Source organism: Bradyrhizobium sp. AZCC 2262 (assembly GCF_036924535.1).
Classification (GTDB): Bacteria; Pseudomonadota; Alphaproteobacteria; order Rhizobiales; family Xanthobacteraceae; genus Bradyrhizobium.
In genome coordinates this window covers 6,345,859-7,257,904 of sequence record NZ_JAZHRT010000001.1, presented here as the reverse complement: position 1 = coordinate 7,257,904, position 912,046 = coordinate 6,345,859, and the positions used below count along the sequence as shown (strand labels likewise).

The window sequence follows — 912,046 nt, the reverse complement described above, 5'->3', positions numbered from 1 at the left end:
TTCAACCCTTCCCGCGGGCCCGGGAGCGGCTTGCACCGCTGCGCCACAATATGGCCAGCGCAGGCAATGGTCAACGTGGCCGGGCAAGGCGCGCTCCAGCCGAAAAATCCCGGCCGCGCGGTACGCGGCCGGAATCTTTATTGCAGGGGTGTTCGATCAGTAGGCGCAGACGTTCACGGTGCGCAGGCGCATGCCGCGGCGGGTTTCGACCCAGCGCTGCTGCAGGCAGCCGTTGAAACTGGTGTCGACATAGACGCCGCCAATGCCGACGCCGATAGCGGGACCCCAGCCATAGCCCAAACCGTGGCCCCAGTGATGGCCGTGGTAAAATCCGCCGGCGGAAGCGGGCGCTGCAGCGGCAATGGTGAGCGCGGCGGCGATCAGTCCGAGGGTCATCTTGCGAAACATCTTGAATATTCTCCAATTTGATTGGCGCGTGGCCGTTGTTGCGTCCCTGCCCATCAGTCGGATCGAACACGCCTCGCGTTCATGCACGCCTGCGAGAATCGTGTTTCAGGAATGTTTCGTGGCGCGGGATCGGCGGAGATCCTTTTGATCCCGGTAACCATGCTGCGCCGTCCGGTAGCGTGCGGCCATGGCCTCGGTGAGTTCGGCCAGCCTGTCGCGCAACTCGGCCGGCGCCAGCACCTCCGCCTCCGCGCCGAGACGCAGCAGCTCGGCCGCCGCATGCCACACCGTCTTCCCGATCGGCACAACGGCGATCCGCCAGCCGGCGGCATCCGCGGTGTCCTCGATACGGGTGCGCGTTCTCACGTAAGGCTGGCTCAAGGCGTTGAGCAGTTTTATGCCGAACGGCGACAACCGCACGGTGGCGTAGGTCGGATGCATCTCGGCTTCGAGCCGGATCGTTGCGGCCTGCCAATAGGCGGCGAGATCGAAATCGGCGGGCCGGACGAAGCGCTCATCCAGAACATTGCAGTCGAGAACTCGCGCCACGCGATAGGTGCGCACGCTGCCATCGACGTGCCCTGCGAGATACCAGCTGCCGCCCTTCAGCACGAGGCCGAGCGGCGCGACGCGGCGGCGTTTCTCGGCCCGCCAGCTTTGGTAGCGGATTTCGATTCTGCTCTCGCGCAGCAGCGCGCCGGCAATGGCGCGCAGATGCTTCGGCTGCTCGGTTTCGCCGAACCAGCTCGGGGCATCGAGATGAAAGCGTTCCTGCATCCGCCCGGCGTTCGGGCGCAGACTGGCCGGCAGTGCCGCCATCAGCTTGGTCTGCGCGGCCAGCATCGCCGCATCGAGGCCAAGGGCTGCTGCAGGCCCCGGCAATCCGGTCATGAACAGCGCCTCGGCCTCCGGCTGCGACAGTCCGTTCAGCCGCACGCGATAGCCATCGAGCAGCCGATAGCCGCCTTCCGCGCCGCGCTCGGAATAGACGGGAATGCCGGCGGCGGAGAGCGCATCGATGTCGCGATAGATGGTGCGCACCGAGACTTCGCAGGCGTCGGCGAGTGCAGGCGCAGTGACCTGTCCCCGCGCCTGCAGAGTGGTGAGGATCGAAAGCAGCCGGCTCGCGCGCATGGTTCCTTAAACCATACCTGACACAGGATGTCAGGTATGGTCGGGCATACAGGGTCCGTTGCCCGCGGAGTTCGGGTTCAAAAGGAGACTGCCAATGACCAGCAAGGACCGCATCACGCTTTATTACTCGCCGCAGACCCGTGCGACGGGTGCGCGGATATTGCTGGAGGAACTGGGCGCGCCCTACGATCTCCATGTCCTGAACATGAAGGCGGCGGAACAGCGCCAGCCGGCCTATCTCGCCATCAACCCGTTGGGCAAGGTGCCGGCGATTCGTCACGGCGAGGCGCTGGTGACCGAGCAGGTGGCGATCTACATCTATCTCGCCGACCTGTTTCCGGGAGCCGGGCTGACACCCGCGCTCGACGATCCCGACCGAGGTCCGTATCTGCGCTGGATCACCTATTACGGTTCGTCCTTCGAACCTGCCTTGATCGATAAATTCATGAAGCGCGAACCGGCCCCTGTGACGCAGTCGCCATATTCCGATTACGACTCCATGCTCGGCGCATTGGAGGCGCAGCTTTCCAAAGGACCCTATCTGCTCGGAGAACGCATGACGGCAGCCGACATTCTCTGGGGCGTGGCGTTCAGTTGGACGATGATGTTTGGCCTTGTGCCGCGAAAGGACGTATTTGTGGCCTATGCCGAGCGCATGACGTCGCGTCCTGCCTTCCAGCGGATCACCGCCGCCGATGCCGAGATGGCGGCGCAGCACGCCGCGGCTTGCGGCGGGTGAGCGGTGTCACGAGAGTTCTGAATGGCAAAGACTGTTTACACCACCAATTGTTTCGACACCTTCATCCAGGTCGCGGAAGATTGTCCCGCGCGGGCCGGCGAGGAGCCGCCGGCCCGCGCGGGGAATCCGACGGTAGCGGGCCTGCAATACAGGATGATCGTGGAAGCGCCCTACAAGTACACGTCGGACGATGTCGTATTCGCGACCTCCGCCAGCGGCCGGCAGCTCGATGCCAAGGCGACGAAGAAGGAGCGAAGTCTTGCCCGTGATGAATTCTTCTCCAAGGGGCAGGCGTGTCTGAGGGCATCAGGGCTTGGCAAGCGCTTCGGCTGGGGCGTGCATGCCGATGCGGAGGGGCGCGTCGCGATCTATGCGGTCGACAGCAAGCGCTACCAGACGCTTGCGCGGGATCCCGATATCAAGCAGGTCCGGGCGATGAGGACCAGGCGAGCCTGAGTTTTTCCCGTTAGAACTTCGGCGCGCGCTTTTCCGCAAAGGCATTGATGCCTTCCTTGATCTCGGCGCTGCGCATGCTCTCGCGGTGGCGGAGGTCGGCGGCTTCTTCGTCGAGCTTGCCGCGGGCGAATTCATTGATGGCGCGCTTCATGCCGCGCATCGCCGAAGGCGCGTTGCCGGCCAGGATATTGGCGAGCCGGTCGACTTCCTCATCCAGCGCTTCCTCGGGCACCATGACGGTGAGGTAGCCGATCCGCAGCATTTCCGGCGCCGTGATCTTCTGCGCGGTGAGAAACAGCATTTTGGCGTTGTCGACGCCGAGCCGCGACACGTAGCGGGCGATGCCGCTCTTGTAATAGTGCAGGCCGAGCCGCGCCGCCGGCATGAACATTTCAGCCGTATCGACGCCGATGCGGAAATCGCAGGCCAGCGCCAGGTCGGTCGAACCGCCATAGACGCCGCCATTGAGCCGGCAGATCGTCGGTACGCCGAGATCTTCCAGGCGGTCGACCACCGCTTCGAACGCCGATCCCGCGCTCGGTTGCGCCGTCGCGCTGGTGGCGCGGTCCGCCACCGAATTGAGATCGTAACCGGCGCTGAAGGCGCGGCCGGTGCCGGTGAGCACCAGCACGCGGATCGCGGGATCAGCCTCGATCCGGTCGAACAGTTTGATGAGATCGCCGAGATCCTCGCTCTGCAGCCGGTTCAGGTGTTTCGGCCGGTTGAGGCGGATGGTGGCGCGCGCGCCGTTGATCTCGAGTATGGGCGCGCTTGCCGCCTCGGCTGCTTCACGCATGTCTTTCTCCATTGTTCTTGCTTGTTTGATCTATTTGTTTTCTTGCGCGCGCCGCTGGGCCTCGGCGTCGATGGTTTCGGCCAGATCGGGATGCCGCGCCATCAGCAGGCGAAAATCCACGAGGTCGAGCACCAAGAGCCGCGTCACCTTGGTGGTCGTGACATTGGCGCCGCGCACATTGTTGCCGAGCAGGGCCATCTCGCCGAAGAACGCGCCTTCGCCGAGCGCTACCTTCTTGCCGGGCAATTCGACCTCGGCCTCGCCGGCGGCGATGAAATACATGCAGTCGCCCTGCTGGCCCTTGCGGATGATCATGGTGCGCGCCGGCAGGTCCATCGTTCGCAGCATGTGCGTGACGTCGGCGATCGCGGCCGGGCCGAGGGTAGCGAAGAACGGCACCTTGCTGACGGTCTCCCACGTCTTCAGGAAATTGTCGCGGCGGGTCTCGGCGGCAAAGCCGGTCGCCAGAATGCCGGTCCAGAGCCCGAACACGCCGAGGCCGGAGATCATGACCATCGCCGCGACGATGCGGCCGAGCGGCGTGATCGGCACCACGTCGCCATAGCCGGTGGTGGTCAGCGTCACCACCGCCCACCACAGCGCCGCCGGCACGCTGCCGAACGTCGCCGGCTGCACGTCGCGCTCCAGGAAATATTCCGCGACCGACGCCAGGAATACCACCATCAGGAAGATCACGAGCACGCTGAGCAGCGGCCCTGATTCCAGCACCAGCACGCGCCGCAGCTGCCGCAGCCCAGGGATGCCCGGAACGACCTTGAGTACCCAGAGGATGCTGAACAGCCACGCCGTCCTGGGCTCAATGCCCGAGAGCAGCGCGACCGGCACGGCAAGGGCGCCGATCGCGTCGACGATCCCGCTGCTGGAAAGCGCGTAGAGCGATAGCCGCCCTTGCTGCCCCATATGGCGCAGCCGCACCAGCCATTCGAACACGAAATAGACGAGGCACGTCAACAGCACCGCTTCGACCCAATGGTGCGCCACCTCGTAGGCGGGGGGCACGGTGAGCACCACCATCGCCGCGACGCCGGCCGCGACGGCGACATAGGCCGCTTTGGTCATGTTGCGGCCGGCCGTCTTGGCGGTGAACTGGGCCAGTGCCGAGAGAACGAGCCGCTTGGACATCGGATAAGGAGGGGCCTGACGGGTGCAATAAAAGCCGGATCACGGTCAAGCCGCAGCGTGACCAATGCCTGCAAAGTGCCCGCCTGCGGCGAGGCCGTCAACGACGGCCTTCACACTGCGCGACGTGTCCCCGGGGCGGCCGGTCCGGCCCCGCGGCCGGCCACCGGCTTGAGGCCGAATTTACTCGGGAATGGTGAGAAACCCGACAAATCGTCGTTCTTTCCTCGTATATCAAAATGGCCTCGCGGACATTACGATAGCGGGCGCTGCAACAGAATCGTGAACGTTTAGATATTGGCTGGTTTCCGATGGATACGTCTCATCTGGTACAACACGCAGGAACCGCGGGCGCGCTGTTCGCATCGATCTTCGTGGTCGCCACCACCACGATGCGGACCATGATCCCGCTGCGGGTCTTCGGCATCCTCGCCAACGTCGTTCTGATCGTGACCGCGATCCCGACCCATAATTTCCTGGTGATGGGGGTGCAGCTGGTCATGCTGCTGGTCAATTCCTATCGCCTGCACCAGATGCTGCAGCTGGTGCGCGACGTGAAGAAATCGGTCAACAGCGACCTCTCGATGGAATGGCTGAAGCCGTTCATGACCGAGCGTCAATGCGCCGCCGGCGAGATCCTGTTCTACAAGGACGAAAAAGCCGAGGACATGCTCTATATCGTCAGCGGCAGGTTCAAGCTGGTCGAGTCCGGCATCGTGCTGCCGGTCGGCGCCATCGTCGGCGAACTCGGCATGCTGTCGCCTTCGAACACGCGAACCCAGACGCTGGAATGTGTCGAGGCCGGCCTCATCCTGAGCGTCAGCTACAGCAAGGTCGAGGAACTCTACGTGCAGAACCCCGCTTTTGGCTTCTACTTCCTTCGTCTTGCCAGCGCTCGTCTGTTCCAGAACCTGGACGCGGCGGAAAAGCGGCTGGCCCAGCACATGGCGTCCGCGGCTGAGCCGAAGCCCGCGTAGAGGCCGGAGCACGGAGAGTGGTAGATCGCGGTATCCTGTCGTCGCTGCGTTATCTGCTCGCCGATGTCATCGGCGACGATGATGAAACACCGCCGTTTTTGCCCGAGGGCTTGCCGGAGCCGGTGATGGCGGTGGCGAGCGACGGCATCCATCTTCTGATCGACTATCAGGGTCCGAGCTACGCCCACCTCTATGTCGACCGGTTGCGCCGGTTCATCGGCAAACGAGGCGTCGACGATGCGATGCTGACCGACATTGCGCGGCTGATGGCGGTACGTATGAGCTATGAGGACCCGATCCGGATCGCACAGCTCAAGCTCTTCGAACTTGACGGCCGGCCCGGCGCGTCCGCCGGATCCGTCGACGTGAAGAAATTCCGAATCGAGGAATTGATCGGCGCGCTTCCCGCTGTCCTCGCCGAGTATGTACTCGACGCACTCGAATGGGCAGGCTGGATGCACAAGCGGGTCTCCATCCGCTTCAGCACGGCCAGCCGGTTCGGTATCCGCCGCCTGAAAATAGAGGCGGGGCTGCGGCGATGGCGGCTGCTCTCGGTGCGCTATGCCAAGGAGCGGGTCTGGGTCGAACGCTGGTTGCACATGATCGACCGCAGCCTGACCAAGCAGCCCCGGGCCGCACCCGCGATCGTGCAGACCGCGACCATGATCGAGGGCTATGGCGACGTCTACCGTCAGGGCCTGGCGGACTGGAATGCGATCATCGACGGCCTGGTCAAGCCGACCTTCGATGGCGTGCTGGCGCTGCCTGATCTCGGGACCGCGGTGGTCGAAGCGCGCGCCGCCGCGATGCCGGACCCACGGCAGGCGGCGCTCAAGCGCAGAATCGCCGAGATCCGCGCGAGGGTTCCCGCCGGGTCCAATGCGGCAGTTCCGTCATCCTGAGGTGCGAGCAAAGCGAGCCTCGAAGGATGAGCGGCCCCGTCCGTGGCCGTCGCCCTTCGAGGGCCATGCTGCGCACGGCCACCTCAGAGAGTGTGATTTTTTTGACGTCGGGCAAGCCAGTCTAGCCGATAGCTAATGCAGTGTGATTCTCTGGCGATATGGATTCGCGGGAGGCGATGATGGCTGCCGATGAATTGTTTGGAGACCTGCCGGATCAGGCGAAGCCGCAAGCCGAAGCGGCGCCGCTCGGCGCGCCGCGGCTGCGTGAACCGCAACGCGACCAGATCGCGTTGCGCGCGGTGGATATCGAGAGCCTGATCGGGGAAGACCATCCGGTGCGCCTGATCTGGTCTTATGTCGAAGAGCTTGATCTGAGTGAACTGGAGAACCGGATCAAAGCCAGGGGCGACCGCCCCGGTCACCCCGCGACATCGCCGCGGCTTTTGCTGGCGCTGTGGCTCTATGCCACCAGCGAGGGCGTTGGCAGCGCACGCGCCTTGGAGCGGCTGTGCGAGAGCCACGATGCCTATCGTTGGCTGTGCGGTGGCGTGTCGGTGAACTATCACATGCTGGCGGACTTCCGGGTCGGTTGCGCCGATCTGCTGGACCGGCTGCTCAGCGAGCATCTGGCGGCGCTGGCGAAGGCTGGCCTCGTCAATCTGGAGACGCTGGCGCAGGATGGGGTGCGGGTCCGGGCCAGCGCGGGAGCCGCCTCGTTCCGGCGCGAGGCGACACTCGACCGGCACCTGGCACAGGCTGAGGCAGCGGTGGAAGATCTCAAGCGCGAGGTCGATACACGCTCGGACGCCAGCAATCAGCGCACCCGGGCGGCCAAGGAGCGAGCCGCGCGGGAGCGCCGCGCGCGCGTGAAAGCGGCGCAGACGGCGCTGGCCGAGATCAAGCAGCAGCGCAAGGAGCGCGAAGAAAAGCGCGGCAATGGCAAGAAGCCGAAGGAGCCGCGCGCATCCACGACGGACGCCGATGCACGGGTCATGAAGATGGCCGACGGCGGCTTCCGCCCAGCTTACAACGTGCAGGTAACGAGTGCGGCCGGCCAGCAGATCGTCGTTGACACCAGGATTTGCAACACCGGGTCCGACCGCGGCCTGATGCGTCCCATGCTGGAGCGGCAGCGCACGCGCCCTGGCGGTCTGCCCAAAGACCATCTCGTCGATGGCGGCTTTGGCAGCGCGGAGGACATCGAATGGGCGCATGCCGAGGGCGTCGAGGTCTTTTGTCCGCCCACTCAATCCAAGCACGGCACCGATCCGTACCTGCCGCGGCGCGGCGACGGCCCGGGGGTACTGGCCTGGCGCGCGCGAATGGCGAGCGAAGCGGGCAAGGCCCGGTACAAGCCCCGTTCGATTTGCGAGTGCATCCATGCCCGCTGGCGCAACTGGGACCTGCGGCAATTAACCGTGCGCGGCATCGAAAAGGTCCGCGCCGTCGTGCTCTGGTACGCCCTCACCAACAACATCCTGCAAGGCAACCGCCTCTGCAGTGCATAAACGAGAGCTCATCGACAAACTCAAACCCCAAAACCGCCATTTGCCCCGACGAGCAGCCGCCACCTCGCTCCAAAGCTCCGCAGCGGCCAAAAGCGTCACAAGCTCTCAGGGTGACGGATCACACCAGTCAATTCGAATGGCTTAAGTTTACGCGCTCTGCGCGGTTTTCACGGCGACCACCTTGTCGTCCTGGGACGGCGGGTGCCGCTTGATATGTTCGCGGCGCATGCCGATCTCGTCGCGCACGAATTCATAGCCGAGCTTGAAAGTGTCCAGCCCGTCGCTGGAGATGGTCCCGTCGCGCAAGCCTATCACCACGCCGCGCAGGATCGTCTCGAGTTCATCCTGGAGTTCATCGAGCGCGTCGAGGCTCGTGGCGTATTCCATGCGCTCGCCGATATCGAGAATGGCGGTTGCGAGCTGGCTGGCTTTCTCCGGCGCGATCCGGGTGACCTTGGTGTAGATGGCGGCAAAGATCGTGCCGATGATGCTGAGCGCCGCCAGGGCGACATACATCAAGTCGCTGTAGCGCTCGACAAAGGACTTGACCTCGTCATTGATGTATTCGGCGGCGCCGGGATGCGCCACGATGAAGGCGTCCTTGTCGGTCGCTGCCGGCTCGATCTTGGAGGCGAAGCCGTCGGCGAGCGCGAGCTCGGCCTTGTTCTCGTAAATGATCCGCGCCAGGTCGCCCACGGTCGTGTTCGATAGCCTGGATTGGGCGACCAGCAGCCATTCGAGCCCGATCGTGTCGACGTCTTCCGCAGGGACAGCGGGCGAGGCGGACAGCATTCCGGTCGCCACCGTTTCCTCTGATAGCGCCGGGTGCTTCCTGGCGATCGCTTTCGCCGAATCGATCGCGTTCAGGGTGAAGCCGCCGCGCCTGGTATATTGCTCGTAGCTCTTGTCCTTCACGATCTGCGAAGCGTGCGCGATCTTGATCACGGCGCCGAATCCTGCGGCGAACAGCTGGTCGAAGGTTGCGGCCGGCGGCGCCATCTGGACCCGTGCCGCCGCCTCCGGGGTATCGGAGAGTTCGAGGATATTGCGCACCAGCGCACCGCCGCTCTCGCTGTCGGCGATGACCGCGATCTTCTTTTTCTTCAGCTCGGCGATGGATTTGATTTTCTTGCCGTTCGGGCTGATCAGCAGAAGCACGTCGTGTTCGAGGATCGCCAGCGCGCGGGCGCGGGGCGGTATCCTGGCGTCGGTGCGCAATATCGCAAGATTGGCTTCCTTGCGGTCGAACTGCGACAGCGCTTTTGTATTGTCGCTGTTGGGCACGATCCTGAGTTGCAGCCGCGAGGAATTATTCTTCAGCACCGTCGCCAGCCGGGCGGCGAAGCGCGCTTCGGGACCGTTGGTATCACCGACCGCAAATACCAGCGTTTCCGAATTGCGCAGCCAAGTCCGGCCACCCCACACCACGGCGATGGTCAGGACCAGGGTCAGGAGGGAAAACAGCAGGATCTGGGTCCGGTTGCTCCTGACGGTCCGCGGACGGCGACGCGGCATTTCCGGATGCGGCGTTGGGGCTTCAGCACTCATGGCTCGTATCCGGAGGTCAGGACGTGTCGCAGCCGCACTGGCGCCGCAGGCCGTCCGAATGAATTCGTAAATGCCTAGAAAAGAACGATAATTTGACCGCCGGCCGATAATAGTCCGCTAGTATGGGATTGCAAACCGCGCCCGCCGGTAACGTTACCCCGCGTGGCACGTTCGCGGCGGTGCCGCAATATCGCAGTTCCGCCACACCGTGCGATTTTCAGACTACCCACAGGTGCATTCCGGCGCGGGAGGTGTCATAAATAAAGGCAACGTTCGAACAGTCCGGGTTTGACAACAACATTGCGCTGACAGCCTAGGTCCCGGTTTTTCGTCACCTCTCCAGTCCCAGCAAAGGGCGTCAGCTTTGTTGTTTCCTTCGATGTCGTCCGCGGTCCCGGTAGGTGCGCTGGTAGGATGGATGCTGCTTCTCACCGTGAAGCACGTCATCGCCGATTTCATGCTGCAGAACTCCTGGATGGCGATCGGCAAGGATCAAAAGACCGGCTGGGCCTTGCCGCTATTGGCGCATTGCCTCGTGCACCTCGCGGTATCATTGGCGCTGATCCTGATCGTCGCGCCGCGATTCTGGTTCGTCGCCTTCATCGACTTCGCCATTCACATCACCGTCGACCGCGTCAAGGGGATCATCGCTTCCCGGTTCGGCGTGACGCTGGAGAACGAGCATCCGTGGTTCTGGACGCTGATCGGCGTCGACCAGGCGCTGCACCATCTCACCGGTTTCGGCCTGTCGATCTTCATGGCGGCGAACTGATCCGCGGCCGATGGCATCGGCCCGCTTGTTTCAATCCTGCTCCGGCTTCGGAAGGCGCGCATCCGCTCCGGTGCGAATCATGTTCCGATTTCCGATTCGGATGTGGCTGACAAGTCATCCGGAACACTACTGATAGGCGTGGTTAACCTTTCATTAGAGTATTGCACTGCATCTTCCGCAAAGGGAGAACCCGCAATGTTTTCAAGCCGTGACGCATTCGAGAACGATTTTTGTCCGGTCCGCGACGAGTTGCTCGGCGAGATGTATCGGGCCAACGCCAATGGCCTGCCGCTTCTGGTGGAGAGCGTTTCGTCCGAGGTCCGCGCCATGCTGGCGCTATTCTGCTACCGCCGCAGCCATCTGCACGCGCTGGCCGTTGCCATCGCAGCAAGCTGTACCGAACGCGAACTGGTCCATTTCGGTGGCCGGGTCGGTTCCACGCTCTATGCGCTGTCGCGCGAACCGACCGCGCGTTCCGCCTCGTCGTCATCCCACGGCGGCCGCAAGCCGATCACGCTTTCGACCAAGCCGCTCTCGACCTTCAAGCCGATCGAGGATGAGATCGACGACGAAGATTTTGCCGAAGCGGTGACCGCGTAAACTCTCCATTGTCGTAGCCCGGGTGGAGCGCAGCGTAACCCGGGATTCTCTCGCAATCGGCTAGACTTGTCTCCGGATTGCGCTTCGCTTCATCCGGGCTACCGCTCACGCCAGCACCGGCAATCCGTGCCGTTTCCGCGCCATCGCGCATTCGACATCACCGGGCATGCAGGTGCGGCACACTTCGGGCCGCATCGTGTAGATCTGGCACGCCGTCGCCTTACCGACCTTGCCTGACAGCGCCGAACAGCGGTCGCCGTCGCAGCGCATTCCCGACAATCTTTCGTTGACGAATCTTTCCGGGATCAGGTCGAGCGCCGCATCGTCCTCGGTGGTGAAACGCGGCCAATTCTGCGAGTAGCTGCAGCAGGCGCCGCAGGTCTGGCAGGGGCTTTCATTCTCGGCGGCGATTCCTTGCATGCCCAGCGTTTAGCCCGGAATGACGGCCGCGGCCAGCCAGCGGCGTCAGCTATCTGTTTCAAGTGTCCGTTTTAAGTGTCTTTGGGTGCTTCCCAGACTAGGCTGCGCCGCCATTTCGCCCGCAGGATGTCGCGCCGCTCCGGATATTTTTCGTCGTGGTAGACCGCGTCGACGACGCGGTCGGTGCGGAAACTGCGGAAATCCTTCCGCAGTTCGCACCACGCCGCCAGTATCCGTACCGCCTCGTGATAGCCGACCGCGATCGGCCAGATCGTGCGCTGGCTGCCGCGGCCATGCTCGTCGCGATAGTTCAGCGTGATCTTTTTGCCCTCGTGGATTTGCGTCCGTGTCCGCACCATGTCGATACGGTCAGGCTCCCGGTTCCAGGCCGATCGGGCGCGGCTGGCCGGCTCCAGCACGAAGGGCCGCAGGCGCTCCGGCACGGTGTCGGCGACTTTCGCCATCAGATCCTGGGCTGCGCGTGCCAGCGCGGGATCGGCGTGGCCGACCACCCATTGCGCACCAAGCACGCAAGCCTCGATCTCATCAGGCGTGAGCATCAAGGGCGGCAGGTCGAATCCCTTTTCCAGGATGTAGCCCACGCCGGCTTCGCCGCGGATCGGCACCCGCTGTTCGATCAACGTCGTTATATCGCGATAGATGGTTCGCTTCGAAGTCTCCAGCTCGGCGGCGATGGCATCCGCCGTCAGCGGTTTGCGGGTACGCCGAAGCACCTGAATGATCTGGAACAGCCGGTCGGCCCGTCGCATGGCTCGTTCTCTTTTCCAAAAAGGCCCCGTCGGATGCTGACAGCATGTTGGCAGCAGGGGGTGGGTATATCGGGACAACACCTCAAGTGAAGGGAATTTGTCCATGACGATTTTCAGCGAATTCGGCTTCGGGGGAAGCCACGGACCTCTCGAAAATGCCCAGGGATTTGCACTGGAACAGCTGGTTTCCATCCAGTGCGTCACGTCAGACCTGCGCTGGGCGATGGTTGAACTGGCGTGGCGCTCATTCACAGCAATGTGCGCCTTTGCGCAAGAGCGGCTTGTCTCGTGGGCGCGCAGGGCCCGGACGCCGCGGGCCGACGAGGGCCGCGGCCGGCATTGTTGCTGCTGACACCATGGTGGCAGCAGGGGGGCGCTAGCTTCGGGCACGTTTTAAGAGATCGGGAGACCTGCATGATTACGCTTTATGGCTTCGGCGCCGGTTTCGGCCTGCCGGAGATCAGCCCCTTTGTGACCAAAACCGAGGTTCAGCTGAAGATGGCCGGTCTTGCCTATCGCAAGGAGAAGGCCAAGCCGCCGGCCTCGCCGAAGGGGCAGCTGCCCTACATCGTTGATGAGGCCGAGACGATCGCCGATTCCACCTTCATTCGCGCGCATCTGGAAGCCAAATACGGTTTCGATTTCGACGCGCCGCTCAGCCTGCAGGCGCGTGCGCAGGCCTGGGCGTTCGAGCGGATGATCGAGCACCATGTCTATTGGGCGCTGGTCGGCGCGCGCTGGGTCGATGGCGACAATTTTGCCAAGGGCCCTGCGCATTTCTTCGACAGCGCGCCGGTCCATCTGCGTGAGAAGATGCGCGAGGACGCGCAATTTCGCGTCGCCGAGAACTACCTGCTCAGCGGCCTCGGCCGCCACGCGCCCGAGGAAGATATCGATCTTGCCGTGCGCTCGCTGTTTGCGTTGTCGGTCCAGCTCGGCGACAAGCCCTTTCTGATGGGCGAGACCCCCTGCGGCATGGACGCTACCGCCTTCGGTGCGCTCGCCGGAATTTTGACGCCGTTCTTCGAGTCCGCGCTGCGGCACCGGACGGAGCAGTTCGCAAACCTCACCGCCTATGTCGACCGCATGATGCTGCTGTATTATCCGGAATTCGCCTGGGCGCCCGTGCAGCAAGCTGCGTGATTACGGCCTTGCTGACGCGGGCTGGCCCTGCAATGCGGCCAGCTCTGCTTCGAGTTCGGCGATTCGGGCATCGCGCACTGCGAGAGCTTGGGCAACATCCGCAGCGTCGAACTTCTGCGGGATATGTTGCGGGCAATTGGTGTCCCACGCCGAGATCTTGAACAGGATAACCTGTTCGGGCCGTGCCTTGTAGCCCTGCGGCATCAGCGATTTCGTCAGCGCGGGATCGTCTTCCACCACGCGCGCCTCGCCCCAGATCTTCACGCGGCGGCGATGCGCATAGTCCATCACGAAAATATGCGCCTTCGGATTCTCTGAGAGATTGCCTTGCGTGATGTATTGCCGGTTGCCGCTGTAGTCGGCGAACGCGATGGTGTTCTTGTCGAGTATTTTGACAAAGCCCTTCGGCCCGCCGCGGTGCTGGATATAAGGCTGGCCGTCCGCCGAGGCGGTCGCAAAGAAGAAGCTGTTGGTCTCCGCCAGGAAGCCCGCGAGGTTTTCGTCGATCTCCGTGCGCCACCCGCCGCGCTCTTCGACGCTCGCATAGGCATCGCGTGACCCCTTGCGGCTCTGGATCGCCTTCACCGCCGGAGTGAAGGCGACGTCGCTGGAATAGGTGTGAGTGTCTGACATCCGAGCCTCCGCCACGGGGCGCCAAAACGGTCGTCCCGGCCCTTCAACGTAGATATTTCTACAATGTAAACAATCTGGCGTGTTGACACTTCACTATTGCGGATTATGCAATAGTCCAATGGACCGGATCGATGCCATGCAGGCTTTTGTCGCCGTCGCCGACCTGCAGGGTTTTGCCGCCGCGGCCCGCAAGCTCCGCCTGTCGCCGTCTGCTGTCACGCGGCTGATCGCGGCGCTGGAGGAGCGGCTGGGCGTGCGGCTTTTGCAGCGGACCACGCGGCAGGTGACGCTGACCGATGCCGGCTCACGTTACCTGGAGCGCGCACGGCGGATTTTGGCCGATATCGGGGAGGCGGAGGGAGCCATCGAGGGCGAGCGCACCCGCCCCGAAGGGCAGCTCGTCATCTCGGCGCCGGTCGGATTTGGCCGGCTCCATGTCAGCGGGATCGTGACCGCCTATCTGAAGCGCTACGACGACGTTGGCGTCGACCTTCGTTTGTCCGACCGCATGATCAACCTCGTCGAGGACGGTGTCGATCTCGCGGTCCGGATCGGCCACCTGCCGGACTCGACGCTGGTGGCCCGCCATGTCGGCGAGATGCGGCGGGTCGTGGTGGCCTCGCCCGGATATCTCAAAGCACGCGGCGAGCCGAAGCGGCCGCGGGAGATTTCCGCGCATGACACCATCCAGTTCGGGGCCATGGCGGCGGCGCCCGACTGGCGATTCGTCGAGGATGGCCGCGAGATCCGCGTCGCCAGCACGCCGCGATTCGCCACCAACAGCTCCGATGCCGCGATCCAATATGCGGAAGCGGACGGTGGGCTGACGCGGGTGATGGCCTATCAGGCCGCCGAATCGCTCAAAACGGGGCGGCTCCGGATCGTATTGGCGCCGTTCGAACAGCCGGCGATGCCGATCCACATCGTCTATCCGACGTCACGGCTATTGTCGGCCAAGGTGCGCACCTTCATCGATCTCGTGACCGAGATGGCCGACTGGCATTTCGGTTAGACCGTCATTCCGGGGCGATGCGCAGCATCGAACTACGGTGCGCAATTGCGCACCTGAGAATCTCGAGATTCCGGGTCTGGTGCTGGCGCACCATCCCGGAATGACATCACTCCTTCTTCGGCACCACGCGGAACGTCGCATTCGCCCGTGCGATCACGACGTCGTCGGCCTTGACCAGGCTCTGCACAAAACAGATCGTTCTGCCGGTCTTGACGACGTCGCTCTCGACCGCGAGCCATTGCCCGACCTCGGCGTTGCCGACGAAATCGACCGCGAGCGAGATCGTCACCAGCGAGGACAGCCCGCCCATGACATGCGCGCAGCTATGGCCCATGGCGTTGTCGGCCAATGCTGCGATCAGCCCGCCATGGATCAGGCCGCGGCCGTTGGTGTGCGGTTTTGCAAGACGCAGCCCGATAATGACGGCCTTGTCGGTCGTCTTCGAATACAGCGGCTCCCAGGGGTCGGTGAGCGGGCTCCTGCGGGTGCGGCGTTCGAAACCTTCGGGAATGTCGGTAGTGGTCATGTGCAACTCGCGTCGTGACGATGTTTGTCGTCATTGAACGCACGGCGGCTGTCGAAGTCACCGCCTACAAAGTTTTAAACGGCGTTACGACGGGTGTTTGAAAATGCCCGCACTCTCACCTTTCGTCATTGCGAGCCAACGGGTCGCGCGAATGCGCGCCCGATGACAGGCTCCGCGAAGCAATCCATGCTTCCGAGCATGCGGGACGATGGATTGCTTCGTCGCTTCGCTCCCTTGCGCAAACGCTTCGCGTTTGTCGCAGGCAATGACGGTGTGGGCTCTCGCCTAAAACGGCAACCCCACATAATTCTCCGACAGCGAAGCCGAGGCTGCTTTCGAGTTGACGACATAGTCCAGCTCGGCGAGTTGAATGCGCGCGCCGAATTCACCTTCGTCGGGGAATTTGTGCAGCATCGAGGTCATCCACCAGGAGAAGCGCACCGCCTTCCAGACCCGCGCCAGCGCTCTTGCCGAATAGCCATCGATGGCGGCGGATGATTTCTCGTCGTAATATTCGCGGAACGCCTGCGAGAGATAATGCACGTCGCTGGCGGCCAAATTCAGCCCCTTGGCGCCGGTCGGCGGCACGATGTGCGAGGCGTCGCCGGCCAAAAACATCCGGCCGAATCGCATCGGCTCGGCGACGAAGCTGCGGAGCGGCGCGATGCTCTTTTCGATCGAGGGGCCGGTGACGAGTTCGTCGGCCGCCTTCTGGTCGATCCGGCGCTTCAGTTCATCCCAGAAGCGCTCATCGGGCCACTGCGCGATATCGTCGTCGAGCGGGCATTGCACGTAATAGCGACTGCGGTGGGTCGAGCGCATGGTGCAGAGCGCGAATCCGCGCTCGTGGTTGGAATAGATCAGCTCAGGGCTGACCGGCGGGGTTTCCGACAGGATGCCGAGCCAGCCGAATGGATAGACCCGCTCGTAGGTCTGGATCGCCGACGGCTTGACGCTGGCGCGGCTGACGCCATGAAAACCGTCGCAGCCGGCGATGAAGTCGCATTCGATCTCGTGGCTGACCCCGTCCTTGACGTAGGTGACGCGCGGGCGGTCGGTATCGAAATCGAGCGGCTTGACGTCGGCGGCCTGATAGACCGTGGTGAGCCCTGCTGCCTTGCGGGCGTTCATCAGGTCGAGCGTCACCTCGGTCTGGCCGTAGATCATGACCGTCTTGCCGGTGGCGGCGTGCATGTCGATGCGGTGCCGGGCGCCACCAAAGGCGAGCTCCACACCATGATGGACCAGCCCCTCGCGATGGGCGCGCGCGCCGGCGCCGATTTCGTCGAGCAGCGCCACCGTGCCTTCCTCAAGCAGGCCGGCGCGGATGCGGCCGAGCACATATTCCGGCGTCTGGCGCTCCAGAATGATGTTTTCGATCCCGTAAAGGTGTAATAGTTGCCCAAGCAACAATCCTGCCGGACCTGCGCCTGTGATTGCTACTTTTGTCCTCAATACCCGCTCTCCGATTGCTGTAGTCTGCTGGTCGCCGCCCGCGGACTTGCCGTGATAATTATATCATATAACAGTCTTAGCAAAGCACGTTGGCGCAAAAACCGTGAAGCGCCGTTCGCCGCACCGCAAAAACGGTGCGACCGGATGTCCGCCTTGAAAAAGCGGGCGAGTTAGATAACATGTTAATTAACGGGGCCGCGCATCAAAAAGGCCTGTCATGCCAAGGGAGAGATTGTCCATGAGGAAAGCGTTGTTGGCGCTGCTGTTGGCCGCCGCTGTGACGCCTGCGATGGCGCAGGAAAAAAACTTCGAACTGAAATTGTCGCACTGGGTGCCGGCTTCGCATCCGCTGCAAAAGGCGCTGGAAGAGTGGGGCGCCGCGGTGGAGAAGGAAACCGGCGGCACCGTCAAATCCAAGGTTTTCCCGGCCCAGCAGCTCGGCAAGGCGTTCGACCATTACGACATGGCGCGCGACGGCATCGCCGACGTCACCTACATCAATCCGGGCTATCAGCCCGGCCGCTTCCCGATCATCGGCGCCGGCGAACTCCCGTTCCTGATGTCGGATGCCAAGGGCGGCTCGATGGCGCTTGACGCCTGGTACCGCAAATATGCCGAGAAGGAGATGAAGGACGTCAAGTTCTGCCTCGCCTTTATCCATTCGCCGTCTTCGTTCCATGCGCGTCTGAAGAAGGTCGTGGTGCCTGAAGACGTCAAGGGCATGAAGGTGCGCCCCGCCCACGCCACCATGGCGACCTTCATCACCCAGCTCGGCGGCACCAATGTGCAATCCTCCGCACCCGAGGTTCGCGACATCATCGAACGCGGCGTCGCCGACGCCGTCACCTTCCCCTGGGGATCCCTGGTGCTGTTCGGCATCGACAAGGTGACGAAGTACCACATGGAGGCGCCGCTCTACGTGACGACGTTCGCCTTCGTCATGAACAAGGACAAGTACAACCAGATGTCCGATCGCCAGAAGAAGGCGATCGACAACAATTGCAACACGGAAGCCGCCGGCCGCGTCGGCGAGCCCTGGGGCAAGTTCGAGGACGCCGGCATCGAAAAGATCAGGGCGGAGGCCGGTCACGAAGTCTACAAGCTGACGCCGGAGCAGACGGCGCAGTGGAAGAAGGCGGCCGAGCCGCTGGTCAAGAACTGGGCCGATGGCGTCAAGAAGACCGGCGTCGATCCGGACACCGCAATGACCGAGCTGCGTGCCGCACTCACCAAGTACAACGCGCTGGCGCAATAGAACCCTGACACATGCGCGGCGGCAGCAATATCTGCCGCCGCGCTCTCCCTCACCATTGCCAGCCGTTCGGAGCGGACATGAATCGCGCGTCTATGGATCGTTTCATCGATACGATCGAATGGATTGCCGCCGCCTTTGTCGGCATCGTTGCCCTCAACATCTTCGTCGCGGTCATCCTGCGCAACACGCTGAACTATGCGATTCCGGATTCGTTCGATATCGGACGCATGCTGCTCGGCATCCTGATCTTCTGGGGCATCGCGGCCACCAGCTATCGCGGCGGCCACATCACCGTCGACCTGGTCTGGGCCAATGTCGGTCCGAGATACCAGCGCTGGATCGACGTGTTCGCAACCCTGGTGCTGCTGTTCGTGGTGGCGGTGCAGACCTGGACGTTGTTCGACAAGGTGCGCGGCACCTATTACGACAACGTTCTCACCTTTGAAATGCACATGCCGACCTGGCCATTCTTCGCCGTCGCCTGGGCCGGCGACGTTTCCGCCGTGCTCTTGATCGCGATCAGGACCTACCGGCTGATCTTCCACCCGGAAGATATCCATGATGCCAAAGTGAAGACGGTGGAGTAGGACGTATGAGCACCGATGTGGTCGCCGTCCTGGGATTTGTCGCGCTGTTTGCGCTGATGCTGCTGCGCGTTCCGGTCGGCATGGCAATGGGTCTCGTCGGCGTCTGTGGCTTCGGCTATCTCACGGGCTTCACGCCGGCGCTGAAGCTGGTCGGCCAGACCTCGATGCGCACGGTGACCGACTACACGTTCGGTGTGATTCCGATGTTCCTGTTGATGGGCACGCTGGTCAGCAATTCCGGCATGAGCCGCGAGCTGTTCCGCGCCGCCAACGGGTTTGTCGGCCATCTGCGCGGCGGACTCGGGATTGCCACTGTGGCTGCCTGCGGCGGCTTCGCGGCGATCTGCGGCTCGTCGGTGGCGACAGCGGCGACCTTCTCTGCAGTCGCCTATCCGGAAATGCGACGCTTCGGCTATCCGCAATCCTTTGCCACCGGCGTCATCGCCGCCGGCGGCACGCTCGGCGCCATGCTGCCGCCGTCGACCGTGCTCGCGGTCTACGGCATCATCACCGAGCAGGACATCGGAAAACTGTTCATTGCCGGCATCATTCCGGGCCTGCTGGCGATGACCATGTACATGATCACCATCGCACTGATCGGGTATTTCCGCCCCGGTTTTCTGCCAAAGGGAACCCACACCACATGGCGCGAGCGCTTTGCTGGCCTGAAGGATATCTGGGCGCCGGTGCTGCTGTTCATCTTCGTCATCGGCGGGCTCTATGGTTTGCCGTTCCTGCCGCGCTTTACGCCGACCGAAGCGGGCGGCGTCGGCGCCACCGGCGCGTTCCTGATCGGCGTGCTCACCGGGCGGCTCGACAAGGAAAAAATCCTGAACTCGCTCTTGCAGGCGACCCGCACCGCGGCCGCGGTATTCACGGTGCTGATCGGCGCGCTGATCTTCGGCTACTTCTTGACGGTGACGCAGACCCCGCAGAAGGTAACGGAGCTGCTCACCGGCCTCGGTCTCGGCCCCTACGGCATCCTCGCGCTGATCATGGTGATGTATCTGGTGCTGGGCTGCCTGATGGATGCGATGGCCATGATCATCCTGACGGTGCCGATCATCTTCCCTGTTATCATCCACCTTGGCTTCGATCCGATCTGGTTCGGCGTCATCATCGTGATGACGGTCGAACTCGGCCTGATCCATCCGCCTGTTGGCATGAACGTGTTCGTGATCAAGAGCGTGGTGAAGGACGTGTCGTTCTCGACCATCTTCCGCGGCGTGATCCCGTTCGTTGCGACCGACCTGATCCGGCTGGTGATCCTGATCGCATTTCCGATGCTGGCGCTGTGGCTGCCGCAACGGATGGCCGGATAGAATAGCCCGATGACCCCGCAGCTTTCGACCAAATATGTCTTCACCATCACCGCCCGGATCGGCGAGGTGACCTCGGCCGGGGAGATCGGCACCGGCGTGCGCCGGATCATTCCGATCATCGGCGGAGAAGTAAAAGGCGAGGGGATCAACGGCAAGGTCTGCCCCTTTGGCGCCGACTTCCAGATCATCCGCCCGAACGAACTGATCGAACTCGAGGCGAAATATGCCTTCGAGACCGATGACGGCGCGGTGGTCTATGTCGAGAACAAGGGCCTGCGCTTCGGCCCGGTCGACCTGTTGCAGAAGCTCAAGCGCGGCGAGCCGGTCGATCCCAAACTGATCTATTGCCGCACAGTGCCGCGGTTCGAGACCGGGGCTCCGAAATACCGCTGGCTGATGGAAAACCTCTTCATCGGCTCCGCCGCCCGCCACGCCGACCGCGTGGTGATCGACGTGCATCAGGTGCTGTGAAGCACGCGCTTCTCTCACCCTCTCCTGGAGGGGTCGAGACGAGCGAAGCTCGCTCTTGGGGTCGGCTCACATTGAGCGCAGCGAAATGTGAGATGGGGCGGGGTGATCTCTCCACTCGGGCACTGATCGTGAGGTGAGACCGTCACCCCGCCCCGCCGCTTCGCGTCGACCCAGGAGCGAGCTTCGCTCGTCTCGACCCTCCAGGGGAGGGTAAACTTCCCTCATTGACTCCTGCCAAAATCGTTATAAAATATAACGATTCTGCACAGGAAGTAACATACGCCCATGGGAAACGCCTCCACCGCCGCTGCGGGTCAATCCGGCCTGCTCAAGATCGAGCAGACGGGCGCGGTGCTGACCGTGGGCCTCAACCGCCCGGCCAAGCGCAATGCGCTGAACGACGGCATCATCCTGGCGATCCAGGATTGTTTCTCCAATCTTCCTGATGACGTCGGCGCGGTGGTGATCCATGGCATCGGTGACCATTTCTCCTCCGGCCTCGACCTGTCCGAACTGACCGAGCATGACGCGACCGAAGGCCTGCGGCACTCCCAGATGTGGCACCGGGTGTTCGACCGTATCCAGTATAGCCGCATCCCCGTGATCGCGGCGCTGAAGGGCGCGGTGATCGGCGGCGGCCTGGAACTGGCCTGCGCGGCGCATATCCGCGTCGCCGAACCGTCAGCCTATTTTGCGCTGCCTGAGGGCCAGCGCGGCATTTTCGTCGGCGGCGGCGGATCGGTGCGGCTGCCGCGGCTGATCGGGGTGGCGCGGATGATCGACATGATGCTGACGGGCCGGGTCTATTCGGCCACTGAAGGCTCGGCCTATGGCTTCTCGCAATACCTCACGGATGCCGGCGGCGCGCTGCCGAAGGCGCTGGAGCTGGCCGAACGCGTCGCTGCGAACGCGCCGCTGACCAATTTCGCGGTGCTGCAGGCGTTGCCGATGATCGCGGAAGCCAATCCGCAGACCGGCCTGTTGATGGAATCGCTGATGGCGACGGTGGCGCAGAGCGACAAAGAGGCAAAGCGCCGCATTCGCGCGTTTCTCGACCACAAGACCGCAAAGGTGAAGCCGACCTGACATGAGCGCCAAGCCCAGCATGTCCGCCTCGACCGAATCCGCCGCGCGCGCCGATCGTCCGCTGCGCCCGATCTCTTTCGGCACGCCCGCGGTGCATGTCGAGCGCCGCGACAACGGCACCATCTATCTGCGTCCGAAAACCCAGCTGCGCGACTATCCGGTGCGGCTCACCGACCGCTTGCATCATTGGGCCGCGGCCGCGCCCGATCGGGTCTTCATGGCGGAGCGCAACACCGCACGGGGCTGGCGGCAGATCACCTATGCGGAGCTGCTCGCCTCCTCGCGGCACATCGCCTCTGCGTTGCTGGCGCGCGGCCTTTCGGCCGAGAAGCCGGTCGTCATCCTGTCCGGCAATTCGATCGATCATGCATTGATGGCGTTTGGCGCGCTCTATGCCGGCATTCCCGTCTGTCCGGTATCGGCGGCCTATTCGCTGGTGTCGCGGGACTACGGCAAGCTCAGCTATCTGATGAAGCTGTTGACGCCGGGCCTCGTTTTCGCGGACGACGCCACGAAATTCGCCGATGCGCTGGTTGCCAATGTGTCCGCCGGTACTGAAATCGCGGCATCGCGTGGCGCCGTGCCCGGCCGCGACGTCACCACGCTGGCGGACCTGATGGCTGCGCCGTTGCACCCGCGTCTCGACGCGGTGCACGAGGCCATCGGCCCGGAGACGATCGCAAAATTCCTGCTGACGTCGGGCTCGACCGGCAACCCGAAGGCGGTCATCAATACCCAGCGCATGATCTGCGCCAACCAGGTGATGCTGCGCGAGACGCTGGCGTTCCTGAAGGACGAGCCGCCGGTTATCGTCGACTGGCTGCCGTGGAATCACACCTTTGGCGGCAATCACAATATCGGGCTCACGCTCTACAATGGCGGCTCGATGTATCTCGACGAGGGCAAGCCGATGCCCGGCGGCATCGAGGAGACCGTGCGCAATCTCCAGGAGATTTCGCCGACGGTCTATTTCAACGTGCCCAAGGGTTATGAATCGCTGCTGCCATACTTGCGCGATGACTCAGCCTTGCGCAAAAAATTCTTCGGCCGCCTCCATGCGATGTTCTTCTCGGGCGCGGCGCTGTCGGCCTTCGTCTGGAACAGTCTCGACGAACTTTCCGTGCAGGAAACCGGCTATCGTGTGCCGATGCTGACCGGTCTCGGCGCCACCGAGACCGCGCCGTTCTTCATGTCGGTCAATCCGCACACCAGCCGCTCCGGCCACGTCGGGCTGCCGGTGCTGGGCAATGATGCCAAGCTCGTGCCCAACAACGGCAAGCTCGAGGTTCGCGCCAAGGGGCCGAACGTCATGCCGGGCTATTGGCGTCAGCCTGATATGACCGCGAAGGCCTTCGACGAGGAAGGCTTCTACAAAATGGGCGATGCGCTGAAGCCGGTCGACCCCGATAATTTCGGCGCCGGGTTCGATTTCGACGGCCGCACCGGCGAAGACTTCAAGCTCGCCAGCGGGACCTGGGTCAGCGTTGGTCCGTTGCGCGCGCGCTTCGTTGCGGCCTGCGCGCCGCTGGTACGCGACGTTGTCATTGCCGGCATCAACCGCGACGAAATATCGGCGCTCGTCGTGCTCGATCTCGACGGCTGCCGCCTGATCAATCCGACGCTTCCATCAGACGATCTGGCCACTGCGGCGTCCGACCCGCTGATCGTTGCGGCCTTCCGCGAACGCTTTCAGGCGCTTGTCGCGGGCGCGACAGGCTCGTCGACCCGGATCGTGCGCGCGGTGCTGCTCGATACGCCGCTGTCGATCGATCGCGGCGAGGTCACCGACAAGGGCTCGATCAACCAGCGCGCGGTGTTGGAAAATCGCAACGCGCTGATCGAGGAGATTTATTCGCCCGCGCCGCCGGCGCAGGTGATTACGCTTTAGCAAAATTCGAACAAGAGCTCGTCAGGGAGAATATCATGCAGTTGAAGGACCAGGCCGCCATCGTCACCGGCGGCGCATCGGGATTGGGCGCGGCGACCGCGCGCCGGCTCGCGGCGCAGGGCGCCAAGGTCGCGGTCTGCGATCTCAACGCCAAGCTGGCGGAAACCGTTGCCGCTGAAATCGGCGGCACAGCCGTGATCTGCGACGTCTCCGACGCCGCCTCGGCGGAAGTCGCGATCGCCAAGGCTGCGGCGGCCCACGGCCCGGCGCGCGTTCTCGTAAACTGCGCCGGCATTGGCGTCGCCAAGCGCGTGATCGGCAAGGAAGGCCCGATGGCGCTCGGCGATTTCGACAAGGTGATCAAGGTCAACCTGATCGGCTCCTTCAACATGCTGCGGCTGGCGACGGCTGGCATGTCGAAGCTGGAGCCGCTTGCGACCGGCGAGCGCGGCGTCGTGATCTCCACCGCCTCGGTCGCGGCCTATGACGGACAGATCGGTCAATCAGCCTATTCGGCTTCCAAGGGCGGCATCGTCGCCATGACGTTGCCGATCGCGCGCGAACTGGCGCAGTTCGGCATTCGCGTGCTGACGATCGCACCCGGCCTGTTCCTCACGCCCTTGCTCGCCAATTTGCCGCAGGAGGCGCAGGATTCGCTCGCCGCCTCGATCCCGTTCCCGCGTAGGCTCGGCCAGGCCGACGAGTTCGCGTCGCTGGCGCTGCACATGATCGACAACCCGTATTTGAACGGCGAAGTGGTGCGGCTCGATGCCGCGCTTCGCATGGCGCCGCGCTAGAGCATGATCCGGAAAAGTGCGAAGCGGTTTTCCGTGTAGATCATGCTCCAACAAAGAAATTAGATATATCTCATGTTCGTCCATTCGCGCGACGTACAGATCCAGTGGGGCGACTGCGACCCCGCCAACATCGTCTACTACCCGCGTTACTTCGCGATGTTCGACGATTCGACCTCGATCATGTTCGAAGCCGCCGGTTTTTCGAAACAGGACATCATCCACAAATACGGCCTGGTCGGCATACCGATGGTGGACACGCGGGCGAAATTCCACATCCCCTCCACCCATGGCGACTGGATCAGAATCGAAAGCCGGATCGAGAGTTTCAAGCGATCCTCCTTCGAGGTGGTCCACAATGTGTTCAAGGGCGAGGCTCTGGCCATCGAAGCGTTCGAGACCCGCGTGCTGGTCGGCAAGCATCCGGATGACCCCGCACGGCTGAAATCGGCTCCGATGCCGCAGGAGATCATCGAGCGGTTCATGCAGGGCTCACTCAGTCCCCGGGGCTGACTCAGCCCCCTGCATGACCTAAAGAAGGGGCTGAACAGCTCACAGGATTTTGCTTAAACGATAAATAGATAATCAAGGGAGGAATGAATGAAGAAGGGTTTTCTGTCCGCTGCGTCTGTCGTAGCAGCCCTCGCACTGGCGGGCGCGCCTGCTGTCGCCCAGACCAACGAGATCACGATCGGCATTTCCGTCACCACGACGGGGCCTGCGGCAGCCCTTGGTATTCCCGAGCGCAACGCACTCGACTTCGTGCCGAAGGAAATCGGCGGCGTGCCGGTCAAGGTCATCGTGCTCGACGATGGTGGCGATCCCACGGCCGCGACCACCAATGCGCGGCGCTTCGTGACTGAATCCAAAGCCGATATCATTATGGGCTCTTCGACGACACCGCCGACGGTCGCGGTCTCCACCGTTGCAAATGAGGCGGGGATCCCGCATTTCGGCCTCGCGCCGTTCCCGATCAACGAAGCGCGCATGAAGTGGTCGGTAGCCATGCCGCAGCCAATCCCGATCATGGGCAAAGTGCTGTACGAGCACATGAAGGCGCATGGCATCAAGACCGTCGGCTATATCGGGTACTCCGATTCCTATGGCGACCTCTGGGTCAACGACTTCAAGGCTCAGGCCGTTCCGATGGGCCTGACCATGGCCACCGAAGAGCGCTTTGCCCGGCCGGATACCTCGGTCGCCGGACAGGTGCTGAAACTCGTCGCCGCCAATCCCGACGCGGTTCTCGTCGGCGCTTCCGGCACCGCGGCAGCGTTGCCGCAGAGCACGCTGCGCGAGCGCGGCTACAAGGGGCTCATCTATCAGACCCACGGGGCCGCCAGCATGGACTTCATCCGTATCGCGGGTCCTGCGGCGGAAGGCGTGATCATGGCGTCGGGTCCGGTGATGTCGCCGGAATCCCAGCCCGACAGCGCAATGACGAAGAAGCCGGGTCTCGCGCTCAACACCGCCTACGAGGCAAAATACGGCGCCAACAGCCGCAGCCAGTTCGCCGGACATTCCTACGACGCCTTCGAGGTGCTCAAGCGGATCGTGCCGGTGGCGTTGAAGACGGCGAAGCCGGGTACGCCGGAATTCCGCGAGGCGCTCCGCCAGGCCATGATGACCGAGAAGGACATCGCGGCAAGCCAGGGTGTCTACAACTTCACCGAAAAGGATCGCTACGGCCTCGACGACCGCTCGCGCATCATTTTGACCGTGAAGGACGGCAAGTACACCCCGGCGAAGTAAGGGGTCGGTCTGTAGGGTGGGCAAAGCGACTTGTCTCGCCGCAGCTCAACGAGCGAAGGCGGAAGCGTGCCTACCCTTCGGTCAACCGCCGGTGGAAGCGATCAGCAACGACGGCGTCGGTTGCGAACGGGCCTCCTCGATGCTCTTGCGCATCGCGCGGGCTTGCTCAGCGACATGGTCGAGCAGCCATCGCTCGAACGCTTCGGGCGACATCCCAGGCGCGCAGAGGTATCCCTGCACGACGTCGCAGCCGAGCCCGGCCAGCAGCTTGCGCTGGCCCTCGGTTTCGACGCCCTCGGCGACAACAGCCATTTTCAGGCTCTGGCCGACGCGGACGACGGCAGTGGCGATCGCGAGCGCGCTGGCGTCGCGCTCGATGTTGCGCATGAAGCTGCGATCGATCTTCAATTCGCGGATCGGCAAGTGCGCCAGCCGGCTCAGGCTTGAATAGCCGGTCCCGAAATCGTCCAGCGACAGGCCGACGCCGAGCCTGCGTATCGCATTCATGGTTTCGATCGCGGCCGAACGCTCGTTCACCAGCACGCCTTCGGTGATCTCGAGCATCAATGTCTCAGGCGGAAGGCCGTTCGCCGCGAGGGTCTCCGCCACCACGGCCGCGAGCTTCGCATTCTGGAAATTGAGCGGGGACAGGTTGACCGCCACGCAGGGGACGTCCAGCCCGGCATGGCGCCACGCGCCCATTTGCCGGCATGCCTCGCGGATCGACCACAGGCCGATCTGTTCGATCAGGCCGACTTCCTCGGCCAGCGGGATGAATTTCGAAGGCGGCACTTCGCCAAGATCGGGATCATGCCAGCGCGCCAGCGCTTCAACGCCGTAGAGGGCGCCGTCGACGGTTCGGGTCTGCGGTTGATAGACGAGCCTCAGCCTGTCATTGGCGATGGCCTGGCGGAGCGCCGCGCTGAAGACGAGCCGCTGCTCGGCGAGCCGGTTCATGTCGGCGCTGAAGAAGCGGTGGGTGGAGCGGCCCGCCTGCTTGGCCTTGTACATCGCGGCATCGGCCTGCTGTATCAGCGTATCGATATCGGTCGCGTTGTCGGGATAGATGCTGATGCCCATGCTGGCGGAAATCGGCACCTGCCTGTTGTCGATCCATAGCGGCGACGCCAGCGCGTCAGTGATGTTGGAGGCGACCAGCGAGGCGCGGGCGGGATCGCAGTTCGGCAACACGATGACGAATTCGTCGCCGCTCAGGCGTCCCAGCAGATCGGACGGCTGGATGCGGGTGCGGAGCCGTTTTGTAAACTCGATCAGCAGGGCGTCGCCCGCCGAATGTCCCAGCGTGTCGTTGACGTCCTTGAAATGGTCGAGGTCGAGAAATATCAGGGCGAGCTGTTTTTCCGCGGGACAGTCCGCAATGGCCTGGTCGATCAGCTCACGCAATTGCGCGCGGTTCGGCAGCCCGGTCAGCATGTCATGGTAGGCGAGGCGGGCGATCTGGGCTCGCGCTTCCTTGCGCTCGATCGCCAGCGCACCGAGGTGAACGCAGGCGTCGACGATCCGCTGGTGCCAGCGGCTCGGCGCGCGGGATTCCCTGAAATAGAACGCGAAGGTCCCGATCACGCGGCCGTCCTTGGCCTTGATCGGCGTCGACCAGCAGGCCTTCAGGCCGATCTCGAGCGGCCGCGTCTTGTACGGCTGCCAGCGCGGGTCGGTGTCGAGATCTTCGGCCAGCACCGGCTTGCCGAAATATGCCGCCGACCCGCACGAGCCGACGTCCGGACCAATGGCGACGCCTTCGAGCGCGCGGGAGTAGTCATCGGGCAGGCTGGGTCCGCCCAGCGGGTGCACCAGCCCGTCGGAATCGACGTGCAGCACTGAAGCTACGACATCGGGTGCGATGGTTTCGACGCGCCGGCACAGCTGGTCGGCGATCTCGGTGAGCGGGAGTTCGTCGGCGAGCGCCGCCATGATCAGCTGCTGCAACGACCTCAGCTGCTTGTTTTCGGAGATATCGGTCAACAGGGCGAAGATGTACTTGACCCGTCCGCGGGCGTTGCGGAACGGCTTGACCATGGCCGAGACCCAGATTTCATCGCCGTTCTTGTCGTAGCCCAGGATTTCCTCTTCAGCGCCGCTGTCATCGAAGATTTTGCGGGGCAGCTTCGCCAGCGTCGTGCGATCGGTGAATCGGCTGCCGATCAAGCGGTGCGCCTGTCGTCCTTGCGCTTCTTCAGGCGAGTATCCGAACAGTCGGGAGAACGCGGCGTTGGTGTAGACGACCTGCAGCCTCCGATCGGTGACGACGACCGCGCGGTTGGTCTTGTCGGCCACCAGATTGAGCAACGCGATCCTCTCGCGTCGCTCGACCTCCGCGGTGGTGTCACGAACGAAGACCATGTAGTTGGCTCGGCCCCCGATCTCGACACGCGATACCGATAGCTGAGCCCGGATCCGGCTGCCGTCGTTGCGGCGGATCGTGATCTCGTAATCAGCGCCATTTTGCAGGTCATCGAAGCCGAGGCCGCGTGCATCGCAGCCGAGAACCTCCGTGCGCGGTACGCCCCAGATCGATTCCGCCGCAGCGTTGAAATGGCTTATATGCAGGTCACCGTCGATGATGACGACGGCCTCGCTCGCCTGCTCAAGCGCCGCCAGCAGGAATTCTGTCGTGTCGACCGTAGGGCAATCGGAGGCGTGCATCGTCTGACCTTGTGACCGGCAGCGATCGTCGACGCCGCCCGGCGTTGGACGGAAAATGGTTGCTGCACCGCAAAGTTAGAAGGCCGTGCGTGATCAGGAAGTTGTGCAACTCACTGGGAACCGGCGGAATTCGGATCATGCTTAAGATTTCGTTAGTGAAAGGAGAGGGCTGTGGCGCACCAAGGCGCCACCGGCGCGCGGTGCAGATAGCGCCGAAGCAGCTAGGGTTTTTTGCGATCGTCTTCAGACAATCGGCATTGAGGAGAATACGCCCAAACCGGACATTTCCTCGCAGCAACTCGGCAAAAATTCTGGCGGTCAGATATCGCCAATAGACGCGCTCACTGGACGAGCCTCAATTGCTACCCACTTCTCCCTGCGGCGGTGGCCTTGTGTGCAGAAAGGCCCAGCAATGCTGCCGGGCCTTTCTTATCGTTGTGCGCTGAACGGTTGGAGTTAGAAGTCCATACCTCCCATGCCACCCATGCCGCCGCCCGGAGGCATGCCGCCAGCGCCGGCGTTCTTCTTCGGCACTTCGGCCACCATAGCTTCCGTGGTGATCAGGAGCGCCGCGACGGACGCTGCGTTCTGGATCGCCACACGAACCACCTTGGTCGGGTCGATGATGCCCTTGGAGATCAGGTTGACGTATTCGCCGGTCTGCGAGTCGAAGCCGTAGGAATATTGATCCTTCTCGAGGATCTTGCCGACGATCACCGAACCGTCTTCCCCAGCATTGATGGCGATTTGGCGGGCTGGATACGACAACGCCTTGCGGACGATTTCGACGCCGGTCTTCTGGTCGTCGTTCTTGGTGCGAAGTCCCTTGAGATGCTGGGAGGCGCGCAGCAGAGCGACGCCGCCGCCCGGCACGATGCCTTCCTCAACCGCCGCACGGGTCGCATGCATCGCGTCATCCACGCGATCCTTGCGCTCCTTCACCTCGACTTCGGTCGCGCCGCCGACGCGGATCACGGCGACGCCGCCCGCGAGCTTGGCCAGACGCTCCTGCAGCTTCTCACGGTCGTAGTCCGAGGTGGTTTCCTCGATCTGCGCCTTGATCTGCTGAACGCGCGCCTCGATGTCGGACCTCTTGCCGGCGCCGCTGACGATTGTTGTGTTTTCCTTGTCGATCATCACCTTCTTGGCGCGACCGAGCATGGAGAGCGTGACGTTCTCGAGCTTGATGCCGAGATCTTCCGAGATCGCTTGACCACCGGTCAGAACGGCGATGTCCTGCAGCATGGCCTTGCGGCGATCACCGAAGCCCGGAGCCTTGACGGCAGCGACCTTGAGGCCACCACGCAGACGGTTGACGACGAGGGTGGCAAGCGCTTCGCCTTCGACGTCTTCCGCTATAATCACAAGCGGCTTGCCGCTCTGCACCACGGCTTCGAGCAAGGGAAGCAATTCATTCAACTGAGATAGCTTCTTTTCGTTGATGAGGACGTAGGCATCTTCCATTTCAACGCGCATCTTGTCGGCGTTGGTGACGAAGTAGGGCGAGATGTAGCCGCGGTCGAACTGCATGCCCTCGACAACCTCGAGTTCGGTCTCGAGCGACTTGGCTTCTTCAACCGTGATGACGCCCTCGTTGCCGACCTTCTTCATGGCGTCGGAGAGGAACTTACCGATCTCGGCGTCGCCGTTGGAGGAGATGGTGCCGACCTGGGCGATTTCCTCGTTCGAGGTGACCTTCTTGGAGTTCTTGACGAGGTCGGCGACTACGGCTTCCACCGCCATGTCGATACCACGCTTCAGGTCCATCGGGTTCATGCCGGCGGCAACCGACTTGGCGCCTTCTCGGACGATCGCAGCCGCGAGAACGGTCGCGGTGGTGGTGCCGTCGCCGGCAGCGTCCGCCGACTTGGAGGCGACTTCGCGCACCATCTGCGCGCCCATGTTCTCGAACTTGTCGTCGAGTTCGATTTCCTTGGCGACGGTGACGCCGTCCTTGGTGATGCGGGGAGCGCCGAACGACTTGTCGAGGACGACGTTGCGGCCCTTGGGACCGAGCGTCACCTTGACCGCGTTGTTGAGAATTTCAACGCCGCGCAACATCCTGTCGCGGGCGTCGACGCCGAATTTGACTTCTTTGGCTGACATAATGATCTCCGTTTGAAACTGATCCTCATCCGGAGGAGCCCGGAGGGCGTCTCGAAGGATGAGATGAGTTGAGCTTGGAGCTCATCCTTCGAGATGCCGGCTGCGCCGGCTCCTCAGGATGAGGGAGCGGGTGCGGTTAGGCGGCCTTCTTCTTGGTAGCCGGAACGTCGGTTAGGACGCCCATGACGTCGCTTTCCTTCATGATCAACAGCTCCTGGCCGTCGATCTTGACTTCGGTGCCGGACCATTTGCCGAACAGCACGCGGTCGCCAACCTTGAGGTCGATCGGGATCAGTTTACCAGCTTCGTCGCGGCCACCCGGGCCCACGGCGACGATTTCGCCCTGCGAGGGCTTTTCCTTGGCACTGTCCGGAATGATGATGCCGCCTGCGGTTTTATCTTCGGCATCGATGCGTTTGACCACGACACGGTCGTGGAGCGGACGGAATTTCATGCGGTCCTCCTTGGCTTTTGCGATTTTCTGGATTGGCAGTCGCAATGAGCGAGTGCTAGCCGCTCTTCACATAAGCTTGTGACGCTGGGGCGCAAGGGCTTCGGCCCACGATGTTTGACTGCGACTTGAGTTTCTGGAGGATGGGCGACTGCTAGCAGGTGACGTAACATGCTGCTAGCGCGTTGATTGCTATGACCTATTGAACGTTTTCCTTTTTGGCGAATTGAGAATCACGCATTACTCTTCAGTCCGGCTGGAGGTTGGCATGGTCGAGAAAGATGCGGTTTCCAAGGATTTCAGGAAGCAGGTCTTAGGCTACGGGCTGACAACAGCGGAGATCGTTTATCGCCGTCCGGATCGGCGCTGGCTGCTGCAAACTTACGTCTGGCAGGACTACGACATGTTTCCGGATTTCCCGGCGTTGAAGGATTTCCTCGCGTTCTGGGAAGCAAAGCTCGAAGGCCCGCTGTTTGCGGTCACCGTGGTGCACTCCAAACTGATCAAGCCTGCCGAACTACGCGCCGTGGACGGAGTCTTCCGGCTGCATTAACGCCGGCGCTACGAAAATCGCAAAGGCATTGAATCGCACCCCCGGGTACGACAACAGCAGAAGCGCATATGCATATGTTGGACGCGTCGCTCAGCACGAGGGGGTAACTGAAGGCAAAGGTCGCGATAATTAGCAAGTGGTCTGCCACATTTGAATTGAACGGCTTTCTTTTTGATTTGTCGGAACGAACCTCCGTAGGCTCGGTTGTCATATGTTCCCGACCATTAAGGAGACGGGATGACCAACAGAATGATCCCAACAAGTATGGTCAGCAGAATCGACAGGGCGATTAGTCCGCCAAGTCCGGCCAGAACCCGAATCAGACGCCTGACCAACAGACGCAAAATCCAAACCAGAGCGGCCAGCAGAGCGGCGGCTAACAAAGAGATCCGCAACGCTAACGAAAACGAATTGCTCGCTTCGACGTGAATGGCATGAAAAGTCTCCTGTCCGTGCTCGACGTAAAGGCTGACCGTATTTACAACGCCGTAAGCGTCGGCAAGCCAGACGGCATCCCGGCTTGTGCCCGTCTTAATGATTACTTGCCGCCCAACTAACCGCTTGAGCGATGTCAGTGCCACGTTGGTGACGGCTTGCCCCAGCTTGTCGTCGTCTTCCTCGATCGCTCCGGCAGACAATACGTGCTCGACACTTCCCATCCACCATTCTTAAGCGCACGATGCGCTTCGGTCCATGCCCTCAGAGGAGGTAGCTATGGAACATCAATTTTTCATTCGCCAGCAAAACCTTAAGCTCTATCGCAGTCTCGTGGCTGCATCGGAAGCGGCGGCAGCGAAAGCTGACGCGCGGCAGGAGAACTTTTTAAAGCTACTGGCAGAGGAAGTAGCGAACGAACCGCCGCCCGGAAAGGACTAAGGCGCTTGATGCCGGCATGAGTGGCTTAACCTGTCAAAAACAGGAGCGGCTGCGGCGAAAGATCCATCTCTAGTGGCAAGTTTAGTTTGCCGTCGTTCCGGACTTCGGCAATTCCCTTCGCGGCATTGCCGAACATACAGGGTATTGTTGGCGCCGCGATCGCGGACATTGCGATATCAATCAGGGGGCGCTTTGCGCGGCGCTAGCCCTTCAAGTACAAAATCCGCCGGTTCACTCCGGGCGCGCCTTACCTGGGTGGGTGCAAATCGCCTTGAAGCCATCGTCCGAGGGACTTGGACTTCATCGGGTCTTCATACGCGGCAAGGGTCGTATGTACGTGGTTGCAGATGGCGCATTCAAAGGTATGCAAGTCGATGCCCGGGCGTGCGAGCTCGATACTGACGAGCATCATCGGGGCCTTGCACTTCGGACAAACGGGGCGCTCAATTGCAACGAATGGAATGACGGACGACAGCCGTTGAGACTGGGGCATGATGCTTCCCTCGAATAGGCGGGAGCGCAACACTCTCTGTCACCGGTAATGCCCAGGAGGCGGAGCGATGATTGTCCTAGTATGCGCCTCCAGGGATCTCAAAAGCGAGTTAATTCGCGGATATTTGGAAGGCACCAGCCCATACGCCGGACCTGCCGGCACACCCTGGCGGGTTTTGCTTGCCTTCCAAATCGGCATGAGGTTGTCTTGAGGTCCTATCGGATATGGGAGACGACCAAGGTGGCAACCGGAACGGTGAAGTGGTTCAACGCGACAAAGGGCTATGGATTCATTCAGCCCGATAACGGCAGCAAGGATGTGTTCGTGCACATCTCCGCGGTCGAGAAAGCTGGGCTCAGCACACTCAATGAGGGTGCAAAGGTCAGCTATGAGGAAGTGCCCAACAAAGGGAAGACTTCGGCGGAGAATTTGAGGGTCGGGTGACTTCGGAAGGGCATGGCGAAGCCCGCCGGCTCACGCCGGAGGGGGCGCGCGGTTCGCTGCGCCGGGTATCTGCAGTCCCAATTGCGCGTCGCATCGGCTTCTGTCAAACGCTTCTGTCACAAAGCTCAGCAGACTTTATGTGGCGAACTTTAGATTCACGCGCCCTAGATCCCGCTCGCGCCCTCGTGCTGGAAGCCGAGATAGCTCGCCGCGACGCGCTGGTTGTTAGCAATATCCTTTGCCGATCCGGACAGGATGAATTCGCCGAGTTCCATGACGTAGGCGCGGTCGGCGATTTGCAGGGCGGCTTGCGCGTTCTGCTCGACCAGCAGCACCGAGACGCCGGCGGCGCGCAGTTCGACGATGGTGCGGAAGATGTCGGCAACGATGATCGGCGCCAGCCCGAGGCTCGGTTCGTCCAGCATCAACAGTTTTGGCGCGCCCATCAACGCGCGGCCCATCGCCAGCATCTGCTGCTCGCCACCCGACAGCGTCCCGGCCAGCTGCTTGCGCCGCTCCTTCAGCCGCGGAAACAGCGTATAGACGCGCTCGAACGATTTTGCTGCGGTAGCCTTCGGAATCCGGAAGGCGCCGAGCTCCAGATTGTCTTCGACATTCATGGTGCCGAACAATTCGCGGTGTTCGGGCACCAGACACAAGCCCGCCGCGACGCGATCCTCGATGTCGAGCGGCGCCATGTCGGCGCCAGCGAAGGCGGTGGCGCCCTTGAGCGGCAGCACGCCCATGATGGCGTTCAGCAGCGTGGTCTTGCCGGCACCGTTGGCGCCGATGATAGTGACGATCTCGTTGTCGGCGACGTCGAGCGAAACCGAACGCACGGCCTCGACCTTGCCGTAGGAGACATGGGCGTCGGAGACCGATAACAGCGCGCTCATGCGGTGGCTCCGAGATAGGCCTTGATCACATCGGGGTTGGTCTTGATCGCGGCCGGCGTGCCCTCCGCGATCTTGGTGCCGAAATCGAGCACCACGACGCGGTCGGCCAGATCCATCACAAAACCCATATCGTGCTCGACCAGGAGCACCGACATGCCGCCGTCGCGCAATTGACGGAGCAGCGCAGCGAGCCGCTGCTTCTCCATGTGGCGCAATCCCGCGGCCGGTTCGTCGAGCAAGAGCAGCAACGGATCGACACACAGCGCGCGTGCGATCTCGACGATGCGCTGCTGGCCGAGCGACAGGCTTCCCGCCAACTGGTTGATCTGGTCGCCGAGGCCGACACGTTCGATCTGGCGCGCGGCTTCCGCCAGCAGCTTTGCCTCATCGGCCCGGTCGAGCCGGAACATGCTTGATATCGCGCCCGAAGACCCGCGCAGATGCGCGCCGATCGCGACGTTCTCCAGCACGGTCATGTCGGGCACCAGCTTGACGTGCTGGAAGGTGCGCGCGACGCCGAGTTTTACCACTTCCTGCGGAGGCGCATTGTCGACCTTGTGGCCGAGCACCGAGATGGTGCCGCCGGTGGTCGTCAGCACGCCCGTGATCAGGTTGAAGGTCGTGCTCTTGCCGGCACCATTGGGACCAATAAGCGCGACGATCTCGCGGGCCTGGACGTCGAAGGAGACGTCGTTGACGGCGATCACGCCGCCGAACTGTTTTCGTGCTTCCTCGATCTGCAGCAGCGCGGCAGCGGAAGCCGGCGCGCGCTCGCGCTTGGCGAGGGGGAGCGACGTGTCGGGCATCTTGCGGCCTGGCTTGAGCGGCAATCGCGCCATCAGCCACGGCCAGACGCCGGTCGGCGCCAGTTGCAGCAAAACGACCAGCAGGATGCCGAACACGATGGTCTCGAGCTGGCTCTGGCCGCCAAAGACATACGGCAGATAGCTCTGCAGGATCTCTTTCAGGATCACGACGATGCCGGCGCCGAGCACCGCGCCCCAGACATAGCCGGCGCCGCCGACCACGGCGATGAACAGATATTCGATGCCGGCCTGCGCGCCGAACGGCGTCGGATTGGCGGCGCGCTGGAAATGCGCATAGAGCCAGCCGGACAGGCCCGCGAGAACCGCCGCATAAATGAACACCAGAAGCTTGGCGCGCGGAGTCTGGACGCCGAACGCCTCGCCGGCGATGTGCCCGCGCCGCAGCGCGCGGATCGCGCGGCCGGTGCGGGAGTCCAGCAGGTTCATGGTCAGCAATGCCGAGACCAGCACCGCGATCCAGATCGCGAAATAGATCGTGCCGGGATCGAGCATTTTGAAATTGCCGATCGAGAGCGGCGGAATGCCCGAGATGCCGTCATTGCGGCCGAGGAATTCCAGCTTGCTGAACAGATAAAACAGCCCGATGCCCCAGGCGATGGTGCCGAGCGGCAAGTAATGGCCTGATAGCCGCACCGTGACGATGCCGAGCAGGACGGCGGCCACGCCACTGACCAGCAGCGAGAGCGGCAGCGTGAGCCACGGCGAAAACCCGTAGGCGGTCGTCAGCACCGCTGTGGTGTAAGCGCCGAAGCCGCAGAAGGCGGCCTGGCCGAATGACGTCAGGCCACCGACGCCGGTCAGGAGCACCAGCCCCATCGCCACCAGCGCGGCGAGGCCGATATTGTTGAGCAGCACGATCCAGAACGGCGGCACACCCGGAAGGAACGGGATCGCCGCCATCACGAGCGCGAAGATGAGGACGGGGGTTCGCTGCGTCATCGCCGTTAGTCCTTCTCTTCCTCGACGGCGGGCGCTGCGAGCGAACGCAGCACGAGCACGGGAAGGATCAGCGTGAAGACGATGACCTCCTTGTAATTGCTGGCGTAGAACGAGGAGAAGGCCTCGACGCTGCCGACGATCAGGGCCGCCACCGCGGTCAGCGGATAGCTCACGAGCCCGCCGATGATCGCGGCAATGAAACCTTTCAGGCCGATCAGGAAACCGGTGTCGTAATAGAGCGTCGTGATCGGCACGATCAGGATGCCGGAAATCGCGCCGATCAGGGACGCCAGCAGGAATGCGATCTGTCCCGACAGCGTGGTGCGGATGCCGACGAGGCGCGCCCCGAGCCGGTTGACCGCCGTGGCGCGCAGCGCCTTGCCCATCCGCGTGAAGCCGAAGAACAGCCAGAGTGCTATGATGAAGGCAATCGTTAGCCCATAGACCGCAAGGCTCTGGCCGGTGAAGCGCAGCGGGCCGATCGTCAATGCCGTGTTGGACAGCGCCGGTCCGCGCAGGCCCTCGGCGCCGAAGAACACCAGGCCCAGGCCCTGCAGCGCGAGATGGCAGCCGACGGAGGCAATCAGCAGCACCAGCACCGAGGTATGGGCGATCGGCTGGAATGCGATGCGGTAGAGGAATAGTCCGATCGCCGTGACGATCAAAAGCGAGAGCGCGATATTGACCGCGATCGGTGTCCTGGGCCCGGCTAGACCGTAGGTCAGGGCCAGGATGGCGGCGGGCAGGACGATGTTGAGGGCAAGGGAGCGCAATGTCCGCTTGAGCCGCAGCGACCGCCGCGCGTCAAACAAGTCGAGAGCAAAGGCGACCAAGCCCATCGCCATCGCCAGCCACGCGGTGCCCGGCACCTTGCCGGTCGCCAGCACGGCGTAGCTCAGTGCGCCGAACGTGACGAACTCGCCCTGCGGGATCAGGATGACGCGGGTGACGGCAAACACCAGCACCAGCGCCAGCCCGAGCAGCGCATAGATCGCGCCATTGGTGATGCCGTCCTGCAGCAGGAACAGCATGATCGTCGTGTTCAAGACTGGCGCTCCCCCTAAAAGCGTCGCCGGTCCTGACCTCGCGCGGTCCGCCGGCCGTTCCATATCTCGGCAGTTGAAAGCCGTCGATATTTGATATATTCAATAACAATTATCAAATATAACATCAAGGGCCCGGCCACCGGCCAGGCCCTTTTCGGGTGCGAGCCTCACGCCATGACAGTTTCCAAGGCAGCGACCGATGCCGTCAAGCCGCCGCGCAACAGCGGCAAGGAAATTGCGGGCGCTGCGGATGGCGCCGCTGACAATGCCGGGCTGCAACTGGGCGAACTGGCCGACCTGCTCGGCTACTCGCTCAAGCGCGCGCAGCTCAAGGTGTTCGAGGACTTCCTGCGCTGCGTCGCGCCGCTGCAACTGACGCCGGCGCAATTCTCGGTGCTGCTGCTGCTCGACCGGAACCCCGGACGCAACCAGACCGAAATCGCCAACACGCTCGGCATCCTCAGGCCGAATTTCGTATCGATGCTGGATGCGCTGGAGAGCCGCGGCCTCTGCGCCCGGATGCGCTCGACCCACGATCGCCGCTCGCACATCCTGGTTCTGACCGACAAGGGCAGGGCAGTGCTGGCGCGCGCCAAGAAGCTGGTCGCCAGCAAGCACGAGGCGCGTCTCAACGAATTGCTGGGCCCGGCCAACCGCGTAGCGCTGCTCGAAATGCTGTCGAAGATCGCGGCGGAGTTCTGAAGGCCCGTCATTCCGGGGCGTGCGGAGCACGAACCCGGAATCTCGAGATTCCGGGTTCGTCGCTACGCGCCGCCCCGGAATGACGGTGTAGATCAATCAGGCCGCGACGATACGGCCCTGAATATCTCGCTGGCCACGGCCCGACAGGAATTGCCGCTCGATCTCGGCGGCGGGAAGCGGCCGGCTGAACAGAAAACCCTGCATCTCCGTGCATCCTTCGGAAGCGATGCTGTGGAGCTGCTCCGCGGTTTCCACGCCCTCGGCGGTAGCCGTCATGCCCATTCCATTCGCGAGCGCGGCGACCGCACGCACGATGGTGAGCGAGCTCGAATCCTCGGTGATGTTCTTGACGAACGAGCGGTCGATCTTGATCTTGTCGAACGGAAAGCTCTGCAGGTAGGTCAGCGACGAATATCCGGTGCCGAAATCGTCCATGGCGATCCGGATCCCGAGCGCGCGCAACTGATGCAGCACGGCCAGCGTCGCCTCCTTGTTGTGGAGCAGGACGGACTCGGTGATCTCGATCTCCAGCCGCGTGGGCGCGAGACCGGAAGCCGCGAGCGCGCTGACGATTACCTGCATCAGGCCGGGGCTGCGAAACTGGATCGCCGAGATATTGACGGCGACGTGAAGGTTGTCGGGCCATTGCGCGGCGGTGGCGCAGGCCTGCCGGATCACCCACTCGCCCATCGGGACGATAAAGCCGATCTCTTCGGCCAATGGAATGAAGTCGGCCGGCGAGATCATCCCCTTGCCCGGATGATTCCAGCGTATCAGGGCCTCGAAGCCGCTGATTTCCTTGCTCGCGAGGTTGACGACCGGCTGGTAATGCAGCTCGAATTCTCCTGCCGGCAGCGCCTTGCGCAGGTCCTGTTCCATGATGCGGCGGGTCTGCATCTGCAGGTCCATCACGGGTTCAAAGAAGCGGAACGTGCCGCGTCCGTCGCTCTTGGCGCGGTAGAGTGCGAGGTCGGCGTTGCGCAATAATTTGTCGGGGTTCGATCCGTCACCGGGGCCGACCGAAATGCCGATGCTGACGCCGATCACGGCCTGCTGGCCGTCGATGTCATAGGGCTCGGTCAGCGCGTCGATGACGCGCTGCGCCAGCGAGGTGGCCTCGGCGGGGTCCGCGACCGTGGCCTGCACGATCACGAATTCATCGCCTCCCATCCGCGCGATCGTGTCGGCCTCGCCAACGAGCCCGCGCAGCCGATCGGCGACGATCCTGAGCAGCTTGTCGCCGCAGGGATGGCCAAAGGTATCGTTGACGGCCTTGAACTGATCGAGGTCGAGGTGGTGGACGGCCAGCATTTCGCCACGCTGAACCCTGCCCAGCGCGTATTCGAGCCGATCGTTCAACAGCACCCGGTTGGCCAGATCGGTCAGCGCATCGTGGTGCGCCATGTATTCGATCTTGACCTCGGACTGCCGCTGCTCGGTGATGTCTTCATGCGTGGCGACCCAACCACCGCCGGGCATCGGCCGGTGCCGGATCTTGAAGGTGCGTCCGTTCATCAATTCGACGATGCTGTCCTTTGCCTCGTTGGAAACCGCCACGTTGGTGCGCCACTGAAGATATTCGTCCCGCGTCATGGCGGGGAAGCTGCCGGCCTCGAAGCGCAGGTCGACGATCTCGATCAGCGACATGCCGGGGCTGACGCGCTCGGGCGCAATATCATACATCTCGACGAAGCGATCGTTGCAGACGATCAGGCAGTGGTCGGCATCGAAGAAGCAAAGCCCCTGCGACATGTTGTTGATCGCGGTGTCGAACTGGAAGTTTCTGACGCGTAGCGTCTCTTCCTGCTCCCTGCCGAGTTCGTATTGTTTCTTCAGCCGGGCATTGAGCTCTTCGCGCCCGGTGACGTCCTCGTGGGTCGCCATCCCGCCGCCGCCGGGCACCGGGTAGACGGTGTAGGCGATGATCCGGCCGTCGGCGAACTCCTGCACCGTGGTGTCGAGTGCGATGTCGCGGCCGACGCGTGCACGGATGTAATCATCGGGGGCGAGCGGCACCTTGAGGCCGAGATCCAGCCGATGCCGGATCAGTTCACTGGTCGGTGTGCCCGGCTTCACCTGCTCAGGCGACAGCCCGTACATTTCCCTGTAACGCTCGTTGCAGAAAACGACTTCGCGTTTCTCGTCGAAAATGACGATCCCGAGCGACAAATGGTTGATCGCCTCTTCGAGCCGCGCACTCAAGGGCGCTGACCGCGGGGCGGTAATCTGGCCGTGATCGCTCATATGGCGTTTCCCCAGCCGCCATCGGCGGCTCTCCTCCCTCCAGGAGAGCGGCCATTAGAAGCCCAAGCTGGTGAATTGCACCTTCGAGGCCGGCAAATGCGTGCCGTTTCTTCGCAACTTGCTCAACAAAGCGTTAACGACGTTTTGGCGCGTACAGGATGCCGGGCGGCGGTTCGGAAAACCTAGGCGGGGTCTACCAAAATCACCCTGACGTCATTGACGTTGGTGAGTGTCGGGCCCGTCAGCAACAGATCGCCGGTGGCCGAAAAGAACGCGGTGGCGTCATTGTTGGCGAGGTAGGCCGCAGGTGAGAGGCCGAGCGACTTCATCTTCGCAAACGTCGCCTGATCGATCACCGCGCCGGCCGGATCGGTTGCGCTGCCGGCGCCGCCGTCGGCGCCGTCGGTGTCCGCGGCCAGCGCCACAATGCCTGACGTGTCCTTCAGCAGATCCGCCAGCGCCAGCGCATATTCCTGATTGGGGCCACCACGACCATTGCCGCGTACGGTCACCGTGAGTTCGCCGCCCGAAAGGATCGCGATGCGTTTACCCTCGCTGCGTGCCTTCAGCGCCAGCCGCGCATGATCGGCCGCAACGTCGCGGGCTTCGCCTTCCAGATCGGCGCCGAGGCCGATGACCTCATAGCCGGCGTCCTTTGCGACCTTGATGGCCGCGTCGAGCGAAGCTTTCGGCTTGGCAATCATCTCGAATTGTGCGCGGGCAAACGCGGCATCGCCGGGCTTGCAGCTCTCATTCCTGGGATCTTCGAGCGCGCGCCTGACAGCATCGTCGACCGTGAGATTATACCGTGCCACCAGCGCGCGGGCGTCCGCCAGCGTACTCGGATCCGGCACCGTCGGTCCCGATGCGATCGCGGACGGATCGTCATGCGGCACGTCGGAGATCGCCAGCGTAACGATTTCGGCGGCGCGCTGTCCGGCGCGGGCCAGCCGTCCGCCCTTGATCCGCGACAGATGCTTGCGGACGATATTCATCTCGCCGATCGGCGCGCCCGACCGCAACAGCGCGCGGTTCACCTGCTGCTTCTGCGCGAACGAAACACCCTCGGCTGGCGCGATCCAGTTCGCGGAGCCGCCGCCAGACAACAGCACCAGCATCAGATCGTCAGCGGTTGCCTCAGCGGCGAGGCGCAGCGTTTCGTCGGCGGCTTTCAGCCCGGCTTCATCGGGCACGGGATGGCCGGCCTCGATCACTTTGATCCGCCGCGTCGGCACGCCGTGGCCGTGGCGCGTGGTGGCAATGCCGGTCAGTCGCGCGGGATCGAGCCCCAGCGCATCAAGATAGTGCCGTTCGGCCGCAGCCGCCATCGCTGCCGCGCCCTTGCCAGCGGCAAGGCAGATCACCCTACCCTTCGGCACCGGGCGCAGATGCGCCGACAGCACGACGTCGGGATGCGCGGCCGCAACGGCCGCATCGAAGATTGAACGCAGGAAGGGGCGTCGGTCGGTCATGGCAATCCTGTCCTAGAGCATGATCCGGAAAAGTGGATACCGGTTTTCCGAAAAGATCATGCTCAAATCAAAGAGATAGAGCGGGATGACGTTTCGAAGAAAAGTCATCACGCGCTAGTGGCCGAGTTCGCCGCTGATGACGTCGCCGAACAACTGCCAGCGCCCGTCCTTGAACTGCATCAATTGCAATTGCTCGATCGGCTGGAAGTCGTCCGGCCCGGTGGAGAGGGTGACGCCCGGCAGCAGCCCGCCTTGCGGAAACTGCTTCAGGCTCGCAGCCTGCTTCATCACGTTCTCGCGGGTCAGATTGTCGCCGCAACGCTTCAACACTTCGACCATGGTGGTCGCCATGTTGTAGCCGGTCATGGCCGAGGAATCGACGCGATTGACCTCCGGCAAATATTTGGTCAGCAGCGCGTCGAACGCCTTGATGCCGGCATCGCCCTCCCACTGTGGATCGCTGGCGTCCTTGGCGTAGGCGGCCGAGATCACGCCCTGCGAATTCTCCAGCCCCGCGGGCCGCATCACGGTCGCGGTGGATGCGCTGACATTGGAGATGATGGTGACCGGCTTCCAGCTCATCTCGCCGAGCTTCTTGATCGCCTGCGCGCCGAACTTCGGCGTGGTGAAGAACACCACGACATCCGGATTGGACGACTTGATCCGCACCACATGCGAGTCGATGGTCGGCTCCGACACCTCGTAGCTTTCCTCCGCAACGATGCGGGAGGTATCCTTGGCGAAGCCGTCCTTCAGGCCCTTCAGATAGTCCTTGCCCATGTCGTCGTTCTGGTAGAGCACGGCGATCTTGGTCGCCGGCTTCTCCTTCGTGAGATACTTCGCGTAGATGCGCGACTCGCTCTGGTAGCTCGGCAGCCAGCCCATGGTCCAGGGAAACGCCTTCGGGTCGTTCCACTTGGTGGCGCCAGTGGCGACGAACAGCTGCGGCACCTTCTTGCTGTTGACGTATTTCTGGATCGCGGTGTTGGAGGGGGTGCCGAGCGTGCCGAACAGCAGCAGAACCTCGTCGCTCTCGATCAGCTTGCGCGCCTGCTCGACGGCCTTCGGCGGTGAATAGGCGTCGTCATAGGAGATGAAATTGATCTTGCGGCCATTGATGCCGCCCTCGTCATTGACCTTCTTGAACACCGCGCCCATCGCCCTGCCGACCACACCATAGGCCGATGCCGGACCGCTATAGGGCACGATGTTGCCGATTTTGATCTCGGTGTCGCTGGCGCCGGTGTCGTACTTCTGCGCCAGTGCGGCGGTTGCGCTCATGGCCATCGCGAGGCCGAGCAGGGTGGTCGCGATACGGCGTCGGGTCAGCAGGGGCATTTCGCAAAGCTCCTTGTTCTTCCGCGCCCAAGGGGAATAGGCGCTGCGGCTTCTTGTGGGGAGTGCCGGGCCGATACCTAGCGCATGATCCGCCGAAGTGTAAGCGGTTTGGCGGGCCAATCGGCTTTTCCGATCGGGCGATAGCAGAAGGCTCACGAAAAGGCCCCCCGCAACGGTGTTGCAGGGGGCCTGATGCGGTTGTCGATTGTGGAGACGAGGCTAGCCGCCGGCGTCGCCGGAGAGAACTTCGCCGAAGCGCTCCCAGGTCTCGCCTTTGAATTTCACCAGTTGCATCTGCGAAATTGGTGCAAAATCGGTTGCTGACGTATTGATCTTGACGCCCGGCAACAGTCCCCCGAGTTCGAGGTCCTTCAAGCTTGCGGCCTGCTTCATCACGTTTTCCCTCGTCAGGTTGTCGCCGCTAGACTTCAGCACATGCTCCAGAGTTTGTGCCACCGTGTACCCGTACATGACGAATGAATCGGCGCGGTTGGCCTCGGGGTAATACTTGTCCAGGAATTCGTTCCAGGCCTTCATGCCAGCATCATTCTTCCACTCCGTATCAGCAGGATCCTTGAGGTATTGCGAAGAGATAATCTCTTGCGCGTTCTCAAAGCCGGCCGGCTTTATGACGCTGCCGATTGAGCCCGAGACGCTGTTGAGGAAGTGGAGGGGCTTCCAGCCGAGCTCGGCGTTCTTCTTGATCGCCTGCGCGGCGAATTTCGGCGTGGTGATGTTGACGAACACGTCGGCTCCGGTCGACTTCAGCTTGACGATGTGGGAGTCGATGGTCGGTTCGGAGACTTCATAGCTTTCCTCCAGGACGATCATCGATGCCCCCTTGGCGCCGAGTCCGTCCTTGAAGCCCTTCAGGTAATCCTTACCGTAATCGTCGTTCTGGTAGAGAATCCCGATCTTGGCGTCCGGCTTGTTCTTCAGGACATACTTCGCATAGATCTGCGTTTCGCTCTGGTAGTTGGGCTGCCAGCCCATGGTCCAGGGGAAGTTCTTCGGATCGTTCCATTTGGTGGCGCCGGTAGCGACGAACAGTTGCGGCACCTTCTTCGAGTTGAGGTATTTCTGGATAGCCGTGTTCGGCGGGGTACCCAGCGGATTGAAGACAACCAATGCCTCGTCGCTCTCGACCAGCTTGCGCGCCTGCTCCACAGTCTTCGGCGGGCTGTAGGCATCGTCGTAACTGATGAAATTGATCTTGCGTCCGTTGATACCACCCTCGGCGTTGACCTTCCGGAAATAGGCTTCTTCGGTCTTTGCGATCACGCCATAAGCGGATGCGGGGCCGCTGTAAGGCATGATGTTGCCGACCTTGATTTCGGTGTCGGTTGCGCCGGCATCGTATTTCTTCTGTGCGAGAACGCTGCTTGACGATGCAGCAAGCAATCCAAACGTGGCTGAAAGAACCGCCAGTTTTTTTAATGCGGACATTTTTGTCTCTCCCTTTTCATTTAACAAATGATAGTTGCCAGGCTCCTTCGATGAAGCTCTTTGACGTGCCGTGATTAGCATCTTGCCGGTAACCTCACAACAAAAAGCCCCTGCGACAAAGCCGCAGAGGCTGCTTCTTTGATGGGCGAACCCGGGTGCTAGCCGCCGACGTCATCCGAGAGAATTTCGCCGAAGCGTTCCCAGGTCTCGCCCTTTAGCCGCATCAGTTGCACCTGCGAGATGGGAGCAAAATCGGTGGCGGACGTGTTGACCTTGATGCCCGGCAGCAAGCCGCCGAGCTGGAGATCCTTGATGCTCGCGGCCTGCTTCATGACGTTGGCGCGTGTGAGATCGTCGCCGCTCGCCCTCAACACACGCTCGAGGCCTTGTGCCACGGTATATGCATACATCACGAAGATGTCGGCACGATTGGCTTCCGGGTAATACTTGTCCAGGAACTCGTTCCAGGCCTTCATGCCGGCATCGTTCTTCCACTCGATGTCCGTCGGATCCTTCAGGTAGTTTGAGGAGATGATGCCTTGCGAATTCTCAAAGCCCGCAGGCTTGATAACGCTGCCGATCGAGGAAGAGACGCCGTTGAGGAAGTGCAGCGGCTTCCAGCCGATCTCGGAGTTCTTCTTGATCGCCTGTGCTGCGAATTTCGGCGTGGTGATGTTGAAGAAGACGTCGGCGCCGGTCGCTTTCATCTTGACGATGTGAGAGTCGATGGTCGGTTCGGAAACCTCGTAGCTTTCCTCGATGGCGATCATCGAGGCGGCCTTGTCGCCGAGGCCATCCCTGAATCCCTTCAGATAGTCCTTGCCGTAGTCGTCGTTCTGGTAGAGCACCGCGATCTTCGCGTCCGGTTTGTTCTTCAGAATGTACTTCGCATAGATCCGGGATTCGCTCTGGTAATTCGGCTGCCATCCCATGGTCCAGGGGAAGTCCTTCGGATCGTTCCACTTGGTGGCGCCGGTGGCGACGAACAGTTGCGGCACCTTCTTCGTGTTGAGGTATTTCTGGATCGCGGTATTCGGCGGCGTGCCCAGCGGATTGAAGATGAGCAGGACTTCGTCGCTTTCTACCAGCTTGCGTGCCTGCTCCACCGTCTTCGGCGGGCTGTAGGCGTCGTCATAGCTGATGAAGTTGATCTTGCGGCCATTGATGCCGCCCTCGGCATTGATTTTCCTGAAATAGGCCTCTGACGTTTTTCCGATCACGCCGTAGGCCGAGGCCGGCCCGCTGTAAGGCATGATGTTGCCGATCTTGATTTCAGCGTCGCTCGCGCCGGTGTCGTATTTCTTTTGTGCCAATGCACCGCTGCTGGTCGCGGCGAGCAATGCGAGGGCAGCCGCAAAGGCTCCCAGTCGCAAGTTGATAACGGACATTTTTTGATCTCCCTGGGATCGATGACTGTGTCATTGTTTTTGATTGGAGCGCTTGGCGGCTCTTGGCAGCATTGAATACCTTTCGGTCGTGTCCAGCAACAAAAAGCCCCCCGCGACGAGGTCGCGGGGGGCGGTATTTAGTCGGATGCCGCGGGAAGCTGCCCGCGGGACGGAATATTAATTAATGCTCGACTTCGCCGCTGATGACCTCTCCGAACATCTCCCACTTCTCGCCCTTGAAGCGCATCATCTGAAGCTGCTCGATCGGCGCGAAGTCAGTGGCGGATGTGTTGATCTTGACGCCGGGCAACAGCGTGTCGGGCGTGAAGTCCTTCAGGTTCGCCGCCTGTTTCATGATGTTGGCGCGGGTCAGGTCGTCACCGCTCATCTCGAGGATCTTGGTGAGGGTCTGGGCTGCGCCATAACCATAGATCACCTGGCTGTTGGTGCGGTCGGCGTCCGGATAGTGCTTGTCCAGGAAGGCGAGAAACTTCTTCATCCCGGGATCGTCTTTCCACTGCGCATCGCCGGCGTCCTTGGCGTAATGCGCCGACAGCACGCCTTGTCCGTTCTCGAAGCCCGCCGGTTTCATGACAGCGCCGACCGAGGTCGAGACGTTGGCCACGATCTGGAGCGCCTTCCAGTCGACCTCGGCCATCTTCTTGATGGTCTGCGCTGCGAATTTCGGCGTGGTGATGCTGATCAGGACGTCCGCGCCGCTGGCTTTGAGCTTGACGATATGGTTGTCGATCGTCGGCTCCGAGACCTCGTAGCTTTCCTCGGCGATGATCGCCGATGCCTTACCGGCAAAGCCATCCTTCAGGCCCTTGAGGTAGTCCTTGCCGAAATCGTCGTTCTGGTAGAGCACGGCGACCTTGGCGTCGGGCTTTTCCTTCATCAGGAACTTGGCGTAGATGCGCGCTTCGCTCTGATAGCTCGGCTGCCATCCGATGGTCCACGGAAAGTGCGTCGGATCGTTCCACTTGGTCGCGCCGGTGGCGACGAACAGTTGCGGCACCTTCTTGGAGTTCAGATATTTCTGGATCGCGGTGTTGGACGGCGTGCCGAGGGCATTGAAGACCAGCAGCACCTCGTCGCTCTCGACGAGTTTGCGCACCTGTTCGACGGCCTTTGGCGGGCTGTAGGCGTCGTCATACGAGATGAACTTGATCTTCCGGCCCTTGATGCCGCCGTTCTCATTGATCATCTTGAAGTACGCTTCTTCGGTCTTGCCGATGATGCCATAGGCGGAGGCAGGGCCGCTGTAGGGCACGATGTGACCGATCTTGATTTCGGTATCGGTCGCACCGGTGTCGTACTTCTTTTGGGCGAGTGCACTGCCGTTTGCGGCAGCGAAAGTGATGAGCGCCGTCCAGAAGGCGGCGCTTCTTATTGTTGCCGAACGCATTTTTTCTCCTGAGCTGGTTTACTTCTTCAGTTTGCCGATCAGTTGCTGGGCAACGATCGCGACCTGCCTGGCGCCGTGCGGTACCAGGAAGATGACAAGGAACAGAAGCACGCCGAATACGGCACCGGAGAGGCCCTTGGAGATACCTTCGGCGATATTCGGCACGAAGATGATGAAGGCGCTTCCGACGATCGATCCCGGCAGCCAGCCGACGCCGCCGACCACCATGCCGAGGAACAGCGAGATCGACAGCACGATGGTGTAGCCGTCCGGGGCGACGAACTGTACCGCGATGGCGCCGAGGCCGCCGGCAATGCCGGTGATGCCGGCCGAGACACCGAACGCCAGCGTCTTGTACAGCGCGACGTCGACGCCCATCGCAGACGCCGCGATCTCGTTGTCACGGATCGCCATGAAGGCGCGGCCCGAACGCGACCGCAGCAGGTTGACCGAGGCGATGTAGATGCCGATCGTGATCACGAGCGTGAAGTAGTACAGCCACATGTCCTGCGACATCGGCAGGCCGAACGGCGCGTCGGGCTTGGTCACGACCAGGCCCTGGACGCCGCCGGTCCAGTGCTCGAAGAAGCCGAGCTTCAGCAACTGCGGCATCGCGGTGGCAAGCGCGAACGTCGCCAGCGCGAGGTAGACGCCGGAAAGCCGCAGCGCCGGCTGGCCGAACAGGAATCCGAAGCCGAAACAGATCAGCCCCGCGATCGGCAGCGTCAGCGCGTAGTTCATCCCGACATGTTCCATCAGGATCGCCGACGTGTAGGCGCCCACCGCGTAAAATGCGCTCTGGCCCAGCGAGAACTGGCCGCTTCCACCGGTCAGGATATTGAGCGCCAGAACCGCAAGGCCGTAGATCAGGAGCATCGTCATCTGGAAGATGATGAAGTTCTTGACGAACAGCGGTGCGAGCACCAGCGCGGCCAGCACTACCAGCGAGGTGCCCAAGCCGAGCGTCATGGCGCGCTTCGGAACGGCCTCTACGGCCGGTGCTTCTGTGACGACGTCTTCGACAGCGCTCATGATCAAACTCGCTTCACGATGGGCCGGCCCAACAGGCCAGCGGGTTTGAAGACCAGGACGGTGATGATCAGCGCAAGCGCGATCGGCAGTTTCAGCTCGTTACCGACGCCGGGAATGTAGGTCCCGGCGAGATTCTCAAAGATGCCGACCAGGAACCCGCCGACCACGGCGCCGAGCGGCGAAGTCAGGCCCCCGAGCACGGCCGCGGCGAAGCCGTAGAGCAGCACGCCCAGCATCATGTTCGGCTCGAGGAACACGACGGGAGCGATCAGGATGCCGGCGATCGCCCCGATCGCGGAAGCCATGCCCCAGCCCAACGCGATCATCCACGACGTGTTGATGCCGACCAGGCGAGCCGATTCAGGCAGCGCGGCAGCCGCCCGCATAGCAAGTCCGATCCGTGTGTACTGGAAGAACAGGAACAGCAGGATCAGCAGCAGCACGGTTACGCCGATCATGCCGGCCTGGTGGGTCGAGATCAGCTGGCTGCCGAGGAACGGCGATGATCCGAACGGCGTCGGATATTGCTTGATGGTAAAGTCCCAGATCAGGCCGGCGACCGAGTTGATGATCCCGTATAGCGCGATGAAGCCGGCGACGTTGGTCAGCACCGGGGCCTTGGCGAGCGGCTTGAACAGCAACCGTTCGATGAGGATACCGCCGGCAAAGGAGATGATCAGCGTGATCAGGAAGGCCCACCAATAGGGGATGCCCCACTGCATCAGCTGCCAGGAAATGAAGGTCGAGAACATCGCCATTTCGCCCTGGGCGAAATTCAGATGGTCGATCGCCTGGTAGATCATCACAACGGCGAGCGCCATGCAGGCATAGATCGCGCCCGTGGCGATCCCGGCCAGGACTTGGTTGGTAAACAGCTCCATTGTCCTGCTCCTCAGTAGCCGAGATAGGATTTGCGGACGTCTTCGTTGTTCGCGATGTCCTTGGCGTTGCCCGACATCACAATGCGTCCGGTTTCGATCACGTAGGCCTGGTCGGCCAGTTCCAGCGCCAGTTGCGCGTTCTGCTCGACCACCAGAATGGTGACCTTGTCCTCGCGGTTGATCTTGCCGAGAATATTGAACAGCTCGCGCACGATCAAAGGCGCCAGGCCGAACGACGGCTCATCCAGCAGCATCAGCCGCGGCCGCAGCATCAGCGCGCGCGCGACCGCGAGCATCTGCTGCTCGCCGCCTGACAGCGTGCCCGCCTGCTGGGTATGCCGTTCCTTCAGCACCGGGAAGTGCTCGTACATGCGCTCGATATCGGCGACGATGCTCTTCTTGTCGGTGCGGGTGATGGCGCCGAGCTGCAGGTTTTCCTCCACCGTCATGGTGGTGAAGGTCCCGCGGCCCTGCGGTACATGCGCGATGCCGAGACGAACGACGTTTTCGGTCGACTTGCCGGAGAGCGGCTTGCCCTCGAACTCGATCGCGCCGGTCGAACGCACCATGTTGCAGATCGCGCGCAAGGTGGTGGTCTTGCCGGCGCCGTTGGCGCCGAGCAGGGTGGTCAGCGAGCCCTCATTGAGGGCGAAGCTCAGGCCATGAAGCGCCTGGACCTGGCCGTAATAGGCGCGGAGATCCTTGATGTTGAGCATCGCGGTCATTGGTCCTTGCTCCCCAGATAGGCCTTGATGACATCCGGGTCGGCCTGGACCTGGGCCGGTGTTCCCTCGGCAAGCTTGCGGCCGAAGTTGAGGGCAACGACGTGGTCGGCGATCGACATCACGAGGCCCATGTGATGCTCGACCAGCAGCACGGTCATGTGACGCTCGTCGCGAATCCGGCGGATCAAATCGCCGAGCACATAGACTTCCTCGTGGTTGAGGCCGCCGGCGGGCTCGTCGAGCAGCAGGATTTTTGGATCGGCGGCGAGCGCGCGCGCCAGCTCGACGCGCTTCTGGGTGCCGAACGGCAGGCCCGACACCACGGTATGCGCGACGTCCTCGAGATCGAGATAGGCGAGGATCTCGTGGACCTTCTTGTTGACGTCGGCCTCGCTGCGGCGGATCCAGGCGAGCTTCAGCGAGTCCGAGATGATGTCGCTCGAGGTGCGAGCGTGGGTGCCGACCCGCACGTTGTCCATGACCGAGAGGTTGGGAAACAGCGCGACATTCTGGAAGGTGCGGCCGATGCCGATTTCGGCGATCCGGTGCGGCGGACGCGTCAGGATGCTCGCGCCTTCCATCAGGATGTCGCCGGAAGACGGCTGATAGAGTCTGGAGAGGCAGTTGAACAGCGTGGTCTTGCCGGCGCCGTTCGGTCCGATCAGGCCGAGGATCGCGCCCTTGTGCATGTCGAAGGATACGCCATTCAGCGCAATGATGCCGCCGAACACGACGCTGACGTCGCGAACCGCGAGCAGGGGAGCGTGTCCCTGCGCGAGCTGTGCCTGCGTCATCTCGTCTCGCCCGCCCTGATCACGGAGCGGGAATGACCTTGCGAATGTTTTCGCCGGTCATGGTGAAGGCTATCTGATCCCCTCGGCCAAACGTGCAACTTTCCCTCCTGCTTTCAGTTTCTTGCTGTCTGCTTTTTTGATTTGCGGTGCTGCGCCGCCCAGCGCTGCCTCGATTTTCCTTACCATCGAGACCAGGCGAGGTCCAATGTCGGTCATCAGGCGCTCTTCCGTGAAGCGGAATGCCGGCGCGCCGCAATTGAAGGCATACGGCCCAGTTCCGTCATTGAGCTTCAGCGCCACACCTACCGCGTGTACATCGTTCTGCCATTCGCCTGCAGAAATCGCGAAGCCGTACTTCGCCACCGTTTCGCCCGAGCGTTCGATGCCGTCGCGCATCCGCGCCCACCGGCTGCCGTAATGGTCGCGCAGCTCGCGCAATAAAGCGGCACGTTCGTCATCGGGCAGTGCCCAGATATACGCACGTCCCATCGCCGAAGTTGCAATCGGTACGCGCGAACCGACGTCGAGCTGCACGCCGAGTGTCAGCCCGTTACGGCTCTGCCCGAAATAGATCATGCTGTGACGGTCGCGTCCGCCGACGGCGACGGCGCCGCCGGTCTCGCGCATCACCTCTTCACGATAGGGTTCGGACAAATGCCGAACGCCGAGATTGGCAAGGGCGGCATACCCCAGCGCCATGGCTGATGGCGCGAGCTGATACTTCTCGAAACGCGGAACGGGTGTAAGATAACCCAGCTTGGTCAGGGTGTAGGTCAGCCGGGAAATGGTTGGCTTCGGCAAATTAGTGCGGGCGGCAAGTTCTTGATTGCCGAGAAGCCCGTCATTGGGATGAAATGCGCGCAACACATCAAGTCCGCGGGAAAGCGCGACGACGAAGCTGCGATCGGTCGCCACCTTTTTCCCTGGACGTTTCATTGCCCGCTACTGCTGATGAGCTCGTTGACAAGGGACGTGCTTCAAAATAACCCTCCCTGTCAAGATGTGGAATTAAATTTCGCAGTGCGAAATTGGCGAAATCGACCGTAGCTACTCAACGCAAGTTGCGTGGCATCCAAGAACAAACGATCCAGGGAGAGTCCCGTGAACGAAGTCGTAAAACTCGAACGCAATGACGCTATCGCCATCGTCACGGTCAACAGCCCCCCTGTAAACGCGCTGAGCGCCGCCGTGCGCGGCGGCATCTTCGAATGCATGAAGAGCGCGATCGCGGATGCGGAAGTTAAGGCAATCGTGCTGACCTGCGGCGGACGCACCTTCATCGCCGGCGCCGACATCACCGAATTCGGCAAGCCGCCGAAGCCCCCGGGTCTCGCCGAAGTGCTGGTCCTGATGGAGAACTCGCCGAAGCCGATCATTGCCGCGATTCACGGCACCGCGCTCGGCGGCGGTCTCGAAGTCGCTCTGGCATGCCACTATCGCGTGGCGACCAAGGAAGCCAAGCTCGGCCTGCCCGAAGTGAAGCTCGGACTGTTGCCGGGCGCCGGCGGTACCCAGCGGCTCCCGCGCGCCGTGGGCCCTGAACTCGCGGTCAAGATGATCGTCAGCGGCGATCCGATCAGCGCGGCGGAAGCGCTCAAGAATGGCCTGATCGAGGAAATCGTCGAAGGTCCGGCCTCGGGCGGCGAGGCCTTTGCCCGCAAGGTGCTGGCGGAGAAGCGCCCCTTGCGCAAGCTGCGCGACGACGACGCCAAGCTCGCGGCAGCCAAGGCCGACATTTCGATCTTCACCAATGCGGTCGCAGCTCTGACCAAGAAGGCGCGCGGGCTCGAAGCGCCGTTCGCCGCTGCGGATGCCGTCCGCGCCGCGATCGAGCTGCCGTTCGACGAAGGCCTGAAGAAGGAGCGCGAAGGTTTCCTCAAGCTGGTATCCAGCGACCAGTCGAAGGCGCAGCGCTATGCGTTCTTCTCCGAACGCGAAGCTGCCAAGATCGCCGGCGTGCCTGAGGGCACCAAGCCGCGGCCGGTCGAGCGCGTTGCCATCATCGGCGCCGGCACCATGGGTGGCGGTATCGCGATGTCTTTCGCCAATGCCGGTATCCCGGTGACGCTGATCGAGACCGGCGAAGAGCAGCTCAAGCGCGGCCTGGGCGTGATGCAGAAGAATTACGAGGCCACCGCGGCGCGCGGCGGTATCCCGGCGGATGCGCCGGCCAAGCGCATGGGCCTGATTAAGGGCGTGGTCGGCCTCGAGAACGTCAAAGACGCTGACCTTGTGATCGAAGCGGTGTTCGAAACCATGGCGGTCAAGAAGGAAGTGTTCGAGGCGCTCGACAAGCACGCCAAGCCGGGCGCGGTGCTCGCTTCCAACACCTCGTATCTCAACATCGACGAGATCGCGAAAGTCACAAAGCGCCCGCAGGACGTGCTCGGCATGCACTTCTTCTCGCCGGCCAACGTGATGAAGCTGTGCGAGATCGTCCGCGCCGACAAGACCGCGCCGGATGCGCTGACGACAGCCGTGTCGATTGCGCGCAAGATCGCAAAAGTGCCGGCCGTGGTCGGCGTCTGCGACGGCTTTGTCGGCAACCGCATGCTGGCGCAGCGCGGCAAGCAGTCGGAAAAGCTGTTGTTAGAAGGCGCATTGCCGCAGCAGGTCGACGCGGTCGTGACGAAGTTCGGCATGCCGATGGGTCCGTTCGCGATGAGCGATCTCGCCGGCCTCGATATCGGCTGGCGTTCGCGCAAAGACCGCGGCATCAAATCGGAAATCGCCGACGCGCTGTGCGAGGCCGGGCGCTTCGGCCAGAAGACCGGCAAGGGCTATTACAAGTACGAGGCAGGCTCGCGCGCGGCGCTGCCCGATCCGGATGTTGAGAAGCTGATCGACGAGACGTTGTTGCGCCTGGGGCGCAAGAAGCGCGTCGTCAGCGACGATGAAATCCTCGAGCGCATGATGTACCCGATGATCAACGAGGGTGCGCGCATTCTCGAAGAGGGCATCGCGGCGCGTCCGAGCGACATCGACGTGATCTGGCTCTATGGTTACGGCTGGCCGATCTATCGCGGCGGCCCGATGTTCTATGCCGACCAGGTCGGTCTCAAGCACATCGCCGACCGTCTTTCCTACTACGCCAAGGAAACCAACGATCCCTCGCTCGAACCGGCCCCGCTGCTCAAGCGTCTCGCCGCCGAAGGCAAGACGTTTGCGTCGTTGGCCGCGCAGTCGAAGGCGGCTTGATGGGGCGCTGCTCTCACCACACGTCATTCCGGGATGGTGCGTTAGCACCAGACCCGGAATCTCGAGATTCCAGGTTCGCTCGCTACGCGCGAGCGTCCCGGAATGACTGCTTGGCTTGCACGCTGCACTGAGCGCATCCATGACCCATCCCGGCGAACAGTTCTATCCGCAAGGCGTCCGCTGGGACGATGCGATCGCGCGCGGCACGCTGCCGGACCTTTTGTCGGAGGCTGCGGCCGAGTTCGGCTCGCGGCCGGCGCTCGAATTCCGCGACCGGCCGATCAGTTTTGCCGAACTCGAAGCGCTGATGGAGACGGCCGCCGGCGCCTTCCTTCGCGCCGGCTACGGCAAGAACAGTTCGGTCGCGCTGTTCCTCGGCAACTCGCCCGATCATCCCGTCAATTTCTTCGGCGCTCTGAAGGCGGGTGCGCGCGTCGTGCATCTTTCGCCGCTCGACGGCGAGATCGCGCTGTCGCACAAGCTCACGGACTCCGGCGCGCGCGTGCTGGTCACCAGCAATCTCTCGGCGCTGTTGCCGACCGCGCTGAAGTTTTTCGACAAGGGTTTGCTTGATCGTCTGATCGTTTGCGAGGATGATCACTGGGGCAAGGTCGGAACGCTGCAGACGGCGCTGCCGGATAATCCGAAGATCATCACTTACAAACAATTCACCGATGGCGCGGCGAAGCCTTCGGAGTGGCCCGCGATCTCGGCCGATGATGTCGCGCTGCTGCAATATACCGGCGGCACCACGGGCCTGCCGAAGGCGGCGATGCTCAGCCACGGCAATCTGACCTCGGCCGTGTCGGTCTACGACGTCTGGGGCAAGCCGGCGCGCGCCGAGCGCAACGACCCGATCGAGCGCGTAATCTGCGTGCTGCCGCTGTTTCACATCTACGCCCTGACGGTGGTGCTGCTCTCCGCCATCCGGCGGGGCCATCTGATCTCGCTGCACCAACGTTTTGACGTCGAGGCTGTCATGCGCGACATCGAGGTGAAGCGCGCGACCGCCTTCCCGGGCGTGCCGACGATGTGGATCGCGATCGCAGCACTTCCCGATCTCGACAAGCGCGACCTGTCGTCGCTGGTCAGCGTTGGCTCGGGTGGCGCACCACTGCCGGTCGAGGTGGCGCGGATCCTGGAACGCAGGGTCGGCATGAAGCTGAAGAGCGGCTGGGGAATGACCGAAACCTGCTCGCCGGGCACAGCACACCCAAAGGAGGGCCCCGACAAGCCCGGTTCGATCGGCCTGATGCTGCCCGGCATCGAGATGGACGTGGTGTCGCTGGAAGACCCGACCAAGTTGATGCCGGTGGGCGAGGCTGGCGAAATCCGCATCCGCGGCCCAAACGTCACCAAGGGTTACTGGAACAGGCCGAAGGAAACCGCCGAAGCTTTCGTCGGCGACCGCTTCCTTACCGGCGACATCGGCTACATGGACGCCGACGGCTATTTCTATCTGGTCGACCGCAAGAAGGACATGATCATCTCCGGCGGGTTCAACGTCTATCCGCAGATGATCGAGCAGGCGATCTACACCCATCCTTCGGTGCAGGAAGTGATCGTGATCGGCATTCCCGACGATTACCGCGGCGAGGCTGCCAAGGCCTTCATCAAGCTGCGAGCGGACGCAAAGCCGTTCACGCTGGATGAATTGCGCGCCTTCCTCACCGGCAAACTCGGCAAGCACGAGATTCCTGCAGCGGCCGATTTCGTCGACGAACTGCCGCGCACGCCGGTCGGAAAGTTGTCGCGCCACGAATTGCGCATGCAGCAATCGCCAGCCGCATTACCGAAACAACAAGCCGCATCAGGAGGTCGCTCCTAAAACTCCGCCGTCGTCCCTGCGAACGCAGGGACCCATACGCCGCGGCCTTCGTTTGGGGCACATGGGGAGACGGCTTTCGCATAGTTGGCGCCGGTGGTTATGGGTCCCTGCGTTCGCAGGGACGACGAGACAGAGAGTTCGCGTTACTACGGATGTAATTCATTCGCTCACAAGGAGGATCCGATGGATCTCGCTTTCAGCAAGGAAGAAATGGCGTTTCGTGAGGAGGTGAGGGCCTTCTTCCGGGACAACGTGCCGCCGGAGACGCGGCGCAAGATGGTCGAGGGCCGTCACCTCTCCAAGGACGAGATGGTCACCTGGTGGCGCATCCTCAACAAGAAGGGCTGGGGCTGCTCGCACTGGCCGAAGGAATATGGCGGCACTGGCTGGACCTCGGTGCAGCACTACATCTTCAACGAAGAGCTGCAGATGCACCCCGCGCCAGCGCCGCTCGCCTTCGGCGTCAGCATGGTCGGGCCTGTGATCTACACCTTCGGCAACGAGAAACAGAAGAAGCAGTATCTGCCGCGCATCGCCAATGTTGACGACTGGTGGTGCCAGGGCTTTTCGGAGCCCGGCTCGGGATCGGACCTCGCTTCGCTCAAGACCAAGGCCGAGCGCAAGGGCGACAAGTACATCATCAACGGCCAGAAGACCTGGACCACGCTCGCCCAGCACGCCGACATGATCTTCTGCCTGTGCCGCACCGATACCAATGCGAAGAAGCAGATGGGCATCTCTTTCATCGTGTTCGACATGAAGTCGAAGGGCGTCACCGTGCGCCCGATCGAGACCATCGACGGCGGCCATGAGGTCAACGAAGTGTTCTTCGACGACGTCGAGGTGCCCGTCGAGAATCTGATCGGCGAGGAGAACAAGGGCTGGGATTACGCAAAATTCCTGCTCGGCAACGAGCGCACCGGCATCGCCCGCGTCGGCGTCTCCAAGGAGCGGCTGCGCCGCATCAAGGACCTCGCCTCCAAGGTCGAGCAGAACGGCAAGCCCGTGATCGAGGACCAGGGTTTCCGCGAAAAGCTGGCGGCCTGCGAGATCGAGCTGAAGGCGCTCGAACTCACGCAGCTCCGCGTCGTCGCCGACGAAGGCAAGCACGGCAAGGGCAAGCCCAACCCGGCTTCGTCGGTCTTGAAGATCAAGGGTTCGGAAATCCAGCAGACCACCACGGAACTGTTGATGGAAGTGATTGGCCCGTTCGCAGCGCCCTACGACGTGCATGGCGATGACGGCTCCAACGAGACCATGGACTGGACCGCCCAGATCGCGCCGAGCTACTTCAACAACCGCAAGGTCTCGATCTACGGCGGCTCCAACGAGATCCAGCGCAACATCATCACCAAGGCGGTGCTGGGGCTGTAGCCCAGCACCAACAGTGTCGTCCCCCGCCCTAGTGCGCAATTGCGCACGGGGGGCGGGGGACCCAGTACGCCGCGGCGGTTTTGAGTACGGCAAGCGCCTGCGATTACTGGATCCCCGCCTCCGCGGGGATGACGACCGAAAGCTCAACAACGGCGTTGCCCGAATTTGAATTCTGGAGAAAGTAACGAACATGGATTTTGATTTGTCCGAGGAGCAGCGCCTTCTCAAGGAAAGCATCGACGGTCTCTTGACCGACTCCTACGATTTCGATGCGCGCAAGAAGTACCAGAAGGAGAAGGGGGGCTGGAGCAAGGCCGTCTGGGACAAGCTCGCCGAGCAGGGCTTGCTGGGTCTGCCCTTTGCGGAGGCCGATGGCGGCTTTGGCGCCGGCGCGGTCGAAACCATGATCGTGATGGAAGCGCTCGGCAAGGCGCTGGTGCTGGAGCCTTATCTCGCCACTGTCGTGATCGGCGGCGGCTTCCTGCGCCACGGGGCGTCAGCCGAGCAGAAGGCCGCGCACATCCCCGGCATCATCGACGGCAGCAAGACCTTTGCGTTCGCGCAGCTCGAGAAGAATTCGCGCTACGATCTCGGCGATGTCGCCACCACCGCCAAGAAGAAGGGTTCGGGATGGGTGATCGACGGCGAAAAATTCGTCGTGCTCAACGGCGAGAACGCCGACACCCTGATCGTGACCGCGCGCACCAAAGGTGCGCAGCGTGACAGAAGCGGCATCGGCGTGTTTCTCGTGCCGGCGAACGCCAAGGGCGTCACCCGCAAGGGCTATCCGACCCAGGACGGCCTGCACGCTGCCGACATCACGCTGACCGGCGTCGAGGTCGGCGCCGATGCCGCGATCGGCGATCCCGAGAACGGCCTGGCGCTGATCGAGCGCGTGGTGGATGAAGCCCGCACCGCGATGTGCGCGGAAGCGGTTGGCGCGATGGATGAGTCGCTGAAGAGCACGGTCGAATATCTCAAGACCCGAAAACAGTTCGGCGTGCCGATCGGCAGCTTCCAGACCCTGCAGCATCGCGCCGCCGACATGTTCGTGGCGCTCGAACAGGCCCGCAGCATGTCGATGTTCGCGACCATGGCGGCCGATTTCGACAGCGCCAAGGAGCGCGCGACCGCGGTCGCCGCCGCCAAGGTTCAGATCGGGAAGTCCGGAAAATTCATCGGCCAGCAGTCGATCCAGCTTCACGGCGGCATCGGCATGACCCAGGAAGCCAAGATCGGCCACTACTTCAAGCGGCTGACCATGATCGAAAACAGCTTTGGCGACACCGACTACCACCTCCGCCGCGTCACGGACGCGGGTGGGCTGGTCTAGAGAGCACTCTCCGTCATTCCGGGGCGATGCGCAGCATCGAACCCGGAATCTCGCCGACAACTTCTGGATTCCGGGTCTGCGCCTTGCGGCGCATCCCGGAATGACGTGCCAGCTTCAGGGAGGCAAACAACAATGAAAAACACCCCGTTCGATCTCACCGGCAAAGTTGCGGTCATCACCGGCTCCAGCCGCGGCATCGGCCGTTCCTCCGCGGAGCTGCTCGCAAAACTTGGCGCAAAGGTCGTGATCTCCAGCCGCAAGGCGGACGCCTGCCACGAAGTCGCCGAAAGCATCAAGAAGGCCGGCGGCGACGCTCATGTCATTCCCTGCAACATTTCGCGCCGGGAGGAAGTCGAGGCGCTGGTCGCGGGCACGACAAAACATTACGGCAAGGTCGACATCCTCGTCTGCAACGCCGCGGTGAATCCGTATTACGGCCCGCTGCTCGACATCAAGGACGAGGCCTTCGACAAGATCATGGGCTCCAACGTCAAGAGCAACATCTGGCTCTGCGCGCTCGCGATCCCGCAGATGGCGGCACGAGGCAACGGCTCGGTGGTGATCATCTCGTCGATCGGCGGCTTGCGCGGTTCCACCGTGATCGGCGCCTACGGCATTTCGAAAGCCGCTGATTTTGCGCTGTGCCGCAGCCTCGCCGGCGAATGGGGTCCGAAGGGCGTTCGCGTCAATTGCGTGGCGCCGGGCCTGGTGAAAACCGATTTCGCCCGCGCGCTGTGGGAAGACCCTGACAACCTCAAGCGCCGTACCGCCGGCACGCCCCTTCGCCGCATCGGCGAGCCCGACGAAATTGCGGGCGCCGTGGCGTATCTCGCCTCCGATGCGTCGACCTTCATGACCGGCCAGACTATTGTGGTCGACGGCGGCGTGACAACCGCGGCGACGTGACCTGTCGTCCCTGCGAACGCAGGGACCCATACCGCGCTGTGCCCTCGGCTCAAGCCGAGTTGGCAGACGCTTTCCGCAACAATGGATGCCGGTGGCTATGGGTCCCTGCTTTCGCAGGGACGACGGCGGAGTGATATTGACGAACGGAGCCCAATCCGCTCCCTTGGGCAGCAACCACAAACCTTTCGGGAAGCAACGTCATGTCCTTTGTGCTGGCCATCGATCAGGGCACCACGTCCTCACGCGCCATCGTGTTTCGCAGCGACATTTCCATCGCCGCCACGGCGCAGCAGGAATTCTCGCAGCATTTTCCGGCATCCGGCTGGGTCGAGCACGAGCCGGAGGACATCTGGACCTCGACGATGACGGTCTGCCGCGCCGCGCTGGACAAGGCCCGCTTGACCGCAAAGGACATCGCCGCGATCGGCATCACCAACCAGCGCGAGACCACGGTCGTGTGGGACCGCGCGACGGGGCAGGCCGTGCACCGCGCCATCGTCTGGCAGGACCGCCGCACATCAGACATCTGCGCCAAATTGAAAGCCGAAGGCCACGAGCCCGCGATTTCGGCCAAGACCGGCCTGATCATCGATCCCTATTTCTCCGGCACCAAAGTGGCATGGATCCTCGACCAGGTGCCGGGCGCGCGCGAGCGCGCCGGCCGTGGCGAGCTGATGTTCGGCACCGTCGATTGCTATTTGCTGTGGCGGCTGACCGCTGGCCGTGTGCACGCCACCGACGCCACCAACGCCTCGCGCACGCTGCTGTTCAACATCCACACCGGCGCGTGGGACGATGAGCTGTTAAAGCTGCTGCGGGTGCCGCGTTCGATGCTGCCGGAGGTAAAAGATTCTTCCACCAAATTCGGCGACAGCGACCCGGCTCTGTTCGGCGGCTCGATCGCGATTTCCGGCATCGCCGGCGACCAGCAGGCCGCCACCATCGGCCAGGCCTGCTTCACGCCCGGCATGATCAAGTCGACCTACGGTACCGGCTGTTTTGCCCTTCTCAACACCGGCACCACGCCGGTCGCCTCGAAGAACAAGCTGCTCACCACCATCGCCTATCAATTGAACGGTAAGCGCACCTACGCACTCGAAGGCTCGATCTTCGTCGCGGGCTCGGCGGTGCAATGGCTGCGCGATGGTCTCGGCATCATCAAGCAGGCGTCCGAGACCGGCCCGCTCGCCGACAAATCCGATTCGATGCAGAGCGTCTATCTGGTGCCGGCCTTCGTCGGCCTCGGCGCCCCCTACTGGAATCCCCGTGTCCGCGGCGCGCTGTTCGGCCTCACCCGCAACACCGGCCCCGCCGAACTCGCCCACGCCGCGCTCGAAAGCGTCTGCTACCAGACATCAGATCTCCGCGAGGCGATGCGCGCCGACTGGCCGGGAGAGAAGGCCGCCAACGTGCTGCGCGTCGACGGCGGCATGACGGCGTCGGACTGGACCATGCAACGTCTCGCCGATCTGCTCGATGCTCCCGTCGATCGCCCGATGATCCAGGAGACTACGGCGTTAGGGGCAGCCTATCTTGCGGGGCTACAGGCGGGCGTCTATCCCGAGCCCGCAAAATTCGCCGACAACTGGCGGCTGGAGCATCGCTTCAAGCCGAACATGAGCAACGCGACACGGGAGCGCAAGCTTGCGGGCTGGGCGCGGGCGGTGAAGGGCGTGCTGGCGAGTGACGAGGGGGAAGGGTAGCCTCATCCGTCATCGCCGGGCTTGACCCACGGGTGTCCGGTTCGATTTTTATGGACAGGGTGCATGACGTGGATTCTTCTGTGTTTTGAGCGCTTCGCACACGTTCGAGACACCGAAGGAGGTCCGCGCCATGCGGCATCAGAATAGCGTATTTCACAGTCTAACGAAGCACGTTCCTTGGTCTAAGTTCGAACATATCGTGGAGAAGTACGGAGCCGATCAGTTGGTGCGCAAGTTGACGACGAAGCGTCAGTTCATAGCTCTGCTGTACGGGCAATTCAGCGGCTCGACCAGCCTGCGGGAGGTCGTGACCGGGATGGCGAGCCACGAGACGCGACTTTATCACGTCGGGGCGGCGCCGGTGAAGCGTTCGACGATGTCGGATGCCAATTCGAAGCGTGCTTGGCAAGTGTTCAGCGAGTTGTTCGCGCAGATGCTGCCGCAAGCGCATCGCGGGCTGCGGCGGGCCACGGCAGACGCGGTCCGGCTCATTGATTCCACCAGTGTTCGGCTCTCCAGTCTGAGCGAGGACTGGGCGACATTTTCGGCCGATGTGTTCGGGGCCAAGGCGCATATCGTCTACGATCCTAATGCGGACCGGCCGGTTTACTTTGCGGTGACGCCGGCCAACGTCAATGACATCACAGCCGCCAAAGCTATGCCGATCGAGCCGGGCGCAACCTACGTCTACGACCTCGGTTATTACGATTATAGCTGGTGGGCGGGGCTTGATGAGGTCGGCTGCCGCTTCGTGACACGGCTGAAGAAGAATACTCCGTTCAGCGTGATAAAGGAGAACCGCACGCCCAAGAACGGCAATATTGTGAACGACCGCATCGGTCATCTGCCGGCCCGGCTCGCCAACAGCCGCAAGAATCCACTGCAAGTTCCGGTCAGGGAGATCACCGTAATCATCGACACCGGAAAGCTGTTGCGCATCGTGACCAATGATCTCGACGCACGGGCAGAAGAAATCGCAGACCTTTATAAACAGCGCTGGCAGATCGAATTGTTCTTCCGCTGGGTCAAGCAGACGCTTCGAATCAGGCACTTCATTGGGATCTCCGAGAATGCAGTCCGCATTCAGATCGCCATCGCCCTGATCGCCTTTCTCATCTTGCGCATGGCGCAGCTCGCTCAAAAAACGGTACACAGCCCCCTCGAATTTGCCCGGCTCGTCCGCGCCAATCTCATGCACAGACGCCCGATCAACGGTTTGCTCGAACCCCTGCAGCCAATCCCGATAAACTCAAATCAGCTGAAACTCGGACTATACTTCCCATGAACCGGAACAGCCGTGGGCTTGACCCGGCGATCCACCCCTTACTTATTTCCTCCAAGGATAAACGTGGATGGCCGGGACAAGCCCGGCCATGACGATAGAGAGAAAGCGTACGAGATGATCCTGTCCGATGGTTACTCCGACGTTCCCGCCGGCAAGATCGCCGCGGTGGTCACGCATCTGGAGATGACCGCGCGCCCCGCGCCACGTCCCGATCCCGCGGGCGCGTGGTCGCTCCGGCGGGTCGATGTTTCCAAGCCCGACTGGTATCGTGATCTCTATGGCCGCGTCGGCCAGCAATGGCTGTGGATTTCAAGGATACGGATACCTGACGCGGAATTGGCCGCGATCATTCAATCGCCGCTGATGGAGATCTACGCACTGGCGCATGAGGGGTGCGACGAAGGCTTGCTCGAGCTGGATTTTCGCGAGCCCGGGCAATGCGAAATCGTCTCTTTCGGGGTCACCGAAAAGCTCGTCGGAACCGGCGCCGGCCGCTGGCTGATGAATCGCGCGCTGGAGCTCGCATGGTCGCGGCCGGTCGATCGCGTCTGGCTGCACACTTGTACCTTCGATCATCCCTTCGCGCTCGGCTTCTACCAGCGCTCGGGCTTTCGTCCATTTCGGCGGCAGGTCGAAGTGGTCAACGATCCGCGGCTCGATGGCACAGTGCCGCGCGATGTCGCGAAGCATGTGCCGGTGATTGAGTGATGGGGACGGATCGTCCTCATTCTCGGCCGTCATCCCCGCGAAAGCGGGGATCCAGTATTCCAGCGCAGTTGCGATAGAACCGAGACGCCGCGGCGTACTGGATACTCCGCTTTCGCGGAGTATGACGAGGTGTGGTCGGGGCGTCGTCTTTTACATCAAAACACCTCCTGCTTCGCCCGCGCCAGCGAGAACCCGCGCCGGTCCGCGTTGAAGCAGGTGATGCCCGTCTGCTCCGATTTGCAGGTAAACCCGCCGCGCTGCCACACCTCGCCATAGCCCAGCACCGGCAGCGAATTGTCCATCACGGTGTCGCCATGGCAGATGCGGGCGGCGGGGCCCTTGGCGTTCATCTCGAAGGCGCCGCCGTAATCGAGGTCGCAATCGGCGGGTCGCCGCGGCTTTGTTTCCATGACGCTGATGTCGCAGCGCAGCGTGTTCTGCTTGTCGTAGTCGAAATACTGGCAGGTGATGTTTTTCGACGGCGACTGGAAGCCGGTCGGGCTGGATTGGGCGTAGGCTGCGGTTGTCATAAGTAACGTAATGAGAATCAGCAGAGCCGGCATCCGTTAGCCCTCCATCGTCATCACCCGCCTTGCGCGCAATTGCGCACTGGGGCGGTGATCCAGTATTCCAGAGCCAGCAGAGATAAACCGCAAGGCGGCAGAGTACTGGATACCCCGCTTTCGCGGGGTAGGACAGTCCGTTACACTGGCTAGTTCGTCCGCCTCGAAGAGTGGTGATCTAAAATGATCCTGATCGGCCAATTCGACTCTCCCTTTGTCCGCCGCGTCGCCATCGCGATGCGGTTCTATGGCATAGCTTTCGAGCACAAGCCGTGGTCGACCTTCGGCGATGCCGACAAGATCGCGCCGTATAATCCGCTGCGGCGGGTGCCGACGCTGGTGCTCGATGACGGCGAGGCGCTGATCGAGAGCGCCATGATCCTGGATTATCTCGACGACCTCGTCGGTCCCGACAAGGCGATGATCGCGCGGAGCGGCGAGACGCGGCGGCGGCACTTGCGGATCTGCGCGCTGGCGATGGGGCTCGGCGACAAGGGCGTCAGCCTGCTGTACGAACGCGTGCTGCGCAAAGAGAAGCAGCTCGATCTGTGGGTCGAGCGCTGCAAGTCGCAGATCGCGGGCGTGCTGGAGCTGCTGGAAAAGGAGCGCGCGGCAATCAAGACGCCGTATTGGTCCGGCGAAAACATCGGCCACGCCGATATCGCCGTCGCCTGCGTGCTGCGCTTCACCGGCGAAGCGCATCCCGCGCTGTTCGACGCGCGCTATTCCGCGCTGAAGGCGCATTCCGAGCGTTGCGAGGCGCTGCCGCCGTTCAAGGAAATCGTGCAGCCGCTGGCGCCGCCAAGCGGCGATTGAGCTCGGCGGGGTCGGGCCGGGCCACGACTGCGGAGCCTTTTCGTCTTGCTGCGACCGCTGCGCTCGCGCGGGCGTGAGCCGCAGGCCCAATCCTACTTTGCATGGGGTTGTTTTCGCGATTTTTTCAGGCCGGGTGCGGCGCGTCCGGGGAGTCGCGCCGCCGGGTGGTCAGCCTGGCTTTCCGGCCTTCACCCGCATCGCCTCCGGCGTGTCCGGCTGCGCCAGCGGATGCGCTTTGGCGAATTCCGGCAGCGCCATTGCCGTGTCAAAGATGCGCTTCACGGTGGGATAGATCTTCAAATCGATCTGCTGCATCACCGCGACGGTGACGTGTCCCACCATGCAGATATCGGCCAGCGTCGGCGTATCGCCATGGCAGAATTTTCCGGTGCCCTTGTTGTCGGCCAGATGCCCTTCCAGCGCGGCCAGCGTTTCGACGGTCCAGTGCCGCCGCCATGCCGCCTGCTGCGTGTCGCGCAGATTGAGTTCGTGGTCGAGATAGCGCCGCACCCGCGGCGTCAGCAGCGGATGGCCCTCGCAGGCCACCATCAGCGCCAGCGCGCGGACGCGGGCGCGGCCGTTGATGTCGGCGGGCAGCAGCGGCGGGGAGGGGTATTTCTCGTCGAGATATTCGAGGATGGCGAGCGACTGGAACAGCGTGGTCCCGTCATCCTCGACCAGCGCCGGCAGCACCATCTGCGGATTGATCTTGCGGTATTCGGGATCGCGATGCGCGTTGGCATCGAGGTCGACGAACACGACATCGGCCGCGACGTTTTTCAGATTGAGCGCGATGCGCACGCGAAAACTCGCCAGCGATCGCCAGAAAGAGAAGAATTTCATGGGAGGCTCCACGTTTCTTCCCCTCTCCCCTTGTGGGAGAGGGTGGATCAATCGTGCGAAGCACGATTGAGACGGGTGAGGGGTTCTTTCCGCGGATAGAGACCCCTCATCCGGCACGGACTTCGTCCGCGCCACCTTCTCCCACAAGGGGAGAAGGGAAGAAAGTAGCTATCAGGCCCCTACGGCCTTCTTGCGCCAGGCCAGATGCACGGCGCAGGTGCAACCGGGCGGATGCGAGGCGACGTCGTTGGCGGGGATGATCTCGGCCACCGTCGGTGCCTTCGCGGCCGCCTGCTCCTGCGAGGGAATATAGTTCAGCACCGGCGCCAGCCAGCGTTCGGTCTCGGCGACACTCATGCCCTTGCGCGCGGCATAATCCTCGACCTGGTCGCGCTCGATCTTGCTAACGCCGAAATAGAAGCTTTCGGGGTGGGAGAAATAGAGCCCCGACACCGACGAGCCCGGCCACATCGCAAAGCTTTCGGTCAGCTTCACGCCGGCGGTGTTTTCCGCATCGAGCAGGCGGAACAGCGTCGCCTTCTCGGTGTGATCGGGCTGCGCGGGATAGCCGGGTGCCGGGCGGATGCCGGCATATTGGTCCAGGATCAACTGATCGGACGCCAGCGCCTCGTCCGGCGCGTAACCCCAGAATTCCTTGCGCACGCGCTGGTGCATCCGCTCGGCAAAGGCTTCGGCGAGACGGTCGGCCAGCGCCTTGCACAGGATCGAGGAGTAGTCGTCATTGGCGTTCTTGAAGCGGTCGGCGACCGCGTCCTCGCCGATCCCGGCGGTGACGACGAAGGCGCCGATATAATCAGGCACGCCCGATGATGCGGGTGCGATGAAATCAGACAGCGCGGCGTTGAAGCGGCCTTCGCGCTTCTCCAGTTGCTGGCGCAAGGTGTGGAAGGTCGCGATTTTCTTCTTGCGGCTGTCGTCGGCATAGACGGCGATATCGTCGCCGTCGGCATTGGCCGGCCAGAAGCCGATGGTGGCGCGCGCCTTGAACCATCTTCCCTTGATGATGAGGTCGAGCATCTTGCGCGCGTCGTCGTAAAGCGAGCGTGCGACTTCGCCGATCTTGGGATCGTCGAGGATGGCCGGGAAACGTCCGGTCAATTCCCAGGTCTGGAAGAACGGCGTCCAGTCGATGTATTCGGCGAGCTCGGCCAGATCGTAGGCGTCAAAGCTCTTGATGCCGAGAAACGCCGGATTCTTCGGCGGCGTCTTGGCGAAGTCGGCCTTGACCGCGTTGGCGCGGGCGTCGGCCAGCTTCAGCCGCTTCTTGTCGGCCTGCGCGCGGAAATGCGCCGCGGAAATCTTGGCGTATTCGGCGCGGATGTCGGCGGCATAGGCCTCGCGCTTGTCGGGCGAGAGCAGCGAGGACGCCACGCCAACGGCGCGGCTGGCGTCGTTGACATGCACCACCGGTCCGCCCTTGTAGTTCGGGTCGATCTTGACGGCGGTATGGACGCGACTCGTGGTGGCGCCGCCGATCAGCAGCGGCATCTTCATGCCCTGCCGCTCCATTTCGCCGGCCAAAAAACTCATCTCGTCGAGCGAGGGCGTGATTAGGCCGGAGAGCCCGATGATATCTGCGCCCTCGGTCTTGGCGGTCTCGATGATCTTGGTCGCGGGTACCATGACGCCGAGGTCGATGACTTCAAAATTGTTACATTGCAGCACGATGCCGACGATGTTCTTGCCGATGTCGTGGACGTCGCCCTTGACGGTGGCGAGCACGATCTTGCCGGCGGCGTTGCGGCCGTCGCTGGTCACGCCATTGGCGAGATTGCGCGCCTTTTCCTCTTCCATGAACGGCATCAGATAGGCGACCGCCTGCTTCATCACGCGGGCGGACTTCACCACCTGCGGCAGGAACATTTTTCCGTCACCGAAGAGATCGCCGACGATGTTCATGCCGGCCATCAGCGGGCCTTCGATCACGTTCAGCGGCCGCTCGACCGTCAGCCGCACGGCTTCGGTGTCTTCCTCGATGAATTCGGTGATGCCGTGCACCAGCGCATGCGACAGCCGCTTTTCGACCGGCCATTCGCGCCAGGCGAGATCCTGCTCCCTGGTCTGCTTCTCCTTGCCGCGGAATTTTTCCGCCAGCGCCAAGAGCCGCTCGGAGGCGCCTAGGTCGCGGTTGAGGATGACGTCCTCGCACACCTGGCGCAGCTCGGGGTCGATGTCGTCATAGACGATCATCTGCCCGGCATTGACGATGCCCATGTCCATGCCGGCATGAATCGCGTGATACAGGAACACCGAGTGCATCGCCTCGCGCACCGGCTCGTTGCCGCGGAACGAGAACGAGAGATTGGAGACGCCGCCAGAGATATGCGCATGCGGCAGGTTCTGGCGGATCCAGCGCGTCGCCTCGATGAAGTCGACGCCGTAATTGTTGTGCTCTTCCAGGCCTGTCGCGATCGCAAAGATATTCGGATCGAAGATGATGTCCTCGGGCGGAAAGCCGACGTCGTTGACGAGGATGTCGTAGGCGCGCTTGCAGATCTCGGTCTTGCGCGCGAACGTGTCGGCCTGACCAACCTCGTCGAACGCCATCACCACGACGGCGGCGCCATGGCGGCGCGCGATCCGGGCCTCGTGGATGAATTTCTCCACGCCTTCCTTCATCGAGATCGAATTCACCACAGGTTTGCCCTGAACGCATTTCAGGCCGGCCTCGATCACGTTGAATTTCGAGGAGTCGACCATCACGGGCACGCGGGCGATATCAGGCTCGGCGGCGACGAGGTTGAGGAAGGTCACCATCGCGGCTTCGGAATCGAGCAGGCCCTCGTCCATGTTGACGTCGATGATCTGCGCGCCGTTCTCGACCTGGTCGCGCGCTACCTGCAGCGCAGCGGTGTAGTCGCCTGCCGTAACGAGCTTGCGGAATTTTGCCGATCCCGTGACGTTGGTGCGCTCGCCGACGTTGACGAAGGGGATCGCGGGCGTCAGTTCGAACGGCTCGAGGCCTGACAGCCGCAGCCGCGGCTCGATCGTCGGAACCGCGCGGGGCTTGTGCGGGGCCACCGCTGCGGCAATCGCCGCGATATGGTCCGGCGTGGTGCCGCAGCAGCCGCCGACGATGTTGACGAGGCCAGCTTCGGCAAATTCGCCAATCAGCCGCGCCATGTATTCCGGCGTCTCGTCATACTGGCCGAATTCGTTGGGCAGGCCGGCATTCGGATAGGCGCACACCAGCGTATCGGCGACGCGGCCGATATCGGCGATATGCGCGCGCAGATCCTCGGCGCCGAGCGCGCAGTTGAATCCGATGGTGATCGGCTTGGCGTGGCGCACTGAATTCCAGAACGCTTCCGGCAATTGCCCCGACAGCAGCCGGCCCGACTTGTCGGTAATGGTGCCGGAGATCATCACGGGCACGTCGATGCCGCGTTGTTCGGTGATTTCCGAAATCGCGTAGAGCGCCGCCTTGGCGTTCAGCGTGTCAAAAATGGTTTCGACCAGCAGCATATCCGCGCCGCCGTCGAGCAGGCCGTTGATCTGCTCGCCATAGGCCTTGCGCAGATCGTCGAAGGTGACGGCGCGATAGCCGGGATTGGAGACGTCGGGCGAGATCGAAGCCGTTCGGTTGGTCGGTCCCAGCGCGCCGGCAACGAAACGCGGCTTGCCGTCCTCGGCGCTGACGCGTTCCGCCGCGGCGCGCGCGAGTTTCGCGCCGTCGCGGTTCAGCTCATAGGCGAGGTCCGACATGTCGTAGTCGGCCTGCGCGATCGAGGTCGAGGAGAACGTGTTAGTGGCGACGATGTCGGCGCCCGCGCGCAGGTAAGCCGCGTGGATGTCCTCGATCGCCTGCGGCTGCGTCAGGATCAGCAGGTCGTTATTGCCTCTGATATCGCGATGGAAATCCGCAAAACGCGTGCCGCGAAACGCGGCCTCGTCATACTGCAGGCCCTGGATCATGGTCCCCATGGCGCCGTCGAGCACCAAAATGCGTTCGCGGGCGGCGGCGAGCAGGGCGGTTCGCTTAGGCGAAATCGAAGCGGTCATCGGATCAGGCGGCTTTCTGCGCGCCATTGGGGCGAATGCCCAGCAAATGGCTGATCGCGAACACGAGGTCCGCGCGGTTCATGGTGTAGAAGTGAAAGGTATCGACGCCGTGCTTGGCGAGCTTTTGCACCTGGCCGGCCGCGACGGTCGCGGCAACCAGCTTGCGCGTCTCGGCGTCGTCGTCGAGGCCTTCGAACTTGTCCGCCAGCCAAGTCGGCACCGTGGTGCCCGCGCGTGTCACGAAACTCCGCGCTTGCTTGAAATTGTGCATCGGCATGATGCCGGGCACGACCGGAATTTCGATGCCGCGGGCGCGGACGCGATCCAGGTAGCGGAAGTAGAGGTCGTTATCGAAGAACACCTGCGTGATCGCCCGCGCCGCGCCGGCGTCGACCTTGGCCTTCAGCGTGTCGATATCGGTATCGATGGTCGGGCTCTCCGGATGTTTTTCGGGATAGGCGGAAACCGAGATTTCGATATCGGGATAGCGCTTCTTGATGCCTTCGACCAGGTCGGGTGAACTCTGATAGCCGTCCGGGTGGGCATGATAGGCAGTGCCGATACCGGTGGTCGGATCGCCGCGCAGCGCCACGATGTGGCGGACGCCAATCTCGTGATAGCGCGCCACCACGTCGTCGATCTCGCCCTTCGGCGCGCCGACGCAGGTCAAATGCGCGGCGGGCGTCAGGCGGGTCTCTTTCAGGATGCGGGCGATGGTCGAATGGGTGCGTTCCCGGGTCGATCCCCCGGCGCCATAGGTCACGGACACGAAATTCGGCGTCAGCGGTGCCAGCCGGTTGATGGTCTCCCACAGGCTCCGCTCCATCTCTTCCGTCTTGGGCGGAAAGAACTCGAAGGAGATTTTTGGCGAATGCAGCGCGCGATGGCCGTCGAAAGCGGAGGGCGTAATCTCGGTCATGGCACTTCACAGGGCTCCAGAAGGATGGGCGGGCATCAGGCCTAGCGGCGAGCAGCTAAAATAGGCCAAATGGGACCAACCAAACAGCCCATCCATCATGGGAAATAGCCCAATAATATCAACAAATATACGAAATGAGGATATTGTAAGGGGTGCGGTGGGCAGAACCTCGATGCATATTTATATAGTAAAAACAATGGAATTAAGAAACGGCGCTGCTTATGTCCCCCATCAATGATCGTGGGTAATGGTGTATCTTATCGAATTTGTCACATTTCGTCCCACTCATGGTCTGCGGTGCGACACTTCCTTTCCACACAAGCGCGGGCCTGATCTGCGCCGGCCGGGCCTTTGTCGCCCTCGCTTGCCGCACTAGTTTAGCGCCATGATCCCGCTTTCCGTCCTCGACCTCTCCGTCGTTACCACAGGCACCCGCCCGGCCCACGCGCTGCAGAACAGCATCGATCTGGCGCGCCATGTCGATGGGCTCGGCTATATCAGGTACTGGCTCGCCGAGCACCACAACCTGGCCTCGGTGGCGAGCCCGGCGCCCGACCTGATGATCGGGCAGATCGCCGCGGTGACCAAGAATATCCGCGTCGGCTCCGGCGGCGTGATGCTGCCCAACCACGCGCCGCTGGTCGTGGCCGAGCGCTTCAAGATGCTGGAGGCGCTGTTTCCCGGCCGCATCGATCTCGGACTCGGCCGTGCGCCCGGCACCGACGGGGCGACGGCGCATGCGCTGCGCAGCCGGCTCGATCGCCGCGAGGGTGACGATTTTCTCGAACGGCTGAGTGAACTGGTGTTGTGGGAGACCCGCGATTTCCCGGCCGGCCACCCCTACAACAATGTGGTGGCAATGCCAGACGACACGCCGCTGCCGCCGATCTGGCTGCTCGGCTCGAGCGATTATAGTTCGGAGTTGGCGGCGCAAGTCGGCATGGGTTTTGCGTTCGCGCATCATTTTGCGTCCTATGACGCGGTCGCGGCGATGACGAACTACCGCAGCCACTTCAAGCCGTCCGGTTGGCGGGAAGGCCCGCACGGCATCCTCGCCGTCGCAGCGGTCGCCGCCGAAACCGATGCGGAAGCCGAAAATCTGGCGTCCTCGATGGACCTCAACCGCCTGCGCCGCGATCGCGGGCAATATCTGCCGTTGCCGAGTGTCGAGGAAGCACTGGCCTATAACTACAGCGACGCCGAGCGCGCTTCCGTCGCGCGCAACCGTTCGCGGCTGTTCGTCGGCAGCCCCGCGACGATCCTGTCGAAGCTGCAGCCGATGATTGCGGCGAGCCAGCCTGATGAGTTGATGATCATCACGGCGGTGTACGACCACGAGGCGCGGAAGAAATCGTACAGCCTGCTCGCGGATGCGTTTGGTCTGGGCAAGAAGGCGGCGGCATAAACAGTGTCGTCCCTGCGAACGCAGGGACCCATACCGCGTGATCTATCGATGAGGCAGTGTGGCTGACGCCTTTTAACCCAATTGCGTTCGGTGGCTATGGGTCCCTGCTTTCGCAGGGACGACAGAACCACCTCAATCCGCCTACTCGCTGAACGTCTCCCGGAACGGGTGGCCGGGATAGACGCCGACGATGCGGAATTCGCGCGAGAAGAACTTCAGTTCTTCCAGCGCGAAGGCGAGACCCTTGTCCTCGGGATGGCCGTCGACGTCGGCATAGAATTGCGTGGCGGAGAATTCGCCGTCGACCATGTAGCTTTCCAATTTCGTCATGTTGACGCCATTGGTGGCAAAGCCGCCGAGCGCCTTGTAGAGCGCGGCGGGCAAATTGCGCACCCGGAAAACAAAAGTGGTGACCAGCGGACCAGAGTTTTGCCTGGCCCAATTGGCCTCGCGCGCCAGCACGACAAAGCGCGTGGTGTTGTGGGCCTCGTCCTCGACGTCCTCAGCGAGGATATCGAGGCCGTAGATATCGGCCGCCAGCCGCGACGCGATCGCGGCAACGCTCTTGTCCTTGCGTTCGGAAACGTCCCGCGCGCTGCCGGCGGTATCGGCCGCGACGATCGGCTTGATGCCGAGCTTGCGGATGATGCGGCGGCACTGGCCGAGCGCGTGGACGTGGCTCTCCACCGTCTTGATGTCGGAGAGTTTTGCACCCTTCGGCGCCATCAACTGATGGCGGATCGGCAGAAACCATTCGCCGACGATGAACAGGCCGGACGCCGGCAGCAAATGGTGGATATCGGCGACCCGGCCAGCGACCGAATTCTCGATCGGGATCATGCCGAGATCGGCCTCGCCGGAGGAGATCGCGGCCAGCGCGTCCTCGAAGGTGTCGCAGGGAACCGGCTCGGCGTCCGGGTACGCCTCGACGATCGCGATATGGGAATTCGCGCCAGGCTCGCCCTGGAATGCGATTTTGAGCTTTTTGGTCATGCGGGGCCTTTTAGCAGCGGCTCAGGCTTTTGCCAGTATGCGGCGGGCGGTTTCAAGGTCGGCAGGGGTGTCGACGCCGCGCGGCACGCTGTCGACGAGGGTGATGTCGATCCGCATCCCGGCCTCCAGCGCGCGCAGTTGCTCGAGCCTCTCCTGCTGCTCCAGCGGAGACGGCGGCAGCGCCACGAACCGTTCCAGCGCGGCGCGGCGATAGGCGTAGAGGCCGATGTGATGGTAGCGGGGGCCGTCGCCATGGGGCGCCGTGGCGCGGGTGAAGTAGAGCGCACGAAGCCGGTTCGGGCCGATTGGCGAGCCGACCGCCTTCACCACGCTGGGGGCCTGGTCCTCTTCCTCGGTATGTATCTGCGAGGCCAGCGTCGCAATGTCGACGGCGGGGTCGTCGAGCGGGGGAAGCGCGGCGCGGATCGTGTCCGGCGCGATCGTGGGAAAGTCGCCCTGCAGGTTGACCACAATCTCGGCCCGGCCGTCGGGATCGATCGTCCGCATGGCCTCATGGATCCGGTCGGAGCCGGAGGGATGATCGGCACGGGTCATCACCACCTCGCCGCCGGCGGCCTTCACGGCGGCCGCGATCTCGGGCGTGTCGGTGGCGACCGCCACCCGGCCGATTTTGGCCTCCTCGGCCCGGCGCAGCACGTGGACGATCATCGGCAGGCCGCCGATATCGAGGAGCGGCTTGCCGGGCAGGCGGGTCGCCGCCATGCGGGCGGGAATCAGCACTAGAATTCGGGTTTCGGTCATCCGGAACGAGGTCAGCCGGCCAGCAAAAACAGGCCGGAAATAATGGGGGATCGGTGGAAAGTCGGGGCGTTTATACGGGTTGCCAGAGCCCGGGCAAACCGATATCTCAACCCTGCTGAGGGTGCGGCGCGAAAGGCTGATTCCTGACGCGCATTCGCGGCCGTTTTGCCGGCCTTCAGTCGACCTTCCCGGCCTGGAGCCTGACCCAACTATGGACTCCTTCGAACTCAACAAGATCATCGGTGCTCTCCTCGGCACCTGCATTCTCGTTCTGGTGACGAGCTTTGCCGCTCATGCGATTTTCACGCCCAAGCCGCTGGAGAAGCCCGGCTTCGAGATCGCCGTGAAGGAAGACACCTCTCACGGCGGCGCCAAGGAAGCCGCTGCTCCCTCCGAGCCGATCGAGAAACTTTTGCAGACCGCCTCCGTCGAGAAGGGCACAGCCGCCGCCAAGAAGTGCGCGGCCTGCCACACGTTCGAGAAGGGCGGCCCGAACCGCGTCGGTCCGAACCTCTATGGCATCGTCAACGAGAAGCGCGGCGAAGGCCGTGGCTTCAATTTCTCCGCTGCCATGAAGGGCAAGGGCGGCACCTGGACCTTTGACGATCTCAACAAGTTCATCGCCAACCCCAAGGGCTTCATTCCGGGTACGGCGATGGGATTCGCCGGCATTCAGAAGGACAGCGAGCGCGCCGACGTGATCGCCTATCTGAACTCGCTTTCGGAACATCCGGCTCCGCTGCCGACAGCGGCGAAGTAATATTTCGACAGTCCGGCATGGACTTCGACGCGAGCGGCCAGGCAATGCCTGGCCGTTTGCGCATGGTGATCGCGTTGTTGTTATCGGGACGTTTCGCCGCACCGGCGCGGTTCCCATGTTGATATCATGAGGAAAAAGCAACGTATTTTGTCGAACCCTTGCCTTATATTGGGTGCTGGCTGGCTCCCTTAAAGCAACAGGATTTCCGCACTTGGCAATCACCCGACGACATCTTCTGCAAGGCACTGCCGCAGCCGCCATGGCCCCCGCGCTCGGGCTCAACTTTGGCGTTTCCTCGCCCGCGCTGGCGCAGGCCGCGCCGGATGGACTGAAATGGCGGCACGGGATCTCCACCTTTGGCGACATCAAATACCCCGTCGACTTCAAGCGCTTCGACTACGTCAATCCGGATGCGCCCAAGGGCGGCGTCGCCCGTCTGTTCGAGCTTGGTACCTATGACAGCTTCAACATGGTGGTCGCCGGGTTGAAGGGATCAGTCCCCGCCGGCGTCGCAAGAATCTATCAATCGCTGATGGACCCGGCGCTCGATGAGCCGGACAGCTATTACGGTACGCTGGCCGAACTCGTCACCTATCCCGATGATTTCTCCTATGTAATCTATCGCCTGCGTCCGGCGGCGCGGTGGCATGACGGCAAGCCGGTGACCCCGGAAGACGTGGTTTTTTCGTTTGAAACGTCGAAGGCCAGCAGCCCGAGAGCCCGCTTCTATTACCAGCATATCGTCAAGGCCGAGAAGGTCGGTGACCACGACGTCAAATTCTTCTTCGACAGCCCCGGCAATCGTGAACTTCCGCTGATCACCGGCCAGCTCAACGTGTTGCCCAAGCATTGGTGGGAAGGCACCGACGCACAAGGGCGCAAGCGCGACGTGACGGCAACCACGCTGGAGCCGCCGCTGGGATCGGGACCCTATCGCATCAAGGATTTTGTCGCCGGCCGGTCGCTGGTGCTCGAACGGGTGAAGGACTACTGGGGCAAGGATCTGCCCAACAGCATTGGCCAGGACAATTTCGACGAACTCCGCTACGAATTCTTCCGCGACGACGTCGTCGGACGCCAGGCCTTCAAGGCCGACCAGTTCGACTGGTATTCCGAGCGCAGCGCCAAGGAATGGTCGGTCGCCTACGACTTCCCCGCGGTGCATGACGGGCGGGTGATCAAGGAAAAGTTTCCGGTCCTGAGTTCGGGGCGGATGCAGGGCTGGGCCTTCAATCTGCGCCGGCCGCTGTTCAAGGACGTGCGGCTGCGCCGCGCCTTCAACTATGCCTTTGACTTCGAGGAGATGAACCGGACCCTGTCGACCGGCGAGTACCATCGCGATAGCAGCTATTTCGACGGCATCCCCGACTTCATGGGGACCGGACTTCCCGAGGGCCTCGAACTGGAAATGCTGGAGCCCCTGCGGGACAAGGTGCCTGCGGAGGTTTTCACGACACCCTACAAGGATCCCGTCAACGGCACCCCCGAAGCCGTCCGCAACAATCTGCGCGAAGCCACGCGGCTGTTGAAGGAGGCCGGATTCGAAGTCCGCGACCGCAAGCTGGTCGATCCCTCGGGACAGCCTGTCAGCGTCGAGATCCTGTGTCCCGACGAGGGCAACGAGCGAATCTCCCTGTTCTACAAGCCCTCCCTGGAGCGGCTCGGCATCTCGGTGAACATACGCCGGGTCGATGACGTGCAGTATCAAAACCGCACGCGTGACTATGACTTCGACATGACGACCGTTGTCTGGGGGCAGTCGCTGTCGCCCGGCAACGAACAGCGCGAATGGTTCGGCTCGCAAGCGGCGGACAAGCCCGGCTCCCGCAATATGGGCGGGATCAAGAACCCCGCGGTGGATGCGCTGATCGAGCGCATCATCTTCGCCAAGAACCGCGCCGAACAGATCGCGGCCTGCAAGGCGATGGACCGCGTGCTGCTCTGGAACTTCTATTGCGTTACGCAATTCAACTACGGATTCCAGCGCTATGCGCGCTGGGATCGCTTCAGCCATCCAGACCCCTTGCCCAAATATGGCGTGTCGGGATTCCCGACGGTGTGGTGGTACGATGCCGACAAGGCAGCCAAGATCGGCAAGCGCAGTTGAAGGAATCGCGCATGGCGCTACTCACCCGTCGGCACGCGCTCGGTCTCGGCATCGGTGCGCTGAGCGCCAGCCGATTTCGCCCCGCCGCCGCCGACAATGGCGACAGCGAGATGCACGGCATGTCGGTGTTTGGCGACTTGAAATACCCGGCCGATTTTCATCATTTCGACTACGTGAATCTCGCCGCGCCGAAGGGCGGCTTGTTCTCGACCATTCCCACCTCGCGCCTCAATAACCAGTCCTTCTATACATTCAACTCGCTCAACGCCTTCATCCTGAAAGGCGAAGGCGCATGCGGCATGGAGTTGACCTTTGCGACGCTGATGGCGCGGGCGGGCGACGAACCCGATGCGGTGTACGGCCAGGTCGCGAAATCCGTGCAGATTTCGCCAGACAAGCTGACGTACCGGTTCACGCTGCGACCCGAAGCTCGCTTCCACGACGGCAGCAGGCTGACCGCGCATGACGCGGCCTTCTCGATCAGCATCCTGAAGGAGAAGGGCCATCCGCTGGTCGTCACGCAGCTGCGCGACATGGTGAAGGCCGAAGCGCGCGACGATGCAACGCTGGTGGTGACGTTTGCCGAAAAGCGCGCGCGCGACGTGCCGCTCTATGTCGCAACGCTGCCGATTTTCTCGAAGGCCTATTACGCGACCAGGGCGTTCGACGAAACGACGCTCGATACCCCGCTGGGATCGGGGCCGTACAGGGTCGGCAGGTTCGAAGCCAATCGCTACATCGAATTCGATCGCGTCAAGGACTGGTGGGGAGCGGATCTTCCCGTCAGCCGCGGTCTTTTCAATTTCGATACCGTGCGCCTCGAGTTCTACCGCGACCGCGACGTCGCCTTCGAGGGGTTTACCGGCAAGAACTATCTGTACCGCGAGGAATTCACCGCGCGGATATGGGCGACGCGCTACGACTTCCCCGCCATCAAGGATGGCCGCGTCAAGCGTGAGGTCGTGCCCGATCAGGCCCCGGCGGGCGCGCAAGGTTGGTTCATGAACACCCGCCGCAAGCAGTTCAAGGATCCGCGCGTACGTGAGGCGCTGATTTACGCATTCGATTTCGAATGGACCAACAAGACCGTGATGTACAGCGCCTATGCGCGCACCATCTCGCCGTTCCAGAACTCGGACATGGTGGCGTCGGGTCCGCCGTCGCCGGAAGAGCTCAAGCTGCTTGAACCGTTCCGGGGCAAGGTGCCGGACGAAGTATTCGGCGAACCTTTCGTGCCGCCGGTGTCGGATGGTTCGGGGCAGGATCGCGCGCTGCTGCGCAAGGCCTCGCAGCTGCTCACCGATGCCGGCCTTGTCGTCAAGGACCGCAAACGGCTGTTGCCCGATGGCGATGTTTTCACGATCGAGTTCCTGCTCGACGAGCCGTCGTTCCAGCCGCACCATGCGGCGTTCCTCAAGAATCTCGGCACGCTCGGCATCGAGGCCACGCTGCGGCTGGTCGATGCCGTGCAGTACCGCGCCCGCGTCGAGGATTTCGACTTCGACATGACCACGGAGCGCCTCCCGATCTCCGCGACGCCAGGGGATTCGATACGCCCGACCTTCTCCGCGCAGGCCGCCGCGACCAAGGGGTCCTACAATCTGGCCGGTATCGCGGACCCGGTTATCGATGCATTGCTTGAGAAGATTCTGGCCGTCGATACCCGCGCCGAATTGACGGTCGCCTGCCGCGCCTTCGACCGCGTGTTCCGCGCCGGGCGGTACTGGGTGCCGCACTGGTACCGCGCCACGCATCCGCTGGCGTATTGGGATGTGTTCGACCATCCCAAGACCTTGCCGCGCTACCAGATGGAAAGTTACTCATCCAGCGTCGGGGAGCGGATCCTATGGTGGTATGACGCCAACAAGGCCGCGAAGCTCGAGCAGGCAAAGTAATTCATGACCAGCTATATCGCCCGCCGAATTCTGCTGATGTTCCCGACGCTGCTCGGGATCCTGTTCGTCTCCTTCGTGGTCGTGCAGTTCGCGCCGGGCGGACCGGTCGAACGCGTGCTGGCGCAGCTCTCTGGCGCCGACACCGGCGGCACTTCGAGGATATCGGGCGGCGGCGGCGATTTCGGGCCGCGCGGCCAGGTCGGCGCGTCGGCTGACGCCGTCAGTTCGAAATACCGCGGCGCGCAGGGGCTGGATCCTGATTTCATCAAGAAGCTGGAAGTGCAGTTCGGCTTCGACAAGCCGGCGCCGGAGCGTTTTGCGCTGATGGTGTGGAATTTCTCGCGCTTCGATTTCGGCAAGAGTTATTTCCGCGACGTCAACGTGATCCAGCTGATCAAGGAGAAGCTGCCGGTGTCGATGTCGCTCGGCATCTGGATGACGCTTCTGACCTACCTGATCTCGATCCCGCTCGGCATCCGCAAGGCCGTCGCCGACGGATCGGAGTTCGACACCTGGACCTCGGCGGTGATCATCGTTGGCTTTGCGATCCCGGGATTCCTGTTCGCGATCCTGTTGATCATCCTGTTCGCCGGCGGCTCGTTCCTCAACGTCTTCCCGCTGCGCGGGCTGACTTCCGACGGCTGGTCGCAGTTCCCCTGGTACTGGAAGATCATCGACTATTTCTGGCACCTCACGCTGCCGATGGTCTCGATGGCGCTCGGCGCATTCGCCACCATGACGCTGCTGACCAAGAACTCGTTCCTCGACGAGATCCGCAAGCAGTATGTGATGACCGCGCGCGCCAAGGGCTGCAGTGAACGCCAGGTGCTGTACAACCACATCTTCCGCAACGCGATGCTGATCGTGATCGCGGGCTTTCCGAGCGCGTTCATTCACGCCTTCTTCTCCGGCTCGCTGTTGATCGAGACCATCTTCTCGCTCGATGGCCTCGGCCTGCTCGGATTCGAGAGCATCTTGAATCGCGATTATCCGGTGGTGTTCGGCACGCTGTTCATCTTTTCGCTGATCGGTCTGGTGGTCAACCTGATCTCCGATCTCGCTTACATGTGGATCGATCCACGGATCGATTTCGAGGCGCGTGAGGTCTGATGACGATCACCGCGCCCCAGCCGGTCGAGACCACGACGCAGTCGCCGCTCGGCGAAGTCGTTCCGGCCACCCGCCATGCCTTTGCGCCGTCGCCGCTCAATCGCCGCCGCTGGCAGAACTTCAAGGCCAACCGAAGGGGCTATTGGTCGTTCTGGATCTTCCTGGTGCTTTTCGTGGTCTCGCTGTTTGCCAATTTCATTGCCAACGACAAGCCGCTCCTCGTCAAATATGACGGCCGTCTCTATTGGCCGGTCATTTTCAACTATTCCGAGACCACCTTCGGCGGCGATTTCGAAACCACCGCCGACTATCGCGATCCCTATTTGCAGAAGCAGATCGCGGAGAAGGGCGGCACCATGATCTGGCCGCCGATCCGCTATTCCTACGACACCCACAATCTCGACCTGCCGACCCCGGCGCCGTCGAAGCCGACCTGGATGCTGACGGAAGAGCAGTGCAAGGAGGTGGTGAAGAAGAAGGGGCTCAACAGCTGCCGCGACCTCGAATACAACTGGCTCGGGACCGATGACCAGAGCCGGGACGTGGTCGCGCGCCTGATCTACGGTTTCCGCATTTCGGTGCTGTTCGGGCTGACGCTCACCATCCTGTCCTCGATCATCGGCATCGCCGCCGGCGGCGTGCAGGGCTATTTCGGCGGCTGGATCGACCTGACCTTCCAGCGGTTTATTGAGATATGGACCGCGATACCCTCGCTCTATCTGCTGCTGATCATATCGGCGGTTCTGCCGCCGGGCTTCTTCATCCTGCTCGGCATTCTCTTGCTGTTCTCCTGGGTTTCGCTTGTGGGGCTCGTGCGGGCGGAATTCCTGCGCGGGCGCAATTTCGAATATATCCAGGCGGCGCGGGCGCTCGGCGTCTCCAACGCCGTCATCATGTTCCGTCACTTGCTGCCGAATGCGATGGTGGCGACCATGACATTCCTGCCCTTCATCGTGTCGTCCTCGGTGATGACGCTGACGGCGCTGGATTTCCTCGGCTTCGGTCTGCCGCCGGGTTCGCCGTCGCTCGGCGAGTTGCTGTCGCAGGGCAAGGCCAATGTGCAGGCGCCGTGGCTCGGCTTCACCGGCTTCTTCTCGGTCGCGATCATGCTGTCGCTTTTGATCTTCATCGGCGAAGCCGCGCGCGACGCCTTCGATCCGCGCAAGACGTTCCGGTAGAGGGGCCCGCGCATGGACGCCATCAACCAGCCCCTGCTCGATGTTCGCGACCTCTCGGTGGCGTTCGGCAATACGCTCGCGGTCGATCGCGTCTCGTTCTCCGTCAAGCGCGGTGAATGCGTGGCCCTGGTCGGCGAGTCCGGCTCGGGAAAATCCGTCAGCGCGTTGTCGATCCTGAAGCTGCTGCCGTATCCGAGCGCCTCGCACCCTTCCGGCACCATCCGCTTCGGAGGCCGCGACCTGCTGACGGCGGCAGAAAACGACATGCGCGAGATTCGCGGCAACGACATCTCGATCATCTTCCAGGAGCCGATGACCTCGCTCAATCCGCTGCACACGATCGAGGCGCAGATCGGCGAGATTCTGTTGCTGCACAACGGCATCAGAGGGCAGGTGGCGCGGGCACGCACGCTGGAACTGCTGACGCAGGTCGGTATTCCCGATCCCGAAACCCGCCTGAAGAGCTATCCGCATCAACTGTCGGGCGGCCAGCGCCAGCGCGTCATGATCGCGATGGCGCTTGCCAACGAGCCGGATCTCTTAATCGCGGACGAGCCGACCACCGCACTCGACGTCACCGTCCAAGCGCAGATATTGGCGTTGCTGGCTGAAATCCGCACCCGGCTCGGCATGAGCATGCTGTTCATCACCCATGACCTCGGCATCGTCCGCCGCATCGCCGACGTCGTCTGCGTGATGAATTCAGGCAAGATCGTTGAGCAGGGGCCGGTCGAGGAGGTCTTCACCGCGCCGAAACATGCCTATACCCGCGCGCTGCTGGCGGCCGAACCAAAACCCGATCCGGCGCCGCCGCGGCCCGAAGCGCCGGTGGTAATGTCGGCCGACAATCTGAAGGTCTGGTTTCCAATCAAGCGCGGGTTGCTGCGCTCGACCGTCGGCCACATCAAGGCGGTGGATGGCGTCAGCCTTGCCGTACGCAAGGGCGAGACGCTCGGCGTCGTCGGCGAATCCGGCTCGGGCAAGACCACGTTGGGGCTGGCGCTGCTCCGGCTGATTTCCTCTGACGGACCGATCGTGTTCCTCGGCAGCAACATCCAGGGCCTGCGCTTCAAGGACATGCTGCCGTTCCGCCGCGATATGCAGATCGTGTTTCAGGATCCGTTCGGCGCGCTGAGCCCGCGCATGTCGGTCGGCGACATCGTCGCCGAGGGCCTTTCGGTGCATCAGAAGTCGCTGTCGTATGAAGAGCGCGAGACGCGCGTCGTCAAGGCGCTCCAAGACGTCGGCCTCGATCCGGAGACGCGATTCCGTTATCCGCATGAATTCTCCGGCGGCCAGCGCCAGCGCATCTCGATCGCCCGCGCGGTGGTGCTGGAGCCGAATTTCGTCGTGCTGGACGAGCCGACCAGCGCGCTCGACATGCTGTTCCAGGCCCAAATGGTCGATTTGTTGCGCGAGCTGCAGCGCAAGCGCGACCTCACCTATATGTTCATCTCGCACGATCTGCGCGTGGTGGCCTCGCTGGCCAGCCATCTGATCGTGATGCGTCACGGCAAGGTGGTGGAGGAGGGGCCGGCCGCGCAGCTGTTCAAGAATCCAAAGAGCGACTACACGCGCGCCCTGTTCGCCGCCGCGTTCCGGATCGAGGCAGTTCCTGATCTGTAACGCGGTCGTCGTACCCCGCGCATGCGGGGTATCCAGTACGCCGCGGCCTCTCGATTCACTCACATCCCGTCTCGGAGTACTGGATCACCCGCTTTCGCGGGTGATGACAGTGGAGGGGGTGACTACAGTCGCTTGATCGCAATCACCTCACTGCCCGCCGCCTTGATCCTCGCGATCGCTTCCTGCGTATTCTCCACCACCGTTGCCATGTGATGCGCGTTGGCATGCACGATGGTCTCAGTGTCGCGGACGATCGCGACATGTCCCTTCCAGAAGATCAGATCGCCGCGTTGCAATTTCTTCATCTCGGCAGGACTCAGCGTCCGCCCGAGGCCATCCTGTTGCATGTCGCTGTCGCGCGGGCAGCCGGTGCCGGCGGCGTTGAGCGAAACCTGGACGAGGCCGGAGCAATCGATGCCGAGCGAGCTCTTGCCGCCCCAGAGATAGGGCGTGCCGACGAGGCGTTCGGCGACCGCGACGAAATCCTTTTCCATCGCGTCGAGGCCGCCGACATGCCGTCGTGGCAGATACCAGCCTTCGCTTGTTACGGCGAACGCGCCGTCTTCACGGGCAACCGTCACGCGCGCGCCCATCGGCAGCGTCTCGACCGGTGGCAGCTTGATCGACGGTCCCGGAAACGCAAAGGTCCGCAACGCCGTGACCTTGTGCGTCGGAGCTGCAGCAGGCTTGGCCAGCGCGCCTTCCGGAATCCAGCCGACATAGCCATCGTCGTTCAATTGGCCCCAGGCAAAGCCTTCACTGTCACGATCGTAGATCGTGACGCGCTCGCCCTTCAGCGCCTGCGTCGACAGCATGGCGTCTGCGGCCGGCGCCTCGCGCACCGGCGCAATGGCCTCACATACGCAAAATTCCTCGCCGGTGACATAGCGCGCAGCCTTCACCTTGCCTTCGAGATATTTGGCGGCGAGGTCGGGTCGTGCCGGCGTCAGGCGCGGATCATCCATAGCGTTCGCTCAGCAGTTTGTAGATCGCCCGCGCGGCCTGGCATTCGCCGCCTTCGGGGCGCGCGGGTTTTGCCGAAGGCGTCCAGCCGTAGATATCGACATGCAGCCAGCTTTTTGCATCGGTGACGAAGCGCTGCAGGAACAGCGCGCAGGTGATCGAGCCGGCAAAGCCGCCCGACGGCGCATTGTTGATGTCGGCTGTCTTCGAATCCAGCCACGAATCATAGGGCGGCCACAGCGGCATTCGCCATAACGGATCGTTCTCCCGTTTCGCGTGGGCTGCGACGCTTTCGGCGAGCGTCTCATCATGGGTGTAAAAGGGCGGTAAATCCGGTCCAAGCGCCACCCGCGCCGCGCCCGTCAGGGTGCCGAGGTCGATCAGCAAGTCGGGCTTCTCTTCGTCCGCCAGCGCCAGCGCATCCGCCAGCACCAGCCGCCCTTCGGCGTCGGTGTTGCCGATCTCCACTGTCGGCCCCTTGCGCGACTTGAAGATGTCGAGCGGACGGAAGGCGTTGCCGGCCACCGCGTTCTCGACCGCGGGGATCAGCACCCGCAGCCGCACCTTCAGCTTCGCATCCATCACCATCTGCGCCAGCGCCAGCACATTGGCGGCGCCGCCCATGTCTTTTTTCATGATCAGCATGCCGCTGGACGGTTTTAAATCGAGACCGCCGGTGTCGAAGCAGACGCCCTTGCCGACCAGCGTCACTTTGGGGTGGGCGGGATCGCCCCAGCTCAGATCGATCAGGCGCGGGGCGCGCGTCGAGGCCATGCCGACGGCGTGGATCAGCGGAAAGTTCTGCTTCACGAGCGCATCACCGACGATGCAGTCGAACTGGGCGCCGAACCGCGCCGCCAACGCTTGCGCGGCCTGCGCCAGTTCTTCCGGGCCCATATCGTTCGACGGCGTATTGATCAGGTCGCGCGCAAGTGCTGCCGCCTCCGCCATCCGCGCGATATCGGCGACATCGACGCCGTCGGGCGGCACCAGCCGGACGGCGGGCGTTTCGTTCTTGCGGTAGCGGCCGAACCGATAGGTCCCAAGGGCAAAGGCCAGCGTCGCGAGCCGCACATCATACGACGCATTCGCAAAGCGATAGACGCCCGGCGGCAGCAGACCGGGCAGGGCGCCGGGCCTGAACAGGTCGCGGGATTTGCTGCTCTCGTCCTCGAGGCCGAAAACGACCTGCGCGATCTTTCCGTCGGGCGCGGGCAGCGTCAGGCATTTGCCGGGCTTGGCGGTAAAATCGTTGGCCGCCGCAAACTGCCGGGCCTGCTCGGGAAGGTCCCTGGCGATCCCGGCCCAATTCGTCTTGGTAGCGAAAATGATCGGAATGGCAGCGGCGTCGGGCACGGTCTCGAACGGGGATTGCATGCGGGTCTCACGGAAGGGGACGGGTGGGGTGGTGGGGCTGGCATAGCACGGCCAATTAACCGGCCGTTAGGGTTAACAGTCTATTGCTGGCGCATTCGGCTCCATTCGTCATCCATTTCCGTGAGTTGAAGTGCCATGCGTCGACAGTCCAGCCATGCCGGGTCTCTTGCTCTCGCCCGGTTCCTCTCCTCCGCGGCCGTGACGGCGGTTCTCGCCGCCGGCCTTGGCGGCTGCCAGACCATGTCCGACATCACGGGGTCGCTGACCTCATCGTCCCCAAAGGCGCAAGCCGTTGCCGAGGATCCGCAGCGCGCGGCCGAGGTCTACGGCGAGCGATATCGCGCCAATCCCAAGGATGCCGAGGCGGCATTGGCTTACGGCCAGGCGCTCCGCGCCACCGGCCAGCGGGCGCAGGCCGCCGCCGTGCTCGAACAGGCCACCATCGCCCATTCCGGCAACAAGGCGCTGCTTGCCGCTTACGGCCGCGCGCTCGCCGACAACGGCAATTCCCAGGCGGCCTTCGACGTGCTCAGCCGCGCTCATTCGCCCGCCAATCCCGACTGGCGCATTCTTTCGGTGCAGGGCACCACGCTCGACAAGATGGGCAAGCACGAGGAGGCCCGCCGCTACTACGAGTCCGCGCTGAAGATCATGCCGGAAGAACCCTCGGTGCTGTCCAATCTCGGTCTCTCCTACATGCTGACGCGGGAATTGCCGCAGGCCGAGGAAACGCTGCGCCGCGCCTATTCCAATCCCCGCGCCGACGCGAGGGTGCGGCAGAACCTGGCGCTCGTCGTCGGCCTGCAGGGCCGCTTCGCGGAAGCCGAGACCATCGCCAAAGGCGATCTGCCGGCCGACGAGGCGACTGCCAATGTGGCCTACCTGCGTGAAATGCTGAGCCGCAAGGACAAGGACAATTCGCGTCCTCCCGGCAACAAGGCGACCGTCCCGGTCGCAGCCCTCAACCGACCCGACTGAGCATCACAGCCGTCACCATCACGGCCTTCGTCATCCCCCGCTAACGGATCGCGCGGATGCGCTCCCGATGACAGGCTCCGGCGGGCGATCCAGGTATTTCAGAGCTATTCGCAAATCAGGCCGGGCGTCGCGTCGTACCGCCCCGCCTCGCTTCCCGCCGTGCAGGACTTCCACACCAGGATTTTGCCTGGGCCTGCCGGTGCTGGCGCGCTGAAGTTTTGGTGAGGCAGCAAGCCGCTCGCCGGCAACGGCCAAACGGCGCGGCGTCTGCCGCGCCGCCTTACTGCATCATCTGGAGCTTGATGTAGGTCGGTCCGAGAATGACGATGAACAGGCACGGCAGGAAGAACAGGATCATCGGCACGGTGAGCTTCGGCGGCAGCGCGGCCGCCTTCTTCTCGGCCTCGTTCATCCGCATGTCGCGGTTTTCCTGCGCCATCACGCGCAGGCTCTGGCCGAGCGGGGTGCCGTAGCGTTCCGACTGCATCAGCGCCAGGCAGACCGATTTCACGCCCTCGAGGCCGGTGCGCTTGGCGAGGTTCTCGTAAGCCACCTTGCGGTCCTGCAGGTAGGACAATTCGGCCGTGGTCAGCGAGAATTCCTCCGACAGCCCGATCGACTGCGATGCAATTTCGGTGGCGACCTTGCGGAAGGCGACTTCGACCGACATGCCGGACTCGATGCAGATCAGCAGCAGGTCGAGTGCGTCGGGAAAGGCGCGCTTGATCGAGAGCTGGCGCTTGCTGATGGCGTTCTTCAGGAACAGCATCGGGGCCTGCAGCCCGAGATAGGCAGCGGCGACGCAGATGCCGAGCTTGACCGTCAGCGATTTGTCCATATGCGTGATCACGAACACGTAGAGGACAGCGCCGATAAACAGCACGATCGGTGTCACCGCGCGGGCAAACAGGAACGTGACGTAGGGCGCGTGGCCGCGATAGCCGGCCATGATCAGCTTGTCGCGCGCGGCTTCCTGCGCCAGCCATTTGGTCAGGTTGAAATCTTCCACCACCTTGGAAACGAGCTGCTTCGGGGTTTGCCGCAGCGAGACCTTTTCCGATTTGGAGAGGCGGTCGCGCTCGCGCTGCCGGAGCCGCTCGCGCTCGCTGGCAACGGCCTTCATGCGCTTGGAGAGGCCTTCGCCGGCAAGCAGTGGCATGATCAGCGTATAGGCGGTCGCGCTTGCCGCGATGGCGGCAAGCAGCATCGTCATGAACCGCGCGTCGTGCATCTTGGTGATCAGAAAATCAATCATGGCTGCACCGTCAGAAGTCGAAATTGATCATTTTTTTCATCACCAGGACGCCAATCGTCATCCAGCCGACGCAGCACACCAGCATGAACTGACCGATTTGATGGGTCCAAAGCAGCGCGATGTAGTCGGGCGTCGACATCCAGACCAGCAGCATCACGATCGGCGGCAGCGAGCCGATGATGCCCGCGGAGGCCTTGGCTTCCGTCGACATCGCCTTGATCTTCTCTCCCATCTTCTTGCGGTCGCGCAGCACCTTGGAGAGGTTGCCGAGCGCTTCCGACAGGTTGCCGCCCGACTTCTGCTGGATCGCGACCACGATGCCGAAGAAGTTCGCCTCTGGTAACGGCATCCGCTCATACAGCCGCGCGCAGGCCTCGCCGAGCGGCATGCCGATGGTCTGGGTTTCGATGATGGCGTTGAATTCGCTCTTGAGCGGCTCGGGTGAATCGGCCGCCACCACCTTGATCGATTCGAACAGCGGCAGACCGGCCTTGATGCCTCGCACGATGACGTCGACGGCGTCGGGCAGCGCCTTCAGGAACGCCTTCTCGCGGCGCTTCTTGAGAAAGCCCAGGGCCCAGCGCGGCAGGCCGAGGCCGGTGCCGAAAGCCATCACGGCGGCGCCCAGCAGGCTGCCGCCGATCACAAAGGCGAGCGCGAATCCGACCGCGCCGGAAATGCCTGACACGATCCAGAACTTCTGGGGCGTCCAGGATCCCAGACCGGCCTGCGCAAGGCGGGTGGTGAGCGGGACGGACTTCTCCTTCTTGCGCCGGGCGTCGAGTTCCTTCAGCGATCCCTCGACCTGCTCGCGGCGCGAGCGCTGGGTTTTCTCGGCCTGACGCGCCGGAGCGTCGGAACGCGCGATCGAGGCGCGGCGGGATTCGGCCTTTCTCTCGCCCGACAACATTGGATAGATGAATACCCAGGCCAGGCCGCCAATGGCGGTAGCGGCGAGAAACGCCAGTGCGAGCGTCTGTATGCTCATTGACTCCTCACGTATTCTCGATGACTTCGGCGGCGTCGAGCGCGGCCGCAAGCCGTTTCTCTTCGCCGAAATATCGCGCGCGCTCCCAGAACCGCGGACGTCCGATCCCGGTCGAGCGGTGCCGCCCGATGATCTTGCCGTTCGCGTCTTCGCCGATCATGTCGTACAGGAATACGTCCTGGGTGATGATGGTGTCGCCTTCCATGCCCATCACCTCGGTAATGTGGGTGATGCGGCGCGAGCCGTCGCGCAGACGCGCGGCCTGCACGATGACGTCGATCGAAGCACAGATCATCTCGCGGATGGTGCGCGAGGGCAGCGAGAAGCCGCCCATCGTGATCATGGATTCGCAGCGTGACAGGGCTTCGCGCGGGTTGTTGGCGTGCAGCGTTCCCATCGAGCCGTCGTGGCCGGTGTTCATGGCCTGCAGCAGGTCGAACGCCTCGGGTCCGCGGACTTCGCCGACGATGATACGTTCGGGGCGCATACGCAGGCAGTTGCGGACCAGTTCGCGCATCGTCACCTGGCCTTCGCCTTCGATGTTGGGCGGACGGGTTTCCAGCCGCACCACGTGAGGCTGCTGCAATTGAAGTTCGGCGGCGTCTTCGCAGGTGATGACGCGCTCGTCATGCTCGATGAACTGGGTCAGGCAGTTCAGCAGCGTGGTCTTGCCGGAACCGGTACCGCCCGAGATCAGCACGTTGCAGCGGACGCGGCCGATGATCTGCAGGATCTGCGAGCCTTCCGGCGAGATCGCGCCGAACTTGACCAGCTGGTCGAGCGTCAGCTTGTCCTTCTTGAACTTACGAATGGTGAGTGCGGGCCCGTCGATCGCCAGCGGCGGAACGATAGCGTTGACACGGGAGCCGTCGGCCAAGCGGGCGTCGCAGATCGGCGAGGATTCGTCGACACGCCGGCCGACCTGGCTGACGATGCGCTGGCAGATGTTGAGCAGCTGCTGGTTGTCGCGGAAGCGGATGCCGGTTTTCTGGATCTTGCCCGCGACTTCGATGAACACCGTGCCGGCGCCGTTGACCATGATGTCGGCGATGTCGTCGCGCGACAATAGCGGCTCCAGAGGTCCGTAGCCGAGCACGTCGTTGCAGATGTCGTCGAGCAGTTCTTCCTGCTCGGCGATCGACATCACGATGTTCTTGATCGCGATGATCTCGTTGACGATGTCGCGGATTTCCTCGCGCGCCGACTCGCCGTCGAGCTTGGCGAGCTGGGCGAGGTCGATCGCCTCGATCAGGGCGCCGAAGATGGTCGCCTTGACCTGGTAGTAATTGTCGGATCGCCGTGCCTCCATGGCGGGGGCAGGGGGCGCCTTGGCGGGGGCGATCGGCGGCGAAGCCACGGTCGGCGCGGCGACCTCGCGCGGTGCTACCGCGGCGCTGGCGGCAACCGGCTCCGGGACGGCGGGCCTTGGCGCCCTTGTATCGCTTTCATTTCCACTACGCTTACCGAACACGATGGCACTCCATGCAGGCGACCTACTTCTTGGCCCGCAACTTCTCGATCAAGGGCGACAACAACGAACTCTTAGGCTTCTTGGTCTCGCCGCGGCCGGTGAGCCGCTGCGCGATCTGCAGGAACATCTCGGTGGTGCGATGCGTGGCGGAGATTTCCGCGATCATCTGGCCGTTATTGGCGGCCGAACCGAAGATTTGCGGCTCGAACGGAATCGTGGCGATCGGGTGGTTTTCGATCGCCTTGGCGAACTCGGCGGCGGGGATCTCCGGACGCTTCGGGATGCCGACCTGATTGAGGCAATAGAGCGGGGCGCGATCGTTCGGCCGCGATGTCTTCAGGAGGTCGAAGATGTTCTTGGTGTTGCGCAGATTGGCGAGATCGGGCGCCGCGACGATCAGGATGTCGTCGGCCGCGATCAAGGCGCGCTTGGTCCATCCCGACCATTGGTGGGGAACGTCGAGCACGATGCAGGGCATCGTGGTGCGCAGCGTATCGAAGATCGAATCGAACGCCTCCGCGCCGAAATCATAGACCCGGTCAAGCGTTGCCGGCGCCGCCAGCAGGCTGAGGTGGTCGGTGCATTTCGACAGCAGGCGGTCGAGGAAGGCGGTATCGACCCGGTCGGGTGAGAACACCGCATCCGCGATGCCCTGCGGCGGGTCCTGGTTGTAGTCGAGGCCGGCGGTGCCGAAAGCGAGGTCGAGATCGGCGACCACTGAATCCAGCGCCAGATCGCGCGCGATCGCCCAGGCGACGTTATGGGCGACGGTGGACGCACCGACGCCGCCCTTAGCGCCGACGATGGCAATGATGCGGCCGACGGCCTTGGCTTCCGGCGCCGAGAACAGGTTGCAGACCGAGCGCACGACGTCGATGGCGCTGACCGGGGCGATGACGTAGTCGCTGACGCCACGGCGCACCAGCTCGCGATAGAGCATGACGTCGTTGATGCGCCCGATCACGATCACGCGGGTTCCGGCGTCGCAGACGGTGGCGAGCTGGTCGAGGCCGAGGAGAATGTCGTTGCGGCCTTCGGTCTCCAGGATGATGACGTTCGGGGTCGGGGCCGAGCGGTAGGCCTCGACGGCAGCGGCCATGCCGCCCATCTGGATCTTGAGGTGAGCCTTGCCGAGGCGGCGGTCTTCGCCCGCCGACTGCACGGCGGCCGCGGTTTCCACCGTCTCGCAGAAAGCCTGCACCGACACCCGCGGCGCCGGCGCGATGTGATCCTCGGTCGACGGCGCCGCGATTTCCGGCGGCTGGTCTGTGTTCTGACGCGAGTAGGTGATCATTTGCCGGTATCGCTGAGTTTGGCCTTGTCGGCCTCGGGATAGGTTGTCGCGGTGGTGGTGCCCTTGCGGTATTTCTCGAACGCCACGGCACGGCGCGGTGCCCAGGCCGGGGTTTCGGGACGCGGCTGCACGAGATCCGACGGGTTGTCGACCATCGCTGCCATATTGCGCTGATAGGAGCAGCCGAAATTGTAATAAGGCTTGTTGTCGAAATAGCCCTTGTTGTGGATCGACGGTCCGATGTCCTCCGGCCACAGCCCGCATGGACCGGCCACCGCCGAAATCTTCGGATAGTTGAGGCGGATCGCAGCCATGTGCCTGGGATCTTCGGGGCGGTATTGGCGGACATTGGTTGCGCGCGGCGGCACGCCGGCGGCGGCAAGTGTCGCCTTGATCTCGCGCAATGAATCTTCGGCCGCCCGCGCGTTCGGCGTATTGACGGGCACGTCGATGCTGATGATGCCAGTGCCTTCCCGCATCCAGGTCTGGCCCAGATACATCACGTCGGCGCGCTGGGAGGCGGAAAGGCCGCCGCGTCCGCGGCCGACGAAGACGACGATCGAGCGGTCGGCTTCCTGGACCGCGATCGGGTGGCGCAGGCGATAATCGTCGGGCACGCCCGCCGTCGTCGCCACGTCGGTGGTGTGGTTGCAGGCACTAAGCGCCACGGAAAGACCGATCAGCGCTCCCGCCAGGCAGAGCGCGCGCCGGGGATCGGCGGGCTTGTTTGATTTCATTCTCGGTGTCATCGTCCCGCCTCAGTCCGTAATAAAGCCGTAGGTGCCGCGATAATTCCGAGCCTTTTCGACACGGCCCGGAACGCCGTAGATGCGATTGATGTTGCCGAGCAGGTCGGCCTGCGGGTCCGAGGCGGCGGCAAAGCCGTCGTCGGGCCGCGACAAATCCTTCTGCGCCACCGCGCGCACCACATAGGGCGTGACCAGAACCATCAGTTCGGTCTGGTTGTTGACGTAGTCGCGGCTGCGGAACAGCGTGCCGAGAACCGGCAATTGCGACAGACCGGGGAGGCCGTTGACGGCCTGCTTGGTCTGCTCCGCAATCAGGCCCGCCATCGCCATGGAGCCGCCGGAGGGGATCTCCAGGGTGGTTTCCGCGCGGCGGGTCTTGATCGAGGGAATGGTCAGCGAGTTCGCCGAATTGTTGCTGAAAGCCTGCGTCAGCGTGATCGAGTTGTCGTTCGACAGCTCCGACACTTCCGTCATGACGCGAAGGCTGATCCGTCCTTCGGTCATCACCACCGGCGTGAAGTTGAGCGAAATGCCGAATTTCTTGAATGATATCTGGGTGGTGCAGACGCGCGTGACCGGATCGCAGGAATAGCCTGCGGGAACGGGAAATTCGCCGCCGGCAATGAAGGTCGCGGCTTCGCCCGAGATCGCGGTCAGATTGGGCTCAGCCAGCGTGCGGATAACGCCGGCGCTCTCCATCGCGCGGAGCGTAGCCGTCACCGACGGAGCGGCACCGAATGCTGTCTGCACCCCGTTGGTCGCAACCAGGGGACGGCCGAGAGCGGTAAACGGATTGGAGTTGTCGAATCTCACGACCGCGGTGCCGTAGTTCATGTTGGCCGTGAGATCGATACCCAGCTGCTTGATGATGCTGCGGGCAACTTCGGCGACCGTAACCTTCAGCATCACCTGGTCGCGGCCGCGGACGGCGATCGAATTGACGACCTTTTCCTGGCCGCCCACGAGGCGGGCGGCGATATCGGCGGCCTGCTGCGCCTCGATCGGGCTCGCCGCGGTGCCGGTCAAAACCACGCCGTCACCGACGCCCTCGATCAGGATGTCCGAATTCGGCAGCGACTGCTTCAGCGCGGCGCGCACGCCGTTGAGGTCGCGCTTGACCGCGATGTCGTAGGCCGCGATCTGGGCGCCCGCTGAATCGAAGAAGACGATATTGGTCTGGCCGACCGCGGCGCCGATGATATAGGCGCGCTGGGTCGAGCGGATGACGGCGTTGGCGACCTTCGGATCGGCGACCAACACGTCCTTGACCTCCCGCGGCAGGTCGATCACGAACGATTTGCCGATCCCGAGCGAGACGAACCGCGCGTTCATCTGCCCGTCGGTGGCGACCGGAGCTGCGACGCGATAGTCGCTCGCCACCACCGGCGTCAGCGCCGGATTGAGCGTGAGAGCGGCTACGGCCGAAAACGACAGGGCGCGGACGATGAACGTTCGCATCATCGGCTGAATTTCCCTGCACTTCATATCGTGCGTCCTTTCGGTCACTTCTGTACCGTCTGCTGGCTGGCAATGCCGTAACGAATGACGTTGAGGTTTTCGCCGCGCCTGTTGAGTTGTTGATCGTCCGGCTTTTCGACCGCGTTGATGTCGGCAATGCTGCGCAGCGCCAGCGTCAGCGAACCGCTCTGGCGCGATCGCGCCAGTATTTCGGCCTGCTCGGGCTTCAGTTCGAGGGTGACCGTCTTGCCGACCAGCGCGCTGGCGCCTTCTTTTTCCTTCGGCGCCTGGTCGATCGCCAGAACACGAATGTTGCTGAGGATGACCTCCGAATTGGGGACGTCCGGGCCGGTCTTGTCCGGATTCTTGTCGCGTTTGGTGAGAAGCACGTCGACGCGGTCGTTCGGCAGGATGAAGCCGCCGGCGCCGGTTTCCGGGGAAATTTCGGTGGAAATGGCCCGGTAGCCTGCGGGCAGGATCGCCGCCATGAAGCCGGAGCCGTCGGCCTTCACCAGCTTCTGCTCGCGAATCGGTTCACCCGCGATGAACGGCGAGCGGGCGATCGAGCCGGTGATCTCCTTGATGGCGTCGGCCTTGCTCGCACGGCTGATGAAGCTGCTGCTGGCGGTCGCGGCCGGCCAGGTCTGCCATTGCAGATCGGTCGGCTTGACCGACTGGCCGAGGCCGATATCCGATTTGGCGACGAGAATATCGACGGTCTGCATCTGCGCGACCGGCTGGGCCGGCGCAGGCTTGTCGTCGGACCCGCTGGCGAGATACGCGGCAATGCCGCCGGCGCCGATGGCGACCGCCAGGACCATAATGCGTGCGGTATTCATTACGCTTCACTTTCCACATTACGCTGCGACGCTTCCGCCGCCGTGATGGGAGTTGACCAGCTATTCGTCAAAGCATGGTTAATGAGGCGTGTGTAAATTGCCTTAACGGAATGTTAGCGACGCTGGATCAGCGCATCGCGAGGTGAGCGAGGTCGATCACCTTGATCCATTCGGTCTGCGGATAGACGATCAGCGCGCCCGTGGCGAGTGCGATGCCGTAGGGAATCCCGCTCTGTTTGTCGTGCAGCCGGTTCAGCCAGGCTTGTCCTGCAAGAAGGGAAGGCAGCGGCCATTGCCGGAACTGAATCAGCAGGATCGTCAGCGCGCCGCCGAGCAGCGAGGCATAGAGCAGATAATCGAGCAGGTGGTCGAAACCGAACCAGAGCGCCACGCTGGCCGCGACCTTGGCGTCGCCGCCGCCGACCCATCCCATCGCGAAGCAGGCGAAGGCCACCACCAGAACGGCCGCGCCGGCGCCGAAATGCAGCAGGATGTCGTGCAGGCCCATGCCGCCCAGCACCGCGAGCGCCACAAAGCCGGCGATCAGTGCCAGCGACACCCGGTTCGAAATCGTCATCGTGAACAGGTCGCTCGCGGCTGCGAACGCCATCAGGGCCGGAAACAGCAGAAGGCGGGCGGTATCGAGGATCATGAGTTCACGCGAGGCTGCAGTTGACCCGGGGTCCAGGCCTTGGCCGAGCCTAGCCACGAGAAGTGAACAATCGGGAAACGCCGGAAAATCGCACGTTCGAACCACATCCGACGGCGGCTTGCTGGCTCCGGCGCGGGCGCTTTGCAAAAACGATAAAGGCCCCGGCAAGCCGGGGCCTTTGACGCGTGATCGCAACCGTCGCTTACTTGAGCGAGTTCGAGATCGTGTTGAAGTTGGTCGACAGCTTGGTGCCGAGACCGTTGACGGCGGTGATGATCGCGATCGCGATGCCGGCGGCAATCAGGCCGTATTCGATGGCGGTGGCGCCGGACTCATCCTTCACGAAACGCGAAACGAGATTCTTCATAGATGATAACTCCTGTGTACACGTGGCTGGTCGAACTTAAGTTTGGTCTCGCCGGCGTTCTCAGCACCGTGACCATGCCGTGACCCTAGGGTGCGACAATTTCGACGCAGTTAATTCGACCACGCAAAAATGCTTGGAACTTGCAGTTCTTGAGCACAGTAAACACTGAATTAAGGCGTTCGATCAAATGCAAGCGGAGCTGCGGAGGCCGTCCGTTATGCCTCGCGCCGTGCCGGTCGACTCCGTCGATTCACGGCTCTTTAAGCGCAACCAGATACCCCTGACGTCTCCGATTGAAAGAGGTCGTCATGTCCGGTTTGCCAATGGAAGTCATCGAGGTCGTAGGCCAGACGATGGCGAAGGTCGTGCCGGTCACGATCGCGCTCGGCCTTGTATTTACGGTGCTCTCGCATTTCTGGGCCTGCAATCCGGGAAAGCCCTGGTGGCGCAAGCGCGAACTCATCACCGACATCTGCTACTGGTTCTTCGTGCCGGTGTTTGCGCGCATCTTCCGCATCGGGCTGCTGGTGCTCGGCGCCGCCGTGCTCTTCAACATTCATGAACCCGACGAACTGATCGCATTCTACGACAATGGCCATGGGCCGTTGTCCGAGCTGCCGCTCTGGGTGCAGGCGATACTGTTCCTCGTTGCGTCCGACTTCATGCTGTACTGGCTGCACCGCATGTTTCACGGCGGCGGATTCTGGAAATACCATGCCATCCATCATTCATCGGAAGATCTGGAGTGGATCTCGGCGGCGCGGTTTCACCCCGTCAACCTGTTCATCGGAACGATCCTGGTCGACGTCATCCTGCTGATAGCGGGCATCTCGCCCAACATCATGCTGTGGGTCGGGCCGTTCACGACCTTCCACTCCGCGTTCGTTCACGCCAACCTGAACTGGACGCTCGGCCCGTTTAAATACGTGCTTGCCACGCCGGTCTTCCACCGCTGGCATCACACCTCGCTCGAAGAGGGCGGCAATACCAATTTCGCGGGCACCTTCCCGCTGTGGGACATCCTGTTCGGCACGTTCCGCATGCCGGAGAGCCGGCTGCCCGACAATTACGGTGTGGACGGTCAGGAGATTCCCACCGAGATCGGTGGGCAATTGGCCTATCCGTTCCGTCAATAGTCGGGCGGGCAGTTTCGCATGAGCACTGAAGCCGGAGCGATCCAGCGGGCGAAGGCCCTCAGCCTTGCCGACGTCCCGGCATGGCTCTGGCTCGGAATTGGCGTCTACGCGCTGGTGGCGATCGGCGGACGGGCGCTTCTGAACGATTCCGATACCTACTGGCAGATTGCCGTGGGCCAGTGGATCCTCGACCACAACGCATTGCCGCGTGTCGACATCTATTCGTTCACCAAGGCGGGAGAGCCGTGGACGTCGTCGTCCTGGCTGGCGCAGGTACTGTATGCGACGAGCTACAATCTGGCGGGCTGGACCGGGCCGGTAACCCTCGCCGCTGGATGCATCGCCGCAACCTTCGCGCTGTTCACTCACATTCTGGGCCGCCGCATCCCGGCGGCCTATGCGGTCGCTGTCACGATGGTGGTGCTGGCGCTTTCGATGGGGCATTTCCTGGCGCGCCCGCATGTGATGGTGCTGCCGATCATGCTGGCGTGGGCGAACGGGCTGATGTCGGCGAGCGAGCGCGGTCAGGCGCCTTCGCCATGGCTGCTGCCGTTGATCGCGCTGTGGGCGAATTTGCATGGCGGCTTCGTGTTTGGCCTGGTGCTATCAGGCGCGTTCGCGCTCGACGCGCTGTGGAATGCGGATCACGCACAGCGAAAGTCGGTGGCGCTGCGCTGGGCTGCGTTCGGCATCGGCGCGCTGGTGGCCTGCTGCGCCACGCCTTACGGGTGGGGCTCGATCCTCGCCGCACGCAAGATCCTCGACCTCGGAGAGCTCCTGCACCTGATCTATGAATGGATGCCGGCGGACTTCAGCAAATTCGGCACGTTCGAGATGGCGATCCTCATGCTGATCGCCGGCGCGCTCTACGGTGGCGTCAAGCTCACGCCGCCGCGGATCGCGCTGGTGCTGGGCCTGTTGCACATGGCGCTGTCGCACGTCAGGAACGTCGAGATATTCGCCCTGCTGCTGCCGATCGTGGTGCTCGCACCGGTGGCGTCGCAGTTCGCGCTGCGGCCGGCCTGGTTCGCCCGCGCCGCTGTCCCGATGCCTGTGATGGCGGCGGTGATGGTCCTGCTCGGCGGCTGGACATGGCTGCTCGCGGCCAACACCACTTTCGCACCACCCGAAAGCCAGTCGCCGTCGGCGGCTGTCGATGCGCTGAAGGCGCACAATCCAAAGCGGGTTCTCAACGATCTGCCGTTCGGCGGCTATCTGATCTGGCGGCAGATTCCCGTATTCGTCGATGGACGCGCCGAACTTTACGGCGAAGCGTTCGACATGGCCTTCTACCGCGCCATGCAGCTCAAGGACGTCAACCAGTTCCTCGACATTCTCGATAAATGGAACATCGATGCCGTGCTGCTGACGCCGTCGACGCCTGCGGTCGGCCTGCTCGATCATATCGGCGGCTGGCGGCGCGCCTACACCGATGGCAACGCCGTTTTGCATGTCCGCAACCCCGCCACGCCATGACACGGCGTAACCAATCGCTGGATCTTTTGCGCGGCGTGGCCATCCTGCTGGTCGTTCTGGTGCACTGCCAGGAAGAATCCACCGGCGGCGTTCCCGGCCTGACCTGGTTCGCCAAGGAGTTTGGCGGGCTCGGTGTCCAGCTCTTTTTCATCGTCAGCGGCTATACGATGATGCTGACGTTTGGCGACAGGGTCGATCTCGCCGCCGCCCGCTCGTTTTATCTCCGGCGCTTCTTTCGGATCGCACCGCTGTTCTGGGTCGCCATTGTTTTCTATCTGCTGGTGACGCGAGGCCGCGGCATCACGAACTTTGCGCCTGACGGCGTCGGCGCAAGCGACGTGCTGCTGACGTTCTTCTTCCTGCATTCGAGCAGCGTCACCGCCTACAATTCGGTCGTTCCGGGCGGCTGGAGCATTGCGGTGGAAATGCAGTTCTATCTGCTGTTTCCGCTTCTGATCTATCTGTTCCGCCGGCGCAACGGCGCCATGCTGTGCTACGCGTTGATCGCGCTCGTGAGCCTCATCGGGCAATTTATCGTCGAGCCCTACCTGATTCCGCGGCTGGCCGCGTCACTGCCCGCCAGCCAGGCGTATCTGGCTGAAGGAGTCTTCACGAGTTGGCTGCCGCGCCAGGCGATCTGCTTCGGCTTCGGCATCCTGCTGTATGATTATATCGAGTTGAAGAACAGGCCGGCATTCGGCGCGCTGTTTCTGCTCGGCGCCGCGCTGATGTCCCCGCCGCAGGGCGCCGAGGTCGCGCTGCTCGCTGCACTCGCGCTCGGTGTCCTGATCTCGAACGTCTCGTTGTCCTGGATGACGTTGTTGGGACGTCACTCCTACGCCATCTATCTGGTTCATTTCGCCGTGGTGTCGTTCATCGCCGCGCTCTTTCCGATCGGCCTGGTGCCGCTGTTCATGCTGGTCACCGCCGTGTCGCTGGCGTTCAGCTACTATCTGATCGAGCCCCGGATCGAGCGTCGCTTTAACCGGCTGGGCCACGCATTGGCGTCGGCCGGTGGCGCCCCGAAAGCCGTCATGACCGTCTCCTGACGTCCTTGGCGGACGCGCGAACTGGCGGCGCGGCAGCGATTCTGGTACGCCGGTCGAAATGAACCTGCCGACCGAAGTCGTCGAAATGCTCGGCCAGACCCTGGCCAAGGTGGTGCCGGTCACGATCGCTCTGGCGCTCGTGTTCTCGGTGCTGGCGCATTTCTGGGCCTGCAACCCCGGCAGGCCCTGGTGGCGCAAGCGCGAACTCGTCACCGATGTCTGCTACTGGTTCGTGGTGCCGCTGTTCGCGCGCGTGTTTCGCATCGGGCTATTGGTGCTGGGCGCCGCCTTGCTGTTTGGAATTCGCGACGCCGACGAATTGATCGCCTTCTACGACAACGGCCATGGCCCGCTGTCGCGCCTGCCATTGTGGCTGCAGGCGATCCTGTTCCTGGTCGCGGCCGATTTCATGATGTACTGGCTGCACCGCATGTTCCATGGCGGCGGGTTCTGGAAATATCATGCCATCCACCATTCGTCGGAAGATGTGGACTGGATCTCGGCGGCGCGCTTTCACCCCGTCAACCTGCTGTTAGGCACCATCGGGGTCGATGTCGTGCTGCTGATCGCCGGCATTTCGCCGGGCGTGGTGCTCTGGCTTGGGCCGTTCAACATCTTCCATTCCGCGTTCGTTCACGCCAACCTCAACTGGACGCTCGGCCCGTTCAAATACGTTTTGGCGACGCCGGTGTTTCACCGCTGGCATCACACCTCCCGCGAGGAGGGCGGCGACACCAATTTCGCGGGCACCTTTCCGCTCTGGGACATCCTGTTCGGGACCTTCCGGATGCCGAAAGGCACGCTGCCGGACCAATATGGCGTGGACGATCAGTCGTCGTTTCCCCGCGAAATCATCGGACAACTGGCCTATCCGTTCCGCAAATAGTGCATGATCTCCGCGCAAACGCGGAACGCGTTTGTCGCGAGGGAAAGGCGGTCGCCGGTTTCCAAACGCGGAAAAACGCGTTTGCGCGGAGATGATCTGTTAAACATGCTGGTCCGCGGATTTCTTGCCCCATTCCGGGGCCTATTTGCCCTTTGTTCATGAATTGTCGTCAGATTCACCGTGTCGGGCGCCGGTTCCGCTGCGTATCGCCATTGCCGGCTTGTTGATGCCCCGGGGTAAGCTATGTCGTTCAAGTCCCAGCGTATTGGATTGCGTTCCCTCGTCGCAGGAATCCTGCTGTGGCCGGCTGCCTGCCTGGCCGCGCCCGATCCCGACCGTATCGCCGTCTATGTCGACCAGGCAAAGCTCGTGAAGCTTCCTGCCAAGGTCTCCACCATCGTGGTCGGAAACCCGCTGATCGCGGACGTGACCCTGCAGAGCGGCGGCATCGTCGTCGTCACCGGCAAGGGCTACGGCGCGACCAATTTCATCGCGATGGACCGCAACGGCGAGGTGCTGGTCGACCGTCAGATTCAGGTCGAAGGCCCGACCGATCAACTCGTCACCGTCTATCGCGGCGTCGAGCGGGAATCCTATAGCTGCATGCCGATCTGCCAGCGCCGCGTCACCCTCGGCGACGGCGAGACCTACTTCAAGTCCGCAATCGACCAGGCCGGCTCTCTCAGCGGTCAAGCCAGCGGCGCTGGGGCCAAGGCAAATTGAACGTCAAACTGAACGTCAAACTGAACGCTTGTCGGTTCTGAATGAATCAGAACCGAAGCTCCAGTTTCTTCGTTTCGACGTGGTTTTTCCCGCGAACCGGCATCCACTTTGTGCGAAACACCCTGACCGCGCCGGACGGCCCGGCGAAAGCTCGTTGGCGCATCCAGCGCATCATCCTGCCCGCGAATCGATCTCGTCCGCATGAGGCGCGCCGAAGACAGTTAACGCCGGGTTAGCGGGCCGGGCCGCTCTGCTTCCGTTCGACGAAACACTTCCACAATCACTTTCAGGTAGTTCTTGCAGGCGGATAATCGCTGCCGTCTGGGGATTTTTCGATGTCGTCACCCGCTGTTGCAACAGTCTCTGCCAGAAATGCACTGAACCGATTTCGCCGCAACCGCCGGGGTTCGGCCGCCGTCGAGTTCGCGCTGGTTGCGCCGTTGTTCTTCTGCGTGCTGTTTGCGATTCTCGAGACGGCGATTGTGTTTTTCGCGGGCGCGCTTCTGGAGCAGGGGACGCAGGACAGCGCGCGGAAGATGCTCACGCACGAAGCGCAGGACACCGGCATGACCGAAACTGCATTCAAAACCGACCTCTGCAATCGCATTAAGGTGATGTTCAATTGCGACGGCAATCTTGGGAACATTACTGTGGATGTGAAGGTCTTTACCCCAGGCACCTCGATTGACATTACCGATCCGATCGTCAGTGGAAACCTGACCGGGCCTTTCGCATATTCTCTGCCGCCATCCGGCTCTCCCAATACCGTCGTGATTCGCGCCTTCTATGAATGGCCGCTTTTCGTGACCCAACTCGGCTACAACATTGGTAATCTCAACGGCAGCAAGCGGCTGCTTTCTGCGACCGCCGCCTTTCATGTAGAGCCGTGATGCGATGATGGTATCCCTGATGCAGAAGATGTCGCTTCGCGTGCGCGGTCTGTTGAATGACCGCAGCGGACTCGCAGCGGTCGAGTTTGCTTTTGTCTTTCCAATTATGGTGGTGATGTACTTCGGAGTGCTCGAGTTAGCGTCGGCTATTGCCGTGGATCGCAAGGCCACCCAGGTGGCGCGAACGCTTGCCGATCTGACGTCTCAGATGGCGAGTGTGGCGGATGCCGACATCATCGGTTTTGGTCAAGCGGCAAAGGCGATCATGACACCCTATCCGCGAGACCCGCTGATATCCTCGGTCACCGAGGTTTACGTCGATAAAACCTCGGGGGTCGCTCGGGTTCAGTGGAGTAAGGGTCTGACGATCAGCACAACAGGCGCCGTAACGATCGCGACGACGGCGCCTCATAATCCGGGTGATGTTGTGGTGTTGCCGCCAGGTCTCGTCGTGGCCAAGGGGACATTTGTGATCTGGAGCGAGGTCAGCTACAGGTATGTACCGACCATCGGCTATGTGATGGCGAAGACTGGCATCCCCTTTAGCGATACCGCCTACACGCGTCCGCGGCAGGTGCTCTGCGTCCTGTATCCGACGGCGGGCCTCACCGACTGTGCGGCGCCGAAGTGACGGCCTGTAGTCTCGGATAATCTTCGCAACTTGCACCGTTCACCGCGACCTACTCCTGGAGAGGGTCGGCGCCGTATTCGTCGGGCTGCATTTGTTCAGGCTTTCGGTCAGCGCGGGCTTGACCCGCTGCATTGGAAAGCAGCCCGTACAGCAGCATTACATCCGGGGTGGGGATGCGTGCAGACTCTCCACCAATGACACAAGGCACCTCTGCCCAAAGCCATCGTCGGACTTTGGCTGCCAGAGTATGATCCGGACCCGCAGGGCCGCGTTGTGCAAAGCGGCAACCGTTTTCGCTCGGGACAAACGCGAAGCGTTTGCCGGGAGATCATCCACAAAGACATCATAGATCCAATTCAATCCAATCGGATCATGATCCATTGCGCGCGAGCGACCCGGAATTCCCCAATTCATCGCCTGCTCGTGCCGGCTACGGAACGGACAACCGATCTCATCGTGGTCCTTCGGCACACCTGCCGCCTTATGACAGAACGCGAGGAAGAAAACGCCGGCTTCATGGGTCATCGGCAGCCCTGGCCGACTTTTCAGACGAGGTCCGCGGCCAAACGGTCCATTGGCGGCCTGATTGCCGGCCCAGCGTCTCCGTGGCCTTGCCGCTCCACGCCATTGAGCCGCACGCAATCACAGTATCACCCTGTGCGGCCAATCAATAAAAAGCCCCGGATCGCTCCGGGGCTTTTTGAGGCTCGGTGTTTACTTCAAGGCGGCGTCCGCGCCGCCTCAGCCAGGTCAGTTCGTAAGATGCGCGGTCTGCAGCGCGTGATTGAACATGGCGTTCAGCGACGCGGCGATTTCAGTGGGCGAGTTGGCAGTGTAGAAGAAGCCGGGCGACGCGCATTTCTGCAGGCTGGCCGGAATATACTGAATGTTGGTGTTGGCAGCGGTGTCTTCATCGCCGGCAAAGCTCGTAACCACGGGTGAGACCGGTTGATAGGGAATATAGAGCACGGAAACGATGACGCCGCGGCCCTTGAGGGTTTCGCATTGGGGGACGGTCGCCAGGGTGTTCTGTTTATCAATCGTGGTAGCGTGGTTGCTGCCGGACCAGCCGCCGTTGGGAACGCCCTTGATCTGGTTGTCTTGTGCGCCGTCGGTGACGAGGAAGACGTAAGGCTGCGGGGTGGTCGAAGTGCTGCCGTCGCCCACAGTGCCGGTGCCGCCGGAGATGAGGCTATTGACCGAAGTAAGCGCGGTATCGATATGCGTGCCGCCGGAGCCAAGGTTTGCATCGATATTGGTGTCAAGCAGCGTGGCAAGGTTTGCGGCGGCGTAGTTGATGGTCGAGGAATTGGTGGTAGAGCCGTTGATGCTGCTGGTCAGAGCAAAATAGGTATAGAGTTTCTGAATGAACGGGTAGAGGCCGATCCTGAACTGGTTGTTAACCTTCATGGAGGCGTTCGCGGTAACGAACAACTGGTTCACGGCGTAGCCGACCGCGTCGAGGCGCAACTGGATGCAGTCGTCGGTGCCATCGGTCGGGCAGGATGAGACCGCCGTCAGGCTGTCCGGCCGGCTTTTGGAGTTGCCCTTGATCAGCGAATTCGCCACGCCAGGAGTAACCGTATTATTCAGGTCCGGAAGCATCGTCGTCGGCAAGCCGGGCTTCTGCTTCAGTGCGCCCGCGACCGAGTTCGCAGTGATGAGGTTATTGAGCGCGGTCTGGTTTACGCGCGAATAGATATAGCCCATGCAATAACCATTCGTATTGTATTGCTGGGAATACGAAGCGGTAATAGAGGGATTGGCATTCGGATTGGTAGGGGAAGTGACGGGGGGATCGACGCACGCGCTGCCTTTCGGCGAAAAATGGCAGGCCAGGGTACAGCTGACGCCGGTGCTGTTGCGGTATTGGACCCAGTTATCCGGGTTGATCTTGCCCAAGCGCGTCTGCTCGGCGGGGGTCGACGGCAGGCCCATCGACCCCGAGACGTCCAGCGTCAGATAAAAATCGAGGTACGGCGGCAACGTGGCGGCCGAACTTGAAACGCCCGTTACCGTCAGTTGCTGATAGCCGATCACTTTCAGGAAGGATGTCGGCACGTCGGCCGTGAACGAGACGCTGGCAGCCAGCCTGATTCCGGTCTTCGTAACGGTGCTGGTGCGAACCAGATTTTGATAGCCGATGATCCCGTTCATGTTGGAGTCAAAAACATTGTTGGCATCGGTAACGCCGTTGGCGACCGAGCCGTTGCCTGTCATGAGCGAGGCCGCGAGAAAGCCGGGCGACTTTTGCGAAAGCGCGGCAATGCTGGCGGCGTCGGCCGCGGTTTGCAGCTTGGCCTTCATTCTGGTCGCCAGCGAGTAATCCACCCCACAACCGATGGCCGACATCAGGGGGATCGCTGCGATCGTAAAAATGATCGCGACGTTGCCGCGTCGATCGCGGCAGAAACGGGAAACATACTGCTGAAGACGAAATGGCACGGGCGCCCCCTGGCTATCCAAAAGCGCGCGATCGTAGCCCGGCCTCCCCTAAGTGCCCCTTAATTCGATCATCGAAAAACAGGCTGATTTCGGATGCGACCGATCTCAGGGCTCGGATTTCAGGACCCAAATTTTAGAGCCCGGATTTTAGGGCCCACGGGTTACGATCTGTTTACTACGAGGGGCTCAGTGAAGCCGCAACGTTTGCGAGTTCTTCGTCAGGAGCAAATCGCCCGCATCACGGCGTGAAAAAGGCCGCGCCATGGGCGCGGCCTTTTGGTTTATTTTGAGAGGCGATTACTCAGGACGCGGGCGCACGCGCCCTAAGAAATCGCTTATCCAGCGGCGCGCAGATTGTCGGCCGAAGATTTGCCAGAGCGGCGATCTGCCACGATTTCGTAGGAGATCTTCTGGCCCTCACGCAACGTTCCGAGGCCGGCACGCTCGACAGCGCTGATGTGCACGAACACGTCATTGCCGCCGTCATCCGGCTGGATGAAGCCATAGCCCTTGGTTGCGTTAAACCACTTCACGGTTCCCATGCTCACGGGGGTAGTCCCTTCTCAGATATACAAGTCGTAGTCCGCCTCTCGACGGGCTGGTGAGATCGAATTTTTGGAAGGGTCGTCAGCGTCTAAACCGGCTGTACCGGTGGATAGCTAATGTCGTCCGGCCGAAAATCGATGGACAATATTATTCGATAGTAGTGGTCAAAACAATCCTGACGTGCACGATTTTTTGATTCGGCCGGCCAGCCGGCCGCGACCGCGCACGATATGGGCGTATCGGGCGCGTTTTTGGCAGGTGTTAACGGCGCGTTTACCGGCGGCGGAACTGGCCGCCGCGCGGCGGCCCACTGCGCGGGGCTCCGGTACTGGGACGCTCGTCCTTGTGACGGAAGATCAGGCGGCCCTTTTCCAGATCGTAGGGCGACATTTCGATCGTGACCCGATCGCCTGCCAGCGTCTTGATCCGGTTCTTTTTCATCTTGCCGGCGGTGTAGGCAACAATCTCGTGTCCCGCGTCGAGCTGCACGCGGTAGCGCGCGTCGGGGAGGATTTCGGTCACCAGTCCTTCGAACTGGATCAGCTCTTCTTTAGCCATGGTGGTCTCCAGGTCGATCGAGGCTTAGCGCTGCGGTCGGTGGGTACGGTTGGGTTGAGTATTCGGACGGCTCTCGCGATGCAAGAAGGCGACGCCCTGAATGCCCTCACTTTTCCCGCCTTGGCTCTTGCCGGCCTGCTGCGCCGGACGCGGCTGTTCGTGCCGGTTCGGCTGCGGCGCGGCATTATTACCACCACCGCGGCGGGGACGGCGAGGGCCTTTTGAGCCCGGCGCCGATTCATGTCCCCGGGATTCGTGACCTCTGGATTCATGTCCCCTGGATTCATGTCCCCTTGAGTCGTGGGACCTGGCGGTGTGGGCGCGCGGGGCGGACCGTCCGCCACGGTGCTGTGCGGGGCGCTGCTGCGCGGGGGCCGGTGCGGCGTCGCGGCTGCCGGGCGTGCGACGGTCTTCCCGCGGCAGCGTGATACGGATCAGCCGCTCGATGTCGCGCAGATAACCCATCTCCTCGGCGCCCGCGATCAGCGAGATCGCAATGCCTTCGGCGCCGGCGCGCGCGGTGCGGCCGATGCGGTGGACATAGGTTTCCGGGATGTTGGGCAGATCGAAATTCACCACATGGCTGATGCCGTCGACGTCGATGCCGCGGGCGGCAATGTCGGTGGCGACCAGGGTGCGGATCTCGCCGGTGCGGAACGCCGCCAGCACGCGCTCGCGATGGTTCTGCGACTTGTTGCCGTGAATGGCGTTGGCTGAGATGCCGGCCTTCTCCAGCGTCTTCACGACCTTGTCGGCGCCGTGCTTGGTGCGGGTAAAGATCAGCGCACGGTCGACCGGTTCCTGCTTGAGGAGCTGCGCCAGCACGCCCGACTTGGCCGAGAAATCGACCTGGATGATGCGCTGGGTGATCCGCTCGACGGTCGAGGCCACCGGCGTCACCGCCACCCGGGCGGGGTCGCGCAGCATGGCTTCAGCGAGTTCCGCGATGTCCTTCGGCATGGTGGCCGAGAAGAACAGTGTCTGCCGCTTGATCGGCAGCTTGCCGACGATTTTGCGGATGTCGTTGATGAAGCCCATGTCCAGCATGCGGTCGGCTTCGTCGAGCACAAGGAACTCGACCTGGCCGAGCTTGAGCCCGTTGCTCTGGACGAGATCGAGCAGGCGGCCGGGGGTCGCCACCATGACTTCGACGCCCTGCATCACCGAGCGGACCTGGCGGCCCATCGGCACGCCGCCGATCGCCAGCGCCGAGCTCAGGCGGATGTGGCGGCCATAGGCGTTGAAGCTGTCGAGGATCTGGCCCGACAATTCGCGGGTCGGCGAGAGCACCAGCACGCGGCAGCTCTTGGGCTGTGGCCGGATGCGGTTCTCCAGAATGCGGTGCAGGATCGGCAGCGCGAAGGCTGCGGTCTTGCCGGTGCCGGTCTGGGCGATGCCGACGACGTCACGGCCGGTCATTGCGAGGGGGATGGTCTGGGCCTGGATGGGGGTGGGCGTGTGGTAATTTTCTTCCTTGAGTGCACGCGAAATGGGTTCGGCGAGGCCGAAATCCTGAAAGGAGGTCAAAAGAGGGTTCTTTCCATTAAAAAAGGCAGGCGCCCGGCTCCATGGCCAAGTGCGCGCGAGGGTGTCTGAGACACCCGCGTGTTTGGGGCGTCGGTTTTGCTAGCTGAAGGGGGCAAGCCAGAAACCGCAAAACGGGATCAGAACACGCGGCTCGCAAGGACCTGATGATTCTCTAGGTCGCACAGATCATATGGAGCACCTGCGCGGCGCTTTCAAGGCGAATTCCGCGCGTTTGGTCCGCGCGGTTAAGGAAACCGCTCAGCCAGACCATGCCGTGGCCGCCCATCAGCAACCCAAACGATCAAAATTCGTGCAAGAAATTTAGCCAAATTGCGACGTTTGCACAAAAAATAGATAGTTTGCCGCCAAAGCATACATTTTTGTGGTCTAAAAAATAAGCAGATTCGCCGCCGCTGGTTTCCGCATACTTGAGAATCCAAAGCGATTATATGGGCTTATCCCGTTTTCAGCCGATGGCATGGTTCTTGCGATTCCGTTAACGCAGGCGGCCGTGGGGCCGTTCGCAGCGTTTAACGCGTCTGCGTCAGGGAGATGACACCTCATGCTTACTCAATTGACTCACGATATAACGACGATGAGCCGCCGTCGCTGGCTGGCGGCGACCGCCGGCCTGGTTTTGGGCCTAGCCACATTTTCAAGCGCCAAGGCCGCTGACGACACCATCAAGGTCGGCGTCCTGCATTCGCTCTCCGGCACCATGGCCATCAGCGAAACCACGCTGAAGGATACCGTTCTCTTCCTGATCGACGAGCAGAACAAGAAGGGCGGCGTGCTCGGCAAGAAGCTCGAAGCCGTCGTCGTCGACCCCGCCTCGAACTGGCCGCTGTTTGCGGAAAAGGCGCGTGAGCTGATCACCAAGGACAAGGTCTCGGTCGTATTCGGCTGCTGGACCTCGGTGTCGCGCAAGTCCGTGCTCCCGGTGTTCAAGGAGCTGAACTCGATCCTGTTCTACCCCGTGCAGTACGAGGGTGAAGAATCCGAACGCAACGTGTTCTACACCGGTGCGGCGCCGAACCAGCAGGCGATCCCCGCGGTCGACTATCTGATGAAGGACGAGAAGGTGAAGCGCTGGGTGCTGGCCGGCACCGATTACGTCTATCCGCGCACCACCAACAAGATCCTCGAAGCCTACTTGAAGTCGAAGGGCGTCAAGCAGGAAGACATCATGATCAACTACACGCCGTTCGGTCATAGCGACTGGCAGACGATTGTCGCCGACATCAAGAAGTTCGGCTCGACCGGCAAGAAGACGGCCGTGGTCTCCACCATCAACGGCGACGCCAACGTTCCCTTCTACAAGGAGCTCGGCAACCAGGGCATCAAGGCGACCGACATTCCGGTCGTCGCGTTCTCGGTCGGTGAAGAAGAGCTCGCCGGCATCGACACCAAGCCGCTGCTCGGCCATCTCGCCGCCTGGAACTACTTCCAGTCGATCAAGGATCCGGGCAACGAGAAGTTCATCAAGGCCTGGCAGGCCTACACCAAGAATCCGAAGCGCGTGACCAACGATCCGATGGAAGCGCACGTCATCGGCTTCGAAATGTGGGTCAAGGCGGTCGAGAAGGTGAAGTCGACCGACGCCGACAAGGTGATCGACGCGCTGCCCGGCATCGAAGCCAAGAACCTGACCGGCGGCACCTCCAAGATGCTTCCGAACCATCACATCACCAAGCCGGTGTTCATTGGCGAAATCAAAGCCAACGGCCAGTTCGACGTGGTGTGGAAGACCCCGGGCCTTGTCGCTGGCGACGCCTGGTCGAAGGAGCTCGACGGCTCCAAGGACCTGATCGGCGACTGGGTCGGCAAGAAGTGCGGCAACTACAACACCAAGACCAACAAGTGCGGCGGTCAGGGCTCCTGATCTCGATCTGATCCGACAGGATCATGATCTAGCTAGCTTGCAAGAATAACTTCCAAGAGAAGCTACCAAGAGAAGCTACCAAGAGAACTACCAAGAGAGACCGGAGAAGGCGGCGCTGCCGCCGCCTTCTCCCCACACTCCTGCCGGGGTCGTATTGTGTCTGCCAATTTCCTCGATCGTTTTCGCGCGGTTCTGCTCGCAATCCTTCTGACCGCAGCTTTCGCCGTGCCGGCGCTGGCGGGTCCGTTCGAGGATGCCGTCGCCAAATTCGCCAATGACGATTTTTCCGACACCGACGAGGCGATCGGCGTGGTCGCTGTGTCGGGCAATCCGCTGGCCTTTCCCATCATCAGCGCGCTGCAGGACGGACGGCTGTCGGTCGATCCGGATACCAAGAAGGTTTTCGTAACGGGGGCCGACGGCAAGATCATCGACGCCGCAACCGGCGCCGCGGTGGACAAGCTGCCGGATAGCGCCGCTGCCGTCCGCCTCAACAACCGCCTGCGCCGCACCGTGGAGGCGGCCCTTGGCGGCCTGACGCTGCTGTCGCCCGATCCCGCCAAGCGCATCGCGGCCGCGCAGTCGGTCTTCAAGAGCCACGAGGAGAGCGCACTTGCCGTCATCGACGGCGCGCTCGCCAAGGAAACCAACAAGGGCGCCAAGGCGGCCTTCACCGAGGCCCGCGCCGCGATCCTGCTTTACAAGGGCGATGCGACCGAGGTCGAAAAACTCGAAGCCGTCGCCGTCGTCAAGGCGAAGGGCGACCAGGAAGCGATGGCGCTATTGACCGGCCTGGGCAGCGACGTGCCGCCCAATGTCGCGCGCGCCGCGGCGAGCGCGATCGCCTCGATCCAGAGCAACCTCGCGATGTGGTCGATGGTGCAGAACGCCTGGTATGGCCTGTCGCTCGGCTCGGTGCTGCTGCTCGCCGCGATCGGGCTGGCCATCACCTTCGGCGTCATGGGCGTCATCAACATGGCCCATGGCGAGATGGTGATGATCGGCGCCTACGTCACCTTCGTGGTGCAGGAGGTCATCCGCACCCGATATCCCGACCTGTTCGACTATTCGCTGCTGATCGCGGTACCGCTGGCTTTCCTCGTCGCCGGCGCCATCGGCGTCCTGATCGAGCGCGGCATCATCCGCTTCCTCTACGGCCGCCCGCTGGAAACGCTGCTGGCGACCTGGGGCCTGTCGCTGGTGCTGCAGCAGGCCGTGCGCACCATGTTCGGCCCGACCAACCGCGAAGTCGGCAATCCCTCCTGGATGAGCGGCGCGTTCGAACTCGGGCAGATCACTATCACCTATAACCGGCTCTGGATCCTGTGCTTCACGCTGGCGGTGTTCGCCATCCTGCTCGCCATGCTGCGCTACACGGCGCTCGGGCTCGAGATGCGTGCGGTCACTCAAAATCGTCGCATGGCGGCCTCGATGGGCATCGCCACCTCGCGCGTCGATGCGCTGACCTTCGGCCTCGGCTCCGGCATTGCCGGGATCGCCGGCGTTGCGCTGTCGCAGATCGACAATGTCAGCCCCAACCTTGGGCAGAGCTACATCATCGATTCCTTCATGGTCGTAGTGTTCGGCGGCGTCGGCAATCTCTGGGGCACGCTGGTCGGGGCCTTCACGCTCGGCATCGCCAACAAGTTCCTGGAGCCGGTGGCGGGCGCCGTGCTCGGCAAGATCGCCATTCTGGTGCTGATCATCCTGTTCATCCAGAAGCGGCCGCGCGGCCTGTTCGCGCTCAAGGGCCGGGCGGTGGAAGCATGACGCCGCACGTTCTGACGCGTTCGCTGGATCGCAGCGCTTCCATCTTCATCCTGGTGGTCGCTGGTCTCGGCGTGCTGATCCCGCTGTCGAACCTGCTGTTGCCGGCGGGCTCGATGCTGCAGGTGCCGACCTATCTGGTCGCGCTGTTCGGCAAATATGCCTGCTACGCCATTCTCGCGCTCTCGATCGATTTGATCTGGGGCTATTGCGGCATTCTCTCGCTCGGCCACGGCGCGTTCTTCGCGCTCGGCGGTTACGCGATGGGCATGTACCTGATGCGACAGATCGGCAGCCGCGGCGTCTACGGCAATCCGATCCTGCCCGATTTCATGGTGTTCCTGAACTATCCAAAGCTGCCCTGGTACTGGCACGGCTTTGATATGTTCTGGTTCGCGGCGCTGATGGTTCTGGTGGTGCCGGGCCTGCTCGCGTTCTGCTTCGGCTGGCTGGCCTTCCGCTCGCGCGTCACCGGCGTCTATCTCTCGATCATCACGCAAGCGATGACCTACGCATTGCTGCTGGCGTTCTTCCGCAACGATTTCGGTTTTGGCGGCAATAACGGCCTGACCGACTTCAAGGACATCTTGGGCTTCAACGTGCAGGCCGACGGCACCCGCGCCGCGCTGTTTGCACTGAGTTGCCTTGCGCTGATCCTGGCCTTCCTGATCTGCCGGGCGGTGGTGACCTCGAAGCTCGGCAAGGTCCTGATCGCGATCCGCGATGCTGAATCGCGTACGCGCTTCCTCGGCTATCGCGTCGAGTCCTACAAGCTGTTCGTATTCACGCTGTCGGCCTGCATGGCCGGCGTCGCCGGCGCGCTCTATGTGCCGCAGGTCGGCATCATCAATCCCGGCGAATTCGCCCCGGGCAATTCGATCGAGGCCGTGATCTGGGTCGCGGTGGGCGGCCGCGGCACGCTGGTCGGTGCGGCGCTCGGCGCCGCCGTCGTCAACTACGCGAAGACTGTCTTCACATCGGGTCCGCTGGCGCCGTACTGGCTGTTCATGCTGGGCGCGCTGTTCATCCTTGTGACGCTGCTGCTGCCGAAGGGGATCATCGGTACCTTCAACGCATGGTGGGAGGGACGGAAGGCAAAACAACTATCGGCCATTGCCGAAAGCGCCGCGCGCGAAGACGGCGTCGGCGAACCGAACCCGGCGGAGTGAGCGCATGAGTGTCATGGAGGGAAGGACCACTTCCGCGCTGCTCTATCTCGACGGCGTGCATGTCTCGTTCGACGGTTTTCACGCCATCAACAATCTGTCGCTGACGCTCGAGCCCGGCGAGATGCGCGCCATCATCGGCCCGAACGGCGCCGGCAAGACCACGATGATGGACATCATCACCGGCAAGACCAAGCCCGACGAGGGCACGGTGCTGTTCGACGGCATGACCGACCTGACGCGCCTCGACGAGACCCGCATCGCCGAACTCGGCATCGGCCGAAAATTCCAGAAGCCGACGGTGTTCGAGAGCCAGACCATCGAGGACAATTTGCTGCTGGCGCTCAATATCGATCACAGCGTCAAGGGCACGCTGTTCTGGCGCGGCAACAGGGACGAATCCGAACGGATCGACCGCGTGCTGGAAACCATCCGCCTGACCGATGCCCGCAACAGACTGGCCGGGAGCCTCTCGCACGGCCAGAAGCAGTGGCTGGAAATCGGCATGCTGCTTGCGCAGGACCCAAAACTGCTTTTGGTCGACGAGCCCGTCGCCGGGATGACCGACGTCGAGACGCATCAGACCGCGGAGCTGCTCAAGGAAATCAACAAGGAAAAGACGGTCATGGTCGTCGAGCACGATATGACCTTCGTGCGCGAACTCGGCGTCAAGGTGACCTGCCTGCATGAGGGCACGGTGCTGGCGGAGGGGACCATCGATCAGGTCTCGTCGAACGAGCGGGTGATCGAAGTGTATCTGGGAAGATAGGCGAATAGCGAGTGGCGAGTAGCGAATAGGGAAGTGCAGAACATCATGAGCGCGGCAATTCTTACCATTCGCCATTCGCTATTCGCCATTGGCGCCCTCGCGACCGGAGGTCGCCAATGCTGAAGGTCGACAATATCAGCCTTTATTACGGCGCGGCGCAGGCGCTGCGCGGCGTCTCGCTGTCCGCCGAGCCGGGCAAGGTCACTTGCGTGCTCGGCCGCAACGGCGTCGGCAAGACCTCGCTGCTGCGCGCGATGGTCGGGCAATACCCGATATCAGGCGGCTCGATCGCGCTGGAAGGCAATGACATCACCGGCCTCAAACCTTACGAGCGCGCACGGGCCGGCATCGGCTTCGTGCCGCAGGGCCGCGAGATCTTTCCGCTGCTGACGGTGGAGGAAAATCTCAAGACCGGTTTCGGGCCGCTCAAGCGCGACGACCGCTACGTCCCCGACGACGTGTTCTCGCTGTTTCCGGTGCTGAATACGATGCTGGGCCGGCGCGGCGGCGACCTCTCCGGCGGACAACAACAGCAATTGGCGATCGGTCGGGCGCTGGTGATGCGGCCAAAACTGTTGCTGCTCGACGAGCCGACCGAAGGCATCCAGCCCTCGATCATCAAGGACATCGGCCGCGCCATCACCTATCTGCGCAGCCTCGGCAACATGGCGATCGTGCTGGTCGAACAATATCTCGACTTTGCCTGTGAGCTCGGCGACAATTTCGCGGTCATGGACCGGGGCGCGGTGAAATATGCCTGCGATCGCGCCAGCCTCGATCCCGCCGAGATCAGCCGCCAGATGGCGCTGTAAGGCCGTATCGGGCGTTGCGTTTGGGGGGACGGATGCGGACCGACAGCACGCGCGCGAGTTCAGCGACGTTCGAGGCCAACCGCGCCCAGGGCGCGGTCAGGTTCGGCGTGCACCTTCAGGACGGCGTCACCCGCCGCGGGATCTTGCATGAATCCGGTTCGCTACGCGTGCGCTTTCCTTCGCCTGAAGCGGAAGGGCTGTCCGGCGTGTTCGTCAACACGGCCGGCGGCATCGCCGGCGGCGACCGCTTCGATATCGACATCACGGCTGGCGAGGGCGCACGGCTGACCTTGACGACGGCGGCGGCGGAAAAGGTCTACCGTGCGCCCGGACCTGCCGCGCAGCTCAATATCGCGCTGAGGGCAGCGGCCGGCGCGCATCTCGCGTGGCTGCCGCAGGAGACCATCCTGTTCGACCGCGCGCGAATAGTCAGGTGTATCGACATCGACCTGGCCGAGGACGCCTCGCTTCTGCTCTGCGAAATCGTGGTGTTCGGCCGCTCGGCGATGGGCGAAAAGATGCTGCATGGCGAGTTCGTCGACCGCTGGCGCCTGCGCCGTGGCGGAAAGCTCGTGTTTGCGGAAACCGTCCGGCTCGACGGCGACATCGGCGAAAAACTGGCGCGGCCGGCCATTGCGAACGGCGGCGTCGCCATCGGCACGGCGCTGATTGTGCCTGGCGATGAGGCAGTCGTAGAGCGGATTCGCGAGGCATCCGAAACGTTCGGCGGCGAGGTCGGCATCTCCTGCTGGAATGGATTTGCAATGGCGCGCTTCTGTGCCCAAGATGCAGCCCGGCTCCGCGCCGACATGATGGCTGTGCTCGGCCGCGCCAGCGGCGTGCCGCTCCCAAGGCTTTGGCTAAATTAGGGGCTTTGGCTCAACTAGGTCTTCAATCACCAGAGTGCTCGCATGAATCTCTCCCCCCGCGAAAAGGACAAGCTCTTGATCTCGATGGCGGCCATGGTGGCGCGCCGCAGGCTGGAGCGCGGCGTCAAGCTCAACCACCCCGAGGCGATCGCCATCATCTCCGACTTCATCGTCGAGGGCGCGCGCGACGGCCGCACCGTCGCCGAATTGATGCAATCCGGCGCGCAGGTCATCACCCGCGCGCAGTGCATGGACGGCATCCCTGAGATGATCCACGACATTCAGGTCGAGGCGACGTTTCCCGACGGCACCAAGCTTGTCACCGTGCATGAGCCGATACGCTAGTCATCGTCATTCCGGGGCGGCCGCAAAGCGGCCGAACTATGATGTGCAATTGCACATCTGAGAATCCAGAAGTTACTTATCTCGAACTTCCGGGTTCGATGCTGCGCATCGCCCCGGAATGACGGAGGAGAAAAGATGATCCCCGGCGAACTCTTCATCAAGGACGGCGAGATCGAACTCAATGCCGGCCGCAAGACGATGACACTCTCGGTCGCCAACAGCGGCGACCGCCCGATCCAGGTCGGCTCGCACTACCATTTCTTCGAAACCAACCCGGCGCTGAAGTTCGATCGCAAAAAAGCCCGCGGCATGCGCCTCGATATCGCCGCCGGCACCGCCGTCCGCTTCGAGCCCGGCCAGACCCGCGACGTGCAACTCGTGGCGTTGGCGGGCAAGCGCGTCGTCTACGGCTTTCGCGGCGACGTGCAGGGCAAGCTGTGATCTCTGGTGAGGTGAGCACACTGGTCGTACTCCCTTCCCCCTTGCGGGGAAGGGACGGAGGAGGCTGCCAGCCGCGATGGCTGCGATTGGCGCGAAAGTCGACGCACGGCGTTTTGATTGGGCTCATTCTTGGGGCACAGGGTGTATGCGCGCAGGAAGGCGAGGTTCGCTGGCGCGTGTCCGATCAAGACGATACGGCGCTCTTGGTGACCGCCGACAGCGATGCAACCGACAATTTTGGGTCGCCACTGTTTCACTGCAAGAAGGGCTCGGGGATTGTGGTCGCGGAAGGGGACACAAGTGATGATCTGCGAACTACCATCGCGGCGATGATCCTTCACGACAAGGATCCCGCAATTGTTATGGTACCGGACGACTCCAGCGCGATGGGGGTCGAGGCCTTCACCGGCATGACCGGATGGCGCTATCGCTTCCAACTATCAGCGACAGGTCCGGCCTTCGAGCAGCTCGAGCGCACCGGCATCTTCCAATTCAAATTGGACGACAGCTCGGTACGCAGTGAATTCAAGGTGGGCTTGGAAAACGTTCGCAAGTTCCAGGAGCTCTGTAGGCGTCCCGGCACATGAACGATTCCAGTCAAATTCAATCCCGGAGCGAGAGCACCAAATGTCCGTGAAAATCAAGCGTTCCGTCTATGCCGATATGTTCGGGCCCACCACCGGCGACAAGGTGCGGCTGGCCGACACCGATCTCATCATCGAGGTGGAGAAGGATTTCACCACCTACGGCGAGGAGGTGAAGTTCGGCGGCGGCAAGGTGATCCGTGATGGCATGGGGCAGTCCCAAGTCACCAACAAGCAGGGCGCGGCCGATACCGTCATCACCAACGCGCTGATCGTCGATCACTGGGGCATCGTGAAGGCCGACGTCGCGATCAAGGAGGGCATGATTGCGGCCATCGGCAAGGCCGGCAATCCCGATATCCAGCCGGGCGTCACCATCGTGATCGGCCCCGGCACCGACATCATTGCGGGCGAAGGCAAGATCCTCACCGCCGGCGGCTTCGACAGCCACATCCATTTCATCTGCCCGCAGCAGATCGAGCACGCGCTGATGAGTGGCGTCACCTCGATGCTGGGCGGCGGCACCGGGCCGTCGCACGGCACGTTTGCGACGACCTGCACGCCCGGGCCCTGGCACATGGGCCGGATGATCCAGTCGTTCGACGCGTTCCCGGTCAATCTGGGCATTTCCGGCAAGGGCAACGCCGCGCGCCCCGCTGCGCTGGTCGAGATGATCAAGGGTGGCGCCTGCGCGCTGAAACTGCACGAGGACTGGGGCACCACGCCGGCCGCGATCGACAATTGCCTCAGCGTCGCCGACGACTATGACGTCCAGGTGATGCTGCATTCGGATACACTGAACGAGTCAGGTTTTGTCGAGGACACGGTGAAGGCGTTCAAGGGTCGCACCATCCACGCCTTCCACACCGAGGGTGCCGGTGGCGGCCATGCGCCTGACATCATCAAGATTGCCGGGCTAAAGAACGTGCTGCCGTCCTCGACCAATCCGACGCGACCGTTCACCCGCAACACCATCGACGAACATCTGGACATGCTGATGGTGTGTCACCATCTCGATCCTTCGATCGCCGAAGATCTGGCGTTCGCCGAAAGCCGCATCCGCAAGGAGACGATAGCGGCGGAAGACATTTTGCACGATCTCGGCGCGCTCTCGATGATGTCGTCGGACTCGCAGGCGATGGGCCGGCTCGGTGAAGTCATCATCCGCACCTGGCAGACCGCCGACAAGATGAAAAAACAAAGAGGCTCGCTGCCCGAAGACAAGGGCAAAGACAACGACAATTTCCGGGTCAAGCGCTACATTTCGAAATACACCATCAACCCCTCGATTGCGCACGGCGTCTCAAAACTGATCGGATCGGTGGAGAAGGGCAAGCTGGCGGATTTGGTGCTGTGGTCGCCGGCCTTCTTCGGCGTGAAACCCGATTGTATCATCAAGGGCGGCTCGATCGTGGCGGCTCCGATGGGCGATCCCAACGCCTCCATTCCCACGCCGCAGCCCGTGCATTACCAGCCGATGTTCGCCGCCTACGGCAAATCCCTGACGGCGTCTTCGGTGGTGTTCACCTCGAAGGCTGCCATTACAGGCGGGCTGGCGCGCAAGCTCGGCATCGAAAAGAAACTCTATCCCGTGAAAAACACCCGCAGCGGCATCTCCAAGAAGAGCATGATCCATAACGGCGCTACCCCAAAGATCGAGGTCGATGCCGAGACCTATGAGGTGCGCGCAGACGGCGAACTTTTGACATGCGCGCCGGCCGAGGTTCTGCCCATGGCGCAGCGCTATTTCATGTACTAGGGTTTCTCCCGGGCGATCAAAGCCAGAACAAAAGTCCGGGAGGATTGAAGTGATTTACGTCGTTGCCACACTGATGATCAAGCCTGAAACGCACGCCGAGTTCATTGCGGCCGCCACCGCCTGCATCAAGGAAACCCGCAAAGAGCCGGGCAACATCGCCTATGATTTGCATGAAAGCGTCACCGATCACTCCAAGATGGTGTTCGTCGAGCAGTGGGAAAATGCCGAGGCGCTGGTGCCACACCGCACCGCCGAGCACATGAAGGCCTTCGGTCGCGTCGCCGTGAAGTGTCTCGCGTCGCCGCCGAAGATCGAAGTCATTACCCCTGAAAAGGTCGACGTCCGTTAATCAAGAAAAGACAAGGGAGAAACCATGATCTACGTTATCGCGACCACGCCGATGAAGCCGGAAAACAAGGACGACTTCATCAAGGGGCACAAGGCCTGTACCGCCGAGACGCTCAAAGAGAAGGGCTGCATCGCCTATGACGGGCATGTCAGCGTGAACAATCCCAATCTGTATGTGGTGGTGGAGCGCTGGGAGACCCGCGAGGACCTCAATGCGCATGGCCGCGCGCCGCACATGAAGGTGTGGCGCGAATATTCTTCGCAGATGAAGACGGCGCCGACGGTGATCGAGATCATCAGCGACGGCAAGGTGGAGAAGTTGTGACGTGACGTTGAGCAGACTGCCATGATCCGCGCGACACAGGTCCTGGGACAGCATCGCTGGACGCAATCGGCGGCCGATACCGTCGTGCTCGATTTCGACGATCGGCACCGGCGGCGGATGGCGATGACGGGGACGCGCGGACTCGAATTCCTGCTCGATCTCGAAAACGCGGTCGCGCTGCGCGGCGGCGATGCGCTGGTGCTGGAGGACGGGCGGCTGATCGAGGTGGTAGCGGCCGCCGAGCCCCTGGTCGAAATCCGCGGCGCCGATCCTCTCCATCTGGTTCGCGTCGCCTGGCATCTCGGCAACCGCCATCTGCCGACCCAGATCATGCCAAAAGGCCTGCGCATCCGCAGGGATCACGTCATCGAGGCGATGGTGAAGGGATTGGGTGCGCGCATCATCGAGATCGAGGCGCCGTTCGATCCCGAGGGCGGGGCGTATGCGCAGGCGGCTCACGATCATGCCGCGCATGATCACGGCGACCACGCCCATCATCACCATGATGATCATGCCGACCATCATCACGGCGATCACGATCACCACAGTGATCACGACCACCATCACCACGACGAGCATTGCGACCACGATCATCACCACCACGATCACTCCCATGCTCATGACCACAAGTGAGCCCGCGCCGGCCGACGCGGGCAGCGGGATGAATGCGGATGAGGCGGCGGCGCTGTACCGGCTGATGACCTGGCTGTCGCCGTCCTTTCCGGTCGGCGCGTTCTCCTATTCCAGCGGGATCGAATGGGCGGTGGAGGCGGGCGATATCGCTGATGCTGCCTCGTTGCGCGGCTGGCTGGCTGCGATGCTCGGCGACGGCCCGGGCTTCTGCGACGCGGTGTTTCTGGCGCAAGCGCATCGCGCGGCCTCGGCGCGGGACGAGCCTTCACTGCGCGAGATTGCCGAACTCGCGGCCGCATTCGTGCCCTCGCGCGAACGCCAGCTCGAGACCTCGACGCAGGGCCGCGCCTTCCTCGAGATCGCTCGCTCAGCCTGGGCCTGCGACGGGCTCGACAGCATGGTCGCCGCTTGCGGCGGTCCGATCGTTTATCCCGTAGCCGTCGGCCTCGTCAGCGCGGCGCACGCCGTACCGCTGGCGCCGGCGATGCACGCCTTCCTGCATGCCGTAGTGTCGAACTGGATTTCCGCCGGCGCGCGGCTGGTCCCGCTCGGACAAACCGACAGCCAGCGCATTCTGGCCAGCCTCGAAGCCGATGTCGCCGCCACCGCCGGCCGCGCGCTCACAGCCTCCCTCGACGATCTCGGCAGCGCCACCTTCCGCGCCGATCTCGCCAGCCTGCGCCACGAGACGCAATATACTCGGCTGTTCCGGTCATGAACTTGTCTATCAACACGTCGTCCCCGCGAACGCGGGGACCCATAGCCACCGGCCCCGGTTATTACAAACGGTGTCGGCTATTCTGCCTTATTGATAGATCACGCGGTATGGGTCCCTGCTTTCGCAGGGACGACGACAATAGAAAGAGCATCAGACATGTCTAAATCTCACGGTCCCCTCCGCATCGGCGTCGGCGGTCCCGTCGGCTCCGGCAAGACCGCGCTGATGGACCTGCTCTGCAAGTCGATGCGCGAGCGTTACGACATCGCCGCGATCACCAACGACATTTACACCAAATGGGATGCGGAGTTTCTGGTGCGCTCGGGCTCGCTGACGCCGGATCGCATCGCCGGTGTCGAGACCGGCGGCTGCCCGCATACCGCGATCCGCGAGGACGCCTCGATGAATCTAGCGGCGGTCGCCGACATGCGCGCGAAATTTCCCGATCTCGATCTGGTGCTGATCGAATCCGGCGGCGACAATCTCGCCGCGACGTTTTCGCCCGAACTCGCCGATCTCACGATCTATGTGATCGACGTCGCCGCCGGCGACAAGATCCCCTCCAAGGGCGGGCCTGGCATCACGCGCTCGGATCTCTTGGTGATCAACAAGATCGACCTCGCGCCGCATGTCGGTGCGTCCCTGGAGAAGATGGAGCTTGATGCGAAACGGATGCGGGGCGAGCGGCCGTTCGTGATGACCAACCTGAAGAAGAGCGAGGGGCTCGATCGCATCATCGGCTTCATCGAGACCAAGGGCGGCCTGCGCCCGGCCGCAAAGGCCAAGGCCGGGTAGGCCGCGCCAGGCGGCGGGCAAGCGGTCGGACACGCGATCAGGCCAGCGGCCGGGTCGACCGCGCGTTAACATTAATATCCGGTCCGCCGCCACGCCCTGCGGATTTGTCCGTCCGCGCCGGAACCAAATCAGCACTGTCAGATTATCAATCTCTGGCCCCGCCAATTCAGCGTCAACGGCGGCCGTGTTGTTTACCTCGCTGCCACCTGTCAGTTGCGTGCTGATGAACGCTCCGTCATATTCGCCGCGGTTGGCCTTCGCGCTATTGCCATGTGCCTCTGCCCCGGCAGACCCCGAGATGCTTCCGATACGTCTTTGCCAACACGTCATTCCCGAGTAAGCGAGTGGTTCGGCTGGGCTTCATTATCGGCTTTATCGCGCTGATCGGAGTGCTGCTCTCCGGTCTCGCGGCCTATCGCGTTCACGAACAGGAACTGGCGATCGACGGCATCGCGCTGTCCCGCGCCATCGACGTTCATGCCAGCCTGGTGCAGGACCGGCTGACCGAGCGTGAATTGCTCGCACGCGTTGCATCCGGATTGTTTCGCACACCTTCGGTGGTGAAAGCCAACATGCTGCAGCCGCTGCGCTCGGCGATCTATGCCTTCAAGACCGATTTTGTGATCGCGAACTGGATCGCGCGCCTCAAGCCGGCCGAGCTGCCGGCAGCGCAGGCCGAGCTGAAAAGCGCCGGCTTCACCAACCCGACGATCCGCGATTTCGACGATCGGCCGCTCGACATCAAGACGATCGACAAGCCGCTCGACGTCCTGATGGACCTCGAACCGCGCAGTGCGGATACGCTGGGCTTTCCGGGCCGCGCCTACGGCCGCCACTCGGTGATCGGGCCGATGCTGGCGAAGGCGGCGGAAACCGGCAAGCCAGTGGCGTCGGACCCGATCCCGCTGCTGAAGCAGAATGGGCCGATCGGCCTCGTGCTCGCGTCCGCCATTCTGAAGGAAGGCACCACGGAGCCCGCAGGCTTCGTGACATTTTCCTACGAGCTGGCGCCGTTGATGCTGACCAATGACGACCGCTCGCTTTTTTCGGTGGTGCTGAAGGACCCCGATGACGCCAGCGACGAATATGTCGCCAACGACCAGGGCATGATCTCGTTGCGGGCGGTCAAGCAGGGCGATCCGTTGCCGTCGGTGGTGCGGACGGTGACGTTCGGCGGCCGCGACTGGTCGCTCGGCTATTATGCCAAGAACAATGCCGCGCAGCGCGCGCAGCAGACGGCGATCATCGTGGCGGCCATCGGCTTCGCGCTCACCGGCATCGTCTGCGGCCTGTTCGGCTATGTCGCCTACAACAATCTGCGGCTCAGCCGCGAGATCCAGGTCCGCATCGGCTTCGAGCGGCGGCTGACCGCCGTCATCGATGAGCTCAACCACCGGGTCAAGAACATCCTCGCCGTGATCCAGTCGATCGTGACGCGCACGCTGCGCCACGGCTCCGACATGGACGTGTCGCGCGAGCTTCTGATCGGCCGCATCCATGCGATGTCGAACGTGGTGACGTTGCTCTCGGAAAGCCAGTGGCAGGGCGTCAAGCTCAGGGGCCTGTTCGAGTCGCGCGCGATCCCGCATGCCGATCGCATCGTGGTCAACGGCCCGGATATCGCCGTCAGCGCGCGCGCTGCGCAGTCGCTGTCGCTGCTGCTCTTCGAACTGGCCTCGCATTCCGACGAGGGCCTGTCGCTGGTCGGCAAGCACCCGCACATCGTTGCCAACTGGGAAGTCACCGGCGAGGAGCCGGACGAGATTTTTCATTTCCGCTGGGAAGAATTCAACACCAGTGCGGCGACACGGCGGGAAGACTCGGATTTCGGCCTTATCCTGCTCGACCGTGTCGCGCCGGAGGCGATGGGCGGCACCGCCAAGCGCTACTTCACCGACGTCAGCTACGTCTACGAACTCACCGCGCCGATGGTAACGGTGGTCGACATGACCGAGCGCGATCGCACGGAGCAGATTACCGCACCGGTGCGGCCGGTGCGGTAGGGCAGCGTCTGCTCCTCCACTGTCATCCCTGCGACGCAGAATCGTAGAGTGGGCAAAGCGAAGCGCGCCCACCACTTCACCCACCGCTCGTCGATACTGCGACATCAAAGATGTAATGCAGGAATCGCGCATGCGGCTTACCGGCGATTATCGAAGTCGTCGTCTTGAAGGTGGGCACGCTTCGCTTTGCCCACCCTACGGATTCGGAACAAGTCCATCCGCCGCGAATTGATTCGGCAAAACGATGGAGGAGTTCACATGGGACGTTATCTTTTGTTGTGGTTGCTCGGCGTGCCTATACCGATTCTGGTCTTGATCTACGCCTTCGGTGGCCTGCACTGATGTCGTAGCCCTGATGGGGCCAACGGGTCGCGCGAATGCGCGCCCGATGACAGGCTCCGCGAAATCCGGGGATCGGTGCTGCCGTTGAATCCCGGGTTGCGCTGCGCTTCACCCGGGCTACGCAAAACAAAAAAGGCGGCCCGCTCGGAGCCGCCTTTTTCCGTGTCATTTCGATAGCGTCATCATCCGCCGTTGCCGCCGATCACCGCGCGTACGGTCTCGTCGGGTCCAAAATCCTCGGCGCCATCGACATAGAGCAGCGCCGAGAGTTTCGAGCGCGCGCGGTTGACGCGGCTCTTGATGGTGCCGACCGCGCAGCCGCAGATCGCCGCGGCGTCCTCATAGGAGAAGCCGGAGGCGCCGACCAGGATCAACGCTTCGCGCTGGTCCTGCGGCAGCTTGTCGAGCGCTTGGCGAAACTCTTCGAACTCCAGATGCGCATTTTGCGCCGGCTGGGTCTTCAGGGTTTTCGCGTAATTGCCCTCGGCGTCCTCCACCTCGCGCCGCCGCTTCCGGTAGTCCGAGCGGAACAGGTTGCGCAAAATGGTGAACAGCCAAGCGGGCAGGTTCGAGCCCGGCTGGAACGAGTCGATGTTGGCAATGGCGCGCAGCAGCGTTTCCTGAACCAGGTCGTCCGCACGATCACCATTGCCTGAGAGCGAGATCGCGAACGCGCGCAGGCTGGGTACCGACGCCAAAATGTCGTCGCGAAGAGAGTCTGTGAGAGGCATTAGTCCCTCCCGTCATTTTTTGCTGGATCTTCTATTTGGGCCGCCGCCGCCTCCGGCCCATCGAGCTTCCGGATCAGCTCTGCAAAGCGGTCCGGCACACCCTGTCGGACCACGTCATCGTACATGGCGCGGAGCTGGTGCCCGATCCTGGATTGAATCTCGGCGTTAAGCCCGCCCTGCTTTTTTACTTCCTTCATGGTCTGATCCACGCTTCCCCGAGAGTTAAGTCTCTGTGGTTTCAAGAGGTTACCTCGAAATTGGGCCTAGCCGCCGCGTTATAGGTCAAAGGCTAATGCGAATATGTGCGGAAGGTTCCGAAATCTGGGAACTTTTTCTGGAACTTTTTTGTCTTACGCGAGTAGTCGGGGTGACAGGGGAACCGGGGTCCCCCCGCCGAAACTAAAATTGACGCCCGACGCGGCGCTTTACGGTTACGTCCGCCCGGCTGAGACCCTAAGTAATACGGCCAAGGATACGGCCAAAGATAAGGATGGAATGGGGATGTCGCGATCACAGCTTGTTGCTGAACATCTGCCGCTGTTGCGGCGCTATGCCCGTGCGCTGACCGGAAACCAGGCCTCGGGCGATGCTTATGTGGCCGCCATGCTGGAGGCCCTGTTGCAGGACGGCGCGCTGCTGGACGAACGGCATGGCCCGCGCGCCGGGCTGTTCAAGCTTTTCACCCAGATCTGGAATTCGGTCTCGCTCAACGACAACCCCGACGTCGCGACGCTGGCGCTGCCGCCGGAGCGCAGGCTGTCGAACATCACGCCGCTGCCGCGGCAGGCGTTCCTGCTGCTGTCGCTCGAAGGCTTCTCCGAGGAGGAGGTGTCGTTCATTCTCAACACCGACATCGCCGAGACTCGCCAGCTCACGGACACGGCCGGCCGCGAGATGGCGGCTGAAATCGCCACCGACGTCCTGATCATCGAGGACGAGACCTTCATCGCGATGGACCTCGAAAGCCTGGTGAAGAACCTCGGTCACAACGTGATCGGCGTCGCCCGCACCCATGCCGATGCGGTGGCGCTTGCCAAGAACAAGAAGCCCGGCCTGATCCTCGCCGACATCCAGCTCGCCGACGGCTCGTCGGGCCTGGATGCGGTCAACGAATTGCTGCGCGTGTTCGAGGTGCCGGTGGTGTTCATCACCGCCTACCCGGAACGCTTCCTGACCGGCGAACGCCCCGAGCCCGCGTTCCTGATCTCAAAACCGTTCCAGCCCGCGATGGTCTCCGCGGTCGCGAGCCAGGCGCTGTTCTTCCAGCGCAACTCGCGCAACCGCGCGCCGCGGGCGGCCACGGGCTAGGGCCCATATTCGTAGAGCAGGAATGATCCGGCGCGCCCCACTGCGCGCCGGATTTTTTTTGAGCGCACGTCATGTGAACCAGTTCACCTTCGCCAAGCCCGGTTAGCGGTATCATCATCTCACCTGATTCACCGCCGCCCCCGGGGATTTGATATCTCCGGGCTGCGATGGCCGGTGTTACCCGAGTTCGCGGCCAGGCACTCCCCCTGGCTCGGGCCACCAGCCTCTGAAAGCTGGTTGGACTTATCCGGCGCGCCCACCTGCGCGCCGGATTTTTTGCGCGCAAGGCGCGGCGTGACACTGATACTGCAGAAGGTGTGAGGCAGGAATGCTTGTTGAACTGCGTTCCCGGCCCGCATAGGCTCGCTGCAAGCTGAACCACAAGAAAAAACAAACGGGAACGTCCCTTTACCGATGCAGTCCGCCGAGCGGCCTTTCCCCTACCGCCGGGGCCTCATCATCGTCGCGACAATGGCTACCGCCTATGTCGCCAGTCATTTTTTCCGCGCTTCCAACGTCACCATCGGTCTCGACCTGATGCGCGATCTGGCCATCGGGCCGGAGGCGCTGGGCGCGCTGACCGGCGCGTTCTTCTTCGGTTTCGCCGCGATGCAGATTCCCTGCGGCTTCTTCTTCGATCGTTTCGGGCCGCGCCATACCGTGGTCGGCATGCTCATTGTCGCCAGTCTCGGCGGCGCCCTGTTCACGCTGGCGCCGAGCTGGCCGGTGCTGTTGAGCGGCCGTGCGCTGATGGGCGCCGGCTGCGGCGTGATGCTGATCGGCAGCATGGTGGTGATCTCGCGCTGGTTTCCGGCGGACCGCTTCTCGACGCTGACAGCCATCGTGTTGTCGATCGGCCTGCTCGGCAACCTCGCCGCCACCACGCCGCTCGCCTGGGCCTCGGAGATGGTTGGCTGGCGCCCGGTGTTCGGCGCCGTCGTCATCTTCACGGCGCTCGCCACGATCGCGATCTGGCTGGTGGTGCGCGACGCCCCGCCCGGTCATCCCTTCCTGAGCCGCAAGGCGGAACCATCAGGCGAGATGCTCAACGGCCTGATCGAGGTGCTGCGCAACCCGCGCCTGAAGCCGATCCTGGCGCTGAATTTCTGCAACTATGCCTGCACCTTCACCGTGCAGGGCCTGTGGGGCGGCGCGTTCCTGCGCGAGGTGCACGGCTTAAGCCCGATCGCCGCCGGCAACGTCCTGCTCAGCGCCGTGATCGCCTATCAGGCCGGCATGCTCGCCTTCGGCCCGCTCGACCGCCGGCTCGACACCCGCAAGGGGATCGCGATCGGCGGCACGCTGGTGATCATTTGTCTCCTCGCGATGCTCGCGCTGTTGTCCCACCCGCCGGTCTGGCTGCCGGTCGGCGCCATCATCGTCATGGGCTTCTTCTCAGCCTCCAGCACCATGGTGATGACGCACGGCCGCGGCATCTTCCCCGACCGCCTGATCGGGCGCGGCATCTCGACCATGAACACTGCGGTTATGCTAGGCGTCGCCTGCATGCAGACGCTGTCAGGCATCATTATCGGCGCGTTCGAGCCGCTGGCGAGCGGCGCGCGGACGGAGGACGCCTATCGCGCGCTGTTCGGCACGCTGACGCTGGTGCTGATCGTTGCGGTCGCGATCTACAGCCAGTCGCAGGATGTGAAGCCGAGCGATGAGATGCGGGCGGCAAAGCAGTAGTCAATCATCGGTTACGTTGCCCGCCGCACGGCTCGGCCCGAGCGCCAAACCGCTTTAATTCCCGGTTGCAGTGCACGATTGCCATTCCGCTCCAGTGGGAGGATGCTTCGGCGTCGGCACAAGGGAGATCGGCATGAGCAAGGCAGGTCCTGACAACCGCAAGCAGGATGGTGAAATCGGCCACAAGCACGGCGCCACCCCGATCGGCACGTTGCGCAAGATTTACGGGCAGGGTTTTGCCGCCGGTTATCCCCCGACCGACAAGCTGAGCGAGGCTTTGCCTTATCTGAACGAGACGTCGCTGAACCAGCTTCGCCGCGACTACAAGACCGGTCATCTCGACCACAAGATCACGAACGCCTTGCACTGAGAGCAATCCGTTCGCCGGGCTGAATGAGGTGGCTGGCATACCCGCGCAAGGCTAGCTTGATTGATGTCAGCCTGCTTGGGGGAATCCTGGGATCATGCCCGTCACCATCGACTACTACATGTCGCTCACCTCGCCGTGGACGTATCTCGGCAGCGCGGCGTTCGCCGAGATCGCCGGGCGCAATGGCGCGATCGTCAACATCAAGCCCTGCAAGTTCGGTCCGATCTTCGAGCAGACCGGCGGGCTGCCGCTGCCGAAGCGTTCGCCCGCCGCAGCGACGGGCCTATCGGATGATGGAGTTGAAGCGCTGGCGCGAGGTGCTGGGCATTCCGATCAATCTTGAGCCGAAGCATTTTCCCTGCGACGACGCCGCGGCGAGCCGGCTGGTAATCGCGGCCAAGCTGCAAGGCAAGAATGCCCACAGGCTGTCGCTGGAGCTGGGGCGCGCGGTATGGGAACGCGAGGAAACGCTCGCCGATCCCACCACGATTTCATTGGCTGCCCAGCGCGCCGGCCTTGATGCCGCGGAGCTGCGCGCGGGCGCTCCTTCGGATGCCGAGCTGGATGGGCTGCATGAGAAGTTCACGCAGGAAGCGTTGTCAGCGGGCGTCTTTGGTGCGCCGAGCTACGTGCTGCCTTCGGGCGAGATCTTCTGGGGCCAGGACCGGCTGGACCTGCTGGAACGCGCTTTGAAAAAGCTGGTGTCTTGAGAAGCTGACTCGCCCCCAAAAAAGCAGGGTGCGACCGGCATCACCACGGTCGCACCCTACGTCGCCGGTCAATGGGGCAGGGGGAATAACCGGCTGCCGGGATGACTCCGAACCCCCCGGAGTCGTTCCCGCGGCCCGCAAATATTTTCAAATATTTTTCGAACACGGTTAAGTGATCGGGTAGCGCCGGACCCCCTTTGGCTCGGCTCGGGTTGTGTTTGTGATCGCCATGGGGCGAGGGACACACCGCCATGTCACAGATATTCAAAGCAGTTTTAGCCGCTCTCGCCGTCTCGGCGACGTTCGGCGCCGTCCAGCTCGCGTCAGGCCATGACCTCATTGGCCGCCGGCAACTCGCCGCGGTCGAGCCTGCGGCGGACATCAACCGCATCGCCAAGGCCGACCGCGCGACGCAGAAGGCCGCGACAGGCCAGACCGAGACGATCACGATCCGCAGCGTCGGCCTCGAGGACACGTCCGTTGTTGTGCGTGTTCCCGTCGCCCAGGAGGTGGTACGGAACCGCCCGGCACCGCCGGCCGCCAAGCCCGGTCCGGCGAAGAAGATGACCGTGGCCTGCGAACCGCCGGTCAGCGTGCTGACCGAGGTTGCGAAACTGCTTCAGCCCGGCCGCTGCGTGACCTGATCGCGAAGTCAGATCCGTGGATCCGTAGGGTGGGCAAAGCGCAGCGTGCCCACCATTCAAGGATGATCTCTCGGATAGATGGTGGGCACGCTTTCGCTTTGCCCACCCTACAGTTCTGCGAACTGATTTGCTTCCCGCACAAGCGCAATCTCGGTGCATTGCTGCGGCAAATCAACACGACGGGCAAATCACTTCTGATTTTCAGAAATCGTGTCAAGCCCAAGAATCAGAAATATTTCGCTTAACGCGAGGGCCAAATCAGCCGCATAACTCCGCCTGTCTCACGGCGGATGAGGGGCGTTGGCCATCGTCACGAACGCGCGGTGAGATGCGATGGACGCGAATGGCGCGATAGACGTACGCGCCGGAAGCGTACGGCGAAGTCGTGTGGTTCGGGCGCCGCGGTGCTGGCGTTAAGTTGGCGGGATCTGTCTCGCTGGCGACGGAGGCAAAAGAGCCGTTCTCCGGGAAGAGCACGAAGTAAGCCGTAAAGCCATTGCGCAGGGAAGGCCGGAATGCTCCCGCTGCCCTGTATGCTCGTGTGCACTTTTGTTTGCGCAAATCGCACGCGAGACCGCGGGTGCAGCAAGCACCCGGTCTTCCCTGCGCCCTCCGAACAAGAGGGCGGGAAGTTACCAAGCAAACCTCGGGCGAAATGCGCCGCGAGAATGCAAAACTGCATCCACCGTCATTGCGAGCGCAGCAGCGAAGCAATCCATCGTGGCGGCAGAAAGAATGGATTGCTTCGCTGCGCTCGCAACGACGTGGATGGGTCGCAGCGTGCGGGATATCCCGCAACTCCCAGGTGACGCCACCCTTGCTACTCCGCCGGCGCCTCGCTCTCGCCGCTGTTGGCGCGGCTTGCGAGGAATCCCAACGCCAGCCCGCCGACCGCGAGGATCGGGATCAGCCTCTTGACGCCGATGGCGCGGATCACCTGGATGCCGGCGGCGACCAGCATCGGATCGGACAGCACGGTCTGCGCGGTGGATTTTGCCATCTTCGCTGCCTGCTCGGCGCGTGCCTCGATTTGCCGCTTGCGCACCATGTAGCAGCCGGCCGCAATCAAGGTGACGACGAAGAAGATGGCAGCGCCAGTGAGGCAGGCCTGCACGGGGCCGTATTTCTCCAGCACGAACACAAAAGCCGCCGCGCACAGAAACGCCGTCGTGACCAGCAGCGCCATCGCCGCCGCCGCCGCCAGCGAGGTCAGCCGCAGCGCGGTGCCGGTCGAGTCCTTGAAATCATCGATCAGTCGCTGAAACATGGCGCGCCTCGATCTGGAAACAGTGTCAACGAAACAAACCACAAGGCGCCACGCCGCCGCGGCGTCTGGCCAGCCGGCGCGCACCATCGAAAACTATCGGCGCCGCAATCAGCCGCGCCAAAACTACCTGCGCCAGAACTACCTGCGCCACGTCAAGCCGATCAGGAAGCCGATGCCGAGCGCGACGCCGACGGTTGCCAGAGGCCGCTCCGTAATAGCGTCTTCCAGCGTCTCCCCGATCGAGGACGCGGCGTCCTGGGCCGCATCCATCATCGCGCCGCCGCGCTCCGACATATCGTCGACCGCCTGCTCCGCATTGGCGCGCGCCTGCTTATATCCGCGGCGGGCCTGCTTGCTGGCGGTGCCGGCAAAGCTGTTGAGGGCGTCGGTGATCTGGTCGGTGAGGGCTGCGATATCGTTTTTCACGGCGGTTACATCCTTTGCCAGGCGGTCATAGGTGGCTTTATCCGTCAGATTGCTCGTTGCGGCGTCAGACATCGAAAGCTCCCGGTACTGAATTCATTTGCTGAACAAACGCCCCGTCGAATGGGAAGTTCCTGTTGCGAAACCGCTTTAGTCTTCCGGCAGCTGCGGCTGATCGGATGGCATCAAATGCTCCTTCACGATCAGCCCCACGATCAGCAAGGGAGACGACAGGAACGCGCCCATCGGGCCCCACAGCCAGGTCCAGAACGCAAGCATCACGAACACGGCAAGCGCATTCAAGGCCAGCCTTCGGCCAACGATGGTCGGCGTCAGGAAATGGCCTTCCATGAAAGTCATCACCGCAAACAGGGCTGGCGCGAGCAACCCGGTGCTGAAGGTCGGGAGCGCAACGATACCGACCACGACCAGGACGGCGAACATCGCCACCGGTCCGATGATCGGAATGAAGTTCAGGATCGCCGCCAGCGCGCCGAGGCCGGCGGGGTTCGGCATGCCCGTCACCGCGCAGATCAGGCCGGTCACGATACCGATGCCGATATTGATCATCGTAACAACAAGCAAATAGCTGCCGAGGTGCTCCTCGATCTCGTTGATCATCCGCAGCGTTCGCAGCCGTGCCGTTCGGTCGCCGAAGTTCATGATCAGGGCCCGGCGCAACTCCCGCCAGCTTGCGATGAACAGGATCAGTGTTGCGATGAACAGCAGGAGTTCGGTGAAGGTCGGCGACAGGAATTCCAGCGTCGGCTGTACCCAGTCGACCTTCGGCAGATGGAACGCCGACAGCGTATCGGGACCGCCGATCATGCTCTGCAACTCCTGCCAGCGCGCGAGCGGCCGGTCGAAAACGTGCAGCTTCTCCTTCAGGAGCACCCCCAGCTCCGGCAGTTTATTGCTCCATTCCATGACGGGCGAGGCGAGCAGGCCGACCATGAAGGCGGCGCCTGCGGCGGCTGCGGTGACGATCAGGACGGCAGCGACCGCGCGCGGGACACGATAGCGCTCGAGGAAGCTGGCGGCCGGCGACAGCATGGTGCCGACGATGAATGCCATCGTGATCGGCAGGAAGAATGCCTTTGCGAGATAGAGCCCGGTGATGACGCAGATGATCAGGATGCTGATGAGCGCGAAGGCCACCAGTTCGGTGCGCCGGATGACCGGCGGCAATTCGGTCTTCGCGTCGGGGACGGGCGTGCCTTCGTGGCCGTTGGGAAGCGGGCGGTCGCCAGGCGAAGGCTTTGCGGGCGGAGATTTGGAAGCCAAGGGCTTGGCGGACGAAGGCTTACCGGACGAAGGCTTGGTGGGAGTGACGCTCACAATGGTTTTCCCTCGCCCGAAGCGGCGATCATAGGCAGACGCGACCTCGCGATCCGGACTGGCATCACAACGTGGCGCAAACACGCGGGTTCCAATCCCCGAGGTGTGACCCTCGTCGATGGACAAGGTTGCGCCGCGGCCGAACGGAACTGCCGACCCCCGGGCGCGTTTGTTGGTGCAGAGCATCCAATGATGCATATCCAACGGGGCAGTCCCATGACACAGTCCTTTGATCGCCGGCCTTCGTCGCGCGTAACGGGCGCACTCGTTCTCAGCGCCGTCCTGCTAGCGCCCTTATTGTCCAGCGCTGCGAACGCGCAGACCTTTGGATACGCGGCCAGCCAGCCGAGTGCATACCCCACCGACGAGGTGATTGCCTCCGACGAGGGCGCGACGCCCGAGCGGCTGCGCCGTGCCGTCGTCGCCTTCGGTACGACGGAGGCGCCCGGCACCATCATCATTGATACCGGCAACACCACGCTCTACTACGTGCTGGGCCAGGGCCGCGCCGTCCGCTACGGCGTCGGCGTCGGCCGGGACGGCTTTACCTGGTCCGGGGTGCAGACCATCAGCCGCAAGGCGGAATGGCCGGACTGGCATCCGCCTGCAGAAATGATCGCGCGCCAGCCCTATCTGCCGCGCTTCATGGCCGGCGGTCCCGGCAATCCGCTCGGCGCGCGGGCGATGTATCTCGGCACCAGCCAGTACCGCATTCACGGCACCAACGATGCCTCGACGATCGGAAAATTCGTCTCGTCGGGCTGCATCCGCCTGACCAATGAGGACATCACCGATCTCTTCAGCCGCGTCGATGTCGGAACGAAAGTCGTGGTGCTGCCGAAGCACGCCCCGGTCATGGCGCGAGGCGGCGACGGCAGGACCGGCATCACGGCTCGTCCGGTTGCCACGTATCCGCGCCCGGCCGCGGCCGCGCCTTCGGGCCGCCAGGCGATGAACCTGACGGCGCCGCGGCTTAACTGAACGGACGCGTTGTGTTGGATGTGAGGAGAAGGTCGATGCAAAAATTGGCAGCATGGGGGGCAGCCGCATTGGTATGCGCTTCGGCGCTGGCGCCAGCCGCGCAGGCCCAGGATTTTTTCTCGCAACTGTTCGGCGGCTTCGCCCGCCCGCGCCAGCAGCCCTATATCCAGATGCCGTTCAGCGATGACGGCGGCGAGGTCTACGCGCCGCGTGGCGAGGGGCGCGTCCGCTATGGCGGCGGCGGTGGCCAGGCGTTTTGCGTGCGGACCTGCGATGGACGCTATTTCCCCGTCACCGCATCCGACAATGCAAGCCGCGCGGCCAACTGCAACAATCTCTGCCCGGCGAGCGAAACGAAGGTGTTCTCCGGCAGCAGTATCGACAACGCGACCACTGAAAACGGCAAGTCCTATTCGGACTTGCCGAACGCGTTCCGTTATCGCAATGAACTCGTCAGCGGCTGCACCTGCAACGGCAAGGATCAAGTCGGCTTGGCCCCGGTCAAGATCGAGGCCGATCCGACGCTGCGCAAGGGCGACATCGTCGCCGGCGAAAACGGCCTCCTGGTCGCAGGCCGCAGCGCCGACAGGCGCGGCGCCGAACTGAATTTCTCACCCGCCTCCGAAAAGGTCCGCGCCAAGTATGGCCGCGTACCGGTGGTGGCGAGGGAGTGATAGCTGACGAGGGAGTGATAGCCGATCCGTCATCCTGAGGTGCGAGCGGAGCGAGCCTCGAAGGATGGACGGCCCGGTCCGTGGCCGTCCATCCTTCGAGACGGCCGCGTAGCGGCCTCCTCAGGATGACGGATCAGCGGTGAGGAGGTCGCTCTGGTTATATTGCTAAGCCGCGCGGATCTTGCCGAGGAATTGCGTAACCTGATTGCCCAGCTGCTGGCTCTGCGTCTCCAGTGTCTGGGAAGCCTGCTTCACATCCTCGGCGGCGGCGGCTGCGGCGTCCGCATCGGCCTTCACGCCGGTGATGTTGTCGGACACGTTCTTGGTGCCCTGCGCGGCAAACTGCGTCGAGCGCGTGATCTCCTGGGTGGCGGCGCCTTGCTGCTGCACGGCGGCGGCAATCGCGGTGGCGACCTCGTTGACCTCGCCGATGATGCCGCCGATGTTCTTGATGGCGTCGATGGCTTCGCCGGCGACCTTCTGAATATCGGCGATCTGCTCGGAGATTTCCTCGGTCGCCTTCGCCGTCTGGCTCGCCAGCGACTTGACTTCGGAGGCGACCACCGCAAAACCGCGGCCAGCCTCGCCGGCGCGGGCGGCCTCGATGGTGGCGTTGAGCGCCAACAGGTTGGTCTGCGCGGCGATGGTGTTGATCAGGCCGACGACTTCGCCGATCCGGCCCGCCGATTGAGCGAGCCCCTGCACGGTGCCGTCGGTGTCACGCGCCTGGCCGACCGCGCGGCTGGCGATCCCGGCGGCGTGCGCCGCCTGCTGGCTGATGTCGTTGATCGAGGCGCTGAGCTCCTCGGAAGCCGCGGCGACCGTCTCGACGCTCATCGAGGCCTCGCCGGAAGCCTTCCCGGCGACCTGGACGCGCTCGTTGGTCTGGCGCGAAATCGTCGACAGGCCGGCCGAGGTGGTCCGCATCTGGCCGGAAGCGTCGCCGAGCTGGCTGAGCGTCTGGCGCACCATGCTCTCGAACTCGCCGACATAGCTCTCGATCGCCTGCTGCCGCGCCATGGCGCCGGCGTTGCGTTCGCGCTCCTGCGCCTCGATCCGGACCTTGTCGGCGGCCTGCTGCTTGAAGGTCTCCAGCGCGCCGGCCAGCGCGCCGATTTCGTCGTGGCGCGCGGCGTAGCCGGTATCGACGTGAAGGTCGCCGGCCGCGACCTTCAGCATGGCGTCGCGCATGGTGTGCAGGGGCTTGATGACGCGGCGGGTGACGATCGCCATGGCGCCGAACGCCAGCGCCAGCGCGCCGGTCAGCAATGCGAGTTGCATCGTCAGCGAGCGCTGGGCGGCGGAGCGCAGGTACGCGGCGTGATCCTTGGCGGCATCGAGTGCGGCTTCGGCAACAGTGACGGCGGCGGAGAGACGCCCGACCGTGACCGGGGTCCACTGGTTGGCGGTCAGTTCCGGCTTCTCGCCGGCCGCCACCTGCGTCAGCAGGCGGTCGCGAAGGCTGAGATATTGCGGTTCGAAATAGGCGGTCTTGGTCGCAGCCATTGCGCTCGAGATCGCCGGCGGCAACTGCATGCCCGACGCGGTCAGCTCCAGCGCGCTCCAGGCGGCGTCGATGCCGCCGGCATATTTCGTATAGGCGAGCCTCGTCTCCGGCGCGACCTTGCCGGCGTTGATCGCGTTCGAGACGATCAGCGAGGCCTCGCCGGCGGTGCTACGCAACAGCCAGGCGATCTGCTTGATCGCCAGCAACTGGTCAATCGTCGCGTCCTGGTGATTGACGGCGCCGGCAAGCGACGCGGCAAGCTTGTCGAGCGTTTCCAGCATCGCGGTCGCCGTGTCCATGTATTCCTTGGCGAGCGTCGGGCGGCGCGAGGCCTTCGGCTTGCCCATCGCGTCCCAGAATTCCTTCTGCATCGCGGTCATCGCCTTGAACAGACGATCGAACTCGGGCACCAGCGTCGCTTGCTGCGCGAATTCCATTCCGCCGAGCAGGCCGAGCGCGTTGGCCATCGCCGGCATTTCGGTGTCGCGAATGTTGCGCAGATATTTCTCGATGTCGGCTTCCATCGGCGCATCAGAATTCAGCAGCCGGTTGGTCGTGGAGCGGTCGGTGCGCAGATTGTGCATCGCCTTGAACATGTTCGCCGAGGCGTCGGCGATCACCGCAATGCGGCTCGCCGCTTGCAGGCGGCCCCAGGAGTCCCAGGCGTTGAGCGAAAATCCAACCACCACGCAGAAGGAGGTGACGAGGATGACGGTCTTCAGCAGCGCGGATACGGTCAGACGATTCAACATGATGCTCCCCCAGGACGCTCCGGCCATTTGGAGGAAGAACCGTAAAAACTTAACGAGGACGGCTTGGTAGAACTACGAGGGTTTCTGAAATGATTGCAGGTTTTTCGATCATTCAATGTTCCGCCGGATGGAACCGGCGATGCCCGTTCACGTTAACAAGTTACTAACAGCGTGCATTTGCAGTGAATGCCGAAGGGGGCCCTCATGCTTGTCAGCATACTCATCACGTTTCTCGTGGTCATACTTGTCCTCTATCTCATCAACATGCTTCCGCTCGATGCCCGCGCCAAGCAGATCGCGCGGGTCGTCGTGATCGTGCTGGGCGTGATCTCGCTGTTGAGATACATCACGGTCTAGGCGATGACCCAAACGAAAAGCCCCGGCCAGCGCCGGGGCATTTGATGTTCGGGAAGCGTGACCTTACTTCAAGGTCCCGAACCAGTCGTCCACGTCCTTGCGGATCTGGTCCTTGGCAAAGCCGTAGCGCTGCTGCAGCTTGCCTTCGAGCTGCTCGCGGCGGCCCTCGATGACGTTGAGATCGTCATCGGTGAGCTTGCCCCACTTCTCCTTGGCGGAACCCTTGAACTGCTTCCAGTTGCCTTCGACCCTGTTCCAATCCATCGCTGTCTCCTTCCGTGTTGGGATGTTCAACAACGGACGGAGAGTGCAGGCGTTCCTAGCAACCGATGCGGCATCGTGACGTAATTTATCCTGCCGCCTTCGCCTCGCGGCGGCGGGCGGTGAGGATGTATTCGGTGTAGCCGTTCGGCTGCTCGCGGCCCTTGAAGACGAGGTCGCAGGCGGCCTGGAAGGCCACGCCGTCGAACGAAGGCGCCATCGGCTTGTAGAGCGGGTCGCCGGCGTTCTGCTTGTCGACCACGACCGCCATCCGCTTCAGCGATTCCATCACCTGGTCCTTGCTGACGACGCCATGCGCCAGCCAGTTTGCCAGATGCTGGCTGGAAATGCGTAAAGTTGCGCGGTCTTCCATCAGGCCGACGTCGTGAATATCCGGCACCTTGGAACAGCCGACGCCCTGGTCGATCCAGCGCACGACATAGCCCAAAATGCCCTGGCAGTTGTTGTCGATCTCCTGCTTCACATCGTCGGGCGCCCAGTTCGACTGCGACATCGGAATGGTGAGGATGTCGGAAAGTTTCGCGCGCTGACCGCCCTTGGCGAGTTCCTGCTGGCGCGCGATCACGTTCACCTGGTGATAATGCAGCGCATGCAGCGTGGCTGCGGTCGGCGACGGCACCCAGGCGGTGGTGGCGCCAGCCTGCGGGTGGCCGAGCTTCTGGGTGAGCATGTCGGCCATCTTGTCGGGCGCCGCCCACATACCCTTGCCGATCTGGGCATGGCCGGGCAGGCCGTCGATCAGGCCCATGTCGACGTTCCAGTCCTCATAGGCCTTGATCCAGGGCTGCGCCTTCATGTCGTTCTTGCGGATCATCGGTCCCGCTTCCATCGAGGTATGGATCTCGTCGCCGGTGCGGTCGAGGAAGCCGGTGTTGATGAAGCAGATGCGTTTCGAGGCGTTCTGGATACAGGCCTTGAGGTTGACCGTGGTGCGGCGCTCCTCGTCCATGATGCCGACCTTCATGGTGTTCTCCGGCAGGCCGAGAAGCTTCTCGACTTCGCCAAACAGTTCGCAGGTCAGCGCGACTTCATCGGGGCCGTGCATCTTCGGCTTGACGATGTAGACCGAGCCGGTGCGGCTGTTTTTGGTTTTCGAAGAACCCTTGAGGTCGTGGATCGCGAGCAGGCCTGCCACTGCAGCGTCGAGCAGGCCTTCCGGAATTTCCTCGCCCTTCTCGTCGAGCACGGCATCAGTGAACATGTGATGGCCGACATTGCGCATCAAGAGCAGGCTGCGGCCATGCAGCGTCAGCTCCTTGCCGTCGGGCGTCTTGTAGGTGCGGTCGGGGTTGAGCGAACGCTTGAGCGTCTTGCCGCCCTTCTCGAAATCGGCCGAGAGCGTGCCGTCCATCAGGCCGAGTGTGTTGCGATAGACCAGCACCTTGTCCTCGGCATCGACGGCGGCGACCGAGTCTTCCATGTCAAGAATGGTGGAGACCGCCGATTCCAGGATCATGTCGGCGACGCCGGCCGGATCGTCCTTACCGATCACGTGGCTGCGGTCGATCTTTACTTCGATGTGCATGCCGTTGTTGACCAGCAGGATTGTGGTCGGTGCGGCGGCATCGCCCAGATAGCCTGCGAACTGCGAAGCCGACTTCAATGCGGTGGCGTTGCCGCTCTTGAGCTTCACGGCGAGCTGGCCGGCGATCACGCTGTACGACGTCACATCGGTGTGGCTGCCGGTCGCGAGCGGCACGGCAGCGTCGAGGAACGCCTTGGCCTTGGCAATCACCTTGTCGCCGCGCGCCTTGTTGTAGCCCTTACCGCTTTCGCTTGGATCATGCGGGATTGCATCGGTGCCGTAGAACGCATCGTATAAGCTGCCCCAGCGCGCATTAGCCGCATTCAGCGCGTAGCGGGCATTGGTCAGGGGGACGACGAGCTGCGGTCCGCAGATCTTGCCGATTTCCTCGTCGACATTGGCGGTCTCGACCTTCTGCGTCGCCGGCTCGGGGAGGAGATAGCCGATCTCCTTGAGGAAGGCCGTATACGCGTTCATGTCGAACGGCTTGCCCTTGTTGGCGCGGTGCCAGCCGTCGATCTTGGCCTGCAGCGCGTCGCGAAACGCGAGCAGCTCACGATTCTTCGGCCCCAGCTTTTTGATGATGGCGGCGACACCGGCCCAGAACGCGTCGGGCGAAATCCCGGTTTTGGGAGCCGCCTCCTTGGCGATGAAATCGAACAGGACAGGGGCGATCTTCAATCCGTGGGCATCGACACGATTCATGTTGGGCTTTCTCGGTAGAAATGGCGTTCAAAGGCTGCATTCTGACGAAAAGCAGCAAAAAACGCGCCAAAAAGGGCAGCGTTAGCCGCCCTTTTAGCCCTAAAGCCGGGTCGATGAGAAGTGCCTAAAAGGCCTAGATGTTCGCCGCCAGATCCACCAGTTCGTCGAACAGAATGCCGGTCTCCGCCAGCATCCGCTCGATCTCGTCGGTCGCGTCCGAAACCGTCTTGGCCGAGGTGTCGATGCGGAGCTCCGCCCGGTCCGGCGGCTGGTAATCATTGCCGATCCCGGTGAAGGCCTGCAGCCTGCCGGCGCGCGCCTTGGCGTAATGGCCCTTGGGATCGCGGCTCTCGCAGATCTCGGCCGGTGTCGCGACATAGATCTCGCGGAATGTCATGTCGGCGATGCGGCGGGCGGCGGCACGATCATCCGCTGACGGCGACACTGCGGCGACGACGGCGATGTGGCCGTTGCGCGCCAGATGGGTCGCGACTTCGGCGAGCCGCCGGATGTTTTCGGTGCGGTCCTGCGCGGAGAAACCGAGGTCGCCGTTGAGGCCCGCGCGCAGGGTGTCGCCGTCGAGCAGGATTGGTGAGCCGCCGCGCGAAAACAGTCGCCGCTCCAGCGCGCGCGCCAGTGTCGATTTTCCGGAGCCGGGCAGGCCGGTCAGCCAGATCACCGCGCCGTTATGGCGGTAGCGCGCCGAGCGTTCTTCCGGCCGTAGCGCGGATTCGACCGGCACGATGTCGATCGGGACCGCGCGCTGTCCGGCGTCGACCGACAGCACGAGACCGCCGCCGGCGATGCGGCCGTTGACCTCGATCACCAGCCGCCCGGTGCGCGGATTTTCCTGATAGGGGTCGGCCGCGATCGGCTGCGCCAGCGAAATATCGATTTCGCCAACATGATTGCGCGCGATCGCCTTGGTCTCCTCGTTGGAAAGCTCGCCGGGATCGACCGCCTTTTCGATGGCGACCACGCTGGCGCGCGATTCCCGCGTGCCGAGGCGGATCAGGATCTGATCGCCCTTCGACAACGGCTTGTCGTGCAGCCAGAAAATTCGCGCGCGAATCCGCCGCGTATCGCGTGGCGTCGCGCCGGCATGCGCGATGACGTCGCCGCGTTCGATGAACAATTCGCGATCGAGCGTGATGCCGACCGAGCGGCCGGCGCCGTGGCTGCCCTTGAGCGGCGTCACCGGCCAGCTTTCCACCGTTTTGATCTTGGCGATCTTGCCGGCGGGCATGATGACGATTTCGTCGCCGGCGCTCAGATGTCCTGACTCGATGCGGCCCGCGACGATGCGGCGATCGTCGAATTTGTAGATCGCCTGCACTGGCAGCCGCAGCGCAAGCTGCTCCAGCGGGCGCGCCGGTTCGAGCGCGTCGAGCGCCTCGACGACAGTCGGTCCCCGGTACCAGCCGATCCGCGGCGTGTGTTCGGCAACGCCGTCGCCGTCGCGCGCGGAAATCGGAATAACGGCTGTCGGCGTCACGCCGAGGCCGGTCAGGTGTGCCGAAATCTCGTCGCTGATCTCCTCGAAGCGATCGGCGCTGAAATCGACGCGGTCCATCTTGTTGACGACGATGGCGACCTGCTTGATGCCCAACAGATGCAGCAGATAGCCGTGACGCCGGGTCTGGTCGCGCACGCCTTCGAGCGCGTCGATGATCAGCACGGCGCCGTCGGCCTGCGAGGCGCCCGTGATCATGTTGCGCAGGAATTCGGCGTGACCGGGCGCGTCAATCAGCACGACGTCGCGCGAACGGGTGCGGAAGCGGATTTGGGTGGTGTCGATCGTGATGCCCTGGTCGCGCTCGGTCTGCAGCGCATCGAGCAGGAACGACCATTCGAACGGCATGCCGCGCCGCGCGCTGACCGCCTTCAGCATCTCCAGCTTGCCTTCGGGCAGGCTGCCGGTCTCGTGCAGCAGGCGTCCGACCAGAGTGGATTTGCCGTGGTCGACATGGCCGACGATGACGATGCGGACCTGCGGTCGCGTCGTGCCATTTGGCATCGACGTGGTGCCGTTCGGCGTGGCCGAGACGCTTGCGGGGAGGATCATGTTCATAGCAACGCTCACACCAAATATCCGTCAGAGATAGCCAGCGACACGCAGCCGCTCGAAAGCGTCTTCGGTCTCGTGATCGAGAGCGCGGCCGGCGCGCTCCGGCACCTTGGTGCCGTCGAGTTCGGTCAGGATTTCATCGATACTCGAGGCGGTGGAAGCCACCGGGTTGGTGATGTCCTGGTCGCCCAGCGAGCGATAGCGCTTGCCGTCCTTCGACAGATAGAGCGGGATGATCGGAATGTTTTCGCGCTTGGTGTAGGCCCAGATGTCGGCTTCGGTCCAATGCAGGATCGGATGGATGCGCAGATGCGCGCCGGGCGGCGGCGAAGCGTTGAACTGGTCCCAGAACTCCGGCGGCTGATCGCGCACATCCCAGCCGCCTTCGAGTCCGCGCGGCGAGAATACCCGCTCCTTGGCGCGCGTGGCTTCCTCATCGCGGCGAATGCCTGCGATCAAGCCGTCGAAACCATATTTGGTCAGCGCCCACTTCAGACCCTCGGTCTTGCGCGCGGCGGAGCGCGCGGCGGGCGGTAGGGTCGGGTCGACGGCGTCGATTGGCGGGCAGGGCTCGACCTTGAGGTCGAGATCCCACTCTTTTCCGAAGCGGTCGCGGAACGCATACATCTCGGGAAATTTCTTGCCGGTGTCGACGTGCAGCGCCGGAAACGGCACCCGGCCGAAGAAGGCCTTGCGCGCCAGCCAGATCATCACGTTGGAATCCTTGCCGAGCGACCACAGCAGCGCGAGCTTTTTCAGCCGTGCGAACGCCTCGCGCAGGATGTAGATGCTCTGCGCCTCGAGCTCGTCGAGATGGTCCATCGAGGGGGGCGGCAGCTGTCCGTTGGCCAAAATTTTGTGTCCGTTGGCCAAAATTTTGGGCACGGATGATGCTTCGCGCATGGTTGCGGACCGCAACCCCTGTCCACTGGATTCATTGTCTAGAAGATGCATCTCTGGGCCTTGGACTTGGGAGTGGAAAACTTCTAAAGTTGCGCCGCAATAGAGAAGAAATAATTTTCTCTTTACGGCTCTTGATCGAGACATAAATAGAAAATAATTTCAGTCAAGCCCCAAGTTGGGGAAAGCGAGTATCGGATGCGCTACCTGCCTGTGTTCCTGGATCTGCAAAGCGGCAAGGTGCTGCTCGTTGGAGCGGGCGAACTCGTGCGCGCGAAATTACGGCTGCTGGTTTCAGCGGGCGCACGGGTCCAATGGTTTGCGACCGACGGTGATCATGATCTGGCTGGTCTCGACCCCACGGACGCCGCGCGGATCGAGCCGGGCTCGGGCGATCCGCTCACTGCCGATCTGTCGGGCATCATCGCGATCCTATGCGCCGGCGCCGGCGATATCGGCGTTGCGATGTCGGTGTGTGCGAAGGCGGTCGGGCTGCCCGTCAACGTGATGGACGATCTCGCGCATTCCACTTTCATCTTTCCGGCGATCGTTGATCGTGGCGATGTCGTCGTTGCCGTCGGCACCGGCGGCGCGTCACCGGTGGTCGCGCGCCGCGTGCGTGAGCGCATCGAGGCGGTGCTGCCGGCGCGTATCGGCGATCTCGCCGCCTTCATCGGCGGCTTTCGCAAATCGATGCATGCGCGCATTCCCGAATTTTCGCTGCGCCGCCGGTTCTGGGAGCGTGTGATCGACGGTCCGATCGGCGCGCTGGTGCTTGCCGGCCGCAAGGACGAGGCCGAAAAAGCGCTGAACGAAATTGCCGATCCCTCCGCCTTCGCCGGCGCGAGCCAGGGCGGCAAGGCCGAGGGCAGGGTGACGCTGGTCGGCGCGGGTCCGGGCGATCCGGATCTGCTCACCATCAAGGCGCTGCGCGCATTGCAGGATGCCGACATCGTTTTCTACGACGAACTGGTCTCACCGGAAGTTCTCGATCGCGTGCGTCGCGATGCCTCGCGTGTTGCGGTCGGACGCCGGGTCGGCAAGCCCGGCATCGGGCAAGATGCGATCAACAAATTGCTGATTGATGCAGCGAAATCCGGACAGCGCGTAGTGCGGCTGAAAGGTGGCGATCCCTTCATCTTCGGCCGCGGCGGCGAGGAGATCGAAGTGTTGCGCGAAGCCGGCGTCGCCTATTCGGTGGTGCCGGGCATTACCGCAGGGCTCGGCGCCGCCGCGCAATTCGAGGCGCCGCTGACCTATCGTCATGAAGCGCTGCGCATCACCTTCCTGACCGCGCACAAGGCCAAGGACGCCGAGACGGTCGACTGGTCGGTGCTGACGGACAGGAAGATGACCATCGTGGTCTATATGGGCATGACCGCGGCGCCGTCGGTGCGGGCGGGCCTGCTTGCTGCGGGCCGGTTACCGCAAACGCCCGTCGGCGTGTTCGCGCGGGTGACGCGGCCGGATGCGCAGGCCGTGGTCGGTACGCTCGAAAACCTTCCCGCGCTGGTCGAAAAAATCGATGGCGGTCCCGCCATCCTCATCATCGGCGACGTCGTTGCGCATTCCGCGCCGTGGCGCCAGTCCGACCTCAATCAAGTCATCTCCAAACTGCTGGATGCTGCCGAATGACCTCTCCGCTCGAACAGAAGAAAATCAAGATTGCCGGTCCGTCGATGGTGACCGCCAACCGCACCTGGGACGGCGTGGTCATCTACCGCACCGATCAGCAGAGCTGGTCGGCGGACTTGTCGGATGCGGCAATCGTTCGTACCTCCGATGAAGCGAGGGCGCTGCTCACCGAAGCGATTGCCGATGACGTCGGCGCGATCGGCGCCTATATCGCGCCGGTCGAAGTCAAGGACAGCGGGGCGATCAAGCCCGGCAATCTCCGCGAACGCATCCGCTCGAATGGCCTCACCATCGATTTGCTTCCGGCCTAAACGACCTATCAAGGCTGATCCATCATGTACGCATATGACGAACTCGACCGCACGCTGATCAACGAACGCGTGTCCGAATTCCGGGACCAGGTGAAGCGCCGTCTCTCCGGCGAGCTCACCGAGGACGAATTCAAGATGCTGCGGCTGCAGAACGGCGTCTATCTGCAACTGCACGCCTACATGTTCCGCGTCGCGATTCCCTACGGCACGCTGTCGTCGAAGCAGCTGCGGCGGCTTGCGCATGTCGCGCGCCGCTACGATCGCGGCTACGGCCATTTCACCACCCGGCAGAACATCCAGTTCAACTGGATCAAGCTCGCCGAACTGCCAGACGCGCTGGCCGATCTGGCCGAAGTCGGCATCCACGCGATGCAGACTTCGGGCAACAACATGCGCAACGTCACCTCGGACCAGTGGGCGGGCGTCGCGCCGGGTGAGATCGAGGATCCCCGCATCTGGTCGGAAATCCTGCGCCAGCACACCACGCTGCATCCGGAATTCTCGTTCCTGCCACGCAAGTTCAAGATCGCGATCACAGCCTCCGACCACGATCGCGCCGCGATCAAGATCCACGACATCGGCTTGCGGCTATACAGGAATGCGGAAGGCGAGACCGGTTTCGAGGTGCTGGTCGGCGGCGGGCTCGGCCGCACGCCGTTCATCGCCAAAACCATCAAGCCGTTCGTGTCACGCCGCGATATCCTCAGCTATGTCGAGGCGATCCTGCGCGTCTACAACCAGTACGGCCGCCGCGACAACATCTACAAGGCCCGTATCAAGATCCTCGTGCACGAGCTCGGCATCGAGAAGTTCGCCAGGGAAGTCGAGGAGGAGTGGGAGCATATTCGCGACAGCGCGTTGACGCTGGAGGATTCCGTGATCGAGGAAATCCGCTCGCGCTTCTCCTATCCAGCCTATGACAAGCTGCCGCACATGCCGGACGAGCTAAAGAAGGCGGCGCATGATCCGCATTTCGAGGCCTGGCGCCGCAACTCGGTGTTTACGCATAAGGTGCAGGGCTATTCGATCGTGACGCTGTCGCTGAAGCCGGTCGGCGGCCCTCCGGGCGACGCGACCGCCGACCAGATGGACGCGGTTGCCGATCTCGCCGACAAATACTCCTTCGGCGAAATCCGCGTCGGTCACGAGCAGAACCTGGTGCTGCCGCACGTTGCCAAGCGCGATCTGCCCGCGCTGTGGAAGGCGCTCGACAGAATCGGCCTCGCGACGCCGAACATCAATCTGGTCTCCGACATCATTGCCTGTCCGGGGCTGGATTATTGCTCGCTCGCCAACGCGCGCTCGATCCCGATCGCGCAGGAATTGACGCGCCGCTTCGCCAATCACGACACGGCGAACATGATCGGCCGGCTGCATATCAACATTTCCGGCTGCATCAATGCCTGCGGACATCACCATGTCGGCCATATCGGCATTCTCGGCGTCGAGAAGAACGGCGAGGAATTTTACCAGATCACCATCGGCGGCCGCGCCGACGAGAATGCCCAGATGGGCACCTTGATCGGCCCCGCGGTGCCTTATGTCGACGTCGCCGACGTGATCGAGGACATTGTCGAAGCCTATCTTGCCCTGCGCGCGCGTCCCGACGAATTGTTCGTCGATACGGTGAAGCGGCTCGGCGTCGAACCATTCAGGGAGCGGGTCTATGCCACTCGTTAAAGACGGAAAAATTGCAGCCGACCTGTTCGTCCATGTGCCTGACGGCGCCGAACTTCCGGGCGATGGCGCGATCCTGGTTCCGGCGGCGCGGTTTCTCGAAGATCCGCAAGCCTTGCTGGCCCGCGCCGGCAAGCTCGGCGTGATCTGGCCGAACAACCGCGACATCGACGATTTGGTACCGTATCTCGACCGGCTGGCGGCAATCGCGCTGGTGTTTCCGTCGTTCCGCGACGGCCGCGCCTATAGCCAGGCGCGGCTGCTGCGCGAGCGATACGCCTTCGAAGGCGAGCTGCGCGCCACCGGCCAGGTGCTGCGCGATCAGTTCGTGTTCATGCTGCGCGCCGGCTTCGACGCCTTCGAGGTGAAAAAGGACAGCGACGCGGCGGCGTTTGCGGCGACCACCAAGCGCTATTCAGTGTTCTACCAGCCGACCGGCGATGGCCGTGTCACCGCGCTCAATCGGCGGATGCAGTTGCGTCATTCGGAGAGTGCCGGCCAGTGAGCATGATCATACAGCACGGCCTCGCGGCGGAGGCGGCGATCCTTCATTCGGCGCAGACGCTTGACCATACCTTGCGCGACGCCTCGCCGGCGCACGTCATTGAAACCGCGCTTAAGGTCGTCGGTCGCGAACAGCTTGCGCTGGTGTCGTCGTTCGGCACGGAATCGGCGGCGCTGCTCAAGGTGATGGCGGACGTCGATCCCGCCATTCCCGTAATCTTTCTCGATACCGGATGGCTGTTCGAGGAGACGCTCGCCTATCGCGACACGCTGATCGCGACACTTGGCCTTCGCGACGTTCGCTCGATCAAACCGCTGGAAGAGGCGCTCTCACGCCAGGATCCCGATCGCGAATTGTGGTTTTCCGATCCCGACGCCTGCTGCCGTATCCGTAAAGTGGAGCCGCTGGCGCGGGCGCTCAAGCCGTTCGCGGCCTGGATCAACGGGCGCAAGCGTTTTCAGGGCGGCGCGCGCGCCGAGATTCCCGTCGTCGAGGACGACGGCGCGAAGCTGAAATTCAATCCGTTCGCCAACGTGTCGCGCGAGGAGATCGAGGCGATCTACAAGCTCGCGAAACTTCCGCCGCATCCGCTCGTTGCCTCAGGCTACCTGTCGGTCGGATGCATGCCGTGCTCGAGCCGGGCGGCTGCCGGCGAGGACGCGCGCGACGGCCGCTGGCGCGGCAGAGCCAAGACGGAATGTGGCATCCACACGATGAAAACTTCCTAGAACCCGGATTTCATAGGACATTGAGGCTGCGGAACCGCAAACAATGAAATGCGGTTTCGTTGACGAAGCGGCCTTTCGTCGCGACTTATACGTTCGTGTTGGATGATATGCTTGATCAAGCCGAATGGAGATCAATGATGATCCGTCGCATTCTGCCGCTCGTCGCGGGACTGCTCTGGGCGAGTTCTGCCTTCGCTGCCGACTATACGCTGCTCAACGTGTCCTACGATCCGACGCGCGAACTCTACGCCGATTTCAACAAGGCGTTTGTCGCGGCCTATCAGAAAGAAACCGGCAAGAGCGTCGAGATCAAGCAGTCGCATGGCGGCTCGGGCTCGCAGGCGCGCGCGGTGATCGACGGCCTGCAGGCCGACATCGTCACACTGGCGCTGGCCTATGACATCGACGCCATCGCCGCCAAGGGGCTGGTGGCGCCCGACTGGCAGAAGAAGTTGTCGCTCAATGCGTCGCCCTATACGTCGACGATCGTGTTCCTGGTGCGCAAGGGCAATCCCAAGGCCATCAAGGACTGGGACGATCTGATCAAGCCCGGCGTGCAGGTGATCACGCCGAACCCGAAGACCTCGGGTGGCGCGCGCTGGAACTATCTGGCAGCGTGGGGCTTTGCGGAAAAGAAATTCGGCTCCGCCGACAGGGCGAAGCAATTCGTCGGTGATCTCTTCAAGAACGTGCCGGTGCTCGATACCGGCGCGCGCGGCTCGACGGTGACCTTCGTCGAGCGCGGCGTCGGCGACGTGCTGCTGGCGTGGGAGAACGAGGCGTTCCTGGCACAGCGCGAGTTCGGCAAGGACAAGTTCGAGATCGTGGCGCCGCCATTGTCGATTCTCGCCGAGCCGCCGGTCGCGGTCGTCGACAAGGTTGCCGATAAAAAAGGCACGCGCGCGGTCGCCGAGGCTTACCTGAAATATTGGTATACCAAGGAAGGTCAGGAAATCGCCGCACGCAATTCCTATCGTCCACGCGATTCGGAAATTGCGAAGGAGTACGAAAAATCCTTCGCCAAGGTCGAACTTTTCACAATCGACGACGTTTTTGGTGGTTGGACAAAGGCGCAGAAAGATCACTTCGGCGAAGGCGGCATTTTCGACCAGATTTACAAGAATTGATCTGGCCGACGGGCAGCCGTAGCGGAAGCAGGGGGATTTGTGAGCACAGCGGTCGCGCGGCGAAGCAGCTTGCCGGGGTTCGGTCTCACCATGGGACTGACCCTGACATGGCTCTCCGTTATCATCCTCATCCCGCTCGCCGGCCTGTTCCTCAAAACGCTCGAGCTTTCGCCCGGGCAGTTCTGGGACATCCTCACCAGCCGCCGCACCCTGAACGCGCTGAAGCTCTCGTTCGGCCTTTCCTTTGCCGCTGCCTGCGTCAATCTGGTGATGGGGACGATCATCGTGTGGGCGCTGGTGCGGTATCGCTTTCCGGGCCGGCGGCTGTTTGACGCCATCGTCGATATTCCCTTTGCGCTGCCGACAGCGGTTGCGGGCGTCGCGTTGACGCAATTGTTCGCGCAGAAGGGCTGGCTCGGCGCGCCGCTGGCCGAGCTCGGCATCAAGGTCGCATTCACGCCGATTGGCATTTTCATTGCGATGGTCTTCATCGGTATTCCGTTCGTGGTGCGGACGGTTCAGCCGGTGCTGATCGATCTCGATCCTGAAATCGAGGAGGCGGCCGCGAGCCTCGGCGCCAACCGCTGGCACACGGTGTTCCGGGTGATCCTGCCGAGCCTGATCCCGGCGCTATTGACCGGGTTTGCACTGGCGTTCGCGCGCGCCGTCGGTGAATACGGCTCGGTGATCTTCATCGCCGGCAATTTGCCGAATGTGTCGGAGATCGCGCCGCTCCTGATCGTGATCCGGTTGTCCGAATTTCGCTATGCCGATGCGACGGCAATCGCCGTCATCATGCTGCTGGCTTCGTTCCTGATCATCCTCGTCGTCAATCGCCTGCAACGCTGGGCGCAAACCCGCATTCCCGCGCATTGAGGGCCGATCGATGTCTACGGAAACGAGCTTTGTGACGCCGGCGAACCCGCTAAGGGCCTACGCGTCGACGGCAGACCTCGCGATCTCCCCGCCGTCGCAGCGCGAGGCGAACGACCGGGCACGCGCGGTTCCTTCGCCAAAGGACCTGCGGACCGAGCCCGGGCCCGTCCGCTTCGTCATCATCGCGCTTGCCGTCAGCTTCCTCACCGTCTTTGTCGTGCTGCCGCTGGTGGTCGTGTTCGCATCGGCCTTTTCAAAAGGCATCAGCGCTTATTTCGCCGCGCTGTCGGAGCCGGAGGCGCTTTCGGCGATCAGGCTAACGCTGCTCGTGGCGGCGATCTCGGTCACCCTTAACCTCGTGTTCGGCGTGATCGCGGCCTGGGCGATCGCGAAATTCGAATTCCGCGGCAAGACCTTTCTGATCACGCTGATCGACCTGCCGTTCTCGGTCAGCCCGGTCATCTCGGGCCTCGTCTTCGTGCTGCTGTTCGGCGCGCAGGGCTATTGGGGTACGTGGCTGCAGGCGCACGACATCCACATCCTGTTCGCGGTGCCCGGTATTGCGCTGGCGACCATCTTCGTGACGTTTCCTTTCGTCGCCCGTTCGCTCATTCCGTTGATGCAGGAGCAGGGCACGCAGGAGGAAGAGGCTGCGATCTCGCTGGGCGCGTCAGGCCTGCAGACCTTCTTCCGCGTCACTCTGCCCAATATCAAATGGGGCCTGTTGTATGGCGTACTGCTGTGCAACGCGCGCGCCATGGGAGAGTTCGGCGCAGTGTCGGTGGTGTCGGGCCATATCCGCGGCGAGACCAACACCATGCCGCTATTGGTCGAGATTCTCTACAATGAGTATCAATTCGTGGCGTCGTTTGCGATTGCTTCGCTTTTGGCGATGCTGGCCCTGATCACGCTGATCGTGAAGACCGTTCTCGAACAGCGCCTGGACGAAGTGCAAACCCCAAGAGACGATTCAAGGGACTATCCAAGTGACCATTGAAGTCAAAAACATCGTCAAGAAATTCGGCGCGTTTGCTGCGCTCGACAATGTCGATCTGAAGGTCGGCAAGGGCGAATTGCTGGCGCTGCTTGGTCCATCGGGTTCGGGCAAGACGACGCTGTTGCGGATTATCGCCGGCCTCGACTGGCCCGACGCCGGGGAAGTGCGGATCGACGGCGAGGATGCGCTGGGACACGGCGCAAGCGAGCGCCATGTCGGATTCGTGTTCCAGCACTACGCGCTGTTTCGCCACATGACGGTGTTCGAAAACGTCGCCTTTGGTCTCCGCGTGCAGCCGCGCCCCATCCGCAAGGACGAGGCCACGATCCGCGCCCGCGTCAAGGAGCTGCTGGATCTCGTGCAACTCGACTGGCTGGCCAACCGCTATCCCAGCCAGTTGTCCGGCGGCCAGCGGCAGCGCATCGCGCTGGCGCGTGCGCTCGCCATCGAACCGCGCATCCTGCTGCTCGACGAGCCTTTTGGCGCGCTCGATGCGAAGGTGCGGAAAGAGCTGCGGCAATGGCTGCGCTCGCTGCATTCCGAAATCCACGTCACCTCGATCTTCGTCACCCACGACCAGGAAGAGGCGCTCGAAGTCGCCAACCGCGTGGTTGTCATGGACAAGGGCCGTATCGAGCAGATCGGCACGCCGGGAGATGTCTATGACAATCCCGCGACCGCCTTCGTCCACGGCTTCATCGGTGAATCCATCGTGCTGCCGGTGGAGGTTACCGGCGGCTCGGTGCGGCTCGGCGGCCGGCCGCTCAATATTGCCGCCGATGGCGCGGCCTCCGGCGCCTCAAAGCTGTTCGTCCGCCGCCATGACATGCAGATCGGGCCGGCGGGAACCGGTTCGCTGGAGGGCGCAGTGCGCCATGTCCGCTCGTTCGGCCCGATCCAGCGGGCGGAGGTGGCCCTCTCGGGCGGCGAGGGCAAGACCGTGATCGAGATCGACGCCCCCCGGGATCGGGAACTCCAGGCCGGCGAGATCATCAGCCTGCAGCCTCGCCGCTACCGGATCTTTGCTGCGCAGGATTGATGTTCCGTCATTCCGGGGCGCGAAGCGAACCCGGAATCTCGAGATTCCGGGTTCGATGCTGCGCATCGCCCCGGAATGACGTGTCAACGCGGCCCCCCGTTCACCATTCAGCCACGGTTGGTATGCAACAACGGCCGTCCAGCCTTGGGGGATTCTTTCAGTGAAACGGGCGACTACCGCCATTATCGGGCTTTTGCTGCTTGCCGGCTGCTCGGCAGACGTCAAAATCCCGGATCAGCCGGCCATGTATCTCGACATGGCGCAACCCGGCGCCACGCTCGACACGGTCGCCGCCGCGATCATGATCTCGCAATACCGCCAGAACAACGGCCTCGGCACCGTGGTGGTCGATCCGGAGCTGACCAGGCTCGCCGAACAGCAGTCCCAGGCGATGGCGGCCCGTAACAAGATGGACCACAATGTGAAGGGCCCGCTGGACAAGCGGCTGGGGGCTTCCGGCTATCCGGCAACGGTTGCGGTCGAAAACATCTCGGCCGGCTATCACACTTTGGCGGAGGCCTTCTCCGGCTGGCGCGACTCGCCGCCGCACAAGGCCAATATGCTCAAGAACGGTGTCACAAAATTGGGCATCGCGGCGACTTATGCTCCAAATACCAAATACAAGGTGTTCTGGACGCTCATCCTTGCATCAACCTGAAGCAGGTCCGGAAACGGGCCTCGATGCCTCACAAGGCGATAAACCCGGCGTGATCCTTGCTTCGATCTCGCGGATTGACGCCGTCGCGAACTGCGGCCACGGTGCCCCGGTCATTGTCCACTAGTCGACGGTCACAATGGATCATTCCGACTCTGCTCCAGCGACCACGCCCGCCAAGGCGCAGCGCGTACTGGTCCTGCAGGGTGGCGGCGCGCTCGGCTCCTATCAGGCCGGCGCCTTTCAGGCGCTGTGTCGGGCCGGCTTCGAACCGGAATGGGTCGCGGGCATTTCAATCGGCGCCATCAATGCCGCGATCATTGCCGGCAACGGCCCGGAGGCGCGCGTCGATCGCCTCAAGGAATTCTGGGAGATGGTGTCGTCTCCGGTGTCGTGGAGCCCCGTCACGCCGGGCGACCGCGCGCGCTCGCTGTTCAACGAGACCAGCGCCGCGCTGATTGCCACCTTCGGTGTGCCCGGCTTCTTCACGCCGCGGCTTCCGCCGGCCCCGCTCTGGCCGCCGGGCAGCCCGCAATCGCAGAGCTATTACGACACCGCGCCCTTGAAGAAGACGCTTGAGCGGCTGGTCGACTTCGATCGCATCAATGATCTGAAGACGCGGCTCAGCGTCGGCGCGGTCGGCGTGACCTCGGGCAACCTGAAATATTTCGACAATTTCGAGTTCAGGCAGCTCGGCAGGAAGATCGGGCCGGAGCACATCATGGCCTCCGGCGCGTTGCCGCCGGGCTTTCCATCCATCGTCATCGAAGGCGAGCATTACTGGGATGGCGGCATCGCCTCGAACACGCCACTCGATTTCGTGCTGGAGGAGGAGTTCAGGCGCGACCTCCTGATCTTCCAGGTCGATCTGTTCAGTGCGCGCGGGGAACTGCCGGAGTCGCTGCTCGACGCTGCCGAGCGGGAAAAGGACATCCGTTATTCCAGCCGCACCCGCATGAGTACCGACAAGAACAGGCAGATCCACAACGCGCGCATGGCGGTGCGCGATCTGCTCGGCAAATTGCCGGATCATTTGCAGAACGATCCGTCGGTCGAATTCCTGCGCAAGGCCTCGAAGGAAAACACCGTCACGGTCGTGCACCTGATCTACAAGGGCAAGAATTACGAGACAAATTCCAAGGACTACGACTTTTCGCATGTCGCCATGGTCGAGCATTGGAACGCGGGCGTCCGCGACGTTCATCTGTCGATGCGTCACAAGGATGTGTTGGAGCGCCCGCAATCTGGCGAGAGCATGAAGGCTTACGATATGTCGGGGGATGTTCCCAAGTCTCCCGGAGGCAAGCAGGAGTGATCAAATGGGTACGTTAAAAGGCAAGACGGCTGTCGTGACCGGTTCGACCAGCGGTATCGGATTGGCATACGCACGCGCGTTTGCCGGCGCCGGCGCCAATATCGTTCTCAACGGCATGGGCGTGCCGGCTGACATCGAGCGCGAGCGTTCCGGCATTGAGACCGATTTCAAAGTCCGCGCCGTGCATTCGCCCGCCGACATGACCAAGGCCGCCGAAATCGCCGAAATGGTCGCACTCGGCGAGAAGACCTTCGGCTCGGTCGATGTCCTCGTCAACAATGCCGGCATCCAGTTCGTCGCCCCGATCGAGGAGTTTCCGATCGAGAAATGGGACGCGATCATTGCGATCAATCTGTCATCGGCATTTCATGCCATCCGTGCCGCCGTGCCCGGCATGAAGAAGCGCGGCTGGGGCCGCATCATCAACACCGCTTCCGCGCATTCGCTGGTGGCATCGCCATTCAAGTCGGCCTATGTCTCAGCCAAGCACGGCATCGCCGGACTGACAAAAACGGTGGCGCTGGAGCTTGCGACCTTCAAGATCACCTGCAACTGCATCAGCCCGGGCTATGTCTGGACGCCGCTGGTCGAGCACCAGATCCCGGAGACCATGAAGGCGCGCAACATGACCAAGGAGCAGGTCATCAAGGACGTGCTCCTCGACGCGCAGCCGACCAAGGAGTTCGTGACGTCGGAACAGGTCGCAGCCCTTGCGCTGTTTCTGTGCGGCGACGATGCCGCCCAGATCACCGGCGCCAATCTCTCGATCGACGGCGGCTGGACCGCGGAGTAGGAATAGCGAACAGTGCCGGAGCGCCCACCCTCAATCCTAGTGGGTGGCGCTCTTGGCAATCGCCGCGACGCTTTCCGTCGACAGGTGCAACTCATTGAAGCCAAGCTTGCCGGCGACCAGAATCAGAACGGCGGCCAGCAGCAATCTCAGCACCGTCTCCGGCACGCGAACCGCGCAGTAACTGCCGATCACGATGCCGGGCAGCGAGCCTATCAGCAACACACCCATCAGCGCCCAATCGACCGAACCCAGCGCCCAGTGGCCGATGCCGGCGACCAGCGTCAGCGGCACGGCGTGCGCAATGTCGGAGCCGACGATGCTCGCCATCGGCAGGCGCGGATAGAGCAGCAATAGCGCGGTGACGCCGACTGCACCGGCGCCGACCGACGAAACAGAGACCAGCACGCCGAGCGCCACGCCGACCATCACGGTCGCGCTGCCGGTCGTCGAAGTGCCGAGCCGTTCCATGCGCTGGCGATATCGATCCATGATCGCCCTGCGGAAGATCAACGACGTCGCCGTCAGGATGAGCGCAAAGCACAGCACCACATTGACCAGGCTGCGCGCAGCCTCCGCGTTGAGTTCGAGCTGCCACAGCACAAGCAACGTGACGAGGCTCGCCGGGATGCTGCCGCTGGCGAGACGCATCACCGCCGGCCAGTGAATGCTCTGCGACCACCCATGCACCAAGCTGCCACCGGTCTTGGTCGCCGCGGCGTATAGCAGGTCGGTGCCGACAGCGGTCGACGGGTGGACACCGAACAGCAGGATCAACAATGGCGTCATCAGTGAGCCGCCGCCGACGCCGGTCATCCCGACCAGCAGGCCGACGCCGAATCCCGATGCAACGTAGAGAGGATCAATCATTTTCCAGGGTCAGATCTTTGGTTCCAGCGAGTATATAGCAGTTCCGGCATGGGCGTCCGATCGAACGAGACAAGAATGCTTTACGTGCAGATCGGAATCGCCGGATATTTTCTCTCATAGGCCGATACGACGATGGTGGCCTTCTGAGGCCTCAAATACGGCGGTCGCGGGGCGCCGATGGCCCATTCCGCCGGCCCGGAAGAGGCCGGCGCGATGTGGCGCGCTTGCTGTCCTATCGGTTTGAGATCAGCGTTTGCCGAACGCCAGCACGTGCAATCCGAGCCGCCGGCGCACGATCCAGAACAGCAGCACCGTCTCGAACGCCAGTGAGATCGACGTCGCGGCCGCAGCACCATGGCCGCCGAAGCGCGGCACCAGCATCACGCACAGCACGACGTTCATGACGAAAGCGAGCGCATAGGCCAGCGCGCAGATGTGCTGGTGGCCGAGCATGTTGAGCAGCCGCTCGACCGGGCCGATGGCGGAACGCACCACGAGGCCGACAGCGGCAATGAACATGATGTCGTAGCCGACCACGAATTGCGGTCCGAACAGCCATAGCAGCGGCTTGCCCAGCGCCAGCAGCAAAATGGTTGCGGCCAGCGACGGCCAGAACGTCCACTGGATCGCATGCGCCACATAGGCCGACAGCCGCGGCTTGTCGCCCAGCGCGTGATACTCGGCAAAGCGATGTGCCGTCGTCGCCGCCATCGCATAGTGAATGAAGGAGACCAGCGCCAGCGTCTTCACCACGGCGAAATAGACACCGACCTCTTCGGAGGAGCGGAATTGCTGCAGCACCAGCACGTCGGTGTAGGACAGCAGCAGATAAAAGCTTTCCACCAGCAGGATCGGCAACGAGACCGCGAGCCAGCCACGGAAATCATAGGCCTTGGGGCCAGGCTCGATATGGCCGCCGAGCCTGCGGTTCAGCACGATCATCTGGCCGATCATCGCGATCCATACCGCCGCGGCGCTGGCCCACATGGCGGCGGCGGCACCGAGATTGAAGCCGAGCACGAAGGCGCCGGCGGTCAGGCCGATGATCAGCGACTGCCGCACGATGAATTGCGGCATCAGTCCGAGCCGCATCCAGTCATGCGAGCGGGCGATGCCGTCCTGCGTGTTGGCGACGACAAACGCCGGCAGCGTCAGACAGCCGATATAGAGCGGAATGATCGTGTTGGCGTCGATCCACGGCGATAATCCCTTCACCACGCCGGCCAGCAACAGCGAGACGATGGAGGAGACGACGAACGTGATCCAGCGGCTGCCGGAGAGGAAGCCGCGCAGTAGCGCATGCTCGCCGCGGGTGCGATATTCCGGAATGATCTTTTGCGCGGAGGCCGAGATGCCGAAATCCATCATGCTGCCCAGCAGCAGCACCCAGGTCCAGACATAGACATAGACACCGTAATCCGAGCCGCCCATCCAGCGCGCCAGCAGGATCTGCGAGAAATAGGCGAGGGCTGCGCTGAAGACGCGGATGATGAAGATGGTGCCGGCCAGCCGCCTGGTGACGGAGGCTTCGCTGGAGCCGCCAAGCAGCGCACGCAGGCGCGCGATCACGCCGGCAGGCGAGGTGGTTGCGGATTGCGTATCCATCACGGCCACAAGGATGCATCCCCGAAACGCGCCGCGAGGCGGCGGCGATGGGTGGGTGTATCAACCATTCGTTAAGATTCGGTTGGGTGGGAGGCCTTGCTCCCCTGTCGTCCCTGCGAACGCAGGGACCCATAACCACAGGGCGAGGTTGCTTGAAAAGGTATCTGGCGCCGGCGTCTCTTCACGATCGCCGCGGCGTATGGGTCCCTGCTTTCGCAGGGACGACGAGAAACCGTCAATTCAAACTGACATTGAACTCGTAGGCCCGGTCGCCCCCGACCAGCGTCAGTTTGAGCGCGGCGCCTTCCGGGCTGACGCCGGGCGGCAGGCCGTCGAGTTCGAAGGCAAACCGTTTGACGCCGGGCGGGCTTTGCTCGACCAGCTTGGGAACTGGCAGCGCCCAGTCAGGCGTCGGTCCCTCGACGAACAGGTTGACCTCCTTGGCTTCGGGCGCGGTCACGTCGACCAGCACGTTGTTCTTTCCCTCGCGCTTGACGTCGCGGATGGTCAGCGGATTGGGGTCGCCGATATTGGCGGGCTTCGGCACCGTATTGAGCGCATCGGACAAATTGCCGTCCTCGGTGCTCGCCACGCTGGCAAAAGCGAGCTCGGCATTGGCTTCGACGGGGATGCAGATCTTGTCGCAGACCGCGTAGCTGATGCTGGCCCGCAGCGTTACCGGCTTGTCGGCATTTTTGGCGACGATCCGCAACGGCAACACGACCTGCTGCTTGTATCCCAGCGCGGTGCCGCCGGCGCCGTCGTCAAACTTCTTCGGTGCCGGCCACAGCACCGTCACGGCCTCGACATTGTCCGATTTTGAGAAGTCGAAGCGGGGCGGCACGCCGGAATCGCCGGGCGTTCGCCAATAGGTCTTCCATCCCGGCTGCAACTGGATGGCGACGCCGCCAAGCAGCACCGTGCCGCTGCGTGATCCCGCCAGCAACCGGACCGCGGAATGCGCGTCACGCTGCCATGGCGACGCATCCTCGGCGCGAACCTCCGACGTCGCGCACGCGACACACAAGGCAGCGACGCCGAGCGCGGCGCGCAGGGGAACTATCACGATCATGAGACGTCTTTACAGGCAAGTTGCGGCGCAAACCATTGAATTGCGTGTGATCGGCCGCCGAATGATGTCGGAAGCTTGATTGACAGAAACCCAACCCGATATCAGGATATGCAACCAGCAAGAGAGGCCTTTGCGGATGAGCCCTGAAGGCAAGACACCGAAGCCCGTTCGCCGCAAAGCCGCCGGCTTTGGCGACAATTCGTCCGGCGACGGTTATCTGGACGGCCGGCTGCTGATCGCCATGCCGGTCATGGGCGATCCGCGCTTCGAGCGCTCCGTCATCTACATGTGCGCGCATTCGTCGGAAGGGGCGATGGGCATCATCGTCAACCGTCCGGCCGGCAGCATCGATTTTCCCGGGCTATTGGTGCAGCTCGACATCATTGACAGGGCCGACCAGATCAAGCTGCCGGAAAACGCCGAGACCATGCAGGTGCTGAAGGGCGGCCCGGTCGATACCGGCCGCGGCTTCGTGCTGCATTCGAGCGATTTCTTCATCAAGGACGCCACGCTCAATATCGACGACGGCATCTGCCTGACCGCGACGGTGGACATCCTCAAGGCGATCGCCAAGGGCACCGGACCGAAGCACGCGATCCTGGCGCTGGGCTATGCCGGCTGGGCGCCGGGCCAGCTCGAGAACGAGATCCAGCACAATGGCTGGCTGCATTGCGACGCCGACCCGGAGCTGATCTTCGGCGATGACGTCGACGAAAAATATCAGCGCGCGCTGCGCAAGATCGGCATCGATGTGGGCATGCTGTCGAACGAGGCCGGGCACGCCTGAGTTTGTTTCCGCTAGCGGTCGCCACAACCACGGTGTCGTCCCTGCGAACGCAGGGACCCATACGCCGCGGCCGGCGTGTGAGGCAGGAAGGGCGATGGCGTCGCTTCAGCAACTCACGGCGGTGAACTGGCGAGCGAACAGCGTCAGCCACCACGCCTCCTCGATGAATCACGCGGTATGGGTCCCTGCGTTCGCAGGGACGACGGGGAATATTACTCCGCCGCCTGCTGCTGCACCGTCGGCTCGGTGCCGGCAACGGTCGCACGCCGCATGTCGCGGGGCTGCGACTGGTCGTAGCGCCGCACGCGGTGCATGGTCTGGCGGTTGTCCCACATCACGAGGTCATGCAACGTCCATTTATGGACGTAGACGAATTCCGGCTGCGTGGCGTGCTCGGTGAGATCGCGCAGCAAAAGCCGCGCCTCGGGCATGCTCATGCCTTTGATGGCGCCGGCATGTGATGACAAATACAGCGACTTCCGGCGATGCACCGGATGCGTCCGCACCAGCCGCTGCAGCACCGGCTTGAACATCGCCTTCTCTTCATCGGAATAATCCAGGAAGCCGAGCGAGCCGCGCGAATACATCAGCGAATGCTCGCAGATCATGTCTTCGATCTCGGCCTTGGTGTCGTCGTCGAGCGCGTCATAGGCCGCGCGCATGTCGGCGAATTCGGTGTTGCCGCCCTTCGGGTTCACCACCCGCGCCGACAGCAGTGAAAATTTCGCCGGGATCGGGCGGAACGAGCTGTCGGAATGCCACAGGCAGTTGCCGAGATTGAACAGATGGGCCCGGCTGTCGCGCGCCAGCGGCTTGCCGTCCTTGCCGAGGTTGGAGACGTCGTTCAACCCCGTGGTCAGGCGGTAGTCTTCCTTCTTGGTGATGTTGCCGCCGCGTGCACTCTCGCGCTCGCCGAAATTCAGCGCAAAGGCCAGTTGCTGTTCGTCCGTGATATCCTGGTTGCGAAACAGCAGCACGGCGTATTTGTCCATGCCCGCTTCGATATCGGCCGCTTCCTGCGGGGTGAGGGGACTGCGCAAATCAACGCCCGAAACCTCGCCGAAAAAATGCGGATGAAGCTGCCGGATCGTGACCGTCATGGCGTCTCTCCTGAAAGCGGCGGGCGGTTTGTCCCGCTCCATTTGCAGAAAAAATTACTCCCTGTCGTGCCCAAGTCAACGCCGCGAACGCATGCCCGTTACGCGTTTCGCGCCATCAGCCCGCCGTCCACGGGGATCACCGCGCCGGTCAGGAATGAGGCCGCCGGCAAGCACAGGCTCAGCGTCATATGCGCCACTTCCTCAGGCTCGCCGTAGCGGCCGAGTGCGGTGCGGCGCTTGGCGTAGATCGCCTTGTGCTCGGCGGCGATCCGGGCGGTCATGCCGGTGAGGATCGGCCCCGGGCAGATGCAGTTCACCGTGATGCCGTCGCGGCCGAGTTCGACCGCCAGCGAACGCGTCAGGCCGACGACGCCGGCCTTGGCGGCGGAGTAGGGGCTGTGCAACGCGGTAGCGCCGAGCGCCTCGGTGGACGCGATATTGACGATCCGCGGCGATTTCGATTTGCGCAGGTAGGGCAGTGCAGCGCGGATGATGCGCTGGTGCGCCGTCAGCATCACGGCCAGGCCTTTTGCCCAGGCCTCGTCATAGCCCTCGTCATCGATCGCGACGCGCACCGAGATGCCGGCATTGTTGACGACGATATCGAGTCCGCCGAAATGCGCCGCGACCTCGTTGACGACGTCGGTGATGTTGTAGCGGTCGGTGACATCGAGCGTCCACGCTTTTGCCGCGCCGCCGCTTGCCGCGATCTCGCTGGCCACGGCCTGCGTAGCCTCGGCGCTGATGTCGGTGACGGCGACGTTGGCGCCGTCCGCGGCGAACACCCGCGCGGTGGCGCGGCCCATGCCGCTGGCGGCGCCGGTGACGAGAACGGTCAGGCCTTTGACCGAGCGGCTGAACTGCTTGAAATCTGACATGATGAAGGTCCGGACAGGGAATGTGAGGTGCGCGTTGCAGGATTGACAAGGCTGGCATCGATCCGCAGACAGGTCAAACCAAGCCAAAGATCAAACAAGCAAGAAAAGGATCGCGGGGATGAACGAACTGGATTTCAGCGGCAAACAGGTGCTGGTGGTCGGCGGCTCCAGCGGCATCGGCAACGGCATCGCACAGGCTTTTCGCGCCAAGGGCGCGCATGTCGCCGTCTGCGGCACCCGCGCGGGCGCCGCCGACTATTCGCCCGACGAAGGCTCGCATCTCGAAGGGCTCGACTATTTCAGGCTCGACGTCAGCGACCCGCAGGCGACCGCAGCCTTGAAGCCGCCATTTGCGAAACTCGACGTGCTGGTGCTGGCGCAAGGCGCGGTGATCTACCGCCGCGGCGAATTCGAGATGGACGGCTTTCGCAAGGTGCTGGAAGTCAATCTGATGAGCCTGATGGCTTGCGCGACCAAATTCCAGGCGATGCTGAGCGCCGGCAAAGGCTCGCTGATCATCGTCAGTTCGACCGCCGCCTATCACTCCACCATGGGCAACCCGGCCTACAACGCCTCGAAGACCGGCGCGGTGGGGTTGACGCGCACACTCGGCGAGGCATGGGCCGAGAATGGCATCCGCGTCAATGGTATCGCGCCAGGCCTGGTCGATACCAAGATGACCAAGGCGACGACGTCAAATCCGAAGCGGCTTGAAGGCGCGCTGGAGCGGATCCCGCTGAAACGGCTCGGCACGCCCGCCGACATGGCTGGCGCGGCGCTGTTCCTGGCCTCGCCGCTTGCGTCCTACATCATCGGCCAGACCATCGTGGTCGATGGCGGGCTGATCCTGTAGGCCCCCACTTTGCTGAGAGGCGTTTCGATCGCGGTAGGAACCCGGACAGGTCTCACCGGTTACATCCTTTAGAAAACAGGAGTGACCACGATGGACAAGGATCGGATTGCCGGCTCGGCGAAGGATTTTGCAGGGAAGGTCGAAAGCACTATCGGCGACATGGCTGGTGATGCGAAGACGCAAGCCGAGGGCCGCGCACGCGAAGCCGCCGGTACAGTGCAAAATCTGTACGGCCAGGCCAAGGACGCGGCCAGTGAGGCCACCGACGCCGCCGTCAACTATGCCAAGGATGCTTATGAGAACAGCGGCGACGCCGTTCGCAGCGGCCAGAAAGCGGTGGCGAAAACGGTGCAGGAAAATCCGCTCGGCGCGCTGTTGATCGCAGGTGGAATTGGATTTGCGCTGGCTCTGTTGATGACGCGCCCACCGCGCCGCCCGCCGCCGCGCTGGCGGTATTACGGCTAGAGCATGATCCGGAAAAGTGGGCACCGGTTTTCCGAAAAGATCATGCTCAAATCAAAGAGATAGAGCGGAATGACGATTCGAAGAAGAGTCATCCCGCTCTAGGCCGCAGCCGTCATTCCGGCGCGCGCGTCGGAATCCAGAAGTCTTGATGCGAGATATCGAGAAGCGCGGCGCGAGATTCTCCGATGTGCAATTGCACATCGGAGTTCGATGCTGCCGCATCGCCCCGGAATGACAGCGTCTACCACGAGAAGAAATTGCCCCGTGGCACTTCGGCCGATCGTCCGACACTGCCCGGCGGGCGTGGCGCGCCCGGGGCTGCGGGTCCACGCGGCGGTGCGGGCTGGCGCGGCGTCGCGCCGAAGCCGCCGAAGAAATCGCGCAGCGACGGTTCGTTGGTTTGCGCCGGCCGGATCTGCTTCTTCTGCTGTAGCGGAGCCTGCTGCTGCTGAGGCGGCGGTAGCAGAAGCTGCCTCTGTCCGGGCACTGCCGCCACCGATCCGCTCGGCGAGGCGGCTGCCACCGGCGTATCGCCCTTGGCCTGCTCGCGGCCGATTTCCCGGCGCGGCCAGGCGTAATCGTCGGCGCGGCCGGCCGGCGCCGCCAGCGCCTCACCCTTCACCAGCGTGCGCGCCGCAAGCGCATCGACCGCGGCCGGCCGCGTGCCGGGACCGCCGAGCAACTGATCGGTGCCGACGGAAGAGGCCACCAGCGGCATGACCGGTCCGGCCAGCGGACGCGGCGCCGGCTGGCCCGGCACGACATTGGCGTCAGGCGTTGCCGGCTCGATCGGCACGGCGATCGGCCCCGAGCGGGCAGCAAGCAGGCGCGTCACCTCGCGCTCGACGTAATGCGCGAGCTTGCGCGCGCCGGCCTTGGTGAAGAAGACGCCGTCGTCGGAACGCAGCTTGCGGGGCTGGCCCTCAAAGTCGGGACCCCTCTGCATGAAGCGGCCGCCTTCGTCGACAAAGCCATCCCAGATATCGACATAGGTGATGCCGGCCTTGCCGACCCCGTCGCGGTACAGGGCATCGAGGAACAGCAAGTCTGACGTACCCTTCTGACCGCGGATTGCCGGCAGGCCGACCCACAACACCGGAACGCCTTTGGATTTCAGCACGCCAATCAGCTCTTCGATCTTCTTGGCGTAGAGTTCGACCCAGCGCTCATCGCGGAACTCATAGAGCCCGCCGCTCGCGCGCGCGCTCTTTTCGGGGGCTGCGATTTGCGGCGCATCATCGTCCTCGGCATCGTCAGCCTTCGCGGTATCGGCCTTCGCGGCATCAGCCTTGGCGGTGTCTGCCTTTGTTCCATCAGCCTTGCCGGCATCGGCCTTGGCAGTATCAGTCGAGCTTTCGGGCTTGGGCTTTGCATCGCCCGGCTTGGCGCGCGCGTCTTTCTTGTCGCCCTTCTTCTCAGGCGCTGCTTCGCGGATCGCCACGCGATCGTTGAGGCCGAGCATGACGACGATGGCATCCGGCTTTTCGGTGGCGAGGATGCCCTTGGCGGCCGCGGCCCAATCGGCCGGCTCGCCGCGCGGCTGATATTTGATCAGGCCCGATACGGTCTTGTGCTTGCGGATCACGCCCATGTCGGGCTGCTCGGCATAGGCGTCTTCCAGGCCATAGCCGAGCCAGTCGGCCATGGCGTCGCCCAGCACCAGCACGTTACGTTCAGCCACCGTGTCGCGCTTGGCCGGCCCGGGCGCACGGGAGAAATCCTGGCGCGGCGCCTGCGGGGCCTGTTGCTGGAACGGCTGAAAGAAATCGCCGCCAAACCAGCCGCCGCCACGTTGTGGCGCCTGGCGCTGCGGCGGACCGCCAAAGCCGCCGAAATTGAAGAATTGCGCGGAGGCCGGTCCTACGATCCCGACCAGAAGCGCGATCACAACCGCCAGCACGGCCAGCGGGCCGGTGTCGGTGAACACGCGCAAGAAGGACTTTGGCTTTCGCATCCGGCTCGGTCGCAATGGGTTGTGATGTGTCAAATGTAATAGCGGAATCGGGCCGCAAGCGGGCAGATTTCCACCCATAAACCGGGCTTGGCGCTGCGCCGTCAAGGGCGCCCGCCCCAATTGTTGGTTTTGGGGTTAGCAGGGCTCCCAAAACGGCTCATTGGCTGACTTATCGCAGGAAATAGGCCAGTTCCTTGCCCTTTTCGCCGGAAATATAGGGATCCTGCCACTTGTCCGTGGTCTGCAGGAAACCCTTGCCGGTCGGCCGCTTTGGGGGCGGTTTGCCCCTCAGCATAATGTCGCGCGTCTGCTGTTCCAGGACGGCCCTGAATTTATAGTGGTCATAGATGTCGAGCACATGGGTCGTGTAGGCCAGCGCCAGTGGCCTGTTGCCGCGCAACACCAGCATGTTCTCGTCATTGGCATAGGAGGCCTTGAACCCCAGATTGTGGCTGCCGGTGATCACGACGCAGTCGGTCTCCGACATCGGATCGATGACGACGATCTTGTCATGGATGATGGCGTGGCCGGCGCTCAGCAATTCGCGCTGGAAATCGCCGATCAGATCCTTGATGACGGCGGCGCGGATCATCAGCACGTTCGGAACGCCCTCCGGGCTGAAGATGGCTGGAGGCGGAATCTTCGGCTCGTCCTTGGGCTGGTCCTTCGGCGGCGCGACGAAGCCGGGCAGCGCGGTAGGATCGCTGATCGCGCCGAACACGGTGAGATCAGGATCGAGCCGGCCGAAGTCGATGCCGGCGGATACCACGGTGTTGACGTCTTCGCCTTCGGGATCGGTCCGCCCGGGGTTGAACACCAGGAAGAAGATCGCATCCTTGGCCTGCTTCATCAGCGAGAATACGAACTGCAGATCCGGCGGCACGGTGCGGGTTTTCGGCGTGCCGGTCTTCGGCGTGTTGGGCGAATACCAGAGATCGATTTTGGTCTTTCCCTTGTCGAGTGTCGTCGAGTTCGGTGTCGCGTCAGCCGTGCGCAGCGCAGGGCCCTGGTCAGAGCTAAGCGGGGCGCTGAGTGGCTTGGGCACCGGCAGCTTGTCGGCATGCAGCCTTGTCCAATAGTCGAGATAGGCCTCCGCCACGGCATCGGATTCGATGATGATCGTGTTGTTCGACTGAGCACACAGGCCGGTCTTGGTCCAGTTGGTGCTGCCCGACCACACGACGATCGGCTTGCCGTTCCTGTCGAGCAGGACCGCGAACTTGTTGTGTCCGATATGGGCGGAGTTATTGAACATCCGGTTCTGAAGCCGGCTACCCATCAGGGCCGAGAGCTTGGCCCGCGCGGCGGCATTTGTGACGTCCCAGACCGTGACGTTTTTCGGCTTGGCGGCGCTGCTCTTTTTTGTCTTCTTGGCGGCTTTTTTCGCCGCGCCCGTTTTCTTCGCCGCACTTAGCTTCTTCGCTGACTTTTTGGCCATCGTTGCGATGGATTTCTTTTGCGTGGCTTTCTTGACCACCTTCGATCTCTTCACCATGGTTTTTGCCGCGGCGGCCACGCCGGCCGGCTTCGCCTTCGTCGTCTTGCTGCCGGCGGTCGAGAGAATGAGATTCAGCCGCGCCTGGTTCTGCACCAGCAGATCGACCAGTTCAGCATCCTCCAGTTCATACAACGCGAGGTGCAGCGTTCCGTCTTCCTGTTCCGCGCGTGCGAACATCGATTTGAGCGCCGGCAGCACGTCGCCGGCGAGGAATGTCCGGATCGGATCGCCGGGCTTTTTGATGTGGTCGTCGATCTGCGGCTTGGTCGGCGCTTTGCCGTCGGGCGTCTCGAGCTGCTTGCGCAGATTCTGCGTCGACAGGATTCCGTTGTTGAAGAAGGCTGACACGTCACCGAAATTGTCCGTCACGCTGAATTCATTGGTCTCGCCGGCCTCGCCGCAAACAAACATCGGAATCGGATTGCCCTTGTATTTGCCGGGTTGCGCGGTCGGTGAGGGCGGCACCGCCACCCGGCCCGGCGCTTCCGGGCCGACCGGAACAATCTCGTATTTGGCGCGGAAGGGCGCGCGCACTTGCAGCGTGTCGCGGCTGCGTCGCAAGGTAAGGTCGCGCCAGGAGAATTTCTGGATCGGCCAGACGCTGGTGTCCTGTGCTTCCCAATCCGGGTTGGACTGGGTGTCGAAGGCAACCCATGCCGGCAACAGCCGGCGTTCGCCGGTGTCGAGATTGATGCGGGTGATCATGAAGCCGAGGCAGTCCTTGATCTTGCCGTCGGTCTTCCACGCCAGATAGGCGACTTCATTGTTACAAAAAGCGCGGGCTTCAATGACTTTGGCCACGACGATCTCCCGACCGGTTTCCGCGGGGATGCGCTGCGCCTGCCGTCTCGGCAGATCGAACAGGAATTAGAGGGGCAACGCTCGCGGCAGAGTATCCATCTCAACCAGGATGTTTGTGAGCTAACTGATACAATCGTGTGACAGGCTGTGCCTTCGATCCGGCGCCGAGAAACGGACGACAGCGGGCGCTTGATCAGGCCCTAGCGGCCCCGCAGCCGCTCCAGCACGTCGGACGAGGCAAAGCCGTCCGCCGGCGCCCCGATCGAGGCCTGGAAGCTGCGCAACGCCTCCCGGGTCTGGCCGCCGAACTGGCCGTCCGGCGTGCCGCGGTAGAAGCCGCGCTGGGCGAGGAGCTGCTGCAGTTCCAGCCGTTCGGCGCGCGACAGCACCCGTTCCTGCCGCGGCCAGGGCTGCACGAACGGCGCGCCGCCGCGCAGGCGGTCGGCAAAATGGCCGATTGCCAGCGCGTAGGCCTCCGCCGGGTTGTATTTCATGATCACCCGGAAGTTCTGCAGCATCAGGAAGCCCGGCCCCTGCGCGCCGGCCGGCGCCAGCAGATAGGCCTTCTCGGCCGAATCGGGGAAGGGCTTGCCGTCGGCTCGCTTCATTCCCTGGCTCTGCCACTGCGCGATCGACATCGCCTTGGCTTTGTCGGCGAGCATGAAATCAAAACCCTCCGGCAGCACCACCTCGTAGCCCCAGCTACGCCCGGTCTGCCAGCCATCCTTCTTGAGGTTGTTGGCGGTCGACGCAATCAGGTCGGCGGCGTTGTCGACGACGTCGCGGCGGCCGTCGCCGTCGCCATCGACGGCGTAGCGCTTGAAGGCGGTCGGCATGAACTGCGTCGGCCCGAACGCGCCGGCCCAGGAGCCGCGCATCTGTTCGGGACGCAGATCGCCGCGGTTGAGGATTTCCAGCGCAGTGAGGAACTCGTCCTTGAAATAGGCCTGACGGCGGCCGACGCAGGCCAGCGTCGCCGTCGACTGCACCACGTTGCGGTCGCCCATCTGCGTCGAGTAGTTCGACTCGATGCCCCAGATCGAGGCGATCGCGTAGCGGTCGACGCCGTAGGCTTTCTCCGCCGCGTCGAACTGCGGCTTGTACTTGGCGAGGATCTCGCGGCCCTTGGCGAGGCGGTTGTCGTTCACGAGGATGTCGAGATAGTCCCAGATCGCCTTGGTGAATTCGGGCTGCGAATCCATCAGGTCCATGATGCGCAAATCAGGTTCGAGGCCCGCGGTGAAGCGCTCGAAATTTTGCTGGGTGATGTTGCGCCGTGCGGCATCAGGCCACATCGCGGCAACGCAATTTTGAAAGTTCGCCGCCGCCTGCCGGATCGCGTCCGCCGTCATCAAGGGATGGCCGGAGGCGCCGTCCTCGCCGCTCCAGGGCGGCGGAGCGCCGTCCGGTCCGGGCGTGGCCTGCGGCGCCGGGCCGGACCTGGGCCCTGAGAAGATATTGCCGAGAAAGTTCGAAATCCCGTCGCTGCCGGCGGATTGGGCATGGGACGGGCTGATAAAAGCGGCCTGGCAGGAACACAACTGCGCGACCGCGATTAGGATTGCGCCGGTTCGACTGCTTATCGCTCGTTCCATCAGACCCATGCCGTGCCCGTCCGTCGCAACCAATCCCGTGGCAGAAGGCCCTGTCACGGTTTCCAATAGTTTAACAGAGGGCATTTTGTCGTCGCGCCGGGTCTGCGCAAGGGGGCGGGAAGGTAACCATACATCCGCCTTTGTTCAGGGGTGCAAACCGGCTATCAACGTGCAATCTAAGCACTTTCCTCATTTCCAACGTTCTCAATATCAAGGCCCCCGACATCCCATGAAAATCCGCAAAGCCGTCTTCCCGGTCGCCGGTCTCGGCACCCGCGTCCTGCCCGCCACCAAGGCGATGCCGAAGGAAATGCTGACGATCGTCGACAAGCCGCTGATCCAGTACGTGGTCGACGAGGCCAAGGAAGCCGGCATCGAGCATTTCGTCTTTGTCACCGGGCGCAACAAGGGCGTGATCGAGGATCATTTCGACCGGATGTTCGAGCTCGACACCACGCTGGCCGCGCGCGGCAACAAGAAGGCCGAGCAGGACATTCTGGCGCGCGACCAGCCCGAAGCCGGCGCCACCAGTTTCACCCGCCAGCAGGCGCCACTCGGTCTCGGGCACGCGGTCTGGTGCGCGCGCGACATCGTGGGCGACGAGCCGTTCGCGGTGGTGCTGCCGGACGAACTGGTGCTGAACACGCCCGGCTGCCTGAAGCAGATGATCGAGGCAGCCGAAAAACTCGGCGGCAAGTCCAACCTGCTCGCGGTCGAGGCGGTGCCCAATGATCTCACCCATCAGTATGGCATCTGCGGCGTCGGCAAGCGGCTCGCCAAGAACATGTTCGAGGTCGACGGCATGGTGGAGAAGCCGCCGAAGGGCACCGCGCCGTCCAACCTTTCGATCACCGGGCGCTACATCCTGCAGCCGGAAATCTTCAAGATCCTCGAAACGCAAGAGCGCGGCGCGGGCAACGAGATCCAGCTCACCGATGCGATGAAGACCCTCGCCAGGACGCAAAGCTTCTTTGGCGTCGAGTTCGAGGGCGAGCGGCACGATTGCGGCTCGAAGTCGGGTTTCCTGCGCGCTAACATCGCCTACGGCATGGCGCGCGACGACCTGCGCGACAGCCTGCGCGCGGAGATGAAGAAGTATCTGGAGAAGTGAGGCGAGGGACTTGAACATACTACGGCATTGCCGTAGTATGTTGGTCAATGCAGACTGTTGTCGAGACGCCGTCCTATCTAGTCGACGCGGAACGTCTGTTTTCGTTGGACGAACGAAAGGCCATCGTGGATCGACTGGCTTCCGATCCCACCTGCGGCGTCGTCATTCCAGGTGGCGGTGGTATTCGGAAAGTCCGGTTCGGCTTTGGCGCGCGCGGTAAGAGCGGCGGCGCCCGAATTGTTTACCTATTCAGCGGAGCAAACTTGCCGGTATTTATTCTGGCGGCTTTTGCCAAGAACGAGAAGGCCAATCTCTCGGCAACTGAATGTAATACGCTAGGCAAGATGGTTGCCGTCATGATTGAAGACTATCGGAGGCGAAGGTGACAAAGGCAGCATTCGACAAGATCAAAGCCGGACTCGGCGACGCAAAAGCTTATCTCGACGGATCTGCAAATAAGCGGACGTTCGGGATTCATGTTCCTGCGCGCGTGAATGTGAAGAAGATACGTACGCAGCTTGGTATGTCGCAGGAGAGCTTTGCTCAAACTTATGGATTTGCACTGTCGGCCGTGCGGGATTGGGAACAGGGCCGCCGACAACCGGAACGCAGCGCTCGCATTTTGCTCAAGGTTGTGGAGAAAGAGCCCGAGGCCGTGACGCGAGCCTTGGCGAAAAGCGCTTAAGCCACCAGCGCAAGCTGCGGGATCGCGGCGACCACCGACTGATTGCGGCCATTGGCCTTGGCGGCGTAGAGTGCCTTGTCGGCGGCTTCGATCAGGTCGGGCCAACTCAACGGCGCGGTCGGCGTCATGCTCGCCACACCGATACTGACGGTCGTCACGCTCGGGTCTTCCGCCCACTGTTCGACCTTCAGGCGGATGGTCTCGGCGACGGTGAACGCTTCCACCGCCGACAGGCCCGGCAACAGCACTGCGAATTCCTCGCCGCCGTAGCGCGCCGGGCAGTCGCCTGACCGCCGCACCGCGTCTGAAATGCAGATCGCGATGCCGACCAGCACCTGGTCGCCGGCCTGGTGTCCGTAGGTGTCGTTGTAGGCCTTGAAGTGGTCCGCATCGATCATCAGCACCGCGACGGGGGTCTCGCTGCGCGCCGCCCGCCGCCATTCCAGATCGATTTCGGCATCGAATTTGCGCCGGTTCTTCAGGCCGGTGAGTGCGTCGGTCGTTGCCAGCTCCTCCAGCTTGTCCTCGGCCTCGGCGCGGCGGCCGATCTCGCGCGCGAGGAACAGCGTGGTGCCGACCACGAACAGGATCAGCACCAGCATGATCGCTCCGATCCGCAGCACTTCCCGGTGCCAAAGGTTCAGGATGCTCGCCAGCGGCTTTCCGACCACGACAAAGAACAAGTTCGTGCTGCCGCTGCGAACGTAAAGCCGCGGCGTCGGATCGACCGGCCCGACGCCGGCATAGGCCGTGCCTTCCTTCAGATTGTCCGCGCGCCAGTTTTGCCGCTCCGCCAGGTTCTTCCCGATGACCTCGAGGTCGAACGGCGTCCGCATGATGATCGTTCGGTCGCGGCGCAGCACCGTGATCGTATCGCCGGGGTTGAGGGTGAGCCGGCCGAACAGGTCATGGAAATAAGTGAAACGGATCGAGCCCACCACGACGCCGAGGAAGCGACCATCGGCGTCGCTGATGCGGCGGCTGAGCACGATCGAATAGGCGCTGCGGCGCAGCATCGGGCGGCTCATATACAGGCCCACATCGGGATTGGCGCGATGGACCTGGAAATACTCCTCTTCGCTGCGATCCTCGGGCGCCGGATCGAGGCTCGCCGCGTCGTGCGTCAGCTTGCCCTGTGCATCGAACACCTGGATCACGCCGAAATGCTTGGCGGTGGCGGCATGATCGAACAGGATCAGGTGCTGGATTTCCTTGCTGACGCCTTTGATCTCCGGCATCACCAGATTGCTGGCGACGTTGCGCAGCGACAGATCGTAGAGCTCGATATTGCGGCTGATATCGGAATCGATGCCGGCTGCGAGATTTTCCAGCGTCTGGCGTGCGAGCTCTTCCTCGCCGCGGCGCATGTCGAGCATGACGCTGGTGCAAATCGTGGAGAACCCGATCACGGTCGCGATCGACGACGCGATCAACAGCTTCGCCGACAATCGCCAGGGCCGGCGGCCGGAGTCCTTCCTGAACCAGCCAATTCTGGTCACGTCGCTTTGCCGTCCAAATGGCATAGACCGCTCCAATCCTTCCGGTATGCGACGGATAAATTGTTGCGGCCTTAAGCGGCGACGGCGATATGATAGAGAGTTAACGCCTGGTTGCCGGCGTCGACGGTTTTCAGCAAATCACCATTGAGGGCACGCGTGAACGTTTACGACCCGTTGCGGGACTATCTGAGGGCGCAGAAGCGTCCCGAATTCGTGCTGAGCTTCGAGCAGATCGAGGAGATCATCGACGCAGCCTTGCCGCGCGCCGCGCAGCGCGCATCATGGTGGGAGACGTTGCGCAGCCCGCAGGAGAAGATGCCGCAGCGCGAAGCCTGTCTCGAGGCCGGCTACATCGCAACGCGGCAGGCGGATGGAAACAGCGTGAAGTTCAAGAAGATGCCGGCGAGGAGGTAAGCGCGCGCCGCTCACCCGTCATCACCGGCGCATGCAGCGTCGCGTTTCCATGCGGGATATCGATTGGTATCGAATACGCCAGGCTAGTCTGAATCATTTTCCAGACACCGGCCCTACCGCCGCCTCAATTGGGGACGCAACTCAACGACAAGAAGAAAAATCGTGGGAGGATGGCGATGAGTCGGACGACATGGTCGTTTGGGCGTCGCGCGCCTGTAAATCTCTGATGGTCGCGGCGATAGCCGATGACCGCCACAGCGACATCGAGTCTTGACGGCGCTCTTGATCGGGCAAGGTGGGCTGCGCTGTCCGGCAGAGCCCGGTTTCTGGCGCTTGGACTGTTTGCCGGACTTGTTGCTGGCCTTGGGCTGACGCCCGGTTTCGCTGCTGCAGGCGACGCACTGCAGGTGACGAGCGCCCGGGTTCCCGCGTCCGACGAGATTGGTGTCGACCTCCCGCTGCTGATGACGATCAGGAATGATGCGACTGAGGCCGACGCGATACTGCGCGTCCGCTGTCCGTTCGCGAATTTCTCCGAAAAGCACACCGTCGATCGCGGCGAAGGGGCACCTGCGATGCGCGAGGTCAAGTCGATTCCGATTCCGCAGAACAAGACGATCGAGCTCAAGCGAGACGGATATCACGTGATGCTGCTGCAGACGCGGCAGAAGCTCGTCGACGGCGAGACGTTCACGTGCGCCGTCGTTTTCCAGAAAGCCGGAACCAAGGAAACGGAGGTGCAGATTTCACGAACGCCATGATCGCGACAGCGGACTGCTGAAGCCCGCTGAATGGGGCCATCAGCGAAACGCCCGGATATGCCGGACGTTCAATTCAACATGAACCGCCACAAGGACTTGCCAACAAGGGAGGGCATTACTCATGGAGCGATCTTCAGGTCATACTAAAATGTTGACGCGAGCCTGTCTGCTTGCCGCAGCAGGTGCTGCCGCAAGCGTGATGGGCGCACTGCCAGTCTCCGCTGCAGACCAGGTCAATCAGGAGCGGCTGCTCAACGTCGACAAGGAGCCGGGCAACTGGCTTCATCATCATCAGAATTACGCGGCTCACCGGTTCTCCAGTCTGAAGGAGGTCAACCGCGATAACGTGAAGAACCTGAAGGTCGCCTGGACCATGCACCTTGGCGGCATCGAAGGCGGCGGCATCTGGAGCCATGGCGGGCTGGAAGGCACGCCCATTGCCGAGAACGGCTTTCTCTACGTCACCGATGGATGGGGCTCGGTCTACAAGATCGATGCGCATGGCGGCCGCGGCGTGCTGGTCTGGAAGATGGATCCCAAGACGGACCGTGACTGGGCTGGTGCTGTGGCGTGCTGCGGCGTCGATAATCGCGGCGTCGCATTGTGGGGTGATCTCGTCATTTCCCACACGCTGGATGGCCGGCTGATCGCGACCAACAAGGAAACCGGCCAGGTCGCCTGGCAGCGTACTGTTGCCAATCCGGACAAGGGCGAGGTGATCACCGGCGCGCCGTTGATCGTCAAGAACATGGCGATCACCGGCGTGGCCGGCGCGGAGTACGGCATCCGTGGCTGGATCGCCGCCACTGATCTGGCGACCCAGAAGGAGGTCTGGCGCACCCATACGATCCCGGGCAAGGGCGAGCCCGGCAGCGAGACCTGGAAAGACAGCGACAACGCGGCCGCCGCCGGCGGCGGTTCGACCTGGGTGACCGGCACCTACGATCCCGCGACCGACACCATCATCTGGGGCGTCGGCAATCCGGGGCCGGACTGGGATAATGCCTATCGGCCGGGCGACAACCTTTACACCGACAGCTCGCTGGCGCTTGACGCCACCACCGGCAAGATCAAGTGGCACTATCAGCACACGCCAAACGACCCCTACGACTATGACAGCGTGGCGGAAAACGTGCTGGTCGATATCCCCGGGCCCAGTGGTCCGCGGAAGCTCGCGCTCGAGGCGGACCGCAACGGCTTCGCCTATGCGATCGATCGCACCACCGGCAAGTTCGTCTGGGGCCTCCCGTTCGTCAAGAAAGTCACATGGACCAAAGGGCTCGACGCGGAGAGCGGCAAGCCGATCGAGTATGACCCGAACAAGCCCGTGCAGACCTATGTGGCGTCGGTGACGCCAAGCCGCACCAATATGGAAACCGACATCTGCCCCGGCAACATGGGCGGCAAGAACTGGCCGCCGACGGCCTACAATCCGGATCTGAAGCTCTGGTACATCCCGGTGATCGAGAGCTGCAATCGCATCAAGGTCGAGGTCGCTACGCCGGACAAGCTGAAACCTCGCGAGTTCTGGACCGGCGGTGGTCCGAGCCAGCCAGTCAAGATTACCGGCAGCGTCACCGCGATCGACGTAACCACCGGCAAAGTCGCCGGCAAAATGGAAACCCCGTTCCCGAACCTGGGAGGGATACTTGCGACTCCCGACCTCGTCTTCTCCGGCCAACCGTCCGGCGAAGTGATGGCGCTTGATGCCAAGTCACTGCAGAAGCTTTGGGAGTTCAACACGGGCGGCGGCGTCAATGCACCGCCGATGACCTTTACGGTCGATGGCAAACAGTACGTCGCCATTCTGGTCGGCCTGGGCGGCGCCTGGGACAAGTGGTTCATCGATGCAACGCCCGAACTGAAGAAGATACAGCCGGGATCGATGCTCTACGTATTCTCGCTCTGACGTTCTCGCAAGTGGAGGCCCGTCAACCGCGGGCCTCCACTCCCTCGACAAGAGACGCAATGATGATCTTCAACAGATTCACCGCGCCGGCAGGCGTGCTGCTCGCGAGTGTCGTGGCCCTGAATTTTTCGATGCTAACCGCTGCCTGCGGTCAGTCGGTGCAGGCGCCGGCTTCGGATCCGACCAATGCGGGCAAGGCGGTGTTCAGTCGTGCAAACTGCGTCGGCTGCCACAAATGGCACGGCAATGGCGGCGGTGGCTATGGTGGTGATGCGCTGTCGCTGCGCAAGACCGAACTGACGCGCGATCAGATCATTGAAACCGTCGGCTGCGGGCGGCCGGGCACGGGGATGCCGTTCTTCACGCGCGGCGCCTACGATGAGGTGAAATGCCACGACATGAACCGCCAGGACGCGGGAGCACAGATGCCGCCCGAGGGCGGAACGTTTCTGCGGCCGAAGGATATCGAAGCCGTCGCCGATTACGTGATCGCCCACATCAAGGGAGCCGGCGAACCCACTTACGCGGAATGCCTCACCTTCTTCTCAAGCACGTCGCGGGTCTGCGACGTCTACAAGACCGAGCCGCGGAAGCCGGATCGTGCGACCGCCAGCACGGGGAAGGACCAGTGATGGACAGACTGACGCGATCGGGACTTCTTGCCGTAGGCCTGCTTGTCTTGCAGGCCGTCGCACTTGCACCCACTCCGGCACGGGCGGAAGAGTTCGGCGGCAACGATCTGCGCGACATTCGACTCGGAATGGCCGCGACCGAACTGGCTGAAACGGGCTACGTCGACTTCTATTGCGCGACGGATCCGAAGCGAACACTGGCGGGCTGGAAGGACTGGCGCGACTGTCCCGCCGGCGCGAGCGGAATACGAGCGATTCGATTTGGTTACGATCCATCGACCAGCCGCGACGGCACGATGGTGGCGGGCCATCCCGCGATCCTGACCTTGCTGATGGACGATTCCGGGCACGTTGCCGGCTTGCAGATCGAGACCGATCCGAAGGCGCGTCTCTATATCCGGAAGAAGGCGTTTCTGCTCGGGCTACAGGCCAGATCGCGCTACGGCCCGGAAGGCTGGACGTGCAGCGAAGGCCAGCCCGAAGCCGGGGACCAGCCGGTGGGTGGCGTCTATCTCAGGGAACGCTGCACCAAGACGGTCAGCGGCCGTTCACTCATTGTCGAACGTAATCTGTTCCGCCGGCCCGATCAGGACATCAAGAGTTTCGTCGACGAAACGCGGATCCGCATATCGCGCGCCAGGGATTAGGGCATTGCCGATCAGGAGCTTGGTGCAGTCTTGACCTGTGTCCGAGCCTGTCGGCTGACCCAATGTTCGCTTTAGGTGGCGGACGTCGTCTCTCTACATGCTGCAGGTCCAAAAAGCGCCAATTTCAGCCGCGAGCCTCCCTTCCTGCTTCGCGGGCTGTCATATATGAGAGAATTGCCAACGGAACGAGCCGATAGTCTTCAGGAGCGAATTGGCGGCGTGGATGGTAGCGGCGGTTAGTTAATCCAAAATCGCGATCTGATACTTTGCTGGATACAAGCGCGGACAGGCATTTCAACCGGGGCATGGCATGGTGAATCGATTTACGACGGCGCGATCCACCGTGGTGATGCAGCGTTGGGGTTCCCCCGCCATTGTGACGCTCGCGGTGATGGCCGCACTGACGGCGCTGACCGCCGACGCTGCGGCGAGACAGACGCGCCCCAAGCCCCCCACCGAGGCGACGGCGCCGCGCGATGCAGGCGAGCCGATCATGGCGATCGTGTCGATCAAGACCCAGCAGGTCACTTTCTACGACGCTGACGGCTGGATCCTGCGCGCGCCGGTGTCGACCGGCACCACGGGACGCGAGACGCCGGCCGGAATCTTCGCCGTCCTCGAAAAGGAGAAGGAACACCGCTCGACCCTCTATGACGACGCCGAGATGCCCAACATGCAGCGCATCACCTGGAACGGCATCGCGCTGCACGGCGGGCCGCTGCCAGGGTACGCCGCCTCGCACGGCTGCATTCGGATGCCCTTTGGCTTTGCCGAGAAGTTGTTCGACAGGACGTGGATCGGGATGCGGGTGATCATCTCGCCTGATGACGCCGAGCCGGTCGAGTTCTCCCATCCGGCGCTGTTGGTGCCGAAGGCGGAGGCCATCGCAGCCGCGCCGGCCAGGGCCGAGGCGCTCCCCCGCGAGGCGGCGGAAGCCGCCAAAACGGCCGACGAGGCGAAAAAAGCAGCCGCGACAGCGACGCGCGAGACGGCGTTGCTGTCGGCGTCGTTGCGCAAGCTGGAGGGGCTCAAGCGCCTCGGCGACGCCGAACTCGCCTACGCCGACAAGGCGCTCGCTGCCGCCAAGACGGACGAGGCCAAGGCGCGGGCCGAGGACCTCAAGCAAAAGGCCGCCGTCAAGGCCGCGGAACTGGGGAACCAGCTCGACACCGCCAGGGCCGACGCGAAATCCAAGCTCGACGCCGCCGCCCTCGCAAAGGAAGCCGCCAAGACGGCGCAGGCGCGGAAGGCCGACACCGCCAAAGCGGCAAGCGAGGCGAAGCTCGCGCTCGAGCCGGTCTCAATCTACATCAGCCGCGCGACGCAGAAGCTTTACGTGCGCCGTCCCACGCATAAGCCGGCACCTGACGGCGGCGGCATCGTGTTCGATGCGACAATCGAGGTTCCGGTCACGATCCGCAATCCCGAAAGACCGATCGGCACGCATGTGTTCACGGCGGTGGCGCGCAACGAGGCGGGCCTGCGCTGGACCGCGGTCACGATCGACAACGGCGACGACGCCAAGGCTGCGCTCGACCGTATCACGATCCCGCAGGGGGTGCTCGACCGCATCGCGCCGACCGCATCGCCGCGATCCTCGATCGTCATCTCGGACGAGCCGCTGAGCCGCGAGACCAACTATCGCACCGAGTTCGTCGCGGTGCTGAACAACCAGCCCCAGGGCGGCTTCATAACGCGCCGGCCGACAACCGATGTCCTCGTTGCGAGCGACAACGTCCAGGGCGAAGACGGCTTCGGCTTCGGCTTCTTCAATTTCCAGCGCAATCCCGTCCCCCAAACCGGCAATACGCGCCGGGGCGGCGGCCAGTACTATCGTCCGGTGCAACCACCGCAACCGAGCTGGTGGTAAGACGCGGCAGGCCGCGCGTAGGGAAGGCTGCGACCCCATATCCGGTAGTGTCTCAGTTTGAAATCCTTGGCGGGCTGCTCTGCTGGAAGTGCTTCACGGCACCATCAATTTGAACCCAGTCATGTTTCGACTGTTCGAAAACCGATATGACGGGGGCTGGGTATTTTGGTTCTGCCATCGCGCCGACTGCAACGGCGATCAGCGCGGGCAGATTGCTGAGTTTCCAGTAGACTGTTGAGCCGCACTGTGGACAAAAATAATTATGGATTTTCCCGCCGCTTGCGGCGGCGTGCGTGAACTCTTTTGAGGTTCCTGAGATGGTCACAACCTCAGCGGGGTAATAAGCGCCTACGCCGAACGGCGCGCCGGTTCGGCGTTGACAGTCAATGCAGTGACAAGCAACGACGAGCTTGGATGGTTCTTTTGGAAGCGAGAGCGTGACTGCACCGCAGCTGCATCTGGCGTTGCCCATCGGGAAAGTCTCCCACCGTCTTCTAACTGGCCCCGTCGTCCCACAGACAAGCCGCGGCTATGGGGCGCGGCCTTCCGGGGCCGCTTAGCTCGCCGCTTCTAGCCGCTCTTCCGTGAGCAGCCGCATCGCAGCATCCGCGTCCATCGGCTCGCCGAACGCAAAACCCTGTGCGTATTCGCAGCCCAATTGATAGAGCTCGACCGCATCCGAATCCGTCTCCGCGCCTTCCGCCACCACGTCCATGCCGAGGTCGTGGGCGAGCGCGATGATCGATTTCAGGATCACCGGCCGCGTGCCGCGGCTGGTGGTGCGCACGAAGGACTGGTCGATCTTGATGGTGTCAAAGGGAAAACGCTGCAGATAGGCCAGCGAGGAATGGCCGGTGCCGAAATCGTCCAGCGACAGTCCGGTGCCGAGCTCGCGGATGCGGGTCAGCATCTGTGCCGCGTGCTCCGGATTCTCCATCACCAGCGACTCAGTGAGTTCCAGTTTCAGCGTGCCGCGCGCGACCGAGGAGCGCGACAGCACGGTTCGGATATCGTGGATCAAATCGTGGCGCAGCAATTGCCGCGAGGAGACGTTGACGGAGGCAAAGATCGGCTCGCGCGAGCGCATTGCGCGCTGCCACACCGAAAGCTGCCGCGCGGTCTGGTCGAGCACGAACATGCCGAGATCGACGATCAGGCCAATTTCCTCGGCAATCGAGATGAATTCCGACGGAGACATCCGGCCGAGTTTTGGATGGTCCCAGCGCGCGAGCGCCTCGAAGCCGGCGATCGAGCGGTCTTCCAGCCGGACGATCGGTTGGTAGAGAATGGTGATCTCCTGCCGCTCGATGGCGCGGCGCAGTTCGCTTTCCAGCGTCAGGCGATCGGTTTTTCGCGCGCGCATGGCCGGTTTGTACACATCGATGCGGTCGCCGCCGATCCGCTTGGAGTGGTACATCGCAAGCTCGGCGTCCTTGATGATCTCCTCCGTCAATTGCATCTGCGGATCCGACAGCGCGAGCCCGATGGAGGCGGTCAGGAAGATCTCGCGGTCGTTGAAGGCGATCGGCGCGCGGATGGTCTTGCGAATGGTTTCGGCAAAGGCCGTGATGCGCGCCGGGTCCTGTTCCGATATCAGGATCAGGCCGAACTGATCGCCGGCGAGCCGCGCCAGCGTGTCCTGCGGTTTCAGGATGCGCGTCAGCCGCCGCGCCAGCGTCAGCAGGATGGAGTCGCCGACCGCGATGCCGACGGAATCATTGACCTGCTTGAAGCGGTCGAGGTCGATCACCATCAGCGTCGGCCGCAGGTTCGGCATCGCCTTGGTGAAATTGGCCACCGCGCCGAGGCGGTCCATGAACAATTTGCGGTTCGGAAGACCCGTGAGGTTGTCATGCACGGAGTCGTGCAGCATGCGCTCTTCGGCGTTCTTGATGTCGGTAACGTCAGTGAGCGTTCCGACCACGCGCGAGACCTCGCCGTCGGAGCCGACCACCGGGCGCGCCTTCAGCGCGAACCACATGAAATGGCCGTCGGGCGTGCGCAGGCGGAAATCCTGCACCAGCCGCCCGCGGCGCTGGTCGAGCACGCTGTCCAGCGCTGCGCGGAAGCGATCCTGATCGAGCGGGTGCAGCACCTCGAGCCATTTTGCGGCCGGGCCTTCCAGCGTGCCGCGTTTCAGCCCGAGCAGGCTTTCGGTCTCCGGGCTGGTGAACACCTTGTCGGCGGAGACGTCCCAGTCCCAGATCAGGTCGCCGGAGCCCGTCAGCGCCAGCGCGCGGCGCTCGACGTCGGAGACGATGCCGGTGGTCGCGCCGCCGCCGGCGAAGGCGTGCTGCATCACCGTAAATCCGATCAGCATCACGATCAGCACGAGGCCGCCGAGCAGCGCGGGACCGACGATGTCGTTGGTGACGCTGCCCCCTACCGTCATGCCGGCCGCGACCACCCAGACCACCAGCAGGAACCAGGTCGGGATCAGCAGCACCGCGCGGTCGAAGCCATGCGTCGAGAGATAGACGATCAGCGTGAAGCCTGCGAAGGCGATCAACACCAGCGAGATGCGCGCAATGCCGGAAGCGACCGCGGGATCGAACAGCGCCAGCGCCACCAGCGAGCCGAGGAAGGCCAGCCAGCCGACAGTAATGTGGGAGTAACGCACATGCCAGCGGCTGAGATTGAGATAGGCGAACAGGAACACGAGCAGCGTGGCCGCCAGGATCGCTTCGCCCGCCGCGCGCCAGACGCGCTCGGCGTTGTTCGACATGTCGAGCACCTTGCCCCAGAAGCCGAAATCGACGCCGATATAGACCAGCACCGCCCAGGCCAGTGCGGCCGCCGCCGGGAACATGATGCTGCCCTTCACCACGAACAGAATGGTGAGCACGAGGGCCAGAAGACCGGAGATGCCGATCACGATGCCCTGGTAGAGCGTGAACGAGTTGACCTTGTCCTTGTAGGCGTCGGGTTCCCACAGATAGAGCTGCGGCAGCTTGTCGGTGCGCAGTTCGGCCACGAATGTGACGACGGCGCCGGGATCGAGCGTGATGCGGAAGATGTCGGCGGTGGCGCTTTCCTGACGCTCGGGACGATCGCCGACCGACGGCGTGATGGTCGCGATGCGCGACAGGCCTAGATCGGGCCACAGCAGGCCCGACGAAACGATGCGGTAGTGAGGCGCAACGATCAGGCGGTCGAGCTGGTCGTCGGTATTATTGGCAAGCGCGAACACCACCCAGTTCTGCCCGCCCTCGCGGGCGCGGACCTCGATGCGGCGGACGATGCCGTCGGTTCCCGGCGCCGTCGAAACCTGGATGCGGTCGGTTTCGCTGCGCTGATGATCGAGCACCGCGGTCAGATCGATGGCAGGCGCGTCGCCGCGGACGCTGACAGCGTCAATGGCGTGCGCCGGAGGCGCCGCCGCAACAATCATGAGGCCCAGCGCAATCAGCGCCAGGCACCTGATCAGACGCAATGTCAGTACTCCGCGACCAACGATTCTCCCGGCCCAGCGAACGGGTCGGCGCAGCCGCGATAAATGACATGAAAGCAAAGCGAATCAAAGGGTTTCCGCCTTCACTCCGCGCGCGATCGGCTATACCGCCAACACAATTTTGCCAATATGTGCGCTGGTCTCCATCCGCCGATGCGCGTCGGCGGCTTTTTCCAGCGGGAATGAGCTGTCCATCAGCGGTTTTACGCGTCCTTCGCGCAATAGTGGCATGACCTTGGCCTCGATCGCCGCAACCATCGCCGCCTTATCCGCATTAGTACGGGGGCGCAGTGTGGAGCCGGTGTGGGTCAGCCGTTTCACCATCACCTTGGCAATGTTGACGGTGACCTTGGGTCCGTTGAGGGTTGCGATCTGCACGATGCGGCCATCGACCGCCGCGGCATCGTAGTTGCGATCGACGTACTCGCCCGCAACCATGTCGAGGATCAGGTTCGCGCCCACATTGTTGGTCTCGGCCTTGACCACGGCGACGAAGTCCTCGGTCTTGTAGTTGATGGCGCGGTCAGCGCCGAGTTTCAGGCAGGCATCGACCTTGTCCTGCGAGCCGACGGTCACGATCACTTTCGAGCCGAACGCTTTCGCAAGCTGGATCGCCATGGTGCCGATGCCGGAGGAGCCGCCGTGGATCAGCAAGGTTTCCCCCGGCTTCAGCGCACCGCGCTCGAACACATTGTGCCAGACCGTCATCAGCGTTTCCGGGATCGCGCCGGCTTCCTGGATCGAGAGCGAGGGCGGCACTGCCATCGCCTGCGCGTCTTGCGCAATGCAGTATTGGGCGTAGCCGCCGCCCGCCACCAGCGACATCACCTTGTCGCCGAGCTTGTGCTTGGCCGCGCCCGTGCCGAGTGCGACCACTTCGCCCGCGATTTCAAGGCCGGGCAGGTCGCTGGCGCCGGGCGGGGGCGGATAGGCGCCGGAGCGCTGCGCGACGTCCGGGCGGTTGACGCCGGCGGCCATCACCTTGACCAGGATTTCACCCGGACCGGGCACCGGCACGGCGCGGGTTTCTGGCAGCAGCACTTCCGGACCTCCGGGCTTGCTGATGCCGACGACGGTCATTTGCGCGGGCAGCTTTTCCATGATTTGTCCTTGCGAAATGCTGAGAATTTGAAGGCGGCCCCTGATTAGCCAGCCCGGCATCGGCTGGCAACCGCTCCGGGGACCGCCCAGCGCAAGGAGAAACGCATGGCGATCGAGGATGACGACAAGCCGCGGAAGAAGATCACCCACGAGATCGGCCAGGACCTGTCGCTGCTGTCAGTCGAGGAATTGACCGAGCGCATCGCGCTGATGAATTCAGAAATCGAACGGCTGCAAGAAGCGGTCACGAAAAAGCGCGCGTCAAAGGACGCCGCGAACAGTTTCTTCAAGTCGTAGAGATTTTAACTCGATCTCTCACTTCGTCGTCCCTGCGAAAGCAGGGACCCATACCCCGCGGCCCATCTTGTGGCAGGCCGCTGGCCGACTTCCCGCAATCATAACCGCCGGTGGCTATGGGTCCCTGCTTTCGCAGGGACGACCAGCGGTTGGAGTCAACATCAAACTCGGCCAGTGGCCGACATGGCAAATAATCCCTAAAGAAAATCGCTCGTTTACGAAGGATTAAGCTTTCTCCTTTATGACTGGCATCGTCCTCGTTTGGACACCGAGTGGCTCCTGTCCACTCTGTTTGACGCCTCCCTGTTATCAACTTCAAAAGCCGCCGGAAACGGCGGCTCTTTTTTGTGCGTAGTGCGGCTATTTTGTGCCCCCATACGCTGGAAACCATAAATCCGGTTGTCGCTGGACTCTCGACCTCGCCCGAGCAATGATTTGTTCATCATAAGCCGGTGGTTCACAGCCGGTGGGGCAAATAGTGGCGTGAGGGCGTTAACCATGGCGGACCGTTCGCAAAGCGAATCCGCGCTCGTCCAGTTCAGCGAGCGGCTTACCAATTCTGCGGCGTTCGGAACCCTGTTCCGGGAAGGCATGGACCTGGTCGAGGAGACCGCCGCCTATCTCGATGGCGACGGCCGCACCGAGGCCAAGGCGCTCGAACGTTCCGTCAGCCTGACTTACGCAACCGAAAGCATGCGCCTCACCACCCGCCTGATGCAGCTCGCGTCCTGGCTGCTGCTGCATCGCGCGGTCAAGGAAGGCGAGATGACGCTGACCCAGGCCAATCGGGAAAAGACCAAGGTCAAGCTCACGGCCGCCGATCCCTGTGCCGAGGACATGATCGAAAAGCTGCCACAGCAATTGCAGGATCTGATTGCGCGCTCGATGAGCCTGCAGGCGCGGGTCCGCCGGCTCGACCTCACGATCCACGCGCCATCAGCAGAACGTGCCCCGATCGGCAATCCGCTGGTGCCGCAGCTCAACCGCCTGAAGGCGGCGTTCGAACAGTAAGTCTTTCATCCGTCATTCCGGGGCGCGAAGCGAACCCGGAATCTCGAGATTCCTGGTTCGATGCTTCGCATCGCCCCGGAATGACGCCAACGAACAGTCAAACAAAAAAACGCCCCGGCAAACCGGGGCGTTTTTGCATGTCTGGGCGGAAGCAGGCGCGGCTCCGAAAACCCTCAGTCCTTCTTGAGGAAGCCCGAAAACTTCTTCTGGAAGCGCGACACGCGGCCGCCGCGGTCGAGGAGCTGCTGCGAGCCGCCGGTCCAGGCCGGATGCGACTTGGGGTCGATATCGAGGTTCAGCTTGTCGCCTTCCTTGCCCCAGGTGGAGCGGGTCTGGTACTCGGTCCCGTCGGTCATTACGACCGTAATCGTATGATAATTCGGGTGAATTTCGGCTTTCATGGCATATCCTTCGGCGCGCCGGCGCCCGTCTCAAATGGCAATGGGTACGGGATTTGGCCGGCTCTATAACTTAGTAAGGCCACCAAAACAAGCTACGTGTTGTCCCTGATTGGGAATCTCCCGGATTTGCCAGAGGGGGCCGTGGGGGCCTATCTGAGGGCTGAAAAACGGGTCGGATTTCATGAGCGCAGTTGAACAAATCGAAGCCCCCCGCGGCACGCCGCCGCGCGACACCCTGCTCGACGAAGAGGCCTTCATCGAGAGCCAGCTGACGCAGTCGCCGGCCGATACCGGCGCAAAACTTCGTCCGCTGCTGGCGCTGGCGCCCTATGTCGCGCGCTACCGCGGACGTGCGCTGCTCGCCTTCGTCTCGCTGACGGTCGCGGCGATCACCACGCTGGTGGTGCCGGTCGCGGTCAGGCGCATGATCGATTTCGGCTTCAGTCCCGAAGGCATCGCCCTGATCAACAGCTATTTCAGCGTCATGATCGCCATTGTCGCGGTGCTGGCTGCGGCAAGCGCGTCCCGCTACTACCTCGTCATGACGATCGGCGAGCGCATCGTCGCCGATCTCAGGCGCGACGTGTTCGCGCATCTGATCTCGCTGTCGCCGGCGTTCTTCGATTCCGCGCGCTCGGGCGAACTGGTGTCCCGGCTGACGGCCGATACCACCCAGATCAAATCCGCGGTCGGCGCGTCGGTATCGATCGCGCTGCGCAACATAATGCTGTTCATCGGCGCCGCCGCCATGATGGTGATCACGAGCCCGAAACTGTCGGGCTTCGTGCTGCTGGCGATCCCGCTGATCGTGATTCCACTGGTGGCGTTCGGGCGCTGGGTGCGGCGGCTGTCGCGCAACGCGCAGGATACGCTGGCGGACGCCAGCGCCTACGCCTCCGAACTGATCGGCGCGATCAGGACCGTGCAGGCCTATACCAGCGAGCGGATGGCGACCAGCCGCTTCGGCGGCGAGGTCGAACAGGCCTATGAGGCGGCGCGCAGCTCGACGCGGGCGCGCGCGGTGCTGACGCTGATCATCATCTTCATCGTGTTCTCCAGCGTCGTGGCGATCCTCTGGGTCGGCTCGCACGACGTGCTGACCGGGCAGATCACGCCCGGCCGGCTCGGCCAGTTCGTGCTGTATGCGGCATTCGCCGCCAGCGGTCTCGGGCAGCTCAGCGAGGTCTGGGGCGAGGTCTCGGCCGCGTCCGGCGCCGCCGAGCGGCTGTTCGAGATCCTGCGCGTAAAACCGCAGATCACGGCGCCGCCCAAGCCGGTGGCGTTGCCGGTGCCTGCGCGGGGCGATGTCGGTTTTGAAAATGTCAGTTTTGCCTATCCGACGCGGTCGAATGTGCTCGCGGTGGACAACGTTTCGCTCGCGGTCAAGGCCGGCGAAAAGGTCGCGATCGTCGGACCGTCGGGGGCGGGCAAGAGCACGCTGTTTCATCTGCTGCTGCGGTTCTACGATCCCGCACGCGGCACGATTTCGCTCGACGGCGTACCGGTCAAATCGGCCGATCCGGTGGATGTCCGCGCGCGCATCGCGCTGGTGCCGCAGGACTCGGTTGTGTTCGCGGCTTCCGCCCGCGAAAACATCCGCTTCGGCCGGCCGGATGCGAGCGATGCAGAAGTCGAGCGCGCCGCCGATCTCGCCCATGCCACCGAATTCCTGCGCCGGCTGCCCGGCGGCTTCGAGGCACAGCTCGGTGAACGCGGCGTGACGCTGTCGGGCGGCCAGCGCCAGCGCATCGCGATCGCGCGCGCGATCCTGCGCGACGCGCCACTATTGCTGCTCGACGAAGCCACGTCCGCGCTCGATGCCGAAAGCGAGACGCTGGTGCAGACCGCGCTGGAAGAATTGATGCGTCACCGCACCACCCTCGTCATCGCCCATCGCCTCGCCACCGTGCTGTCCTGCGACCGCATCCTGGTGATGGAGCAGGGCAGGATCGTCGAACAGGGCACGCATGCCGAACTGGTCGCGGCGAACGGGCTGTACGCGCGGCTGGCGCGGCTGCAGTTCGAGGGGATTTGAGGCGACAAGAGTTAGACTGTACGCGCGTGGGAGCCGAGTGACGGCGCCTACATAGCCGGGTCAGCGATCCCGACCGCATTTCGGCGAAAGCGCAGGCACGTTCGACCACGGCCAATTCTTCCAACCGCCGTCCTCGCCGACGCAAGCGGTCGTTGAGGCGGACGGGGCCTCGAGGGGCGCGTGCTTGGCAGCATATTGGCGATCCACATAGGTCGTCGACAGGAAGCCGGCGGTGATCACCACCAGGAACGTCGTCGAACCCTTGGCAAATTCGGCCCGCGTCATGTGATCGGCTCCGCAGTTGGGTTTGCAATTGCCGAATTAGCTAGAGGTTCCGGTCCAGCACGGCCGTGATGGATATCACGCCTGCCCCGCGATTTTCAGGACCGGCCTTCCCGAAGTCAGATTCACATCCTCGCCGGCATGTTCGAAGCCGTTGGGTTCGGACGGCCGTGCATGATCCTTGTTGATTTGCAGCAACACTGGCGCGGCTGCAGTTCGAGGGCGCAGATCGTCGGGAACCTAAAGCGTCGTCCTGCTGTTGCAACGCTGTGTTTCTTTGCCCGGTAGATTGAACAGGAGATGGTTATGCCCTTTCGCCGCAGTGGGTTTGTCCTGACGCCGCCGTCGGTCGTGATCTTCGTAATTTCGCTCATATTGGCGGTTCTCGCACTGCTCGTTCACTATGCCCACGTGTCGGTGCCGATCGTCAGTGCCTCGCGGGCATTCGATGTGCTGGCCATCGCCTATGTCGTGTTGACGGCAGGGGTGCTGATCCGCGGCGTATAGTCTCCCGTCCCGTCATTCCCACCGCATCTTCAGCACCGGCCGGCCCGACGTCGGATTGACGTCCTCGCCGGCCTGCGCAAAGCCGTTGCGTTCGTAGAAACGGATGGCGCGGGCGTTGTCCTTGTTGACCAGAAGCGTGACGCCATCGGGTGATCGGTGCTTGGCTTCGTTGACCAAAGCGGTGGCGAGTTTCGAGCCCCAGTTATCCGGGCTGACCACGAGCTGGTCGAGATAGCCGCTTCCGTCGATGGTCACGAAGCCGATCAGGGCATGCGCCTGTTCGGCGACGATGATCGCGGCGTTCGGCACCAGTTCATTGCACCAGCGCTCGCGCCACCACGCCACGCGTGCGGTGAAATCGATCGAAGGATAGGCCTGCTGCCACGTCCGCCGCCACAGCTCGATCGCCGCGTCTTCGTCCTCGGCGCGGTAGGGGCGGAGCGTGAAATCTGCGGTCACCGTTCCGTCAGCTTCAGTTCGATGCGGCGGTTGCGCTTGTAGGCGTCTTCGTTGGGAGCAGGATCGAGCGGCTGGAATTCGGCAAAGCCAGCGGCGACCAGCCGCTGCGCGGGAACGCCGAGGAAAACCAGGTATTGCACCACGGAGATGGCGCGTGCCGACGACAATTCCCAGTTCGACTTGAACAGCGGCGAGTTGATCGGCCGCATGTCGGTGTGGCCGTCGACCCGCAGCACCCAGGCGATCTCGCTCGGAATCTGCTTGTCCAGATCGATCAGCGCGGTGGCGAGCTTGTCGAGTTCGGCGCGGCCCTCGGGCAGCAACAGCGCCTGGCCGCTATCGAAGAAAACTTCCGACTGAAAGACAAAGCGGTCGCCGACGATGCGGATGTCGGGGCGATTGCCCAGAATGGCGCGCAGGCGGCCGAAGAATTCCGAACGGTAGCGCGACAATTCCTGCACGCGCTGCGCCAGCGCGACATTCAAGCGCTGGCCGAGGTCGGCAATCCTCCCTTGCGATTCCTTGTCGCGCTTCTCAGACGCTTCCAGTGCCTCCTCGAGTGCCGCGAGCTGGCGGCGGAGCGCGCTGATCTGCTGATTCAGCACCTCGATCTGGGCGAGCGCGCGCGAGCTCACCGTCTTTTCGGATTCGAGCGCCTTGTTGAGCTCATTGGTGCGGCCCTGGGCGTCGCTGCCGGCGTCGGCCAGCCCCTCGTAAAGCCCCTTGATGCGGTCGCGCTCGCCTTCGGCAGCGGCGAGGCCGGCGCGCAATTGTCCGACCTGGTCGTCGAGCGCGATCTTGCCGAGCTTTTCCAGCGACAGCAGGTCGTTGAGCTGCGCGATCTTGGCGTTGAGCTGCTCCAGTGCCTTGTCCTTGCCGGTGACCTCCTGAGACAGGAAGAACTGCACCACCAAAAACACCGACAGCAGGAACACGATCGACAGCACCAGCGTCGACAGTGCGTCGACGAACCCCGGCCAGTAGTTGAAACCGGATTCGCTGCGGCGTGCACGGGCGAGGGCCATTCGAATTCTCTATCTCTTGGGTTGACGCATTGGCGGCAGTCTATCCCTGTCGCGCGTGGCAGACTGCCTCGATATTGTGGCCGTCGGGATCGAGGACAAAGGCTCCATAGTAACTGGGATGGTAATTCGGGCGTATTCCAGGCGGTCCATTGTCCCTGCCGCCGGCCGCGATGGCTTCTGCATGAAACCGGTCCACGATTGCCCGGTCCTGCGTCGTGAAGGCGATATGGGCGCCCGTCTGTGGCACGCTTCGCCGACTGATCCAGAAGAACGCCCTGGGAGCAACGCCATAGCCCGAGGCGGTTTCGCCTTCCGCAAAGAGTCGCATGATCCCCAGCGGACGAAGCGCCAGATCATAAAAGTTTCTCGATCGTTCGATGTCGCTAACGCCGATGGTTACGTGATCGAGCATATCGAAACTCTCGACCGCTAGCTCTTCTCGGCCTGCCGCGAACTCTTCTCGGGCGGCCTGGCGATCCGTTCCAGCAGTTTCTTGATCTCGCGGTTTTGCTCGCCCTGACCGTCGGCCCATTCGCGGATCATCTGCTGCTCGGTGCGCATATGTGCAACCAGGCCCTGGATGGCCTCGGCGAGGTTGGCCATCGCCGCCGTGGTGCTGCGGCCGCCGCCGCCCTCTTCAACCGCCGCGCGCATGCGTTCCATCGCATGTTGCAATTCGCCGCCGAGCCCGGATGCGCCATCGCCATATTCGCGCACGGTGGAGGCGAGCCAGTCCTCGAGGTCGGTATAGAAGCGGTTCTGCGCCTGGCTCGACTGCAGGTCGAGGAAGCCAAGGATCAGCGAGCCGGCGAGGCCGAACAGCGAGGACGAGAACGAAATGCCCATGCCGCCGAGGGGCGCCGCCAACCCCTCTTTCAGGGTGTCGAACAGGGAGCCGGCATCGCCGCCAACCTTCAAGCCCTCGATCACCTTGCCGACGGAGCCCACGGTTTCGATCAGGCCCCAGAAGGTGCCGAGCAGGCCGAGAAACACCAGCAAGCCCGTCATGTAGCGGGAAATATCGCGCGCCTCGTCCAGCCGCGTCGCGATCGAATCCAGCAGATGCCGCATGGTCTGCTGCGAGATCGTCATCCGCCCCGAGCGCTCGCCGCCGAGGATTGCCGCCATCGGCGCCAGCAGCTTCGGGCGCCGCTCGAGCGCCAGCCCGGGATCGGCGATACGGAAATTGTTGACCCAGGCCACTTCCGGATAGAGCCGGATCACCTGCCGGAACGACAGGATGATGCCGATCAGGAGCACCCCGCCGATCAGCGCGTTGAGGCCGGGATTGGCAAAGAATGCGACGATGATCTGCTTGTAGAGCACGACCGTGACCAGCGCGCACAGCACCAGGAACACCAGCATCCGCACCAGGAAAATCCGGGGGGACGACAGTTTGCTCAGTTCGATCTCCATTTCGGAGCGGGAGGAATGGCCTGAGGGCATTTGCGGGTGTCATCCGTTACGAAAAGCCGAACTGGGGAACCAATATGGCACAGCGGGCTGGAGAAAAAAGCGGGGAAGCCGCGATTTCGGGTAGACGATGGTGGAACCTCTTTCCGAAAGCGGCTTTGACATCAGCGTATTTGGGAACGACTCGATGTCCAACCGGGATTTTTCATAACGGCCTTATATCTCGAGGCGCTGGCGGCCGCCCTGCAGGGCCGGCCGCCCCGTCCAGCGGCTATTCGAAGGAAGCTACTTATTGCCGGATAGACCAGCCGCAGCAGCCCGTTCTCTGCCGAAGGGAGTGGCCACATGAGCTTCGTTTCCACGATCATGGGCACCGCCGAGCGGGTGCCGCTGCCCGACACCATTATCCGGGCCGCAATCCGCCAGCTTTGCTCGCGCACCGCCACGCGGCTCGCCACCGGGAATGCGGAAAGCGATGCCTGGCTCGCCGATGAAATGGTGGCGCGCGCCCTCGCCGAATATAGCGACGAGCCCGATGTCAGGGGTCACGAGGTGCCGGCCGAGTTCTTTGCCCGCGTGCTCGGTCCGAACCGCAAATATTCCTCGTGCTTCTACAAGGAGCCGGCCTCGACACTGCAGGAGGCCGAGGAGGAAGCGCTGCGCCAGACGGTAGAGCATGCCGATCTGGCCGACGGGCAGTCGATTCTCGAACTCGGCTGCGGCTGGGGCTCGCTGTCGCTGTGGATGGCGAGGCAGTTCCCGCATTCGCAAGTTTCGGCGGTCACCAACTCGAACGCGCAACGCGAAAATATCGAGGGCGAGACCGCAAAGCGTGGCCTGGCCAATCTGCGCGTCATCACATCAGACGTGGACCTGTTCGCGCCGGAAGCGCGGTACGACCGCATCCTCTCCATTGAGATGTTCGAACACATGCTGAACTGGCGCGAATTGATGGTTCGACTGCGCGCATGGCTGAAGCCCGACGGCCGGTTCTTCCTGCACATCTTCACTCATCGCTCCGGCGCCTATCTGTTCGATCGCGCCGATGGTGAGGACTCGATCGCACAACGTTTCTTTACCGGCGGCGTGATGCCGAGCCATCATCTGATCCGGCAATATGCCGACCTGTTCGGGGTCGAAAAGGAATGGCGCTGGAGCGGCGTGCACTATCAGCGCACCGCGCAGGATTGGCTTGAAAACTTCGACTCGCATCGCGTCGAAATCGAGCGCGTGCTTCGCAAGGTCCATGGCGACGAGACCGTGTTGTGGATGCGGCGCTGGCGCTGGTTCCTTCTCGCCACCGCAGGCCTGTTCGGTTACGCCGACGGCAGCGAGTGGGGCGTCAGCCATTACCGGCTGAAGGCGGCGTAGCTGCTTGGTCCGTAGCCCGTGTGAAGCGCAGCGAAACCCGGGGCCGTCGACCGGGGTGCCGATTCCCCGGATTGCGCTTCGCTCCATCCGGGCTACGCGCGTAACTGACTGAAATGGGACAGCACACAATCGAGTGAGTCCGGAAAAACCGGCGTTAATTCAGCGTGATAGCGTTGTGTGACATTGGGCCGCCGCGCAACCGTATTGCGTCGCAGCAGGCTCTCCCTATCCTGTCTCCCATCAACCGTGAGTTCCAAGACCGCTTACGACGTCCTCTTGCGACAACGTCGCGAATGCTCAATTCGCGCGCTCAAACCTGAACTGGGGCAATGCTTTCAATGTCCGGACTACAAACGCGATCGGCCTGCATCGTTTTGATGTTGACTGCGATGGCGCCGCTATTGGCTGGCTGCAATGAACCGATCGCCGCCACTGCCGCGGTAAAATCAACCGAGCCTGAGGTGGGAACTTTCACCGTGCGGTCTCAGGCCCGCGCTATCATTCGTGAATTGCCCGGCCGGATCTCGCCCACGCGGGTTTCGGAAGTTCGCGCGCGGGTCTCGGGCATCATCGTCGAACGCCTGTTCCAGCAGGGTACCGAAGTGAAAGCCGGCGATCCGCTGTACCGGATCGATCCCAAGCCGTTCGAGGTGGAACTGCAGGCGAGCCAGGCAGCGCTGGACAAGGCGATGGCGGCGCTCGATCTGGCGAGCCAGCATGCGCGGCGCATTGCGACGCTCACCAGCCAGCGCGCGGCGCCCGAGGCGGAAAACGAAAAGGCGATCGGGGCCCAGCGCCAGGCGGAGGCCGAGGTCGGCAGCCGCAAGGCCGAAGTGGCGCGCGCGCGACTCAATCTCGATTACGCGACGATCCGTGCACCGATCAGCGGCGTCGTCGGCGCGGCGCTGGTGAGCGAAGGCGCGCTGGTGGTGCAGAACGATACGACCAGCCTGGCCACGATTCAGCAGCTCGACCCGATATATGCCGACTTCACCCAGTCGGTGGCCGAGATGAACAAGTTGCGCCGTGCGTTTGACACCGGCGATCTCGACCGGATTGCGCCCGATGCGGCGAAGGTCCGCCTCGTGCTCGACGACGGAACAGTCTATCCGATTTCAGGCAAGCTGCTGTTTTCGGAGGCCAAGGTGGACGCCCATACCGGGCAGGTGACGCTGCGCGGACAGTTCAGCAACCCGAGCCGCGAATTGCTGCCGGGCATGTATGTCCGCGTCCTGATCGAGCAGGGCATCGATACCGACTCCATCGCCGTGCCGCAGCAGGCGATCCAGCGCGACGCCGGCGGCGCAAGCGAAGTCTACGTGGTCAAGGAAGACGGCCTCGTCGCAATGCAGCCGGTCCGCACCGGCGCGGTGCAGGATGGCGTCTGGCTGGTGAGCGAAGGCCTGAAGGATGGCGACCGCGTCATTGTCGACGGCTTCCAGAAATTCGTGCCCGGCGACAAGGTCAGGCCGAAGGAGTGGATCGATGCGGATGCCTCGGTTGGTGCGTTACCCGGTGCACCGACGCAAGCATCCCGCTGAGATAGGACATGCCCAGCTTCTTCATCGACAGGCCGATCTTTGCCTGGGTCGTCGCGCTTTTCATCTGCCTGATCGGCGCGATCTCGATCCCGTTGCTGGCGGTCGCGCAATATCCGATCATCGCGCCGCCCTCGATCTCGATCTCGACCAGCTATCCCGGCGCGTCGCCTGAAAACCTCTACAACAGCGTCACGCGCCTGATCGAGGAGGAGCTCAACGGCGCCTCCGGCATCCTCAATTTCGAATCCACCTCTGACTCGCTGGGGCAGGTCGAAATCATCGCCAACTTCGTGCCGGGCACCGAGACGGGCGCGGCCTCGGTCGAAGTGCAGAACCGCCTCAAGCGCGTCGAGGCGCGGCTTCCGCGTGCCGTGATCCAGCAGGGCATTCTGGTCGAGGAAGCCTCCTCGGCCGTGCTGCAGATCATCACGCTGAACTCGACCGACGGCTCGCTCGACGAAATCGGCCTCGGCGATTTCATGATCCGCAACGTGCTCGGCGAGATCAGGCGCATACCCGGCGTCGGCCGCGCCACGCTTTATTCGACGGAACGTTCGCTGCGGATCTGGATCGATCCGGCCAAGCTGGTCGGCTACGGTCTCACCGCCGACGACGTCAACAAGGCGATAACAGCGCAGAACGCGCAGGTGGCCTCCGGCAGCATCGGCGCCGAGCCGAGCACGCCGGAACAGAAGATTTCCGCGCTGGTGCTGGTCAAGGGCCAGCTCTCCTCGCCGGACGAATTCGGCGCGATCACACTGCGCGCCAATCCGGACGGATCGACGGTGCGGCTGCGCGACGTCGCCCGCATCGAGATCGGCGGCCTGAGCTACCAGTTCAACACGCGGCTCAACGGCAAGCCGACGGCGGGCCTGTCCGTGCTGCTGTCGCCGACCGGGAACGCGCTCGCGACCGCCAGCGCCGTCGAAGCCAAGATGAAGGAATTGTCAAAATTCTTCCCGGCCAATATCGGCTACGAAATCCCCTACAACATCACGCCCGTCGTCAAGGCCTCGATCAACAAGGTGCTGATGACGCTGGTCGAGGCGGTGGTGCTGGTCTTCATCGTGATGTTCCTGTTCCTGCAGAACATCCGCTACACCATCATCCCGACCATCGTGGTGCCGGTGGCGCTGCTCGGCACCTGCGCGATGCTGATGGCGGCCGGCTATTCCATCAACATGCTGACCATGTTCGGCATGGTGCTGGCGGTCGGCATCCTCGTCGACGACGCCATCGTCGTGGTCGAGAACGTCGAGCGCATCATGGCCGCGGAAGGCCTGCCGCCGAAGGAAGCCACCCGCAAGGCGATGTCGCAGATCACCAGCGCCATCATCGGCATCACGCTGGTGCTGATGGCGGTGTTCGTGCCGATGGCGTTCTTTCCGGGATCGGTCGGCATCATCTACCGCCAGTTCTCGGTCACCATGGTTTCCGCGATCGCCTTCTCGGCGCTGCTGGCGCTGTCGCTCACGCCAGCCTTGTGCGCGACGCTCTTGAAGCCCGTCGAAGCCGGCCATGGTCACGCGCGCACGGGCGTGTTCGGCTGGTTCAACCGCGTGCTCGAGTCGAGCCGCGGTGGCTACACGCGCACTGTGAAGGGATCGCTGAAGCGCACCGGACGCTTGATGCTGATCTATGCCGCATTGTTGATTGGCCTGGGCTGGGCTTTCGTCCGGCTGCCCGGCGGCTTCCTGCCGGTCGACGACCAGGGTTTTATCACCACCGACGTGCAGACGCCGTCGGACTCTTCCTATGCCCGCACCGAGGCTGCGGTCGAGCAGGTCGAAAAATATCTGCGCGATCGCGCCGGTGTCGAGGACGTGACGTTCCTCACCGGATTCAGCTTTCTCGGCCAGGGCGTGAACACCGCGCAGGCCTTCATCACGCTGAAGGACTGGTCGGAGCGCGGGCCTAAGGATTCCGCCGCGGCGATTGTCGCGGACATCAACCGTGATCTCTCCTCGATCCGCGACGCCAAAATTTCGGCGCTGCAGCCGCCGCCGATCGACAATCTCGGCAACTCCTCGGGCTTTTCGTTCCGCCTGCAGGACCGCGGCCAGAAGGGCTATCCGGCGCTGGTCGCCGCCGCCGACCGGCTGATCGCGGAAGCCAATGCCAGCCCGGTGCTGCAAAAGGTCTATGTCGAGGGCCTGCCGCCGGCGCCGCAGGTCAATCTGACGATCGACCGCGAAAAGGCCGGCGCATTCGGCGTCACTTTCGAGGACATCAACCAGACGATTTCGACCAATCTCGGCTCGAACTACATCAACGACTTCCCGAACCGCGGGCGGATGCAGCGCGTGATCGTGCAGGCCGACCGCGCCAGCCGCATGAATGCCGACGACATCCTCAATTACAACGTCAAGAACAGCCGCGGGCAATTGGTGCCGTTCTCGGCCTTCGCCACGGTGCAGTGGTCGAAGGGACCGACCCAGATCGCGGGCTTCAACTACTATCCCGCCGTGCGCATCTCCGGCGAAGCCAAGCCCGGTTTCACCTCCGGTGACGCCATCGCCGAGATGGAGCGACTCGCAAACAGGCTGCCGCGCGGCTTCGGCTTCGAATGGACCGGGCAGTCACTGCAGGAAAAACTGTCGGGTTCGCAGGCGCCGTTCCTGCTCGGCCTTTCGGTGCTGGTGGTGTTCCTCTTGCTCGCAGCCCTCTATGAGAGCTGGACCATTCCACTCGCGGTGCTGCTGACGGTGCCGCTCGGCATCTGCGGCGCGGTGATCGCAGCCACCATGCGCGGCCTGCCGAACGACGTCTACTTCACCGTCGGCCTGATCACCATCATTGGACTGGCGGCAAAAGACGCCATCCTCATCATCGAATTCGCCAAGGATTTGCGCGCGCAGGGCAAGCCGCTGATCGAAGCCACGATCGAAGCGTGCAGCTTGCGCTTCCGCCCGATCCTGATGACAGGCCTCGCCTTCGTCTGCGGCGTGCTGCCAATGGCGATCGCCACCGGCGCCGGCGGCGCCAGCCAGCAGGCGCTGGGCACCAGCGTCATGGGCGGCATGATCGCGGTGGTGATCCTGGCGCTGCTGATGGTGCCGGTGTTCTTCGTCTCAGTGCAGCGCGTGCTGGCGGGGGATCGGGAGCCGAAGGCGGAGGAGGCGGCCGAGCCGCATGGGCTTCCAGCGCCGGCGCGGCACAGCCACCACTGAAATGTCATTGCCGGGCTTGACCCCGCAATCCATCCGGGGGAGCCCTCTAACGAAGATTGATGGATGCGCCGGTCAAGCCCGAATTGGCTGCGATTGGTGTTGTTGGGAAAAATTCGCGGTCCACGCTACCAGCGAATCCACGTCTGCGAGAATATCTTCTCCGATCGTGCTTTATGATCGACAGCTTTGTACAGCTCTCCGTGCACAATTTGGAGCCATTCGGTTTTCAGGCTTTGCTCTTCTAAGAACGTAAGAGGTGGCTGCAGGTTCTTTCTAGTCAAAGCTTTCTGCCGGAATTCGTTGAAAAGAATTTGAGTGATTGAAGCGAGTGATCGTGTGATGGGGGTGCCACCGGGACCCTTTTCAACGAAGCGAGCAACAATACTCTCTCCATCTACGTCTTTGTTCTTCGCTATGCCGTCGACCAGCTCGGCCCAATTTGGAAAGCCGAGTTCGCGGCTTGCGCCCGAGCCAAAAATTAGGCCGAGGCGGCCTCGAGGTAGTTGGCGGCGAAGATGAGCGACGGCCTTCGGGTCGCGAGCAAGAATATCTACCTTTGCCATAACAGCTCAGTCTTGATTTAGAAACAGACTAAGCTGATCCGATTCGGACTTTAATTGCGAGTACCAATTTGCTGGTGCAATCGAACGCTGTGGTTCTGATGTGTTGCCTAGAGTGATGTCTACATACTCGCCGAGTACGTCTAGGAAAGACAAATCTGGCTTTAAGAACAGGTGGTTAAGATTCCAAAGGCCGCTCGTTGCGATCCGCCAGTCGTCGCTGAATTTGCCGAGCCAGGGCCCGATAGTCTTGGGAGACAGAAGTCCAGTTCTAGACAGCAATCCAATTGCATTTCGCTCTATGTAGGCCCTGTCACTTGCGGGGCCAGCTGCGTCAGGGATGTTAAGCCATAACAAGTTCATCTCGCCAATGAGCGAACTCACTCGTTGCTCAAGTTCTAGCTCGTTAGCGCGAATTGAAATTGGAGCAGATTGCCCAGCAGCCCAACTATCTGGCCATTTCGTATCCGCCTCAGTCCTCATAATTGTTCGCCCAACATGCGATCGGAAGATAGACGAGCGGTGACTGCCGGTACCTGCCCCGGTGCCTCGATGCGTGCTGATTCTATCCCAGAGAGTTGTTCGAGAGCCTTTGCTAACTGCGTGAGTCCCAACGCGGATGATACGTGGCATGGAAGCAGAGCGCTCAAATTCTAGGGCTTTGCCGGTGATGAAGTAAACCCCGCGTTCGGGCCAGTTCATTTTTCCGTTCATTTCAACAAAGCGCCGGCCGCCTCTCTGCCCTTGCCAGAGGCGTCTGATAATTTTGTAGAACTTCTTTAGGTCTCTTTTGAGTTCATCCTCACTGTTCAACTTCGCCAGCGATCTTAAGCGAAAACCTAGCGATAAGTGGAATAATGGTTCGACGGTTCTACTGCCCTGCGAGCGAATTACTTCCCTTATCGGCCCGGCATATTCTTCCCCGCAATAAAGGCCAACAGTATCACCAGGTCTCAATAAAGAACGCATCTGATCTCCAGTGCGCTTGGCCCAATCAATTCTTTCCACTCGCGAAATCTTTTTTAAGGTTACGTCATAAGGGTCAATGATCTGTCCGAGGTCTAGCACGCCATGCTTCGCGGAAAGAATGTAAGTCTGTTTGCCGGCATCGAGCGCAGCCAGGAGTGATTTTCTAAACAATGACGATTCATACAATGCAGCAGCCGGTGCACTGTGAGAGGCTTTGGTTTTGGAGCATGAAACAAATGAAATGTGTGTCATCTCATTCAATGCCACCCCATGCGTGATCATGCAAAACGCACGCATCGCATCTGGTGCATGGCACGACGTTGCCATTGTCAATTTGGGGTTGATAACAACTCCAAGTGTCGGTCTTGCTGATGCCGAGCTTTCTTGCCTGCGTGGCAATCTCGCGTTTCGACAGCCTAAGAAGGGGCGCCTCTATCGAGGGGCCGGTCGGATTTGCGATCAGCGCCATTGATTTGTAGGCATTGAAGAACTCCTCCGTGCAATCAGGATAACCCGAAAATTCGACGCAGTTCAGGCCTATTAATACCTTTTCCGCGCCGACGCCCGCTGCATGTGCACAAGCTATGGATAGGAACAGAGTATTGCGACCGGGGAGAAAGGCGGGGGAGACGCTCTTTCGCATTCGCGCAATCTCCCTGTCTTCTGGGATTGATCGAATTGGCTTTTTCCAACTGATTGAAACGACTTCGCGAGGGATACCCTGAGCTGAGCACTGCTTCTCCGCAAAGAGCATTTCTACCTTCAGCCGCTGTCCATAGTCGATGCCAAGGCTTACAACGTCGTGTCCGTCGACCTTTGCCTGATAAAGGCAGGTCGTGGAGTCCATGCCTCCGCTGTGTAGTACCAACACTCGCATTTGGCGCCTCACATGGCCGGGTGAACGCTCAGATCTAGGCCATATCGAACTTGCTTTGCCACGGTCTCTCTTTAAGTAGCAGAAGAGGTGACTGCCCTTCGCGAGTATTTGCCGCAAGTGGCATTCCAAATCATACTCCGCCGAACATTGATCAGGAAGGGCAGCCCCCTTACTTCCCCAGCGCCCCAGTATCTTCACCAATTCCCCGTGCACGTACTCATTCCCGCACACCACGTGCCCGCTCTGCATCTCGCGCACAACTGCCAGGATACCCGGATTTGGCGGTGCGCTCATGTCCACATGCCAGCCCACCGGATGATGGAATTATCTCGCTGATTTGCCCGACGTGTCAAATGTCTGCTTCGACACGCGATGCGTGCCGGCTACTGTGCATGGGGTTGTTTTCGATATTTTGGTTGGAGCCGCCGGGATGACGGCGCGGGGCCAGGAACCGTAGGCCTATTTGCCGAGCGGCTTTAGAATCTTCACCAGCTCGCTATGCACGAACTCGTTGCCGGCAATCACATGCCCGGTCTTCAGCGGATCGTCATTGCCCTCGGTGCCCGAGATCGTCCCCCCAGCCTCTCGCACCATGATCTGTCCGGCCGCGATGTCCCAGGGCTGCAGGTTGCGTTCCCAGTAGCCGTCGAGGCGGCCGGCGGCGACGAAGGCGAGGTCGAGGGAGGCGGCGCCGAAGCGGCGGAAGCCGGCGACCTTGCTTTGCAGCGCGGCCATTTCCTTCAGCGCGATCTCATGGTCGCCGCGGCCGATATGCGGCAGGCCGCAGGCGACGACGCATTCGTCGAGCCGGCGGCGGCCGGCGACGCGCAGCCGCTGGTCGTTGAGGAACGCGCCCTTGCCGCGTTCGGCGATGTACAACTCGTCATTGGCGGGATTGTAGATCACGCCGGCAATGATGGTGTCTTCGCGCCGCAGACCGATCGAGATCGCAAATTGCGGGATGCCGTGCAGGAAGTTGGTGGTGCCGTCCAGGGGATCGACGATCCAGGTGTGGGTCTTGTCGGCGCCTTCGCGGCTGCCGCCTTCCTCGCCGATGAAGCCGTAGCCCGGCCGCGCCTTGGCGAGGTCCTCGTACAGCATTTCCTCGGCGCGCTTGTCGGCCTTGGTGACGAAGTTCGCCGGTCCCTTCAGCGACACCTGCAGGTGCTCGATCTCGCCGAGGTCGCGCTTGAGGCTGCGGCCGGCGCGGCGCGCGGCTTTCACCATGACGTTGATAAGGGCTGAATACAGCATGATGCGGGCTTACGGTGTGAGAAGGGACGGCCCAATGCCGTCAGGGGTTAGGGACTGGGTGCCCTGCAGACGTGCCGCCGTCAAGGCGTCATTTGCCGGTGGTGCCGGTCCATTTGCGCGCCGCCGCCTCGACCTTGGCGCGGTCCTCGGGGCTGAGCTCCGAGAGCCGCTCATCGAGCTCGGGATCGCCCTTGCCGGCTGTCTTGGCGACAAGGTGCCACTTCAGGCCTTCGATCTTGTCCACCGGCACTCCCAGTCCGCTCACCAGCACGCGGGCGAGGCGGTTCTGCGCGATCGGCGAATTCTGCCGCGCCGCCTTGCGCAGCAGCGCGATCGCCGCGGCCTGGTTCTTCGGCGTGCCGGTGCCGTTGAACAGCGCGATGGCATATTCGACCTCGGCGTCGACATTGTCGGCCAGCGAAGCCGCCTGCAACAGCCGCACCGCCCGCTCGAGGTCCTTCGGCACGCCGTTGCCTTCCTTGTAGAAGGTCGCGAGCGCGTACTGCGCCTCCGGGTTGCCGGCGTCGGCTGCGGTACGCAGCAGTTCGGCGGCGCGCTTGACGTCCTGCGGCAGCGTGTTGCCGTCGAGATAGAGCAGCGCCAGATTGTACGCCGCCTTGGGGTTGCCGAGCTTGGCCGAGGAGGCCAGCAGCTTGACCGCCTGATCGCGGTTGGTGGCGCCGCCGCGGCCGGACAGCCGCATCATGGCGAGCGCGAACATGCCTTCGCGGTCGCCGGCGTCCGCCGCGCGCTGGTACCAGTCGGCGGCCTTCGCATAGTCGCGCTTGATGCCGAGCCCGTTGGCATAGAGCTCGCCCAGCATCGTCATCGCCTTCGGATCGCGGGCAAATTGCGCGCGCGTGGTCGCGAGATCGAAGGTCGTCTTGTAGAGGCCGCGCTGATAGGCGCCATAGACGTTGTCGACGTTCGGATCATCGAAGGTCGGTGTCGGCGAGGGGGAGGGCGTTGGTGCTGCCACGGGTTTGGTCGTAACCGTGGGCTTGAGCGGCGCCGCCGGCGTTGGTGTCGCCGCGGGCTTTTTCGCAGCCGTCGGAGCCTTTGGTTTGGGCGCTTCCTTTTTCGCCGCCGCTGGCGGGCTCGCGGGCGGCTGCGCGGCGGGCGGCGTCAGCGAGACCTGCGCGGTGGCGCCGGCCATCGTCATCAAGAGGCCCGCAAGCAGCGATATGGGACGCAGTAGTTTCATATCCGGCGTTATCCGCGCCCGGCCTTGTCGGTGCCAGTGCCGGTCTTGGCCTTTCCGAACGCGGTTTCGTGCGCTTCTGCGATCGCCTGCCCGGCATCGGTCAGCGCCGCCTTGGCGCCGCGCGGGTCGGCCCAGATGAAATCGCCGACCAGCACAAAATCCGCACCGACGGCCGCAAATTCAAAAGCCTCCTCGCGCGAGGCGGCAAAGCCGATGCAAGGCGGCTCGAACAGTTCATCCCACCATTGCAGGCGCTCGGCGATCGCGTCCACCGACGGCCGCTGGCCGCTGGCGTCGGGTTCGCCGAACAGCACGTAGTCCGCGCCCGCTTCGCCCGCAGCCATCGAATCGTGTCGCGTGGCAAGCCCGCCGACGCCGGCAATGCGGTCCGGCTTCAGTGACGGCAAGGCCTCTTCCAGCGCGGCGATGCCATTCAGATGCGCGCCGTCGGCGCCCGCCCGCGCCACCAGTTCGACATGGCCGTCGAGCAGGAGTGCCGCGCCGGCGTTCTGGATCACGGGCGCCAGCGTCTTCACGCGCGAAATCATGGTGCGCTGGTCCGTCTGCTTGAGCCGCAGCAGCACCGCCGCGACGTCGGCCGCCGCCAACAGCTCCGGAAGCTGACTTGCGAACTGCGACGGATCGTCCACCTCTGATGTCGCGAGATAGAGGCGCGGCGCCGGGCGCAGCGGAACAGGTTTGTTAGCCAAGTCTAGGCGACCTTCTTTTCCAGGCCGGTTTCCCACTCGCCCCTGCTCGCCAGCGCATTCATCCGCGCGCGGTGCGTGAAGGCGCGCTGGCCGGCTGCGATATTCTCGGCCTTACCCGACCACGCCTTTTGCGGCGCCGCCTGCAGGGCACGGCCGTAGGAGAATGTCAGCCGCCAGGGTAGGCCGCCGATACGATTCATCGCGTCCAGATGCGCGGTCGCTTCCTCGTCGGACTGTCCGCCGGACAGAAAGGCGATGCCCGGCACCGCCGCGGGAACGCACGCCTTCAACAGCCGCACGGTCTTCTCGGCGACTTCCTCGACGGACGCCTGCTTCGCGCACTTCTTGCCTGAAATGGCCATGTTGGGCTTCAGCACCATGCCTTCGAGCTCGACGCGCTGGACCCGCAATTCCTGGAACGTCTTGTTCAGCACGCGCTGGGTCACGTCATAGCAGCGGTCGACATCGTGATCGCCATCCATCAGCACTTCCGGCTCCACGATCGGCACGATCTGCGCCGCCTGGCACAGCGCTGCATAGCGCGCCAGCGCGTGCGCGTTGACGCTGATCGCGGTCATGGTGGGGATGCCACCGCCGATGTCGATCACGGCGCGCCACTTCGCAAAGCGCGCGCCGCGCTCGTAATATTTCTTCAGGCGTTCGGCGAGCTTGTCGAGGCCGACAGTGACCAGTTCGCCCGGACATTGCGGCAATCCTTGTGTCCCCTCATCGACCTTGATGCCGGGGATCGCGCCGGATTGCTCGATCAGCTTGACCAGCGGCGTGCCGTCCTTTGCGTTCTGCCAGATCGTCTCGTCGTAGAGGATCACGCCCGAGACGTACTTGCTCATCGCTTCTGAGGAGCGGAACAGCATCTCGCGATAGTCGCGGCGGTTCTCCTCGGTCGATTCGACCTTGATGGCGTCAAAGCGCTTCTTGATCGTGCCCGAGGATTCGTCGGCGGCGAGAATGCCCTTGCCCGGGGTGACCATGGCGAGGGCAACCTTGTTGAGGTCAGCGAGATTCATCGAAGTTCTCCAGAAACATCATGCCCTTGCGCACCAAAATAGGCGGTTCTCGGGCAATTGCCTAGAAAACGTTCGTCGCACCGGGGGTGTTTACGAGGCGGCTCAGGCCAGCTTGTCAGGCGGTCTTGGGATCGAGCTCACCCTTGCTGTACCGCTTGGCCATTTCGGCCGTGGTCAGCACCTTCTTGATCTTGCTGGCCTGGCCTGCGGTATTGAATTCCTGCAGCCGCTGCTTGCACAGCTTGGCCATCGCTTCCATCGCCGGCTTGAGATATTTGCGCGGATCGAACTCTTCGGGATTGTCGTTCAGGACTTTGCGGATCTGGCCGGTCATCGCCATGCGGTTATCCGTGTCGATGTTGATCTTGCGCACGCCGTTCTTGATGCCGCGCTGAATTTCGGAAACCGGGACGCCCCAGGTCGGCTTCATCTTGCCGCCATTGGCGTTGATGATCTCCTGCAAATCCTGCGGCACCGAGGACGAGCCGTGCATCACCAGATGCGTGTTCGGCAGCTTGCGATGGATTTCCTCGATCACCTTCATGGCGAGGATGTCGCCGTCAGGCTTGCGGGTGAACTTGTAGGCGCCGTGCGAGGTGCCCATTGCGATCGCCAGCGCGTCGACTTTTGTCTCTTTCACGAACTTCACGGCTTCGTCGGGATTGGTCAGCAACTGGTCGTGCGAGAGCTTGCCTTCGGCGCCGTGGCCGTCTTCCTTGTCGCCCATGCCGGTCTCGAGCGAGCCGAGCACGCCGAGTTCGCCTTCCACCGAAATGCCGCCGAGATGGGCCATGTCGGTGACGGTCTTGGTCACGCCGACATTGTAGTTCCAGTCGCCGGGGGTCTTGCCGTCGGCCTTCAGCGAACCGTCCATCATGACCGAGGTGAAGCCGGCCTGGATCGCAGTCATGCAGGTCGCGGGTTCGTTGCCGTGGTCGAGATGCACGCAGACTGGAATCTGCGGATAGATTTCGGTGACGGCGTCCATCATGTGCTTGAGCATCACGTCGTTGGCGTAGGAGCGCGCGCCGCGCGAGGCCTGGATGATGACGGGCGCATCGAGGGTAGAGGCGGCCTCCATGATGGCCAGCGCCTGCTCCATGTTGTTGATGTTGAACGCCGGCACCCCGTACTCGTGCTCTGCCGCGTGATCGAGCAGTTGACGCAAGGTAATGCGAGCCATTCAAATTCTCCTGTATTTGCCGCGCCTTTGGCGCTCCATTAAAATCTCGGTCTAACGCAGTTTGAGAACTTCCACGCCGGGCAGCGGCTTGCCTTCCATCCATTCGAGAAACGCGCCGCCGGCCGTCGAAACATAGGAAAAATCGCCTGCCACGCCGGCCTGATTCAGCGCCGCGACGGTGTCGCCGCCACCGGCGACCGAAACCAGTTTCTTCGCCTTGGTGCGCTCCGCCGCGTGCTTGGCCGCAACGACCGTGCCGCGGTCGAACGGCGTCATCTCGAACGCGCCGAGCGGGCCGTTCCAGACCAGTGTCTTGGCATCGTCGATCGCGGCATGAATCCGCGCGGTCGATTGCGGGCCGACGTCGAGGATCATGCCGTCGGCCGGGATGGCGTCGAGCCCATAGGCATGTGAGGGCGAGTTGGCCGCAAAGTGATAGGCGACCACGGCATCGACGGGGAGGATGATGGCGCAGTTCGCAGCCTCGGCCTTTTCCATGATGCGCAGCGCGGTCGCCGCGAGATCCTTCTCCGCCAGCGACTTGCCGACGGCAACGCCCTGCGCGTGCAGGAAGGTGTTGGCCATGCCGCCGCCGATGACGAGCGCATCGACTTTTGTTACGAGGTTTTCCAAAAGGTCGATCTTGGTCGATACCTTGGCGCCGCCGATGATCGCGATCACGGGCTTGGTCGGCGCTTCCAGCGCCTTGCCCAGCGCATCGAGTTCAGCCTGCATGGTGCGGCCGGCATAGGCGGGTAGCTTGTGGCCAAGTCCCTCGGTCGAAGCATGCGCGCGGTGCGCAGCTGAGAATGCGTCGTTGACCCAGATGTCACCGAGCTTTGCCAACTCAGCCACGAACGCCGGATCGTTCTTCTCTTCCTCCTTGTGGAAGCGGGTGTTCTCCAGGCAGAGGATATCGCCGTCCTTCATCGCAGCCACGGCCTTGGCCGCGGCCTCGCCGATGCAGTCCTCGGCAAAGGCGACCGGCTTCGTGAGGACCTGTCCCAGCGCGGCGGCGACGGGCTTCAGCGAATCCTTGGCATCGCGTCCCTTCGGCCTGCCGAAATGGGCGAGCAGGATAACCTTGCCGCCCTTGTCCGAAATTTCGGCGATGGTCGGCGCGACGCGCTCAAGCCTGGTCGCGTCGGAGACGCGGCCGTTCTCCATGGGCACGTTGAGGTCGACGCGCAGCAGGACGCGCTTGGCCTTTACGTCGATGTCATCGAGGGTGCGGAATTTGTTCATGAGATATTTCCCGTCGTCATGGCCGGGCTTGTCCCGGCCATCCACGTCTTGCTCGCTGGGCGAAGGAAGACGTGGATGCCCGGCACAAGGCCGGGCATGACGAAAAATAACTTACAGGAGCTTCCCCATCGCGACGGCGGTGTCGGCCATGCGGTTGGAGAAACCCCATTCATTGTCGTACCAGGACATTACGCGCACCAGCGTGCCGTTCTGCACCTTGGTCTGGTCCTCATGGAACGTCGACGAGTGGGGGTCGTGGTTGAAGTCGATCGAGACGTTCGGCGCCGTGGTGTAGCCGAGGATGCCCTTGAGCTGCTGCTCGGAGGCGCGCTTCATCGCCGCGTTGATTTCCTTCACATCGGTGGCGCGCTTGGCGACGATCTTGAGATCGACCACCGAGACGTTCGGGGTCGGCACGCGGATCGCGACGCCGTCGAGCTTGCCCTTCAGTTCCGGCAGCACCAGGCCGATTGCCTTCGCAGCACCCGTCGAGGTCGGGATCATCGACATCGCTGCCGCGCGGCCGCGATAGAGATCCTTGTGCAGAGTGTCGAGGGTGGGCTGGTCGCCGGTATAGGCGTGGATCGTGGTCATGAAGCCGGTCTCGATGCCCACCGTGTCGTTAAGCACCTTGGCGACGGGCGCGAGGCAGTTGGTGGTGCAGGAACCGTTGGAGACGACCAGGTGATCCTTGGTCAGGGTATCATGGTTGACGCCGAAGACGATGGTTGCGTCGGCATTGTCGGCGGGCGCGGAGACCAGCACGCGCTTGGCGCCGGCGGTCAGGTGCGCGGAGGCCTTGTCCTTGGCGGTGAAGATGCCGGTGCATTCCAGCGCGATATCGACGCCGAGGGCCTTCCACGGCAGCTTCGACGGATCGCGCTCGGCGGAAACCTTGATCTTGCCATTGCCAAGGCTGAGCGAGTCGCCATCGACGGTCACGGTGCCGGGGAAGCGGCCATGCACGGAATCGAAGCGCAGCAGGTGGGCGTTGGTCTCGACCGGGCCGAGATCGTTGATGCCGACCACCTCGATATCGTTGCGGCCAGATTCCGCGATGGCTCGCAACACGTTGCGGCCGATGCGGCCAAATCCGTTGATCGCGACGCGGATTGCCATGCTGGTATCTCCTCTAATAGCCGGTGCCGGCCCCGCGGAGACGTTCCACGGAGGTGCTTACGGCGGAACGCCCGGTTCGGCCGGGCGGGAACGGTCAAGATGGGGGTTTAGGTAGCCCTTTTTCCCAGTAATCTCAACCGTCACCCCAAGCGCTTCAGGACAGCGTTAACCGCAGCCTCGGCGGTAATTCCGAAGTGCTTGAAAAGGTCCTTGGCGGGGGCGCTGGCGCCGAAACCGTGCATGCCGATGAATTCACCATCCTGGCCGATCACGGCATCCCAGCCCCAGCGTACCGCGGCCTCGATGGCGACCTTGACCGGCGCATTGCCGATGATGGCCTTCCGGCGCTCCTCCGGCTGCGCCAGCAGCAATTCGAGCGAGGGCACCGAGACCACCCGCGACGCGATGCCGCGTTCAGCCAGCTGCTTCTGGGCTGCCACTGCGATCTCGACTTCCGAGCCCGAGGCGAACAGCGACACCTTGGCGTCGCCCTGTGCCGCGACCAGCTCATAGGCGCCATGCGCGCAAGGGCTATCGTTCGGCGCCGAGGTGCGGAGTTGCGGCAGGTTCTGGCGGGTCAGGGCCAGCACCGTCGGGCCGTCCACACGGTTCAGCGCCAGTTCCCAGCATTCCGTTACCTCGACGGCGTCGCAGGGCCGGAACACGCGCATGTTGGGAATTGCGCGCAAGGCTGCGAGATGTTCCACCGGCTGATGCGTCGGACCGTCCTCGCCGAGCCCGATCGAATCGTGGGTCATCACATAGACGACACCGGTGCCCATCAGCGCGGCCAGTCGCATCGCCGGGCGCGCGTAGTCGGTGAATATCAGGAACGTTGCGCCGTTCGGCGCAAAGCCGCCATGCAGGAAGATGCCGTTCATGGCTGCCGCCATGCCGTGCTCGCGGACGCCGTAATGGATGAAGCGGCCCTTCGGCGTCTTGGCAGAAAAATCCACCGCCGATTTCGCCTTGTTGTTGTTGGAGCCGGTGAGATCGGCGGAGCCGGCGAGGAATTCCATCGGCATCGCGGCAGCGATTGCCTCGATGGCGGATTCGGATGATTTCCGCGTGGCGATATTCTGTGGCGATTCCAGCAGCGCCTTCTTGTGGGCGCGCAGCGCCTTGGAAAGCGCGGCCGGCCGCTCGTGCCGCAAACGCCGTTCGAACTCGGCGCGCTTGCGGGGGCCGAGCTCGGCGTAAAGGCTTTCCCATTCCTGGCGCGCGGCAGCGCCGCGGCTGCCGGCGTCACGCCACGCCTTCAAGACATCGTCCGGCACCGAAAAGGCTTCGAGCGAAATGCCGAGCTTTTCCTTGGCGCCCTTGAGTTCGTCGGCGCCGAGCGCCTCGCCATGGGCTTTCGCCGTGCCGGCCCGCGTCGGCGCGCCGTAGCCGATGGTGGTCTTGCAGGCGATCAGCGACGGCTTGTTGGATTTCTGTGCCCGTGTGATCGCGGCCGCAATCGCCTTCGGATCCTGGCCATCGATCAGCTCGGCCGCCCAGCCGGCGGACTTGAAGCGCTTCACCTGATCGACCGAATCGGCAAGCGAGGTCGGGCCGTCGATCGAGATGCCGTTGTCGTCATACAGCACGATCATCTTGTTCAGCTTCCAGTGTCCGGCCATCGCGATCGCTTCCTGCGACACGCCTTCCATCAGGTCGCCGTCGGAGGCGAGCACGTAGGTGTGATGTCCGACCACCTTCTTGCCGAACTCGGCGGCCAGCATCTTTTCCGCCAGCGCCATGCCGACCGCGGTGGCAATGCCCTGGCCGAGTGGGCCGGTGGTGGTCTCGATGCCCTTGGTGTGGAAATTCTCGGGGTGTCCCGGCGTCAGCGATCCCAGCTGGCGGAAGTGCTTGAGCTGGTCGAGCGTCATGTCCTTGTTGCCGGTCAGGTATAGCAACGCGTAGAGCAGCATCGAGCCATGTCCGGCCGAGAGCACGAAGCGGTCGCGATCCGGCCAGTTCGGATCAGCTGCGTCGAACTTGAGGAACTGCGTGAACAGCACGGTGGCGACGTCGGCGGCGCCCATCGGCAAGCCCGGGTGGCCGGATTTCGCCTTTTCGACGGCATCCATGGCAAGCCCGCGAATCGCATTGGCCATACGGGTATGATCGACCTGCGTCATGATGAAAATCCGCCTGAAATGAGGTGCTTGGTTGCGGGGTACGTACCGGGCGAGGGGCCGCAATACGGGCGTGGCCTAGGGAAAGTCCGGGCTGGATAGCACCTCAAACCCATGAGTCCAAGGCTAAGGAAACGCGCTTCCGGGGCGAAAAGTTGCTTAGCAGTGCATAGCTTCGCGTCGGCGTTGCACTCGGCTCGCTTGCCACGTAAATTTCGGGCTCTAACCGCTTGCCGAACCGCGGATTTTGCTGCCGCGCGGCGGGCCTACGCGAAGGTGCGCGCTGCCTCCCATGAGCGATCGTCACACCAACGGGGCCGGCAATGCCGAGCCGGTCTATGCCGACATCGACGCCGCCACGCGGCGCTTGTTGATGGCGCTCGATGCGCTCGAGGCCGCGGCCGAGCGGCGGCGCGACGCCGACCGCGACGAGAACGAACTGGCGAGCCGGATCCAGGCGCTCGGCGCCGATCGCTCGCGGCTCGCCGACGAACTCGACGGCTCGCTGGTGAAGACGCGGCGGCTGGAGCGCACCAACCGCGAGGTATCAGAAAAACTCGATGTCGCGATCGGCACCATCCGCGCGGTGCTCGATGCCGGAGAGGATGAATGAGCCACATCAACGTCACCATCAACGGCCGGCAGTATCGCATGGCTTGCGAGGAAGGGCAGGAAGTGCGGCTCCTCAAGCTCGCCGAGAACCTGGAAACGCGGGTCGGCGAGCTGCGCGGCAAGTTCGGCGAGATCGGCGACGCGCGGCTGACGGTGATGGCCGCGCTCACCGTGTGCGACGAACTGCTGGATGCCAACGCGCGCATCCGCGCGCTGGAGAGCGAACTCGAAACCCTGCGCAACGTGCGCGTCGCCGCCGCCGACCGCGCCAAGGCCACCCAGGTCGCGGTCGCCAACGCGCTCAACGCCGCCGCCGACCGCATCGAAAAGACCACGCAAGTCATCAACCGCACCATCGGAAACGGCGTCGCGATCGGGTGAGGGTGAGCGTTAACGCTGGCGGATTGGGTCTGTAACGCTTACATTGCCCCTGCGAAGCTGCGTCGTGCGTCAGGAGCCATATATCCCCGGGGCCTTATCGATCCTTTAGGGAACTGTCCCTGGCCGGGTCCGTGGATCCGGGCATATGGTGCCCACCTACTTTCGTAGGGAACTCCGGGATCGAGTGCTTCAACGGCGTTCGCGGCTTCGCACTTTTGTTTGTTGTTTGCGACTTTGTTCTACCCGCGCATGTCCCGTCATACCCCGTGAATGCGGGGTATCCAGTACGCCGCGGCGTCTCGGTTGAATCACTGAAGTCTCTGGAATACTGGATCGCCCGCGTTCGCGGGTGATGACAGCGGAAAGATACTGCATGACGGCAACCCAGTCGAAAGCCGACCTCCGTACCGCCGCGCTGGCGAAACGCGATGCGTTGAGCGACGAACAGCGTGCCGTCGCGGCGCAGGCGATGGCCAAGCGTGGCCTGCCGTTCACGATCGAGCCGGGCATGGTTGTGTCGGGCTATTCGCCGATCCGCAGCGAGATCGACCCGGCGCCCCTGATGCGCAAGCTCGCCGAACACGGCGCGAAGCTGGCGCTGCCAGCGGTGATGGCGCGCGGAAAATCGCTGGCGTTTCGCGCCTGGTCGCCCGACGACCGGCTGATGATGGGGCCGCTCGGCATCCTCGAGCCGTCGCCGGCCGCCGCCGAACTCATTCCCGATATCATGCTGGTGCCGCTGGCGGCGTTCGACCGCGAGGGTCACCGCATCGGCTATGGTGCCGGACATTACGACTATACGCTCGCCCATTTGCGCAAAGTGAAAGCCATTACGGCCGTCGGCGCCGCCTTCTCCTTACAGGAAATAAAAGCTGTTCCCGCGCTGCCGCACGACGTAGCGCTGGATTATGTGCTAACGGAAAAGAAAGTGTTCGATTTCCGGAGCTGAACTTTGCGTATTCTCTTCGTTGGCGACGTGGTCGGCCGGGCAGGCCGCACCGCGATCGCGGAATATCTGCCCGGTATGATCAGGGACTGGGCTCTCGACCTCGTCGTCGTCAATGGCGAGAATTCCGCCGGTGGTTTCGGCATCACCGAGGCGATCTATCAGGAATTCCTCGACGCCGGCGCCGATGCCGTCACGCTCGGCAATCACGCCTGGGACCAGCGCGAGGCGCTGGTGTTCATCGAGCGCGCACCGAAGCTGGTCCGGCCTGCGAACTTTCCAAAGGGCACGCCGGGCCGCGGCGCTGCGCTGGTCGATACCAAGAACGGCAAGCGCGCGCTGATCGTCAACGCCATCGGTCGCGTCTTCATGACGCCGTTCGACGATCCCTTCGCGGTGCTCAACCGCGAACTCGACGCCTGTCCGCTGCGCGAGGCGGCAGATGCAGTCGTGGTCGATTTCCACGGCGAGGCGTCGAGCGAAAAACAGGGCATCGGCTTCTTCTGCGACGGCCGCGCCAGCCTCGTCGTCGGCACCCACACCCACGTGCCGACCGCCGATCATCAGATCCTGGCCGGCGGCACCGCCTACATGACCGATGCCGGCATGACCGGCGATTATGATTCCATCATCGGCATGCAGAAGGAAGAGCCGCTGCGGCGCTTCACGACCGGCATTCCCTCAGGCCGCTTCGAACCGGCGGCGGGCGTTGCGACGCTCAGCGGCGTTGCGGTCGAGACCGATGATTCCACCGGCCTCGCGCTGCGCGTCGCACCGGTGCGGGCCGGCGGCAGGCTCGAGCCGGCAGTACCGGGGTTTTGGGTGAGCTAGCCTGCGCCCGGCTTGAGCGCTATTGCGCGGTCTGCTTGCGCAGTTCCGCCACGTCGTTCGCCGTCAGCTTCGATCCCTTGGTTCCGAACCGCGCGGTCACGTAGTTGGCGACGGCCGCGATCTCGTCGTCGGTATAGGCATTGCCGAAAGCCGGCATCGAGAGCGCGTCATCAGGCGTATGGCGTTTGGTGCCTGATATCACGATCTGCGCGACGTTGGTCGCGGCGGGATCGTTCACCGCCCAGGCGCCGGTCAGCGTCGCCATCGGCGAGATGCCGCTTTCGCCGCTCCAGCCATGGCAGCTCACGCAGGCGCCTTCGAACACCATTTTGCCGCGTGCATCGGCGGTGATGCCTTGCTTGTGCGAGGCGGGCGCAGGCGGCGCGGTGGTTGCGGGCAAGTCGAGCGAAGGCGTCGGCGGTACGCTGCGCAGATAGGCGACGATGGCGCGGATGTCTTCCGGGGTCATCTTGCTGAGGCTGTGATCGACGGCTTCGCCCATCGGTCCCGATGCCGCGCCGCGGCCAGGGGCATGTCCGCTCGAAAGATAGGCGGCGAGATCCTCATCCTTCCAGCCGCCGACGCCGGTGCTCTTGGCCGAAGAGATGTTGAAGGCGCGCCAGCCCGCCGTCACGGCGCCGGCGAATTTCTTGCGGTTGTCGAGCGCAAAGGCGAGGTTGCGCGGCGTATGGCATTCGCCGCAATGGGCTAGCGCCTCCACGAGATACGCGCCCCTGTTCCACTCCGGGCTCTTCGAGGTGTCGGGTGTGAAGCGCGTGTCCGGGTTGAACACCGTCGACCAGAACAACATCGCCCAGCGCTGGTTGAACGGGAACGACAGCGTGTTTTCGGGCGCCGCCGCGCGTACCGGCGGTAGGCTGAACAGATAGGCTTTGACCGCCAGCACGTCCTCGTCGCTCATGTAGGTGTAGGACGGATAGGGCATCGCCGGATAAAGCATCGCGCCGTCATGGCGCTTGCCGCGCTGGACCGCGTTGAGAAAATCCTGGTCGCTGTAATTGCCGATACCGGTTTCCTTGTCTGGGGTGATGTTGGTCGAATAGAGCGTACCGAACGGCAATTTGAACCCGAGCCCGCCGGTATATTCCTTGCCGCCCTGGCTGGTGTGGCAGACCATGCAGTCCGCCGCCCTGGCGAGATATTCGCCGCGTTCGATCAGGCCCGCTTTCTCAAGCGCCGCCGGCACGCCGGAAGGTTTTGTCCCGCGATAATCCGCGAGCGCGACCTTCGGGCCGCCGGAAAAGTCGAGCGGGCCGGGCCCGCGGATGATCCAGGTGCCGACCGCGATTGCCGCAATGACGACGACGGCGATGGCGGCGAGAATACGTATCCGTCTCATGCCCTCTTCCCCGCGGCGATCAGCGAACGGTCGATCGGCATGCGCCGCAGCGCCACGCCGGTTGCGGCATAGATCGCGTTGCGCAGCGCCGGTGGGCCGGCATTGGTGCCGGCCTCGCCGATGCCGCCGGGCGGCTCGCCGCTCTTGACGACATGAACCTCGATCTTCGGCGTCTCGTTGATGCGCAGCATCCGGTAGTCGTGGAAGTTCGACTGCTGAACGCGACCCTTGTCGATCGTGATCTCGCCATAGAGCGCGGCGGTCAGTCCGAAAATCAATCCGCCCTCGATCTGCGCCTTCACGGTATCGGGATTGACGGCGATGCCGGTGTCGACCACCGAAACAACGCGGCGGAGCGCCACTTCGCCCTGTGGGTCGACCTCGGCTTCCACGATGGTTGCGATGAACGTCTCGAACGACGGCTGCAGGCAGACGCCGCGGCCGACGCGCAATGGCAGCTTCTCGCCCCAATTGGCTTTTTCCGCCGCGAGATTCAACGCCGCCAGCGCCCGCGGCTTGCTTCCGAGCATGGCGCGGCGAAATTCGATCGGATCCTTGCCGGCCTTGCGCGCCAGTTCGTCCATGGCGCATTCGACCGCGAATACGTTGTTGTTCGGACCGACGCCGCGCCAGAAGCCGGTCGGTACCGCCGGCGGCTCGGCGCGGACATATTCGACATGGAAGTTCGCAATGTCGTAAGGCATGTCGACCGCGGCGTCGACGGCGTCGATGTCGATGCCCTTCTGGAACGCGGGCGGCAGCCAGCGCGCCAGCACGGCCGAGCCCGTGACCTTGTGTTTCCAGGCGCCGACCTTGCCGTCGACCAGCGTAGCAGTGATGTTGTTGCGATAGACCGGTCGGTAGACGTCGTGCTGGGTGTCTTCCTCCCGCGTCCACACCACCTTGACCGGATAGTCGACCTGCTTTGCCACGCGCACCGCGGCAACGACCATGTCCGGCTCGAGCTTGCGGCCGAAGCCGCCGCCGAGCAGGTGGTTGTTGACGATCACCTTCTCGACCGGAAGGCCCGCGGCCTTGGCGGCTTCCGACTGCACGCGGGTCATGATCTGCGTGCCGGTCCAGATCTCGCAAGCGTCCGGCCTGACGTGAACGGTGGCGTTCAGCGGCTCCATCGCCGCATGCGCCAGGAAGGGTAACTCGTAGGTCCCCTCGAACTTGTCGTTGGTCGAAAGTCCCTTGGCGATGTCGCCGACCGATTTGGCAACCGCGCCGTCCTTCTCGCTTGCCGAGCGCAGATCCCGCCAGACGTCCGTCGAACTGATCCTGGCGTTCGGCCCTTCGTCCCAATCGATCCTCAGCGCCTCCAGGCCCTTCTTCGCCGCCCACATGTGATCGCCGATCACGGCGACCATGTCGTCAAGCACCACGATTTTGCGCACGCCGGCAATCTTCCTAGCTGCGGCGTCATCGACCTTGCCGACCTTGCCGCCGAACACGGGACAGGCGGCAACCGTTGCAAATTTCATGTCCGGCAGGATCGTATCGATGCCGTAGACGGCCTTGCCGTTGGTCTTGTCGGGCGTATCGAGCCGCTTCAGCGGCTGGCCGATATAGACGAAATCCTTGGGGTCTTTCAGCGGGACGTCCTTCGGCGGCGTCTCGCTGCTCGCGGCGATCGCCAGCGCGCCGTAGGAGAGCTTTCGGGCGCTGTCGGTGTGCGTGACCTCGCTCTTCGACGCCGTGCAATTGGCCGCTTCGACCTGCCATTGCTTGGCTGCCGCCTGCACCAGCATGGCGCGCGCGCTGGCGCCGGCCGTGCGGAGCGGCTTCCACCAGGCGCGGATCGAGTTCGAATTGCCAGTCACCTGCAGGCCGAAGGTCGGATTGCCATAAAGCTTGTCGTTCGGCGGTGCGTGCAACACCGCGACCTTCGTCCAATCCGCATCGAGCTCCTCGGCAAGGACCATCGAAATCGAGGTGTAGGTGCCCTGGCCCATCTCGACTTGCGGCATCACCAGCGTGACCTTTCCGGCTTCGTCGATGCGGATGAAGGCGTTGGGCGCGAACTTGCCATCGGTCGCATCAGGCGGCTGCACCGGCTGGTTGACCGCGGCGCGCAGCGGCAGATGGAAGGCCAGCACGAAGCCGGTCGAGAGACCGCCGGTGAGAAGGGCGCGGCGTGAAAGCTCGTCATGGCGCTTGTTTGCGGAGATCATGGCGCGCCTCCTATGACGAGCGTCCGGACGCGGCCAGCTTGATGGCTTCGCGGATCCGCACATAGGTGCCGCAGCGGCAGATATTTCCGGACATCGCGGCGTTGATGTCGGAATCATCGGGGTTGGGCGTCGACGCCAATAGCGCTGCGGCCGACATGATCTGGCCGGATTGGCAATAGCCGCACTGGATCACCTCAAGATCCAGCCAGGCCTTTTGCACCTTGGCGCCGGCGGCGGAAGCGCCGACGCCTTCAATGGTGGTAACGCTGCGGCCATTCAATGCGCCAACCGGGAGGACGCAGGACCGCACCGCCTTGCCGTCGACATGCACGGTGCATGCGCCGCACTGCGCGATGCCGCAGCCGTATTTGGTGCCGGTCATCCCGATGATGTCGCGGAGCACCCAGAGCAGCGGCATCTCCGCCGGAGCGTCAAAGGATTTCGGTTCGCCATTGATGGTCAGCGTCGTTGCCATAAGCATCCCCGGTGTTTGCGTCCACGGGCAGCGAACGCGTGGCGAAGAGCCCAAAATATCGCGCCGCGGCGGGGCTGGAAGCGAGATTGTTTTTCGCAATGCTGGCCTGCATGGCCAACGCGGCAGATCACAAGATCGTGCAGCGCGACTGCATCAGTTTTAAGCGAACTGATATGATCATCGCCATTGCGTGCGCGCGCCTGGTTGAGGCATGTCAACTAAAGCGGCGGGGGATGGTCCGATGATGTCCAGCAGTGCAGACTTTTCGACGATATTGAACCGCATTCTTGATACCGCGGCCGACAATCTCAGGATCGCAAAGATTTTGGTACAGATAGGTCTTGATCCCAACAACATCACCTACGAGGCACTGTTCAACCGGCTGCTCGAAATTGGGTTGGCCAACATCACGCTTGCCAACATGTTCGCCCTGATCGGCGCTATCTTCTTTGTCGCTACCTTGCTGATGCAGACAATGGTGCCACTGCGCATCGCTAACATGGCCGGCTGTACATTCTTCGTTGCCTTTGGTGCGCTCTCCGGGAACGTCGCGACCTTTCTCCTTTATCTGCTTTTGCTGCCGATCAATGCCGTTCGCCTCCGTCAAATGCGCAATCTGATCAAGAAGGCACGTCTCGCGACGGAGAGCGACACCTCGATGGAATGGCTCAGGCCGTTCATGACCGAGCGCAGATATCGCCGGGGCGACACATTGTGCAAGAAGGATGATGCAGCCAACGAAATGTTCCTGACAATCACAGGAAGGTATTTGGTCACGGAAATCGGCGTCGAACTTCCGCCGGGACGCATCGTGGGCGAACTTGGCTTCCTTACGCCCAATAAGCAGCGAACCGCGACGGTCGAATGCATAGAGGACGGGCAGGTACTGACCATAACCTATGAAAAGCTGCTCGAGATCTACTTTCAAAATCCGCAATTTGGCTATTACTTTCTCGTCCTGACCAGCCAGCGCCTGCTGGAGAACATCTCACGACTGGAAGGAATCGTGGCACAAGAAAAAGCCGCGCGGCAGGGTGCAGGCGCGGCTGACATTTAGCAAGATCAGGCAATGTCGTCGCAACCCGGTATGACAATCTCGCGGCTTGCCACGTTTCCATTTCGGATCTGGCTGCGCGCTTGTGAGTGCGCGCCCTAGCTCTGCCGAAAACCCATCCGGAATGCGCCCCAGTGGCGGCCGCGGATGACGATCGGTGACGACAGATCCTTCATCAGCACGAAATTGCCGCCGCCCATGTCGCGCCGGTAGGTCTGCAGCAGGAATTGCTTTGTGTTCGCCGCCACCTTCTTCACGGCGCGATCGCTGAACAGGCGGCGGTTGCGACAATTGGCGTTGTTCCAGACCGGGTCGGCCCCCTGCGGCAGGCGGTAGTTCGGATTGTGGGTCGGAAGATATCCGCCTTTGGCCCAGGCGACGCAGAACACGATGCGCGGATCGCTTTTCTGGATCGGATCCTGAATGGAAGGCAGAACGCGGTCGGTGAAGGCGACATAGTCGGTCAGATATTGCTTCGGATCGGTGCCTGATATTTCGCGGTACTTCTCGTCCATCAACTGGTCGGCCGTGATCTCGCCGCGGTCGATCGCGGCCTCGAACTCGGCCGAGATGCGCTTCGCCGTGTCGACGACGACGCGGATCAGCGGTGCATCCGAGGTCTCGACGCCGCTGTCGGCGATCAGCGCGATCAGGTCTTCGGAGGTCTCGAGCAGCTTTGCCGCCCGGTCGTCCGCGTGCTTGAGATCGCGCGAGGAGAGGTCGACGCCCTTGGCGAGCTCGCTGAGCTCGGTGATAACAGTGTCGCAATGGCCGAGATTGGACGTCGCGGCCCTGGCGACGCCGTCGATCTCCTGGCCTACGGACGCGATGCCCTGGTGCACGCGCGCGATGATGCCGCTGATCTGCTGTGCGCCTTCACCGGCGCTCTTGGCGCGCAGTGAGGCGTCGCTGCTCTCGCCGATCAGGCTGCCGATCTGGCCGTCGAGATCGCGCATGGTGTCGGAAATCTGCTGCGTGGCCTGGCGAGTTCCCTCCGCCAGGCTCTTCACTTCGCTCGCGACCACGGCAAAGCCGCGGCCAGCGGTTCCGGCGCGCGCCGCCTCGATCGTGGCGTTGAGCGCCAGCAGGTTGGTCTGCTTCGCAATCGCCTCGATCGAGCCGGAAACTTTTGTTACCTGCGACAGGGCCGAGCCGACGGCGCTGAGCCGGGCTTCGATGCGGCCGACCGCTTCGACGAGTTCGGCGATGTGCTTGACGGCCGTATCCACCGCGCTGCGCGACTGAACGATCTCTACGACGGCTGCGGACGTGGTCGATTGCACCGCCTGCGATGCATTAGCGATGTCGCGGTTGGCCGAGACCATCGTCTGGGCCGTCTTCTGCAAGTGGTGGAACCGCTCCGACTGGTTCGCGACGCGGCTTGCGACCTCCTGAACGTTGCCGGCGATATCGGCAAGCTCCACGCCGAGCCCGCCGATGCGGTTGGCAAGCTGGTCAATGAGTCGTTCGGCCAGTGTCTGGTTGGATTGAGTGTCCAGGACCGCACGCTGCACAACGGACATGTTCGAGCTTTCTCCAGTCAGAGCCGGTCATCGGCTCACCGCGGCGATCGCATTCCAATTCCAAGTCTAGAACGCGATTCGCGCCTTCGCGTCTTGCCTGAGAGCGCACTACAGCATGATCCGGAAAAGTGGGTACCGGTTTTCCGAAAAGATCATGCTCAAACAAGAAGATAAAGCGGGATGACGGTTCGAAGAAACGTCATCCCGCTTTACAGCCGGTACGCCGTTCGGAAACCGCCCCAGTGGCGGCCCTTGACGCTGACTGGCACATCGATCTCGCGCATCATCACCATGTTACCGTTGCCCATGTCTCGGGCGTAACTCTGGATCAGATAGGCGCGCTGGTTGCGCCCGGCGGCAAGGCCGGCCGGATCGTTGAAGATGCGGCGATTGCGGCTGTTGGCGGTGTTCCAGGTGACGTCGCCCGGCCGCTGCGGGTGCGAGTAGATCTTGTTATGAACCGGCAAATAGCCATTGGTGTCGATCATGGCGCAGAACGCCATCCGCTTGTCCTTGGCGAGGAACGCTTCCTGGAACGGCGGCAGCGCGCGGTCGGCCCAGTCAAGAATCCTGGTGCGGTACTGCACCGGGTTGCTGCCTTGTATCTCGACGTAGTTGGTGTCGAACATGTCCTCGATCGAGATGGCGCCGCTGTCGATGCCGTTCTCAAAAATCTTCTTCAGCGCTGCGCCGGCTTCCATCGCGCGGGTGACGGCCTCGGTATTGTCGTCCTGGATCGACCACAGTCTGTCTTCGATCTTCTCGGTCAGCGCCGCATCCGGCCTTTCGAACTGCGCGTGCGTGCCGGCCTTCGACCGCTGGACGACGCGAATCCGGCAGGCGCCGACGTGCTCCAGCGTCGCGTCGAAGCTCTGGCCCTGCGCCAGCGCTTCCGCGTCTGCCCCGCTGACCAGAATGCCACCCATGGAAATTTCGTAGACCGGTGCCGATATCACCCCGCGCGGGCCGGCAATTTCGATCTTGAGGCTGCAGGGCAGCCTTTCGTCCTTGCGGCGCTCCTGGCGGTCGCCTTCTTTCTCCCCCCGCCGCAGCAGCACGGCGCAACGCGACTTGAGCTTCTGCGCAAAATTCGTGACGGCGCGTCCCGCCTCGGCGACGCTTTCGCCGTGCGCCTCGGCTTCCTTGGTCGCGCTGTCGATCTCGGTTGCGCTGCTGCCGACGGAAGCGATGAAGCTGGAGGCGGAGGCCGCGTTGTCAGCCATTTCGCCGGTCGTCGCGTTCTGTTCGGCGACCGCGCCGTTGACGTTCTCGAACACCGGGCGGATCGCTTCGATCGCCTGCGAGATTCGATGCACGGCGTCGACCGAGCCCGCGGCGTCGCGCTGCAGCGCCTCGATCTTCTTGGTGATCTCTTCCGTCGCGTTCTGGGTCTGCACCGCGAGCGCCTTCACCTCGGTGGCGACCACTGCAAAACCGCGCCCGGCCTCGCCGGCGCGTGCGGCCTCGATGGTGGAATTGAGCGCCAGGAGCGTGGTCTGCCGTGCGATCTGCGCGATCAGGTTGACGACGTTGCCGATCGCCGCCGAGGATTCCCGCAAGCGGTCGACATTGGCGCTGGCTTCGCGGGCGGCGTCGCTGGCCTGGTCGGCAAGCTTGCCGGCGTCGCGCACTTGGGAACCGATGCCTTGCGCCGACTGGGTGAACTTGTCGGCGGCGTGCGAAAAGGTGGTCGCGGTGCCCTGGGCTGCACTGGTACGGCTCGTGAGAGCGTCGGTGCGCTGGCGGATGGTCGACAGCGTCGCAGCCGTCGCCTCGGCGCCGCCGGCCACCGAATTGGCCGCGCGCTCGAGCTGGCGGATCATCGCGCCGAGTTCGAGTTCCAGCAGTTCAAGGATTGCCTTGGCCGAATCGCCCTCGGAAGTGACGGCCTCAGCCGTGGCTGGGACCTGTGGAGCCTTGGCTTCAGCGGCAGGCGCAGCCGGCTCCGGCACCTGCTTTTTGAACAAACCGAACGCCATGGGTCTCTTAAAAGTTGAGGGCTGGTGCAAAATCCTCTCATCCGAGCATGAAGTCATGGTTAACAACTGCCTGATATTCCGGCAGGCGGCAGTACTTGCATACCCTCGTGGTCCGCAAATCTTTGATTTCGGCCGATTGGCGGCCTATAAGGCCGCGCTTCACCCACATCCCTCCGGACGAATCCAAGAGACCCTGCATGGCCGGCCATTCCCAGTTCAAGAACATCATGCACCGCAAGGGCAAGCAGGATGCCCAGAAGTCGAAACTGTTCGGCAAGCTGGCGCGGGAAATCACCGTGGCGGCCAAGCTCGGAACCCCGGACCCGGCCATGAATCCGCGGCTGCGCGCGGCCGTGATCGCCGCGCGCCAGGAGAACATGCCGAAGGACAATATCGAGCGCGCCATCAAGAAGGCGACTGGCGGCGACAGCGAGAGCTACGACGAGATCCGCTACGAGGGCTACGGCCCCGGCGGCGTCGCCGTGATCGTCGAGGCGCTGACGGATAACCGCAACCGCGCTGCCTCCGACATCCGCTCCTTCTTCGCCAAGTCCGGCGGCAATCTCGGTGAAACCGGCTCGGTTGCCTTCATGTTCGACCGCACCGGCATCATCGAATATGACGCCAGCAAAGCCACCGATGACGCGATGCTGGATGCCGCGATCGAGGCCGGCGCCGACGACGTGGTATCCAGCGAAAGCGGCCACGAGATCTACGCCTCGCAGGAAACGTTTCGCGAGGTTGCGAAGGCGCTGGAGGCGAAATTCGGCGAAGCCCGCAAGGCGGCGCTGACCTGGAAGCCGCAGAACACGATCTCGGTTGACGACGAGACCGGCGAGAAGCTGTTGAAGCTGATGGACCTGTTGAACGAGCACGACGACGTTCAGAATGTCTACGCCAATTTCGAGATTTCCGACGCGCTGGTCGCCAAGATGGGCGGCTGAAGCCGGCCATTGCCCGCCATCCACAAAGCAGAGCGAGGACCGAGATGACCGAGCAGGCACGCGACACGCAGCAATCACAGCAAAAAACCAGCCTGATGTTCGTGAACCATGCGAGCCTCCTGATCAAGCAAGGCGACCGCTATTTGCTGACGGACCCGTGGCATCTGCGTGTCGGTTTCGGCAGCTGGCTGCCGACGTTCCAGCAATATGTCCACCCGACCTATCTCGCGGCCCTCGGCAACAAGCTCAGCATCCTGATCTCGCATGGCCACGACGATCACTGCGACGACCATATGCTGAGCATTTTCGACAAGGACATCGAGATCGTCACCGCGAGCTTCAACGCGCCGTCGGTCTTGAACCGGCTGAAGAAGCTGGGCTTTGGCAATCTCAAGACCGCCGACAGCGATCGGGGGACGGTGCTGGAGAATGGCTTTGCCGTGAAAAGCTACGTCGATCCGACGCGGTCGCTCGATGACGCCACCTATACCATCGACACTGGCAGCGGCTTCGTCATTCACTGCAACGACAACTGGTTCGAGTTCGCGCCCGAGGCGTTAGCCAGCATCGCCAACGACCGCGCGAAATATGCCAACCGGAACATTGCGTTCTTCAGCCAGACCAACAGCGCCTCCGGCCATCCGCTCAGCTACACCTGTTTCGACGACAAGCAGAAGCTCACGATCCTGCGGTCGAAAGTGAAGGGAATGGTGGTTCAGGGCATGAAGAATGCCGACGCCCTTGGGCTCGATTCCTTCTATTCCTATGCCGGCTTTGCGTCGATCTTCGTCAAGGAATTCCCGTCGTATCTCGACCTTGCGCTCGTCCCGACGTCCAAGTTCATCCGGGATGACCTGCTCGACGATGCCAAATCCCGGGAATTGTTGGGCAGAGTGAATGTGAGGGACTTCTATCCGGGCGATGTGCTCGATCTCTCGGATGGCGAGATCGCGAAGGCGTTCATTTCGCACTCGGATTACAGCGACAAGCAACTCAAGGACGCCACCGTGCGCTACTATGATGCGTATGGGATCATCAACCAGTGCGACACCTACAAGCCGCCGGCGCCGAAGGCCGCCTTCGACCGGGAAAAATTCATCTACTTCCTCGATAATCTGAACAAGTTCGTCGCTCGCAAGATTCAGGGCGATGCAAAATTCTTCGAGACCATTGTCGGGAAGTCGCTTGAGATCGTCGTGCCCGACGTCGACACGACCGGCACGGTCGTGTTCGGCGGCGACGTTCACATAGGCGCCCACAAGAACGGGCTGCCGAACAAGCGAATAACGGTCGATTCCTCGCTGATGTCGCGGGTCTTGAATGGCGACATTCTGTTCGAGAATCTCTACTCCGGCTATGAGGGACAATGGGAGCGGTTTCCGACCGATGTCTACAACCGGGACATCGTTATGTTCGTGGTGATGTACTCCTACGTCTACCAGAACCGCCTGGCGAAGACCGCGCCGCCATTGCGCGCGCCGGCATAGGCTGACGCACCGGGGTTGTCGCGACCGGTCTGCGCTCAACGGGCGGAGACGCGACTACTCGCCGTACACGGCCCAGGCGCAGTAGGGCTGGTGCGGAAAGTGCCTGAGGCGGAGATTGTTGATCTTCAGGACTTCATCCACGGCACGCGTTTCGCCGGGAAAATGCGGGCAGTTGAGTTCGTCGAATACCAGCAGCGAGCCCTTGGCCAATCGCGGAAGGATCGCTTCCAGCACATCCTTGGTCGGCTTGTAGACGTCCATATCGAAGATCGCCATGCCGATGATCGCCGAAGGATTGTCGGTGAGCCATTGCTTGACGGTGACAGAGGCGTCGCCCTTGATGAGCTGGAATTTCTTCTTGTGCGATACCGGGCAGAAGGCCTCGTGAATGTCGAGAAGTTTTTCAAGCACCGTTTCGTATCCAGTGCTGGTCGCGTAATCGCCCTTCTCACTGAACCCGCCGTCCTTCGCGTCGACGGATTCGAAGCCTGAAAAGGTGTCGAAGCCGTAGATCAGCCGGCTGATATTGTAGGGTTCGTAGATGCCCCGGAGATTGATCAGCTGCGCCAGCGAAGCTCCCCACTGGACGCCGAACTCGCAGATCACGCCGGGCTTCTCGAGGATTTGCCGGTAGAGCTGGTCCCAATAAAGCAACCGCGAGAGTGTCTGCCGTTTCAGCGTCACGGCCAGATGATTGTTCCATTCGCCGGTAAAACGATTCAGGCACTCACCGGTCAAGGCTTTCAGCTCTTCGCCAAGTTGGGTTTCGGTCGCGCTGCGATTGGTCAATTCTTTGTTCAAGGTGGTGCTCCCTTTGCTCGGTTCCGGCGAACCGGCTGGCTGGGGATGTTCTAGTTTAGAGCCTGCGGTTGCGCTATCGGTTTCGAGAGAGGCCGGCTGGCGTCGACCCGGCTGAAGGTTGTGCATTTCGGGCCGAAACCGCACCATTTTTGCACCCCGATGAACGCTGCGTTGCTCTGGTCGAGCGGCGGCTTCACGGTTGATGACGGCCCGGTTGCTATTTCGATTGCCTCCTTCTCGCGTTATCACTAGGCCATGACACCCCCACCGATTCGCCAACCCGTCCGGATCATCGGCATCGACCCCGGCCTGCGCCGCACCGGCTGGGGCGTGATCGAGACCGAGGGCAACCGGCTCGTCTTCATCGGCTGCGGTTCGGTGGAGCCGCCGGATGACCTGCCGCTGGCCAGCCGCCTCCTGGCGATCCATGAAGGGCTCGCCGCCGTGCTCGGCGATTTCAGGCCGGCGGAAGCCGCGGTCGAGCAGACGTTTGTCAACAAGGACGGCGTCGCCACGCTGAAACTCGGCCAGGCGAGGGGCGTTGCCATGCTCGGGCCCGCGATGTTCGGCATATCGGTCGCGGAATATGCGCCCAACCAGGTCAAGAAGACCGTGGTCGGCGCGGGACATGCCGACAAGAACCAGATCGCGGTGATGCTGAAGATCCTGCTGCCGAAGGCCGAGCCGAAATCCGCCGATGCCGCCGACGCGCTGGCGATCGCGATCACGCACGCGCATCACCGCCAGGGCGTGGCGCTGCGGCTGAAGGTGGCGAGCCTATGATCGGCAAGCTCAAAGGCCTGATCGATTCCTACGGCGAGGACTACGTGATCCTTGACGTCGGCGGCGTCGGCTATCAGGTGCATTGCTCCTCGCGCACGCTGCAGGCGCTGTCGTCGCCCGGCGAGGCCGCGGTGCTGTCGATCGAGACCTATGTCCGCGAGGACCAGATAAAGCTGTTCGGCTTCCGCACCGATACCGAGCGCGAATGGTTCCGCCTGCTGCAGACCGTGCAGGGCGTCGGCGCCAAGGTCGCGCTCGCCGTGCTGTCGACGCTGCCGCCGGCCGAACTCGCCAATGCCATCGCGCTGCGCGACAAGGCCGCGGTGTCGCGCACGCCCGGGGTCGGCCCGAAAGTCGCCGAGCGCATCGTCTCTGAATTGAAGGACAAGGCGCCGGCGTTTGCCAATGTCGATCCGGCCGTGGTGCATCTTGCCGGCGCGCTCGACGACCACCGCGCGCCGCGCCCGGTCACCGATGCGATCTCCGCGCTGGTCAATCTCGGCTATGGCCAGCCGCAGGCCGCCGCCGCGATTGCCGCGGCCTCGCGTAGTGCTGGTGAGAAGGCAGAGACGGCGCAGCTTATTCGGCTGGGCCTGAAGGAATTGTCGAAATAGACTGCCGTCGGCTGGGCCACCGACTGACCAAGGAATGCATTCTCCACCATGCTGAGCAAAAAGGACCAGGAACTGATCGCTGTCGCCACCGAAGCCATCAGCCAGCGCTATCGCGATGACTGGCAGGAGGTCGGCGCCGCCATGCGCACCCGCGACGGCCGTATCGTCACCGGCGTGAATATCGACGCCTATATCGGCCGGATCGCGGTGTGCGCCGAAGCGATTGCCATCGGCCGCGCCATCACCGAAAACGGCGACCACGGCATCGAAACCATCGTCGCCGTGCGTCACCCCAAACCCGGTGAGCCCGGCAAGATCGCGGTGGTCTCGCCCTGCGGCATCTGTCGCGAGCTGATCCACGACTACGACGCCAACGCGCGGGTCATCGTCCCCGACAACGGCCGTGCGCCGAAGGTCGTGAGCATCGGCGAACTCCTGCCCAACAAGTACAAGCGGGGCAGCGAGTGAACACGCCCTCCCGCATCGTCACGCCCGAGCGCCGTTCCGACGATGTCGGCGACACCGCGCTGCGGCCGCAACTACTGTCCGAATTCGTCGGTCAGGCGCAGGCGCGCAAGAATCTCTCGATCTTCATCGAGGCCGCGCGCAAACGTAACGAGGCGCTGGATCATGTGCTGTTTGTCGGTCCACCCGGACTCGGCAAGACCACGCTGGCGCAGATCGTGGCGCGCGAACTCGGCGTCGGCTTTCGCGCTACCTCAGGCCCGGTCATTGCAAAAGCCGGCGATCTCGCCGCGCTGCTGACCAATCTCGAAGAGCGCGACGTCCTGTTCATCGACGAAATCCATCGCCTCAGCCCGGCGGTCGAGGAAGTGCTCTATCCCGCGATGGAAGATTTCCAGCTCGACCTCATCATCGGCGAGGGGCCGGCCGCGCGATCGGTGAAGATCGATCTCGCAAAGTTTACGCTCGTCGGCGCCACCACGCGGGCAGGGCTGTTGACCAATCCGCTGCGCGACCGCTTTGGCATTCCGGTTCGCCTGAATTTCTATACCGAGGAAGAGCTGGAGAAGATCGTCACCCGCGGCGCGCGTGTGCTCAATATCGGCATGACGCCTGACGGCGCCAACGAGATCGCGCGCCGCGCCCGCGGCACGCCGCGCATTGCCGGCCGCCTGCTGCGCCGCGTGCGCGACTTTGCCTCCGCCGCGGACGCAAGCTCCGTCGACCGCGCCATCGCCGACCACGCGCTAAGCGCGCTGGAGGTCGATGCCGCCGGCCTCGACGCCATGGACCGGCGCTATCTCACGACCATCGCGCTGAACTACGGCGGCGGGCCGGTCGGCGTCGAGACCATGGCGGCGGCGCTGTCGGAGCCGCGCGACGCCATCGAGGACATCATCGAGCCGTTCCTGATCCAGTGCGGCTATCTGCAGCGCACCCCGCGCGGCAGGCTTCTGACCTCGCATGCCTTCCGCCATCTCGGCCTCGCGGAACCGGCGCGCGATCCCGCGCAATTCGGCCTGTTCGGCAACAGCGACAGCGACGATTGATCGCTTCGAACCCGATCCTTGCAGCGATGCACTAAGGGGCAAATGCCAGGCGCGCTTCCGCGCCGGCTGCTTGCCGTGGAGTGCACTATGGGTTCGACCGAAGCCGCCGACATGCTCGCCCTCATTGCGGCGGCACCGGAACTGGCGACACCCGACGATACCGAAAGCTTCCTCGACGCCATGCCGGTCGCCGAGCTCGCCTCGATGTGGGGCGCGCTGCAGCGCCTGAGCCGGCGCGACCAGACGGGCGCCGCCTGGTCGGCGATTCTCTATTTCGACCATCTGCCGCACAAGCGGCCGGACCGCGCGTTCGATCTCGCGCTCGAAGTGCTGCGTTCTGAGTCCGACAAGCCGACCGTGATGCAGCTCAACGACAAGTTCATGCTGTCGCTGCTCTATGCGCATGGCGCCGCCGTGGCCGGACGGATCGAAACCGAGGCGAAGCAAAATGCCGGGTTGCGCTGGCTGCTGGGCGGGATTCATTTCGGGCCCGATGAGCCGTTCAAGCGCCGCATCGAGGCGATTGCCGACAGCAGGGGCTGGCGCGCCGACGATCTCGCGCGCCGGACGCCGAAGCATCCGCTTGAATGCGAGGCCATGTCGGTGGCGCAACTGGCGCGCGCCTGGATCGATCAGCATTCGAAATCCGAACGCGACCGCGACGATAATTTCTTCGTGATGATGGATTACGAGCGTGACCTGCGCGAGGAGGATCCCGACAAGGCGATCGACTTGATCGTCGAGATCCTGAAGATCGAGACCAATCCGGTGATGCTGTCGCTGCTCGCCGCCGGTCCGCTCGAAGACGTCATCAGCATGGAGACCATCGACCGCATCGAGCGCGAAGCGTCGGTCAACAAGCGTTTCCATGATCTGCTCGGCGGCGTCTGGTATTACCGCGCGCCTGATGAATTGAGGGCGCGTCTGGATGCGCTGGCGGGGTGGAACCGCTGGTGAGAAGCTGCTGGAGCCCTGCTGACGATCTGCACAAACCCACCGCAATTCAGGCTCAATCCGCCACCATGGTCGCGATGCATCACGATTGGATCACATGTTAACACGCCGTCATTTTCTGAAAGCCATCGGTGGATTGGGCGCGCTGGGCGTTTCGACCACCGCCTACGGATTCAGCGCCCCGATCCTGCGGCTTCACGTCGCGCGGTACAACATCTCACCGCCGCAATGGCCGGCAGGGCTCGAGCTCAGGATCGCCGCGATCGCCGACCTCCATGCCTGCGATCCCTGGATGTCGCTCGATCATATCCACGCGATTGTCGAACGCACCAATGCGCTCAAGCCGGATATGGTCGTCATGCTCGGCGACTATGTGGCCGGACATCGCAAGGTGACGCGCTTCATTCCCGCCAGCGAGTGGGCGCGGGTGCTCGCCGGCCTGAAGGCGCCGCTTGGCGTGCACGCCGTGCTCGGCAATCACGATTGGTGGGAAGACAAGGAAGTGCAGCGCGAGGGGCAGGGACTGCCGATCGCCGGCCGCGCGTTGGAAGCCGTTGGTATTCCGGTTTACGAAAACGACGCGAAGAAACTCAGCAAGAATGGCCACTCGTTCTGGCTGGCCGGTCTCGGCGACCAGCTCGCCTATATGCCGGCGCGCCGCTTCAGGCCGCTCAGGCGCATCGGCGTCGACGATCTCGGCGCCACGCTGGCGAAGGTCACCGACGCCGCGCCGGTGGTTCTGATGGCGCATGAGCCCGACGTAGCGAGGCGCGTGCCCTCGCGCGTGGCGCTGCAGCTCTCCGGTCATACCCATGGTGGTCAGGTGCGCATGCTGGGCTGGTCGCCGATTTCGCCGTCCGGACAGCAGCTCGCCTATGGTCACATCCGCATGAACTGCGACGTCGTGGTCTCCGGCGGCCTCGGCTGCAGCATCATGCCGTTCCGCCTCGGCGTTCCCCCGGAAATCGTGCTGGTGACGCTGGGGGCGGCAAGGCCGGCGGTGGCGTAGCGGAACCTCGTTGCGCTTGCGTGCCGGGCTGATTTTGCGCAAAACCACTGCTCTCCAGCGCGATCAGGGACTGCAAGTGACATCACCCATTCTCGACGGCGAGATCCGCGACGGCCGCCATCACATGCAGGTCCGCGTCTATTACGAGGACACTGATTTTTCCGGCATCGTCTATCACGCCAATTATCTGCGTTTCATGGAGCGCGGGCGCACCAATCATCTGCGGCTGATGGGCGCCGAGCAGCACACGCTGTTCGAGCAGGCGCAGGAGGAGACGCCGGGTTTTGCTTTCGTGGTGCGCTCGATGCAACTCGACTTCCTGCGCCCCGCGCGGATGGACGACGTGCTCGACGTCGTGACATGGCCGATCGCCGTAAAGGGCGCCTCGATCACGCTGGCGCAGGAAGTACGGCGCGGCGACGACGTGCTTGTGAAGGCCGCGGTGCGCGTCGCCTTCATCTGCGAGGGCAGAGCGCAGCCAATCCCGAAATCGCTGCGGCAGTTGATGAAGGCCGATCTGGCTCCGGATTGATTCTGGCCGGTTGACTCTCTGTACCGATCGGTACAATGTCTCGGGATCGCAAACCCGGAGAAACGTCATGTCGCGTCCGCCGCTGCCGCCCTTCACCCGCGAAACCGCCGCCCAGAAGGCGCGCATGGCGGAAGACGCCTGGAATTCGCGCGATCCGGTCAAGGTGTCGCTGGCCTATACCGAGGACAGCCGCTGGCGTAACCGCTCCGAATTCTTTGAAGGCCGCGATGCGATCGTCGCATTCCTCACCCGCAAATGGGCGAAGGAGCATGACTATCGCCTGATCAAGGATCTCTGGGCGTTCGATCAGAACCGCATCGCGGTGCGCTTCCAGTATGAATGGCACGACGATGCCGGGCAGTGGCATCGCTCCTACGGCAACGAGCAATGGGAGTTCGACGAGCACGGCCTGATGCGGCGGCGCGAGGCCAGCATCAACGATATTGCCATCAAGGAAAGCGAGCGGCGCTTCCACTGGCCGGCCCCGGGGCCGCGTCCGGCCGACGTTGCGGGCTTAAGCGATACCGCGCTGTGACGCGATGCTGAAGAAGGGCGTCGAGCGCAGGGACGTGCTGCGCGCGCTCGGCGAGGTGTTTCGCGCGCATGGCTATGAGGGCGCCTCGCTGACGCTGATCACGGAAGCCACCGGGCTCGGCAAGGGCAGCCTGTATCATCTGTTTCCCGGCGGGAAAGAGCAGATGGCCGCCGAGGTGCTGGCCGACATCGACGGCTGGTTCGAGTTCAACATTTATGCGCCCTTGCGCGAGGCCTCCGATCCCGCGCGCGCGATCGCTGCGATGATCGCGGGCGTCGACCGGTATTTTGATTCCGGTGATCGCGTCTGTCTGGTCGGACTGGTGGCACTTGGCGCGGCGCGTGACACGTTTGCCGAAGCAGTCGATGGTTATTTTGCGCGCTGGCAGGTCGCGCTGGCGTCACTGCTGCGGCGATCAGGGTTGAGCAAGGGCCAGGCGCAGCGGCGTGCCGAGGATGCGCTGTTGACCATTCAGGGTGCGCTGGTGCTGGCACGGGCGCGCAACGACGCCGGGATATTTCGTCGGGCGTTGAACGATCTGACGGCGCGGTTGCTGGCGCCGCCAGTCTGACGTTCCGTCCATCCACTGTCGTCCCGGACAAGCGAAGCGCGATCCGGGACCCATAGCCACAGGCAGCAGTTTTGCGAAGAGCATCGCGCAGACTGCCCTAATGATCCATCCCGCGGTATGGGTCCCGGCGTTCGCCGGGACGACGTGTTGAGAGATATCGCCTACGCCGCCGCCTTGTGGCGCGCGAGTTCGGCCTTGTACATCTCGAACTCCTCGGCGATCGCCTTGGCGATGCTGGGGCGGGCGCGCAGCCGCTCGTAATAGGCCTTCACGACAGGCCATTTCGCCAGCTCGACCGGCGGCGTTGCCATCGTCCAGTTGATGATGGTGACGAGATAGGCATCGGCCACGCTGAAGTGATCGAGCAGGAATTCGCGGCCCTTCAGGTAGTTCTCGAGATAATCGAGCCGCGACAGATTCTTGGTCAATGCATAGGTCTTCGCTTCGGCCGGCGCCGTCTTGTCGAGCAGCGGCACGAACAGCGCCTTATGCAGTTCGGTGCCGATGAAGCAGAGCCACTGATGCAGGCGGCTGCGCTCCGTGTTTGATGCCGCCGAGATGCCGGCTTTCGGAAAGCGGTCGGCGACATATTGCAGGATCGCCGCGTTCTCCGTCAGCACCATCCCGTCGTCGGTGCGCAGCGTCGGCACCAGCCCGAGCGGGTTGACCGCGCGAAAATCCGAGCCGTCCTTCTGCACCACCTTGGTCTTGGGATCGACCTCGAGATAGTTGGCCTCAGCGCCGGCTTCGTACAGCGCAATCCGTGTCGCCAGCGAGCAGGCGAGCGGCGAGAAATAAAGATCCATGGGTTGCCTCCTTGGCGGTTGATCAATCGGGCCGGCGTTCAGGGCGGACGGGATTGATTTTTATACTGTTCCGCATAATATAGGCGCGGTCAAGGAATTTATTGCGAAATGGTACAAAAAAGTAAAAAGCCGCCCGCGGCAAGGATCGACGACCCCGTGCCGCCCAAGCGCCGCGGCCGGCCGCGCGCCTACCAGCCGGAGGTCGCGCTCGGCAAGGCGCTCGATCTGTTCCGCCGGGATGGTTTTGCCGCGACCTCGCTGGACGACCTCTCCGCCGCCACCGGCATGAACCGGCCTAGCCTTTACGGCGCGTTCGGCGACAAGCGTGAGCTGTTCATCAAGAGCTACCGCCGCTACCGCGAGGATGCGCGTACCGCCATGGGCGACATCTTCCGCAACGAGTTACCGATCCGCCGGCGACTGGAGCGGATCTATGCGGTAGCGCTCGATATCTATCTGTCCGGCGAATTCGGTCCGCGCGGCTGTTTCACGGTGATGACCGCAGCCTCCGAGGCGGTGCATGACCCCGATATCCGCGCCATGGTGCTGGAAGGTTTTGTCGAACTCGACAAGGCCTTTGCGGCCTGTTTCCGGCGGGGCAAGGAGAAAGGCGAATTGCCCGAAAGCGCCGATCCGGTCGTTTTGGCCCAGCTCGCCTCCGCCACCATCCACACCATCGCTATCCGCGCCCGCGCGCAGACGCCGCGCAAGGAATTGGAGGCCATCGTCAACGGCGCGCTCGATGTGATGGTCGGGGCGACGAAATAGTGTCCTAAGCCCATGCGACGCCATGAATGACGACATGTCTGTCCTCGTCGTCGGCAGCTCGCTTGGTCAATCGTCGCCGATTCCTGACACCGCCTTCGCGCCGGTGTCGGAAATCCAGCCGTTGCACCCCCTCCAGCAGGCCGCTTACCAATCGGGCGGCGCGCGCTGTTGCCTGCTTCATCATGAACGAGATTGTCTCGATACGGCTGAGAACGCCGAGCAGGAATAACATCGAGAAGATGTCGATGTAGGCCAGCAAATCGCCGACCAGCATCAATGCGGGGGAAACCGGGATTCTATGGGAGTAAGCCCAGATAAGAATAATGACGGGGATGAAGGCGATGACTTTTCGCAACGTCAGCCTGTCCAGGAACGCGGCCAGTTGCACAACAAAAACATCCCACAGCCAATCGCCAAGCGCGGCCGGCTTGTCGATGGTCCACTTCTGCCAAAGCGTTTTCCACATAGGTTGCCTGCATCTCGCCTACACGATACCTGCGATCATATCATGCGCAGACGCGTCAAGAAGTGCAGGGCTCAATACGCTCGCTCGCAATTGATCAGTGAGCTGCGCTCAACGATGGGCGCTGGTTGCGAAGCCACAAGACAGCACAGGCAGCGGCCAGCATCAGCAGCACCGAAAACCAGTTGAGCGGTTGCCAGCCCCACCGATCCTGCAGAAAGCCCGCCATGAAGCTCGACGTGGCGGTCGTACTGAAGACCAGCAAGTCGTTAAGCGCCTGGGATTTGCCGCGCTCGTTCGGGCGGTAACAAGTCGTCACCAGCGTGGTGGCGCCGACGAACAGGAAGTTCCAGCCAATGCCGTTGACGGTGAGGGCGATCCGGAAATTCCATTCGGTCAAGCCGGAGAGCGCCGCGACGACGCCGGCCAGCATCAGCACAACGCCCCAGGCCATCACCGTCGTGGCGCCGAACCGGTTGATCAGATTGCCGGTGAAGAAGGACGGCACGAACATGCCAAGCACATGCATGAAGATGACCCAGTGGGCCTCTGAATGCGGAAATCCACAGCCGACGATGGCCAGCGGCGACGCGCTCATGATGAAGGACATCGTGCCGAACGCCAGCATGCCGGCCATCGCCGATGCGATGAAACGCGGCTGGCTCGCAATTTCCCACAGCGGACGTGGCGGTGCGATGGCCTCGGCCTGACTTGCGGTCGGCGCAGAGGATGCGACCGACGGGAAGCTGATGAAAGACATGATCGTGAAAACGATGAGATGCAGGCCGAAAATGGCCGCATAGGTCGCAAGATAGAGCGGCATCGTCAGATCGTGCGTCACGCGCACCAGGCTGGGCCCGATCACGGCGGCCGCGACGCCGCCGGCGGTCACCCATGAAATCGCCTTGGCGCGGTAGTGAAGCGGCACCAGTTCCGCGGCGGCGAAGCGGTACATCTGCAGGCAAGCTACCGCATAGCCGAGGATGAGACCGCCGCCGCACATGATGAGGAAGTTGGCGGTGTACAACCCGATGCACATCACGGTTGCGCCCGCCATGCCGAACAGCGAGCCGACGCGGAAGCCGATGCTCCGGCCGATTCGCTGCATCAGCAGCGCAGCCGGAAACACCCAGATCATCACGCCGAGATGCTGCATCGTGACCGGCAGGTTGGCGAACTCAGGATGATGATAGAAGGTGATGACGGACAGTCCCGTGGCCGCAAACATCATGGTGTTGCAGGATTGGCCGACGGCCTGGCAGCAGGTGAGCAGCAGGAGATTGCGACGGGTGCGCCGGTTCAACTCCAGTTCCGGATCAGCTTCCGGCTTGAGTCCGGATTGGGGATTCAGCGCATCCATTATTTGTTCTTGCCCAACAGGTCTCGGGATGCCGCGGCGGTGCCGGGGCGCGCGCAGCGACGCCTGACGTTGTCGAGGAAAAACGGCTGCTGCTCAAGCCAAAAGGAGAATACTTTTGCTGTGTGGGCCTGCGTGGAGGGCATAACAGTCTCGCTGGCGTTGATGGGCTGATCAAATCGCGTAAGTTCACAATCGATGTTCAAGCCGGGGCGCCGGCCTGAATGCATGCAGGCGTGGGATGGGGGGACAGAGATGACCGATGATCTGAAATTCACGGTCCAGCGGCCGCCGGCCTATGGCGAATTGACGGATGTCCTGCCGGGGCTGTTCTGGGTACGGCTGCCGGTGCCGACGGCGCCCAATCACGTCAATTGCTGGCTGCTCGATAACGGTCCGGGGTGGACGCTGGTCGACTGCGGCCTGAACACCGACGACACGTTCGAGATCTGGGACAAGCTATGGCGCGGACTGCTGCGCAGTCGTCCCTTGCAGAACCTCACTTTCACGCATGCGCATCTCGATCATTTCGGCCTTGCTGCTTATTTTGTAAAGGAAACGAAATGCGCGGTGCGCCTGCCGTTGGCCGAATGGCTCAACGCGTGGAAGATGTGGCACGAGCGCGAGGAGGGGCCGGACGAACACTTCGCCGCCTTCGTGAAGCGCAACGGTGCCTCCGACGATGAAGCCGCCCAGATCATGGGAGCCCAGCGACGGTCGACATTTCTCGGCCTGCGGCCGCCGCGGGAATTCATTCGCATTCGGGACGGCGATCTGTTCGCCATGGGCCAGCGCGAGTGGCGGGTGATCACCGCAGGTGGCCATTCGGTTGAACATGCGCTGTTCTATTGCGAAAGCGACAAGATATTGATCTCGGGCGATCAGGTCCTGTCGCACATGACACCATCGGTGATTACGCCCTCGGCTCAGCCGGAGGCCAACCCGTTGAAGGAGTATCTTGATTCGCTGGCGCGGCTCGGGACGCTGCCGCCGGACACGCTGGTGCTGCCGTCCCACGGCCTTCCATTTCGCGGGCTTCATGACCGGCTCGCTCAGCTGCGCGAGCACCATCTGGCCCGGCTCGGCGACGTCGCCTCCGTCATCACAGGAAAAACCAGCGCATTTGCGCTGGCGCAGGAAGTGTTCCCGCGCGTGTTGTACGCCAATCCGCGCCAGGCGTTCGGCGAGTCGCTTGCGCATCTGAACATGCTGGCCTCGATCGGGCGGCTGACGCGCGATGTCGATGCCGACGGCGCGATTACCTTCGCACCGGTGTGAGATCGGCAGGTTTCAGCGTGCCTTCCGCTACCGAGCCCGATCCCCCCAATGTATCAACCGGCCTGTTCCGCTCGAAAGGGTGGCAGGTCGCCATGATCGGGCTGGGCACGGCCACCGCGCAGCTCGATACGTCGGTGAATATTGCCTTCCCCTCCATCACGCGGGGGTTCGATCTCACGATCGGCGACATCCAGTGGGTCGTCATTTGCTACGTATTGACCTACGCCAGTCTGTTGTTGGCGCTCGGGCGCGTCGGCGACACCGTCGGTCACGCGATCGTTTTCCGGATCGGCCTGGTCTGGAGCGCAGTGGCGCTGCTGCTCGTCAGTTGTTCGCCCAGCTACGGTGCGATGCTGTTTTTCCGCTGCTTGCAGGGCGTGGGCGCGGCACTGGTGCTGAGCTGCGGTACGGCGCTGGTGACATCGCTCTATGGCGAGGAACGGCGCAGCCGGGCGCTCGGCATCTACACGATGATGATGGCGTTCGGATTGATGCTGGGTCCTCTGCTCGGCGGTACCTTGACGACCATCTGGGATTGGCCGGCGGTGTTCTGGTTCCGAATTCCCATCGCTGTCGCGGCGTTGTTGCTGTTGCGCGGCCTGCCGGTATCGCCGCCGCACCGGGCAGGCGATCGCTTCGACGTCGTGGGTGGCATCGCGCTGGTTCTGGGCCTGGTGACGATGCTGTTGGCGCTTAACCGCCTTCGCGAATTCTCCGCTGTCTGGTTCGCCCTGCTGTCCGCCGCGGCTTTTGCTGCCTTTATTGCCCGCGAGTCACGCGCCGCGCGACCGATCATCGCCATCGAAGTTCTTAAGCTGCCGGGTTTTGCGTTGCTCAATCTCGTCAGCGTGCTGGCCAATCTCGCGGCCTTCTCGGTCTGGCTGTTGGTGCCCTACTTTCTGACGCGCGTTCCCGGCTATGCGCTGACCGAGAGCGGCGCCATCCTGGCTGCGGCTGCGGCAGGGGCGGTGCTGGCCGCGCCGATCGGCGGTCGCCTCATCGGGCGATACATTTCCGCCGAGCGGCTGGCGATTGCGGGCGCCGCAGCGATTGGCGCCGGTCTTCTGTTGCTCAGCGCGTGGACAGAGGAAACTCCGACGGCCCTGCGGGTCGCCGGGCTCGTCGTGCAGGGCATCGGCCTTGGCCTGTTCCAGCTTGCCTATTCGGATATCGTCACCGCCGCGCTGCCGCTCATGGATCGCGGCGTTGCCGGCAGTCTTGTGCTGCTGACGCGAACGCTGGGCACCGTGACCGCCGCTTCGATTGTCCTGATGGTGTTCGAAATCTTGCAACAAAACCACAGCTTCCTCGAAGCCTTCCACCAGACGTTTCAACTTGCCGCCTTGCTGGCGTTTGCCGCTGCCGGACTATTGGCATTTTCATCCCGCAGGATCGGCGCCTCCTAATATCCCCGGTTACGGTCCACCACATTCTCCAGCGCGCCGCCGGCCTCGAAGCGCGCGATCTGCTGTGCGACGTATTTGGATATCTCGTCGGGATCGGTGTCGGCGGCGTTGTGCGGGGTCAGCACCACTTTTGGGTGGGTCCAGAACGGGCTGTCCACGGGCAGCGGCTCGGTGGCGTAGACGTCGAGCGAGGCGCCACCGAGCGTGCCGTCGTCGAGGCATTGCAGGATGTCGGCTTCGTTTTGCAAGGCTCCGCGGCCGGCATTGATCAGCACCGGCGCGCCGAGTGGACTTTTGCGATTCAGCTTCTCAAACAGGGCGCGATTGAGAATGTGCCGCGTCTCCGGCGTCAACGGCAGCAAGCAGACCAGGATGTCGGTCCGCCGCAGGAATGCCTCGAACTGCGCTTCGCCGTGAAAGCAATCGACGCCGTCGATCGCCCTTGGGCTGCGGCTCCAGCCTGCGACGCGAAAGCCCAGGCGCTTGAGCGCGTCGGCCGCGTCAGCCCCAAGTGTGCCCAGTCCCATGATGCCGACCGAGATCGCGCCCGCCGCCCATTGCATTTTCGGCGCCCAGCGCTTGGCCCGTTGCGACTCCCGCAAATAGAGTTCCTGCCGGTGGTGCATCAGCACATGCAGCGCGACATATTCGGTCATCCGCGCGGTGAGGTCGGTGACGGCCACGCGCACCAGCGGCACGTCGGGCAAAGAGCGGTCCACCATCAGCGCATCGACACCGGCGCCGAGATTGAAGATGACTTTCAGGTTGGGGAAGGCGGCGAGGTCGCCGGGACGCGGCTTCCACACCGCGGCGTAGTGCACCTCGGCCGGATCGAACGAGGCATCCGGCAACATCAGTATGCGGCGGTCCGGGCAGACCTCGTCGAAGCGGGCTTTCCAGCGCTGCGACGACCAGTTTTCACTGCCGCCGTGCACCAGCAGGGCGAGCGCACCTTCGTTCATTGCCATTCCTTTCGCACGCCTGACCCGGTGTGACCCGCCTCACATCGTGGATCGAACCGTTTGTCTAGCCTCCTTTCATCCAACAAGGGAGACTTCAAGTGCGCAAATTGGTCATCATCGCTGCTTTCGCTCTCGCTTCCGTCTCGGCGCAGGCCGCTGAGCGCATCGATCGGGTGCCGGCCGAGAACGATGCGCCGGTGGCAGCCGCAGCACCTGCCCCGGCGACACCTGTCGCCACGCCATCTGCCGTCGTGGAGCCGCAAACCCCCAGGAAGCCAGCCTACAGCAACCAGACCTACAGCAGGCAGGCCGCCAGCACGCAGGCCTACCGCTCGAGGACGAGCCTGCGCGAGACCCACGAGCGGCAGGCGCGCCGGATCGCCGCCGCATATGGCATCTCCTGGTGATACAGGCTGTTATCATCGCGGTGGCGGTGGTCGCGCTGGGCTTTACCTGGCGGAACCGTCACCGCGTCGCCGGCCGCAGCTGGATCGAGACTTTCCGGACAAAGATGAAGATCATCTTCCTGGTTCTCGTCATGTGCAGCCTTTGTTCCAAGGTGGTCGTTCACACCTACCGGCACTTCAATCCGCCGCCGGCTCCGATCATCGGTCCCTGACTGGCAAGGGGCCGGTCCAAAATTTCTTCGACGCACCTGTCGGCTGAGGGCATAATCGTTCGTCATCAAGACAACGGAGATGCCAGCCCTCATGCTTTACGCTATCCTCTGCTATCACGACGAAGACACCGTCGGCTCCTGGACCAAGGAACAGGACGCCGAGGTCATGCAGAAGCTTGCCGTCGTGCAGGACAAGCTCGCCAGGCAGGGCCGGCTCGGTCCGGTGGCGCGGCTGCTGCCGACCACGGCGGCGACCACGCTGCGCAAGGACGATCCGCCGCTGGTGCTTGACGGCCCCTATGCCGAAACCAAGGAACAATTGCTCGGCTTTTATGTCGTCGACTGCAAAAATCTCGACGAAGCGGTCGACGTCGCGCGCGATCTCGGCGCGGCCAATCCCGGCGGGGCCTACGAGATCCGGCCCGTTGGCCTGCTCCGCCCGGGGAGTGTGCCGTCGTGACCGACTCCGCCTGGATCGATGCCGCGCTGGCTTCGGCTCGTCCCCAGGCGGTCGGCGCGCTGCTGCGCTATTTCCGCAACCTCGACACCGCCGAGGAGGCGTTTCAGAACGCCTGCCTGCGTGCGTTGAAGAGCTGGCCGCAGAACGGCCCGCCGCGCGATCCCGCGGCGTGGCTGATCATGGTCGGGCGCAATGTCGCGATCGACGATCTCAGGCGAAGCAAGAAGCAGGAGGCGCTGCCCGAGGACGAGGCGATCTCCGATCTCGATGACGCCGAGGAACGGATTGCCGAGCGTCTCGACGGCTCGCACTACCGCGACGACATTCTGCGCCTGTTGTTCATCTGCTGCCATCCGGACCTGCCGGCGACGCAGCAGATCGCGCTCGCGCTGCGCATCGTCTCAGGCCTGACCGTGAAGCAGATCGCGCGCGCCTTCCTGGTCTCGGAAGCCGCGATGGAGCAGCGCATCACGCGGGCGAAGGCTCGGGTCGCCGACGCCGATGTGCCGTTCGAAACGCCGGGCGCGGTGGAGCGCTCCGAACGCCTCACCTCCGTCGCCGCCATGATCTACCTGATCTTCAACGAGGGCTATTCGGCTTCAGGCGATACCGCCGAGATTCGCAGCCCGCTGTGCGAGGAGGCGATTCGCCTGGCGCGGCTGTTGCTGCGGCTGTTCCAGAGCGAGCCCGAGATCATGGGGCTGACCGCGTTGCTGCTGATCCAGCATGCACGCGCCGCGGCCCGCTTCGACGCCGATGGCGCGGTGATCCTGCTCGACGATCAGGATCGCTCGCTATGGAACAAGTCTCTCATCGCCGAGGGGCTGGCGCTGATCGACAAGGCGATGCGCCATCGCCGCAGCGGGCCGTATCAAGTGCAGGCCGCGATCGCGGCGCTGCACGCCCGCGCCGAAAAACCTGAAGATACCGACTGGACCCAGATCGACCTGCTCTACGGCGCGCTCGAGATCATGCAGCCGTCGCCGGTGGTGACGCTGAACCGCGCCGTTGCCGTCTCCAAGGTGAAGGGACCACAGGCTGCGCTCGACATGATCGAGCCACTGGCGGCGCGGCTGTCGAACTATTTTCATTTCTTCGGCGTGCGTGGCGCCTTCCTGATGCAGCTCGGCCGCAACGACGAGGCGCGCACCGCCTTCGACCGCGCCATCGCGCTGGCGAACACCTCGGCCGAAGCCGCCCACATCCGCATGCACCTCGACCGCCTGCAGCGCGACAGCCAGCCCCGCGGCAAGAAGGCTGGGAAGTAGCTTTCTTTTTTCTTCCTTCTTGCTTCCTTCCTTCTCCCCTTGTGGGAGAAGGTGGTGTGCGAAGCGCGCCGGATGAGGGGTGCTCTCCGCGGAGGCAGACCCCTCATCCGTCTCGCCGCCGCTTCGCGTCCATAGCCGGTGCAAAGCATCGGCGTCCTTTTCTAAGTAGGCGGCCGACGGCCGCCTATGCCACCTTCTCCCACAAGGGGAGAAGGGAAGAAGCGGGCACCATCGAAAATTTTCGCTCTCCCTGTCGGATTTCTCTCCCGTCCTTCGTCTTGAAACCGAGCAGCCATTCAAGACGACACGGAGAGCATCATGACAACGATCACCGAGACCCCGGCCTCCAGGCCGGCACGCTGGACCGGCCGCATCCTCTCTGGCCTCGTCATCGTGTTCCTGATGATCGACGGCGCCATCAAGCTGGTGCCGTGGCCGATCGTTACCGAAACCATGGGCCGAATGGGCTATGGTTCGAGTGAAACGATGGCGCGGAGCCTCGGCCTCATCACCATCGTCTGCACCGTGCTCTATTCCATTCCGCCGACCTCGATCCTCGGCGCGATTCTGCTCACCGGCTATCTCGGCGGCGCCATGGCCTCGCATGTGCGGATCGGCAGCCCCCTGTTCACGCACACGCTGTTCGGGCTTTATCTCGGCCTGATGGTGTGGGGCGGGCTGTGGCTGCGCGACAAGAACGTACGCAGCTTGATCCCGTTCCGCCGCTGATCTGCTTCAACGATCGTTCACGAATACGGAGCCAGTCATGTCTGAAGTCCTTGTCATTATCGCCGTCATATTGGCGGTTGCCATCGCCGCCGTCCTCATTCTCGCCGCGACCAAGCCGACGACGCTGCGCGTGCAGCGTTCGGTCGGCATCAATGCGCCGCCGGAGCGGATCTTTTCGCTGATCTCCGACTTTCACCAGTGGGTGACCTGGTCACCCTACGAGCAGAAGGATCCGGCGATGAAGCGCACCTATAGCGGTGCGGAGCGCGGCAGGGGCGCAGTCTATGCCTGGGACGGCGACAAGAATGTCGGTTCCGGCCGCATGGAGATTCTCGATGTCTCGGCGCCGTCGAAAATCGTCATCAATCTCGATTTCTTCAAGCCGTTCGAAGGCCACAACACCGCCGAGTTCACAATGCTGCCGCAGGGCGATGGCACCCATGTCACATGGCTGATGCATGGTCCGGCGAATTTCATGTCCAGGTTGATCCAGGTGTTTATGAATCTGGACAACATGATCGGAAAGGATTTCGAAGCCGGTCTCGCCAATCTGAAGACGATCACCGAGAAGTGAGCGTCACTACTTTATCGTGTGCCGGATGCGACGCAGAGCCGGGACCCGGATGGACCCCGGACCAGCACCGCTAGCGCGCTGCGCAGCATCCAGGAACGCGATCGATACCGATTGATAACCCAAGGAGACAGCGATGCAGGTCAATCCCTATCTGTTCTACAACGGCAATTGCGAGGAAGCGCTGAACTATTATCAAAAGGCGCTCGGCGCGCAGATCGAGGCGAAGATGCCATATGGCGACGGGCCCGCCGATATGCCGGTCCCGCCGGACTGGAAGACCAAGCTCATGCACGCCCGCATTACCATCGACGGCGAGGTGCTGATGGCGTCCGACGCCACGCCTGGCGATTACCATCAGCCGCAGGGCTTTTCGGTCGCACTCGCGGTCGAGGATCCCGCGGAGGCCGAACGCCGCTTCAACGCACTCGCCGAGGGTGGCACAGTGCGGATGCCGTTCGGCAAGACCTTCTTCTCCAACGGCTTCGGCATGTGCGTCGACAAGTTCGGCATTCCCTGGATGGTGAATTGCCCGAAGGAAGACATGTGACGGCGGCGCGTCGAGCCGCCGTAGGGTAGGCAAAGCGACTTGTCCGCCGTAGCTCAACGAGCGAAGGCGGAAGCGTGCCCACCATCCTTGTCGGCTCAAGGATTGGTGGGCGCGGCGCCAGGTGCCCCTTTGCCCACCCTGCGAACTCCTACCTGCACCGCGGATAGATCGCGGCGAGTTCGCGCCCGCGCAACAGTAATAGCCGCGACGTCAATCCGCCGCGGCGCCTGATCCAGTCGCGCACCGGCGCCGGATAGGCTTCCTGCACCGCCCGCGAGGCTTCCGGTTCGGCGTACGTCCGGCCGCGGCGGTCGATCGACCGCGCGGCATGAAATCCCAGCACCGCGCGGCGGGTCACGCAGATGCGCTCCTCCGGTATCGTCATCAGCACCAGCGTGCAGGCCGACAGGCATGGTCCGTCGATCACCACCCGCTCGCCGGATTGGCGCACCTGATCGAACAGCTCGATAAACGGTCCGACCTGGCCGCCCGGGCTCGCAAGAATGCGTACCTCGGCCCGCACGGGCACGATCGCCGCGCATAACGCGGCAGCAACTACGGCTACCTTGATGACCGCCATCGGCATGCGCGGCTCCCTCGTCAGGACTGCCCTGCCGGCCAGTTACGCTGAGATATGTGGCAAGGTTTCGTCAATCTTCCGCGCCGGAGACGCCGGCCTCCGCGAATGTCGCCATCCCGGCATGGCAGGCCAGCGCGGCGCGGGCCAACAGGATCGCGACGGCAGCGCCTGACGCCTCGCCGAGCCGCATGTCGAGGTCGAGCAGCGGAGGCAGCTTGAGCTCGTGCAAGAGATCGCGGTGGCCGGATTCGGCCGAGACGTGCCCGGCGCGGCAATGATCGAGCGCTCCTCGATCGAGCCGCGCCAGCGGTAGCACCGCTGATGTCGCCACGAAACCGTCGAGCAGCACGGGAACTTTATGCTGCCGCGCGGCGAGCACGGCGCCGGCGATCGCCGCAAGCTCGCGGCCGCCAAGGGCTGCCGCCACTGCCAGCGGGTCGCCCAAAATGCCGCGATGGAAATGCAGCGCGGTCTCGATCGCCGCGCGCTTGCGCGCCAGCCCGTCATCGTCGACGCCGGTGCCGCGGCCGGCCCAGCGCGCCGCGCCGCCGCCAAGCAGGGCCGCGCAGAGCGTTGCCGCCGTCGTCGTGTTCGCGATGCCCATCTCGCCGAGCGCCAGCAGATCGCAATCGTCGGGCACGGTGCGATATCCGGCATCGATCGCTTCGAGAAATTCGTCCGTGCTCATCGCCGCGGCCTCGGTGAAATCGCGCGTGGGACGTTCGAGTTCGATCGGCACCACGCGAAGCTCGGCGGCAGCGGTTTTTGCGATCTGATTGATGGCCGCGCCGCCTCCGGCAAAATTCGCCACCATCTGCGCGGTGACGGCCTGCGGGTAGGCCGAGACGCCGCGCGAAGCGACGCCGTGATTGCCGGCAAAGACGGCGATGGTGACGCGCTCAAGCTGCGGCATCTCGCGGCCCTGCCATTGCGCCAGCCATATCGCGAGTTCTTCGAGGCGGCCGAGGCTTCCCGGCGGTTTTGTCAGATTCTGTTGCCGCCGGGCGGCGATGTCAGCGAATCGCTGATCGCCGCCGGGCAGGTCGCGACAGAAGGCGCGGATGTCGTCTAGACTGTCGAACTGCATGCGATTCTCGTTGCTATACTCTCGTAGGGCGGGGGCGCACGCTAGAGCATGATCCGGAAAAGTGGAAACCGGTTTTCCCTCGAGACAAACGCGGAACGCTTTGCCCGGAGATCATGCTCAAAAAAAGAAGGATAGAGCGGGATGACGATTCGAAGAATAGTCATCCCGCTCCAGACCGATTCTCCGGACATCTCCATGAATGAATGGTTCAACGATTTCAAAACCGCCGTCGCGTTCCTGACGCGGCTGCCGATGCCGCATCCCGATGGCGCGATGCCGCAGAATTTCGTGCGCGCGCACCGGATGTTCCCGGTGGTCGGCGCGCTGATCGGCGCCGCGGTGGGATTGCTGTGTCTCGGCCTGCGATCGATCGGCGTGCCTGATCTTGCTGCGGCGGCGCTGGCGCTGGGCGGCAGCGCCATCATGACAGGCGCACTGCACGAAGACGGCCTTGCCGACGTCGCCGATGGATTCGGCGGCGGCCGCAATTTCGAATCGAAGCTTGAGATCATGCGCGACAGCCGGCTCGGCACCTACGGCGCCATGATCCTGCTGGTGAGCTTTGCCGCAAAACTGTCCGCGCTCGCGGCGATTCCGGACAGCCATGTCGTCCCGAGCCTGATCGCCGCGCACGCGCTGGCGCGCGGCGTGTTGCCTGCGATGTCGTTGAACCTGCCCTATGCGCGCAAGGATGGGTTGGCCCGCAATGCCGGCCAGCCCGATGCGGCGACAGCGGCCATCGCCGGCGGGCTGGCGCTGCTGATCGCGCTGTTGTCGCTGTCATGGAGCAACGCGTTCTACGCGGCGGTGCTGGCGGGCCTGAGCGGGTTCGCCGTCGCGTGGCTGGCGCTGCGGCAGATCGGCGGCCAGACCGGCGACGTGCTCGGCGGCGCCGAGCAGGTGGCCGAGACCGCGATCCTCGTCCTGCTCGCCGCGCGGCTGGCGCAGCCATGAATGTCCCGACAAATCTCTGGCTGATCCGCCACGCGCCGGTCGACGGACCGCGCGGGGTAATTCATGGCCCCGACGCGCCGGCCGATCTCGGCGATGCCACAGCCTTTGCCGCGCTGAAGGCACGATTGCCGGGAAGCGCATTTGCGGTGTGCAGCCCGGCGCGCCGCACGCGGGAGACCGCCGAGAGGCTGGGGCTCGTTGCGGTCGAACAGGCCGACTTTCGCGAACAGGATTTTGGCGCGTGGACCGGACGGCGCCACCACGAACTCGAGCGCGAACTTGGCCCGGCGGCCTATCTCGAATTCTGGAAAGCGCCCGCGAGCAACCGGCCGCCCGGCGGCGAAAGTTTTGTCGATCAGATCGCGCGCGCGAGCGCTGGGCTTGCGCTTCTCCCGGCGGGCGAGGCGATCCTCGTCGTGCATTCCGGCACCATCCGCGCCGTGCTCGCCATCGCGCTCGATCTTGCGCCCGAGCAGGCGCTACGCTTCGTGATTGATCCGCTGTCGTTGACGCGTGTCGATCGGCTTGCGGAAGGTTGGCGCGTGGGTGCGGTCAACCAGCGCTGGAAAGACCAATAGGGTTTTCAAGCGAAGTGGATTCGGGTTCGCGTCAAGAAAACGCGCCAAAGCAAAATCCAGGGCTTCGGTTCTGATTCAATCAGAACCGAAGTTCTAGTGGCGCAAATCCAGCGCGGCGACGCGGTTGATGTCGGCCAACCGCCGGTCGGCAGTTCCGTCGAAATCGAGGCCGGCCACCGCATCGAGCAGACGTTGGTAGGCGCGGTCCGCGACCGCGACGGGCAAAGGTTCCTCATCGAAGGTATCGATGTAGCTGCCGACGATACCCTTCAGCAGCCGGCACATGGCGCGTTGCCCGGGGGCACCGTTGCTCAGATCGTCGAGTTTTTGCTGAAAGGTGCGGAAGGTCCGCAGGCCGTGGTGCTGTTGCGAAAGCCACGTGTGTAGGTCGTTCATAAGAGCCTCTTCAAGTCATGAGAAGAAGCAACCGGTTTATACAGTCGCAGCCGCCGGCGGACAAATGCGATTCCTGCAGATGTCCGCTGCCAATTATGCAGGCGCGTAATCGCGGATCGTTCAGGCCGCCGCCCTGTTCTTGATGGCGCCGACGATCGCGGTGAGAACGGCACCGGCGACGCCGCCACCGGCGACTTGGCCGATGATGCTGCCGATATCAGGCGTCGAGGCGCTATTGGCCAGCAGCGGAATCAGCATGCCGAGCAACTGCCCACCGGCACCACCGCCGATGGCGCCCGCGATGGTATTCCCAAGCGTGCCAAGATCGATGTTCTTGGCTGCGCCGCCTGCGACATTGCCGCCGATGGCGCCACTGACGATCTGGATAATCAAGTTGATGAGCATTCCCGACATGACACGTCACTCCCGCGATCCGGTGTGAAGTTAGGCAGGGCGCCGGACCATCGCCGCGCTCGCACAACCTAAGCGTTGGCGACGTGAAGGTCACGCTGCGCCAGCGAACGGCGCCCTGGCGCTTTCGAGCGAATGGATTCGGGGTTGCGTGAAGAAAACACGTCAAATCAAGAGCCTGGAGCTCCGGGTCTGATTCGATCAGAACAGATTATGCACCGGCAATTTTGCTTGCCGCGTTTCCCTCGCCCCACTCGCGGGGAAGAGCGAGGAAGAACTAGCCGTTCCGCCGATGGCCGCGCAGCGTCGGCAGGCCGATGCCGGCGGCATCAAAACCGCCGTCGACGGCGAGGACCTGCCCAGTGATGTAGCTCGAACGATCGCTGCACAGGAAGAAGATCGCTTCCGCCAGTTCCTCCTCGAGGCCGTAACGATTGAGCGGAATGGCGTCGTGATAATCGGCGCGGATTTCCGGCGTATGCACCTGCTTCGCCATCGCGGTCTCGACCGGGCCGGGCGCCACCGCGTTGACGCGAATGCCCAGCGAAGCCAGTTCGACCGCGAGCTGTTTGGTCAGATGCGCGAGCCCGGCTTTGCTGGTGCCGTAGGCCGAGCGCAGCGTGGAGGCGCGCACCGCCGAGATCGAGGTGATGTTAACGATCGCGCCGCCGCCATGTTCGCGCATCAGGGGCGCCGCCGCCTTGGTGCAGATAAACGGCCCGGTGAGGTTGACCTGCAGGATGCGACTCCAGTCTTCATCCGAGGTGTCGAGCAAAGGCGCGAATACCGCGATGCCGGCATTGTTGACCAGCGCGTCGAGCCGGCCGAAGCGCGCGCTCACGGACGCCATCGCGATCGCCACCGCCTTGGCATCGGAGACGTCGCAATGCAGCGCCAGCGTATGATCGGGGTCGGCGAGGCCCGCGACCGCGCCGCGCAGCAGTTCGCCCTCGATGTCGAGAAGCGCCACTTGCCAGCCCTCGGCGAGAAAGCGTTTCGCCGTCGCAAGCCCGATGCCGCGCGCGGCGCCGGTGACGAGAGCAATCTTTTGCGGGGACGGGGGCATGGGCGGGTCCGTTGGCGGTTCGTTGTTTTGCTGGCACGGAGGCAAGGCGTCTGCTTTGCTGCCCCGTGGTGTCAGGCGGACGAAAGGGTGTGTTTGCGGGAAAGTCAACGATCCCAAGGAGAGACTGTTGGAGCTATGGCGACCGGGCGTCGAAACCCGCATGGCGGTTTCGGCGGCTAACGGCGCCGAGCAGCTCTGTATCTTCGAGCAATGGGTCGCGCCCGGCGCCGGCGCGCCGACCCATTCGCACCCCGCGTCGAGGAGGTGCTGACGGTGCGCGAGGGCGAGGCCGAAATGTGGCTGGACGGGCAGCGCGTGACCGTGATGGCCGGCCAGTTGCTGATCGTGCCAGCGCACCGCCAGCACTGCTTCCGCAATTGCGGCACCGCGACGCTGCACATCCATGCCGTCCTGGCGTCGCCGGTGTTCGAGGCGACGATGGAGGGCGCGGCGGAGATAGTAAGAAGATGGGGCTCGTATGTGGCTATTGCGCGTGAATCAGGTGAGCAAAGCGGACACTAAGTAGTCCCTTCGCTCGCAGCTATTTTTTCTGTAGTGTTTTAAGTACGTCTAATGAAATCCCCCAAGTAGATCCGGACGGCACCTGAAGATTTGCCCCGTCTTCTTGACCGGCCGTCGTTAGCGAGCGACTTAAGATGATGCCTTTGGCTCTCCCTTGACGAGATACAATTGGACCGCCGCTGGCGCCAGAATGAATCTGGTTATCAAGATAGAATGCCGTCACGTTCAATAAGTCCGCCCCGCTGAACCCAGCAGTCGCCAATACAACGTTGCCAACTGTCCCGTGTTTAATCATAGGTCCTGCCATGAGTCTCTTAATCCCATGGCCAAATTGACGGCGAAATGCGTCCATGCCCTCTACGGCACTGTCGATATTGCGATCGAATGCGAAGGGAAATTCCACCTCGTCCGAGTAACCTCCAAAGTACATCTCGTCACCGAGTAGAACCGGGTTCGTATCCGCCACAAGATGTTCGAATTTCGTCTGTGGTGATGATTCAGCCGGGACGATTATTGCGATATCTAGTTGGAGTGGCTTGATACTTAGGCTCTGAAATGAGATTTGGATAGGACAGACGGCCGGCTTGTAGATCATATCTATATTTTGCTCAAACAGGCGCACCACAATCCTTCTATTTGGACTATCTACCTCTCCATCCCGAACGGGAAACCCTCCTGCTATCGTGTGTGCGGCTGTTAGAACCTCGCCGGTTGGGAGAAAGCAAAATCCACTTCCCTCGCTGATCTTCTCGCCATCTTGCAAAACAAGAGTGTGAGCAGTCGCGCGTCGAATCTTCACATAGAGATCATTCAAATTCATCCAATTGCCTGCTTCCGCAATGGTGTCGGCTCAAGGCTGCACCCTCTTCATTACCACCTTCTCATAAGCCGCCTGCAGCCGCTCGCCGACCGACGGGCCCGTTCGCCTGCGCCGCTTCACGCCGAGATGGCTCTCGCGCAATTCGTCCATGAACTCCGCCCACATCTTCGCGCCGCCCTCGCTGAGCAGCCGCGCGCGAATGCCGAGTTCCTCGCTGACGGGAAGATATTTGTAACCCCAGGCCGCCATCTGCGCGAGAACCGGCAACAGCTCGATGCCCTGTTCCGTCAGCGAATAGATTCCCTTCTGCTTGTGCGTGGGATCGTCCTCGCGGGTGATGATCTTTTCGTCGAGCAGGGTTTTCAGCCGGTCGGCGAGAATGTTGGAGGAGATGCCTTCCTCGGACTTGGTCAGCAGCTCGCGAAAATGCCGCCGGTTGCCGAACATCATGTCGCGGATGATCAAGAGGCTCCATTTATCGCCGAGCACTTCCAGCGAGAGATTGATCGGGCAGCCGGAGCGGCTGGTGTCGGTCATGTTCGGTTCCAGACGGGGCGGTCAGGCGCCCTCAAAAAAACTGCTTGCAATATTGCACCGGTTGTCTCAGGATACAACCAGTTGCAAAACGCAATCAGTTTGAGGGAGGTGCCGCGATGGCGAAGTTGATCATGTGGAATCTGATGACGCTGGACGGTTTCGTCGAAGGTCCGAACCGCGACATTTCCTGGCATTTGGACGTCTGGGGCGAGGAGCTGGAGCAATTGTCGATCGAGCAGTTGAATGCTGCCGGCGGATTGCTGTTCGGCCGGGTCACTTACGAACTGATGGCAAATCACTGGCCGAGCGAGACCGGCGAAATCGCCGACTTCATGAATGCCGCGCCGAAATACGTCTTCTCCCGCACGGTGAAGAAATCCGATTGGAACAACACGCAGCTGTTCAGCGCCGACGTCCCCGAGACCGTCGCCCGGCTGAAGCGCGACTGCACCAAGGATATTTTCCTGTTCGGCAGCGCCGATCTCGCATCACACCTGATCCCGCACGGATTGATCGACGAGTTCCGCATCGCGGTGAACCCGGTCATTCTCGGCGGCGGAACGCCGTTGTTCAAGCCGGGCGAAAAGCTCAGGCTGAAGCTGATCGACAGCCGGCCATTGTCGACCGGCATCGTGATCCTGCGCTACGTGCCATCAGCGGCAAAATAATCTTTGGCTCAAATGTCGGCGCATGCGAATGCCGGCCGTCTTGTTACACCGGGAGTTTTTCCATGTCGCTCACCCTGTATTTCCACCCGCTGGCCTCGTACTGCTGGAAGGCGTTGATTGGGCTGTACGAGAACGACATTCCGTTCACGCCGAACCTGGTCAATCTCGGCAATCCCGCCGAGCGCGCCGCGCTGGTGAAGCTGTGGGGAATAGGCAAGTTTCCGGTGCTGCGCGACGAGGCGCGGAACGAGACCGTGCCGGAATCCAGCATCATCGTCGAATATCTCGACCGGAACTATCGCGGCCAGACGCGGTTCATCCCGGATGATCCCGCTCGCGCCTTGCAGACCCGGCTGCGCGACCGCTTCTACGATCTCTATGTGCATCTGCCGATGCAGAAGATCATGTTGGACCGGATGCGGCCGGTGGACAAAAAGGATCCGCTCGGCGTCGAGGAAGCCCGCGCGCAATTGCGGATATCCTACGCCATGATCGAGCAGCAGATGGCAAATGGTGGCTGGGCGATGGGCGAGGATTTCAGCCTCGCCGATTGCGCCGCCGCGCCGACGCTGTTCTACGGCAGCATGGTGGTGCCGTTCGAGGAAACGCAGAAGAACCTTGCGGCCTATTTCGAGCGGCTGAAGGCGCGTCCCTCGTTCGCGCGCGTGCGCAGCGAGGCGGAGCCGTATTTCCAGATGGTGCCGAAAGAGTCCTGAGGGAGGAGCGTTGAATGGCGTCCAGCACCAGGGCGGATATGATCCGCGCCATCTTTGCGGCCTATCTCGCCAGCGATCGCAAATTCGTCGAGGACGCGCTCAGCGACGATTTCCGCTTCACTAGCCCCTACGACGACAACATCGACAAGCCGGCCTATTTCGAACGGTGCTGGAAGAACAGCGACTGGATCGAACGGCACGAGCTGGAGCGGATTTTCGTCGAAGGCGATGAGGCCTTCGTCACCTACCGTTGCGTCGCCAAGGGCGGCCAGACGTTTCGCAATACCGAGTTCTTCGTCTTCGACGGCGACAAGGTGAAGCGCATCGACGTCTATTTCGGTGCGACTTACGACAATGGCGCGTTCGTCAAACAGTCGCCGCCGGCTTGATCGAGCCTGCCGGTGGCGCAACCGGTTCCACTGATCGACCGGCGGATGATGGAATCGCAGCAACCGCCGCGTGTGATGACCGATTCTCCGAACCTCGCTGTCAGGCGATCGGCGATTGACCGGCCGGCCGGCCAGATTACCTGCAAAATAATTTCATCTGACATGTCGGCGGCGTAAAAGCCCACTCGTCTTGTTGACGAAGGCCGACGTGACGGTCGCCGGCCCAAAGAGATCAAACCGGAGAATAACGATGCGATTCATGGTGATTGTGAAGGCCAGCAAGGATTCGGAAGCAGGCGTGATGCCGAGCACGGAACTGCTTACCGCGATGGGCAAGTTCAACGAGGAGCTGGTGAAGGCCGGCGTGATGGAGGCGGGCGAGGGCCTGCATCCGACCGCGAAGGGCGCACGGATCAAGTATGGCAGCGGGCAGGGCGGCGTCAGCCGCGGGCCGTTTCCTCTCTCCGGCGATATCGTCTGCGGCTTCTGGCTGATCAACACCAAATCGCTCGACGAAGCGATCGACTGGATGAAGCGCGCGCCGTTCGCCGGCGGCGACGAGATCGAAATCCGCCAGGTGTTTGCCGCGGAAGATTTCGGCGAAGCGCTCACCCCCGAACTGCGCGAGCAGGAAGAGCGGCTGCGGTCCCAGGCCGCGAAGAAGTGACTCTCCCCGTCATTCCGGGATGGTCCGAAGGACCAGACCCGGAATCTCGAGATTCTCCGGTGCGCAATCGCGCACCGTAGTTCGTGCTGACGCGCGCCCCGGAATGACGACAACCCAACAAGGACACCCCCACCATGCGATTCATGATGCTGATGATCCCCCTGGGCTATGAGACCGCGCCGCCGGACGTCCAGCTCGACCCCGAACGGGTCAAGGCGATGATGAAATACAACGAGGCGCTCAAAGAGGCCGGCGTGCTGATCGCGCTCGACGGACTGCATCCGCCCTCGATGGGCGCGCGGGTTTCCTTTGCCACCGGCAAGCCGGTCGTCACCGACGGCCCCTTCACCGAGGCCAAGGAAGTGCTCGGCGGCTACTGGATGATCAACGTGAAGTCGCGCGAGGAGGCAATCGCCTGGGCGAAAAAATGTCCGGCCACCGAGAACGAGGTCATTGAAATCCGTCAGGTGCAGGAGATGGCCGATTTCTCGGAAGAAGTGCGAGAGGCAGCCAAGGGCTTCGACGAGCTGCAGAAGGGAAATGCGCACAAGGCGCGGTGAGTCTTTCGCAACAGGGCTTCGCACGCCGTTAAGTCGAGAGCCTATCGCCGATCCGTCAACCGCAAAGAGAGGAGAAATCTCATGAGCAACAACGATACTTTCCTCGCCGTCTTCCTCGGCAGCAAGACCAGTGCGAACATGGCGGCCTGGAATGCGCTGCCTGAGGCTGAGCGGCGCGCCAGGGAACAGCGGGGAATGGCGGCGTGGAAGGCCTGGGTCGAAAAGCACCAGGCGGCGCTCGTCGCCATGGGCGGCCCGCTCGGCAAGACCAAGAAGGTCGATTCGAGCGGTATTGCCGACATCGCCAACGAAATGGGCGCCTTCACGGTGGTGCGCGCCGGCTCACATGAAGCCGCCGCGAAAATGTTCGAGGACCACCCGCATTTCACGATCTTTCCCGGCGAACGTATCGAGATCATGCCGGTCCTCCCGATCCCGGGCGGTTAGGACCCGGACGGTTGGAACCGTCTGGAATTGCGCCGCCCCCGCGCGCCGTTAATCTTGATGAACATCAGTTAACGGCCTCAAAATAAGTGACCTTTTCAGCCGGCTCATGTAAAGGTCTTTCACATGAGCTGGCGAAAGGACCAAGGCCGCAGCGAGCGCGGCTACCACCACGGCAATCTGAAAGAGGCGCTGCTGCAGGCAGCGCTTGGCCTGATCGCCGAAAAAGGCGCGGCCGGTTTCACCTTTGCCGACGCCGCGCGGATGGCCGGCGTCAGCCCCGCCGCGCCCTACCGGCATTTCCGCGACCGCGATGAACTGCTGTCCTCCATCGCCCAGCGTGGCTTCGAGCAGTTCGAGGCGCTGCTGACGCAGGCCTGGGACGATGGCCGCCCGGACACGGTCACGGCGTTCGAACGGGTCGGCAAGGCCTATCTCGCCTTCGCGCGCAACGAGCCAGCGTTCTATTCGGCGATGTTCGAATCCGGGCTTCCCGTCGATGCAAACCCGACCTTGATGGCGGCCAGCGAGCGCGCGTTCGCCATCATCCGCGCTGCGGCCGAACGGCTTGCGGCGCTGGCGCCGCCCGGCATGCCGCGGCCGCCGGCGATGATGATGGCGCTGCATATCTGGTCGATGTCGCACGGGGTCGCCTCGCTGTTCGGCCGCGGCGACGCCGCGCGGCGCAAATTGCCGATGTCGCCCGAGGAACTGCTGGAAGCGGAAGTGCTGATTTACCTGCGCGGCCTCGGCTTCCCGACCGACCGCCGGCCGTCGGACCAGAAGCCGTCAGGCCCGCCGCCGGTGCCGCCCGCGGGCGGTCCCTGGGGAACTCCAAAATAATTTTCGAGGGTGCGGCCAGCGGCCCGCTTGACAAAAATCTGGGATGGTTTAGGTATGTAAATGTTATTTACATTGACAACGGCGTGATCGCCGTCATGGAGAGGGAAATGGCCTACACCGCAGATGTCAATCGATGGCGCGGCCCCACGGAAGAGCACTATCGTCCGCATATGCTTGAGAGCCCCTGGCATCCCGGCTGGATCGCCGTGACCATTCTCGGCTTCATCATCTGGTGGCCGATCGGCCTTGCCCTTCTCTTTTTCACACTAGGGAGCAGAAAAATGGGTTGCTGGAGTCACGGAGATCGCTGGCAGAACAAGATGGAGCGGATGCAGTACAAGATGGACCGGATGCGCGGCCGCATGGAGCGTCGCGGTTTCGGCGGCTTCGGCTTCGGTCAGCCTTCGAGCGGCAACCGCGCCTTTGACGAGTACCGCATGGAAACCCTGCAGCGGCTCGAGGAAGAGCAGGTCGAGTTCAAGAATTTCCTCGACCGCCTGCGTCACGCCAAGGACAAGGAAGAGTTCGACCAGTTCATGGCGCAGCACAAGCAGCGTCCGACCCCGCCGAACGACCAGCCGCAGCAGGGCTGAGGTTCGACCTCGGGACAGGCATTCAGCCTCAGGCGTGATGCCCCCATGATGCCTGACGGCGATACGGCCGCCCATCTGCGAAAGCAGGTGGGCGGTTTGTTTTTGTGTACCGCCTGACGCGGGCGCCAGGTGTATTGGATTGCGTGTCCATCACTTGAGCTTCATGATAGCAGGGCTTGCACCGCGCTCGTGATACGCAATGCATCAACCTGGCTGCAGGATTCGGCGGATGGATGCTATGACGAAGGGGTGATCTCCGAGACAACGGAGGGCGTGGAATTTTCTGGAATCCGAATTGCGCTTGAGAAACGCAGCGCTGGGTGTCGAGATACGTTTGGACCGTAGCGCGCTGGTTTGCGCGCCCCTCGCTCGCCTTCCGGTCGCGTCGGCGACATACCGCACGGGCACAATCGAAATAGCCTTCGAGATCGAACGCTGTCAGCTCATGTCCGGAACGCATTCGAGCGGTCCGTTGTCGATTGTCTGGTGGTGCGTCGACTTGAATTACGCGCGCATCGGCAGGCGCAGTCTTTCGCAGACACCCGATCTGGATTGGCATCGAGTGCAGCGCGGTCTCGGCGAGGGCTTGCAGGAATTTGTGCTGCAAATGCCGCCCAATGGGGCGATGAATATGATCCATCTTGTCGGCGGCTTCGTTCATGGGATGTGGCGTGCTGACTGCTTCTGCAGCCTGGGTAGCTGGCGCTGGTATCCTTGCATGCGGCAACATAACTGGTCTTGGGTCGCGCCGACGGATGCGCCTCTCTCGCTCACTTCACCGGAATGGCGCTTCGAGGATCAAGATGGTCCTAAGATCATCCATGCCCCGAGTGGCGATGCTTTGATCCATGAAGACGGCGAACCGGACCTGACGCCAGCGAAATCCTACAGCAGGCATATCTTTCGGTATGAAGGCGCTCTCGGCACGCACAGGCTGCCGGTTCACTTTCGTCTGATCGATCCCATGGCCCGGCAGATGCCCAGGGTGTGGGGGGTCGAATACCACTCTCCCTCGAAGCGTCTGGGCTCGCCAGGAGATCGAACGCATCCTCCAACGGCCGGCGAAGCGCCGCTGCCGGAAGCGCAATGGCACGAGCTTGACCATTTCGTAAGCGCGGCATTGCTGCACTGGCCAGCCGATCCGGCGACCGGCGCCCCGCCCGCATGGATCGAGACGACTGGCGCCTATCACGGAGGCCTGTGGTCCGGCCTTCTCCCGAGAGTCGTTGGGTTGAACACCAGGACTACCGGACTCCCGGCCGACGCATAGAGCGCGTGGAGATTCGATAAGGCACAGCACGGCACAAGCAGCTTCCGAAAAATTGCTTGATTTCGAGCATTTCCGCTCCCGGGAAAGAGCGGACATCCTCCAGCTACGCCGCGAGGTTCGCTTTTGCCCCCGAAGTGGACAACCGCAGCATCTCATGTTGGAGACCGCGCATCGCCAAGAAACCAGGTGCGCGTAGGGCCGATGCCACGAATGTCAATGATGCCACGTTCCTCGAAACAGAACGCGTTCTGGACAACCGCGCGAAACGCTTCGGAGACTTGAATTCGTCCTGGCAGGCCGTGCGACTCCATGCGCGAGGCCATGTTTACCGCATCGCCCCAGACGTCGTAGGTAAATCGTGTGTCACCGATGATGCCTGCTGTGGCGCTGCCGGTATGCAACCCGATCCGTAACGCGAGGCGCTTGCCGCCCAGTGCAGGGAGATCGGCCTGGGATCGCAGGATCGCCAGGGCGAGCTTCGCAGTCGCGACGGCCTGACCGGGCGAGTCGCCGGTCAGGCCGCCGACCGCCATGTAGCGGTCGCCGATAGTCTTGATCTTCTCGACGCCATTTTCAGCGCAGAGGCGATCGAAGCAGCGTACCATGCCGTCGAGATACCCGATGATCTCCTCTGGTGGCAGATCGTGCGCAGCCTTCGTGAAGCCGACGAGATCGGCGAACAGAACCGTCAGCCCCTCGATCCGGTCGGCGATCCGATCCTCCCGGCCTGAAATCAGCCGGGAGACGATCAAGGGAGGAAACACCGTGTTCATCAATGTAGAAGAGCGCACATATTGGGCCTCTAGCCCAGTCTCCACCTTGCGCAAGGTGGCTACTGCAAAGAAGACCATGAATGCCATGACAGTCAGCGTATTGAGGAAAGCATGCGCCGCTATGAGTTCGCGCACCGCATGGTTCTCGGGAAGGAATAGTCCCTCCCTTGGCGCAAGTTTCATCGATACCAGCATGCAGGCGACGGCGACAGCGACCCAACCTGCATAAGTGCGCCAGTGCTCCACTCCAAAAATGAAGATCAAGACGCCGCCAGCCAAAGTATAATAGACGTAGACCTTGCTGTCGCTCCCGAAGCCCCAGTTCATCACGAAAATGCAGGAAAGATCGATCGCCACCAGCAAATGGGCGGCCAGATTGGGCCCATACCGGTGCAAACGATGGATAAAAAGCAATGCAATGGCTGTCGTGGCAAGAATGAAATGCAGAATGAGGAAAGCTGTGAACTCCTGAAGAGCACCGACGATCAACTGCGAACCGGCGCAAAACGCGGAGGCATACGAGAAGATATTCGTGAGCCGCTGCAGCCGTATCACCTGCGGATCCTTGGATGTGATGCCGAGGTCCGCCAAGCGTTCGACCCACGGGGGCAAGTAGATTTTCACGGATTCCTGGCCGCGAACGAGCTCCTGCAGGCGGTTCATTGTACCTCTCCCGGCTTTTGGCTTCAGGAGTATAAAGCAAGCCGGTGACGCAGATACGCTCGATTCCGCTTGTGTGGCTCCCATCGTCGTCGTGTCGGTGGGTGTCCGTTTCCGAGGACCAGCAGAGATCAAAAGGTCGCTGCTTGATGTCTGCTTTTTGACCGAAGCATTGGCATCACATTCGGCGGAAAGTCGCGCCAGCGGCTCCTAGCGTGGCCCAGTCACACGGTCAAAACCAGTAGTGGACGGGGTTATTGTGATTGCTTCCAGATCCATATTTCAGCAAAATTCTCATCGGCAAGAAAACCCACGGGATTGCAGATGCAGGGGACCTCATCAGTCAGTTTTAGTGGCGTATTTTCCTTGCGTGACGGCGTCAGTGAAAAAGAGTTTCTGCCGAGATTGCACGCATTCCTCCAGCATTTCATAGATGCGGGGTTTGCGACCCACTATCGCGTCATGCGCCGCGAGGCGCTGGACGGCTTTGGCGAGACACTACCGGCTTTCAAGTATCGGGGTGAACTCGTCTATCCAGACCTGGAGCGGGAGCACGCCGCGTACGCATATGTCAAACAACATGGCGAGCCGGTACACGCGCTGCATGTAGCGATGAACTCATTGGTCAAACCCGATGCAGACTTCTTTTTGGAGACCCAGATCGCATAGGGCACGAATGTCTGTCTCTGGCCCAACTGCGACATCCGCTCGATCTATAATTCGGCCAGGGCGGGTACAAAAAGCCCCGGACGATGCCCGGGGCTTAGGTTCGTTGGAGATTAGAGGAAATCAGTAACGGGCGACCACCGGACCACCACCCCAGTTGAAGCGGTAGTTGATGCGAGCGGTGATGAGGTCCACATCCTGGCGGATACTGTCGGTGCGGAATACGCCGCCGACCGGTATGATTGCGGCACCCAAAACACCTGTCGACGTGAAGCTGCGACTGTTGTTACCCATGAACAGGTGATCGTACTCGAAGGCAACCGACCAATTCGGTGCGAATCCGAATTCGATGCCGGTTCCGACGACACCACCCCAGCGTGTTTCACTTGCCGAATCGAACAGCGCGCCTGTGGCGGTCACCGTGCCTCGGAATTTATCGTCGGTCACGGCGGCGCCGCCCTTCACATACCAAAGGACGTTGTTCCAGGCATAGCCGACCTGGCCGGTGAACAAGCCGAACGCTTCGATCTTGGAATTGTTGGTCCAGGCGGGAATGAAAGCGCTGACATTGGATCCCTTCAAATCAGCCCAGTCGCCCTGCGCCTCCAGTCCAAACACCCAACCTGCGGTCTGCCAACGGTAGCCAATCTGACCGCCAACGACTCCGCCGGTCGCATCGTGACAACCTTCACGGAAAACGGGTACAACAGTTGCACCGGGGAAATTCGTGTTATCCCAGCACTTGTGACTCGATCCCCAGCCGCCGTTGGCGCCGACGTAGAAGCCGCTCCAATCGTAGACCGCAGCCACCATGGGTGGCGCCTTGGTGTAGGGACGCGCGGCCAGATCGGCAGCCGATGCAGGAGCGGCCATGCCTAATGCGACCAGACCAACCGTGGCCAGCAAAAACTTCTTCATGAGTTTCTCCATCTCCGACGCCTCTGGTGATCTATCTGAAAAGATAAATGCACCTCGCGACCGCCGATAAGTTTGTTGCAGACATTCGTTTGATTCCAATTCCCTTCACAACCTACGCGATTATGTCCTGAAATTGCGTGTCCCTAATGCAACAGCCCATTTTTCAAATGTGACTTGAAAGTGGCAAGCTGCACTGATGGCAGAAGGTCAGATCTGCTGACCTTCAGCAGCCGCCCGCCAGTTGAAACCCGCAAAAAGTTAATCGTGCGCGTTCTTGAGATGGTCGACTCATGATGCTGCTCGCGGCGCGGGCAAGCGAGTCCGGAAGTGGCCCTTGGCGGAGGACTCGCCGTGTTGTGCGGCCTGCCAGGGTCGCTGCGGCGACCGGCATTGCTCGCAGCTTCTGTGACCTCCTTCACAGCGGCACGGCATTCTCATGTGCTATAAGAAACGCTCATGTGCTATAAGGCACCCGACCAATAGGGCCGTCGTCCATGGCAAGCCAGGCGCGGTACGGGGATTCCCTTCATCCGATGCAGAATGGCATCGCGGGAGGCCCGCCGTGTTAAACGAATCCCGGTCCGTTCTTCACGATGGCGGCGAGCGCGCGACACTCGCAATCGGACCGTTCCAACTGGATGTCGATACCGCAACTCTCTATCGCGGCAACGATCCGCTGCCGGTCGGCCGCCGCGCCGTCGCATTGCTCAGCGCGCTGGCGAAACGTCAAGGCTCGGTGCTTTCCAAGGACGAATTGATCGAGGCCGCCTGGTCAGGTCTGGTCGTCGAAGAAAGCAATCTGTCGGTCCAGATTGCGGCGCTGCGCAAAGCACTTGCAGCCGAGCCGGGCGGGGAGCGTTGGATCGAAACCCTACCGCGCCGCGGATATCGGTTCATTGGCCCGACGAGTTCGCACCACAGCACTACCGATGAAGAGAAGACGCTGCCTGCCCAGGGAGTCAGGCTCGCTATCCCGTCCCCCGGTGCAGCCGGCGGCAGAAGTCAGCAGGGATCAGCCATCACCCGCAGGTGCCGCTGGCTCGTCGGACGAAGCGGTCCGCTGGCGACGCTGGACAAGGTCACGCAGCGAATGCTCGCCGGCGACAGACAAGTCGTCTTCATCACCGGCGAGGCTGGTATCGGCAAGACCTCGTTCATCGAGATGGCGATGGAGCGGCTTTCCCGATATCGCGTCGAGACCCTGTGCGGATTCTGCACCGAGCGTTTCAGCACCGACGAGGCATTTCTCCCGCTGATCGATTCGCTGACGACGCGTTGCCGAGGCCCGGGCGGTTCGGCTGTCCTGGAGGCCGTGCGCACCCATGCGCCGACCTGGCTGCTCCAGATGCCAGGTTTTCTCGATGTGGCGGACCAGGCCGCGTTCCGGAATGAGGTATTCGGGGCGACACGAGAGCGGATGTTGCGTGAGTTCTGCGATCTGCTCGAAGCGTTGAGTGTGGATCGCCCGTGGGTCCTCGTTATCGAGGATATGCATTGGAGCGACTTCCAGACGGTGGACGTCCTGTCACGCTTCTCACACGGAGGCCGCAAGGCTCAAGTGCTCGTTCTTGCCACCTATCGTGTTGGCGACAGCATCATAAGCGGACATCCGGTTCGCCGTCTGCATCAGGATTTGGAGATCCACGGGAGGTGCAGCGAGCTGCAACTCGATGGATTGTCCAAAACCGAAGTGGAGCACCACCTCGCCTTGCGTTTCCAGAACGAGAAGCTCGCTTCCGCGCTCTCCGGGCCGATGTTCGGGCGCACCCAGGGGCAGCCGTTGTTCATCGCCTCGCTTGTGGACTACCTGGTCAATCACGAGTCGATCGTGGAGATCGACGGCGCCTGGCGCCTCGGATCCGGAACCGCGCTATCCGAGGATGTCGTGCCTAAAGATCTGATCAATATGATCACACATCGGATCGATCGTCTGAGTGAGAACGAACAGCAGCTGCTCGAGGCGGTCAGCGTAGCGGGGAACGAATGTTCAGCAGCCCTCGTGGCCGCCGGACTGTCGCGTGACGCCGTGGAGACCGAGGAAGTCCTGGAGCATCTTGCACGCAAGGATCACATGCTGGTGTCGTCCGGCGTTTCTGAATGGCCCGACGGGACCTATTCCGGATCCTACGCATTCCACCACATTCTCTATCAGAACGTGCTCTATCGACGGCTCAGCCCGGCATGGCGCCTCCAGATCCATCACCGTATGGGCGAGCGCCTCGAGCAGGGATATGCGGGCCGGACGGAAAACATTGCGGCTGCGCTCGCGCTGCATTTCGAGCAGAGCCGTGATTTCCCGCGTGCGCTGCGCTACCTCAGCCAGGCCGCAGAAAATTCAGCGAAACGCCTCGGTCACGAGGAGGCAACCAATTATCTGTCTCGCGCGCTCGGCATTCTCGATCGTCTGGGAGCGACCGATCAGTATGGGCCGCGCACCAGCCTGTTGCGACAGCGGAGCTGGGCGCGGCGCTCGGCGGGGGATCTCGCCGGCTCGGTTCGCGATCTTGAGGAGATGATTGCTTGCGCGGCGGACGCGGGGCAGCTTCGCCATGAGGTCAACGGGCTCCTGGCGGTGAGCCGGTTCTGCCTTCATGCCGACCGCCGCATGTGCCTTCACGCTTCCAGCGAAGCGCTTGCCAAGAGTGAAGCGCTTGAGGATGACGCCTTCAAGGCTCTGGTGCAGGGTAGCAGCGCCAGCATCAATCTCTGGCTGAAAGGCTGGCAGGAACAGGATGCCGCACTTTGCGAGAAAGCGTTGCACGAAACGGCCGACGCGCGCGATCACGGCACGCTGATCCGGCGATACGGGATCGAGGGAATCCTCGAATGCTTACGGTCGCGCTACGAGGAATGCCGTCGTACGGGAACCGAAGGCAAGAAACTCGCGCAGGAGGTCGGTGACGTCTACATCTTTGTGCTGTTCAACGTGATGGAGTCGACCGCGCTGATCCATCTCGGCCAATGGCGGCGATTGCAGCGAGAGACGGTCGCCGCGCTGGCGCTGGCGGAAAGAAACGCTAACAGCCCGGCGATCGCCCTGTGCCGCCTCACGTTGGCGTGGCTCCACGTGGAGGCGATGGACTTTCATGGTGCCCGCGACCTCTGCGAGAGCGTCGACCAGGCGGTGCTTAAAGAAAACCCCTTCGCTTTCTTTTTTCAGCGAGCCGTTCTTGCGAAGGCCTTCGTCGGCCTCAACGAGCCGCAGCGTGCGCGCCAACAGTTTGATGACGTCATGCAACGGCTGAATTCCGACGGCATCATGATGGATTATACGATCTACGCGCAGCTCCATCATTGTCTCTGCGAATACAGTCTTCAGGTCGGCGATATCGCAGAGGCGCGGAGATCGGCGACAAGGCTGTACGAGTACGTCGCGCCGGCACCCGACCGCAATCATCTGGCGCAGGCGCACGGGCTGCTCTCCCGGGTTGCGCTCGCTGCGGGCGATTTGGAGGAGGCAAGGGCGGAGCTCTCGCGTGCCCTCTCAACTCTCGAAGGTGCCGACATGCCGCTTGCCGCTTGGCGGGTCTATCGGGCGGGGGTGGAGGTCTGCGAGAGCCTCGGCGAGCCGGCCGAGGCGGCCAGGTACAGAGCTCGCTTCGAAGACGTCATACGAACCCTTGCCGGGAATTTCGAGCCTGATGACCGATTGCGGTCGTCATTGCTTGCCGCTCTCGATGCGCCGGGGACGCGCTGAGCCAGCCGGCGCTGCTTCTGGCGGATAATGTTGTAAAAGTCGAAAAATCGAACGACGCCGAACATCTCGCAAAGGTTTGGCATTGGTCCATGGACGCAATATGTTACGAGCCGGCGCTAATCCGGAGCGGCTGTCATGATCCAGAGTGAAATTCCTGTCGATCAGCTTTGGCGGTCGATCCGGAGCGAAGCTGAAACGGCCGTGGTGCGCGATCCGGTATTCGGCGCGGCGCTGTCATCTGCGATTCTCGATCATCCCGACTTCGCTCACGGACTGGCGCACCAGATCGGAGAGCGGTTAGGCAAGAGTCCGGCGGATCGTGAGCGGTTCGCGCAGCTCGCCTGCGACGTGTTCGACAGCGCGCCCAATCTGATCGATGCGGCGAGCCGCGATCTGCAGAGCATCGCCGTTCACGATCCCGCGACGACGACGCTGCTGCCGCCGCTTCTGAACTTCAAGGGATACGTGGCGCTGCAGGTCTGGCGCGTCTCCAACTGGCTCTGGCGCCAGCGCCGCAACGATCTCGCGCTGCTGCTGCAAAGCCTGTCGTCCGATCAGCTTTCCGTCAGCATTCACCCCACAGCCTCGATCGGAACGTCGGTATTTCTCGATCACGCCACCGGCATCATCATCGGCGCCTTCGCCGTGATCAGCGACGAAGTGACGATTTTGCAGAACGTCACCATCGGGCGAAAACATTCGGAAGCCGACCGCGCCCCGAAAATCGGCAGGGGAGTTTATCTCAGCGCCGGATCGAGCATTATCGGCGGCGTCAGCATCGGCGATTTCGCCAAGATCGGCGCCGGCGCGGTCGTCGAGCATGACGTGCCGCCCGGCTGCACCGCGGTCGGCGTTCCCGCGCGGTTGACCAATTGCCCGGAGCAGGTTTCGGCCTGAGTGTGGCAGTCGTAGCCCGGGCGAGCGAAGCGACCCCGGGACCCATGTCGAAAGAATCCCGCATATCGCTTGCGCTCATGCGGGCTACAAATTTCAGCCTACCGCACCATGGCGCCGTAGACGATGTCCTGGACCTGCTCACGATAGTACTTCCGAAGTTCGCCGGGCGCCGCCGTTCCCACGACGACGACAAGGCGCTCCTTCGGGTCGCAGAAGAACTGCGTGCCGTAGGCGCCATTCCAGGTGAACTCGCCGGGATTGCCCGGAACCGAGGACAGACCCTCGTTCGTACGCACGGCGACTCCAAGGCCGAAGCCAAAGCCACCGCGATGCGGCTCCACATTGGCCACGTTGTTCGTGATGTCAGGCCCAAGGTGGTTGGAGACCATGTGATGCACGGTCTTGGGCCCGAGAATGCGCTGGCCGTCGAGCTCGCCGCCATTGAGCAGCATTTGTCCAAAGCGCACGTAGTCGCCCACGGTTGCAAACGCGCAGGCGCCGCCGCAGTCGAACTTCGTTGGCGTATCGAGAAGTTTGATCGCCTGAGGTTTGCCTGTCAGCGGGTCATTGGGAAATGGCCGGGCAAGACGGGCGCGTTGCGCCTCCGTGGGGTGGAACGTGGCGTCCTTCATGCCGAGCGGTTGCCAGACATTGCCGGCCAGGTAGTCGCCGAGGCGCTGCTCGCTCACCTTTTCGACCACCGCGCCGAGCACATCGATCGAGAAGCCGTATTCGAAAACCGTCGCCGGCTGGTGCGCCAGCGGCAGCTTCGTGATGCGATCGATGAACGCCTGCGTATCACCCTCGATCGCCGGCGCCGTGCCTTCCGGGTACTGGCGCGCTACCGGACTCGAACTGTCCGGGCGGCCCCCATACATCAGGCCGGATGTGTGTCGATAAAGGTCGTGGATGTAGATCGGTGAAACCTGCGCTTCGAGCTTCAGCGAACCGTCCGCCTGCGGGACGCCGACCTTCATCTCGGCGAACGCGGGATAATAGTCGGCAAGCTTTGCCTGAAGGGCCAGGCGGCCCTGTTCCATGAGTGTCAGGCCCGCGACCGCGGCCATCGGCTTGGTCATGGAGGCAAGCGCGAACACGGCATCCAGCGGCATCGCCGTGCCTTTGGCCGGATCAAGCTGGCCGTATGCCTTGTACTGGACGAGCTTTCCGTCGCGGGCGATCGCAACCACGGCGCCAGGCACACGTTTCGCGGCGATCTCGCGGGCGAAAAAATCGTCCAGGCGTGCCAGCCCTTGCTGCGAAAATCCAACGTCGTCCGGCTTTGCCTCTGGCAGCGGCGCGGCATTCGCCGCATTGGCAGCAATGCCGGCAACGACCGCCGCGGCCATCATGAATGCCTTCATTGTCCTCTCCCTCGAATGCGGATCAGGCCCGCACGATTATTATGGTTGGCGTCATGTTTAGATCACGCTCGTCCGAGCGACAAGGCAAGCGGGGAGCAGGCAGTCATGCGGCCGTCGCAAAACTTGTTCCGTTGACCGACGGGCAAAATTGCAGGCGCCGTCGCGCGTTCATTGGTTGCCAAAGACGCTGCGCGCAAAGGCGAATTCCACCAGCCATTTCAACGCGATTTGGGTCGTCCAGTTTGGCGCGCAAAAATATTCCGCTTAACTCGAAGGCCAAATCAGCGGCATAACTCGCGCGTCTCACGGCAGATGAGGGGCGTTGGCCATCGTCACGAACGCGCGGTGAGATGCGATGGACGCGAGAGCTGCAACTGACGAGCGAGGCTCAAGCGTACGGCGAAGTCGTGTGGTCCTGACGCCGCGGTGCTGGCGCTAAGTTCTTGGGAAGCAAGCTTCTCAGGAGCGACGGTGGCAAGAAAGCCGTTCACCGGGGAGAGCACGAAGTAAGCCGTAAAGCCATTGCGCAGGGAAGGCCGGAGTGTTTCCGCTGAACCTGTATGCTCGTGTGCGCGTTTTTATGCGCAAATTGCACACGGGACCGCGGGTGCAGCGTGCACCCGGTCTTCCCTGCGCCCTCTGAACAAGAGGGCGGGAGGTTATCCAGCAACCTCGGGCGAATTGCGCCGCGAGAAGGCGAAGGTATGTCCCGCCGTCATTGCGAGCCAACGGGTCGCGCGAATGCGCGCCCGATGACAGGCTCCGCGAAGCAATCCATGTCTCCGCATGCCGCGCTATGAATTGCTTCGCTGCGCTCGCAATGACGGAGAAGGAGGCCGCACTACGTATCCTATCTCCTTACCCTGAGGAGGCCGCCGAGCGGCCGTCTCGCAGGGCGAGGCCACCCGGCCGGACACCCCACCTCCGGGGGCATGGAACCCGGAACCCCGGCCCCATAACCGCCCGGCCTGCCTGGATTTACGGCAGCCGGATTCCCCTTTGGTAACCTAAAGTTAACCAAGCTTAGCGTCTGGTTAGGGACGGAATGACGCGCTGACAGCCCTCGTTTTGACATGTTGGCAGGGGAAGCAGGACCCGGCTTTCGGCGGGCCCCCCATGCGACACCAAGAGCGGCTTTCGCGCTGGCGCATATCGCCGCGCCCGACGCGCGGCTGTGGTACCGGCAGCCGTTTGCTCCCGGAGGAAATAGGGACACTTGCGTTGAGAGGATACCGCTCATGAATCCCGCCGACGTGGCGCCGGCAGCCCTGCCGTTGGTCTCCGCCGACGTATCGCTGATCGCCCTGTTCCTGCAGGCCCATTGGGTCGTGAAAACAGTGATGCTGGGGCTGTTGGCCTGCTCGGTCTGGGTCTGGGCGATCGCGATCGACAAGATTTTCCTCTATGGCCGCACCAAGCGCGCCATGGACCGCTTCGAGCAGGCGTTCTGGTCGGGCCAATCGATCGAGGAACTGTACCGCGCGCTGTCAGCCAAGCCGACGCAATCGATGGCGGCGTGTTTCGTCGCCGCCATGCGCGAGTGGAAGCGTTCGTTCGAGAGCCAGACCCGCTCCTTTGCCGGCCTGCAGATGCGGATCGAGAAGGTCATGAACGTCTCCATCGCCCGCGAAGTCGAGCGGCTGGAACGGCGGCTGCTGGTGCTGGCGACGGTTGGTTCTGCGGGACCGTTCGTGGGCCTGTTCGGAACCGTCTGGGGCATCATGTCGAGCTTCCAGTCGATCGCGGCTTCGAAAAACACTTCGCTTGCGGTGGTGGCGCCCGGCATCGCGGAAGCACTGTTTGCGACCGCTATCGGTCTTATCGCTGCCATCCCCGCGACGATTTTCTACAATAAGTTCACGTCCGAGGTGAATCGGCAGGCGCAGCGGCTGGAAGGTTTTGCCGACGAGTTTTCAGCCATCCTGTCCCGCCAGATCGACGAGCGGGCGTGAGGACGGCAAATGACGAGCGCATCGTGAGATCCAGATCATGGCGATGAACATGGCAGGTTCAGCGGGTGGCGGTGGTGGACGCCGCGGCCGGCGTCGCGCCGCCGTGATGGCGGAGATCAACGTCACGCCGATGGTCGACGTGATGCTCGTGCTGCTGATCATCTTCATGGTGGCGGCGCCGCTGATGACGTCGAGCATCGATATCGATCTGCCCATCGCCAGCGGCGGCAAGCAGATCCAGGCCAACGCCCCGCCGTTGACGCTGTCGGTCAAGCGCACCGGCGGTACCTGCAATTCCAACGTCGAACTCTATCTCGGGGACACGCTGATTCCGGCCAATGAGCTCCTGCCCAAGATAACGGCGATCAAGGAGACCAGATCGGAGGCCGAGAGGGTGGTATACCTGCGGGGCGACAAGGACGTCTGTTACACGGATATGATGAAATTATTGGGGTATATTAGGACGGCGGGATTCAAGGCGAATATCGTCATCGTGCCGGAGCAGGGTTCCTGAGCCATGTGGCGCGCGACGGCTGACGGGGGAGCGGGAAAGCTCGAGTGAAGGTCAAGGTCGACAAGACGGTGATGGCATCGGTTGCCCTGCATGTCTGCGTGCTGGGGTGGGTGATGCTGTCTTTCTCGACCAAGGCGCTCGAAATTCCGCCGGAAGACTCGGTGCCGGTTGACGTGATTGATTCCAGCCAACTCGCCAAGGTCATGGCCGGCACGAAGACCGGCAAGAAGGAAAACCCGAAGCCGCTGGCCGAGAAGGTCGCCGAAGCCAAGCCCGTGGACGATGCCGTCGGCAAGATCACCGAGAAGCCGCCGGTTGTGACTGAGACCGCTCCGCCGCCGCAGCCCAAGGTCGAGGAGAAGCCGGTCGAGAAGAAACCCGACCCGCCGAAGGTCGTCGAGAAGCCCAAGGAAGAGCCGAAGCAAGAGCCGAAGCCGGTCGAGAAAAAGCCGGAGCCGGTGAAGCCCGACCCGATCGCCGAGGCGATCAAGAAGGAAGAGAAGAAGCCGCCGCCGAAGCCGGTGCAGGCCGCCAAGCCGCCGGAGCCGCAGAAGCCGAGGATCGTCGAACGGCACTTCGATCAGAGCCAGATTGCCGCCCTTCTCGACAAGCGTGACCCGACGCGTCAGGCGGTCGCGAACGACACGCTGAACTCCAACGCCGCGCTCGGCCTTTCGAAAGGCACGGCGGCGGACAATTCCGCAACCTGGGGCTCGATGTTCCAGCGGCAGGTCGAGCGGTGCTGGAAGAAGCCCTATGGCGGAATCGAGTCGCAGAAACCTGAAGTCGCCTTCGCCATCCGCTTGAAGCGCGACGGCACGCTTGAAGGTAATCCTGTTCCGGAGGGAACGCCGGCAACGCCCTATCTGCGCGTCTACCAGGAGAGTGCCTTGCGCGCGATCATCGAGTGCCAGCCCTACAAGCTTCCGGCGGCCTTTTACGAGGAATGGAAGTATTTCGCGCCGGTGTTCAAGGAAAAAGTCTAACGGTTTGGTCATGTGGCGGACACCTGTTGGCAATGACAGATATGAGCAAAGTTTGAAGCGATGACTGACAAAGATGGATTGCCGAACATGCTGTATCGCCCGAGCCGCCGTCAGATCATGGCCGGAATGGCGGCGCTTGGCGCGGTCGCTGGTGGTCGCGATGCTTTTGCGCAAGCGCCCAAGCGGGTCGTCATTCCCGAAGGCGAATTCACGCCGCAGCCGATCGCGATCCCGAATTTCGTCGCGGGCACGCCCGGCGATGCCGAGGTCGGCGTTGGGGTGGCGCAGGTCATCACCAACAATCTCAAGCGCAGCGGATTGTTCGCGCCGATCGATCAGGCGGCCTTCATCGAGCGCATCACCAATATCGACACCGCGCCGCAATGGCAGAGCTGGAAGCAGATCAACGCAACGTATCTGGTCACCGGCCGCATGACACGTCAGGGTGACGGCCGGCTGAAAGCGGAATTCCGTCTCTGGGATGTCAATCAGCAGCAGCAGCTCACCGGGCAGCAATACTTCACCTCGCCGGAATATTGGCGGCGGATCGCCCACATCATCTCGGACCAGATCTACGAGCGCGCGACCGGCGAGAAGGGCTATTTCGACAGTCGCGTCGTGTTCGTCGACGAGACCGGATCGAAGGAGCGCCGCGTCAAGCGGTTGGCGCTGATGGATCAGGACGGCGCCAATGTCCGCTACCTCACCAGGGGCTCCGACCTGGTGCTGACGCCGCGGTTCTCGCCGTCGACCCAGGAAATCACGTATATGGAGTTCGGTCAGGGCGATCCGCGCGTCTATCTGTTCAACGTCGAGACCGGGCAGCGCGAGATCGTCGGCAATTTCCCCGGCATGTCGTTCTCGCCGCGGTTCTCGCCGGATGGCCAGCGCATCATCATGAGCCTGCAGCAGGGCGGCAACTCGAACCTGTTCGTGATGGATTTGCGTTCGAAATCGACGACGCGGCTGACCGACACGCCGGCGATCGACACCTCGCCGTCCTATTCGCCCGACGGCAGCCGGATCTGTTTCGAATCCGACCGCGGCGGCAAGCCGCAGATCTACGTGATGGCGGCCACCGGCGGCAGCGCTCAGCGCATCTCGTTCGGCGAGGGCAGTTATTCGACGCCGGTGTGGTCGCCGCGCGGCGACTACATCGCCTTCACCAAGCAGGGCGGCGGACAGTTCGCGATCGGCATCATGAAGACCGACGGTTCGGGCGAACGCATTCTCACTTCCGGCTACCACAATGAAGGGCCGACCTTCGCGCCGAACGGCCGCGTCGTGATGTTCTTCCGCGAGCCCGGCGGCAGCGGAGGGCCGTCATTGTTTACGGTGGATATCTCAGGTCGTAATGAATTGCGGGTACCAACGCCCGGTTTTGCCTCCGACCCGGCATGGTCACCGCTATTGTCATAATGGAACCCGATCGCGCGGGAGCACAATCGTTAATCGGCAAATGTTACCTAGCCCGCTGATTTTTCGGGCATATTTTGGCCGTGCGACGTAAAAAACAACGTCTCGGTAACGATATTCCCTCAGAAAGACTTCATCTGCGAAGGGTAGAACTACGTACCCTAACAGGATGCGTGCCCTGCCGATGCAGTTGGTCGACCCAAAAAAACGAGGTAGCCGCGACGAGCTGGAGCCGGTGCTCTATGCGGCGCTGGTCGATTCCATGTGCCAGAATTTCTTGCCAATGTTTGCGGGCTCGATCTGTATATTTGTCGCCGCCGTATTCACGGCGCTCAAGACCGGCAATGAGCTGCTGTGGCCGTTTGCGGTGCTCATCATCGCGATCGGCACGATCCGCGCCTTCGAGATGCGCAAATACGAACAGCGCACCAAGCCGTTGACGTTCGCGCAGGCCCGATACCTGGAGCCGCGCTATGCGGCCGGCGCCATCGTGTTCGCCGGCGTTCTGGGCGCCTGGAGCTTTCTGACCATCTACGCCAACGACGACGCGGTCGCGCACATGGTTTGCGTCGCGGTGACGATCGGTTACACCGCCGGAGGCGCGGCCCGCAACTACGGCCAACCCAAGCTGATCCAGTATCACATCCTGCTGGCATGCGGGCCGATGTCGCTGGCGCTGGCGCTGCACGGCGATTTCTATTACGTCGGCCTCGCCGTGCTGCTGGTGCTGTTCTTCTTTGGTCTCAAGGATATCAACCTCAACCTGCACTCCATCTTCGTCAAGGCGCTGACCTCAAGCTTCCGCGAAGCGGCGCTGGCCGGCCAGTTTGACACCGCGCTGAACAACATGCCGCACGGCCTCTGCATGTTTCGCGCCGACGGCCGCCTTGCGGTGATGAATTACCGCTTCCGCGAAATGATGAATCTCTCCGAGGATCTCATCCAGCGCGGCGCAAGCGCGCAAGACATTGTCTCGGCCTGCATCGCCTCGAATTCGATTTCGGCGGCGAGCGGCAAGATGGTCCTGTCGGAGATCGTCAATACCCGGACCCGCGAGATCATGACGACCGATCCCGACGTGACACGGGACCGATCGCTGTCGTGGACATTCCAGGCGATGGAGGGCGGGGGCACGGTCGTCCTGCTCGAAGACATCACGGAACGTCGCAATGCGGAAGCACGGATTAGCCACCTGGCGCGCTACGACGAACTCACCGAATTGCCCAACCGGCTCAATTTCCGCGACGAGATCGGACGTCTGCTGGCGGCCCAGCAGGGTCCCGAACAATTGTCGGCGCTGCTGTTCGTCGACCTCGACCAGTTCAAACAGGTCAACGACACGCTGGGCCATCCCTGCGGCGACCAGTTGCTGTGCGCGGTTTCGGAGCGCTTGCGCGAGATGCTGCGGCCCGAGGACTTCGTGGCGCGGTTCGGCGGCGACGAGTTCGTGGTGTTCCAGCAGAACATCCATTCCGCCGACGACGCCGCGGGCCTCGCCCGGCGCATCGTCGATCGCCTGAGCGAACGCTACAAGATCGACAATCATCTGGTCGAGATCGGCGCCAGCGTCGGCATCGCCACGACCTCGCGCGGCGTCAGCGCCGATACGCTATTGAAGAATGCCGACATGGCGCTATACCGCGCCAAGGCCGACGGCCGCGGCACCTTCTGCTTCTTCCGCGAGGAGATGGCGCAGGTCGTCGAAGCCCGCCGCATCCTCGAACTGGACCTGCGCAAGGCGCTGGCCAACGAGGAGTTCGAGCTGTTCTTCCAGCCGCTGGTCAATCTCAAATCGGGACGGATATCCACATGCGAAGCGCTGTTGCGCTGGAATCATCCGATTCGCGGCACGGTTTCGCCGACCGATATCATTCCGGTCGCCGAGGACATGGGCCTGATCGTCGATCTCGGCCGCTGGATTTTGCGCAAGGCCTGCATGGAATGCATGAAATGGCCAGAAGGCGTCAGCGTCGCGGTCAATTTCTCGCCGCAGCAATTCCATCAGCGCGACGTGCTGAGCGAAGTTCGCTACGCGCTCGAGGTCTCAGGCCTGCCGGCCAACCGGCTCGAAATCGAGATCACCGAATCCTCACTGCTGCGCAACACGCAACTGACGCACGATGTGCTGTCGCAATTGCATTCGCTCGGCGTGCGAATCTCGCTCGACGACTTCGGCACCGGTTATTCGAGCCTCAGCTACTTGCATAATTTCCCGTTGCAGAAGGTGAAGATCGACCGCTCCTTCCTGGAGGGGATCGACAGCGACCGGCCGCTGACGCTGCTGCGCGGCGTGGCGCGGCTGTCGGCCGATCTCGGAATGTCCGTGGTGGTGGAAGGCATCGAGACCAACGAGCAGCTCGAATTGATCAGTGCCGATGGCGCGGTAACCGAGGCGCAGGGCTATCTGTTCAGCCCGCCGGTGCCCGCGGTGCGGGTCCGCCAGTTGCTAAATGCCTCGCATGGCCGTCGTCCGCCGGACAGCGTGCTGGTCCCGGTCCCCTCACGGTCCATCGCCTGACCCCATATCCCCGTGAAAATACGGGGGAATCGGGCCCCTCGCAGTAACCTTAATCCCTCGAAAGCTTTGCAATCTCGTTAACAAGCTGTTAATCCTCTATCTGCTCGTAGAGGTTGCTTGGAAGCGTTAGGAGTTGCAGCATGAGGTCCCCGGCCGAAGTTAATACGGCCTTTGGACGGAGTTCGGACCTGTTGGATCAAGTCGACTATCGTCTAGCGCAAACACCGGAAGAAAAAGAAGAAATCTACAATCTTCGCTACCGTGCCTATCTTCGCGAAGGGGCTGTCAAGGAATCTCCCGCGCAGCGTGTCACCGATCAGTATGACGACCTGCCGAATTCCTGGACTTTTGGCGTCTACCTGTTCGGGGAACTCTACAGTTCCGTTCGCATCAGCGTGCTGACCTCGGAATGGCGGGAGTCCTGTTCGGCGGAGGCATTCGGCGAAATTTTGTATCCCCGGCTCGATCGGGGCGAGGTCATCATCGATCCTGCGCGTTTCGTCGCCGACCCTGACAAGATCAAACGGTTCCCGGAACTACCCTATCTGACGCTGCGGCTCGCCTATATGGCTTGCGAATATTTCAACGCCGATCTCGGGCTGGCGATCGTGCGTGCCGAGCACCAGGCGTTCTATCGCCGCGTGTTCCTGCACGAAACCATTGCCAAGCCCCGCATGTTCCCCGGCCTGCTCAAGCCGGTCGGGCTGATGGCGGCGGATTTTCCGGCGATGAAGGAAAAGGTCTTCGAGCGCTATCCGACGATGCGATCGACCGCATTCGAGCGGCGGATGTTGTTCGAGCGCGGCGGCCGGGCCGCACGGCCTGCCCGTGTCGCCGCGGCATACGAGCGGGCCTCGATCGCCCCGAATTCCTGAACCGGGCGGGCGGCGGGCAGAATCACTCCCTCCGGCCCGTGTCGGCTTTCCTCCGCGCCCGGCGAAGCTATGCTGCCTCGCAGGGCGGCGTATATAGCCCCGGTGCCCATGACAAAGCCCCAAATCTGGCAATTTGGGACCGGTGCGCGCTTGCCTTCACCATCGCGCCACATTTACGAACCATTAACTATCGCGGTCGCTTTTCACGGTTCGTCGGCATTTGATCGGGTCTGGCAAGGTTCCATCAAGGTTGACGGAACGTTCGCTTAACCATCGACCTGTAGACCGGATGACAGTCGAAAAACGTGAGCGTGGAGGCTCCGGAATGAAATATCAGATGCGTATCCTCCAGGGATGGAAGCTGGCGGCTGTGGTCGCGGTGGCGCTGTCGATGGGCGCCTGCGCCAAGAACAACCTCGGCGCCGATGGCGCGATGGCGAGTGCCGCAACCCCGGGGAGCCAGCAGGATTTCGTGGTCAATGTCGGCGACCGCGTGTTCTTCGAGAGCGACCAGACCGATCTGAGCCCGCAGGCGATCGCCACGCTGGAGAAGCAGGCGCAGTGGCTGCAGACCTACAACCGTTACTCCTTCACCATCGAAGGCCATGCCGACGAGCGCGGCACCCGCGAATACAACATCGCGCTCGGCGCACGCCGCGCCCAGTCGGTGCGCAGCTACCTCGCCTCGCGCGGCATCGATGCGAACCGCATGCGCACGATCTCCTACGGCAAGGAGCGTCCGGTGGCTGTCTGTAACGACATCTCCTGCTGGTCGCAGAACCGCCGCGCCGTCACGGTGCTGAACGCCGGCGCCTGAGCGTTCGGACTTTCGCAGAGCTTCAAAACCGGCGTCTTCAGACGCCGGTTTAACTGCATTTTAAGTATTTGAGCCAAGTGGATACTGGCGTGCCTTAAGAAGGCACGGCAAGAAGTTAATCTAGCGCCTCAGGAAGTCGCGGATCGCGGCCAGCGTGCGTTCGGGCGCGTCTTGAATGCAGGCGTGCCGGCAGTCAGCGAACCGTTCGAACCGCACCAGATGCGGCGGCAGCGCAGATGCGATGTCGGCCTGGCTCTCGATCGGGTGAATGGGATCGTCTTCGCCGCCGAGTACCAACGTCGGACACTGAATGCGATCCAGGTCGGGGAAGAAGTTGAAGCTGTGGCTCTCGCCGCCGGGCCTGGCGAACCATTGCAACACCTCCGGCCGGTTGACGGCGCGGCGTGCCATGTCCGGATCGCGCGGGACGCGCGTGTAGTGCGGTATGACCAGCCGCGCCCAGGCGTCAACCGAGGCCTGATCGGGATGACCCCGTTGTTCCAGAAGGCGCCGCCGTGCCAGCGCGCCGACTTCCGGGCCGCCGAAGCGTTCGAACAGTTCCACACGGCGCTCCAAATATTCGCCGCCGGCGGCTGCGGTACTGATGAGGATCAGCCGGGAAGGATGATCCGGATGGCGCGTGGCGTAGGCCAGTGCGACCATGCCGCCGAACGACGCGCCCAGCACGATCGGGTCGACGATGCCGAGCGCGTCGCAGAATGCGCGCACGTCATCACCCCATTGCGCCAGGTTCCAGCTCGCTTGCGGGCCGTCCTCACTGCGGCCGTTGCCGCGGTGGTCGAGATAGACGATCTGTGCGACGTCGGCCAAGGCCGAGTAGGCCGGTCGGTAGATCGAGTGGTCGGCGCCGGGGCCGCCATGAAGCATCAGCAGGACAGGCTTTTCCCGCATCACCGGCCCGTCGGGGACGAATTTCGCGCCCTCGACATCGAAGAACAGCCGCACTCCGTTCACAGATACGTGCATGAGCGGGCTTCCCTCGATTTGTGAATGGTGCGTCGGACGGGCGGCTTGTCTTGAAGGGGATGCTAAACCATACCCGAATTCCGCGAACCGAATCGGAAATGCCAGTCACAATTCTGGCGTACTCCCTCTCTCAATGTGTTCTGCTTTCGTTTGACACGCGATTTCGTCGTCAGGGCAAAATGTCATCCAGATTCCTCAATGCTGTCAGTGCCGCGGCCGTCATCGCGATGCTGGGCTTGTCTACGCAGTCCTCGCTCGCACAGATCACGTTTCCGTGGGAGCGTTCTCCGCAAGGTGCCCCGCAGGCTCCGGCCCAGTCCGACGACGCCGACCTGGAAATGCGGATCCAGCGGCTGGAAAACCAGCTTCGGCAACTGACCGGCCAGAACGAGGAACTACAGTACCGTAACCGCCAGCTCGAGGATCGACTGCGCCAGCTTGGCGCCGCACCGCCGGCGCCGGGTGGCCAGCCGCCGCAGCCCAGCGTGGCCGCGGCGCCGCCTCCCGTTCAGTCCGGCCCGCCGCAGGGGCAACAGGGCTATCCGCAACAAGGTTATCCGCAGCAGGGGCCTCGCCAGCAGCAGGGCTATCCGCAGGCCCAGCCCGGCTACGACCAGCAACCGCAGATCGCCTCGCCCGCGCCGATCGCACAGGACCCGGCAGCTTCGCAGGCGGGCGGCCGCCGCCGCGGCGACGCCTTCGACCCCGGCCAGAACCCCAACGCCCCCGGCGCGCCGCGCGCGCTCGGCGGCGGCCAGATGCCGGTCTCGAATGAAGCTTCCGTCGGCGCCCCGGGCGGCCGCGCGCCTGGCGAGCCGCTCAATCTCGGCGGGCCGCCGCCCGCTGCAGCCGCACCGCCACAGCGCGGCCCCGGGCCCGGCGCCAGCGCCGCGCTTACCACGTTGCCGCCCGGCGCCACGTCGAAGGACGAATTCGATCTCGGCATCGGCTACATGCAGCGCAAGGACTATGCGCTGGCCGAAGAGACCATGAAGAACTTTGCGCAGAAATATCCGAGCGATCCGCTGATCGCGGATTCGCAATACTGGCTCGGCGAAAGCTATTTTCAGCGCCAGCAATATCGCGACGCCGCCGAGGCGTTCCTCGGCGTGACCACCAAGTTCGACAAGTCGGGCAAGGCGCCCGACGCCCTGCTGCGGCTCGGCCAGTCGCTGGCGGCGCTGAAGGAAAAGGAAGCCGCCTGCGCCGCGCTCGGCGAGGTGACGCGGAAATATCCGCGCGCATCGGCCGGCGTCAAAGCCGCCGTCGATCGTGAGCAGAAGCGGGTTAAGTGCTAAAGCGAAAGCCGGTCGAGGCCTCTATCGGCCTCGAATAGACTGGCGATGCCATGCCTGACGACGACCACGCGCCGATCTCGGTACAGCAAGCGAAGGATCTGTTCGCACATTGGAAGGCCGCGCCCGCGCTCGTGTTGGCGGTGTCCGGTGGTCCCGACTCCCTTGCCCTGATGTGGCTTGCCGCCCGCTGGCGCCGTGCGCTTCCGCGCGGGCCGCGATTGATCGCCGTCACCGTCGACCATGGCTTGCGGCGTGAGGCCGCGCGCGAGGCGCGCGACGTCAAGCGTCTCGCACAAGCGCTCGATGTGCCCCATCGCACGTTGCGCTGGACCGGAGCCAAACCGAGCACAGGCTTGCCGGCCGCAGCCCGTGCCGCGCGCTATCGCCTGCTGGCGAAGGCCGCGCGGGCGAGCGGCGCCACGCACATCCTGACGGCGCATACCCGCGACGACCAGGCCGAGACGCTGTTGATGCGGATACTGCGCGGCAGCGGCATCGCCGGTCTCGCGGCGATGGCGCGCGAGACCGAGCGCGAGGGCGTGTGGCTGACGCGGCCGTTGCTCGACGTTCCGAAATCCAGGCTCGTTGCGACGCTGGGCAAGGCGAAGATCGCATTTGCCGACGATCCCACCAATCGCGACATGAGATTCACGCGGCCGCGGCTGCGCGCGTTGATACCGGCGCTGGTCGAGGAGGGCGGCGACAGCCGAAATTTGGCGCGGCTGGCAACAAGGCTCGCGCGGGCGAATGCCGCGATCGAAGTGCTGGCCGACGGCGCCGAGCGCTATCTCGCCTTGAGAGATCGCGATGATGCCTCGCGGTTCGGATTCGACGCTCGCGCATTTGCCGATCTGCCCGAGGAGATCCGCCTTCGGCTGCTCAAGCGCGCGATTGACCGGGCTGGACACGAAGGGCCTGCGGAACTCGGCAAGGTCGAGGCGCTGCTGGCGGTGCTGGACCGGGCCATTGCGAATGGCGAGAGGCAGACAAGGCTGAAACAGACGTTGGCCGGGGCGGCGATCAGCCTGTCGAAGGGGCGAATTCACGTCGATCCAGCACCGCCGCGGAGGGGTAATCGGGCATAAGAGGCGTCCACATACCGCAATATCCGCAATATCCGCTTATATCGGCACCAAGAGCCTTAACCACCTCGGAAAAACCCCGGCCTTTGCGTCATTTTTTGTCCGGGAATCTCGTTAAGATGCGTTAAATAGTCCCGTGTGGTTCCCTTGGCATTGACCCGGGCGCCACCTAGATTGGGGTGCAGTGGACCGGGGATTCTCGCCACACTACCCAAGGAATATTCTAGGGTTACTGCCAAGGACATAGGGCCGCGATCCGCGCGACCACGAAGGAAGATCAATGAACGCCAATCTGCGCAACTTCGCCCTCTGGGTCATCATTGTCCTGTTGCTGTTGGCATTGTTCACGCTCTTCCAGAATCCGGGTCAGCGCACGTCCTCGCAGGACATCTCGTTCTCGCAGCTGTTGAGCGAGGTTGACCAGAACCGCGTGCGCGACGTCGTGATCCAGGGACCGGATATCCACGGCACCTTCACCAACGGCTCCTCTTTCCAGACCTATGCGCCGAACGATCCGACGCTGGTGAAGCGTCTGTATGACGGCAAGGTCTCGATCACCGCGAAGCCGCCCGGCGACAACGTGCCGTGGTTCGTCTCGCTGCTCGTCTCCTGGCTGCCCTTCATTGCGCTGATCGGCGTGTGGATCTTCCTGTCGCGCCAGATGCAGGGCGGCGCCGGCAAGGCGATGGGCTTTGGCAAATCGCGCGCCAAGATGCTGACGGAGGCCCATGGCCGCGTCACCTTCGAGGACGTCGCCGGTGTCGACGAGGCCAAGCAGGACTTGCAGGAGATCGTCGAGTTCCTCCGCGATCCCGGCAAATTCCAGCGCCTCGGCGGACGCATTCCGCGCGGCGTGCTGCTGGTCGGTCCTCCCGGCACCGGTAAAACCCTGATCGCGCGTGCGGTCGCGGGCGAAGCCAACGTGCCGTTCTTCACCATCTCGGGTTCGGACTTCGTCGAAATGTTTGTCGGCGTCGGCGCCTCCCGCGTCCGCGACATGTTCGAGCAGGCCAAGAAGAACGCGCCCTGCATCATCTTCATCGACGAAATCGACGCGGTCGGCCGTCATCGCGGCGCCGGTCTCGGCGGTGGCAATGACGAGCGCGAACAGACGCTCAACCAGTTGCTGGTCGAGATGGATGGCTTCGAGGCCAATGAAGGCGTGATCCTGATCGCGGCGACCAACCGTCCTGACGTGCTCGATCCGGCGCTGCTGCGTCCCGGCCGCTTCGACCGTCAGGTCGTGGTGCCGAACCCTGATGTCGTCGGCCGCGAGCAGATCCTGAAAGTTCACGTTCGCAAGGTGCCGCTGGCGCCGGATATCAACCTCAAGACCATCGCGCGCGGCACCCCGGGCTTCTCCGGCGCCGACCTGATGAACCTCGTCAACGAGGCCGCGCTGACGGCTGCCCGCCGCAACAAGCGGATGGTGACGCAGGCCGAGTTCGAGGAAGCCAAAGACAAGGTGATGATGGGCGCCGAGCGCAAGTCGCTCGTCATGACCGAGGAAGAGAAGCTGCTGACGGCCTATCACGAGGGCGGCCATGCCATCGTCGGCCTCAATGTCGTCGCGACCGATCCGATCCACAAGGCGACAATCATTCCGCGCGGGCGTGCACTCGGCATGGTGATGCAGCTGCCCGAGCGGGACAAGCTGTCGATGTCGCTCGAGCAGATGACATCGCGGCTCGCGATCATGATGGGCGGCCGTGTCGCTGAAGAACTGGTCTTCGGCAAGGAGAAGGTTACGTCCGGCGCCTCTTCCGATATCGAGCAGGCAACGCGACTGGCGCGCATGATGGTGACGCGCTGGGGTCTGTCCGAAGCCCTTGGCACCGTGTCCTACGGCGAAAACCAGGACGAGGTGTTCCTGGGCATGTCGGTATCCCGTACCCAGAACGCGTCGGAAGCCACGGTTCAGAAGATTGACACCGAGATCCGGCGCTTTGTCGAAGAGGGCTATAACGAAGCCACGCGAATCCTTACCGAGAAGCGCCAAGACCTCGAAACCCTGGCGAAAGGCCTGCTCGAGTTCGAGACGCTGAGCGGTGACGAGATTCAGGACCTGCTCAACGGCAAAAAGCCCAACCGCGAGTCGGTGCTGGAGCCGAGCACGCCGCGCGCCTCCGCCGTGCCGCCGGCCGGCAAGCCGCGCCCGCGTCCCGATCCGGATCCCGGCCTGGAGCCGCAGCCGCAGGCGTGAGCCGGGTTGCTATCGGACTGAGTTAGAACGGGCGCATCATGCGCCCGTTCTGTTATGGACGTCCGCCTGACGGGGGACCGGCATGCACGTGGTCGAATGCGAACTTCCGCCAGTGAGCGCGCTGGGCAAGGACGAGATCAGCAAAGCCTATTTCCACGATTCATACCGCGTGCCGCTGACACGTCCGGGGCTGACAATCGTTGAAATCTTTTTTGCGTTGTTCGGCCATTCGCCGCGCTGGATGAAGGCGTTGTTGATCACCCGCAATGCCATTGCCAGATGCTTTGGACTGGAAGCACCGACCGTCGCCGAAATTCTCAAGCCTGCGATGCGCGCCAGCTACAGCGTTGGCGACAAGATCGGTCCGTGGCCGATTTTCTTCATTGGCGACAATGAGATTGTCGCGGGTCGCAACAACAGGCACCTCGACTTCAGGCTCTCGGTGCTTCGGTTGAGGGATAACGATGCGGAGAGCGTCGTCGTTTCGACGATTTGCTCGGTGCACAACCTCTCCGGCAAAATCTATCTGTTCTTTATCGTGCCGTTTCACCGGACCGGCGTCCAATCGCTGCTGGCCAATGCGGTGGCTGCGAAGCGGCTGTGAGTAGCGGCTGAAACTGCTGATCCCTTGCGTCTGAACCGGCATGATTAGGGTTGGCGTCGGTCGCGGCGTCATGGCATGTTTCCGCTCGCCGGAACGAAATACCGGCCGCTCCGCGCGCCCTTAAGCGCGGCTGACGACACAAGGGGGAGGGAAGCCGATGCGTTTCGTCACGGGGGTTGTCGCGCTAGGCGCCGTCGTTTGTCTGATGCTGCCTGTGGCTGCGATGTCGGCCGAAATGCGCGGCGTCACCGCGACCGAAATCAGGATCGGCCAGACCATGCCCTATAGCGGGCCAGTGTCGGCGTTCGGCGCGCTCGGCAAGGGCGAGGTCGGCTATTTCAAGATGGTCAACGAGCGCGGCGGCATCAATGGCCGCAAGGTCAATCTGATTTCGCTCGATGACAGTTACGCGCCGCCGAAGACCGTGGAGCAGACGCGCCGGCTGGTCGAGAGCGACGAGGTCGCGTTGATCTTCTCCTCGATCGGCACTGCGCATAACACCGCGATCGCGAAATACCTGCAGGGCAAGAACATCCCGCAATTGTTCCTGGCCTCCGGCGCTTCGAAATTCGCCGACATTGCGCAATTCCCGCAGGCCACCGTGGGTGTGCAGGCGCCGTTCCGCTACGAGGCACGGCTCTATGCGCGTTATGCGCTTTCGAAAAACCCGAACGCCAGATTCGCCGTTATTTCGCAGAACGACGATTACGGCCGCGATTATCTGGCAGGGCTGAAGGACGTGCTTGGCGACAAGTACGATTCCGTTGTCACCGGCGCGACCTATGAAATTTCCGATCCGACCATCGACTCCCAGATCGTGAAGCTGAAGGCCTCCGGCGCCGATGTGTTCGTGATCGCGGCAACGCCGAAATTCGCCGCGCAATCGATTCGCAAGGCGTTCGAGATCGGCTGGCGGCCGATGACGTTCCTCTCCAACGTCGCAGTGTGGATTTCGACCGTGATGGAGCCGGCGGGCGTCGAGGCCGGCACCGGCATTCTCTCCACCGCCTATGTCAAGGATCCCGACGATCCCGCCTGGAAGGACGACCCCGGCGTCAAGGCCTGGCGCGAGTTCATGATCAAATACGTTCCCGACGGCGACCTGCACGACACCAATTACGTCAACGCCTATAACAGCGCGATGGTGCTGGAGGCCGTGCTGAAGGCCTGCGGCAACGACCTGTCGACCGAGAATATTTTAAGGCAGGCCTATTCGATCAAAGACCTGGAACTGCCGATGCTGCTGCCTGGCATCAAGGTCAATACCGGGCCTGCCGACCATGTGCCGGTAGATCAGATGCAGTTCATGCGCTTCAACGGGAAAACGTGGGAGCGTTTTGGGGAATTGCAGACGGGGAATTAAGAGCCGTCACTGACGGTCGTCCCTGCGAACACAGGGGACCCATAACCACCGACGCTGATTGTTTGTAGCGTCTAACCGGTCGTCACATTAGACGGTATGGGTGCCTGCGTTCGCAGGCACGACGGGAAAAACCGCCGTTGCCGCGCTAAAACTTAAGATTTCCTCAATTCGGCCCGGTCTATTGCTTTGGGGGCGTGCGCCTTGGGACAGGCGCCCGGGCAAGGATCTCGCATGACCGCCTCTCTTTCCACTCTCAGGCCCGCACCGGAGCAAACCGCAATTCCCACGTGGCTCGTCAGGGTCTGCCTGGTGCTGGCGGTTGTGAACGTGACCCTTTGCGGGGTGGCGTATTCCTCGCACTGGTGGGTTTACGATCCGAACGGCCTCGGCATCCCGACTGATTTCATCAACGTCTGGGCGGCCGGCCGTCTGGTGCTCGATGGCCTCCCGGCGCAGGCCTATGACTGGGACATCCAGAAGCAGGTCGAGGTCGCAAAACTCGGCCAGGATTTTGTCGGCTACTTCGCCTGGCACTATCCGCCGCCATTCCTGTTCGTCGCATCCTTGCTGGCGCAGCTTCCCTATCAGCTCGCCTATATCGGCTGGGTCGTGGTCAGCTTTCTGCTCTTTCTTGTCGCGATGCGTGCGATCGTCGGCCACGCCTTCGGCTATCTGCTCGCGCTCGCCATTCCGATGGCGTTCATCAATGCACTGGTCGGGCAGAACGGATTCCTCACCGCGGCGCTGATCGGCGGTACGCTCTATCTGATCCCGATACGGCCGGTACTGGCAGGCATCTGCCTCGGGCTTTTGACCTACAAGCCGCAATACGGGCTGCTGTTTCCGATCATGCTGATCGCAGGGGGGCATTGGCGCGTGTTCATCAGCGCCGGCGTAACGGCAGTCGTGCTGGCCACCGCTTCCTGGCTCGCCTTCGGCATCGAGAGCTGGCTGGCGTTCTTCCACTGGATGCCGAAATTCTCGCAGGCGTTCCTGACCGAAGGCAAGGCCCCATGGTGGAAGCTGCAAAGCATCTTCTCGATGGTGCGTTACTTCGGCGGCAGCGAACCGCTCGGCTGGGCATTCCAGTGGGTTCTCACCGCCTCGGTGGCCGTGGTGCTGGCGCTGGTGTGGCGAAGCCGCGTGCCCTACACGCTGAAGGCCGCAGCGCTTGCCGCCGGCACGCTGCTGACCACGCCCTATCTCTTCATGTACGACATGATGGTGCTGGCGATCCCGATCGCCTTCCTGGTTCGCATCGGATTGAAGACCGGTTTTCGCGCCTACGAGCTTCCGGCGCTCGGCGCCGTCGCGGCTCTCATCGGCTGCTACATGTTCACCGGTATTCCGACCGGCCTTGGCGCCACGCTTGTCGTGTCCATGCTGATCCTGCGCCGCGCCGGATCGTGGTGGCGGCATGAGCCGGCGCCAAGACTTGTCGCGGCAGGGGCGTGAACGGCACGAGGCGATGCCGGCGCCATCGCGCCCGGCGCTTTAAATCACCGCTATTTGATGAACGCCGCCCACAGGGCTGCATTTGCAAGCGTACCGGCCTCGTTCATGTGGCAGCCGTCCGGACTGCGGCCTTCATTTCCGATCGTGTCGGTGTCGGGTCCCGGTCGGATGTTCAGCGCTTCATCGACCGCAGAGAGTTGACCGGCGCGTACCGCCGCAATGTTGTTCGGCCCGACATAGTCGCATTTTGCGCTACGCGACAGATAGAAGGGCGCATCGAGGCCGGCCGCGCGAAATCGCTTCACGAGCTGATGCAGCAGCGAAGCATACTCTTCGGCCGTCGTCGTCGATACCGCATCCGTTTCCCCCTGCTGAAACAGAATATGCGTCGGCGTCAGCCCCGCCGCCTTCAGCTTCGCGATGCCGTTGGTGATCAACTCGGCACCCTCGTTGTTCAGGAAGGCGAGCGATGCCCCACCCCTGGCGAGGGGGACGAGAATCACGCGATCGTAGCGTCCGGCCTGGATCAGGATGTCGCCGAGACGCGTTGCAAAGCTCCCGCCGATGCCGTCGGTGCCGAGCAGGGGATCGACTGCGGCGAAGCATTTGCCGGTCGCGGGATCGAAATTGTCGACGACCTCACGCGCTGAGTGTCGCGCGCTTCCGAAGTTCGCCGCGTTGCTCTGGCCGTGCACGACGATGATGGCCGTCTTGCCGGATATCGGGCCGCACGGCCGCTCGTTTCGCGCTGGCAGCGCCATTGCGGAAAAATCGGTGTGGGGAGTCGCGGGTGTCACGAGCTTGTAGCCGATCGTGCCGATCAGCACCCCACCCAGCAGGAACGCTACTTTACGCCGCAATGGAATGGTCTCCGGATAGAAGCTCGGTTCTCGTCGGAGCCGGACGGCATCCTGCGATGGCCGCATTCAGGCAGGGCGCACAATCGGAGGCTGCCCTTTCGGCAAGCTAGTGGATCGGCGTTGCGATCCTGTTAACGGTTCGGAAAGTCTTGAAACCGTCTTGTCATCAGGCGTGAATAGTTGTTCACTTCTTCAAAGCGATGAGTGCGCTTGTCGCTCAAGACGTTGAAGGTGTGCGCGTTCTGGCAGGCTCCACGGGGCTCGAGGGCGCGCCGGGGACGGAAGACGCGCCATGGTCTATCGGCGAACCCATCAGGTCGTAAAGCGGCTGGCGGCGCGGCGTAGCGCCATCTTGGCGGCGGCGCGGGACGCTGCGGCCGAGGGCGGCATGGCGGCGGTGCAAATCGCCCCGGTTGCGGTCCGCGCCAATGTCGCGGCTGGTACCGTCTACCGCTACTTCCCCTCCAAGGCCGAACTCATCTCCGAACTGATCGCCGAGGTATCGCGCGACGAACTGGCGGCGATCCGCCGCGCGGCCGATGCCGCTCCAGGGCCATCCTCGGCGCTCGCCGCCGCCGTCACCACCGTTGCCGTGCATGTGCTGTCGCAGCGCAAGCTCGCCTGGGGCATTCTGGCCGAACCTGTCGATGTCGACGTCTCGGTGTCGCGGCTTGCCAGCCGCCGCGAAATCTCCGGCGAGATTGCCGCCAGGATCGATGCCGCGGTGCGCGCCGGCCATCTGCCGGCGCAGGACACGGCGCTCGCCGCCACCGCGCTGCTCGGCGCGCTGCATGAATCGCTGGTCGGTCCGCTGGCGCCCGAGAACCTGGATGATTCCGCGAAGCTGCGCGACGCCGTGCAGACGGTCACGTTGTTGGCGCTGCGCGCCGTCGGTGTGATGGATGCCCGCGCCCGCGGCCTCGTGGTGCAGGCGGTGCTGCCGGCCAAGGCGCTGGTCGGTGCCTGAACTCACCGCTGCTCGACACGACTTTGTCGCAACCATTTGCCACGCTGCGGCTTATCGACGGTCCAACCGTGATCAGGAGCATGCGATGACGACAACATCAGGGTCCGCCAAATGGCAGGGCGGCATCAAGGACGGCAAGGGCGCGATCTCGACCAAGAGCGGCGCGCTCAACGATTATCCCTACGGCTTCGCCAGCCGCTTCGAAGGCAAGCCCGGCTCCAATCCGGAAGAGTTGATCGGCGCGGCGCACGCCGCCTGCTTCACCATGGCGCTGTCGCTGATTTTGGGCGAAGCCAAACTCACCGCCGAACACATGGAAACGAAGGCCGACGTCACGCTGGAAAAGCAGGGCGATGGGTTTGCGATCACGTCCGTGCATCTGACGCTGAACGCAAAGATCCCGGGCGCAGACAAGGGGACGTTTGAGGAACTGGCGGGCAAGGCCAAGGCCGGTTGCCCGGTGTCGAAGGTGCTGAATACGAAGATCACGCTGGACGCGACGCTGCAGTAGTAACTGCCGCGTCATTCCGGGGCGGCGCGAAGCGACGAACTACGATGTGCAATTGCACATCGGAGAATCTCGAGATTCCGGGTTCGCGCATGCGCGCCCCGGAATGACTCTCTCCCGTCACTTTTTCGCCCCGCCGTCCGGTTCGACATTGGCGATGCGCACCATGTTGGTGGTGCCGGGGATGCCGAGCGGCACGCCGGCGACGATGATCACGCGCTGGCCGGCGTTTGCAAAACCGTCGCGGAACGCAATCGAGCCGGCGCGATCGACCATGTCGTCCTGGTCGTGGGCGTCTTCGGCTACCACGCAATGCACACCCCAGACGACGGACAATTTGCGCCCGGTGACGAGGTTCGGCGTGATCGCCACCACCGGCGGCTTCGGCCGTTCACGCGCCACGCGGATCGCCGTCGAACCCGACGAGGTCCAGCAGATGATCGCCGACAGATCCAGCGTCTCGGCCATCTGCCGCGCGGCGTCGGCAATCGCGTCGCCGACCGTATTCTCCGGCTCGGGCCGCTGCGCCGTCAGCACCGAGCGATAGGTCGGGTCGCGCTCCACTTCCTCACCGATGCGATTCATGGTCGACACCGCTTCGACCGGGAATTTGCCGGCGGCCGATTCAGCCGACAGCATGATGGCATCGGCGCCTTCATAGACGGCGGTCGCGACGTCGGAGACTTCGGCGCGCGTCGGCACCGGCGCCTGGATCATCGACTCCAGCATTTGCGTCGCGATCACCACCGGCTTGCCGGCGCGGCGCGCCATCCGCGTCATTTGCTTCTGCAGGCTCGGCACCCGCTCCAGCGGCAGCTCAACGCCGAGATCGCCGCGCGCCACCATCAGCGCGTCGGAGGCGTCGATGATTTCAGCGAGGCGGTCGATCGCCTGCGGCTTTTCGATCTTGGCCATCACGGCGGCGCGGCCGCGGATCATCCGCTTGGCTTCGTTGACGTCCTCGGCGCGCTGCACGAAGGAAAGCGCGATCCAGTCGACCCCGGTTACAAGTGCCGCTTCCAGATCGGCGCGGTCTTTCGGCGTCATCGCCGACACCGGCAGGTCGGTGTCGGGCAGGCTGACGCCTTTGCGATCAGACATCTTGCCGCCGATCACCACGCGCGTCACCGCGCGTTCGGGCGAGGTCTCCTCGGCGATCAGCCGCACCTTGCCGTCGTCGAGCAGCAGCGCATGGCCCGGCCGAAGGGCGGCGAGGATTTCCGGATGCGGTAACTGCACGCGGTTGTTGTCGCCGGGCGTCTTGTCGGAATCGAGCACAAAGCTCTGGCCGTTCTTGAGCTGGGTCGAGCCTTCGGCGAAGGCGCCGAGCCGCAGCTTCGGCCCCTGCAGGTCGACCAGGATGCCGATCGGGCGGCCATAGCTGCTCTCGACATTGCGGATGGTCGCAACCAGCTCGCGCATCTTGTCGTGCGGCGTGTGGCTCATGTTGATGCGGAATACGTCCGCGCCGGCCTCGAACAGCTTCCGGATCATCGCGCTGTCTGACGATGCCGGGCCGAGGGTTGCGAGAATCTTGATGCGACGGAGCCGTCTCATTGCTTGGGCGCCGTGGCTGGCGGCAGACCCGGTCCGCTCGGCGGAGGAGACAGGCCCGGAACCCCGCCGGGGCCGCCCGGTCCCACTGTTCCCGGAATTCCCGGCACGCGCTGTGCGGGTTGCTCGTTGGCTTCGGTCAGTTGCACGGTCCACGCTCGCTGTTCGCCTGTGTCGACCTCGAAGAACCCAGTGCGGTCGTAGCCGCGCGCCAGGCAGTTCTCAGTACCCTTGATGGTGAATTCCTTGTCACGCGAACACATGAAGGCCTGTCCCGACCATTCGCCGCCGCGGTCATAGTCGAGCGCATAGATGTAATAGTAACGGGCGACAAGGGTTCCGCGCAGTAATGTCTCGCAGCTCCGCGATGACACGTTCCACCAGCCTTCGGTGGTCCAACCCTCGGCATCCTTGTAGCCCAGCGCAATGCCGACCCGGCTGGAAGTGTTGTTGCAGAGCCGGAAATCGGCCGCCGCCGGGCTGTTCCACAGGCCGGCCGCCGCCAACGCGAGCATCGGCATCAGGCCGGCGGTCATGCGTGTGAGGAGGGGGGGCAAGCGGCGAGAATCTTTTCCGGTCATGCAGCGAAGCTATATCAAATCATTGACGATTTCGCGTGACCCGGCGGGACCTGTCAACGGCCGGGCACGCCTTTCCCGCGCTGTGGGAAACCGGGACTCCACGTGCGATACGCAGTTTTGCGCGCAGATATGGCAAAATCTGTGACAATTCCCACCTGATATCAATATGCTCTGCTCCATCTGACGCAGGACCGAGATCAGGACCCAAGATCATGACGATCGACGACAAAACCAGAACGGAACTGGAAGCCGCCGTTTTCCGGCGCCTGGTCAGCCATCTGCGCGGCCGCGCCGACGTCCAGAACATCGATTTGATGAATCTGGCCGGTTTCTGCCGCAACTGCCTCTCCAACTGGATGAAGGAAGAGGCTGACGCCAAGGGCGTCGCCGTCAGCAAGGACGAGAGCCGCGAAGCGGTCTACGGCATGCCCTATGAGGAGTGGAAGGCCAAGCATCAGGGCCCGGCTACGCCGGAGCAACTGGCCGCGATGAAGAAGGTTCACCCCGGGCATTGAGCCCACCGCGCCGCCGAAGCGACGCGTAATAGGACTCGTCATTCCGGCATGGTGCGTAAGCACCAGACCCGGAATCGCGAGATTCCGGGTTCGATGCTTCGCATCGCCCCGGAACGACCGCTTCTCTATCTCCTGTGGGCGCGCTGTGGATGAGCACGATGTTGCCTTGACGCAAGGCGTCCCGATCTTGAGGGTCAATCCTGAAAAAAGCGCCGTGCGGTAACGCGTGCGGCGCTTGATCTTTCAGCACCACCTTCAGTTCCATTCAGGAGTAACCGATGGCCACCTCCGCCGCCGCCGCCGTCCAGGACGAGCCCGCGACAAAATTCGCCAAAGACCAGCTCAAGGCCATCATCGAGCGCATCGAGCGTCTGGAAGAAGAAAAGAAGACGATCTCCGACGACATCCGTGACGTCTATGCCGAAGCCAAGGGCAACGGTTTCGACGTCAAGGTGCTGCGCACCATCGTGCGCATGCGCAAACAGGATGCCAATGAGCGCGCCGAGCAGGAAACCATTTTGGAGACCTACATGCAGGCGCTGGGGATGCTGTGAGGCGTCGGCGCTTCAGGCCCAACTTCCCGTCGTCCCGGACAAGCGAAGCGCGATCTCAGATGTGCAATTGCACATCGGGGACCCATAATCACAAATGCTTGTGTTGAACAATGCTGGGGCCGCAACGGCCTCCAACAACGTGCATTCGTGGCTATGGGTCCTCGCTTTCGCGAGGACGACATTGAGTGTGCGGAGAGGATGTGAGCCTTAGCGCAGCGCGGCGGTGCGCATCACGAACGACTGCGTCGGCAGTTGCGCGGTCGCCGATCCCGTGAAGCGGTCGCAGGTCATGCCCATCATCGGATCTTCCGAGAAGGTCATGGCGATCGCGGCTTGCGGCTTGACGAAGTGGCTGCGCATCTGGGTCATCTCGGTATCACCGAGCACGGTCGTCGACATCGCGTTGCTCGCGCTCGGCGCAAGCATTACGACGCGCATCCAGATGCTGTTGCCCTGGGCCGCGGCGAGACGGGTCGAGGTCGCGACCACGCTGTCCTGACCCTGCGCGCCTTTGGCGACCACCGTGTTGATTTCGGTCGCCGCGGCACCGGCATTGCGCGTCGGGCGGGCGGGACGCGGCGGGATCGGCGCGGAGGCGGCGACGACGTTGGCGCGATCAACCGGCGAGGAGGCGGCAGGCGCATAAGCCATCGCCCTGTTGAACGATTCGGTGACGCTGGCGGTCGACTGCGGATCGGTGGCGGCGGCGAGCGCCTGGCGTGCGCGCAGCGCTGCGACCTGAGCCGGGGTGGCCTGGTTCGTCGCCTTCGGTATGTCGTCCCAGAAGCCACGGGAATTGATGATATCGGCCGGCGTCTGTGGCTTCGGCTCGGCGGAAGCCTGCGTCGCTTCAGGCTTGGACTCGGGCCTGGCTTTGGCCCCCGACACGATCTGGGCGTCGGCCGAGGCTAGCTGAATGGTCGAGCCTACCGGTTTGGCGCGCGGCGTCGGAACCGGATCGGCGGATTTCGCAGTCGTCGCGCTGGCCGGTGCGGGCTTCTCGTTCTTGTTCGGAGCGCTTGCGCCCTCGTCATCCTCTTCCGTCGACTTGCCGCCCCGGAACAGCGCCGCGAACAGGCTCGGCTTCTTGCCGACGGATGCCGCATCGTCGCCATTGCCGCGGCGTTCGATGTCGGCGCGGGCCAGCTCATAGCCCTTCATCGGACCGCCATTGGAGGGCAGGTGGACGGTACGTCCATCCGGGAACACCCTGGCGAGTTGATCCTGGGTCATGCGCGGCCAGTGACGGACGCTGCCAGTGTCGAGGTGGACGAAGGGCGATCCGGACGTCGGGTAGAAGCCGACGCCGCCACGCTGCAGGCGGAGCCCGGCGGCACGGATCTGCTCCAGCGGCACGTCCGGGATGTAGAAGTCCATCGCGTGGCCGAGCATGTGCTGGCTGAAGCGCGCCACGCCGGAAGAGCGGCGGCGGAGCATGGCGTTGGTGGCGGGGGAGCGGTAGGCGGAGATGATCTGGATCGGCTTCTTGCCGTCGACGTCGCGGTAGACTTCCCAGAGGATGTCGAACAGATGCCGATCCATCGTGGTCGAGTCCTGGCTGCGCCAGTCGCGGAGGAAGTGATTGATCTTCTTGAGCGCTTCTTCGTCGTAGCGGCCGTCGCGCTTGAAGGTGACGGTGAGGTCTTCGTCGGAATGGGTGTGGTGGAAGGAGAGGGTGCGGGTTTCGTTCAGCGCCGTCGCATCATGCACCGAGCCCGCTCCGCCCAGCAGCAATAGCGAAGTTAGCCCGATCCGGTATCCGGCTTTTGGCAAAGCAAGCGGATTGAATTGGCGCGCGAAACCAGCCAGCACGAATAAAGCCCACCCAGTCGACGAGCGTTCACGGTGTTCTTCTGCAGACCCCGGCAAAAGAGGGTGAACGCTTTCTTAACGCGGAATGGTTAACCGAAGTTTACCATCCCGCCCCCAACTTAGACTTAACTAACCCGTGGACTGTGGCAAAAAAGTGCCCGGTGCCAGATCCGGCATGGATAATGGTTAACGTAAACAACCTCTCGGGGAAGGAGAGGTTGTTGATTTCATTGATAAATTTTGTCCAAAGGCAGTAGTGCTCCGGATTACCTGGTGAACCGCTGTTGCGGCCGGCGGCCGACCGGGGCCGGCGGCGTCGCGGTCGACGGGCCACCAAACAGGCGCTCGAAGAACGACGGACCGGACGAGTAGGTGTTGTCGCTGGCGAAGTTGACGCCGGCCGGCAGGCTCGAGCCGGACGGACGCGTATAGCTTGGCTGCGCGTGGGCGACCATCGCCTCCAGGTCCTTGCTGCGGCCGTTCTTCAGCAGACCGATCATCACGGAGTCGCGGCCGTAGATGTCCTTGCGGATCTGCAGCTTGCCGGCGTCGTCCACGAACGCGGTCTGGTAGGTGATGTTGACCGGGATCGGCGTCGGGAATTTCAGGTCGATCTCGCTGCGGCCGTACATGCTGCGGATTTTTTCCGGCGTGTAGCGCTCGTTCGGCATCGTGATGTTGAGCAGGGTCGAGGCGTATTGGTCCGGATTCTGTACCCGCATGCAGCCATGGCTGAAGGCGCGCTCTTCCTTGGCGAACAGATGCTTGTCCGGGGTGTCGTGCTGATAGACCAGGAACTTGTTCGGGAAGTTGAAGCGGACGCGGCCGAGCGCATTGGCCTCGCCGGGCGGCTGCGAAATGTGGATGCTGCCGTCGCGGTTACGCTCGAGCTTCAGCCCCATCCGCTGCAGCACGGTCGGGTCCTGCTGCAGGGCCGGCAGATACTCGTTGTAGATAATCGACGGCGGCACGTTCCAGGTCGGGTTGACGGTGATGAACTTCATCGTTTCCGTCAGCATCGGCGTGGCGTGTTTTCCCGGCTTTCCGGTCACCACGCGGGTGTTCCAGACCTGGGCGCCGTTCTGCATCACCTTGAGCGTGAAGTCGGGGACATTGAGGATGACATAGGCGTTGCCAAGCGATGACGCACCGAGCTGGCGCGGCAGCCAACGCCAGCGCTCCATGTTGACGAGCACCGTGTCGATCTGCCGGTCGCGCTTCGGGCTGTTGATCGCCTTCACCGTGCGGTCGTCGAGCACGCCGGTCGGGTTGAGATCGACGCTCTCCTGGAATTTGCGTACGGCGGCGGCGACCTTGGCGTCGTACTGCGTGCCGTCGGGATGGTCGGTGACGCCGAGCTTGGCGCGCAGTTGCGGCACGCGCGGGTCTTCGGGCACGACCTCACCCTGCTTCTTGGTGGCAGCCTTGTACGCCAGCGCCGGACCCTCGGCGATATGGATCATCGGTCCGTCGCCCTGGCCGCGCAGCTCGGCAAGCTTGGCTCTCAATTCCTTGTAGAGCTTGTGCGGCGGGTTGTAGCCGTCGAGCGCTGCGGACGCGTCCTTGGCGGTGGAGATGTTGGCGAGCACTTCCGCCGGATCGGTCGGGTGCTCGGGATACTGGATGTCGGCGGAGACCTGCGACCAGTGCATCCGGCCGCTCTGCGCCTGTCGCGCATAGTCGAGCATGCTCGCGGTCAGTTTCAGTTCGGCCTCGGCGAGCTGGTCCGGCGAAGCGGCGGCGGCAAAATCCGGCACCGGATAGTCGACCGCGTTGAGGCCCTCGGAGGCGGCATCCTTCAAACGGGCGATCACCCCCTTGCCGCCATCGGTCAGTTTGCCGGCCTGCGTCCATTGCGGCGCATAGTCGCGCGCCGAGTAGAACTTCTCGACGGCAGCGCGCTCGCTCTTGCGGTCGAAATAGCGCAGCGACTTGGCGCCGAGCATGTCGCGCAGGCGGTCGGCGACCGGCTGGTCGGCCGGAGCGACGGTGCTTACCTTCACCGGCTCTTTGATGGGTTCGGAGGCTGGCGCAGTGGCGGTCGCGGCGGGAGGCGTGGCGGTTGCGGCGTCGCTAGCCGCAGGGGCGGGCGCAGTCACGACATCGGCCGGTTTGGGCTCGGCCGCCCTTGCGGCCGGACTGGGCTCGGCCGGTTTTTCGATTGCCTTGTCAGTAGCCTTGGCTGCGTCAGGCACCGTGGCGGTGGTGTCCATCTTGAAGTCGCCGATGGTCGGAGGCGGCACGTTGGCGGGTTCTGGGCGGGGGACTGCTGCGTCGATCGCGAGCTCGGCGGCGCTGGCGCGCGGCGTGGTCGATTGGCCCGCCAGAGCTGAGGTCGCAGAGACCGTGAGGAAGGTTGCCGCGACGGCCATCAGCACGCGGTCAAATCCTGCACGATTCGTCGAACAGTCACGCATCGTCACACCCCCTTGGGCGAAACTGCCCCGGCATGGAACAGTCGTTAGGTATCGTTCGTCACGGCTTGCGCGGGAAGCGCCGGCTCGATCCGTTTCTCAGTCGTACGCCTGCACGCCACGGTTCAAACGCAGACGATACATGTGCCCCTCTCATGCAGCCAGCGCCATGCGGGACACTCACGACAAACTGACCTCAAACTACCCGTTTGCATCGGGTCGCATGTTTTTGCCACGCGCCCCGCCTTTTGTCTGTCACCGCCAAGCCACGGTTCCAAAGCTTCCGAGCAGCGATGTCGTTGGTTTGCCACGATCTTTGCCACGCAGGCGCCATAATCGGCACCGGTCTGTCCGCTCAGTTCGCGTCCCCTTCGGCCGGGTCGTTGGCGGCAGCCTCATCGAGCTTGCGGTAGAGCGTGGAGCGGCCGATCTTGAGCCGGCGCGCGACTTCCGACATCTGACCGCGATAATGCGAGATCGCAAAACGGATGATCTCGTTTTCCATGTCGTCGAGCGGCCGCACCTCGCCGGTGGCGGTCAGCATCGAAAGGCTGCCGGCAGTGGCGAGCGGGGCAATCGGTATATCACTACCCGAAACCATGGCGGGCGCCGTCGAAGGCGCCATGATCAACGGTTCGCTGTGCGCCAGTTGGCCGTCCGATACGGCGTGGCCTGCGGTCTGCGGGAAATCCGACAAACCGAGCTGGTCGCTCTCGCTCATGACGACGGCGCGATACACCGTGTTCTCGAGCTGGCGGATATTGCCGGGCCAATCGAGCTGCGCGAGATGGGCCACGGCCTCGCCGCTGATGCCGGTGATGGTGCGGCTTTCCTCGGCGGCAAAGCGCGCCAGGAAATGCCGCAGCAGATGCGGGATGTCTTCGCGCCGCAGCCGCAGCGGCGGAATCGTCAGCGGCAGCACGTGCAGCCGGTAGAACAGGTCCTCGCGGAACGCACCGCTCTTCACGAGGTCGAGCAGTTTGCGGTTGGTCGCGGAAATGATGCGGACGTCGACCTTCACCGGCTTGCGGCCGCCGACCGCCTCGACAGTGCCTTCCTGCAGCGCGCGAAGCAATTTCACCTGCGCCGCCAGCGGCAGCTCGCCGACCTCATCGAGAAACAGCGTGCCGCCGGAAGCTTCGACGAACTTGCCCATGTGGCGTTCGGTGGCGCCGGTGAAGGCGCCCTTCTCGTGGCCGAACAGGATCGATTCCACGAGATTGTCGGGGATGGCGCCGCAATTGACTGCAACGAAAGGTTTCGACTTGCGTTCGCTGGAGCCGTGGATGGCGCGGGCTAACAATTCCTTGCCGACGCCGGACTCGCCCTCGATCAGCACCGGAATGCTGGAAGCCGCCGCCTTCTGCGCAGTCCGCAGCACGGCCGCCATGGTTTCGCTGCGGGTGATGATGTCGGCAAAGGTCAGCCGGCCTTCGCGGCTGTGGCGGATGCGCTGCAACTCGCCCTTGAGCGCTGAGGTGTTGAGCGCGTTGCGCAGCGACACCTGCAGCCGTTCGAAGCTCGCCGGCTTGACGACGAAATCCTGCGCGCCGGCGCGCATCGCCGAAACCACATTGTCGATACCGCCATGGGCGGTCTGCACGATGACGGGGATGCTCAGGCCTGCTTCACGCATTTTTGAAAGCACGCCGAGCCCGTCAAGGCCGGGCATCACGAGGTCGAGCACGACCGCGTCGATCGCCTGCGCATCCGGGGCGGTCAGCAAGGCGACGGCGGCATCGCCGCTATCGACGACCAGCGGCTCGTAGCCGCACTTCTGCACCATGTTTTCAACCAAACGGCGCTGAACGGCGTCGTCATCGGCAATCAAGATGGTGGCAGCCATGGTGGTTTTCCCCGCACGCTACTGAAATGTATCGAATCGGGGCACTTTCGCCGATGCCGATTAACGGACGCTTAATTGTTGGAAATGGCATCCTTAGGGCGCGGGGAATTAAGCGTTGAGATGTGGCCACACCTCCAGCACGCCGCGGTAGCACATGTCGAAGGCCACATAGAGGATGATCGCGAGGCCGACATAGGCGATCCAGCGGTGCTTTTCCAGGAGGCGTGCGATGAAGTTGGCGGCGAGCCCCATCAGTGCGATGGAAAGGGCCAGGCCGAATATCAGAATCATCGGATGCTCGCGCGCCGCGCCCGCGACGGCGAGCACGTTGTCGAGCGACATCGAGACGTCGGCGATCGTGATCTGCCATACGGCCTGGCTCAGCGTCTTTTGATGGCCCGCGGCGGCAGGCGCATCGATTGTGCTCGCGGCTGAAAGACTCTGCAATTTCGGCCGATGATGCGACATCTGCAACTCGCGCCACATCTTCCAGCATACCCAAAGCAGGAGAACGCCGCCGGCGAGCAGCAGCCCAATGATCTGCAGCAGCTGAACCGTGACGGACGCGAAGCCGATGCGCAGGATAGTGGCGGCCACTATGCCGATCAGGATAGCCTTCTTGCGCTGGCCCTCGGGAAGCCCGGCGGCCGCAAGCCCGATGACGATGGCATTGTCGCCGGCGAGCACCAGGTCAATCATGATGACCTGGAAAAGCGCTGTCAGGTGTTGTGAGGAGATTAATTCCAGCATGCGGGCCACTTCGTTGAAGGTCCAATCCGACATCGCAGTTCGCTTGAACTGCCAGAGGGGCCCGGGCTTGGACGTGCAGACAAAAACGACGCAGTCGGACTGCGGAAAAATGCGTTCCCGTTACTCAGGTTGATCCGAGAGGGTGAAAAGCCTGACCATCTGATCCGGCTCGATCAGAACTGAGATCACGACGCCGATGAACGTCAGGCTTCCGGCAAGGTCGAGCCACATGACGCGGAACCGGCCGGCCCGACAAAGCCACGCTACTCCGGCCGTCGCCGCGCCAGCCGCGAACAGCAGCGTGGCGATCACGGGCGCCAGCGCGTCCTCTGGCACCAGATTCCGGATGGCGAGGGTCGCGATCAGCGCCGTCAGCAGAATGCCGGCCAGCAACTCCTTGCCCGGTGCCGGGGGAGCCCGGTCGGCGGTTCGGACAATCTGGCTGCGGTCCAGGAAGGCCATCGGATTCTTATTCGCGAGCTGGAATTGTGGTAGGGAACATGACCTATCCATCAATTCGTTTTGACTAGTTTAGTAATCGTGAAACGAGCAAAACATCAAGATGTTTTCACTGAACGGCCGCCGGCCAGGGCTGCGCCGGATGCCAAGCAATTGCGCAAACTGGCTGGGGATTGGCTGAAGCTGCGAAGGGCGGATGCCGAATTGTCGCAGGCGGATCTCGCCGCACGCCTCGGCCTGGAATATTACACCTTCATTTCGCAGGTAGAGAACGGGTTCAGCCGTGTTCCAACCGGAATCATGGGAGCATGGGCCCGCGAGCTGGGCCTTGAACAGGCCGCCTTCGCTAGGCATCTGTTAATGTACTACGAGCCGGAAATGTACCGGTTGCTGTTCGGAGCGGAAAGCAAATGAGCGTGGTTGCGTTCGAGCGCAAACAAGACAGCGGCGAATGGAGCGAAAAGGAACTGAGCACTCTTGTCGCGGGGCTCGGCGCGGCGATTGCGCCAACAACCGGACGCGAATGGGAAACCGGCATGACGGAGAAGGGCGACGTCCAGTTCTATCTGCTGGGTCCGCTCCCGGATCAGGCCTGCGAGTTGTGCGTATCGCGGATCGACCGACGTTACATCCTGGAAGACGGAGCGGGCCGGCTGCTGTTCGAGCATCGGAACCTCGAACTCGTGGCGCTGCATGCCAAGGCCACGGTCCCGTCGACCTCTTGGCTGATGGTACGTGCGATCACATTGTGGTGTGCTGTTCGCAGCACGATCCACGAAAAGGCAGAGCCGTGGCTCGTCGAGGGCGAGGAGCTGTTCGTCCAGTTCGTACCGCAGCTTGCGGTTTTCGCCTGATCTTCCCGTCCATTTCCTGATCACCTCCCAATTTTGAAAGTGTCATGAGCGTGAAATCTGCGACCTCCCGAGCCGGCAAGACGTCCCGCAAATCAGCCACGGGCAGCAAGGCGGCCACCGCCAAATCCAGGACCGGCAAGCTGCCGGAATGGAACCTCGCCGATCTTTATTCCGGTATCGACGCGTCCGAAATCGCGCGCGATCTGCAAAAGATGAATGCAGACTGCACAGCGTTTGAAACGGACTATAAAGGCAAGCTCGGGGAAAACGTCGCCCGCGACGACGGCGGAAGCTGGCTTGCCGAGGCAGTCAGGCGTTATGAGGCGATCGACGATCTCGCGGGCCGGCTCGGCTCCTATGCCGGCCTCGTTCATGCCGGCGACAGCGTCGATCCGGCGATTTCCAAATTCTATGGCGACGTCTCCGAGCGGCTGACGGCGGCTTCTGTGCATTTGCTGTTCTTCGGGCTTGAGCTCAACCGTATCGACGATGCTGTGATCGAGCGCGCGATGCAGACAGCGGAACTTGCCCATTACCGGCCGTGGGTCGAGGATCTGCGCAAGGACAAGCCGTATCAGCTCGAAGATCGCGTCGAGCAGTTGTTTCATGAAAAATCCCAGAGCGGTTATGCCGCCTGGAACCGGCTGTTCGACCAGACCATCTCCGGCCTGCGCTTCAAGGTTGGCGGTAAGGAATTGGCGATCGAGCCGACGCTCAACCTGCTGCAGGACCGCGCGCCGGAAAAGCGCAAGGCGGCGGGGCAGGCGCTGGCCAAGACCTTCAAGGACAATGAGCGGACCTTTGCGCTCATCACCAACACGCTCGCCAAGGACAAGGAAATTTCCGATCGCTGGCGTGGTTTCCAGGATGTCGCGGATTCGCGCCACCTGAACAACCGCGTCGAGCGCGAGGTGGTCGATGCCCTGGTCGGCTCGGTTCGTGCGGCCTATCCGCGGCTCTCGCATCGCTATTACAGTCTGAAGGCCGGCTGGTTCAAAAAGAAGAAGCTCGCGCATTGGGACCGCAACGCGCCGCTGCCGTTTGCGGCGACCGGCACCATCGCCTGGCCCGAGGCGCAGAAGATGGTGCTGACGGCGTATCGCGGTTTCTCCGCCGAGATGGCCGCGATCGCGGAACGTTTCTTCACCGATCGCTGGATCGATGCGCCGGTGCGGCCGGGCAAGGCGCCGGGCGCGTTCTCGCATCCGACCACGCCGTCGGCGCATCCTTACGTGCTGATGAACTACCAGGGCAAGCCGCGCGACGTGATGACGCTGGCGCATGAACTCGGCCATGGCGTGCACCAGGTGCTGGCGGCCAAAAATGGAGCGCTGATGGCGCCGACGCCGCTGACGCTTGCCGAGACGGCCAGCGTGTTCGGCGAAATGCTGACCTTCAAGCGGCTATTGTCGCAGACCAAAAACGCCAAGCAGCGCCAGGCGCTGCTCGCCGGCAAGGTCGAGGACATGATCAACACCGTGGTGCGGCAGATCGCGTTCTATTCGTTCGAGCGCGCCATTCATACCGAGCGCAAGAACGGTGAATTGACGGCGGAGCGCATCGGCCAGATCTGGCTCAGCGTGCAGGGTGAAAGCCTCGGGCCGGCCATCGACATCCGCCCGGGATACGAAAATTTCTGGATGTACATTCCGCACTTCATCCATTCGCCGTTCTATGTCTACGCCTATGCGTTCGGCGACTGCCTGGTGAACTCGCTGTATGCGGTCTACGAGAACGCCTCCGAAGGCTTTGCCGAGCGTTATCTCGCCATGCTCGCAGCCGGCGGCACCAAGCATTATTCCGAACTGCTCAAGCCGTTCGGGCTCGATGCCAAGGATCCCAAATTCTGGGACGGCGGGCTGTCGGTGATTGCAGGCATGATCGACGAGTTGGAAGAGATGGGCTGACGGGCGCGTGCCCCGCGGCCACGAAACGGATTTGTGATGGGCGCGGACACAATTTCAGCCGCCGTCGCCCGCCATGATGGGGGTGACGACAGGAGGGGGAGTGCCCCATGATCGACACCCCGACGCGGCGCGTCGTACTTGGAGCAGGAGTTTTCGCGGCCGGATCAATGCTCGCGATCGATCGCGGCTTCGCTCAGGCTCCGCTTGCTCCCACGCCTGCATGCCACGACGGCGACGAAGTAACATTACCGCAGACCGAAGGGCCATACTTCAAGCCGTCGTCGCCTGAGCGAATCGAACTGCTTGAAGAAGGTATGGCAGGGCAGCCGATCGAACTTGTTGGCTTCGTGCTCACCCGCGCCTGCAAACCGCTCGCCGGCGCCTTGCTGGACTTCTGGCAGGCCGACGATAAAGGCCGCTACGACAATTCCGGCTTCCGCCTGCGCGGCCATCAGTTTACCGATGCGGAAGGGCGCTATCGATTGCGCAGCATCGTGCCCGGCGTTTATCCCGGCCGCACGCGCCATATCCATGTGAAGGTGCAGCCGCGCGATGGTTCCGTGTTGACGACCCAGCTCTATTTCCCCGGTGAGTCAAAAAACCGTTCCGACGGCCTGTTTCGCAAGGAACTGCTGGTGCGCACAGCCAAGAACGAGGGACGGATTGCCGGGCGGTTCGACTTCGTGGTCGGGTAGGGCATTTTCAGACCCACTAGGACGATATTCAGCCCCACCTCGAACGGGTCTCTCCCCTGTGAAATACGGCGGGCCAGCGGGCCCATGGCACGTAAAACATTTGTTAAACATGTCGAAAGACTATGTTATACATATTGTATAACGGAGCCTGTGCGATGACCAAAGTCCCTCGCGGCATGGAAGAGGCCTCTCGAGATTACAAGTTCGAGAACACCGCCCTTCAAATTCGGAAGATTGGCAATTCGGTTGGTGTGATCCTGCCGAAGGAGCTTCTTGCGCGGCTCAATCTCAAGGAGGGAGACAAGTTCTATCCGGTCGAGCAACCGGATGGCAGCTTGCGGCTTTCGCCATTTAACCCGAAGCACGCGCGGACTATGGAAATCGCCCGCCAGGTCATGCACGAATATCGCGATACGTTTGCGGCGCTTGCAAAATGAACGAGCCAATTTGGCTCGATGTCGATGAAGTCATCGACATGCATGCCGAGCAACTGGCGATATTCGGCGGACCGGAAGGCATTCGGGATCACGGCCTTCTCGAGTCCGCGGTTTTGCGGCCGGTCAACCAACGGAATTACGGACAGAGGGATATGGCTGCACTCGCCGCAGCCTATGCTTTCGGTCTCGCCCGTAACCATGCCTTCGTGGACGGCAACAAGCGTATCGCGTTCCACGCCATGATGGTCTTCTTGCGCAGCAACGACATACCCTTTGCGCCTGACCCGGCGCACGCTACCGCCATCATCCTCTCCCTCGCCGCAGGCGAGGTCAGCGAGGAAAGCCTGAGCCGCTGGATCCGGGATAATTGGCCTTCCGAATGACCTGATAGGCGAGGGGCCGTTGCCCTCCCAGGCGCTTTGCGGTAATTGCACGCGAGAAACGCGGATTTTGACTGGGGATACCGATGGCAGACCATAACGAAGTGGCCTACACGACCGCTGACGGCAACGACTATCCGGCCCATGAGCAGACCTATGAAGGGTTCATCATGCTGGTCAAATACGGCACGGCCGCCGTGGTGCTCATCGTCGCCCTGATGGGCTACTTCCTGACCTGACACATCGCTGCCCGCACTGCCACCCCGGCGGTAGCCAGAAAATTGCACGCATGCCGGTTGCGAAACCGGTATCCAACTAAGCGAAAAAGACGCTAGTTTGCTTGCGCGCGCGCATGTCGCGCCGGGAGGCTTCATGAAGATTGCCGTTGCCAAGGAAATCGATCCGTCCGAACCGCGGGTTGCCGCTTCCCCTGATACCGTGAAGAAATTCAAGGCGATCGGCGCCGAAGTCGCGATCGAGCCGGGTGCGGGCATCAAGTCGGGCCTGCCGGATTCCGAATTCACCGCCGTCGGCGCCACCGTCAGCGCGGACGCGCTGAAGGACGCCGACATCATCATCAAGGTGAAGCGGCCGGAGGCTTCCGAGCTTTCGCAATACAAGCGCGGCGCGCTCGTCATCGCCATCATGGATCCGTACGGCAATGAGGCGGCGCTGAAGACGATCGCGGATGCCGGCGTCGCGGCGTTTGCGATGGAGCTGATGCCGCGTATCACCCGCGCACAGGTGATGGACGTGCTCTCCAGCCAGGCGAACCTCGCCGGCTATCGCGCGGTGATCGAGGCCGCTGAATCGTTCGGCCGGGCGTTCCCGATGATGATGACCGCCGCCGGCACCGTTCCGGCGGCAAAGGTGTTCGTGATGGGCGTCGGCGTGGCCGGCCTGCAGGCGATCGCCACCGCGCGCCGGCTCGGCGCCGTCGTTACGGCGACCGACGTGCGCCCGGCGACGAAAGAGCAGGTCGAATCGCTCGGCGCAAAGTTCCTCGCAGTCGAGGACGAGGAATTCAAGAACGCGCAGACCGCCGGCGGATACGCCAAGGAAATGTCGAAAGAGTACCAGGCCAAGCAGGCCGCACTCACCGCTGAGCACGTCAAGAAGCAGGACATCGTCATCACGACGGCCCTGATTCCGGGCCGGCCGGCGCCAAAGCTCGTCAGCGCCGAGATGGTCAAATCGATGAAGCCGGGCTCGGTGCTGGTCGACCTCGCGGTCGAGCGCGGCGGCAATGTCGAGGGCGCCAAGGCCGGCGAAGTCGTCGATGTCGACGGCATCAAGATCGTCGGCTACACCAACGTCGCCGGCCGCGTCGCGCAGTCGGCCTCCAGCCTTTATGCCCGCAATTTATTCAACTTCATCGAGACGATGGTCGACAAGGCGAACAAGGCGCTCGCGGTCAACTGGGACGATGAATTGGTGAAGGCGACCGCTTTGACCAAGGACGGCGCCGTCGTCCACCCGAACTTCCAGCCGAAGGCATAAGGAGAGAAGCCATGGAGCACGTCGCGCAGGCCGTCGATCCCTTCGTATTCCGGCTGTCGATTTTCGTCCTCGCCGTTTTCGTCGGCTATTTCGTGGTGTGGTCAGTGACGCCTGCGCTGCACACGCCGCTGATGTCGGTGACGAATGCGATCTCCTCGGTGATCGTGGTCGGTGCGCTGCTGGCCGGCGGCGTCGCCAATGTCTCGAGCGGCAGCGGCTGGGCGCGCGGCTTCGGCTTCGTTGCGCTGGTCTTCGCCTGCGTGAATATCTTCGGCGGCTTCCTTGTCACCCAGCGCATGCTGGCGATGTACAAGAAGAAGGCCAAGTGAGCGGCAACCACCTCGGGGTGTCGAAGGCAAATGGGGACCTGAGATGAACGCCAATCTGTCTGCAATATTGTATCTCGTGGCGGGTGTGCTGTTCATCCTGTCACTGCGCGGGTTGTCCAGCCCTGCCTCGTCCCGCCAGGGCAATCTGTTCGGCATGATCGGCATGGCGATCGCGGTCGCCACCACACTGGCCAACCATCCGCCGGCGGACGGCCTCGCCTGGGTGCTGGTGATCCTCGGCATCGCCATCGGCGGCAGCATCGGTGCGGTCATCGCACGGCGGGTGCCGATGACCTCGATGCCGGAACTGGTCGCCGCCTTCCACTCGCTGGTCGGCATGGCTGCGGTGCTGGTCGCGGCCGGTGCGTTCTATGCGCCGGAAGCCTTCGACATCGGCACGCCCGGCAACATCCACGCGCAGAGCCTCGTCGAAATGTCGCTCGGCGTCGCCATCGGCGCGCTGACCTTCACCGGCTCGGTGATCGCGTTCCTGAAGCTGTCGGCCCGCATGAGCGGCGCGCCCATCATCCTGCCGTTCCGTCACGCCATCAATATCGTGCTCGCGCTCGCGCTGGTGTTCTTCATCGTCGGCCTAGTGATGTCCGGCAGCGCGCTCGACTTCTGGCTCATCACCATCATCGCGCTGGCGCTCGGCGTGCTCATGATCATCCCAATCGGCGGCGCCGACATGCCGGTCGTGATCTCGATGCTGAACTCCTACTCGGGGTGGGCCGCGGCCGGCATCGGCTTCACGCTCGGCAACTCCGCGCTGATCATCACCGGCGCGCTGGTCGGTTCGTCGGGCGCGATCCTGTCCTACATCATGTGCCACGCGATGAACCGTTCCTTCATCTCGGTCATCCTCGGCGGCTTCGGCGGCGAGACCGCGGCCGCGGGCGGCGGCAGCGGAGAACAGAAGCCGGCAAAACTCGGCTCGGCCGACGACGCCGCCTTCATCATGAAGAATGCGTCGAAGGTCATCATCGTGCCCGGCTACGGCATGGCGGTAGCACAGGCCCAGCATGCGCTGCGCGAAATGGGCGACCTCCTGAAGAAGGAAGGCGTCGAGGTGAAGTACGCGATTCACCCGGTCGCGGGGCGCATGCCCGGCCACATGAACGTGCTGCTGGCGGAAGCCAATGTGCCCTACGACGAGGTGTTCGAGCTCGAGGACATCAACTCCGAATTCGCGCAAGCCGATATCGCGTTCGTGATCGGCGCCAATGACGTCACCAACCCGGCTGCGGAAGAAGACAAGACCTCGCCGATCTACGGCATGCCGGTGCTGCAGGTCTGGAAGGCCGGCACCGTGATGTTCATCAAGCGCTCGCTGGCATCGGGTTATGCCGGAATCGACAACCCGCTGTTCTACCGCGACAACACCATGATGCTGCTCGGCGACGCCAAGAAGGTCACCGAGAACATCGTCAAGGGGATGTAACGCGGTCGCAGGAAATTCATGACCGCACTGAAATGGCTGCTGATCGTCGTTTCGGCTGGTTATGTCTGTGGTCTGCTCGTCCTGTTCTTCGCGCAGCGCGGCGTCCTGTTTCCGGTCCCGACGCGTGCGCGCACGGCGCCACAGGCGGCGGGCTTTCCGGAAGCGGAAGAGCATATCCTGACTACGGCTGACGGTGAGAAGGTTATCGTCTGGCACGTTCCGGCCAGGCCGGGCCGTCCGGTCGTGCTCTATTTCCACGGCAACGGCGATTATCTCGCCGGCTTCTTCGGCCGCTTTCGCAGCGTCATCGCCGACGGGACCGGGGTCATCGCATTGTCCTATCGCGGCTATGCCGGCTCGACCGGGCAACCGAGCGAGCACGGGTTGTTGCAGGATGCAGCGGCGGCCTATGCCTTTACGGTCGCACGCTATCGCGCGGACAACATCGTCGTCTGGGGCTTTTCGCTCGGCACCGGCGTTGCGGTGGCGCTTGCAGCGGAGCAACGGATCGGGAGGTTGATCCTGGAGGCTCCCTATACGTCGATCACCGATGTCGCCGCATCGGCGTTCTGGTTCGCACCCGTGCGTCTATTGATGTGGGATCAGTTCCGTTCCGACGCGCAGATCGCGAGGGTCAAGGTTCCGCTGCTCGTGATGCATGGCGCGCTGGATTCCACAATACCCGTCGCCTTTGGCGAGCGGCTGTTTGCGCTGGCGAACGAGCCGAAACGGTTTGTCCGTCTCGCCCGGGGCGGTCATAACGATCTGGATAATTTCGGCGCCATTGAAATCGCGCGAAATTTCATCAACCTTGCGAAGGGGTGATGGCTACTTTGGGTGCATCCAGCGTCCACAAACCGGTTGGGATTTGATCGCATGAGCGCACATGGACCGATGCCGCGATCGGCCTGGATTTTCCCCGCGCTGGCGATGCTGCTGTTTGCCGTCGTCACCGGCCTCGGGCTCGGCTTTACGCCGTCAGTTGGCGGGCTTTTGTTCGCGGTGGTGCTGCTGGCGATCCTGTTCGGCACCGTGTTCGCGGCCGTGCATCATGCCGAGGTGATCGCCGAGCGAATCGGCGAACCCTACGGCACGCTATTGTTGACGCTTGCGGTCACCATCATCGAGGTCGCGCTGATCGCCACCATCATGCTCGGCGACAAGCCGCAGCCAGCGCTGGCGCGCGACACCGTGTTTGCGGTGGTGATGATCGTGTGCAACGGCCTCGTCGGCCTCTGCATCTTCATTGGCGGTTTGCGCTACCGCGAGCAGGATTTTCAGGTCTCGGGCGCGAACCTTTATCTCAGCGTGCTGTTCGTGCTGGCCACGATTACACTGATCATGCCCAATTATACGCTAACGGCGCCGGGGCCGGTCTATTCGGCGGCGCAGCTTGGCTTTGTGGACCTGGTCACGCTCATGCTCTACGGCGTGTTCCTCTATACCCAGACGATCCGGCATAGCGACTACTTCATCAAGGGAGGCGCCGGTGGGGCCACGGAAACCTCATCCCTGTCGAACCGGATGCTGGCGCTCAGTATCGCGCTGCTGCTTGTCTCCTTGCTTGCCGTGGTGCTTCTGGCGAAGAAGTTTTCGCTCGTGGTCGACGTCGTGACCGCGATGATCGGCGCCCCACCAGCGTTTGCTGGCGTGCTGGTCGCGCTCCTGATTCTGCTCCCGGAAGGGGTCTCCGCCATTGCAGCTGCGCGCAACAACGATCTGCAGAAGAGCATCAATCTCGCGCTAGGGTCGTCGCTGGCGACCATCGGGCTGACCATTCCAGCGGTCGGCGTGGCCACCTATGTGCTCGACAAGGAACTCGTGCTCGGGCTCAACAGTCAGGGCATGGTGTTGCTGCTACTCACGTTCTTCGTGAGCATGCTCACATTCGGCACCGGCCGAACCAACATCCTGTTCGGGCTGGTGCATATGGTGGTGTTTGCCGTGTTCGTGTTCATGGTATTCGTGCCGTAATCGGAGAAGAATGAAATGCTTGCCGCCAAATCCGACGTTCAGGTCGACACCCCCGAAGTCCGCGTCACCGAGTGGCGCCTGGCGCCGGGCAGTGCGACCGGCCATCACACCCACGAGATGGATTACGTGATCGTGCCGGTGACCCCGGGCGAGATGACCATCGTCGCGCCGAACGGCGAACGCACCAAGGCGCAGCTCGGGGCCGGAAAATCCTATTTCCGCAAAGCCGGCGTCCAGCACGACGTGCTCAACGAGACCGCAAGCGAGATCGTGTTTCTGGAGGTCGAGCTGAAGCCCTGACCACCTGGCCCTCGGGTTCCCCAGGTTGCTTCCGGGCTCGTCCTACAGGCTTGGACTGGTTAGACAATTTTTAACCGACGCAAGCCGGCCTGCACGGGAACTGCTGAATTGCCACCGATCCGTCGCAGTTGATCCCTCAATGTGCCTCAAAGTTCCTGCAATTGAGGGACCGCGGGGAGTGGCCGGAATGCTGAATTACCTCAAGAAGTTCGCCGTAGACATCTTTCCCTCGGTGGCTGCCACCGTCATCGGGGCGTACATCGTCAACCACTACATCGTGACCAAGCCCAACGCGGACGCGCCTGCCGCGGCTGCGTCGACTGCCAATCCCAAGGGGGATGGCAAGGCGGAAGCCAAACCGGATGCCAAATCGGCCGAGACCACGGCCAGTATCAGCAATCTTCCGGCTGCCGGCGTCAAGGCGAGGGGAATCTCCGAGAAGGCCGTCATGGACAAGACGGCTGCCGAACGGCCGGCGGCGGTCGAAAAGGCTCAGGAGAAGACTGAAGCGAAGGCTGACGCAAAAACCGAAGCGAAGGCTGACACCAAACCCGATACTAAGCCTGCCGATACTAAGCCTGCCGATACCAAGTCCGCCGATGCCAAGTCCGCCGATGCCAAGTCCGCTGATGCCAAGTCCGATGTGAAATCAGCCGATACCCCGGTTGACGCCGATCAGCGCCGCCATGCCGCGGCGCCGCGCGAAAAGGAAAAGATCAGGGTCGTGCTGCCGTCGCCCATAGCCGTGAATCCCTCGGCGGCTCCGGTTGCGGCGGCTGCGCCGGCCGCCCCGGTCGAGACTGCAGTTGCGCCGGATGAACGGCGCGACGCCAACGATCTGGCGCGCGCGGCGATCGAGCGCCTGCGCGCCAACGGCGAAGCCTCTCCGCGCGCCGCCGAGACGGTCCGTGCTCCCGCTCCCGAGGCGTCTAAGGTTGTGAGTGCGCCTGCGGCGACGAATGCGCCCGTGGTCGCCAATGCGCCTGCCGTGAATGCGCCCGCGCTTCGTCCGCTGCCGCCGCCGATCATGATCTCGGGTCAGCCGGCAGGCGAACCCTATGGTCAGGCTTCGTCGCAGGCGCGGCCGCCTTATGCCGAGGCCAACCCGAACCGCCCAACCCCGCCCGCCGATATTCCGCTCTCGCGCCCGCTCGATCTGCGAGCCGAAGCGGCCGAGCCTTCCGTGCGCGAGCGCGCCACGGCGGCTGCCGAGGACGCGCTGTCGACGGCGAAGTCGATCTTCCACGCGGTGCTGCCGAAATAGTCGTCTTCGAGCGAACCAACGCCCTCGGGCTTGATCCGGGGGCCTTTCGTCTGGCACCAAGAACGCGCGTCAGGCAAAGCGCCAGCCAGACTCCGATTCCATCAAAGCCGGGAAGACCCTAGCCGCCAGTGCGGGCGAGGCCGCTTCGCGCAGCTTCGTCCCTGGGGCGGAGCGCGAGCGCACGGCCGTAGGAGGCGAATGCCTTGGCCTTGTCGCCCAGACGTTCATAGGTGACGCCGCGAGCCGACCAGGCTTGCGCGCTGCCGGGATCGGCCTGCACCGCTTCGTCGAGGTCGGAAGCGGCTTCCTTTGCCTTGTCGATGGCGAGGTAGCTGGTTGCACGCGCCAGCAGCGGCTCGACCCGTTGCGGCGTCAGGCCATTGGCTGCGGTGAAATCCGCGATCGCCCACTCATGATGCTTGTCGGCCTGATAGATCAGCCCGCGGCCGTACAGGGCCTGCACGTTGTAGGGATCGAGTGTGAGCGCGCGGTCGAACTCCGCCAGCGCTTCTTCGGTCTTGCCGGATTTGGCGAGCGCCTGGCCGCGCGCAGCGTAGCCTTGGGCGTCCCTGGCGCTTTGTCCGCTGATCGTGCCGGTCGGTTGCTGCTCGAGGGCCTGTAGCTTCTCCTTGTCCGATCCCCACGCTCCCAGGTCGAACGAACAGCCGCCGAGGGGCAGGGCGACAACGATCGCGAGCAGCGCAATGGATGTGGCCGTGAAGCGCATAGCGCAGGAAAAGGCATTGCAATCGGTAACGGCCATGCAGACTCGCGCGTTCGACATGGCATAGGTAACCCGATGGGCCGCAAAATGCATCGGTCAAAAGGGCCGTAGTAATGCTGGCGATAACGATGCGCATGATCAAGCGCGAGGGCCAGCGCCGGTGATCCGATCCTGTCGGACCAGCGACGCCAAAAAACAAAAACGCGGGCCCGAGGCCCGCGTTTTCAATTCAAATCTTTTAGAACACGCTCAGCGCGGTCCGCGCGGACCTGCGCCCGGGCCACCACGACCGCCAGCGCCACCACGGTCGCCACCGGGGCCGGCGCCGAACACCGGCTTCGGCTTCATCGGCAGCAGGCCTTCGCGCTGCAGCTTCTTGCGGGCCAGCTTGCGTGCGCGGCGCACGGCTTCGGCCTTTTCACGGGCCTTCTTTTCGGAGGGCTTTTCATAATGACCGCGAAGCTTCATCTCGCGGAAAATACCCTCGCGCTGCATCTTCTTCTTCAGCGCCTTGAGGGCTTGATCGACATTGTTATCGCGGACGAGAACCTGCACGCGGCATCCTCTTTCAATTGATCGGATAGGAATTCTGGTAAAGTGAAGGGCCGGCGAAACGCCTGGCTCTTAACCCTGAGCGCGGGCATGTAGCAGACAAAACCGCCAATGTCCACCTGAGAAGGCGGTTTGTGGCCCGGGAAAGCCACGAAAATCAGCGGGATTCGGTCGGTACGACGCCGGTTTCCTCAAATAACGAGCCCCTCACGGGGCTTCTCTAGCATCCAGTAACGCAAAACATGCGGGAGGCGACTAATGAATACCAAAAAATATGCCGCTGAAGCGATTGGCACGTTTTGGCTCACTTTTGCGGGATGCGGCAGCGCAGTCATCGCCGCCGGCTTTCCTCAGGTCGGTATCGGCCTGGTCGGCGTGTCGCTGGCGTTCGGCCTGAGCGTCGTAACCATGGCCTATGCGATCGGCCATATTTCCGGCTGCCATCTCAATCCCGCCGTCACGGTCGGCCTTGCCGCGGGTGGCCGCTTTCCGGCCGGTCAGATCCTGCCTTACGTCATCGCGCAGGTGATCGGCGCGGTGGCTGCCGCGGCGCTGCTTTATGTGATCGCAAGCGGCGCGCCCGGCTTCGATCTGGCCAAGGGCTTTGCATCCAACGGCTATGACGCGCATTCGCCCGGGCAGTACAACATGATGGTCTGCTTCATCACCGAGGTGGTGATGACCATGATGTTCCTGTTCATCATCATGGGCGCCACCCACGGCAAGGCGCCGGCGGGCTTTGCGCCGCTCGCCATCGGACTGGCGCTGGTGATGATCCATCTGGTCAGCATTCCCGTCACCAACACGTCGGTGAATCCCGCGCGCAGCACCGGGCCCGCGCTGTTCGTCGGCGGCTGGGCGCTGGCGCAGCTCTGGCTGTTCTGGGTTGCGCCGCTGATCGGTGGTGCGCTCGGCGGCGTGATCTATCGCTGGCTCAGCGAGGAACCGGCCGGCGTCGTGGAAGGCTTGAAGACGGCCTGATCTCAAAAAGCGCCCGGCGAGAGCACGGGGTAGAGCGTTTTCGAGCGAAGTGGACACCGGTTCGCGTCAAGAAAACGCGTCAAAACAAAGAATCGAGAGCCCGGTTCTGATCAATCAGAACCGGGCTCCAGCGCTATTTCTCGCTTGCCGGGCTCACTTCGGTGACATGGCCCATCTTGCGGCCCGGCCGCGGCGCGCCCTTGCCGTAGAGGTGAACCGTGGCGCCGGGCACCGTCAGCCATCGCTCGTAGTCGAGGATATCATCGCCGATCAGGTTGGTCATGGTGACCTGGCCGTGACGAACCGGCTTGCCGAGCGGCCAGCCGGCAATCGCCCTGATGTGCTGCTCGAACTGGGAGATCGAGGCGCCGTCTAGCGTCCAGTGCCCGGAATTATGCACCCGTGGCGCAATCTCGTTGACCAGCACATGCGGTCCGCCGTTTCCGGCGACCACGAACAATTCGACTGCGAGCACGCCGACATAGTCGAGTGCGTTCGCGATCTTCTCGGCGATGGCGCGCGCTTCCGCGGCCAACGCGTCCGATATCGCAGCGGGCACGCGCGAGAATTTCAGGATGTGATCGCGGTGCTCGTTTTCGGTGACGTCGTAACATTCGACCTCACCGTCCGCCGAGCGCGCGGCGATCACGGAAATCTCGCGCTCGAAGGGAACGAAGGCTTCGAGGATCGCGGATTTGGTGCCGAGGTCTTCCCAGACTTGCGCGGGATCGTCGCCCTCGCGAATGATCGCCTGGCCCTTGCCGTCATAGCCGAAGCGGCGGGTCTTGATCACGGCAGGAAGGCCGATGCGCGCAATGGCGCTCTGCAGGGTTTCAACCGACGACACGTCGACATAGTCGGCGGTGCCGATGCCGAGCCGCTTGACGAAGTCCTTTTCGATCAGCCGGTCCTGCGTGGTTTCGAGAATCTTCTGCGCCGGCAGCACGGGGCGCCGCGCGGCCAGCACCATGGCGGTGGCGGCGGGCACGTTCTCGAATTCATAGGTGATGACGTCGACATCGTTGGCGAACAACTCCAGCGCCTCGACGTCGGCATATTCGGCGCAGGTCGCGTTCAGCACCACGTCGAAGGCGGGCGAGTCCGGGTCCGGCGAAAACACCTGGCATCTGAGACCAAGGCGCGCCGCCGCCATCGCCAGCATCCGGCCCAATTGTCCGCCGCCGAGAATTCCGATGGTGTCGCCCGGCTTCAGCTTCATCTTGCCTGAAGCCGTCACGCCGATCCCTCCGGGCGCTCCTTGACCGCGTCAGTCTGCTGCTTGCGCCAGGCGGCCAATCGCTTTGCCAGCGCCGCGTCGTTCAGCGCCAGCACGCTTGCGGCGAGCAGGGCGGCGTTGATGGCGCCGGCCTTGCCGATCGCCAGCGTGCCGACGGGAACGCCGGCCGGCATCTGCACGATCGAATAGAGCGAATCAACGCCCGACAGCGCCTTGGATTCGATGGGAACGCCGAAGACCGGGAGTTCCGTCAGTGCCGCCGCCATGCCAGGCAGATGGGCGGCCCCGCCGGCGCCGGCAATGATGACCTTGAAGCCCTGGGCCTTGGCGCCCTTGGCGAAGGCGAACAGCCGGTCCGGGGTCCGATGGGCCGAGACGATGCGCTTTTCGCAGTCGATCCCGAGCGCCACGAGCGTCTCGGCGGCGTGGCGCATGGTCTCCCAGTCGGACTGGCTGCCCATGATGATGGCGATGGGTGCGGTCATCTCGTCAATTCTGTTCGGGAATCCAGAAACATAGGCCGATTATAGGGTCGGCCCGCGGCTCATCCAAGGCGTGGCAAGGAGTCAGGAATGGACTATCCTGTCTTGGTGAATCCCGGCAAGCCTTGATAAGCGAGCCTGCACAGGGAAGGCCATGAAGAAGAAAACCCGGGCGACTGCCTCCAGGGCCGGAAAACGCCCCAAAAGGGCGGCTTCTGGGCAAAAAGCTGCCCCGCGGCGGTCATCCGCGCCGGCGTCCCGGTCGCCGGCCGTGTCCAACGGCACCAAGGCGACGATTCGCCGGCTGAAGGTGCAACTGGCCCGGACGCAGGCGCAGATCGAGGAACTTCAGGCCTCCGCCGATACCGACTTCCTGCTGGGCATTCCGAACCGACGCGGCTTCGAGCGCGAGCTCAATCGCGCGATCGCCTACATCAAGCGCTATCGCGCCGGCGGTGCCCTGGTCGTGCTCGACGTCGATCGCTTGAAGCCGGTCAACGACGCCTTCGGACACGCCGCGGGCGACCAGGTGCTCAAGGCCATCGTCACGACGCTGCTCGCGCAGGTGCGCGCTTCCGACGTGGTCGGCCGGCTCGGCGGCGACGAATTCGCGCTGCTGTTGTGGAATCTCAGCGAGACCGATGCCAGGGCCAAGGCGGCCGCGCTGGAGGAAGCGATCGATCGGCTCACCTTCGACTTCGATGGCCGCACCATTACCGCGGGCGCCTCGGCGGGCGTCTGTGTTCTCGATACCCACTCTGAAGCGGGCCGCGCGCTGGAAGCGGCCGACAGCGCCATGTATGTGCGCAAGGCGCAGCGGCGGCACGAGGCGTCGTGAAGTCGCACGTCGTCATTGCAACGAGCGGTGGGCAAAGACGCGCGCTTCGCGCCGTGCCGACCATCGGCAAGCATGGAAAAGGATGGTGGGCACGCTTGCGCTTCGCGCACCCTGCGAATCCCGACGATTTTTAAAGCCCGCTGAGATCATCCGGCACATTGCCGAACTTGCGCAGCAATTTTGCATCGCCGAATTCGCCGATCATGGGATCGCCGCTGCGGCTGAAGGCGACGGCGCCGATACTGCCGGCCATCCGCGACATCGTCTCGGCGCGCCGTAACGCGGTCGTCGGGCTCTGGCATTCTTCGGCGGCTCCCGCCATCGGCGAGCCGCTATCGTCCTGCAGGAATGGCATTGCGACGTAATAAGTGACATCGGCCATTGGTTCGCTCCGGGTTTGATGGATCAGGCAGCGTCGCTCTCCGCATGGGAGATTCGCGCCGGCACACAGCCGGCGGCGATGGCCGCCTGCAATTCCTCCAGCTCGGTTTCCAGATACTCGTTCGCCATGATCAGCGCCTTGATGGTCGAGCGCAGATTGCCGTCGCACATCGCGATGGCCTGATCGCAGGCCTGCTCGTAACGGCTGTTGTCGGACAGGGACGGTGTGACGGACATGACGGGACTCCCGGGGCTGGCGGCAGGAAGCTATGTTCTCTTTTTGTTCTCGTAAAGTCAAGGCCGCATCCACCCACCGGAACCCATTTTTCTGGCAAGCTGCCCGGCAGGATCGTCGCGCGACAGGCTGTCTGTGGATGTCGGGGAAAAGGACCTGCGCGGAAGGCGAGGCCGTCGCAACGATCAGGCGATAATATCGGGCGTGATCTGGTCTTCGATGAAGGCGATGCGGTCACGCAATTGCAGTTTGCGTTTCTTCAGCCGCTGCAACCGCAGCAAATCCGGCGCCGGCGACTGATGCAGCGCGTCGATCGCCGCATCGAGATCGCGATGCTCCTGCTGCAACCGGGCGAGCTCGGTTTCAAGCTCACGCTCATTATCGTCGGTCATGGTGTACGTTATCGAAAGCGCGATGAGGTTGTGAACGGGATTATCCTAGAGCGCGATGACTTTTTCTCGAATAGTCATCCCGCTCTATCTCTTTGATTTGGGCATGATCTTTTCGGAAAACCGGTACCCGCTTTTTCCGGATCATGCTCTGGGCCGGCAGTAAATATCGTCCCTGCGAGGCCGGTCTGCAAGCTGACCGGGTTCCCATACTCACGTTTGGTTACAGATAAATCCGAAAATATGAGAGACGCGATTCTGGATAATCATCGACAGATTCGTCGACTGGTGTACACTCCCTCGTCCGGATCGAATCTGAGGTTCACCCACCGAGGAGGTTTCGTATGGCACTACAGGCGCATCTTGTTGAACTTGAACGTAAACACAAGAGCCTCGAGAATGAATTGCACGAAGCGCTCGTGCACCTTTCCACCGACGACCTGCAAATTGTCGAGTTGAAGCGCCGCAAGTTGATGGTCAAGGATGAGATCGAACGGTTGAAGCATACCGTCGGCGAAACTCTCCACTAACCAGTCCAGCAAAGTATCGAAAATCCCCAACACGGTCGGGTGTGTGCCGATGCGCTCATCCGTCCGCACTTTGCTTTTGTCACCGCACAGCTTTTGTCACAGCTCTGCCAGCGCGCCGACATGATCGGCGATCGCGAGTGACGACGTTAGTCCCGGCGATTCGATACCGAACAGATTGATCAGTCCGGCGACGCCGTGATCGGCTGGGCCCTGAATCAGAAAATCCTGGGTAGCGACGGCCGGCGGCACGATCTTCGGCCGGATTCCGGAATAGCTCGGCATCAGCGCGCCGTCCGGCAGCGTCGGCCAGTAGCGCCGGATCGCGGGATAGAATCGCTCGGCACGCACGGGATTCACCGCATAGTCGATACTCTCGACCCATTCCACGTCGGGGCCGAAACGCGCCTGTCCCGCCATGTCGAGCGTCAGGTGCACGCCCAACCCGCCGGGCTCCGGCACCGGATAGATCAGGCGTGAAAATGGGGCCCGCGCGCTGCAGCTGAAATAATTGCCCTTGGCCAGATAGGCGCAGGGGATCAGCCCGATCGGCATGCCTTCGATGCTGCGCGCCAACGCAGGCGCGCCCAGCCCCGCCGCGTTGATGAGCAGGTTGCACGCAAGCGTCATCGGCGCGTCGCCGCCGGCTTCGATTTCGATCCGGCCGGTGCCCGCCCGGGCGGACAACAGCGGTGTATGGAATGCGTAAGCCGCCCCGGCGTCTTCCGCGTCGCCCCGCAGCGCCAGCATGTAGGCGTGGCTGTCGATGATGCCGGTGGAGGGCGAGAGCAGGGCCGCGTCGCAGTTCAGCGCCGGCTCCAGCGCGCGTGCCGCCTCGCCCGTCAGCAACAGCAGATCGTCGACGCCGTTGGCTTCGGCATGCGCCCGGATCGACTGCAGTTTTTCGGTTTCGCTTGGTGTCGTCGCGACGATCAGCTTGCCGCAATTGCGATGGGGAATGCCGTGGTCGCTGCAATATTGGTAGAGCGCGCGTTTGCCGCTTACGCACAACTGCGCCATCAGGCTGCCGGCGCGATAATAGATGCCGGCGTGGATCACCTCGCTATTGCGGGAGGAGGTGATGGTGCCGATGCCCTCAGTGGCCTCGAGCACGATCACTTCGCGGCCCGCCTGGGCCAGCCGCCGTGCGATCGCAAGCCCGATCACCCCCGCTCCGACGACGACGCAATCGACCCTGTCCATGTCAGCTTCGGACCTGAGAATCTGGCGTGGAAATCGGCCCTTGCCACGCTCGGCAATCGTCGTTTCGCGCACCGGAGCAGGCAAACAACCCGTTGGTTTGCCACGAAATACGCCGCGAACGCCGTCTCGTTAGTGAAGCATTAATCATGTCAGGCCAATTGCCGTAATTTGGGTTACATTTTAGAATTGCAGGGGTAGTCATTTACCCGATCCAAACCCGTCAAGCCAGACACTCCGCCGGCAAACCTCGGGTGGGTAATGGCTGACAGGAACCGGCAGGCAGAACGGAAAAATTCGATTCCGGTGCAGGCCCTCGTCTGTCTGCTCGCCATCGCTGCGCCGTGCGGATTTGCCTGGGCTGCCGCGCCTTCCGCGGGCTTTGCCCCGGCGAGCTATATAGGTGAATTCGATCCCAATCTTGTGTGGGAGCTCCTGCTCGGGGGGATCGCCGCCGTTTCCTTCCTGGTAGCGATCGGAATCTGGATACTGACGGCGTTGCGCGGGGCCAAGAGCGCACAATTGCGGCGCAGCGCATTCATCAGCTCGGCGCTCAACACGCTCAACCAGGGCGTGATGATGACCAACGCGCAAAACCGCGTGGTCTTCTTCAACGACCGCTTTCTCGAAATGTACGGGCTCAGCCGCGCCGAGATTCCGAGTTCGATGACCGGCCGCGAACTGCTCGAACTGCGCCGCACACGGGGCCTGCTCAGTCTCACCGTCGAGGAGTTCAGCAAGCTTGCCCGCCGTCCGGAAGGCGTCGTCACCGAACTGCCGGACGGGCGATCGGTGCTTTCGAAGATCTTCCGCCTGCCCAATGGCGGGACGATCGGCACGCATGAGGATTGCACGGAGCAGCGCCAGCTGTCGCGAAAACTGGCATCGACCACCAAATTTCTGGAATCGGTGCTCGACAACGTTCCGGTCTGCGTCGCCGCCAAGAACATCGAGGACGGCCGCTATATCTTCGCCAACCGCGCGTTCGAACGCTTCTCGCGCTTCTCCCGCGATCACATCATCGGCAAGCGCGCCGACGAAATCTTCCGGCCCGAAACCGCGAAGAGCATCGAGGCGGCGGACCAGGCGGCTGTAACGGCGCCGGAAGGCTATCACCGCAGCGAATACGTCGTCGAACGGGGCGATGATACGCGCGTGCTCTCCTCCAATCGCGTGGTTGCGCGCAACGAGAACAACAAGCCTGAATTCCTGATCGCGCTGTTCGACGATGTCACCGATCGGCGATCGCTGTCGCGCGAGCTCGAAAACACCAAGAAGTTCCTGGAACTGGTGGTCGACAACATCCCGGTGTCGCTGATCGTGGAGCGCATCAGCGACGGGCGGTATCTGCTCGCCAACCGCAGTGCCGAGACCATTCTCAATCGCCGCCGCGAGGATGCCACCGGCCTGACCGCCGCCGACATCTTCAATCCGCGCGAAGCCAAGCTGATCATCGCGCGCGACGAGGCCGCCATCAAGAAGCGCGGCCTGCTCACCGAAGAGCACCCGATCTCCACCAAGGACGGGCTGCGGCTGTTCCTGACCCGCCGCATGACTGTTCTCGACGAGGCCGGCGAACCGCAATATCTGATCAAGACCCACGAGGACGTCACCGACCGCCGCCAGACCGAATCGCGGATGGCGCACATGGCCTATCATGACGGCCTGACCGATCTGCCGAACCGCGCCGCCTTCCTGCAGGCGCTGGCGCAGATGATCGAGGCCTGCGCCGGCACGGATGAGGAATTCGCGGTGCTGTGCGTCGACCTCGACGGCCTGAAGGAAATCAACGACGTGTTCGGCCATGCGATGGGCGACAAGCTCCTGATCGAGGTCGCGGGCCGCATCCAGGCCTGCGCCCGCGGCGGCGTGGTCGCCCGGCTGTCCGGCGACGAGTTCGGCCTGATCATCGACGGCAAGCAGCCGGAGGCGGGCAACGCGCTCGCCGAAAAACTCGCGCAAACGCTGTCGGACGAATTCGTGATCGACGGCAAGTCGGTGCGCACCGGCGTCACCACCGGCATCTCGGTATTTCCGCATCACGGCTCGGACGCGGCTTCGCTGCTCGCCAATTCCGGCGCGGCGCTGTTCCGCGCCAAGCAGAAGTCACGCGGCTCGATCAGCATTTTCGCGCCCGAGATGGACCAGCAGATCCGCGACCGCCGCGTGCTGCATCAGGACCTCTCGATGGCGATCAGGAACGGCGAATTGTCGTTGCACTATCAGCCGCAGGCCGCGTCGGGTGCAACGGTCGCTGCCAGCAAGATCATCGGCTTCGAAGCGCTGGCGCGCTGGATGCATCCGGTGCGCGGCTTCGTGTCGCCGGGCGAGTTCATCCCGCTGGCGGAAGAAAGCGGCCTGATCGTCGAAATGGGCGTCTGGATCCTGCGCGAAGCCTGCCGCGAGGCCGCCTCCTGGCCGGTGCCGATGCAGATCGCCGTCAACCTGTCGCCGGCGCAGTTCATGCACGGCGACGTGGTCAGCCTGGTCCACTCGATCCTGCTTGAAACCGGCCTGGCTCCCGGCCGGCTCGAGCTTGAAATCACCGAAGGCGTGCTGATCGAGGATTTCGATCGCGGTCTCGCTTTATTGAGAAGGCTGAAGGCGCTCGGTGTCCGCATCTCGATGGACGACTTCGGTTCCGGCTATTCCTCGCTGAGCTATCTGCAGGCGTTCCCGTTCGACAAGATCAAGATCGACCGCGCCTTCGTCATGAATCTCGGGCGCAACCCGCAATCGGCGGCGATCGTGCGCGCCGTCATCGACCTCGGCCACGGCCTCGAAATGTCGATTGTTGCCGAGGGCGTCGAGACCCAGGAACAGCTCAGCTTCCTGTCGGAAGAGGGCTGCGACGCGGTGCAGGGCTACTTCCTCGGCAAGCCCCAGCCGATCGGGCACTACGACGCGCTGGTCGGCCGCAGTGCCGCAAACGCCGTCGAGACAGGGCGCAAGCTCGCCAGCGCCTGATTTCGCGAAATCGCAAGCCTCGCTGCCATCGGACGCAAGGCCCGGAGATGCGATGGCATGCGTGACCTCGGGCTTTCGCGATTCGATTTCGACGAGACCCTGGCTTGCCTTCCCTTGAAGGCCCGGCTATTTTCGCAACGACACCTGATCGAGAAAGGAGGGCTGCGCAGTGACGACAATTTTCCGGCACTATCGCCAGCGTGGCCCCGTCAACGCCCTGCAAATGCGTTTGCAGGGCTGACCAGAGACTTTTCCGTAAATCTCTTCCTGGTCTGCCCCCGTGGCAATGCGGCGTCGAGCGTCTGATCGTTCGCGCCTGCATTTGTGTAGCTCGCCGCGCTCCCACACGAACATCCGACGATGGCTGCATGCCCCGGACGTCGTGTTTTGGCCGGTAAGACCTGGGAACGATCATGACCCTTATCAATATTCGTAATCTTGGCGTGACGCTGAACGCTCCGCTGTTTTCCCGACTGGACCTTTCCGTCAATGCTGGTGACCGCATCGGGCTCGTCGCCGCCAATGGACGCGGCAAATCCACGCTGCTGCGCTGTATTGCCGGCATAATGGAGCCAGGCGATGGCGAGATCACCAGGTCGCGCGGGCTGACCATCGGCTATGTCGAGCAGGATGTGCCGTCCGCGCTCATGGATACGCCGTTTTATTCGGCGGTGCTCGAAACGCTGCCCGCTGAACGACGGGCCAGCGAAAGCTGGAGGGTCGACGTTGCCCTGGAATCGCTTGATGTGCCCGAGGCGCTGCGGGAGAGGCCGCTGAAGCAACTGAGCGGCGGCTGGCAGCGCTTTGCCATGCTTGCCCGCATCGTGGTGGCCGAGGCCGATGTGTTGTTGCTCGACGAGCCGACCAACCATCTGGACCTCGCCAGGATTTGCCAGCTTGAAGCCTGGCTGAATGCGCTGCCACGGGAAATGCCGGTCGTGATATCGAGCCATGACCGTGCCTTTCTCGATGCAACCACGAACCGCACGGTATTCTTGCGGCCCGAGCGGTCGCAAATATTTTCGTTGCCCTATACGCGGGCCCGCGCCGCGCTCAGCGAGGCGGATGCATCGGATGAACGGCGCTATCGACGTGACCTGAAGGCTGCCGAGCAGCTTCGTCAGCACGCCGCAAAGCTCAACAACATCGGCGTCAATTCCGGCAGTGACCTTCTGTTGCAGAAGACCAAGCAACTGAAGCAGCGGGCCGAGAAGCTGGAAGATGCGGTAAAGCCCGCGCACCTGGAACGATCCGCAGGGGCGATCAAGCTCGCCAACCGCGGAACGCACGCCAAAGTTCTGATTGCGCTGGACGATGCCGCTGTTGCTGCCCCCGACGGCAGGTTGCTGTTCAAGACCGGAAAGCAGTTCATCTGCAAGGAAGACCGGATCGTGCTGCTGGGGCCGAACGGGGCGGGCAAGACCCGGTTCGTGGCGATGCTGCGTCAGGTGATCGAAACCCCGGAAGCCGCGCAAGCCGGCATCAAGGTCTCGCAGTCGCTTGCGCTCGGCTATTGTGAACAGAATCTCGCCGATCTTTCCGATGCCGACACGCCGATGCACGCGGTCGTCAGCCGTTTCGAGGTCGGCGATCAGCGTGCGCGCGCATTGCTCGCCGGCGCGGGCCTGCCGGTTGCGATGCAAAGCCGTCCGATCGGGCGGCTTTCCCGCGGACAGAAGGCGCGTCTCGGCATGCTTCTGCTGCGGCTCGCCCAGCCAAACTTCTATCTGCTCGATGAGCCCACCAATCATTTGGATATCGAGGGGCAGGAAGCACTGGAAGACGAATTGCTGCAGCATCAGGCAAGCTGCCCGCTGGTTTCACACGACCGCAACTTCGTACGAACGGTGGGAAGCCGGTTCTGGCTGATCGAAAAAAGGAGGCTGGTGGAACTGGAAGGACCGGAGGGCTTTTTCGCATCGATTGGCGCAACCGGCTAGAGCGTGGGCACGACTGGCGGGTTCTTGCTTGGACTTGATTCATTTACAGGAGCGACATCCACTTTTGGCCATCATGACCTAGTGTAGTGAAGTCAGCTTCTCTACAGTCACCTTGCGTGTATGGCGGACTACGATCTCGCGATCATTGGCGGCGGATTGAACGGCGTCAGCATCGCGCGCGACGCCGCTGGACGCGGCCTGCGCGTCATCCTGCTGGAGCAGGGCGATCTCGGCGCGGGCGCCTCCTCGGCCTCGCCGCGGCTGATCCACGGCGATCTGGCTGATCTGGAGCGCCGGCATTTTCTTCGCGTCCGTTCGGCGCTTGCCGAGCGCGACGTCTGGCTCAGGATCGCGCCGCATCTGGTGCGCCCGATGCGCTTTGCTATCCCAGCCCATTCCGACGAACGCCCGGCCTGGCAGTTGCGTTCATGGCTCCTGTTGTACGACCGGCTGTCCTCGCGCAACGGTCTGCCGGCCTCGGCGACCGTCGACGTCACCCATCACCCGGTCGGCAACGCGCTGAAACGGCCGTTCGGCACCGCCTTTGAGTACTCCGACTGTGTCGTCGATGATTCCCGGCTGGTGGTTCTCACCGCCGCCGATGCCGCCGCGCGCGGCGCGGTGATCCGCACTGGCGCGCGCTGCACCCGGGCCGAACGCGGCAGGGAATGGCGGCTGGTGACGATCGATCGCGGCTTTCGGCAGATCGTCACGGCACGGGCGGTCGCCAACGCCGCCGGCGCCTGGACGCCGTCCGTCGCCGAGACGGTGTTGCGCGTGCCGCCGCCGAAGGTGGCCGCCATGCAGATGGACCAGATCGTCGTCCGCCGCCTGTTCGACAGCGACAACGTCTATGTGTTCCAGAACAGCGACGGACGTCTGATTTTTGCAAGTCCCTATGAGCGCGATTTTACCCTGATCGGCACCGCCGGCCATGCCTTCAAGGGCGATCCTGCCATCGTCGCGATGGCGGCGAACGACGTCGCCTATCTCTGCGATGCGGCGAACCGTTATTTCCGCGAGCGGATCGAGACGGTCGATGTGGTGCGCACGCTTTCGGGCGCCAACATGGTGATGAACCCCGCAGGCAGGCTGTCGCCGCGTGACGGGGCGATGACACTCGACTACGGGCGCGGCAAGGCGCCGCTGATCACGGTTTGCGGCGGCGACGTCACCACGTCGCGGCTGGGCGCGGAGCGGGCGGTATCGAAGCTGACGCCGTTCTATCCGATGTCGGCGCGCTGGACCGCGAAGGCACCGCTGCCGGGTGGCGATTTTGCCTGGGACCGTTTTGATAGCGAGGTCGATGAGGTACGCGACCGCTGGCGGTTTCTCGGTGAAGAGCAAGCGAGGCGTCTGGTCGCCGCCTACGGGTCGAACGCCAAGGCGATCCTCGGGGATGCCAGGGAGCGCGGCGACCTCGGCCCGGCCTTTGGGCCGGAATTGACGGGCACCGAAGTGCGCTATCTCATGCAAAAGGAATGGGCGCGCTTTCCGGATGATATCCTGTGGCGGCGTACCAAGCTCGGACTGACCATGCAGCCCTCGGACCGCGCGGCGCTGGCGGCGTTCATGGTGGCGCCCGTGTGAAGATTGGATCGGACATGCGACGCGTGATCAGGCCAACTGTTTGCCTCGCGATTGTCGGCCTGCTCGGCGGAATAGCCTATCGCTATTTCATTGATGACCCGATCGAAGCGACGCTTCCGTACTATCTCCGGAGCAGCTTGCATGGGATGGGCGTAACGTTGGCCGCCTGGGGCGTTCATCTCTACTTCACGTCGCGACAAAGCGCGTGGGTCAGCAAATGGCCGCTGATGATGGATCTGGCGGTGCGCTCTGCGACCATGGCTATCGTCGTCGCGAACGCGATACTGGTCTTGCAGGTGACGCTGTACTGGCAATGGATCGAGAAGAAGTGGTTGATCGAACAGTTTCCCGGCATCGTTGCGATTAGCTTCTTCTTATCCCTGCTCGTCTTGTCAGTCTTCGAATTGACACGACTGGTCGGCAGCCGCGTGCTGTTCAATGTGGCGCTTGGCCGATATCGAACGCCGGTGCGGGAAGAACGCGTGCTGATGTTTCTCGATCTCGCGAGCTCCACCTCCCTTGCCGAGTCGATGGGCGAGCTTCGCGTGCAAGCTCTGCTCACCCGGTTCTTCTTCGACATCGACGACGCGATTGTCGCGCATGGTGGCGAAGTTCATGCCTATGTCGGCGATGAGGTGATCGTGACGTGGCCGCTCGATGGCAGGATGTCGGGGGGACGCTGCATCGACTGCTTCTTTGCCATTGCCGACAGCATCGCGGAGCAAGCGGCCTCATACAGGCAGGAGTTCGGCATGGTACCGGGTTTCCGGGCTGGCCTGCATGCCGGTCACGTGGCGATCAGCGAATGCGGCAGTTCACGCCGCCAGCTTGCCTATTTCGGCGACACCGTGAACGTGACGGCGCGGCTGCAGGAGCATTGCAAGGAAGTTGGCCGGAACTTGCTGGTGTCTTCCGACCTGTTGCGCCACATGAAGCTCAAGCCGGCTTTCGCGGTCGAACCGCTGGGGGAGGCACGCTTGCGTGGCCGCGCGGCGGCGATTGAGGTGTTTGCCGTCGAGCGCCGTAGCTGATCCCACGGACGACTTCAGTTTCGCTGCGCCTGCCGCGACCAGGCCTCGTCGCGCGCCGAAGGCCTGCAGTCGAGCCGCGCCGAGATGCGCCGGGCGGCCTTGTCGCCGTGACCGGCGCGCATACAGGCGACGATCAGCGTGTCTTCCCATAACTGGCGCTGGGCGTGGCTGCCGCCGATCCGCGTCAGTTCGGAAATCGCTGGCTCGAGCAGGCGGACCGCATCGTCATTGTCGCCTGCCGCAAACGCCCGGATACCGCGACAGAGGTCGATCGCGCAGCCACCCGGCGCCAACTTGCCGTCGGCCGCGCGCGCTTCGAGTTGCGCCAATCGCGTATCCAGCGCATCGCTGCCGGTCATCGCCGTAGCCAGCGCAAAATGAACGTCGGCAAAATGCGCGCCCGCTTGCGGAAAGTATTTCTCGCCATAGGCCGCAACGTCCCGCCAATGCGGCTCCAGCCCGGCCTTGCCGGCCAGCGACAATCGCCACAACAGCGAGGCGCCGTCAGTGAAGATGTTCAGCGGCGGATAGGGCCGGCCTGCCGGCTTGATATGTTGTTCGTAGATCGCAAGCGCACCATCAAGGTCGCCGTCGTCGAGGTGGGTCAGCGCGACGTGCCAGGCAAGATGCCCATGCAGAAAACTCTTGCGGTCATGCGAAGGCATCCATTGCGCGAGAAATGTTCGGCCCACCGCCATGTCGCCCTGCTCGAACATCGCGTGCGAGAGGCCATGCGCGGCGTTGGCGTTGGCCGAACGCAACGCCATCGCGCGTTCGGACAATGTCCGGCCGGTGGAGAGGTTTCCCGCCTCGGTGTGCGACCAGCCGAGGTAACTGACAAACCACCAGTCCTCGCCGTAGTGCCGGGCGTGGCGTTCGCAGATCGCGAGCTTGGCGTCGTCGTGGTCAGGACGGCCCGAGAACGCATAGAGGCCGAACGCGCCGAGCAGGATCGACAGCACCTGCGCGTCGCGCGGATACTCTTCGAGATGCGCCTCGGCGCCGGTCACGGCGACTTTCGGCCTGCTCTCGATCACGGCGGCCATGATCTCGACATGGCTTTTTTCGCGCTGGCTCGCGCCGGCGGCCAGTTCACGGGCCTGCGCTGCCATGGCGCGCGCCTTGCCGCCCTCCATGTTGAGTTGATGCAGCCGGGCGCGACCGATATGCGCCAGCGCAAAGCCCGGATCTTCTGCGATCGCCTTGTCGAAGGCGTCCTCGGCGCCGTGCCAGGCCGACAGCATGCAGTCCACGCCGTCGCGATAATGCGCCGCCGCGCGTTCCGAGGCGGTGGTCAGCGGAAGATCGTATCTGTCCCGGTTCATTGTTCTTGTTCCGTTGTACGAGGGCAGGTATCTGGTACGGCAGTCAGGCCGCTTTCGGTCCCAGCTTTTGCAAATGCCGATGATCATGCGCCGCTTCGGCCAGCAACCAATCCTGAAACAGCTTGATCTTGGGAAGGTCAGATGTCGCCTTCGGGCAGACGATCCAGTAAGTCCTGGAAAGCCGACTTGCATCCTTGAACGGCCGAACGAGGCGCCCGCAGATGAGGTCCCACGCTGCAAGCGTGGTGCGCGCGAGTGCTACTCCCTGGCCGTCGACCGCGGCGTCGATAACCATGCTGGCGCGGTTCAACACCGGCCCTTGTGAAGGCTCGGCGTCCGCAACGCCGGCAACTTCGAGCCACCTTGTCCACGCCTTGCGATCGTCGAGGTGGAGCAGGGGAAACTTCAGGACATCCGAAGGCCGGACCAGACGGTGACGCCCCGCAAGGAGCTTGGGACTACAGACAACGAATAATTGCTCGGGAGACAGTCGTATCACATCGTGCCCGGGCCAGTTGCCGTCGCCGTGCCGGACTGCAAGATCGACATCCTCTCGCGCGAAGTCGACATGGTGCATGGTCGCCGAAATTCGCAGATCGATTTCGGGATGGGATTCGGAAAAGCGACCGAGTCGGTGTACCAGCCACTTGGCGGCGAAATCCGGCGAAGTACTGACCGTCAGAACACCGGAACTCTGGCGTTGCATCAGGCGCTCCGTGCCGACGGCGATGCGGTCCAGTGCATCGCGCACGACCGTGAGGTAGTCGCGGCCGGCTCCGGTGATGACCAGGCGCTGGCGTTCGCGATTGAACAGTTTGATGCCGAGCTCCAGTTCCAGTGCCTTGACCTGATGGCTGACCGCGCCCTGTGTGACGCATAGTTCTTCGGCGGCGCGGGTGAAGCTCTCATGCCGCGCGGCGGCCTCGAAGGCCTTGAGCGCATTCAACGGCGGCAGGCGGCGAAGCATGACCTGACCTTCATGAGAAAAACTCGGTCAGGCTAGAGAAACGATGCTTTGCGCGCAAGCCTTGCCTGGCTCTATTTATCCGGCTTCCCGCCGGGACTCCGCAAATGTCCCGGCGCATTCTGGAGCCTTGTCATGTCAAATTATTCTCCGCAAGGACTGACCTTGCCGCGCGAACCCGCCGGCATGCGGGCCCTTCGTCAACAATCTGTCTCATCAAGTTCGGCTAGCAGTTGGTTGCGCACGCTGGAATTCTGGATCGACCGAAGCCGGCAGCGAAGGCAACTCGGCGAACTGGCCGAGCTAAACGATTATCTTCTCAAGGACATCGGCGTGTCCCGGGAGGAGGCAATGCGCGAAGCGGAAAAGCCGTTCTGGCGTTGAGGGAGCGTCCTGTGGGCAACGTCACTGTTTACGGCTTTCCGGTCAGTACCTTCGTGAACATCGTCCGGCTCGTGCTGACCGAGAAAGGCGTGTCGTTCACGTTCTGCGATCTGGAGCTGGAGATGGGCAGCCCACGTCATCTCGCGCTGCATCCGTTCAACCGCGTCCCGATTCTCGACCACGACGGGTTCGTGCTCTACGAAACCTCCGCAATCGCCACCTATGTCGATCAGGCGTTCGATGGCCCGCAGCTTCAGCCCGACGACCCGCGAGAGCGGGCGCGGATGAACCGGTGGATCAGCGCGTTGAACAATTATTATTATCCCTACATCGCCTACCATCTTAGCCATGAGCGTTTGATCTATCCGGTTCTCGGCATCGCGCCGGATGAAAAGGTCGTCGCCGCTGCGCTGCCGAAGATCACGCTCGGCCTCGACGTCATGGAAAATGACCTTGATCCCGGCCGGAAATTCCTGGTCAATGACCGGCCAACGCTCGCCGACTTCTTCATGTTACCGACGATGACGAGCCTCAGCCTCACGCCGGAAGGACAGCAGATGCTGCGCAGCAAGCCACGCATCGCTGCGTGCGGCCATGGAGGCGTTGCCGAGCGTCATTGCCGTGCGCGCGCGATGGTGATGCCTCACGTCGGAAGGCCCGTCGAACACGCGCGCCAATGGGTGGTCGATCATCGGCCAAGATACTAGTTCAGGGTTCCGTCGCCTGATTGTTACAGCGAGCGAGATTGACAAGGCAGGCCCCTGCTGGTGTCATCCTTGCCATGGGGAAGCGATCTCCCCACGAGGCGACATGCCGAAGAATCGCGTCCGGTTTTGAAAACCATCCAGGGACGCAGTGTGTCAGCCGCCAATCCGATCTCATTACACGCTTTTTCTCGCTCCGTCGTGACCACGATGCGCTCTGCGCATCGGAGCCGCGATGAAACGCTGCGACGAAACTGGGGGCAGGGCAAACCCGGAGAAAGAACATGGAACGTCGGGACTTCATCAAGAGCGCTGGGCTGGTGGCCGGGATCGCGGCGGCTTCGACGCTCGGTCAACGATCCGCGAATGCAGAGACCGCGCAGCAACCAGGAGCAAAGCGCATGGCCTATGAGATCAAGCCGTTCTCGCTCGATCCGAAATCGGTGAAGGGAATTTCCGAGAAAATTCTCATAAGCCACTATGAGAACAATTATGTCGGCGCGGTGAAGCGCTTGAACGCCATCGCTGCTCAACTGATGGAGCTAGACTTTGCCAAGGCGCCGAATTTTCTGATCAATGGCCTCAAGCGCGAAGAACTGGTCGCGATGAACTCAATGATTTTGCACGAGGCCTATTTCGACAGTCTCGGTGGCGGCGGTGCTGCGCGAGGCTCACTGGGAGACGCGATTGCGCGCGATTTCGGCAGCGTCGATCGCTGGCGCGCGGAATTCTCCGCGATGGGCAAGGCGGAAGGTGGCGGTTCCGGTTGGGTGCTGCTGTCTTATTCGCCTCACGACAAGCGACTGGTCAATCAATGGGCGGCCGATCACACGAATGCCGTCGCCGGTGGCCGGCCGGTGATTGCGCTCGACATGTACGAACACGCCTATCACATGGATTATGGTGCCAAGGCGGGAGCCTATGTCGATGCCTTCATGGAGGCCATCAATTGGGATAACGCGGCGAAGCTATACGACCGGGTCAGCCGCGAGGGGTGATCCGGCGGCAGTAAGGGTGAAGCTGTACATTACGTCTTCGATGCAAACGCGAGTCTAGAAATCGAGCTTGTCGCGTACGGCGTCGATGCCCGCCTTGGCGCAGGCTTCGTCCGCGTCGCCGCCGGGAGCCCCGGACACGCCGACGGCGCCCAGCAACGAGCCGCCGGCTTCGACCGTCAACCCGCCGCCGACGATGACGGCACCGGGCAGGCTGCGGATTCCGGCCTGCATCATCCCGGGCTGGCTGATGGCGTTGAGCTCGGTCGTACTGGTGCGAAAGCTGGCCGCGGTCCACGCTTTGCCCGAAGCGGTCGAAACCGTGTGGGGGCCGGCAAAGCGGTCACGCAGCAGGACCTGCATGACGCCGAAGCGGTCGACGACGGCGACCGTCACCTGAAAGCCGCGCTTCCGGCAATCCGCCAATGTTGCGCGTGCCAGATCCTGCGCCAGTTCGGGGCTCAGCGACTTGTAGGTCACGAGCGCTTCCTGGGCGGCGGCCGGGCCGGCGAGCAGGCAAGAGATCGCCGTGACGGCCGGCAGATTGCGAACGATCATCATGTTCCTCCGCGAACTTTCTTGCCGCGCGCAAAGGCGGGCTTTCTGGCGGCTTCGAACCTTACCAGAGCGGTGAGTGGCGGCATCCATAATATTGTGGCTCACGCGTTGCGAGGCGTTGAGCGGAAGCCGATCCGCCGCTAGCGTGCAGCCACGACGGGGCTGGCAGGTGGCATGACCGAGGAATCGCCGGAAATCGACGCACCGAAAACCGATATGCCTGCACCGCCGGCGAGGCCCGCACCGCCGACCGAGGCGGCTGCCGACGTGCCGCTGCTCCGCATCGAGGGGGTCTCCAAGAAATTCGGCACCTTCCGCGCGGTGGACCGGCTCTCGCTCGACATCGCCGCGGGCGAGTTCTTTGCGCTCCTGGGCCCGAGCGGCTGCGGCAAGACCACGCTGCTGCGGATGCTTGCCGGCTTCGAGACGCCGGACGAGGGCCGCATCCTGCTCGGCGGCCGCGACATCGCGCCGGTGCTGCCGCACGAGCGGCCGGTCAACATGATGTTCCAGAATTACGCGCTGTTTCCGCATCTCAACGTGCGGGACAATATCGCGTTCGGGCTGAAGCGCGCGGGGATGTCGCGCGCCGCCATCGATACCCGCGTCGCCGAGATGGTCGCGCTGGTCAAGCTTGATGGCATGGAGAAGCGCAAGCCCGATCAGCTTTCCGGCGGCCAGAAGCAGCGCGTGGCGCTGGCCCGCTCGTTGGCGCGGCGTCCCAAGGTTCTGTTGCTCGACGAGCCTTTGGCGGCGCTCGACAAGAAGCTGCGCGAAAGCACGCAACTGGAACTGATGGAGCTGCAACGCCGTCTCGGCATGACCTTCATCATCGTCACCCATGATCAGGAAGAGGCGATGACGATGGCGAACAGAATCGGCGTGATGGACGCCGGCCGGCTCGAACAGGTCGCAACCCCGCGCGACCTTTACGAGGCGCCCGCCTCGCGCTGGGTCGCCGAGTTCGTCGGCGACGTCAACCTGTTCGAGGGAGAAGTCACGTCGAACGGGCATCATCGGCTGACAGTTGCGACCCGGGATGGCGTCGCCATCGTGGTCGCGGAGCCGCGTCAACCGATCACTAAGCCTGTCGTCACGGTCGCGATCCGCCCCGAGAAGGTAAAACTGTCGCGCCGCGGCCCGGCGTCGGATGTGGTCAATTCGCAGGCGATCAACCGGCTCGATGGCGTCGTCAACGATGTCGGCTATCTCGGCGGCTCGACCGTCTACAAGATCAAGCTCGATTCCGGCGCCGTGGTGCGCTCGTCGATGGCCAATACGGCGCGGATCGACGGGGATACCTATGGCGCGGGCCAGCGCGTGGTGGCCTGGTTCACGCCCGACGACTGCATGGTGCTGGAACGATGAGCGCGCGCCGCATCTTCGCGCAGCCGGCGCGCTTTGCCGCGATCGCGCCCTATTTGTGGATGGTGCTGTTCTTCCTGGTACCGTTCGGCTTCGTGCTGAAGATCAGCCTGTCGCAGACCGCGATCGCGCAGCCGCCCTATCTGCCTCTGTTCGATTTCACCGAAGGGTGGGCGGCGATCAAGGCGGCGTTCGCGCAGCTCTCGCTGGATAATTTCAGGCTGCTGGTCTCGGACAATCTCTACATCAGTTCTTACCTGCGCAGCCTCGTCGTCGCGGTGGCCTCGACATTGATCCTGCTGTTGATCGGCTACCCGATCGCCTATGGCATGGCGCGGCTGCCGCAACGCTGGCAGGCGATTGCGATGATGCTGGTAATCGTACCGTTCTGGACTTCGTTCCTGATCCGCATCTATGCCTGGATTAATATTTTGCAGCATGACGGCCTGCTCAACAAGATTCTCCTCGCATTGCATCTGGTGTCGGCGCCGGTGGTATGGCTTTCGACCGACACCGCGATGTATATCGGCATCGTCTATTCCTATCTGCCGTTCATGATCCTGCCGCTCTATGCGACGCTGGCCAAAATGGATCCCTCGCTGCTGGAAGCCGCAAGCGATCTCGGCGCGTCGCCGGTGCGAGCGTTCTGGCTGGTGACGTTTCCGCTGTCCTTGCCGGGCGTCGGCGCCGGTGCGCTTTTGTGCTTCATCCCGATCGTCGGCGAGTTCGTGATTCCCGATCTGCTTGCCGGCTCCGGTTCGATGATGATCGGGCAGACGTTGTGGCTGGAATTCTTCACCAACAAGGATTGGCCGGTCGCTGCTGCCGCCGCGGTCGCGTTGCTGGTGTTGCTGGTGCCGCCGCTGCTGCTCTACGACCGCCTGCAGCGCCGTCAGCTCGGAGCTGCGGACTGATGGCGCGCAAGGTCAACAGCCTCTCGCCGTTCAACGTCACCGCGCTCGCGCTCGGGATGGCGTTTCTGTACCTGCCGATCGTGATCCTCGTCATCTATTCCTTCAATGCCTCGCGGCTGGTCACGGTGTGGGGCGGCTGGTCGCTGCGCTGGTACTACGAGTTCTTCAACGATCGCGCGATGCTGGATGCGGCCTGGATGAGCCTTCGCGTCGCCGCGGTTTCCGCCACCATCGCAACGCTGCTCGGGACGCTGGCGGCGGTCGGGCTGGTGCGCGGCGAGCGCTTCAGGGGGCGTTCGCTGTTGTCAGGCATGCTCTACGCGCCGCTGGTGATGCCGGAGGTGATCTCGGGGCTTTCGCTGCTGTTGCTGTTCGTGGCGCTGAACGCCGAACGCGGCTTCTGGACGGTGACGATCGCCCACACCACGCTGACCATCTGTTTCGTCACCGTGGTGGTGCAGTCGCGCCTCGCCTCGCTCGACCGCAGCCTCGAAGAGGCCGCGATGGATCTCGGCTGCGATCCGGTGCAGGCATTTCTTCGCGTAACACTGCCGCTGATCATTCCGGCGATCGCCGCCGGCTGGATGCTGGCCTTCACGCTCTCGCTCGACGACGTCGTGATCGCGAGCTTCACCACCGGGCCGGGCTCGGCAACGCTGCCGATCCGGATCTATTCCGAGGTGCGGCTGGGCGTGAAGCCCGAGATCAACGCGATCTGCACCATGGTGATCGCGCTGATCGCGGTGGTGATCGTCATCGCTTCGCTCGCCTCGAAACTGTCGAGCTCGCAAGGCGAGAGCGCCGCGCCGCTGTAGTGGCCCGTCATTCCGGGGCGATGCGAAGCATCGAACCCGGAATCTCGAGATTCCGGGTCTGGTCCTGCGGACCATCCCGGAATGACGAGGGGTTACGACTTGACCGCGCCCGCGGTCAATCCGCCCACCATGTAGCGCTTGAACGCGTAATAGATCGCGGCCGGCGGCAGCGCGTAGATGAAGCCGGTGGTCATCAGCAATTCCCATGGCGAATCGTCGGCGGCGAGGAAATTGCCCAGCGCCACGGGGAGCGTGATCTCGGTGTCCTTGGAGAGCAGCAGGAAGGCGTAGAGATATTCGTTCCAGGCCAGCAGGATCGCGTAGGTGCCGATCGCCACCAGCGACGGCATCATCAAGGGCACATAGACCAGGCGGAACAATTGCAGCGTGGTGGCGCCGTCCATGGTGGCGGCTTCATCCAGTTCGACCGGCAGCTTGTCGGAAGCCTGCTTCAACACCCAGATTGCGTAAGGGGAAGCGATCGTCACCATCGCGAGGATCAGCGACCAGTGATTGTTGAGCAGGCCGTAATTGCCCATGGTGCGGTACATCGGCACGGCGAGGAACGCCGCCGGGATGAAATAGGTGAACAGCGCCAGATTCATTACCCAACGGCCGCCGGGTACGCGCAGCCGCGAGATCGAGAAGGCGGCCGCGGTCGCGATCACCAGGGTCAGCGCGCCCGCCGAAAGCGCGATCACTACCGAATTGAAGAACTGGATCCAGAAATCGCGCAGGAAGTAATGCTGCTGGTGGAACACGATGCTGAAATTATTCAGCGTCGGATGCGTGGGCCAGAGTTTTCCCGAGAACGCATCCTCCTTCGGCGAGATCGCGAACAGGAACATGTGATAGATCGGCACCATGGTCCAGATGAACACGGGGATGCCGATCAGGAGCAGTTTTGTTTCGGTGCCGACTTCGCGGAGTGTTGGCAGCTTCATCGCGACAACCGTTTCATCATGAAATAGACCAGCGGCAGCACGAAGGGCAGCGCGCAGACGATCGAGGCCATCGCGAGCGAGAGCTGGTCGAGCCTGAGATAGCGGATGCCGAGGGTAGCCAGCACGTGGGTGAGGTCGGCAGGCCCGCCGCCGGTGAGCAGATAGACGCTGTTGAAATCGCCGAGCGTCCAGATCATCGAGAGCAGCGTGCAGGTGACGTAGAGCGTCTGCATCGACGGCCAGGTGATAAAGCGGAATTTCTGCGACCAGCTCGCGCCGTCGACCTCGGCGGCTTCATAGAGGTCGTGCGAGATGGCGAGCCGCCCGGTCATCAGGATCAGCGTCCAGAACGGCAGCGATTTCCAGATGTGCACGCCGATCGCCATGGTGAGCGCCACCGCCGGGTCGTTCAGCCAGTTCGGGCCGTCCTCGCCGGTGAACTTGAAGATCAGCTGGTTGATCACGCCCCATTCCGGATTGAACATGAACCGCACGGAGAGAATGGTCGGGATCGACGGCACCGCCCAGGGCAGGATGAACAGCACCGACAGCCATTTGATCCAGGTGCGCTGCTGCGCGAAGAAGCCGGACAAGAACAGCGCGATCAGCATTTTGACGTTGATGCCGATCAGGAGGAAGATCAGCGTGTTGACGGCGGCGCGCGCGAAGATCGGGTCGTGCCAGAGCGCGACATAGCTCGCCGGATGCCGCGCCAGCCACAGCCCATAGCCGACGGGATAGACCACGAAGGCGAGAAACACGAGGATATAGGGCGCGAGCAGCACGATGCCCCAGACCTGCGGGGTGGTGAGCCGCGCCGACAGCGGCGGGCCTGGTAGTGCGTGGTCGCCGGAAATCGTGATTGCCATACGTTTACTCTAGCAGCCTTGGAACGAGATGCCGGCCGCGGCTACCCTGTCGTCCCTGCGAACGCAGGGACCCATAACCACAGGGGGCCATTGTTGCACAATGCCGTCGACCAGCGTCCTTTAAAACGGCCGCCGCGGCGTATGGGTCCCTGCGTTCGCAGGGACGACGACGTAGCGGCGGCCGGCATCGGTTACCTCAACCCGCGACCTGCTTGATGCGGGCGATCAGTTCGTCGACGGCCTTGTCGACCGGCACCTTCTCGCTCACCACGCGGTTCATCGCCTTGGCCCAGACGTTCTCGTTATTGAGGATCGTGAACTTCCAGTTCTTGGTGAAGTCGAACGGCGTGGTGCCGCCGGTGAACTGGTTGTACACCGCCTTGCGATGCCGGTCAGCCTGCCAGAACGGGCTCTGCTGGCTTGCCGTCGTCACCGGGAACCAGCGGCCGAGCGCGCCTTCGATATAGGGTCGAAGGTTTTCCTCCTGCAGCAGGAACTTGATGAACTCCTTGCCCTCGGCCTTGTTCTTGGCGGAGGTGAACATCAGGCCGGTCTTGACGTCCGAACGGTACTTGATCGGGGTGCCGTCCGGTTTGTTCGGGAACGAGGCGGTGATGATGACCTCGTCGTAGTTCTTCTTGCCGAGCGCGCGCTGTTCCGGTGTCAGGGCGGCATTGTTGGAGTCGTCGAGCCATTTCGCCGCGATCGAGATCGTGAAATTGTGCGTCATCGCGATGGTCTTGTTGTGGAAGGCGACGTTGTTGTCCGGATCCTTCCAGGTGGTGGAGGAAGGCGGCGTGCAGCCGCGGATGTAGGTATCGGTGTAATCCTTCAGCGCCTTGGTCAGGTTTTCGCGTACCTTGGGATCGTCGACCAGAAGCTTGCCCTCGTCGTCGACCAGCTTGACGTCATAGGCGTCCATGAAGGTGTAGAACGACTGGAACGAGTCGGTGGATTCCACGCCCATCGGCTGACCGACGGCGTAGATGCGCTGGCCGGTGGCCTTGCGGCTGGCCGACTGCACCTTGTCGCACCAGAACGACCAGTAGTCTTCCCATTTGGTCGGGATGTCGCTTTGCTTGAAGCCGGCCTGCTCCAGCAGGTCCTGCCAGATCTGGACGTGCATGCTCTGCTGCTTCAGCGGGAAGCCGTAGTACGCCTTCTTCTTGGCCACATCATTGTAGAGCAGCGCGGTCTCGAGCGTGTTGGGCGCGAACGCCGATTTCATCGGCGTCAGGACGTCACCGAGGTCCTCGAGCTTGCCCTCATAGGCCCACTTGCCCTGCACCTGCACGTCATAGGTGTCCGCATAGGCGACGTCGGGCACGGTGCCCGAGTCCAGCGCCGCCACCGTCTTCGGGATCATGTCCTGGATGGCGTATTGCGACAGCTCGACCTTGATGCCGGTCTTGGCCTCGAATTTCTTGATCGCCTCCAGAAGCGCGTCGTCCTCGGATTTGTAAAAACCCTTGCCGAACCAGACGGTGATGGTCTTTTGCTGGGCGAGCGCGGGTGCAGTGGCGTAAAACAGCCCGACCGCAGCGACCGCGAGTGAAACTGATCTCCTGGATATCACGTTGTTCTCCCTGAAAACGCCGGCTTTTTAACCGGTTGGATAAAAGATAGCGCAACCATGCGGCGTTAGCCAGATGGGGCAAGGCAAACTTCTGTAGGGGGACATTCCGGGCGCAAATGCGGCGGGGCTCCGCCCGGGCATTTTGGTTCAATCATTTGGTTCAATCATTTGCGTCCTCGGATACCGGAAGCCGGGAGAACGTGCATTGGCATGAAGGCGCGATCTCGCGGCGCGATGCGCCCGAGGCTTCGCTGAGGCTCTCGCCCGATGGGCGCGGGGGCTGATTGAAGAGCGAGGCGGCGAGAAGCCGCCGCATCGCTTTTTGGAATGTGATGGCAGGCAGGATGACTTCAGTCCACGAGTGCCTGATAGACGAGCGACTTGAACATCCTGCGGTAATACGCGCGTATCGGGCTCGGCGCCTGTGTCATGTAGACACCGACGATCTCTTCCTTGGGATCTACCCAGAAGTACGTGCCGGCGTAACCAGCCCACATGAACTCGCCCGCGGAGCCGGGCACGCCAGCAATCCCGTCATTCTGGCGTACTGCAAAGCCAAGACCGAATGTATAGCCCGGCGTTCCCAGCAGAAGCTCACCCGGCTGCAATGGCGCTGCGACACGCGTGCCGAGATGGTCCGACGTCATCAGTTTGATGGTGGAGCGGCTCATCACGCGCACGCCGTCGAGTTCGCCACCATTCACTAGCATCTGTCCGAACCGCAAATAATCATTGGCGGTTGAAAGGCCTCCAGCGCCGCCGGAATCGTTCCCCGGCTCCGCAGACACATCGAGTACGCTTACTTTCTGGCCCGACGCCGGGTCGACCGGCAGGGGCTGAGCAAGGCGCGACATCTTTGACGCAGGAACCCAAAAACCCGTGTCGACCATCTTGAGCGGCGTGAACAGCCGCTCATCCATAAAGACGGCAAGCCGCTTGCCAGACGCAGCCTCGACGACACGGCCGAGAATATCGACAGCCATGCTGTATTCCCACATCGTACCAGGCTGATGAATCAAGGGCGCCTTGGCGATGCGCTCGACTTGCTCGGCTGGCGTCATGCCGCGAGAGTCGTACTCGTGGACGCCCGGCTGGGAGAACTTGGCCTCGACGTAGGCCGCCTTCACAGGCTCGTTCTTGGTAATCTCCGCATAGGCGAGACCTGCGCTATGCCGCAACAGGTCCTGCACGATGATCGGCCTCGCAGCCGGTACGTTCGTGTAGGTGGCCTTACCATCGGGCCCTGGGGCTGCCACGCTCACCTGCACGTCCTTGAAGGCTGGCAGGAATTTGGAGATGGGATCGGTGAGTTGGATGACGCCATCTTCGACCAGCAACATTGCTGCCACCGAAACAAGCGGCTTGGTCATTGAGTAGATGCGGAAAATCGAGTCGGGCTTCATCGGCGTATTTGCGCCCTTGTCCTGGAAGCCGATGGCGTCCGAATAGACGATCTTCCCCTTGCGGGCGACCATGACGACCGCCCCTGGCAACTTGCCGTCGGCAATCTCCTTCTTTAGCGTCGAGGTTATCCGCCCAAGGCGCTCGGCTGACATGCCCACCTGATCGGGCGTCGCTGTAGCAAGGGGCTGGAGTTCGCGTGCGCTGGCTGGTCCCGACACTGTCGTGGCGACCACCATCGCAGCCAATGCGGTCGTCGCTGCCAATACTTTCCACCTGGACATGACGTTCCTCCGTGACCGTTTTTGTGAGGACCGATTTCGCTCGATCCGGCAGCGATCTTATCCGACATGTTCTCTTTGGGACATGCTTCCGGACATCGGATAAGTGCCGCGACCCCGCCACGGACGCGGGCGTTTGATTGGCGGGGACACCGTTGCGCGACATGGCGGGGAAATACTGAAATTCATCGGCGACGGTCTGCTCGCCATTTTTCCGCTCAGCCAGCCGTCAGCCAGCGCTCCACGTGCCGACGCCCTGACTGCCTTTCCGTGGGACGCGTTGACTAGAGTCGCGCGGTCGGTGAGCGAGGCACTAGCGGGATACGAAAGATCTTGAATCCCGTGAATTCGGGAAACCCTGTTTCCGGATACAGCAAAGCCAGAACTGCAGCCGGCACTTCGCCACGGATCAACCGATTGATCACTCTCGTTTGTCCCGCGCTGAGTTGGACTTCGGCCGCCCCCGCTGCGGCGATTGCGGTGCGAACCTTGTCGCGGGATGCGGAATGCCTGTCATCCATCGCAATATCCTTACCGCTTAGATCGGATATCGCATTGATTTCCGGGCGCGCGATAAGGAGAACAACCAACTGGTCAGCGTTGCTCGGTGATCCGGATGCGGCCTTTTCGGCATCGCGCAACGTCATCACGTGCTCCGCGATCACCGTGGCGGCTATCACCTGCTGCTGTATCGTTCTGGCATTGGAGTCGGCCGCTGCGCTAGCCGTTGGCTCCAGTCCTGCCACGTCATATGGCGGCGCGGATGCGGCCTTGTTGGTATCACCAAGCCCAATCGTTTCCGAGCGATCGGATTGGGCGCCATTGTCAGCTTTCTGATCAGGTGCCGGGACCGCCGCGGCGGCGGTCACCTGCTCCCGTAGCGTTCGGATATTGAAATCGGTGGCGGCGTCAACCGCGGGAATGGTAGCCGGATCGTTGACGCTGCCAGGCGGCGCGGATGCGGCTTTCTCGACATCGCCGGGCGGCACGCTCTCCGAGCGGCTCGCAACAACGGCATCATCATTATTCGATTTCTGTTCTGGCGACGGAGCCGGCGGCGCGGCGGTCGCCTGCTGCGCAGGCGCCGCCGCTACGTGTTCTGGTACTACCTTGGTCGTGTTGAAATTGGCCTCGGCGTTACGCTTGTCCGGCGGTCCATCGGGCTTGTCAGCGGCGCTATCTGCGGGCTGCAACATCGCCACCCTGGCGGGCGGCAATGGCACGGCCTGCCTTGCCACCCGGACCTGCCTTCCTGCCGTCGTCGCGCGATGAGCCATGCCGCTCGCCGGGCGCTGCCGGAGCTGCGTGTGTGCCGGGTGTCCCGACGCGGACAACATTTGACGAGACCAGGCCATGTAGGACTGGCAAGCGCTGTTACATGGCATTCCGTCGATATAAACGATGTCACGCGAATCCAGCGGATGGGCCTGCGGAGTTTCGACCGAGCCGAGGGACAACACGCAGGTCAGAAAAATCCATTTTTTCGACATGAGTACTCCATTCAATACAAATGTTCGCGTCGGCGATCAGTGATCGTGGGCGCGACGGATTCAAAAGTTCTTGCCGCCGGGATATGCGCGTCAACCGATCGCGATGAGGCAAGAACGTCGCAACTGCCCGTCAGAAAAACCCGGGCTAAGATTCAAGCCGTACTTTGCAACACAGAAGCAGGCGCTTGGCGCAAAGCGAAATGTTTGTTGTCGGAATTTGCGCGAGTCCAGTCATCGAGAATAGCGCGCATGCAAACGTCTGAGAGGGCATTCATAGGCAACCTACAAATGTCAACATCAGAACGATCAATCGATCGTTGAAAGAAACTCCTGTGTAGCAGGCTTAACTTGAATTTCGATTGTGGCTAATACGAGATGACAAGGCGCGCGGCGCTTGCTGAATGTCTCGTGCAGGCATCGCGTGGTCGAAGCGATTGAATCGTCCGCCTCATAACTCGATGAGGGGTGGTGGCCGCGTCCCGTTGTTTTCGGTCCCAGCAAGTTCCCAAGCGCACTTTTGAACCAGCATTGAATGGCGCTCGTAGTGAGTTTTGCCGAGTAGCCCGCATGAGCCAACGGGGCGCGCGAACACGCCCGCGACGAGCGCAATTGCGCTCGCACAGCGATGACAGGCTCCGCGATATGCGGGACACGGAAACAAGACCCGGATATCGCTTCGCTCATCCGGGCTACGCTTGCCGCGTTTGCTAGCTCTTCTTCGGTGACCAGCCATAGGCCTTGGCGCAAGCGCAGCCCATCAGCATGGCCCGCTCGGTGTCGCTCAGGCGGTCCGTCTTCAGGAAGGGCTCGACGGCCTGCTCGTAGTTGACGACGGCAAACGCCCGCGTCCAGTCCGTGCCCCACAGGCAGCGATCAAAACCCCAGGCATCGAATACGCGGGCGAGCGGGTCCCAGATGTCGGGATACGGATACGGCTGCCGCGAAAGCGTGCAAGCGCCGCTGACCTTGATCACGGCGTTGGGGCGCCTGGCGAGTTCCAGCACCTTCGGGAGGTTGGCCCACGGCTCGGGCGGCGCAGGCGGCACGCGGGGCTGCAGGATGCCCAGATGGTCGACGATGAATCGTGTGTCGGGATGGCGATCGATGAACGCAATGCCCGCGTCCAGATTGTCCCAGCACAGGATGTTGAGTGGAAAGTCGTAACGAACGGCCGCGCGCGCGATCCGGTCGAGGCCGGGATCATCAGTCGCGCGCTTCTCCTCCTTCCGCAGCATGACGCGGATTCCGACCGCGCCCGGCGTTTTCTTCCAGTCGGCGACAACGTCGGCCACATCGGGATCATCAGGGTCGAGCGGCTTGACGATGGCGAGCCGGCCGGGATGGGCCCGCTGCACTTCCACGGCGTAACTGGCGTCGTAGCGGTACAAGGAAAAGGCGGAGATGAAGATCGCGCCGTCGACGCCGACCTTGTCCATCGCCGCCACCATCTCGTCACCCGTGACGTGATCGGGCCAGTTCGGCACGCTGTGCCAAGGCCGCTTCGGTGTGTTCGCCTCATAGGCGTGGACCTGGGAGTCGATAATCGTCATCGGATCCGTTTCCTTGCACAGCGATCAAATTGATCAGGCCACGACCTCAATCGCCTTGCCGTTGACGCGGGTCTCGCCCTTCAGATTGTCGACGGTGACATAGGTGTCGTACCAGGTGAGGCGAGGCCGGACCCCGAAGCGCCCGGTCAAGTCAGCGATGCGCGCTTCCGTAAACCAGGCTTCCGCCGATTCACGGCTGTCCCAGAGATAAACGCCGCCGGTGCCGCTTTCACCATTCAGGTAGTCCTTTCGGATCAGTCCTTTGCTGGCGAGGCCGCGATAGGTCGGTGCGGTCGAAGTGCCGCCTTTCACCGCCATCTCCTCTGAGCGCTTCGGCAGATCGAACTGAACGACGACGATGCAATTGGGCATGGATGGTTTCCTCCCGTCAGGTCGTCAATCATGCGCTGAATTCGGGCACGCGGTCAAAGGCTGACCGTGCGGTGGTGACCGCTTCTGGCGCAAGGCGGCCATTCCGCAAATTGCAGATGTTGGCTAAGTGCCACAAAGCGGTCGCCTCGCAAGCGAACCGGAAGCCGTTGCGCTGGGCTGTGCACCGAGATTTGAATCGCGTCCCAACAGCCGGCCGTCTATGGTGTGTTTATGTCGCGCCTCTTGTTTCTGTCGATTGCTATCGTCCTGTCGCTGCTTCCGGTCGTCGCGCCGGCCGCGCCGGTTCATAAACGGCCGGCGCCACGCTGGCACGGCTACGGCTTCCTGCCGGGCTATCAGCAGCCACCGAATAACAGCCTTCCAGCTTACAAGCAGAAAGCTGCGGTTTCGCGCATGGCGCGCCAGAACCGGCGCCCCTGGTATATCGATCCAGTCCCAAGTTATTACGGGTACGATGGCGACTGGCACTATTTCGGCCGGCCTGGCTTTTACGGTGGTCGCTACAATGGCGGCAGCTTCGGCCCTTGCTGGACGCGGACGCCGATCGGGCCGGTCTGGAATTGCGGCTGATCAAGCTGTTGATCAGGCCGAGCCTGTGCATCCATTTGCCGGCAACGGCGGCGCATGACGCAGAGCCGAGGTGCGTTGGTATTTGTGCTTTTGCATTGTTCGGCCTCATTATGCGTCCTTGATAGAGTTCAGGAACGACGCCCGCAGTGTATCCAGGGAGGATAGACATGACAGTTTCGACGGAACGCGCAGTCCTGGCCGGTGGCTGCTTCTGGGGTGTGCAGGATCTGCTACGCCGCTATCCCGGCGTGATTTCAACCAGGGTCGGCTATACCGGCGGCGAGGTGCCAAATGCGACCTATCGCAACCACGGCAATCACGCTGAAGGCATTGAAATCATCTTCGATCCGCAGACCATCAGCTATCGCAAGCTGCTGGAGTTCTTTTTCCAGATCCACGACCCCTCGACGCTGAACCGCCAGGGCAACGACCGCGGCGCGAGCTACCGATCGGCCATCTTCTACACCAGCGACGCGCAGAAGCGGATCGCCGAAGACACCATCGCCGATGTCGATGCTTCCGGGCTTTGGCCGGGCAAGGTTGTTACCGAGGTGGCCCCTGCCGGACCGTTCTGGGAAGCCGAGCCCGAGCATCAGGATTATCTGGAAAAATATCCTGACGGCTACACCTGTCACTTCATTCGGCCGGAATGGACGCTGCCGCATCGGGCGGAGAAAGCTTCAACAGGCGCGAGCGGAGCCTCAGTCGCGTGACAAAAGCCTCCGATCTGCTGGTGGCGGCCCTCGAGAACGAGGGCGTCGGGTACATCTTCGCCATTCCCGGCGAGGAGAATCTCGACGTGCTGGAGTCGCTGCGGCGCTCGAAGATCAAGCTGGTGCTGACCCGGCACGAACAGGCGGCCGGCTTCATGGCCGCCACCTACGGGCGTCTCACCGGGCGCGCGGGCGTCTGCCTGACGACGCTGGGTCCCGGTGCGCTCAATCTGACGACGGCCGCGGCCTACGCGCATCTGGGCGCGATGCCGATGGTCATGATCACGGGACAGAAGGCGATTCGGAGCAGCCGCCAGGCTCGCTTCCAGATCGTGGACATCGTCGCGACCATGCGGCCGCTCACCAAGATGGCGACGCAGATCGTCGCAGCACAGAGTATTCCGACCCTGGTTCGCGACGCCTTCCGGGTCGCGCAGCAGGAGCGGCCGGGGCCCGTGCATCTCGAACTGCCCGAGGATATCGCGGCCGACGAAGCCGCGGCCGAAATCATTCCCCCGCATGTCGTCGAGCTTCCGGTCGCGCCTGCCGCGGCCATCGAGCGCGCCGCAGCCATGATCATGGGTGCCAGCAAGCCGCTCGTCATGCTGGGCGCCGCGGCGAGCCGCCCGCGTCTCGCGGAGCCGCTCTCGGCGTTCGTGCGACGATGCGGGATTCCCTTCTTCAACACCCAGATGGGGAAGGGCGCGGTCAATGCCGGCTCCAATCTCTATATGGGCACGGCTGCGTTGTCGGAGCGGGATTGGGTTCACGAGGCGATCGACCAGGCCGATCTGATTATTTCGATCGGCCACGACACCGTTGAGAAGCCGCCTTTCCTGATGGGCCATGATGGACCGCAGGTGATCCATGTCGGCGCCACGCCGGCGACGGTGGAACAGGTTTACTTCCCGCAGGCTGAAATCGTCGGCGACGTCGGCGCGAGCCTCGCAAGCCTGGCCGATCGCCTCGAAGGCAAGCTCCCCAATGGTCAGGCTTTGCTGGGTTTGCGGGAAGGGATCCTTGCCCACCTCGCCGAGCGGTCGACGGAGGACCGGTTTCCTCTGACGCCGCAGCGCATCGTGCACGACGTCCGCCAAATCATCCCGCCGGACGGCATCGTTGCCCTCGACAACGGCATGTACAAGATCTGGTTCGCCCGCAACTATCGCACCAGCGTCGCCAACACGCTGCTGCTCGACAACGCGCTGGCGACCATGGGTGCGGGTCTTCCTTCGGCGATCGCCGCGGCGCTGATCCACCCCGAGCGGCGCGTGCTTGCCGTCTGCGGCGATGGCGGCTTCATGATGAATTCGCAGGAGCTTGAGACGGCCGTGCGGCTCAAGCTGAACCTCGTCGTGCTCGTGCTCGAGGACTGCGCCTACGGCATGATCCGCTGGAAACAGGAAGTCGATGCGTTTCCGGACTTCGGCCTCGAGTTTGGCAATCCTGATTTCGTCTCCTATGCCAAGTCATACGGCGCCAAGGGCTCGCGCGTCGGCAAGGCCTCGGAGCTCTCGACGATGCTGGAAGCTGCTTTCACGGAAGGCGGCGTGCATCTCGTCGTCGTACCCGTCGATTACAGCGAGAACATGCGCGTGCTCGTCAACGAGTTACATCAGGTCGTCCAGGCCAAATGAAAGCCCCGTTACTGTCTCCGGCCGCCCGCGACGACATCGCGATACAGGGCGGCGTAGCGGTTTGCCCGATTGCGCCATGATACATCCGTCGACATGCCATTGTGCTGCAACCTTCGCCATGCTTGCTGGTCTCGCCACAGGATATTGGCTCGGTGCAGGGCGCCAGCGAGAGCTTCGGCCGTGACTGGTCCAAACGTGAAGCCGGTTGCGGCGCCACCGGCTGTGTCGACCTCTTCCGCGTCAATGACAGTATCCGCAAGGCCGCCGACCTGCGATACGATCGGGATAGCGCCATATCGCAAGGCGCAAAGCTGGGTCAGGCCGCATGGTTCGAAGCGTGACGGCACGACGAGGGCGTCCGCGCCGGCCTGAATGAGATGGGCGAGAGCTTCGTCGTAGCCGATCAGAACCGCTATCCGGCCCGCGTTCGCTTTTGCGGCCGCCTGATAACGATCCTGGAGATCCGGATCGCCGCTCCCAAGCAAGGCCAACTGCATCCCTTCGCCGAGGATCGTCGGGACATTCTCGAGAAGGATATCCAGTCCCTTCTGCCAGGACAGTCGGCTCACCACGCCCAGCAGCGGGGCGTTTGGGGATGGATCAAGACCAAGCCGGCGCTGGAGGGCCAATTTATTCGCCGCACGGGATCCCAGCTCTGTTGCGCTGAAACGAGCGGCGATGTCGGGATCGGTCTCGGGGTTCCAGACGGAAGTATCAATGCCGTTGAGGATGCCACTCAAGACCTGTGATCGTTCGCGCAGCAATCCACCCAGCCCCATGCCTCCCTCATCGGTCTGAATCTCGCGCGCATAGGTCGGGGAAACCGTCGTGATGCGATCCGCGAATTGCAGGCCCGCTTTCAGGAAGCTGATCATTCCGTAATATTCGACCCCGTGAATCGAAAAGGATTCAGGCGGCAAGCCGAACGCGTCGAGCATTTGATGCGGAAACTTGCCCTGGTAGGCCAGATTGTGGACCGTCATCACGATGGCGGGCCGGGGCTGGTGGGCAAGGTGCAAATAGGCAGGCGTCAGTCCGGCCTGCCAATCGTGGGCGTGCACGACATCAGGCACGAATGACGGAATGGCGCCCTGGCCGATTTCGGCCGCCATCCGCGAAAGCGCGGTAAAGCGCACGCCGTTGTCCGGCCAATCCTTGCCGTCCGGGGTCACATAGGGGTTGCCGGGCCGCGCAAAGAGATGCGGCGCATCGAGCACCAGCAGGTCGAGGTTCCCATGCGAGCCGCAGAGCAGGCGGACTGGTCCGCCAAAAAAATGCGGCACATGGAGGAGCTCCTCCGCTTCTGGAAGCGCCTTGATGACATCGGGATATCCCGGCACCAGGGTCCGCGTTTCGATGTCGTACGCTCGCAACGCGGTCGGGAGCGCGCCGACGACGTCGGCCAGGCCCCCCGTCTTGACGATCGGATAGATTTCGGAGGCGACCGCAAGAACGCGAAGCGACGTCATGCATCGAGCCTGTCGATCATCGGCTGCGTAATGAGCGTGATGCCGTTCGGGGTGGTTCGAAACCGTTTCGCATCCAGTTCGGGATCTTCGCCAACCACGAGACCTTCCGGGATTTGAACGCCGCGATCGATCACGACATTATTCAACCGCGCACGCCGGCCCACATTCACGTAAGGCATGACGACGGCATTTTCCACGTTTGCATACGAATTGACGTGCACCCCGGTGAAAAGCAGGGAGCGGCGCAATGCGGCGCCAGAAATGATGCATCCTCCGGAGACAAGCGAAGTCACCGCCTGTCCGCGCCGATCATCCTCATCGTGAACAAATTTGGCGGGAGGCGTGATCTCGGCATGGGTCCAGATCGGCCATGCACGGTCGTAAAGATCGAGCTCGGGGAGGACGTCGGTGAGGTCAATGTTGGCGGCCCAGTAGGCATCCACGGTTCCCACGTCCCGCCAATAGGCTCGTGGATCGTCGTCGGACCTGACGCAGGAGGTGGAGAATTGGTGAGCCACCGCCCGGCCGTTCTTGACGAGGTAGGGGATCAGGTCCTTGCCGAAATCATGGCTCGAATTCGGGTCGTTCGCGTCTCGCCGCAACTCGTCGAACAGGAATTTCGAATCGAATACATAGATTCCCATGCTGGCCAATGACGTGTCGGGTTTGCCAGGCATCGGCGGCGGATCGGCCGGCTTCTCGAGAAAGGACAGGACGATGCCATTGTCGTCCACGTGCATGATTCCGAAGCCGCTCGACTCCGCGCGCGGCATCTCCAGGCAGCCGATCGTGACGTCGGCGCGTTGCTCGACATGCTGCTTCAGCATGCGTTCGTAGTCCATCTTGTAGATGTGATCTCCGGCGAGAAGCACGATGAATTTGGCATCGTGCGACTCGATGATGTCGATGTTCTGATAAACGGCGTCAGCCGTTCCAAGGTACCAGTTCGTCTCGGAGACGCGCTGGCTTGCCGGCAGGATATCGAAACTCTCGTTGCGCTCCGGACGAAAGAAGTTCCAACCCATTTGCAGATGCCTGATCAGGCTGTGAGCCTTGTATTGGGTTGCAACCGCGATCCGGCGAATTCCGGAGTTCACCGCGTTGGAGAGGGCGAAATCGATGATGCGCGATTTTCCGCCGAAGTACACCGCCGGCTTGGCGCGCCTGTCGGTAAGCTCCAGGAGCCGGCTTCCGCGACCGCCCGCAAGAACGAAGGCGAGGGCATGGCGTGAGAGCGGTTCGTTCATGATCGCGGCCATTTTGTCCTCCCTGGAACCACAACGCACGCCCCGAAACCTTCTCTTGTCCGGAAGGCAGGATCGGGCCATGCGCCGATAGTAGCGGGACAAAAGGCTGATCGGAAAGTGGTATGTAAGACGGCCGAAATGCTGGGGCTTGGTCGCTCTACGGAAGTCGGGGTTTGCCTGGTTCGCTGTTCCACCGGGTCGAACGGCCGCTTCTGGCCCCAAGGCGGACATTTGTCAAAAGAACTGATTTGAACGCGTGACCGAAGAAGCGCGTTTCAGCGAACGGAAACGGCGGTTCGCTCGTGGTTTGCCGGAACTCCAGCCACGTCGGAATTCGAATGTTGCGGCCTGATCGACAGCCTCGATTTTATTTCAAGCTCTTGCCGACTTCACGCCGCCGATTTACCGGCTTCCCTGACGCGGCGCCGCGCGATGACAACTTTGAACCCCGATCGGCCTTGGCCTGCACGCGCAGGCCATCGACGAAGACGTCGACCAACCGCATCACGCTTTTCTGCCAGCCAGGCTGGTCGTGCATGTAGCACATGCCGACGAGGGCACGCAGCAAGTCCTCCGGGCTGATGTCCGACCGTATCTCGCCGGCCGCTATCGCGCGATCGAGCAAGGCGCCAACGGCTTTGGCCAGGCGATCGAACGTAAACGCCGCGAGATCCGACGAGCCGTGAACGGCGAGCGCCAGCGCGGCGGACATGCCCTTCTTGGTGGCGACGAACTCGACATTGGATCGCAGCCAACGGCGCAGGGCATCGACGGGCGCGGGCGCATTCTGCAATTCTTCGGCCAGTTCGACGAGCTGTTGCACCTCGCGGCGATAGACTGCTTCGAACAGATCCTGACGCGTCGGGAAGTGGCGGTAGAGCGTACCGATGCCAACACCAGCCCGTTTCGCGACGGCCTCCAGGCTCGCTTCCGCACCACCCGCGCTGAACACGACTTTTGCGGCCGACAGCACGCGCTCTCGATTGCGAATCGCGTCCGCGCGCGGCCTCCGAACCGTGTCTGTCGACTGTTTCGCCATACCTGTTGTCTTAATCACGAACCGTTGACGTGGAGCCGTATTAACTCTCATCCCGTTGATTGAGAATGATTTTTTCGGAAGCCTCGGCCCCCGCATCGATCATTCTTCCGGCGGCCTCTTGAAAACGGAGGATGCCTCCGCATATGGCGGTGGATAGAAGACCTGGAAAGGGCGGCTGATCGATCCGCGCCGATCCGGTTCGGATCATAGCATTGATTGGAGCTTACATGAGTTTCTCCATCGGCCTCACCGTTAACGGTGCGCGGCGGGACGTCGAACTGGACGACCCCCGTGTGACGCTGCTCGATCTGCTGCGCGAGCGGCTCGACCTGACGGGTACCAAGAAAGGATGCGACCGCGGCCAGTGCGGCGCCTGCACGGTCCTGGTTGACGGACGGCGGGTCAATTCGTGCCTGGCCCTGGCGGTCAGCCATGACGGTGCCAACGTGCTCACCATCGAGGGTGTCTCACGCGGCGACCAGTTGCACCCGGTGCAGGCTGCGTTCATCGCGCATGACGGCTTCCAGTGCGGGTTCTGCACGCCGGGCCAGATCATGAGCGCGATCGGCCTGATCCAGGAAGCGCAAACCGGCGACGACCCCGAACGGATTCGTGAAGCCATGAGCGGAAATCTCTGCCGGTGCGGTGCCTATGCCGGCATCACTGAAGCCGTGCTGGAAGCCCGGCAAAGCCTCGCCGATTCCAACCAGAGGCGCTCCGCATGAATAATTTCGAATATATCAGGCCCGCGACCATTTCCGATGCCGTCACCGCCGCCAGCCGACCTGACGCTGCTTATCTCGCGTCCGGCACCAATTTGCTCGACTTGATGAAGGGCGGCATTGCGCACCCAAGCCGTCTGGTCGACATCACGCGCCTGCCCGGGCTCGATCGCGTCGAACGCCTGCCTGACGGCGGCCTCCGTATCGGTACGCTCGTCCGCAATGCCGATCTGGCGCATGATCCTGATTTCGCAAGATGCTATCCAGCCGTTACCGAAGCGCTGCTGTCAGGGGCTTCGGCGCAGCTTCGCAACGCTGCGACCGTCGGCGGCAATCTGCTGCAGCGGACGCGTTGCGGATATTTTTACGACGTCGCCAGCGCTTGCAATAAGCGCAGGCCCGGCTCGGGCTGCGACGCGGGCGACGGCGAGAATCGGCTGCATGCCGTTCTCGGCTGGAGCAAGGCCTGCATCGCGACCCACCCGTCGGATTTCTGCGTGCCGCTGGTTGCGCTCGATGCCGTCGTGGAGATCGAGGGCAGGAACGGCCGGCGCGAGGTCGCGCTGGAGAGCCTGCATCGCCTCCCCGGCGATACGCCTGAGCAGGAAAATGTGCTGGAGCCCGGCGATCTGATCGTGGCGCTGCGATTGCCCGCCGAGGCACGCGCTTTCGCGCCGCATGCACGCTACTTGAAGGTCCGCGAACGCACCTCATATGCTTTTGCCGTCGTGTCGGCCGCCGCCGCGCTGCGGATAGAACAAGGCAAGATCAAGGACGTTCGGCTTGCGCTCGGTGGGGTCGCCGCCAAACCATGGCGTGCCCGTGCGGCAGAAGAGGGACTGGCAGGCGCCGGACCAACTGCCGATGCCTTCCGTCGCGCGGCACAGGTAGCGCTCGCCGATGCCAAACCGTCCGGAGACAATCTTTTCAAGATCGAATTGGCGCAGCGGATTCTCGTTCGCACCCTGACGCTCGCCGCGGCGGGAACGCCGGATCGTATTCCCGCGCTGCCCGCTTCTGCCTTTTCCTCGGTTTCCGGAGCGCTTCATGTCGCTTGAAATCAGCTTGACGCAGACGCCGGCGAATGTCCGGCACGGCTCGAATATCGGCCAGCCGCTGACCCGCCGCGAGGGGTTGCTGAAGGTAAAGGGCCAAGCCCGCTATGCCGCGGACAACCATCCGCCCGGCATGCTGCATGCCGTGATGGCGGTCAGCAGCATCGCGCGCGGTCGCGTGGTCTTCCTTGACGTGCAGGCGGCGAAAAATCATCCCGATGTCGTCGAGGTGATGACATCAGCCAACCGGCCGCCGCTCGCGGAAGATCCAGACGCCAAGACCAACCCATTCATGTTCCGGCTCGATCTCCTGCAGAACGACAAGGTGCGCTACGCGAACCAGCCGATCGCGGTGGTGATTGCAAAAACGCTGGAGTCCGCGACGGAAGGCGCCGCGCTGCTGGCGCCTCGCTATGAAGCGCTGCCGGCCCGCGTTGGGCTCGATGCCGATGAAAGCTTCGTGCCGCCGGCCGTTGGCGTCGGTAATCCGTCCGAGATGCATCGGGGTGACGTGAAAGCGGGCTTGGCCGCGGCGTCGAAACGCATCGACGCAATCTATGAGACGCCCGCGCAGTATCACAACGCCATGGAACCGCACGCGATCGTGGTGGCATGGGATGGCGAGAGCCTGTCGATTGACACGCCGAGCCAGGGTCTCGCCATGGCGCAGGGACGGATCGCGGGGTTGTTCGGCATCGCGCCGAACAAGATCCATATCCGCAGCCCTTATCTCGGAGGTGGCTTCGGCTCCAAGGGACTGATCTCCGGACCGCAGATCCTCGGCATCCTGGCAGCGCGGCTGGTCGGCCAACCGGTCAAGCTCGTACTGCGTCGTGAACATATGTACGGTCCGGTCGGCCACCGCGCGCCGACCCGTCAGACGCTTCGCATCGGCATCGATGGCGATGGCCTGCTAACCGCGATCGCCCATCACGCCAGGACGGTATCGAGTACATTCGACGATTTCTTCGAACCGGCTGCCGATGCCTCGCATACGCTGTACGCCAGTCCTGCGATCTCGACCTCACACGAGGTCGTCCGGGTCGATACCGGTACGCCGCTGTTCATGCGTGCTCCCGGCGAGGCCACCGGTTCGATCGCGCTCGAAAGCGCCATCGATGAAGCGGCCTGGAGCGCAGGGATGGATCCGCTTGCCTTCCGTCTCAAGAACTATGCCGACGTCGAGCCGATTTCCGGCAAACCGTTCTCCTCGAAAGCCCTGCGCGAATGCTACACCCAGGGCGCCGCACGCTTTGGCTGGTCGAAGCGAAAGTTTGCGCCGCGACAAACGCGTGACGATACCGGTCTGCTGGTTGGCTGGGGCGTGGGTACCGCGACTTTTCCCGCGCTTATGTTCCAGGCCGAAGCGCGGGCGGCGATCCGCGGCGATGGATCGGGCGTGATGGAAATCGGCGCTCACGACATGGGTCAGGGCGCTTGGACCGCGCTCGCGCAAATCGCTGCCGACGGGCTCGGCCTTGAAGAGGTGGAGTTCAGATCGGGCACCTCGGATCTGCCGGATGCAGGCATCGCCGGCGGCTCAGCCCACACCGCGACCGCAGGCATGGCGATCCACAATGCAGGCGCCGCCGTCATTGCCAAACTCGCCGATCTTGCGACCGGTGACGAGCGCTCGCCACTGTTCGGTGCAGGCAATGCCGGCGTTACCGCCCGCAACGGCCGTCTCTTCCGCCGCGATGATGAAAACCGCAGCGAGAGCTACGCGGATATCCTCGGCCGCGCCGGGCTCAGCGAGATCGATGCCCGCGGCAAGGGCGCCGCCGACCCTGCCGCGCAGTCAGCCTATGCCATGCATGCGCACGGCGCCGTTTTCGCCGAGGTCAAGGTCGATCCTGATCTCGGTCAAATACGCGTCACCCGTCTTGTTGGCGCATTTGCGGCGGGCCGTGTGATCAATCCGCGTATGGTCCGCAGCCAAATCTACGGCGGGATGATCTGGGGCGTTTCGTTCGCGCTTCACGAGCAAGCCGTCAGCGATCGTCGTTCCGGCCGGATCATCAACGCGAACCTCGCCGAATACCACGTCCCTGTGAACGCCGACGTACCAAGCCTGGAAGCGCTCATGATCGAGGAACACGATCCGCACGTGAACGCACTTGGCATCAAGGGCGTCGGTGAAATCGGCGTCACGGGCTCGGCCGGCGCGGTCGCGAATGCAGTCTGGCACGCGACGGGCGTTCGCCTGCGGCGGTTTCCGATCCGAATCGACGATCTCGTTATACCTCCATCCTAACCAGGGCGGATTGCAGGGTGCCTAGTGCGAACACCGGTACTCTCCGTGCTACGAGATCGAGATGATCTCAAGCGCCTGACCGGATGTGCCGACGACATCCCCAACGGCTTTGCCCATCAGAAGCCGTGCCACTGGGGATACGAAGGAAATGGAGCCGGCCTTGGGGTCGGCTTCGTCCTCTCCCACGATATGATATTTCTGCACGCGCCCATCGTCGCGCCTGAAGGTCACCGTGCTCCCAAAGGCGACAGTGTCAGTCGACGTCGGATTGGGGATGACCTGAGCCGTCCGAACTCTCGCCGCAAAGTAGCGCGCGTCGCGCAAAGGGGTTGCTGCCTGCCGCCGCCGTTCATTCACGTCTTCGATCTTCTGCGCGGTCTCGTAGGCCTCGCGAGCCTGGTGGAGCTGAAATTCCAGCGCCTTCAATCCCGCTTCCGTCACAAGGTTCGGATGAGGTGAAATCGGGCGGTCGGGAAGCAAGGTCTCCGACGCGGTTTCGGCACTGTCTTCCTTGGTGAAGGCAACACTCAAGCCCAAAGCTCCTTTTAAGCGAGATAGCCCAAAGGCGGTCAGCGACGAGAGCGGATTATAGCGCAACGCGCGCTTGATGCGTGGTCGTTTTTGAGTGCGCGCTCTGCCGTCGCATCAAGGCGCCGAGCTGCTGCAGCCTTGCTCCGCCTGCTGTTCCTCGGCATTGGGGTCGCCCGGTGCCGTCGCCCAGGCCAGTTCGACCAGCGTCACGATCCGCCGGCCGGCGCCGTCAAGCTGGCAAACGATGAGGCCCTGCTCCTCGATGTAGGTCAAAAGACGCCGTGCACGGCGCAACGAGTGTGAGCCATAGGCGCGGGCAATCGCCGCATCGCCCGGGCACGGCCAACCTTCCTTCGCGGCGCGGGCGATCATCATGAAGACGCCCTGCATATCCTCCGGCAGGAGTGAGGCGCGGACCGAGACATCCTGCCACCCGTCATCCTCTGCCATATCGGAGCCGAGCCCGGCGCGGGCGCGCGTCAGCATGCGGCGGAAGTCAGCCAGGTCGGGCACGTCCGAACCAAGGCCCTCTATTCGGCAGCGGACCACGAACTCCTGATAGAGGACGCCGATGGCACGGAAGCCTGCGTCGGGTTCCGCCATGACGGCGCGCAGAATACGGTCCACGCGCTCATGCCGCTCCGCCAGTTCCTCGGCGCTGAGTGGCGGCTGCTCCGTCGCTTCGGGACGTATCTCCAGCGCCGCTGACTTCGCCGCCATGAGCTGGCCAAGGAGATCTGGCGGCGACCGGCGCTGGGGCCGATTATTCTCGGGCGGCGGCGCTGCCAGGATGATGGCGCGTGCGTCCGGTGTCGCTTCCGGCAGCGGCATCAGGCGCGGGGTCGCGTTGCGCGGCGTGGTGTCCGTCGGACCGATGCGCAGCCCCAGCGGACGGCGGGAGAGGGCGGGTCCCAGCGCCATGAATTGCCCGCGCTCCAGATCCCGGAACGCCTCTGCCTGTCGCCGCTCCATGCCCAGAAGGTCGGCGGCGCGCGCCATGTCGATATCCAGAAAGGTTCGGCCCATGAGGAAATTGGACGCCTCGGCGGCGACGTTCTTGGCGAGCTTCGCCAGTCGCTGGGTGGCGATGATCCCCGCAAGCCCGCGTTTGCGGCCGCGGCACATCAGGTTCGTCATGGCGCCGAGCGAGAGCTTGCGCGCCTCGTCCGAAACCTCGCCGGCGACGGCCGGCGCGAACAGCTGCGCCTCATCCACCACCACCAGCATCGGGTACCAGTGGTCGCGGGCGACGTCGAAAAGCCCGCCGAGGAAGGCAGCGGCGCGCCGCATCTGGTTCTCGGCGTCGAGCCCCTCGAGATTGAGCACCGTGGAAACGCGATGGATACGCGCGCGCTCGCCGGCGACCTGCAGGCCCCGCTCGGTATGATCCTCGGCATCGATCAGGAGGTGGCCGAAACGGTCGGCAAGCGCCACGAAGTCGCCTTCGGGGTCGATGATGGTCTGCTGCACCCAGGGAGCACTCTGTTCCAGCAGCCGGCGCAGCAGATGGGATTTGCCGGAGCCCGAATTGCCCTGCACCAGCAGGCGGGTCGCAAGCAGTTCCTCAAGGTCCAGAGTAGCCGGAGCACCTGCCGTCGTGTGTCCCATCTCGATCGCAACGGTCATGTCTCGACTCAAAGTCTCCTTGGCGGAGGCGGGCTTAACAACCTGATCGCAGCCCGTCGAGCGCCGATGGCCGGCTACTTCCGTGTTCTCCACGGCTGGTCGAAATTTGTCGGCGGGTGTGTGAGCGCGGCGAGATCGACATCGTTCGGTCTGCAAGCGCGTCCGCAAGACGAAAGCGTCAGTTCGGCTTCGTTGCCGTAGCCCGGCAAGTAGCCCGCATGAGCCACGAGATTTCTTGTTCCAGGACGAATACGTGTAGGCCGCCCCTCAGAAAGAGTTCGCCAGCTCGATCTCCGCCTTCAGCGCCGTAATCCGCCGCTCGGCTTCCCTCGCCGTCAGGTTCTTCTCGAACAGTTTTGGCTGGTACGCCTCGGCGCTGAGCGTGCGGAGCGTCGCCAGTTGGCGGGGCGTCATCGGGGCGTCCATCTGGTCGGGGAGGCGGGGCAAACGGGAACTCCTAAAAGAATCTTTGCTTCGCCGTGGACTCTTAACTTGAAATTTGTTCTTTATTTGTTCTTATAGGGTTCAACCGCAGCGAGGTGCCCCATGGACAACAAACTCAATGAAATTAGAAGGAAAATCAAATTCTTACGGGCGGAGATGCTGGGCGCGGAGGATAATATCCGCAAACAGGTCAACCGGGCCGAGGACTGCTCGGAGGCCGCGATGCATCTGATGGCGATGCGGGTCGCCATGCTCGGCCTCATTGGCGAGCGGAACCGGCTCGGCGGCGAGGAGCGGCTGCTCAATGTCGACGAGCGACTGAAGCTGGATGTGCGTGCCGCGAGCCGGAGGCCCTCGAACGCGGCGCCAGATCCGGGATGGAGACTGGCTCGCGTCTCCGTCGGAACGGAAAAGGCTCGGGGCCGCCGTGAGCGATGAGACGATCCAGGCCCTGCGCCGGCGGATTGGCGAGCTGGACCAGCTTGCGCGCCAACTCGATCAATCCGGCCTGAACAACGCGCGGGCGCAGCTTTTGCTCTCGCGCAAGCGGGCGGAGCTGGAAGACTTCATCAACAGGGGCCAGCGATGTCAGCACCGCTCAGATGGTACGACCATAACGCGGACAACCCGCCATATCCAACGAGCCAGCGGCAAGTAGCCCGCATGAGCGCAGCGATATGCGGGATCAAGCGAAGACCCGGATGTCGCTCTCGCTCATCCGGGCTACGCGGCCAGATCAGTTCGCCTTCGCTCCGTCCGCCGCCTCCGGCACCGCCGGCTTTTGCCCGCCGCCGGTAAACCGCTCGATCACCGAGCGCACCGCATCGCGCGTCTTGCGGTCCTTCACGGCATCGAGCAAGGGCGCCGCGCCGGGCGAGCGGCGGATCAGGCTTTCGGGATCGGGGAATACCAGCGGATCGTCCCACGGGCCCTGCACCACGAACGGCAGCTCAAATCCCTTGTCGCCGCCGTTGGCCGCGGGCGTCAGGCTGGCGACGCCCTTGAGGTCGTATTCGCGGGCTGGCACGGAAGCCGTGCCTGTCAGGGTCAGGCGCGTCGTCGGTCCGTCGACGCGGACGTCCTCGACGGTGGCGATGCCGTCGTTGAAGCGCACCGAGACCGTGAGATTGTCGTAGGGCGTCGAACCTGAGCGCAAATTGCCGCCACCGGACAAGGGCCGTCGCTCCAGCCGCTTCAAAAGTTGTTCGACATTGAAGCCCGCGATCGCGCCGTCATGGCCGATCATGGTCGCCGTGCCGTCAAGCGAGGAAGCGAGCCCGAACGGGCTCGAGCCGGAGGCCATCAGCGAAACCCCGAGATTGCCGCGGCCGGTCAGTTTTGTGATCCCGAACAATTCGCTGGCGCAGGCCTGCAGGTCGACATCAGTGAACTGGAATTGCGCCTTGACGTCGGCGATCGCGTCCGAACGCGCGATCCCGAACGAGCCCTTGGCGATGCCGCCATACATCTGCGCTTCGCCGATCGATAACGCCAGCGCGCCGCCGCGCAGGTTGGCGCCAAACGCGGTGCGGCCGAGTTTTGTGGGGCCGACCGTCACCCTCGCCGCCGACAGGCGCATGTCGAGATCGGTGGCGGACAGTGAGGTGAGGTCGAAGAGTTGCCGGTTCCAGTCGCGCGCGCCGCTGGCCAGCAGGCGGACGGTGGAGATGTACGGCGTGAAGTCGAGATTGCCTGCGGCAAGCGTCGCCTGCAGCGTCTGGCGGCCGTTATTAGCTACCGTCATCACGCCCTCGGCGACGTTACCGTCGAGTTCGACATTCACATTGGTCAGCGCGACCGAGGCGCCGACGACATTGGCGCGGGCCTTCAGCGCGAAGCGGCCGAACCCGCCGCTGCCGGGCACCTGCTGTCCCATCCAGCGCAGCGCGTTGCGCAGCGACAGGCTGTCGACGGTCACAGTGCCTTCCATCATCAGGCTGGTGCGGTTGGCGACCGAGCCGTCGAAGGCCAGTTTCAGCGGCGCGCTCACGAGGCGCGCCTTCAGGCCCGAGCGCTCGCCCGACAGCATCGCGACGAAGTCGCTCGCCGAGATCGAGCCGTCGACGCGCTCTCCGCGCCAGTCGAATTGCCCGGTCGCCGCGAACGAGCGCGAGATCGACGGCCAGGCCAGCGACAGATCGATATCGCCGAGCTGCTCGGTGACGTGGTTGGTGGCGTCTTCATATTTGAGCACGCCGTCCTGGATTCTGATTTCGGAAAACGACACCTGGTTTTCGGCGCCGGGCCTCATCGTGCGCGCGATCCGTTCGACGAACGGCGTCCAGTTGCTCTCGCCGCCGGCGTCCCTGATGACGCGGATATGCGGCCGCAGCATCATGACGTCGGCGATTTCAAAGCGGCGCAGCAGCAATGGCAGCAAGCGCAGGTTGGCGGTCAGCACATCGACCTGCAGCGCGGGGTCGGTGGTGCCGCCGCCCTTCAGCCCGACATTGTGAAAGGAGACGTAGCTGCCCGGAAACACCGAAACGTCGATCGCGCCTGACACCACCAGGTCGAGCCCGGTGACATCGCGGATCTGCGCCTCGACCGCCTCGCGCAGCGCGTCGCGGTTGAGGAACCAGGAGGTTCCAATCAGGGCGAACACGGCCACGCCGAACAGCGCCGCAATCGGCATCCCGAGGCGCTTCATTCTTTGGGCCATCGTCAATGACATATCCGGATCTGGTTAAACCGAACTCGAGTTGATGCTACGGGACTTTGTTGATTAAGGGTCTATGTTGTTCAGGGCAGGCGGCGCACTGGGTTAAGCCCATGCCAACCCACGCAACTTGAAGGGTTTTCTTGACGCTTTCAAGGCCGACATGGCGCCCGATGGGCGGTTCGGCGGCATAATCCCGCATCATTGACGCACCGCGGAAAATTCGCCTAATAATCCGGAGTTAATGTCGGCACTCGGCCGTTCCCTCCATCAGGTCCTATTTCCATGAACAAGGTTTACCCCGACGCCAAATCGGCACTCGATGGCGTTCTCAAGGACGGCATGATGATCATGTCGGGCGGTTTCGGTTTGTGCGGTATCGCCGAAACCCTGTCGGATGCGATCCGCGATTCCGGCGTCAAGGGTTTGACGGTCGTCTCCAATAATGCGGGCGTCGACGGCATCGGCCTCTCCAGGCTGCTGGAGACGCGGCAGATCAAAAAGATGATCTCGTCCTATGTCGGCGAGAACAAGCTGTTCGCGCAGCAATACCTCGCCGGCGAGCTGGAGCTCGAATTCAACCCGCAGGGCACGCTGGCCGAACGCATCCGCGCCGGCGGCGCCGGAATTCCGGCCTTCTACACCAAGACCGGTGTGGGCACGCTGATCGCCGAAGGCAAGGAAGTGAAGGAATTCGACGGCGAGAAATACATCATGGAACGCGGCCTGTTCGCTGATCTGGCCATCGTTCACGCCTGGAAGGGCGACACCGCCGGTAACCTGATCTACCGCAAGACCGCCCGTAACTTTAACCCGATGATGGCAACGGCTGCGAAGATCACCGTCGCCGAGGTCGAGCATCTGGTTCCGGCCGGCGAACTCAATCCCGACCACATCCACACGCCCGGCATCTTCGTGAAGCGCATCATCGAAGTCGGGACGGGCAAGAAGCGGATCGAGTTCCGCAACATCCGCCCGCGGCCCGCGGCTTAAGGCGCGCATGATCCGGAAAAGTGGGGGCACCGGTTTTCCGACAAGATCATGCGCAAACCAGAGATCACAGGAGAACTGACATGGCCTGGACCCGTGAACAGATGGCAGCGCGCGCCGCGAAAGAGTTGCGTGACGGCTATTACGTCAATCTCGGCATCGGCATTCCGACGCTGGTCTCGAACTACATCCCCGACGGTATCGACGTCAGCCTGCAGAGCGAGAACGGCATGCTCGGCATGGGACCTTTCCCCTATGAGGACGAGGTGGACGCCGACCTCATCAACGCCGGCAAGCAAACGGTCAGCGAACTGCCTGACACCAGCTATTTCTCCTCGGCCGATTCCTTCGGCATGGTGCGCGGCGGCCATATCGATCTGTCGATCCTGGGCGCAATGCAGGTGGCGCAGAACGGCGATCTCGCCAACTGGATGATCCCGGGCAAGATGGTGAAGGGCATGGGCGGCGCGATGGATCTCGTCGCTGGCGTCAAGCGCGTCGTCGTCGTCATGGAGCACTCCGCCAAGGATGGACCGAAACTCCTGAAGACGTGCAATCTGCCGCTGACCGGCGAGAAGGTCGTCGACATGGTGGTGACGGATCTGGCCGTCTTCACCATCGACAAGCACGGCAAGGACGGCATGGCGCTGATCGAGCTCGCCGACGGCGTCACGCTGGACGAGGTGAAGGCGAAGACCGAAGCCGAATTCCGCGTCGCGCTGAAGAACGCCTGATGGCGGCGGGGCGTTCGCTGCCTGCGATCCGTCCCGCGCGCGCCGAAGACGCCAGCTTCATTGCTCGCAATATCCTGGCCTCACAGCGCGGCCCGCTGCGGCGCGGCTGGTTCGACATCGCGCTCGGCTGGCCAGAGCCGCAATGCCTGGCGTTCGTCGAGCGCATTGCGACTGCGCAACAGCTCTCATGGTGGCACGTCTCGCAATTCATCATCGCCGAAGTCGAAGGAAAGCCGGCGGCCTCGCTGTGCGCCTTGCCCGCGTCCGGCACGCGCGCCGCCGTGCGGGCGGCGATCGAGGCCGCGGCTGATGAAGCCGGGCTCGACCCGTCGGAGCCGGCGGCGATCTTCCGGCGTGGCGCCTATGCGGCGAATTGCTGGGTTCAGGGCGGCGAGGACGACTGGCTGATCGAGCATGTCGCCACGCTGCCGGAATATCGCGGACGCGGGCTGGTGCAGGCCTTGATCGAACACGCGCTGGAGGCCGGCAGCGTTGCGGGCTTCAAGCGGGCGTCGATCTCGTTTCTGATCGGCAACGAAGCAGCCGAGCGATCTTATTCCAAGGCAGGCTTCGCCTTCGCCGAAGAGAAGCGCGACGCTTCATTCGAAGCGCTGACGGGTTCGCCGGGCTTCCGCCGCTTTACGCGCGCGATCCCGTAAGGACTGCTCGAAAATCTGCGTTTGTCTGCTCAGCGGTCGACCGGCTTACCCGGGCCCAGATGGTAGCGGCTGGAGAAGAACACCAGCGGGAGACTGTCGCAGTAATCGCACTCCGATACTTCGGCGATGAACAGGGTGTGGTCGCTGACGTCGATCGTCCGCGTCACCTCGCAGGCGAAAAACGCCACGCAGTTCGACAGCCGCGGCAGGCCTTCCACGATTTCGTAATCGGGACAGGTGTCGCGCAATCGATCCGCAAAATGTTTCGATAGCGCCTTGGCCTGTTCCGGCAGCACGTTGACGCCGTAGCGCCCGCTCGCCGACATCGCCTCATGCGTCCTGCCGGGCTTGACCGAGACCAGCACCGTCGGCGGCGAAAGGCTGATGGTGACAAAACTGTTGGCCGTCATGCCGCAGACCTCGCCGTGGGAATCGAGCGCGGTCAGCACCGCAACGCCGGTCGCAAAGCGCGATGCGGCCTGGCGGAAGGCGAGTGGGTCGGCGCGCTGCATCTCACGCCCCTCACGCCGTCGCCCGCACCGGCGCCGCGGGCGCGGTCTTGCGCTCGATCCAGGCATGGATGCGGTCAGCCGATGCAACGCGGTCCCATTGGTTATCTGGATAGTTGAAGTTCTCGGTGAACTCGTCGGCGAGCGCCTGGTTCTGGCTCATCGCGCCGATCAGCATGCCGAGCGCCTCCGAGGGCGGCTGCAGCATGATGTTGGTCCAGCGCGCGGCCGCCAGCACGCGGTCCTGTCGCTTCAGGTCCACCCTTTCGCAGAAACGCGCGTCGAGCACGTCGGCGTTGACGATCTCCTCGCCGAGCACGAACGCGGCGTAGGAGGCGACGTTGGCGCCCTGTCCCATCATCGGATCGACCACCGAATGGACGTCGCCGAGCGCGATGGCGCATTTGCCGCCGTTGAATTCCACGACCGTGTTGCGAACCGTCGGCACCACGCCGCCCTGCAGCAGATCGAGCGGCTGCGCCAGATCAAAGCGCGCGATGTCGATGCGATCATAGGTGGTCGGATGATGCTTCTCGAGCTTCTCCAGCACGATGCGCAGGAAATGCTTGCGGTCAGCCTCGTAGTTCAGCGTCGCAAGCTCTTCCATGTCGCCGCCCGGGACGTTCTCCATCAGCAGCGCACTGGCGATACCGCCGAAGGTGATGGTCGGAATCACGATCATCTCGCCGTGGCCCGGCGAACCCGAAAGCGTCACGTTCATCGGATCCGGCTCGCGAACGCCGGTATAGAGGCCGACGCAGAGCCGCCGCTGCGGCTGCGAATAGGGCGAGTGCTCCGGCCGGTAGGCGAAGAGCTGGCCGAGCGGGCCCTTGCCGCTGGAAACGACGAGCAGGTCGAACCGGCCGACCAGCGGCGCGATATCGCTTTCCTCGATGTGCCGGTACTCGATCCTGCCGCCGCGATCCGCAAAGTCCTTCATCAGCACCGGCAGATAGATCCGGTAGTCGACGGCGCGGCTCGGCCGCGAGAAGTAGCCGCGGAAGCTGATCGGCTCCGGGAAATTGAAGAAGTGATCATGGTAGTAATAGTGATGCTTCGGGTCGTTCCAGTGATTGACGCCGAGATAGTCTTCGCGCGCGATCGTCACGTGGTGGTGCGCGACCGTGTTCAACAGGCGGATGCCGCGATATTCGTCCGGCGCGCGGTCGGTGATCAGCGTCGCGTCGACGCCGTGCTTCTGAAGATACAGGGCCAGATGCAAGCCGGCGATGCCGGCCCCGACGATCCCGATGCGCCGTCTCATGTCCGCCTCCCCAGAGGTTTGTTCGGGAGCTGGCCTCCCGTTGTTGACCGCACCCTAGCGGCGAACTTGCCCGAGAAAAATGGAATGGATAGGATATGATCTATTCCTCATAGGAATGATCAAATGGACCGGATCGACTGCCTGCGCGCCTTTGTCCGCTCGCTCGAGGGCGGCAGTTTTTCGGTGGCCGCCAACGAGCTCGGCATCGGTCAGCCGGCCGTGAGCAAGCGGATCGCATTGCTCGAAAGCGAGTTCGGCACGCAATTGTTCTTTCGCACCACGCGCAAGCTCAAACCGACGCCCGAGGGCCACCGCATCTACGATCTGGCTCGCCAGATCCTTGGAAGCTTCGACATGGCGCGGGCCAACGTCGAGGAAAATTCGCTGCGGCCGAGCGGCACGCTGCGGGTCAGCCTGCCGTCGTCGTTCGGCCGCCGCTACCTGATGCCCGTCATTGCCGAATATGTCCGGACCTACCAGGGGGTTCGCCTGGACATCCGCTTCAGCGAGCGCTTCGTTAATCTCGTGGAGGAGGGGATCGAGCTGGCGCTGCGGATCGGGCAGCTCGAGTCGAGCACGCTGGTCGCCCGGCGGCTTGGCACGGTGCGGCGCTATCTGGTCGCGACGCCGACCTACCTTAAAGGCCGCTCGGTGCCGCGCGCGCCCGAAGACCTCAGCGCACACCAATGCATCGTCTATTCGCGTCTGCCAGCCGCCAATGACTGGATATTCGAATCCGAACATGGTCGCCATGTCGCTTCGATCGGCGGTCCGCTGCTGGTCGACGATGCCGACGCGATGGAGCAGGCGGTGATGCATCACCTCGGCGTCGCGATCCTGCCGGAGTGGAGCGCCGTCGCCGGCATTCGCAGTGGCCAGTTGCAGAACCTGCTGCCGGATTTTTCGATCGCCGCTCTGCCGCTGCACGCCGTCTATCCCGAGACGCACTGGATGTCGCTGCGGGCACGCAGCTTCCTGGACCTGTTGATCAAGCGTGCGGGGCAATTCTCTACGCCGTAAGCCTGCTACCGTCGTCCCTGCGAACGCAGGGACCCATACGCCGCGGCCTCTCGTTAAGATGACGGAGTAGAGACCTTCTTCAATCAACAGATGACCGGGATTATGGGTCCCTGCGTTCGCAGGGACGACGAACAGTTCTGTCGTTGCTCAACCTATGCCGGCCCGCTCGGTATGTCCGAAAACCGCGTCAGCCACGCCACCGGGCCGATGCTGGCGGCGACGATCAGTAGCGCTGCCAGCGCGCCTTCCTCAAAGCTGCCGCGGCTGGCGTACTGGTAGATCGAGGTCGCCAGTGTTTCGACATTGAGCGGCCGCAGCAACAGCGTCGCCGGCAACTCTTTGAGGCAATCCACGAACACCACGATGACCGCGCCGAGCATGGCAGGGCGCAGCAGCGGCAGATGGATCAGCCGCATCGTCGTGGTCTGGCCAGCGCCGACGGCACGCGCGCTGTCGTCGTAGTCGCGCGGAATCCGCTCGAACCCGGCCTTGATGAATCCGGTCGGCACCGCGAGAAAGCGGATCACATAGGCGATGACAACGGCGGCGCCGGAGCCGACCATGACCAGTCCCGGCAGCGATCGTCCGAGCGATGCGGCGAGCGCATTCAATGCGTTGTCGATGGCGAGCACCGGCGCGAGCAGCCCGAGCGCCAGCACCAGCCCGGGCAGCGTGTAACCCAATTGCGCGATGTTCATCGCCACGAAGCGCAGCCGGTTCGGTCGCCAGCGCCAGGCCAGAATGGTCGCAAAGCCGAGCAGCAGCGCGGCGAGCGTGGCCAGGCTCGCGAACGCGACCGAGTTGAAGGCGTCGCGCCACAACGCCATGTCGAAATTCGCAAACAGCCCGCGCTTGAAACTCTGATGCGCGAGATACAACAGCGGCACCAGGAATCCGAGGCAGACCGGCAGCAGGCAGGCGGCGAATGCCAAACCGCCCTTGATGCCGGCAAGCGTCGTCCGCTGCGTCAGCCGCGGGCTTTCGGCGGAAAACTCCGTCGTGACATTGCGCCGGCCGTAGCGCTCGATCGCGATAAGTCCGGCCACGATCGCCAGCATGAAGCAGGATAACTGCGCAGCTCCGGCAAGGCTGCCGCGGTTGAGCCAGGTCGTGAACACCGAGACCGTGAGCGTGCGGACGCCGAGATATTCGCTGGCGCCGATGTCGTTCAGCGTTTCCAGCGACACCAGTGCTATGCCGACCGCGAGCGCGGGACGTGCCATAGGCAGCGAGATGCGCCAGAAGGTGGTCCAGCGTCCGGCGCCGAGCGTCTTCGCGGCCTCGGTGAACTCCGCGCTCTGGAACTGGAACATGGTGCGCGCCGAAAGATAGACGTAAGGGTAGAGCACCAGCGCGATCACGAGGATGGCGCCGGGCAGCGAGCGCAAATTGGGAAGCACGCGCACCGCGTCCTGCAGCGGCAGCCACAGCGAAAGCGTGCGGTGGACCAGGCCGAGCGGCTCGAACAGATCGACATAGACGTAAGCCGCGAGGTAGGTCGGAATCGCGAGCGGCAGCGGCACCAGCCAGAGCAGCATTTGCCGGCCGCGGAATTCGTGCAGCGAGATCGCCCATGCCGTGCCGGTGCCGATCGCAAGCGACAGGGCAGCGACGCCGCCGAGCAGGAGCGCGGTGTCGAGAAGGCTCCGCGGCAGCACGTATTCGATGAGCGGCTGCCAGACGTCAGGCGCCGGCTGCATGGCGAGCGCAATGATGGAGATGACGGGAGCTGCGACAAGAACGGCGGTCGCAACCGCGATTGATGCGGCGATCCGCCCCGAACGCGTGGTCCGGGTCACGTCAGCTCACATCGGCAAGAAGTCGGAAGCCCATGCAGCATTATGCCCTCTCCCGGTGAGGGAGAGGGCATGTTGGCGAAAATGCTGTCGCGACTTGGTGCGATCAATTATCGAACCCGACCTTGTCCACCAGCGTCGAGGCTGCCTTGCGGTTGGCGGCGATCTTGGCGATCGGGAGCGGATCGGCGGTGAGCTTGCCGTAGCCGGCAATCGTCGGGTTGACCGCGACGCCGGCACGGACCGGATATTCGTAGTTGGAGTCAGCATAGATCTGCTGCGCCTTTTCACCCGCAAGCCACTCGATCAGCTTGACGCCGTTGGCCTTGTTGGGCGCGTGCTTGGCCAGCAGGACGCCGGAGAGATTGACGTGGGTGCCGCCGCCCTCGAAGGTCGGCAGGATCACCTTGGTGGCTTCCGCCCACGGCTTCTTCTCGGGATCGTTGTTCATCATCAGCGCCCAGTAATAGGTGTTGCCGATGCCGATGTCGCATTTGCCGGCCGCGACGTCACGCGCGGCTTCACGGTCGCCGCCGGAGGGTTTTTGCGCCAGATTGGCCTTCACACCCTTAAGCCATTCCTCGGCCTTGGCCTCGCCGTACTTGGCCGTGTAGGCCGCGAACAGGCCGTTATTGTAGATGTGCTGGCCGGAGCGGATGCAGATCTTGCCTTTCCATTTGGGATCGGCGAGTTCTTCGTAGGTGATCTTGTCCTGCTTGACGCGGTCCTTCGAGGCGTAGATCACGCGCGCGCGCATCGAGATGCCAGCCCAGTGGCCGTCCGGATCGCGATATTGCGCCGGCACGATCTCGTCGATCACCACCGACTTGATCGGCTGGGTGACGTCGGCCTGCACGGCCTCGTCGATGCGGCCGATATCGACCGTCAGCAGCACGTCGGCGGGGCTGTTGGCGCCTTCCGCCTTCATGCGCTGCTCGAGGCCCGAACTTGCCGAGACGACGTTGACCTTGACGCCGGTATCCTTGGTGAAGGCGTCGAACAGCGGCTGGATCAGCTTGGTTTCGCGATAGGTGTAGACGTTGACCTCGCCGTCGGCGGACGCCGGCGAGGCTCCGAATGCGGTGAAGCAAAGCAACGCTGCCGTTGCGGTGAACGCGCGAGAATTCAGCATGATAAGGGGACTCCGGCCGGGATGGTGACGTAGCCGGACTCAGTAGCGCAGCGGCTGGCGCGCGGGACGCGACGGTATGTCGCGAATGCGCTGATTTAGAGAGATTCCAGAACGTGAGTACCGTTCCGTCGGTCGGCGTCATTTCCGGGTCTGGTGCTGGTGCACCATCCCGGAAATGACGGCCATGCCGTCAGGTCGCCTGCTTCACCAACGCCGGTGCCGTCTCATCGCGTTTCAGTTCTTCCAGGCTACGGTGCCGTGGCTCGATGCCGAGCGCCCAGACCGTTACGATCTGCACCACCAACAGCCCGATCATCAGCGCCATCACACCGGCGACGCCGCGGGCCTCGAACAGCATCACGACCAGGAACGGCGTGACGATGGTGGCGCCGCGGCCGAGCGTGTTGACGATCCCGGAGGCGCGCAAGCGTACTTCGGTCGGGAACAGTTCGGGGATGTAAATTCCGAACAGCAGCGCCACCAGCACATAGATCGGTACCGTCAGCGCGAAGCCTACCGCCGGCAGCAGCATTGGATCTGATATCGTCGGGTAGATGATGCCAAGCGCGACCGAGATCAGTGATGCGCCGATAATGGTCGGCTTGCGGCCCCAACGGTCGGCGGTAAGCGCGCCGATGGCCGAGCCGATCGGTGCACCCAGCGCCATCACCAGCGAATATCCGAACGACGTTGCAATGGTCAGTCCCTGCTTGATGAAGAACACCGGCAGCCAGGTCACGAAGCCATAGAGCAGCGTATTGATCGTGATCAGGCAGACCGAGCCGACGATCATGCGTGACAGCAGCGGCGCCGTGAACAGCGTGGCGAGATCGGGCGATGCCGGAATGGTCGCTGCCGCGGCGGGGGCCGGTAGCGGCTGCCCCTGGGCGGCTTCCTTCTCGATCGACTGCATCAGCGTTTCCGCTTCTTCAGTGCGGCCGACCGCTTCCAGCCAACGCGGCGATTCCGGGAGCGACTTGCGCAGGTACCAGACGATGAGCGCGCCGACGCCGCCGAGGACGAACATCGCCCGCCAGCCAAACTCGGGAACCACCAGTGATGCCACCAGCAGCGACACCGGCAGGCCCGTGACGACGCAAACTGCCATCAGCCCGAGCCATTTGCCGCGCGTTTTTGCCGGCACGAATTCGGTCATGGTCGAATAGCCGACCACGTTTTCCGCTCCCAGTCCGAAGCCCATCACGAAACGGCAGGCGATCAGGATGGTCATGTTTGGCGCGAAGGCTGCGGCCAGTGACGCCAGGCCGAACACCAGCAAATTGAACTGATAGGTGAATCGCCGCCCGTAGCGGTCGCCGAGAAAGCCGGTCGCAAATGAGCCCAGCATCATTCCGACGAAGGTCGCCGAGATGAACATCGCGTTTTGCGGCAGTGTGGAAAAACCGGTCTTCAAGGTCACGCCGAGCACGGTGCCGGCAAGATAGATATCGAAGCCGTCGAAGAACATCCCGATGCCGATCAGGAACATGATGCGGCGGTGGAACGGCCCGATCGGCAGTCGATCCAGACGGCTGCCCGCGTTTACCGATGTCGACATGTATTCGCTCCCCTTTTTCCGTTTGTTCGTTGATGCGGCCTGCCGTCTTCTCTGAACGGTTCGCCGCTTGTTGCCTGCTAGTTCAGTCGTCGCTGGTTTGCCGTGTCGCGATACCAGTCGAACGGCTGGTCGTGCGTCGCGACCATCACGCTCTTGGTGTTGAAATGATCGTCGAAACTTTCGGTGCCGCACTCGCGCCCGATGCCGGAGTCGTCGACGCCGCCCCAGGGCGAGGCGGGATCGAGGCGGTGATGGTCGTTGATCCAGACGATGCCGGCCTTGACGGCTGCCGCCACGCGATGCGCGCGGCCGACGTCGCGAGTACGGATCGCAGCCGCCAGCCCGAACGGAGAATCATTGGCGAGCCGGAGCGCGTCCGCTTCGTCCTTGAACGGCGTCACCGAGGTGAAGGGGCCGAACACTTCTTCCTGGAAAATGCGCATGTCGGATTTCACGTCGGCGAATACGGTCGGTTCGACGAAATAGCCGTTGTCATGGCCGGGCACCTTGGCGGCGACACCGCCCGTCACGAGGCGTGCGCCGTCCTCATGGCCGAACCGCGAATAGGTCAGCACGCGATCGCGCTGCCGCGCCGAGATCACCGGTCCGAGCTGGGTGTTGGGATCGAAGGGATCGCCGATCCGAATGGTTTGCGTCTTTGCCATCAGTTTCTCGACGAACTCGTCATAGATCGACGCCTGCACGATATGGCGCGAGGCGCAGACGCAGGTCTGGCCGGCGCCGATGAACGCGCCGAACGCGGCATAGTTGACGGCGCGATCGACGTCGAAATCATCGAACACCATCACCGGCGTCTTGCCGCCGAGCTCCATGGTCTGGTGCGCGAACACTTTTGCGGCCGCGGCGCCGGCGATGCGGCCGGCCTCGGTGCCGCCGGTCAGCACCAGCTTGTTGATGTCGCCGTGCTCAGCCAGCATCTTGCCGGCGCTTTGCCCGAGGCCGAGGACGATGTTGAACACGCCGGGCGGCAGGCCCGCTTCGGTGAAGATCTGCGCCAGCTTCAGGGTCGTCAGTGGCGTGTATTCCGACGGCTTGACGACGGTGACGCAGCCGGTCGCGAGCACAGCCGCCAGCGACTTGCACAGGATCATCAGCGGATGATTGAACGGGGTGCAGTTGGCGACGATCCCGATCGGCGTGCGCAGGGTGTAGTTCAGGTAAGAACCTTCGACGGGGATGACGGAGTCACGGCGCGCCAGCGCCAGCCCCGCGAAGTAGCGAAAGAAGTCCGGCAGCCGAGAGAGCTGCGCGCGGGTCTCGTTGACGGGCCGGCCGTTGTTCAGCGTCTCCAGCCGGTACAGCGTATCCAGATTGGCCTCGAAGGCGTCGGCGAGGCGATTGACGAGCCGCGCCCGTGCGCGCGTGTCCATGCCGCCCCAGGCCTTGCCTTCAAAGGCCGCGCGCGCGCTTTTCATGGCGCGATCGATGTCATCGGCGGTCGAATTCGGAATCCGCGCGATCACGTCGCCGGTTGCGGGGTTGCGGACGTCGAGCATTTCGCCGGAGCCTGCCTCGACCTCTCGGCCGTCGACGAAATTGCCGTGGATCTCGACGTCGATGGCGCCGGGCTTTGAGGAAATGTTCATGGCTCTCTCCCATCGACGATCACGGCATTGCGCTTCAGCGCCGGCAGCACGCGTTTCTCGGTTTGCGCGATATGCGCCTTGATGAGACGGGCGGCCGTGCGCCCGTCGCGCCGCTGCATCGCCTCGATCAGCGCGACGTGTTCGGCGACGAGTTTTGCTGGATCGTGGCCCTTCAGATTGGCGACGCTGACGCGCACCAACCGGTCGGCCTGTCCAATCAGGTCGCACAGCGCTGCCGCCATGCGGCGGTTGCCGGAGGCATGCGCCAGCGCCGAGTGAAAGGCGCGGTTATAGGCGATGAAGGCTTCATGATTGCCCGAGAAGCGGCGGAATTCGTTCAGCGACTTCAGTACACCGTCGCTTGCGTGCTCGATCGCCTCTGCGACGCAGGCGGGCTCCAGCGCAAGGCGGAATCGCAGCAAGTCGCGCGCATCGGCCAGCGAGATCGGGTTGACCCGGTAGCCCTGGCGCGGCGTCACCGTGACGAGATGCTCGCGTTCGAGCCGCAACAGCGCCTCGCGCACCGGTTGGCGGCTCACAGCGTAGCGCTCGGCCAAGTCCTGTTCGCGCATATCATCGCCTGGCGCAAAGTGACATGTCAGGATATCAGAACGTAGGCTTTCGTAGACGTTATCGCGCAAAAGCATAGAAATTCCTTCAGATGCTTCCTTTAGATAGGCATCTGTGAAATATCACGTCAAGGCAAAAAGGCCTGAATGACACGGATTTTAATCTGGCAATCAGCGGCCTGGTGCGCCAAAAGGGCGCTTGAGGACAATCGAAAGAGAGACCGGGATGGATCGGTTATTTGCGGCAGGCACCGTCAACGCAGCGCAGTCGGGCGATGGGCCGCCGTTGTTTCTGTTCCATTCGCTGCTGTCGGATCGCGCGAGTTTCGACGCCATCGTTCCCGAATTATCGAAGTCGTTTCGCGTGATCGTTCCGGAATTGCCGGGGTTCGGCCGGTCGCAAGCCGTGACGGGCGGTCTGGCGGCGGTGGCTGACCGGATGGCCGAAGCGGTCCGGCATGCCGCCGATGGTGAGGATGCGATCGTGCTCGGCAACGGCTATGGCGGGTTCGTGGCGCTGCAGATGGCCATTCGGCACCCCGGCATCGCGACCAGGCTTGTTCTGGCCGATTGCGGCGCAGCGTTCTCGGAGCCGGGGCGTGAAGCCTTCCGCAGCATGGCGACGGCGTCCATGACCAAGGGGCTGTCGGCGATCACGGATGTTGCGATGCGCCGGCTGTTTGCGCCGGAATTTCAGGCCGCCCATCCGGACCTGATGCAGGATCGCCGCGAGGCTTTCCTGCGCACCGACCCGGAGGTGTTTCGGGCCGCCTGCGATGCGCTGGCGGCCCTCGATCTGCGGCCGGAGCTTGGCAAGGTGAGAGTGCCGGCCCTGGTGCTGGTCGGCGAACACGACGAGGCGACGCCGCCACCCATGTCGCACGAACTGGCCGCGGGCCTGCCGCAAGCCTATCTGGAAATCATCCCGGGCTGTGCCCATGTGCCGCAATTGCAGTCGCCCCGGCTGTTTCTGGATGTCATCGGTGACTTCCTCCCCGTGACCAACGCCGCAGCCGTCTGAGCGGCGCTTCGGTTGGCGAGTTGCCGGGCCGTGACAGAATTGTCATGCAACCAAAACTTGTAGATTCAAATCGTCCCCCTTAGCCTAGCGCAAGCGAACTTTGCACTGGGGGCAAGCCATGGACTTCTTCCGCGCGCATCAAGCTGTTGGGACAACGATCCCGACCTACTTCATCGAAAGCACGGCGCCATACAATGTCGATGACACGGTCGTGCCGCCGCCGGCGCTGCCGCCCGAACTGTCACCGATCGATTCCGAACTGGCGGTGAAGCAGATCGCAGCTGGCCTGCTGAACGGGGCCGACCCCAACCTGGTGGTGATGGTCCACGGCTTCAACAATCCGGAGCCCGCTGTGTTGAGGATGTACACGTCGGCTGCGATGGCCATCGAGCGCGACGAAAAAATTCGCACCCGGCAAGGGCTTGTTTGTGTTGGTTACCGCTGGCCGTCGGAGAAGATGGGAAGCCCCTGGCGCGGCACCTGGGATGCACTGCCGACGCTTCCAACGTGGCTGCTGTATTTTGGCATCATCGTCGTTTTCCTGACATTTCCGCTGTTCTATTTCGCATCGCAGACCAAACAGTGGTGGATCGACGTATTCCGCTACATCTGGAATCCCGAAGCGGTCCATGTCATCACGCTGCTCGGCTGGAGCGTGGCCGGCCTGGTATTGATGGCTACGCTGCTGCGAACCATCGTCTATTTCCGCGACAATTACCGCGCTTCGAACTACGGCGTACCCGATCTTATCCAGGTCATTCGCGCCATCGACGCTGAAGTCGTACGCCAGCATGACGAGAGCGGCACAACCGCCCCACGGCCACGGGTTCAACTTTCCTTCATCGGCCACAGCATGGGTGGTTTCGTCGTCACCAACGCCATCCGAACGCTGTCGGACGTTTTCGCTGCGCCGGTCGAAGCGTTGAACTCCTATGGTTTGGGGGCTTCGCCCGGTGCAAGGCCGGAATCGCCGTCGCACGCGATCGGCAAGGTCTTCGAACTCAAGCGCTTCGTGTTGGCCTCGCCGGACATTCCGGCCGAGACCCTGCTATCCAGCCGCGGAAATTTTCTGGCCTCGGCGTTGTCGCGCTTTGATGAAGCCTATCTGTTCAGCAACGAGGGCGACGAGGTCCTGCGTCAGATCTCGACGCTGGCGAATTATTTCGTGTTTCCGACCAAGAGCAGGAACCACGGCTTCCGGCTTGGCAACGTCGAAATCCTGTCGCGCAATTTCGGCATGATCGACGTCAAGGAAGACAACCTTCTTCGCGTGCTGCGGATCGGAAACCTGACGCTGCAGGAACTCTACGATTCGCTGGAGGATGCCAAGGCTGAACGCCAGCCGAACGCTTCGCCGGCACTGGCCCAGGCCCGGCTACCCAAGGTCTTCACCTATTTCGATTGTACTGACTATGTCGACCGCGACGATCCGGATAAGCCGGCGATTTCGGCGAATGAGCGGCCGCTGCTGACATTCGCAAAGTGGCGCAAGCGCCATGACGCGGAGGCAAAACTACGCTGGTATTCGCATCTCTATTTGCTCGTCATGTATGTGGTGAGGCACCAGAGGCCGAACGTGCATGGCGGCTATTTCGAAGGCCTGCTGTCGCAGGAGCTGATCTACCGGCTTGCCTGTCTTGGTTATGACGGGACGGTCGCCGCGTATGGGAGCGAAGTGGCGTTGGGGACGGCATGCGAGCAAAAGCAAATTCGTATGCTGGTTTCGCCCGACCTGTGGAGGCGCCGGACCGGTCCGGTCGCGCCGCCTCCGCCGACGGATGAAAAGTTGCGGACCGCGACGCGAGCAGCGGCACCCGGATCCGGTGAAGCTGCAACGACCGGTGCCGCGGTCCCGAACTTGGTCGGCATGTCAATTGTTGACGCACGCGCGGCCGTGGCGGCGGTCGGCAATATTCCGGGAAGGCGTGGTATGGAGCCGCAGTTCATGTTGCTCGAAATTACGCGGGAAGCGCCGAACCAGGCGACCGGAACGGTGGTGAGCCAGACCCCGCCACCAGGCGGTCGGGTCAAGGAGCCGGCGTCGATTGAGGTGATCGTGGCGAAGTGACGATGCGGCGCTATGGTCGAACGGCTGGCTCCGTGGTGCCGACAATTTGAGCAGCGCGCCGCGGCTTACCGTTCGACCTTGGCATCGTCAGTGCCTAGAGCGTTTTCAAGCGAAGTGGGGACCGGTTCGCGTCAAGAAAACGCGTCAAATCAAGAATCCAGAGCCCCGTTCCGATTACATCGGAACGGAAAAGGCTCTAGGCTTGGCTGATGCGGAGGTCATGCTGATGCGCGCGGTACTCGACTATTGCACCGGAGCAACCAGGCGAGAGGTGCCGGCAGGCACGCTCGTGCTCCATGAGGGCAGCAAGACCGGACATCTGTTCGTGCTGCTCGAGGGAAGGCTGGAGGTCATCAAGGGCGATAGCGTCGTCGCCGTTCTGACCGAGCCGGGGGCGATGCTGGGCGAAATGTCGGTCCTGCTCGATCAACCGCATACCGCGACGGTGCGCGCCACCGTCGATTCCGTCGTCTACCAGTTCGACGACGCCGCGGCGTTCCTGCGCGACCAGCCACAGGTCTCGCTGTTGATCGCGCGCCTGCTGGCGCAGCGCCTCAACGTCGCCAACACCTATCTGGCCGATTTGATGCATCAATATGCCGGGCAGGGTAACCATCTCTCGATGGTCGGCGAACTCCTGCAGAGCATGATCAACCTGCCGCCGACAGAGGTCTCGCCAGGCTCGGAGCGGCAATCCGACCCGCGCGTATGATTTCATCGATTATTTTTTGAAGATTTGTCGGCGTCAGGCGTCTTGGTCACGGCCCATGGATCATACTTTTCCCTGGAATCGGGAATGCGCTTGAGTGCTTCCTGATAGGCCTTGTCGTCGACCTTCGGCTTCTTGTCCGCGGCTCTTGTATCGTCGCTCTTATGCCCCCGCTTGCCGCCCCCCATCTGCGCCTGTGCGGGCACAGCCAACAGCGCCAGCACCGCCACGGCCATCGCCAAGGTCCTCATCGTGCTGCATCTCCTTAGCCATCGCCCGAGGCGAGGCTACTTCGCAATCCGTCGACGGCAAAGTTAAGAACGCAACCTCTCCGGAATTTAATGATTGCACAAAAATGCAAGAGACCGGCCGCGAGGGGCCGGAAGTCGCGGGGTCCGCTTTATCCTGATGAGTCGGCATGGCCCGGTGGCCCAATGATTTCTTTGATTTAGCGCGGTTCTTCGAAGCTTGCCGAAAGATGCGAAACGGCTTCGGCAATCCGACCCAAGGATATAAGCCACGGCGGCGGGTTCACGATTTCCGCCGCCGGCCGCTGCAAGGGTGCGTTGAGGTCGATACGTTGCGCTTCCCCGGCCGCGAGCCAGAACGCGGCGCCCTCGTCGAGGTCGAGCACGATACAGACCGGCGGGCGGCCGTGCTGCAGGCCGGTGTTGAAGACCCAAGTGTTGCCGAGCCGGTCGAACCACGAGCCGTCGGGGATGAAGGGTGACTGATGTACGTGGCCCGAGATCACCATCGACGGCTGGTACTGTGCGATCCACTGCACCAGCTCGACATCGCCGAAGAACCGCTTGCCGCCCCAGCTCGTCGGCGAATTCGCCGGTGGCGCATGATGCACCCAGATCCAGCGCTGCGGCCGCTTGGCTGCGGCATCGCGAAGCTGGGCTTCGATGCGGCTCTTGACCAGCGGTCCGTCCCACCACGGACACACGGTGAAGCGCGTGCTACCGATGGTGAGGTCGTCGCCGTCGCAGGCGATGCCGAGTTCACGGACCTCGCTGACCCAGCGCGCGATCTTTTCGCCCTCGGCACTGCGTTCGTCGAGGTCGTGATTGCCCGAGCACAGAATGACCCGCGTCATCCCTGACAGCAGCGACAGGTATTTCTTCACCACGAGGATTTGCGCGCGGAAATCGACGAACGATCCGACGTCGAGCGCGTCACCCGCAAAAATGACAACGTCGAACTGAGGCGCCGCCGCGAGCAGCCAGTCGAACTGCGGCAATGAATAATGCAAATCGGCAACGACGAGGCAGCGCATAAAAATCAAATCCAAAAATGCCCGGGAAACAGGCGATCCGCAGGCGGATGCATTCCGGGCAGACTGGAAAGGGCAAGAATTGTGCCGTTCGTGATCTTCAAGAGCCGTCCCCCGCTAGAAAGCCACTTTGGCTAGGCCCGAAATGGGTCGGATATGCTGCGAACGTCCTATCCATCCTTTGGCACGCTGGAGAACCGTTGGTTGTGCCGCCAACCTTCTACCGGAAGGCATTTGACATTTTAGAAGAGTTTCGTCCTCCACAAGTGGGCCTTAAGCACTGCATCCAGTCGAACGGAACATTGATTAGTGACGAATGGTGCGCTCTCTTCCGCGACCACCAAGTCGAGATAGGAATAAGCATTGACGGGCCGCAAGAGCTGCATGATCGGTACCGGGTCTCGCGCAATGGGCGAGGTACATTTCACAGGACGGTGGCAGGTATCAAGCGGCTGAGGTCCTTTGGAATTCCATTCCATGTGATTGCAGTGTTGACTCGAGAATCGCTTCGCGATCCGGAAGTCATCTTTAGCTTTTTTGAGGAGCTTCAACCCAATCGCGTTCACTTCAACATCGAGGAAATTGAGGGAATAAATCGAGAGAGCTCCTTGAATTTTATCGAAGTGCGGGAAGAGTTAGCGCGGTTCCGCCAAGCGCGGGATAGCGGACATCGATCAAGCCGTGTTCACGAATCTGGATTAATGACTACTGAGCCTAATCCTCGCTCGCCTTGAACCGGCCCAGTCCCTTCAGCACGAACGGCGCCAGCAACGCAAACAGCGCGATGCCGAGCAGCGTGGCCGACATCGGACTTTGCAGCAGCACCAGGGGATCGCCGAGGCTGATGGCGAGCGCGCGGCGCAACTGGCTTTCGGCTATGGGGCCCAGGATGAGACCGACGACGACCGGCGCGATCGGAAAATCGAACCGGCGCATCAGAAAGCCAAGCACGCCAAAACCCGCCAGCATCGACAGTTCGACGACCGACGGCTTTGCCGCGATGGTGCCCATGGTCGCGAACACGAGAATGCCGGCGTACAGCCACGGCTGCGGGATCGCGAGCAGCTTCACCCACAGGCCGACCAGCGGCAGGTTGAGAACCAGCAGCATCACGTTGGCGATGAAGAGGCTCGCGATCAGGCCCCACACCAGGTCGGGCCGCTCGGCGAACAGCAGCGGTCCCGGGTTGAGGCCGTATTGCTGAAAGCCCGCCAGCATCATCGCCGCCGTTGCCGAGGTCGGAAGGCCGAGCGTCAGCAATGGCACGAGCGTACCGGCGGCGGAGGCGTTGTTGGCGGCTTCCGGTCCCGCGACGCCTTCGATCGCGCCCTTGCCGAATTCCTCCGGATGTTTCGCCAGCCGCTTCTCGGTGGAGTAGGACAGGAATGTCGGAATTTCGGCGCCGCCGGCAGGCAGCGCACCGATCGGAAAGCCGAACATGGTCCCGCGCAGCCACGGCTTCCACGACCGCTTCCAGTCCTCTTTCGTCATCCACAGCGAGCCGCGCACCGGCTCGATCTTCTCCTCGCTGTGGTGGCGGCGCGATGCGACGTAAAGCGCTTCGCCGACGGCGAACAGGCCGACAGCAAGCGTCGTCACCTCGACGCCGTCGAGCAGTTCGGGAATGCCGAAAGCAAGCCGGGCCTGTCCGGTGAGTTTGTCGATGCCGATCAGGCCGAGCGTCAGTCCGACGAACAGGCTGGTCAGTCCGCGGATCGGCGAATCTCCGAAGGTGGCGGACACCGTGACAAAGGCCACGCACATCAGCGCGAAATAATCTTCAGGGCCGAAGCGCACCGCGAAATCGACCAGCCACGGCGCCAGAAAGGCGAGACCAATGGTGGCGATGGTGCCCGCGACGAACGAACCGATCGCAGACGTTGCCAGCGCGGGCCCGCCGCGGCCGGCCTTGGCCATCTTGTTGCCTTCGAGCGCGGTCGCCATCGATGCGCTCTCGCCGGGCGTGTTGATGAGGATCGCCGTGGTCGATCCGCCATACATGCCGCCGTAATAGATTCCGGCGAACATGATCAGCGAGCCGCCGGGGTCGAGCTTGTAGGTGACCGGCAGCAGCAACGCGACCGTGAGTGCCGGACCGATGCCGGGCAGCACGCCGACCGCGGTGCCGAGGAACACGCCGATCAGCGCGTAGAGCAGGTTCATCGGCTGCACGGCGACAGCCATGCCATGCGCGAGCGCGGCGAAAGTTTCCATTACAGCAGTCTTTCCAGAGGCCCGGTGGGGAGGCTCAACGTCAGCAGCCGATCGAAAGCGAGATAGATCAGCGTGCTCATCACGAGCGCGATGGCGGAGTCGGCGAGAATGGCGCGTCGTCCAAAGGCCGCCGACGTGGTGACGAACAGTGCCGACGTCGCAAGGATGAAGCCGCCGCCGAGGCCGATGATGGCGATCAGCAGCGCCAGCCCGCCGAGGATCAGCAGGACAGCCCTGGGATCGGCGCTCTCGCGCGGCGGCAGGTTGCCGCGCAGCGCGTCGATCAGATTGCCGATCGCAAGCAAACCAAGTCCGATGGCGATGACGACCGGCATCACCTCGGGCCCCATGCCATACATCGTGGTGGTTGGCAGTTGCCGCGAGTCCCATACCAGCATCACGGCAAGTGCGGCGAGCGCGAGCGCAATAACGACACCGGCGCGGTCGACGCGCCGCGACGCCGGCCCCTGCGGAAGGTCTGTCATGACTTGACGAGGCCGACCGACTTCAGCACGTCGGTGACGCGCGCATTTTCCTTCTTCAGGAAGTCGGCGAACGCGTCGCCGGAAAGATAGGCGTCATCCCAGCCCTTCTGCTTGAGGATGTCCTTCCAGGCATCCGACTTGACCATGCTCTCCACCGCGTCGCTCAGGGTCTTGCGCTGGGCCGGCGTGATGCCGGGAGGTGCGACCACCGAGCGCCAGTTGGCCAGCACGAGGTCGATACCCTGTTCCTTGAAGGTCGGAATGTCGCTGCCGGCGATGCGCTTCTCCGACGTTATGCCGAGCGCGCGCAGCTTGCCGGACTTGATCTGTCCTTCATACTCGCTCATTCCGGAAATGCCCGCGGTGACTTTGCCGCCGAGAATCGCCGCCAGCGACTCGCCGCCGCCGGAAAATGGAATGTAGTTGACCTTCTTGGCGTCGGCGCCGATCGCGCCTGCAAACAACGCCGCCATCACATGGTCGACGCCGCCGGCCGAGCCGCCGGCAAACGTGACCTTGGCGATGTCGGCCTTCACGGCGGCGGCCAGATCCTGCGCCGTCTTGATCGGCGAATTCGCCGGCACCACGATCACCTGGATCTCTTCGGTGAGACGCGCGATCGGCGTCACCTGATCGAGCGTCACCGGCGATTTGTTCATGGCGAGCGCGCCCACCATGACGAAGCCGTTCACCATCAGCTGGTTGCCGTCGCCCTTGGCGCCGTTGACGAACTGCGCGATGCCGACGCTGCCGCCGGCGCCGGCCACGTTGGTGACCTGGACGCTGCGGGCGATCTTGGCGGCGACCAGCGCCTGCTGCATCGAGCGTGCGGTCTGATCCCATCCACCGCCGGGTGCTGCGGGCGCCATGATCTTGAGCTCGAGCTGCTGCGAGAGGGCAGGGCTGCCTGCTGCAAGTGTCAGCGCCACAGCCGCGCCGAACAGGCGCGTATGAAACGGAATCATGGGATTTCCTCCAGGCTCACGGCGAGCCATTGTGTGTCAATTCGCCGCATATCAGCCGGAAAAGCCGCCGCTGTCCAGAAGGACTGTCGCCCGTCGCGACACGTTCCGCAGCCAGGCCCATTCTACTTTGCATGGGGTTGTTTTCGATATTTTGTGTCCAACCCCTGCAGTGGACCGTCACGCGGCCAGCGGCGTTAGGCGCGCGCCACCGCGTGCGGAAACAAGATCTCGATGAGCGTGCCCGAACGGCTGCCGGTCTTGATCTGGAATTTGGCGCGGTTGGCTTCGACAAGGGCTTTGGTCAGCGACAGGCTGACGGCCGAACTCTCGGCCCGATCCGACGGCGCAGGCGTCCGGAACGGCTGCAGCGCGGCGGCGACCTCATTGTCGTTGAGGCCGTGGCCGGTGTCGCGGACACGCAGCATCACCTCGCCGAAATCGGACAGCGCGGTCGAGACGATGACCTGGCCGCCGGCATTGGCGAGATGGATCGAATTGCCGATCAGGTTCAGCGTGATCTGGCGCAATGCCCGCGCATCCGCGACGACGGGCGGCAGCATGTGTGCGAGCGACGTGCGGATGATGATGCGCTCGCGATTGGCTTGCGGCTGCAGGACCGCAACGCAGCTCTCGACCAGTTCGTTGAGGTTCTGGTTGGTGAAGGCGAGATCGAGTTTTCCGGTTTCGATCCGCGACAGGTCGAGCAGGTCGTTGATGATGGCGATCACGCGTTCGCCGGAGGCGCGGATGTCCTTCATGTATTCGAGGTAGCGCTCGTTGCCGAGCGCGCCGAAACGCTCTGCGATCATCACTTCGGAAAAGCCGATGATGGCGTTGAGCGGCGTCCGCACCTCGTGGCTGATCCGGGCCAGCACGTCGGCCTTGGCATTGGCGGCGCGTTCGGCCAGCCGCCGCGCCTCGCGCAATTCGCTCTCGGTCTGCTTGGCTTGCGACAGATCGCGGAACACCGCGAAGAAATTCGGGCCATCGGGGCGGGTGCGGCCCATGGTCATCGACAGCGGGATGATGCCGCCCCTGCTTTCGCGGACCAGCACCTCGCGGCCGTGATCGAGCAGGCTTTCGACGCCGGAAGCCTTGATGCCGGCGAGATATTCGAAGACGCCGTGCTGGCTTTCGGGCGCGAACAGCTCCGCGAGATTGCGTCGCGCGAGTTCGTCGCCGTTATGGCCGAACAGCGCTTCGGCGCTGCGGTTGGCCGCGTGGATGTTGCCCTCGGCGTCGAACATCAGGATGCCTTCGGCCGTGGTGTCGAGGATGGCGGCGAGGTCTTCGGCATTGGCATGGCCGACATCCGCCGGTTCGGAGCCGCCAGGCTCCGATACCGAAGGTTCGGAGGCGTCAGGCTCCGATGCAGGCTCGGCTCGCGCGATGGCGGCCGCGATCGCAACGCTCTCATGTTGCGTGCCTGAGAAGATCAAGGCCAGTGCCGAATCGCCGTCCCATGAAATCGTGTAGAGGCGGGCGTCTGCCGCCGATGACGGCGTATCTGCGTCTTCGGGCAGGCTTGCGGAGATCGTCACCGGTCTGCCGGTGTCCGACGTCGAGGAGGCGTTGGAGGTGCCGGGTTCGACATAGAGCGCGTCGAGGCCGCCGACATCTTCCAGCGCGTGCAGGCTCGGATAGCCCATCTGCGTCAGGAAGGCGGGGTTGGCATATAGCAGCCGGTCGAGCCGGTAGATCAGGATGCCGACCGGCAGCAAATCGAGCAGCGCCTTGTCGCGCGCGGTTTCGCCACGCGCCGGCGGCTCGGGCGGCGCCAGCCATTCGGGCGGCGCGCTCGCTGCTTCGTGCACAGCCGGTGCGGCCAGCGGGTCGAAGTTGGTTTCGCGGGCCTCGTCCGCCCCGTTGCCGTTCTCGATGTCGAGCCGCGCCGACAATTGCCGCGCGAGTTCGTCGAAGGCGCTGTTTTCAACCGGCGACAGCGACAGCGACTTCGCTTCGCCCGGGACGCGGAACGGCAGGACGTTTGCGGCAGCGTCTGCCGGCAACTCCGTTGCGGTTTCAGTCAGCGCGTCCTCGACGCCTTCCTCAACGCCTTCCTTGGGAGTTTCCACGTGCGTTTCCAAATCTTTTTGATGTGAAGGCTCTGCAGCAGAGGTTTTGGCAGCAATCGGTTCAGGCAATTCGTCTGATGAAGGCGATGCAACGCTGGCCGGCTCGGCAGATGGCGCAGCGGGCACTTCTTGCGGCGTCACCATTTCGCCGGACAACTCCGCCAGCCGTAGGGCGGCGAGCCGCGCGATGGCATCGAAATCGCGGCAGACGCCGAAACCGCGATAGCCGATGAAATTTCTCGCCGCATCGAAGATCGGCAGGCCGGACAGTTCGACGGGCAATGTGCTGCCGCCGTCCACCGGCCAGTTCAGCGTGATGCCGCTCCAGGTCGCGCCCGTCGCAAAGGCCTGCATCATCCGGCCGGTGGGATCGAATCCAAAAGTCTCGGCGATCTCGCGCCATGGCCGGCCGAAGGCGGCCGTAGTGCGCGGGCCGATCAACCCAACGAATTCGTCGGTGCCGAGCGTGAAGCGGCCTTCCCGATCCATCTGCCAGGTGAAGCGCAGCGGCAGGCGGCGCGCCTGCTGGCCGGCAAGGGCTTCGAGGCCAAATACGTCGACCGCGGGTGGCGCGCGCGAAATGGTTTCGGCCGCGGGCGGCTCGTCGGCGGCGGCAGGCTCGGCAAACGCATCGAACAACGCAAACCCGGCGGGCGCTTCGCCCGATGGTGCCGGCTGCTGGTCATCGGCAACCGGTCGCGGGGCAATCGGTTGCTCGATGACGGGCATGACGGGTGCGCTCGGTTGCGGCGGTCGCGCCGATGAAGGTGGCGCTGACGATGTGGCGGCCGGCGGCATCTCGCTGGCGGACTCCGTCTGCGCCGGGCGCGGCGCGAGCAGCGCGATGTTGCCGGCGGCGATCAGAACGCCGTGGCTGCCATCGGGAAAGTCGAACCGCGAAGCGCCGCAGGTCGCAAGCCCGCCGGGCGCCGCGCCAAATCCTTGCAAGCGCTCCAGCCGGATGGCGCCGTTCGCGAGCAACCGGCCTGCGAGCCGGGCGATCTGCCGCCGGTGCCGGTCGGCCGGCCCGAAGGTCTTTTCGGCAAGGGCTGGGGCACTGTCGGCGCCGAACAGGCGGGCGCCGGCCGGATTGGCCCACAGGATCCGGCTGCCGTCGGCGGTCCACAGCCAGGCGGGCAGGCGGCTTGCCGCATAGGCCGCCAATCGCGGATCGCTCGAGGCCAGCCAGTGAAATTCCGCACCCTGCATCGCGACTACATGACCGCCCGGCATCAGGATCGGCAGCCAGAATGCCGACAGCGTTAAGGGAACATTACTATCGCAAGCCGGCGGCGGCAGGTCCACGGCCCGGCGGTCCCGGCGGTAACCTTAGCCAGGGATAACCTTAATCCGGCCGCCGGCGGGACCCTTTGGCCGCGGGCTGCGTTGGGTGATGGTGAACGGCCGTTAAGGGTTCAAAGGGGAACCTCCCCGGCGCCGCATCCGTCCAGGATGCGGCCCCCCTGACGGTATCCGGACGCAATCCCAGCCAAGACAAAGGAACGCACCATGAGTGACGAAGTGCGAGACCGATTCGAGATACCCAAGGAAATGCGGTCGATGGCGGAAGCGAGCGTCGAGCAGGCCCGCAAGGCTTTTGAGAAATTCGTTGGCGCTGCGCAGACCGCCGCCGACTCCATCGAGGAGCGCAACGCCACGGTTCGCGCCGGCGCCAGGGATGTCAGCGGCAAGGCCATCGCCTATGCCGAGAAGAACGTGCAGGCCTCGCTCGATCACGCGCAATCATTGCTGAAGGCCAAGGATCTGTCCGAGGTGATGCGGCTACACAGCGAATATGTGCAGGCGCAAATGCGTGCGCTGGCGGAGCAGGCCAGCGAAATAAGCCAGACCGTCGGCAAGGCCGCCATGGATGCGGCGAAGCCAAAGGCCTGACCTGCCGCCATTGGCGAGAAGCCACTACGGGTAGCCTGTTGGAACCCGCATGCCGCGTTAAATTTGTGGCGACGCACCAGAAATTGCAGTGCATTGCACAAATTTGACACGATATGGGTGCTTATTGGGCGAGCCCGCGAATGGGCACTCCCGTGAATGTGTGTGTACGTGATCCCTTCGGCGTCCGGCCGACTGCCCGCCCGGCGTCCGCAAGGAGGAACATCGTTTAACCCCGTTGTGAAGGATGCAAGCCGTGACCAGCTCCACCGATCCCTTCTCCGCCTCCATCATTCCCTTCGAAGTCCCCGAGCAGATGCGCGCGCTTGCCGAAAAGGGCGTCTCGCAGGCCCGCGACAGCTACGCCAAGTTCAAGGATGCCGCCGAAACCCATAATGGCACCATCGAGGCCGTGTTCACCTCGGCCAGCAAGGGCGCCAGCGAGTACAACGCCAAGCTGATCGAGTTCTTCAAGGCCAACACCTCGTCCTCGCTCGATTTCGCGCAGGAGCTGTTCGGCGTGAAGACGCCGGCGGCGGCCATGGAGCTGTGGACCTCGCATGCCCGCAAGCAGTACGAGACCTTCACCGCCCAGGCCAAGGAGCTCGCCGAGCTCGGCCAGAAGGTCGCTTCCGAGACCGTCGAGCCGATCAAGGTCTCGGCCTCGAAGCTTTACAAGCCGGCCGCCTGATCGTTTCCGGTATTGATCACGGAAAGCCCGGGCGATCGGCCCGGGCTTTTTGCTGCCCAAGGGGATGATAAGGGACGATTTGGCGGGGCCGGCGGGGGCCGGCCGGAGGCCCCCCCCCAAATGAACGCAAAATGCCTTCCGGACGACGACAATCAGGCGCTTCGCGGCCTTGCCAAAGCGAGGCGTTGCACCTAGTTTCCGGCCCATTCGCGACCCCCTTTTTGGGGCCTCGCGCGACGATGCAGTTGTAGCTCAGTTGGTTAGAGCGCCTGTCTGTGGAACAGGAGGTCGGTGGTTCGAGCCCACCCAACTGTACCAGCCAAATCAGACGCTTAGACAAAATCTCCAAAATCCAAAGAGTGCTGTAGCTACCGTGTAGCTACCATGGCGCGGCTGATCCCGCTGATGACTTAAGTCGTTGGCTGGGAAATCGTGGTGGAGGGTTTCGGGAGCATCAGACCATGTCGTTCAAAACGACTGGGGTCGAGCGAACATTCTGCAGCGAGACCCAGCGCTTTACACTTTGCGTTTAGGAGTGCCCGCGGGTCGGCGAACAAACATCGACAATGCAACCCGGTCGCCTCGGACCGAAAACCAAGGCGATGGCGTGCTGACGATTTACCCAAGCACGTTACATGGCGGTTCCGCCCGTTGTGGCGGAACGCGGATGCGATATGCCACTTCGTTGCTCGACCGGTACGTTAGTGACATGAGTCGAAGGCGGTGGCTCGTCGGCCAGCCCATTGCAGATGTTCCCGAAACGTTCTAGAAGCTGGGACCACACGATGACGAAGGCCACACCGAAGAAGAAAGCTCCCGTTCAGCTCACTGCCGGAACCGGCTTCCGCAATGAGAACTGCATTGCCGCGCGCTTTCTTCTCGATCTCTTGGCCGGGACCAACAGGCTCGGTGCGGATTTCGGTAAAATCGACCGCGTGCAGTGGCAAGGACGCGACCTGGGCTGGCTTGCAGACGATCTTGTGATCGAGTGCTCGGCTTCCACCGGCAAGCGCGCCGCCGGCATTTCGATCAAAAGCGATCGGCAAGTCACGGGCGCGGGCTTTCCCCGGGACTTCGTCGCCACCATCTGGGCGCAATGGTTCGGCGTCAAGACCGAGCGTGTCCTTCGCGGCAGCGACGATGCGGTTGTTCTGATGGTCGGCACCCTGTCGCAGGATGTCGAAGACGCCTGGTCGAACCTGGTCAGCGATGCCCTGATCACGACGCCCAACCGTATGCTCACCCGGCTCGCCGAGCCCGGAGCCGACGACGGCGCGCAATCGTCGGCGTTGCAGCGCGCGCTATTCGACAGCCTGCGGTGCCCCGATGCGCTTCGCAACGAAGGCGACGCCAGCGATACCGCGGCGATGCAACTCCTTTGCCAAGTGCGATTGATGCGGTTCGACTTCGAGGCCACGCCGTCGCGCGATCATGACCACGCGCTTCGCGATTGCCAGAATGTTTTGCGGTCTGGCGATGCCGAAGAGGCCAAGAGCCTCTGGTCCCGCCTCGTTGCCATTGCGGACGCCAAAAGGGCCGGCGGATCGCTCGACCTTGCGGGCGTGCTTGCTGAGCTGGGTGGCGAGTTCAATCTGCGCGACCATCCGGACTATCGGCACGATTGGGAAGCCCTCGACCGCTCGAGCCGCGAGCTTATGGCCGATATTCGCAGCCGGATTTCCGGCTTGCCTCCGCTGCCTCGCGATGACGCGCGCGCCAAAGTGCTCGACTGCCTCAATCGGGGCCGCGCGTGCTTTCTCATTGGCGAGTCCGGAAGCGGGAAGTCCGCGCTGGCGAAGCGGATTGGCGAGGGCGATTACCGCCGGTGCCTGTGGCTCGCCGAAACCACGATCGACTACGACACGGAAGCCGCGTTCGAACGCGATATCGGTATTGTTCATCCGCTTTGCGACATTCTGTCCGCCTCGCCCGAGCCGTGCCTGATCGTCTTCGACAGCTTCGAGCGCTACTCGCCGCATGCGCAACGCCTCGCACTCCGCTGGATGCAGGCTTTGCTCGCCGAAAACGGTCCGATGCACGTGCATCTTCTGGTGACAGGCCAGGTCGAGCCGGCGCCTAAGCTTATCCGTATCTTCATCGAGGCCGGCTTGCCTGCCACCCTGCACGGAACGACGCAACTCGATCTGCCATCGGTCGACGACATTCAAAGCCTTGTTGCTCCGATCTCGGAGTTGCAATGGGCATCGTTGCGGCCCGAGCTTCGGCCCTTGTTGACGAACCTGAAAATCCTTGACTGGCTGGTCGCGGCAGCGCGAACCGGAAAGGCAATCAATCCAGCCTCGATCATTGGCGTCAGCCACATGGTCGATGCGCTCTGGGAACGCTGGGTCGAAGGCGACACCGACCAGCTTGGCCGCTCGCATCTCCTCATGCGGCTTGGCACGCTCGAAGGCGACACGCTTCTCGCCAGTGTGCAGCGTACCCAGTTGGAACAAAGCGAGCAGGCCGCGCTGGGAAGCCTGACTGCCTCGGACCTTGTGCGCATCCGCGACCAGCGCGTACGATTTACCCACGACATGCTTGGCGACTGGGCTCGGCTGAATGTACTGATCGGCGAGCCGGGTCTTGGCGCGCCATCTGTCCGCGCCCGTGCGAAGCTGCCACGCTGGCATCGCGCGATGCGCCTCTTTGGACAGCGGCTTCTCGAACAGGCCGACGATGGCCCCGATCGCTGGCGGCAGGCCGTCGAGGGGCTGGAGGATGGTACCGAGGAAGGTGCGATTATCCGCGATCAACTCCTTGAAGCGCTGTTTCTTGCGACGAATGCAGTCGCGCTGCTCCAGCGCAGTTGGGAGGCTTTAACGGCAAATCGCGGCCGCCTTCTCGGGCTGATGCTCGGGCGTTTCATGTTTGTCGCGACGCTGCCAGATCCGCGGATTGGCGCGCTCTTGTCCGCGACAGAAAGCAAGAGCGAGTGGGATCACCTGTTCCGGCTGCCGTATTGGCCTTATTGGGGGCCGATGCTGACCGTGCTCAACGGGCATCGCGACGAGGTTGCGCGACTTGTCCCCCATGCGGCCGCCAAGCTTTGCGCGCTGTGGCTCAAGTCGGTCCCGGTCGAACTGGACGAGGGGCAACCGATGCCCTGGCGGAAAGAGGCCGCCGAACTGGCCTTGGCCATTGGCCGCGAAGTCCAGGCGCTCAACGCCGAGGGCAACTATTATTCCGACGGCCACGACAAGCTTGTCTACGAGGCGGTGTTATCCGCCGCGCCAGAACTGCCAGACGAAGTTGCGCAGCTCTGCCTTGAACTTGCGGAGCGGCGCGATCTTGACTCGGCAATAACCACGCGTGTCCAACAGGCGCATGAACGTCAGCGCGAACAACGGCGCCAATTTCTGGAAGCGAATCCGGAAAGACAACGTCGGCGACAGTTCATTCCGGCCTTTCCGCGCGGCGAATTGCGTGATGCTTGGCCAGATGGCCCGCGCAACGGCGTGCAGAATGCATTTCAAGAGGCCTGTCTCGACTCCGGAGCTTTTACAGCGCTCGCGCGCGCACGGCCCGACGCCGCTCTCGAGGTGTTGTTGGCGGTCTGCATCGAATCCCCTCAGCACGAGGATTTCGGTCGCAGCTCAATGCCGGAGACCGGCCTTGATCACTGGAACGGCGGCGATCCACCCCTGTACTGCCGCGGGCCTTTCCTTCAGTTTCTGAAGGAGGCGCCGGATCAAGGGCTGTCCTTTGCGCTGCGGCTCGTTAATTTCGCCAGCCGGCGGTTCTGTGAAGGTGACGGGCTCAATGTTCGCATCGGAAATGAAACCCGCCTTTGGTGCGGCAATTCGAACGTCTTTCGTTGGCATCACGATTGGCCGGTTACGTTCGGCTCGATGATTCACTGCGTGCTGATGGCGGTAGAGCGGTGGCTCTATGAGAGGATCGAACGCGGCGACGATGTCGATCCGTGGATCAACCGCATTCTGAGTGAAAGCGAGTCGCTTGCCTTCGCTGGCCTTCTGCTCGATGTCGGGAAGTACCGCCCGGCTCTGTTCGCCGGTGTGCTGACGCCGCTCCTCCAGAACTGGCTGCTTCTCGATTGGGATCGCCAAATTGTCACGCTGCGCAGATCGGGCGGTTCTGATCCCATAGGCCTTTGGGCATATCAGCCCGGTGCCATGATTGAGCTTGGCCGGGCCTGGTATCGAATGTCGCATCGACAGGACATGCTGCTCTATATCGGCGGCGGCATCGTCGAAACGTTGGTCGCCGATGAAGCAGAGCGGCCCTTTCTTGCCCAATTGCGGGCGGGATGGATTTCGGACCTCAACGGAGAGGAACAGCCCGAAGCTCTTCGTCTGCTGAGCGAACGCCTGGATCCCGGCAACTACATCTTCGAGGTGCGCGACGGGAAACGCGTGGCCGTCAGTTTCGATTGGTCGGAAGAGGTCAAGCAGAAAAATCAAGAAGACCTTCGGCGCATCGCCACGGATCAGACCATCACCAGCTTTCCCTTCCAGATGCGGCAACTGCTCGATTCAGACGAGCGATTTTCGCAAGACCAACTCCCCCAGTTTTGGGAATTTGTCCAGGGACTTGAGGACCTTTCGCCACGGCTCGCCAATGACGGTGATCCGCTGCATCACATCGAGGACTTGCTCTGCGGAGCTATCGCGGTGCTCGTCGTCAAGCATCGCGACTGGCTCGCGGCCGACTCGGAACGCTTGGCGTGGTGTCGCGGCAAGCTGGCATCCGTGGTTCGTCAGCCGCCTGCGCCGCTGCGCTTCGACTCCGCCGAGGCCAACGGCGACCGGCAGTGGGATTCCTTTGCCGGCGAAGCCGGCATCGCACTTCTTGCCGATGACCAGAACGACCTCCTCGCCCGCCGTCTCGTGGCGGCCTGCGTCCTCTCTTTCCATTACAGCACGACAAGCCGCACGCTGATCCGCGCTTCTCAACGCCGGGAACAGCTCGGCGAGGACTTCGATCGAATGCTTTGCTTGGCCGTCTGGTGGGCCGGCCAGCGTCCCGCCCTTGGCTTCGCGCAGAGATTCAGGACCGATACTGAGGCCGAGGACGATCAAGCTGGCAAAGAAGCGCTGATCGGGGAATTTGCCGAACGGCGGTTGTCGGCTGAGCTGCCCGATATTGTCGAATTGAGCGCGCAGGCCGAGCGCGAGATTGATGCCATTCGCGCCCGGCAATTCCCAGAATCAGAGCGCATTCGTCGCCGCGAGATCAGCACGTATCGCCCCGGCAGTGAGGTCGAAACCCTTCATCGCGGTCGGCTCAGCGTCGATACTCGCATTATTTCGGCGGCGTTCGCCTGGCTGGACCTCGCGTCGGCGCGGCCCGACGAGCGGGCCAAGTGGCTCGGTTTCGTTCGCGCGTTTCTTGATATCACGCTGGGGCTGGTTCCCGTAATCATCGACCCGCGGCGTCAGCGGTGCGAGGATCATCCGGACGAATTTGATACTTGGGTTTATGGCATCGTGGCTCGCACAATTCCCTGCATGACAACCGCCGAAGATCATCGGACGCTATGGCAACCGATCCTCGACCGTGGCCCGGCAGCGCATCAATGGATCGAACGGTTCTTCTGGGAGTGGTTCACCGACGGTGTGCGGGCTGCACAAACGCCCGAGCGCTTCACCGCAATCTGGAGCGCGATGATCGAGTACACGCTGCAAAGCCCGTCATGGGATCCCGCCACAGGTCGATCCTATGATCTCGATGATGCCGTTTTCGGGCTTCTCGGCTTTGGCACAAGGATCAACAAGATCGGCGAAAGGCCGGAGTTCGCGGCCGCGCTTTCCGGCATGGAAGGTCTCTTCGCGAGGGTTGCCGAGCGGTGGTTCAAGACGTCGAAACTGGTTTCCGGCTTTCTCTACTGGGTCACGCAGCCCGCAGCCGCCGGTCTCCTTGTTCCCGCAATCAGGTGGCTTGCGCCGGTTGTCCCGACTTTCGATTCCTATGATTGGCGGGATGGCCTTGAAGGAAATCTGATTGCGTTCCTGCGTGCCTGTTGGGAGCGCAAGGGTGAGCAGATTTCGGTCGATCTCGATCTGGAGCGGGATTTTCGAGCATTGCTGGCGACTGTCGTTTCCCGGGGAAGCCACGCCGCTATCGCTCTTCGGGATCATGTCGTCGGCTCCGCGGCCGCTTGAGCATCGCCATGCAGGCCTCCGATCCTGGACAAAAAATGCGCATGGATATCCTCCACAGAGACGCCGAACAGAAAATCTTTGAAAAACTCCGTACCCATAATTGGTCGGAGAAGATCGAACGCGAATTCCCGGACGGCCTCATCATTTCTGCCGAACGCGGCGGCCATCGTCACACCATCGCGCTGATTTACAGCTCCGCCACCGACAACAAGATTTACAAGTCTCTCGCTGCCGAGGTTGAACACATCTTCATCAATGGCCAGCCTTACCTCGTCGAACAGTTCACCCAAGGCGTTACCAAGCCCGTCGGTTCGGTCGATGATTTCCATGAAGTGCTCTTGGAATGGAATAGAGTGAGTGCCGATGGAAAGTTTGTGCCCGACGGCCAAGAGATGGCGCCAGTAGCCGACCCGACGATCCTCAGGCCGCGGTTGCTTCTTTCCGACGAGCCGATCGAGGCAATCTGGTTGCGGCTGCGCCAGCTTCAAAGCGTCACGCTCGCGCGTAAGATGATCGAGGCTCGCGCGGCAGCCGAACATGTAGCGCTGGGCGTCGATAAGATGCAGTCAAAGGCTCAGGGCGTAGCCTACGCGTTGCGCAACGCATCTGACTACTTTCAAGCCAGGGATGGGCAACCCTTCAGCCAGCGGGTGCTCAATCTCTACTACGGCAGTCTCTCTTTTGCTTTTGCGGAAATGCTTGCCGCGCCACGTGGCGCGAAGGCGCTTTCGGACATCGAGGACAGCACTAAGGCCGGTCACGGGCTCTATACCGTCGATGGAGTATCCGACGGATTGGAGCAAATCGTTGTCGGTGTCTTGCCTGCCGGATTTTTCCCGGCTTGGGCGAAAACGATGGGCACGCAGATCACGCAATTCCCCGACAGCAAGCCGCGCCGCTATAGTGAGCTCGTGTCGGCGCCAGAGCATAGTTGGCTCACGATCGAATCTCTGTTTGCTTCGATCCCAGAGCTGTCCGACCTGTTTTCCAATATATTTACGGCGAAGCCACGCTGGATCATGCCGGTCTACGATCAAACGGCAAATCGAGGCATGTCTTTGTTCGGCGATCAGAAACCTGTAACCCGCAGCTATGTCCTTCTGGTCGATGATACAGGGCGCGTGACCAAAGAGGACATTGCGTTGTTTCCTGGGCCGATCAGCGAAATCGGCGAGGTGCCCCCCGAAGGCGGCGGCCGTCATTTTCGGGTTGCCGTGGAACATCCGTCTGAAAAGCTTTGGTGGGACAGCCTTCATGTCCACCACAGTCCTTTTCAACAAAACGCTCTCATTCTCCCTATCTTTGGCGTGATTGGCGAATACCGGGCGATATCTGTCGTTCTTCTCTATGCGCTATCCATCATTGTGCGCTATCGCCCGAGTATCTGGCGGCGCGTGCAAGAGGGCGACCTCGACCATATGCGCGTGATTATCGACGCCTTTTTAGCCGTCGTCGAACGCATTTTGCCCGAGCAGTTCTTGGCCAAGGTCACAGGCCAGCAGATCGTGGCGAAACACTCCGGTTCATTCTTTTAAGACGAGCGACGATTTCGCGAGGACGAATTTTGCCATTCCCAATCCAACCACACGGTTCCGAACCTGAAAGCGATTTCCAGTTTCAGAACACGCTCGGCTTGCGCAAGGCGATTATATCATCAAACGGCGCGGCCGAAGGTCTCAGGACATCATTCTCGTTACCCCATGGGGACGTCAGCTTTCGGCGGTGCATGCGGCAACGGACTGGGGTGCGAAATGAACAATAGTGGGGGCCAAGTCGCAATACGCGGCTTCCTCTACCAGATCCTTTGCAGCCTCGGGCAGGTTGCCAGCCTGGCGCTGACGGACGACGGGCAGGAAGATGCGACGCTTACGCTGGAGCCGCCTGCCGGTGATCTTGCCGTTGCGGAACAGTCCATCTTCGTCGTCGAACAGTTCAAGAGCAGGCGGACTAGCCGCGCGTGGACAACAGGTGAACTCATCAAGCGGGTCTTGCCCGATCTTCTCGATGCCGCTCGCGCGGCGCCGGTCGGTACACCTTTGAGGCTCCGGTTTGTGACGGACGGTACCTGTCAGGTGGACGATCTGCAGCGCTTCCTCGCTTTGGTGCGTAGCTCGGATGCAGGCGGCGTTCTAAACATGCGGAGCCATAAGATTCCGTCCGAAGGCGCTATGGTCACGCCGGTTGAATATCTGTCGATGCTTGCGGAACGCCTGCAGTGCAGCTCCACTGACGACAAGGCCCTGCTGCGGCTTCTTTCCGCCCTCGAGATCGTCGACAAATTCGACGTCGCACAGGTCACCCGGTGCATTGATGCCGTCCTCGGCAGGCTGGTCGACGCGCGCGAGGATATCGAAGGTAAACGTAACGAACTTGTCGGCCGGCTTTTTGAAGTCGCTCAGCACGGTGGGACAATCGAAGTCAGACAGTTTCTCGGGCAGGCCGGCTTGAATGTCGCGCGGCTTGGCATCGTTGCACGCCTGCCGTCTGTTCTGGAGGCGGACCTCACCCATGCCTGCCGCATGTTGGGCTACGAGCCCAGCGCGGATGTCCGGCCGCTATCTGCCCCTTCAGAGACTACGGCCGTCTTTGTGATTGCGGGAGAGGGGGGACAGGGCAAGAGCTGGACTCTTGCCAGCCTCGCTTATGACCTGCAACGACGCGGAGATCTGGTGATCCTGTTGTCTGGCCAGGACGACCTGCAGGCTGTCGAACGGGCAATCGTGGGACGCATATGGCATTCGGTGGGATTTGACAGGCCGTCGCCCATCAACGTGATTGCAGAACGCCTGTCGCGTGAATTCCGGAACGATGAGCGCTTCTGGTTGACCGTATGTCTGGACGATGTCCAGAACGCCAGGCTGCTGCGCGACATCGCCCTCGAAAACTGGGCTCGGCTTGGGATACGTCTGATCGTCTCTGCATCCTCACGACTTGCAGAGCGTATCGCGGCACAATGCCCGGGCGCGCAAAGCATGGCAGTGACGGATTTTTCCCTGCAGGAGCTGCGCCGGTATCTCCGGTCGCGACAACTTGAATTCGATCAGTTGCCGGACGACGTCGCTGCCCTGCTGCGTCGGCCAATCCTGGCAAATCTTTATGGCCGCGTCGCAGAGCGTGGCTGGCTGCCGCAAAATGAATACGTCCTCATCGATCGCTTCTGGAAGAGAGCAACAGACCAATTTGGCGAGCAGTCGGACCATCCAAGCGACAAGCATCACCTTATACGTCTCGCTGCCACGGTTTTTGCGCCACGCGTTCAGTATCCGTGGCCGGATGCACAAATTCGGGATGCAGAGCTCAGCGACGAAGCGAGACTGAGGTTGATCGACGCCGGCCTGCTCCAGGCAGTGGAGGGCGGCGTGGCCATGGGCCACGACCGGCTCCTCAATTGGGCGGTCGCTGTCGGGCTTTGCGACGCAATCCGCGCCGGTCGGATGCCCATTGCAGAAGCCGGCGACATTCTCAGGCGCATTTTCCGCATCGATGGCGACTGGACCCAGGACTTTGCGAGCCGGAGACTCGGTTATGTCCCAATGGACCTGTTGTGGCTCCTCCTGAAGCACAACTCGATCGTGGCCGTGGCGCAACTCATCCGGAGGCTTTGCAGCACCCACGACCTGCGCGTCACCGAAGAGGATTTCTGCCGGCAGATGCTCCCCACGCTGGGCGTGGCACTCCTGCCAGCAGTGCCAGTCGTGCTGAAGCAGCCATTGAGTGGCGATCATCATCGGCTTGTTGCGCGTGAGATCGGCCAATGTCTTATCGTCCAGGCCCGCGATTACGGCGTCGATGTTTCCGGGACGGTGACGCAGCTCCTCGATCTAGACAACAGGGACGCCGACACCGCGGCGCTGACGGCTCTCTCAACCGTGCCGGTACCGGTTTTGCTTGACCGCGTCTGGGCGATACATTTGCACCGCGAAGCCGATTTCGCGTCGGAATCGCGCGAAACCCAAGCCCGAAAATATTTCGAGGTCGAGGAAAGCTTTGCTGCACTTGTTCCAAGCGCCCGCGAGGACCCGGAATGGATTGCGCGCACGGTCTGCGGCCACACCGACCGCAAGGACCAACTCGTCTACTTGCTGCTGCGCTTGCCGCACGATCAGGCCAAACCTTTGTGGGTTCGGTTGCGGCCAGCGCTGTTCGTTGACGTGTCCGAAAACCGAGGCTGCTTGGCGCAGGGGCTGCGCGCCTTCGGTTCGGATCAGGATATCGACTTCATCGAAAGATGGATTCTAGAAGGTGGCGACAAATTCGAGCAGGCCCTCCGCTTCGACACGCTCGTTCGGCTGGCGCCATGGCGTGCCTTGAACATCCTGCCTGTGATGCGGCAATCACTCCTGACGTCAACGACCAATTGGTGGTTGCCGGGGCTCTTTCTGGCGACGGGCGCCCACGCGAACGCAGCGCTGCTGGCAGTTTTCGACGGCAGTTTTGAAGGAATTCGCGATCTTGCGATCATCTACCAGCAATGGCAGGAGCAGCTTGATGCCACAACACTCCGCCGTATTCTTGACATGCTGGCAGACAAGCTCGCTGACATGGAGCCACAGACCGAGTGGAGGCCAGGCGGTGTGGGCCATCTGATGCGGCTGGGTGCCAGCCTCTATCGGCCGGATCTCCTCTTTGTTCTGGCAGAATATCGCGGAAGCCGGCTGGAGATGCTTCTGCTCGATCGCGCCGTTCGCCTGACGGGACGTAACAGTCTGAGCATCGACTGGGATTCCAGGTTATTTCGAGACCTCTTGTTCAAGCTCGGCGGACAGGCCTTCGGTCAGTTCGTGCTTGAGGAGCTGCACCGTGAGAGCGAATTCGCTCGCGTCGATGGCTTGCGCGATGCTCTCCTGGTCTCAACAAATGAAATATCCGCAAGGATTCGCGATATCGCCTCGAGAGCGCCGACCCGCGAAGAGCAATACAACCTCATCAATGTATTGGCAATCAGAGGCGAACGCGCATCGGTCCTCACGTTGCTGCGATCGGGGGCGGCCCTTGCTTTATCGGCACTACCTTACCTGGCACAGCTTGAGCCGCTTGGTGACGCCGACGCTGCTAAAGCGATAGCCGACCTTGCCGACCCCGATGAGGCGAGCCGCAAGGCTGCCTTGATGACGCTCGGGATTTCCAAGCGACGGGACGTTGGTGCGGCCATCATTAAACATCTCCAATCCATCTCAGCGGCAAGCGCGGAGGCCATCATCGCCGTGTTCGCCTTGCAGGAGCTGGGCGTTTATGACCTACGACTCAATCAGAAACTGACCGCCATGCTGGGTGATGAACGTCAGGCCGACAGGGTGGCGCAGTACCTTCTCGAGCAATCTGAGCCCGAAGCTCATGCGCCGCTCCTAGCGCATTTCGCGAACCATCCGTTGCACAGGATGCGAAGCGGTGAGCTAAGCTGGGCATTCGCACTCTTGCGCTTTCAGGACGGCGCCGAAACTGCACGCACGTTCCTGCGGCGGCTCGGTCAGAGCCCCGTGGCTTTCGGAATGGAGGGCTATATCCAACGGGAGTTGCTGAAGGCAGGCGATGAAGCCGCTCGCGAAGCCCTCTACGAGCTTGCGTGGGGGACGGCAAGGCGCGGCAACGGGTCGGCTGCCGAGGCCATATCCGCACTGGCGACATTTGATCCAGAAACCGCATTCGAAGCTGCCCAGCGGCAATTGTGGGAGGAGTTCGACGCGGCGATCGCGACGCGTCTATTTGCAATAGATGCTGTTCGGGCGACAGATGCCGTGCTGAAGGAGTTCTATTTCCATCAAAGCCGGAAAGACCGCCAGATGATAGCGCGGTTGCTGCGATGGATGGCTGATCCAACATTGCTGCGGGAAACGCTGTTGGGTTTTTGTCAGTCCGATGCTCCACAACGGCGCAGGGCAGCCTGCGAAATTCTCGGCTGGCAAAAAGATGCGACGCTGGCGGATTGCCTTCACGTCCTGACGCGTGACGTCGAAAAAGACGTCGAGGACGCAGCGCTTCAGGCACTGCAACGCCAACGGCACCAGGCGATCGCCGGCGAATTGCTTCACCAAGTCCCGACGGTACCGGCCGGCGAGCGCTTTTGCCTGCTCGCTGCGCTTACCGAGGTTGCCGACCCGTACTTGCTACAACACGCCGATGACCCGTTGTGCCTGGATTCCATAAAGGAGCAAATGCCTCCCGGATACGAGCTCGTGCTGCGCTCCTGGCTTTGCGAGGCCGTGAAGAAAGCGGACGACGTCAAAGCTGATTGAAGGTAAATGCGCCTACATTCCTCAATTCCTTTTCCAGAAGCTCCTGAAGTGTGTGCATGATTTTCTTTCCGCTCAGAACCAACCGGAGCTGCCTGCTGCCAGCATCAATTCTTCGCCGGGTCTGTGTTCGCCAAGCTATGGCTGGAGCGCCAAAGAACCCACGCCTTCTAGCCCGAGGGGTTGCCGCCAAGACTGTCGCGCGAGACCTCGTAGTAGCCTCGAATGGCGTTCGTCCCGGCGTCCCAGCGGGGTTTGCCGCGTCCGATCAGCACGGACCGCGACAGTAGTTCGTTGCGCGTCAAACAGGCGTTTTCGGGAATGAGGATACAGTCGGGACATGCACCCCCACGATGATTGCAGATGCTTTCCGAGCCGCAGCGCAGGCTGGTGGGATCGACCATCTTGTTCAAGACTTCATTTCCGAAGTTGCGGTCGCCCCGTTCCCTCCACATGGAGGAAAGGTTTCCGAGATCCATCGTCATGCCCCGGCGGTAGACGAGGAAGGCTAGATCGGGAGTGAAAATGTGTTCGCCGAAGGAGCCAAGGTCCAGTCCTGACATCGACGCTGATACTTCGATCAGGTGATGGGCCATCGTGTGCAGGAGCGTATATACGAACGGGTAAGCATGCCTGATGACGCTTCGTTCCCGACGATACTCGTCCAAAAAGCGGGAGAACCTGACGTCATCATTGTCCTGGATGAGAGCGAATTCTTCGATAAGACGTCCGCCCAGGCGTACTCCGTTGGGAGCCGGACCGAGAGGAATCTCATTCACGGACAACCAACGCAGCACGTTCGCTTCTTCCAGCCGAACGTAGAAGCCCTCGTTCGATTGCATCAGGCAGAGGACCGGATGTCGAGGCGCCTCACCGACCATCACCCGGTCGAACAGCCTTAGGCGGACCGGCATCTCTCCCTGTCCAGCCTTGTCGCGCCGCACGGTCGGCGTCGCCGACGTCCGCGTGTACCCGAAGGTGTATTCGCAGACCTGAACGTCTCGCACTAATCGCATCTCGGCAATTCCAAGAAGATCCAGCCGTCGGCGCGAGGCGGAACGGATCTGCTCCCTTTCTGCCTCTTCGGTTACTTCGTCCGGAAAGAGGAATTCGTCCAGGACCGTCACGTCGACGGAGATCTGTTTGCCGTCAGCAAGTTGGCCGCCGTGGAGCTTTTCCTCGGCGAGCGTCCTGTGTTCGACGGCCATCCGGATGGGATCGAAACGGCGCACGAATTCGTGCCGTGCCGCGCAGGCGTTCACGATTCCCGGCTCTGCCTGACGATGCTGCGCGAACACGGTCGCGTTCCAGTCGGCATCCATCCTCGCGATCGTTGCAAGCTGCGCGTCGATCATCGCTCGCGGCGTGGCTGGGTTTCCCAGCAGCATCTGTGCCACCAACCGGAGCTGGGCGTAGTTCGACCACTCGTTGCCCCGACCGGCGTCCCGCAGGAGCGATTCTTTCTCTTGATCCGTGAAGGTCGTGGCGGGGTATCCGAAGTTGCCAGCGAGAAATGTCGCGAGTTCGGCCTCGCGCGCCCCCGCGAGAAGCTGGAGGTAGCGGTCCTCGTTGAAGACAAGTAGTCGATCGCCGTGCGTATAATGCACAGCCGATGCCCGGTAGGAGATCGGCTCCATGTTGATTTCAGCGAACACGGCCCGATCCTGCGGCTCGGTCTGCGTCGTGAGCGGTCCGAGTATCCCCAGCGTCCAGCGGTCCCGCTGCAGCAGTTGACGGGGTGTGCGGCAAGCCACGCACTCGAAGTGCCAGCCCGAGAAGGGGCCGGGCGGGCGTCGCAGGTAGAAACGCTCGGAATCGCAGGACGCGCATCTACGGATGGTATGAATTTCGCCCGTGATCGACCAGTACCTGTACCGGGGAGATATCGGTTCGACTTCGCCGGACCAGTGCGCCATCACGACATCGAGCTGCTGCCAGTCGTCGGAGCATTGGTCTCTGCCTCCCGGACAGGACTCGCGGAAGCGCTCGGCTTCGGAGAGCAGAGATTCGACCCTGTCGCATTCGCGGTGAAGACCGCATCGGCCGCAGACAAATGCGAGCGGGAAGGGCACGTAGCCCACTCTGTCGGGGACCTGGAAGGCAAGGTCGCCGAGGGCCACGTCGACGACGTCATCCCTCAACACGCGGTTGTCGACGGCGAGCGAATTGGGAACTGGATGGAGCAGGCCGACGCCTCTGGTTGCACGCGACATCCAGGCGTCGAAATATTCCTGGATCTGCTCTCCGATCAGCCTGCGCGTCACGGTCCTCAGATCGTCGTCGGCCGCTCGATTTCCCGAGAACGAGATGGCCATGCAGGCGCCGGCACCACCCTCGAATGTGAACAGGCTGTTGGGGGCATAGGCCGATGCCAGTTGGGTTCTGGACCGTTGCATGGGAGGAGCGGTGGTCATAGGCCGGTCTCCACATCGAGTTCGCTGCCGGCAGCTCGACGCCCGCGCCGACGCGACACGCCGCGATTTCGGATCACGGCCATCGCATCGCCGACCTGTTCGGAGGTCAGTCGACGGTTCAACTGACTTCGCGGGGAGCCGACGATAGTACCATGGGCGTCGACATCCCTCAGGCTCGTCATCGGTCGTGGAAGTCCGGCGAGGGGGTTGTTCCAGAAGTCGTTCAGCGAGCCGGTGAAGTCGCCGCTTTCAGCCTCCCGCTCGATCCTTTCCGCCGCCGCGCGAACAAGTTCGGCGTAGTGGGGCAGGATTGTTCGGCATGGCGACTGAGGCATCCACACCGATCGCGGTTGCGACAAAGGCGATGCAGTCGGCGAACGCGGCCGGATCGTTGAATACCCGCGCGAATTGATCAATTCGCGTGGGCAGCAGAACGGCGCCCTTTCTCGCCTCCGAAGCACGCACGAAAGCTTCATTGTGACGCACGCCCGCGACCCACGTCTGCACCAAGGAGGGGACGGTACGGCCGATGGCCTTGTCCGCCCATCTCTCTACCGCCGGCGGCGAAATCATGCGTTCCAGAAGACGGTGGAAGGATTCGTGCACTTCGACGACGAACCGGTCGCGCCTCGTCTGCGGCGTCGGTATCAGCAGCGAGAACCCGACATGCGTGCGTCCGACGCGGGACGAGGCTTGGATGTACTCCGCGATATCGGAAGGCATGCCGGCGAAGGCCATCGCGTTGAACGACTCGACGTCGACGCCGTGCGAGATCGCCGACGTCGCGACTATCCCGCGAAGCGCGGTCGCGATCTCATCGGTTTTTGGATCGAACGGCTCCTCTGCCCGACGGATGACCGACTGAATTCCGCCGATATCGACACCGCCCGAAATCAACTCCATGGCGAATGATTCAACGGCGTAGTCATCTCCCATTGCCGCGTGAGCTTCTTGAAATTCGGATTCCAGTGCCGAAAGTATCTGATCGCCGCCCTTCTTGTTCGTAACGTAGGTCAGTTCGATCCGATGGAGATCCAGCAGGTCGTTCAGCCGGTCGTAACGGCGGTTTGCCGACGCCGCGGCTATGGCTCCGCGACGCCGGTCCGACCAGCGCGCGTCGGACACACATATCTCGATTTCAGCAGCGGCTCGGGCGTTGCGGACCGGATCTGCTGCGGAAAGATCTCGTTGCCAGCGCGTGATGGTCGTCGCGTGAGCGGCCAGTACCGAAAGCGTGGTAACGGTGTGCAGACGCCCGTTAGTCATAAGGCTTGCGTAGATTCGTCCCCAGGGAGCGGCCGCCTCTCGGCCGGCGGGGCTCGTTCCTGCGGAGGACCTAGCGCGTTCTGCTTCCCCTCCCGACGTGAAGGCTGCCATGCGTGTGTAGAAGCCGCCATGGAGGGAGGGGCCCGGATGGGGAAACTGTACGACGCGCTTCTGGTACAAGGCGCCCGTGTGTTTGGCGACGTCAGCCGCGGTGGCGGTTGCGCCTATGACGTGCGGCAGACGGGGAATGTTCTGATTGTTGGGAAAGCGTCGGACCCTGTTGCCCAGCAGCGGAGCTAGGCGACGGAGCCATGCGAACAACGTCGTCTCGAAGATGCCTCCAAAGGTGCCAAGGCTTTCCTCTAGGAGATGCATCTCGTCCTGGACAATGATACTGGGAAACGGATCGAAGAACGCCTCGACGCCATCGGAATAGGATGGCCTGACTCGCTCGAAGTCCTGGGGCGGTGCGGCAGAGGCGGCGGCGCCGTCGACCATGTGGAATAGTCCGTTGGGGCCGCCCTGCAGCAACCTTGCCATCCCAAACATTCCACCGATCTTGTCGATGGTACTCGTGTTCTGGCCGAGCAGCGCGAGTTTGTCGATCGTACCCAGCAGGATCGAAGGAGCCGCGCGATAGATATCTGTGTCGACGAGCAGGAAGGGCAACGGCTCCGGCGGCCGGTCCCGTCCGCGATGTTCGCGATTCCAGTCGCAACGTCCATTGTCGCATACGATGCCGAGTCGGTGCTCACGCTCTGGAAACAGACGGAGCGTCGTTCCGTCGATATGGTTGCAGAAGGGGCAGATCGGAAGCTTATTCCAAGATTGTTTGGCGACGGCGTAGGCGCGATCTTCGGCTTCGGCGCTCGAGAGCAACCTATCTTCCGATGCTGCGCGGGCGCTATTCCACGTCGGAATGCAGCGCAGCGGCTCAGCGACGGAGGTTCCCCTCTGCGTACTGTTCGGGGTATTGCTGCCCCCCACCCAGAAGCCGATTTCGAAAGGGGCACCATCTAGCGAAGACTGCCGGCGAACCATTTCCGCATGGGCCAACAATCTGGCGAGACGCTGGGCCTGCTGCACAGTCAAGAGCCGCAACGGATAGTGCATCATGGCGGTTACGCCGCGATGTTTTCCGCGTAGCCGGTCCAGAAAGAGCGCGAAAGTTAAGACGCCAAAGAACGCCTCCGTCTTGCCACCGCCGGTGGCCATGTAGAGCAAACTTGCGGATTCTTCGTCGAACTCTGCGTCGAAATCCGATGCGAACTCATCGACCCTGGATGCCAGCGTCGGAATGTGCGCGACAATGAAGGCTAGCTGAAACAGGCGCCAACCAGGCCTCAAGTCTGGACGCTCGGGATTTGCACGCGCGAACGTTCGATTGAGAAGAAGCCACGCTCGATAGGGGAGGGCTTCCGCAGCCGTCGGGACCGCCTGAAATGACCGGTAGGATCGTTCAAGCAGGTCAAGTCCCTTTCGAATCCTGTCCTTCTCCCTCCGCCAGCTTGCGAGGTCGGCTTCGAAACGCGTACGCTGAAAGGCCTCGTCGGCTTGAGTGCCTTCTTCGCCGGGTTGAACGATTTCTGTAAGAGCCGCCACTTGCGCAATCCAGGCGTCCATTGCGTCGGTCAGCGCGAAGAGGTCGGCGACGTTGGTCGTCTCAGCGGCGAGGATGGCATAGCTGTTGGGCACGGACGGAATTTCCGTCGCGGCGATGCGCGGCAGGACATAACGCGGCATCCATGTGGTTCTGAGCGCCCGGATACCAGCGGAAGCGCCAAGGTCCACGACACCACCGTTTACTCCGATCGCCGGCATCGTCATGAAGCCCGCGAGATGGTAGCTTCGTTTCACGCGCTCCAGCCGGAGGGGGCCCAGCGCGTGTTCAGGCAGTTCGAGCCGGATCGAAACGTTGAAAAGACCGCATTCCATCCGCTCGTTGTCTTCACGCAGGTTCTCGATTGCGATGCGTACGGAGTAGGAGCCTGCTTCCAGCGGATCCGGAACGGGTTGGACGAGAAGCTGGACGTCGAAAACCGGAACGACGTCGCCGTATACTGGCGCGTCGGCCCGCGCTGTGGCGAGAAAGCGCTCCCAACCTTCTCGGTCCCAGAAAGCTTCCGAAGTCGGTCGCATTCTTCGCCATGCGCTTTCGCCGCCTTCGGGCGAGGCCAACCACACCCGACAGGCGTCGTGGATACTTGTGCAGAGCGTGGCGGAATAAGTTGTGGCCACGCGTTCCCAGGTGGCCGGATCGCAGGGGAGGGGAAGCTCTAGGATCGGTGCCTCGACCGATACCCGTATCCACTTGAGCGGAGTTTCGTAGCGGCGGGAAAGACGGTCAGGGATACGCAGCCGTCCCGTCGTTGGAGGCGTGGAGTCGATTTCGCCTCCGGCGTCGTCCACAGTTCGGTCGTCGCCCGCCGGCAAGATCGCGCGTTCTGGCACAACAACACCCTGTGCGATGTGAACGGCGCGCGATATCTCCGCGCGAAGCTGCGCCTTTCGTGCCGTGGGCGTGTCCGCTGGAATCTCGGCCGTCGCGCGCTGGTTTATGGCGTTCTTTATCTGGTCCCGACCGGCGTCGCTGAAATCCGCACGAGGTATCAGCCATCCGTCACGCGCAAAAAGCTCGTCGGAGGTCGGAAGCCCGCGCAGATAGACGCTGAGGGCAGGAATGACACGCAAGACACCATGCGTGCCTGCGCGTACCCTGAAATCGAGCCCGTGCGACGGGATCCGGATGTCGCTCGACTCATCGTCGTTGTTCTGATTGTTCCTCGGCAGAATGAATCCGCTGGAGAGCTTGTAGGAAGGTTTCGCACCGACAATGACGGCCCCGTAGGCGCCATCCCCTGACACAACACGCCGGGTCCGTTCCAGAACGGCATCGCACACTGCTTCCTTCAGTTCCTGTCGTTCGTCGGAGGACATGCCCTCGAGAGAGATGGGATCAGCCATTTCGTCCCCCCTCATTCGATGTAACGACATCGACCACTGCGTCGACGCCCTCGAGGACCTCTTGCCAGACGTCGCGCATCGATGCCCAAGCGGTGGTCGCCTCGGGGTCGAGGATAAATTGCACGACGCGCTGATTGAACAGGTGGCCCTCCTGGGCACGATACGACCGGGAGGGCGTGATCGCCGCGTCCCAGTACGCCTTTGCGAGCGCATCCTGGATTCCGACGGCGTGCATAAACAGAAGGAAACGGGGCCAATCGCGGGCCGCGCCGGGTTGCCTTGCGCCGTCGATTTTCATCGGGGCGTCGTCGGCGCTCAGCCAGCGCGTGATGTTATGGAGTTCGGAATCCGGCACGGATCCGTTCATCGCTTGCATGCTCCGCAGAACATGCCGTGCCTTGTCCCTGACCGTTGTGCCCGGGGTCTCTCGGCGTATTCCGGCGATCGCCTGATGGTAAAGGCCGAGTTCTGCGAGACTTCGCCGTGATCCCGCTATCGCCCTTCGGATGAGCTCCCGGACGTCATTCTTCAACACGAGAATGCTATCCCCCGCTTCAATTTCGCGCGCAACTACGCGTTCGAAGGGGCGAGCTTCGCCTGGCGACAGCAGCAGCACGTCGCTCGTCGGCCGGTAGCGAAGTATCTGACCTCTCTGCGTACGGATTTCGACCACCGGGCCTCGGTACGCCTCGTTCGCCTGAGTGAGATCGATGCGTTCTTCCTGGTCCGTTACCACGATCCGGAATTCTGCCTCGGCGAGATCCAGTGCTTCATTGGTGCCGCCGCGCCTGAGGGCCTCGGTGATGGCCTTTGCTCGCGCCGCGATCGACGCGAAGGCAGCGATTCGGCCGAGCGGGGCGAGTTCTGCGGACAGTAGGGCGCTTCCCGCGGCGTCGCCGAGGAGTAGCACCGTCTCCGGCGCGAGTTCCATCGTCAGAAGCGCACGGATCGCCTGCGGTCCGGGACCGATGACGACTATTCGTCGGACCTGTGCTGCTTCGCTGAGGTCCGCGATGCCCTTATGATCGATGATCGTACAGTCGCATCGCACGGCGCGATCCGAAGCCAGGTAGGTTTCGGCGATCCTTCGGTCCGGAAACGCAATCACGGTACTCGCAGCGTTCCATGCCGATTGCTCAAGAAGGCTTGCCAGCTTAAGGGAGACAGGAGTTTCGGATTCCCACTCGCCGACCTTCGAGCCGATCCCCTCGACGAGCGACCTGATTTCGGACGAATATGCGGGCGCTATTTCAGCAACGGCGAGCAACGCTCCGAGCGCCATCTTCGGCCTGAACATCGCCCGGACGCTCGAATCCACCTCGTCGTCGGCGTCATACAGGATGTCGGTGATCTCCCGCGCCTCGGAAAGTCCGATCGGGAGCGATGCGGAGCGTCGCAGGAACGCCAGCGTTCTTGATACCACGGCGGCGCCGGCGTGCGCGTCCTCCCGTAGCGCCCGACCCAACACAATGAGTCGGTCGCGCAGCGGCGCGAGAGAGGCGTCCTTGATATCGGCTTGAAAGGCGATGGCCGGCATCTCGGAGGGCAGCTTCGCGACCGGTCCAAGAAGACCGCGATGATCCAAATAGGCACCGATCTCGTACACGCGCCCCCGCGGTCGGCGGACGGCCGCGGACGCCTTTATCACTCTGGTCGCGCGCCGGAAGGTGAAGGCATCTTCGGTCAGGACAAGCGCGGCGGGCCGCCTTCCGCTCGCGACGTCGAAAGATTTAAGGAGCGCTTCGAGCCTCGGCTCCCATTGGTCGGGCAGTTCGGATCGGCCCGGTCTCGTGAGGTCAACAATGACGACGTCCAATCCAAAAGTGCGGACACGCTCGCTTTGTACGAAGCGGGCGAGTTCTTCGGCACGCTTTGCTGGAGGTAGACCGAGAAGCGCGAATGGCGTTTTCATCGGATCGCCCACATGATCGAAACGGTCGCCCAGCCCCGCATTCCTCTCCCCGAGGAACGTATGTCGGCGGACCCGCCGCAGGATTTTGTCCGCCGACGGTCCGTAGGGCGGAGCGGGCTTGGACGTTACGGGTGCGAAAACCGCGGTCGTCTCAAGGACCGTCGGACTTCTCACGATGATGCTGGCGTCCGAAAGCGGGCGTCCGGGCGACGTCGCCATCTGCAAGTCTAGATCGCGCAACCTTATCTCGATCATTTCGAGCGAGTTGTGCGCGAGGTCGGTTCTTTTCCAGTCCTTGGAATGCGCGTCGTTGATTGCAGATCTCGCCGCCGCTGCGATGTCAGAAGGATTGACAAGGACCAGCCGTGCGGCCCAGGTCGCCCCATCGCGCCACGGCCAATATGCGAAGCTGGCGTGCGCGAGATGACCCATCCCACGGGCTTCGCGAAGCGCGACGCACGCCGCGACGAATGCGCCGCCCGGCGGCTCTGGCCACGTCATAACGACCCGGTCGCTTCCGTCCTTGATGCATTCAAAGATAGCATCGATCACCGCGCGGCCCGCGTCTGCGAACAGCCATTCCGACGGCTTCGCGCGGATGGCGAAACGCGTGCGAGTCGCCGTGGAAATTCCCGGCCGCTCCAGCGTGGACGTTTCCCGGGCTTTCTTGCTCGCGGCCGCGAGGAGGGTACGGGTTCGATCGGCATGAGCTCTCTGCTGGGCCTGCCTCTCGGCGGGATCCAAACTTCGAGTGCCCGGACCGGGGTTGTTGATACGATGGTTCTTCACGCTGCAGCCTTCGCTCGCATTGAGGAGGCGGCGGACAACGCGTATGCCAACTCGACGGCCTCCTCAAAGTCCGCGAGCCGGCTCATGGCGGTTTGGAGGCAGCGCGGATCCGGCAACGGCAGGTTCTTCAGCGAACCGACTGAGATGCTCGTCGAGCCGCCAATACGACGATAGCGTCGGTCGACGGCGGCACTGTTCAGGAGTTTGCACAGCAGCTTGAGCGCAGGACGTCCGCCGTTGGGTGTCAGAAGGATAGTATGGTTCTCTGTTACAAAGCCGCGATACTTCTTGACGATCTTCCTGGGAATGACGGCGGCAACCAGTCTTTTGGCCTGTTTGCTGTTGGTTGTTCGCTGAAGAATTATCGACGGCGTCCGGACAATGCCGGCGGTGGGTACTTCAAAAGTTACGAAATCGACGCCGCGATGGGTCTTGCTGGTGGGATGGCACTGCTTTCCGGGGCGTATGTTCTTCGCCCAGAAGAGCGGATAGGCGCCAGGCTTTCTGGCTCCGCGACTGAGACGGTGCTCCTCGCGGTTCCAGACGAAGTATCCGGCCCTCGGCGTTACGCCGTAGTCGCACAACCGCGACACGCATCTATCCATTGCGCCGCGGTCGTCTCCGGACTGATCCGGTATAATCCATGGAGAGGTCTGTGCGGTGCCCGGCGCGGAGATTATTCCACATTCGCTGAACCGCCATTCGCTGTCTATCCGACCGCATGACGGAGCAAAAAGCTTGGCCGCGCCAGGCGCCCTTGCCCGGAAGAGCGACACGCATGTATCCTGTTGGACATCGTGGAAGACGTCCTGTCTTTCGAGGATATCGACACGCAGCACCTCGGCCCGCGACCTGATGCTTTCCCGCAAACGCGTGAATAAGCCGCCGGAGAGGAAGCTCGATGGTGAGACGACCGCGACCAACCCTCCCGGCTTCACGAGACGGAATGCGAGGTCGATGAAAAGAGCGTAGCGATTTATGTGTCCGGGAGCAGAGACGGCGTCCCAGTCGGGTACGAATTCGGGGTTTGCATTCAGAATCCTGCCGTAGGGCGGGTTAACGAAAACCGCATCATATCGGATGGGATTTTGGCCCAACTGCAGCGAGTCTCCGACCCTCAATATGGCTTTTTGAGCTTTCCGGTCGAACGGTTCGCCGAGGCGGTCGCAGACGAGGGCGTCTCCCAGGAGCGCGAGATGCGGATCGATCTCGATTCCGGTCAGGCGCGTCCGTATGTCCCGAACGTGGCAGCCGAGCTCGACCATTCTCCCGGCAATGCTGGATACGAAGGCCGCTCCTCCCGCGGCCGGGTCGATTATTCGGGCCTTCGTGAGATCGAGGCCAGCCAGCTCAGACCTTTGAATAAGATGACGAACGATTGCCGGCGGGGTGAAATAGGTCGCCTTTTCTCGCCGCAAGGACGTGTGGATGAGCAGGGTGTAGAACGTGCTGATCCAGTAGTGCCTCTCGTCAATATCGAGAAGGGCGAGCACCTGCGAGAGATTTGCCGTCGCTTTCGCGAATTTCGTGCCGGTTTGCGAAGAGCCGTCCAGCAGCGACAAGGCGAGCGAAAGCCGCGTACGGGGTTGCAACTTCTCGATAGAATTGAAAGATGCCTCGATGCCAGCGATCGCCGACCTGAGCGCGGCTCGCACGTCATGTGCGGCGGCTACCGCCGTCTGGTTGTTTTTTGCCGCGCCCGTCACATCCCACCCCGATCCAACTCTAGCGCCTGCGCCGTAATAAGGACACAACAAAAATTGTGTTTTACCCGAAATGCAACTGGGTGCTTAACTCGCGAGATGCTCGTGCCAAGGATTGCTTCAGACGGCGTGGAAGGCGTCAATGAGCACCTTCGAAGAGCTATAGCTTTCAAAGGGCACGGAAATGGTTGGAATCTTACCGGCCTATTTCAGCAAGTCTTCAATGCTCACATCTTCAAACGGATTCGGAATAGCTCGGCGCGTCACAAAGATGCCGGAGATCTTGGTCGTTGGGAAGCGCGCCTGGAGCGTGTCCTTCATCGCCCTGAAATGGGCACCAGCCGTTAGCATGTCGTCCACGACGCCAATGTACTTTGGGTCGCCTGGCCCGCATAAGGATTCGTCGATCTGATAAATCGCTTTTAATTGGTCGGGCGTTAGCCGCTCACCTTCGTGAACAGCGTCGGTTGATTGGGTCTGAACAACAAGCTCGCGGACATCGACCTTTGCTGTTGATTTTATCGCGTTGCAAATACGCGTTATGCGATCGTCATATGCAGGATCGGTCTTTATCTTCGATGGCGGTGTTGGCACCAGCACTGCCTCTTCCATCCATTTCGGATTGAGTGCTGGCCCCATATCTACGGCGCAGCGCTCGATGGCGCCTGCCTTATATTGATAACCGCCGGCACCCCTTTTCTTTTTCAGATTGTAGATGAGTTGGTTGGCTTCGCCGTCATAGCCAGCGCCGGCGGTGTATTCATACAAAAAGAAGCAAACGTCGTCAGACGTCAGGTAGTAGTGGTCCCGTAGATTCGTATCATCAATCTTTCGAAAGCGGACCGTTGGCACCGAGGGCCTTCCAAATATCTGACGGTTCTTTAACGCGGATCGCGCCTTTGCTCTCGTAACTAGTAGGCCAGGAAATGTCATTCCTCGCAAAACAAGAATCGAGAATGAATAGCTTGCGTCCTTGCTGCAACGCAGCTCGCGCCTGCGTGAGTGTGCCGCTGGTGTCACTTGCTTCGACTATCACCGTCGCCTCCGTGAGAGCGCTCATGGTGACATTGCGCGCGGGAAAAAAGAGCTTGTTCTGAGGTACATGCTGATTTGCATACCGCAATACTGGAACTTGCGAGATCAGAAGATGGTTTGTCGCAATTCGACGTTGTAGATCTTCGTTCTCTCTTGGGTATGAAACGCCGATCGGAGTTCCGATCACTGCGATCGTGCGGCCGCCTGCTTCGATCGCCGCGGTATGCGCTGCGGTGTCAATCCCATTTGCGAGCCCAGAAACGACTGTGAACCCTTTGGCCACGAGTTCGCGTGCAATTCTGCCGGCGCGACGTTTCCCTTCTTCAGTTGCATCGCGACTGCCAACAACAGCAACAGAGCGGGTTTCGGTAAGCTCCCAAGTGCCTTGGAAATACAGCATCTCAATCGGGTATCGAGCATCACGCAGTTTCTGCGGATAATTGCCTGCATGATGTATTCGAACGCCGAAACGGGAAACGCCGGCCTTCGACAGACGCCGCACAACCTCCCGAGCACGTCCGTGAGCCACGGTCGGCGACACAAAGTCGGAGGGCACCGCCGTTGGATCGGCGGCGAACTTATCAGCTATAGATTTGAACGTCGCACCTTTTTGAAGCCAAAGCTCTTCGTACGCACCAAGCTCACACAGAGGCGAGATCGGCGCGACGGCAGGACCATCATCTGATTTTGCAAGAAGTGCGGCGTTCATCGGTTTCCTATAGTCATCTTCGTACAGCGATTCGGGAATAGCAAACCGTGCCTTTTGACGACTTTCCAGCGCGGCTTCTGTTCCATCAGCCAACCTAGCACAAATGCCTAACAGACTGTTTTCACTTTAATTTCTATGTCTGTAAGGGACTAAATTGATGGATTGGCGCAAAGGTCGCGCCAGCATTCGGTGTCGACTTCGCTCAGCTTCCTGGCTAACGACGGCGAGCCTCATCGCTCGACCTTCGCCAATGAGTCAGCGCCATGGCTAGTTGGGCCGTTGGTTGATCAACAGATTGCCGACCGTCTCCTTGACGAAGGCGCGGACCTTCCTTTCTCGCGCCGCGGCCATCGGCGCCAATGGCATGGTGCCTGCTATCTCCACCAGTTGTGCCCTCATATCCGAACGATAGCCGTCCGGATCGTCCGCCATCGTGGCAATGATCTCGAACATCGTTTTCAACATCAATTGCGTGGATACATTGCTGGCGATGTAGCGCGCCGTCGCTGTTTCTTCGTCTTCCGGCATGGTCTGCTCCTCTACAACGCACTCAGCTCGTCCGGCACGTCGCCGAACTTCTTGATCACCTTTGCATCGCCGAAATCGCCCGTCGCGGGATCTCCGGTCCGGCTGAAGGCCACAGCTCCTACATGGCCCGGCTTGCGCGACAAAGCTTCCGCGCGCATGACCACCGCGACGGGGTTCAGGCATTCGGTTGGTTCGCCGGCCGCAATGCCACCGTCGGCCGCGATAAAGGGCAGCGCCACGAAGTAGGTTACTTCGGTCACGATTCGCTCCTAGCCGGAATAGGTCTGAAACCGCCCTCGCACGTAGGCGTGTGAAACGGCCTTCTTCAATTCGCTCACCTCGGATTCCAAATATTCGTTCGCGACGATCAACGCCCGGATCGTGGACCGCATGTCGCCGCCACACGCCGCAATGGTTTGATCTACCGCAGCATCCAGCCCATCCGCGTCCTGGGCGTTCGGCTGTGAATCCGAGGACATGACGCTGTTCCAGGTTGACCGGCTGGTGCCTATGTTCCTATTTTGTTCTCATGGAGTCAACCCGTCGTTACAACCTCCTGGACCCTGATGCGGGAGAATTTCGAGTGCTACACCGTCCAGGACGCCAGCGGCGACACGATGGCCTGGCTCTTTGCCGCGATAACAAGCGACGTTACAGCGCCAGCGCCAGCAACCTCGGAGGAAGCGCGCCGGATCGGAAAGGCTATAATTCTCCCTAGTTGATTGGGCAGCGTCAGGGCTTTTAGTCGAGTGGGGGCGGGCCTCGCTGGCGGGCCGATCGCCGTATCACGTCGCCCTGGAGGACACCGACATTCGCGCGCAACGCGGCGGGAAGAGCGTGATCGTCTTCTCCCAAAGATCCTGTCGGGACAGATTGAACTCAACGATCGACCTGAAAAGGAAATGACATGACGCGATCACATCGGCAGTGCTAGCTGCGATTCCGCGTCGTCGACTTGCTGCAGCGCCGATAGCGAGACTCCCAGAAGCCGGACCGGCTTTGGGACCGGTATCTCGTCCTGCAGCAAAGCGACCGATAGGCGTTCGAGATCGCTGCGGCTCGAAACCGCGACGAGGACGGATTTGCTGCGCGTGATGATCTCGAAGTCGTTGAACTTCATTTTAAGCGTCACCGTGCGTCCCCGGTTTCCGGCGCCTTCGCAGTACCGCCAGACCTTGTCGATCAGCGGTTGCAGTTCGACGACCATGGCGTCGAAGTCGGTGAGGTCGGTGGAGAATGTGTTTTCGGCGCCGACGGATTTCCGGATCCGGTCGGCGCGGACCTCACGGTTGTCCACGCCCCGCGAGATCCAGTAGTAGTAGCTTCCGGCCTTCCCGAAGTTTGCCTGCATGAATTCGAGCGACTGGTTACGCATGTCGAGGCCGGTGTGGAGGCCGAGGGAGTTTCATCTTGGCGCTGGTTGCCGGCCCGATTCCATGAAACTTGCCGACCGGCAGGTTTTCTACGAATGCCGGGCCCATCTCCGGCGTGATCACGTATTGCCCGTTTGGCTTGCGGTAGTCAGAGGCGAGCTTTGCCAGAAACTTGTTGTAGGAGATGCCGGCCGAAGCGTTGAGGCCTGTTACCTCCTTGATCTTTGCACGGATCGCCAACGCGACGTCCCGCGCCAATGGAGTGCCTTGCAGATTTTCGGTCACATCGAGGTAAGCCTCGTCCAGCGACAGCGGCTCGATAATCGGGGTGTGCTCGGCGAATATCTCGCGTATCTGCTGGGAGACCGCCTTGTAGACCTCGAAGCGCGGCTTCACGAAGATCAGGTCTGGGCATTGCCGCTTCGCGGTAACCGATGGCATGGCCGACCTGACGCCGAACTTGCGCGCTTCGTAGCTGGCCGCCGCCACGACGCCCCTTTCGCGGGATCCACCGACGGCGACCGGCTTGCCGCGAAGATCCGGATTGTCCCGCTGCTCGACCGATGCGTAGAAGGCATCCATGTCGATGTGGATGATCTTGCGCTGGCGGTCCAGTGGCGCCGCCTGGTCGTCGGGTTCATCGGTCACGCCATTGGTCCGGCCTGGTCTTCCTTCATGCCACGGGCGACAATCCGGAGCGTGTTGTCTGGAAGCGGCCGCTGCAGCTTCAGGGCCTCGTCCAAGGGGGCCGTCATCCAGGCCTCCACTTCGTCCGGCGTCGTCAAGATCGCGGGCATCGCCTTGGGGTGGATGGCACCAACGTCAGCATTCGGCTCTGTCGTGAGGAACGCGTAGAGGTCGTTGGTCGTCTCGCCTTCCTTGACCTTCCGGACGGACGTCCAGTTGGTCCAGATACCGGCGAAGCAGGCGAGGGGGCGGGTCTCATCGAGCGCGAACCAGATGTCGCCGCCCTCAGCCTTGTTGAACTCGCTGAACGAGTTGAACGGCACCACGCAGCGGTTCTCGGCTCCCAGCCATCTCGTCCAGTGCTTGCTCTTCACGTTGCGGATGTTCGTCGTGCCGCCGTCCGGCTCCATCCTTAGCAGCTCCTTGAAATCGACGGTCTTGCCCTTGGCCTGCAGCTTCTCGGCTCGCTTCTTCGTGGCGTCCATCAGCGCTTTTGACGACGATGGCATTCCCCACCGCGCTGTCGCGAGTTCGCGGCCCTCGGCACCGTTACGCACGATTGGCGCCGTGTAGTCCGGAAAAACCCCCGGCATCGGCGCCAGATTACCGACGTACCGGTTCACGACGCGAAACAACGCGATGATAGCGGCCTGGTTGGTGGTGATCGAATAGAGATTACACATCGGTCAGGCTTCGGTTCGAGGGTGGCGCGGCTGCCAGGCTAATTGTAGCAGAGTCGCGGATGGACGCCGGCCCGCCTTGGCGCATTTGCGGCAGCGCAGCCGGCTGGCGAGATCGTGCACGAAGGTGGTCGGCGGATGCTTCATTGCCGCGAGGTCGACGTCACTCGGCGTCTTGCAGCGCGCGCACTTGATCTCCAGCCAGGGAAAACCTCCATTCACGGCTTGGTCGATGGTGGGCGACGGATCGATCGGCTCGCCGTCTGACCACATTCGCTCGTTCCAGCTTTCGCAAAGCAGCCTATCAGCTTGCTGGATCATCGCCTCGCCCTTGGCTCGCATCTCGGCCGATTGAGCGGCCAGGATGTTGGCCATCGCGCGTGCTTTGCCGAGCTCTTTCGCCAGAGCCTTGCGGTCGCCGCCCGACAGGGGCGTAGGGTGGTACTTCGGGGCCATCCGCACATCCACGCGCAAAGAGATCGGATCGGCGATCCGGAGCGGGCTACGGCGTCTCGAACGCCGGCCAGCACCCATCTTCTTCATGTCTGCCGGTGCGCTGCTGACAGGAATTGTCGAGCAACCGCTGCGCGACGTCCTTCCAGACCGCGTTGGCGCCATACAATCGGACTGCATCGGCAGTCTGGATTTCCACCGTCCGCTCGCAGCGACGGCACGAGATGCGCAGCACGTGGCGCTGTATCTCGGAAAGACGTCGCTGCCGCAGCTGGGCCCCGGTCGCGTCGGCGCGCGGGTCTTTGAGGACCGATTCCCAATATTCGGCCGGGAGCGGCGCATCTGGAGCCGCGGCGGGGGGAATCGGCCTTCGGGCCGCTTCAGCGGCCAGTTTCTCCATCAGCTTCGGGGTCGGCATGCGCCAGCTTGCGGGTCGGTCGGTCATTCTGAATTAGAACATAAAGAGAACAAAAGTCGAGTCCGCTCCGGCCCGTGCCGATAAAAAATCATCTTGGGGGAAGGGGGCGCGATGTCGGAACCAAGCTCGGTGGATCGTCTTGAATCCGGCATCAGTATCGGAGTTCCCCGCCATGGCCCCCCGCGCTAACTGGAAAGGCTTCCTGCGTCTTTCCCTCGTCACCTGTCCGGTAGCGCTCTATCCGGCCACGTCGGAATCCGAAAAGGTCTCGTTCAACCAGCTCAACCGGAAGACCGGCCACCGCATCAAGTACGCCAAGGTGGACGCAGATACCGGCGAAGAGGTCGACAACGAGGATATCGTCAAGGGCTACAAGGTCGATACCGACACATTCATCGAAGTGACGAAGGAGGAGCTCGAGAACGTCGCGCTGGAATCGACGCGAACCATCGAGATCGACGAGTTCGTCGACCGCAGCGAGATCGACCCGAGGTATCTGATCCGTCCCTACTACCTGGTGCCGGACGGCAAAGTCGGTCACGACGCCTTCGCGGTCGTCCGCGAAACGATCCGTGAGATGAACAAGGTCGCCATCGGACGGGTGGTGCTGACCAACCGTGAGCACATCATCGCCCTCGAGCCTATGGACAAGGGCCTGATGGGGACGCTGCTGCGCTATCCTTACGAGGTGCGTTCTGCGGACGAATATTTCGACGACATCCAGGATGTCAAAGTCACCAAGGACATGCTTGATCTCGCCAGGCACATCGTCAACCAGAAGGCGGGCCACTTCGAGCCGGACAAGTTCGAAGACCAGTACGAAACCGCCCTCATCGATCTCATCAACCAGAAACGCGCCGGCAAACCTATCACCGCGAAAGCGCGACCCCGCGGCGAGAACGTGGTCGACCTGATGGACGCGCTGCGCAAGAGCATCGGAGGAGGCGCGGCGGCAGCGACAGAGGCGCCGAAGAAACCAGCCAAGAAGGCGCGCAAGGCGGCGGCCGGGCAGAAGGAAATGCTGATGCCGATTGCTGGCAAGAAACCGGCGAAGGAGGCCGCGGCGAAGAAGCCGGCAGCCAAACCGCAGCGAAAGTCGGCCTAGCATATCGTGAAACACCCGGTGACGCCGGACGGCCGCTACTTCGTCGTCTGCGGCAGACTCTGGCGGATGGCAAATCCCGGTCTGGACAAGGTCGAGCGAGCCGCGCTCGTCGGTCGGCTGATGGAGGCCCGGCGGGCAGTGCGCGCCGCCAGGAAAGCGGCCAATCCGGACGCCGAAGCAACGGCGCATCGGGCGGTGGACGAGGTCAAGCAGGCGCTTGGCGAGCGCGGCCCCCGTGTGGTGGGGCGACGGGTCGCCAGATCTCAACCGGCACATGGCGAAGAACACACTTTATGCCGAGTGGTATGCAAAACTAGCTCGCTCCGACCAGGGAGGAATGTGAATTGCCAAAAGCCGCTATCTTCGATCTGGATGGCACGCTTTTGGACTCCGTGGATCTCCACGCGTTGGCCTGGCAGGAAGCCATGCTTAAGTTTGGCCACGATGTAGGTTTCGAACAGGTGAGAGGCCAAATCGGTAAGGGCGGAGACAAGCTCATTCCCGTCTTCCTGTCTCCTGACGAACAACGAGACCACGGCAAAGAACTGGAAGACTGGCGAGGCAATCGTTTCAAAACCGAATATCTGCCGCTGGTACGTCCGTTCTCGGCGGTCCCAGAACTGCTGCGGCGCGTGCGCGACGCTGGACTTCAGATTGCGATTGCTTCCTCGGCCAAGAAAGATGAGGTCGAGAAGTACCTCGACATCGCTCACATCGCCGACCTGGTGGATCGGAAAACGTCTTCGGACGATGTAGAAGAATCCAAACCCGCACCGGACATCTTCGAGATCGTCCTCAAGAAGCTCAAGATCGAAGGCGCCGACGCCGTCGCGATCGGTGACACGCCCTATGACGCTGAAGCGGCGGGGAAGGCTGGCATCGCGACCATCGGCGTGCTTTGCGGCGGGTTTGCCGAGAGTTCGCTGAGGCAAGCCGGATGCGTCGAGGTGTATCCGGGGCCTGCTGCGCTGCTAGCCCTTTTCGAACGTTCGTTGCTGCGCAAGTAGCCAGTCATCGTGCCTCAGATCCTGTGCCCTTGCTAAGCCCTCGATTTGCGTCTCAAAATAGAAGCGAAATGGCAGCGCTGACAAAGACTTCCAAGCGATCGACATTGAGCGCCGGCATTCTGGCCTACCGAAAAGGCGCTCGCGGGCTCGAGGTTCTGCTCGTTCACCCCGGCGGTCCGTTCTGGCGCAACAAGGACGACGGCACCTGGTCCATCCCGAAGGGTGAAATCGATGCCGCGGAAGATCCAGAGCAGGCCGCGCGACGTGAGTTTGCCGAGGAACTCGGCAGCAGCGCCTCCATTGGTCGGCTGCAGGCCTTAGGGGAGGTTCGGCAGCGAGGAGGGAAACGCGTCATCGCATTCACCGGCGAGGGCCATTTTGACCCCGCGGCACTGGCGAGCAATACGTTCGATATCGAATGGCCGCCCCGAAGCGGTCGGCGACAGAACTTTCCTGAAGTCGACCGCGCGGAATGGTTCGATATCGAGTTCGCACGAACGAAGATGCTCTCCGGGCAAATGGAGCTTCTCGATCGTCTTTTGGCGATGACTGGTGAGAGCGCCGGGAAATGACGTTCAAGATTGGAATCATTTCGGACACGCACGGCCTTTTGAGGCCCGAGGCGGAAGGACGCCTGACGGGCGTCGATCACATCATTCACGCCGGCGACATCGGACGCCCCGAGATCCTCGACGCGCTTCGCCGGATCGCGCCCGTCACCGCCATCCGCGGAAACGTGGACAGCGGCGAGTGGGCCCGCGAATATCCCGACACGAAACTCGTGCGCCTGGCGGGAAAGTCGATCTACGTCCTGCACGATCTGAAGACGCTGCAGGTCGATCCCGGCGCCGGCATCGACGTGATCGTCTCCGGGCATTCCCACGTACCGAAGATCGACACGGTCGGCGGCGTTCTCTACCTGAATCCCGGCAGCGCGGGACGGCGGCGCTTCAAACTGCCGATCACGTTTGCGACGCTCGAAGTCACGCCTGCGGGCATACGACCGGAAATCCACGACCTTGAAGGCGACTGAACGCACCGCCGCGGAGGGATCGCTATTTACGCGAACGTTCTCGTTCGTGCACGACATCCTTCGCGCGCTTGTCGGACCTGAGTCCGAGGTAGACGGGCTGGCGCAGTTCGCCCTTGCCCGTCCACTCCGCAAATTTGACCTCGGCCACCAACGACGGCCTGACCCAGGTCGTAGCGGCCTCGTCCTTCACTTTGGCAGGGAAGGGTGATTTAGAGGCCGTCAGCTTCATGAGCTTGGCATGGAGGTCTTCCAGGACCTTGTGGCTGAAGCCAGTGCCGACATGACCGATGTAGCGCCAAGCGTCATCTTCGCGCACGGCGAGGACCAGGGCGCCGAAGAACGGCCTGGTGCGCCTGGGCGCCGTGAAGCCGGCGATCACCACTTCCTGTCGCTTTGCCGTCTTGATCTTCAGCCAATCCGTGGTGCGGCTTCCGGACGTATACGCGCTGTCGGCGCGCTTCGCCATGACGCCTTCCAAACCCTTCCGCTCTGCCTCGGCGAAGAATTTGGTACCATCCCCTTTGCGGTGAGCGCTGAAGGCGACCAGCTTGTCGCGCGGTAGAATCGCCTTCAGTCGCTTCTTGCGCTCGAGCAGAGGCTGCTTGCGCAAGTCGACTACGTTCTCAAACATGAGATCGAAGGCGCAATACAGGAGTTTCGCTTCATGGCGCAGCGCATTTTGGAGTAGCTGGAAATGCGAGACGCCGTCCTTTCCGATCGCGACGAGTTCGCCATCGATCACAGCGTCGCCCTTCACGCCCTCCAGCGCTTTGGCGACTTCCATATAGCTTCGGCTGATGATCTTGCCATTGCGGCTATAGAGCGCAACCTTGCCCCGCCGGATTTCCGCGATCATTCGGAAGCCGTCGTACTTGTCCTCGAAAATCCAGCCGGGATCGTCGAACGCCGCGTCGGTGAGCGTAGCGAGCATCGGCTGCAGGCGCTTGGGCAGGGTCGACGTCCGGCTCATTCGAGGCAATCTTTTCAAGAGCGCGTTGTGAAATGCATGGAAGTCCTTCAAGGATGAGGGAACGCTTCGAGGCCGCGTCGTGTTCCGCAGTCGCCGTGGCGTGCGCGACATTGACTTCGATCGGGCAGGTGGATCAGGCCGATGGCCAGGAAATTAAAAACCTATCAGACTTCGCTGGGCTTCTTCGATCTGGCGATCGCGGCGCCGTCGATGAAAGCGGCTCTGGAAGCGTGGGGGGCGGACAGCAATCTCTTCCATCAGGGCGCGGCGAAGGAAAGTAACGATCCGGACATCATAGCCGCGGCCATGGCGAAACCGGGCGTTGTGCTCCGGCGCCCCGTTGGATCCGACGGATCCTTCGGCGAGCGTGCTGAGCTGCCAACCAATCTAGGCGGGTCTGGGCCAAGGAAGGCCACCCGCAAGTCGAAAGGCACTCAAGCGAAGCAGCCTTCCTCTCGCTCGGTCGACAAGGCGGCGGAACGAAAGGCCGCTCTCGCCTACGAACGGGAACAGAAACGGCGTGAGCGCGAACGAGCAAGCGAAGAGGCCGCCAAGCAGAAGGACCGTGAACGCCGTCAACAGGGGGTCGACAAGGCGCAGGCTGCATTCAACAAGGCCGAGCAGGAGCACGCGAAGCGGGCCGCGGCTATCCAGGCCGAGGTCGAGGCTCTTGAGAAGAGATCGCAAACCGAAGAAGCCCGCTGGGATAAGGAGAAGGAGCGATTGGAAGCCGCGCTGCGGCGCGCGCGAGGTTAGTTTCTGCGGCGGCACTGACAGGCGAAGGCCAACGGTCCCTTCAAACGTTCATCGTTCAGGATTTGGTACGCGTGCTGCGGCTTGGTTCACCGCGGCGCGGTCCCGTCGGTCCTCAGAAGCGAGCTCCATGACGGCCCGATGTAGCTCGGCCGGAATCGCCAGCGAGCTTTCCGGCGGCTTATTCAGAAGCGATCGAAAGCATCCATCACAGGTCCTCCCGCAGGCCCCGGAAGAACGGGTGCCGGACCTTTCCCTCGGCCGACATTGCGCGATACTCGATCTCGGCCAGAAGCTTGGGTTCAACCCAAATGCCCTGTGGCCGATGCGCTTCGCATAGGGCTGGGTCCTTCGGATGAGGGGTTTAAGCCGCTCTGCAGATCGGCGGCCGAAACCTGGTCGAAGCCGTGGTCGACTTTGCCGGCGTAGACCAGATCGTCGCCTTGCGCCAGCCGACGTAGGGCCAGTCCCACTTCGTACCATCGAGCCTGAAACCGGCAATGATCAGCCTCCCCTGAGCGGAGGTGGCGGCATCATCGGCACCTCACGCTTATGTGTCCAGCGACGCTGCACCCTCGCCAGAATTGCTATTGAATTACGATCGTAATTTTATATTATGATCGTAATGGCATTGAGCTGAGCCGCTGTTTGGCGGCAGCGGGATGCCGCCAAACAGCTCGTTGCGAGGATTTCATGGACGACACGACCGCCACTTCACGCCAGATTGCATCGCGAGACACCACAGATCTCACCTCGCTTGGGCTCGCAGCCGCTGCAGCAGCGGTTCGCAACGGCGACATCACGTCGGAAGCCTACACTACTGCGCTTCTGCAGCGCGCCCGAGCGCTTGCCGAGCTGAACGCCTTCATCACCATCGACGAGGCCGCTGTGCTCGAAGCCGCGAGGGACGCGGACAAGGCGCATGCGGCCGGCTCGGCGGCTCCGCTCCTGGGCGTGCCCCTCGGGGTGAAGGACAGCTATTTGACGAAAGGGCTGCCAACGAGCCTGGGTGTCGAAGGTCTCGCTCGTTTCGTGCCGCGCGAAGATGCCGACGCCGTCCGCGCCATTAAGAGTGCGGGCGCTTTGGTCTTCGGCAAGAACAATCTGGTGGAGATGTCCTACGGGCTTACTGGCCACAATGAGCGCTATGGCCAGGTGAAGAACCCGCACGCCCGCGATCGCGTAACAGGCGGCTCCTCAAGCGGCTCTGCCGCATCCGTGGCCGCCGGGATCGTACCGGCCTCTTTGGGTGGTGACACCGTCGGGTCGATCCGGGTGCCCGCATCGTTCTGTGGCGTCGTGGGATTCAAGCCGACCACCGGGCGTTGGCCGCGCAACGGCGTTGCGCCGATTTCCCATACGCTCGACACGACGGGCGCATTCGCCCGAAGCGTCGCGGACTGCATATTGGTCGATCAGGTCGTGACTGGTGAACAGGCTGCGGAGTTCTCCGACGGCGGCTACAACCTGAAGGGAGCCAGACTGGCCTTCGCGCCGCGCCAGTTCCTGGATCTCGTGGACTCGGAAGTCGAGACCCGCTTCCGCGAGGTGGTTCGGCGGCTGCAGGACGCCGGCGCTGAGGTCGTTGAGGTAGACCTTGGCGACGATTTCAATGCCCTCATCCAAACCGCGACATGGGGCATCTTCGCTCATGAGACGATGGGCGCAATTTCGGAATTCCTTCGGCGCCACGACATTCCGACCACATTCGAGGCGATCTACGAGAGCCTCAAGCCCCAGCTTCGCCAGGCGTGGGGGCACATCGTACTGCCAGGCGGTGCAGGCGCTACCTCGGTAGAGGCCTACCAGACGGCGCTCAACGTGAGCCGCCCGGAAATCCAGCGCCGCCTCAACACGGCGTTCGTCTCTCATGGAGCGCTGGTCATTCTGCAACCAACCACGCCCTGCACGGCGCCGTTGATCGCGGAGCAGGCGACGGTCCATATCGCGGGGCAGGAAGTCAGCTACCTCGCTTTGGCGAACCACACCGTGTCGGCAAGCAGCGTGGGGCTGCCGGGTATCAGCTTTCCTGTTGGCTTGTCTCGCGCTGGGCTGCCGATTGGCCTTGAGCTGGACGCCCCCTTAGGGAGCGACCGGGGACTTCTGCACCTTGCCCGCGGCATCGAAGGCATCTTGGACGAAAAGTCGCGTGCGATCTAACGCTGTGGTCCCTTCGCGTGGCGAAGCACAACCGATTAGAGGATCAACAGATGGCCATTGCACTGTACTCAACGCGTGTCATTCCGGTCGAGCACGTCACCATCAGCTCAACAAAGCCTTTCGAGGACGTTCGAGCCAAGCTCGCGACCTTGGCACCCCGCATCGATGACGGGATCTTCACTCTCCTGCGATATGGTGAAAGCACGCGGGCGTTTCGAGAGCTGGAGGCATGTCCGCCGCTCACCATTTTCGGTCAGCGTGACCACGGAGCGCTCCTGGCTATTGCTGGGCTGACGCGCCGATCCATCCAGTTCGATATCGGAAATCCGCTCACCGCATCCAAGATGACCCGCCACCAATTGTCCGCCGGGCTCTATGCGCCCATCCGCGTCCTATTGCGCGAGGATGACGATGGCGGTGTCGCGTTTGAATATGACCGACCAGCATCCGTTTTCGGCCAGTTTCGCAGCGATAATGTCGATGCAGTAGCCCAGCGTCTTGATCGCGAGCTCCAATTCTTGTTGGAAGCGGCTGCAGCGTAAGGGCTGCGGGATATTAGTGGAGTGGAGAGAAGATGCGTTTCGAGAAAGGTCATAAAGCAGCGACGCGGCGGCACATCGTCGATGTGGCGTCGAAGTGCGTGCGCCGAGACGGCATCTCCGCCGCCGGGATCGCCGGAATCATGGGCGAGGCTGGCCTGACCAAAGGGGCTTTCTCTCCGCACTTCGAGTCCAAGGAAGCGCTCGTTCGCGAGGCGCTGGCGAGCGCGCTCGGAGACCAGCAACATCGGCTCGATGAAGATCAGCAGAGGGGCCTGGCCCTCGAGGGGGCGATCCGGAGATACCTCAACCGCGCTCACCTCGAAGACCCGGCGGAAGGGTGCCCTTCGGCGGCGTTGCTCCCGGAAATCGCCCGCCAGCCCCTGTCCACTCGGCAGGACTACGAGAAAGCGCTGCGAAGCTACGTTTCGTCTCTGGCCGCACTACTTCCGGATGCCGATTCTGCAGCGAGCCGCCGCCGCGCGACCGCCATCTTCGGCCTCATGGTGGGCACCCTCCAGTTCGCGCGGGCCGTCCCCGACACTGTCCAGGCGGAGCAGATCCTGGAAGGCGGCGTTGAGGCCGCGTTGCACTTGGCGCGAGTTTGATCTTGCTAGTTCAGGAAGGGCGGAGAGGCTGAGCTTGCACATCCTGGTGAGCCCGGATCACCGAGGTTCAGCTACTGGACCATCGCGTCACTAAGCTGCGCTGCAAAATCTGGTCGCTATCGGTGCATAGTAGACTCTGGCCCGCCGTCCACCCCGGCATATTTATGGGTTCACGACTTAATCAGGAGGGCACTCTGGGCAGGTATCACCGATCGAGTTCAGCACGTCGCGAACCTCGGTCGCCGCTGCATCAGGGGAGACCCCTGCTGGCGGGTCTTCACGGGCGATATCGATCGCTCGCTCCCATGCATGTGGATCGGCGCGGTCCTGCATCCAACCGTGCTCCTCGCACTCGCGGATGGCGCCAGCGTTCTGGAGCACGTGGATCGCCCATCCGCGCAGTGTCCGTATCGCCGGCCTTCGTTCTTTTGTCATCAGCATGGAAATGGCTCCCTGATACGGCGAATCGATTTCTCCGTCATTCGTTCCGGCCGATAACACATGGCTGGGATTCGCGATGGCGGGAGCTCAAGGTTTGGAGTGCAGTGCGCACCCGCGAACTGCCCGCTTCAGGTTACGCGCTTGAAGTGAACGGCAAACTGAAGGCCGCGTTTGCGATCGGGGACGCGCCACGGTGAAAACGTTTCTCAACGCTTCAGGTTCGAATCTTTGACGCGCAGACCAAAGTTCGCGAGGGGTCCCAGTCCCTGAACTTGATCTTCCTGGCTTTTCGTTTGGGCGCGTGCGGCAAGTGCCGCACCGGGCTCTCGTGAACCGAGCCGCAAGGCGTCTCGGCCGTCCGGCTTCGATCCCTCGCGCGATCATGAGTCGCTCGCCGGAGGCACTCGCCCTCGGTCCCGCCGTCATTTCATTCCGGCGTCGCTATCACTGCCCTTCGTTCGGGTGCCTTTTTAACCGGTCTCGCGACTGCACTCGGTCCCGGGTCCCGCCGCTATCGCGTCGGCGCTATGCTGACCCTCCTGCGGGTGCCTCTTTCTCTTGCCTGCGCTTCGCTCCGGCGCTTTTCGCTACCTCTCTGCGAGGCCGCTTTTCATCGGAAATCGGGTGGAAGGCGGTGCGCCCGAACTTCTATCGTGCTCGGGAAACGGGAGCACGACATGCGCAAATTTCATTCTATAGCGGCCTTGTGCGGTGATGGCCTTAGGCCAGAGCTACGGGAATTGTTTGACCGGCTGGCGGTTGATCCCAATTCCGAGTTGTTCGCGAGACATGATGGTATGTTGCAATCCGGTCCTGACCCAAAATCTATCGAAGCCCCTCCGGTCGAGCGCGCAGTACCTAAGAGAGTGGCCTAGGGCACGATGAGTCGCGCCGCGAAATGGAGCGCGCATACGCAGTGGGCCTAACCGTCTTGGCGGCGCACCAGACGTAAAGAACAGTTGACCACGCCCGCAATTAGAGACCGCTCCTGCGGCTGCCTCTTTCACTGCGCTTCGCCCCGGCGCATTTCGTCGCTTCCCCGCGAGACCGCTTTGTCGGCTGCGCCGAAGCCCCGCGTCGCGGGTCGTTAGGGTGTCTATCCTGCCAAAAAAGACAGCCGCGCGAATGCGCAGTCCGTTATCCCCGTCACCGTAGCTGAGAGTGAGAGTGCGGGCCGGTCTGCCGCGACGGGTTGAAGATCGGAGGAGAGGCTTCCGGTGCCCGTCGCGGAGAACCGCGATGTCTGGACATACCGCCCGAGTTCGTGCCGGCAACGACCGCGCGAGCCTTTACACCGAAATCACCGACAAGATCATCGCCGAGCTGGAGGCCGGCCGTATCCCGTGGGTGCAGCCATGGGGGACGGCGGCGATCAAGGCGCCGCTCGCCATGCCGCGCAACGCTGTCACGCAGCGCGGATATTCCGGGATTAATGTACTGATACTATGGGGTTCCCTCTACGAGCACGGTTTTTCTGGACAGAGCTGGCTCACATTTCGCCAGGCGCTGGGGCTTGGCGGCCATGTCAGGAAGGGCGAACGGGGAACAACCGTCGTCTATGCCGATCGCTTCATCCCGGACGACGAACGTCGGCGCGCCGCGGAGGCCGGTGAAGAGCCGGGTGCCATCCCGTTTCTCAAGCGTTTTACCGTCTTCAACGCGGACCAGTGCGATGGCTTGCCCGAGGGGGTCGCTGCCTCGGTCGTCCCGCCGCCGCCAGATCTGATTGAGCCCCGAGCCGAGGCGTTGATCGCCGCCACTGGCGCGGATTTCCGCATCGGGGGTGCACGCGCCTACTACAACACGTCGAACGATTTCGTACAGGTGCCGCCACCGGCGGCCTATTTCGAGCCGATCAATTGGCACCGGACCGCTTTTCATGAACTCGGTCATTGGACCGGCCAGGCGTCCCGCCTCAACCGCGACCACTCGGGTTCGTTCGGCTCAAAATCATACGCGCGCGAAGAGCTGGTCGCCGAAATGGCGGGTGCCTTCGTTTGTGCCTCGCTTGGTATCGTGCCGACCGTGCGCCACGCCGACTACATCGGTTTTTGGCTGGAGGTTCTGCGCGAGGATAATCGCGCTGTGGTGCGCGCCGCGAGCGCGGCATCGAAGGCAGCCGATTTCCTGCTCGCCTTTCTGCCGCCCGCGATCGATTCCGTCGTTGAGGGCAACGAGGAGGCCGCGTGATGCATCCGCACGTCGTTTCAGTGTCCGCCTTCAGTTGGTGCTGCGCGTCAGAGAGTGAGAGGCGCGCCGGCTTGCCTGTGACGGGTAGGAGGTCGAGAGAGAGTCTTTCGGCCGCCCGTCGTGGAGCATCCGACATGGCAAGCGCCGTTCAGAAAATCAAACTCAGTCCCTCCCGCGATATTCCCTTCAACAAGCTGATCTTGAGCCAGTCCAACGTCCGCCGCGTAAAGGCCGGCGTCTCGATCGAGCAACTGGCGGAGAGCATCGCTCAGCGCACACTCCTGCAAAGCTTGAGCGTCCGTGCGGTCGTCGAGGCCGACGGCCAGGAGACCGGCATGTTCGAGGTGCCCGCCGGTGGCCGCCGCTACCGCGCGCTCGAACTGCTGGTCAAGCAGAAGCGTATGGCGAAGACGCAACCTGTCCCCTGCGTTATCAGGGATGGTGGTATCGCCGAGGACGATTCCCTTGCCGAGAACGACGAGCGGGTCGGCCTGCATCCGCTCGATCAGTTCCGCGCGTTCAAGCTGCTGCGTGACGGTGGCATGAGTGAAGAGGATATCGCCGCGCGGCACTTCGTCTCGCCGGCGATCGTCAAGCAGCGCCTCCGTCTGGCGTCCGTGTCGCCGAAGCTGCACGACGTCTATGCCGACGATTGCATTACGCTCGAACAGTTGATGGCCTTCTCGGTCACGGTCGACCAGGCGCGTCAGGAGCAGGCCTGGGACAATGTCAGCAGATCCGGCAACGACGAGCCATATCAGATCCGGCGGATGCTGACGGAGAACACCGTGCGCGCTTCCGACCGTCGCGCCCAGTTCGTCGGGCTAGATATCTACGAGCAGGCCGGCGGTACCGTCCTACGGGATTTGTTCGCACACGACGATGGCGGCTGGTTGCAGGATGTGCCGCTGCTCGATCGTCTCGCTACCGAGAAGCTGAAAGCCGAGGCCGAGACGATCGCGGCCGAAGGCTGGAAGTGGATCGCGGTGGCCGTCGATTTCCCCTACGGTCACACTAGCGGGTTGCGCGAGCTTGAGGGCGAACCGACTGATCTGACTGAGGAGGAGCGGGCGACGCTTGACGCCCTCAGCGCCGAGCACGCCAAGATCGAGCAGGATTACCAGGACGCCGACGAACTGCCCGACGAGATTGATCAGCGCCTCGGAGAAATCGAGGCGGCGCAGTCCGTCCTGGAATCTCGATCACTTATCTACGATCCGGCCGAGATCCCCCGCGCCGGCGTCTTCGTCAGCATCAATGCCGAGGGTTTGCTGGCGATCGCCCGTGGCTACGTGCGGCCGGAAGATGAGGCGCCCAGCGTCGTCGGTCCCGAAAGCGAAGTACACGGCGACGGAGAGACCAACGATGACCGGCATACGACCAATGGTGTGGTCCAACGCGCGGTCATCTCTGTCGGCGGTGCGCCAACCGAACCCGTCGAGGAGAACGACGACGACACGGTCAAGCCGCTGCCGGATCGGCTCATCATCGAGCTGACCGCACATCGCACACTGGCCTTGCGCAATGCGCTGGCCAACGATCCGGCCGTCGCCTTCCAGGCGGTACTGTACAATTTCGTATTGGCGACCTTCTACCGATTCTCACCGTCGAGCGGCTGCCTGGAGATCGCGATCCGGACCCCGACATTCCCTGCTCAAGCGCCCGGCCTGAAGGAGAGTGCATCAGCGGAAGCTATCGACGGGCGCAATGACGGATGGAAAGCCCGCCTGCCCAAGGACGAAGCTGATCTGTGGAACGTGCTCACGACGTTCGACGGGAAAGAGCAGGCCGCGTTGTTCGCGCATTGTGCGTCATCCGCGGTCAATGCACTCTACGAGCCCGCCAACCGCTACAATGAGGGCCGCGTCTCCGCGAACGGCATACGCCGAAGCCTCGATCATGCCAACGTTCTTGCCCGCGCCGTCGGTCTCGATATGGCAGCAGTGGGCTGGAAGCCGACCGTCGACAACTATCTCGGCCGGGTCACCAAACCTCGCATTCTCGAGGCCGTGCGCGAGGTAAAGGGTGAGCAATCGGTACAACTCATCGACCACCTCAAGAAAGGCGACATGGCGCGGGAGGCCGAGAGACTGCTCGAGGGGACCGGATGGTTACCTGAACCACTTCGTCTCGATGAGGTGGGCGCGGTAGGAGCGCCCGCTGCAGATCCCGAGGCGTTACCGGAGTTTCTCGCGGCCGGCGAGGACGAAGCCGACACTGACGACGAACGGCCACACATCATTGCAGCAGAATAATCTCCCAGGTGTGGGGGCTTCGGCCAACCCACACCTTCTTATCCTCGGTCCGTCCCAAGCCCGGCATTCCGTGCCGGGCTTTTCTTTCGAGGGACCTCCAAAATCGTCCCTAAGCCGGCTCGCACGAATCTCTCGCCATCGCTTCTCAGCGCTGTTGCGTGAATGGACTGGGTTCGAAATTCTCCGCGCTGTCATTGTCGTCCAATTCGACGAGATAGACCATCAACATTCCATCGGACGGTTGAGCATCTTTGGAAGCATCGTCGAATGTTGCGATCTCGTCGGCGTAGCCCATGCGTGCTCTAAGCGGAGCTTTGCCATCCCACAACGGTGCGCCATCGGAATGTGCTGACGCCAAATCTTCACCCAGCCACGGCGCGTTGCAGATCTCACTCGCTTCACGGAGGCTCTTTGCTTCGAACGTCACCGTTGGGATGCCGCCGATCTCGATCGTAAAGATCGAAGGAAAAAGCGTAGGCGTCATGTTCCTTTTGCCTTTTCGGCGGCTTCCCGCGCCAATCGCAACGTTTTCAAGCGTTCGCGATTTTCGTGAAACGCCTTTTGTGCCTTTTCATGCTCGCTTACGGCTTTCTCGGTCTTGACCTGCCCGAATACTCTCAGCGCCTCTCGTTCGGCTGGCGTGATGACGCGTCGTTTGAGCTTCTGGTCGTTCATCTCGTCACTTCGTTGCGATTCTCGATGGGCAGAAAGATAGCGCGCAGAGTCACGAGACGAAAGCGCTGTTTCCCTCCCTTCCTCCGTGCAGAGCAGCTCAGCCCCCATCTTCTTGGCGGTCAACCAGCGGGTCGGGAAGAGGGAGAGGCGGGCCGGGATGGGTTTGAGCCGGCGCGGTCGAGAGAGCGCCATGCGGCTCGATCCTTCCCCCGCTCTCTGAGGCTCCCCCCCATGAAGATCATTCCCGCTTCAGTGGCCGCCGTTGCGGCGCCGCTTCCCGTTACGCCCACTTCTCTGAACAAGGCCGGCGCGATCGCCAGCGCTGCGCGACAACTCCTTCTCCATCTAGAGCGCGGTCAGTGCGTCGATGCGCCGATCTTACGCACAGCGATGGAAAACGCCTTTGGCGCCTCCGACGCCGGTGGGGGATGGAACTGGAAGACGGCCTATGACGCCTGTGAGGCAGCCGCCGTCCTGTTCCTTCGCAAGTTTGGCCCGGCCATGCGCGCGCGTGCCGATTCACCTGCCGCGATGCTGCCCATGCTGGCAAAGATCGCCGGCCTTCTTCCTACCCACACCCGCCGTTCGGAAGAGAGCGAGGCGCTTCAGCAGTTTAGCACGCCCATCGCGCTTGGTTTCGCGGCGAGCATCGCGGCCGCGATCATGCCGGCGGATGTTGTGCTGGAGCCTTCGGCTGGCACGGGCTTGCTCGCCGTCCTGGCCGAGCTGTCTGGTGCTTCGCTCGTTCTCAACGAGTTCGCCGAAACCCGCGCTGGACTTCTTTCACTTCTCTTTCCCGGCATCGCCGTCACGCGCTTCGACGCCGCGCATATCGACGATCATCTCGACACCGCCATCACGCCGAGCGTCGTTCTGATGAACCCGCCATTCTCGGCCGTTGCCAACGTCGATCGCCGCATCGCCGACACTGCCTTGTGGCATATCGCGTCGGCCTTGGCGCGGCTCCCCGAAGGCGGCCGGCTGGTCGCAATCACCGGGGCGAGTTGTTCCCCGGACAATCCGGTTTGGCGCGATGCCTTCATCCGGTTGCAGGAACGCGGCCGCGTCGTCTTCAGCGCAGCCATTGCTGGTGGGGTCTTCGCTAAGCACGGCACCACCATTGAGACGCGACTGACCGTGATCGACCGGTCGCCGGCGGACGATGCGACGACATTCCTGTCGCTTCTTGGCGTGGCGCCGGACGTTGCCACGCTGCTGGGATGGGTCACGGAGTACGTTCCGGCACGACTGCCGATCGCGATGGCGGTCGCCGCTTCGTCAATCGCTCGTCCGGGCATTCCCAAAACCGTCCGCGCCTATACGATGCGACCGTCCAGCATCGCGGCTCCCACAGCGGATCCGGCAGGGGCTGAACTTGCCTACGAGACCGTTGCTTGGATACCGGCCGAAGGTGGTCGGATCACCGAGGCGCTCTACGAAGAATATGCACTTCAATCGATCCGTATTCCCGGCTCTCAGCCACATCCCACCAAGCTGGTCCAATCAGCCGCCATGGCGTCGGTGGCGCCGCCGGTCCCGTCCTATCGGCCGCACCTTCCGACTCATGTCATCATCAACGGTTTGCTGTCCGACGCGCAGCTTGAGTCCGTCATTTATGCGGGTGAGGCCCACTCTCAGTTCCGGGCGGGATCGTGGACGGTCGACGAGACTTATGACCTCGTCTGCGCGGCGCGCGACGATGCGGACAATGCCGTGCAATTCCGGCGTGGCTGGTTTTTGGGAGACGGTACCGGCGCGGGAAAGGGCCGCCAGGTCGCCGGCATCCTGCTCGACAACTGGCTGAAGGGCCGCCGCCGCGCGGTCTGGATCAGCAAGTCCGATAAGCTGATCGAGGACGCCCAGCGTGACTGGTCGGCGCTCGGCATGGAACGCCTGCTGGTCACGCCGTTGTCGCGCTTCCGCCAGGGCTCGCCGATCCGTCTGGAGCAGGGCGTCCTTTTCACCACCTACGCCACGCTGCGATCCGACACGCGCGACGAGAAGGTGTCGCGGGTCAAACAGATCGTGGAATGGTTGGGCGCCGACTTCGACGGTGTCATCATCTTCGACGAGTCTCACGCGATGCAGAATGCCGCAGGCGGCAAGGGTGAACGCGGCGACCAGGCCGCGTCGCAGCAAGGCCGTGCAGGGCTTCGGCTTCAGCATGCGCTGCCGAACGCGCGCATCGTGTATGTCTCGGCGACCGGCGCCACCACGGTTCATAACCTCGCTTATGCTCAGCGCCTCGGGCTGTGGGGCGGCGAGGACTTTCCATTCGCGACGCGTAGCGAGTTCGTCGAGGCCATCGAGGCGGGCGGCGTCGCGGCGATGGAGGTGCTGGCGCGCGACCTCAAGGCGCTCGGTCTCTATGCGGCGCGTTCGCTGTCCTACGAAGGCATCGAGTATGAGCTGATCGAGCACCAGCTAACTGGTGAGCAAATCCGCATCTATGACAGCTATGCCGGCGCTTTTACGATCATTCATAACAATCTCGCCGCAGCCATGCAGGCTGCGAACATCACCGGCGCGACCGGCACGCTGAACGCGCAGGCCAAGTCCGCCGCCAGATCAGCGTTCGAATCGGCGAAACAGCGCTTCTTCAATCATCTCATCACGGCGATGAAGACGCCGTCGCTGATCGCATCAGTCGAGCGAGACCTGAGCGACGGCCATGCCGCAGTGATCCAGATCGTCTCGACTGGCGAGGCATTGATGGAACGCCGGCTTGCCGAAATCCCGACCGAGGAATGGGGCGACGTCCAGGTCGACATTACCCCGCGCGAATATGTGCTGGATTATCTGGCGCACAGCTTTCCGACCCAACTCTACGAACCCTTTACCGATAGCGAGGGTAACCTGTCGTCGCGACCAGCCTTCCGAGATGGCCAGCCAGTGCAATGCCGGGACGCCGTCGCGCGTCGTGACCTCTTGATCGAGAAGTTGGCGTCATTAACGCCGGTTCATGGTGCGCTCGACCAAATCGTGCAGCGCTTCCGCACCGACACGGTGGCGGAAGTCACAGGGCGCTCGCGGCGCATCATTCGCATGACCGGATCTGATGGCGTCGACCGCCTCGTCGTCGAGAACCGCGCCGGCTCCGCCAACCTCGGCGAGACCCAGGCATTCATGGATGATGTCAAGCGCATCCTCGTCTTCTCCGACGCCGGCGGTACCGGGCGTTCCTATCACGCGGAGCTATCTGCGAAGAACCGGCGCTTGCGCACACATTATCTGTTGGAGGCCGGATGGAAGGCCGACGCCGCTATCCAGGGATTGGGCCGGACCAACCGCACCAACCAGGCGCAGCCGCCGCTGTTCCGCCCCATCGCCACGAATGTGAAGGCCGAGAAACGCTTCCTCTCGACCATCGCACGGCGTCTCGACACGTTGGGCGCCATCACCAAGGGACAGCGTCAGACCGGCGGGCAAGGCCTGTTCCGCCCCGAAGACAATCTCGAAAGTCACTACGCGCGCGACGCCCTGCGCCAGCTCTATCTGCTGCTCGTCACTGGCAAGGTCAGGGATTGTGCGCTTCAAACGTTCGAGGACGCGACCGGGTTGAAGCTCACCGATGACAACGGCATCAAGGACGAGTTGCCGCCAATCACTACCTTCCTCAACAGGCTGTTGGCGCTGACTATCGATCTCCAGAACATCCTGTTTACGGCGTTCGAGCAGTTGCTGACCGCGCGGATCGAGGGCGCAATCGCGTCCGGCACCTATGATGTCGGACTGGAGACGTTGACGGCCGAGAGCTTCGTCGTCGCAGGCCGGCGGACAATTTACACCCATCCCGGCACCTCTGCGGAGACGCGCCTGCTGACCATCACCCAGCGCGAACGTAACCGGCCGGTCACGCTCGATGAGGCGTTGAAGCGCCTCTCCGACCCCCGCGGGGTTCTTCTGATCAACAGCCAGTCGGGCCGCGCCGCCGTGCAAGTCCCGGCCCGCAGTCTGATGCTCGACGACGGCGAAGTCGAACGCCGGGTCCGCCTCATCCGCCCAATGGAACATCCCAATATACCGTTGGCTATGATGCCGCAGACGCACTGGCGGGAGGTCGACCGCGCCACTTTCGCCCGTGCCTGGGAGGCCGAAGTCGCTGAGGTTCCGGAGTTCACGGACAGCGAGATCCACATCGTCGCGGGTTTACTGTTGCCGATCTGGAAGCGTCTGCCCAACGAGTCGACCAGGGTCTATCGGCTGCAGACCGACGCTGGCGAGCGCATCATCGGCCGCAAGGTCTCACCCGCGTGGGTCGCCAGTGCGCTGGAAACCGGAACGTCGAATCTTTCCCCCGACGCCGCCTTCACTGCGTTGATCGATGGCAAGACCGTGCTCGATCTCGCCGAGGGTCTCCAGGTCAGGCGCGTCCGCGTGATGGGTGCGAACCGGATCGAATTAACCGGTTTCACCGACACGATGCGGGATCGGCTGCGGGCTTACGGCGTGTTCGGCGAGATCATTTCGTGGAAGCTCCGTTTCTTCGTCCCAGTCGACGCAACCGGTCCGGCGATCCTCGCCAAGGTTCTGGAACGCTATCCAATTGCGCGCATCGCCGACCGCGCGGTGGCTTGACATGCCGCGCGATGCAGCAGAGCTGGCAAATCGCCTCGCGCGGGAGGCCGAGGCGGTGTGCCGTCACTATCTCTCCAACGGCCGTCGCGTCGGCAATTACTGGCAGGTCGGCGATGTCAGGAACACGGCGGGTCGTTCGATGTTCGTCCGCCTGAAAGGCCGGGATATCGGTGGCCGCCCGGCGGGCAAATGGACAGATGCGGCAACCGGCGAACACGGCGACCTGCTCGACGTTATCAGGGAAAGTTGCGGTCTGGTCTGCTTCCGCGATGTCATTGAGGAGGCACGCCGTTTCCTCAGCCTGACGCGAACCGAACCCCGGTCGGACCATCGGCCGCTTATGTCACGAGCGCCGACCGGTTCGTCGGAATCGTCACGGCGGCTCTTTGCCATGTCAGACCGGATCGCCGGCACGGTCGTGGAAACCTATCTGCGTCAACGTGGCATCACCGAGTTGCAAGGCATTGGCAGTCTCCGGTTCCATCCACGCTGCTACTATCGTCCAGAGGCAGACGCTCCAACGGAAATCTGGCCGGCCATGATTGCGGCTGTCACCGATCTTCAGGGGCACATCACCGGCGCGCACCGCACCTGGCTCGACCCGTCCGGGCGCGACAAGGCGCCTGTCGATACGCCACGCCGCGCGATGGGTCATCTTCTCGGGCACGCGGTCCGTTTTAATCCGGCAAGCGATGTCATGGCTGCCGGCGAGGGCATCGAGACCATGCTGTCGCTCCGCTGCGTCATGCCCACCATGCCGATGGTCGCAGCACTATCGGCCGCGCATCTCGCAGCCATTCTGTTTCCGGCAACGCTGGGTCGACTCTACATCGTTCGTGACGACGATCGGGCGGGCGATGGCGCGGTGGCAGAACTATTCGACAGAGCGCAGTCGGCCGGAATCGAGGCGATGGTGCTGTCACCGCTGTGTGGCGACTTCAACGAGGATTTGCGGAGTTTCGACATTAACGCACTGCGTGCGGCATTGCGCATTCAACTTGCCCGTGAGGACGTGGCCCGATTCCTGATTGCCGAGGTTTCGACCGGAATAGGGTGCGAAGCTCTTACTCCGCTCTGACGGTACGCCGACGATTCCCAAGGCTTCTCCTGCTGTCGAAGAGGGCCGCGCTCACGGCCTTCTTGAGAGGGCGACCCTGCGGCAAGCGGTCCGGCCACGCAATGGCGTCCGCCCGGCTATTTTCCGTCGCGTCGCCAAGGCGACGCTTTACATCGCGAAGCAAAATAGCCGGCTCACGCCATCCTCCGCTGCGCTACGGCCGCCGTCGCTGCGCTTGGCGGTGCAGGTCCGGTCCGCCCGCCGCCTTTCGTCGCCACGAAGGCCGCGATGAGCGCGACCAATCCGACGAAGGAAAGCCGCCATGATGATCGAACACAACGAGACCGACATCGAAACGCCGTACGCTAAATCCCCGACCGATCACGTCCTCACCGAGCTTCAACTTCACGGCTACCGGCCCTTCCAGGGCGAACCTGACCCGAGGCCGCTACCCGAAGGCCGTGTCGTCGCTGCGGCCGTCGCCGACATCTTTGACGCTCTCATCGCGAGCTTGAGCGACACTCGCCTCGAACCCGACCTCGAGGACCTGCTCTGGTCGACCGTCAATCTCTTCCACCGCGCTAACGAGCGCATCGAGCGCGAGCTCGACGACAACGAACAGGCGCAGAAGCGCAGCCAACGCGACCAGGATGGCTCCGAAATCCGTTCGGTCGAGCTAGAGCGTCTCACTGCCGAGGGCATGACGCTGATCGAGCGGCGCAACAGCATGGAATATTTTCGCGACCAGGCAGCCGAACGCTTTGCACAGCACGTTGGATCGCACTGGCATCCACGCGGCGGTTCGATGGTGAACCACCGTACCTTGACCTCGGCTGTCATCGACAGTCGCGACTTCCTTGCCGCCAAGCGCCGGGCCGAAACTGAAGTGCTGCTGCCTGCCGGGCCGAAGATCGCCTTCACCGGCGGCCTGGACTGCAACGATCATCACCTGATCTGGGACAAGCTCGATCAGGTTCATGCCAAGCATCCGGACATGGTTCTCTTGCACGGCGGTTCACCGAAGGGCGCCGAGCGTATCGCGGCCTGCTGGGCCGACAGCCGCAAAGTTCCACAGATCGCCTTCAAACCCGATTGGACCAAACATGCCAAGGCAGCGCCGTTCAAGCGCAACGATCAGATGCTGGACGTACTGCCGATCGGCGTCATCGTCTTTCCCGGCACCGGCATTCAGGAGAACTTGGCCGACAAGGCACGGAAGCTTGGCATTCCCGTTTGGAAATTCGGCAAGGGTGGCGCGTAAGCGCCGCCTCTCGCCCTCTCGCTACGCGCTAAACTCGCTTGCGCAACTGTAAGGTTGTTTTCTCCGGTCGCTAAGAACTGTGGCTCCTGCCATCTTGCGAAGAGGTCGGAAATCGGGTGGCTGACTGAACATCTATGCTCCAGAGTTTCGCATCGATTGATCCGGTCGTCGGTTGAGGCGACGAAACAAAGAGGAGACAAGATGTCGAGGCAAGATGAAAACAAAGCCATCGTCGGCCGCTGGTTCACCAACTTCTGGGGTGAGACGTGCGATCTCGGAATCGTCGATGAACTCGCCGCGCCGGATATGCTGCTTCAGTATTCGCTGCATGAACCGCGTCGAGGACGCGAGGACATCAAGGCTTTCATGACGGATTTCCGTCGGGCCTTTCCCGATCTCAACTTCTGGGGCGCAGCCGATCTCATCGCGGAGGGCGATTATGTGGTCGGCCGTTGGGAAGGTGGCGGGACGCACACTGGTCCCGCATTCAGCGATTTCCTGGTCGGCTCCTTGCCTGCGAACACCGGTCGAAAAATGCGATTTACCGGTACGACTGTTCTGAAGCTCAAAGACGGCAAGATCACTGAGGAGATCGGGCTCGACGACGGCGTCACCGCGCTGCAGCAGCTAGGGTTGATCAAGCTTGCCGCTTAGCTAACCACGATCGAAAAGCCGGCCTTCCTGATTATCGTTTCGAAGGCCGGCCACGGCTATCCGTCAACGTGACAGTGCAATGTCGGTCTCCATCGCGACAGTGATCCGGGCTGCGTTCCTGCGTTTCATTTTCATGCCTGAAACTCCATCAGAAGGGATTCCATATACGGGCGGGATCAGTTATTACTTGGACGCGCCGTGGTGGTGGTGGTGGTGGAAGGCGCGACCCTTGTAACCTTTGTGGCGGGGACTACCACCATGCTCATCATAGGCGTTCTTCTCAACATCGTCGGGCTCGGTATTTTCTGCTGGGCACTGTTCGCGCTTGCAACCCACGCATTATCCTTCTTCGTCGGCGTGGCCGTGGGGACCTATTCATTTCATGCCGGAACAGGGCCGTTCGGTGCCATCGTTGTTGGCTTCGTTGCGGCCGGTTTCACGTTCGAGGTCGGGCGGTTCGCCTTCTCGATCGCACGCTCTCGGGTCGTCCGCCTAGTGATTGGCCTACTATTCGCGGTTCCGGCAGCACGCGCCGGCTATGGTGTGACACTTGCCTTTGCACACCTTGGCGTTCCCTCGGAATCGTTGCGAGAATCGTTCGCCATCCTTGGTGCCATCGCTGTCGGGGGCGCCGCATGGGCGAGTGTGTCGATGCGTAACGACCCTTGGCCGGGCACTGCACTCAGCCCAATTCAGCCACCGAATGAGCTGACGACGACCACGGGAATGTGACGGCGCGTGTTTTTCCTCTGTCGGTCAGCATAGATCGGAGCGATGAAGCGAGGATTATTTGGCTTAGCCGAGAGATAATCGCGGCCCTCACTGAAGCGCTTCGATTGAGCTGGGTGATCTTATCGGCAGACTGGATCCCGCGGTTTGCTGTCGGGCACGCTGGTTCTGTCTGTTCGAGGACACGGGCCGCCTTTCTGCACGCCTGGTTTCCTTTTCCTTCGCTGGGAATGCGGGGTTTCTTGTTTGTTCCGATCGTTCGCTGGCACGTCTCCAGGATGCTGTTCAGCGCACGCGATCACCTCGCCTCTCATTGGCTTGATCTGGCCGAAGGCCGGCTGCGCCTCGATCGCCTGAACCGCAATGGCGGCGGTGAGACTTTCTTCCCCTGGGCTCCGCCCATTCCTCGCGAGGCAAGAAAGTCTCACCGCCGCCATCCTCCGCTGCGCTTCGGCCCAACGGGTGCGGCGTCGATCGCCTTCGGCTTTCAGATCGCCATCGAGGCCGCGGTGGTCGCGGGCTCGGAAACAGCAAGGAGAAGTGACATGGCTAACATCGGTTCATTCAAGAAGTCCGGCCAGGAATTCCAAGGCGAGATCGTCACCCTGAGCCTCCAGACCAAGGGCGTCCGCATCGTCCCCGAGACTGACAGGACCAACGAGAACGCTCCGAGCCACCGGGTCTACGTCGGCCGCGCAGAGATCGGGGCCGCTTGGTCGAAGCGCTCCAACGAGGGCCGCGATTACCTCTCGGTCAAGCTCGACGATCCGAGCTTCAACGCCCCGATCTACGCCAACCTCTTCGACGACGAAGACGCCGAGACCTTCACCCTTATCTGGTCCCGCAGCCGCAAGCCCAACGGTGACTGACCCGAGCCGAGTGCAGCGCCCCGCTCATCGGAGCGGGGCGCCCACTGGCCAGCTCGAAGCAGTCTACGATTTGCTCCCCCGCCCAGTTCGCTTGAGCAAGTCTCCCGGCTCCGCGCCCAAAGCCTCGGCAATCTGTCCGAGCACTGTGACACTCGCCGAGACGTCGCCGCGCTCGATGGCGCCGACGTAACGCGTGCTTAAACCCGCGCGCTCAGCCAACTCCTCTTGCGTCATTTGTAGATCGTGGCGTTTCCGACGCAGATTCACGGCCATGATCTCCTTGAGATCCATAGCGACATGGGAACTGAACCGGAACGATCGTTCTAGGAACGATCGTTCCTATTCGCTGCAGAGCATGCTATTTTTCAAGGGATGCCGCCGGCGCCGTCGGCCGAGGCAATCGTCTGTATCGGAGCGAAATCAGATACAGAATTGCCAATCGGCTCACCGGGCTAGTTTGCGGCCAAACTATGGCGTAGACTTCCTTGCCTTCGCGAAACGGATACAATGCAAAAGCCACCACTAGACCCAGATGTCATTGATAGCGCTCCGGACGATACGGTGCTGACGCTCTATGACGAGCAGCATGTCGCGACGTACACACGCCTTTTGCAGGCCGAGAGCGAGGGGGCTGACTGGCAGGAAGTCGCGCGAATAGTTTTGCATGTTGATCCAGAGCGCGAGCCTGATCGCGCACGCAACGCATACTTGACTCATCTTCGACGCGCTAAATGGGTTACCGAGCAGGGACGTCTCGTGCGTGGTGCGCGTTCGAACTAGAAGAATTTGCGCACGGTATCACCGTTCAGACACAAATGTTTTCCGGCAGATTGGTGGTTACTCCGGGGCACCACGTGGTGCCGAACTGGGGCCTTCCCACAACCAAATCGTTCAGAATTATTGCTCCGCAATCCTCGTTAGCTATGCGAAAGGGATGGGAACAATGCCTGCATTCGATTGGCGGTCGCCGGAGTCTTACAAGAGCCTACAAGAAGCTGACATCACCGACATTGCCTGGGAATGTCTTCGTCGCAATGCTGACTATCAACGCGACTACCAGGCGATGATCGCCAGCAGTCCGGACGGACAAGTAACGCCGGAATTCAGGAGGAGGTGGGGTATCTGCTTTCGCTCATGACCCGCGCGGGTCGTCCGGCGAACAGACCATCTTCTGGGCACCGGAGGTTCTGCCGTCTGTCGTTCCAGTCGTGCCGACCCCGTCCTCTGCACACGGCTCTAAGGCGGTTCGACCGCTGCTGGATCTCGCTGCAGGTCAAGTGCGACGCGCGTCCGATGGGTGGCACGTCATCCTTCGTGTTGGAGGGGTGGAGCATCGCGTCTGGCTTACAGAACCACCCGCTATCGGTGCAACCTATGCAACGGAATTGCCGTTTGACGGCGATTTCGATGCGCGTGCGTACGCCGCCCGGCGGCTATGGCGCGCAGTGAATGGGCGCACGCCAGGGCCTGCCTTTCATGAGCTATCCAGACCGCGGCGCGAACGGCTAAGCGTCGCCATTCGCGCGCTCGATGCTCGGGCCACCGGCAGCACTTATCGCGCGATCGCCGAAGGGCTCTTCGGCAAGAAGCGCATTCCGGATCACGCCTGGAAAACGCACGATCTCCGCAATCGAACCATTCGCCTCGTGCAAAGCGGCCTCGCGTTGATGCGCGGCGGCTACCGGGAATTGCTGCGTCCGAAGCGTAAGGTCAAATAACACCCTCATTTGGGGGTATCGAAAAAATGTCCCCCGATCATCGGCATCCCTCTTCGCGGGCCCTCTCCGCGATGGTGACCGTCGTCGCGCCGCCGCTCGCGCTGGCGCTCCAGATGGTCACGGAGCCTTTCGAATGTCCGATCCGAACACCGGCCTTCCGCCGCGATACCTGCGCACGCCGGAAGCTGCGCGATTTCTCGGCCTTTCCGGCCGGACGCTGGAAAAGCATCGTACCTACGGCACCGGGCCGACTTACCGGAAGATCGGTGGGCGCGTCGTCTACGCGCCGGACGATCTGAAAGCTTGGGCTGATCTCGGCGCCAAGACATCGACGTCGGATCCCGGCAAGGGGACCGTACTGCCGGCCAAGAAGCATCCGAACCTGCGCCCCTATGCAGGCCAAGAACGCCGCTGATCGCTAGATAAGGAAGTAGCGATGCGGCGAAAATTTCGGTCCGAACGCGATCAACTCGAACTGTTCCGGGCGCTGCCCGGCGATCTCGCGCCTCGCGATGCGCAGGATCTGATGGCGTATCCGTTCTTTTCGCTCGCAAAGACGAAGCGAGTCGTTCCGATCGACTTCCGCGCTGGTGTGATCTCCATTCGTGTCGAGGCCGTGCCGGAACACGGAATGGCGACCATCTGGGATGCAGATGTCCTGATCTGGGCCGCGTCGCAGATCGTCGAAGCGCGGGACGCGGGCCTGAAAACGTCGCGCTTGATGGCTGCAACGCCGTACGAAATTCTGACGTTCGTCGGCCGCGGCACCAGCGCACGCGACTACGATCGGCTCAAGGCGGGTCTTGACAGGTTGCAGTCAACGACGGTGCTGACTTCAATCCGTCAGCCTGCAGAACGGCGGCGGCGCCGGTTCTCCTGGATCAACGAATGGAAGGAGACCGCTGACGCAAGCGGACGCCCGTTCGGTATCGAACTGATCTTGCCCGATTGGTTCTATGCCGGTGTGATCGATGACGCGCTCGTGCTCACCATTGATCGCGCGTATTTCGATCTCACGGGTGGTCTCGAGCGCTGGCTTTACCGGCTCGTGCGCAAGCACGGCGGCCGCCAGGAGGGCGGCTGGAGCTTTGACCTTGTTCACCTCCACGCCAAGTCCGGCAGCCTCTCGCCACTCAAGCATTTTGCGTATGACGTGCGCCAGATCGTCCAGCGGCAGACATTGCCCGGCTACCAGCTGGTGCTCACGCGTGACACAAATGGCGCCGAGCGCCTGAACTTCGTACAGGCGCCCGTTGATCCGTTCACCGCGAGACTTCGGCGCCGCGGGCTTATTCCTAACTCGGGGGACAGCCTGTGAATCAGCTCGTGCTATCGGGGACCGTAACACTCGTGCCATCGAGGACCGGATCCTCGTGCTATCGGGGACCGAAATCGAACTTAAGTCCTTGTCCCGCAGCGCTTTCCCGCCGTCGTAACTTTACTAACCAGAAATCCTTCGGATTTCTTCTAACGGACCACGCCGTTCGCGCAGCCGGCGACAACGACCTGCACCTATCAGCGTGGTCTACCCCACCTCACGGTCAAGGACGGCGACGATGCGCCGTCGCAAGCGCGCACTGGCCAGCCCATCGGATAATCTCTCAGGCTCGGAGCGTCTCATGAACGACCTCACCGAAGTCGAGATCCTTTGGCTTGAGAAGCGTATCGAGAACCGCATTCGGTTCGGACGTGCCGTCGCGGAGAAGATCCTCGATCGGCGCCGGCGGCTGCTGTCATTTACGCCGGGCAGCATCTTCGCGTTCGTTCGCTGGACGTCGAACGACTTCGGAACCGCGGTTTCGCGGATGGACATACTTCGTGCAGTCGCGCCCGGGCAGCGGTGCACGACCGTGCCCTATGTGAAGCCAGGCGGTGAGATCCTTTTGCGCCTATCCGGATGGCCGAAGGTCGAACGGGCGCTGCAGTTGATCGATGCCGTCGAAGCGCTGGATATCAATCCGGCAGACGCAGCACCGGACTATTGGCATCACGTTCACAACCGGCTGTCCGTCAACGAGAACCCTCGCCCTTACACGAAAGGACGCCATCAGGCGTGGCTGCATCGGCAGAGGATCATGCGATGATCAGCAGACTTAGAACGCTGGCGGCGATGTTCGGGGGTGCCGCGGCTCTCATCGTCCCAGTGATTTCGGAGATCGCACCGGTCTATGTCTGGAATGCTTCCGAGAGTGTGCCGGTCGGGCTCTATCGTCTGCAGCCGTTGGACAACTTGTTCGTTACCGAACTCGTTGCCGTTCAGCCGCCGGAGCCGCTTGCGACCTTCCTCGATCTGAACGGCTATCTGCCGGCCGGGTTGCCGATGCTCAAACGTGTGCTGGCGCTTCCCGGGCAGACCGTTTGCAGAAGCGGGCTCAGTCTTTCCGTAGACGCGATCGAAATGGGCGAGGCCCGGGATCGCGACAGCCGTGGCCGGCCGCTCCCGAAATGGGAGGGTTGTCGTGTCGTCGGTGAGGGCGAACTCTTTGTCATGAACTGGCAGTCCGCGAGCTCGCTGGACGGCCGCTATTTCGGGTTCTTGCCGGCATCGTCCGTCATTGGTCGTGCTCTTCCTGTCTGGACCTGGGAGGATTGAGCGTGCGCATTTTGGGTACCTCATCTGCCATTCCTCTGTTCGGCGTCATGTCCTCCGCCCCAACCGGCAATTACGCAACGGTCGCGCGCAGCGGCGATCTAGGGCGGGCGAGAGGCCTCCGCGAAGCGGCTTTACCCTGGATAGGCGCGAACGCGGCGGCACACTTGCATTTCTTCGAGAGGAGCCTGCGCGTTGTCGTTCCGTTTGTCGTTGCGCTGATCGTGAGCGGCGCTCCTGCTGTAGCCGAGACGCGCCTCGCGGAGCGTGCAGCGAATATTCGAACTGGCGTTGCGTTTCCGGATTTCGTCGAGGAAGCGTCGTTTCGGTTTGGTGTTCCGGTGCGCTGGATACGCGCGGTGATGGGCGCTGAAAGCGCAGGGGACGTGAACGCCAGGTCACCAAAGGGCGCGATGGGGCTGATGCAGATCATGCCGGAGACCTGGCCAGAGCTGCGTCTGCGGCACGATCTCGGCAATGATCCATACGATCCCCGTGACAACATTCTTGCAGGTACCGCCCACCTTCGCGAACTGCATGATCGTTACGGCTCGCCGGGCTTCCTTGCAGCCTACAACGCGGGACCTGCACGTTACGAACAGCATCTCGCTGGGCGTCCATTGCCAGCTGAAACCCAGATCTATGTGCAGAAGCTCGAGCCAGTTATCGGTAGTGACATCGTCGCTACCAGCTCAGTTGCGAATCTGCGGCCATCTGCTGGAGAGCTCTTCGTGGTGCGGTCTGAGGGATCAAGGACCGCTTCCGGGCTGCAGTCCGGGAGCCCGCCGAGCCAGGCTCGGACCGCGGCGACCATTCACGACATCTCGGCCGTTGTTCCGCAGGCGACAGGTTTGTTCGTCGCGAGGGCCGCTGCGGGAGGTCTGCGATGAGTGAATGCGAAAACATGCACACATTGGCGCTGATGGCACACGGGCGATGCCTTCGGCCCGCGCTCTACTCGTCGCTTCGCTCCTCACCGAGCCACCCTGCGGGTGTCTCGGCCCTTCGGGTAACGATCGCTATCGCAAACGCTCGCACACAGTATGGGCTTCGCAAGTCAACTGCCAAGTCGCGGCGTCTCTTTCGCAATGAATCGGCCACCAGCCGGCGTGTTTGGGCAGGCGCCTTTGAAGGATCTACTGCAATGACCCGAACTGCATTTTGTCGCAAACCGCCGCGAGGACCGAGAGTCTGTTGGCTCGGCAGTTGGACCCTGGGCATCATCGACCGGGCGACCAAGAGCACGAGAGTAGGACGGCGAGATAAAAGAGGCTCGCCGGTCGAACCGCAAGCCATTGGCATGGCTTGGGTTCTGGCGTGCCGGCCGGTCGGGGCGCGTGCCGCGCCTTGCAGTTTGAACAATGCAATCAAGGACATTTTCGGCACTGTGGGCGTTCGTGCGCCGTTTGAGGGTTGACCATGGCCGTTGGCGACAGCGATCTGCGTATTCGACCCGGGCGTATTCGCAGCACCCGCGCACCCAAGCCGAAGAGCTTCATCAACCAGGTGCTACGTGCCGCGAAGAAAGCTGGCCATACCTCTGGTCAGGCTGCGGCTGGCAAGCGAGCCAGGGCCTACGGGCGTTCGACGTTTGGCCGCGGCAGGCTCGCGTTTAGCCGCAGCAGATTGTTCAGCCCGACGCGGCGAGCTGTGGTGAAGGCGCGCATTGTTCGCCACAAGGGACGAGCATTCCGCTCGGCGCCGCTTGCGGCCCATCTTTCGTACTTGAAGCGCGAAGGCGTCACCCGGAGCGGTGAGAGAGCCGAGATGTTCGACGCCGGCAGCGACCGCGCCGACGGCGCGGCTTTCGCGGAACGGTGTCAGGACGATCGCCATCATTTCCGGTTCATCATCTCGCCCGAGGATGCCGGCGAGATGACAGACCTCAAGGCCTTCGCTCGCGATCTCGCCCGGCAAATGGAGATCGACCTTGGCTCGCGTCTCGATTGGGTAGCTGTTGATCATTGGAATACCAACAACCCACACATCCATTTTCTCGTTCGGGGAGTCGATGAGGAAGGCGCCGATCTCGTGATCTCCCGGGACTATATCAGTCGGGGCTTGCGCTCACGCGCTGAGGAATTGGTCGCGATTGAACTGGGTCCGAAGCCGGAGCATGAGATCCGCAATTCGCTGGAAAGGGAGGTCACGGCGGAGCGATGGACGCGGCTTGATCGCGAGATCCGATTGGCGGCCGACGAAACCGGCTACATTGATCTTCGTCCTGAGAGTCCCGGCTGCTCCGATCCCGAGATCCGGCGCCTGATGGTTGGCCGCCTCCAGCACCTGGATAAGATGGGTCTTGCGGCGTCAGCAGCGCCTGGGGAGTGGATGGTCGGGCTGGAGGCCGAGCGTAGCTTGCGCGATCTCGGGATGCGCGGCGACATCATCAAGACTATGCACCGCGCCTTCACCGGGCGTGGAGAAGAACGTGGCATTTCCGATTACGTGATCGAGGGTGGGCCGCCAGCATCCCAGATCGTGGGACGGCTGGTTGATCGAGGACTGCACGACGAACTGACCGGCGAGGCCTATGCCGTAATCGACGGAACAGACGGACGCGCGCATCACGTCCGGTTCCGCGGCATCGAGGCCTTTGAACATGCTCCGCCGGCGGGTGGCATCGTCGAAGTCCGGCGCTTCGGTCAAAGCGGCGATGCGCAACCGACCGTGGTGCTCGCACCCCGTTCCGATCTTGATCTGGGAGAGCAGATCACCGCGAAAGGCGCGACCTGGCTCGACCATCGGCTGGTCGAACGGGACCCGATGCCGCTCGCCATGGGAGGATTCGGCCGTGAGACCCGCGACGCGATGGAAGCGCGTGCCGAGCATCTGGTTCAGGAAGGTCTGGCGCGCCGGCAAGGGCGACGCACCATCCTGCAGCGCGACCTGTTGAATACGTTGCGCCGCCGCGAGCTGGACGAGGTAGGAGCAAGGGTTTCAGCCGAGACTGGCTTGCCTCACGTGCGTGCGGCTTCGGGGGAACATGTGGCAGGCACTTATCGCCAGCGGCTGCCGCTGGCGTCGGGGCGTTTTGCCATGATCGACAACGGGCTCGGCTTCCAGCTCGTGCCATGGTCGCGCGAGCTCGAGAAGAAGTTCGGCCAGCACGTCACCGGTGTCGCGAAAGAAGGCGGTGGCATCGAATGGGGCTTTGGCCGCAAGCGCGACTTGGGCCTCTAGATTTGGTTGGTCAACTTCAATAGCGCGAGGGTGTTCGGATGTCCGGGACCAAAATCCTCTGGGGACAGGTCATCGTTGTCGGCCTGATCGTTTTGCTCGCGATCTGGGGAGCAACGGAGTGGACCGCCTGGCGGCTTGCTTTCCAGCCGGAGCTTGGCCGCCCATGGTTCGAGCTGTGGGGTTGGAAATTCTACTACCCGCCGATCTTTTTCTGGTGGTGGTTTGTCTATGACGCGTATGCGCCTCAGGTCTTTGTCGAGGGTGCCTTCATTGCGGCATCGGGAACTTTTGTTTCGATAGCGGCGGCGATCGGCATGTCGGTCTGGCGGGCCCGCGAGGCCAAGAATGTCGAGACCTATGGTTCGGCGCGCTGGGCCGGTCCGGAAGAGGTGAGAGCCGCCGGTCTTCTCGGCCCAGACGGCGTGGTGCTGGGCAAGCTCGACGATGACTATCTGCGCCACGACGGGCCGGAACACGTGTTGTGCTTTGCTCCCACCAGGTCCGGCAAGGGTGTCGGCTTGGTTGTCCCGTCGCTGCTGACATGGCCTGGCTCGGCCATCGTTCACGACATCAAGGGCGAGAACTGGCAATTGACTGCCGGTTTCCGCTCCTGTCATGGGCGCGTCCTGTTGTTCGACCCGACCAATCCAAAGTCCTCAGCCTATAATCCGCTGCTCGAGGTCCGGCGCGGGGAGTGGGAGGTGCGAGACGTCCAGAATGTGGCCGACGTCCTGGTTGATCCCGAAGGCTCACTCGACAAGCGGAACCATTGGGAAAAGACCAGTCATTCGCTTCTGGTGGGCGCGATCCTCCACGTTCTCTATGCCGAGGCTGATAAGACCTTGGCCGGCGTCGCGGCGTTCCTATCGGACCCGAAGCGGCCGATCGAGGCCACGTTGAAAGCGATGATGACTACGCCGCACCTCGGCGGAGAAGGCGCCCATCCCGTGGTCGCCTCCACCGCGCGCGAGTTGCTCAACAAGTCGGAGAATGAACGATCCGGCGTCCTGTCCACGGCGATGTCGTTCCTCGGACTTTACCGTGATCCCGTCGTGGCGCGAGTAACCCGCCAGTGCGATTGGCGTATAGCCGACCTGATTGCCGATGACAGGCCGACGTCACTCTACTTAGTGGTACCGCCCTCCGATATTTCGAGGACCAAGCCGTTGATCCGCCTGGTGCTGAATCAGATCGGCCGCCGCCTGACCGAAGACTTGCACGCTAGCGATCGCCGGCACCGGGTTCTCATGATGCTTGATGAGTTCCCGGCACTCGGGCGTCTCGATTTCTTTGAGTCTGCACTCGCCTTCATGGCGGGCTATGGAATTAAGAGCTTCCTGATCGCACAATCGCTGAATCAGATCGAGAAAGCCTACGGGCCCAACAACGCGGTTCTCGATAATTGCCACGTCCGCGTCAGCTTCGCGACCAACGACGAGCGGACCGCAAAGCGGGTCTCAGACGCACTGGGCACGGCCACCGAGATGCGGGCGATGAAGAACTATGCTGGGCACCGGCTGAATCCCTGGCTGGGGCACCTCATGGTCTCGCGGCAGGAGACCGCACGGCCGCTCCTGACCCCCGGTGAGGTCATGCAGCTCCCACCGCGAGATGAGATCGTCATGGTGGCAGGGACACCTCCGGTCCGGGCGAAGAAGGTGCGCTATTTTGAGGATCAGCGGTTTATCGAGCGGGTATTGCCGCCGCCAGATCCCGGGGTTTCCGGCCGATCACTGCGAACAGACGGATGGTCGACGCTTGGAGCGCCCAAGCCGGCGCCGTCTGCAACTGACAGGGTCGAGCAGGCAGGGGAAGACACTGCAAACAGCGGCCTTCGTCGTGAGCCCGAACTGCCTGATCACGTTGCGATCGTCAAGGAGACGGCCGAACCGACGCCTGCAGAAGAATTTGCCGCTGTTCTTGACGATGACGAGGACGCGATCCGGCAGTCCAGGCTAATGCGCCAGCAAATGCGCGGCGTTGCGCGCCAGGTCGCCATGGATCCGGATGACGGCATGGAGCTTTGAGGCACTATGCGCGACAGAATGAACGTCTATTTTCCGCCCGAACTCCTTAAACAGATCTCGGATCTGGCCGATCGCAAGAACCTTTCCCGGTCGGCGATCGTGGAAGCCGCGGTTGCGTCCTTTCTCTCGCCGGACGGTGCGGACAGGCGGGAGGCAGCGTTTGCTCGTCGCCTGGACCGGCTGTCGCGCCAGATGCAGAGGCTTGAGCGCGACGTAGGTTTGACCGCGGAGACCCTGGCTCTCTTCATTCGTTTCTGGCTAACGATCACGCCACCATTGCCAAATGACGCGCAGACGGCGGCGCAGATCAAGGGCAGGGAGCGCTTTGACGGATTTGTGGAAGCGCTCGGCCGCCGCTTGCAGAAGGGACAGAATTTCCTGCGCGAAATTCCGGACGATTTCGTGCGTATTGAGCCGGGCAGCGATGCTTGATTGAACGAACCTCCGCAAGCACTTCCTTTTCTACGCTGGCCTACGATCCACGGCAAAGGCTTGTTGCGATAAGTCATCCGGTGCCTTTTCTATTCGTTCCCATCTGAGGGCGCCTTCTTGAGCGTTCTCATCGGGTGGGGACGACGGTGGCAATCAATTCCATTCAATCGGAAGCGAGTTCACGCGGCGCGAGAATGCTGCGCAGCGCGCTCGGTCCGGCGATTTCCGGCTACCTCGAAGATGAAACGATCATCGAGGTGATGCTCAACCCGGATGGCCGGCTGTGGATCGACCGGTTGTCAAATGGCCTGATCGATACCGGCGAAATCCTGTCCGCAGCTGATGGTGAGCGCATCGTTCGCCTGGTAGCGCATCACGTAGGCGCCGAGGTGCATGCCGGCGCGCCACGGGTTTCGGCCGAATTGCCTGGAACCGGGGAGCGCTTCGAAGGCCTCTTGCCGCCCGTCGTTGCCGCACCGGCTTTTGCCATCCGCAAGCCTGCGGTCGCCGTATTTACGCTCGACGACTACGTCGCCAAAGCGATCATGACCTCGGAGCAGGCCAGCGTCCTGAAGAACGCGGTCGCCGCGCGGAAGAACATCCTCGTCGCCGGCGGGACATCGAGCGGCAAGACGACGTTGACGAATGCACTTTTGGCCGAGGTGGCAAAGAGTTCCGATCGGGTCGTTCTGATCGAAGACACGCGCGAGCTTCAGTGCACGGCACCGAACCTCGTAGCGCTGCGGACAAAGGATGGTGTCGCCACGCTATCGGACCTGGTCCGATCCTCCCTGCGGCTGCGTCCTGATCGCATTCCGATTGGCGAGGTTCGTGGCGCTGAAGCTCTCGATCTGCTCAAGGCGTGGGGCACAGGTCATCCCGGCGGCATCGGGACCATCCATGCCGGTACAGCGCTCGGTGCGCTGCGGCGGCTCGAGCAACTCATCCAGGAAGCCGTCATCACGGTCCCGCGCGCACTGATCGCCGAAACCATCAACGTTGTCGCCGTGCTGACGGGACGCGGCGTTGACCGCCGGCTCGCCGAACTCGCCCTCGTCACGGGACTCGGAGCCGCCGGCGACTACAGCCTTTCACCAACAGGAGACTGACATGCATCCGCAATATCGCCTTCTTCGGAAACTCGCTTCGTTGGCAGCTTCCGGCACGGTCATTCTGACCGCCGTTCCAGCCTGGGCAGCCGGCTCGAACATGCCGTGGGAGCAGCCGCTCAACCAGATTCTGCAATCGGTTGAAGGGCCCGTCGCCAAAATTATCGCCGTCATCATTATCGTCGTGACCGGGCTGACGCTTGCGTTTGGAGATTCATCTGGTGGTTTCCGTAGGCTGATTCAGATCGTGTTTGGTCTGTCGATCGCGTTTGCCGCCTCGAGCTTCTTCCTGTCATTCTTCTCCTTCGGCGGCGGCGTGGTGATCTGATGGATGAATCCGTCGCAGGTTTTGTCGTGCCTGTTCACCGCGCGCTTACCGAGCCGATCCTGATGGGCGGCGCGCCGCGGTCGGTCGCGATCGTTAACGGCACCCTGGCGGCGGCGCTTGGTCTGGGACTGCGGCTCTGGATCGCGGGTCTCGTCCTCTGGTTCATCGGTCACATGGCTGCCGTCTGGGCCGCCAGGCGCGATCCGGCCTTCGTCGACGTCGTGCACCGACATTTGCGTATTCCCGGCCACCTCAACACATGAGCGCACCTTCATGATGAACCTTGCTGAATATCGCCGTTCAAACGCGAGTCTCGCCGACTTCCTGCCGTGGGCAGCCCTCGTCGACGAGGGGGTCGTCCTCAATAAGGACGGTTCGTTCCAGCGGACGGCAAAATTTCGGGGCCCCGATCTCGACAGCGCCGTACCGGCTGAACTTGTTGCGGTCGCAGGTCGTCTCAACAACGCCTTGCGCCGGCTGGGATCCGGCTGGGCGGTGTTCGTTGAGGCGCAGCGTCATTCAGCGGGCGTTTATCCGCCAAATGCCTTTCCGGATATTGCATCAGCGCTGGTCGATGCCGAACGCAAGGCCCATTTTGAAGAGGCGGGCGCCCATTATGAATCAAGCTATTTCCTGACCTTTCTTTATCTGCCTCCGGAGGAGGGAGCCGCCAGGGCGGAGCGACTGCTTTATGAGGGGCGCGATCGCATTGTTGGAGCAGACGTCCGTGAGGTAATGCGCGGATTTATCGACCAAACCAACCGCGTGTTGCAGCTGGTCGAGGGGTTCATGCCCGAATGCGCCTGGCTCGATGATCAGGACACACTGACCTACCTGCACTCAACGATTTCGACCAACCGCCATCGCGTCCGCGTGCCCGAAATTCCAATGTATATCGATGCGCTGTTGGCTGACCAATCGCTGACCGGTGGGCTCGAGCCGATGCTGGGTACGGCCAGTGTGCGGGTTCTGACGATCGTCGGCTTTCCTGGCGCGACGACGCCGGGAATACTGGATGATTTGAACCGTCTAGCGTTCTCGTATCGCTGGTCGACCCGCGCGATCATGCTCGACAAGACCGACGCCACCAAGCTGCTCACCAAAATTCGTCGCCAGTGGTTCGCCAAGAGAAAATCGATTGGCGCCATTCTCAAGGAGGTCATGACCAACGAGGCGTCGACGCTGCTCGACACCGACGCCCACAACAAGGCCATAGATGCCGACGCCGCCCTGCAGGAGTTGGGTTCGGACCAGATCGGACAGGCCTTTGTCACAGCAACGATCACAGTATGGGACAAAGATCCCGCCGCGGCCGATCAGAAGCTGCGTCTGGTCGAGAAAGTCATTCAGGGCCGCGATTTCACCTGCATGATCGAGACGGTCAATGCCGTCGAGGCCTGGCTCGGCAGCCTGCCGGGACATGTGTATGCCAATGTGCGGCAGCCGCCCGTTTCAACCCTCAACCTCGCTCACATGATGCCGATGTCGGCCGTTTGGGCTGGTGAAGCGAGAGACCTGCATCTCAAGGGTCCGCCGCTCCTGTTTGGCAGGACCGAGGGATCGACGCCATTCCGGTTCTCCCTCCATGTCGGCGACGTCGGTCATACCCTCGTGGTGGGGCCCACGGGAGCCGGGAAGTCGGTCCTGCTTGCTTTGATGGCGCTTCAATTCCGCCGTTATCCGAACTCGCAAGTATTTGCGTTCGATTTCGGTGGTTCGATCCGGGCAGCTGCGCTTGCCATGGATGGCGATTGGCATGATCTCGGCGGTGCATTGTCCGATGCGGAGGAAAGCCCTGTCGCTCTGCAACCGTTAGCCTGGATCGATGATCCTTCCGAGCGCGGATGGGCCACCGAATGGATCGGCGCGATCCTGGCACGGGAAAAGATCGAGATTACTCCGGAAGTCAAGGATCATCTGTGGTCCGCGCTGACGTCGCTCGCTTCAGCACCGAGGCAGGAACGCACACTCACGGGCCTGTCAGTTCTCCTTCAATCCAACTCGCTGAAGCGTGCCCTGCAACCTTACTGCCTGGGCGGTCCGTCTGGGCATTTGCTTGATGCCGAGTTCGAGCGCCTTGGCGAGGCTTCGGTCCAGGCCTTCGAGACCGAGGGCCTGATCGGTACGAGCGCCGCCCCGGCCGTGCTGGCCTATCTCTTTCATCGGATCGGAGACCGTTTCGACGGCCGGCCCACCCTTCTGATTGTCGATGAAGGCTGGCTGGCACTCGACGATGAGGATTTTGCCGGCCAGCTGCGGGAGTGGCTGAAAACGCTTCGGAAGAAGAATGCGTCTGTTATCTTCGCCACCCAATCGCTTTCGGACATCGATGGCTCCGCGATCGCGCCGGCGATCATCGAAAGCTGTCCGACGCGGCTATTGCTACCGAACGAGCGGGCGATCGAGCCGCAAATTACCGCGATCTACCGCCGCTTTGGTCTTAATGACCGACAGATCGAGCTTCTGAGCCGAGCTACGCCCAAGCGGGACTACTATTGCCAATCCCGGCGCGGCAACCGGATGTTCGAACTTGGCCTTGGGGAGATTGCGCTCGCCTTTACGGCGGCCTCGTCCAAGACAGACCAGGCTGCCATCGCGCAGCTACTCGCCGAACATGGACCCGATGGCTTCGTACCGGCCTGGCTGCAGCATCGCGACGTCGCTTGGGCCATCGACCTAATTCCTGATCTTTCGAACCTGGAGAAATCACCATGAGGCGTCCTGGCCTGTTGGCGTGCGTTGGCACCGTCGTGCTGGCGCTCGGCACGATGCCCGCACGGGCGCAGTGGATCGTGTTCGATCCAAACAACTACGTCCAGAATGTCCTGACCGCTGCTCGAGAGCTTCAGCAGATCAATAACCAGATCACCTCGCTGCAAAACCAAGCTCAGATGCTGATCAATCAGGCAAGGAATCTGGCAAACCTGCCGTATTCATCGCTGCAGCAACTGCAATCCTCGATCCAGCGGACCCAGCAATTACTGGCTCAGGCTCAGCGGCTCGCCTACGATGTGCAGCAGATCGATCGCGCGTTCTCCACCAGCTACGCGCCAGCCACCAGCAGCCAATCGAACCAGTCGCTGGTCTCCAACGCTCAATCACGTTGGCAGAATACTTATGCCGCGACGCAGGACGCGCTTCGTGTTCAGGCCGGCATCGTTGGCAACCTCGATACCAATCGCATCCAGACATCCGCCCTCGTGACGTCGAGCCAGGGTGCTAGCGGCGCACTTCAGGCGACCCAGGCCGGCAATCAGCTTCTTGCGCTGAATGCGCAACAATTCGCTGACCTCACCGCCGTCGTGACGGCACAGGGCAGGGTGCAGAGTCTTGAAGCAGCTCAGCGCGCCTCGGCCCAGGATCAGGGACGCGAACAGCTTCGCCGCTTCCTGACACCAGGCCTCGGCTATCAATCATCCAACGTGCAGATGTTCCACTAATGACGCATGTCAGGACATTAAAGGCGGTGTCGTTGCTTACGACAATCGGCGTGTTGCTCGTTGCTGCGTGCACGTTTCAGCTTCGTGGAAGAGACAAGTCTCCTGCGCTGCAGAAGACAGAGCAGAGGACAGAGGAAAATGGCTCTGAACTTGCGCGCTGCCGCCAGCTCAATTCGGAGGAAGCGACGGGATATCAGCACTGCAGGAAGGTTTGGGCCGAAAACCGGCGTCGGTTCCTTGGCAGGAAAGACGGTGTCGTGGTTCGCGGCGATGATGATGCGGTCGGCTCGACTTCCACCCCAAAGGATCAGAGCCGAGTCCCCCAAGGATATCCGCAATCGGCGACGCCTGAGGCGGGCAAGCCATGACGGGTACCGGAATCATCGATCAGTTTCTGGAAACATTCACGCGTTATATCGACAACGGTTTTGGCCTCTTGGGCGGCGATGTCGGATACCTTGCGACAACTCTTGCTGCCATAGATATCACACTTGCCGCTTTGTTCTGGAGTTGGGGACCGGACGAGGACATCATCGCGCGCCTCGTCAAGAAGACGCTCTTCGTGGGTGTCTTTGCCTACCTCATTGGCAACTGGAACAGCCTGGCGCGCATCGTCTTCGAGAGCTTTGCGGGCCTTGGGTTGAAAGCGTCCGGCGCAAGCCTGTCTACATCTGATTTTCTGCGACCAGGAAAGATTGCACAAGTCGGTCTCGATGCCGGCAGGCCGATGCTCGACTCGATCTCCAACCTCATGGGTTACATCAGCTTCTTCGAGAACTTCGTCCAGATCGTCGTTCTCTTGTTTGCGTGGATCGTGGTGCTGCTCGCGTTCTTCGTTCTGGCGATCCAGCTCTTCGTCACCCTGATCGAGTTCAAGCTTACGACGCTGGCCGGTTTCGTACTCATTCCCTTCGGTCTATTTGGCAAGACGACCTTCGCCGCCGAGCGAGTTCTGGGCAATGTCATATCTTCCGGCATCAAGGTCTTGGTCCTAGCCGTCATCGTAGGCATCGGATCGACACTATTCGCGCAGTTCACGGCAGGCTTCGGCGGCGGACAGCCGACCATCGAAGACGCAATGACACTGGTATTAGCCGCCCTCTCCTTGCTGGGGCTCGGCATCTTCGGTCCTGGTATTGCAAACGGTTTGATATCGGGCGGGCCGCAGCTAGGTGCCGGAGCTGCGATTGGAACGGGCTTGGCCGCTGGCGGTGTTGTCGCGGCAGGCGCCGGTCTTGCAGCTGGCGGTGCCGGTCTTGCCGGTGGAGCGATGGCAGGCGCCGCGCGCGGCGGCGGTGCGATCTTGAGCGGGGCATCCGCCGCCTATCGAAGCGGTGGCCTCGCGGGCGTCACGGAGGCTGCTGGTTCTGCCGCTTTGAATCCATTGCGTCGCGCGGCGACCGCGTTCGGCGGAACTCCGCAGGCGGGAGAACAGGTTGCGAGCACTTCGGCCGAAGGACAGCCCGACTGGGCGCGCCGTATGAAGCGTGCCGAGACCGTTCGGCATGGCGCGTCAGCGGCCGGCCACGCGGTGCGTTCCGGCGACCAGGGCGGTGGCGGCTCTTCCGTCGATTTGTCCGAAGGAGAACGCTGATCCAGACGAGCCTTCCGCACGCGGCACCCGCGAGGCTACGGCTTCTCAAGCCCGCGCACCGCACGATTTAAATCCGGTCATCTCAGGGGCAATTATCTATGTTCAAACGATCTTCCGTTCACTACGGGCGCATGCCCGAGCCGGTCACGCCTTATCAGAAGGCAGCTCAGGTTTGGGACGAGCGCATTGGATCGGCGCGCGTGCAAGCCAAGAACTGGCGCCTCATGGCGTTCGGCTGCCTTTTGCTGTCCGGTAGCCTGGCCGCCGGTCTTGTCTGGCAATCGAATCAAGGCTCGATCACGCCTTGGGTGGTCGAAGTTGATCATCTTGGCCAGGCCCAGAGGGTGGCACCAGCCAACTTCGAGTATCAACCGACCGACGCGCAGATCGCCTACCATCTGGCGCGCTTTATCGAGGATGTCAGAGGCCTGCCGGCCGATGGCATCGTTCTGCGCCAGAATTGGCTCCGGGCCTATGATTTTACGACCGATCGCGGTGCGGCTGCACTCAACGATTATGCGCGCAACAATGACCCCTTCGCGAAACTGGGCAAGGCACAAATCTCCGTGGAAGTTTCCAGCGTCATTCGCGCATCGTTGGAAAGCTTTCGGATTGCCTGGACCCAGCGCACCTATGACAACGGTTCGTTGAGCTCGACCGAGCGGTGGACCGCAATTCTCACGATCGTGATCGAGACGCCGCGCGACGCCGAGCGCCTGCGCAAGAATCCTCTTGGCGTCTACGTCCGCGCCATCAACTGGTCGAAGGAGTTGAGTCAGTGATCAAGATGTTCTCCGATCCTCGTTCGAATCGTCCCATTGCGAACCCCATCGTGAATTCGTCGTGGTTCGAGTTTGTGGCCTCGAAGCGAGCTCTTCTGTCCGCGCTCATACTTTGTTCGTCGGCACTCACTGGCTGCGCGACCTACATACCACCGCAGATCAGCTATGATGCTGAGGTTCCGCCGTTACCGCCTCCGCCCGTGGCTTTCGACGACAAGACGCGGCCGCTTCACGTTCCGCCGCTCTGGAAACCGGCTCTCGGCGGCAAGTCGGGGGTGAAGGAGGAGTCCGAACCGGCGTCTCGTGTCGAGACGGCGAACAGCGCAGCTCGGGTCGAACCTCGCAAACGGGGCTACTTCAATGCGGCGCAAGTCTATGCCTACAGCCCGGGCGCGCTCTATCAAGTGTACGCCGCACCTGGGCAGATCACAGATATCGCGCTCGAAGAAGGAGAACAACTGACAGGATCAGGACCCATCGCCGCCGGCGATACCGTGCGTTGGGTGGTGGGAGATACCGAAAGTGGGAGCGGGGATACGCGACGGGTCCATATCCTGGTCAAGCCGACCCGCGCATCGGTCGAGACCAACCTCGTCGTCAATACCGATCGGCGTACCTACCTGATTGAACTTCGCTCCCGCGAGCGGCCATACATGCCATCTGTTGCATGGTACTATCCGGAAACTGTGCGCGAACGAGTGCGTTCAGTTCCCTTGCGACCCGCTCTGCCGGATCCAGCGCAGCGCATCTCGCGCTACGCCATCGAAGGAGACAGCCCGCCCTGGCGGCCGCTCGCTGCATATGACGATGGCCGTAAGGTCTATATCGAATTTCCGGCGGGAATTGTACAAGGAGAGATGCCTCCGCTCTTCGTCATCGGGTCTGATGGAAAGACCGAGCTCGTCAATTATCGCGCCTACGGCAACGTCTTGATCGTCGACCGGTTGTTTGCGGCCGCTGAACTCCGGATCGGCGGTCAGCACCAGCAAAAGGTCAGGATCGTCAGGACCGACGGGAGACCGTCGTCATGAACACCGTGAATGGAAGCGATCGTGAGCAAGCGGTCTCGCCAGAGGTCCACGTCGAACAGTCCAACAGCTTCCGCTTGAGAGCGGAACATCCACGCGTGACACGGCTGTCCAGGAAAGTGCTCGCCGGAGGAAGCGCGATTGCCCTGCTTGTTATCAGCGGAACTGTGTTGTGGTCATTGCAAGGTAACCGGTCCCGAAATCAGGCGGCTGAAGAGCTTTATGGCACCGACCACCACAATGTAGCCGACGGCATAACGACGCTGCCCAAAGACTACACGGGTGTTCCACGTCAATCGATCCCGCAGCTTGGCCCACCACTGCCAGGCGACCTTGGCCGGCCGATTCTTGCCGCGCAGGGCCAGCCACCGCCGATCGGCGCCACGGCTCTGGATCCGGAACAGCAACGTCGGGATCAGGAAACCGAAGCGGCCCGCGTGAGCCATTTGTTCGCTTCTGCTAGCGGGGGAGCGGTGCGCCTGCCCGGTGCTGTGGCCCAAACAAGCGATCGCAATGCTTCTTCGATCGCGACCACTAATAGTGACGAAGGATCTGCGCAGAACAGCCAGGACAGGAAACTCGCGTTCGTCAATGCATCGGTGGATCGCCGAACAGTGAGCCCGGACCGTGTCGCAAAGCCGGCTTCACCTTACATCATGCAAGCTGGAACCGTTGTTCCGGGAGCGTTGATCACCGGGATTCGGTCGGATCTTCCGGGCCAGATCACGGCGCAAGTGACCGAGAATGTCTTTGACACGCCGACCGGGCGATTTTTGCTCGTGCCTCAGGGGGCGCGTCTGATCGGGGTGTACGACAGTCAGGTCGCTTTCGGCCAGTCACGCGTGCTGCTGGTCTGGACGCGGCTGATCATGCCCAATGGACGTTCCATCGTCCTCGAGCGGCAGCCTGGCGCCGATGTGGGTGGCTATGCGGGCCTTGAGGACCAGGTCGACAACCACTGGGGTGAACTATTCAAGGCCGCGGCCTTATCGACGTTTCTAGCGGTCGGGACTGAACTAGGTGCTGGCTCGGACACCAACAGCAACGATAGTGCAATCATCCAGGCACTACGACACGGCGCCTCCGACTCTCTGAACCAAACTGGACAACAAGTCGTCCGGCGCAGTCTCAACATCCAGCCAACTCTGACTGTACGACCTGGATTTCCCATTCGCATTGTCGTCAACCGCGATCTTGTTCTCGAACCGTACAGGGGGTGAAATGACGAAGCTTAAGATTGGAGCATTGCCCGACGACAAGCCGGTCAAGGTCACCATTGACCTTCCAGCAGCAGTACACCGGGATCTCGTCACCTATGCAGAGGCCATGGCGGGCGGAAGTGGGCAGCGTATCGATCCCGCGAAGCTGATCGCGCCCATGTTGACGCGTTTCATGGCCACAGACCGTGGGTTCGCAAAGGCGAGACGTGCCAGTCACTCTTTGCCTGCCGGCGGAGGTGAGGGATAGCGTTCTGCTAACAAGTTGAGGAAGCGCTTGAGAGCCGGATTCTCATTGTCATCGCGCCAATGCGCGTAGAAGTCCAACCGGCTTGGTCCGGCTCCGTCCATCAGTTCCCGGTATACCAGGCCGGTGAAGCTCGCTCCAATATCCGACTCCATCACGAGGCTAAGCCCCATGCCGATGCTGACAAGGCTCTTGATGATGCCTCGGCCAACGTCATGGCGCGCGATCCTGGGACGATCCTCGGGCGACACAAGTTTCGAGATCAGCAAATCTTCGAGTTCTCGTCCCGGATCATACCGACTTAGCAGAATTGTTTCGTTACGCAGATCAGTCCAGTAGATGATCTCACGCGCTGCAAGGCCGTGATCCTGAGGCAGCGATACCAGGATTCTTTCGCTCCAGAGCGGCCGTGTCTTGGTATCCTTCGAAAGCAGACGTCCTGGACTGACGACCACATCGACGGTTCCGCTGCGAAGGGCAGTCATCAGGCGGAGGCGAGAGCGCTCCGTGGTTGCCAATTCGATCTGCGGAAGACGCTTCTTGAACTCTCCCAAGGTCGCTCGCAAATTACCGGTAGAAATGGACGTATAAAAGCCCATCGTAAGGTGACCGGACTCTCCGCGGCCGTTCGATATTCCTGCTTCAACTAGCGTATCCACCTGTTCCAAGATCAGCCGCGCAATTCGCAGGACGGCGCGACCGGCAAGAGTGGGCTTGATCCCTCCGCTCGATCGCTCGAACAGCAAAGTCCCAACCAGATGCTCAAGTTGTCCGATGGACCGGCTCACGGCGGTGTGCTTGATTGAGAGCGCTTCGGCAGCTCGTCGAAAGCTCCCATAGTCGCAAGCGGCAACAACTAGCCGAAGTTGCTGCAAGTCGATGTCTTTTGCTGCATGCCGAATATTATTCTTGCTTTCACGTCTCGTCATGCTCGTGGCTCGCTAGCGATCCACTAGACAGTCGTCCGTGAAGAACCATCCAAGCGGTTGATCAAGAATCGATTTTCCGGGCGAGATTGGCTTTGAGATTGCAAGCTTTGGGGCTTTGACTGCCCAAAAGCTTGCAATTTCATTTTTGAGGATTCCGTCGAATCGCGAGCCGTGATTCCGTCATCGCATCGGAGGGAGCGATGCGACCAAGGGAACGACGAGAGACGGGACAAGCCGATCTTCTGCGCTCGCGGCTGGACGCGATCATCGACATGGGCCACCCGCTGGTGAAGCTGGCACAGACGATCGACTGGTCGTTCCTGGAGCAGCGGTTCGGGGCGGTCTATGAGGACAAGCCGGGCCGGCCGCCATTACCGACCCGCCTGATGGCGGGACTCGCGATCCTCAAGCACACCTACGACCTCTCTGATGAGGTGTTGTGCGAGCGCTGGGTGGAGAACCCCTATTACCAGTTCTTCTGCGGCGAGGAGTTCTTCCAGCACCGGTTGGTGTTCGATCGCTCTTCGCTGACGCGCTGGCGACAGCGGATGGGCGAGGAGAAGTTGCAGGCCTTGCTGCAGGAGAGCCTTGCGGTGGCCAGCAAGACCGAGGCGATCAAACCGGCCGACCTTAATCGGGTCATCATTGATACGACGGTGCAGCCCAAGAACGTGATGTTCCCGACCGATGCCAGGCTGCTGAACCGCGCCCGCGAGATCCTGGTCCGGCTGGCGAAGCGATATGGTGTCAAGCTGCGCCAGTCCTATGCCAGGGTGGGCAAGTTCGCGCTGATCAAGCACCAGCGTTATGCCCACGCCAAGCAGTTCAAGCGCGCCAACAGAGCCTTGAAGAAGCTCAAAATCTATCTCGGCCGCATCATCCGCGACATAGGCCGCAAACTCGGCGGCAACGCCGACTTGCTCGGGGGGGTCGTGTTGGAGCGCATGCTGGCGCGGGCGCGACAAGTGCTCGAGCAGAAGCAGCGCCAGCGTGGCCCGAAGCTCTACTCGCTGCACGCGCCGGAGGTGGAATGCATCGGCAAGGGCAAGGCGCACCGGCCTTACGAGTTCGGCGTCAAGGTCTCGGTCGCCACTACGCTGGCGCACGCCAAGGGCGGGCAGTTCGTGAGCCATGTGAAGGCGCTGCCCGGCAACCCCTATGACGGCCACACACTTGCAACCGTCATCCCCGAGATGGAGGCGCTGATCGGCAACACCATCGAGCGCGCGCTCCTCGACAAGGGCTATCGCGGCCACAACGCCCCGCCCGATTACAAGTTCAGGGTGTTCATCTCAGGACAGAAACGGCGGGTGACGCCACAGATCAAGCGCCAGCTGCGACGGCGTTCCGCCGTCGAGCCGGTCATCGGCCACCTCAAATCCGAGCACCGCATGGGCCGCAACTACCTCTGGCATCGTGAAGGCGACGCCATCAACGCCGTCCTCGCCGCCGTCGGCTATAACTTCCGCCGCCTGATCTGCTGGCTCAGGCTCTTGTTGTGGCAAATCATCGCCACCTTCCCCGGGGTCAATCCAGCCTGAAAATCCAGGATTCTTCACGGGCGACTAGACAAGGCGCCCCAGTGCGCTACGCCGGGACGCACGTGTCCTGCGTGGGCGCAAATCGTTTTAGGCGGCCGCGAAGATGACCGGCGACCAAAGAACTGGCGCCGAAAGTCCGCCAGCTTTACGGAGGTTCGATAAAGCCGCATCCGAGACCGTAAGGTAACCTGCCACGGCCTGGGTCTTGCCGATTGTGGAAGGTGCCCCGATGCGCCGCAAGGGCCAGCCGGCGCGCCGCAAGATTCGCTCCATTCGGACATCGGTGACAGTGACGATATCAGTTAGTTGACGCGAAATGCCGAACTCGACCATTGCCGCAAACAGCTCATAGGTGACATTGGCGATACCATGATCTCCTTTTGGAGCGTCCGCCGCCAAATCGATCGCGAACCTGCTGCTCTCCCAAATCAAGGGCGAGGAGGGAGAGGGCTCGCCGTCAAGGAGTCCCGGAAAGGTGTCGCGGAGCATATTCGGACCGAGTGTGGGAAGAAGTCGTACGGATCCCTGAATGGCACCTTTGTCAGATAGCTGAACCAGGTAGGTCGGGTTCAGTGCATCGAAGTCGTCCATCTCCATGTCGCCGCTGGTATGCACGTCCCAAGCCATGCGAAGCTTGAAAACCCGATACCGCAGCCGATGCATGTCAACGAGTGTGCTGGAAAATGCCCCATATGAACGTTGTGTGATCAGCTGAATCATATTCCCTCCAAAGTTTCTGTCGTCTCCTTTGAAGCAAGATTCCTGACCTATCTCATTACCTGTAGTTGTAGGGGGGCGTCGTCCTAATTTTGCTTTTGTTTGTTTGCAGCGACCAAGTGCATTGCAGCCTGCACGACCGTCCGGACACCAAGCTTTCTCTTCGCGTTCTCCAGGTAAGAAGCGACTGTATTGCGTGAGATACCCAGGATGAGGCCAATCTCCCACGCGCTTTTTCCGCGCGAAGCCCATTCCAAACACTCGAATTCGCGAGCTGACAAAAGCACACCCGCGATGTTGTGTTCGCTCGCGAGCTTTCTGCGAACATGAGCATGAAAATACATTGCCATGAGCTGAAGCACTCGCCCCTGTGACTTCACGCACTTTTCGAAGGGGAGGTCGCGCTGGCACGTTGCGAAAGTCAGAGCAGCAATCGGTCCGTGTCCGTCATGAATGGGGACCGTAAAGCCTCGCCGAATGCCGAACTGAGCCGCTTCGTCAAAAAACCGTTGGTGGACAGAGGTCGGCAATGTCGACGGCTTGTCGCCTCCCCACTGGAAGGGCTCAGCTGACTGAAGGGCTTGAGTGATGACTGGATCGATAAGTTCGTAGCGACACCGCAGATAGTGAGACGTCCATTCCTTCGGATATGTTGAAATCAGGCGCGGCTTGCTTCCTGATTTACCTGGAAGCGCAAGGTAGGCGAAGCACGATAGTTCGAGCGCGGTCGCAGCAGACGTCATCGCCTCCGCAAAGCTTTCAGCATCGTCCGCATCCGCCAGCAAGTCGATGAAATTCCGAAAGATGCGGTGCATTGGACGGCAATCGACAAGTGTCACTACTCAACGCGATGCCGCTGACCGAAGTTGCAAGGTCCGTCCTGCTTGCTAGGACCCCGCCCAGATCCATTGCAGCAGGATCGCGACGATTGCCGCGGTGGTGCCAATTGACCCAATAACGAGCAACGCGTGGACGAGCGACTCCTGCCACGGTAGGCCGCGCGTGCCGCCGCCGGCGACGGGGAGCGAACGCCCGGCCGCCCAGACAGCACTCATAGCTTGGGCAACGAAAATTACGTAGAGCGAAACCCACAATGCATGAGCAGTCGGCGCCGACCATCCGTTCCAGAAGTGCAAATGGGGCCATAAGAGGCCTATAGCCAGCAGAGCGACGCCGCTCTGCATGCCGGCCACGTGGGCAGCAACAGCCAGACGCGGGCTCGCAAGAGCCGGAACGCCGAAGCCTAGAACCAGGCCGAACAGGAACAGCAGGAGGCCCGTAAAGCATAGGGTCGCGGAAAATTGCGCCATTTGTTCTACCTCGCCGTTGCGTGTAATATACCGACTTGCGGTCGGCTAATAACCGACTTATAGTCGGTTTGTCAATCGGGGCTACGGCATCATGATCGCGCAGAGCGAACGGCGGATTGCGACAGTCAAAGCGATATTGGACGCTGCACGCGGCCTGTTTGCCTCTCGAGGGTTCGCCGAGACGAGCGTCGATGCGATCGCTGTCGAAGCGGGCGTGGCTAAAGGGGCGGTCTACCATCATTTCTCCTCGAAGGAAGAAGTACTGGATCGACTGGTAGATGCGATTCAGAGCGAGATCGCTGTCGAAGTTCGCAAAGCCGCGCGGAAGGGTAAGACCTTGGCTGATAGCTTTGCGCGGGGTATCTACAAGTATCTTACTGCGGCAGTGGCACCTGATGCGAAGCGAATTCTTTTCGTCGATGGACCAGCAATTCTTGGCTGGGAACGATGGCGTGCGATAGACAACGCCCACTTTTCGACGCTCACGCGCGGCGCCCTGGAAGCGAGATTGCAAGAGCGACTGAGTGAAGCGCAAGCGAAAGCTATTGGCCATCTTGTCGCTGGCAGTCTGCTGGAAGCCGCATTGGTTTGCGCAGCAGCTGATCGACCCGAGCGCGCAGCCCGCGACATGACCGACGGATTGGTCGTCATGCTCACACCTCTGCTGGCATAAGATGCCGCGGCGCGCGCTCTCGTTCGTCTCGCTGCGCACTAACTGGCTGGCTTTTGGTTGGGACTGTACGGGGCAAGCGATAGGTACAGTTGCTGCAGAAAACGGTGGTGTGCGGAATTGCGGTGTAACGTGCTCTCCCTTACTGTTTCGCGTCGCTTCACAACTAGCTAGTGCGTACATACGTTAGCTGACCAGTTGAAGCGGTATTATTCCATTTTTAGTGTGTGTGGATTCGCATGGGGCAACCGTTCGATTGGGATCTGATCAGGTCGTTCTTGGCCGTTGCGCGTGCCGGCAAACTTACGGTCGGCGCCAAGCACCTGCGTATCGATCACTCAACGTTGAGCCGCCGCATCGCAACGCTCGAGAAGTCGCTTGGTGCAAAGCTCTTCGATCACAGCGTGACGGGCTATTCCCTGACTGCCCAAGGCGAGCAATTGCTGAGCCGTGCCGAAACCGTAGAGAGCTCGATCCTGTCGCTCGATCGCCAGTTTGGCCAGAGCTCCCGGATTTCCGGCGCCGTGCGGATCGGGTCGCCGGACGGATTCGGCACGACAGTGCTGGCGCCGGCGATCGGCAAGCTGGCCGCCGCGCATCCCGAGCTCGAAATAGATCTCGTAGCTATGCCTGCTGTCTTCAGCCTGTCGAAGCGAGAAGCTGATATTGCGCTTGCGCTCGCCTGCCCGCCAAAGGGCCGGCTTCACGGGCGGAAGCTGACCGATCTGGATTTCGGCGTGTACGCCGCAAAATCGGAGCCCTCTCTTTGGGAGGGTGTAAAAAGCAGGGATGATCTCTCGGGTCTTCGCTTCATCAGCTATATCGAGGATCTGCTCTATACGCCCGAGCTGGACTACCTGCCGGAGATCTGCAAGTCGATCACCCCGCAAATCCGCAGTTCGAGCCTGGTGGCGCAGTTGCAGGCGGCAAGAGCGGGGGCCGGTCTGTGCGTTCTACCCCGATTTCTTGCGGGGCGCGACGAGAGCCTGGTCCAGGTGCTGCCGAACGAGGCCATCTTCAGCCGCACGCTGTGGATGATCGTACATTCGGACATGAAGGATATCGAGCGTATCCAGATTACGTGCGACTTCATCGTCGAAGAAGTGCGGCGCTCGCGGGACAGATTCGTTTCCTGTTCCGGCCGTCGAACCAAGCTCTAGAACTCAGCAGCCTCCAGCAGGCCGGACCGGCGGGCGCAAGCGGGCCCAAGAGCGCGGAGCTGCCTCACGATTTGGTCGGCCATTCCGTCGGCTTCGGTACGACCCGAAAAGTCGCGTTGGCGCGAGCAATCACCTTGCCATCGGCCTTTGCAAGGCATTGTGCGAAGCAGAGCGTGCTTCCCGTCTTGATCACCTCGCCCTCGACCGAGAGCCATTGGCCGATCTGACCGCTTCCGATGTAGTCGACGGCCATCGAGACCGTCACGTAGGACGTAGTCCATCCAGTCGCCTGGCCGCAACTGTAACCCATGGCATTGTCGGCAAGTGCGGCGATCAAGCCGGCGTGCGTGAAGCCGCGGGCGTTGGTATGAGGCTTCGCGATGCGAAGGCCAATCGTGACAGAATTGTCGGTCCGCTTCGAATAAACGGGCTCCCACGGGTCACTGAACGGAGCTTTGCGAAAATGAGGTTCGAAGCCTTCTGGGATCTGGTCGGGAAGATCGGTCATGTAAGTCGCACTCGCAGATGAGAAGCAATCATTGTTGTCGATCTGCCGGACTAATTCCATCGCTTACAAAGTTTGAAACTGATTTTGAGCGGATGTTTGAATATCACTGCGAATTCTTGCGCCTCGAAATTGGGAAAAATCGCATACAGCAACGCGATCAGTTCGTGCCAGATAGAAGATAAAATCGAACCGATCGGAAAGCCATACGCGCGTCGAAGAAGTGCGCGACCGGGAGCAAGGCGGCTGTGGCATCACAGCCAGTGTGCGCTGCGAGTACCGTCGCAGAGCCTCCAAGAACCCAGACCATACTTCATGCGCGATGCGTTCGGAGGTCGTCGTTGACGATGGCTGACCCTTTCGGGTCAGCTGAAGGGAGGTTAGCTATGGACGTAACGATGGCAGGTGATGTGGTGCCGTCGTTTGGCTTGAGTGATGATCAGCGTGCCATCTACGAGTTGGCGCGGGATTTCGGACGAAGCGAACTGGCTCCCAAGGCGCTCGAATGGGACCGTGAGGCGCACTTTCCGATCGACGTACTTCGGCGCGGCGCCGAACTTGGCTTCGGGGGCATCTACATCGGAGAGAAGCATGGCGGCAGTGGACTGTGCCGGCTTGATGCGACCCTCATCTGCGAGGCCTTGGCCGAAGGATGTCCGACGATTTCGGCCTACTTTTCTATCCATAACATGGCGACCTGGATGATCGATCGCTTCGGTGGCGACGAGCAGCGCGCTCGATGGGTACCGCGCCTCTGTACGATGGAACTTCTGGCGAGTTATTGCCTGACTGAACCGTCCGCAGGTTCAGATGCCCCGGCGCTGAAGATGCGAGCGATCCGCGACGGCGGCGAATACATTTTGGACGGGTCCAAACAGTTCATTTCAGGCGCCGGAGCGTCTGACGTCTATGTGATTATGGCGAGAACGGCAGACACCGGCCCCCGAGGCGTCTCGGCGTTCGTCGTGGAGAAGGGGACGCCCGGGCTCAGCTTCGGCGGCAACGAACGGAAGATGGGCTGGAATGCCCAGCCGACGCGCCAGGTGGTTTGCGAGAATCTACGCATCCCTGGCGAAAATCGGCTTGGCGCGGAGGGCGACGGCTTCAAATTTGCCATGGCCGGCCTCGATGGAGGGCGATTGAACATCGGCGCATGCTCTGTTGGTGGGGCTCAGGCTGCCCTCGATAAGGCGATCGCCTATGTCGAGGAGCGAACAGCGTTCGGGCGCAAGATCGGGGAACTTTCAAGCGTTGCAGTTCAAGCTGGCGGATATGGCTACCGAGTTGGGGGCTGCTCGCACGCTGCTCCGACGGGCCGCCGCCGCGCTCGATCGCAAGGATGGCAACGCCACCCAGCTTTGCGCGATGGCCAAGCGCTTCGCTACCGATACCGGCAGGGTAGCGAACGACGCACTCCAATTGCACGGCGGCTACGGCTATCTCGCAGAATACGGGGTCGAAAAGATCGTGCGGGATCTGCGGGTGCACCAAATCCTCGAAGGTACGAACGAGATCATGCGCGTCATCATCGCACGCAGACTTCGCGACGGATCGTGAAACAGACTCGAGCTCATTTGTCGACAACTTCAAAGAAAACCAGGATTTCAGAGGACTGAATGACCTACACCGCGCCGCTCGCCGATATAAAGTTCACGTTGCGCGAAGTCGCCGGAATCGGGCAGGTAAGCAGTCTGCCTGGCTACGAGCACGCAACCGACGATACGGTTGACGCCATCCTTGAGGAAGCGGCCAAGTTCGCCCGTAACGCTGTCGCTCCCTTGAACCGCGAGGGCGACAAAGTTGGCGCCAGATTGGAAAACGGAGTCGTTCGGACCGCTCCTGGCTTCGCTGCCGCTTACAAGGAGTTCGTCGACGCCGGCTGGAACTCGTTGCCGTTTGATCCCGAATTCGGCGGTCAAGGAATGCCGTGGCTCTTGGCCACGACCGTGCAGGAGATGTGGCAGGCAGGAAGCCTTAGCTTCGGGCTGGTGATGCTTCTGACGCAGGGTGCGATCGACGCCATATCTCATCACGGGTCGGCCGAGCAGAAGGCGACATTCCTTCCCAAGATGATATCCGGCGAGTGGACCGGGACGATGAATCTCACCGAGCCGCAGGCAGGTTCAGACCTCGGCCAGATCAAGAGTCGAGCCCTGAAGAACGGTGATCACTATCTGATCAAGGGCCAGAAGATATTCATCACCTATGGCGAGCACGATATGGCCGAGAACATCGTGCATCTGGTTTTAGCTCGCACTCCCGATGCGGCACCGGGCGTACGCGGAATCTCGCTGTTCGTGGTGCCCAAATTTCTCGTGAACGCCAACGGAAAGCTCGGCCATCGCAACGATCTTCGTTGTGTGTCACTCGAGCATAAGCTCGGAATTCATGCGACTCCCACCTGCGTGATGTCATATGGCGACGACGGCGGCGCGGTCGGCTATCTGGTTGGTGAGGAAGGGCGCGGCCTTTCGTACATGTTCACGATGATGAACAACGCGCGGCTGCTGGTGGGTATCCAGGGCCTTGCCATCGCCGAGCGTGCCTACCAACAGGCCGCGGACTTCGCCCGTGTCCGCGTCCAATCCAAGGAGGACGGCAGCGCGGACCCGAAGCCGGTCGCCATCGTAAAACATGCCGACGTCCGGCGTACTCTCATGACCATGAGAGCAAAGATCGAAGCCATGAGGGCCCTTGGCTACTATGTCGCCGCCGGTATCGACAAGGCGTTGAAGTTGCCGGACCGCGACACAGCGCGAACGGTGCAAGACCGAGTCGATCTCCTCATCCCCATCATGAAAGCGTGGTCTACCGACCTGGGCAACGAAATCGCCTCCATGGGACTTCAGATCCATGGCGGAATGGGCTTCATCGAGGAGACGGGAGCCGCTCAGCATCTTCGGGACGCTCGGATATTGCCCATCTACGAGGGCACGAACGGCATCCAGGCGCGCGATCTGGTTGGCCGGAAGGTGCCGAAGGACGACGGCGAGGCGATGCGGCGTCTGATCGACGAGATACGGGCGTTATCCAACGAGATGGAAAAAGCCCAAAACGAGCATATTGCGGCAATCCGCAGCGGAATCATAACGGCAGCGGATGTTCTCGGAAACGCCACTGAATGGATAGTGAAGTCCGCCAAGGCGGACCCGCAATCGGCGCTGGCTGGCTCCACGCCATATCTCAACCTCGCCGGCACGGCGATCGGCGGGTGGCTGCTCGCGAAGGGAGCGCTTGCGGCTCACAGCAAATTGCTTTCGGGCGACGGGGACCCCGCCTTCCTCGAAGCGAAGATCATCACGGCCCGTTTCTTCGTGGAAGTCATTCTTCCGCCCGAGCTCGCGCGGATCGGTCCGCTGAAGGATGCAGGCCGCACCGTGTTCTCGCTGGCGGAGAGCCAGTTCTAACGCAGTGGGGGTTCATTCCAGCGGCGAAAGAAGGCGCGGCATGCTTCCGGGCAAAGGAGGAAGTTTGAATATGGACCAATGTCGATGAAGGATGATCAATTGAAGAAAGACGTGGGTGTCGTCACGCTCGACACGTTGATGGCGGAAGACGGCCTTTCGTTCCTCCGCGGTATGCTGAATGGCCGGCATCCTCGAGCTCCCTATTCGGAAACCATGGACATCAATCTCGCTGAGATTGAGCTTGGACGTGTGGTTTTCATTGGCAAGCCCTCGGCGGCCTATCTCAATCCGGTTGGGACCATCCAGGGTGGCTGGACCTCCACCATTCTCGATGGAGCCATGGCGTATTGCGTTCACTCCACGCTGAAGGCCGGCGAAAACTACACCACGCTCGAGATGAAGATAAGTTTCGTGCGGCCGGTCTTCCCGGCAACTGGAATCGTCCGATGCGAAGGCAAGGTCATTCACCGTGGGGGCCGGACAGCGACGAGCGAAGGAGTCCTGCTCGATGAGCGCGGAAAGCTGCTAGCTCACGGAAGCGAGACCTGCATGATCTTTCCGGCTGCCGTCAAATGAATTTGGGCAGCATGGTTGAAGCAAGCAGGATCAATTCCCTGATAGGAAGGTCGCCATGGCGGTTTTGATCGACGACAAGCAGAGGAGGCTGGCGGCACAATTCGCTCAGCTGCACAAGAAGCATCAACCGCTGGTTCTCGTAAACGCATGGGATGCGTGGTCTGCAATCGAATGCGCGGCAGCGGGTCACCAAGCTATTGCGACCAGCAGCCACGCCGTTGCGGAATCGTTAGGGTTCAAGGATGGGCAGATCGTCTTGCGACAAACCGTGATCGCGAGGGTGCGAGACATGAGCCGGGTCGTTTCCGTTCCGCTATCCGTGGATTTCGAAGCCGGCTTCGGTGAGTCACGGAAGAAGGTGAAAGAGAGTATCCGGCTCGTGATGGAAGCGGGAGCCGTTGGAATCAATCTTGAAGACGGTCTGGTGCAAGGGCAGCGAAAGCTGGCCAGCGCCGAGGAGCATTGTGAGCGGATATCATGGGTGAGGGCAGCGGCCGAGGAATACAACTTGCCTCTTTTCATCAACGCCCGATTCGACGGGATGCTGCTCGCGAAGACGCAGACCGAATCTCTTGTCGACGAAGCGATACGCCGTTCGAAGCTTTATCAGGATGCGGGAGCCAGTGGTCTGTTTGTCCCCGGTCTCACTCAGTTGACACTCGTTGAAAAACTAAGCGGCGCCATCGAGCTACCCCTTAACGTCATGATGTGGCCAGGGTGTCCGTCGGTGACGGAGCTTGCGGCTGTCGGAGTCTGCCGGATTAGTCTCGGCGGTTGGCCGTTCGAGTTTCTGCGTACGACGTTCCGATGCACATTGAAGGAGTTCCCTGCAAATTCCTTCGCGTACTTCGGACATGTCGAACAACGTTTGCAAGGATGATCGGCTACTTGCGCCGGTTGATCGGGCGGCAACCTAGGAGCCGATCGTAGTTCGCGTCACGGTACCGGCCGATCGTCCGCGCCCGCCATAGCCGGCTCCGGAATGGCGTGGTCCCGCATGGGCGGATGATCCATGACATGTGCGTCATGCAGGTTACGTCGCCTCAGCAATCTAGATATCCCTAGGACTACTACAAAGTCTTGAAGGTCATCCGCGCCGTCCACGCATTTCCGGCACACAAGACAGGCGATTGGACCGACCGAAGCAGATTTCCGATCTCGATCGCTGAAGTGTCCACCATCGATAGCAGGTACAGTAAGTCCAAGATGTACCGGACAGTAAGTCCAAATTGTACCGGTCCGTAGCTGGCGAGGGGGATCGAACATCGGATATGCCAACCGACGTCAGCTCGCTTTTTTGCGAGTGCTGGAGCCGACTGCCATGATCTATGAGGATGTAACTCGCACCGTCGGCCGGACGCCGTTAGTGGAGCTAAAGCGGCTGGCCGCCGACCGGCCTAATCGACTGCTAGCCAAACTGGAGATGCGTAATCCATGTGGCAGCGTGAAAGACCGTGTCGGCTTGGCTTTGATCGAGGACGCCGAGGAGCGCGGGCTGATCGCGCCGGGTGCGACCCTCATCGAGGCGACGGCCGGCAATACGGGAATCGGCCTCGCTTCAGCCGCGGCCGTCAAGGGCTACCACTTGATCCTCGTCATGCCTGAGACGATGTCGGAGGAACGCGCCAAACTGCTCCGGCATCTCGGCGTAGATGTCAGATTGACGCCCGGAATGTTGATGGCGGACGCGGTTCGACGAGCAAAGGAGCTGCAGCGGGAGATTCCGGGCGCGTTCTTGATCGATCAATTCAACAATCGGACGAACGTTGACGTGCACCGGCGGACGACGGCTGAAGAGATCTGGTCCGATTCAAACGGGCAGATCGACGTCTTCGTTGCGGCCGTCGGAACCGGCGGCACCCTCATGGGCGTAGCAAGCGTCTTGAAAGAGAGGTGCCCCGACATTCGCATAGTTGCGGTGGAACCGAAGGATTCTGCCGTACTCTCCGGCGGCTGCGCTGGCCAGCATCGCATTCCCGGGATCGGTGTCGGCTTTGTCCCGCCGCTGTTTGATCGAGGTCTGGTCGACGAGATTTTTCCAGTATCGAACGAGGATGCCTTCGCGGCGGTACGTCGTCTCGCAAGACGTGAGGGCATATCGGCCGGCGTGTCGTCTGGCGCCGCGATCCACGCGGCACTGACCATTCTCGACCGTCCTGAAATGGTCGGAAGACGGTTGCAGTTCTTTTGGCCGACACCGGCGACCGGTACGCGACGTCGGGCCTCTTCGACGTACCACGTGCGGAATAGTTCAGCTTCGACATTGCAGGCTGACTTCGGTCCGCTGCGGGCGGCAACTTGCCGCACCGCAGTAACCTGGCTCGGGATGCAGCCATCGAAGGCAACGGGGCGCGGTGATGGCACAGCTTTCCGCGAGATGCATTTTCAGCTAACCGCCTGTTGGTTCTCGAAAAATCAAGACCAGCCGGGTCCAGTTTTCGAGCACACTCCGTAATATAATCATGAAGATCACTCGCTCCTTGAGCGTGGAGCTGCAGTCGATGCGTAAAGCAGGCGGCTGTATGTCGCCCCTAGTGGCTAGATGTCGTTCACGGACTTGTGTAACGGCGGTTTGAGTGCATAGATGACGAAATTTTTTCGTGTCGGTGTGTGTGAAATCGCATGGGTCAGCCCTTCGATTGGGACCTGATAAGATCCTTTTTGGCCGTAGCACGTGCCGGCAAGTTGACTGCCGGTGCGCAGCAACTGCGTATCGATCACTCTACGCTCAGCCGTCGACTTGCGTCGCTTGAGACTTCACTGGGTGCGAAACTCTTCGATCACAGTGTGGCCGGTTATTCCCTGACGCCGCAGGGCGAGCAGCTGCTGTCTCGCGCCGAAATCATCGAAAGTTCGATCGTTTCGCTCGACCAGGAATTCACGCAGAGCTCAAGGATATCCGGTGCCGTACGGATAGGTGCGCCTGACGGGTTCGGCACGACCGTTCTCGCCCCGGCGATTGGGAAGCTTTCGGCTGCGCATCCCGAACTCGAACTGGACATCGTCGCCATCCCACGCGTCTTCAGCCTTTCAAAACGAGAAGCCGACATTGCCATCGCGCTGTCGTGTCCCCCCCGGGGGAGGCTCCACGGTCGCAAATTGACCGACTTCGAATGGGGCGTTTATGCCGCCAAAGCGGCACCGGAACTTTGGGAAAATATCGAGAAGCCGGACGATTTCGCGCGGGTTCCGTTCATCAGCTACATCGAGGATCTGATCTACACGCCAGAGATCGAATACCTTGCCGAGATATGCAAATCGATTGAACCCCGCATCCGAAGTTCGACGTTGGTGGCGCAGTGGCAGGCGACGGCAGCCGGAGCGGGGCTCTGCGTGTTACCGTGTTTTATTGCCAATTCGGACGATCGTCTCGTGCGTGTGCTGCCGAAAGAGGTTGCTCTGATACGAACGCTCTGGATGATCGTTCATTCGGATATGAAGGATATCGCCCGTATTCGGGTAACCTGCGATTTCATCGTTGATCTCGTTCGGCGTTCTCGTGACCGTTTCATGCCTGGATCGGTGGCTGTCGCTTCGAAAGTGACGTCATAATTGCATTGGCTGCCACGTCCTCTTGTCGGATCGCGGTCTGCGATAAAGCGCACGTCGAAATTCGAATATTTCCGATACATTTCTTGACCTGGTTGAGGTGAGATATTCCTCGGCGAGGACCGTGATCCGTCCGCTGCGCCGATATACTCGTTTGGAGAGGGTGGAGCGATTGTTCGATCTTGACCCTCGACGGTTAGGCGCGTCCCACGCGAATGGTTCGCTGACTGACGAGCTTCGACCGGTCCTTGCTGGCCGTGATGCGCACTCGGGCGCCCGAAAGAACATTCGAGTCTTCGATGGGGCACCACTGCGCGCTAACGATGGTAGCGTAGCACTCCTCCGGTTTGCCGATCCACGGGATCGAGAGAAGCTACAAGCTTACTTCCGTTCTCTGTCGCCCCAATCGCGTCATAACCGCTTCCTGGTAGGCCTTAGCGAGTTGCCGCCGGCCGAGCTTGATCGATTCGTTCGTAATGACGACGAATCTCGTTTCACCGTTCTGGTAACAACCATCGGCGATGGTTTCGAAAGTATCGTCGGCGAAGCCCGCTTCGCGCACGACAAGGAGTGCGCGAGCGTCGAGTTCGGATTGTCGATCGCCGATTCATTGCAGCATATAGGCTTCGGCAGGGCGCTCGTGAAGACGATCGAAGCGCATGTCTCAAGGTTGGGCGCAGCACGGATTTTCGGTGACGCGCTTTATTCGAACAACAGTATTATCCGGCTCGCCAAAAGCATGGGTTTCGCCGTGGCAAGAAACCCGGGAGATCCGAAACTTATCCGCTTCGAAAAGGCTCTTGCCGGGCCACGAGATACGGTTCTCTCGATCTAGCCTGCGGTTTCGCGGGTATGATCACCTCCTCGCTTGTGGCTCGGCGCACTGCGCCCGGATCTGATCACCCAGACCGGGCGCCTTTTTACGAGATGATGTTCTGTTGGGTAGACGATGAAACGTCTCGGCCATGCGGCAAAATAGGGAATTAGTTGTGGAACAGTCACAGCTCGGGGCGAGAGCCGGACGCAATACGATCAGTGATGCGCTGTCGAGAGCCGACCGCCGCTTCGGGAATCGAACCGCCCTCTCGTTCGCCGGCCGAAACTGGTCTTTCTCGGGTCTTGTCCATGCAGCCGATCGTGTGGCCACACGATTGAAGAGCGCCGGGGTTCAGCCAGGTGGCCGTGTTGCAGCGTATGGACGAAACTCGGATGCCTTCCTGATCCTTTGGTTGGCTTGCGTCCGGGCTGGTTTCATTCACGTGCCGCTAAATTACGCCTTGGTCGGACGCGAATTGAGTTACATCCTGGGCAATTCGGACCCGAGTGCATTGTTCGCCGATCCGGATATCGAAGGCAGAGCACGCGAAGCTCTTGGCGGTCAGTCAAGACTGCAACTGGTCGGTACGTTTGCTGGAGAGGCGGATTTCGACATTCTCCGCACCGCCCAGGATGCCTCGCTCGCGATCTCGGCAGAACTAGGCCAGCAAGTCCGAGATGAAGACGTCGTGCAGCTGCTATATACGTCGGGCACCACGGCCGCGCCAAAGGGCGCAATGATGACGCATCGCGCATTACTGGCCGAATATGGCAGCTGCATCATTGAACTCGGCTTCCGAGACACCGACCGCTGTCTCGCCGCCTTGCCCCTGTATCATTCGGCTCAGATGCACGTCTTCACCATGCCTCAGCTTCTGGTTGGCGCGGCGACCCTTCTCATTGATGCGCCTCAGCCCGAAGTCTGTCTCCGTTTGATCGAGGAGCATCGGATTAGTTCGTTCTTCGCGCCGCCGACCGTATGGATCGGCCTGTTACGAAGCGGTGACTTCGAACAGAGAAATCTCTCTTCACTGCAGCATGTCTTCTACGGTGCGTCGATCATGCCGGTGCCCGTGCTGGCCGAATTGCGCGCGCGCTTGCCAGGTGCTCAACCATTTAACTGTTATGGGCAGAGCGAAATCGGACCTCTCGCGACGGTTCTTCGTCCCGAGGAGCACGAGAAACGACCGGCTTCCGCCGGCAGGCCGATCTTCAACGTGGAAACTCGCGTTGTCGACGGCGATATGAACGATGCGCCACCCGGCACCCGGGGCGAGATCGTTCATAGGTCGCCCCAACTGCTGACAGGTTACTGGCGTGAGCCAGAGCTGTCGCAAGAGGCGTTTGCGGGTGGCTGGTTCCATTCCGGTGACGTCGGCATTGCAGATGAAGAGGGTTACATCACCATCGTTGACAGGGTGAAGGATATCATCAAGACCGGCGGCACGATCGTTGCGAGCCGGGAGGTGGAAGAGGAGATATTCACCCATCCCGCGGTCCGGGAAGTCGCTGTAGTCGGCTTGCCGCACCCGAAGTGGATTGAGGCCGTCACGGCCTTCGTCGTGCTTAGGGACGCCGAGCAAGCAAGCGAAGAGGATATCCTCGAGCATGTTCGAACAACGTTGGCACCTTTCAAGCAGCCAAAGCGGGTCGTGTTCGTGCCGGAGGTCCCGCGCAACACAGCCGGCAAGATCCTGAAGCGTGACCTGAGGCAAACTCACAGCGGGCTATACGCATAAATCTAATGCCGGTCGTGGCTCGCGCGTCAGCGCAAAGCGCGAACAAGCAGGAAAGGCAGCATCCCGAAGATGACGCTGACCAGCGCGAAGGCGAGGAGAGCATTGTAGTTTCCGGTAAAATCATGGATGAGCCCGCCGCTCCATGAACCAAGCGCCGAGCCGAGGCCGCTTCCGATGGCGATCGTGCCGTAGATCGTTCCGACATGCCGGCCATGGAAAATGTTCAGAGCAGTAGCGGTCAGTAGAGGACCGCGCGATCCGATCATGCTGCCAAAACAGATCACAAACCCAGTAAGAACTGCAATATTTGGGTAAAATTGAAGAAGCCAGAGCAGTCCAATGCCGACGATCGAAATGGCATAGCTGAACAGGACGGATGAGCGCCGGCCAATCTTTCCATCGAGCCAAGTAATCGAGAGCATCCCGAGCAACAAGACCACGCCACTAAAGCCCCAGGCGGTAGCCGCCTGGAGTGGCGGAAATCCGACGTCGATCAAGTAAGCGACGATCTGTGCGGCAATCGAATACATGCCAATGGCGGTGAAGAAGAAGGTGGCGAATAATGCCCAAAAAGCATGATGGCGCACCGCTGCCGCGAGTGTCCAACCGTCCTCGGAGGAGATGATTGCCTGAGGCTTGACCCGGTCGGGTGCACCGGCGGAGAACCTGCGCCAGGGCAATAGCAGAAGCAGCGGAAGCAGGACGAGCAGGACGCCAAAACCATAAACCATATATGCGTCGCGCCATCCCAATTGATCGATCATGAGTTGAGATAACGGCAGCATCACCAGAACGCCGGCACCGGTGGCTGAATAGATCACTGACATTGCTGTCGGCAGCCGTGGACCGAACCAGCGTCCGAGCAGGATCGATCCCGGCACTACGCCGGTGGCCGCTATGCCCAATCCGACACAAAAGCCGAGAGCAAATTGGAGCTGCCAAAGACGCACTGCGAACGCCGCTACCAGGAACGCGCCGCCGAGCGCGATGTGACCAACCGCAAACACGGCGCGTGGTCCCGAGCGGTCGAACAGCCTCCCAACAAAGGGGGAGACCAACCCACTGGTTAATGCTGCCAAAGAATAGATCGAAACGACTTGGCCGCGATCCCAGCCGAAGGCGGTCGATATCGGAAGCAAAAAGACCGTGAAGCTCTCACTCAGTCCGCGACCCAGCGCGGCTAGCATGAAGCTTATCGCCAGCACAACGAGCGCTATAGCGACCATGTTCCGAGGCTGCGCAGGAGTTAGTTGGGTGTTGTAGAGCTTGTCCATAGTCTGGATAGAGCCCGATACGATCTCGAAGTACATCCATGAGCTGCGTATAGCGCCATGCAACAGAAGTGGATCTTCTTCACGTAAGGGAAGCCGTCTGCAATCCGTACCTGCCGCGAACCGATACAGTCCGCAGGGTTTGCGATTGACTGTCACTGGCCACACTCCACGCGCGCAGGCCGAAGATGAAGGCCGTCCGAGCATAACTTGGAGGCGTCCTGTGCTGACCGCTCAACTCTTTGAAGTTCACATCAAGGAAGGTTACTTCGACCAGTATTTGGCGCTGGCGGCCTCCTTGAAGCCGAAGCTCGAGGCGATGCCCGGTTGCCTTTTCATCGACAGATTCAAAAAGCCTGACACGGGATAACGTGCTCCTGTCCTATCAGATCTGGCAAGATGAGGCGTGTCTGACGGCGTGGCGCGTGAACGAGAGCCATCACCATGTCCAGACTGTCGGCGGGGATAAGATTTTCTCCGATTACCGGATCCGAATCGCACAAGTCGCGTATGAGGCCAAGCCTGAGCGCGAAGCTTGGCGGCCCGACCGACGGTCGCCCTATAACGACCCGGACAGACGAAAGCCGAGGGTTGCTATTGCGACCGAGTCCGCCAATGCCGAGTTGGCGGCGAAATCAGGCTGGCAAGACGAGTCCTTCCGGAGCGTCTATCGCGAAGGTCGCTTCGCGCACTTGATCGACGTGCCCGACGAAAAGGCCGCAATGGAATTCGGCCCGAAGCTTTTTGCGGATCCGACGACCGAGTATTTCCGTGTTATCGAGACTATTCGCGATTATGGCATGTTCGAGCGGGCTGAAGCGCCGCAATACTATCCCCCAGCGTCCAGGTGAGTAGGCGCACGCGTGGAGTTAGCGACCGCGACGTTTCTTTGTCGTTGCTACATTTTCATACACTACGGGCCACCGCGGGAAACATGTCAGATACGTATTAGCGCAAACAAACACTCGCCCAAAGAACGCAGCCGCCGATGGCGCAATCAGCAGACGTCCTCCAGTTCAATGCAAGTCGATTGAAGGGATCTAGTAGTGAAGCTTTTCAGCAATTCCGTTTCGTCTGCCTCGTCGCGCGCCGGCAGCCCGGACTTGAGCAAATCGCGAGCTAATCGGCTCGGTTCAACGAGCCTGAGTGTGGCGGAGCCAGGTGTCGGTCCGCACACACGAACTGTACACGTGCCGCGTTGGTACAGTCCGTCGAAAACGCCTTTGACTGTCGTCTTTCGAGAGAGTGAAACGTAGGCAAACGCCACAGCGCGAGAGCCAGGGAGTAACGTTAAATGAGTGCTTTCAACTCGCTTGCCGAAATGAAGCCGCTTCCGATCTGGGGCGGCATACTTGCCCGCGTGTGCCAAGGGCGAGAGATGACGTTTGCCGTTGCCGAACTCGATGCGGGGGCCGTGGCCGCCAGACATCAACATGTGAACGAGCAGGTCGGTCTGGTGCTGCAAGGAACGTGTGACTTCGAAGTCGGCGGCGAGCGTCGCCAGCTCAAGGTCGGTGATACCTACTTGATTCCCGCCAATACCCCGCACGAAGCAATCGCCGGTCCGCAAGGCTGCGTTCTCATCGACGTGTTTGCGCCGATCCGCGACGACTGGGCCAGGCACGAGCCACAAGAGAAAAGAGCGCCGAAGTGGCCAGCGCCGTAAGGACGCATGACGTCCTGAGTCCAACCGAAGCCACTGGTCGAGAGCACTAGATCGGCATGACGAAAGCTCAACTGGACACCGGCGGCAAGGAGCGCGCTCCTTTCGCGGAGTGGCTCTCACGCACGAATGATCTGACCAGCCGCTTCGTCGGAGCTGGGCGTATCCCGGGATTGATCAACGTTGCGGGTGGACTTCCTGCGCCGGAGATATTTCCGGTCGAGGAACTGGCGTCTCTCGCCCAAACCGTGGTGATGGACTTCCCTCAGGATACGCTGACGTACGGTCCGACAGACGGCCTTCCCGAACTACGGGATGCGATAGCTCAGCGCTACAGTACGCAAGCATTGCGGCTGGACCGCAGCAACGTCCTGATCACTGCGGGCGGGACCCAGGCGTTGGATCTCATCGGAAAGATCTTCATCGAGACTGGGTCCGTCGTTGCCGGAGAGTTCCCGATGTATGCGGGCGCACTCGATGCTTGGCGGCCGAGATGTCCCAGGTACAAGCGGGTTTCGTTCGGCACGAATGAGTTGGACTTTTCCGATAGAGAAGCGGGGTTCGTCTACACGGTGCCGAATTTTTCCAATCCAACCGGAAAATTGGTCGGCTTGGACGAACGCAGAGCATTGGTTCGGGCCGCCCATCAGTCTGGCATGTGGATTGTGGAGGACGATCCCTATGGATCGCTTCACTACGACAAGCCGGCGTTACCGAGCTTGATCGAGCTGTCTGCAGACATTGTGCCTGGCTCACCCTATCGCGGGCCGGTGGTTTATCTCGGCACCCTGTCGAAAACCCTCGTGCCGGGGTTACGTGTGGGATGGGTGATCGGCGAGCCGAAGGTCATAGAAGCACTCAAAGCAGCGAAGCAGGGTGCCGATTTGTGTTCGAACGGGATCGCGCAGCGCATCGCCGCGACCGCAATGCAGAACGGCCTTATCGAACGGCTAAGTCCGCAGATCGTGACGCTGTACCGGGAAAGGCGGGATACGCTGGCTGCTGCGATGTCCAAATATCTATCTCCTTGGTTCGACTGGGAGGTTCCTGTCGGAGGGATGTTCATCTGGGGAACGGCGCGCGACCCTTCGCTCGACACGGACAAATTGGTATCGGCGGGACTGGAAGCTGGAGTTTTGATCGGCCCAGGAAGCGCGTTCGATCCTTTGGGACAGGATCGCAGTGGCATTCGGTTGAACTTCACCGCGAATTCTCCTGAGCGCCTGGATGAAGCCGTCAAACGTCTAAGCAGTGCCGTTACCGCACTTCGAAGTGCCGATACGCACAAGCGGCATCCGCCGTCGAACGCTGCATAACCGCGGCCACATCGCTTCGTTGCCTGTCAGAACCGGCGCCTTATCCAACCGCAATACTTGCGCACGAGCGTAAGCGTAGTACGCACCGAATGGTGGCCGATCGCCTTGGCTGCCAAGGACCGGGTTCGGCTCGTTGCGAAGCTCATCGAACGGGCAGCCGAGCAAGTGGTGCACCCGAATTTGTACTAGAATGTATCGAAAAGCGTGCTTCGTACATAAGCATGCAAATCGTCACGCCTAGAAAACAATACGGATACATTGTCCCCGCCTGTATTGGCCGTACCCAATCTTCTCAGGACCAGGTCAATGTCAGAATCTATCAATCGATCCCGACGAAAACTGCTCGAGGCGACTGCTTTCGGCTTGATGGCGGCGCAACTTGGCGCTGCTCCGGCATTTGCGCAGACCAATGCCATGAAGCGCGTGGCGCCATCGGCCGGCTCATTCGCTCCGCTTAAGAGAATCAACGCTGGCGTCCTCAGCATCGCCTACGCAGAGGCGGGGCCGGCCGACGGTCCTCCCGTGCTGCTCTTGCACGGATGGCCCTACGACATCCATGCCTTCGTTGATGTTGCGCCGATCCTCGCGAATGCCGGCTATCGTGTGCTCATTCCATACTTGCGTGGCTATGGCGAAACTCGCTTCCTGTCCGCAGACACGCCGCGCAACGCCCAACCGGCAGCCGTGGCAACGGATGCGATCAATTTCCTCGATGCACTGAAGATCCAGAAGGTCCTGGTTGCCGGCTTCGATTGGGGTGGCAGGACGGCAAACCTGATGGCGTTTCTCTGGCCGGAGCGTTGCAAGGCGCTCGTCTCAGTCAGCGGCTATCTCGTCGGCAGCCGCGACGCGCTCCAGAATCCCCTGCCACCCAGTGCTGAGTACCCGTGGTGGTACTTATTCTACTTCACGACAGACCGGGGCAAGGCGGGATACGCGAAGTATACGAAAGACTTCAACCGGCTGATCTGGCAGCTCGCGTCGCCGAAATGGGCCTTCGACGACGCCACCTTCGATAGGTCTGCGGCTGCGTTCGAGAATCCCGACTTTGTGCATATCTCGCTCTACAATTATCGTTGGTACTTCCGTTTGGAGCCCGGCGAGCCGAAATACGACGAGCTCGAAAAAAAGATCGCAACATTCCCCACAATCGGAATCCCGACGATTACGATGGAAGGTGACGCTAACGGTGCGCCGCACGCAGACCCAAAGGTGTATGCCAAGAAGTACATTGGGGCGTACGAGCACCGGAATCTCACCGGTGGCATTGGCCACAACCTTCCGCAAGAAGCGCCTGAAGCTTTCGCGAAAGCTGTCATGGATGTGGACAGGGCCTAGGTGCGCGGCCGGAGCAGACGGTGCGGCAATCCTGAAAGACGGTACGCCTCTCAGTTTTGAGTTTTAACCGACTGGCCGGTCCTCCGTCCCCCGACATGAGGGGGGCGGAGAGTGCCGCGAGCTGACACGACGTTGATCGCAGTTACGCTTGCGAGACGAATGAGGGTCACGAGTGAATGGCGACAGAACTCCTTCATGATCCTCGAATCGCACCCGATCGATGTGAAATCCTGCACGACGGTATGTGGATTAACGCACGTATATACGAACTCAATCAGTCTTCCCGGTGCAGGCGATCACCCCTACAACGACAGCTGAGATCGGCGGTGTCCCGGCACGGTGTAAGGCGTTTGTGCCGTAGTCGACAAGGACGATCCGACAGATCCGTACCGGTGAGCCACATACGCATGCTTGACAGCACGAAGTCACCGACGCGCATCCAGATAGCGACCGCCGCCATCCGGCAGAAGGTCGCTGCTGCTCCCGGCGTCAGGCTTCCGTCGATCCGGCGCCTCGCTGTCCAATTGAAGGTGTCAAAATCGACGATCGTCGAAGCGTATGATCGCCTAGTCGCGCAGGGGGAAGTCGAGGCAAGGCCCGGATCGGGGTTCTTTGCTGCCACTCGCGTGCGTCCATTCAAACTCGCGGAAGAGCGCCCGCAGCAAGACCGCGCCATCGATCCTCTCTGGATCATGAGGCAATCCTTGGCTTTTCAGGGCGCGACATGGCAGCCAGGCTGCGGCTGGTTGCCAGATGATTGGCTTCCGGGCGAGATGCTTCGGCGCGTCTTGCGCAGCGTAGCCCGGAATGAGGAAGCCAATCTCACGGCCTACAGTCGACCTCAGGGATTTCGCCCTTTACGTGAGCAGCTTGCGCGCCGCTTGATCGAAAAGGACATCTCAGCCGATCCAAACGAGATACTGCTGACCGATTCCGCTACGAGAGCCATCGACCTCGTTTGCCGCTTTCTTCTGCAGCCAGGAGACACGGTTCTCGTCGACGACCCCTGCTATTTCAACTATCAGGCCACGATGCAGGCTCAGCGCGTCCGACTGGTCGGCATTCCATATACGACCTGTGGTCCCGACCTCGAGCACTTCGCGGCCGCCTGCGTGGAGCATCGGCCCAAGCTCTATTTGACGACGGCAGTTTTGCATAATCCGACCGGCGCCAGTGTCAGCGCGGGCACGGCGCATCGTCTACTCAAGTTGGCCGAAGCCCATGACTTGATCCTCGTGGAAGACAGTGTTTATTCCGATCTCGATGCCCGACCGGTGCCCGGACTGGCAGCCTTGGACGGATTCGAGAGGGTGATACTGCTGGGGAGCTTTTCCAAGACACTCACGGCGGCGCTTCGCTGCGGATTCATTGTGGCAAGGGGCGATTGGATCGAAGGCCTAACCGATCTCGCGCTCGCGACGAGCTTCGGCATTAACGACCTGGCGGCGCAGGTCACCCACGGCATGTTGATCGATGGGAGCTACAGGCGCCATCTGGACGGTCTGCGTCCCCAATTGGCGCGTGCCATGGCGTCCACGGTGCAGCAGCTGAAGAGGTTGGGCTTTTCGCTCTGGACGCAACCCGATGCCGGAATGTTCCTGTGGGCACGGCTGCCGGATGGCCTGGACTCCTCCGAGGTCGCGATCCGCGCCCTCGATCGCAAGATTGTTCTGGCGCCGGGGAACGTATTCAGCGTGGGCCAGACGGCGGGTCCGTATCTACGTTTCAACGTGGCCCAATGCAGCGACATACGCATGTTCGACAGCCTTGCCGAACTGTTGCGCCCCTGAGTTGGGCCATGAGTGGACGGTACGGTCGAGGCACGATTTCTTGGGATGAAGCGCGTCCGTCTTGAGAGGACAATGGGGACATGATCCTGTTCGTTTTGGCGTACTTCGGTGGGGCTCTCACCATCGTAAGCCCATGCATATTGCCTGTGCTTCCCTTCCTGTTCGCACGTGCGGACCGGCCGTTCCTGAAAAGCGGCCTTCCGATGCTGATCGGTATGGCGCTAGCGTTTGCCGTGGTCGCTACGTTCGCGTCGGTAGCCGGAGGTTGGATCGTGGCCGCCAACCAGGCCGGCCGGACGGCGGCGCTGGCTCTCCTGGCCGTCTTCGGCCTGACGCTCTGCTTTCCGGACCTTTCGGCCCGCATCATGCGTCCTTTCGTATCGCTCGGCGCGCGCATGTCGCGGTCCGGCGAATGGCCCCAGCACGAGGGCGTCATATCGCCAATGGTTCTCGGAGCAGCGTCCGGCCTTCTCTGGGCGCCCTGTGCTGGACCGATCCTGGGTCTGATCCTCACGGGGGCTGCTTTGCAGGGCGCCAATGCGCGAACCACGGTATTGCTGCTTGTCTATGCCGCAGGTGCGGCAACATCGATCGGGCTGGCTCTGCTCGTCGGTGGACGCGTCTATTCAGCAATGAAGTCATCCCTCGGCGCGGGCGAATGGATCAGGCGATGCGCCGGACTGATGGTGTTGGCAGCCGTCGTCGCGATATCGCTCGGCCTCGACACCGGTCTCCTTACGAATCTTTCGGTGGGAAGCACGACTGCCTTTGAAGAGAAGCTGCTGGACAAGCTTCACCCTGAACGGAAGACCAATGCCGAATTTGCGGCAGGTTCGCCGGCGGAAGATGAGGTCGCTTCTCTGCGGGCCGAAGACTTGGCTCCCTCTCTTGAGGGCGCGAATGAATGGTTGAATTCACCACCGCTCCCGTTGACGGAGCTCAAAGGGAAAGTCGTTCTTGTAGATTTCTGGACCTATTCCTGCATCAATTGCCTACGCTCGATACCGTACATCCGCGCCTGGGCGGACAAGTACCGAGACCACGGACTAGTCGTCATCGGAGTTCACGCGCCCGAGTTTGCGTTCGAACGGAACGTAGACAACGTGAGGAAGGCTGTTTCTACCTTGCGCCTGAGCTATCCGATCGCGATCGACAACGGCTATCGGATCTGGCGCGCATTTGAAAACCAGTATTGGCCGGCGCATTATTTCATCGATGCTGAGGGCAGGGTTCGTCATCATCATTTCGGCGAGGGCGACTACGCTCAGTCGGAACGCGTCATACAGACGTTGCTTGCCGAGGCCGGCAATCGAAATATTCCGACGGGTTTCGCATCCGTGGCCGGCGCGGGGCCGGAAGCAGCGTCAGATCGTAACGGCGTCAAGTCGCCGGAAACCTACATTGGGTACGATCGCGGCGAAAATTTCGTCTCGCCCGGCGGAGTGGTACGGAATAGAAATCATGCATATGCCCTCGGTGAGCCGGAGCTCAACAGCTGGTCGCTGACTGGAAATTGGACCGTCGGTCCGGAGCAGGCGCAATCAAACGGACCAGACGGCGGCATCGTCTATCGCTTCCACGCGCGCGATCTGCATCTCGTGCTCGGCCCGTCGATCGAAGGAGCTGCGATTCGCTTCCGCATCACTATCGATGGAAAAGCCCCCGGGGCGGACCACGGGATGGACTCGGACGCCGACGGCTATGGCGTCGTGACGGCGCAACGCTTGTATCAGCTGGTGCGTGGCGCAGACGCCAACCGGGATCGAACTTTCGAAATTCGCTTCCTCGATCCCGGAGTGCAGGCCTACGCATTCACGTTCGGCTGAAAATCTCGGCCCGGCTGCGCGCGTCCGTTCACGCGGCTTTATTGCATGGCATTTTTCGATTGAACGCCGAGACCTGGGCTGCTGGATGATGGACCACGTCGACCACATACTGATCGTAGACGACGACAGGGAAATCAGGGACCTGGTCTCGACTTACCTGAAGCGAAACGGTCTTCGCGTCACTGTTGCCGCAGATGGTCGGCAAATGCGCTCATTTCTGGACTCGGACCGTGTCGATCTGATCGTGCTGGATGTGATGATGCCTGGAGACGACGGGCTCGTGCTTTGCCGCCAATTGCGAGGGGGCCGGCACGGAACGACACCGATCCTGATGTTGACCGCACGCACGGACGAGACCGACCGGATCGTTGGTCTGGAAGTGGGCGCCGATGACTATCTTGCCAAGCCGTTCTCAGCACGGGAGCTGCTGGCCCGCATCAAGGCAGTTCTCCGCCGGACCCGAATGCTCCCGCCAAACCTGCAGGTTACGGAAGCCGGGAAGATGCTTAGCTTCGGCGATTGGCAGCTCGATACAGTTGCTCGACACCTCGTGGATCGGGAAGGTACCGGGATCGCGCTGAGCGGAGCCGAATATCGGCTGCTGCGCGTGTTTCTCGATCACCCTCAGCGCGTTCTTTCGCGCGATCAGTTGCTGAACCTGACGCAGGGGCGCGAGGCCGAAATGTTCGATCGCTCGATCGATCTGCTCGTGAGCAGGGTCAGGCTACGCCTCCGCGACGACGCACGGGAGCCGGCCTACATTAAAACAGTGCGTAGCGAAGGTTACGTCTTCGCAATGCCCGTCGAGATCACGGCTCCACGCCGATGAGATTGTCTCGACCGTTCTGGCGAGGAATACATCTGCCGCGAACTCTACGCTGGCAACTTTTTCTCATTCTGTTCGCCGGCCTCGCCATCGCGCACGTGTTGTCGTTCGCCGTGGTCTTCATGGAGCGATACATGAGCGCCGAGGCGGTGATGCTCGACGGTCTCAGGACCGACGTGAGGCTGGCGATTGCCCTCTTGAACCGAGTGCCCGCCGGAGAAAGGGCCGATTGGCTCAATTTGATCGCTCGTCCCAATTACCGCTATCTGCTGGGGCCCGGCGCGCCGGATGTCCCGGAGTCGGCGGATCGCATCGTCGAGGTCGCGGACATCATCCGCGTCGCGGCCGAACAGAGCTTGCCTGTCCAGATTAACAGAGTGCCCGGTTCCGAACGGCGCTTTCAGGCGCATCTTTCGCTGCGGGACGGAACGCCCGTGACGATCCTGATCGCACCGCACATGCGACCTTTAGCTGCCTGGTTGCCATACGTGCTGGTCGCTCAACTAGCGCTCCTGATTGTTTGTACGTGGCTCGCCGTCCGCTTGGCCATTCGACCGCTCTTGCGCTTTGCCGGTGCTGCGGAGGCACTGGATCCGGGCCGGAAGACGGGTCGACTTGATGAAAACGGCCCGGTCGAGGTCGCTTACGCGGCGACCGCATTCAACCGGATGAACGAAAGAATTGCGCATTACCTCGACGACAGAGTCCGGATATTGGCAGCTATCTCGCACGATCTCCAGACACCGATCACGCGCATGAAGTTGCGCGCCGAAATCGCCGACGATAGTCCGGAACGGGACAAGCTGATCAACGATCTCTCGGAAATCGAGCGGCTCGTTCGGGAGGGGGTGGCTTACGCCAGGAGCGCTCACGGAGGTGTCGAGAAAACGAGCCGGATCGACCTCGCCGCTTTCCTGGAAAGTATCGTTTTCGACTATCGCGACACCGGGAAGGCCGTGCAATACGAACCAGGGACGAGGGTCGTAACTATTACCCGACCACATGCGCTTCGCCGCATTCTGACGAACCTCATCGACAATTCGTTGAAGTTCGCCGGCGATGTCGAAATCGATCTCGATCGGACTCAGACCGGGGCGATACGCATAGCCGTCCTTGACCGTGGACCCGGCATTCCGGAACATCAACTCGAAGCGGTATGTCAGCCATTCTATCGTCTTGAGCAATCCCGTAACCGAGACACGGGGGGGACCGGGCTGGGCCTTGCCATCGCTCAGCAGCTGTCCCACGCGCTGGGTGGGACGCTTCGGCTCCAGAATAGGACAGGTGGCGGTCTTTTAGTCGAGCTCACGCTTGCCCAAGCATGAGGCTGCGCCGGCGGAGACACTTGCATTATCATCGTCATGTTCGACAGAGCGCACATCCGAATTGGAAAAATTCGCATATTGCGCGCATGCACAATCATGTCACTGATGCCTTTCAATCAATGAGATAGGCAACGTACACCGGTCGTTCTCGTGATGCGCGAAGACGCGGAAAAGTACGTAGGTCTTATCCACGACCGAGGTGCACCACTATTGGTGCTGCGCCGGGCAATCGGGTCCATGTGAGAGTAGCCAGCGGGCTATCGCGAGCAGGTGCCACGACGCCGTGTCGGTTGCAGCAACCGGGAGACGCGTGAATGAACGATGAAGTCAACTACCGGGGAATTTGTTATCCTTGGCAGTGCGATCATGTCGGCCATATGAACATCATGTGGTACGTGAGCAAGTTTGACGAGGCGAACTGGAATTTCCTCTCACGTCTCGGGCTGACGTCGAGCTACCTGCGGGACTCGGGATATGGGCTGGCGGGCGTCCAGCAAAATCTTTCTTATAAGCGCGAAGTTCACCCCGGCGATTCGATCGAGATCAAGACGCAGCTACTCGAAGTTCGCGACAAAACCCTGCGGTTTCGCCATGAGATGCGTAACGTCGAGATCGATGAGGTCGTCGCACTCTGCGAGATGACAGCGGCGCATCTCGACAAGAGGACACGACGGGCCGTTCCATGGACGTCCGAAGTCCAAGCCGCCGCGCAGAAGCGTCTGTCAACAGAACCGAAGCCGACCTGAGTAGGGCGCGGGATAGCATAGCGAGCAGCTGTATTGGCGTCTAAAGTCCGCCGCTCGAGGCGTCTCGATCGACTTGGTGTCCTTTGCGTCGAAGGCGTGAATATTCGTCTAAGCCCGGGCAACAAACTTGGGCATTTTGAGAAATGCCAATTGGAGGAAAGATGTTTGGCTTGATGATGAATGCGCCGTTGTTGGTGTCATCAATCTTGCGGCACGCCGAAGCGTATCACGCTACGACCGAAATCGTTTCGCGAACCACCGAGGGACCGATCCATCGCTATACTTACGCCGATCTAGCCCGTCGCGCCAAAAAAGTCGCGAATGCGCTTCAGCGCCTGGGACTCAAGCAGGGTGATCGCGTCGGAACGCTGGCCTGGAATGGCTATAGACACCTGGAGCTGTATTTCGGAAGCTCCGGCTCGGGGTTCGTGTGCCATACGATCAATCCCCGTCTATTCCGCGAGCAGATCTCGTTCATCGTCGCCCACGCCGAGGACAAGGTGCTGTTCGTCGACCTCAGCTTCGTGCCGATACTCGAGGCGATTGCGGAGACACTGAAGGGTCTGAAAGCCATCGTGGTGATGACCGATGCGGCCAACATGCCGGAATCGGGAGCGCTTCCAGAGCTCGTTTGCTACGAAACGATGATCGCAGGCGCGTCCGACGACTTCGATTGGCCGGTGCTCGACGAGAATGCGGCGTCCGGCCTTTGCTATACGTCCGGCACAACAGGCGATCCCAAAGGAGTTCTGTACAGCCACCGGTCGACCGTTTTGCATGCCATGGCAGTCGCCTTGCCCGACGTGATGTCGCTTTCCGCAGTTGATGCGGTGTCGGCGATCGTCCCGATGTTCCACGTGAACGCGTGGGGGATGCCATATGCTGCTCCGATAGTCGGTGCAAAACTGGTCATGCCAGGTCCAAAGCTGGATGGTGAGAGCCTGCACGGATTGTTCGAGCAGGAAGGGGTCACAATGACGGCAGGAGTCCCTACCGTCTGGCTAGGTTTGCTCGACTGGATGGACGCGCACGGTAAGAAGTTCACGAGCTTAAAGCGGGTTATGATCGGCGGATCGGCGCCTCCCCCCGTGATGATCACGCGGTTCAAAAAGCTCGGCGTAGATCCCCGACAGGGGTGGGGAATGACCGAGACTAGTCCCTTTGGGCTCGCGTCGGCCTTGAAAGCTAAGCATCAATCGTTGCCGCCAGACCAGAAACTCCCGCTCGAAGCTAAACAGGGGCGACCGCTGTTTAACGTCGAGTTTCGGGTGGACGGATCTGACGGGAAGCCGATCCCGCGTGACGGCAGGAGTTTCGGCGCTTTGTTGGTGCGAGGGCCTTGGGTTGCCAGGCGCTATTTTAATAGTGAGCCGAGCCCTGCCCACGAAGTTGAGGGATGGTTCAACACGGGCGATGTTGTGACCATGGACGAGGATGGCTTCGTGCAGATCGTTGATCGCACAAAGGACGTGGTGAAGTCTGGCGGGGAATGGATTAGCTCAATCGAGCTTGAGAATATCGCGCAAGCCCATCCGTCGATCAAGGAGGCGGCCGTAGTCGGCAGGCCGGATGAGCGGTGGGGCGAGCGCCCGGTCCTTGTTGTCCAGCTTAAGCCTGGCACGAACTTCTCTCGGGACGACCTGCAGGAACTCTACACCGGAAAGATTTCCAAGTGGAGCATCCCAGACGACGTCGTCATTGTCGACGAGCTACCGCACACCGCTACGGGAAAGCTGTTGAAAAGAGAAATTCGCGAGATCGTGCTCAGGGACGGCTCCGGCCGTTCCCCGGCGAATGAGGTCACCGTCAACTGATTGACTGGACCTGATCGGGTTCATTCCAGTCAGGGTAGTCCGAAGAACCGCAGAGTCTAGTGAAAGATCCGATCCGGCAAGTAGGAGTTGGTTGACAATGCGTGTGTTGATAACCGGCGGCGGCGGCTTCATCGGGGCCTGGCTCGCGAGGCGGCTTGCCGAGAAACGCAATCAAGTTCGCATTTTCGAGCCCGGACCGAGCTCGCCGTTATTTAAGAAGATTGTCGGTCCACTGAATAGCTCGATCGAGTGGACCATCGGTGATATCGCCAGCTCGCAAAGTGTTCATAGTGCCATGGCTGGCTGCGAGGCGGTCGTACACCTCGCGGCAATACTTGCTCCAGCTTGCCAGGCAGATCCACTCAAGGGTGCGATGGTCAATTTGGTCGGCACCTTGAACGTCTTCAATGCGGCACTCGGGTTGAAGATCAAGCGGGTCGCTTTCACGTCGAGTGCTGGTGTCTACAACCCAAGCAATGAAGCGACGCCGCTTCCGATCACGCACTACGGCGCGTTCAAACTCGCCTGTGAAGGCAGCGCACGAGCTTATTGGCAAGACCACGGGCTGGCGAGCATCGGGTTTCGGCCATTCATTGTTTATGGATATGGCCGCGAGACTGGACTAACCGCGGGCCCCTCGCTGGCGTGTAGAGCTGCGGCTCTCGGGGAAACATACGCGATCCCCTATGTGGGTACGGCCGGGCTGATCTATGTCGACGATGTCGTCGCGGCCTACGAGGCGGCGTTGCTTCGTGAACCCAGCGGTTCGCGTGTCTTCAATTTACCTGGCGAAGTGGGGTCGAACGACAATGTCGTGGCGGCCATTCACGCCGTGGTTCCACAGTCCAAGATAAGTGTCGGCGGCCCACTGCTTCCGTTCGCGCAAGACATTGGCGAGGGCGAGTTGCGCCAAGTGTTTCCTGATCTCCCCGCCACGCCATTGATGGATGGTATTCGCCGTACGGTCGAACTCTATCGAGAGAATGCGTGAGCAGTCGCCTGTCGAACGGCAAGCGGAATGCAGGCGTTTCACGTCGAGACCACCCCTGGTGGCGTCCACAACAAGAATTGGAGTAACCCAACCATGACCCAGCCAGTCCGCGTCGAATGCGAGAATGGTGTAGCGCGCGTTATACTCGATCGGCCCGAAGTCAATAACGCGCTCAATGAAGCGTTGGTCGATTCATTGAGTTCGACCTTCGTGACACTCGCGGCCGATGAGTCCGTTTCCACCGTAATTGTAATGGGTTCAGGTAAGAGCCTCTGCTCCGGAGCGGACGTCGACTGGATGCGGAGGGGAGGAATGCTTAATCGCGACCAGAGCATTGATGAACTGATGACTTTGGGCCGGATGATGGAGGCCCTCGATCGGATGCCTCAAACGACGATAGCGCGGGTACATGGGCCGATTTATGGTGGCGGCATTGGGCTTGTGGCTGCGTGCGATATCGCATTCGGCACGCCCGAATCCACATTTTGCTTTTCCGAGGTGAGGCTCGGAATAACCCCAGGTATGCTCAATCCGTTCGTGCTGCGCGCTATCGGAAAACGGAACGCTAGGCGCTACTTTCAAAGTGCTGAAGTGTTTGATGCGCAAGAGGCGTGGCGAATCGGGTTGTTGCACGAAATCGTGGAAGCCGAACAGCTTGACGGTCGGATCGACCGACTGCTGAAGCAACTGAGGGCGGCGGCGCCGAAAGCGCGGGCAATTGCTAAGTTGCTGCCGAGCAGACTGGCTGATCGGCCGATCAATGAAACTCTCCTGTCAGACATCGCGGTGCTGATCGCCGACGTCCGTGCCCTCCCCGAAGGTCAGGAGGGGCTCTCAGCCTTCCTGGAGAAGCGCAGGGCCGCTTGGAGCTGAAGGACGTGGATGTTCCAAACTGGTAGGATCGTTGATACGCTGTCGGTCGATCTGCCGAAAGCGCGAAGTGACGAAGGTTGCGACCGTACTGTGTTGACGCCTTCGCCATCGCACCTGCGCAGCGCCACAAGGCAGCCCCTTGGTCAAGAGAACCGGGCTCGCTCAAGTCCGCTGGCGGAACAGTCCTGTATCGAATCCTGGCTTCCAGCCAACTCAAAGGAGGTAACGACTTCTCCGTGGCCGGAGGCGTCCGGAGAGACAGATCCCACGTGTGGCGCCAACCTGACACGTCGGTTATGCCGCCGGCGCTAGCGCGGGGGAGATGTGCTCCTGATCATCCCGGATCGCGGCTCAAATTTCACCTCCATTGGGCGCACATTGAATGCGGGATTTTTCGCGTATGCAGACGGGGGCTTTCCACCTAGCGAAACAAGAAGGGGCCGCTGTAATCCAGGCACCCGTCTTGAGGAGGAAACATCTATGCGAAAGTCCGCACTATTAATCTGTTCTGCGCTCGTCGCTGCGGCCAGCTTGGCTCGTGTCGGTGCCGCCAGCGCCGAAGAGCGCACGGTTTATATCGATGGATTCGGCGCCAAATCCGGTGTTGTGCGCTCGCTCGGCATCAACAGTGAGGCAGCGATGCGCGCGGCCGTCGACCTTATCAACAGCCAGGGCGGCGTTAAGCTGGCTGATGGGGCGACCGGCAAGATCAAATTCGAGTACTACGACGATCGATGCGTGGCCGAAGAGGGCATCTCGATCGTGCGTCGCATGGCGGCCGGCCCCACGTTGATCGGGGTAGGTCCGAGCTGCTCGAACGTCACCGAACCGCTGTACGGAATCTTGCAGAAGAAGGTCGGGGATGCAACGGACTCCGGTCTCCAGTTTCCCGTTTTCACGGATGTCGCGATCAAGATCGGACTAGCTAAGATTTCGGAGTGGTCATTCCGTAACGTGCCCAGCGAAACCGAAATGTATACGACGATGTACAAGTGGGTGAAGGACACGCATCCCGAGCTCAAGACGCTTTATGCGGGGGTCGAAGAGAATTTCTCGCACAGCCGAGCATCCTGGTATGCCGTTCAGAAGGACGCAGCCCCTGCGGCTGGTTTTGACGTCAAGGGCGTTACCAAATGGCTCGTCGACGACACGAATTTTGCCCAGCAGGTTCGCGAGATCAAGGCGGCGAATCCTGACGTCCTGGCCGTCGTCGCGCATTCTTTCACAACGTGCGGTCTGCTCAAGGAGATGGACCGGCAGCATGTGAAGGTGAAGATGCTGATCGGTTTGACGAGTTCGGCAATCCAGGAGACGCTTACGAATTGCGGCAAGGTTGCTGAGGGCATCACGATCCCGACCAGCTTCGCGCTGCTGACGCCGGAAGCCAAGGCCGCCAACGAGCGCGTTGCAAAATACAACGGCACGCTCGACATTCATTCAGCTGGCACGTACGAGGCCATGTTTATTCTGAAGAAGCTGATCGAAGACCAGGGCGTACTCGCCAAGCCGGACACTGTTCAGGCTGACCGGGTGAAGATCCGCAACGGGCTCGCTGCCCTCAAGACGACCGACGGACTGCTCGGCACCGTCGATCGGACATCTGATCGAGAAGCGGTGAAGCCGTACCTCTACATCGCGGCGAAGGACAGCAAATGGGTCGTGATGCACGACATGATCAAGACCAAGCAAGCGGCCAACTAACCTCCAGGCCGCTTCTCTTCCGGACCGCGAGAGCGGCGCGCGGTCCGGAAGACCAATTGAACACGTGCCATCCGGTTGCAAATTTATGGGCGTTGTCGACTATATCCAAACCATCATCGATGGAGCGCTTTTCGGAGCAACTTATTCGCTGATTGGGATCGGTTTCACGTTGGTCTTTGGAGTGATGCAGAGGATCAACATGAGCTACGCCAGCACGTCTCTTGCTGGAGCGTATTGCGGGCTGATGGGGCAGCACCTTCTCGGCCTGCCTCTGTGGTGTGCGTTTCCGCTTTCCATTTTTGCGTCCGGACTGATCGGCTATCTTGTTTATCTCACGTGCTTTCGGTTCATTCCCGTCGCGTCGCCCTTGGCGAGCCTGATGGCGACGGTGGGCGTTCTTCTCTTTGTCGAAGAGATGATCGTGCGCGCGACGGCCGGAACGCCGCATAACTTTCCGGCGATATTTGAAGGCAATTCGATCGAGATCGGCGCCTTCGTCCTGCGGGCTGATTTGGTGGGAGTCTTCCTGGTTGGTGTTCTCACCATGATCCTGTTGATGGCGGTTCTGTTTCGTGCCCGATTGGGTGTCGCCACCCGTGCCGTCGCGCAGCAGCCTATTGCTGCCCAGCTATGTGGCATGCGGCTCCAGACGGTCAACGGATTGACGTTTGTAATCGCGGGATTGCTCGGTGGTGTGGCCGGCGCGATGACGGGTGCCGCGGTCGGGATACTGTCTCCCCTGATCACGATCCCGGTCACGGTAAAGGGGCTCATCGTCACGGTCATCGGTGGATTGGGCAGCATTCCCGGCGCCATCGTTGCGGGCCTGATGGTCGGGGCCTTCGAGAACCTGTTTCAGGCGTTGCGCAGTGTTTCCGAGCGCGACATCTACGTAATGTTGCTGCTGTTCGCCTTCCTTGTGCTGCGGCCGGGCGGAATCGTCTCGCCGGGTCGCGGTCGCGACTAGGAGGACAACGTGGATTTTTACTATAGCCTCGCGCAGATCATAGGGTTTCACACGCTCCTGGGCTTGTCAGCTTACGTGGTCTTGCTTACCGGGCAGGTCTCGTTCGCGCAGGGGGGCTTCTTCGCTATCGGTGCCTATGTGGCCGGAATGCTGACGGTTATTTCAGGTTGGCACGTGATTCCGGCAATGCTTGCTGCAGGATCGATCGCTGCGCTCGCGGCTTGCCTCGTTGGATTCCCAGCCTTGCGAGTCCGCGGCCTCATGCTCGTGGTTGCCACACTCGCTTTCGGAGAGGCCGTACGTTTGTTCTTTTTCAATTTTGATTATCAGGTCGAGAAGGGAGGATCAAAAGGTGGTCCGCTCGGAGGAGAGGGTTTTCGTCAAATTCGTTGGTTTCCCGAGCATGGATGGACGACCTTCGAGGTCATGCTCCTTGTGTTGATTGTGGTTGGTCTGGTGATCGGCGCTCTGTGGTGGATCGATAGGAGCCGTTTGGGATCCGTGTTGCGCGCTGTCGGTGAGGATGAACTCGCAGCGCAAAGCGTCGGAATTGATCTTACTGCTGTGAAAGTCACTGCAATGACGATTGGCGGCTTCATTGCCGGGGTCGGAGGCGCTCTCTACGCACACTACACGACCTACATTGAGCACACGAATTTCACGGTCTTACTCGCAGTGTTCGCTATCGCCTACCCAATCCTCGGCGGGCTTCAGAGTGTTTTCGGAACAATCGTCGCCGTGATCTTCGTCCAAGGCATTCTTGTTGAGGGACTGCGTTTCTTGGGAGATTGGCGCAGCTTGCTGTTCGGCGCCCTGATCGTTCTGGTTATGAACTTGCGACCAAAGGGGTTGATCGACGGCGCGGCCGCACGTCGCGTGGCTCGTCTTCTTCGTCGGGAGGGACGTCATGCTTAAGGTTCAGGGCTTGGTCAAGCACTTTGGCGGTGTACGGTCAGTTGACGGGATAGATTTCACGGTTCGACCAGGGGAGATATTCGGCCTGATCGGCCCCAATGGTTCAGGCAAGAGCACGACGGTCAACCTCATCAGCGGGCTGTATGAGCCGACCAGCGGACAAATCACGTTCGAAGGCAGGGACATCGCCAACGTTCCTGCGCATCGACGGCTCTCTTTGGGACTAGCGCGCACGTTCCAGAACATCCGGCTGTTTACCAATCTAACCGTCTGGGAGAACCTCTGGATGGCGGAGAACTCGCAGTCGCATTGTGCTGACGGCCGATTTCTAAGGCGTTGGATAGGGGGACGCAGAGACGCTCGCGAGCGCATTACTCGTGCGCTCGAATTCTCCGGGTTGGCGCATCGTGCGGACCAGTTTGCAGGCAGCCTTGCCTTTGGTGAGCAGCGCCGCCTTGAGCTGGCGCGGGCGCTGGCGGCAAAGCCGAAATTGTTGCTCCTGGACGAACCGGCTGCAGGCATGAACGCCGAGGAAATCGCTGAACTCGACGAGCGGATTCGGGTGCTTCAGAAGGAGGGCTATACCATTCTCCTGATAGAGCATCATATGGAACTGGTGATGGCCGTCACGGATCGCATCTGCGTGCTCAATTTTGGCCGGAAAATTGCTGAGGGCACACCGGCAGAGGTGCAAGCCAATTCCGCCGTTCGGGAAGCTTACTTGGGGACGGCGGCGTGATGCTTGAAGTGACCGGCCTTGTCACCGCTTACGGCGCAATGGAAGCCCTCAAGGGCGTCTCGCTGTCTGTCGCGGCTGGTGGCATCACCTGCGTTCTCGGTCCCAATGGAGCCGGCAAAACGACCTTGATGTACACCATTGCCGGTATTCTCAGGGCTCGCCGTGGCTCCGTACGTTTCGGCAGCGTCGAGTTGGTCGGGGAAACTACCGACCGGGTGATCCGTCGCGGCATTGCTCTGGTGCCTGAAAACCGCTTGGTGTTCCCGCGGATGTCAGTGGTCGAGAACCTCGCGGCCGGTGCCTACCTTCGCCGCGACCACGCGGAGATCGCCAGCGACCTCGAAAAATTGCTTGAACGATTTTCCGTCCTGAAAGATCGCCGCAGTCAAATGGCGGGAACCCTTTCAGGCGGAGAACAACAAATGCTAGCCGTGGCACGTGCGCTTATGAGCCGGCCGAAACTGTTGATGATGGATGAGCCATCCCTGGGGCTTGCGCCGCTGATCGTTGAACAGATTTTCTGTATCGTTGAGGAGCTTAACCGGGACGGAATTACCATCTTGATGGTGGAGCAGAACGCACATTTGGCGCTTAAGATCGCTCGCAGGTTTTTCTTGATGGAACAAGGAAAAGTTACATTCGCAGGTACGCCCGGCGAGGTTGCTCAAGAGGAGGTCACTCGCCGAGCCTATCTCGGTAGCGCGAAGGCATCATAGTTATGTCCGTCAACTGGCAAAGTCTGGGAACGGTCAGCGAGCTTCTCCAAACATTGGTTGGCGGCCTGTCCGCCGGCGCGGCCTACGGTCTGCTGGGAGTCGGCTTTACGTTGATGTTCGGTGTCATGCGGCGCCTTAATCTAAGCTATGGCGCGACACTCATGTTCGGCGGCTATCTGGGAGCACTGGCCGCCTCGCTAACCGGCAGTGTGCTCCCGCTAGGTGTACTCGCGCTTTTTGTAGCCATCGTCACCGTCGCCGGTTCAACATTTGCCGGACTATATGTTGAGAGGCTGTGCTTCGCGCCGCTCCGCAGCCGCTCCGGAGTTGCTGCGATGGTCTCCAGCTTTGCGGTCTGGATGCAGATTGAAGAGCTGACCAGTCTGATGCTGCCGGCCCACGCAAATCCATATCCCGCACCATTCGATTTCGGGGTCATCCATACCTTCGGGGTTTCATTGCGGCCTGAGCACCTTTTCACCATCGTCGTGGCATCCGCTATCGCGATGCTTCTACGCTGGTTTCTGACCCATTCGCGGTCTGGCTTGGCGCTTCGCATCTTGAGCGACAGTGAGGCCGCGGCCCAAGCAGTAGGAATCGACGCGCGTGTCGTAACCACGCTCGGGTTCTTGATGGCTTCGGCGTTGGGAGGGCTCGGCGCCTGGCTCGTCCTTATGGCCGATCAGCAGGTAACGCCGATGTTCGGAATGTGGTCGACCATCAAGGGATTAGTCGCAATGATGCTTGGCGGCCTTGGCTCAATATCGGGGGCTGTGGTGGGCGGCCTCCTTCTTGGCGTAATGGAGGCGTTTGGCCAAGCGCTTTTTGGCCCGCAGGTCCGGGACCTCATAACGTACGGATTGCTATTCCTCGTTCTTGTTGCATGGCCAGGCGGCTTTAGTGGCCGGTCGGCGTTTGACCTGCACGTCATGGCGGACGAACGGCTCTAGCTGACCTTTAACGCGGAGTGGACAATGAACGATTTCATGGTCGGGTTGATTAGCAACATCGGCATGATTTCATTCGTGGCGCTATCCGCCTATCTTCTGTTGGTCGCCGGATACATCTCGTTTGGCCAGCAGGCGTTATTTGGCCTTGGTGCGTACGCCGCCGGCATCGCCACGGCGGTATGGGATTGGCCTTTGGCGCCGGCGCTCGCTTTGGGAGCTTTAGTCGGGGGGGTCGGCGGTGGATTCGTCGGATTCATGACGCGGAAGCTCCACGGTCTATATTTTGCGATCGCTACGCTTGCCTTTGCCGAACTCACGCGAGTCTTGCTTGAGCTATGGCGTTATCAACAGAGCGTCGGAGGTGAGATGGTGGGGCCTGATGGCCCGAACGGCTTTAACAGCATACGCCGTGCCTTCGAGGATGGCTGGGATCCCCACGCGTTCATGATCCTGATCTGGACTTTACTTGGCGTAACGCTCCTTGCTTTCATCGTATTTGAGCGCAGCCGGTCGGGTGTTGCGTTACGGGGCGCCGGAGTAGATCCCACCCTGGCGCGCCTGCTCGGCACTGATGTAACGCGCCTGCGCGTTGTCGTGACGGCTGTGGCTGGCGTCGTCGCGGGGCTAGGCGGCGGTCTTTATGCCCACCTCAATACCTATATTGAGCCACGCCTCTTTGATGTCATGCTGGGAATGCACGTCCTCGCCTACGGGCTCATCGGAGGGCTCGGTACCGCCTTCGGTCCACTCATCGGCGTTCTCATCGATATTGGCATCCTGGAGTCGAGTCGCCTCTTTCAAGGCTGGCGCATGGTTGTTTTTGGCGGCTTGGTGGCGTTGCTGCTGATTTGGCGTCCACGCGGCCTGCTCGATGAATCGACCGTGCATCGCCTCCGCACGATGTTCCGCTCGGAGCCCCGGCATGCTTGAACTGCAGAATGTTCAAGTGCAGCACGGTCCTACGGCCGCCGTGCGCGGCGTATCGCTGAGCGTGGCCGCCTCTGAGTTGTTGGCCCTCGTGGGTCCCAACGGTGCCGGGAAAAGCTCCCTGGCCCGTGCTATCGCCGGCACACACAGACCCGTGCAAGGCGCGATTCGGTTTCTCGGCGCGGAAATCACGCGGCTCGATGCTCCAGCGATAAGTTCGCTTGGATTGACGTACCTCGCCGAGGGCCGGCCCCTGGCACCGACGCTCAGCGTCCGCGACAATCTGCTATCAGGTGCTCACGTGCTCCGTTCGATGGCTCGTGCCTATGATCGCCTGGAAGAACTTCTGCCGCTATTTCCGGCGCTGGCTGAACGGGTCGATAGTCCGGCTGCGACACTGAGCGGCGGCGAGCGTCAGTGGCTCGTCGTGGCGAGAGCACTAATGGCACGCCCGAAGCTGTTGCTCATCGATGAACCAACACTTGGTCTGGCGCCACGGGCGGCGCGCGAAACGTTGAAGGTGATTGCCGATCTTCGCAAATCTGGAAGCGCAATCCTGCTTATTGAGCAAAATGCTGCGCTTGCGCTCGAGGTTGCCGACCGGGGTCTCGTGATGGGCGGCGGGCTGATTATCGCTCAGGGCGCACCACGAGAGTTGATCGACGATCCCAGCCTGACACTTTCATATCTGGGCGGCGCAACAACCCGACCTGCCATCACAACGTAAGTCGCGCGGCTTCTATCAGACATCGCGGAAGAGCTCGATACAGCCATTCGTTGTTATCAGCCCATGCCCGCACACACCGAAAGTGGAAAAATTCGCATACACAGACCCCGTCCAATTGGGCAGGATTTTCCCCGACAGGAAATAAGAGATCGATCCGGTCCGCGTTCGATCCTATGGGATGGAAAAGTCATGCTTTGGTCACGCTCGCCGTCTTGCTCGACATCGAATGTGCTTTCTGGCGTAGGGCGCAGCCTGATTGCGACCGCGCTGGTGATGCTCGCGGCATGTCTCGCGCTTGGGTCAGCAGCCGTCGCCCAAGCGCAGCGTCAAAAGGTCGATCTCGCTTGCCGGCCGACCGAGCAAGCATTGACGTTCCTGTGCACGATTAGTGCCGCCGATCCGGCGGGGGCACCGGTGGATGGCGCGCAAATTACGCTTACTGCCGATATGCCGTCGATGCCGATGGCGCACAATGTCAGCCCGGTCAAAGCACAGCCGGTGTCCAGTCAGCCGGGCAAGTATGAAGGGCGTCTTCGATTAGGCATGCTTGGCGAGTGGGCAATCAAGATCCGATTTGAGGCCCCTCAACAAGATGTCGTGGTTCGCAAACTCGTGTTCGAGAAGGACAAGGTCTCGAGCAATGCAGCGCATTGAGCCGCAGCGGCTGTCACTGTCGACAGTGAAGTTCTGAAATAGCTGCTCACCAATCTGTCGCGCCGTGCGGGTCCGCCGACGACGCAAGGAAAAAACTTGCCAAAATCATATGTGACCGCGCGCGGCGTGGCGCAGCTGATTGAAACCCAAAGGAGGATTTCTTGACGACGTGGGCTCAAGTCTATGACCCGTTCAATAACCCATGGCTATCGACCATAGCCGCTGCGCTGCCCGTCGTCGTCCTTTTGGGCGCAATTGCGATATTCGAAATCCGCGCGCATTTTGCGGCACTGATCGGGCTCGCAACAGCCATCGCGATTTCCGTTCTCGCATTTGGCATGCCGCTATCAATGGCGAGTATGGCAGCCGTTTACGGCGCCGGGTTTGGCCTGCTTCCGATCGGCTGGATCGTCATCAACATCATTTTTCTCTATCAGCTCTTGAATGAAAAGGGCGAATTCGGCGTCCTCCAGCAATCGATCAGTTCGATCAGCGATGATCGGCGGCTGCAGCTTCTGTTCATCGCGTTCTCGCTGGGCGCCTTTTTCGAGGGCGCGGCCGGATTCGGCACGCCGGTAGCTGTCACCGCGGCTATGCTGATGGGCCTCGGATTCTCGCCGCTTGCATCATCGGGTCTTTCACTCATCGCGAACACCGCGCCGGTTGCTTTCGGCGCTCTTGGATCACCTGTGATCGCACTTAGTGCCGTGACCGGCCTCGATTTGCTCGCACTCAGCGGCATGATCGGACGGCAGTTGCCGTTCTTCTCAATGTTGGTTCCGTTCTGGCTGATCTGGGCGTTTGTCGGCTTCAAGCGCATGATGGAAGTGTGGCCCGCAATCTTGATGGCCGGCATATCATTTGCGGTGCCTCAGTATCTCGTTTCGAACTATCACGGCCCCTGGCTGGTTGACGTCGTATCGGCGATGATATCGATGGCATGCCTTGCGGCGTTTTTGAGAGTCTGGCGCCCGAAGAATCCGATGAAAGAGATGCCGGCGCGGTACGGCACATCGACGGAGCAAGCAGCACCGCCAGTCAATGTGGACAGGGGTGCGGTCATCAAGGCGTGGATTCCGTGGCTGATTTTCTCGGTCCTGGTGTTCGCCTGGGGAACGCCTCAGGTCAAAGCGTGGCTCGACAGTATCTGGGTTCTTAAGCTGCCCGTGGCCGGACTCCACAACCTTGTGCAAAAGGTCCCGCCGGTCGTGGTCAAGCCGGTGGCTGAAGGCGCGGTCTACGCTCTCAACCTGCTGTCTGCCGCCGGCACCGGCATCCTGCTCTCGGCGATCATCTCCGGCTTTCTGGTCGGGTACAGTCCAGCAGGTCTGGTTCGGATGTATGCGCGTACGCTCCACTTGACCCGCTACTCCCTGGCGACGATCGCGTGCATGTTGGCGCTTGGCTTTGTTACCCGCTATTCGGGAACGGACGCGACCTTGGGCTTGGCGTTTGCAAGGACCGGGATTCTCTACCCGTTCTTCGGTGCCTTGATAGGTTGGCTAGGTGTCGCGCTAACCGGCTCGGACACATCGTCCAACGTGCTGTTTGGTGGGTTGCAGCGTGTCAGTGCCGAGCAAATTGGCGTCAGCGCGGTATTGATGGCCTCGGCAAACAGCTCCGGCGGCGTTATGGGCAAGATGATCGATGCCCAAAGTATCGTCGTGGCGTCGACGGCGACGAAGTGGTACGGCCACGAGGGGACCATTCTACGCTTCGTGTTCTTCCACAGCCTTGCGCTTGCCGCTCTCGTCGGCTTGCTGGTGTTTGGTCAGGCCTACATCTGGCCCCTGACGCTGTTGGTACACTGAATGACGGGGGCAGGCGGCTCGTCCGCCTGCCCCCGAGATCCCCTGGATCCTTGCTGGCCTCCCGTGAGTGAGATGGATGCGACTTCACCAGTGCTACAATTTCCACGATTTCCGCGAGCTTGCTCGACGTAGGCTCCCGCGGCCCATCTTTGATTATATCGACGGCGGCGCGGACGATGAGACGACCCTCCGGCGCAACAGCGCCAGCTTTGATGATTGCGATCTTGTGCCGAATGTCTTGCGTGGCGTGAGCGATATCGACCTGTCCGTAACGGTGATGGGTCAAAAGCTCGCGCTGCCATTTTACTGCTCGCCTACCGCTCTCCAGCGTCTTTTTCATTATAACGGAGAGCGAGCGGTCGCCGCAGCCGCGGCAAAATACGGAACGATGTTTGGTGTATCGTCGCTGGGGACAGTAAGTCTCGAAGAACTGCGCGAGGCGCATGAAACGCCGCAAGTTTTCCAATTGTACTTCCATAAAGATCGGGGCCTCAATCGCGCTATGATGGCGCGGGCAAAAGAGGCCGGAGTTCAGGTGATGATGCTGACCGTGGACAGTATCACGGGCGGAAATCGCGAGCGCGACTTGCGGACCGGGTTCACTATCCCTTTCAGGTTGACGCTTGATGGCATGCTGCAGTTCGCGATCAAGCCAGCCTGGGCTGTACGGTATGCCACGAACGAGCGGTTTCGGCTTCCGCAGCTCGAGAAGCATATGAATATGGGCAGCGGTACGATGTCGATCGGTCGCTATTTTACCGAGATGCTGGACCCTTCCATGAACTGGCAAGACGTTGCCGATATGGTCAAGACGTGGGACGGTCCATTCTGTCTTAAGGGCGTCATGTCACGCAATGATGCCAGAACGGCTGCCGATATCGGCTGTGCCGGGATCATCCTCTCCAATCACGGTGGACGGCAACTGGACGGTTCGCGTACCGCCTTCGATCAACTTGCCGAAATTGTAGATGCCGTTGGCGATCGCATTGATGTCATCATGGATGGCGGCATACAACGCGGCACACACGTTCTGAAGGCATTGTCGCTCGGAGCGAAGGCAGTTGGGGTTGGTCGCTACTATTTGTACGCGCTTGCGGCGTCCGGGCAGACAGGTGTCGAGCGTGCGCTCGGGCTGATGAAGGCCGAGCTCGAGCGCGATATGCGATTGCTCGGTTGCACAGCCATCCGTCAACTGTCGCGTGACAACCTGCGCTTTCGAACGTCTAGTCCGGAATATATGGGATCCGCCGTGTCCGGATAAATGGTGTCTGACACCGCACAGTCTCGAGGAGAACGCAGCCAATGGGCGGTCTAAGGATACTTGCTTTGGCGCCGATGATACTGGCCTCGGGTCCGGCCTCCATGCCGGCATCAATCGACGCAACGGTTTCCTGCAAGCCGTCGTCGGATGTGGACGTGTATCGCTGCGGTGTGCGGATCATCGACATTCAGACTGGCTTTCCACTCTGTATTCGCGGAACAACGGTCGAACTGCAGCTGCCGGCGAGGCGTTCTCAGGAAGCAGCGAGAATGGAGCTAAGTGCCGATAGTAATGGAAATTTCCGGGAAATTGAAATCAAGGTACCCAATACCGGACGCTGGCAGCTGTTGGTTCGGGCCGGCGCGTCAACAATCGTAAAGCATGTCGAGTTTCGGGCGACCGGACCGACCGAGCGATAAGATCCGTACGTGATTGCTCTCGGTACAGTCCGATGATTCCTCGGGGGAGTGTCTCTTGCTGTCCTTCTTGGCACGTGCGTAGTCGAGAGTCCGATTGTTTCTCGTGCTGCAGCCAAACGACCATCCTCCAACCAGTTCTATCAGAAGTCCGTGGTTGGCGGTCGGCCAGGTTTGCACCAAGCGTGGACTGTACTGAAAGGTCACTATGCGTATTCTGGTCGTGGGAGCGGGGGCCGTCGGGGGCTACTTTGGCGGCAGGTTGATCGAATCCGATCGCGACGTCACGTTTCTGGTCCGTCCACGCCGCGCAGCCGAACTGACGGCGAACGGTTTGACCATCATAAGTCCCAATGGGAACGCCCACATCAAGAGACTGCAAACGGTCTGCGAGGGCGAGATCACCGCACCGTTCGATCTCGTGCTCTTGAGCTGCAAGGCTTATGACCTCGGTAACGCGATCCATGCATTTTCCCCAGCGGTAGGATCGGAGACAGTAATCCTTCCACTGCTGAACGGAATGGAGCACCTCGAAATCCTGGATCGAGCGCTCGGCTCGCGGCGCGTACTGGGAGGTCTCTGCACAATCGTCGTGGGTCTTACCCAGCAAACGGTCGTACAGCATCATCCGTTGCAATCACTTGTTCTAGGTGCCCGCAACGGCCAGGACCAGCAACATGTTCACGCCATTGCGGATGCGATGAAAGGCTGCAATTTCGATTCCACTGTCAGCGGCAATATTCTGCAGGACATGTGGGAGAAATGGATATTCCTGGGATCGTTGGCGGCATCATGCTGCTTGATGCGAGCGCCGATGAGCAACATCGTCGCAGTTCCCGGTGGCCGAACTCTGGCTGGAGCGATCATCGAAGAATGCAAAGCTATCGCGGTTGCCGCTGGATTTCCTCCGAGGCCGGAGTACATTGAACGACGATTGCCGTTATTGACCGAGGATGGCTCATCCTTCGCCGCATCAATGTTTCGCGACGTCGAGGAAGGCCATCGGGTCGAGGCAGACCATGTCATCGGTGATCTGATTGCGCGAGGCAACACTATGCGTGTGTCCATGCCCTTATTGCAGATCGCGTACACGCATCTGAAGGTTTACGAGCATCGAAGAGAGTACGCCAACCGCGATAACGGTAAATGAGGCATTAAAAGCGCTAAAGCACTACGACAAGCGGCTGTGCATTCCTGTGCGATGGTCAAGCGCTTTACGTGGTTCCAAGTTATGCAGGAGAAAGCAGATGGAGCATTTTACAACGTTGCAATTTTCTCTTGGCGACGATGTGGAGGAGGTCCGAGATGCGGCCAGTCGCTTTGCTCGTGCCGAGATCGTTCCTCGGGCGGCAAGCATCGACCGGGACAATCTGTTCCCCAGGGATCTCTGGCGTAAGTTCGGCGACCTCGGCCTGCTTGGGTTGACCGTCGCCGAGGAGTATGGTGGCACGCGGCTCGGATATCTTGCGCATATGATCGCCATGGAAGAGATTTCTCGAGCGTCGGCTGCGGTCGGGCTATCCTATGGCGCCCATTCAAACCTGTGTGTCAATCAGATCCATCGGAACGGAACAGCGGAGCAAAAGCAACGCTATCTTCCAAAGCTTGTATCCGGAGAGCATGTGGGTGCGCTCGCGATGAGCGAATCGAACGCCGGATCCGATGTCGTCAGTATGAGGTTGCACGCCGCGAAGAAAGGTGATCGCTATGTGCTGAACGGCTCCAAGATGTGGATCACAAACGGCGGCGATGCAGACACCCTGGTCGTATATGCCAAAACGGAACCTGACGCTGGACCGTCAGGTATCACAGCCTTCATTATCGAGCGAGGCTTCAAAGGAGTGAGCTTTGGAGAGAAGCTTGACAAGCTTGGGATGCGAGGCTCGAACACTTACCCCGTCTTCTTTGAGGATTGTGAGGTGCCGGCCGAGAACATCCTTGGAAGTGAGAATAGCGGCGTCAGGGTGCTGATGAGCGGTCTGGACTATGAGCGCGCTGTTCTATCTGCTGGACCACTCGGCATCATGGCAGCCTGCATGGATGCCGTCATTCCATACGTACACGAACGTAAGCAATTCGGCCAAGCAATTGGTGAGTTTCAGCTGATGCAGGGCAAGATTGCCGACATGTACACGACCTGGCAGGCCTGCCGCGCTTATTGCTACGCGTTGGGGCAAGCATGCGACCGCGGCGACCACACACGAACGCTTCGGAAGGATGCGGCCGGAGTCATCCTGTATGCCGCTGAGAAGGCCACTTGGATGGCCGGCGAGGCGATTCAGACGCTTGGCGGAAACGGCTATGTCAATGAGTTCCCGGTTGGTCGTCTGTGGCGCGATGCGAAGCTCTACGAGATCGGTGCCGGCACGAGCGAGATTCGTCGGATGCTGATTGGTCGAGAACTTTTTGCCGAGACAGCTTGAGCTGTCCGAAATGGCGAGGCCGACCTGCCCGCAAACGGTCGCCAGGGCCGCAGCGAATGAATTTCGGTAACACCGCGGCCCCGGGGAGAGCACCTTCCCAGGGAAGGGTCTCAAGCCACGCGAGGAGAGCTTCACCGCGATACGGCTTTATATGCCGATGTATCGCGTTAGGGACCGAAGGTGCTGAATGATGGCGGAGAAATCCGTGGCGCCGTGACCGGCTTGCTCGAACTCTTCATAGATGTTTTCGGTATGCCAGCCGAGAGGCGTGAAAACGCCCGCTTGGCGCGCGGCTGTCTGGCACAGTCGCAGGTCATTGAGCATCGAACTGGTGGTTAGACCCGGCTTATAGTCGTCATTCGCCGGCGAATTCGGCACAAGTCCGGGTACTGGGCAATACTGGAACCAGGGGTGTTTGGACAAAGTTGACACAATGTCAAAGAGTGCCCGGTGTGAAAGGCCGAGCTTCTCGCCAAGAGAAAACACCTCGCTCACGGCAATCATCGATGTGCCGAGGAACATGCTGTTGCATGTCTTGGCTGCTTGACCAGCGCCCGGTTGCCCACAATGGACGACGGTCTTTCCCATGGCGCCGAGGATCGGTCTTGCCGACAAGAAGGCGCTTTGGTCGCCGCCACAAAAGAAGGTCAGCTCGCCCTGCTGAGCGTTCAGGTGACAACCGAAAGCGGGAGCGTCCACCGCCCGAAGACCGTGGCGACTTGCCGTCTGATGCGCTCGTCTGGCGCTCTCGATAGAGATTGTGGAGCAATCGATCAGCAGAGCGTTCTGATCAAGGACCGGCGAGACTTCGCTCCACACCCGCTCGACTTGAGCGCCGGTCGGCAAAAGGGTGATAACGACGTCGGCTCCGTCGGCTACCGCAGCCGCGTTGCTTCCAACGTCGGCGCCCAAGGCTCGAACGTGTTCGCGAGCGAGTGCCGAAGCATCAAAAGCGATGACCTTATGACTGGCGCCAAGCAGATTCAATATCATCGGGGGGCCGGTCGTGCCAAGACCTATGAACGCAACGGTCGTCATCTCCCCCTCAATCTCTGTCTCTGCTTTAAATAGTGTCCTTCGGACTAAATGCGCCCGTTGCGAATGAATTCCTTCGAGTGCAGTTGCCGAACTCGATATGCTCGGAAAGACGCGACCCGGCGAGTACCGGCCGGGTCGCTAGTGGGTCCGAGGTGGAAGACGTCGGGAGTGCAGAAGTGTCTCCACCATTCATCAACGACTAAGGGCCGTCATCACGCCCATCAAGAGCGGATTCTTGCGCTTCCGGTGTGCAAGAATTCGAATCCCCGTCAGATGAGATGACTGCGCGACAACGGCGTAATCACCCGATCTACCGGCGTTCGCGCCTCGGGATATCAAGTACTTAGCCGTGGATTGGGGCTTGGTGTGCAGGCGACTGGACGCGTGTAGAAGCCATCCTGGTGCCCAATGCACGGTCGGTCGCACCACGGTCGGTGCTCAACACATTAGGAGCTATTTCACCAATTCACCGCAGGGTTTTCGGGTTTTGCGCTCGATGCAATGCTCGCGTACCAAGGTGGCTCATGATTGTCGGTCTACGAATTTCAACCAAGCTTCTCATCATGGTCGGATTATCCGTCCTTGGCATCGCGACGGTCGCCGTCGTTGGTCTCTCGATCCTCCGAGATACTCTTCTGGAAGATCGCAAAGTCAAGCTGCACGACGTGGTCCTCCTCGCCAAGCAGGCGCTGGAGGTCGACTATCAAGTGTCGAAAAAGGCAGGCTTATCCGACCAGGAAGCATCGGAGCGCGGAAAAACGCTACTTCGTACGCTGCGCTTCGGTCAGGATGACTACTTCTATGCCATCAATCCTCAGGGTGTCGTGCACGCCCATCCCAACCGGAATGTCGAAGGCAAGGATCTATCTAACGCGCCGGACCCGAATGGTGTCTTCTACATTCGGGATCAGATCATGTCTGCCTCAAAGGGCGGTGGTTTTGTTGCATACCAATTTCCGCGAGCGACCGGGACGGAGCCACAGCCGAAAATTTCCTACGCTCTCTCCTTCAGTCCCTACAATTGGACGATCGGCGGAGGCATCTATCTCGACGATGTCGACAAGATTTTCTGGCGGCAGGTATGGTGGATCGGGGCGATCTTTCTGGTCACTATCGGCCTGATGCTCGCGATGTCCTTGGTACTGGGACGTAGTATTGTTGTTCCAATTCGCGGAATGACTGCGGCAATGCGCAAAATCGCTGCAGGCGACACCACGACGTTTATCCCGGCACAAGATCGTCTCGATGAAGTCGGCGCCATGGCGCAATCCGTGCAGGTCTTCAAAGATAACATGGTCGAAGCGGTGCGTCTGCGCGCCGAACAGGATCAAGTGAAAGGCAAGACAGAAACTGAGAAGCGTGAGCTTATCGACAGGATGGCGAGTGATTTCGAGCAGAGCGTTCGCGGCTCACTCGACGTGCTGAGCGGTGCGGCCGCCGAATTGCGCGAAACGTCGGACACCATGTCGTCGACAGCTGACGCGGCAAGTAAGCAGGCAACCACAGTTGCGGCGGTTGCCGAGCAAGCGTCGAGCAATGTGGAAACGGTGGCCGCGGCCACCGAGGAGTTAGCCTCGTCCGTGGCAGAAATTGGTCGACAAGTGGCCGAGTCGACCCGCGTCGCTGGCCGAGCAGTTGATGAAGCCCATCGGACTAACGCTACGGTCCAAGGCCTTTCGGCCGCAGCGCAGAAGATCGGCGACGTCATCGGCCTCATCAGTGATATTGCAAGCCAAACCAATCTGCTGGCACTCAACGCGACCATTGAGGCGGCCCGTGCCGGAGAGGCTGGGCGAGGGTTTGCCGTCGTTGCAAGCGAAGTTAAATCGCTCGCAAGCCAGACCGCTCGTGCAACCGAGGACATCTCGGCTCAGGTCGTTGCTATGCAGGGGGCAACTTCAGAAGCTGTGCAGGCGATCGAGCGAATAGGGGGGACGATTGGTTCAATCAACGAGATAGCAACTCTTATCGCGGCCGCCGTCGAGCAGCAGGGATCTGCAACCAAGGAAATAGCGCGAAATATTCAGCAAGCGGCACACGGCACAACCACTGTTTCAGGTAACATCATTGGCGTCACGCAGGCTGCCACCCAGACCGGAGAGGCGGCCGGCCGGGTCCTGGTGTCGGCAGAAGAACTCCATCAACAGGCGGGCGGCCTGCGAGTCAAACTCGACAGCTTTCTCGAAAAAATCCGGGCAGCGTGAGTGGAGGGGGGCGAACAGGCGATCGGTGCTTATGTGAAGCCCCCCATCATCATCTGCCTTGAGGACGCGTCGTTGTGGTGCCTAGCTGCAGATACAACGTGACCAGCCGAGCGGCTACATCAACAACAATGGAGGGATCCAGGAGGCGATGGGGAGCTGCGGACCGCCAAGGTCGTCCGGCCCCGCCCGCGTAGAACTCGCCTAGGCACTTCCGGCTCTTAGCGCCCGAACGACATAGAGCGGAGGTAGACGGTCGTTAGTACGCCTTATGGCGGAACTACCCGCCGACCACGAGGGACTGACTGCCACCTGTTGCGATGAGTTCGCCGTCAGAGCTCCAGATGCGGCCACCGCCGTGAATCAATCCCCCGCTGGCGTTGTCGGCATGGGCATCGATCAACACCCAGTCGCACTTGAGGGCGGGCTTGTGGATCCAAACCGACAGATCGAGGCTTGGGGCCGTGTAGCTCGGCGACTCTGGCAGGCTTCGATCAAATGTCGGCCACTGCATGCAGTCGATCAGGACCAGTGACCGCGTGGCTTCAACAAAAGGATCGCCGCCGGCATCAAAGCCGATCAGTCGCTGCCAGACGCGCTGACGCGGCCCATCTGGATTCCGTGCATGGGGCGGATAGACATCCACCGGACGGCTTTCGATGTGTGACCAGAATGGAAACGTGACGTAGGGCTTCGGTACATACTCCATGAAATGCTTTAGGACGTTCGGTCCTGGAACAACAGGAATTTTCGGATGAGTTTGTTCAGGTCCGAGATGACGATCTGTCGTCCACGTCTGGGCCTGAAGGCACAGCTTATCGCCCTGTAGCATCTGAATGTTGAGACACCAGGCGCTACGGCCTTGGCGCACAGGCGTGACGACCAGATCGACTGCTCCGAAGCGAGGTGAGGATAGAAACTGGCAAGAATAGGTCGCTGGACGGTGTCCCTTCGGAGCGGCCATGCCCGCAGCCCGCATCGCGACCGCGGCAAGATATCCGCCGTTTGGTCCCCAAAGCCCCCATTCCTCGGTCAGCACGATGGAGAGTCGGTCGCCGTCACGCGCGACAGTCGTGTCTTCAGCAAGTGAGCCCAATGCGTCCCCCTAGCGGCTCACGCGCCGCAAAGTTCATCAGCGATACGGACGGTGTCTCGATCTGCGGAAGCCATGTAGCGAGCGCTGCATTATTCTTCACGAGACAATCGTTGGCCGCGCCCAGGAACAACGGTGTTCGACTCGGCGATTTCTTCGGCCATAGACTCTTCAGTCCGTGACATGGATTTAAATCGCCACATACAGGAAATTTTCCAATTCGGAGGCGCGGTTCTTGGCTATCGATTTCGTCGTTGCGGTCGTCCATCAATCTGCGATCACCGGATAATCGCGGGGCCGCCGCACAAGCTGAGGTGTCGATCGGCTGTCGCAGTGCTTCCGGCCGGCCGATGACAAGCCCGGCGCCCCAAGGCAAGCAAAGGGATCGATGACCTCTAGCACCGGAATTAGCCCGAAGGCTGTGGCCTCCAGGCAGTGGACCAGCAAGGATGATACTGACCTAAGCTTGGCGGTGTTCGGGGGGCGCGACATGGCCGAGATCGCGGCCGACCTTGGGCGGACAGTTTCCGCGGTGAGATCTCGAGCTCATACACTCAAACTTCTAGCTCGACGGCCTGGAAGCAGGCGGCGATGAAGGTACGGCTGGCCTGGCCTTAGCGCTGCGTGTCGGATCATTGTGGGGCCTTGAGAAAGGCTATCCGTACCTCTCTGATCGGGGCCAAGTCTGTTATATAAGTAAAGGCGCCATGTTCCTTCATTTCACGTGCGGCTCTGAGAAATGCAGCCAACGCATGACGTTCCATGGCACCTCCAACGCTGATTCGTTTCACGCCGGCAGCAGACAGCTGGTCGACGGTCAGCGTTGGGTCGGCGAAGCCCATCACCAAGTTGAAGGGCTTTTTGACTGATGAGACCACCTTGCGAATGGTGTCAATGTCGCGCAGTCCTGGTGAGTACAGCACGTCTGCTCCCGCTGCCTCGAAGGCTTGAAGGCGCTTGATTGTGTCGTCCAGGTCGACGCGTCCGTGCAGGTAGTTCTCAGCGCGCGCCGTGAGCAAAAATGGGAAAGGAAGCGCGCGAGCCGCTTCCACGGCGGCGTGCACGCGCTCGACGGCAAGCGTGAAATCGTAAATTGGATTATGCCGGTCGCCTGAGAAGTCCTCGATCGAACCGCCGACGGCGCCAGCCTCGGCGGCCCGCGAAATAGCTGCCGCAGCCGATTTGGGATCGTCGGCGCCGCAGTTTTCGAGGTCGGCGTTAACGGGAAGATCGGTGGCAGCGGCGATCGAACGGCAATTTTCTATAATTTCGTCCAGGCTAACGGCAACTTGCCCGAGCGCATTCGCCAGACCGAGGCTGGTTGTTGCCAGTGCCTCAAATCCCATGGACGCCAAGAGCTTTGCGGTACCAGCGTCCCACGGGTTGGGGATGATGAACGCGCCGGACCGCTCGTGCAACTTGCGAAAAATGTCCGCTTTTTCTGCTTGAGTGCGCATCTGCGACCCTCCTCACTCGACGTTTGAAAGTTGTACTGCGTAGGTCATTGTTGAGCTGGATAGACCATCGATTGCATCAGGTCTGCGGTCCGCTGAGCTGGTAACTTCAAGCAAATCTCTTTGCTCCAGCAACACAAGCGACAACGCAGGCAGCGACGACCCAGACGGTGAGATCGACTTGCTCATGAAGGAGCAATGCGGCAAGAGCCAGGGAGAGAAAGGGTTGTAGAAGCTGAAGCTGGCCGACCGCGGCGATGCCGCCCTGGGCGAGTCCACGGTACCAAAAGATGAATCCGATCAGACTCGAAAATAGTGAAACATATGCAAGTCCGACGAAGGATGGCCAGCCGATTCCAACCAGGCCCACCGGTCGCCAGAGTATTGCAAGCGGCAGCATGACCGGTAGAGCGAGGAGGTGGGCGAAAGAGATAACCTGCCATCCGCCCAAGTCGCGGGACACACGCGCACCTTCAGCGTAGCCAAGGCCACAGATGAGCGAAGCGGCGACCATACATCCGTCGCCCAGAATGTTGCCTCCGCTTTGCCACAGTGCGAATAGCCCGACCACTGCGGCTCCGGCGATGGAAAACAGCCAGAAGGCCGGCCGTGGGCGTTCTTCGTCGCGCAGGACTCCAAACAGTGCTGTAGAGAGCGGCAGCAAGCCGATAAAGATAGTTGCTCGCGCGGACGTAATGCTTTGCAATGCGAGAGCCGTGAAGATCGGGAATCCGATGACGCAGCCGATTGTGACTATTGCTAGTGAGCCAATCTGGGAACGGGCAGGCCATCTTTGGCCCAACAGCAGCACCATGGCGATGCCAACCAGGCCCGCGATTGTCGCTCGTGTGGTCGTAAAAAAGAGGGAGCGAACTCACGAACGGCAATTCGCGTCGCCGGCAACGACCCTGAAAAGATGATTACACCGACAAAACCATACAACCAATCGTTTGCTCTGTTGTCCATCGTCCAATGACAGTCCCGCGCGTGAAGCTGATAGTTGTCATGCGCGAAGTGGTTTTGATAGGAACGAACGAACTAGATTGCGAAAAAACTGTACTGCTCTTCGGGAGAGCACACTCGCTGGGTTGATACCCTGTCACCTACGCGATGCGTTTCAATTCGTCCGCAAGGGATCATTTATTTGACCCTGAACCATGATCAAGTCTGGGGTGTTCTTACGGGGTTGAAATGCTCGTCGCTTGGTTCTTGACCGGAGGGCAGGAAGCTGCCTTCTAAAATCAAGCCGTACGTGCAGGAGAGTCCGTACAGTCCCGTCAAAATCCCCAACGCTGTTCCTGTCGTTTAATACAGCCCGCCTGTTAGATACGTCGCCGCTCGGATAGCTCTCCGGCTGCCGAATGTTCGGTGGGCTCGTTTTCGACGAAGCGGGCCCGAACCTGATTTGCTTCATCTCTAGGGGACTAGCCATGACTTACGATCAATCCACCGTAGAAGCGGTAATCAAAAACTACTTCGACGGCGTGTACGAGGGAGACGCGGATAAGCTGGCCGCAGTTTTTGATAAAACGGCGGACCTGCGCTGGGTTGAAAATGGAGAGCTGCAGGTTTTGAATGTGCCCGAGTGGCTTGACCGCGTCCGTAAGCGCCCATCGGCGAAGGCGGAAGGGAAAGAACGAAAGGATTTCGTCGTCACCATTGATCGGTCCGATGATTCCACCGCCTTTATCAAAGTGCATTGCCAACTGTTGCCTCGGTATTTCACGGACTATTTGACGGCGATGAAGCTGAAGGATGGCTGGAAGATTGTTTCGAAATCATATCGTTACGACTTGCGCGAGTAACTATAGCAATGCAAGTGCGGGCTGCAGAGAAAACTAAAGCGTAATGCGCGTCGATTCGAATCTCCAAATTGGGGCGCTGTCGGGTGGTGACCATCGTGCGACAGCGCGCACATTTGATTTGGAATTTTTCGTATAGACCTCCGCAAAGAGTTGCTGTCTCATTTTGAGCCGGATTGCTGTCCCATAGGAAGGATAGATGTGAATGAGCGATGAGTTGCACGGTGGCAACGGAGTCGGCCGGCCATTGTTGTTTCAGCCACTCAAAATCCGCGGGCTTTTACTTAAGAACCGTCTGGCCGTACCTTCGATGGTTCAATTTCAAGCCGGTCCTGGAAATACGTGCAGCGATTTTCACCTTGTTCATCTTGGCCGCTTCGCGATGGGCGGCTTCGGCCTTGTGTTCGTCGAGGTGACGGCCGTCGAAGAGCAGGGATTGAACAGCGAGCACGACCTCGGGCTTTGGAACGACGCGCAAGTGGAGAGTTTTAGCCGGCTAACGGCATTTATGAAGCGCCACAACGCCGCTTCCGCAATTCAGCTCAGCCACGGGGGGCGAAAATCGGCGACCCATTCGGCCATAAAAGGATTTGGGCCGGTAACCGAGCAAGATGCCAAGGCCGGTCATAAGCGCTGGCAGCCGGTCGCGCCGTCGGCAATTCCGGTGGCGGACGGTTGGCAGGTGCCACGACCACTGACCGTGGTCGAGTGCGCAGCGATGGTCGACACGTTCGTTGCCGCGGCCAAGCGGGCGGTGGCGGCCGGATTTGACGTCATCGAGATTCTCATAGCGCATGGTTATTTGCTGGCCTCGTTCGTGTCGCCAATATCCAATACGCGCGACGACGAATATGGCGGAGACCGCGGTCGGCGAATGCGGTTGCCGCTCGAGATCGTTGAGGCGGTTCGCCGTGAGATTCCAGACTCGATGCCGCTCTTCGTCCGTATCTCGGCGGTCGATGGCGCCGTCAACGGTTGGAATATGGACGACACTGTTGCTCTATCGCATGAACTCAAGATCCGCGGTGTCGACGTGGTCGATATCTCATCGGGCGGCATCAGCCGGATTGGTGGGGCCCTAAGTGAGCCAGTGCCTCGGAGTCTTGGTTTCCATGTGCCCTACGCCGACCGTGTTCGCAACGAAGTCGACATCAAGACCATGGTTGCAGGGATCATCCTGGAGGCACAACAGGCTGAAGCGATCCTGCGGAACGGACAGGCCGACCTCATTGGAATCGCCCGGCAGTCACTCTTTAACCCCAACGTCGCGCACCACTGGGGACATGATCTCGGCATCAACCTGCAGTTCGAGGACTGGCCCTATGAGCATGGCTTTTGGTTGGAGAAGAGAAAGCACACCATACAGGACTACGCGACGCCTCGCGGGGAGATCACTCTCCGCGCACAAACCTAAGGTAAGCTCGACAAATGTTCCGAGGATTGCTTGTGCCTCGATTGTTGCCTCGAATGGTGGTCGAAAGTTGAATTAATTCGCCCATGATCCGGCTCGCGATCGGGTGCTCTCCAATCTACTTTCAACGGAGTTCTCATGTATATCCCGTCAATGTTTGAAGAAGATCGCACCGAAGTCCTTCACGAGACCATCGAGAAGTATCCATTCGGCGTCCTCCTTAGTCACGGCAAGGAGGGGCTTGACGCGAACCATCTTCCATTCGAACTCAACAAGGACCAGGGGCCGCTCGGGAGGCTCCATGCCCATGTGGCTCGGGCAAATCCGTTCTGGCAGGCGACGGCCACGGGTGACGAGGTGATAGCGGTTTTCCAGGCGGCCAACGCTTACATCTCACCAGGTTGGTATCCGAGCAAGGCGGAGACCGAAAAGGAAGTGCCGACGTGGAATTTTCGCGCGGTCCATGCCTATGGGCGCATAACGATTCACGACAGCGACCGTTACTGCCGCGGTATGGTCGCCCGGCTGACACGAACCCACGAGGCGAGCCGGCCGAAGCCTTGGAGGATGACGGATAGTCCCAAGGACTTCATCGACAGTATGCTGAAAGAGATGGTCGGGATTGAGATCGAAATCACCCGGCTCATCGGTAAGACGAAGATGGGTCAGAATAAGCAAGTGAGGGACGCTCTCGGCGCAAGCAATGCGCTCAGGGCTCAAGGAGATGATGAAGTAGCCGAGGTAATGTTGTCCTACGCGAATAGCAGGAAAGAGGGGAGTTGACGGCTGTTGAAAGCGTTTATCACCGACACAGGCGGCCGCCGGGACGGTGAAGAAAGAGACTCTGTAGTATAATCAAAGGAGAATTCGATGGATCTCGCTTTCACCAAGGAAGAAATGGCATTCCGCGAAGAAGTCCGTACCTTCTTCAAGGAGAACGTGCCGCCGGAGACGCGGCGCAAGCTGATCGAGGGCCGTCACCTCTCCAAGCACGAGATGGTCACCTGGTGGCGCATCCTGAACAAACAGGGCTGGGGCGTCTCGCACTGGCCGAAGGAACATGGCGGCACCGGCTGGACCTCCGTGCAGGACTATATCTTCAACGAAGAACTGCAAATGCATCCGGCGCCGGCGCCGCTCCCCTTCGGCGCCAGCATGGTCGGCCCGGTAATCTACACTTTCGGCAATGAGAAGCAGAAGAAGCAGTACCTGCCACGCATTGCCAATGTCGACGACTGGTGGTGCCAGGGCTTTTCCGAGCCGGGCTCCGGATCGGACCTTGCTTCCTTGAAGACCAAGGCCGAACGCAAGGGCGACAAATATATCATCAACGGCCAGAAGACCTGGACCACGCTGGCGCAGCACGCCGACATGATCTTCTGCCTCTGCCGTACCGACAACAATGCGAAGAAGCAGATGGGCATCTCCTTCATCGTGATCGACATGAAGAGCAAGGGTATCACGGTGCGCCCGATCGAGACCATCGACGGCGGCTACGAGGTCAACGAAGTGTTCTTCGACGACGTCGAGGTGCCGGTCGAGAACCTGATCGGCGAGGAGAACAAGGGCTGGGACTACGCCAAATTCCTGCTCGGCAATGAGCGCACTGGCATCGCCCGGGTCGGCGTCTCCAAGGAGCGGCTGCGACGCATCCGCGATCTCGCCTCCAAGGTGGAAAGCGGCGGCAAGGCGATCATGGAGGACCCGACCTTCCGCGAGAAGCTCACGGCATGCGAGATCGAGCTCAAGGCGCTTGAGCTCACGCAGCTCCGCGTCGTCGCCGACGAAGGCAAGCACGGCAAAGGCAAGCCCAACCCTGCGTCCTCGGTCCTGAAGATCAAGGGCTCCGAAATCCAGCAGACCACCACCGAACTCCTGATGGAAGTGATCGGCCCGTTCGCCGCGCCCTATGACGAGCATGGCGACGACGGCTCCAACGAGTCGATGGACTGGACCGCCCAGATCGCGCCGAGCTACTTCAACAATCGCAAGGTCTCGATCTACGGCGGCTCCAACGAGATCCAGCGCAACATCATCACCAAGGCGGTGCTGGGGTTGTAGATCCCTGTTGCTCTCTCGGCCTTTGGCAGCGGGAAGGCTGGGATGATGGGCGAGTTTCCGCGCGGGGAATACGGAAGCGGCACACAACCAGGATCAAGGACGGGAATCACTCGTGCGCAGGAGGGTCCTTCCCGCGATGAAGCTTGAGCCGGGCAGGAAGGTTGCCGCAACCAGCGCAACAGCGATGCATTGTGCCTTCAATCGAGCTACCTTGCGTCATTTGATTTTGTGGTGATTTCGGAGCGCTCGGCTCAACCCCATTAAGTGCAACCGGACTTGGCTCATAGAGAAGCAGTACATCCGCGCAAACCTCTTATGATTCCAACAAGCGATACAGCGAGTGCGTGAGCGTCTGGCACGCGCGATGCATCTGCGATGAACATGGTGCGGGAAGCTTTTGTATTGCCGGGGGCGGTTTTTGTGCGGACTACCATTGGCTCAAAATTCGTGACGCCGGAAACACCAATCGAAATCATGCCGAAGGCCGGACGATCGCTTGTTAGCGCAGAGCGTTGCTGCGACGCCGAGCGTCAGTCACTGTTCGACGTTGAAATGTCTAAGAGGAATGTTCAATGATGAAGTATTTTGCGAGCCTTCTTGCCATCTTGCTTTCGGCCAATCCTAACTTCGCTTTCTCGCAAGAGAAGCCGACCTTGAAGCTGGGAGGCATTCTGGACATGTCCAGTCTCTACTCCGATATCACCGGAACGGGGAGCGTAACCGCGGCCAAGATGGCGGCGCAGGATTTTGGTGGTGAAGTCATCGGTCGTAAGATTGAAATAGTCTCCGGCGATCATCTCAATAAGGCCGACCTCGCCGCCAATATTGCGCGCGGGATGATCGATAATCAGGGCGTGGAGATGTTCTATGACGTCGCGGCTTCCGCCACTGCGCTTGCCGCGGGCGAAATAGCCAAAGCGCGCAACAAGATCATGATCTTCGCTTCTCCTGGCTCGATACGGCTTACGAACGAGGCCTGCGGACCTTACACGGTCAATTACAATTGGGACACGTTCGGGCAGGCAAACGTTACGGGTAGAGCAACGGTAAAGTCCGGCCTCGACAGCTGGTTTTTCCTAACGGCTGACTATTCCTTCGGGCACGACTTGGAAAGGGACACCACTGACGTGGTGCAAGGAAGCGGCGGAAAGGTCTTGGGAAGTGTTCGACACCCGCTCAACACGCCGGATTTCTCGTCGTTCTTGTTGCAGGCGCAATCGTCCAAAGCCAAGGTGATCGGGCTCGCCAATGCTGGCGGCGACACGGTCAATGCAATCAAGCAGGCTGCGGAGTTCGGCATCAAGAGCGGAGGTCAGAAGGTTTCGCCCCTGCTCGCCTTCATAACGGATATCGACAGCGTTGGCCTCGATATTGCTCAAGGATTGCTTCTCGCGGAAACGTTCTACTGGGATTTGAACGACGAGACGCGCACGTTCTCGAAGCGATTTATGGAACGGATGAAGCGTCCGCCGACGTCCGCGCAGGCTGCTGTCTATTCGGCCGTTACCCATTATCTCAAGGCTGTGAGAGCCGCTGGTACCTCGGATGCAGATGCCGTTATCAAGCTGATGAGAGAGATGCCAATCAACGACTTTTTTGCAAAGAACGGCAAGATCCGGGCGGACGGACGGATGGTGCATGACATGTATCTGTTCCAAGTGAAGACGCCGTCCGAATCAAAGGGGCGCTGGGACGACTACAAGCTGATAGCCACAGTTTCGGGCGAAGAGGCCTTCCAACCCCTCGATCAGTCGCGGTGTCCGCTCGTGAAAAAATAAATGTCCGCGCGGGTTAGCCGCGCAGTTAGGCAGGCCTTGCGCGCGCGATGGACGCTCAAGGCCTGCCAACCTTTCAATCGAACTGAGTGAACGGCGAACGAGTTAATATGACGATCATCAACGGGCATACCTCGGTATTTGGAATTTTAGGAGAGCCCGTGCGGCATGTGCGGACCCCACAGGCTCTCAATGCGCTATTTGATGAGCGCAACTATAACGGTGTTCTCGTGCCGATCGAGGTTTCGCCGGGTGACGGTTTGGCAAAGGCCGTCGCATCCCTCAAGGCGTCTCGCAATTGGGGCGGGTTCCTTGTGACTGTGCCACACAAGACGGCTGTCGCAGAATACTGTGATCGATTGTCCTCGAGAGCTAAAGTGGCGGGTGCAGTCAATGTTGTAAGACGCGAGGCTGACGGCAGTCTGACCGGCGACCACCTCGACGGCGTCGGCTTTGTTGGAGGGCTACGTCTCTCCAGGATCGATCCAGCCGGCTGCAAAGCATTTCTGGCGGGAGCGGGTGGCGCCGCATCAGCGATTGCATTTGCGCTCGCCGAGGCCGGTGTTACTCAGCTCACGATCGTTAATCGATCTATTGAAAAAGCAACTCAGATTGCTACGCGCATTGCGCTTGACTTCCCGCAGGTGGTGATTGCTACCCAAGGACAGCTTGCGGGGCACAATCTTGTCATTAACGGCACATCGCTAGGTCTGAGTGAGTCCGATCCTCTGCCGATCGACGCCACTGAACTCGAAGCTGGGATGCTTGTGGCTGAGGTCGTCATGAGCCCAGAAATCACGCCCCTGTTGCGAGAGGCTGCTGCCCGCGGCTGTCAGATTCATCCGGGTGTCCGAATGCTAGAGGGCCAGTTGCAAGCCATCTTTTCATTTCTGACAGCGCGCGACGCCATACTGTAGCGTTGGCCGCTACGGGATTGCTTGGTTCGTCCCGTGGTGGTGGCGACTGGATCGCGGTCAACGAACGCGCCGCAATCGCGGTCGGCGATCTAACTAACGCTGAGATTCTAGGCCATCTGCCCAAATTGGATGCTGCCAAGACGAGTAGCGACAGTTGTTACCAGTGCCGACGCTACTGTACGAATGGTTTCGGTGCCGCTGCTCAGAAGCCCGCGTTCGCTTAGTCATCTCGGCGAAGTAGACACTTTCATAAAGGACGACCTTCGCTCGTCTGGTTGGTCCGAATGGAAAAGTGCCACCGTTCCCGACGGCGAGCTGCAACCACCGTGGGACAGTGCGCACATTTGATTTGGAATATTTCTCATATACCTCCGCAGTAGGTTGCTGTCACATCTTGCAGCCGATTGCTGTCACACATGCGTATATGAGAAGGGGTCAACGTTGATGAGCGACGAGTTACACGGTTTCAACGGAAGCGGCCGGCCGTTGTTGTTTCAGCCACTCAAAATCCGTGGGCTTGAGCTCAAGAATCGTCTGGCCGTGCCGTCGATGGTTCAATTTCGGGCAGAGCAGCCTGGCAATAGGGCCGGCGATTTTCACCTTGCCCATCTTGGTCGCTTTGCGTTGGGCGGTTTCAGCCTTGTATTCGTCGAGGTAACAGCCGTCGAGGAGCAGGGGCTGAACAGTGAGCATGACCTCGGGATTTGGAGCGACGCGCAAGTGGAGTGCTTCAAACGGCTGACGACATTCCTGAAACGCGAGAACACCGCCTCCGCAATTCAGCTCAGTCATGGTGGCCGGAAGTCGGCGACGCATAAGGCCCAGCGGGGGTTTGGGCCGGTGACCGAGGAAGATGCGAAAGCTGGTCACAAGCGCTGGCTGCCCGTCGCTCCGGCGGCTGTCCCGGTGGCGGAAGGCTGGCAGGTGCCACGACAGCTCACGGTGGCTGAATGCAAGGCGTTGGTCGGCACGTTCGTTGCTGCGGCCAAGCGTGCTGTTGCGGCCGGTTTCGACGTGGTCGAGATTCTCATGGCGCATGGCTATTTGCTGTCTTCGTTTGTGTCGCCAATCAGCAACAAGCGCGATGATGAGTATGGCGGTGACCGAGCAGGGCGTATGCGCCTGCCGCTGGAGATTGTCGAGGCCGTACGTCGCGAGATTCCGGAGTCGATGCCGCTGTTTGTCCGCGTCTCGGCACTCGATGGCGCCCCCAACGGATGGAATATGGATGACACCGTTGTTCTTGCGCATGAGCTCAAGAAGCGCGGGGTCGACATTGTGAGCATCTCGTCGGGTGGGATGACTGCCATTGGCGGAGCAGCAAGTTCGACGGTGCCCCGGAGCCTTGGATTCCATGTTCCCTATGCGGAGCGCGTTCGCAAGGAAGCCGAAATCAAAACCATGGTTGCGGGCATCATCCTGGAGGCGCAACAGGCTGAAGAAATCCTGCAGAATGGGCAGGCAGACATCATTGGGATCGCTCGGCAGGCACTCCTCAACCCGAACGTCGCGCACCATTGGGCACACGATCTCGGGCTCAACACGGAATTCGAGAATTGGCCCTATGAGCATGGCTGGTGGCTGGAGCGACGGAAGCACACCATCAAGGACTTCGCATCGCCCCGCGGAGAAATCCTGCACCGCGCCAAGACTTAACATCGGTTCGACCAGCGTGCCGACACAGAAGCGGTCAAGCAGATCGCTGACGGTCGGTACGCCAAACTTGCGCCGCGAAAAGAAAAGGCACTAGTTATGACTAACGAAAGCGCGCCGTTGGAAGACGCCGCGTCGGGCTACAAAACGTGGAACTGCGTGCTTTGTGGCCTTGTCTATAGCGAGCGCGATGGCTGGCCCGACGATGGAATCGCGCCTGGGACCAGGTGGCAGGATGTTCCAGAGGATTGGCTGTGCCCCGATTGTGGGGCCGCGAAGAGCGATTTCGTAATGGTCGAAATTTGAAGCAGCCGGCCGCCTGATCCCGTCACCCCAACGAACAGAGGACCGTCATGCCGATCGAAGCGATCATTCCGCCTAGTCCGCCGCCGGCGCTGGCACCCTATTCGGCGGCCACCAAGGCTGGTGGCTTTATCTATGTATCCGGCACAGTGGCGATGGGCCCTAAGGGTGAATCACTGGGCGAGGGCGATGCTCGCGAGCAGACGCGCATCGTCATTGAATCCATCAAGGCGACCATCGAAGTGGGTGGGGGTACGTTGAAGAACGTCGTGTTCAACCAGATCTTCCTGAAGGATCTCAAGGACTACGCAAAATTCAACGAGGTCTATCGCGAATATTGGACGGACCATCTTCCGGCGCGTTATTGCATCCAGGCTGAGCTGGTTCGGCCAGAATTCCTCGTCGAGATAGCGACAACGGCTTACGTCGGTCCATGAGAAGGGTAGCTGACCAAGCTATCGAGCTCGTGGTCCGATCATCAATCGCTGCAAGCCGCTGCAAAGGCAACTGCTAGGCCGGATCGGCAGTGAGCGGTCTTCGGTAATTCATCATCGGTCACGTTCAGTCGCCACGCCTTGAGATGATGGCCTCCGGCTTTCTGCCGTAAGCGCCACGATCCGGGGTGAGGTAGGCCCGCACCAACGTCAGTAGAAAGCAAGCAGCATGCGCGAGTCCTGCGTCTTCGCAGTGGAATTGAGCCTATGACAAAAGGACCGGTCGTTATCGCCGGCGCCGGCCATGCGGGCTTTCAGCTTGCGGCAGGACTGCGCCAGGGCGGCTTCACCGAGCCTGTCACGCTTCTGAACGGGGAGGGCCACTTGCCGTATCATCGTCCGCCACTGTCGAAGGCTTATCTGAATAGCGGACCGAATACGCCGGTGTTCCGGCCGGCAAAGTTCTACTTCGACCAGAAGATTGATCTCATTGAGGACCGCGCTATCTCAATCGATCGGGCGGCACGCAAGGTCTCGCTCGCGTCCGGATACTCGTTGGACTACGGCCACCTCGTGCTCGCGACGGGTGCCCGCAACCGGCCGCTGGATATTCCGAACGCCAAGCTGGACGGTGTGCGTTACTTACGGACGATCGACGAGGCCGAAGCGCTCCGCCATCGGATCGCTTCTGGCCAGCGTGCCGTCGTCATTGGCGCGGGCTTCATTGGACTCGAATTCGCCGCCACGGCGCGGGCCAAGGGGCTCGACGTTGACGTCGTCGAAATCGGCACACGGGTAATGGCCCGTGCGGTGACAGCGGAAATCTCGGAGTTTTTCCAGAAACAGCACACTGCCGCTGACATTCGAATTCATTTCGGCGTTCATGTCACCCGCATCGAAGCTGACGGCGGCAAAGTGACCGGTGTCAGCCTCAGCAACGGCCGAAGATTGCCGACGGAATTGGTTGTGGTCGGCGTTGGCGTGTTGCCCAACGTGGAGCTCGCGACAGACGCGGGCCTTCCGGTCGCAGCCGGCGTTATCGTCGACAAGCATCTCAGGACCGCGGATCCGAATATTTCCGCGATCGGCGATTGCGCGCAGTATGCGAGCCATCGCTTCGGCGGCTCGATGCGGCTGGAATCAGTGCAAAACGCGACCGATCATGCACGTTGCCTCGCGGTTCAGCTTACGGGTAATGCGAAGCCCTATGACGACATGCCGTGGTTCTGGAGCGATCAGGGATCGAGCAAGCTGCAGATAGTCGGACTGACCACGGGCAGCGATCAGGTCGTTGTCCGCGGCGATCGGGCCTCGGGATCCTTTTCGGCGTTCTGCTACAAGGCAGGGAAACTACTCGGTATCGAATCCGTCAATAACACCAGCGATCACATGATTGGCCGGCGCTTGCTTGCGGCAAACAGGTCGATTACGCCGGAGCAGGCGGCTGATAACGGTTTTGACCTAAAGAGCGTGCTGACTTAAGGCGGGAATCAGCAACAGCGTTCGCCGCGGCCGGCTTTCAATGCGCTTCGCGCTCGCTCGCCTCACGTAGAGTGATGCTGCGGCACTGGCGTGGTTGGGCCGCGTCCCGGATGAGTGCCACTACCGAGAGGACACTCGGGCACGCCGATGCCAAGCGCTGGTTGTATCTCCGGGCTCATTCGGCCCCAGCCTGTTTGTTGTTCACCGCACCAGCACGCCACGTTGGCTAAGCTCCATAAATCAGGGCGAAATCCGCCGTCCTCGCTGTCGCTCTCTCTTGTGCTCACGTTTTAAGCCCGTCCCGATTAATGCGTTCGCGACTTTCGTGCACGGCAGAATTGGAATGATTCACATATTTGGCTTCACGCGATCGTGTTAGCTCGCAATGGGGGCGATCGCGCGGATCACGCATGATCGGTCGACGGCCGTGCGCGATGGGACTCGCAACGACGGCTCGATGGGGGATGTTGGTTTGGTTGATGAGTTCATTCTTGAGACCCAAGGTTTGACCAAGGAGTTCGCGGGTTTTCTTGCCGTTCGCGATGTTTCTTTGAAAGTCCGCCGCGGTACTATTCATGCGTTGATTGGGCCGAACGGGGCGGGCAAGACCACCTGCTTCAATCTTCTGACCAAGTTTCTGCAGCCCACGGCCGGCCGGATCCTTTACAAGGGGCGGGACATCACTGGGACGAAGCCGGCGGATGTCGCACGGCTCGGGTTGGTCCGCTCGTTCCAGATATCCGCTGTGTTTCCGCATTTGACGGCGCTGGAGAATGTGCGGGTGGCGCTGCAGCGCCAGCACGGCTCTTCCTTCGATTTCTGGCGCTCCAAATCGGTGCTCGACCGCTTGAACCCAAAAGCGCAGGAACTGCTCCACGACGTGGGCTTGAGTGAATTCGCCGACATACCAGCGGTGGAAATGCCATACGGCCGCAAGCGCGCGCTGGAGATCGCGACGACACTTGCGCTCGATCCGGAGATGATGCTGCTGGACGAGCCGATGGCTGGCATGGGACACGAGGACATCGGCAAGATCGCAGCGCTGATCAAGCGCATTTCCGCGAAATACACCATCTTGATGGTCGAGCACAATCTAAGTGTGGTCGCCAATCTCTCCGACATCATCACCGTACTGACGCACGGACAGGTGCTCGCCGAAGGCGATTATAGCGAACTCACCAAGGACCCGCGCGTCAAGGAAGCTTACCTTGGGGCCGGTCATGCTTGAGGTGAAATCGGCGGCCAAGACTGCCGGGCAGCCGAGCGGCGGCCAGGTATTGTCGGTGAAGGATCTGCAGGCCTGGTACGGCGAATCGCACATTCTGCATGGCATTAACTTCCATGTGAATGAGGGCGAGGTGGTGACGTTGCTTGGGCGCAACGGCGCCGGCAAGACCACCACCCTGAAGTCAATAATGGGCATCATCGCCAAGCGATCCGGCTCGGTGCAGTTCAAAGGCATGGAGCTCGCGCGGGCTTCGTCCAATAGTATTGCGCGTCTCGGCATCGCGTTCTGTCCGGAAGAGCGCGGCATTTTCGCAAGCCTCGACGTGCGCGAGAACCTGTTGCTGCCGCCAATCGTTGCCAATGGCGGGCTGTCGCTCGATCAGATCTTCGAGCTGTTCCCCAACCTGAAGGAGCGTTTGTACAGCCAGGGTACCAAGCTGTCCGGCGGCGAGCAGCAGATGCTGGCAATCGCCCGGATCCTGCGCACTGGCGCGCGGTTCTTGATGCTGGACGAGCCAACCGAAGGTCTAGCGCCTGTCATCATCCAGCAGATCGGCCATACCATCGCGCGGCTCAAGAAAGAGGGGTTCACCATCCTTCTCGTTGAGCAGAATTTCCGCTTCGCCGCCACCGTCGCGGACCGTTACTACCTCGTCGAACACGGCAAGGTAATCGATAGCTTTGCCAACTCGGAGCTCGAAGCCAACATGGACAAGCTCCATACCCACCTCGGCGTTTGAAATCGAAATGCATTCGGAAAACGGAGTTACGATGAAACAGTTCTCGGCATTTTTCCTCAGCGCGGCGCTTTCCGTTGCAGCGGCGACCGGCGCCTTCGCGGAGGACAAGACCATCAAGATCGGGGTGTTGACCGACAATTCGGGTCTCTATTCCGACCTTGGCGGCGCTGGTTCGACTGTGGCCGCGCAAATGGCAATCGAGGATTCCGCTATGGCCGCGAAGGGCTGGAAGATCGACCTGATCTCGGCCGATCACCAGAACAAGCCTGACATCGCCACGAGCATCGCGCGGCAGTGGATCGACGTGGAGAAAGTCGACATCTTGATGGACGTGCTGAACTCGGCCGTGGGCCTTGCGGTCAACAACGTCGTGAAGCAGAAGAATTCCATTATGATCAATACCGGCGCAGGCACGTCGGATCTCACCAACGCGCAGTGTACGCCCAACACGATCCATTGGGTCTACGATACCTATATGCTGGCGAACAACACTGGCCAGGCCATGGTGAAAGCCGGTGGTGATACCTGGTTCTTCCTCACTGCTGACTACAATTTCGGCGCTGCGCTCGAGCGCGATACCACGGCGGTGGTGCTCGCGAACGGCGGCAAAGTCGTCGGCGGCGTCAAGCCTCCGCTGAATACGCCGGATTTCTCGTCGTTCCTGCTCCAGGCACAAGCATCCAAGGCCAAGGTCATCGGACTCGCCAACGCTGGTGGTGACACAACCAATTCTATCAAGCAGGCGGCTGAATTCGGCATCGTCGCCGGCGGCCAGAAGCTGGCGGGACTGCTGCTCTTTATCACGGACGTGCATTCGCTCGGCCTGAAGGTCGCGCAGGGGCTCAATCTCACCGAGACCTTCTATTGGGATCTCAACGACGGTACGCGCGCGTTCTCGAAGCGCTTTTCTGAGCGCATGAAGACCAAAGCTATGCCTTCGATGGCGCAGGCCGGTGTCTATTCCGGTCTGATCCATTATTTCAAGGCGCTGGAGGCGATGGGCGACAATCCGCATGACGGCGCCAAGGTGGTCGCCAAGATGAAGGAGCTGCCGACCGACGATGCGCTGTTCGGTAAGGGCAGCATCCGCGCCGACGGCCGCAAGCTTCACACCGCCTATTTGTTCGAGGTCAAGAAGCCCGAGGAATCCAAGGGCCCTTGGGATTACTACAAGCTGATCGCCACGACGCCGGGCGACCAGGCGTTCCGTCCGCTTTCGGAAAGCACCTGCCCGCTGGTCAAGAAGTAACAACGGAAAGGCGGTTTGCTGGCACACGGCCGGCGAACTGCCACCAAGGGAAGCGGCTGCGTCCGCAACAACGAGTTTGCGAAAGATCGATCGATGCAGGCCCTTTACGCGCAGCTGCTAGTGGGACTTATCAACGGCTCGTTCTACGCGCTGCTGAGCCTCGGCCTCGCCGTGATCTTCGGCATGCTTAACATCATCAACTTCGCACATGGCGCAGTCTACATGATGGGCGCTTTCTGTGCCTACTTCCTGCTTAGTCTGGGCGGTATCGGCTACTGGTGGGCGTTGATCATCGCGCCGATCGCGGTCGGCATATTTGGAATGATATTAGAACGGACCATGCTGCAATGGCTGGCTGGGCTCGATCATCTCTATGGCCTGTTGCTCACCTTCGGTATCGCGCTGATCGTACAGGGCATCTTTCAGAACTATTTCGGTTCATCGGGGCTGCCTTATGCGATTCCCGACTATCCGCAGATCGGCGACTGGCGCGGCCTGCAAGGCGGTATCAATCTCGGATTCATGTTTCTGCCAATCTACCGCGGTTGGGTAGTCATCTTCTCGCTCGTCGTGTGTGTTGCCACCTGGTACCTGATCGAGAGGACGCAGCTCGGCGCCTACCTTCGTGCGGCCACCGAAAATCCGGCGCTCGTGCGGGCATTCGGCATCAACGTGCCACGCATGATCACGCTGACCTACGGCCTTGGCGTTGGTCTTGCGGCTCTCGCCGGCGTGCTTGCGGCGCCGATCAATCAGGTCCGTCCACTGATGGGCGCCGACCTCATCATCGTTGTGTTCGCGGTTGTTGTGATCGGCGGCATGGGGTCCATCATGGGCTCTATCGTTACCGGCTTTGCGCTCGGTGTGATCGAGGGAATGACCAAATATTTCTATCCTGAGGCCTCCAACACCGTCGTCTTCGTTCTGATGGTGCTGGTTCTGTTGGTCAAGCCGACAGGACTGACGGGAAAGGCGACCTGACATGACGGTGTTGACCAACGATACCCTGCCGATCACGCCGCGCGCGGTCCGCGACGAGACAATTGTGTTCGTCGTCATGGCGGTGGCGCTCGCGATGGTACCGGCGACCGGCATCTATCCCTTCTTCGTCATGCAGGCGCTTTGCTTCGCGCTGCTTGCCTGCGCGTTCAACCTCCTGATCGGATTTGGCGGCCTGTTGTCGTTCGGCCACGCGATGTTCCTGGGGACGGCGGGCTACGTCACGGCTCATCTGCTAAAGGTCGGGCAGATGTCCTTCCCTTATTGGGCCGATCATTGGATCATCATCCCGCTGCCGCCCTTGTCACCGGAACTCGGTATCATCGGCGGAACGCTTGCCGCAGCCGTGCTCGCGTTGATCACCGGTTACATTTCGATCCGCCGGCAGGGCATCTACTTCGCGATGATCACGCTGGCGCTGTCACAGTTGCTCTATTTCATTTACTTGCAAGCGCCGTTCACGCACGGTGAGGATGGTATTCAAGGCATTCCGCAGGGCATGCTGTTTGGCGTCATCGATCTCTCCAAGCCGACGATCCTGTATTATGTCGTGCTCGTCGGCTTCCTGGCTGGCTTCCTGTTGAACTTCCGCGCCGTCAATTCACCGTTCGGCGAGGTGCTGAAGTCGATCCGCGAAAACGAACCTCGCGCTATCTCGCTCGGCTACAAGACGGACCAATACAAGTTGCTTGCCTACATTCTGTCAGGGACGCTTGCGGGCTTTGCCGGGTCGCTAAAGGTGTTTGTGGCGCAGAATGCGTCGCTTACTGATGTGCACTGGACGATGTCTGGTGAAATCGTACTGATGACACTGGTCGGCGGTCTCGGCACGATCTTTGGACCGGTGGTCGGCGCCCTCATCATCATCGCCATGCAGCAGTACCTCGCGGGCTTCGGCCAGTGGGTGCTGGCGATCCAGGGCGTCATTTTCGTCTCCTGCGTGCTGGCCTTTCGGCGCGGCATCGTCGGCGAGATCGGCCATTACTTTCGACGGTCGCTTTAGGTACCGCGAGGCCGAAACACTGTTTTCCCGGGGTCTCCCAGGCGCGACTTCTGACAAAGAATTGGACATGAGGACGACACTTATGCAGTTGCGGCCAAAGGGGCGATGACGTGGGCGGCGCATTAGAAACCTTCCGCCTCGACGGCCGTGTCGTGCTGATTACGGGTGCATCGAGCGGTCTCGGCCGCCATTTTGCGCAGCTGGCCGGCGTCGGTGGGCGGGTGGCGCTTGCGGCGCGGCGTATCGATAAGATGCACGCCTTGGTCGAGAGCATCACCTCGGCTGGCGGCGAGGCTAGGGCACTCTCACTTGACGTGACCGATAACGCCAGCGTGGTTCGCTGTTTCGACGAGCTGGCAAGTTGGGGAGCCCCCGACGTGGTGGTGAACAACGCCGGCATCACCACGACCCGTGCGCTGTTGGAGCAGACCGAAGACGATTTCGACAGCGTGATTGCAACCAATCTCAAGGGCAGCTGGCTGGTGACCACCGAGGCTGCCCGGCGAATGGTGGCTGCGGGTCGCGGCGGCAGCATCGTAAATATCGCCTCTATCCTGGGTGAGCGCGTCGCTGGAGGTGTGGCCCCCTATGCGATTTCGAAGGCAGGCGTGGTGCAAGCCACCAAGGCCGCTGCCCTCGAACTGGCGCGCCATCGCATCCGCGTTAATGCATTGCTACCGGGCTATGTGATCACCGATCTCAATCGGGAGTTCTTGACCAGCGAAGCCGGAGAGAAACTGCGGTCGCGCATTCCAAGCCGCCGCTTCGGCGAGCTGACCGACCTGGATGGTCCATTGCTGCTGCTCGCCTCCGACGCAGGTGCTGCGATGTCCGGTGCTGCCGTCGCCGTCGATGGCGCTCACCTGGTAAGTTCTCTGTGAGCGCATCCCTGGCACTCCCGCAGGTAGAGGCACTAACTCACTTCCTCCAGAAGCAGGGCTTGGCCGGTGATGGACCACTCTTGCTGTTTCCGCTGTCTGGTGGGCAATCGAACCCGACCTTTCGCTTGGAGACTGGCAGCCGCCAATACGTGCTGCGCAAGAATCCACCAGGACAGCTCATCGCATCGGCCCACGCCATCGACCGCGAGTACCGCGTAATGGAGGCGCTGCAAAGCAGTGGCGTGCCCGTACCTCGCCTGTTTGCCTATTGCGAGGACGAAACGATCATCGGCACGCCGTTCTATGTCATGGAGTTTCTGGAAGGCCGCGTGCTCGTCGATCAGTCGCTGCCGGGCATGACCCCTGCGGAGCGGGGCGCTATCTACCGGGAGATGAACCGTGTGCTTGCGACGCTGCATAGCGTAGACCACGAGGCTGTGGGGCTTGCGAGCTTCGGTCGGCCGGGCAACTATTTCGCACGGCAGATCAGCCGATGGTCACGACAATGCCAGGAAGTGGCGTTGCCGGTGAACGACGCCATGCGCCGGCTCATGGCATGGTTGCCCGAACACATTCCGGCTGACGATGAAACCAGCCTCGTGCATGGCGACTACCGGCTGGACAATCTGGTGTTTCACCCGAGTGAGCCACGCGTGATCGGCGTGCTGGACTGGGAGCTATCGACGCTCGGCCACCCGTTGGCGGATTTTTCTTATCAGTGCATGTCCTGGACGGTACCTCCAAGCTTGTGGCGTGGCATCGCCGGCCTTGATCTGGCGACGCTGGGCATTCCCAGTGAAGCGGAGTACGTCGCGATGTACACTCACGCCACTGGCCGCGATCCGGCAGGGCATTGGAACTTCTATCTGGCCTACAACCTGTTCCGCATGGCCGCCATTCTGTACGGCATTGCGCAGCGCTCGGCCGGTGGCAACGCCGCCGCCGCCGACGCGATGGAAACCGGCCGCAAGGCTGGCCCCTTGGCCGAACTCGGCTGGCAGTGCGCTCTACGCCATGCAGGCCGGAGCAACTGACACATCCGCGGAGTCCGCCATGAATAAGCTATATCCATCCGCCGACGCGGCATTGAACGACCTGGTGGCCGATGGGCAACTGCTAGCCGTCGGCGGCTTCGGTCTATGCGGCATCCCAGAATCACTTATCGATGCGCTGATGCGTACTGGAGCCAAAGATCTGACGGTCATCTCCAACAATGCTGGTGTGGACGATTTCGGACTCGGCAAGCTGCTCAGATCAAGGCAGATCAAGAAGATGATTGCGTCTTACGTCGGCGAGAACAAGGAATTTGAACGGCAGTACCTAGCCGGCGAACTCGAGTTAGAGTTCACACCGCAGGGCACGCTCGCAGAAAAACTGCGAGCCGGAGGCGCCGGCATCCCCGCTTTCTTCACGCGAACCGGAGTGGGCACCGTGGTGGCGGAAGACAAGGAACTGCGCGAGTTCAACGGCAAGACATATGTGATGGAGCTGTCCTTGTTTCCGCAGGTGTCCTTGGTCAAGGCATGGAAAGCCGACCGATCCGGCAACCTCGTGTTTCGGCGCACTGCCCGCAATTTTAACCCGGCAGCGGCCATGGCAGGCCAAGTCACCGTAGCAGAGATCGAAGAGATCGTGGAGAACGGCGCGCTCGACCCAGATGCAATCCACCTACCGGGCATCTACATCCACCGCCTTGTGCATCATGCGAACCCCGAGAAGCGAATTGAGCGTCGCACCGTGACTACTGCGCAAGGAATCTGACTATGGCCTGGACCCACTCTCAGATGGCGGCACGCGCGGCTCGTGAACTGCGCGATGGCTACTACGTCAATCTCGGCATAGGTCTTCCCACGGCCGTCGCCAACTTTGTTAGCCCTGACATCGAAGTTTGGCTGCAGAGCGAAAACGGCATGCTGGGAATTGGACCGTACCCGTCAGACGACCAGGTGGACCCGGACATCATCAACGCAGGCAAGGAAACGGTCACCACCATTCCTGGCACGAGCATCGTGAGCTCACATGACAGCTTTGCCATGGTCCGTGGCGGCAAGATCAACTTATCGATCTTGGGTGCGCTGCAGGTGAGCGAACAAGGCGATCTGGCAAACTGGATGATTCCGGGCAAGATGGTGAAGGGTATGGGCGGCGCGATGGATCTCGTTGCCGGTGTGGGCAAGGTCATCGTCTTGATGGAGCATGTTGCTCGCCGCAAGGATGGGGGGTGGGAAGCCAAACTTGTGAGTCAATGCACCTTACCGCTGACAGGCCGCAGGGTGGTGGATCGCATCATCACGGACCTTGCGGTGATTGATGTTACATCGGCAGGTCTTCGCCTGGTAGAACTGGCTCCTTCCGTGACGCGAGAAGAGGTCCAGGCAATGAGCGGCGTCACTCTGCTTTGAGTCAGTGCTCGCTTAACATTCGCACCAAAACCTGTCTTTGCCCCAAATACTTCGCGAGTCCGCTGCCTGTGAGCCGTGGCGCCTCCTCGGCGAAGTGACCCTCCGTATCGACGATCAAATGGTCGGCGCCGGCCTCCTCGGCCGCGGCCACCTTGTCTTCCGATGAAACCCGCCCAATGACCTGACCGCCCCTCAGCTTGATGATCTGCGTCAACAGATGGCCGACACCGCCTGCCGCGGCGTGCACGAAAGCCACGTCCCCTGCCTGGCGGCGGCATCGCCCGCCTTGCTCGACGTCTATGCGGAGGATGGCATGACGCTCGACCAGCTTATGGCCTTCACGGTTTGCCAATCGCACCCGCAGCCGCACCAGCGGTTGCTACACTGAGATACAAAAACGCCATTTCCGGACACAGCGGCGATACTTCCGAGACCAATATCGCGCACTGAACAGTGCTTGGCTTCATCAAGCCCGGATCATTTTTGTTCAGGAGGAACGAGTTTGCTCGAAAAATCATCTTCCCTTCTTCCGGTGCAGCGAACCGTCTTCGTCAATGAACTGACGAACGGCCTTCTAGACCCCGCGGCTGTCATGCTCGGGCCCGTTGCTGACGGCGGCGTCATCATCGCAAATACGGCGCCCGGCTGCTGGGGACCGATGATTACTCCCGAGATCAGAGGTGGTCACGAAGTCACAAGACCGGTGGCGGTCGAAGGCGCGGAGATCGGAGACGCGATCGCCATTAGAATTCGCTCTTTGGTCGTAACCTCGGCGGCGACTGCCTCCGGCAACGACACTGTGATGACTGGCCGTTTCAACGGAGATCCCTTCTGCGCTGCCGTCTGCCCTGGCTGCGGAACCGAGTGGCCCAGAACACGACTAGAGGGCATCGGCCCCACAGCCGTCCGTTGCGACAAGTGCGGAGCAGATGCCACGCCCTTCACTTTCGCCAACGGCTATACGATCGCTTTCGATGACGAACGCCGCGTCGGTCTCACCGTCGATCGGTCCGAAGCGGAAAAGATGGCAAAGAATGCAGCGAAGGTCATGGCTCTGCCGAACGCGTCCATCCAAAATCCGATTCTCACCTTCGCTCCAGCCGACCTCGTGGCAATCGCTACTCGACTACGTCCCTTTCTCGGGCAGCTCGGAACAACCCCCTCGAAGCTGATGCCGGACTCTCACAATGCCGGCGACTTCGGCTCTTTTCTCCTGAACGCCCCGCACGCCTATTCGTTGACTGAGGAAGAGCTAGTCGCGCACAAAACCGACGGCCATCTGGACGTCAACGCAGTTCGGGAAGGCGCAGTCCTGATTTGTCCCGTGAAGGTTGCCGGCGGCGGGATCTACCTAGGTGACATGCATGCCTTCCAAGGCGATGGGGAAATTGCGGGGCACACTGCTGACGTAGCGGGCACAGTCACTCTGGAAGTGCATGTGATCAAGGGGCTGACACTCGATGGCCCGATCCTCTTCCCGGCCGCGGAAGATCTGCCCTATCTCGCACGCCCTCTGACAACCGATGAAATACACGCCATCGGGACGCTTGCCGCCCGGTATGGAATTGCAAAGATCGAAGAGGATGCACCGGTGACCTTCATCGGCACCGGCGTGAATCTGAACGACGCGACCGACAACGGGTTGCGACGCGCTGCTGACGTGCTTGGCTTGAGCATTCCCGAAGTAATGAACCGTGCGACGGTTGCCGGCGCAATCGAGATCGGACGGCACCCAGGCGTCGTGCGCGTTACGCTCCGTGCCCCACTTGCGGCATTGGATGCAAAGGGTCTCGGCGACTTTCCCCGCAGCCTCTACCGCCTCCAGCGGCCTTCCTCCGTGTAACGACCACTAAACGCACGTGCCCAATACCGAACTCTCTCCCGATGAGGCCGCTCGTGTATCGGATGAGGCCCGGCGGCCTTCGAGCCAGTTCGAGAGCTTCGTTATTCAGAAAGGACGATTAAACATGACCCCTGTGAGACGTTCCGCTTATTGGCGTGTGATTGCCTCTTCCGCATTAGTCGCGGCAACTGCCCTGCCGATCTCTGCGCATGCCGATCCATTGACCTCGACCGTCGTCGTCGCGCAGTCGAACAGCACCGCAACGCCTGAGGCTGGACGTCCGTCCGACACGTCCATCCGCCCATTCCAGTTCCATGCTACCGACCAGGAGCTAGCGGATCTCCGGCGCCGCATTTCCGCAACGAAGTGGCCGAACAAGGAACTGGTGAACGATGCCACCCAGGGCGTGCAACTGGCGACGATGCAGAAGCTCGCACAGTATTGGGCGACCCAGTACGATTGGCGTCGGGTGGAAACGAAGCTGAATGGATTGCCGCAATATGTGACGACCATCGACGGCGTGGACATTCATTTCATTCACGTACGCTCCAAGAATAAAAATGCGATGCCGATCATTATCACCCATGGTTGGCCAGGCTCTATCATCGAGCAATTGAAGCTCATCGACCCGCTGACGAACCCGACAGCGCATGGCGGAACTGAAGCAGTTGCTTTCGATGTCGTCATCCCATCCCTTCCCGGTTATGGCTTTTCTGGAAAGCCGGCCGAACTCGGCTGGGATCCCGCGCGCATCGCGCGTGCCTGGACCGCGCTCATGAAGCGGCTCGGCTACACCAAGTTCGTTGCTCAAGGCGGCGATTGGGGGGACGCCGTGACCGAGCAAATGGCGGTTCAGGCGCCAGCGGAGCTGGTCGGCATCCACACCAACATGCCAGGTGCTGTTCCTGACGAGATTGAGAAGGCCCTTCAATCGGGCGGGCCGGCTCCCTCGGACCTATCGGCCGACGAGCAACGTGCCTACGGCCAACTCGACTTCTTTTACAAGCACGGCCTCGCATATGCCCAAGAGATGTCGGCTCGTCCGCAAACCTTGTTTGGAATCGAGGACTCGCCAATTGGACTCGCTGCCTGGATGCTCGACCACGATGCACGCAGTTATGAACTGATCGCGCGGGTTTTCGCCGGCAAGACCGAAGGTTTGACGCGGGATGATGTGTTGGACAACATCACGCTGTACTGGCTGACGAATACGGCCGTGTCGTCGGCCCGTCTTTACTGGGAAAACAAGTTCGCCTTCTTCGCGCCGAAGGGTATCAAGATCCCAGTTGCAATCAGCGCCTTTCCGGATGAGCTCTACCAAGCTCCGAAGAGCTGGGCCGAGAAGGCCTTCCCAAACCTCCTATATTATAACCGGCCGGAAAAAGGTGGGCACTTCGCAGCCTGGGAGCAGCCCGAAGCCCTTGCCAGGGATATTCGCCTCGCATTCAGGCCGCTGCGCTGAACCATCGATCGTGGTCAATGGTGAAGATCGCTTCCGCCCTGCGATCGCGCAGCAACTGACGGCCATGATCGGAGGCTCGGTCAGGCCATTTGGCAGAGGGTTGGTGACCGAAGTCACGATCCGCTGAAGGAGGCTTCCGAACGGCTTGTATCTGGATTTGTCGGGTGGGGCGAATGCCGCCCTTTGTTACATACTCGCCGTTTCCTGAAACAAATCAGACAGTTCGACCCATTAAACCGGGCTTCGTCAATGGACGTCGCGATCAGCGACACAATAAAGGAGCGTTCCATGACCAGCATCGATCACAAGGTTCTCTATACAGGCAAGACGTATACGATAGGCGGACGTGACGGGTCATCCCTCAGCAGCGACGGGCGGTTGGATATCAAGCTGTCACCCCCTGGCAGCGACCACGCCGGCACCAATCCCGAGCAGCTTTTCGCGGCCGGCTGGTCGGCCTGCTTTATCGGCGCGATGGGGCTTGCCGCTGGCAGGCGCAAGATCAAGCTCCCTGAAGATACGGCCGTCGATGCTGAGGTCGATCTGGCGAATGCCGATGGAGCCAATTTCCTTCAGGCCCGCCTGAAGGTCAGCCTACCAGGTCTGGAACAAGAGCTGGCACAGGCGATCGTCGAGGAGGCGCATCAGACCTGTCCGTATTCGAAGGCGACGCGCGAGAATATCAATGTCGAGCTGACTATTGCCTGAGTGCGAACTCTTTCGCCGCGGGGCGGCGAAAGTCCTGTCAGACGACAGCCGGAACGAACCAAGACGAGCTCGGCCTCGTCCCTGAGGACCCCATGAAACTCCTGACGATCTGTATCCTGGGACTGGCGATCCTGGCGGCACCCTGCCTTTACGATCCGAAATCGCAGGAGCCTTCGCCCTTGGTCGGACTTGTCGCAGCAGCATCGCATTCTGCGGCTTCGCTGCTCGTGGAGTAACCGCCGCGTCGTCTGACTCGGCATCGAACGCGATATGCTGTTCGAGGGCCTGTTTCCGATCTCCGTCTGGACCGAGGCGGCGCGCCGAACCGGCAGCATCCGCGATGCCGAGCGGATCCTCCACGGCGTTCATGGTGCCCGGCTGAAAGTCGAGTGACGCAGTGGGCTTGGCCCAGCACCACCATCCTGCGCGCCGCGCACCCGCGTGACGTCTCCTCGCAAGCCTCGCCTCGAGCAGGACCTGTCGTTTCTTGCGCGGGCGACTTGGAGTCGCTACCGGCGCCGGCCATCGACAGCGAACCGGCGCTCAGGGGACGAGCAACAGCTTTCCGGTCGTCTTGCGGCTTTCCATGTCTGCGTGGGCGGCCGATGCCTCCGCGAGCGGGTACTCGCCGCCTATCCGGACTTTGAGGCGGTCGTCTTCGATCCAGTCGAAGAGCTGCTTCGAGCGAGCGCGCAGCAGCTCGGGTGTGTGGATGTGGTCGAGGAAAACGGCGTAGCCGATCTTGATGCTCTTCGGCAGGCTCATGATGTCGAGCGGACCCGGCCCGCCAAGGACCGGGCCGTACCAGCAGAATGTGCCCGAGCGCCGCAGGACGTCGAGAGAACCTTGGAAGGTCGTCGGACCTGAGCCGTCGTAGACGACGTCCACACCTTCGCCGCCTGTGAGCCGTAGCGCCTCCTCGGCGAAGTGGCCCTCCGTATCGACGATCAAATGGTCGGCGCCGGCCTCCTCGGCCGCGGCCACCTTGTCTTCCGATGAAACCCGCCCAATGACCTGACCGCCCCTCAGCTTGATGATCTGCGTCAACAGAAGGCCGACACCGCCTGCCGCGGCGTGCACGAAAGCCACGTCCCCTGCCTGGACGGGGTAGAAGTCGGTCGCGAAATGGCTGGCGGTTAGGCCTTGCATCATCACCGCCGCCGCCGTCCGGTCATCGATCGCGTCGGGTATCCGCACGAGAGACTTGGCCGGAATGGAGATCCGCTGCGCATAACTTCCAGGCGCGTATACCCATGCGACCCGCTGCCTGACTTCGACGTCCTCGACACCTTCGCCGACCGCCAGCACACGCCCGGCGCCCTCGACGCCCAGAATCTTGGGGTTTGGAATCTGCGTCCAGGCCATGCCCTGTCGCACGCCGACATCCATGAAGTTGACGCCTGCAAAGGCGATCTCGACCAGCGCCTCGCCCGTACCCGCTACCGGATCGGGGCGCTCTACGTGGTGAATAACCTCACGGCCGCCCGTCGCCGTCATCACAATAGCTCTCATGTTCCTCTCCTATCTTGAACAATCGTTCCATAATTCGCCAAAAAAATCAGCGGAGCGCCTTTAGCGCGATGTCGGCCAGCTGACCGAGCGTCGCACGATCGGCGCCGCCGCGGCCAGCAACACGAATGCCGGTGATATTCGCGATCAGAAATTCGGCCGCCGCTTCTGGCTCGATACCGCGTGACATATCGCCCTCTCGCTGCGCATCTCGGACGCGGTCGGCAAGCGCGCCACGTATGCTCCTCGCGAGCGCTGCGTTGATGTTGTTCAAATCGGCTCGGGACGTCCCAAATTCGTAGACCGATCCAACCCCCAAGCAGGCCTGGCCGCCCGTATTCACCACCCGCCGAAGCATGGCGCTGATTCCGTCAACGGCCCGTGCTCCGCTTCGAAGGGCCTCCAAATGCGCCGCGCATTCGCCCATTCCATAGCGACGCACTGCCGAGCAATAGAGCTGCCACTTGTCGCCGAAAGCGGCGTAGAGGCTCTGGCGCCCAATGCCCATAGCGTCGACCAGCATTTGAGCCGAGGTTCCCTCGAACCCGTGTTCGCGAAAGACCTTGATCGCGCCGTCCAATGCGGCGTCGGTGTCGAATTCCCGTGCTCTTGCCATCAATCATCGGATAGCATTTCAGGAATGATCGTTCAAGAGTGGCTTTCGAATCTCCAGCCAAGGAATTTCCCGCCAACGCTCCAGCCCGACCTTGATCAGCGCGTGTTCGGCGATTGCGCGCGCCTCGGAAGCCGATTTGCCCCGGGCGATCTTCAACGGGAACTCGACGTTCTCACTCACCGTTTTCCAGGGCAGCAACTGATCGAACTCCTGGAAGACGACCAGCCGGTCGGGCCCCGGCTTCGTCACCGGGCTGCCATCGAGCAGCACCCGTCCTTCCGTCGGCTCAATGAAGCCAGCGATGGCCTTCAGGATCGACGACTTGCCGCAGCCGGAGGGGCCGAGCAGCACGAGCCGCTCGCTTTTGCCGACGGAAAAGCTGACATTCTCAACCGCGCGGACCTTTCCGTTGTCGGTCTCGTAGTCGAGCGTCAACCCGCTTATTTCCAGTACGGCAGGGGCTGTCACCGCATCGGGGACGTTGTTCGGCGTCATCCGGCTCAGCTTCCGGGTTTGTTATGGAGTTCTTCGAACGTGTAATCCTTCCAGCTTGCTGGCTTGTTCTTGATCGCTCCGATCTTGGCGAGAAAATCTGCGTATTTGAAGGTGCCCTGCGGAATGGTCGTGAAGCTGACGTCCTTGTTGTCGATGACGGATTTCACGAAAGCGGGATCGAGCTTCGATTGTTCGACGCGGATATAGGTCTCCGCTGCTTCGGCCTTGTGGGCCTCGATCCACTGCGAAGCCTCGGTCAGTGCGTCGACCAGAGCCTTGAAGGTTCTCGGATTTTCATTGCGGAATTTCGATGTCGCATAGAGCAGCGTCGGCGTGATGCGGCCGCCCATGATGTCATATGAACTCAGAACCTTGTGAATCTTCGGATTTTGCAGCACCTGCTCCTGGAAGGGCGGGTTGGAGAAATGCGCCGATATCGTCGCGGAGCCCGACAACAGCGCCGCCGTCGCATCGGGATGCGGCAGCGTCACGGTGAGCTCGTCCAGCGTATTATGCTTGCCCTCGCCGAACTCCTTCTCCGCTGCGATCTGCAGCAGGCGCGACTGTTGCGAAACGACCACCGCCGGGACCGCGATCCTGTCGGCCTTGGTGAAATCCTTCAATGTCTTGAGTTGGGATTGCTCGTGATCAGGTAATTTGGCTGTTCGCCGAGCGCTGCGATGATCTTGACGTCCGCGGAGCCTTTCGTGCGATCCCACAGAACGAGGACGGGCCCTGCGCCGGCTGCGCCGATATCCACCGCTCCCGACAGCAGCGCGTCATTGATGGCGGCACCGCCGCTGAGCTTGGCCCACTCGACCGTGATGTCGAGCCCGGCCTGCTGACCGTGTTTCTCGATCAGCTTTTGGTCCCGCATCACGTGGAGCGGCAGGTAGACGGTCCCGAATTGCTCGACGAGTCTCAGTCGTCCTTCGGCGTACGCAGTGCTGCTGGCCTGGATAGCCGACAAGGCAAAAAGCGCAGCAATCAACCTGGATAGCATAACGCGGACCTCAATTGTGATGGAGCCATGGTCGCCGGGTCGGCGCCGCTTCATCGACATTGCGGAAAATGGACGTCGCCTCGCAATTGCGTAAAATGCAGAGATTGGGGATTGAGTTTCTCGGGAAGCGCGCGCGCGTGGAAAGTTTTTGTGCATTGACCAGGCGACATGCCGATGGATAATACTTTCGGTGAATCCAGGGCCTGTTAGCTGGCCGGCGCGCGAAAAGTCGCCCGGTAATGCGCCGGGCTGGTGCCGAGACGTTCCCTGAAATGATGTCTCATGGCATCGGCCGAACCAAAACCGGTTTCCGTCGCAACACTTTCAATCGGGATTTGCGTGGCCTCCAGCAACTCACGCGCCTTCGAGACGCGCGCTTGCACCACCCACTCGCCGGGGGACATTCCGGTTGCATCCTCGAAACGACGGATAAAGGTACGCCGGCTCATCCGCGCTCTGGAGGCGAGACTCGCGATCGTTAGATCGCGATCGAGGTGGCGTTGCGCCCACACGAATACGGAGGCGAGGGTGTCGCCTTCCGTCTTGGGAACCGGTTGCGGAATGTATTGCGCCTGGCCACCCTCGCGATGCGGCGCGATCACCAGCCGCTGCGCGACGCGATTGGCGATCTCCGTGCCGTGGTCGCTTCGCACGATGTGCAAGCACAGATCGAGCCCCGCCGCACGGCCGGCCGAGCTCATGACGTTGTGGTCGTCGACATAGAGTACGTTTGCATCGACTTGCACACGGGGATGCCGCCGTGAAAGTTCCTCTGTATGCGCCCAATGTGCCGTTGCGCGCCGACCATCAAGCAGGCCGGCGGCGGCAAGTATGAATGCGCCGGCACAGATCGAGGCCACCCGCGCCCCCCGCCAGTGTGCACGCTTGAGCGCGTCGAGCAGTGTTTGGGGCGGGGACTCCACGATCTCGAGCGATCCCGGTACTATGATCGTATCGGCACGCGCCAATGTTTCAAATCCTGATTCGGAAATGATCTTGAGACCGCTATTGGTGATCAGCGGATGTCCCGGCCGTTCGGAGCATACGACGATGCGATACCAGTCGGGTCCCATATCTGAGAGCCCGAACACCTCCACTGCAAGACCTAGTTCGAAGGCGTTGACCCCGTCATAGGCCAGCACTGCCACGAGGTGCCGTCGGCCTTTTTCGCGAGCTTTCTTGCGCTGTGATCGGACTGGCAGGTTTGGCATGATATTCACGATATACGGCATTCGTGCCACTGGCAATGCCGCCTCACGCCACGCAGGATGCTCCGGCAAGGAGCAGAGCATGATTTTTCGAATTTCGAGCTGCGAATTCCCCGATCACGCCGATTTGGCCGTTGAGATGTGGCAGCAGCTTGCCGCCGAGTTCGACAGGCGACCGGTCGATCTGCTTGTGCTTCCGGAACTCGCAGGCGTCGACAGCTTCTGGAGCAGCCCCACCTTCGATGAGGCAGTCTGGCGCCGGGCTGTTGCAACCCATGCAACGCTTGACGAGCACCTGCGACGCATTGCGGCCAAGCGCATCGTGGGGACACGGGCCGTCTCTGAATCTGCGCGACGGTGGAACGAGACGTTTCTGTGGACGCCCGAGCGAGGTTTGGTTCGCGGCCGTGCGAAGGCGCTGCTGCCGCAGCAGGAGGGCGGTTGGGAGGAGACCTGGTTCGACCGCGGCTCGCAGCATGCGGAGCCCGTGCGCGACGGTGCGCTGTGCTTCAGCGAGCTGGTATGCACCGAACTGATGGTGAGCACAGCCGCGCGACGTCTCGGGCAGTCGGGCGTGCAGGTGATCGCCGCGCCGCGCGCAACAGGCGACCATCCGCGCTGGGAAGTGGCCGCGCGGATGAACGCTATTGCCGCAGGCGCGTTCGTGGTGACGGCTAATCGCCGTGGCGCGACACTCGCCGGCGGCAGCTGGATCGTGGCGCCCGACGGCGACGTTCTCGCACGCACGGATGAGCGCAACCCGATCGTCACCGTCGATGTCGATCTTGCTTTGGTGGATTCGGCGCGACTGACCTATCCGCGCAATGTCAGGGATTGAGCGCCGCAACGGAGGCGATCCGATGATCGAGGAGCTGAGCTATCTGACCGCCGTCGAGGAACTGCGGCCACTCTATTCACAGCCGTCCGCGCTGGTTCGTGCCAAGCAGCTCGACAAACTAGACGCGCACTGCTCGCGCTTTATCGCGCGGGCGCCGCTGGTAATCGTCGGTTCGTTCCATCCGGAGCGTGGCCAGGATGTCAGCCCACGGGGCGATGCGCCCGGCTTCGTGCGCGTGCTCGATCCCTCGCACCTCGCTATCCCGGACCGACCGGGCAATAACCGGCTCGACACGATCGAAAACCTGCTGGCCAGTCCTGCGATCGGCCTGTTGTTCATCATTCCCGGCATCGACGAACTGCTGCGCGTCAACGGAACCGCGCGGCTGACGCGTTCACCTCATTTCCTTGAATCGCTGTCGGCCGGTGACAAGGCTCCAAAGCTCGCGATCGTCGTCACGATCACCGAAGCGTTCCTCCACTGCAGCAAGGCGCTGAAACGTGGCCGGGTGTGGAGCGACGACTACCGGCTCGCTCGGTCAGAACTTCCGACGCTGGGCCAGATGCTGGCCGATCAGACACGGCCGCCCGGCCTGACCGTCGGGGATATCGAGGCGCGGATCGACGCGGACGCGCGGGACAATCTTTATTGAAAGGGTATCACGATGAAACTGCGCCTGCTGCGCAACGCCACGCTGAAACTGGAGGTTCTGAGCAAGAGCATCCTGATCGATCCGTTCTTAGCCCCGAAGGGATCCAGGCCGTCCTTTACCGGGCGCGCGCCCAATCCGCTGGTCGAGCTGCCGACAAGCCCGGAAGAGATCCTCGAGGGCGTCGAACTCGTCGTCGTGTCGCATTTGCACGCCGACCATTTCGATCCTGTGGCGCAATCGCTGGTGCCGAAGCACCTTCCGCTGATCTGTCAGCCGGGTGACGAAGACAAGATACGCTCGTACGGATTCCGCGACGTGACGCCGCTGGCCGACGCCATTGACTGGCAGGGCATAAGGTTTGAGCGACGAGAGGGTAGCCACGGCCTCGGACCGGTCGTGGAGAAAATGGGATCGGTGATGGGTTTCAGCATCACTGCAAAGGACGAACCCTCGGTCTATTGGGCAGGCGACACCGTGCTCTATCCGGCAATCGAAGCCACCATCGCGAAGGCAAAGCCTGAGATCATCATCATCCATCCCTGCGGGGCGCGATGGGACGGTGATCTCATTACCATGGATGCCGCTGAAGCCGTTGCGACCTGCCGGCTGGCACCGGCTTCGATTATCGTCGCTACCCACATGGATTCGCTCGACCACGCCACCATCAGTCGGGACGAACTGAGGCGGTACGCGACCGAGCGGGGCGTCTCGCCACAGCGGCTGCTGATACCGCGTGATGGAGAAACATTGCAGCTCACAGCGCGACCGGTCTGACCAGGCATCGAACATTCGTTGGCGTAACGAGCGGTTATGAAATGTCCGATTTCGCTCCTTGGCGGCCCGGACATGATCAACGCTGGAGCCACCGAGCGGCGGCGTGCTGTCGGCGCTGTGTCTGTTTGCTTAACCGTTCTGAGATCGACACCTGCTGGCGACTTTGTTGCGATTTGGCTTATGCCAATATCGCAGCAGAGTTACGAAAGCTTTTCACGATTGATGTCGTGCGCTGCCGGTTATGCGAAGATATTGACCAAGATCGCAATACTTGTGGATATTAGAAAGAAAGCCAAAGTCCACTGACCTTTGAGACGTAGCTCTTGCGGGGTTTCCCATCTCATTTTTACGTTTTCCAGGCGTTGTGCTTTTGTCCACCGAAGCGAATTGCGGCGTAGTGCGGGGCCGGCCGCTAATCGGCCCCGCGCTCAATTCACCATGAACTATTAGAGAGGGGACCGGAAAGCTCCCTCACTGGAACGTCGCCGGCTCGGGATAGCCGCCCGTCAGGAACCAGTTTCCAACGTTGCGGGTCTTGTATTCGGCGGGGTTATGCAGCGTGTGGATCCGCACGTTTCGCCAGAAGCGGTCAAAGCCATTTTCATTGGTCGCCGATCGCGCGCCCATGACTTCGAATATCTGGCTGGTGACCTCGAGGGCAACATTGCCGGCGAAAACGTTGGCGGACGCGATCTTTACGGCAGCCTGGCCGCGTTCCTCCTCGGTCAGATCGTGCCCTCTCGCCCAAACGTCATCCAGCGCCTGTGCGGCTTGATCGGCGAGCAGAGTTGCCGCCTGGGTTTTGACGTAGAGATCGCCATAGACGCGCTTCACCCAGGGATCGTCGGTGTGTTTGTCGACGCCCGAGTGAATCCACGGACGCGACTTTTCGTTGGTGTATTCACGGGCGGCGATCAGCGCGCCTTGGGCGCTGCCGACGAACACATTCAACAGCACGCTCTGCTGCTGGAACGGTGTCAGCGTCTGATAGGGCTTTACTTCGTTCGGTTTGAAGTCAAAGACTTCGTCGCGGTGAATCCGGACGTTGCTATAGGTGACGCGGCCGCTCCCCGTCTGTCGCTGGCCTATGCCGTCCCAGTCATCCTCGATATGGACTCCCTCTCGGGTGACTGGAATCGCCGCAAACCGCCGTTCGTTTGTTAAGCGATCTTCCCATGCGACTTGCAGATAGTCGGCAATATGCGAGCCGGAAGTGAAGGGGCGAAAGCCGTCAAGAACGTGCCATTCGCCTTCCTGCCGGCCGAACAGGCTCTTGGAGAAGCTGTTGGCGGTGTTGCCCCAGAACCAGTTGCCGGCGGCGGACCGGCGGTAAGAATTCGCGGCTTGCTCCGGCGTGCCGCGGAGAAAGGCGGCATGGACCGAACTGAAATGATAGCCGAAGAGATGGCCGAGCGACCCGTCGACCTTGGCGAATTCCCGGCCGATCTTGAGCGCAGTAGACCATGGTTCTCCGGCTCCGCCATACTCCCGCGGGATAAGGATGGTGAGGAGGCCGCTTTCCTTCAACAGCCGCAACTGATCCAGCGGCTTGCCGCCAGCCTTGTCGCGTGCGACGGCGTCTTTCACAAAAATCTTTCGTAGTTCGACTGCCTTGGCGAAGTGCGGATTGGAAGTGTCGAGGTCGAAGCTCATGGAATTTGCCGATCGGGTTGCAGTGCTTTTGTCGTACTCGATTGCTGCAGACTTGCGCCGACATCGAATTTCGTCGCGACAGTCGCGCATTCGATAGTTCACTCGTTCAGCAAACTATTTCGTCCGCGACCACGTCAGCAAGTGTTGAGTCACCGCGAGCGATGAAGGATCGATAATTCAGCAAGACCACCTTCAATAGCAGCTATCGGCGACGAGAAATGATTTCCAGTTCGCGCAAAAACAAAAACGTATTCTATCGATTGTGTAGACAATAGCGGTAAGATCGAAGGCGCCTGTCACGAGCAGCCGTAATCGGCGCTTTTGAGCCGCCCCAGAAGTATGAAAACGGAGTTATTCGTGAACTTGACGCGGCGCCTTCTTCAAGTTGTGGTTCTTCTGGCGGCGGCAGGTACGGCTTTTTCAAACGCGAGCTGGGCGGAGGAGTTGAGGCCCGTGTCTGGTGGCACGCTCAACTGGGTGTATTTTCCGGATCCATCCGCGATCGTCGCGATCAACACGTCGTCAGGCACGGGACAAACGATCGGCAGCAAGATCAATGAAGGGCTGCTGTCCTATGACTACGCTCTGAATCCGAAGGCTGTTCTTGCAATCTCCTGGACTATCAGCCCGGACGGCACGCGCTATACGTTTCGGTTGCGACCTAATGTTCGCTGGAGCGATGGCCGCGACTTCACGTCCGCCGACGTCGCGTTCTCGATTCAGCGCCTGAAAATCGCCCATCCACGGGGTCGGATCACCTTCGCCAACGTCGAGGCCGTCGAAACGCCGGATGCGCTCACTGCGATAATTGTGCTTACCAAGCCGGCCCCTTTCCTGATTTCGGCGCTGGCAGGAGCTGAATCCCCGATCGTGCCGAAACACATCTACGAAACCTTCAAACCCGAAGAGCAGCCTAAGCTGGCGCAGACGATCGGCACCGGACCGTTCATTCTCAAGGAATGGGTGCCGGGCAGCCACCTCGTCTTCGTCAAAAACCCCGATTATTGGGACGCGCCGAAGCCCTATGTGGATCGGCTCGTGCTCAAGGTGATCCTCGATCCGGCGGCGCGTGCCGCAGCGCTGGAAACCGGCGAGATCGATATCGGTGCGAGTCCGGTGCCCTATGGCGATATCGACCGGTTGAAAGCCGACAAGAGGCTTGTGGTGGATACCACGACCTATTCCTATTCCGGACCCCAGCAGCAGCTGTTCTTCAATTTCGACACCGGGATTCTGCAAAATCATCGGGTGCGCTCCGCAATCGCCCACGCGATCGACCTGAAGGCACTACTCGATGTCGTCTACTTCGGTTATGGCCAAATCTCGCCATCGCCGGTCAGTACCGTGCTCCCGAAATTCTACAACCCGAACGTCAAGGCAAGGGCGTTCGACCTGAAGGTCGCCGAAAAGCTGCTGGACGAGGCAGGCCTGAAACGCGATAGCTCCGGCATCCGCGCCAAGCTGCGTCTGACGCAGAATCCATTTCTTCCTGCAAGCTTTTCCGACTTCATTCGCAATTCGTTGCGGCGGGTCGGTATCGACATCGAGGTTCAGCGGTTCGACCTCGCGACCTACCTGAACGTGGTCTACAAGGACCGCGCGTTTGATCTGACCATCGAAAGCCTCTCCAACACCTTTGATCCCACGCTTGGCGTACAGCGCGCCTATTGGTCGAAGAACTTCAAGCTCGGTCTGCCATTTTCGAACGCGGCGCATTACAGCAATCCGGAGGTGGACCGACTGCTCGAGGCCGCTGCGATCGAGCCGGATGAGAAAAAGCGTCGCGAGATCTGGTGGACGTTCCAGGAAATCATTCACGAGGAGGTCGCCTCGGTCGATCTCATCGCTGCGTCGGGGGTCATCGTTGCCAATAAGAGGGTGAAGAACTTTGCGCCGGGCGCCGAAGGCCTCACCGGAAGCTTCGCCGACCTTTGGATCGACCCCAATACCGGGAAAAATCAATGACACTCTCCAGACGCACTTTCATGGCCGCATCCGTCGGCGGTTTGGTGTTGCCCGCATCCACGACGTTCTCCCAATCACCAGAACAGCCGCGGCGCGGTGGCAAGCTGAACTATGTCATTCATCCGGAACCGACGACGCTGGTCTGTTTCAACACCACCGAAGGTCCGGCGATCCAGGCCAGCACCAAGGTCGTCGAGGGCTTGCTGAGCTACGATTTCGACCTCAATCCGAAGCCGCAGCTGGCGACCGCCTGGAGCATCAGTGAAGATGGTCTGCAATATCGCTTCGACCTGCGGCGAAACGTTAGCTGGCATGACGGCAAGCCCTTCACCGCGAACGACGTGGTCTATTCATTCGGATTGCTGAAGTCCGCGCACCCTCGGGGACGAACGACGTTCTCCAATCTCGCCGACGTCCGCGCCTTGGATGATTTCACGGTGGTGGCGACGCTGTCGAAGCCTGCGCCGTATCTGCTCTATGCGCTGGCCGCGGGGGAGTCGCCGATCGTTCCGCGCCATATCTATGAAGGCAAGGGCGACCCGCTGCAGAACCCGAACAACCGCGCGCCGATCGGCACCGGCCCGTTCATGTTCAAGGAATGGGTCCTTGGCAGCTATGTGAGCTATGTTCGCAATCCCAATTATTGGGATGCGCCAAAGCCCTATCTTGATTCACTGCTCGTTCGCATCATCCCGGACGGCTCGGCCCGTGCGGTCGCGTTCGAGACCGGCGAACTCGATATCGGCGGCTCAACGCCGGTTTCTCCGCTGGAGATTGAGCGTTTCAAGACATTGCCGCAGATCGGCCTCGAGACCCGCGGCAATGAATACGCGCCGACGCTCTACGGCATCGAATTCAATTTGGACAATCCCTATCTAAAGAATGTTCTGGTGCGAAAGGCGATTGCCCACGCGATCGATCCGTCTGCGGTACTCAACGTCGCTTGGTATGGCCTCGGGGAGCCCACAGTCAGCATCGTCAGCCCGACGCTGAAGCGGTTCTACAATCCGAAGGTCAAGACCTACGCTTTCGATCCCAAGAAGGCCGCGAAGCTGCTCGACGAGGCCGGATTTCCACTGAATGGCAAGTTCCGCTTTGCGCTTACCCATGACTTCCAGCCGTTCGGCGAGAATTTCAAGCGGACGGGCGAATATCTTAAGAGTGCGCTTGCCGTGGTCGGGATCGACGTCACGGTTCGTGGGCAGGATTTTCCGACCTATCTGAAACGCGTCTATTCCGATCGCGACTACGACTTCACCAACCACCCGTTCACCAACATGTTCGATCCAACGGTTGGCCTGCAGCGGTTCTTCACTAGCGACAATTATCGAAAGGGAGTCGCCTTCACCAATGCCAGCCACTATGCCAATCCGGAAGTCGATCGGCTGTTTGCAGAGATCGCCGTCGAAGCTGATGAGGCCAAGCGAAAGCTCTTGATAGACCGTTTTCAGGAAATCATTGCGGACGAACTACCGGTAATCCCGCTGATGCTCAGCCGCTCGATCACGGTGTACAATCGCAGGGTGGTCGATCACACGGTCGATGGCACGGGGGTGCAAAGCAATTTCGCAGGGGTCTGGCTGCGCGGCTAAGCTTGCCGGTCACGGACCCAGCCATGCGTCGGAGAAGTCGCCGGCCGTCAGATCGACACTGTTGTAGAGGTCATGAACGCGGATATTGCTGACCAGGACGGTTTGCAGCGCCACCAGCGGCAGCGCGGGCAGGTCGTCGCCCACGATCTTCTGGATCTGCTTGAACTGCGCGGCGCGGCGAGCTTCGTCGATCTCGGTGCCGGCACGCCGGAACAGGTCATCGACCTCCTCATTGTTGTAGTGCGCGGCATTGACATAGGGCAGCGGGTTCTTGATCCCGTCCGACCAGTAGATGCGCTGCACCCCGACGGTCGGATCGAACAGCAGGCCGAGGCCATTGATGTTCAGGTCGAAATTGCGATCGTAATAGACCCCTTTGATGAAGGTGCCTAAATCGCCGTCAAGCACGTCAACCTTGATCCCGATGCGTGCCAGCGCAGATCGGACAAATTCGGCGGTCTTCTTGAACGTAGCACCGGGAATGAACGTAAGCTTGAGTACGAAGCGGTTACCGTCGCTGCCTCGCTTGATCCCGGCACTGTCCAGCAGCCTGTTGGCTTCAGCGACGTCGAAGGGAAAGTTGAAGCTGGCTGGGTCGTAGTAGCTGGTCAGAACCGCCGGAATCGGAGAATGGATCGAGTCGGCCCGGCCGTAATAGATCCACTGCCGGATGAAATCGCGGTCGATGGCGCGAGCGATCGCATGACGGACCGCGCGTTTCGCCAGGTTTGGATTGTCAAGATTGAACTCCAGCACCTGGGCGTTATTGAGATAGGCATCCCGCTCCGAAGAAATCGAGAGCTGCTTGTTCTGGGCGAGCCGTTCAAGGTCCGGCAGCGATACGCTACCGCTTACGTCCGCTTCCCCGGTTTCGAGCGCGGTGGATGCGGCAGCCGGATCGGCGACGAATTTGACGACTACGCCGTCGAGATAGGGACGATCCGGACGCCAGTAGTTCGGGTTTCGGCGCAGCCTGACGTGGCTGCCGCGCTTCCATTCCTCGAACACAAACGGTCCGGTTCCGATCGGTGCGTTGTTGTTGGGGCTGGAGCCGAGGTCGTGCGACAGATAGGCATGCTTTGGGATGATTGGAGATTCCGCAGCGGACAGCGCCTTCAGAAAGTACGGCGTCGGCTTCGATAATTTGACGATGGCAGTGTAGGGATCAGGTGTCTCCACCCGGTCGATATTGGCGAAGCTGATGCGCCCGCGCGGGCCGTGTTTCTGCAGCGCAAGGAGCGAGAACTTGACGTCCTCAGCGGTGAAATCCCGGCCATCATGCCACTTCACGCCACGGCGCAAGGTGAACGCGTATTCCAAACCGTCGGCGCTGGCGGCCCAGGCGGTGGCGAGCAGCGGCTGCGGCGTGAACTGGCGGTCGTAGGTCAGTAGACCTTCGACGACTTTGGTGCTGATGTTGCGGGTCTGCGTATTGGTATCGAACAGCGGCACCAGCGTCCGAGGCTCACCTTGGGTTACGACCGTCACCGTTCCGCCGCGACGGGCCTGAGCGTTTGCTCTGGTTGATGTGAACAGCGCAATCAGGCTCGCACCGCCCCGCAGCACGCGCCGTCGATTCAACGTCGATCCTAACAGGTCAGTGGCGTCATTCATGATGTGCTCCAGAGAGCCGGTCAGGATAGGTCGGCATGATGGCATGCGACCGTTCGGCCATCGCCGGTCTGACGGAGCTGAGGATCCCGTTGTTTGCATATGCTGGTCGCGAGCGGGCAGCGTGGCTGGAAACGACAGCCGCCGGCCACGTCCTCTGCGTTCGGCAGGTCGCCTGCGAGGGGCGCGGCATAGCGGCGCCGCGCCGGATCCGGCACGGCGTCGATCAGAGCCCTGGTGTAAGGGTGCAGCGGGTGCTGCCAGATCTGTCGGTGCGTGCCGGTTTCCACGATGCGGCCGAGATACATTACCAGAACCCGATCCGCGAAATAGCGGATCACCGATAGATCGTGGGAGATGAAGAGCAACGAAAGCTTGAATTCCCGCTTCATCGCGGCAAGCAGGTTGAGTATCTGGGCTTGAATCGACAGGTCGAGCGCGGACACCGGTTCGTCGCATATGACCAGTTCAGGGCCGAGAATCAGGGCGCGGGCAATGCCGAGCCGCTGCCGCTGTCCGCCGGAAAATTCGTGCGGATAGCGCGACACCGCGCTCGGCGGCAGCCCGACACGGCCCAGCATGTCTTCAACGCGACGGCGCCGCTCGTCGCGGTGCCCGAGGCCGTGAACCTTCAGCGGGGCCATCAGAATATCTCCGATGGTCTGGCGCGGATTGAGCGATGCGAACGGATCCTGGAAGACCATTTGCAGGCGGCGGCGATAGGCGCGCAACTGGCTGCCCGAGAGGCTGCCGAGATCGGTGCCGTCGAACACGATCTGACCTGATTTGGGCTCGACCAAGCGCAGGATCGTCTTTCCCAGGGTTGATTTCCCGCAGCCGGATTCACCGACCAGGCCGACCGTCTCGCCGGCATGGATGTCGAGCGACACCCCGTCGACGGCGTGCACGACATTGGCGCCGGACAGATAGCAGGTCTTGAGATCAGATACCGACAGCAACGCCATAGGATGGTTCCTTGGTCGTCACGGGGCAGGCGACCAGCCGCCCCGGCGACGGTAAGACGGATTGCGGAAATCCGTCGCGGCAAGCACTGACGGCGACCGGACATCGCGGCACGAACGGGCAACCGGGCTCTCCCAGCGCCGATGAGATATTTCCCGGAATTTCCGTCAGCCCGGCATCGCGATAATGCCGGTTGCTGATCAGACGTGGGGATGCCGCCAGCAGGCCACGTGTATAGGGATGCAGGGGACTAGCGAACAATTCGCCGGGAAGCGCTTCCTCGACCTTGCGTCCGGCGTACATCACCACTACGCGATCGGCCCATTGCCCGACCACACCGAGATCGTGGGTGATCAGCAGCAGCCCGAGCGACAAATCGCGTCGCAATCCATCAAGCAACTCGAGGACCTGGGCCTGAATGGTGACGTCGAGTGCGGTGGTCGGCTCATCGGCGATCAGCAATTGAGGCTGGCATGCAACAGCAATTGCGATCATCACGCGTTGACGCATGCCGCCAGACAGCCGGTGGGGATAGTCGTCGACCCGCTTGTCGGGTTCCGGAATGCGGACCAGATCGAGCATCTCGATTGCGCACTTGCGGGCCTGTCGGGCCGACAGCCCGCGATGGAGCCGCAGCACTTCGCCGATCTGTTTACCGATGGTGATGACGGGATTGAGCGATGTCATGGGCTCCTGAAAGATCATCGCAATGTCGCGGCCGCGGCGCGCGCGCATGCCCCGATCGGACAGGCTCAATAGATCCTGATCGGCAAAGTTGATCGAGCCGCTGCCGATCAGCGCCGTTTTCGGCAGCAGTCGCATCAGCGCCAGCGCGGTCAGCGATTTGCCCGAGCCGGACTCGCCGACGATAGCGACGGTCTCGCCCTGCCGGACCTCGAAATCGAGGTTCCGGACTGGCGAACTGTCCGGGAAGCGAATGGTCAGGTCTTTGACCTTGAGCAATGCGTTCGCCATCACTGATCCCGGGTAAAGCGCGGATTGAGGGCATCGTTCAATCCGTCGCCGATGAGATTGAGCGAAAGCACCGCCAGTACGATGACAAATCCGGGCAAGGCGGTGAGATACCAGGCCGTGCGCAGGAGTTCGCGCCCGGCGCCGATCATGCTACCCCAGCTCACGACGTTGGGATCGCCGAGCCCGAGGAATGACAACGCCGATTCCATCAGGATGGCCGATGCGACCATCACCGAAGAGGTGACGATGATCGGTGGCAACGCGTTCGGCAAGATCTCGCGGAAGACGATCCGCACATGACCATATCCGAGGCTGCGCGCAGCCAGCACGAACTCCTTCTCCCGAAGCGAGCGGAATTCGGCGCGAACCAGCCGGGCAATGGTAGGCCAGGTGATCAGCCCGATCGCCCAGATCACGGTGAGGATCGACGGTTGCGCGATGGCAACAAGGACGATGAGCAGGATAAAGCTCGGGATGGTCTGGAACACCTCGATCAGCCGGACCAGAGCATCGTCGATCCAGCCGCCATTGTATCCTCCGATCGAGCCGACCAGGATGCCCAACGTCAGGCCGATCAATGTCGCGGCGGCGCCGACCAGCAGGGAAATACGGGCGCCGTGCAGCAGCCCCGCGGCAATATCGCGGCCGAGCGAGTCGGTGCCGAGCGGAAACGCGCTATTCTGGCCCGGCCACAGCAGCGGCCGCGCGACCATCGACAGCGGATCGCCCGGATACAGAACGGGCGCGAGGATGGCAGCCACAATGATTGACGCCAGAATGGCGGACCCTGCCAGGGCGGTAGGACTTTGCAGAAAGGTGCGTAGCGCGCGCGGTGTCGCGGTCGCTGATGCCGCCACGGCGGTGCGGGCGTCAGGTGCGTGGACGTTGTTCCAGTTGATTGTGCCAGCAGCCTGTGTCGCCGGCAGCGCAGCGGCTGCCGGTCCGGCGCGTGGGACAGGTTGATGTTGGAGTCGGGCTTCCATCAGCGCACCTCAATTCGTGGATCGAGCCAGGCCTGAACCAGGTCCACGATCATGTTGGCTGTGATGACAAGGAGCGACGACAGCAGCAGTACGCCGAGCAGAATGCTGAAGTCGCGGCTCATCACCGCTTCGAACGCAAGCCTGCCAAGTCCAGGCCAGCTATAGACCGTCTCCACGACAACCGCGCCGCCGAGCAGGCCACCGAGGTGCATGCCGGCCAGCGTCGTCACCGGCAGCAGGGCGTTACGCAATACATGGCGGATGGTGATGGCGAGGGGCGACAGTCCTTTGGCTGCCGCAGTCCGCACATAGTCCTGCGTCTGCGCCTCGAGCATCGCGGCACGTGCAAGCCGCGCATAGATGGCGACATAGAACAGCGCCAGCGAGGTCGCCGGTAGAATCATGTAACGCAGCCGATCGAGCAGCGCACTTATCCCCATGTTGCCGGCTCCGATGGTCTCCGATCCGCCACTGGGCAGCCAGCCGAGTTTGACGGAGAACAGCACAATCAGCATCAGGCCGATCCAGAAACCGGGGATCGAGTAAAACAGGATCGCGAAGATCGAAATCACCCGATCCGGCCAGCGGCCGGCAAACGATGCCATCACAATTCCGAGCACGACGCCCAGGACGATCGCAATCACCAGTGCCGTCAGCATCAGGGCTACCGTACCTGGCAATCGTTGCGCGATAATGTCGGCGACAGGAAGATTGTAACGCGGCGAGAACCCAAGGCTGAAATGCGCTAGGTTGTCGAGATAAGCGATCAGTTGGACGACGACCGGCTGGTCGAGGCCGAACCGAGATCGCAGCGCAGCCAACGTCTCGGCCGTGGCGGAACCGGATTCTCCGGCCAGCACGTCGGCGGCATCTCCAGGCGCCAGTTGCAGCAAAAGAAAATTGATGATCACGATTCCAATGATGGTTGGAATCGCCTGCAGGGCGGTGCGACGCAAAGTCTTCGCGAGTCGTCCAATGCTCGACATAATTTTTCACGCCTTTAGCAAACATCAGAACAAACTGTTCGATTGCGACGTTGCGGTGTTCACAAATACCCTTGTGCCGCAGTGGTTTCGCGTAGTTGACAAGATTGGTAGACCAAGTCAACGTCAAAGCAATGGCGTGCGAGATCCATCACTCGCGAAACTCTACTGCTTGAATCGGGCGCGTCGATATCCACGCTATCGAACAGCAGCGCACCAAAGTGAAACAATCGGAATCGGCTATGACGATATCCCACAAGCCAGGCAGCATCGTGGGTTCGCCGGTGTTTCCGTCTCCGTCGTCGTTTTCGGACAGTCCGCTTTCAAGAGCGTTGCGACAGCCGCTGTTGCTCGGCTTGTTCCTGCCAATTCAGGCAGGTGGCTGGAGTGCATCAACGCTGCCGCGATCGACGACCTGGACCTTCGATTATAATCGCGACTTGACGCTTCGCGCCGAAGCGCTCGGATTCGATCTGGTCTTTGCATTATCGCAGTGGCTGCCGAAGGGCGGCTATGGCGGCGTGTTTACCGGTGAGGCTCTCGATTCCTTCATCACCACAGCGTCGCTCGCCGGACTGACGTCCCGGATCATGCTGATTTCCACCATCCACGTACTGTATGGTCCGATACATCCGCTGCATCTCGCCAAATACGGCGCCACGCTGGACCACATCTCCAACGGACGGTGGGGCATCAACGTCGTCACCGGACATCGCGCCGTGGAGCACGAGGCATTCGGCTGGAACCAGATCGAACACGATCGCCGTTATGAGTTGGCAGCGGAATTTATCGAAGTCCTGCAGCGACTTTGGAGCGAGACCGAGAATTTTTCGTTCAAGGGAGAGTCTCCCTGGCAGCTGAGCAACGCCTTCGTGACGCCGAAACCTCGTTTCGGTCGTCCCACGCTGGTGAACGCCACTGGGTCGGACGCCGGAATAGCATTTGCGGGGCGCTATTCCGATATCGTCTTCATCACCAGTCCGGGGGGCTCGTCCTTTGCGGACGCCATTGAAGTCCTGCCGCCCCACGCAAAGCGGGTCAAGCAGGCGGCAATCGATGTCGGCCGTGAAGTCCGGACGCTGCTCAATCCCATGGTCGTCTGTCGGGAGACTGAACGCGAAACCTGGCAATATCACGATGCCATCGTCGATCATTTGGATCCGGTCGCCAGCATGCAGAATCATGCGAGCGATGCGCATGCCTGGAAGGGACGTGTCGGGATCGATGCCGCCAAGCGGCGGGCGATTGGCGGAAATATCGAGGTGATCGGGACGCCCGAGCAAGTCGTCGATCAATTCGTGCAATTGAAGAAGGCGGGCATCGACGGATTGCAGCTCAGCTTCTTCGATTTCCAGCCCGATCTGGAATTTTTCGGCCGGCGGGTCATTCCGTTGATGGAACAGGCAGGTCTGCGCTTCAAGGTCGGGCCGTAGGAAAGAGCGTTAACGCCTGGGTCAATCGATGATGGAGTCCGTATGACATTCGCCTCTACAACACGTCGGCATTTCCTCCAGTCTGTTGCGGGTGCGGCGGGTCTGGCCGCCATCGACCCATGGTCCCAAGTCAGGGCAGGGAACCCACGCCATGGTGGAACGCTGACCGTCCTGATTGACCCGGAGCCACCGGTCCTGACGACCATCGCGCATTCGGCGGGATCGTCGGTGTTGATTTCGGCAAAGGTGAATGAGGGCCTACTCGACTACGATTTTGATCTACGCCCGATACCGCAATTGGCAACCGAGTGGTCGATCAGTCCGGACGGGCTGCAATATACCTTCACCCTGCGCCGCGGCGTAAAATGGCACGATGGCAAAGATTTCACTTCGGTCGACGTCGTATTCTCGATCCTGACGCTCAAGGAATATCACCCGCGCGGCCGATCGACATTCTCGACGGTGGCGGAGGTGCGCGCGCCCGATCCGTACACGGCGGTCGTCGTGCTGTCGCGGCCGACGCCTTATCTGATCACCGCATTCGCGGCCTCGGAGTCCCCGATCGTTGCAAAGCATATTTACGAGAACAGCAAGGTCGATCAAAATCCCGCCAGCAGCGCACCGATCGGCACCGGCCCGTTCGTGTTCAAGGAGTGGGTGCGCGGCAGCCATGTTCTGTTCGAGCGTAACCCCAACTACTGGGATCAGCCGAAGCCCTTTGTCGATCGGCTGGTTATTCGTTTCCTGCCCGACCCCGCGGCCCGGGCAGCCGCGATCGAAACCGGACAGGCGCAACTTGCGCCAGGCAATCCGGTGCCGCTCGGCGATCTCGATCGTTTCAAGGCACTCAAGCACCTGACCTTTGAAACCCGGGGATATCAGTACACCAACAACATCACGCGGGTTGAATTCAATCTGCAACGGCCGCTGTTCCAGGATTTGCGGGTGCGGCAAGCCTTCGCGCACGCGATCGATCGCAACGCCCTGGTGAATATCGTCTGGTATGGCTACGGGCAGCCCGTCAGCGGGCCGATCCATCCCAATTTGAAGCGCTTCTATGTCCCCGACCTCGCGGTGCCGTCGTTCGACGTAGCGACCGCCAATCGCCTGCTGGATCAGGCCGGTCGTCCGCGCGGCGCCGACGGCTTCCGTTTCAAGGTGAGCCACGATCCGCTGCCCTATGGCGACGGCTTCAAGCGCGGCGGCGAATTCATCAAGAACGCGTTGGCGAAGATCGGCGTTGACGTGACGTTGCGCACGCAGGATTTCGCCACCTATATCCGGCGCGTTTACACCGAACGCGACTTCGACTTCACCTATAACATGATGAGTAACCTGTTTGACCCGACGGTCGGCGTGCAGCGGCTTTATTGGTCGAAGAACTTCAAAAAGGGTGTCCCGTTCTCTAACGGCTCAGGCTATGCGAATCCGGAGGTCGATCGCTTGCTGGAAGCGGCGGCTATTGAAATCGACGAGCCGAAGCGCCTGGCTTATTTTGCGGATTTTCAGCGCATTATTGCCCGCGACCTGCCCGATTTCGGTGTGCTCGCGCCGGACACGGTCACGATTGCCGACCGCAAGGTCGTCAACCACACGGTCTCGGCCCAGGGTGTCGGCGGCAATTTGGCGAACGTGTTCCTCGAGACGCCCTGATCAGTTGATATGGGGCACGTTTGACCCCGAGCATTACCTCACAGTAGTGCGCCGAGCACAGGAAAGCTACGTCACCGGTGTTTGCGTTGGTTGCATTCTCGTTGTGCCGCCAAGAACGTAATTCCATTTCATCGACTTTGGATCATCGTCGTCCTTAGTATGCATGACCGGCATGCGTCGGGTTCGCAACGCCTGACGCTCGACAATCGCGGGCTGAAGCGCCGACTAAACACGATTGCCGCCGCCCACGTCGTGGCCACTGAATAAGGAGAAAGCTCGTGTACTCGATTAAATCGCGAGTTCTGAATGTCTTGTGGATGAGCCTTGCGTTGTTGGTGGCCGCGGGAGGCAGCCTTGCTGTCGCGGAGCCGCTCCGGGTCCGGATTGGGTTCGCGTCTGTAGGCTCCGACAACCGCCAATTCGCCGGCGGATCGTCGGCCGCAGTTGCCCACTCCGAACGTTATGTCGACGACGAACTGCGCGATCTGCCGGACGTCAAGATCGAATGGTCGTTCTTCAAGGGGGCAGGCCCGGCCGTGAACGAGGCCTTCGCCAACAACCAATTGGACTTCGCCATTCAGGGGGATCTGCCGCAAATCATTGGGCGTGCGAACGGCCTCAAAACCAAGATCATTCTTGCATCCGGTGCGCATGCGCCGACCTATCTGGCTGTTCCGAAGGACTCGCCCATCAAACGAATCGAGGACCTCCGGGGTAAAAAGGTCTCGATATTCCGAGGAACCAACAATCATCTGGCCGCGGTGAAGGCGCTTGCCGGGCATGGCCTGCAGGAAAAGGACCTGCAGGTCATCAACATGGATACGGCAACGACCAACGCTGCGTTGATTTCGCGTGACATCGACGCGGCATTCGGCAACTTTCCGCTCGCGGGGCTTGTCGATAAGGGCCTGGCCGAGATCATCTACACGACAAAACAGGACAGCCGAAGCTATGAGCGTCATGCAACGCTGATCGGGCAGGAAGTCTTTCTGCGTGCCCATCCCGATGTCACCCAGAAAATAGTCAACGCTATCGTCCGCGCGGCGAAGTGGTCGTCGGACGAAGCCAACAGGGATGCATTCTTCGAGATTTCAGGGCGAACCGGATTTCCCGTGGCCGGCTATAAATTCGATTTTTCGAATCAGGAATTGAAGTACCGCAATTCACCCCTGATCGACGATTCGATCATCGAGCACTACCGGTTTCAGGCGAAGCAAGCCAAGGAATACGGGCTCGTCCGCCGCGAGGTCGATGTCAACGGGTGGTTCGACCGGTCCTTTCTCGACAAGGCGCTCGCGAGCCAGGGCCTCACAAATTACTGGCAAGCCTACGATGCATCCGGAAAGCCAGTTGCGATCGGCCAGTAGTCGAGTCGTGATCTCGCTCGAAGGCAGATGAAGGAACGTCATGGGCGGCCATCTCGACATTCGTCACGTCAGCAAGACCTTCACGGTGGATGGGGCACCGGTCGAAGCGCTGAACAATATTTCGCTTTCGATCCAGCCGGGTGAATTCGTGTCCATTGTCGGCCCGAGCGGCTGCGGCAAGTCCACGCTGTTGCGGCTGCTAGCGGGGCTCGAGCGCGGCTTCAGCGGTGATATCACGCAAGACGGCAAGCCGATCGTGGGCACGAGTCTCGATCGCGGAATCGTATTCCAGGAGCCGCGTTTGTTCCCATGGGCAACCGTCTGGCAGAACGTCGGGCTCGGCTTGCAAAATGCCCCTCTCGCCGCGGCCCTCAAGAAAGAAACCATTGCCGCGCACATCGAACTGGTCGGGTTGCAGGGGTTCGAGCGGGCATATCCGTATCAATTGTCGGGCGGAATGGCACAACGCGCAGCGATCGCGAGAGGCCTGGTTAATCGCCCGCAGATCCTGCTGCTGGACGAACCGTTCGGAGCGCTCGATGCGATGACGCGCGGCAAGATGCAAATCGAGCTGCAGCAAATCTGGGCCCACGAAAAGATCACCATGGTGCTGGTGACGCATGACGTCGACGAGGCCGTCTTCCTTGGCGATCGGGTCATCGTCCTCGCCCCGCGGCCAGGCCGGATCTCGCGAATATTCGACGTGTCAGCGAAACGGCCCAGGTTGCGGACCGATGACGACCTCGTCCATATCCGCAATGAAGTGCTGCTCGCGCTCGAGGGACAGGAGCCTGTGCCAACTGCAGCGATCCGGCCGGGCGATACGTTCACGGTGAGACCAGCTGCATGATGCTGGAGGCGAAACGCTGCGGATCATCGACGGCTCTAATTGGGCGGGAAGTAACGTGACGATCTCTCATTCGATCGATGGAGGTGAGGTCACCGCGATTGGCCGCGGCGTATTGTCAACCGTGTGGGACCGGTCTTGGCGCGGCGTTGCGCCGCTGCTCTGGAAGCTCGTGTTTCCGGTGGTCGTGCTGTCGATCTGGTTCTCTGGCACCCATTGGGGTTGGCTGCCCGAGCAGATTCTGCCCAAGCCGGCTGACGTGTCGGGGACGCTAGTCGAGATGCTTCGAAGCGGCGAACTGAAGACGCACGCAGGCTTCAGCCTGCTTCGGGTGATCTATGGTTTTGCCGCCGGTGCGACGGCGGGTTTCCTGCTCGGCGCGGCGATGGGTCTTTCGCGCACGGTTGACGATTACGTGCGGCCGCTGTTTACCGCGATTGCCCAGGTGCCGGCGCTGGCGTGGATTCCACTCGCCATGCTTCTGCTCGGTATCGGAGAAACGCTAAAGATCGTGGTGATTGCCAAGGCGGCGTTCGTGCCGGTCGTTATGAATACCAGCGCCGGAATCCGCAATGTATCGTCGCAGTTCATCGAAGTCGGCGAGACGTTTCAGTTCAACGCCCTGCAGAAGCTGCGTCTAGTCGTGCTGCCGGGATCCGTCCCTTCTATTTTCACCGGGCTACGTTACGGGCTTACCCATGCATGGATCGCCCTTGTCAGCGTCGAACTCGTCGCGTCCTCGGAAGGGCTTGGCTATCTGCTGGTCTGGGGTCGCCAGATGTTCTGGCTGGATACGGTCCTGGTATCGATGGCCGTCATCGGGATTGCCGGCTTTTTGACCGACAAGGTTCTCGCAGTCATCGAGCGGCGTCTTCAGCGGTGGCGGATCGATGGCGCTTGATATCGTCAATTCCGAGGTATCGCCATCGCGCCGGCGCCTTCGCGGCGTCGCGCTTCCCTTGGGATTGCTGGTTGTATGGGAATTGTTCAGTCATTCGGGCTTGGTCAATCCGCAGTTTCTGTCGCCGCTGGAGAAAGTGACGGCGACGGCCGTGCGCGAGCTGGCAAGCGGCGAACTGGCCTTTGATCTTCTGGTAAGCCTGCGACGCGATCTCACCGGTTTCGCGATCGGGACCGTGCTGGGCGGCACGATCGGAATCCTGCTCGGGCTCTCGTCGATTGCGGACCGAATCTTCACGACGTGGTTCAACGGCCTCAAGCAGATCGCGCTGCTGGCCTGGATTCCGTTGATCTCGATCTGGTTCGGTTTCGATGAGGCGGCCAAGATCGTCTTCATCGCGCTTGCGGCATCGATTCCGGTGATCCTCAACATTGTCGAAGGCGTTCGCAGTACTTCGAGAAAAGACATCGAGGTAGGCGAGATCTTCCAATTCAGCCGCTGGCAACTCATTCGCCTGATCTACCTGCCGTCTGCGCTGCCGTCGATTCTCACCGGCATCCATCTCGCCTTGATCTATTCATGGCTGGCGACGATCGGAGCGGAGTACTTCATGGCCATTGGCCCCGGCATTGGCGGGCTGATCATCGCAGGTCGGGAGCGGTTCGAAATGGACATGGTGATGCTCGGGATTGTCGTTTTGGGCGTCGTCGGCTTCACACTCGATAGGCTGGCTTCGTCGCTCGAGCATCGCTTCATACCGTGGCGATCGGTTTAGGCGTTCGTCATTGTCAGGAGGCGTTGTCGGATGCTTCGTGTATCGGAAGTCGAATTCGTTTCTTCCGTTCCGCCATTGCAAAATGCAGCGCGTGTCCAAGCCGGAATTATAGTATAGAGAAATTATAGACAATTACGTGGGCGGCTCTTAGGCTCGGTTCCCCAGCTCGTGTTGGCGAGCTCATCGCACCGGGAGTTTTCATGTCAGAGCTAATCCAATCAAACGCCTCTTCATCACGGCGTCAGGAAGACGACGCAGAGCATCCAAAGTCAGAGAGCCGCCGCGCATTTCTCGCGGTGTCTGGAGGCGCGGCCGCCGTTCTGGCGGTTGGTCGATCGAGGAGCGCCGCGGCTACCGAGACGAAGCCGGCGGCTGCTGCGCAATCTGGGTCATCCCCCTCTGCTGCGCCGAGCTATGACGAGCGATTTCGTCGTCGCGCGGTCGAGTTACGAAAGAGTCTCGCGAGCGATCTTGAAAGCGCGCCTATCCCGTCGCATCCGAACAATGGCGATCAGCAGCGTTACGCGAACGCGATCGGCTCCGATACGCGCGGCCTGCCGCACAATGCGCGCGGGGAGGTGGATGGCGAAGCCTGGCGCCTGGCCAACACTGCATTTGCCACGCGAGACCCCGCCGACTTCGAGAAGATCCCGCTCGGCGGTACGCGCAAGCTGGTCAATCCGGTCGGTACCCTTGCCGTGAGCCTGGACGGCCTCAACGCCTCGCAATTCCAGTTGCCGGCCGCGCCTGCCCTCGCCAGCGCCGCGCGCGCGGCCGACGCCGTTGAGATTTACTGGCAATCGTTGCTGCGCGACGTGCCCTTTAGTGAATATAATGACGAGACCACGAATGCCGGCATTCGGGCGGCGGTGGACGAACTCAATCGCATTCCCGAATTCAATGGCCCGAAATTGAACGGTCGCGTTACCCCGCAGACGTTGTTTCGTGGCAGCGTGACCTATGTCGATCCGGCCGATCCGACAGGGGCTACCCCGCGCTGGGTGACGCCTCCTGGCGTGGTGGATGGTCCGCTGATATCCCAGTTTCTCTATCGCGATGTGCCGCTCGGCAATCAGAACCTCTCGGCGAAAATCCGAGCTTACGCGCCGACGTCAGAATTCCTGACTAAGTACGATGAGTGGTTGCACGTGCAAAACGGCGGCGCGCCGCGGGAGCGCATCGCTTATGAGACGACACCGCGCTACATTTCGAATGGGCGCGACCTCGGCGCCTATGCGCATACCGCGCAGGCGTTTAACTTTGTCGCCAATCAACTGCTTGGCGTGGCGGCGTTCGGCGCTGATCCCGCCTATGGCGGCATCTTCCCGGGGAACCAGCCGGCGTCCGCGCCGAGCGATCCCTATCTTCGGTCGAAAACCCAGGGGGGAGCTTCCGGCACCTTTGGGCTGGCCTATTACCAGTCGATCATCTCGCTGGCTGGTTCGCTCGCGATCCGCGTCAACTATTACCAGAAATGGTATGAGCAGCGGATTGTGCGCCCGGAGGCCTTCTCCGGACTGGTGCATCAACGTCTCGCCAACAACGTGGCCGACTATCCGATCCACCAAAGCCTGTTGGGTTCGCAGGCGCTGGAGCGCAGCCGTGCCAAACACGGCACGTTCCTGCTCGGCCAGGTCTTTCCCGAGGGGGCACCGTTGCATTCGTCCTATCCCGGAGGTGCCGCGATCATTGCCGCGGTCACGGCCACGTTGCTCAAGGCGTTCTACGACGAGAACCGCGAGTTTCCGAACCCCGTGCAACCGGATCCGCAGGATCCGACCAAGCTTATTCCGTATCGAGGACCCCCGCTGACCGTCGGCGGCGAGTTGAACAAGCTTGCGCTGAACTATTCCGGTGGCCGCACCTGGGGCGGCATCCACTGGCGCTCCGATGCGGCGGCCTCGTTTTCGCAGGGTGAGAATCTCGTCATCAGCCTGCTTCGCGAGCAAAAGGCGACCTTCGCTGAGCCGTTCGATGGCTTCACGTTTACAAGGTTTGGCGGATCGAAGATCAAGGTTTGAAGCAAGATTTGAAGCAAGATTTGAAGCAAGATTGAGAGCAGCGATGGCAGGGTAATCCATCGCTGCTCCTCCCTGTGTCGCTGCAATTGCCCGACGTACGTCACAGGCAGCGCCGCCGCGCTCTGGGTGTCTGGTCTCAGCGGCCCGAAGCAACTAATCCGCTCTATGTGGCCAACAATCTGGTTGATTTTTCTATTGTATGCAGCATTGATGGAGCATTGTTGCTATCAACAGGGATTGGCTGCAGGTGCTGGTTTTCGGTCAATGCTGACGGCGAAAGGCAAATATGGTCTCAAAGCTCTGGTCTATCTTGCCGCTTTGAAACCCGGTTCGACCGCGCGCGGGAACGAAATCGCCAAAGCGAATAACATATCGAAGAAATTCCTCGATGCCATTCTTTTGGAACTGCGCAACGCAGGCCTCGTCAAGAGCAAACGAGGACCGGGGGGCGGGTACATGGTTGCGCGCTCGCCACAGAAGATCAAAGTGGGCTTTGTGATCCGTACTCTTGATGGACCGCTCGCACCGATCGCTTGCGCCAGCCGCACCGCCTACAGACCTTGTCGCGATTGTAAAAGTGTCGCACGTTGTGAGGTCCGCCGCACGATGGCTCAAGTGCGCGATGCGACTGCCAATATTCTCGACAGGTTGTCGATCGCAGACATGATCAAGAAGGGGTGACGCGTATCCAGCGACCTGGACGCATCGCCGCATTCTGTGTCGGCCGCGACGATTGCTCGAATAACCGCTTTGTCGGTTGTCGCCAGTCACCTGTCTCAAGAACTAATCGCACCGGCACGAAGTGCGTCCGGTGAGATCGTTCTATTCGCTATTCTTATTCTGAATAGGACAGCGAGCACGTCTCGCGATTAAAATTGGATACCCATTTCATTGACCGTTTCGTTGAACTGCCTGATATTTACGATGGCAGGTTGCGCTGCTGAGGATTGCCGCGTGAGATCGAATGACAGACCAGTGGCGGGCGACATGCGTAAGCGTATGACCCGCCTGACGTAACCTTGGCAGCAGGCGCACACTCATTCGTTGATCCTCTCACATGTGCTCCGAACATAGTCGGTCCTCCGTCGAGGATCAGGAGACCTGCGTGTCAAGACAGCTCCATCTGAACTTGAATCACCTCAATGCCGGCACCTTTGGCGGCGCGTGGCGCTGGCCGAGTTCGGATCCTGCGGGCTTCTACGACATCGATTACTGGGTCCGGACCGCGCAGCTCGCCGAGCGTGCGACGTTTGACGCCGTGTTTCTGGCGGATTTCCCGGCGCTCTCCGACAATCCCGAGTTCCGGCCGTTTCAATCGCTGGAGCCTACCATCGTTCTCACCGCCATTGCCGCGGCAACCAGACATGTCGGGCTGATCGGGACGGCGTCGTCGTCCTACAATGAACCCTATAACATCGCGCGCCGTTTCTCGTCGCTCGACCATGTGAGCCGCGGGCGCGCCGGACTCAATATCGTCACGACTGCCGACCCTGTGTCTGGGCGGAACTTCGGCGCAGAGGTGCGCCCGGCCCACGATGCGCGTTACGAGAGAGGCGCCGAGTTTGCGGAGGTCGTGAGCGCGCTCTGGGACAGTTGGGAGGATGGCGCCGTCTTGGGCGATAAAGCCGCCGGCCGCCTGATCGATCCCGCGCGGATCCATCTGATCAATCATCGGGGCAAGTATTTTTCCGTCGCCGGACCGCTCAATGTGCCGCGGTCGCCGCAAGGGCGGCCGATCATCGTGCAGGCCGGGGGGTCTGATGCGGGGCGTGACGTTGCCGCGCATCATGCGGATGCGGTGTTTTCGATGGCGCTCACGCTCGCGGATGCCGAGGAATACAGCAGAGATCTGCGCGCGCGCGCCGTGGCCCGTGGCCGCGAGGCAAACGACATCCTGATATTTCCGGGCCTCGTGACGGTGATCGGCGGTACCGAGGCGGAGGCCAGGCGGCGCGAGCAAGAGCTGTGGGAACTGTTGCCGTTTGAATATGGTTTGCGGCGCCTGGCCGGCACGCTCGGCGTCCCCGCCGATAGCCTCGATCTCGACAAGCCATTGCCGCCGCTGCCGCTGCCGGTCGATGGCATTCAGACGTTCTTCAAGGGAGCCGTAGCGACGGCGCAACGTGGCAATCTGACGGTGCGGCAGCTCGTTCGGGCGCAGGCGGGTGGCACCGGTCACCGGATTGTCGTCGGGACGCCCGAGCAGATTGCCGATGGTATCGCCGAATGGTTCGCGACGGGTTTTGTCGACGGATTCAATGTGATGCCGGACGTGATCGCGTCGGGTTTCGAGGCTTTCGCCGAGGAAGTGGTGCCGTTGCTGCGGCGTAGGGGTATTTTCCGCGAGCACTATGAAGGCACGACCTTGCGCGGTCATCTCGGGCTCGCACGTCCCGAACGTCGCGCCGCTCCGGGAGAGACGGCCTTCGGGACGCCGAGCAATGTGACTGCGCTGCGGCAGTAACCCCAAACCAGTCAAACACTGAGGTACCATGATGAACGCTCCGTTCGTAGCAGCCATTCCTTCCCGCTTTCCGACTGTCGATGCCGATACGCTGGCGCGCCGCCTCCGCGAGGATGCGGAGATCGCGGTCGTCGATGTACGCGAGGAGGGCGTTCAGGCGAGGGATGGTTACATCATCTTTGCCGTGCCGTTGCCTCTGAGCAGGCTTGAGCTCCGGGCCGGGACGCTCCTGAAGCGTCCTCGTGTACCGATTGTCGTCACGGATAGCGGACCGGGTGAATTGGCCGAACGCGCCGCGCTGAAGCTCGCAGAGCTTGGCTTCGTCAATGTATCGGTGCTCGCCGGTGGCGTCGCGTCGTGGGCTGCTTCCGGCCGCGAGGTCTATACCGGCTCTGGTGCGTATTCCAAGGCGTTCGGCGAATTCGTCGAGCATGCCTACGGCACGCCGCATCTCAAGGCGGAAGAACTCAAGGCGCGGTGCGATGCGGGAGAGGGGATCGTCGTGCTCGACGGCCGCACATTGCAGGAGTTCGAGAACTTCTCGCTTCCCGGCGCCCATGCCGTGCCGAATGCCGAGTTGCCGCTGCGGGTGCATGATTTCATCGCCTCGCCGGACGATTTGGTCGTCGTCAATTGTGCCGGACGGACGCGCTCCATCATTGGCGCCCAAGCGCTGATCAATGCCGGCCTGCCCAACAAGGTCGTTGCGCTCGAAAATGGCACGATGGCCTGGCTCGCGAAAGGTTGGAGCCTCGAGCACGGACGCAAGGTTGAGCTGCAGGCCCCGAGCAATGCTGCGATCGAGCAGGCGAAGGCGACCGTCGAACGGCTGTCGCATCGGTTCAATCTGTCGTGGATCGATGAAGCTACGCTGGCACGGTTCCGCAGCGAAGCCGACGAACGCTCGCTCTATGTCTACGACGTCCGGACGGAGGCCGAGTTCAAGGCGGGGCATCTGCCGTTTGCGCAGTGGGCGGAAGGTGGACAGCTGGTCCAGGGAATAGATCGCTGGATCAGCACGCGCAACGCACGCATTGTCGTTGTCGATGACGAGCTGGGCGCCCGCGCGGCCATCACGGCGAGCTGGTTGGTACAGCTCGGCTGGGGCGAGGTTTACGCGCTGGCGGTACGTCAGACCGGAGACGGACGGCTGACCGGTCCAGATAGGCCGCTATTGTTGCGCGAACCGCCGGCTGTTGAGCTCGTGACGCCCGACGCTCTGAAGGCCGAGCTCGACGCGGGTGCCGCGTGGGTCATCGATCTCGATACCAGCCTCGTCTATGCAGCGGGTCATGTTCCGGGAGCGAAATTTGCAGTCCGCGCCAAACTCGATGCGGCGCGGGATTTCGAAGGCGACGCATCAATCGTGCTGACGTCGTCGGACGGCACCCTTGCGGCTTTCGCTGCGGCGGAGTTGGCGGGGCAACGGGTTCGCGTGCTGGCGGGCGGCACAAAAGCGTGGCGGGCATCCGGGCTTCCGCTGGAGACCGGAGAGACGGCCATCATCCATCCGGCCGATGATGTCTGGCGCTCGCCGTATCAGCAGTCCGGCGATCGGTTGGCCGCCTTCCAGGCCTATCTCGACTGGGAGATCGGGCTGCTCGAACAGATCCGACGCGACCCGGCGGTATCGTTCAAGGTCTTCCCATGAGTGTCGTGGAATCCCGGATCGTCGAGGCCGAGGCGGCCCGTGCCGTCCAGCTCGGCGCCGACCGAAGCGTGCATCTCGTCGATCTCGGCGCCAATGGCAAGCCGGCCAGCAGCCGATCCTGGATACCCGTTGGCCGCGGAGCGCTGCGAACACTGGTGCCGATCGGGCTGCTGGTAACGTGGCAGACCGCGTCGGTGTCTGGTTTGGTGGAGCCCACGGTGCTGCCGCCTCCGCTCATGGTGATCGGTGCGTTTGGCGAACTGATCGGAACAGGCGAACTGCAGGCGGCCATTCCGGCTTCCTTGCATCGGGCGCTTACGGGGCTCGCCCTCGGTGCAAGCACCGGGCTTGTGCTTGGCCTGTTTGCGGGGCTGTGGCGGCTTGGAGAGGAATTGTTCGATGCGCCACTGCAGATGCTCCGTACGATCCCGTTCATCGCCATGATTCCGCTTTTCATCATCTGGTTCGGAATCGGCGAGACCGCGAAAGTGGCGCTGATCTACGGAGCGACGATCTTTCCGGTCTATCTCAACACCTATGCGGGCGTCCGCGGGGTCGACCCCAAGCTGATCGAGGCCGCCAAGGTCTTCGGCCTTAACCCGCGGCAAATCTCGCTGCGGGTGATCCTGCCGACCGCGCTGCCGTCGATCCTGGTCGGTATCCGCTTTTCCGCCGGTGTATCGCTGCTCGCACTTGTCGCGGCCGAGCAGATCAATGCCCGTTCGGGCATCGGCTACATTCTCAACAACGCCAATCAGAACCAGCGCACGGATGTGATCATCGCCGGGATCATCGTCTATGCGCTGCTAGGCATCGTGATTGATCTTGCGGTGCGATGGGTCGAGCGGTTGGCCCTGCCGTGGAGGACGTCCATTGTCTTTACATGACCTTTCCGCAGTCCGCGCTGCGGAGCCTGCGCCGTCAGACCTCAACCCGTGGCCGGGAGACGACCACAGCTTTGGAGCGAGCACCGTGCGGTTGCGCGGCGTTCGCCGCCTTTTTGCCGGGCGCGCTGTTCTCGACGGCGTTGATTTCGAGGTGAGAAAGGGAGAGTTCGTCGCGTTGCTTGGGCCGTCGGGCACCGGCAAGACCACGCTGTTGCGGATCCTGGCTGGTCTCGACGGCGCCGATGAGGGCGAAGTCGCGGTCGCCGCAGCGCGCTCGGTCGTGTTCCAGGAGCCTCGCCTCGTTCCGGCACTCAAGGTCTGGCGCAATGTCGTTATCGGCCATCCGCGCAATGCGGCGGCGCGAAAGTTGGCCGAGGCCGCGCTCGACGAAGTCGGGTTGGTCCGCCAGGTCGATTCGTGGCCGAGAACGCTTTCCGGCGGGGAGGCGCAGCGCGTGGCCCTGGCGCGCGCGCTGGCGCAAGAACCGGACCTGTTGTTGCTCGATGAACCCTTCGCCGCGCTCGATGCCTTGACCCGGATCCGCATGCACGGCCTGGTGCATCAGCTGGTGCGCCGGCATTCGCCCGGCGTCGTGCTGGTCACGCACGACATCGACGAAGCGCTGAGCCTGTCCGATCGGGTCGTCGTTTTGAACGGGGGGCGCGTCCGCTTCGATGCCGTGGTCGATGTACCCCGGCCCCGCCTACGTACCGATCGTGCATTCGATCATTTGCGACAACGCTTGCTCGCCGAACTTGGCATCGCAGCTGACGAACCGCCCGTCTGACCAAAGATATCTTCACCAATCAGGATGCCGCCATGAAACATGCCCAATCATCTCTCCTTCGCGGGACATTGCTCGCAGCGGGACTGTTCGTTGCGATGACCGCCGCGCCGACCTATGCCCAGAGTAGAAAGCCCGTGCTGCTCGTCGGCTTCCAGGATCAGACCCTGCCCGAGACGGTCGCGGCCTCGAAGGTGCTCGAGGGCGCGCCCTACGAAGTGCAGTGGGTCACGCTCACCGGCCCGGCAGCGCAGTTGTCCGCGCTCTATTCCAAGGCTATCGATGTCGGGCATATGGGCGATACGTCCCTGATCATCGAGCAGGGCAAGGCCAAGGAGGAATGGACACCGGCCAACGTTCCGCTGCAGATCATTGCCGGCTGGCGGGCGGCTGACAGGAAGTACCCGCCGATCGTGACGGTGGCCCGTACCGGCAGCGGCATCGAGACTCTGGCCGACGCGAAGGGCCGTTCGTGGGCGCACAATTTCGGTGGCTACAACTATCTTCAGTATGTGCTGTCGCTGGTGAAGGCCGGTCTGACGGAGAAGGATATCGAGGCTGTCCGTCTTCCCGACAACACGACGAGCGCCGCCGCGTTCAATGCCGGCAAGGTCGATCTTTTCTCCGGGGGGACGCTGAGCGTTATCGATGCCATTGAGGCAGGAAAGGCGAAGATCCTCGTCAACAGTGATGAACTCGATATTCCGGCACTCAATGTCTTCACGGCGCGCGGCGATGTTCTGCGCGATCCGGCCAAGAAGGCGCAAATCGCCGATTTTCTGTCCCGCCTCAAGGCCTATTGGGTCTGGTATCCGAACCACAAGGCGGAGATCGAAGCCATTTTCGTCGAGAAGCTGAAGCAGACGCCGCAGCGGGCAAAATATGCAGCGGCGTTTCAGCAGTCCTCATTCGTCGCGCTCGATGATGCACTGGTGCAACGCGAGCAACGAATCGCTGAAGTGTTGCTCAAGTCCGGCGTGATCGGAAAGAAAATCGATGTCGGCGTCGAATTCAACCGTGACTTTAATACGGCCCCTGTCGCGCAGCGTTGATGCCACTGGCACCAACGGAAAATGTGTAGCCGGATCTGGGTGACCGGCGGGCGACCTTACCGACGACGCCGCATTGCGACCGAATGGGAGAATGAGTTTGACGCAGATCGACCTTGGCTGGGGCAGCGGTCCCAGCGCGCGCTATGAAGAGCTGGCGCAACCGTTCCGGCCAATGTTCGACAAGATTCGGTCGACGGCCGCAGCGAGGGACATCGAACACCGGCTGCCTCACGACGAAATCAAGGCCCTGCGCGCGGCCGGATTCACCGCGGTTCGCGTGCCGACGGAGTTCGGAGGAGCCGGTACGACGCTCCCCGAGCTGTTCAATCTGCTGATCGAACTGTCCGAGGCCGACTCCAATGTCACCAACTCACTGCGGGCCCATTTCGGCTTCACTGAAGATGTTCTGAATTCATCGGATCCCGGGCGCCGGGCGTTATGGCTCGGCCGGATCGGAGAGAAGACGCTCTTTGGCAACGGAAATACCGAAGTCGGCGACAGCAAGCTGCAAGCCTTCTCGACCACGGTCTCGCGCAAGAACGGCAGCCTGGTCCTGAATGGCCGCAAATACTATACGACAGGCACGTTGTTTGCCGACTGGATCAACATTTCCGCCCAGCACGAGAACGGTGAGCAGGTCGGCGTGATCGTTTCCCGCCATGCCGCAGGCGTCGAAGTGCTTGACGATTGGGACGGCTTTGGCCAGGCGCTGACCGCGAGCGGTACGACGATTTTTACAGATGCTCCGGTGGAGAGCGATCACGTCACCCCGGTCACTGAACGCTTCAAATACTCGAACCCGTTCTATCAGCTCGTTCATCTGGCGACGCTGGCCGGCATCGGCCGGGCCGCAGCCGGCGACGTCAGCCGTCTGGTCAAGCAGCGGACTCGAATCTTCAGCCACGGCAACGCCGGCAGTTCGGCCACGGACCCGCAGATCCTCCAGGTTGTCGGCCGGGTGCGCGGCAATTCCTATGCGGCGGGCGCCATCGTTCTCAAGGTCGCCGAGGCGTTGCAGCGCGCCCATGAAGCGCAGCTGTCGGATGATGGGGAGCGCAGCGCGGCCGCCATCACGATCGCGGAAATAGAGCTCGATCAGGCGGTCACCGTAGTGTCCGATCTGATCCTGGAAGCCACCACGATCCTGTTCGATGCGCTGGGTGCGTCGTCTGCCGCGCGAAACCTCGCGCTCGACCGATACTGGCGAAATGCCCGGACCATCGCCACACACAACCCGCGTGTCTATCGAGATCGCATCGTCGGCGATTTCGTCGTCAACGGCACGCCTCCGCCGGGGCAGTATCGGATTGGAACTCCCTGATGGCCGACGATGGCCAAGGGCAATCCTCGATGACCACCGGCAACGCGTCCGTGATCATGGGCTGCAGTTTAGCCCCTTCGACAATCCTATGCGCCGCTTTGCACGGCAGGTGATCCCGCGGCCGCGCCGTCGGCAGTCGCAGGGCGCCGCGGTGTCACACACCAGGTCAGAAGAACCCACCGGTCGGTAGTGGTGTGCCCTTGATCTCGTACTCGCCGATGAGGCGAGCCTTATATGTTGCGGGATTGTGCGAGGCCAGAGTTCGCGCGTTGCGCCAATGCCGGTCCAGGTTGTGCAGCTTTTTGGTAGCCGAGGCACCGCCGACGTCGAACAGCAACCCGCCGCCACGAATGGCGAGTTCGTCTACCACGACTTTGGCCTTGGCGGCGAGGATGGCGGCCCGGTGTGCGAGCTCGTCGTCGTCTTTTCCTGCGTCGCGGGCGGCGGCCAACACGTCTTGAGCATCCGCGGCCGCCAATACGAGAGTTTCAGCCGCAAACGCGTTGCTGGCGATCTGGCCGATCGTCTGATGCAGGGTGGGATCATCCACGGCCCGTTCTGCGGAAGCGAAGTAGAAAGTTCGTTCACGGCCGCGAAGCAGGGCTTTGGCGTCGCGCAGGATGCCGCGGAGGATGCCGGCACTGATGGCGGTAAGGTAGAGTTGCGGCAACGTGCTTGCATAGAGCACGCCGTAGCCGATGCCGGGCGCATCGAATATGACTTCGTCCGCTTCAACACGGACGTTGCGGAGAACTGTGGTGCCGGTCCCGGTCAGACGCTGGCCGAAGCCATCCCAATCATCGACCAGATCCACGCCTTCGCGGTTGACGGGAATGATTGCCGACGCCATCGTGCCGCCAGCTCCGACGGCGCGAACCAGCACCAGATCCGAGTACAACGTTCCGGTGCTGTAATATTTGGTGCCGTCGAGGCGGTATCCGTCACCGTCCGGCGTCAGCGTCGTGGATAGCGACTTGCTTCCGACGACTGGATTCCCCAGTTCGGAGTTCGCAAGACCTACGATGGCGCCGCTAACGACCGCCTGCAGCCATTTGTCGCGCTGCTCGACGCCGGCCGGGCGGGCGTAACGCTCGACGAAGGCGAAGTGATTGCGGAGGATGTGAGCGACATTGGGATCAGCTTCTCCCAATCGAATGACGACCTCGAAGAGTTCGCGGAAGGAGCTGCCTCCGCCTCCCTCCGCGGTCGCGATCCGCAATGCCCCAAGCTTAGCTTGACGGATCAGGCTGACGGCCTCGTAAGGATGGGCGCGCTCCAGATCGCGTGCGGCTGCGCCCTCGGCGATGTAGTCGAGGAGCGCCGGCAACTCGGATGAATTGGCGGTAATGGGACGAGAAAATTGAGGTGGGACGATCTTGTTCATTGCATTGCTCCATCTGCGTCAACCAGGCAGGGCCGTAGCATTTGATGTTTCGGGCTCACGTCGGCGCGTGTCCGCCGCGGGGGTTTCTTTCGTTCGATACGATCATTGTCGCTGAAGAGGACGGGCTCTGTTTGGTCTCGATGTTTCATGGTTGGGGTTCATTCACTGGTCCAGCCAAGCGTCCTTGTATGAACCGTAGACTCCGTCGGGGCCGGTATCGAGGCCGTGAAGCCGTTTCAACTTCACGCCGAACAGGCTCACTTCGAGCAGCGTGATGGATGGAAGATCGCGTTGGGCGATGCGCTGGAACTCGCGCAGCAGTTCGGCGCGCTTCACTGGATCGGCTTCGGCATGGCTTGCCTCGATCACCTTGTCCATCTCGGGGTTCTGGTAACCGGAGCCGTTGGTCCAGCTCGCACGATTGAAGGTCTTGCTCCAGAATCGTCGGTGCACGCCGATCTGCGGGTCCGCATTGGCGGCGTAGTAGGCGGTCATGGTGTCGAAATCGCGCTCGGCGAACACTTTGCGCAGCCAGCCCGCGAGGTCGTAGTTGACGATCTCTTCCTCGATCCCGACCCGTTTGAGTTGCTGCCGGATGAATTCGGCCGAGCGACGGAAGTCCTCGCCGTAAGCGACCGGGAGATGGGTGATCCTGAACCGCACGCCGTCCTTGCCGCGCTTGTAACCGGCTTCATCGAGCAGACGCTCGGCCTTGGCGGGATCGTAGGCGTATTGTTGGGTATCGGTAGCAAAGAACTGCTTCTGAACGCTCGGCACGGGTGTGGACGCAGGTTTGGCAAAGCCGTACCAGGCGACTGCCGCGAGCGCTTTCTTGTCAATGGCGTGCGCGAAGGCCTGCCGAACGCGGATGTCTTTGAACACCGGTTTCTCGAGGTTGAAGTCGAACAAATACATCGGCGCGAAAGTGCCAAACCCATAGGTGACAATTTCGATGTTTTGAAGCTTGCGCAGACGGTCGACATCCGAGAGCGGAACCGGGGTGACTGGCACGTAGTGCACCTGTCCGGTTTCCAGCCCCGCTGCGCGCGCGCCTGCGTCCGGGATGACGCGGAACAAGATGCGGTCGAGGTGGGGCTTTCCCTTTTCCCAATAATCAGGATTGCGCTCGAGCGTGATGTGATCGCCTCGCATCCATTCCTTGAAGATGAAGGGACCCGTGCCGACCGGCTTGTTGATCCAGGCATTGGTGAAAGGATCAGTACCCTCCCAGAGATGCTTGGGCACGATCGTCGCGTTGTCGCCGCCGAAGGCCGCCCAGAGGGCAAGGGAGGGCGCCGAAAGGCGGAATACGGCCGTATGCGCGTCGGGCGTATCGATCGCCGTGATGGCGCCGAAATTGGTCAGGCCGCGGGAATGGTGTTTCTTGTTGAGCTCAAGAATGGAGTAGGCGACGTCTGCCGACGTGAACGGTTTGCCATCGTGCCACTTGACGTCCTGTCGTAGATGGAACGTGATGGTTTTCCCGTCCGGAGAGATATCCCAGCGCTCGGCGAGCCGTGGGCGCGGCTTGAAGTCGTCGTCGAGAGTGACCAGCGTGTCGTAAATCTGCGATTGCACGATCACGGCCGTTTGTGAGCTGAGATAGAGCCGTGACGGCTCGGGCTCCAGGGCAACGACGAGCGTTCCGCCGCGGACCGGTGCTTCGGCCATTGCCGCCGTGGCGGCCGATGCAATTACGGCCAGCGCGACCATCAATGTTCTCAACATGAGTTCTCCTTGTCGCCGGATGCCCGGCTTACCAAAATTGCGCGACCGCGTTCCGAGCCGGCTCTCCGAGCTGTCGCTACGGAACGAGCCAGGCACTGGCGAGAGAGGCGTAGACACCCACCGGACTCACATCCACGTCGTGAAGCCGGCTGGACCAGACGCGGAACTGTTTCAGTTCGAGCAGCGAAATCGACGGCAGGTCGGTTTGAGCGATGGATTGGAGCTTGACGAGCAGGGCTCGGCGCTTTGCCACGTCGGGCTCGACCAGCGCATCGGCGACCACCTGGTCGAACGCGGGATTGGAGTAGCCGGACGCATTGCTCCAGGCGCTGCCCGGCTGGATCGCCTTGCTCCAGAACCGGCGCTGCACGCCCAGCTGGGGATCCGAGAACGCCGCATAGAACACGTTGAGCGTGTCGAAGTCGTACTCCGTATAAGCCTTGCGCAGGAAGGTGGGCAGATCGTAGTTGATCAACTCAACCTCGATCCCGACGCGCTTCAACTGTTGGCGGATGAATTCGCCGGATCGTTTGAAGTCGTCGCCATAGGTGTGATTGAGATGCGTGAAGCGCATGCGTACGCCATCCACGCCACGCTTGAAACCGGCCTCGTCGAGCAATTGCTCTGCCTTCTTCGGATCGAATTCGTATTGAGGCAGGTTAGGCTCGTGGAACTGCTTCTGCGCTGCAGGAACCGGGCCGGTCGACGGATCCGCAAATCCGTACCAGACGGTTTCAGCCAGCGCGCGGCGATTGATCGAATGCGCGATGGCACGGCGGACGCGAACGTCCTGGAACTGCTTCCGGCGCAAGTTGAAGTCGAAGAAAAATACGGGGGCCACCGCTTCCCAGCCGCGGGTTTCGACTCTCACGCTCGGCAGCTTCTGGAGCCGCGATACATCGGACAACGGCACCGGACTCAGCGGAACATACTGCACCTCGCCGGTTTCCAGCGCCGCGGCGCGGGCGCCGGCGTCGGGGACGAGCTTGAAGGTGATCCGGTCCAGGTAGGGTTTTCCCGCGACCCAATAGTCAGGATTACGCTCCAGCGTGATGTGGCTGCCATGTACCCATTCCTTGAACACGAAGGCGCCGGTGCCGATCGGCTTGGCGTTCCACGGATTGGTGAGTGGATCGGTGCCTTCATAGAGGTGCCGGGGCAGGATCTGCGTCTCGCTTGACGAGAGTGCCGACCAGATGACGGGAGAGGGAGCCGCCAGCTTCAGCACGGCAGTGTAGTCGTCCGGCGTTTCGATCGTCTGCAGTTGCCCGTAGGTGCCGATGCCGCGCGGATGGGTCTTCTTCACCACTTCGAGGATGGAGTACTTCACGTCCGCCGAAGTGAAGGGCGTGCCATCGTGCCATTTCACGCCCTTGCGCAAGTTGAAGGTGATTTCTTTTCCGTCCGCCGATTGCGCCCAACTCTCAGCAAGCTGGGGCCGTGGCTTGAAGTTGTCGTCATAGGTTACCAGCCCGTCGAACAGGTTGGCGGCCACCACGATGGTCGGATTGGATACGGCGATGCCGAGGTCTCGCGGCTCCGGCACCACGACGGCGATCAGATGGCCGCCGCGGATCGGCGAGCCATCGGCTGCGCGTGCGGCCGGCGTGAGCGCCAGACTGGTTCCGGCGGCGACAAGATGAAGAAATTCGCGTCTGCTGGTCATCGTGGTTTTCCTGGAAGTGGCGAGGAGATCAGTTGCGCAGGCCCGCCTGCTTCAACAGCGGGAGAACGGCCTTGCCGAAGAAGTCGAGATCCGGTGCAAAGTCGAAGAAGGTGAGCTGTATTCCGTCGATCCCCGCGTTTTTCAGGCCGATGATCTTGTCGACCACCTGTTCCGGGCTGCCGATGATCTGGATGTTGCCGCCGAGAATGCGGTGTTCGGCCTTGTGGTTCGTCCAGGCCTGGCTGTCGCCGACCGCATGGTGGGTAATGAAGTTCCGCACCGCCTCGTGGTCAGCGTGCGAGAGGATGGCGGCGTGATAGTCGCGCGCTTCCTTCTCTGTCGGGCGGCATACGATCATGGGGTTGATGATGGCGCGAACGTCGCGTCCGAACTCGGCGGCGCGGCCTTTCAGCTTGGCGACGTGGGCCGGAAGGGCTGCAATCGTCGCCTCGATCTCGGCCCCTGCGGGGCTGGTGATGAAGACGAGATCCGAGTGTCGCGCTGCATAGGTGAATCCCGCCGGCGAACCGGTCGCGTTCACCAGGATCGGGCGGCCATACCTTGGCTTGGGCGAAACGTAGGCATCCTCGAGCCGCCAGTATTCGCCCTCGAGGGAGACGTTCTCGGAAGCCTCCCACAGCCGCTTGAGGATGTTGGTGAACTCCGTGGAGCGCGCATAGCGCTCATCGTGCTCGATTTGCGTCATGCCGAACATGCGCGGTTCGCGGGGCGCGTAGCCGGTAACGACATTGATGCCGAAGCGTCCTTGCGAAATGTGGTCGAGGCTCGCGGCGAATTTGGCGAGGTGCAGCGGATGCCACGGGCCATAGAGGATGTGAATCGTGGAGATCAGCAGGATGCGATTCGTGACCGCGCTCAGCGCCGCCACCGTCACGAACGGATCGATCGTGGTTTCGCGATAACGGAGCGCCCCGCCGTAGCCGCCTTTGCCGATCCATTGCGCCAGGCCGAAGACCAGGTCGAAGCCGAGCTCCTCGGCCTTCTGCGTGAGGGCAACGTTGTAATCGAAGCTCCAGTCGGTGGTGCGCGCCAGCGTAGATGGAGACCAGCCGCCGTTTTGGATCGGCAGGAACAGGCCAAGCAGCAACGGTTGCGTGAGCGCCCGTGACAGCGGGCTGTCGGCATAATCGGCCGGCGATACGGCAGTTGCGGTGTTCATGGGCAACCTTCCAAGGCAGAGGCCTGGTACGGTGTGGGGCCTTTGACAGGCGTGGACATGAGCACGCGATCTCCTTAAGCCGTGGCGGCGTGCTGCTGTGCCGCCGAAGGGGAAACGGCAGCCCCCGCGCGAACGGCCGGCGGCGGCGCAGGCGCATGAAGATGGCAGGCGGCAAAATGGCCCGCTGCAATCTCCACCAGCTCCGGCTCCTCTAGGCTGCAGCGCGCGAAGGCGTGTGGGCATCGCGTATGCAGCCGGCAGCCCTTGGGCGGGGCGTAGGGACTAGGCAGGTCTCCGCCGATGATCTTCTTGTCTGCGATGCGGCTATTGGCTGGATCGATGCGCGGCAACGCCTCGATGAGGGCGCGCGTGTAAGGATGGGCCGGCCGCTGCCAGATGCTGTCGCGTGGCGCCACTTCCACCAACTTCCCGAGATACATGATGGCGACACGATCGGCGATATGTTCGACCACGGAGAGATCATGGCTGATAAACAGATAACCGACGTGATGCTGGCGCTGTACGTTGCGCAGAAGGTTCAAGACCTGTGCTTGCAGCGAAAGGTCGAGCGCCGAAACCGGCTCGTCGCACACGATGAGCCTTGGGTTGAGCGCCAGGGCGCGGGCGATCCCGAGGCGCTGGCGCTGGCCTCCGGAGAACTCGTGCGGCAGGCGATCGATGAATTCGGGCCGCAGTCCGACTTGCTCCATCAGCTCCCGCACGCGCACTTGCCGCTCCGTGCTGTTGCCGAAGCCATGAATCTTGAGCGGCGTTTCCAGGATCGTACCCGCTCGCTGCCGGGGGTCGAGGGCGCCCATGGGGTCCTGAAACACCATTTGCACCTTGGATCGGAGCGCGTGGCGGACATTGCGGCTCGCACGGACGATATTCTGTCCCTCTACCCGGATCGTGCCATGTGCAGGCTCCACCAGCTGAACGATTGCCTTGGCAAGCGAGGATTTGCCGCAGCCGCTCTCGCCGACCAGACCGAGGGTCTCGCCCGGCGCCACGGAAAAGGAAACGCCATCCACGGCGGTGAGGTGACCGCGCGCGGTGTGATAGGAAACGACGAGCTCATTCACTTCCAGCGTATTCCCGGGTGCGTTCACCATCATGCCGCCTCGCTTTGCGGAAGGCGCTCGGTGTGGATGCAGGCGACCGCACCACCGTCGCCCGACGGCAGGAGGGGTGGTGGCGCGCCGGTGCATGCTTCGTTAGCGAAAGCGCAGCGAGGCGCGAAAGCACAGCCCTGCGGCATGGCCGACAGGGAAGGCACGATGCCGGGAATTTCGTCCAGGAACTCGCGCACCGCGCCCGGTGTCGGTCGGGCACGCAGCAGTGCGCGGGTGTAGGGATGACGCGGATGGGAGAACAGATCAAGCACCCCGCGCTCTTCCACCTTGCGCCCGGCATACATGACCAGCACACGGTCGGCGGTCTCCGCAACCACGCCGAGGTCGTGACTGATGAGGATCAGTGCCATGCCGAATTCGCGCTGAAGCGAGACGAGAAGCTTCAGTATCTGCGCCTGCACTGTCACGTCGAGCGCGGTCGTCGGCTCGTCGGCGATCAGGACGCGGGGTCTTGCCGCGAGCGCAATGGCGATCACGGCGCGCTGCCGCATGCCACCCGAAAAATGATGCGGATAATCGTCTGCACGGCGTTGCGGTTCCGGAATACGCACGAGGTCGAGAAGCTCGACGGCCCGCGTGCGGGCGGTCGCACGACGCAAGCCGGTGTGTCGCTGCAGCGCTTCGACGATCTGGTCACCAACGGTCATCACTGGATTGAGCGCGGAAAGCGGATCCTGGAAGATCATGGCGATCTGATTGCCGCGAATGTCACGCAACGCCCTTTCGGAAAGTCGCAGCAGATCCTGCCCGTCGAACAGGACGTGGTTTCCCTCCACCAGCGCCGGCGGCGAACGGAGCAGGCGCAACAGAGCCATGGCGGTAACCGATTTGCCGCATCCGCTTTCCCCGACGATCGCCAGCGTCTCACCCGCGCCGACGCGGAAGGAGAGGCGATCCACGGCAGTGAGCAGGCCGCCAGGCGTGCGAAAGCGCACGGAGAGCTCTGAAACATCGAGAACGGCGGAAGGAGCGATCAGGCTCATGTCAGCGATACCCGCGGGTTCAGGACGTCGTTAAGGCCGTTGCCGAGCAAGTTCAGCGCCATGACGGTGATCGAAATGGCAACGCCCGGCAGCGCCGTCATGTACCAGGCGGTGCGCAACACCTCGCGTCCGGAACCGATCATGCTGCCCCAGGAAATCAGGTTGGGATCGCCGAGACCGAGAAACGACAGCGCGGCTTCGGTCAGGATCGCGGACGCGACCAGGATCGAACCCGCCACCACCACGGGCGAGATTGCGTTGGGCAGAATGTGCGTTACGATGATGCGACCGTGTCCCATGCCCATGACGCGGGCCGCCTGGACAAATTCGCTCTCGCGCAGCCGCAGGGTCTCGGCTCGCACCAGGCGAGCGATCTGGGGCCAGGAAGTCACGCCGATGCCGAGGATGATGGAGCCCACGGACGGCGTGAGGATTGCCACCACCACGACGGCGAAGACCAACGGCGGCATGGTCTGGAATATCTCGGTGATGCGGGTGAGCAGCTGGTCCACCCAACCACCGAAGTAGCCGGACGCCGCCCCGAACATGACGCCGACCAGGACTGCGAGGCTTGCGGCCGCAAGGCCGACGGCCAGCGAAACCCGCGCTGCATGGACCAGCCCGACCAGGATGTCGCGTCCCAGCATATCGGTGCCAAGCGGATGGCGGGCATCGGTCAGCGGCCAGATGAAGGGCCGCGCGACCATGTCGAGCGGATCTGTATCGAATATGCTGCCGGCGAGCAGCGCTGCCATAACCACGGCGGCGATCACGGCACTGCCGGTCAGGGTAGTCCGGCTGCGCAGAAGGCGGTAGGAGAGGGACGAGGCCCCGGGGAAGGGTCTCACTCTTTCGTTTGACGCGGCGTTCGCTACCGGAAGCGAGATCGAAGTCGTCTGCATGCTCATCGAATTTCGATCCTCGGATCCAGAATTGCATAGACGAAGTCGGTGAGGAGATTGGCGACGATGACCAGGAAGGACGAGAAGAAGAGGACGCCCAGCAGCAGGTTGAGGTCACGTTGGAACACCGCATCGAAAGCCAGGCGCCCCATGCCGGGCCACGCGAAGACGGTCTCGATCACGACCGATCCGGAAAGCAGCGTGCCGAGCTGCAGGCCCGTCATGGTGACGATGGGGAGCAGTGCATTGCGGAGCACGTGGCGCAATGCGATCCGGACAGGGTGGAGGCCTTTGGCGCGTGCCGTGCGCACGAAGTCGAGTTCCTGCACCTCCAGCATGGCGGAGCGCGTGAGGCGGGTATAGATCGCGATATAGAAGAACGCGAGGCTCAGCACCGGTAGCACCATGTGCCGCGCCACGTCGGCTATGCGGGCAAAGCCCGTAAGGTCGTGTTCCAGGTCGTACATGCCTCCGGCCGGGAGCCATCGCAGCTCAACCGAGAACAGCACGATGAGCATGAGCCCGACCCAGAACAGCGGCGTGGCGAAACCGACGGTGGAGACCGCAGATAGCACGGCGTCCGGCCAGCGCCCGCGCCAGTGGGCGCTGACGGCGCCAAAGAGAATCCCGAGGCTGACCGCCAGGAGCAGGCTGGACAGCATGAGAACCGCGGTATTCGGAACCCGGGACAGGATCAGATCCAGCACGGGCATCGAATTGCGGAAAGAATAGCCGAGATTGAGTTGCGCGAGCTGTTTGACGTAGTTGACGAACTGGACCCAGACCGACTGATCGAGGCCGAATTGCTGGCGTAGCAGAGCCATGTATTCCGGGGTCGCCGACCCGGCTTCCCCAGCGATGACTTCCGCGAGGTCGCCGGGCGCCAGACGCAGAAAGAAGAAATTCAGCACCACGATGGCAATGACGGTGGGAATGACCTGCGCGATGCGGACCGCGAGATAGCGCAGCACGCGCGGACGAGGCAGCCAGATGTGGGCAAGCGCCATCGTCACGCCCCGAACCACACGGTCTTCAAGGACTGATAGCTACCGAAGGGACCGAGATCGACTCCCTTGAGGCGGCTCGCATAGACGCGGAAGAACGTGAGCTCCAGCAGGTTTATCGAAGGGACTTCCTGCTGAGCGAGGCGTTGAAACTCGCGAATGAGCGCCCGGCGCTTGTCGACGTTGTCCTCGATCTGAATCTTCTCGATAACCGCGTCGATCGCCGGATCGGCCACGCCGGTGGCGTTCGAGGAGGGGGTTCCTTTCTTGATCGTCTGGCTCCAGTAGCGACGTTGCACGCCGATTTGTGGATCTGGATAGGCCGAGTACCAGGCGCTGTGGGTGTCGAAATCGTAGTTGGTGAAGATGACGCGCAAATAAGCGGGGAGGTCGAAGTTGCGGATGGTGAGCTCCACGCCGATGCGCTTGAGCGCCTGGCGGTAGTATTCCGCCGCGCGGAGATAATCCTCGCCATAAGGTACCGGGACGTGGTCGATGCGCAGGCGTACGCCGTCGGCGCCGCGCTTCACCCCGGCCTCATCGAGCAGAGCCTCGGCCTTTTGCGGGTCAAAGCGATACTGCGGCGTGTCCGCCGCATAGATTTGCGACTGGTAGCTCGGGATCGGCCCGCTGGCCGGCTTGGCAAAGCCATACCAGACCGTCTTCGCCAGAACGTCACGGTCGATGGCATGCGCAAAGGCCTGGCGAACGCGGATGTCCTGAAACGGCTTGCGGCGCAGATTGAAGTCGAAGAAGTACAGCGGCGCTGGCCCCTCGAAGCCGCGGGTTTGAACGGTGAGGGTGCTCGAGCCGCGGAGACGCTGCGCCTCGGCAAGCGAGACCGGGTTCATGACGCCGTACTGCGCTTCCCCGGTTTCGAGCGCGGCGGCCCGGGAGCCGGCATCGCGTACGGTGCGGAACACGATGCGGTCCAGATAGGGCCGGCCCTTGTCCCAGTAACTCGGATTGCGCTCAAGGACGATGCGCTCGCCCCTGACCCACTCCCTGAACACGAAGGCGCCAGTTCCGACGGGCTTTGCATTCCAGGCGTTGGTGAGGGGGTTGGTGCCCTCGTAGAGATGGCGCGGAAGAATCTGAACCTCGGTGCCGTTGAAAGCCGCCCATACAACCGGCGAGGCGCGCGAAAAGCGTAGTACCGCCGTGTGCGGGTCGGGCACTTCCACATCGATCAGGTTCGCGAAGACGGCATTGCCACGCGGGTGCGTCTTCTTGGTCACTTCCAGCAGCGAATACTGCACATCGGAAGAAGTGAACGGTTTGCCATCGTGCCAGCTGACGTCCTTTCGCAGGCGGAAGAGGATCTGCGTGCCATCGGCGGAGGATTCCCAGCTTTCGGCAAGGCTGGGTCGTAACGCGAAATCATCTCCATACTCGACGAGACCGTCGAACACATTGGCAGAAACCGCCACGGCAGGCGCCGAGATGGAGATGCCCGCGACCAGGCCAGCGGGCTCCGGGTCGAGTAGCGCGACCAGAGTTCCTCCTCGCGCAGGTATCGTGTCGGCTCTGCCCGGTTCGGCTGAGAGCGGTCGGGACAGCACTACGCCAGTTGCTGCGACAGCTCCGGCCGCAAGCAGCATTCGACGAGAGAAGTACGAGCGAGGCAGGAGCGGTGAAATGTCGTTGGAATATGCGCTCATGCGTCTTCACGCCGTTGCGCAGACCGAGATGATGGCTTTGCAGTCATTTAACGTCGCCCGGTATTTCGCGAGGCTGGACGCCGTGCAGCGGTTTGATTGGGTGCCAAATAATATAGCGGATTAATGTACATTGTGACTTCGTATGAACGAGAGGGCTCGCGGCGGTCAACAGCTTCGTGGTGTGAAGAGAAAGAAAAGAAAGGCCTGCCAGAAAATGCCGCCGTTGATTGGAATCGATTCTAGAGCGTGCGCGTATGCGGCAACAACGTTTCACCATTCGGCGTCGCGTGCAGACAATCGCTGTGCAATGCCAAGTGGAAAGTCGATCTATCTCCGAGTGAGGCAAAAATGAAATTTATAGTCTATTGAATTAATAGGCTAAAATATCTAGCCTCGAAACTAGCCCATCAACCGTGCCGGGAAGGGAAGTCCAGCGATGCCATCTTCGCTGCATCGCAGTCGTTTCTCTTCGCGTCGTGTTATCGCTGGGCGTCTCGTTATCGAAGCGGTGCGATACGTGTCCGCATTTCGCCTCGCTCCAGCCTGAGGCGGCGCACCATGTCGAAAGAGATCCGCGTCAACGCGTTCGCGATGCAGAGTCCGGTGCATCATTCACCGGGCCTCTGGCGCCATCCCAACGACCGTTCGCTGGACTACACCACGCTGGAATACTGGACCGACCTCGCGCAAATCCTCGAGCGCGGCAAATTCGATGCGCTCTTCATCGCCGACAGCATGGCGAGCAACGATGTGTTCGGCGGCTCCTACGACGCGGCTTTGTCGGTCGGTGCACAAGTTCCAAAGCTCGATCCCATCGTCAGTGTTTCAGCGATGGCGCTTGTCACCGAACATCTCGGCTTCGGCATCACCAGCAACGCGCTCTATGAACCGCCTTATCCGTTCGCGCGCCGCATGAGCACGCTCGACCATCTGACGAAGGGGCGGATCGGCTGGAACATCGTCACCGGACACACGGTCTCCGGATCGAAGGCGGTCGGGCAGACGTCGCTCACGCCGCACGATCAGCGCTACGACATCGCGGATGAGTATCTCCGTGCGACCTATGCCTTGTGGGAGGCAAGCTGGGATGATGACGCGGTGCGGCGCGACCGCAAGCACCGTGTCTTTGCCGATCCGGGCAAGGTGCGCCGGATCGTCCACAAGGGACAATATTTCCAGGTCGATGCGATCCATTTGGCGGAACCCTCACCGCAGCGTACGCCGGTGCTGTTTCAGGCGGGTGCGTCGGCCCGCGGGCGCACGTTCGCCGCCGCGCATGCGGAATGCATCTTTGTCAGCGGGCCCACTCCGCAGGTCATCGGCCCCGTGGTTGCCGATACCCGCCGCCGCGCAGCCGAAGCCGGCCGCGATCCCCGCGAACTGCTGTTCTTCTCGATGGCGACGGTGATCGTCGGCGGCACGGAGGAGGAGGCGCGCGCGAAGCTTGCCGACTATCGCCGCTACATCAATCCGCGAGCGGCGCTGATCCTGTTCTCAGGCTGGACCGGCATCGACTTCTCCAAACACGATCTCGATGCACCGATTCGTTTCGACGATCGCGCTCAAGGTCTCGTTTCCGCACTGGAGGCTTTCAGCATCGCCGATCCCGATCGGGTCTGGACGGTGCGCGAACTGGCCGAGCACAACGCGATCGGTGGACGCGGGCCGGTCTTCCTGGGCTCGCCCGAGCAGGTGGCCGACCAGATCGAGGCTTGGGTCGATGCGACCGACGTGGACGGACTCAATCTCAGTTACGCGGTGACACCGGGCGGCTTCGAAGATTTCGGGACCTACGTCGTGCCCGAGCTTCAGCGTCGCGGACGGTTCAAGCGCGAATACGCGCCCGGTACTTTGCGCGAGAAACTTTACGGACCTAGTCGCAGCCGGCTGCCGGAGAGCCATCCGGCCGCTGCGTTGCGTCCGCCAGCGAACGATAAGGTCCGGCTGACCAGCCGTCATCGCGGCGTAGGGGCATGACCCGATGCGCGGCCATTTAGAATTTGGGGACAATTGATGTTGATGTCGAAGTCTCGCTTGCTGCGCGTACTTGCAGTTCTCGGTGCAATTTGCACGACCGCTGCTCATGCGGCGCCCGACACGCCGGCGGTGGATCGTGAGACGCTGGTCGTGGCGCTCGAGAAGGAGTTCAACAATCTCGACGCTCTCGTGGCGGTCAGCGGCGATTCCCTGCGCTATGGATGGCAGATCTACGACACGCTCTATGGCTTCGATCAGAAGGGCAATCTCGTGCCGCGGATTGCCACCGGCGTCGATATCTCCGAGGACGCCCAGATCTTCACTTACAGGCTACGCAAGGGCGTGAAGTTTCATAACGGCGCCGAGCTGACCGCGAAGGACGTCAAGGCATCGGTAGATCACATCCTGAAGCCGGAAAACAAAAGCACGCGCCGTCCATTCTTTGCTCCGGTGGTCGATGCAGTCGAAACACCCGATGCCTACACCGTGCGCTTTCGGCTGAAAGTGCCCGATGGGGCGTTCGCCAACAAGGTCGCAGGCTATCTCTACATCGTTCCCGCCGACTATCTCGCGAGCCTGCCCAACGCGGAGGCGTTCGCTCAGGCACCGGTGTCGGCCGGCCCCTACAAGCTCAAAACGTACGCAATCGGCGGCGATCTCGTGCTGGAGCGTTTCGAGGACTATTGGGGCGAGAAGCCGAAGATCAAGACCATCATCTTCAAGATCATTCCAGAGCCGTCGAGCCGCGTGAACGCCATCCTCACCGGCGAAGTGGACCTCGCCGTGGTCGTGCCGCTGCCGGACTATGACCGGCTGAAGAAGGAAAAGGGCCTCGACGTCATCGCCAATCCGGTGGCCTCGCCGCTCTATGTCCGCACCTACACCAACCAGCCGGATTCTCCGTTCGCCAAACGTGATGTGCGCCAGGCGCTCAGTTACGCACTTGATGTGAACGCGATCATCAAAGGCGTGCTGCACGGTGTTGGCGAGCCAGTGCCCAATTTCATTTCCAAATATTATCCGTATGGCGGGGATGCCAGTGCACGGCCCTATCCGTACGATCCCAAGAAAGCGAAGGAGCTGCTGGCAAGGGCCGGTTATCCGAACGGCTTCACGACCAAGCTCTACAGCGCGACAGATCAGCCCAAGGAACTGGCAGAGGCCATCGCCGCCTACTGGGGACAGGTGGGGGTCAAACTGGAGGTGGACCGGATCGCTTACGCGGCCTGGACGCGCCTCAACAATACGCATTCCTCGGGGCCGCTGTCGGTGACGCAATTCACCAATGCCATCTACGATCCGATTCATCCCGTCGCCGGCTCTTTCACCAAGGAAGGGACCTGGTCCGACTATTACAATCCGGAGGTGGAGGAACTGATCGCCGAAGTGAACCGGACCGCGGACAATCGGCAGCGGAACGAGATCTTCAAGAAGGTCGGCAAGGTGCTGCACGACGACGCGGCAGGGTTCTTCATTTCCGAGCTCTACTATGTCTTCGCCAAGAAGCAGAGTCTCGACTGGGAGGTCCAGATCGGCTCCGGCTTCCTCAATTTCCGTCAAGTGGGGTGGAGGTGAGGGAGCCTGGCGTGGCGGCTCCGGCCGTGTGGATCTCATCCGGCTTGGGTGGTGACCATGGCTAGTTACGTGGTGCGTCGCCTGGGTGCGGGGCTGCTGACACTGCTCGTGATGACCATGATCATCTTCCTGTTGGTACGCTTGGTCGGCGATCCCGCGCATTTGATGCTGCCTCCTGAAGCCAGCGAAGCCGATCGCGAGCTGTTTCGCCAGCAGCTCGGGCTGTCTGATCCTGTTCCGGTGCAGTATGTCCGCTTTCTGCTCGGTCTTGCGCAGGGCGATTTTGGCCGTTCGTTCCGGTTCTCCGCGCCGGCTCTCCAGGTCGTTCTCATTCGGCTCGGTCCGAGTCTAATCCTCACCGGAGCGGCCTTGAGCTTCGCGGCGATTGTCGGAGTTTCGTTCGGTATCGTTTCTGCGGTGTGGCGCGGCGGGTTCGTCGATTATGCCGCACGGCTGTTTGCCGTTATCGGCCAGGCGGCGCCGCCGTTCTTGTTTGCGCTGCTGTTCATTCGCCTCTTTTCCGTGGAACTGCGCTGGCTCCCGACCAGCGGCTACGGAAAGCTGGCGCATCTGGTTCTCCCGACGCTGGCGCTTGGCTGGTATTCGGCCGCGGGGCTCATGCGCCTCACTCAGGTGAATCTGATCGAGGCGCTCGGGTCGGAATACGTCAAGATGGCGCGGGCCAAGGGTCTGCCGGAGCATGTGGTCCTGCTCAAGCATGCCTTGAAGAATGCGGCCCTGCCGATCATCACCTTTGCGGCCTCCCAGTTCGGGATCCTGCTCGGCGGAGCGGTGTCGATCGAGGCGGTGTTTGCCTGGCCCGGCCTTGGCAGCCTCATCGTCGAGTCGGTTTCGCAGCTCGACTACACGGTGGTCCAGGCTGCAGTCGTTGTATCGGTGATCCTCTTGATCGGCATCAACCTCGCGGTGGATATGCTCTACGCCGTGCTGGATCCGAGGATCCGCTATGGCCGTTGAATTGAGCATGGCCACGGCCGCGCCGCGCAATCGCTGGCGCCTCGCGCAAGCCGTTTATATGTATCAGGCGGTCGCCATCATCGTGCTGGTGTTGGGCGCGGCTATCCTTGCGCCACTGATCGTTCCTTACGATCCCAACGCCGTCGATCTCGCCAATGCGCTGAAGGCGCCGTCCGCCGACCATTGGTGGGGTACCGACCAGCTTGGCCGCGACGTGCTGAGCCGCGTCATTCAGGGCGGACGCATTTCCCTGTTCATCGCGTCTTGCGCCGTTCTGCTCGCGGGATTGGGCGGCGCGTTGCTCGGTCTGATCGCGGGCTATCGCGGCGCCTGGCTTGACGAGGCCACCATGCGCCTTGCCGAAATTCAGTATGCGCTGCCGCCGGTCATCCTGGCCATGGTGCTGGTGGGCGCGATCGGGCCGAACACGACAAACATCATCATCGTCATCACCCTGGCCAATTGGGCCCGCTTCGCACGGGTGATCCGCGCGGAGGCGCTCAGCCTCAAGCACCGCGACTTCGTCCTGCTGGCGAGGATTTCAGGCGCTTCAGCGTGGTGGATCGTGTTTCGGCACATCCTGCCCAATGCGCGCGCGACGCTGATCGTGCTGCTGACGCTCGATGTCGGCCTGATCATCATCCTGGAGGCGACACTGAGTTTTCTCGGCCTCGGCATCCGGCCACCGGATCCGTCCTGGGGCACGATGATCGCGGACGGTCGCGGCTATCTGGAGCGGGCGTGGTGGATATCGCTGTTCCCGGGCGCCGTATTGCTGCTGACGGTGCTCGCCTTCAACGCGCTGGGGGATACGCTGAGCGAGCGGGCCCGCGGTTCGAAGCGGGGGTTGTAATGGCCGGCGACGAAATCCTGTGCCTGGAACGCCTCACCATCGAGGTGGCGACCCCGACCGGGGCCGCGCGCGTGGTCGACGATGCGAGCCTTACCGTGAGGGCGGGGCGTACCCTCGGTATCGTCGGGGAATCGGGGTCAGGCAAGAGCATGATGTGTCTCTCGCTGCTTGGTCTGTTGCCGGTCGCCGCGCGCATTGTCTCGGGGGCGATCTGGTTCAAGGGTGAGAACCTTGCCTTGAAGTCGCGGAAGGAGATCGCGCGCTATCGTGGCCGCGGGATCGGGATCATCCTGCAGGATCACATGACCTCACTCAACCCCCTGTTCCGCATCGGCGACCAGATTGCGGAAGTCTTCAAGTATCATCACAGGATTGCCTCGCGCAGCGAGCGTTGGCGCCGCGCCGCCGAGATCATGCGACAGGTGCGCATTCCCGCCGCAGACCGGCGGATCCAAGCCTATCCGCATCAGTTTTCAGGCGGAATGCGTCAGCGCATTTCGGTCGCCATCAATATCGGCTGTGACCCGGATTTGTTGATCGCTGACGAGCCGACCACTGCGCTTGACGTAACGAGCCGCACCCAGATTCTCCAGCTCTTGCGCGACATCCAGCATAGCCGCGGCACCGCCGCGATCCTCGTCACCCACGATCTGCATGCGGTGGCGAGGTTTTGCGACGAAATCGCGGTGATGTATGCGGGCCGTGTGATCGAGCAAGGGCCGATGGCCGATGTGTTTGCGCGTCCGGCGCATCCTTACACGGCCGGATTGATCGCCGCGGTGCCCCGCATATCGCTGGACGAGCAGCGACTTGCCGTCATCCCCGGCCATCCACCGCGGCCGGGAGAGGTCGTCGAGGGCTGCGCGTTTGCACCGCGCTGCCCCAGGGCCTCTCAGCTCTGCACCGTGCAGGCACCCCAGACCCGCGAATTTGAGGGAGGGCGCTCGGCGGCATGCTGGCTACCGGACGGCGTGGTTGAGGCAGCGGCATGAACACGGCAACGCGTCTTCTCGAAGTCTCGGACATCTCCAAGACATACTCCGTGCGCTCGGGCCTGTTCTCCCGGTCGCGCACTCTCGCGGCGGTGACCGGAGTCTCCTTCACCGTCGAGACCGGGGGCACGTTCGGCCTGGTGGGTGAGTCCGGCTCCGGCAAGACCACCATCGCCAAACTCATCATGGGCGCGGAAGACGTGAGCGGAGGTGAAATTCGCATTGCCGGCCATGCCTTCGGCCGCCGTGCGTCGGATGCCGCGAACGCGTGGCGCCATCGCTTCCTGCAGGCTGTGCTGCAGGATCCCTATGGCGCGCTCGATCCCACCATGCGCATCGGCCGTATTGTCGACGAGCCGATTCGTATCCAGGCCCCGCTGGACGGCGAGGGAGCCTACGCGCAACGCGTGGCGGACCTGCTCGAACAGGTGGGATTGCCGACGGAATTTGCCGACCGTCTGCCGCATGAATTGTCCGGTGGCCAGCGTCAGCGGGTGGCCGTTGCCCGCGCGCTTTCGCTCGACCCACGCCTCGTTCTGCTGGATGAGCCGGTCTCGGCACTGGACGTATCGATCCAGGCGCAGGTGCTCAACCTGCTCAAGGATCTGCAGAAGCGCCACCACCTGACCTATCTGCTCATTTCGCATGACCTCGCGGTCGTGGCATACATGAGTACGCAGATCGGCGTGCTCTACCTCGGCCGGTTCATGGAAATCGGCACGAAGCGCGCGGTGATCGGCCGTCCCGCGCATCCCTATACGCAGGCGCTGATGGCCGCCGTCGAACCCGCAGGCGCTGCGCCCGAAACGAACGACGTCGAAATTCCGTCGCCGCTCGATCCGCCCGGCGGATGCCCGTTCCATCCGCGCTGCTTGCGGGCCGAAGCATGCTGCACGTCGCAGATGCCGGCGCTGCGTCGTCTTGGAGACGATCATTTCGTCGCCTGTCATTTCCCAACGACCTGAAGAGATTTCACGGAGGACTTCATGCTCGACCCGCAGATCGTGCTTGCCAGCGACGTCGTCCGAGATCTCGATCATCTTACCGTGACCGAGTTTCGGACGCGCGCCGCCGCTCACGAGCGCGACGGCACATTGCCGCTCGACAACCTGCGCCAGATCCATGACCTCGGGCTTCTGCACACGACGGTGACGCGCGGCCGGGGTGGTCTTGGCGGCAGTCTGAGAGGGGAGGACCCGGCCCTGTTCCTGCAATTGCTGCGGACCATCTGCCACGGCGACGCCTCGACCGGTCATTGCTTTCAGGTGCACAACCACGCTTTCTGGCTGTTGGAGGAGTTGGCGACGCCGGAGCAGGTGGAGCGCTTTGTCCGGCCGCTCGCCGCGCGCTTCAGCCTGCTCGCCACGGTAGGCAGCGAGCCGGGACGCGTGAACATGTACAAGTTCAACACCAAGGTGCGCCGGGTGGACGGCGGGTGGCGCGTCAACGGTCTCAAGAACTTTGCGACCAACGGGCCGCATGCCGACCTCATCGTTACCTTTGTGGCGATCGACGGCATCGAGGATCACTTCCAGAACCATCTGATGCTGCTGATCGAGCCGACGATGAAGGGGGTCACCATCACGGACGATTGGTACCGCCCGAACGGCATGCGCGCCGCGCGTAGTTCCGTCGTCACGCTCGATGACGTGTTCGTTCCGGACCTGCACGTGCTTGGCGCGCCGGGCGATTATCCCCGCGGGCGCTGGCAGGGGCGCTTCCATCTCGGCTTCGCTGCGAACTATCTCGGCACCACCGAGGGCCTTTATACCTGGTATCTCGATCATATCCGTGCGCGCGGGCGAGCCGGCGATGCGATCACCCAGCTTCGGATTGGCGAGATGCGCGTGGCACTCGACGCCGCGCGTGCTCTGTTCAATCAGGCGATCTCGGCCTGGAATAGCGAGAGTGTCGTCGAGGCCGAGCTCATATCCATGAGTGCCAAATCGGCCGCGGCGCACGCGGCTTTCAAACTCTCCCATGCGGTCATCCTTGGAGCAGGAGCGACGGCGCAGTTCGATGAATACCCGATGAGCCGCTACATCCGCGATCTCGAAACCCATGTCATTCATGCCGGCCACGATCGAACGGCCCAGATTCTCGGGCAGGCGGCGTTAGGCGAGGTATTCGACTCGACACTGCAACGCTGAACGCCGCTGCCTCATACAGGACCTGTCCATGACCAAAGATATCCGCTTGAACGCATTTGTCGGCAACAGTCCGGTCCATCTCTCCCCCGGGCTTTGGGCACATCCGCGCAACCGCGCACTCGAATACAAGGACCTCAACTATTGGGTCGAGCTCGCTAAGGTTCTGGAGCGCGGCAAGTTCGACGCCCTGTTCGTCGCCGATGGCATCGGCGTGTACGACGTCTTTCACGGTTCGGCCGACAGCTCGATTCGCAGCGGCGCTCAGGTGCCTAAACATGACCCGTTGATGGCGGTCTCCGCCATGGCGCACGTCACGAAGCATCTCGGCTTTGGCATCACCGCGAGCACATCTCATGAGATTCCCGCGGTGCTCGCGCGACGCTTTTCGTCGCTTGACCACCTCACGAAAGGAAGAATCGGCTGGAACGTGGTCACCGGCTTCACCGATAGCAGCGCCAAAGCACTGGGTCATGACAGTGTACTCCCCCATGATACCCGCTACGATCGTGCCGACGAATTTCTCGAAGCCACCTATAAGCTCTGGGAAGGAAGCTGGCAGGAAGGGGCTGTGATACGCGACCGGGCGAGCGGGGTGTTCGCCGATCCGACCAAAGTGCGACGTGTGCGACACAAGGGTGAATACTTTCAGCTCGACACCATTCATCTGACCGAGCCTTCGCCCCAGCGCACGCCATTCCTTTTCCAGGCGGGATTATCGAAGCGCGGGCGAGACTTCGCCGCGCAGCATGCGGAAGCCGTGTTGCTGAGCGGTCCCAGCAAGGCGACGATCGGGCCGGCCGTCCGCGACATGCGGGAGCGCGCGGTTCGGTTCGGGCGCGATCCGCACGACATCATCTTCTTTTCGCTTGCGACCGTCATTGTCGGGCGTACGCGCGAAGAGGCGAATGCCAAACTCGACGAATATCGGTCCTATGTCGATCCTGAGGGAGCGCTTGCGCTGTTCTCGGGATGGACGGGCATCGATTTCTCCCAATTCGAGTTGGGAGCTCCGCTTCTGGCCGAAACGAAGGACAACGCGGTCCATTCGATGATCGATTCCTTCACCAGCGCGGATCCGACGCGTGTCTGGACGTTGCAGGAGGTTGTCGAACACAACGGGATCGGCGGCCGTGGCCCGCTCCTCGTCGGGTCCCCGACCGATATCGCCGACGCGTTGCAGTCCTGGGGGGAGGAGACCGGTGTGGACGGGTTCAACCTCAGTTACGCCGTGATGCCCGAAACCTATATCGATTTTGTCGATCTTGTGGTTCCCGAACTGCAGCGCCGCGGCGTCTATAAGAAGGATTATGCGCCGGGTACGCTTCGCACGAAGCTTCATGGTCAGGATGCCTTGAAAGTGAGCCATCCTGGCGCGGCGTTCCGCAGCTTCGGGGAGATCGACCCGGCGGCCTGAACTTCGCGCCGCGCCCGCGCCAAGGCACAGCTCGCGGCAAGCCGCTTGCTACGAGGCTTCGGCCAGGCGCTCGGTGTATTTGATCGAGACGTATTGGCTGCCCCCTGTCGCTGTGATGCACGAGCCCGGCGCGATGGACCGGCCGTCGATCACGCAGCGCTTGCTCCAGCGCATCGAGCACGAAGCCCGCATGCGCCGTGCGCGAGGCCCGCCAGCCCACGATCCTGCGGGCATAGGCGTCGATGACGAAGGCGACGTAAACGAAGCCGGTCCAGGTTGCGACATAGCTGAAGTCGGAGAGCCAGAGAACGTTCGGCCTCGGCGCCTTGAACTGGCGGTTGACATGATCCCGCGGGCACGGCGCTGCCTTGTCGCTGACCGTGGTCTTGATGGGCTTGCCGCGGATAACCCCTTGCAAACCCATGTCCCGCATCAGCCGCGCCACCGTGCAACGGGCAACATCGAAGCCCTCGCGCTTGAGCTGCCGCCAGACCTTGCGCACGCCATAGACGGAGAAGTTCTGATCGAAGACGCGCCGGACCTCGATCTGCAGGGCGGCGTCCTGCCTGGCGCGTGCCGACAGCCTGGCAGGATCGCGCCGCTTGGCGACATGGGCGTGGTAGATCGAGGGGGCGACTCGTCTGCTCGACCTAAGGAGTAAGGAGTTCTGGTGTTAGCTTCGATGTTGGAACGAATCTATCGCTTCGCTTTCCTCCAAGAAGTCGACGGGTCCGGCAATACGATGGAAGTTCTGACGTATTAGCAGATGGATTTCCGTAATATTGACGCATGGCCGGATCGCTGGGACCGAAGCGAGAACTCTGACTTTGGGGCGCTCGAAGAACGATGGGTGACGTCCGACTGAGTGAGTCGGTGCGGATGCACGCGATTGGTGCAGATGCCGCCGAAATGCTCAATGCGCCGGCTCCCATTGACAATAGAAGATATCTGAACTCGGAGAACCGCCTTCTCTTTCTGATTGCAAAAACGGAATGGAAGATTGGGGGCCGCGATACGCTACGGCCGTTCTAAGCCAAACGGGCGTAAGAATGCGGAACCCCGGGTCCATAAAGGTGGTGCGTGAGGCTCCGGTGGGGCTACACCTGCCGATTATTCCCAGCGCGGACGGAGCTCGACATTCCCGGGTAAACGACGGCTTCGCCATTGAGACCTTCATCCTTCCGTTGGAAGCAGCGCGTCAGAAGGCTCGTGAAATCCTAAATCGAACCACAACGAACGGCCATCTCGAAGTCGTCGAAAGCTGGCGACAGCTTTCGGATGGAAAAATCGAATTTGCGACCCGTCTTTGGCCGACGGCGGATTAGACAAGGCGCAATTTCTCGATGATGTGACATTCAATCATGGAGTGCTGGAAATGCTCGATGTCGCCGAACGCATCAAGGCAATTGTTACTGAGCAGCTTGCAGTTGATCCGGATGCAGTGATCGAAGCTGCAAGTTTCATGGAGGATCTGGGCGCCGATAGTTTTGATATGGTCGAGCTGGCAATCAAATTCGAACGAGAGTTTGGCTTTGACATCTCTGACGAAGCCAAAGAGTTCCTCCTCACGGTTGGAGATGCCGTCAAGTTTCTCGAAACGAATGCGTTTACCTGATCGATAGCCGCTGGACGAGCCATCTCGGCCGGCATCGTCAAACCGTGGACCAGCCGCGCGCCGTGCTTGACGCGGCTGGTTTCGTGCCCACGTCCGCGCTGATTACTCTACCGCGCGACCTTGGGTCCGCCAAGGCCGGCGCCTGCTCGGATAGGACTTCGCTGCTGCATTTCAGTTCTGTAGATTTTCATTCCGACGATACGCCAGCCGGCATGCCGTATTTTACGTAGTTGATGCAGGGTAGCCGCGCCGCAATTAATTGCTGCAGCATGCAAGCGGGAACGCTTAGCCATCAAGTATTCGGCAGATGATCTGCCGATATGACGAGGTGGCTTGCATGTCGGTCCAAGGTGCTCTCCGCAATTCGACGTCACAACCGGGCAGGCCGGATGACATTGCCGGCCTCTCCGCCGTCGGTCTGGTCGAGCAATATCGGGCAAAATCCGTCTCCCCGCTTGAGGCAACACAGGCTGTGCTCGATCGCATCGAGCGCCTCGACCGGCATGTCAATGCGTTCGCTTTGCTGGATGCCGAATCTGCGCTGGCATCGGCGCGGGAGTCGGAAACGCGCTGGCAGCGCGGCGAGCCGCTCAGCCCCATCGATGGTGTACCGGTTGCGCTCAAGGATCTTATCCTGGCCAAAGGCTGGCCGACGCTCCGGGGGAGCCGCGCTGTCGATCCGGCCCAGGACTGGAACGAGGACTCTCCCGCCACCGCTCGCCTGCGCGAACAGGGTGCGGTGCTGCTGGGAAAGACCACCACCTCGGAATTCGGCTGGAAAGGTCTTGGCGACAGTCCGTTGACCGGGGTTACGCGGAATCCCTGGAATTTGGCTCACACCCCCGGCGGCAGCAGCGGCGGATCTGCGGCCGCTACGGCGCTCGGATTCGGACCGCTTCATGTTGCGACCGATGGCGGCGGATCGACCCGGCTTCCCGCGGCGCATAGCGGCGTTTTCGGATTCAAGCCGACCTTCGGCCGCGTTCCCGTCTATCCGCCGTCGCAGAACGGCACGCTTTTCCACGTCACGCCGATGACCCGCACGGTGGACGACGCGGCGCTGCTGTTCGATGCGATCGCGCGTCCCGATTTGCGCGACTGGAATGCGCTGCCGGCCCAGGAGATGTCCTGGCGAGCGAAGGTCGGCGTCAAGGGGCTTCGTATCGCATTCAGCCCGACGCTCGGTTACGCGGAAGTCGATCCGGAGATCGAGCGGATCGTCAGCGACGCCGCCCAGACGCTCGCGGGGCTGGGTGCGATCGTGGAGCGTGTCGATCCCGGTATCGAGGACCCCTTCGACATCTTTCAAACGTTCTGGTTCGCCGGCGCGGCCAAGCTGGTGGCATCGTTCGATCCCGGTCGTCGCGCCTTGATCGAGCCGGGGCTGCAGGAGGTCGCGGAGAAGGGCCGATCGATTGATGTCATCACCTATCTGCAGGCGGTCGATCGCCGCGAGGCACTGGGGCGGCACTTTAGCCGGTTCCACGAGAAGTGGGACCTGCTGCTCACGCCAACGACCGCGCATCCGGCCTCGGCTATCGCCGCCTCGGATGCCGATCTTGTGGTGCGGCCGATCCGCTCACCTTTCACCTATCCATTCAACCTGACGCAACAGCCGGCGGCCTCGGTGCCCGCCGGGCTGACGGCCGAAGGGCTGCCCGTCGGTCTGCAAATCATCGGCGCGAAGTTTGCCGATGCGACCGTCCTGCGTGCGGCGCGGGCGTTCGAGCAGGCCCGTCCATTCGCTCGTCCGAAAGATCCGGCATGACCACGCAGGCCGGGAGCATTGACCTCGAACTTCCGCAACTGGCGGCGGCCTATGCACGCGGCAGCGTCACGCCGTCGAGCGTCGTCGAGCATATCCTTCAGGAGATCGCGAGCCGTGGCGCCGATGGCGTCTGGATCAGCGTCGTTCCGCGTGAGGAGGCGCTTGCGCGTGCAGGGCAACTCGAGGCGTTGCCGGGGCGCGACCGTGAAGCGCTTCCGCTGTGGGGAATTCCCTTCAGCGTCAAGGACTGCATCGACACGGTGGGCTTGCCGACGACCTCTGCCTGTCCGGCATTTTCCTATTCGCCCGCGAAGAACAATCCGGCGGTCGAACGGCTGCTGGCGGCAGGCGCGATCCTGATCGGAAAGACCAATATGGATCAGTTCGCGACCGGGCTCGTCGGTGTGCGTTCGCCCTATGGCGTTGCGCGCAATCCGTTCGATGCCGCCTATATTCCCGGCGGCTCCAGTTCCGGTGCGGCGATATCGGTTGCCGCGGGACTGGTCAGCTTTGCGCTGGCCACCGACTGCGGTGGTTCCGGGCGGGTGCCGGCCGCTTTCAACAACGTCGTCGGCCTGAAGCCGACCCGCGGACTGATCAGTGGGATCGGTTCGGTATCGGCCTGCCGTTCGATCGAGACGCTCTCGCTCTTCGCCTTGACCGTAGGTGATGCGCAAGCCGCGTTCGAGGTTGCGCATGCGTTCGACGAGAACGATCCATTCTCGCGGCCAGACGCACTGGCGCCAAGCCGCCCGTTGCCGGCCAAATTCAACTTCGGCGTTCCCGGCGCGCGATGGCTGGATTTCTTCGGCAATTCGGACGCGGCCGCGCTGTTCGCGCTGGCAGTCGAGCGGCTGGAAAGTCTCGGCGGACGCAAGATCGAGGTCGATTACACGCCATTCGAGGAGATCAATGATCTCCTGTTCAAGGGCCCCTGGCTGGCGGAGCGCTATGGCGCCCTGCAGCGCATCGTCGACGAACAGCCCGACGCGCTGTTTCCCATTACGCGTGACATTCTCGTAGGCGGCAGAAGCATTTCCGGAGCCGAGGTCTACGCCGCACAGCAGCGGCTCAACATTCTGAAGCGGCAAGTTGCGAAACTCTGGGATGAGATCGACATCCTTGCGGTTCCGACCACCGGAACGATTTATCGCATCGACGAGGTTGAGGCCGATCCGATCACCCTCAATGCCAGGATCGGGACTTATACCAACTTCGTCAATCTGGCCGACCTTTCAGCGGTCGCGGTTCCCAGCGGCTTCCTGCCCAACGGCCTGCCGCAGGGCATCACATTGATCGCGCCGGCGCTTGCCGATCGTCATGCCGCTGCAGTTGCCGACCGGTTTCACCGTGCAGGCGGCTTGCCGTTCGGTGCACGTCACTTGCCGGCGGCCCGTCCCAATCATGTCAAACAACGCGAGGAGGTTTTATCGTGAAGTCCATTGCTGCTGTTGTCGGTCGAAGAGGGTTTGCGCGGACAGCGGGGGCGATGGCGTTCGCAGCCGTCACGGCGATGGCGGCTACGCCGTCGCGCGCCCAGGACATCACCATCGGGGAAGGCATCGCGCTCGGTTGGGGGCAGTTCTTTGTCGCGGATCACGACAAGACCTGGGAAAAGCAGGGGTTGCTCCCGAAAGTATCGACATTCGCGAGCGGCCGGCTGGTGCTGGATGCGCTGGTCGGCGGCGGGGTCGTGATCGGTACCGCAGCCGAGACACCCGTGGTGTTCGCCACCCTCAACGGATTGCCGGTACGCATCATCGCCACGATGAACCGGCATGAGCCGTTCGATCTCGTCGCCATCAAGGACATCAAGACCAACAAGGACATCAAGGGGCGGCGCATCGGTTATTCGCAAGGTACCAATGCGCATCTCTATCTGTCCAAATTGCTCAAGCAGGAAGGTCTGTCGTGGTCGGACATTACCGCGGTCAGCCTCAACCCCGGCGATTTCGTGAGCAGTCTTGCGGGCGGCGCGATCGATGGCTTCATCTGGACCGAGCCGCATCTGTCGCAAGCGGTCGGGCAGGCGCCGGACAAGTTCCACATCATTCGCGCGGAAGGTCTCTACAACACCTTTTCGAGCGTCATTACCCTGCAATCCACCATCGACAGCAAGCCGGATCTGCTGGTCAAGGCACTGAAGGCGTTGATCGAGGCGGATGACAACATCAAGCGCGATCCCGATGCCGCTGCGACGCTGACGGCCGCGCGCATCAAGCTCGATCCCACGATTGCGAAGGCGTTCTGGAAGCGGACCAGTTTCAAGTTCGATCTCGACAAGCCGGCGCTGGTTTCGCAGCTCGAAGAACAGGCGAAATGGGCGCTTGATAGCAAGCTGGTGCGGCCCGACGCCAGGATCCCGGACTTCAATACGGTCGTTGTGACGTCGGTGCTCGACAAGGCACGCAGGGAATAGCGATGGAGTGGCTCTTATGAACGCAAGGGTAGAAATCTCGCCGCAGGCCGCTGTCGACCGACCGCTGATCAATTGCGTCGATCTCGGCCACGTCTATGATTCCGGACGTGGCCGTACGACGGCCCTCGGCAACGTCTCGCTCGCCATCGACCGCGGCGAATTTGTCTGCGTGCTCGGCCCGAGCGGATGCGGCAAGACCACGCTCTTGAATATCCTTGCCGGTTTCGTCGTGCCCTCGCACGGCGACATCAAGGTCGATGGCAGCGCGATCGAAGGTCCAAGTGCCGAACGCGGCGTCGTGTTCCAGGACTATTCGTTGTTTCCGTGGCTGACGGCGCAGGGCAATGTGGAGTTCGGATTGCGGATGGCAGGGCGAGCGGCGAGGGAACGCGTCGAGGTCGCGCGCGATCTGCTCCGGCTCGTCGGCCTGCCCGAGGCCGGCACGAAATACCCGTTCGAACTGTCGGGAGGCATGAAGCAGCGGGTCGCCATTGCGCGAGCGCTGGCCACCCGTCCTTCGCTGTTGCTGATGGACGAGCCGTTTGCGGCGCTGGACGCCATGACGCGAAGCTCCCTGCAGGCCAGGCTGATCGATATCCACAAACAGGAGCAGCCAACCATCCTGTTCGTGACCCATAACATTGGAGAAGCGTTATTTCTCGCCAGCCGTCTGATCGTGATGTCGGCCAATCCGGGACGCGTCATCGAGGACATCAGAGTGGATTTGCCGCAACCGCGGCGGCGCACCTCGCCCCGCTTCAATGAACTGTACGAGCATCTTGAGCGGACCATTGGGCTTGAGACCGCGGAATAGAGACATGGCCATTCGCCCCAGCCGCAATACCATCGCCGGCATCATCGGCACGCTCGCCTTCTTTGGCGCCTGGGAGGCACTCAGCCGAAGTGGGCTGGTCAACAACGTGATGCTGCCTGCGCCCAGCACGATCGTGCAATCCGGCTGGTCGCTGATTATTGACGGCGAACTGCCGCGTCACCTCGGCGCCAGCCTGTTGCGGGCGGCGGTCGGATTTGTTGCCGGATCAGTGCTTGCTGTACTGGTCGGGGTCGCGATGGCGCAATTGCCGCTGTTGCACGGAACCATCAATCCGCTCGTACAGATGTTCCGGGCGGTGCCGTCGCTTGCCTTCGTGCCGCTCGCAATCTTCTGGTTCGGCATCGGGGAGGCATCGAAGATTTTTCTGATTGCCTGGGGCGTGTTCTTTCCGGTCTGGGTAAACACCTATATCGGCGTGCGCGATACCAGCCCGCTGCTGGGGCGGGCCGCCGCCAGCCTGGGCGCGCGTGGCTGGCGCAATTTTGCCTATGTCGTCATTCCCGGCGCGTTGCCCTTCATCATCGCCGGGCTTCGGGTCAGTCTTTCGGTTGCGCTGGTCGTGCTGGTTGCGGCGGAACTGGCCGGCGCCGCGTTTGGCGTCGGCTACCTGATCCAGATGTCGCAACAGGTGTTTCGCGTCGATCAGATGTTCGTCGGCCTGATCGTTCTCGGGGCCATGGGATTTTCGGCCGATCTGCTGTTCGAGCGCGCGGTGCGCTGGTTGTTGCCCTGGTACGGCGCCGAGCGGGCAGGGCAGCGCGATCACGCTCGTTCGACCTGAGGAACCTGGCGCGAAAGCAATTTATTGCGGGCTGCAATCGCCCGAACCGGCCTAAAGAGTTGGCCGACAATGCGAGGTGAACGTGCAACCAACCAACATCGAGATACGCGAACAATCCACGGTGCTCGCGCTGACCTGGCCGGATTGCGGAACCCGGCTGCTCGAAGCGGAGACACTACGCCGGGCCAGCCGTGCGGCCAGCGAAATTCGCCGGCAGGTCGACGGCATTGAGCTGGTGATTCCGCCCGGGCTTCATGTTTCCGCAGTCGAGCCGATCGGGAATTACGCCCTGCGCCTGTCGTTTTCGGACGGGCATGATCGGGGCATCTATCCCTGGTCCTATTTGCGCGAACTCGCCGGGCAGCATTGAGGTCACGCCATGGATGAGATCAAGGCTGGCATAACGGAAATCACTTGCGACGTCCTCGTGATCGGCGGCGGAACCGCCGGGCCGATGGCTGCCTACAAGGCCAAGCGCAACAATCCCGCCGCGCGCGTGGTGCTTCTCGAAAAAGCCAACGTCAAGCGCTCCGGCGCCATCGCGATGGGCATGGACGGGCTCAACAACGCCGTTGTTCCCGGCTACGCCACGCCCGAGCAATACACCAAGGAAATCACGATCGCCAATGACGGCATCTGCGATCAGGCGCCGGTCTACAAATATGCGTCACGCTGCTTTGATATCATCCAGGAACTCGATCGCTTTGGCATCAAGTTCCAGAAAAACGAAAACGGCGATTTCGACGTCAAGAAGGTCCATCACCTCGGCTCTTACGTGCTGCCAATGCCGAATGGAGATACCGTCAAGAAGGCGCTGTACCGCCAGCTTCGCCGCGAGAAGGTCCTGATCTCCAATCGGTATATGGCCACGCGCCTGCTGACCGGACGGGATGGGCAGATCGCGGGTGCGATCGCCGTCAACACGCGCAGTGCGGAGTTCCTCGTGCTACGCGCAAAAACCGTGATCCTGTGTGCCGGCGCAGCGGGCCGTCTTGGTCTGCCGCAATCCGGCTATCTCTGGGGCACCTACGAGAACGCCACCAATTCCGGTGACGGGTATGCGATGGCCTACCATGCCGGGGCAGGGCTCGCGAATCTCGAGTGCTATCAGATCAATCCCCTGATCAAGGATTACAACGGCCCCGCCTGCGCCTATGTGGCCGGTCCGTTCGGCGCCTATACCGCCAACAGCGAGGGCAACCGGTTCATCGAATGCGACTATTGGTCGGGCCAGATGATGCAGGAGTTCTACAATGAACTGCAATCCGGCAAGGGCCCGGTGTTCCTGAAGCTCAACCATCTGCACAGCGACACCGTCTCCAAAATCGAGGCGGTGCTGCACAATGTCGAGCGGCCGTCGCGTGGCCGGTTTCACGACAATCGCGGCACCAACTACCGCGAGCGCATGATCGAAATGCATATTTCTGAGATCGGGTTTTGCTCCGGCCACAGCGCATCCGGCGTCTATGTCGATGAGTTCGCGCGTACTACGGTCCAGGGCCTTTACGCCGCGGGCGATATGGCAAGCGTGCCGCACAATTATATGCTGGGCGCCTTCACGAACGGCGCGGTGGCGGGAGAGCACGCGGCGGAATTCGCCGAAAATACCGATCTCCCCGACTATGACCCCGCCGACGTTGCCCGCGAGCAGGCGCGCGTGCTGGCGCCGACACGGCGGGAGGACGGAATTCCACCGAACCAGCTCGAATACAAGACCCGGCGTTTCGTAAACGATTATCTTCAGCCGCCAAAGGTCACGGCGAAGATGAAGATTGGACAGGCGCGTTTTGCGGAAATCCGCGAAGATGTGGAAAGCGCCATGGTGGTGCGCGATTCGCACGAGTTGATGCGATCGCTGGAGGTCACCTCGATTCTGGACTGCGCCGATATGGCGGCTTTCGCTTCGCTGTTCCGCACCGAGAGCCGCTGGGGGCTCTATCATCACCGTGTCGAATATCCCCAGAAGAACGATGACGAATGGTTCTGCCACAGCATCCTGCGCAAGCAGGACGGACAGATGACTGCTGAGAAGCGGCCGGTCGCACCCTACGTTGTCCCGATCGAAGAATCCGAGCGCTCCGCCTACGACCGCCAACGCATCCGCCAGCACGCCTGAGACACGGATAGCCCATGCCGATCGCCCACACCCCCACCACCGTCCCGGTCATTGTCGACGAGGCCAAATGCATCGCCGACAAGGGATGCACCGTCTGCGTCGAGGTATGCCCCCTCGATGTGCTCCGGATCAGCGACCTGACCGGCAAAGCCTATATGAAGTATGACGAGTGCTGGTATTGCATGCCGTGCGAGACCGACTGCCCGACCGGTGCCGTTACCGTCAACATTCCCTATCTGTTGCGTTGATATGGGCGCGTTCGAACCATTCGAGGCGTTCGGCGACCTCGACGAGATTTCCGAACGGCTGGAGAGCCCGGATCCGTCGGTGCGGCGGCTTGCGGTCATCGACCTCGTGGAGACCTCGAGCGGCGAGGCCATCCCGCTGCTGGTGCGGACGGCGGGCGACCCGTCCGCCGAGGTAAGGTTGCAAGTCGCGCGGGCGTTGGGCGAATTTGACGGCGTTGATGTGGCCAAGGCGTTGGTCGGTGCGCTGACCGATTCCGAGAAGGATGTCGCAAAGGCCGCCGGTGACAGTCTCGCAGAGCTTCGCGATTCCGCAGCCAGCGTCGTGTTGCTTCCTTTGGTGACGCATTCATCGGCTTTCGTGCGCGCCGCGGTCTTTCGCGCGCTCAAGGCGCTGCAGGTCAGCGCGTCGCTCGGGCCGGCCGTTATCGCACTCGGCGACGCCGATACCGCCGTGCGCGTGCAAGCGGTCGGCGTGATCGGCTATCTGAAGAAGACGGAAACGCTGCCCTCGTTGATCCATGCGACCAGGGACGAGGACGCCGACGTCAGGCTTGCAGGCATCAATGCGCTGTCCTTTGCACGCAATGAGGTGGCGGCACAGGCGGCCGCGGATGCGCTAGCGGACGGCGAATGGCAGGTAAGGGCGGTGGCGGCCGAGACCATCGGTCGGATCGGTCAGATTTCGGCGACGGCGGCGCTAACCCATTCGCTGGCTGATAGCTATTGGCAGGTTCGGCAGAAGGCGCTGCAGAGCCTGGGCAAGCTCCGCGCCCGCACCGCTGTGGTGGCGATCATTCCATTTCTTGAAGATGCTCTTCCCTCATTGCGCAAGGACGCTGCCGCGGCGCTCGGCGATATTGCCGATCCAAGAGCCCGTGACGCGCTTGCCGCATGCGCGCAGGACGAAGATCCGGATGTTCGCAAGACCGTGATCTGGGCGCTGGGACAGATCGAGACGCGCAACTAGAGCGTTTTCGAGCGAAGTCCTGACCGTGCAGAAAGAAAATCGAGCTTTGCGAAGGTTAGTGAGGAAAGTACGACGATCGCAGCTCCAATCACCGTTTGCGCGCCTTGACGCGTTCCATAGATATAGTGCTCTCCAATCATGGTAATGATTGGCACAAAGTAGAATAATACGCCGATTTTCGCGGCTTGATGTTGTGCCAACATGTATAGCAACAGCACATTTGCACCAACAGAGACGACCAAGATCATCCAGGTGGCAGAGACTACGAAGCTGGTGTTCAGTGTGGCCTCCCAATCCGTCACCGTCAGGACCGAACCGAAGATCAGGGCGGAGCCGAGATACTGCCATAAGATGGAACGGGCGATGTCGACGCCGATGCGTTTCTGCAACGCAGTTCCTGCGGTAATCGCCACAAGCGCAACTGCCCCGAAAGCAAGCGCTAGAAGCGAGCCGTCGCCCAGTTCTCGTGTACCGACAACCGCCAGCACCAATCCGAAGAACCCTGCAAACAGGAGCGCCTTGCCCGCCCATGACGTCTTTTCCCGAGCCACCCAGGGCATCAACAAGGGCTGAGCGCCAAGGATGATCGTGAGCGTGCCGGGTGACAGTCCATGGGCCATCGCCAGGAAGTAGGCGCCTTGATAGCCTGCCTGTAAGAGCAGACCAACTCCGACAGCCCAAAGAATGGCCCTGGGAGGTAATTTCAAGGCAGCGCGGAAGTCGGATCGGAACCAGATAGCCCAGACAATCGTGAGAACAATCATCGCCCCGATCGAGCGGATGGCGAGGAACGTCCAGACGGACGAACTCATCAGGCCGAGCTTTACGAAGATGGCGCCACTGCTCCACATGGACAGAAAGAGCAGTGCCGCCACGGCGTTCATTGAAAGATGCCTATGTAGCTGGCCGCGCTCGACCGCAGAGCCGAGCGCGAATCGGTCCGTGGATGAGTTTTCAGAATCTGGATCCTCGCTTCGATCTTATCGAAACCGGTCCTAATCCTTGAACAGGATCGTCTCCAGCAAGTCGACGCGCTTGATACGGATGACGCTGTCTTCGATAGCGATGATGCGCTTGGTTTGAAAGCGCTTGAGCATCATCGTGACCCATTGGCGGGTCGAGCCGACCATCGCCGCGATCTGGTCGTGGGTTACTTTGCGGTTGATCACGATCGTGTCGCCATCGGCGACGCCGTAAAGCTCCGACAGGTTCAACAGATACTGTGCCAGCCGTTCGATCACGGAGCGGGTTCCCAGCATCTGCGCCATCGAGGAGTAGCACTTGCCCTTGGCAATCAGTCCGTCGATCAGCGCCAGCGCAAAGGCCGGCATTTGGCTCAGCAGCCGCTGCAAGGTGGTGCCGGACAATGCCGTGATCTCGCAATCCTCGATCGCGACGCCGGACCACATATGGATGCCGCCGCCATATATGTCCGGGCCGCCGATGAAATGGCCCGGCGTCCAGTAGGCAAGGGTGATCTCGCGGCCGGAGGGAGCGGTGTAATAGACCCGAACCTGGCCACGCCGGATGATGAAGATCCCGTCATGATGTTCGCCCTGGTTGAACACCATCTCGCCCTGGGGCACGGCAACGGCACGGCCCGCCGCCTGAACCTGCGCCATCTGTTCGGCCGACAGGCGATCGAGAAAATGCGCGCCGACATTCAGCCCCTCGATGGATTCGCTCATGAATAGGGCGGAATGCTCGCGAGCGGGCGGTTTGGATACGATGGCAAGCCGTTGCTTGGCCGGCCAATCCAGCTGCGCGACAGCGCCGGTCCGGGCCATCAAGGCCAACGGTTCGGGATCGGACGCTTCTTTGAGTGTGGTCATTGCCGCAGTTCGCCTTGCGATGTCGCCGACAGCTAAATGGGACGGAATGGCAAAGTCCACTTCTTTGAACGAGTCGAAATGCACTTAGCAAAGGTCATGCGCGAACGGGTGGTTTGCCGAGATGATTTATCTGCGGATCGCGTCGTGGCGAGAAAATCATTTGATGGTGTTCGACGGCACATTACGACGGAATCACGACGCGGCGCTGGCGAACGGTGGAACGCAAGTAATTGCTTCAGCGGACCGCGCGAAGACCGGATAGTTCGGATCGATCGTTCATGCTGGCGGCACTGTGCCGGCCATCGATAGTCGAGGACAGGCCGATGATCTCTTCTGGTATCGTGAGAATAGCCGCAGCCGTCGCGGCCGCGACGATTGGTTGGACCGGCATGTCGCATGCCGAAACCATTCGCGTGGCGGTTGGGACTCAGGACACTACGATTAATTGCGTCACCGGTGGACTCCTGATCCGCGAATTGAAGCTGCTTGAGAAGTTCCTGCCCCGCGACGGCAAATACAAGAATGTCACCTACGACATCCAGTGGAAGAATTTCACCAGCGGCGCGCCGCTCACCAACGAGATGGTGGCCGGCAAGCTCGATCTCGGCGCCATGGCGGATTTCCCGGGTTCATTGAACGGCGTGGCCTTTCAGAAGGCCGGCCGGCGTAGCCTCTTTATCAGCGTGCTCTCGGGCAGCACCAAGGGCAGCGGCAACGGCATCGTGGTGCCGGTGAATTCTCCGGTGCAGTCGCTTGCCGAGCTGAAGGGCAAGACAATCTCGGTTCCCTTTGCGTCGACTTCGCATGGCATGCTGCTCCGGGCCATCGAGGCACAGGGCTGGAACCCGGAGACGGACGTCAACATCATCACGCAGGCGCCTGAAGTCGCGGGTCCCGCGCTGCAGGCGAACAAGATCGAAGCCCATGCCGATTTCGTGCCGTTTGCGGAACTGTTCCCGTGGCGCGGTTTCGCGCGCAAGATCTTCGACGGCTCACAGGCCAACGCACCGACCTTTCACGGATCCCTCGTCGATGCCGAATATGCCGACAAATATCCCGAGATCGTTGTCGCCTATCTGCGCGCCGCACTTGAGGCCGATCGCCTGATCGGGGAGGAGCCTGAAAAATATAGCGAACTGATCACCAAGGTGACGGGTGTCGATGCGGAAGTGGCCTATCTATTTCACGGACCGCTGGGCCTGCAAACGCGAAGCGTGACCTGGAAGCCCGAATACCGTCAAGCGGTCGCGACATCGATCAAAACGTTGAAGCACCTCAAGCGCGCCGACAGCGATCTCGACATCAATCAGTTCGTGACCGACAAATTCATCCGCGCGGCCCTGTCGCAGGTGGGGCGCGACTATGACGCCGAACTCAAGGATTATGCCCAGCTTCCGCTGAAGGCCAAGGATGCGGCAACGGGCGCCGACATCACGGATTTCAGCCGGGTGGCGCAGATCTGGGTCAAGGACGAGCCCAAGGTCCGCCACTTCAGCTCGCCGGAGAACGCGTTGGAGGCGCTCGCGGGCCTGGAGAAGGACGGTAAGGCAATCCGCGTGGCCTACGCGCAGGATCGCGAAAGCGGCATCAAGCTGTTCGCGAACCAGGCGTGGTTCGTCCGCTCGGGTAAGGGCGAGCTGAGCGCATTCCTGCTCAAGGACGGCGCCGAGAAATGGTCGAAGGAGCACGGCGGTGAGGTGATCGACTATGCCGGCGCACGCGGTTCTCCGGTGGCGAGCCGCTAACGGATGGCATCCGGACGCACCATTGACCGGCTGCCGATGTTGCGGTGGCTGGTGCGGGCCGGATCGATCCTGGCCTGCATCGGGCTTTGGCAGCTTGCTTCGTCGTTGCACGTGCATCTGGGCGTCGTGACGTTCCGCAATGTACCGCCCCCGACCGAGGTCGTTCAGTCCGCGATCATCCTGCTGAAGTCGCCAAAACTGTTCGCGCATGTCAGCAGCAGCCTGTGGCGGGTGTTCGCCGGCTACGGTGCGGCGGTCGTGATCGGCATCGCCTTCGGTTTTGCGATCGGCCGGTCGCGCGCCGCTGGCGATCTGTTGTTGCCGCCGCTCGAGTTGCTGCGGCCAATTCCCGCGGTGGCGTGGATACCGCTGTCGATCCTGATGTTCCCGTCGTCAGAACTGTCGATGATCTATATCACCTTCATCGGTGCGCTGTTCCCGATCATCCTGAACACCGTGCACGGTGTCGCCAACATCGACCGCCGGCTGGTCGCATCCGCGCGCAGCCTTGGCGGCACGCCCGTCGCGATCCTGCGCGAGATCGTGTTGCCTGGCGCCGCGCCCAGCATCGTCACCGGACTGGCCATCGGCATGGGTACGTCCTGGTTTTGCCTCGTCACCGCAGAGATGATCTCCGGTCAGTTCGGCATCGGTTACTACACGTGGGAGGCCTACACGCTGCAGAATTATGCCGACATCATCGTTGGCATGCTGGTGATCGGCCTGCTCGGAATGGGCAGCAGTTGGCTGCTGACGACGCTGGGACACTATCTGATGCCGTGGCGGCACTCGGCGGTCGCGCGATGAACATCCGGGTTGCCGATATCCCGGCAAAGGCCGTGGGTCGCATCGACGTCGCGAATGTCTCGATTTCGCTAGGGGAGGGCGCGGATGCCTTCGAGGCGGTCCGCGACCTCGATTTCGCGGTCGCGCCGGGTGAACTGGTTTGCGTTCTAGGTCCGTCCGGTTGTGGAAAGTCGACCTTGCTCGGCGCGCTGGCCGGGCATTTGCAGCCAACGCACGGACGGCTGACCGTGGACGATCAGCTTCTCGCCGGCCCAAGCCCCGATCGTGGCATCGTGTTTCAGCAACACACTTTGTTTCCCTGGAAGCGGGTCCGGGACAATGTCGCGTTCGGGCCGAAGATGCGCGGCGTCGGTAAGGTCGAGCGACGCCGCTCTGCGGATGAGTTTTTGAAGCTGGTCGGTCTTGACGGCTTTGAGGCCTTCTACCCTTCGCAACTCTCCGGCGGCATGCAGCAGCGGGTCGAGATCGCGCGCGTTCTCATCAGCCAACCGCGGGTCCTGCTGATGGACGAACCGTTCGGTGCACTGGATGCGCAGACGCGCAGTCTGATGCAGGAAGTATTGCTGGACATCTGGACCAAGATTCCGACCACGACCGTGTTCGTGACCCATGATATCGAGGAGGCGCTCTTCCTTGCCGACCGGATCATCGTCATGAGCGCGCGGCCGGGGCGGGTGATCGACGACATCCGCCTGCCGTTCGCGCGTCCCCGTCACGCCGAACTCGTCACCGAGAACGAGTTCGTGCGCCTGAAGCGCCACATCCTCAACCTGCTGCGCCGGCCGGACAATTCCGCGCCGCTTCCGCGCTTGAGCCCGCTTGGTGTGGGCTCCTGAGGGAGACTGACGCGCGTTCCGGCTTACCGCTGTATCGAAGCTGCCGGAGGGGGCACGTCCGGGCGCGGGTCGGACGTAAATCCCCCGCGATTGGGCATTTCGATTCGCGACAGCGAGCTGGCATCGAGCTTGGCGCTCTCCGGCAGGATGCCGTTGAGAAACAGCAGATAGGCCGTGACGGCGTAAACCTGGCTGGGCGTCAGGGATTGCGGGGCATTGAAGGGCATGGCGCGGCTGACATAGTCGTAGAGCGTCGGCGCATAGGGCCAGAAGCTGCCGATCGTCTTGATCGGCTTTGCGGTATTGAGGGTGCCTTTGCCGCCGACCAGAATGTCGCCTATTGCGCCTTGCCCCTTGTCGCCGTGGCAGGCCGCGCAACTCTCGGCGAAGATTGCCTTGCCCTGCTCGATGTTGCCGCTGCCGGCAGGCAGTCCAGTTCCATCCCCGCGCACATCGATATCCCAGGCCGCGATCTCGCCGGGATCGGCTACGTGTCCGAGCTTATACCGCCCGACCGTCTGGGCTTCGGCCTGCCCAACAAGAAGAAATACAGCAATAGCGAAGGCCGCCTGCGTCCGATTAAACGACATGGGTAACGGCTCCACCCTCGCCGACCTGCCAACCATAGACGGCGTTAAAGTGGTAGTTAGAGTTGAGGCCCCTCGCGGTGATGAGTTGTTGTTTGGTTGGTTGCCGATAGCCGGTACTGTCGGTTGCGCGGCTTTGCAGCAGCGTCGGCCCGCCATCCCAATCCCAAGGTAACCGGAAGCGGGTCAGGCATTTGGATTGTACTGGTTCCTGCAACTCCGCCGTACGCCATGTCGTGCCGCCGTCGATCGAGACGTCGACATGCTTGATGCTGCCGCGTCCCGACCAGGCAAACCCCTTGATTTCGTAGAAGCCTGGTCCGCGCAATTGATGGCCGCCCGAGGGCGACGTGATCACCGATTTGGCTTCCATCGTGAACGTGAATTGCCGCGCGGTACCGTCAGGCATCAGGTCGGTATATTTCGACGTTTCCTCGCGCGATTGGAATGGTTGATCGCCGACCTTGAGGCGGCGGAGCCACTTGATGCTCATATTGCCTTCGATGCCCGGCAGGAACAGCCGCAACGGATAGCCTTGCTCAGGCCTAAGCCGCTCACCGTTCTGCGCGTAAGCAAGGATGGCATCGTCCAGTGCGATCTCGATGGGTATGCTTCTGCTCATGGCCGCCGCATCGGCGCCCTCGGCCAATATCCATTTGGCGCCGGGTTTGAGTCCGACTTCTCCCAGGATCGTCACCAGCGATACGCCCGTCCATTCGCTGCAGCTGAGCAGGCCGTGGGTATCCTGTACGGTCCATTTCGGGTTTCCGCTGTTCCATGTTGCGGTGTTGCCGGAACACTCCAGGAAATGGATCCGCGACACCGACGGAAAGCGCAGCAGATCGTCCATCGATAGCACGAGGGGACGCTCGACCAGGCCATGCACCACCAGGCGGTGGTGGTCAGGATCGATCGCCGGCACACCAGCGTGGTGCCGCTCATAATGCAGGCCCGCCGGCGTGATGATGCCATGCAGATGCTGCAAAGGCGTTCCGCTGGATGCCGCCGTCGGTATCGGTGGCGTCGCTCGCGGTCGCCGGACAATGCCGTCTTCGAAGCGGGAAGGAACTCCGTAGGGCGGACTGACGATTGCCGCGCCTTGTTCACGGGTCCAGACCGGAACCTGAAGCGGCGGCCCTGCAAGGGAATTGCCGCTGCTCGCCAACCATCCGGTGGCCGCAGCCGCTGCTCCGGTCAAAAAAGCACGGCGTTGCAGATCGGAAGATTGTGTCATGGTTGATACTCTTTGCGAGCAGGACTGGAGGGCTTCAACCCTGCTCGATGGTAAGGCCAAGGCTTGTCGCCATGATCCTGATCGAGGCGAGCGGTCGCCGGAGCTGTTTTGCGATTTTTGCGGCGGACACCTGTCGGCTGACGAGGCCCCTCAGTTTGTGTTTCTCGACTGCGGTCCATGGGCGCCGATCGATATCGCGTACGTGCTTCGGCGAGGTCTTTCCTTCGTCGCCCGGATGAAGTCCAGCCTCAATTTGCACTGCAGCGCTCCATCTTCTCACGCGATCGGAACGATAGGTCTCAGTGGAAGGCTAGTTCGCGGCGCGCCAAAGCGTCAATTTTGTATTTGAGAAGACCTGGAGATGAAATTTCGCGGGAGGCTTCAAGCGACAGAACACTTTGCTCGATGAGGAGTGACCGCTCGCGGCTACCGGCTGCGCGGGCAAACCATCGACACGGCGTGTCGTATCGACATGCGCATCGATCGCACTGCGCGAATGGGCGCCATGTCTGGCAGAGAAGCAATTTCCCCTAGCCAAATCATTTTTGGAGAATCGCGTGCGCTCCCTTCGACTCTTTGGTGGATCATCACGCTGACGTTGGCACCTTCCTGCGCTAGATTTTCGCAACGTAAGGCAGCCGCGACTTCTTCGCGATTCGATCGGAGCCCGCTTGTGGCGTATCGATCCCTGACCGCGGCGGACAACCCAAAGATCGGCGTAACAAGATCATTTGACGCGGAGTAGCAGCCACCATGGCACTCGAAGCAGCCACCGCCGCTCGAAATCTCACCACGACGCTTCACTACCTCAAGCGCGGTGCCGAAAGACCGGCATTTTATCGCATTGAACCGCCGCCGGGCGTCCCGCAGTGGAACGGCATCGACGATCCGCGCGAGGTGTCGATCGAGGACGCCCGCGGCCGCGAGTCCGAGTTCACGCTTGACCGCAACGGCTTTACCCTCGTCAAGGCGCCGACCGCCGTCGCTGATTTTTACGATCCGGAGGAGATCAAGCGTGTCTATTACCCCGAGGTCGAGCAATTGCTGCGCGACAGGCTTGGTGCCAGCCGCGTCGTCGTGTTCGACCACAACGTCCGCAACGCCACGCTGCCCGGTTTGGCCCCGCCATCGCGGCAAGTGCACAACGACCACACGGTAAACTCGGCGCCTCGGCGCGTCCGCGACCACCTCGGCGCCGAGGCGGACGAACTGTTGCGGCACCGGTTTGGCATCGTCAACGTCTGGCGGCCGGTCCGCGGACCCGTGCTGGATTCACCCTTGGCGCTATGTGACGCGCAGACATTCACGGATGATGACCTGATCGCCAGCGACCTCGTCTATGCCCATGTTCGCGGCGAGACGTCGAGGGTCGAATACAATCCAGCTCATCGCTGGCACTATTTCTCGGAGATGCAGACCGACGAAGCCCTGTTGATCCGGATCCACGACAGCGCCAATGACGGCCGCGCCAGACTGTCGTTTCACACCTCATTCGAGAATCCGCTCACTCCCGACGCGCCGCCGCGAGAGAGCATCGAAGTGCGTGCGCTGGTGTTCTTCCCGCCGGGGTCGTGACCCCGCTGGGCTCGCTTTGCGGCAAGAGTTCGGGATCAAACGGTCCCGCGTTCAAGTTCATTTCCTACGCCTAGCCGACACGTGGGCCTTCACGCCTCGCCTTTCCAGGCGGTGCGCCGACGTTCCACCAGCACGAGCCCCTGGTTCAACACCAGCCCGAGCAGCGACAGGGTGATGATGCCCGCATACATCTTCGAGATTTCGAACGTGAACTGGGCATAGTTGATGAGATAGCCCAGCCCGTTCACCGACGGCAGATAGATGTTCTTGGATGGGATTGCCGAAGATGCGGGCGAGTTCGACATGCTGCGCGAAATTCAGCGCCTGATTGCGGATGAAAATGACGCCATGCTCCGTCAAAGCACGATTCAGATCCAGCTTGTTGCGGTCGCTGAGCGGCCTTGTCAGATCGACGTTCTCGATCAGCGCGCCGACCAGCGGTTTGTAACGACGGACGGAGAGATCCTGATGCGAAGGATCCTACGGAGCATGCGATCGGACGTTGCGGGAACATGACGATGGCTTGCGCACGCACCGGCACGAGGCTTGCGCAGCGGAAAGCAAAATGACGGCATCCCTGTTGGCCGTCGCAGCCTTCGACAGTTCAGCGTCTATTTTATTTCGGGAAAGCCAAGCTCGGCGGCTTCGCGCTCGTAATCGGCCAAACGTTCGTAGGCGGCGACATCGGGCACGGAAAGACCAGTGAGTTCCAGTGCCTCACGTATGTGGGCGAGCTGCGGATCCCTTGTGATCTCGTACAGGGTCTCGGCAAGCGCGACCGCCTCGGTTTCCGTCGTATTCGCCGACGTAACGAATGGCAACGACGGGCTGGAGACGGTTTCGTCGAGTATCCGGAAGCGCGCGGCGGCGACAGGACGGAACTTCTTGTAAAAGCCCCATGTCACGTTATCGACCGAGCAAATGTCGATACTGCCTTCGTGGAGCCGTTCGAGACTGGTGACATGCGCATCGGTCATCACGACGGCGGAAAAGAAAGGTTTGCCGCCGGCGATGCGCGCCAGTGACAGCCGCGGCAGGTTCATTCCCGAGTTCGACAACAGGCTGTTGCAGCCGAATACGTGCCCGCGCAAATCTTCCAGGCGCTGCGCCGGATCATTGGCGCGGACCATGAAGAAAGCGCGATGGCTCGATCCCACGCATCCGGGCATCGCGTAATGCGGGGTGGCCAGCATGCGGTATCGATCGCGGTCGTGCTTGAACAGCGGATAACCGCAAACCTGGGTAAAGGAGATCTCGGGAATGCCCCTGGCGCGAAGCCGCTGCTGCAAAACGGCCAGGAAGGCGGCATTGGCGGCTTCCATTTCGGGAAGTGCGTACATCGGCAGGCTCGCCGACCAATTCGTGTCGCCGCTCGCGTGCGCCCGATCAGGCCCGGTGGAAGAGCCCTGAAATCGAAACCGTCGGTCGGAATAGGGGGACAGCTGGGTCAGGATGCCAATCTCCTGCTGGCGAAGCTCGGCGGATGAACCGGAATGAAATTCGGCGTCACCAGCCATCGCCGCGCGATCTCACCATACCCTCTGAACACGAACCCGCCATTGTGAGCCTGGATGAGCTCGCGATGTTCCCGCCAGACGCGCGGAACCTTCCACCACGGCAGCGTCGGGTAGGTATGATGAACGACGTGAAGATTATTCCATAGAAACAGCAGGCCGAACACCCAGTTCGATTCGACAACCGCGGTACGCTCGCCGGGCCGCTCGCCCCAGCGATGCTCGGTGAAGCTGCGCATCATGCCCAATATGAGGCCGGGATAGACGAACTCCGCAAGGTACCGAAAAGCGGACGTTTCGAAAAGTTCTGCCACGAACAGCAGGACCAAGGCCACTCCGATCAGGTGGCGAACCCATATGCCGAGATTGGCGAGATCGCCGGCCAATATTTTCCTGGCTTCCTTGATGAGAAAATGCGGTGTCCGGAGCAACGGGCCGACAAACAGCCGGCCCAGGAATGTCTGATTGACGATCAGGAGCCACCGCGACAAGCTGCCGTAATCCTCCCAGTCTTCCTCCTCATGGTAGTACGATTCCGTGTCTTCACCTGGATAAGTGAGGTGATCGTTGCGGTGGTGCCGCGCATGCGATTGGCGATATAGCTCGAACGGGAACCAGATGCCGATCGGCGGCCAGACCAGCGCGCGCCGCAGCCATTTCGGTATTCCCCGCATGCTGTGGATCGCCTCATGCTGCAGGGAGAAGTGCCATTGCACGATGTAACCGGCGAGTGGTGCGGTGATCCACCAGGGAACGTAAGCATGCGAGGTGAGCAGAAACAGCCAGCCCGCGTAGATGGCCGCAGCCACAAGAAGCGTCGGCCCATCATGCCGCTCGAACCACGATTCGCTGGTTGAGACGCGAACGGCGGCAAGCATCAGGCGATGTGTCGCGCAGTCCGAACCTATGGTTCCTGCGCCGGCAGGACCTTGATTATCCAGGCTCAAATCGTTCGACATGGGTGCTCTGTTGTGGTGGACACTGTGCGAGTCGAGCAACCCTCGCTTCATCATCATCGCCAATCGGATGCCCGTCTGCACACAAAAAAGTGCGAAAATCACTGCGCAAGCATGAAGAGCGTATTTCGCGAGGTCAACGAAATGAAATTTTGAATGTCGGAGGCGGCGGAGAAGCCCGCACCATTACCTCAGCAGCTTCTGGATTTTCATTCGTGCGTGAAAATATTTCAGTCGCAAAAGCGACAAATCGAACAATAGGTTTTCGATATTGCTTTGGTCGGGCGAAGCGTGTGATGGAGTCGTGTCCCCGTGGTGCCGGAATTTCGCTATGAGATCGTTGTTCTCGTCTGTGCCGCGCGTGAGAGAATGCCCTTCGCTTTATCACGCACCAATCGAAAGAGCATTTGTTTGACTAACAGGACGATTCCTCACCAGTATTGATCGGTGATGCCCCTTTCCGGGAAACCAGAGCGGCCGTCATCCGGAATGAGGAGCAAGCATGTCGACCAAAGGGCCCGCCGCAAAAATGATGTTTCAGCGCCGGGGTTTTCTGACGTGGTGCCTGCTGCTGCCTGTCGTCACGATGGCTTCGGGCGCGGCGTCGGGGCAATCTGTGCCGCAGGCACGCGTTCCCTCCGGTACGAAACTCGTGGTCGCCGACCAAAACCAGGTGCTGCAAACGTTGCTGCGTGCCTCGGGCGCGCAAAAGAATCTCTCGAGCACGATCGCCTATGCGAATTTCCTCGGCGGCCCGGCCATTCTGGAAGCTTTTCGGGCGGGCGCGCTCGATCTCGCGACGGTAGGCAACACACCGCCAATCCAGGCCCACGCGGCCGGTGAACAGATTCCAATCGTCGCCGCGCGAACCTCGTCCGAGACGGACTATTTCCTCGCGGTGCGCGCCGGGCTCAAGATAGAAAGCCTGGAACAACTGCGCGGCAAGAGCATCGCCTATGGCGAAGGAACCGGGCGTCAGCCCTTCGTGCTGAACGCGTTGAAGCTGGCCGGGCTCACCCGGAAGGATGTCCGCCTCGTGCCGTTGCGGGCCGGAGACTTTCCCGATGCGATCCGGTCGGGCCAGGTTGACGTTGCCGCGCTGAACGAGCCGCACTTCTCGCGTTATCTTGCCGACTTCGCCGACCGCGGCGCCAGTTCCGTTCCAAAGGCACAGAACGACCGGCTGCCCAAAAGCCTGACCTACCTCTATGCCAGCAAGAAGGCGCTGGACGATCCGGCAAAGGCCGCGGCGATCCGCGAGTTCGTGGCCGCCTGGGTCGAGGCCAGCCGCTGGTCCAACAAGAACATCGACGCATGGGTCGAGGCCTATTACGTCAAGCAGCAGAATCTAAAGCCGGCCGATGGCCGCAAGATCGTCGAATCGGAAGGCGTCTACGAATTCCCTTCGCTGGTCAGTTTGATTCCTCGGCAGCAATCCCTGATCGACGTGATCTTTGAAGCGGGCGACCTGCCGAAGCGGCTTGATGCGCGAGAGGAATTCGACCTGCGCTTCGATGACGTTGCCGCAAAAGGTCATTGAAACCTGCCATGTCGGACCGAGCAGATGATTTGAGCCTTCCGCTGCATGTTGCCGAGAAGTCGGCCGACACGCGGAAATTCGGATGGTACGGGACGCCCCGGCAATCCGAATCCGGCAAGCTGCCCAGGCTAGTGCCGCGCCGGCTTCCAAGTTCCGCGATTCTGTTCGGACCCGTGGTCCTGCTCGTGTTCTGGGAATTCGCATCGGCAGTGGGCTGGCTGTCGCCGAAATTTCTGGCCGCGCCATCGACAGCCCTGCTCACCGGCGCCAAGCTGCTGGCCTCCGGCACGCTGGTCGACCACTTCCTGGCCTCCGCCAAACGCGCCTATCTCGGGCTCGGAATCGGCGTGGCGATCGGCCTCGCGCTGGCATTGACGGCCGGCCTCAGCCGTATCGGCGAAGCGTCAGTCGATGGTCTCGTCCAGATCAAGCGCGCCATTCCGACGCTGGCGCTGATCCCGCTGGCGATCCTTTGGCTCGGCATCGGCGAAGCGATGAAGATCGCGCTGATCGCATCGAGCGTGTTGATACCAGTTTACATCAATACGCACGCGGCGCTCACAGGGATTGATGCGCGCTACGTCGAACTCGCCCGCACCGTGAGATTGTCGCGCACGGCCTTCCTGCGCGAGGTGGCACTTCCGGGCGCATTGCCGGGTTTCTTCACCGGGCTCCGGCTCGCCGTCACCACCTGCTGGGCAGCGCTGGTGGTGCTCGAACAGATCAACACCTCCGAGGGCATTGGCTATCTCATGAACCGGGCGCGGGATTACGGCCAGACCGACATCATCGTGGTCGGCCTCGTGATCTACGCCGCGCTCGGCCTGGGATCGGATTTTGCGGTTCGGCTCTGGGAGCGCAAGGCCATGGCCTATCGCACGGCATCCGCGAAATGAACGCCTCGGTCCACGCCTTCCGTCCCGCGTCGTCAAGTGCTGTTCCCGCCGTCAGCCTCCGCGGCGTGACCCGCCGTTTCTTCGGCCGCATTGTGCTCGATGGCGTATCGCTCGACTTTGCCTCCGGTGAGTTCGTAGCGTTGATCGGCAAGAGCGGCTCGGGCAAGAGCACGCTGCTGCGCGCGATTGCCGGTCTCGACGATGAAGTCGACGGCGAGGGTTCAATCCTGGCGCCCGACGATCGTTCCGTGCTGTTTCAGGATTCCCGTCTGCTGCCGTGGAAGAGCGTCCTGCAGAACGTCATCTTCGGTTTTCGCGTGGCCGATGCCGAGCGGCGCGGGCGCGCGGCTCTGGCTGACGTTGGGCTCGCCGGGCGCGAAGATTCCTGGCCGAACGCGCTGTCGGGAGGCGAGCAGCAGCGCGTGGCCTTGGCGCGCTCCCTCGTGCGCCAGCCCAATCTACTGCTTGCGGATGAGCCTTTCGGGGCCCTCGATGCGCTGACACGGCTGCGGATGCACGAACTGCTGTTTCGCCTGATCCGGCAGCAGCAGCCGACCGTGCTGCTCGTCACACATGACGTCGATGAGGCCATCAAGCTTGCCGACCGGATTCTGGTGATGGAAAGCGGGAAAATCGTGGTCGACCGCCCCGTCATGCTCGCTCATCCGCGCGCCAAGGATAGCCATTTTGACAGCCTGCGTAGCGCGCTTCTCGCCGCACTGGGCGTCACGGACACCGTTTGATCGCGCTCGACAGGATCAAGCTTAGGACCAACCCAATGACCCGCCAAATGCATCTCAATCTGTTCATTCACAGCCGCGGCCACCACGAGGCCGCCTGGCGCCACAATAGCTCGACCCGGCGGGCACCGACCGATCTGGCCTATTACCGTGATCTCGCACTGGCGGCAGAGGCGGCGAAGCTCGACTCGGTTTTCTTCGCCGACCATGTCGTGCTTGGAGAGGATTTGGGTCATGCCGCGCGCGGTGAACTCGAACCGCTGACGCTGCTCGGCGCGCTCGCCGCGCTGACCGAGCGGATCGGGTTGATCGCAACCGCCTCGACGACCTACAGCGAGCCTTACAACCTCGCGCGGCAGTTCGCCTCGCTCGACCATCTCAGCGGCGGCCGCATCGGCTGGAACATCGTAACCTCGTGGGCGCCGGCAGCGGCGGCCAATTTCGGACAGGAGCGGCAGGCCGGCATCGATCAGCGCTACGATCGCGCCCACGAATTCGTCGAGGTGGTGTCGAAGCTGTGGGATAGCTGGGCGAGGGACGCCATCCGCGACGATCGCGAGACCGGGCTCTATGCCCGGACCGACCGCATTCGGCGCATCGAGCATCGCGGCAACCATTTTGCCGTCGCAGGCGCGCTCAACATCCCGCGCTCTCCGCAGGGGCGGCCGGTCTTCGTGCAGGCAGGTGCCTCCACCGACGGAAGGGCGTTCGCTGCACGCTATGCCGAAGCCATCTTCACCGCGCATCTGCAAAAGGAGAGCGCGATTTCATTTTATTCCGACATCAAGACGCAGGCCCGCGCGCTTGGACGGTCGCCCGACCAGATCGTCATCCTGCCGGGGATCAGTGCTGCGATCGGATCGACCGAGCTCGAGGCGAGACGCGTATGGGACGAGCTCAACGAGCTCTCGCATCCGAGTGTCGGTCTATCGCGGCTGTCGAACCGATTCGGCGGACATGATTTCTCGCATCTGAAACTCGACCAGGTTCTTTCCGTCGAGGATTTCCCCGATCCGTCGCAAGTGCAGGCGTCGCGCAGCCGCGCACAGGCGATCACGGCCCATGTCGCCCGCGAGCGGCCGACGCTGCGCCGTCTGCTGCACAGCCTGGCCGGCGCACGCGGGCATTTCACCGCGACGGGAACGCCCGAACAGATCGCCGACGTGATCGAGGACTGGTTCGTGTCGGGTGCCGCGGACGGTTTCAACGTCATGCCGCCGATCCTGCCGACACAATTTACAATCTTTACCAGTGAGGTCGTTCCACTGCTGCGCAAGCGCGGCCTGTTCCGGGGCGAATACCGCGACGGTACATTGCGCGACCGGCTTGGCCTCGATCCGGCGCGCAGCGACTTCGACGATCCGGTCGCGCAGCAACGCTCCGCGTGACGGATCGGAGACGCGATAAGGGGCGATTTTCACTGACTGAACTTGCAGACTGGAGATCTTTCGCCATTTTTCCTTCAGCGCAAGCGTACTGTCATGCTTTACACGTCTCCGAAGGACTCCTTGCGATGTATGGCCCGTGACTCAAACCTCCGCCGCTCGCAGGTTAGCTCCTTGAACCAGGAGTGGAACTGACAGCCCCGTGGCGGACATCAATAAGAGAATGCCCGAAGCGCGCTCTCAGGCTGCCACCTCTCTGAGCCTTGGCGCTGGCAGGGTCGTAACGTGCTGTGCCCAGCGCTGAAGTGCCTCGCGCATCTCGGCGGAGTACCGGGCGCGGTTATAAACACCAGCAACGCCGGCCCGGTGGCCGCTGACGTGGTTAAGGATCGCCTCCACGATGTGGGGCAACACGCCAAGCCGGTCGGCCATCACCGTGGACGCCGATCTCCGAAGATCGTGGACTGTCCAATGGGGTAGGGGAGTACCCAGGGTTTCCGCAATCCGTGCATCAAGCGCCGCCTTCGACTTGGACCAGCCGGAGAAACCGCGATGGGTGTCACCGCCGCGGCGGGGCCCGTTACCAAAAAGGAAGTCCCGTCCGGTTTGGCGGTGCGGGAGTAGGGATAGGGCGACGGGAACCAATGGCAGCGAATGCTCGCGATGGTTCTTGGTCCGGGCGCTTGGCAGTGTCCAGAGCTCCGACAAGGCATCAAGTTCGGCCCACTGCATGCTGCCTACCTCATCACGGCGTTGGGCCGTGAGCAGCAGTAAACGCACAATGCGTCCATAATCGTCATCGCCACAGGCATGCCAGATGGTTGATAGCTCCGTCTCCGTGAGGACACGCTCGCGGCTTCCCGGCTGTACGGGTCGGTTAGTGCCGAGAACCGGGTTCGCGGCAATGTCGAGGCCCTCGCGTATTGCCCAGTTGAACATTGAAGACAGGGCGGTACGGGCGCGGGCGGCTGAGACCGCTCCATGAGCTGATGCGATGTCCGCGATACGAGCCGAAATACGGCGCCGGGTGATCTGGAAGACCGAGACCGAATGCAGGGGTTTCCAACTGACCAACAAGTAGCGTTCTATCTCCGAATAGGTCCGGGGCTTCAGCCTTTGTTTGGCGCTCCGAAGATATTGGTCGGCAATTGCTCGGAGGGTGTCGGCGGCTTGCAGTCGGGCTTTGCTTTTCTCGTCCGCCGGGTCTTTGCCGCTGGCAACCAGGCCCAAGAGCCGCTTGGCCTCCTTGCGCGCAAGCTCTGGCGTCCAAGGGGCGCCGTGAGGACCGATGGTGACAAAGCGCTGCCGGCCGAACACGCGGTACTTGAGGACGTAGGCCGCCTGGTCGCGTTGACGCCGAACACCAAAGCCCCGGACCGCTTCGCGGTGGTCTGCATCCCAGATAGTCTCGCCCGGTTTGAGCGCTTGTACTGCGCGGATTGTGATACTCGAAACAGCCATCGATCGCCTCTGTAGCTACCACGTAGCTACCACCATAACGCTAATTGCAGCGCAGGTAAGGCGGGGTCTGGCGGCCTTATTAGTTGATAATGTTACAGTTTTCGTATGAATGGCGGGAATGGCGTAGCACCGGCGGGGGCTCTTGCGGTGTCTGTGGAACAGGAGGTCGGTGGTTCGAGCCCACCCAACTGTACCACACCGAAAAAATCGCCCGCGGTTCCGCCATCTTACTGATAGAACTGACGCATTTGCCCGTAGAAATACAAAGGCGCTACAAATGGCGTTGCGGATGGTCGGTTTAAGTCAGGCTAAAAGCGGGGAGCGGTTTGCGCAAAAAGGTAATCCCGTCAGACGTGCGCGACGAGTACGAGCGGCTGTACGGCGTGCGCTGGGCAGCACAACTCAGGCTCTGTAGCGACACCGCGAAACACGAAGCAAAGAAGCAGCTCGCGGAGTGGTCGGCAGAGGTTGATCCATGAGCTTGAGCGCTGCGTGCGATGCAAGGACTGTTCGCAGATGCGACAAGCGGAGCCACTTGGTAGCCCTGGCGCAGCAAGATTTCCGCGAGTAACCCACCGTCAACGTGGTGGCCGGGAGAACGGTGATGGGAAGATTTGCCAATCAAGACCATTGACCTATATAGGGTACCCCCCTATATTAGGGTGATGTCGCATACCATTAAGAACAAGTCGAAGCTCGTAGGCCGGGTCCGACGCATCAAGGGACAACTGGAAGCGGTCGAGCGCGCCTTAGAGGCGGAGATTGGCTGTGCCGATGTTCTGATGTTGGTTGCTTCTGTGAGGGGGGCCATCGGTGGCCTCACCACCGAGCTGCTTGAGGATCACATCCGCCATCACGTTGTGGATCCCGCCCATGAAAAGGACCCCGAGAAGGCAAAGGGCGCCGCTGACTTGATCGACGTGGTTCGAACCTATCTGAAGTGAACGAAATGACAGACCTGTCCCACCTGCTCCAACAGAGCAGCGCGCACGCTTGGCTTTTTGTACCCAGTGCGATCCTGTTAGGTGCGTTGCACGGAATGGAGCCGGGCCATTCCAAGACCATGATGGCGGCATTCATGGTCGCCATCCGGGGTACGGTGCTGCAGGCTGTGATGCTTGGCTTATCGGCTACAATCTCTCACACTGCGATTGTCTGGGCAGTCGCGCTCGCCGGATTGCACTTCGGAAAGGAATGGTCCGGAGAGCGCAGCGAAGCCTACCTGCAATTGGCCTCGGCCGTTATCATTATTGGCATCGCCGCGTGGATGACTTGGCGCACGTGGCGCGAGCAACATTCGGAGGACGATCACCACCATCATGACGAGCCGCAGAGCGCTGCGGTCGCCGGGTATTCGCTCTTGCTCGAAATCTTCGAGGAAGGTGCGCCCCCACGCTGGCGCATTCAGAGTGAGGCGGGCGTCCTTCCGTCTGCACTCGATGTCTTCGTGACGACTATCCGTCCCGACGGCACCGAGCACTCATTCAGCTTTGTCAGCCACCAAGAGTATCTTGAAAGCAACGAGGAAATTCCTGAACCCCATGCGTTTAAAGCGCGCCTGATGGTGGGTAAGGACGCGGCAGAGTTGGTGTTCGAGGAGCACGACCACTCGCGCATGGACCTTGGAGAGGAGGACGACGCGCACGCACGTGCGCATGCGGCCGACATCCGCAAACGCTTCGCCGGGCGCACGGTCACGACGGCTCAGATAATTCTCTTCGGTCTCACGGGCGGACTGATACCTTGTCCTGCCGCGATCACAGTGTTGCTGCTCTGCATTCAATTAAAGCAGTTCAGCCTCGGCTTCGCGCTCGTGCTTTGTTTCGGTATCGGTCTCGCGATTACCATGGTGTCCGCCGGTGTGCTGGCCGCGCTTAGCATCCGTCACGTCGAGCGTCACTGGTCCGGCTTCACGCGTTTTGCCCATCGGGCGCCCTACGTGTCGGCAGCTCTGATCGTGTTCGTCGGCCTTTACACCGGCTGGATGGGTTGGCACGAAATCGCATCGTGACGGCGGGGTGGGCCGCCGCCTCGGGGAAATCGGCTCACCGAACCCAACAACAGCGAAATGATGCCTGTTGTTGGCCCTGATCGGACGTGCCGCGATCCGACCCCCGCGACACTTGTGCTGTGGCGCGCGGTCCACCCGTGCTTGCGAATCCTGATCCGTTCACCCACAATTCCGCCAAACTTTGGGCCGGGGGGATGGATGACGATTTTTCGAGCAGGGAATTTCGGGTTTGGATGGTTGCTGGCTACCGCACTCGCGCTTTCGATCTCGCCCGTCGCGGGTCAAACCTACACCCCCGAACAGGAGCAGGCCTGCACCGGCGACGCGTTCCGCCTCTGCAGCTCCGAGATTCCCGATGTCGGCCGCGTGACGGCCTGCATGGTCGCAAAAAAATCCCAGCTCTCGCCGCCCTGTCGCGCCCAGTTCAGGCCAGATCCCGAGCCCACCGAGGCTGCGGTCAGGCCGGCCGTGATCCGGCCGGCGGCACCGCGCAAGGCCGTGAGCGCCAAGGCGCGCAAGACCAAAAAGCCGGCGAAACGCGCGACCTGACGGCGCCACCGCCATTTCAAGATCCCCTCGCAATGCAAACGGACGTCTTGTTTGCGGCGTCTGCAGTGAACATCTCCCTAGGCCAAGAGGAGAGGGTTCATTGAGTCAGCACCAAAAAGAACTGGACCGGCATTTTGCCTGGTTCCAGAAGAAGCTGCCGCCCGGACCGGCGAGGTTCGTCGCGTGGCTGCGCAAGCCGTCGTCGATCTACGCCCGGATTCCGCTCGCGATACTGCTGATCGTTGGTGGCTTTCTCAGCTTCCTGCCGGTGCTGGGACTCTGGATGCTGCCGCTCGGACTCCTTTTGTTCGCGCAGGACGTGCCATGGCTGCAGAAGCCGATGGCGCAGGGGCTCGGATGGATCGAGCGCAAATGGCTTGAGCGTCAGCGCGTAAAACTCGAACGCGAGCGCGCCAAAAGCGCGCAATGAGTCGATCGAGGCACTCTGCAAGGCATTCAATCGATTCCGCTTTCGGTTGTGACCGTAATCACACGTGTGACTCAAAAACCAGCCTTGTTGGCAATTACGTGGCTTCATCGCGGCATCCAATAAATTTTTCTTTCGCGAATCAGCCCGCTGATTCATTTTCAGCTTCTGGGGTCAACTGGAGGCCAAGTTATGAACGTCATAGTTTTCGCTTCGCGTAAGGGGGGCTCGGGAAAGAGTACCCTGGCTGCTCACCTCGCTGCCCATGTTCACAAGGCAACGAAGCCCATCCTTCTGGTCGATGCCGACCCGCAGGGATCGCTTACGCTCTGGCACAAATTGCGCGGCACCAACGAACCGCCGATCAAGTCCGCGGTGAATTCCGTCAGCGGCATCGTCGCTGCCGCCAAGCGCGACGGCATCGAATGGGTGTTCATCGACACCCCGCCGAATCTCTCGGCCGTTGTTGACGACGCGATCCGCAACGCAACGATGGTGATCATTCCGGCGCGGCCGGGCGTGTTCGACGTCAACGCGGTGCAGGAAACGATTCAGACCTGCCGCGCGGCGCGCAAGCCCTACGCGGTCGTAGTCAACGGCGCACCCGCCGAACGCGACGGCGCCGAGAGCCGCATCGTCACCATCGCACGCGAAGCGCTAGCGAAATTCCGTGCGCCGGTGTGGAGCGGCCAGATCACCAACCGCGCCGATCTGATCATGGCGCTGAGCCAGGGCGAAGGCGCCCGCGAATATTATGCGGAAGGCCGGGCCGCGGCCGAGATCACCAGGCTGTGGGGCGCGATCGAACGTTCGATCAAGGCGATCCGCGGGTCGGCGTCGGCATCGGGCGCCATGCACAAGCAGGCGGCGTAACAACGCCGCTTTCTTTTCTGGATTGATTTTTTCTGGACTGACAAAGACGCGCGGCGTTCCGCGCGTTTTTCTTTTTGTGGGATCGGTCGTCATTCCGGGATGGTCCGAAGGACCAGACCCGGAATCTCGAGATTCCGGGTTCGATGCTTCGCATCGCCCCGGAATGACAGCTCCCTTACGCCACCATCAGCACGTAGAGCACGACGACCGGCGACAGCGTCAGGATCACCGACCAGATGCCGATGCCCCACAGAATGTCCTCGGTGCTAAAACCCTGTTCCCGAGGAATGGTGTTCTTTTCGAAATGCACGACGCGCCCCCGCGTTTTCCGTTGTTTGTGGAGTCATTGATACGCGATCAGTTTTAAAAACCCGGTTGCGATTTCGCTCGCACTTGACGGCAGGTGCTACCGCCGATTAACCACCGCGGTGTCCTGGTTAATGGCTGGTGAGTGCGAAGCCGCAACTTCGAGCGAAGGCCCGAGCGCGACATTAAAATTTTATCTGTAGCTGTTTCTCCTCAAGGAACATCAACGGGGGGAATCACAATGACCACGCACGACAGGAAATATCCGACCGGCGAACTCGCCCAGCGGGCGCATGACGTTCTGCTGGTGTCGTCGTTCGCCATCTGGGCGATGGTGCTCGGCTTCGCGCCGGTGCTGACCTATCGCCTGCTGGTCAGCTAAAGCGCGTTGCTTCCGCTCGCCATCCAGGGCGAGCGGGGCCGGCCATCTCTATTGGCGCCTCTCTTGGCGCGACGTTCAGGCCCGACGCAAGATCTGCGGCCTGCGCCGCTCGATTTCCTCGTCCAGCAACGCTGCGAGCTCCGCGCTCACCTCCACCATCGGCAGGCGCACTTCCGCGCTGTCGATCAGCCCGCTGCGCGTCAGCCAGTACTTTGCGGGCGCCGGGCTCGGTTCGGCGAACAGCAGCCGGGTCAGGCCGGAAATGGCCTTCCAGCACGCATGCGCGCCGGCGCGATCGCCCTGCTTCATGACTGTCCGCACCGAGGCGAAGGCGTCGGTCTCCAGATGCGCCGACAGCAGGATCGCCCCGTCGGCGCCGTCGGCGAGCGCTTCGTGATACAGCGCGTCCTCGCCGGTCAGCACACGAAAGTTGGACGGCCGTCTGCTTAAGAAGTCGATCGACTGCGCGCGGTCGGCGCCGCAATCCTTCATGCCGACGATGTTTGGATGCAGGGCGAGCTGCAGCAGCGTCTCGTTGGTGAGGCTGACGCCGGTCCGGTATGGGATGTTATAGAGCACGATCGGCCACGAGGCGTGGTCCGCGAGCGCGGTGAAATGCTGCACCAGGCCGCGCTGCGAGGGACGGATGTAATAGGGGCTCGCGATCAGATAGCCGTCGATCGGCCAGGTCGCCGTCTCATCCAGCGCATCCAGCATCTTCGCGGTAGAGGCACCCGACAGGCCCAACAGGATCGGCAGGTGGCGGCCGCTGGCAGATAGCTCGCTGCGCGTTACCGTCACCAGCCGCTCGAGCTCGTCCGCGCGGAGCGACATGCCTTCGCCCGACGTTGCCGCGAGAATGAAGCCGTCGACCGGGCCGGCCGTATAGTGCGTGACGAGCCGGCGTAACGATGCCTCGTCGAGTTCGCCGTCGCGAAACGGCGTGATGAGCGGCAGCCACAGGCCCTGCAAGCGGCCTCGAAGATCGTCAGTCGGTTGGTCAGTCATTGTTCCATCTCCTCATGGGGTGAGCCGGAGACGGGACCAATAAAAAACCCCGTCCAGACGGCGGGGCTTTTCGGGATCGCGGGTTGCGGCAGTCTAGCGCGCGCGTTGATCTCGGGTCCCCAAACGGGGACCTTTTTTCGACGACAAGGCTGCGCACGAACGCGTGATCATGTCCGGATGATGGTGGCAGAGGACCGCAAAGTCAATCCGCGCAGCACCATGGCCTGTCGATGAAAGAGACTCGGGCGCGAAAAAAAGCCGGGCCCAAGAGAGCCCGGCTTGAGGTATTGGCCACGTGAGGCCGACACAATCACCTTCCAAGAGGGATTACTGAACTGCCGCGCCACTGGAGGAGGGGGACATATGCGCGACGCGACCGATCAGCGTTCAAGCACTATGATCCTCATCAGTGCTGTGCGGCAACCGTCCGAGCCGCATGTCAGTCATGCGGTGAGCGGGCCCTTTATAAAATAGGCTAATCCGCAAAAGCGGGATGACGAAACGTCACCCGCGCCCAGCTTCATATGGAGCAAGATATTCTCGGAAAACGCTTTTCCCTCGGGACAAACGCGAAGCGTTTGCCTCGTGATCATCTAGGAGGGCCAGCGTTGCGCCTTGCTCACCACGAAATCGCGGAACACCTGCACGCGTGCGACCGTTTTCAACTCTTCGGGATAGACGAAGTAGGTGTCGATCGCGATCGAGTCGGTTTCGCCGAACAGCTGCACCAGGCGGTTGTTTTCCTCGACCAGGTAGTCGGGCAGGGAGGCGATGCCGAGCCCCTGCTGGCAGGCGCGGACCAGCCCCAGGATATTGTTCACCTTGAAATAGGCTTCGCGAGGACCCGAGCCGTTGCGACCGGCGTCGATCAGCCAGCTGCGGTTTTGCAAATGCGGCTGCACCTGCGAATCGCCGAGCATGATGATGCGGTGCGAGTCGAGGTCGTCGAGCGTCCGCGGCGTACCGAAGCGCTTGATGTATTCCGGCGAGCAATAGGCATGGAAGCCGATCGAGAACAGCTTTCGCTGGATCAGGTCCGGCTGGGTCGGCTTGCGGGTCCGGATCGCCACGTCAGCCTCGCGCATCGACAGATCGAGATCCTCGTCGGTAACGATCAGCGAGATCCGGATGTCCGGATAGAGCGCGGTGAACTCGTCGAGCCGCGGGATCAGCCAGTTGATGCCGAGCGCCGGCGGCGTGGTGATCTTGAGGTCGCCGCTCGGCCGCTCGCGGCTGTCGGTGAGCTTGGCGCGCGCTGCCTGCAACTGCATGAACACGTCATGCGCGGTGCGGAACAGCAGGTCGCCCTGTTCGGTGAGGATCAGCCCGCGCGCGTGGCGGTGGAACAGCGACACCGCGAGTTCCTGCTCCAGCGCGCTGACCTGCCGCGACACCGCCGATTGCGAAAGCCCAAGCTGCTCGCCGGCGTGGGTAAAGCTTCCCGCCTCTGCAGCCGCGTGAAAGACTTTCAGCTTGTCCCAATCCATGTCCGATGATCCGTCCCGTGTTCTAGGCATGATTATTCAGCCGCCGCGCGATCGCTCGCGCGCAAAGCCATGAAACGTTCGGCCTCGAGGGCCGCCATACAGCCGAGGCCCGCAGCCGTGACCGCCTGCCGCCAGGTTTCGTCCGCGACGTCGCCGGCGGCGAACAGGCCCGGAATTGAAGTGGCGGTCGAGTTCGGCGCCACCTCGACATAGCCGGAGGATTTCAGCTTGATCTGGCCTTTGACGAGGTCGGTTGCGGGCGCGTGGCCGATGGCGATGAAGACGCCGTCGGCCGGCACTTCGGTCGGTGTGCCGGTCTTGACGTTCTTCAGGCGGACATGGGTGACCTTGCCGGGGTTTTCGGTGCCGCAGATTTCGTCGATCGCGGAATCCCAGACCACCTTGATCTTGGGGTTCTTGAACAGGCGATCCTGCAGGATGCGCTCGGCGCGAAAATGGTCGCGGCGATGCACGATCGTTACCTGTGAGGCGAAGTTAGTGAGGAACAGCGCTTCCTCGACCGCGGTATTGCCGCCGCCGACCACGATCACTTCCTTGCCGCGGTAGAAGAAGCCGTCGCAGGTCGCGCAGGCCGAGACGCCAAAGCCCTTGAACTTTTCTTCGGAAGCAATCCCGAGCCAGCGCGCCTGCGCGCCGGTGGCGAGGATCACGGTTTCCGCCAGGTAAACGTCGCCGCTATCGCAGGTCAGCCGGAACGGCCGCTGCGCCAGTTCCAGCTTGTTGACGAAATCGGTGACGATCTTGGTGCCGACATGCGCCGCCTGCTTCTCCATCTGCTCCATCAGCCAGGGGCCCTGGATGACGTCGGCGAAGCCGGGATAGTTTTCCACGTCGGTGGTGATGGTGAGTTGTCCGCCGGGCTGGATGCCCTGGATCAATACGGGTTCGAGCATCGCGCGCGCCGCGTAGATCGCCGCGGTGTAACCGGCGGGGCCGGAACCGATAATGACGACCTTGGCATGGATAGGCGCGGGCATCGACGGATCCCTCTCTTATTCGGGGGTTTGTTTATGACTGAGCAGAAAGCGCCCGGGAGGAGGTCGCGATGGCGCTGAAAGTGTCAAATCCAAGTCTAGGATATCTGGGTAGCTATGCAAGATTTGCAATTCATCCCAGCGAATTTTCCCCGGAACTGAAGTAACAATCGCGAAATGCGGCGCTGCACGCGCAATAAAATTGCGCAAGCTGCGCCGCCTGCGCTAAGAGAGTTGCCAGTGGGCCTGCTCAAGCACGGCCAGAATTAGGGAACCCGACGCGCGTGTCGAAGAATCTTGACGAAATCGACCTCAAAATCCTTGCCGAAATCCAGGCCGACGGCCGAATCACCAATGTCGAACTGGCCAAACGCGTCGGCATTTCGCCGCCACCCTGCCTGCGCCGGGTCCGCACGCTGGAGGAAGAGGGCTACATCAAGGGCTACCGGGGCCTGCTGGATCCGCGCCGGCTCGGTTTCGACGTCACCGTGTTTGCCTCCGTCCATCTGTCGAGCCAGGCGGATGCGGATTTGCGTGCCTTCGAGGATTTTGTCCGCGCCGAACCGCTGGTGCGGGAATGCTGGATGCTGTCCGGCGAGGTGGATTTCATCCTCAAATGCGTCGCGCCCGACATGGCGACGTTTCAGGATTTCGTCACGCACCTGACCGCAGCACCCCACGTGCGCAACGTCCGGACGTCGCTGGTGCTGCACAATTCGAAATATGAAGCGGCCGTGCCGCTCGATGTGAAGGTGGCGGGCTAGCCGTCATTCCGGGGCGCGTCGAAGACGCGAACTCCGATGTGCTTTTGCACATCGGAGAATCTCGAGATTCCGGGTTCGATGCTTCGCATCGCCCCGGAATGACGTGGGTGAAGGGCGCTCGCCTTAGCTTACTTCTTCCGCATCTCGTCGACGCTGTACGGCCCGCCGCCTGCGGTCGCCAGGTAGAGACAGGCGAAGCAGAACAGGATCGCGGCGGTGCCGCCATTGAGCAGCGGCAGGAACACCGGATTGGCCGGATCCTTGAACATGTGTCCGAGGAAATAGGCGAAGGCCATCTCACCGGACAGGACGAACGCAACAATCCGCGTGCACACGCCGATCATCAGGAGTCCGCCAAGTACCAGTTCTAGTGTCCCGGCCGCACCAATAAGCGACATCAGTTCGACCTTGGCGAAATAGGGCAGTGCCGGAAACTTGAAGAGCTTGGCGATGCCGTACTGAAACAGCAGCAGCCCGGTGATGAAGCGAAACAGGCTCAGCGCCGTCGGTTGCCATTTCGCGAGCATGTTGTCGAATTGGTTCATATCGTCGTCCCCTGGTTTGGCACGCTAGAACTTAGCGTCACAACATTACACGGTGTTGGCCGATTGCGTGTGATGCCGGAACAACACCTCAGAAATTGAATCATTCCCTTCGCACGTCATCGCTTCGCGATTGCAGCGCAACAAGATGCCCGCTCGCGGAGCACCGGAGCCTGCCGCTCACCGCGCGCGCCTTGCGGCGAAAACGACAAGACTTGCCGCGGCGCCATTTAGTTATGTTTTATAAGCATTGTCCCGGGACCGCAGTATTATGGAATCCGCTGCAGCTCCACTCACAATCCTGTCAGCGCGGCATCGCTGCGCAGCCAACAAAAAAGCCGCGTCGAAACGCGGCTTTGCTGCAACGGTCACTCGCAGGTGACTACAGCATGATCCGGAAAAGTGGATACCGGTTTTCCGAAGAGATCATGCTCAAATCAGAGAGATAGAGCGGGATGCCGAGGTCATCGCGCTCTATCGCCACTCGACCTTGGTGATCTCGTAGGCCTTGGCGCCGCCGGGCGCCACGACTTCTACCGTCGAGCCCTTTTTCTTGCCGATCAGCGCACGGGCCAGCGGCGAGGTGATCGAGATACGGCCCTTCTTGGCGTCGGCTTCCACCTCGCCGACGAGCTGCCACACCGTCTTCTTTTCGGTGTCTTCGTCGATCAGCGTCACGGTCGCGCCGAACTTGACGGTGTCGCCCGAGAGCTTGCTGATATCGATAATGTCGGCGCGCGCGAGCTTGTCTTCGAGCTCGGCGATGCGACCTTCATTGTGCGACTGCTCTTCCTTGGCGGCGTGATATTCCGCGTTTTCCGAAAGGTCTCCGTGCGAGCGCGCCTCAGCGATATGCTCGATGATGCGCGGACGCTCCACCGACTGGCGCTGCTTCAACTCGACCTCCAGGGCGGCATAGCCGCTTGCGGTCATCGGTACCTTTTCCATCATCTCTTCCGTCCTTCCATCGTGCGAACCGCCCGGGGCGTTGCGCGCACGAGGCACTTTTTAGATTTCGATTCGGGCTTTCATGGCCCAATGCGAGCCCGCCAGCCTATTAATTTTCGGCTCGCTCAGGGGCCGATTCAACATCCAAACGGGCGGTGAGTTCCGGCCATACGGCTTTATTGCCAACCGTTTAGCGGGCATTTCAGCCCGTCTAACGATCAGTTTTCGGAAAAGTAACTCTGCAGCGTGCGGACCTCAAGGTCCCCGCCCAGATAGGCGCGGATGCCCTGGGCGGCCGCCACAGCTCCTGAAAGAGTGGTGTAATATGGCACTTTATGCAAGAGGGCAGCCCGCCGCAACGAACGGCTGTCGGCCAGCGCCTGCGGCCCCTCGGTGGTGTTGAAAACGAGCTGGATGTCGCCATTGGTGATGGCGTCGACGATATGCGGCCGTCCTTCCAGCACCTTGTTGACCTTCTCGGTCGGAATGCCGTTGTCGGTCAGGAAGCGCTGGGTGCCTGAGGTGCCCATCACCTTGAAGCCGAGCGAGTGCAGCAGCCGCACCGCTTCCGCGATACGGTTCTTGTCGATCTCGCGCACCGAGACGAATACGGTGCCCTTGCGCGGCACGCGGGTGCCGCCGCCGAGCTGGCTTTTGGCGAACGCCACCTCGAAGGAGCGGTCGATGCCCATGACCTCGCCGGTCGAGCGCATCTCCGGTCCGAGCACGGTGTCGACGCCGGGGAAACGCGCGAAGGGGAAGACCGACTCTTTCACGCCGACATGGCCGAGCTGCTTCTTCTTCAGCTTGAAATCGGCGAGCTTCTCGCCGGCCATGATCCGGGCCGCGATTTTCGCCACCGGCGTGCCGACCACCTTGGCGACGAACGGCACGGTCCGCGAGGCCCGCGGATTGACCTCGAGCACGTAGATATCGCCGTCCTTGATGGCATATTGCACGTTCATCAGCCCGACGACGTCCAGGCCGAGCGCGAGCTCGCGGGTTTGCCGCTCGAGCTCGTCGATCATCTTCGCATCCAGCGAATGCGGCGGCAGCGAGCAGGCGGAATCGCCGGAGTGAATGCCGGCTTCCTCGATATGCTCCATGATGCCGACGATGAAGGTGTCCTTGCCGTCGCACAGGCAGTCGACGTCGATCTCGGTGGCGTCGGACAGATAGCGGTCGAACAGCAGCGGGTTCTTGCCGAGCACGGTATTGATCTGCCCGGTCTTGTCGTTGGGATAGCGCGCCTTGACGTCGGCCGGCACCAGTTCGGGCAGGGTGCCGAGCAGGTAATCGTCGAGCTGGGTCTCCTCGCGGATGATCTGCATCGCGCGGCCGCCCAGTACGTAGGACGGGCGCACCACCAGCGGCAGGCCGAGATCGGCCGTCACCAGCCGCGCCTGCTCGACCGAATAGGCGATGCCGTTCTTCGGCTGTTTCAGCCGTAGCTTGTCGAGCACGCGCTTGAAGCGGTCGCGATCCTCGGCGAGGTCGATGGCGTCGGGCGAGGTGCCGAGGATCGGCACGTCGGCGGCTTCCAGCGCGCGCGCCAGCTTGAGCGGGGTCTGGCCGCCGAACTGCACGATCACGCCGTGCAACGTGCCGTTCTGCCGTTCGGTGGCGATGATCTCCAGCACGTCCTCGGCGGTGAGCGGCTCGAAATAGAGGCGATCGGCGGTGTCGTAGTCGGTCGACACCGTCTCCGGGTTGCAGTTGACCATGATGGACTCATAGCCGGCGTCGTGCAGTGCGAAGCAGGCATGGCAGCAGCAATAGTCGAATTCGATACCCTGGCCGATCCGGTTCGGGCCGCCGCCGAGAATGATGACCTTCTTCTTGTCGGACGGCGCGCTTTCGTCGGCCGATGTCCCTGCGAATGGCGCTTCATAGGTCGAATACATGTAGGCCGTGGGCGAAGCGAATTCTGCCGCGCAGGTGTCGATGCGCTTGAACACCGGACGAACCCCGAGCACGTGACGACCGGCCGTGACCTCGGCTTCCGTCGTGTCCGCCAGCACCGCAAGCCGCGCGTCGGAAAAGCCCATCGCCTTCAGCGTCCGCATGCCGAAGGCGTTCGGGGGCAGGCCGTTTTTTCTGACCTTGTTTTCCATCTCGACGATGCCGCGCATCTCGCTGAGGAACCAGGGATCGATCTTGCAGGAATTGAAGATCTCCTCGTTCGACCAGCCGAGCCGCATGGCCTGCGCCACCTGCAGGATGCGGTTCGGCGTCGGCGTGCCCAATGCTGCGCGGATCGCGTTCTTGTCGTCGCCGCGCCCTAACCCCTCGATCTCGATCTCGTCGAGCCCGGTCAGGCCGGTCTCGAGCCCGCGCAACGCCTTCTGCAGGCTCTCCTGGAAGGTGCGGCCGATCGCCATCACTTCGCCGACCGACTTCATCGAGGTCGTCAGCGTGGTGGAGGCGCCGGGGAATTTCTCGAACGCAAAGCGCGGAACCTTGGTCACGACATAATCAATCGTCGGCTCGAACGAGGCGGGCGTCGCGCCGCCGGTGATGTCGTTGGCGATTTCATCGAGCGTGTAGCCGACTGCAAGCTTGGCGGCGACCTTGGCGATCGGAAAGCCGGTGGCTTTCGACGCGAGCGCCGACGAGCGCGACACGCGCGGGTTCATCTCGATCACCACCATGCGGCCGTCGTCGGGGTTGACGCCGAACTGCACGTTGGATCCGCCGGTCTCCACTCCGATCTCGCGCAGCACCGCCAGCGAGGCGTCGCGCATGATCTGGTATTCCTTGTCGGTCAGCGTCAGCGCCGGCGCCACCGTGATGGAATCGCCGGTGTGCACGCCCATCGGATCGAGGTTCTCGATCGAGCAGACGATGATGCAATTGTCCTTCTTGTCGCGCACCACCTCCATCTCGAACTCTTTCCAGCCGAGCACGGATTCCTCGATCAGCACTTCGTTGGTCGGGGAGGCGTCGAGGCCGCGTTCGATGATGTCGAGGAACTCTTCCTTGTTGTAGGCGATGCCGCCGCCGGTGCCGCCCATGGTGAAGGAGGGGCGGATGATCGCGGGCAGCCCGATTTCGGACAGCGCCATCAGCGCCTGGCCGAGCGCGTGCTCCTGGTAGCGCTTGCGGCGCTCGCTTTCGCCGAGCGTCCATTGCCGTTCGAGTTCGTCCAGCGCGGCGCCCGACAGTTTTTCGCGATCGGCCTGGTGTTTGTCGCGGTAGGACTTCTTCAGCGCCGAGGCATTGGCGAGCCGCGATTTCGGCGTCTCAAGCCCGATCTTGGTCATGGCCTCGCGAAACAACTGGCGGTCTTCGGCCTTGTCGATGGCATCCGCGGTGGCGCCGATCATCTCGACGTCGAATTTGTCGAGCGTGCCCTGCCGGCGCAGCGACAGCGCGCAGTTCAGCGCGGTCTGGCCGCCCATGGTTGGCAACAGCGCAAAGCCGCCCGGGATGACATGGCGTTCCTTCTCGATGATCTTGGCGACGATTTCGGGGGTGATCGGCTCGATATAGGTGGCATCCGCCAGTTCCGGATCGGTCATGATGGTGGCCGGATTGGAATTGACGAGGACGATGCGGTAGCCCTCTTCCTTCAGCGTCTTCACCGCCTGGGTGCCGGAATAGTCGAATTCGCAGGCCTGGCCGATCACGATGGGACCGGCGCCGATGATCAGGATGGTGGAGATATCTGTTCTTTTGGGCATCAGCTCTCAGACTGGATTTTAGGCACAAAAAAAGGGCGCGCATGCTGCGCGTCCCCTAAGCCAAGAGCGCGGGTCACCCTCGCGCGCGGGTGGTCTTTAGACCAGATTCCGTACCCGCGAAACCCCCAAAAACGGGCCATCAACGGGGATTTTAGGGGATTTGGCGCCTCGGTCCGCCTTCGCTCTGCGAGCTCCCGCCTTCGCTCTCCGAGCTGCGGCGAGGCAAGCCTGCGCCTTGTACAGGCGAACTTTGGGTGGGGGCACAGCTGGCTTGCCTAGCCGAAGCTGGCGGAGCCAGCGAAGGCTGGAGGCCCGGCCTGGATTTGAACCAGGATAAAGAGCATTGCACTGCTCCCGCGTCGTCGCTTCCGCCACCGGGCCGCAGTCATCATCGCCGATCACGGCGCGGTGAACCATACCTTACCGCGCTTTAGGGTTAACAACCTTAAGGCGCGCGGCAGGACTCAACTGAGCTTTAGAGCGTGCCGGGCCACGAAGGTCATCCGCCAGGGGTTGTGGCCGATGTTCTGATGCGCGCGCGAGGTGGAGAAGCCGGCCCGGGCGAGCTTCTCGATCATCTCATTCTCGCTGTAGCGCTGCAGCCCGACGCGGGTGCGCAGTTGCCGGTAGTCCGACAGCGCCGTGCTGGCGAGGCCGTAAAGCGCGTCCTTCAGGAAGCCGTGCGAGCGGGCGAATTTCAAGAGCGCCAGCACGTCCCTGGCCATGCCGACTTCCGGGCGCAGGATGTCGCCCAAAACCAGGCGCCCGGCCGGCTTCAACAGCCGGCGGACGACGGCAAAAGCCGAATCCAGTTCGTTCGGCGTCATGTATTGCGCGACCGAATTCATGACGACGAGATCGATCGAGCTTTCCGCCATGCGCGTGAGATCTTCGAGCGAGCGGACGCGGATCCTGGTGTTCGGCGCAAAGCGCGCGATTAGCCGACCGCGGACACCAGGGGCGGGCTCGGCCAGATAGAGCTGGGCACAGGCGTCGGCTACCCTGGCGGCCGACAGCGCCTCGCCGCAGGCATAGTCCAGCACGACGGAGTCGGGCGAGGAGATGTAGCCGACGATGTCGCGCGCGATGATCTGGAAATGCAGGTCGCGATGCAGCTTGCTCGCATAAATCGTATGCGTGGAATCGTAATAGTCGATCCATTCATCCATCGCGCGCGCCCGGAAAAACAGCGGGTTCCGGTGCCGGAACCAGCCTGAAAGTGATGCGTTAGGTCGTCCGACGGCCAATGTCCACCCGCCGCCGCAGTCCGGTTCCTAACAGGAAGGTGCAACGTGAGCAAAACCAGCAACAAATCCGACAAGGTATCCCCCGAACTTGATACGCCGACCGACCTGCCGCAGGCCGCGGTGGACAAGATCTCCGCGTCGCTCAACACGCTGCTGGCGGATGCCTTCGCGCTCTACCTGAAGACCAAGAACTTCCACTGGCATGTCAGCGGCCGCCATTTCAACGATTATCACCTGATGCTGGACCAGCAGTCGGAAGCCATTTTCGCCACCACCGACCAGCTCGCCGAACGGGTACGCAAGCTCGGCGGCACCACGCTGCGCTCGATCGGGCAGATCGCCAAGCATCAGACCATCCAGGATAACAACGACGAATACGTGCCGCCGCGCGAAATGCTGCGCGAACTGATGGAAGACAACAAGAAAATGGCGGCGGCGATGCGCAAAGCCCACAAGCTTTGCGACGATCATGAGGATTCCGGCAGCGCAAGCCTGCTCGAAGTCTTCATCGACGAGACCGAGCGCCGCACCTGGTTCCTGTTCGAGGCCAGCCGTCAGGAAGGCGCCAACGCGGCGTGAGCGCGGTTGCCGCTTGAGCAGGCGCGCAGGGCCGGCCTTGCCATCGCTGCGGCCTGCGGCGGCTGCCTGCAGGACATTCACGTCGCGTCCAGGCCGGTTTTGCGGTAGGCTGCGCTGCGGCTTCGGCCAGCGGCGGCCCGAAGCTTTTGCTGCGATCCGAAGGAGGCGGGAGATGCCTATCTCTTTCTCGATGATCGTTTTGAACTCGCAGTTGATCGTTGCGGTAGCAGACGGCGTGCCGAACTTCGACATTTCCCGAAGTTGCAAGCTCGACGTCGCCGCTACCACCGGCCTCTCCGTTGACCAGTCGATGAAGAGCTGCGTGAACGATGAACAGAAAGCGAAGCGGCAGCTCGCAAGCCAGTGGTCGAAATTCCCCGCGCCAGGCCGGGCAAGCTGCATCTCGCAGGAGAGCATCGGCGGCACGCCAAGTTACGTCAGTTTGCTGACATGCCTGCAGATGGGGCAGTGGAGCCGTTAGCTGTTCTGGGCCGGTTTTCACTCGGGCAATCGGCGCGGGCTGCCTCCGGCCAAAGGGTGATGGTGCGACGAACGCGTCACCGCGTCAGGCGTAATGATCGAACTCGCTCAGTGCGATTCGCACCTCGCGGGCGAAATCGATCAGCGAGATTGTGAAAGCGCCCAGCGAAATCATGAAGAAGATAGCCACCCCCCGCTCATGCTGGAGCTGAAAGAACGCGGTTACAAACGCCACGATCACAAGAAGCGTCACCGAAATACTGGCGACCACCGCCCATAAGATTGCCCGGTTCAGCATCGCCGCCCGCCGCATCAGGCGCGGTAGATCGGCCTTGAGCCGGGATCGGACAGTATCGTGATCCGGTATCCCGTTCAGGACCATGGTGCGGTCGATGATTCGGTTCAGGCGGGAAATCAGCACGGCAATGAAGGCGGCCAGCGCGCCCAGAAGGAACGCAGGCGCTGCCGCCTGCGAAATCACATGCGATAGCTGACTGACGGACGGTGTATCTGGATACATTGAACGTCTTTCATCCGCCCAAGCCAAACCATCGATCCGTCAAAACGATCGACCCGCCCCGAGCACCCTGATCCTAATATTTTCTGACGATGGGTTTTGTTGTCGGAGGCGCGCCGGGCGCCGGAGGCGAGATGGCGAAGGTGACCCAGGCATTCCAACCACTGGGACGATTCTCTGCGGCAAACTCTCCGTAAGCCTTGAAATTGAGATAACCCTGCATGTCGCCGACCGGAAAAAGGAATCCGATCTGGGGACCGACGCCAACCACCTGGGACTGGAAGCAGCCGACACGGTCGCCTGGGCCGCTGTCGCAGCCGAGCTCCTTGTAGACATAGCCAACGAGGCCGACCATGACCTGCTTCGACAGGAACTGCGATGCACCCCAGTCGAAGTGCATATCGACGCCGCTTTGATATTGCGTCGTTGTATTCTTGGTGTTGTAGGTGAAGCCGAGCACGCCGGAGAATTCGTGGCCGGTCTGCGGATTGAAATAGGTATAGCCGCCGCCGCCGTCGATCGCGCCGTGTCCGATACCCAGGTTCGACAGGCGGTCGGATTGGTAAGCGCCAACCGGGATGTCGCCGGTGATATAGGTCATGTAGTTGTGGACGCCGGCGTTCCAGCGCAATGAGAATTGCGGGATCAGATCCCCAAAGCCCCATGTCGTGTCGCTGATGGTGTCGGACCGGGCGAAGGGGACGCTGTTGCCGAACGGGCCCGTGACCACGCCCGACAAGGTCCCCGCCAGGCTGGTGCCGACGACGCCATAGGCTGCTATCATAGACACCGACGCCTGGCCGCCAAGTACCGGCGTCTCGAATACATAGGTCGGGATCACAAAGCCCAGATTGCCGGTGGCGTTGACGTTCAAATTCAGATTTGCGTTGACGGTAAGGTTGGCCGGAACCCTGTTGAGCGAGAATTCGCGTGCGCGTGCGACGTCGGCGCCCGCGGAGACGGAGGTGTGGTAGTAGATCGTCGCCAGCGACCAACCCGGCTGTTGCGGTGTCGCCGCGAGGCTTCCAAAGAAGCCGGGGACCCAGAAGCTGATGCCGTTTTCATCGGCGTGTGCCACGCCGGGAAGGGCGGCCAGCATCGCAATCGACAGGCCGGCACCTGAATATTTGAGAAGGGCGTTGAGTCCTCGATTGAATGGTTTGTGCGCCATCCTGCTTGCTCCCGATGCCTGGAGATCACAGCGATCAACCCCAGATTGACATGGATTGAATGTCTCGTCGTAAGCCATCGCTCTCGCGAGACGGTCCAGATCGAAAATCCATCGCGGCTGTTGCGCCGAAGTCACGGGATGGTCGCCTGCTATGCACGTCAACGGGCATTGCGAGAACGTGACGGCAGGGGATCGGTCGCGGGAGTTTGCGGCTCGACAATAACACCGGTGGTATTTCGCGCATGGGGTCGCACCGGCTGCGGCCGCCATCATCTTCGGCGACGGCCGCTGCCGTGAGTGCTAGTTCGCCGCCACGATCGCCGGCGGCTTCCAGGTGCCTTCACCGGCGGGCAGGAGCGAAGGCGGCTCGGTCTTCGGCCAGTACAGCCGCATCACGAGGTAGATCGGCCCGTCCGGCGCGGGCAGCCAGTTGGCTTCCTTGTCCGCGCCCGGTGACTTGTTCTGGATGTACAGCGTGACCGAGCCGTCGGCATTCTTCTTCATGTTCGGCAGCATCGGCGAATTGATCAGATAACGGTTGATCGGGTTTTCGATCAAAAGCTGCGTCTTGCCGTCGTACATCGTCACCGACCAGAACGCGTTGACCGGCGGCTGCTGGCCCGGCGGGAATGTCAGGGTGTAATTGTTCTTGCTGCCGTCGAGCGTTTGGCCGTCGCCGTCGATACGTGTTTGCGGATAGGTCGCTTCCACCGAATCGTTGCCATAGATACCGGCTTTGGCTGCGACAGCGCGCTTCAGCCAGTCGCCATTGTAATGGGCGTTGTCGCCGAAAGGCGCACTGACTTGCCAGCCGTTGATCCTCTTGCCGACCGTCGCGACGGCCTCCTCGAGCTTCTTCTCGCCTTCCTTCATGCCAAGGCCGATTTCAAGCTTTTGCTCCAGCGGCAGGTCCTTGAAGTTGAAAGTCTTGCCGGGACCGACGCCGATCTTTGCAAGTGCGGCGCGTATTTCCTTCTCGTTCTCCTGCGGGGGCGCAAACTGCAATGCGAAGTCGAGGTATTCAAAGAAGTCGGTCTTCGCGAGCTCCTTGTCGATCCTGGGAAAGTCGACCCCAGCCGCCGCAGTTGTCGTCGGCTGCTTCAGATAGGCAGAAAGCGGCTGCATCTTGTAGCCGGCCTGCACTTTGGCGACGTTCTCGAGGTCCTCCGGATTGAACAACTGGGTGCGAATGATGGCGGCCGAGAACTGGGTGCCCGACTGGAACACCTTGTTGATCCCCGGGGGAGTCGACCCCTTCCAGTCCGGCCCGACCACCATGTAATCGCCGGCCTCGCTTCCGGTGGCGCGACTGCCGATGTAGCCGTAATTGTAGGTGTTGCCGTCACAGAGTTGGACGGAGTAGTAGCGCTTCGGGTCCACCGCCGGAACGGACAGGACGATGGGCTCCGCGCGCAGATCCATCCACCCCAGTGAATAGGGCGTGTCGCTGTTCGGCGTGATAATGGCGGTGTCCTTGTAGGTGTAGACGCGCGCCTCGTTCTTGAGGTTGTTGAACGGCGCCTTGAACTGGCCGGAGTTGCGATCGACGGCGTATTCGTGCATCACGCCGTAGTTCATCACGATCGGCAGGCCGAAGATGAAGCCGGCCTCGGCGATGTCCTTGGCCTTGAAGAAGCCTGGACGCTCGGCGCTCGTCTGCGCTTGCGCCGGGGCAGCCTTGGCCGTCGTGACAGTAATTGCAGCTAGCGCTGCGGAACGAAGAAGATCACGTTTCGTCAGCATGGTGCCGGCTCCCGTGCTCAAGATGAGAAATCTGCGAGCGTCCTTCGACGCTCGCAGATCAATTGGATTGGGCTAGTCTCTCGCTCTTTCGAGCGCGTGCCGCATCAGCTTTTGCTCACCGCCCGTCATTTGCGTCGCGCCAAGCTTGTAGGTCAGCTTGTCGATCTTGCCGGTGAAGCGGAACGGCAGCTTGTAGCTGTCATCCACCGCCGTGCGGGTGTCACTGCCGATGTCAAAGGTCTCGTCGATCGCCATCAGGAAAGGAATCGAGTGCGGCATCGACTTCTTGGCGACCTGCTTGCCATCAACCGTGAGCACACCGGTGCCGCCCTTGCCGGGGCCGGGTCCATCATACTTGAAGTCAAACACAATCGTGTGCTTCCCGGGTTTGAGCGCATCGCCAAAGACATCGCGATTTCCCACGCCGCTCTCCCAGCGATACCGCTTGAGATTGAGCATGTTATAGGAAAACACCGGCTTGCCCTTGAGCAGGTAGAGACCGTATCCGCCGAAGCGACCGCCGTACGTTGCGATCATTCCCTCCGCACCGCCCTGGGGGACGGTAATCTCTGCGGTGATGGTGTAGTCCTTGTTGAGGATGCTCGGGGTATTACCGTCCGGAATGCCGGCATTCTCCCCCTTGAACGTGAACTCCGTTCGCCCGGCAGTCGCGCTCGGCCGCGGAGTCACGAGGCGGGGCAGGATTGAGTTGTCCAGCGGCAAGACCTGGTATTTGGCCGCCTCCGCCAGGAACAACGCCTGCATCTCTTTCAGCTTGTCGGGATTCTTGGCGGCGAGGTCGTTGTTTTGCGAAAAGTCATCAACGATGTTGTAGAGTTCCCATTTGTATTCGTTGATCTCAGGCAGTTTGGCCGTTCCCATGATCCACGGCGGCACCGGCGGCGTCGTATTTGCATACCATCCATTGTTGTAGATTCCGCGATTGGCGAACATCTCGAAATACTGCGTGTCGCGTTTTGATGGCGCGTTGGCATTTGCCTTGTCGAACGTGTAGGCCATGCTCACGCCTTCGATCGGCTTTTGCGCGATGCCGTTGACCGTGGCAGGCGCCTGGATGCCGGCGGCTTCCAGGATCGTCGGCACGATGTCGATGATGTGGTGGAACTGGGTGCGGATGCCACCGGGGTCCGTGATGTGACCGGGCCAGGATATCGCCATGCCTTGTCTTGTCCCGCCGAAGTGCGATGCCACCTGCTTGGTCCATTTGAACGGCGTATCGAACGCCCACGACCACGCCACCGACATATGCGGGTAGGTCTTGTCGGAGCCCCAGGCTTCATAATTCAGCATCAACTCGGCTTCCGGGAGATCCAGAATGGCGTTGTAGGCGGTCATCTGGTTCGGGGTACCCTCAAGGGTACCTTCGGCGCTGGTGCCGTTGTCGCCGCTGATATAGATGATCAGCGTATTGTCGAGTTTGCCCATGTCCTCGACTGCCTGGATGACGCGGCCGATCTCATAGTCGGTATAGGCGGAGTAGCCGGCAAACACCTCGGCTTCCCGCGCGTATAGTTTCTTTCGCACGAAGGAAAGCGAGTCCCACTTCGGCAGCGTATCCGGCCAGGGGGTGAGCTGGGTGTTCTCGGGGATTACCCCGAGCCTCTTCTGGTTGGCGAAGATCTGCTCGCGCAGCCTCTCCCAACCCATGTCGAACTTGCCCTTGAACTTGTCGATCCATTCCTTCTTGGGCTGGTGCGGCGAATGCGTGCCACCCGGCACGTAGTAGACAAAGAACGGCTTGTCCGGCGCGGCGGCGTTCAAGCCGTTCATGTAGTTGATGGCGTCATCGGCCATGTCGGTGATGAGGTTGTAGTTCTGCTTGCCGATCCATGGAAATACCTGGGTGGTGTTGCGGAACAGGTAGGGCGTCCACTGGTCGGTCTCGCCGCCCATGAATCCGTAGAAATATTCGAAACCCATGCCGATCGGCCATTGGTCGAATGGCCCGGCCGCGCTGTACAGATAGGTCGGAGTGTTATGGTTCTTGCCGAACCACGACGTGGCATATCCGTTGTCGCGGAGAATGGTTCCGATCGTTGCGCTCTCCTGGCCAATGACGGAATTGTAGCCGGGGTAGCCGGTGGACATTTCGCCGATGACGCCGTACCCGACCGAATGATGGTTGCGGCCGGTGATCAGCGCGGCCCGTGTCGGCGAGCACAGTGCGGTCGAGTTAAATTGGGTATAGCGCAGGCCGGCGTTGGCGATGCGATCCATGTTCGGGGTCGGGATGACACCACCGAAGGTGCCGGAAACGCCATAGCCCTGGTCATCGGTCATGATCAGCAACACGTTCGGCGCGCCTTTGGGCGGAACGACGGACGGCGGCCAATACGGTTTGGAATCCTTGGCCGTCTCGTTGATCACGCCGCCGAACTTCGGAGGCTCGGGAGGAAGCTGCTTGCCATCGAGCGTCATCGTAGCGCTCGGCGTGCCCGGCGTGCCCGTGATTTGCTGGGCTGCTGCCGATCCGGCGAGAAGAGCTGGAACTGCGACGAGCAAGGTCGCAAGACCGGTTGCCAATAGCCATTTCTGTTTCGGCCGGCACTTGTTCTGTTCATTGATCATGGGGTCTTTTCTCCCGTTTGATGCAGCGGAAGCCAACATGACTGGCAGACGTATCAACCGGCTCGGCATGGCGCGCCGCCGGCCGGTAGCGGCGGCAATAATTGGGTGCGCACAGGTGCGATCCACCTTTGAGCACCTTGCGCGGAATTCTGATGTTGGGCGTGCATGGGTCGTAGCTCTGGTCTTCGCGACCACCGCGCGGATTCTCGGGAATGCAACAGGCTTTTGGCGCATCGGCCTCATGCTTCGCCGTGTACCAATCGGTCGTCCATTCCCAGACATTGCCGATCATGTCGTGGAGGCCATAACCGTTCGGAGGAAACGTCGTCACCGGCGACGTACGCTCATAGCCATCGGTTGCCAGATTCTCGTGCGGAAACTCGCCCTGCCAGGTATTGGCCAACTGGCGTCCGCCGGGCGTGAACGTGTGGCCCCAAGCGAACTCGGCTCCGTCAAGGCCACCGCGTGCCGCGAATTCCCACTCGGCCTCGGTCGGTAGTTCCTTGCCCGCCCACTTGGCATAAGCCTCGGCATCTTTGAAGGCCACATGCACGACCGGGTGCTCGTCCAGTCCGCGGATCGAACTGCCGGGTCCGTAGGGGCGCCGCCAGTTGGCGCCAAACCTGAACGTCCACCATTCGCCCCAATTGCGCAGATCGACGCGCCGCTTGGGCGCCGCAAATGCGAGAGAACCCGCTTTGAGCATATGCGGCAGCGCGCCCGGATAGTCCTTCGGGTCCGGTGCCGTTTCGGCAAAAGTGACATAGCCCGTTGCTTCAACGAATTGCCGGAATTGCCGATTGGTCACCGGTACGAGGTCCATCCAGAATCCATCGACCGTCACGCGATGAACCGGCGCTTCCTCAGGATAGTGGCGATCCGAACCCATTCGGAACGTGCCGCCGGGAACGTAGAGCATGGCGGCGCCGGCAGACTGCTCCAGCAGCTGTTCGTGGCCCGACGACAAATTCGCATCGGCGAGGGTCATGGCTGCCTCCGAAAATGCATCCCGCTTGCCCGTCTCTGGCCCTAACTGAATCTTAAGCGGTACCCATTTGAGATCGGGAGAAGCGGCGCCCTCCTTTCGCTGATTTCAATAGCAAGGCGGGTAGGGATAATAGCCGAAGGTGTGCCGATTGTTTTCATGGAGGGCGGTGCTGCAGCATTCTGAGCAATTGCTGTTTCGGCACCGAACATTATCGCCGTTATGGCGAGCATTCCGAAAATCTGATTCAACGTCGTGGTACGCATGACACCATTCCTTCAAAAATCGACTGAGCGACTCGAAGCATTCGCGCTTGGGCGCGCGAGTGCATTTGCAAGAGAAAGTGCGACGTAGCTGCTTCAAACGCCTGACGGCGTATGCGAAATCGAAATTAGGCGTGGTAAAAAAAGTTGCTATGAGGTGATATTATTATATTCCTGAAACCTCCTCACGAGTGAAACTGTAACACAACCCAATGGTGAGGGCCAGCCATGATCATCATTCTGTGCCTCTATCTCGTCGCGCTGTGGGCCGTGTTCTCGAAATTCAAACTGGTGCGGTGGGGCTGGTTGTCGGGGACTGTCTCGCTGCTCGTCGGCGGATTTATCCTCGCGACATTTCTCGCGCTTTTTAACTATCTCACGCCGTCCGGGCGGGTGACGGTTACCGGTCGCGTGGTGGAGGTGACGCCGAATGTGACAGGACAGATTGTCGCGATCCCGGTCAAACCGAACGTGCCGGTGAAAGTCAACGACGTGCTGTTTCAAATCGACCCGGCGCCGTTTCAGTACAAGGTCACGCAGTTGCAGGCCTCGCTCGCTGCGGCGAAGCAGCAGGTCGAGATCCTGAAATCGAACTACGAGCAAGCGACGGCGAATGTTACGGGGCTCACTGCACAGGCCGCCTACAACAAAAAGCGTCTTGCCGACATCGAGACGCTGGCAGCGGATATGGCAAACACGGAATTTCAGGCGCAGGATAAACAAGTGCAGTATGAGACGGTGTCGGCGCAGCTGGTTGCGGCCAAGGCGGCGCAGCAGAGTGCCAAGCTCGCGCTGGATTCCGAGATCGGCGGCGTCAACACCACGGTCGCGCAGCTTCAGGCGCAGCTCGATAACGCAAAATGGGAATTGTCGCAGACAGACATTCGCGCGCCCGCCGACGGCTATGTCACCGTTGTCGCATTGTCCGTCGGTGATCGCGCGCTGCAGGCGCGCTCGGCGATGTCGTTCATTGTCGAGAACGAAATCACGCTGGTCGGAATGTTTTCGCAAAACGGCTTTCAGACCATCAAGGAAGGCGCACCCGTCGATATCGTGTTCGACAACGTTCCGGGCCGCATCTATCACGCCAGGATCATTGCGATCCCGAAGGGCATCGGCCAGGGGCAGATCGCGGTGTCGGGGACGCTGGCGCGCACCAACGCGCTCGGCGGGGCGACGGTGTTTCCGGCTGTCATATCGATACCCGACGGGATGAACCGCGACCAGCTTCGGCTGGGAATGTCCGGCAGCGCCACCGCTTTTGCCGGCAACGCCGGCGTGATCGGCCTTCTGGCGTCCATTCTGGTATGGATCAGTTCCTATACGGCCTATCTCTAGCCGGCCCAGACGTAAACCGGATGCGCGCAAAAAGCGCACGTCTTTAGATGGTACTGCAAGATTCCGATAATCAATTTAAGCGAGCCTGCGCGGGGTGTCGCTATGATGAAAGCCGTCCGATACGCCCGTGCCGGACGATGCAACTGTTTTGTGCATTACTGGCTGTTGAGATTTGGAATTGAACGATGCAGAAAGTAATTGAATTTCCTGGCACGAAGTCTGAAGCGGCGTCGGAGCCGCTGGCAGTGGCGCCGCCCTCCATGGAACCGATATTGGCGGTGGTCGATTCATTGGCCCGCACCCTTGATTGCATCAAGACCATGTGCGCGACGGAGCCGAACGGGCCGGTCCGCGACAAGCTGGAGACCGAACGGGCAAATCTCGTCATCGGGCTTTTCGTCGCCCGGGTCGCCGCGATGCGCGTTTCCTCAGGCGAGCCGGTATCGGATTCTGCCAGTTCAAACTTGCCGATCGCCAGCCGCGGTTGATCCAGCACGGTTACTGGATCAGTTCACGCAATGCCGAGGTGATCTTTGTTGCGGTGTAGGGCTTTTGCAGAAAACGCGCGCCGTCGGGAAGGTCGCTCTCGGTGATCCGGGCGTGGCCCGACGTTGCAATGATCTTGACCGGCGGCCAGCGATTTCTCACGAAGTGAGCGAGTTTCAGCCCGTCCATCGAACCCGGCATGTGGATGTCGGTGAAGATGAGGTGGATATCGTCGCGCGCCTTGAGGATGGCGATTGCTTCATCCACGTTTCCGGCTTCGACAGCCTCGAACCCGGCGGCCTCGATCGTTTTCGTGGTATCGATCCGGACCAGAAACTCGTCCTCGACGATAAGCACGACAAGTCGCTTGCGCGCGCGTGGCTGCATCGGCGTCGACCCTGTGGCTGGGTGGGGCATCGCGGCGCTGATTAAAATGTCGGCTATCCGAACTACCGCGAGACGCCAACACACTCCTGGCTAGTTCGTTCCGCAAGCAGGAAACAAATCTAGTCGAGCGGGCCCAGCAATTCTTCGTACCGTTTCTCGATGCGCTCGTAGCAGTCGCAGGAGACCGCAAGCAGCCCTTTCGCGTCGACGATCGAAATGCGGCCCCGGCCGATCTCAACGAGGCCGGCGTTCTGCAGGGTGCGCTCGACCAGATTGATGGTGGTGCGCTGGACGCCGAGCATCTGCCCGAAGAATTCCTGGGTCAGCCGGATGTCGTGGCTGCCGAGCCGTCGGCTGCACTGCAGGAGCCAGCGCGCGGCGCGGGCTTCCACCTGGTGCAGCGCCTGGCAGGCGGTCGATTGCTGCGACTGCGCGAGCAAGGAGAGATCGAACAGCGCGACGATCTTTCGAAAGCTTTCGCTCTCGCGCCCGACGCGATGAACTTCCGCGGCAGGGATGCGCACGGCTTCGCCGGCGACCTGCACGATCGACTCTGCAAACGACGTCGTGATGCCGTGGATGGTGGAGGATCCGACCATGCCCTCACGGCCGACGATGGAAGTCTCGGTGGTCGCGCCCTGATCGGTGCCGGCGAGTATGGAAATGATGCAGGAGCGCGGGAAATAGGCGAACTCGACGTCCGACGCGGAGCCGTGCAACAGTTCGCCATGTTCGACTGATATCGTCCGCATGTGCGGCTTCAGCAGGGCCAGCGCGGAAGCATCCAGCAAACCCAGAAGGTGATTTTCTGCGGCCACGAGTAGCTCCAACGCAACATCGGCGGGAGCTTCAACTCTCTCTGTCACCGATGCCTCGGAATAGTCCGGCGATGAACCCATAATGGGCGCAAGCAACAGCAATAGCCAATTAATTCCGCGCAGATAGTCGGGTATCGGACAGTTCGGCGGATATATTTGGCACTATTGTGCCCAGTGTCGGGTACTGGACGGATCGAAGGGCGTTTTCACTGGTTAGATTAGGCCTTTGTGAAGGTTGTCGGCGCGCGAATTGCAGGCGCCGATAGGTTCAACTCAACGCTGGGTGAGTGTCATGCTAGCCCCGGAAAGACCCCCTCCAGAGCTTCTGCCGATGCGGCCGCGTTGCCCCGATTGCGAGGCGCGGATGACCACGACTGCCGTTTCGGATGGGCCGGAAGGTTTGGAGCAACGAACGTTCGAATGCGCAAAATGCGGCCACACCGAAACCAGGACGGTGGCCTTCGATCCGCTCAAATCCAATGCCGTTGGCTGGACCGAAGGCGAATTGCAGCCTCCCAAATGACGGGCGCAGTCGTCTAAGCCGCGCTGCCCTTCCATAGCCGGACCAGCGGGCCATCTTCGCCGCGCACCGGATCGGTCTTCGGCAGCTTTACCTGCGGGATGGTCTTCAACGCCTTCGCATGGTCCTCCGGCGTCGGCCGCGTGATCTGCATCGGCGGGCCCGGCGGATAGGCGCCGACCACACAAAAATCTTTGCTCGCCGAGATCAGCTGATGCCCGGTGCCGGCGGGCAGGATCGCGACGTCGCCGGCCGAGATATCGAGTGGCTTGCCGTGGTCACCGCCAAACTGCACGCGCGCACTTCCTCGGGCAACGCCTAATGCTTCATGCACGGTCGAATGATAATGCAGATAATCGTAGACGCCATTTCGCCACATCGCGCCCCAGCCATTGGCGCCGAACAGCCCCTCGATGGTCTTTTCCGGGTGATCGTTGGCGACGTCGATCGCGCCCTTGTAGACCAAAAACGGCAGGGGATTGTTGGGCACGAGGCCGTCGTCCTCGAAGATGAAGGTGAGAGGCTCGATATCGGCGCTGACGACGGACATTGGCTTCCTCCGAAATCGGAGGGTGGGCAAAGCGAAGCGTGCCCACCATCAGCATTACGCAAGCAATGGTGGGCACGCTTCGCTTTGCCCACCCTACAAACTTCAAACTGAAATCCGCGCTTCACGTTCCCTTCGGAATCTCGAAAACCAGGCACGTCGTCGTCGCATGCGCGAGCAGCCGGCCTCTTGCGTCGGTGATGCGCGCCTCTGCGGTGGCGGCGCGGCGGCCGACATTGAGCGTTTTGCCCTCGGTGCGCACAGGGCCGGTATCCTGGCTCATGCCCCTGATGAAAGAGATCTTGAATTCCAGCGTGGTGTAACCGGTGGCGGCGGGAAGCGCGGTGTGAACCGCAAGCCCCATCGCGGAATTCAGCAGGATCGCGGCATAGCCGCCATGCACCGAGCCAATCGGGTTGTAGTGGCGGAAACCAGGCACGCTGTGGAACACGACGTGGCCGACCTCGGCCGTCTGATCGTACGGCTCGACGTTCTGCATGATAGGCGGCGACGGCAGTTTGCCCTCGAAGATGCCGCGGACGAAGTCGAGCCCCGACATCGACGCCATCACCTGCGTCGGCGTCACTCCGTATTCGACCTTGGGGGCGGCGGGCTTGGCGTCCATGAAGATGGGGTCCGGGTTATGATGATAAGCATCACACTAAAACGCACCGATGCTCGCAACTCTTGCGTCCCGGAGCGGCGCAGCGTGCAACGCTGCTCCGCAGAGCCGGGACCGATGGCCACGATGGACCCCGGACCAGCAGCGCATCACGCCGGAAAGATGCGGCGCGCTGCGTAGCATCCGGGGCACACCCGCGGCGATCCTACGCCCGCTTGTTCGCCCGCATCAGGTCCGCAAATCGCTTGAACAGATAATGCGAGTCGCGCGGGCCCGGCGAGGCCTCGGGGTGATACTGCACAGAGAACACCGGCTTGCCCTTGAGCTGAATGCCGCAATTGGAGCCGTCGAACAGCGAGATGTGGGTCTGCGTCGCGCCTTCCGGCAGCGTCGCCTGGTCTACGGCAAAGCCGTGGTTCATGGAGGTGATCTCCACCTTGCCGGTGGTCTCGTCCTTGACCGGATGGTTGGCGCCGTGATGGCCCTGGTGCATCTTCATGGTCTTGGCGCCGACGGCCAGGCCCAGCATCTGGTGACCAAGGCAGATGCCGAAGGTCGGCGTGCCCGACGCAATCACCTGCTGGATCACAGGCACCGCGTATTTGCCGGTGGCGGCCGGATCGCCCGGGCCGTTGCTCAGGAACACGCCGTCGGGCTTCATCGCCAGAATGTCGTTGGCCGACGTCGTCGCGGGCACTACCGTGACCTTGCAGCCTTCACCGGCGAGCAGCCGCAAAATGTTGCGCTTGATGCCGTAGTCGATCGCGACCACGTTGAACTCCGGCTCGCTCTGCCGGCCAAAACCCTTTTCCCAGGCCCATGGCGTCTCGTCCCAGGTGAAGCGCTGGGCCGACGTCACCATCGGCACCAAATCCATGCCCTCGAGGCCCGGCCATTCGCGCGCCTCTTCCTTCAGGCCATGCAGGTCGAACTCGCCGCTCTTCGAATGGGCGATGACGGCATTCGGCATGCCCTTGCTGCGGATCAGCGCGGTCAGCGCGCGGGTGTCGATGCCGGAGAGGCCGATGATGCCGCGGGCGCGCAGCCACTGGTCGAGATGTTTCGTGGCGCGGTAGTTCGAGGGATCGGTAATGGCCGTGCGCAGGATCACGCCGCGCGCGCCGGGCGTGGCCGCCATGTTCACCGTCTCGATGTCTTCCTCGTTGGTGCCGACATTGCCGATATGCGGGAAAGTGAAGGTGATGAGCTGCCCGGCATAGGACGGATCGGTGAGGATCTCCTCATAGCCGGTCATCGCGGTATTGAAGCAGACCTCGCCGACGGCGTGGCCTTCCGCGCCGAGGCCAAAACCTTCCAGCACGGTACCGTCGGCAAGCACGAGGAGCGCGGTCGGTTTGTGGTCCGGCCAGGCTGAGGCGTTTTCAGATATTGTCATGAGCGCACTTCATAGTCGCAAGCGGCCCTGCGCGTCAAAGCCGGAGCGCCAGGAAAGCCCAAAGAAAACCGGCTATTCACATGCGTTTGCCGCATATTTGACAGCCGGTTCCGCGGCCCTAGACTGGGCTTTTCCGCCTTTTCGCACGTTTTTGCCGCCAATCCGGGAGCCGGGCATGGACAATGCGATGCCGATCCTGCTCATTCCCGGCTTGGTCAGCTCGCCGCGGATCTACGCCCCCGTGGTGCAGGCGTTATGGCGGTTCGGCCCGGTGACGGTCGCCAACCACATCCGCGACGGCCATATGGCCCTGATCGCGCGACGGATTCTGGCCGAGGCGCCGCCGCGCTTCGCGCTCGCCGGGCATTCGATGGGCGGTTATATCGCCTTCGAGATCATGCGGCAGGCGCCCGAACGGGTGGCAAAACTGGCGCTGCTCAATACCCAGGCCCGGCCGGATACGCCGGAGGCGACCGCCCGCCGCCGCACCATGATGGCCCGCGCGAAAGGTGGCGAATACCGCGCCGTGCTGGACGATCTGTTTCCCGGCTTCGTGCACCCGTCGCGACGCGAGGATGCGAGCCTGCGCCAACTCGTTCATGACATGGGCGAGGATATCGGGGTCGAGGCCTTCGTGCGCCAGCAGGAAGCCATCATCAGCCGGCCGGACTCGCGGCCGGCATTGGCGGCCCTCAAATGCCCGACGCTGGTGCTTTCGGGCGACGAGGACAACACCATTTCGAACGCGCTGTCGGTCGAGATGGCCGACAACATTCATAACGCAAAGCTCGTGATCCTGCCCAATTGCGGTCACCTGCCGCAGGTGGAACAGCCGCAGGCAACCGCCGACGTGCTGGTCGAATGGCTGTGGAGCTAGTGAGTGTCGCGTACGGCGTCGACTCAGCCGCAGTAGGCGACTTTCATCCACGCAGGCAGCAGGAAAAAGATCACAACGGCAATATCGAGCGGATAGAACAACCACAGCTTGATCTTCTGCGACAGCGGCGATTGTCCCGGCGCGGGAAATTCGCCGGGGTAGACCGTGAGCGGATTGAAGCTCTTTTCCCAGCCGAACCTGTACGTCATGAAGGAAATGAGATCGTAGACGGGAAGAAACAGAAAAGTGGTCAGGAGGACGGCTGACACCAGGATGCTTGTCAGCGAGCCGGCGGTTTCAGCAACGAAGCCTGGAAGTCTCCCACAGGTGTAAGGCCCGAAGCGGCTCGCCCACAGCACGGCAACGCAGATGGCCAGTGTTGCGAGCCCCTTTCTGGTTTTCATATCAGCCCCTATATAGACGCGGAATCTTCCTATAGACCAAAGGCCTTCCGGCGCCACCATTTTCAGTGAGGCAACCATGCTGCGCGACGACATCAACAACGCCGTCAAGGACGCCATGAAGGCGAAGGACGAGCGCAAGCTTTCCACGCTGCGCATGGTCAATTCGACCATCAAGAACGCCGATATCGACGCGCGCGGGCAGGGCAAGCCGCCGCTGTCAGATGCTGATCTGCTTGGTGTGTTTCAAAAAATGATCAAACAGCGCCAGGAATCGGTCGAGCTCTACGACAAGGGCGGCCGCGCCGAACTTGCCGCGCAGGAGCGCGAGGAGATCGCGATCATCTCGGCCTATCTGCCGAAGCAGATGTCGGAAGCCGAGATGAAGGCTGCGATTGCAGCCGCGATCGCCGAGACCGGCGCCGCCGGCATGAAAGACATGGGCAAGGTGATCGGCGTGCTGCGCGCAAAATTCGCCGGCCAGATGGATTTTGGAAAAGCCAGCGGCATGGTGAAGGCGGCGCTGACGTCCTAGGCTCGTCTGACAGGTCCCGGATTTGCGCGGAGCCTGTCATCGGGCGCGCATTCGCGCGACCCGTTGGCTTCATCCGGGCTACGACGCTACCGGCTCGGTGAGCGTGTGAAGGGCACGAATCGCACGGGGGCGACGGCGCGAGTTGTCGTCTTGTCAGGGGCGATTTTCTCGACGACCGTGAGGTGTTGGGTGCCGTATTCGGCCCCCACCGGCATGACGAGCCGACCCCCCACTTTGAGCTGCTCGATCAGCGGCGGCGGTACCTGCCCGAGCGCGGCGGTCACCACGATGGCGTCAAAGGGACCGCATTCGGGCCAGCCAACATAGCCGTCGCCAAGCCTGACGCTCACATTGTCATACCGGAGGTCTCTGAGTGTTTTCGCGGCGGCCTCGGCCAATGGCGGGATAATCTCGATGGTGCAGACCTTTCGCGCCAGGTGCGCAAGGATGGCGGCCTGATAGCCCGAACCCGTACCGACTTCGAGCACGACATGATCGGGCGCGACCTCGGCCAACTCTGTCATCAAGGCCACGATGAACGGCTGCGATATGGTCTGGCCGCGGCCGATCGGGACCGGCATGTCCGCGTATGCGATCGAGCAAGATCGCGCGGGAATGAACAGATGCCGTTTCGTTTGTCCCATGGCCTCAAGGACCCGCTCCGAAAAGCCCTGCTGTCCCGAAACAACGGCATGGGACCGGGTGTAATCCTTGATGGTTTCGACCATGGCGGCGCGTTCGCGGACGCATTGCGCGTCCTCCTGCGCGGTCGCATCCCGCGCGCCGGCAACCATGGAAAGCACCAGCAGCAAGGTCTTCATGATTGTGCTCCCGTCGGTCCACGCTTCGCGGCGACCGCTTGAGCGCAACGAGAGGATTCGACCGATCGGCCGTTTAAGGAAAACACGGCGTCCAGCGAATGACCGCAATGCGTTCAGGCGGTCCCCGGCAAGTCTTGATACCATGCCTGCACCTGGCCGGTAAGCGGACCCCTCGGCACACATTGCCGCGGCTGAAGTGGCAGGACCGCCCGCCATCGGGAACCTTTCCGCCAACGCGACATCCAATGGGTTCAAGCTCCCTTGGCAATCGTCCTTGGCAACGTGGAAGGGCATCTCAATGAATCCGAACGTACATGCGCTGGATCGTGCAAGAGCGTCGCTGTCCGAAATCCAGAGGCCGAGCAGGGTCGAGGTCGAACAGGCCGTGCGCACCATCATCCGATGGACGGGCGAAGACCCTGATAGGGACGGCCTGCGCGAGACACCGGCGCGCGTGACGCGCTCGTTCGAGGAATTCTTCGCGGGCTATGGTCAGGACCCGGTCGAGATCCTGAAAAAGACCTTCGAAGAGATCGAAGGCTATGACGAGATGATCGTGCTGCGCGGCATCCGTTTCGAGAGCCATTGCGAGCATCACATGGTGCCGATCATCGGCGAGGCCTGGGTGGCCTACATTCCAAATGGCCGCGTTGTCGGCATCAGCAAGCTGGCGCGCGTGGTCGACGTCTATGCCAGGCGTCTGCAGATTCAGGAAAAGATGACGGCGCAGATTGCCAACACCGTCAATGACGTCCTGGAACCGCAGGGCGTCGGCGTCATTATCAAGGCGTCGCATCACTGCATGACGACGCGCGGCGTGCACAAGCCGGACACCGATCTCGTGACCAGCCGCATGCTCGGCTGCTTTCGCGACAATGCGCTGACCCGTCAGGAATTTCTGGGAATGGCGACGTAGCAACGAGAGCGGAGGAAGATATGGCCGATCAGCAAGCGCCTCCCGCCGGTTCCGATCTTTCAAACGGCATAGCCCTGTCCGAATTCGCCGGCGAGACGTTGCTCGGCCATGTCGGCGACGATGAAGTGGCGCTGGTCCGTTCGGGCTCGGAGATTTTCGCGATCGGCGCGCATTGCAGCCATTATCATGGGCCGCTCGCCGAGGGCCTCGTGACCGGCGAGGGCATCCGTTGTCCCTGGCATCACGCCTGTTTCGACTTGCGCACCGGCGAAGCCACCCGGGCGCCGGCGCTCAGTCCGATCGCGGTCTGGAGGGTCGAGCAGCAAGACGGCCGCATCTTCGTTCGGGAGAAGCGTGAACAGCCCAAGCCGCAAGTCAAGCCGCGGGTAAAGGGCGCCATCGATGTGCCCGGCCAGATCGTGATCATCGGCGGCGGCGCGGCGGGCTTTGCCGCAGCCGAGATGCTGCGGCGGCAGGAATTTCACGGCAGCATCGTGATGCTGAGCAACGAGGCCGCAGCGCCGGTCGACCGGCCGAACCTGTCAAAAGACTATCTCGCCGGCAGCGCGCCGGAGGACTGGATGCCGCTGCGGCCGGATGATTTCTACACCGAAGCGAAGATTGACCTGCGGCTGAAGACCGAGGTCACGTCAATCGACACCAGCGCACGCCATGTCGTCACATTAGGCGGCGAGACCATTCCCTACGACCGCTTGCTGCTGGCGACCGGCGCGGAGCCGATACGCCTGCCGATACCGGGCGCGGACCAGCCGCACGTGCACGTGCTGCGCTCGCTGGCCGATTCCCGCGCCATCATCGCCCTGGCCGATGGCGCGCAGCGGGCGGTCGTGATCGGCGCGAGCTTTATCGGGCTCGAAGCCGCCGCGTCGTTGCGCGCCAGAAATATCGAGGTCCACGTCGTTGGCCTCGAGCAGCGGCCGATGGAGCGCGTGCTCGGGCCTGAGATGGGTGACTTCGTCCGTGCCTTGCATGAAGAGCATGGCGTTATCTTCCACCTCGGCGATACCGTGACCGCGATCGACGGTAAACGCGCGACGCTGAAGAGCGGCCCCGTGATCGAAGCCGATGTCGTGGTGGTTGGCGTCGGCGTGCGCCCGCGTCTTGGATTGGCGGAGCAAGCGGGACTGGCGATCGATCGGGGCGTCACCGTCGACGCCTATCTGGAAACCAGCGTGCCCGGTATCTATGCGGCGGGCGATATCGCGCGCTGGCCCGATCCGCATTCCCTCGAGACCATACGCGTCGAGCATTGGGTGGTGGCCGAGCGTCAAGGCCAGACCGCCGCGCGAAACATGCTTGGGCAGCGCGAGCCGTTCCACGCGGTGCCGTTCTTCTGGAGCCAGCACTACGATGTGCCGATCAACTATGTCGGCCACGCCGAGAAATGGGACGAAATCACCGTCGATGGCGACATCGCCGGCAAGGATTGCCTGCTGCAGTACAAGAGCCGTGGCCGCGTGCTCGCCGTCGCCTCGATCTATCGCGACGTCGCAAGCCTCGAGGCCGAGCTTGCGATGGAGAACGCACGGGCGCCTTGAGTCAGGACGACAAAACATCGCTCCACGTCATGCCCGGGCTTGCCTCGGGCATCCACGTCTTTAAACTTGCCCGCAAGCAAGAACCTGAATGGCCGGATCAAGTCCGGCCATGACGAGGGACGGAACAACTGACGCCATGCTCACCGAAGCCGCCACCTACGACGAGCTCTACCGCAATTTCCGCTGGGACATCCCCGAGCGCTTCAACATGGCGACCGCCTGCTGCGACCGTCACGCGGATGGCACCAACCGGCTGGCGCTGGTCTATGTCGATGAGGGCGGCGCCACCACGCACACCTCGTTCGACGAAGTCGCCGAGCAGTCGCGTCGTTTTGCCAACGTTCTGAAAGCCGACGGCCTCGCGCGCGGCGACCGTGTCGCAGTGTTCCTGTCGCAGTCGCTGGAATTGCCGATCGCGCATCTTGCGGCGTTTCGTTCGGGCATGATCTCGATCCCGTTGTTCGCGCTGTTCGGCGAGGACGCGCTGGAATTCCGCCTGTCGAATTCGGAAGCCAAGGCAATCGTCACCGACGAATCGGGCTGGGAGAAGCTTGCAAAAATACGCGATCGCCTTCCCGCGCTGGAGCACGTCTATGTCATCGGCGGGAAGGCGCCAACCGGGACGAAACCGTTCTGGTCTTTCCTGAAGGCTGCATCGCCGGATTTTATGACCGTCGACACTTCGGCCGACGATCCCGCCCTGATCATCTACACCTCGGGCACAACGGGCAATCCAAAGGGCGCGCTGCATGCCCATCGTGTGGTGCTCGGCCATCTGCCGAATGTCGAGATGTGCCACAACTTCCTGCCGCGACCCGGCGATCTGATGTGGACGCCGGCCGACTGGGCCTGGATCGGCGGTCTGATCAACGGCCTGTTGGCGTTCTGGTATCACGGCATTCCGCTGGTCGGCCACCGCGCACGTAAATTCGAACCGCAGGCGGCAATGGCGATGATGGCGGAGCTCTCCATCCGCAACACGTTCCTGCCGCCCACCGCGCTGAAACTGATGCGGCAGGCCGGCGTGAAAAATCCCGGCGTAAAACTGCGCAGCATCTTTACCGGCGGTGAGTCGCTCGGCGGCGAATTGCTCGGCTGGGTGCGCGAAACTTTTGGCATCGATGCGCATGAAGTTTTCGGCCAGACCGAATGCAATCTCGTGATCGGCAGCAATTCGAACCTGTTTCCGATCCGGCCCGGCGCAATGGGCAAGGCGACGCCCGGCTTTGACGTCCGCATCGTTAACGACAAGGGCGAGGAATTGCCGCGTGGACAGCGCGGCATTATCGGTGTGCGCCAGCCATGCCCGTGCACCATGATCGAATACTGGAAGAACCCGGAGGCGACCGCGAAAAAATATGCCGGCGAGTTTCTCCTGACCGGCGATCTCGGCGTTCAGGATGAGGACGGCTATTTCTGGTACGTCAGCCGCGAGGATGACGTCATCACGACGGCCGGCTACCGCGTCGGCCCGTCGGAGATCGAGCACACGCTGATGAAGCATCCGGCGGTGGCGATGTCGGCGGTGGTCGGCATTCCCGATCCGATCCGCACCGAATCCATCAAGGCATGGATCGTGCTGCGACCGGGTTTTGCGGCCAGCGATGAACTGGCGCGCGAGATCCAGGAGTTCGTCAAAGTGCAGCTCGCCGCCCACGAATACCCGCGCTTCGTGCAATTCGCCGAGACGTTGCCGATGACGGCGACGGGCAAGGTGCTGCGACGCGAGCTGCGGGCGCTGGGCTAGATTCTCTTCGGTCAATTCGACGCGGTAGGTACATGCAAAAAAATGCTTCTCACGCCGCGGGCCTGCACCGCGCCTCGCTCAGGAAGCTGCACGATTTGGATGCGGCGCTGGAGCTGATGTATTACGGCTGGCGTGGCATGACGCTCTCGGCCGACCAGTATCTCGCCACGCTCGGCCTCTCACGCCCGCACCATCGCATTCTCTATGTCGTCGCGCGACAGCCCGACATCTCGATCGGCGCGCTGATCGAGGTCCTCGGCATATCCAAGCAGGCTGTGAACCGGCCGCTAAACCTGTTGCTGCAGCGTAAACTCCTGACATCGAAGCGGTCGCCCGCGCAGCATCGCTCCAAATTGCTGCGGCTGACGGAAGCCGGAAAACGCACTGAGCAACGGGCATCGGGCCATGAGCGCAAGGTTCTGCGCGAGGCGTTCGATCGTGTCGGCCCACCCGGCGCTGCCGCCTGGATGGCCGTCATGGGGGTCATCGCCGACAACAACTGACAATATCCTAAGGTCAATATAGTTGACGTTAGGATCGCCCTGTGCCATCTCTTCCCGGCAATTGCATCGAGGGAGGGCGCAAGCATGAGCGGACAGACAATGGACCGCGCGGCGGCCGGACGCTTTGTCGAGGTGTGGTGCGCGAACTGGCGCAAGGTCGATATCGACGCGGTTGTTTCGCACTTCGCCGAAAACGCCGAGATGCGCAGCCCGTTGGCGCTCAAATTGACGGAGTCCCCGGTAGTCGCAGGTGCCGAGAACATCCGCGCTTACTGGCAAAGGGCTTACGGCGGCATCGAGAGCGCAGACCTGAAAATCCTGAACTGGAGCTGGGACGACACGATCGCGCGCCTGACGGTGTGGTGGCAACTGGGCGACAGCCGCGCCAGCGAGTTCATGGACTTCGACGGTGCCGGCCGCGTAGTGCGCAGCGAGGCCTTCTACGGAAAGTAGCCATGCGATTTTCGGATTTCGTCCTGCTCCTTAACGCGCTCTGGTTCGGCGCCGCGTTCATGCAGTTCAGCATCGCGCAGGGCAATACGCTGAAGATACTGGTGCCCCGGGAGGAGCGTGGCAATCCCATCGCCCCGACCTTGTCGGCGAGCGTGGCGTTTCTGGGCGCGCTCAATCTGCCGATCGGTCTCCTGTCATTGTATCTCCTGGTGTTCCGGCCGCCTTTCTTTGGGGTGTACGACGCGCAGCTTGCGTTATTCCTGTTCTTTGCCGCGTGTCACTTCAGTCAGTTCGCCTACAACCTTCCGGTCCTGATGCGTGGCGGACGGGTTGGGGTGGCTTATTGGCCCGTGTTGAGGGGGCCGATGCTTCGGATTTTTGCCATCGATGCGATGCTGTTCGTGGCGAATCTTGTTGTCGCCCTCCTGCTCGCGTCCCGGTCCTGATAGCGCAATCCTGTGCGCCGGCCGCTGCAGAGTGGGGCAGGGAACCACCTGCGCAGCCGTGACGTCATCCGGGCAGACTTGACCAATACGCTGTCTGCATACATTGCGGGCGGTCAAGTCGCCTTCAGCACCGAACGCAGCGTCGACGCCAGATCGTGCCGGCGGTAAGGCTTGTTCAGGATCCGCACGTCGCGGCCGCCTCCGTCGAGCGCGTCGACGGGATGCTCGGTGTGGCCGGAGGTCAGCAGGATCTTCAAGTGTGGCCGCAGGCGCGCGGCCTCCTTCGCAAGTTCTGTTCCGAACATGCCGCCGGGCATCACGACATCGGTGAACAGAAGATGGATCTTCTCGGGCCCGCGCAATATTGCGAGTGCCGCCGGCCCGTCGCGTGTCACGATGACGCGATAGCCGAGCGCCTTCAATTCGCCTTCGACATAGCCGCGCACCATGTCGTCGTCCTCGACAACGAGAATGGTTTCGCTGCCGGTCGGCTTGGCCTGCTGACCGGCAGAAGGCGCGACGCTCGCCTGGGGTGTTGCGACGCGGGGGAAGAAAAGCTTGACGGCGGTGCCGTGTCCCGGCTCCGAGCGTATCTGCATCGAACCGCCGGATTGCTGGGCGAAGCCGTAGACCATGCTGAGGCCGAGGCCGGTGCCTTTGCCCACCTCCTTGGTGGTGAAGAACGGCTCGAAGGCGCGGCCCGCGACCTCGGTCGTCATGCCGGTGCCGGTATCGGTCACGGCGACCATGACGTAATCGCCGGGTCGCGCCTCGCCGTTGACGTCCACATCGGCTTCACCGAGCGAGGTATTTTGCACCTCGACCATAAGCTTGCCGCCCGATGGCATGGCGTCGCGCGCGTTGAGCACCAGATTGAGCAGGGCGGACGCCAGTTGGCCGGGATCGACACTGGCCTGCCACAGGTTTTGATCAAGCCGGAATTCGCACTCGATATGTTCGCCGAGCGTCCGGCGCAGCAATTGCTCCATGCCGACAATTCTCTGGCCGATGTCGATGTTTCGCGGCATCAATGGCTGCTTGCGCGCGAACGCGAGCAGGCTCCGCGTCAGGTCCGATCCGCGTTCGGCGGCGGTCGCGATGCTTTCGGCGATGCCGTGCAGTTCCTTGTGTGCCGCCAGCTTCTCGGCAAGGTGCTCCGCATTGCCGAGGATGACGGTCAGCAGATTGTTGAAATCATGCGCCACGCCGCCGGTGAGCTGACCCATCGCCTCCATCTTCTGGGATTGGGTGAGTTTCTGGTTGAGCTCGTCGATCGCAGCGCGCTGGCGCTCGAGCGACTCGGCGGTGCCGTTGAGCAGCGTCATCAGTCCGCCCAGCTCGCCGCCCGGATGGGGCGGGGCGATCCGCGCGCTCAGATCGCCAAGTCCGAGTTTTGTCGCCATCGTGGCAAGGCGCCGGACCTGACGGCCGACGCTCATGGTCGCCAGCAGCCAAACGCCTGCGAACAGCAGCAGCGACGCTACCGCAAGGATCGCCAGATCCTCGTACAGGCGGCGATTGGCGGCGGCAACTAGACGGTCCTTGGATCGTCCGACCAGGATATAGAGTCCGGCATCGCGGCCCAAAGGCGAGCGGGCAACGGCCCAGACCTGGGTTTGGCCATCCCGATCGGTCACCTCGCGGAGAGGTTGGCCGTCCAGTTCGGCCGCAAACCGGAACAGCTCAGAGTTCGCGATCGATGCGCCGGTCGGTTCAGTCCAGTTCATGCCGTCGGGCGCAGCCAGGATGATCCCCTTCTTGTCGGCCAGCAGGATCCCGATTTCGTTCGACAGGCGCTTGTCGTGATAGTCCGCGAATTTCTGCAGATTGAACGAGGCGAGCAGGATGAACTTCAGCTCGCCGGATTCCGAGCGCACGGGGTATGCGATCTGCAGCACCGATATCCCGGTCAGCCGGCCGAACACGGGCTGCAGCGTGACGACGCCGTTGGCAACCAGGGCCTGCTTGAAATATTCGCGATCCCTGAGATCGAGGGTCCGGTTGGTTCGCAGCGAGTCGCAGAACAGGCTGCCGTCCGGTTTGATGGTCAATATGCCCGTGAACTGCGTGTATTCTTCGCGCACGGCCGACAGGAAGGCCGAACAGGCCGCCTTGTCGCTGGTATCGAGATCGCGGGCGCGGGCGAGGCCATAGTGAAGCTGGGCCGTGCCCTGAATTTTCTCGTCGAGATCGCCTGAGATATCGTTGGCGGTTGCCGACAAATTGGCCAGTGCGGCGTTGATATCGCTCGTGCGGTTCTGGACAAAGCGCAGTCCCACCAGGATGGCCGGCACCAGCATCGCGGCGATAACCAGTATCAATAGCCGGGTCCGCAGGCTCATCGGTTCGTCGTTCCGTGCTTCAATCAGCGTTTCTTGTTGCGACAAAATAACGTCCGGAATCTGCGTGCGAAGCCGCCATCTTCCGAAAAATCTGTGCTGGAATATCCCTTGGGCAGGTCTAAGTCCACTCGCGAACAGCCGCAGGGGAGCGGCGGTTCCCATTGTTGTCCCTACCTGCGGACGCAGAAGCGAGCCGCTGCACAATCACTCAATCAAGCCATGGACTACGTCGGCCAGCCGATGTTCGTCGCCATCGAAACTGGCGATCATCGCCGCCAGCATTTCGTCAGGATTCAGTTGCTCGATTTTGAGCGGATGGCCCGCATGGTCGGCCAGCAGGGCGAAGAAGGTGAGTTGCGACCGGCCGTTTCCTTCGCGGAAGGCATGGATGGCATTTAGCTCTGCCAGGAAATGCGCGGCCTTGTCTGCGAACGTTTGTGTATCGAGATTCCGAAGGTAATCCGCTAATCGCAAGTTATCGAACAGCCTGACGGCTTGGCCCTCGATGTTTTCGGGAAAGCAGAATGGATTGCCGCCCTTCGCTATCCTGACGGTACGAACCTGTCCCGCCCAGTGATAGACGTCTTGAAACAGATGGTGATGGATAGCCTTATAGTGTTCAAAGTCCATCGATCCGTCCGGTAGCGGCTCCTCCGCCCGGGCGTTGGAAATTTCCACCTCAAACGCATCGAGATCGGTCTGATCCTGCAGGTCTAGCTTGTTCACCAGCACCGTAGAGTTCTTGTAGGTGTAGGGATCTTCGATCGCATCATACATGCGGTCGGTCAGCCCTTGCGATGGCTGCGAATAACCGCGCGACGATATTCTTCTGCCGTGAGGCCTTTGCTTCGCGCATCGCTGGCGCGTTTTTTCATTGCCGGCGTGAGCTTGATACCCTCGACTTCGCTGATCTTGGCAAAACGATCGCCTCCGAGCACGAACCGGCCAGACTTGCCACCTTTTGCAACATTCTTCTGTTTCGCCATAGCTGCAAGATTACCACGAATCGTCGTCAATAGCACCCACGCCGTGCACTGGAATTAGCACGCTGGTGATGACGGGGAGAAGCGAGGCCAACCGCCTGCCTACGGCGTCCCGATGCCCATTTCCTTCAGCGCGGCCAGCATCCGCTCCGGCGGCGCCATCTTGATCGCCAGTGCCTGGCCGGTCTCCAGCAGGCTCTTCAGGCTGGACAGGATCGCGGGCCAGCCGGCACGGCCGCCGGACAGGATGTCGTCGCTGATGTCGCGGTCGTGCGATTGCAGCATCGTCAGCCTGACCACGTCGCCCGCGGGCTCGATCTCGTAGGTGACGAGCGTCGGGCCGAGCTTTTCCACCAGCGCCGGCCAGTTGACGTTCCAGGTGACGGTGAGGCGCTTCGGCGGATCACATTCGATCACCTCGCCGCCGATATGCACCGAGCCGTCAGGCGCGCGGGCGATGAAGGCGCCGCCGACTTTCAGGTCGGCCTCGATCGCAAAGCCGGAAAAATACGCCCGGCTGAACTCGGCCGTCGTCAGCGCCTGCCACACCTTCTCGGGCGTGGCAGCGATGTAGATGGTGTAGACGATCGCAGGTTTGAACTGGTCGATCTTCATGTTGGGGCTGGTCCTTCGATAGATCTTCATGACCGGGCGAGTTCTTCTTTGCCGAGCGCGGCCCGTGGGATCGCAAGCGGCTTTCCGGTTTCAAGCATGCTCTTCAGGCCGGACAGGATCGCCGGCCATCCCGTTGAGATGGCGCCGACCAGCTTGCTGCCCTCGACGAAGCCTTCATGGGTCACCGTCAGCTTCACGAGATTGCCATAGGGCTCGATCGTGAAGGCCACTTTCGTCGCGGGCTCGCGCATGGCCTCGTACAGCTCATGCTTGAACGTATAGGAGAGGCGCCGTGGGCGATCGGCTTCGAGGATCTGGCCGGTATCGGTGGTCTTGCCGTCGGTAACCAGCGCAAAGGGCGAACCGACCTTCCAGTCCGACTTCACTTCGGTGCCAAACCAGTAGAGTTTTGAGAACTCGCTGTCGGTCAGCGCCTCCCACAATTTCTCAGGCGTGGTCTCGATATACGTCACATAGACGAATTCCGGCTTACTCATCACGCTTCTCCAATTGCCGTTTCAACTCGCTGAGCGCTGTAAGTTTCCCGCGCTCGAATTTCTTGATCCAGCGTTCGCCGATCTGATGGATCGGAACGGGATTGATGTAGTGCAGCTTCTCGCGGCCATGCCTGAGCGTGGTGACGAGGTTGGCCGCTTCGAGAATCCCAAGGTGTTTTGTGACCGCCTGCCGCGTCATGGCGAGGCCGTCGCAGAGTTCGTTCAGCGTCTGTCCGTTTTGGGCGTGAAGCCTGTCCAGCAGCGAGCGCCGCGACGCATCGGCAAGCGCTTTGAACACTTCATCCATGGTGCGGATAATAGGCAACCAAAAGGTTGCATGTCAAGAGCTTGGTTTGGGCACAGCCCGCGGCTTGTGTTATCGTGCGCTCAGCCAACGCAGATTGGCCTTGAACAGTGGGGTGGAACATGAGCGGTCGCCTTAAACTCGCAGCCTTGTTTTCGATCTTTTTTCTCGCAGGCTCACGCATCGCTTGTGCGCAGCAACAAGTGATCGGCGCGCCGCCCGAAGCCCTCAACATGAAGCTGGTTGGAACCAACGACCTGCAGGCGCGCAGCGGCTATCAGCCGACCATCCATCATCAGGGCGACCGCTGGATCGCCTATATCGGCCATCACGGCGGCAGCGACGATATTCCGGCGCCGGTCAATCCGCAGACCGGCAAGGCGGAGCCAAACGGCACATCGATCGTCGATGTCACCGATCCCTCGCAGCCGAAATATTTGCGCCACCTTCCGGGCCAGGAAGGCAAGTATGAATCGGGCGGCGCGCAGATGGTGCGGATCTGTGACGGCAAGGCGCTGCCGAAGGGCGATCGCAACGCGGTCTACATGCTGCGGACTTTTGGTGGCGAGGCGCATGAGATCTGGAACGTCGCCGATCCTGCCAATCCCGTGTTGATCACGCGGATTGCCGGATTAAAGGACACGCACAAGAACTGGTGGGAATGCGACACCGGCATCGCCTTCCTGGTCTCGGGTGCGCCGGACTGGCGCACGCGCCGCATGACGCAAATCTATGATCTCTCCGATCCCGCGCATCCACAGAAGATTCGCGATTTCGGCCTTCCCGGCCAGGAGCCCGGCTCGACCGGCGCGGTGCCGACCGAACTGCACGGGCCGATCTCGACGGGCCCTTCCGGCAACCGGGTCTATTTCGGCTACGGCACCAACAAGGGCGGCTTCCTGCAGATCGTCGATCGCGAGAAGCTGCTCAATGGCCCGAAGGAGCCGACGCCCGATAATCTGAGGCTGCCCGAAATTTCGCGGATGCCGATGTCGGCAATGAACGGCGCGCATACGACGTTCCCGATGCTGGGCATGCCGATCGCGGAATTTGCCAGGGACAAGGATGGCAAGAACCGCGACATCGTCATGATCGTCGATGAGGCGATCCTGAACGAATGCAGCGAACCGCGGCAGATGGTGTGGTTTGCCGACGTCACGGTGGAAAATCGCCCGATGATGATCTCCAGTTACACGGTGCCGGAGGCGAGCGGGTCGTTCTGCGAGCGGGGAGGGCGGTTCGGGTCGCATTCCTCCAACGAGAGCATGGCGCCGATGTTCTACAAGAAGATGGCGTTCATCGCCTTCTTCAATGCGGGCGTGCGCGCGCTCGACATTCGCGATCCCTATCATCCCACGGAGGTCGGCTATTTCATTCCGGCGATCACGGCGGCGACAGACAAGCGCTGCGTCAAGGTCGACGAGAAGGATCGCTGCAAGGTCGCGATCCAGACCAACAATGTCGAAACCGATGAGCGCGGCTATGTCTACATCGTCGACCGCGCCAATACCGGCCTGCACATTCTCGAACTGACCGGCCCGGCGCGCGCCGTCGCCGGCCTTCGCTAAAGGACGCGAGCGATGCCTCGCTGGCCGCTCATTGCGTCAGCTGTCGTGGTGCTCAGTGCGTTGTCAGGCGCTGCGGCCTACCAGCATGTGGCGCCGCGGCAGGACGAACGCAATGGCGAGTGGCACGAGATCGCCTGGCCGTTTCCCCGCGACGGCTGGCCCGCGGGCAAGGCTTTTCGCTGCGGCGCGGCTGCGTGCGGCAGCGAGGTCGAAGTCTATGTTCGACCGAAAATGGGTTTCTGCAATTGCGACCGTGGCGTCGCCGACGATGATGAGGTCGATCGCGTCGCCGATCTCGACCTGATGAGCGAGCGTTTTGCGCCGCTTGCGCCGGGCGATGTCATCCGGATCGCCGATATGCCCGGGCGCATCCGGGCCTATGATCTCAATATGTCCGACGGCTTGCGTCACAGCGCCGTCGGAGTAGCGGTCTCGCGTCGCTGCGATCTGCTCGTTGCGGTCGCGCATGGGAGGGGTGGAGCGCCCGAAGTGCGGCGCGCGGCGCTCGACTTCCTGGCGCGTAGCGAAATGACGCGCTGGGCGATGGCTGCGATGGAAGGACGGTAGCTTTTCTCTAACCTCGCCCCGCTTGCGGGGAGAGGTCGGATTGCGAAGCAATCCGGGTGAGGGGGTACAGGTCTATCAATAGGCTTGAGTACTCGCGGAGAGAGCCCCTCATCCCGACCTTCTAAGAGCGAGCTTCGCTCGTCTCGACCCCGCAAGCGGGGGAAGGAGCAGAAGCAGTCGGCGAACGAGCACGCGCTGCTTCCATCCTCATCCCATCACATGCATAATGATCAAATCGCTGTCCCGCCGGAGTTCCCCATGTCCCTTCAAGCCTATCTCGCCTTTGTCGCCGCCTGCATCGCGCTGGCGCTGTTGCCGGGTCCGGTGGTGACGCTTCTGATTGCCAACGGCCTGCGGCACGGCACCCGCGCGGCGCTGATCAATTGCGCCGGTGCGCAGACCGGCCTCGCCATCGTGATCGGCATCGTCGCGGTCGGCCTCACCTCGCTGATGGCGACCATGGGCTACTGGTTCGACTGGGTGCGCTTTGCGGGCGCGGCCTACCTGGTCTGGCTCGGCATCAAGCTGATCCGTTCGCCGGTCGAAGGCGTCAATTCCGACGAGCCGCCACCGCCGCCGCGCGGCGGGTTCTTCCTGCAGGGCTTTCTGGTGTTGCTCTCGAACCCGAAAGTGCTGGTGTTCTTCGGCGCGTTCATTCCGCAATTCATGGACATGGAGAAACCCCACTTGCCGCAGGTGGCGCTGCTCGGGATCACCTTCATGGTGATCGCCGCCTCGACCGATGCGGTCTACGCGCTGTTGGCCGGCCGGGCGCGGCTGTTCTTCTCGAAGCAGCGCACGCGGCTGCTGTCGCGCGTCTCCGGCGGCTTCATGATCGGCGGCGGCATCTGGCTGGCGCTGACGCGGGCAAAGTAAATCCGTATGCGCGTTTGAACCCGCAGCGGCGGCATCGCGTCTAATCGCAAGCCGTCTCTGGGGGACAAGCCGTGCTGCCCGACCTGCCGTGGTTCGTTTATCTGATGCTGCTGGCCCCGCTCGGGCTGCTCCTTGGTGCCGGCGTCTACAAGACCCTGCAGGTGCGCGCCGCGCGCGAATGGCCGTCCACCGCTGGCAAGGTGGTGGTTTCGAAGACCGAGGTACGCAAGGTCAAGGTGATCGACAGCGACCGGGCAGAGGGGCATCGCTTCGAGGAGCGCAACTTCGCCGACATCGTCTACGAATATTCCGTCGCGGGCCGCAAGCTGCGCAACAACCGTGTCAGCATCGGCGAAGATCGCGGAAATTTCGAGGTCGCCGAAACCATCGCGAAATATCCGGTCGGCACCGTCGTCACCGTCTATTACAATCCGCGGTATCCGGACCAGGCGGTGCTGGAGCGCGACCTGCCGAAGGGTATGTGGGGCTGTCTCGGCATCGGCACGGCAATCGTGCTGGCGATCGTGTTCGGCTCGGCGATCGGCCTGCATCAGATCACCGAATTCGCATCGAAACATCTCACGAACTCCAAAGTGTCGCCGTTTGTCGTCGCCATGAGCGCGTTCGGATTTATGATTGCACTGTTCGGGCTGGCACTGCACCGCCAGGCTTCGCTGGCGAGGAAATGGCCGGTCGTGCCCGGCACCATCAAGTCATCGGGTCTCGAACAATTCATGTCCGCGCCGTCGGAGCCCGCCGAACGCAGCCAGCTCACGTTCCAGTCCAAGGTTTCCTTCGCGTATCGCTTCAACGGCATCGATTGTGTCAGCCAGCACGCCAACCTTGGCGGCAAGGTCTCGTCGACGTCGAGGGGGCTGGTGGAGCGCTTCGCCCGAAAATATCCCACCGGCGCCAAAGTCAAAGTCTACGTCAATCCGCTTAATCCGTCGGAAGCCGTGCTGGAGCCTCGCGCTAGCCACATCTGGATACTCTGGGCGTCCGTCACGTTTATCTGGGGCGTCGCGTATTATGCCGCGGTGCACGGCTAGGCGGAGAGCAATTGCTGCGCGCGCAGCATGGTTTCAATCTCACCCAGAATCCGCGCCAGCCGCTCCGCCCACGCCTTCTCTCCGGCCACATCGCTGATCAAATCCTGACGGATTTCTATTCCAGTGTTCATCAGCCCGCGCGCCTCGCCGTGGACGGGAATCGTGTAGTCGGTCTCGTCGCTGACCGCATAGGGCTCATTGTCGCCGACCACGAGATCGCCCTCGGCGCGCAGCAGTTTCAGCAAGAGCGGCGGCAGATGCGTGTCGCGGTGATAGAGCGTGCCGATATGCCAGGGCCGCGCGATGCCGGCATAGACGGGCGTAAAGCTATGCAGCGACACCAGTACCGTCGGCATGCCCGCGCTGCCGCGCTGGTCGATGATTTCGTCGATCCGCCGGTGATAGGGATCGAAGATCTCCGCGCGCCGCAGTGCGGCGACCTCGCGCGAAATGCCCTCGTTACCTGATATCGTCGTGGCCTCGCTGATGCGCGGAATCGAGCTTGCGACATGGGGCGGGCGGTTGCAGTCGATGACGAGCCGCGAGTAGCGCTGCACGATCAGATGGGCGTCGAGATGTTTTGAGAGTGCTTCCGCGACGCCGGCAATGCCGATGTCCCAGGCGATGTGCCGCACCAGTTCGCCCTCGGGCAGGCCGAGATCGCCGAGAATGCGCGGGATCAGCCTGCCGTAATGGTCACAAGTGAGCAGAAACGGCGAGCGCCCCGCCGCATTGTATTCGCGGACCGGAGGAACATCTTCGGGCTTAAGGAGTAGGGTTGTGTCGGCGGCGTCGTCCAAAGCGTTTTCCTTAGAGGAGTGCCTACCGAAGCGGCACCCCGATCTACAATTGAGCAGGATTCGGCCTAGATTAGTCGTACCAGAATCGATGATTGTGTGACGATGCCGCTCCTGACCATCAACCACAAGACTGTTTATTGCTACGACCGCCCTGTGGCGTTCGGCGAACACCGCATCATGCTGCGTCCGCGCGACGGCCATGATCTGCGGGTGCTGTCCAGCAGCCTCGATATCGAGCCGCAGCCGATGCGGCTGCGCTGGATTCACGATGTGTTCGGCAACTCTGTTGCGATCGCAACCTTCGACGAGCGCGCCGACACGTTGTCATTCACCTCGAAGGTGACGGTGGAGCACAATCCGGAGGAAGAGTTTGCGCTCACTCCGGATGATCCCGCCTATTTCTATCCGTTCCTCTACGACGACGAAGAATTTCCCGACTTGCAGCAATTCGTGACGCCGCAATACGGTGACCCAAATGGCGAGCTGTCGGCCTGGGCACGAAAATTTCTCGACGCCGAGGGACCGACGCCGACCTTCAATATCCTGAGCGGCATGACCCATGGCATCCGCGAGGCGTTCCGCTATCGCAAGCGCCACGAGCAGGGCACTCAGCATCCGCTCGACACGCTGCAGACCGGCTCCGGCACCTGCCGCGACTATGCGCTGTTCATGATAGAGGCGCTGCGCCGTCTCGGCATCGCCGCGCGTTTCGTGTCCGGCTATCTCTTCATTCCCGGCGACCGCGCGCATGGCTATGTCGGCGGCGGCTCGACGCATGCCTGGGTGCAGGTCTATTTGCCGAGCGCCGGCTGGATCGAGTTCGATCCGACCAACGGCATCATCGGCACCCGCGATCTGATCCGCGTCGCGGTGGCGCGCGATCCGCGCCAGGCCATCCCGCTGTACGGCGCCTATCTGGGTTCGCCTGACGCCTTCGCGGGGATGGAGGTTCACATCAGGGTAGTTTCGGTCGGCGACGAGCCGCGCGAAGCGCCGCTGGCGGAGGAAGTCTGATCATGGAGATCAAGGTCGGCTTCGAGATTTCCTATGCGGCCGCCCAGCCGACGCCGATGGTGATCATGCTCTCGATCCATCCGTCGCGCTTTGCCGACATCGTCGGCACCGAGCAGATCACAGCCGGGCCCGACGTGCCAATCGGCTTCTACCGCGACGGCTTTGGCAATGTCTGCGGCCGCCTCGTCGCGCCCGCCGGCGGCGTGACGCTGCGGGGCGATGCGCTGGTGCGCGATTCCGGGCTGCCGGATGCAGTGGTGCCGACCGCGCAGCAATTGCCGATCGATCAACTGCCCGATGACGTCCTGCAATATCTGATGCCGAGCCGCTACTGCGAGACCGACAAGCTCACCGATATCGCCTGGTCGCTGTTCTCCAACACGCCGCAGGGATGGGCGCGGGTGCAAGCGATCGTCGACTTCGTACACAACCACGTCACCTTCGGCTATGAGCACGCCCACCACATGAAGTCGGCGCATGACGTCTACGCGCAGCGCGCCGGCGTCTGCCGCGACTTTGCCCATCTGGCGCTGACCTTCTGCCGCTGCATGAATATCCCGGCGCGCTACTGCACCGGCTATCTCGGCGACATCGGCATTCCTCGCGATCCCGCGCCGATGGATTTTTCGGGTTGGTTCCAGGTCTATCTCTCCGGCCAGTGGTACACTTTTGACGCGCGCCACAACGTCCCCAGGGCCGGCCGCATCCTGATGGGCACCGGCCGCGACGCCGCCGACGTCGCGCTGACCACGAGCTTTGGCCGGATGGATCTGGTGAAGTTTTTGGTGATCAGCGACGAGGTGGTGCCGGCCTAACCCCGTCATTGCCTGCGACAAACGCGAAGCGTTTGCGCAAGGGAGCGTCAGCGACGACTTGTCCGCCGTAGCTCAAAGAGCGAAGGCGGAAGCAATCCATGCCGCTGCCTGCCGCGCTATGGATTGCTTCGCTTCGCTCGCAATGACATAGAAAGCCATGATTTCAGATCGTCTCTTCGTCTACGGCACGTTGATGCGCGGCTTCGACCATCCGATGGCGCAGCTATTGTCGCGCAGCTCTGATTTTCTCGGGACCGCCACCTGCCGCGGCCGGCTCTATCTCATCAAGCATTATCCGGGGCTCGTGCTCTCGGACGATCCTGCGGAGGTCGTGTTCGGGGAATTGTACCGCCTGCGCGATCGCGACGCCTTGCTCGGCGAGTTCGACATGTACGAGGCCTGCGGCGAAGGTTTTCCGGCGCCGACCGAATATCTCCGCCGCATGCTGTCCGTGACGCACGCGGACGGCGCGGCCGGCGAGGCGTGGACCTATGTCTACAACTGGCCGGTCACCGGCCTGCCGCAGATCGCCTCGGGCAAGTTTCTGGAGAACTAACGCGCTTTCAAGCGAAGTGGATACCGGTTCGCGTCAAGAAACGCGTCAAAACAAAAGCTCTACCCCGCGTCCAGCCGCTCACGCTCGACGCGGATATCCACCTCGCGCTCGACATAATTCCATTCCTCCGTCGCGCGCAGCATCGCCACCAACTCCTCGAACGCGTCCGCATGCGCGGGCACGAACTCGAACCAGGTCAGGAAGTCGAAGGGCTCGCCGAGGTCGCGGCAGTGATAGAGCTGGCGGGCGATCGCGGGCAGATATTTCAGGCTGCCCGCGATGTGGTTCGACCTGTCCTCAAAGATCTGCCGCCGCTCTTCCTGCGTCAGCTCCCACCAGGCCGCCGATTTCTTGATCGGGATCAGCGCCGCGCAGGTCGCATCGGGGCGGCCGAGCGGCGCCTGCGCTTCGATCAGCTGATTCTTCTCGGCGCGCTCGGTGTAGCGGACATGGCTGGCGACGCCGGCCAGCCGCCACGAGGTGAGCGAGGGCAGGATCGGCAGCGCGATCGAGGCGGAGTAGACCGACGACAGCGCCGGCGTCCGCGCCAGCGACGCGCCCTTCACCGGCGCCAACCGCGTCACCCGCCACGCCCCGCTCTGTCCGCCCCTGAACACCGTGAACATGGGGAGATGGAAGCGCGGAACCGGGCACGATTCAAGGCTCCTGCTGTCATTCCGGGTTCGCTGCTACGCATCGCCCTCAGGTGCGCAATTGCGCACCGGGGAATGACGGAGCCTGTGAATAACGGCGAGAATCCCAACAACCGTCGTATTTTAACGGCCAGTCCCTATATCCATGATCGGTTCGCCTCGCGACTCAGGCCCAATTCATCCATGCGCTTCACGCCCCAATTCCTCGAAGAGCTGCGCGCCCGGCTTCCGGTTTCGGAAGTCGTGGGCCGCCGCGTCAAGCTGAAGAAGGCAGGACGGGAGTTTAAGGGGCTGTCGCCATTCCAGCAGGAGAAGTCGCCCTCGTTCACGGTCAACGACCAGAAGGGCTTTTACCACGACTTCTCCTCCGGCAAGCACGGCGACATCATCTCGTTCCTGATGGAGACCGAGGGCGTCGGCTTCGCGGAAGCCGTCGAGCGCCTCGCTGCGATGGCCGGCATGGCGCTGCCGGCGGCTACTCCCGATGCCGCGCGGCACGAGCAGCGCCGCAAGACGCTCCATGACGTGATGGAGCTCGCGGCAAAATTCTTCGCCGATACGCTCGCCTCGCGCAATGGCGCCAAGGCGCGCGGCTATCTCGGCGACCGTGGCATTTCGCCGGCGACGCAGCTGCAGTTTCGCCTGGGCTATGCGCCGCCGGATCGTTTTGCGCTGAAGGAGCATCTCGGCGCGCAGGGCATTTCGACCGAGGACATGGTGGAAGCCGGGCTGCTCGTGGCGGGCGAGGACAAGCCCGTGCCCTTCGATCGGTTCAGGGATCGCGTGATGTTTCCGATCACGGATGCAAGAGGCCGCGTCATCGCCTTTGGCGGCCGCGCGCTGGAAAAGGACGTTCCCGCAAAATACCTGAACTCGCCGGAAACGCCGCTGTTTCACAAGGGCGACAATCTCTACAACCTTTCGACCGCGCGGCAGGCGACGCATAACGGCTCGCCGTTGATCGTGGTCGAAGGCTATGTCGACGTCATCGCCATGGTCACCGCGGGCTTTGGCGGCGCCGTCGCGCCGCTCGGCACGGCGCTCACCGAAAACCAGCTCGCGCTGCTCTGGAAGATGGCGGACGAGCCAATTCTCTGTTTCGACGGCGACCGCGCCGGCCAGAAGGCGGCCTATCGCGCCGCCGATCTGGCGCTGCCTGCGCTCCTGCCGGGAAAGAGCCTGCGCTTTGCATTGCTGCCCGAGGGACAGGACCCCGACGATCTCGCGCGCTCCGGCGGACGCGTTGCGATCGAGGAAGTGATTTCAGCCGCGCGGCCGCTGGTTGACATGCTCTGGTCGCGCGAGATCGAGGGCGGCAGCTTTGCCACGCCCGAGCGGCGCGCCGCGCTGGAGGCGCGGATTGGCGAACTCAGCAAGGGAATTCGCGATGAGGTGGTGCGCCGCCATTATCGCGACGATCTCGCCGATCGCCTGCACCGCGCCTTTGCGCCGCAAGGTGGCGGCGGCTACGGCCGGGGTAATTTCCGGACCGGGCGGAGCGAATCACCCCGCGCGTTTGCCCCGCGTGGATCGGGCCCGGCCGGCCGATTCGCCCCCCGGGGCGGGCGCGGCCCGGGGGCGGGAGCAGCCCCCGCGATCTCGCCCGGCCCCTACCAGGCGGCCAGCCCGCAGCTCGCGACCAGCCCGATCATGCGTGGCCAGCGCAGCGCGATGTCCCGCCGCGAGGCGCTGATCCTGCAATCCCTGATTAACCACCCCTGGCTGTTGCACGACCATCTGGAGGAAGTGGCCGCCCTGGAACTGGCCCATCCCGAGGCCAACAAGCTCCGCGCCGGCATTATCGCGGCCTTCGCCAACGACCATCACCATTCCCCTGACGTCGAGGAGCAGGCCGAGAAAATGCGGGCCGATCTCGATGCGCGCGGATTAAACGAGGTTCTTCAAAGGGTTGAGCGGGCGATCACAACCTCGGCCGTGTGGGGCACCAAGCCCGGCGCGGCGCGGGAGGATGTTTTGGCCACCTGGCAGCAACTCGTTGTCTTGCATCAGAAAACGCACGCCCTACTTAGGGAGAAGAAGGATGCCGAGCTGGCATTGGGCGAGGAGCCCAGTGAGGCCAATATGGCATGGCTGAGGGACGTCAGCGCCCGGCTGGAGTCGGTCGATGGTACGGACGCCCTGATCGAGGGTTTTGGCGAGCTTTCGGGCCGGTTCCGGAAGAGCGTGTGAGATAAAAAAATGATGCGGATGGCGGCGGCCGTGCCCGCAAAAAGACTCGCCAAATCCATGGTTTGGCGGCAAAAACAGGGTTAAGCGAAGCTTAATGGTCCGAGGGTTACTTTAACGGCGCCGAAGGGCTATTGGCATAACACCGGCGATGGCGGGTTAAAGGGGTGGCGACGTCTGCGCCGCCCCTTCCGCGTCGTGAGCATGCGGAATACTCAGGGGCACGGGCGTGATCCGGAAAAGTGGATACCGGTTTTCCGAAACGATCACGCGCTAAGAGCAAGGATCTAGCGGGTTGGCTTTTTCAAACAAAAGACATCCTGCCGACGACATCAGTAATTCAGAGGCGGGTGGCGCGCAACGCCATCTCGCACGAGCGCGTTTCGGGAGCTTGATGAATGGCCACCAAGGCAAAGACGCTGCAGGTTAAAGACAAGGAAAAAGACGACAAGGCAGCGGACGCCCCTGAAAAGGATTCGGCCGACGCGCCGTCGCCGTTGCTCGACCTCACGGATGCCGCGGTCAAGAAGATGATCAAGCAGGCCAAGAAGCGCGGCTTCGTGACCTTCGATCAGCTCAACGAAGTGCTGCCCTCCGACACCACCTCGCCCGAACAGATCGAGGACATCATGTCGATGCTCTCTGACATGGGCATCAACGTGTCGGAAGCCGAAGAGGCCGACGCCGACGAGGAAAAGGAAGAGGCCGACGACGACACCGACAACGAGCTTGTCGAGGTCACGCAGAAGGCCGTCACCGAGGTCAAGAAGTCCGAGCCCGGCGAGCGCACCGACGATCCCGTCCGCATGTATCTGCGCGAGATGGGCACGGTGGAATTGCTGTCGCGCGAAGGCGAAATCGCGATTGCAAAACGCATCGAGGCCGGCCGCGAGGCGATGATCGCGGGCCTGTGCGAAAGCCCGCTGACCTTCCAGGCCATCATCATCTGGCGCGATGAACTCAACGAAGGAAAGATCTTCCTCCGCGACATCATCGATCTCGAAGCTACCTACGCTGGCCCCGACGCCAAGAACAACATGAACCCGGCGATGATCGCTGGCCCCGGTGCTGACGCAGCTCCCGCTGGTGAAACCAATGGCGCGGCCGCGCCTGCGCACGTCGCCCCACCTGCCGCGCCGCCGTCTGCGACGCCGTTCCGCGCCGCGCCCGCGTCTGCGCCCGGTGGCGACACCGAGGAAAAGGATCCGGCCGAGGCCGCCGCCGAAGGCGACATGGACGACGACGAGTTCGAAAACCAGATGTCGCTCGCCGCTATCGAGGCCGAGCTGAAGCCGAAGGTAGTCGAAACCTTCGACAAGATCGCCTCCGAATACAAGAAGCTGCGCCGTCTTCAGGAGCAGGATATCGCCAACCAGCTGCAGAGCGAGTCGCTGTCGCCCTCGCAGGAGCGCAAGTACAAGAAGCTGAAGGACGAGATCATCGTCGAGGTGAAGTCGCTGCGCCTGAACCAGGCGCGTATCGATTCGCTCGTCGAGCAGCTCTACGACATCAACAAGAAGCTCGTCTCGTTCGAAGGCCGCCTGCTGCGCCTCGGCGACAGCCACGGCGTCGCGCGCGAAGACTTCCTGCGCAACTACCAGGGATCGGAGCTCGATCCGCGCTGGCTCAACCGCGTGTCAAAACTTTCGGCCAAAGGTTGGAAGAATTTCGTCCATCACGAAAAGGACCGCATCAAGGAATTGCGCCACGAGATCCAGTCGCTGGCGGCGCTCACTGGTCTTGAGATCGGCGAATTCCGCAAGATCGTGCACGGCGTGCAGAAGGGCGAGCGCGAGGCGCGCCAGGCCAAGAAGGAAATGGTCGAGGCCAACCTCCGCCTCGTGATTTCGATCGCCAAGAAGTACACCAACCGCGGCCTGCAGTTCCTCGACCTGATCCAGGAAGGCAACATCGGGTTGATGAAGGCGGTCGATAAATTCGAATACCGCCGCGGCTACAAGTTCTCGACCTACGCCACGTGGTGGATCCGGCAGGCGATCACCCGCTCGATCGCGGACCAGGCGCGCACCATCCGCATCCCCGTGCACATGATCGAAACGATCAACAAGATCGTGCGCACCTCGCGCCAGATGCTCAACGAGATCGGCCGCGAACCCACGCCTGAAGAGCTCGCCGAAAAGCTCGGCATGCCGCTGGAAAAGGTGCGCAAAGTCCTCAAGATCGCCAAAGAGCCGCTCTCGCTGGAGACGCCTGTCGGCGACGAGGAAGACTCGCACCTCGGCGATTTCATCCAGGACCCGAACGTGGTGCTGCCGATCGATGCGGCGATCCAGTCCAACCTGCGCGAAACCACCACGCGGGTTCTGGCATCATTGACCCCCCGCGAAGAACGCGTGCTCCGCATGCGCTTCGGCATCGGCATGAACACCGATCACACGCTGGAAGAAGTCGGCCAGCAATTCTCGGTGACCCGCGAACGTATTCGCCAGATCGAGGCGAAGGCGCTGCGCAAGCTGAAGCATCCGTCGCGGTCGCGGAAGCTCCGGTCGTTCCTGGATAACTGATCGATCATGACGGGGCAGCGCCTTGTTGTCTGGTACAACACGCGCTGCCCCGTTTGCGATGCCGGCATCGACTGGCAACGCAACAAGCTGGTGGCCGCCGTTCGCGCGGGCCACATCTCCTTCAAGGACATCAACGAAGAACCCGACGCGCTTGCATCATACGGAGCGTCGCTCGACGACGTGCGCCGGCGCCTGCACGCGACGGATGAGACCGGCCGCCTGATCGTCGGCGCCGACGTTGCGATCGCGACATGGCGGACAACGCCGGGCGAGCGATGGCTGGCCTCGCTGTTCGGCAATCGCCTGACGCTGCCGGTCACGCGGTTTGTCTATGACCGGTTTGCCGACCTGCTGTTTGCCTGGAATAAGCGGAAGGGGCGTTGGTGAGGGCCACCGTTGCTCTCGAATGGCCTAAAGCACTTGATTTTAGGTCGATGCATGCGCTCGCACTATCTCCGTCATCTCAGGAATAAGCGCACTTGCGCTTATTCCGAAGGTGCGAGCGAAGCGAGCCTCGAAGGATGAGCGGCCCGTGGCCGTCGCCCTTCGAGGGCCGCGCTGCGCACGGCCACCTCAGGGTGACGGATCACATTGATTCAAGCTTGCTTCATCAGGCTTTAGACCACGGCGTCTTATTTCTTCTTCGCGCCAACCCTACTGATGCTCTTGATCGCCAGCGGCGTGCGGCCGGATTTCCCGGCGATCTCGCGGTCCTGCTCCATGATGTATCCGCGCGCCGGCTCGTCGCCGTCGAGCCCGCCGAGCAGCTCGGAAGGCACGCGCCGGTTGGAGCGCTGCGAGTCGTCTTCATAGACGACGTTGAAAAAGGCAAATTCGCCTTTGGGATTGGTCCCGGGTTTCTTGGCCATGGGCGGCTTTTCTTCGATCAGGGCGACGTTGTCAAAGCAAAATAGCGGTGCGCAAGAACAGCGCATGGACTAAGCGGAATCTGCAAATATTTGCCAATTTTGCACCGCGTTCCGCCGCCATCGTCGATGGCATGCATCGCCCCCCGGACCGCAAGCCCGACACCTCGAAAATCCAGCCAAGCGCCGCCGCCATCTGGCCGCCGCTGCGCCCCTTCATCGCGGGGCGAATATCGGCTCGGCCGTTTCATGGCGAGGGGCCGCTGGACATCGGCGCTTTACGAATTTTTTCGCTTCGGCGTGAAGCAGGGCTGGGCCTGCCTGTTCGGCGGGATCGCTGTTTTCCTGATGATCGCCACCTGGTGGTTCTATCCGGCGACCGCGTGGCTTCCGCGTTACGACTTTCTGTTTCTCTGCATGATCACGGTTCAGGTCGCGCTGCTCGCAGGGAAACTGGAGACACCGGACGAAGCAAAGGTGATCCTGATCTATCATTTCGTCGGCACCGTGATGGAGATCTTCAAGACACAGGCCGGCTCCTGGATCTACCCGGAGCCGAATTTCTTCCGGATCGGTGGCGTGCCGCTGTTCTCCGGCTTCATGTATGCATGCATCGGCAGCTATCTCTGCCGTGCGTGGCGGCTGTTCGATTTCGAGTTTTCCGCTCACCCGCGGCGCCTCGGCCTGGCCGTGCTCAGCGTCGCGATCTACGTCAATTTCTTCAGCCACCGCTTCATGCCGGACCTGCGCTGGCTGCTGTTCGCTCTTGCCGGCTGGCTGTTCTTCCGCACCCGCGTCTATTTCAGGGTCTGGCACGGCCATCGCTCGATGCCCCTGCTGCTCGGGCTCGTGCTGGTATCCATCTTCATCTGGTTCTCGGAAAACATCGGCACATTTACAAAAACCTGGCTCTATCCGTCGCAGCGGCACGGCTGGTCGATGGTCTCCTTCGACAAGTTCGGCTCCTGGTTCCTGCTGCTGATCATCAGCTACACGCTGGTGAGCCTGGTCAACGCGCCGCGGGAGAGGCGCGGGGATGAGCATGCGGCCGGGCGTCCAGCCGGAACTGGCAAGGTGCCGACGGAAGCGTCCGCCTGACGCTGCGGCTAGTCGATTTCGAGGTTGTTCTTGCGGCCAATCTCGCTGACATCGTTGATATAGGCGCTCATGGCTTTCGCAAATATTTCAGGCTTTCCGCCGACGATTTCGAAGCCGTTCGCCGTCAGGGCCTTGATCACTTCCGGCTCCGCGAGCGCGATATTCGCTGACCTGTTGATGCGGTCGACGACCGCCTGGAGCGTTCCGGCCGGGGCGACGAAGCCCGACCATGCGTAATACTCCGCAGTGTAGCCCAATTCCTTGAGCGTCGGCGCGTCCGGAAATGCAAACCACCGCTTGTCGCCGGTCGTCGCCAGAACGCGCAGCGTGCCGGCCTCGACATGGGTGCGGATGATATTCGACGCGGCGAAATCGACCTGGCCGGAAATGAGATCCTGAATCATCGGAGCCTCACCGCGATAATGCACGGCCTGCATGGGCGTCTTGCTGGCCTGCGCGAGCATGAGGCCGATCAGATGGGATGTGTTGCCGGGGCCGGGGGAGCCGTAGTTCAGAGATTTTGACTCTCCGCCGGCGCCCCGCACCAGGTCGGCCAGCGTCTTGTACGGGGATTCGCTGCGGACCACGATCGCCAGCGGCGCCCGCACCGCCATCACGATGGGCACGAAGTCCTTTATCGCGTCGTAGGAAAGCGATCTCTTCAACGCCGGCAACAAGCCGTGGGTGGCTGCGTTGACGTAAAGCAGCGTGTAGCCGTCCGGTGACGCGCGCTTGACGTTTTCGGACGCCAGAATTCCACCGGCGCCACCCTGGTTCTCGACGACCAATGTCTGTCCCAGATTGTCGCGCATACGATTGGTCACGACGCGCGCAGGCGTATCGGTGACGCCGCCGGCCGCAGCCGGAACGACCACCTTGATTGGGCGATCCGGATAGGTCTCGGTTGTCTGAGCAAGTGCGCCGCCCGTCAGCGCCGCGACAATTGCCGCCACCGCGGTTGCCCCGATGGTGCCTCTTCGCATGTTGCTTCCCCCTCTGGATTTTTCTTGTTGCTTGCGCCGGGCCTCACGATACGCGGATAGGATCCGACGGCAGAGTACGCCAGACCAGAGTAGCCAACATCGCAGCCTTGAGAAGAGGATAATTCAACCGTGCGGCCTGCCCGCGGCCGGCGGTGTGACGAAACGGCCGAACGGAATTCGAAAAAATTCAATCGCATGCCGGATTTTTGGCATCCGCGACCGTGAGGAAAGTGATCGTGGCCGGCGCGATCTCGACCGAACCCGGTGGCGATGTCACCGCGGCAAACTGCGGAAGCTCGTCATTCGGACCGAGCTCCAAAGCCGTTCCATTCAGTTTCACGCTGGCGCTTTGCAGATCATCCGCCGACAGCGTGTAACGCTCGCTGGTCACGGGCAATCGCAAGGTGGCGGCGATTGTCCTGTCGGTATTGATCGCAAGCAGCGCGACGGCCCCGCGGGCGCCTCGCCGGCAATGTGCGTAGAGGTACATCCCATGGTACACGCCGGCGTCGAGAATAATGGTGCCCATCAGCCTGCGCCAAAGCAGCGCCGCCCAGTAGTTCGGCCGCGGCCGCAACGTCGCCTCATCGAGCAGGCCGTAATCACTTGCGGCAAACGTGTTGTGCGCCACCATCTGAACGCCGGCTTTGGCAAGCCGGCCAAGCTGATCGAGATATCGAAAGGTATCGAGGAAACTCGAAGCCCAGGGATTGCCGCCGCAAGCTGCCTCGGCGGTTTCGGTGAGCCACATCGGCTTGCCAGGTGCAAACTCGTCCCGGAGCGATTGGTAGAACGCGAGCGTCTGGCCCGTGCTGGCCAGCCACCTTTCCGAAAGCGCGGCCTCGGGCGTGGTCTGCCCCGGAATTCCGGAGCATCGTTGCGAGAGCGCGCCGTAGTGATGATAGGAAAACGCGTCGATGCCCGGGCCGGATGCGACGAGCAGGTCGCGCGTGCTGATGAAATCGGCGCTGGACTGCGGGGATGATGGCGACGCCATTGTTTCGCCGATCGAACCGGGGCCCAGAACCATCACGTCCGGCTCGCTCGCCCTGATGAACGCCACAAAGGCCTTGAAGTCCCGCCCGTAAGCCGCCGCGTCGTATCCTTTGGGCGCGCCGCCCATGGCGGCCAGCGTCGGCTCGTTCATGAACTCAGCGGCGGCAATTCTGCCGCCGACGGATCTGGTATAGGCGAACAAGCGACGCGCCTGATCGCTCTGCCATTGACCTGCCGCGTTGCGGGCACCGGGGCTGGTTGCCATCGAGGTCACGATCTCCGCGTTAACCGCGTGGGCAAAGTCGATGACAGCTTTCCAACGTTCGCGGCTTAGCACCGCGCGGAAGCCGTTCGGCGGTGTGGAGGGCGCCTCATCGCTTTCAGCAAAGTAGGTGCTATTGGCCCAGGTGCCGCTGACGCGCATGTAGGCCGGCGCCAGAGCGGCAGCCAATCTGCGCAGTCGAGGGTTCGACAGGTCGATAGGCTCCCGATACGCGTAGAGGTCTGGATTGCCGCCCACCGGGACGTTCCCGGGATTATCAGCGCCGCGCGATGACGGCGCTGAAGCACTCGCCCTGTAAGGCTTCCAGAACCTTCCGCCGGTGACCTCGACCATTTCAACGTTGTACGATTGAAAACGCGCGTCGATGGTACCGAGACGCGGCAATCGTGAAGGGTCTAGAGCAAGCGTCGGCGCTTGGGCGGCCGCATTCTGGATTGCCGTCAGCGCGGCAATCACAATTCCCATTCCGACCTTGAAACCACTGGACCTGGTCATCGCCATTGTCCTTGGAGGCCAAAGCGGGCGTACGCCCACGCATTGATGCTACGGTGCGACCAACTCCACGCGGCGGTTCAACGCACGGCCGGCCTCGCTGCCGTTCGAGCCCACCGGCGCAAGGAAACCCACGCCTGCGGTACGCAACCGCGCCTGCACAATGCGAAAATTCTTCACCAGTTCCGCCGCCACCGCTTCGGCACGCCGGCGCGACAGATCGAGATTGTAGTCGTAGGCGCCCTGGTTGTCGGTGTGGCCGACGATGAAGACGTTGAGCTGCGGCTGGCCGGTCAGCAGTTTTGCGATCTGTTCGAGCGTCGGGCGGCTTTCGGGTTTCACCACCGCCTTGTCGGTGTCGAAATAGATGCCGTAGAGCGCGATGTGGCCGGCCTCGCCGAGGCCTTTGGCCATTGCCGCGGCGTCCACCATCTTGTTCTCGATCGCGCCGAGTTCGGCGACGACGAGCTGCGCATAGATATCGCGGTTGTTCTCGCTGACGATCACGCTGGCATAGGTCTCGCGCCCGCCTTCGGTCTTGCGTCCCGCAAAATAATGATAGTTGAAGCCGTCCACCCACATCTGCGGGATCGGCAGCGCGTCGACGGCTTCGGAGAACGGAATTGCGCCGCAGGCATCGGTGTCGCAGGCCAGCAGCGTTTCGAACCCGGCCTTCGCCAGTTGGGTCTCGAAATTGCGTGACACCTCCAGGATCGAGGGGCCGGGATTGGTGCGATAGGCGACGCGGGTGATGCGTCCCTCCAGCCGCCGCGCATCCGTCGGCTGGCCGTCCTTGAACGCCGCCCCCTGCATCCGCGCCGCGTCAAAATCCTTCACCTGATATCCCGTGATGACGCTGCCGCCGAACCGGCCGATGCCGGGATAATCCCGTGCGCCGGCCACGTCGCGCGTCTGCGCGGAAGCGTTCGTCATCGCGCCGAGCGAGAAGGTCAGCAGCAGGAGGATCGGTCTCAACAATCTGCGTGGTGAGGTCATGGTAAATCCATTTCTTCGAGAAACGATCGATGGCGGAGGGGGCGGAATGACGTACGACACGTAAAGGTCGCGACGGGGGATCGCCCGGTTCAAATGAGCCGCAATCATGGCCGTTTTCGGGGAGATTCTACCCCCTGCGTTGGCCGCCACCCTCGAAGCGCGGCCAAGGACGTGCTAGAAGCCGATGCTTATTTGCAGTGCTCTCTCAGGAATGGCTTTTCCATGCTCCGCATCGCATTTGCTTTCAGCGCCACCCTGGCAATGTTCGCATGCTCCACCTCCCAGGCCCACGCCGCCCAATGCGGCAGTTCGTCCGCCGGCTTTGCCGCCTGGAAGCAGGAATTCGCTCGCGAGGCGCAAGCAAAGGGCGTCAGTGCCTCGACCATCCAGGCCCTGATGGCGACGAACTACGCGCAGGCGACCATCAATGCCGACCGCGGCCAGCGCAGTTTCAATCTCTCGCTCGATGCGTTTCTCGCCAAGCGCGGGGCCACGACCATCGTCTCACGTGGCCGCTCGCTCAAGGCGTCGCAGGGCGCGCTGTTCGCCTCGATCCAGCAGCGCTACGGCGTGTCGCCGGGGCCGCTGCTTGCCATCTGGGGCATGGAGACCGGCTTCGGCAGCCAGCGCGGCAATCAGAACATGCTCGCCTCGATCGCGACGCTCGCCTATGACTGCCGGCGCTCGGAATATTTCACCGAGCATCTTTACGCGGCGCTGCAATTGATCGATCGCGGCGCGCTCTCGCCGTCGCAGCGCGGCTCCATGCATGGCGAAGTCGGCCAGACCCAGTTCATGCCCAAGGCGATCCTGGCCTACGGCACCGGCAATCTCGAAAACTCGGCCAACGCGCTGGCCTCGACCGCGAATTTCCTGAAGGCCCATGGCTGGCGCGCCGGCGCGGGCTACCAGCCGGGCGAGCCGAATTTTGCAGCGATCCAGGCCTGGAATGCCGCAGGCGTCTATCAGAAGGCGATCGCGCTGATGGGCCGCCAGATCGATGGCGGTGGCGAGTAGGGGGCTCGCGCCACCAGTCGTGCCGTCGTCCCTGCGAAAGCAGGGACCCATAACCACAGGCGGCAATTGTTGAAGCCAAGCCGTCAACCCTTCGGCTTAAACAACATCGGCCGCGGCGTATGGGTCCCTGCTTTCGCAGGGACGACGAAGGTTTCGCGCCCCATTTTCCCATGGCATGATCGGGGTGAGAGCTAACAAGGGATTCGCATGCGCATGTTTCGTTGGGCCATTTTCCTCAGTGCCGTCATCATCTCCACCCCAACCTACGCCGCCCGCTGCGGCGGCGATTTCAACACCTTCGTTTCCGCGATGTCGCAGGAGGCCGCGGCGGCCGGCGTTTCGCAAGCGGTGATCGGCCAGGCGTTTGCCGGCGTCACGCAGGACCCCGCGGTGCTGGCCTTCGACCGCCGCCAGCGCGGCACCTTCAACAAATCGTTCGAGCAATATGTCTCGACCCGCGTCGGCCCCGGCCGCATCAACATCGGCCGGCAGATGCTGCTGCGGCACGGATCATTGCTGGCGCGCATCGAGCAGAAGTTTGGCGTGCCGCCGGAAATCGTGGTCGCGATCTGGGGGCTGGAGAGCGATTTCGGCAAGGGCGACATCGGCAAGATGCCGGTGATCCGCACGCTGACGACGATGGCGCATGATTGCCGTCGCACTGAATTGTTCCAGGGCGAGTTGCTGGCGGCGCTGAAGATCGTGGAGCGCGGCGATCTTCCCTTGCGCGACCTGATCGGCGCCTTCGCCGGCGAAATCGGCCAGACGCAATTTCTGCCGTCGTCCTACATCAAATACGGCGTCGATTTCGACGGCAACGGCCATGTCGATCTCCGCCACAGCGTGCCCGACGTGCTCGCCTCCACCGCGAACCTGCTGCACTCGAGCGGCTTCAAGGGCGGCGCGCCATACGGCGAGGGCACCGCGAATTTCGAAGCCATGCGCGAGTGGAACAGGGCGACCATCTACCGCAAGACGATCGGCTATTTTGCGGATCGGTTAGTCGGGCGGTAGCTCTGTCCCTCCTCATTTCGAGCCGTCATCACCCGCGAACGCGGGTGATCCAGTAGTCCAGAGACAGTCGCAATTGAACCGGGAAGCCGCGGCGTACTGGATCCCCGCCTGCGCGGGGATGACATTGGTGCGCGCGACGGCACCGCCTTCTATTTCGAGTGCCGACCCATCTTCTCGATCCGCTTCGCCAGCACCGACCAATACGTCGCCGGGCGAAATCGCTGTAACAGATCCATGAACCACGCATCGTTGCCGATCAGAATGCGCGGCTGGTTTTTCTCGATGCCGGCAATGATGCGCTGTGCTGCGAGCGGCGGCGTGGTTTTCGCGATCGAGTCAAAGCGGTCGATGGATTCGGCACGGCGGGCATTGTCGGTGATGCCGCTTCCGGTGCGGGAGTTGCGCACAATGTTGGTCAGCACCCCGCCGGGATGCACCACCGACAGCTTCACCGGACTGTTCGCCATCGCCAGCTCATGCCGCAGGCTTTCCGAAAAGCCGCGCACGGCAAACTTGGCCGCGCAATACGCGGTCTGGCCCGGCGGCGCGATGATGCCGAAGATCGAGGAGAGGTTGACGATATGCGCCTCGCGCTGTTGCGAAAGGTGCGGCAGGAACACGCGGGTGCCGTGCACCACGCCCCAGAAATTGATGTTGATCAGCCATTCCATTTGCGCCTGGTCGACCTCGTTGAAGCTGCCCATCAGGGCTACGCCGGCATTGTTGATGACGATGTTCAGCGAAGGGTGGGTGGCAATGGCGGCTTGCGCGAATTCCTGGATCTGGGTGGGCTCGCCGACATCGACGCGGTGGGTCGATACCTTGCGCGCGCCGGCTTTGCCGATCTCGGCGGCCACCTGCTGCAGCCCCGCCTCGTCGCGGTCGGCAAGCGCCAGGTCGCAGCCGCGCGCGGCCAGCTGCAGCGCGAGCGCGCGGCCGATGCCGCTGGCGGCGCCGGTCACGGCGGCCGCACTTCCGGATATTGCAGTCATTGGTATCGGGCTCCTTGCAGCGATGAAAAAGAAGGCGGGTTCCGCAACTTTCGCAAATTGGAACCGAACCTTAAAGCGGTTTCCGCGCTTAACGTCGACTACCCGACAGAAAGTGGCATCGCCAATGCGACGTGAATCCTGAGGAGGCTCACATGGGACATTCAAAACCCAATCGTCGCGCAACCGCCCTTATCGTCGAAGACGATCCGATGCAACGGGATATGATTTGCCTATTGCTGGAGGAAAGCGACGTCGATGTCATCGAATGCGAAAGCGCGGAGGCCGCGGAGCTGGTGCTCGAGCGCGCCGCCGGCAGTCTGGTTTTGATGATGACCGACGTGCAGCTCGCCGGCAACATGGACGGCGTCGAGCTCGCGCACATCGCCAGGAAGTACAACCCCGACATCGGGGTGATCGTCACCTCGGGCAAACCGCTGCATCAGGAATTGCCCGATGGCGTCCAGTTCTGGGCCAAGCCGTGGGCGCCGCTCGACGTGATCCGGGAGGCGGAACGGATGGTGCATGAAAGGCGGCATCACCGCGAAGGCTGACCGTGCGCGCGTTCGTGAAGGGCGGCGCCATGCTTCCACGCCCGGGGTTGGCGTGGTAATGGCTGACCATGACGCTGTCGTTCCTGTTGACCTCGCTGATCGTAGTCGCTTCCCCCGGCACCGGCGTGCTCTATACGCTGGCGGTGGCGCTGACATCAGGTGCGCGGCCTTCCATCGCGGCGGCGTTTGGCTGCACGCTCGGCATCGTGCCGCAGATGCTGGCCGCCATGCTTGGGCTGGCCGCGGTGCTGCATACGAGTGCCCTGGCGTTTGCCGCGCTGAAATGGTGCGGCGTGGTGTACCTGCTCTACATGGCCTGGCAGGCGTTGCGCGAGACGGGCGCGCTGTCGATCGACACGCGCCCCGCGGCCTCGGCGCGCTCCAGCCGGCGCGTCATCGTGACCGCCATCCTGATCAACATCCTCAATCCAAAGCTGTCGATCTTCTTCCTGGCCTTCCTGCCGCAGTTCGTCGCCGTCGACGAGCCGCACCCGCTGGCGCGGATGCTGGAATTGAGCACGGCTTTCATGGCGATGACGTTCGTGGTGTTCGCGGTCTACGGCCTGTTCGCAGCCTCCTTGCGCGACCGCGTCATCACCCGGCCGAAGGCGATGGCCTGGCTGCGCCGGAGTTTTGCCGCCGGCTTCGCCGCACTCGGCGCCAAGCTCGCGTTTGCGGAGCGCTGAAGTTCCGTAGCCCGGATGAGCGCAGCGATATCCGGGGCCGGTGCTTATGTCATCCCGGATGTCGCTTGCGCTCATCCGGGCTACATCTCGGCGCCATTCGCAGGAACGAAAAAGGCGGACCGAAGGCCCGCTATTCTCCAAATTGCACCCGGAGTTGGGAGCCCGGGCAGAGCTGAGCACTCCACCCGGGCCAAAATTCACTTCTTCTTCGACTTCTTGGCCTTCTTCGCCTTCTTCGCCTTCTTCGCTTTCTTAGCCATAGTATCCTCTCAAGGTTTCATGGATTGAACGCGACACCGAGGCATGCTTGGCGGAGGGCCAGCCTCGCAACATCCTCGATGACAATCCCACCAGATTCGGAGGCCGCTGCCGCGTGCCGTCATGGCGTTGTCATCACGTTATCCACAGTTGTTGTGCATTTTGATGTGATTTTTTGCCGAAACGCGCCTCGTCACCGCCGTTCGCATCGCGCGCATCATGCTTAACGATGTCCTGACGTCGACGATCTTCATCAATTCAAAACCACGGTTTGGATTGGCCGGCGGCAGTCAGGGTCCGTTAAGCGGCGCGGATGCACTTTGTTCCGCAAGACGACGGGGCAAGACAACGAGAATCGTCGTGGGAGAAAGCGCGAGGCGGAGGTCTCGAGCGGTCGTTAGACAACAGGGGAGACGGGACGTGCGCGTCCCGGGTTCGTGATGCTGAGCGTTCCGACGCTTTGGACGGTGTTCGTCATCAATTTTCTCGCGCTGGGCCTGATCTGGGCCTACGTCATGCGCAGCTATCCGTCGTTCGAAGCCGCGCGGTTCTGGACCGGTTCGGCATTCGTCGCTGCGGCCGGCGCGGCGCTGGCGATGCTGCGCGTGGTTTTCCCGGATTCGCTGGTACCGCTGCTGTTTGCCGGCACCGCATTGATCCTGGCGATCTGCCTGGCTGCGATGGGCATCCGCAAGTTCTTCAATCAGCCGGTTTCCTGGCGCGACACCCTGCTGATCACCGGGCTGGGCGTGGCCGGCCTGTGCTTCTTTACGTTCGTCCATGACAGCGTGCCGGCGCGAATGACCGTCTTTACGATCGCCCAGGCGCTGCCGATGCTGCGCAGTCTGAAGCTGCTGCTGTCGCGGCATGAGGGGCGCGTCAATCCGGGCGCCCGGCTGGCCGGCATCGTTACCATTCTCATCATGGCCATTTTCGTCGCCAGGTGGATCGGCGCGGTGACCACCATCGACGGCGGCGGCTTCTCCTACATGCATTTCAGCCCGGCGCAATCGGTCGTCATCCTGGTGCTGGTGTTCCTGTCGATGGCGCTGAATTTCGGCTTCCTGCTGATGGCGATGGACCGCCTGCGCAACGAGGTCGCGGATCTCGCGCTGCTCGACGATCTCACCGGCGTCGGCAACCGCCGCCATCTGCTGCAGCGCCTGACGGAAGAATGCGCGCGCTCCGAACGCAGCGGTCAGCCGTTCGCGCTACTGGTAATCGATCTCGACGGCTTCAAGGGTATCAACGATACCCATGGCCACGCTGCCGGCGACGCCTGCCTGCAGCATTTCACCCTGATGGCGCAGACCCGCCTGCGACCCGGCGACATGCTGGCACGGACCGGCGGCGACGAATTCTGCATCGTGCTGCCGTCATCGACGCTGCGCGAAGGCGCCATGATCGCGCGCCGCGTGCTGGAGGTCTGCCGTGCGGACGCCGAACAATGCGCCGGCAACGACATCCCGATCGCAGTCTCGATCGGCGTCGCGCAATGGGCCCGCGAGATGGGCGCCTATCCCGACCGCCTGATTGCGGCCGCCGACCATGCGCTCTACGACGCCAAGAAGGCCGGCCGCAACGGCTTTGCGACCTACGACCCGGCGCCGCCGCTGGTGCCCGACCCCGAAACACGGGGGCTATCGGATATGGGCCTGCGCAAGCGGGCCTAAAGCGTTTTCGAGCGAAGCATGCCCTCGGACTTGATCCGGGGGTGGCTACCGGTTCGTGTGAAGAAAACGCGTCGAACAAGGGCCGAGCGTGTTATTGAGGTCCGTCATCGGGCCGTGAGACATGAACCTTCGTGCACTTGCGCTGGCGGTTTGCGCCTTCGCATTCTCCGTATCCGCCTCCGCGCAAACGCCCGACCTCGCTATGATCGCGCGCTCGTCGGGCACACCCGATATTCCCGGCCTGAAGATGGTCTGGCTCGCGCCATGGGGTGACCTCGCGAAAGCCCATCCCTGGCGCAACATCATCGTGCACCAGACCGAAGGGCCGGCAGGCTCCGCGCGCGGCGGCGCGCAGGCGCAGTCGAAGAACCCGACCCGGCGCGGCGTCATGGTCTGGGTCGAAACCGACGGCACGGTGTACTGGGCGGTTGCCGAACATCTGGTTCCGACCCATGGCGACGGCGCCAACCGCAACGACAACAAGTATATCGACAACGGCCCGACTTATCGCCAGGTCGTCGGCAACAATTCGGTCGGCGTCGAATTCGCCGGCAATTTTCCCGACGTGACGCGCGGGCCTACTGAGGTGCAGATCGCGGCGTGGAAAATTCTCGTAAAAGTGCTGCGCGCGCGTTACGGCATTCCGCTCGATCGCGTCTATGCGCACAACTGGATCGACTTCAAGGACGCCCGCTATTGCGAAGGCTGCGCGCTCGCGACGATGGCGCGGGAGTGGGGGGAGTAGGGCGGGCACGCTCGACCCGCCGACCAGCATCGCGGATTATCTGCGGACGTATGATTGAGGGGCTCTCTCAACTCGTCGTCCCCGCGAACGCGGGGACCCATACGCCGCGGCCGTCGTAGTTGGAGATGAACGATAACTACCGGCGTGTAAAATCATTACCGCCGCGGCGTATGGGTCCCTGCTTTCGCAGGGACGACGACGCGCTTGTGAAGGCAACACCCCCAAAAACAAAAAGCCGGCGTTGCCGCCGGCTTTCGTCAATCGTTACCTCGACCAGCGCGATCAGTGCGCGGCTTCGAGTGCTTCCGCTTCCTGCCGGGCAATCGTGCCCTTGACGGCCGACTGCACCTTCTCGAAAGCGCGGACCTCGATCTGCCGCACGCGCTCGCGCGACACGCCGAATTCGGCGGCGAGGTCTTCCAGCGTCATCGGGTCTTCCGCCAGGCGCCGCGCCTCGAAGATGCGGCGTTCGCGCGGATTGAGCACACCGATGGCGCCGTTCAGCGCCTGCCGGCGATGATCGAACTCCTCGTGCTCGGCCATCACGGCTTCCTGGTTGGGCGAGTTATCGACCAGCCAGTCCTGCCATTCGCCAGCTTCACCGTCGTCGCGGATCGGTGCGTTGAGCGACGCGTCGCCACCGAGGCGGCGGTTCATGTCGACAACGTCCTGATTCGTCACGCCGAGGCGCTTGGCAATGATCGCTACCTGGTCGGGGCGGAGATCGCCCTCGTCCAGCGCGGAGATCTTGCTCTTCGCCTTGCGCAGGTTGAAGAACAGCTTCTTCTGGTTCGCGGTGGTTCCCATTTTCACGAGCGACCAGGAACGCAGGATGTACTCTTGTATCGACGCCTTGATCCACCACATGGCGTAGGTGGCGAGACGAAAACCCTTCTCGGGCTCGAACCGCTTGACCGCCTGCATCAGGCCGACATTGCCTTCCGAGACGACCTCGGAGATCGGCAGGCCGTAGCCGCGATAGCCCATGGCGATCTTGGCCACGAGCCGGAGATGGCTGGTGACAAGGTGATGTGCCGCGTCGCGATCGTCATGTTCGCGCCAACGCTTGGCGAACATGTATTCCTGCTGGGGCTCCAGCATCGGAAATTTGCGGATCTCGGCGAGGTATCTGGAAAGACCGGATTCTCCATTGAGAACCGGTAACGTAGCTGTACGGGCCATTTGAGCGCCCTCCAGTGGTTCAGGCCCCCGATAGCGGCGGGCCCGGCAGGTGATCGCTGTGTTAAAGCCGACCAGGCTGCGATGTTCCGCGCTGGATATTCAGCGCAGGTGCAACATAGCCGAAAACGAACAAATAGGGAAGGAATACTGACGTCACGTCACCGTGTGGCAGGCATAACCCATTGTCATGGCATCGATTTTCTGGAGGGGCTGCGTCATAGCGCCGCTTCCAGCGACCGTTGCAGGAGAAGCAAATCCTCCGGCAAAGCCGCCTCCCAATGCAAAAATTCCCCGGTTCGGGGGTGTTCCAGGGCGAGCAGATAGGCGTGCAGGGCCTGCCGGCCGAGTGCGGTGAGCGCATCCTTACCTTGGGTACCGAGCTGCCCGGCCTTGGTCTTGAAGTGTGGGCCATAGACGGCATCGCCCATCAGGGGGTGGCCGATATGGGCGAGGTGCACCCGGATCTGATGCGTCCGCCCGGTCTCGAGCTGGCAGGCGAGAAACGAGGCGACCGGCTTGCCGTCGCGCCCCTGATAGGTCGCCTGCAATTCCCAATGCGTGACCGCCTCGCGTCCGCCCGGACGCACCGCCATTTTTTCGCGGGCGTAGGGGTGCCGGTCGATCGGCGCGTTGACCGTGCCGCGCTGGCGGCCGGGCACGCCCCAGACGAAGGCCATGTAGCCCCGTTGCATCGGCCCGGTGCGGCCGTGGTCGGCGAATTGCGCGGTCAGCGACTGATGGGCATGATCGTTCTTGGCGACCACCATCAGCCCGGTCGTATCCTTGTCGAGACGGTGCACGATGCCCGGCCGGCGGACGCCGCCGATGCCGGAAAGGCTGGCACCGCAATGGGCGATCAGCGCGTTGACCAGCGTGCCGCTCTCGTGGCCGGCGGCCGGATGCACGACGAGGCCCTTCGGCTTGTCGATGACGATGATGTCGTCGTCCTCATAGATAATGTCGAGCGCGATATCTTCGCCCATAGGCTCCGGCGCCACTGCTTCGGGGACGTCGATTGTGATCGTATCGCCTCTCGCGACATGATAAGCGGGGTCGCGGATGGGGGCGCCTTTGGCGGTGACGGAACCGGCCAGAATCAGCGCTTTCAGCCGCGAGCGCGACAGTTCCGGGCGAAGCACCGCGAGCACGCGGTCGAGACGGGGCGAGCCCTCGTCGCCGCCGACGGTGACCTCCAGCCTTTGACCGCCGTTAGATAAGCCTTGTTCCAAAGCAGAGCCTTGCATGACCGATACCGTTGCGCCCGAACCGACCCCCGAGCAGGCCGCGCTGATGGCGCGGGTGCGGCGGATGATGCTGATCGCGAGCCTGACCTCGGCGCTGGCGGTGGCCGTGGTTCTGATCGCCGTCGGGTACCGTCTTTACCGTGGCGAGGGAAGCCCCGCCGCAGCCGCGACGGATATTATCGCGACCCTGCCCAAGGGCGCCCGCATCGTCTCGACGGCGGTGGCCGGCGAGCGGCTGGTGCTGACGCTGGATATAAGCGGCGTGACCGAAATCCGCACCTTCGACGCCAAAACGCTGAAACCGGCCGGAAAGCTCAAATTCGTCAGCGAACCCTGAAATCCGCGTTACCGGATGGCGCCGAGCGCCCGGTTCGACCGCGGACGCAGGGCAACACGTTTACCTAACGGGAATCAGACCCCTCAGACTTGCCTTGCCCACCGCGCATTTCGCGGCTATTCCCTGAGCCCAACGCTCCCTTCGTCTAGCGGTTAGGACGCGGCCCTCTCAAGGCTGAAACAGGGGTTCGATTCCCCTAGGGAGCGCCAGGGCTTCAGGACGCCGTCGCACGGGTGTTGAAGTCGCCCCGGCCCAAATTGGTCTTCCTGAAAAAGTCGCTGGGAGAACGATTGATTTGCGAAGGGGGCAGGCCCGTGAGCATTGGTCCAAAGCGTGTTGAGGTCACGTTAAGCCCTGAGCTGGCTGTCAACCTCTCGGCCGTTACATGGCAATCCTGATTCCCAGCCTGGGCTTCGCGCGCTTCGACACCCGCGGCGAGCTGCGACTCGCGGAGCGCCTCAAGGACTTCCTCGAAGAGAACGCTGTCGTTTGGCACAATCTCCCGGTAGGCCCTCGCAGCCGGCATCCGGACTTTATCATCGTTCACCCGGCGAACGGCCTGCTCGTGCTTGAGGTGAAGGACTGGCGCCTGGAGTCAATCGTGTCGGCCGACAAGGCAAAAGTCGAACTGCTTACGAGTCGCGGCATCGTGCGGGAGAGCAATCCCCTGGAGCAGGCTCGCAAGTACACGTTCGAGGTCGTGCGCACGCTGGAGCGGGATGGGCAACTACTGTTTCCGGCCGGTCACCGCTTCATGGGCCGATCCATCCTTCCGTTCGGCTTCGGGGCCGTATTCACCAATATCACGCGCAAGCAGTTCGATCAGACCGATCTCAAGGAGGTATTCGCCGAGCATCTATGTGTGTTCAAGGATGAAATGACGGAGGGCGCGGACCCTGAAGAATTCCGGTCCAGATTGTGGCGCATGGTTTATCCGCGTCTCGGAGAGCCTCTGTCGATGCCGCAATTCGACCGGCTGCGCGCGCTGCTCTTTCCCGAAATCCGCATACGACAGATTGCCCTGCCTCTGGACGAACCGATAGTGCCCGATCCATCCGACCGGACGCTTGCAGTCATGGACATGCATCAGGAGCAGATCGCGCGCAGCCTGGGCGAGGGACATCGAATTATTCGCGGCGTCGCTGGATCGGGCAAGACGCTGATCCTTGCCTTCCGCGCCGAGTATCTGGCGCGCGGGGCGACAAGGCCGGTGCTCATCCTGTGTTACGCCAATGGCATCGCGGGCCGACTCGAGGATGCCATGCAGAATCGGGGCGTGGAGCACCGTGTCCAGGTTCTTACCTTTCATGGTTGGTGTTACCGGATGCTGCGGACTTATGGGATTCCCGCCCCATCCGAGCGAGACTATCCCGACTACGCAAAGCGACTGGCTGCGAGCGTTTCGGAGGTCGTGAAGGCTGTCGATCAGGGGCATATCCCTATGGGGCAGTACGACGCCGTCCTGATCGACGAGGCACACGACTTCGAGCCGCAATGGCTCGCGCTTGCGGCCAAGATGGTGAACCCGCGTACGAAGGCGCTGATGGTCGTCTATGACGATATTCAAGCCATCTACCAGGGACGTGAGCGCCCGGTGTGGAAACAGCTTGGAATCGAAGCGACGGGCAGAACGACCGTACTGAAAGTCAACTACCGCAACACGGCCCAAATCGTTGCCTTTGCGCGACACTTCGCTTCAGACGTGATCGGCGCTCCGGGCACGACGGCCGATGATGAGCACCCTATCCTGTTGCCCGAAGATGCGGGTCGGCAGGGACTGGTGCCAGGCGTGCGGCAGTGTGTGAGCATCGAAGCAGAAGCTCACTGCGTCGCCGAGTGGTTTCTCGGGCGGAAAAAGGCGGGGTACGAGTGGCCGCAAATGGCTTGCCTTTATCCGGAGCATTGGGGAGCGGGTCGCTCAGGTACTCACCAGGCATGAAGTGCCGATCGATATGGCCAAGAACAACAAGAACAGAGTTTCGACGAAGCGTGTAGCCGTGCGGTTGTTGAGCATGCACACCGCGAAGGGGCTCGAGTTTCCGTGCGTCGCTATTGCAGGGTTGGGCTTGCTCGGCCGCCATGGCGAGGCGGTCGAGGAATGTGTTCGACTGACATATGTTGGGGTTACTCGGGCGACTCACGAGGCGCTTTTGACCTACTCAAGTGAGTCGGCGCTGGTGCAGCGGTTGATCGCGTAGACTGCGATAGGAGGAATCCTGTGACGAAAAAAACTTCGGGCTTGGATCCGTTGTGGATGTTTCGGTGGCCGTGGTCCGGCGACGTAGCTCAACGCATTGTAGCACCGTGGTTCTCGCCATCGCTTACGGTCAATTATGCTGGCGATCCCGCAGTAGAGGACCGGGTAGTTACGGAGGTTGCGAGCTATGGAAAACAGCTCGGCTGGCTTACGGAGATCGCGATCGCGTTGGCTAAGACGCAGCCAGTGCCCCCGGAAACGTTAAGCCGTTTGGAAAAGGCCGCGAAGGACATCGCCGTAATCAAAGAGCAGGTTGGCGTCTCCGCTGTCGAGGCAGCGAATGACGCACTCGATCGCCTGGAACGCCACGACCCGGCTCAATATCATAACCTGCTGCGCGAACGGCGAAGCGACAAATAGTCGAGAGATACGGTTCTTCAGGAGCAGGCCTAGCCCGGATGAGCGCAGCGACATCCGGGGGGCGGTCCATCCCGCATATCGCTGCGCTCATGCGGGCTACTCGCTCATACACGCAGTCTTCCGCTGACGTTCGGCGATATGCATTTGGCAAACATGCAGCAATTGCAATAAGCGAGAGATGCCGCGCTGTTGGGGAAATCAAATCACTTCATCTCTTCCAGAAGCTTTCGCGCTTCACCCCGCAATGCGTGAATCTGCCCTTGCTCGGCGAGCGCATCCTTGATCCACGAGCCGGATTAAGTGCACCGTAATCCGGGCAATCGCCTCTCAGGCGGTCCTCACGTGATTGTATTTGCGGAGTTCAGCCAGCCGTGCGTGGCAATACTGACGGTATGGTAAGCTGAAAAGTTTCCACATAATCGCACCCCGTTGTTTGATCGCGGACTTTGATATCTAGCCTCTGTTTGCGGAACGGCTTCGCGCGCTGGGGAAATGGCTTCGTGTGCGATGCAGCAGTCGTCATGTCGTCAGGATGCAGACGTGCCCGCCTATCCCATGATGTCCGTTCACTTGGTAGACCGGAAGTCGTCGTGGTCCGGTCAACCGACGCGATCGACCCGCACCTGAAGTCTCGCCCGAATATCACCAAGTTTGACGTAATCATTAGTTTGTGCTAATCATTAGCTATGACTAATTATATTAAGGCAATTCATTGTCGTGACTACCGAATCGTGAGGTTCCGCAAGCATGATCCGCGCCGGGCGTCGACCAGCCATGGCTAAAGACAGCGTGCAACTGGCCGCTCTGGGCGATTCGACGCGCAGGCGAATATTCGAGCTGGTGGGCGCGCGGCCTCGCACGGTCGTTGAACTCACCCGAGAACTGACGGTCTCCCAGTCAGCCGTCTCCCAGCATCTCAAGGTGCTGCGCGAATCTCGTTTGGTTCGTGCCGAGCCAAAGGGGGCCAGCAATATTTATCACATCGATCCAGCGGGGCTTGGCCAGATGCGCGGCTGGCTTGACCGGTTCTGGAGTAGCACACTGGCGGCTTACAAAGTGGCCGTCGAAAAATCAGCGGAGGACAAGCAATGAACAAAAATGTAACGGCCGCGCCCATCAAACAATCTATCGTGGTTGAGGCGCCTATCGAGCGTGCGTTCAAGGTTTTCACTGAAGATTTCGGCAGCTTCAAGCCACGAGAGCACAATCTGCTTTCCGTTCCGATCGCAGAGACCGTGTTCGAGCCCCGGGCCGGGGGGCATGTTTATGATCGAGGCCTCGATGGCAGCGAATGCCGCTGGGCGCGTGTGTTGGCCTTTGAGCCGCCAAATCGCGTGCTTCTAAGCTGGGACATCAGCCCCCGTTGGCAAATCGAAACCGATCCCGACAAGACCAGTGAATGGGAGGTGCGGTTCATCGCCGAGACGCCAAGCCGGACCAGGTTGGAGCTTGAGCACCGTCACCTCGAACGTCATGGCCAAGGTTGGGAAGGTGTGCGTGAAGGCGTTGAGGGCGATCAGGGTTGGCCGCTCTATCTGAAACGGTTCGCCGAGCGGATTGCGCGCGAGGCGTGATGCACGCGTATTCCTTGCGACATGATCGTGATTGTGGAGGTCTGTATGGCGGCCTACTCGCATAGCATTGTCGGAGTGCTTGTCCTTTGCCTCATGTCAATTGTGCTAGCGGTCTATTCAGGATCATCCAAAGGCCGGGCCGGGGCGCTCTCCGGACCTGTCCTGCCGTTGGACGACGACAACTTGCTGTACCGCATAGATCGCGTCCACTTGAACACGGTGGAGGCGCTCCCGCCTTTTTGTCGTCCCAGCATTGCTGGCTATGATGGTCGGGGTTGGACCCGTCACGCTTGCAACGCTCGTTTGGGTCTACATCGCAATTCGTCTCTCCCACTTTGCAATCTATCTGCGCGGCGGCAAAGCGGCCAAAGGTGGCAGCGTCAGAACCATCCTCTATGTCTCGGGGGCACTTGTAACCGTCGTACTCATTGCCGTGACGGCCATGGCGGCCATTCACTAGGGTATCAACGCTCTGCAGCGCGAAATTCGAGATGATCTGATGAAGCTGCTGAACTGGAAATTCTGTACTGATTGCCACGGCGTCGCGTGCTGATGGCGCCTAATGATCCGTCAACGTGAAGCCGGCGCCGAGCAGAGCGCCGATGCTCAGCGGTGTGACGTGTCACGAACATTTCGTCCAACAGCGGGGTAGGGCATGCCTGCCGCGGGACAAGCAGCCTCACGCATGCGCAAAAACGGCAACTGTCCCCTTCATAGGAAAGCTATTGAGCCGCCGTCACTCGCAACGATTTCCTCGGAGCCCGTTTGGGGCTCGATTCCGGATCCGCGATCGGGCGGTGGTAGGTCGCGATGCGGCGCAGCCAGCCGACCTCGAAGACACGGTTGGATGGAAGGTTGCGAACCCTCTGCTGCAGGACGAACTGCGCCGCATCGGCGAATTCGGCGCGCACGGCCTTCGGATCGCTGGTATCACCGTTCATCTTGAGCAGCACCTGCTTGAGACCCCAACCCTGCCGCAGTCCGGTCTCGCTGTTGATGGCGGCTTCGTTCGGGTTGGTGCCCTCGCCCTTGAAGTTGATGTAGTCGATCAGCGGATAAAAATTCTCGGAGGCGCGAATGACGCGCGTAAACTGGATGACGATATGTTCGCGCTCCGTGCCGTCGGGCGTCGTCTTGAGGATCTTCTCCATCGCACCTTGCGCCCGCGCCACCATGAATTGCGTCTGCTCCGTCACGGTGTCGAGCAGAAACTGCCTCAACTCTTTCATCTGCGGTGAGTTGGAGTTCCTCCTGAACTCGGCCCGGCTTGTCCACGGGTTGGCCGGAATTTGCGTCTGGTCCAGCCAGGCGGGCAAATGTACGTTCTTCCTGCGCATGAATTCGAGCAGGGCCGGAAAGCTCTCCTCGAAAGGCAGCCATTTGCCGACAGGAAACCAGATGAAATGACCGATGCCCAGGGAAGCGAATTCCTCGTTCGCATTCCATGACGTGATCGCATCAATTTTTCCGCCTGTTTCATTCAGCCAGACTTTCTGGCCGATCTTCTTCGCCAGATCGCCCGGCAAGACGAGCTGTGGTACAGGTAAATCCTTGGCCGCGTGGCTCGATTTCCGTGCTTCCGGCATTTGAACGGCAGCTTCCGGCGCTGGCTTCTGCACCTCAGGCCGTCGCAGGACTGTTTCGGGTTCCGACTTCTGCGCGTGGGATGGTTGCGCAACGCCAGGCCCACCCTGCTCTTTTTCGTTATCAGCGACGCGTGTCACGGCCGGCGCGGCTATTTCCGCCAATGCCGTTTGCGTCGCCATGCCGGCGACGATGACACACGAGAGCAGCAATGAGCCGCAAGCAAGCACCTTCGCGCTGTACTGTCCGGGTTTCGCTTGCCGTGCCGTTCTCCTGCCGCTACCCGCACGCCAGCGGCCAATGAAATCACCGCCCATGTCCATGTTTCCGAAGGCCAGCCTGACGGGAAGGGTCGTGCGGGCGAACAACACGATGCGTATGGCGAATTCGTGGGGTCATCGTGGCGGCCCGGTGCCCGCGCCACATGGGCGACAATCCTGCGCATCGCGCCGACGATGGGGGGCGAGAATGCGGTTATCTCGATAGCGAGGAAGCGATTGCGGAATATCTTTCGCTCGCAGCCCGCGACGAAAACCTCGGCGTATTGCTCAAGGCGCTTGGCGACGTGGCCAAGGCGCGCGGCATGGCGGAGGTCGCGAAGGCGTCCGGTCTCGGCCGCGAAAGCCTCTACAAGACGCTGGCACCGGGTCCCAAGCCGCGTTTCGAAACGATTGCCACCATCATGCGGGCTCTGAAGGTCGGATTTTCAGTCGAAAGCAGGCTGCCAGTGCAAGCGAAAAAGGCTCGCAAGTTGAAAGCGGCGTAGGTGGCGAGCGAGGCTGCGAAACCCAATCACTTCGTCTCTTCCAGCTTCTGCGCTTCACTCAACAGCGCTTGAATCTGCTTTCGCCCGGGTGGAGCGCCATCGTCTGCTTCAGCGACGCCGAGCGACAGCGACACCCAGCAAGAAGGCGACCAACAGGGAGCCGAGTGGCGCTTCCCGCGCGATGTTGCTCAGGATGCTGAGCGGCATGCCGGGTTTTCTGCCTTTCTCGATCGCGTCGCCGACGCGACTGGCGGCGCCCCTGACAGCGTCGGAAACTTCTTCAATCGTCGACCTGGATTCTGGACTGGGATCCAGGCCTTCATACACAAGCGGTGGGGAGGGCATATCGTCGGCCATGGGCGAATTTCCCGATCAACAAGGGCTTAACCGAATAGGTCGCGCTTCGTTCCAGTTTGCGAGCAGAATCGCGGCGCTAACTCCCGGTACGCGAAATCGGAATTTGCCTATCGGGAGGGTGAGTTTTCGGGTGCGCTCGCCCAACGGCGGGGGTACGCGGCAAATCTGCGAACTCGGAAGAGTGGTTGTCCCGGCCTTCGGGCGTCGTGATGTAAATGTCATAGCAACCGGCCCGCGACATCTCCCGGGCCTTCTTGAGGGCGGCTTCGGCCGTCTTCCTGCGGTGGACGAGATCACCGTGTTGGCACATCGTTTTGATCGAGAAACTCATTTTCTCTTCTTTTTCTTGTTCTTCTTGATGATCTCGGCCTGGCTTGTTCAGGAGATGCGCCATATTCGCTCGCGTGAGCGATGCTGTCCCTAAGATTCTGAAAGTCCTTTAGCTGCCGCTCGAGCGCCGGCTTAGGGATTCCCGTCGGATTTAGGCGTTTCAGTATCTCGGCCTTGTCGGCAAATTGGGTGGAGAGCAACTTATCTACGAACGCATCTTTGGCCTGAGCAGAAGCCAAACTGTTCGACCCAGTCCCCGGTGGCCGCGAGCGTGAGAACGTTCGCGGAAATGAGGACGAACCGGCCGAGTTTGAGCAACCTGTCGGACGATAGCGACACCTTCGCCTCTCTAAACCGCGACCGGACGGAATGGCGCGAACGCGCTAGCGGTGCGCGGAAGCACGGAAGCGAGTTGCGGGCAGTGCCGCAGAATGACGCTGGTCATTCCGTTCTTCTCGATCCAATCCAGACCCAGCGGCGAATACACCTCTGCCCGGTAATCGACTGTCAGGAATCGATCACTTTGCAGCCGCCGCGATGCCATCAGGATGAATATGCGGAATGCTGTGTCGCTGAAGCCGAAGCCGTCCGGCGGCGGTTCGGCATGGAGGCCGATCATGGTGTCGACATTGTCGATCGAGCCGTAGATTTCCCTTATCTTCCGGACGGTGTCCTGATCCGTCGAAAGCTCCTCCCAATCACGGATCGGTGGTCGATGGAGTTTCTGTCGGAAGTCGTTGAAACGTGGTACTCCGCGCCTGCGGTCGCGAACGATGTCGACCACCGAAAGATCGATGATTTCCCCATTCGTCCGTTTGAACCGCTGCAGCGACATCGGGTAGTTGTGCAGCGTGATAGCACCCGGGTGGCTGATGCCAAACGAATAGATGACGTTGTGTAGCCGCAGCCGCCGCATCGCATCGTCGGTGCGGATCCCCTGGATGTCCTCGAACGCACGAGTTTCTGTCGGTTGTCCTGTCTCGAAGTTGTGGAAGACGTAATCGTCGGGAATGAGCGGATGCAGCCGGTAAACCGAGGCGAATTCCTCGGTTAATGAGTAAGGCACACCGTGGTGGTTGGGCAATGTTTGCGGGATGCCCTTCAACGCATGGGCGTCGAGCAGCCAGATGCCGAGTTGCGTGAGCCAATCCTTCGGGGCGCCGTACCAGTTGGCGCGAAGCCCAACCTCGATCGTCTTCGTGGCGAGAATGGCTGGCGTCCACTCAACCGTATGAATCTTGGCGATCAACGCCGAAACGATCAACCTCGCAGTGTGGTATACCCGCTCGGGCAGCCAGTTCGGATAGGCTCGTTGGAGTTCGCCGCAAACTACGTTGTGTTCTCGTGCGAACAGGGTGTGCATCGTGCTCAAGCCAAGCCACCAGCTTTCGTTGAAGCCGGTCACGTTGAGACCGTTTATGGCGGTAGGAAGATAGCCGTCGACCAGCCGGAGGCACGCCCCGTCACGCAGAGCCTCGGCATTCTCCCTCGTGTCGCCGTAGACCTCGGATCCATCCCACCAGGGCGTGGTGATGTTCTTGAACACAGGATATCCGTCGGCCGTATAGTGCGAGATCTGGTTGCCGGCGATTCGCATCTCGGGTCTTGGCTGCGCCCTCTCGTGGCTCTGCCATGTGCCTTCACCCGGCAACGGGATGACAATGTCGTGGCTTCCGTTCTCCTCACCGAGATCGTAGCGGCGATGGTTGACCCAGTCGTGTACCTGAAATTGTATCCAGGCCGCGGCCAGAATATTGAGGGATCGTGCCGGGATAAAAGCCTTGCGAGTCATTAGCTCACGGCTGATCGTGATCGGGTTTGGGTCGTCAAAGGTCCTGGGCGTGTAGACCGGCTGCATGTTGCGGCCGAAGGTCGAATCGACCGATCCCATCTTGGGGTCTGACAGGTCGTTGTAAGTTCCGTCGAAAGTACGGATCATCCTGACGGCTTCGGGAATCGACGACGGGACTGGTTCCGGCTTGGGAGGCGCTTCGCGGAGTTCCGTATCGATCAGGTTCGTCCGGCGCAGTTCGTCGCGATAGGCCGACAAGTTAAGGAGACTGAGATGCAAGCCGAGGCGGTGCCATGGTCGAAGGTGGTTGACGACGCTGAAAAAGGCTTCATTAAGCTTGCCCAGGATCAGGTTGCGTAGTGGGACTTGCTCGCGGAACTGGTAGCCCATGCGATGAGTCGAGCTTGCCGCGTACGCCGCTTTCCGCGCGCGATTCAGGCTGCCAAGCGGGCGGAAGTCATCGGTCGTATGCCACGGATTGAATGCGATTTCGTCGACGAGCCTTTCCTTGACCCGTCCTTCGGCCGAGTCAACATCTTGTTGGGGGATCGTCAGCCGCGCGACCTTGACCGGGGGAGAATTAACTTCGGTCCATTCGATCGATCCGTCCTCGATAGGCGTTAGGCTCTCGTCGACATATTGTTGCAGAAATAGGTCGAACTCGACGTCGGATTTGCGCAGCCGGTCGGCGGCTTCGTGATGGAGATAGTCGGAATCCCATTTTGACGCGGCGCGCGCGCCGGGCGCGCCATGGGCGGGGCGCAGTAGGTACCGCACTGGGCCGGCCTCGCCCCACAGGATCGCTCCTCTGCTCCAGTATGTCTCCAGCGCGACGCTGTCGACCGTCCGGCCCGTCGCATTTGCGACGTTGCGCAGCATCCGGATCGTTTCGAATGGGCCGACATCAAAGATGAGACGGGGCAGGATGAGAAGCTTGGCGCCAGACATCGCCTTTGCGAATGCGACGAACTGGCCGGCATCGCGAGCGTGCGACACTGGAAAGTTCGTCATCAGCAAGTCGTGGGTTTCTTCGTCGGACACCGTCAGCCGAACCGCTGCGCCGCGCATGTCGCGCATAAAGTCCGCCCGCTTTGAGCCATTGGCGTTCGAGAAACGGACACTGGCGACGTATTCGGAACCAGGCTGGAAGTAACCGATGCTGAGACGTTTGGGGAGATCCTTCGTTACCGTTAGCTTTGCGTTCGCGACGCCGAGGGTTGCCTTGGCGTGAAACGCCCGCAGAACCTCGCGCGACTTGCCACTCTTCTTGTTTGCTAGCTGAACGTCGAGAAGATCGCGGGCTAGCGCCGCAAATATCAGTCTCTCTGCCTCAGCACTGCCGCCCGCATACTTCTCGATCTCGCTGCAAAGCAATTTCGGCTGCATTTGCTCCCCCAATAGTACCGATACTCAATTTGCTATCGTCAATCGCGGTAGCGTGCCCATACCGGCACGTGTAGCTTCATATGAAGTGTCTGAAAGCGCGTGGGCGATCCATTTGGCGCTCGACGATCTGGCGCCGATCGAGCGGTTTTCGTCGGCAGTTCGCCCAAAAAGGGGCGCCGTCTTGCGCACACTGGCGCGATCTAAAATTTCGGTCCGTCGGCTTGCGCATGGGAACGACCGAATAACTATTTTCGATAAGTATAGCTCGATGTTAACTTATGATTGTTTTTAGGCAAGGGTCTCGGTACCCGGTATTTTTCTGGAATGGTGATTTGTCGTCGCGGCCGCGGGCGGCGCCCGCACGCCTGGTTGGGACTGCAAGTATTCCACCCAAACGCCAGTGCGTCACGCCAGCTGGTCGAGCAGCGCCCTGGCCTCTTTCAGGACCGGCGAATCAAACCCCTCCGTGAACCAGCGGTAGACCGGGGCCAGCAACTCGCGCGCGGCCGTGCGGTTGCCCTGGTCGTGCCAGATGCGGGCGAGGCTGGTTGCGGCGCGCAGCTCAAATATCTTCGCGCTCTGTCGCTGCGCGACGGCGAACGCAAGATGATAGCTCTGCTCGGCCGCGGCTCGGTCCCCGGCGATGTTCAGCACATCGCCTCGCACACGATGAAGCTCGGCCTCGCTCCACCGCTCGTCAGTCGCCTCGATGATCTGGCCTGCCTCGGCAAGGCAAGTCTGGCTTTCAGGCAGCCGCCCGAGTTTGGCATAGGCCTGGGCGAGGGACGTGAGTATCACCGGGGTACCCTGGACAGCTCCAGTAGCACGAGTCGCCGCGAGCCCCTGCGTTAGCGAGGCGACGCCTTCCTCTGCTTGGCCGAGCGCAGTCAATGACCATCCGTGGTAAATCATTCCGCCGCTCAACCAGAGTGAAAAACCATGCTCGTTCGCCAGTGCTATCAATTCCTTGGCGTGCCGCTGCATGTCATGAGGGGAGTCGGCAAGCCACCCCGCCCTGCACATGAAGAGCAGCGCAGTGGCCAATGTGTGGGCACGTTTTAGCCGGCGAGCCTCCGACAATGCCTGGTTCGTCAGCGCCCTTCCTTGTTCGATGTAGCCCAGGCACAGCAGCGTCACCGCAAGAAAGCAAAGCGTGTCAATGTAATACCCACGATGCGCCACATCGCCCAGGCTCTGAAACTGCTCGAGCAGGGTACGGGCCCCAGCAAACTCGCCGAGGAAGAAGCGGGTCACACCCTGCTTATGGCGACCCGACGCCATCAGGGTGGCATCGTTACGCGCTTCGCCCGTCTTCTCCATCTGCTCGGCATGCGACAGCGCCAGCCTGTACTCGGCTCGAACCAAATGGAACAGCCACTGGCCATGGAGCAAGGCCATCAGAGTGTCGGGTCGATCCCGCTGCTCGGCAAGCACGCGCGCCCGGGCCAGGCTCTCCATCACCTCCGGCGCCGCGTACCCCCTCGTAGCCGTCTGCGCTTGCCCAAGCGCAAACCTCAGGTCCAGCTCCTGCTGCTGGCGCCACGGACCGTCGGGCAGGGCGGCCAGCAAGCTCAATCCTTTCTGCAACGGCACAACCGCTTCCGTCATGGCCGAACGCGCGACGGCTTGCCGACCCGCCTTGAGCCAGTAACCAACCGCCTTCTCGTCGAGGCCGGCCTCGGCGCAATGCCGCGCGACCTCTTGTGGCTGAGCGGCGACGATATCCGGGAATCGGCTCTCTAGTATTGTGGCGATGTGGGCGTGGAGCTGCTGGCGCCGGCTGCGCAGCACCGTGCTGTAGGCGGCATCCTGCACCAGCGCATGCTTGAAAGTGTACTCGACGTTTGGCGGTGTGCCCCGGCGGAACATCAACTCGGCAGCAACCAGCTGGGCCAGGCTGTTATCGAGCTGCTGCTGCGACATCGGCGCGACTGCCCTGATCAGCTCATGCGAGAATTGACGACCCAGCGCCGCTGCGATCTGCGCCACCTCGCGTGCCGGCGCCAGGCGATCGAGCCGCGCCAGCAGCGAGGCGTGCAACGACGTGGGGATGGCGAACGGCGGCAATGGCCCGGCCATTGTCCAGCGGTCGCCAGCATCCACCAGCACGCCGCTTTCCACCACCGCCTTGGTCAATTCCTCAATGAACAATGGTACGCCGTCGGTTCGGTCGATGATCTGTTCAGTGACCTCCCCGGGTAGAGCTTTGCCGCCGTTCACGCAGGAGATCATCGCGGCGCGCTCTGGTGGTCGCAGCCGGTTGAGGCTGAGCAACGTTACGTGCGCGCGGCCGATCCACCGCGGCGCGAACTCCGGGCGAAACGTGACGATCACCAGGACGGGGTGCGTCAATATTCGGTCGACGATCAAGTCAAACAGATCGCGCGAACTCGGATCGCTCCAATGCGCATCCTCCACCACGATGAGAACCGGCTGCCGCGCTGCCAAGCCTACCACCTGGGCAACGAAGGCATGCAGCGTCTTCTCCTTTTGCTCCTGCGGACTGAGGTCCAGTGGCGGGTAGCGGTCGCCAGTCGGGATTGATAGCAGAGACGCAAGCAATGGCGCGGCCTCACGGGGGTTACCGGTCGCTAGCCCCAGGACGGCTTCGACTTTGTCCAGACGCTGCTCTGCCGTGTCCTCGCGGCGAAAGGCGGCAGCACGCTCAAGCTGGCTGATCGCCGGATAAAATGCGCTGTCCTCATGGTGGGGCGAGCAGTAGAAGCGCAGTCGGATATGTCGTTCACCACTCAATCGTTCGAGCATAGTCTCGGCGATACGGGACTTGCCGATGCCCGCCTCGCCGGAGATCAGCACGACGCAGCCGTCGCCACCCCTGACCTGCTGCCAGCGGCGCATCAGGAGCTCGATCTCCTCATCCCGGCCGACCAACGGCGTTCTGGTCGCTCGTAACGCCTCGAACCGGCTCGCGGTGGTGCTCGTGCCGGTGACCTGCCAGACCGGCACCGGGTCACCGAAACCCTTGATCGCCACGCTGCCGAGAGTGCGATACTCGAAGAGTTCGCCGAGCAACGAGCGCGTATTGCCTTCGATGACGACGGTGTCCGGCTCGGCCAGCGCCTGAAGCCGCGCCGCCAGGTTGGGGGTCTCGCCGACCACCTCGTATTCCCGCGATGCGCCCTCACCGATGAGATCGCCGACCACCACCAGGCCGGTGGCGATGCCGACCCGCACGCGCAACGCCGTCTCCGCGCCGACATCGAGCTTCGTCACCGCCGCGATCAATTCCAGCCCGGCGCGCACCGCGCGCTCGGCGTCGTTCTCATGGGCCAGCGGATAGCCGAAATAGGCGAGCACCCCGTCGCCCATGTATCTGGCGACAAAACCCCCGGCTTTGGCGATGACCTCGGCGCAACAGCGGTGGTAGGCGCCGATGATGTCCCGCATGTCCTCGGGGTCGATCCGGGTCGAGAGCGCCGTCGAGCCGACAAGATCACAGAACATGACCGTGAGCTGGCGGCGTTCGGCCGTGTTCCTGAAAGGAGCGTCCTTCGCATTCGCGTCAGCACGCAGGGCGGCAATCGCATTCAATAGCTTACGGCGGTGCCCGACGATGACGACACCAAGATCTTTCAAGTCCTCCGCCGTCAAGCTCGGCAGGACACTGTCGTCGATTGCGTTTTCGCGGAATGACGCCTCATACTGCTCGAGGCCAAGGCTCCGCAGCCAAACTCCGAGATCCATGATGGTGCCTCAAGCCGGCAGACATGATCTTCCAAGCGGAACAGCGTGTCTAGGGGGCGCATCTCGCGGCATGTTGCCCGCGACCCGAATCATCGCGCGCGAGATGCTCAAGTGGGACTACAATTGGTCGTTTCCGAATGCTTTGGCGAAAGCTACGCATGCTTGATGAATGGCAATACAGATTCCGGAAGCAGTGACCTGCAATTCACGCTCTCGGGTTTGATGACCGCTTTAAGAGATTGTGGGAGCACTATCTTGTTTATTGTCAGGCAGGCTTTCAAACAGGCACCCTGAATGTGTCTTTACAAGGTCGTGCGGGCAATATGTATGTGATACGAACTTGGCTATAGTGAGTTCCGACCCTAATGAGGCCGATCTGGCAAAAGAACCAGCTGTCCTACATTGATGATACGAGAGCGGAAACCGCCAGCGCAACACAATAGGTAATAGTCCCACATTCGGCAGAATCTATCGCCATATTTCTTGGCAATCATCGGCCGTCTCGATTGGAAATTTTGGTACCAGGCCATGAGGGTCTTGTCGTAGTCGGCGCCGAAGGTATGGAAGTCTTGAATGACGAACAAGCCCTGCGCCGCTATGGCTATCTCACCAAGCGTGGGCAAGACCGCGTGAGGAAATATGTACTTGTCTAACCAGGGATCCAGGACAGGAGAAGGTTCATTTGCCAGGATTGTCTGTAATAAAAACACCCCGTCCTTGCTTATGCACCGGCGCGCGCATCCGAAATAGGTTCCATGATTTTTGGGTCCTACGTGCTCGAACATTTCGATCGAAACAATACGGTCCACATCGATACTGATATCACGGTAGTCATTAAGTCGAAATTCCACGGGTAAGTGGGCATAACGTTTGCGGCAATATTCGACCTGGACGCTCGACACCGACACCCCGACGCACTCGACGCCGAATCTCTCCGCAGCGAAGCCTGAGAAAGCACCCCAACCGCTGCCAATATCCAGCACACGCTGTCCCCTTTGCAGTTGAGCCTTGTGGCAAATAAGGTCCAGCTTGGCTTCTTGAGCGCTGTCGAGCGTTTGTGCATCTTTCCAATGTCCGCAGCTTCCGTTAAGGCGCCGATCAAAGGTCGCTTCGAAAATATCTACATCAATGTTGTAGTGCACCTCAGCTGCAGTCCTGGCCAGACCCTTTCGTTGTCGATTCTGGATGCGGGATTTGAATAACAGCCATAGGAGATTCGGCGTAATCGGGATTTGTTCCGACAGACGGGCCCCGACTACCCTGTTAAAAAACTCATCGAGCCTTTCACAGTCCCACCAGTGGTCCATATAGGTCTCCCCAAGGCCAACTGAGCCTCGAGCCCGCACTCGGGAGAAAAAATCCCGGTTATGAATCTGCGGATCCCACGGATTTGGTCCGTTTATTTCAACCTTGGCTGCTTCAAGCAAGGCTCGAATTCTGCGTTCTGCATTCATTGGTGTGAACCCCAGAAGACGTGATGATGCTTAGTTCCCCCGGTCCCCTAGGGAGCGCCATCGGCAAAAATCGCCGTTGTTGTTTAGCGAAATCTGCGGTTCTTGTCCCACACCGAGACCTTTAACGAGATTAGCCCTCTGCGACGTCTTCCAGCTTAAACTTGGAGCCGAACACGTCCTCGTATTCGACAAAAATCTCGATTTCGTCCAGCTGCGCTTCGATGTCGGAAAGTAGGTCCGGGATTCGCTTGGGATCGATTTCGCATTCAATAAGTCGGTCCTCGGTTATTCGAATAGCATCCTCGCTTGACTTGCCAGCGAGGTAATAAGGAGTCGGGAAGTCAGGGCATTCGTTCCAAATGATCTCGTTGGCTTCATCAAGCTCAATAAGATCGGAAAGATCTGTCGTTTCCTTTTTCGTCGCACGAACTTGATTACGCGACAGACGGCGGTGCCCGGACCGTGATTGGTGATCGTCACAGCCTTAACGTCTTCGTAACCTTCGCGCTCAATGGCGAGTAACGGCCGCGCGGCGGCGCTGGCGGCTTGCTGACTCAGGGAAAGCTGACGTTCGAATCTTTTTTGATTGCGAGCTTCGTTGCGGAGCCCAATAAACAGGGCAAGCAACGCGACTAGCGTACTAGTCACCTGCGCCCCGAGTTGTATCGTGGTCTTGTCGAGCCAGTCCATCGTCCACGCGATGAATCAAATAGAAGGAAGCCGGTCGAATAAACGAAATATGGCATATTTTTCGGTAGATGCCATCCGGAGAGCCATGTGAGGGCATATGGAAAGGTGGGACGTCGGCGCAAGATTATATTACAATTCGTGGAATGAAAGGCTGTCCCACTTTTCTCTAAGAGGCTGAAATCGTTAGAGTAAGGTAGTCCCCAAGGAGCGCCAACGCCAATATTCTCAAAAACCCCCCTCACCTAGGGAGCACTAGCCGCTCTTTACGAAAGCAATTCACTTCATCTCTTCCAGCAGCCTCCGCGCTTCACCCAACAGCGTCCGAATCTGCCTTCGCTCGGCGATCGCATCCCTGGTGAACAGGCCGTGCTTGCGCGCGTTCTGGTTTGCCCTTGGCGCGCCGGATTCCGGCGTGCCGCCGTGCATGCGGCAGCGCTTCCTGCCGTGCACCGCCGGCGAGCGGCACGCGCCGCCGGAGCGGGCTTTGGCGCCACAACGCGGGCTCGCCAGCATCGGGCCGGCATTTCTGATGTGATCGCTCATGCCTGTGCTTCCCGCTTGGCTTCAGCGGAATCGCGCCGCCGCCTGGAGCCTGAGCCCTTCGGCGCCTTCCGCGCCGCGGATGCCGGCTTCTTGTCCGATACGATCACGCTCGCATGCTGCGTGACGTTGCCGACAATGGCCTTGCCGCCGTCGCCCACCGACACGTTCTGCACGGTGATCGCGGGCTCGCCTTGGCTCCGGTAGCGGTTGAGCGCCTCGATCTGGGCGGGGAAGGTGCGGGCGAGTCTGCCCAATGCGCGGGCGGCACTGTCGTGCTGGGCGAGGTCGTCGGCATTCGCAAGGTGATGGGCGCATCGCATCGCCATCACATGAACCGAAACCATCTGCGCCACCAGCATGGCCTCGATTGAATCCCGGGGCTTGATGCTCCTCACCATCGAAATCATGAACGAGAGGTTGACCTCGTCAGGACTCTCGCCGCTCACGCTAGCCTTTACCAATTGTCTGAGAATTCCGTGCATCGCTTCGCGGTCGGCGACCCCCAGTGCGTTCGCCATGAGCTGTTCGCCGATTTCAGGGTCTGGATGGTCGATGGAGAATCCGTGCGACAGCAACTTGATCCGCGGGGCTGCGGCGGCTTTGGTCTGGTCAGTTGCCGCGATCGTCGTTGACATAGTGAGGTCCGGAGCGGTGTTCATGTTGAGATTCCCTGTCAGGCGCGCGGCAAGCGCGCGGTTCGGCCACGCGCAGGCGATCGTTCGCCGCGGTGATCCCTGCATTTTCAAGTGTGAGTGAGGATTTGAGCCGCAATTATACCGACGCGGCCGCCATAGCGGGGCGGCGGGCGTTTACAAAATTGCGGGATGATGAAGGGATGCCGCTGATTTGCCCGACGTGTCAAGTTGCTTTGTCGAATGCCGGCGGCCGACGGCTACTTTGCATGGGGTTGTTTTCGATATTTTGGCAGCGCGCACCCGGTAGCTCTCCAACGTCACCCGCAGTTATGCCGGCAAGGGCACAGCGCGATGCGCATGGTAGCGGGTGCTCTAGTTGCACGGCCGATCTGGGAGTGCCATGTTGCTCGACAATTGATTGATCGCGCAAGCATCAGCCGAGTTTGCCAGTTTGCGCCATCACAATTTGCCAATTGCATCGGATCGCCCGAGGTGTTCCGACGGGTCCGATGATGGATTGGAGCGAGAGTTTAATTCTCTGAAATCGTCAGAGGAAAGAAAGCTGGGAGGTTCGACATGGCGAAGATCACCACAGTTGAGACGCTTCAGGTCGATCTCAAACCCAAGGTGAAGCGGACCGACGCCGTGCAAAGCTTCGAGTCCCAGGAAACCCCGATCGTCAAAATCCGCGATGCGGATGGCGTCGAAGGCATCGGCTACTCCTACACGATCGGCACCGGCGGCTCCTCGGTCGTGAAGCTGCTCGATGATCATTTGGTGCCGCTACTCATCGGCCGCGAGGCGGACGAGATCGAGAGGATCTGGCGCGACCTGTTCTATCGCGTCCACGCCACCACGGTCGGCGCCCTCACCTCGATTGCCTTGGCCGCGATCGACACGGCCCTGTGGGACCTCCGATCAAAGCGCGCGAAGCTGCCGCTCCATAAAGCTGCCGGGGGCGCCAAGGACCGCATCAAGCTCTACTACACCGAGGGCGGCTGGCTCCACATCGACGAGGGCGAGCTGGTGGAGGAAGCGCAGAAGGCCAAGGAACGCGGCTTCGGTGGCACCAAGATCAAGGTGGGCCGCCCGCATGTGGCGGAAGATGTTCGCCGCCTGCGCGCCGTGCGCAAGGCCGTCGGCGACGACTTTGACGTCATGACCGATGCGAACCAGGGCTTCATGGTCGACGAAGCCATCCGCCGCGCCCGCCATTATGAGGACTGCGATATCGCCTGGTTCGAGGAGCCGATCCATGCCGATGACGTCATGGCCCACAAGCGGCTATGCGAGTCGACGCAGATTCCGATTGCCGTCGGCGAGTCCCTATACTCCTTGTCGCAATTCAAGGATTACCTTCAGAACAATGCCTGCTCGATCGTCCAGGTCGATGTCGGCCGCATCGGCGGCATCACCCCCTGGCTGAAGGTCGCTCACATGGCGGAAGCCTTCAACATTCCGGTTTGCCCTCACTTCCTGATGGAGATTCACCTGCCCCTTTGCTGTGCCGTGCCCAACAGCCGCTGGCTTGAATTCATTCCCCAGCTCGATCTCGTGACCAGAACAGGCATGAAAGTCGAGAACGGCTATGGCGTTCCTTCGGAGGAACCGGGCCTCGGCATTGATTGGGACTGGAGCGCGCTCGACAAATTGGTAGTGCATCGTAAAGCGCATGGCTGAAGCCGAACCGAAAACCTGCTGCGGGCTTAATGGAGGTTGGACGGCACGTTTGTCGGAACGAACGTTGATTCTCCAAAATATATGCGCCTCTTAATCAGCGGCTTGTGGGTGAGGATTTGAGCCGCAATTATACCGACGCGGCCGCCATAGCGGGGCGGCGGGCGTTTACAAAATTTGCGGGATGATCAAGGGATGCCGCTGATTTGCCCGACGTGTCAAGTTGCTTTGTCGAATGCCGGCGACCGACTGCTACTTTGCATGGGGTTGTTTTCGATATTTTGGGAGCGCGCACCTTCCAAAGGGGAGTTTCTCCACCCGGAAGAACTCCGAGTGAGCAAATCTCGTCCGAGATGCGCTCAAGAGCTGACATCGAGACAGCCGAGTAGTCGATCGGCGTCGCAAATCGACGCAGCATCGCGGGTCCGCCCTTTGAGCAGAATTCGAACGGCATGCTGTCAGAAACCGAGCACGCGGAGCTGTTGCTTGCTGACCCGGTCGGCGGGGTCGATCGATTGCGCCTTGCGGAAATCGGCGATCGCCTCGGCGCGGCGGCCCAGCACTTCATGGGAGAGGCCGCGGTTGTTGTAGGCCTCGACATAGGACGGATCGAACTGGATCGCTTGCGTGAAATCTGCAATCGCGCGGTTGCTGTCGCCCTTTGCGACCAAGGCTTTGCCGCGCGAGTTGAAGGAGTTGAAGTCCTTGGGGTTTATCGCGATCGCCCGGTCATAGTCGGCGATCGCGTCATCGATCTTACGCAGCGCCATACGGGCATTGCCGCGATTCCAATACGCCACGCCGTTCTTTGGATTGATGCTGATCGACTGATCATAGTAGGCGATCGCGCGGCTATGGTCCTTCAGGCCTTCGTAAGCGACGCCGCTGCAATTGTACCCGCCGGGATTGTTGGGTTCGCGCTTGATGACCTCGCTGCAATCCGGAACGGCGAGGTCGAATTGGCGATTGTTGCTGTAGGCAACGCCACGCGCACTGTATAGCCAAAGCAGATTTGGATCGAGCTTGATCGCCTCGCTGTAGTCTGCGATCGCGGGCTCCCATCCGCCCTTTTTCGTGATCAACCTCTTCCTGAAGAGTGTCTGCCCCCTTTGGCCGAAACCAAAGGCGTATTTCGGATCGATTGTGACCGCCTGGGTGATATCGGCGATCGCCTGGTCGAATTCACCCTTTTCCGTCCACGCCATGCCGCGCCGGGCATAGGCCCACGCGTCCCTGGCATCGACCCTGATCGCCTCGGCGTGGTCGGCCAGCGCTGCGTCGTATTCATGCAGACCGTAGTAGGCGACACCACGGTTGTTGTAGGCCCAGCCATATTTCGGATCGATCTTGATGGCCTCGGTGCAATCCGCAATGGCCGCGTTGTGGTCCTCTTTGCTCTCGTAAGCCTCACACCGGTGCGCAAAGGCCCAGGCGTCCTTCGGGCTGAGCTTGATGGCCTCGCCGTAGTCGGCAATCGCGCGGTCGTAATCCTTGCTGTTGAAGGAGCCGTGGCCCCGGTTCTTGAAGGCCTTGACGCGTTCTGCCACCGACCCGTTTGCATCGTCGATAATGCGACTGCATGCCGCAAAGCCGGCGTCGGGCTTGTCGGCGCTGGCGGCGCACTCGCCCCGGTCGGTCGGCGTGGCGGCCAGCGCCGGCATCGCAAGCAGGAGACCCATGCAAAGGAGCAGTCCACCTGATCCGCGCACTGGCATGCTGTTCTTCCCTCCGCCTGGCGTTCCGACGCGGCACGTACGGGCGTGATGACTTCAGCCTACGATAGACATGCTATCGAGGGCGTACCGACTTCGCTCCCCACATGCACAGGCTCGATGGCTCGAAACCGAACTGGCGCGGCCGATGGGTTTCCTCGTCTTCGATTTCATCCACGCCGACAGAATATTCGAACACCATCCCGTCGGGACCCTGGAAGTAGAGGAATCTTGCACCCGAGGTCGGGTGACGGCCCGGGCCGAATACGATAGGCACGCGCCGTCCGGACAAATGATAGTAGGATCGCAGCACGTCGTCGTTGCTCTCGACCTGGTGGTTGACGTGATGAATGCCCGGTCCTCGGCCCGGCGCGAGTGCGATCGTGTGATGGATTGCGTTGACCCGCATGAGAGCGATATCCCCGATCCGGTCGCTGACCCGGGCGTTGCAAACCTGGGTCCAGAATTCTTCATCTCTTGCCGGATCCGTCGTGTGAAGGCCGACATGGCTAAAGCCGGTGATGCCGGCATCCCGCGAGGCAAAGTAGCGTTTGCCGCTGCGCTCCGGCCGAACCACCAGCTCGATCTGATTGCCGGTAGGATCCTTGAAGCCGATAAATGCCTTTACCTTGCGCAACGCGCATTCGGTCGGCGTACCGGCATGCACGGGGTGACCCAACTGGTCCAGCGTTGCGGCGGCGGCATTTAACCTGGTCTCGTCCTCGACCTCGAATCCGACGGTTTGATCGGCGGGATCGCCCTCGAAATAGCACAGCGTATGCGCCCGATCGTCTGACCGCAGATAGAGCGCCTTGCCCGACTGCTCGCCGATCTGCAGGCCCAGGCATTTGGTCGCGAAACTCTCGGCCTCCTCGAGGTTGGATGTACCCATCCTGACATATGAAAGATCCCTGAGTTCGATCATTGGGCACTCCTGTGCAGAGGGTGGTTCATCCGGCCCGCGCGGGCTGCAATTCGGCGATGTCGGTGCATTCGCTCCCCCATTCGCAGAGCGAGGAAGCCTCCGCGGTGAATTGTCGGGGGCGATGCGAAGGTTCGATGTCCCGGAGGCCATAGCCGTAGGAAAAAACGTAACCTTCGGGCCCGGCAAATCGCAGGAAGATCTGCCCCGATGCCGGTTCGCGTCCCGGGCCCTGCACGATCTTGATCTGCCGCTCCTGGACGAAATAGTTGCTCTGCATCACGGCGTCCATGCTTTCGACGCCGTATGAGACATAAACCAGGCCTGCTCTATCGGAAGGGTAGAGCACCACGCGATGATGTTTCTGGTCGATGCCAAGATACGTGACTTCGCCGGCCCGGTCGGTCACCCGGGCACCCAGGATAGTCCATAGCTTGAGGTCGTCCTTGATCGCACGGCTGCGCAGCCCGACACTTTGCAATCCGGTGACGCCGGCGTCGCGGCTGGGGAAATAGCGGCGTCCGCTTTGAGCCGGCCGCAATACCAGGTCGATTTCGTTGCCGGTAGCGTCCGCGACGATGAGCGCCCGGCGAACGAAACGCTGGGCACATTCGTCCACGGTCGCTTCGCGTGCAGGCAATCCAGCGCTCGCGAGCGCCTCCGCGGCACGGTCGAGGTCGGCCTCGTCGTTGATTTCGATGCCGATGCTCGATTTCGCGGCCGCGGTCGACAGACAGAGCGTGTGAAAGCGCGAATCGGAGCGATACAGAAACGGCTCCAGCTTGTTGGGAACATGCTCCAGGCCGAGTATTTCGGTCGCAAACGTGGCGGCGGCCTGCGGCTGCGAAACGGCAAGCCGGACGTAACAAAGCTGGATCGCCGGAATTCGGGGCGATGTCTTTTCAGCGCTCATGACTTTCGATCCTGCCTTCGGGACTTGCCCGGGATGGAGGCTGCCAGGTGCTGGCGAATGATGTCGCGCCAAACGTTCATCAGACGCGAAAATTGCTCAGGATCATCTTCGATCAAGCGGCGCACCGAAAAACCGCGAACGGCGCTCAGCGTCAGCGCCAGAACGTCGCTGGCCAGCTGCTTGGGAATCCCTGACGATATCAATGTGTCGAGCCAGGCGGCCTCGATTGAGAACCGCGTTTGTCGCGAAAACTGGTGGGTTTCGCGCCTGAGCCGACGCGTACTCTCGTCGCTCATCGCTATGGCGAGACCAATGAAAAAGTGGTCGCCGAAGAAAAAATTCTTCGCGTCCTGGATAATTTCCTCGATCGGGTCCTTGCTGCTTCGGGCCAATTGCGCCCGACGGGTACTCTGCGCGAAATCCATCTCGTTGACGTAGGTCAGCACCGCCACGACAAGCGCATGCTTACTCGGAAAATGATGCATCAGGGCGCCGCGGGAAACGCCGGCGACACTGGCGACCTCGATGGTCCGCAAACCGCCAAAACCTTTCAGACGAATGAGCTTCACCGCAGCGTCCAGCAGTCGTTTGCGCGTGGTTTCGCTACGTTCCGCCTGGGTCCGGCGCGGCGCAAATTTGGGCTCGGCAGAGCTGTCCCTGCGCGATCGCAGTTTTTGGCGCGGGGCAGGGGCCTGCAATATTCCGGGGTTGTGCCGGCCAGTCAGCTTTGGATCTTTAGTATTCGACATAGACATTTTCTTCGATGATTTTGACCGGAAAAGTCTTGAGCGGGACTGTGCAGGGCATGCCCGTGGGCTTTCCGCTTGTCACGTCAAAGGTGCCGAAATGCCAGGGGCATTCGACGATCTTTCCGGTCAGGATGCCTTCCTCCGACAACGATGCTTCGCCGTGCGTACAGAGGTCCGCGGTAGCATAGATCGCTCCATCCACGTTGTAGACGGCGAGCGTCGTCCCGTCAGGCAAGGAAGCGGGCCGGATCTCGCCGTCGGGAAAATCGGCGATCGCGCCGATGCGAACGTTGCTGGTCATGGTATCGGTCATAACATCGTGCTGCCGCCGTTGACACTGATGACTTGCCCGGTGACGAAGGACGCCTCTTTGGATGCCAGATAGCACACCATCGACGCGATCTCGTCCATCTCGCCGGCCCGTCCCATCGGCACGACGTCGACGAATCTTTGCAAGGCCTGCGGCGACATGATGGTGGCCTTCTGGACCTGCGGCGTATTCACGATGCAGGGTGCCACGACATTGAAGGTGATACCGTCCTTGGCGAATTCGCGGGCAAGGCCCGTGGCCATGGCGTGGACGCCACCCTTGGCGGCGTTATAGGCCGCGTGATCCCACAGGCCGTTGCGAACCGAATCGGCGCCGATATTCACCACCCGGCCATATCCCTTGGCTTTCATGATCGGAACGGCGTGCCACGTGCACCACAGCGTCGTCCACAAATTTCGGTCGATCGTCGTGCGCAGGGTATCGGGGGTATGATCGAGGAACGGCTTGATGATGCCGCCACCGGCATTGTTGACGAGCACATCAACCGTTCCATGCGCCGCGACGGTGGACCTGATGAGGCCGCCCGCGACATCCTCCTGCGAAAGGTCGCCAGCCACCACCACCGGCATCTGGCGTCCACCCGCGGCAATGCTCTCGGCAACGGACTTGAGCTGTTTTTCGTTGACGTCCGACAGCGCCAGCCGCGCGCCCGCGTCGGCAAAATGCTGCGCAATGACGGCGCCGATGCCGCTCGCGGCGCCGGTGACGACGATGACCTGGTCGGCGAAGCGGGAGTCCATCTGGTCCGTCTTCATTCAGAGCACGATGCTGATGCGGCCGGAAGGACGCAGGCCCTCGCTGCCGAGAACGCATCGCTTTTCCCGGATGCGAAGGCCGTCGCCGTTGGTCGTCAGACGGTAGTTGCTTGTTCCGAAGTAAAGGTCGGTGGTGCCGTCCTTGGTGCGTAGCGTCTGGAACACGCAGCTCACTTCCATCTCATCGTCGGTCCGCGAGCGGATGCGGACGTTGCCGACCATGCGACTGGTTTTCGAGTGGGGAAATTCGGCATGCGCGGTGCGCTTCATCAGCCGCTTGACCCGTTCGCCGAGTCGGATCCGGTCATCGGCGATATAGAACAGGTTGGTGTCCGGCGACGCGTCGGGCGGCAGGTCGGTGCAGGGCACCTCGTATTTGGCGTCGTCGGTGAACAGGGTCAACCATTCTGGCAACCGCCACTGATCGAGCAGATCGGCTTCGGCGAACAAAAAGTCCTCAACGTCGGAACGGCTTACGGAATGCATGTCGGCCTCCTCAGGCTGCAACGTCTTTGATGCTGGGGATGGGCGTCGGGAACATCTGCCTGTTCCACTGGGTCCAGAATGCGCGCATCTGGAGCTCGTCATTGTGCGAGGGCTTGTCCTTGCCCATTCCTTTGGAGATGTCGTTCCACATCGCTTCCTTTGAATTCTTGAAGCCGCGCTGGCAGTGCTCGAGCGCTTCGGCATCGTCGGGGGTCGCAAATCCGCCGGGGCCGAGGAATTCGAGGAAGTTATTGAGCCGGTACTTGCGCGCCCACGCCGTTTCGTCGTTCGGCGCCAGTGCCCAGGCGTTGATCACCATGTAATCGGGCGCCATCGGGAAGTAGGTTCTGACCGTCAAGGCCATGATGTCGTTGACGACGAGGTTCGGGAAGATGAACAGGTTGCGGTTCTTCAGCGCGATCCGGTCGGCCCGGTCCTTGCCGTATAGCCCGACCAGCTTGTCGTACTGCCGGGCGATTTCGGTTTTGCCGGCTTCGCCCCAGCCCGGGATCCACTGCGCGACCGGCCGACCCCACGGTGCGCCATATTCCAGAACCGCATGCCCGCCGCCGAGATCGTAACCGAAACCACCGCCGGTGCCTGCGCTCATATTATCGGTGGTGTTCATCAGGATGTCGAAGTAGCTCGCATGCGTGGTCATCGCATGGTAGCCGTCGATGCTGTTCTCGGTCAGCAGCTTCCAGTTGGCGCGGATCGAATATTCCTGGCTGCCGGCCACGATCGACATGCCGGCGTCGGTCTGATCGCAGATGACGTCGAGATACTCCTTTGCGTTACCGAGATATTGTTCGAGCGAGACAATGTTCGGATCGAACGAGACGAAATTGAAATCCCGATAGCTTTCGTAGCGGGGCACGGCCTGCATGTTCGAGGTATCGCGGGCCTTGAACCCGTCGGGATAAGACTCTTCACCGGGCTGGCTGCGCAGCTTGCCGTCGGCTCCGAACACCCAGCCGTGATAGAAGCACTGGAACGATTTGGCGTTGCCCTTGCGCTCGCGGCAAACCTGCGCGCCGCGATGCGGGCAGGTGTTCAACAACGCCCGAAGCTGCCCCTTGGCGTCCCGGGTAAAGAGAATGCTGCGGCCCGCCACCGAACGGCTGATGAAATCTCCAGGCTTCGGCAGCTCTGAGGAATGACCGAGATAAAGCCAGCAGCGGTCGAAGATTCTCTCCTTCTCGGCCTCGAAGATTTCATGATCGACGAAGTTGCGGCGCGCCACCTTGAAGACGCGTTGCGCCGGATCCACGAGCAGGGCCGGTTGAGCATTATCGGCGTTCATGGCATTTCCTTTCTGTGAGGCAAGTGAGTTCTATGAGGCAAGCGAGCGCTTCAGTTCGAATTGCGGGTTTTCGAGGTGGGTTCTGCGGACTGTCCTTCGCGATGCGACGAGACGGCGCAGAACCGACATGTCGCGCGCGGAATTGACGGCTATTCCGCCAACGACCTCGCCGTCGCGGATACTGAGCGTCGTGAAGCGTCCATTGGCGACGTCGCCCCTGACGATTTCATCGCCGCCGCCGGGATGGCCTACGATCTGGATGTTGGCGCCATACTGGTCGGACCAAAACCAGGGCGGTGCGTCATAGATCGTCGCTTCGCCAGCGATGTTCTTCGCAGTCGCGATCGCCTGATTTTGTGCGTTCGCCCAGTTTTCGAGCCGCATCCAGCGGTCGTGACACCGACTCCACTGTTCGGCGACGTCGCCGGCCGCATGGACGCCATCGATGGCGGTCGCGCCTGACGTGCTGACCTTGATGCCATGGCGGGTTTCGAGTCCAAGCTGTTGCGCGAGGTCGACCGATGCTTCGACGCCGATGCCGACAAGCGCCATGTCGGCAGGAACGACGGTTCCGTCGTCAAGTTCAATGCCGGTTGCTGCCGCCCGCTTGATGGTGATGCCACACATGATTTTCACGCCCTTGGCGGCATGAAGCGCTTGCGCATACCGGCTAAGCGACGGCGAGCCGATCTGGGGCAATACGGCTTCGGCCTTCTCGAGAACGACAACATCGCAGCCGCGCGCAACCGCCGCGGATGCCACTTCGAAACCGATGACGCCGCCGCCGACCAGAACGACCTTCCTGCCCGGCTGCAACGCGCTTCGCAGCGCCAGCGCATCGTCCATGCAGCGGAGATAGCTGACGGGCAGCGCGGTGCCTTCCAGTTCGGCCATTCGGCGAGGGCGCGTGCCCGTCGCCAGCAGCAACTGGTCGAATGCAAACGTGCGACCGTCTTTCAGCCCGATCTCGCGTCGGTCGATATCGGCGGCGACGACACGGGAAGACGTCGACAGGGTCACGCCAAGCCCGGCCCAGTCGCCGGAGCTGCGGATGAACGCCGGATTGGGTTCGCCGTCGAGCAGGATCGCCTTGGAGAGCTGCGGCCGCTCATAGGGAAGGTGGGCTTCTTCGCCGACCAGGGTGATCGGTCCGCTATGGCCGGCTGCACGCAAGGCCTCGGCTGCGCGGCCTCCAGCCTGGCCGGCTCCGACGATCACGACGCGTGTCTTCGACAGGTTCACCGCGGTCGCTCCCTGTGGCGCCGCCAGATACGGCAGCCATCGTGACGCTTTCAAAAGACGTCTTGACTCCAAATAAGAAACAATCAATCTTGTTTGTAAAGTAAAAACTGCGGATTGAGCGCCGTTTCGCAAGGGTTGCTCCGATCGATGCATAAGCCCGTCAAGGGCATCAGGGAGAGACGCGGTGGGCGCTGTGATCGATGTTCACACCCACATTGTGCCTTCGCGACTGGCTGCCGATCCCAAGCGGGACCGGCGGTGGCCCAGCGTTGAGCTGTCTGGCGGCGATCAGGCCGCGGTGATGATCGCGGGCAAGGTATTTCGCAAAATCGATACGCGATCCTGGGATGTCGACCGGCGCCTGTCGGACATGGTCGATGACGGTACTGACATGCAGGTGTTGTCGCCGATGCCGGAACTGTTGTCGCATTGGCTGCCGCCCGACGATGCGGAGTATCTCGCCGACATCATGAACGACGAGATCGCGGCCATGATCGCCAGGGCACCGCGCAACTTCGCCGGCATCGGAATGGCTTGCGTACAGGACGTGCCGCGCGCGGTGCGCCAGTTGCAAAAGGTCAAGGCGCTGGACTTTGCCGGAATCGAAATCGGAACGCATGTCAATGGCGTGGCGCTCGGAAGCGAAGCCCTGTTTCCCCTCTATGAAGCTGCCGAAGCGCTCGACCTCGGAATTTTTGTGCATCCGCTTCATCCGGCCGGGATGGAGCGGGTGGCCGCCAGCCCTGAATTTGCGGCGACGGCGGTATTTCCCCTTGAGACGGCGCTCGCATCGGTGTCGTTGCTCGCCGCCGGAGTTATCGAGCGCTTTCCGAAGCTGCGCATCCTGCTCAGCCACGGCGGCGGTGCGCTGTCGTGGATCCTGCCGCGAATGGATTTCGGATGGTCGCTCGGCCTGAAGGGCCAGATGTCCCAGCCGCCGTCGAAGATCGCGCGTCAATTCTGGTACGATACGATCCTTTACGATCCGGCATCGCTGTCGTTCCTCGCCAGCGCCGTCGGCAGCGATCACATCGTCGTCGGATCGGATTACCCCTTTTCGATCCGGCAAAAACAGCCCGGCGCATTTGCATCGCGCGCGTTGGGCGTCGACGCCGTTCTGGCCGACAACGCCTTCGCCTTTCTCGGCCGTACATATGACGTGAAAAGGCTCGACAAGGCCAAAGCGCCGGATGCCGCGTCAGCGCAAGGGAGCCGAGCGCGTGGTTGAGTGCCGGTCATTGCCGCAGATGTGCCTGCTCGGTCCGATGCCGCCGCGTACGCCGGGCCGCAGCGACGCGCAGGTGCCATCGGATGCAAGTCGCGGTGAGAGCAAATACGGCCGGATTCCGTTTGTCTATTTCTACCAGGAAGGATTGAAGGCTGATCCCACCTTTGGCTTGCTGGATATCGAAATAGCGATCCAGCGTCGTGGTGCCGCGTACCAGTTCGAAATCTATTGTATCGGCGACGGCTATCAGAGCGGGCACGGTTCAAGCGCGCCACAACCGCTTTCGATCGAGTTCCGCGTTGGCGCCCGCACCGTCGCAACGGCCGAATGGCGCTATCCGACCATTCTCAACGGCCACATGGATGCGCTGACATTTTCGGCGCCGATCGAACTCACGGAAGGCGACTTCAGGGAAATTGACAACGCGTTGCTCCCGTCGGTCTGCGCCGAGGCGACGATATGTCTTGAGTGAGTGCGGTGACCGGCGAGGCCGGCGCAGGATGATGACTGTCAACTGCTATTCTGGAGGAGGCTGTTATGAACTCAATCACCCGTCGTTCTGCCGTGGCAGGTATCGGCGCCGTTGCGCTGACATTGGCCCGCTCCAGGAAAGCCCTCGCCGCAAAGAATTACGATATTGGCGTCACGGACACCGAGATCAAGTTGGGCACCACGTCGCCTTACAGCGGCCCGGCATCTGCCTACGGGGTTTATGGACAGGCCCAAACGGCCTATTTCGAAATGATCAATGACCGCGGCGGGATCAACGGCCGCAAGGTAAACCTCATATCGCTCGACAACGCATTCAGCCCGCCGAAGGCGGTTGAACAAACACGCAAGCTCGTCGAGTCCGATGAGGTGTTTGCCATCGCCGGCTTTCTGGGGACACCGCCGAACGCCGCAGTGTCCAAGTACCTCAACGGCAAGGGTGTGCCGAGCCTCTTTCTCACGTCCGGGGCCGTTAGATTCAATGATCCAAAGGGCTTCCCCTGGATCGTCCCGTTCTATCCCTCGTACATCGCGCAAGGGGCCGTATTTGGCCGGTATCTGCTCAAGGCGAAGCCGAATGCAAAGATCGCGGTTCAGTATGTCAACGACGATCTTGGCAAGGACTATCTTCGTGGACTGAAGCTGGGGCTTGGCGATCGGGCTTCGCAGATGATCGCCAAGGAAATCAGCCATGAGATGACCGAGCCGACGATCGAGAGCCAGGTCGTCGAACTCAAGCTGAGCGGCGCGGATGTCTTTGTTCAACTGAGCGCATCGAAATTTGCGGCGCAAGCCATCCGCAAGGTTGCGAGCCTTGGCTGGCAACCGACCTTCATCATCAACTCGAACTCTAGTTCGGTTGGAGCGACGCTGGTGCCCGCCGGACTCGAAAATGCCAAGGGCCTTATCACCGCGCGCTGGGAAAAGAATGTCACTGATCCGGCGGAAGCAGATGATGCAGGCGTAAAGGAATACAGGGCGATCGCGCAAAAATACATGCCGCGCCTCAACCTGGATGATGCGACGGCGATCCCCGGCTACAACAACGCTTCGGCGATCGCGCATGTCTTGAAGCTGTGCGGCGACGATCTCACCCGGGCGAACTTGCTCCATCAAGCGACCAACCTGAAGGGCTACACGCCGCCGCTTATCTTGAACGGCGTGAAGATCTACAACTCGCCAGACAATTACGATGCCTTCCACAACATGCAGCTTGCGCAGTTCGATGGCAAGCAATGGGTTGGCATGGGTGAGATGATTTCCCTCGAAGATCTGAAAATCGTCTCCGACTAGACGGCGCCATGACGAGAATCGCGGGTTGGTTTGCCGAACGATCAATAAGCAGCAGGCATCTACCTAACGGCGGGATGCCGAGACAGTCGGGTCAGGAAAAAAGATGGATTTTGGTCTTCGAGGGCGCACGGCAATTGTTTGTGCGGCAAGCATGGGCTTGGGCAGGAGTTGTGCGATCGCTCTCGGAAACGAAGGCGTAAAGCTGATCATCGTTGCCCGGCGCCGGCAAGTTTTGGAGCAGGCAGCGACCGAAATTCAAGCGGCCACCGGTGCAGAAACAGTTGCCGTCGCAGCTGATGTCACGACCCAGGAAGGGCGAAACGCCATTCTCGCCGCTTGCCCCGATCCGGATATTCTCGTCAACAACGCTGGCGGTCCGCCGCCGGGCGATTTCCGGAATTGGGACCGCGACGACTGGATCAAGGCGCTCGACGCCAACATGCTGGCGCCGATCGAAATCATGAAATCCACCATCGACGGCATGATCGCGCGCAAATTCGGGCGGATCGTCAACGTGACGTCTCACGCGGTGAAGGCGCCGGTCGGCATGTTGGGTCTGTCAAATGGCGCACGTTCAGGGTTGACAGGGTTTGTCGCGGGCCTGGCGCGCGCCACCGCCGAGCATAACGTCACGATCAACAATCTGCTGCCGGGCACGTTCGATACCGATCGGCTGAAATCGAATCTGCAGGCGCTGGCTGCCAGCACCAAACGTCCGGTGGATCAGGTCACCCAGCAAATCAAGTCAGGTAATCCATCGAAGCGCTTCGGACACCCGGATGAGTTCGGCGCGACCTGTGCGTTCCTGTGCTCGGTGCAGGCCAGTTACATTACTGGGCAGAACATTCTGATCGACGGCGGCGCCTATCCCGGCACTTTCTGAGCATGCTGCCCCAATGACCGAACCCCGCAGGACGAGGCCATCGTCAGACAGGCGTCAGGCATCGCATGCGGAGCCGAAAGAGGAAGCGTGAGAATCTGCTCAAGCAGGCGACCTCGCTCAAAGGGATCGTGCCTCCGATGTTCGGCGACGGCATCGGCGTGTACAATTCGCCGACGGATTATCGTGCGATCCATCATCTCCAACTCACGCGTTTTGACGGCGCGACGCTGGTGCCGCTCGGTGAGCCGGCGCCGCTGGACGACGTCGGTTGACGTTCAGTCCGAACGCGAAAGGACACCTTGGCGGCGCAGCGTGTCGATCTGTTCGCCCGACATGCCGAGCAGGCGCGAAAGCACGTCCGTGCTGTCCGCTCCAAGGCCGGATACCGTCGGCCCGGCCGCCGTCGGCGTCGTGAACTTAAATGGCGCGTTGGGCACCAGAAATTCGCCGGCACCGTCCTTTATTCGGGAAAGGCTGCCTCGTTCCGCCAGTTGTGGATCCTTCATGGCATCCGCAACGGTGAGGAAGCGCGAGCAGGGGACGCCGTTGGCGTCCATGATGGCTTCGATCTCGATGCCGGTGTGTTGTTCGGTCCATTGCTCGATGACCGCCATCAGTGCAGTCCAGTTTTCGACACGCGCCTGACCGGTCGCGAACCGCACATCTGTTTTCAGGTCCGGCCGCTGCATCGCTTCCGCCATCTGCTGGAAGTTCTTTTGGCTGATGGGGGCGATGATGACGTGACCATCCCTGGTCTTCATGGGCGCGTAGACCGGACGCCGGCGTTCGCTTGGGAATTGCGTTTCCTGGCACTCGAACACCATCAGATTGAGCATCGAGTCCATCAGCGACACGTCGATGGCCTGTCCCTGTCCGCTGCGTTCGCGATGGACGAGGGCGGCCTGAATGGCGCCGAAAGCGTAAGCGCCCGAAAGAATGTCGGCGGTGAAGATGCCCGTCGAAGCAGGATAATCCTGAGTTGGTTGATAGCTGAGGTTCGCGGCATCGTAGCCGCTGGCGGCGTGGACGATCGGCGCGTAGGCGGCGCGCGTGGCGCCGGGGCCCGATTGTCCATAGCCGGAGATCGAACAATAGACGAGCTTCGGATTGTGCCGACTCAGGGTCGCGTAATCGAAGCCCAGCCGCGCCATCACGCCGGGACGGAAATTTTCCGGCACGACGTCGGATTGCTTTACCAGTGCATGAATGATCGATTTCGCCGCATCGGTCTTGAGGTCGATCGCGACGCTCTTCTTTCCGCAATTGAGCGCGCCGAAATAGGTGCTGTTGCCGTCGCGGAGCGGCGGGCGGCTGCGGATCAGATCGCCTTCGAGCCCCTCGATCTTGATGACTTCGGCGCCGAGGTCGGCCATCAGCCGCGCGCAATGCGGGCCGGCGAGCATGGCGGTGAAATCGAGTACCCGAATGCCCTGCAAGGGCCCCGGCCGCGGCTCAGCCGCTGGATGCAATCCGGCCATTATCGGCTCGCGGGTTCGCGCAGATGCGGACTGCCGATGCGCCGGTGATAATCGGCTTGCGTGGCGGCGCCGCTGACATAGGTTTCGAGATATTTTGTAAAGGAAGCACTTCCGCCACTGGCCCGGACGTACTCCGCAAGGTGATCGTCGTCGGCCTCGTAAAGTCCGCCGCTGGAAGTCGGATGGGCCCCAAAGGGCGCCTCGACCACGGCGTCCACGAATGCCGAGGGCAACTTGGTCAGATGATTGTCCCGCCGGATAGTCTCGGTGGGGACGATGCGGTCGACCGACACGATGACCTTCTTCGAGGCTTGCGCCATCAGCACGTCAAAGAATACCGGGCCGAAATACTGGACATTGCCGAGTTCGTCGGCCTGCTGGGCATGAAGCAGCGTCACGTCAAGATGAATGGCCGGCACCTTCAACATGGCGCGTTCGCCGGGCGCGCGGGGGACGGATTGATAGGTCTGCGGATTGACGCGCGGAAGATCCGTGCACATGTCCGGGATCAGGCCGTAGGGCAGGTCGCAGGCGGCGGCGCGCAGGCCGCCGGCGATGGCCGGGCCATCAAGCTCGTGAATCCTGACGCTGCCGGTTTCGGCGGCGCGTCGGAAATGCGGCGCCAGTCCGAACTGCTCCAAGCTGATGAACACGCAGCCGGTCTCGGCCACGCCGCGATGAATGCCAAGGATGTGGCGCAATACGCATGATGCGTCAGCATCAGCGGAGGTGGTCGTCGGTCCGAAAATCTGTCTCTATTGAAATCGAGACAGCTCGTGCGTGGGCGGTCTAGGTGCCTACGGAGCGGCTGCCGGCCTTGCCGGACTAAAGTTTTGCGTGAGGGAGTAGCGATATGACTGGCTTGGTAATCAGTGGCGGCCGGGTGGTGGATCCGGCAAGCGGGATGGACGCCATTGGCGATGTGGCGGTGCTGGATGGCCGGATCTCCGCTGTTGGCACCGGGTTCGGCAGCGCCGAGCGGGTGATCGACGCGACCGGGCTGGTGGTGGCTCCCGGCTTCATCGACCTGCACGCGCACGGCCAGTCGATCCCGGCCGACCGCATGCAGGCGTTCGACGGGGTGACGACGACGCTCGACCTCGAGGCGGGCGTATTGCCGGTCGCATCCTGGTATCGGCGCCAGGCCGCCAAGGGGCGCGTGCTGAACTACGGCGCCGCTGCGAACTGGGCCTTCGCGCGCATCGGCGCGATGACTGGCTCCAACGCCGAAAGCTCGCTGGAGGCGTTCGGCAATGCCATGCGCGATCGCCGCTGGATCGACAACGTGGCCAGCGATACCGAGGTGGCCGGCATCCTCGATCGCCTCGCCATCGGACTGAACGAGGGCGGCATCGGCATCGGCATCCTCAACGCCTATGCCCCGGGCGCTGGCGTCCAGGAGCTGACCGCGGTGTGCCAGCTGGCGGCGGCGCATGATGTGGCGACCTTCACCCACGTCGCCTACATGTCCCGTATCGATCCGGAAAGCGCCGCCGAGGCCTATGTCCGCCTGATCGGCTATGCCGGCGCCACCGGCGCGCATATGCACATCTGCCACTTCAACTCTTCCAGCAAGACCGACGTGGAGCGTTGCGCCGTGCTGGTGAAGAAGGCGCAGGCGCAGGGCCTGCCGATCACGGTGGAGGCCTATCCGTACGGCACCGGTTCGACGGTGCTGGCGGCGGCCTTCTTCAGCGACCCGGAGTTCGAGGCGCGCAATGGATTAGGCTACGATTCGGTGCAGCGCGTGACCGACGGGCGGCGCTTCCGCGACCGCAAGGAATTGCTGGCGGCACAGGCGGAGGAGCCGTCCACGCTGGTGCTGTGGCATATACTGGATACGGAGAACAATCCGCACCATCGGGACCTGCTGGACATATCGGTGCTGTATCCCGGCGGCGCGATCGCCTCCGACGCGATGCCATGGACGCTGTCGGACGGCAGCCCTTACACTGGCGACGCCTGGCCGCTGCCAAAGGACGCCACCTCGCATCCGCGTTCGGCGGGTTGCTTCACCCGTTTCATCCGCGAGTGGGTGCGTGAGCGCAAGGCGGTGTCGCTGCTGGAAGGCATCCGCAAATGCGCCCTGATCCCGGCGGAGATTCTTTCCCACAGCACGCCCGCCATGCGTACCAAGGGAAGGCTGCAGCCGGGTGCGGATGCCGACATTGTCGTGTTCGATTTCGAAACGCTGACCGACCGGGCGACTTTCTCGGCGATGAACCGCCCGTCAGAGGGCGTGCGGCATCTGGTGGTCAGCGGCCAGCCGCTGATATCAGATGGCGTGCTGGATGTGGCGGCGAGGCCCGGCCGGCCGGTGCGCCGGCCCGTTGCCGAGAGCTGATTGTGCCGGTCCCGATCCTGCTGGTCACCGGCTTCCTCGGGGCGGGCAAGACCACGGTCGTGAACCATCTGCTCGCGCATGCGCAAGGGAGGCGGATCGCCGCCGTGGTCAACGATTTCGGCGCGATCAATATCGACGCGGAGCTGATCGCGGGCGCCAGCGACGGGGTGGTCAGCCTGAGCAACGGCTGCATCTGCTGCTCGCTGGAAGGCGATCTGCTGCGCACGCTCGCCGCCCTGCTGCGGCGTGATCCGCAGCCGGAGTTCATCGTGATCGAAACCAGCGGGATCGCCGATCCCTCGGATATCGTCCGCAACCTGATGGATCCCCTGATCTGGCGGGAGGCGCCGCTGGAAGCGGTGCTGTGCGTGGTGGACGCGACGACAAATGCGGAAGCACTAAGCGACGCGTTGCTACGGTCCCAATTGCGGGCGGCCGACGTGGTGGCGCTGAGCAAGGTGGATATGGCGGACGCGGCGGCTTGCGCGCAACTGCGCGATGTTATTCGGGCGCAACGTCCGGCGGCGGTGCTGGTCGATGCGCCGCACGGCGAAGTCCCCACGGCCCTGCTATTCCCCGCGGATGTGGACCGCGTGCCGGCGCCGCGTGAGGTGGGGCCGCGACGGCCTGCGGCTGACCGGTTCGAGACGCTGAGCTGGACATCGGAACGGCCGGTGTCGCTGCTCCGATTGCAGCAAGCGATCGGTCGGCTGGCGCCGAAGCTCGCGCGGGCGAAGGGGTTGTTCGAGACGGTGGAGCAGCCCGGGCGGTTGATGGTGTTTCAGCTCGCCGGCGGGCGCGCGACGTTGGCGCCGGGCGGGGAACTCGCGGCCGGGGCACTGGCGGCCGGGGTGCCGCGGGCACGGATCGTATTCATTGCCGAGATCGGGGTTCTCGCGACCGCCGAGATCGACAGGATCATGGAAGCGTGCATCGAAGCCGGGTGAAGTCTGCGGCGCCGGTCCGAACTCGGCCGTTCTCTATCCCCGGCGCGCTTCCGAACGAAAATCATCGGCCGCCGCCGCGATCGTGTCGCACCGCATGAATGCAACTCCAGGGAGGCCGCGCAGCCACGTCAGCAGCCGATCGAGTGCCGCGATACGGCTCGCACGCGCGCTGCCATAGTCGCTGCGCGGATGCAGCGTGAGCGTGATCAGGCAGCGTTCCCTGTGCATGGCCTCGATCTCCTCATGCCAGGTCTTCATGACCCGGTCATGGGTCTGCCGCTGCGCGTAGAGCGTGGCGTCGATCAGGATTTCCGACTGCGGCACCTCGATCATGCCGCCGCCGCCGTCAGCATCGAGCCGGTAGGGCCGGTCATCATCCTGGAAGCTTGAATCGTAGCGGTAGCCGAGCGCCGCGAGGTGCCCGAGTGTCCGCTCGGTGAACCGTCCGTGCGGTGCGCGGAATCCGGATGGAGCGCGACCAGTGACGCGCACGAGCGTGGCATGCGTGCGCTCGATCAGTGCACGTTCGTCGATTCCGGGTGCATCCATGGCCTCCATCGCCCAGCCGTGCGCAGCGATCTCATGGCCGCGGTGAGTGAGGGCGGCCACATAATCGGGATTGGCTTCGGCTTCCGCGCCAGGGACGAAGACTGTCGCCTTGATGCCGTGCCGGTCGAGCAGTCCAAACAGCCGCTCGCAGCCGACCGCGTAGGCATATTTGCCGTAGGAGGCGCGGCCGAACAGCGCGTCCTCGCCGAGCTGTTGCAGTTCGACGGTCTTGCCCTGCAAATTGACGGTCACCGCGACCGGACGGATCGAGGCATTCATTGGCCGCTCCAGTCCCGCCGCCAGTCGGCTGGGCGTTTCAGACACCATTGCGCCAATTCCAGCATCCCGACGAAGCGCACGCCGTCATGACGCTTGATGTACGTGATCAGCTTCTCGACGATCGCGACCCGCGCCGGCGATCCCGAACCGTAACCGACGCGGGGATGGACGGTCAGGTTGAAATAGCCGCCCTCGGCATAGATCGCATCGAACTCCTGCATCCAATGCGTCAGCACTTCCGACGGCGGCGTGTAGCTGACGCGATAGAACGGAAAGTCGTCGAGGCTCGAAGTGTTGTTGGGAAGGCAGACATAGTTGTCGTGCTCCTGACCCCCGTAACGCAGCAGGTAGGGCAGGTCGAAATCCTTGTCACTGGAATCGTAGACGTAACCGAGCTCGCGCAGCTTGTTCAGCGTGCGCGCGGTCTTGTGTCCCGACGGGGACCGCCAACCCTTAGGTGCGATGCCGGTGATATCCGTCAGCAGTCTGTGCGTGCGTTCCAGCAGCTCCGGCTCGGCGTCACCGGGATCGACGCCTTCGTGCAGATAGCCGTGCGATCCGATCTCGATCCCGGAACGCGCAATGGTGCGCACGAGGTCGGGACTTTCCTCGGCGTCGTAGCCGGAGACGTAGAACGTCCACGGCACCCCTTGGCGCGTGAACATGTCGACGAAACGAGGGATGCCGCATTTGGCGGAATAGCGGCCATGCGATCGCGCCCCAACGGGCAGTTGGTCGCGGCCGCGCTCCAGCGACGTGCCGTCGAAATCAAGCGTAAGGCCGATAACACAACGCGCGCCGTCGGGCCAGGCGTGTTGGGTGCGCTGGGCGAGCGAGGTCATCGCACGACCTCCATGTTCCAGAAGCGCGGCTTGCGGCCCGGCCAGGGGGCATATCCCCGGACCGCCTTGGCGTAAGCCGAGACATTGACGCCGGAGCTCCACACCACCATCGGCGAATCCTCGATGAACAATGTGTGCAAATCGTCGAACAGCGGCTGGCGCGCTTCCGGCGAAGAGGTCTGGGTGAGTTTTGCCAGCAGCTCAATCGCCTGTGGATTTCCCCACACCCGATCGGCCTGCGCGGTCTTGTCGCCGATGAAACGGTCGAGCCCGAACAGCGGATCGAGGTAAGGCGTGTAGTTGAACACCATGAGCTGATAATCGCCCTTGAAATAGCGGTTGAGCTGGGTGGCAAACTCGACCACCTCGACGGTCATGTTGATGCCGACCTGTTGCGCCATCGCCTGGATGAGAACCGCCACGTCGTTCATCACTGCAAAGCGTGAGTTGGTGGTGATCTTGATCGGCTGGCCCCGATATCCGGCTTCCGCCAGCAGCTTCTTCGCCCGTGCCGGATCATAGCGATGCCCGTTCTTCTGCACCGGCCCGTAATAGCGGCTGGAAAGCGGAACCAGCGAGGTGCTGGGCTTGGCGTAGCCATCGGTCAGGGACTCCGCCATGTTCTGGTAGTCGAGCGCCGCCTCGATCGCCTGACGGATGCGCTTGTCCTTCAACAAGGGATCACCGGTTTGCATGACGATCGCGTTGAGCGACGACACCGGTGAGGCTACGACCTCGACGCTGCCGGACTTCAGCTCCTCCGCGAATTTCGGATCGATGGACGGCCAGAGATCGAGTTCGCCTGACTGCATCGCCGCCTTCGCTGTCGACGGTTCCGGTACGATGGTGAGACGTATGCGGTCGAGTTTGGCGAACTTGGCGCCGGCAAGACCATCGGCCGGCTCGCTGCGCGCATGATAGGCGGGGAAGCGCGCCAGTTCGACATACTGGCCCCGTCGCCACTCGGTCAACTTGAACGGGCCGGTTCCGATGGCGTCTTTCCAGACTCCATCCGCGCCAATCGAATCGGGATGCGCGATGCCGGTGCCATCACAGTCGCTGCGCGCCAGCATGCTGAGGAAAGCGCCGCTCGGCTCAGCGAGGCGGAAGATCACCTGCATCGGCGACGGCGTCTCGATCGCGACGATCTTGATTTGCCGCGAACCATCGAAATTGGCGCGGCACGGTCGGCCGGCCTTCGGATCGAGAAAACGCGCCCAGGTCCAGGCAACTTCGCTCGACGTCAGCCGCGCGCCATTATGGAAGGTCACGTCGTCGCGGAGCGTGAAGGTGTAACTCCGGCCGTCGTCGGAGATTGCGATTTCCTTTGCCAGCATCGGGGCCGCCGTGCCGTCGGCGCGCCAGGCGACCAAGCCTTCGTAGACATTCTGCAGCACGGTTCCGGTGTTGTCGTCAGGGCCGGCATCAGGCCGCGGATATCGGTCGTGATCATGGTGCGGAGCACGCTCTCGGCCCGGACCGGTGTCGCGGCCGCCAGCATCGCAAGACAAAGAACGGCAAGGCGCCTCATTATACTCTCTCCAACGCTACGCGGGTACGCGCGCCGCTTCGGGCTTGACAAAATCCACCATCGGCGCCGCCGCGAGCAGCGCCCTGGTGTAGTCGTGCTGCGGTGAATCGAAGATGTCGTCGCGCGATCCCTGCTCGACGATGCGACCGCCCTGCATCACCACGACGCGGTCGGCGACCTGCTCGACGGCGGCGAGATCATGGCTGATGAACAGGCAGGCGAACCCGTATTGCGCCTGCAGGCGTTCCAGCAGCTTCAGCACCTGTGCCTGGATGGTCATGTCGAGGGCGGAAACCGGCTCGTCCGCGACGACGAACAGCGGGCCACGCACGATTGCCCGCGCGATTGCGATGCGCTGGCGTTGCCCGCCCGAGAGTTCGTGCGGCCAGCGGTTGGCGAAATTCGCAAGACCCACCTCGTCCAGCATTTTTTCGACGCGCCTGGTGCGCTCGGTCGCAGCCAACTGAGCGACATGCCGCAGCGGTTCGGCGACGATCTCGCCGACGCGCATGCGGGGATCCAGCGAGGAGTAGGGGTCCTGAAACACCAGTTGCGAGGAGAGCCGAAAATCCCGGTCGGCTGCTTCCGGCACCTCCTTGCCACGAAAGCGGATTTGTCCCGCGGCGGAGGGGATCAGCCGCAGCATCGCACGGCCGAGCGTGGTCTTGCCCGAGCCGCTGCCGCCGACGACCGCGACGGTCTCGCCCGCGCGAATGTCGAGGTCGATGGCGTCGACGGCGCGCAGCCCGGGGCGTTGGCGGAAAAACTGCCGCCGTCCGCCGAACTCGACCTTGAGGCCGCGCACGCTCATCAGCGGTTCGCCGACCGCGAGCCGTGCAATTCCGGTCGCGCGCCGGGGCAGCGCGTCGATCAGTTGGCGTGTATAGGCTTCGCGCGGGGTGGTTAGAATCTGCTTGGTTGCGCCGGCTTCGACCACCTTGCCCTTTTGCATCACGACGGCGCGCTGCGTGTAGCGCGCGACCAGACCGAGATTATGGGTGATAAGCATCACCGAGGTGCCATGGTCGAGGGCAAGGCCGACCATCAGGTCGAGCACTTCGCGCTGGGTCAGGGTGTCCAGTGCGGTGGTCGGCTCGTCGGCGATCAGGAGCTTTGGCCGCAGCAGCATCACGGAGGCCAGCATGATCCGTTGCCGCATGCCGCCGGAGAATTCGTGCGGATAGGCGTCGAAGGTGCGCGCGGGATCGCGAATCTGGACCCGCTCCAGCATGTCGAGGCAGCGTTGTCTGATTTCTTTCCTGGACAACCGCATGTGCAGGCCGAGGCCTTCGGCCATCTGTGCCCCGACACTGATCGCGGGGTTGAGCGATACCATGGGCTCCTGAAAGACCATGCCGACCACCGGTCCACGCAGGGCGCGCAGCCGCTTGGGGGAGAGTGCCGTGAGGTCTTCGCCGTCGAGCATAATTCGCCCGGCGGTCCGGCGCAGCCCGGGCGGGAGGAGACCGAGCACGGTGCGCGCCGCCACCGTCTTGCCGCTGCCGGACTCGCCAACGACCGCCAGGAACTCGCCGCGTGCGATGTCGAATGAAATGTCGTCAACGACCGCTTCGCCGGTGCGTGCGGCCTCGATACGGAGATTGTCGACTGTCAGGAGCGGCGTGGTCATCCGTGCACCATCCGCGGGTCAAGACGGTCGCGCAGGGAGTCGCCGAGCAGGTTGATGCCGAGCAGCGTCAGCGCGATGCAAATACCCGGCGCGATGCTGAGCCAGGCGGCGCTCTCCATATACGGGCGGCTCGCCGCCAGCAGGTTGCCCCAGGTTGGCGCCGGCGGAGGCACGCCGAGGCCGAGGAAGCTGAGCGCGCTCTCGGCCAGCAGCACCCAGCCGAACATGCTGGTTGCCAGTACGGCGACCGGGGCGAGGCTGTTGGGCAAGACGTGCCGCGCCATTGAATAGAGCTCGGAGTTGCCGATGACGCGAGAGGCTTCGATGTATTCCCGCTCCCGGATCGACAGCACGGTGCCGCGCACCACCCGCACGACCGAAGGGATGTAGGCGATGCCGAGCGCCAGCACGATGCCGAACTTGTTGGCGCCCGTCACGATCATGACCGCCAGCGCCAGCAGGATACCGGGAAAAGCCAGCAGCGCATCGTTCACGGCCATGATGATGCGATCGGTCCAGCCTCGCAAATAGCCTGTGATCACACCGACGACGGCGCCGATCGCGACTGCAAAGGTCACCGTCAGCACGGAGACCAAGACGCTGGTTGCGGCGCCGGCCATGACCCGGCTGAGCACGTCGCGGCCGAACTCGTCGGTGCCGAGCCAGTAGAGCGCGGACGGCGGTTGCAGGCGGGCGCGCAGATTGACCTTGAGCGGATCGAACGGCGTCCAGAACGCGGCTGTCACGGCCGTTGTAAAGAGAACGCCGATCAGGAACCCGCCGATCGCGGTATTGGCGCGCATCTTCATTCGGCGGCCACCCGGGGATCGAACAGGGGATAACAGAGATCGACAATCAAATTGACGACGACGTAAATCACCGCCGTGAACAACAGGCAGCCCTGCACGACCGGATAATCGCGGGCGAAGATCGAATCGACCAGCAGCCGGCCGAGCCCCGGCAGCGTAAACACGGTCTCGATGACAGCGATACCGCCGAGCAGATGGCCGAGGATGAGACCGATCAAGGTCCAGGTCGGCGCGAAAGCATTGGGCAGGACATGGCGGCCGAGCACCCGCCACTCCGGCGCGCCCTTGGCCCGCGCATGCGTGACGTATTCGAGCCGCAACACCTCGATCGAGCTGGCGCGTGACATGCGGGTCAGCGCGCCGATCTCGATCATAGCCAGCGTCGCGATCGGCAGGACGATGAAGGCCATGGCTTGGCCGAAATTATCGCTGAACGGAACATAACCGATCACCGGCAGCCATTTCAGTTTCAGGCCGAACAGCAGCAGCAGCAATAGTCCAAGCCAGAAGCTCGGAATCGACAGCAGCAGGGTCGCGCCCGCGGTGATGGCAAGGTCGGTCGCGCTGTTCTGCCGCCACGCCGCGATCAGCCCGGCCGGTACCGCGACGCAGGCGGCGATCGTCACCGCGACGAGCACGATGAGCGCGCTGACCTGGAATCGCTCGAGGATCAAGGGCAATACGGCGAGCCCATTGGTGATCGAGTGACCGAAATCGCCGACCGCGACCTTTGCGAGCCAATAGCCGAATTGAACCGGGATCGATTGGTCGAGCCCCATTTGCCGGCGCAACTGCTCCACTTGCGCCGGATCCGTGCTGTCGCCGAGCATCACCTGCACCGGATCGCCCGGGATCAGGCGTATCAGCGCGAACACGGTGATCGCGACCAGCAGCAAGGTCGGGATGGTCATCGCAAGCCGTCTGACGAGATAACCCAGCATCAGTATCGTCCCACCTGCCTGCGTTATTGCAGGCTTACACCCCAGAAGCGCGGCTGCGGGTAAAGCCAGCCGGCGTAGCCCTTCACGTTGTTGCGCAGTGCCGCGAGTTCCGAACCGTTGAAGAGCACGATCATCGGCACATCGGCGATGAAACGCCGGTGCATTTCATCGAACAGCGCCTGCCGCTTGGCGGTATCGATGGTCAGCATCGACTGCCGCAGCATCTCCTGCGCTTCCGGATTGTCCCAGACCTTGCGTGGCTGGGTCGCCTTCGGTCCGGTCAGCATTTCGAAGCTGAGCGAGGGGTCGAGACGGGCCGAATAGACGAAGGCCATCGCCTGGTAGTCGCCCTTGCTGTAGCGATCGAGCTGCGTCGCCCAGTCGAGCACTTCGATGTCGATCTTCAGCCCGACGGCTTGCGCCATCGCCTGCACCAGCACGGCGGAATCGAACACGAAGCTGTAGCGCTTGTTGGCGATCATCTTGATCGGCTGGCCCTTGTATCCGGCTTCGGCGAGCAGCTTCCTGGCCTGCGCGATATCCTGGGTGTAGCCCTGATCTTCGACAGGACCGTGGAACGGGCTGCCGATGGGCAGTGCTGAATTGTTGGCGCGGGCGGTGCCCTGCATCACCACATCGGCAATTTCCTTGGTGTCGAGCGAAAGCGCCAGCGCGCGGCGGATGCGGACGGCCTTGAGCAGCGGATCGTTGCTTTGCAACAGGATGCCGGTGAGGCCGAGCGCAGGCGTAATGCTGAGTTTTACCTCGGCGTGGGACTTCAGCTCTTCGACTTCCGGAACCGAGAGGCTGTTGATGATGTCGAGCGAGCCGCTCAGCAGTCCGGCCTTGGCGGCGGAACTGTCGGGAATGATGTTGACGCGGACCTTGTCGACCTCGACCTTCTTCGCACCCGTATAGCCATCGCGCGGCTCGGTGCGCGAGACATAATCGTCGAAGCGGATCAGGTCGACATACTGACCGCGCTTCCATTCACCGAGCTTGAACGGGCCGGTGGCGACCGGTTCGCGCCACTTGCCATCGGGCGTGAGGGAGTCACGATTCAGGATGGCGGTCTGGCCGCAGTCAGGCCTGGCGAGGGTGCCAAGCAGGAGCGCCGTCGGCCGCTCCAGCGTGATCACCACGGTCTGCGGATCGGTGGCGTCCACGCCGAGGATTTTGGTGATGCCGGTATCGGAGAATTCGGAAAGGCAGCGCCATTGCGTCGCGGGATCGAGCCAGCGCTTGAATGACCAGACGACGTCATCGGCGGTCATGATCGCGCCGTTATGAAACTTGACGCCTTTCCGGAGATGAAAAGTGTAGATCTTGCCGTCTGGCGAAATCTCCCAGCTTTCCGCCAGCATGGGGCCGATCGAGGTATCTTCGCGGAAGGCCACCAGGCCTTCGACCACATGTCCCATCACGCCGTCGGTGTTGGCGTCGCGGTTGGTCCCGGGGTCGGTCGAGCGGATGTCCGCGTTGAAGCGTGCGCGCAGCACGCCTCCGGCCGCGAGTGCCGGTATTGCCGAAGCCCAGGCCAGCGCAAGCGCCACGCCGGCGGACATCGCCATGGTCGTGAACGCGGCGACGCCCTGGTGCTTACGCATCATACGGCCTTGGCCATCGCTTGTGGATCGGCGCTCTTGCGAGCCGTGGCCATATCGAGCGTGTAGGTCGTGAATTGGCGATTGAGCGCGGGCAGGGGAGCGACTTCCATCACGCCGCGCTCCGGCTCCATCAGGATCATCGCGACGGTGGCGCTGAGGTTGTTGCTGAGATTGCGTCGCGGCGGCCGGCACACCGCCCACGGCGTTGCGAAGTCGTCGAACAGCGCTTCCTTCACGGCGTCCAGCGTAATGTCGCCGATCTGCGGTTCGAGAATTCCGCGCACGCGCACGTCGCGGTAAAGGCTGTCGGGCGTGTTGAGGATCCCGGTGTCCTTTAGCTTGCCGAGCGCCACCGGACTAACGAAGTGATTGGCATGCACCAGGAGCCCGCGATCCGGATGCACCTGAAAGGTCTCGTCGGGCGCGCATTCGAAATCAATCGCAACGCCCTCGCAATGGCTGACGATCATGTTGTTGGCGGCCGATTTCTGCGTGCAATAGACGGAGCGCATGGCAAGCGCGAGATGCTCGCTCTCCAGCACCTTGCGGCGGATCAGTGCGAGCGGAACGCCGACCTGCCGATAGTCGCGGTCGGACTCCAGATAATTCGCGGTTATCGCGATGCCGACGGCGTTGAAGCCGCAGCGGCCGAGCGCGCCGGCTTCGGTAAAGGTCATCAGATCGGGTCCATCGTCGCGGCGTACTTTAAGGACGACCGCGGTCTCGGCGCATTCGCGTTTCCAGTCCCAGTTCTGTGCATGGATCAGGCGCCCGGCCTTGCTTGCCGCGGGCAATACGACGACACCGGTACAGCCGTCGGGGTCGTCTTCGCCAGCAAGGCGTGCGCGCAAATCGGGGCGGGCCGCCAGTTTGAGGATCTCGGTGCGCGCGTTGAGCAGCACGACATCTTCGAACGGCACGGCGGCACCCTCGGCGATGCCGTGCATCTCTTCGACATAGGTCGGCTCGAACGCCTCAATGACCGGCAGATAGTCGCGCACCAGCGCGGAACTGCCGGCACTGTCGAGCGACAGTTCCTTTAGTTGCGCGAAGTAATGCGACGTTCCCTTGCGAATGCGCTCGGCGGCCTTTTGGCCATATTGGCGGCCACGTTCACGCGGCGGCCCGGAAATCTCGATCAAGGGAAACGGTTCGACCATCGCTGCCGCCTGCTTTCGGGTTGCAATCGGCGAAGCCTAATGTATTTTGTCATGTCATGAAACAAAAAAGTTTGTCGGGCCGGACTGCCCCGTCCCGCCTGCAGAGCGAACTGCAGGCCGGCATTCTCGCGGTCATCAGGTCGGATCAACTGGAACCCGGCACGCGGCTGGGCGAGGTTGCACTGGCGGCGCGGCTGCATGTGTCGCGCACGCCGGTGCGTGCAGCGCTCGCGCATCTGGCGCGGCGTGGATTGGTACGACCAGGCAAGCGCGGCGGCTATTTTGTTGCCGACACGGCGCGCGCCGACCGCAAGACACCGCCGCAGCCGGGGCCAACCGATGCCGATCGGCTGTTTCTCGCGATCGCCCGCGATCGCCGCGCCGGGAAGTTGGCGGAAGACGTGTCTGAAGGCGATCTCATCCGTCGCTACCGCGTCACGCGCGCCACCGTGCAGCAGGTATTGGTGCGGCTCAGCGAAGTCGCCGCCGTGCAGCGCAAGCCAGGACATGGCTGGCGCTTCCTGCCGACCATTTCGGATCCGACGGCGCGTGCGGAAAGCTATCGCCTTCGCCGGATCATCGAACCGGCGGCGCTGCTCGAGCCGGGCTATCGGCTTGCGCCAGGCTGGATCGAAGACATGCGCGAGAGGCATCACGACATGCTCGCAACGCCGTGGAACGAGGCGTCGAGCATTGCGCTCTATGAGATGAACGCGCAGTTCCATGAGGGGCTCGTGGCGGGTGCGCATAACCGGTATCTGCTGGTCGCGATCCAGCAGCAGAACCGGCTGCGTCGCTTTGCGAACTATGACTGGACGTTCGGCCACGAGCGCGTCGTGGTTTCCTGCCGCGAGCATCTGAAGATTCTCGATTGCCTCGAAGCGGGAGAGTGCGAGACCGCCGCAAGCCTGATGCGCAAGCACCTTGATGCGGCGGCCAAACTCGGTATCCACGCCGTTGTCCCCGATAGCTCACAGATTGGAAGGAAGGCGTCGTGAACAAGCCCCACAGGATATCAGGCGAAACCGCGCCGCTGGATCGGGAGGCGCTGGAATCATTCTGGCTGCCGTTCACGCCCAACCGCCAGTTCAAGGCCGATCCTCGCCTGTTCGTGGCAGCCGAAGGCATGCATTATGTGACATCGGACGGACGGCGCGTCCTCGACGCCATGGCGGGGCTGTGGTGCGTCAACGCCGGCCATGGGCAGCGCGCCATTGTCGACGCCATCAAGGCGCAGGCCGAACGGCTCGACTTCGTCTCCTCGTTCCAGATGAGCCATCCGGCGGCATTCGAACTGGCTGGACGCATTGCGGAGATCGCGCCTGCGGGCCTCGATCATGTTTTCTTCACCAATTCCGGTTCTGAAGCGGTCGATACGGCGCTGAAGATCGCGCGCGCCTATCATCGCGCCCGGGGCGAGGGTTCGCGCATCCGGTTTATTGGCCGCGCCAAAGCCTATCACGGCATGGGCTGGGGCGGGCTTTCGGTCAGCGGGATCGGACGTCACCGCCGCGATTTCGGGCCGCTGTTGCCGGAGGTCGACCATCTGCCGCATACGCACAGCATCGAGCACGCGGCATTCTCGCGCGGCCAGCCGCAATGGGGTGCGCATCTCGCCGACGAGCTGACGACCCTGTTGCAGATCCACGATCCCTCGACTGTCGCCGCGGTGATCGTTGAACCCGTCATCGGTTCGGGTGGCGTGTTGCCGCCGCCAGTTGGTTATCTCGAGCAGTTGCGGGCGATCTGCGATCGCCACGGGATTCTGCTGATTTTCGACGAGGTGATCACCGGCTTTGGCCGTTTGGGCGCGGCCTTTGGCGCCGAGGCATTCGGCGTCACGCCCGATCTGATCACCTGCGCCAAGGGCATGACCAACGGCGCGGTGCCCATGGGCGGCGTAATCGCCAGCCGGTCGGTTTACGACGCGCTGATGGCCGGCCCGTCCAGCGCCATCGAATTATTTCACGGCTATACCTACTCGGCGCATCCGCTCGCCTGCGCGGCGGCGCTGGCGACACTCGATGTTTATTGTGATCTTGAGCTGTTCGCGCGCTGCGGGCGGCTGGCGCCAATCTGGGAGCAGGCGGCCCACGCCCTCAGAGACGCTCCGCATGTCGTCGATATCCGCAATATTGGTCTGCTGGCGGCGATTGACGTCACACCTCGCGACGGTGCCCCGGGGGCGCGCGGCGCGGAATGCGCCAAGCGTTGTTTCGACGATGGCGTTCTCATTCGCAGCAGCGGTGACACGCTGGTTCTCTCGCCGCCGCTGATCATCGCCGAAAACGAGATCGAGATGGTGTTTGCGACCGTTCGCCGCGCGCTCGACGCGATTGGTTGAGGCGATTGGCCGGATTTCTGAGCGTCTCTGCGTCCGGCAATCGAATGCCGGACGCTGCTGGCGCGCAACAACGATCGTCTTACTTCTTATAGGAGGCGATCACGGCTTCACCATCGGGGCCGGCCTTCTTGAGCCAGTCGACGGTTAACTGGTCGCCGACTTTCTCAAGGCCCGTCTTCAGCGCCGCAGGTGGCGGCAATACCTTCATCTTGTTGGCCTGAAGCTGCTCAAGATACCACTTCGCCTTTTCTTCCGCGAGCTTCCAGCCACGTTCTTCGGCAACCGCCGCCGCCTTGAGAATCGCTTCCTGGGTCGGCTTGTCGAGCGCGTCAAACGCCGCCTTGTTCACGAAGGTCACGTTCTTCGGAATCCAGGCCTGCGTATCATAGAAATGCGTCATGCTTTCCCAGGCCTTGCTGTCGTAGCCGGTCGAGCCCGAGGTCATGAACGCGTTCACGACGCCGGTAGCCAGCGCCTGCGGCAGCTCCGCCGCCTGGATGGTGACAGGCTGTGCGCCGACGAGCTCGGCGATGCGCGAGGTGCCGACATTATAGGCGCGCCACTTCAGGCCTTTCATGTCGTCAAGGGTGTTGATGTCTTTCTTGGCATAAATGCCTTGCGGACCCCACGGCACGGCGAAGAGAAGCATCAAGCCCTGCGATGCGAGCTTCTTTGCGACTGTTGGTTTCGAGGCGAGCCACAGCTTCCTGGCCGCCGGATAGCTCGTCGCCAGGAACGGGACAACATCGATGCCGAACATCGGATCCTCGTTCTCATGCAGCGAGATCAGAACCTCACCCGCCTGCGCCTGTCCGGTGGCGACCGCGCGCTTGATTTCCGGTGCCTTGAACAGCGAGGCGGCGGCATGCACGGTGATCTGCAGCTTGCCGCCGGTGGCGTCGCCAACGTCCTTGGCGAACGCGATCAGGTTCACCGAATGCGGATTGTCCGCGGGATAGGCCGCCGGGAGATTCCATTTGGTCTGCGCCACTGCCGGAACAACAAGTGCGGGAGCGGCAAGCGCCGCGACGCAGGCGGCCATGGCGAACGTCTTAATAAGCCTGAACATGACAATACCTTTCTCTAGCCAGGGAACGCAATCTGCGGCAGCACCATAACGATAGCAGGAAAGACCGTGATGATGGCAACCGCCAGAACGAGCAAAAAGAAGAACGGCAGGGCCGCCTTGGCGACCGTGTTGGAATCCTTGCCGCTCATGGTCTGCAACACGAACAGATTGAAGCCGACGGGTGGAGAGACTTCCGCCATTTCCACCACCAGCACCAGGAAAATGCCGAACCAGACCAGATCGAAGCCGGCCTGCTTCACCATCGGAATGACGATGGCGGTGGTCAGCACGATCATGGAAATGCCGTCGAGCGCCGTGCCGAGCACGATGTACATGACGGTCAGCGCCGCGATCAGCGCATAGGGACTGAGCTGCAGGCTGTTCACCCAGCTCGCGAGCGCCAGCGGGATACCGGTATAGGCCATCGACGTGCCCATGTAGGAAGCGCCCGCCAGGATCAAGAGGATCATGCAATTGACCCGCGTCGCGCCCATGACGCTCGCCCAGAAGGATTCCCAGCTCAGCGCGCCTTGCCACCATGCGATGGCGAGCGAGCCCAACACGCCCCAGGCTGCGCATTCCGTCGCCGTCGCCCAGCCCATCAGCAACGACAGAAAGACGAACACGATCAGCAGCAGGCAAGGAATGAGATTGAGCGACTCTGAAATGCGCCTGCGAAGGCTCATCGGCGGTTCGGCCGGCGGCGTGCGCTTTGGATTGGCGAGCGACCAGATCGCGATGTAGCCGGAATAGAGCACCATCACCAACAGGCCCGGCAGAAATCCAGCGAGGAAAACCTGAATAATGGAGACGTTCGCCTGCACGGCGTAGACCACCATGGTGATCGACGGCGGGATGAGAATGCCGAGCGTGCCCGCACCGGCCAGAGAACCCAGACTTAAGTCTTCGTCATAGCCGCGCTTCTTCAATTCGGGCAGGGCGATCTTGGCAACTGTGGCGCAGGTCGCGGCCGATGATCCCGATACCGAACCGAATACACCGCAGGCGAGCACGTTGACGTGCATGAGCCGGCCCGGCAGCCAGTTCAGCCAGGGCGCAAATCCACGAAACATTTCCTCCGACAACCGCGTGCGGAACAGAATTTCGCCCATCCATATGAAGAGCGGCAAAGCCGCCAGCGACCAGGACGCGCTGTTGCCCCACACCGTTGTCGCAAGCACGCTGCCTGCCGGAATGCCGCCACCGGCGAATTGCATGCCGGCCCATCCCGTCGCCATCAGGGCGACGGCGATCCAGACGCCGGCACCGAGCAGCAGCGCAAGAAATCCGAGCAGGACGGCGGCGATGGAGAGAAGCTCCATGTCAGACCCCGCTCTGCATGGCGCGTTCGACGACTTCCTCGGCGCTCTGCGGCTTCGGCAATTCGTAACGCGGCGCGAAGCCGCGCAGGACATGGACCAGCTCATCCACAAAAGCGATGCAGAGAATCACGAGGCCGCCGCTGTAGCCGAGCTGCGGAATCCACAGCGGCACCGCGATCACGCCTTGCGAAATGTCGGAAAATTTAAGCGATTGCCAGGTCATGACCGAGGCATGCCACGCGAAAAAGCCGATGAAGCCAACACCGACGAAAAGGGCTGCGATCTCGACGTAATGACGGACATTGTGGTTGAGGCGGTCGATCAAGAGGCCGACGCGGATCATCTCGCCATGTTTGAACGTATGCGCGAGCCCGAGGAAGGCCGTTGCCGCCATGCACCAGGAGATGAAATCATCGCCCGCCGGAATATTGATGCCAAGCGGCCGGCCGCCCGACAGCAGCATCATCAGCACAAAAATCGCAATCAGGAAAAGCCCGGCGAGATAACCGGAGAAAAGGTAGAGCCGATCAAGAAACACGCGGATCATACTGTGTCCTTCCCCCTCGCACGCCTATTGCTACGCAAGCAATAGTGGTGCCACTTCCGATAGCCGTCCGCTTCAGGAAGGAGTCTATCGATCCTCGCCGTGGGCGATAGCGGTTTACCGAAATCAGTCCCCAGAAGGCAGGGTTTCGGAATTGCTCCAGACCGTCAAGAGGCCGTTCACAACCTGTATCCCGCAAGACGCTATACCAAAGACGGGGTCAAACGATGCCGGGCTGTAGTCTCTATTGCTGCAACGATAAGACGCTTGCGGCAATATTGTCGGCCAGTGCCTTTACAAGCGGCACGTAGCGCTGGACGACGTCTGCGCGGTCCAGCGCCGACGTGAAATAGGTCATGCCGACGGTGGCGAGCACGCGCTGGTTGACGATGATGGGGAGTGCGATCGTGCCGGACGAGCGCGGCTCGACCATCGGGTCGCGTTCAGCGAAGCCTTGCTTGCGGATCGTCGCCAGCAAAGTCAGCGCTCGCTTGCGGTCAGTGGCGAGCTTGTCTTCGCTCTTCTGCGATCGCGCCAGCATGTCGAGCAGCATCGATCGCTCGCTCATCGGGCAGAAAGCCAGGTAGGCGCGCCCCAGTGCCCGCCCGAGCAGGCTGAGATGCATGTTGAGAGTGCCGTGAAATGGCGAGACGGGGCTGTCGGGAATGGTGCTGAAGCGGACCACGACGGAACTCCTGTCGAGAACGGCGATGGCGATTGGCCAGTGGTATTGTCGCGTGAAGGCGAGCGCCCATGGGCGCGCGGCCTCCACCACCAGCGGATCGCCGTGAAAGCCGTTGCTGAGCGATTTGACCCGCGAGGCAACCGCGTAGCCGCCCTGCCGCCGGTCGTTGGCGGCATAGCCCATCGCGCATAGCGACTTCATCAACCGCACCACCGTCGATTTCGGCAGTCCCGTCGCCTTGTGCAGGCGGTCGATCGAGGTGACGCGGTGGCGGTTGAGCTCCTCCAGCAGCAGGAGCGTACGGGAGGCGGCTTCGACGGTGTTGGTTTTAAGCGGCATACTGAAATTCCACCTGGTGGAACACGATCGAATAGCTATGGCCGAGCGGCGTCCTCCCTGCAATGGTTTTCGCCAAGCGCCACGCCGGAGTCTGCCTTCTGAGGGCAGCCTGTGCAGATGGCAGGGGAGGAACAACCGTGTCCGGAGACGTCGCCAGGCCGCATTTTTCGTCATTCCGCCGCCGCTTCTCGGCGCGGCAGCACGTCGTCGGCTCATTCATCAAGACGCCCACCACGCACGCGACCGAGATATTCGGCACGCTCGGCTATGATTTCGTCGTGATCGACGAGGAGCACGCGCCGATCGATCGCGCGATGACGGATGTCATGCTGCTGGCCGCGCGCGCCAGCAACCTCGCAGGCATTGTGCGGGTATCGTCGGACGATCCGGCCAAGATCCTGTCCTCTCTGGACTGCGGCGCAACCGGTGTGCTGGTGCCCCATGTTGCGACGGTCGAGAAGGCGCGCGCGATCGCGGCCGCTGCGCGATATCGCGGGGGACGGCGCGGCTACTCTGGCTCGGCCCGCGCCGGCGCCTATGGCGGCACACCGATGTGGTCCCTCGTTGATGAACAGGATGCGTCGGTCTGCGCGATTGCGATGATCGAGGATCCCGAAGCACTGGACCACATCGACGCCATCGCCGCCGTCGACGGAATCCACGGGCTCTTCATCGGCCGTGGCGATCTCACCGTTGCCCTCGGCGCCAAATCCCCAGCCGACGCGTCCGTGAAGGACACGGTTATCAGGATCATTGCGGCGGCAAAGAAAGTCGCCAAGCCAGTCTGCGTGATGGTCGCGAGTGCGGCAGAGGCCAAGGAATTCGCCGGCCTCGGCGCCAGCGCCTTCATCATCTCGTCGGATCAGGGTCAGATGCGCCGGGCCGCGGCGCAAACACTCACCGATTTCAAGACCCTCGTTCAAACCACGGATAGCTCACATGTATCACAGCACTGATCCTCGCGCTGCGCTCGCCGCCACTCCCGTCGGCGCAAAACCCGCCGCCACCCATTTCGCGGGTGCCGAATATGCGAAATTCTACGAAACGCCGCCGGCCGAAAACCAAAACGGCGCGCGTACCTGGTACGCCCGCGGCCAGAACTTCATCATCGCTTATAGCGACGCCGACAAGGGCGCCGTGCTGAGCCGGACCAGCCAGCCCGACGAATATGTCGTGCTGCTTCCCGATCCCGGCGCGGGCGCCGAAATCGTGTGGGGCAACGAGCGCAAGGTCGTCAACGGTCACTCCATCAGTTTCGTGCCGGCGGACGCAAGCTCCGTCACGCTGCTCGGCGCTGCCAAGGTGGTGCGCATGATGACGACGCGATCGGAAGATCTCGCTAGGTTGTGCTCCAACGCAGCGTCTTATGCGACACCGCATCCCAATCTGCCGCCGTTCGAGCCGTGGCCGGAGGTCACTGGAGGCCCGCAGATCCGCACCTACAGTCTCGACGTCGCGGCAACGCCGGGTCGGTTCGGTCGGATCTTCCGCTGCTCGACCTTCATGGTGAATTTCCTCGAGCCGAAAAACGGCCCGCGCGATACGAGCAAGATGTCGCCGCATCACCATGACGATTTCGAACAATGCTCGCTGGCGCTGGCCGGCACCTTCATTCATCACCTGCGCTGGCCATGGACGACCGACATGGCGCAGTGGCGCAATGACGATCACGAGCGCTGCGGATCGCCTTCCATCGCCGTGATCCCGCCGCCCTCCATTCACACTTCGCAGGCCCTCGATCCCAAGCTCAATATTCTCGTCGACATCTTCTGCCCGCCGCGCATGGATTTTTCGACCAAGCCGGGCTGGGTGCTGAACGAAGACGATTATCCGATGCCCGCGCAAACCGTCGCCGGAAAGTCCGCCGCCTGACACGAAAGGGTCCTGACCATGGCCGACAAGCAATCATCCTATCCGAACACCGTGCCGCTGCCGCCGCTGTCGTGGGCACCGGAAGTCGCCGAGCTTCTGGTCGGCGCGATCGATCTGCACTGCCATAGCGGTCCGGCGGCCATGCCGCGCATCCTCGATCATCACGAGGAGCTGCTCGATGCGGCGGCCGCGAAATTCCGCGCCGTGCTCTACAAGGATCACTTCTATGCCGGCATGGCGCACGCGATCCTGCTGGAAAAGCTGTTCCCCGAAACCAATGTAAAACTGTTCTCGGGCATCGTGCTGAACAATGCGTCGGGGGGCATCAACCCGCATGCCGTCGATCACGCGATCAAGCTCGGCGGCAAGATCGTCTGGATGCCGACGTTATCGGCGGCGAACCACATCAAGGCCATGTCGGCCGGAAATTCGACCTTTCCAAAGACCTCGCAGAAGATGCTCGATCCGATCCCGCTTTCGGCGCTAGACGCCAACGGCAAACTCACGGACGACACAAAGAAGGTCATCGATCTCATTGCCGAGGCGGATATCATCCTGGCCGGCGGTCACCTGCCGGCCAGTGAGTTGCACATCCTGTTCGACGAGGCGGCGCGGCGCGGGGTCAAGAAGATGATGGTCAATCATCCGACCTACATCGTCGGCTGCAACGACACTGATATTCGCCAGCTCGTCGCGCGCGGCGTCAAGATGGAACATTCGATCTGCATGTTCATCGAAGGCAAATCCCTGAAGTACAGCCCCGATGATCTCGCGCACCTGATCGAGGTGGCCGGCGTCGACAACACGATCCTGTCGTCCGACCTCGGGCTGCAGGGCTCGCAGCGCCCTGTCGATGGCTTTCGCAGCATCACGCAGATCCTGCTCGATCTGCAAATGCCGCGCGCCGCCATCAGGAAGCTCATCAGCGACAACGCCGCACGGTTCTTGAATCTTCCGGTGATCCAGTCGTCCGCGCAGAACGCCGCCTAGCAAGACAAGCGCAAAGACCGCGAAAAGCGGCGTGCGCCCAGGGGAGGAAGTCACGATGGATGGGGCGGACCGCGACGGCGACGCGCTGATGTACCGCATCATGTGGCGGATCATGCCATTGATGGTCGCCTTGATGATGCTGTCGGTGATCGACCGCTCGAACGTCAGTTACGCCAAGCTGCAGATGGTCTCTGGCCTCGGCATGACGGAGACGGCTTACGGCCTTGCCTCCTCGCTGTTCTTCATCGGCTCGCTGGTGTTCGAGGTGCCGAGTGCGCTCGCCGCGCATCGGTTCGGCGCCCGGCTCTGGTTCGCGCGCATCCTGCTGACTTGGGGACTGCTCACTGTCCTGCTCGGCTTCACATTTAGCGGCTCCCTTTTCGCCGCCGCCCGCTTTCTGATTGGCGCTGCGGAAGCTGGCGCCTATCCCGGCATCATCTTCTATCTGACGCTATGGTTTCCCAAGCGCTATCGCGTGCAGGCCGTCGCGCTGATGACGATCGGCAGCCCGCTCGGCAACATGTTCGGCTCGCTGTTCGGCGGGCTGCTGCTCAATCTCGACGACGCGCTCGGCCTCGCCGGATGGCAGTGGGTGTTCATCGCGACCGGTCTGCCGGCGGTGCTGTTGTTCGTGCTGATCTTGAAATATCTGCCCAACGGACCGCAGGACGCCGGATTCATCAGCGACCGTGAGAAGTCATGGCTCGCCGCTGAACTGGCACGCGGGGAAATCTCGCAGACGTTGCACACCAATCCGCTTCGGGTCCTGCTCGACTGGCGGGTCTGGTGGTTTTCGCTGGTGTATTCGATGATCACGCTCGCACTTTATTGCGTCATCTATTGGTTGCCCACGGTAGTGAAGGGCTTTGGCGCCAGCAGCACTCAGAATGGTTTGCTGAACTCGTTGCCCTGGGCGATGGTGGCGCTGATGCTGCTGTGGATTCCGCGGCATCTGCGCGAGCATCGCAGCGTTCTCATCGGCATGGCGTTGATCGCGCTGTGCGGTGCAGCAGCCTTCCTGATGTCGACGATGCTGCCGGAAAACTGGATGCGCTACGTCGCCTTTGTGCTCGGTACGCCATGCATCTCGCTGATGTTTCCCTGCTTCTGGTATCTACCGTCGCAGATTTTCAAGGGCGCCCACGCCGCAGCCGCCATGGCGGCCATCACCACGCTCGGCAGCCTCGGTGGTTTTCTGTCGCAGAACCTGATGCCCTGGGTCGCGCATTGGTCCGGCAGTGCACTGGCTGCGATGACCGTCCCGGCCATGAGCCTGGCTCTGCTCGCCCTTAGTGCGATCATCATGCTGGCGGCATGGCGTGTCCCCTCCAATGTGAGCTTCGACTTTGGGCCCGCGCCCGATTCGGAGCGCACGCAGCCAGCGTCGTAAGCGAGGTCGAAGAGGGTCCGGAGTTTCAAGCAGGGCATCAAGAGGCAGATCATGAATTGCCGTAGAAACCATTCCAAAGGCTGGAAACAGTTGCGGCCGTTTGCCGCGGCATTATTGTTGATTGAATTGAGCACCACGGCCTTCGCCGAGGAAGCTCGCAAGCCATCGAAGCCTCCGATCATCCTGGAATCGACGGGCGCGTATGAAGTAGGCGGCAAGGTCATTGCCAAGCCCGGTGACCCCAGCCAAACGCTTTCCTGCGACCATGGTTACGTCGAATACTTCATCCCGGCGAAAAGGCGCAGCGTCGGCCTGATCATGTGGCACAGTTCTAGCACGAAGGTTTGGGAAAACCGCTGGGACGGCGGCGAAGGTTATAAAAGCATTTTCCTGCGCAGGGGATATCCGGTTTACCTGTGGGACGGCCCGCGCGTCGGTCGCGCGAACTGGAGTTGCGAGCCGATCACCTACACGCCTGATTATTTCGATCAGCGTAACTTTGCCGCCTGGCGTTTCGGCCTGACCTATCTCAACTGGCATCCGGGCCTGCAGTTTCCGACCGCCGACAAGGAGGCTTGGGATCAGGCGACGCGCGCCCGTTACGACGAGTTCGATACCCTCGAGAATGCATTGTTGCAGGCGGAGGCCGGCGGCCAGGCCATCGACAAGATCGGCCCCGTCATTGCCGTCACCAATTCCGCGGGCGGCTGGCGCGCGCTGCTGTCGGCACTGAAGGCAAAGAGCGACAACATGAAAGGCATCGTGGCCTACGAAACCCCGGGCTTCGTTTTCCCGGAGGGCGAGGGGCCAGAACCCAAGCCGGATGCGCCATATGGCCCCAATGCCGTGCCGCTGGCCGAGTTTATGAAGCTGACGAAGTTTCCGATCCAGATGGTGTTCGGCGACTACACCGATACGCGTCCGATCTGGAAAACCTCAGTCGAGGTGGCGAAGACCTTTTGCGGCATCGTCAATCGTCACGGAGGCGATTGCGAGGTCCTGCTGCTGCCCGACGCAGGGCTGCGCGGCAACACGCACATTGCCTTTGCCGATCTCAATAACGAAGCCGTTGCGGACGAATTATCCAAGTGGCTGGGCCGCAAGGGCCTGGACAAGTTTGCTGCAGAATAAGCGCTGGCGCCAACGCGAGCCCCGTACACCATTCGGAGGAAGTATGCGCGTGCTGTCTTTCGGCCTCATCGGCCTCGCACTTGCCATTGCGCCATGTCACCGCGCCGTTGCGCAGGAGTGGCCGAATCGCCCGGTCACCATGATCGTGCCGTTCCCGGCCGGCGCCGCCGTGGACACGCTGGCGCGCGCCGTTGCGCACTCGCTCAGCGAGGACTTCGGCAAGCAGTTCATCGTCGAAAACCGCGCGGGAGCGGGCGGCAATCTCGGCGGGACGGCGGTCGCCAAGGCGGCTGCTGACGGCCATACCTGGCTGTTCGGGACGCCGGCGCCGATCGCGCTCAACAAGTTCATGTACAAGGGCCTGGCGTATGACTCCGAGCGCGATTTCATGCCGGTCGTGCTCGTCGCCAAGTCTCCGTTGATCATCACGGCGACATCAGACTTTCCGGCGAAGACGCTTCCTGACCTGATCGCCTATGCCAAACAGAACCCGGGCAAGGTCAATGTCGGCCATCCCGGCAACGGAACGCTCGGACACATTACCTCCGCGCTGATCCAGCAGTTTGCCGGCGTGGAGATGACGCACGTGCCTTATCGCGGCTCAGCGCCGCTGATCACGGACCTGCTGGGGGGACAAGTCAACATCGCCATGGATTTCATGCCGACCTATCTGCCGCTGGTGGCCGAGCGCAAGATTCGCGCGCTGGCGGTGACGACGAGCCAGCGCGTCGCGCAACTGCCCGATGTACCGACCGTGCAGGAAGCCGGATTCAGGGATTTCGAGGCGACGGCGTGGTACGCGATCGTTGCCCCCACCGGAACGCCGCCTGACATTGTGAGCAAGGTGAACAATGCGGTGAACGCCTTCCTCAGGAGTGACAAGGGTAAGACCGTGCTTGAGCAAAACTCGCTGCAAGGCGTCGGGGGCTCTCCTGATGACCTCAAGGCATTCATCGACGGCGAACGCGCCAAATGGCGTCCCGTGATCGAGGCCGCAAAGATCACGATGTGAGGCTGCCATTGATGACTGGTATCGAAATTCCTGGGCTGTCGATTCCCAAGGTTACGCTTGTCACGGGCGGCAACAGCGGCATCGGCAAGGCAACTGCTGCGCGTCTTGCTGCCATGGGCTCTGCTGTCGTGATCGGCTACAACAGCCGCCGCGCGCAGGCCGAAGAGGTGATTGGATGCCTGGAGGGCCGCGGGCATCTCGCGATGCGGATCGCGATCGACGACCCGGCTTCCGTCTCGGAGGCCGCGGCGACCGTGGACCAGCAGTACGGACGGCTCGATGCGCTGGTCAATTGCGGAGGCGCCACGACGCCTGTGCCCGCCAATGATCTCCAGGGGCTGACGGACGAAATCTTCGACCGGACCGTTTCGCTCAATCTGCGCGGGCCATTCGCCATGGTTCGCGCCTTCCGTCCCTTGCTGGAGCGCGGCAGTGGCGCTGCCATCGTGAACATTTCGTCGATCGCGGCGCGCACGGGCCTGGGCAGCAGCCTGGCCTATCTGGCTGCCAAGGCGGGCGTCGACGCGCTCACGATCGCGCTCGCGAAAGTGCTTGCGCCGAAAATCCGCGTATTCTCGGTTTCGCCGGCCGGCGTGGACACGGATTTTGTCGCCGGCCGAACCCGTGAACACCTGCAGAAAATCGCGGAAAAACTGCCGCTCGCCCACGTCACCACGCCCGACGATGTCGCAAGGGCGGCGGTGGCCTGCATCGTCAGCCTGACCAGTTCGACGGGAATTGTGGTGCCGGTGGATGAGGGCAGGCACCTCTAGAAACACCGCAAACGGTAGCGCGGCGCAACGTCGTGGACGGGAAACTATGGAAAAATTGAAATTCTACATCGACGGTGCCTGGGTGGATCCAGCCGCGCCGTCAACGCTGGGAATAGTCAACCCAGCGACGGAGGAAGTCTTCGCTCAGATCAGCCTGGGCTCGAGGCTTGATGTGGATCGGGCCGCCAAGGCAGCGCGCCGCGCTTTCGCGAGCTATTCCGTAGCCAGCGTCGAAGCGCGTCTGTCCTGGCTTCATAAGATCATCGAAGGTTTTCGGGCTCGCCTACCAGACCTGGCGCGGATGATGACCCTGGAGATGGGCGCGCCGATCACGTTTGCGACCGAGCGTCAGGCAGCCGTCGCGCTGTTTCATTTCGAGGAAGCCGCGCGCGTGCTGGCGAATTACAAGTTCGAGGAGCGGATGGGCAACGGGATCGTCCGTCGCGAACCGATCGGTGTCTGCGGACTGATTACGCCGTGGAACTGGCCACTGAACCAGGTTGCCTCCAAGGTGGCGCCGGCGCTCGCCACCGGCTGCACAATCGTGCTGAAACCCAGTGAGATCGCGCCGCTCAGCGCGATGCTGTTTGCGGAGATTGTCGACGGCGCGGGTGTCCCGGCGGGCGTCTTCAATCTCATAAACGGCGATGGCCCCACGGTAGGCGAGGCGCTCGCCGCCCATCCCGAGATCGACATGGTGTCGTTCACGGGATCGACGACGGCCGGCGTCAGGGTGGCCAAGCTTGCGGCGGATACGGTCAAGCGCGTCGCGCAGGAACTGGGCGGCAAATCCGCCAACATCATCCTTGCCGATGCCGACCTGAAAACCGCCGTGATCGAAGGTGTTCACGCCTGCTACACAAATGCCGGCCAAAACTGCCAGTCTCCCACGCGCATGCTTATCCCTCGTGCGCAGCGGGACACGGCATTCGCGGCGGCGCGTGAGGCTGTCGACACCGTTCGCCTGGGCGACCCGCTCGATCCGGTATCCACCATGGGGCCGCTGGCGAGCCAGGCACAGTTTGAGAAAGTGCAGGATCTTATCCAGTCCGGCGTTGACGAAGGGGCGACGCTGGTGGCCGGCGGCACAGGGCGGCCGGCCGATATCAACCGTGGATACTATGTTCGCCCGACCGTCTTCGGTGACGTGACGCCGCAAATGAAGATTGCACGTGAGGAGATTTTTGGCCCTGTGCTGTCAATCATGAGCTATGACACCGAAGATGAAGCGATCGAAATCGCCAATGACACGCCGTTCGGATTGGCGGGCTTCGTGCAGTCCAGGGATATTGGCCGCGCTCGCGCTGTCGCCAACCGAATCCGTGCAGGGCGCGTCTACCTCAACGGCGCGCCGTTTGACCGTAGCCTTCCGTTCGGGGGCTACAAGCAATCCGGCAACGGGCGTGAGTTCGGCGTCTTCGGATTTGAGGAATATCTCGAAGTGAAGGCTGTACTGGGCCACTGAAGCTCCAGGCATCGCGGGCGAGGGAGACGCTCAGGCGGTCGGACGGAAATGTCCGGGCGGATGTTTCGTATCGCGGCGGATCAGCCGGCGAAGTGTCGAAGGCTCCGCATATCCGATCCTCTGCGCGATCTGCTCGACCGACAGGCGCGTGGTCTCAAGCAGCAATCGGGCGGTCTCCAGCCTGATCCGCTGCACGAACTGAATCGGTGAAACGCCGCAGGTCGCCGAGACGCGGCGGGCAAATGTCCGTGGCGCCAGCGCGACAGCGTTGGCCAACTCCTCGATCGCAAAGTCGCGCGCGATGTTTTCGCGCACCCATTTCTCGGCCTTGGCAATCCTGGGGTCCTGGCTCGCCAGATAGGTAATCGCCATGAATGGCGCCTGGGAGCGCCGCTCATCGAGCAGGAGATAGTTGGCGCAGGCTCTGGCGAGGCTTGGTCCGGCGAACCGGCCAACGACCGCAAGCATCAGGTCCATCTGCGCCATGGCCGCGCCACCGGTTGCGATCGGCCAATCGGCGACGACCATCCGCTCCGACAGCAACTCGATTGCGGGATAGCGCTGCCGGAACAGCGGTGCGAACCACCATGTCGTGGTCGCCCGCCGGCCATCGAGCAGGCCGGTCTCCGCGAGAAGGAACGTGCTCGCGCAGGATGCGGCCAGCACGGCTCCAGTCGCGTGCGCCCGCATCAGCAAGTCGCCCGCGCGCCGGCACATCGGGCTCTTCAACTTCGTCTCCAGTTCGTCTGCCGACGCCGTTCCAAGCCCGGGGACGATGACGAGTTCGATTCCTCGCAGATCGACGTCGTTGCGGCGGAATCCGCAACGCACCGTCGTAACCTTGAAGGGCGGAACGCGCTTCGCCGCGCCGATCCGGTTGGCGGTCGCCAATACATCGTGGGTGATGGCCGCGCTTGAGGCCATGCATCCGTCGATCTCGACAACCGCGACTTTGGTCATGTCAAAAAATACCCGATTAATGTCAATTTTGACACTAGCCCGCCGGCCGCGAAATCGCAACGATGTCCCCGAAAAGATAGTCCGAAGCCCCTGGCCGCAGGCATCTCCGATCTTTGCTGCGGGCTCCTGTCTGGGTATCCATCGACCAACCAGGGAATTGCGCCGATGCCGAAACGGTCCATGAAACAGGACGATCCGCTCGAGGATTTCACGCGCCGCGACATCACGCTCGATGGCGTCAGCAAGGTCGTCTACGTGGCCGGCACAGGGCCGGCCGTCATCGTGATGACGGAGATGCCGGGCATCAGCCCGCATGTCGCAAGGTTTGCCCGCTGGGTCCGCGACGCCGGCTTCACCGTCCACATGCCGTCGCTGTTCGGTCGTGATGGCGCCGTTCCAGGCGCGGAGGAGGGCGCCGCGGTCTTCCAGCGCGCCTGTGTGAGCGCTGAGTTTCGCGCCCTCGCTTCAAACGAATCCAGTCCCGTGACAAAGTGGCTGCGGTCGCTGGCGCGTTTTGCGCATGGCGAGTGCGGCGGTCCCGGCGTCGGCGCCATCGGGATGTGCTTTACGGGAAATTTTGCGCTGACCATGATGCTCGAGCCGTCAATGCTGGCGCCGGTGCTCTCGCAGCCGTCGCTGCCGCTGAACAATCCGGCCGGCATTGAAATCGCGCCCGACGAAGTCAGGTGCGTCCGCGAACGGCTCGAGCGGGAAGATCTGACGGTGCTGGCCTATCGCTTCGCGGGTGACAAGTTCTGCATGGCGCAACGCTTCGCGGCCTATGCGGAGGCGCTCGGCGACCGCTTCATCGGGCGGGTGCTTCCGGACAGTGCGGCGAATGCCGATCTTGCGCCGTTCTTCGAGCGTCACGTCACGACGCCACATAGCGTCGTCACCGCGCACCTGATCGACGAGGCCGGCCAGCCGACGATCGCGGCCCGCGACGAGATTTTGGCGTTCTTCAGGCACAGGCTAAAATGAACCGCAACTCACTGCGCGTATTGCTTGCCTTGCGGTACTGCCGCCTGGCGTCCGCGTCAGGAGTGCTTGTCGAGGCGGCGCTTGAGCAGGGTCAGATGTTGCAGCAGGTCCGACTGCGCAACGGGCGATAGTTCGCCGATCAGGGCAATCACCCATTCCTCATGCCGGCGCGCCATCCGGCCGAATTCCCTGGCGCCTTCCTGCGATAGGCGCAAACGGAAGGTGCGGCGATCCTCAGAGTCGACCTCGCGATGGATGAAGCCATCGGCTTCCAGCTTCTGCACGAGGGCGGTGATCGCGCCGTTCGAGACCATCAGGAGTTCGGAAACTTCAGACATGGTTGCGCCAGCCGGCTTACGGGCGAGCTGCGCCAGCAGGTCGAAGCGGGCCAGCGTGGTGTTGAACTCCTTGCGCAGGCGCGCGTTCAGCGCCTTCTCGATCCGGGTGGCGCAGGAGAGCAGCCGCAGCCAGATACGTAATTCCAGATGCGCGCCATCGGATTCGTGCGCCGGCTCGGCCGGCCGCAGCGCTTGCCCGCGCGCACCCTTTGGGGATCGGGCCTTTCGTTTGACTGTGGCATCCATGGCTGTGATCTCACCGGGCTAGATGGAAATCGATCCGATGCTGGCTCCGCCGCAGACATACAGCGTCTGCCCGGTGATGAAGTCGGCATCGGGTGAACTGAAGAAAGTAACCGCCCGCGCCACGTCGGCGGATTTGCCGAGACGGCCGAGAGGAATCGACTGCGCCAGCTTTTTTGCACGTTCGGATTCCGGCGACATCACGCTCTCGAACATCTCGGTATCGCCGATCGGGCCGGGCGCGACGACATTGACGGTAATGCCGAAAGGGGCAAGCTCCAGCGCCCAGGTCCGCGCCATGCCGATGATACCGGCCTTGGTCGCCGAATAGACCGTGCGGGTGGCAGCTCCCAGCGCGGCACGCGACGACAGCAACACGATGCGGCCGAAGCGAGCCTGCTTCATGCCCGGCAGCGCCGCCTGCGCCAGCGCAATCGCGGCGCCGAAATGCAGCTGAGCCAATGCGCCGACATCCTCGTCAACGACCTCTTCCAGCAGCTTGGCGCGGATCGCGCCGGCATTATGCACGACATGGGTAATCGCAACCTTCGCGGCAATTTCCGTGGCCGCCTGACGCGTCGCGGCCGCATCGAGCAGGTCGACCTCGCGCGAGGAGAGTTTTGGGTGGCTCCAGTCGGGCTTGCGCCGCGACAGCGAAATCACATCATAGCCCTCGGCCAGGAGGCCGCGGGCGATCGCCGCGCCAATGCCGGTATTGCCGCCGCTCACGATCGCCGTGTGGTGAACCACGCTCATTCTCCGTCACATAAAGAGCTGGATGTTGCCGAAGGCAGCATCGCAATTGATCAGGTCGACACGCTTGAGCTTGATCTTCAGCTTTCCGTTTTCGACGCTCAGATGATGCGTGACCCAGGCCGCATAGAGCGCCTGCTCGTCGAGGCGGGTCTCGACATAATGTATCGGGGTCCAGGTGACGTAGCTGTTGGCGGCGGCGTCGCGCGAATCGACCTGCGGCGTCTGCAGCACGTGATGGCAGCGGCTCTTCGGCTTCTGGCTGAAGGTTCGCGCGCCCTTGAGCCGTTCGACCCGGATCGAGAGCAACAGCTTGTCCTCGTACATCAGCGAGCAGGTCAGCCGCGGATCGGTTTGATTCCATTCCAGCGGCATCCAGTAGAAGGCGTCGTCGGCGTACATGTCGAGCCATTCGTCGAAACGCTGCTGATCGATCAGCCGTGCCTCACGAACGACGAAGTCGATCAGTTCCTGATCGGTGGGGACCGCATTCTTGAGGGGAGCTTCAGTGACCATGCTCATGTCACATCCCCATCGTCATGAACTTGGACCACGCCCGGAACTGGTGGCGCATCGGCCACTCGCTGGTCCCGTTGACCGCGACGTTGGTCTGTCCGGCCTCGTCGGGACTGTAGAGGCGCTGCAGGTTCACCCACTCGTTGCCGTTCGAGTGCAGGCCTTCCTGCGCGCGCTCGTACATTTCGAGGTCGTCGTGGCCGACGATCGAGGTCGGCGCATTGATCAGCCGGTTGTACATCAGCGTGCGCTCGAGCAGCATGTCGGGCGCATCGACGAGCTGGAACGTCCAGGATTCGACCAGCGTCTTGTTGGCCGCAATCGGCTTGAACTGCCGCAACAGCTGGATCGGACCCTTGATCATGATGTTGGGGAAGTAGACCGTGTTGTGCCGGTTCTCGTCGAGGATCGCCTTGGCGCGGGCCTCGCCATAGGCGGCTGTCATCTTGTCGAAATAGCCGGGCACCGCCGAATAGTCGGAATGGATCGAGTGGTGCACGCCGGTGTGGCCGTGTCCGTTGTCCCAGATCCGGATGCCCATGTTCTCGAAGAATTCGTACGGGCTCATGAAGGGCGCGATGATCTCGACCGCCATCGGCTTTTTGGTGCCGGGAGGCGCCTTCTTCCAGACCTCGACCACGGTTCCGGCGGAGGATTCGTGCGCCACCATCGGATGGCAGGTATCGGTCTGGTTTTCGACCAGCATCTTCCAATTGCAATTGTGCATATAGCGCAGCACGCCGCCGGCGACCTTGAGCTGGCCGGCCGGCGAACGGTCGATCATGTTGTCGAAGCTCGACAGGCTTTCGCCGAAGAACTCCTCGAAGTCGAGGCCGCCGTCATTGATCTTGCCGAATACGAAGCCGCGATAGTTGCGGACATGGCGCACCGGCGCCATTCCGGTCGCGGCGTGGCTCTGTTCAAAGCCGGTGTTCTCGTAGCCCTTCTTCAAGGGAATCGCGAGCAGCGAGCCGTCGGTCTTGAAGCTCCAGGCGTGGTAGGGGCAGCGGAAGAATTTTCCGGCGTTGCCGCAGGTCTCGGACGTGATCCGCGTGCCCTTGTGCGGGCAGCGGTTGTGCAGCACCTTTACCGTTCCATCGGTGTGGCGGACCAGCAAGACAGGCTGCGTGCCGATCGTGGTGCCGTAATAGTCGCCCGCGTTGGGGACCTGGCTGTCGTGGCCGACATAGACCCAGCTGTTCGGGAACATATGCTCCATTTCGAGCTGGAACACCTCTTCGCTGACATAGACGTCACGGTGAACCTCCTGCTCGCGGACCAGGGCGCGAAGCGCAGCGGCGTTGCTGGCATATCGGGTCATGCGTTCCTCCTTCACAGGTCGAGCACGAGACGCTTGGTTTTCGCGCGCGAAATACAGATCTGCATCACCTTGTTCGACGCCTTCTCGCTTTCGCTCAAGATGTAGTCGCGATGATCGGGAATGCCCTCGATGACCGTTGTCTGGCAGATACCGCAATCGCCGCGCTTGCAGTCATGTATCGGGTCTTCGCCGGCCTCGAGCAGCACGTCGAGAATGGTCTTGCCAGCTGGAATTTCATAGACGCGCCCGTTGCACTTGAGTTCGACCTCGAAACTGGCATCGCCGGTCTTCTCTTCGGGTGCGGTGAATATTTCGAAATGCAGCCGTCCCTGCGGCCAGCTCATCCGCTTGGCCAGCGCGATCGCGGCCTCGATCATCGGCAGCGGTCCGCAGAGGTACAGCGGCACATCGGGCGCGAGTCGGTTCATCAGGCCCTCGAGATCGAAAAACCGGCCGGCTTCGTCGTCGGCGTGGATCGTCGCGCCCGCGCTGGCCAGCCGCTCGATGTCGCCGAGAAAGGCGAGCTCGCTGCGGCTGCGGCCGGCGTAGTAAAACGAGAACGGCCGCTTCGTAGCGCTCAATTCACAGGCCATCGCAAGCAGTGGCGTCACGCCGATGCCGCCCGCGACCAGCGCGACTTCGCTCGTGCCTGCACCGAGCGGAAAATTGTTCGCCGGCGGCGAGATCGTCAGGCGATCGCCGGTCTTGAGACCGTGCATATGGGTCGAGCCGCCGCGGCTCTTGCTTTCCTGCAGCACGGCGATGCGATAGGCGGTCGGATGTTCGGCGGCCCCTCGCGGTGATGCCGTCTCGATCAGAGAATAGGAGCGCCGGCCGACATCGGGCAGATGGACATCGATATGGGCGCCCGCGGCCCAGCCCGGCATCGGGGCACCGTTGGCGCGTGCAAGGACGAATTCGCGAATGCGCGGCGTGAGCGCCTCGGCCTTCGATACCACGACCTCGAATTGATCCATCCTCACGCGTCCTCGAACAGCGTCTCGACGGTGCGCAACGCGCCGTCGAGCTCGGCGCCATCGGCGTCCTTCAGTGCCACCTTGGTCAGCCGCTGCACCCATTCCGCAGCATCAGGCCGGCCGGCTAGGCGCTCGGACGCCCGCATGACCTTGTCGAATTTCGATTCACCGCGGGAATGCGTATCCGAGTAGCCGCCGACGAGACGGCGGGCTTCGCACACGGCAGTTGCTAGCGCGACATCGCTTGCAGCGAATTTCCGCACGCGTTGCGCCCAGTCGTCGAGGTGGCGCATCTCGCGGGCATGCCGCAGCGTGCGGCGGCGGAATCGCCGAAGGCCTGCCACGCAGTACAGCATCAGGAACGCCGATGGTGCGGTCGTGCGCAATTTTCGTCCACGATCGATGAGCCGGGCGAGCCGTTCGCTGCGCTCGACCTTTTCGCCGAGGCGCGGCGGCAGCAGCCCCGCCATTTCCTCGATTCGTGGATGGAAGAATTCAGTGATCCCGAGGATCTGGTCATCACCGGCCCGCGCCTCGCGGCGCACCCGGTCGAATCGCCCGGCGCGCGTCTTGAGGTCAGCCACGCGGATCACGTCGTCATAGGCCATCGCGACGGCGAGATATTTCGCAAAGGCCTGCAGCAGGCCGATCGCGTCGCGCGGCATCGCCCCAAGTCGATCAAGATATTCGCGGCCATAGGCGACGTCCTGATAATCGACGACGCGTTGCAGGCCGGCGGCGACGATGCCGTGTAGCTCAGCCGGCATTTGCCGCGCCCGCGCGACTAGCGCGTCGTAATCGGCATGACCGATCGGTTCGAGGCGCGGAAAGCGCTTTGCAAGCGGCGGCTTTGCCGTTGGCTTGATCTTGGGATCCTGTTTGAGCGTGGCGACGGCGCGCTCGCGGCCGGCGGTGAAGGCGCGCAGGCTGGCATCGACGCCGACGCCGGCTGAGCGGATCGTGGCTTCAAAATCCTGTGTCGTGAACGGCAGGGCGCCGGAGCCTGCCAGCGCACCGAACAGCACGGAAGAGACCACGCTGCCGGTGGCATCGGCGATCTCGGCCATGTCGAACGCGATGAAGCGGTTGGCTGCGACATTCGCCGCCTCATAGACCTGTGACGCATCGGCGGTGCCGTCGCCGGGCGCGGTCTTCTCGACCACAGCCAGGGAGCGGTGGGAGGAGCCGATCAACAGCGTGCGGTCCGGCGAAACCAGTCCGCGCAGGATGGCGCGGCCGGCCTCCATCAGTTCGGCGCCAATCACGATGTCGACCTTGCCGGGTGCCGGCATCAGCGACAGCACGGGGTGATGCTCCGGCTTGCTCGCGTCGGGCGCGATCATCTCGATGTAATAGATCGTGGCGCCGGTGCGCTGGGCGACGCCGGGCACCGAGGTCGATTGCGCGAACCAGCCGCGCCGCTCGGCCAGCGCCACGATCCAGTCGACCAGAACGCCGCCGCCCTGGCCGCCCATCGCCAGCACCGCGACGGTGATGGGCCGTGCCTGGCTTAGTGCGACGGAGGAGGGTGCTACCGAGACGTTCATGCCACCTCCTGCTCGAACGTGACTCGCCGTCCTGCCCGCCAGCGCTGCAACGTGCCGATCATCCGTTGCCAGATGCGGTCGAGCCGCGCTTCGAATGGGGTGGGGTTGGAAACGATGTCGGCGCGGTAGAAGGAGGGGCACAACACGGCTGCGTCCGCGACCTCGCCGCAATGGCCGCAGCCGACGCAAGTATTGTCGACGGCGGCGACCGGATTGTCTTTCAACGGATCGGTTGTCGGTTTCACCGACAGCGACGGGCAGCCGGACAGGCGGATGCAGGCATGGTCGCCGGAACATGTGTCCTCATCGACACCGAAGCGCTCGCGCACAACGCGCTCGCCGCGCTTGGCGGCGGCCGCCACCAGCGGCTTCACCCGCCGCTGCTTGTTCAGCATGCACTCCGACGAGGCGACGATGATCTTTGGCCCCTTTTCCTCCGTCGTCAGCGCCTCGCGCAGCGTGTCGCGCATGCGCGAGACGTCGTAGGTGCGGTCGATCTGGCGCACCCATTTGGCGCCAACGCCCTTCACCGCCTCGACGATCGGATGCTTGGTCGAGCGCGAGCGGTTGTCGGCGCGCGAGGAGGGGATGTCCTGCCCGCCGGTCGCAGCCGAATAATAATTGTCGACCACGACGATCACGCCGTCGTGCTGGTTGAACACGGCGTTGCCGACGCCGCTGGTCAGCCCGTTATGCCAGAAGCCACCATCGCCCATCATCGAGATCGAGCGCTTGCTCGCCGGAACGTTGAAGGCCGAAGCCGACGCCGGGCCGAGCCCGTAGCCCATGGTGGTGGCGCCGATATTGAACGGCGGCAGGATCGAGAACAAATGGCAGCCGATGTCGGCAGCGATATGATGTGGGCCGAGTTCCTTCTCCACCAGCTTCATCGCGGAAAAGATCGGCCGCTCTGGACAGCCAGTACAGAAGCCCGGCGGCCGCGGCGGCACCACGTCGGCCAGCGCTCGGATCTTGTCGTCAACCTCGACACGATCAATGTTCGGCGCGCGTGCGGCATCCGGCAACGCATCGGAGCGCCAGCGGCGGATGAAAGCGCCGATCGCCTGGCCCATCACCTGCGCGGTGTACTCGCCGGCCATCGGGAACAGGTCCTTGCCGTGCAGCTTGGCCGGAATGTCGGCGTTGCGCAGGATCTTATGCAGCGCCTGCTCGATGAATTCGGGCTGGCCCTCCTCGACCATCAGCACCGCCTTCTTGCCGCGGCAGAAGTCGATCACCTCGCGGTCGACGATCGGATAAGTCACGTTCATCACATAGAGCGGCACGCGCGTCTCGCCCCAGACGTCGGCAAGTCCCGCTTCGCGCAGCGCGGTGATGACGCCGTTATACATGCCGCCCTGCATGATGATGCCGATATCGTGGATGTCGCCGTCGAAGGTCTCGTTCATGCCGCGCGCGTGAATGAATTCGACCGCCGCGGGCCAGCGCTGCTCGATCTTCTCCTTCTCGTGCAGGAACGAGGCCGGCGGCAGCACGATGCGGTTGGTGTCGCGCGACGGCTGTTCCAGCGCGCGGGACAGCGGAAAGATGGGGCGGACATTGTCGCGGGTGGCGAAGCGGCCATGCACATGGCAGGCGCGAATCCGCACCTCCAGCATCACGGGCGTATTCGACGCCTCTGACAGTTCGAAGGAATCGTGCACGGCCTTGACGATGGACGCCACGTTGGGTCGCGGATCGACCAGCCAGAGCTGCGACTTCATCGCAAAGGCGTGCGAACGCTCCTGCATGATGGAGGAGCCTTCGCCGTAATCCTCGCCGATGATGATGAGCGCGCCGCCGGTCACTCCGCCCGAAGACAGGTTGGCGAGCGCGTCGGACGCGACGTTGATGCCGACCGGCGCCTTGAACGTGACCGCGCCGCGGATCGGATACATCACGGAGGCGGCAAGCGTCGCCGCGGCGGTCGCCTCGCTGGCGCTCGTTTCGAAATGCACGCCGAGATCTGAAAGGATATCCTGCGCGTCCGACAACACGTCCATCAGATGCGAGATCGGCGCGCCCTGGTAGCCGCCGACATAGCTGACGCCGCATTCGAGCAGTGCCTTGGTAATCGCAAGGATACCTTCGCCGCGAAATTCCTGGCCGGCGCCCAGCTTCAGGTCTTCCACCTCGCGCGCGAAAGAGCGTTCTGCCATGCTCGCCTCCTGAGGCCTCGCCCGGAACTCCGGATGACCGAATATAATTTTAGACATCAAACAAAAATGATGTCAATCGGGCTTGCGGCTTTTGAACGCGGTAAAGCATCAAGCTTTCATTTCTGCGCATTTTGCAGCCTGTTTAGTAGGCTTGCTGCACAGCCGCCCGGCTCCGGGCCCGCATCGGCTCGCTTGACAGGATATTTTAGCCATGAAACATTATTGGGGCGCGCCGCAGTTGGCGGCGTGCGCCAGGGCGGCCTTTGCGGGAGACTGACATGACCCCGGTTTCGCAGTTGCGCGGGCCGTCTCGCGAACATCTCGCGTGGCCGTTCTTCGATTCCCGCCACGCTGAATACGCCGCGGCGCTCGATGCATTTGCCGCCGGTCTTGGCGATACGCATGGCGGTGACGTCGACGCGACCTGCCGTTCGCTGGTTCGCCAGCTGGGCGCCGCGGGATTGCTGGAGGCGTCGGTTGCGGGCAACCAGCCCGATGCGGTGATCGATTCCCGGCTGATCTGCATAGCCCGCGAGACGCTGGCCTGGCACAGCGGGCTCGCCGATTTCGCCTTTGCAATGCAGGGACTTGGCACCGGCGCGGTGGCGATAGCCGGTTCGCCTGAACTGCGCGCGCTGGTGCTGCCCAAGGCGCGGCGTGGCGACTGGGTCGCCGCGTTTGCCCTGTCGGAAAAGGAAGCCGGTTCCGACGTTGCCGCCATGGCCTGCAGCGCGCGGCGCGAAGGCGACCACTACATCCTGGATGGCGAGAAGACCTGGATTTCCAACGGCGGTATTGCCGACGTCTATACGCTGTTTGCGCGAACCGGCGAGGCGCCTGGCGCACGCGGCATTTCGGCCTTTGTGGTGCTTCCGGACGATCCTGGGTTCTCGATCGCCGATCGTATCGACGTGATGGCGCCGCATCCGCTCGCGACACTGCGGTTCGAAAGTTGTCGGATCCCGGCGGCGCGGCTGTTGGGTTCGCCGGGCGAAGGTTTCAAGATCGCGATGCGAACCCTTGATATCTTCCGCGCGTCGGTCGCAGCCGCAGCGCTTGGTTTTGCCCGCCGCGCGCTCGATGAGGCAATACTGCATGCGCGGACCCGGCGGATGTTCGGCGGCGTGCTCGGCGACCAGCAATTGACGCAGGCCGCCCTCGGCGACATGGCCGCTGATGTCGACGCCAGCGCGCTCCTCACCTACCGGGCGGCCTGGCGGCGCGACGTGCAGAAAGCCTCCACGACGCGCGAAGCGGCGATGGCCAAGATGGTCGCGACCGAAACCGCGCAAGAAGTGATCGATCGCGCCGTGCAGATGTTCGGCGGCCGGGGAGTGCGCTCCGGCGAAATGGTCGAGCAGCTCTACCGCGAGATACGCGCGTTGCGCATCTATGAAGGCGCGACCGAAGTCCAGAAACTGATTATCGGACGCGACGTCCTGAAGGCCTAACCGCGCGGACGTCCAGTCGCGTCCTGCTACGGGAGTATGAAATGTTCGAGTTCTTGCAGCCGCCCGGTTGGGCCAAGCCGAGCGGTTACGCGAACGGCGTAGCCGCCCGCGGCAAGATGATCTTCGTCGCGGGCCAGATCGGCTGGAACGAACAGTGCAAGTTCGAGTCCGACGATCTGGTGGGTCAGGTCGGCCAGACCCTGAAGAACGTCGATGCGGTGGTGCGTGCCGGCGGCGCGGGACCTGAGCATATCGTGTCGATGACCTGGTTCCTGCTCGATCGCAAGGAATACTCGGCGCGCCTGAAGGAAATCGGCCTGGTCTATCGTGACGTGATGGGCCGGCACTTTCCGGCCATGACGGCGCTGCAGGTATCGGGGCTGATCGAGGATCGCGCCAAGGTCGAAATCCAGGCGATTGCGATGATACCTGACGAGATGAACTGACAACGCGACGCCGGACACGGCGCCAGGACAGGAGGGCGACATGGCTACGAAAGCTCGTGAAAACCACCGGGAAGACGTGACCGGACGGGCCAATGTCGAGGACACGCCGGAACTGCTCGCCTACTACGACGAACTCGAAAGACTGGAGGCGGGCGCGCTCTGGACGGTCGCGAACAAGATCGAGCCCTGGGCGCCCAAATCGTCCTCCGTCCCAGTCTTGTGGCGCTATGAGGACCTCCGCGCGCATGTGCTGCGCTCCGTCGAACTGGTGTCGCCGGAGAAGGCTGGTCGTCGCGTCATCTATCTGAACAATCCCGGCCGGCGTGATCACGCCGCCGCGGTCGGCTGGCTCTATTCCGGGCTGCAGGTCATGCATCCGGGCGAGGTCGCATCCGCCCACGCCCATTCGGCTTCCGCGCTTCGCTTCATCATGGAAGGCGAGGGCGCCTATACCATCGTCGACGGCCACAAGATGACGCTCGGCGCCAACGATTTTGTGCTGACGCCGAACGGCACCTGGCACGAACATGGCGTCTCCAGCGACGGCACGCCCTGCATCTGGCAGGACGGGCTCGACATTCCCCTGGTCAACACGCTCGAAGCCAATTTCTATGTGGTTCATCCCGACCTGCAGCAGAGCGTCGGCTATCCCGTCGACGACATGACGCACACCTGGGGCAATCCCGGCCTGCGTCCGGCCGGCGCCGAATGGTCCAAGGGATATTCGCCGCTATTGAAATATGAGTGGGGTCCGACCTACGAGGCGCTGCAGCGCTACGGCAAGGCCACCGATGGTTCGCCCTATGACGGCGTGCTCATGAAATATGTGAACCCGGTGACCGGCGGTCCGGTGATGCAGACGATCGGCGCATCGATGCAGATGCTGCGGCCGGGCGAGAGTACGCACGCGCATCGTCACACCGGCAGCTTCATCTATCAGGTCGCCAAGGGACGCGGTCACTCGATCATCGACGGCAAACGCTTCGACTGGAAGGAGCGCGACATCTTCTGCGTTCCGTCCTGGGCCTGGCATGAGCATGTCAACGCCTCCGCCAGCGAGGACGCCTGCCTCTTCACCTTCAACGACCTGCCGGTCATGCACGCGCTCGGGCTCTACCGCGAGGAAGCTTTTGGCGACAATGGCGGCCGGCAGCCCCTCGTATCCTAGAGCTTCGGTTCTGATTGAATCAGAACCGAAGCTCTAGATTCTTGTTTGACGCGTTTTCTTCACGCGAACCGGTATCCACTTCGCTCGAAAACGCTACAGGAGGAGATAGTCCGTGCGTCTAGTTACCTATCGCAGCACCATTGAGGCTGCCGCCCGTCTTGGCGCTGTTGTCGACGACCTCGTCGTGGACGTCGAGGAGGCGGGGCATGATGCCGGGGTTTCCCTCCCCTCATCGATGCTCGACTTTATCGATCTCGGGCCGCCCGCATTGGCGGCGCTCAAGAAGATATTGAGCGAAGGCAAGGACAACTGGCCGGTAGGCGCCGCATTGCCGCTGGCGAACGTCAGGCTGCTGGCGCCGATCCCGCGTCCGCGCAAGAACATTTTTGGCATCGGCCTCAATTATGTCGAGCACGTCGCAGAATCATCGCGCGCTCTGGATACGGCAAAGGACCTGCCCAAGCAGCCCATCATCTTCTCAAAACCGCCGACCAGCGTGATCGGGCCGGATGAGGCCATCCAGCATAACAAGGCCATCACGCAGCAGCTCGACTGGGAAGTCGAGCTTGCCGTCGTGATGGGACGAACCGCGCGGCGGGTGTCGGAAGCCGATGCTCTTGGTTTTGTGTTCGGCTACAGCGTGATGATCGACGTCAGCGCCCGCGACAATCGCCGCGCCGGCCAATGGATCTACTCCAAGGGCCAGGACACCTACGCGCCGTTCGGGCCGTGCATCGTTACCGCAGACGAAATCACCGACCCGCACGCGCTCGATCTCTGGCTGACGGTGAACGGGGTCGAGAAGCAGCGCTCCAACACCCGCCACATGCTGTTCAAGGTGCCGCTCCTGATCGCTGACATTTCGGCGGCGATGACGCTGGAACCGGGAGACATCATCGCGACGGGGACGCCCGAGGGCGTCGGCGCCGGGCGCTCTCCGCAGGAATGGCTGTGGCCGGGCGACGTCGTGGAAGCGGAAGTGACGGGCATCGGACGGCTGCGCCACCCGGTGGTCGCGATCTGAGGGGCCGGCATGATCTTCGACATGGAGACGCTGGAAGCGCAGAACCGCTACAAGATCCTGACGGCCACGGTAACGCCGCGGCCGATCGCCTGGGTCACCACGATCTCCGCGAGCGGCGTGATCAATGCCGCGCCGTTCAGCTTCTTCAACGTGATGGGGCATGAGCCGCCTACTGTCGCGATCGGACTTCTGGCGGGCTCTGTACGGTTCAAGGACACGGCGGCGAATATTCTCGACACCGGCGAATTCGTCGTGAACCTCGTCGCGGAGAGCAACGCCGAGGCCATGAACATCACCTGTATCGACGCGCCGCCCGAGATCGACGAACTGACACTGGCCGGACTGACGCCGGCTGCCTCGCAGGCAGTGCGCCCGCCGCGCATTGCGGAATCGCCGGTGTCGTTCGAATGCCGGGTGCTCACGTCGCTGGTGACGGGGCCGCGTCAGACCGCCGTCATTGGCCGCGTGGTCCGCGCCCATGTCGACGACGCGGTGATTCTGGACAAGGAGCGCTGCCACATCGACACCCAGGCGCTGCGTCTGATCGCCCGCATGCATGGAAGCGGCTGGTATGCGCGCTCCACCGATCTGTTCCAGATCGATCGGCCGACCTGGGCGGCCTGGCAGGAAAAGAACGTCAAAGCAAAACCGGCGTAACGGTTTGAAGCGGAGGGTATCTTGAAGATCGCAGTGTTGGGTGGAGGGAACGGTTCGTTTGCAGCGGCCGGGGACTTTGCGTTGGCCGGTCACGAAGTCCGGCTGTGGCGGCGAAATCCCAAAGACGTGGAGGCGCATCGCGCGCAGGGCGGCACGATAGCGGTTATCGACCGGTCGGGCCGCCGCGATGCCAGGCTCGCGACGGTCACGTCTTCGATCGCGGAAGCTATTGACACGGCCGATCTCATCCTGTGTCCGGCGCCGGCCTTCGCGCAAGGAGCGATCGCCGAACTGGCCGCGCCGCATCTGCGCGACGGCCAGGTCGTGTTCCTGCCGCCCGGCACGTTCGGCTCCTACATCTTCGCCCGCGCGGCAAAGGACGCCGGCAACCGCGCCGAGATCGCAACTGCAGAGACCGGGACCTTGCCATGGCTGGCGCGCAAGCAGGGCCCTTATGCCGTCCGCATCTCGGGCAGGGGCGCGCGGTTGCCGACCGGCGTGTTTCCGCACCGCCTTGCCCCGCACGCGTTGAGCGTGATCGAGCGCGCGTTTCCAAACGCCATCGAGCCATGCGGCGATGCGCTGTCGGGCGCGCTGATGAATGCCGGCCCGATCATTCATCCGCCGCTGATCACGATGAACGCCGGCCCGATCGAACATTTCGAAAAGTGGGACATCCACAAGGAAGGTACCCAGCCGGCGATACGCCGTGTGACGGACGCGCTCGATGCCGAACGCATCGCCATTCGCGAGGCGCTTGGCTATGGCGGGCCGCACTTCCCCCTTGCCGACCATTATTCGAAGGACGGCGAACCCTGGATGTATGCGCGCGACGCGCATGACCAGCTCACGCATTCCGGCGATTGGTCCGAACGCCTCATTCTCGTCGAGCACCGCTACATGCTGGAGGATTTGCGTCTCGGCCTGTCGTTCCTCGCGTCGGTGGCGGGCCTCGTGGACGTGCAAACACCGCTCGTCAAGGCATTCCTGGCGATCGGCTCCGCCATCACGGGGCAGGATTTCGCGGTGACGGGCCGGAGCCTTTCCACGCTCGGTCTCGGCGATCTCGACCGGGCCGCATTGCAAAATTTTCTGGTCGAGGGTTTTCGATGAAACCGGTCATCGGATGCCTCGGCGCCGGCCGAATGGGGCGCGGCATCGCGGTCGTGTTCGCGTTCGCCGGCCACCAGGTTGTCGTCGTCGACTTCAAGGAACGGGACGCGGCGGCATTTGACGCGCTGGCGGCCGAAGCCAAAGCAGAAATCCGCTCGACGCTCGAGATTCTCTCGCGCATCGATCTCCTTCCACCGGAGCTTGTGCCCACAATCGCCGACCGGATCACGATCGAGCCTCGGCGGGAGGCGGATGCTGCGCTGCCGCGCTGCGACGTCATCTTCGAGGGGATGCCGGAGATTCTCGCTTTGAAGCAGGCGGCTTTGGCCGAGGCCTCGCGGCTGGCGGGCGAAGGCCCGATCATCGCCTCGACCACGTCGACGATACTGGTCGACGATCTCGCAGGCTCGATCGAACATCCCGGCCGTTTCCTCAACGCGCACTGGCTCAATCCGGCCTATCTGGTGCCGTTGATCGAATTGTCTCCCGGCCGGCTCACCGCGCCGGAAGTTACGGCGCGGATGAAGGCGCTGCTGGAAGGTATCGGCAAGGTGCCGGTCGTCTGCGCGGCGCGGCCCGGCTTCATCGTTCCGAGAATACAGTCGCTGGCCATGAACGAGGCCGCCCGGATGGTGGAAGAGGGCGTCGCGTCGGCGGAGGATATCGACAAGGCCGTCATCTACGGTTTCGGATTCCGCTTCGCGGTGCTGGGCCTGCTCGAATTCATCGACTGGGGTGGCGGCGATATCCTGCATCATGCCAGCCGCTATCTGGTCGAAGCGCTCGGCGATAGCCGTTACGCTGCACCCGACATCATCGCAACGAATATGCGCGAGGGGCGGATCGGCATGAAGACCGGGCAGGGCTTCATGAACTACGAAGGCGTCGACCAGGCCGCTTATCGCGAGCAACGCCTCGCGGCCTTTGCGTCGGCGCTGCGGGCCATGGGCCTTGCGCGCGAACCCGTCGCTTGATGCGCGCTGTCCTGGCGACTAGATCTGGTGTGTTCGGACGATACGAGGCCCCATTTCTACTTTGCATGGGGTTGTTTTCGTAGTTTTGGTCGCGTTCTTGGTCGCTCTAATGCCCGCCCAGATAGGCTGCAATCAGTTTCGGGTCGTGGATCAGGGTGTCCGCCGGACCGGACTGGATGATCTCGCCGGTTTCCAGCACGTAGCCGTAATCCGCGGTCTCCAGCGCGGCGCGGGCGTTCTGCTCGACGAGAAGGACCGAAACGCCGAGGCTCCGCAGTGACGCGATGGTGCGGAAGATTTCGCGGACGATGAGCGGCGCAAGGCCGAGACTCGGCTCATCAAGGACGAGGAGTTTCGGCTTCGCCATCAGCGCACGGCCGAGCGCCAGCATCTGCCGCTCGCCGCCCGATAACGTGCCGGCAGCCTGCTTGCTGCGTTCCTTCAGGCGCGGAAAACGGTCGAACACGTCGTCGAGGCTTTTGCGCGTCGTCGAACGGTCGCGCAGGCTGTAGGTGCCGAGCAGCAGATTGTCGGCGACCGACATGTCGGCGAAAAGCTCGCGCTTCTCGGGCACGAGGCAGAGGCCGCGCTCGACGCGTCCCTCGACATCGATCCGCGCCAGATCGGCGCCTTGAAACATCATCCGCCCGGTGGACTTCAGCAGACCAATGGCGGCCATCAGAAGCGTCGTCTTGCCGGCGCCGTTCGGACCGATCACGGTCACGATCTGCCCCTGCTCGACGGATAGCGAAACGTTTCGCACCGCCTCCACCTTGCCGTAGGCGACCGACACATTCTCGATCGAGAGCATCTGTGTCACGCGACACCTCCGAGATAGGCTTCCTGGACGCGGGCATCGCTGCGGATGGCCGCCGGCTCGCCTTCGCAGAGCTTTGAACCGAAATCGAGCACGACGATGCGGTCGACCAGCGACATCACGAACTCCATGTCGTGCTCGACCAGGAGGATGGTCAGATGATCCGCGCGCAGCGATCGCAGCAGTTCGGCTAGCTTGAGCTTTTCCTGGCGGCGCAGTCCGGCCGCCGGCTCGTCGAGGACGAGCAGCGTCGGATCGGCGGCGAGCGCGCGGGCGATCTCGAGCACGCGCTGATTGCCGAGCGGCAAATTGCCGGCGAGCTCGAACGGCTTGTCGCCGAGCCCGACCCGTTCGAGCTGCTGCAGCGCTTCGTAGCGCGCGCTGGCTTCTTCCGCCTGGTTCAAACGCAGGGCGCCGGCGAGCAGGCCGGTCCTGGTGCGCGAGTAGGTGCCGAGCAGCACATTGTCGAGCAGCGTCATGCGCGGGCGCAGCTTGACGTGCTGGAAGGTGCGAGAGATTCCGGACCGGGCAATGTGGAATTGCTGGTCGCGGGAGATCGAGCGGCCCGCGAACGCGATCTCGCCGCTGTTGGTGCGCAACGCGCCAGTGAGCAGGTTGAACATCGTGGTCTTGCCGGCGCCGTTCGGCCCGATCAGTCCGAGGATTTCGCCGGACCTCACCTCGAAGCTGACATTGTTGACAGCGACGAGACCACCAAATCGCCGCTGCGCGTCGCTCACCTTAAGAAGAAGCGTGCCGGGCTCCGGTTGATCTCGAAGCGGTAATGGATCAGCCACTTGCGGACGAGACTGCTTCAGGTCGGGCAGAAAACCGGAGAGGAACGGGACGATGCCCTGCCGGGCACGTTGCAGGAACAGGATGAACAGCGCCGAGAAAGCCACGATCTCAAGCTGGCCGGAGGCGCCCTTGGCGATCAGCGGCAGGTAGTCCTGCACGGAATTCTTCAGGAGCGTGACGATGGCAGCACCGACCACGCCGCCCAAAATGCTGCCGGCGCCGCCGACCATCGCCATCATCAGATATTCGATGCCCATGCTGGCGTCGAACGGTCCGGGACTGACGAAACGGCCGAGATGGGCATAGAGCCATCCGGACAACGCGCCGAGGAACGCGGCGATCACGAATGTCACCAGCTTGATCTGGAATGCGCTGATCCCGAGGCTCTCGACCAGGGTGTTGCCGCCGCGGAGCGCGCGCATCGCGCGGCCGATGCGGGAGTCGAGCAGGTTGTAGCAGAGAAGGAGGATCGCAACGACGATGGCCCAGATCAGGAAATAGATCTGCCGGCTTTCGACCAGTGCGACCGGGCCGATCGAGATCGGCGGAATGCCCGAGATGCCGTTGTGTTGACCGAGGCCATCGATGTTGCCGAACAGGAACGCGATCGCGAGTCCCCAGGCAACCGTGCTTAGCGACAGGAAATGGCCGCCCAGCCGCAGCGTCACGAAGCCCAGGATCGCCGCGATGCTGCAGGTAAGAACCACGGCCAGCACCAGCCCAAGCCAGGGCGAATAGCCGTTCACTGCCGTGACCCAGGCGGTTGAATAGGCCGCGACGCCGACGAAAGCCGCCTGGCCGAACGACACGATGCCGCCGACCCCGGTCAATAGCGCAAGCCCGATGGCGGCAAGCGAGTAGATGCCGATGTAGTTCAGCAAGGTGATGCTGAACGGATTGAGCACGAAAGGCGCCGCCACGAGGCAGGCAATAGCCGCGGCGATGATGAGACGGATCTGCTGCGGGGTCATTCCTCGACTTCCTCTTCGGAATGCTGCGAGGCGAACGAGCGCCAGAGCAGGACGGGGATCAGCAGCGAGAAGACGATGACGTCCTTCAATGTGCTGCTTTGGAATGAGGCGAAGCTTTCGATAATGCCGACGCCGAATGCACCGAGCGCCGCGCCTGGATAGCTGGCCATGCCGCCGACGATGGCGCCGACAAAGGCTTTCAGTCCGAGCAGGAATCCGGAATCGTAGAAGATGGTGTTCACCGGCGCGATCAGGATGCCGGAGACGCCAGCCATCAACGACCCCAACAGGTACGCGATGGTCCCGGCGCGCGCGGGCCTGATTCCCATCAGCCGCGCGCCCGTGCGGTTCAGGGCGGTCGCGCGCAGCGCCTTGCCGATCAGCGTGTAGTCGAAGAACAGAAACAGCAGGCCGCTGAACACGAGCGCCGCCGCCAGGATCAGCACCGTCTGTCCGGAAACGTGTACGCCGGCGATCTCGAACGCCATCGACGTTAGTGGCTCGGTCCTGACGCCTTCGGGGCCGAAGAACAGCAAGCCAAGTCCGACCAGCGCGAAGTGCAGCGCGACTGAGACCGTCAGCAACAACAGAACCGAGGCATCTGCGATCGGGCGGAAGACGATCCGGTCCAGCAGCGGCGAGATCGGCATGATCAAGAGCAGCGCCAGCACGATCCGGACCGGCATCGGCGGATTGAAACGCATCGTCAGCCAGACGATGCCGACGACAATCAAGGGCAACACGAGATAGCCGAGGACGGCCTTCGGCACCGCGCGAAGCTCGCCGGCGCGCGCCAGCGAGACGACCTCCATCAGGCAGGCCATGCACGCGAGCACGACAACCAGCCCGACCGTTCCGGGAAGCTGCCTGGCGTCGAGCGCCGCCAGCGTCAGCGCCGTGAAGGCGGCGATGTCTCCGAACGGAATGAAGATCACCCGCGTCACTGTGAAGATCAGCACGGTGCCGATCGCCACCAGGGCGTAGACCGCCCCGGTGGCTATTCCGTCGATCGCAAGGATCGCAGCGATGTCTGCCGTCATGCCGTCGGCCGTCCTTCCGTGTTACGCCTCGACACCGCTCAGGGCTGATAGGTCCAGGCGCCGTTGACCAGGCGGACGATCACCAGCGCGCGCTCGTCCACGCCGTAATAGGCACCGGGCTTGAAGTTGTAGACCGCGTGCACGCCCGGGAGCTCCTTGGTGTTGAGGATCTCGTCGCGCAGGGCCTTGCGGAATTCGACGGTGCCGGGTTTCGCGGTCTTCAGCGCCCGCTCGGCGGCAGAGGTGAAGATCCGCCAACCGTCGAAGGAGTAGGCCGAGAACCCGTCCGTGGTCGGGACGTTGTTGGCCTTCAGGAAGGCCGCGCGGAATTCGAGCGCAAGCTTCTTGGCGAAGTGGTTGTCGGGAAGCTGCTCGGCCACGATGACCGGGCCGGCGGAGACCTGGATTCCATCCGCGGCCTTGCCGCCGACGCGCACGAAATCGGGATTGACCAACGCGACCGTACCGTAAGTCTTGCCCTTGAATCCACGTTCGCCGAGCGCGAGCAGCGGCAGGGCGCCCTGCGTGCCAGATCCGCCGATCAGTACGGCATCCGGACGCACCGCGAGAACTTTAAGGATCTGGCCCGTGACCGACGTGTCGACGCGCGCATAGCGCTCATTGGTCAGCACCTTGATGCCGTCGTCGGTTTCGGCTGCCTTGGCGCCGTTGTAGACGAGGTCGCCCCAGGCGTCGGAGAAGCCGATATAGCCGATGTTCTTCATGGCGTCGCGCTTCATGCGGTCAGCGACGATCTTGACCAGCAGCGCGGCGGGTTGCGGAACGGAGATGGCCCACTGATCCGCCGGATTCGGTTGTCCGGTCAGCGGGGAGACGGCGATCATCGGCACCTTCAACTCGGTCGCGACCGCCATCATCGCGATGGTCGACGGGGTGGTTGCGGTGCCGATCAGGAGATCAACCTTCTCTTCCTCGATGAGCTTGCGCGCGTTGCGGGTCGCGGCGGAAGGATCGGAGCCGTCGTCGAGCTGGATCAACTTGATCTTCTCGCCGTTGACTTCGCTTTTGTATTCCATGGCGGCCTGGATACCGCGGCCGTATGGGATGCCGATCGAGGCGCCGGGGCCACTTAGCGACGTCACGAATCCGATCGTGATATCGGCCTGTGCGGTCGAGGCCGCGACGAGGCTGCCGACGAGGGCAGTCAAACTCAACATCTTGCGCATTGCATTCCCCTTGGTTGATAACAGCCGCGACCTGAGCGAGATGTCAGCATGGATCGAGGTCGGACCAGCACGATCGATGCCGCAGTTGTTGCCGAAAGCCGGCGCGGGCCTGGTCCCCGCATCCGGATGGAGTTGTGAAATGAGCGCCACCAGAACCGGTTCCAACGTCGAGCGTCGCTTCGTCACGACGCCTCTTGGCCGCATCCATGTCGCCATGGCGGGAAGCGGTTTTCCTGTCCTGTTGTTGCATCAGACGCCGCGCTCGTGGGACGAGTATCGCGATGTGCTGCCGCTGCTCGGCCGCGACTTCCGCGCGATCGCGATGGACACGCTCGGTTTTGGGGATTCCGATTCCCCGGCCCGCGATCCCTCGATTGAACTGTGGGCCGAGGGCGCGCTCGCGCTGCTCGACGCGCTGGAAGAACCGTGCGCCGCGGTCGTTGGCCATCATACGGGCGCGGTGATCGGGGTCGAAATGGCTGCCTCCGCGCCTGCGCGCGTGAGCGCGCTGGTGCTCTCGGCCTGTCCTTTCGTCGATGCGGCGCGCCGGGCCAAACACCACGGCACGCGTGTCATCGACGATGTGGAGGCGCGTACCGATGGCGCTCATCTCGCGGAGCTCTGGGCGCGCCGGCAGCCATTCTATCCTGCTGACGATATCGATCTGCTGCAGCGCTTCATGATCGACGCTCTGCGGTCCGGCGAGATGGCGGCGGAGGGCCACCGGGTGGTGAATCGCTATCGGATGGAGGACCGTCTGGGGCACATCCGGTGTCCCACGCTGGTCATTGCTCCAACGGGCGATCCGCACGTTCATCCGGTGGCTCCGAAAGTCGCTGAAGCCATCGAGGGCAGCATCTTGCGCGAGCTCTCAGGAGGCATGGTGCCGCTCCCCGATCAGATGCCGGAGGCGTTCGCAGGCTTCATCCGTGATTTCATTGCCGCCCAGGCGGTCAAGAGATGAGCGGCCAAGAACTGAACGCACAAGAGCTGAAACGGCGGGACCTGCGGCGGCGAGTGCGAACCCGCCCGTAGCACTCGCTGTCCCGAGGTCGATGATCTCAGCCACGATTGAAGAGCCTTTATCAACGCAACCCAGCGCGACGTGCGGTTTGCACGGCGCCCACTCCCTGTCAATTGTTTAAAGCCTAAAGTATTTCTCGGCCGCAGGTCAATACGCCAGATTCGCGCTCCGGGGAAAAAGTTTGAGGCGCCGCGCGTGGCCGCGAGTGCTGAATTCGCTTGTGCAAAAGGGTAAGGCGCTATCTGCCTGTCCTTTCGGCAAACCGATCTTGTCGTGCGCAGCGTGCGCCGGCGCGCCGTTCAATTGACGCCAAAATTATTTTGTGGTTGAAATATTTCGGTCGATGGGTTGGCGTCACTCTACGGCGCGCCTCCGCAACGACAGGCTTGTGCGTGTCGTCACCCTCCGTGATCGCGGAGGTTCGGCACGGTCCGCCTGTGAACAGGATACCCGCTGTGCGCATCTTCTGGCAGAGCTTCGTCGACCAGGCTACGAGCGCGCCCTATATGGCGCGGCTTGCGGCCTATCTGAACGAGATCGCGGCGCCCGGCACCAGCGTCCATGTCGAGGGCATCACGCCGGCCGACCGCGACTTCGGCCGCCTGAGCGAATTTCGTTGCGCGATCCAGGCAGTCGACAATGGGCTCGCGGCCCAGGAAAACGGTTTTGACGCCTATGTCATGGGCCACTTCCAGGATCCGGGACTGTACGAACTGCGTTCGGCGCTGACGATTCCCGTGGCCGGTGCCGGCGAGGCCACGCTGCTGGCGGCCTCGCAGCTTGGACGGCGCCTCGGCCTGGTCACGCTCGACTCAGCTTTCGAGGTCTGGCATTACGAGCAGGCCGATCGTTACGGACTTTCGGGCCGCGTGTTGCAGGTCGTCGGAATGGGCTGCCGGCCGGAGGATTTCAGCGCCGCGTTCGCGGGCGATGCGGCGGCAAAAGCGCGGATGCTGACCGACTTCGCGGTTTGCGCACAGCCGCTCGTCGACCGTGGCGCCGACGTCATCATCCCGGCCGGCGTGTTGCCAGGCCTTCTCATTGCGAGCGAGCACGGTTTCAAGGTCGGTCATGCGCCCGTGGTGAACTGCGCGGCAGTGGCGTTGAAGAGCGCCGAGATGTGGGTGCAATTGCAGCGTCTCAACGGCACCGAGCCGAGCCGGGGGCCGAGTTTTGCGCTGGCCAACGACCGCGCCCGCCAGGATTTCCGCGCCACCGTGACGCGCATGCAAGCCGGCAAACCAAAGAGCCCTTGAGGACAAGACATGCTGCAGCCAGACAAGATTCTGTATGAAGCCGAAGTGACGGCGACCGGCGGGCGCGACGGCAAGGCCGCGAGCGACGACGGGCTGTTGTCGGTGTCGCTGTCGTTGCCGAAATCGCTGGGCGGGCCGGGCGGACCGGGAACCAATCCGGAGCAGCTTTTTGCTGCCGGTTATGCCGCGTGTTTCCTCGGCGCGGTAAAACTCGTCGCGCGTACCCGCAAGATCACGTCGTCGGCGGAGCCGACCGTCACCGCCAAGGTCGGCATGGGGCCGGTCGCGGTCGGCTACGCGCTCACCGTCGAACTCAAGGTACTACTGCCTGGGCTGGAGAAATCCGTCGCCGAGGAAGTCGTTGCCGGCGCGCATGAACGCTGCCCTTATTCCAACGCGACGCGCGGCAATATCGACGTCAAACTCACCGTGCTCTGAGCAGCTCACAGGAACCCGGTAGTCCGATGCAGAGCTCCATCCGAACACCTTATGATCGGGTCGTGATGGCGGTTCCGGTGACGATTCCTTACGCGCGCTACTCGATCGAGAGCGCGCAGTGGTGGATCGGCCGTGCGTTGAAATCGCTGGTCGATGGGGCCGGAATCACGCCGCGCGACATCGACGGCTTCTGTGTTTCGAGCTTTACGGCGGGGCTCGATAGCGGGATCAGCCTCACCCAGCATTTCGGCTTGTGCGTGCGATGGATCGACACCATTCCACTCGGGGGCGCGAGCGCGATCGCCGCGCTCCGCCGCGCCGCGCGCGCGGTGCAGGCGGGCGACGCCCGCATTGTGGCCTGCGTCGCCGGCGACACCAACCATGTCGACTCTTTCCGCTACACGCTGGAGAATTTTTCACGTTTCAACCAGGATGCCGTCTATCCCTATGGCGCCGGCGGCGCCAATGCGAGCTTTGCGCTGATCGCGCGCAACTACATGCGAACGTTCGGCGCGCGGCGCGAGGACTTTGGCAAGATCGCGGTTGCCCAGCGCAGCAACGCGTTGCGCAATCCGCATGCCCTGATGAAAGCGCCGCTGACCATCGAGCAATACATGTCGGCGCGGCCGATCGCCGACCCGATCCATCTGTTCGACTGCGTGATGCCGTGCGCGGGCGCGGAAGCCTTCCTGGTGATGAGCGAGGACGTCGCCGCTTCGCTGAAGCTGCCTGCCGCCAAAATTCTCTCCACGATCGAGCGCCACAACGCGTTCGGCGACGATCCCGTTCAGGTGCGGGGCGGGTGGGCGATGGATGTCGACGAGCTTTACGCGATGGCTGGCGTCAAGCCCGATGATCTCGACTTCGTACAGACCTACGATGATTACCCCGTCATCTCGATGATGCAGTTCGAGGATCTCGGTTTCTGCCGCAAGGGCGAGGGCCCGGACTTCGTGCGGCAGCATGATCTGACGATCGACGGCAGCTTCCCGCACAACACCTCCGGCGGCCAGCTCTCGGTCGGGCAGGCCGGCGCGGGCGGCGCCTATCTCGGGGTGGTCGAAGCGCTGCGCCAGGTGCTCGGGCAGGCCGGTCCAACGCAGGTTAGGGATGCGCGCATCGGGTTGGCGTCGGGCTTCGGAATGATCAACTATGATCGCGGCCTCGCCTCGGGCGCGGCGATCCTCGCGGGATCAGGCTCATGATCGAACCGATCTTAAAACCGCGCCGGAAGAATCCGCTACAGCGGACACGGCTGCCGACGTCGCCGCCGCGCGCGCGTAGCCGCGCCTCGCACGGTTTTACGCGGGCCGCCGCCGAAGGCCGCTTCATGCTGCAGCGCTGCGGCGCCTGCGGGACATTCTGCTATCCGGCGCGGGACGCGTGTCCGGCGTGCCTTTCTGCCGATCTCGCCTTTGCGGACGCACCGCGGCGCGGCACGCTCCTGAGCGAAACCACGCTGCACGTCCCGGCCGACGTGCACTTCCGCGAGCGCGCGCCATGGCGCGTCGGCCTGGTTGCGATGGAATGCGGGCCGAAACTGGTGACGCACCTGCATGCCGATTGCGAAGAGGGGCGGCCGGTCGTGATGTCGTTTCAACTGGACAAGAGCGGGCAGGCGGTGGCCTTCGCGCACCCCGAACGTGAGACCCCCAACATGACCGACGACAGGCAGTGGCGTGAGATGACGGCCGATCCGAAATTCCGGCGCGTTCTCGTGACGAACGGGCGGAGCATCGTCGGTCAGGAAGTGGTGACCGCGCTGAAGGCGGTCGGCGCATCGATCGTATTCGTAGGCGTCGCCGAGCCGTGGAAGCCGTTCCGCGGCGAGGATGCGTTGCGCGCGCTGGAGGGCGTCGAGATCGTGCCGCTCGATATCGGCGACGAGAAGTCGGTTGCCGATCTGGCGGCCGATATCGGCGGCAAGGTTGATATTCTCGTGAACACCTCCGAGCATGTCCGCGCCGGCGGGCTGCTCGATCGGCAAGGCACCAGCGTCGTGCGCGACGAGATCGACCAGAGCTATCTCGGCTTCGTGCATCTGGCGCAGGGGTTCGGGCCGGCGATGCAGATGCGGGGCTCCGATGGCGTCAACAGCGCCGCCGCCTGGGTCAACATCCTGTCGGTCTATGCGCTGGCGAACTGGTCGGTGTTCGGCGCGTATTCGGCGTCGCAGGCTGCCTGTCTGTCGCTGTCGCACTGCCTCCGAGCGGAGCTTCGCCCTGGCGGCGTCAAGGTTGTGAACGTATTTACGGGACCGCTCGACATCGAATGGTTCCAGACAGTGCCACCGCCAAAGGTCGCGCCTCGCGCGGTTGCGGGTGCGATCGTATCGGCGCTCAAGCGCGGATTGGAAGATGTGTTCGTGGGTGATGTCGCCGAAGACATTCGCCAGCGCCTTGCGGCCAACCCCAAGGCGGTCGAGCGTGAACTCGGGGCGTAGGTGGGCTTGTTGAAAACGGGAGAAGCGCAATGGACAGCAATGGTCTCATGCAATTTGCCGGTGCGGTTGCATCCGGCGCGGTGCGCGTCGTCGATCTGACCTTCACGCTCAGCCCGGACTTTCCGGTCATCGTGCTGCCGCCGGAGTTCGGCCAAGCCGCGCCGGTGCGCATCCAGCAGATTTCCCGTTACGACGGCGCCGGCCCCGCCTGGTACTGGAACAATCTGACCTTTGGCGAGCATACCGGCACGCATTTCGACGCGCCGATCCATTGGTTCACCGGCAAGGACCTGCCGAACAATTCGGTCGACACGCTACCGGTGCGCGACATGATCGCGCCGGCTTGCGTGATCGATTGCTCGACGCAGGCAGCAAAGGACGCGGATTTCCTTTTGACGATTCCGGTCGTCGAAACCTGGGAAAAAAGCCACGGGCGGATTCCGGAACGGCATTGGGTGCTGCTGCGCACCGACTGGTCGAAGAAAGGCTGGCGCGACTACGCCAATCTGAAGGACGACGGCGCGCATACGCCCGGTCCGAATGCGGCCGTGATGCGCTGGCTCGTCGAGGAGCGCGGCATCATCGGCCTCGGCACCGAGACGATCGGAACCGATGCCGGGCAGGCCGGTCATCTCGAGCCGCCCTATCCGGCGCACCATTTCCTTCATGGCGGCGGGCGTTACGGCCTGCAGTGCCTGTGCAATCTCGATCAGCTTCCGCCGACCGGCGCGGTGATCGTGGCCGCGCCACTCAAGATTCAGAACGGCTCGGGCAGTCCGCTGCGTGTCCTTGCGCTGGTGCCCGGGCAGGGCTGAGCCTCCTCTCCCACATCGAGTGACATCATGAAAAACAAGAAGACACTGTTGATCGGCGCCGCACTCCTGCTCGGCGCGGTCACGCCGGTGCGCGCCGAAATCCTCGTCGGCTTCGTCACCGGCCTGAGCGGGCCGGTGTCCTCGATCGGTGTGCCGAACGCCAAGGGACTGGCGGCGGGTCAGGTATATGTCGGCGAGATCGATGGCGAAAAAGTTCGTGTCATCCAGCTCGATGACGGCTCTGACCCGGCCGCGTCGACGCGCAACGCCCGCAAGCTGGTCGAACAGGAAAAGGTCGACTTCCTGATCGGCACATCAGGCGCGCCGCAGACGCTGGCGATGGCCACCGCGGCCATCGAGATGAAGGTGCCGATGGTGGCGGTCTCGCCGATCGCGCCGGTGCCGGCCGGGGAGGGCGGGCCGTGGGTGGTGCAAACGCCGCAGCCGACGCCGCTTCTGGTTCACGGCATCGTCGATCACATGAAGGGCCGCAACGTGAAGACAGTAGCGTTCATCGGCTTCTCCGACGCCTTCGGCGACCTGATGTACAACTCGCTGCTGCAAGCCGCCGAGAAGGCCGACATCAAGGTGATCGCGAACGAACGCTATGCGCGTTCGGACAACTCGGTCACCGCGCAGGTGCTGCGCGCAATCTCCGCGCGGCCCGACGCGATCATGCTGGGCGGCACCGGAACGCCCGGCGCGCTGCCCGTGATCGCGCTGGCCGAGCGCGGCTACAAGGGCCCGCTCTACGGCAATCACGGCATGATCAGTGCAGATTTTCTGCGGCTTGCCGGCAAATCGGCCGAGGGCGTCATCTGCCCGACCGGACCGGTGACGGCGGGCGAACAGCTTCCCGAGAGCAATCCAATCCGCAAGGTCGTTCTCGCATTCCGTGCGGCTTATGAGAAAGCCAATGGCGAGGCGCCGGCCGATGCGTTTTCACCCTATGCGTTCGATGGCTGGCTGGTGTTCATGGATGCCGCCAAGCGCGCAAAGGCGACGGGCGCGACACCCGGCACGCCCGTCTTCCGCAACGCGCTCCGCGAGGCGCTGTTCACGACCAAGGAGGTCGTGGGCACGCACGGCATCTACACCTACACGCCGGCCGACCGCCACGGCGTCGACGATCGCGCGCGGATCTTGGTCCAGATCGAAAACGGGAAATACAGGCTGCTGCCGTAACTCAGGCGTGGCGCAGCTTCGCTTTCAGCGCGCGCATGTCGATTGCGCGGTTGGCGCTGACGGCCGCAGCCGCGAGCGTCTTGATCTCGCCCCGGGCGAGCTTGCGTGTTGACGACAACGGCAATTCGTCGACGATGGCGATGTAGCCGGGCACCTTGTGATAGGCGAGGCGCTCGGCGCAGGTCTTGACGATCGAGGCCGCCAGCGCGGCTGCGTCGTCGATCTTTTCATTCGGCACGATGAAAGCAAAAACCTCCTCGCCGCGGATGTCGTCGGGGACGGGTGTCACCGCGCAGCCGCCAATGCGTGTGTCCATGTAAAGCGCGCTTTCGACCTCGAGCACGCCGATGTTCTCGCCGCTGCGCCGCACGATGGTCTTCTTGCGATCGAAGAAATACATCAGCCCGTCTTTGTCGACGAAGACCAGGTCCCCGGTGTGGAACCAGCCGTCCTGCCATGCGGCCTCGGTGGCTTCTTCGTCTTTCAGGTAACCGCTGAAGAATCCCGCGCGGGCATCTTCACCCTTGGCGCGGACCAGCAATTCGCCGGGTTTCCCAAGCGCGACATCGGTGCCCTGATCGTCAACGAGGCGATACTCCATGCCGTCAGATGGTCGGCCGACGCAGCGCGCGCCAAAGCCCGCCGGTTCGCGCGCGGTGGTGGTGGCCGCAGCACCTCCGGTCTCGGTCATCGCCCAGGCCTCGACGATCGGGATGCGGTAGCGCTCCTCGAAGGTGGCGCGGTGGCGGACATCGACGCCTGGCGCGAAGGCGAAGCGCACGCGATGTTGCCGTTCCACCTCGGTCACGGGCAACTGAAGCAGAATGGCGGGAATGACGCCGAGACAATGCACGACGGTCGCGCCGGTGTCGGCCACGCACTGCCACCAGCGGTTGGCGTGAAAGCGGTCGAGCGGAACCACGGCGCCGCCGAGCACCATCATGCCGACTGCGCTGCAGCCGAGTGCGTTCATGTGAAACATCGGCAACGGCGTCAGGTTAATCTCGCGGTCCGCCTGCAGCTCGGCCACGCCGCCCTGTGCGAGATACCAGTCGGCGACCTGGAGGAAATAGCGGTTCGAAAGCATGCAGCCCTTGGGCTTGCCGGTGCTGCCTGACGTGAACAGCAGCGCGCATTCGCCGTTGAACTCGGCATCCTGGGCGTTGACATCCGTCTGGCACGGTGGGATGCGGCTGTCGGTATCGATCAGGCGGGCGCGCCCGAGCTCCGCCCCCTTTGTCACCTGCATACGATCTGATGCCGCCACCAGCAGATCGGCCTGCGACAGCTCAAGCTGGAAGGATAATTCGTCGGGCCGAACATCGGGATTGATCGGAACGATCGAAACGCCGAGCGCATTGAGCGCGAGCCAATGCAGGAAGAAGACCGGGCGATTTTCAAGCAGCAACGCAACCCGCGCCCCGCGTCCATAGCCGGCGGCCGCGTATTCGGCGCGCAGCCGGTCTACCTCGGTCTTGAAGGCGCCGTATTCGATTCTGAATCCTTGCGGCGCGTAGGGCAGTCCTGCGCTTGCTGGCGCGAGCAGGAATGGCGCGTCCGGCCGCCTCGCGGCCGTGGCTGCGAAGGCATCGGATGGCGATCGATACGTGTCGAGGCTCATTGCGGACACAGCTCCTGTTGATGCCTCCAGCCGCCACAAGGGATGGCAACCGGAACCCGGACGCAGTCCTTGCTGCGGCGACAGGTTTCGTGAATACTTTAAGCCTAAACTATCTGGTCGGCCAAGTGCGATCTATCGCAGATCGACCCGGCGAAAACTCAGGAGGCGCGGGTGCAGGCAGGTAATAGCAGCGCGGCCAGGCAGCGGCCGGGTGGGCCGATCTGGTCGCAGGCGACTGAGCGCTTCCCGCCGGCGGGCCGGATTCTCTCGACAATTCTGACGCGGCAGGCCGCCCAATACCGCGACCGCACCCTGTTCGTCTTCGGCGAAACACGATGGAGCTATGCCGAGACGGCTGCGATCGCAGCCGCATCCGCGGGCCGCCTGCTGCGCGCCGGGGTTCAGGCCGGCGACCGTGTCGCGCTGATGTGCTCGAACCGGCCGGAATTTTTGGAAGTCTATCTCGGCTGCGCCTGGATGGGCGCCGTGACGGTGCCGATCAACACCGCGCTGCGCGGCTTCCAGCTCAGCCACATCCTGCGCAACTCCACGCCGAAACTGCTGGTGATCGAGTCTGGCTTTATGCCGGCCATCGAAACGCTGGAAGGCGATGTCGCCCCGCCGGATCTTGTCTGGACAATCGGCGATAGGGCCGCGTCTTCGGTTGCGCCGGGATCGACCTCGCCGCTGCTCGCGCTCGGCGAGGGGGCCTCGCCCGCGCCCGTGCGGCCGGACGACACGGTCGTAATTCTCTATACATCCGGCACCACGGGGCCTTCCAAGGGCGTCTGCTGCCCGCAGGCGCAGATGTTCTGGTGGGGCGTCCACTCGGCGCGCGCGCTCGAGATCCGCGAGGGCGATGTGCTGTTCACGACGCTGCCGCTATTCCACACCAATGCGCTGAACGCATTCTATCAGGCGCTGCTGAACGGCTGCACCTACGTGCTCGAACCGAAATTCTCCGCCTCCGGTTTCTGGGCAGCGGCGCGACGGCATCAGGCAACCGTCGGCTATCTCCTCGGCGCGATGGCCGTGATGCTGCTGGCGCAGCCGAAATCCGCCGACGACACCGCGCATTTCCTGCGGGTCGCGCTCGGCGGCGGCGTCCCCGGTCAATTTCACGGTCCGTTTCTCGAACGCTTCGGTGTGCCGCTGCTCGACGGCTACGGCTCGACCGAAACGAATTTCGTGTTCGCAAGCTCCATCCCGTCCGATCGCCCCGGCACGATGGGTCATCTCGTCGAGGGCGTGGAGGCCTGCATCGCCGGTTCCGACGACGCGCCTCTCCCTGACGGTGAGGTCGGCGAGCTGTTACTACGCTCGCGCGAGCCGCTCGCATTCTCGACGGGCTATTTCGGAATGCCGGACAAGACGGCCGAAGCCTGGCGAAATCGCTGGTTCCACACCGGCGACCGCGTCGTGCGCGATGCGGACGGCCACTACCGCTTCGTCGACCGGATGAAGGATTCCATCCGCCGGCGCGGCGAGAATGTTTCATCCTGGGAGGTGGAGCAGGTGCTGCTGAAGCACCCCGCGATCGCTGCCTGCGCCGTCTATCCGCTGCCGTCTGAGCTCGTCGAGGACGAGGTTGCGGCCGCCGTCCAGCTCGAACCTGGCCATGCGCTGGAGCCGATCGATGTCGTCAGGCATTGCGAGGGCAAGATGGCCTATTTCGCGGTGCCGCGGTTTGTCCGGATCGTCACCGAAATGCCGCTCACCGAGAACGGCAAGATCCGAAAGGTCGCGCTGCGCGAGGCCGGAAAAACGCCCGACACCTGGGACCGCGACGCCGCCGGATACAAGTTGCGCCGCTAGCCTTGCAGCGCATATCAAGGGCGGTCTTGCTCTATCGCGCGCTTCACGGCGTTCTTCAGGTCGTCGAGTTCCCTGACCAATCCGTCGAGCCGTTCTTTCGGAAATTCGGCCAGCAGCGAAGCCAGCCAGCGGCCATGCTTCTTTGCCATCCGCCTGAACGCCTTCCTGCCCTCGGCCGTCATGCAGACGATCTGCACGCGACGGTCGAGCGGCGACGGCGACCGCGTGATGAAACCGTCTTCGACCAGGCGATCCACGATCGGAGTGAGATTTCCGGCCGTGACCATCAGGCGCTTCGGCAGCTCACCCAGCACCAGCCCAACGGGCTCGCGATCGAGCTGTGCCAGAACATCAAAGCGCGGCATCGTGAAGTCGAACTCTTCGCGGAACTGGCGCCGAAGGTCCGCGCCGATCAACGACGTACAGGCAAGGAGGCGAAGCCAAACCCTGACCTGAGCGCGGTTATCCGCGTCTTCCTCGGTCATGTTCGCTTCGTCGATCAGCGCGAGCTCCTTGCCGGCCATCAATCCAGGTCTCCCGAAATTTCCTGTGCGGCCGAGCGGATCGGCATCAAAGGTTTCTGAAACAAACGTGTAAATCCTTTAAGACCAAATCAAGTGTTCGGTACGAGGAGATCTGAACGGTCCCGCTCCCGGGTTCGGTTGCTCGAAGCGCCCACGACCGTAGTAGAGGATATCGTGGCGGGGCAAGCGAGGCGGGTCCTGTCCATACAAGAAACAGCGTAAAATCTCCAAAAAATGCGACCCGGCGCCTCAATGCGGAATCGCCCATCGGGCGGAACATGGCGTATGGAGGACTTCAACGCTCGACTTTGCACGCCGGCCCGGCTATAAAATAATACTTTATGCCTAAACTAAAATGAGCCCCCTGTATGGCCCGTTTTGATTCCATGACACTCTCCGGGTTGCCGAGCGGCGTCTGGCGCACGCGCCTCCGCATACGCTTCGGCTCCTGCGATCCGGCCGGAATCGTCTACACGCCGGAATATCTCAACCTGTTCAACGGTGTGATCGAGGACTGGTACGGCGATGCGCTGGGATTGCCCTATCATGAGCTGGTCGGAACACGGCGGACCGGCCTCGGCTACGCGCACGTCTCGGCGGATTTCGCCAAGCCCAGCAGCATGGGGGACGTTCTCGACGTCGCAGTCATCGTGCGCGATATCGGACGCACCTCGGTGAAGCTCACGGTTCACGCGTTCAGGGATGGCGCCGAATGCGTACGCGCCACCTTCGTGACGGTGACGACCTCGCTGGTGGATCACAAATCGATGATGTTGCCCGACGACATGCGTTGCGCGTTGAAGAATTATCAGGCGAGTTGCGATGAGCCGATGTCGGAATTCGTCCAAACGGCGGGCGCATGCTAAGCTCTCTTCCGGGGTTGGAAGCAATCAAGCTCCATTGGCTTGTCCGACTGTCCCGAAGGAGTTCCCAATGCGCGTATTGGCTTGCACAATTTTGACGACCGGAACGGTGCTGGTCGCCGCGCCCGCGCGCGCCCAGACCTATGATCCAAACTACCCGGTTTGCCTGCAGACCTACGGCATTGACGGCGGTTATATCGACTGCAGCTTTACATCACTGGCGCAGTGCGCGGCGTCCGCGTCGGGCCGCGCGGCACAGTGCCTGAACAATCCGTATTTCGCGCAGGGCGGCAGGAAACTGCCTCGGCAACGCGGCGTTTACTAGTGAAGGCTGCGTCGGGCTCGCTTCGGAGGCATCATGCCCAATTTTGCCCACGCCGTCGCTTCTACGTATAATCCGGCGAACCACCTATTCCCGTGAGGTCATGTGACTGCCCCCAATCCCGCTGCCGGCAAACCGGTCGATCCCGCCTCCCTTGTCAACGTGCCGCAGTTGGTGACGGCCTATTTCGCGTCGAAACCGGATCCGTCCGATCCCACCCAGCGCGTCGCCTTCGGAACCTCGGGGCATCGCGGGACATCGCTGAAGAACTCGTTCAACGAAAATCATATCCTGGCGACGACGCAGGCGATCTGCGATCACCGCCGCGAGACGGGACTGACCGGTCCGCTGTTCGTCGGCATCGATACCCATGCGCTCGCCGAGCCGGCGTTGGCTAGCGCGGTGGAAGTGTTTGCCGCCAACGGGGTCGATATCATGATCGACGAGCGCGGCGGCTACACCCCGACGCCCGTCATCTCGCATGCGATCCTGAGCTACAACAGGGGCCGAACCAGCGGACTTGCTGATGGCGTTGTCATCACGCCGTCGCACAATCCGCCCGAGGATGGCGGGTACAAATATAACCCGCCGCATGGCGGCCCGGCCGACACCGACGTGACGGCCAAGGTCGAAAAGGCCGCCAACGCCTACATGGAAGCCGGTATGAAGGGCGTTGCGCGGATGCCGTATGAGCGCGCCCGCAAGGCGCCCTCGACGCATTTGCACGACTACATCACCCCCTATGTCGCCGATCTCGGCAATGCCGTGGACATGGCGCTGATCAAGTCATCGGGCGTGAAAATCGGCATCGATCCGCTCGGCGGCGCGGCGGTTCACTACTGGGCGCCGCTGATCGAGCGTTATGGAATCGATGCGACCATCGTCAACAACGCCGTCGATCCGACGTTCCGTTTCATGACGGCGGATTGGGATGGAAAAATCCGCATGGACTGCTCCTCGCCGTTCGCGATGGCGAGCCTGATCGCGATGCGCGACAGATTCGACGTTGCCTTTGCCAATGACACCGACGCCGATCGGCACGGTATCGTGACGCGCACGGGCGGCCTGATGAATCCGAACCATTTTCTTGCGGCTGCGATCGCCTATCTGTTCGGGCACCGGCCGCAATGGAGCAAGGAGGCCGCGATCGGCAAGACCATCGTCTCCAGTTCGATCATCGACCGTGTCGCAGGTAAGCTGAACCGCAGGCTGGTCGAAACCCCGGTCGGCTTCAAATGGTTCGTCGAGGGCCTCGGCACCGGCGCGTTCGGATTCGCCGGCGAGGAAAGCGCCGGCGCATCGTTTCTCAAGCGCGACGGCTCGGTCTGGACGACCGACAAGGACGGCATGGTAATGGGGCTGCTCGCCGCCGAAATCCTCGGCCGAACCGGCCGCGATCCAAGCCAGTTGTTTGCCACCCTCACGGCCGAACTAGGCGTGCCCTACTACGAGCGGATCGACGTGCCGGCAACGCCAAAACAAAAGAGCGCGCTGAAGGCGCTCGGGCCGGAGCAACTCGACATGCGCCAGCTTGCCGGTGAACCGGTCAGCGCGATTCGGACCCGGGCGCCGGGTAACGATCAATCGTTCGGCGGCATCAAGGTCGAGTCGGAGGCGGGATGGTTTGCCGCGCGGCCATCGGGCACCGAAGACGTCTACAAGATCTACGCCGAGAGTTTCCGGGACCAGGACCATCTGAAGACAATTCAGCAGGACGCCCAGCGCGCCATCGCGAAGGCCTTCTGATTTTCGCGGTGAGGCGGTTGAGGCAACGGGAATCGCCGGCCGCTCATTTGCACGACGAAAGAATGTTGCGCCAGGCTGCGCCCAACTGCACCAGTTCGGAACACCCCAACCAGATGGGAACCGCGGAATCGAATTTCGGGCGTCGCCGCGCTTGCGATCACGCTGAAATCACGAAGGCCGCCGCAATGTTAAACTCGGGAGCTAGCTGCCAGAAAGCCGTCCGGATGCGGAGGGCCTGTGAGCTATCACGAGGTACCGGGGGATGAAATGAGTGCGGAATCGGTCGTCTACTATCTGAATCGCGTGCCTGAGAGCGATCCGAATGACCAAACCGAATGGCTTTTGACGGCATTGGGTCAATATACCGGCGCGGAACTGCGTGAACTGCTCTATGTCGCGGAAGAACCGGGATTTTTTGAATTGATGCGCGGGCTCTTTGCGCTTTCGGACGAAAACCGTGCCGTCCTGCAGCAATTTCTCGAAACCGGTCGCCCGGCGGCCATGAAGGCGGCGATCGACCCGAATGGCCGGCTGACGATTGACCACGTTAATGTCGAGCAGCGCGTAAAACTGCTCCCTGTGATCGCAAATTAGTGTCCTGAGCTCCCTGAGGTTGTGCTAAGGTTCCAGCTTGAACAGTTGGGAGCCTGCCCATGGCGACGAGGAAGTCTGGCCCGCTCGATGCGATGGTGGGTGCCAGGATTCGTATGTTGCGGGTCAACCGCGGCATCAGCCAAACCACACTCGCGGAACGCATCGGCGTTACCTTTCAACAGGTGCAGAAATACGAGCGAGGCGCCAACCGGGTTGGCGCGAGCCGGTTGGCGCAAATCGCCTCCGTGCTGGACGTTTCGGTTGGCGAGTTTTTCGAATCTTCCCGGCCTGGACCTCGCAGCTTGAATTCGCCGGTTCACCTGCTCGCCGAGCCGGGCGCCTTGCGCGTTCTCAAGGCCTATGCGCGAACGCCCAGTCCGCGCGTCCGGTCTTGCATCGCGAAGCTGGTTGAAAGCATCGCCGATCGAACTTCCGGGACCAAGGCTACGGTTGCGCGTCTGAATACTGTCGATCTTGATGAGCGGCGGAAGTTTCCCTCGCGAGGATAGTCTTCCGCAGCAAGACAGGCGGCAATCTCGTGGTGCTCCGCAATTCGGCTGGGGGCGTCAGCCGGTCGCGCGCATCGCTAGCCGCTCCGGCGGTCTGCTGCTGGGAATGAACTCGCCGATCCAGTCACGGCGCGTCGCTTCGATATGCCAGGACATTGCCTCGGCCGAATAGGGGGCCGGATCAGGAATGTCCTTGCGGATCTCCTTGCCGTCGAGCCAGCCGCAGCTGTGCGAGTAGCGCGCCTTGCAGACGAGATGGATATCGCCGTGGTCCTGCAGCAGCACGTAGCCATCGGCGGGAAAAAATGTACCGGCAAGCTCGATCGCACCAGGCAACTGGCGCACCAACAGGAATGTGCTGGTGGATTGCGATTCCGATTCGGAAACCAGCACGCCGACGAGGCTGTGGATCGGCGCGATCACCTGCGGTGCAACCAGAGCGAGTGGCTCCGTGACCGGGCCGGCCGTCGCGATCGAGAGATATTCGCCCTCCGGTCCCCAACGGCAGGCGATCAGCCACTCGCGGCTACGGCTACGAATCAAGGTCGGCTTGGCATAGTCTGAACGGGCAATATCTGCTGCCATGGCTATGACTAAGGCTTTCGCGAGCATAAATTCCTCCAGGGCGAGGGCGGGTTGGCCTCTCGTCCGCAGTCTGCCCGTCAAGTCGTGAGGTCACCGTGAGCGGTACCGAAAATTCGATGCAGGAATTGTTTGAACGGGCGGCATCGTTGCTTCTTGGCAACGAAGTGGATGCCGCCGGCGATCACGATGCCAGACTTATTTTGCACGCGCTGGAATATGCCTCAGAATCCAGCAACCGGATTGATTCGGAGACCGCGAATCGCGCGCATTTGCTTATCGCTGCTTCCCGATTCGCGCGGGTGTTCGAACTGGCCTCAGCCGATGCGCCCGGCCTGTTCAGCTTTGGTGCGCAATTCGATCCGGCGCTTGCCGATTCCTTGCATGACGGAAGCCCGATGGTCGGCGTTTCCGCGCGTCGGTCTGACGTTGCGGGATGCATTTCAGGGCTGTATCGGCGAGGGGATCGAGTATCTCTCTCAATTGCAGGCCGGGACCGACCTGTTGCTCAAGGCAGGCGTCGATGACTGGGCCGGAAAGCTCGGTCCGATGGCGCTGGAGCTGGTCGCTGCCGTTTCGGAACGCCGCATGCAACCGGAGCGGGTGCTTTCATGGTGTCGTACAACGAGGCTGGCCGATGGCGGCGAAGTGTGGCTTCCGGCCGACATCTGTCTGCGGCGTCCGCCGGCGCAGCGTGACTTCGCGCCGCCATTCCCCTTGAGCATCGGATCGGCCGCCGGTCCATCACGGGATGCCGCAGCACTGCACGGCCTGCTGGAATTGATCGAGCGCGATGCGGCGAGCCTGTGGTGGCGGGGCGGTCAACTGGCCCGATCGATTCCGCCGCGGCATGAAGCCGGCATCGTGGCGGAAGGTTTGTTGCGGCAGCTCCGGCACGGCGCATCGGTGCAGCGCCGGACGTGGCTGCTCGATATCACGACGGATATCGGCGTGCCCTGCGTCGCGGCCGTCTCGTGCCGGGCCGACGGTTCCGGTTTTGCCGTCGGCCTTGCCGCGCGGCCGGCGCTTGAGGCCGCGGTCCGCTCGGCGATTCTGGAAATGTGTCAGCTCGAACTGGCCGACGCCGTCGTTATGGCCAAACGGAGCGAGCGCGGCGATGACGCGCTCAACGCCCAGGATCGCACCCACCTGCAGCGCGCGGCGATCGATGCCGATCAGTGCAGACTGTTGCAGCCGGTCGCGGAGTACGCGGTCCATCTTCCCCTGTGCGCAACTGAAGCGAGCGTCATATTAGGGTTGATCGTACAGCGTTTGGAAAAACTGGGAATCGAGACATTTTGCCTTGATCTCACGCGCCAGCGCTTCGCCGTTCCGGTGGTCCGCATGATTGCCCCGGGCCTGCAACTGGAGCCATCCGAAATCGTCACGGCCAGGCTGCAGGATGCCATTGCGCGAACCGGAGGCGGCACAACCTATACCGGGGGTGTTCCTTTGATATAGACTGGCCGGAAATAACCAACCGGTTCCGGAAACCCGTTGCATGCCGGCCAGCGTAAACGCCATCACAGCAGACAACGCGACGGCGGCGCCTGAAAGCGCTCCGCGTCTGTCGGTGTCGCTGGTCGGGCGGCTCGGCGTGCGGTTCAACGGCCGGCCGATCGAACTGCGAACCCGCAAGGCTGGCGCGGTCCTTAGTTACCTTGCGCTGTCGGAGGCGAAGCACGAGAGCCGCGAACGGCTGGTCGGCCTGCTCTGGAGTCGTTCGGACGAGGAAAAGGCGCGTGCCTCGCTGCGCCAGGTCGTTCGCGAACTGCGGTCGATGTTGGAGGAGGCCGGATATGACGGCTTCGTCGCGGAGCGGCTGCTGATCGGCATCGACGTCGGACGAATTGAAGTCGACATTGAAAGCGTGATTCAACTCGCTGAAGTTGGGCGCGTGCACCCGTTGCTGCTCGATACGCCGCAGCTCGACGGGCGGCTGCTCGAAGGAATGGACGATCTCGATCCGTCGTTCCGGGTCTGGGTGCTGGCCAAGCGGCAGACCATCCATGAACGGCTGATGCGAAATCTCGAGGAAGGTCTGACCTCCGCAAGCGTTCCCGCCGACTCCAGAAAAAGAATAGCGGCCGCGATCGTCAATCTCGATCCGACCCATGAATATGCCTGCCGCTATCTGATGCGGGCGCATGCGGAACATGGCGACACGGCCGGTGCGTTGCGCATCTACAAGGCGCTGTGGGATCTCTTGGATCGCGACTATGCCATGGAGCCGTCATCGGCCACCGAGGAGCTCGTCGCGAACATCAAGCTCGGCGTTCTGGAGAGCACGCCGGCCGATCGGGCCGCGTCGGCGGCGAATGATGAATTCGCTGTCAGGATGATCAGGGGGACTGCTCTCCAGCCGGTGGCCCCGATGTCGCTGTCGGTCAAGGCATCGGCCAGGACGTGCCTGGTGCTGCTGCCCTTTGCGATGCATGGCGTCGACGAGGACCACAGCCATCTGGTGCAGGGGTTCTCCCAGCATCTCGCCGCCTGTCTCGTGCGCTTCCGCGAATGGAGCGTGGTCGATCGTCCGCCCGCGACCGTAGTGCTTCCCGCCTCCGGCACGGCGCCGCAATACTGCATTGAAACCACCGCCTACCAGGCGGGCGCCGAAATCAATATTGTGATGGTGCTGCGGGACGATACCACCGGAATTTACGTCTGGAGCGAAAGCTTCCGGCTCGGCCTTGGCAACTGGTTCGAAACGCAGCAACGCATCATCCGCCGGATCGCGACCTCGCTCAACGTTCAATTGTCGACCGAGCGGCTGATGCGGCTGGCGGGCGAGCCCGACGTTTCGCTCGATCTTCACGACCGCTGGCTGCGCGGCCAAAATCTCATCGCGAAGTTCGACAAGGAAAGCTGGCAGCGGGCGGTCGTGATCTTTCGCGACTCGATCCGGGAAAATCCTGCTTTCTCGCCGTTCTACAGCAGCCTTGTGCAGATGAACAACATCGAGCATCTCGTGCATCCCGGGGTGCTTCGCAACCTCGACAAGGCAAAGGCGACCCTTGAACTGGCGAAAACCGCCGTTGAACTCGATCCGGTCGATTCCAGGGCGCATCTCTGTTGCGGCTGGTCCTATACGTTTGCGTTGCGCGAGGCCGAGGCGGCGCCGCACATGGACCTCGCTTGCGAGCTGAACGACAACGATCCGTGGACGCTGCTGTCCAGCGCTCACTATTGCGCTTTCTGCGGCTCGATCGAACAAGCTCAGCTACGCGCCAGCCAATCGCTTGCCCTTTCGCTGGCGCCCTCACGCCTTGAATGGGGCTATCACTGCATCATTCGCTGCCTGTGCGGCGACTATGCGGGCGCCATAGAGGCCTGCGACCGCGCCTACAATGTCATTCAGACGCTGCCCGCATGGCGTGCGGCCGCGCTGTTCGAACTGGGGCAGCCCGAGTTGGCGCGCGAGGAAACGCAGCGATTTCTGAACGGTATTCGCTCGTTTTGGGTTGGACCAGATGCGCCGACCGACGTGGCCATCACACGCTGGCTCCTGCAAGCGCACCCCATCAACATCAGGGCACGGTGGGAAACCCTGCGCCGCAGCCTGCGCGGCGCCGGGTTTCCGGTCGAAGGCATTGGGCCATTGTACTGGTGACAAGACCGCTGGTGGATTTCAGGCGCAGGCGCTGATGGTGTAGTCGCCGATACGTTCGGCATGCACCCTGAACTTCTCGCTCTCCGGGATCACGGGATCCATACCGTTGAACAGGCGCTTGTAGAACGGCGGAAGCGGATAGGTAGCTCCGGGCTGGTTGAGCAGCGCCTCGGAATCCTCGATCATCACCTTCGGCGGCAACTTTACCGTGATCGTGTCCTGTTCCTGCTTCACGAACGTGATGTGCTTGAAGCGATCCGGCACGGTGGCGAATACCTGTGCCTTGGCGAGCTGCTCCTTGAACTCGTCCATCGTCTCCGGCAGCGGATAGACGTTGTCGTCGTCGAGGTAGTTCGTGCCGGTCGCCCAGGTCTTCACCAGCTTGCCCCAACGCTCATGGTTGGTCACCTGTAGCCTTTCGATCCTCTGCATGCTCTTGCTCCTCCGGGTTTGGTGAGACGGAACAATTCCGCTTCACAGAAATGCAGGCACGGCCTGCTGTAGTTCGGCAATTTCGGTGGTGAACTTCACCAACTGCGTCATGGTTGAGATGTCGGGAATTTCCTGGAAAAAATTCGCCGGATAGTATTCGCGAGACAAATCGGCAAGCTGGCTCGCGAGCGCGTCGCCGTTGGATGAACGCGGATCGCCGGCAAGCGCGCCGAAAATCACTTCCGATACGATGATCGAGCCGAGCGGTCCAAGGCGCTGGCCCTCCGCCTGCGGTTGCTGCATCGCTTCGAACAGGATGAAGAAGGGCAACGGCGGATCGTTCGAAAGAGCTTCGATGTCTTCGGCCGTCAGCGCGCCATACGCCGGTGCGGCGGCCAGCCAATCGCGGAGCTGGCTGACGCGATAGGCGCGGTCGGCAAGCAAGCGTGACATGGCGATGAACTGCGGTTTCCGGGTCGCGATCTCGGCAATCAGCGCGTCCACCGACCACATGCCGGCGATCCCGGCGCCGAGCAGATCACGGTAGAGCAGGCCAACCCGCTCGGTCTCGTCGAACGCCGGAAAGATCTGATCGTTGCCCAACCCGTCGCTGAGATACGGTCCGATGCGCCGGCTGAAGTTCGGCTTGTTTTCATTGATCTCGAAGAAGCGCGACCACTGCACCATCCAGGTTTCATCGAGCGGCATGTTGACCGGATCGTTTGCGGAAGTCTTTTCAAGCGTGCTGTAGAGGTCCTGAATCGACAGATCATTGATGCAGTATTCGTGTCGCACCATGGCGTGACCGAAGCGAAACGCGCCGTGCGAGAACTCGAGCGGAATTTCCCAGTCGCCGATCGCAAGACCCTGGCTGGCTTCATCAGGCCGATCGATGAAGTGCGGAGCCGGCCCGCTATAGGCCGCATAGATCGCCGGGTGAATGACCCGCCGCATCAGATCGTTGCGGAGAATGTTGTGGTAGATCAGCGTGACGGCCTCGCGGGCGCACAGGAAGCGCTTGTAGGCGGCGCCGAACTGGCCGTTCGGCCCGCTATTGCGTTCCTGCCGGCGTATGAGATCGATCAGGGCGTTGTGCAGCAGCGCGAACAGCGCAGTCAGCTGCGACATCACGGCGTGATCGTCATTCCGCGGGTCGGCGACCAGGGCTTCGGTAAGGGCAACCCGGACGCCTGCAATGCTGCGGTCGATCCCCGTCACATTCTCGGCCCGGGTCCGTGCGATGTCGCGAAACGGGCAGCCGGTCACGGGTTCGTTCTCTTTCCAGCGCATTCGCCCGAGCCGCAGCTTGGTGCGCCGGTCGTCACTCGGCGCGTCGAGCGCGTAGATATGCGGCGATCCGACAGGACCGCTTCCGAACAGGGTTTCCAGCCGAAGCGGCGCACGGCGTGCATTGGCAGTGCCGGCGTCCAGGCTCCCCGAAACTGAAAGCGGGATCGCCGAATGGACCAGATCGTGCGCCACAAATTGCAGCAGATAGGTGTAACCTGAGGGGATCAGGGGGTTTTCCCAGTGCTCCGCCGATCCACTGCGGTGGGGCGGCCAGTGTACTTCGGCATCCATCCGGCGCGACAGGCGATGCATCAGCGCCCGAAGTTTCGGCAGATGTTCAGGTGAAGTGAGCGGGTCGATCCCGAACGCGCGGAAGCGCTGCGATGGATTTGGAGCGCCAAGGAAGTGACGAAAACCGGGAGCTGCTGTTGCTCGAGCAGAGTCGCGCGTATTGAACTCGGAAGTCCGGAACGAGGATGCGTCGGCGATCTTCTGCATAGCCATCAAAACTGCTCTCGCGTTTGGCCAATGCGGCGAGATTGGGAAAGAAGTCGTGAAATAATCGTGAGTTAAATCGTTAGAACCTGTGAACATCTGTGGACATCTTTGGGTCTTTCTAGCGGCCGCTCACGTCTGTTTCACGATCGACGACGTGGCGGTATGATTTGTCCTTGTAGCGGCGACTGCGACAGGAGCGCGTGTGAAGCTTATCGTGACGGCACCCTTGGCGCGATGTTTTGCCGCAATGCTCGCGTTGATGCTTGTTGTTTCAGCCGCCGTGCGCGCGGAGCCGGTTTTCTCGTTCGACGCCACGCCGGGCAAGCTGTCGAAGACAGTCGTTCCGATCAACTATTCAATCGAGCTGAGACCTGACGCCGAGAGGCTCGCGCTTCCGGGCGTCGAAGTGATCGACATCGAGGTGCGCGAACCGACGGCGCGGCTGACGCTCAACGCCGTCAACACGACGTTTGCTTCCGTTACCGCTGACGATAGCGTCGAGCGCGCCGACGTCACGATCGATGACGCGGCCGAGACGGCGATGTTCACATTCGCGCAGCCGCTCGCAGCTGGCGCGCACCGGCTGCGCATCGAGTTTACGGCGCGGATCAACAAGTTCGACCGCGGTTTCTTCTTCGTCGATTATCCGACCGATGGCGGTATGAAGCGGCTGTTGACGAGCAAGCTCGAACCATCGGATGCACGGCGGATATTCCCGTGCTGGGACGAGCCGGCCTTCAAGGCGAGTTTCGCCTTGACCGTGCGGGTGCCGCGCCATTTCCTCGCGGTCGGCAACATGCCGATCGTGCGCGAAGAGCCGCTCGAGCCGAACCTGAAGAACGTCAGCTTCGCGCCCACGCCAAAAATGTCGACCTACCTGTTCGTGCTGACGGTGGGCGAACTGGAGCGCATCACCGCGGAGGCGGAAGGCGTGACGATCGGTGTCGTCGCCACCACCGGCAAGGCCGCGAAGGGGCAATTCGCGCTCGACAGCGCGGTAAAACTGCTCGCCTGGTTCAACGACTATTTCGGGGTCAAATATCCGCTGCCCAAGCTCGACCTGATCGCGGTGCCCGGCGGCTTCGGCGGCGCGATGGAGAACTGGGGCGGCATCACCTTCTTCGAGAGCCGGCTCTTGTTCGATCCCGCAACGAACCCGGACAGCGCGCGGCGCGGCATCTTCGGCATCATCGCGCATGAAATGGCGCATCAATGGTTCGGCGATCTCGTCACCATGGCGTGGTGGGACAATCTCTGGCTCAACGAGGGCTTTGCGACCTGGATGGCGACGAAGGCTGCGGAGCAGTTTTATCCGCAATGGCAAAGCTGGCTGAACGGTTACGGCCAGAAGCAGTTCGCCATGGCGCTCGACGCCCGGCGCACGTCGCACCCGATCCAGCAGCCGATCGCCAACGAGAGCGAGGCGATGATCGCGTTCGACGCCATTACCTACAACAAGGGGCAGGCGCTGATCCGAATGCTGGAAAACTACCTCGGCGAAGCGGCGTTCCGCGACGGCATCCGCGCCTACATGGCCGTGCATGCCTATGGCAACACCACCACGGCCGATCTCTGGCGGGCGCTGGAGCGCGCGGGCCACAAGCCCGTGACCGACATCGCGGCGTCCTTTACCGAACAGGACGGTGTGCCGCTGATATCAGCCGAAACCGCCTGCAACGGCGATGCGCAGCGGCTGACGTTGCGGCAGGGCCGCTTCGTGATCGCGCCGGCGCGGGCGGCGGCCTTGCCGCCGCGCAACTGGCAAATACCGGTCGGGGTCGGGAAGGCAGGCATCGCGCCATCGGCCGATGTCGTGCTGCTGCGGGGCTCGACCGAAGTTTCGGCCGGATCCTGCGGCGAGGCGATCAAGGTCAATCTCGGCGACATCGGCTACTACCGGGTTGAGTACGGTCCGGCGAGCATGGCCGCGCTGGCGAAGGCGCTGCCGCAGATGTCGCCGGCAGACCGCGTCAATTTCCTCGCCGATGGCTGGGCGATGGTGCAGGCCGGCCGCGCCGAGCCGTCATCCTACCTCGCTTTGGTCGAGAATGTCGGCGTCGATGACGGCCGTCCGGTCTGGGATCAGATCATCACGGTATTCTCCGCGCTCAACCGTTTGTCGCGCGATCGGCCCGAGCGCCCGGCGCTGCAGCGCTATATCAGCGCCAGATTGCGCACCGTTTTCGACCGGCTCGGCTGGGACGGCAGCGGCTCGGGCGATGACGACAACACCCTGCTGCGCGGCAGCCTGATCTGGACACTCGGCGAACTCGGCGACGAAGCGATCATTGCGGAGGCGAAGCGGCGATTCGCCGGTTTCCTCAGTGATCCGCAATCGCTGCCGGCGGCGTTGCGCGATTCCGTCACCCATGTCGTCGGGATCGCGGCGGATCGCGCGACCTACGACACGCTGTTGACGCTGGCGCGCAAGAGCACCGTCACCAATGAACGGCTGCGCTATTACTATGCAGCAGCCGCCACGCGCGATCCGGCGCTGGCGCGCGCCACGCTGGACCTGACCCTGACTGATGAAGTGCCGGGCACGATCGTCACCGGCCTGATCGGCACAGTCGCTTCCTCCGGGGAGCAGCCTGATCTGGCCTGGGACTTTCTGCAGAAGAACTACGATGCGCTGTTCGCAAAGCAGGGGCCGCAATTCCGCGACCAGTTCATCGCCAACTTCATGACGAATTTCAGCGACGAGCGCCATGCCGCCGAACTCGCAGCCTTCGCGCCGGTTCAGGCGACTTCAGGCGGCCGCGTGACGGCGGCCCGGGCGCAGGAAGTGATTGCGATTTCCGCCGACCTCAAAACCCGCGCGCTGCCGGCGGTCGATGCCTGGATCAGGGCGCGCAAGTGATAGCGCAGCAGGATAGGTATTGAATGCAAACTGCAGCGCTTAAGGGTTAATAACCCAGTATTTGTCGCCACCGCGGCGCCGCTCGGTTAACTCTCGGAGCGTTCTCACCATCGGCCAACCGCAAGGCTGTATCTTCAATAAACTTCAAGTCGTGCGAGCCGCGCCGAAATCTAATGCGCGGTATTGTGGTACGCCCATGGCGAACCTAGCGAATTCCTACCGCTTGAGGCATTTCCTTCCATGGCTGATTTCCACGGCGTCTTCCCCTATCTGGTCTCGCCCATCGATGCGTCGGGCCAGATCCGCACGGAGGTGCTGGGCCGGCTCTGCGACGACCTCATCAAGGCGGGCGTGCATGGGTTGACGCCGCTCGGTTCGACTGGCGAGTTCGCTTATCTCGACCAGGCGCAGCGCGCGACAGTCGTACAAACGACCATCGAAGCCGCCAACGGCCGCGTGCCTGTGATCGCCGGCGTCGCCTCGACGTCGACAGCGGATGCGGTGACGCAGGCGAGGGCGTATCAAAAACGCGGCGCCGACGGCATTCTCGCGATCATGGAGGCGTATTTCCCGGTCGCCGACGCGCAGGTCGAATCCTATTTCCGCGCCATCGCCGATGCCGTCGATATTCCCGTCGTGATCTACACCAACCCGCAATTCCAGCGCTCCGATCTGACGCTCGATGTGATCGCGCGGCTCGCGACCCATCCGCGCATCGGCTACATCAAGGACGCCTCGACCAATACCGGCCGGCTGCTGTCGATCATGAACCGCTGCGGCGACAGCATCAAAGTATTCTCCGCATCCGCCCACATCCCGGCGGCGGTCATGCTGATCGGCGGGCTGGGCTGGATGGCCGGTCCGGCCTGCATCATCCCGCGGCAGAGCGTCGAACTCTATAACCTCTGCAAGGCGGCGCGCTGGGATGAGGCGATGGCACTGCAACGCAGGCTGTGGCGCATCAATGAAGCCTTTGCGCGCTTCAACCTGGCCGCCTGCATCAAGGCAGGCCTCGACATTCAGGGCTACGCGGTCGGCGATCCCGTCCCGCCGCAGGCCCCGCTGACGGCCGAGCAGCGCAAGGTCGTCGAACAAGCATTGCTGGACCTCGGGTAGCTGGCTTGCGAGTTGCATATCACTCGTCATTCCGGGGCGCGCTTTAGCGCGAACCCCAGATGCGCAATTGCGCATCGGGGAATCTCGAGATTCCCCGGGGTGCAATTGCACCCTGAGGTCTGGTCCTTCGGACCATCCCGGAATGACGACAGTTGGTTGTCTCGGCCCAAAAAACCGCTAAAACCCCGCCCAATCCGACAAGAAGCTCGAAGGACAAACTGATGAACATTCTTCCCGGCAATATGCGTTTTGGGGCGGGCCAGCCGGTCAAGCGTTTGGAAGACCAGAGACTGCTCACCGGGAAGGGACAGTTCATCGACGACAAGCCGGAGGAGGGCGCGCTGTGGCTTTACGTGCTGCGCTCGCCTCATGCCCACGCCAGGATCAAGTCGATCGACACCAAGGCCGCGCTTGATATGGCCGGGGTGGAGGCCGTCTATACCGGTGCGGATTTGGTGAACGACGATATCGGCACCCTTCCGACGCTCGCGATCTTCAAGCGGCCGGACGGCAAACCGATGACGGTGCCGCCGCGGCGGCTACTTGCGCATGAAGTCGTGCGCTATGCCGGCGAGGCGGTGGCGGCGGTGGTGGCGACATCGCGGGTGCTGGCGCAGACGGCGGCCGAGGCGATCGAAATCGACTACGAGGTGCTGCCCTCGGTGGTCGATCCCATCGAGGCAGTGAAGCCCGGCGCACCCGCGGTGTGGCCCGAGGCGCCCGACAACGTCGTGGCCGCCATGAGCTATGGCGACGCCGCCAAGGTCGAAGAAGCGTTTGCAAACGCAGCGCATAAGGTCTCGCTCGATCTGGTGAGCCAGCGGCTGGTGCCCTCGGCAATGGAGCCGCGTTCGACGATTGCCGAGATCGAGAAGAAGACCGGGCGGCTGATCCTGCATGTGCAGTCGCAAACCCCCGGCTCGACCCGGGACCTGCTCGCGGAATCCATCCTGAAGCGGCCAAAGGACAGCGTCCGCGTGCTGGTCGGCGATATCGGCGGCGGCTTCGGCCAGAAGACGAACCTCTATCCCGAAGACGGCATCGTCGCTTACGCCGCGACCAGACTGAACAGGAAGATCCGCTGGCGCGGCGACCGCACCGACGAGTTCGTCGGCGGCACCCATGGCCGCGATCTCACCTCGACCGGCGAATTCGCGCTCGACGCCAAAGGCCGCGTGCTCGCCTATCGCGTGCGCTCGATCGGCGGCACCGGAGCATACTCGTCCGGGACCGCGAATATCATCCCGTTGGTGCTCGGGCCGTTCGTGCAAACCGGCGTCTATGTTCTGCCGTTGGTGCATTTCGAAGTGAAGTCGGTGATGACCAACACCGCGCCGGTCGGCGCCTATCGCGGCGCGGGGCGCCCCGAGGCGGTGTTCATCGTCGAGCGGCTGATGGATGCCGCCGCGCGGCAGATCGGCATGGACCCGCGCACCATCCGCAAGGTGAACTACATCAAGCCCGCGCAACTGCCTTACACCAACGCCGTCGGGCAGGTGTACGATTCCGGCGCCTTTGCGCACATGCTGTCGCGCGCCTCGGAGCTTTCGGATTGGGACGGCTTTGCCGCGCGCAAGAAGGCAGCGAGGAAGAAGGGCCTGCTCTACGGGCGCGGGCTCACCAGCTACATCGAATGGACCGGCGGGCGCGCGCACACCGAAAAGGTCAGCCTGCATGCCACGGCAGAAGGCCGCATCATCCTGCATTCCGGCACCATGGCGATGGGGCAGGGTCTGCAGACTACCTACACGCAAATGGTATCCGATACGCTCGGCATTGCCATGGACAAGATCGACGTGGTGCAGGGCGACACGGATCTGGCCACCGGTTTCGGCAGCGTCGGCTCGCGCTCGCTGTTCGTCGGCGGCACGGCGGTCGCGGTTTCGAGCAATGACATGATCAACAAGGCGCGCGAGAAGGCCTCGAACGTCCTGGAGACGTCGGTCGAGGATATCGAATATCGCGATGGCTGGCTCAGTGTGGTCGGCACCGACAGGCGCATCAGCCTGTTCGAGATCGCGAAGAAGGAAGACGGCGCGCGGCTTAGTGTCGATTCCGAAGGCGAGGTCGATGGCCCGAGCTGGCCGAATGGCGCGCATATCTGCGAGGTCGAGATCGATCCCGAAACCGGCATCACGCGGGTGGTGCGCTACACCACGGTCGACGACGTCGGCATCGCCGTCAACCCCATGCTGGTGACCGGTCAGGTGCATGGCGGAGTCGCCCAGGGCATCGGGCAGGCGCTCTATGAAGGCGTTGCCTACAGCGAGGAAGGGCAACTGCTGACCGCGAGCTACCAGGACTACTGCGTGCCGCGTGCCGACGATATTCCGCCGATTGCCGTGACGCTGGATGATTCCGCGCCCTGCCGCACCAATCCGCTCGGCGCCAAGGGCTGCGGCGAGTCCGGCGCGATCGGCGGACCGCCCTGCATCACTAATGGCGTGATGGATGCCTTGAGCGAACTCGGCATCAAGCAGCTCAACACGCCACTGACGCCGGCGAAGATCTGGCAGGCGATCAGGGATGCGAAGGCGGGGGGACTATAGATGCTGTCGTTCCGGGGCGATGCGCAGCATCGAACCCGGAACCTCGAGATTCCGGGTTCGCGCTTCGCGCGCCCCGGAATGACGGTGGAGAGAGCTACAACCCCAGCACCATCTTCGCCACGATCTCCCGCTGGATCTCCGACGAGCCGCCGAAGATCGTGTACGCGCGGCCGTTGAGATATTCCGGCACGACGGGAAGCATCTCCTCGGGAATTCCCGGCGTCTCGTTGAGCCGGTAGAGCGGCCGCACCGGCTCGACATAGAGGCCGTCATTGCCGATCACCTCGACGCCGAGCCGCGTCACGGCTTGTCGGATTTCGCTGACGCGCAGTTTCAGCAGCGACGACACGGCGCCGGGATTTTGTCCGGTCTGCAGCGCCGAAAGCACGCGCAATTCCGTCATCTCCAGCGTGTCGATATCGACCTCGATCTCGGACATCCGCACCGCGATATCGGGATCGTCGATGGCGCGGCCGGTAGTGTCGGATTCGGCAAGATCGGAAATCGTCTTCAGCGCGTCGCGCAATTTGGCTGAGGCGATTCCGGCGCCCCGCTCGAATTCGAGCAGATATTTGCCGTAGGTCCAGCCCTTGCCTTCCTCGCCGACCCTGTTGGCGACGGGGACGCGGACGTCGTCGAAGAACACCTGGTTGACCTCGTGGTCGCCGCCGATGGTCAGGATCGGCCGCGTGGTGATGCCCGGGCTCTTCATGTCGATCAGGATGAAGGAGATGCCGTCCTGCTGCCGCTCGGTCTCGTTGGTGCGCACCAGCGCGAACATGCGGTTGGCGTGATGGGCATGCGTGGTCCAGATCTTGGTGCCGTTGATGATGTAGTCGTCGCCGTCGCGCACCGCGCGGGTTTTCAGCGAGGAGAGGTCGGAGCCGGAGCCCGGTTCGGAATAGCCCTGGCACCAGTAGTCCTCGCCGGAGAGAATTCGCGGCAGGTAAAAGTTCTTCTGTTCGGGCGAGCCGAAGCCGATGATGACGGGGCCGACCATCTTGACGCCCATCACATTCACGTTCGGCACGCCGGCGCGGGCGCATTCGGCCTCGAAAATCCAGCGCTGCGCTGGCGTCCAGTGGGGTCCGCCATGGTCGACTGGCCAGCCCGGCGCGCCCCAGCCTTTCCTGTGCAGCGCGCGCTGCCAGGCCATGCCGATGTCAGGATCGGAGAACACCGAGGGCGTCAGCGCGGTGGCGCGTTTCATCTCGGGCGTGAGGTTCGCCGCGATGAAGTCGCGCACCTCTTTCTCGAAGGCGCGCTCTTCGGCATTGAAGGTGAGATCCATGGATAGCGCTCCTTTCAGGCCTGAATGGCACGGCCGCCGAGGGCGGCGTGACGGCGGTAATGATGGGCGCTGCCGCCAAACAACGTGTCGAAGGCGAGCAGCCGCTTGAAATAGGAGCCGATGTCGAGCTCCTCGGTAACGCCCATCGCGCCGTGAAGCTGGACCGACTGTTCTGCGACAAAGCGCGCGCACTTGCCGATCTTGGCTTTCGCTCCCGACGCAGCGCGACTGCGCGCGACGGGCTCGGCATCGGCCATCAACGCTGCGCGCAACGCCATCGAGCGCGCCTCGTCGCATTGCATCGCCATGTCGGCCAGCCGATGCCGGATCACCTGATTGGCGGACAGCGGGCGCCCGAACTGCTTTCGAATTTTGGTGTATTCCAGCGTCTGGTCGAGCAGCGTTTGCATGATGCCGACGGCCTCGGCGCCAAGTGCGGCCATCGCGCGATCGACTACGGCTTCGATCGCCGGCAGCGCGTCGCCGCCGTCGCCGAGCAGGGCGTCGGTGGGAAGATGCACATCCCGGAGTTCGAGATTGCAGGCCCGGCCGCCGCCAAGCCGCGGAAAGTCGCGCGAGGTGATGCCGCGCGTGCCTTGCGGCACCAGGAACAGGCAGAGCTTGCCAGCTTTGCCTGAGCCGTCATCGACACGGGCCGAGACGATGATCTGTCCTGCGGCGTGGCCGTCGAGCACGGCGGTCTTGTCTCCATCGAGACGCCAACCGTCAGGCGTCTTCTTCGCCGTGGTTCTGACGTCGGCGAGATCGAAGCGCGCCTGACGTTCCGAATGCGCGAATGCCAGAACCAGCGATCCATCGGCGATATCAGGCAGCAATGCCTGCTTCTGCGTCTCCGTGCCGCATTCCGCGACTAACGACGCGCCGATCACGACCGTGGAAAGATAGGGCTCAGAGACGAGGCCGCGCCCGAACGCTTCCATCAGGATGCCAACCTCGATGGCGCCGCCGCCGAGCCCGCCATTGGCCTCAGTGATCGGCAGCGCCAGCCAGCCAAGATCGGCGAACTGCTTCCAGATTTTGGTGCTGAAGCCGAGCGGATCGTTGGCGGTCCGACGGCGGTGATCGGCGGTATAGGTCTCGCTGACGAAGCGGTCGACACTTTCGCGCAGCAATCGCTGCTCGTCGCTTGGGGTAAGGTCCATCTGATCTACTTTTCTTGTTCTATTTTGCCTGTGTCGGTTTCCGGACGGAGGGGTGCAGGCCTGCGGGGTCCACGATCATTCCGAATTCCTGAAGGTTATGCGCGTGGCAGAGCTGATGCAGCGCGAACGCCTGCTCGATCGCCGCCGGTTGCCCCATCACGTCGACGGAGCGATTGACGGCTTCCTTTGTCAGTTTCAGCGCGAACGAAGGTTTCGCTGCGATTCTTTCGGCGAGCTTCATCACGAAGGAGGAAAGTTCTGGCCTCGGCACGACATGGTTGACCATGCCGAGCCGGTGCGCTTCTTCCGCGCTCCAGACGTCGGCGGTGAACAGCAGTTCCTTGGCCTTGCGAGGGCCGAGCTCCCAGGGATGTACGAACCATTCGACACCGCAGACGCCCATGGTCACCACGGGGTCGCAGAACTCCGCATCATGGCTTGCGACAATGAGGTCGCAGGCCCACGCCAGCATCAGGCCGCCGGCGATGCACTTGCCGTGCACTTCCGCGATCGTGGGTTTCGCCAGATTGCGCCAGCGCCGTGTGATCTGCAGATAGATTTCCTGCTCGCGCGCAAAGCGGCCGTGTGCGTTGGGTTCGGCGAACCCGCCCCAATTTCCGACCGGCGGAAAATCCACGCCCGCGGTATTCTTTGCCCCGGGACGCAGGTCATGTCCTGACGAAAAATGCGGGCCGCTGCCGGCGAGGATGATGACCTTGACCTCGTCGTCCTGTACGGCCTGGTCGAAGGCAGCGTTGAGGTCGTAGGTCATCTGCAGGTTCTGCGCGTTGCGCGCCTCGGGCCGGTTCATCACGATCCGCGCGATGCGCGGCTCCGGCCGCTCCACGACGATGGTCTCGAACTCCATGGCGCCCTCGCGTTTCCCTTATTGTTGGCGGCCATGTTGTTATTTCGGCAAATGATACGCAAGTGGCATCGCCTGCAAAATCTGGGCTCGCGGCTGCATACCGGATGCAACCAATCTGCTATGTTGGCGTTCGTTTTTCTTTGGGAGAGTGCGATGCGCAGATTATGGACCGTGCTGGCGACGCTGTCGTGCCTGAGCTTGACCAATTGCGGTTACAACGCGATCCAGACCAATGACGAACAGGTCAAGGCGAACTGGTCGGAAGTGGTCAACCAGTATCAGCGCCGTGCTGACCTGGTGCCCAACCTCGTCAATTCCGTGAAGGGTTTTGCGCAGCAGGAAAAGGACGTGCTGCTCGGCGTCACCAATGCTCGCGCCAAGGTCGGCAGCATCCAGGCGACGCCGGAGGTGCTGAACGATCCCGCCGCGTTCCAGAAATTCCAGGCCGCCCAGGGCGAACTGTCGAGCGCGCTGTCGCGGTTGCTGGTGGTGACCGAAAACTATCCGCAGCTCAAATCGGATGCGCTGTTTCGCGATCTGATGTCGCAGCTCGAAGGCACCGAGAACCGCATCACCGTGGCGCGCAACCGCTACATCAAGGCGGTGCAGGACTATAATGTCGGCATTCGCACCTTCCCGAACAATCTGACCGCGATGATGTTCGGCTACAAGGACAAGCCGAATTTCTCGGTCGAGAACGAGAAGGAAATCTCGACGGCGCCGAAGGTCGATTTCAACCCGACGCCGGCGCCCGCGAAGTAGCGGCTGAAAAGACGATCCGCGATGAACGCTGCAAGAGCCTCCCTTCTTGGGCTGCTGCTGTGCTGGGCTGGTGCGGCGCTGGCGCTCGTCGCGGTGCCGCCGCTGAGCGGACGGGTGGTCGATCAGACCGGCACGCTCACGGCGGCAGACGTCGCATCGCTGACGCAGACGCTGAGGGATCTCGAGACACGCAAGGGCAGCCAGGTCGCAGTGCTGATCGTGCCGACGACCGACGGCGAGGCCATCGAGCAGTACGCGCTCCGGGTCGCGGAGGCCTGGAAGATCGGCCGCAAGAAGATCGACGACGGTGCGCTGCTCGTCATCGCCAAGAACGACCGCCGCTTGCGGATCGAGGTTGGTTATGGCCTCGAAGGCGCGCTGACCGACGCCACCACCAAGCGCATCATCGACGAAGACATCACGCCGAAGTTCAAGACGGGCGATTTTGCCGGTGGCGTTTCTGCCGGGACCGACCGGATGGTCCGGGTCATCAATGGCGAGAAATTGCCGGAGCCGGAGCCGCCGCATTGGCAAGACACCGGTTTTTTCAACTCCATCGACCCGTTCAATCCGTTCGTGCTCGCCTTCGTGTTCCTTGTCGGCGGCGCCCTGAGGGCGGCGCTCGGCCGGCTGGTCGGCTCGGCTGCGACCGGCGGCTTCGTTGGAATTTTGGCATGGCTCGTCGTCGGCAGCCTCGGCGTGGCGGCGATCGTCGGCGTGCTCGCTTTCCTCATTTCCGCGTTCATCGATCTGATGCCCTCGGGCGGCAGCCGCGGCACACGTGGCGGCTGGTCGAGTGGGGGGAGCAGCGGTAGCAGCAGTGGCAGTTCGGGCGGCGGCTTCAGTGGCGGCGGCGGCAGCTTTGGCGGCGGCGGCGCATCGGGGAGCTGGTAGCATGAGCATCAAGCGCGTCGGCAAGCATCTCCTCGAACACCGCTGGCGGCTGCGGCGGATCTTTCCGCCACAAGCGCTGGCGAGGATCGAGCAGGCGATCAAGTCAGGCGAAGCCACCCATTCTGGACAGGTCCGTTTTGTGGTCGAAGGCGCGCTCGATGGTGCGCCGCTGTTTCGCAATCAGCCGGCGCGGGGGCGGGCGTTGGATATTTTTTCGCAATTGCGGATCTGGGACACCGTCCACAACAACGGCGTCTTGATCTACCTGCTGCTGGCCGACCACGACTTCGAGATCGTTGCCGACCGTGGCATCGATGCCAGGGTCGGCAACGCCGGCTGGGAAAAAATCTGCGTCGAGATGGAGAGGCAGTTCAGGGCCGGAAATTTTGAAGGCGGCGTGATCAAGGGAATCGAGGCGGTGTCGCGCGAGTTGGCGACGCACTTTCCGGCGCAGGAGCCAGGGCCGAATGAGCTACCGGATGCGCCGGTGGTGATGTAGATCGCCACCACCGCCGTAAACCAATGGATAGTCGGCTCCATCCGTTTTGATAGCATGAGCCTAACCTCGGTACGGCTCGGCAATACCTACGCGCAATGGCATCAGCCGTCTCTGGGTGCTACTGGTCAAAATAGTTCTGGTAACCGCAATGCAAAGCAACGGAACCGGACCCACGAGCCGGCAGTTGCAAGACAAGGTCGGCGGCGTAACGCCCGTCGGCCTTTCTCTTTGGGGCAAAGTCTACCAGGCGGCTGTCAGACGACGAGATCGATCACGCCGTTCAAGTCGTCAGAGCGTTCAACACGGAGCTGTGCAAGGCATCGTCGGGCTCAAAGTTTCGCGCAAGAGTTCGCATCACCGTCTCAAAACGGATCCGATAAGTGGTAGCATCGTCCGCTTCGCCGATACATTCGAATATCTTCGCGGCGCCGAGATAAACTCGCCATGCAGCGAGAGGAAAGTTGGCATTGTCAACGATCGACAAAGCGCGCGACAAGTGTTCCCGAGCTTCGTTCCGATCGCCGGTAGCAAAAGCGATCCGCGCCAACAGACCATGGGCGAGCGCGAGATGGTTCTGATCGGGTGCCGGGGCGGCGTAGTCGCGCAGCTGGATCGCCCATCTTCTCGCCTGATCAAATTCGGCAATCTGCAGGCAATATTCTCCCAAACAGTGATAAAGCTGCGTGGATATTGTAAAATCCAGCGGAATGCCGTCTTGTTCGAGGCGGCGCTGAACGTCATTAAACTGTTTGCTTGCTCCCTGCGGGTCGCGCAGTCCCACGAAAGCTTTCGCCAGGACCGCTCGCTGGAAGAAATAAGCAAACTGGTTTTCGTTGAGAGTGTTCTCGTCGACGCCTTCGCAGAGGGCGCGGGCTCCATCAAAATCCATTGCTTCGACGTGCAACCATGCGAGTGTCAGTCGACATAATCCGCTGGCCTGTTCATTTCCGTTTTTTCTCGCAAATTCCAGGGCGGTTGTGGTTTCGCGCTGCAAATCCCGCCACTCGCCCAGATGAAGCAGCGCGGTGGATTCCAGCACATTGAAAAGGACAAAGACGTAAACATCCCCGGCTTCGCTGGCCAATCGCTTTCCATGCGTCGCCGAGCGTCGACACTCTCGGTACCGCGAGCGCCAACAGTCAAGAATTCCCTCGATTCCATAACGCCTGATCAACGTGCCGTGGTCCTGCGCGCCCGCACTCAATTCCATTGCTCGCATGCAACGAGCGGCGTCCTGTTCGTGCCAACCCTTGAGATACAGGTTGATGCTGGCACTGCTGCCTTGTACCATCGCCTTGAAGGTATCGTCCTCCAGGGCTTGGCTTTTAATCAGCACATCTTCGGCCGCCTGAAGGCAGAGGCGTCGATCTGCGTGCAAGCAGAACCGGCTAACGGCAACAAGGCCAGCGACCTCCTGTCGAAGTTCGCCGGCGTGTCCAGCGCAGACAATCATCTCCTTGAGATCACGGACAGAGCCGGCGAGATCGCCGCTTGAGCGAAGCGCAAGGCTGCGATGTCGCAACACGGAGATGCGCAGCCTGAACTTGTCCGGCGCATCAAGGCGATCGAGGATACTAAGACCACGCGTTAGATAGCTGGCGGCTTCCGCGTGGCCGAGGCGCTTCGCGGAACTCTCTGCCGCCTGTCCGAGGTAGCGCAAGGCGCTCGGAAAATCCCGGCCCTGTTCGAAATGGAGCGCGAGCACCGGCGCGATTTCCGAGGTGAGATCGCCATATGCCTGTTCCAGCCTCTTGCCCAGACGCCTGTGCGTTTGCACGCGCTGTCCCGGCGCGAGATGCTGATAAACGACGTTTTGATACAGGATATGCCGGAAGGCATATGATCCCGAGTACGTGCCATCCGGCCATTCGGACACACCCGACGGCACCAGCGTGTGATCTTTGCGGGTCAACGCTTCCAGCTCACGCTCAACCTCGACGGCATCGCGTGACAAGCCGGCTGCCACCAGGGCAGCGGAAAAATCTCCGCCTGCCACGCTGGCGACTTCGAGAAGACGCCGTTCATCCTCCGTGAGGCGGCCTACCTGATAATTGATCATATTCAGCAAGTCGGTCGGTACGCCATCGTGCGGAATCACCGCTTCCGATGGCAGGCGCCAGGCACCGTCAGTTTCGACGATCACTCGCTGATCGATGAAAAACTTGATCAACGATGCGATGAACAGCGGCTGTCCCTGCGTTCGCTCGAACACGGGTTCAGACAATGCGGACGCCACTGCATCATCGCGGAACCGCAGTGCGAGATGTCGCTCGACCTCCATTCGAGACAATCGATCGAGGCGCAACTCGCCGCAGCGTTCATGTATCTCCAGATCCTGGTGCAGACGCCGAATGGGATGTTGGCCGATGATGCTATCTGCCGGCCGATAGGAACCGAGGATCAGCACCGAGGCCTTACTGTCCCCTCGTGCAAAGCGGGAGAGCGCGTCCAGCGTTGCCAAGTCGCTCCAATGCAGATCTTCGAGAACGATTGCCCATGGACGATCGGCGGTCAGTGCTTCCACGAGATCGCAAAATTCGCGGAGCATGCGCTCGCGGGTCGCCCCAAATACTTCGCGCTGAAACGCGGCGCGCTCCGTCGCACCAATCGAACCTGGTATCTGCAGCATCCAGGTTGGCGCGTGGGCGCGAATAGCTGTCTGCAGTTCTGCTCCGTCCGTGCTGCGACATCGTGTCACCAGCGCGTCGATTAAGGGCAGGAACGCTTCATCGGTTCCGAACCTCTCGGTGCAGCGCCCGCACAGCAAATCGACGCCCTGCTGCGACAGCCGGTCCACCGCCATCTGGAGAAAGGCCGTTTTGCCGATCCCGGCTTCCCCGGTGACAAACGCAATCTGTCTTTGGCCGGTCAGCATGCGCTGTGTCATCCGGTCCAGCATATCGAGCGGGGCGGCGCGCCCAACCATGTGGTGCGTGCGTGAATCGGTGAGCGCAGGCGGCGTCGGCAGGCTTTTTTTATCGTTTGCGAGTTTGGACGAGGGTAGCTGTGAAGACGATTGGGCTGCCCGTGGTTCATCCGACGTCGGTGGGTCTTTATCTCCGGATCGTACGGCGATACCGACGAAACGATAGCCGCGCCGAGGCAAAGTCTCGATCCAGGACCTCCCTCCAGGGACCAACGCCAACGCACGCCGCAACGCAGCAACCTGAACTGTGAGATTGCTGTCCTCTACGGCTAAACCCTGCCAGGCAAATTCGATGAGGTCTTCCTTGCTGACCAATTGACCCGATCGCTCCACCAGCATCAGAAGAATTGAAACAGCCCGCTCACCCAGGGGCAGGGGGGTACCGTCATGAATCAGGATGCGCGCAACTGGGTCCAGCACAAGCGACCCCATCCGCCACTCAAGGTTAGCGGCGCGGACGGGGGGCGCTTCGTCATGCGGATGAGGAAAATTGGGCTCCGATCGCTCGACGACCATGGATGCCTGCCCGTCAATCAAAATAATATATTGGAAGTCAACTCCTTCATCTGGATGAAGTCAACGCGATAACAAGGACTTCGCTCCGTTCGATCGCTCGCTGCGGTCCGCTCAATTCGGAGACATTTTGCAACCTTTTCGGGAGTGCTTCAGGACATTGGGCCGTTGCGGAGCGCACGTTGGCGGTCAGCATTACTCGTTGTCCAGCAACCAGAGGAGGCTCCAGCCATGATCAGCGAGATCGATCTGGTCGGATACGCAGCCCCGATGATGGTGCTCTTGATGACCAGGGAGATGATCTTGCGCACACTCGACCTGCTCAGCCACGTAGCGGTTGTCATCATCAGCATCGCAATGTGCCTACTGCCCGTCTTGTTGCCGCATTTGATGCTCTTGCAGATGAGCGCCCTACGGCTGTGGGATATGCTGACAGGCACCTCCGGGGCCGCGTCATCACAACATGCCAATGGATCTCCCGATCGCTCCCGCGTGGTCCGAAGCTAGGCTTGGTGGGAGCGACCTCCAATAGAGAGTCACCCATTGTTGGATTCTTAGTGGCAGCGCCAAACAGAGTGGCTTCGTCAGCAAGGAGGCGAAAATGACAAAGCTTCGAATTGATGCGAGCAAAGCAGAACGAATAATAACGCAGATGTTGCGCGACGATCAGGGTCTATGTGCAGCCGATGCAGCCGCGGTGGCTGCGAGAATTTGTCGGCGGCTTGCGACGGCGATGCCGGCGAGCCCGTCATTGGATTGCTGTCGGATCATTTCGAGAGAGCCTCCAGATGCTGATGAGTTCGCGATTGCAGTGGCAGAAAAGCTCAATGAGAAGAGTGAGCGTTGGAACGCGAGTGAACTTTGGGAGCTTGTCTACAATCAAGGTCGCCATCTTCGGATGAACTAGAGCTCGCGCGGTAGCGCCTTCGCAAGGCCGCTCGCCCACCCGCGCCATCCAGGCGACGATGTTGGTATTGGCCGTATCGAGCGGCTGGCTGGCCTGGCCGCCGAAATCGAGCCCGCCGCGCCATTTGCCAAATGGGCGGATCACGCATTCGACGCTGCGGAATATGTTGCGGTCGGCTGGCCTAGCTGTCGTCGAGCTTGTTGAGGTCGCGCACCGATTGCATGATCGGTTCGAAATTCGATCGCGCATCCAGCGCGTCGAACAATTGCGCGGTGTCCGACAACAATCCGTGCGAGCGCTGGATCGCGATCCGCACGTCGTCCTGCGGGGTGTCGGACAGCCGGCCGTGGCCAGACAGCAGGATCTTCGAGTTCAGGCCCTTCAGCCGCTCCAACGACTGGATGTAATCGGCGATGCTGCCGGAGCCGAACACGCCGCCCATCACGCCACCCGGCATCAGCGTATCGGCGGCAAACAACAGCCCCTTGTCCTGCTCGAACAGTGTGATGCAGGCCGAGGTGTGGCCGGGCGTGTACATCACGTTGAGGCGGAAATTGCCGAGATCGATCAGATTGCCTTCTTCCAGCCAGAGGTCGATGTTGATCGGCACGTTCGGCTCGTTGAACATCTTGCGCAGCATCGAGAAGTCGTCGCGCAGCATGATCTTGTTGGCGGCGAGCCGATGCGCGGCGATGAAGGCGCGGCCATGGAAGTGATAGGCCGCGCCGATGTGGTCGAGATGCTCGTGGCTCAGCACCACCATGTCGATATCGTCGGGCTTCACGCCGATATGGTCGAGACATGTCAGCAGATGCGGATAGTTCGAGGATAGTCCTACGTCAATCAGGATGGTGCGCGAGCTTCCGCGCACCAGATAGGCATTCGCCGCGCGGTTCTTGAAGCGGATCTGATAGACGTTCTCGGCCGCCTCGATCAGCGTACAGACGTCGCTGTCGAGCAGTGTCTTGAACGGGCTCGGCCTGCGCTCGCTCATGAATTGGCCGCGGTTCTGAAGGCGACCGTGTTGGAGGCCCGCAAGCGCTTGCTGAGCGCATCCATGATCATCAGCGCGAAGGCCGGCTGCTGGCTGACCAGGTAGACGAAGCGGGCGTGGTTGATCCGCATCACGCGGGTATTTGGCGCCGCCGCGATGGCGGTTGCCGAACGGGACGAGCCGTCGATGACAGCCATCTCGCCGAAGAACTCACCCTTGCCCAGCGTGACGATCACCGTCTTGCTGGCGCCGTTCATCTTGGCGATTTCGACTTGGCCGTCGAGCACCACGAACAGTTCCCGCCCGGTCGAGCCTTCCTCAAAAATGACGTCATCTACATCAAACTCGTTGATGCATTTCTCGATGGTCATGGTGGCCACCTGCCTTTCTGGCTGGTCGGTCCATGTTAATCGGGAAACAGACCGGCGCAAACGGAACCAGCAAGGATGCCGCAGGGCAGCATGGTGCCCCGGGGCCGGGCTGGCCGGCATGTGGCGGCCCAAAACCGGGCCTGATGAGTTCCTAAAATTTCGGTAAGCCCGAGGCCGGTAACGATTTGGCAAGCAATAAAAGTTACCAAATGGTCAATCAATTCTGGAGAATCCAACGTGAGCGATCAGCAACCCCAGCCCAGCAGCGGTGAAACCGGAACTCTTGGCGCGGGGCCGGCCGCTCCTGACATGCCTGCGCTGAATGAGCCGGTAACAGCGGCGGCTGAGGTGGAGGCGGCAAAACTCACGCCCGCACAGGAAGAGACCTCTCCGAAGCCCGACGCGCCCAAGGTGGACGCCGTCAAGATGGAGGCGCCAAAGGTCGAGGCCTCAAAGGCTGAGCCTCCCAAGATCGACGACGTGAAGCCGGAAGCGCCGCGCTTCCCCGGCAACGTGACGATCATGTCGCCCGGCGACCGCGTCGGCGCCGATGCCAAGGCTGCGCCGGCGGAGGGATCGTCCGGCAAACGCAGGATCGGGGCGATGGCTGCCGTGGTGGCGCTGGCGACGGTGGCGGGCGCGCTGGGTGGCGCGCTGGCGACCGCCGGCTTCGGAAAGCTGATGGCCGGAGATTCGGCCCAGGCATCTAGCCAGAATTCGGCAAAGGACAGCGCGCTCGAAACCTCGGTGGCGCGGATCGATGCCGAGATCGTCGCGCTGAAAGCCAGCCTGGAGCACACTTCCAAGACGACGACGGGCCAGCTCAACAAGGCCAGCGACCGGCTCGACAAGGTCGAGAAGGCGCAGGCCGAGCCCGCCGCGAAACTCGCCAAGCTGAGCGAAGCCGTCGACAAGCTCCGCACGGCCCAGGCGTCCGCGCCGACGGCTGCCGCCGCGCAGGCTCCAGCGAAGGACATCACAGGCTCGATACCGCAGCAGGCTGCGGCCGCAGCGCCGCCTGCGCCTGCCGCTTCGCCCAAGCCTGAGGTGGCCCGGCTGCCGACCGTGGAAGGCTGGATATTACGGGACGTCGCTAATGGCAGTGCTCTGATCGAGAGCCGCCGCGGTATGTACGAGGTCTATGCCGGCGATCCCATTCCCGGTCTCGGCCGCGTCGACGCCATTCGCAAGCAGGATGGCCGCTGGGTGGTCGTGACCAGCAAGGGCCTGATCGTCGCACGCTGACGGGACGATATGCGAACAGGAAGGCGCTTCACGGCGATGTGAGGCGCCTTTTTTCTTGAATAGGTCTCATTGCGCGGTGTTACTTGAGGCATGAGCCTCGCGCCCCGATTTCTTGCCATCGTATTTGCAATGCTTTGCGCTGCTTTGCCGGCGTATGCGGCACAAGATGCGGCGCTGGAGCGCGGAACAGCGATTACCGATCCCGCCACACTGCGCGAGCTCGATGGCGGAAAATTCCGCATCGATCGCATGCTGCTGCCGGAGCGGTCGGCTGATATTCCGCTCGCCAACAGCGCGTTGTTCACCTTGCCGTCGATAGTGCCGGTCCGGCAGGCCATCGATGGCGAGTTCGATCGCTATATCGCGCGGCACCAGGCAAACTTGCCAAAGGAGACGATCGGCGTCGGCGAGGGCTTTGATTTCCAATTGTTCGACCGCACGCTGCTTTATTCGGCAGAGACGCGGTTTGTGCTGGCCGGTATCGTCAACCGCATGGACCGCACTTACGCCGCGGAAGCGGGCTGTGGCGAGATCCGCCTGATCTACCGCCTGACGCGGATCAACAAGGCGGCCGGCGATAACGCTCCGCCGCCGCGGCTGCCGATGACGCTGAACCTCGTGCTGAAAGCGAAAGCTGAGGGATCCACGATCACCTGCTCCGAAATTGCCAATCGCTGGCTCGCCGCGCCGCTCGGCGGCACGCTGCGGGCAGAGGATGGCCCGCTCGACCTGATCAGCCACGAGAATATCGACCGCATCGAAACCAATCTGCAGATTGCGCACGCGCCGAAATCTTCGGTCCGCGATTTCCGCACCGACTATCTGCTTAAGGTGTTTCGCTACGATCGGGACGCGCGGATCTTCGCGGAATCTCCGATGGAAAACCAGATCGACCGCCCGCGCCTTCTGGCCGACGATGGCCTCAAGCGCGAGTTCAGGGCATGGCTGCTCGATCCCATCAATCTCGCAGCGTTCGATCGCGGCACCGTGCTGATCCCGGAAAAATTCCTCGCCAATGGCGCGATTGCGCCAACGCCGGTTGGGTTCGATCCATCGGATCTGGAGCCGGAATTCGGGCTGCTGCAGGGCGAGGGCGCCGTGTTCAGCGAGGCGGACGTCGTGGCCGCGCTCAGGAGAGCGACGGAAGGTGGTGTGAAGCTGCAAAACATCCGCTCGCCTGCCGGGTTCGAACGGCGGCTCAACGATGTGACCTGTGCCGGCTGCCACCAGACGCGCGGCATCGGCGGCTTTCACTTCCCCGGCGTCGACTGGATGGCGGACAAGCCGTCGAATACGACCGTCGTGCCGGCGTCGCCACATTTCTTCGGCGACCAGGTCCGCCGCCGCGACATTCTTGCAGCGCTCCGCGACGGCAAGCCGCCGGACTACTCGCGCGGGTTCGCCAGCCGCCCGCAATTGCGCAGCAGCACCGAGCTCGCCGGCACCAATTATTACGACGGCTGGGGCGCGCATTGCTATGTGCAGGGCAAACCGGCCGCCGGCAACGACGGAAGTTTTCGCGACTGGACCTGCGCCGAGGGACTGACCTGTCAGGCCGCCGGCAAAACCTCACGCATCGGCATGTGCTTCGTCAAAAGCCGTTAGCAACGGTTCCCGGGCTGACCGGCCGTCATCAATTGATGGTAAGGTACGAACAGCGGCAGCAGCAAGCTGAGCGGAGACCGCCGATGAGCTCTTCCGACCAGGAAAACAAGCAGCGCAATCGCGAGATTGCGGCGAACGAAGCCAAGCGCGAAGCGGTAAGTGCTTTCCGTGTCAGCACCTGGGCGATCGCGGTCACCGTCATTGCTGGCGTGATCGTGTTCGGCATCGCCTGGGCCTGGCTCAACCGCTGAGTGATTATTTGGCGTAATGCGTCAGGCGCTTGCCGGGCAACAGATCATAGGCCGATTTCCAGCCCGGCAGTTGCGCCATCCGCGCGAGCCAGGCGCTGATCGCGGGGTGGCTCGCGGCCAGATCATAGCCGGTCTCGTCGGCGGGATAATGCAGATAGGCCATCATCGATATGTCGGCCACCGTCGGCCGCTCGCCGATCGCGAATGCATTCTTCTGCATGTGCTGCTCGAGGATCGACAGGTAATCGTCGATACGCCTGCGATAATGTTTCAGCACATGCTCGTCCGGCGATGGCGTAAACGTCCGTAGATAGCGATAGGTCGCCATGTAGCCGGTGAGCTTGTGGTTGTCCCAGAACAACCAGCGCAGCAGTTCGAAATGTTCCTGCTCGGTCTCAGCGCCGAACCGGCCTAATTGCTTTGCCAGCATGAGCAGGATCGGCGCGGTCTGGGTCAGGCGTTCGCCGTCGACCTCGAGCACGGGAATTTCGCCCATCGCGTTGACGTCACGCCGCCATTCCGGCGTCCGCGTCACGCCGCCGCCGAAATCGGTCCAGACCGGCTCAAAGGTCTGGCCGCATAGGGTCAACATCAGCGCGAGCTTGTAGCTGTTTCCCGACTCCGGGAAGTAATGCAGGCGATAGCTGGGCATGGCTCGTTACCTCAAGCCACTGCGCCGGCCGCGCGCAGCTTGCCGATCGCTGTTTCGTCATAACCGGCGTTGCGCAAAATTTCGTCGCTGTGCTCGCCGAGCCCGGGGGGCTTGCGCGGCTGGACCTTCCGGCTGCCGTCGACCCAGATCGGGCTGCTGATGGTGAGCATGGTGTCGTTCTCGAATGGCACCAGCACCTCGTTCTCGATCATCTGCTTGTCGTTCGGGATATCGTCGAGGATGCCGACGACGCCGAACACCAGGCCGTTGCCGTCAAGGATCTTGCGCCATTCGGCGAGGTCCCTGGTCGCAAAGGTCTCGTCGAAAATTTTGATCAGCTCCACTGATCGCGCATGACGCTCCTTCCTGGTCTCGAACCTCGCATCGGTGACGAGATCCTCGCGGCCGAGGCAGCGCGCCAGCGTCGGCCATTGCCGGTCCTCATTGAGCAGGGAGAGGATCAACCAGCGTCCGTCCTTGCACTGGTAGTGGTTGGTGACCGCGTTGAGCGCGCGCTCGCGTGGTCGGCGTTCGCCGAATTTCGCGCCGACCAGTTTTGCCTGCGCCAGCACCGAAGCCGCCCAGACGCCATTGGCCATCAGGTTGGAGCTGACATGCGAGCCCTTGCCGGTGCGTTCGCGCTTGTAGAGTGCGGTGACGATCGCGCCGTAAAATGCCATCGCGCAAGGGTGGTCACCCATGCCGGCGATCGAGCGTGCCGGCGTGGTGCGTTCGTCCGCCCGCACCAGGTCCATCAGGCCCGACCGCGCCCAATAGGCATTGCTGTCGAAGCCGGGCTTGTTGGCCTCTTCGCCCTTTTCGCCATAGCCGGTGAAGGAGGCATAGATCAGGCGTTCGTTGTGGGGCGCCAGATGGGCGTGGGCGATGGCGAGTCGCTCGCGCACCTGCGGCGGATAGTTGGTGATGAAGACGTCGGCTTGCGCGGCCAGCCGATGCAGCACCGCCTGGCCCTCGGGCTTCGAGAGATCGAGTGCGAGGCTCTTCTTGTTGCGCGCTTCCAGCATCCACGCGAAATTATGCTCGCTGTGGGGATAGCCCGGCAGGTTCGGCAAGTTGCGATAGGGGTCGCCGGCGCCGGGCGGCTCGATCTTGATGACGTCGGCGCCGAAATCCGACAGCACGGTGGCGGCGGCAGGCGCTGCGATGAAGCTCGCGCAATCCAGAACCTTGAGGCCTTCAAAAATACCCTTTTCCATCGTGGCGCCGCTCCGTGACGTTTGTCGTTCCGGTTGAATTACCGCTATGAGCGATCAGGTTCAAACGTCATTTGGCCCATCCTGGAAAGTGATGCAACTACTCCCCGCCGGACATCAGCGCTGCATTTCCGCCGGCTGCGGCGGTATTGATGGTCACTGTCTGCTCGGTTGCAAAACGTGCCAGATAATGCGGCCCGCCAGCCTTGGGGCCGGTGCCGGATAACCCATGGCCGCCGAACGGCTGCACGCCGACGACGGCGCCGATCATGTTGCGGTTGACGTAGATATTGCCGACTTGCAGTCGCTCGATCGCATCTTCGACCGTATCGTCGATCCGGGAATGGATGCCGAGCGTCAGCCCGTAACCCGAACGCTCGATCGCTTGCAGCACCTGATCGAACCGGTCGGCGCGGTAGCGCACCACATGCAGCACCGGGCCGAATACCTCTTCCGTGAGCTGGCCGGCATCGGGCAATTCGAAAACATGCGGCGCAACGTAATTGCCTTGTGGTGCGCGACCGGCAAAGTGCACCCGAGCTTCCTGCTTCATGCGTTCGATATGCGCGTCCAGCCGCTGCCTGGCCTCGGCGTCGATTACCGGGCCGATATGCGTGGCGGGATTTGCGGGATCGCCGATGACGAGTTCGCGCGCCGCGCCCGCTATCATCTCGATCATCCGGTCGGCGACGTCGTCCTGCAGGAACAACAGCCGCAGCGCCGAGCAGCGCTGTCCGGCGGAGCGGAACGCCGAGGTCACCACGTCGTCGGCGACCTGTTCGGGCAGGGCGGTGGCATCGACGATCATCGCATTGATGCCGCCGGTCTCCGCGATCAGCGGCACGATCGGTCCATCCTTGGCAGCGAGAGCGCGGTTGATCGTCCGCGCGACTTCGGTCGAGCCGGTGAAGACGACGCCGGCGATATCGGGATGCGCCACCAGCATGCCGCCGATGCGGCCGTCGCCTGCCACCAGATGCAGCGCCGACGCCGGCACGCCGGCTTCATGCAACAGCCTGATGGCTTCAGCCGCAATCAGCGGCGTCTGCTCGGCCGGCTTCGCAACTACGGCATTGCCCGCCATCAAGGCCGCCGTAACTTGACCGAGGAAGATCGCCAGCGGAAAATTCCACGGCGAGATTGCGACGAAGGCGCCGCGGCCGCGCAGGCAGAGCATGTTGCTCTCGCCCGTCGGTCCCGGCATTGCCTTGCCTTCGCCGAACAATTCGCGTCCCTGCGCGGCATAGTAACGGCAGAAATCCACGGCTTCGCGGACTTCCGAGATCGAATCGTCGAGTGTCTTGCCACCCTCGCGTTGCAGCAGCGCGATGAAATGCGCCGCGCGCTGCTCCAGCAAACCGGCGGCCTTCTCCAGCGCCGCTGCGCGCGTCGCGGCCGGCGTTCTGGCCCAATGCTTGAAGCCGTCGCGCGCAGCCGCTACCGCCGCATTGGCCACGCTCTCGGTTGCGTCGGTGATGCTCTGCGATGCCAGTGTTGGTGCGGCGGCGATGTCTGAGGCGAGTTGCTCCAGCGCCGTGCGTTCGCCGAATTCAATCCCGCGGGAATTCTTCCGTTCGGGCCCGTAGAGATCGCGCGGCAACGGGATTTTGGGATGCGCGGCTCCGTCTGCGCTGCCGACGATGTCGGCCGGACGCCGCAGCAATTGCGACACCGGCACCGCCTCGTCGGCGGCGAGCGCGACAAAGGATGAATTGGCACCATTCTCCAGCAATCGCCGCACCAGGTAGGCCAGCAGATCACGGTGGCTGCCGACCGGCGCATAGGTGCGATGGGCGATGTCGGGGCGATCCTCTCCGAGCTTCGCATAGAGCGCCTCGCCCATGCCGTGCAGCCGCTGGAATTCGAATCCGCTCTGGTCCGTTGCCAGTTCGAGGATGGTTGCGACCGTCAGCGCATTATGCGTCGCGAACTGCGGAAAAATCCGCGGTCGCAACGCCAGCAATTGTTTTGCGCAGGCGAGGAAGTTCAGATCGGTCATCGCCTTTCGGGTGAACACGGGATAGCCGTCGAGCCCGCGTTCCTGCGCGCGCTTGATCTCGGTGTCCCAATAGGCGCCCTTGACCAACCGCACCATCATTTTGCGGTCGAGGCTGCGTGCGAGACGGTCGACGTATTCGATCACGCCAACGGCTCGCTTCTGGTAGGCTTGGATCGCCAGGCCAAAACCGTCCCAGCCTGCAAGCGATGAATCGCCAAGCGCTGCCGCTATCACGTCGAGCGACAATTCCAGCCGGTCTGCTTCCTCGGCATCAACAGTGAAATTGAGGTCATGGGATTTGGCTTGCCGGGCGAGATCGATCAGGCGAGGGACCAGTTCGCTCATCACCCGTGCGCGGCTCACGGCCTCGAAGCGCGGATGCAGTGCCGAGAGCTTGACCGAGATGCCGGGCCGGTCGGGGAGGGGACGGTCACCAGCCGTGCGGCCGATCGCCTCGATCGCGCTGGCGTAGGAATTGAAATAGCGCACGGCGTCATCGGCTGTGCGGGCGCCTTCGCCAAGCATGTCGAAGGAGTAACGTTGATGGCGCGAGGAATGCGGCTGCGCCCGCGATAGCGCGGCTTCAATGGTCTCGCCGAGCACGAAATGATTGCCCATCAGCCGCATCGCCTGCCGCGTCGCCGCCCGCACGGCCGGCGCGCCCAGCCGCTTGGTCAGCCGTCCGATGGTCCCCTGCGGCGTCTCGCCGGGCTGGATCACGCGGGCCGACATCCCGAGCGCCCACGCCGAGGCATTGACCAGGAACGCGCTCGACCTGGTTTCGTGATGGACGAAGTCGCCCTGCGCGAGCTTGTCCTCGATGAACTGGTCGGCGGTGCGGGCGTCCGGTACGCGCAACAGCGCCTCCGCCAGCACCATCAGCGCCAGCCCTTCCTTGGTCGACAGCGCGAACTCGCGCAGCATGTCCTCGACGCCGCCGAGCGGATCGTCGTTGGCCCTGATGGCCTCGATCAGCCGGGTCGCCGTGCGATCGATGCGCTTCTCCTGCGCCGTGTCCAGCCCCGCGGCTCCGAGCAGGCGGGCGGCCATCGCACGATCGTCGGGTGCGTAGGGCGCGCTGAAAGGCGGAGGGAATGGCGGACGGGCCGGCATGCGATTCTCTTGGCTGCTACCGCAACCTTACTGCCGCTCAAACCGTAGTTCGATAGACAAATATGTGATTTTGCCTTAGAAAATCAGGAAAGGAATTGGAATAGCTAGATAAATGGTCGAAATTGACAAGATAGACCGGAAAATCCTCTCAATCCTTCAGGGGGATGGCCGTATTGCCAATGTCGAGCTGGCCGAGCGGATCGGGCTGTCGCCGACCTCGATCGGCGAGCGGTTGAAACGGCTGCAGCGCGATGGCTTTGTCGAAGGTTACGGCGCCCGGCTCAATCCGCACCGGCTGGGCCTGGGCTTGCTCGTGTTCGTCGAGGTGGTGCTCGACAAGACCACACCTGACGTCTTCGAGCGGTTCGCCAGAGCGGTGCAGACGGCGCCCGAGGTGCTGGAGTGCCACATGGTGGCGGGGGGCTTCGATTATCTGGTCAAAGCCCGGGTCGCCGACATGACCGCCTACCGCCGGTTCCTGGGCGAGAGCCTGCTGGCGCTGCCGGGCGTGCGCGAGACGCGGACTTACGCCGTGATGGAAGAGGTCAAACGCGACGCGCCGCTGCCGGTCGGTTAATCCCGTGGCTTCGAGACCCGCGCGATGCGGGAGGAACCAACTGGCGCACGGAAAACACAGCTGCCGGAATTTCCGCGGCGTGATCCACAGATCGCGGGCTTGCTGGTTGGCAGCGTGAGGACGCCGCGCTAATCGTCAGGCACGTCGTCGCTTGGGAACAGCAGGGATCATGAGAGACGCCGCTTTGCCGATACGGGGAAGCCGCACGCGAACCAGCTTCGCGGCGGTGCTCGGCGTTGTCCTCACCGCGCTATTTGGCGCGCCCGCGGCGAAGGCCGTCGAGCTGAGTTCTGCGATCGCTTATCTCTACAGCTCGGTTTCGATCTATCCGCCGTCGGCCACATCCATGACGGTCTGCTACGGCTTCGTCTGCCGGCGCCGCGAGATCCTCGATTTTTCGGCCGGCGACCGTAGCGCGATCACACAAATCATGGCGGCGGGGCGGGCCTCGGCTGCGGCCGAACGCGCCGCGGTGCAGAAGGTGGTAGTGTGGTTCGACCGCCGCATGGGGCCGATCCTCGGTACCAACAAGCGCGTGGCGAAAGCGGACTTCCGCTACTTCGACGACAAGCACAATTTCGATTGCTGGGACACGACGCGGAACACGACAAGCCTGTTGCTGGTGCTGCGGGAGTGGGGCCTCTTGAAGCATCACGCGATCGGCGATCCGAAATATCGCGGCAATACGCTGGTGCTGCAGACGCCGCACAACACCGCAGTGCTGGTCGATCGCGCCACCAAGGTCGAGTGGGTCGTCGATCTCTGGCCGCGCGGCTATTTGCAGCCACCCGACGTGATGACGGTCCAGAAATGGGTTACGGAAGATTGAGCGGCCGGTTTTCGCGCACGAAGGATCTATCGCACGTGCAGAAGCGGTGCCCGCTCCGCCGAACGCTCACAGTTTTTGAGAAATTTTCTTAGCCCAACTCCCGGATTTAACTCCGAGAGCGCGCCGTTGCCGACCGCGCGTTTGCGCTAAACCTTGAGGTTCTCGGCCGAAGTCTTACCGCGATTGGCGATCTCTTCGTATTCGACGGTCTGCCCTTCATTGAGTGTCGAAAGACCAGCTTTCTCAACTGCCGAAATATGAACGAACACGTCCTTGCCGCCGCTCGAGGGCTGGATGAACCCATAACCCTTGGTTGGATTGAACCACTTCACCGTACCTTTAGCCATTCACGTCGTCTCCGCGGAATCAAAAAAAGTAAACGAGCCGCCGGTCCCCGCACTAACCGGCATGCCCGAGGCATCAGGATACGCGGGTTGGGGCGGGCTGGGTAGCGCAAACGGAATGCCCGTTTCGGCAAAAAAGCGCCGATTCGGTCCCGATTTCCGCCGTTTTGCCGGTTTCGGGCTCATCTGACGCGGTCGATTCGCGCCCGGCTGCCCAATTTGGCGAGGGGCTGGTCAGCGGTGCCCGGCCTCTCCTCCGGCCTGTGGGGAGGGTCGGGGTGGGGGTGTTCCCGCACCACGTGCACGCCGAGGTGGGAGGTGGATAGATTTTCCTCGCCTGCCGCGCTCGGGAAGCGGGACCTGCCACAAGCGGGAGAGGTAAGACGGTGCGGTGCGCCTTCAATAATTCGCGGTGAGATAATCGACGATCTTGCCGACGTCGGCACCCTCGATCGGCGCGCCATAGACCTTGATCATCTTGGTGACTTCCGCGGTCCAAAACTCCTTCTTGAATTTCTCGCCGCGCGGCTGGGTCTTGACGTAATCGGCGGAGTGGCAGGCGGTGCAATTGTTCTGCACCACCTCCAGATTGGCGCCCGGCTTGAAGGCGGCGGTCTCTTCCGGAAGCGTGTAGGAGACCGGCGCGGCCTGCGCGGCGGCGAGGCCGAAGCCGATCACGGATGCGAGCGCGAGGAGAATCCGATGTCGCATGATCATTCTCCTCATGCCGTGACGCGAACGGTTTCGACGACGTTGCGAAGATAGCCGGCCGGATTCCACAGCGGCGTCATCGGCTGCACGTCGCCGGCATTGTTGGTGGCGCGCACCTTGAGTTCGTGGGCGCCCGCCGCAAGCTTCACGCTGAGCTTCCATTCGCGGAACGAATATTTTCCGAGATCGCGGCTGAGCCTGGCCAGCATCCAGGTCTTTCCGCCGTCGATGCTGACGGCGACTTCCTTGATGCCCTTGCCACCGTCGAACGCGATGCCTTTCAGCGTGATGTTGCCCGGCTTCAGTTTGGCGCCGTCGGTGACATTGGTGATGAACGAACGCACCGTGAAGCGGTTGATCGGGATGGTCGCCTTCGGCGCGGTGCCCGGCTCGACGCTGTTGTTGGGCGTATCGGGAATCCGGTAGGCGGATTTCATCCAGAAGCCGTCGAACACATTGTCGATGACGGCGATCTCGTTGAGGTGCTTGACCCAGTAGGTGCCGTAATAGCCGGGCACCACGAGCCGCAGCGGGAAGCCGTTGAGAAGAGGCAGGTCGTCGCCGTTCATGCCGTAGGCCAGCATCACTTCACCGTCGCGGGCGTGATCGATGTCGAGCGCCTTGACGAAATCGGGCGTCTTGTCGCTGACCGGCCCGTCCATGCCGTTGAAGGTGACTTGTCTGGCGCCCTGCTGCACGCCCGCCATATCCAGCACCGCCTTCAGCGGCACGCCGCGCCAGCGCGCGTTGCCCATCGCGCCGTTGCCGAGCTGGCCGCCGGCGACGCACGGGTTGAAGAAGCCGCGGCTGTTGCCGGAGCACTGATTGACCGCAACCAGCTCAACCGCCTTCAGCTTCTTGATGTCCTTCAGGGAGAGCTTGAGCGGCCGGTCGACCTTGCCCTTCACCTCCAGCGTGAACTTGTCGGGATCGATATTGTAGGGCACGTCGGCCAGATGGTAGCGGACGAAGAACGCATTGTTCGGCGTGATCGCGCCGTCGTTGAAGATCGCGAACGGGGTTTCGAGTTGCGGCGGCCGTTGCGTCAGGCCGATCATCGGGCGCTTCTGCGGGTATCGCACCAGCGGCCGTTCGCCATTGTCGAACGGCAGCGTCACGCTATCCAGCGCCAGCGCGCGCGCCGAACCCAGGCCTGTCGCAAGCACTGCCGTGCCGGCACGCATCATCAGTTCTCGCCGATCGAGCATTTCGCTTCCTCCGAAGCTCTTCTTGTCAGCCGGTCATCACCAGACTCATGCGCGCAAGTGTCGCACTTGATGAGTCGGAGTCAATTGATGCTTTCGCGAGGGGCGCATGACTTTGCGTTGCAGCAAGGTGAACGGAAAGCCCCGGCCTCGCGGGCGACCGGGGCTTCCGAACGGAACGTCTGCGGCCGGATCAGTAGCAGACGTTCACCGTCCGCCAGCGAAAGCCAAACGGCGTCAGCACGCGGCGGGTCACGTAGCAGCCGTCATAGCCGCCACCGCCGAAGCCGACGCCGAAGCCATGGCCCCAGTGGTGGTGGTGATGATGCGGCCAGAAGAAGCCACCCGCCGAAGCGGAGGTCGGAGCCAGCGCCATGGCGCTGAGCGAAGCAGCGGCGACAGCAGCGAGAGTCAATTTGCGAAACATGGTCGTTCTCCGTAAGTGTGCGCGTTCGACGTTTTTGTCCTGGCGCGGGTTTCAGTTTCAGTCTTACCCATCGCCAATCAGTCGTGCGCCCAAAGATGCGGGTTCGAGGAATCTGCGCCGCGTTTCCCGACAATTTTCTGAATGATTATTCAGATGTGAAAAACATCACACAGGCTTCGAACCGCTATGATCACAGCGGTTTCAGGCTGCGGCGCTTTGCTCTTGGTTAACCAGCGCCGGCAGCATCCGCGCATCCGCGATCGCGCGCACGATCATCGGCTCGTTGCGTCCGCGGATCTCGACGTCATGCTGCGGCAACGCATCGGCGGCGAGGCCCGCGGTGGCGCGAACTTCGTCTGACACCACGACCTCGCATGCAAGGCCCTTGGTCATGTCCTGCAGCCGCGCCGCGACGTTGACGGCGTCGCCGAGCGCGGTGAACACCATGTGATCGCGGTAGCCGATGTCGCCGACGATCACTTCGCCGCCATTGATGCCGATGCCGAAACGGATCGGCTCGCGCAGATCATGCTCGAGAAATTTATTCAACTCGTCGACATTGGCGGCGATCATCGCCGCCGCGCGCAACGCCTGACGGCAGGCTTCCTGTCGCGTGGTCGAGAGCCCGAACAGCGCCAGCATGCCGTCGCCGACGAACTGGTTCGGCATGCCGCCGCTCTCGAGCACCGCCTGCGACACCCGCGCCGAGGAAGCGGTTGACGATGAACACGGTGTCGAACGGCAGGCGCTTTTCCGCAAGCTTGGTCGAGCCGCGCATGTCGACGAACATGTTGACGAGATAGCGCTCCTGTCCGATCCGCGTCGGGTTCGAGCCGTGGCCGTCGGCGGCCGTGTGCGGCAGGAAGAGCTGGAAGAACGACAGATCGGTGGCCGGCCGCAACTGGCAGGCGAGGCGAATCGACGGATCCGACGCGCCGACCCTGCCGAGCACGAAGGCCTCGCGCTGTGAGGGCTCCGGCAACGCGCTGCAGTCGCCGATGATGCGGATGCGGCAGGTCGAGCAGCGCGCGCGGCCGCCGCACACGCTGGCGTGCGGCACGTTGTTGCGCAGGCTCGCCTCCAGCACGCTGAGGCCCTTGGGCACGCGAACGGTGCGGCCGTTACCGTAGGACAGGCTGACCATGCCGCGACGGCGCTCGTTGATGGCGCGGGCACCCTTGGCCAGCAGTGCGATGCCGAGCAACCCGAGATAGAAGATCAGGGCGTAGTCGGTGATGCGGTCGAGCGCCGCTTGCTGCTCCTGCGTCCCGACCTGGCTCGGCGTCAGGTTTTCCGCCCGCCATTCGCGGCTGTCGTCGTCAATGACCTTTCTTCCGCCCTGATAAAAACCCAGCATGGCGAGGGTCGGGATCAGCACGGCCGCCGCCAGCAGGAACGGCGCGGCGCGTTTGAAGAACGCCTTCATCCGGAGCCAGAGATAGAGGCCGATGCAGCCGTGCACCCAGGCGATGGTCATGACCGCGAGCATCAGCCAGATCCGGTACGGCGCCGAGACCCAGTACAGAAACAGCACCTGCGGATACATCTTTTCATGTCCGTACAGCGTCTGGCCGAGCCGCACGCCGATGATGTGGGCGATCACCAGCATTGGCACGCTCAGGCCCAGCACCAGCTGCAGCGGCTCGATCGCTTTCCAGCGGAATTGGCGGCGTTCATAAAGCGCCCAGATGCCCAGCGCGGTATGCACCAGGCACGCGGTATAGAACAGGATCGCGACGGGAAGAAATTGCCAGAATGTGGTGTGGAGCTCGAGGCCGCTCGCCAGCGCCTGCATCGAGATATTGCCGAGCGCGTGGTTGAGGAAATGGCTGATCAGGTAGGCGAACAGGATCAGGCCGCTGACGAGGCGGACCTGACGCAGGCCGGTGCCGCGGACGAATGCCGTCAGTTGTTCTCGGGAAAAGGTGGCCATGCGATCCATAGGGTATATATCGGCGATACTAGTGTTTTATTCCATCGCTGAATACCATCTACCGTCGTCCCTGCGAACGCAGGGACCCATACGCCGCGGCTTCTCGGTGGCGCCGTGGCCCATGCGGTTTTCCTTATCATGATCGGTGGTTATGGGTCCCTGCGTTCGCAGGGACGACGGAGGGATCATTTTTTCGGCGGCACGTTGACACCCCCGGGGTAGTCGGGGAGAAAGCGCCGTGACGATCGCCCCGCCCGATAAAGCCAGCGCCATACCGGACCGTTCTGCTGCCTCGCCGTGGCTTCGCGTTGCGTTGCTGATCGCCGCGCTGACGGCGATGCGGCTGGTCTATGCCGGCGTGCTCGATCTGCGCACCGACGAGGCCTATTACTGGACCTGGTCGAAGGAGAGCGCGCTTTCCTTCCTCGATCATCCGCCCGGCATCGCCTGGCTGATCCGGTTCGGCACCGCGATCTTCGGCGACACCAGTCTCGGCGTGAGGTTCGGCGGCATCGTCGCGATGCTGGTGACGCAATTGCTGCTCGCCGACATCGTCCGGCGCGTGACGCACGATGTGCGCGCGGTTGTGTTCGCCGTGCTGTTGCCGGAAGCGGCGCTGTATTACGGGCTGTTGATGGCGAAGGTCGCGCCCGACACGGCGATGATCCCCTGTGCGGTCGCGATGCTGTGGTCGCTGGTGCGGCTGCACGAGAGCGGCCATCCGCGCTGGTGGCTGGCCGCGGGTCTTTTTGCTGGCCTCGCGATGCTGTCCAAGTTCACCGCGATCATGTTGCTGCCGGCGGTCGCGGCGTTCACGCTGGTGCCGGACTGGCGGCGGCGCTGGCTGTTCAGCCCCTGGCCGTGGCTGGCGGCGCTGATTGCGGTGATTGTGTTTCTGCCGGTGCTGATCTGGAATGCAGAGCACGACTGGGCGTCGTTCCGCTTCCAGTTCGTGCGCGCGGTCGCGACCCATCCATTGTCGTTCCGCACCGTCGGCGAATTCATCGGGCTTCAATTCGGTCTCGTCGGCTTCGTGCTGCTGCCGGTGGTGCTGTCCGGCGTGACGCTGACGGCCTGGCGCGGCTATCGCAGCCGCGAGCCGGTCGCGATCCTGCTGTCGACTGCCGTGCTGGTGCCGTTCCTCTATTTTCTCTGGAAGTCGCTGACGCTCCGCGTCGGCGACACCTGGCCGATGTTCCTGTGGCCCGCCGGCTTTGCCGCGACCGCCATCAATCTCGTCATGCTGTCGCGCGAAGGTTGGCCGGACTGGATCGTTAAGTCGTCGTTCTGGTGGGCAAGGGTGGCTGTCATCTCCGGCATCGCTTTCGTGGTCGGCGTGTTCTTCTATTACGTCGCAGCGCCCTGGAATCTGATCGGCAAGACCGATCCCGTCGGCGGCGAGGCCGGTTATGAACAGGTCGCGGCGCGCGCGCGCGAGCAGTTGCGAGAGACCGGCGCGACCTGGATCGCGACATCGGATTATCGCACCTACGCGATGCTGCGCTGGCATTTCAACGGACAGGTGCCTGTCATCCAGATCAACGAACGCGGCAGGTTCCAGGGGTTCGGCGATCCCGGCATGAAGGTGATCAAGGATCATCCCGGCCTCTATGTCGCGCGCGAGCCGGACCATCGCCTGCCGCTGTGGGATCTTACGACGGCCAGGCGGCAGCCGCTTGAGCGGGTCGAGCGCGTCTGGCGCGGGGTGGTGATGGACACCTACGCGCTGGAAAAATTGACGGGCTGGACCCCGGAGCTGTCGCCGCCGCCGGAGTCGCCACTGTTCCGCTGGCGCGTGCTGGCGGGGGTTTTGAGGTTCGATGCCGCTTCGTAGCTGGCGGGGCGCCGCCACAGAGCAGATCGTCGTCCCCCGCGAATGCGGGGGATCCAGTACGCCGCGGCTTCTCGGTTCAATCATTGACGTCTCTGGAATACTGGGGCGCCCGGTCCCAGTGCGCAATTGCGCACAAGGCCGGGCGATGACGACTGAGTGTGCGTCCGCGATCCCGCGGCGCATTGCGCCCGAGGTTTGCTTGGTAACTTCCCGCCCTCTTGTTCAGAGGGCGCAGGGAAGACCGGGTGCTTGCTGCACCCGCGGTCTCGCGTGCGATTTGCGCAAACAAAACTGCACACGAGCATACAGGGCAGCGGGAGCATTCCGGCCTTCCCTGCGCAATGGCTTTACGGCTTACTTCGTGCTCTTCCCGGAGAACGGCTCTTTTGCCTCCGTCGCCAGCGAGACAGATCCCGCCAACTTAACGCCAGCACCGCGGCGCCCGAACCACACGACTTCGCCGTACGCTTAAGGCGCGTACGTCTCGCGCGCATTCAGCGTCCATCGCATCTCACCGCACGTTCGTGACGATGGCCAACGCCCCTCATCCGCCGTGAGACAAGCGGAGTTATGCGGTTGATTTGGGTGAGAACAAAAGCAGAATATTTTTGCAAAAGGGGCTGGACAGACTTTTGGTGATTTGCCCGACAAGTGGTTTTGTCGCAACCCCACTGCCTCCAAATCGTCATTTGCGGCCAACGCCCAGCCTGCGGACTGACTTGCCCGTCCGGGTTGTTTGGTCGCGCCACGACGACCACAAACCTTCGTATAGTAGCTGCATCTGTTCGTATCTGCGACGCTTACCTACGGACAATTGAGCGTCAATGTTGCGCACCTTATCGTCACTGCCATCGGCTTCGGCTGTCGCAGAAAATTTTCACAGCCAAAGCGATCGGGTGCGGCAACGATATTTGAGCTGTCCACGGCGACGAGTCCTGCTTTCTTCTACGCGTTGATGGTGAGTGCGGCCTGAGATACCCGCAGGCGAGTTGTGCCGCGCATCCAGACAGCAACCTGAAGTAACGTCTTCGTTTCCCTGTCATACAATTTTGGAGTCATTGCCTGAATGTCATCCTCCCTCGGCAAGATCGCGGTCCTGATCGACGGCGCCAATCTCTATGCGACCAGCAAAACGCTTGGTTTCGATATCGACTACAAGCGGCTGCTCAAGGAATTCCAGAGCCGGGGCACGTTGCTTCGTGCGATCTACTACACCGCGATCATCGAGGATCAGGAATATTCGTCGATCCGGCCCTTGATCGACTGGCTCGATTACAATGGCTACGCCGTGGTCACCAAGGCGACCAAGGAATACATCGACGCCAGCGGCCGCCGCAAGGTGCGGGGCAACATGGATATCGAACTCGCGGTCGATGCCCTGGAGCTCGCAGACCACGTCGACCAGATCGTGCTGTTCTCCGGTGATGGTGATTTCCGCTCCCTGGTCGAGGCGTTGCAGCGCCGTGGTGTTCGCGTCACGGTCGTTTCGACCATTTCGAGCCAGCCGCCGATGATCGCCGACGAATTGCGGCGCCAGGCCGACGTCTTCACTGACCTGATGGAGTTGAAATCCAAGGTTGGCCGCGACCCGTCCGAGCGACCGCCCGCGCGCGAACTGCGTCAACACACGCCGGAGTTACTGCAGCGCGACAATAGCAATGTGTGATCACGGCGATCTTCAACGCTCGTCGCAATCGCCACCTGGTTCATAGGGTACGCAAAGCGATAGCGTGCCCACCATCAAGACGTGCGCTCGGCGATGAACACGACGCCATGATGCTCGGTAATTGCAGCAATTTCGCAAATTCGCGCAATGCATTGCCAAGCGATGAGTGGAGGTCGTTCTTCATGCGATCTCGCTCCTTTAGCCGATGTCGCGCATCAACGCCTTGCCGGAAATATGCCCTTCCGAGGCTACACTTGGCGTGCAGCCAAATCGAAGGCGGAACGTTCGAGAAAAATGCGCATAGTCGCGGAACCCCGAGGCATAGGCGATCTCGGTAAGCATCTGGCCCGATTTGGTCAGTTTTCGTCTATTCAGAAGACGCGCCGCGTGATCCAATCGAAGCGATTGAATGAACCGGCTGCACGTTGTTCCGCGCGCCGTGAACAGCTTCTGGAGATAGCGCAATGAAATGCCCGCTTCGCGGGCCACATCGCGAAGGGAAAGGTCAGGATCGGAGAACTGGTTCCTGGCGATGCCGCAGACGCGCGTGAACAGCTTGTCAGTGTGAGAGGAATTAGGCGGCAAATCGGAAACGGCGAATAAGGCGCCGAGCAAATCGTAGATCGCGAGCTGAATGTAGGGCTCGGCCGCGGTGGATGAAGTATCGCCTTCGCCAAGACCGTCCGAAACGAGCCGGAACAGGAGGCGACACGCGGGTATTGCACCGTGCCAGTGCATTCCGCTGCGCGGTTCCACGCCCAAATGGGAAATCAGTGGCCGACGTGGCATAGATAAAGACAGCCATCGGCAGGACGTGTTACCAGAGATCAGGCTCACCGGTCGGGCCACATCGACAAATCCAATGTCGCCCACAGCAAGCTCCGTCGCACGATCGTTCTGAATCAGCGTCGACCGGCCGGAGATCTGAAACACTGCGTTGTAATAATCGCTGCTATTGAGGCGAGGGTCCCGGCGCATCCGTTCGAACCGGCTGACGCTGGGGCTCGCAAATGCGGTTTCGAGCGCAATAATCCCCCACATGCATGAGCCGCGGACCGAACCTTTAAAAACTTTCGATTCGACTTCCTGGGGACTGAACACACCGATTGAGCGGATGCCGGTTCGCCACGTCTCGTAATCCGATGTTGGCCCGATAAGAAATTCACTGCCGCTAGTCATCTAGCCTTCCCCTTTTGCAACGAGGAAATGATGCAACCTAGCTACTCCAAGTCGGCACAAGTCTGAATGCCGCAACAGCGGTACACCAAAATGTGTTTCCTATCCGCTAACCAAAATGACGAGCTCCTGTTCGTTGAAAGAGTGCGCGTTACCGCATCGGAAAGGGCGCGCCAGCCACTCCACGTTCATCCCTCATTGTTCTAGATATCAGCCGCCCGAGAGAGGACCAGCACGGCAATCCTTGTGCCGATCGGACGGCGCTCTGGTGGCGATGGTGTCAAACTGCTGCGGTCAACAAGTCGAGCGTTCATCTGCAAGTTTCTTGCCTGCAGCATCACGCAAGAGGTCTCTGACGATGTCTGACAATCTCAATCTGAATAATCGTCGCTCGACGAGCGCAGCCAATGCCCAGGAAGTATTTTCCCCGCAGAAACACTTGCGTCCGATGAACGAGTATCTCACGGACGTTTCCGATAATGCAGGAGATTACTGTCTCATCCGATGTACCTTGCCCGCGGGCGCGGTGGTGCCGATGCATAGTCACGCCGATCGAGAGACGTTTTATGTGGTGTCCGGGAACATAAATGCTCTGAACGAAGATCGCTGGGAGGAGCTTGGACCAGGCGACGTCTTCGATGTGCGGGACGGCGCCAAGCACGCTTGGAGAAACTCGTCGCAACTGGCCGCTTCGATCATATGCGTGACAACAACAAAGATGGCCCGGTTTCTACAAGAGATATCGAGTTCAGCCGCCGGCTCGTTGCCCGAAGAGCAAACTCAACGCTTCCTCAAGCTTGTCCAGGCAAATGGGTATTGGCTCGCTAGTTCGGAAGAGAATGCAGCGGTCGGATTGACCGTCAATTGGAACGGAGTTGGCGACTGACTGCGGTTCCTTCTTACGCTGGATGCCAAACATAACGGCGGTTATGTCGTCCAGCGTCGATAGCCGCAAGGTATCGCGCCGCGACGCCGTGGCCGAGCACTTGCTGCACTGGGCCGTCGCCGACCGCCATGCCGCCGGTGATGGCGAGATGACCAATGACGTGGGGGCAGGCTGATCATGCCGAGCGTGTCGGCTCGGCCACCTTTAGGCGCGGGCATTATTTTTTCCGAAATGGAACGCTGCGTGAACCTTGATGTTCTATCCATGGAGATGGAATTTCGCGAGGAGCGGGACAGTCACCGGTCACGGTCAGGCGGCGTAACGCCCGCTTGCCGTGGCCCTCTCCCACAGAACAGGTAGCCAGATGATGATGCGCCGGAGAACCCTCTCGCGAAACTGTCTTGACGTGCGTGACCGTGTGCAGGTCAAGGTCGTGAGAAAGCGTTTGAAGCTCACGGATGCGCAACTCGCCGATATCATTCGCAAGACCGGCAATTCGATCTCGGCCATCAGCAAGGAGGCCGGCGCCAGGCAGTGCCTCTCGTTGCCGAAGCGGATCGAAACGCCGCCGGCCGCGGTGATCGAGGCGGCCGAACCGGATGCCGCGCTGTCGATGCAAGCCGAAGCGGTTTGATCGGACCACGTCGCGATATGCGCATGTAGAGGTCATGTCGAAAAAACCCTTGCTTCGCGCGCTGGAGCTGCGGCGGCCCGGCCCCGTCCTGGTGTGCCGGAAATGTCTGAAGCGAATGGCCAATGGCGGCAAGCTAAGACGACGTCTGAAGGCCAGCCTGAAACAGCGTAGCGCAGGCCAGAAAAAGGGGCGCGCGCGACTTGTATTTACGAATTGCTTCGGGATCTGCCCCAAGGATGCCGTCGTTACCGCCAGCGCGGCAACATTTGCGCGCGGTGAGCTTTTGCTGATCCGGGACTGTTCAGAAGAATCGATCGAGAAAGCAATCGCGACGCTTTTTTGATTCCCGAATTGCTCTATCAGCTACCAGGAGGGGAACGATAGCGCCGGGCGCGCTTGAGTTCCCGTTTTCACTCTTCACCATCGCGCTTGCGCACCAAATCCTTGGCGAGATCGCCTAGCGCAGGTCGCGGCAGTGCGGTGAACGGCAGCGGGCGGGTGACGTCGATCGCGGCCAACCCGAGCCGTGCGGTGAGCAGGCCGTTGAGCACGCCTTCGCCGAGCCGCTGCGAGAGCTTTGCTGCGATGCCGTGGCCGAGCATCTGCTGCACCAGGCTATCGCCGACCGCCATGCCGCCGGTGATGGCGAGATGGCCGATGACATGCCGCAGCAGGCTGATCATGCCGAGCGTGCCCGGCCGGCCGCCATAGAGCCGCGCCAATTGGCGGATCAGCCGCATCGCGGCGACGAACACGAACAGCACGTCGATCAGGGCGCGGGGGCTGACGGCTGTCACCACCGAGACGCGCTGCGCGGCTGTGGAAACCAGCCTGCGCGCTTCCTCGTCGAGCGGCGCCAGCAATTCGCGCTCGGCCAGCTTGATCATGTCGGCGCCGTCGATGATGTCGTCGGCATGGCCCACCAGCGTGGCGCGGGCGCGCGCCAGTTGCGGGTTCTGATGCGCGAGCTTGAGCAAATCGTTGACGACGGCGCGGCTCTCGGCGCGGTCGTCGCTGCGCAGCACTTCGATCGCGCGCTGATGCAGCTTTTCGATCGCCGCCAGCCGCGCCAGCCCGAAGGCTTCGCGCCCGATGACGACCGCCAGCGCGAGCGCTGCGGCGGCCGCGAATGCCAGCGCGACGTAGCCCAGGGTTTCGCTGCGCGCGAACAGGTCTTCGATCAGATTGACGACGCCGAGGCCTGAGGCCAGCAGCACCAGTCCGCCGACGGCGGACCAGAACAGCGTGCCCCAGCGAAAACCGCGGCGTGCCGGGACACGCGGTGTATCGATCGGCACCGGCAACAACACCGGATCGGCTTCGGGCGTGATGTGCACGGTGCCGCGGGCGGGGCGGCCGGTTTCATCCGGACCCATCACGACCACGCCGGGATCGCCGAGCTTGAACGTCGCCGGCCGCCGATGCGGCGTTTTCTCGCTCATTGCAGTCGGTCTCCGATCAGGAACTGGAGGGCGCGGTCAAGGCGGATGTGAGGCAGCGCGGGCTCATCGTTGACCGTGCGCTCCAGCAGCGGCGGCCGGAAGCGCAGGAAGCGGAAATCGGCCTGTTCGGAAGCGGTACTGGAGAGGCCGCGAAAGCCGCCATTGAACAGTTCCTCAGGGTCCGCGGGCAGGTCGCCCGGAAACGTCGCCACCTCGGTCTCGCCATCGAAGGCTTCGCCATTGGCGGTCTCGCCGGGCGCGGGCGTGCCGATGATCGACGGCAGCTTCTCGCGGCCGCGCGCGACCTGCGCCTCGCGCGTGGCGCGCACCGCTGAAAGCGCGACCACGTCGATGGCAGCACCGGCATATTCGGCGCGGCCGGCCGCCTTGGCGACCGCCCGCCGCAGCACGGCTTCGAGCCGGTCATGGCTCTGATGGTGCAGATGATCGGCCTTGGTGGCGGCAAACAGAATGCGATCGATCCGGGGACGAAAAAGGCTGCTCAGGATCGTGCCGCGGCCGATGCGGAAGCAGTCGAGAATGCCCGACAGCGCCGCTTCGAGATCATGCAGCGCTTCCGGCCCGGCATTGAAGGCTGCGAGTGCATCGACCAGGACGATCTGCCGGTCGAGCCGCGCAAAATGATCGCGGAAGAACGGACGCACCACGACGTCCTTGTAGGCTTCGTAGCGTCGCCGCATCATCGCCCACAGCGAACCGTCGGGCGCGCTGGCCTCGGGTGCGACATCGAGCGGCGCAAAGGTCAGCGCCGGCGAGCCGGCGAGATTGCCCGGCATCAGGAAACGGCCGGGCGGCAGCAGGCTCATCGCAAAGCGTTCGTCGCGGCAGGCGCGCAGATAATCCGTGAACAATTTCGCCGCGGCGAGCGTCGCCTGTTCGTTCTCGCGGCCATCGGGCTCAAGCGTCTTCAGCTGCTCGTGCCACGGCGCGGCAAGTTTTGCGCGCGGGCCCTCGCGGGACAATGCGAGACTTTCCGCCGACCATTGCTCAAAACTCTTGTTGAGCAGCGGGAGATCGAGCAGCCATTCGCCGGGATAGTCGACGATGTCGATGGTGAGCGTGCGGTCGGCGCCATTCTGCCGCTGGTAGTCGATGACGAGGCGCAGTTCGCTGATGTCCACCGTCGAGCTCGGCCAGCGTCGCTCCTCGATCAGGGTGCGGACATGGTTCTCATAATCGAAGCGCGGCACCGCATCGTCCGGCTGCGGCTCCAGCCGGGCGCGGGCGATCCGGCCCGTGGCATAGGGCTCGAAGACCGGAAACCTGCCGCCGCGGGTCAGGCCGTGGATCAGCGCCGTGATGAACACGGTCTTGCCGGCGCGCGACAGGCCTGTGACGCCGAGCCGCACCGTCGGATTGAAGAAGCTGTCGCCGTAGTCGAAAAGTGCCCGCGCCGACAGGCGCGCTTCCTCGACGATGTCTGAAAAACTGGGGGCCATGCGGGCGCGGAAGGCTCGAAACAAGCGTTGGTGGGCGATGTCAGGAAAGTGGCGATCGGCGGGCCAAAATCAAGCATCCGTGATAGGGCTGACGACGGGCTTCCCCGGGGATATACGGTCTCCGGCAGCACGAAAATGCCACGGCGGTGGCGTTGAACGGGTTCGTTGCCTCGGAAGACCCACGTCTTAATCGCTCCCTCATCAGATTCTGCAGGCCTGCATGACCATCTTCAGACTGAAACAACTCGCCTCGACATCCTTCCATGCGGCGGCTGACGCCATGCAGTGGAACTACGACCGCGCCGAGCTGATTGCCGATGGCGTCGTGCATGTCGTCGGGATCTGTCTGGGGCTTGTCGCCGCTACCGTTCTGATCGTGTTGACCGCGGTCTATGCCAGCGCGTTCGAAATTGCCGTGGTATCGGTTTACGTCGCGGGCCTGCTCGCGATGCTGACATTTTCGGCGATCTATAATCTCTGGCCGGTGTCGCGCGCCAAATGGGTGTTGCGGCGCTTCGATCATTCCGCGATCTATCTGCTGATCGCCGCCACCTACACCCCGTTCATCATGGCGCTGAGGGAGAGCTATCTCGCCATCGCGCTGCTCGCCGGGGTGTGGTGCGTCGCGATCGCCGGCGTGGCGTTGAAGCTTGTGCGCCCGGGACGATACGATCGTTTGGCCGTGGGACTCTATCTCGCGTTGGGCTGGAGCGGCGTGATGCTCGGCGATGCCGTGGTCAAGGCGGTGCCGCCGCTGGCGCTGGGCTTGGTGGTGGCGGGCGGCGTGCTCTATAGCCTCGGCGTGATCTTCCATGCCTGGCAGCGACTGCGATTTCAGAATGCGATCTGGCACGGCTTCGTCTTGCTCGGCGCGGCGTGCCATTATACGGCTATTCTCGATATGATAATCTTGACGTAACATCATAAAAAACGGGAGGAGCGGCCATGCAGGTGACCGGCAAAGTCGTGGTTGTCACCGGTGGCGCCAACGGCATCGGGAAGGCGATGTGCGAGGCCTTTCATCGCGCCGGCGCCGCCAAGGTGGTGGTCGCCGATATCGATCCCGGTGGCGCGCGCGCCGTCTCCACGCCGATCGGCGGGGCGGCCTTCAAATGCGATGTCGGAAAGGAGAAAGACATCCTTCACGTCGTCGAGGAGACCGAACGTCAATTCGGCCCGATCGCATTGTTTTGCTCCAATGCCGGCATCGGCGGCGGCTTCGACCCGCTGTCCGCCAACGCGGGCGGAACCTCTGACGAACCCTGGTCGCGAAGCTGGGCCGTTCACGTCATGGCGCATGTCTATGCGGCGCGGCACCTGATCCCGCGCATGAAGGCGCGCGGCGGCGGTTATTTCCTCAACACGATTTCCGCGGCCGGACTTCTCTCACAGGTCGGCAGCCCGGCCTATTCGACCACCAAACATGCCGCGGTGGGGTTTGCCGAAAACCTCGCGATTTCGCACAAGGCAGACGGCATCAAGGTTTCAATCCTGTGCCCGCAGGGTGTCGATACCGCCATGCTGCGCTCGATCCCGAAGGGCCCGCAATCCGGCGACGGTGACCTCTCGCCGGAGCAGGTGGCGCAGGATGTGCTGAAGGGCCTGGAAGAGGAAACTTTTGCGATCCTGCCGCACCCGCAGGTGCTCAGCTACATGCGCAAGAAGACCGAGAATTACGACCGCTGGATATCGGGCATGGCGAAGATCCAGGCGAAGATGCGGGAAACATACGCCAAGTAGCCTGGCGAGAAGGGCGGCCTTTCGGCCGCCTTTCCCCGATCACCTATCTTACTGGCACCTGTGCATCAGGCCGTCATCCAGGCGGACCATTGTGCCGGGCTGACAGATAATGCCGTTGCGCGACGCGTAGTCCTGGCTCCACGCACCGGGACCGCCGTAATAGCCGGGGCCGCCGTAAGCGGCATAGGGGCCGCCGCCTCCGTAGTAGGCAGCGGCCGTGGCTCCGGCTGCGACAGCACCGGCGCCAACCGCTGCGCCGGCGGCCGCGGCCCGACGCGCCTGCCGCCGGGTAGCGCGCGGGGTCGATGGATCGGCCAACGGGTCAACCACCTGTGCCTGTGCGCGCTCGATCGACAGCGAAACCCCCTTTGGTTCGCTCCAATCAAACGAGAGCAGGCTCGCACATGCGAAGACGGAGACGGCGAGGGCAGCTTTTCCGAAACCTGGTTGTTTCATGATACTCACTCCAGAGTTGCCCCGTGCTGAATTCTCGTGCGAGCGTAGAGGGCCGTCAAGTGGTGCTGCGGGCGGAACTCGCGTTGGAATTGTCGAGCCTTTAAATCAAAGAGGTTCCATGAGCTGGCGTTCCTGGTCATTCGGAAAAGCGCCACCGGCGCCGGATGCTCCGCATGCGCTGCTGGCCGACATCGAGAAGCGGGGCAAGCAATATCTCGACGAGGTCGACAACGGGAAATGGGTCTATCCGGCCTGCAAGCGGACCGCGTCGGATGCCGGCGCCGACAAGGACCAGGTCTGCAACCACACGCGGCTGGAAGCCGTGCGCTATCTGCTGACGGTGCCGCGCGGCGAATTCAGGCTGCTCGCCGAGCCCTGCTCGCAAGCGGCGATACTGGACGGCTATCTTCGCCAGTTGCCGCACGATGAAACGGTGATCGAATTCACCGGCAACACGATGAGCGACCTGGCGATATCAGTCATTGCCGGATTCAACTGGCTCAATCACTGCGCCGGCCTTGCCGGGGCCGACCGCAGGACATTTTCGGGGACGCTCAACCACTTCCGAAGAGTGGCGATGTCGGCGCAGAAATGGTGGGAGATGAAGGGCGCCAGCGAGCGCTACGCGCAACTGCTGCAGGCGCAGCAGGAGCCGCCGCTGTTCCTTAATCTGGTCTGGGCGGATTATGGCCGGCTTGCGAACGAAATCGCCGCGGCGCGTAGAACACCGTAGCCCGGATGAGCGCAGCGATATCCGGGACCGGTGCGCGTGAGTTCCCGGATATCGCTGCGCTCATCCGGGCTACGAAGTTGCTCGCCCTCAGAATGAGGGATAGAGTCTCGCCTTCACCCCTTCTGCGCGTAAAGCAGTGGCACGGCGGAATCCACCATCACCTCGATCAGGCTGGTGCCGTCATGCGATAGCCCGTCCTTGAGCGCGCCTGCGAGTTCGGATGATTTCGTCACGCGCACGGCATGGCAGCCCATGCCTTCGGCGAGTTTTACGAAATCGATGCCGGGCAGTTCGAGGCCCGGCACATTGCGCACCTGCATCACCTGGCTGAACGAGCGCATCGCGCCATAGCCGGCGTTGTTGATGACGATCACTGTGAGCGGCAGCTTGCGCCGGGCCGCAGTCCACAACGCCTGGATCGAATACATCGCCGAGCCGTCGCCGATCAGGCAGACGGTGCGGACGCCGGGACGCCCCAGCGCCATGCCGACGGCGGCGGGCAGGCTGTAGCCGAGGCCACCGCTCGACATCGTGTAAAAACTGTCCTGGCCGCGCATCGGCATGAATTTTTGCATCGCCGGGCGATGCGAGGGCGCTTCCTCCACCAGCGCCGCATTGGCGGGCATGGCTTGCGACAGCGCGTGCAGCAGGAATTCGACGGGAAGCGGATCGGCGGCTGATGGCGCCGGCGGCAGTGTGCGGCCTGTCGGCATCGCGCGCGTTGATTCCGGAAGCAGGTCGAGCAGCATCGCCAGCGCCGGCTTCATGGTGGCGATGATGCTGGCGCCCGACGGCGTGACAGCGGCGGCGTCCGGATCGTCGGTGATCTGGAAGATCGTGGTCGCGCCGTCGAAGATCGCGGCATGGCCCTCGACATGGAAGGTGAACACCGGCGCGCCGATCACGACCACCAGGTCATGATCGCGCAACGCTTCCGATAGCTGTCCCGGCGAGGCGTGCAGGAAGCCCGAAAATTGCGGATGCCGTTCCGGGAACGAGCAGCGCGCCGAGAACGGGCTGACCCAGACGGCCGCCTTCGTCTTCTCCGCGACCCGCACCATCAGATCGACAGCCCCGGCGCGGTCGATGGCGGGGCCGACGACAAGGGCGGGGCGCTTGCTCGCCGAGAGCGCGGCAACCAGCGTCTTCATCGCCTCCGCATCGGGGCCGATCTCCCGGCTGACCTGGCGGGCCTCGACGGGCTGCGTCGGCCGCGTCCAGTCGTCGATCGGGATCGAGACAAAGGTCGGCCCGCAGGGCGGCTGCATTGCGACGTAATAGGCGCGGGCGATCGCCGCCGGCACGTCTTCGGCGCGCGCCGGCTCGACGCTGTATTTGACGTAAGGCCGCGGAAATTCCGAGGCGCGCTCGGCATAGAGAAAGGCCTGCAGCGGCAGGATCGAGCGCGCCTGCTGGCCGGCCGTGATCACGAGCGGCGTCTGGTTGCGGTGGGCGGTGTAGATATTGCCGAGCGCATTGCCGACGCCGGCGCCGGAATGCAGATTGACGAAGCCGGCGTTGCGGGTCGCCTGCGCATAGCCATCCGCCATGCCGACGACGGAGGCTTCCTGCAGGCCGAGCACATAATCGATGTCGTCCGGCCAGTCGCTGAGGAACGGCAATTCGGTCGAGCCGGGATTGCCGAACACGCGCTTGATGCCGAACGCGCGCAGCAGGCCGAAGGTAGCGTCCTTGACGGTGAGCGAGGCGCTCGCGGTTCTGGCTGACTTGCGCGACGACATCGGACGGCTCCCATTTGAATTTTCTTGCTCCGCCATGGCTCCCGAGCGGAGGCGATCCACCTCTCGATGGATTGCCTCATGAAGTCAAGCCAATGGCGCGCGATGACGGCCAGGGGTTCAGGCCATCTTCTCCCACAACCGGGGCACCAGCGTTCCCGCTCGCTTCTCGATTGCCGCCGCCGCATCCAGTGCGAGGTCCTCGCGATAGCGTCCTGCAATCAACTGCACGCCGATCGGGTGGCCTTCATGCAGCGTTACAGGCACGACGGCGCCGGGCAGGCCGAGCACATTGATTGCGGAAATGAAACGCAGGTCGTTCCAGAACAGCTCGCGCGTACGCTCCGGGCTGATAGCATCCTCGCGCGGACCGGGCGTCGGCTTCACGGTCGTAGGCGCAAGCACGACAGGGTACTCCTCGAAGAACAACTGCCAGGCCCGGATATGGCTGTTGCGCGCGGCCGTGGCGCGCATCCAGCCCAGGAGGTCGAGCGTGTTCGCCTTCGCCTTGATGCCGTTCCAGGCGGCATGGAAATCGGGCGAAGTGACTTTCAGCATCGCGGCTTCCTGCAGCATCGCGGTCTCGTTGGCGATGATGTCGCACCAGGTCTGCCAGACACCGTTGATATCAGGAACTTCGATTTCGCTGACGCGATAGCCCGAACGCTCGAGATGGTCCGCGGCCTGCCGGAGTGCATCACGCACCGAGGGAGCGACGTCCATGTCGTCAGGCAGTTTGGCCAGCGCGACCTTGATTGGGCCTTTCGGCTTTGGCCCGACCAGAGGCGCTGCGACCCACCAGGGATCCCGCGGATCGCGCTGGCTCATCACTTCGAGCGCGACCCCGACGTCGCCGACGCTGCGCGCCAGCGGCCCTTGCGCCGACATCAGGTGAGCGAGCATCGGCCGCTCGGCCGCGGCGCTCTCGTTATAGGCCGGAACGCGGCCCTGCGTCGGCTTGATGGTGACGACACCGTTGCAGTGCGCCGGCCAGCGCAGCGAACCGCCGATGTCGTTGCCGTGCGCGATGGTGCCGATGCCGGCCGCTACCGCGGCGCCGGCGCCGCCCGACGAGCCGCCGCAGGTGATATCGGGATCCCACGGGTTCAGCGTCAGCCCGTGCAGCGGGTTGTCCGTAAAGCCGCGGAACGAGAACTCGGGCGTGTTGGTCAGGCCGAGCACGATGGCGCCAGCCTTCCTGAGATTGCGCACGACCGGCGCATCGGAGGGGGCGATGATATTCATCTGCGCGGCTACACCGTTGGGGTTGGGCCGCCCCTCATAGTCGACGTTTTCCTTGATCGTGATCGGTAGGCCGTGCAGCGGGCCGAGCTCGATCTTTCTTGTCCGGGCATTGTCCGCAGCTTTTGCCGCCTTCAGCGCTTCCTCCGACAGATCGACCACAACCGCGTTGAGCTTCGGATTGACGTCGCGCATGCGTGCGATGTGGGCTTCGACAACTTCAACAGAGGAAATCGCACCGGAGCGGATGGCGGCTGCCGTCTGCAGCGCCGACCATTGCCAAACCGGTCCCTTGGGCGGCCGCGCCTTGGCGGGTTTTTGTAAGACCGCTTTCTTTCGTGTTTTTGCGGCCGTGCGTCCGGCGGACTTTTTCGCCGATTTCTTTGCTGCCTTCGCGCCGCTCTTCCGCTTGATGATGGTTTTCTTTGCCATTTCTCGCCCCGTTGCTGTGGCGGGAAACGTTAAAGACGCCGGGGCCGCGAGTCGAGACGGGCGGGGATTTTTGTGGGGTCCGGGAGGACTGCTACCCGGACGATGGTTGGTTTGATGACGATGAAGCGGGGGAAGCAAGCTATGGGCCAAGGGGTCAGGTCGAATGCAGCGCGGCTGATCTTCGGTCAACGTCCTCAATCACGCCTGAATTGTCGGATTGCTTTGCAAGCTTCATCGAGGCGCGATTCCTTGCGGCTTGGCCTTTGGAGAGACGAGCGTGGCCAAGAAAAAGGCAACCTTACCGAAATCAGTCACGCACGCGGCACCCCGGATAGAAAAAGCGACGGCAACTGGCAGGACTGCGGATCGATTGCAGATCCGTCTGCCAGAGGGGATGCGAGACAAACTCGTCGAAGCGGCAAATGGGCGCTCGCTCCACGACGAGATCATTCATCGGCTCGCGCAGTCACTGGAACGCGACGAGATGCAGAAGCTATCCGACCGCCTCAAGACACAGGGCGACCGCCTTGCGAAGTTCGAGGGAGAAATAGCCGCCATGGTCGAGCAGCTCAGGCTACGCGACGACTAGCGCCCGGGCATGGGGCCGCGCGATGTTGTCGCAGAGTAAAGTTGTGATGGTTGCAATTATCTTTCAGCCCTGATTATGCCGCGTTGCGCCCCAGCGCGGTTCGGGTACCGAGCAGCCCTGCCTCGATCAGCGCGTCCCGGATCCGCGCGATTTCCGCGTCCGATATCTTAACCAGCGGCGGACGCACCACGGCGCGTGGCAGCTTGCCGAGCAACACCAGCGCTTCCTTCATGCGGTTGTGCATGTCGACGAAGGGATCGGCGTAGAACACGCGCGCCGTCGGATAAATTCGGTCGTTGAGTCGGCGCGCTTCCGCAAGATCGTTGGCCTGCACGGCGCGATAGAGCCTGGCTTGAAGATCGGCGATGACGCTGCCACTGCCTGAAAGCAGGCCATTGCAGCCGAGCACCAGCGAACTCAACAGCCATGCGCTGTTGGTGGACAGTACGTTGATGGGACGCGCGCGCCCCTGCAGCGCGCGAAGCTGACTCTCGTGCTGCGGCACCGTTGCCGTCCAGTCCTTGATGGCGCGGATGGTCGGCACTTCGTCGAACAGCCGCTCCAGCGTCGACGCCGGATAGCCCTGGCCCGTGGCCAGAGGATATTGAAATACGATCAGCGGCAGATCGGTCGCATCGCTGATGGTCTTGAAATGGGCCAGCGCCATCTCGGCCGACTGGCCGAGGGTGAAGGGCGCCGGCGGGAACACCAGCAGCGCCGAAGCCCCGCCGGCCTCAGCCTGGCGCGCGATCCGCGCCGCCTCCAGGCTGCCGTCCGCCCAAACGCCGTGAATGATCGGCAATTTGCCGCCGACTTCCTCGCTCGCGATCTCCATGACGCGACGTTGCTCATCCCGGGTACACGAGGCGACCTCGGTGGAGTGAGCATTGATCGTGATGGCGGACAGTCCCTGCACCGCGGCGACGTCGCGCAAGTGAGCCCGAAAACTCTGCTCGTCGATCGACAAATCCTCGTGGAACGGCAGCAGAACCGCCGGGATCACACCTTGAGGCACGAAATCAGGATGGCGGCTCATGTCTCGTCTCCTTCAGCGTTGTTCTCGTTGCGGCGTTGATTGCGCCGACGGCTCAAACGACCGGTACTCGCTTCGCGGCCACGGCGGCCGGCGAAATCACCTCGATATCAAGCGGCACGTGCCAGCGTTCGGTGAAGTGCACCTGCGGCGGTGTATTGCCCAGGCGCGCGCCCTTCAGCACAAAGCCTTCATAGGCATTGTTCATCACCTCATTGCACTTCTGCACATAGACCGGAAAGCCGCCGATATAGGGCATGAACACGCGCGGGCGCCCGGCAATGTTGGTGCCGACGTACCAGGAGCTGCAGGTCGAACGCAGCGAAACCGTCGAGACATCGTTGACGTGCGCCATCCAGGCGTCCTCGTCAGCCTGCAGCGGTTCGATGCTGCCGGCTCCGATATCGCGCATGTGGCCGAGGCAATCGGCCAACCAGTCGACATGTTGCTCGATCGCCTGGATCATGCTGGCCAGGACCGATGGGCTACCCGGACCGGTGATCATGAAGAGATTCGGAAACCCCTCCGAAGCGAGGCCGAGATAGGCACGGGGGCCGGCGCGCCATTTCTCGGCGAGCGTGCGGCCGCCGCGGCCGGTGATCCCAATCCTGTCGAACGAGCCGGTCATGGCGGCAAAGCCGGTCGCCGAAACGATGGCGTCGACCTTGTATTCAGTGCCGTCCACCACGATGCCGTCTCTGGTGAAGCGCTGAATCGGCGTCCTGGACACATCCACCAGCTTCACATGCGGCAGGTTGTAGGTTTCGAAGTAATTGGTGTCGACACAGAGCCGCTTGCAGCCGAACACGTTCTGCGGGCACAGCAACTCCGCGGTCGCGGGATCCTTGACGATGCTGCGGATCTTCTGCCGAGCGAACTCGGCGATGGTGTCGTTGGCCGACTTTTCGAACAGCAGGTCGCCGTAGGCGCCAAGAAAGGGAAGCCCGCCGCGCTGCCACGCCGCTTCATATTGTTGCCGGCGCTGCTCCTCGTTCGCCTCCAGGGCCGGCTGGAGATTGAACGGGAAATAGAAGCCGGTCGGACGTGCGCGTGCCTTCGCGCGCAATTCCGGATAATGCGCCTTGGCTTCCTTCAAATATTCTGCCGACAGCGCCTCGTTCCACGCCGGCACCGACCAGGTCGCGGTGCGCTGGAACACGGTGAGTTGCGATGCCTGCTGTGCGATGATCGGTATCGACTGGATCGCGGACGAGCCCGTGCCGATGACGCCAACGCGCAGGCCGGTGAAGTCGACGCCCTCGTGCGGCCATTCGCCGGTGTGATAGATCGGCCCGCGGAAGTCGTCCATGCCCGGGAAGGCTGGGCGGTTCGGCGCCGACAGACAGCCGACCGCCATGATGCAGAATTTTGCCGTAACCCGGTCGCCACGATCTGTCTCGATCAGCCAGCTATCGGTATCCTCGTTGAATGTTGCCGCCGTGACACGGGTATCGAACACGATCTGGCTGCGCAAGTCGAAGCGATCGGCGACGTGGTTGGCGTAAGCGAGGATTTCCGGCTGCGGCGAGTACTTCTCCGACCAGTTCCAGTCCTGGTCCAGTTCCTCCGAGAACGAGAAGGAATATTGCAGGCTTTCGACGTCGCAGCGGGCGCCGGGATAGCGATTCCAGTACCACGTCCCGCCAACGCCGCCGCCGGCTTCGTAAACCCGTGCCGTGAATCCGAGCCCCCGCAACCGATGCAGCATGTACAGGCCGGCAAAGCCCGCGCCGACCACGACCGCATCGAAAACCCCTGTTTCGGGAGCGCGCGCTGCTGCACTCGCCTGAGCCATGCCTGTCCGTTCCCTCTGTTTTTTGCCGCGTTTCCGCTGACAAGATTAGGGCGGGTGCACGGAGGTCGGCAAGCGCGACTGTCGCCGCGTCACGAATGGCACCTATGCTGCGCGGGCGCCTGGCGCCGACTACACGAGCAATGGTGAGTGCGGCCGCTGTGGCCTTACCAGGTCGCCGTGCCCTTCATGGTCGGCTGGCCCTCGGCGTTCGCGATCCACAGCTCCATGCCGGCGCTGGTTTCGTTGGCGTTGATCGAGAACTCGCCGCCTTCGAACAGCGGCTGCACGCCGCGGTAGCTGAACTTTTTCGGTGCGCTATCGCCATGAAGCTTTGCGGCAAATTCGACGATCAGCGCCGCCTGCAGCGGGCCGTGAAAAATCAGGCCCGGATAGCCCTCGACCTTGGTGACGTAGTCGCGGTCGTAATGGATGCGGTGGCCGTTGAAGGTCAGCGCAGAGTAGCGAAACAGCAGCACGGGGTCGCTGACATGGCTTTCGCGATGTTTTGCAACCGGCGCCGGCGGAGGGGCCTTCGGCGAGGCCGGGGCAGCGCCGCCCATGTCGCGGTAGACGATGTCCTGCCGCTCGCGGATCGCTGTGCCGCGCGGCGTCGTGATCGTATGTTCGACGGAAACGAAACACAGCACGCCGGTCGAGCCGGTCTTCATCGTCACGTCCGATATCCGTGAGGTGCGGGTCGATTCATCGCCGACGCGCAAGGGCTCGAAAAATTCGATTTCACCGCCGGCCCACATCCGGCGCGGCAGCGGGACCGGTGGCAGAAAGCCGCCGCGGGTCGGATGGCCGTCGGGGCCGAGCATCGACATCGGAAACACCGGCTGCGCCAGGCACCAATGCGTGGTCCACGGTGCGGCGTCGCCGGCCTTGGGCTCGCCGATGTCTTGAAACAGTGTCGCGCGCAGGCCCTTCACGAGTTGGGCGGTGACGATGTCTGACGCTTCCGTGCTGCGGCCGATCCATTGGCGCAGATGGTCGAGATCGAGTTTGGCGGCGGTGTCGGTCATGACTTCAGGCTTTTAATACGGGGAGTTTTGGGAAGTTCGACATGCTCGCCGATGGCGGGAACGGCGCCATAGTGCCTGTTCTCGCCGACGAAGATCGCGGCGGGCGCGGCATAGCTGACTTTGCCGTTCGGCGTATCGACCTCGATCCGACGAAGATGCGGGTGCACCGCGAGGTCGGCCATGGTGTTCACTTCGGCGAAGGCGATATCGGCGTCGTGCAGGCGCTTCAGGAGCTCGACGCGCGTCATCGTGGCAAAACTGTCGGCCACCGTCTTGTCGGTGAGGGAGCGGTTGCGCACGCGCTCGACCATGTTGGCAAAGCGCGGATCGTTCGGCAGGTCGGGCTGATCCAGCACCTCCGCGCAGAGCTTCTTCCATTCGCGCTCGCTCTGGATCGAGATCAAAATGCCCTTGCCGTCCCTGGAATTGAACACGCCATAGGGCGCGATCGAGGGATGGGCCAGCGCCATCCGCTTCGGCGGATTGCCGGCTTCCGAATTGATCAGCGGCACCGCCATCCAGTCGGCCATTACGTCGAACATCGAGATCCTGATATCGGCGCCCTTGCCGGTGCGTCCGCGGGCGATCAGCGCCTCGAGGATGGACGCATGCGCGGTGGCGCCGGTCGCGATATCGACGACGGAGATGCCGACGCGCGACGGCCCTTCCGGGCCGCCGGTGATCGAGGCAAGGCCGCTTTCGGCCTGGATCAGCAGATCGTAGGCCTTGCGGTCGGCATAAGGGCCGTCGTCGCCATAGCCGGAAATGGTGCAGCAGATCAGCGCCGGATAGTCTTTTCGCAGGCGCTCCAGCGAGAAGCCGAGCTTGTCCATCGAACCGGGCTTGAGATTCTGCAACAGCACGTCGGCGCTCGCGATCAGCTCCTCGAGCGCGGCGCGGCCCTCTTTGGTCGCAAGATCGATCACCGCGGAATTCTTGCCACGATTGAGCCAGACGAAATAGCTGCTCTGGCCTTTTGCGGCCGCATCATAGCCGCGGGCAAAATCGCCCTCAGGGCGTTCGACCTTGACGACATGCGCGCCGGCATCCGCCAGCCGCGAGCTGCAGAACGGAGCGGCGACCGCCTGTTCGACGGAGACGACGATCAATCCTTCCAATGGCAGCATCTGATATCACTCAGTAGGAGCGGGGCAGGCCGAGCACATGCTCGGCAACGAACGACAGGATCAGATTGGTCGAGATCGGCGCGACTTGATAGAGCCGCGTTTCGCGGAACTTGCGCTCGACGTCGTATTCCTCGGCAAAGCCGAAGCCGCCATGGGTCTGCACGCAGGCATTGGCCGCTTCCCAGGAGGCGTCCGCCGCCAGCATCTTGGCCATGTTGGCTTCAGCACCGCAATCGAGCCCGGCCTCATATTTGCGCGTGGCTTCCTTCACCATCAGCTCGGCCGCGCGCATCGCGGCGTAGGCTTTTGCGATCGGAAACTGGATGCCTTGATTCATACCGATCGGACGGCCGAACACGGCGCGCTCCTTGGCATAGGCGGTGGCTTTCGCAATGAACCATTTTGCGTCGCCGATGCATTCGGCTGCAATGAGAATGCGCTCGGCATTCATGCCGGACAGGATGTAGCGAAAACCCTTGCCTTCGTCGCCGATCAGGTTTTCAGCGGGCACGCGCATGTCGGTGAAGAACACTTCCGTCGTGGCGTGGTTCATCATGGTGCGGATCGGGCGGATCTCCAGCCCGTTGCCCTTGGCCTCGCGCATGTCGACGATGAACACGGACAAACCATCGGTGCGCTTCTTCGCCTGTTCCTTCGGCGTTGTGCGCGCGAGCAGGATCATCAGGTCGGAATATTCGGCGCGGCTGGTCCAGATCTTCTGGCCGTTGACGATGTAGTGGTCGCCGTCACGCTTGGCGACCGTCTTCAGCGAAGAGGTGTCGGTGCCGCTGGTCGGCTCGGTGACGCCAAAAGCCTGCAGCCGCAATTTGCCGCTGGCGATCCCGGGCAGATACTTTGCCTTCTGGGCGTCGTTGCCGTGCCGCAGCACGGTGCCCATCGTGTACATCTGGGCGTGACAGCCGCCGCCATTGCAGCCCGCACGCTGGATCTCTTCCAGGATCGCGGCGGCCGCCGACAGTTTCAGCCCGGAGCCGCCATATTCCTCGGGGATCAAGACCGAGAGATAGCCGGCTTCCGTCAGCGCGTCGACGAACTCCTTCGGGTACGCCATCTGGCGGTCGAGCTTGCGCCAGTATTCGCCGGGGAACTGGGCGCAGAGCTTTGCGACGGCGTCGCGGATGTCGTGGAATTCGTCTTGTTGTTCTTGTGCGGTCATTGGTTTTTCTGGCGATGGATACGGGTTGATGTCAATTGCCGAGGTGGCGGGCCGTTGTGAAACTGGCGCTGGGGCCCTATGCTGAATTGTTATAGCGTATGAACCTGCCTTCGAAGATTGGCAAGCGATGGATATCAGGCAGCTCAGGACGTTCAGTTGCGTGGCGGAGCTCGGCAGCCTCAGCAAGGCCTCGGACACGCTGCGGGTGGCGCAGCCGGCGCTGAGCCGCCAGATCAAGCTGCTCGAGCATGAATTGCGGGCCGAGCTGTTCACCCGGAACGGCCGCGGCATGGTGCTGACCGACGCCGGCCGGCTGCTGCTCGCAAGGACGGCGGGCATCGTCCGGCAGATCGACCAGGTGCGCGACGAGATCCAGTCCGCGGGCGGCCCGCCGTCGGGCCGCGTGGTGCTCGGGCTGGTGCCGACCGTGAGCTGCGTGATTTCGGCGCGGCTTGCACGGCGCACCGTCGACAAATATCCGGGCATCTCGCTGTGCATCGTCGAGAGCTACAGCGGCCATCTGATGGAATGGCTGCACCGCGGCGAGATGGATCTGGCTTTGATCTACGGGCCGTCGAGCGATCTGCATCTGACCGTGCAGAGCCTCGGCCGCGATCCCATCGTCGCCGTGGGCCCGCGCGGCAGCGGGCTGTCCGAGAGGAAGCAGGTCGATATCGGCTGGCTGCTGAAGCAAAGACTTGTGCTGCCCAGTCATTCGCATGGGCTCCGGGCGCTGATCGAACAGGCGGCGGCGAAGAAGAAACTGAAGCTCGACGTCAAGCTGGAAGCGGATTCCTTCCGGGTGCTGACCAGCCTCGTCGAGGAAGGGTTGGGGTACACGCTGTTGCCGCCTTCCTCGGTGCGCCACGAGGTCGCCAGCGGCCGGCTGGAAACGGCTGCGATATCAAAACCGGCGCCGATGCGCGAACTGACGCTTGCTTCTCCCATCGATCATCCCGGCTCGACGGCGATCACGCTTGTGACCGAGCTGCTCCGCGACGAACTCACCGCCTGCCGCGAAGAGGGCCTCTGGGACATCAGGTTCGCCTGAGTCGATGTAAGGGCCGAGATTGGCTTAGAACAAAACGGGCGAGCCCGGCATTCTCATCTGGCTACAGCAGTCATGCCGCAATTGTATAGGGGCGCTACAGCCATGTTCGCCAGGGCGAACGCCTGATGGCACCGACGTGCATCAGTTTCGCTCGAAGGCCGCCCAAATCGCTTCAACCGCATGGCTCTGACGCGCCGCAGGCCGGAAAAGACGAATTTCGATGGGGATCTTCAAATCCGCATCGCCCGCTTCAACCAGCAGTCCAGCCGAAATATCATCTTCGGCCAAAGTCCGGGGCAGCCATGCCACGCCGTCTCCAGCACGGGCCATCGACTGCAGCGTCGCGGCCAGATGAGAGGTAAAAATCGTCTCGAGCGTAAAGGCTTGATCTTTCGTTCCCCATCGGGCGGCCACGATCCGTCCCAATCCCGACTGCGCACTATAGGCAAGGTATTTGACCGGCTTGCCGCCACGAAGCCGCCAGCGTGGGGCACCGTTTCTGTCGGGCACACTCAGCGGAACGAGGGTGTCGGCGCCGACCACGATGCTCTTGAATGGACCGGACGCGATCCGGCTGCTCATTTTGCTGTGGAAATGACAAAGCAGAAACTGGGCATCGCCACGCAGCATCATCTGCTCGCACGCTTGCATGCTGTCGGAGATCAGATTGAGATTTCCAAGGGCCAGAACTCTTTCATTGCTGCGAACCCACTTTGGGAAAAAAGTGAAAGACAGCGCGTGCGTCGCCGCGATCGATAACAATCTTGCACTGCCGCTGGAAACTTCGAATGTTTCACGGCGCAGTTGATTCAGCGCGCGCGTCAGTATCTCCGCCTGATCGTGAAAATGCTCTCCCGCCCGGGTTAGCGCAACGCCGTGCGTCGTGCGGGTGAACAGGGCCGCGCCGACCCAATTCTCAAGGGCGCGAATCCTTCGGCTGAAGGCCGGTTGGGTGACGTGCCGTGTCTCGGCGGCCCTCGAAAAGTTCAGGGTTTCAGCGAGCGCCAGGTAGTCCTCAAACCAGATCAGTTCCATTGGTAATGCCGTATCAACATAACCAGTTCCGGGAATAGCATTGGCCGTGAGCCAAATCCAGCCCTAAGGATGATACGGAACAGTCTTGGTGGTGTCGTTTTCTGCATGGCCAGCGGCAATCGCGTGCCGGCGGCAGACAACAAACCCGTGGAAGGAAAACATCATGCGCATCGTCGATGTCGTCGAAATCACCAAGCCGATCGCATCTCCGATCCGGAACGCCTATATCGACTTCTCGAAAATGACGGCGAGCCTCGTCGCCGTGGTAACGGATGTGATGCGCGACGGTCGCCGCGTCGTCGGATATGGCTTCAATTCCAATGGCCGCTATGGTCAGGGCGGTCTGATCCGGGAACGCTTTCGTAATCGCATCATCGAAGCCGAGCCCGCGAGCCTGCTCGATGACGCGGGCACCAACCTCGATCCGCATCGGATCTGGACAGCGATGATGTCCAATGAAAAGCCGGGCGGGCACGGCGAGCGTTCTGTCGCCGTCGGTACACTCGACATGGCTGTCTGGGACGCGGTCTCGAAGATCGCCGGCAAGCCGCTGTTTCGCCTTCTCGCCGAAAAGAAGGGCCGTGAGGCCAATCCCCGCGTCTTCGTTTACGCGGCCGGCGGTTACTACTATCCAGGCAAGGATAATTCGGCGCTGCAGGCGGAGATGCGCGGCTATCTCAACCGCGGTTACAACGTGGTGAAGATGAAGATCGGCGGCGCCTCCATCGACGAGGACCGCGGACGGATCGAAGCCGTGTTGAAGGAGATCGGCTCGCAAGCGCGGCTTGCCGTCGACGCCAACGGACGCTTCGATCTCGAGACCGGTATCGCCTACGCGAAGATGCTGCGCGACTACCCGCTGTTCTGGTACGAGGAGATCGGCGATCCGCTCGACTACGCGCTTCAAGCCGCGATCTCGGAATTCTATCCAGGTCCGATGGCGACCGGAGAAAATCTCTTCTCGCACCAGGACGCGCGCAATCTACTCCGCTACGGCGGCATGCGGCCGGATCGGGATTGGTTGCAGTTCGATTGTGCGCTCTCGTATGGGCTTGTCGAATATCTCCGGACACTCGATGTTCTGGCCCAGCATGGCTGGTCACCGTCCCGTTGTATTCCCCACGGCGGCCATCAGATGTCGCTCAATATTGCGGCGGGCCTTGGTCTCGGTGGCAATGAAAGCTATCCCGATTTGTTTCAGCCGTACGGCGGCTTCCCTGACACCGTGCAGGTGCAGGACGGGCACATCGTCATGCCCGAACTTCCGGGCATCGGCTTCGAGGGTAAATCCGACCTGATAAAGGTCATGCGCGAACTGGCTGAATAGCCGCGACGGGGAGCCACAGCAGGAATCGTCTGATCGTACGCGATGCCTGTCGCAGTTTCCCTTTCGGACCTCGCGCGGTTGAGGTCGCTGTTGCTCACGCGGGAATGCGCACCGGCAGCTGCTCGATGCCGCGTACAAAGCTCGAATAGACCCGCTTCGGCTCGCCGACCACTTCGATGCGGTCGAAGCGCTTGAGCATTTCCTGCCACACGATCTTGAGCTGCAGCTCGGCGAGCCGCATGCCGACGCAGCGGTGGATGCCGAAGCCGAACGACAGATGGGTACGGGGGCGGGCGCGGTCGATGATGAACTCGTCGGGCTTCTCGATACCTTCCTCGTCGCGGTTGCCCGAGACGTACCACATCACGACGCGGTCACCCTTCTTGATCTTCTTGCCGCCGATCTCGGTGTCGACCAGCGCGGTGCGGCGCATGTGGGCGAGCGGCGTCTGCCAGCGGATCACTTCCGGCACCATGGAATCGATCAGCGCCGGGTTTTCACGCAGCTTCTGATATTGATCCGGGTGCTCGTTCAGCGCCAGCACCGAGCCGCTCATGGTGTTGCGGGTGGTGTCGTTGCCGCCGACGATCAACAGGATGATGTTGCCCATCAGATTGTCGGGGTCCATGTGCCGCGTCGCGTCGCTGTGGGCCATCATCGACAGCAAATCATTACGCGGCGGCGCGTTGACGCGCTCGTTCCAGAGTTTTGAGAAATAGGCGTAGCATTCATCCATCTCCTGGCGCCGCTGCTCGGGCGATTCCACCACGCCGCTCTTGGGCAGCGCGGTCGAGACGTCGGACCAGCGCGTCAGCTTGCGCCGCTCCTCCCAGGGGAAATCGAACAGCGTCGCCAGCATCTGCGTGGTCAGCTCGATCGAGACGCGCTCGACGAAGTTGAAGGTCTCGTTGCGCGGCAAATTGTCCAGCACCTTTTGCGCGCGCTCGCGGATCAGCTTTGCCAGTTCATCCAGATGCGTCGGCGTGAACATCGGCGACACCGTCTTGCGCTGCGAAGAGTGTCGCGGCTGATCCATCGCGATGAAGCTCGGATAGTCATAGCCCGGCGGCACGTCGCGGATCGAGATGCCGCCCAACGTGGAATCGGAGGAGAAGATGCCGTGGTTGGTGTCGACATGCATGATGTCATTGTACTTGGTGACCGACCAATAGGGTTCGATCGGCGCGTTGGTGCAGTAATGCACCGGCTCTTCCTTGCGCAGCCGCTCGAACCAGGGCCACAGCGTGTCGTTCTGGAATAGCCTTGGCGCACCGGGATGAAAATCCCTGAGCGGCGTGGAATAGGCTTCTTCACGCGCGGCGCGCAGAAGCTCTTTCTTGTCGGCTCTGACGGCGGTCTGGACGTTCATTTCTCATAATCCCAGGTGCTAAGGGGCGAGGTTAGCCGCCGATCCGGACCGGCAAAGTCTCGTAACCTTTGACAAAACTCGAATACACCCGCTTCGGTTCGCCGACCACCTCAATATTGTCGTACCGCTTGAGGATTTCTTCCCAGATAATCTTCAGTTGCAGCTCGGCCAGTCGGATTCCGACGCAACGGTGGATCCCGAAACCGAAGGAAATGTGGGTGCGCGGCCGGGTGCGATCAATGATAAATTCGTAGGGGCGGTCGATCACGTCCTCGTCACGGTTGCCAGAGACGTACCACATCACGACCTTGTCACCCTTCTTGATCTGCCGGCCGCAGAACTCGATGTCTTCGAGCGCGGTGCGGCGCATATGCGCCAGCGGCGTCTGCCAGCGGATCACCTCCGGCACGAAACTGTCGATCAGGGCAGGGTTGTCGCGCAGCTTGCGGTACTGATCCGGATTCTTGTTCAGCGCGTAGACGCTGCCCGACAGCGTGTTGCGGGTGGTGTCGTTGCCGCCGACGATCAGCAGGATCAAATTGCCGAGAAAATTCTTCGGGTCCATGTCGCGCGTGGCAGGGCTATGCGCCATCATCGACAACAGGTCACTCTTCGGCGGCTGGCTGATGCGCTCTTTCCAGAGTTTTCCGAAATAGGTCGCGCATTCCATCAGCTCGGCCTGCCGCTCCTCCTCGGTCGCGACGAGGCCGTCGGGGCCGGGAAGCGTGGTCGCGACGTCGGACCAGCGCGTCAGTTTGCGGCGGTCTTCCCAGGGAAAGTCGAACAGCACGGCGAGCATCTGCGTGGTGAGCTCGATCGAAACCTTGTCGACCCAGTCGAACACCTCGTTGACAGGAAGGTTGTCGAGGCATTCGGCGGAACGCTTGCGAATGTTGATCGCGAGCTGATCGAGATGAGTGGGCGTGAACATCGGCGCCACGGTCTTGCGCTGCGCGGAGTGGCGCGGCTGGTCCATGGCGATGAAGCTCTCGGAGCGTAGATTCGGTGCGATGTCGCGGATGGTGATGCCGCCAAGGGAGGAAGCCGAGGAGAACACCGCGTGGTTGGTCTCGATGTCCATGATGTCGTTGTATTTGGTCACCGACCAATACGGCCCGAACATGCTGTCCTTGCAGTAATGCACCGGGTCTTCCCGGCGCAGCCGGTCGAAATACGGCCAGAACGAGTCGGTCGTGAACAGTTCGGGATTGCTGACGTCGAAATCGCCGAGTGGAATCGACCGGGCCCTGTCGCGCGCGGCGTGCAGATGGGAATCTCCGGCGAGATCGATGGTTCCGTGCATGAACACCTCCCTGACTGTTCCCCCGCCGAAGCATGCCGGAGGGGCGATGTTTTACCTTATTACATCCCGAGCCGTGCGCCGACGCAAGGACGAGTTGGGTGCATTTGGCCGGGCCGGACACTGGAGCCCGGTTTTGATTGAACCAGGGCTCCAGATTCTTGTTTTGACGCGTTTTCTTGACGCGAACCGTGTCCACTTCGCTCGAAAACGCTATAAGGCTGCTTGAAACAACATTTAATTCGCCGGGAGGCGGCCATGATCCCCAACGCCCATCGGATGTTCAACTTCGATCTCGGCGAAACCGCGGATGCGATCCGCGAGACGGTGCATGCGTTTTCGCAAAACGAAATCGCGCCGCGCGCCGCCGAGATCGACCGCAGCAATCAATTCCCGCGCGACCTCTGGCCCAAAATAGGCGCGCTCGGCCTGCACGGTATCACCGTCGAGGAGGAGTATGGCGGCACCGGCCTCGGATATCTCGAGCACTGCATTGCGGTGGAGGAGATGTCGCGGGCCTCGGCTGCGGTCGGCCTGTCCTACGGCGCGCATTCCAACCTCTGCGTCAACCAGATCCGCCGCAACGGCAGCGAGGCGCAGAAGCGGAAGTATTTGCCGAAGCTGATCTCGGGCGAGCATGTCGGCTCGCTGGCGATGTCGGAGCCGGGCGCCGGCTCGGACGTGGTCTCGATGAAGACCCGCGCCGACAAGAAGGGCGACCGTTTTGTGCTCAACGGCAACAAGATGTGGATCACCAATGGCCCGGTCGCCGACACGCTGGTGGTTTACGCCAAGACCAATCCCGAGGCCGGTCCGCGCGGCATGACCGCCTTCATCATCGAAAAGGGCATGAAGGGATTTTCCACCGCGCAGAAACTCGACAAGCTCGGCATGCGCGGCTCCGACACCTGCGAACTCGTGTTCGAGGATTGCGAGGTGCCGGAAGAAAACGTGCTCAGTGAAGTCGGCCGCGGCGTCAACGTGCTGATGTCGGGCCTCGATTACGAGCGCGCCGTGCTGGCGGCGGGCCCGATCGGCATCATGCAGGCCTGCATGGACGTGGTGCTGCCCTACGTGCACGAGCGCAAGCAGTTCGGCGAACCGATCGGTACCTTCCAACTGGTGCAGGGCAAGCTCGCCGACATGTACACCACGATGAACGCCTCGCGCGCCTATGTATATGCGGTGGCAAAAGCCTGCGACCGCGGCGAGACCACGCGCGAGGATGCGGCCGGCGCGATCCTCTATGCCGCCGAAAAGGCGACGCAATGCGCGCTCGACGCCATCCAGCTGCTTGGCGGCAATGGCTACATCAACGACTATCCGACCGGGCGTCTGTTGCGCGACGCCAAGCTCTACGAGATCGGTGCCGGCACCAGCGAAATCCGCCGCATGCTGATCGGCCGGGAGCTGTTCGAAAAAACAGCATAATTATAGCTCTGAGTGTGGGACCTTGGTCACACAACGGCCGACAAATTCGTGGTTTGATCCGCCACCGTTCGCGCTGGAGTTGAACCATGAACGAGATGAGCTGGCCCCCGCAGGTGCCGCCACCGCCGCCTTCACCCGTGCCGCCGCCGATGCCGGTGGCGTTTTCCGGCAAACGCGGCGAATTCTTTGATCTGGCCAAGCGCGGCGCCGCGCTCGAATTCGTCACCCTCGGCTTCTATCGATTCTGGCTCCTCACTGACATCCGCCGCCATCTCTGGTCCAACACATTGGTCGATGGCGATGCTGCCGAATATACCGGCCGCGGCAAGGAGTTGCTGATCGGCTTTCTGGTCGCGCTCGCGATCCTGGTGCCGATCTATCTTGGTTATTTTCTCATTGGTCTCGAGGCCGAGCGCTATAAGGCGTTCGCCAGCATTCCCCTGATCGCCTTCTTCTTTCTGTTCGGGCAGTTCGCGATCTACCGCGCGCGGCGCTACCGCCTGACGCGTACGGTATGGCGCGGCGTGCGCTTCTGGATGACCGGCTCGGGCTGGCTCTATGCCCTGCAGGCGTCGCTGTGGGGCCTGCTGATGATCCTCACGCTCGGACTGGTGCTGCCATGGCGCGCTGCGGCGCTCGAACGCTACAAGATGCGCCATTCCTTCTACGGCGACCTGCAGGGCAGTTTTGAGGGGCGCGGCTGGGAGTTCTTCAAGCGCGGCTGGTGGCTATGGCTGCTCACGCCGATCGCAATCTACGTAAGTCCGATCGCCCCCTTCATTTATGCAGGCTACAAGGCCATCGAGTGGCGCTGGTGGCTGTCCGGCATCCGGTTCGGCGGCGTGCGTGTGGAATCGTCGTTGCCCAAGAGCGCATTGATCGGACTGTACTGGAAAGTGATCGGCTGGATGGCCTTGCTCGGGCTTGTCTTCGGGATCTATCTGGCCCTGTGCGCGGTGCTGGTCGCCAGCATGAGCGGCGAGGGATTGATGGAGTTTTTCAAGACGCCGGAATTGATGAGGAGCATTCCGCTGCTGGTGCTGGCGGGTCTGGGCTATCTGTTGCTGGCGCTTTCGCTCAACATCGTGATCCGGGTCTATCTGACGCGGGATCTCTGGGTGAAGGTGCTGGGCTCGGTCAATATCAGCGGTCTCGAGGCTGCCGCCAACGTCGCTGCGCGGGGTGACCTTGCCAACGCGCTTGGTGAAGGGTTTGCCGACGGTCTCGATGTCGGCGGATTCTAGAGCCTTTTCCGTTCCGATGGAATCGGAACGGGGCTCTAGATTTTTGATTTGACGCGTTTTCTTGACGCGAACCGGTCCCCACTTCGCTGGAAAACGCTCTAGCGGCAAGGCATGATGACCATGGAAAACGACGCGCCGGAGATTTCGAAAACGCCGCCGGCCAATGCGGCGATCTATTTCGACGGGGCGTCGAGCCGGCGCCGCGCGGTTGTGCTCCGTTTCTCCGACCGGCTCGAAATCAGCGAACACGAACAGGTTTTGGCGGTGTGGGACTATGCCGACATGCGCCGCGCCGACAGCCCTTCAGGCATGCTGCGCCTCGCCTGCCTGAGCGCGCCTGCGCTGGCGCGGCTGGAGGTTCGCGACGACGCGCTGGCGGCCGAACTGGTCTCACGCTGCGCCAAGCTGGATGCGAACACGCCCGGCCGCCGCGGCGTTGCCGTCATTGTCAGCTGGTCGCTCGCGGCCGCGGTTTCGATCGTTGCCGTGGTGCTGTTCGGACTTCCGTTGATCGCCGATCGCCTCACGCCGCTGGTGCCCGAGGCGTTCGAACGGCGGCTCGGCGATGTCGCCGACAGCCAGATCAAGACGATGTTCAATGCCAAGGCTTGCGATAATGCTGCTGGGCAGAAGGCGTTCGTCAAGCTCATCACCGCGATTCGGGAATCCGCTGATCTCGACACCACGGTGCAGTCGGGCGTGCTGTCGAGCCCGATTCCCAATGCCTTCGCGCTGCCGGGCGGCAAGGTGTATCTGTTCGACGGATTGCTGGCGAAGGCCGAGAATGCCGACGAAATCGCCGGCGTGCTGGCCCACGAGCTCGGCCATCTCAAGCATCGCGATAGCATGCGCGGGCTGATCCGCGACGGCAGCACGTCGTTCCTGATCGGGCTGCTGTTCGGCGACATCACGGGCTCCAGCGCGCTGATCTTCGGCTCGCGCACGCTGGTGACGTCGTCGCACTCGCGCGAGGCCGAGACCAATGCCGACGGTTTTGCCATCGACGTCATGCACCGGCTGGGCCGGCCGGCGAAGCCGACCGGGGAATTGCTGCTTCGGGTCACCGGCAAGGAGAGCAAGGGCCTCTCCATCATCTCCACCCATCCCCTGAGTGAGGACCGGCTGACGCGGATGAGCCGGGAAGACCAGTCGGCAAGCGGGCCGCCGCTGCTGACATCAGAGGAATGGCGGTCGCTGAAATCGATCTGCAACGGCAAGTCTGACTCAGCCAAAAAGCCTGACTCAGCTAAAAAGTCTGCCCCGGCCAAAATTTGAGCCGATCAGGCTATCTCCGGGCGCTTTTCCGCGATCGTGCCGCTTCGATCGGCGCAGGCGCTGCGCCGCCCGGGTTCAACTCCCAGACCGCCTGTATGGCCGCGAAGGCCTGAGAGATGATCGGCTCGTGACGCCGCGACGTCAGGCAGGCGAAACTGAGGTCGCAGGTCAGCGCAACCTTGTCGGCAATCACGAAATTCCGGTTGCGCGTGATGCGGTCGAGCACGCTGTCGCGGGCGAGGCTGAGGCCGTTGCCGGCTTCGACGAATTCGATCATGGCGTCTTCCTGTTCGGCAAAGGCGACGCGCTTCGGTAATGCCCCCATCGGCCGGAAGACGTCGTCGATCAGCCGCCGATGCGCCGAGTCGTGCGGCGTCGCGATCCAGGGCAGGTCGGCGAGGTCGGCCCAGTCCTTTCCGATCACCTTGTCGCTCCATTTTCGAGGGGCGATCACGCGGTAGTCGTAGCGCGTCAGTGCCGTGAGGCGGAACTTGCCATCGTCGATGGTGCGATCGGGCAGCATCCCCGACTCAAGGCATTCGAGGGGCGTGGCATCGATATAATATCCGACGTCGAGCTCACCCCTGCCGATCTGCGACAGCACGTCGTCGCTCATGCCGTAGCGGAGGAAGACCTCGGTCTTCTTCGAGGAGGTGGCGAGGCTACGCACGAACGGTCCCAGCCGGATCGACTCGGGATCCAGGATGGTGCCGACGCGCAGCGTTGCCCGCAGCGATTCGCGCAAGGAATCCGCCGCTGTCCTGAAATCCGCCGAGGCCGATACCGTCCGGTGCGCCAGCGGCAGCAAGGCGGCGCCCGCTTCGGTCAGGGTGAAGCCGCCCGGCGTCCGGTTGAAGAGCTGCAAGCCGGTGCTCTCTTCCAGCCCCTTCAGTTGCAGGCTTACTGCGGGCTGGGTCAGATGCAGCAAGCTGGCCGCGCGCGACACCGTGCCTTCGCGGGCCACGGTGATGAAGCAGCGCAAGGCCTGGATACGTGGCAGGTCGTTCATTTGGAAAACTTATAGAAAGCGCCCATGAGTCCCATTAGACAGGATTTGCTCTTGGAAGTCACAATCTTTCGCAAATAAAACTTTGCGTTGTCATTGGAAAATAGGTGGACTGCGCGAAGCGCCGGGCTTTCAACCATCGCGCGAGGGATGCTCGCCGAACGTAGCCAAGACTGGCCAGGACTTGGCCGGGCGAGTCCTTGCAGGGAACTTCCCCGCTTTTGGCGGCTGGCCCAAAGCCGCGTAGCAGCCGTCGCGGCGGCCGCCACTTACGGCAGGTTGTTGACCTTGCGCACCCAGGCGCGCACGTCGGCCAGCACATCCGGCAGCACCTCCCTGACCTCCTGCACGGTCATGCCGGCCTTGATCCGGGGATCATAGAGCAGGTTCAGGAGATACTGGTCGTAGACGTCGAAATAACCCATCGACACATTGTCGTTGAACATGGTCCAGGGCACGCTCGAGGTATCGTTGATCGGTCCCAGCGATTGCAGCAATTCCTCATAGGCGCAGTCGAAGAAGACGAAGTCGCCATTGTCGACGGTGAGGATCACGTCGGAATGCTCGATTTCGAACTTCTCGTTCTTGCGAAAGCCCGACAGGCATTGCGGGTCGAGCGAAGAGCGAATCTCGCGCGCCCGTTCGCTGCCGTAGAAGGTCGTGATGGTGCGCTGGAGATCGCGGTCGCGCACCAGCTTGACCTGCACGTTGGCGTCTTCGATGGTTCCGGCCATGGCGATGTCGAGGTGCTGAACGCGCGCGGCGATGTCGGCCACGATCTTCGCCAGCTGCGCCTTGCGGTCGGTCCGGGTGCCGTCGGCAAACACCCGCACCGGCCCGTCATATTTGCGGATGCGGTCGACGCGGCCGGCGAGATGATATTCGGCGCCGAACGCGGTCTTCAGAAAGCCGTCGACGATCTCGCTGTCGGTGAAGGTCTTTTTCTCGGCGCGCTGGCGCTGCGCGATGGCGGGAATGTCGGCGAAAGCCGTGCACGGCACCAGGATATCGCCGAGCGCGACGGCACCAAGGGCCGCCGCGAGCGTCGATAGATTCAGGGATCGGCGGGGCGTGCGCATTCAGACGACGCTGCAGCAATCGCCGCGTGCGTGCAAGGGTTGAAAGTCTCGATCACGCGCTTGCGCGCATCGCCGCACCGGGTTCCAGACAACGGCAGCCTAGTTCTTGACCACAACCGTGGTGCCGACGGACACACGGCTATAGAGATCGGTCACGTCCTCATTGGTCATGCGGAAGCATCCGGAGGAAACCGCCTGTCCGATCGTCTCGGGCTCGTTGGAGCCGTGGATGCGGTAGAGCGTCGATCCCAGATACATCGCCCGCGCGCCGAGCGGATTGTCGATGCCGCCCGACATGTGACGCGGCAGGTCCGGCCGCCGCCGCAGCATCTGGGTCGGCGGCGTCCAGCTCGGCCATTCCTTCTTCGCGGAAATGCGGTGGGTTCCACCCCAGCGGAAGCCGTCGCGGCCGACGCCGATGCCGTACCGTATCGCCTGGCCATTGCCGAGAACGAGATAGAGCCGGCGTTCAGCGGTGCTGATGTAGATCGTGCCGGGCGCGTAACCGCCGGAAAAGCTCACGGTGGTGCGCGGGATCGAGCTCGATCCGCTGGGCATGCCGGGGCGGAAGAAACCGGGCCCGCCGCCCATGATGTCCCGCGAGTCTTCGAAGAAGTTTGGAAAGCCTTGGGCCTGCGCGTGGCCGGCTCCCGCCAACACCACGACCGCCGCAAACAGAAAAGCAAAAGCCCGGGTCATTTTCTTCCTCGTGAAAAAATCTGAATATGCTGATCGAGACAGGCCATAATTGCGGCGATCGTGCAAGCAACGACCCCGTGACCCCAGCCATTTTCGAACGCCGCGGTTAAAAAAGGCAACATGCCTTAGGCGATGGCTGCATTGTTCCGCTAAACCTTTGACGAAACGTGTGAACAATGATTGATCGTCAGCGGCTCATAAGAACGATCGAAGGGGAACGAGACCATGAACGGTGCGGAAAGTCTGGTGCGGACATTGGTCGCAGGCGGCGTGGATGTCTGCTTCACCAATCCCGGCACCTCGGAGATGCATTTCGTCGCCGCACTGGACCGGGTCGAGGGGATGCGCTGCGTGCTCGGCCTGTTCGAGGGCGTGGTGACGGGGGCCGCCGACGGCTATTACCGCATGAAGGGCACGCCCGCTTCGACGCTCCTCCATCTCGGCCCCGGCCTCGCCAATGGCCTGGCCAATCTGCACAACGCCAAGAAGGCCAATTCCGGCATCGTCAACATCGTCGGCCAGCACGCCACCTATCACATCGGCTATAACGCGCCGCTGACCTCCGATATCGAGGGGCTGGCGCGGCCGATGTCATCCTGGGTGCGGACCTCGCCGGATTCCAAATCCGTTGCCGCCGACGGCGCCGCCGCGATCGCCGCAGCCAAGAGCGCGCCGGCGCAGATCGCAACCCTGATCCTGCCCGCCGATACCGCCTGGAACGAGGCCGACGGCATCGCCCAGGTTCCGGCGGAAAGCCAGCGCGCCAATTATTCCGCGCAGGCCGTCGACCATGCCGCCAAGGTGCTGCGCAACGGCGGCGCGTCGACGCTGCTGCTGATGACCGGCAGCGCGCTCACCGAGCACGGACTGGCGCTGGCCGCCCAGATCGCGGGCAAGACCGGATGCAAGGTGATGGGCCAGACCTACAATCCGCGGATGGCGCGCGGCAAGAGCCGCTTCGCGATCGACCGCATCCCTTACGTGATCGAGCTGGCGCTGCCGATCCTCAAAGACTTCAAGAATATCGTGCTGGTCGAGGCCAACGATCCCGTGGCCTTCTTCGCCTATCCGAACAAGCCGAGCATGCTGAAGCCGCAAGGCTGCGAGGTGCACCGCATGACCTCGGGCGCCGAAAATTCCGTCGCAGCGCTCGAAGCGCTGGCCGGCGCACTTCACGCGCAGCCGTCCGACCGCCAGCCGCAGAAGCTGGTCGAACTGGCAAAGCCGACCGGCGCGCTGACCCATGCCTCGATCGCCCAGGCGATTGCGATGGCGATCCCGGAAAACGCCATCGTGGTCGATGAATCCGTCACCACCGGCCGCAGTTTCTTTCCGCCGACGGCCGCCGCCGCCCCGCACGACTGGCTGCAGAACATGGGCGGCTCGATCGGCTTCTCGACCCCGGTCGCGACCGGCGCTGCGGTGGCGTGCCCCGATCGTAAAGTCATCTGCATGGTCGGCGACGGCAGCGCGATGTACACGCTGCAATCGCTGTGGACACAGGCGCGCGAGGGCCTCAACGTCGTCACGATTGTATTTGCGAATAAGATCTACCAGATTCTTCGCGGTGAGTTCGACGGCGTCGGCGCCGGTGAGCCGGGGCAGCGCGCGCTGGACATGCTCAAGCTCGACCGCCCGGACCTCGACTTCGTCGCGCTCGCCAAGGGCATGGGCGTGCCGGGCCGCGCGGTCGCCAATGTCGACGATTTCGTCAAGGCGCTGGCGGAAGCCGTTGCCGAGCCGGGACCGCGGCTGATCGAAGTGCAGATGTAAGGCGACGCTGACCGCTCGCCTTCGTGGGAGGCGTCATGCAGACCGAACTGAACAAGGTCATCACCGCGCTGCACGAGTTCTACGCGCACGAAGCCTTTCTGCTCGAAAAGGAGGCCGGCGAGCGCGCGCTGACGCACCGGCTGGCGGTGCATTTCGAAAAGCAGTTCCCGGGCTGGGAGATCGATTGCGAATACGACCGGCTGGGCGACCGCACGCTGCGGTTGCCGCACGGAACCATCGTCTCGACCGACGATCACCTCGCCAAATCCATCTACCCCGACATCGTGGTGCACCAGCGCGCCATTCCCAACAACCTGCTCGCGGTCGAGGTGCGGAAATCGGCCAATCATCAGCCGCTCGAACATGACCAGCACAAGCTGCGGGCGCTGACCGATCCGCATCTGTGGTTCGCCTACTGGATCGGCGTGCTGCTGACGCTCGGCAAGACGCAGGTCACGACGACCGAAGTCTATACCAGCGGCGCTTTCGACCAGGCCCTGTCGGTCTGGTTCGCTGCGCGACTGAAGGATGCGGGCTTAAGCGCGGGATGAAGCCTGCGATACGGAGGTTTTTGATGACGTTCACGCGATCGATCCTGGCCATCGCCCTTGTCGCCGTCGCGCAGCACGCGCTGGTGCGAGAGGCGTGGGCGCAAGCGGCTTCCGCGCCCGATCTGGAGGCCATCCTCGCCCATCCCAAAATCGTCAAGGCACTCGACGACATCAAGGCCGACGACGAGCGGGCCTTTGCCGAACAGAAGCGCATCACCGAAATCCCGGCGCCGCCGTTCAAGGAGAAGGTTCGCGCCGAATATTATCAGAAGCGGATGCAGGAACTCGGCTTCAAGGACGCGTCGATCGACGCCGAAGGCAACGTGATCGCGCTACGCAAGGGCAGTGGCGGCGGCCGGCCCAGGCTCGTGGTGTCGGCGCATCTCGACACGGTGTTTCCCGAAGGCACCGACGTCACCGTGAAGGAAAAGGACGGCGCCATCGTTGCTCCCGGCATCGGCGACGATTCGCGCGGGCTTGCGGCGATGCTGTCGCTGATCAAGGCGATGAACGAAAACCAGATCGCGACCGTCGGCGATATCATGTTCGTCGGCACGGTCGGCGAGGAAGAGCTCGGCAATCTGCGCGGCGTGAAGGCGCTGTTCCGCGATCACACCGATATCGACGGTTTCATCTCGATCGACGGGCTCGGGATTACGCGCGTGGTCAACCAGGCGACCGGCAGCCATCGCTACGAGTTCACCTTCAAGGGCCCCGGCGGGCACTCGTTCCAGGAATTCGGATTGCCGAGCGCGATCCATGCCATGGGAAGGGCGATTGCGAAAATCGCGGAACTGCAGCCGCCGTCCGATCCCAAGACCACCTTTACCGTCGGCACCGTGACCGGGGGCACCTCGGTCAACGCCATCGCGGCCGAAGCGCGGATGGCCGTCGACATGCGCTCGAACTCGACTGACGAACTGCTCAAGCTCGAGGCGCGGCTGCTCGAACTCGTCAGGGAAGCCGTGGCGGATGAAAACGCGCGCTGGAAATCGGACAAGATGACGGTGGAGGCAAAACTGATCGGCGACCGGCCGGCGGGCATCGTTGCGATGGATTCGCCGATCGTGCTGGCGACCCAGCGCGCGGTCTCGGCCGTCACCCGCGGGCCGCGGCCGACCTTTGCCGGCTCCTCGACCGATTCCAACATCGCGATGTCGCTCGGCATCCCGGCCGTCACCATCGGCGGCGGCGGCGGGGAGGGCGGCAACTGGCACTCGCGCAACGAATGGTACAAGCCGGTCAACGCCTGGTACGGCCCGCAGAACGCGCTGTTGACCGCCCTGATCCTGACCGGGCTCGATGGCGTGACCAAACCGGCACTTACGGTGCGGAAAGCCGCCAAATAGGGCCAAAACGGCCTTCAAAGCCGCCTTTGCGCCGTTAACCATGCCCCCGATTGGACAAATTGTCGGCCCATTGCCGACAAAGCAGTAACGGAACATGGTTCCCCAGTAGTTCTACGTGTGTAGGGGGTGTGGCATGGCGTACAGGATCGTGGCGGAACGCGGCAACGAGACTGTCAGGATGGACAGAAGCAGTTCGCTGCTGGCGGTTGCCAAGGCGCGGGTTTGGGCAAGCGAAGGTTGGGAAGTCACCATTATCGTTCGTGATCAGGAAGTCGCTCCGCCCGCTGAACCCAAGCGTCGGATGCTGGCTTATTCGTGATTTTATCGCCCTGGCGGCGATAGCCTGGCCAACGACCTCAGAACTAAAGCTCTTTCCAGATCTTGAGATGGAACCGGCCACTTCGGCCGGCGTTATGGCTGCGGGCAGGCTTTGAGGAGCAGTGCCATGCAGTGGCGCTCTGTGACCACGGAAGCCGACGAGATGAGCGGCTCCGGTGACGACCAAATCCTTTACGCAACCGGATGGACTATCAGCGGCCTGGCAACACTGGGCACCATCCTCGCGATCTGGGTGTTTGCGATCTAGCGCATGCCGAGATCCTGGCGATCGTTATTTTTATCATCGCTGCGCGACCCGCTTGCTGCCGGTCACGAGTAGTCCTGCCCTGCGCCCGATCAACAGGCCGAGCACCACCAGCAAGCACCACACCGGAAAGAAGAGCAGTGTGAGGATGCCGGCCTCTTCCGGGTCGGTTCGCAACAGCCATTTGACGAAGCCGATCGGTGCGAGCAGTCCGACGGCGCCGCCGATCGCAGTCGTGATGATCATCATGAGCTTCTGAGCGGTCATCTTTGGCTATCCGGCAATGGCTTCATACAAACCGACCGATAGGATATCGAGACGGGTTGCAGAACAATGGTGGACGCGAAACCGTGTCAGTGATTCACGGCAAGGCACCACTACCCCACCCGAACGGGCGTAGCCGATATCATGTCTACCGCCCGAACGTTTGCGATCCGAATTGACGACTCGGCTTTTGGCTTGCCGCGGTGACATTCTTTCTCGAGTTCGGGAGCGTCCGTCCAGTCGGCGCGAAGCGATTTCGATAGGGCAGCAGCCATGGGTGTTCGGAGTGTATCGGACGGCGGTCACCTCGGCATCAAGTATCCGCTCGGGTACGATGCACCAGGCTCGTGGTGGCTTTCCGCGGATTCGTGGCCAAATTTTCCGATCCACACGGGAGATAACAGCGCCGGCAATGGCGGCAACGGCTATTTTGCCGGGAGCCTGATCGCGAGGAGCTACGCTGCTTTCGAGCCGCTCAACGTGGCGCATGCCGGCTCCCATGCGACAGCCGACGCCGATCAGACGAACATTGCGTATTTTGATCAGTCCGCGACGCAGATCGCGGGCGTGGGCGGTGATGGCGGCAATGGGAATGCCGCATTGGGCGGAAACGTCGGCGCGTTCGGGTCTTTCGGCCCTGGCGCGATCGCGACCGGTGACAACAGCGCCGGCAATGGTGGCGATGGCACCTTCTTCGGAGCAATGGTGCATGCTCCTGTCGCGGTCTATGCCCCGATCAACATTGCGGTGGCGGGATACAATTCCAGTGCCCACGCCGATCAGACGAACAATGTGGTGTTCGATCAATCCGCGGTTCAGATGGCCGGCGTCGGGGGTGATGGCGGGAACGGCAATGCCGCGATTGGCGGAAATGTGTCTGTCGCCGGAACGAGCCACGGGTCTCAACAAACCATCGGCGGGTCAGGCCTCGCATCCGACCAGGGCGGGACTGGCTCCGATGCGATCACGAGCGGGGATAACCACGCCGGCAACGGCGGAGACGGCTACGCCTATGGGGGCATCATTCACGCGACCTTTGCATTCTACTATCCGATCAACATCGCGGTGGCGGGATACAATTCCACTGCCAACGCCGAACAGACAAACAATGTGGTGTTCGATCAATCCGCGGTTCAGATGGCCGGCGTCGGGGGGGATGGCGGGAACGGCAATCACGCGGTTGGCGGAAGTTCCGACATTTTCTCTTCCATCTTCGACTTGATCGGCTCTGACGTCATCGCGACCGGCCACAACAGCGCCGGCAACGGCGGCAACGGCCATTTCTCGGGAAGCATGGTCGACATCGACGTGGCGATCTACGCCCCGATCAACATTGCGGTCGCCGGCTACAATTCAACAGCCGAGGCTCATCAGAGCAACAATGTCTGGTTCGATCAGAGCACGGTCCAGACGGCCGGAATCGGCGGTGACGGTGGCCACGGCAACGCCGCGCTTGGCGGCGATCTCGCCATGCACCTGTTGTCGGACCTTCACTTGCTGGATCATGCCTAGGGCCTTTTCCGTTTCGATAGAATCGAAACGGGGCTCTCGATTTTTCAATTGACGCATTTTCTTGACGCGCACCGGTCTCCGCCCACGGACCAAGTCCACGCGCATGCTTCGCTCGAAAACGCTGTAGCGGCATTGAAGCTCGCCGGATCTCGGCGGAAGGATAGTATTTCGGGCGTACACCGTTGCCACAGGGTGGCATCAGCTTTGGTGGCTAGACCGTTCCGGTGTCCAAATCCAAAATCGTTGCTGTCCACATTGGGACGCACAGTGTGCAACCAAATCAGGGAGACTCACATGTCAAAGGCCAAGGCAATGTTTCCGTCCGACACGATCTCGCTCAAGGACGTTTACACCGGCGGCAACAGCGCAGGCAATGGTGGAGACGGCGTTAACACGGGTGACATCAGCAGCAAGCCCAGTCTCGAGTTCAACCCGTACAACAAGGCTGAGGGCGCCGACGTCCACGTCAACACCGGCGATAAGGTTCACCAGGACGCGGACTGGAGTGCCGGCGGCGCGAATGCGAAGGCGGAGAAGTATTCGAAAGCGGAGGGCGGAAAAGCCTATTCGAATGGCGACCAGGAATCGGAAAGCGGCCACAACAAGTCCGACGTAGATGCCAACACGTCGGCCCATCAGGAAAACGACCTCAAGGTCGACATGAGTCAGAACGTGTGGGCCGGCATCGGCGGCAACGGCGGAGACCACAACAAGGCTGAAGGTGGTGACGTTGACGTCAAGGCCAGCATCGAGTCCGCGACCGACTCGTTCAACAGCCACGAGTACTACCATATCGACGATTCAGGCATGATAGCGCACGGCTGATCGGCGCCTCCGAGGGGCAGAGAGCCGGCAGCGGGGGCTGCCGGTTCTCACTTCGCCAGCGAAGGCGGCGAATGAGCTTTACCGTCATCGCACCCGATGACAGGCTTCCGCGAAGCAATCCATCGCTCCGCGTGTGCGGTATGGATTGCTTCGTCGCTTCGCTCCCTTGCGCAAACGCTTCGCGTTTGTCGCGGGCAATGACGGTAGCGGAACTACTCCGACTTCTTCGCCGCCAGCCGAAACAATGCGGGAAGGGTCGGACTCAGATCTCTGGCAGGACCGCAATGCTGATGCCACCGCTCCGGCTGCAAACGATCTCACCACTTCGGACGCCGTTGAAGTCGGCCTTGCGGGCCTGCGCGGGGTCGCTCGGATTAGTTTTCGCATATAGCTGCAGCTATAATCTCCTTCTCCTCGCGCCTTCCATCTATCTGCTTCAGATATACGATCGCGTGCTGTCGAGCCGCAGCGGCGATACGCTCCTGATGCTGACGCTCATCGTGGCGTTTACCGTCGTGGTTGGCGGCGTGCTCGATGCGCTGCGCCGCGCCGCATTGGGCCGGATGGGCGAGTGGCTTGAGGAAGAACTCCATCCGGCAGTGCTCTCCGCGTGCTTCAGATACGCCTATGAAGCCGATCGGGCGCGGGTATCGGAAGCCTATCGCGATCTTACGACCCTGCGTCAGTTCGCTCAGTCAGGAGCGAGCTCGACGCTGTTTGACGCGCTCTGGACGCCACTCTTTCTCGGCGTTCTCTTCCTTGTGCATCCGTTGCTGGGAGTGGTAGGCGCGCTCACCGCGCTTCTCCTGCTTGGTCTCGGGCTTGTCGGAGACCGGCTCACGGAAGGCCCGCAGGCGCGGTCGGCTGCCGCACTGACGAGGAGTCAGGGATGGTTCGCGATGGCCGCCGGAAACCTCCACGTGATCAGGGCGATGGGAATGCTCGAAGGTGCCGCGCGCCTCATCGGCCAAGCTGCGCAGGATGCGAGAAGCGAGCAAGCCGTGGTGCAACGTCGCCACGAGACCATCATGCTGATCTCCAAACCCGCGCGGGCGCTCGCGCAGGTCCTGATCATGGGCACTGCCGCCTGGCTCGTGCTGGAACAGAGCAGAAGTCCCGCCATCATCTTTGCTACCAGCATGCTGTTCGGACGCGCGCTTGCGCCCATTGAAGGGGCGATTGCAGGATGGAAGGCGTTCGCGATGGCCCTGGCCGCCTACCGCCGGCTCAACGACATCATGTCGGCTGCCACCCCGGTCAAGAGCATCAAGGCCTTCCCGGACCGGAAGGGCAATCTCATCGTCAACAATGTTGGCGCCGCCCTGCCGGGATCGAACCATTTGATGCTGAGAGATGTGTCGTTCAGTCTCGCGCCCGGTGAATGCCTTGGCATCATTGGTCCCTCCGGCTCCGGCAAATCCACGCTCGGCAAAATCATCACTGGAATCTCAGCTCCGACGGTGGGTTCGGTCTCGCTCGATGGCATCGACGTTTTGGCCGTGCGCGATTCCGGCGGCGGCCGGCGTCTCGGATATCTGCCGCAGGATATCGATCTCTTCGGAGAAACAATAAAGGACATCATTGCACGGCTGGACGACGCCGATTTACAGAAGGTCATTGAAGCGGCGAAGCTGGCCGGCCTTCACGAAACGATCATTCGGCTGCCGCAGGCGTACGATACGGTCGTCAATGTCGCAGGGGCCAATCTCCCACGTGGGTTTCGCCAGCGCCTCGGCCTTGCACGGGCGTTTTTCGGCAACCCGCACCTCGTGGTCCTCGACGAGCCGAACTCCAGCCTGGACAGTCTCGGCGAGCGCATGCTCTTCGACGCCATTGAACGGATGAAGGCAGCCAATACGACTGTCATCATCATCACCCACCGGATAGGGATCCTCGGCGCAACGGACAAGCTTGCCATCATGCAGGGCGGAGCGGTCAGCGCATTCGGTGAGAGCAGGGAAGTTTTCGAAAGGTGTTTGGCACGCCCCCAAGTTGCCTCGCGCGAGCCGGTCGCATGAAGATTTCATCCGCTCACATCAACATTCGGGAGGTGCCGCGGTGGCTGGGATCGGCGGCGTCGGCTCTCCGCGACCGGCTGCGCGGCGTCACCTGGATCCGCATCAAGCGTTTTCACCGTCGCTTTGCCCGAAGGGGATGGGCTCGTCTCAAAATTGCATTTGCTGAGGTCGATATCTGGGAGATCCCACGGTGGTTGAGATCGGCGCCGCCGGCGCTCCGCGACCGACTTCGCGGCGTCACCTGGACTGGAAACCTGCTGGTCTGCGGCTTTGTCCTTGGTCTCGGTACCTGGTCAACCTATGCCCCGCTCGAAAGCGCGGCGATTGCTATCGGGACCGTCGAATCCGAGTCGAGCCGCAAAACGATCCAGCATCTTGAGGGCGGCATCATCAGGGAAATTCTGGTCGCGGACGGCGACGCTGTCCGAGCTGGACAAACACTGATCACGCTGGAGGACACCAAGGCTCGTGCCGAAGCCCAGAGCCTGCAAGGCCAGTTGTGGGAGGCGACGGCACGAGAAGCGCGGCTGCAGGCAGAACAGCACGGAGAAGAGCGGGTGTTGTTTTCGGCCAAGCTGGAGATGGCACAGTATGAAAGTCCGTCGGTCGCGGACGTTCTTGCGGGGCAGCAAGCCATCTTCGAAACGCGTCGGCAGGTCTTTCAATCGCAAGCGGCCGTAAACCGGGAAAAAAGGTCGCAGGTCGAAAAGGAGATCGAGGGCCTCAGGGCGCAGGAAAGCGCGGCCTCAAGGCGCATCGAAATCGTCCGCGAAGAAGCTGCCACCGTCGCCATGCTCGTTAACAAGGGACTTGAGCGGCGTCCGCGACTTCTGAACCTCGAGCGGGAGATGGCTGACATCGAGGGGCGGCGGGGTGAGGTTGTCGCGCAGATATCGCGCGCCGGTCAGGTCATCAACGAATCGCAGGCAACTCTTCTCAAACTCGAGAACGACCGCCAGAACGAGATCGCGCAATCGCTGCGCGAGGTGCAGAACCAGATTTTTCAGATACGCGAACGACTGCAGGCGGCCGACGACCAACTGTCACGAACGGCGGTCAAGGCGCCCCAGGACGGCGTGGTAACGGACCTGAGGATTCATACTCCAGGTGGCGTGATCGGCGCCGGCGCACCTCTCATGGATCTGGTTCCCCGGCAAGATCGGCTCATCGTGATTGCGCGCGTCAGGCCCGAAGACATCGATGTGGTCCGTCCCGGACTGAGCGCCGAAGTGAATCTCCTGCCCTACAATCAGCGGCGCGTGCCACCGCTCCATGGGACTGTGATGCACGTGTCTGCCGACCGTCTGGTCGACAAGCGAACCGATCAACCCTACTACGCAACGAAGATTCGAATGCAGGATCCGGCCGGCGCCGGGTTCTCTGGTGTCCAGATCATTCCGGGAATGCCGGCCCAGGCGTTCATCAAGACGGGTCGCGGCACCGTGGCGCTCTACGCCCTCAGGCCTCTGCTCGACAGCTTCCACAGCGCGTTCCGCGAGGATTGAACTGCGAGCAGAACTGCCAGCTCAGGCAGCTCTCAAGATGATCGCACGCGGGAGGGCAGCGCATGACCATTGGCGCGTCGGCTCCAGCGAATGACCGCCTCGGTGCGGTTATGCGCGGAACATTTTCGCATGATGCGCTGAATATGCATTTTTACGGTGTTTTCCGAAAGGTTGAGCCTGACGGCAATCAACTTGTTGGGAAGGCCGAGCTGCAGCGCCTCGAGCACATGTTGTTCGCGTGGTGTAAGGTCGACCATCGCCTTCTCCGGCACAATCCTGGTGGCGCCGTTACCCTGGCTAGTTCCGAATAGCTCGGGCGCGCCGGGGCATTCCGATATCGCCTTGAGGCTCGACGCTCCATTTTGCCCAACGATCGGTAACGGTCGGTAGACCCCACCGGCAAGAACCAGGCGTAGTCCGGCAATAGCGACTTCGACCGGGATCGATATCGGAAAAAATCCGCGCACTCCGCGTTGCATCGCGGCTGAGGCCGTCGCATCGTCGTCGCGATTTGACAACACGGCAACGGACGCATTCGGACAGGATTTTGCGAGAAGCGCGAGACTCTCCTCGATCGAAGGGTCAGTGATCTGCTTGTCCCCGATATTCAGCGCAATCAGGCGGATATCTCTGCCTGACAACCAGTTCAGGCCGCTCGTCGTTGGCATCTCGACGATCTCGAATCCAGTGAGCTCTCTCCTGAGGATATTGAGGATGCACGTACGCGCCAGGACATGTTGCTCGATGATTACGAGCACCGGCGAGTTTTGTGTTACCAGGGCTAGTTCCGCGGGATTAGTAAGATCGTCCATGGTGTCCCCGAATTCAGAGAAAGGGCTTGAGTCACTCCACCAGTTTTGATTTCCATTTTCCTTGGAGCAAAATCTGCCCCACACGCTCTGCAGCAAATCGCTGCTAATTCGCGACGTTGCTTCCGACTTTCAAGTCCGTTCGCTGGAACGTCGCCAGGGGACCTTCTGGTCCCTCGCAACAGATCTAGCTGCTGCAAATATTGCGATACGCGCTCGCCGCCGCCGAATTCGCGGGGCCATCGACGACGTATGCTTCATCTTCCGTTACGAGATATAGAAAAGGCCTGTCTCCAGTATCTTCACCCGACGCTTTCTTTCCTTTGACGCGGCCGCAAATGGTGTCGACGGATTTTCCGAGCGTATTTTTGCGGCTGGCCCGTTTCATCTCGCCGAACTCGGCGGACGCGGGGTCCTCCAACTTCGCAGCAACCGTGGTCTTCGCCTTGGTAATGACCGGATCGGGCGTCTCGGCGGGCCGACCAGACGCCGGAGCCTCGACTTTCGCTTCGACTACGGCGGACTTCGGCTTTTTCGCAGCGAGATCGGACCCGTCGCGGGCGCGGGCAATCGTCGGCTCCTCCATCTTCGCCGTGCTTGTGGACTTGGCCCTTGTTGTCTCGGACTTGGTCCTAGATGACGCTGGCGTCGGTTCAATCGGCCGACTGGCCGCCGTTTTGCCGAACCCGTTCGCGTCCGTGCATGCTTCCATGCTCGCTTGCGGCGGCCAAGGGTAGCTACAGCCAACCAGGGTCGCAGCCAGAATTCCAATGAGAAGCGTTCTCATGCCATTCCCTCATCAGGAGCCTGAGTTCCGCTCGCATTTCTTGCGGCGATCTAATAATGTTGCGCTGGTTGTCTATCCTTTGCGCAAAAGTATTAAGTGGTTGTTAAACGCCGGGCCTTTCGCCGCGGCATGCGTTGCATAGCCAATGCCGGCGCATTCAAGCTCTGAGAAACGTCAAAGCCATATTTCAAAGCCCATACATCACGGGCTTGATGGTGGACGCACAAGGGATCGAACCTTGGACCTCTCCCGTGTGAAGGGAACGCTCTCCCGCTGAGCTATGCGTCCGGGAACGGCGAAAACCAGGGCCGTCAGAGCCCGCGATTTACGAAGTGCGGGCCCTCAGTGTCAAGCGATAGTCAGGCCGCGCCATAGCGTTTTCGAGCGAAGTGGGCACCGGTTCGCGAAAAGAGAACGCGTTAGAACAAAAAATTGGGAGAATTACGCCCCCTGCTGCCGGGCGCGGGAGGCGTGGGACTGTAGCGCGCGGATGCGTTCGGCGAGCGTGCCGCCGCCTTCCGCGACGGCTGCGGTGCCGGGGACGTCGTTGGCGGGCTTGGCCGGGGTTTTTGGCACGGCCGGTTCCGCGGCAAGCATGGCCTCGATCGCCGAATTCGGGCCCTCGAGCTGCATGGCGAGCTTTGCCACCTCGGCGGCGATGTCGTTGATGCGCTCCCGCAGCAGCGCGTTCTCCATCCGCTCGGTCTGCCACGAGCTTTCGGCCTGCTGCTGGATCGCGTTGATGTCACGCTGCAGTTTGGCGCGCTCGTCGCGGGCGGCGCGAAGCTGCTCCTCGACCGCAGCTTTCTCAGCTCGCAATTTCTCGACGACCGGGGACTTGCCGCCGTTCGTCGCCGCGATCTCTGTGCGCAGTTCGCGTGCGGCGCGTTCGGCGTTTTCGTTCGCCTGCCGGAGCTGATTGTTTTCGTATTCGCGCTCGGCGAGGATCTTGCCTTGCGTCGCCAGCCGCGCTTCGAGGTCGTTGACGCGGCTGCCGAGCATCTCGGCTTCCTTGACCTGGACGATCAATTGCCGGTCGAGGTCGGTGACGCGCTGGCTCAAATTTTCGACGCGGCTGCGCGCTTCCGTCAGCTCGTGCGTCGCGCGCTCGGAATCGGCGCGCTCCTGGGCGAGGCGAGCCTGCGTCGTCGAAAATTCCTTTTCGGCGTCGCCGACGCGGCCCTTCAGTTGCTCGATCTGCGTGCGCACCGCGACCAGCTCGACCTGGCGGCTGTCCGCCGTCATCGAACGATCGTTCAATTCGTGATTGATCCTGGCGAGATCGGCCTGCTTGTCGGTCAGCGCATGTTCGGCGTTGCGCAGCAGATCGGTCTTGGCGGCGAATTCCTCTTCGGTGGCGCGCAACTGTTCCTTCACCGCCTTCTCGCGCGCTTCGAGCGAGAAGATCGTGGCGTTCTTTTCGCCGAGCTCGATCTTCATGCGGTTGATCGCGTCGCTCTTCTTGCCGAGTTCGGCGAGCTGGCTGGTGGTCTTGTTCTTGAGCTGCTCGACGCTCATTTCGAGCCGTCGCGCCGACATGGCGAATTCCGCGCGCAGCTGGTCCTTGTCGGCCTGGATCTCGGCCATCGACAGCGGCGTTGCCGCCTCAAGCCGCCGCGTCGTCAGCCGCACCGCACGGTTGTGCACCAGCGGCACGATCATCAGGCCGAACAGCATGGAGACCAGAAAACCGATTGCCAGATACATGATCGGTTCGATCATGGATGGTTACTCCACACAGACAGGGAATTTGTTAATCACAATGCCACGCCGGGTCGGCCAAAGACCAGCCCGTTGCCGCGTTAACCTGAATCGGCTGGACGAGACGCGCGCATTTTTTAGTTTAAGCATGATTCTCCGGGCAAGACGCGCTGCGTTTTGTCCCAAGGGAAAACCGGTCCCCAGTTTTCCGGATCACGCTCCCGACAACGGGCTCAGAACGGGTTCCAGGTCGCGCGCGGGGTATATTTGAGATAGCCGACATTGGCGCCGAGCCGCAGTCCGATGCCGGAGCGGATCGGCACCAGCACGATGTTGTTGGCGGTCAGCGCGGTCATGCCGAAGCCGCCGACGATATAGGCGGAGCCGTCGATACCGACGAAGCGCTGATAGATCGCATTGGTCGCGGGCAGGTTGTAGACCAGCGTCATGGTGCGCGCGCCGTCGCCGCCCCAGTCGAAGCCGACCGACGGCCCCTGCCAGTAGACCCGCAGATCGCCGGCGTTCTTGGTGTAGAGCGTGCCTTCGCCATACCGCAGGCCCGCCACAAAAGCGCCCGAGCCTTCCTCGCCGAGCACATAGCCGTTGGGCAGGCCCCATTGGCTGACCGCGCGCTCGATGATGGATGCCAGTCCACGCGAAACATTGCCGAAGAATTTGTGCCCGGCCGAAACCAGTTCGCCAGGTTCGAAGGTGTCCGGGCCTGCCTGGCGCTGTGGCGGCGGCGCCGGCTGGGCAGGATATGGCTGTTGTGCCGGGTAGGCCGGTGGTGGTTGCTGCGCCGGATAGGCCGGCGGCGGCTGCTGCGCGGAAGCCGACACGGTCCAGCACATCAGCGCGGCAAACGTCACCGCGGCTAGGCGTGAAGCAAACGTCATGAAAGAACCCCTGGCATCGAAATTCTGGCCGCCGCCTTAACCTGACGCCAACAAGCATGGCTCTAGGTTGCGCCCAGTGTCCCCTCGACTCGCAATGTTATCGGCACCAACTATGACGGCACAACGGCAGGAAAGATACGGTTCGCGCCCCGGAATAGCCCTTTTTGCCTTATTGGCGGGCTTTTTTGCTGCGCTCAGCCTTGATTTCGCCGCGTGGGCCGCGACCACCGAGCGCGTGGTGGTGAACCGCTATTCCGGGCTCGCCATCGAGGGCTTCGATCCCGTCGCCTATTTCACGGAATCCATGGCCTTTCAAGGCTTGCCCGACTTCGAGGCCCGCGAAGCCGGCGCTGTCTGGCGTTTCCGCAACGAAGGCAATCGCGCCTCCTTCGTGGCGCATCCGGAAATCTACGGGCCGCAGTTCGGCGGCTATGACCCCGTCGATCTGGGACGCGGGGTAACCTATGCGGGCAACCCGCGCTTCTGGGTAGTCGCGGGTCAACGGCTCTATCTGTTTGGCCGCGAGGAAAACCGCGATGCGTTCGCCGCCGAGCCGGCACGTTTCCTGAAAGACGCCGCCGCGCGCTGGCCAGCGCTGGAGCGAGGGCTCGCGCAGTAGCGAGGTGGCGGCTGTAGCGAACTGCTGCGAAACTCACACTGCCGCGTTCGGATCGCCCCAGGCGATGAATTCCGGAACGATAAAATCCTTTCGCTCGGTGCCGAATTGCAGCGCTGCGCCGCTTGAATTCGTGACCCTGCCGCCGGCGGCCAAGACGACCGCATGACCCGCAGCCACGTCCCATTCGGAGACCGGTGACAGCCGGGGATAGATATCGACCCCGCCTTCGGCGACCCGGCCGAATTTGACCGCCGAGCCGAGTTCACAGCGTACCGCGCCCGGCCTTGCCGCAATGAAGGCTTCCGTCCTGGCATCGCCATGCGAACGGCTGACCGCGACCGTCCACGGTTGGCCGCGCGGCGGGCAGGGACGGGTGTGAATCGGCTCGATCAACGGTTTACCCTTGCCAAGCGTCAGCCGTTCCGCGCCGCGTCCGACAATGCCGCGCCAGATCAGCCCGAGCGCGGGCGCGCTGATAATGCCGAGCAGCGGTGTTCCGTGGCTCACCAGCGCCAGATTGACGGTGAATTCGTTGCGGCCGGCGACGAATTCCTTGGTGCCGTCCAGCGGGTCGATCAGGAAGAAGCTTCCCCGATAGGGCAGTGTGGCCTGCGCGGTGCGCTCTTCCGACAGCGACGGTATATCGGGCACCACCCGGGCAAGGCCCTCGGCGATGACCAGGTCAGCCGCCAGATCGGCCTCCGTTACCGGCGATCCGTCGGTCTTGCCGTCGACCTTCATGGCGGAACGGTTGACGGCAAGGATCGCAGCGCCAGCCCGGATCACGGTGTCGGTCAGCGATTCGATCAGCGCCGCGGCGGCATCGCAGTCGAGTGCGGGCGGACGTGCCTCATTCATGAGCTAAGCCTATTTGCTGTTCGTCCTGCCTTACCATTGCCGCCCCGTGCTGGCAGCACGGGGCTGCGCAGTGTATCAAACCGATAAGCACGCGTGATTCGTAACTGCCCGCCAGCAATTTGCGATTCGGCGGCTTTCCAGGAACCCATGATGTCTGGCACTCCGTCTCCCGGTCCTGCTCCCGATGCCCTCGAACTTGCGGCGCTGTTGTGTTCGCGAGTCTGTCACGATCTCATCAGCCCGGTTGGCGCGATCGTCAATGGGCTTGAGGTACTTGACGACAACCCGAAACCCGAAGACCGCGATTTCGCGCTCGATCTGATCCGCAAGAGCGCCAAGACCGCTTCGGCGCGATTGCAGTTCTGCCGCCTGGCGTTTGGCGCCGCGGGATCGGCGGGTGCGCAGATCGATCTCGGCGATGCGCAGACCATGGCGCGCGGCCACATCGAGGACGGCAAGATCACCATCACCTGGAATCTGCCGCGGCTGTTGCTGCCGAAGAACCGCGTCAAGCTGCTGCTGAACATGCTGATCATTGCGCAGCAGACGATCCCGCGCGGCGGTACGTTGACGGTCGATCCGATCGGCGACGGCGAGACGATGAGTTTTCGCGTGACGTCGGCCGGCCTTAACGCCCGCCTGCCACAGAACATCGCCGATCTCCTGAGCGTGAACTCGACGGCTTCCGTCGATGCGCATGCGGTGCAGCCTTACTATACGCGGCTGTTGGCGCAGGCCTGCGGGCTCAGCGTGACGCTTGCGCCCGACGGGGAAAAGGTGATCGTTACCGCGGCTTAAAGCGCGCGCCAACGCGCAAACCCTGAACGCGTTTAGGCGCGATCCCAGAACGCGCTGAAGCGCGTTTAAGGTTAACCAAGTGTTGAAAACAGGCGGCAGAATTCATTTCTGCCGCCTTATCTCTTTGTTGATCCCGTTCTTTTCCATTTGAGCAACCAATATTAAACGCTTTGCATAGAAGCTGGCCTCGTTCCGTAAGGCGCGTCGATGTCGCGTGCCGGTGCGTGCGAAGGCCAGTTTCATGGATGACTTATTGCGGGAGTTTTTGACCGAAACCAGCGAAAGCCTGGATACGGTCGACAATCAGTTGGTGCGGTTCGAGCAGGACCCGAGCGACGCGAAGATTTTGGATAATATCTTCCGCCTGGTCCACACCATCAAGGGCACCTGCGGTTTCCTGGGGCTGCCGCGGCTGGAAGCGCTGGCCCATGCTGGCGAGACCCTGATGGGCAAATTCCGCGACGGCATGCCGGTCAAGGCCGAAGCCGTGACGCTGATCCTTTCTTCGATCGACCGCATTAAAGAGATTCTGGCCGGGCTGGAAGCGACCGAGACCGAGCCCGAGGGCACCGACGAAGACCTGATCGAGAAACTGCACGCGATGGCCGAAGGCGCCAAGCATGCCGCGGCCGAGCCGGTTGCCGCGCCGGTCCCCGTGGTTGCCGCACCCCCGGTGCAGCCCGCGATCGCCCAGGAAGTTGCCAAGGGCACGCTGGTGGACCAGGTACTGGAACGCCCGTTGCGTCCCGGCGAGGTCTCGCTCGACGACCTCGAACGCGCCTTCCGCGAGACCGAGACCGAAGCCGCCCCCGCGCCCAAACCCGCGCCGGTTCCTGTCGCCAAGCCGGCCGCGCCCGCCGCCAAGCCAGCCGCCACCGTGCCGGAAGCCAAGGAAATCGCCAAGGAAACCGCGAAGGCCAAACCGGCCAAGCGCGCCGCGGTCGCCGATACCGATGTTCAGGAAGCCGACAAGATCGCCAACCAGTCGATCCGCGTCAACGTGGACACGCTCGAACATCTGATGACGATGGTCTCCGAGCTGGTGCTGACCCGCAACCAGCTCCTGGAAATCTCCCGCCGCAACGAGGACACCGAGTTCAAGGTGCCGCTGCAGCGGCTGTCGAACGTCACCGCCGAGCTGCAGGAAGGCGTCATGAAGACGCGGATGCAGCCGATCGGCAATGCCTGGCAGAAGCTGCCCAGAATCGTCCGCGATCTCTCCGGCGAACTCGGCAAGCAGATCGAACTCGAGATGCACGGCGCCGACACCGAGCTCGACCGCCAGGTGCTCGACCTGATCAAGGATCCGTTGACGCACATGGTGCGCAACTCCGCCGACCATGGCCTCGAGACCCCGGCCGAGCGGCTGGCCTCAGGCAAGGGCGAGCAGGGCACGATACGGCTATCAGCCTATCACGAGGGCGGCCACATCATCATCTGCATCGCCGACAATGGCCGCGGGTTGAACACCGAGCGGATCAAGGCCAAGGCGCTGCAGAACGGTCTCGTCAGCGAGGCCGAACTGGAGAAGATGACCGAAGCCCAGATCCACAAGTTCATCTTTGCCCCGGGCTTCTCCACGGCGGCTGCCGTCACCTCGGTCTCCGGCCGCGGCGTCGGCATGGACGTGGTGCGCACCAATATCGACCAGATCGGCGGCACCATCGACATCAAGTCGGTGGCCGGCGAGGGTTCCTCCGTCACCATCAAGATCCCGCTGACGCTCGCCATCGTCTCGGCCCTGATCGTGGAAGCCGCTGGTGACCGCTTTGCGATCCCCCAATTGTCTGTGGTGGAACTGGTGCGCGCCCGCGCCAACTCCGAACACCGCATCGAGCGCATCAAGGACACCGCTGTCCTCAGGTTGCGCAACAAGCTGTTGCCGCTGATGCACCTGAAGAAGCTTTTGAAGATCGACGACGGATCATCCAGCGACCCCGAGAACGGTTTTATCGTGGTGACGCAGGTCGGCAGCCAGACCTTTGGCATCGTGGTCGACGGCGTATTCCACACCGAAGAAATCGTGGTCAAGCCGATGTCCACCAAGCTGCGGCACATCGACATGTTCTCCGGCAACACCATTTTGGGTGATGGCGCCGTGATCATGATCATCGACCCCAACGGCATTGCCAAAGCGCTCGGCGCCTCCGGCTCCTCGGCCCATGAGATGGCGGACGAGGCGTCTGCGGCGCATGCGATCGGCGGTGAACAGCTCACCTCGCTGCTGGTGTTCCGCGCCGGATCGAGCCAGCCCAAGGCCGTCCCGCTCGGGCTCGTTACCCGGCTGGAGGAGATCGCCACCGACAAGATCGAGCTCTCTAACGGCCGCTACATGGTGCAGTACCGCGAGCAGCTGATGCCGCTGGTGCAGATGACCGGGGTCACCGTCCAGACCCAGGGCTCGCAGCCGATCCTGGTGTTTGCCGACGACGGCCGCTCGATGGGGCTCGTGGTCGACGAGATCATCGACATCGTCGAGGAGCGGCTGCACATCGAGGTCGCCGGCCAGCAGGACGGCATTCTCGGTTCGGCCGTGATCAAGGGCCAGGCCACCGAAGTGATCGACGTCGGCCACTTCCTCCCCATGGCGTTTGCCGACTGGTTCTCGCGCAAGGAGATGCGGGCCTCGTCGACGGCGCAATCGGTGCTGCTGGTCGATGACTCAGCGTTCTTCCGGAACATGCTGGCGCCGGTCTTGAAGGCCGCCGGCTACAAAGTGCGGGTCGCCGTCAACGCGCAGGAGGGCCTCGCCGCGCTGCGCTCGAGCCACACATTCGACGTGGTGCTGACCGACATCGAGATGCCGGACATGAACGGCTTCGAGTTCGCCGAGACGATCCGCGCCGACCACAATCTGAGCACGATGCCGATCATCGCTCTGTCTTCGCTGGTGTCGCCGGCGGCGATCGAGCGCGGGCGACAGGCCGGCTTCCACGACTACGTCGCCAAGTTCGACCGTCCCGGCCTGATCGCGGCGCTGAAGGAACAGACCGCCGAGACCAGGAAAGCGGCTTAAGAAGGTAAGATCATGACAACCAAGACCGAGACCATCGAGGGCACCGTGGCCGAATACGTCACCGCGGTGATCGGCGGGCAATTGTTCGGCCTGCCGATCTCGCGGGTGCAGGACGTGTTCATGCCGGAACGGCTGACCCGCGTTCCCCTGTCGTCGGCGGAGATCGCCGGCGTGCTCAATCTGCGCGGCCGCATCGTCACCGTGGTCGACATGCGTGCTCGCCTCGGCCTGCCCAAGAACGACGACGGCAAGCCGCCGATGGCGGTCGGCGTCGATCTGCGCGGCGAGTCCTACGGCCTGCTGATCGACCAGATCGGCGAGGTCTTGAAACTCCATGATAACGGCCGCGAGGAAAACCCCGTCAATCTCGATCCCCGCATGGCCAAGCTCGCCGGCGGTGTTCACCGTCTCGACGGCCAGCTCATGGTCGTCCTCGACGTCGATCGCGTTCTCGAAATCGTGCCGGACCTGATGGCGGCATGAAGACCGAATTTGGAATGGAAACATCCCTCTTGGGATCTGGTGTAGTTGGAGGCCTGAAATGAAAACATGTCTGGTGGTCGATGACTCGAGCGTCATCCGAAAAGTCGCACGCCGCATCCTCGAAGGTCTCGACTTTCAGATCGTCGAAGCCGAGGACGGCCAAAAGGCGCTTGAAGTCTGCAAGCGCGCCATGCCCGAAGCGGTTCTGCTCGACTGGAACATGCCCGTCATGGACGGTTACGAATTCCTCGGCAATCTGCGCCGCATGCCCGGTGGCGACGCGCCCAAGGTGGTGTTCTGCACCACCGAAAACGACGTCGCACACATTGCACGGGCGCTGCATGCCGGTGCCAACGAGTACATCATGAAGCCGTTCGACAAGGACATCGTCACCGCGAAGTTCCAGGAAGTCGGCCTGCTCTGAGTAGGTGATCCCGGCGGCTCAACGGCCTTCGGCGTTGTTTTGTAAGTGTGCCGCTTGAGTCGAGTCGGGTGAATTAATGAGTGTTGCGTTAACGAGGTCTCCACCGCCAATCTCGACACGGCAGGACAAGCTGCGCGTCATGGTGGTCGACGACTCCGTCGTGATCCGCGGGATGATCTCGCGCTGGATCGGCGCCGAGCCGGACATGGAGGTCTCGGCCTCCCTGCGCACCGGTCTCGACGCCGTCAACCAGATCGAACGCATCAAGCCCGATGTTGCCGTGCTCGATATCGAAATGCCGGAGCTCGACGGCATTTCGGCGCTGCCGCAACTGCTGGCGAAAAAGCGCGACCTCGTCATCATCATGGCGTCGACGCTGACCCGCCGCAATGCCGAGATCAGCTTCAAGGCGCTTTCGCTCGGCGCGTCCGACTACATTCCAAAGCCGGAGAGCACGCGCGAGGCATCTGCGGCCGAGACCTTCCACCACGATCTGATTCAGAAGATTCGTCATCTGGGCGCCAGGGCCCGCCGGCGTGCGTCGCCGGCCGCAAGCCCGTCCATCGCGCCGGCCCCTGAGCGGGCACGCGGCGTATCGGTCCAGCCGGTCGCTGCACCGGTGGCGCAACTGCAACTGGCGCGCCAGCCCTTCAGCATGCTGGCGCCGCGGGTGCTCCTGATCGGCTCGTCGACCGGTGGCCCGCAGGCCCTGATGACGCTGGTTGCCGACATCGGCCCGGTGATCGATCGTTTCCCGGTGCTGATCACCCAGCATATGCCGCCGACCTTCACCACGATTCTCGCCGAGCATCTGGCGCGCGCGAGCCGCCGGCCGGCGCATGAAGCCGTCGATGGCGAGATCGTCAAGCCCGGCCGGATCTATCTGGCGCCGGGCGGCCGCCACATGCGCGCGGTGCGCCATGGCGCCGAGACTGCGATCGCGCTCGACGACGGGCCGCCGGTCAATTTCTGCAAACCCGCGGTGGATCCGCTGTTCAACTCCGCCATCGACGTCTGGCAGGGCGGCATCATGTCGGTGATTCTGACCGGCATGGGCTCCGACGGCATGCGCGGCGGCAAGGACATCGTCGCCGCCGGCGGCAGCGTGATTGCCCAGGATGAAGCGACCAGCGTTGTGTGGGGCATGCCAGGCGCGGCCGCCAATGCAGGTATTTGCGCGGCGGTTCTGCCGCTCACTCAGATTGCGCCAAAACTGGTTCGGTTGTTTTCGGGAGATCGTTCGTGACGCCTTCAGACTATGAGTATCTGCGTAAGCTTCTGAAAGAGCGCTCCGGGCTCGATCTGTCAGCCGACAAGCAATATCTGGTCGAAAGCCGGCTGTTGCCGCTGGCGCGCAAGGCCAGCCTGCCGGGAATTTCCGAACTCGTCGCGAAGATGAGGAGCGGGGCGGAAGCACAGACGGCGGAGGTGGTCGAGGCGATGACCACCAACGAGACGTTCTTCTTCCGCGACAAGATTCCGTTCGATCATTTGCGGGAGACGGTTATCCCGGCGATGGCGCAGGCGCGTGCGGCCCGTCGCGCCTTACGCATCTGGTGCGCGGCGTCCTCCACCGGACAGGAGCCGTATTCGATCGCGATGTGCCTGAAGGAAGCAGGTCCCCTGCTGTCCGGCTGGCGCACCGAGATCGTCGCGACCGACCTGTCGCAGGCGGTGCTGGAAAAATCCAAGGCCGGCATCTTCAGCCAGTTCGAGGTGCAGCGCGGATTGCCGATCGGGTTGCTGGTGAAATATTTCGCCCAGAACGGCGAGCTCTGGCAGATCAATGCCGAGATCCGCAGCATGGTGCAGCATCGTCAGCTCAACCTGCTGCAGGACTTCTCCCATCTTGGCGTGTTCGACATCATCTTCTGCCGCAACGTGCTGATCTATTTCGATCAGAATACCAAGACCAATATCTTCGAGCGGCTCTCCCGGATGCTGGAGCCCGATGGCGTGCTGGCGCTGGGCGCGGCCGAATCCGTGGTCGGCATTACCAACACGTTCAAGCCCTATCCGGAGCGGCGCGGACTTTATCGTCCGAACATCGCACCGGTGATACGGGTGGGGGCGTCGACCCTGGTGCCGCAAACCCTGCGGGCCGTCGCCGCGGCGCGCTGAGCCTGGTCCTCTCCTCACCGCGTCCGCTTGCCCAGCCGCGCTACACGATCGCGTGCGGCAGGAAGCGTGACGTGTTGCCGGTGATCGGGTTCTCGTCCTCGCGGATCGACAGGCCGCATGGCGTGTGATCGACCAGCCAGCTGCCGACCACCGCGTATTGATCGGCGAAGCTCGGCAACGGCGCGAAAGCCTGCCGGATGAATCCTTCCGCCCCGTACGGGCCTTGCTGTTCCATCAGCGTGGTGCCGGCGCTGACGAGCGCGACGTTGGCGCCTTCGCGCGAATAGAGCGGCTTGCGCACGAACGAGGTGCCGAGCCTGGCCGCGTCCGGATCGTCCTCGAAATAGGCCGGCAGCAAATTGGGATGGTTCGGAAACATCTCCCATAGCAGGGGAAGGATGCCCTTGTTGGAGAGGATCGCTTTCCATGGCGGCTCGATCCAGCGCGTCGGCGCGCTCAACAGTTTTGCGCCGAATTCGTCGTGAAACATCCATTCCCAGGGATAGAGCTTGAAGGCGAGTTCGATGTTGCGGTTGTCGAGATCGACGAAGTTGCCGTCTTCGCGCAGTCCGATGTCTTCGACGTCGATCAGCGTGGTCTGCAGTCCGGCCTGGCTGGCGGTGTCTTCGAGATAGGCCAGCGTGCCGGCATCCTCCTCACTCTCGGTCATGCCCGCGAGATGGAGATGCCTTGCGTGGGTGAATTTCTTCCAGGCATCGATCAGGCGTTCATGGATCGAATTGAACTGGTCGGCACGCTTCGGGATGATGTTGCGCTCGATCCCCTGTTCGAGCCAGGTCCACTGAAAAACCGCGGCTTCGAAAATCGAAGTCGGCGTGTCGGCGTTATACTCCAGCAGTTTCGCAGGACCGCGGCCGTCGAAGCTCAGGTCCAGCCGGCCGTAGAGGCTGGAATCGTCGCGGTGCCAGCTTTCGGAAATCAGCGGCCAGAATGCTTCGGGTATTCGCAACCGCCGCAGATACTGTTCGTCGTCGATCGCATGGCCGACCAGTTCGAGGCACATCGCGTCGATTTCGGCGGTGGGCTCCTCGATTCCACGTTCGATCTGATCCAGCGTGAATGCGTAGTAGGCCCGTTCGTCCCAATAGCGTTCGCCATCGATGGTGTGAAAGTCGAATCCGGCGTTCTCGGCGGTCGCGCGCCAGTCATCGCGTTCGGGGCAGACGATGCGTTGCATGGAGCGCTCTAACCGCCACCATGGTGGCCGCCGTGGCCGTGGCCATGCAGCCGGTGCGGTGCGCCGCCGAAGCCACGATAGGTCGGGCGGCAGTACAGTCTGCCGTCCGGACCAACGACCGGCCCGCTACCGGGCCCGCAATCCTGCCGCGGCACCAGGCCCATCGACACCGCGCCGATCGCGGCGCTTCCCATCAATGTCAGCACCACACGACGCGAGCGTTTCATGGTTGCGATCCTGTCCTGAGACTTTTGGGGAGACGTCAGTCTCCATCACCTCCGGCCGCGGAAGCAAGCGAAAGCCGGCCCCTTTCACGGCATCGTGCTGGGATCAGCCGCCGGAAAAACCAAAGGCATGCGCAAACGAGCCGAAGCCACCGCGCTGCACGCTGTGCGAAGCGGAATCGGATGTGCCTGACGATGAATGGCTCGAGGACGAATCGCTGCTGTAGTAGCTGCTGCGCGACGAGCCGCCGCCTGAGCCGCCACGGCTGCTGGATGACGACCCGCGCGACGAGCATTCGGTATCGCTCGACGAAGCTGCATTCGGCGATTGTTCGCAATTGCGGTTCGGCATCAGCGTGTAGGCGGCGCTGCCGACCGCGAACGTACCCATCAGCAGCAGCGCAACGTGGCCCGAGCGCTTCGCCGGCGGCGGAGCGGGGCGCGGCGATGCCGGCACCGACACCGGCTTGCGCTTGCCGAATTCCTGGTCTGGTTTGTTGGCCATGGTCAGTAGATCATGCAGGCAGCGTTGAGGGCGCCGGCGGCGAGCGAGGACAGCCCGAGCCAGATCGCGGCGGCGAGTTCGCCGGAAGCGATTCGCTCCGACAATTTCGGCACCGGAACCCTGACGAGGAAATAGACGATGATCTGCACGATCAGCGCGATCGCGGCCCAGATCAGGCAATCCCAGACATTGGCGGAATGGGCGATGGCGCTGACCAGCGGCAGTACGAAGCCGAGCAGGCTCAGGCCCAGCGCGATCGCCGCCGCCGGCTCGTTGGCGCGGATCAGCTCGAACTCGTTATGCGGCGTGACGCGGGTATAGACGAAGAGGTAGGCCACCACGGCTGTTATCGCCGTGCAGAAATAGACCAGGAACGCCGGCAGCCCGGCGAGGGATTGAAGGATCATTAAATCTGCCCCAACTCGTGCGTTCCGAGAGGTTCGCACGATCTGTCAGTCGGTGCACGGGAGGTGGCGGTTCAATCCCCCGAAAACAAAGCCCCGCCATCGCCGGCGGAGCTTGCGAGGAGTGTTCTCGCCTTATTGCTGGTTTGGCTGATGCGATCTCCGAGCCAAGCCCCGAAGCAGCCGGAATGCCAGCCAGAAGAAGAGGATGACCAGAGCGAGCGCGGCGATCGGCGCGGTCAGCGCCAGGATCGAGATCAGCGAGGCGCTCCCGAGTTCGGCCGTGGCAACTGCCGAATTCCCAAGGCCGCTGGTAAAGACGGTGGATTTTGCCCTGAGCATTGCAGTCAAACCTTGCGTGATACCGGCAACGCCACCTCCCGCGATAATGGCTGCCGTCCATTTCAGCATCGGCGGCAGGTCGGTCATAACAGCGGCGGATACGATCGTCCCTGCGACGACGGCGCCCGGCGTCGCTACCGTATCGAGCAGATTGTCCACGCCCGGAACATAGAATGCGGCAATCTCCACGATGGCTGCCGTGCCGAGCATGATGACGGCGGCTGGCGTGCCGAGCCATGCGAAGCCCTCGTTCAGGCTTGCATGTCCGGTGTAAGCCGCGACGCTCAGAACCAGCAACGGGAGGAACAGCCGAAAGCCGGTTGCGGCGGCAAGCCCGATGCCAAGCGCAACCGACAGTGCCAGATCGAAGTTCGACATCTGCTCAGGCTCCATCGGCCGCAGTTCAGCGCAGCGTGAAGGATCAGCGGTGACGTGTACTGATCGGCGTTATCGGCCGCGATGTTTCCGCGATCCGACATCGCCCGCCATGAACGCGCCTTTCAAGTCGTTCGCCGGCTCGTGATGAGGCCATAGACGAACAAGATGATGATCGCCCCGACGACCGCTCCGATAAGTCCTGCACCTTCACCCGGGCTGTACCAGCCGAGGCCTCGTCCGAGATACGATGCAACGAAAGCACCCACGATCCCAAGGATCGTCGTCATGATGAAGCCTGATGGTTCATTATCGCCCGGCATAATGAATTTGGCGATGACGCCGGCGATGAAGCCGATGATGATCGTCCAGAGAATACCCATTCGCGCAACTCCTTGCGTTGAGGAGCGAAATCTTCGTTGAGAGGCCAAATCGTAGCAGTTTTTACGGAACTTCGATTAATCCGGCGAGGTTGTAATATAAGGTGATCAAACTTTGGGGCGCAATCCGGAGGGGACGGATTAGCTTGAGCAGGCAACTACACCCTTGCTCGGGAGAATCGCCATGGCGACGAATCTGGTCTCTGTAGTGATGCAATTCCTCACGCCGGACATGATCGCGAAGATCGCTTCTGTTCTGGGTCTTGATCGCAATATCGCGCAAAAAGCCATCGCGGGTGCAGTTCCCGCCCTTCTTGCAAGCCTCGCTGACGTTGCCTCCACTCCCAATGGGGCACGCCAGCTTACCAACACGCTGACGCAGCAATCCGGTTCGCTCGAGAGCCTCAAGAATCTCGTCGGCGGTGCCGGCCAGAACCTGCTGGCGGAATCCGGATCGAACATGCTTTCTGGCCTGTTCGGTGGCGGAGCGCTGGATACAATGGCCCAGACGATAGGCAAGTTCGCGGGGATCGGCGAGGGCACCAGCAAGTCGATGCTCGGCATGCTTGGCCCCGTGGTTCTCGGCTCGTTAGGTCAGCAGCAACGCAGCATGGGTCTCGATGCAAGCGGGCTGGCATCCCTTCTCACTTCACAGAAGGATCAGATCGCCGCGGCAATACCGTCCGGTCTTGCCAGTCAGTTGAATGCAGCCGGTCTCATCGATGGAGCGACTGAAAGCTTGCGCAGCGGCGCGGCGGCAGCCAGCGCGGCTGGCGGCCGAATTGCAGAGGCTTCGGAGCGGACCATTTCCGGGGCTGGTCAGGCGGCCTCTGCGCTGGCCAGCAGAACAGCGGTACCACAATGGCCGTACTGGTTGGTCGCCGCGGTAGTATTGGGCGGTCTGGTCTGGTTCGCCCTTGGGCGCTCAGGGGAGGACACAGTCGCTCAGGTGTCGCCTCCCGCCACGACGCGGACCGCGACCGGTACCGTGGGCAAGGCTCCGGCGGATTTGACGGTCGGAGGGATGAATCTGGCGAACCAGATCAACGCGTCGGTTGGTTCCATCAGGACCTTGCTTCCCGGCATCACCGATGCCGCTTCGGCCCAGGCCGCTCTGCCCAAGCTGAAGGAGGCAGTAGCTCAACTGAATGAAGTCAGCTCCCGCGCAACGCAGCTCCCTCCTGAAGGAAAGAGCACCCTCGTAAAGCTGATTGTGGTCGCGACCCCAACGATCAACCAGATGTGTGACAAGGTGCTGGCAACGCCCGGCGCCGGCGATATTGCGAAGCCGGCGATTGATGAGCTTCGAGGCAAGCTCGACACGCTCGCGCGCACCTGAATTTTCAGGGGGCGTCGTGCCGTCCGGCCTGCGCCGGACGGCTAGGCAGCGTGCTGTCGGCGGCTTTGTCGATCGCGCGGTTGACGGGGGCGACCTCCCCAAACAAAAACCCCGCCATTTGCGGCGGGGTCCAGTCGGGAGGAGTGAGCCTTGCGACTCGCCTTAAACCCTGATCAGGCGGGGATGCGCTCGTCCGCCTCGTGCGGCTCGCGCAGCACGTAGCCGCGGCCCCACACGGTTTCGATGAAGTTGCGGCCTTCGGAGGCGTTTGCGAGCTTCTTGCGCAGCTTGCAGATGAAGACGTCGATGATCTTCAGCTCGGGCTCGTCCATGCCGCCATAGAGGTGGTTGAGGAACATTTCCTTGGTCAGCGTGGTTCCCTTGCGGAGCGAGAGCAGCTCCAGCATCTGGTATTCCTTGCCGGTCAGGTGGACGCGCTGGCCGCCGACCTCGACCGTCTTGGTGTCGAGATTGACGACGAGATCGCCGGTCTGGATGACCGACTGGGCATGACCCTTGGAACGGCGCACGATCGCATGGATGCGGGCAACCAGTTCGTCCTTGTGGAAGGGCTTGGTCATGTAGTCATCGGCACCGACGCCGAGACCCTTGACCTTATCCTCGATGCCGGCGAGGCCGGAGAGGATCAGAATGGGGGTCTTGATCTTCGAAACCCGGAGCTGCTTGAGCACGTCGTAGCCGGACATGTCGGGCAGGTTAAGGTCGAGAAGGATAATGTCGTAATCATATAGCTTACCGAGGTCGACGCCTTCTTCTCCGAGGTCCGTCGTATAGACGTTGAAACTCTCGGATTTGAGCATCAGCTCGATCGACTGCGCGACAGCGCTGTCATCTTCAATCAGCAAAACGCGCATGCCAGTCCCCTTTAGTCCGCCGCTCCGGGCGTCAGGTCGGCCGCACTTGCGGCACTCAAAACGCCTTTAACAACTGATTCGGATCCTGACAGACATATGGTTAACAAAATCTGATTCCGGTTCGCAAGCTCTTTAAGTGCAATTTTTAGCGAATCGCCCTAAGATATTGCTCGGAAGCAGCTTTTCTCTACCGTGTCTACTCAAGCTCCAGATTAAGAGACGGACCTAACCGACTCCCCCGTTTCGCCCTTCTGGGCGAGCGCTCTCAGTCACCAAAGACAGTGACGCAATGATTAATGATGCGGGTAAACACGAGGTTAAGCGGCGGGCTCAAATGCGTGAAAACTTAAGGTTTTCGCAATGAAGGCGCTCGCGGAGCAGATCGGCGATATCGACGGCGTCAATATATATGGCCGTGTTGTGGGCGTGCGCGGGCTGATGGTCGAGATCGCGGGGCCCATTCATGCGATGTCGGTCGGCGCGAGGATCGTCATCGATACCGGCGGAAACCGTTTCATCCCGGCTGAGGTCATCGGGTTTTCCGGCAGCAACGCTGTCGTCATGCCATTCGGCGGACTCGAAGGTGTCAGGCGCGGCTGCCGCGCGGTCATAGCCACGGCGGCCAGCCAGGTGCGGCCGTCACCGGCCTGGCTCGGCCGCGTCGTCAACGCGATGGGGGAACCGATCGACGGCAAGGGGCCGCTGATGCAGGGGCCGTCGCCGATGCCCTACCGCAATTCCCCGCCGCCGGCGCATTCGCGCAAGCGCGTAGGCCTCCCGCTCGATCTCGGCGTCCGCGCGCTCAACACGTTCCTGACCTGCTGCCGCGGCCAGCGGCTCGGCATCTTCGCAGGTTCCGGCGTCGGCAAATCGGTGCTGCTGTCGATGCTGGCGCGCAACGTCGATGCCGACGTCACCGTTATCGGCCTGATCGGCGAACGCGGCCGCGAGGTGCAGGAATTTCTGCAGGAGGATCTCGGCGACGAGGGCCTGGCGCGCTCGGTCGTGGTGGTGGCGACATCGGATGAGCCCGCTTTGATGCGGCGGCAGGCGGCCTACCTGACGCTGGCGATCGCGGAGTATTTTCGCGACGAGGACAAGGACGTGCTCTGCCTGATGGATTCGGTCACGCGCTTTGCGATGGCGCAACGCGAGATCGGGTTGTCGGCCGGCGAGCCGCCGACGGCCAAGGGCTATACGCCGACCGTGTTCACCGAATTGCCGAAACTCCTGGAGCGGGCAGGGCCGGGCACCGGTATTGGCACCATTACCGGCATTTTCACGGTGCTGGTCGACGGCGACGACCATAACGAACCGATCGCGGACGCGGTCCGTGGCATTCTGGACGGCCACGTCGTGATGCAACGCTCGATTGCGGAGCGCGGGCGGTTTCCCGCGATCAATATCCTCAAATCGGTCTCCCGCACCATGCCGAGATCGGCCAATCCGGACTATCTGCCCGTCATCATGCGGGGCCGGCAGGTGATGGCGACCTACGCCGACATGGAGGAATTGATCCGGCTCGGCGCCTACCGGGCGGGTTCGAGCCCCGAAGTCGACGAGGCGATCCGGCTGCACGAGCCGCTGGAAGCTTTCCTGCGCCAGGCCAAGGACGAAAAATCGAGCCTGGATGACGGCTACCGCCAGTTGGCGCAAATCCTCGCCAATTTGGAAACGGAACGCTAACTTTGTCAGGCCATCATCCGCGTCACATGATTAATGACGCCGGTAGGGCCCCCCGGGGTGCCGGCACCGTCCCGCGTTCAGATTGGGACTTCTGGGGAGTATGAGTCGATGAAGTCACGAGAAACGCTGATCCGCCTGAAGAAATTTCAGGTCGATGAGAAGCGCCGAAGGGTTACCCAGATCGAGGGCATGATCGCCGACTTCCAGCGCATGTCGGTCGATCTCGAGCGCGAAATCCAGACCGAGCAGGAGCGGGCCGGGATCAACGATCCCTCCCATTTCGCCTACCCGACCTACGCCAAGGCCGCGATCCAGCGCCGGGAAAACCTGACCCGCTCCGCCGACGAACTGCGCATCCAGCTTGAGGACGCCAAGAGCCTGTTGAGCGAAGCGTTCGAGGAGCTGAAGAAGGTGGAACTGCTCGACGAGCGTGACCAGGCGCGTGAGCGCGCCGAGGAGAGCGCCCGGGAGCAGGCCGACATGGACTCCATCGGCCTGATGCGCGCCCGGCTTGGCGTCGCCTGACGCTTCTCACACTCATCGGTTGCACGAAACGAAACCCGGGCTGCAAGGCCCGGGTTTTTCCTGTCCAGATTCCCCGAAACCGGCGACTTGGTGGCCCCTCTGGCGCAGGGTATGCTACGAAACTTCTCGACGGCTCCGGCGTAAGACGCGGGTGGAGGATCGAGGTTTTGGGGGACGCTGAATGCTGACGCCAGCGGAGCTGGTCTGGCTGATTGCCGCGGTAGCGAAGGGGGATGAGGCCGCTTTTGAGCGCCTTTACGCCGCCACGCGCGCGAAACTCTTCGGCGTCGTGCTCCGTATCTTGCGCCGTCAGGACCTTGCGGAGGAGGTCATTCAGGAGGCTTACGTCAAGATCTGGAACAATGCCGGACAGTTCAACCCGGCGCTCGCTTCGCCGATTACATGGATGGCGTCGATCGCGCGCAACCGGGCGATCGACGTGGTGCGCAAGAAGAGCGAAGTCTCGATCGAGGAGGAGCCGACCGCGATGGAAGTCGCGGCCGATTCACCCGATCCGCTGGCGCGCCGCGAAATGACGGAAGAGTTGAAGCGGTTGCTGGAATGCGTCGGCCGCCTCGAGCCGGATCGGCAGAAGCTGGTGCTCCTGGCCTATTACAACGGCTGGAGCCGCGAGCAGCTTGCCCTCAAGTTCGAGGCGCCGGTGAATACGGTGAAGACGTGGCTGCGCCGCAGCATGATGGACATAAGGGAGTGTCTCGGGCTTTGATGTCCGGATCTTGAACGATGGCCTATAGCGAAGACCATATCGCGCTCGCCGCGGAATATGCGCTCGGCACTCTCGATGCCGACGAGCGCGCGCAGGTCGAGACCATGATGGCCGTCGACACCGAATACACCGCGCTCGTCCATGCCTGGGAATACCGGCTCGGCGCGCTGAACCAGATGGTCGGCTCGGTCGAGCCGCGGCCGATCGTGTGGGAAAACATCAAGGCCGCGATCCATTCCAGCGGACAACAGGCGCCGCTGGTGTTGCCCGAGGCGCTGCTGTCTCCGCCTCGGCCGTCAACCGAGTCTCGGGTCGAGCCCGTTACGGCCCCCGTGGTCGCCGAGGCGGCGCCGGTCGCCACTGACAATTCGAACGTCATCCGATTGTCTGATCGGGCGAAGCGCTGGCGCAATGTCGCCTCCGTCGCCACTGCGCTTGCCGCAGCCCTGGTCGGGATGCTGGCGGTGCAGGTCTATCGGCCGGAACTGCTGCCGGAAGCGCTGCGGCCGAAGCCGCGTATCCAGACGGTCGAGGTCAAGACGCCGGCGCCATCGCCCGTGCCCTCGGCGCAATACGTTGCGCTATTGCAGCGTGACGGCGGCTCGCCCGCCTTCATCCTGACGGTCGACGCCGCGACCAAAAACTTCACCGTCCGCAAGGTCGGCGCCGATGCCGAGCCCGGCAAGAGCTTTGAGCTCTGGCTGATCTCCGACAAGCTGCCGCAGCCGCGCTCGCTCGGCGTGATCGGCGGCAGCGATTTCACCGCGCGCCCGGTGCTCGCCGACTTCGACGCCGGCACGATCAATTCCGCGCTCTACGCGGTGACCGTCGAGCCGGCCGGCGGATCGCCGAGCGGCCAGCCGACCTCGGCGCCGATCTATACCGGCAAGCTGATCGAGACCGTGCCGGCTGCGGCGGCGCCGCGGTAAGCCGAGGCGATCCAAACGGAGTTCACCATGCCGAATTGGCTGGGGCCACTTCTCGTTTTCTTGCTCCTTGCGGGATTCATCGGGTTTGCATTCAGGCAAGGCACGAAGGTCAAGCGGAGCGGCGATTCAAGCGAGCCGTGGACAGGCGGTGACGGCTCGACCGGCGGCGATGGGCACTCTGGACATTGAGACGCCCCGACAAAAAGAAAACGCCCGTGGGGAGCGGGCGTTTTCGTAGTCAACTTGGGGGTAGTTGGGGTCTTAATTATCCACGTGGCCACTTTGGGGGCTGTAAAGAGCCACGTGAATTCCGTGAATTCTCCTTTACCGTACGACAGAGTTGCCTGAACTGGTAATCACGACCGGCTTACCGGCCTTCATCACGCGCGTACTCGCGGTCTGCGTCAGACCTTCATCCGAGGTGTTGCGCGCGGAGATGCTGAAACCAGCGACCGTGATACCCGCAATCAACGCAACAACCACGACCTTGAGATGGGTCATGCGGTCTGCGCTGTAAATCGAGTGGTTCATGGAAGTCTCCTGCCGCCTTCCGTCCTGTGAATTCGTCGATGTCGTTCACAGACCGGTTCAACATCTCGCGTCAGGAAACGTAGGAATCCGGGGAATAGTTCCCAAGTGGCGATCACAAGGCGGTGAAAAGACTTGAACGATCGCGATCAAAGGACCGCGCGTTGAGGGCTGAAATCGAAATTTTCCTATATGTTATAATATGTTGTGACATAAGCCGCGGCGCGTGCGGCGAATGCCTGCCGATCGGTGCGATGTTAACAAATTATTTGCATGTGGCGAAAAAGCTTCGCCTTTTCCGCCGCTGATTTGCCCCCGCGCGCAGGCCCGGCCTACACGCTGCCGACCGTCTTCAGCCGCGCGCGCGGATGAATTTCAGCCTGCGACAGCACGGTGGTCTGCGAGCGGAAGCGCTCGACCAGCGAGCGGACGAACGGGCGGATCGTCGCCGAGGTGACCAGCACGGGCGCCTCGCCTTCGCGGGCGGCCTGCTCGAAGGCGTTACGGATCGAAGTCATGAACTCCGACAGTTTTGAGGGCTGCATGGCGAGGCTGCGGTCCTCGCCGGTGCCGACGATCGATTCCGCGAACGCCTGCTCCCAACGCGCCGACAGCGCGATCAGCGGCAGATAGCCGTTATAGGTGGTGTTCTGCGCGCAGATCTGCCGCGCCAGGCGGGCGCGGACGTGCTCGACCATGGTGGCGGGGTGGCGCGAGAAGGCGAGCGCGTCGGCGATGCCTTCGAGAATGGTGGAGAGATCGCGGATCGAGATCCGCTCGGCCAGCAGCAATTGCAGCACGCGCTGGATGCCGGAGACCGTGACCTGGCTCGGCACGATGTCCTTGACCAGCTCGCCCTGTTCCTTCGGCAGGTCCTTCAGGAGCTTCTGCACCTCGCCATAGGACAGCAGGTCGCTCATGTTGTTCTTGAGCAGCTCGGTCAGATGCGTCGACAGCACGGTGGCGGCGTCGACCACGGTATAACCCTTCAGCGACGCCTCTTCCTTCAGCGCGGCGTCGACCCAGGTCGCGGGCAGGCCAAACGTCGGCTCGACGGTATGGATGCCGGGCACGCCGACCTGGTTACCGGCGGGGTCCATGACCATGAACTGGTTCGGCCAGATCTTGCCCGTGCCGGCGTCCACTTCCTTGATCTTGATGACGTAGGTGTTGGCCTCGAGCTGGACGTTGTCGAGGATGCGGACCGCCGGCATCACAAAGCCCATTTCGATCGCAAGCGAGCGGCGCAGCGCCTTGATCTGCTCGGTCAGGCGGTCGGTGCCGTCGGGGCCGTTGACCAGCGGCAACAGCGCGTAGCCGAGTTCGATCTTGAGGTCGTCGATCTTGAGCGCGGTGGCAATCGGCTCTTCGGCGGCGGCCTGGGCGGCTGCCGCCTCAAGGCCGGGTGCCGCGGCCTCGGCCGCTTCCGCAGCCTTGGTGACGCGCTTGTGGTTGCGCGCCTTCCAGGCCAGCGCCGCGGCGCCGCCGCCGAGCGCCAGGAACGGCAGCATCGGAATACCCGGCAGCAGCGCCAGCACCAGCATCACGCCGGCCGACATGCCGAGCGCCTGCGGATATCCGGAAAGTTGCTTCATCAGCGCCTTGTCGGCCGCACCCGTGATGCCGGCCTTCGACACCAGCAAGCCTGCCGCGGTCGAGACGATCAGCGCCGGCACCTGCGTGACGAGGCCGTCGCCGACGGTGAGCACGGTATAGGTGCGGGCGGCGTCGCCAAAGCTCATGCCCTGCTGCGCCACGCCGATGATGATGCCGCCGATGACGTTGATGAAGACGATCAGCAAGCCCGCGATCGCATCGCCGCGGACGAATTTCGAGGCGCCATCCATGGCGCCGAAGAAGCCGCTTTCGTCTTCCAGCGCCTTGCGGCGGGACTTGGCGGTCGCCTCGTCGATCAGGCCGGCGGAGAGATCGGCATCGATCGCCATCTGCTTGCCCGGCATCGAATCCAATTGAAAGCGGGCGGCGACTTCGGCGATGCGGCCCGAACCCTTGGTGATGACGACGAAGTTCACGATGACGAGGATCGCGAACACGATAATTCCGATGACGAAATTGCCGCTCATCACGAAATTGCCGAAGGCCTCGATGACGTGGCCGGCCGCGGCCGTCCCCTCATGGCCATGCGACAGGATCAGGCGGGTGGAGGCCATGTTCAGCGACAGCCGCAGCATGGTCGAGATCAGGAGCACGGTCGGAAACGCCGAGAATTCCAGCGGCGTCTGGATGAACAGCGACGTCATCAGGATCAGGATCGACACCGTGATCGAGATCGCCAGGAACAGGTCGAGCACCAGCGAGGGCAGCGGCAGGATCAGCACCACCAGGATGGTGAGAACGCCGAACGCCAGCGCCAGATCGCCGCGCTTTAGGATATCGCCGATTTCGCTGAGGCTTGGAAATTTGGTGCTGGGCGCTGCGCCGCCCTGACCCGCCGTGACATCGACCATGGTAGCCGCTTCCCCTCGCGATTGACGCCCGCGGGCGCCAAACGTCTGCGCGGCGGCCGAAGGGCCACCGGTCCGAAAGTGAGGCACCGCACTGGCGTCCACGGGGTTCCTCCCGTTCTACGCGGCCGACGACACTCGACTTCACCCGGCAATTCTTGCCGGGTGTATGGTTAGCAAAGGGTTAACGGGGGGTGGTTTGTGGTTTGGCGCCCGTCATTCCGGGGGCGCGAAGCGAACTACGATGTGCACGTGCACATCGGAGAATCTCGCCCCGCACCCAACCCGTCATACCCGCGAAGGCGGGTATCCAGTACGCCGCGGCCTATCGGCTCTATCGCTACTCGTCTCTGGAATACTGGATCGTCCGCCTTCGCGGACAATGACGACCGTGGACACACACACCTCCGCATTCCCGCGGCGCGTTTCGCCCGGGCTTTGCCAACCGTTTCGCCCAGGGAAGAGGGCGCAGGGAATGCCGGGTGCTGGCTAGCACCCGCGGTCCCGTGTGCAAGAGATGGGGGTAGAGGCGCACACGAGCATACAGGTCCAGCCGGAGCATTCCGGCATTCCCTGCGCAATGGTTTTACGGCTTATGCCGCGCTCTCCCCGGAGACGAATTCCTCTTGCCTCCGTCATCGGCGAATTGACGGCATCGCGCACCCGGTCGGGCTCGCAACGCCTCCGCCGAATTGACGCCAGCCACGGGCGCCAGGACCACACGGTTTTGCCGTACGCTTCAGCATCGTTCGTCTGCCGCGCCGCCGATCGCTCACGGGCCAAAGCCCGCCCTGCGATCCGCTTCAAGCGCAGCGGATGCTGCCGCGTCCACCGCATTCCGACCCAACGTCCGTGACGATCGCGATACGCCCCTCTTGGCGGGCCGGAACGGGCGGAGTTGTAGGACTGATTTGGGGTTAGCGCGAAGAGGTTTATTTTTTCAGGCAGGACTGGACGGGGCAAATCGCGTTGAATGGTTTGAAGAAATTCGTCCCATCGTGCATCGTCCTGCAGGACCGCTCGCCCTGGCCATCGTGCACCGGACAGAGCCGCGCCGCCAAACGCATCCGCGGAAACACAAAGGTTCGTTCATCCGCCTGCCGATGCCGCCAAGCACTGGCAGCGCCCGCCAACGGCGAAGCGGCTTTCATTGGTCTGGTGTTCAAACCCCATGAAGCATCCTCAAACCGATTTGCGCTAAAAAAACAATCCCGTGGGGAAAACCCTGTTTAGGTCAGTGCAACTGCATTTTCCGACTCGACAGACCGTGCTCGTTCTTAAAAATTGAGTGCTGGTAGCGGGGCCAAGGCGTGAGCCAGTTTTCTTCCATGCTTCTTCTCGTGACGTCGCTGATGCTTACTGTATGCGTCGGAGTGGCAGCTTGGCGCGTCTCCGATGATCGCGCGGACGTTACTGGAAGCACTTCGCCGGCATCGATCAGCATGCGCTGAAACTCTATCTACTCCCGCGCACACCCGTAGGTCTACGGGCTTGCTCTTTGTGAGGAGAGGTGCGCGCGCGATCATCAAGATCGCTGCACCTGAGGTTCACGATCCAGATCGACAAGAAGTGACCTTCCGATGTGTAACCCCTGTCCGATCATCACCAGTGAGAGCGAGATCGCCGCAAGGCAATGCCGATTCCAAGATCGAAATAGGCGTAGGCTGCTTGCTAGCCCCGTGTTGAATGAAGCGTTGCCCTGCTATCCACATGCCCGTTGCGAATGCGAAAAGTATCGCCGCGCTCGCGCACTGCATCAGCCATTCCCGCGAACTAGTCACGAAGGTCGACCAATTTGAGATATTCGCCATTGGCGCTGCTCGCGGCGTGACTGGCCACCACTACAGCTGCCGTCGAGCTAACCATCAAGGTCAAAGCGGCAAGCATGATGCCAATCAATTTCAGAGCGCGCTTGTCGGCCATCGCAAAGCGTCCTTCCGAAGACGGCCAGGAAAAGCCCGGCTGGCCTTCCCATGGCATGTAGGTCTCCTCCTCATCGGACTGACCTCATCCATAAACGCAAGCTATTGCCACTTGTTCCCGATCGCCCTCATGGCAAATGATGCGATGTGCCGAAGCGGTTGGTTATTGCGCACCGCAGAAGCGCATCCAGAAATGGTTTTGCGTGCAAGCGCTACCGCCGCCGTTCCTGTCGGCCCTTGCCCAAATTGTTCCAGCGGAACGCTGCATTAGTTGCGGGAACTGCGTGCCCGAAAATCGATTGTTCCTGTGCTGGATCCATCGCCCTATTGAGGCAGGGCAATTGGAAGTGGACGGCACAGGCTTCTACGGGAGCACTTTGGATGAAAGCTTTTTTTAAGGTCGTTATCTGGATCGCGGTCATCGTCGCAGGTCTTGTTGGCTGGAACGTGGCTCCTGACTTTCGGCCGCTGGTCTCCTCGATCCTGGCAGCAGCATTCGTCTGTTACGTATTGTCTATTATCGTTTCAGTCACAGTCAGGCGTGTCATATCGGACGAACAGCTGGAGCTTCGCAGCCGTCTTGAAGTCCTGGATCGCAAGGTTACCGCAATTTTGCAGGACGCCTTCGAACGACGCCGCGTTCGATAGCAATTTGATGCTGGATATACGGGCTGGCGTTAACCCTGTCGGCAAACGGGCTGTACGTGGGTCGAGTTGTTACGTGAGCCGCCGCCAAGTTGCCTCATTAGACCGGAGAATTGTCTCCGCCACTGAACAAGTGGAGGAGCATCATGCTGAGAATGATGTTGTTGGGCCTCCTCATCCCATTGGGCGTAGGAGTGCTCGCGGCCATGGAACTCAGAACTCCTGCGCGCAATGCAGTAGTGGTCGTCCAGTCCCCTGGCGAGACAACCGTCGGCATTTCCGATTCACATGGTGCGTTGGCGAAGGCTGATCGACTTGAAATTACTGCTGCGAGCAGCGAGGCGCCAGCGCAGCCTGCTCCAGTCGACGAACGCATTTCTCCGTCGGAAGGCATCAATATCGGTCCTTCGGAGCCGCCGAGGGTGATCAACCGCCATCGGCACGAACCCAAATCAAAGAAGGTCACTACCGCGGCCCCTCCCAAGACGAAGCCAAAGACAACCGATATCAAGCGAACCATCATTTCCGGGCAGCGAAAGGCCGCTAGCGACACCGAGCCCTGCCGGCTAAGCGCGTTTGGTGGCTTGCGTAAGGCTTTGAATTCAGTCGACTGCAAAATCTGATTTATTGGAACGGCTTGGAAGCTGGCTTCTAACAAGCCGTGTCTCGCCGCAGGCCTTCACGGATTCCATCCGCCGCTGCCATAGGGGCGGGTGATGATTTCAAGGAGGTGACCGTTGAGATCCTCGAAGTAGACGCCGCGTCCGCCGTCGTGGTGATTGATCTCGCCCGGCTGCTTCCGCGCCGGATCGGCCCAGTAGGCAAGATAGCGTTGCCGGACTCGGCCGAAAATCTCATCGAATTCAGCTTCGCTGACCAGAAAGGCGTAATGCTGTGGCGTGATTTCGTGGGTGTCCATGTAATCGAGATAGGCCCCGTTCTCGGTGACAACCATCTCGAATGGTCCCCAGTGCTTCGGGGCTGGAAGGTTCAACATCTCGGTGAGGAATTTCGCCGAGGCCTTGCTGTCGCTTGCCGACAGGATCGTGTGGTTGAAATGGACAGCCATGCCGCTTCTCCCTGGATAAGCGTTCTTGCCCAACGGCTCCAACGCTTAAACAGCGCAACTTCGGTTGAGTTCCCTTGCCTGCATGAGGGCTCAGTTTCTAGCTGTGGAGCCGTTTTTACCGGGCGAAAGGGTAAACAGGCGCTTAACGGCTGTTCGGCGGCGGATGTTGCCCGTTAGGACAGCTTGATTGGCCACGACGAGGAGCGCAGGCTCGCGCTGCTTGCCCAAATGCGGTTTCGCTTACTGCCTCGTTCGCTGAGACCTGTTCGATCCCGATTACGACAGCGAAAGCCGCGCGGAGGTTAAGCGCCTTCGAGCTATCCCTCGCTTACGAGGAGGCTGAACACGATGTTTACATTTCGTGCATCGATCACTCTCACGGTGATGATATTTGTCGTCGCGCTTGCGGCACTGCTGATTGCCATTCAGGTCCAGTCCCTGCACTGGGCGACGCGGGAAGCGGCGTCCGCCTATATGGACGCCGCCAGCAACAAGGCGCTGGGTCGCCTGCAGGGCGAACTGAACGCGATTGCATCGCTGGTGAACGTGCTCGCGACCAGCTCGAGCGTGGCTGATTCGGATGAGAGGTCGGAGACAGGTCGCGCGATTCCGCTGTTCAAGGCGGCTTTGCGGGAACTGCCGCAGATGGACAGCATCTATGCCGGCTTCGAGAACGGCGCATGGCTGCAGGTGCGGCGGATCAGCGACCTTACCGTAGATCAGCGCAATCGGTTACGTGCACCGCCGCATTCCGACCTGATGATCAGCCTGGTTCGTCCGGCCCCCGATGGCGAGCTGCCGATGCGGCGGGTTTTTTGGGATCGACAGGACAACGAGCTCGATGAAATCGATTTGTGGAAGTACGGATATGACGCCCGCAAGCGCTCCTGGTATTGGCAAACAATGAGAACGGACCGTCCGTATGTCTCGGCGCCCTATCTCGCCTTCAGCATTGGCGCGCCGGTGATCACGGTCAGCGCACCCTTGCGGGGAAAAGTGCCCGGCGTGCTCGCCGCCGATCTCAAGCTCGACACCTTCAGCGATTTCGTCCAGGCCCAGCGGCCCGGACAGAATGGCACCGTCACGATCTTCGACGAGGCGGGAGCGCTGATCGCCCATCGCGATTTTGCGCAGTTCGTCGCGGCTGCGATGACGCATCCTTCCCAATCACAATTGCCTGGCATCGACGAGGTCAAGTCCGGCGTCGTGGCCTCGGTCCTGCGAACGTCACACAATCTCGACAAAGACGAAGGGATCGTCCGTGATGACGATGGACGGGATTATCTGTTCAGGTTGACGAAGTTCGCCCTCGGCGAAGGCTATGGCGGCCGCATACTGCTGCTGGCCGCCCAGGATGACTTTGTCCAGAACGTTCGGAATCTCCAATTCAGGGGATTAGTCCTTGCGATCATCGTTGGCGCTGCGTTTATTCCGGCTGTCTGGATGTTCGGCAGCACGATGGCGCAAGTGCTGAAACGCATTACGGAGCAGGCAAGCCAGCTTCAGCGGCTCGCGGAGCCCAGCCTCGCGCCGGTTACCTCGCATATTCGGGAGATTCACGAACTCGGAACCACGGTCAATCTCGCCCAGCGCGCCATCTGGTCGTTCGCGCACTTCGTCCCCAAGGAGATTGTGCGCGGGGTAATCGACAACTCCATCTCTACCAGGCTCGGCGGCGTCAAGCAGGAGATCACGCTGGTGTTCACCGACGTTCGCGGATTCACGACGATCGCGGAGTCGGCCGATCCCGATATGCTGATGCAGCAGACGTCGCGATATTTCTCCGTGCTGACGGAGGCGTTCCTCGCGGAAGGCGGAACGGTCGACAAGTTTATCGGCGACGCGGTCATGGTGTTCTGGAATGCTCCCAATCCGCAAGCAGACCATGTTGCGCGCGCTTGCCGGGCGGTCCTTGCGGCCAAGGCAGCCGGCGAGAGGCTCAACGCCGAATTCGAGGCCGAAGGCTTGGCGGCCTTCTTCACGCGGTTCGGCATTCATGTCGGGGAAGCCGTCGTCGGCAATGTCGGATCGACCGAGCGCATGAACTATACGGCTCTCGGCAACACCGTGAACCTCGCCGCCCGCCTCGAAGGGCTGAACAAGCAGGCCGGCACCGCTGTCCTCGTCAGCGAGGACGTATATTTGCGCGTTCGCGATCAGTTCGAGTTCAACGCCCTGGATGCAGTTGTTGCCAAGGGCATGACAAAGGAAACCCGCATCTTCGAACTTGTCGGAGTATCGGCATGAACCTGGCCTGGACCTTGCGCAGGCTCCTCCCGGCGCTGCTCGTTCTCCATGCATCGGCGGCGCATGCCGCCGAGGAACCCATCAGGGTCGGCATTCTGCACTCCCAGTCGGGCACCATGGCCATCAGCGAGTCCGTGCTCAAGGATACGGTTCTGATGCTGATCGCCGACCAGAACAGGAAGGGCGGGTTGCTCGGCAGGAAACTCGAGCCTGTCATCGTCGACCCGGCGTCGGAGTGGGGCGCCTTTACGGACAAGGCATATGAACTGCTCGCAAAGGAAAAGGTCGAGGTAGTATTCGGGTGCTGGACCTCCAGCTCCCGAAAGGCAGTTGTTCCTGTCTTCGAGCGGTTCAACGGTCTGCTTTTCTATCCCGTTCAATACGAAGGCGAGGAAAGCTCGCGCAATGTCTTCTACACCGGTGCTGCGCCAAATCAGCAGGCCATTCCGGCCGTTCGCTATCTGATGAGCAAGGAAGGTGGCGAGATTCGCCGCTGGGTTTTGCTTGGCACCGATTATGTATATCCGCGGACCACCAACCGGATCCTGAGCGCCTATCTCGCCAACGAAGGCGTGGCGGCCGAGAATATCATGACGATCTACACGCCATTCGGGCATTCCGACTGGCGCGAGATCGTTGCAAGGATCAAGGCTTTCGGTTCGGAGGGAAAACGGACCGCGGTGATCTCAACCATCAACGGAGACGCGAACACGCATTTCTACAGAGAACTCAGAGCCCAACAGGTGAACGCCGACACCCTTCCCGTGATGGCGCTCTCGGTCGGCGAACGCGAAATGCGCGACATAGGCGTGAGCGGTCTGGCCGGCCATCTGGCGGCCTGGAATTATTTCCAATCCGTCAGCTCACCGGAAAACGATACGTTCGTGAAAATGTGGGCGGACTTCACCGAGCAACGGGACAAGACGACAAATGACCCGATGGAAGCCACCTTTATCGGCTTCAGGATGTGGGCCCAGGCGGTGACCCAGGCCGGCACGACCGATGTAAACGCGGTACGGCAAGCCATGTACGGTCAGAGAGTGAAGGCGCCGAGTGGTTTCGAGGTGATGATGAACACCAATCACCACCTTTCCAAGCCGGCCATGATCGGCAGGCTCAATCCCGCGGGCACCTTTGATGTAGTCTGGCGATCGATCAACCCGATCAAGGCCTCGGTCTGGAGCAGATATATTCCCGAGAGCGCAAGACTTACCGCCGACTGGACCTTCCCCTGGGTTTGCGGCGGATGCGCCGAGCCGACATTCAAGGAATGGTAGTATTCTAACGCGTGCGCGGAGAGGCGACGGGCTCACTACCGCCATTTGCGGCAGCAAACCCGCGCCACGCCGGCAGCTTCAATCGCAGTAGGACCACCCGCCATAGCCGTCGTCGCATCGTGCCCGCGCCCGCGTGCGATAGGGCACGGGCAGCGGCGGCCTCGGCGCATATTCATAGTCGTACTCCTGCGCGGAGTAGCGCTCCCGGGCGTAGTAACGCTCGGGATACGCGGGCGCGCGGTCGACGTAGACCGGCCGCGCGGCGTAGGGCGGTTCGTAGTCGCCATAGACCGCTGCCGGCGCGCGGTAAGCGGGGCCCGGCGCATAAGAGGGCTGCCGATATCCGTAACCAGGTTCCGCGTAAGGCGGTTGCCGATAGCTCGGTCCGGGACGAACATAGACATCAGCGGAAGGCGCGTAGATTCCGCCGGGCGCCACGTAGACGGACGACAGGTCGCTGGCCGCGCCGGCCGTCGAGGACAGGACAACGAACGCCAGTGTCAGCGATGATCGGTACATGTGTGAAACCTCCAACTACGCAGCCCCGCCAGCCACAGCATGATTAATTTTCGCTAAACAAACCGCACAGCACAAGGATATTCTGCGCGAAGAAGTGTGCCATTTCTGGACTGCGCACAGCTGCATCCGCATTGTGAGTTGAGGGCCCAAGCATTGCGCAATTGCGCTCGCACAGTGATGACAGGCTCCGCGAAGCAATCCATCTTTCCGCGCGCGAGGATCGATGGGTTGCTTCGTCGCTTCGCTCCCTTGCGCAAACGCTTCGCGTTTGTCGCAGGCAATGACGGCTGGAGACACATATTCGAGGACCGTCCCCATGAACACCTTCACAATACGGCCGATGCGGCCAGACGAAATTTCATTGGCCGTGGAGTGGGCCGCGGGCGAGGGGTGGAATCCGGGCCTCGCCGATGACGCGTGCTTCGCTTCCGTCGATCCGGAAGGCTTTTTCATCGCCGAGCTTGACGGCGCGCCGGCCGCGACGATCTCCTGCGTCAATTACGACGCGCGCTTTTCCTTTCTCGGCTTTTACATCGTGCGCGCGGATCTGCGCGGCAGAGGTTACGGCTTGCGCATCTGGAATGCGGCGACCGCCCATGCTGGTTCGCGCGTGATCGGACTGGATGGCGTGGTGGCGCAGCAGGACAATTACCGAAAATCCGGCTTTCAGCTCGCTTACGCCAATGTCCGCTACGGCGGCACGGTTGCCGCGCCCGCTGCGCCTCGGGCTGACGTCATGGCACTGTCCGATGTCGCGATGGCAGCGATCGAGGCGGACGACGCAACCGTGTTTCCGGCGCCGCGGCCGGCGTTTTTGCGGGCGTGGATCGGCGCACCCGGACATGCCGGTTGCGCGGTCGTGCGCGATGGCAGGCCCGCCGGCTGGGGCGTGATCCGTCCATGCCTGAAGGGTTTCAAGATCGGTCCGCTGGTGGCCGACGACCGCGCCACCGCCGAAACGGTGCTGTCAGCGTTGCTCGCCAAGGTCGGCGGCGGCGAGATTTTTCTGGATGTGCCCGGCGTCAACCGTGAGGCGATCGCGCTCGCACAGGATTTTGGGCTCGCGCCGGTGTTCGAGACGGCCCGCATGTATACCGGCGCTACCCCGCTGCTGCGGCTGGGGCGGGTGTTTGGCGTCACCAGCTTTGAGCTGGGGTAGGTTGCCGGGATCGACCGGGAACACTCGCCCCAACCATCCAGTTCCCAGGGAACGGGGAGCGCACTCGCTTGTTAACGCCGATGGATCGCTTCTGTCTTCAGATCATCTGCGCGAGCACCCTGCTGCTGGTGACCGCGTTTGCGCTGGGAACGCCGGGATTGCAACCGGAAGGTCCGCCCCAGCAAGCACTTTTGCTGCGGGTCGCAGCCCGATGAAGCGGCGGTCGCCAAATTGATGCCTGGCGCTACCGCGAGAAGTTCTCAGTTCGGCTTTCGCAGACCGGGAGACGCGAGCCATTGCTCCATGTCGGCAGCCGCTTCGGCCTGTCGCGCTCTGCGGAGAAGCTGTTCGCGCGCAATGCCGGGCGGGGTGCCTCTCGCCTCTTTGCGCAGGCGCTGCGCGTGATCGGCCAAGCGTTGATCCAGTGGCGAGGTTTGTATTACACGGCGTCGTTGCTGCACGGCGCTACTCCACAAGGCAGCACGGCTGGCGTTCTCGTCACCGATGGCTGCCATGGACGCGGTGATGATTGAGCCTAGGCCCCCATCGAACGGGAAGTCAGTTCACTAGTGTACACAGCGCGCCTGGGGCGGGAGCGCTGGCAGCCTATTGATGGATTTCGCGGAGTTTATCATCGAGCCGGCCGAAGGCCGGACCCGTTGGCTCATCCATCCTATGAAGGATGTTGTCCCACCACAACTGCATGCCCAATATCGCGGCAATGTGGCTTGACCTTGGGCGATTTGCCTACGAAGTTCCATGCGCCGTGGTCATTTCTTCTGAACTTCCCCGAGATTCCGACCTGTTCATTCCCGACTCGCGCCGGGCATGGCTGCGGCTTGCCGTCGCCGTGCTGATCGGCTCGCTCGGCAGCGTCGGCATGTGGTCGGTGGTGGTGGCACTTCCCGTGGTGCAGACCGAGTTCGCCGCGAGCCGCGGCACCGCCTCGCTGGCGTTCACGATGATCATGCTCGGATTCGGTTCCGGCGCGGTGCTGACCGGCAAGATCACTGACCGCTACGGCATCGTCACCGCCATCGGGCTCGGCATCGGCATTTTGGGCCTGGGTTATGTCGTCGCGGGGATGTCATCCTCGATCTGGCAATTCATCCTGGTGCATTTCGCGATCGGGCTGTCCTCGTCGGCCACGTTCGGACCGCTGATGGCGGAGGCCTCGCACTGGTTCGACCGCTACCGCGGGCTCGCGGTCGCCGTCGCCGCCAGCGGCAATTACATCGGCGGCGCGATCTGGCCGCCGCTGATCAACCACGGCATCGAGACGATGGGCTGGCGCACCACCCACATCGCGATCGGCATCTTCACGGCGGTGGCGATGACGCTGGCGCTGATCGGCTTGCGGATGCTGATGGGGGCGGGGGCGCAGCGTGACCATCAGAACGCGCCGCCGCCGCGCGTCGACCTGCGGCTTTCCACCAATGCGCTGACCGTGATCCTGTCGCTCGCGGCAATTTCCTGCTGCGTGGCGATGTCGATGCCGCAGGTTCATATCGTGGCCTATTGCAGCGATCTCGGTTTTGGCGTGGCGCGCGGCGCCGAAATGCTGTCGCTGATGCTCGGCTTTGGCATTATCAGCCGCATCGGCTCGGGCTTCCTCGCCGACAGGATCGGCGGCATCCGCACGCTCTTGATCGGCTCGGTCGCGCAGGGCACCGCGCTATTGTTCTATCTGTTCTTCGACAGCCTGACCTCGCTCTACGTCATCTCGGCGATGTTCGGCCTGTTCCAGGGCGGCATCGTGCCGAGCTATGCCATCATCGTGCGCGAGGCGATGCCGGCCTCTGAGGCCGCGACACGCGTGGGCATCGTGATCTTCGCTTCCGTGTTCGGCATGTCGTTCGGCGGCTGGGTTTCAGGCGCGATCTTCGACGCGACAGGTTCCTACAGCGCCGCCTTTGCCAATGGCCTGGCGTGGAACGCGCTCAACATTGCGATCATGCTGCTGCTGCTGATGCGCGCACGGCAACGGCTGGCGATGGTGTAGAATCTTTTTTGACGCGTTTTCTTCACGCGAACCGGAATCCACTTCGCTCGAAAACGCTATGTTATACCGCCTGTCCCGCCTTCAGCAGTGAACAGCCCGTGATCTTCAAGTTGCCGTCAGGCTGCTGCTCCAGCGTATACATCGCTTCCCAGGCTTCGCCATTGTCGTCGACGATGTGGACGCGCTGGGCAATCTGGCCGCCGGCCGTGCGCGCCTCACCGAATTCAAAACTCTTGTGGCGATAGACCGGCGGATAGCCCTGCTGGACCATCTGCATGAAGATGTCGGCCTGCGGGAAGAGCTGCCTGATCTCGGGCGCGGCATGGGAATAGGCCGTCGCGGCATCGTCGCGGCTGAACGCCTGCTCCTGCGCGCGGATCACGCTTTGTGCAGCGGCGACGTCGTCGGCGAATGCGGGTGCGGCGAGGCCGAACAGAAATACGAGAAGCAGGACGACGCGCATGGATGTGCTCCCGTTGGTCGCGCTGGTGCAGCGGAAGCAAAGTTACACCGGCCGGAAAGGGCAAGCAAATCACGGCCCGCGGCGTCGATGCCGATTCCGCGCGAGCCGGTCCGGAAGTTCTCTCCTAGTGCGACATCATGTCGAGAAATGGCGTATCGTTGGCGCTGACATAGAAGATGACGACCTTGGTCGGCTCGGTGGCGCTGCGGTTATAGCCGGTCATCGGCACTTTCGGCGGTTCGACCAGTGCTTCGCCAGCCTTGACGGTAAGCGGCGGGCGGCCGTCGAGCTCGAGGGTGAAGGCGCCTTCCAGCACATAGACCGTGACCGGAAAACGATGCGTGTGATAGACGGTCTTGTCGCCTGGCTTGAACGTTGCGGTCATGACCCGCACGGTCTGCTTCTCATCTGTGGGCAATCCCTCGACGACTTGCTGCAGCACCATATTCGGCTTGGCGATATTAGGCGCTGCGGCGCCGTGTTGTTGCGCCAATGCCGGATCGCTCGCGCCGACGCTGACGAGCAGGGTGATGCCGGGGACGAGATGGCTGCGCATGTATCGCTCCTTTGTTAGCCAATCACCGCGCTATTTCGGTGCAAAAACCTAGGCAAGCCGGCCGCGCCGCGGGAGCCGCAAGATTGCGAGGACCCGCTCCAAAAGTGCATAATGGCCGCATGTTCGATTGGAACGATTTAAAGTATTTCCTCGCGGTTGCGCGCCACGGCAGCACGATTGCCGCCGGCAAGGCGCTCGGCACCAGCCAGTCGACAGTGCACCGCCGGCTCGAAGAGCTCGAACGCAGGATCGGGCGGGCGCTGGTGACGCGGCAAGCGAGCGGCTATCGCCTTACCGAATACGGCACCACGCTGCTACCGTTCGCCGAACGCATCGAGGCCGCGGTCGGGGATTTCCAGCGGCGGGCAACCGACATCGAGCAGGACATGAAGGGCGCGATCCGCGTGACCTGTCCGGAGCCGATCGTCATCCGCATGACGCAGTCGGGCCTGATCGAGCGGTTTCATGCCCGCCATCCGCATCTGCGCGTCGAATTCATCACCAGCGACCGCTATCTCGACCTGTCGAAAGGGGAGGTGGACATAGCGTTCCGCTCCGGTGACACCGACGACGAGCTGATCGGCCGCAAGATCGCGGACTCGTTCTGGGCGGTCTATGCCAGCCGCGACTATGTCGGCCGTCACGGCAAGCCCGACCGCGTCGAGGACTTGTCGCAGCACCTTCTCGTCGGCTTCGACGAGACGCTGGCCAATCACCGCGCCGCGAAGTGGCTGAAGGATGTCGCACCCGATGCCAGGATGCCGGTGCGCAACAACAGCGTGCTTGGCCTCGTCTCCGCGGTGAAGTCCGGCGCGGGGCTGGGGCCGCTGCCGACCGCGCTCGGCGATGCGGAGTCCGATCTGGTCTGCGTGCTCGGGCCGGTGCCGGAATTGACGCGAAGCTGGCGGCTGTTGACGCATCCCGACATCCGCCGCGTGCCGCGCATTGCCGCTTTCTTCGACTACATCATCGAGCAACGCGATGCGCTGAAACCGATCCTGACGGGATAAGGATCGAAGTAGCCATTGGCCGTAACGCTGCCGTCCGCGTTCGCGGTCGGCCGTCGCGCTGTCTCGGTTCAGTTCAGCTGGCCGCCGGGGCCGCTAGGGATCGATCATAATCTCTATCGTCGCCGAAAGGTCCTGCCGTAGATCGGTCCGTCCAGTTGCAGCTTGTCGCGCACCGCGTCCGTTGTGCCGGCGATCTTCCAGCCCAGCGGCTCCCAGCCGAGACGTTCCGCCACGGTCTGGTTGACGGCATAGGCTTCAAGGGCCGTAGCCGGCACGAGATCATCGGGCAGGGGGAATTGGCTGACGTTGCGCCGCGCCTGCACGAGCAGGTTCGCCAGTTCTTCCTGTTTTCCGGAGATTGATTTCACGTTCGTCTCACCGCCCCTGAAACACCGCGGCGCGCCGCTCGATGAAGGATTGAATGCCCTCGCGCGCGTCGGCGCTGTTCAGCACCCGCTCGCGAACGGTCGGAATGTAGGCGATGGCTGCCGTCTCGCCCTGTTCGACATATTTCAGGGCGGCCTCCTTGGTGACCTGAATGCCGAGCGGCGCATTTTGCGCAATGATCGCGGCGAGCGTCATCGCGCGTTCGACCTGCTGGCCCGCCGGCACCACCTCCTGAACCAGCCCGATCTCGCGGGCGCGCGCTGCCGTGAATTCATCGCACAGGAACAAATGATACATCGCATTGCCCCAGCCGGTGCGCGACAGGAAGCGGAAATGCGCGCCCCCGAGCGGCGCAATGCCGCGCTTGGATTCCATCTGGCAGAACCTGCTGTCGTCGGCGGCCACGACGATGTCGCCCGCCAGCATCAATTCGATGCCGATGGTGAAGACGATGCCTTGCACGGCGGTGACGATCGGCTTCTTGCAGCGCTTTTGCAGGCCGAATGCGTCGACGTTGCCCCCCTTGAAGTTTCGCTTCTCGGCGGTGGGGCCGAAGAATTTCGGCATGTCGAGGCCGGCGGTGAAATCCTTGCCCTCGGCGCAGATGACGCCGACCCAATAGCTGTCGTTGTTGTGCAGTTCGGTCAGCGCGTCCGACAATTGCTCCATCATGGCCGGCGAGAACGCGTTCTTCTTGGCGGGGTTGTCGATGATGATCCTGAAAATGCGATCATGGGATTCGGTGCGGATTTTTCCTTCGGTGCTCATGATGCTGGTTTCCTCTGTCCTGGATGTCTCAAATGCCGCCGCGCGGCTATCGCTCGTATTTGACGGCAAGCGCGGTGCGGATCGCAGCAGTGCGTTCCGGCGAAAAGTGCGATGCGCCGTGGTCGAGCAGATCGAGGAACGATAGCACGCCGCCGCGCGAGCCCCAGCTGCCTTCCTCGATGACGCGGAAATTGATCATATGGATAAACGTCATCGATCGTTACCTCCCGCCCGCTATGACAGGTGGCATAGTGCCGGCGGGCTGGCTATGTCAAGCGTCATATTCTACAATGGCGCGACTCAAGGGAGAGTTCCGATGTCGTCCAATACCCGCGCCAAGATGGTGGCCGGCGCCGCCGACCTGATGAGCCGGCGTGGCGTCAATGCCACCAGCATGCGCGACGTGGTCCGCCATACCGGTACGCCGCGCGGTTCGATCGGCCATCATTTTCCGCGCGGCAAGCAGCAACTGATCGAGGACGCGCTGGTCTTTGCAGGCAGCCAGGTCTCGGGACCGCTTAAGTCTTTGACGGAGCAACATGGCGCGATCAGCGGGCTCCGCGCCTTCATTGCCTGGTGGCGCCAGACGCTGGAGCGATCGAAATTCCAGGCCGGCTGTCCGGTGCTGGCGGTCGCGGTCGAGCAATATGTCAACGATGCGACGGAGAAAGACGGCATGCCGGACCAAGCGGCACAAAAGCGCTTACTCGATCTGGCTGAAGGCGTGTTCGCCGATTGGCAGGGCATCATGATCACGGCGATGCGGCGCGAGGGCGTGACCGCGGCGCGCGCGCGGCGGCTTGCGGTGCTGGTCATCGCATCGCTGGAAGGCACGGTCGCAATGTGCCGGGCCGCGCGCAGCGTCCATCCGCTCGAAGATGTCAGGCAGGAGCTCGAGCTGGTGCTTTCGAGCGCGCTGCCGAAGTAGGCCGGGATGTATCACCTTCGAGTGCCGATGCCGGACATCCAATGGAGGGGATCGGGCGAGCTTGAGCGGTTTGAGGTGACGTAGTCGATCTCGCCGCGCGTGATACCGATGTCCGCAAGCTCGCTGTCCGTCAGGCGACACAACTCGGTTCGCAGCTTCTCGCGTTTGCGCCACGCCTGAAACGCATTCCAGTATGCTTCGAGAGGACTGTAGACCTGCCGCTTTGCGGTTGCCGGTCCCAGCTCGGTAGGCCCGTAGATCGTGCTCATTGCGGTGTGTCCTGTCTGGATTTCTTGACCAGGCGAAGTTGCCGCAAGATGCGCCGGCGCGCTTAACTCGTGGCTTACATTTCCCTTACCGGCAGCTTATTCTTCGTGCTCCGGGGGCCCTAGAGGTGCCCCCAGGAGGAATGGCAGCTTGCGTTTTCTCTTCGAGAATTACGCGCTTGATACTGAAAAGCGTGAACTGCACCGCGGGGCGGATGCAGTGTCGATCACGCCGCAGGTTTTTGACCTGCTCGATTACCTGATTCGAAACAGGGAGCGCGTCGTCAGCAAGGACGACCTCATTAGTGCCGTTTGGAATGGACGCATCGTATCTGATGCTGCGTTGACGACCCGCCTGAACGCCGTCCGGAATGCGATCGGCGATTCCGGCGAAGAGCAGCGCCTGCTCAAGACACTGGCGCGAAGGGGCTTCCGTTTTGTCGGGCAAGTGCAGGAAGAGCGAGGCGACGCAGCGCCCGACAACGGGGCAGAACCGCCGAAAAGCTCCCTGACGCTGCCCACCAGGCCGTCAGTCGTCGTCCTCCCCTTCGTCAACCTGAGCCTGGATCCAGAACAGGAGTATTTTGCCGACGGCGTCGTGGAGGACATCACGATGGCACTGTCGCGCTTTCACTGGCTCTTTGTGATCGCACGCAATTCCAGCTTCACCTACAAAGGCCGAAGTGTGGACGTGAGGCAGGTCGGCCGCGAGCTTGGGGTGCGCTACGTACTCGAAGGCAGCGTGCGCAAGGCGGGAAGTCGCCTGCGCATCGCGGGGCAGCTTATTGATGCCGAAACCGGAGCACATCTGTGGGCCGGCCACTTTGACGGCGCGCTCGAGGATGTGTTTGATCTGCAGGACCATGTGACTTCCAGCGTGGTGGGTGCAATCGCACCAAAGCTGCAGCGCGAGGAAATCAAGCGGGCAAAGCGCAAACCAACTGAAAATCTGGATGCATACGACTATTATCTGCGTGGGCTGGCCAGCGCTGGTCGGTGGACCAGGGAGGCGAACGCCGATGCACTCCGGCTGTTTTGCAAGGCAGTCGAGCTCGATCACGGTCTGGCCTGCGGCTATGGCATGGCTGCGTGGTGCTACGTGCGGCGGAAAGCGCGTGGCTGGATGGACGAACCCATTCAGGAAAGCGCGGAAGCTGTACGGCTGGCTCGGAAGGCGGTGCTGCTGGGGGAAGATGACCCTGTTGCGCTGTGTATGGGTGGATATGCACTCGCCTTGATAGCCCGTGAGTTCGACGACGCGGCGGCGTTTATGGACAGGGGACTTGCGGTAAATCCCAACTTGGGGCGAAGTTGGAGCCTTAGTGCGTGGTTGAGAGTTTGGAGAGGTGAGCCGGACCTGGCACTTGAGCACGCTGCGCATGCCATGCGCTTGAGCCCGCTCGATCCTTCCACGTACGCCATGCACGGGGCCATGGCCTATGCCCATTTTCTCAAAGGCCGCTATGACGAGGCGTCGTCATGCGCCGAAAGCTCTCTGCGCTTCAATCCGAATTTCCTGCTGGCAACATGCGTTTCTGCAGCGAGCAATGCGGTTGCGGGGCGACTTGACCTGGCACAACGAGCGATATCACGAGCACTCGAACGTGATCCCGATTTGCGCGCCGCCAATCTGAGAGATTTGTTTCATCGGAAGGAGGACTTCGCCACCTTCGCCAAGGGTCTCCGCGATGCGGGCCTTCCCGATTAAACCTCATCTTATTGATTGGGCCGGTTCGGCAGGTCATCGAGCCGCGTTTTGATTAGGTTCGCTGGGAGGAACGGATTATCAGCCAGCCAGCGCCTGCCGCATCTCGGCCGGAGTGGCGGGTTCGCCGCCGTGATCGCGCATCATGCGCACGGCCTCTTCAACCATTTCGAAGTTGCTCGCTTTTGTCCCCAGCGGCGCATCCTCGAGGCCGACGCGAATATGGCCGCCGCGCCTGACCGTCTCCTCGATCAGGGGACGGATATCGGCGCTCACGCCCGCAATCATCCAGGGCGCGCCGGGCGCTTCCTCTTCCAGCAGCGCCAGGTAGGCGGCGAGCGCATATGGCTTTGGCGGAAAGCCGACCGCGATCACATTGCAGAACATGAGACGGTAGATCGGAGCCTTGGTGCCGGCCGCGCGGGCCAGCGCCGCGCCGGCGCGCAGGAAGCCGGGTTCGTAGATCGCGAAATCAGGATGCAGCCCGTATCGCGCGGCAAAGTCGAGTACATACCGGACATGGTCTTCGGAATTCATGTAGGTGCCGGCGGGTTTTGCAGCCGATGTCGTCGTTGTGAGCGTGAAATTGACGCTGCCGGGGTCGACGAACGCGAAGTCGATCAGGCCGCGTTCGACCAGCGCTTCGATATGGGCATATCGAACCGATATATCCGCAAGAGCGGCGTCGCCGTCCGTCATGAACGCCGGGTAGGAGGGATAGACGGGGACGTCCACCTGACTGCGAATACCTTCGATGATGCGTGCATAGACCTGCCAGTCGTGGGTTTGCGGGCCGCCGCCATCATAGGCATGGGTGTGAATGATGGTGGCGCCGGCGCGTGCGCAGGCGACGCCTTCGGCGATGATCGCCTCAATCGTATCGGGAATGCCCGGCTGCAGCGCGCGGCTCCAGGGGCCATTCAGCGCCGCCTCGATCCAGACTTTTCGCATCATGTTGCTCTCTCTGGAATTCGGGTCGTGTACTCATAGGCGAAACCATATCCGATTTTGCGGCCAGGCAGACAGGCAATGAGCCGACATGTCCTGCTTCCAGGCTGGTCGTGTCCGGAAGAGCAGACCCCAAAAGTTCCGTGTTACGTTTGTAGCCGTTTCACGTCTCCACAACATCCACCCGTAATCTCGCCTCCTCAAGGTGAGCGTCTCGAACCACACGGCGGTCGCCTGACCGATGGGTGACGCACGCATTTCGGGAGAGATGGACATGCGAGACATGATCAAGATCGTAACGATATTGGCTTTACTTGGCAGCCGCGACGCCATTGCGGAGACGGTGGGGCCCGCGAGATCATCCGTCGTGTCTTCCTCCACCGCGGCAGGCCCGCTTTCACTGGCGCAGCGCACGCGATTAATCGACGAAGCGCCGGTAGGCCACCGTCAACCGCGCGCCCGCGACGTGCCGCTGCAAAGTCCAACCGAGATCGAGCGCCTCGCTCCGGAGGATGCAGCGATCGATCGCAAGCTCGTCATCTGCCGCGGCTGCTGAAAACGATGATGACAATGTACAACAGAGCTTTTGCAGGTAGCCGCGCACCTGGAATGGGGGCGGCGAAGAAGCAAGAGTTGGCCCTTGTCCGCCCACTAGGCAGTTGCGAGCGGTTCTTTTATCTCTATTCGTTGGCCTTTCCCGTGCATTTCTGTCTCGCCGCAGAAATCGAAGGCGCATTGGATTCCACCAAGCTTGGAGCTGCGCTCGAGCAGGTTCGAAACCGGCATTCGGCGCTAAGGCTCTGCATCGTCGACGATGCAGAAACTGGACCGACGTTCTGTCGCACCGACAGCCCGATCGAACTGAACGAGGTACCGGCCGAAACAGGCGCAGACTGGCGCGAGGTGGTCGAAAGCGAGCTCAGTCTGCCTTTCAGTACTTTTCCGGGCCCGCTGATGCGGGCAACGGTCGTGTCAGCATCCGATGGCGCATCGATTATTCTCACTTTTCATCATGCGATAGTGGACGCATTGTCCGGAATGCGCATTCTCCATGATGTCATGCGCGCGCTCGCGGACGACTGTCTTGAGATCTTGCCGCCGCCTCCTTTGCTTGAAGAGATGATCGCGAGGGTTGCCTCTCATCCGATCGTGGTCGAAAAGGCGACTTCCCACGATATCTCGAAAGCCGGCAGCCGGGCTGCACAGGGGTCCGAAATGCCCGCCGCGAATTTGGCGATTGCGGAGTGGGACCGGGAACAGACCGCTCGCCTCCTGCGATTCTGCAAGGCAAATGGAACGACCGTGCATGGCGCAATCTGTGCAGCCGCCTCTCGTCACCTTCCAGCCTCGGACAACAATATCATCAGGATGCACTGTCCGATCGACCTGTCCAGGATAACGAGAATTGAGACCACGGGGTGCGGCGTGTTTATCGGCGCCGGCATTGTCGAGGTCCCTGCCGGGGGCCGAAAGCTCTGGGAGGACGCCCGCTGTGTCGTCGACAACTTGCGGATGGCGCGGTTACCCGCGACGGCGGCTGGAATGTTGCAGTGGATCGCGGCTGAGATGCCGCCAACCGCAGCCAAAGACAGCGCGGCGGCGTATTTTGCCTCCCAGCCGCAAAGCTCCGCCGTCATTTCGAATCTGGGAGTCCTGCCGCTTGCGGTTGAATATGGGCAACTACGGCTCAGGGCGGTCTGGGGACCAGCGATGTTGACCAATCTTCCAGCCGACCGGCAAACGATCGGCGTCAGCACGTGTGGCGGCCAGCTTCGTATGGTTCACCAGAGCTACGAGCCGATATCGGGCCTTCTGGAATCAATCCGCGAGACGCTTTTGACTTCCTGTGTCTAGCATCGCAGCGCTACGACGGGTTGATGAGTATACGCCCTTGCTCCCTCAAAACGTCGGCGGCGTGCAGGCGCTGATCACTTCGCACGGCTTTCCGCCGACGCAGCGGAAGCGATGCGGCCTCCGGCTTTCGAAATAATAGGCGTCGCCGGGGATCGAGGATACGGCGCTCGTCATCGACGGTCACCTCCAGCCGGCCAGAAACCACGATGCCGCCTTCCTCGCCGTCATGTGTCAGCGGCACCCGGCCGGTGTCGCTGCCCGGCTCGTAGCGTTCTTTGAGGATTTGCAGGCTCCGGCCAAACAGATTGTCGCCGATCTGCCGATAGGAGATCGGCTTCTTGCCGATCTCGGTCAATTCGTCTGAACGGTAGAACGCCTTGCGCGGCCGCTCCGGCTCGATCGCGAAGAATTCGGCAAGGCCCATCGGCAGCCCGTCGAGGATGCGCTTGAGCGCGCCGACCGAGGGGTTCATCTGGTTGGATTCGATCAGCGAGATCGTCGAATTGGTCACCCCGGAGCGCTTGGCGAGCTCGCGCTGCGACAGCTTGTGGCGGGCGCGAACGAAGCGGAGTCGCCCACCGATATCGACGCTCATCGGAAATCCCTGTTGCAAGTGTTTCGGATCGAACAAATATGCCCCAGCGAGACCAGTAAAATCAATGGGTTGCCGGAGCGAAGAAAAGGACTTGTTGTGGCTTTCCGAGCGTGGCCCGGTGCTACCTTGCGCTGCCAGCACAGGAGCTAGAGCCGTGACCCTCCATCAGAAGCCGAACACCCTGCAAACCGATTCGTTCTGGATGCCGTTCACGGCCAACCGGCAGTTCAAAAAGGCGCCGCGGCTGTTCGCCTCCGCCGAGGGCATGCACTACACCACCGTCGACGGCCGCAAGGTGATCGACGGCTCGGCCGGCCTCTGGTGCGTCAATGCCGGCCACGGCCGCCGCCAGATCGCCACCGCCGTCGAGCGGCAGTTGACGAACCTCGACTTCGCGCCCTCGTTCAACATGGGCCATCCGCTGGCGTTCGATTTTGCCGAACGACTGGCCGAGATCGCGCCGAAGGGACTCGATCGTATCTTCTTCACCAATTCGGGTTCGGAGTCAGTCGACACCGCGCTGAAGATCGCGCTGGCCTATCAGCGCGCCATCGGACAGGGGACGCGGACGCGCCTGATCGGCCGCGAGCGCGGCTATCACGGCGTCGGCTTCGGCGGCATGTCGGTCGGTGGCATGGTGGCGAACCGCCGCGCGTTCGCAACGCACCTGCCGGGCGTCGATCACATCCGTCACACCCATGATCTCGCCCGCAATGCATTTGCGAAGGATCAGCCGGAACACGGCGCCGAGCTCGCCGACGATCTCGAGCGGATGGTGGCGCTGCATGGCGCCGACACCATCGCCGCCGTCATCGTCGAGCCGGTGCCGGGCTCGACCGCGGTGCTGCCGCCACCGAAAGGCTACCTGAAGCGCCTGCGCGAAATTTCCGAGAAGCACGGCATCTTGCTCATCTTCGACGAGGTCATCACCGGCTTCGGCCGGCTCGGCGCGCCGTTCGCGGCGGATTATTTCGGCGTCACGCCCGATATGATGACGACGGCCAAGGGCATCACCAACGGGACCGTGCCCTGCGGCGCGGTGTTCGCCAGCCGCAAGATCCACGACGCGCTGATGAACGGCCCGGAAGGCACGATCGAGCTGTTCCATGGCTATACTTATTCGGCGCATCCGACCGCCTGCGCGGCGGGCCTTGCGACGCTCGACATCTACAAGGACGAGGGGCTTTTGACGCGCGGCGCTTCGATGGCCGAATACTGGCGTGATGCACTGCATTCGCTGAAAGGTCTGCCGAACGTGGTCGATATCCGCAACGTCGGCCTGATGGGCGCCGTCGAAGTCGCGCCACGCAAGGAAGGGGTCGGAGCGCGCGGCTATGATGTCATGGTCGATTGCTTCAATCGTGGGCTTTATCTGCGCATGAGCGGCGATTCCTTTGCGCTGTCGCCGCCGTTGATCGTCGAGAAAAGCCATATCGACGATATCGTTTCGATCCTGGGCGACGCCATCAAGCGCGTGGCCTGATCCTTGCTCGCAAGAGCAACAGAAGCCGCGGGACAATCCCGCGGCGGATGCGTGAGGGATCGTGAAGACAATCGTTCTCGGCAGTGGCGTCATCGGCGTCACCACGGCCTATTATCTGGCGCGCGCCGGCCATGAGGTAACGGTCATCGACCGCCAATCTGAGCCCGCGCAGGAAACCTCCTTTGCCAATGCCGGCGAAGTGTCGCCCGGCTATTCCTCGCCCTGGGCCGGCCCGGGCGTGCCGGTGAAGGCCATCAAATGGCTGTTGATGCGGCACGGGCCGCTGGTGATCTGGCCCAAGCTCGATCCCGTGATGTGGATCTGGGGCATGAAGCTGCTGCGCAACTGCACGGCGGAGCGCTATGCCATCAACAAGAGCCGGATGATTCCGATTGCCGAATACAGCCGCGACTGCCTGCGGGCGCTGCGCGCCGAAATCGGCATCAAGTATGACGAACGCAGCCGCGGCACGCTGCAGCTGTTTCGCAAGCAGAAGCAGCTCGACGGCACCGGTGACGATATCGCGGTGCTCAAGCAATATGGCGTGCCTTACGAAGTGCTCGATCCTGCCGGCTGCATTGCCGTCGAGCCCGCGCTCGCTACTGCAAAGGTCAAGTTCGTCGGCGGTCTCCAGCTGCCGCAGGACGAGACCGGCGATTGCCACATGTTTACGCAGGCGCTTGCCAAGGAGGCAGCAAAGCTTGGCGTTCAGTTCAAGTTCAACACCGGCATCGAGCGGCTGGTTGCGGATGGCGGCAAGATCACCGGCGTCGTCACCAGTGCGGGGCTGCTGCAGGCCGATGCCTATGTCGCGGCGCTCGGGAGCTGGTCGCCGCGGATGCTCAAACCCATCGGCATTCCCGTTCCGGTCTATCCGGTGAAGGGTTATTCGATCACGGTGCCGGTCATCGATCCCGACGGCGCGCCGGTTTCCACCGTGATGGACGAGAGCTACAAGGTCGCGATCACGCGGCTGGGCGACCGCATCCGTGTCGGCGGCACTGCGGAAATCTCGGGCTATTCCGATACGCTCGACGCGGCGCGGCGCGCGACGCTCGATCATTCCCTGACCGACATGTTTCCGCGCGGCGGCGACCTCGGCAAGGCCACGTTCTGGAGCGGCCTGCGCCCGATGACGCCGGACGGACCGCCTGTCATTGGCGCCACGCGCTACAGCAATCTGCATCTCAACACTGGCCACGGCACGCTCGGCTGGACCATGGCCTGCGGATCGGGAAGGGTGCTGGCGGATCTGATGTCGGGGCGGAAGCCGGATATCGATGTGAGTGAACTCACGGTGAGCCGGTACGATCATCGGTTCGGGTAGTGGCGGTGCTCAGCCTCGCCCCGCGCGCGGGGAGAGGCCGGCGCGAAGCGACGGGTGAGGGGGACTCTCCGCGTACTCCCGTCTATCGAATTTGCGGAAGCAGCCCCTCACCCCGACCCTCTCCCCGCAAGAGCGGGGCGAGGGAGAGTAAAGCGCAGGCCGTCATTGCGAGGAGCGGAGCGACGAAGCAATCCATGCCTCAGCACGCGGCGGCATGGATTGCTTCGCTGCGCTCGCAATGACGGTGGAACTAGCTCGCTCTCGTCGCGCAATTCACCCGCCGCGCTGGCGTCATCGGCGGATGTCGTTGTCTCCGCCTCACCGCTGATCTGGAGGATCGAAGGCCCGGATCGCAGGCAGCGTGCCCTGGTACTTCTCGCACTCCACCACCGTCACCTGACCGCAGCAACCCTGTGCTAGTCGCGAGGTGCCGATGTCGCGGGTGAGCACGTTCGGATTGCCATGGATGCAGAGCGGATGCTCTGCTGCGCCGGCTTGCGGATCGTACCAGGCGCCGGTGGACAACTGCACCACGCCGGGCATGACGTCATCTGTGACCGCAGCGGCGGCCAGGCACGCGCCCCGATCATTGAAGAGGCGGACGATGTCGCCATCGGCGATGCCGCGGCGCGCCGCATCGTCGGGGTTGAGACGGACAGCTTCGCGGCCGGCAATTTTCCTGGACTGGCTGTAGGCGCCGAAGTCGAGCTGGCTGTGCAGCCTCGTCGATGGCTGGTTGGCGATCAGCGTCAACGGGTGGCGCGAATCCGGCGGTTCGGTCGACGGCAGCCATGCGGGGTGGGGCGGGCAATCGTCGTAGCCGAAGCCTGCGATGGTTTTCGAATAGATCTCGATCTTGCCGCTTGGTGTCGGCAGTCTTTTGTTGAGGGGGTCGTTGCGGAAGGCGCGCAGAAAGCCGCCGTCATCGGGGGCCGACGGCAGTGTGAGTTCGCCGCGCCGCCAGAATTCATCGAAGTCGGGCGCATCCCAACCGGCATCGGCAAGCGCGCGCCGCGTCGGTTCGTAGAGGGAGGCCAGCCATTGCCGGCTGTTGCGGCCTTCCGTAAAAGCCTGCTCGATGCCCAATCGCTGCGACAGCGCGGCGAAAATATCGAAATCGTCGCGGGCTTCGCCGACCGGGTCTATGGCCTTGCGCATCGCGACCAGCCTTGGATCGGTGGCGGCGGCGCCGATATCGTCGCGCTCCAGCGTCATGGTCGCCGGCAGCACGATGTCGGCAAATTTCGCCATCGGCGTCCAGGCGCTCTCGTGCACGACGATGGTCTGCGGGACATTGAAGGCGCGCCGCAGCCGGTTGATGTCCTGGTGATGATGGAAAGGGTTGCCGCCCGCCCAATAGACCAGCTTGATGTCGGGATACCGCATCGAGCGCCCGTTATATTCGAACGCCTCGCCCGGGTGCAGGAGCATGTCGGCGACGCGCGCGACCGGGATGAAATCGGCGGTGCCATTCTTGCCTTGCGACAGCGTCGGAATCGGGACCGCGTTGAACCGGCGGCCGGTGTGGCCGAGCGCACCGAGCGCGTAATTATATCCGCCGCCGGGCAGGCCGATCTGGCCGAGCATGGCCGCGAGCACCGCGCCCATCCACACCGGCTGCTCGCCATATTGCGCCCGCTGCAATGAGTGCGAGACCGTGATCAGAGTGCGCCCGCGCGGCAGCCGGCGCGCGAGGCCGGCGATCTGGGCCGAGGGAATGCCGGTGATATCGGCAGCCCACGCCGCGTCCTTTGCCGTCTTGTCGTCGCGGCCGAGCAGATAGCGTTCGAAGATGTCGAAGCCGGTGCAATAACGGGCGACAAAGGTGCTGTCCCACAGGTTTTCGACGAGCAGCGTGTGCGCGAGCCCCAGCATCAGCGCCACATCGGTGCCGACCTTGATCGGCAGCCATCGGGCGCCGGCTTCCTCCGGCATGTCGTCGCGCAACGGCGTGATGCCGTAGAATATCGCGCCGCGTTGCGCAGCCCTCTGCATCGCGCCGCGCTCGATGTGCCGGCTGATGCCGCCGCTGGCGACATCCGAATTTTTCAGCGCCATGCCGCCGAAGGCCAGCACGGTATCGGTATGCTCGGCGACCTGGTCCCACGTCACGTTTCGACGCGAGACGTCTTCGTAGCCGCCGATGACATGCGGCAGGATCACCGCCGAGGCGCCGGCGCTGTAGCTGTTCACCGAGCGTATGTAGCCGCCGAACGCCATGTTCAAGAAGCGATGAACCTGGCTCTGCGCGTGATGGAAACGTCCGGCGCTGGACCAGCCGTAGGAGCCGCCATAGACCGCGGCGGCGCCGTGCTCGGTTCGGATCCGCGACAATTCGTTGGCGAGCAGGTCGAGCACTTCGTCCCAGGGGCACGCGACGAATTTCTGGTCGAAGGTGCGCTCGCTGCGTACGCTCCGGTCCAGCCACGCCTTGCGCACCATCGGCCGCACGATGCGGGCCTTGTGGCGCATCGCCGTGGTGAAGTTCTGCAGGATCGAGGAGGGCGCAGGATCCTCCGCGTAAGGCTTGATATCCAGCGTCGCGCCGTTCCATCGCGCCGAGAACGCGCCCCAATGCGCGCTATGCGGGCTCCAATCCTCTCGGGCTTGATCCATTTCTTGTTCCAGACTGTCGCTCATGGCGCCGCCGTCACGCAATTCACCCACAGCACCACCGCTTTCGCATCTTCCGCCGGATTTGAAAAGCGGTGCGGGCGGCGGCTGGCGAAGCGAAAGCTGTCGCCCGTCTTCAGCGACCAGGACTCCGCGTCCACCGTCAGCGTCATCTCGCCTTCCAGCACCAAGCCGGCTTCCTCGCCATCATGCGTGTAGAGCTCATCGCCGGTGTTACCGCCGGGCTCCAGGTGCACGAGAAACAGATTGAGGCGGTTCTCCGTTCCCGCCGGGCTCAGCAATTGTTTTGATATGCCGGTGCGCCACAGTTTCAACTCGGCGCGCTGCAACTGGCGCGTCACCACGCCGCCGGAAGCGGGATCATCGCTTGGCTTTGAGCCGAACAGCGCGGCGATGCCGACGCCGAGCACATCCGCCAACGTTGCGAGCACGCGCAGCGAAGGCGACGACAGCCCGCGCTCGATCTGGCTGAGGAAGCCGATCGACAGATCGGCACGATCGGCGATCGTCTCCAGCGACAATTTGTGTTCATGGCGCAGTTGGCGAATGCGGCGGCCGACCGCAAGATCCATCGCCGGCTCGGCCGGCCGCGCGGCGGCCTTCGTCTTCGGCCTGCGCGCCGGCTTTGCCGTGGCCCTTGCCTTGGCCTTGGGCGCCGGCTTCTTGATTCTCCTGCCACCACTCACGTCAGCCTGCTTCCTTCATGTGCATGAAAATTGCTTGCAATGCCCTGGGAAGTGTGACCACAATTTCATAATGGTGAAAGTAGGCCGGAACGGCGTTTCCCGCAACTCTTTGGTCTGATGCGGGCGGCGGTGTTCGATCCAGGAGTGGTGCAATGGCTTTCAAACGTCTCGTCCAGGCCGCGATGACGGCCGTTGTTGTCGCCGCTGCTGCAATACCGGCATCCGCGCAGCAGGTGCTGAAAGTCGGTTCGACCCCGACCGGCATCCCCTTTACCTTCCTCGACACCAAGACCAACAGCATTCAGGGCATCATGGTCGATCTCATCACCGAGATCGGCAAGGATGCCGGCTTTGCCGTGCAGATCGAGCCGATGCAGTTCTCCGCGCTGGTGCCGTCGCTGACCTCGAACAAGATCGACATCATCTCGGCCGCGATGTTCGCAACGGCGGCGCGGAAGGAGGTGATCGACTTCTCCGACGCCGTCTACACCTATGGCGAAGGGCTCGTGGTGCCGAAGACCGACGCTAGGAATTACGCTTCGCAGCAAGACCTCAAGGGCGAGGCTGTCGGCGCCCAGGTCGGAACCGCCTTCGTCGACGCATTGAAGAAGACGGGATTGTTCAGCGAGGTCAAGGTTTACGACACCATTCCCGATATCTTGCGCGATGTGAATGCGGGCCGCCTCAAGGCCGGCTTCGCCGACTATCCGATCCTCGCCTACAATCTCAAGCAGGGCAATTTCGCCGAGGTGCGTCTGGTCGATTCCTACAAGCCCGTCACCGTTGGCACCGTGGCGATCGGAATCCGCAAGAGCGACACCGAGTTGCTGGCCAAGGTCAACGCCTCGCTCGCCAAGCTCAAGACAAACGGCACCATCGCCAAGATTCTCGAAAAATGGGGACAGAAGGCCGACGCCTCCTGATATCTTGCAGCGCGCCGCAACATTCCCTTGGCAGGACGCAACCCTGATCTGAGCCGATGCAGAAGTTTCTCAGCGACGCCGTCGAGTTCGTGCCCATCCTGCTACAGGGCGTCTGGCTGACGATCGTCGTCACAATCGGCTCGCTGGCGTTGTCGACCGTGCTCGGGCTGTTCTGGGCGCTGATGCGGGTGTCCGGCATAGGCGTGCTCGCCGGCTTGACTGCCGGGCTGATCAACGTAATCCGCGGCATCCCGATCATTGTGCTGCTGTTCTACCTGTATTTTGTGATGCCGGATTTCGGCATCGCGCTGACGGCGCTACAGGCCTCGATCCTCGGGCTCGGCATCGCCTATTCCGCCTACCAGTCGGAAAACTTCCGCGCTGGCATCGAGGCAATCGACAAGGGGCAGATCGAGGCGGCGCAGACCATCGGCATGGGTTGGTGGCTCACCATGCGCCGGGTGGTGTTGCCGCAGGCGGTGAAGATCGTGCTGCCGCCCTACGGCAACATCATGATCATGCTGCTGAAGGATTCCTCGCAGGCCTCGACGATCACGGTCGCCGAGCTGGCGCTGCAGGGCAAGCTGATTGCCTCCTCCACCTTCAAGA

General features: G+C 62.2%; 863 protein-coding genes, 4 tRNA genes, 1 other RNA gene and 9 pseudogenes (1 of these 877 cut by a window edge). 511 read left to right on the top strand and 366 right to left on the bottom strand.

Going from position 1 to position 912,046, the window contains the following annotated elements; translation table 11 throughout:
- Window positions 1-156 precede the first annotated feature (156 nt).
- The gene (locus V1283_RS34075; RefSeq protein WP_334390992.1) at window positions 157-408 is read right to left on the bottom strand and encodes a hypothetical protein; all 252 of its coding nucleotides are present in this window, start codon (window positions 406-408) and stop codon (window positions 157-159) included.
- A 105-nt stretch (window positions 409-513) separates the two neighbouring features.
- Window positions 514-1,542 carry a helix-turn-helix transcriptional regulator gene (locus tag V1283_RS34070; protein ID WP_334390991.1) on the bottom strand — a complete coding sequence of 343 codons (1,029 nt, stop codon included), beginning with the start codon at window positions 1,540-1,542 and terminating at the stop codon, window positions 514-516.
- Between the two features lie 94 nt (window positions 1,543-1,636).
- Here V1283_RS34070 and V1283_RS34065 point away from each other — a divergent pair, with 94 nt between their 5' ends.
- Together V1283_RS34065 and V1283_RS34060 are read left to right on the top strand one after the other, a co-directional pair.
- Complete coding sequence (locus V1283_RS34065) at window positions 1,637-2,281, top strand: glutathione S-transferase family protein (protein ID WP_334390990.1); 645 nt, start codon at window positions 1,637-1,639, stop codon at window positions 2,279-2,281.
- Between the two features lie 21 nt (window positions 2,282-2,302).
- The gene (locus V1283_RS34060) at window positions 2,303-2,737 is read left to right on the top strand and encodes a DUF6157 family protein (protein ID WP_334390989.1); all 435 of its coding nucleotides are present in this window, start codon (window positions 2,303-2,305) and stop codon (window positions 2,735-2,737) included.
- Between the two features lie 10 nt (window positions 2,738-2,747).
- Here the strand turns inward: V1283_RS34060 and V1283_RS34055 are convergent, their stop codons facing one another.
- Together V1283_RS34055 and V1283_RS34050 are read right to left on the bottom strand one after the other, a co-directional pair.
- Window positions 2,748-3,533, bottom strand: coding sequence for an enoyl-CoA hydratase/isomerase family protein (locus V1283_RS34055; RefSeq protein WP_334390988.1), 786 nt, complete (start codon window positions 3,531-3,533; stop codon window positions 2,748-2,750).
- Between the two features lie 30 nt (window positions 3,534-3,563).
- Window positions 3,564-4,676 carry a cyclic nucleotide-gated ion channel gene (locus tag V1283_RS34050; protein WP_334390987.1) on the bottom strand — a complete coding sequence of 371 codons (1,113 nt, stop codon included), beginning with the start codon at window positions 4,674-4,676 and terminating at the stop codon, window positions 3,564-3,566.
- A gap of 308 nt (window positions 4,677-4,984) precedes the next feature.
- On the opposite strand from V1283_RS34050, the gene V1283_RS34045 reads away from it, so the two are divergent.
- The 3 genes from V1283_RS34045 to V1283_RS34035 all read left to right on the top strand — a co-directional run bounded on the left by V1283_RS34045 (window position 4,985) and on the right by V1283_RS34035 (window position 8,060).
- Window positions 4,985-5,650, top strand: coding sequence for a Crp/Fnr family transcriptional regulator (locus V1283_RS34045; protein WP_334390986.1), 666 nt, complete (start codon window positions 4,985-4,987; stop codon window positions 5,648-5,650).
- Between the two features lie 17 nt (window positions 5,651-5,667).
- On the top strand, window positions 5,668-6,552 hold the full coding sequence (locus V1283_RS34040; protein WP_334390985.1) for a DUF6537 domain-containing protein: 885 nt from the start codon (window positions 5,668-5,670) through the stop codon (window positions 6,550-6,552).
- A 176-nt stretch (window positions 6,553-6,728) separates the two neighbouring features.
- On the top strand, window positions 6,729-8,060 hold the full coding sequence (locus tag V1283_RS34035; protein WP_334387296.1) for an IS1182 family transposase: 1,332 nt from the start codon (window positions 6,729-6,731) through the stop codon (window positions 8,058-8,060).
- Window positions 8,061-8,207: 147 nt separating this feature from the next.
- Here V1283_RS34035 and V1283_RS34030 read toward each other — a convergent pair whose 3' ends face one another.
- The gene (locus tag V1283_RS34030; RefSeq protein ID WP_334390984.1) at window positions 8,208-9,608 is read right to left on the bottom strand and encodes a TAXI family TRAP transporter solute-binding subunit; all 1,401 of its coding nucleotides are present in this window, start codon (window positions 9,606-9,608) and stop codon (window positions 8,208-8,210) included.
- Window positions 9,609-10,026: 418 nt separating this feature from the next.
- On the opposite strand from V1283_RS34030, the gene V1283_RS34025 reads away from it, so the two are divergent.
- Window positions 10,027-10,380, top strand: coding sequence for a DUF3307 domain-containing protein (locus V1283_RS34025; protein WP_334390983.1), 354 nt, complete (start codon window positions 10,027-10,029; stop codon window positions 10,378-10,380).
- Window positions 10,381-10,575: 195 nt separating this feature from the next.
- Window positions 10,576-10,980, top strand: a complete 405-nt coding sequence (locus V1283_RS34020) for a hypothetical protein (protein ID WP_334390982.1) — start codon at window positions 10,576-10,578, stop codon at window positions 10,978-10,980.
- A 105-nt stretch (window positions 10,981-11,085) separates the two neighbouring features.
- On the opposite strand, the gene V1283_RS34015 is transcribed toward V1283_RS34020, so the two are convergent.
- Together V1283_RS34015 and V1283_RS34010 are read right to left on the bottom strand one after the other, a co-directional pair.
- Window positions 11,086-11,400, bottom strand: a complete 315-nt coding sequence (locus V1283_RS34015; protein ID WP_334390981.1) for a YkgJ family cysteine cluster protein — start codon at window positions 11,398-11,400, stop codon at window positions 11,086-11,088.
- A gap of 71 nt (window positions 11,401-11,471) precedes the next feature.
- Window positions 11,472-12,170 carry a helix-turn-helix transcriptional regulator gene (locus V1283_RS34010; RefSeq protein ID WP_334390980.1) on the bottom strand — a complete coding sequence of 233 codons (699 nt, stop codon included), beginning with the start codon at window positions 12,168-12,170 and terminating at the stop codon, window positions 11,472-11,474.
- Window positions 12,171-12,584: 414 nt separating this feature from the next.
- On the opposite strand from V1283_RS34010, the gene V1283_RS34005 reads away from it, so the two are divergent.
- Window positions 12,585-13,313 carry a glutathione S-transferase family protein gene (locus V1283_RS34005; RefSeq protein WP_334390979.1) on the top strand — a complete coding sequence of 243 codons (729 nt, stop codon included), beginning with the start codon at window positions 12,585-12,587 and terminating at the stop codon, window positions 13,311-13,313.
- On the opposite strand, the gene V1283_RS34000 is transcribed toward V1283_RS34005, so the two are convergent.
- Window positions 13,314-13,946 (bottom strand): pyridoxamine 5'-phosphate oxidase family protein, encoded by a 633-nt coding sequence (locus V1283_RS34000; RefSeq protein WP_334390978.1) that lies wholly within the window; start codon window positions 13,944-13,946, stop codon window positions 13,314-13,316.
- A 118-nt stretch (window positions 13,947-14,064) separates the two neighbouring features.
- Here V1283_RS34000 and V1283_RS33995 point away from each other — a divergent pair, with 118 nt between their 5' ends.
- Window positions 14,065-14,958, top strand: a complete 894-nt coding sequence (locus V1283_RS33995) for a LysR family transcriptional regulator (protein ID WP_334390977.1) — start codon at window positions 14,065-14,067, stop codon at window positions 14,956-14,958.
- A 106-nt stretch (window positions 14,959-15,064) separates the two neighbouring features.
- On the opposite strand, the gene V1283_RS33990 is transcribed toward V1283_RS33995, so the two are convergent.
- Both V1283_RS33990 and pobA read right to left on the bottom strand, forming a co-directional pair.
- Window positions 15,065-15,484 carry a PaaI family thioesterase gene (locus V1283_RS33990; protein ID WP_334390976.1) on the bottom strand — a complete coding sequence of 140 codons (420 nt, stop codon included), beginning with the start codon at window positions 15,482-15,484 and terminating at the stop codon, window positions 15,065-15,067.
- 285 nt (window positions 15,485-15,769) lie between these two features.
- A complete protein-coding gene (gene pobA, locus V1283_RS33985; RefSeq protein ID WP_334390975.1) occupies window positions 15,770-16,939 on the bottom strand; it encodes a 4-hydroxybenzoate 3-monooxygenase in 1,170 nt (389 codons plus the stop codon).
- Window positions 16,940-17,177: 238 nt separating this feature from the next.
- Between pobA and V1283_RS33980 the strand changes: the two genes are divergently transcribed.
- The 9 genes from V1283_RS33980 to V1283_RS33940 all read left to right on the top strand — a co-directional run bounded on the left by V1283_RS33980 (window position 17,178) and on the right by V1283_RS33940 (window position 26,094).
- On the top strand, window positions 17,178-18,194 hold the full coding sequence (locus V1283_RS33980; protein WP_334390974.1) for a TRAP transporter substrate-binding protein: 1,017 nt from the start codon (window positions 17,178-17,180) through the stop codon (window positions 18,192-18,194).
- Between the two features lie 77 nt (window positions 18,195-18,271).
- Window positions 18,272-18,781 carry a TRAP transporter small permease gene (locus V1283_RS33975; RefSeq protein ID WP_334390973.1) on the top strand — a complete coding sequence of 170 codons (510 nt, stop codon included), beginning with the start codon at window positions 18,272-18,274 and terminating at the stop codon, window positions 18,779-18,781.
- Between the two features lie 5 nt (window positions 18,782-18,786).
- Window positions 18,787-20,103 carry a TRAP transporter large permease gene (locus tag V1283_RS33970; RefSeq protein WP_334390972.1) on the top strand — a complete coding sequence of 439 codons (1,317 nt, stop codon included), beginning with the start codon at window positions 18,787-18,789 and terminating at the stop codon, window positions 20,101-20,103.
- Between the two features lie 9 nt (window positions 20,104-20,112).
- Complete coding sequence (locus V1283_RS33965) at window positions 20,113-20,574, top strand: DUF3237 domain-containing protein (RefSeq protein WP_334390971.1); 462 nt, start codon at window positions 20,113-20,115, stop codon at window positions 20,572-20,574.
- Between the two features lie 285 nt (window positions 20,575-20,859).
- Window positions 20,860-21,660 (top strand): crotonase/enoyl-CoA hydratase family protein, encoded by an 801-nt coding sequence (locus V1283_RS33960; RefSeq protein ID WP_334390970.1) that lies wholly within the window; start codon window positions 20,860-20,862, stop codon window positions 21,658-21,660.
- 1 nt (window position 21,661) lies between these two features.
- Window positions 21,662-23,548: a feruloyl-CoA synthase gene (locus V1283_RS33955; RefSeq protein ID WP_334390969.1), complete on the top strand. Its 1,887-nt coding sequence runs from the start codon at window positions 21,662-21,664 to the stop codon at window positions 23,546-23,548.
- 35 nt (window positions 23,549-23,583) lie between these two features.
- A complete protein-coding gene (locus V1283_RS33950; protein ID WP_334390968.1) occupies window positions 23,584-24,345 on the top strand; it encodes an SDR family NAD(P)-dependent oxidoreductase in 762 nt (253 codons plus the stop codon).
- A gap of 72 nt (window positions 24,346-24,417) precedes the next feature.
- Entirely contained in the window at window positions 24,418-24,855 is a 438-nt protein-coding gene (locus tag V1283_RS33945; protein WP_334390967.1) for an acyl-CoA thioesterase, read from the top strand.
- 87 nt (window positions 24,856-24,942) lie between these two features.
- Entirely contained in the window at window positions 24,943-26,094 is a 1,152-nt protein-coding gene (locus V1283_RS33940; RefSeq protein WP_334390966.1) for an ABC transporter substrate-binding protein, read from the top strand.
- A gap of 81 nt (window positions 26,095-26,175) precedes the next feature.
- On the opposite strand, the gene V1283_RS33935 is transcribed toward V1283_RS33940, so the two are convergent.
- The 3 genes from V1283_RS33935 to V1283_RS33925 form a co-directional block, all read right to left on the bottom strand.
- Window positions 26,176-28,758 (bottom strand): EAL domain-containing protein, encoded by a 2,583-nt coding sequence (locus V1283_RS33935; RefSeq protein WP_334390965.1) that lies wholly within the window; start codon window positions 28,756-28,758, stop codon window positions 26,176-26,178.
- 456 nt (window positions 28,759-29,214) lie between these two features.
- Window positions 29,215-30,864, bottom strand: coding sequence for a chaperonin GroEL (gene groL / locus V1283_RS33930; protein ID WP_334390964.1), 1,650 nt, complete (start codon window positions 30,862-30,864; stop codon window positions 29,215-29,217).
- 136 nt (window positions 30,865-31,000) lie between these two features.
- Window positions 31,001-31,318, bottom strand: coding sequence for a co-chaperone GroES (locus V1283_RS33925; RefSeq protein WP_334390963.1), 318 nt, complete (start codon window positions 31,316-31,318; stop codon window positions 31,001-31,003).
- Window positions 31,319-31,583: 265 nt separating this feature from the next.
- On the opposite strand from V1283_RS33925, the gene V1283_RS33920 reads away from it, so the two are divergent.
- Window positions 31,584-31,868, top strand: coding sequence for an usg protein (locus V1283_RS33920; RefSeq protein ID WP_334390962.1), 285 nt, complete (start codon window positions 31,584-31,586; stop codon window positions 31,866-31,868).
- Between the two features lie 224 nt (window positions 31,869-32,092).
- Here V1283_RS33920 and V1283_RS33915 read toward each other — a convergent pair whose 3' ends face one another.
- Entirely contained in the window at window positions 32,093-32,527 is a 435-nt protein-coding gene (locus V1283_RS33915) for a hypothetical protein (protein WP_334390961.1), read from the bottom strand.
- Between the two features lie 55 nt (window positions 32,528-32,582).
- Here V1283_RS33915 and V1283_RS33910 point away from each other — a divergent pair, with 55 nt between their 5' ends.
- The gene (locus V1283_RS33910; protein ID WP_334390960.1) at window positions 32,583-32,744 is read left to right on the top strand and encodes a hypothetical protein; all 162 of its coding nucleotides are present in this window, start codon (window positions 32,583-32,585) and stop codon (window positions 32,742-32,744) included.
- Between the two features lie 733 nt (window positions 32,745-33,477).
- Complete coding sequence (locus V1283_RS33905) at window positions 33,478-33,681, top strand: cold-shock protein (RefSeq protein WP_074278830.1); 204 nt, start codon at window positions 33,478-33,480, stop codon at window positions 33,679-33,681.
- 164 nt (window positions 33,682-33,845) lie between these two features.
- On the opposite strand, the gene V1283_RS33900 is transcribed toward V1283_RS33905, so the two are convergent.
- Genes V1283_RS33900 through V1283_RS33890 form a run of 3 tightly spaced genes read right to left on the bottom strand, consistent with a single transcriptional unit; the run spans window position 33,846 to window position 37,389 of the window.
- The gene (locus V1283_RS33900; protein ID WP_334390959.1) at window positions 33,846-34,577 is read right to left on the bottom strand and encodes an ABC transporter ATP-binding protein; all 732 of its coding nucleotides are present in this window, start codon (window positions 34,575-34,577) and stop codon (window positions 33,846-33,848) included.
- Entirely contained in the window at window positions 34,574-36,343 is a 1,770-nt protein-coding gene (locus V1283_RS33895) for a branched-chain amino acid ABC transporter ATP-binding protein/permease (RefSeq protein WP_334390958.1), read from the bottom strand. Before V1283_RS33895 ends, V1283_RS33900 begins: the two co-directional genes overlap by 4 nt.
- Before the next feature lie 5 nt (window positions 36,344-36,348).
- Window positions 36,349-37,389, bottom strand: coding sequence for a branched-chain amino acid ABC transporter permease (locus tag V1283_RS33890; protein ID WP_334390957.1), 1,041 nt, complete (start codon window positions 37,387-37,389; stop codon window positions 36,349-36,351).
- A 174-nt stretch (window positions 37,390-37,563) separates the two neighbouring features.
- On the opposite strand from V1283_RS33890, the gene V1283_RS33885 reads away from it, so the two are divergent.
- Window positions 37,564-38,091 (top strand): MarR family winged helix-turn-helix transcriptional regulator, encoded by a 528-nt coding sequence (locus V1283_RS33885; RefSeq protein ID WP_334390956.1) that lies wholly within the window; start codon window positions 37,564-37,566, stop codon window positions 38,089-38,091.
- A gap of 96 nt (window positions 38,092-38,187) precedes the next feature.
- On the opposite strand, the gene V1283_RS33880 is transcribed toward V1283_RS33885, so the two are convergent.
- From V1283_RS33880 to V1283_RS33830, 11 genes are all read right to left on the bottom strand, one after another.
- A complete protein-coding gene (locus tag V1283_RS33880) occupies window positions 38,188-40,335 on the bottom strand; it encodes a sensor domain-containing protein (RefSeq protein ID WP_334390955.1) in 2,148 nt (715 codons plus the stop codon).
- Window positions 40,336-40,517: 182 nt separating this feature from the next.
- Complete coding sequence (locus V1283_RS33875; protein ID WP_334390954.1) at window positions 40,518-41,807, bottom strand: glycerate kinase type-2 family protein; 1,290 nt, start codon at window positions 41,805-41,807, stop codon at window positions 40,518-40,520.
- A 114-nt stretch (window positions 41,808-41,921) separates the two neighbouring features.
- The gene (locus V1283_RS33870; protein WP_442895799.1) at window positions 41,922-43,145 is read right to left on the bottom strand and encodes an ABC transporter substrate-binding protein; all 1,224 of its coding nucleotides are present in this window, start codon (window positions 43,143-43,145) and stop codon (window positions 41,922-41,924) included.
- A gap of 219 nt (window positions 43,146-43,364) precedes the next feature.
- On the bottom strand, window positions 43,365-44,591 hold the full coding sequence (locus V1283_RS33865; protein WP_334390953.1) for an ABC transporter substrate-binding protein: 1,227 nt from the start codon (window positions 44,589-44,591) through the stop codon (window positions 43,365-43,367).
- Window positions 44,592-44,749: 158 nt separating this feature from the next.
- Entirely contained in the window at window positions 44,750-45,979 is a 1,230-nt protein-coding gene (locus V1283_RS33860; protein ID WP_334390952.1) for an ABC transporter substrate-binding protein, read from the bottom strand.
- A 181-nt stretch (window positions 45,980-46,160) separates the two neighbouring features.
- On the bottom strand, window positions 46,161-47,387 hold the full coding sequence (locus tag V1283_RS33855) for an ABC transporter substrate-binding protein (protein WP_334390951.1): 1,227 nt from the start codon (window positions 47,385-47,387) through the stop codon (window positions 46,161-46,163).
- An 18-nt stretch (window positions 47,388-47,405) separates the two neighbouring features.
- Window positions 47,406-48,419, bottom strand: a complete 1,014-nt coding sequence (locus V1283_RS33850; RefSeq protein ID WP_334390950.1) for a branched-chain amino acid ABC transporter permease — start codon at window positions 48,417-48,419, stop codon at window positions 47,406-47,408.
- A gap of 2 nt (window positions 48,420-48,421) precedes the next feature.
- Complete coding sequence (locus V1283_RS33845; RefSeq protein WP_334390949.1) at window positions 48,422-49,300, bottom strand: branched-chain amino acid ABC transporter permease; 879 nt, start codon at window positions 49,298-49,300, stop codon at window positions 48,422-48,424.
- An 11-nt stretch (window positions 49,301-49,311) separates the two neighbouring features.
- Window positions 49,312-50,025 carry an ABC transporter ATP-binding protein gene (locus V1283_RS33840; protein WP_334390948.1) on the bottom strand — a complete coding sequence of 238 codons (714 nt, stop codon included), beginning with the start codon at window positions 50,023-50,025 and terminating at the stop codon, window positions 49,312-49,314.
- Window positions 50,022-50,819 (bottom strand): ABC transporter ATP-binding protein, encoded by a 798-nt coding sequence (locus tag V1283_RS33835; protein ID WP_334390947.1) that lies wholly within the window; start codon window positions 50,817-50,819, stop codon window positions 50,022-50,024. The genes V1283_RS33840 and V1283_RS33835 overlap by 4 nt, the downstream gene beginning before the upstream one ends.
- Before the next feature lie 69 nt (window positions 50,820-50,888).
- Window positions 50,889-51,755: an IclR family transcriptional regulator gene (locus tag V1283_RS33830; RefSeq protein WP_334390946.1), complete on the bottom strand. Its 867-nt coding sequence runs from the start codon at window positions 51,753-51,755 to the stop codon at window positions 50,889-50,891.
- Between the two features lie 165 nt (window positions 51,756-51,920).
- Here V1283_RS33830 and V1283_RS33825 point away from each other — a divergent pair, with 165 nt between their 5' ends.
- The 8 genes from V1283_RS33825 (at window position 51,921) to V1283_RS33790 (ending at window position 63,154) form a co-directional block, all read left to right on the top strand.
- Entirely contained in the window at window positions 51,921-54,017 is a 2,097-nt protein-coding gene (locus tag V1283_RS33825; protein WP_334390945.1) for a 3-hydroxyacyl-CoA dehydrogenase NAD-binding domain-containing protein, read from the top strand.
- Between the two features lie 139 nt (window positions 54,018-54,156).
- Window positions 54,157-55,845, top strand: coding sequence for a dicarboxylate--CoA ligase PimA (pimA, locus tag V1283_RS33820; RefSeq protein WP_334390944.1), 1,689 nt, complete (start codon window positions 54,157-54,159; stop codon window positions 55,843-55,845).
- Window positions 55,846-56,028: 183 nt separating this feature from the next.
- Window positions 56,029-57,219, top strand: coding sequence for a pimeloyl-CoA dehydrogenase large subunit (gene pimC / locus V1283_RS33815; RefSeq protein ID WP_334390943.1), 1,191 nt, complete (start codon window positions 56,029-56,031; stop codon window positions 57,217-57,219).
- A gap of 190 nt (window positions 57,220-57,409) precedes the next feature.
- Window positions 57,410-58,552: a pimeloyl-CoA dehydrogenase small subunit gene (pimD, locus tag V1283_RS33810; RefSeq protein ID WP_334390942.1), complete on the top strand. Its 1,143-nt coding sequence runs from the start codon at window positions 57,410-57,412 to the stop codon at window positions 58,550-58,552.
- 132 nt (window positions 58,553-58,684) lie between these two features.
- Window positions 58,685-59,458 (top strand): SDR family NAD(P)-dependent oxidoreductase, encoded by a 774-nt coding sequence (locus tag V1283_RS33805; RefSeq protein WP_334390941.1) that lies wholly within the window; start codon window positions 58,685-58,687, stop codon window positions 59,456-59,458.
- A gap of 200 nt (window positions 59,459-59,658) precedes the next feature.
- Entirely contained in the window at window positions 59,659-61,161 is a 1,503-nt protein-coding gene (gene glpK, locus V1283_RS33800; RefSeq protein WP_334390940.1) for a glycerol kinase GlpK, read from the top strand.
- Between the two features lie 130 nt (window positions 61,162-61,291).
- Window positions 61,292-62,446 (top strand): IS4 family transposase, encoded by a 1,155-nt coding sequence (locus tag V1283_RS33795; RefSeq protein ID WP_334390939.1) that lies wholly within the window; start codon window positions 61,292-61,294, stop codon window positions 62,444-62,446.
- A gap of 114 nt (window positions 62,447-62,560) precedes the next feature.
- Window positions 62,561-63,154, top strand: a complete 594-nt coding sequence (locus V1283_RS33790) for a GNAT family N-acetyltransferase (RefSeq protein WP_334390938.1) — start codon at window positions 62,561-62,563, stop codon at window positions 63,152-63,154.
- Between the two features lie 155 nt (window positions 63,155-63,309).
- On the opposite strand, the gene V1283_RS33785 is transcribed toward V1283_RS33790, so the two are convergent.
- On the bottom strand, window positions 63,310-63,717 hold the full coding sequence (locus tag V1283_RS33785; protein ID WP_334390937.1) for a DUF6636 domain-containing protein: 408 nt from the start codon (window positions 63,715-63,717) through the stop codon (window positions 63,310-63,312).
- A gap of 183 nt (window positions 63,718-63,900) precedes the next feature.
- Between V1283_RS33785 and V1283_RS33780 the strand changes: the two genes are divergently transcribed.
- Complete coding sequence (locus tag V1283_RS33780) at window positions 63,901-64,533, top strand: glutathione S-transferase family protein (RefSeq protein ID WP_334390936.1); 633 nt, start codon at window positions 63,901-63,903, stop codon at window positions 64,531-64,533.
- 168 nt (window positions 64,534-64,701) lie between these two features.
- Here V1283_RS33780 and maiA read toward each other — a convergent pair whose 3' ends face one another.
- The 3 genes from maiA to metF form a co-directional block, all read right to left on the bottom strand.
- Complete coding sequence (gene maiA, locus V1283_RS33775; RefSeq protein WP_334390935.1) at window positions 64,702-65,376, bottom strand: maleylacetoacetate isomerase; 675 nt, start codon at window positions 65,374-65,376, stop codon at window positions 64,702-64,704.
- 171 nt (window positions 65,377-65,547) lie between these two features.
- Window positions 65,548-69,399: a methionine synthase gene (metH, locus tag V1283_RS33770; RefSeq protein WP_334393271.1), complete on the bottom strand. Its 3,852-nt coding sequence runs from the start codon at window positions 69,397-69,399 to the stop codon at window positions 65,548-65,550.
- A gap of 4 nt (window positions 69,400-69,403) precedes the next feature.
- Window positions 69,404-70,318 carry a methylenetetrahydrofolate reductase [NAD(P)H] gene (metF, locus tag V1283_RS33765; RefSeq protein WP_334390934.1) on the bottom strand — a complete coding sequence of 305 codons (915 nt, stop codon included), beginning with the start codon at window positions 70,316-70,318 and terminating at the stop codon, window positions 69,404-69,406.
- Window positions 70,319-70,703: 385 nt separating this feature from the next.
- On the opposite strand from metF, the gene V1283_RS33760 reads away from it, so the two are divergent.
- On the top strand, window positions 70,704-71,723 hold the full coding sequence (locus V1283_RS33760; protein ID WP_334390933.1) for an LLM class flavin-dependent oxidoreductase: 1,020 nt from the start codon (window positions 70,704-70,706) through the stop codon (window positions 71,721-71,723).
- A 141-nt stretch (window positions 71,724-71,864) separates the two neighbouring features.
- On the opposite strand, the gene V1283_RS33755 is transcribed toward V1283_RS33760, so the two are convergent.
- A complete protein-coding gene (locus V1283_RS33755) occupies window positions 71,865-72,716 on the bottom strand; it encodes a prephenate dehydratase (protein WP_334390932.1) in 852 nt (283 codons plus the stop codon).
- Window positions 72,717-72,737: 21 nt separating this feature from the next.
- A complete protein-coding gene (locus V1283_RS33750) occupies window positions 72,738-73,478 on the bottom strand; it encodes a 3-deoxy-manno-octulosonate cytidylyltransferase (protein WP_334390931.1) in 741 nt (246 codons plus the stop codon).
- 211 nt (window positions 73,479-73,689) lie between these two features.
- Between V1283_RS33750 and V1283_RS33745 the strand changes: the two genes are divergently transcribed.
- The 6 genes from V1283_RS33745 to V1283_RS33720 all read left to right on the top strand — a co-directional run bounded on the left by V1283_RS33745 (window position 73,690) and on the right by V1283_RS33720 (window position 82,154).
- The gene (locus V1283_RS33745) at window positions 73,690-74,238 is read left to right on the top strand and encodes a c-type cytochrome (protein ID WP_334390930.1); all 549 of its coding nucleotides are present in this window, start codon (window positions 73,690-73,692) and stop codon (window positions 74,236-74,238) included.
- A gap of 211 nt (window positions 74,239-74,449) precedes the next feature.
- The gene (locus V1283_RS33740) at window positions 74,450-76,345 is read left to right on the top strand and encodes an extracellular solute-binding protein (RefSeq protein WP_334390929.1); all 1,896 of its coding nucleotides are present in this window, start codon (window positions 74,450-74,452) and stop codon (window positions 76,343-76,345) included.
- Between the two features lie 11 nt (window positions 76,346-76,356).
- Window positions 76,357-78,240, top strand: a complete 1,884-nt coding sequence (locus V1283_RS33735; protein ID WP_334390928.1) for an extracellular solute-binding protein — start codon at window positions 76,357-76,359, stop codon at window positions 78,238-78,240.
- 3 nt (window positions 78,241-78,243) lie between these two features.
- The gene (locus V1283_RS33730; protein ID WP_334390927.1) at window positions 78,244-79,350 is read left to right on the top strand and encodes a microcin C ABC transporter permease YejB; all 1,107 of its coding nucleotides are present in this window, start codon (window positions 78,244-78,246) and stop codon (window positions 79,348-79,350) included.
- On the top strand, window positions 79,350-80,528 hold the full coding sequence (locus tag V1283_RS33725) for an ABC transporter permease (RefSeq protein WP_334390926.1): 1,179 nt from the start codon (window positions 79,350-79,352) through the stop codon (window positions 80,526-80,528). The genes V1283_RS33730 and V1283_RS33725 overlap by 1 nt, the downstream gene beginning before the upstream one ends.
- A 12-nt stretch (window positions 80,529-80,540) precedes the next feature.
- Complete coding sequence (locus V1283_RS33720) at window positions 80,541-82,154, top strand: ABC transporter ATP-binding protein (RefSeq protein WP_334390925.1); 1,614 nt, start codon at window positions 80,541-80,543, stop codon at window positions 82,152-82,154.
- A 122-nt stretch (window positions 82,155-82,276) separates the two neighbouring features.
- Here the strand turns inward: V1283_RS33720 and V1283_RS33715 are convergent, their stop codons facing one another.
- Together V1283_RS33715 and V1283_RS33710 are read right to left on the bottom strand one after the other, a co-directional pair.
- Window positions 82,277-83,119 (bottom strand): C40 family peptidase, encoded by an 843-nt coding sequence (locus V1283_RS33715; protein ID WP_334390924.1) that lies wholly within the window; start codon window positions 83,117-83,119, stop codon window positions 82,277-82,279.
- Window positions 83,112-84,494 (bottom strand): leucyl aminopeptidase family protein, encoded by a 1,383-nt coding sequence (locus V1283_RS33710; protein WP_334390923.1) that lies wholly within the window; start codon window positions 84,492-84,494, stop codon window positions 83,112-83,114. The genes V1283_RS33715 and V1283_RS33710 overlap by 8 nt, the downstream gene beginning before the upstream one ends.
- A gap of 135 nt (window positions 84,495-84,629) precedes the next feature.
- Between V1283_RS33710 and V1283_RS33705 the strand changes: the two genes are divergently transcribed.
- Window positions 84,630-85,472 (top strand): tetratricopeptide repeat protein, encoded by an 843-nt coding sequence (locus V1283_RS33705; protein ID WP_334390922.1) that lies wholly within the window; start codon window positions 84,630-84,632, stop codon window positions 85,470-85,472.
- Between the two features lie 280 nt (window positions 85,473-85,752).
- Here V1283_RS33705 and V1283_RS33700 read toward each other — a convergent pair whose 3' ends face one another.
- The 9 genes from V1283_RS33700 to V1283_RS33660 all read right to left on the bottom strand — a co-directional run bounded on the left by V1283_RS33700 (window position 85,753) and on the right by V1283_RS33660 (window position 94,545).
- The gene (locus V1283_RS33700) at window positions 85,753-86,727 is read right to left on the bottom strand and encodes a type II secretion system F family protein (protein WP_334390921.1); all 975 of its coding nucleotides are present in this window, start codon (window positions 86,725-86,727) and stop codon (window positions 85,753-85,755) included.
- 10 nt (window positions 86,728-86,737) lie between these two features.
- The gene (locus V1283_RS33695) at window positions 86,738-87,715 is read right to left on the bottom strand and encodes a type II secretion system F family protein (protein WP_334390920.1); all 978 of its coding nucleotides are present in this window, start codon (window positions 87,713-87,715) and stop codon (window positions 86,738-86,740) included.
- A gap of 7 nt (window positions 87,716-87,722) precedes the next feature.
- The gene (locus V1283_RS33690; protein WP_334390919.1) at window positions 87,723-89,186 is read right to left on the bottom strand and encodes a CpaF family protein; all 1,464 of its coding nucleotides are present in this window, start codon (window positions 89,184-89,186) and stop codon (window positions 87,723-87,725) included.
- 22 nt (window positions 89,187-89,208) lie between these two features.
- The gene (locus V1283_RS33685) at window positions 89,209-90,480 is read right to left on the bottom strand and encodes an AAA family ATPase (protein ID WP_334390918.1); all 1,272 of its coding nucleotides are present in this window, start codon (window positions 90,478-90,480) and stop codon (window positions 89,209-89,211) included.
- Window positions 90,477-91,217, bottom strand: coding sequence for a CpaD family pilus assembly protein (locus tag V1283_RS33680; RefSeq protein ID WP_334390917.1), 741 nt, complete (start codon window positions 91,215-91,217; stop codon window positions 90,477-90,479). The genes V1283_RS33685 and V1283_RS33680 overlap by 4 nt, the downstream gene beginning before the upstream one ends.
- Window positions 91,218-91,238: 21 nt before the next feature.
- Window positions 91,239-92,690 (bottom strand): type II and III secretion system protein family protein, encoded by a 1,452-nt coding sequence (locus V1283_RS33675; RefSeq protein WP_442895798.1) that lies wholly within the window; start codon window positions 92,688-92,690, stop codon window positions 91,239-91,241.
- Window positions 92,691-92,731: 41 nt separating this feature from the next.
- Window positions 92,732-93,526 carry a Flp pilus assembly protein CpaB gene (cpaB, locus tag V1283_RS33670; RefSeq protein ID WP_334390915.1) on the bottom strand — a complete coding sequence of 265 codons (795 nt, stop codon included), beginning with the start codon at window positions 93,524-93,526 and terminating at the stop codon, window positions 92,732-92,734.
- A 127-nt stretch (window positions 93,527-93,653) separates the two neighbouring features.
- Complete coding sequence (locus V1283_RS33665) at window positions 93,654-94,178, bottom strand: A24 family peptidase (protein ID WP_334390914.1); 525 nt, start codon at window positions 94,176-94,178, stop codon at window positions 93,654-93,656.
- A 202-nt stretch (window positions 94,179-94,380) separates the two neighbouring features.
- Window positions 94,381-94,545: a Flp family type IVb pilin gene (locus tag V1283_RS33660; RefSeq protein WP_334390913.1), complete on the bottom strand. Its 165-nt coding sequence runs from the start codon at window positions 94,543-94,545 to the stop codon at window positions 94,381-94,383.
- 308 nt (window positions 94,546-94,853) lie between these two features.
- Between V1283_RS33660 and V1283_RS33655 the strand changes: the two genes are divergently transcribed.
- The 7 genes from V1283_RS33655 (at window position 94,854) to V1283_RS33625 (ending at window position 101,336) form a co-directional block, all read left to right on the top strand.
- Window positions 94,854-95,681, top strand: coding sequence for a sterol desaturase family protein (locus V1283_RS33655; RefSeq protein ID WP_334390912.1), 828 nt, complete (start codon window positions 94,854-94,856; stop codon window positions 95,679-95,681).
- Between the two features lie 18 nt (window positions 95,682-95,699).
- Complete coding sequence (locus V1283_RS33650) at window positions 95,700-97,157, top strand: hypothetical protein (RefSeq protein WP_334390911.1); 1,458 nt, start codon at window positions 95,700-95,702, stop codon at window positions 97,155-97,157.
- Window positions 97,154-98,206, top strand: coding sequence for an acyltransferase family protein (locus tag V1283_RS33645; RefSeq protein WP_334390910.1), 1,053 nt, complete (start codon window positions 97,154-97,156; stop codon window positions 98,204-98,206). Before V1283_RS33650 ends, V1283_RS33645 begins: the two co-directional genes overlap by 4 nt.
- A gap of 58 nt (window positions 98,207-98,264) precedes the next feature.
- Complete coding sequence (locus V1283_RS33640) at window positions 98,265-99,092, top strand: sterol desaturase family protein (protein WP_334390909.1); 828 nt, start codon at window positions 98,265-98,267, stop codon at window positions 99,090-99,092.
- 243 nt (window positions 99,093-99,335) lie between these two features.
- Window positions 99,336-99,815 carry a pilus assembly protein N-terminal domain-containing protein gene (locus tag V1283_RS33635; protein WP_334390908.1) on the top strand — a complete coding sequence of 160 codons (480 nt, stop codon included), beginning with the start codon at window positions 99,336-99,338 and terminating at the stop codon, window positions 99,813-99,815.
- A 335-nt stretch (window positions 99,816-100,150) separates the two neighbouring features.
- Window positions 100,151-100,705 carry a TadE/TadG family type IV pilus assembly protein gene (locus V1283_RS33630; RefSeq protein ID WP_334390907.1) on the top strand — a complete coding sequence of 185 codons (555 nt, stop codon included), beginning with the start codon at window positions 100,151-100,153 and terminating at the stop codon, window positions 100,703-100,705.
- A 19-nt stretch (window positions 100,706-100,724) separates the two neighbouring features.
- Window positions 100,725-101,336 (top strand): TadE/TadG family type IV pilus assembly protein, encoded by a 612-nt coding sequence (locus V1283_RS33625; RefSeq protein ID WP_334390906.1) that lies wholly within the window; start codon window positions 100,725-100,727, stop codon window positions 101,334-101,336.
- Between the two features lie 750 nt (window positions 101,337-102,086).
- On the opposite strand, the gene V1283_RS33620 is transcribed toward V1283_RS33625, so the two are convergent.
- From V1283_RS33620 to V1283_RS33605, 4 genes are all read right to left on the bottom strand, one after another.
- Window positions 102,087-103,802 (bottom strand): TadE/TadG family type IV pilus assembly protein, encoded by a 1,716-nt coding sequence (locus tag V1283_RS33620; RefSeq protein WP_334390905.1) that lies wholly within the window; start codon window positions 103,800-103,802, stop codon window positions 102,087-102,089.
- 314 nt (window positions 103,803-104,116) lie between these two features.
- On the bottom strand, window positions 104,117-104,329 hold the full coding sequence (locus tag V1283_RS33615; protein WP_002714433.1) for a cold-shock protein: 213 nt from the start codon (window positions 104,327-104,329) through the stop codon (window positions 104,117-104,119).
- A 271-nt stretch (window positions 104,330-104,600) separates the two neighbouring features.
- Window positions 104,601-104,885, bottom strand: coding sequence for a translation initiation factor IF-1 (gene infA, locus V1283_RS33610; RefSeq protein ID WP_057853167.1), 285 nt, complete (start codon window positions 104,883-104,885; stop codon window positions 104,601-104,603).
- A 24-nt stretch (window positions 104,886-104,909) separates the two neighbouring features.
- Window positions 104,910-106,412 (bottom strand): DEAD/DEAH box helicase, encoded by a 1,503-nt coding sequence (locus V1283_RS33605; protein ID WP_334390904.1) that lies wholly within the window; start codon window positions 106,410-106,412, stop codon window positions 104,910-104,912.
- 562 nt (window positions 106,413-106,974) lie between these two features.
- On the opposite strand from V1283_RS33605, the gene urtA (V1283_RS33600) reads away from it, so the two are divergent.
- The 16 genes from urtA (V1283_RS33600) (at window position 106,975) to V1283_RS33525 (ending at window position 121,628) form a co-directional block, all read left to right on the top strand.
- Window positions 106,975-108,294 (top strand): urea ABC transporter substrate-binding protein, encoded by a 1,320-nt coding sequence (gene urtA / locus V1283_RS33600; protein ID WP_334390903.1) that lies wholly within the window; start codon window positions 106,975-106,977, stop codon window positions 108,292-108,294.
- Between the two features lie 192 nt (window positions 108,295-108,486).
- Window positions 108,487-110,064: an urea ABC transporter permease subunit UrtB gene (urtB, locus tag V1283_RS33595; protein WP_442895903.1), complete on the top strand. Its 1,578-nt coding sequence runs from the start codon at window positions 108,487-108,489 to the stop codon at window positions 110,062-110,064.
- Window positions 110,061-111,230 (top strand): urea ABC transporter permease subunit UrtC, encoded by a 1,170-nt coding sequence (urtC, locus tag V1283_RS33590; protein ID WP_334390901.1) that lies wholly within the window; start codon window positions 110,061-110,063, stop codon window positions 111,228-111,230. The genes urtB and urtC overlap by 4 nt, the downstream gene beginning before the upstream one ends.
- Before the next feature lie 4 nt (window positions 111,231-111,234).
- A complete protein-coding gene (urtD, locus tag V1283_RS33585; protein ID WP_334390900.1) occupies window positions 111,235-111,996 on the top strand; it encodes an urea ABC transporter ATP-binding protein UrtD in 762 nt (253 codons plus the stop codon).
- 116 nt (window positions 111,997-112,112) lie between these two features.
- Window positions 112,113-112,808 carry an urea ABC transporter ATP-binding subunit UrtE gene (gene urtE, locus V1283_RS33580; RefSeq protein WP_334390899.1) on the top strand — a complete coding sequence of 232 codons (696 nt, stop codon included), beginning with the start codon at window positions 112,113-112,115 and terminating at the stop codon, window positions 112,806-112,808.
- A gap of 32 nt (window positions 112,809-112,840) precedes the next feature.
- Window positions 112,841-113,677, top strand: coding sequence for an urease accessory protein UreD (locus V1283_RS33575; RefSeq protein ID WP_334390898.1), 837 nt, complete (start codon window positions 112,841-112,843; stop codon window positions 113,675-113,677).
- 42 nt (window positions 113,678-113,719) lie between these two features.
- Window positions 113,720-114,022, top strand: coding sequence for an urease subunit gamma (locus tag V1283_RS33570; protein ID WP_025588283.1), 303 nt, complete (start codon window positions 113,720-113,722; stop codon window positions 114,020-114,022).
- A gap of 135 nt (window positions 114,023-114,157) precedes the next feature.
- A complete protein-coding gene (locus V1283_RS33565; protein WP_334390897.1) occupies window positions 114,158-114,463 on the top strand; it encodes an urease subunit beta in 306 nt (101 codons plus the stop codon).
- Window positions 114,464-114,549: 86 nt separating this feature from the next.
- On the top strand, window positions 114,550-115,050 hold the full coding sequence (locus V1283_RS33560; protein WP_334390896.1) for a hypothetical protein: 501 nt from the start codon (window positions 114,550-114,552) through the stop codon (window positions 115,048-115,050).
- A 40-nt stretch (window positions 115,051-115,090) separates the two neighbouring features.
- Entirely contained in the window at window positions 115,091-116,806 is a 1,716-nt protein-coding gene (ureC, locus tag V1283_RS33555) for an urease subunit alpha (RefSeq protein ID WP_334390895.1), read from the top strand.
- A 49-nt stretch (window positions 116,807-116,855) separates the two neighbouring features.
- Window positions 116,856-117,155, top strand: coding sequence for a putative quinol monooxygenase (locus V1283_RS33550; RefSeq protein ID WP_334390894.1), 300 nt, complete (start codon window positions 116,856-116,858; stop codon window positions 117,153-117,155).
- Window positions 117,156-117,179: 24 nt separating this feature from the next.
- Complete coding sequence (locus tag V1283_RS33545) at window positions 117,180-117,479, top strand: putative quinol monooxygenase (RefSeq protein ID WP_334390893.1); 300 nt, start codon at window positions 117,180-117,182, stop codon at window positions 117,477-117,479.
- Between the two features lie 21 nt (window positions 117,480-117,500).
- Window positions 117,501-118,112: an urease accessory protein UreE gene (ureE, locus tag V1283_RS33540; protein ID WP_334390892.1), complete on the top strand. Its 612-nt coding sequence runs from the start codon at window positions 117,501-117,503 to the stop codon at window positions 118,110-118,112.
- Entirely contained in the window at window positions 118,093-118,830 is a 738-nt protein-coding gene (locus tag V1283_RS33535; RefSeq protein WP_334393270.1) for an urease accessory protein UreF, read from the top strand. The genes ureE and V1283_RS33535 overlap by 20 nt, the downstream gene beginning before the upstream one ends.
- A 156-nt stretch (window positions 118,831-118,986) precedes the next feature.
- Complete coding sequence (ureG, locus tag V1283_RS33530) at window positions 118,987-119,625, top strand: urease accessory protein UreG (RefSeq protein WP_334390891.1); 639 nt, start codon at window positions 118,987-118,989, stop codon at window positions 119,623-119,625.
- 344 nt (window positions 119,626-119,969) lie between these two features.
- Window positions 119,970-121,628, top strand: a complete 1,659-nt coding sequence (locus V1283_RS33525) for a CHASE domain-containing protein (RefSeq protein ID WP_334390890.1) — start codon at window positions 119,970-119,972, stop codon at window positions 121,626-121,628.
- Window positions 121,629-122,152: 524 nt separating this feature from the next.
- Here the strand turns inward: V1283_RS33525 and V1283_RS33520 are convergent.
- Window positions 122,153-122,701 carry a sigma-70 family RNA polymerase sigma factor gene (locus tag V1283_RS33520; RefSeq protein WP_025588266.1) on the bottom strand — a complete coding sequence of 183 codons (549 nt, stop codon included), beginning with the start codon at window positions 122,699-122,701 and terminating at the stop codon, window positions 122,153-122,155.
- Window positions 122,701-122,898, bottom strand: coding sequence for a NepR family anti-sigma factor (locus V1283_RS33515; protein WP_334390889.1), 198 nt, complete (start codon window positions 122,896-122,898; stop codon window positions 122,701-122,703). The genes V1283_RS33520 and V1283_RS33515 overlap by 1 nt, the downstream gene beginning before the upstream one ends.
- Before the next feature lie 304 nt (window positions 122,899-123,202).
- Between V1283_RS33515 and V1283_RS33510 the strand changes: the two genes are divergently transcribed.
- The 6 genes from V1283_RS33510 to V1283_RS33485 all read left to right on the top strand — a co-directional run bounded on the left by V1283_RS33510 (window position 123,203) and on the right by V1283_RS33485 (window position 127,422).
- Window positions 123,203-124,009 carry a response regulator gene (locus V1283_RS33510; protein WP_334390888.1) on the top strand — a complete coding sequence of 269 codons (807 nt, stop codon included), beginning with the start codon at window positions 123,203-123,205 and terminating at the stop codon, window positions 124,007-124,009.
- A 414-nt stretch (window positions 124,010-124,423) separates the two neighbouring features.
- On the top strand, window positions 124,424-125,698 hold the full coding sequence (locus V1283_RS33505) for an MFS transporter (protein ID WP_334390887.1): 1,275 nt from the start codon (window positions 124,424-124,426) through the stop codon (window positions 125,696-125,698).
- A 133-nt stretch (window positions 125,699-125,831) separates the two neighbouring features.
- Window positions 125,832-126,068, top strand: a complete 237-nt coding sequence (locus V1283_RS33500) for a hypothetical protein (RefSeq protein WP_334390886.1) — start codon at window positions 125,832-125,834, stop codon at window positions 126,066-126,068.
- A 94-nt stretch (window positions 126,069-126,162) separates the two neighbouring features.
- Window positions 126,163-126,411, top strand: coding sequence for a hypothetical protein (locus V1283_RS33495; RefSeq protein ID WP_334390885.1), 249 nt, complete (start codon window positions 126,163-126,165; stop codon window positions 126,409-126,411).
- Complete coding sequence (locus V1283_RS33490) at window positions 126,368-126,778, top strand: 2-hydroxychromene-2-carboxylate isomerase (RefSeq protein WP_334390884.1); 411 nt, start codon at window positions 126,368-126,370, stop codon at window positions 126,776-126,778. Before V1283_RS33495 ends, V1283_RS33490 begins: the two co-directional genes overlap by 44 nt.
- A 251-nt stretch (window positions 126,779-127,029) precedes the next feature.
- A complete protein-coding gene (locus V1283_RS33485; protein WP_334390883.1) occupies window positions 127,030-127,422 on the top strand; it encodes a hypothetical protein in 393 nt (130 codons plus the stop codon).
- A gap of 820 nt (window positions 127,423-128,242) precedes the next feature.
- On the opposite strand, the gene V1283_RS33480 is transcribed toward V1283_RS33485, so the two are convergent.
- The 3 genes from V1283_RS33480 to V1283_RS33470 form a co-directional block, all read right to left on the bottom strand.
- Window positions 128,243-128,689, bottom strand: coding sequence for a hypothetical protein (locus V1283_RS33480; protein WP_334390882.1), 447 nt, complete (start codon window positions 128,687-128,689; stop codon window positions 128,243-128,245).
- A gap of 138 nt (window positions 128,690-128,827) precedes the next feature.
- Complete coding sequence (locus V1283_RS33475; protein WP_334390881.1) at window positions 128,828-129,187, bottom strand: DUF883 family protein; 360 nt, start codon at window positions 129,185-129,187, stop codon at window positions 128,828-128,830.
- 75 nt (window positions 129,188-129,262) lie between these two features.
- Window positions 129,263-130,396: an AI-2E family transporter gene (locus V1283_RS33470; RefSeq protein ID WP_334393269.1), complete on the bottom strand. Its 1,134-nt coding sequence runs from the start codon at window positions 130,394-130,396 to the stop codon at window positions 129,263-129,265.
- Between the two features lie 270 nt (window positions 130,397-130,666).
- On the opposite strand from V1283_RS33470, the gene V1283_RS33465 reads away from it, so the two are divergent.
- Together V1283_RS33465 and V1283_RS33460 are read left to right on the top strand one after the other, a co-directional pair.
- Entirely contained in the window at window positions 130,667-131,431 is a 765-nt protein-coding gene (locus V1283_RS33465) for a L,D-transpeptidase (RefSeq protein WP_334390880.1), read from the top strand.
- 35 nt (window positions 131,432-131,466) lie between these two features.
- A complete protein-coding gene (locus V1283_RS33460; RefSeq protein ID WP_334390879.1) occupies window positions 131,467-132,105 on the top strand; it encodes a DUF2865 domain-containing protein in 639 nt (212 codons plus the stop codon).
- A gap of 165 nt (window positions 132,106-132,270) precedes the next feature.
- Here the strand turns inward: V1283_RS33460 and V1283_RS33455 are convergent, their stop codons facing one another.
- On the bottom strand, window positions 132,271-134,364 hold the full coding sequence (locus V1283_RS33455; protein ID WP_334390878.1) for a methyl-accepting chemotaxis protein: 2,094 nt from the start codon (window positions 134,362-134,364) through the stop codon (window positions 132,271-132,273).
- A 204-nt stretch (window positions 134,365-134,568) separates the two neighbouring features.
- On the opposite strand from V1283_RS33455, the gene V1283_RS33450 reads away from it, so the two are divergent.
- The gene (locus V1283_RS33450; protein ID WP_334390877.1) at window positions 134,569-134,721 is read left to right on the top strand and encodes a Thivi_2564 family membrane protein; all 153 of its coding nucleotides are present in this window, start codon (window positions 134,569-134,571) and stop codon (window positions 134,719-134,721) included.
- A gap of 63 nt (window positions 134,722-134,784) precedes the next feature.
- Here V1283_RS33450 and V1283_RS33445 read toward each other — a convergent pair whose 3' ends face one another.
- From V1283_RS33445 to cysD, 4 genes are all read right to left on the bottom strand, one after another.
- Window positions 134,785-134,985 carry a CsbD family protein gene (locus tag V1283_RS33445; protein WP_334390876.1) on the bottom strand — a complete coding sequence of 67 codons (201 nt, stop codon included), beginning with the start codon at window positions 134,983-134,985 and terminating at the stop codon, window positions 134,785-134,787.
- Window positions 134,986-135,070: 85 nt separating this feature from the next.
- The gene (locus tag V1283_RS33440; RefSeq protein ID WP_334390875.1) at window positions 135,071-137,233 is read right to left on the bottom strand and encodes a malate synthase G; all 2,163 of its coding nucleotides are present in this window, start codon (window positions 137,231-137,233) and stop codon (window positions 135,071-135,073) included.
- A 133-nt stretch (window positions 137,234-137,366) separates the two neighbouring features.
- The gene (gene cysC, locus V1283_RS33435) at window positions 137,367-139,304 is read right to left on the bottom strand and encodes an adenylyl-sulfate kinase (protein WP_334390874.1); all 1,938 of its coding nucleotides are present in this window, start codon (window positions 139,302-139,304) and stop codon (window positions 137,367-137,369) included.
- 24 nt (window positions 139,305-139,328) lie between these two features.
- Window positions 139,329-140,123, bottom strand: a complete 795-nt coding sequence (gene cysD / locus V1283_RS33430; RefSeq protein ID WP_442895902.1) for a sulfate adenylyltransferase subunit CysD — start codon at window positions 140,121-140,123, stop codon at window positions 139,329-139,331.
- Window positions 140,124-140,399: 276 nt separating this feature from the next.
- Between cysD and cysG the strand changes: the two genes are divergently transcribed.
- The 12 genes from cysG to V1283_RS33370 all read left to right on the top strand — a co-directional run bounded on the left by cysG (window position 140,400) and on the right by V1283_RS33370 (window position 151,859).
- Complete coding sequence (cysG, locus tag V1283_RS33425) at window positions 140,400-141,836, top strand: siroheme synthase CysG (RefSeq protein ID WP_334390872.1); 1,437 nt, start codon at window positions 140,400-140,402, stop codon at window positions 141,834-141,836.
- Entirely contained in the window at window positions 141,833-142,147 is a 315-nt protein-coding gene (locus V1283_RS33420) for a DUF2849 domain-containing protein (protein WP_334390871.1), read from the top strand. Before cysG ends, V1283_RS33420 begins: the two co-directional genes overlap by 4 nt.
- A 24-nt stretch (window positions 142,148-142,171) precedes the next feature.
- Entirely contained in the window at window positions 142,172-143,827 is a 1,656-nt protein-coding gene (locus tag V1283_RS33415; protein ID WP_334390870.1) for a nitrite/sulfite reductase, read from the top strand.
- Window positions 143,814-144,329 carry a DUF934 domain-containing protein gene (locus tag V1283_RS33410; RefSeq protein ID WP_334390869.1) on the top strand — a complete coding sequence of 172 codons (516 nt, stop codon included), beginning with the start codon at window positions 143,814-143,816 and terminating at the stop codon, window positions 144,327-144,329. The genes V1283_RS33415 and V1283_RS33410 overlap by 14 nt, the downstream gene beginning before the upstream one ends.
- Window positions 144,330-144,331: 2 nt before the next feature.
- Window positions 144,332-145,057 (top strand): phosphoadenylyl-sulfate reductase, encoded by a 726-nt coding sequence (locus V1283_RS33405; RefSeq protein ID WP_334393268.1) that lies wholly within the window; start codon window positions 144,332-144,334, stop codon window positions 145,055-145,057.
- A 137-nt stretch (window positions 145,058-145,194) separates the two neighbouring features.
- Window positions 145,195-146,184, top strand: a complete 990-nt coding sequence (locus V1283_RS33400) for a sulfate ABC transporter substrate-binding protein (RefSeq protein WP_334390868.1) — start codon at window positions 145,195-145,197, stop codon at window positions 146,182-146,184.
- A gap of 69 nt (window positions 146,185-146,253) precedes the next feature.
- Window positions 146,254-147,060, top strand: coding sequence for a sulfate ABC transporter permease subunit CysT (gene cysT, locus V1283_RS33395; protein ID WP_334393267.1), 807 nt, complete (start codon window positions 146,254-146,256; stop codon window positions 147,058-147,060).
- Window positions 147,061-147,070: 10 nt separating this feature from the next.
- Complete coding sequence (gene cysW, locus V1283_RS33390) at window positions 147,071-148,057, top strand: sulfate ABC transporter permease subunit CysW (protein ID WP_334390867.1); 987 nt, start codon at window positions 147,071-147,073, stop codon at window positions 148,055-148,057.
- On the top strand, window positions 148,047-149,096 hold the full coding sequence (locus V1283_RS33385) for a sulfate/molybdate ABC transporter ATP-binding protein (protein WP_334390866.1): 1,050 nt from the start codon (window positions 148,047-148,049) through the stop codon (window positions 149,094-149,096). Before cysW ends, V1283_RS33385 begins: the two co-directional genes overlap by 11 nt.
- Before the next feature lie 160 nt (window positions 149,097-149,256).
- Window positions 149,257-149,754 carry a CAP domain-containing protein gene (locus tag V1283_RS33380; RefSeq protein WP_334390865.1) on the top strand — a complete coding sequence of 166 codons (498 nt, stop codon included), beginning with the start codon at window positions 149,257-149,259 and terminating at the stop codon, window positions 149,752-149,754.
- Window positions 149,755-149,890: 136 nt separating this feature from the next.
- A complete protein-coding gene (locus tag V1283_RS33375) occupies window positions 149,891-151,066 on the top strand; it encodes a DUF3734 domain-containing protein (RefSeq protein ID WP_334390864.1) in 1,176 nt (391 codons plus the stop codon).
- Window positions 151,067-151,070: 4 nt separating this feature from the next.
- The gene (locus V1283_RS33370) at window positions 151,071-151,859 is read left to right on the top strand and encodes a 3-hydroxybutyrate dehydrogenase (protein ID WP_334390863.1); all 789 of its coding nucleotides are present in this window, start codon (window positions 151,071-151,073) and stop codon (window positions 151,857-151,859) included.
- 36 nt (window positions 151,860-151,895) lie between these two features.
- On the opposite strand, the gene V1283_RS33365 is transcribed toward V1283_RS33370, so the two are convergent.
- The 3 genes from V1283_RS33365 to V1283_RS33355 form a co-directional block, all read right to left on the bottom strand.
- The gene (locus tag V1283_RS33365) at window positions 151,896-152,726 is read right to left on the bottom strand and encodes a sulfite exporter TauE/SafE family protein (RefSeq protein ID WP_334390862.1); all 831 of its coding nucleotides are present in this window, start codon (window positions 152,724-152,726) and stop codon (window positions 151,896-151,898) included.
- Between the two features lie 246 nt (window positions 152,727-152,972).
- Window positions 152,973-154,331, bottom strand: a complete 1,359-nt coding sequence (locus V1283_RS33360; protein WP_334390861.1) for an oligosaccharide flippase family protein — start codon at window positions 154,329-154,331, stop codon at window positions 152,973-152,975.
- A 235-nt stretch (window positions 154,332-154,566) separates the two neighbouring features.
- Window positions 154,567-155,403: a protein-disulfide reductase DsbD domain-containing protein gene (locus tag V1283_RS33355; protein ID WP_334390860.1), complete on the bottom strand. Its 837-nt coding sequence runs from the start codon at window positions 155,401-155,403 to the stop codon at window positions 154,567-154,569.
- 136 nt (window positions 155,404-155,539) lie between these two features.
- On the opposite strand from V1283_RS33355, the gene V1283_RS33350 reads away from it, so the two are divergent.
- Entirely contained in the window at window positions 155,540-156,190 is a 651-nt protein-coding gene (locus V1283_RS33350; RefSeq protein WP_334390859.1) for a YqgE/AlgH family protein, read from the top strand.
- Window positions 156,191-156,402: 212 nt separating this feature from the next.
- Here the strand turns inward: V1283_RS33350 and V1283_RS33345 are convergent, their stop codons facing one another.
- A complete protein-coding gene (locus V1283_RS33345) occupies window positions 156,403-157,290 on the bottom strand; it encodes a TauD/TfdA dioxygenase family protein (RefSeq protein ID WP_334390858.1) in 888 nt (295 codons plus the stop codon).
- Window positions 157,291-157,388: 98 nt separating this feature from the next.
- Window positions 157,389-158,168, bottom strand: coding sequence for an SDR family NAD(P)-dependent oxidoreductase (locus tag V1283_RS33340; protein WP_334390857.1), 780 nt, complete (start codon window positions 158,166-158,168; stop codon window positions 157,389-157,391).
- A 118-nt stretch (window positions 158,169-158,286) separates the two neighbouring features.
- Here V1283_RS33340 and V1283_RS33335 point away from each other — a divergent pair, with 118 nt between their 5' ends.
- Together V1283_RS33335 and V1283_RS33330 are read left to right on the top strand one after the other, a co-directional pair.
- A complete protein-coding gene (locus V1283_RS33335; RefSeq protein WP_334390856.1) occupies window positions 158,287-159,021 on the top strand; it encodes an SDR family NAD(P)-dependent oxidoreductase in 735 nt (244 codons plus the stop codon).
- Between the two features lie 90 nt (window positions 159,022-159,111).
- Complete coding sequence (locus V1283_RS33330; protein ID WP_334390855.1) at window positions 159,112-159,486, top strand: CsbD family protein; 375 nt, start codon at window positions 159,112-159,114, stop codon at window positions 159,484-159,486.
- A 241-nt stretch (window positions 159,487-159,727) separates the two neighbouring features.
- On the opposite strand, the gene V1283_RS33325 is transcribed toward V1283_RS33330, so the two are convergent.
- The 3 genes from V1283_RS33325 to V1283_RS33315 all read right to left on the bottom strand — a co-directional run bounded on the left by V1283_RS33325 (window position 159,728) and on the right by V1283_RS33315 (window position 165,334).
- Window positions 159,728-161,440 (bottom strand): SGNH/GDSL hydrolase family protein, encoded by a 1,713-nt coding sequence (locus V1283_RS33325; protein ID WP_334390854.1) that lies wholly within the window; start codon window positions 161,438-161,440, stop codon window positions 159,728-159,730.
- Window positions 161,441-161,609: 169 nt separating this feature from the next.
- Window positions 161,610-163,739 (bottom strand): hypothetical protein, encoded by a 2,130-nt coding sequence (locus V1283_RS33320; protein ID WP_334390853.1) that lies wholly within the window; start codon window positions 163,737-163,739, stop codon window positions 161,610-161,612.
- A gap of 200 nt (window positions 163,740-163,939) precedes the next feature.
- On the bottom strand, window positions 163,940-165,334 hold the full coding sequence (locus V1283_RS33315; RefSeq protein ID WP_334390852.1) for a lytic murein transglycosylase: 1,395 nt from the start codon (window positions 165,332-165,334) through the stop codon (window positions 163,940-163,942).
- A 229-nt stretch (window positions 165,335-165,563) separates the two neighbouring features.
- On the opposite strand from V1283_RS33315, the gene galU reads away from it, so the two are divergent.
- The 3 genes from galU to V1283_RS33300 are packed head-to-tail and all read left to right on the top strand — an operon-like array spanning window position 165,564 to window position 167,130.
- Entirely contained in the window at window positions 165,564-166,445 is an 882-nt protein-coding gene (gene galU, locus V1283_RS33310) for a UTP--glucose-1-phosphate uridylyltransferase GalU (RefSeq protein ID WP_334390851.1), read from the top strand.
- 47 nt (window positions 166,446-166,492) lie between these two features.
- Window positions 166,493-166,831, top strand: coding sequence for a type II toxin-antitoxin system RelE/ParE family toxin (locus V1283_RS33305; protein ID WP_334390850.1), 339 nt, complete (start codon window positions 166,493-166,495; stop codon window positions 166,829-166,831).
- Window positions 166,828-167,130: a helix-turn-helix domain-containing protein gene (locus tag V1283_RS33300; RefSeq protein WP_334390849.1), complete on the top strand. Its 303-nt coding sequence runs from the start codon at window positions 166,828-166,830 to the stop codon at window positions 167,128-167,130. The genes V1283_RS33305 and V1283_RS33300 overlap by 4 nt, the downstream gene beginning before the upstream one ends.
- Here V1283_RS33300 and V1283_RS33295 read toward each other — a convergent pair.
- Window positions 167,127-168,620: a sensor domain-containing diguanylate cyclase gene (locus V1283_RS33295; protein ID WP_442895901.1), complete on the bottom strand. Its 1,494-nt coding sequence runs from the start codon at window positions 168,618-168,620 to the stop codon at window positions 167,127-167,129. The genes V1283_RS33300 and V1283_RS33295 overlap by 4 nt on opposite strands.
- Before the next feature lie 165 nt (window positions 168,621-168,785).
- On the opposite strand from V1283_RS33295, the gene V1283_RS33290 reads away from it, so the two are divergent.
- The 6 genes from V1283_RS33290 to V1283_RS33265 all read left to right on the top strand — a co-directional run bounded on the left by V1283_RS33290 (window position 168,786) and on the right by V1283_RS33265 (window position 174,862).
- Complete coding sequence (locus V1283_RS33290; protein WP_334390847.1) at window positions 168,786-169,043, top strand: DUF7662 domain-containing protein; 258 nt, start codon at window positions 168,786-168,788, stop codon at window positions 169,041-169,043.
- A 245-nt stretch (window positions 169,044-169,288) separates the two neighbouring features.
- Window positions 169,289-169,804 carry a copper chaperone PCu(A)C gene (locus V1283_RS33285; protein ID WP_334390846.1) on the top strand — a complete coding sequence of 172 codons (516 nt, stop codon included), beginning with the start codon at window positions 169,289-169,291 and terminating at the stop codon, window positions 169,802-169,804.
- A gap of 148 nt (window positions 169,805-169,952) precedes the next feature.
- Window positions 169,953-171,713 carry a PQQ-dependent dehydrogenase, methanol/ethanol family gene (locus V1283_RS33280; protein WP_334390845.1) on the top strand — a complete coding sequence of 587 codons (1,761 nt, stop codon included), beginning with the start codon at window positions 169,953-169,955 and terminating at the stop codon, window positions 171,711-171,713.
- 131 nt (window positions 171,714-171,844) lie between these two features.
- A complete protein-coding gene (locus tag V1283_RS33275; RefSeq protein WP_334393266.1) occupies window positions 171,845-172,345 on the top strand; it encodes a c-type cytochrome in 501 nt (166 codons plus the stop codon).
- Complete coding sequence (locus V1283_RS33270) at window positions 172,345-172,992, top strand: hypothetical protein (protein WP_334390844.1); 648 nt, start codon at window positions 172,345-172,347, stop codon at window positions 172,990-172,992. The genes V1283_RS33275 and V1283_RS33270 overlap by 1 nt, the downstream gene beginning before the upstream one ends.
- Window positions 172,993-173,302: 310 nt before the next feature.
- Entirely contained in the window at window positions 173,303-174,862 is a 1,560-nt protein-coding gene (locus V1283_RS33265) for a L,D-transpeptidase (protein ID WP_334390843.1), read from the top strand.
- Window positions 174,863-174,914: 52 nt separating this feature from the next.
- Here V1283_RS33265 and V1283_RS33260 read toward each other — a convergent pair whose 3' ends face one another.
- The 3 genes from V1283_RS33260 to V1283_RS33250 form a co-directional block, all read right to left on the bottom strand.
- On the bottom strand, window positions 174,915-175,334 hold the full coding sequence (locus V1283_RS33260) for a GFA family protein (protein ID WP_334390842.1): 420 nt from the start codon (window positions 175,332-175,334) through the stop codon (window positions 174,915-174,917).
- Window positions 175,335-175,418: 84 nt separating this feature from the next.
- On the bottom strand, window positions 175,419-178,295 hold the full coding sequence (locus V1283_RS33255; protein WP_334390841.1) for an EAL domain-containing protein: 2,877 nt from the start codon (window positions 178,293-178,295) through the stop codon (window positions 175,419-175,421).
- 120 nt (window positions 178,296-178,415) lie between these two features.
- Window positions 178,416-179,414: an NAD(P)H-quinone oxidoreductase gene (locus V1283_RS33250; protein WP_334390840.1), complete on the bottom strand. Its 999-nt coding sequence runs from the start codon at window positions 179,412-179,414 to the stop codon at window positions 178,416-178,418.
- Window positions 179,415-179,519: 105 nt separating this feature from the next.
- Between V1283_RS33250 and V1283_RS33245 the strand changes: the two genes are divergently transcribed.
- Together V1283_RS33245 and rcdA are read left to right on the top strand one after the other, a co-directional pair.
- The gene (locus V1283_RS33245) at window positions 179,520-179,711 is read left to right on the top strand and encodes a DUF1192 domain-containing protein (RefSeq protein ID WP_334390839.1); all 192 of its coding nucleotides are present in this window, start codon (window positions 179,520-179,522) and stop codon (window positions 179,709-179,711) included.
- A 498-nt stretch (window positions 179,712-180,209) separates the two neighbouring features.
- A complete protein-coding gene (gene rcdA, locus V1283_RS33240; RefSeq protein ID WP_334390838.1) occupies window positions 180,210-180,722 on the top strand; it encodes a protease adaptor protein RcdA in 513 nt (170 codons plus the stop codon).
- Window positions 180,723-180,895: 173 nt separating this feature from the next.
- Here the strand turns inward: rcdA and rpmE are convergent, their stop codons facing one another.
- On the bottom strand, window positions 180,896-181,123 hold the full coding sequence (gene rpmE, locus V1283_RS33235) for a 50S ribosomal protein L31 (protein ID WP_108514241.1): 228 nt from the start codon (window positions 181,121-181,123) through the stop codon (window positions 180,896-180,898).
- Window positions 181,124-181,304: 181 nt separating this feature from the next.
- Between rpmE and V1283_RS33230 the strand changes: the two genes are divergently transcribed.
- On the top strand, window positions 181,305-183,158 hold the full coding sequence (locus V1283_RS33230) for an ABC transporter ATP-binding protein/permease (protein ID WP_334390837.1): 1,854 nt from the start codon (window positions 181,305-181,307) through the stop codon (window positions 183,156-183,158).
- A gap of 60 nt (window positions 183,159-183,218) precedes the next feature.
- Here the strand turns inward: V1283_RS33230 and V1283_RS33225 are convergent, their stop codons facing one another.
- Window positions 183,219-183,443 (bottom strand): hypothetical protein, encoded by a 225-nt coding sequence (locus tag V1283_RS33225; protein ID WP_334390836.1) that lies wholly within the window; start codon window positions 183,441-183,443, stop codon window positions 183,219-183,221.
- 303 nt (window positions 183,444-183,746) lie between these two features.
- Here V1283_RS33225 and V1283_RS33220 point away from each other — a divergent pair, with 303 nt between their 5' ends.
- A complete protein-coding gene (locus tag V1283_RS33220) occupies window positions 183,747-183,947 on the top strand; it encodes a hypothetical protein (protein ID WP_334390835.1) in 201 nt (66 codons plus the stop codon).
- Window positions 183,948-183,959: 12 nt separating this feature from the next.
- Here the strand turns inward: V1283_RS33220 and V1283_RS33215 are convergent, their stop codons facing one another.
- The 4 genes from V1283_RS33215 to V1283_RS33200 are packed head-to-tail and all read right to left on the bottom strand — an operon-like array spanning window position 183,960 to window position 186,877.
- On the bottom strand, window positions 183,960-184,406 hold the full coding sequence (locus V1283_RS33215) for a GNAT family N-acetyltransferase (RefSeq protein WP_334390834.1): 447 nt from the start codon (window positions 184,404-184,406) through the stop codon (window positions 183,960-183,962).
- On the bottom strand, window positions 184,403-185,431 hold the full coding sequence (locus V1283_RS33210) for a peptidoglycan -binding protein (RefSeq protein ID WP_334390833.1): 1,029 nt from the start codon (window positions 185,429-185,431) through the stop codon (window positions 184,403-184,405). Before V1283_RS33210 ends, V1283_RS33215 begins: the two co-directional genes overlap by 4 nt.
- A gap of 40 nt (window positions 185,432-185,471) precedes the next feature.
- Complete coding sequence (locus V1283_RS33205; protein ID WP_334390832.1) at window positions 185,472-185,843, bottom strand: VOC family protein; 372 nt, start codon at window positions 185,841-185,843, stop codon at window positions 185,472-185,474.
- 17 nt (window positions 185,844-185,860) lie between these two features.
- Entirely contained in the window at window positions 185,861-186,877 is a 1,017-nt protein-coding gene (locus tag V1283_RS33200) for a flagellar motor protein MotA (protein WP_334390831.1), read from the bottom strand.
- A gap of 312 nt (window positions 186,878-187,189) precedes the next feature.
- Between V1283_RS33200 and V1283_RS33195 the strand changes: the two genes are divergently transcribed.
- Window positions 187,190-188,215 carry an SAM-dependent methyltransferase gene (locus V1283_RS33195; protein ID WP_334390830.1) on the top strand — a complete coding sequence of 342 codons (1,026 nt, stop codon included), beginning with the start codon at window positions 187,190-187,192 and terminating at the stop codon, window positions 188,213-188,215.
- Between the two features lie 310 nt (window positions 188,216-188,525).
- Here V1283_RS33195 and V1283_RS33190 read toward each other — a convergent pair whose 3' ends face one another.
- On the bottom strand, window positions 188,526-188,690 hold the full coding sequence (locus V1283_RS33190) for a hypothetical protein (protein WP_334390829.1): 165 nt from the start codon (window positions 188,688-188,690) through the stop codon (window positions 188,526-188,528).
- Between the two features lies 1 nt (window position 188,691).
- On the opposite strand from V1283_RS33190, the gene V1283_RS33185 reads away from it, so the two are divergent.
- Together V1283_RS33185 and V1283_RS33180 are read left to right on the top strand one after the other, a co-directional pair.
- Window positions 188,692-189,756, top strand: a complete 1,065-nt coding sequence (locus V1283_RS33185; RefSeq protein ID WP_334390828.1) for an efflux RND transporter periplasmic adaptor subunit — start codon at window positions 188,692-188,694, stop codon at window positions 189,754-189,756.
- An 8-nt stretch (window positions 189,757-189,764) separates the two neighbouring features.
- Window positions 189,765-192,926 carry a multidrug efflux RND transporter permease subunit gene (locus tag V1283_RS33180; RefSeq protein ID WP_334390827.1) on the top strand — a complete coding sequence of 1,054 codons (3,162 nt, stop codon included), beginning with the start codon at window positions 189,765-189,767 and terminating at the stop codon, window positions 192,924-192,926.
- A gap of 125 nt (window positions 192,927-193,051) precedes the next feature.
- Here the strand turns inward: V1283_RS33180 and V1283_RS33175 are convergent, their stop codons facing one another.
- The 11 genes from V1283_RS33175 to tkt form a co-directional block, all read right to left on the bottom strand.
- Window positions 193,052-193,489, bottom strand: coding sequence for a hypothetical protein (locus V1283_RS33175; protein ID WP_334390826.1), 438 nt, complete (start codon window positions 193,487-193,489; stop codon window positions 193,052-193,054).
- Window positions 193,490-193,495: 6 nt separating this feature from the next.
- The gene (locus V1283_RS33170) at window positions 193,496-194,737 is read right to left on the bottom strand and encodes a DUF6884 domain-containing protein (protein ID WP_334390825.1); all 1,242 of its coding nucleotides are present in this window, start codon (window positions 194,735-194,737) and stop codon (window positions 193,496-193,498) included.
- Complete coding sequence (gene queC / locus V1283_RS33165; protein WP_334390824.1) at window positions 194,709-195,332, bottom strand: 7-cyano-7-deazaguanine synthase QueC; 624 nt, start codon at window positions 195,330-195,332, stop codon at window positions 194,709-194,711. Before queC ends, V1283_RS33170 begins: the two co-directional genes overlap by 29 nt.
- Window positions 195,333-195,791: 459 nt before the next feature.
- Window positions 195,792-196,586, bottom strand: a complete 795-nt coding sequence (locus tag V1283_RS33160; protein WP_334390823.1) for an inositol monophosphatase family protein — start codon at window positions 196,584-196,586, stop codon at window positions 195,792-195,794.
- Between the two features lie 88 nt (window positions 196,587-196,674).
- On the bottom strand, window positions 196,675-197,790 hold the full coding sequence (locus V1283_RS33155; RefSeq protein ID WP_334390822.1) for a tetratricopeptide repeat protein: 1,116 nt from the start codon (window positions 197,788-197,790) through the stop codon (window positions 196,675-196,677).
- A gap of 8 nt (window positions 197,791-197,798) precedes the next feature.
- Window positions 197,799-198,500: a thiamine phosphate synthase gene (locus V1283_RS33150; protein WP_334390821.1), complete on the bottom strand. Its 702-nt coding sequence runs from the start codon at window positions 198,498-198,500 to the stop codon at window positions 197,799-197,801.
- Between the two features lie 2 nt (window positions 198,501-198,502).
- Entirely contained in the window at window positions 198,503-199,528 is a 1,026-nt protein-coding gene (locus V1283_RS33145; protein ID WP_334390820.1) for a class I fructose-bisphosphate aldolase, read from the bottom strand.
- A 115-nt stretch (window positions 199,529-199,643) separates the two neighbouring features.
- On the bottom strand, window positions 199,644-200,711 hold the full coding sequence (gene fba, locus V1283_RS33140; protein ID WP_334390819.1) for a class II fructose-bisphosphate aldolase: 1,068 nt from the start codon (window positions 200,709-200,711) through the stop codon (window positions 199,644-199,646).
- A 51-nt stretch (window positions 200,712-200,762) separates the two neighbouring features.
- Window positions 200,763-201,956: a phosphoglycerate kinase gene (locus V1283_RS33135; protein ID WP_334390818.1), complete on the bottom strand. Its 1,194-nt coding sequence runs from the start codon at window positions 201,954-201,956 to the stop codon at window positions 200,763-200,765.
- Between the two features lie 111 nt (window positions 201,957-202,067).
- Window positions 202,068-203,075 (bottom strand): type I glyceraldehyde-3-phosphate dehydrogenase, encoded by a 1,008-nt coding sequence (gene gap / locus V1283_RS33130; protein WP_334390817.1) that lies wholly within the window; start codon window positions 203,073-203,075, stop codon window positions 202,068-202,070.
- A gap of 140 nt (window positions 203,076-203,215) precedes the next feature.
- The gene (gene tkt / locus V1283_RS33125) at window positions 203,216-205,201 is read right to left on the bottom strand and encodes a transketolase (RefSeq protein ID WP_334390816.1); all 1,986 of its coding nucleotides are present in this window, start codon (window positions 205,199-205,201) and stop codon (window positions 203,216-203,218) included.
- Window positions 205,202-205,490: 289 nt separating this feature from the next.
- Here tkt and V1283_RS33120 point away from each other — a divergent pair, with 289 nt between their 5' ends.
- From V1283_RS33120 to V1283_RS33100, 5 genes are all read left to right on the top strand, one after another.
- On the top strand, window positions 205,491-205,811 hold the full coding sequence (locus V1283_RS33120; RefSeq protein ID WP_334390815.1) for a DUF4164 domain-containing protein: 321 nt from the start codon (window positions 205,491-205,493) through the stop codon (window positions 205,809-205,811).
- Window positions 205,808-206,191, top strand: a complete 384-nt coding sequence (locus tag V1283_RS33115; protein WP_334390814.1) for a cell division protein ZapA — start codon at window positions 205,808-205,810, stop codon at window positions 206,189-206,191. Before V1283_RS33120 ends, V1283_RS33115 begins: the two co-directional genes overlap by 4 nt.
- Before the next feature lie 51 nt (window positions 206,192-206,242).
- Window positions 206,243-206,403: non-coding RNA, 6S RNA (gene ssrS / locus V1283_RS33110), on the top strand.
- 161 nt (window positions 206,404-206,564) lie between these two features.
- Window positions 206,565-207,140 (top strand): 5-formyltetrahydrofolate cyclo-ligase, encoded by a 576-nt coding sequence (locus V1283_RS33105; protein ID WP_334390813.1) that lies wholly within the window; start codon window positions 206,565-206,567, stop codon window positions 207,138-207,140.
- A 3-nt stretch (window positions 207,141-207,143) separates the two neighbouring features.
- The gene (locus tag V1283_RS33100; protein ID WP_334390812.1) at window positions 207,144-207,968 is read left to right on the top strand and encodes a TIGR00282 family metallophosphoesterase; all 825 of its coding nucleotides are present in this window, start codon (window positions 207,144-207,146) and stop codon (window positions 207,966-207,968) included.
- A 19-nt stretch (window positions 207,969-207,987) separates the two neighbouring features.
- Here V1283_RS33100 and V1283_RS33095 read toward each other — a convergent pair whose 3' ends face one another.
- The 3 genes from V1283_RS33095 to V1283_RS33085 are packed head-to-tail and all read right to left on the bottom strand — an operon-like array spanning window position 207,988 to window position 211,980.
- Window positions 207,988-209,328, bottom strand: coding sequence for a c-type cytochrome (locus V1283_RS33095; RefSeq protein ID WP_334390811.1), 1,341 nt, complete (start codon window positions 209,326-209,328; stop codon window positions 207,988-207,990).
- Window positions 209,325-211,505, bottom strand: a complete 2,181-nt coding sequence (locus V1283_RS33090; RefSeq protein WP_334390810.1) for a xanthine dehydrogenase family protein molybdopterin-binding subunit — start codon at window positions 211,503-211,505, stop codon at window positions 209,325-209,327. The genes V1283_RS33095 and V1283_RS33090 overlap by 4 nt, the downstream gene beginning before the upstream one ends.
- Window positions 211,506-211,515: 10 nt before the next feature.
- Window positions 211,516-211,980: a (2Fe-2S)-binding protein gene (locus V1283_RS33085; protein WP_334390809.1), complete on the bottom strand. Its 465-nt coding sequence runs from the start codon at window positions 211,978-211,980 to the stop codon at window positions 211,516-211,518.
- A gap of 241 nt (window positions 211,981-212,221) precedes the next feature.
- Between V1283_RS33085 and V1283_RS33080 the strand changes: the two genes are divergently transcribed.
- Window positions 212,222-213,037 carry a Crp/Fnr family transcriptional regulator gene (locus V1283_RS33080; protein WP_334390808.1) on the top strand — a complete coding sequence of 272 codons (816 nt, stop codon included), beginning with the start codon at window positions 212,222-212,224 and terminating at the stop codon, window positions 213,035-213,037.
- Between the two features lie 95 nt (window positions 213,038-213,132).
- On the opposite strand, the gene V1283_RS33075 is transcribed toward V1283_RS33080, so the two are convergent.
- Window positions 213,133-214,557: a methyl-accepting chemotaxis protein gene (locus V1283_RS33075; protein WP_334390807.1), complete on the bottom strand. Its 1,425-nt coding sequence runs from the start codon at window positions 214,555-214,557 to the stop codon at window positions 213,133-213,135.
- 209 nt (window positions 214,558-214,766) lie between these two features.
- Window positions 214,767-216,536, bottom strand: coding sequence for a methyl-accepting chemotaxis protein (locus tag V1283_RS33070; protein ID WP_334390806.1), 1,770 nt, complete (start codon window positions 216,534-216,536; stop codon window positions 214,767-214,769).
- A gap of 197 nt (window positions 216,537-216,733) precedes the next feature.
- On the opposite strand from V1283_RS33070, the gene V1283_RS33065 reads away from it, so the two are divergent.
- Both V1283_RS33065 and V1283_RS33060 read left to right on the top strand, forming a co-directional pair.
- On the top strand, window positions 216,734-217,480 hold the full coding sequence (locus tag V1283_RS33065) for a YebC/PmpR family DNA-binding transcriptional regulator (RefSeq protein WP_334390805.1): 747 nt from the start codon (window positions 216,734-216,736) through the stop codon (window positions 217,478-217,480).
- A gap of 44 nt (window positions 217,481-217,524) precedes the next feature.
- Window positions 217,525-218,967, top strand: coding sequence for an MBL fold metallo-hydrolase (locus tag V1283_RS33060; protein ID WP_334390804.1), 1,443 nt, complete (start codon window positions 217,525-217,527; stop codon window positions 218,965-218,967).
- Window positions 218,968-219,021: 54 nt separating this feature from the next.
- On the opposite strand, the gene V1283_RS33055 is transcribed toward V1283_RS33060, so the two are convergent.
- A complete protein-coding gene (locus tag V1283_RS33055; RefSeq protein ID WP_334390803.1) occupies window positions 219,022-219,768 on the bottom strand; it encodes a class I SAM-dependent methyltransferase in 747 nt (248 codons plus the stop codon).
- A gap of 255 nt (window positions 219,769-220,023) precedes the next feature.
- Between V1283_RS33055 and ruvC the strand changes: the two genes are divergently transcribed.
- The 9 genes from ruvC (at window position 220,024) to V1283_RS33010 (ending at window position 226,280) form a co-directional block, all read left to right on the top strand.
- Window positions 220,024-220,551, top strand: coding sequence for a crossover junction endodeoxyribonuclease RuvC (gene ruvC / locus V1283_RS33050; RefSeq protein WP_334390802.1), 528 nt, complete (start codon window positions 220,024-220,026; stop codon window positions 220,549-220,551).
- Entirely contained in the window at window positions 220,548-221,165 is a 618-nt protein-coding gene (ruvA, locus tag V1283_RS33045) for a Holliday junction branch migration protein RuvA (protein WP_334390801.1), read from the top strand. Before ruvC ends, ruvA begins: the two co-directional genes overlap by 4 nt.
- Before the next feature lie 48 nt (window positions 221,166-221,213).
- A complete protein-coding gene (locus V1283_RS33040) occupies window positions 221,214-221,633 on the top strand; it encodes a cytidine deaminase (protein WP_334390800.1) in 420 nt (139 codons plus the stop codon).
- The gene (ruvB, locus tag V1283_RS33035; protein ID WP_334390799.1) at window positions 221,630-222,679 is read left to right on the top strand and encodes a Holliday junction branch migration DNA helicase RuvB; all 1,050 of its coding nucleotides are present in this window, start codon (window positions 221,630-221,632) and stop codon (window positions 222,677-222,679) included. The genes V1283_RS33040 and ruvB overlap by 4 nt, the downstream gene beginning before the upstream one ends.
- Before the next feature lie 87 nt (window positions 222,680-222,766).
- Complete coding sequence (locus V1283_RS33030) at window positions 222,767-223,636, top strand: DUF6869 domain-containing protein (RefSeq protein ID WP_334390798.1); 870 nt, start codon at window positions 222,767-222,769, stop codon at window positions 223,634-223,636.
- A 94-nt stretch (window positions 223,637-223,730) separates the two neighbouring features.
- Window positions 223,731-224,642, top strand: coding sequence for a metallophosphoesterase (locus V1283_RS33025; RefSeq protein ID WP_334390797.1), 912 nt, complete (start codon window positions 223,731-223,733; stop codon window positions 224,640-224,642).
- A 76-nt stretch (window positions 224,643-224,718) separates the two neighbouring features.
- Complete coding sequence (gene ybgC, locus V1283_RS33020; RefSeq protein WP_334390796.1) at window positions 224,719-225,174, top strand: tol-pal system-associated acyl-CoA thioesterase; 456 nt, start codon at window positions 224,719-224,721, stop codon at window positions 225,172-225,174.
- Window positions 225,175-225,241: 67 nt separating this feature from the next.
- Entirely contained in the window at window positions 225,242-225,709 is a 468-nt protein-coding gene (locus V1283_RS33015) for a nuclear transport factor 2 family protein (RefSeq protein ID WP_334390795.1), read from the top strand.
- A 4-nt stretch (window positions 225,710-225,713) separates the two neighbouring features.
- Window positions 225,714-226,280: a TetR/AcrR family transcriptional regulator gene (locus tag V1283_RS33010; RefSeq protein ID WP_334390794.1), complete on the top strand. Its 567-nt coding sequence runs from the start codon at window positions 225,714-225,716 to the stop codon at window positions 226,278-226,280.
- A 161-nt stretch (window positions 226,281-226,441) separates the two neighbouring features.
- On the opposite strand, the gene V1283_RS33005 is transcribed toward V1283_RS33010, so the two are convergent.
- A complete protein-coding gene (locus tag V1283_RS33005) occupies window positions 226,442-227,086 on the bottom strand; it encodes a glutathione binding-like protein (RefSeq protein ID WP_334390793.1) in 645 nt (214 codons plus the stop codon).
- Window positions 227,087-227,194: 108 nt separating this feature from the next.
- Here V1283_RS33005 and V1283_RS33000 point away from each other — a divergent pair, with 108 nt between their 5' ends.
- On the top strand, window positions 227,195-227,854 hold the full coding sequence (locus V1283_RS33000) for a TetR/AcrR family transcriptional regulator (protein ID WP_334390792.1): 660 nt from the start codon (window positions 227,195-227,197) through the stop codon (window positions 227,852-227,854).
- A 4-nt stretch (window positions 227,855-227,858) separates the two neighbouring features.
- Here V1283_RS33000 and V1283_RS32995 read toward each other — a convergent pair whose 3' ends face one another.
- Both V1283_RS32995 and V1283_RS32990 read right to left on the bottom strand, forming a co-directional pair.
- Entirely contained in the window at window positions 227,859-228,320 is a 462-nt protein-coding gene (locus V1283_RS32995) for a hypothetical protein (protein ID WP_334390791.1), read from the bottom strand.
- Window positions 228,321-228,414: 94 nt separating this feature from the next.
- On the bottom strand, window positions 228,415-229,677 hold the full coding sequence (locus V1283_RS32990; RefSeq protein WP_334390790.1) for an MFS transporter: 1,263 nt from the start codon (window positions 229,675-229,677) through the stop codon (window positions 228,415-228,417).
- Between the two features lie 252 nt (window positions 229,678-229,929).
- Here V1283_RS32990 and V1283_RS32985 point away from each other — a divergent pair, with 252 nt between their 5' ends.
- Together V1283_RS32985 and V1283_RS32980 are read left to right on the top strand one after the other, a co-directional pair.
- Window positions 229,930-230,952, top strand: coding sequence for an MBL fold metallo-hydrolase (locus V1283_RS32985; RefSeq protein WP_334390789.1), 1,023 nt, complete (start codon window positions 229,930-229,932; stop codon window positions 230,950-230,952).
- Window positions 230,953-230,969: 17 nt separating this feature from the next.
- Window positions 230,970-232,358, top strand: coding sequence for an MFS transporter (locus V1283_RS32980; protein ID WP_334390788.1), 1,389 nt, complete (start codon window positions 230,970-230,972; stop codon window positions 232,356-232,358).
- Here the strand turns inward: V1283_RS32980 and V1283_RS32975 are convergent.
- Window positions 232,355-233,320, bottom strand: a complete 966-nt coding sequence (locus tag V1283_RS32975; protein ID WP_334390787.1) for a 2-hydroxyacid dehydrogenase — start codon at window positions 233,318-233,320, stop codon at window positions 232,355-232,357. The two genes, V1283_RS32980 and V1283_RS32975, sit on opposite strands and share 4 nt — an antisense overlap.
- A 98-nt stretch (window positions 233,321-233,418) precedes the next feature.
- On the opposite strand from V1283_RS32975, the gene V1283_RS32970 reads away from it, so the two are divergent.
- The 7 genes from V1283_RS32970 to V1283_RS32940 all read left to right on the top strand — a co-directional run bounded on the left by V1283_RS32970 (window position 233,419) and on the right by V1283_RS32940 (window position 237,517).
- Window positions 233,419-233,727, top strand: a complete 309-nt coding sequence (locus V1283_RS32970; RefSeq protein ID WP_334390786.1) for a hypothetical protein — start codon at window positions 233,419-233,421, stop codon at window positions 233,725-233,727.
- The gene (locus V1283_RS32965) at window positions 233,724-233,939 is read left to right on the top strand and encodes a hypothetical protein (protein WP_334390785.1); all 216 of its coding nucleotides are present in this window, start codon (window positions 233,724-233,726) and stop codon (window positions 233,937-233,939) included. Before V1283_RS32970 ends, V1283_RS32965 begins: the two co-directional genes overlap by 4 nt.
- Before the next feature lie 91 nt (window positions 233,940-234,030).
- Window positions 234,031-234,399: a YciI family protein gene (locus V1283_RS32960; RefSeq protein ID WP_334390784.1), complete on the top strand. Its 369-nt coding sequence runs from the start codon at window positions 234,031-234,033 to the stop codon at window positions 234,397-234,399.
- On the top strand, window positions 234,396-235,667 hold the full coding sequence (locus tag V1283_RS32955) for an RNA polymerase sigma factor (RefSeq protein WP_334390783.1): 1,272 nt from the start codon (window positions 234,396-234,398) through the stop codon (window positions 235,665-235,667). The genes V1283_RS32960 and V1283_RS32955 overlap by 4 nt, the downstream gene beginning before the upstream one ends.
- A 318-nt stretch (window positions 235,668-235,985) precedes the next feature.
- Window positions 235,986-236,396 carry a DoxX family protein gene (locus tag V1283_RS32950; protein WP_334390782.1) on the top strand — a complete coding sequence of 137 codons (411 nt, stop codon included), beginning with the start codon at window positions 235,986-235,988 and terminating at the stop codon, window positions 236,394-236,396.
- 37 nt (window positions 236,397-236,433) lie between these two features.
- On the top strand, window positions 236,434-236,970 hold the full coding sequence (locus V1283_RS32945) for an SRPBCC family protein (RefSeq protein WP_334390781.1): 537 nt from the start codon (window positions 236,434-236,436) through the stop codon (window positions 236,968-236,970).
- 133 nt (window positions 236,971-237,103) lie between these two features.
- Window positions 237,104-237,517, top strand: coding sequence for a VOC family protein (locus tag V1283_RS32940; protein WP_334390780.1), 414 nt, complete (start codon window positions 237,104-237,106; stop codon window positions 237,515-237,517).
- A gap of 148 nt (window positions 237,518-237,665) precedes the next feature.
- Here the strand turns inward: V1283_RS32940 and V1283_RS32935 are convergent, their stop codons facing one another.
- Together V1283_RS32935 and cobT are read right to left on the bottom strand one after the other, a co-directional pair.
- Window positions 237,666-238,103: a hypothetical protein gene (locus V1283_RS32935; protein ID WP_334390779.1), complete on the bottom strand. Its 438-nt coding sequence runs from the start codon at window positions 238,101-238,103 to the stop codon at window positions 237,666-237,668.
- A gap of 64 nt (window positions 238,104-238,167) precedes the next feature.
- Window positions 238,168-239,184, bottom strand: coding sequence for a nicotinate-nucleotide--dimethylbenzimidazole phosphoribosyltransferase (gene cobT, locus V1283_RS32930; protein ID WP_334390778.1), 1,017 nt, complete (start codon window positions 239,182-239,184; stop codon window positions 238,168-238,170).
- 195 nt (window positions 239,185-239,379) lie between these two features.
- Here cobT and cobS point away from each other — a divergent pair, with 195 nt between their 5' ends.
- Window positions 239,380-240,138, top strand: a complete 759-nt coding sequence (gene cobS, locus V1283_RS32925) for an adenosylcobinamide-GDP ribazoletransferase (RefSeq protein WP_334390777.1) — start codon at window positions 239,380-239,382, stop codon at window positions 240,136-240,138.
- On the top strand, window positions 240,135-240,716 hold the full coding sequence (locus V1283_RS32920) for a histidine phosphatase family protein (protein WP_334390776.1): 582 nt from the start codon (window positions 240,135-240,137) through the stop codon (window positions 240,714-240,716). The genes cobS and V1283_RS32920 overlap by 4 nt, the downstream gene beginning before the upstream one ends.
- 93 nt (window positions 240,717-240,809) lie before the next feature.
- Here V1283_RS32920 and V1283_RS32915 read toward each other — a convergent pair whose 3' ends face one another.
- From V1283_RS32915 to V1283_RS32905, 3 genes are all read right to left on the bottom strand, one after another.
- Window positions 240,810-241,112: a hypothetical protein gene (locus V1283_RS32915; protein WP_334390775.1), complete on the bottom strand. Its 303-nt coding sequence runs from the start codon at window positions 241,110-241,112 to the stop codon at window positions 240,810-240,812.
- Window positions 241,113-241,232: 120 nt separating this feature from the next.
- On the bottom strand, window positions 241,233-241,526 hold the full coding sequence (locus V1283_RS32910; RefSeq protein ID WP_334390774.1) for a hypothetical protein: 294 nt from the start codon (window positions 241,524-241,526) through the stop codon (window positions 241,233-241,235).
- Window positions 241,527-241,800: 274 nt separating this feature from the next.
- Window positions 241,801-242,589 carry an SDR family NAD(P)-dependent oxidoreductase gene (locus tag V1283_RS32905; RefSeq protein ID WP_334390773.1) on the bottom strand — a complete coding sequence of 263 codons (789 nt, stop codon included), beginning with the start codon at window positions 242,587-242,589 and terminating at the stop codon, window positions 241,801-241,803.
- A 273-nt stretch (window positions 242,590-242,862) separates the two neighbouring features.
- Here V1283_RS32905 and V1283_RS32900 point away from each other — a divergent pair, with 273 nt between their 5' ends.
- Complete coding sequence (locus V1283_RS32900; protein WP_334390772.1) at window positions 242,863-243,111, top strand: cupin domain-containing protein; 249 nt, start codon at window positions 242,863-242,865, stop codon at window positions 243,109-243,111.
- 19 nt (window positions 243,112-243,130) lie between these two features.
- On the opposite strand, the gene V1283_RS32895 is transcribed toward V1283_RS32900, so the two are convergent.
- Together V1283_RS32895 and V1283_RS32890 are read right to left on the bottom strand one after the other, a co-directional pair.
- Window positions 243,131-243,931: a trypsin-like peptidase domain-containing protein gene (locus V1283_RS32895; protein WP_334390771.1), complete on the bottom strand. Its 801-nt coding sequence runs from the start codon at window positions 243,929-243,931 to the stop codon at window positions 243,131-243,133.
- 30 nt (window positions 243,932-243,961) lie between these two features.
- Window positions 243,962-244,468 (bottom strand): winged helix-turn-helix transcriptional regulator, encoded by a 507-nt coding sequence (locus tag V1283_RS32890; RefSeq protein WP_334390770.1) that lies wholly within the window; start codon window positions 244,466-244,468, stop codon window positions 243,962-243,964.
- 116 nt (window positions 244,469-244,584) lie between these two features.
- Between V1283_RS32890 and V1283_RS32885 the strand changes: the two genes are divergently transcribed.
- The 9 genes from V1283_RS32885 (at window position 244,585) to V1283_RS32845 (ending at window position 250,618) form a co-directional block, all read left to right on the top strand.
- Window positions 244,585-245,136, top strand: coding sequence for a dihydrofolate reductase family protein (locus V1283_RS32885; protein ID WP_334390769.1), 552 nt, complete (start codon window positions 244,585-244,587; stop codon window positions 245,134-245,136).
- Between the two features lie 62 nt (window positions 245,137-245,198).
- Entirely contained in the window at window positions 245,199-245,852 is a 654-nt protein-coding gene (locus tag V1283_RS32880) for a glutathione S-transferase family protein (protein WP_334390768.1), read from the top strand.
- Between the two features lie 14 nt (window positions 245,853-245,866).
- Window positions 245,867-246,241: a nuclear transport factor 2 family protein gene (locus V1283_RS32875; RefSeq protein ID WP_334390767.1), complete on the top strand. Its 375-nt coding sequence runs from the start codon at window positions 245,867-245,869 to the stop codon at window positions 246,239-246,241.
- Between the two features lie 250 nt (window positions 246,242-246,491).
- The gene (locus tag V1283_RS32870; RefSeq protein WP_334390766.1) at window positions 246,492-246,908 is read left to right on the top strand and encodes a YciI family protein; all 417 of its coding nucleotides are present in this window, start codon (window positions 246,492-246,494) and stop codon (window positions 246,906-246,908) included.
- Between the two features lie 134 nt (window positions 246,909-247,042).
- Window positions 247,043-247,468, top strand: a complete 426-nt coding sequence (locus tag V1283_RS32865) for a YciI family protein (protein WP_334390765.1) — start codon at window positions 247,043-247,045, stop codon at window positions 247,466-247,468.
- An 81-nt stretch (window positions 247,469-247,549) separates the two neighbouring features.
- Window positions 247,550-247,915, top strand: a complete 366-nt coding sequence (locus V1283_RS32860) for a hypothetical protein (RefSeq protein ID WP_334390764.1) — start codon at window positions 247,550-247,552, stop codon at window positions 247,913-247,915.
- Window positions 247,916-248,038: 123 nt separating this feature from the next.
- Entirely contained in the window at window positions 248,039-248,755 is a 717-nt protein-coding gene (locus V1283_RS32855) for a TetR/AcrR family transcriptional regulator (RefSeq protein ID WP_334390763.1), read from the top strand.
- A gap of 107 nt (window positions 248,756-248,862) precedes the next feature.
- Entirely contained in the window at window positions 248,863-249,348 is a 486-nt protein-coding gene (locus V1283_RS32850) for a DUF2852 domain-containing protein (RefSeq protein WP_334390762.1), read from the top strand.
- A 472-nt stretch (window positions 249,349-249,820) separates the two neighbouring features.
- A complete protein-coding gene (locus V1283_RS32845; RefSeq protein WP_334390761.1) occupies window positions 249,821-250,618 on the top strand; it encodes a hypothetical protein in 798 nt (265 codons plus the stop codon).
- Window positions 250,619-250,770: 152 nt separating this feature from the next.
- Here the strand turns inward: V1283_RS32845 and V1283_RS32840 are convergent, their stop codons facing one another.
- Entirely contained in the window at window positions 250,771-252,054 is a 1,284-nt protein-coding gene (locus V1283_RS32840) for an adenylate/guanylate cyclase domain-containing protein (RefSeq protein WP_334390760.1), read from the bottom strand.
- Between the two features lie 321 nt (window positions 252,055-252,375).
- Here V1283_RS32840 and V1283_RS32835 point away from each other — a divergent pair, with 321 nt between their 5' ends.
- Complete coding sequence (locus tag V1283_RS32835; RefSeq protein WP_334390759.1) at window positions 252,376-252,720, top strand: DUF6614 family protein; 345 nt, start codon at window positions 252,376-252,378, stop codon at window positions 252,718-252,720.
- A 120-nt stretch (window positions 252,721-252,840) separates the two neighbouring features.
- Here V1283_RS32835 and V1283_RS32830 read toward each other — a convergent pair whose 3' ends face one another.
- The gene (locus V1283_RS32830; RefSeq protein ID WP_334390758.1) at window positions 252,841-253,635 is read right to left on the bottom strand and encodes an outer membrane protein; all 795 of its coding nucleotides are present in this window, start codon (window positions 253,633-253,635) and stop codon (window positions 252,841-252,843) included.
- A gap of 436 nt (window positions 253,636-254,071) precedes the next feature.
- Between V1283_RS32830 and V1283_RS32825 the strand changes: the two genes are divergently transcribed.
- Window positions 254,072-257,332, top strand: coding sequence for an ATP-binding protein (locus tag V1283_RS32825; RefSeq protein WP_334390757.1), 3,261 nt, complete (start codon window positions 254,072-254,074; stop codon window positions 257,330-257,332).
- Between the two features lie 135 nt (window positions 257,333-257,467).
- Window positions 257,468-258,229 (top strand): serine O-acetyltransferase, encoded by a 762-nt coding sequence (locus V1283_RS32820; RefSeq protein WP_334390756.1) that lies wholly within the window; start codon window positions 257,468-257,470, stop codon window positions 258,227-258,229.
- Between the two features lie 98 nt (window positions 258,230-258,327).
- On the opposite strand, the gene V1283_RS32815 is transcribed toward V1283_RS32820, so the two are convergent.
- Complete coding sequence (locus tag V1283_RS32815) at window positions 258,328-259,593, bottom strand: serine hydrolase domain-containing protein (protein WP_334390755.1); 1,266 nt, start codon at window positions 259,591-259,593, stop codon at window positions 258,328-258,330.
- Window positions 259,594-260,831: 1,238 nt separating this feature from the next.
- Between V1283_RS32815 and tolQ the strand changes: the two genes are divergently transcribed.
- The 7 genes from tolQ (at window position 260,832) to pal (ending at window position 268,671) form a co-directional block, all read left to right on the top strand.
- The gene (tolQ, locus tag V1283_RS32810) at window positions 260,832-261,545 is read left to right on the top strand and encodes a protein TolQ (protein WP_212419181.1); all 714 of its coding nucleotides are present in this window, start codon (window positions 260,832-260,834) and stop codon (window positions 261,543-261,545) included.
- Window positions 261,546-261,582: 37 nt separating this feature from the next.
- The gene (locus tag V1283_RS32805) at window positions 261,583-262,059 is read left to right on the top strand and encodes a biopolymer transporter ExbD (protein ID WP_334390754.1); all 477 of its coding nucleotides are present in this window, start codon (window positions 261,583-261,585) and stop codon (window positions 262,057-262,059) included.
- 71 nt (window positions 262,060-262,130) lie between these two features.
- Window positions 262,131-263,045 carry a protein TolA gene (locus V1283_RS32800; RefSeq protein WP_334393265.1) on the top strand — a complete coding sequence of 305 codons (915 nt, stop codon included), beginning with the start codon at window positions 262,131-262,133 and terminating at the stop codon, window positions 263,043-263,045.
- A gap of 87 nt (window positions 263,046-263,132) precedes the next feature.
- Window positions 263,133-264,464, top strand: a complete 1,332-nt coding sequence (gene tolB, locus V1283_RS32795; protein WP_334393264.1) for a Tol-Pal system beta propeller repeat protein TolB — start codon at window positions 263,133-263,135, stop codon at window positions 264,462-264,464.
- A gap of 181 nt (window positions 264,465-264,645) precedes the next feature.
- On the top strand, window positions 264,646-266,979 hold the full coding sequence (locus V1283_RS32790; RefSeq protein WP_334390753.1) for a putative bifunctional diguanylate cyclase/phosphodiesterase: 2,334 nt from the start codon (window positions 264,646-264,648) through the stop codon (window positions 266,977-266,979).
- Between the two features lie 140 nt (window positions 266,980-267,119).
- Window positions 267,120-267,854 carry an N-acyl amino acid synthase FeeM domain-containing protein gene (locus tag V1283_RS32785; RefSeq protein ID WP_334390752.1) on the top strand — a complete coding sequence of 245 codons (735 nt, stop codon included), beginning with the start codon at window positions 267,120-267,122 and terminating at the stop codon, window positions 267,852-267,854.
- A gap of 325 nt (window positions 267,855-268,179) precedes the next feature.
- Window positions 268,180-268,671 (top strand): peptidoglycan-associated lipoprotein Pal, encoded by a 492-nt coding sequence (gene pal, locus V1283_RS32780; RefSeq protein ID WP_334390751.1) that lies wholly within the window; start codon window positions 268,180-268,182, stop codon window positions 268,669-268,671.
- Window positions 268,672-268,791: 120 nt separating this feature from the next.
- Here pal and V1283_RS32775 read toward each other — a convergent pair whose 3' ends face one another.
- On the bottom strand, window positions 268,792-269,637 hold the full coding sequence (locus V1283_RS32775; protein WP_334390750.1) for an alpha/beta fold hydrolase: 846 nt from the start codon (window positions 269,635-269,637) through the stop codon (window positions 268,792-268,794).
- A gap of 200 nt (window positions 269,638-269,837) precedes the next feature.
- Here V1283_RS32775 and ybgF point away from each other — a divergent pair, with 200 nt between their 5' ends.
- The 6 genes from ybgF to V1283_RS32745 all read left to right on the top strand — a co-directional run bounded on the left by ybgF (window position 269,838) and on the right by V1283_RS32745 (window position 277,663).
- The gene (gene ybgF, locus V1283_RS32770) at window positions 269,838-270,956 is read left to right on the top strand and encodes a tol-pal system protein YbgF (protein WP_334390749.1); all 1,119 of its coding nucleotides are present in this window, start codon (window positions 269,838-269,840) and stop codon (window positions 270,954-270,956) included.
- A 50-nt stretch (window positions 270,957-271,006) separates the two neighbouring features.
- Window positions 271,007-272,041 carry a tRNA lysidine(34) synthetase TilS gene (tilS, locus tag V1283_RS32765; RefSeq protein ID WP_334390748.1) on the top strand — a complete coding sequence of 345 codons (1,035 nt, stop codon included), beginning with the start codon at window positions 271,007-271,009 and terminating at the stop codon, window positions 272,039-272,041.
- Window positions 272,042-272,318: 277 nt separating this feature from the next.
- Window positions 272,319-274,241, top strand: a complete 1,923-nt coding sequence (gene ftsH, locus V1283_RS32760) for an ATP-dependent zinc metalloprotease FtsH (RefSeq protein WP_334390747.1) — start codon at window positions 272,319-272,321, stop codon at window positions 274,239-274,241.
- Window positions 274,242-274,323: 82 nt separating this feature from the next.
- Window positions 274,324-274,845: a DUF2867 domain-containing protein gene (locus V1283_RS32755; RefSeq protein WP_334390746.1), complete on the top strand. Its 522-nt coding sequence runs from the start codon at window positions 274,324-274,326 to the stop codon at window positions 274,843-274,845.
- 205 nt (window positions 274,846-275,050) lie between these two features.
- On the top strand, window positions 275,051-276,208 hold the full coding sequence (locus V1283_RS32750; RefSeq protein WP_442895900.1) for an ABC transporter substrate-binding protein: 1,158 nt from the start codon (window positions 275,051-275,053) through the stop codon (window positions 276,206-276,208).
- A gap of 231 nt (window positions 276,209-276,439) precedes the next feature.
- Window positions 276,440-277,663 carry a glycosyltransferase family 87 protein gene (locus V1283_RS32745; protein ID WP_334390744.1) on the top strand — a complete coding sequence of 408 codons (1,224 nt, stop codon included), beginning with the start codon at window positions 276,440-276,442 and terminating at the stop codon, window positions 277,661-277,663.
- A gap of 50 nt (window positions 277,664-277,713) precedes the next feature.
- Here V1283_RS32745 and V1283_RS32740 read toward each other — a convergent pair whose 3' ends face one another.
- Window positions 277,714-278,523 (bottom strand): sialate O-acetylesterase, encoded by an 810-nt coding sequence (locus V1283_RS32740; RefSeq protein WP_334390743.1) that lies wholly within the window; start codon window positions 278,521-278,523, stop codon window positions 277,714-277,716.
- A gap of 292 nt (window positions 278,524-278,815) precedes the next feature.
- Here V1283_RS32740 and V1283_RS32735 point away from each other — a divergent pair, with 292 nt between their 5' ends.
- Both V1283_RS32735 and V1283_RS32730 read left to right on the top strand, forming a co-directional pair.
- A complete protein-coding gene (locus V1283_RS32735) occupies window positions 278,816-279,490 on the top strand; it encodes a TetR/AcrR family transcriptional regulator (protein ID WP_108514149.1) in 675 nt (224 codons plus the stop codon).
- Between the two features lie 85 nt (window positions 279,491-279,575).
- Window positions 279,576-280,001 (top strand): OsmC family protein, encoded by a 426-nt coding sequence (locus V1283_RS32730; RefSeq protein ID WP_334390742.1) that lies wholly within the window; start codon window positions 279,576-279,578, stop codon window positions 279,999-280,001.
- A gap of 117 nt (window positions 280,002-280,118) precedes the next feature.
- Here the strand turns inward: V1283_RS32730 and pyk are convergent, their stop codons facing one another.
- Both pyk and V1283_RS32720 read right to left on the bottom strand, forming a co-directional pair.
- Window positions 280,119-281,555 carry a pyruvate kinase gene (gene pyk / locus V1283_RS32725; protein WP_334390741.1) on the bottom strand — a complete coding sequence of 479 codons (1,437 nt, stop codon included), beginning with the start codon at window positions 281,553-281,555 and terminating at the stop codon, window positions 280,119-280,121.
- Window positions 281,552-282,133 carry a DUF1036 domain-containing protein gene (locus tag V1283_RS32720; RefSeq protein WP_442895797.1) on the bottom strand — a complete coding sequence of 194 codons (582 nt, stop codon included), beginning with the start codon at window positions 282,131-282,133 and terminating at the stop codon, window positions 281,552-281,554. The genes pyk and V1283_RS32720 overlap by 4 nt, the downstream gene beginning before the upstream one ends.
- A 212-nt stretch (window positions 282,134-282,345) precedes the next feature.
- Here V1283_RS32720 and V1283_RS32715 point away from each other — a divergent pair, with 212 nt between their 5' ends.
- A complete protein-coding gene (locus tag V1283_RS32715; RefSeq protein ID WP_334390740.1) occupies window positions 282,346-282,648 on the top strand; it encodes a DUF1244 domain-containing protein in 303 nt (100 codons plus the stop codon).
- Between the two features lie 278 nt (window positions 282,649-282,926).
- On the top strand, window positions 282,927-283,202 hold the full coding sequence (locus V1283_RS32710) for a DUF2312 domain-containing protein (protein WP_214490606.1): 276 nt from the start codon (window positions 282,927-282,929) through the stop codon (window positions 283,200-283,202).
- A gap of 207 nt (window positions 283,203-283,409) precedes the next feature.
- Here V1283_RS32710 and V1283_RS32705 read toward each other — a convergent pair whose 3' ends face one another.
- The 5 genes from V1283_RS32705 to V1283_RS32685 all read right to left on the bottom strand — a co-directional run bounded on the left by V1283_RS32705 (window position 283,410) and on the right by V1283_RS32685 (window position 290,486).
- The gene (locus V1283_RS32705; protein ID WP_334390739.1) at window positions 283,410-285,014 is read right to left on the bottom strand and encodes a DUF882 domain-containing protein; all 1,605 of its coding nucleotides are present in this window, start codon (window positions 285,012-285,014) and stop codon (window positions 283,410-283,412) included.
- Between the two features lie 266 nt (window positions 285,015-285,280).
- Entirely contained in the window at window positions 285,281-287,431 is a 2,151-nt protein-coding gene (locus tag V1283_RS32700) for a L,D-transpeptidase family protein (RefSeq protein WP_334390738.1), read from the bottom strand.
- Window positions 287,432-287,783: 352 nt separating this feature from the next.
- A complete protein-coding gene (locus V1283_RS32695) occupies window positions 287,784-289,274 on the bottom strand; it encodes a sigma-54-dependent transcriptional regulator (RefSeq protein WP_334390737.1) in 1,491 nt (496 codons plus the stop codon).
- Window positions 289,275-289,382: 108 nt separating this feature from the next.
- Window positions 289,383-290,024, bottom strand: coding sequence for a TerC family protein (locus tag V1283_RS32690; RefSeq protein ID WP_334393262.1), 642 nt, complete (start codon window positions 290,022-290,024; stop codon window positions 289,383-289,385).
- 120 nt (window positions 290,025-290,144) lie between these two features.
- Entirely contained in the window at window positions 290,145-290,486 is a 342-nt protein-coding gene (locus V1283_RS32685; RefSeq protein ID WP_334390736.1) for a hypothetical protein, read from the bottom strand.
- A gap of 150 nt (window positions 290,487-290,636) precedes the next feature.
- Between V1283_RS32685 and V1283_RS32680 the strand changes: the two genes are divergently transcribed.
- The 14 genes from V1283_RS32680 (at window position 290,637) to V1283_RS32615 (ending at window position 301,564) form a co-directional block, all read left to right on the top strand.
- A complete protein-coding gene (locus tag V1283_RS32680) occupies window positions 290,637-290,897 on the top strand; it encodes a helix-turn-helix domain-containing protein (RefSeq protein ID WP_334390735.1) in 261 nt (86 codons plus the stop codon).
- A complete protein-coding gene (locus tag V1283_RS32675; protein WP_334390734.1) occupies window positions 290,894-291,337 on the top strand; it encodes a hypothetical protein in 444 nt (147 codons plus the stop codon). Before V1283_RS32680 ends, V1283_RS32675 begins: the two co-directional genes overlap by 4 nt.
- Before the next feature lie 44 nt (window positions 291,338-291,381).
- Window positions 291,382-293,244 carry a M3 family oligoendopeptidase gene (locus V1283_RS32670; protein WP_334390733.1) on the top strand — a complete coding sequence of 621 codons (1,863 nt, stop codon included), beginning with the start codon at window positions 291,382-291,384 and terminating at the stop codon, window positions 293,242-293,244.
- 167 nt (window positions 293,245-293,411) lie between these two features.
- Complete coding sequence (locus V1283_RS32665; RefSeq protein WP_334390732.1) at window positions 293,412-293,939, top strand: dioxygenase family protein; 528 nt, start codon at window positions 293,412-293,414, stop codon at window positions 293,937-293,939.
- 176 nt (window positions 293,940-294,115) lie between these two features.
- Window positions 294,116-294,376 carry an AbrB/MazE/SpoVT family DNA-binding domain-containing protein gene (locus V1283_RS32660; protein ID WP_334393261.1) on the top strand — a complete coding sequence of 87 codons (261 nt, stop codon included), beginning with the start codon at window positions 294,116-294,118 and terminating at the stop codon, window positions 294,374-294,376.
- Window positions 294,373-294,759, top strand: coding sequence for a type II toxin-antitoxin system death-on-curing family toxin (locus V1283_RS32655; RefSeq protein WP_334390731.1), 387 nt, complete (start codon window positions 294,373-294,375; stop codon window positions 294,757-294,759). Before V1283_RS32660 ends, V1283_RS32655 begins: the two co-directional genes overlap by 4 nt.
- A gap of 83 nt (window positions 294,760-294,842) precedes the next feature.
- Complete coding sequence (locus tag V1283_RS32650; protein ID WP_334390730.1) at window positions 294,843-294,995, top strand: aa3-type cytochrome c oxidase subunit IV; 153 nt, start codon at window positions 294,843-294,845, stop codon at window positions 294,993-294,995.
- 133 nt (window positions 294,996-295,128) lie between these two features.
- Window positions 295,129-296,256, top strand: a complete 1,128-nt coding sequence (locus V1283_RS32645) for a Re/Si-specific NAD(P)(+) transhydrogenase subunit alpha (RefSeq protein ID WP_334390729.1) — start codon at window positions 295,129-295,131, stop codon at window positions 296,254-296,256.
- Window positions 296,257-296,267: 11 nt separating this feature from the next.
- Window positions 296,268-296,585 (top strand): proton-translocating transhydrogenase family protein, encoded by a 318-nt coding sequence (locus tag V1283_RS32640; RefSeq protein ID WP_334390728.1) that lies wholly within the window; start codon window positions 296,268-296,270, stop codon window positions 296,583-296,585.
- A 43-nt stretch (window positions 296,586-296,628) separates the two neighbouring features.
- On the top strand, window positions 296,629-298,026 hold the full coding sequence (locus V1283_RS32635; protein ID WP_334390727.1) for an NAD(P)(+) transhydrogenase (Re/Si-specific) subunit beta: 1,398 nt from the start codon (window positions 296,629-296,631) through the stop codon (window positions 298,024-298,026).
- An 18-nt stretch (window positions 298,027-298,044) separates the two neighbouring features.
- Window positions 298,045-298,851 carry an alpha/beta hydrolase gene (locus tag V1283_RS32630; protein WP_334390726.1) on the top strand — a complete coding sequence of 269 codons (807 nt, stop codon included), beginning with the start codon at window positions 298,045-298,047 and terminating at the stop codon, window positions 298,849-298,851.
- A gap of 51 nt (window positions 298,852-298,902) precedes the next feature.
- Window positions 298,903-300,000 carry a calcium:proton antiporter gene (locus V1283_RS32625; protein WP_334390725.1) on the top strand — a complete coding sequence of 366 codons (1,098 nt, stop codon included), beginning with the start codon at window positions 298,903-298,905 and terminating at the stop codon, window positions 299,998-300,000.
- Between the two features lie 15 nt (window positions 300,001-300,015).
- A complete protein-coding gene (locus V1283_RS32620; protein ID WP_334390724.1) occupies window positions 300,016-300,300 on the top strand; it encodes a cupin domain-containing protein in 285 nt (94 codons plus the stop codon).
- A gap of 187 nt (window positions 300,301-300,487) precedes the next feature.
- Window positions 300,488-301,564, top strand: coding sequence for a hypothetical protein (locus V1283_RS32615; protein ID WP_334390723.1), 1,077 nt, complete (start codon window positions 300,488-300,490; stop codon window positions 301,562-301,564).
- A gap of 118 nt (window positions 301,565-301,682) precedes the next feature.
- Here the strand turns inward: V1283_RS32615 and V1283_RS32610 are convergent, their stop codons facing one another.
- Together V1283_RS32610 and rpsU are read right to left on the bottom strand one after the other, a co-directional pair.
- The gene (locus V1283_RS32610; RefSeq protein WP_334390722.1) at window positions 301,683-302,327 is read right to left on the bottom strand and encodes a tetratricopeptide repeat protein; all 645 of its coding nucleotides are present in this window, start codon (window positions 302,325-302,327) and stop codon (window positions 301,683-301,685) included.
- A 210-nt stretch (window positions 302,328-302,537) separates the two neighbouring features.
- On the bottom strand, window positions 302,538-302,843 hold the full coding sequence (rpsU, locus tag V1283_RS32605) for a 30S ribosomal protein S21 (protein WP_057838472.1): 306 nt from the start codon (window positions 302,841-302,843) through the stop codon (window positions 302,538-302,540).
- A gap of 255 nt (window positions 302,844-303,098) precedes the next feature.
- On the opposite strand from rpsU, the gene aqpZ reads away from it, so the two are divergent.
- The gene (gene aqpZ, locus V1283_RS32600; RefSeq protein ID WP_334390721.1) at window positions 303,099-303,821 is read left to right on the top strand and encodes an aquaporin Z; all 723 of its coding nucleotides are present in this window, start codon (window positions 303,099-303,101) and stop codon (window positions 303,819-303,821) included.
- 133 nt (window positions 303,822-303,954) lie between these two features.
- Here the strand turns inward: aqpZ and V1283_RS32595 are convergent, their stop codons facing one another.
- Together V1283_RS32595 and purE are read right to left on the bottom strand one after the other, a co-directional pair.
- Window positions 303,955-305,040 (bottom strand): 5-(carboxyamino)imidazole ribonucleotide synthase, encoded by a 1,086-nt coding sequence (locus tag V1283_RS32595; RefSeq protein ID WP_442895899.1) that lies wholly within the window; start codon window positions 305,038-305,040, stop codon window positions 303,955-303,957.
- 14 nt (window positions 305,041-305,054) lie between these two features.
- On the bottom strand, window positions 305,055-305,543 hold the full coding sequence (gene purE / locus V1283_RS32590) for a 5-(carboxyamino)imidazole ribonucleotide mutase (protein ID WP_334390719.1): 489 nt from the start codon (window positions 305,541-305,543) through the stop codon (window positions 305,055-305,057).
- Between the two features lie 151 nt (window positions 305,544-305,694).
- On the opposite strand from purE, the gene V1283_RS32585 reads away from it, so the two are divergent.
- Window positions 305,695-306,378: a GGDEF domain-containing protein gene (locus tag V1283_RS32585; RefSeq protein WP_334390718.1), complete on the top strand. Its 684-nt coding sequence runs from the start codon at window positions 305,695-305,697 to the stop codon at window positions 306,376-306,378.
- 130 nt (window positions 306,379-306,508) lie between these two features.
- Here the strand turns inward: V1283_RS32585 and V1283_RS32580 are convergent, their stop codons facing one another.
- From V1283_RS32580 to V1283_RS32570, 3 genes are all read right to left on the bottom strand, one after another.
- Window positions 306,509-306,760 (bottom strand): hypothetical protein, encoded by a 252-nt coding sequence (locus V1283_RS32580; RefSeq protein ID WP_334390717.1) that lies wholly within the window; start codon window positions 306,758-306,760, stop codon window positions 306,509-306,511.
- Between the two features lie 23 nt (window positions 306,761-306,783).
- Window positions 306,784-306,996: a hypothetical protein gene (locus V1283_RS32575; RefSeq protein WP_334390716.1), complete on the bottom strand. Its 213-nt coding sequence runs from the start codon at window positions 306,994-306,996 to the stop codon at window positions 306,784-306,786.
- 183 nt (window positions 306,997-307,179) lie between these two features.
- Entirely contained in the window at window positions 307,180-307,386 is a 207-nt protein-coding gene (locus V1283_RS32570) for a YdcH family protein (protein ID WP_334390715.1), read from the bottom strand.
- Between the two features lie 341 nt (window positions 307,387-307,727).
- On the opposite strand from V1283_RS32570, the gene V1283_RS32565 reads away from it, so the two are divergent.
- Entirely contained in the window at window positions 307,728-307,913 is a 186-nt protein-coding gene (locus tag V1283_RS32565) for a YdcH family protein (RefSeq protein WP_334390714.1), read from the top strand.
- A gap of 96 nt (window positions 307,914-308,009) precedes the next feature.
- On the opposite strand, the gene V1283_RS32560 is transcribed toward V1283_RS32565, so the two are convergent.
- The gene (locus V1283_RS32560; RefSeq protein WP_334390713.1) at window positions 308,010-309,113 is read right to left on the bottom strand and encodes an NAD(P)/FAD-dependent oxidoreductase; all 1,104 of its coding nucleotides are present in this window, start codon (window positions 309,111-309,113) and stop codon (window positions 308,010-308,012) included.
- 258 nt (window positions 309,114-309,371) lie between these two features.
- Between V1283_RS32560 and V1283_RS32555 the strand changes: the two genes are divergently transcribed.
- From V1283_RS32555 to V1283_RS32540, 4 genes are all read left to right on the top strand, one after another.
- Window positions 309,372-312,077, top strand: coding sequence for a sensor domain-containing protein (locus tag V1283_RS32555; protein ID WP_334390712.1), 2,706 nt, complete (start codon window positions 309,372-309,374; stop codon window positions 312,075-312,077).
- Between the two features lie 413 nt (window positions 312,078-312,490).
- Window positions 312,491-314,017: an ABC-F family ATP-binding cassette domain-containing protein gene (locus V1283_RS32550; protein ID WP_334390711.1), complete on the top strand. Its 1,527-nt coding sequence runs from the start codon at window positions 312,491-312,493 to the stop codon at window positions 314,015-314,017.
- Window positions 314,018-314,137: 120 nt separating this feature from the next.
- On the top strand, window positions 314,138-315,607 hold the full coding sequence (locus V1283_RS32545) for a glycerol-3-phosphate dehydrogenase (protein WP_334390710.1): 1,470 nt from the start codon (window positions 314,138-314,140) through the stop codon (window positions 315,605-315,607).
- Window positions 315,608-315,837: 230 nt separating this feature from the next.
- Entirely contained in the window at window positions 315,838-316,638 is an 801-nt protein-coding gene (locus tag V1283_RS32540; protein WP_334390709.1) for an adenylate/guanylate cyclase domain-containing protein, read from the top strand.
- Window positions 316,639-316,652: 14 nt separating this feature from the next.
- Here the strand turns inward: V1283_RS32540 and V1283_RS32535 are convergent, their stop codons facing one another.
- Together V1283_RS32535 and V1283_RS32530 are read right to left on the bottom strand one after the other, a co-directional pair.
- Complete coding sequence (locus V1283_RS32535) at window positions 316,653-317,963, bottom strand: tetratricopeptide repeat protein (RefSeq protein WP_334390708.1); 1,311 nt, start codon at window positions 317,961-317,963, stop codon at window positions 316,653-316,655.
- A gap of 43 nt (window positions 317,964-318,006) precedes the next feature.
- A complete protein-coding gene (locus tag V1283_RS32530) occupies window positions 318,007-318,930 on the bottom strand; it encodes a transcriptional regulator GcvA (protein ID WP_334390707.1) in 924 nt (307 codons plus the stop codon).
- 132 nt (window positions 318,931-319,062) lie between these two features.
- Here V1283_RS32530 and V1283_RS32525 point away from each other — a divergent pair, with 132 nt between their 5' ends.
- The 3 genes from V1283_RS32525 (at window position 319,063) to V1283_RS32515 (ending at window position 321,013) form a co-directional block, all read left to right on the top strand.
- Entirely contained in the window at window positions 319,063-319,311 is a 249-nt protein-coding gene (locus V1283_RS32525; RefSeq protein WP_334390706.1) for a DUF1127 domain-containing protein, read from the top strand.
- A gap of 11 nt (window positions 319,312-319,322) precedes the next feature.
- Window positions 319,323-320,018, top strand: a complete 696-nt coding sequence (locus tag V1283_RS32520; protein ID WP_334390705.1) for a glutathione S-transferase family protein — start codon at window positions 319,323-319,325, stop codon at window positions 320,016-320,018.
- 398 nt (window positions 320,019-320,416) lie between these two features.
- Window positions 320,417-321,013 carry a superoxide dismutase gene (locus tag V1283_RS32515; protein WP_334393260.1) on the top strand — a complete coding sequence of 199 codons (597 nt, stop codon included), beginning with the start codon at window positions 320,417-320,419 and terminating at the stop codon, window positions 321,011-321,013.
- Between the two features lie 54 nt (window positions 321,014-321,067).
- Here the strand turns inward: V1283_RS32515 and V1283_RS32510 are convergent, their stop codons facing one another.
- Window positions 321,068-321,568, bottom strand: coding sequence for a GlcG/HbpS family heme-binding protein (locus V1283_RS32510; protein ID WP_334390704.1), 501 nt, complete (start codon window positions 321,566-321,568; stop codon window positions 321,068-321,070).
- 174 nt (window positions 321,569-321,742) lie between these two features.
- Here V1283_RS32510 and V1283_RS32505 point away from each other — a divergent pair, with 174 nt between their 5' ends.
- Genes V1283_RS32505 through V1283_RS32495 form a run of 3 tightly spaced genes read left to right on the top strand, consistent with a single transcriptional unit; the run spans window position 321,743 to window position 324,662 of the window.
- Window positions 321,743-322,936: an ABC transporter ATP-binding protein gene (locus V1283_RS32505; RefSeq protein WP_442895796.1), complete on the top strand. Its 1,194-nt coding sequence runs from the start codon at window positions 321,743-321,745 to the stop codon at window positions 322,934-322,936.
- Window positions 322,933-323,847 carry an ABC transporter permease gene (locus V1283_RS32500; protein WP_334390703.1) on the top strand — a complete coding sequence of 305 codons (915 nt, stop codon included), beginning with the start codon at window positions 322,933-322,935 and terminating at the stop codon, window positions 323,845-323,847. Before V1283_RS32505 ends, V1283_RS32500 begins: the two co-directional genes overlap by 4 nt.
- Window positions 323,847-324,662: an ABC transporter permease gene (locus tag V1283_RS32495; RefSeq protein WP_334390702.1), complete on the top strand. Its 816-nt coding sequence runs from the start codon at window positions 323,847-323,849 to the stop codon at window positions 324,660-324,662. The genes V1283_RS32500 and V1283_RS32495 overlap by 1 nt, the downstream gene beginning before the upstream one ends.
- A gap of 92 nt (window positions 324,663-324,754) precedes the next feature.
- Here V1283_RS32495 and V1283_RS32490 read toward each other — a convergent pair whose 3' ends face one another.
- The 7 genes from V1283_RS32490 to V1283_RS32460 all read right to left on the bottom strand — a co-directional run bounded on the left by V1283_RS32490 (window position 324,755) and on the right by V1283_RS32460 (window position 333,145).
- Window positions 324,755-325,606, bottom strand: a complete 852-nt coding sequence (locus tag V1283_RS32490) for a carbohydrate ABC transporter permease (RefSeq protein WP_334390701.1) — start codon at window positions 325,604-325,606, stop codon at window positions 324,755-324,757.
- Window positions 325,603-326,475, bottom strand: a complete 873-nt coding sequence (locus V1283_RS32485; RefSeq protein ID WP_334390700.1) for a carbohydrate ABC transporter permease — start codon at window positions 326,473-326,475, stop codon at window positions 325,603-325,605. Before V1283_RS32485 ends, V1283_RS32490 begins: the two co-directional genes overlap by 4 nt.
- 196 nt (window positions 326,476-326,671) lie before the next feature.
- The gene (locus V1283_RS32480) at window positions 326,672-328,051 is read right to left on the bottom strand and encodes an ABC transporter substrate-binding protein (RefSeq protein WP_442895795.1); all 1,380 of its coding nucleotides are present in this window, start codon (window positions 328,049-328,051) and stop codon (window positions 326,672-326,674) included.
- Window positions 328,052-328,401: 350 nt separating this feature from the next.
- On the bottom strand, window positions 328,402-329,691 hold the full coding sequence (locus V1283_RS32475) for a serine hydrolase domain-containing protein (protein WP_334393257.1): 1,290 nt from the start codon (window positions 329,689-329,691) through the stop codon (window positions 328,402-328,404).
- Between the two features lie 326 nt (window positions 329,692-330,017).
- Window positions 330,018-330,722: a hypothetical protein gene (locus V1283_RS32470; RefSeq protein WP_334390699.1), complete on the bottom strand. Its 705-nt coding sequence runs from the start codon at window positions 330,720-330,722 to the stop codon at window positions 330,018-330,020.
- A 1,208-nt stretch (window positions 330,723-331,930) separates the two neighbouring features.
- Window positions 331,931-332,773, bottom strand: coding sequence for an amidohydrolase family protein (locus tag V1283_RS32465; RefSeq protein ID WP_334390698.1), 843 nt, complete (start codon window positions 332,771-332,773; stop codon window positions 331,931-331,933).
- Window positions 332,774-332,806: 33 nt separating this feature from the next.
- A complete protein-coding gene (locus V1283_RS32460; protein WP_334390697.1) occupies window positions 332,807-333,145 on the bottom strand; it encodes a monooxygenase in 339 nt (112 codons plus the stop codon).
- A gap of 231 nt (window positions 333,146-333,376) precedes the next feature.
- Here V1283_RS32460 and V1283_RS32455 point away from each other — a divergent pair, with 231 nt between their 5' ends.
- The 3 genes from V1283_RS32455 (at window position 333,377) to V1283_RS32445 (ending at window position 336,086) form a co-directional block, all read left to right on the top strand.
- Window positions 333,377-333,736, top strand: a complete 360-nt coding sequence (locus tag V1283_RS32455) for a hypothetical protein (RefSeq protein ID WP_334390696.1) — start codon at window positions 333,377-333,379, stop codon at window positions 333,734-333,736.
- Window positions 333,737-333,903: 167 nt separating this feature from the next.
- Window positions 333,904-334,449, top strand: coding sequence for a peptide-methionine (S)-S-oxide reductase MsrA (gene msrA / locus V1283_RS32450; protein ID WP_334390695.1), 546 nt, complete (start codon window positions 333,904-333,906; stop codon window positions 334,447-334,449).
- On the top strand, window positions 334,446-336,086 hold the full coding sequence (locus tag V1283_RS32445; RefSeq protein WP_334390694.1) for an acetolactate synthase large subunit: 1,641 nt from the start codon (window positions 334,446-334,448) through the stop codon (window positions 336,084-336,086). The genes msrA and V1283_RS32445 overlap by 4 nt, the downstream gene beginning before the upstream one ends.
- Window positions 336,087-336,094: 8 nt before the next feature.
- On the opposite strand, the gene glgA is transcribed toward V1283_RS32445, so the two are convergent.
- From glgA to V1283_RS32430, 3 genes are all read right to left on the bottom strand, one after another.
- A complete protein-coding gene (glgA, locus tag V1283_RS32440; protein WP_334390693.1) occupies window positions 336,095-337,555 on the bottom strand; it encodes a glycogen synthase GlgA in 1,461 nt (486 codons plus the stop codon).
- Entirely contained in the window at window positions 337,552-338,814 is a 1,263-nt protein-coding gene (gene glgC, locus V1283_RS32435; RefSeq protein ID WP_334390692.1) for a glucose-1-phosphate adenylyltransferase, read from the bottom strand. Before glgC ends, glgA begins: the two co-directional genes overlap by 4 nt.
- Before the next feature lie 355 nt (window positions 338,815-339,169).
- Window positions 339,170-339,841, bottom strand: coding sequence for a TetR/AcrR family transcriptional regulator (locus tag V1283_RS32430; RefSeq protein ID WP_334390691.1), 672 nt, complete (start codon window positions 339,839-339,841; stop codon window positions 339,170-339,172).
- 227 nt (window positions 339,842-340,068) lie between these two features.
- Here V1283_RS32430 and V1283_RS32425 point away from each other — a divergent pair, with 227 nt between their 5' ends.
- Genes V1283_RS32425 through V1283_RS32415 form a run of 3 tightly spaced genes read left to right on the top strand, consistent with a single transcriptional unit; the run spans window position 340,069 to window position 343,872 of the window.
- Window positions 340,069-340,566, top strand: a complete 498-nt coding sequence (locus V1283_RS32425) for a (2Fe-2S)-binding protein (protein WP_334390690.1) — start codon at window positions 340,069-340,071, stop codon at window positions 340,564-340,566.
- Window positions 340,563-341,621, top strand: a complete 1,059-nt coding sequence (locus V1283_RS32420) for an FAD binding domain-containing protein (protein ID WP_334390689.1) — start codon at window positions 340,563-340,565, stop codon at window positions 341,619-341,621. Before V1283_RS32425 ends, V1283_RS32420 begins: the two co-directional genes overlap by 4 nt.
- On the top strand, window positions 341,611-343,872 hold the full coding sequence (locus V1283_RS32415) for a xanthine dehydrogenase family protein molybdopterin-binding subunit (RefSeq protein WP_334390688.1): 2,262 nt from the start codon (window positions 341,611-341,613) through the stop codon (window positions 343,870-343,872). Before V1283_RS32420 ends, V1283_RS32415 begins: the two co-directional genes overlap by 11 nt.
- Before the next feature lie 48 nt (window positions 343,873-343,920).
- Here the strand turns inward: V1283_RS32415 and greA (V1283_RS32410) are convergent, their stop codons facing one another.
- From greA (V1283_RS32410) to V1283_RS32400, 3 genes are all read right to left on the bottom strand, one after another.
- Window positions 343,921-344,403 (bottom strand): transcription elongation factor GreA, encoded by a 483-nt coding sequence (greA, locus tag V1283_RS32410; protein ID WP_334393256.1) that lies wholly within the window; start codon window positions 344,401-344,403, stop codon window positions 343,921-343,923.
- Window positions 344,404-344,517: 114 nt separating this feature from the next.
- A complete protein-coding gene (locus tag V1283_RS32405) occupies window positions 344,518-346,029 on the bottom strand; it encodes an ATP-binding protein (RefSeq protein ID WP_334390687.1) in 1,512 nt (503 codons plus the stop codon).
- 267 nt (window positions 346,030-346,296) lie between these two features.
- The gene (locus V1283_RS32400) at window positions 346,297-346,476 is read right to left on the bottom strand and encodes a DUF3072 domain-containing protein (protein WP_334390686.1); all 180 of its coding nucleotides are present in this window, start codon (window positions 346,474-346,476) and stop codon (window positions 346,297-346,299) included.
- 99 nt (window positions 346,477-346,575) lie between these two features.
- Between V1283_RS32400 and V1283_RS32395 the strand changes: the two genes are divergently transcribed.
- Together V1283_RS32395 and V1283_RS32390 are read left to right on the top strand one after the other, a co-directional pair.
- The gene (locus V1283_RS32395; RefSeq protein ID WP_334390685.1) at window positions 346,576-346,911 is read left to right on the top strand and encodes a hypothetical protein; all 336 of its coding nucleotides are present in this window, start codon (window positions 346,576-346,578) and stop codon (window positions 346,909-346,911) included.
- Window positions 346,901-347,131 (top strand): hypothetical protein, encoded by a 231-nt coding sequence (locus V1283_RS32390; protein WP_334390684.1) that lies wholly within the window; start codon window positions 346,901-346,903, stop codon window positions 347,129-347,131. The genes V1283_RS32395 and V1283_RS32390 overlap by 11 nt, the downstream gene beginning before the upstream one ends.
- Before the next feature lie 78 nt (window positions 347,132-347,209).
- Here the strand turns inward: V1283_RS32390 and V1283_RS32385 are convergent, their stop codons facing one another.
- Window positions 347,210-349,135, bottom strand: coding sequence for an AsmA family protein (locus V1283_RS32385; protein WP_334393255.1), 1,926 nt, complete (start codon window positions 349,133-349,135; stop codon window positions 347,210-347,212).
- Window positions 349,136-349,417: 282 nt separating this feature from the next.
- Here V1283_RS32385 and V1283_RS32380 point away from each other — a divergent pair, with 282 nt between their 5' ends.
- From V1283_RS32380 to V1283_RS32370, 3 genes are all read left to right on the top strand, one after another.
- Complete coding sequence (locus V1283_RS32380) at window positions 349,418-350,125, top strand: CoA transferase subunit A (RefSeq protein ID WP_334390683.1); 708 nt, start codon at window positions 349,418-349,420, stop codon at window positions 350,123-350,125.
- 80 nt (window positions 350,126-350,205) lie between these two features.
- On the top strand, window positions 350,206-350,856 hold the full coding sequence (locus V1283_RS32375; RefSeq protein ID WP_334390682.1) for a 3-oxoacid CoA-transferase subunit B: 651 nt from the start codon (window positions 350,206-350,208) through the stop codon (window positions 350,854-350,856).
- Window positions 350,856-351,515 carry a GNAT family N-acetyltransferase gene (locus tag V1283_RS32370; protein ID WP_334390681.1) on the top strand — a complete coding sequence of 220 codons (660 nt, stop codon included), beginning with the start codon at window positions 350,856-350,858 and terminating at the stop codon, window positions 351,513-351,515. The genes V1283_RS32375 and V1283_RS32370 overlap by 1 nt, the downstream gene beginning before the upstream one ends.
- A 29-nt stretch (window positions 351,516-351,544) precedes the next feature.
- On the opposite strand, the gene styB is transcribed toward V1283_RS32370, so the two are convergent.
- Both styB and styA read right to left on the bottom strand, forming a co-directional pair.
- A complete protein-coding gene (styB, locus tag V1283_RS32365; RefSeq protein ID WP_334390680.1) occupies window positions 351,545-352,027 on the bottom strand; it encodes a styrene monooxygenase NADH-dependent flavin reductase subunit StyB in 483 nt (160 codons plus the stop codon).
- Between the two features lie 10 nt (window positions 352,028-352,037).
- A complete protein-coding gene (styA, locus tag V1283_RS32360) occupies window positions 352,038-353,288 on the bottom strand; it encodes a styrene monooxygenase subunit StyA (protein ID WP_334390679.1) in 1,251 nt (416 codons plus the stop codon).
- 123 nt (window positions 353,289-353,411) lie between these two features.
- Here styA and V1283_RS32355 point away from each other — a divergent pair, with 123 nt between their 5' ends.
- A complete protein-coding gene (locus tag V1283_RS32355) occupies window positions 353,412-354,308 on the top strand; it encodes a LysR family transcriptional regulator (RefSeq protein WP_334390678.1) in 897 nt (298 codons plus the stop codon).
- A 152-nt stretch (window positions 354,309-354,460) separates the two neighbouring features.
- On the opposite strand, the gene V1283_RS32350 is transcribed toward V1283_RS32355, so the two are convergent.
- The 5 genes from V1283_RS32350 to V1283_RS32330 all read right to left on the bottom strand — a co-directional run bounded on the left by V1283_RS32350 (window position 354,461) and on the right by V1283_RS32330 (window position 361,048).
- Entirely contained in the window at window positions 354,461-356,107 is a 1,647-nt protein-coding gene (locus V1283_RS32350; protein WP_334390677.1) for an ABC transporter permease, read from the bottom strand.
- A gap of 103 nt (window positions 356,108-356,210) precedes the next feature.
- On the bottom strand, window positions 356,211-357,236 hold the full coding sequence (locus V1283_RS32345) for a Fe(3+) ABC transporter substrate-binding protein (RefSeq protein WP_334390676.1): 1,026 nt from the start codon (window positions 357,234-357,236) through the stop codon (window positions 356,211-356,213).
- A 190-nt stretch (window positions 357,237-357,426) separates the two neighbouring features.
- The gene (locus V1283_RS32340) at window positions 357,427-358,794 is read right to left on the bottom strand and encodes an MFS transporter (RefSeq protein ID WP_334390675.1); all 1,368 of its coding nucleotides are present in this window, start codon (window positions 358,792-358,794) and stop codon (window positions 357,427-357,429) included.
- A gap of 77 nt (window positions 358,795-358,871) precedes the next feature.
- Window positions 358,872-360,401, bottom strand: coding sequence for an aldehyde dehydrogenase (locus V1283_RS32335; protein WP_334390674.1), 1,530 nt, complete (start codon window positions 360,399-360,401; stop codon window positions 358,872-358,874).
- The gene (locus V1283_RS32330) at window positions 360,398-361,048 is read right to left on the bottom strand and encodes a GntR family transcriptional regulator (protein ID WP_334390673.1); all 651 of its coding nucleotides are present in this window, start codon (window positions 361,046-361,048) and stop codon (window positions 360,398-360,400) included. The genes V1283_RS32335 and V1283_RS32330 overlap by 4 nt, the downstream gene beginning before the upstream one ends.
- 148 nt (window positions 361,049-361,196) lie before the next feature.
- On the opposite strand from V1283_RS32330, the gene V1283_RS32325 reads away from it, so the two are divergent.
- From V1283_RS32325 to V1283_RS32315, 3 genes are all read left to right on the top strand, one after another.
- On the top strand, window positions 361,197-361,991 hold the full coding sequence (locus V1283_RS32325; protein WP_334390672.1) for an alpha/beta fold hydrolase: 795 nt from the start codon (window positions 361,197-361,199) through the stop codon (window positions 361,989-361,991).
- Between the two features lie 118 nt (window positions 361,992-362,109).
- Window positions 362,110-364,059, top strand: coding sequence for a PASTA domain-containing protein (locus tag V1283_RS32320; RefSeq protein ID WP_334390671.1), 1,950 nt, complete (start codon window positions 362,110-362,112; stop codon window positions 364,057-364,059).
- A 226-nt stretch (window positions 364,060-364,285) separates the two neighbouring features.
- Window positions 364,286-364,771 carry a Crp/Fnr family transcriptional regulator gene (locus V1283_RS32315; RefSeq protein ID WP_334393254.1) on the top strand — a complete coding sequence of 162 codons (486 nt, stop codon included), beginning with the start codon at window positions 364,286-364,288 and terminating at the stop codon, window positions 364,769-364,771.
- 2 nt (window positions 364,772-364,773) lie between these two features.
- On the opposite strand, the gene V1283_RS32310 is transcribed toward V1283_RS32315, so the two are convergent.
- Together V1283_RS32310 and V1283_RS32305 are read right to left on the bottom strand one after the other, a co-directional pair.
- Entirely contained in the window at window positions 364,774-365,004 is a 231-nt protein-coding gene (locus tag V1283_RS32310) for a hypothetical protein (RefSeq protein WP_442895794.1), read from the bottom strand.
- Between the two features lie 212 nt (window positions 365,005-365,216).
- Window positions 365,217-366,050 (bottom strand): metallophosphoesterase family protein, encoded by an 834-nt coding sequence (locus tag V1283_RS32305; RefSeq protein WP_334390669.1) that lies wholly within the window; start codon window positions 366,048-366,050, stop codon window positions 365,217-365,219.
- 17 nt (window positions 366,051-366,067) lie between these two features.
- Here V1283_RS32305 and V1283_RS32300 point away from each other — a divergent pair, with 17 nt between their 5' ends.
- On the top strand, window positions 366,068-366,781 hold the full coding sequence (locus V1283_RS32300) for a radical SAM protein (protein WP_334390668.1): 714 nt from the start codon (window positions 366,068-366,070) through the stop codon (window positions 366,779-366,781).
- Here V1283_RS32300 and V1283_RS32295 read toward each other — a convergent pair.
- The 4 genes from V1283_RS32295 to V1283_RS32280 all read right to left on the bottom strand — a co-directional run bounded on the left by V1283_RS32295 (window position 366,762) and on the right by V1283_RS32280 (window position 372,995).
- A complete protein-coding gene (locus V1283_RS32295; protein ID WP_334390667.1) occupies window positions 366,762-368,261 on the bottom strand; it encodes a tripartite tricarboxylate transporter permease in 1,500 nt (499 codons plus the stop codon). The genes V1283_RS32300 and V1283_RS32295 overlap by 20 nt on opposite strands.
- Window positions 368,261-368,746, bottom strand: coding sequence for a tripartite tricarboxylate transporter TctB family protein (locus V1283_RS32290; protein ID WP_334390666.1), 486 nt, complete (start codon window positions 368,744-368,746; stop codon window positions 368,261-368,263). The genes V1283_RS32295 and V1283_RS32290 overlap by 1 nt, the downstream gene beginning before the upstream one ends.
- Complete coding sequence (locus tag V1283_RS32285; protein WP_334390665.1) at window positions 368,743-369,711, bottom strand: Bug family tripartite tricarboxylate transporter substrate binding protein; 969 nt, start codon at window positions 369,709-369,711, stop codon at window positions 368,743-368,745. Before V1283_RS32285 ends, V1283_RS32290 begins: the two co-directional genes overlap by 4 nt.
- 194 nt (window positions 369,712-369,905) lie before the next feature.
- On the bottom strand, window positions 369,906-372,995 hold the full coding sequence (locus tag V1283_RS32280) for a PAS domain-containing protein (protein WP_334393253.1): 3,090 nt from the start codon (window positions 372,993-372,995) through the stop codon (window positions 369,906-369,908).
- A 300-nt stretch (window positions 372,996-373,295) separates the two neighbouring features.
- Here V1283_RS32280 and V1283_RS32275 point away from each other — a divergent pair, with 300 nt between their 5' ends.
- The 3 genes from V1283_RS32275 (at window position 373,296) to V1283_RS32265 (ending at window position 374,685) form a co-directional block, all read left to right on the top strand.
- A complete protein-coding gene (locus tag V1283_RS32275) occupies window positions 373,296-373,679 on the top strand; it encodes a phasin family protein (RefSeq protein ID WP_334390664.1) in 384 nt (127 codons plus the stop codon).
- Window positions 373,680-373,932: 253 nt separating this feature from the next.
- Window positions 373,933-374,367, top strand: coding sequence for a phasin (locus V1283_RS32270; RefSeq protein ID WP_334390663.1), 435 nt, complete (start codon window positions 373,933-373,935; stop codon window positions 374,365-374,367).
- Between the two features lie 241 nt (window positions 374,368-374,608).
- Window positions 374,609-374,685: transfer RNA gene (locus V1283_RS32265), tRNA-His, on the top strand.
- A 383-nt stretch (window positions 374,686-375,068) separates the two neighbouring features.
- On the opposite strand, the gene V1283_RS32260 is transcribed toward V1283_RS32265, so the two are convergent.
- Together V1283_RS32260 and V1283_RS32255 are read right to left on the bottom strand one after the other, a co-directional pair.
- Window positions 375,069-375,647, bottom strand: a complete 579-nt coding sequence (locus V1283_RS32260) for a hypothetical protein (protein ID WP_334390662.1) — start codon at window positions 375,645-375,647, stop codon at window positions 375,069-375,071.
- 21 nt (window positions 375,648-375,668) lie between these two features.
- Window positions 375,669-376,406 carry a hypothetical protein gene (locus V1283_RS32255; protein WP_334390661.1) on the bottom strand — a complete coding sequence of 246 codons (738 nt, stop codon included), beginning with the start codon at window positions 376,404-376,406 and terminating at the stop codon, window positions 375,669-375,671.
- Here V1283_RS32255 and V1283_RS32250 point away from each other — a divergent pair.
- The 3 genes from V1283_RS32250 (at window position 376,380) to V1283_RS32240 (ending at window position 386,725) form a co-directional block, all read left to right on the top strand.
- Complete coding sequence (locus V1283_RS32250) at window positions 376,380-380,492, top strand: hypothetical protein (protein WP_334390660.1); 4,113 nt, start codon at window positions 376,380-376,382, stop codon at window positions 380,490-380,492. The genes V1283_RS32255 and V1283_RS32250 overlap by 27 nt on opposite strands.
- A gap of 8 nt (window positions 380,493-380,500) precedes the next feature.
- Complete coding sequence (locus V1283_RS32245) at window positions 380,501-382,027, top strand: YaaC family protein (protein ID WP_334390659.1); 1,527 nt, start codon at window positions 380,501-380,503, stop codon at window positions 382,025-382,027.
- Between the two features lie 216 nt (window positions 382,028-382,243).
- Complete coding sequence (locus V1283_RS32240) at window positions 382,244-386,725, top strand: hypothetical protein (protein WP_334390658.1); 4,482 nt, start codon at window positions 382,244-382,246, stop codon at window positions 386,723-386,725.
- Window positions 386,726-386,892: 167 nt separating this feature from the next.
- On the opposite strand, the gene V1283_RS32235 is transcribed toward V1283_RS32240, so the two are convergent.
- The 13 genes and pseudogenes from V1283_RS32235 to V1283_RS32175 all read right to left on the bottom strand — a co-directional run bounded on the left by V1283_RS32235 (window position 386,893) and on the right by V1283_RS32175 (window position 403,680).
- Window positions 386,893-389,136, bottom strand: coding sequence for a hypothetical protein (locus V1283_RS32235; RefSeq protein WP_334390657.1), 2,244 nt, complete (start codon window positions 389,134-389,136; stop codon window positions 386,893-386,895).
- 249 nt (window positions 389,137-389,385) lie between these two features.
- Window positions 389,386-393,366 carry a DEAD/DEAH box helicase family protein gene (locus V1283_RS32230; RefSeq protein WP_334390656.1) on the bottom strand — a complete coding sequence of 1,327 codons (3,981 nt, stop codon included), beginning with the start codon at window positions 393,364-393,366 and terminating at the stop codon, window positions 389,386-389,388.
- Window positions 393,359-396,022 carry a hypothetical protein gene (locus V1283_RS32225; RefSeq protein WP_334390655.1) on the bottom strand — a complete coding sequence of 888 codons (2,664 nt, stop codon included), beginning with the start codon at window positions 396,020-396,022 and terminating at the stop codon, window positions 393,359-393,361. The genes V1283_RS32230 and V1283_RS32225 overlap by 8 nt, the downstream gene beginning before the upstream one ends.
- Before the next feature lie 41 nt (window positions 396,023-396,063).
- The gene (locus V1283_RS32220; RefSeq protein WP_334390654.1) at window positions 396,064-397,773 is read right to left on the bottom strand and encodes an Eco57I restriction-modification methylase domain-containing protein; all 1,710 of its coding nucleotides are present in this window, start codon (window positions 397,771-397,773) and stop codon (window positions 396,064-396,066) included.
- 201 nt (window positions 397,774-397,974) lie between these two features.
- The gene (locus V1283_RS32215; RefSeq protein ID WP_334390653.1) at window positions 397,975-398,622 is read right to left on the bottom strand and encodes a hypothetical protein; all 648 of its coding nucleotides are present in this window, start codon (window positions 398,620-398,622) and stop codon (window positions 397,975-397,977) included.
- On the bottom strand, window positions 398,594-399,514 hold the full coding sequence (locus tag V1283_RS32210; RefSeq protein WP_442895898.1) for a DNA-processing protein DprA: 921 nt from the start codon (window positions 399,512-399,514) through the stop codon (window positions 398,594-398,596). Before V1283_RS32210 ends, V1283_RS32215 begins: the two co-directional genes overlap by 29 nt.
- A 267-nt stretch (window positions 399,515-399,781) precedes the next feature.
- Window positions 399,782-400,042, bottom strand: coding sequence for a hypothetical protein (locus V1283_RS32205; RefSeq protein ID WP_334390651.1), 261 nt, complete (start codon window positions 400,040-400,042; stop codon window positions 399,782-399,784).
- A gap of 11 nt (window positions 400,043-400,053) precedes the next feature.
- Window positions 400,054-400,302, bottom strand: coding sequence for a hypothetical protein (locus V1283_RS32200; RefSeq protein WP_334390650.1), 249 nt, complete (start codon window positions 400,300-400,302; stop codon window positions 400,054-400,056).
- Window positions 400,303-400,311: 9 nt separating this feature from the next.
- Window positions 400,312-400,521, bottom strand: coding sequence for a hypothetical protein (locus V1283_RS32195; RefSeq protein WP_334390649.1), 210 nt, complete (start codon window positions 400,519-400,521; stop codon window positions 400,312-400,314).
- A 437-nt stretch (window positions 400,522-400,958) separates the two neighbouring features.
- Window positions 400,959-401,997 (bottom strand): annotated as a pseudogene (gene dinB / locus V1283_RS32190) (DNA polymerase IV).
- Between the two features lie 62 nt (window positions 401,998-402,059).
- Window positions 402,060-402,785 carry an SOS response-associated peptidase gene (locus V1283_RS32185; protein WP_334390648.1) on the bottom strand — a complete coding sequence of 242 codons (726 nt, stop codon included), beginning with the start codon at window positions 402,783-402,785 and terminating at the stop codon, window positions 402,060-402,062.
- A gap of 3 nt (window positions 402,786-402,788) precedes the next feature.
- Window positions 402,789-403,238 (bottom strand): hypothetical protein, encoded by a 450-nt coding sequence (locus tag V1283_RS32180; protein WP_334393252.1) that lies wholly within the window; start codon window positions 403,236-403,238, stop codon window positions 402,789-402,791.
- 46 nt (window positions 403,239-403,284) lie between these two features.
- On the bottom strand, window positions 403,285-403,680 hold the full coding sequence (locus V1283_RS32175) for a hypothetical protein (protein ID WP_334390647.1): 396 nt from the start codon (window positions 403,678-403,680) through the stop codon (window positions 403,285-403,287).
- Window positions 403,681-403,825: 145 nt separating this feature from the next.
- Here V1283_RS32175 and ku point away from each other — a divergent pair, with 145 nt between their 5' ends.
- The 5 genes and pseudogenes from ku (at window position 403,826) to V1283_RS32150 (ending at window position 406,798) form a co-directional block, all read left to right on the top strand.
- On the top strand, window positions 403,826-404,758 hold the full coding sequence (gene ku, locus V1283_RS32170) for a non-homologous end joining protein Ku (protein ID WP_334390646.1): 933 nt from the start codon (window positions 403,826-403,828) through the stop codon (window positions 404,756-404,758).
- Window positions 404,759-404,764: 6 nt separating this feature from the next.
- Window positions 404,765-405,101, top strand: a pseudogene (locus V1283_RS32165) (hypothetical protein).
- Between the two features lies 1 nt (window position 405,102).
- Entirely contained in the window at window positions 405,103-405,765 is a 663-nt protein-coding gene (locus tag V1283_RS32160) for an HAD family hydrolase (RefSeq protein WP_334390645.1), read from the top strand.
- A 68-nt stretch (window positions 405,766-405,833) separates the two neighbouring features.
- Window positions 405,834-406,337, top strand: coding sequence for an NUDIX domain-containing protein (locus V1283_RS32155; RefSeq protein ID WP_334390644.1), 504 nt, complete (start codon window positions 405,834-405,836; stop codon window positions 406,335-406,337).
- A complete protein-coding gene (locus V1283_RS32150) occupies window positions 406,334-406,798 on the top strand; it encodes a metallophosphoesterase family protein (protein ID WP_334390643.1) in 465 nt (154 codons plus the stop codon). The genes V1283_RS32155 and V1283_RS32150 overlap by 4 nt, the downstream gene beginning before the upstream one ends.
- A gap of 22 nt (window positions 406,799-406,820) precedes the next feature.
- Here V1283_RS32150 and ligD read toward each other — a convergent pair whose 3' ends face one another.
- Entirely contained in the window at window positions 406,821-407,768 is a 948-nt protein-coding gene (gene ligD, locus V1283_RS32145) for a non-homologous end-joining DNA ligase (protein WP_334390642.1), read from the bottom strand.
- A gap of 141 nt (window positions 407,769-407,909) precedes the next feature.
- On the opposite strand from ligD, the gene V1283_RS32140 reads away from it, so the two are divergent.
- A complete protein-coding gene (locus tag V1283_RS32140; protein WP_334390641.1) occupies window positions 407,910-408,524 on the top strand; it encodes a cell envelope biogenesis protein TolA in 615 nt (204 codons plus the stop codon).
- 205 nt (window positions 408,525-408,729) lie between these two features.
- Here the strand turns inward: V1283_RS32140 and V1283_RS44835 are convergent.
- Window positions 408,730-408,840, bottom strand: a pseudogene (locus V1283_RS44835) (ATP dependent DNA ligase); the annotation flags it as partial.
- Window positions 408,841-409,214: 374 nt separating this feature from the next.
- Between V1283_RS44835 and V1283_RS32130 the strand changes: the two are divergent.
- From V1283_RS32130 to V1283_RS32120, 3 genes are read left to right on the top strand one after another with little or no spacing between them, the layout of a single operon-like run.
- Window positions 409,215-410,681 (top strand): amidase family protein, encoded by a 1,467-nt coding sequence (locus V1283_RS32130; protein WP_334390640.1) that lies wholly within the window; start codon window positions 409,215-409,217, stop codon window positions 410,679-410,681.
- Window positions 410,682-410,731: 50 nt separating this feature from the next.
- Complete coding sequence (locus V1283_RS32125; protein WP_334390639.1) at window positions 410,732-411,223, top strand: DUF302 domain-containing protein; 492 nt, start codon at window positions 410,732-410,734, stop codon at window positions 411,221-411,223.
- Window positions 411,224-411,255: 32 nt separating this feature from the next.
- Window positions 411,256-411,828 carry a TetR/AcrR family transcriptional regulator gene (locus V1283_RS32120; RefSeq protein WP_334390638.1) on the top strand — a complete coding sequence of 191 codons (573 nt, stop codon included), beginning with the start codon at window positions 411,256-411,258 and terminating at the stop codon, window positions 411,826-411,828.
- A 177-nt stretch (window positions 411,829-412,005) separates the two neighbouring features.
- On the opposite strand, the gene V1283_RS32115 is transcribed toward V1283_RS32120, so the two are convergent.
- Complete coding sequence (locus V1283_RS32115; RefSeq protein ID WP_334390637.1) at window positions 412,006-412,269, bottom strand: hypothetical protein; 264 nt, start codon at window positions 412,267-412,269, stop codon at window positions 412,006-412,008.
- Between the two features lie 1,239 nt (window positions 412,270-413,508).
- Here V1283_RS32115 and V1283_RS32110 point away from each other — a divergent pair.
- Both V1283_RS32110 and V1283_RS32105 read left to right on the top strand, forming a co-directional pair.
- Window positions 413,509-414,459 (top strand): ArdC family protein, encoded by a 951-nt coding sequence (locus V1283_RS32110; protein ID WP_334393251.1) that lies wholly within the window; start codon window positions 413,509-413,511, stop codon window positions 414,457-414,459.
- Between the two features lie 134 nt (window positions 414,460-414,593).
- Window positions 414,594-416,714, top strand: a complete 2,121-nt coding sequence (locus V1283_RS32105; RefSeq protein WP_334390636.1) for a ParB/RepB/Spo0J family partition protein — start codon at window positions 414,594-414,596, stop codon at window positions 416,712-416,714.
- A gap of 145 nt (window positions 416,715-416,859) precedes the next feature.
- Here V1283_RS32105 and V1283_RS32100 read toward each other — a convergent pair whose 3' ends face one another.
- Both V1283_RS32100 and V1283_RS32095 read right to left on the bottom strand, forming a co-directional pair.
- Window positions 416,860-417,198 (bottom strand): hypothetical protein, encoded by a 339-nt coding sequence (locus tag V1283_RS32100; protein WP_334390635.1) that lies wholly within the window; start codon window positions 417,196-417,198, stop codon window positions 416,860-416,862.
- The gene (locus V1283_RS32095) at window positions 417,195-417,581 is read right to left on the bottom strand and encodes a hypothetical protein (RefSeq protein WP_334390634.1); all 387 of its coding nucleotides are present in this window, start codon (window positions 417,579-417,581) and stop codon (window positions 417,195-417,197) included. Before V1283_RS32095 ends, V1283_RS32100 begins: the two co-directional genes overlap by 4 nt.
- 39 nt (window positions 417,582-417,620) lie before the next feature.
- Here V1283_RS32095 and V1283_RS32090 point away from each other — a divergent pair, with 39 nt between their 5' ends.
- The 6 genes from V1283_RS32090 to V1283_RS32065 all read left to right on the top strand — a co-directional run bounded on the left by V1283_RS32090 (window position 417,621) and on the right by V1283_RS32065 (window position 426,537).
- Window positions 417,621-421,967, top strand: coding sequence for a strawberry notch-like NTP hydrolase domain-containing protein (locus V1283_RS32090; protein WP_334390633.1), 4,347 nt, complete (start codon window positions 417,621-417,623; stop codon window positions 421,965-421,967).
- Window position 421,968: 1 nt separating this feature from the next.
- A complete protein-coding gene (locus V1283_RS32085; protein ID WP_334390632.1) occupies window positions 421,969-423,045 on the top strand; it encodes a DUF7146 domain-containing protein in 1,077 nt (358 codons plus the stop codon).
- Window positions 423,046-423,349: 304 nt separating this feature from the next.
- Window positions 423,350-424,285 (top strand): DUF2493 domain-containing protein, encoded by a 936-nt coding sequence (locus tag V1283_RS32080; RefSeq protein ID WP_442895897.1) that lies wholly within the window; start codon window positions 423,350-423,352, stop codon window positions 424,283-424,285.
- 201 nt (window positions 424,286-424,486) lie between these two features.
- Window positions 424,487-424,939: an ester cyclase gene (locus tag V1283_RS32075; RefSeq protein ID WP_334390630.1), complete on the top strand. Its 453-nt coding sequence runs from the start codon at window positions 424,487-424,489 to the stop codon at window positions 424,937-424,939.
- Between the two features lie 198 nt (window positions 424,940-425,137).
- Window positions 425,138-425,671: a hypothetical protein gene (locus V1283_RS32070; protein ID WP_334390629.1), complete on the top strand. Its 534-nt coding sequence runs from the start codon at window positions 425,138-425,140 to the stop codon at window positions 425,669-425,671.
- Between the two features lie 542 nt (window positions 425,672-426,213).
- Window positions 426,214-426,537, top strand: a complete 324-nt coding sequence (locus V1283_RS32065; RefSeq protein WP_247372731.1) for a DUF736 domain-containing protein — start codon at window positions 426,214-426,216, stop codon at window positions 426,535-426,537.
- Between the two features lie 63 nt (window positions 426,538-426,600).
- Here the strand turns inward: V1283_RS32065 and V1283_RS32060 are convergent, their stop codons facing one another.
- Window positions 426,601-426,828, bottom strand: a complete 228-nt coding sequence (locus V1283_RS32060; RefSeq protein ID WP_334390628.1) for a helix-turn-helix domain-containing protein — start codon at window positions 426,826-426,828, stop codon at window positions 426,601-426,603.
- Window positions 426,829-427,480: 652 nt separating this feature from the next.
- On the opposite strand from V1283_RS32060, the gene V1283_RS32050 reads away from it, so the two are divergent.
- The 21 genes from V1283_RS32050 to V1283_RS31950 all read left to right on the top strand — a co-directional run bounded on the left by V1283_RS32050 (window position 427,481) and on the right by V1283_RS31950 (window position 446,235).
- The gene (locus V1283_RS32050; RefSeq protein ID WP_334390626.1) at window positions 427,481-427,675 is read left to right on the top strand and encodes a transcriptional regulator domain-containing protein; all 195 of its coding nucleotides are present in this window, start codon (window positions 427,481-427,483) and stop codon (window positions 427,673-427,675) included.
- 187 nt (window positions 427,676-427,862) lie between these two features.
- Window positions 427,863-428,255 (top strand): DUF2285 domain-containing protein, encoded by a 393-nt coding sequence (locus V1283_RS32045; RefSeq protein WP_334390625.1) that lies wholly within the window; start codon window positions 427,863-427,865, stop codon window positions 428,253-428,255.
- A gap of 133 nt (window positions 428,256-428,388) precedes the next feature.
- Window positions 428,389-428,670: a helix-turn-helix transcriptional regulator gene (locus V1283_RS32040; protein WP_247372720.1), complete on the top strand. Its 282-nt coding sequence runs from the start codon at window positions 428,389-428,391 to the stop codon at window positions 428,668-428,670.
- A gap of 21 nt (window positions 428,671-428,691) precedes the next feature.
- On the top strand, window positions 428,692-429,573 hold the full coding sequence (locus tag V1283_RS32035) for a replication initiator protein A (RefSeq protein WP_334390624.1): 882 nt from the start codon (window positions 428,692-428,694) through the stop codon (window positions 429,571-429,573).
- A 301-nt stretch (window positions 429,574-429,874) separates the two neighbouring features.
- A complete protein-coding gene (locus tag V1283_RS32030; protein ID WP_334390623.1) occupies window positions 429,875-430,339 on the top strand; it encodes a DUF2840 domain-containing protein in 465 nt (154 codons plus the stop codon).
- Window positions 430,336-430,848 carry a S26 family signal peptidase gene (locus V1283_RS32025; protein WP_334390622.1) on the top strand — a complete coding sequence of 171 codons (513 nt, stop codon included), beginning with the start codon at window positions 430,336-430,338 and terminating at the stop codon, window positions 430,846-430,848. Before V1283_RS32030 ends, V1283_RS32025 begins: the two co-directional genes overlap by 4 nt.
- Window positions 430,845-431,735, top strand: a complete 891-nt coding sequence (locus tag V1283_RS32020) for a lytic transglycosylase domain-containing protein (RefSeq protein WP_442895793.1) — start codon at window positions 430,845-430,847, stop codon at window positions 431,733-431,735. The genes V1283_RS32025 and V1283_RS32020 overlap by 4 nt, the downstream gene beginning before the upstream one ends.
- 529 nt (window positions 431,736-432,264) lie before the next feature.
- Entirely contained in the window at window positions 432,265-434,028 is a 1,764-nt protein-coding gene (locus V1283_RS32015) for a relaxase/mobilization nuclease domain-containing protein (RefSeq protein WP_334390621.1), read from the top strand.
- 38 nt (window positions 434,029-434,066) lie between these two features.
- A complete protein-coding gene (locus V1283_RS32010; protein ID WP_334390620.1) occupies window positions 434,067-436,055 on the top strand; it encodes a conjugal transfer protein TraG in 1,989 nt (662 codons plus the stop codon).
- 6 nt (window positions 436,056-436,061) lie between these two features.
- A complete protein-coding gene (locus V1283_RS32005) occupies window positions 436,062-436,487 on the top strand; it encodes a CopG family transcriptional regulator (protein WP_334390619.1) in 426 nt (141 codons plus the stop codon).
- A gap of 194 nt (window positions 436,488-436,681) precedes the next feature.
- Window positions 436,682-437,596, top strand: a complete 915-nt coding sequence (trbB, locus tag V1283_RS32000) for a P-type conjugative transfer ATPase TrbB (RefSeq protein ID WP_334393247.1) — start codon at window positions 436,682-436,684, stop codon at window positions 437,594-437,596.
- 1 nt (window position 437,597) lies between these two features.
- On the top strand, window positions 437,598-437,924 hold the full coding sequence (locus V1283_RS31995) for a TrbC/VirB2 family protein (protein WP_334390618.1): 327 nt from the start codon (window positions 437,598-437,600) through the stop codon (window positions 437,922-437,924).
- The gene (locus V1283_RS31990; protein WP_334390617.1) at window positions 437,924-438,187 is read left to right on the top strand and encodes a VirB3 family type IV secretion system protein; all 264 of its coding nucleotides are present in this window, start codon (window positions 437,924-437,926) and stop codon (window positions 438,185-438,187) included. The genes V1283_RS31995 and V1283_RS31990 overlap by 1 nt, the downstream gene beginning before the upstream one ends.
- A 10-nt stretch (window positions 438,188-438,197) precedes the next feature.
- Window positions 438,198-440,639 (top strand): conjugal transfer protein TrbE, encoded by a 2,442-nt coding sequence (gene trbE, locus V1283_RS31985; protein ID WP_334390616.1) that lies wholly within the window; start codon window positions 438,198-438,200, stop codon window positions 440,637-440,639.
- Window positions 440,636-441,364 carry a P-type conjugative transfer protein TrbJ gene (gene trbJ / locus V1283_RS31980; RefSeq protein WP_334390615.1) on the top strand — a complete coding sequence of 243 codons (729 nt, stop codon included), beginning with the start codon at window positions 440,636-440,638 and terminating at the stop codon, window positions 441,362-441,364. The genes trbE and trbJ overlap by 4 nt, the downstream gene beginning before the upstream one ends.
- Window positions 441,364-441,732, top strand: coding sequence for a putative entry exclusion protein TrbK-alt (gene trbK-alt, locus V1283_RS31975; protein ID WP_334390614.1), 369 nt, complete (start codon window positions 441,364-441,366; stop codon window positions 441,730-441,732). The genes trbJ and trbK-alt overlap by 1 nt, the downstream gene beginning before the upstream one ends.
- Window positions 441,729-442,958 (top strand): P-type conjugative transfer protein TrbL, encoded by a 1,230-nt coding sequence (gene trbL, locus V1283_RS31970; RefSeq protein ID WP_334390613.1) that lies wholly within the window; start codon window positions 441,729-441,731, stop codon window positions 442,956-442,958. Before trbK-alt ends, trbL begins: the two co-directional genes overlap by 4 nt.
- Window positions 442,959-443,056: 98 nt before the next feature.
- The gene (gene trbF, locus V1283_RS31965; RefSeq protein WP_334390612.1) at window positions 443,057-443,740 is read left to right on the top strand and encodes a conjugal transfer protein TrbF; all 684 of its coding nucleotides are present in this window, start codon (window positions 443,057-443,059) and stop codon (window positions 443,738-443,740) included.
- 5 nt (window positions 443,741-443,745) lie between these two features.
- Window positions 443,746-444,771, top strand: a complete 1,026-nt coding sequence (gene trbG / locus V1283_RS31960) for a P-type conjugative transfer protein TrbG (protein ID WP_334393246.1) — start codon at window positions 443,746-443,748, stop codon at window positions 444,769-444,771.
- Window positions 444,768-445,988 carry a TrbI/VirB10 family protein gene (locus V1283_RS31955; protein WP_334390611.1) on the top strand — a complete coding sequence of 407 codons (1,221 nt, stop codon included), beginning with the start codon at window positions 444,768-444,770 and terminating at the stop codon, window positions 445,986-445,988. The genes trbG and V1283_RS31955 overlap by 4 nt, the downstream gene beginning before the upstream one ends.
- A 1-nt stretch (window position 445,989) precedes the next feature.
- A complete protein-coding gene (locus V1283_RS31950) occupies window positions 445,990-446,235 on the top strand; it encodes a DUF2274 domain-containing protein (protein WP_334390610.1) in 246 nt (81 codons plus the stop codon).
- On the opposite strand, the gene V1283_RS31945 is transcribed toward V1283_RS31950, so the two are convergent.
- Window positions 446,202-447,161: a LysR family transcriptional regulator gene (locus V1283_RS31945; protein WP_334390609.1), complete on the bottom strand. Its 960-nt coding sequence runs from the start codon at window positions 447,159-447,161 to the stop codon at window positions 446,202-446,204. The genes V1283_RS31950 and V1283_RS31945 overlap by 34 nt on opposite strands.
- 200 nt (window positions 447,162-447,361) lie before the next feature.
- Between V1283_RS31945 and V1283_RS31940 the strand changes: the two genes are divergently transcribed.
- Window positions 447,362-448,702 carry an IS5 family transposase gene (locus V1283_RS31940; protein ID WP_334387067.1) on the top strand — a complete coding sequence of 447 codons (1,341 nt, stop codon included), beginning with the start codon at window positions 447,362-447,364 and terminating at the stop codon, window positions 448,700-448,702.
- A gap of 87 nt (window positions 448,703-448,789) precedes the next feature.
- Here V1283_RS31940 and V1283_RS31935 read toward each other — a convergent pair whose 3' ends face one another.
- From V1283_RS31935 to V1283_RS31925, 3 genes are all read right to left on the bottom strand, one after another.
- Entirely contained in the window at window positions 448,790-449,422 is a 633-nt protein-coding gene (locus tag V1283_RS31935; protein ID WP_334390608.1) for an acyl-homoserine-lactone synthase, read from the bottom strand.
- Window positions 449,423-449,505: 83 nt separating this feature from the next.
- Window positions 449,506-450,234, bottom strand: coding sequence for a LuxR family transcriptional regulator (locus V1283_RS31930; RefSeq protein WP_334390607.1), 729 nt, complete (start codon window positions 450,232-450,234; stop codon window positions 449,506-449,508).
- 72 nt (window positions 450,235-450,306) lie between these two features.
- Window positions 450,307-450,729 carry a hypothetical protein gene (locus tag V1283_RS31925; RefSeq protein WP_334390606.1) on the bottom strand — a complete coding sequence of 141 codons (423 nt, stop codon included), beginning with the start codon at window positions 450,727-450,729 and terminating at the stop codon, window positions 450,307-450,309.
- A gap of 91 nt (window positions 450,730-450,820) precedes the next feature.
- On the opposite strand from V1283_RS31925, the gene V1283_RS31920 reads away from it, so the two are divergent.
- Both V1283_RS31920 and V1283_RS31915 read left to right on the top strand, forming a co-directional pair.
- Window positions 450,821-451,402 carry a TetR/AcrR family transcriptional regulator gene (locus tag V1283_RS31920; RefSeq protein ID WP_334390605.1) on the top strand — a complete coding sequence of 194 codons (582 nt, stop codon included), beginning with the start codon at window positions 450,821-450,823 and terminating at the stop codon, window positions 451,400-451,402.
- A 236-nt stretch (window positions 451,403-451,638) separates the two neighbouring features.
- The gene (locus tag V1283_RS31915; protein ID WP_334390604.1) at window positions 451,639-452,559 is read left to right on the top strand and encodes a LysR family transcriptional regulator; all 921 of its coding nucleotides are present in this window, start codon (window positions 451,639-451,641) and stop codon (window positions 452,557-452,559) included.
- Window positions 452,560-452,623: 64 nt separating this feature from the next.
- On the opposite strand, the gene V1283_RS31910 is transcribed toward V1283_RS31915, so the two are convergent.
- Window positions 452,624-453,067 (bottom strand): PaaI family thioesterase, encoded by a 444-nt coding sequence (locus V1283_RS31910; protein WP_334390603.1) that lies wholly within the window; start codon window positions 453,065-453,067, stop codon window positions 452,624-452,626.
- A gap of 395 nt (window positions 453,068-453,462) precedes the next feature.
- Here V1283_RS31910 and V1283_RS31905 point away from each other — a divergent pair.
- The 8 genes and pseudogenes from V1283_RS31905 (at window position 453,463) to V1283_RS31870 (ending at window position 463,151) form a co-directional block, all read left to right on the top strand.
- Window positions 453,463-454,621, top strand: a pseudogene (locus V1283_RS31905) (acyl-CoA dehydrogenase family protein).
- A gap of 59 nt (window positions 454,622-454,680) precedes the next feature.
- Window positions 454,681-456,471: an acyl-CoA dehydrogenase gene (locus V1283_RS31900; RefSeq protein WP_334390602.1), complete on the top strand. Its 1,791-nt coding sequence runs from the start codon at window positions 454,681-454,683 to the stop codon at window positions 456,469-456,471.
- 78 nt (window positions 456,472-456,549) lie between these two features.
- Window positions 456,550-457,047, top strand: a complete 498-nt coding sequence (locus V1283_RS31895) for a PaaI family thioesterase (RefSeq protein WP_334390601.1) — start codon at window positions 456,550-456,552, stop codon at window positions 457,045-457,047.
- Window positions 457,048-457,102: 55 nt separating this feature from the next.
- On the top strand, window positions 457,103-457,927 hold the full coding sequence (locus V1283_RS31890; RefSeq protein WP_334390600.1) for an isocitrate lyase/PEP mutase family protein: 825 nt from the start codon (window positions 457,103-457,105) through the stop codon (window positions 457,925-457,927).
- Window positions 457,928-458,368: 441 nt separating this feature from the next.
- The gene (gene cysK, locus V1283_RS31885; protein WP_334390599.1) at window positions 458,369-459,502 is read left to right on the top strand and encodes a cysteine synthase A; all 1,134 of its coding nucleotides are present in this window, start codon (window positions 458,369-458,371) and stop codon (window positions 459,500-459,502) included.
- A 167-nt stretch (window positions 459,503-459,669) separates the two neighbouring features.
- The gene (locus tag V1283_RS31880) at window positions 459,670-460,599 is read left to right on the top strand and encodes a LysR family transcriptional regulator (protein ID WP_334390598.1); all 930 of its coding nucleotides are present in this window, start codon (window positions 459,670-459,672) and stop codon (window positions 460,597-460,599) included.
- Between the two features lie 169 nt (window positions 460,600-460,768).
- Window positions 460,769-461,431: a GNAT family N-acetyltransferase gene (locus V1283_RS31875; protein WP_334390597.1), complete on the top strand. Its 663-nt coding sequence runs from the start codon at window positions 460,769-460,771 to the stop codon at window positions 461,429-461,431.
- Between the two features lie 154 nt (window positions 461,432-461,585).
- Entirely contained in the window at window positions 461,586-463,151 is a 1,566-nt protein-coding gene (locus V1283_RS31870) for a fatty acyl-CoA synthetase (RefSeq protein WP_334390596.1), read from the top strand.
- A 26-nt stretch (window positions 463,152-463,177) separates the two neighbouring features.
- Here V1283_RS31870 and V1283_RS31865 read toward each other — a convergent pair whose 3' ends face one another.
- Window positions 463,178-464,377, bottom strand: a complete 1,200-nt coding sequence (locus V1283_RS31865; protein ID WP_334393245.1) for an MFS transporter — start codon at window positions 464,375-464,377, stop codon at window positions 463,178-463,180.
- A 268-nt stretch (window positions 464,378-464,645) separates the two neighbouring features.
- Between V1283_RS31865 and V1283_RS31860 the strand changes: the two genes are divergently transcribed.
- The 27 genes from V1283_RS31860 to V1283_RS31730 all read left to right on the top strand — a co-directional run bounded on the left by V1283_RS31860 (window position 464,646) and on the right by V1283_RS31730 (window position 493,137).
- Complete coding sequence (locus V1283_RS31860; RefSeq protein WP_334390595.1) at window positions 464,646-464,792, top strand: antibiotic biosynthesis monooxygenase family protein; 147 nt, start codon at window positions 464,646-464,648, stop codon at window positions 464,790-464,792.
- A gap of 1 nt (window position 464,793) precedes the next feature.
- The gene (locus V1283_RS31855; RefSeq protein WP_334390594.1) at window positions 464,794-465,273 is read left to right on the top strand and encodes an antibiotic biosynthesis monooxygenase; all 480 of its coding nucleotides are present in this window, start codon (window positions 464,794-464,796) and stop codon (window positions 465,271-465,273) included.
- Between the two features lie 443 nt (window positions 465,274-465,716).
- Window positions 465,717-466,088 (top strand): cupin domain-containing protein, encoded by a 372-nt coding sequence (locus V1283_RS31850; RefSeq protein ID WP_334390593.1) that lies wholly within the window; start codon window positions 465,717-465,719, stop codon window positions 466,086-466,088.
- Window positions 466,089-466,144: 56 nt separating this feature from the next.
- Window positions 466,145-467,401: an aminotransferase-like domain-containing protein gene (locus tag V1283_RS31845; RefSeq protein WP_334390592.1), complete on the top strand. Its 1,257-nt coding sequence runs from the start codon at window positions 466,145-466,147 to the stop codon at window positions 467,399-467,401.
- Window positions 467,402-467,707: 306 nt separating this feature from the next.
- On the top strand, window positions 467,708-468,739 hold the full coding sequence (locus tag V1283_RS31840; RefSeq protein ID WP_334390591.1) for an alpha/beta fold hydrolase: 1,032 nt from the start codon (window positions 467,708-467,710) through the stop codon (window positions 468,737-468,739).
- A 407-nt stretch (window positions 468,740-469,146) separates the two neighbouring features.
- Window positions 469,147-470,529: an aminotransferase-like domain-containing protein gene (locus V1283_RS31835; protein ID WP_334390590.1), complete on the top strand. Its 1,383-nt coding sequence runs from the start codon at window positions 469,147-469,149 to the stop codon at window positions 470,527-470,529.
- 80 nt (window positions 470,530-470,609) lie between these two features.
- The gene (locus tag V1283_RS31830) at window positions 470,610-472,355 is read left to right on the top strand and encodes a cytochrome c biogenesis protein DipZ (protein ID WP_334390589.1); all 1,746 of its coding nucleotides are present in this window, start codon (window positions 470,610-470,612) and stop codon (window positions 472,353-472,355) included.
- An 88-nt stretch (window positions 472,356-472,443) separates the two neighbouring features.
- Entirely contained in the window at window positions 472,444-473,184 is a 741-nt protein-coding gene (locus V1283_RS31825) for a response regulator (protein WP_334390588.1), read from the top strand.
- The gene (locus V1283_RS31820; protein WP_334390587.1) at window positions 473,181-474,506 is read left to right on the top strand and encodes a sensor histidine kinase; all 1,326 of its coding nucleotides are present in this window, start codon (window positions 473,181-473,183) and stop codon (window positions 474,504-474,506) included. Before V1283_RS31825 ends, V1283_RS31820 begins: the two co-directional genes overlap by 4 nt.
- Before the next feature lie 314 nt (window positions 474,507-474,820).
- Entirely contained in the window at window positions 474,821-475,252 is a 432-nt protein-coding gene (locus V1283_RS31815) for an acyl-CoA thioesterase (protein WP_334390586.1), read from the top strand.
- Between the two features lie 161 nt (window positions 475,253-475,413).
- Window positions 475,414-477,066: a long-chain-fatty-acid--CoA ligase gene (locus V1283_RS31810; protein ID WP_334390585.1), complete on the top strand. Its 1,653-nt coding sequence runs from the start codon at window positions 475,414-475,416 to the stop codon at window positions 477,064-477,066.
- 97 nt (window positions 477,067-477,163) lie between these two features.
- On the top strand, window positions 477,164-478,057 hold the full coding sequence (locus V1283_RS31805; RefSeq protein WP_334390584.1) for an NAD-dependent epimerase/dehydratase family protein: 894 nt from the start codon (window positions 477,164-477,166) through the stop codon (window positions 478,055-478,057).
- Window positions 478,058-478,150: 93 nt separating this feature from the next.
- Window positions 478,151-478,930 carry an enoyl-CoA hydratase-related protein gene (locus tag V1283_RS31800; RefSeq protein WP_334390583.1) on the top strand — a complete coding sequence of 260 codons (780 nt, stop codon included), beginning with the start codon at window positions 478,151-478,153 and terminating at the stop codon, window positions 478,928-478,930.
- 324 nt (window positions 478,931-479,254) lie between these two features.
- Entirely contained in the window at window positions 479,255-480,631 is a 1,377-nt protein-coding gene (locus tag V1283_RS31795; protein ID WP_334390582.1) for an ABC transporter substrate-binding protein, read from the top strand.
- A gap of 85 nt (window positions 480,632-480,716) precedes the next feature.
- On the top strand, window positions 480,717-481,598 hold the full coding sequence (locus tag V1283_RS31790; RefSeq protein WP_334390581.1) for a branched-chain amino acid ABC transporter permease: 882 nt from the start codon (window positions 480,717-480,719) through the stop codon (window positions 481,596-481,598).
- Between the two features lie 9 nt (window positions 481,599-481,607).
- Entirely contained in the window at window positions 481,608-482,513 is a 906-nt protein-coding gene (locus V1283_RS31785) for a branched-chain amino acid ABC transporter permease (RefSeq protein ID WP_334390580.1), read from the top strand.
- A complete protein-coding gene (locus tag V1283_RS31780; protein ID WP_334390579.1) occupies window positions 482,506-483,252 on the top strand; it encodes an ABC transporter ATP-binding protein in 747 nt (248 codons plus the stop codon). Before V1283_RS31785 ends, V1283_RS31780 begins: the two co-directional genes overlap by 8 nt.
- On the top strand, window positions 483,252-483,968 hold the full coding sequence (locus V1283_RS31775) for an ABC transporter ATP-binding protein (RefSeq protein ID WP_334390578.1): 717 nt from the start codon (window positions 483,252-483,254) through the stop codon (window positions 483,966-483,968). Before V1283_RS31780 ends, V1283_RS31775 begins: the two co-directional genes overlap by 1 nt.
- A gap of 2 nt (window positions 483,969-483,970) precedes the next feature.
- Entirely contained in the window at window positions 483,971-484,918 is a 948-nt protein-coding gene (locus V1283_RS31770) for a branched-chain amino acid ABC transporter permease (RefSeq protein WP_334390577.1), read from the top strand.
- Window positions 484,919-484,942: 24 nt separating this feature from the next.
- Window positions 484,943-485,848, top strand: coding sequence for a branched-chain amino acid ABC transporter permease (locus V1283_RS31765; protein WP_334390576.1), 906 nt, complete (start codon window positions 484,943-484,945; stop codon window positions 485,846-485,848).
- Window positions 485,841-486,572, top strand: a complete 732-nt coding sequence (locus V1283_RS31760; RefSeq protein WP_334390575.1) for an ABC transporter ATP-binding protein — start codon at window positions 485,841-485,843, stop codon at window positions 486,570-486,572. The genes V1283_RS31765 and V1283_RS31760 overlap by 8 nt, the downstream gene beginning before the upstream one ends.
- A gap of 189 nt (window positions 486,573-486,761) precedes the next feature.
- Complete coding sequence (locus V1283_RS31755) at window positions 486,762-487,226, top strand: FixH family protein (RefSeq protein ID WP_334390574.1); 465 nt, start codon at window positions 486,762-486,764, stop codon at window positions 487,224-487,226.
- Between the two features lie 161 nt (window positions 487,227-487,387).
- Window positions 487,388-489,037: an L-lactate permease gene (locus V1283_RS31750; protein WP_334390573.1), complete on the top strand. Its 1,650-nt coding sequence runs from the start codon at window positions 487,388-487,390 to the stop codon at window positions 489,035-489,037.
- A gap of 76 nt (window positions 489,038-489,113) precedes the next feature.
- Window positions 489,114-490,298: an alpha-hydroxy acid oxidase gene (locus V1283_RS31745; RefSeq protein WP_334390572.1), complete on the top strand. Its 1,185-nt coding sequence runs from the start codon at window positions 489,114-489,116 to the stop codon at window positions 490,296-490,298.
- A gap of 41 nt (window positions 490,299-490,339) precedes the next feature.
- Window positions 490,340-490,717, top strand: coding sequence for a hypothetical protein (locus V1283_RS31740; RefSeq protein WP_334390571.1), 378 nt, complete (start codon window positions 490,340-490,342; stop codon window positions 490,715-490,717).
- 205 nt (window positions 490,718-490,922) lie between these two features.
- Complete coding sequence (gene panE / locus V1283_RS31735; RefSeq protein WP_334390570.1) at window positions 490,923-491,864, top strand: 2-dehydropantoate 2-reductase; 942 nt, start codon at window positions 490,923-490,925, stop codon at window positions 491,862-491,864.
- A 97-nt stretch (window positions 491,865-491,961) separates the two neighbouring features.
- Entirely contained in the window at window positions 491,962-493,137 is a 1,176-nt protein-coding gene (locus tag V1283_RS31730) for an isovaleryl-CoA dehydrogenase (RefSeq protein ID WP_334390569.1), read from the top strand.
- 147 nt (window positions 493,138-493,284) lie between these two features.
- On the opposite strand, the gene mmsB is transcribed toward V1283_RS31730, so the two are convergent.
- Window positions 493,285-494,175: a 3-hydroxyisobutyrate dehydrogenase gene (gene mmsB, locus V1283_RS31725; protein ID WP_334390568.1), complete on the bottom strand. Its 891-nt coding sequence runs from the start codon at window positions 494,173-494,175 to the stop codon at window positions 493,285-493,287.
- Between the two features lie 524 nt (window positions 494,176-494,699).
- Here mmsB and V1283_RS31720 point away from each other — a divergent pair.
- Entirely contained in the window at window positions 494,700-496,379 is a 1,680-nt protein-coding gene (locus tag V1283_RS31720) for a methyl-accepting chemotaxis protein (protein ID WP_334390567.1), read from the top strand.
- A 277-nt stretch (window positions 496,380-496,656) separates the two neighbouring features.
- Here the strand turns inward: V1283_RS31720 and V1283_RS31715 are convergent, their stop codons facing one another.
- The 3 genes and pseudogenes from V1283_RS31715 to V1283_RS31705 all read right to left on the bottom strand — a co-directional run bounded on the left by V1283_RS31715 (window position 496,657) and on the right by V1283_RS31705 (window position 499,889).
- A complete protein-coding gene (locus V1283_RS31715; protein ID WP_334390566.1) occupies window positions 496,657-497,472 on the bottom strand; it encodes an acyl-CoA thioesterase in 816 nt (271 codons plus the stop codon).
- Between the two features lie 629 nt (window positions 497,473-498,101).
- On the bottom strand, window positions 498,102-498,926 hold the full coding sequence (locus V1283_RS31710) for an isocitrate lyase/PEP mutase family protein (protein WP_334390565.1): 825 nt from the start codon (window positions 498,924-498,926) through the stop codon (window positions 498,102-498,104).
- A gap of 106 nt (window positions 498,927-499,032) precedes the next feature.
- Window positions 499,033-499,889: pseudogene (locus V1283_RS31705) on the bottom strand (DMT family transporter).
- Between the two features lie 464 nt (window positions 499,890-500,353).
- Here V1283_RS31705 and V1283_RS31700 point away from each other — a divergent pair.
- The 20 genes from V1283_RS31700 (at window position 500,354) to V1283_RS31605 (ending at window position 519,262) form a co-directional block, all read left to right on the top strand.
- On the top strand, window positions 500,354-500,728 hold the full coding sequence (locus V1283_RS31700) for a nuclear transport factor 2 family protein (RefSeq protein ID WP_334390564.1): 375 nt from the start codon (window positions 500,354-500,356) through the stop codon (window positions 500,726-500,728).
- A gap of 202 nt (window positions 500,729-500,930) precedes the next feature.
- A complete protein-coding gene (locus V1283_RS31695) occupies window positions 500,931-502,139 on the top strand; it encodes an oxidoreductase (protein WP_334390563.1) in 1,209 nt (402 codons plus the stop codon).
- A gap of 135 nt (window positions 502,140-502,274) precedes the next feature.
- Window positions 502,275-502,919 (top strand): FMN-binding negative transcriptional regulator, encoded by a 645-nt coding sequence (locus V1283_RS31690; protein WP_334390562.1) that lies wholly within the window; start codon window positions 502,275-502,277, stop codon window positions 502,917-502,919.
- Between the two features lie 87 nt (window positions 502,920-503,006).
- Window positions 503,007-504,197, top strand: a complete 1,191-nt coding sequence (pimC, locus tag V1283_RS31685) for a pimeloyl-CoA dehydrogenase large subunit (RefSeq protein ID WP_334390561.1) — start codon at window positions 503,007-503,009, stop codon at window positions 504,195-504,197.
- Between the two features lie 375 nt (window positions 504,198-504,572).
- Entirely contained in the window at window positions 504,573-504,773 is a 201-nt protein-coding gene (locus V1283_RS31680) for a hypothetical protein (RefSeq protein WP_334390560.1), read from the top strand.
- Entirely contained in the window at window positions 504,773-505,975 is a 1,203-nt protein-coding gene (locus V1283_RS31675; RefSeq protein ID WP_334393244.1) for an ABC transporter substrate-binding protein, read from the top strand. Before V1283_RS31680 ends, V1283_RS31675 begins: the two co-directional genes overlap by 1 nt.
- A gap of 107 nt (window positions 505,976-506,082) precedes the next feature.
- Window positions 506,083-506,889 carry a shikimate dehydrogenase family protein gene (locus tag V1283_RS31670; RefSeq protein WP_334390559.1) on the top strand — a complete coding sequence of 269 codons (807 nt, stop codon included), beginning with the start codon at window positions 506,083-506,085 and terminating at the stop codon, window positions 506,887-506,889.
- A gap of 444 nt (window positions 506,890-507,333) precedes the next feature.
- On the top strand, window positions 507,334-508,545 hold the full coding sequence (locus tag V1283_RS31665) for an oxidoreductase (RefSeq protein WP_334390558.1): 1,212 nt from the start codon (window positions 507,334-507,336) through the stop codon (window positions 508,543-508,545).
- 96 nt (window positions 508,546-508,641) lie between these two features.
- On the top strand, window positions 508,642-508,848 hold the full coding sequence (locus V1283_RS31660) for a rubredoxin (protein WP_334390557.1): 207 nt from the start codon (window positions 508,642-508,644) through the stop codon (window positions 508,846-508,848).
- 47 nt (window positions 508,849-508,895) lie between these two features.
- Window positions 508,896-509,282: a Rid family hydrolase gene (locus V1283_RS31655; RefSeq protein ID WP_334390555.1), complete on the top strand. Its 387-nt coding sequence runs from the start codon at window positions 508,896-508,898 to the stop codon at window positions 509,280-509,282.
- Window positions 509,283-509,546: 264 nt separating this feature from the next.
- On the top strand, window positions 509,547-510,761 hold the full coding sequence (locus tag V1283_RS31650; RefSeq protein ID WP_334390553.1) for an NAD(P)/FAD-dependent oxidoreductase: 1,215 nt from the start codon (window positions 509,547-509,549) through the stop codon (window positions 510,759-510,761).
- Between the two features lie 472 nt (window positions 510,762-511,233).
- Window positions 511,234-511,989 carry an ABC transporter ATP-binding protein gene (locus tag V1283_RS31645; RefSeq protein WP_334393243.1) on the top strand — a complete coding sequence of 252 codons (756 nt, stop codon included), beginning with the start codon at window positions 511,234-511,236 and terminating at the stop codon, window positions 511,987-511,989.
- Window positions 511,982-512,728: an ABC transporter ATP-binding protein gene (locus tag V1283_RS31640; protein ID WP_334390552.1), complete on the top strand. Its 747-nt coding sequence runs from the start codon at window positions 511,982-511,984 to the stop codon at window positions 512,726-512,728. Before V1283_RS31645 ends, V1283_RS31640 begins: the two co-directional genes overlap by 8 nt.
- Window positions 512,729-512,759: 31 nt before the next feature.
- Window positions 512,760-513,977, top strand: coding sequence for an ABC transporter substrate-binding protein (locus V1283_RS31635; RefSeq protein WP_334390551.1), 1,218 nt, complete (start codon window positions 512,760-512,762; stop codon window positions 513,975-513,977).
- Window positions 513,978-514,070: 93 nt separating this feature from the next.
- Complete coding sequence (locus tag V1283_RS31630) at window positions 514,071-514,958, top strand: branched-chain amino acid ABC transporter permease (RefSeq protein ID WP_334393242.1); 888 nt, start codon at window positions 514,071-514,073, stop codon at window positions 514,956-514,958.
- Window position 514,959: 1 nt separating this feature from the next.
- Window positions 514,960-515,979, top strand: coding sequence for a branched-chain amino acid ABC transporter permease (locus tag V1283_RS31625; RefSeq protein WP_334390550.1), 1,020 nt, complete (start codon window positions 514,960-514,962; stop codon window positions 515,977-515,979).
- Window positions 515,980-516,089: 110 nt separating this feature from the next.
- Complete coding sequence (locus V1283_RS31620; protein ID WP_334390549.1) at window positions 516,090-516,860, top strand: SDR family NAD(P)-dependent oxidoreductase; 771 nt, start codon at window positions 516,090-516,092, stop codon at window positions 516,858-516,860.
- Window positions 516,861-516,940: 80 nt separating this feature from the next.
- Complete coding sequence (locus V1283_RS31615; protein ID WP_334390548.1) at window positions 516,941-517,894, top strand: phosphotransferase; 954 nt, start codon at window positions 516,941-516,943, stop codon at window positions 517,892-517,894.
- A 19-nt stretch (window positions 517,895-517,913) separates the two neighbouring features.
- Window positions 517,914-518,621 (top strand): CoA transferase subunit A, encoded by a 708-nt coding sequence (locus tag V1283_RS31610; RefSeq protein ID WP_334390546.1) that lies wholly within the window; start codon window positions 517,914-517,916, stop codon window positions 518,619-518,621.
- 2 nt (window positions 518,622-518,623) lie between these two features.
- Window positions 518,624-519,262, top strand: a complete 639-nt coding sequence (locus V1283_RS31605; protein ID WP_334390544.1) for a 3-oxoacid CoA-transferase subunit B — start codon at window positions 518,624-518,626, stop codon at window positions 519,260-519,262.
- Window positions 519,263-519,326: 64 nt separating this feature from the next.
- Here the strand turns inward: V1283_RS31605 and V1283_RS31600 are convergent.
- Window positions 519,327-519,530: pseudogene (locus V1283_RS31600) on the bottom strand (zinc-binding dehydrogenase); the annotation flags it as partial.
- A gap of 234 nt (window positions 519,531-519,764) precedes the next feature.
- Between V1283_RS31600 and V1283_RS31595 the strand changes: the two are divergent.
- From V1283_RS31595 to V1283_RS31575, 5 genes are all read left to right on the top strand, one after another.
- On the top strand, window positions 519,765-521,105 hold the full coding sequence (locus V1283_RS31595) for an acetamidase/formamidase family protein (RefSeq protein ID WP_334390543.1): 1,341 nt from the start codon (window positions 519,765-519,767) through the stop codon (window positions 521,103-521,105).
- 124 nt (window positions 521,106-521,229) lie between these two features.
- Entirely contained in the window at window positions 521,230-522,567 is a 1,338-nt protein-coding gene (locus V1283_RS31590; RefSeq protein ID WP_334390542.1) for an epoxide hydrolase family protein, read from the top strand.
- Window positions 522,568-522,855: 288 nt separating this feature from the next.
- A complete protein-coding gene (locus tag V1283_RS31585; protein WP_334390541.1) occupies window positions 522,856-523,275 on the top strand; it encodes an organic hydroperoxide resistance protein in 420 nt (139 codons plus the stop codon).
- A 92-nt stretch (window positions 523,276-523,367) separates the two neighbouring features.
- The gene (locus V1283_RS31580; protein ID WP_334390540.1) at window positions 523,368-523,511 is read left to right on the top strand and encodes a hypothetical protein; all 144 of its coding nucleotides are present in this window, start codon (window positions 523,368-523,370) and stop codon (window positions 523,509-523,511) included.
- A gap of 22 nt (window positions 523,512-523,533) precedes the next feature.
- Complete coding sequence (locus tag V1283_RS31575; RefSeq protein ID WP_442895896.1) at window positions 523,534-523,668, top strand: DUF2958 domain-containing protein; 135 nt, start codon at window positions 523,534-523,536, stop codon at window positions 523,666-523,668.
- 150 nt (window positions 523,669-523,818) lie between these two features.
- On the opposite strand, the gene V1283_RS31570 is transcribed toward V1283_RS31575, so the two are convergent.
- From V1283_RS31570 to V1283_RS31545, 6 genes are all read right to left on the bottom strand, one after another.
- Window positions 523,819-524,787 carry a quinone oxidoreductase family protein gene (locus tag V1283_RS31570; RefSeq protein ID WP_334390539.1) on the bottom strand — a complete coding sequence of 323 codons (969 nt, stop codon included), beginning with the start codon at window positions 524,785-524,787 and terminating at the stop codon, window positions 523,819-523,821.
- A gap of 46 nt (window positions 524,788-524,833) precedes the next feature.
- Window positions 524,834-525,400: a TetR/AcrR family transcriptional regulator gene (locus V1283_RS31565; RefSeq protein WP_334390538.1), complete on the bottom strand. Its 567-nt coding sequence runs from the start codon at window positions 525,398-525,400 to the stop codon at window positions 524,834-524,836.
- A gap of 18 nt (window positions 525,401-525,418) precedes the next feature.
- Window positions 525,419-525,895 (bottom strand): ATP-binding cassette domain-containing protein, encoded by a 477-nt coding sequence (locus V1283_RS31560; protein WP_334390537.1) that lies wholly within the window; start codon window positions 525,893-525,895, stop codon window positions 525,419-525,421.
- Window positions 525,896-525,900: 5 nt separating this feature from the next.
- Window positions 525,901-526,518, bottom strand: a complete 618-nt coding sequence (locus tag V1283_RS31555) for an ABC transporter substrate-binding protein (RefSeq protein ID WP_334390536.1) — start codon at window positions 526,516-526,518, stop codon at window positions 525,901-525,903.
- Window positions 526,515-526,958 (bottom strand): ABC transporter substrate-binding protein, encoded by a 444-nt coding sequence (locus tag V1283_RS31550; protein ID WP_334390535.1) that lies wholly within the window; start codon window positions 526,956-526,958, stop codon window positions 526,515-526,517. Before V1283_RS31550 ends, V1283_RS31555 begins: the two co-directional genes overlap by 4 nt.
- A gap of 146 nt (window positions 526,959-527,104) precedes the next feature.
- Window positions 527,105-528,109: a helix-turn-helix domain-containing protein gene (locus V1283_RS31545; RefSeq protein ID WP_334390534.1), complete on the bottom strand. Its 1,005-nt coding sequence runs from the start codon at window positions 528,107-528,109 to the stop codon at window positions 527,105-527,107.
- Between the two features lie 79 nt (window positions 528,110-528,188).
- On the opposite strand from V1283_RS31545, the gene V1283_RS31540 reads away from it, so the two are divergent.
- From V1283_RS31540 to V1283_RS31530, 3 genes are read left to right on the top strand one after another with little or no spacing between them, the layout of a single operon-like run.
- On the top strand, window positions 528,189-528,944 hold the full coding sequence (locus V1283_RS31540) for a carbon-nitrogen hydrolase family protein (RefSeq protein ID WP_334390533.1): 756 nt from the start codon (window positions 528,189-528,191) through the stop codon (window positions 528,942-528,944).
- Between the two features lie 22 nt (window positions 528,945-528,966).
- Complete coding sequence (locus V1283_RS31535) at window positions 528,967-529,596, top strand: MSMEG_1061 family FMN-dependent PPOX-type flavoprotein (protein ID WP_334390532.1); 630 nt, start codon at window positions 528,967-528,969, stop codon at window positions 529,594-529,596.
- Between the two features lie 12 nt (window positions 529,597-529,608).
- Entirely contained in the window at window positions 529,609-530,370 is a 762-nt protein-coding gene (locus V1283_RS31530) for an MBL fold metallo-hydrolase (protein WP_334390531.1), read from the top strand.
- 471 nt (window positions 530,371-530,841) lie between these two features.
- On the opposite strand, the gene V1283_RS31525 is transcribed toward V1283_RS31530, so the two are convergent.
- Window positions 530,842-532,023, bottom strand: a complete 1,182-nt coding sequence (locus V1283_RS31525; RefSeq protein WP_334390529.1) for an acyl-CoA dehydrogenase family protein — start codon at window positions 532,021-532,023, stop codon at window positions 530,842-530,844.
- Window positions 532,024-532,380: 357 nt separating this feature from the next.
- On the opposite strand from V1283_RS31525, the gene V1283_RS31520 reads away from it, so the two are divergent.
- Both V1283_RS31520 and V1283_RS31515 read left to right on the top strand, forming a co-directional pair.
- Window positions 532,381-533,988 (top strand): ABC transporter substrate-binding protein, encoded by a 1,608-nt coding sequence (locus V1283_RS31520; protein WP_334390528.1) that lies wholly within the window; start codon window positions 532,381-532,383, stop codon window positions 533,986-533,988.
- Window positions 533,985-535,580 (top strand): ABC transporter substrate-binding protein, encoded by a 1,596-nt coding sequence (locus V1283_RS31515; RefSeq protein WP_334390527.1) that lies wholly within the window; start codon window positions 533,985-533,987, stop codon window positions 535,578-535,580. The genes V1283_RS31520 and V1283_RS31515 overlap by 4 nt, the downstream gene beginning before the upstream one ends.
- Before the next feature lie 9 nt (window positions 535,581-535,589).
- Here V1283_RS31515 and V1283_RS31510 read toward each other — a convergent pair whose 3' ends face one another.
- Genes V1283_RS31510 through V1283_RS31490 form a run of 5 tightly spaced genes read right to left on the bottom strand, consistent with a single transcriptional unit; the run spans window position 535,590 to window position 541,098 of the window.
- Window positions 535,590-537,194, bottom strand: coding sequence for an ABC transporter substrate-binding protein (locus tag V1283_RS31510; protein WP_334390526.1), 1,605 nt, complete (start codon window positions 537,192-537,194; stop codon window positions 535,590-535,592).
- A 20-nt stretch (window positions 537,195-537,214) separates the two neighbouring features.
- Complete coding sequence (locus V1283_RS31505; protein WP_334390525.1) at window positions 537,215-538,156, bottom strand: ABC transporter ATP-binding protein; 942 nt, start codon at window positions 538,154-538,156, stop codon at window positions 537,215-537,217.
- Window positions 538,134-539,129: an ABC transporter ATP-binding protein gene (locus V1283_RS31500; RefSeq protein ID WP_334390524.1), complete on the bottom strand. Its 996-nt coding sequence runs from the start codon at window positions 539,127-539,129 to the stop codon at window positions 538,134-538,136. Before V1283_RS31500 ends, V1283_RS31505 begins: the two co-directional genes overlap by 23 nt.
- Window positions 539,129-540,112 carry an ABC transporter permease gene (locus V1283_RS31495; protein ID WP_334390523.1) on the bottom strand — a complete coding sequence of 328 codons (984 nt, stop codon included), beginning with the start codon at window positions 540,110-540,112 and terminating at the stop codon, window positions 539,129-539,131. The genes V1283_RS31500 and V1283_RS31495 overlap by 1 nt, the downstream gene beginning before the upstream one ends.
- The gene (locus tag V1283_RS31490; protein WP_334390522.1) at window positions 540,112-541,098 is read right to left on the bottom strand and encodes an ABC transporter permease; all 987 of its coding nucleotides are present in this window, start codon (window positions 541,096-541,098) and stop codon (window positions 540,112-540,114) included. Before V1283_RS31490 ends, V1283_RS31495 begins: the two co-directional genes overlap by 1 nt.
- A gap of 239 nt (window positions 541,099-541,337) precedes the next feature.
- On the opposite strand from V1283_RS31490, the gene V1283_RS31485 reads away from it, so the two are divergent.
- The 14 genes from V1283_RS31485 (at window position 541,338) to V1283_RS31420 (ending at window position 558,251) form a co-directional block, all read left to right on the top strand.
- Window positions 541,338-542,528 (top strand): LLM class flavin-dependent oxidoreductase, encoded by a 1,191-nt coding sequence (locus V1283_RS31485; protein ID WP_334390521.1) that lies wholly within the window; start codon window positions 541,338-541,340, stop codon window positions 542,526-542,528.
- A 42-nt stretch (window positions 542,529-542,570) separates the two neighbouring features.
- Window positions 542,571-544,181, top strand: coding sequence for an ABC transporter substrate-binding protein (locus V1283_RS31480; protein WP_334390520.1), 1,611 nt, complete (start codon window positions 542,571-542,573; stop codon window positions 544,179-544,181).
- Window positions 544,182-544,459: 278 nt separating this feature from the next.
- Entirely contained in the window at window positions 544,460-545,548 is a 1,089-nt protein-coding gene (locus V1283_RS31475; RefSeq protein ID WP_334390519.1) for an ABC transporter substrate-binding protein, read from the top strand.
- 40 nt (window positions 545,549-545,588) lie between these two features.
- The gene (locus V1283_RS31470; protein WP_334390518.1) at window positions 545,589-546,398 is read left to right on the top strand and encodes an ABC transporter ATP-binding protein; all 810 of its coding nucleotides are present in this window, start codon (window positions 545,589-545,591) and stop codon (window positions 546,396-546,398) included.
- A 55-nt stretch (window positions 546,399-546,453) separates the two neighbouring features.
- The gene (locus V1283_RS31465) at window positions 546,454-547,296 is read left to right on the top strand and encodes an ABC transporter permease (protein WP_334390517.1); all 843 of its coding nucleotides are present in this window, start codon (window positions 546,454-546,456) and stop codon (window positions 547,294-547,296) included.
- Complete coding sequence (locus V1283_RS31460) at window positions 547,286-548,071, top strand: ABC transporter permease (RefSeq protein ID WP_334390516.1); 786 nt, start codon at window positions 547,286-547,288, stop codon at window positions 548,069-548,071. The genes V1283_RS31465 and V1283_RS31460 overlap by 11 nt, the downstream gene beginning before the upstream one ends.
- Before the next feature lie 200 nt (window positions 548,072-548,271).
- Window positions 548,272-550,092 carry a twin-arginine translocation pathway signal protein gene (locus V1283_RS31455; RefSeq protein ID WP_334390515.1) on the top strand — a complete coding sequence of 607 codons (1,821 nt, stop codon included), beginning with the start codon at window positions 548,272-548,274 and terminating at the stop codon, window positions 550,090-550,092.
- Between the two features lie 264 nt (window positions 550,093-550,356).
- Window positions 550,357-550,773: an RrF2 family transcriptional regulator gene (locus tag V1283_RS31450; protein ID WP_334390514.1), complete on the top strand. Its 417-nt coding sequence runs from the start codon at window positions 550,357-550,359 to the stop codon at window positions 550,771-550,773.
- A 424-nt stretch (window positions 550,774-551,197) separates the two neighbouring features.
- Window positions 551,198-552,556, top strand: coding sequence for an LLM class flavin-dependent oxidoreductase (locus V1283_RS31445; protein WP_334390513.1), 1,359 nt, complete (start codon window positions 551,198-551,200; stop codon window positions 552,554-552,556).
- A gap of 31 nt (window positions 552,557-552,587) precedes the next feature.
- Entirely contained in the window at window positions 552,588-554,207 is a 1,620-nt protein-coding gene (locus V1283_RS31440; RefSeq protein WP_334390512.1) for a rhodanese-like domain-containing protein, read from the top strand.
- Window positions 554,204-555,094 carry an ABC transporter permease gene (locus tag V1283_RS31435; protein WP_334390511.1) on the top strand — a complete coding sequence of 297 codons (891 nt, stop codon included), beginning with the start codon at window positions 554,204-554,206 and terminating at the stop codon, window positions 555,092-555,094. Before V1283_RS31440 ends, V1283_RS31435 begins: the two co-directional genes overlap by 4 nt.
- An 85-nt stretch (window positions 555,095-555,179) precedes the next feature.
- Window positions 555,180-555,881: an ABC transporter ATP-binding protein gene (locus V1283_RS31430; RefSeq protein WP_334390510.1), complete on the top strand. Its 702-nt coding sequence runs from the start codon at window positions 555,180-555,182 to the stop codon at window positions 555,879-555,881.
- Window positions 555,882-555,976: 95 nt separating this feature from the next.
- Entirely contained in the window at window positions 555,977-556,930 is a 954-nt protein-coding gene (locus tag V1283_RS31425) for an ABC transporter substrate-binding protein (protein WP_334390509.1), read from the top strand.
- A 97-nt stretch (window positions 556,931-557,027) separates the two neighbouring features.
- Window positions 557,028-558,251: an acyl-CoA dehydrogenase family protein gene (locus tag V1283_RS31420; RefSeq protein ID WP_334390508.1), complete on the top strand. Its 1,224-nt coding sequence runs from the start codon at window positions 557,028-557,030 to the stop codon at window positions 558,249-558,251.
- Between the two features lie 166 nt (window positions 558,252-558,417).
- On the opposite strand, the gene V1283_RS31415 is transcribed toward V1283_RS31420, so the two are convergent.
- The 9 genes from V1283_RS31415 to V1283_RS31375 form a co-directional block, all read right to left on the bottom strand.
- A complete protein-coding gene (locus tag V1283_RS31415; RefSeq protein WP_334390506.1) occupies window positions 558,418-559,635 on the bottom strand; it encodes an acyl-CoA dehydrogenase in 1,218 nt (405 codons plus the stop codon).
- 162 nt (window positions 559,636-559,797) lie between these two features.
- Window positions 559,798-561,363 carry an ABC transporter substrate-binding protein gene (locus tag V1283_RS31410; protein WP_334390505.1) on the bottom strand — a complete coding sequence of 522 codons (1,566 nt, stop codon included), beginning with the start codon at window positions 561,361-561,363 and terminating at the stop codon, window positions 559,798-559,800.
- Window positions 561,364-561,439: 76 nt separating this feature from the next.
- Window positions 561,440-562,912, bottom strand: coding sequence for an ABC transporter substrate-binding protein (locus V1283_RS31405; RefSeq protein ID WP_334390504.1), 1,473 nt, complete (start codon window positions 562,910-562,912; stop codon window positions 561,440-561,442).
- A 145-nt stretch (window positions 562,913-563,057) separates the two neighbouring features.
- Window positions 563,058-564,209: an LLM class flavin-dependent oxidoreductase gene (locus V1283_RS31400; RefSeq protein ID WP_334390503.1), complete on the bottom strand. Its 1,152-nt coding sequence runs from the start codon at window positions 564,207-564,209 to the stop codon at window positions 563,058-563,060.
- 74 nt (window positions 564,210-564,283) lie between these two features.
- Entirely contained in the window at window positions 564,284-565,324 is a 1,041-nt protein-coding gene (locus tag V1283_RS31395; RefSeq protein WP_334390502.1) for an ABC transporter ATP-binding protein, read from the bottom strand.
- A complete protein-coding gene (locus V1283_RS31390; protein ID WP_334390501.1) occupies window positions 565,321-566,325 on the bottom strand; it encodes an ABC transporter ATP-binding protein in 1,005 nt (334 codons plus the stop codon). Before V1283_RS31390 ends, V1283_RS31395 begins: the two co-directional genes overlap by 4 nt.
- Window positions 566,322-567,233: an ABC transporter permease gene (locus tag V1283_RS31385; protein ID WP_334390500.1), complete on the bottom strand. Its 912-nt coding sequence runs from the start codon at window positions 567,231-567,233 to the stop codon at window positions 566,322-566,324. The genes V1283_RS31390 and V1283_RS31385 overlap by 4 nt, the downstream gene beginning before the upstream one ends.
- On the bottom strand, window positions 567,230-568,234 hold the full coding sequence (locus tag V1283_RS31380; RefSeq protein WP_334390499.1) for an ABC transporter permease: 1,005 nt from the start codon (window positions 568,232-568,234) through the stop codon (window positions 567,230-567,232). The genes V1283_RS31385 and V1283_RS31380 overlap by 4 nt, the downstream gene beginning before the upstream one ends.
- 2 nt (window positions 568,235-568,236) lie before the next feature.
- Window positions 568,237-569,832 (bottom strand): ABC transporter substrate-binding protein, encoded by a 1,596-nt coding sequence (locus tag V1283_RS31375; RefSeq protein WP_334390498.1) that lies wholly within the window; start codon window positions 569,830-569,832, stop codon window positions 568,237-568,239.
- Window positions 569,833-570,450: 618 nt separating this feature from the next.
- On the opposite strand from V1283_RS31375, the gene V1283_RS31370 reads away from it, so the two are divergent.
- The 8 genes from V1283_RS31370 to V1283_RS31335 are packed head-to-tail and all read left to right on the top strand — an operon-like array spanning window position 570,451 to window position 579,831.
- Window positions 570,451-571,869 (top strand): LLM class flavin-dependent oxidoreductase, encoded by a 1,419-nt coding sequence (locus tag V1283_RS31370; protein WP_334390497.1) that lies wholly within the window; start codon window positions 570,451-570,453, stop codon window positions 571,867-571,869.
- 42 nt (window positions 571,870-571,911) lie between these two features.
- Complete coding sequence (locus V1283_RS31365; protein ID WP_334390496.1) at window positions 571,912-573,444, top strand: ABC transporter substrate-binding protein; 1,533 nt, start codon at window positions 571,912-571,914, stop codon at window positions 573,442-573,444.
- 57 nt (window positions 573,445-573,501) lie between these two features.
- Window positions 573,502-574,422, top strand: a complete 921-nt coding sequence (locus V1283_RS31360; RefSeq protein WP_334390495.1) for an ABC transporter permease — start codon at window positions 573,502-573,504, stop codon at window positions 574,420-574,422.
- On the top strand, window positions 574,412-575,275 hold the full coding sequence (locus tag V1283_RS31355) for an ABC transporter permease (RefSeq protein WP_334390494.1): 864 nt from the start codon (window positions 574,412-574,414) through the stop codon (window positions 575,273-575,275). The genes V1283_RS31360 and V1283_RS31355 overlap by 11 nt, the downstream gene beginning before the upstream one ends.
- Complete coding sequence (locus V1283_RS31350; protein WP_334390493.1) at window positions 575,275-576,267, top strand: ABC transporter ATP-binding protein; 993 nt, start codon at window positions 575,275-575,277, stop codon at window positions 576,265-576,267. The genes V1283_RS31355 and V1283_RS31350 overlap by 1 nt, the downstream gene beginning before the upstream one ends.
- The gene (locus tag V1283_RS31345) at window positions 576,264-577,232 is read left to right on the top strand and encodes an ABC transporter ATP-binding protein (RefSeq protein WP_334390492.1); all 969 of its coding nucleotides are present in this window, start codon (window positions 576,264-576,266) and stop codon (window positions 577,230-577,232) included. The genes V1283_RS31350 and V1283_RS31345 overlap by 4 nt, the downstream gene beginning before the upstream one ends.
- Window positions 577,233-577,253: 21 nt before the next feature.
- Window positions 577,254-578,417: an acyl-CoA dehydrogenase family protein gene (locus V1283_RS31340; RefSeq protein WP_334390491.1), complete on the top strand. Its 1,164-nt coding sequence runs from the start codon at window positions 577,254-577,256 to the stop codon at window positions 578,415-578,417.
- 28 nt (window positions 578,418-578,445) lie between these two features.
- Complete coding sequence (locus V1283_RS31335; protein WP_334390490.1) at window positions 578,446-579,831, top strand: LLM class flavin-dependent oxidoreductase; 1,386 nt, start codon at window positions 578,446-578,448, stop codon at window positions 579,829-579,831.
- A gap of 54 nt (window positions 579,832-579,885) precedes the next feature.
- On the opposite strand, the pseudogene V1283_RS31330 reads toward V1283_RS31335, so the two are convergent.
- Window positions 579,886-580,468: pseudogene (locus V1283_RS31330) on the bottom strand (IS3 family transposase); the annotation flags it as partial.
- A 738-nt stretch (window positions 580,469-581,206) separates the two neighbouring features.
- On the opposite strand from V1283_RS31330, the gene V1283_RS31325 reads away from it, so the two are divergent.
- The 10 genes from V1283_RS31325 to V1283_RS31280 all read left to right on the top strand — a co-directional run bounded on the left by V1283_RS31325 (window position 581,207) and on the right by V1283_RS31280 (window position 590,580).
- Window positions 581,207-581,446 carry an acyl carrier protein gene (locus V1283_RS31325; RefSeq protein WP_334393241.1) on the top strand — a complete coding sequence of 80 codons (240 nt, stop codon included), beginning with the start codon at window positions 581,207-581,209 and terminating at the stop codon, window positions 581,444-581,446.
- A 337-nt stretch (window positions 581,447-581,783) separates the two neighbouring features.
- Window positions 581,784-583,214, top strand: a complete 1,431-nt coding sequence (locus V1283_RS31320) for an amidase (RefSeq protein WP_334390489.1) — start codon at window positions 581,784-581,786, stop codon at window positions 583,212-583,214.
- The gene (gene atzF / locus V1283_RS31315; protein WP_334390488.1) at window positions 583,211-584,650 is read left to right on the top strand and encodes an allophanate hydrolase; all 1,440 of its coding nucleotides are present in this window, start codon (window positions 583,211-583,213) and stop codon (window positions 584,648-584,650) included. The genes V1283_RS31320 and atzF overlap by 4 nt, the downstream gene beginning before the upstream one ends.
- 53 nt (window positions 584,651-584,703) lie before the next feature.
- Window positions 584,704-585,633, top strand: a complete 930-nt coding sequence (locus V1283_RS31310) for an ABC transporter substrate-binding protein (RefSeq protein ID WP_334390487.1) — start codon at window positions 584,704-584,706, stop codon at window positions 585,631-585,633.
- 16 nt (window positions 585,634-585,649) lie between these two features.
- Window positions 585,650-586,447 (top strand): ABC transporter ATP-binding protein, encoded by a 798-nt coding sequence (locus V1283_RS31305; protein ID WP_334390486.1) that lies wholly within the window; start codon window positions 585,650-585,652, stop codon window positions 586,445-586,447.
- Between the two features lie 4 nt (window positions 586,448-586,451).
- A complete protein-coding gene (locus V1283_RS31300) occupies window positions 586,452-587,249 on the top strand; it encodes an ABC transporter permease (protein WP_334390485.1) in 798 nt (265 codons plus the stop codon).
- 82 nt (window positions 587,250-587,331) lie between these two features.
- Window positions 587,332-587,619 carry a gamma-butyrobetaine hydroxylase-like domain-containing protein gene (locus V1283_RS31295; protein WP_334390484.1) on the top strand — a complete coding sequence of 96 codons (288 nt, stop codon included), beginning with the start codon at window positions 587,332-587,334 and terminating at the stop codon, window positions 587,617-587,619.
- Window positions 587,620-587,628: 9 nt separating this feature from the next.
- A complete protein-coding gene (locus V1283_RS31290; RefSeq protein WP_334390483.1) occupies window positions 587,629-589,365 on the top strand; it encodes a fumarate reductase/succinate dehydrogenase flavoprotein subunit in 1,737 nt (578 codons plus the stop codon).
- 14 nt (window positions 589,366-589,379) lie between these two features.
- Entirely contained in the window at window positions 589,380-589,613 is a 234-nt protein-coding gene (locus tag V1283_RS31285) for a 4Fe-4S dicluster domain-containing protein (RefSeq protein WP_334390482.1), read from the top strand.
- A 1-nt stretch (window position 589,614) separates the two neighbouring features.
- Window positions 589,615-590,580 carry a HEAT repeat domain-containing protein gene (locus V1283_RS31280; protein WP_334390481.1) on the top strand — a complete coding sequence of 322 codons (966 nt, stop codon included), beginning with the start codon at window positions 589,615-589,617 and terminating at the stop codon, window positions 590,578-590,580.
- Here V1283_RS31280 and V1283_RS31275 read toward each other — a convergent pair.
- Both V1283_RS31275 and V1283_RS31270 read right to left on the bottom strand, forming a co-directional pair.
- Entirely contained in the window at window positions 590,577-591,464 is an 888-nt protein-coding gene (locus V1283_RS31275; RefSeq protein WP_334390480.1) for a DMT family transporter, read from the bottom strand. The genes V1283_RS31280 and V1283_RS31275 overlap by 4 nt on opposite strands.
- Window positions 591,465-591,575: 111 nt before the next feature.
- A complete protein-coding gene (locus V1283_RS31270) occupies window positions 591,576-592,268 on the bottom strand; it encodes a Crp/Fnr family transcriptional regulator (RefSeq protein WP_334393239.1) in 693 nt (230 codons plus the stop codon).
- A gap of 533 nt (window positions 592,269-592,801) precedes the next feature.
- Between V1283_RS31270 and V1283_RS31265 the strand changes: the two genes are divergently transcribed.
- The 3 genes from V1283_RS31265 to V1283_RS31255 are packed head-to-tail and all read left to right on the top strand — an operon-like array spanning window position 592,802 to window position 595,800.
- Window positions 592,802-594,157 (top strand): ABC transporter substrate-binding protein, encoded by a 1,356-nt coding sequence (locus tag V1283_RS31265; protein WP_442895895.1) that lies wholly within the window; start codon window positions 592,802-592,804, stop codon window positions 594,155-594,157.
- 3 nt (window positions 594,158-594,160) lie between these two features.
- Entirely contained in the window at window positions 594,161-594,964 is an 804-nt protein-coding gene (locus tag V1283_RS31260; protein WP_334390478.1) for an ABC transporter permease, read from the top strand.
- Entirely contained in the window at window positions 594,961-595,800 is an 840-nt protein-coding gene (locus V1283_RS31255; RefSeq protein ID WP_334390477.1) for an ABC transporter ATP-binding protein, read from the top strand. Before V1283_RS31260 ends, V1283_RS31255 begins: the two co-directional genes overlap by 4 nt.
- Before the next feature lie 23 nt (window positions 595,801-595,823).
- Here the strand turns inward: V1283_RS31255 and V1283_RS31250 are convergent, their stop codons facing one another.
- From V1283_RS31250 to V1283_RS31240, 3 genes are read right to left on the bottom strand one after another with little or no spacing between them, the layout of a single operon-like run.
- On the bottom strand, window positions 595,824-596,390 hold the full coding sequence (locus tag V1283_RS31250) for a c-type cytochrome (protein ID WP_334390476.1): 567 nt from the start codon (window positions 596,388-596,390) through the stop codon (window positions 595,824-595,826).
- On the bottom strand, window positions 596,380-597,621 hold the full coding sequence (gene soxC, locus V1283_RS31245) for a sulfite dehydrogenase (protein ID WP_334390474.1): 1,242 nt from the start codon (window positions 597,619-597,621) through the stop codon (window positions 596,380-596,382). Before soxC ends, V1283_RS31250 begins: the two co-directional genes overlap by 11 nt.
- 34 nt (window positions 597,622-597,655) lie before the next feature.
- A complete protein-coding gene (locus V1283_RS31240; RefSeq protein WP_334390473.1) occupies window positions 597,656-597,880 on the bottom strand; it encodes a hypothetical protein in 225 nt (74 codons plus the stop codon).
- A gap of 494 nt (window positions 597,881-598,374) precedes the next feature.
- Here V1283_RS31240 and V1283_RS31235 point away from each other — a divergent pair, with 494 nt between their 5' ends.
- The gene (locus V1283_RS31235) at window positions 598,375-599,196 is read left to right on the top strand and encodes a CmcJ/NvfI family oxidoreductase (protein ID WP_334390471.1); all 822 of its coding nucleotides are present in this window, start codon (window positions 598,375-598,377) and stop codon (window positions 599,194-599,196) included.
- 57 nt (window positions 599,197-599,253) lie between these two features.
- Here V1283_RS31235 and V1283_RS44830 read toward each other — a convergent pair whose 3' ends face one another.
- Window positions 599,254-599,604: a TauD/TfdA family dioxygenase gene (locus V1283_RS44830; RefSeq protein WP_442895894.1), complete on the bottom strand. Its 351-nt coding sequence runs from the start codon at window positions 599,602-599,604 to the stop codon at window positions 599,254-599,256.
- Between V1283_RS44830 and V1283_RS31225 the strand changes: the two genes are divergently transcribed.
- Window positions 599,500-599,712 (top strand): hypothetical protein, encoded by a 213-nt coding sequence (locus V1283_RS31225; protein WP_334390469.1) that lies wholly within the window; start codon window positions 599,500-599,502, stop codon window positions 599,710-599,712. The two genes, V1283_RS44830 and V1283_RS31225, sit on opposite strands and share 105 nt — an antisense overlap.
- A gap of 95 nt (window positions 599,713-599,807) precedes the next feature.
- Here the strand turns inward: V1283_RS31225 and V1283_RS31220 are convergent, their stop codons facing one another.
- Window positions 599,808-600,536, bottom strand: coding sequence for a phosphate/phosphite/phosphonate ABC transporter substrate-binding protein (locus V1283_RS31220; RefSeq protein ID WP_334390468.1), 729 nt, complete (start codon window positions 600,534-600,536; stop codon window positions 599,808-599,810).
- Window positions 600,537-600,643: 107 nt separating this feature from the next.
- Complete coding sequence (locus V1283_RS31215; RefSeq protein ID WP_334390467.1) at window positions 600,644-601,669, bottom strand: fatty acid desaturase; 1,026 nt, start codon at window positions 601,667-601,669, stop codon at window positions 600,644-600,646.
- A gap of 499 nt (window positions 601,670-602,168) precedes the next feature.
- Between V1283_RS31215 and V1283_RS31210 the strand changes: the two genes are divergently transcribed.
- From V1283_RS31210 to V1283_RS31195, 4 genes are read left to right on the top strand one after another with little or no spacing between them, the layout of a single operon-like run.
- On the top strand, window positions 602,169-603,206 hold the full coding sequence (locus V1283_RS31210; RefSeq protein WP_334390466.1) for a PhnD/SsuA/transferrin family substrate-binding protein: 1,038 nt from the start codon (window positions 602,169-602,171) through the stop codon (window positions 603,204-603,206).
- An 8-nt stretch (window positions 603,207-603,214) separates the two neighbouring features.
- Window positions 603,215-604,102: an ABC transporter permease gene (locus tag V1283_RS31205; protein WP_334390465.1), complete on the top strand. Its 888-nt coding sequence runs from the start codon at window positions 603,215-603,217 to the stop codon at window positions 604,100-604,102.
- Window positions 604,099-604,845 (top strand): ABC transporter ATP-binding protein, encoded by a 747-nt coding sequence (locus tag V1283_RS31200; protein ID WP_334390464.1) that lies wholly within the window; start codon window positions 604,099-604,101, stop codon window positions 604,843-604,845. Before V1283_RS31205 ends, V1283_RS31200 begins: the two co-directional genes overlap by 4 nt.
- 35 nt (window positions 604,846-604,880) lie before the next feature.
- Window positions 604,881-606,230, top strand: coding sequence for an LLM class flavin-dependent oxidoreductase (locus V1283_RS31195; RefSeq protein WP_334390463.1), 1,350 nt, complete (start codon window positions 604,881-604,883; stop codon window positions 606,228-606,230).
- A gap of 237 nt (window positions 606,231-606,467) precedes the next feature.
- On the opposite strand, the gene V1283_RS31190 is transcribed toward V1283_RS31195, so the two are convergent.
- Window positions 606,468-607,688 carry a tyrosine-type recombinase/integrase gene (locus V1283_RS31190; protein WP_334390462.1) on the bottom strand — a complete coding sequence of 407 codons (1,221 nt, stop codon included), beginning with the start codon at window positions 607,686-607,688 and terminating at the stop codon, window positions 606,468-606,470.
- 665 nt (window positions 607,689-608,353) lie between these two features.
- Between V1283_RS31190 and V1283_RS31185 the strand changes: the two genes are divergently transcribed.
- From V1283_RS31185 to V1283_RS31165, 5 genes are all read left to right on the top strand, one after another.
- Window positions 608,354-608,632, top strand: a complete 279-nt coding sequence (locus tag V1283_RS31185; protein WP_334390461.1) for a metal/formaldehyde-sensitive transcriptional repressor — start codon at window positions 608,354-608,356, stop codon at window positions 608,630-608,632.
- A 5-nt stretch (window positions 608,633-608,637) separates the two neighbouring features.
- Entirely contained in the window at window positions 608,638-609,699 is a 1,062-nt protein-coding gene (locus tag V1283_RS31180; protein WP_334390460.1) for a nickel/cobalt efflux transporter, read from the top strand.
- Window positions 609,700-609,897: 198 nt separating this feature from the next.
- Window positions 609,898-610,248 (top strand): hypothetical protein, encoded by a 351-nt coding sequence (locus tag V1283_RS31175; protein ID WP_334390459.1) that lies wholly within the window; start codon window positions 609,898-609,900, stop codon window positions 610,246-610,248.
- A 100-nt stretch (window positions 610,249-610,348) separates the two neighbouring features.
- Window positions 610,349-610,678, top strand: coding sequence for a hypothetical protein (locus V1283_RS31170; protein WP_334390458.1), 330 nt, complete (start codon window positions 610,349-610,351; stop codon window positions 610,676-610,678).
- Window positions 610,679-610,867: 189 nt separating this feature from the next.
- On the top strand, window positions 610,868-611,548 hold the full coding sequence (locus tag V1283_RS31165) for a ParA family protein (RefSeq protein ID WP_334390457.1): 681 nt from the start codon (window positions 610,868-610,870) through the stop codon (window positions 611,546-611,548).
- 175 nt (window positions 611,549-611,723) lie between these two features.
- Here V1283_RS31165 and V1283_RS31160 read toward each other — a convergent pair whose 3' ends face one another.
- On the bottom strand, window positions 611,724-611,858 hold the full coding sequence (locus tag V1283_RS31160; protein WP_334390456.1) for a hypothetical protein: 135 nt from the start codon (window positions 611,856-611,858) through the stop codon (window positions 611,724-611,726).
- A gap of 237 nt (window positions 611,859-612,095) precedes the next feature.
- Between V1283_RS31160 and V1283_RS31155 the strand changes: the two genes are divergently transcribed.
- The gene (locus V1283_RS31155; RefSeq protein WP_334390455.1) at window positions 612,096-612,236 is read left to right on the top strand and encodes a hypothetical protein; all 141 of its coding nucleotides are present in this window, start codon (window positions 612,096-612,098) and stop codon (window positions 612,234-612,236) included.
- A gap of 75 nt (window positions 612,237-612,311) precedes the next feature.
- On the opposite strand, the gene dapA is transcribed toward V1283_RS31155, so the two are convergent.
- The 3 genes from dapA to trxB form a co-directional block, all read right to left on the bottom strand.
- Window positions 612,312-613,244, bottom strand: a complete 933-nt coding sequence (gene dapA / locus V1283_RS31150; protein WP_334390454.1) for a 4-hydroxy-tetrahydrodipicolinate synthase — start codon at window positions 613,242-613,244, stop codon at window positions 612,312-612,314.
- 593 nt (window positions 613,245-613,837) lie between these two features.
- Window positions 613,838-614,761, bottom strand: a complete 924-nt coding sequence (locus V1283_RS31145) for a LysR family transcriptional regulator (protein WP_334390452.1) — start codon at window positions 614,759-614,761, stop codon at window positions 613,838-613,840.
- 2 nt (window positions 614,762-614,763) lie between these two features.
- Window positions 614,764-615,729, bottom strand: a complete 966-nt coding sequence (gene trxB, locus V1283_RS31140) for a thioredoxin-disulfide reductase (protein ID WP_334390451.1) — start codon at window positions 615,727-615,729, stop codon at window positions 614,764-614,766.
- Window positions 615,730-616,010: 281 nt separating this feature from the next.
- Here trxB and V1283_RS31135 point away from each other — a divergent pair, with 281 nt between their 5' ends.
- Complete coding sequence (locus tag V1283_RS31135; RefSeq protein ID WP_247783407.1) at window positions 616,011-616,490, top strand: Lrp/AsnC family transcriptional regulator; 480 nt, start codon at window positions 616,011-616,013, stop codon at window positions 616,488-616,490.
- Between the two features lie 128 nt (window positions 616,491-616,618).
- Here the strand turns inward: V1283_RS31135 and V1283_RS31130 are convergent, their stop codons facing one another.
- The 5 genes from V1283_RS31130 to V1283_RS31110 all read right to left on the bottom strand — a co-directional run bounded on the left by V1283_RS31130 (window position 616,619) and on the right by V1283_RS31110 (window position 622,832).
- On the bottom strand, window positions 616,619-617,035 hold the full coding sequence (locus tag V1283_RS31130) for a DoxX family protein (RefSeq protein WP_334390450.1): 417 nt from the start codon (window positions 617,033-617,035) through the stop codon (window positions 616,619-616,621).
- Window positions 617,036-617,506: 471 nt separating this feature from the next.
- Entirely contained in the window at window positions 617,507-617,980 is a 474-nt protein-coding gene (gene greA / locus V1283_RS31125) for a transcription elongation factor GreA (RefSeq protein ID WP_334390449.1), read from the bottom strand.
- A gap of 218 nt (window positions 617,981-618,198) precedes the next feature.
- Window positions 618,199-621,663 carry a carbamoyl-phosphate synthase large subunit gene (carB, locus tag V1283_RS31120; protein ID WP_334390448.1) on the bottom strand — a complete coding sequence of 1,155 codons (3,465 nt, stop codon included), beginning with the start codon at window positions 621,661-621,663 and terminating at the stop codon, window positions 618,199-618,201.
- 305 nt (window positions 621,664-621,968) lie between these two features.
- A tRNA-OTHER gene (locus V1283_RS31115) sits at window positions 621,969-622,044 on the bottom strand.
- 83 nt (window positions 622,045-622,127) lie between these two features.
- The gene (locus tag V1283_RS31110; RefSeq protein WP_334390447.1) at window positions 622,128-622,832 is read right to left on the bottom strand and encodes a class I SAM-dependent methyltransferase; all 705 of its coding nucleotides are present in this window, start codon (window positions 622,830-622,832) and stop codon (window positions 622,128-622,130) included.
- A 123-nt stretch (window positions 622,833-622,955) separates the two neighbouring features.
- Here V1283_RS31110 and V1283_RS31105 point away from each other — a divergent pair, with 123 nt between their 5' ends.
- On the top strand, window positions 622,956-623,489 hold the full coding sequence (locus V1283_RS31105; protein ID WP_334390446.1) for a Dps family protein: 534 nt from the start codon (window positions 622,956-622,958) through the stop codon (window positions 623,487-623,489).
- Between the two features lie 172 nt (window positions 623,490-623,661).
- Window positions 623,662-623,970, top strand: a complete 309-nt coding sequence (locus tag V1283_RS31100; RefSeq protein ID WP_334390445.1) for a hypothetical protein — start codon at window positions 623,662-623,664, stop codon at window positions 623,968-623,970.
- Between the two features lie 84 nt (window positions 623,971-624,054).
- On the opposite strand, the gene V1283_RS31095 is transcribed toward V1283_RS31100, so the two are convergent.
- From V1283_RS31095 to V1283_RS31070, 6 genes are all read right to left on the bottom strand, one after another.
- Window positions 624,055-624,516 (bottom strand): DUF2721 domain-containing protein, encoded by a 462-nt coding sequence (locus tag V1283_RS31095; protein ID WP_334390444.1) that lies wholly within the window; start codon window positions 624,514-624,516, stop codon window positions 624,055-624,057.
- A 46-nt stretch (window positions 624,517-624,562) separates the two neighbouring features.
- A complete protein-coding gene (locus V1283_RS31090; RefSeq protein WP_334393238.1) occupies window positions 624,563-625,585 on the bottom strand; it encodes a SphA family protein in 1,023 nt (340 codons plus the stop codon).
- Window positions 625,586-625,957: 372 nt separating this feature from the next.
- The gene (locus V1283_RS31085; RefSeq protein ID WP_334390443.1) at window positions 625,958-627,400 is read right to left on the bottom strand and encodes a DUF1254 domain-containing protein; all 1,443 of its coding nucleotides are present in this window, start codon (window positions 627,398-627,400) and stop codon (window positions 625,958-625,960) included.
- A 72-nt stretch (window positions 627,401-627,472) separates the two neighbouring features.
- Window positions 627,473-629,989: an arylsulfatase gene (locus tag V1283_RS31080; RefSeq protein ID WP_334390441.1), complete on the bottom strand. Its 2,517-nt coding sequence runs from the start codon at window positions 629,987-629,989 to the stop codon at window positions 627,473-627,475.
- On the bottom strand, window positions 629,979-630,977 hold the full coding sequence (locus V1283_RS31075) for a formylglycine-generating enzyme family protein (RefSeq protein ID WP_442895792.1): 999 nt from the start codon (window positions 630,975-630,977) through the stop codon (window positions 629,979-629,981). Before V1283_RS31075 ends, V1283_RS31080 begins: the two co-directional genes overlap by 11 nt.
- 41 nt (window positions 630,978-631,018) lie before the next feature.
- On the bottom strand, window positions 631,019-631,240 hold the full coding sequence (locus tag V1283_RS31070) for a hypothetical protein (protein WP_334390440.1): 222 nt from the start codon (window positions 631,238-631,240) through the stop codon (window positions 631,019-631,021).
- Between the two features lie 225 nt (window positions 631,241-631,465).
- Here V1283_RS31070 and V1283_RS31065 point away from each other — a divergent pair, with 225 nt between their 5' ends.
- Window positions 631,466-632,575, top strand: coding sequence for an HlyD family secretion protein (locus V1283_RS31065; RefSeq protein WP_334390439.1), 1,110 nt, complete (start codon window positions 631,466-631,468; stop codon window positions 632,573-632,575).
- Between the two features lie 100 nt (window positions 632,576-632,675).
- Here V1283_RS31065 and V1283_RS31060 read toward each other — a convergent pair whose 3' ends face one another.
- The 3 genes from V1283_RS31060 to V1283_RS31050 all read right to left on the bottom strand — a co-directional run bounded on the left by V1283_RS31060 (window position 632,676) and on the right by V1283_RS31050 (window position 634,266).
- On the bottom strand, window positions 632,676-633,071 hold the full coding sequence (locus tag V1283_RS31060) for a hypothetical protein (RefSeq protein ID WP_334390438.1): 396 nt from the start codon (window positions 633,069-633,071) through the stop codon (window positions 632,676-632,678).
- A gap of 2 nt (window positions 633,072-633,073) precedes the next feature.
- Window positions 633,074-633,448: a response regulator gene (locus V1283_RS31055; RefSeq protein WP_334390437.1), complete on the bottom strand. Its 375-nt coding sequence runs from the start codon at window positions 633,446-633,448 to the stop codon at window positions 633,074-633,076.
- Window positions 633,449-633,567: 119 nt separating this feature from the next.
- Window positions 633,568-634,266: a Crp/Fnr family transcriptional regulator gene (locus tag V1283_RS31050; protein WP_334390436.1), complete on the bottom strand. Its 699-nt coding sequence runs from the start codon at window positions 634,264-634,266 to the stop codon at window positions 633,568-633,570.
- A 364-nt stretch (window positions 634,267-634,630) separates the two neighbouring features.
- Between V1283_RS31050 and V1283_RS31045 the strand changes: the two genes are divergently transcribed.
- The gene (locus tag V1283_RS31045) at window positions 634,631-634,789 is read left to right on the top strand and encodes a response regulator (RefSeq protein WP_334390435.1); all 159 of its coding nucleotides are present in this window, start codon (window positions 634,631-634,633) and stop codon (window positions 634,787-634,789) included.
- 13 nt (window positions 634,790-634,802) lie between these two features.
- Here the strand turns inward: V1283_RS31045 and V1283_RS31040 are convergent, their stop codons facing one another.
- The 3 genes from V1283_RS31040 to carA form a co-directional block, all read right to left on the bottom strand.
- Window positions 634,803-635,336, bottom strand: coding sequence for a cupin domain-containing protein (locus tag V1283_RS31040; RefSeq protein ID WP_334390434.1), 534 nt, complete (start codon window positions 635,334-635,336; stop codon window positions 634,803-634,805).
- A gap of 121 nt (window positions 635,337-635,457) precedes the next feature.
- Window positions 635,458-635,958, bottom strand: coding sequence for a PaaI family thioesterase (locus V1283_RS31035; RefSeq protein WP_334390433.1), 501 nt, complete (start codon window positions 635,956-635,958; stop codon window positions 635,458-635,460).
- Between the two features lie 202 nt (window positions 635,959-636,160).
- Window positions 636,161-637,351, bottom strand: coding sequence for a glutamine-hydrolyzing carbamoyl-phosphate synthase small subunit (gene carA / locus V1283_RS31030; protein ID WP_334390432.1), 1,191 nt, complete (start codon window positions 637,349-637,351; stop codon window positions 636,161-636,163).
- A gap of 175 nt (window positions 637,352-637,526) precedes the next feature.
- On the opposite strand from carA, the gene V1283_RS31025 reads away from it, so the two are divergent.
- Complete coding sequence (locus V1283_RS31025) at window positions 637,527-638,228, top strand: alpha/beta fold hydrolase (protein WP_334390431.1); 702 nt, start codon at window positions 637,527-637,529, stop codon at window positions 638,226-638,228.
- Window positions 638,229-638,251: 23 nt separating this feature from the next.
- On the opposite strand, the gene V1283_RS31020 is transcribed toward V1283_RS31025, so the two are convergent.
- The gene (locus V1283_RS31020) at window positions 638,252-638,725 is read right to left on the bottom strand and encodes a hypothetical protein (RefSeq protein ID WP_334390430.1); all 474 of its coding nucleotides are present in this window, start codon (window positions 638,723-638,725) and stop codon (window positions 638,252-638,254) included.
- Here V1283_RS31020 and V1283_RS31015 point away from each other — a divergent pair.
- Window positions 638,709-639,164 (top strand): GatB/YqeY domain-containing protein, encoded by a 456-nt coding sequence (locus V1283_RS31015; RefSeq protein WP_334390429.1) that lies wholly within the window; start codon window positions 638,709-638,711, stop codon window positions 639,162-639,164. The genes V1283_RS31020 and V1283_RS31015 overlap by 17 nt on opposite strands.
- Before the next feature lie 86 nt (window positions 639,165-639,250).
- On the opposite strand, the gene V1283_RS31010 is transcribed toward V1283_RS31015, so the two are convergent.
- Complete coding sequence (locus V1283_RS31010; protein ID WP_334390428.1) at window positions 639,251-639,985, bottom strand: protein-L-isoaspartate(D-aspartate) O-methyltransferase; 735 nt, start codon at window positions 639,983-639,985, stop codon at window positions 639,251-639,253.
- A gap of 298 nt (window positions 639,986-640,283) precedes the next feature.
- On the opposite strand from V1283_RS31010, the gene folE reads away from it, so the two are divergent.
- From folE to V1283_RS30980, 6 genes are all read left to right on the top strand, one after another.
- The gene (folE, locus tag V1283_RS31005; RefSeq protein ID WP_334390427.1) at window positions 640,284-640,901 is read left to right on the top strand and encodes a GTP cyclohydrolase I FolE; all 618 of its coding nucleotides are present in this window, start codon (window positions 640,284-640,286) and stop codon (window positions 640,899-640,901) included.
- A gap of 20 nt (window positions 640,902-640,921) precedes the next feature.
- Window positions 640,922-642,460 (top strand): FAD-dependent oxidoreductase, encoded by a 1,539-nt coding sequence (locus tag V1283_RS31000; protein ID WP_334390426.1) that lies wholly within the window; start codon window positions 640,922-640,924, stop codon window positions 642,458-642,460.
- Between the two features lie 136 nt (window positions 642,461-642,596).
- Entirely contained in the window at window positions 642,597-644,207 is a 1,611-nt protein-coding gene (locus tag V1283_RS30995; protein WP_334393236.1) for an acyl-CoA synthetase, read from the top strand.
- Window positions 644,208-644,239: 32 nt separating this feature from the next.
- Entirely contained in the window at window positions 644,240-644,710 is a 471-nt protein-coding gene (locus tag V1283_RS30990) for a MarR family winged helix-turn-helix transcriptional regulator (RefSeq protein WP_334390425.1), read from the top strand.
- Between the two features lie 84 nt (window positions 644,711-644,794).
- Entirely contained in the window at window positions 644,795-645,163 is a 369-nt protein-coding gene (locus tag V1283_RS30985; protein ID WP_334390424.1) for a nuclear transport factor 2 family protein, read from the top strand.
- 2 nt (window positions 645,164-645,165) lie between these two features.
- Complete coding sequence (locus V1283_RS30980; RefSeq protein WP_334390423.1) at window positions 645,166-645,609, top strand: hypothetical protein; 444 nt, start codon at window positions 645,166-645,168, stop codon at window positions 645,607-645,609.
- A gap of 113 nt (window positions 645,610-645,722) precedes the next feature.
- On the opposite strand, the gene V1283_RS30975 is transcribed toward V1283_RS30980, so the two are convergent.
- The 6 genes from V1283_RS30975 to V1283_RS30950 all read right to left on the bottom strand — a co-directional run bounded on the left by V1283_RS30975 (window position 645,723) and on the right by V1283_RS30950 (window position 650,353).
- On the bottom strand, window positions 645,723-647,951 hold the full coding sequence (locus tag V1283_RS30975; protein ID WP_334390422.1) for an ATP-binding protein: 2,229 nt from the start codon (window positions 647,949-647,951) through the stop codon (window positions 645,723-645,725).
- Between the two features lie 204 nt (window positions 647,952-648,155).
- Window positions 648,156-648,728: a Fic/DOC family protein gene (locus V1283_RS30970; RefSeq protein ID WP_334390421.1), complete on the bottom strand. Its 573-nt coding sequence runs from the start codon at window positions 648,726-648,728 to the stop codon at window positions 648,156-648,158.
- 8 nt (window positions 648,729-648,736) lie between these two features.
- Entirely contained in the window at window positions 648,737-648,967 is a 231-nt protein-coding gene (locus V1283_RS30965; protein ID WP_334390420.1) for a hypothetical protein, read from the bottom strand.
- A gap of 69 nt (window positions 648,968-649,036) precedes the next feature.
- A complete protein-coding gene (locus V1283_RS30960) occupies window positions 649,037-649,549 on the bottom strand; it encodes an SRPBCC family protein (RefSeq protein ID WP_334393235.1) in 513 nt (170 codons plus the stop codon).
- A 26-nt stretch (window positions 649,550-649,575) separates the two neighbouring features.
- Window positions 649,576-650,046, bottom strand: coding sequence for an SRPBCC family protein (locus V1283_RS30955; protein ID WP_334390419.1), 471 nt, complete (start codon window positions 650,044-650,046; stop codon window positions 649,576-649,578).
- Window positions 650,039-650,353 (bottom strand): ArsR/SmtB family transcription factor, encoded by a 315-nt coding sequence (locus V1283_RS30950; protein ID WP_334393234.1) that lies wholly within the window; start codon window positions 650,351-650,353, stop codon window positions 650,039-650,041. The genes V1283_RS30955 and V1283_RS30950 overlap by 8 nt, the downstream gene beginning before the upstream one ends.
- A gap of 119 nt (window positions 650,354-650,472) precedes the next feature.
- Here V1283_RS30950 and V1283_RS30945 point away from each other — a divergent pair, with 119 nt between their 5' ends.
- The 4 genes from V1283_RS30945 to V1283_RS30930 all read left to right on the top strand — a co-directional run bounded on the left by V1283_RS30945 (window position 650,473) and on the right by V1283_RS30930 (window position 654,410).
- The gene (locus V1283_RS30945; protein WP_334390418.1) at window positions 650,473-651,918 is read left to right on the top strand and encodes an LVIVD repeat-containing protein; all 1,446 of its coding nucleotides are present in this window, start codon (window positions 650,473-650,475) and stop codon (window positions 651,916-651,918) included.
- A gap of 12 nt (window positions 651,919-651,930) precedes the next feature.
- On the top strand, window positions 651,931-652,485 hold the full coding sequence (locus V1283_RS30940) for a hypothetical protein (RefSeq protein ID WP_334390416.1): 555 nt from the start codon (window positions 651,931-651,933) through the stop codon (window positions 652,483-652,485).
- Between the two features lie 258 nt (window positions 652,486-652,743).
- Window positions 652,744-653,361, top strand: a complete 618-nt coding sequence (locus tag V1283_RS30935; RefSeq protein WP_334390415.1) for a LysE family translocator — start codon at window positions 652,744-652,746, stop codon at window positions 653,359-653,361.
- A 71-nt stretch (window positions 653,362-653,432) separates the two neighbouring features.
- On the top strand, window positions 653,433-654,410 hold the full coding sequence (locus V1283_RS30930) for a DUF3592 domain-containing protein (RefSeq protein ID WP_334390414.1): 978 nt from the start codon (window positions 653,433-653,435) through the stop codon (window positions 654,408-654,410).
- Here V1283_RS30930 and V1283_RS30925 read toward each other — a convergent pair.
- Window positions 654,407-655,210: an N-formylglutamate amidohydrolase gene (locus V1283_RS30925; RefSeq protein ID WP_334390413.1), complete on the bottom strand. Its 804-nt coding sequence runs from the start codon at window positions 655,208-655,210 to the stop codon at window positions 654,407-654,409. The genes V1283_RS30930 and V1283_RS30925 overlap by 4 nt on opposite strands.
- Window positions 655,211-655,312: 102 nt before the next feature.
- On the opposite strand from V1283_RS30925, the gene V1283_RS30920 reads away from it, so the two are divergent.
- From V1283_RS30920 to V1283_RS30910, 3 genes are all read left to right on the top strand, one after another.
- Window positions 655,313-656,224, top strand: coding sequence for a transglutaminase family protein (locus tag V1283_RS30920; RefSeq protein ID WP_334393233.1), 912 nt, complete (start codon window positions 655,313-655,315; stop codon window positions 656,222-656,224).
- A 2-nt stretch (window positions 656,225-656,226) separates the two neighbouring features.
- Window positions 656,227-657,039, top strand: a complete 813-nt coding sequence (locus V1283_RS30915; RefSeq protein WP_334390412.1) for a transglutaminase-like domain-containing protein — start codon at window positions 656,227-656,229, stop codon at window positions 657,037-657,039.
- 157 nt (window positions 657,040-657,196) lie between these two features.
- Window positions 657,197-657,595 carry a gamma-glutamylcyclotransferase family protein gene (locus V1283_RS30910; protein ID WP_334390411.1) on the top strand — a complete coding sequence of 133 codons (399 nt, stop codon included), beginning with the start codon at window positions 657,197-657,199 and terminating at the stop codon, window positions 657,593-657,595.
- A 59-nt stretch (window positions 657,596-657,654) separates the two neighbouring features.
- Here the strand turns inward: V1283_RS30910 and V1283_RS30905 are convergent, their stop codons facing one another.
- Window positions 657,655-658,221 (bottom strand): chlorite dismutase family protein, encoded by a 567-nt coding sequence (locus tag V1283_RS30905; RefSeq protein ID WP_334390410.1) that lies wholly within the window; start codon window positions 658,219-658,221, stop codon window positions 657,655-657,657.
- A gap of 210 nt (window positions 658,222-658,431) precedes the next feature.
- Between V1283_RS30905 and dnaG the strand changes: the two genes are divergently transcribed.
- From dnaG to V1283_RS30890, 3 genes are all read left to right on the top strand, one after another.
- Window positions 658,432-660,438 carry a DNA primase gene (dnaG, locus tag V1283_RS30900; protein WP_334390409.1) on the top strand — a complete coding sequence of 669 codons (2,007 nt, stop codon included), beginning with the start codon at window positions 658,432-658,434 and terminating at the stop codon, window positions 660,436-660,438.
- Between the two features lie 395 nt (window positions 660,439-660,833).
- Window positions 660,834-662,960: an RNA polymerase sigma factor RpoD gene (gene rpoD, locus V1283_RS30895; RefSeq protein ID WP_334390408.1), complete on the top strand. Its 2,127-nt coding sequence runs from the start codon at window positions 660,834-660,836 to the stop codon at window positions 662,958-662,960.
- A 6-nt stretch (window positions 662,961-662,966) separates the two neighbouring features.
- Window positions 662,967-663,347 carry a thiol-disulfide oxidoreductase DCC family protein gene (locus V1283_RS30890; protein WP_334390407.1) on the top strand — a complete coding sequence of 127 codons (381 nt, stop codon included), beginning with the start codon at window positions 662,967-662,969 and terminating at the stop codon, window positions 663,345-663,347.
- A 245-nt stretch (window positions 663,348-663,592) separates the two neighbouring features.
- On the opposite strand, the gene V1283_RS30885 is transcribed toward V1283_RS30890, so the two are convergent.
- Complete coding sequence (locus V1283_RS30885; RefSeq protein ID WP_334390406.1) at window positions 663,593-663,829, bottom strand: hypothetical protein; 237 nt, start codon at window positions 663,827-663,829, stop codon at window positions 663,593-663,595.
- A gap of 246 nt (window positions 663,830-664,075) precedes the next feature.
- On the opposite strand from V1283_RS30885, the gene V1283_RS30880 reads away from it, so the two are divergent.
- The gene (locus V1283_RS30880; RefSeq protein ID WP_334390405.1) at window positions 664,076-664,924 is read left to right on the top strand and encodes a DUF817 domain-containing protein; all 849 of its coding nucleotides are present in this window, start codon (window positions 664,076-664,078) and stop codon (window positions 664,922-664,924) included.
- An 8-nt stretch (window positions 664,925-664,932) separates the two neighbouring features.
- Here V1283_RS30880 and V1283_RS30875 read toward each other — a convergent pair whose 3' ends face one another.
- The 3 genes from V1283_RS30875 to V1283_RS30865 form a co-directional block, all read right to left on the bottom strand.
- On the bottom strand, window positions 664,933-665,907 hold the full coding sequence (locus V1283_RS30875) for a Bug family tripartite tricarboxylate transporter substrate binding protein (RefSeq protein ID WP_334390403.1): 975 nt from the start codon (window positions 665,905-665,907) through the stop codon (window positions 664,933-664,935).
- Window positions 665,908-666,094: 187 nt separating this feature from the next.
- Window positions 666,095-667,681, bottom strand: a complete 1,587-nt coding sequence (locus V1283_RS30870) for a hypothetical protein (RefSeq protein ID WP_334390402.1) — start codon at window positions 667,679-667,681, stop codon at window positions 666,095-666,097.
- Window positions 667,682-667,729: 48 nt separating this feature from the next.
- Window positions 667,730-668,674, bottom strand: coding sequence for an OmpA family protein (locus V1283_RS30865; RefSeq protein WP_334390401.1), 945 nt, complete (start codon window positions 668,672-668,674; stop codon window positions 667,730-667,732).
- A gap of 261 nt (window positions 668,675-668,935) precedes the next feature.
- Here V1283_RS30865 and V1283_RS30860 point away from each other — a divergent pair, with 261 nt between their 5' ends.
- Window positions 668,936-669,691 carry a lytic murein transglycosylase gene (locus V1283_RS30860; RefSeq protein WP_334393232.1) on the top strand — a complete coding sequence of 252 codons (756 nt, stop codon included), beginning with the start codon at window positions 668,936-668,938 and terminating at the stop codon, window positions 669,689-669,691.
- 207 nt (window positions 669,692-669,898) lie between these two features.
- A complete protein-coding gene (locus tag V1283_RS30855) occupies window positions 669,899-670,705 on the top strand; it encodes a lytic murein transglycosylase (RefSeq protein ID WP_334390400.1) in 807 nt (268 codons plus the stop codon).
- A gap of 149 nt (window positions 670,706-670,854) precedes the next feature.
- On the opposite strand, the gene V1283_RS30850 is transcribed toward V1283_RS30855, so the two are convergent.
- On the bottom strand, window positions 670,855-671,697 hold the full coding sequence (locus tag V1283_RS30850; protein ID WP_334390398.1) for an SDR family NAD(P)-dependent oxidoreductase: 843 nt from the start codon (window positions 671,695-671,697) through the stop codon (window positions 670,855-670,857).
- Window positions 671,698-671,849: 152 nt separating this feature from the next.
- Here V1283_RS30850 and V1283_RS30845 point away from each other — a divergent pair, with 152 nt between their 5' ends.
- From V1283_RS30845 to V1283_RS30830, 4 genes are all read left to right on the top strand, one after another.
- Window positions 671,850-672,248 (top strand): response regulator, encoded by a 399-nt coding sequence (locus tag V1283_RS30845; RefSeq protein ID WP_334390397.1) that lies wholly within the window; start codon window positions 671,850-671,852, stop codon window positions 672,246-672,248.
- A 68-nt stretch (window positions 672,249-672,316) separates the two neighbouring features.
- Entirely contained in the window at window positions 672,317-672,934 is a 618-nt protein-coding gene (locus V1283_RS30840) for a LysE family translocator (RefSeq protein ID WP_334390396.1), read from the top strand.
- 698 nt (window positions 672,935-673,632) lie between these two features.
- Window positions 673,633-674,865: a GGDEF domain-containing protein gene (locus tag V1283_RS30835; protein WP_334390395.1), complete on the top strand. Its 1,233-nt coding sequence runs from the start codon at window positions 673,633-673,635 to the stop codon at window positions 674,863-674,865.
- 121 nt (window positions 674,866-674,986) lie between these two features.
- On the top strand, window positions 674,987-675,610 hold the full coding sequence (locus V1283_RS30830; RefSeq protein WP_334390394.1) for a peptidoglycan recognition protein family protein: 624 nt from the start codon (window positions 674,987-674,989) through the stop codon (window positions 675,608-675,610).
- Window positions 675,611-675,892: 282 nt separating this feature from the next.
- Here V1283_RS30830 and rpoH read toward each other — a convergent pair whose 3' ends face one another.
- Window positions 675,893-676,792 carry an RNA polymerase sigma factor RpoH gene (gene rpoH, locus V1283_RS30825; RefSeq protein WP_334390393.1) on the bottom strand — a complete coding sequence of 300 codons (900 nt, stop codon included), beginning with the start codon at window positions 676,790-676,792 and terminating at the stop codon, window positions 675,893-675,895.
- Window positions 676,793-677,007: 215 nt separating this feature from the next.
- Complete coding sequence (locus V1283_RS30820; RefSeq protein ID WP_334390392.1) at window positions 677,008-678,036, bottom strand: RluA family pseudouridine synthase; 1,029 nt, start codon at window positions 678,034-678,036, stop codon at window positions 677,008-677,010.
- Here V1283_RS30820 and V1283_RS30815 point away from each other — a divergent pair.
- The 8 genes from V1283_RS30815 to V1283_RS30780 all read left to right on the top strand — a co-directional run bounded on the left by V1283_RS30815 (window position 678,035) and on the right by V1283_RS30780 (window position 683,024).
- Complete coding sequence (locus tag V1283_RS30815) at window positions 678,035-678,373, top strand: hypothetical protein (RefSeq protein ID WP_334390391.1); 339 nt, start codon at window positions 678,035-678,037, stop codon at window positions 678,371-678,373. The genes V1283_RS30820 and V1283_RS30815 overlap by 2 nt on opposite strands.
- Window positions 678,374-678,507: 134 nt before the next feature.
- Window positions 678,508-678,582: transfer RNA gene (locus V1283_RS30810), tRNA-Glu, on the top strand.
- Between the two features lie 176 nt (window positions 678,583-678,758).
- Window positions 678,759-680,312 (top strand): DEAD/DEAH box helicase, encoded by a 1,554-nt coding sequence (locus V1283_RS30805; protein ID WP_334390390.1) that lies wholly within the window; start codon window positions 678,759-678,761, stop codon window positions 680,310-680,312.
- Window positions 680,313-680,325: 13 nt separating this feature from the next.
- Window positions 680,326-680,571: a 3'-5' exonuclease gene (locus V1283_RS30800; RefSeq protein ID WP_334390389.1), complete on the top strand. Its 246-nt coding sequence runs from the start codon at window positions 680,326-680,328 to the stop codon at window positions 680,569-680,571.
- 20 nt (window positions 680,572-680,591) lie between these two features.
- Window positions 680,592-680,990, top strand: a complete 399-nt coding sequence (locus tag V1283_RS30795) for a hypothetical protein (protein ID WP_334390388.1) — start codon at window positions 680,592-680,594, stop codon at window positions 680,988-680,990.
- A 774-nt stretch (window positions 680,991-681,764) separates the two neighbouring features.
- On the top strand, window positions 681,765-682,082 hold the full coding sequence (locus V1283_RS30790; protein WP_334390387.1) for an ArsR/SmtB family transcription factor: 318 nt from the start codon (window positions 681,765-681,767) through the stop codon (window positions 682,080-682,082).
- On the top strand, window positions 682,079-682,564 hold the full coding sequence (locus V1283_RS30785; RefSeq protein WP_334390385.1) for an SRPBCC family protein: 486 nt from the start codon (window positions 682,079-682,081) through the stop codon (window positions 682,562-682,564). Before V1283_RS30790 ends, V1283_RS30785 begins: the two co-directional genes overlap by 4 nt.
- Before the next feature lie 265 nt (window positions 682,565-682,829).
- Window positions 682,830-683,024, top strand: a complete 195-nt coding sequence (locus V1283_RS30780; RefSeq protein WP_334390383.1) for an MAPEG family protein — start codon at window positions 682,830-682,832, stop codon at window positions 683,022-683,024.
- Between the two features lie 262 nt (window positions 683,025-683,286).
- Here the strand turns inward: V1283_RS30780 and V1283_RS30775 are convergent, their stop codons facing one another.
- A complete protein-coding gene (locus V1283_RS30775; RefSeq protein WP_334390382.1) occupies window positions 683,287-684,465 on the bottom strand; it encodes a hypothetical protein in 1,179 nt (392 codons plus the stop codon).
- A gap of 107 nt (window positions 684,466-684,572) precedes the next feature.
- Here V1283_RS30775 and V1283_RS30770 point away from each other — a divergent pair, with 107 nt between their 5' ends.
- Window positions 684,573-684,914 (top strand): addiction module antidote protein, encoded by a 342-nt coding sequence (locus tag V1283_RS30770; RefSeq protein ID WP_334390380.1) that lies wholly within the window; start codon window positions 684,573-684,575, stop codon window positions 684,912-684,914.
- A 108-nt stretch (window positions 684,915-685,022) separates the two neighbouring features.
- On the opposite strand, the gene V1283_RS30765 is transcribed toward V1283_RS30770, so the two are convergent.
- The 8 genes from V1283_RS30765 to V1283_RS30730 form a co-directional block, all read right to left on the bottom strand.
- The gene (locus V1283_RS30765; protein WP_334390379.1) at window positions 685,023-685,271 is read right to left on the bottom strand and encodes a hypothetical protein; all 249 of its coding nucleotides are present in this window, start codon (window positions 685,269-685,271) and stop codon (window positions 685,023-685,025) included.
- A 76-nt stretch (window positions 685,272-685,347) separates the two neighbouring features.
- Window positions 685,348-685,665 (bottom strand): hypothetical protein, encoded by a 318-nt coding sequence (locus tag V1283_RS30760; RefSeq protein WP_334390377.1) that lies wholly within the window; start codon window positions 685,663-685,665, stop codon window positions 685,348-685,350.
- 285 nt (window positions 685,666-685,950) lie between these two features.
- On the bottom strand, window positions 685,951-688,779 hold the full coding sequence (locus V1283_RS30755; protein WP_334390375.1) for a peroxidase family protein: 2,829 nt from the start codon (window positions 688,777-688,779) through the stop codon (window positions 685,951-685,953).
- 405 nt (window positions 688,780-689,184) lie between these two features.
- Window positions 689,185-692,484 (bottom strand): adenylate/guanylate cyclase domain-containing protein, encoded by a 3,300-nt coding sequence (locus V1283_RS30750; protein WP_334390374.1) that lies wholly within the window; start codon window positions 692,482-692,484, stop codon window positions 689,185-689,187.
- Between the two features lie 362 nt (window positions 692,485-692,846).
- Window positions 692,847-693,938 carry a cyclopropane fatty acyl phospholipid synthase gene (gene cfa, locus V1283_RS30745; protein ID WP_334390373.1) on the bottom strand — a complete coding sequence of 364 codons (1,092 nt, stop codon included), beginning with the start codon at window positions 693,936-693,938 and terminating at the stop codon, window positions 692,847-692,849.
- A 285-nt stretch (window positions 693,939-694,223) separates the two neighbouring features.
- Complete coding sequence (locus V1283_RS30740) at window positions 694,224-694,628, bottom strand: hypothetical protein (protein ID WP_334390372.1); 405 nt, start codon at window positions 694,626-694,628, stop codon at window positions 694,224-694,226.
- Between the two features lie 276 nt (window positions 694,629-694,904).
- Window positions 694,905-695,171 carry an HGGxSTG domain-containing protein gene (locus V1283_RS30735; protein WP_334390371.1) on the bottom strand — a complete coding sequence of 89 codons (267 nt, stop codon included), beginning with the start codon at window positions 695,169-695,171 and terminating at the stop codon, window positions 694,905-694,907.
- Complete coding sequence (locus tag V1283_RS30730) at window positions 695,168-695,830, bottom strand: hypothetical protein (protein WP_334390370.1); 663 nt, start codon at window positions 695,828-695,830, stop codon at window positions 695,168-695,170. Before V1283_RS30730 ends, V1283_RS30735 begins: the two co-directional genes overlap by 4 nt.
- Window positions 695,831-696,382: 552 nt before the next feature.
- Between V1283_RS30730 and V1283_RS30725 the strand changes: the two genes are divergently transcribed.
- Window positions 696,383-697,486: a mandelate racemase/muconate lactonizing enzyme family protein gene (locus tag V1283_RS30725; RefSeq protein ID WP_334390368.1), complete on the top strand. Its 1,104-nt coding sequence runs from the start codon at window positions 696,383-696,385 to the stop codon at window positions 697,484-697,486.
- A gap of 455 nt (window positions 697,487-697,941) precedes the next feature.
- On the opposite strand, the gene V1283_RS30720 is transcribed toward V1283_RS30725, so the two are convergent.
- The 9 genes from V1283_RS30720 to V1283_RS30680 all read right to left on the bottom strand — a co-directional run bounded on the left by V1283_RS30720 (window position 697,942) and on the right by V1283_RS30680 (window position 705,896).
- On the bottom strand, window positions 697,942-699,198 hold the full coding sequence (locus V1283_RS30720) for a tetratricopeptide repeat protein (protein ID WP_334390367.1): 1,257 nt from the start codon (window positions 699,196-699,198) through the stop codon (window positions 697,942-697,944).
- Window positions 699,199-699,271: 73 nt separating this feature from the next.
- Window positions 699,272-700,120, bottom strand: a complete 849-nt coding sequence (locus V1283_RS30715) for a VOC family protein (protein WP_334390365.1) — start codon at window positions 700,118-700,120, stop codon at window positions 699,272-699,274.
- 25 nt (window positions 700,121-700,145) lie between these two features.
- Window positions 700,146-701,030, bottom strand: a complete 885-nt coding sequence (locus tag V1283_RS30710) for an oxidoreductase (protein ID WP_334390364.1) — start codon at window positions 701,028-701,030, stop codon at window positions 700,146-700,148.
- Window positions 701,027-701,779, bottom strand: coding sequence for a TetR/AcrR family transcriptional regulator (locus tag V1283_RS30705; RefSeq protein WP_334390363.1), 753 nt, complete (start codon window positions 701,777-701,779; stop codon window positions 701,027-701,029). Before V1283_RS30705 ends, V1283_RS30710 begins: the two co-directional genes overlap by 4 nt.
- The gene (locus V1283_RS30700) at window positions 701,766-702,092 is read right to left on the bottom strand and encodes a non-heme iron oxygenase ferredoxin subunit (protein WP_334390362.1); all 327 of its coding nucleotides are present in this window, start codon (window positions 702,090-702,092) and stop codon (window positions 701,766-701,768) included. The genes V1283_RS30705 and V1283_RS30700 overlap by 14 nt, the downstream gene beginning before the upstream one ends.
- Window positions 702,089-702,865, bottom strand: coding sequence for an SDR family NAD(P)-dependent oxidoreductase (locus tag V1283_RS30695; RefSeq protein ID WP_334390361.1), 777 nt, complete (start codon window positions 702,863-702,865; stop codon window positions 702,089-702,091). Before V1283_RS30695 ends, V1283_RS30700 begins: the two co-directional genes overlap by 4 nt.
- Entirely contained in the window at window positions 702,866-703,315 is a 450-nt protein-coding gene (locus V1283_RS30690; RefSeq protein WP_334390359.1) for an aromatic-ring-hydroxylating dioxygenase subunit beta, read from the bottom strand.
- Between the two features lie 46 nt (window positions 703,316-703,361).
- Complete coding sequence (locus V1283_RS30685) at window positions 703,362-704,654, bottom strand: aromatic ring-hydroxylating oxygenase subunit alpha (protein ID WP_334390358.1); 1,293 nt, start codon at window positions 704,652-704,654, stop codon at window positions 703,362-703,364.
- A 30-nt stretch (window positions 704,655-704,684) separates the two neighbouring features.
- The gene (locus V1283_RS30680) at window positions 704,685-705,896 is read right to left on the bottom strand and encodes an NAD(P)/FAD-dependent oxidoreductase (RefSeq protein WP_334390357.1); all 1,212 of its coding nucleotides are present in this window, start codon (window positions 705,894-705,896) and stop codon (window positions 704,685-704,687) included.
- 184 nt (window positions 705,897-706,080) lie between these two features.
- On the opposite strand from V1283_RS30680, the gene V1283_RS30675 reads away from it, so the two are divergent.
- The 5 genes from V1283_RS30675 (at window position 706,081) to V1283_RS30655 (ending at window position 710,061) form a co-directional block, all read left to right on the top strand.
- Window positions 706,081-707,124, top strand: coding sequence for an amidohydrolase family protein (locus tag V1283_RS30675; RefSeq protein WP_334390356.1), 1,044 nt, complete (start codon window positions 706,081-706,083; stop codon window positions 707,122-707,124).
- Window positions 707,117-707,596: a hypothetical protein gene (locus V1283_RS30670; RefSeq protein ID WP_334390355.1), complete on the top strand. Its 480-nt coding sequence runs from the start codon at window positions 707,117-707,119 to the stop codon at window positions 707,594-707,596. Before V1283_RS30675 ends, V1283_RS30670 begins: the two co-directional genes overlap by 8 nt.
- Before the next feature lie 65 nt (window positions 707,597-707,661).
- Window positions 707,662-708,906 carry an ABC transporter substrate-binding protein gene (locus V1283_RS30665; protein ID WP_334390354.1) on the top strand — a complete coding sequence of 415 codons (1,245 nt, stop codon included), beginning with the start codon at window positions 707,662-707,664 and terminating at the stop codon, window positions 708,904-708,906.
- Window positions 708,907-709,009: 103 nt separating this feature from the next.
- Complete coding sequence (locus tag V1283_RS30660) at window positions 709,010-709,789, top strand: SDR family oxidoreductase (RefSeq protein ID WP_334390353.1); 780 nt, start codon at window positions 709,010-709,012, stop codon at window positions 709,787-709,789.
- A 65-nt stretch (window positions 709,790-709,854) separates the two neighbouring features.
- Window positions 709,855-710,061, top strand: a complete 207-nt coding sequence (locus V1283_RS30655; protein ID WP_334390352.1) for a hypothetical protein — start codon at window positions 709,855-709,857, stop codon at window positions 710,059-710,061.
- 3 nt (window positions 710,062-710,064) lie between these two features.
- Here the strand turns inward: V1283_RS30655 and V1283_RS30650 are convergent, their stop codons facing one another.
- Entirely contained in the window at window positions 710,065-711,267 is a 1,203-nt protein-coding gene (locus V1283_RS30650) for a CaiB/BaiF CoA transferase family protein (RefSeq protein ID WP_334390351.1), read from the bottom strand.
- Window positions 711,267-711,920, bottom strand: a complete 654-nt coding sequence (locus V1283_RS30645; RefSeq protein ID WP_334390350.1) for a CoA transferase subunit A — start codon at window positions 711,918-711,920, stop codon at window positions 711,267-711,269. The genes V1283_RS30650 and V1283_RS30645 overlap by 1 nt, the downstream gene beginning before the upstream one ends.
- 200 nt (window positions 711,921-712,120) lie before the next feature.
- On the opposite strand from V1283_RS30645, the gene V1283_RS30640 reads away from it, so the two are divergent.
- Together V1283_RS30640 and V1283_RS30635 are read left to right on the top strand one after the other, a co-directional pair.
- Window positions 712,121-713,611, top strand: a complete 1,491-nt coding sequence (locus V1283_RS30640) for an amidohydrolase family protein (protein ID WP_334390349.1) — start codon at window positions 712,121-712,123, stop codon at window positions 713,609-713,611.
- A 2-nt stretch (window positions 713,612-713,613) separates the two neighbouring features.
- Window positions 713,614-714,558, top strand: a complete 945-nt coding sequence (locus tag V1283_RS30635) for a CobW family GTP-binding protein (protein ID WP_334390348.1) — start codon at window positions 713,614-713,616, stop codon at window positions 714,556-714,558.
- Window positions 714,559-714,591: 33 nt separating this feature from the next.
- On the opposite strand, the gene V1283_RS30630 is transcribed toward V1283_RS30635, so the two are convergent.
- The 8 genes from V1283_RS30630 to V1283_RS30595 all read right to left on the bottom strand — a co-directional run bounded on the left by V1283_RS30630 (window position 714,592) and on the right by V1283_RS30595 (window position 723,906).
- Entirely contained in the window at window positions 714,592-715,386 is a 795-nt protein-coding gene (locus V1283_RS30630) for a polysaccharide deacetylase family protein (RefSeq protein ID WP_334390347.1), read from the bottom strand.
- Window positions 715,383-716,228: a polysaccharide deacetylase family protein gene (locus tag V1283_RS30625; RefSeq protein ID WP_334390346.1), complete on the bottom strand. Its 846-nt coding sequence runs from the start codon at window positions 716,226-716,228 to the stop codon at window positions 715,383-715,385. Before V1283_RS30625 ends, V1283_RS30630 begins: the two co-directional genes overlap by 4 nt.
- Window positions 716,225-717,625, bottom strand: a complete 1,401-nt coding sequence (locus V1283_RS30620; RefSeq protein WP_334390345.1) for an ABC transporter substrate-binding protein — start codon at window positions 717,623-717,625, stop codon at window positions 716,225-716,227. The genes V1283_RS30625 and V1283_RS30620 overlap by 4 nt, the downstream gene beginning before the upstream one ends.
- Window positions 717,626-717,775: 150 nt before the next feature.
- Complete coding sequence (locus tag V1283_RS30615) at window positions 717,776-719,389, bottom strand: ABC transporter ATP-binding protein (RefSeq protein WP_334390344.1); 1,614 nt, start codon at window positions 719,387-719,389, stop codon at window positions 717,776-717,778.
- Window positions 719,386-720,198, bottom strand: coding sequence for an ABC transporter permease (locus V1283_RS30610; protein WP_334390343.1), 813 nt, complete (start codon window positions 720,196-720,198; stop codon window positions 719,386-719,388). The genes V1283_RS30615 and V1283_RS30610 overlap by 4 nt, the downstream gene beginning before the upstream one ends.
- Window positions 720,195-721,139 carry an ABC transporter permease gene (locus V1283_RS30605; RefSeq protein ID WP_334390342.1) on the bottom strand — a complete coding sequence of 315 codons (945 nt, stop codon included), beginning with the start codon at window positions 721,137-721,139 and terminating at the stop codon, window positions 720,195-720,197. Before V1283_RS30605 ends, V1283_RS30610 begins: the two co-directional genes overlap by 4 nt.
- A 23-nt stretch (window positions 721,140-721,162) precedes the next feature.
- The gene (locus V1283_RS30600) at window positions 721,163-722,746 is read right to left on the bottom strand and encodes an ABC transporter substrate-binding protein (RefSeq protein ID WP_334390341.1); all 1,584 of its coding nucleotides are present in this window, start codon (window positions 722,744-722,746) and stop codon (window positions 721,163-721,165) included.
- Window positions 722,746-723,906, bottom strand: coding sequence for a C45 family peptidase (locus tag V1283_RS30595; RefSeq protein WP_334390340.1), 1,161 nt, complete (start codon window positions 723,904-723,906; stop codon window positions 722,746-722,748). The genes V1283_RS30600 and V1283_RS30595 overlap by 1 nt, the downstream gene beginning before the upstream one ends.
- A gap of 56 nt (window positions 723,907-723,962) precedes the next feature.
- Here V1283_RS30595 and V1283_RS30590 point away from each other — a divergent pair, with 56 nt between their 5' ends.
- A complete protein-coding gene (locus V1283_RS30590; protein ID WP_334390339.1) occupies window positions 723,963-724,904 on the top strand; it encodes a GntR family transcriptional regulator in 942 nt (313 codons plus the stop codon).
- Window positions 724,901-726,250, top strand: a complete 1,350-nt coding sequence (locus V1283_RS30585; protein WP_334390338.1) for an aspartate aminotransferase family protein — start codon at window positions 724,901-724,903, stop codon at window positions 726,248-726,250. The genes V1283_RS30590 and V1283_RS30585 overlap by 4 nt, the downstream gene beginning before the upstream one ends.
- A gap of 79 nt (window positions 726,251-726,329) precedes the next feature.
- On the opposite strand, the gene V1283_RS30580 is transcribed toward V1283_RS30585, so the two are convergent.
- The 4 genes from V1283_RS30580 to V1283_RS30565 all read right to left on the bottom strand — a co-directional run bounded on the left by V1283_RS30580 (window position 726,330) and on the right by V1283_RS30565 (window position 730,209).
- Window positions 726,330-727,319 carry a TRAP transporter substrate-binding protein gene (locus V1283_RS30580; protein ID WP_442895791.1) on the bottom strand — a complete coding sequence of 330 codons (990 nt, stop codon included), beginning with the start codon at window positions 727,317-727,319 and terminating at the stop codon, window positions 726,330-726,332.
- Window positions 727,320-727,333: 14 nt separating this feature from the next.
- Window positions 727,334-728,641: a TRAP transporter large permease gene (locus tag V1283_RS30575; protein WP_334390337.1), complete on the bottom strand. Its 1,308-nt coding sequence runs from the start codon at window positions 728,639-728,641 to the stop codon at window positions 727,334-727,336.
- A 1-nt stretch (window position 728,642) separates the two neighbouring features.
- Window positions 728,643-729,188 (bottom strand): TRAP transporter small permease, encoded by a 546-nt coding sequence (locus V1283_RS30570; protein ID WP_334390336.1) that lies wholly within the window; start codon window positions 729,186-729,188, stop codon window positions 728,643-728,645.
- Between the two features lie 241 nt (window positions 729,189-729,429).
- A complete protein-coding gene (locus tag V1283_RS30565; RefSeq protein WP_334390335.1) occupies window positions 729,430-730,209 on the bottom strand; it encodes a DNA-binding transcriptional regulator in 780 nt (259 codons plus the stop codon).
- 137 nt (window positions 730,210-730,346) lie between these two features.
- Here V1283_RS30565 and V1283_RS30560 point away from each other — a divergent pair, with 137 nt between their 5' ends.
- The 8 genes from V1283_RS30560 (at window position 730,347) to V1283_RS30525 (ending at window position 738,842) form a co-directional block, all read left to right on the top strand.
- Window positions 730,347-731,165 carry an HpcH/HpaI aldolase family protein gene (locus V1283_RS30560; protein ID WP_334390334.1) on the top strand — a complete coding sequence of 273 codons (819 nt, stop codon included), beginning with the start codon at window positions 730,347-730,349 and terminating at the stop codon, window positions 731,163-731,165.
- A complete protein-coding gene (locus tag V1283_RS30555; protein WP_334390333.1) occupies window positions 731,149-732,081 on the top strand; it encodes a hypothetical protein in 933 nt (310 codons plus the stop codon). The genes V1283_RS30560 and V1283_RS30555 overlap by 17 nt, the downstream gene beginning before the upstream one ends.
- An 18-nt stretch (window positions 732,082-732,099) precedes the next feature.
- Window positions 732,100-733,071 carry a DUF6282 family protein gene (locus V1283_RS30550; RefSeq protein WP_334390332.1) on the top strand — a complete coding sequence of 324 codons (972 nt, stop codon included), beginning with the start codon at window positions 732,100-732,102 and terminating at the stop codon, window positions 733,069-733,071.
- 55 nt (window positions 733,072-733,126) lie between these two features.
- Complete coding sequence (locus V1283_RS30545) at window positions 733,127-734,461, top strand: MFS transporter (RefSeq protein ID WP_334390331.1); 1,335 nt, start codon at window positions 733,127-733,129, stop codon at window positions 734,459-734,461.
- Window positions 734,462-734,551: 90 nt separating this feature from the next.
- A complete protein-coding gene (locus V1283_RS30540; RefSeq protein ID WP_334390330.1) occupies window positions 734,552-735,592 on the top strand; it encodes an alpha/beta hydrolase in 1,041 nt (346 codons plus the stop codon).
- Window positions 735,593-735,635: 43 nt separating this feature from the next.
- Entirely contained in the window at window positions 735,636-736,604 is a 969-nt protein-coding gene (locus V1283_RS30535; RefSeq protein WP_334390328.1) for a Bug family tripartite tricarboxylate transporter substrate binding protein, read from the top strand.
- Window positions 736,605-736,615: 11 nt separating this feature from the next.
- On the top strand, window positions 736,616-737,377 hold the full coding sequence (locus tag V1283_RS30530) for an SDR family NAD(P)-dependent oxidoreductase (protein WP_334390326.1): 762 nt from the start codon (window positions 736,616-736,618) through the stop codon (window positions 737,375-737,377).
- A gap of 46 nt (window positions 737,378-737,423) precedes the next feature.
- Window positions 737,424-738,842 (top strand): aldehyde dehydrogenase family protein, encoded by a 1,419-nt coding sequence (locus tag V1283_RS30525; protein ID WP_334393230.1) that lies wholly within the window; start codon window positions 737,424-737,426, stop codon window positions 738,840-738,842.
- 30 nt (window positions 738,843-738,872) lie between these two features.
- On the opposite strand, the gene V1283_RS30520 is transcribed toward V1283_RS30525, so the two are convergent.
- Window positions 738,873-739,802, bottom strand: a complete 930-nt coding sequence (locus V1283_RS30520; RefSeq protein WP_334390324.1) for a GlxA family transcriptional regulator — start codon at window positions 739,800-739,802, stop codon at window positions 738,873-738,875.
- 180 nt (window positions 739,803-739,982) lie between these two features.
- Between V1283_RS30520 and V1283_RS30515 the strand changes: the two genes are divergently transcribed.
- Window positions 739,983-740,783 (top strand): dienelactone hydrolase family protein, encoded by an 801-nt coding sequence (locus V1283_RS30515; RefSeq protein ID WP_334390323.1) that lies wholly within the window; start codon window positions 739,983-739,985, stop codon window positions 740,781-740,783.
- A 56-nt stretch (window positions 740,784-740,839) separates the two neighbouring features.
- Here V1283_RS30515 and V1283_RS30510 read toward each other — a convergent pair whose 3' ends face one another.
- Genes V1283_RS30510 through V1283_RS30480 form a run of 7 tightly spaced genes read right to left on the bottom strand, consistent with a single transcriptional unit; the run spans window position 740,840 to window position 748,637 of the window.
- Window positions 740,840-741,367, bottom strand: a complete 528-nt coding sequence (locus V1283_RS30510; RefSeq protein WP_334390322.1) for a MarR family winged helix-turn-helix transcriptional regulator — start codon at window positions 741,365-741,367, stop codon at window positions 740,840-740,842.
- 18 nt (window positions 741,368-741,385) lie between these two features.
- The gene (locus V1283_RS30505; protein WP_334390321.1) at window positions 741,386-742,120 is read right to left on the bottom strand and encodes an SDR family NAD(P)-dependent oxidoreductase; all 735 of its coding nucleotides are present in this window, start codon (window positions 742,118-742,120) and stop codon (window positions 741,386-741,388) included.
- Between the two features lie 6 nt (window positions 742,121-742,126).
- Window positions 742,127-742,639, bottom strand: coding sequence for an aromatic-ring-hydroxylating dioxygenase subunit beta (locus V1283_RS30500; protein ID WP_334390320.1), 513 nt, complete (start codon window positions 742,637-742,639; stop codon window positions 742,127-742,129).
- A 1-nt stretch (window position 742,640) separates the two neighbouring features.
- Window positions 742,641-743,954 carry an aromatic ring-hydroxylating dioxygenase subunit alpha gene (locus tag V1283_RS30495; protein WP_334390319.1) on the bottom strand — a complete coding sequence of 438 codons (1,314 nt, stop codon included), beginning with the start codon at window positions 743,952-743,954 and terminating at the stop codon, window positions 742,641-742,643.
- 11 nt (window positions 743,955-743,965) lie between these two features.
- Window positions 743,966-744,931 (bottom strand): PDR/VanB family oxidoreductase, encoded by a 966-nt coding sequence (locus V1283_RS30490; protein WP_334390318.1) that lies wholly within the window; start codon window positions 744,929-744,931, stop codon window positions 743,966-743,968.
- Window positions 744,932-744,933: 2 nt separating this feature from the next.
- Window positions 744,934-746,478, bottom strand: a complete 1,545-nt coding sequence (locus tag V1283_RS30485) for an indolepyruvate oxidoreductase subunit beta family protein (RefSeq protein WP_334390317.1) — start codon at window positions 746,476-746,478, stop codon at window positions 744,934-744,936.
- Entirely contained in the window at window positions 746,475-748,637 is a 2,163-nt protein-coding gene (locus V1283_RS30480) for an indolepyruvate ferredoxin oxidoreductase subunit alpha (protein ID WP_334390316.1), read from the bottom strand. The genes V1283_RS30485 and V1283_RS30480 overlap by 4 nt, the downstream gene beginning before the upstream one ends.
- A 33-nt stretch (window positions 748,638-748,670) precedes the next feature.
- Between V1283_RS30480 and V1283_RS30475 the strand changes: the two genes are divergently transcribed.
- From V1283_RS30475 to V1283_RS30440, 8 genes are all read left to right on the top strand, one after another.
- A complete protein-coding gene (locus V1283_RS30475) occupies window positions 748,671-748,919 on the top strand; it encodes a hypothetical protein (RefSeq protein WP_334390315.1) in 249 nt (82 codons plus the stop codon).
- Window positions 748,916-750,088, top strand: a complete 1,173-nt coding sequence (locus V1283_RS30470) for an acyl-CoA dehydrogenase family protein (RefSeq protein WP_334390314.1) — start codon at window positions 748,916-748,918, stop codon at window positions 750,086-750,088. Before V1283_RS30475 ends, V1283_RS30470 begins: the two co-directional genes overlap by 4 nt.
- Before the next feature lie 41 nt (window positions 750,089-750,129).
- Complete coding sequence (locus V1283_RS30465; protein WP_334390313.1) at window positions 750,130-750,534, top strand: RidA family protein; 405 nt, start codon at window positions 750,130-750,132, stop codon at window positions 750,532-750,534.
- A 40-nt stretch (window positions 750,535-750,574) separates the two neighbouring features.
- Window positions 750,575-751,702, top strand: a complete 1,128-nt coding sequence (locus V1283_RS30460) for a cupin domain-containing protein (RefSeq protein ID WP_334390312.1) — start codon at window positions 750,575-750,577, stop codon at window positions 751,700-751,702.
- A 112-nt stretch (window positions 751,703-751,814) separates the two neighbouring features.
- Window positions 751,815-752,726, top strand: coding sequence for a fumarylacetoacetate hydrolase family protein (locus tag V1283_RS30455; RefSeq protein ID WP_334390311.1), 912 nt, complete (start codon window positions 751,815-751,817; stop codon window positions 752,724-752,726).
- A 9-nt stretch (window positions 752,727-752,735) separates the two neighbouring features.
- Window positions 752,736-753,383 carry a flavin reductase family protein gene (locus V1283_RS30450; protein ID WP_334390310.1) on the top strand — a complete coding sequence of 216 codons (648 nt, stop codon included), beginning with the start codon at window positions 752,736-752,738 and terminating at the stop codon, window positions 753,381-753,383.
- Between the two features lie 21 nt (window positions 753,384-753,404).
- Window positions 753,405-754,496, top strand: a complete 1,092-nt coding sequence (locus V1283_RS30445; RefSeq protein ID WP_334390309.1) for an NAD/NADP-dependent octopine/nopaline dehydrogenase family protein — start codon at window positions 753,405-753,407, stop codon at window positions 754,494-754,496.
- Window positions 754,493-755,470, top strand: coding sequence for a 3-hydroxybutyryl-CoA dehydrogenase (locus V1283_RS30440; RefSeq protein ID WP_334390308.1), 978 nt, complete (start codon window positions 754,493-754,495; stop codon window positions 755,468-755,470). The genes V1283_RS30445 and V1283_RS30440 overlap by 4 nt, the downstream gene beginning before the upstream one ends.
- A gap of 106 nt (window positions 755,471-755,576) precedes the next feature.
- Here V1283_RS30440 and V1283_RS30435 read toward each other — a convergent pair whose 3' ends face one another.
- Genes V1283_RS30435 through V1283_RS30420 form a run of 4 tightly spaced genes read right to left on the bottom strand, consistent with a single transcriptional unit; the run spans window position 755,577 to window position 760,283 of the window.
- Window positions 755,577-756,290, bottom strand: a complete 714-nt coding sequence (locus V1283_RS30435) for an ABC transporter ATP-binding protein (protein WP_334390307.1) — start codon at window positions 756,288-756,290, stop codon at window positions 755,577-755,579.
- A complete protein-coding gene (locus V1283_RS30430) occupies window positions 756,287-758,056 on the bottom strand; it encodes a branched-chain amino acid ABC transporter ATP-binding protein/permease (protein WP_334390306.1) in 1,770 nt (589 codons plus the stop codon). Before V1283_RS30430 ends, V1283_RS30435 begins: the two co-directional genes overlap by 4 nt.
- Complete coding sequence (locus V1283_RS30425; protein WP_334390305.1) at window positions 758,053-759,096, bottom strand: branched-chain amino acid ABC transporter permease; 1,044 nt, start codon at window positions 759,094-759,096, stop codon at window positions 758,053-758,055. Before V1283_RS30425 ends, V1283_RS30430 begins: the two co-directional genes overlap by 4 nt.
- 38 nt (window positions 759,097-759,134) lie before the next feature.
- Window positions 759,135-760,283 (bottom strand): ABC transporter substrate-binding protein, encoded by a 1,149-nt coding sequence (locus V1283_RS30420; protein ID WP_334390304.1) that lies wholly within the window; start codon window positions 760,281-760,283, stop codon window positions 759,135-759,137.
- Between the two features lie 139 nt (window positions 760,284-760,422).
- Between V1283_RS30420 and V1283_RS30415 the strand changes: the two genes are divergently transcribed.
- The 7 genes from V1283_RS30415 to V1283_RS30385 all read left to right on the top strand — a co-directional run bounded on the left by V1283_RS30415 (window position 760,423) and on the right by V1283_RS30385 (window position 767,444).
- Complete coding sequence (locus V1283_RS30415) at window positions 760,423-761,247, top strand: alpha/beta fold hydrolase (RefSeq protein ID WP_334390303.1); 825 nt, start codon at window positions 760,423-760,425, stop codon at window positions 761,245-761,247.
- A gap of 515 nt (window positions 761,248-761,762) precedes the next feature.
- A complete protein-coding gene (locus tag V1283_RS30410) occupies window positions 761,763-762,563 on the top strand; it encodes an aspartate/glutamate racemase family protein (RefSeq protein ID WP_334390302.1) in 801 nt (266 codons plus the stop codon).
- A 9-nt stretch (window positions 762,564-762,572) separates the two neighbouring features.
- Window positions 762,573-763,001: an organic hydroperoxide resistance protein gene (locus V1283_RS30405; RefSeq protein WP_334390301.1), complete on the top strand. Its 429-nt coding sequence runs from the start codon at window positions 762,573-762,575 to the stop codon at window positions 762,999-763,001.
- Window positions 763,002-763,027: 26 nt separating this feature from the next.
- Window positions 763,028-764,206 (top strand): thiolase family protein, encoded by a 1,179-nt coding sequence (locus tag V1283_RS30400; RefSeq protein ID WP_334390300.1) that lies wholly within the window; start codon window positions 763,028-763,030, stop codon window positions 764,204-764,206.
- Window positions 764,203-765,444 (top strand): SDR family NAD(P)-dependent oxidoreductase, encoded by a 1,242-nt coding sequence (locus tag V1283_RS30395; RefSeq protein WP_334390299.1) that lies wholly within the window; start codon window positions 764,203-764,205, stop codon window positions 765,442-765,444. Before V1283_RS30400 ends, V1283_RS30395 begins: the two co-directional genes overlap by 4 nt.
- Before the next feature lie 29 nt (window positions 765,445-765,473).
- On the top strand, window positions 765,474-766,259 hold the full coding sequence (locus V1283_RS30390) for a cyclase family protein (RefSeq protein WP_334390298.1): 786 nt from the start codon (window positions 765,474-765,476) through the stop codon (window positions 766,257-766,259).
- A gap of 27 nt (window positions 766,260-766,286) precedes the next feature.
- On the top strand, window positions 766,287-767,444 hold the full coding sequence (locus V1283_RS30385) for an ABC transporter substrate-binding protein (protein WP_334390297.1): 1,158 nt from the start codon (window positions 766,287-766,289) through the stop codon (window positions 767,442-767,444).
- A 1-nt stretch (window position 767,445) separates the two neighbouring features.
- On the opposite strand, the gene V1283_RS30380 is transcribed toward V1283_RS30385, so the two are convergent.
- Complete coding sequence (locus V1283_RS30380) at window positions 767,446-769,065, bottom strand: AMP-binding protein (protein WP_334390296.1); 1,620 nt, start codon at window positions 769,063-769,065, stop codon at window positions 767,446-767,448.
- Between the two features lie 171 nt (window positions 769,066-769,236).
- Between V1283_RS30380 and V1283_RS30375 the strand changes: the two genes are divergently transcribed.
- On the top strand, window positions 769,237-770,880 hold the full coding sequence (locus V1283_RS30375; RefSeq protein WP_334390295.1) for an ATP-dependent acyl-CoA ligase: 1,644 nt from the start codon (window positions 769,237-769,239) through the stop codon (window positions 770,878-770,880).
- A 14-nt stretch (window positions 770,881-770,894) separates the two neighbouring features.
- Here the strand turns inward: V1283_RS30375 and V1283_RS30370 are convergent, their stop codons facing one another.
- A complete protein-coding gene (locus V1283_RS30370; RefSeq protein ID WP_334390294.1) occupies window positions 770,895-771,404 on the bottom strand; it encodes a MarR family winged helix-turn-helix transcriptional regulator in 510 nt (169 codons plus the stop codon).
- A 368-nt stretch (window positions 771,405-771,772) separates the two neighbouring features.
- Here V1283_RS30370 and V1283_RS30365 point away from each other — a divergent pair, with 368 nt between their 5' ends.
- The 5 genes from V1283_RS30365 to V1283_RS30345 all read left to right on the top strand — a co-directional run bounded on the left by V1283_RS30365 (window position 771,773) and on the right by V1283_RS30345 (window position 775,438).
- Complete coding sequence (locus tag V1283_RS30365; RefSeq protein WP_334390293.1) at window positions 771,773-772,270, top strand: acyl-CoA thioesterase; 498 nt, start codon at window positions 771,773-771,775, stop codon at window positions 772,268-772,270.
- A gap of 67 nt (window positions 772,271-772,337) precedes the next feature.
- Window positions 772,338-772,592 carry a DUF3551 domain-containing protein gene (locus V1283_RS30360; protein ID WP_334390292.1) on the top strand — a complete coding sequence of 85 codons (255 nt, stop codon included), beginning with the start codon at window positions 772,338-772,340 and terminating at the stop codon, window positions 772,590-772,592.
- Between the two features lie 102 nt (window positions 772,593-772,694).
- Window positions 772,695-774,335: a phosphoglucomutase (alpha-D-glucose-1,6-bisphosphate-dependent) gene (gene pgm / locus V1283_RS30355; protein ID WP_334390291.1), complete on the top strand. Its 1,641-nt coding sequence runs from the start codon at window positions 772,695-772,697 to the stop codon at window positions 774,333-774,335.
- 237 nt (window positions 774,336-774,572) lie between these two features.
- Window positions 774,573-774,929 (top strand): hypothetical protein, encoded by a 357-nt coding sequence (locus V1283_RS30350; RefSeq protein ID WP_334390289.1) that lies wholly within the window; start codon window positions 774,573-774,575, stop codon window positions 774,927-774,929.
- A gap of 59 nt (window positions 774,930-774,988) precedes the next feature.
- Window positions 774,989-775,438: a helix-turn-helix domain-containing protein gene (locus tag V1283_RS30345; RefSeq protein WP_334390288.1), complete on the top strand. Its 450-nt coding sequence runs from the start codon at window positions 774,989-774,991 to the stop codon at window positions 775,436-775,438.
- A 57-nt stretch (window positions 775,439-775,495) separates the two neighbouring features.
- Here the strand turns inward: V1283_RS30345 and V1283_RS30340 are convergent, their stop codons facing one another.
- Window positions 775,496-776,050, bottom strand: a complete 555-nt coding sequence (locus V1283_RS30340; protein ID WP_334390287.1) for a hypothetical protein — start codon at window positions 776,048-776,050, stop codon at window positions 775,496-775,498.
- Between the two features lie 68 nt (window positions 776,051-776,118).
- Between V1283_RS30340 and V1283_RS30335 the strand changes: the two genes are divergently transcribed.
- From V1283_RS30335 to V1283_RS30325, 3 genes are read left to right on the top strand one after another with little or no spacing between them, the layout of a single operon-like run.
- The gene (locus V1283_RS30335) at window positions 776,119-776,547 is read left to right on the top strand and encodes a hypothetical protein (RefSeq protein ID WP_334390286.1); all 429 of its coding nucleotides are present in this window, start codon (window positions 776,119-776,121) and stop codon (window positions 776,545-776,547) included.
- Window positions 776,450-777,481, top strand: a complete 1,032-nt coding sequence (locus V1283_RS30330; RefSeq protein ID WP_334393229.1) for a YcaO-like family protein — start codon at window positions 776,450-776,452, stop codon at window positions 777,479-777,481. Before V1283_RS30335 ends, V1283_RS30330 begins: the two co-directional genes overlap by 98 nt.
- A gap of 40 nt (window positions 777,482-777,521) precedes the next feature.
- A complete protein-coding gene (locus V1283_RS30325) occupies window positions 777,522-779,630 on the top strand; it encodes a BTAD domain-containing putative transcriptional regulator (RefSeq protein ID WP_334390285.1) in 2,109 nt (702 codons plus the stop codon).
- An 18-nt stretch (window positions 779,631-779,648) separates the two neighbouring features.
- Here the strand turns inward: V1283_RS30325 and V1283_RS30320 are convergent, their stop codons facing one another.
- Window positions 779,649-780,062, bottom strand: a complete 414-nt coding sequence (locus V1283_RS30320) for a hypothetical protein (RefSeq protein WP_214491786.1) — start codon at window positions 780,060-780,062, stop codon at window positions 779,649-779,651.
- A 42-nt stretch (window positions 780,063-780,104) separates the two neighbouring features.
- Complete coding sequence (locus V1283_RS30315; protein WP_334390283.1) at window positions 780,105-781,856, bottom strand: hypothetical protein; 1,752 nt, start codon at window positions 781,854-781,856, stop codon at window positions 780,105-780,107.
- A gap of 208 nt (window positions 781,857-782,064) precedes the next feature.
- Between V1283_RS30315 and V1283_RS30310 the strand changes: the two genes are divergently transcribed.
- From V1283_RS30310 to V1283_RS30300, 3 genes are all read left to right on the top strand, one after another.
- The gene (locus V1283_RS30310) at window positions 782,065-784,710 is read left to right on the top strand and encodes a M1 family metallopeptidase (protein WP_334390282.1); all 2,646 of its coding nucleotides are present in this window, start codon (window positions 782,065-782,067) and stop codon (window positions 784,708-784,710) included.
- 240 nt (window positions 784,711-784,950) lie between these two features.
- Window positions 784,951-785,826 carry a dihydrodipicolinate synthase family protein gene (locus tag V1283_RS30305; RefSeq protein WP_334390281.1) on the top strand — a complete coding sequence of 292 codons (876 nt, stop codon included), beginning with the start codon at window positions 784,951-784,953 and terminating at the stop codon, window positions 785,824-785,826.
- A gap of 221 nt (window positions 785,827-786,047) precedes the next feature.
- The gene (locus V1283_RS30300) at window positions 786,048-788,375 is read left to right on the top strand and encodes a xanthine dehydrogenase family protein molybdopterin-binding subunit (RefSeq protein WP_334390280.1); all 2,328 of its coding nucleotides are present in this window, start codon (window positions 786,048-786,050) and stop codon (window positions 788,373-788,375) included.
- A 94-nt stretch (window positions 788,376-788,469) separates the two neighbouring features.
- Here the strand turns inward: V1283_RS30300 and V1283_RS30295 are convergent, their stop codons facing one another.
- From V1283_RS30295 to V1283_RS30285, 3 genes are read right to left on the bottom strand one after another with little or no spacing between them, the layout of a single operon-like run.
- On the bottom strand, window positions 788,470-789,666 hold the full coding sequence (locus tag V1283_RS30295) for an acyl-CoA dehydrogenase family protein (RefSeq protein ID WP_334390278.1): 1,197 nt from the start codon (window positions 789,664-789,666) through the stop codon (window positions 788,470-788,472).
- A gap of 14 nt (window positions 789,667-789,680) precedes the next feature.
- Window positions 789,681-790,829, bottom strand: coding sequence for an acyl-CoA dehydrogenase family protein (locus V1283_RS30290; protein ID WP_334390277.1), 1,149 nt, complete (start codon window positions 790,827-790,829; stop codon window positions 789,681-789,683).
- A 19-nt stretch (window positions 790,830-790,848) separates the two neighbouring features.
- Complete coding sequence (locus tag V1283_RS30285; RefSeq protein ID WP_334390276.1) at window positions 790,849-791,697, bottom strand: enoyl-CoA hydratase; 849 nt, start codon at window positions 791,695-791,697, stop codon at window positions 790,849-790,851.
- 153 nt (window positions 791,698-791,850) lie between these two features.
- Here V1283_RS30285 and V1283_RS30280 point away from each other — a divergent pair, with 153 nt between their 5' ends.
- From V1283_RS30280 to V1283_RS30270, 3 genes are read left to right on the top strand one after another with little or no spacing between them, the layout of a single operon-like run.
- Window positions 791,851-792,459 (top strand): LemA family protein, encoded by a 609-nt coding sequence (locus V1283_RS30280; protein WP_334390275.1) that lies wholly within the window; start codon window positions 791,851-791,853, stop codon window positions 792,457-792,459.
- Window positions 792,460-792,480: 21 nt separating this feature from the next.
- Window positions 792,481-793,353: a TPM domain-containing protein gene (locus V1283_RS30275; protein ID WP_334390273.1), complete on the top strand. Its 873-nt coding sequence runs from the start codon at window positions 792,481-792,483 to the stop codon at window positions 793,351-793,353.
- A gap of 1 nt (window position 793,354) precedes the next feature.
- The gene (locus tag V1283_RS30270) at window positions 793,355-793,852 is read left to right on the top strand and encodes a TPM domain-containing protein (RefSeq protein WP_334390272.1); all 498 of its coding nucleotides are present in this window, start codon (window positions 793,355-793,357) and stop codon (window positions 793,850-793,852) included.
- 280 nt (window positions 793,853-794,132) lie between these two features.
- On the opposite strand, the gene V1283_RS30265 is transcribed toward V1283_RS30270, so the two are convergent.
- Window positions 794,133-797,294, bottom strand: a complete 3,162-nt coding sequence (locus tag V1283_RS30265; protein WP_334390271.1) for an AAA family ATPase — start codon at window positions 797,292-797,294, stop codon at window positions 794,133-794,135.
- A gap of 228 nt (window positions 797,295-797,522) precedes the next feature.
- Between V1283_RS30265 and V1283_RS30260 the strand changes: the two genes are divergently transcribed.
- Together V1283_RS30260 and V1283_RS30255 are read left to right on the top strand one after the other, a co-directional pair.
- Window positions 797,523-797,798 carry a hypothetical protein gene (locus tag V1283_RS30260; protein ID WP_334390270.1) on the top strand — a complete coding sequence of 92 codons (276 nt, stop codon included), beginning with the start codon at window positions 797,523-797,525 and terminating at the stop codon, window positions 797,796-797,798.
- A 94-nt stretch (window positions 797,799-797,892) separates the two neighbouring features.
- Complete coding sequence (locus V1283_RS30255) at window positions 797,893-798,198, top strand: hypothetical protein (protein WP_334390269.1); 306 nt, start codon at window positions 797,893-797,895, stop codon at window positions 798,196-798,198.
- Between the two features lie 181 nt (window positions 798,199-798,379).
- Here the strand turns inward: V1283_RS30255 and V1283_RS30250 are convergent, their stop codons facing one another.
- Both V1283_RS30250 and V1283_RS30245 read right to left on the bottom strand, forming a co-directional pair.
- A complete protein-coding gene (locus V1283_RS30250; RefSeq protein WP_334390268.1) occupies window positions 798,380-799,192 on the bottom strand; it encodes an MBL fold metallo-hydrolase in 813 nt (270 codons plus the stop codon).
- Complete coding sequence (locus tag V1283_RS30245) at window positions 799,189-799,683, bottom strand: Crp/Fnr family transcriptional regulator (RefSeq protein ID WP_334390267.1); 495 nt, start codon at window positions 799,681-799,683, stop codon at window positions 799,189-799,191. Before V1283_RS30245 ends, V1283_RS30250 begins: the two co-directional genes overlap by 4 nt.
- 117 nt (window positions 799,684-799,800) lie before the next feature.
- Here V1283_RS30245 and V1283_RS30240 point away from each other — a divergent pair, with 117 nt between their 5' ends.
- The 3 genes from V1283_RS30240 to V1283_RS30230 all read left to right on the top strand — a co-directional run bounded on the left by V1283_RS30240 (window position 799,801) and on the right by V1283_RS30230 (window position 802,664).
- A complete protein-coding gene (locus V1283_RS30240; RefSeq protein WP_334390266.1) occupies window positions 799,801-800,808 on the top strand; it encodes a hypothetical protein in 1,008 nt (335 codons plus the stop codon).
- A gap of 90 nt (window positions 800,809-800,898) precedes the next feature.
- Window positions 800,899-802,413 carry a hypothetical protein gene (locus tag V1283_RS30235; protein ID WP_334390265.1) on the top strand — a complete coding sequence of 505 codons (1,515 nt, stop codon included), beginning with the start codon at window positions 800,899-800,901 and terminating at the stop codon, window positions 802,411-802,413.
- An 83-nt stretch (window positions 802,414-802,496) separates the two neighbouring features.
- Window positions 802,497-802,664 (top strand): hypothetical protein, encoded by a 168-nt coding sequence (locus tag V1283_RS30230; protein ID WP_334390264.1) that lies wholly within the window; start codon window positions 802,497-802,499, stop codon window positions 802,662-802,664.
- A 4-nt stretch (window positions 802,665-802,668) separates the two neighbouring features.
- Here the strand turns inward: V1283_RS30230 and V1283_RS30225 are convergent, their stop codons facing one another.
- The 3 genes from V1283_RS30225 to putA form a co-directional block, all read right to left on the bottom strand.
- On the bottom strand, window positions 802,669-803,316 hold the full coding sequence (locus V1283_RS30225) for a glutathione S-transferase family protein (RefSeq protein ID WP_334390263.1): 648 nt from the start codon (window positions 803,314-803,316) through the stop codon (window positions 802,669-802,671).
- Window positions 803,317-803,327: 11 nt separating this feature from the next.
- Window positions 803,328-804,533, bottom strand: a complete 1,206-nt coding sequence (locus tag V1283_RS30220; RefSeq protein WP_334390262.1) for a CaiB/BaiF CoA transferase family protein — start codon at window positions 804,531-804,533, stop codon at window positions 803,328-803,330.
- Between the two features lie 97 nt (window positions 804,534-804,630).
- Window positions 804,631-807,642: a bifunctional proline dehydrogenase/L-glutamate gamma-semialdehyde dehydrogenase PutA gene (gene putA / locus V1283_RS30215; RefSeq protein WP_334390261.1), complete on the bottom strand. Its 3,012-nt coding sequence runs from the start codon at window positions 807,640-807,642 to the stop codon at window positions 804,631-804,633.
- 112 nt (window positions 807,643-807,754) lie between these two features.
- Here putA and V1283_RS30210 point away from each other — a divergent pair, with 112 nt between their 5' ends.
- Window positions 807,755-808,219: an Lrp/AsnC ligand binding domain-containing protein gene (locus V1283_RS30210; RefSeq protein WP_334390260.1), complete on the top strand. Its 465-nt coding sequence runs from the start codon at window positions 807,755-807,757 to the stop codon at window positions 808,217-808,219.
- 169 nt (window positions 808,220-808,388) lie between these two features.
- Window positions 808,389-809,048: a hypothetical protein gene (locus V1283_RS30205; RefSeq protein ID WP_334390258.1), complete on the top strand. Its 660-nt coding sequence runs from the start codon at window positions 808,389-808,391 to the stop codon at window positions 809,046-809,048.
- Between the two features lie 146 nt (window positions 809,049-809,194).
- Here V1283_RS30205 and V1283_RS30200 read toward each other — a convergent pair whose 3' ends face one another.
- The 5 genes and pseudogenes from V1283_RS30200 to V1283_RS30180 all read right to left on the bottom strand — a co-directional run bounded on the left by V1283_RS30200 (window position 809,195) and on the right by V1283_RS30180 (window position 813,668).
- A complete protein-coding gene (locus V1283_RS30200) occupies window positions 809,195-809,395 on the bottom strand; it encodes a cold-shock protein (protein WP_028351035.1) in 201 nt (66 codons plus the stop codon).
- Between the two features lie 396 nt (window positions 809,396-809,791).
- Entirely contained in the window at window positions 809,792-810,103 is a 312-nt protein-coding gene (gene sorB, locus V1283_RS30195; protein ID WP_334390257.1) for a SorB family sulfite dehydrogenase c-type cytochrome subunit, read from the bottom strand.
- Between the two features lie 11 nt (window positions 810,104-810,114).
- Window positions 810,115-811,311, bottom strand: a complete 1,197-nt coding sequence (gene sorA / locus V1283_RS30190) for a SorA family sulfite dehydrogenase catalytic subunit (RefSeq protein ID WP_334390255.1) — start codon at window positions 811,309-811,311, stop codon at window positions 810,115-810,117.
- Between the two features lie 190 nt (window positions 811,312-811,501).
- Window positions 811,502-811,735, bottom strand: coding sequence for a hypothetical protein (locus tag V1283_RS30185; protein ID WP_334390253.1), 234 nt, complete (start codon window positions 811,733-811,735; stop codon window positions 811,502-811,504).
- 201 nt (window positions 811,736-811,936) lie between these two features.
- Window positions 811,937-813,668: pseudogene (locus V1283_RS30180) on the bottom strand (adenylate/guanylate cyclase domain-containing protein).
- Window positions 813,669-814,005: 337 nt separating this feature from the next.
- On the opposite strand from V1283_RS30180, the gene V1283_RS30175 reads away from it, so the two are divergent.
- Window positions 814,006-815,502, top strand: a complete 1,497-nt coding sequence (locus V1283_RS30175; protein WP_334393228.1) for a glycosyltransferase family 39 protein — start codon at window positions 814,006-814,008, stop codon at window positions 815,500-815,502.
- A gap of 1,066 nt (window positions 815,503-816,568) precedes the next feature.
- Entirely contained in the window at window positions 816,569-817,168 is a 600-nt protein-coding gene (locus V1283_RS30170) for a LabA-like NYN domain-containing protein (protein WP_334390252.1), read from the top strand.
- 198 nt (window positions 817,169-817,366) lie between these two features.
- On the opposite strand, the gene V1283_RS30165 is transcribed toward V1283_RS30170, so the two are convergent.
- A complete protein-coding gene (locus V1283_RS30165; RefSeq protein ID WP_334390251.1) occupies window positions 817,367-818,347 on the bottom strand; it encodes a helix-turn-helix domain-containing protein in 981 nt (326 codons plus the stop codon).
- A 355-nt stretch (window positions 818,348-818,702) separates the two neighbouring features.
- Here V1283_RS30165 and V1283_RS30160 point away from each other — a divergent pair, with 355 nt between their 5' ends.
- The 4 genes from V1283_RS30160 to V1283_RS30145 all read left to right on the top strand — a co-directional run bounded on the left by V1283_RS30160 (window position 818,703) and on the right by V1283_RS30145 (window position 820,207).
- On the top strand, window positions 818,703-819,230 hold the full coding sequence (locus V1283_RS30160; RefSeq protein WP_334390250.1) for a cupin domain-containing protein: 528 nt from the start codon (window positions 818,703-818,705) through the stop codon (window positions 819,228-819,230).
- A 43-nt stretch (window positions 819,231-819,273) separates the two neighbouring features.
- The gene (locus V1283_RS44825; RefSeq protein WP_442895790.1) at window positions 819,274-819,405 is read left to right on the top strand and encodes a hypothetical protein; all 132 of its coding nucleotides are present in this window, start codon (window positions 819,274-819,276) and stop codon (window positions 819,403-819,405) included.
- Between the two features lie 189 nt (window positions 819,406-819,594).
- Window positions 819,595-819,864, top strand: coding sequence for a DUF3606 domain-containing protein (locus tag V1283_RS30150; protein WP_334390248.1), 270 nt, complete (start codon window positions 819,595-819,597; stop codon window positions 819,862-819,864).
- A 34-nt stretch (window positions 819,865-819,898) separates the two neighbouring features.
- Window positions 819,899-820,207 (top strand): (2Fe-2S) ferredoxin domain-containing protein, encoded by a 309-nt coding sequence (locus tag V1283_RS30145; protein ID WP_334390247.1) that lies wholly within the window; start codon window positions 819,899-819,901, stop codon window positions 820,205-820,207.
- Between the two features lie 67 nt (window positions 820,208-820,274).
- Here V1283_RS30145 and V1283_RS30140 read toward each other — a convergent pair whose 3' ends face one another.
- Together V1283_RS30140 and V1283_RS30135 are read right to left on the bottom strand one after the other, a co-directional pair.
- On the bottom strand, window positions 820,275-821,306 hold the full coding sequence (locus tag V1283_RS30140) for a YcjF family protein (RefSeq protein ID WP_334390246.1): 1,032 nt from the start codon (window positions 821,304-821,306) through the stop codon (window positions 820,275-820,277).
- A complete protein-coding gene (locus tag V1283_RS30135) occupies window positions 821,303-822,766 on the bottom strand; it encodes a YcjX family protein (RefSeq protein WP_334390245.1) in 1,464 nt (487 codons plus the stop codon). The genes V1283_RS30140 and V1283_RS30135 overlap by 4 nt, the downstream gene beginning before the upstream one ends.
- A gap of 220 nt (window positions 822,767-822,986) precedes the next feature.
- Here V1283_RS30135 and trhA point away from each other — a divergent pair, with 220 nt between their 5' ends.
- Together trhA and V1283_RS30125 are read left to right on the top strand one after the other, a co-directional pair.
- On the top strand, window positions 822,987-823,685 hold the full coding sequence (gene trhA / locus V1283_RS30130) for a PAQR family membrane homeostasis protein TrhA (RefSeq protein ID WP_334390244.1): 699 nt from the start codon (window positions 822,987-822,989) through the stop codon (window positions 823,683-823,685).
- A 26-nt stretch (window positions 823,686-823,711) separates the two neighbouring features.
- On the top strand, window positions 823,712-824,506 hold the full coding sequence (locus tag V1283_RS30125) for an SDR family oxidoreductase (RefSeq protein ID WP_334390243.1): 795 nt from the start codon (window positions 823,712-823,714) through the stop codon (window positions 824,504-824,506).
- 48 nt (window positions 824,507-824,554) lie between these two features.
- Here the strand turns inward: V1283_RS30125 and V1283_RS30120 are convergent, their stop codons facing one another.
- Window positions 824,555-824,962 (bottom strand): hypothetical protein, encoded by a 408-nt coding sequence (locus V1283_RS30120; RefSeq protein WP_334390242.1) that lies wholly within the window; start codon window positions 824,960-824,962, stop codon window positions 824,555-824,557.
- 118 nt (window positions 824,963-825,080) lie between these two features.
- Between V1283_RS30120 and V1283_RS30115 the strand changes: the two genes are divergently transcribed.
- Entirely contained in the window at window positions 825,081-825,695 is a 615-nt protein-coding gene (locus V1283_RS30115; RefSeq protein WP_334390241.1) for a hypothetical protein, read from the top strand.
- A 113-nt stretch (window positions 825,696-825,808) separates the two neighbouring features.
- Here V1283_RS30115 and mdlC read toward each other — a convergent pair whose 3' ends face one another.
- Together mdlC and V1283_RS30105 are read right to left on the bottom strand one after the other, a co-directional pair.
- On the bottom strand, window positions 825,809-827,437 hold the full coding sequence (gene mdlC, locus V1283_RS30110; RefSeq protein WP_334390240.1) for a benzoylformate decarboxylase: 1,629 nt from the start codon (window positions 827,435-827,437) through the stop codon (window positions 825,809-825,811).
- A 117-nt stretch (window positions 827,438-827,554) separates the two neighbouring features.
- Window positions 827,555-829,108 (bottom strand): amidase family protein, encoded by a 1,554-nt coding sequence (locus V1283_RS30105; protein WP_334390239.1) that lies wholly within the window; start codon window positions 829,106-829,108, stop codon window positions 827,555-827,557.
- A 277-nt stretch (window positions 829,109-829,385) separates the two neighbouring features.
- On the opposite strand from V1283_RS30105, the gene V1283_RS30100 reads away from it, so the two are divergent.
- Complete coding sequence (locus tag V1283_RS30100) at window positions 829,386-829,697, top strand: Arc family DNA-binding protein (protein WP_334390238.1); 312 nt, start codon at window positions 829,386-829,388, stop codon at window positions 829,695-829,697.
- A gap of 73 nt (window positions 829,698-829,770) precedes the next feature.
- Here V1283_RS30100 and V1283_RS30095 read toward each other — a convergent pair whose 3' ends face one another.
- The 5 genes from V1283_RS30095 to V1283_RS30075 all read right to left on the bottom strand — a co-directional run bounded on the left by V1283_RS30095 (window position 829,771) and on the right by V1283_RS30075 (window position 835,854).
- On the bottom strand, window positions 829,771-830,733 hold the full coding sequence (locus V1283_RS30095; protein WP_334390237.1) for a dihydrodipicolinate synthase family protein: 963 nt from the start codon (window positions 830,731-830,733) through the stop codon (window positions 829,771-829,773).
- A 52-nt stretch (window positions 830,734-830,785) separates the two neighbouring features.
- On the bottom strand, window positions 830,786-832,525 hold the full coding sequence (locus tag V1283_RS30090) for a flavin-containing monooxygenase (RefSeq protein ID WP_334390236.1): 1,740 nt from the start codon (window positions 832,523-832,525) through the stop codon (window positions 830,786-830,788).
- A 164-nt stretch (window positions 832,526-832,689) separates the two neighbouring features.
- On the bottom strand, window positions 832,690-833,550 hold the full coding sequence (locus V1283_RS30085) for an FAS1-like dehydratase domain-containing protein (RefSeq protein ID WP_334390235.1): 861 nt from the start codon (window positions 833,548-833,550) through the stop codon (window positions 832,690-832,692).
- The gene (locus V1283_RS30080; RefSeq protein ID WP_334390234.1) at window positions 833,547-834,677 is read right to left on the bottom strand and encodes a CaiB/BaiF CoA transferase family protein; all 1,131 of its coding nucleotides are present in this window, start codon (window positions 834,675-834,677) and stop codon (window positions 833,547-833,549) included. Before V1283_RS30080 ends, V1283_RS30085 begins: the two co-directional genes overlap by 4 nt.
- 10 nt (window positions 834,678-834,687) lie before the next feature.
- On the bottom strand, window positions 834,688-835,854 hold the full coding sequence (locus V1283_RS30075; protein WP_334390233.1) for an acyl-CoA dehydrogenase family protein: 1,167 nt from the start codon (window positions 835,852-835,854) through the stop codon (window positions 834,688-834,690).
- A 127-nt stretch (window positions 835,855-835,981) separates the two neighbouring features.
- Between V1283_RS30075 and V1283_RS30070 the strand changes: the two genes are divergently transcribed.
- The gene (locus V1283_RS30070; protein WP_334390232.1) at window positions 835,982-836,905 is read left to right on the top strand and encodes a LysR family transcriptional regulator; all 924 of its coding nucleotides are present in this window, start codon (window positions 835,982-835,984) and stop codon (window positions 836,903-836,905) included.
- A gap of 141 nt (window positions 836,906-837,046) precedes the next feature.
- Here the strand turns inward: V1283_RS30070 and V1283_RS30065 are convergent, their stop codons facing one another.
- Entirely contained in the window at window positions 837,047-837,940 is an 894-nt protein-coding gene (locus tag V1283_RS30065) for a LysR family transcriptional regulator (protein WP_334390231.1), read from the bottom strand.
- Between the two features lie 163 nt (window positions 837,941-838,103).
- Here V1283_RS30065 and V1283_RS30060 point away from each other — a divergent pair, with 163 nt between their 5' ends.
- Window positions 838,104-839,267, top strand: a complete 1,164-nt coding sequence (locus tag V1283_RS30060; protein WP_334390230.1) for a mandelate racemase/muconate lactonizing enzyme family protein — start codon at window positions 838,104-838,106, stop codon at window positions 839,265-839,267.
- Window positions 839,268-839,361: 94 nt separating this feature from the next.
- On the opposite strand, the gene V1283_RS30055 is transcribed toward V1283_RS30060, so the two are convergent.
- Window positions 839,362-840,636, bottom strand: coding sequence for a cytochrome P450 (locus V1283_RS30055; RefSeq protein ID WP_334390229.1), 1,275 nt, complete (start codon window positions 840,634-840,636; stop codon window positions 839,362-839,364).
- 31 nt (window positions 840,637-840,667) lie between these two features.
- The gene (locus V1283_RS30050) at window positions 840,668-841,939 is read right to left on the bottom strand and encodes a cytochrome P450 (RefSeq protein WP_334390228.1); all 1,272 of its coding nucleotides are present in this window, start codon (window positions 841,937-841,939) and stop codon (window positions 840,668-840,670) included.
- Window positions 841,940-842,194: 255 nt separating this feature from the next.
- On the opposite strand from V1283_RS30050, the gene V1283_RS30045 reads away from it, so the two are divergent.
- From V1283_RS30045 to V1283_RS30035, 3 genes are all read left to right on the top strand, one after another.
- Complete coding sequence (locus tag V1283_RS30045) at window positions 842,195-843,367, top strand: isovaleryl-CoA dehydrogenase (RefSeq protein WP_334390227.1); 1,173 nt, start codon at window positions 842,195-842,197, stop codon at window positions 843,365-843,367.
- Window positions 843,368-843,453: 86 nt separating this feature from the next.
- On the top strand, window positions 843,454-844,611 hold the full coding sequence (locus V1283_RS30040) for a DUF898 family protein (RefSeq protein WP_334390226.1): 1,158 nt from the start codon (window positions 843,454-843,456) through the stop codon (window positions 844,609-844,611).
- 120 nt (window positions 844,612-844,731) lie between these two features.
- The gene (locus V1283_RS30035) at window positions 844,732-845,886 is read left to right on the top strand and encodes a M48 family metallopeptidase (RefSeq protein WP_334393227.1); all 1,155 of its coding nucleotides are present in this window, start codon (window positions 844,732-844,734) and stop codon (window positions 845,884-845,886) included.
- A 10-nt stretch (window positions 845,887-845,896) separates the two neighbouring features.
- Here V1283_RS30035 and V1283_RS30030 read toward each other — a convergent pair whose 3' ends face one another.
- From V1283_RS30030 to V1283_RS30020, 3 genes are all read right to left on the bottom strand, one after another.
- Window positions 845,897-846,895, bottom strand: coding sequence for a LysR family transcriptional regulator (locus V1283_RS30030; RefSeq protein ID WP_334390225.1), 999 nt, complete (start codon window positions 846,893-846,895; stop codon window positions 845,897-845,899).
- A gap of 266 nt (window positions 846,896-847,161) precedes the next feature.
- Window positions 847,162-847,971: a DUF2927 domain-containing protein gene (locus tag V1283_RS30025; protein WP_334390224.1), complete on the bottom strand. Its 810-nt coding sequence runs from the start codon at window positions 847,969-847,971 to the stop codon at window positions 847,162-847,164.
- A 99-nt stretch (window positions 847,972-848,070) separates the two neighbouring features.
- Window positions 848,071-848,670: a L,D-transpeptidase gene (locus V1283_RS30020; protein ID WP_334390223.1), complete on the bottom strand. Its 600-nt coding sequence runs from the start codon at window positions 848,668-848,670 to the stop codon at window positions 848,071-848,073.
- 225 nt (window positions 848,671-848,895) lie between these two features.
- On the opposite strand from V1283_RS30020, the gene V1283_RS30015 reads away from it, so the two are divergent.
- From V1283_RS30015 to V1283_RS29995, 5 genes are all read left to right on the top strand, one after another.
- A complete protein-coding gene (locus tag V1283_RS30015) occupies window positions 848,896-850,443 on the top strand; it encodes an acetolactate synthase large subunit (RefSeq protein WP_334390222.1) in 1,548 nt (515 codons plus the stop codon).
- 35 nt (window positions 850,444-850,478) lie between these two features.
- The gene (locus tag V1283_RS30010; protein ID WP_334390221.1) at window positions 850,479-850,994 is read left to right on the top strand and encodes a hypothetical protein; all 516 of its coding nucleotides are present in this window, start codon (window positions 850,479-850,481) and stop codon (window positions 850,992-850,994) included.
- 23 nt (window positions 850,995-851,017) lie between these two features.
- Window positions 851,018-852,343, top strand: a complete 1,326-nt coding sequence (locus V1283_RS30005) for a M20/M25/M40 family metallo-hydrolase (RefSeq protein ID WP_334390220.1) — start codon at window positions 851,018-851,020, stop codon at window positions 852,341-852,343.
- 133 nt (window positions 852,344-852,476) lie between these two features.
- The gene (locus tag V1283_RS30000; RefSeq protein ID WP_334390219.1) at window positions 852,477-852,662 is read left to right on the top strand and encodes a hypothetical protein; all 186 of its coding nucleotides are present in this window, start codon (window positions 852,477-852,479) and stop codon (window positions 852,660-852,662) included.
- Between the two features lie 126 nt (window positions 852,663-852,788).
- A complete protein-coding gene (locus V1283_RS29995; RefSeq protein WP_334390218.1) occupies window positions 852,789-852,929 on the top strand; it encodes a hypothetical protein in 141 nt (46 codons plus the stop codon).
- Between the two features lie 33 nt (window positions 852,930-852,962).
- Here the strand turns inward: V1283_RS29995 and V1283_RS29990 are convergent, their stop codons facing one another.
- The gene (locus V1283_RS29990; RefSeq protein ID WP_334390217.1) at window positions 852,963-853,193 is read right to left on the bottom strand and encodes a hypothetical protein; all 231 of its coding nucleotides are present in this window, start codon (window positions 853,191-853,193) and stop codon (window positions 852,963-852,965) included.
- A 270-nt stretch (window positions 853,194-853,463) separates the two neighbouring features.
- Between V1283_RS29990 and V1283_RS29985 the strand changes: the two genes are divergently transcribed.
- From V1283_RS29985 to V1283_RS29970, 4 genes are all read left to right on the top strand, one after another.
- Entirely contained in the window at window positions 853,464-854,702 is a 1,239-nt protein-coding gene (locus tag V1283_RS29985) for a hypothetical protein (protein ID WP_334390216.1), read from the top strand.
- A gap of 294 nt (window positions 854,703-854,996) precedes the next feature.
- The gene (locus V1283_RS29980) at window positions 854,997-855,527 is read left to right on the top strand and encodes a hypothetical protein (RefSeq protein ID WP_334390215.1); all 531 of its coding nucleotides are present in this window, start codon (window positions 854,997-854,999) and stop codon (window positions 855,525-855,527) included.
- Window positions 855,528-855,811: 284 nt separating this feature from the next.
- Window positions 855,812-857,545 carry a type I secretion system permease/ATPase gene (locus V1283_RS29975; RefSeq protein WP_334390214.1) on the top strand — a complete coding sequence of 578 codons (1,734 nt, stop codon included), beginning with the start codon at window positions 855,812-855,814 and terminating at the stop codon, window positions 857,543-857,545.
- Window positions 857,542-859,050, top strand: coding sequence for an HlyD family type I secretion periplasmic adaptor subunit (locus V1283_RS29970; protein WP_334390213.1), 1,509 nt, complete (start codon window positions 857,542-857,544; stop codon window positions 859,048-859,050). The genes V1283_RS29975 and V1283_RS29970 overlap by 4 nt, the downstream gene beginning before the upstream one ends.
- Window positions 859,051-859,082: 32 nt before the next feature.
- Here V1283_RS29970 and V1283_RS29965 read toward each other — a convergent pair whose 3' ends face one another.
- The 5 genes from V1283_RS29965 to V1283_RS29945 all read right to left on the bottom strand — a co-directional run bounded on the left by V1283_RS29965 (window position 859,083) and on the right by V1283_RS29945 (window position 863,243).
- Window positions 859,083-859,958, bottom strand: coding sequence for a response regulator transcription factor (locus V1283_RS29965; protein WP_334390212.1), 876 nt, complete (start codon window positions 859,956-859,958; stop codon window positions 859,083-859,085).
- Between the two features lie 88 nt (window positions 859,959-860,046).
- Window positions 860,047-860,445, bottom strand: coding sequence for a hypothetical protein (locus tag V1283_RS29960; RefSeq protein ID WP_334390211.1), 399 nt, complete (start codon window positions 860,443-860,445; stop codon window positions 860,047-860,049).
- Window positions 860,446-860,859: 414 nt separating this feature from the next.
- Window positions 860,860-860,934: transfer RNA gene (locus V1283_RS29955), tRNA-Val, on the bottom strand.
- 153 nt (window positions 860,935-861,087) lie between these two features.
- Window positions 861,088-862,368: a hypothetical protein gene (locus tag V1283_RS29950; RefSeq protein ID WP_334390210.1), complete on the bottom strand. Its 1,281-nt coding sequence runs from the start codon at window positions 862,366-862,368 to the stop codon at window positions 861,088-861,090.
- Between the two features lie 212 nt (window positions 862,369-862,580).
- Window positions 862,581-863,243: a DUF1134 domain-containing protein gene (locus tag V1283_RS29945; protein WP_334390209.1), complete on the bottom strand. Its 663-nt coding sequence runs from the start codon at window positions 863,241-863,243 to the stop codon at window positions 862,581-862,583.
- Window positions 863,244-863,355: 112 nt separating this feature from the next.
- On the opposite strand from V1283_RS29945, the gene V1283_RS29940 reads away from it, so the two are divergent.
- Window positions 863,356-863,862 (top strand): YHS domain-containing (seleno)protein, encoded by a 507-nt coding sequence (locus V1283_RS29940; protein ID WP_334390208.1) that lies wholly within the window; start codon window positions 863,356-863,358, stop codon window positions 863,860-863,862.
- A gap of 33 nt (window positions 863,863-863,895) precedes the next feature.
- On the opposite strand, the gene V1283_RS29935 is transcribed toward V1283_RS29940, so the two are convergent.
- Window positions 863,896-864,720 carry a 3'(2'),5'-bisphosphate nucleotidase CysQ family protein gene (locus V1283_RS29935; RefSeq protein WP_334390207.1) on the bottom strand — a complete coding sequence of 275 codons (825 nt, stop codon included), beginning with the start codon at window positions 864,718-864,720 and terminating at the stop codon, window positions 863,896-863,898.
- A gap of 150 nt (window positions 864,721-864,870) precedes the next feature.
- Between V1283_RS29935 and chpT the strand changes: the two genes are divergently transcribed.
- From chpT to V1283_RS29905, 6 genes are all read left to right on the top strand, one after another.
- Entirely contained in the window at window positions 864,871-865,518 is a 648-nt protein-coding gene (gene chpT / locus V1283_RS29930; RefSeq protein ID WP_334390206.1) for a histidine phosphotransferase ChpT, read from the top strand.
- Between the two features lie 241 nt (window positions 865,519-865,759).
- Window positions 865,760-868,534, top strand: coding sequence for a hybrid sensor histidine kinase/response regulator (locus tag V1283_RS29925; RefSeq protein WP_334390205.1), 2,775 nt, complete (start codon window positions 865,760-865,762; stop codon window positions 868,532-868,534).
- Window positions 868,535-868,546: 12 nt separating this feature from the next.
- On the top strand, window positions 868,547-869,017 hold the full coding sequence (locus V1283_RS29920; RefSeq protein WP_334390203.1) for a chemotaxis protein CheW: 471 nt from the start codon (window positions 868,547-868,549) through the stop codon (window positions 869,015-869,017).
- 58 nt (window positions 869,018-869,075) lie between these two features.
- A complete protein-coding gene (locus V1283_RS29915; RefSeq protein ID WP_108517399.1) occupies window positions 869,076-869,441 on the top strand; it encodes a response regulator in 366 nt (121 codons plus the stop codon).
- Window positions 869,442-869,517: 76 nt separating this feature from the next.
- Window positions 869,518-870,687: a protein-glutamate methylesterase/protein-glutamine glutaminase gene (locus V1283_RS29910; protein ID WP_334390202.1), complete on the top strand. Its 1,170-nt coding sequence runs from the start codon at window positions 869,518-869,520 to the stop codon at window positions 870,685-870,687.
- Window positions 870,684-871,562, top strand: a complete 879-nt coding sequence (locus V1283_RS29905; protein WP_334390201.1) for a CheR family methyltransferase — start codon at window positions 870,684-870,686, stop codon at window positions 871,560-871,562. The genes V1283_RS29910 and V1283_RS29905 overlap by 4 nt, the downstream gene beginning before the upstream one ends.
- A 40-nt stretch (window positions 871,563-871,602) precedes the next feature.
- On the opposite strand, the gene V1283_RS29900 is transcribed toward V1283_RS29905, so the two are convergent.
- From V1283_RS29900 to V1283_RS29875, 6 genes are all read right to left on the bottom strand, one after another.
- Complete coding sequence (locus V1283_RS29900) at window positions 871,603-872,760, bottom strand: glutathionylspermidine synthase family protein (RefSeq protein ID WP_334390200.1); 1,158 nt, start codon at window positions 872,758-872,760, stop codon at window positions 871,603-871,605.
- A gap of 8 nt (window positions 872,761-872,768) precedes the next feature.
- Complete coding sequence (locus tag V1283_RS29895) at window positions 872,769-872,987, bottom strand: hypothetical protein (protein WP_334390199.1); 219 nt, start codon at window positions 872,985-872,987, stop codon at window positions 872,769-872,771.
- Between the two features lie 103 nt (window positions 872,988-873,090).
- Window positions 873,091-873,489 (bottom strand): hypothetical protein, encoded by a 399-nt coding sequence (locus V1283_RS29890; protein WP_334390198.1) that lies wholly within the window; start codon window positions 873,487-873,489, stop codon window positions 873,091-873,093.
- A gap of 2 nt (window positions 873,490-873,491) precedes the next feature.
- Complete coding sequence (locus V1283_RS29885; RefSeq protein WP_334390197.1) at window positions 873,492-873,896, bottom strand: DUF350 domain-containing protein; 405 nt, start codon at window positions 873,894-873,896, stop codon at window positions 873,492-873,494.
- Between the two features lie 132 nt (window positions 873,897-874,028).
- Window positions 874,029-874,613, bottom strand: coding sequence for a DUF4126 domain-containing protein (locus tag V1283_RS29880; protein WP_334390196.1), 585 nt, complete (start codon window positions 874,611-874,613; stop codon window positions 874,029-874,031).
- A 122-nt stretch (window positions 874,614-874,735) separates the two neighbouring features.
- Complete coding sequence (locus V1283_RS29875) at window positions 874,736-874,993, bottom strand: GlsB/YeaQ/YmgE family stress response membrane protein (RefSeq protein WP_334390195.1); 258 nt, start codon at window positions 874,991-874,993, stop codon at window positions 874,736-874,738.
- Window positions 874,994-875,174: 181 nt separating this feature from the next.
- On the opposite strand from V1283_RS29875, the gene V1283_RS29870 reads away from it, so the two are divergent.
- Window positions 875,175-876,329: a DUF937 domain-containing protein gene (locus tag V1283_RS29870; protein ID WP_334390194.1), complete on the top strand. Its 1,155-nt coding sequence runs from the start codon at window positions 875,175-875,177 to the stop codon at window positions 876,327-876,329.
- Window positions 876,330-876,502: 173 nt separating this feature from the next.
- On the opposite strand, the gene ctrA is transcribed toward V1283_RS29870, so the two are convergent.
- The gene (gene ctrA, locus V1283_RS29865; protein ID WP_016848562.1) at window positions 876,503-877,204 is read right to left on the bottom strand and encodes a response regulator transcription factor CtrA; all 702 of its coding nucleotides are present in this window, start codon (window positions 877,202-877,204) and stop codon (window positions 876,503-876,505) included.
- 360 nt (window positions 877,205-877,564) lie between these two features.
- Here ctrA and fliI point away from each other — a divergent pair, with 360 nt between their 5' ends.
- The 4 genes from fliI (at window position 877,565) to V1283_RS29845 (ending at window position 881,071) form a co-directional block, all read left to right on the top strand.
- Complete coding sequence (gene fliI, locus V1283_RS29860) at window positions 877,565-878,890, top strand: flagellar protein export ATPase FliI (RefSeq protein ID WP_334390193.1); 1,326 nt, start codon at window positions 877,565-877,567, stop codon at window positions 878,888-878,890.
- Between the two features lie 108 nt (window positions 878,891-878,998).
- Window positions 878,999-879,415, top strand: a complete 417-nt coding sequence (fliJ, locus tag V1283_RS29855) for a flagellar export protein FliJ (protein WP_057842912.1) — start codon at window positions 878,999-879,001, stop codon at window positions 879,413-879,415.
- Window positions 879,416-879,596: 181 nt separating this feature from the next.
- Window positions 879,597-880,142 (top strand): sigma-70 family RNA polymerase sigma factor, encoded by a 546-nt coding sequence (locus V1283_RS29850; protein WP_334390192.1) that lies wholly within the window; start codon window positions 879,597-879,599, stop codon window positions 880,140-880,142.
- A 17-nt stretch (window positions 880,143-880,159) separates the two neighbouring features.
- On the top strand, window positions 880,160-881,071 hold the full coding sequence (locus tag V1283_RS29845; protein ID WP_334390191.1) for an anti-sigma factor: 912 nt from the start codon (window positions 880,160-880,162) through the stop codon (window positions 881,069-881,071).
- Window positions 881,072-881,395: 324 nt separating this feature from the next.
- Here the strand turns inward: V1283_RS29845 and V1283_RS29840 are convergent, their stop codons facing one another.
- The 3 genes from V1283_RS29840 to V1283_RS29830 form a co-directional block, all read right to left on the bottom strand.
- On the bottom strand, window positions 881,396-881,602 hold the full coding sequence (locus tag V1283_RS29840; protein ID WP_334390189.1) for a hypothetical protein: 207 nt from the start codon (window positions 881,600-881,602) through the stop codon (window positions 881,396-881,398).
- Window positions 881,603-881,931: 329 nt separating this feature from the next.
- Window positions 881,932-884,067 carry a flagellar biosynthesis protein FlhA gene (gene flhA, locus V1283_RS29835; RefSeq protein ID WP_334390188.1) on the bottom strand — a complete coding sequence of 712 codons (2,136 nt, stop codon included), beginning with the start codon at window positions 884,065-884,067 and terminating at the stop codon, window positions 881,932-881,934.
- Window positions 884,068-885,837: 1,770 nt separating this feature from the next.
- On the bottom strand, window positions 885,838-885,987 hold the full coding sequence (locus V1283_RS29830) for a hypothetical protein (RefSeq protein WP_334390187.1): 150 nt from the start codon (window positions 885,985-885,987) through the stop codon (window positions 885,838-885,840).
- 380 nt (window positions 885,988-886,367) lie between these two features.
- Between V1283_RS29830 and V1283_RS29825 the strand changes: the two genes are divergently transcribed.
- Together V1283_RS29825 and V1283_RS29820 are read left to right on the top strand one after the other, a co-directional pair.
- Entirely contained in the window at window positions 886,368-886,634 is a 267-nt protein-coding gene (locus tag V1283_RS29825) for a hypothetical protein (protein WP_334390186.1), read from the top strand.
- Window positions 886,635-886,777: 143 nt separating this feature from the next.
- Window positions 886,778-887,254, top strand: coding sequence for a hypothetical protein (locus tag V1283_RS29820; protein WP_334390185.1), 477 nt, complete (start codon window positions 886,778-886,780; stop codon window positions 887,252-887,254).
- A 56-nt stretch (window positions 887,255-887,310) separates the two neighbouring features.
- On the opposite strand, the gene V1283_RS29815 is transcribed toward V1283_RS29820, so the two are convergent.
- Window positions 887,311-887,700 (bottom strand): VOC family protein, encoded by a 390-nt coding sequence (locus V1283_RS29815; protein WP_334390184.1) that lies wholly within the window; start codon window positions 887,698-887,700, stop codon window positions 887,311-887,313.
- Between the two features lie 348 nt (window positions 887,701-888,048).
- On the opposite strand from V1283_RS29815, the gene V1283_RS29810 reads away from it, so the two are divergent.
- Complete coding sequence (locus V1283_RS29810; RefSeq protein ID WP_334390183.1) at window positions 888,049-889,947, top strand: adenylate/guanylate cyclase domain-containing protein; 1,899 nt, start codon at window positions 888,049-888,051, stop codon at window positions 889,945-889,947.
- Window positions 889,944-891,224, top strand: coding sequence for an urea ABC transporter substrate-binding protein (gene urtA, locus V1283_RS29805; RefSeq protein ID WP_334390182.1), 1,281 nt, complete (start codon window positions 889,944-889,946; stop codon window positions 891,222-891,224). The genes V1283_RS29810 and urtA (V1283_RS29805) overlap by 4 nt, the downstream gene beginning before the upstream one ends.
- A 78-nt stretch (window positions 891,225-891,302) precedes the next feature.
- Here the strand turns inward: urtA (V1283_RS29805) and V1283_RS29800 are convergent, their stop codons facing one another.
- Window positions 891,303-891,743: a hypothetical protein gene (locus tag V1283_RS29800; RefSeq protein WP_334390181.1), complete on the bottom strand. Its 441-nt coding sequence runs from the start codon at window positions 891,741-891,743 to the stop codon at window positions 891,303-891,305.
- A gap of 316 nt (window positions 891,744-892,059) precedes the next feature.
- Here V1283_RS29800 and V1283_RS29795 point away from each other — a divergent pair, with 316 nt between their 5' ends.
- From V1283_RS29795 to V1283_RS29785, 3 genes are all read left to right on the top strand, one after another.
- Window positions 892,060-892,902, top strand: coding sequence for a GNAT family N-acetyltransferase (locus V1283_RS29795; protein ID WP_334390180.1), 843 nt, complete (start codon window positions 892,060-892,062; stop codon window positions 892,900-892,902).
- A gap of 296 nt (window positions 892,903-893,198) precedes the next feature.
- A complete protein-coding gene (locus V1283_RS29790; RefSeq protein WP_334390179.1) occupies window positions 893,199-893,435 on the top strand; it encodes a hypothetical protein in 237 nt (78 codons plus the stop codon).
- A 269-nt stretch (window positions 893,436-893,704) separates the two neighbouring features.
- Window positions 893,705-894,904: an MFS transporter gene (locus tag V1283_RS29785; RefSeq protein ID WP_442895893.1), complete on the top strand. Its 1,200-nt coding sequence runs from the start codon at window positions 893,705-893,707 to the stop codon at window positions 894,902-894,904.
- Window positions 894,905-894,965: 61 nt separating this feature from the next.
- Here the strand turns inward: V1283_RS29785 and V1283_RS29780 are convergent, their stop codons facing one another.
- Together V1283_RS29780 and V1283_RS29775 are read right to left on the bottom strand one after the other, a co-directional pair.
- Window positions 894,966-895,367 carry a DUF4864 domain-containing protein gene (locus tag V1283_RS29780; RefSeq protein ID WP_334390177.1) on the bottom strand — a complete coding sequence of 134 codons (402 nt, stop codon included), beginning with the start codon at window positions 895,365-895,367 and terminating at the stop codon, window positions 894,966-894,968.
- Between the two features lie 124 nt (window positions 895,368-895,491).
- The gene (locus tag V1283_RS29775) at window positions 895,492-895,923 is read right to left on the bottom strand and encodes a cupin domain-containing protein (RefSeq protein ID WP_334390176.1); all 432 of its coding nucleotides are present in this window, start codon (window positions 895,921-895,923) and stop codon (window positions 895,492-895,494) included.
- 119 nt (window positions 895,924-896,042) lie between these two features.
- Between V1283_RS29775 and V1283_RS29770 the strand changes: the two genes are divergently transcribed.
- Window positions 896,043-896,933 (top strand): LysR family transcriptional regulator, encoded by an 891-nt coding sequence (locus tag V1283_RS29770; protein ID WP_334390175.1) that lies wholly within the window; start codon window positions 896,043-896,045, stop codon window positions 896,931-896,933.
- 113 nt (window positions 896,934-897,046) lie between these two features.
- Here the strand turns inward: V1283_RS29770 and V1283_RS29765 are convergent, their stop codons facing one another.
- Genes V1283_RS29765 through V1283_RS29755 form a run of 3 tightly spaced genes read right to left on the bottom strand, consistent with a single transcriptional unit; the run spans window position 897,047 to window position 898,302 of the window.
- Window positions 897,047-897,301 carry a hypothetical protein gene (locus V1283_RS29765; protein WP_334390174.1) on the bottom strand — a complete coding sequence of 85 codons (255 nt, stop codon included), beginning with the start codon at window positions 897,299-897,301 and terminating at the stop codon, window positions 897,047-897,049.
- A gap of 7 nt (window positions 897,302-897,308) precedes the next feature.
- Window positions 897,309-898,088 carry a crotonase/enoyl-CoA hydratase family protein gene (locus V1283_RS29760; protein WP_334390172.1) on the bottom strand — a complete coding sequence of 260 codons (780 nt, stop codon included), beginning with the start codon at window positions 898,086-898,088 and terminating at the stop codon, window positions 897,309-897,311.
- Window positions 898,089-898,134: 46 nt separating this feature from the next.
- Window positions 898,135-898,302, bottom strand: a complete 168-nt coding sequence (locus tag V1283_RS29755; RefSeq protein WP_334390171.1) for a hypothetical protein — start codon at window positions 898,300-898,302, stop codon at window positions 898,135-898,137.
- Window positions 898,303-898,404: 102 nt separating this feature from the next.
- Between V1283_RS29755 and V1283_RS29750 the strand changes: the two genes are divergently transcribed.
- Complete coding sequence (locus V1283_RS29750; protein WP_334390170.1) at window positions 898,405-899,016, top strand: TetR/AcrR family transcriptional regulator; 612 nt, start codon at window positions 898,405-898,407, stop codon at window positions 899,014-899,016.
- A gap of 11 nt (window positions 899,017-899,027) precedes the next feature.
- Here the strand turns inward: V1283_RS29750 and V1283_RS29745 are convergent, their stop codons facing one another.
- Entirely contained in the window at window positions 899,028-899,285 is a 258-nt protein-coding gene (locus V1283_RS29745; protein WP_334390169.1) for a DUF1127 domain-containing protein, read from the bottom strand.
- Between the two features lie 148 nt (window positions 899,286-899,433).
- On the opposite strand from V1283_RS29745, the gene V1283_RS29740 reads away from it, so the two are divergent.
- Window positions 899,434-900,990 carry a winged helix-turn-helix domain-containing tetratricopeptide repeat protein gene (locus tag V1283_RS29740; protein ID WP_334390168.1) on the top strand — a complete coding sequence of 519 codons (1,557 nt, stop codon included), beginning with the start codon at window positions 899,434-899,436 and terminating at the stop codon, window positions 900,988-900,990.
- A gap of 78 nt (window positions 900,991-901,068) precedes the next feature.
- On the opposite strand, the gene V1283_RS29735 is transcribed toward V1283_RS29740, so the two are convergent.
- Window positions 901,069-901,941 (bottom strand): 3-keto-5-aminohexanoate cleavage protein, encoded by an 873-nt coding sequence (locus V1283_RS29735; RefSeq protein ID WP_334390167.1) that lies wholly within the window; start codon window positions 901,939-901,941, stop codon window positions 901,069-901,071.
- Between the two features lie 268 nt (window positions 901,942-902,209).
- Here V1283_RS29735 and V1283_RS29730 point away from each other — a divergent pair, with 268 nt between their 5' ends.
- Complete coding sequence (locus V1283_RS29730) at window positions 902,210-902,491, top strand: hypothetical protein (protein ID WP_334390165.1); 282 nt, start codon at window positions 902,210-902,212, stop codon at window positions 902,489-902,491.
- Window positions 902,492-902,499: 8 nt separating this feature from the next.
- Window positions 902,500-903,789, top strand: coding sequence for a condensation domain-containing protein (locus tag V1283_RS29725; RefSeq protein WP_334390164.1), 1,290 nt, complete (start codon window positions 902,500-902,502; stop codon window positions 903,787-903,789).
- Window positions 903,790-903,834: 45 nt separating this feature from the next.
- Here the strand turns inward: V1283_RS29725 and V1283_RS29720 are convergent.
- Window positions 903,835-904,384, bottom strand: a pseudogene (locus tag V1283_RS29720) (cupin domain-containing protein).
- A gap of 154 nt (window positions 904,385-904,538) precedes the next feature.
- Here V1283_RS29720 and V1283_RS29715 point away from each other — a divergent pair.
- Window positions 904,539-905,867 carry an aspartate aminotransferase family protein gene (locus tag V1283_RS29715; protein WP_334390163.1) on the top strand — a complete coding sequence of 443 codons (1,329 nt, stop codon included), beginning with the start codon at window positions 904,539-904,541 and terminating at the stop codon, window positions 905,865-905,867.
- Between the two features lie 61 nt (window positions 905,868-905,928).
- Entirely contained in the window at window positions 905,929-907,194 is a 1,266-nt protein-coding gene (locus tag V1283_RS29710) for a D-amino acid dehydrogenase (RefSeq protein WP_334390162.1), read from the top strand.
- Window positions 907,195-907,512: 318 nt separating this feature from the next.
- Here V1283_RS29710 and V1283_RS29705 read toward each other — a convergent pair whose 3' ends face one another.
- Both V1283_RS29705 and V1283_RS29700 read right to left on the bottom strand, forming a co-directional pair.
- Window positions 907,513-909,810, bottom strand: a complete 2,298-nt coding sequence (locus V1283_RS29705) for a molybdopterin guanine dinucleotide-containing S/N-oxide reductase (protein ID WP_442895789.1) — start codon at window positions 909,808-909,810, stop codon at window positions 907,513-907,515.
- A 20-nt stretch (window positions 909,811-909,830) separates the two neighbouring features.
- Window positions 909,831-910,514, bottom strand: coding sequence for a cupin domain-containing protein (locus V1283_RS29700; protein ID WP_334390160.1), 684 nt, complete (start codon window positions 910,512-910,514; stop codon window positions 909,831-909,833).
- A gap of 152 nt (window positions 910,515-910,666) precedes the next feature.
- On the opposite strand from V1283_RS29700, the gene V1283_RS29695 reads away from it, so the two are divergent.
- On the top strand, window positions 910,667-911,437 hold the full coding sequence (locus V1283_RS29695) for an ABC transporter substrate-binding protein (RefSeq protein WP_334390159.1): 771 nt from the start codon (window positions 910,667-910,669) through the stop codon (window positions 911,435-911,437).
- Window positions 911,438-911,493: 56 nt separating this feature from the next.
- Window positions 911,494-912,046, top strand: the 5' portion of a protein-coding gene (locus tag V1283_RS29690; RefSeq protein WP_334390158.1) for an amino acid ABC transporter permease. It continues 101 nt past the right edge of the window; 553 of the gene's 654 nt are visible here — the first part of the coding sequence; its start codon is at window positions 911,494-911,496; its stop codon lies beyond the right edge, outside the window.

Bases quoted from the DNA above. Each gene is read 5' to 3' on its own strand.
- V1283_RS29925 (WP_334390205.1), top strand. From the start codon at position 865,760: ATGGATGACTTATTGCGGGAGTTTTTGACCGAAACCAGCGAAAGCCTG.
- cfa (WP_334390373.1), bottom strand. From the start codon at position 693,938: ATGAATGCAGAACGCAGAATTCGAGCCTTGCTTGAAGCAGCCAAGGTT.
- V1283_RS34000 (WP_334390978.1), bottom strand. From the start codon at position 13,946: ATGTCAGACACTCACACCTATTCCAGCGACGTCGCCTTCACTCCGGCG.
- V1283_RS31180 (WP_334390460.1), top strand. From the start codon at position 608,638: ATGACAGACCTGTCCCACCTGCTCCAACAGAGCAGCGCGCACGCTTGG.
- V1283_RS29985 (WP_334390216.1), top strand. From the start codon at position 853,464: ATGGGTGTTCGGAGTGTATCGGACGGCGGTCACCTCGGCATCAAGTAT.
- V1283_RS30235 (WP_334390265.1), top strand. From the start codon at position 800,899: ATGAGCCTCGCGCCCCGATTTCTTGCCATCGTATTTGCAATGCTTTGC.
- ruvA (WP_334390801.1), top strand. From the start codon at position 220,548: ATGATCGGCAAGCTCAAAGGCCTGATCGATTCCTACGGCGAGGACTAC.
- V1283_RS31110 (WP_334390447.1), bottom strand. From the start codon at position 622,832: ATGGATGAATGGATCGACTATTACGATTCCACGCATACGATTTATGCG.
- V1283_RS31550 (WP_334390535.1), bottom strand. From the start codon at position 526,958: ATGTCGATGAAGCGGCGCCGACCCGGCGACCATGGCTCCATCACAATT.
- V1283_RS31335 (WP_334390490.1), top strand. From the start codon at position 578,446: ATGACCAAAGATATCCGCTTGAACGCATTTGTCGGCAACAGTCCGGTC.
- V1283_RS32640 (WP_334390728.1), top strand. From the start codon at position 296,268: ATGGAGCACGTCGCGCAGGCCGTCGATCCCTTCGTATTCCGGCTGTCG.
- ligD (WP_334390642.1), bottom strand. From the start codon at position 407,768: ATGAGCCGGACGTCGACCCTGCCCAAGCGCCTGCAGCCGATGCTCGCT.
- V1283_RS31190 (WP_334390462.1), bottom strand. From the start codon at position 607,688: ATGGCTGTTTCGAGTATCACAATCCGCGCAGTACAAGCGCTCAAACCG.
- V1283_RS32420 (WP_334390689.1), top strand. From the start codon at position 340,563: ATGAATAATTTCGAATATATCAGGCCCGCGACCATTTCCGATGCCGTC.
- V1283_RS30005 (WP_334390220.1), top strand. From the start codon at position 851,018: ATGACGTTCACGCGATCGATCCTGGCCATCGCCCTTGTCGCCGTCGCG.
- V1283_RS30150 (WP_334390248.1), top strand. From the start codon at position 819,595: ATGATGATGCGCCGGAGAACCCTCTCGCGAAACTGTCTTGACGTGCGT.
- V1283_RS30370 (WP_334390294.1), bottom strand. From the start codon at position 771,404: ATGGCCGGCAAGGAGCTCGCGCTGATCGACGAAGCGAACATGACCGAG.
- V1283_RS33855 (WP_334390951.1), bottom strand. From the start codon at position 47,387: ATGCGTTCGGCAACAATAAGAAGCGCCGCCTTCTGGACGGCGCTCATC.
- V1283_RS30480 (WP_334390316.1), bottom strand. From the start codon at position 748,637: ATGGCAGAACGCTCTTTCGCGCGCGAGGTGGAAGACCTGAAGCTGGGC.
- V1283_RS32630 (WP_334390726.1), top strand. From the start codon at position 298,045: ATGACCGCACTGAAATGGCTGCTGATCGTCGTTTCGGCTGGTTATGTC.
- V1283_RS31200 (WP_334390464.1), top strand. From the start codon at position 604,099: ATGAACGCCTCGGTCCACGCCTTCCGTCCCGCGTCGTCAAGTGCTGTT.
- ybgF (WP_334390749.1), top strand. From the start codon at position 269,838: ATGTCATCCAGATTCCTCAATGCTGTCAGTGCCGCGGCCGTCATCGCG.
- infA (WP_057853167.1), bottom strand. From the start codon at position 104,885: ATGGCTAAAGAAGAGCTGATCCAGTTCGAAGGACTGGTGACCGAAATC.
- V1283_RS31385 (WP_334390500.1), bottom strand. From the start codon at position 567,233: ATGAGCATGCAGACGACTTCGATCTCGCTTCCGGTAGCGAACGCCGCG.
- urtD (WP_334390900.1), top strand. From the start codon at position 111,235: ATGAGTGTCATGGAGGGAAGGACCACTTCCGCGCTGCTCTATCTCGAC.
- V1283_RS33220 (WP_334390835.1), top strand. From the start codon at position 183,747: ATGCCCTTTCGCCGCAGTGGGTTTGTCCTGACGCCGCCGTCGGTCGTG.
- V1283_RS33715 (WP_334390924.1), bottom strand. From the start codon at position 83,119: ATGGATGATCCGCGCCTGACGCCGGCACGACCCGACCTCGCCGCCAAA.
- V1283_RS30575 (WP_334390337.1), bottom strand. From the start codon at position 728,641: ATGGAGCTTCTCTCCATCGCCGCCGTCCTGCTCGGATTTCTTGCGCTG.
- sorB (WP_334390257.1), bottom strand. From the start codon at position 810,103: ATGCGACATCGGATTCTCCTCGCGCTCGCATCCGTGATCGGCTTCGGC.
- V1283_RS32175 (WP_334390647.1), bottom strand. From the start codon at position 403,680: ATGACCGACCGACCCGCAAGCTGGCGCATGCCGACCCCGAAGCTGATG.
- V1283_RS31100 (WP_334390445.1), top strand. From the start codon at position 623,662: ATGCCTATCTCTTTCTCGATGATCGTTTTGAACTCGCAGTTGATCGTT.
- V1283_RS30115 (WP_334390241.1), top strand. From the start codon at position 825,081: ATGAGCTGGCGTTCCTGGTCATTCGGAAAAGCGCCACCGGCGCCGGAT.
- V1283_RS31515 (WP_334390527.1), top strand. From the start codon at position 533,985: ATGACACTCTCCAGACGCACTTTCATGGCCGCATCCGTCGGCGGTTTG.
- V1283_RS32155 (WP_334390644.1), top strand. From the start codon at position 405,834: ATGGCAGCGCTGACAAAGACTTCCAAGCGATCGACATTGAGCGCCGGC.
- V1283_RS33325 (WP_334390854.1), bottom strand. From the start codon at position 161,440: ATGCGAAAGCCAAAGTCCTTCTTGCGCGTGTTCACCGACACCGGCCCG.
- V1283_RS33410 (WP_334390869.1), top strand. From the start codon at position 143,814: ATGCCACTCGTTAAAGACGGAAAAATTGCAGCCGACCTGTTCGTCCAT.
- V1283_RS30985 (WP_334390424.1), top strand. From the start codon at position 644,795: ATGAGCGGACAGACAATGGACCGCGCGGCGGCCGGACGCTTTGTCGAG.
- V1283_RS32100 (WP_334390635.1), bottom strand. From the start codon at position 417,198: ATGACGCCTACGCTTTTTCCTTCGATCTTTACGATCGAGATCGGCGGC.
- carA (WP_334390432.1), bottom strand. From the start codon at position 637,351: ATGACAATATCTGAAAACGCCTCAGCCTGGCCGGACCACAAACCGACC.
- V1283_RS31365 (WP_334390496.1), top strand. From the start codon at position 571,912: ATGTCGAAGTCTCGCTTGCTGCGCGTACTTGCAGTTCTCGGTGCAATT.
- V1283_RS32840 (WP_334390760.1), bottom strand. From the start codon at position 252,054: ATGAACCGCCTGCAGGAGCTCGTTCGCGGCCAGGAATCCGTGAAAATC.
- V1283_RS32615 (WP_334390723.1), top strand. From the start codon at position 300,488: ATGCTGAATTACCTCAAGAAGTTCGCCGTAGACATCTTTCCCTCGGTG.
- V1283_RS30975 (WP_334390422.1), bottom strand. From the start codon at position 647,951: ATGAGCCTGCGGACCCGGCTATTGATACTGGTTATCGCCGCGATGCTG.
- V1283_RS30980 (WP_334390423.1), top strand. From the start codon at position 645,166: ATGCGATTTTCGGATTTCGTCCTGCTCCTTAACGCGCTCTGGTTCGGC.
- V1283_RS33340 (WP_334390857.1), bottom strand. From the start codon at position 158,168: ATGTCAGATTTCAAGCAGTTCAGCCGCTCGGTCAAAGGCCTGACCGTT.
- V1283_RS30610 (WP_334390343.1), bottom strand. From the start codon at position 720,198: ATGAAGATGCGCGCCAATACCGCGATCGGCGGGTTCCTGATCGGCGTT.
- V1283_RS30055 (WP_334390229.1), bottom strand. From the start codon at position 840,636: ATGAACGTCCAGACCGCCGTCAGAGCCGACAAGAAAGAGCTTCTGCGC.
- V1283_RS31625 (WP_334390550.1), top strand. From the start codon at position 514,960: ATGACGGTGTTGACCAACGATACCCTGCCGATCACGCCGCGCGCGGTC.
- V1283_RS31310 (WP_334390487.1), top strand. From the start codon at position 584,704: ATGGCGTTCGCAGCCGTCACGGCGATGGCGGCTACGCCGTCGCGCGCC.
- V1283_RS31300 (WP_334390485.1), top strand. From the start codon at position 586,452: ATGGCCATTCGCCCCAGCCGCAATACCATCGCCGGCATCATCGGCACG.
- V1283_RS30095 (WP_334390237.1), bottom strand. From the start codon at position 830,733: ATGAGCCGCCATCCTGATTTCGTGCCTCAAGGTGTGATCCCGGCGGTT.
- V1283_RS31320 (WP_334390489.1), top strand. From the start codon at position 581,784: ATGTCGGTCCAAGGTGCTCTCCGCAATTCGACGTCACAACCGGGCAGG.
- aqpZ (WP_334390721.1), top strand. From the start codon at position 303,099: ATGAATACCAAAAAATATGCCGCTGAAGCGATTGGCACGTTTTGGCTC.
- V1283_RS30120 (WP_334390242.1), bottom strand. From the start codon at position 824,962: ATGAAACAACCAGGTTTCGGAAAAGCTGCCCTCGCCGTCTCCGTCTTC.
- V1283_RS31500 (WP_334390524.1), bottom strand. From the start codon at position 539,129: ATGGCGAACGCATTGCTCAAGGTCAAAGACCTGACCATTCGCTTCCCG.
- V1283_RS33695 (WP_334390920.1), bottom strand. From the start codon at position 87,715: ATGAGCATACAGACGCTCGCACTGGCGTTTCTCGCCGCTACCGCCATT.
- V1283_RS30600 (WP_334390341.1), bottom strand. From the start codon at position 722,746: ATGCGTAAGCACCAGGGCGTCGCCGCGTTCACGACCATGGCGATGTCC.
- V1283_RS32485 (WP_334390700.1), bottom strand. From the start codon at position 326,475: ATGGCAATCACGATTTCCGGCGACCACGCACTACCAGGCCCGCCGCTG.
- V1283_RS33520 (WP_025588266.1), bottom strand. From the start codon at position 122,701: ATGCCTCTCACAGACTCTCTTCGCGACGACATTTTGGCGTCGGTACCC.
- V1283_RS31665 (WP_334390558.1), top strand. From the start codon at position 507,334: ATGAGCGACGAGTTACACGGTTTCAACGGAAGCGGCCGGCCGTTGTTG.
- V1283_RS31280 (WP_334390481.1), top strand. From the start codon at position 589,615: ATGGGCGCGTTCGAACCATTCGAGGCGTTCGGCGACCTCGACGAGATT.
- V1283_RS30905 (WP_334390410.1), bottom strand. From the start codon at position 658,221: ATGTTCACGGTGTTCAGGGGCGGACAGAGCGGGGCGTGGCGGGTGACG.
- V1283_RS31775 (WP_334390578.1), top strand. From the start codon at position 483,252: ATGCTTGAAGTGACCGGCCTTGTCACCGCTTACGGCGCAATGGAAGCC.
- V1283_RS31460 (WP_334390516.1), top strand. From the start codon at position 547,286: ATGGCGCTTGATATCGTCAATTCCGAGGTATCGCCATCGCGCCGGCGC.
- V1283_RS32685 (WP_334390736.1), bottom strand. From the start codon at position 290,486: ATGGCCTTCCTGGACCGCAGCCAGATTGTCCGAACCGCCGACCGGGCT.
- V1283_RS33370 (WP_334390863.1), top strand. From the start codon at position 151,071: ATGGGTACGTTAAAAGGCAAGACGGCTGTCGTGACCGGTTCGACCAGC.
- V1283_RS32855 (WP_334390763.1), top strand. From the start codon at position 248,039: ATGAGCTGGCGAAAGGACCAAGGCCGCAGCGAGCGCGGCTACCACCAC.
- glgC (WP_334390692.1), bottom strand. From the start codon at position 338,814: ATGGCCGCGATCATGAACGAACCGCTCTCACGCCATGCCCTCGCCTTC.
- V1283_RS30915 (WP_334390412.1), top strand. From the start codon at position 656,227: ATGGAGATCAAGGTCGGCTTCGAGATTTCCTATGCGGCCGCCCAGCCG.
- V1283_RS34060 (WP_334390989.1), top strand. From the start codon at position 2,303: ATGGCAAAGACTGTTTACACCACCAATTGTTTCGACACCTTCATCCAG.
- V1283_RS29820 (WP_334390185.1), top strand. From the start codon at position 886,778: ATGCTGAGAATGATGTTGTTGGGCCTCCTCATCCCATTGGGCGTAGGA.
- V1283_RS32815 (WP_334390755.1), bottom strand. From the start codon at position 259,593: ATGAAGGCATTCATGATGGCCGCGGCGGTCGTTGCCGGCATTGCTGCC.
- V1283_RS32880 (WP_334390768.1), top strand. From the start codon at position 245,199: ATGTCGCTCACCCTGTATTTCCACCCGCTGGCCTCGTACTGCTGGAAG.
- V1283_RS31325 (WP_334393241.1), top strand. From the start codon at position 581,207: ATGCTCGATGTCGCCGAACGCATCAAGGCAATTGTTACTGAGCAGCTT.
- V1283_RS31435 (WP_334390511.1), top strand. From the start codon at position 554,204: ATGAGTGTCGTGGAATCCCGGATCGTCGAGGCCGAGGCGGCCCGTGCC.
- V1283_RS33655 (WP_334390912.1), top strand. From the start codon at position 94,854: ATGTCCGGTTTGCCAATGGAAGTCATCGAGGTCGTAGGCCAGACGATG.
- V1283_RS31805 (WP_334390584.1), top strand. From the start codon at position 477,164: ATGCGTGTGTTGATAACCGGCGGCGGCGGCTTCATCGGGGCCTGGCTC.
- V1283_RS30735 (WP_334390371.1), bottom strand. From the start codon at position 695,171: ATGAGCGATCACATCAGAAATGCCGGCCCGATGCTGGCGAGCCCGCGT.
- V1283_RS33180 (WP_334390827.1), top strand. From the start codon at position 189,765: ATGCCCAGCTTCTTCATCGACAGGCCGATCTTTGCCTGGGTCGTCGCG.
- trbF (WP_334390612.1), top strand. From the start codon at position 443,057: ATGTTCAAACGATCTTCCGTTCACTACGGGCGCATGCCCGAGCCGGTC.
- V1283_RS30950 (WP_334393234.1), bottom strand. From the start codon at position 650,353: ATGGATGAAGTGTTCAAAGCGCTTGCCGATGCGTCGCGGCGCTCGCTG.
- V1283_RS33465 (WP_334390880.1), top strand. From the start codon at position 130,667: ATGACACAGTCCTTTGATCGCCGGCCTTCGTCGCGCGTAACGGGCGCA.
- V1283_RS30035 (WP_334393227.1), top strand. From the start codon at position 844,732: ATGGAAAACGACGCGCCGGAGATTTCGAAAACGCCGCCGGCCAATGCG.
- V1283_RS30885 (WP_334390406.1), bottom strand. From the start codon at position 663,829: ATGGCCAAGAAACCCGGGACCAATCCCAAAGGCGAATTTGCCTTTTTC.
- V1283_RS31455 (WP_334390515.1), top strand. From the start codon at position 548,272: ATGTCAGAGCTAATCCAATCAAACGCCTCTTCATCACGGCGTCAGGAA.
- mdlC (WP_334390240.1), bottom strand. From the start codon at position 827,437: ATGTCGTCGCGCAAGTCAGCCAGAACCGCGAGCGCCTCGCTCACCGTC.
- V1283_RS33285 (WP_334390846.1), top strand. From the start codon at position 169,289: ATGACCGCCACAGCGACATCGAGTCTTGACGGCGCTCTTGATCGGGCA.
- V1283_RS34045 (WP_334390986.1), top strand. From the start codon at position 4,985: ATGGATACGTCTCATCTGGTACAACACGCAGGAACCGCGGGCGCGCTG.
- V1283_RS33965 (WP_334390971.1), top strand. From the start codon at position 20,113: ATGACCCCGCAGCTTTCGACCAAATATGTCTTCACCATCACCGCCCGG.
- V1283_RS33230 (WP_334390837.1), top strand. From the start codon at position 181,305: ATGAGCGCAGTTGAACAAATCGAAGCCCCCCGCGGCACGCCGCCGCGC.
- V1283_RS33880 (WP_334390955.1), bottom strand. From the start codon at position 40,335: ATGAGCGATCACGGCCAGATTACCGCCCCGCGGTCAGCGCCCTTGAGT.
- V1283_RS30870 (WP_334390402.1), bottom strand. From the start codon at position 667,681: ATGACCAGGTCCAGTGGTTTCAAGGTCGGAATGGGAATTGTGATTGCC.
- V1283_RS30280 (WP_334390275.1), top strand. From the start codon at position 791,851: ATGCGCAGATTATGGACCGTGCTGGCGACGCTGTCGTGCCTGAGCTTG.
- V1283_RS30030 (WP_334390225.1), bottom strand. From the start codon at position 846,895: ATGAACGACCTGCCACGTATCCAGGCCTTGCGCTGCTTCATCACCGTG.
- V1283_RS30080 (WP_334390234.1), bottom strand. From the start codon at position 834,677: ATGCTGCCATTGGAAGGATTGATCGTCGTCTCCGTCGAACAGGCGGTC.
- V1283_RS30775 (WP_334390382.1), bottom strand. From the start codon at position 684,465: ATGGGCGGTGATTTCATTGGCCGCTGGCGTGCGGGTAGCGGCAGGAGA.
- V1283_RS30325 (WP_334390285.1), top strand. From the start codon at position 777,522: ATGCCGGCCAGCGTAAACGCCATCACAGCAGACAACGCGACGGCGGCG.
- V1283_RS31485 (WP_334390521.1), top strand. From the start codon at position 541,338: ATGACGATATCCCACAAGCCAGGCAGCATCGTGGGTTCGCCGGTGTTT.
- V1283_RS30365 (WP_334390293.1), top strand. From the start codon at position 771,773: ATGGCCCGTTTTGATTCCATGACACTCTCCGGGTTGCCGAGCGGCGTC.
- V1283_RS30945 (WP_334390418.1), top strand. From the start codon at position 650,473: ATGAGCGGTCGCCTTAAACTCGCAGCCTTGTTTTCGATCTTTTTTCTC.
- V1283_RS30225 (WP_334390263.1), bottom strand. From the start codon at position 803,316: ATGCCCAGCTATCGCCTGCATTACTTCCCGGAGTCGGGAAACAGCTAC.
- V1283_RS31055 (WP_334390437.1), bottom strand. From the start codon at position 633,448: ATGCAGCCACGCGCGCGCAAGCGACTTGTCGTGCTTATCGTCGAGGAC.
- V1283_RS30840 (WP_334390396.1), top strand. From the start codon at position 672,317: ATGACGCTGTCGTTCCTGTTGACCTCGCTGATCGTAGTCGCTTCCCCC.
- V1283_RS33545 (WP_334390893.1), top strand. From the start codon at position 117,180: ATGATCTACGTTATCGCGACCACGCCGATGAAGCCGGAAAACAAGGAC.
- V1283_RS33265 (WP_334390843.1), top strand. From the start codon at position 173,303: ATGGTGAATCGATTTACGACGGCGCGATCCACCGTGGTGATGCAGCGT.
- V1283_RS33085 (WP_334390809.1), bottom strand. From the start codon at position 211,980: ATGGCAACGACGCTGACCATCAATGGCGAACCGAAATCCTTTGACGCT.
- V1283_RS31845 (WP_334390592.1), top strand. From the start codon at position 466,145: ATGACGAAAGCTCAACTGGACACCGGCGGCAAGGAGCGCGCTCCTTTC.
- V1283_RS29825 (WP_334390186.1), top strand. From the start codon at position 886,368: ATGAAAGCTTTTTTTAAGGTCGTTATCTGGATCGCGGTCATCGTCGCA.
- V1283_RS32280 (WP_334393253.1), bottom strand. From the start codon at position 372,995: ATGCAGGGTGCGGAATTTCACTGGCTGGCCTCGAGCGATCCGCGATTG.
- V1283_RS30835 (WP_334390395.1), top strand. From the start codon at position 673,633: ATGCTGAGCGTTCCGACGCTTTGGACGGTGTTCGTCATCAATTTTCTC.
- cobS (WP_334390777.1), top strand. From the start codon at position 239,380: ATGAATGAATGGTTCAACGATTTCAAAACCGCCGTCGCGTTCCTGACG.
- V1283_RS29900 (WP_334390200.1), bottom strand. From the start codon at position 872,760: ATGCAACGCATCGTCTGCCCCGAACGCGATGACTGGCGCGCGACCGCC.
- V1283_RS29810 (WP_334390183.1), top strand. From the start codon at position 888,049: ATGTTTACATTTCGTGCATCGATCACTCTCACGGTGATGATATTTGTC.
- V1283_RS32335 (WP_334390674.1), bottom strand. From the start codon at position 360,401: ATGAACATTTCCTCAAAGCCCGGCGCCATCGACGTCGAGATCCACGGC.
- V1283_RS33760 (WP_334390933.1), top strand. From the start codon at position 70,704: ATGATCCCGCTTTCCGTCCTCGACCTCTCCGTCGTTACCACAGGCACC.
- V1283_RS30125 (WP_334390243.1), top strand. From the start codon at position 823,712: ATGCAGGTGACCGGCAAAGTCGTGGTTGTCACCGGTGGCGCCAACGGC.
- V1283_RS33060 (WP_334390804.1), top strand. From the start codon at position 217,525: ATGACCGAGCAGGCACGCGACACGCAGCAATCACAGCAAAAAACCAGC.
- V1283_RS33210 (WP_334390833.1), bottom strand. From the start codon at position 185,431: ATGGCCCTCGCCCGTGCACGCCGCAGCGAATCCGGTTTCAACTACTGG.
- V1283_RS32290 (WP_334390666.1), bottom strand. From the start codon at position 368,746: ATGACAGACCTTCCGCAGGGGCCGGCGTCGCGGCGCGTCGACCGCGCC.
- V1283_RS31810 (WP_334390585.1), top strand. From the start codon at position 475,414: ATGTTTGGCTTGATGATGAATGCGCCGTTGTTGGTGTCATCAATCTTG.
- V1283_RS30420 (WP_334390304.1), bottom strand. From the start codon at position 760,283: ATGCGCAAGATGTTGAGTTTGACTGCCCTCGTCGGCAGCCTCGTCGCG.
- V1283_RS29845 (WP_334390191.1), top strand. From the start codon at position 880,160: ATGGCCTATAGCGAAGACCATATCGCGCTCGCCGCGGAATATGCGCTC.
- V1283_RS31355 (WP_334390494.1), top strand. From the start codon at position 574,412: ATGGCCGTTGAATTGAGCATGGCCACGGCCGCGCCGCGCAATCGCTGG.
- V1283_RS30780 (WP_334390383.1), top strand. From the start codon at position 682,830: ATGGTCGGGGTTGGACCCGTCACGCTTGCAACGCTCGTTTGGGTCTAC.
- V1283_RS31830 (WP_334390589.1), top strand. From the start codon at position 470,610: ATGATCCTGTTCGTTTTGGCGTACTTCGGTGGGGCTCTCACCATCGTA.
- V1283_RS32750 (WP_442895900.1), top strand. From the start codon at position 275,051: ATGCTGCCTGTGGCTGCGATGTCGGCCGAAATGCGCGGCGTCACCGCG.
- V1283_RS29980 (WP_334390215.1), top strand. From the start codon at position 854,997: ATGTCAAAGGCCAAGGCAATGTTTCCGTCCGACACGATCTCGCTCAAG.
- V1283_RS30060 (WP_334390230.1), top strand. From the start codon at position 838,104: ATGCGCATCGTCGATGTCGTCGAAATCACCAAGCCGATCGCATCTCCG.
- V1283_RS31650 (WP_334390553.1), top strand. From the start codon at position 509,547: ATGACAAAAGGACCGGTCGTTATCGCCGGCGCCGGCCATGCGGGCTTT.
- V1283_RS32050 (WP_334390626.1), top strand. From the start codon at position 427,481: ATGCCTGCATTCGATTGGCGGTCGCCGGAGTCTTACAAGAGCCTACAA.
- V1283_RS32375 (WP_334390682.1), top strand. From the start codon at position 350,206: ATGGCCTGGACCCGTGAACAGATGGCAGCGCGCGCCGCGAAAGAGTTG.
- V1283_RS29705 (WP_442895789.1), bottom strand. From the start codon at position 909,810: ATGGATCAAGCCCGAGAGGATTGGAGCCCGCATAGCGCGCATTGGGGC.
- V1283_RS33920 (WP_334390962.1), top strand. From the start codon at position 31,584: ATGGTCGAGAAAGATGCGGTTTCCAAGGATTTCAGGAAGCAGGTCTTA.
- V1283_RS31730 (WP_334390569.1), top strand. From the start codon at position 491,962: ATGGAGCATTTTACAACGTTGCAATTTTCTCTTGGCGACGATGTGGAG.
- V1283_RS32150 (WP_334390643.1), top strand. From the start codon at position 406,334: ATGACGTTCAAGATTGGAATCATTTCGGACACGCACGGCCTTTTGAGG.
- V1283_RS30720 (WP_334390367.1), bottom strand. From the start codon at position 699,198: ATGCCAGTGCGCGGATCAGGTGGACTGCTCCTTTGCATGGGTCTCCTG.
- V1283_RS33915 (WP_334390961.1), bottom strand. From the start codon at position 32,527: ATGGGAAGTGTCGAGCACGTATTGTCTGCCGGAGCGATCGAGGAAGAC.
- V1283_RS32910 (WP_334390774.1), bottom strand. From the start codon at position 241,526: ATGTCGGGAATGCTCATCAACTTGATTATCCAGATCGTCAGTGGCGCC.
- V1283_RS33260 (WP_334390842.1), bottom strand. From the start codon at position 175,334: ATGGGCAACGCCAGATGCAGCTGCGGTGCAGTCACGCTCTCGCTTCCA.
- V1283_RS30805 (WP_334390390.1), top strand. From the start codon at position 678,759: ATGGCAATCCTGATTCCCAGCCTGGGCTTCGCGCGCTTCGACACCCGC.
- V1283_RS32655 (WP_334390731.1), top strand. From the start codon at position 294,373: ATGAACGAGCCAATTTGGCTCGATGTCGATGAAGTCATCGACATGCAT.
- ureG (WP_334390891.1), top strand. From the start codon at position 118,987: ATGTCTAAATCTCACGGTCCCCTCCGCATCGGCGTCGGCGGTCCCGTC.
- V1283_RS33640 (WP_334390909.1), top strand. From the start codon at position 98,265: ATGAACCTGCCGACCGAAGTCGTCGAAATGCTCGGCCAGACCCTGGCC.
- V1283_RS31080 (WP_334390441.1), bottom strand. From the start codon at position 629,989: ATGATCAATGAACAGAACAAGTGCCGGCCGAAACAGAAATGGCTATTG.
- V1283_RS31480 (WP_334390520.1), top strand. From the start codon at position 542,571: ATGACATTCGCCTCTACAACACGTCGGCATTTCCTCCAGTCTGTTGCG.
- V1283_RS30715 (WP_334390365.1), bottom strand. From the start codon at position 700,120: ATGATCGAACTCAGGGATCTTTCATATGTCAGGATGGGTACATCCAAC.
- V1283_RS30580 (WP_442895791.1), bottom strand. From the start codon at position 727,319: ATGTTCAGGCTTATTAAGACGTTCGCCATGGCCGCCTGCGTCGCGGCG.
- V1283_RS29910 (WP_334390202.1), top strand. From the start codon at position 869,518: ATGAGTGTTGCGTTAACGAGGTCTCCACCGCCAATCTCGACACGGCAG.
- V1283_RS32935 (WP_334390779.1), bottom strand. From the start codon at position 238,103: ATGCCGATGGCGGTCATCAAGGTAGCCGTAGTTGCTGCCGCGTTATGC.
- V1283_RS32525 (WP_334390706.1), top strand. From the start codon at position 319,063: ATGTCAAATTATTCTCCGCAAGGACTGACCTTGCCGCGCGAACCCGCC.
- V1283_RS33720 (WP_334390925.1), top strand. From the start codon at position 80,541: ATGGACGCCATCAACCAGCCCCTGCTCGATGTTCGCGACCTCTCGGTG.
- V1283_RS33170 (WP_334390825.1), bottom strand. From the start codon at position 194,737: ATGATCACGCATGGGGTGGCATTGAATGAGATGACACACATTTCATTT.
- trhA (WP_334390244.1), top strand. From the start codon at position 822,987: ATGACCATCTTCAGACTGAAACAACTCGCCTCGACATCCTTCCATGCG.
- V1283_RS32115 (WP_334390637.1), bottom strand. From the start codon at position 412,269: ATGCTGATGACAAAAGAACGAAGGCCGGCGATACGGACACTGCGCGGA.
- V1283_RS29950 (WP_334390210.1), bottom strand. From the start codon at position 862,368: ATGATCGAACCGATCATGTATCTGGCAATCGGTTTTCTGGTCTCCATG.
- V1283_RS31380 (WP_334390499.1), bottom strand. From the start codon at position 568,234: ATGGCGCTTGCCCACATCTGGCTGCCTCGTCCGCGCGTGCTGCGCTAT.
- V1283_RS33795 (WP_334390939.1), top strand. From the start codon at position 61,292: ATGCGGCATCAGAATAGCGTATTTCACAGTCTAACGAAGCACGTTCCT.
- V1283_RS30710 (WP_334390364.1), bottom strand. From the start codon at position 701,030: ATGAGCGCTGAAAAGACATCGCCCCGAATTCCGGCGATCCAGCTTTGT.
- V1283_RS30465 (WP_334390313.1), top strand. From the start codon at position 750,130: ATGTTCGAGTTCTTGCAGCCGCCCGGTTGGGCCAAGCCGAGCGGTTAC.
- V1283_RS32105 (WP_334390636.1), top strand. From the start codon at position 414,594: ATGGCAAGCGCCGTTCAGAAAATCAAACTCAGTCCCTCCCGCGATATT.
- trbL (WP_334390613.1), top strand. From the start codon at position 441,729: ATGACGGGTACCGGAATCATCGATCAGTTTCTGGAAACATTCACGCGT.
- V1283_RS30050 (WP_334390228.1), bottom strand. From the start codon at position 841,939: ATGCACGGAACCATCGATCTCGCCGGAGATTCCCATCTGCACGCCGCG.
- V1283_RS32095 (WP_334390634.1), bottom strand. From the start codon at position 417,581: ATGGCGCTCTCTCGACCGCGCCGGCTCAAACCCATCCCGGCCCGCCTC.
- V1283_RS33335 (WP_334390856.1), top strand. From the start codon at position 158,287: ATGAACGAACTGGATTTCAGCGGCAAACAGGTGCTGGTGGTCGGCGGC.
- V1283_RS32695 (WP_334390737.1), bottom strand. From the start codon at position 289,274: ATGGCTGCCACCATCTTGATTGCCGATGACGACGCCGTTCAGCGCCGT.
- V1283_RS32825 (WP_334390757.1), top strand. From the start codon at position 254,072: ATGTGCTATAAGAAACGCTCATGTGCTATAAGGCACCCGACCAATAGG.
- cpaB (WP_334390915.1), bottom strand. From the start codon at position 93,526: ATGAATACCGCACGCATTATGGTCCTGGCGGTCGCCATCGGCGCCGGC.
- V1283_RS33495 (WP_334390885.1), top strand. From the start codon at position 126,163: ATGCCCGTCACCATCGACTACTACATGTCGCTCACCTCGCCGTGGACG.
- glgA (WP_334390693.1), bottom strand. From the start codon at position 337,555: ATGACGTCGCTTCGCGTTCTTGCGGTCGCCTCCGAAATCTATCCGATC.
- V1283_RS31755 (WP_334390574.1), top strand. From the start codon at position 486,762: ATGCTTTGGTCACGCTCGCCGTCTTGCTCGACATCGAATGTGCTTTCT.
- V1283_RS32380 (WP_334390683.1), top strand. From the start codon at position 349,418: ATGAACAAGGTTTACCCCGACGCCAAATCGGCACTCGATGGCGTTCTC.
- V1283_RS31000 (WP_334390426.1), top strand. From the start codon at position 640,922: ATGGCCGATCAGCAAGCGCCTCCCGCCGGTTCCGATCTTTCAAACGGC.
- V1283_RS30000 (WP_334390219.1), top strand. From the start codon at position 852,477: ATGGCGTACAGGATCGTGGCGGAACGCGGCAACGAGACTGTCAGGATG.
- tolQ (WP_212419181.1), top strand. From the start codon at position 260,832: ATGAATCCCGCCGACGTGGCGCCGGCAGCCCTGCCGTTGGTCTCCGCC.
- V1283_RS33095 (WP_334390811.1), bottom strand. From the start codon at position 209,328: ATGAGACGGATACGTATTCTCGCCGCCATCGCCGTCGTCGTCATTGCG.
- V1283_RS33865 (WP_334390953.1), bottom strand. From the start codon at position 44,591: ATGTCCGCATTAAAAAAACTGGCGGTTCTTTCAGCCACGTTTGGATTG.
- V1283_RS30340 (WP_334390287.1), bottom strand. From the start codon at position 776,050: ATGCTCGCGAAAGCCTTAGTCATAGCCATGGCAGCAGATATTGCCCGT.
- V1283_RS33455 (WP_334390878.1), bottom strand. From the start codon at position 134,364: ATGTTGAATCGTCTGACCGTATCCGCGCTGCTGAAGACCGTCATCCTC.
- V1283_RS32950 (WP_334390782.1), top strand. From the start codon at position 235,986: ATGACAACGATCACCGAGACCCCGGCCTCCAGGCCGGCACGCTGGACC.
- V1283_RS29970 (WP_334390213.1), top strand. From the start codon at position 857,542: ATGAAGATTTCATCCGCTCACATCAACATTCGGGAGGTGCCGCGGTGG.
- V1283_RS31035 (WP_334390433.1), bottom strand. From the start codon at position 635,958: ATGGACGCCAAGCCCGCCGCCCCCAAGGTCGAATACGGAGTGACGCCG.
- metF (WP_334390934.1), bottom strand. From the start codon at position 70,318: ATGACCGAGATTACGCCCTCCGCTTTCGACGGCCATCGCGCGCTGCAT.
- V1283_RS31945 (WP_334390609.1), bottom strand. From the start codon at position 447,161: ATGACGAGACGTGAAAGCAAGAATAATATTCGGCATGCAGCAAAAGAC.
- V1283_RS31045 (WP_334390435.1), top strand. From the start codon at position 634,631: ATGACCACGACTGCCGTTTCGGATGGGCCGGAAGGTTTGGAGCAACGA.
- V1283_RS34020 (WP_334390982.1), top strand. From the start codon at position 10,576: ATGTTTTCAAGCCGTGACGCATTCGAGAACGATTTTTGTCCGGTCCGC.
- V1283_RS33065 (WP_334390805.1), top strand. From the start codon at position 216,734: ATGGCCGGCCATTCCCAGTTCAAGAACATCATGCACCGCAAGGGCAAG.
- V1283_RS31780 (WP_334390579.1), top strand. From the start codon at position 482,506: ATGCTTAAGGTTCAGGGCTTGGTCAAGCACTTTGGCGGTGTACGGTCA.
- V1283_RS31535 (WP_334390532.1), top strand. From the start codon at position 528,967: ATGATCGAGGAGCTGAGCTATCTGACCGCCGTCGAGGAACTGCGGCCA.
- V1283_RS29880 (WP_334390196.1), bottom strand. From the start codon at position 874,613: ATGTCGAACTTCGATCTGGCACTGTCGGTTGCGCTTGGCATCGGGCTT.
- V1283_RS30770 (WP_334390380.1), top strand. From the start codon at position 684,573: ATGGGCGACAATCCTGCGCATCGCGCCGACGATGGGGGGCGAGAATGC.
- greA (WP_334390449.1), bottom strand. From the start codon at position 617,980: ATGGAAAAGGTACCGATGACCGCAAGCGGCTATGCCGCCCTGGAGGTC.
- V1283_RS32960 (WP_334390784.1), top strand. From the start codon at position 234,031: ATGCTTTACGCTATCCTCTGCTATCACGACGAAGACACCGTCGGCTCC.
- V1283_RS34055 (WP_334390988.1), bottom strand. From the start codon at position 3,533: ATGCGTGAAGCAGCCGAGGCGGCAAGCGCGCCCATACTCGAGATCAAC.
- V1283_RS32355 (WP_334390678.1), top strand. From the start codon at position 353,412: ATGGACCGGATCGACTGCCTGCGCGCCTTTGTCCGCTCGCTCGAGGGC.
- V1283_RS32035 (WP_334390624.1), top strand. From the start codon at position 428,692: ATGCGGCGAAAATTTCGGTCCGAACGCGATCAACTCGAACTGTTCCGG.
- V1283_RS31175 (WP_334390459.1), top strand. From the start codon at position 609,898: ATGACGATTTTTCGAGCAGGGAATTTCGGGTTTGGATGGTTGCTGGCT.
- V1283_RS31410 (WP_334390505.1), bottom strand. From the start codon at position 561,363: ATGTTGAGAACATTGATGGTCGCGCTGGCCGTAATTGCATCGGCCGCC.
- V1283_RS30815 (WP_334390391.1), top strand. From the start codon at position 678,035: ATGACCGATACCGTTGCGCCCGAACCGACCCCCGAGCAGGCCGCGCTG.
- V1283_RS30385 (WP_334390297.1), top strand. From the start codon at position 766,287: ATGAAAAACAAGAAGACACTGTTGATCGGCGCCGCACTCCTGCTCGGC.
- V1283_RS33090 (WP_334390810.1), bottom strand. From the start codon at position 211,505: ATGATCTCCGCAAACAAGCGCCATGACGAGCTTTCACGCCGCGCCCTT.
- V1283_RS30140 (WP_334390246.1), bottom strand. From the start codon at position 821,306: ATGAGCGAGAAAACGCCGCATCGGCGGCCGGCGACGTTCAAGCTCGGC.
- V1283_RS33570 (WP_025588283.1), top strand. From the start codon at position 113,720: ATGAATCTCTCCCCCCGCGAAAAGGACAAGCTCTTGATCTCGATGGCG.
- V1283_RS31655 (WP_334390555.1), top strand. From the start codon at position 508,896: ATGCCGATCGAAGCGATCATTCCGCCTAGTCCGCCGCCGGCGCTGGCA.
- V1283_RS30730 (WP_334390370.1), bottom strand. From the start codon at position 695,830: ATGAACACCGCTCCGGACCTCACTATGTCAACGACGATCGCGGCAACT.
- V1283_RS34065 (WP_334390990.1), top strand. From the start codon at position 1,637: ATGACCAGCAAGGACCGCATCACGCTTTATTACTCGCCGCAGACCCGT.
- V1283_RS30040 (WP_334390226.1), top strand. From the start codon at position 843,454: ATGAACGAGATGAGCTGGCCCCCGCAGGTGCCGCCACCGCCGCCTTCA.
- V1283_RS30395 (WP_334390299.1), top strand. From the start codon at position 764,203: ATGATCGAACCGATCTTAAAACCGCGCCGGAAGAATCCGCTACAGCGG.
- V1283_RS31145 (WP_334390452.1), bottom strand. From the start codon at position 614,761: ATGCCTAGAACACGGGACGGATCATCGGACATGGATTGGGACAAGCTG.
- V1283_RS30475 (WP_334390315.1), top strand. From the start codon at position 748,671: ATGACCGAATATAATTTTAGACATCAAACAAAAATGATGTCAATCGGG.
- V1283_RS30800 (WP_334390389.1), top strand. From the start codon at position 680,326: ATGGCCAAGAACAACAAGAACAGAGTTTCGACGAAGCGTGTAGCCGTG.
- V1283_RS33485 (WP_334390883.1), top strand. From the start codon at position 127,030: ATGTCACAGATATTCAAAGCAGTTTTAGCCGCTCTCGCCGTCTCGGCG.
- V1283_RS33660 (WP_334390913.1), bottom strand. From the start codon at position 94,545: ATGAAGAATCTCGTTTCGCGTTTCGTGAAGGATGAGTCCGGCGCCACC.
- V1283_RS32230 (WP_334390656.1), bottom strand. From the start codon at position 393,366: ATGGCTGATCCCATCTCTCTCGAGGGCATGTCCTCCGACGAACGACAG.
- V1283_RS32830 (WP_334390758.1), bottom strand. From the start codon at position 253,635: ATGAAGAAGTTTTTGCTGGCCACGGTTGGTCTGGTCGCATTAGGCATG.
- V1283_RS30570 (WP_334390336.1), bottom strand. From the start codon at position 729,188: ATGATCCGCGTGTTTCTTGATCGGCTCTACCTTTTCTCCGGTTATCTC.
- galU (WP_334390851.1), top strand. From the start codon at position 165,564: ATGAAAATCCGCAAAGCCGTCTTCCCGGTCGCCGGTCTCGGCACCCGC.
- V1283_RS30415 (WP_334390303.1), top strand. From the start codon at position 760,423: ATGAGCGCCACCAGAACCGGTTCCAACGTCGAGCGTCGCTTCGTCACG.
- V1283_RS30855 (WP_334390400.1), top strand. From the start codon at position 669,899: ATGCGCATGTTTCGTTGGGCCATTTTCCTCAGTGCCGTCATCATCTCC.
- V1283_RS30090 (WP_334390236.1), bottom strand. From the start codon at position 832,525: ATGGCTCAGGCGAGTGCAGCAGCGCGCGCTCCCGAAACAGGGGTTTTC.
- V1283_RS33360 (WP_334390861.1), bottom strand. From the start codon at position 154,331: ATGGATACGCAATCCGCAACCACCTCGCCTGCCGGCGTGATCGCGCGC.
- V1283_RS30760 (WP_334390377.1), bottom strand. From the start codon at position 685,665: ATGGCGCATCTCCTGAACAAGCCAGGCCGAGATCATCAAGAAGAACAA.
- V1283_RS32025 (WP_334390622.1), top strand. From the start codon at position 430,336: ATGATCAGCAGACTTAGAACGCTGGCGGCGATGTTCGGGGGTGCCGCG.
- V1283_RS34030 (WP_334390984.1), bottom strand. From the start codon at position 9,608: ATGAGTGCTGAAGCCCCAACGCCGCATCCGGAAATGCCGCGTCGCCGT.
- soxC (WP_334390474.1), bottom strand. From the start codon at position 597,621: ATGACACAATCTTCCGATCTGCAACGCCGTGCTTTTTTGACCGGAGCA.
- V1283_RS29945 (WP_334390209.1), bottom strand. From the start codon at position 863,243: ATGACGTTTGCTTCACGCCTAGCCGCGGTGACGTTTGCCGCGCTGATG.
- V1283_RS31525 (WP_334390529.1), bottom strand. From the start codon at position 532,023: ATGAGCTTCGACCTCGACACTTCCAATCCGCACTTCGCCAAGGCAGTC.
- V1283_RS32865 (WP_334390765.1), top strand. From the start codon at position 247,043: ATGCGATTCATGATGCTGATGATCCCCCTGGGCTATGAGACCGCGCCG.
- V1283_RS32990 (WP_334390790.1), bottom strand. From the start codon at position 229,677: ATGGATGCGCTGAATCCCCAATCCGGACTCAAGCCGGAAGCTGATCCG.
- V1283_RS30320 (WP_214491786.1), bottom strand. From the start codon at position 780,062: ATGCAGAGGATCGAAAGGCTACAGGTGACCAACCATGAGCGTTGGGGC.
- V1283_RS31255 (WP_334390477.1), top strand. From the start codon at position 594,961: ATGAACATCCGGGTTGCCGATATCCCGGCAAAGGCCGTGGGTCGCATC.
- V1283_RS33835 (WP_334390947.1), bottom strand. From the start codon at position 50,819: ATGACGCAGGCACAGCTCGCGCAGGGACACGCTCCCCTGCTCGCGGTT.
- V1283_RS32180 (WP_334393252.1), bottom strand. From the start codon at position 403,238: ATGGCCCCGAAGTACCACCCTACGCCCCTGTCGGGCGGCGACCGCAAG.
- V1283_RS31770 (WP_334390577.1), top strand. From the start codon at position 483,971: ATGTCCGTCAACTGGCAAAGTCTGGGAACGGTCAGCGAGCTTCTCCAA.
- V1283_RS31025 (WP_334390431.1), top strand. From the start codon at position 637,527: ATGGACAATGCGATGCCGATCCTGCTCATTCCCGGCTTGGTCAGCTCG.
- V1283_RS32885 (WP_334390769.1), top strand. From the start codon at position 244,585: ATGGCGAAGTTGATCATGTGGAATCTGATGACGCTGGACGGTTTCGTC.
- V1283_RS30430 (WP_334390306.1), bottom strand. From the start codon at position 758,056: ATGACCCCGCAGCAGATCCGTCTCATCATCGCCGCGGCTATTGCCTGC.
- V1283_RS33805 (WP_334390941.1), top strand. From the start codon at position 58,685: ATGAAAAACACCCCGTTCGATCTCACCGGCAAAGTTGCGGTCATCACC.
- V1283_RS30515 (WP_334390323.1), top strand. From the start codon at position 739,983: ATGAAACAGGACGATCCGCTCGAGGATTTCACGCGCCGCGACATCACG.
- V1283_RS30400 (WP_334390300.1), top strand. From the start codon at position 763,028: ATGCAGAGCTCCATCCGAACACCTTATGATCGGGTCGTGATGGCGGTT.
- V1283_RS33145 (WP_334390820.1), bottom strand. From the start codon at position 199,528: ATGAATCTCGCTGACCTCAACAAGGTTGCCCTCGCCATGGTCACCCCG.
- V1283_RS31630 (WP_334393242.1), top strand. From the start codon at position 514,071: ATGCAGGCCCTTTACGCGCAGCTGCTAGTGGGACTTATCAACGGCTCG.
- V1283_RS31610 (WP_334390546.1), top strand. From the start codon at position 517,914: ATGAATAAGCTATATCCATCCGCCGACGCGGCATTGAACGACCTGGTG.
- V1283_RS33040 (WP_334390800.1), top strand. From the start codon at position 221,214: ATGCTGAGCAAAAAGGACCAGGAACTGATCGCTGTCGCCACCGAAGCC.
- V1283_RS33355 (WP_334390860.1), bottom strand. From the start codon at position 155,403: ATGATCGTGATAGTTCCCCTGCGCGCCGCGCTCGGCGTCGCTGCCTTG.
- trbJ (WP_334390615.1), top strand. From the start codon at position 440,636: ATGAGGCGTCCTGGCCTGTTGGCGTGCGTTGGCACCGTCGTGCTGGCG.
- V1283_RS33700 (WP_334390921.1), bottom strand. From the start codon at position 86,727: ATGATTGATTTTCTGATCACCAAGATGCACGACGCGCGGTTCATGACG.
- V1283_RS32540 (WP_334390709.1), top strand. From the start codon at position 315,838: ATGGATCTGGCGGTGCGCTCTGCGACCATGGCTATCGTCGTCGCGAAC.
- V1283_RS30470 (WP_334390314.1), top strand. From the start codon at position 748,916: ATGACCCCGGTTTCGCAGTTGCGCGGGCCGTCTCGCGAACATCTCGCG.
- V1283_RS30520 (WP_334390324.1), bottom strand. From the start codon at position 739,802: ATGACCAAAGTCGCGGTTGTCGAGATCGACGGATGCATGGCCTCAAGC.
- V1283_RS32650 (WP_334390730.1), top strand. From the start codon at position 294,843: ATGGCAGACCATAACGAAGTGGCCTACACGACCGCTGACGGCAACGAC.
- V1283_RS29875 (WP_334390195.1), bottom strand. From the start codon at position 874,993: ATGGGTATTCTCTGGACGATCATCATCGGCTTCATCGCCGGCGTCATC.
- V1283_RS33910 (WP_334390960.1), top strand. From the start codon at position 32,583: ATGGAACATCAATTTTTCATTCGCCAGCAAAACCTTAAGCTCTATCGC.
- V1283_RS31925 (WP_334390606.1), bottom strand. From the start codon at position 450,729: ATGGCGCAATTTTCCGCGACCCTATGCTTTACGGGCCTCCTGCTGTTC.
- V1283_RS30595 (WP_334390340.1), bottom strand. From the start codon at position 723,906: ATGGTCGAACCGTTTCCCTTGATCGAGATTTCCGGGCCGCCGCGTGAA.
- rpoH (WP_334390393.1), bottom strand. From the start codon at position 676,792: ATGGCCCGTACAGCTACGTTACCGGTTCTCAATGGAGAATCCGGTCTT.
- V1283_RS31560 (WP_334390537.1), bottom strand. From the start codon at position 525,895: ATGACGCCGAACAACGTCCCCGATGCGGTGACAGCCCCTGCCGTACTG.
- V1283_RS31065 (WP_334390439.1), top strand. From the start codon at position 631,466: ATGATCATCATTCTGTGCCTCTATCTCGTCGCGCTGTGGGCCGTGTTC.
- V1283_RS32645 (WP_334390729.1), top strand. From the start codon at position 295,129: ATGAAGATTGCCGTTGCCAAGGAAATCGATCCGTCCGAACCGCGGGTT.
- V1283_RS34035 (WP_334387296.1), top strand. From the start codon at position 6,729: ATGATGGCTGCCGATGAATTGTTTGGAGACCTGCCGGATCAGGCGAAG.
- V1283_RS32560 (WP_334390713.1), bottom strand. From the start codon at position 309,113: ATGGACAGGGTCGATTGCGTCGTCGTCGGAGCGGGGGTGATCGGGCTT.
- V1283_RS31490 (WP_334390522.1), bottom strand. From the start codon at position 541,098: ATGTCGAGCATTGGACGACTCGCGAAGACTTTGCGTCGCACCGCCCTG.
- V1283_RS30380 (WP_334390296.1), bottom strand. From the start codon at position 769,065: ATGAGCCTCGACACGTATCGATCGCCATCCGATGCCTTCGCAGCCACG.
- V1283_RS33155 (WP_334390822.1), bottom strand. From the start codon at position 197,790: ATGAAACTACTGCGTCCCATATCGCTGCTTGCGGGCCTCTTGATGACG.
- V1283_RS33275 (WP_334393266.1), top strand. From the start codon at position 171,845: ATGCTAACCGCTGCCTGCGGTCAGTCGGTGCAGGCGCCGGCTTCGGAT.
- V1283_RS32890 (WP_334390770.1), bottom strand. From the start codon at position 244,468: ATGACCGACACCAGCCGCTCCGGCTGCCCGATCAATCTCTCGCTGGAA.
- V1283_RS32730 (WP_334390742.1), top strand. From the start codon at position 279,576: ATGACGACAACATCAGGGTCCGCCAAATGGCAGGGCGGCATCAAGGAC.
- V1283_RS30255 (WP_334390269.1), top strand. From the start codon at position 797,893: ATGACAAAGCTTCGAATTGATGCGAGCAAAGCAGAACGAATAATAACG.
- V1283_RS30830 (WP_334390394.1), top strand. From the start codon at position 674,987: ATGAACCTTCGTGCACTTGCGCTGGCGGTTTGCGCCTTCGCATTCTCC.
- V1283_RS32405 (WP_334390687.1), bottom strand. From the start codon at position 346,029: ATGACCGTTGCGATCGAGATGGGACACACGACGGCAGGTGCTCCGGCT.
- V1283_RS30205 (WP_334390258.1), top strand. From the start codon at position 808,389: ATGAGAGACGCCGCTTTGCCGATACGGGGAAGCCGCACGCGAACCAGC.
- V1283_RS30880 (WP_334390405.1), top strand. From the start codon at position 664,076: ATGGCGAGGGGCCGCTGGACATCGGCGCTTTACGAATTTTTTCGCTTC.
- groL (WP_334390964.1), bottom strand. From the start codon at position 30,864: ATGTCAGCCAAAGAAGTCAAATTCGGCGTCGACGCCCGCGACAGGATG.
- V1283_RS32320 (WP_334390671.1), top strand. From the start codon at position 362,110: ATGGACTTCTTCCGCGCGCATCAAGCTGTTGGGACAACGATCCCGACC.
- V1283_RS32565 (WP_334390714.1), top strand. From the start codon at position 307,728: ATGGCACTACAGGCGCATCTTGTTGAACTTGAACGTAAACACAAGAGC.
- gap (WP_334390817.1), bottom strand. From the start codon at position 203,075: ATGGCAATCCGCGTCGCGATCAACGGATTTGGCCGCATCGGCCGCAAC.
- V1283_RS31930 (WP_334390607.1), bottom strand. From the start codon at position 450,234: ATGCACCGCATCTTTCGGAATTTCATCGACTTGCTGGCGGATGCGGAC.
- V1283_RS29935 (WP_334390207.1), bottom strand. From the start codon at position 864,720: ATGAATGAGGCACGTCCGCCCGCACTCGACTGCGATGCCGCCGCGGCG.
- V1283_RS31865 (WP_334393245.1), bottom strand. From the start codon at position 464,377: ATGGTCGCTATAGCGCTCGTTGTGCTGGCGATAAGCTTCATGCTAGCC.
- V1283_RS33980 (WP_334390974.1), top strand. From the start codon at position 17,178: ATGAGGAAAGCGTTGTTGGCGCTGCTGTTGGCCGCCGCTGTGACGCCT.
- V1283_RS33440 (WP_334390875.1), bottom strand. From the start codon at position 137,233: ATGAATCGTGTCGATGCCCACGGATTGAAGATCGCCCCTGTCCTGTTC.
- V1283_RS32715 (WP_334390740.1), top strand. From the start codon at position 282,346: ATGACGATCGACGACAAAACCAGAACGGAACTGGAAGCCGCCGTTTTC.
- trbE (WP_334390616.1), top strand. From the start codon at position 438,198: ATGATGAACCTTGCTGAATATCGCCGTTCAAACGCGAGTCTCGCCGAC.
- V1283_RS29750 (WP_334390170.1), top strand. From the start codon at position 898,405: ATGTCGTCCAATACCCGCGCCAAGATGGTGGCCGGCGCCGCCGACCTG.
- V1283_RS30450 (WP_334390310.1), top strand. From the start codon at position 752,736: ATGATCTTCGACATGGAGACGCTGGAAGCGCAGAACCGCTACAAGATC.
- V1283_RS30295 (WP_334390278.1), bottom strand. From the start codon at position 789,666: ATGGATCTCACCTTCAATGCCGAAGAGCGCGCCTTCGAGAAAGAGGTG.
- pimD (WP_334390942.1), top strand. From the start codon at position 57,410: ATGGATTTTGATTTGTCCGAGGAGCAGCGCCTTCTCAAGGAAAGCATC.
- V1283_RS31195 (WP_334390463.1), top strand. From the start codon at position 604,881: ATGACCCGCCAAATGCATCTCAATCTGTTCATTCACAGCCGCGGCCAC.
- V1283_RS32340 (WP_334390675.1), bottom strand. From the start codon at position 358,794: ATGTCGACATCGGTAAACGCGGGCAGCCGTCTGGATCGACTGCCGATC.
- V1283_RS30615 (WP_334390344.1), bottom strand. From the start codon at position 719,389: ATGACCACGCCGCTCCTGACAGTCGACAATCTCCGTATCGAGGCCGCA.
- V1283_RS31015 (WP_334390429.1), top strand. From the start codon at position 638,709: ATGCTGCGCGACGACATCAACAACGCCGTCAAGGACGCCATGAAGGCG.
- V1283_RS30630 (WP_334390347.1), bottom strand. From the start codon at position 715,386: ATGAATGCCTCGATCCGTCCGGTCGCGGTGACCGTCAATTTGCAGGGC.
- V1283_RS32240 (WP_334390658.1), top strand. From the start codon at position 382,244: ATGAACAATAGTGGGGGCCAAGTCGCAATACGCGGCTTCCTCTACCAG.
- V1283_RS33845 (WP_334390949.1), bottom strand. From the start codon at position 49,300: ATGGAGCTGTTTACCAACCAAGTCCTGGCCGGGATCGCCACGGGCGCG.
- V1283_RS33780 (WP_334390936.1), top strand. From the start codon at position 63,901: ATGATCCTGATCGGCCAATTCGACTCTCCCTTTGTCCGCCGCGTCGCC.
- chpT (WP_334390206.1), top strand. From the start codon at position 864,871: ATGTCTGGCACTCCGTCTCCCGGTCCTGCTCCCGATGCCCTCGAACTT.
- V1283_RS30390 (WP_334390298.1), top strand. From the start codon at position 765,474: ATGGACAGCAATGGTCTCATGCAATTTGCCGGTGCGGTTGCATCCGGC.
- V1283_RS30290 (WP_334390277.1), bottom strand. From the start codon at position 790,829: ATGGACCTTACCCCAAGCGACGAGCAGCGATTGCTGCGCGAAAGTGTC.
- V1283_RS32080 (WP_442895897.1), top strand. From the start codon at position 423,350: ATGATCGAACACAACGAGACCGACATCGAAACGCCGTACGCTAAATCC.
- rcdA (WP_334390838.1), top strand. From the start codon at position 180,210: ATGGCGGACCGTTCGCAAAGCGAATCCGCGCTCGTCCAGTTCAGCGAG.
- V1283_RS31470 (WP_334390518.1), top strand. From the start codon at position 545,589: ATGGGCGGCCATCTCGACATTCGTCACGTCAGCAAGACCTTCACGGTG.
- V1283_RS33995 (WP_334390977.1), top strand. From the start codon at position 14,065: ATGGACCGGATCGATGCCATGCAGGCTTTTGTCGCCGTCGCCGACCTG.
- V1283_RS32075 (WP_334390630.1), top strand. From the start codon at position 424,487: ATGTCGAGGCAAGATGAAAACAAAGCCATCGTCGGCCGCTGGTTCACC.
- V1283_RS32595 (WP_442895899.1), bottom strand. From the start codon at position 305,040: ATGAAGCTGAAGCCGGGCGACACCATCGGAATTCTCGGCGGCGGACAA.
- V1283_RS32295 (WP_334390667.1), bottom strand. From the start codon at position 368,261: ATGGAAACTTTCGCCGCGCTCGCGCATGGCATGGCTGTCGCCGTGCAG.
- V1283_RS30345 (WP_334390288.1), top strand. From the start codon at position 774,989: ATGGCGACGAGGAAGTCTGGCCCGCTCGATGCGATGGTGGGTGCCAGG.
- V1283_RS33375 (WP_334390864.1), top strand. From the start codon at position 149,891: ATGGATCATTCCGACTCTGCTCCAGCGACCACGCCCGCCAAGGCGCAG.
- V1283_RS30245 (WP_334390267.1), bottom strand. From the start codon at position 799,683: ATGCCGGCCAGCCCGGCCCCGGGGCACCATGCTGCCCTGCGGCATCCT.
- V1283_RS33790 (WP_334390938.1), top strand. From the start codon at position 62,561: ATGATCCTGTCCGATGGTTACTCCGACGTTCCCGCCGGCAAGATCGCC.
- V1283_RS30765 (WP_334390379.1), bottom strand. From the start codon at position 685,271: ATGGCCGACGATATGCCCTCCCCACCGCTTGTGTATGAAGGCCTGGAT.
- V1283_RS30955 (WP_334390419.1), bottom strand. From the start codon at position 650,046: ATGAGTAAGCCGGAATTCGTCTATGTGACGTATATCGAGACCACGCCT.
- V1283_RS30860 (WP_334393232.1), top strand. From the start codon at position 668,936: ATGTTCGCATGCTCCACCTCCCAGGCCCACGCCGCCCAATGCGGCAGT.
- V1283_RS33575 (WP_334390898.1), top strand. From the start codon at position 112,841: ATGCGGACCGACAGCACGCGCGCGAGTTCAGCGACGTTCGAGGCCAAC.
- V1283_RS31395 (WP_334390502.1), bottom strand. From the start codon at position 565,324: ATGATGGTGAACGCACCCGGGAATACGCTGGAAGTGAATGAGCTCGTC.
- V1283_RS32545 (WP_334390710.1), top strand. From the start codon at position 314,138: ATGGCGGACTACGATCTCGCGATCATTGGCGGCGGATTGAACGGCGTC.
- V1283_RS30065 (WP_334390231.1), bottom strand. From the start codon at position 837,940: ATGGAACTGATCTGGTTTGAGGACTACCTGGCGCTCGCTGAAACCCTG.
- V1283_RS33105 (WP_334390813.1), top strand. From the start codon at position 206,565: ATGACGGCAACCCAGTCGAAAGCCGACCTCCGTACCGCCGCGCTGGCG.
- V1283_RS33400 (WP_334390868.1), top strand. From the start codon at position 145,195: ATGATCCGTCGCATTCTGCCGCTCGTCGCGGGACTGCTCTGGGCGAGT.
- V1283_RS32755 (WP_334390746.1), top strand. From the start codon at position 274,324: ATGCACGTGGTCGAATGCGAACTTCCGCCAGTGAGCGCGCTGGGCAAG.
- V1283_RS30820 (WP_334390392.1), bottom strand. From the start codon at position 678,036: ATGCAAGGCTCTGCTTTGGAACAAGGCTTATCTAACGGCGGTCAAAGG.
- V1283_RS30920 (WP_334393233.1), top strand. From the start codon at position 655,313: ATGCCGCTCCTGACCATCAACCACAAGACTGTTTATTGCTACGACCGC.
- V1283_RS30530 (WP_334390326.1), top strand. From the start codon at position 736,616: ATGACTGGTATCGAAATTCCTGGGCTGTCGATTCCCAAGGTTACGCTT.
- V1283_RS31995 (WP_334390618.1), top strand. From the start codon at position 437,598: ATGCATCCGCAATATCGCCTTCTTCGGAAACTCGCTTCGTTGGCAGCT.
- V1283_RS31250 (WP_334390476.1), bottom strand. From the start codon at position 596,390: ATGTCGTTTAATCGGACGCAGGCGGCCTTCGCTATTGCTGTATTTCTT.
- V1283_RS32550 (WP_334390711.1), top strand. From the start codon at position 312,491: ATGACCCTTATCAATATTCGTAATCTTGGCGTGACGCTGAACGCTCCG.
- V1283_RS30605 (WP_334390342.1), bottom strand. From the start codon at position 721,139: ATGCTGGGTTATCTCGTCAGACGGCTTGCGATGACCATCCCGACCTTG.
- V1283_RS29695 (WP_334390159.1), top strand. From the start codon at position 910,667: ATGGCTTTCAAACGTCTCGTCCAGGCCGCGATGACGGCCGTTGTTGTC.
- V1283_RS30160 (WP_334390250.1), top strand. From the start codon at position 818,703: ATGTCTGACAATCTCAATCTGAATAATCGTCGCTCGACGAGCGCAGCC.
- V1283_RS30260 (WP_334390270.1), top strand. From the start codon at position 797,523: ATGATCAGCGAGATCGATCTGGTCGGATACGCAGCCCCGATGATGGTG.
- V1283_RS32670 (WP_334390733.1), top strand. From the start codon at position 291,382: ATGAGCGTGAAATCTGCGACCTCCCGAGCCGGCAAGACGTCCCGCAAA.
- V1283_RS30785 (WP_334390385.1), top strand. From the start codon at position 682,079: ATGAACAAAAATGTAACGGCCGCGCCCATCAAACAATCTATCGTGGTT.
- V1283_RS34015 (WP_334390981.1), bottom strand. From the start codon at position 11,400: ATGCAAGGAATCGCCGCCGAGAATGAAAGCCCCTGCCAGACCTGCGGC.
- V1283_RS29815 (WP_334390184.1), bottom strand. From the start codon at position 887,700: ATGGCTGTCCATTTCAACCACACGATCCTGTCGGCAAGCGACAGCAAG.
- V1283_RS32425 (WP_334390690.1), top strand. From the start codon at position 340,069: ATGAGTTTCTCCATCGGCCTCACCGTTAACGGTGCGCGGCGGGACGTC.
- V1283_RS30640 (WP_334390349.1), top strand. From the start codon at position 712,121: ATGACTGGCTTGGTAATCAGTGGCGGCCGGGTGGTGGATCCGGCAAGC.
- V1283_RS33840 (WP_334390948.1), bottom strand. From the start codon at position 50,025: ATGACCGCGATGCTCAACATCAAGGATCTCCGCGCCTATTACGGCCAG.
- V1283_RS33475 (WP_334390881.1), bottom strand. From the start codon at position 129,187: ATGTCTGACGCCGCAACGAGCAATCTGACGGATAAAGCCACCTATGAC.
- ruvC (WP_334390802.1), top strand. From the start codon at position 220,024: ATGACACCCCCACCGATTCGCCAACCCGTCCGGATCATCGGCATCGAC.
- V1283_RS32030 (WP_334390623.1), top strand. From the start codon at position 429,875: ATGAACGACCTCACCGAAGTCGAGATCCTTTGGCTTGAGAAGCGTATC.
- V1283_RS32475 (WP_334393257.1), bottom strand. From the start codon at position 329,691: ATGGTGGTCGCCACGACAGTGTCGGGACCAGCCAGCGCACGCGAACTC.
- V1283_RS30755 (WP_334390375.1), bottom strand. From the start codon at position 688,779: ATGCAGCCGAAATTGCTTTGCAGCGAGATCGAGAAGTATGCGGGCGGC.
- V1283_RS32125 (WP_334390639.1), top strand. From the start codon at position 410,732: ATGGCCATTGCACTGTACTCAACGCGTGTCATTCCGGTCGAGCACGTC.
- V1283_RS31345 (WP_334390492.1), top strand. From the start codon at position 576,264: ATGAACACGGCAACGCGTCTTCTCGAAGTCTCGGACATCTCCAAGACA.
- V1283_RS33950 (WP_334390968.1), top strand. From the start codon at position 23,584: ATGCAGTTGAAGGACCAGGCCGCCATCGTCACCGGCGGCGCATCGGGA.
- V1283_RS30265 (WP_334390271.1), bottom strand. From the start codon at position 797,294: ATGGTCGTCGAGCGATCGGAGCCCAATTTTCCTCATCCGCATGACGAA.
- V1283_RS33935 (WP_334390965.1), bottom strand. From the start codon at position 28,758: ATGCACGCCTCCGATTGCCCTACGGTCGACACGACAGAATTCCTGCTG.
- V1283_RS32585 (WP_334390718.1), top strand. From the start codon at position 305,695: ATGAAGAAGAAAACCCGGGCGACTGCCTCCAGGGCCGGAAAACGCCCC.
- V1283_RS31825 (WP_334390588.1), top strand. From the start codon at position 472,444: ATGGACCACGTCGACCACATACTGATCGTAGACGACGACAGGGAAATC.
- V1283_RS31605 (WP_334390544.1), top strand. From the start codon at position 518,624: ATGGCCTGGACCCACTCTCAGATGGCGGCACGCGCGGCTCGTGAACTG.
- V1283_RS31510 (WP_334390526.1), bottom strand. From the start codon at position 537,194: ATGAATGACGCCACTGACCTGTTAGGATCGACGTTGAATCGACGGCGC.
- V1283_RS29730 (WP_334390165.1), top strand. From the start codon at position 902,210: ATGCGAGACATGATCAAGATCGTAACGATATTGGCTTTACTTGGCAGC.
- V1283_RS31815 (WP_334390586.1), top strand. From the start codon at position 474,821: ATGAACGATGAAGTCAACTACCGGGGAATTTGTTATCCTTGGCAGTGC.
- V1283_RS32745 (WP_334390744.1), top strand. From the start codon at position 276,440: ATGACCGCCTCTCTTTCCACTCTCAGGCCCGCACCGGAGCAAACCGCA.
- V1283_RS31375 (WP_334390498.1), bottom strand. From the start codon at position 569,832: ATGCTGCTTGCGGCCGGAGCTGTCGCAGCAACTGGCGTAGTGCTGTCC.
- flhA (WP_334390188.1), bottom strand. From the start codon at position 884,067: ATGGTCGATGTCACGGCGGGTCAGGGCGGCGCAGCGCCCAGCACCAAA.
- V1283_RS34070 (WP_334390991.1), bottom strand. From the start codon at position 1,542: ATGCGCGCGAGCCGGCTGCTTTCGATCCTCACCACTCTGCAGGCGCGG.
- V1283_RS31635 (WP_334390551.1), top strand. From the start codon at position 512,760: ATGAAACAGTTCTCGGCATTTTTCCTCAGCGCGGCGCTTTCCGTTGCA.
- V1283_RS33450 (WP_334390877.1), top strand. From the start codon at position 134,569: ATGCTTGTCAGCATACTCATCACGTTTCTCGTGGTCATACTTGTCCTC.
- V1283_RS30650 (WP_334390351.1), bottom strand. From the start codon at position 711,267: ATGGCCGGATTGCATCCAGCGGCTGAGCCGCGGCCGGGGCCCTTGCAG.
- V1283_RS31495 (WP_334390523.1), bottom strand. From the start codon at position 540,112: ATGGAAGCCCGACTCCAACATCAACCTGTCCCACGCGCCGGACCGGCA.
- V1283_RS30500 (WP_334390320.1), bottom strand. From the start codon at position 742,639: ATGAGCATGGTCACTGAAGCTCCCCTCAAGAATGCGGTCCCCACCGAT.
- V1283_RS31185 (WP_334390461.1), top strand. From the start codon at position 608,354: ATGTCGCATACCATTAAGAACAAGTCGAAGCTCGTAGGCCGGGTCCGA.
- V1283_RS30750 (WP_334390374.1), bottom strand. From the start codon at position 692,484: ATGGATCTCGGAGTTTGGCTGCGGAGCCTTGGCCTCGAGCAGTATGAG.
- V1283_RS32700 (WP_334390738.1), bottom strand. From the start codon at position 287,431: ATGCGTGACTGTTCGACGAATCGTGCAGGATTTGACCGCGTGCTGATG.
- V1283_RS31530 (WP_334390531.1), top strand. From the start codon at position 529,609: ATGAAACTGCGCCTGCTGCGCAACGCCACGCTGAAACTGGAGGTTCTG.
- V1283_RS31440 (WP_334390512.1), top strand. From the start codon at position 552,588: ATGAACGCTCCGTTCGTAGCAGCCATTCCTTCCCGCTTTCCGACTGTC.
- V1283_RS32305 (WP_334390669.1), bottom strand. From the start codon at position 366,050: ATGCGCTGCCTCGTCGTTGCCGATTTGCATTATTCATTGCCGCAGTTC.
- V1283_RS29795 (WP_334390180.1), top strand. From the start codon at position 892,060: ATGAACACCTTCACAATACGGCCGATGCGGCCAGACGAAATTTCATTG.
- pimC (WP_334390943.1), top strand. From the start codon at position 56,029: ATGGATCTCGCTTTCAGCAAGGAAGAAATGGCGTTTCGTGAGGAGGTG.
- V1283_RS31390 (WP_334390501.1), bottom strand. From the start codon at position 566,325: ATGAGCCTGATCGCTCCTTCCGCCGTTCTCGATGTTTCAGAGCTCTCC.
- V1283_RS31415 (WP_334390506.1), bottom strand. From the start codon at position 559,635: ATGAACAAGATCGTCCCACCTCAATTTTCTCGTCCCATTACCGCCAAT.
- V1283_RS29780 (WP_334390177.1), bottom strand. From the start codon at position 895,367: ATGCGCGTCGTCCTGCTTCTCGTATTTCTGTTCGGCCTCGCCGCACCC.
- V1283_RS33160 (WP_334390823.1), bottom strand. From the start codon at position 196,586: ATGCTGTATTCAGCCCTTATCAACGTCATGGTGAAAGCCGCGCGCCGC.
- V1283_RS32870 (WP_334390766.1), top strand. From the start codon at position 246,492: ATGCGATTCATGGTGATTGTGAAGGCCAGCAAGGATTCGGAAGCAGGC.
- V1283_RS33080 (WP_334390808.1), top strand. From the start codon at position 212,222: ATGATGTCCAGCAGTGCAGACTTTTCGACGATATTGAACCGCATTCTT.
- V1283_RS32235 (WP_334390657.1), bottom strand. From the start codon at position 389,136: ATGACCACCGCTCCTCCCATGCAACGGTCCAGAACCCAACTGGCATCG.
- V1283_RS33205 (WP_334390832.1), bottom strand. From the start codon at position 185,843: ATGCTCGATCACGTAACCATCGGCGTTAGCGACATCGAACGATCGAGA.
- V1283_RS31350 (WP_334390493.1), top strand. From the start codon at position 575,275: ATGGCCGGCGACGAAATCCTGTGCCTGGAACGCCTCACCATCGAGGTG.
- V1283_RS31220 (WP_334390468.1), bottom strand. From the start codon at position 600,536: ATGTACGCACTTCCCGAAATGGAAGCCGCCAATGCCGCCTTCCTGGCC.
- V1283_RS33415 (WP_334390870.1), top strand. From the start codon at position 142,172: ATGTACGCATATGACGAACTCGACCGCACGCTGATCAACGAACGCGTG.
- V1283_RS31935 (WP_334390608.1), bottom strand. From the start codon at position 449,422: ATGATTCAGCTGATCACACAACGTTCATATGGGGCATTTTCCAGCACA.
- V1283_RS32905 (WP_334390773.1), bottom strand. From the start codon at position 242,589: ATGCCCCCGTCCCCGCAAAAGATTGCTCTCGTCACCGGCGCCGCGCGC.
- V1283_RS31990 (WP_334390617.1), top strand. From the start codon at position 437,924: ATGGATGAATCCGTCGCAGGTTTTGTCGTGCCTGTTCACCGCGCGCTT.
- V1283_RS32665 (WP_334390732.1), top strand. From the start codon at position 293,412: ATGCTCGCGATCGATCGCGGCTTCGCTCAGGCTCCGCTTGCTCCCACG.
- ku (WP_334390646.1), top strand. From the start codon at position 403,826: ATGGCCCCCCGCGCTAACTGGAAAGGCTTCCTGCGTCTTTCCCTCGTC.
- cysW (WP_334390867.1), top strand. From the start codon at position 147,071: ATGTCTACGGAAACGAGCTTTGTGACGCCGGCGAACCCGCTAAGGGCC.
- V1283_RS29725 (WP_334390164.1), top strand. From the start codon at position 902,500: ATGACAATGTACAACAGAGCTTTTGCAGGTAGCCGCGCACCTGGAATG.
- V1283_RS33725 (WP_334390926.1), top strand. From the start codon at position 79,350: ATGACGATCACCGCGCCCCAGCCGGTCGAGACCACGACGCAGTCGCCG.
- V1283_RS29755 (WP_334390171.1), bottom strand. From the start codon at position 898,302: ATGACGTTTATCCATATGATCAATTTCCGCGTCATCGAGGAAGGCAGC.
- V1283_RS31225 (WP_334390469.1), top strand. From the start codon at position 599,500: ATGCTGCGCGAAATTCAGCGCCTGATTGCGGATGAAAATGACGCCATG.
- V1283_RS31505 (WP_334390525.1), bottom strand. From the start codon at position 538,156: ATGGCGTTGCTGTCGGTATCTGATCTCAAGACCTGCTATCTGTCCGGC.
- V1283_RS33015 (WP_334390795.1), top strand. From the start codon at position 225,242: ATGTCGCGTCCGCCGCTGCCGCCCTTCACCCGCGAAACCGCCGCCCAG.
- V1283_RS32205 (WP_334390651.1), bottom strand. From the start codon at position 400,042: ATGCCGGAAGACGAAGAAACAGCGACGGCGCGCTACATCGCCAGCAAT.
- V1283_RS33460 (WP_334390879.1), top strand. From the start codon at position 131,467: ATGCAAAAATTGGCAGCATGGGGGGCAGCCGCATTGGTATGCGCTTCG.
- V1283_RS29990 (WP_334390217.1), bottom strand. From the start codon at position 853,193: ATGACCGCTCAGAAGCTCATGATGATCATCACGACTGCGATCGGCGGC.
- V1283_RS30165 (WP_334390251.1), bottom strand. From the start codon at position 818,347: ATGACTAGCGGCAGTGAATTTCTTATCGGGCCAACATCGGATTACGAG.
- V1283_RS32940 (WP_334390780.1), top strand. From the start codon at position 237,104: ATGCAGGTCAATCCCTATCTGTTCTACAACGGCAATTGCGAGGAAGCG.
- V1283_RS33895 (WP_334390958.1), bottom strand. From the start codon at position 36,343: ATGACGCAGCGAACCCCCGTCCTCATCTTCGCGCTCGTGATGGCGGCG.
- rpoD (WP_334390408.1), top strand. From the start codon at position 660,834: ATGGCCACCAAGGCAAAGACGCTGCAGGTTAAAGACAAGGAAAAAGAC.
- V1283_RS32385 (WP_334393255.1), bottom strand. From the start codon at position 349,135: ATGGCCCAAAGAATGAAGCGCCTCGGGATGCCGATTGCGGCGCTGTTC.
- V1283_RS31270 (WP_334393239.1), bottom strand. From the start codon at position 592,268: ATGAGCGAATCCATCGAGGGGCTGAATGTCGGCGCGCATTTTCTCGAT.
- V1283_RS33480 (WP_334390882.1), bottom strand. From the start codon at position 128,689: ATGTTTCAGCGACTGATCGATGATTTCAAGGACTCGACCGGCACCGCG.
- V1283_RS33665 (WP_334390914.1), bottom strand. From the start codon at position 94,178: ATGATCCTCGATACCGCCCGCCTTCTGCTGTTTCCGGCCCTGATGGCG.
- tkt (WP_334390816.1), bottom strand. From the start codon at position 205,201: ATGACGCAGGTCGATCATACCCGTATGGCCAATGCGATTCGCGGGCTT.
- V1283_RS31700 (WP_334390564.1), top strand. From the start codon at position 500,354: ATGACTTACGATCAATCCACCGTAGAAGCGGTAATCAAAAACTACTTC.
- V1283_RS30625 (WP_334390346.1), bottom strand. From the start codon at position 716,228: ATGACCTCGCTCGCCCAGCGCACCCAACACGCCTGGCCCGACGGCGCG.
- V1283_RS33870 (WP_442895799.1), bottom strand. From the start codon at position 43,145: ATGCCCCTGCTGACCCGACGCCGTATCGCGACCACCCTGCTCGGCCTC.
- V1283_RS31260 (WP_334390478.1), top strand. From the start codon at position 594,161: ATGGCATCCGGACGCACCATTGACCGGCTGCCGATGTTGCGGTGGCTG.
- fba (WP_334390819.1), bottom strand. From the start codon at position 200,711: ATGGCTCGCATTACCTTGCGTCAACTGCTCGATCACGCGGCAGAGCAC.
- V1283_RS32690 (WP_334393262.1), bottom strand. From the start codon at position 290,024: ATGCTGGAATTAATCTCCTCACAACACCTGACAGCGCTTTTCCAGGTC.
- V1283_RS32085 (WP_334390632.1), top strand. From the start codon at position 421,969: ATGCCGCGCGATGCAGCAGAGCTGGCAAATCGCCTCGCGCGGGAGGCC.
- V1283_RS33830 (WP_334390946.1), bottom strand. From the start codon at position 51,755: ATGAAACGTCCAGGGAAAAAGGTGGCGACCGATCGCAGCTTCGTCGTC.
- V1283_RS32185 (WP_334390648.1), bottom strand. From the start codon at position 402,785: ATGTGTAATCTCTATTCGATCACCACCAACCAGGCCGCTATCATCGCG.
- V1283_RS30230 (WP_334390264.1), top strand. From the start codon at position 802,497: ATGAGCTCTTCCGACCAGGAAAACAAGCAGCGCAATCGCGAGATTGCG.
- V1283_RS29920 (WP_334390203.1), top strand. From the start codon at position 868,547: ATGACAACCAAGACCGAGACCATCGAGGGCACCGTGGCCGAATACGTC.
- V1283_RS31680 (WP_334390560.1), top strand. From the start codon at position 504,573: ATGAACATGGTGCGGGAAGCTTTTGTATTGCCGGGGGCGGTTTTTGTG.
- urtA (WP_334390182.1), top strand. From the start codon at position 889,944: ATGAACCTGGCCTGGACCTTGCGCAGGCTCCTCCCGGCGCTGCTCGTT.
- V1283_RS30960 (WP_334393235.1), bottom strand. From the start codon at position 649,549: ATGAAGATCGACCAGTTCAAACCTGCGATCGTCTACACCATCTACATC.
- V1283_RS32610 (WP_334390722.1), bottom strand. From the start codon at position 302,327: ATGGCCGTTACCGATTGCAATGCCTTTTCCTGCGCTATGCGCTTCACG.
- pal (WP_334390751.1), top strand. From the start codon at position 268,180: ATGAAATATCAGATGCGTATCCTCCAGGGATGGAAGCTGGCGGCTGTG.
- ureC (WP_334390895.1), top strand. From the start codon at position 115,091: ATGTCCGTGAAAATCAAGCGTTCCGTCTATGCCGATATGTTCGGGCCC.
- V1283_RS32735 (WP_108514149.1), top strand. From the start codon at position 278,816: ATGGTCTATCGGCGAACCCATCAGGTCGTAAAGCGGCTGGCGGCGCGG.
- V1283_RS32515 (WP_334393260.1), top strand. From the start codon at position 320,417: ATGGCCTATGAGATCAAGCCGTTCTCGCTCGATCCGAAATCGGTGAAG.
- V1283_RS31740 (WP_334390571.1), top strand. From the start codon at position 490,340: ATGGGCGGTCTAAGGATACTTGCTTTGGCGCCGATGATACTGGCCTCG.
- tolB (WP_334393264.1), top strand. From the start codon at position 263,133: ATGCTGTATCGCCCGAGCCGCCGTCAGATCATGGCCGGAATGGCGGCG.
- V1283_RS33195 (WP_334390830.1), top strand. From the start codon at position 187,190: ATGAGCTTCGTTTCCACGATCATGGGCACCGCCGAGCGGGTGCCGCTG.
- V1283_RS32575 (WP_334390716.1), bottom strand. From the start codon at position 306,996: ATGTCCGTCACACCGTCCCTGTCCGACAACAGCCGTTACGAGCAGGCC.
- V1283_RS31275 (WP_334390480.1), bottom strand. From the start codon at position 591,464: ATGAACGCCGTGGCGGCACTGCTCTTTCTGTCCATGTGGAGCAGTGGC.
- dnaG (WP_334390409.1), top strand. From the start codon at position 658,432: ATGCGCTTCACGCCCCAATTCCTCGAAGAGCTGCGCGCCCGGCTTCCG.
- V1283_RS33350 (WP_334390859.1), top strand. From the start codon at position 155,540: ATGAGCCCTGAAGGCAAGACACCGAAGCCCGTTCGCCGCAAAGCCGCC.
- V1283_RS31070 (WP_334390440.1), bottom strand. From the start codon at position 631,240: ATGCGTACCACGACGTTGAATCAGATTTTCGGAATGCTCGCCATAACG.
- styA (WP_334390679.1), bottom strand. From the start codon at position 353,288: ATGAGACGGCGCATCGGGATCGTCGGGGCCGGCATCGCCGGCTTGCAT.
- V1283_RS30995 (WP_334393236.1), top strand. From the start codon at position 642,597: ATGCTCACCGAAGCCGCCACCTACGACGAGCTCTACCGCAATTTCCGC.
- V1283_RS31235 (WP_334390471.1), top strand. From the start codon at position 598,375: ATGGCACTCGAAGCAGCCACCGCCGCTCGAAATCTCACCACGACGCTT.
- V1283_RS29770 (WP_334390175.1), top strand. From the start codon at position 896,043: ATGTTCGATTGGAACGATTTAAAGTATTTCCTCGCGGTTGCGCGCCAC.
- V1283_RS32060 (WP_334390628.1), bottom strand. From the start codon at position 426,828: ATGGATCTCAAGGAGATCATGGCCGTGAATCTGCGTCGGAAACGCCAC.
- V1283_RS32460 (WP_334390697.1), bottom strand. From the start codon at position 333,145: ATGCCCAATTGCATCGTCGTCGTTCAGTTCGATCTGCCGAAGCGCTCA.
- V1283_RS32920 (WP_334390776.1), top strand. From the start codon at position 240,135: ATGAATGTCCCGACAAATCTCTGGCTGATCCGCCACGCGCCGGTCGAC.
- V1283_RS30105 (WP_334390239.1), bottom strand. From the start codon at position 829,108: ATGGCAAAGAAAACCATCATCAAGCGGAAGAGCGGCGCGAAGGCAGCA.
- V1283_RS31450 (WP_334390514.1), top strand. From the start codon at position 550,357: ATGCTGACGGCGAAAGGCAAATATGGTCTCAAAGCTCTGGTCTATCTT.
- putA (WP_334390261.1), bottom strand. From the start codon at position 807,642: ATGCCGGCCCGTCCGCCATTCCCTCCGCCTTTCAGCGCGCCCTACGCA.
- V1283_RS31660 (WP_334390557.1), top strand. From the start codon at position 508,642: ATGACTAACGAAAGCGCGCCGTTGGAAGACGCCGCGTCGGGCTACAAA.
- V1283_RS30075 (WP_334390233.1), bottom strand. From the start codon at position 835,854: ATGACCGCACAAGAACAACAAGACGAATTCCACGACATCCGCGACGCC.
- V1283_RS30045 (WP_334390227.1), top strand. From the start codon at position 842,195: ATGATCCCCAACGCCCATCGGATGTTCAACTTCGATCTCGGCGAAACC.
- V1283_RS30015 (WP_334390222.1), top strand. From the start codon at position 848,896: ATGAACGGTGCGGAAAGTCTGGTGCGGACATTGGTCGCAGGCGGCGTG.
- V1283_RS31790 (WP_334390581.1), top strand. From the start codon at position 480,717: ATGGGCGTTGTCGACTATATCCAAACCATCATCGATGGAGCGCTTTTC.
- V1283_RS30505 (WP_334390321.1), bottom strand. From the start codon at position 742,120: ATGAGCGTGGTTCACCACACGGCGATCGTGAGCGGCGGCAATACCGGC.
- panE (WP_334390570.1), top strand. From the start codon at position 490,923: ATGCGTATTCTGGTCGTGGGAGCGGGGGCCGTCGGGGGCTACTTTGGC.
- V1283_RS30740 (WP_334390372.1), bottom strand. From the start codon at position 694,628: ATGGACTGGCTCGACAAGACCACGATACAACTCGGGGCGCAGGTGACT.
- V1283_RS31040 (WP_334390434.1), bottom strand. From the start codon at position 635,336: ATGTCCGTCGTCAGCGCCGATATCGAGCCTCTCACCTTCATCTTCGAG.
- V1283_RS34075 (WP_334390992.1), bottom strand. From the start codon at position 408: ATGTTTCGCAAGATGACCCTCGGACTGATCGCCGCCGCGCTCACCATT.
- V1283_RS31400 (WP_334390503.1), bottom strand. From the start codon at position 564,209: ATGAACACCGCAACTGCCGTATCGCCGGCCGATTATGCCGACAGCCCG.
- V1283_RS31360 (WP_334390495.1), top strand. From the start codon at position 573,502: ATGGCTAGTTACGTGGTGCGTCGCCTGGGTGCGGGGCTGCTGACACTG.
- V1283_RS32800 (WP_334393265.1), top strand. From the start codon at position 262,131: ATGGCATCGGTTGCCCTGCATGTCTGCGTGCTGGGGTGGGTGATGCTG.
- V1283_RS30845 (WP_334390397.1), top strand. From the start codon at position 671,850: ATGGGACATTCAAAACCCAATCGTCGCGCAACCGCCCTTATCGTCGAA.
- V1283_RS32835 (WP_334390759.1), top strand. From the start codon at position 252,376: ATGCAGGGGACCTCATCAGTCAGTTTTAGTGGCGTATTTTCCTTGCGT.
- V1283_RS31590 (WP_334390542.1), top strand. From the start codon at position 521,230: ATGACCCCTGTGAGACGTTCCGCTTATTGGCGTGTGATTGCCTCTTCC.
- V1283_RS34010 (WP_334390980.1), bottom strand. From the start codon at position 12,170: ATGCGACGGGCCGACCGGCTGTTCCAGATCATTCAGGTGCTTCGGCGT.
- V1283_RS31760 (WP_334390575.1), top strand. From the start codon at position 485,841: ATGCTTGAACTGCAGAATGTTCAAGTGCAGCACGGTCCTACGGCCGCC.
- V1283_RS31130 (WP_334390450.1), bottom strand. From the start codon at position 617,035: ATGAACCAATTCGACAACATGCTCGCGAAATGGCAACCGACGGCGCTG.
- V1283_RS32820 (WP_334390756.1), top strand. From the start codon at position 257,468: ATGATCCAGAGTGAAATTCCTGTCGATCAGCTTTGGCGGTCGATCCGG.
- V1283_RS33850 (WP_334390950.1), bottom strand. From the start codon at position 48,419: ATGAGCGCTGTCGAAGACGTCGTCACAGAAGCACCGGCCGTAGAGGCC.
- msrA (WP_334390695.1), top strand. From the start codon at position 333,904: ATGACAGTTTCGACGGAACGCGCAGTCCTGGCCGGTGGCTGCTTCTGG.
- V1283_RS33885 (WP_334390956.1), top strand. From the start codon at position 37,564: ATGACAGTTTCCAAGGCAGCGACCGATGCCGTCAAGCCGCCGCGCAAC.
- V1283_RS31745 (WP_334390572.1), top strand. From the start codon at position 489,114: ATGCGACTTCACCAGTGCTACAATTTCCACGATTTCCGCGAGCTTGCT.
- V1283_RS30970 (WP_334390421.1), bottom strand. From the start codon at position 648,728: ATGTATGATGCGATCGAAGATCCCTACACCTACAAGAACTCTACGGTG.
- V1283_RS31940 (WP_334387067.1), top strand. From the start codon at position 447,362: ATGCGACCAAGGGAACGACGAGAGACGGGACAAGCCGATCTTCTGCGC.
- V1283_RS32330 (WP_334390673.1), bottom strand. From the start codon at position 361,048: ATGCTTTTGCGCGATAACGTCTACGAAAGCCTACGTTCTGATATCCTG.
- V1283_RS33750 (WP_334390931.1), bottom strand. From the start codon at position 73,478: ATGACCGAAACCCGAATTCTAGTGCTGATTCCCGCCCGCATGGCGGCG.
- V1283_RS30555 (WP_334390333.1), top strand. From the start codon at position 731,149: ATGTATCACAGCACTGATCCTCGCGCTGCGCTCGCCGCCACTCCCGTC.
- V1283_RS32210 (WP_442895898.1), bottom strand. From the start codon at position 399,514: ATGAACGCCGCACTTCTTGCAAAATCAGATGATGGTCCTGCCGTCGCG.
- ftsH (WP_334390747.1), top strand. From the start codon at position 272,319: ATGAACGCCAATCTGCGCAACTTCGCCCTCTGGGTCATCATTGTCCTG.
- V1283_RS32015 (WP_334390621.1), top strand. From the start codon at position 432,265: ATGGCCGTTGGCGACAGCGATCTGCGTATTCGACCCGGGCGTATTCGC.
- V1283_RS33735 (WP_334390928.1), top strand. From the start codon at position 76,357: ATGGCGCTACTCACCCGTCGGCACGCGCTCGGTCTCGGCATCGGTGCG.
- V1283_RS33685 (WP_334390918.1), bottom strand. From the start codon at position 90,480: ATGATCACCTACTCGCGTCAGAACACAGACCAGCCGCCGGAAATCGCG.
- V1283_RS30305 (WP_334390281.1), top strand. From the start codon at position 784,951: ATGGCTGATTTCCACGGCGTCTTCCCCTATCTGGTCTCGCCCATCGAT.
- folE (WP_334390427.1), top strand. From the start codon at position 640,284: ATGAATCCGAACGTACATGCGCTGGATCGTGCAAGAGCGTCGCTGTCC.
- V1283_RS31895 (WP_334390601.1), top strand. From the start codon at position 456,550: ATGTCGATGAAGGATGATCAATTGAAGAAAGACGTGGGTGTCGTCACG.
- glpK (WP_334390940.1), top strand. From the start codon at position 59,659: ATGTCCTTTGTGCTGGCCATCGATCAGGGCACCACGTCCTCACGCGCC.
- V1283_RS29995 (WP_334390218.1), top strand. From the start codon at position 852,789: ATGCAGTGGCGCTCTGTGACCACGGAAGCCGACGAGATGAGCGGCTCC.
- V1283_RS32805 (WP_334390754.1), top strand. From the start codon at position 261,583: ATGGCGATGAACATGGCAGGTTCAGCGGGTGGCGGTGGTGGACGCCGC.
- V1283_RS32130 (WP_334390640.1), top strand. From the start codon at position 409,215: ATGGACGACACGACCGCCACTTCACGCCAGATTGCATCGCGAGACACC.
- V1283_RS32985 (WP_334390789.1), top strand. From the start codon at position 229,930: ATGACCGATGATCTGAAATTCACGGTCCAGCGGCCGCCGGCCTATGGC.
- V1283_RS33705 (WP_334390922.1), top strand. From the start codon at position 84,630: ATGCGTCGACAGTCCAGCCATGCCGGGTCTCTTGCTCTCGCCCGGTTC.
- V1283_RS30790 (WP_334390387.1), top strand. From the start codon at position 681,765: ATGGCTAAAGACAGCGTGCAACTGGCCGCTCTGGGCGATTCGACGCGC.
- V1283_RS33505 (WP_334390887.1), top strand. From the start codon at position 124,424: ATGCAGTCCGCCGAGCGGCCTTTCCCCTACCGCCGGGGCCTCATCATC.
- V1283_RS33305 (WP_334390850.1), top strand. From the start codon at position 166,493: ATGCAGACTGTTGTCGAGACGCCGTCCTATCTAGTCGACGCGGAACGT.
- V1283_RS29870 (WP_334390194.1), top strand. From the start codon at position 875,175: ATGGCGACGAATCTGGTCTCTGTAGTGATGCAATTCCTCACGCCGGAC.
- V1283_RS33345 (WP_334390858.1), bottom strand. From the start codon at position 157,290: ATGACGGTCACGATCCGGCAGCTTCATCCGCATTTTTTCGGCGAGGTT.
- V1283_RS33565 (WP_334390897.1), top strand. From the start codon at position 114,158: ATGATCCCCGGCGAACTCTTCATCAAGGACGGCGAGATCGAACTCAAT.
- mmsB (WP_334390568.1), bottom strand. From the start codon at position 494,175: ATGACGACCGTTGCGTTCATAGGTCTTGGCACGACCGGCCCCCCGATG.
- V1283_RS32315 (WP_334393254.1), top strand. From the start codon at position 364,286: ATGCGCGCGGTACTCGACTATTGCACCGGAGCAACCAGGCGAGAGGTG.
- V1283_RS30440 (WP_334390308.1), top strand. From the start codon at position 754,493: ATGAAACCGGTCATCGGATGCCTCGGCGCCGGCCGAATGGGGCGCGGC.
- V1283_RS32245 (WP_334390659.1), top strand. From the start codon at position 380,501: ATGCAGGCCTCCGATCCTGGACAAAAAATGCGCATGGATATCCTCCAC.
- queC (WP_334390824.1), bottom strand. From the start codon at position 195,332: ATGCGAGTGTTGGTACTACACAGCGGAGGCATGGACTCCACGACCTGC.
- V1283_RS34050 (WP_334390987.1), bottom strand. From the start codon at position 4,676: ATGTCCAAGCGGCTCGTTCTCTCGGCACTGGCCCAGTTCACCGCCAAG.
- V1283_RS33510 (WP_334390888.1), top strand. From the start codon at position 123,203: ATGTCGCGATCACAGCTTGTTGCTGAACATCTGCCGCTGTTGCGGCGC.
- V1283_RS31210 (WP_334390466.1), top strand. From the start codon at position 602,169: ATGTCGACCAAAGGGCCCGCCGCAAAAATGATGTTTCAGCGCCGGGGT.
- V1283_RS31075 (WP_442895792.1), bottom strand. From the start codon at position 630,977: ATGACCCTCGCCGATGCGAATTTGTCGTCGGGCCACGAACAGCTGCTG.
- V1283_RS30250 (WP_334390268.1), bottom strand. From the start codon at position 799,192: ATGAGCGAGCGCAGGCCGAGCCCGTTCAAGACACTGCTCGACAGCGAC.
- V1283_RS32040 (WP_247372720.1), top strand. From the start codon at position 428,389: ATGTCCGATCCGAACACCGGCCTTCCGCCGCGATACCTGCGCACGCCG.
- dapA (WP_334390454.1), bottom strand. From the start codon at position 613,244: ATGACTGACCAACCGACTGACGATCTTCGAGGCCGCTTGCAGGGCCTG.
- tilS (WP_334390748.1), top strand. From the start codon at position 271,007: ATGCCTGACGACGACCACGCGCCGATCTCGGTACAGCAAGCGAAGGAT.
- V1283_RS31585 (WP_334390541.1), top strand. From the start codon at position 522,856: ATGACCAGCATCGATCACAAGGTTCTCTATACAGGCAAGACGTATACG.
- rpmE (WP_108514241.1), bottom strand. From the start codon at position 181,123: ATGAAAGCCGAAATTCACCCGAATTATCATACGATTACGGTCGTAATG.
- V1283_RS30360 (WP_334390292.1), top strand. From the start codon at position 772,338: ATGCGCGTATTGGCTTGCACAATTTTGACGACCGGAACGGTGCTGGTC.
- V1283_RS33970 (WP_334390972.1), top strand. From the start codon at position 18,787: ATGAGCACCGATGTGGTCGCCGTCCTGGGATTTGTCGCGCTGTTTGCG.
- cysD (WP_442895902.1), bottom strand. From the start codon at position 140,123: ATGGACCATCTCGACGAGCTCGAGGCGCAGAGCATCTACATCCTGCGC.
- V1283_RS30655 (WP_334390352.1), top strand. From the start codon at position 709,855: ATGCGGAGCCGAAAGAGGAAGCGTGAGAATCTGCTCAAGCAGGCGACC.
- V1283_RS29850 (WP_334390192.1), top strand. From the start codon at position 879,597: ATGCTGACGCCAGCGGAGCTGGTCTGGCTGATTGCCGCGGTAGCGAAG.
- V1283_RS30210 (WP_334390260.1), top strand. From the start codon at position 807,755: ATGGTCGAAATTGACAAGATAGACCGGAAAATCCTCTCAATCCTTCAG.
- V1283_RS31720 (WP_334390567.1), top strand. From the start codon at position 494,700: ATGATTGTCGGTCTACGAATTTCAACCAAGCTTCTCATCATGGTCGGA.
- V1283_RS30890 (WP_334390407.1), top strand. From the start codon at position 662,967: ATGACGGGGCAGCGCCTTGTTGTCTGGTACAACACGCGCTGCCCCGTT.
- V1283_RS33755 (WP_334390932.1), bottom strand. From the start codon at position 72,716: ATGACCAAAAAGCTCAAAATCGCATTCCAGGGCGAGCCTGGCGCGAAT.
- V1283_RS31340 (WP_334390491.1), top strand. From the start codon at position 577,254: ATGCTCGACCCGCAGATCGTGCTTGCCAGCGACGTCGTCCGAGATCTC.
- V1283_RS34025 (WP_334390983.1), top strand. From the start codon at position 10,027: ATGCTGCTTCTCACCGTGAAGCACGTCATCGCCGATTTCATGCTGCAG.
- V1283_RS31540 (WP_334390533.1), top strand. From the start codon at position 528,189: ATGATTTTTCGAATTTCGAGCTGCGAATTCCCCGATCACGCCGATTTG.
- V1283_RS32580 (WP_334390717.1), bottom strand. From the start codon at position 306,760: ATGGCCGATGTCACTTATTACGTCGCAATGCCATTCCTGCAGGACGAT.
- V1283_RS31950 (WP_334390610.1), top strand. From the start codon at position 445,990: ATGACGAAGCTTAAGATTGGAGCATTGCCCGACGACAAGCCGGTCAAG.
- V1283_RS32945 (WP_334390781.1), top strand. From the start codon at position 236,434: ATGTCTGAAGTCCTTGTCATTATCGCCGTCATATTGGCGGTTGCCATC.
- ureE (WP_334390892.1), top strand. From the start codon at position 117,501: ATGATCCGCGCGACACAGGTCCTGGGACAGCATCGCTGGACGCAATCG.
- V1283_RS29915 (WP_108517399.1), top strand. From the start codon at position 869,076: ATGAAAACATGTCTGGTGGTCGATGACTCGAGCGTCATCCGAAAAGTC.
- V1283_RS33875 (WP_334390954.1), bottom strand. From the start codon at position 41,807: ATGACCGACCGACGCCCCTTCCTGCGTTCAATCTTCGATGCGGCCGTT.
- V1283_RS32570 (WP_334390715.1), bottom strand. From the start codon at position 307,386: ATGACCGACGATAATGAGCGTGAGCTTGAAACCGAGCTCGCCCGGTTG.
- V1283_RS34005 (WP_334390979.1), top strand. From the start codon at position 12,585: ATGATTACGCTTTATGGCTTCGGCGCCGGTTTCGGCCTGCCGGAGATC.
- V1283_RS32490 (WP_334390701.1), bottom strand. From the start codon at position 325,606: ATGAAGCTGCCAACACTCCGCGAAGTCGGCACCGAAACAAAACTGCTC.
- V1283_RS32875 (WP_334390767.1), top strand. From the start codon at position 245,867: ATGGCGTCCAGCACCAGGGCGGATATGATCCGCGCCATCTTTGCGGCC.
- V1283_RS30590 (WP_334390339.1), top strand. From the start codon at position 723,963: ATGAAACAAAAAAGTTTGTCGGGCCGGACTGCCCCGTCCCGCCTGCAG.
- trbB (WP_334393247.1), top strand. From the start codon at position 436,682: ATGCTGCGCAGCGCGCTCGGTCCGGCGATTTCCGGCTACCTCGAAGAT.
- V1283_RS32465 (WP_334390698.1), bottom strand. From the start codon at position 332,773: ATGACGATTATCGACTCCCAGGTCCACGCCTATGAGGCGAACACACCG.
- V1283_RS32140 (WP_334390641.1), top strand. From the start codon at position 407,910: ATGGCCAGGAAATTAAAAACCTATCAGACTTCGCTGGGCTTCTTCGAT.
- V1283_RS32790 (WP_334390753.1), top strand. From the start codon at position 264,646: ATGCAGTTGGTCGACCCAAAAAAACGAGGTAGCCGCGACGAGCTGGAG.
- V1283_RS32500 (WP_334390703.1), top strand. From the start codon at position 322,933: ATGAGCGCGCGCCGCATCTTCGCGCAGCCGGCGCGCTTTGCCGCGATC.
- V1283_RS32120 (WP_334390638.1), top strand. From the start codon at position 411,256: ATGCGTTTCGAGAAAGGTCATAAAGCAGCGACGCGGCGGCACATCGTC.
- V1283_RS30020 (WP_334390223.1), bottom strand. From the start codon at position 848,670: ATGACCCGGGCTTTTGCTTTTCTGTTTGCGGCGGTCGTGGTGTTGGCG.
- V1283_RS31835 (WP_334390590.1), top strand. From the start codon at position 469,147: ATGCTTGACAGCACGAAGTCACCGACGCGCATCCAGATAGCGACCGCC.
- V1283_RS31305 (WP_334390486.1), top strand. From the start codon at position 585,650: ATGAACGCAAGGGTAGAAATCTCGCCGCAGGCCGCTGTCGACCGACCG.
- V1283_RS32530 (WP_334390707.1), bottom strand. From the start codon at position 318,930: ATGCTTCGCCGCCTGCCGCCGTTGAATGCGCTCAAGGCCTTCGAGGCC.
- V1283_RS32010 (WP_334390620.1), top strand. From the start codon at position 434,067: ATGTCCGGGACCAAAATCCTCTGGGGACAGGTCATCGTTGTCGGCCTG.
- V1283_RS32065 (WP_247372731.1), top strand. From the start codon at position 426,214: ATGGCTAACATCGGTTCATTCAAGAAGTCCGGCCAGGAATTCCAAGGC.
- pimA (WP_334390944.1), top strand. From the start codon at position 54,157: ATGACCCATCCCGGCGAACAGTTCTATCCGCAAGGCGTCCGCTGGGAC.
- V1283_RS31955 (WP_334390611.1), top strand. From the start codon at position 444,768: ATGAACACCGTGAATGGAAGCGATCGTGAGCAAGCGGTCTCGCCAGAG.
- V1283_RS30940 (WP_334390416.1), top strand. From the start codon at position 651,931: ATGCCTCGCTGGCCGCTCATTGCGTCAGCTGTCGTGGTGCTCAGTGCG.
- V1283_RS29890 (WP_334390198.1), bottom strand. From the start codon at position 873,489: ATGGCCAACAAACCAGACCAGGAATTCGGCAAGCGCAAGCCGGTGTCG.
- V1283_RS30700 (WP_334390362.1), bottom strand. From the start codon at position 702,092: ATGACCGATACCATGACCAGCAACGTTCGCATCGGCGCGATCGCCGAT.
- V1283_RS30185 (WP_334390253.1), bottom strand. From the start codon at position 811,735: ATGTTTCGCAAATTGACTCTCGCTGCTGTCGCCGCTGCTTCGCTCAGC.
- V1283_RS33650 (WP_334390911.1), top strand. From the start codon at position 95,700: ATGAGCACTGAAGCCGGAGCGATCCAGCGGGCGAAGGCCCTCAGCCTT.
- V1283_RS31915 (WP_334390604.1), top strand. From the start codon at position 451,639: ATGGGGCAACCGTTCGATTGGGATCTGATCAGGTCGTTCTTGGCCGTT.
- V1283_RS30460 (WP_334390312.1), top strand. From the start codon at position 750,575: ATGGCTACGAAAGCTCGTGAAAACCACCGGGAAGACGTGACCGGACGG.
- V1283_RS33245 (WP_334390839.1), top strand. From the start codon at position 179,520: ATGGCGATCGAGGATGACGACAAGCCGCGGAAGAAGATCACCCACGAG.
- V1283_RS31425 (WP_334390509.1), top strand. From the start codon at position 555,977: ATGACCGCCGCGCCGACCTATGCCCAGAGTAGAAAGCCCGTGCTGCTC.
- V1283_RS32860 (WP_334390764.1), top strand. From the start codon at position 247,550: ATGAGCAACAACGATACTTTCCTCGCCGTCTTCCTCGGCAGCAAGACC.
- V1283_RS31820 (WP_334390587.1), top strand. From the start codon at position 473,181: ATGAGATTGTCTCGACCGTTCTGGCGAGGAATACATCTGCCGCGAACT.
- atzF (WP_334390488.1), top strand. From the start codon at position 583,211: ATGACCACGCAGGCCGGGAGCATTGACCTCGAACTTCCGCAACTGGCG.
- V1283_RS30865 (WP_334390401.1), bottom strand. From the start codon at position 668,674: ATGACCTCACCACGCAGATTGTTGAGACCGATCCTCCTGCTGCTGACC.
- V1283_RS30535 (WP_334390328.1), top strand. From the start codon at position 735,636: ATGCGCGTGCTGTCTTTCGGCCTCATCGGCCTCGCACTTGCCATTGCG.
- V1283_RS32325 (WP_334390672.1), top strand. From the start codon at position 361,197: ATGGATCGGTTATTTGCGGCAGGCACCGTCAACGCAGCGCAGTCGGGC.
- V1283_RS32110 (WP_334393251.1), top strand. From the start codon at position 413,509: ATGTCTGGACATACCGCCCGAGTTCGTGCCGGCAACGACCGCGCGAGC.
- V1283_RS33630 (WP_334390907.1), top strand. From the start codon at position 100,151: ATGTCGTCACCCGCTGTTGCAACAGTCTCTGCCAGAAATGCACTGAAC.
- V1283_RS30300 (WP_334390280.1), top strand. From the start codon at position 786,048: ATGAACATTCTTCCCGGCAATATGCGTTTTGGGGCGGGCCAGCCGGTC.
- metH (WP_334393271.1), bottom strand. From the start codon at position 69,399: ATGACCGCTTCGATTTCGCCTAAGCGAACCGCCCTGCTCGCCGCCGCC.
- V1283_RS33625 (WP_334390906.1), top strand. From the start codon at position 100,725: ATGCAGAAGATGTCGCTTCGCGTGCGCGGTCTGTTGAATGACCGCAGC.
- V1283_RS31710 (WP_334390565.1), bottom strand. From the start codon at position 498,926: ATGCGCACTCAAGCAGAAAAAGCGGACATTTTTCGCAAGTTGCACGAG.
- V1283_RS33315 (WP_334390852.1), bottom strand. From the start codon at position 165,334: ATGGAACGAGCGATAAGCAGTCGAACCGGCGCAATCCTAATCGCGGTC.
- V1283_RS33955 (WP_334390969.1), top strand. From the start codon at position 21,662: ATGAGCGCCAAGCCCAGCATGTCCGCCTCGACCGAATCCGCCGCGCGC.
- V1283_RS32505 (WP_442895796.1), top strand. From the start codon at position 321,743: ATGACCGAGGAATCGCCGGAAATCGACGCACCGAAAACCGATATGCCT.
- V1283_RS33960 (WP_334390970.1), top strand. From the start codon at position 20,860: ATGGGAAACGCCTCCACCGCCGCTGCGGGTCAATCCGGCCTGCTCAAG.
- cysC (WP_334390874.1), bottom strand. From the start codon at position 139,304: ATGAACATGATCCTCCCCGCAAGCGTCTCGGCCACGCCGAACGGCACC.
- V1283_RS33280 (WP_334390845.1), top strand. From the start codon at position 169,953: ATGTTGACGCGAGCCTGTCTGCTTGCCGCAGCAGGTGCTGCCGCAAGC.
- V1283_RS29830 (WP_334390187.1), bottom strand. From the start codon at position 885,987: ATGGCCGACAAGCGCGCTCTGAAATTGATTGGCATCATGCTTGCCGCT.
- fliJ (WP_057842912.1), top strand. From the start codon at position 878,999: ATGAAGTCACGAGAAACGCTGATCCGCCTGAAGAAATTTCAGGTCGAT.
- V1283_RS33330 (WP_334390855.1), top strand. From the start codon at position 159,112: ATGGACAAGGATCGGATTGCCGGCTCGGCGAAGGATTTTGCAGGGAAG.
- V1283_RS33535 (WP_334393270.1), top strand. From the start codon at position 118,093: ATGCTCATGACCACAAGTGAGCCCGCGCCGGCCGACGCGGGCAGCGGG.
- V1283_RS31900 (WP_334390602.1), top strand. From the start codon at position 454,681: ATGACCTACACCGCGCCGCTCGCCGATATAAAGTTCACGTTGCGCGAA.
- V1283_RS32345 (WP_334390676.1), bottom strand. From the start codon at position 357,236: ATGCTGAATTCTCGCGCGTTCACCGCAACGGCAGCGTTGCTTTGCTTC.
- V1283_RS30695 (WP_334390361.1), bottom strand. From the start codon at position 702,865: ATGAAGACGGACCAGATGGACTCCCGCTTCGCCGACCAGGTCATCGTC.
- V1283_RS32635 (WP_334390727.1), top strand. From the start codon at position 296,629: ATGAACGCCAATCTGTCTGCAATATTGTATCTCGTGGCGGGTGTGCTG.
- V1283_RS29940 (WP_334390208.1), top strand. From the start codon at position 863,356: ATGACGGCACAACGGCAGGAAAGATACGGTTCGCGCCCCGGAATAGCC.
- V1283_RS30145 (WP_334390247.1), top strand. From the start codon at position 819,899: ATGTCGAAAAAACCCTTGCTTCGCGCGCTGGAGCTGCGGCGGCCCGGC.
- V1283_RS31840 (WP_334390591.1), top strand. From the start codon at position 467,708: ATGTCAGAATCTATCAATCGATCCCGACGAAAACTGCTCGAGGCGACT.
- V1283_RS30525 (WP_334393230.1), top strand. From the start codon at position 737,424: ATGGAAAAATTGAAATTCTACATCGACGGTGCCTGGGTGGATCCAGCC.
- V1283_RS29760 (WP_334390172.1), bottom strand. From the start codon at position 898,088: ATGAGCACCGAAGGAAAAATCCGCACCGAATCCCATGATCGCATTTTC.
- V1283_RS33135 (WP_334390818.1), bottom strand. From the start codon at position 201,956: ATGAACAAATTCCGCACCCTCGATGACATCGACGTAAAGGCCAAGCGC.
- V1283_RS30025 (WP_334390224.1), bottom strand. From the start codon at position 847,971: ATGCGCACGCCCCGCCGATCCCTGAATCTATCGACGCTCGCGGCGGCC.
- V1283_RS33900 (WP_334390959.1), bottom strand. From the start codon at position 34,577: ATGAGCGCGCTGTTATCGGTCTCCGACGCCCATGTCTCCTACGGCAAG.
- pimC (WP_334390561.1), top strand. From the start codon at position 503,007: ATGGATCTCGCTTTCACCAAGGAAGAAATGGCATTCCGCGAAGAAGTC.
- V1283_RS33175 (WP_334390826.1), bottom strand. From the start codon at position 193,489: ATGGCAAAGGTAGATATTCTTGCTCGCGACCCGAAGGCCGTCGCTCAT.
- purE (WP_334390719.1), bottom strand. From the start codon at position 305,543: ATGACCGCACCCATCGCCATCATCATGGGCAGCCAGTCCGACTGGGAG.
- V1283_RS31155 (WP_334390455.1), top strand. From the start codon at position 612,096: ATGACCACGCACGACAGGAAATATCCGACCGGCGAACTCGCCCAGCGG.
- V1283_RS30200 (WP_028351035.1), bottom strand. From the start codon at position 809,395: ATGGCTAAAGGTACGGTGAAGTGGTTCAATCCAACCAAGGGTTATGGG.
- V1283_RS30705 (WP_334390363.1), bottom strand. From the start codon at position 701,779: ATGTCGAATACTAAAGATCCAAAGCTGACTGGCCGGCACAACCCCGGA.
- cysK (WP_334390599.1), top strand. From the start codon at position 458,369: ATGATCTATGAGGATGTAACTCGCACCGTCGGCCGGACGCCGTTAGTG.
- V1283_RS33070 (WP_334390806.1), bottom strand. From the start codon at position 216,536: ATGGCGTTCGGTTTGTTCAAAAAGCAGGTGCCGGAGCCGGCTGCGCCT.
- V1283_RS30910 (WP_334390411.1), top strand. From the start codon at position 657,197: ATGATTTCAGATCGTCTCTTCGTCTACGGCACGTTGATGCGCGGCTTC.
- V1283_RS32710 (WP_214490606.1), top strand. From the start codon at position 282,927: ATGGCCACCTCCGCCGCCGCCGCCGTCCAGGACGAGCCCGCGACAAAA.
- V1283_RS32455 (WP_334390696.1), top strand. From the start codon at position 333,377: ATGTCGCGCCTCTTGTTTCTGTCGATTGCTATCGTCCTGTCGCTGCTT.
- V1283_RS32625 (WP_334390725.1), top strand. From the start codon at position 298,903: ATGAGCGCACATGGACCGATGCCGCGATCGGCCTGGATTTTCCCCGCG.
- V1283_RS33200 (WP_334390831.1), bottom strand. From the start codon at position 186,877: ATGCCCTCAGGCCATTCCTCCCGCTCCGAAATGGAGATCGAACTGAGC.
- V1283_RS33730 (WP_334390927.1), top strand. From the start codon at position 78,244: ATGACCAGCTATATCGCCCGCCGAATTCTGCTGATGTTCCCGACGCTG.
- V1283_RS31850 (WP_334390593.1), top strand. From the start codon at position 465,717: ATGAGTGCTTTCAACTCGCTTGCCGAAATGAAGCCGCTTCCGATCTGG.
- V1283_RS33225 (WP_334390836.1), bottom strand. From the start codon at position 183,443: ATGACGCGGGCCGAATTTGCCAAGGGTTCGACGACGTTCCTGGTGGTG.
- V1283_RS31290 (WP_334390483.1), top strand. From the start codon at position 587,629: ATGGATGAGATCAAGGCTGGCATAACGGAAATCACTTGCGACGTCCTC.
- V1283_RS32895 (WP_334390771.1), bottom strand. From the start codon at position 243,931: ATGAATTTGAATGATCTCTATGTGAAGATTCGACGCGCGACTGCTCAC.
- V1283_RS32975 (WP_334390787.1), bottom strand. From the start codon at position 233,320: ATGAACGAAGGTGCGCTCGCCCTGCTGGTGCACGGCGGCAGTGAAAAC.
- V1283_RS33940 (WP_334390966.1), top strand. From the start codon at position 24,943: ATGAAGAAGGGTTTTCTGTCCGCTGCGTCTGTCGTAGCAGCCCTCGCA.
- V1283_RS29840 (WP_334390189.1), bottom strand. From the start codon at position 881,602: ATGAACCACTCGATTTACAGCGCAGACCGCATGACCCATCTCAAGGTC.
- V1283_RS29975 (WP_334390214.1), top strand. From the start codon at position 855,812: ATGCTGATGCCACCGCTCCGGCTGCAAACGATCTCACCACTTCGGACG.
- fliI (WP_334390193.1), top strand. From the start codon at position 877,565: ATGAAGGCGCTCGCGGAGCAGATCGGCGATATCGACGGCGTCAATATA.
- V1283_RS31765 (WP_334390576.1), top strand. From the start codon at position 484,943: ATGAACGATTTCATGGTCGGGTTGATTAGCAACATCGGCATGATTTCA.
- V1283_RS30085 (WP_334390235.1), bottom strand. From the start codon at position 833,550: ATGACCGACACCGCCGCCAAACTCGATCTCGACCATCTGCGCCAATGG.
- V1283_RS33005 (WP_334390793.1), bottom strand. From the start codon at position 227,086: ATGGATCTTTATTTCTCGCCGCTCGCCTGCTCGCTGGCGACACGGATT.
- V1283_RS32850 (WP_334390762.1), top strand. From the start codon at position 248,863: ATGGCCTACACCGCAGATGTCAATCGATGGCGCGGCCCCACGGAAGAG.
- urtA (WP_334390903.1), top strand. From the start codon at position 106,975: ATGCTTACTCAATTGACTCACGATATAACGACGATGAGCCGCCGTCGC.
- V1283_RS31670 (WP_334390559.1), top strand. From the start codon at position 506,083: ATGACGATCATCAACGGGCATACCTCGGTATTTGGAATTTTAGGAGAG.
- V1283_RS32535 (WP_334390708.1), bottom strand. From the start codon at position 317,963: ATGAACCGGGACAGATACGATCTTCCGCTGACCACCGCCTCGGAACGC.
- V1283_RS30175 (WP_334393228.1), top strand. From the start codon at position 814,006: ATGCGGCTGGTCTATGCCGGCGTGCTCGATCTGCGCACCGACGAGGCC.
- V1283_RS33365 (WP_334390862.1), bottom strand. From the start codon at position 152,726: ATGATTGATCCTCTCTACGTTGCATCGGGATTCGGCGTCGGCCTGCTG.
- V1283_RS33680 (WP_334390917.1), bottom strand. From the start codon at position 91,217: ATGAAATCAAACAAGCCCGCCGATCCCCGGCGCGCGCTCTGCCTGGCG.
- V1283_RS30665 (WP_334390354.1), top strand. From the start codon at position 707,662: ATGAACTCAATCACCCGTCGTTCTGCCGTGGCAGGTATCGGCGCCGTT.
- V1283_RS30935 (WP_334390415.1), top strand. From the start codon at position 652,744: ATGTCCCTTCAAGCCTATCTCGCCTTTGTCGCCGCCTGCATCGCGCTG.
- V1283_RS32005 (WP_334390619.1), top strand. From the start codon at position 436,062: ATGCGCGACAGAATGAACGTCTATTTTCCGCCCGAACTCCTTAAACAG.
- V1283_RS32395 (WP_334390685.1), top strand. From the start codon at position 346,576: ATGGACAACAAACTCAATGAAATTAGAAGGAAAATCAAATTCTTACGG.
- V1283_RS32510 (WP_334390704.1), bottom strand. From the start codon at position 321,568: ATGATCGTTCGCAATCTGCCGGCCGTCACGGCGATCTCTTGCCTGCTC.
- V1283_RS30725 (WP_334390368.1), top strand. From the start codon at position 696,383: ATGGCGAAGATCACCACAGTTGAGACGCTTCAGGTCGATCTCAAACCC.
- V1283_RS33115 (WP_334390814.1), top strand. From the start codon at position 205,808: ATGAGCCACATCAACGTCACCATCAACGGCCGGCAGTATCGCATGGCT.
- cobT (WP_334390778.1), bottom strand. From the start codon at position 239,184: ATGCAGTTCGACAGTCTAGACGACATCCGCGCCTTCTGTCGCGACCTG.
- V1283_RS32660 (WP_334393261.1), top strand. From the start codon at position 294,116: ATGGAAGAGGCCTCTCGAGATTACAAGTTCGAGAACACCGCCCTTCAA.
- V1283_RS30990 (WP_334390425.1), top strand. From the start codon at position 644,240: ATGCAAAAAAATGCTTCTCACGCCGCGGGCCTGCACCGCGCCTCGCTC.
- V1283_RS33250 (WP_334390840.1), bottom strand. From the start codon at position 179,414: ATGGAAAAGCTGCCCGCGCAAATGACCGTCGTCGGCATCAGCAAGCCC.
- V1283_RS30010 (WP_334390221.1), top strand. From the start codon at position 850,479: ATGCAGACCGAACTGAACAAGGTCATCACCGCGCTGCACGAGTTCTAC.
- V1283_RS32415 (WP_334390688.1), top strand. From the start codon at position 341,611: ATGTCGCTTGAAATCAGCTTGACGCAGACGCCGGCGAATGTCCGGCAC.
- V1283_RS33010 (WP_334390794.1), top strand. From the start codon at position 225,714: ATGCTGAAGAAGGGCGTCGAGCGCAGGGACGTGCTGCGCGCGCTCGGC.
- V1283_RS31215 (WP_334390467.1), bottom strand. From the start codon at position 601,669: ATGTCGAACGATTTGAGCCTGGATAATCAAGGTCCTGCCGGCGCAGGA.
- V1283_RS31910 (WP_334390603.1), bottom strand. From the start codon at position 453,067: ATGACCGATCTTCCCGACCAGATCCCAGAAGGCTTCGAACCTCATTTT.
- V1283_RS31675 (WP_334393244.1), top strand. From the start codon at position 504,773: ATGAAGTATTTTGCGAGCCTTCTTGCCATCTTGCTTTCGGCCAATCCT.
- V1283_RS33860 (WP_334390952.1), bottom strand. From the start codon at position 45,979: ATGTCCGTTATCAACTTGCGACTGGGAGCCTTTGCGGCTGCCCTCGCA.
- urtE (WP_334390899.1), top strand. From the start codon at position 112,113: ATGCTGAAGGTCGACAATATCAGCCTTTATTACGGCGCGGCGCAGGCG.
- styB (WP_334390680.1), bottom strand. From the start codon at position 352,027: ATGCAGCGCGCCGACCCACTCGCCTTCCGCCAGGCCGCATCGCGCTTT.
- V1283_RS31570 (WP_334390539.1), bottom strand. From the start codon at position 524,787: ATGAGAGCTATTGTGATGACGGCGACGGGCGGCCGTGAGGTTATTCAC.
- V1283_RS31580 (WP_334390540.1), top strand. From the start codon at position 523,368: ATGAAACTCCTGACGATCTGTATCCTGGGACTGGCGATCCTGGCGGCA.
- V1283_RS29735 (WP_334390167.1), bottom strand. From the start codon at position 901,941: ATGATGCGAAAAGTCTGGATCGAGGCGGCGCTGAATGGCCCCTGGAGC.
- ctrA (WP_016848562.1), bottom strand. From the start codon at position 877,204: ATGCGCGTTTTGCTGATTGAAGATGACAGCGCTGTCGCGCAGTCGATC.
- V1283_RS30220 (WP_334390262.1), bottom strand. From the start codon at position 804,533: ATGGAAAAGGGTATTTTTGAAGGCCTCAAGGTTCTGGATTGCGCGAGC.
- V1283_RS33500 (WP_334390886.1), top strand. From the start codon at position 125,832: ATGAGCAAGGCAGGTCCTGACAACCGCAAGCAGGATGGTGAAATCGGC.
- V1283_RS33405 (WP_334393268.1), top strand. From the start codon at position 144,332: ATGATCATACAGCACGGCCTCGCGGCGGAGGCGGCGATCCTTCATTCG.
- V1283_RS30135 (WP_334390245.1), bottom strand. From the start codon at position 822,766: ATGGCCCCCAGTTTTTCAGACATCGTCGAGGAAGCGCGCCTGTCGGCG.
- V1283_RS31020 (WP_334390430.1), bottom strand. From the start codon at position 638,725: ATGTCGTCGCGCAGCATGGTTGCCTCACTGAAAATGGTGGCGCCGGAA.
- V1283_RS33075 (WP_334390807.1), bottom strand. From the start codon at position 214,557: ATGTCCGTTGTGCAGCGTGCGGTCCTGGACACTCAATCCAACCAGACA.
- V1283_RS33675 (WP_442895798.1), bottom strand. From the start codon at position 92,690: ATGATGCGAACGTTCATCGTCCGCGCCCTGTCGTTTTCGGCCGTAGCC.
- V1283_RS32370 (WP_334390681.1), top strand. From the start codon at position 350,856: ATGGCGGCGGGGCGTTCGCTGCCTGCGATCCGTCCCGCGCGCGCCGAA.
- V1283_RS33710 (WP_334390923.1), bottom strand. From the start codon at position 84,494: ATGCAATCCCCGTTCGAGACCGTGCCCGACGCCGCTGCCATTCCGATC.
- V1283_RS32310 (WP_442895794.1), bottom strand. From the start codon at position 365,004: ATGGCCGTGGCGGTGCTGGCGCTGTTGGCTGTGCCCGCACAGGCGCAG.
- V1283_RS32285 (WP_334390665.1), bottom strand. From the start codon at position 369,711: ATGATTCCGTTTCATACGCGCCTGTTCGGCGCGGCTGTGGCGCTGACA.
- V1283_RS32195 (WP_334390649.1), bottom strand. From the start codon at position 400,521: ATGTCCTCGGATTCACAGCCGAACGCCCAGGACGCGGATGGGCTGGAT.
- V1283_RS33120 (WP_334390815.1), top strand. From the start codon at position 205,491: ATGAGCGATCGTCACACCAACGGGGCCGGCAATGCCGAGCCGGTCTAT.
- trbK-alt (WP_334390614.1), top strand. From the start codon at position 441,364: ATGACGCATGTCAGGACATTAAAGGCGGTGTCGTTGCTTACGACAATC.
- V1283_RS33635 (WP_334390908.1), top strand. From the start codon at position 99,336: ATGTCGTTCAAGTCCCAGCGTATTGGATTGCGTTCCCTCGTCGCAGGA.
- V1283_RS44825 (WP_442895790.1), top strand. From the start codon at position 819,274: ATGTCGTCCAGCGTCGATAGCCGCAAGGTATCGCGCCGCGACGCCGTG.
- V1283_RS30545 (WP_334390331.1), top strand. From the start codon at position 733,127: ATGGATGGGGCGGACCGCGACGGCGACGCGCTGATGTACCGCATCATG.
- V1283_RS33925 (WP_334390963.1), bottom strand. From the start codon at position 31,318: ATGAAATTCCGTCCGCTCCACGACCGTGTCGTGGTCAAACGCATCGAT.
- V1283_RS33420 (WP_334390871.1), top strand. From the start codon at position 141,833: ATGACCTCTCCGCTCGAACAGAAGAAAATCAAGATTGCCGGTCCGTCG.
- V1283_RS31090 (WP_334393238.1), bottom strand. From the start codon at position 625,585: ATGCTGGCCGCCCTTCCCGGCGTGGCACACGCCGATGAAAACGGCATC.
- V1283_RS31285 (WP_334390482.1), top strand. From the start codon at position 589,380: ATGCCGATCGCCCACACCCCCACCACCGTCCCGGTCATTGTCGACGAG.
- carB (WP_334390448.1), bottom strand. From the start codon at position 621,663: ATGCCCAAAAGAACAGATATCTCCACCATCCTGATCATCGGCGCCGGT.
- V1283_RS32915 (WP_334390775.1), bottom strand. From the start codon at position 241,112: ATGAACGACCTACACACGTGGCTTTCGCAACAGCACCACGGCCTGCGG.
- V1283_RS30275 (WP_334390273.1), top strand. From the start codon at position 792,481: ATGAACGCTGCAAGAGCCTCCCTTCTTGGGCTGCTGCTGTGCTGGGCT.
- V1283_RS30550 (WP_334390332.1), top strand. From the start codon at position 732,100: ATGGCCGACAAGCAATCATCCTATCCGAACACCGTGCCGCTGCCGCCG.
- V1283_RS30850 (WP_334390398.1), bottom strand. From the start codon at position 671,697: ATGACTGCAATATCCGGAAGTGCGGCCGCCGTGACCGGCGCCGCCAGC.
- V1283_RS30875 (WP_334390403.1), bottom strand. From the start codon at position 665,907: ATGCGAAGAGGCACCATCGGGGCAACCGCGGTGGCGGCAATTGTCGCG.
- V1283_RS29895 (WP_334390199.1), bottom strand. From the start codon at position 872,987: ATGAAACGCTCGCGTCGTGTGGTGCTGACATTGATGGGAAGCGCCGCG.
- V1283_RS30425 (WP_334390305.1), bottom strand. From the start codon at position 759,096: ATGACGGCAGACATCGCTGCGATCCTTGCGATCGACGGAATAGCCACC.
- V1283_RS33515 (WP_334390889.1), bottom strand. From the start codon at position 122,898: ATGAAGGAAGTAAAAAAGCAGGGCGGGCTTAACGCCGAGATTCAATCC.
- V1283_RS31545 (WP_334390534.1), bottom strand. From the start codon at position 528,109: ATGCCAAACCTGCCAGTCCGATCACAGCGCAAGAAAGCTCGCGAAAAA.
- V1283_RS31010 (WP_334390428.1), bottom strand. From the start codon at position 639,985: ATGAAGACCTTGCTGCTGGTGCTTTCCATGGTTGCCGGCGCGCGGGAT.
- V1283_RS29745 (WP_334390169.1), bottom strand. From the start codon at position 899,285: ATGAGCACGATCTACGGGCCTACCGAGCTGGGACCGGCAACCGCAAAG.
- urtC (WP_334390901.1), top strand. From the start codon at position 110,061: ATGACGCCGCACGTTCTGACGCGTTCGCTGGATCGCAGCGCTTCCATC.
- V1283_RS30405 (WP_334390301.1), top strand. From the start codon at position 762,573: ATGCTGCAGCCAGACAAGATTCTGTATGAAGCCGAAGTGACGGCGACC.
- pyk (WP_334390741.1), bottom strand. From the start codon at position 281,555: ATGAGACGGCTCCGTCGCATCAAGATTCTCGCAACCCTCGGCCCGGCA.
- V1283_RS31640 (WP_334390552.1), top strand. From the start codon at position 511,982: ATGCTTGAGGTGAAATCGGCGGCCAAGACTGCCGGGCAGCCGAGCGGC.
- V1283_RS33270 (WP_334390844.1), top strand. From the start codon at position 172,345: ATGGACAGACTGACGCGATCGGGACTTCTTGCCGTAGGCCTGCTTGTC.
- V1283_RS30685 (WP_334390358.1), bottom strand. From the start codon at position 704,654: ATGAACGCCGATAATGCTCAACCGGCCCTGCTCGTGGATCCGGCGCAA.
- V1283_RS30285 (WP_334390276.1), bottom strand. From the start codon at position 791,697: ATGGAGTTCGAGACCATCGTCGTGGAGCGGCCGGAGCCGCGCATCGCG.
- V1283_RS31265 (WP_442895895.1), top strand. From the start codon at position 592,802: ATGTCGCATGCCGAAACCATTCGCGTGGCGGTTGGGACTCAGGACACT.
- V1283_RS29885 (WP_334390197.1), bottom strand. From the start codon at position 873,896: ATGATCCTTCAATCCCTCGCCGGGCTGCCGGCGTTCCTGGTCTATTTC.
- V1283_RS32495 (WP_334390702.1), top strand. From the start codon at position 323,847: ATGGCGCGCAAGGTCAACAGCCTCTCGCCGTTCAACGTCACCGCGCTC.
- V1283_RS33745 (WP_334390930.1), top strand. From the start codon at position 73,690: ATGGACTCCTTCGAACTCAACAAGATCATCGGTGCTCTCCTCGGCACC.
- V1283_RS32555 (WP_334390712.1), top strand. From the start codon at position 309,372: ATGGCTGACAGGAACCGGCAGGCAGAACGGAAAAATTCGATTCCGGTG.
- V1283_RS33000 (WP_334390792.1), top strand. From the start codon at position 227,195: ATGGTACAAAAAAGTAAAAAGCCGCCCGCGGCAAGGATCGACGACCCC.
- V1283_RS32995 (WP_334390791.1), bottom strand. From the start codon at position 228,320: ATGTGGAAAACGCTTTGGCAGAAGTGGACCATCGACAAGCCGGCCGCG.
- sorA (WP_334390255.1), bottom strand. From the start codon at position 811,311: ATGCTCGATCGGCGAGAACTGATGATGCGTGCCGGCACGGCAGTGCTT.
- V1283_RS29800 (WP_334390181.1), bottom strand. From the start codon at position 891,743: ATGTACCGATCATCGCTGACACTGGCGTTCGTTGTCCTGTCCTCGACG.
- V1283_RS30315 (WP_334390283.1), bottom strand. From the start codon at position 781,856: ATGGCTATGCAGAAGATCGCCGACGCATCCTCGTTCCGGACTTCCGAG.
- V1283_RS33025 (WP_334390797.1), top strand. From the start codon at position 223,731: ATGTTAACACGCCGTCATTTTCTGAAAGCCATCGGTGGATTGGGCGCG.
- V1283_RS33645 (WP_334390910.1), top strand. From the start codon at position 97,154: ATGACACGGCGTAACCAATCGCTGGATCTTTTGCGCGGCGTGGCCATC.
- V1283_RS29775 (WP_334390176.1), bottom strand. From the start codon at position 895,923: ATGCGCAGCCATCTCGTCCCCGGCATCACCCTGCTCGTCAGCGTCGGC.
- V1283_RS30170 (WP_334390252.1), top strand. From the start codon at position 816,569: ATGTCATCCTCCCTCGGCAAGATCGCGGTCCTGATCGACGGCGCCAAT.
- V1283_RS29960 (WP_334390211.1), bottom strand. From the start codon at position 860,445: ATGGAGGAGCCGACGATTGCCCGCGCCCGCGACGGGTCCGATCTCGCT.
- V1283_RS33945 (WP_334390967.1), top strand. From the start codon at position 24,418: ATGTTCGTCCATTCGCGCGACGTACAGATCCAGTGGGGCGACTGCGAC.
- V1283_RS33990 (WP_334390976.1), bottom strand. From the start codon at position 15,484: ATGACCACTACCGACATTCCCGAAGGTTTCGAACGCCGCACCCGCAGG.
- V1283_RS31890 (WP_334390600.1), top strand. From the start codon at position 457,103: ATGGCGGTTTTGATCGACGACAAGCAGAGGAGGCTGGCGGCACAATTC.
- trxB (WP_334390451.1), bottom strand. From the start codon at position 615,729: ATGCCCGCGCCTATCCATGCCAAGGTCGTCATTATCGGTTCCGGCCCC.
- V1283_RS33785 (WP_334390937.1), bottom strand. From the start codon at position 63,717: ATGCCGGCTCTGCTGATTCTCATTACGTTACTTATGACAACCGCAGCC.
- V1283_RS30485 (WP_334390317.1), bottom strand. From the start codon at position 746,478: ATGAACGTCTCGGTAGCACCCTCCTCCGTCGCACTAAGCCAGGCACGG.
- V1283_RS31165 (WP_334390457.1), top strand. From the start codon at position 610,868: ATGAACGTCATAGTTTTCGCTTCGCGTAAGGGGGGCTCGGGAAAGAGT.
- V1283_RS31800 (WP_334390583.1), top strand. From the start codon at position 478,151: ATGACCCAGCCAGTCCGCGTCGAATGCGAGAATGGTGTAGCGCGCGTT.
- V1283_RS32090 (WP_334390633.1), top strand. From the start codon at position 417,621: ATGAAGATCATTCCCGCTTCAGTGGCCGCCGTTGCGGCGCCGCTTCCC.
- V1283_RS33445 (WP_334390876.1), bottom strand. From the start codon at position 134,985: ATGGATTGGAACAGGGTCGAAGGCAACTGGAAGCAGTTCAAGGGTTCC.
- V1283_RS31205 (WP_334390465.1), top strand. From the start codon at position 603,215: ATGTCGGACCGAGCAGATGATTTGAGCCTTCCGCTGCATGTTGCCGAG.
- V1283_RS33975 (WP_334390973.1), top strand. From the start codon at position 18,272: ATGAATCGCGCGTCTATGGATCGTTTCATCGATACGATCGAATGGATT.
- V1283_RS32620 (WP_334390724.1), top strand. From the start codon at position 300,016: ATGCTTGCCGCCAAATCCGACGTTCAGGTCGACACCCCCGAAGTCCGC.
- V1283_RS31085 (WP_334390443.1), bottom strand. From the start codon at position 627,400: ATGCTGACGAAACGTGATCTTCTTCGTTCCGCAGCGCTAGCTGCAATT.
- V1283_RS32720 (WP_442895797.1), bottom strand. From the start codon at position 282,133: ATGACCGGAAAAGATTCTCGCCGCTTGCCCCCCCTCCTCACACGCATG.
- V1283_RS31695 (WP_334390563.1), top strand. From the start codon at position 500,931: ATGAGCGATGAGTTGCACGGTGGCAACGGAGTCGGCCGGCCATTGTTG.
- V1283_RS30565 (WP_334390335.1), bottom strand. From the start codon at position 730,209: ATGCCGCTTAAAACCAACACCGTCGAAGCCGCCTCCCGTACGCTCCTG.
- V1283_RS30270 (WP_334390272.1), top strand. From the start codon at position 793,355: ATGAGCATCAAGCGCGTCGGCAAGCATCTCCTCGAACACCGCTGGCGG.
- V1283_RS31690 (WP_334390562.1), top strand. From the start codon at position 502,275: ATGTATATCCCGTCAATGTTTGAAGAAGATCGCACCGAAGTCCTTCAC.
- V1283_RS32300 (WP_334390668.1), top strand. From the start codon at position 366,068: ATGCCCGGGAAACAGGCGATCCGCAGGCGGATGCATTCCGGGCAGACT.
- V1283_RS32675 (WP_334390734.1), top strand. From the start codon at position 290,894: ATGAGCGTGGTTGCGTTCGAGCGCAAACAAGACAGCGGCGAATGGAGC.
- trbG (WP_334393246.1), top strand. From the start codon at position 443,746: ATGTTCTCCGATCCTCGTTCGAATCGTCCCATTGCGAACCCCATCGTG.
- V1283_RS31880 (WP_334390598.1), top strand. From the start codon at position 459,670: ATGGGTCAGCCCTTCGATTGGGACCTGATAAGATCCTTTTTGGCCGTA.
- V1283_RS31920 (WP_334390605.1), top strand. From the start codon at position 450,821: ATGATCGCGCAGAGCGAACGGCGGATTGCGACAGTCAAAGCGATATTG.
- cysG (WP_334390872.1), top strand. From the start codon at position 140,400: ATGCGCTACCTGCCTGTGTTCCTGGATCTGCAAAGCGGCAAGGTGCTG.
- V1283_RS31370 (WP_334390497.1), top strand. From the start codon at position 570,451: ATGTCGAAAGAGATCCGCGTCAACGCGTTCGCGATGCAGAGTCCGGTG.
- V1283_RS31565 (WP_334390538.1), bottom strand. From the start codon at position 525,400: ATGGCAAGAGCACGGGAATTCGACACCGACGCCGCATTGGACGGCGCG.
- V1283_RS30490 (WP_334390318.1), bottom strand. From the start codon at position 744,931: ATGGATCAATTCGAGGTCGTGGTATCGAAGGCCGAGGCGCTCACGCCG.
- V1283_RS30495 (WP_334390319.1), bottom strand. From the start codon at position 743,954: ATGACCCGATATGCCAGCAACGCCGCTGCGCTTCGCGCCCTGGTCCGC.
- V1283_RS32430 (WP_334390691.1), bottom strand. From the start codon at position 339,841: ATGGCGAAACAGTCGACAGACACGGTTCGGAGGCCGCGCGCGGACGCG.
- V1283_RS33030 (WP_334390798.1), top strand. From the start codon at position 222,767: ATGGGTTCGACCGAAGCCGCCGACATGCTCGCCCTCATTGCGGCGGCA.
- maiA (WP_334390935.1), bottom strand. From the start codon at position 65,376: ATGAAATTCTTCTCTTTCTGGCGATCGCTGGCGAGTTTTCGCGTGCGC.
- V1283_RS32275 (WP_334390664.1), top strand. From the start codon at position 373,296: ATGAGTGACGAAGTGCGAGACCGATTCGAGATACCCAAGGAAATGCGG.
- V1283_RS30070 (WP_334390232.1), top strand. From the start codon at position 835,982: ATGGATATCAGGCAGCTCAGGACGTTCAGTTGCGTGGCGGAGCTCGGC.
- V1283_RS30510 (WP_334390322.1), bottom strand. From the start codon at position 741,367: ATGGATGCCACAGTCAAACGAAAGGCCCGATCCCCAAAGGGTGCGCGC.
- V1283_RS30660 (WP_334390353.1), top strand. From the start codon at position 709,010: ATGGATTTTGGTCTTCGAGGGCGCACGGCAATTGTTTGTGCGGCAAGC.
- V1283_RS32785 (WP_334390752.1), top strand. From the start codon at position 267,120: ATGAGGTCCCCGGCCGAAGTTAATACGGCCTTTGGACGGAGTTCGGAC.